779 protein-coding genes, 10 tRNA genes, 64 pseudogenes and 1 riboswitch (2 of these 854 only partly in view) are annotated in these 922746 nt (G+C 67.5%); of the genes and pseudogenes, 348 read left to right on the forward strand and 505 right to left on the reverse strand.

Annotated features, from left to right (window positions below):
* The 4 genes in view from BN118_RS10995 to surE are tightly spaced (at most 17 nt apart) and all read right to left on the reverse strand, a layout consistent with a single transcriptional unit that may run on beyond the window.
* Window positions 1-460, reverse strand: the 5' portion of a protein-coding gene (locus BN118_RS10995) for a 3'-5' exonuclease (RefSeq protein WP_004568488.1). The gene continues 320 nt to the left of window position 1, outside the view; 460 of the gene's 780 nt are visible here — the first part of the coding sequence; its start codon is at window positions 458-460; its stop codon lies beyond the left edge, outside the window.
* Window positions 457-1341, reverse strand: coding sequence for a peptidoglycan DD-metalloendopeptidase family protein (locus BN118_RS11000; RefSeq protein WP_003811022.1), 885 nt, complete (start codon window positions 1339-1341; stop codon window positions 457-459). Before BN118_RS11000 ends, BN118_RS10995 begins: the two co-directional genes overlap by 4 nt.
* A gap of 17 nt (window positions 1342-1358) precedes the next feature.
* A complete protein-coding gene (locus BN118_RS11005; RefSeq protein ID WP_019247478.1) occupies window positions 1359-2138 on the reverse strand; it encodes a protein-L-isoaspartate(D-aspartate) O-methyltransferase in 780 nt (259 codons plus the stop codon).
* On the reverse strand, window positions 2123-2881 hold the full coding sequence (surE, locus tag BN118_RS11010) for a 5'/3'-nucleotidase SurE (protein ID WP_014905828.1): 759 nt from the start codon (window positions 2879-2881) through the stop codon (window positions 2123-2125). The genes BN118_RS11005 and surE overlap by 16 nt, the downstream gene beginning before the upstream one ends.
* 125 nt (window positions 2882-3006) lie before the next feature.
* Between surE and plsY the strand changes: the two genes are divergently transcribed.
* Together plsY and BN118_RS11020 are read left to right on the forward strand one after the other, a co-directional pair.
* Window positions 3007-3654: a glycerol-3-phosphate 1-O-acyltransferase PlsY gene (gene plsY, locus BN118_RS11015; RefSeq protein ID WP_003811015.1), complete on the forward strand. Its 648-nt coding sequence runs from the start codon at window positions 3007-3009 to the stop codon at window positions 3652-3654.
* Between the two features lie 267 nt (window positions 3655-3921).
* Window positions 3922-4938: an IS110-like element IS1663 family transposase gene (locus BN118_RS11020; protein WP_014905678.1), complete on the forward strand. Its 1017-nt coding sequence runs from the start codon at window positions 3922-3924 to the stop codon at window positions 4936-4938.
* A 97-nt stretch (window positions 4939-5035) separates the two neighbouring features.
* Here the strand turns inward: BN118_RS11020 and BN118_RS11025 are convergent, their stop codons facing one another.
* Together BN118_RS11025 and tsaD are read right to left on the reverse strand one after the other, a co-directional pair.
* Window positions 5036-5986: an IS481-like element IS481 family transposase gene (locus tag BN118_RS11025; RefSeq protein WP_010930208.1), complete on the reverse strand. Its 951-nt coding sequence runs from the start codon at window positions 5984-5986 to the stop codon at window positions 5036-5038.
* Window positions 5987-6084: 98 nt separating this feature from the next.
* Entirely contained in the window at window positions 6085-7125 is a 1041-nt protein-coding gene (gene tsaD / locus BN118_RS11030; protein WP_003811013.1) for a tRNA (adenosine(37)-N6)-threonylcarbamoyltransferase complex transferase subunit TsaD, read from the reverse strand.
* Window positions 7126-7259: 134 nt separating this feature from the next.
* Here tsaD and BN118_RS11035 point away from each other — a divergent pair, with 134 nt between their 5' ends.
* The 3 genes and pseudogenes from BN118_RS11035 (at window position 7260) to BN118_RS11045 (ending at window position 10295) form a co-directional block, all read left to right on the forward strand.
* The gene (locus BN118_RS11035) at window positions 7260-8552 is read left to right on the forward strand and encodes an NCS2 family permease (protein ID WP_014905829.1); all 1293 of its coding nucleotides are present in this window, start codon (window positions 7260-7262) and stop codon (window positions 8550-8552) included.
* 205 nt (window positions 8553-8757) lie between these two features.
* Window positions 8758-9776, forward strand: a pseudogene (locus BN118_RS11040) (LLM class flavin-dependent oxidoreductase).
* Between the two features lie 135 nt (window positions 9777-9911).
* Window positions 9912-10295 carry a thioredoxin family protein gene (locus BN118_RS11045; protein ID WP_003811007.1) on the forward strand — a complete coding sequence of 128 codons (384 nt, stop codon included), beginning with the start codon at window positions 9912-9914 and terminating at the stop codon, window positions 10293-10295.
* 17 nt (window positions 10296-10312) lie between these two features.
* Here BN118_RS11045 and BN118_RS11050 read toward each other — a convergent pair whose 3' ends face one another.
* The 7 genes and pseudogenes from BN118_RS11050 to BN118_RS11080 all read right to left on the reverse strand — a co-directional run bounded on the left by BN118_RS11050 (window position 10313) and on the right by BN118_RS11080 (window position 17261).
* Window positions 10313-10900, reverse strand: a complete 588-nt coding sequence (locus BN118_RS11050) for an IMPACT family protein (RefSeq protein WP_010930523.1) — start codon at window positions 10898-10900, stop codon at window positions 10313-10315.
* A gap of 37 nt (window positions 10901-10937) precedes the next feature.
* On the reverse strand, window positions 10938-11888 hold the full coding sequence (locus BN118_RS11055) for an IS481-like element IS481 family transposase (RefSeq protein WP_005012067.1): 951 nt from the start codon (window positions 11886-11888) through the stop codon (window positions 10938-10940).
* A 98-nt stretch (window positions 11889-11986) separates the two neighbouring features.
* Window positions 11987-12835 (reverse strand): type 2 periplasmic-binding domain-containing protein, encoded by an 849-nt coding sequence (locus BN118_RS11060; RefSeq protein WP_014905830.1) that lies wholly within the window; start codon window positions 12833-12835, stop codon window positions 11987-11989.
* 36 nt (window positions 12836-12871) lie between these two features.
* Complete coding sequence (locus BN118_RS11065) at window positions 12872-13645, reverse strand: ABC transporter permease (protein ID WP_010930521.1); 774 nt, start codon at window positions 13643-13645, stop codon at window positions 12872-12874.
* Window positions 13642-14641 (reverse strand): annotated as a pseudogene (locus tag BN118_RS11070) (ABC transporter substrate-binding protein). The gene BN118_RS11065 and the pseudogene BN118_RS11070 overlap by 4 nt, the downstream one beginning before the upstream one ends.
* 84 nt (window positions 14642-14725) lie before the next feature.
* Complete coding sequence (locus BN118_RS11075; protein ID WP_010930519.1) at window positions 14726-15502, reverse strand: ABC transporter ATP-binding protein; 777 nt, start codon at window positions 15500-15502, stop codon at window positions 14726-14728.
* 154 nt (window positions 15503-15656) lie between these two features.
* Window positions 15657-17261, reverse strand: a complete 1605-nt coding sequence (locus tag BN118_RS11080) for an ABC-F family ATPase (protein ID WP_014905831.1) — start codon at window positions 17259-17261, stop codon at window positions 15657-15659.
* Between the two features lie 380 nt (window positions 17262-17641).
* Here BN118_RS11080 and BN118_RS11085 point away from each other — a divergent pair, with 380 nt between their 5' ends.
* The 4 genes from BN118_RS11085 (at window position 17642) to BN118_RS11100 (ending at window position 22257) form a co-directional block, all read left to right on the forward strand.
* Complete coding sequence (locus BN118_RS11085) at window positions 17642-18766, forward strand: TRAP transporter substrate-binding protein (RefSeq protein ID WP_003816541.1); 1125 nt, start codon at window positions 17642-17644, stop codon at window positions 18764-18766.
* A 126-nt stretch (window positions 18767-18892) separates the two neighbouring features.
* The gene (locus BN118_RS11090; protein ID WP_003810992.1) at window positions 18893-19516 is read left to right on the forward strand and encodes a TRAP transporter small permease subunit; all 624 of its coding nucleotides are present in this window, start codon (window positions 18893-18895) and stop codon (window positions 19514-19516) included.
* The gene (locus BN118_RS11095) at window positions 19513-21414 is read left to right on the forward strand and encodes a TRAP transporter large permease (protein WP_010930517.1); all 1902 of its coding nucleotides are present in this window, start codon (window positions 19513-19515) and stop codon (window positions 21412-21414) included. Before BN118_RS11090 ends, BN118_RS11095 begins: the two co-directional genes overlap by 4 nt.
* Window positions 21415-21462: 48 nt before the next feature.
* A complete protein-coding gene (locus BN118_RS11100) occupies window positions 21463-22257 on the forward strand; it encodes an enoyl-CoA hydratase/isomerase family protein (protein ID WP_010930516.1) in 795 nt (264 codons plus the stop codon).
* A gap of 12 nt (window positions 22258-22269) precedes the next feature.
* On the opposite strand, the gene BN118_RS11105 is transcribed toward BN118_RS11100, so the two are convergent.
* Genes BN118_RS11105 through BN118_RS11115 form a run of 3 tightly spaced genes read right to left on the reverse strand, consistent with a single transcriptional unit; the run spans window position 22270 to window position 24615 of the window.
* Window positions 22270-23271: an LD-carboxypeptidase gene (locus tag BN118_RS11105; RefSeq protein WP_010930515.1), complete on the reverse strand. Its 1002-nt coding sequence runs from the start codon at window positions 23269-23271 to the stop codon at window positions 22270-22272.
* Window positions 23268-23774 (reverse strand): tRNA adenosine(34) deaminase TadA, encoded by a 507-nt coding sequence (gene tadA / locus BN118_RS11110; protein WP_004568494.1) that lies wholly within the window; start codon window positions 23772-23774, stop codon window positions 23268-23270. The genes BN118_RS11105 and tadA overlap by 4 nt, the downstream gene beginning before the upstream one ends.
* The gene (locus BN118_RS11115) at window positions 23767-24615 is read right to left on the reverse strand and encodes an HAD family hydrolase (RefSeq protein ID WP_010930513.1); all 849 of its coding nucleotides are present in this window, start codon (window positions 24613-24615) and stop codon (window positions 23767-23769) included. The genes tadA and BN118_RS11115 overlap by 8 nt, the downstream gene beginning before the upstream one ends.
* Before the next feature lie 163 nt (window positions 24616-24778).
* On the opposite strand from BN118_RS11115, the gene BN118_RS11120 reads away from it, so the two are divergent.
* Entirely contained in the window at window positions 24779-25729 is a 951-nt protein-coding gene (locus BN118_RS11120) for an IS481-like element IS481 family transposase (protein ID WP_005012808.1), read from the forward strand.
* A gap of 32 nt (window positions 25730-25761) precedes the next feature.
* Here the strand turns inward: BN118_RS11120 and BN118_RS11125 are convergent, their stop codons facing one another.
* The 8 genes from BN118_RS11125 to BN118_RS11160 form a co-directional block, all read right to left on the reverse strand.
* Window positions 25762-26331: a hypothetical protein gene (locus BN118_RS11125; RefSeq protein WP_041166182.1), complete on the reverse strand. Its 570-nt coding sequence runs from the start codon at window positions 26329-26331 to the stop codon at window positions 25762-25764.
* 43 nt (window positions 26332-26374) lie between these two features.
* Window positions 26375-27325, reverse strand: a complete 951-nt coding sequence (locus BN118_RS11130) for an IS481-like element IS481 family transposase (protein WP_005013747.1) — start codon at window positions 27323-27325, stop codon at window positions 26375-26377.
* A 155-nt stretch (window positions 27326-27480) separates the two neighbouring features.
* Window positions 27481-27807 carry a monovalent cation/H(+) antiporter subunit G gene (mnhG, locus tag BN118_RS11135; protein WP_014905833.1) on the reverse strand — a complete coding sequence of 109 codons (327 nt, stop codon included), beginning with the start codon at window positions 27805-27807 and terminating at the stop codon, window positions 27481-27483.
* A complete protein-coding gene (locus BN118_RS11140) occupies window positions 27804-28088 on the reverse strand; it encodes a K+/H+ antiporter subunit F (protein ID WP_003810975.1) in 285 nt (94 codons plus the stop codon). Before BN118_RS11140 ends, mnhG begins: the two co-directional genes overlap by 4 nt.
* Window positions 28085-28564 carry a Na+/H+ antiporter subunit E gene (locus BN118_RS11145; protein WP_010930510.1) on the reverse strand — a complete coding sequence of 160 codons (480 nt, stop codon included), beginning with the start codon at window positions 28562-28564 and terminating at the stop codon, window positions 28085-28087. The genes BN118_RS11140 and BN118_RS11145 overlap by 4 nt, the downstream gene beginning before the upstream one ends.
* Window positions 28561-30189, reverse strand: a complete 1629-nt coding sequence (locus BN118_RS11150; protein WP_004568496.1) for a monovalent cation/H+ antiporter subunit D — start codon at window positions 30187-30189, stop codon at window positions 28561-28563. Before BN118_RS11150 ends, BN118_RS11145 begins: the two co-directional genes overlap by 4 nt.
* Window positions 30186-30530 carry a Na+/H+ antiporter subunit C gene (locus tag BN118_RS11155; protein WP_003810969.1) on the reverse strand — a complete coding sequence of 115 codons (345 nt, stop codon included), beginning with the start codon at window positions 30528-30530 and terminating at the stop codon, window positions 30186-30188. Before BN118_RS11155 ends, BN118_RS11150 begins: the two co-directional genes overlap by 4 nt.
* Window positions 30530-33463, reverse strand: a complete 2934-nt coding sequence (locus tag BN118_RS11160; protein ID WP_003816550.1) for a monovalent cation/H+ antiporter subunit A — start codon at window positions 33461-33463, stop codon at window positions 30530-30532. The genes BN118_RS11155 and BN118_RS11160 overlap by 1 nt, the downstream gene beginning before the upstream one ends.
* A gap of 421 nt (window positions 33464-33884) precedes the next feature.
* Here BN118_RS11160 and BN118_RS11165 point away from each other — a divergent pair.
* A pseudogene (locus BN118_RS11165) lies at window positions 33885-34625 on the forward strand (Bug family tripartite tricarboxylate transporter substrate binding protein); the annotation flags it as partial.
* Here BN118_RS11165 and BN118_RS11170 read toward each other — a convergent pair.
* Both BN118_RS11170 and BN118_RS11175 read right to left on the reverse strand, forming a co-directional pair.
* Window positions 34622-35572 (reverse strand): IS481-like element IS481 family transposase, encoded by a 951-nt coding sequence (locus tag BN118_RS11170; RefSeq protein WP_010930208.1) that lies wholly within the window; start codon window positions 35570-35572, stop codon window positions 34622-34624. The pseudogene BN118_RS11165 and the gene BN118_RS11170 overlap by 4 nt on opposite strands.
* 98 nt (window positions 35573-35670) lie before the next feature.
* Window positions 35671-35967, reverse strand: coding sequence for a hypothetical protein (locus BN118_RS11175; protein ID WP_003811452.1), 297 nt, complete (start codon window positions 35965-35967; stop codon window positions 35671-35673).
* A 106-nt stretch (window positions 35968-36073) separates the two neighbouring features.
* Here BN118_RS11175 and BN118_RS11180 point away from each other — a divergent pair, with 106 nt between their 5' ends.
* Window positions 36074-36991: a LysR family transcriptional regulator gene (locus BN118_RS11180; RefSeq protein ID WP_014905834.1), complete on the forward strand. Its 918-nt coding sequence runs from the start codon at window positions 36074-36076 to the stop codon at window positions 36989-36991.
* 4 nt (window positions 36992-36995) lie between these two features.
* Here the strand turns inward: BN118_RS11180 and BN118_RS11185 are convergent, their stop codons facing one another.
* From BN118_RS11185 to BN118_RS19545, 3 genes and pseudogenes are all read right to left on the reverse strand, one after another.
* Window positions 36996-37709 carry an SDR family oxidoreductase gene (locus BN118_RS11185; RefSeq protein ID WP_010930507.1) on the reverse strand — a complete coding sequence of 238 codons (714 nt, stop codon included), beginning with the start codon at window positions 37707-37709 and terminating at the stop codon, window positions 36996-36998.
* Window positions 37710-37722: 13 nt separating this feature from the next.
* On the reverse strand, window positions 37723-38694 hold the full coding sequence (locus BN118_RS11190; RefSeq protein WP_010930506.1) for a Bug family tripartite tricarboxylate transporter substrate binding protein: 972 nt from the start codon (window positions 38692-38694) through the stop codon (window positions 37723-37725).
* A 124-nt stretch (window positions 38695-38818) separates the two neighbouring features.
* Window positions 38819-40429, reverse strand: a pseudogene (locus BN118_RS19545) (N-acyl-D-amino-acid deacylase family protein); the annotation flags it as partial.
* On the opposite strand from BN118_RS19545, the gene BN118_RS11200 reads away from it, so the two are divergent.
* The 4 genes and pseudogenes from BN118_RS11200 to arsH all read left to right on the forward strand — a co-directional run bounded on the left by BN118_RS11200 (window position 40414) and on the right by arsH (window position 43146).
* Window positions 40414-40794 carry an ArsR/SmtB family transcription factor gene (locus BN118_RS11200; protein WP_019249653.1) on the forward strand — a complete coding sequence of 127 codons (381 nt, stop codon included), beginning with the start codon at window positions 40414-40416 and terminating at the stop codon, window positions 40792-40794. The pseudogene BN118_RS19545 and the gene BN118_RS11200 sit on opposite strands and share 16 nt — an antisense overlap.
* A gap of 3 nt (window positions 40795-40797) precedes the next feature.
* A complete protein-coding gene (locus BN118_RS11205; protein WP_014905835.1) occupies window positions 40798-41985 on the forward strand; it encodes an MFS transporter in 1188 nt (395 codons plus the stop codon).
* Window positions 41986-42008: 23 nt separating this feature from the next.
* Window positions 42009-42431: pseudogene (gene arsC / locus BN118_RS11210) on the forward strand (arsenate reductase (glutaredoxin)).
* Window positions 42424-43146: an arsenical resistance protein ArsH gene (gene arsH / locus BN118_RS11215; RefSeq protein ID WP_010930503.1), complete on the forward strand. Its 723-nt coding sequence runs from the start codon at window positions 42424-42426 to the stop codon at window positions 43144-43146. Before arsC ends, arsH begins: the two are co-directional and overlap by 8 nt.
* On the opposite strand, the gene BN118_RS11220 is transcribed toward arsH, so the two are convergent.
* Window positions 43143-43334: a hypothetical protein gene (locus BN118_RS11220; RefSeq protein ID WP_023852764.1), complete on the reverse strand. Its 192-nt coding sequence runs from the start codon at window positions 43332-43334 to the stop codon at window positions 43143-43145. The two genes, arsH and BN118_RS11220, sit on opposite strands and share 4 nt — an antisense overlap.
* 105 nt (window positions 43335-43439) lie before the next feature.
* Between BN118_RS11220 and BN118_RS11225 the strand changes: the two genes are divergently transcribed.
* A complete protein-coding gene (locus tag BN118_RS11225) occupies window positions 43440-44390 on the forward strand; it encodes an IS481-like element IS481 family transposase (RefSeq protein WP_010929956.1) in 951 nt (316 codons plus the stop codon).
* Here the strand turns inward: BN118_RS11225 and BN118_RS11230 are convergent.
* Complete coding sequence (locus BN118_RS11230) at window positions 44387-45094, reverse strand: LysR family transcriptional regulator (RefSeq protein WP_041166279.1); 708 nt, start codon at window positions 45092-45094, stop codon at window positions 44387-44389. The genes BN118_RS11225 and BN118_RS11230 overlap by 4 nt on opposite strands.
* A 157-nt stretch (window positions 45095-45251) precedes the next feature.
* On the opposite strand from BN118_RS11230, the gene BN118_RS11235 reads away from it, so the two are divergent.
* The 3 genes from BN118_RS11235 to BN118_RS11245 all read left to right on the forward strand — a co-directional run bounded on the left by BN118_RS11235 (window position 45252) and on the right by BN118_RS11245 (window position 49047).
* Complete coding sequence (locus BN118_RS11235; RefSeq protein ID WP_014905836.1) at window positions 45252-46247, forward strand: Bug family tripartite tricarboxylate transporter substrate binding protein; 996 nt, start codon at window positions 45252-45254, stop codon at window positions 46245-46247.
* Between the two features lie 39 nt (window positions 46248-46286).
* Window positions 46287-47492, forward strand: a complete 1206-nt coding sequence (locus BN118_RS11240; RefSeq protein ID WP_014905837.1) for an FAD-dependent monooxygenase — start codon at window positions 46287-46289, stop codon at window positions 47490-47492.
* Between the two features lie 95 nt (window positions 47493-47587).
* A riboswitch (glycine riboswitch) is annotated at window positions 47588-47676 on the forward strand.
* Between the two features lie 159 nt (window positions 47677-47835).
* A complete protein-coding gene (locus BN118_RS11245) occupies window positions 47836-49047 on the forward strand; it encodes a D-amino acid dehydrogenase (protein WP_003811478.1) in 1212 nt (403 codons plus the stop codon).
* Window positions 49048-49077: 30 nt separating this feature from the next.
* Here BN118_RS11245 and BN118_RS11250 read toward each other — a convergent pair whose 3' ends face one another.
* The 9 genes and pseudogenes from BN118_RS11250 to BN118_RS11290 all read right to left on the reverse strand — a co-directional run bounded on the left by BN118_RS11250 (window position 49078) and on the right by BN118_RS11290 (window position 58164).
* A complete protein-coding gene (locus BN118_RS11250) occupies window positions 49078-49545 on the reverse strand; it encodes an acyl-CoA thioesterase (RefSeq protein ID WP_014905838.1) in 468 nt (155 codons plus the stop codon).
* On the reverse strand, window positions 49542-50696 hold the full coding sequence (locus BN118_RS11255; RefSeq protein ID WP_014905839.1) for an iron-containing alcohol dehydrogenase: 1155 nt from the start codon (window positions 50694-50696) through the stop codon (window positions 49542-49544). The genes BN118_RS11250 and BN118_RS11255 overlap by 4 nt, the downstream gene beginning before the upstream one ends.
* Window positions 50693-51877, reverse strand: coding sequence for an acetyl-CoA C-acyltransferase (locus tag BN118_RS11260; RefSeq protein WP_014905840.1), 1185 nt, complete (start codon window positions 51875-51877; stop codon window positions 50693-50695). Before BN118_RS11260 ends, BN118_RS11255 begins: the two co-directional genes overlap by 4 nt.
* Window positions 51874-53958 (reverse strand): 3-hydroxyacyl-CoA dehydrogenase NAD-binding domain-containing protein, encoded by a 2085-nt coding sequence (locus BN118_RS11265; protein WP_014905841.1) that lies wholly within the window; start codon window positions 53956-53958, stop codon window positions 51874-51876. The genes BN118_RS11260 and BN118_RS11265 overlap by 4 nt, the downstream gene beginning before the upstream one ends.
* A gap of 10 nt (window positions 53959-53968) precedes the next feature.
* Window positions 53969-54943, reverse strand: coding sequence for a Bug family tripartite tricarboxylate transporter substrate binding protein (locus tag BN118_RS11270; protein WP_014905842.1), 975 nt, complete (start codon window positions 54941-54943; stop codon window positions 53969-53971).
* A 30-nt stretch (window positions 54944-54973) separates the two neighbouring features.
* A complete protein-coding gene (locus tag BN118_RS11275; RefSeq protein WP_014905843.1) occupies window positions 54974-55786 on the reverse strand; it encodes a crotonase/enoyl-CoA hydratase family protein in 813 nt (270 codons plus the stop codon).
* A 28-nt stretch (window positions 55787-55814) separates the two neighbouring features.
* A pseudogene (locus tag BN118_RS11280) lies at window positions 55815-56573 on the reverse strand (enoyl-CoA hydratase/isomerase family protein).
* On the reverse strand, window positions 56570-57175 hold the full coding sequence (locus BN118_RS11285; protein WP_227914982.1) for a CoA transferase: 606 nt from the start codon (window positions 57173-57175) through the stop codon (window positions 56570-56572). The pseudogene BN118_RS11280 and the gene BN118_RS11285 overlap by 4 nt, the downstream one beginning before the upstream one ends.
* A gap of 17 nt (window positions 57176-57192) precedes the next feature.
* The gene (locus BN118_RS11290) at window positions 57193-58164 is read right to left on the reverse strand and encodes a Bug family tripartite tricarboxylate transporter substrate binding protein (RefSeq protein ID WP_014905844.1); all 972 of its coding nucleotides are present in this window, start codon (window positions 58162-58164) and stop codon (window positions 57193-57195) included.
* A gap of 146 nt (window positions 58165-58310) precedes the next feature.
* On the opposite strand from BN118_RS11290, the gene BN118_RS11295 reads away from it, so the two are divergent.
* The 8 genes from BN118_RS11295 to BN118_RS11330 all read left to right on the forward strand — a co-directional run bounded on the left by BN118_RS11295 (window position 58311) and on the right by BN118_RS11330 (window position 65420).
* Entirely contained in the window at window positions 58311-59126 is an 816-nt protein-coding gene (locus tag BN118_RS11295) for a LysR family transcriptional regulator (RefSeq protein ID WP_227914980.1), read from the forward strand.
* Between the two features lie 90 nt (window positions 59127-59216).
* Window positions 59217-60155, forward strand: a complete 939-nt coding sequence (locus BN118_RS11300) for an SDR family NAD(P)-dependent oxidoreductase (protein WP_014905845.1) — start codon at window positions 59217-59219, stop codon at window positions 60153-60155.
* A 144-nt stretch (window positions 60156-60299) separates the two neighbouring features.
* Window positions 60300-61316: a Bug family tripartite tricarboxylate transporter substrate binding protein gene (locus tag BN118_RS11305; RefSeq protein WP_014905846.1), complete on the forward strand. Its 1017-nt coding sequence runs from the start codon at window positions 60300-60302 to the stop codon at window positions 61314-61316.
* 79 nt (window positions 61317-61395) lie between these two features.
* A complete protein-coding gene (locus tag BN118_RS11310; protein ID WP_014905847.1) occupies window positions 61396-61815 on the forward strand; it encodes a Zn-ribbon domain-containing OB-fold protein in 420 nt (139 codons plus the stop codon).
* A 19-nt stretch (window positions 61816-61834) separates the two neighbouring features.
* On the forward strand, window positions 61835-62239 hold the full coding sequence (locus BN118_RS11315) for a thiolase family protein (RefSeq protein WP_227914978.1): 405 nt from the start codon (window positions 61835-61837) through the stop codon (window positions 62237-62239).
* Window positions 62240-62320: 81 nt separating this feature from the next.
* Window positions 62321-63271 (forward strand): IS481-like element IS481 family transposase, encoded by a 951-nt coding sequence (locus BN118_RS11320; RefSeq protein WP_005012067.1) that lies wholly within the window; start codon window positions 62321-62323, stop codon window positions 63269-63271.
* Between the two features lie 3 nt (window positions 63272-63274).
* Window positions 63275-64441, forward strand: a complete 1167-nt coding sequence (locus BN118_RS11325; protein ID WP_041166183.1) for a CaiB/BaiF CoA transferase family protein — start codon at window positions 63275-63277, stop codon at window positions 64439-64441.
* Window positions 64442-64601: 160 nt separating this feature from the next.
* Window positions 64602-65420, forward strand: a complete 819-nt coding sequence (locus BN118_RS11330; RefSeq protein ID WP_225665637.1) for an IclR family transcriptional regulator — start codon at window positions 64602-64604, stop codon at window positions 65418-65420.
* A gap of 13 nt (window positions 65421-65433) precedes the next feature.
* Here the strand turns inward: BN118_RS11330 and BN118_RS11335 are convergent, their stop codons facing one another.
* From BN118_RS11335 to BN118_RS11350, 5 genes and pseudogenes are all read right to left on the reverse strand, one after another.
* Entirely contained in the window at window positions 65434-66024 is a 591-nt protein-coding gene (locus BN118_RS11335) for a TetR/AcrR family transcriptional regulator (RefSeq protein ID WP_003811511.1), read from the reverse strand.
* A gap of 156 nt (window positions 66025-66180) precedes the next feature.
* A complete protein-coding gene (locus BN118_RS11340) occupies window positions 66181-66885 on the reverse strand; it encodes an ABC transporter ATP-binding protein (protein ID WP_014905848.1) in 705 nt (234 codons plus the stop codon).
* 8 nt (window positions 66886-66893) lie between these two features.
* Complete coding sequence (locus BN118_RS19550) at window positions 66894-67049, reverse strand: ABC transporter ATP-binding protein C-terminal domain-containing protein (protein ID WP_414734096.1); 156 nt, start codon at window positions 67047-67049, stop codon at window positions 66894-66896.
* A 14-nt stretch (window positions 67050-67063) separates the two neighbouring features.
* Window positions 67064-68014 (reverse strand): IS481-like element IS481 family transposase, encoded by a 951-nt coding sequence (locus tag BN118_RS11345; RefSeq protein ID WP_005012067.1) that lies wholly within the window; start codon window positions 68012-68014, stop codon window positions 67064-67066.
* 98 nt (window positions 68015-68112) lie between these two features.
* A pseudogene (locus BN118_RS11350) lies at window positions 68113-69370 on the reverse strand (class I SAM-dependent methyltransferase).
* A gap of 159 nt (window positions 69371-69529) precedes the next feature.
* Between BN118_RS11350 and BN118_RS11355 the strand changes: the two are divergent.
* The 3 genes from BN118_RS11355 to rpmG all read left to right on the forward strand — a co-directional run bounded on the left by BN118_RS11355 (window position 69530) and on the right by rpmG (window position 71565).
* The gene (locus BN118_RS11355; RefSeq protein ID WP_014905849.1) at window positions 69530-70729 is read left to right on the forward strand and encodes a multidrug effflux MFS transporter; all 1200 of its coding nucleotides are present in this window, start codon (window positions 69530-69532) and stop codon (window positions 70727-70729) included.
* Window positions 70730-71097: 368 nt separating this feature from the next.
* On the forward strand, window positions 71098-71334 hold the full coding sequence (gene rpmB, locus BN118_RS11360; RefSeq protein WP_003810297.1) for a 50S ribosomal protein L28: 237 nt from the start codon (window positions 71098-71100) through the stop codon (window positions 71332-71334).
* A gap of 63 nt (window positions 71335-71397) precedes the next feature.
* Complete coding sequence (rpmG, locus tag BN118_RS11365; RefSeq protein ID WP_010930711.1) at window positions 71398-71565, forward strand: 50S ribosomal protein L33; 168 nt, start codon at window positions 71398-71400, stop codon at window positions 71563-71565.
* 113 nt (window positions 71566-71678) lie between these two features.
* Here the strand turns inward: rpmG and BN118_RS11370 are convergent, their stop codons facing one another.
* Window positions 71679-73472, reverse strand: coding sequence for a SulP family inorganic anion transporter (locus BN118_RS11370; RefSeq protein ID WP_014905850.1), 1794 nt, complete (start codon window positions 73470-73472; stop codon window positions 71679-71681).
* On the opposite strand from BN118_RS11370, the pseudogene BN118_RS11375 reads away from it, so the two are divergent.
* Window positions 73411-73770 (forward strand): annotated as a pseudogene (locus BN118_RS11375) (tripartite tricarboxylate transporter substrate-binding protein); the annotation flags it as partial. The gene BN118_RS11370 and the pseudogene BN118_RS11375 overlap by 62 nt on opposite strands.
* Here BN118_RS11375 and BN118_RS11380 read toward each other — a convergent pair.
* Window positions 73770-74720: an IS481-like element IS481 family transposase gene (locus BN118_RS11380; protein ID WP_010930208.1), complete on the reverse strand. Its 951-nt coding sequence runs from the start codon at window positions 74718-74720 to the stop codon at window positions 73770-73772. The pseudogene BN118_RS11375 and the gene BN118_RS11380 sit on opposite strands and share 1 nt — an antisense overlap.
* A gap of 276 nt (window positions 74721-74996) precedes the next feature.
* Here BN118_RS11380 and BN118_RS11385 point away from each other — a divergent pair, with 276 nt between their 5' ends.
* The 8 genes from BN118_RS11385 (at window position 74997) to BN118_RS11420 (ending at window position 83440) form a co-directional block, all read left to right on the forward strand.
* Window positions 74997-75434: an HU family DNA-binding protein gene (locus BN118_RS11385; protein WP_019247822.1), complete on the forward strand. Its 438-nt coding sequence runs from the start codon at window positions 74997-74999 to the stop codon at window positions 75432-75434.
* A 122-nt stretch (window positions 75435-75556) separates the two neighbouring features.
* The gene (locus BN118_RS11390) at window positions 75557-76069 is read left to right on the forward strand and encodes a MarR family winged helix-turn-helix transcriptional regulator (protein ID WP_003810260.1); all 513 of its coding nucleotides are present in this window, start codon (window positions 75557-75559) and stop codon (window positions 76067-76069) included.
* Window positions 76066-77199, forward strand: a complete 1134-nt coding sequence (locus tag BN118_RS11395; protein ID WP_014905851.1) for an MFS transporter — start codon at window positions 76066-76068, stop codon at window positions 77197-77199. The genes BN118_RS11390 and BN118_RS11395 overlap by 4 nt, the downstream gene beginning before the upstream one ends.
* Window positions 77200-77276: 77 nt before the next feature.
* On the forward strand, window positions 77277-79934 hold the full coding sequence (gene leuS / locus BN118_RS11400; RefSeq protein WP_014905852.1) for a leucine--tRNA ligase: 2658 nt from the start codon (window positions 77277-77279) through the stop codon (window positions 79932-79934).
* Between the two features lie 15 nt (window positions 79935-79949).
* Window positions 79950-80609 (forward strand): LPS-assembly lipoprotein LptE, encoded by a 660-nt coding sequence (locus tag BN118_RS11405; RefSeq protein ID WP_003810254.1) that lies wholly within the window; start codon window positions 79950-79952, stop codon window positions 80607-80609.
* 2 nt (window positions 80610-80611) lie between these two features.
* On the forward strand, window positions 80612-81667 hold the full coding sequence (gene holA, locus BN118_RS11410) for a DNA polymerase III subunit delta (RefSeq protein WP_003818514.1): 1056 nt from the start codon (window positions 80612-80614) through the stop codon (window positions 81665-81667).
* A 121-nt stretch (window positions 81668-81788) separates the two neighbouring features.
* Window positions 81789-83048: a glutamate-5-semialdehyde dehydrogenase gene (locus BN118_RS11415; protein WP_010930708.1), complete on the forward strand. Its 1260-nt coding sequence runs from the start codon at window positions 81789-81791 to the stop codon at window positions 83046-83048.
* Window positions 83045-83440, forward strand: a complete 396-nt coding sequence (locus BN118_RS11420; RefSeq protein WP_003810249.1) for a hypothetical protein — start codon at window positions 83045-83047, stop codon at window positions 83438-83440. Before BN118_RS11415 ends, BN118_RS11420 begins: the two co-directional genes overlap by 4 nt.
* A gap of 22 nt (window positions 83441-83462) precedes the next feature.
* Here the strand turns inward: BN118_RS11420 and BN118_RS11425 are convergent, their stop codons facing one another.
* Window positions 83463-84857 carry an amidase family protein gene (locus tag BN118_RS11425; protein WP_014905853.1) on the reverse strand — a complete coding sequence of 465 codons (1395 nt, stop codon included), beginning with the start codon at window positions 84855-84857 and terminating at the stop codon, window positions 83463-83465.
* Window positions 84858-85038: 181 nt separating this feature from the next.
* Here BN118_RS11425 and BN118_RS11430 point away from each other — a divergent pair, with 181 nt between their 5' ends.
* The 3 genes from BN118_RS11430 (at window position 85039) to BN118_RS11440 (ending at window position 86763) form a co-directional block, all read left to right on the forward strand.
* Window positions 85039-85986: a 3-hydroxyacyl-CoA dehydrogenase NAD-binding domain-containing protein gene (locus BN118_RS11430; protein WP_010930706.1), complete on the forward strand. Its 948-nt coding sequence runs from the start codon at window positions 85039-85041 to the stop codon at window positions 85984-85986.
* A complete protein-coding gene (locus BN118_RS11435) occupies window positions 85983-86255 on the forward strand; it encodes a GNAT family N-acetyltransferase (protein ID WP_003810239.1) in 273 nt (90 codons plus the stop codon). The genes BN118_RS11430 and BN118_RS11435 overlap by 4 nt, the downstream gene beginning before the upstream one ends.
* 64 nt (window positions 86256-86319) lie before the next feature.
* Entirely contained in the window at window positions 86320-86763 is a 444-nt protein-coding gene (locus BN118_RS11440) for a YchJ family protein (RefSeq protein ID WP_047122782.1), read from the forward strand.
* 54 nt (window positions 86764-86817) lie between these two features.
* Here the strand turns inward: BN118_RS11440 and BN118_RS11445 are convergent, their stop codons facing one another.
* The 15 genes from BN118_RS11445 to flgB form a co-directional block, all read right to left on the reverse strand.
* Window positions 86818-87834, reverse strand: coding sequence for an IS110-like element IS1663 family transposase (locus BN118_RS11445; protein WP_014905421.1), 1017 nt, complete (start codon window positions 87832-87834; stop codon window positions 86818-86820).
* A 216-nt stretch (window positions 87835-88050) separates the two neighbouring features.
* Window positions 88051-89493 (reverse strand): methyl-accepting chemotaxis protein, encoded by a 1443-nt coding sequence (locus BN118_RS11450; RefSeq protein ID WP_014905855.1) that lies wholly within the window; start codon window positions 89491-89493, stop codon window positions 88051-88053.
* Window positions 89494-89671: 178 nt separating this feature from the next.
* The gene (locus BN118_RS11455; RefSeq protein WP_014905856.1) at window positions 89672-91291 is read right to left on the reverse strand and encodes a methyl-accepting chemotaxis protein; all 1620 of its coding nucleotides are present in this window, start codon (window positions 91289-91291) and stop codon (window positions 89672-89674) included.
* Window positions 91292-91411: 120 nt separating this feature from the next.
* On the reverse strand, window positions 91412-93232 hold the full coding sequence (locus BN118_RS11460) for a methyl-accepting chemotaxis protein (RefSeq protein WP_014905857.1): 1821 nt from the start codon (window positions 93230-93232) through the stop codon (window positions 91412-91414).
* 78 nt (window positions 93233-93310) lie between these two features.
* Window positions 93311-94843 (reverse strand): flagellar hook-associated protein FlgL, encoded by a 1533-nt coding sequence (gene flgL, locus BN118_RS11465; protein WP_010930330.1) that lies wholly within the window; start codon window positions 94841-94843, stop codon window positions 93311-93313.
* A gap of 33 nt (window positions 94844-94876) precedes the next feature.
* Window positions 94877-96523 carry a flagellar hook-associated protein FlgK gene (flgK, locus tag BN118_RS11470; protein WP_014905858.1) on the reverse strand — a complete coding sequence of 549 codons (1647 nt, stop codon included), beginning with the start codon at window positions 96521-96523 and terminating at the stop codon, window positions 94877-94879.
* Window positions 96524-96592: 69 nt separating this feature from the next.
* A complete protein-coding gene (gene flgJ / locus BN118_RS11475; RefSeq protein WP_014905859.1) occupies window positions 96593-97615 on the reverse strand; it encodes a flagellar assembly peptidoglycan hydrolase FlgJ in 1023 nt (340 codons plus the stop codon).
* Between the two features lie 17 nt (window positions 97616-97632).
* The gene (locus BN118_RS11480; RefSeq protein ID WP_014905860.1) at window positions 97633-98766 is read right to left on the reverse strand and encodes a flagellar basal body P-ring protein FlgI; all 1134 of its coding nucleotides are present in this window, start codon (window positions 98764-98766) and stop codon (window positions 97633-97635) included.
* Window positions 98767-98768: 2 nt separating this feature from the next.
* Window positions 98769-99458 (reverse strand): flagellar basal body L-ring protein FlgH, encoded by a 690-nt coding sequence (locus BN118_RS11485; protein WP_014905861.1) that lies wholly within the window; start codon window positions 99456-99458, stop codon window positions 98769-98771.
* Window positions 99458-100243 (reverse strand): flagellar basal-body rod protein FlgG, encoded by a 786-nt coding sequence (gene flgG, locus BN118_RS11490; protein WP_014905862.1) that lies wholly within the window; start codon window positions 100241-100243, stop codon window positions 99458-99460. The genes BN118_RS11485 and flgG overlap by 1 nt, the downstream gene beginning before the upstream one ends.
* A gap of 43 nt (window positions 100244-100286) precedes the next feature.
* Window positions 100287-101051, reverse strand: coding sequence for a flagellar basal body rod protein FlgF (locus BN118_RS11495; protein ID WP_003817181.1), 765 nt, complete (start codon window positions 101049-101051; stop codon window positions 100287-100289).
* 38 nt (window positions 101052-101089) lie between these two features.
* The gene (locus BN118_RS11500) at window positions 101090-102517 is read right to left on the reverse strand and encodes a flagellar hook-basal body complex protein (RefSeq protein WP_014905863.1); all 1428 of its coding nucleotides are present in this window, start codon (window positions 102515-102517) and stop codon (window positions 101090-101092) included.
* 65 nt (window positions 102518-102582) lie between these two features.
* Window positions 102583-103287, reverse strand: a complete 705-nt coding sequence (locus BN118_RS11505) for a flagellar hook assembly protein FlgD (RefSeq protein ID WP_004567196.1) — start codon at window positions 103285-103287, stop codon at window positions 102583-102585.
* A gap of 47 nt (window positions 103288-103334) precedes the next feature.
* Window positions 103335-103754, reverse strand: a complete 420-nt coding sequence (gene flgC / locus BN118_RS11510) for a flagellar basal body rod protein FlgC (RefSeq protein ID WP_014905864.1) — start codon at window positions 103752-103754, stop codon at window positions 103335-103337.
* 12 nt (window positions 103755-103766) lie between these two features.
* On the reverse strand, window positions 103767-104174 hold the full coding sequence (gene flgB, locus BN118_RS11515; protein WP_010930323.1) for a flagellar basal body rod protein FlgB: 408 nt from the start codon (window positions 104172-104174) through the stop codon (window positions 103767-103769).
* Window positions 104175-104357: 183 nt separating this feature from the next.
* On the opposite strand from flgB, the gene flgA reads away from it, so the two are divergent.
* The 3 genes from flgA (at window position 104358) to BN118_RS11530 (ending at window position 105985) form a co-directional block, all read left to right on the forward strand.
* Window positions 104358-105068: a flagellar basal body P-ring formation chaperone FlgA gene (gene flgA / locus BN118_RS11520; RefSeq protein ID WP_010930322.1), complete on the forward strand. Its 711-nt coding sequence runs from the start codon at window positions 104358-104360 to the stop codon at window positions 105066-105068.
* 126 nt (window positions 105069-105194) lie between these two features.
* A complete protein-coding gene (gene flgM, locus BN118_RS11525; RefSeq protein ID WP_003817172.1) occupies window positions 105195-105485 on the forward strand; it encodes a flagellar biosynthesis anti-sigma factor FlgM in 291 nt (96 codons plus the stop codon).
* A gap of 17 nt (window positions 105486-105502) precedes the next feature.
* Window positions 105503-105985: a flagella synthesis protein FlgN gene (locus BN118_RS11530; protein WP_003817170.1), complete on the forward strand. Its 483-nt coding sequence runs from the start codon at window positions 105503-105505 to the stop codon at window positions 105983-105985.
* 144 nt (window positions 105986-106129) lie between these two features.
* Here the strand turns inward: BN118_RS11530 and flhF are convergent.
* From flhF to flhB, 3 genes and pseudogenes are all read right to left on the reverse strand, one after another.
* A pseudogene (gene flhF, locus BN118_RS11535) lies at window positions 106130-108373 on the reverse strand (flagellar biosynthesis protein FlhF); the annotation flags it as partial.
* Window positions 108370-110487 (reverse strand): annotated as a pseudogene (gene flhA, locus BN118_RS11540) (flagellar biosynthesis protein FlhA). The pseudogenes flhA and flhF, both read right to left, overlap by 4 nt.
* A 3-nt stretch (window positions 110488-110490) precedes the next feature.
* Window positions 110491-111645, reverse strand: coding sequence for a flagellar biosynthesis protein FlhB (gene flhB, locus BN118_RS11545; RefSeq protein WP_010930321.1), 1155 nt, complete (start codon window positions 111643-111645; stop codon window positions 110491-110493).
* Between the two features lie 323 nt (window positions 111646-111968).
* Between flhB and BN118_RS11550 the strand changes: the two genes are divergently transcribed.
* The 6 genes from BN118_RS11550 to BN118_RS11575 all read left to right on the forward strand — a co-directional run bounded on the left by BN118_RS11550 (window position 111969) and on the right by BN118_RS11575 (window position 118273).
* On the forward strand, window positions 111969-112985 hold the full coding sequence (locus BN118_RS11550) for an IS110-like element IS1663 family transposase (RefSeq protein ID WP_014905865.1): 1017 nt from the start codon (window positions 111969-111971) through the stop codon (window positions 112983-112985).
* Window positions 112986-113228: 243 nt separating this feature from the next.
* Complete coding sequence (locus BN118_RS11555; protein ID WP_010930319.1) at window positions 113229-114017, forward strand: amino acid ABC transporter substrate-binding protein; 789 nt, start codon at window positions 113229-113231, stop codon at window positions 114015-114017.
* Between the two features lie 66 nt (window positions 114018-114083).
* The gene (locus BN118_RS11560; protein WP_003812020.1) at window positions 114084-114764 is read left to right on the forward strand and encodes an amino acid ABC transporter permease; all 681 of its coding nucleotides are present in this window, start codon (window positions 114084-114086) and stop codon (window positions 114762-114764) included.
* Window positions 114761-115531: an amino acid ABC transporter ATP-binding protein gene (locus BN118_RS11565; RefSeq protein ID WP_003812022.1), complete on the forward strand. Its 771-nt coding sequence runs from the start codon at window positions 114761-114763 to the stop codon at window positions 115529-115531. Before BN118_RS11560 ends, BN118_RS11565 begins: the two co-directional genes overlap by 4 nt.
* Window positions 115532-115629: 98 nt before the next feature.
* Window positions 115630-116580: an IS481-like element IS481 family transposase gene (locus tag BN118_RS11570; protein WP_014905866.1), complete on the forward strand. Its 951-nt coding sequence runs from the start codon at window positions 115630-115632 to the stop codon at window positions 116578-116580.
* Between the two features lie 76 nt (window positions 116581-116656).
* A complete protein-coding gene (locus BN118_RS11575; protein ID WP_041166184.1) occupies window positions 116657-118273 on the forward strand; it encodes a phosphoethanolamine transferase in 1617 nt (538 codons plus the stop codon).
* On the opposite strand, the gene BN118_RS11580 is transcribed toward BN118_RS11575, so the two are convergent.
* The 5 genes from BN118_RS11580 to dnaE are packed head-to-tail and all read right to left on the reverse strand — an operon-like array spanning window position 118252 to window position 125548.
* The gene (locus BN118_RS11580; protein ID WP_003813224.1) at window positions 118252-119364 is read right to left on the reverse strand and encodes a glycosyltransferase family 4 protein; all 1113 of its coding nucleotides are present in this window, start codon (window positions 119362-119364) and stop codon (window positions 118252-118254) included. The two genes, BN118_RS11575 and BN118_RS11580, sit on opposite strands and share 22 nt — an antisense overlap.
* Window positions 119361-120113 carry a glycosyltransferase family 2 protein gene (locus tag BN118_RS11585; RefSeq protein ID WP_003813226.1) on the reverse strand — a complete coding sequence of 251 codons (753 nt, stop codon included), beginning with the start codon at window positions 120111-120113 and terminating at the stop codon, window positions 119361-119363. The genes BN118_RS11580 and BN118_RS11585 overlap by 4 nt, the downstream gene beginning before the upstream one ends.
* The gene (locus BN118_RS11590) at window positions 120110-120961 is read right to left on the reverse strand and encodes a polysaccharide deacetylase family protein (protein ID WP_010930875.1); all 852 of its coding nucleotides are present in this window, start codon (window positions 120959-120961) and stop codon (window positions 120110-120112) included. Before BN118_RS11590 ends, BN118_RS11585 begins: the two co-directional genes overlap by 4 nt.
* The gene (locus BN118_RS11595; protein WP_010930876.1) at window positions 120954-122057 is read right to left on the reverse strand and encodes a glycosyltransferase family 4 protein; all 1104 of its coding nucleotides are present in this window, start codon (window positions 122055-122057) and stop codon (window positions 120954-120956) included. The genes BN118_RS11590 and BN118_RS11595 overlap by 8 nt, the downstream gene beginning before the upstream one ends.
* Window positions 122057-125548: a DNA polymerase III subunit alpha gene (dnaE, locus tag BN118_RS11600; RefSeq protein ID WP_010930877.1), complete on the reverse strand. Its 3492-nt coding sequence runs from the start codon at window positions 125546-125548 to the stop codon at window positions 122057-122059. The genes BN118_RS11595 and dnaE overlap by 1 nt, the downstream gene beginning before the upstream one ends.
* A gap of 137 nt (window positions 125549-125685) precedes the next feature.
* On the opposite strand from dnaE, the gene lpxO reads away from it, so the two are divergent.
* Window positions 125686-126585, forward strand: coding sequence for a lipid A hydroxylase LpxO (lpxO, locus tag BN118_RS11605; protein WP_041166285.1), 900 nt, complete (start codon window positions 125686-125688; stop codon window positions 126583-126585).
* Window positions 126586-126716: 131 nt separating this feature from the next.
* On the opposite strand, the gene hrpA is transcribed toward lpxO, so the two are convergent.
* A complete protein-coding gene (hrpA, locus tag BN118_RS11610; RefSeq protein WP_010930878.1) occupies window positions 126717-130601 on the reverse strand; it encodes an ATP-dependent RNA helicase HrpA in 3885 nt (1294 codons plus the stop codon).
* Window positions 130602-130733: 132 nt separating this feature from the next.
* Between hrpA and argA the strand changes: the two genes are divergently transcribed.
* The 3 genes from argA to BN118_RS11625 all read left to right on the forward strand — a co-directional run bounded on the left by argA (window position 130734) and on the right by BN118_RS11625 (window position 134417).
* A complete protein-coding gene (gene argA / locus BN118_RS11615) occupies window positions 130734-132137 on the forward strand; it encodes an amino-acid N-acetyltransferase (protein ID WP_014905869.1) in 1404 nt (467 codons plus the stop codon).
* A 73-nt stretch (window positions 132138-132210) separates the two neighbouring features.
* Window positions 132211-132483, forward strand: coding sequence for an oxidative damage protection protein (locus tag BN118_RS11620; protein ID WP_003813239.1), 273 nt, complete (start codon window positions 132211-132213; stop codon window positions 132481-132483).
* 53 nt (window positions 132484-132536) lie between these two features.
* The gene (locus BN118_RS11625) at window positions 132537-134417 is read left to right on the forward strand and encodes an alkaline phosphatase family protein (protein ID WP_010930880.1); all 1881 of its coding nucleotides are present in this window, start codon (window positions 132537-132539) and stop codon (window positions 134415-134417) included.
* A gap of 13 nt (window positions 134418-134430) precedes the next feature.
* On the opposite strand, the gene phoU is transcribed toward BN118_RS11625, so the two are convergent.
* From phoU to rmuC, 4 genes are all read right to left on the reverse strand, one after another.
* The gene (gene phoU / locus BN118_RS11630; protein ID WP_003813242.1) at window positions 134431-135210 is read right to left on the reverse strand and encodes a phosphate signaling complex protein PhoU; all 780 of its coding nucleotides are present in this window, start codon (window positions 135208-135210) and stop codon (window positions 134431-134433) included.
* Between the two features lie 154 nt (window positions 135211-135364).
* A complete protein-coding gene (gene rpiA / locus BN118_RS11635) occupies window positions 135365-136045 on the reverse strand; it encodes a ribose-5-phosphate isomerase RpiA (protein WP_010930882.1) in 681 nt (226 codons plus the stop codon).
* A 53-nt stretch (window positions 136046-136098) separates the two neighbouring features.
* Window positions 136099-137757, reverse strand: coding sequence for an isovaleryl-CoA dehydrogenase (locus BN118_RS11640; protein WP_014905870.1), 1659 nt, complete (start codon window positions 137755-137757; stop codon window positions 136099-136101).
* Window positions 137758-137836: 79 nt separating this feature from the next.
* A complete protein-coding gene (gene rmuC, locus BN118_RS11645; RefSeq protein ID WP_003813247.1) occupies window positions 137837-139252 on the reverse strand; it encodes a DNA recombination protein RmuC in 1416 nt (471 codons plus the stop codon).
* Between the two features lie 125 nt (window positions 139253-139377).
* Between rmuC and BN118_RS11650 the strand changes: the two genes are divergently transcribed.
* Window positions 139378-140037 (forward strand): PhoP regulatory network YrbL family protein, encoded by a 660-nt coding sequence (locus tag BN118_RS11650; RefSeq protein WP_010930885.1) that lies wholly within the window; start codon window positions 139378-139380, stop codon window positions 140035-140037.
* A 7-nt stretch (window positions 140038-140044) separates the two neighbouring features.
* Here the strand turns inward: BN118_RS11650 and BN118_RS11655 are convergent, their stop codons facing one another.
* From BN118_RS11655 to BN118_RS11695, 9 genes are all read right to left on the reverse strand, one after another.
* The gene (locus tag BN118_RS11655; protein ID WP_003813251.1) at window positions 140045-140761 is read right to left on the reverse strand and encodes a DNA-3-methyladenine glycosylase; all 717 of its coding nucleotides are present in this window, start codon (window positions 140759-140761) and stop codon (window positions 140045-140047) included.
* A gap of 4 nt (window positions 140762-140765) precedes the next feature.
* Entirely contained in the window at window positions 140766-141122 is a 357-nt protein-coding gene (locus tag BN118_RS11660) for an arsenate reductase (RefSeq protein ID WP_003813253.1), read from the reverse strand.
* Complete coding sequence (locus tag BN118_RS11665; protein ID WP_003813256.1) at window positions 141119-141928, reverse strand: ABC transporter permease subunit; 810 nt, start codon at window positions 141926-141928, stop codon at window positions 141119-141121. The genes BN118_RS11660 and BN118_RS11665 overlap by 4 nt, the downstream gene beginning before the upstream one ends.
* Entirely contained in the window at window positions 141925-142839 is a 915-nt protein-coding gene (locus tag BN118_RS11670; RefSeq protein ID WP_003813258.1) for an ABC transporter permease subunit, read from the reverse strand. Before BN118_RS11670 ends, BN118_RS11665 begins: the two co-directional genes overlap by 4 nt.
* Window positions 142836-143963, reverse strand: a complete 1128-nt coding sequence (locus tag BN118_RS11675; protein ID WP_003813260.1) for an ABC transporter ATP-binding protein — start codon at window positions 143961-143963, stop codon at window positions 142836-142838. Before BN118_RS11675 ends, BN118_RS11670 begins: the two co-directional genes overlap by 4 nt.
* Window positions 143964-143969: 6 nt before the next feature.
* The gene (locus BN118_RS11680) at window positions 143970-145073 is read right to left on the reverse strand and encodes a polyamine ABC transporter substrate-binding protein (protein WP_014905871.1); all 1104 of its coding nucleotides are present in this window, start codon (window positions 145071-145073) and stop codon (window positions 143970-143972) included.
* Between the two features lie 131 nt (window positions 145074-145204).
* Entirely contained in the window at window positions 145205-145939 is a 735-nt protein-coding gene (locus BN118_RS11685) for a 3-deoxy-D-manno-octulosonic acid kinase (protein ID WP_010930888.1), read from the reverse strand.
* Window positions 145929-146354 carry a group II truncated hemoglobin gene (locus BN118_RS11690; RefSeq protein WP_003813267.1) on the reverse strand — a complete coding sequence of 142 codons (426 nt, stop codon included), beginning with the start codon at window positions 146352-146354 and terminating at the stop codon, window positions 145929-145931. Before BN118_RS11690 ends, BN118_RS11685 begins: the two co-directional genes overlap by 11 nt.
* Window positions 146354-148885 (reverse strand): ABC transporter permease, encoded by a 2532-nt coding sequence (locus BN118_RS11695; protein WP_003813269.1) that lies wholly within the window; start codon window positions 148883-148885, stop codon window positions 146354-146356. Before BN118_RS11695 ends, BN118_RS11690 begins: the two co-directional genes overlap by 1 nt.
* A gap of 114 nt (window positions 148886-148999) precedes the next feature.
* On the opposite strand from BN118_RS11695, the gene BN118_RS11700 reads away from it, so the two are divergent.
* From BN118_RS11700 to BN118_RS11715, 4 genes and pseudogenes are all read left to right on the forward strand, one after another.
* Window positions 149000-149974 (forward strand): TRAP transporter substrate-binding protein, encoded by a 975-nt coding sequence (locus BN118_RS11700; RefSeq protein WP_010930890.1) that lies wholly within the window; start codon window positions 149000-149002, stop codon window positions 149972-149974.
* 85 nt (window positions 149975-150059) lie between these two features.
* Window positions 150060-150560, forward strand: a complete 501-nt coding sequence (locus tag BN118_RS11705) for a TRAP transporter small permease (protein ID WP_014905872.1) — start codon at window positions 150060-150062, stop codon at window positions 150558-150560.
* A 40-nt stretch (window positions 150561-150600) separates the two neighbouring features.
* Window positions 150601-150987, forward strand: a pseudogene (locus tag BN118_RS11710) (TRAP transporter large permease subunit); the annotation flags it as partial.
* A gap of 98 nt (window positions 150988-151085) precedes the next feature.
* On the forward strand, window positions 151086-152036 hold the full coding sequence (locus tag BN118_RS11715; RefSeq protein WP_010930048.1) for an IS481-like element IS481 family transposase: 951 nt from the start codon (window positions 151086-151088) through the stop codon (window positions 152034-152036).
* A 46-nt stretch (window positions 152037-152082) separates the two neighbouring features.
* On the opposite strand, the gene greB is transcribed toward BN118_RS11715, so the two are convergent.
* The 9 genes from greB to BN118_RS11765 all read right to left on the reverse strand — a co-directional run bounded on the left by greB (window position 152083) and on the right by BN118_RS11765 (window position 167027).
* Window positions 152083-152637, reverse strand: a complete 555-nt coding sequence (gene greB, locus BN118_RS11720) for a transcription elongation factor GreB (protein ID WP_003812405.1) — start codon at window positions 152635-152637, stop codon at window positions 152083-152085.
* 67 nt (window positions 152638-152704) lie between these two features.
* Window positions 152705-153550 carry a 3',5'-nucleoside bisphosphate phosphatase gene (locus tag BN118_RS11725; RefSeq protein ID WP_003816844.1) on the reverse strand — a complete coding sequence of 282 codons (846 nt, stop codon included), beginning with the start codon at window positions 153548-153550 and terminating at the stop codon, window positions 152705-152707.
* A 69-nt stretch (window positions 153551-153619) separates the two neighbouring features.
* Window positions 153620-154588, reverse strand: coding sequence for an alpha/beta fold hydrolase (locus BN118_RS11730; protein ID WP_019248398.1), 969 nt, complete (start codon window positions 154586-154588; stop codon window positions 153620-153622).
* Window positions 154588-157062: a DNA internalization-related competence protein ComEC/Rec2 gene (locus BN118_RS11735; protein ID WP_041166187.1), complete on the reverse strand. Its 2475-nt coding sequence runs from the start codon at window positions 157060-157062 to the stop codon at window positions 154588-154590. The genes BN118_RS11730 and BN118_RS11735 overlap by 1 nt, the downstream gene beginning before the upstream one ends.
* A gap of 172 nt (window positions 157063-157234) precedes the next feature.
* Window positions 157235-160081 (reverse strand): inverse autotransporter beta domain-containing protein, encoded by a 2847-nt coding sequence (locus BN118_RS11740; RefSeq protein WP_041166188.1) that lies wholly within the window; start codon window positions 160079-160081, stop codon window positions 157235-157237.
* A 652-nt stretch (window positions 160082-160733) separates the two neighbouring features.
* Window positions 160734-163964 (reverse strand): autotransporter SphB3, encoded by a 3231-nt coding sequence (gene sphB3, locus BN118_RS11750; RefSeq protein WP_014905874.1) that lies wholly within the window; start codon window positions 163962-163964, stop codon window positions 160734-160736.
* Between the two features lie 281 nt (window positions 163965-164245).
* Complete coding sequence (locus BN118_RS11755; protein WP_010928340.1) at window positions 164246-165073, reverse strand: TatD family hydrolase; 828 nt, start codon at window positions 165071-165073, stop codon at window positions 164246-164248.
* A gap of 33 nt (window positions 165074-165106) precedes the next feature.
* Window positions 165107-165802 (reverse strand): lipoprotein-releasing ABC transporter ATP-binding protein LolD, encoded by a 696-nt coding sequence (lolD, locus tag BN118_RS11760; RefSeq protein ID WP_003812422.1) that lies wholly within the window; start codon window positions 165800-165802, stop codon window positions 165107-165109.
* The gene (locus BN118_RS11765; protein ID WP_010930193.1) at window positions 165795-167027 is read right to left on the reverse strand and encodes a lipoprotein-releasing ABC transporter permease subunit; all 1233 of its coding nucleotides are present in this window, start codon (window positions 167025-167027) and stop codon (window positions 165795-165797) included. The genes lolD and BN118_RS11765 overlap by 8 nt, the downstream gene beginning before the upstream one ends.
* A gap of 57 nt (window positions 167028-167084) precedes the next feature.
* Here BN118_RS11765 and BN118_RS11770 point away from each other — a divergent pair, with 57 nt between their 5' ends.
* The 6 genes from BN118_RS11770 (at window position 167085) to BN118_RS11795 (ending at window position 173608) form a co-directional block, all read left to right on the forward strand.
* Entirely contained in the window at window positions 167085-168062 is a 978-nt protein-coding gene (locus tag BN118_RS11770) for a hypothetical protein (protein WP_010930192.1), read from the forward strand.
* Window positions 168044-169744, forward strand: coding sequence for a single-stranded-DNA-specific exonuclease RecJ (gene recJ, locus BN118_RS11775; protein WP_010930191.1), 1701 nt, complete (start codon window positions 168044-168046; stop codon window positions 169742-169744). The genes BN118_RS11770 and recJ overlap by 19 nt, the downstream gene beginning before the upstream one ends.
* A 102-nt stretch (window positions 169745-169846) precedes the next feature.
* Window positions 169847-170951, forward strand: a protein-coding gene (prfB, locus tag BN118_RS11780) for a peptide chain release factor 2 (protein ID WP_010926448.1) whose coding sequence is annotated in 2 segments (ribosomal slippage) — window positions 169847-169927 and window positions 169929-170951 — 1104 coding nt in all. Because the reading frame shifts where the segments join, the coding sequence is not laid out codon by codon here.
* Between the two features lie 29 nt (window positions 170952-170980).
* The gene (locus BN118_RS11785) at window positions 170981-171736 is read left to right on the forward strand and encodes an SDR family oxidoreductase (RefSeq protein ID WP_010926447.1); all 756 of its coding nucleotides are present in this window, start codon (window positions 170981-170983) and stop codon (window positions 171734-171736) included.
* 6 nt (window positions 171737-171742) lie between these two features.
* On the forward strand, window positions 171743-173263 hold the full coding sequence (gene lysS / locus BN118_RS11790; RefSeq protein WP_010930190.1) for a lysine--tRNA ligase: 1521 nt from the start codon (window positions 171743-171745) through the stop codon (window positions 173261-173263).
* 42 nt (window positions 173264-173305) lie between these two features.
* Window positions 173306-173608 carry a hypothetical protein gene (locus tag BN118_RS11795; RefSeq protein WP_014905875.1) on the forward strand — a complete coding sequence of 101 codons (303 nt, stop codon included), beginning with the start codon at window positions 173306-173308 and terminating at the stop codon, window positions 173606-173608.
* Here BN118_RS11795 and BN118_RS11800 read toward each other — a convergent pair.
* Window positions 173605-174555, reverse strand: a complete 951-nt coding sequence (locus BN118_RS11800; protein ID WP_014905645.1) for an IS481-like element IS481 family transposase — start codon at window positions 174553-174555, stop codon at window positions 173605-173607. The genes BN118_RS11795 and BN118_RS11800 overlap by 4 nt on opposite strands.
* A gap of 212 nt (window positions 174556-174767) precedes the next feature.
* On the opposite strand from BN118_RS11800, the gene BN118_RS11805 reads away from it, so the two are divergent.
* The gene (locus BN118_RS11805) at window positions 174768-177620 is read left to right on the forward strand and encodes an EAL domain-containing protein (protein WP_014905876.1); all 2853 of its coding nucleotides are present in this window, start codon (window positions 174768-174770) and stop codon (window positions 177618-177620) included.
* On the opposite strand, the gene BN118_RS11810 is transcribed toward BN118_RS11805, so the two are convergent.
* The 3 genes from BN118_RS11810 to BN118_RS11820 all read right to left on the reverse strand — a co-directional run bounded on the left by BN118_RS11810 (window position 177602) and on the right by BN118_RS11820 (window position 180326).
* Window positions 177602-178330, reverse strand: coding sequence for a response regulator transcription factor (locus BN118_RS11810; protein ID WP_010930182.1), 729 nt, complete (start codon window positions 178328-178330; stop codon window positions 177602-177604). The two genes, BN118_RS11805 and BN118_RS11810, sit on opposite strands and share 19 nt — an antisense overlap.
* Window positions 178331-178470: 140 nt before the next feature.
* Window positions 178471-179958, reverse strand: a complete 1488-nt coding sequence (locus BN118_RS11815; protein ID WP_014905877.1) for a protein adenylyltransferase SelO — start codon at window positions 179956-179958, stop codon at window positions 178471-178473.
* Window positions 179955-180326, reverse strand: a complete 372-nt coding sequence (locus BN118_RS11820; protein WP_010930180.1) for a DUF2069 domain-containing protein — start codon at window positions 180324-180326, stop codon at window positions 179955-179957. The genes BN118_RS11815 and BN118_RS11820 overlap by 4 nt, the downstream gene beginning before the upstream one ends.
* A 17-nt stretch (window positions 180327-180343) precedes the next feature.
* On the opposite strand from BN118_RS11820, the gene BN118_RS11825 reads away from it, so the two are divergent.
* Both BN118_RS11825 and BN118_RS11830 read left to right on the forward strand, forming a co-directional pair.
* Window positions 180344-181657: a YihY family inner membrane protein gene (locus BN118_RS11825; RefSeq protein ID WP_003812701.1), complete on the forward strand. Its 1314-nt coding sequence runs from the start codon at window positions 180344-180346 to the stop codon at window positions 181655-181657.
* A gap of 36 nt (window positions 181658-181693) precedes the next feature.
* Window positions 181694-182152, forward strand: a complete 459-nt coding sequence (locus tag BN118_RS11830) for a CBS domain-containing protein (protein WP_003812703.1) — start codon at window positions 181694-181696, stop codon at window positions 182150-182152.
* On the opposite strand, the gene BN118_RS20210 is transcribed toward BN118_RS11830, so the two are convergent.
* Entirely contained in the window at window positions 182107-182247 is a 141-nt protein-coding gene (locus BN118_RS20210; protein ID WP_155120815.1) for a hypothetical protein, read from the reverse strand. The genes BN118_RS11830 and BN118_RS20210 overlap by 46 nt on opposite strands.
* Before the next feature lie 17 nt (window positions 182248-182264).
* On the opposite strand from BN118_RS20210, the gene BN118_RS11835 reads away from it, so the two are divergent.
* Window positions 182265-183215: an IS481-like element IS481 family transposase gene (locus tag BN118_RS11835; RefSeq protein ID WP_010930179.1), complete on the forward strand. Its 951-nt coding sequence runs from the start codon at window positions 182265-182267 to the stop codon at window positions 183213-183215.
* Here the strand turns inward: BN118_RS11835 and dusA are convergent.
* Window positions 183212-184225 carry a tRNA dihydrouridine(20/20a) synthase DusA gene (gene dusA / locus BN118_RS11840; RefSeq protein ID WP_010930178.1) on the reverse strand — a complete coding sequence of 338 codons (1014 nt, stop codon included), beginning with the start codon at window positions 184223-184225 and terminating at the stop codon, window positions 183212-183214. The genes BN118_RS11835 and dusA overlap by 4 nt on opposite strands.
* 139 nt (window positions 184226-184364) lie before the next feature.
* Here dusA and BN118_RS11845 point away from each other — a divergent pair, with 139 nt between their 5' ends.
* Together BN118_RS11845 and BN118_RS20810 are read left to right on the forward strand one after the other, a co-directional pair.
* On the forward strand, window positions 184365-185351 hold the full coding sequence (locus tag BN118_RS11845) for a homoserine kinase (RefSeq protein WP_003812707.1): 987 nt from the start codon (window positions 184365-184367) through the stop codon (window positions 185349-185351).
* 43 nt (window positions 185352-185394) lie between these two features.
* Window positions 185395-186195 (forward strand): BPSS1780 family membrane protein, encoded by an 801-nt coding sequence (locus tag BN118_RS20810; RefSeq protein ID WP_010930177.1) that lies wholly within the window; start codon window positions 185395-185397, stop codon window positions 186193-186195.
* A 9-nt stretch (window positions 186196-186204) separates the two neighbouring features.
* Here the strand turns inward: BN118_RS20810 and BN118_RS20815 are convergent.
* The 3 genes and pseudogenes from BN118_RS20815 to BN118_RS11860 all read right to left on the reverse strand — a co-directional run.
* Window positions 186205-186417, reverse strand: a pseudogene (locus tag BN118_RS20815) (DUF192 domain-containing protein); the annotation flags it as partial.
* Window positions 186417-187109: a type II secretion system F family protein gene (locus tag BN118_RS11855; RefSeq protein ID WP_372587812.1), complete on the reverse strand. Its 693-nt coding sequence runs from the start codon at window positions 187107-187109 to the stop codon at window positions 186417-186419. The gene BN118_RS11855 and the pseudogene BN118_RS20815, both read right to left, overlap by 1 nt.
* The gene (locus BN118_RS11860; RefSeq protein WP_005012067.1) at window positions 186998-187948 is read right to left on the reverse strand and encodes an IS481-like element IS481 family transposase; all 951 of its coding nucleotides are present in this window, start codon (window positions 187946-187948) and stop codon (window positions 186998-187000) included. The genes BN118_RS11855 and BN118_RS11860 overlap by 112 nt, the downstream gene beginning before the upstream one ends.
* Before the next feature lie 174 nt (window positions 187949-188122).
* On the opposite strand from BN118_RS11860, the gene BN118_RS11865 reads away from it, so the two are divergent.
* Complete coding sequence (locus BN118_RS11865; protein ID WP_014905878.1) at window positions 188123-188797, forward strand: BRCT domain-containing protein; 675 nt, start codon at window positions 188123-188125, stop codon at window positions 188795-188797.
* A gap of 460 nt (window positions 188798-189257) precedes the next feature.
* Here the strand turns inward: BN118_RS11865 and BN118_RS19565 are convergent, their stop codons facing one another.
* A complete protein-coding gene (locus BN118_RS19565; protein ID WP_080019440.1) occupies window positions 189258-189440 on the reverse strand; it encodes a hypothetical protein in 183 nt (60 codons plus the stop codon).
* A 17-nt stretch (window positions 189441-189457) separates the two neighbouring features.
* Here BN118_RS19565 and BN118_RS11870 point away from each other — a divergent pair, with 17 nt between their 5' ends.
* Window positions 189458-190408, forward strand: coding sequence for an IS481-like element IS481 family transposase (locus tag BN118_RS11870; protein WP_005015810.1), 951 nt, complete (start codon window positions 189458-189460; stop codon window positions 190406-190408).
* Here the strand turns inward: BN118_RS11870 and BN118_RS11875 are convergent.
* The 3 genes and pseudogenes from BN118_RS11875 to BN118_RS21370 all read right to left on the reverse strand — a co-directional run.
* Window positions 190403-190624: pseudogene (locus BN118_RS11875) on the reverse strand (hypothetical protein); the annotation flags it as partial. The gene BN118_RS11870 and the pseudogene BN118_RS11875 overlap by 6 nt on opposite strands.
* Window positions 190621-191457 carry a thiol:disulfide interchange protein DsbG gene (dsbG, locus tag BN118_RS11880; RefSeq protein ID WP_014905879.1) on the reverse strand — a complete coding sequence of 279 codons (837 nt, stop codon included), beginning with the start codon at window positions 191455-191457 and terminating at the stop codon, window positions 190621-190623. The gene dsbG and the pseudogene BN118_RS11875, both read right to left, overlap by 4 nt.
* A gap of 29 nt (window positions 191458-191486) precedes the next feature.
* A complete protein-coding gene (locus BN118_RS21370; RefSeq protein ID WP_227914975.1) occupies window positions 191487-193037 on the reverse strand; it encodes a TSUP family transporter in 1551 nt (516 codons plus the stop codon).
* A gap of 291 nt (window positions 193038-193328) precedes the next feature.
* On the opposite strand from BN118_RS21370, the gene BN118_RS11895 reads away from it, so the two are divergent.
* Together BN118_RS11895 and BN118_RS11900 are read left to right on the forward strand one after the other, a co-directional pair.
* Window positions 193329-194165 carry a class I SAM-dependent methyltransferase gene (locus BN118_RS11895; RefSeq protein ID WP_003816860.1) on the forward strand — a complete coding sequence of 279 codons (837 nt, stop codon included), beginning with the start codon at window positions 193329-193331 and terminating at the stop codon, window positions 194163-194165.
* Window positions 194166-194313: 148 nt separating this feature from the next.
* Window positions 194314-195264 carry an IS481-like element IS481 family transposase gene (locus tag BN118_RS11900; protein WP_005012067.1) on the forward strand — a complete coding sequence of 317 codons (951 nt, stop codon included), beginning with the start codon at window positions 194314-194316 and terminating at the stop codon, window positions 195262-195264.
* Here BN118_RS11900 and BN118_RS11905 read toward each other — a convergent pair.
* Both BN118_RS11905 and purL read right to left on the reverse strand, forming a co-directional pair.
* Window positions 195261-202922, reverse strand: coding sequence for a two-partner secretion domain-containing protein (locus tag BN118_RS11905; protein WP_014905880.1), 7662 nt, complete (start codon window positions 202920-202922; stop codon window positions 195261-195263). The two genes, BN118_RS11900 and BN118_RS11905, sit on opposite strands and share 4 nt — an antisense overlap.
* A 240-nt stretch (window positions 202923-203162) precedes the next feature.
* Complete coding sequence (gene purL / locus BN118_RS11910) at window positions 203163-207209, reverse strand: phosphoribosylformylglycinamidine synthase (RefSeq protein ID WP_010931067.1); 4047 nt, start codon at window positions 207207-207209, stop codon at window positions 203163-203165.
* A gap of 312 nt (window positions 207210-207521) precedes the next feature.
* Between purL and BN118_RS11915 the strand changes: the two genes are divergently transcribed.
* The 5 genes from BN118_RS11915 (at window position 207522) to fimX (ending at window position 212550) form a co-directional block, all read left to right on the forward strand.
* Window positions 207522-208103 (forward strand): TRAP transporter small permease, encoded by a 582-nt coding sequence (locus BN118_RS11915; RefSeq protein WP_003816847.1) that lies wholly within the window; start codon window positions 207522-207524, stop codon window positions 208101-208103.
* On the forward strand, window positions 208100-209398 hold the full coding sequence (locus tag BN118_RS11920; protein WP_010931068.1) for a TRAP transporter large permease: 1299 nt from the start codon (window positions 208100-208102) through the stop codon (window positions 209396-209398). Before BN118_RS11915 ends, BN118_RS11920 begins: the two co-directional genes overlap by 4 nt.
* A 79-nt stretch (window positions 209399-209477) precedes the next feature.
* Window positions 209478-210506 (forward strand): DctP family TRAP transporter solute-binding subunit, encoded by a 1029-nt coding sequence (locus BN118_RS11925; protein WP_014905881.1) that lies wholly within the window; start codon window positions 209478-209480, stop codon window positions 210504-210506.
* Between the two features lie 260 nt (window positions 210507-210766).
* Complete coding sequence (locus BN118_RS11930; protein ID WP_014905882.1) at window positions 210767-211717, forward strand: IS481-like element IS481 family transposase; 951 nt, start codon at window positions 210767-210769, stop codon at window positions 211715-211717.
* A 227-nt stretch (window positions 211718-211944) separates the two neighbouring features.
* Window positions 211945-212550 (forward strand): fimbrial major subunit FimX, encoded by a 606-nt coding sequence (fimX, locus tag BN118_RS11935; RefSeq protein WP_010931071.1) that lies wholly within the window; start codon window positions 211945-211947, stop codon window positions 212548-212550.
* Window positions 212551-212603: 53 nt separating this feature from the next.
* Here fimX and paaK read toward each other — a convergent pair whose 3' ends face one another.
* The 9 genes and pseudogenes from paaK to paaA form a co-directional block, all read right to left on the reverse strand.
* On the reverse strand, window positions 212604-213917 hold the full coding sequence (gene paaK, locus BN118_RS11940; RefSeq protein WP_014905883.1) for a phenylacetate--CoA ligase PaaK: 1314 nt from the start codon (window positions 213915-213917) through the stop codon (window positions 212604-212606).
* A 74-nt stretch (window positions 213918-213991) separates the two neighbouring features.
* Window positions 213992-214462 carry a hydroxyphenylacetyl-CoA thioesterase PaaI gene (paaI, locus tag BN118_RS11945; RefSeq protein WP_003813284.1) on the reverse strand — a complete coding sequence of 157 codons (471 nt, stop codon included), beginning with the start codon at window positions 214460-214462 and terminating at the stop codon, window positions 213992-213994.
* Window positions 214462-215250, reverse strand: coding sequence for a 2-(1,2-epoxy-1,2-dihydrophenyl)acetyl-CoA isomerase PaaG (gene paaG, locus BN118_RS11950; protein WP_010931073.1), 789 nt, complete (start codon window positions 215248-215250; stop codon window positions 214462-214464). The genes paaI and paaG overlap by 1 nt, the downstream gene beginning before the upstream one ends.
* A gap of 10 nt (window positions 215251-215260) precedes the next feature.
* On the reverse strand, window positions 215261-216913 hold the full coding sequence (gene paaN / locus BN118_RS11955; protein WP_010931074.1) for a phenylacetic acid degradation protein PaaN: 1653 nt from the start codon (window positions 216911-216913) through the stop codon (window positions 215261-215263).
* Window positions 216914-216963: 50 nt separating this feature from the next.
* A pseudogene (paaE, locus tag BN118_RS21240) lies at window positions 216964-218057 on the reverse strand (1,2-phenylacetyl-CoA epoxidase subunit PaaE).
* An 11-nt stretch (window positions 218058-218068) separates the two neighbouring features.
* Entirely contained in the window at window positions 218069-218575 is a 507-nt protein-coding gene (gene paaD / locus BN118_RS11965; RefSeq protein WP_014905884.1) for a 1,2-phenylacetyl-CoA epoxidase subunit PaaD, read from the reverse strand.
* Window positions 218572-219336: a 1,2-phenylacetyl-CoA epoxidase subunit PaaC gene (gene paaC, locus BN118_RS11970; RefSeq protein ID WP_003813293.1), complete on the reverse strand. Its 765-nt coding sequence runs from the start codon at window positions 219334-219336 to the stop codon at window positions 218572-218574. Before paaC ends, paaD begins: the two co-directional genes overlap by 4 nt.
* Before the next feature lie 15 nt (window positions 219337-219351).
* Window positions 219352-219636: a 1,2-phenylacetyl-CoA epoxidase subunit PaaB gene (paaB, locus tag BN118_RS11975; RefSeq protein ID WP_010931076.1), complete on the reverse strand. Its 285-nt coding sequence runs from the start codon at window positions 219634-219636 to the stop codon at window positions 219352-219354.
* Between the two features lie 64 nt (window positions 219637-219700).
* Window positions 219701-220690 carry a 1,2-phenylacetyl-CoA epoxidase subunit PaaA gene (gene paaA, locus BN118_RS11980; RefSeq protein WP_003813298.1) on the reverse strand — a complete coding sequence of 330 codons (990 nt, stop codon included), beginning with the start codon at window positions 220688-220690 and terminating at the stop codon, window positions 219701-219703.
* 171 nt (window positions 220691-220861) lie between these two features.
* On the opposite strand from paaA, the gene paaX reads away from it, so the two are divergent.
* Complete coding sequence (gene paaX, locus BN118_RS11985; protein ID WP_010931077.1) at window positions 220862-221791, forward strand: phenylacetic acid degradation operon negative regulatory protein PaaX; 930 nt, start codon at window positions 220862-220864, stop codon at window positions 221789-221791.
* On the opposite strand, the gene BN118_RS11990 is transcribed toward paaX, so the two are convergent.
* Window positions 221763-222449 carry an NAD(P)H-hydrate epimerase gene (locus BN118_RS11990; protein ID WP_003813302.1) on the reverse strand — a complete coding sequence of 229 codons (687 nt, stop codon included), beginning with the start codon at window positions 222447-222449 and terminating at the stop codon, window positions 221763-221765. The two genes, paaX and BN118_RS11990, sit on opposite strands and share 29 nt — an antisense overlap.
* A 33-nt stretch (window positions 222450-222482) precedes the next feature.
* Window positions 222483-223028, reverse strand: a complete 546-nt coding sequence (orn, locus tag BN118_RS11995) for an oligoribonuclease (RefSeq protein WP_003813303.1) — start codon at window positions 223026-223028, stop codon at window positions 222483-222485.
* Between the two features lie 44 nt (window positions 223029-223072).
* Here orn and BN118_RS12000 point away from each other — a divergent pair, with 44 nt between their 5' ends.
* Window positions 223073-224338: a M48 family metallopeptidase gene (locus BN118_RS12000; protein ID WP_003813306.1), complete on the forward strand. Its 1266-nt coding sequence runs from the start codon at window positions 223073-223075 to the stop codon at window positions 224336-224338.
* Entirely contained in the window at window positions 224335-225237 is a 903-nt protein-coding gene (rsgA, locus tag BN118_RS12005) for a ribosome small subunit-dependent GTPase A (protein WP_003813309.1), read from the forward strand. The genes BN118_RS12000 and rsgA overlap by 4 nt, the downstream gene beginning before the upstream one ends.
* Window positions 225238-225534: 297 nt before the next feature.
* Here rsgA and BN118_RS12010 read toward each other — a convergent pair whose 3' ends face one another.
* The 4 genes from BN118_RS12010 to ggt all read right to left on the reverse strand — a co-directional run bounded on the left by BN118_RS12010 (window position 225535) and on the right by ggt (window position 230645).
* A complete protein-coding gene (locus BN118_RS12010) occupies window positions 225535-226422 on the reverse strand; it encodes an ABC transporter permease (protein WP_023853130.1) in 888 nt (295 codons plus the stop codon).
* Window positions 226419-227363 (reverse strand): ABC transporter permease, encoded by a 945-nt coding sequence (locus tag BN118_RS12015; protein ID WP_003811980.1) that lies wholly within the window; start codon window positions 227361-227363, stop codon window positions 226419-226421. Before BN118_RS12015 ends, BN118_RS12010 begins: the two co-directional genes overlap by 4 nt.
* Window positions 227364-227457: 94 nt before the next feature.
* Window positions 227458-228975, reverse strand: a complete 1518-nt coding sequence (locus tag BN118_RS12020; RefSeq protein ID WP_014905886.1) for an ABC transporter substrate-binding protein — start codon at window positions 228973-228975, stop codon at window positions 227458-227460.
* Between the two features lie 41 nt (window positions 228976-229016).
* A complete protein-coding gene (gene ggt, locus BN118_RS12025) occupies window positions 229017-230645 on the reverse strand; it encodes a gamma-glutamyltransferase (RefSeq protein WP_010931080.1) in 1629 nt (542 codons plus the stop codon).
* Between the two features lie 107 nt (window positions 230646-230752).
* Between ggt and BN118_RS12030 the strand changes: the two genes are divergently transcribed.
* Entirely contained in the window at window positions 230753-231634 is an 882-nt protein-coding gene (locus BN118_RS12030; protein WP_003811986.1) for a LysR family transcriptional regulator, read from the forward strand.
* 72 nt (window positions 231635-231706) lie between these two features.
* On the forward strand, window positions 231707-232252 hold the full coding sequence (locus tag BN118_RS12035) for an ATP-binding protein (RefSeq protein WP_003811996.1): 546 nt from the start codon (window positions 231707-231709) through the stop codon (window positions 232250-232252).
* Between the two features lie 112 nt (window positions 232253-232364).
* Here BN118_RS12035 and BN118_RS12040 read toward each other — a convergent pair.
* A pseudogene (locus BN118_RS12040) lies at window positions 232365-234301 on the reverse strand (PhoX family protein).
* 116 nt (window positions 234302-234417) lie between these two features.
* Window positions 234418-234791: pseudogene (locus BN118_RS12045) on the reverse strand (RNA-binding S4 domain-containing protein).
* An 85-nt stretch (window positions 234792-234876) separates the two neighbouring features.
* On the opposite strand from BN118_RS12045, the gene BN118_RS12050 reads away from it, so the two are divergent.
* The gene (locus tag BN118_RS12050) at window positions 234877-235251 is read left to right on the forward strand and encodes a pyrimidine dimer DNA glycosylase/endonuclease V (RefSeq protein ID WP_014905887.1); all 375 of its coding nucleotides are present in this window, start codon (window positions 234877-234879) and stop codon (window positions 235249-235251) included.
* A gap of 24 nt (window positions 235252-235275) precedes the next feature.
* Here BN118_RS12050 and BN118_RS12055 read toward each other — a convergent pair whose 3' ends face one another.
* Genes BN118_RS12055 through BN118_RS12065 form a run of 3 tightly spaced genes read right to left on the reverse strand, consistent with a single transcriptional unit; the run spans window position 235276 to window position 238677 of the window.
* The gene (locus BN118_RS12055) at window positions 235276-235614 is read right to left on the reverse strand and encodes a P-II family nitrogen regulator (protein WP_003812004.1); all 339 of its coding nucleotides are present in this window, start codon (window positions 235612-235614) and stop codon (window positions 235276-235278) included.
* Window positions 235615-235657: 43 nt separating this feature from the next.
* Complete coding sequence (locus BN118_RS12060; RefSeq protein WP_014905888.1) at window positions 235658-237292, reverse strand: NAD+ synthase; 1635 nt, start codon at window positions 237290-237292, stop codon at window positions 235658-235660.
* 38 nt (window positions 237293-237330) lie between these two features.
* Window positions 237331-238677, reverse strand: coding sequence for a mechanosensitive ion channel family protein (locus BN118_RS12065; protein ID WP_014905889.1), 1347 nt, complete (start codon window positions 238675-238677; stop codon window positions 237331-237333).
* 107 nt (window positions 238678-238784) lie between these two features.
* On the opposite strand from BN118_RS12065, the gene argH reads away from it, so the two are divergent.
* Window positions 238785-240206 (forward strand): argininosuccinate lyase, encoded by a 1422-nt coding sequence (argH, locus tag BN118_RS12070; RefSeq protein WP_003812010.1) that lies wholly within the window; start codon window positions 238785-238787, stop codon window positions 240204-240206.
* A gap of 69 nt (window positions 240207-240275) precedes the next feature.
* Here argH and BN118_RS12075 read toward each other — a convergent pair whose 3' ends face one another.
* From BN118_RS12075 to BN118_RS12085, 3 genes are all read right to left on the reverse strand, one after another.
* Window positions 240276-240860, reverse strand: a complete 585-nt coding sequence (locus BN118_RS12075) for a nitroreductase family protein (RefSeq protein ID WP_010931084.1) — start codon at window positions 240858-240860, stop codon at window positions 240276-240278.
* A 102-nt stretch (window positions 240861-240962) separates the two neighbouring features.
* On the reverse strand, window positions 240963-241913 hold the full coding sequence (locus tag BN118_RS12080) for an IS481-like element IS481 family transposase (RefSeq protein WP_005012067.1): 951 nt from the start codon (window positions 241911-241913) through the stop codon (window positions 240963-240965).
* A 98-nt stretch (window positions 241914-242011) separates the two neighbouring features.
* Window positions 242012-242659 (reverse strand): DUF4136 domain-containing protein, encoded by a 648-nt coding sequence (locus tag BN118_RS12085; RefSeq protein WP_014905890.1) that lies wholly within the window; start codon window positions 242657-242659, stop codon window positions 242012-242014.
* 147 nt (window positions 242660-242806) lie between these two features.
* On the opposite strand from BN118_RS12085, the gene pepN reads away from it, so the two are divergent.
* Both pepN and BN118_RS12095 read left to right on the forward strand, forming a co-directional pair.
* The gene (gene pepN, locus BN118_RS12090; protein WP_014905891.1) at window positions 242807-245515 is read left to right on the forward strand and encodes an aminopeptidase N; all 2709 of its coding nucleotides are present in this window, start codon (window positions 242807-242809) and stop codon (window positions 245513-245515) included.
* Window positions 245516-245524: 9 nt separating this feature from the next.
* Window positions 245525-246544, forward strand: a complete 1020-nt coding sequence (locus BN118_RS12095) for a class 1 fructose-bisphosphatase (protein ID WP_003813068.1) — start codon at window positions 245525-245527, stop codon at window positions 246542-246544.
* Here the strand turns inward: BN118_RS12095 and BN118_RS12100 are convergent.
* From BN118_RS12100 to ispD, 3 genes are all read right to left on the reverse strand, one after another.
* A complete protein-coding gene (locus tag BN118_RS12100) occupies window positions 246541-247491 on the reverse strand; it encodes an IS481-like element IS481 family transposase (protein ID WP_005012067.1) in 951 nt (316 codons plus the stop codon). The two genes, BN118_RS12095 and BN118_RS12100, sit on opposite strands and share 4 nt — an antisense overlap.
* A 98-nt stretch (window positions 247492-247589) precedes the next feature.
* Window positions 247590-248078 carry a 2-C-methyl-D-erythritol 2,4-cyclodiphosphate synthase gene (ispF, locus tag BN118_RS12105; protein WP_003813893.1) on the reverse strand — a complete coding sequence of 163 codons (489 nt, stop codon included), beginning with the start codon at window positions 248076-248078 and terminating at the stop codon, window positions 247590-247592.
* The gene (ispD, locus tag BN118_RS12110; protein WP_003813895.1) at window positions 248075-248758 is read right to left on the reverse strand and encodes a 2-C-methyl-D-erythritol 4-phosphate cytidylyltransferase; all 684 of its coding nucleotides are present in this window, start codon (window positions 248756-248758) and stop codon (window positions 248075-248077) included. Before ispD ends, ispF begins: the two co-directional genes overlap by 4 nt.
* Before the next feature lie 29 nt (window positions 248759-248787).
* Here ispD and mfd point away from each other — a divergent pair, with 29 nt between their 5' ends.
* Both mfd and serB read left to right on the forward strand, forming a co-directional pair.
* The gene (gene mfd, locus BN118_RS12115; protein WP_010926959.1) at window positions 248788-252243 is read left to right on the forward strand and encodes a transcription-repair coupling factor; all 3456 of its coding nucleotides are present in this window, start codon (window positions 248788-248790) and stop codon (window positions 252241-252243) included.
* 35 nt (window positions 252244-252278) lie between these two features.
* Entirely contained in the window at window positions 252279-253139 is an 861-nt protein-coding gene (gene serB, locus BN118_RS12120; protein ID WP_010930046.1) for a phosphoserine phosphatase SerB, read from the forward strand.
* Between the two features lie 128 nt (window positions 253140-253267).
* Here serB and BN118_RS12125 read toward each other — a convergent pair whose 3' ends face one another.
* Window positions 253268-254185 (reverse strand): LysR family transcriptional regulator, encoded by a 918-nt coding sequence (locus BN118_RS12125; protein ID WP_010930045.1) that lies wholly within the window; start codon window positions 254183-254185, stop codon window positions 253268-253270.
* Window positions 254186-254322: 137 nt separating this feature from the next.
* Between BN118_RS12125 and BN118_RS12130 the strand changes: the two genes are divergently transcribed.
* From BN118_RS12130 to BN118_RS12140, 3 genes are read left to right on the forward strand one after another with little or no spacing between them, the layout of a single operon-like run.
* Complete coding sequence (locus BN118_RS12130; protein ID WP_014905892.1) at window positions 254323-255303, forward strand: Bug family tripartite tricarboxylate transporter substrate binding protein; 981 nt, start codon at window positions 254323-254325, stop codon at window positions 255301-255303.
* A 59-nt stretch (window positions 255304-255362) separates the two neighbouring features.
* Window positions 255363-257153 carry an acetolactate synthase catalytic subunit gene (locus BN118_RS12135; RefSeq protein WP_003813904.1) on the forward strand — a complete coding sequence of 597 codons (1791 nt, stop codon included), beginning with the start codon at window positions 255363-255365 and terminating at the stop codon, window positions 257151-257153.
* On the forward strand, window positions 257150-257926 hold the full coding sequence (locus tag BN118_RS12140) for an SDR family oxidoreductase (protein ID WP_010930042.1): 777 nt from the start codon (window positions 257150-257152) through the stop codon (window positions 257924-257926). Before BN118_RS12135 ends, BN118_RS12140 begins: the two co-directional genes overlap by 4 nt.
* A 9-nt stretch (window positions 257927-257935) precedes the next feature.
* On the opposite strand, the gene BN118_RS12145 is transcribed toward BN118_RS12140, so the two are convergent.
* The 19 genes and pseudogenes from BN118_RS12145 to BN118_RS12235 all read right to left on the reverse strand — a co-directional run bounded on the left by BN118_RS12145 (window position 257936) and on the right by BN118_RS12235 (window position 279925).
* Complete coding sequence (locus BN118_RS12145; RefSeq protein WP_010930041.1) at window positions 257936-258454, reverse strand: GNAT family N-acetyltransferase; 519 nt, start codon at window positions 258452-258454, stop codon at window positions 257936-257938.
* A gap of 112 nt (window positions 258455-258566) precedes the next feature.
* Window positions 258567-260837 (reverse strand): TonB-dependent receptor, encoded by a 2271-nt coding sequence (locus BN118_RS12150; RefSeq protein ID WP_003813909.1) that lies wholly within the window; start codon window positions 260835-260837, stop codon window positions 258567-258569.
* Between the two features lie 211 nt (window positions 260838-261048).
* Window positions 261049-263279, reverse strand: a pseudogene (locus BN118_RS12155) (TonB-dependent receptor).
* Window positions 263280-263579: 300 nt separating this feature from the next.
* Window positions 263580-263909: a DUF2818 family protein gene (locus BN118_RS12160; protein ID WP_003813915.1), complete on the reverse strand. Its 330-nt coding sequence runs from the start codon at window positions 263907-263909 to the stop codon at window positions 263580-263582.
* A gap of 16 nt (window positions 263910-263925) precedes the next feature.
* Complete coding sequence (nuoN, locus tag BN118_RS12165) at window positions 263926-265410, reverse strand: NADH-quinone oxidoreductase subunit NuoN (RefSeq protein ID WP_003813916.1); 1485 nt, start codon at window positions 265408-265410, stop codon at window positions 263926-263928.
* Between the two features lie 10 nt (window positions 265411-265420).
* Window positions 265421-266923: an NADH-quinone oxidoreductase subunit M gene (locus BN118_RS12170; protein WP_019247436.1), complete on the reverse strand. Its 1503-nt coding sequence runs from the start codon at window positions 266921-266923 to the stop codon at window positions 265421-265423.
* Window positions 266920-268932, reverse strand: coding sequence for an NADH-quinone oxidoreductase subunit L (gene nuoL / locus BN118_RS12175; protein WP_014905893.1), 2013 nt, complete (start codon window positions 268930-268932; stop codon window positions 266920-266922). Before nuoL ends, BN118_RS12170 begins: the two co-directional genes overlap by 4 nt.
* Window positions 268933-268949: 17 nt before the next feature.
* Entirely contained in the window at window positions 268950-269258 is a 309-nt protein-coding gene (gene nuoK / locus BN118_RS12180; RefSeq protein WP_003813920.1) for an NADH-quinone oxidoreductase subunit NuoK, read from the reverse strand.
* Window positions 269255-269902, reverse strand: a complete 648-nt coding sequence (locus BN118_RS12185) for an NADH-quinone oxidoreductase subunit J (RefSeq protein WP_003813921.1) — start codon at window positions 269900-269902, stop codon at window positions 269255-269257. Before BN118_RS12185 ends, nuoK begins: the two co-directional genes overlap by 4 nt.
* A 17-nt stretch (window positions 269903-269919) precedes the next feature.
* Window positions 269920-270408, reverse strand: coding sequence for an NADH-quinone oxidoreductase subunit NuoI (nuoI, locus tag BN118_RS12190; protein ID WP_003813924.1), 489 nt, complete (start codon window positions 270406-270408; stop codon window positions 269920-269922).
* Between the two features lie 21 nt (window positions 270409-270429).
* Window positions 270430-271503, reverse strand: coding sequence for an NADH-quinone oxidoreductase subunit NuoH (gene nuoH, locus BN118_RS12195; RefSeq protein WP_003813926.1), 1074 nt, complete (start codon window positions 271501-271503; stop codon window positions 270430-270432).
* Complete coding sequence (gene nuoG, locus BN118_RS12200; protein ID WP_010930036.1) at window positions 271503-273830, reverse strand: NADH-quinone oxidoreductase subunit NuoG; 2328 nt, start codon at window positions 273828-273830, stop codon at window positions 271503-271505. Before nuoG ends, nuoH begins: the two co-directional genes overlap by 1 nt.
* A 15-nt stretch (window positions 273831-273845) precedes the next feature.
* Complete coding sequence (nuoF, locus tag BN118_RS12205; RefSeq protein WP_003813930.1) at window positions 273846-275213, reverse strand: NADH-quinone oxidoreductase subunit NuoF; 1368 nt, start codon at window positions 275211-275213, stop codon at window positions 273846-273848.
* Window positions 275210-275704 carry an NADH-quinone oxidoreductase subunit NuoE gene (gene nuoE, locus BN118_RS12210; protein WP_003813932.1) on the reverse strand — a complete coding sequence of 165 codons (495 nt, stop codon included), beginning with the start codon at window positions 275702-275704 and terminating at the stop codon, window positions 275210-275212. The genes nuoF and nuoE overlap by 4 nt, the downstream gene beginning before the upstream one ends.
* Window positions 275705-275749: 45 nt before the next feature.
* Window positions 275750-277006: an NADH-quinone oxidoreductase subunit D gene (locus BN118_RS12215; RefSeq protein ID WP_010930035.1), complete on the reverse strand. Its 1257-nt coding sequence runs from the start codon at window positions 277004-277006 to the stop codon at window positions 275750-275752.
* A 2-nt stretch (window positions 277007-277008) separates the two neighbouring features.
* Window positions 277009-277632, reverse strand: coding sequence for an NADH-quinone oxidoreductase subunit C (locus BN118_RS12220; protein WP_010926963.1), 624 nt, complete (start codon window positions 277630-277632; stop codon window positions 277009-277011).
* Between the two features lie 74 nt (window positions 277633-277706).
* Window positions 277707-278183: a NuoB/complex I 20 kDa subunit family protein gene (locus tag BN118_RS12225; protein WP_003813941.1), complete on the reverse strand. Its 477-nt coding sequence runs from the start codon at window positions 278181-278183 to the stop codon at window positions 277707-277709.
* Between the two features lie 36 nt (window positions 278184-278219).
* Window positions 278220-278579, reverse strand: a complete 360-nt coding sequence (locus tag BN118_RS12230) for an NADH-quinone oxidoreductase subunit A (RefSeq protein WP_003813943.1) — start codon at window positions 278577-278579, stop codon at window positions 278220-278222.
* A 188-nt stretch (window positions 278580-278767) separates the two neighbouring features.
* Complete coding sequence (locus tag BN118_RS12235; protein WP_010930034.1) at window positions 278768-279925, reverse strand: porin; 1158 nt, start codon at window positions 279923-279925, stop codon at window positions 278768-278770.
* A 312-nt stretch (window positions 279926-280237) separates the two neighbouring features.
* On the opposite strand from BN118_RS12235, the gene BN118_RS12240 reads away from it, so the two are divergent.
* The 8 genes from BN118_RS12240 (at window position 280238) to BN118_RS12275 (ending at window position 286688) form a co-directional block, all read left to right on the forward strand.
* Window positions 280238-281188 (forward strand): IS481-like element IS481 family transposase, encoded by a 951-nt coding sequence (locus tag BN118_RS12240; RefSeq protein WP_005015810.1) that lies wholly within the window; start codon window positions 280238-280240, stop codon window positions 281186-281188.
* A gap of 335 nt (window positions 281189-281523) precedes the next feature.
* Window positions 281524-281721: a 50S ribosomal protein L35 gene (rpmI, locus tag BN118_RS12245; protein WP_003812834.1), complete on the forward strand. Its 198-nt coding sequence runs from the start codon at window positions 281524-281526 to the stop codon at window positions 281719-281721.
* Window positions 281722-281736: 15 nt separating this feature from the next.
* Entirely contained in the window at window positions 281737-282096 is a 360-nt protein-coding gene (gene rplT, locus BN118_RS12250; RefSeq protein WP_003812832.1) for a 50S ribosomal protein L20, read from the forward strand.
* A gap of 74 nt (window positions 282097-282170) precedes the next feature.
* Complete coding sequence (gene pheS / locus BN118_RS12255) at window positions 282171-283193, forward strand: phenylalanine--tRNA ligase subunit alpha (RefSeq protein ID WP_010926359.1); 1023 nt, start codon at window positions 282171-282173, stop codon at window positions 283191-283193.
* 12 nt (window positions 283194-283205) lie between these two features.
* Window positions 283206-285623, forward strand: a complete 2418-nt coding sequence (gene pheT, locus BN118_RS12260; protein ID WP_014905894.1) for a phenylalanine--tRNA ligase subunit beta — start codon at window positions 283206-283208, stop codon at window positions 285621-285623.
* Between the two features lie 5 nt (window positions 285624-285628).
* On the forward strand, window positions 285629-285970 hold the full coding sequence (locus BN118_RS12265; protein WP_010931006.1) for an integration host factor subunit alpha: 342 nt from the start codon (window positions 285629-285631) through the stop codon (window positions 285968-285970).
* A gap of 58 nt (window positions 285971-286028) precedes the next feature.
* Window positions 286029-286439: a MerR family transcriptional regulator gene (locus BN118_RS12270; RefSeq protein WP_003812822.1), complete on the forward strand. Its 411-nt coding sequence runs from the start codon at window positions 286029-286031 to the stop codon at window positions 286437-286439.
* A 172-nt stretch (window positions 286440-286611) separates the two neighbouring features.
* Window positions 286612-286688 (forward strand) — tRNA-Pro (locus BN118_RS12275).
* 250 nt (window positions 286689-286938) lie between these two features.
* Here BN118_RS12275 and BN118_RS12280 read toward each other — a convergent pair.
* Complete coding sequence (locus tag BN118_RS12280) at window positions 286939-288030, reverse strand: hypothetical protein (RefSeq protein WP_010931005.1); 1092 nt, start codon at window positions 288028-288030, stop codon at window positions 286939-286941.
* 183 nt (window positions 288031-288213) lie between these two features.
* Between BN118_RS12280 and BN118_RS12285 the strand changes: the two genes are divergently transcribed.
* Window positions 288214-288810, forward strand: coding sequence for a BPSL1445 family SYLF domain-containing lipoprotein (locus BN118_RS12285; RefSeq protein ID WP_010931004.1), 597 nt, complete (start codon window positions 288214-288216; stop codon window positions 288808-288810).
* A 99-nt stretch (window positions 288811-288909) separates the two neighbouring features.
* Here BN118_RS12285 and BN118_RS12290 read toward each other — a convergent pair whose 3' ends face one another.
* The 4 genes from BN118_RS12290 to BN118_RS12305 form a co-directional block, all read right to left on the reverse strand.
* Window positions 288910-289092, reverse strand: coding sequence for a hypothetical protein (locus tag BN118_RS12290; RefSeq protein WP_004567479.1), 183 nt, complete (start codon window positions 289090-289092; stop codon window positions 288910-288912).
* A 256-nt stretch (window positions 289093-289348) separates the two neighbouring features.
* Window positions 289349-290062: a class I SAM-dependent methyltransferase gene (locus tag BN118_RS12295; RefSeq protein WP_003820420.1), complete on the reverse strand. Its 714-nt coding sequence runs from the start codon at window positions 290060-290062 to the stop codon at window positions 289349-289351.
* Between the two features lie 122 nt (window positions 290063-290184).
* Window positions 290185-290412 carry a GNAT family N-acetyltransferase gene (locus BN118_RS12300; protein ID WP_019247724.1) on the reverse strand — a complete coding sequence of 76 codons (228 nt, stop codon included), beginning with the start codon at window positions 290410-290412 and terminating at the stop codon, window positions 290185-290187.
* A gap of 294 nt (window positions 290413-290706) precedes the next feature.
* Window positions 290707-291345 carry a DedA family protein gene (locus BN118_RS12305; RefSeq protein WP_003816758.1) on the reverse strand — a complete coding sequence of 213 codons (639 nt, stop codon included), beginning with the start codon at window positions 291343-291345 and terminating at the stop codon, window positions 290707-290709.
* A 108-nt stretch (window positions 291346-291453) separates the two neighbouring features.
* Here BN118_RS12305 and BN118_RS12310 point away from each other — a divergent pair, with 108 nt between their 5' ends.
* The gene (locus BN118_RS12310) at window positions 291454-292488 is read left to right on the forward strand and encodes a metal-dependent hydrolase (protein WP_014905895.1); all 1035 of its coding nucleotides are present in this window, start codon (window positions 291454-291456) and stop codon (window positions 292486-292488) included.
* Here the strand turns inward: BN118_RS12310 and BN118_RS12315 are convergent.
* Window positions 292485-293435 (reverse strand): IS481-like element IS481 family transposase, encoded by a 951-nt coding sequence (locus BN118_RS12315; protein ID WP_005012067.1) that lies wholly within the window; start codon window positions 293433-293435, stop codon window positions 292485-292487. The two genes, BN118_RS12310 and BN118_RS12315, sit on opposite strands and share 4 nt — an antisense overlap.
* 74 nt (window positions 293436-293509) lie before the next feature.
* On the opposite strand from BN118_RS12315, the gene BN118_RS12320 reads away from it, so the two are divergent.
* Window positions 293510-293842: a MerR family DNA-binding protein gene (locus BN118_RS12320; protein ID WP_224019493.1), complete on the forward strand. Its 333-nt coding sequence runs from the start codon at window positions 293510-293512 to the stop codon at window positions 293840-293842.
* An 8-nt stretch (window positions 293843-293850) separates the two neighbouring features.
* On the opposite strand, the gene BN118_RS12325 is transcribed toward BN118_RS12320, so the two are convergent.
* The 12 genes from BN118_RS12325 to BN118_RS12375 all read right to left on the reverse strand — a co-directional run bounded on the left by BN118_RS12325 (window position 293851) and on the right by BN118_RS12375 (window position 304180).
* The gene (locus BN118_RS12325) at window positions 293851-294375 is read right to left on the reverse strand and encodes a helix-turn-helix transcriptional regulator (RefSeq protein WP_010931012.1); all 525 of its coding nucleotides are present in this window, start codon (window positions 294373-294375) and stop codon (window positions 293851-293853) included.
* Window positions 294376-294378: 3 nt separating this feature from the next.
* Window positions 294379-294648, reverse strand: coding sequence for a hypothetical protein (locus BN118_RS19585; protein WP_004567322.1), 270 nt, complete (start codon window positions 294646-294648; stop codon window positions 294379-294381).
* Between the two features lie 198 nt (window positions 294649-294846).
* Window positions 294847-295908 carry a LacI family DNA-binding transcriptional regulator gene (locus tag BN118_RS12330; protein ID WP_014905896.1) on the reverse strand — a complete coding sequence of 354 codons (1062 nt, stop codon included), beginning with the start codon at window positions 295906-295908 and terminating at the stop codon, window positions 294847-294849.
* An 83-nt stretch (window positions 295909-295991) separates the two neighbouring features.
* The gene (locus BN118_RS12335) at window positions 295992-297626 is read right to left on the reverse strand and encodes a dipeptide ABC transporter ATP-binding protein (protein WP_010931014.1); all 1635 of its coding nucleotides are present in this window, start codon (window positions 297624-297626) and stop codon (window positions 295992-295994) included.
* 1 nt (window position 297627) lies between these two features.
* Window positions 297628-298431, reverse strand: a complete 804-nt coding sequence (locus BN118_RS12340; RefSeq protein WP_010931015.1) for an ABC transporter permease — start codon at window positions 298429-298431, stop codon at window positions 297628-297630.
* 28 nt (window positions 298432-298459) lie between these two features.
* A complete protein-coding gene (locus BN118_RS12345; protein WP_010931016.1) occupies window positions 298460-299419 on the reverse strand; it encodes an ABC transporter permease in 960 nt (319 codons plus the stop codon).
* 3 nt (window positions 299420-299422) lie between these two features.
* Window positions 299423-300937, reverse strand: a complete 1515-nt coding sequence (locus tag BN118_RS12350; protein ID WP_014905897.1) for an ABC transporter substrate-binding protein — start codon at window positions 300935-300937, stop codon at window positions 299423-299425.
* A 36-nt stretch (window positions 300938-300973) separates the two neighbouring features.
* Window positions 300974-301978, reverse strand: coding sequence for a M20/M25/M40 family metallo-hydrolase (locus tag BN118_RS12355; RefSeq protein WP_019248147.1), 1005 nt, complete (start codon window positions 301976-301978; stop codon window positions 300974-300976).
* A gap of 7 nt (window positions 301979-301985) precedes the next feature.
* A complete protein-coding gene (locus tag BN118_RS12360; protein WP_062762742.1) occupies window positions 301986-302219 on the reverse strand; it encodes a hypothetical protein in 234 nt (77 codons plus the stop codon).
* A gap of 189 nt (window positions 302220-302408) precedes the next feature.
* On the reverse strand, window positions 302409-302879 hold the full coding sequence (locus BN118_RS12365; RefSeq protein ID WP_010931018.1) for a DUF1801 domain-containing protein: 471 nt from the start codon (window positions 302877-302879) through the stop codon (window positions 302409-302411).
* Between the two features lie 35 nt (window positions 302880-302914).
* The gene (locus BN118_RS12370; protein ID WP_014905898.1) at window positions 302915-303526 is read right to left on the reverse strand and encodes a LysE family translocator; all 612 of its coding nucleotides are present in this window, start codon (window positions 303524-303526) and stop codon (window positions 302915-302917) included.
* Between the two features lie 30 nt (window positions 303527-303556).
* The gene (locus BN118_RS12375; RefSeq protein ID WP_014905899.1) at window positions 303557-304180 is read right to left on the reverse strand and encodes an FMN-binding negative transcriptional regulator; all 624 of its coding nucleotides are present in this window, start codon (window positions 304178-304180) and stop codon (window positions 303557-303559) included.
* An 80-nt stretch (window positions 304181-304260) separates the two neighbouring features.
* Here BN118_RS12375 and pdxR point away from each other — a divergent pair.
* From pdxR to BN118_RS20495, 3 genes and pseudogenes are all read left to right on the forward strand, one after another.
* Window positions 304261-305283, forward strand: a pseudogene (pdxR, locus tag BN118_RS12380) (MocR-like pyridoxine biosynthesis transcription factor PdxR); the annotation flags it as partial.
* Between the two features lie 87 nt (window positions 305284-305370).
* Window positions 305371-306321, forward strand: coding sequence for an IS481-like element IS481 family transposase (locus BN118_RS19290; protein ID WP_005012067.1), 951 nt, complete (start codon window positions 305371-305373; stop codon window positions 306319-306321).
* Window positions 306315-306842, forward strand: a pseudogene (locus BN118_RS20495) (MocR-like pyridoxine biosynthesis transcription factor PdxR); the annotation flags it as partial. The gene BN118_RS19290 and the pseudogene BN118_RS20495, both read left to right, overlap by 7 nt.
* Before the next feature lie 34 nt (window positions 306843-306876).
* Here the strand turns inward: BN118_RS20495 and BN118_RS12390 are convergent.
* The 4 genes from BN118_RS12390 to BN118_RS12405 are packed head-to-tail and all read right to left on the reverse strand — an operon-like array spanning window position 306877 to window position 311033.
* Window positions 306877-308118, reverse strand: coding sequence for an MFS transporter (locus tag BN118_RS12390; RefSeq protein ID WP_010931022.1), 1242 nt, complete (start codon window positions 308116-308118; stop codon window positions 306877-306879).
* 43 nt (window positions 308119-308161) lie between these two features.
* The gene (locus tag BN118_RS12395; protein WP_010931023.1) at window positions 308162-309193 is read right to left on the reverse strand and encodes an alcohol dehydrogenase catalytic domain-containing protein; all 1032 of its coding nucleotides are present in this window, start codon (window positions 309191-309193) and stop codon (window positions 308162-308164) included.
* The gene (locus tag BN118_RS12400) at window positions 309190-310359 is read right to left on the reverse strand and encodes a flavin monoamine oxidase family protein (protein ID WP_010931024.1); all 1170 of its coding nucleotides are present in this window, start codon (window positions 310357-310359) and stop codon (window positions 309190-309192) included. The genes BN118_RS12395 and BN118_RS12400 overlap by 4 nt, the downstream gene beginning before the upstream one ends.
* The gene (locus BN118_RS12405; RefSeq protein ID WP_010931025.1) at window positions 310353-311033 is read right to left on the reverse strand and encodes a cupin domain-containing protein; all 681 of its coding nucleotides are present in this window, start codon (window positions 311031-311033) and stop codon (window positions 310353-310355) included. The genes BN118_RS12400 and BN118_RS12405 overlap by 7 nt, the downstream gene beginning before the upstream one ends.
* A gap of 161 nt (window positions 311034-311194) precedes the next feature.
* On the opposite strand from BN118_RS12405, the gene gcvA reads away from it, so the two are divergent.
* On the forward strand, window positions 311195-312112 hold the full coding sequence (gene gcvA / locus BN118_RS12410) for a transcriptional regulator GcvA (protein ID WP_041166192.1): 918 nt from the start codon (window positions 311195-311197) through the stop codon (window positions 312110-312112).
* An 87-nt stretch (window positions 312113-312199) separates the two neighbouring features.
* On the opposite strand, the gene BN118_RS12415 is transcribed toward gcvA, so the two are convergent.
* Window positions 312200-313171: a GlxA family transcriptional regulator gene (locus BN118_RS12415; RefSeq protein ID WP_010931027.1), complete on the reverse strand. Its 972-nt coding sequence runs from the start codon at window positions 313169-313171 to the stop codon at window positions 312200-312202.
* A 171-nt stretch (window positions 313172-313342) separates the two neighbouring features.
* Between BN118_RS12415 and BN118_RS12420 the strand changes: the two genes are divergently transcribed.
* Window positions 313343-314221, forward strand: a complete 879-nt coding sequence (locus tag BN118_RS12420; protein WP_010931028.1) for an MBL fold metallo-hydrolase — start codon at window positions 313343-313345, stop codon at window positions 314219-314221.
* A 22-nt stretch (window positions 314222-314243) separates the two neighbouring features.
* Here BN118_RS12420 and BN118_RS12425 read toward each other — a convergent pair whose 3' ends face one another.
* Both BN118_RS12425 and BN118_RS20420 read right to left on the reverse strand, forming a co-directional pair.
* Window positions 314244-315314, reverse strand: a complete 1071-nt coding sequence (locus tag BN118_RS12425) for an FUSC family protein (RefSeq protein WP_010931029.1) — start codon at window positions 315312-315314, stop codon at window positions 314244-314246.
* The gene (locus BN118_RS20420) at window positions 315269-315439 is read right to left on the reverse strand and encodes a hypothetical protein (RefSeq protein ID WP_162471242.1); all 171 of its coding nucleotides are present in this window, start codon (window positions 315437-315439) and stop codon (window positions 315269-315271) included. Before BN118_RS20420 ends, BN118_RS12425 begins: the two co-directional genes overlap by 46 nt.
* A gap of 17 nt (window positions 315440-315456) precedes the next feature.
* Here BN118_RS20420 and BN118_RS12430 point away from each other — a divergent pair, with 17 nt between their 5' ends.
* A complete protein-coding gene (locus BN118_RS12430) occupies window positions 315457-316407 on the forward strand; it encodes an IS481-like element IS481 family transposase (RefSeq protein WP_010930742.1) in 951 nt (316 codons plus the stop codon).
* Window positions 316408-316597: 190 nt separating this feature from the next.
* Here the strand turns inward: BN118_RS12430 and BN118_RS12435 are convergent.
* A pseudogene (locus tag BN118_RS12435) lies at window positions 316598-317951 on the reverse strand (MBL fold metallo-hydrolase RNA specificity domain-containing protein).
* 111 nt (window positions 317952-318062) lie between these two features.
* Between BN118_RS12435 and BN118_RS12440 the strand changes: the two are divergent.
* Both BN118_RS12440 and BN118_RS12445 read left to right on the forward strand, forming a co-directional pair.
* Window positions 318063-319790: a SulP family inorganic anion transporter gene (locus tag BN118_RS12440; protein WP_010931031.1), complete on the forward strand. Its 1728-nt coding sequence runs from the start codon at window positions 318063-318065 to the stop codon at window positions 319788-319790.
* Window positions 319791-319850: 60 nt separating this feature from the next.
* Window positions 319851-320432 carry a DJ-1/PfpI family protein gene (locus BN118_RS12445; protein ID WP_023853273.1) on the forward strand — a complete coding sequence of 194 codons (582 nt, stop codon included), beginning with the start codon at window positions 319851-319853 and terminating at the stop codon, window positions 320430-320432.
* Here the strand turns inward: BN118_RS12445 and BN118_RS12450 are convergent.
* From BN118_RS12450 to BN118_RS12495, 10 genes and pseudogenes are all read right to left on the reverse strand, one after another.
* Window positions 320412-320744: pseudogene (locus BN118_RS12450) on the reverse strand (IS481 family transposase); the annotation flags it as partial. The gene BN118_RS12445 and the pseudogene BN118_RS12450 overlap by 21 nt on opposite strands.
* 279 nt (window positions 320745-321023) lie before the next feature.
* Window positions 321024-321458: an aconitase X swivel domain-containing protein gene (locus BN118_RS12455; RefSeq protein ID WP_014905900.1), complete on the reverse strand. Its 435-nt coding sequence runs from the start codon at window positions 321456-321458 to the stop codon at window positions 321024-321026.
* Window positions 321451-322686 (reverse strand): aconitase X, encoded by a 1236-nt coding sequence (locus BN118_RS12460; RefSeq protein ID WP_003816890.1) that lies wholly within the window; start codon window positions 322684-322686, stop codon window positions 321451-321453. The genes BN118_RS12455 and BN118_RS12460 overlap by 8 nt, the downstream gene beginning before the upstream one ends.
* A gap of 7 nt (window positions 322687-322693) precedes the next feature.
* The gene (locus BN118_RS12465; RefSeq protein WP_014905901.1) at window positions 322694-323488 is read right to left on the reverse strand and encodes an ABC transporter permease; all 795 of its coding nucleotides are present in this window, start codon (window positions 323486-323488) and stop codon (window positions 322694-322696) included.
* Window positions 323485-324288: an ABC transporter ATP-binding protein gene (locus BN118_RS12470; RefSeq protein ID WP_010931034.1), complete on the reverse strand. Its 804-nt coding sequence runs from the start codon at window positions 324286-324288 to the stop codon at window positions 323485-323487. Before BN118_RS12470 ends, BN118_RS12465 begins: the two co-directional genes overlap by 4 nt.
* Before the next feature lie 26 nt (window positions 324289-324314).
* Window positions 324315-325292, reverse strand: a complete 978-nt coding sequence (locus BN118_RS12475) for an ABC transporter substrate-binding protein (RefSeq protein ID WP_010931035.1) — start codon at window positions 325290-325292, stop codon at window positions 324315-324317.
* Window positions 325293-325320: 28 nt separating this feature from the next.
* Window positions 325321-326892, reverse strand: a complete 1572-nt coding sequence (locus tag BN118_RS12480; RefSeq protein ID WP_014905902.1) for an amidohydrolase — start codon at window positions 326890-326892, stop codon at window positions 325321-325323.
* Window positions 326893-326902: 10 nt separating this feature from the next.
* On the reverse strand, window positions 326903-327706 hold the full coding sequence (locus tag BN118_RS12485; RefSeq protein WP_019248072.1) for an IclR family transcriptional regulator: 804 nt from the start codon (window positions 327704-327706) through the stop codon (window positions 326903-326905).
* A 432-nt stretch (window positions 327707-328138) separates the two neighbouring features.
* Window positions 328139-329124, reverse strand: a pseudogene (locus BN118_RS12490) (tellurite resistance/C4-dicarboxylate transporter family protein).
* A 324-nt stretch (window positions 329125-329448) separates the two neighbouring features.
* The gene (locus BN118_RS12495) at window positions 329449-330879 is read right to left on the reverse strand and encodes an MFS transporter (protein WP_041166193.1); all 1431 of its coding nucleotides are present in this window, start codon (window positions 330877-330879) and stop codon (window positions 329449-329451) included.
* A gap of 12 nt (window positions 330880-330891) precedes the next feature.
* On the opposite strand from BN118_RS12495, the gene BN118_RS12500 reads away from it, so the two are divergent.
* Complete coding sequence (locus tag BN118_RS12500; RefSeq protein WP_010931038.1) at window positions 330892-331581, forward strand: TetR/AcrR family transcriptional regulator; 690 nt, start codon at window positions 330892-330894, stop codon at window positions 331579-331581.
* Window positions 331582-331676: 95 nt separating this feature from the next.
* Here BN118_RS12500 and BN118_RS12505 read toward each other — a convergent pair whose 3' ends face one another.
* From BN118_RS12505 to guaB, 4 genes are all read right to left on the reverse strand, one after another.
* The gene (locus BN118_RS12505; protein ID WP_003816876.1) at window positions 331677-333017 is read right to left on the reverse strand and encodes a type II toxin-antitoxin system HipA family toxin; all 1341 of its coding nucleotides are present in this window, start codon (window positions 333015-333017) and stop codon (window positions 331677-331679) included.
* Window position 333018: 1 nt separating this feature from the next.
* Entirely contained in the window at window positions 333019-333276 is a 258-nt protein-coding gene (locus tag BN118_RS12510; protein WP_019247974.1) for a helix-turn-helix domain-containing protein, read from the reverse strand.
* A gap of 353 nt (window positions 333277-333629) precedes the next feature.
* Complete coding sequence (gene guaA, locus BN118_RS12515; RefSeq protein WP_010931040.1) at window positions 333630-335222, reverse strand: glutamine-hydrolyzing GMP synthase; 1593 nt, start codon at window positions 335220-335222, stop codon at window positions 333630-333632.
* A gap of 96 nt (window positions 335223-335318) precedes the next feature.
* Window positions 335319-336779: an IMP dehydrogenase gene (guaB, locus tag BN118_RS12520; RefSeq protein WP_003812368.1), complete on the reverse strand. Its 1461-nt coding sequence runs from the start codon at window positions 336777-336779 to the stop codon at window positions 335319-335321.
* A gap of 222 nt (window positions 336780-337001) precedes the next feature.
* On the opposite strand from guaB, the gene BN118_RS12525 reads away from it, so the two are divergent.
* Entirely contained in the window at window positions 337002-337619 is a 618-nt protein-coding gene (locus tag BN118_RS12525; protein WP_014905905.1) for a DUF2239 family protein, read from the forward strand.
* Here BN118_RS12525 and BN118_RS12530 read toward each other — a convergent pair.
* The gene (locus BN118_RS12530; protein WP_005015810.1) at window positions 337616-338566 is read right to left on the reverse strand and encodes an IS481-like element IS481 family transposase; all 951 of its coding nucleotides are present in this window, start codon (window positions 338564-338566) and stop codon (window positions 337616-337618) included. The genes BN118_RS12525 and BN118_RS12530 overlap by 4 nt on opposite strands.
* A gap of 99 nt (window positions 338567-338665) precedes the next feature.
* Here BN118_RS12530 and BN118_RS12535 point away from each other — a divergent pair.
* Window positions 338666-338911, forward strand: a pseudogene (locus BN118_RS12535) (tripartite tricarboxylate transporter substrate-binding protein); the annotation flags it as partial.
* A gap of 70 nt (window positions 338912-338981) precedes the next feature.
* On the opposite strand, the gene BN118_RS12540 reads toward BN118_RS12535, so the two are convergent.
* The 3 genes from BN118_RS12540 to BN118_RS12550 all read right to left on the reverse strand — a co-directional run bounded on the left by BN118_RS12540 (window position 338982) and on the right by BN118_RS12550 (window position 344120).
* The gene (locus BN118_RS12540; RefSeq protein ID WP_014905906.1) at window positions 338982-341618 is read right to left on the reverse strand and encodes an AAA family ATPase; all 2637 of its coding nucleotides are present in this window, start codon (window positions 341616-341618) and stop codon (window positions 338982-338984) included.
* The gene (locus BN118_RS12545; protein ID WP_014486086.1) at window positions 341615-342739 is read right to left on the reverse strand and encodes a metallophosphoesterase family protein; all 1125 of its coding nucleotides are present in this window, start codon (window positions 342737-342739) and stop codon (window positions 341615-341617) included. The genes BN118_RS12540 and BN118_RS12545 overlap by 4 nt, the downstream gene beginning before the upstream one ends.
* A 76-nt stretch (window positions 342740-342815) precedes the next feature.
* Window positions 342816-344120 carry a D-amino acid dehydrogenase gene (locus BN118_RS12550; RefSeq protein WP_003816553.1) on the reverse strand — a complete coding sequence of 435 codons (1305 nt, stop codon included), beginning with the start codon at window positions 344118-344120 and terminating at the stop codon, window positions 342816-342818.
* A gap of 135 nt (window positions 344121-344255) precedes the next feature.
* Here BN118_RS12550 and BN118_RS12555 point away from each other — a divergent pair, with 135 nt between their 5' ends.
* The 3 genes from BN118_RS12555 to BN118_RS12565 all read left to right on the forward strand — a co-directional run bounded on the left by BN118_RS12555 (window position 344256) and on the right by BN118_RS12565 (window position 346783).
* Window positions 344256-344723 carry a winged helix-turn-helix transcriptional regulator gene (locus BN118_RS12555; protein WP_003810957.1) on the forward strand — a complete coding sequence of 156 codons (468 nt, stop codon included), beginning with the start codon at window positions 344256-344258 and terminating at the stop codon, window positions 344721-344723.
* 116 nt (window positions 344724-344839) lie between these two features.
* Complete coding sequence (locus BN118_RS12560; RefSeq protein WP_010931044.1) at window positions 344840-345508, forward strand: DUF502 domain-containing protein; 669 nt, start codon at window positions 344840-344842, stop codon at window positions 345506-345508.
* Window positions 345509-345637: 129 nt separating this feature from the next.
* Complete coding sequence (locus BN118_RS12565) at window positions 345638-346783, forward strand: hypothetical protein (RefSeq protein ID WP_019249399.1); 1146 nt, start codon at window positions 345638-345640, stop codon at window positions 346781-346783.
* A gap of 1 nt (window position 346784) precedes the next feature.
* On the opposite strand, the gene BN118_RS12570 is transcribed toward BN118_RS12565, so the two are convergent.
* From BN118_RS12570 to BN118_RS20550, 6 genes and pseudogenes are all read right to left on the reverse strand, one after another.
* Window positions 346785-348515 (reverse strand): ABC transporter substrate-binding protein, encoded by a 1731-nt coding sequence (locus BN118_RS12570; protein ID WP_014905907.1) that lies wholly within the window; start codon window positions 348513-348515, stop codon window positions 346785-346787.
* Between the two features lie 117 nt (window positions 348516-348632).
* A complete protein-coding gene (locus tag BN118_RS12575; protein WP_004568502.1) occupies window positions 348633-348941 on the reverse strand; it encodes a DUF2160 domain-containing protein in 309 nt (102 codons plus the stop codon).
* Between the two features lie 12 nt (window positions 348942-348953).
* Entirely contained in the window at window positions 348954-349766 is an 813-nt protein-coding gene (locus BN118_RS12580; protein WP_010931047.1) for a carbohydrate ABC transporter permease, read from the reverse strand.
* Window positions 349759-350650 (reverse strand): annotated as a pseudogene (locus BN118_RS12585) (carbohydrate ABC transporter permease). Before BN118_RS12585 ends, BN118_RS12580 begins: the two are co-directional and overlap by 8 nt.
* Window positions 350647-351735 carry an ABC transporter ATP-binding protein gene (locus BN118_RS20545; RefSeq protein ID WP_014905908.1) on the reverse strand — a complete coding sequence of 363 codons (1089 nt, stop codon included), beginning with the start codon at window positions 351733-351735 and terminating at the stop codon, window positions 350647-350649. Before BN118_RS20545 ends, BN118_RS12585 begins: the two are co-directional and overlap by 4 nt.
* Before the next feature lie 6 nt (window positions 351736-351741).
* Window positions 351742-352812 (reverse strand): annotated as a pseudogene (locus tag BN118_RS20550) (ABC transporter ATP-binding protein); the annotation flags it as partial.
* Window positions 352813-352937: 125 nt separating this feature from the next.
* Between BN118_RS20550 and BN118_RS12600 the strand changes: the two are divergent.
* The 3 genes from BN118_RS12600 (at window position 352938) to BN118_RS12610 (ending at window position 356203) form a co-directional block, all read left to right on the forward strand.
* On the forward strand, window positions 352938-353726 hold the full coding sequence (locus BN118_RS12600; RefSeq protein ID WP_010931049.1) for a DeoR/GlpR family DNA-binding transcription regulator: 789 nt from the start codon (window positions 352938-352940) through the stop codon (window positions 353724-353726).
* Between the two features lie 39 nt (window positions 353727-353765).
* Window positions 353766-355382, forward strand: a complete 1617-nt coding sequence (locus tag BN118_RS12605) for a glycerol-3-phosphate dehydrogenase/oxidase (protein ID WP_014905909.1) — start codon at window positions 353766-353768, stop codon at window positions 355380-355382.
* 80 nt (window positions 355383-355462) lie between these two features.
* Window positions 355463-356203 carry an IclR family transcriptional regulator gene (locus tag BN118_RS12610; RefSeq protein ID WP_010931051.1) on the forward strand — a complete coding sequence of 247 codons (741 nt, stop codon included), beginning with the start codon at window positions 355463-355465 and terminating at the stop codon, window positions 356201-356203.
* Between the two features lie 7 nt (window positions 356204-356210).
* Here BN118_RS12610 and BN118_RS12615 read toward each other — a convergent pair whose 3' ends face one another.
* The 5 genes and pseudogenes from BN118_RS12615 to BN118_RS12635 form a co-directional block, all read right to left on the reverse strand.
* Entirely contained in the window at window positions 356211-356705 is a 495-nt protein-coding gene (locus tag BN118_RS12615; protein WP_019247407.1) for an SDR family oxidoreductase, read from the reverse strand.
* A gap of 372 nt (window positions 356706-357077) precedes the next feature.
* On the reverse strand, window positions 357078-358097 hold the full coding sequence (locus BN118_RS12620; RefSeq protein ID WP_010931052.1) for a tripartite tricarboxylate transporter substrate binding protein: 1020 nt from the start codon (window positions 358095-358097) through the stop codon (window positions 357078-357080).
* Complete coding sequence (locus BN118_RS12625; RefSeq protein WP_014905910.1) at window positions 358094-359476, reverse strand: FAD-dependent oxidoreductase; 1383 nt, start codon at window positions 359474-359476, stop codon at window positions 358094-358096. The genes BN118_RS12620 and BN118_RS12625 overlap by 4 nt, the downstream gene beginning before the upstream one ends.
* 32 nt (window positions 359477-359508) lie before the next feature.
* Complete coding sequence (locus tag BN118_RS12630) at window positions 359509-360369, reverse strand: amidohydrolase family protein (RefSeq protein WP_010931054.1); 861 nt, start codon at window positions 360367-360369, stop codon at window positions 359509-359511.
* A 249-nt stretch (window positions 360370-360618) separates the two neighbouring features.
* Window positions 360619-361291 (reverse strand): annotated as a pseudogene (locus BN118_RS12635) (type 1 glutamine amidotransferase domain-containing protein).
* 159 nt (window positions 361292-361450) lie between these two features.
* Here BN118_RS12635 and BN118_RS12640 point away from each other — a divergent pair.
* Both BN118_RS12640 and BN118_RS12645 read left to right on the forward strand, forming a co-directional pair.
* On the forward strand, window positions 361451-362254 hold the full coding sequence (locus tag BN118_RS12640; RefSeq protein WP_010931055.1) for an NRDE family protein: 804 nt from the start codon (window positions 361451-361453) through the stop codon (window positions 362252-362254).
* 58 nt (window positions 362255-362312) lie between these two features.
* On the forward strand, window positions 362313-362750 hold the full coding sequence (locus BN118_RS12645) for a carboxypeptidase-like regulatory domain-containing protein (protein WP_003810921.1): 438 nt from the start codon (window positions 362313-362315) through the stop codon (window positions 362748-362750).
* Between the two features lie 90 nt (window positions 362751-362840).
* Here BN118_RS12645 and BN118_RS12650 read toward each other — a convergent pair whose 3' ends face one another.
* Entirely contained in the window at window positions 362841-363812 is a 972-nt protein-coding gene (locus BN118_RS12650; RefSeq protein WP_003816577.1) for a Bug family tripartite tricarboxylate transporter substrate binding protein, read from the reverse strand.
* Window positions 363813-363850: 38 nt separating this feature from the next.
* The gene (locus BN118_RS12655) at window positions 363851-364795 is read right to left on the reverse strand and encodes a dihydrodipicolinate synthase family protein (RefSeq protein WP_010931057.1); all 945 of its coding nucleotides are present in this window, start codon (window positions 364793-364795) and stop codon (window positions 363851-363853) included.
* Window positions 364796-364890: 95 nt separating this feature from the next.
* Here BN118_RS12655 and BN118_RS12660 point away from each other — a divergent pair, with 95 nt between their 5' ends.
* A complete protein-coding gene (locus tag BN118_RS12660; protein ID WP_014905911.1) occupies window positions 364891-365700 on the forward strand; it encodes an IclR family transcriptional regulator in 810 nt (269 codons plus the stop codon).
* A gap of 76 nt (window positions 365701-365776) precedes the next feature.
* On the opposite strand, the gene BN118_RS12665 is transcribed toward BN118_RS12660, so the two are convergent.
* From BN118_RS12665 to arfB, 3 genes are all read right to left on the reverse strand, one after another.
* Entirely contained in the window at window positions 365777-366151 is a 375-nt protein-coding gene (locus BN118_RS12665) for an MAPEG family protein (protein ID WP_010931059.1), read from the reverse strand.
* A 106-nt stretch (window positions 366152-366257) separates the two neighbouring features.
* Complete coding sequence (locus BN118_RS12670; protein ID WP_010931060.1) at window positions 366258-366950, reverse strand: DUF2238 domain-containing protein; 693 nt, start codon at window positions 366948-366950, stop codon at window positions 366258-366260.
* Window positions 366943-367359 (reverse strand): alternative ribosome rescue aminoacyl-tRNA hydrolase ArfB, encoded by a 417-nt coding sequence (gene arfB, locus BN118_RS12675; protein ID WP_003810909.1) that lies wholly within the window; start codon window positions 367357-367359, stop codon window positions 366943-366945. The genes BN118_RS12670 and arfB overlap by 8 nt, the downstream gene beginning before the upstream one ends.
* A gap of 110 nt (window positions 367360-367469) precedes the next feature.
* Between arfB and queE the strand changes: the two genes are divergently transcribed.
* Both queE and queD read left to right on the forward strand, forming a co-directional pair.
* On the forward strand, window positions 367470-368102 hold the full coding sequence (gene queE, locus BN118_RS12680) for a 7-carboxy-7-deazaguanine synthase (RefSeq protein ID WP_010931061.1): 633 nt from the start codon (window positions 367470-367472) through the stop codon (window positions 368100-368102).
* A 28-nt stretch (window positions 368103-368130) separates the two neighbouring features.
* Window positions 368131-368574, forward strand: coding sequence for a 6-carboxytetrahydropterin synthase QueD (queD, locus tag BN118_RS12685; RefSeq protein WP_010931062.1), 444 nt, complete (start codon window positions 368131-368133; stop codon window positions 368572-368574).
* A gap of 21 nt (window positions 368575-368595) precedes the next feature.
* Here queD and BN118_RS12690 read toward each other — a convergent pair whose 3' ends face one another.
* Window positions 368596-369687 (reverse strand): TRAP transporter substrate-binding protein, encoded by a 1092-nt coding sequence (locus BN118_RS12690; protein ID WP_003810897.1) that lies wholly within the window; start codon window positions 369685-369687, stop codon window positions 368596-368598.
* A 54-nt stretch (window positions 369688-369741) separates the two neighbouring features.
* On the reverse strand, window positions 369742-370542 hold the full coding sequence (locus BN118_RS12695; protein ID WP_010931063.1) for an aldolase: 801 nt from the start codon (window positions 370540-370542) through the stop codon (window positions 369742-369744).
* Between the two features lie 135 nt (window positions 370543-370677).
* Here BN118_RS12695 and BN118_RS12700 point away from each other — a divergent pair, with 135 nt between their 5' ends.
* The 4 genes and pseudogenes from BN118_RS12700 (at window position 370678) to BN118_RS12715 (ending at window position 374110) form a co-directional block, all read left to right on the forward strand.
* Window positions 370678-371298: a helix-turn-helix domain-containing protein gene (locus BN118_RS12700; protein WP_010931064.1), complete on the forward strand. Its 621-nt coding sequence runs from the start codon at window positions 370678-370680 to the stop codon at window positions 371296-371298.
* Between the two features lie 248 nt (window positions 371299-371546).
* A complete protein-coding gene (locus BN118_RS12705) occupies window positions 371547-372020 on the forward strand; it encodes a MarR family winged helix-turn-helix transcriptional regulator (protein WP_010931065.1) in 474 nt (157 codons plus the stop codon).
* Window positions 372017-373063 (forward strand): annotated as a pseudogene (locus tag BN118_RS12710) (FUSC family protein); the annotation flags it as partial. The gene BN118_RS12705 and the pseudogene BN118_RS12710, both read left to right, overlap by 4 nt.
* 96 nt (window positions 373064-373159) lie before the next feature.
* Window positions 373160-374110 carry an IS481-like element IS481 family transposase gene (locus BN118_RS12715; RefSeq protein WP_005013747.1) on the forward strand — a complete coding sequence of 317 codons (951 nt, stop codon included), beginning with the start codon at window positions 373160-373162 and terminating at the stop codon, window positions 374108-374110.
* A 26-nt stretch (window positions 374111-374136) separates the two neighbouring features.
* Here BN118_RS12715 and BN118_RS12720 read toward each other — a convergent pair whose 3' ends face one another.
* The 4 genes and pseudogenes from BN118_RS12720 to BN118_RS12735 all read right to left on the reverse strand — a co-directional run bounded on the left by BN118_RS12720 (window position 374137) and on the right by BN118_RS12735 (window position 379071).
* The gene (locus tag BN118_RS12720; RefSeq protein ID WP_003809441.1) at window positions 374137-374601 is read right to left on the reverse strand and encodes a barstar family protein; all 465 of its coding nucleotides are present in this window, start codon (window positions 374599-374601) and stop codon (window positions 374137-374139) included.
* Window positions 374598-375744 (reverse strand): annotated as a pseudogene (locus tag BN118_RS12725) (patatin-like phospholipase family protein). The gene BN118_RS12720 and the pseudogene BN118_RS12725 overlap by 4 nt, the downstream one beginning before the upstream one ends.
* A gap of 49 nt (window positions 375745-375793) precedes the next feature.
* Window positions 375794-378082 (reverse strand): NADP-dependent malic enzyme, encoded by a 2289-nt coding sequence (locus BN118_RS12730; protein ID WP_014905912.1) that lies wholly within the window; start codon window positions 378080-378082, stop codon window positions 375794-375796.
* A gap of 116 nt (window positions 378083-378198) precedes the next feature.
* Window positions 378199-379071 (reverse strand): hypothetical protein, encoded by an 873-nt coding sequence (locus tag BN118_RS12735; protein WP_010930165.1) that lies wholly within the window; start codon window positions 379069-379071, stop codon window positions 378199-378201.
* A 42-nt stretch (window positions 379072-379113) separates the two neighbouring features.
* Between BN118_RS12735 and BN118_RS12740 the strand changes: the two genes are divergently transcribed.
* A complete protein-coding gene (locus BN118_RS12740) occupies window positions 379114-380268 on the forward strand; it encodes a pyridoxal phosphate-dependent aminotransferase (RefSeq protein ID WP_014905913.1) in 1155 nt (384 codons plus the stop codon).
* Window positions 380269-380302: 34 nt separating this feature from the next.
* Here BN118_RS12740 and BN118_RS12745 read toward each other — a convergent pair whose 3' ends face one another.
* Entirely contained in the window at window positions 380303-381133 is an 831-nt protein-coding gene (locus BN118_RS12745; RefSeq protein WP_010930163.1) for a lytic transglycosylase domain-containing protein, read from the reverse strand.
* A gap of 83 nt (window positions 381134-381216) precedes the next feature.
* Here BN118_RS12745 and ubiD point away from each other — a divergent pair, with 83 nt between their 5' ends.
* The gene (ubiD, locus tag BN118_RS12750; protein WP_023853525.1) at window positions 381217-382761 is read left to right on the forward strand and encodes a 4-hydroxy-3-polyprenylbenzoate decarboxylase; all 1545 of its coding nucleotides are present in this window, start codon (window positions 381217-381219) and stop codon (window positions 382759-382761) included.
* 42 nt (window positions 382762-382803) lie between these two features.
* Here ubiD and BN118_RS12755 read toward each other — a convergent pair whose 3' ends face one another.
* The 4 genes from BN118_RS12755 to BN118_RS12770 all read right to left on the reverse strand — a co-directional run bounded on the left by BN118_RS12755 (window position 382804) and on the right by BN118_RS12770 (window position 384737).
* On the reverse strand, window positions 382804-383163 hold the full coding sequence (locus BN118_RS12755; RefSeq protein WP_010930161.1) for a hypothetical protein: 360 nt from the start codon (window positions 383161-383163) through the stop codon (window positions 382804-382806).
* Between the two features lies 1 nt (window position 383164).
* The gene (locus tag BN118_RS12760) at window positions 383165-383578 is read right to left on the reverse strand and encodes a phage holin family protein (protein WP_003819794.1); all 414 of its coding nucleotides are present in this window, start codon (window positions 383576-383578) and stop codon (window positions 383165-383167) included.
* Between the two features lie 40 nt (window positions 383579-383618).
* Window positions 383619-383936 carry an ElaB/YgaM/YqjD family protein gene (locus BN118_RS12765; RefSeq protein ID WP_003809432.1) on the reverse strand — a complete coding sequence of 106 codons (318 nt, stop codon included), beginning with the start codon at window positions 383934-383936 and terminating at the stop codon, window positions 383619-383621.
* A gap of 84 nt (window positions 383937-384020) precedes the next feature.
* Window positions 384021-384737: a hypothetical protein gene (locus BN118_RS12770; RefSeq protein WP_003809431.1), complete on the reverse strand. Its 717-nt coding sequence runs from the start codon at window positions 384735-384737 to the stop codon at window positions 384021-384023.
* A 263-nt stretch (window positions 384738-385000) separates the two neighbouring features.
* Here BN118_RS12770 and cysG point away from each other — a divergent pair, with 263 nt between their 5' ends.
* Entirely contained in the window at window positions 385001-386422 is a 1422-nt protein-coding gene (cysG, locus tag BN118_RS12775) for a siroheme synthase CysG (protein WP_014905914.1), read from the forward strand.
* Between the two features lie 66 nt (window positions 386423-386488).
* Here the strand turns inward: cysG and prn are convergent, their stop codons facing one another.
* The 4 genes from prn to dacB all read right to left on the reverse strand — a co-directional run bounded on the left by prn (window position 386489) and on the right by dacB (window position 393064).
* Complete coding sequence (gene prn / locus BN118_RS12780; protein ID WP_014905915.1) at window positions 386489-389212, reverse strand: pertactin autotransporter; 2724 nt, start codon at window positions 389210-389212, stop codon at window positions 386489-386491.
* A 332-nt stretch (window positions 389213-389544) separates the two neighbouring features.
* On the reverse strand, window positions 389545-390561 hold the full coding sequence (locus BN118_RS12785; RefSeq protein ID WP_010930525.1) for an IS110-like element IS1663 family transposase: 1017 nt from the start codon (window positions 390559-390561) through the stop codon (window positions 389545-389547).
* Between the two features lie 334 nt (window positions 390562-390895).
* Window positions 390896-391537, reverse strand: a complete 642-nt coding sequence (upp, locus tag BN118_RS12790; RefSeq protein ID WP_010930157.1) for a uracil phosphoribosyltransferase — start codon at window positions 391535-391537, stop codon at window positions 390896-390898.
* Window positions 391538-391627: 90 nt separating this feature from the next.
* The gene (dacB, locus tag BN118_RS12795; protein WP_003809423.1) at window positions 391628-393064 is read right to left on the reverse strand and encodes a D-alanyl-D-alanine carboxypeptidase/D-alanyl-D-alanine endopeptidase; all 1437 of its coding nucleotides are present in this window, start codon (window positions 393062-393064) and stop codon (window positions 391628-391630) included.
* A gap of 157 nt (window positions 393065-393221) precedes the next feature.
* Here dacB and queA point away from each other — a divergent pair, with 157 nt between their 5' ends.
* From queA to BN118_RS12825, 6 genes are all read left to right on the forward strand, one after another.
* Window positions 393222-394295: a tRNA preQ1(34) S-adenosylmethionine ribosyltransferase-isomerase QueA gene (queA, locus tag BN118_RS12800; RefSeq protein ID WP_023853534.1), complete on the forward strand. Its 1074-nt coding sequence runs from the start codon at window positions 393222-393224 to the stop codon at window positions 394293-394295.
* The gene (gene tgt, locus BN118_RS12805) at window positions 394292-395428 is read left to right on the forward strand and encodes a tRNA guanosine(34) transglycosylase Tgt (RefSeq protein ID WP_014905916.1); all 1137 of its coding nucleotides are present in this window, start codon (window positions 394292-394294) and stop codon (window positions 395426-395428) included. Before queA ends, tgt begins: the two co-directional genes overlap by 4 nt.
* A gap of 144 nt (window positions 395429-395572) precedes the next feature.
* Window positions 395573-395917 carry a preprotein translocase subunit YajC gene (gene yajC / locus BN118_RS12810; RefSeq protein WP_003809416.1) on the forward strand — a complete coding sequence of 115 codons (345 nt, stop codon included), beginning with the start codon at window positions 395573-395575 and terminating at the stop codon, window positions 395915-395917.
* A 66-nt stretch (window positions 395918-395983) separates the two neighbouring features.
* The gene (gene secD, locus BN118_RS12815) at window positions 395984-397864 is read left to right on the forward strand and encodes a protein translocase subunit SecD (RefSeq protein ID WP_010930154.1); all 1881 of its coding nucleotides are present in this window, start codon (window positions 395984-395986) and stop codon (window positions 397862-397864) included.
* 49 nt (window positions 397865-397913) lie between these two features.
* Entirely contained in the window at window positions 397914-398849 is a 936-nt protein-coding gene (gene secF, locus BN118_RS12820) for a protein translocase subunit SecF (RefSeq protein ID WP_003809411.1), read from the forward strand.
* A 331-nt stretch (window positions 398850-399180) separates the two neighbouring features.
* The gene (locus BN118_RS12825) at window positions 399181-400197 is read left to right on the forward strand and encodes an IS110-like element IS1663 family transposase (protein ID WP_010930525.1); all 1017 of its coding nucleotides are present in this window, start codon (window positions 399181-399183) and stop codon (window positions 400195-400197) included.
* A 54-nt stretch (window positions 400198-400251) separates the two neighbouring features.
* Here BN118_RS12825 and BN118_RS21375 read toward each other — a convergent pair.
* A pseudogene (locus BN118_RS21375) lies at window positions 400252-400962 on the reverse strand (phosphatase PAP2 family protein).
* A 156-nt stretch (window positions 400963-401118) separates the two neighbouring features.
* Between BN118_RS21375 and miaB the strand changes: the two are divergent.
* From miaB to lnt, 5 genes are all read left to right on the forward strand, one after another.
* Window positions 401119-402546, forward strand: a complete 1428-nt coding sequence (gene miaB / locus BN118_RS12835) for a tRNA (N6-isopentenyl adenosine(37)-C2)-methylthiotransferase MiaB (RefSeq protein ID WP_015041211.1) — start codon at window positions 401119-401121, stop codon at window positions 402544-402546.
* Window positions 402543-403565: a PhoH family protein gene (locus BN118_RS12840; RefSeq protein ID WP_010930151.1), complete on the forward strand. Its 1023-nt coding sequence runs from the start codon at window positions 402543-402545 to the stop codon at window positions 403563-403565. Before miaB ends, BN118_RS12840 begins: the two co-directional genes overlap by 4 nt.
* Window positions 403555-404028: an rRNA maturation RNase YbeY gene (ybeY, locus tag BN118_RS12845; RefSeq protein WP_041166194.1), complete on the forward strand. Its 474-nt coding sequence runs from the start codon at window positions 403555-403557 to the stop codon at window positions 404026-404028. Before BN118_RS12840 ends, ybeY begins: the two co-directional genes overlap by 11 nt.
* 140 nt (window positions 404029-404168) lie before the next feature.
* On the forward strand, window positions 404169-405056 hold the full coding sequence (locus BN118_RS12850; protein WP_010930149.1) for an HlyC/CorC family transporter: 888 nt from the start codon (window positions 404169-404171) through the stop codon (window positions 405054-405056).
* Window positions 405053-406696 carry an apolipoprotein N-acyltransferase gene (lnt, locus tag BN118_RS12855; protein WP_014905918.1) on the forward strand — a complete coding sequence of 548 codons (1644 nt, stop codon included), beginning with the start codon at window positions 405053-405055 and terminating at the stop codon, window positions 406694-406696. Before BN118_RS12850 ends, lnt begins: the two co-directional genes overlap by 4 nt.
* On the opposite strand, the gene BN118_RS12860 is transcribed toward lnt, so the two are convergent.
* Entirely contained in the window at window positions 406693-407700 is a 1008-nt protein-coding gene (locus tag BN118_RS12860; RefSeq protein WP_003819773.1) for an aldo/keto reductase, read from the reverse strand. The two genes, lnt and BN118_RS12860, sit on opposite strands and share 4 nt — an antisense overlap.
* A gap of 300 nt (window positions 407701-408000) precedes the next feature.
* Here BN118_RS12860 and BN118_RS12865 point away from each other — a divergent pair.
* The 4 genes from BN118_RS12865 (at window position 408001) to BN118_RS12880 (ending at window position 409547) form a co-directional block, all read left to right on the forward strand.
* Window positions 408001-408076: transfer RNA gene (locus BN118_RS12865), tRNA-Ala, on the forward strand.
* Window positions 408077-408107: 31 nt separating this feature from the next.
* Window positions 408108-408183: transfer RNA gene (locus tag BN118_RS12870), tRNA-Glu, on the forward strand.
* 35 nt (window positions 408184-408218) lie between these two features.
* Window positions 408219-408295: transfer RNA gene (locus tag BN118_RS12875), tRNA-Asp, on the forward strand.
* Window positions 408296-408530: 235 nt separating this feature from the next.
* Window positions 408531-409547, forward strand: coding sequence for an IS110-like element IS1663 family transposase (locus BN118_RS12880; protein WP_010930525.1), 1017 nt, complete (start codon window positions 408531-408533; stop codon window positions 409545-409547).
* A gap of 147 nt (window positions 409548-409694) precedes the next feature.
* On the opposite strand, the gene BN118_RS12885 is transcribed toward BN118_RS12880, so the two are convergent.
* Both BN118_RS12885 and BN118_RS12890 read right to left on the reverse strand, forming a co-directional pair.
* Window positions 409695-410285, reverse strand: coding sequence for a TetR/AcrR family transcriptional regulator (locus tag BN118_RS12885; protein WP_003819753.1), 591 nt, complete (start codon window positions 410283-410285; stop codon window positions 409695-409697).
* A gap of 90 nt (window positions 410286-410375) precedes the next feature.
* A complete protein-coding gene (locus BN118_RS12890) occupies window positions 410376-410681 on the reverse strand; it encodes a DUF4148 domain-containing protein (protein WP_010931097.1) in 306 nt (101 codons plus the stop codon).
* 467 nt (window positions 410682-411148) lie between these two features.
* On the opposite strand from BN118_RS12890, the gene bioB reads away from it, so the two are divergent.
* Both bioB and BN118_RS12900 read left to right on the forward strand, forming a co-directional pair.
* The gene (gene bioB, locus BN118_RS12895; protein WP_023853546.1) at window positions 411149-412156 is read left to right on the forward strand and encodes a biotin synthase BioB; all 1008 of its coding nucleotides are present in this window, start codon (window positions 411149-411151) and stop codon (window positions 412154-412156) included.
* Window positions 412153-413028, forward strand: a complete 876-nt coding sequence (locus tag BN118_RS12900; RefSeq protein ID WP_010931095.1) for a membrane protein — start codon at window positions 412153-412155, stop codon at window positions 413026-413028. Before bioB ends, BN118_RS12900 begins: the two co-directional genes overlap by 4 nt.
* 74 nt (window positions 413029-413102) lie before the next feature.
* Here BN118_RS12900 and BN118_RS12905 read toward each other — a convergent pair whose 3' ends face one another.
* Together BN118_RS12905 and BN118_RS12910 are read right to left on the reverse strand one after the other, a co-directional pair.
* Window positions 413103-414503, reverse strand: coding sequence for an MFS transporter (locus tag BN118_RS12905; RefSeq protein ID WP_010931094.1), 1401 nt, complete (start codon window positions 414501-414503; stop codon window positions 413103-413105).
* A gap of 77 nt (window positions 414504-414580) precedes the next feature.
* A complete protein-coding gene (locus tag BN118_RS12910; RefSeq protein ID WP_003809348.1) occupies window positions 414581-415084 on the reverse strand; it encodes a peroxiredoxin in 504 nt (167 codons plus the stop codon).
* Window positions 415085-415330: 246 nt separating this feature from the next.
* Between BN118_RS12910 and BN118_RS12915 the strand changes: the two genes are divergently transcribed.
* Window positions 415331-415762 carry a lipoprotein gene (locus BN118_RS12915; protein WP_010931092.1) on the forward strand — a complete coding sequence of 144 codons (432 nt, stop codon included), beginning with the start codon at window positions 415331-415333 and terminating at the stop codon, window positions 415760-415762.
* Window positions 415763-415771: 9 nt separating this feature from the next.
* Here BN118_RS12915 and BN118_RS12920 read toward each other — a convergent pair whose 3' ends face one another.
* Window positions 415772-416656 carry a dienelactone hydrolase family protein gene (locus BN118_RS12920; protein WP_010931091.1) on the reverse strand — a complete coding sequence of 295 codons (885 nt, stop codon included), beginning with the start codon at window positions 416654-416656 and terminating at the stop codon, window positions 415772-415774.
* A gap of 17 nt (window positions 416657-416673) precedes the next feature.
* Window positions 416674-420141, reverse strand: coding sequence for a DUF748 domain-containing protein (locus BN118_RS12925; protein ID WP_014905919.1), 3468 nt, complete (start codon window positions 420139-420141; stop codon window positions 416674-416676).
* Window positions 420142-420276: 135 nt separating this feature from the next.
* Here BN118_RS12925 and moaC point away from each other — a divergent pair, with 135 nt between their 5' ends.
* Genes moaC through BN118_RS12950 form a run of 5 tightly spaced genes read left to right on the forward strand, consistent with a single transcriptional unit; the run spans window position 420277 to window position 423212 of the window.
* Entirely contained in the window at window positions 420277-420762 is a 486-nt protein-coding gene (moaC, locus tag BN118_RS12930; protein ID WP_003819741.1) for a cyclic pyranopterin monophosphate synthase MoaC, read from the forward strand.
* The gene (locus BN118_RS12935) at window positions 420743-420994 is read left to right on the forward strand and encodes a MoaD/ThiS family protein (RefSeq protein WP_014905920.1); all 252 of its coding nucleotides are present in this window, start codon (window positions 420743-420745) and stop codon (window positions 420992-420994) included. The genes moaC and BN118_RS12935 overlap by 20 nt, the downstream gene beginning before the upstream one ends.
* The gene (locus BN118_RS12940) at window positions 420991-421482 is read left to right on the forward strand and encodes a molybdenum cofactor biosynthesis protein MoaE (RefSeq protein WP_010931089.1); all 492 of its coding nucleotides are present in this window, start codon (window positions 420991-420993) and stop codon (window positions 421480-421482) included. Before BN118_RS12935 ends, BN118_RS12940 begins: the two co-directional genes overlap by 4 nt.
* Window positions 421479-422000 (forward strand): molybdenum cofactor biosynthesis protein B, encoded by a 522-nt coding sequence (gene moaB / locus BN118_RS12945; protein WP_010931088.1) that lies wholly within the window; start codon window positions 421479-421481, stop codon window positions 421998-422000. The genes BN118_RS12940 and moaB overlap by 4 nt, the downstream gene beginning before the upstream one ends.
* Window positions 422001-422006: 6 nt before the next feature.
* Window positions 422007-423212 carry a molybdopterin molybdotransferase MoeA gene (locus tag BN118_RS12950; RefSeq protein ID WP_014905921.1) on the forward strand — a complete coding sequence of 402 codons (1206 nt, stop codon included), beginning with the start codon at window positions 422007-422009 and terminating at the stop codon, window positions 423210-423212.
* 144 nt (window positions 423213-423356) lie between these two features.
* Here the strand turns inward: BN118_RS12950 and moaA are convergent, their stop codons facing one another.
* Together moaA and BN118_RS12960 are read right to left on the reverse strand one after the other, a co-directional pair.
* The gene (gene moaA / locus BN118_RS12955; RefSeq protein ID WP_010931086.1) at window positions 423357-424454 is read right to left on the reverse strand and encodes a GTP 3',8-cyclase MoaA; all 1098 of its coding nucleotides are present in this window, start codon (window positions 424452-424454) and stop codon (window positions 423357-423359) included.
* Between the two features lie 10 nt (window positions 424455-424464).
* Entirely contained in the window at window positions 424465-425571 is a 1107-nt protein-coding gene (locus BN118_RS12960) for a substrate-binding domain-containing protein (RefSeq protein WP_010931085.1), read from the reverse strand.
* A 134-nt stretch (window positions 425572-425705) separates the two neighbouring features.
* On the opposite strand from BN118_RS12960, the gene BN118_RS12965 reads away from it, so the two are divergent.
* Window positions 425706-426656, forward strand: coding sequence for an IS481-like element IS481 family transposase (locus BN118_RS12965; protein WP_005013747.1), 951 nt, complete (start codon window positions 425706-425708; stop codon window positions 426654-426656).
* Here the strand turns inward: BN118_RS12965 and BN118_RS12970 are convergent.
* The 3 genes from BN118_RS12970 to rpsO form a co-directional block, all read right to left on the reverse strand.
* Window positions 426653-427372, reverse strand: coding sequence for a lipoprotein (locus BN118_RS12970; protein ID WP_003814000.1), 720 nt, complete (start codon window positions 427370-427372; stop codon window positions 426653-426655). The two genes, BN118_RS12965 and BN118_RS12970, sit on opposite strands and share 4 nt — an antisense overlap.
* A gap of 120 nt (window positions 427373-427492) precedes the next feature.
* Entirely contained in the window at window positions 427493-429652 is a 2160-nt protein-coding gene (gene pnp, locus BN118_RS12975; protein ID WP_003821234.1) for a polyribonucleotide nucleotidyltransferase, read from the reverse strand.
* Window positions 429653-429742: 90 nt separating this feature from the next.
* Window positions 429743-430012 carry a 30S ribosomal protein S15 gene (gene rpsO, locus BN118_RS12980; RefSeq protein ID WP_003814002.1) on the reverse strand — a complete coding sequence of 90 codons (270 nt, stop codon included), beginning with the start codon at window positions 430010-430012 and terminating at the stop codon, window positions 429743-429745.
* A 293-nt stretch (window positions 430013-430305) separates the two neighbouring features.
* On the opposite strand from rpsO, the gene BN118_RS12985 reads away from it, so the two are divergent.
* Window positions 430306-430833 (forward strand): lipoprotein, encoded by a 528-nt coding sequence (locus BN118_RS12985; RefSeq protein WP_003814003.1) that lies wholly within the window; start codon window positions 430306-430308, stop codon window positions 430831-430833.
* A gap of 18 nt (window positions 430834-430851) precedes the next feature.
* On the opposite strand, the gene pssA is transcribed toward BN118_RS12985, so the two are convergent.
* The 4 genes from pssA to BN118_RS13005 all read right to left on the reverse strand — a co-directional run bounded on the left by pssA (window position 430852) and on the right by BN118_RS13005 (window position 435159).
* Window positions 430852-431631 carry a CDP-diacylglycerol--serine O-phosphatidyltransferase gene (gene pssA, locus BN118_RS12990; RefSeq protein WP_003814004.1) on the reverse strand — a complete coding sequence of 260 codons (780 nt, stop codon included), beginning with the start codon at window positions 431629-431631 and terminating at the stop codon, window positions 430852-430854.
* Between the two features lie 167 nt (window positions 431632-431798).
* A complete protein-coding gene (ilvC, locus tag BN118_RS12995) occupies window positions 431799-432815 on the reverse strand; it encodes a ketol-acid reductoisomerase (protein WP_003814005.1) in 1017 nt (338 codons plus the stop codon).
* Window positions 432816-432887: 72 nt separating this feature from the next.
* Window positions 432888-433379, reverse strand: coding sequence for an acetolactate synthase small subunit (ilvN, locus tag BN118_RS13000; protein ID WP_003814006.1), 492 nt, complete (start codon window positions 433377-433379; stop codon window positions 432888-432890).
* Between the two features lie 10 nt (window positions 433380-433389).
* Window positions 433390-435159 (reverse strand): acetolactate synthase 3 catalytic subunit, encoded by a 1770-nt coding sequence (locus BN118_RS13005; protein WP_223851196.1) that lies wholly within the window; start codon window positions 435157-435159, stop codon window positions 433390-433392.
* 416 nt (window positions 435160-435575) lie between these two features.
* Between BN118_RS13005 and BN118_RS13010 the strand changes: the two are divergent.
* From BN118_RS13010 to BN118_RS13020, 3 genes and pseudogenes are all read left to right on the forward strand, one after another.
* Window positions 435576-436172 (forward strand): annotated as a pseudogene (locus BN118_RS13010) (FUSC family membrane protein); the annotation flags it as partial.
* A 96-nt stretch (window positions 436173-436268) separates the two neighbouring features.
* The gene (locus BN118_RS13015) at window positions 436269-437219 is read left to right on the forward strand and encodes an IS481-like element IS481 family transposase (protein WP_005013747.1); all 951 of its coding nucleotides are present in this window, start codon (window positions 436269-436271) and stop codon (window positions 437217-437219) included.
* Window positions 437204-438874, forward strand: a pseudogene (locus tag BN118_RS13020) (FUSC family protein); the annotation flags it as partial. The gene BN118_RS13015 and the pseudogene BN118_RS13020, both read left to right, overlap by 16 nt.
* Window positions 438875-438880: 6 nt before the next feature.
* Here BN118_RS13020 and BN118_RS13025 read toward each other — a convergent pair.
* The 5 genes from BN118_RS13025 to BN118_RS13045 all read right to left on the reverse strand — a co-directional run bounded on the left by BN118_RS13025 (window position 438881) and on the right by BN118_RS13045 (window position 444080).
* Window positions 438881-440122, reverse strand: coding sequence for an MFS transporter (locus BN118_RS13025; protein WP_003814009.1), 1242 nt, complete (start codon window positions 440120-440122; stop codon window positions 438881-438883).
* Between the two features lie 11 nt (window positions 440123-440133).
* Window positions 440134-440907 carry a peroxide stress protein YaaA gene (yaaA, locus tag BN118_RS13030; RefSeq protein WP_003814010.1) on the reverse strand — a complete coding sequence of 258 codons (774 nt, stop codon included), beginning with the start codon at window positions 440905-440907 and terminating at the stop codon, window positions 440134-440136.
* 26 nt (window positions 440908-440933) lie between these two features.
* A complete protein-coding gene (locus BN118_RS13035; RefSeq protein ID WP_014905922.1) occupies window positions 440934-441884 on the reverse strand; it encodes an IS481-like element IS481 family transposase in 951 nt (316 codons plus the stop codon).
* Between the two features lie 98 nt (window positions 441885-441982).
* A complete protein-coding gene (locus tag BN118_RS13040) occupies window positions 441983-442765 on the reverse strand; it encodes a 3-hydroxybutyrate dehydrogenase (protein ID WP_003814011.1) in 783 nt (260 codons plus the stop codon).
* 88 nt (window positions 442766-442853) lie between these two features.
* Window positions 442854-444080 carry a cation:proton antiporter domain-containing protein gene (locus BN118_RS13045; RefSeq protein ID WP_003814012.1) on the reverse strand — a complete coding sequence of 409 codons (1227 nt, stop codon included), beginning with the start codon at window positions 444078-444080 and terminating at the stop codon, window positions 442854-442856.
* Window positions 444081-444319: 239 nt separating this feature from the next.
* Here BN118_RS13045 and BN118_RS13050 point away from each other — a divergent pair.
* The 10 genes from BN118_RS13050 (at window position 444320) to BN118_RS13095 (ending at window position 456332) form a co-directional block, all read left to right on the forward strand.
* Window positions 444320-444409 (forward strand) — tRNA-Ser (locus BN118_RS13050).
* Window positions 444410-444807: 398 nt separating this feature from the next.
* Window positions 444808-446193 (forward strand): alcaligin biosynthesis hydroxylase AlcA, encoded by a 1386-nt coding sequence (gene alcA, locus BN118_RS13055; RefSeq protein ID WP_003814013.1) that lies wholly within the window; start codon window positions 444808-444810, stop codon window positions 446191-446193.
* Window positions 446194-446211: 18 nt separating this feature from the next.
* Window positions 446212-446817 (forward strand): alcaligin biosynthesis acetyltransferase AlcB, encoded by a 606-nt coding sequence (gene alcB, locus BN118_RS13060; protein WP_003814014.1) that lies wholly within the window; start codon window positions 446212-446214, stop codon window positions 446815-446817.
* Complete coding sequence (gene alcC, locus BN118_RS13065) at window positions 446814-448670, forward strand: alcaligin biosynthesis protein AlcC (protein WP_010930939.1); 1857 nt, start codon at window positions 446814-446816, stop codon at window positions 448668-448670. The genes alcB and alcC overlap by 4 nt, the downstream gene beginning before the upstream one ends.
* Window positions 448667-449467, forward strand: coding sequence for an alcaligin biosynthesis protein AlcD (gene alcD / locus BN118_RS13070; protein ID WP_014905923.1), 801 nt, complete (start codon window positions 448667-448669; stop codon window positions 449465-449467). Before alcC ends, alcD begins: the two co-directional genes overlap by 4 nt.
* A 14-nt stretch (window positions 449468-449481) precedes the next feature.
* Window positions 449482-450675, forward strand: a complete 1194-nt coding sequence (gene alcE, locus BN118_RS13075; RefSeq protein ID WP_005013753.1) for an alcaligin biosynthesis hydroxylase AlcE — start codon at window positions 449482-449484, stop codon at window positions 450673-450675.
* Between the two features lie 67 nt (window positions 450676-450742).
* Entirely contained in the window at window positions 450743-451717 is a 975-nt protein-coding gene (alcR, locus tag BN118_RS13080; RefSeq protein ID WP_041166195.1) for an alcaligin siderophore biosynthesis transcriptional regulator AlcR, read from the forward strand.
* A gap of 122 nt (window positions 451718-451839) precedes the next feature.
* On the forward strand, window positions 451840-453063 hold the full coding sequence (gene bcr / locus BN118_RS13085; protein ID WP_014905925.1) for an alcaligin export MFS transporter Bcr: 1224 nt from the start codon (window positions 451840-451842) through the stop codon (window positions 453061-453063).
* Between the two features lie 110 nt (window positions 453064-453173).
* On the forward strand, window positions 453174-455378 hold the full coding sequence (gene fauA / locus BN118_RS13090) for a TonB-dependent alcaligin siderophore receptor FauA (protein ID WP_014905926.1): 2205 nt from the start codon (window positions 453174-453176) through the stop codon (window positions 455376-455378).
* 294 nt (window positions 455379-455672) lie between these two features.
* On the forward strand, window positions 455673-456332 hold the full coding sequence (locus BN118_RS13095; RefSeq protein ID WP_014905927.1) for a MarC family protein: 660 nt from the start codon (window positions 455673-455675) through the stop codon (window positions 456330-456332).
* 7 nt (window positions 456333-456339) lie between these two features.
* Here the strand turns inward: BN118_RS13095 and BN118_RS13100 are convergent, their stop codons facing one another.
* The gene (locus BN118_RS13100) at window positions 456340-456546 is read right to left on the reverse strand and encodes a hypothetical protein (protein WP_033446552.1); all 207 of its coding nucleotides are present in this window, start codon (window positions 456544-456546) and stop codon (window positions 456340-456342) included.
* 338 nt (window positions 456547-456884) lie between these two features.
* On the opposite strand from BN118_RS13100, the gene BN118_RS13105 reads away from it, so the two are divergent.
* On the forward strand, window positions 456885-457640 hold the full coding sequence (locus BN118_RS13105) for a GGDEF domain-containing protein (RefSeq protein WP_003814021.1): 756 nt from the start codon (window positions 456885-456887) through the stop codon (window positions 457638-457640).
* 15 nt (window positions 457641-457655) lie between these two features.
* Here the strand turns inward: BN118_RS13105 and BN118_RS20500 are convergent, their stop codons facing one another.
* The gene (locus BN118_RS20500; protein ID WP_003814022.1) at window positions 457656-457817 is read right to left on the reverse strand and encodes a hypothetical protein; all 162 of its coding nucleotides are present in this window, start codon (window positions 457815-457817) and stop codon (window positions 457656-457658) included.
* A gap of 93 nt (window positions 457818-457910) precedes the next feature.
* Here BN118_RS20500 and BN118_RS13115 point away from each other — a divergent pair, with 93 nt between their 5' ends.
* Both BN118_RS13115 and BN118_RS13120 read left to right on the forward strand, forming a co-directional pair.
* A complete protein-coding gene (locus BN118_RS13115; RefSeq protein WP_003814023.1) occupies window positions 457911-458426 on the forward strand; it encodes a hypothetical protein in 516 nt (171 codons plus the stop codon).
* Window positions 458427-458698: 272 nt separating this feature from the next.
* The gene (locus tag BN118_RS13120) at window positions 458699-459016 is read left to right on the forward strand and encodes a virulence factor (RefSeq protein WP_003814024.1); all 318 of its coding nucleotides are present in this window, start codon (window positions 458699-458701) and stop codon (window positions 459014-459016) included.
* Window positions 459017-459203: 187 nt separating this feature from the next.
* On the opposite strand, the gene BN118_RS21250 is transcribed toward BN118_RS13120, so the two are convergent.
* The 5 genes from BN118_RS21250 to BN118_RS13145 form a co-directional block, all read right to left on the reverse strand.
* The gene (locus tag BN118_RS21250) at window positions 459204-459452 is read right to left on the reverse strand and encodes a hypothetical protein (RefSeq protein ID WP_003814025.1); all 249 of its coding nucleotides are present in this window, start codon (window positions 459450-459452) and stop codon (window positions 459204-459206) included.
* Between the two features lie 278 nt (window positions 459453-459730).
* Window positions 459731-461086, reverse strand: a complete 1356-nt coding sequence (gene serS / locus BN118_RS13130; protein ID WP_010930944.1) for a serine--tRNA ligase — start codon at window positions 461084-461086, stop codon at window positions 459731-459733.
* A 46-nt stretch (window positions 461087-461132) separates the two neighbouring features.
* On the reverse strand, window positions 461133-462473 hold the full coding sequence (locus BN118_RS13135; RefSeq protein WP_010930945.1) for a replication-associated recombination protein A: 1341 nt from the start codon (window positions 462471-462473) through the stop codon (window positions 461133-461135).
* 101 nt (window positions 462474-462574) lie between these two features.
* Entirely contained in the window at window positions 462575-463207 is a 633-nt protein-coding gene (gene lolA / locus BN118_RS13140; RefSeq protein WP_010930946.1) for an outer membrane lipoprotein chaperone LolA, read from the reverse strand.
* Complete coding sequence (locus BN118_RS13145) at window positions 463207-465567, reverse strand: DNA translocase FtsK (RefSeq protein WP_003814032.1); 2361 nt, start codon at window positions 465565-465567, stop codon at window positions 463207-463209. Before BN118_RS13145 ends, lolA begins: the two co-directional genes overlap by 1 nt.
* Window positions 465568-465608: 41 nt before the next feature.
* On the opposite strand from BN118_RS13145, the gene trxB reads away from it, so the two are divergent.
* From trxB to BN118_RS13165, 4 genes are all read left to right on the forward strand, one after another.
* On the forward strand, window positions 465609-466568 hold the full coding sequence (trxB, locus tag BN118_RS13150) for a thioredoxin-disulfide reductase (protein ID WP_010930948.1): 960 nt from the start codon (window positions 465609-465611) through the stop codon (window positions 466566-466568).
* Window positions 466555-467241 (forward strand): Smr/MutS family protein, encoded by a 687-nt coding sequence (locus BN118_RS13155; protein WP_010929073.1) that lies wholly within the window; start codon window positions 466555-466557, stop codon window positions 467239-467241. The genes trxB and BN118_RS13155 overlap by 14 nt, the downstream gene beginning before the upstream one ends.
* Window positions 467238-467570, forward strand: coding sequence for an SMR family transporter (locus BN118_RS13160; protein WP_005015014.1), 333 nt, complete (start codon window positions 467238-467240; stop codon window positions 467568-467570). Before BN118_RS13155 ends, BN118_RS13160 begins: the two co-directional genes overlap by 4 nt.
* 115 nt (window positions 467571-467685) lie before the next feature.
* Complete coding sequence (locus tag BN118_RS13165) at window positions 467686-468636, forward strand: IS481-like element IS481 family transposase (protein WP_005015810.1); 951 nt, start codon at window positions 467686-467688, stop codon at window positions 468634-468636.
* Window positions 468637-468651: 15 nt separating this feature from the next.
* Here BN118_RS13165 and BN118_RS20850 read toward each other — a convergent pair whose 3' ends face one another.
* The 9 genes from BN118_RS20850 to BN118_RS13210 form a co-directional block, all read right to left on the reverse strand.
* Entirely contained in the window at window positions 468652-469227 is a 576-nt protein-coding gene (locus BN118_RS20850) for a hypothetical protein (RefSeq protein WP_019248915.1), read from the reverse strand.
* A 40-nt stretch (window positions 469228-469267) separates the two neighbouring features.
* Complete coding sequence (locus BN118_RS20855) at window positions 469268-469804, reverse strand: hypothetical protein (RefSeq protein WP_041166196.1); 537 nt, start codon at window positions 469802-469804, stop codon at window positions 469268-469270.
* Window positions 469805-469853: 49 nt separating this feature from the next.
* Entirely contained in the window at window positions 469854-471164 is a 1311-nt protein-coding gene (locus tag BN118_RS13180) for a citrate synthase (protein WP_003813645.1), read from the reverse strand.
* 20 nt (window positions 471165-471184) lie between these two features.
* A complete protein-coding gene (locus BN118_RS13185) occupies window positions 471185-471445 on the reverse strand; it encodes a succinate dehydrogenase assembly factor 2 (protein WP_014905928.1) in 261 nt (86 codons plus the stop codon).
* Window positions 471446-471470: 25 nt separating this feature from the next.
* Window positions 471471-472187, reverse strand: coding sequence for a succinate dehydrogenase iron-sulfur subunit (locus BN118_RS13190; protein WP_003813649.1), 717 nt, complete (start codon window positions 472185-472187; stop codon window positions 471471-471473).
* 12 nt (window positions 472188-472199) lie between these two features.
* Window positions 472200-473978 (reverse strand): succinate dehydrogenase flavoprotein subunit, encoded by a 1779-nt coding sequence (gene sdhA / locus BN118_RS13195; RefSeq protein WP_003813651.1) that lies wholly within the window; start codon window positions 473976-473978, stop codon window positions 472200-472202.
* A 3-nt stretch (window positions 473979-473981) separates the two neighbouring features.
* Window positions 473982-474365: a succinate dehydrogenase, hydrophobic membrane anchor protein gene (sdhD, locus tag BN118_RS13200; RefSeq protein ID WP_003813653.1), complete on the reverse strand. Its 384-nt coding sequence runs from the start codon at window positions 474363-474365 to the stop codon at window positions 473982-473984.
* Window positions 474365-474778: a succinate dehydrogenase, cytochrome b556 subunit gene (gene sdhC / locus BN118_RS13205; protein ID WP_003813654.1), complete on the reverse strand. Its 414-nt coding sequence runs from the start codon at window positions 474776-474778 to the stop codon at window positions 474365-474367. Before sdhC ends, sdhD begins: the two co-directional genes overlap by 1 nt.
* Before the next feature lie 124 nt (window positions 474779-474902).
* Window positions 474903-475682, reverse strand: a complete 780-nt coding sequence (locus tag BN118_RS13210) for a GntR family transcriptional regulator (protein WP_003813656.1) — start codon at window positions 475680-475682, stop codon at window positions 474903-474905.
* A gap of 288 nt (window positions 475683-475970) precedes the next feature.
* Here BN118_RS13210 and BN118_RS13215 point away from each other — a divergent pair, with 288 nt between their 5' ends.
* The 15 genes and pseudogenes from BN118_RS13215 (at window position 475971) to BN118_RS13285 (ending at window position 492865) form a co-directional block, all read left to right on the forward strand.
* Window positions 475971-476960: a malate dehydrogenase gene (locus tag BN118_RS13215; RefSeq protein ID WP_003813657.1), complete on the forward strand. Its 990-nt coding sequence runs from the start codon at window positions 475971-475973 to the stop codon at window positions 476958-476960.
* A gap of 261 nt (window positions 476961-477221) precedes the next feature.
* Window positions 477222-478117: pseudogene (gene prpB / locus BN118_RS13220) on the forward strand (methylisocitrate lyase).
* Between the two features lie 73 nt (window positions 478118-478190).
* Window positions 478191-479393, forward strand: a complete 1203-nt coding sequence (gene prpC / locus BN118_RS13225; RefSeq protein WP_003821414.1) for a bifunctional 2-methylcitrate synthase/citrate synthase — start codon at window positions 478191-478193, stop codon at window positions 479391-479393.
* 118 nt (window positions 479394-479511) lie between these two features.
* Window positions 479512-482106 (forward strand): Fe/S-dependent 2-methylisocitrate dehydratase AcnD, encoded by a 2595-nt coding sequence (gene acnD, locus BN118_RS13230; protein ID WP_010930895.1) that lies wholly within the window; start codon window positions 479512-479514, stop codon window positions 482104-482106.
* Window positions 482107-482162: 56 nt separating this feature from the next.
* A complete protein-coding gene (gene prpF, locus BN118_RS13235; RefSeq protein ID WP_010930896.1) occupies window positions 482163-483353 on the forward strand; it encodes a 2-methylaconitate cis-trans isomerase PrpF in 1191 nt (396 codons plus the stop codon).
* A gap of 17 nt (window positions 483354-483370) precedes the next feature.
* Window positions 483371-484828, forward strand: coding sequence for a bifunctional 2-methylcitrate dehydratase/aconitate hydratase (locus BN118_RS13240; RefSeq protein ID WP_010930897.1), 1458 nt, complete (start codon window positions 483371-483373; stop codon window positions 484826-484828).
* Window positions 484829-484897: 69 nt separating this feature from the next.
* Entirely contained in the window at window positions 484898-485320 is a 423-nt protein-coding gene (locus tag BN118_RS13245; protein WP_010930898.1) for a CopD family protein, read from the forward strand.
* Window positions 485321-485349: 29 nt separating this feature from the next.
* A complete protein-coding gene (locus BN118_RS13250) occupies window positions 485350-486741 on the forward strand; it encodes a THUMP domain-containing class I SAM-dependent RNA methyltransferase (protein WP_010930899.1) in 1392 nt (463 codons plus the stop codon).
* 213 nt (window positions 486742-486954) lie between these two features.
* Window positions 486955-487137, forward strand: a complete 183-nt coding sequence (locus BN118_RS13255) for a hypothetical protein (protein WP_003813674.1) — start codon at window positions 486955-486957, stop codon at window positions 487135-487137.
* A gap of 132 nt (window positions 487138-487269) precedes the next feature.
* Window positions 487270-487773, forward strand: a pseudogene (locus BN118_RS13260) (RDD family protein); the annotation flags it as partial.
* Between the two features lie 91 nt (window positions 487774-487864).
* On the forward strand, window positions 487865-488737 hold the full coding sequence (locus BN118_RS13265; RefSeq protein WP_003813679.1) for a UDP-2,3-diacylglucosamine diphosphatase: 873 nt from the start codon (window positions 487865-487867) through the stop codon (window positions 488735-488737).
* A 137-nt stretch (window positions 488738-488874) separates the two neighbouring features.
* Window positions 488875-490539 (forward strand): acyl-CoA synthetase, encoded by a 1665-nt coding sequence (locus tag BN118_RS13270; protein ID WP_003813682.1) that lies wholly within the window; start codon window positions 488875-488877, stop codon window positions 490537-490539.
* Between the two features lie 11 nt (window positions 490540-490550).
* Complete coding sequence (locus tag BN118_RS13275; protein WP_003813683.1) at window positions 490551-491072, forward strand: gamma carbonic anhydrase family protein; 522 nt, start codon at window positions 490551-490553, stop codon at window positions 491070-491072.
* Window positions 491073-491121: 49 nt separating this feature from the next.
* Entirely contained in the window at window positions 491122-492036 is a 915-nt protein-coding gene (hslO, locus tag BN118_RS13280) for an Hsp33 family molecular chaperone HslO (protein WP_010930902.1), read from the forward strand.
* 76 nt (window positions 492037-492112) lie between these two features.
* A complete protein-coding gene (locus BN118_RS13285; RefSeq protein ID WP_010930903.1) occupies window positions 492113-492865 on the forward strand; it encodes a TadE/TadG family type IV pilus assembly protein in 753 nt (250 codons plus the stop codon).
* Here the strand turns inward: BN118_RS13285 and BN118_RS13290 are convergent.
* Genes BN118_RS13290 through BN118_RS13300 form a run of 3 tightly spaced genes read right to left on the reverse strand, consistent with a single transcriptional unit; the run spans window position 492843 to window position 494553 of the window.
* A complete protein-coding gene (locus tag BN118_RS13290) occupies window positions 492843-493244 on the reverse strand; it encodes a cupin domain-containing protein (RefSeq protein ID WP_010930904.1) in 402 nt (133 codons plus the stop codon). The genes BN118_RS13285 and BN118_RS13290 overlap by 23 nt on opposite strands.
* 24 nt (window positions 493245-493268) lie before the next feature.
* Window positions 493269-493748, reverse strand: a complete 480-nt coding sequence (locus tag BN118_RS13295) for a carboxymuconolactone decarboxylase family protein (protein ID WP_010926932.1) — start codon at window positions 493746-493748, stop codon at window positions 493269-493271.
* A gap of 49 nt (window positions 493749-493797) precedes the next feature.
* Window positions 493798-494553 carry an SDR family oxidoreductase gene (locus BN118_RS13300; protein WP_003813694.1) on the reverse strand — a complete coding sequence of 252 codons (756 nt, stop codon included), beginning with the start codon at window positions 494551-494553 and terminating at the stop codon, window positions 493798-493800.
* 198 nt (window positions 494554-494751) lie between these two features.
* Between BN118_RS13300 and BN118_RS13305 the strand changes: the two genes are divergently transcribed.
* Window positions 494752-496317 (forward strand): winged helix-turn-helix domain-containing tetratricopeptide repeat protein, encoded by a 1566-nt coding sequence (locus BN118_RS13305; protein WP_010930905.1) that lies wholly within the window; start codon window positions 494752-494754, stop codon window positions 496315-496317.
* Between the two features lie 75 nt (window positions 496318-496392).
* Here the strand turns inward: BN118_RS13305 and ftsB are convergent, their stop codons facing one another.
* The 17 genes and pseudogenes from ftsB to BN118_RS13390 form a co-directional block, all read right to left on the reverse strand.
* On the reverse strand, window positions 496393-496749 hold the full coding sequence (gene ftsB, locus BN118_RS13310) for a cell division protein FtsB (RefSeq protein WP_003813698.1): 357 nt from the start codon (window positions 496747-496749) through the stop codon (window positions 496393-496395).
* An 81-nt stretch (window positions 496750-496830) separates the two neighbouring features.
* Window positions 496831-498117 carry a phosphopyruvate hydratase gene (gene eno, locus BN118_RS13315; RefSeq protein WP_003813700.1) on the reverse strand — a complete coding sequence of 429 codons (1287 nt, stop codon included), beginning with the start codon at window positions 498115-498117 and terminating at the stop codon, window positions 496831-496833.
* Window positions 498118-498122: 5 nt separating this feature from the next.
* The gene (locus tag BN118_RS13320) at window positions 498123-498407 is read right to left on the reverse strand and encodes a DUF1330 domain-containing protein (RefSeq protein ID WP_003813702.1); all 285 of its coding nucleotides are present in this window, start codon (window positions 498405-498407) and stop codon (window positions 498123-498125) included.
* Window positions 498408-498416: 9 nt separating this feature from the next.
* Window positions 498417-499274, reverse strand: a complete 858-nt coding sequence (gene kdsA, locus BN118_RS13325; RefSeq protein WP_003813703.1) for a 3-deoxy-8-phosphooctulonate synthase — start codon at window positions 499272-499274, stop codon at window positions 498417-498419.
* A complete protein-coding gene (locus BN118_RS13330) occupies window positions 499271-500923 on the reverse strand; it encodes a CTP synthase (RefSeq protein WP_003813705.1) in 1653 nt (550 codons plus the stop codon). The genes kdsA and BN118_RS13330 overlap by 4 nt, the downstream gene beginning before the upstream one ends.
* A gap of 215 nt (window positions 500924-501138) precedes the next feature.
* Window positions 501139-502938, reverse strand: coding sequence for an aminopeptidase P family protein (locus BN118_RS13335; protein ID WP_014905930.1), 1800 nt, complete (start codon window positions 502936-502938; stop codon window positions 501139-501141).
* Window positions 502939-502946: 8 nt separating this feature from the next.
* Window positions 502947-503751: pseudogene (locus BN118_RS13340) on the reverse strand (M55 family metallopeptidase).
* A gap of 26 nt (window positions 503752-503777) precedes the next feature.
* The gene (locus BN118_RS13345; RefSeq protein ID WP_003813710.1) at window positions 503778-504926 is read right to left on the reverse strand and encodes a DmpA family aminopeptidase; all 1149 of its coding nucleotides are present in this window, start codon (window positions 504924-504926) and stop codon (window positions 503778-503780) included.
* 17 nt (window positions 504927-504943) lie between these two features.
* Window positions 504944-505843 carry a glutathione ABC transporter permease GsiD gene (gene gsiD / locus BN118_RS13350; protein WP_010930908.1) on the reverse strand — a complete coding sequence of 300 codons (900 nt, stop codon included), beginning with the start codon at window positions 505841-505843 and terminating at the stop codon, window positions 504944-504946.
* Between the two features lie 7 nt (window positions 505844-505850).
* Window positions 505851-506771: a glutathione ABC transporter permease GsiC gene (gene gsiC, locus BN118_RS13355; protein WP_003813715.1), complete on the reverse strand. Its 921-nt coding sequence runs from the start codon at window positions 506769-506771 to the stop codon at window positions 505851-505853.
* Window positions 506772-506832: 61 nt separating this feature from the next.
* The gene (gene gsiB, locus BN118_RS13360; protein ID WP_010930909.1) at window positions 506833-508386 is read right to left on the reverse strand and encodes a glutathione ABC transporter substrate-binding protein GsiB; all 1554 of its coding nucleotides are present in this window, start codon (window positions 508384-508386) and stop codon (window positions 506833-506835) included.
* A gap of 70 nt (window positions 508387-508456) precedes the next feature.
* Entirely contained in the window at window positions 508457-510358 is a 1902-nt protein-coding gene (locus BN118_RS13365) for a dipeptide ABC transporter ATP-binding protein (RefSeq protein WP_014905931.1), read from the reverse strand.
* A gap of 44 nt (window positions 510359-510402) precedes the next feature.
* Window positions 510403-511383 (reverse strand): isoaspartyl peptidase/L-asparaginase family protein, encoded by a 981-nt coding sequence (locus tag BN118_RS13370; RefSeq protein ID WP_014905932.1) that lies wholly within the window; start codon window positions 511381-511383, stop codon window positions 510403-510405.
* A complete protein-coding gene (locus tag BN118_RS13375; RefSeq protein ID WP_010930912.1) occupies window positions 511380-512264 on the reverse strand; it encodes a MurR/RpiR family transcriptional regulator in 885 nt (294 codons plus the stop codon). Before BN118_RS13375 ends, BN118_RS13370 begins: the two co-directional genes overlap by 4 nt.
* Before the next feature lie 223 nt (window positions 512265-512487).
* Window positions 512488-513139: pseudogene (locus BN118_RS13380) on the reverse strand (3-oxoacid CoA-transferase subunit B).
* Window positions 513140-513151: 12 nt separating this feature from the next.
* Window positions 513152-513849, reverse strand: a pseudogene (locus tag BN118_RS13385) (CoA transferase subunit A).
* Window positions 513850-513952: 103 nt separating this feature from the next.
* Window positions 513953-514402, reverse strand: coding sequence for an acyl-CoA thioesterase (locus BN118_RS13390; protein WP_003813730.1), 450 nt, complete (start codon window positions 514400-514402; stop codon window positions 513953-513955).
* A 127-nt stretch (window positions 514403-514529) separates the two neighbouring features.
* Here BN118_RS13390 and BN118_RS13395 point away from each other — a divergent pair, with 127 nt between their 5' ends.
* From BN118_RS13395 to BN118_RS13410, 4 genes are all read left to right on the forward strand, one after another.
* Complete coding sequence (locus BN118_RS13395) at window positions 514530-516158, forward strand: electron transfer flavoprotein-ubiquinone oxidoreductase (RefSeq protein WP_003821383.1); 1629 nt, start codon at window positions 514530-514532, stop codon at window positions 516156-516158.
* Between the two features lie 97 nt (window positions 516159-516255).
* Entirely contained in the window at window positions 516256-517140 is an 885-nt protein-coding gene (locus BN118_RS13400; RefSeq protein WP_010930914.1) for an NAD-dependent epimerase/dehydratase family protein, read from the forward strand.
* Window positions 517137-518285: a cytochrome P450 family protein gene (locus BN118_RS13405; RefSeq protein WP_014905933.1), complete on the forward strand. Its 1149-nt coding sequence runs from the start codon at window positions 517137-517139 to the stop codon at window positions 518283-518285. Before BN118_RS13400 ends, BN118_RS13405 begins: the two co-directional genes overlap by 4 nt.
* Window positions 518282-518644: an antibiotic biosynthesis monooxygenase family protein gene (locus tag BN118_RS13410; RefSeq protein WP_010930916.1), complete on the forward strand. Its 363-nt coding sequence runs from the start codon at window positions 518282-518284 to the stop codon at window positions 518642-518644. The genes BN118_RS13405 and BN118_RS13410 overlap by 4 nt, the downstream gene beginning before the upstream one ends.
* Before the next feature lie 13 nt (window positions 518645-518657).
* Here BN118_RS13410 and BN118_RS19950 read toward each other — a convergent pair.
* Window positions 518658-518939 (reverse strand): annotated as a pseudogene (locus tag BN118_RS19950) (low-specificity L-threonine aldolase); the annotation flags it as partial.
* 83 nt (window positions 518940-519022) lie between these two features.
* Here BN118_RS19950 and BN118_RS13420 point away from each other — a divergent pair.
* Window positions 519023-519973 (forward strand): IS481-like element IS481 family transposase, encoded by a 951-nt coding sequence (locus BN118_RS13420; protein WP_005015810.1) that lies wholly within the window; start codon window positions 519023-519025, stop codon window positions 519971-519973.
* Here BN118_RS13420 and ltaE read toward each other — a convergent pair.
* The 7 genes and pseudogenes from ltaE to BN118_RS13455 form a co-directional block, all read right to left on the reverse strand.
* Window positions 519968-520726 (reverse strand): annotated as a pseudogene (gene ltaE / locus BN118_RS13425) (low-specificity L-threonine aldolase); the annotation flags it as partial. The gene BN118_RS13420 and the pseudogene ltaE sit on opposite strands and share 6 nt — an antisense overlap.
* Window positions 520727-520747: 21 nt before the next feature.
* Window positions 520748-521638 (reverse strand): DMT family transporter, encoded by an 891-nt coding sequence (locus BN118_RS13430; RefSeq protein ID WP_010930917.1) that lies wholly within the window; start codon window positions 521636-521638, stop codon window positions 520748-520750.
* A gap of 145 nt (window positions 521639-521783) precedes the next feature.
* Window positions 521784-523763, reverse strand: a complete 1980-nt coding sequence (gene acs, locus BN118_RS13435; protein ID WP_014905934.1) for an acetate--CoA ligase — start codon at window positions 523761-523763, stop codon at window positions 521784-521786.
* A gap of 211 nt (window positions 523764-523974) precedes the next feature.
* The gene (locus BN118_RS13440) at window positions 523975-524925 is read right to left on the reverse strand and encodes an IS481-like element IS481 family transposase (RefSeq protein WP_010930730.1); all 951 of its coding nucleotides are present in this window, start codon (window positions 524923-524925) and stop codon (window positions 523975-523977) included.
* 98 nt (window positions 524926-525023) lie between these two features.
* Complete coding sequence (locus BN118_RS13445; protein WP_014905935.1) at window positions 525024-526364, reverse strand: MFS transporter; 1341 nt, start codon at window positions 526362-526364, stop codon at window positions 525024-525026.
* Window positions 526361-526768: a heme-binding protein gene (locus BN118_RS13450; RefSeq protein WP_003821377.1), complete on the reverse strand. Its 408-nt coding sequence runs from the start codon at window positions 526766-526768 to the stop codon at window positions 526361-526363. The genes BN118_RS13445 and BN118_RS13450 overlap by 4 nt, the downstream gene beginning before the upstream one ends.
* A pseudogene (locus BN118_RS13455) lies at window positions 526765-528656 on the reverse strand (propionate--CoA ligase). The gene BN118_RS13450 and the pseudogene BN118_RS13455 overlap by 4 nt, the downstream one beginning before the upstream one ends.
* 232 nt (window positions 528657-528888) lie before the next feature.
* Here BN118_RS13455 and BN118_RS13460 point away from each other — a divergent pair.
* A complete protein-coding gene (locus BN118_RS13460; RefSeq protein WP_014905936.1) occupies window positions 528889-529548 on the forward strand; it encodes a C40 family peptidase in 660 nt (219 codons plus the stop codon).
* Window positions 529549-529652: 104 nt separating this feature from the next.
* On the opposite strand, the gene BN118_RS13465 is transcribed toward BN118_RS13460, so the two are convergent.
* Window positions 529653-529994 (reverse strand): DUF2325 domain-containing protein, encoded by a 342-nt coding sequence (locus BN118_RS13465; protein ID WP_010930920.1) that lies wholly within the window; start codon window positions 529992-529994, stop codon window positions 529653-529655.
* Between the two features lie 308 nt (window positions 529995-530302).
* On the opposite strand from BN118_RS13465, the gene BN118_RS13470 reads away from it, so the two are divergent.
* Window positions 530303-531253 carry an IS481-like element IS481 family transposase gene (locus tag BN118_RS13470; RefSeq protein ID WP_005013747.1) on the forward strand — a complete coding sequence of 317 codons (951 nt, stop codon included), beginning with the start codon at window positions 530303-530305 and terminating at the stop codon, window positions 531251-531253.
* Here BN118_RS13470 and BN118_RS13475 read toward each other — a convergent pair.
* The 3 genes from BN118_RS13475 to BN118_RS13485 all read right to left on the reverse strand — a co-directional run bounded on the left by BN118_RS13475 (window position 531250) and on the right by BN118_RS13485 (window position 535099).
* Window positions 531250-532203: a CysB family HTH-type transcriptional regulator gene (locus BN118_RS13475; RefSeq protein WP_014486084.1), complete on the reverse strand. Its 954-nt coding sequence runs from the start codon at window positions 532201-532203 to the stop codon at window positions 531250-531252. The two genes, BN118_RS13470 and BN118_RS13475, sit on opposite strands and share 4 nt — an antisense overlap.
* A 99-nt stretch (window positions 532204-532302) precedes the next feature.
* Window positions 532303-533769 carry a CoA-acylating methylmalonate-semialdehyde dehydrogenase gene (locus tag BN118_RS13480; RefSeq protein ID WP_010930923.1) on the reverse strand — a complete coding sequence of 489 codons (1467 nt, stop codon included), beginning with the start codon at window positions 533767-533769 and terminating at the stop codon, window positions 532303-532305.
* 112 nt (window positions 533770-533881) lie between these two features.
* On the reverse strand, window positions 533882-535099 hold the full coding sequence (locus BN118_RS13485) for an ABC transporter substrate-binding protein (protein WP_003821372.1): 1218 nt from the start codon (window positions 535097-535099) through the stop codon (window positions 533882-533884).
* 139 nt (window positions 535100-535238) lie between these two features.
* Between BN118_RS13485 and BN118_RS13490 the strand changes: the two genes are divergently transcribed.
* Window positions 535239-536159 carry a LysR family transcriptional regulator gene (locus tag BN118_RS13490; RefSeq protein ID WP_003821371.1) on the forward strand — a complete coding sequence of 307 codons (921 nt, stop codon included), beginning with the start codon at window positions 535239-535241 and terminating at the stop codon, window positions 536157-536159.
* Here BN118_RS13490 and lptF read toward each other — a convergent pair.
* A complete protein-coding gene (gene lptF, locus BN118_RS13495; protein WP_003813765.1) occupies window positions 536156-537268 on the reverse strand; it encodes an LPS export ABC transporter permease LptF in 1113 nt (370 codons plus the stop codon). The genes BN118_RS13490 and lptF overlap by 4 nt on opposite strands.
* Window positions 537269-537321: 53 nt before the next feature.
* Here lptF and BN118_RS13500 point away from each other — a divergent pair, with 53 nt between their 5' ends.
* From BN118_RS13500 to BN118_RS13530, 7 genes and pseudogenes are all read left to right on the forward strand, one after another.
* Complete coding sequence (locus BN118_RS13500; RefSeq protein ID WP_003821370.1) at window positions 537322-538821, forward strand: leucyl aminopeptidase; 1500 nt, start codon at window positions 537322-537324, stop codon at window positions 538819-538821.
* 17 nt (window positions 538822-538838) lie between these two features.
* The gene (locus tag BN118_RS13505) at window positions 538839-539294 is read left to right on the forward strand and encodes a DNA polymerase III subunit chi (RefSeq protein ID WP_003813769.1); all 456 of its coding nucleotides are present in this window, start codon (window positions 538839-538841) and stop codon (window positions 539292-539294) included.
* Window positions 539295-539324: 30 nt separating this feature from the next.
* Window positions 539325-539651 (forward strand): hypothetical protein, encoded by a 327-nt coding sequence (locus BN118_RS13510; RefSeq protein WP_003821368.1) that lies wholly within the window; start codon window positions 539325-539327, stop codon window positions 539649-539651.
* A 98-nt stretch (window positions 539652-539749) separates the two neighbouring features.
* Window positions 539750-540460 carry a Bax inhibitor-1/YccA family protein gene (locus tag BN118_RS13515; protein WP_014905937.1) on the forward strand — a complete coding sequence of 237 codons (711 nt, stop codon included), beginning with the start codon at window positions 539750-539752 and terminating at the stop codon, window positions 540458-540460.
* Window positions 540461-540641: 181 nt separating this feature from the next.
* Window positions 540642-541595, forward strand: a complete 954-nt coding sequence (locus tag BN118_RS13520) for a Bug family tripartite tricarboxylate transporter substrate binding protein (RefSeq protein WP_014905938.1) — start codon at window positions 540642-540644, stop codon at window positions 541593-541595.
* A pseudogene (locus BN118_RS13525) lies at window positions 541592-542561 on the forward strand (M14 family metallopeptidase). The gene BN118_RS13520 and the pseudogene BN118_RS13525 overlap by 4 nt, the downstream one beginning before the upstream one ends.
* A gap of 3 nt (window positions 542562-542564) precedes the next feature.
* Window positions 542565-543761: a PLP-dependent lyase/thiolase gene (locus tag BN118_RS13530; RefSeq protein WP_014905939.1), complete on the forward strand. Its 1197-nt coding sequence runs from the start codon at window positions 542565-542567 to the stop codon at window positions 543759-543761.
* Here the strand turns inward: BN118_RS13530 and BN118_RS13535 are convergent.
* The 19 genes from BN118_RS13535 to BN118_RS13625 all read right to left on the reverse strand — a co-directional run bounded on the left by BN118_RS13535 (window position 543758) and on the right by BN118_RS13625 (window position 560497).
* A complete protein-coding gene (locus BN118_RS13535) occupies window positions 543758-544678 on the reverse strand; it encodes a LysR substrate-binding domain-containing protein (protein ID WP_004566380.1) in 921 nt (306 codons plus the stop codon). The two genes, BN118_RS13530 and BN118_RS13535, sit on opposite strands and share 4 nt — an antisense overlap.
* 19 nt (window positions 544679-544697) lie before the next feature.
* Window positions 544698-545285, reverse strand: coding sequence for a DNA repair protein RecO (gene recO, locus BN118_RS13540; protein ID WP_003813782.1), 588 nt, complete (start codon window positions 545283-545285; stop codon window positions 544698-544700).
* The gene (gene era, locus BN118_RS13545; RefSeq protein ID WP_014905940.1) at window positions 545278-546168 is read right to left on the reverse strand and encodes a GTPase Era; all 891 of its coding nucleotides are present in this window, start codon (window positions 546166-546168) and stop codon (window positions 545278-545280) included. Before era ends, recO begins: the two co-directional genes overlap by 8 nt.
* On the reverse strand, window positions 546165-546926 hold the full coding sequence (gene rnc / locus BN118_RS13550; RefSeq protein ID WP_023853248.1) for a ribonuclease III: 762 nt from the start codon (window positions 546924-546926) through the stop codon (window positions 546165-546167). The genes era and rnc overlap by 4 nt, the downstream gene beginning before the upstream one ends.
* Window positions 546927-546931: 5 nt before the next feature.
* Window positions 546932-547816 carry a signal peptidase I gene (gene lepB / locus BN118_RS13555; RefSeq protein WP_003821360.1) on the reverse strand — a complete coding sequence of 295 codons (885 nt, stop codon included), beginning with the start codon at window positions 547814-547816 and terminating at the stop codon, window positions 546932-546934.
* A gap of 22 nt (window positions 547817-547838) precedes the next feature.
* On the reverse strand, window positions 547839-549632 hold the full coding sequence (gene lepA / locus BN118_RS13560) for a translation elongation factor 4 (RefSeq protein WP_010930930.1): 1794 nt from the start codon (window positions 549630-549632) through the stop codon (window positions 547839-547841).
* 130 nt (window positions 549633-549762) lie between these two features.
* Window positions 549763-551250 carry a DegQ family serine endoprotease gene (locus BN118_RS13565; protein ID WP_014905941.1) on the reverse strand — a complete coding sequence of 496 codons (1488 nt, stop codon included), beginning with the start codon at window positions 551248-551250 and terminating at the stop codon, window positions 549763-549765.
* A gap of 37 nt (window positions 551251-551287) precedes the next feature.
* Window positions 551288-552346, reverse strand: coding sequence for a MucB/RseB C-terminal domain-containing protein (locus BN118_RS13570; protein ID WP_010930931.1), 1059 nt, complete (start codon window positions 552344-552346; stop codon window positions 551288-551290).
* Complete coding sequence (locus BN118_RS13575; RefSeq protein WP_041166199.1) at window positions 552346-552846, reverse strand: sigma-E factor negative regulatory protein; 501 nt, start codon at window positions 552844-552846, stop codon at window positions 552346-552348. Before BN118_RS13575 ends, BN118_RS13570 begins: the two co-directional genes overlap by 1 nt.
* Window positions 552847-552858: 12 nt before the next feature.
* Window positions 552859-553458: an RNA polymerase sigma factor RpoE gene (gene rpoE, locus BN118_RS13580; RefSeq protein WP_003813797.1), complete on the reverse strand. Its 600-nt coding sequence runs from the start codon at window positions 553456-553458 to the stop codon at window positions 552859-552861.
* Window positions 553455-553955, reverse strand: a complete 501-nt coding sequence (locus BN118_RS13585) for a membrane protein (RefSeq protein WP_010930933.1) — start codon at window positions 553953-553955, stop codon at window positions 553455-553457. Before BN118_RS13585 ends, rpoE begins: the two co-directional genes overlap by 4 nt.
* Before the next feature lies 1 nt (window position 553956).
* Window positions 553957-555186 carry a beta-ketoacyl-ACP synthase II gene (gene fabF, locus BN118_RS13590; RefSeq protein ID WP_003813802.1) on the reverse strand — a complete coding sequence of 410 codons (1230 nt, stop codon included), beginning with the start codon at window positions 555184-555186 and terminating at the stop codon, window positions 553957-553959.
* 189 nt (window positions 555187-555375) lie between these two features.
* Window positions 555376-555615 (reverse strand): acyl carrier protein, encoded by a 240-nt coding sequence (gene acpP, locus BN118_RS13595; protein ID WP_003813816.1) that lies wholly within the window; start codon window positions 555613-555615, stop codon window positions 555376-555378.
* Window positions 555616-555797: 182 nt separating this feature from the next.
* The gene (gene fabG, locus BN118_RS13600; RefSeq protein WP_003813819.1) at window positions 555798-556550 is read right to left on the reverse strand and encodes a 3-oxoacyl-ACP reductase FabG; all 753 of its coding nucleotides are present in this window, start codon (window positions 556548-556550) and stop codon (window positions 555798-555800) included.
* 1 nt (window position 556551) lies between these two features.
* A complete protein-coding gene (gene fabD / locus BN118_RS13605) occupies window positions 556552-557487 on the reverse strand; it encodes an ACP S-malonyltransferase (protein ID WP_010930934.1) in 936 nt (311 codons plus the stop codon).
* A gap of 81 nt (window positions 557488-557568) precedes the next feature.
* Window positions 557569-558555, reverse strand: coding sequence for a beta-ketoacyl-ACP synthase III (locus tag BN118_RS13610; RefSeq protein WP_010930935.1), 987 nt, complete (start codon window positions 558553-558555; stop codon window positions 557569-557571).
* Complete coding sequence (gene plsX, locus BN118_RS13615; protein WP_003821347.1) at window positions 558555-559613, reverse strand: phosphate acyltransferase PlsX; 1059 nt, start codon at window positions 559611-559613, stop codon at window positions 558555-558557. The genes BN118_RS13610 and plsX overlap by 1 nt, the downstream gene beginning before the upstream one ends.
* A gap of 56 nt (window positions 559614-559669) precedes the next feature.
* A complete protein-coding gene (gene rpmF / locus BN118_RS13620) occupies window positions 559670-559852 on the reverse strand; it encodes a 50S ribosomal protein L32 (protein ID WP_003813827.1) in 183 nt (60 codons plus the stop codon).
* Between the two features lie 51 nt (window positions 559853-559903).
* Window positions 559904-560497, reverse strand: coding sequence for a YceD family protein (locus tag BN118_RS13625; RefSeq protein WP_010930936.1), 594 nt, complete (start codon window positions 560495-560497; stop codon window positions 559904-559906).
* A 108-nt stretch (window positions 560498-560605) separates the two neighbouring features.
* Between BN118_RS13625 and BN118_RS13630 the strand changes: the two genes are divergently transcribed.
* The 4 genes from BN118_RS13630 (at window position 560606) to BN118_RS13645 (ending at window position 563790) form a co-directional block, all read left to right on the forward strand.
* Entirely contained in the window at window positions 560606-561205 is a 600-nt protein-coding gene (locus BN118_RS13630) for a Maf family nucleotide pyrophosphatase (RefSeq protein ID WP_003821345.1), read from the forward strand.
* Window positions 561202-561912: an SAM-dependent methyltransferase gene (locus BN118_RS13635; RefSeq protein WP_010930937.1), complete on the forward strand. Its 711-nt coding sequence runs from the start codon at window positions 561202-561204 to the stop codon at window positions 561910-561912. Before BN118_RS13630 ends, BN118_RS13635 begins: the two co-directional genes overlap by 4 nt.
* Before the next feature lies 1 nt (window position 561913).
* Window positions 561914-562741, forward strand: a complete 828-nt coding sequence (locus BN118_RS13640; RefSeq protein ID WP_010930938.1) for an N-acetylmuramoyl-L-alanine amidase — start codon at window positions 561914-561916, stop codon at window positions 562739-562741.
* Between the two features lie 98 nt (window positions 562742-562839).
* Window positions 562840-563790: an IS481-like element IS481 family transposase gene (locus tag BN118_RS13645; protein ID WP_005013747.1), complete on the forward strand. Its 951-nt coding sequence runs from the start codon at window positions 562840-562842 to the stop codon at window positions 563788-563790.
* Here BN118_RS13645 and msrQ read toward each other — a convergent pair.
* The 4 genes from msrQ to BN118_RS13665 form a co-directional block, all read right to left on the reverse strand.
* Window positions 563787-564449 (reverse strand): protein-methionine-sulfoxide reductase heme-binding subunit MsrQ, encoded by a 663-nt coding sequence (gene msrQ, locus BN118_RS13650; RefSeq protein ID WP_003821340.1) that lies wholly within the window; start codon window positions 564447-564449, stop codon window positions 563787-563789. The two genes, BN118_RS13645 and msrQ, sit on opposite strands and share 4 nt — an antisense overlap.
* Window positions 564450-564456: 7 nt before the next feature.
* Window positions 564457-565416, reverse strand: coding sequence for a protein-methionine-sulfoxide reductase catalytic subunit MsrP (msrP, locus tag BN118_RS13655; RefSeq protein WP_010929831.1), 960 nt, complete (start codon window positions 565414-565416; stop codon window positions 564457-564459).
* Window positions 565417-565572: 156 nt separating this feature from the next.
* Window positions 565573-566244, reverse strand: a complete 672-nt coding sequence (locus BN118_RS13660; protein ID WP_010929830.1) for an HAD family hydrolase — start codon at window positions 566242-566244, stop codon at window positions 565573-565575.
* Window positions 566245-566246: 2 nt separating this feature from the next.
* Complete coding sequence (locus BN118_RS13665) at window positions 566247-567212, reverse strand: RluA family pseudouridine synthase (RefSeq protein WP_023853155.1); 966 nt, start codon at window positions 567210-567212, stop codon at window positions 566247-566249.
* Between the two features lie 507 nt (window positions 567213-567719).
* Between BN118_RS13665 and BN118_RS13670 the strand changes: the two genes are divergently transcribed.
* Window positions 567720-570842 (forward strand): Rne/Rng family ribonuclease, encoded by a 3123-nt coding sequence (locus BN118_RS13670; RefSeq protein ID WP_014905943.1) that lies wholly within the window; start codon window positions 567720-567722, stop codon window positions 570840-570842.
* Between the two features lie 75 nt (window positions 570843-570917).
* On the opposite strand, the gene BN118_RS13675 is transcribed toward BN118_RS13670, so the two are convergent.
* The 6 genes and pseudogenes from BN118_RS13675 to trpB all read right to left on the reverse strand — a co-directional run bounded on the left by BN118_RS13675 (window position 570918) and on the right by trpB (window position 577021).
* Window positions 570918-571985: a linear amide C-N hydrolase gene (locus BN118_RS13675; RefSeq protein WP_014905944.1), complete on the reverse strand. Its 1068-nt coding sequence runs from the start codon at window positions 571983-571985 to the stop codon at window positions 570918-570920.
* A gap of 116 nt (window positions 571986-572101) precedes the next feature.
* Window positions 572102-573052 (reverse strand): annotated as a pseudogene (locus BN118_RS13680) (IS481-like element IS481 family transposase).
* Between the two features lie 249 nt (window positions 573053-573301).
* Window positions 573302-573836 (reverse strand): annotated as a pseudogene (locus tag BN118_RS13685) (acyloxyacyl hydrolase).
* Between the two features lie 209 nt (window positions 573837-574045).
* Entirely contained in the window at window positions 574046-574924 is an 879-nt protein-coding gene (gene accD / locus BN118_RS13690; RefSeq protein WP_003813843.1) for an acetyl-CoA carboxylase, carboxyltransferase subunit beta, read from the reverse strand.
* Window positions 574925-574960: 36 nt separating this feature from the next.
* Window positions 574961-575818, reverse strand: coding sequence for a tryptophan synthase subunit alpha (trpA, locus tag BN118_RS13695; protein ID WP_003821334.1), 858 nt, complete (start codon window positions 575816-575818; stop codon window positions 574961-574963).
* A 3-nt stretch (window positions 575819-575821) separates the two neighbouring features.
* Window positions 575822-577021, reverse strand: coding sequence for a tryptophan synthase subunit beta (gene trpB / locus BN118_RS13700; protein WP_010931555.1), 1200 nt, complete (start codon window positions 577019-577021; stop codon window positions 575822-575824).
* Between the two features lie 199 nt (window positions 577022-577220).
* On the opposite strand from trpB, the gene BN118_RS13705 reads away from it, so the two are divergent.
* Window positions 577221-578171 (forward strand): IS481 family transposase, encoded by a 951-nt coding sequence (locus BN118_RS13705; RefSeq protein WP_014486105.1) that lies wholly within the window; start codon window positions 577221-577223, stop codon window positions 578169-578171.
* Here BN118_RS13705 and BN118_RS13710 read toward each other — a convergent pair.
* From BN118_RS13710 to BN118_RS13720, 3 genes are all read right to left on the reverse strand, one after another.
* Window positions 578168-579118 carry an IS481-like element IS481 family transposase gene (locus tag BN118_RS13710; RefSeq protein ID WP_014905945.1) on the reverse strand — a complete coding sequence of 317 codons (951 nt, stop codon included), beginning with the start codon at window positions 579116-579118 and terminating at the stop codon, window positions 578168-578170. The two genes, BN118_RS13705 and BN118_RS13710, sit on opposite strands and share 4 nt — an antisense overlap.
* A gap of 98 nt (window positions 579119-579216) precedes the next feature.
* Window positions 579217-580368, reverse strand: coding sequence for an acetylornithine deacetylase (argE, locus tag BN118_RS13715; RefSeq protein WP_019247175.1), 1152 nt, complete (start codon window positions 580366-580368; stop codon window positions 579217-579219).
* Window positions 580369-580444: 76 nt separating this feature from the next.
* Window positions 580445-582658 carry a RelA/SpoT family protein gene (locus tag BN118_RS13720; RefSeq protein WP_010931553.1) on the reverse strand — a complete coding sequence of 738 codons (2214 nt, stop codon included), beginning with the start codon at window positions 582656-582658 and terminating at the stop codon, window positions 580445-580447.
* Between the two features lie 83 nt (window positions 582659-582741).
* On the opposite strand from BN118_RS13720, the gene BN118_RS13725 reads away from it, so the two are divergent.
* Window positions 582742-583575, forward strand: a complete 834-nt coding sequence (locus tag BN118_RS13725; RefSeq protein WP_014905946.1) for a M90 family metallopeptidase — start codon at window positions 582742-582744, stop codon at window positions 583573-583575.
* A pseudogene (locus BN118_RS13730) lies at window positions 583572-584076 on the forward strand (NAD(P)H-dependent oxidoreductase). Before BN118_RS13725 ends, BN118_RS13730 begins: the two are co-directional and overlap by 4 nt.
* Before the next feature lie 158 nt (window positions 584077-584234).
* Here BN118_RS13730 and BN118_RS13735 read toward each other — a convergent pair.
* Complete coding sequence (locus tag BN118_RS13735; protein WP_003813850.1) at window positions 584235-584585, reverse strand: RidA family protein; 351 nt, start codon at window positions 584583-584585, stop codon at window positions 584235-584237.
* A 51-nt stretch (window positions 584586-584636) separates the two neighbouring features.
* Window positions 584637-585812: a nicotinate phosphoribosyltransferase gene (pncB, locus tag BN118_RS13740; RefSeq protein WP_023995174.1), complete on the reverse strand. Its 1176-nt coding sequence runs from the start codon at window positions 585810-585812 to the stop codon at window positions 584637-584639.
* Between the two features lie 166 nt (window positions 585813-585978).
* Between pncB and fdxA the strand changes: the two genes are divergently transcribed.
* The 12 genes from fdxA to BN118_RS13800 all read left to right on the forward strand — a co-directional run bounded on the left by fdxA (window position 585979) and on the right by BN118_RS13800 (window position 596776).
* The gene (gene fdxA, locus BN118_RS13745) at window positions 585979-586302 is read left to right on the forward strand and encodes a ferredoxin FdxA (protein WP_010931551.1); all 324 of its coding nucleotides are present in this window, start codon (window positions 585979-585981) and stop codon (window positions 586300-586302) included.
* Window positions 586303-586347: 45 nt separating this feature from the next.
* Window positions 586348-587145, forward strand: a complete 798-nt coding sequence (locus tag BN118_RS13750; RefSeq protein WP_010931550.1) for a ferredoxin--NADP reductase — start codon at window positions 586348-586350, stop codon at window positions 587143-587145.
* Window positions 587146-587290: 145 nt separating this feature from the next.
* Window positions 587291-588517 carry a polyhydroxyalkanoate depolymerase gene (locus tag BN118_RS13755; RefSeq protein ID WP_003821325.1) on the forward strand — a complete coding sequence of 409 codons (1227 nt, stop codon included), beginning with the start codon at window positions 587291-587293 and terminating at the stop codon, window positions 588515-588517.
* A 55-nt stretch (window positions 588518-588572) separates the two neighbouring features.
* Window positions 588573-589214 carry an electron transport complex subunit RsxB gene (rsxB, locus tag BN118_RS13760; RefSeq protein ID WP_010929011.1) on the forward strand — a complete coding sequence of 214 codons (642 nt, stop codon included), beginning with the start codon at window positions 588573-588575 and terminating at the stop codon, window positions 589212-589214.
* Window positions 589211-589846: an endonuclease III gene (nth, locus tag BN118_RS13765; RefSeq protein WP_003813856.1), complete on the forward strand. Its 636-nt coding sequence runs from the start codon at window positions 589211-589213 to the stop codon at window positions 589844-589846. The genes rsxB and nth overlap by 4 nt, the downstream gene beginning before the upstream one ends.
* 258 nt (window positions 589847-590104) lie before the next feature.
* Complete coding sequence (locus BN118_RS13770; RefSeq protein ID WP_003821323.1) at window positions 590105-590878, forward strand: ABC transporter ATP-binding protein; 774 nt, start codon at window positions 590105-590107, stop codon at window positions 590876-590878.
* Window positions 590875-591585, forward strand: a complete 711-nt coding sequence (locus BN118_RS13775; RefSeq protein WP_003813858.1) for an ABC transporter ATP-binding protein — start codon at window positions 590875-590877, stop codon at window positions 591583-591585. Before BN118_RS13770 ends, BN118_RS13775 begins: the two co-directional genes overlap by 4 nt.
* Before the next feature lie 58 nt (window positions 591586-591643).
* Window positions 591644-592858, forward strand: coding sequence for an ABC transporter substrate-binding protein (locus tag BN118_RS13780; RefSeq protein WP_010931548.1), 1215 nt, complete (start codon window positions 591644-591646; stop codon window positions 592856-592858).
* Window positions 592859-592949: 91 nt separating this feature from the next.
* Complete coding sequence (locus tag BN118_RS13785; protein ID WP_010931547.1) at window positions 592950-593837, forward strand: branched-chain amino acid ABC transporter permease; 888 nt, start codon at window positions 592950-592952, stop codon at window positions 593835-593837.
* Window positions 593834-594811 (forward strand): branched-chain amino acid ABC transporter permease, encoded by a 978-nt coding sequence (locus BN118_RS13790; RefSeq protein WP_014905947.1) that lies wholly within the window; start codon window positions 593834-593836, stop codon window positions 594809-594811. The genes BN118_RS13785 and BN118_RS13790 overlap by 4 nt, the downstream gene beginning before the upstream one ends.
* A gap of 95 nt (window positions 594812-594906) precedes the next feature.
* Entirely contained in the window at window positions 594907-595905 is a 999-nt protein-coding gene (locus BN118_RS13795; protein ID WP_003821320.1) for an ABC transporter substrate-binding protein, read from the forward strand.
* Between the two features lie 31 nt (window positions 595906-595936).
* Complete coding sequence (locus tag BN118_RS13800) at window positions 595937-596776, forward strand: branched-chain amino acid aminotransferase (RefSeq protein WP_014905948.1); 840 nt, start codon at window positions 595937-595939, stop codon at window positions 596774-596776.
* Between the two features lie 46 nt (window positions 596777-596822).
* On the opposite strand, the gene BN118_RS13805 is transcribed toward BN118_RS13800, so the two are convergent.
* From BN118_RS13805 to BN118_RS13830, 6 genes are all read right to left on the reverse strand, one after another.
* Window positions 596823-598619, reverse strand: a complete 1797-nt coding sequence (locus BN118_RS13805; RefSeq protein ID WP_010931545.1) for a branched-chain amino acid ABC transporter ATP-binding protein/permease — start codon at window positions 598617-598619, stop codon at window positions 596823-596825.
* A 5-nt stretch (window positions 598620-598624) separates the two neighbouring features.
* Entirely contained in the window at window positions 598625-599650 is a 1026-nt protein-coding gene (locus BN118_RS13810) for a branched-chain amino acid ABC transporter permease (protein ID WP_010931544.1), read from the reverse strand.
* Window positions 599651-599811: 161 nt separating this feature from the next.
* Window positions 599812-600975 (reverse strand): ABC transporter substrate-binding protein, encoded by a 1164-nt coding sequence (locus tag BN118_RS13815; RefSeq protein WP_010931543.1) that lies wholly within the window; start codon window positions 600973-600975, stop codon window positions 599812-599814.
* 232 nt (window positions 600976-601207) lie between these two features.
* Entirely contained in the window at window positions 601208-601765 is a 558-nt protein-coding gene (locus BN118_RS13820) for a biotin transporter BioY (protein ID WP_010929017.1), read from the reverse strand.
* Window positions 601766-601808: 43 nt separating this feature from the next.
* Entirely contained in the window at window positions 601809-602408 is a 600-nt protein-coding gene (locus tag BN118_RS13825) for a CbiQ family ECF transporter T component (RefSeq protein ID WP_010931541.1), read from the reverse strand.
* Window positions 602405-603082: an energy-coupling factor ABC transporter ATP-binding protein gene (locus BN118_RS13830; protein WP_003813870.1), complete on the reverse strand. Its 678-nt coding sequence runs from the start codon at window positions 603080-603082 to the stop codon at window positions 602405-602407. The genes BN118_RS13825 and BN118_RS13830 overlap by 4 nt, the downstream gene beginning before the upstream one ends.
* 51 nt (window positions 603083-603133) lie before the next feature.
* Between BN118_RS13830 and msrB the strand changes: the two genes are divergently transcribed.
* From msrB to BN118_RS13850, 4 genes are read left to right on the forward strand one after another with little or no spacing between them, the layout of a single operon-like run.
* Window positions 603134-603535 carry a peptide-methionine (R)-S-oxide reductase MsrB gene (gene msrB, locus BN118_RS13835; RefSeq protein WP_010931540.1) on the forward strand — a complete coding sequence of 134 codons (402 nt, stop codon included), beginning with the start codon at window positions 603134-603136 and terminating at the stop codon, window positions 603533-603535.
* Entirely contained in the window at window positions 603532-604101 is a 570-nt protein-coding gene (locus BN118_RS13840) for a septation protein A (protein WP_003813872.1), read from the forward strand. The genes msrB and BN118_RS13840 overlap by 4 nt, the downstream gene beginning before the upstream one ends.
* 21 nt (window positions 604102-604122) lie before the next feature.
* Window positions 604123-604407, forward strand: coding sequence for a BolA family protein (locus BN118_RS13845; RefSeq protein ID WP_014905949.1), 285 nt, complete (start codon window positions 604123-604125; stop codon window positions 604405-604407).
* Between the two features lie 25 nt (window positions 604408-604432).
* Window positions 604433-605209, forward strand: a complete 777-nt coding sequence (locus tag BN118_RS13850) for a peptidylprolyl isomerase (protein WP_003821314.1) — start codon at window positions 604433-604435, stop codon at window positions 605207-605209.
* Between the two features lie 84 nt (window positions 605210-605293).
* On the opposite strand, the gene ligA is transcribed toward BN118_RS13850, so the two are convergent.
* From ligA to smc, 3 genes are read right to left on the reverse strand one after another with little or no spacing between them, the layout of a single operon-like run.
* Window positions 605294-607384 (reverse strand): NAD-dependent DNA ligase LigA, encoded by a 2091-nt coding sequence (ligA, locus tag BN118_RS13855; RefSeq protein ID WP_010931538.1) that lies wholly within the window; start codon window positions 607382-607384, stop codon window positions 605294-605296.
* Window positions 607384-608442 carry a cell division protein ZipA C-terminal FtsZ-binding domain-containing protein gene (locus BN118_RS13860; RefSeq protein WP_003821312.1) on the reverse strand — a complete coding sequence of 353 codons (1059 nt, stop codon included), beginning with the start codon at window positions 608440-608442 and terminating at the stop codon, window positions 607384-607386. The genes ligA and BN118_RS13860 overlap by 1 nt, the downstream gene beginning before the upstream one ends.
* A 44-nt stretch (window positions 608443-608486) precedes the next feature.
* Window positions 608487-612014, reverse strand: a complete 3528-nt coding sequence (gene smc, locus BN118_RS13865; protein WP_010931537.1) for a chromosome segregation protein SMC — start codon at window positions 612012-612014, stop codon at window positions 608487-608489.
* 262 nt (window positions 612015-612276) lie between these two features.
* Here smc and lplT point away from each other — a divergent pair, with 262 nt between their 5' ends.
* Complete coding sequence (lplT, locus tag BN118_RS13870) at window positions 612277-613587, forward strand: lysophospholipid transporter LplT (protein WP_010931536.1); 1311 nt, start codon at window positions 612277-612279, stop codon at window positions 613585-613587.
* Window positions 613588-613605: 18 nt separating this feature from the next.
* On the opposite strand, the gene BN118_RS13875 is transcribed toward lplT, so the two are convergent.
* Window positions 613606-614502, reverse strand: coding sequence for a uracil-DNA glycosylase (locus BN118_RS13875; RefSeq protein ID WP_010931535.1), 897 nt, complete (start codon window positions 614500-614502; stop codon window positions 613606-613608).
* Window positions 614489-615736 (reverse strand): bifunctional tRNA (adenosine(37)-N6)-threonylcarbamoyltransferase complex dimerization subunit type 1 TsaB/ribosomal protein alanine acetyltransferase RimI, encoded by a 1248-nt coding sequence (locus tag BN118_RS13880; RefSeq protein WP_010931534.1) that lies wholly within the window; start codon window positions 615734-615736, stop codon window positions 614489-614491. The genes BN118_RS13875 and BN118_RS13880 overlap by 14 nt, the downstream gene beginning before the upstream one ends.
* 129 nt (window positions 615737-615865) lie before the next feature.
* On the opposite strand from BN118_RS13880, the gene risA reads away from it, so the two are divergent.
* From risA to BN118_RS13905, 4 genes and pseudogenes are all read left to right on the forward strand, one after another.
* Window positions 615866-616600: a response regulator transcription factor RisA gene (gene risA / locus BN118_RS13885; protein ID WP_003813882.1), complete on the forward strand. Its 735-nt coding sequence runs from the start codon at window positions 615866-615868 to the stop codon at window positions 616598-616600.
* 34 nt (window positions 616601-616634) lie between these two features.
* A pseudogene (gene risS, locus BN118_RS21255) lies at window positions 616635-618030 on the forward strand (sensor histidine kinase RisS).
* Window positions 618031-618092: 62 nt separating this feature from the next.
* Window positions 618093-618641: a peroxiredoxin gene (locus tag BN118_RS13900; protein ID WP_003813886.1), complete on the forward strand. Its 549-nt coding sequence runs from the start codon at window positions 618093-618095 to the stop codon at window positions 618639-618641.
* 55 nt (window positions 618642-618696) lie between these two features.
* The gene (locus BN118_RS13905) at window positions 618697-619215 is read left to right on the forward strand and encodes a carboxymuconolactone decarboxylase family protein (RefSeq protein ID WP_014905950.1); all 519 of its coding nucleotides are present in this window, start codon (window positions 618697-618699) and stop codon (window positions 619213-619215) included.
* Between the two features lie 67 nt (window positions 619216-619282).
* On the opposite strand, the gene BN118_RS13910 is transcribed toward BN118_RS13905, so the two are convergent.
* Window positions 619283-620110: an AraC family transcriptional regulator gene (locus tag BN118_RS13910; RefSeq protein WP_010931533.1), complete on the reverse strand. Its 828-nt coding sequence runs from the start codon at window positions 620108-620110 to the stop codon at window positions 619283-619285.
* Between the two features lie 60 nt (window positions 620111-620170).
* Between BN118_RS13910 and BN118_RS13915 the strand changes: the two genes are divergently transcribed.
* Window positions 620171-621457 (forward strand): MFS transporter, encoded by a 1287-nt coding sequence (locus BN118_RS13915; RefSeq protein ID WP_227914971.1) that lies wholly within the window; start codon window positions 620171-620173, stop codon window positions 621455-621457.
* Here the strand turns inward: BN118_RS13915 and BN118_RS13920 are convergent.
* From BN118_RS13920 to BN118_RS13930, 3 genes are all read right to left on the reverse strand, one after another.
* Window positions 621417-622367, reverse strand: a complete 951-nt coding sequence (locus tag BN118_RS13920; RefSeq protein WP_014905922.1) for an IS481-like element IS481 family transposase — start codon at window positions 622365-622367, stop codon at window positions 621417-621419. The two genes, BN118_RS13915 and BN118_RS13920, sit on opposite strands and share 41 nt — an antisense overlap.
* 98 nt (window positions 622368-622465) lie before the next feature.
* A complete protein-coding gene (locus BN118_RS13925; RefSeq protein ID WP_003812919.1) occupies window positions 622466-623236 on the reverse strand; it encodes a FadR/GntR family transcriptional regulator in 771 nt (256 codons plus the stop codon).
* 62 nt (window positions 623237-623298) lie between these two features.
* Window positions 623299-624216: a dihydrodipicolinate synthase family protein gene (locus BN118_RS13930; RefSeq protein WP_003812921.1), complete on the reverse strand. Its 918-nt coding sequence runs from the start codon at window positions 624214-624216 to the stop codon at window positions 623299-623301.
* A gap of 207 nt (window positions 624217-624423) precedes the next feature.
* On the opposite strand from BN118_RS13930, the gene BN118_RS13935 reads away from it, so the two are divergent.
* The 5 genes from BN118_RS13935 to BN118_RS13955 all read left to right on the forward strand — a co-directional run bounded on the left by BN118_RS13935 (window position 624424) and on the right by BN118_RS13955 (window position 628615).
* Complete coding sequence (locus tag BN118_RS13935; RefSeq protein WP_003812923.1) at window positions 624424-624615, forward strand: hypothetical protein; 192 nt, start codon at window positions 624424-624426, stop codon at window positions 624613-624615.
* 80 nt (window positions 624616-624695) lie between these two features.
* The gene (locus BN118_RS13940) at window positions 624696-625667 is read left to right on the forward strand and encodes a Bug family tripartite tricarboxylate transporter substrate binding protein (protein WP_003812927.1); all 972 of its coding nucleotides are present in this window, start codon (window positions 624696-624698) and stop codon (window positions 625665-625667) included.
* Window positions 625668-625769: 102 nt separating this feature from the next.
* Window positions 625770-626723, forward strand: coding sequence for a 2-hydroxyacid dehydrogenase (locus BN118_RS13945; protein ID WP_014905951.1), 954 nt, complete (start codon window positions 625770-625772; stop codon window positions 626721-626723).
* A gap of 146 nt (window positions 626724-626869) precedes the next feature.
* Window positions 626870-627595: an SDR family oxidoreductase gene (locus BN118_RS13950; RefSeq protein WP_010931528.1), complete on the forward strand. Its 726-nt coding sequence runs from the start codon at window positions 626870-626872 to the stop codon at window positions 627593-627595.
* 111 nt (window positions 627596-627706) lie between these two features.
* Window positions 627707-628615, forward strand: coding sequence for a LysR family transcriptional regulator (locus tag BN118_RS13955; protein WP_003820369.1), 909 nt, complete (start codon window positions 627707-627709; stop codon window positions 628613-628615).
* A gap of 4 nt (window positions 628616-628619) precedes the next feature.
* Here the strand turns inward: BN118_RS13955 and BN118_RS13960 are convergent, their stop codons facing one another.
* The gene (locus BN118_RS13960) at window positions 628620-628910 is read right to left on the reverse strand and encodes a DUF3579 domain-containing protein (RefSeq protein WP_003812933.1); all 291 of its coding nucleotides are present in this window, start codon (window positions 628908-628910) and stop codon (window positions 628620-628622) included.
* A 209-nt stretch (window positions 628911-629119) separates the two neighbouring features.
* Here BN118_RS13960 and BN118_RS13965 point away from each other — a divergent pair, with 209 nt between their 5' ends.
* From BN118_RS13965 to argG, 3 genes are all read left to right on the forward strand, one after another.
* On the forward strand, window positions 629120-630301 hold the full coding sequence (locus tag BN118_RS13965) for an aspartate aminotransferase family protein (protein ID WP_010931526.1): 1182 nt from the start codon (window positions 629120-629122) through the stop codon (window positions 630299-630301).
* 51 nt (window positions 630302-630352) lie between these two features.
* The gene (gene argF, locus BN118_RS13970; protein WP_003812938.1) at window positions 630353-631294 is read left to right on the forward strand and encodes an ornithine carbamoyltransferase; all 942 of its coding nucleotides are present in this window, start codon (window positions 630353-630355) and stop codon (window positions 631292-631294) included.
* Window positions 631295-631444: 150 nt separating this feature from the next.
* Entirely contained in the window at window positions 631445-632782 is a 1338-nt protein-coding gene (gene argG / locus BN118_RS13975) for an argininosuccinate synthase (RefSeq protein ID WP_003820367.1), read from the forward strand.
* A gap of 84 nt (window positions 632783-632866) precedes the next feature.
* Here the strand turns inward: argG and BN118_RS13980 are convergent, their stop codons facing one another.
* The 12 genes from BN118_RS13980 to rnr form a co-directional block, all read right to left on the reverse strand.
* Complete coding sequence (locus BN118_RS13980; protein WP_003820366.1) at window positions 632867-634777, reverse strand: potassium transporter Kup; 1911 nt, start codon at window positions 634775-634777, stop codon at window positions 632867-632869.
* Window positions 634774-635892 carry a sensor histidine kinase gene (locus BN118_RS13985; RefSeq protein WP_014905952.1) on the reverse strand — a complete coding sequence of 373 codons (1119 nt, stop codon included), beginning with the start codon at window positions 635890-635892 and terminating at the stop codon, window positions 634774-634776. Before BN118_RS13985 ends, BN118_RS13980 begins: the two co-directional genes overlap by 4 nt.
* A 58-nt stretch (window positions 635893-635950) precedes the next feature.
* Window positions 635951-636622 (reverse strand): response regulator transcription factor, encoded by a 672-nt coding sequence (locus tag BN118_RS13990; RefSeq protein WP_003812947.1) that lies wholly within the window; start codon window positions 636620-636622, stop codon window positions 635951-635953.
* Between the two features lie 82 nt (window positions 636623-636704).
* Entirely contained in the window at window positions 636705-637172 is a 468-nt protein-coding gene (locus BN118_RS13995; protein ID WP_014905953.1) for an ExbD/TolR family protein, read from the reverse strand.
* On the reverse strand, window positions 637172-638149 hold the full coding sequence (locus tag BN118_RS14000; RefSeq protein WP_010931525.1) for a MotA/TolQ/ExbB proton channel family protein: 978 nt from the start codon (window positions 638147-638149) through the stop codon (window positions 637172-637174). The genes BN118_RS13995 and BN118_RS14000 overlap by 1 nt, the downstream gene beginning before the upstream one ends.
* Before the next feature lies 1 nt (window position 638150).
* Window positions 638151-638951: an energy transducer TonB gene (locus BN118_RS14005; protein ID WP_010931524.1), complete on the reverse strand. Its 801-nt coding sequence runs from the start codon at window positions 638949-638951 to the stop codon at window positions 638151-638153.
* Window positions 638952-639263: 312 nt separating this feature from the next.
* Window positions 639264-639339 (reverse strand) — tRNA-Val (locus tag BN118_RS14010).
* 108 nt (window positions 639340-639447) lie between these two features.
* Window positions 639448-639720, reverse strand: a complete 273-nt coding sequence (locus tag BN118_RS14015; protein ID WP_003812968.1) for an HU family DNA-binding protein — start codon at window positions 639718-639720, stop codon at window positions 639448-639450.
* 320 nt (window positions 639721-640040) lie between these two features.
* Complete coding sequence (locus BN118_RS14020; protein ID WP_003812970.1) at window positions 640041-640721, reverse strand: Fe2+-dependent dioxygenase; 681 nt, start codon at window positions 640719-640721, stop codon at window positions 640041-640043.
* A gap of 40 nt (window positions 640722-640761) precedes the next feature.
* Window positions 640762-642006: a cystathionine gamma-synthase family protein gene (locus tag BN118_RS14025; protein WP_010931523.1), complete on the reverse strand. Its 1245-nt coding sequence runs from the start codon at window positions 642004-642006 to the stop codon at window positions 640762-640764.
* Window positions 642007-642059: 53 nt separating this feature from the next.
* Window positions 642060-642797 carry a 23S rRNA (guanosine(2251)-2'-O)-methyltransferase RlmB gene (gene rlmB / locus BN118_RS14030; RefSeq protein ID WP_003812973.1) on the reverse strand — a complete coding sequence of 246 codons (738 nt, stop codon included), beginning with the start codon at window positions 642795-642797 and terminating at the stop codon, window positions 642060-642062.
* Between the two features lie 124 nt (window positions 642798-642921).
* Entirely contained in the window at window positions 642922-645402 is a 2481-nt protein-coding gene (rnr, locus tag BN118_RS14035) for a ribonuclease R (protein WP_010931522.1), read from the reverse strand.
* Between the two features lie 329 nt (window positions 645403-645731).
* Between rnr and BN118_RS14040 the strand changes: the two genes are divergently transcribed.
* Window positions 645732-645816: transfer RNA gene (locus BN118_RS14040), tRNA-Leu, on the forward strand.
* Window positions 645817-645903: 87 nt separating this feature from the next.
* On the opposite strand, the gene BN118_RS14045 is transcribed toward BN118_RS14040, so the two are convergent.
* On the reverse strand, window positions 645904-646485 hold the full coding sequence (locus BN118_RS14045) for a tRNA-uridine aminocarboxypropyltransferase (RefSeq protein ID WP_014905954.1): 582 nt from the start codon (window positions 646483-646485) through the stop codon (window positions 645904-645906).
* A 161-nt stretch (window positions 646486-646646) separates the two neighbouring features.
* On the opposite strand from BN118_RS14045, the gene BN118_RS14050 reads away from it, so the two are divergent.
* Window positions 646647-646731, forward strand: a tRNA-Leu gene (locus BN118_RS14050).
* 93 nt (window positions 646732-646824) lie between these two features.
* Here BN118_RS14050 and BN118_RS14055 read toward each other — a convergent pair.
* Window positions 646825-647268 carry a GNAT family N-acetyltransferase gene (locus BN118_RS14055; protein ID WP_010931520.1) on the reverse strand — a complete coding sequence of 148 codons (444 nt, stop codon included), beginning with the start codon at window positions 647266-647268 and terminating at the stop codon, window positions 646825-646827.
* A gap of 124 nt (window positions 647269-647392) precedes the next feature.
* On the opposite strand from BN118_RS14055, the gene BN118_RS14060 reads away from it, so the two are divergent.
* From BN118_RS14060 to BN118_RS14080, 5 genes are all read left to right on the forward strand, one after another.
* A complete protein-coding gene (locus tag BN118_RS14060; protein WP_014905955.1) occupies window positions 647393-648340 on the forward strand; it encodes an AEC family transporter in 948 nt (315 codons plus the stop codon).
* A 60-nt stretch (window positions 648341-648400) separates the two neighbouring features.
* Window positions 648401-649708 carry a YeeE/YedE family protein gene (locus tag BN118_RS14065; protein WP_014905956.1) on the forward strand — a complete coding sequence of 436 codons (1308 nt, stop codon included), beginning with the start codon at window positions 648401-648403 and terminating at the stop codon, window positions 649706-649708.
* Between the two features lie 75 nt (window positions 649709-649783).
* Window positions 649784-651445, forward strand: coding sequence for an FMN-binding glutamate synthase family protein (locus BN118_RS14070; RefSeq protein WP_010931517.1), 1662 nt, complete (start codon window positions 649784-649786; stop codon window positions 651443-651445).
* 98 nt (window positions 651446-651543) lie between these two features.
* On the forward strand, window positions 651544-652494 hold the full coding sequence (locus tag BN118_RS14075; RefSeq protein WP_005013747.1) for an IS481-like element IS481 family transposase: 951 nt from the start codon (window positions 651544-651546) through the stop codon (window positions 652492-652494).
* A 98-nt stretch (window positions 652495-652592) separates the two neighbouring features.
* On the forward strand, window positions 652593-653543 hold the full coding sequence (locus BN118_RS14080; RefSeq protein WP_005013747.1) for an IS481-like element IS481 family transposase: 951 nt from the start codon (window positions 652593-652595) through the stop codon (window positions 653541-653543).
* Window positions 653544-653552: 9 nt separating this feature from the next.
* Here the strand turns inward: BN118_RS14080 and BN118_RS14085 are convergent, their stop codons facing one another.
* Together BN118_RS14085 and BN118_RS14090 are read right to left on the reverse strand one after the other, a co-directional pair.
* Window positions 653553-654983, reverse strand: coding sequence for a phospholipase D-like domain-containing protein (locus BN118_RS14085; protein ID WP_010928587.1), 1431 nt, complete (start codon window positions 654981-654983; stop codon window positions 653553-653555).
* The gene (locus BN118_RS14090) at window positions 654971-655570 is read right to left on the reverse strand and encodes a membrane protein (RefSeq protein WP_010931516.1); all 600 of its coding nucleotides are present in this window, start codon (window positions 655568-655570) and stop codon (window positions 654971-654973) included. The genes BN118_RS14085 and BN118_RS14090 overlap by 13 nt, the downstream gene beginning before the upstream one ends.
* Window positions 655571-655901: 331 nt before the next feature.
* On the opposite strand from BN118_RS14090, the gene egtD reads away from it, so the two are divergent.
* The 3 genes and pseudogenes from egtD (at window position 655902) to BN118_RS14105 (ending at window position 658385) form a co-directional block, all read left to right on the forward strand.
* Window positions 655902-656876, forward strand: coding sequence for an L-histidine N(alpha)-methyltransferase (egtD, locus tag BN118_RS14095; protein WP_010931515.1), 975 nt, complete (start codon window positions 655902-655904; stop codon window positions 656874-656876).
* A gap of 21 nt (window positions 656877-656897) precedes the next feature.
* Window positions 656898-658218 (forward strand): annotated as a pseudogene (gene egtB / locus BN118_RS14100) (ergothioneine biosynthesis protein EgtB).
* A 90-nt stretch (window positions 658219-658308) separates the two neighbouring features.
* A tRNA-Met gene (locus BN118_RS14105) sits at window positions 658309-658385 on the forward strand.
* 104 nt (window positions 658386-658489) lie between these two features.
* Here BN118_RS14105 and BN118_RS14110 read toward each other — a convergent pair.
* Entirely contained in the window at window positions 658490-658702 is a 213-nt protein-coding gene (locus BN118_RS14110) for a hypothetical protein (protein ID WP_023853354.1), read from the reverse strand.
* Window positions 658703-658763: 61 nt separating this feature from the next.
* Window positions 658764-658964, reverse strand: a complete 201-nt coding sequence (locus BN118_RS14115; protein ID WP_010931514.1) for a hypothetical protein — start codon at window positions 658962-658964, stop codon at window positions 658764-658766.
* Between the two features lie 365 nt (window positions 658965-659329).
* Between BN118_RS14115 and BN118_RS14120 the strand changes: the two genes are divergently transcribed.
* Complete coding sequence (locus BN118_RS14120) at window positions 659330-659596, forward strand: hypothetical protein (RefSeq protein WP_003812997.1); 267 nt, start codon at window positions 659330-659332, stop codon at window positions 659594-659596.
* Window positions 659597-659617: 21 nt separating this feature from the next.
* Here the strand turns inward: BN118_RS14120 and BN118_RS14125 are convergent, their stop codons facing one another.
* A complete protein-coding gene (locus BN118_RS14125) occupies window positions 659618-659941 on the reverse strand; it encodes a hypothetical protein (protein WP_014486106.1) in 324 nt (107 codons plus the stop codon).
* 35 nt (window positions 659942-659976) lie between these two features.
* Here BN118_RS14125 and BN118_RS14130 point away from each other — a divergent pair, with 35 nt between their 5' ends.
* Both BN118_RS14130 and BN118_RS14135 read left to right on the forward strand, forming a co-directional pair.
* On the forward strand, window positions 659977-660582 hold the full coding sequence (locus tag BN118_RS14130) for an HD-GYP domain-containing protein (protein ID WP_003813001.1): 606 nt from the start codon (window positions 659977-659979) through the stop codon (window positions 660580-660582).
* Window positions 660583-660747: 165 nt separating this feature from the next.
* Window positions 660748-662175, forward strand: coding sequence for a diguanylate cyclase (locus tag BN118_RS14135; RefSeq protein WP_010931513.1), 1428 nt, complete (start codon window positions 660748-660750; stop codon window positions 662173-662175).
* 14 nt (window positions 662176-662189) lie between these two features.
* Here BN118_RS14135 and BN118_RS14140 read toward each other — a convergent pair whose 3' ends face one another.
* The 7 genes from BN118_RS14140 to BN118_RS14170 all read right to left on the reverse strand — a co-directional run bounded on the left by BN118_RS14140 (window position 662190) and on the right by BN118_RS14170 (window position 669667).
* Window positions 662190-662837 carry an isochorismatase family protein gene (locus BN118_RS14140; RefSeq protein WP_003813004.1) on the reverse strand — a complete coding sequence of 216 codons (648 nt, stop codon included), beginning with the start codon at window positions 662835-662837 and terminating at the stop codon, window positions 662190-662192.
* 81 nt (window positions 662838-662918) lie between these two features.
* Window positions 662919-663869, reverse strand: a complete 951-nt coding sequence (locus BN118_RS14145) for an IS481-like element IS481 family transposase (protein ID WP_005013747.1) — start codon at window positions 663867-663869, stop codon at window positions 662919-662921.
* 98 nt (window positions 663870-663967) lie between these two features.
* Entirely contained in the window at window positions 663968-665086 is a 1119-nt protein-coding gene (locus BN118_RS14150; RefSeq protein WP_041166203.1) for a DUF1513 domain-containing protein, read from the reverse strand.
* Complete coding sequence (locus BN118_RS14155) at window positions 665076-666077, reverse strand: imelysin family protein (RefSeq protein WP_041166204.1); 1002 nt, start codon at window positions 666075-666077, stop codon at window positions 665076-665078. Before BN118_RS14155 ends, BN118_RS14150 begins: the two co-directional genes overlap by 11 nt.
* Before the next feature lie 105 nt (window positions 666078-666182).
* Window positions 666183-667694 carry a di-heme oxidoreductase family protein gene (locus BN118_RS14160; RefSeq protein WP_019247498.1) on the reverse strand — a complete coding sequence of 504 codons (1512 nt, stop codon included), beginning with the start codon at window positions 667692-667694 and terminating at the stop codon, window positions 666183-666185.
* The gene (locus tag BN118_RS14165; protein WP_023853587.1) at window positions 667691-668995 is read right to left on the reverse strand and encodes an imelysin family protein; all 1305 of its coding nucleotides are present in this window, start codon (window positions 668993-668995) and stop codon (window positions 667691-667693) included. Before BN118_RS14165 ends, BN118_RS14160 begins: the two co-directional genes overlap by 4 nt.
* 111 nt (window positions 668996-669106) lie before the next feature.
* Window positions 669107-669667 carry an antibiotic biosynthesis monooxygenase gene (locus tag BN118_RS14170; protein ID WP_014905958.1) on the reverse strand — a complete coding sequence of 187 codons (561 nt, stop codon included), beginning with the start codon at window positions 669665-669667 and terminating at the stop codon, window positions 669107-669109.
* Window positions 669668-669934: 267 nt separating this feature from the next.
* On the opposite strand from BN118_RS14170, the gene BN118_RS14175 reads away from it, so the two are divergent.
* Entirely contained in the window at window positions 669935-670489 is a 555-nt protein-coding gene (locus tag BN118_RS14175; protein WP_010930432.1) for an NADPH-dependent FMN reductase, read from the forward strand.
* A 455-nt stretch (window positions 670490-670944) separates the two neighbouring features.
* Here BN118_RS14175 and BN118_RS14180 read toward each other — a convergent pair whose 3' ends face one another.
* Entirely contained in the window at window positions 670945-671160 is a 216-nt protein-coding gene (locus tag BN118_RS14180; protein WP_010930433.1) for a dodecin, read from the reverse strand.
* Window positions 671161-671360: 200 nt separating this feature from the next.
* Between BN118_RS14180 and mutS the strand changes: the two genes are divergently transcribed.
* From mutS to BN118_RS14195, 3 genes are all read left to right on the forward strand, one after another.
* Window positions 671361-674012 (forward strand): DNA mismatch repair protein MutS, encoded by a 2652-nt coding sequence (gene mutS / locus BN118_RS14185; RefSeq protein WP_014905959.1) that lies wholly within the window; start codon window positions 671361-671363, stop codon window positions 674010-674012.
* Entirely contained in the window at window positions 674009-675196 is a 1188-nt protein-coding gene (locus tag BN118_RS14190; protein WP_014905960.1) for a ribosomal protein uL16 3-hydroxylase, read from the forward strand. The genes mutS and BN118_RS14190 overlap by 4 nt, the downstream gene beginning before the upstream one ends.
* A gap of 663 nt (window positions 675197-675859) precedes the next feature.
* Window positions 675860-676474, forward strand: a complete 615-nt coding sequence (locus BN118_RS14195; RefSeq protein ID WP_010930436.1) for a fimbrial protein — start codon at window positions 675860-675862, stop codon at window positions 676472-676474.
* Window positions 676475-676562: 88 nt separating this feature from the next.
* Here BN118_RS14195 and bamC read toward each other — a convergent pair whose 3' ends face one another.
* From bamC to BN118_RS19960, 3 genes and pseudogenes are all read right to left on the reverse strand, one after another.
* Window positions 676563-677690, reverse strand: a complete 1128-nt coding sequence (gene bamC / locus BN118_RS14200) for an outer membrane protein assembly factor BamC (RefSeq protein ID WP_003809956.1) — start codon at window positions 677688-677690, stop codon at window positions 676563-676565.
* 11 nt (window positions 677691-677701) lie between these two features.
* Entirely contained in the window at window positions 677702-678607 is a 906-nt protein-coding gene (dapA, locus tag BN118_RS14205) for a 4-hydroxy-tetrahydrodipicolinate synthase (protein ID WP_003809954.1), read from the reverse strand.
* Between the two features lie 85 nt (window positions 678608-678692).
* Window positions 678693-679341, reverse strand: a pseudogene (locus BN118_RS19960) (site-2 protease family protein).
* A 158-nt stretch (window positions 679342-679499) separates the two neighbouring features.
* Here BN118_RS19960 and BN118_RS14215 point away from each other — a divergent pair.
* A complete protein-coding gene (locus tag BN118_RS14215) occupies window positions 679500-680450 on the forward strand; it encodes an IS481-like element IS481 family transposase (RefSeq protein ID WP_005012067.1) in 951 nt (316 codons plus the stop codon).
* On the opposite strand, the gene BN118_RS14220 is transcribed toward BN118_RS14215, so the two are convergent.
* The gene (locus tag BN118_RS14220) at window positions 680447-681073 is read right to left on the reverse strand and encodes an L-threonylcarbamoyladenylate synthase (protein WP_010928449.1); all 627 of its coding nucleotides are present in this window, start codon (window positions 681071-681073) and stop codon (window positions 680447-680449) included. The two genes, BN118_RS14215 and BN118_RS14220, sit on opposite strands and share 4 nt — an antisense overlap.
* Window positions 681074-681134: 61 nt before the next feature.
* Here BN118_RS14220 and ypfJ point away from each other — a divergent pair, with 61 nt between their 5' ends.
* The 4 genes from ypfJ to BN118_RS14240 all read left to right on the forward strand — a co-directional run bounded on the left by ypfJ (window position 681135) and on the right by BN118_RS14240 (window position 684572).
* Window positions 681135-681986, forward strand: coding sequence for a KPN_02809 family neutral zinc metallopeptidase (ypfJ, locus tag BN118_RS14225; RefSeq protein WP_010930427.1), 852 nt, complete (start codon window positions 681135-681137; stop codon window positions 681984-681986).
* Window positions 681987-682200: 214 nt separating this feature from the next.
* Window positions 682201-682689 (forward strand): hypothetical protein, encoded by a 489-nt coding sequence (locus BN118_RS14230; RefSeq protein WP_227915060.1) that lies wholly within the window; start codon window positions 682201-682203, stop codon window positions 682687-682689.
* Window positions 682686-683450 carry a hypothetical protein gene (locus tag BN118_RS14235; protein ID WP_010930425.1) on the forward strand — a complete coding sequence of 255 codons (765 nt, stop codon included), beginning with the start codon at window positions 682686-682688 and terminating at the stop codon, window positions 683448-683450. Before BN118_RS14230 ends, BN118_RS14235 begins: the two co-directional genes overlap by 4 nt.
* Before the next feature lie 171 nt (window positions 683451-683621).
* Window positions 683622-684572 carry an IS481-like element IS481 family transposase gene (locus BN118_RS14240; protein ID WP_005012067.1) on the forward strand — a complete coding sequence of 317 codons (951 nt, stop codon included), beginning with the start codon at window positions 683622-683624 and terminating at the stop codon, window positions 684570-684572.
* Here BN118_RS14240 and BN118_RS14245 read toward each other — a convergent pair.
* A pseudogene (locus tag BN118_RS14245) lies at window positions 684569-685743 on the reverse strand (MFS transporter). The gene BN118_RS14240 and the pseudogene BN118_RS14245 overlap by 4 nt on opposite strands.
* Window positions 685744-685959: 216 nt before the next feature.
* Between BN118_RS14245 and BN118_RS14250 the strand changes: the two are divergent.
* The 3 genes from BN118_RS14250 to BN118_RS14260 all read left to right on the forward strand — a co-directional run bounded on the left by BN118_RS14250 (window position 685960) and on the right by BN118_RS14260 (window position 689252).
* Complete coding sequence (locus BN118_RS14250) at window positions 685960-686907, forward strand: hypothetical protein (RefSeq protein WP_003808531.1); 948 nt, start codon at window positions 685960-685962, stop codon at window positions 686905-686907.
* Window positions 686908-687133: 226 nt separating this feature from the next.
* Window positions 687134-687874, forward strand: a complete 741-nt coding sequence (locus tag BN118_RS14255; protein ID WP_014905961.1) for a TetR/AcrR family transcriptional regulator — start codon at window positions 687134-687136, stop codon at window positions 687872-687874.
* A gap of 373 nt (window positions 687875-688247) precedes the next feature.
* Complete coding sequence (locus BN118_RS14260) at window positions 688248-689252, forward strand: Bug family tripartite tricarboxylate transporter substrate binding protein (protein WP_014905962.1); 1005 nt, start codon at window positions 688248-688250, stop codon at window positions 689250-689252.
* A 50-nt stretch (window positions 689253-689302) separates the two neighbouring features.
* Here BN118_RS14260 and BN118_RS14265 read toward each other — a convergent pair whose 3' ends face one another.
* On the reverse strand, window positions 689303-690874 hold the full coding sequence (locus tag BN118_RS14265; protein WP_014905963.1) for a winged helix-turn-helix domain-containing protein: 1572 nt from the start codon (window positions 690872-690874) through the stop codon (window positions 689303-689305).
* A 332-nt stretch (window positions 690875-691206) separates the two neighbouring features.
* On the opposite strand from BN118_RS14265, the pseudogene BN118_RS20875 reads away from it, so the two are divergent.
* Both BN118_RS20875 and BN118_RS20880 read left to right on the forward strand, forming a co-directional pair.
* Window positions 691207-695671, forward strand: a pseudogene (locus BN118_RS20875) (BB0916 family autotransporter).
* A gap of 287 nt (window positions 695672-695958) precedes the next feature.
* Window positions 695959-696696: pseudogene (locus BN118_RS20880) on the forward strand (integrase domain-containing protein); the annotation flags it as partial.
* A 78-nt stretch (window positions 696697-696774) separates the two neighbouring features.
* On the opposite strand, the pseudogene BN118_RS21380 reads toward BN118_RS20880, so the two are convergent.
* From BN118_RS21380 to BN118_RS14370, 17 genes and pseudogenes are all read right to left on the reverse strand, one after another.
* Window positions 696775-698851, reverse strand: a pseudogene (locus BN118_RS21380) (UvrD-helicase domain-containing protein).
* 3 nt (window positions 698852-698854) lie between these two features.
* On the reverse strand, window positions 698855-699349 hold the full coding sequence (locus BN118_RS19650; protein WP_077274087.1) for a DUF4276 family protein: 495 nt from the start codon (window positions 699347-699349) through the stop codon (window positions 698855-698857).
* A gap of 16 nt (window positions 699350-699365) precedes the next feature.
* The gene (locus tag BN118_RS14300; RefSeq protein WP_010930730.1) at window positions 699366-700316 is read right to left on the reverse strand and encodes an IS481-like element IS481 family transposase; all 951 of its coding nucleotides are present in this window, start codon (window positions 700314-700316) and stop codon (window positions 699366-699368) included.
* A gap of 183 nt (window positions 700317-700499) precedes the next feature.
* Window positions 700500-701711, reverse strand: a complete 1212-nt coding sequence (locus BN118_RS14305) for an AAA family ATPase (protein WP_014905964.1) — start codon at window positions 701709-701711, stop codon at window positions 700500-700502.
* Between the two features lie 15 nt (window positions 701712-701726).
* Complete coding sequence (locus BN118_RS14310; RefSeq protein WP_010931302.1) at window positions 701727-704678, reverse strand: site-specific DNA-methyltransferase; 2952 nt, start codon at window positions 704676-704678, stop codon at window positions 701727-701729.
* A 1-nt stretch (window position 704679) separates the two neighbouring features.
* Window positions 704680-707807 (reverse strand): annotated as a pseudogene (locus tag BN118_RS14315) (BPTD_3080 family restriction endonuclease).
* Between the two features lie 147 nt (window positions 707808-707954).
* Window positions 707955-709001: a Fic family protein gene (locus BN118_RS14320; RefSeq protein ID WP_010931304.1), complete on the reverse strand. Its 1047-nt coding sequence runs from the start codon at window positions 708999-709001 to the stop codon at window positions 707955-707957.
* A 341-nt stretch (window positions 709002-709342) separates the two neighbouring features.
* Complete coding sequence (locus tag BN118_RS14325; RefSeq protein WP_010931305.1) at window positions 709343-710470, reverse strand: tyrosine-type recombinase/integrase; 1128 nt, start codon at window positions 710468-710470, stop codon at window positions 709343-709345.
* Between the two features lie 279 nt (window positions 710471-710749).
* Window positions 710750-711841 carry a redox-regulated ATPase YchF gene (ychF, locus tag BN118_RS14330; protein WP_014905965.1) on the reverse strand — a complete coding sequence of 364 codons (1092 nt, stop codon included), beginning with the start codon at window positions 711839-711841 and terminating at the stop codon, window positions 710750-710752.
* A gap of 72 nt (window positions 711842-711913) precedes the next feature.
* Entirely contained in the window at window positions 711914-712696 is a 783-nt protein-coding gene (locus BN118_RS14335; RefSeq protein WP_010931307.1) for a CPBP family glutamic-type intramembrane protease, read from the reverse strand.
* Window positions 712693-713289, reverse strand: coding sequence for an aminoacyl-tRNA hydrolase (pth, locus tag BN118_RS14340; protein ID WP_010931308.1), 597 nt, complete (start codon window positions 713287-713289; stop codon window positions 712693-712695). The genes BN118_RS14335 and pth overlap by 4 nt, the downstream gene beginning before the upstream one ends.
* A 128-nt stretch (window positions 713290-713417) precedes the next feature.
* A complete protein-coding gene (locus BN118_RS14345; RefSeq protein WP_029443719.1) occupies window positions 713418-714032 on the reverse strand; it encodes a 50S ribosomal protein L25/general stress protein Ctc in 615 nt (204 codons plus the stop codon).
* 122 nt (window positions 714033-714154) lie between these two features.
* Complete coding sequence (locus BN118_RS14350) at window positions 714155-715105, reverse strand: ribose-phosphate pyrophosphokinase (RefSeq protein WP_014905966.1); 951 nt, start codon at window positions 715103-715105, stop codon at window positions 714155-714157.
* A gap of 130 nt (window positions 715106-715235) precedes the next feature.
* Window positions 715236-715312 (reverse strand) — tRNA-Gln (locus tag BN118_RS14355).
* 1 nt (window position 715313) lies between these two features.
* Window positions 715314-716213 carry a 4-(cytidine 5'-diphospho)-2-C-methyl-D-erythritol kinase gene (gene ispE / locus BN118_RS14360; RefSeq protein ID WP_014905967.1) on the reverse strand — a complete coding sequence of 300 codons (900 nt, stop codon included), beginning with the start codon at window positions 716211-716213 and terminating at the stop codon, window positions 715314-715316.
* 48 nt (window positions 716214-716261) lie between these two features.
* Entirely contained in the window at window positions 716262-716861 is a 600-nt protein-coding gene (lolB, locus tag BN118_RS14365) for a lipoprotein insertase outer membrane protein LolB (protein WP_003818921.1), read from the reverse strand.
* Window positions 716858-718750 carry a tetratricopeptide repeat protein gene (locus BN118_RS14370; RefSeq protein ID WP_014905968.1) on the reverse strand — a complete coding sequence of 631 codons (1893 nt, stop codon included), beginning with the start codon at window positions 718748-718750 and terminating at the stop codon, window positions 716858-716860. Before BN118_RS14370 ends, lolB begins: the two co-directional genes overlap by 4 nt.
* Here BN118_RS14370 and mutM point away from each other — a divergent pair.
* The 4 genes from mutM (at window position 718749) to BN118_RS14390 (ending at window position 722622) form a co-directional block, all read left to right on the forward strand.
* A complete protein-coding gene (gene mutM / locus BN118_RS14375) occupies window positions 718749-719576 on the forward strand; it encodes a bifunctional DNA-formamidopyrimidine glycosylase/DNA-(apurinic or apyrimidinic site) lyase (RefSeq protein ID WP_010925978.1) in 828 nt (275 codons plus the stop codon). The two genes, BN118_RS14370 and mutM, sit on opposite strands and share 2 nt — an antisense overlap.
* A 90-nt stretch (window positions 719577-719666) precedes the next feature.
* Window positions 719667-720620, forward strand: a complete 954-nt coding sequence (locus BN118_RS14380) for an MBL fold metallo-hydrolase (RefSeq protein ID WP_010931313.1) — start codon at window positions 719667-719669, stop codon at window positions 720618-720620.
* A 101-nt stretch (window positions 720621-720721) separates the two neighbouring features.
* Complete coding sequence (locus BN118_RS14385; protein ID WP_014905969.1) at window positions 720722-722401, forward strand: FAD-dependent oxidoreductase; 1680 nt, start codon at window positions 720722-720724, stop codon at window positions 722399-722401.
* 11 nt (window positions 722402-722412) lie between these two features.
* The gene (locus BN118_RS14390; protein WP_003808487.1) at window positions 722413-722622 is read left to right on the forward strand and encodes a DUF2783 domain-containing protein; all 210 of its coding nucleotides are present in this window, start codon (window positions 722413-722415) and stop codon (window positions 722620-722622) included.
* A gap of 9 nt (window positions 722623-722631) precedes the next feature.
* Here BN118_RS14390 and BN118_RS14395 read toward each other — a convergent pair whose 3' ends face one another.
* Entirely contained in the window at window positions 722632-723540 is a 909-nt protein-coding gene (locus tag BN118_RS14395; RefSeq protein WP_010931314.1) for a LysR family transcriptional regulator, read from the reverse strand.
* 182 nt (window positions 723541-723722) lie between these two features.
* Here BN118_RS14395 and hmgA point away from each other — a divergent pair, with 182 nt between their 5' ends.
* Together hmgA and fahA are read left to right on the forward strand one after the other, a co-directional pair.
* Window positions 723723-725021, forward strand: a complete 1299-nt coding sequence (gene hmgA, locus BN118_RS14400) for a homogentisate 1,2-dioxygenase (RefSeq protein WP_003818930.1) — start codon at window positions 723723-723725, stop codon at window positions 725019-725021.
* A 108-nt stretch (window positions 725022-725129) separates the two neighbouring features.
* Window positions 725130-726443, forward strand: coding sequence for a fumarylacetoacetase (fahA, locus tag BN118_RS14405; protein ID WP_003818932.1), 1314 nt, complete (start codon window positions 725130-725132; stop codon window positions 726441-726443).
* A 125-nt stretch (window positions 726444-726568) separates the two neighbouring features.
* Here fahA and BN118_RS14410 read toward each other — a convergent pair whose 3' ends face one another.
* The 5 genes from BN118_RS14410 to BN118_RS14430 form a co-directional block, all read right to left on the reverse strand.
* A complete protein-coding gene (locus tag BN118_RS14410; RefSeq protein ID WP_010931315.1) occupies window positions 726569-728530 on the reverse strand; it encodes an LTA synthase family protein in 1962 nt (653 codons plus the stop codon).
* 79 nt (window positions 728531-728609) lie between these two features.
* Window positions 728610-729932, reverse strand: a complete 1323-nt coding sequence (locus BN118_RS14415; RefSeq protein WP_014905970.1) for a sensor histidine kinase — start codon at window positions 729930-729932, stop codon at window positions 728610-728612.
* Entirely contained in the window at window positions 729929-730639 is a 711-nt protein-coding gene (locus BN118_RS14420; protein WP_003818936.1) for a response regulator transcription factor, read from the reverse strand. Before BN118_RS14420 ends, BN118_RS14415 begins: the two co-directional genes overlap by 4 nt.
* Window positions 730640-730656: 17 nt before the next feature.
* Complete coding sequence (locus tag BN118_RS14425) at window positions 730657-732072, reverse strand: FAD-binding oxidoreductase (RefSeq protein ID WP_010931317.1); 1416 nt, start codon at window positions 732070-732072, stop codon at window positions 730657-730659.
* A gap of 91 nt (window positions 732073-732163) precedes the next feature.
* Entirely contained in the window at window positions 732164-732775 is a 612-nt protein-coding gene (locus tag BN118_RS14430) for a BPTD_3102 family carboxylase-like protein (protein ID WP_003808465.1), read from the reverse strand.
* Between the two features lie 278 nt (window positions 732776-733053).
* On the opposite strand from BN118_RS14430, the gene BN118_RS14435 reads away from it, so the two are divergent.
* Entirely contained in the window at window positions 733054-734436 is a 1383-nt protein-coding gene (locus BN118_RS14435) for a phosphomannomutase/phosphoglucomutase (protein WP_010931319.1), read from the forward strand.
* Between the two features lie 6 nt (window positions 734437-734442).
* Complete coding sequence (pgi, locus tag BN118_RS14440) at window positions 734443-736008, forward strand: glucose-6-phosphate isomerase (RefSeq protein ID WP_003808462.1); 1566 nt, start codon at window positions 734443-734445, stop codon at window positions 736006-736008.
* A gap of 7 nt (window positions 736009-736015) precedes the next feature.
* On the opposite strand, the gene BN118_RS14445 is transcribed toward pgi, so the two are convergent.
* The 10 genes from BN118_RS14445 to coq7 form a co-directional block, all read right to left on the reverse strand.
* Entirely contained in the window at window positions 736016-737146 is a 1131-nt protein-coding gene (locus BN118_RS14445) for a glycosyltransferase family 4 protein (RefSeq protein ID WP_010931320.1), read from the reverse strand.
* Window positions 737143-738297, reverse strand: a complete 1155-nt coding sequence (locus tag BN118_RS14450; RefSeq protein ID WP_010931321.1) for a glycosyltransferase — start codon at window positions 738295-738297, stop codon at window positions 737143-737145. Before BN118_RS14450 ends, BN118_RS14445 begins: the two co-directional genes overlap by 4 nt.
* Window positions 738294-739415 (reverse strand): glycosyltransferase family 4 protein, encoded by a 1122-nt coding sequence (locus BN118_RS14455; protein WP_010931322.1) that lies wholly within the window; start codon window positions 739413-739415, stop codon window positions 738294-738296. Before BN118_RS14455 ends, BN118_RS14450 begins: the two co-directional genes overlap by 4 nt.
* Complete coding sequence (asnB, locus tag BN118_RS14460) at window positions 739412-741337, reverse strand: asparagine synthase (glutamine-hydrolyzing) (RefSeq protein ID WP_014905971.1); 1926 nt, start codon at window positions 741335-741337, stop codon at window positions 739412-739414. The genes BN118_RS14455 and asnB overlap by 4 nt, the downstream gene beginning before the upstream one ends.
* A 46-nt stretch (window positions 741338-741383) precedes the next feature.
* Window positions 741384-742520, reverse strand: coding sequence for a glycosyltransferase family 4 protein (locus BN118_RS14465; RefSeq protein WP_010931324.1), 1137 nt, complete (start codon window positions 742518-742520; stop codon window positions 741384-741386).
* Window positions 742521-743891: a murein biosynthesis integral membrane protein MurJ gene (gene murJ / locus BN118_RS14470; RefSeq protein ID WP_010931325.1), complete on the reverse strand. Its 1371-nt coding sequence runs from the start codon at window positions 743889-743891 to the stop codon at window positions 742521-742523.
* A gap of 1 nt (window position 743892) precedes the next feature.
* Window positions 743893-744918 (reverse strand): SDR family oxidoreductase, encoded by a 1026-nt coding sequence (locus BN118_RS14475; RefSeq protein WP_010930472.1) that lies wholly within the window; start codon window positions 744916-744918, stop codon window positions 743893-743895.
* Between the two features lie 11 nt (window positions 744919-744929).
* Window positions 744930-746204: a Vi polysaccharide biosynthesis UDP-N-acetylglucosamine C-6 dehydrogenase TviB gene (gene tviB, locus BN118_RS14480; protein WP_010931326.1), complete on the reverse strand. Its 1275-nt coding sequence runs from the start codon at window positions 746202-746204 to the stop codon at window positions 744930-744932.
* Between the two features lie 105 nt (window positions 746205-746309).
* Window positions 746310-747413 (reverse strand): MraY family glycosyltransferase, encoded by a 1104-nt coding sequence (locus BN118_RS14485; protein WP_003808448.1) that lies wholly within the window; start codon window positions 747411-747413, stop codon window positions 746310-746312.
* 728 nt (window positions 747414-748141) lie between these two features.
* Complete coding sequence (coq7, locus tag BN118_RS14490; RefSeq protein WP_010931327.1) at window positions 748142-748810, reverse strand: 2-polyprenyl-3-methyl-6-methoxy-1,4-benzoquinone monooxygenase; 669 nt, start codon at window positions 748808-748810, stop codon at window positions 748142-748144.
* A gap of 123 nt (window positions 748811-748933) precedes the next feature.
* Between coq7 and BN118_RS14495 the strand changes: the two genes are divergently transcribed.
* From BN118_RS14495 to BN118_RS14505, 3 genes are read left to right on the forward strand one after another with little or no spacing between them, the layout of a single operon-like run.
* Window positions 748934-749371: an OsmC family protein gene (locus BN118_RS14495; protein WP_003808444.1), complete on the forward strand. Its 438-nt coding sequence runs from the start codon at window positions 748934-748936 to the stop codon at window positions 749369-749371.
* Window positions 749372-749423: 52 nt separating this feature from the next.
* Window positions 749424-750395 (forward strand): thymidylate synthase, encoded by a 972-nt coding sequence (locus BN118_RS14500; protein WP_010931328.1) that lies wholly within the window; start codon window positions 749424-749426, stop codon window positions 750393-750395.
* A gap of 30 nt (window positions 750396-750425) precedes the next feature.
* Window positions 750426-750923, forward strand: a complete 498-nt coding sequence (locus BN118_RS14505; protein WP_003816386.1) for a dihydrofolate reductase — start codon at window positions 750426-750428, stop codon at window positions 750921-750923.
* On the opposite strand, the gene BN118_RS14510 is transcribed toward BN118_RS14505, so the two are convergent.
* A complete protein-coding gene (locus BN118_RS14510; RefSeq protein WP_010931330.1) occupies window positions 750887-752344 on the reverse strand; it encodes an aminotransferase-like domain-containing protein in 1458 nt (485 codons plus the stop codon). The two genes, BN118_RS14505 and BN118_RS14510, sit on opposite strands and share 37 nt — an antisense overlap.
* 182 nt (window positions 752345-752526) lie before the next feature.
* On the opposite strand from BN118_RS14510, the gene aptA reads away from it, so the two are divergent.
* The 8 genes and pseudogenes from aptA (at window position 752527) to BN118_RS14550 (ending at window position 763219) form a co-directional block, all read left to right on the forward strand.
* Window positions 752527-753852, forward strand: a complete 1326-nt coding sequence (aptA, locus tag BN118_RS14515; protein WP_014905972.1) for an omega-aminotransferase AptA — start codon at window positions 752527-752529, stop codon at window positions 753850-753852.
* A 31-nt stretch (window positions 753853-753883) separates the two neighbouring features.
* Window positions 753884-755377, forward strand: coding sequence for a CoA-acylating methylmalonate-semialdehyde dehydrogenase (locus BN118_RS14520; RefSeq protein WP_014905973.1), 1494 nt, complete (start codon window positions 753884-753886; stop codon window positions 755375-755377).
* A 287-nt stretch (window positions 755378-755664) separates the two neighbouring features.
* A complete protein-coding gene (locus BN118_RS14525) occupies window positions 755665-757230 on the forward strand; it encodes an ABC transporter substrate-binding protein (RefSeq protein WP_010931332.1) in 1566 nt (521 codons plus the stop codon).
* A 45-nt stretch (window positions 757231-757275) separates the two neighbouring features.
* Window positions 757276-758217 carry an ABC transporter permease gene (locus BN118_RS14530; protein WP_014905974.1) on the forward strand — a complete coding sequence of 314 codons (942 nt, stop codon included), beginning with the start codon at window positions 757276-757278 and terminating at the stop codon, window positions 758215-758217.
* Between the two features lie 2 nt (window positions 758218-758219).
* Entirely contained in the window at window positions 758220-759107 is an 888-nt protein-coding gene (locus tag BN118_RS14535) for an ABC transporter permease (protein ID WP_010931334.1), read from the forward strand.
* A gap of 3 nt (window positions 759108-759110) precedes the next feature.
* A pseudogene (locus BN118_RS14540) lies at window positions 759111-760651 on the forward strand (dipeptide ABC transporter ATP-binding protein).
* 43 nt (window positions 760652-760694) lie between these two features.
* Window positions 760695-762170 (forward strand): M81 family metallopeptidase, encoded by a 1476-nt coding sequence (locus tag BN118_RS14545; protein WP_010931335.1) that lies wholly within the window; start codon window positions 760695-760697, stop codon window positions 762168-762170.
* 98 nt (window positions 762171-762268) lie between these two features.
* Window positions 762269-763219 carry an IS481-like element IS481 family transposase gene (locus BN118_RS14550; protein WP_005012067.1) on the forward strand — a complete coding sequence of 317 codons (951 nt, stop codon included), beginning with the start codon at window positions 762269-762271 and terminating at the stop codon, window positions 763217-763219.
* Here BN118_RS14550 and BN118_RS14555 read toward each other — a convergent pair.
* A complete protein-coding gene (locus BN118_RS14555) occupies window positions 763216-765675 on the reverse strand; it encodes a bifunctional acetate--CoA ligase family protein/GNAT family N-acetyltransferase (RefSeq protein ID WP_010931231.1) in 2460 nt (819 codons plus the stop codon). The two genes, BN118_RS14550 and BN118_RS14555, sit on opposite strands and share 4 nt — an antisense overlap.
* A 96-nt stretch (window positions 765676-765771) precedes the next feature.
* On the opposite strand from BN118_RS14555, the gene gltX reads away from it, so the two are divergent.
* Window positions 765772-767217, forward strand: a complete 1446-nt coding sequence (gltX, locus tag BN118_RS14560) for a glutamate--tRNA ligase (protein WP_003814917.1) — start codon at window positions 765772-765774, stop codon at window positions 767215-767217.
* Between the two features lie 3 nt (window positions 767218-767220).
* Here gltX and BN118_RS14565 read toward each other — a convergent pair whose 3' ends face one another.
* The 3 genes from BN118_RS14565 to BN118_RS14575 form a co-directional block, all read right to left on the reverse strand.
* A complete protein-coding gene (locus tag BN118_RS14565) occupies window positions 767221-768408 on the reverse strand; it encodes an MFS transporter (RefSeq protein ID WP_010931233.1) in 1188 nt (395 codons plus the stop codon).
* Between the two features lie 68 nt (window positions 768409-768476).
* Complete coding sequence (locus BN118_RS14570; RefSeq protein ID WP_023998238.1) at window positions 768477-768986, reverse strand: lipoprotein; 510 nt, start codon at window positions 768984-768986, stop codon at window positions 768477-768479.
* A gap of 201 nt (window positions 768987-769187) precedes the next feature.
* Entirely contained in the window at window positions 769188-769640 is a 453-nt protein-coding gene (locus tag BN118_RS14575; protein WP_003814925.1) for an Lrp/AsnC family transcriptional regulator, read from the reverse strand.
* Between the two features lie 128 nt (window positions 769641-769768).
* Here BN118_RS14575 and BN118_RS14580 point away from each other — a divergent pair, with 128 nt between their 5' ends.
* The 5 genes from BN118_RS14580 to BN118_RS14600 all read left to right on the forward strand — a co-directional run bounded on the left by BN118_RS14580 (window position 769769) and on the right by BN118_RS14600 (window position 779345).
* Complete coding sequence (locus BN118_RS14580) at window positions 769769-773275, forward strand: indolepyruvate ferredoxin oxidoreductase family protein (protein WP_014905978.1); 3507 nt, start codon at window positions 769769-769771, stop codon at window positions 773273-773275.
* A 305-nt stretch (window positions 773276-773580) separates the two neighbouring features.
* Window positions 773581-776508 (forward strand): ribonucleoside-diphosphate reductase subunit alpha, encoded by a 2928-nt coding sequence (locus tag BN118_RS14585; RefSeq protein WP_010931235.1) that lies wholly within the window; start codon window positions 773581-773583, stop codon window positions 776506-776508.
* A gap of 21 nt (window positions 776509-776529) precedes the next feature.
* Window positions 776530-777726: a ribonucleotide-diphosphate reductase subunit beta gene (locus tag BN118_RS14590; RefSeq protein ID WP_003814929.1), complete on the forward strand. Its 1197-nt coding sequence runs from the start codon at window positions 776530-776532 to the stop codon at window positions 777724-777726.
* Window positions 777727-778043: 317 nt separating this feature from the next.
* Window positions 778044-778631: a histone H1-like DNA-binding protein gene (locus BN118_RS14595; protein WP_014905979.1), complete on the forward strand. Its 588-nt coding sequence runs from the start codon at window positions 778044-778046 to the stop codon at window positions 778629-778631.
* 138 nt (window positions 778632-778769) lie between these two features.
* Window positions 778770-779345: a YggT family protein gene (locus BN118_RS14600; RefSeq protein WP_010931237.1), complete on the forward strand. Its 576-nt coding sequence runs from the start codon at window positions 778770-778772 to the stop codon at window positions 779343-779345.
* A 7-nt stretch (window positions 779346-779352) separates the two neighbouring features.
* On the opposite strand, the gene BN118_RS14605 is transcribed toward BN118_RS14600, so the two are convergent.
* The 13 genes and pseudogenes from BN118_RS14605 to BN118_RS14665 form a co-directional block, all read right to left on the reverse strand.
* Window positions 779353-780816: a D-alanine--poly(phosphoribitol) ligase gene (locus BN118_RS14605; protein WP_010931238.1), complete on the reverse strand. Its 1464-nt coding sequence runs from the start codon at window positions 780814-780816 to the stop codon at window positions 779353-779355.
* 10 nt (window positions 780817-780826) lie between these two features.
* On the reverse strand, window positions 780827-781954 hold the full coding sequence (locus tag BN118_RS14610) for an MBOAT family O-acyltransferase (RefSeq protein WP_010931239.1): 1128 nt from the start codon (window positions 781952-781954) through the stop codon (window positions 780827-780829).
* 7 nt (window positions 781955-781961) lie between these two features.
* A complete protein-coding gene (locus tag BN118_RS21075) occupies window positions 781962-782087 on the reverse strand; it encodes a hypothetical protein (RefSeq protein WP_003814939.1) in 126 nt (41 codons plus the stop codon).
* A complete protein-coding gene (locus tag BN118_RS14620) occupies window positions 782084-783211 on the reverse strand; it encodes a D-alanyl-lipoteichoic acid biosynthesis protein DltD (RefSeq protein WP_003814941.1) in 1128 nt (375 codons plus the stop codon). The genes BN118_RS21075 and BN118_RS14620 overlap by 4 nt, the downstream gene beginning before the upstream one ends.
* 25 nt (window positions 783212-783236) lie before the next feature.
* Window positions 783237-783476 carry an acyl carrier protein gene (locus BN118_RS14625; protein WP_003814943.1) on the reverse strand — a complete coding sequence of 80 codons (240 nt, stop codon included), beginning with the start codon at window positions 783474-783476 and terminating at the stop codon, window positions 783237-783239.
* A 280-nt stretch (window positions 783477-783756) separates the two neighbouring features.
* On the reverse strand, window positions 783757-784260 hold the full coding sequence (locus BN118_RS14630) for an outer membrane lipoprotein (RefSeq protein ID WP_010931240.1): 504 nt from the start codon (window positions 784258-784260) through the stop codon (window positions 783757-783759).
* A 172-nt stretch (window positions 784261-784432) separates the two neighbouring features.
* Window positions 784433-785374 carry a carbohydrate kinase family protein gene (locus tag BN118_RS14635; RefSeq protein WP_010931241.1) on the reverse strand — a complete coding sequence of 314 codons (942 nt, stop codon included), beginning with the start codon at window positions 785372-785374 and terminating at the stop codon, window positions 784433-784435.
* Window positions 785375-785385: 11 nt separating this feature from the next.
* On the reverse strand, window positions 785386-786483 hold the full coding sequence (locus BN118_RS14640; protein ID WP_010931242.1) for a DUF3426 domain-containing protein: 1098 nt from the start codon (window positions 786481-786483) through the stop codon (window positions 785386-785388).
* A 25-nt stretch (window positions 786484-786508) separates the two neighbouring features.
* A pseudogene (gene prmA / locus BN118_RS14645) lies at window positions 786509-787430 on the reverse strand (50S ribosomal protein L11 methyltransferase).
* Between the two features lie 18 nt (window positions 787431-787448).
* On the reverse strand, window positions 787449-788795 hold the full coding sequence (accC, locus tag BN118_RS14650; RefSeq protein ID WP_003814951.1) for an acetyl-CoA carboxylase biotin carboxylase subunit: 1347 nt from the start codon (window positions 788793-788795) through the stop codon (window positions 787449-787451).
* Window positions 788796-788804: 9 nt separating this feature from the next.
* Window positions 788805-789254 (reverse strand): acetyl-CoA carboxylase biotin carboxyl carrier protein, encoded by a 450-nt coding sequence (gene accB / locus BN118_RS14655; protein WP_003814952.1) that lies wholly within the window; start codon window positions 789252-789254, stop codon window positions 788805-788807.
* 89 nt (window positions 789255-789343) lie between these two features.
* Complete coding sequence (gene aroQ / locus BN118_RS14660) at window positions 789344-789778, reverse strand: type II 3-dehydroquinate dehydratase (RefSeq protein ID WP_003814953.1); 435 nt, start codon at window positions 789776-789778, stop codon at window positions 789344-789346.
* 78 nt (window positions 789779-789856) lie between these two features.
* Window positions 789857-790405 (reverse strand): TlpA family protein disulfide reductase, encoded by a 549-nt coding sequence (locus BN118_RS14665; protein WP_023853327.1) that lies wholly within the window; start codon window positions 790403-790405, stop codon window positions 789857-789859.
* 82 nt (window positions 790406-790487) lie between these two features.
* Here BN118_RS14665 and mpl point away from each other — a divergent pair, with 82 nt between their 5' ends.
* The 6 genes from mpl to BN118_RS14695 all read left to right on the forward strand — a co-directional run bounded on the left by mpl (window position 790488) and on the right by BN118_RS14695 (window position 797263).
* Complete coding sequence (gene mpl / locus BN118_RS14670; RefSeq protein ID WP_003814955.1) at window positions 790488-791858, forward strand: UDP-N-acetylmuramate:L-alanyl-gamma-D-glutamyl-meso-diaminopimelate ligase; 1371 nt, start codon at window positions 790488-790490, stop codon at window positions 791856-791858.
* A 10-nt stretch (window positions 791859-791868) separates the two neighbouring features.
* Window positions 791869-792462, forward strand: a complete 594-nt coding sequence (locus tag BN118_RS14675) for a YqiA/YcfP family alpha/beta fold hydrolase (RefSeq protein WP_010931244.1) — start codon at window positions 791869-791871, stop codon at window positions 792460-792462.
* Between the two features lie 71 nt (window positions 792463-792533).
* Complete coding sequence (locus BN118_RS14680) at window positions 792534-794417, forward strand: ribonuclease catalytic domain-containing protein (RefSeq protein ID WP_014486102.1); 1884 nt, start codon at window positions 792534-792536, stop codon at window positions 794415-794417.
* Window positions 794418-794454: 37 nt separating this feature from the next.
* Window positions 794455-795354, forward strand: a complete 900-nt coding sequence (locus tag BN118_RS14685) for a TonB family protein (RefSeq protein WP_010931246.1) — start codon at window positions 794455-794457, stop codon at window positions 795352-795354.
* Window positions 795351-796214: a shikimate dehydrogenase gene (gene aroE, locus BN118_RS14690; RefSeq protein ID WP_010931247.1), complete on the forward strand. Its 864-nt coding sequence runs from the start codon at window positions 795351-795353 to the stop codon at window positions 796212-796214. The genes BN118_RS14685 and aroE overlap by 4 nt, the downstream gene beginning before the upstream one ends.
* 98 nt (window positions 796215-796312) lie before the next feature.
* Window positions 796313-797263, forward strand: coding sequence for an IS481-like element IS481 family transposase (locus BN118_RS14695; protein ID WP_005015810.1), 951 nt, complete (start codon window positions 796313-796315; stop codon window positions 797261-797263).
* Between the two features lie 145 nt (window positions 797264-797408).
* On the opposite strand, the gene ribD is transcribed toward BN118_RS14695, so the two are convergent.
* Complete coding sequence (gene ribD, locus BN118_RS14700) at window positions 797409-798533, reverse strand: bifunctional diaminohydroxyphosphoribosylaminopyrimidine deaminase/5-amino-6-(5-phosphoribosylamino)uracil reductase RibD (protein ID WP_047122802.1); 1125 nt, start codon at window positions 798531-798533, stop codon at window positions 797409-797411.
* A gap of 205 nt (window positions 798534-798738) precedes the next feature.
* Between ribD and BN118_RS14705 the strand changes: the two genes are divergently transcribed.
* Both BN118_RS14705 and BN118_RS14710 read left to right on the forward strand, forming a co-directional pair.
* Entirely contained in the window at window positions 798739-799302 is a 564-nt protein-coding gene (locus tag BN118_RS14705) for an isochorismatase family protein (RefSeq protein ID WP_023853315.1), read from the forward strand.
* Between the two features lie 12 nt (window positions 799303-799314).
* Window positions 799315-800297: pseudogene (locus BN118_RS14710) on the forward strand (GlxA family transcriptional regulator).
* 12 nt (window positions 800298-800309) lie between these two features.
* On the opposite strand, the gene nrdR reads toward BN118_RS14710, so the two are convergent.
* From nrdR to tyrS, 4 genes are all read right to left on the reverse strand, one after another.
* Window positions 800310-800792, reverse strand: a complete 483-nt coding sequence (nrdR, locus tag BN118_RS14715) for a transcriptional regulator NrdR (protein WP_003814871.1) — start codon at window positions 800790-800792, stop codon at window positions 800310-800312.
* 157 nt (window positions 800793-800949) lie between these two features.
* Window positions 800950-802197, reverse strand: a complete 1248-nt coding sequence (gene glyA / locus BN118_RS14720) for a serine hydroxymethyltransferase (RefSeq protein WP_003814873.1) — start codon at window positions 802195-802197, stop codon at window positions 800950-800952.
* A 217-nt stretch (window positions 802198-802414) separates the two neighbouring features.
* Complete coding sequence (locus BN118_RS14725) at window positions 802415-803071, reverse strand: YbhB/YbcL family Raf kinase inhibitor-like protein (protein ID WP_003820605.1); 657 nt, start codon at window positions 803069-803071, stop codon at window positions 802415-802417.
* A 35-nt stretch (window positions 803072-803106) separates the two neighbouring features.
* Entirely contained in the window at window positions 803107-804336 is a 1230-nt protein-coding gene (tyrS, locus tag BN118_RS14730) for a tyrosine--tRNA ligase (RefSeq protein ID WP_003814877.1), read from the reverse strand.
* Between the two features lie 260 nt (window positions 804337-804596).
* Between tyrS and BN118_RS14735 the strand changes: the two genes are divergently transcribed.
* Window positions 804597-806012 (forward strand): M23 family metallopeptidase, encoded by a 1416-nt coding sequence (locus BN118_RS14735; RefSeq protein WP_010931221.1) that lies wholly within the window; start codon window positions 804597-804599, stop codon window positions 806010-806012.
* A gap of 5 nt (window positions 806013-806017) precedes the next feature.
* Window positions 806018-807154, forward strand: coding sequence for an anhydro-N-acetylmuramic acid kinase (locus BN118_RS14740; protein ID WP_014905980.1), 1137 nt, complete (start codon window positions 806018-806020; stop codon window positions 807152-807154).
* A 69-nt stretch (window positions 807155-807223) separates the two neighbouring features.
* On the opposite strand, the gene erpA is transcribed toward BN118_RS14740, so the two are convergent.
* The 7 genes and pseudogenes from erpA to pmbA all read right to left on the reverse strand — a co-directional run bounded on the left by erpA (window position 807224) and on the right by pmbA (window position 813663).
* Window positions 807224-807595 (reverse strand): iron-sulfur cluster insertion protein ErpA, encoded by a 372-nt coding sequence (erpA, locus tag BN118_RS14745; RefSeq protein ID WP_003814883.1) that lies wholly within the window; start codon window positions 807593-807595, stop codon window positions 807224-807226.
* A gap of 87 nt (window positions 807596-807682) precedes the next feature.
* Window positions 807683-808429 (reverse strand): DUF6776 family protein, encoded by a 747-nt coding sequence (locus tag BN118_RS14750; RefSeq protein ID WP_014905981.1) that lies wholly within the window; start codon window positions 808427-808429, stop codon window positions 807683-807685.
* Window positions 808430-808465: 36 nt separating this feature from the next.
* Complete coding sequence (gene argC / locus BN118_RS14755; protein WP_003820599.1) at window positions 808466-809530, reverse strand: N-acetyl-gamma-glutamyl-phosphate reductase; 1065 nt, start codon at window positions 809528-809530, stop codon at window positions 808466-808468.
* A 188-nt stretch (window positions 809531-809718) separates the two neighbouring features.
* Window positions 809719-810111 carry a 30S ribosomal protein S9 gene (rpsI, locus tag BN118_RS14760; RefSeq protein ID WP_010931224.1) on the reverse strand — a complete coding sequence of 131 codons (393 nt, stop codon included), beginning with the start codon at window positions 810109-810111 and terminating at the stop codon, window positions 809719-809721.
* A gap of 9 nt (window positions 810112-810120) precedes the next feature.
* Entirely contained in the window at window positions 810121-810549 is a 429-nt protein-coding gene (gene rplM, locus BN118_RS14765; RefSeq protein WP_010927106.1) for a 50S ribosomal protein L13, read from the reverse strand.
* A gap of 295 nt (window positions 810550-810844) precedes the next feature.
* Window positions 810845-811957: pseudogene (locus BN118_RS14770) on the reverse strand (TRAP transporter substrate-binding protein).
* 341 nt (window positions 811958-812298) lie between these two features.
* On the reverse strand, window positions 812299-813663 hold the full coding sequence (pmbA, locus tag BN118_RS14775) for a metalloprotease PmbA (RefSeq protein WP_004567741.1): 1365 nt from the start codon (window positions 813661-813663) through the stop codon (window positions 812299-812301).
* Between the two features lie 58 nt (window positions 813664-813721).
* Between pmbA and yjgA the strand changes: the two genes are divergently transcribed.
* The 6 genes from yjgA (at window position 813722) to BN118_RS14805 (ending at window position 818574) form a co-directional block, all read left to right on the forward strand.
* Window positions 813722-814273 (forward strand): ribosome biogenesis factor YjgA, encoded by a 552-nt coding sequence (yjgA, locus tag BN118_RS14780; protein ID WP_041166206.1) that lies wholly within the window; start codon window positions 813722-813724, stop codon window positions 814271-814273.
* A gap of 13 nt (window positions 814274-814286) precedes the next feature.
* Window positions 814287-814961 carry an alpha/beta hydrolase gene (locus BN118_RS14785; RefSeq protein WP_010931226.1) on the forward strand — a complete coding sequence of 225 codons (675 nt, stop codon included), beginning with the start codon at window positions 814287-814289 and terminating at the stop codon, window positions 814959-814961.
* Window positions 814962-815172: 211 nt separating this feature from the next.
* The gene (locus tag BN118_RS14790; protein WP_014905983.1) at window positions 815173-816222 is read left to right on the forward strand and encodes an ABC transporter substrate-binding protein; all 1050 of its coding nucleotides are present in this window, start codon (window positions 815173-815175) and stop codon (window positions 816220-816222) included.
* Complete coding sequence (locus tag BN118_RS14795; RefSeq protein WP_003814902.1) at window positions 816219-817028, forward strand: ABC transporter ATP-binding protein; 810 nt, start codon at window positions 816219-816221, stop codon at window positions 817026-817028. Before BN118_RS14790 ends, BN118_RS14795 begins: the two co-directional genes overlap by 4 nt.
* A 2-nt stretch (window positions 817029-817030) precedes the next feature.
* A complete protein-coding gene (locus BN118_RS14800; RefSeq protein ID WP_014905984.1) occupies window positions 817031-817867 on the forward strand; it encodes an ABC transporter permease in 837 nt (278 codons plus the stop codon).
* Between the two features lie 14 nt (window positions 817868-817881).
* Window positions 817882-818574, forward strand: a complete 693-nt coding sequence (locus tag BN118_RS14805; protein ID WP_003820594.1) for a cysteine hydrolase family protein — start codon at window positions 817882-817884, stop codon at window positions 818572-818574.
* Window positions 818575-818585: 11 nt separating this feature from the next.
* On the opposite strand, the gene BN118_RS14810 is transcribed toward BN118_RS14805, so the two are convergent.
* The 3 genes from BN118_RS14810 to BN118_RS14820 form a co-directional block, all read right to left on the reverse strand.
* Window positions 818586-818975: a VOC family protein gene (locus tag BN118_RS14810; RefSeq protein ID WP_003820593.1), complete on the reverse strand. Its 390-nt coding sequence runs from the start codon at window positions 818973-818975 to the stop codon at window positions 818586-818588.
* Window positions 818976-819080: 105 nt separating this feature from the next.
* On the reverse strand, window positions 819081-820469 hold the full coding sequence (dbpA, locus tag BN118_RS14815; protein ID WP_003820592.1) for an ATP-dependent RNA helicase DbpA: 1389 nt from the start codon (window positions 820467-820469) through the stop codon (window positions 819081-819083).
* A 116-nt stretch (window positions 820470-820585) separates the two neighbouring features.
* Window positions 820586-822082: a membrane protein gene (locus BN118_RS14820; protein ID WP_010931229.1), complete on the reverse strand. Its 1497-nt coding sequence runs from the start codon at window positions 822080-822082 to the stop codon at window positions 820586-820588.
* Window positions 822083-822378: 296 nt separating this feature from the next.
* Between BN118_RS14820 and BN118_RS14825 the strand changes: the two genes are divergently transcribed.
* Entirely contained in the window at window positions 822379-823053 is a 675-nt protein-coding gene (locus BN118_RS14825; protein WP_010931230.1) for a GntR family transcriptional regulator, read from the forward strand.
* Here BN118_RS14825 and BN118_RS14830 read toward each other — a convergent pair.
* Complete coding sequence (locus tag BN118_RS14830) at window positions 823050-823817, reverse strand: IS481 family transposase (protein ID WP_414734097.1); 768 nt, start codon at window positions 823815-823817, stop codon at window positions 823050-823052. The genes BN118_RS14825 and BN118_RS14830 overlap by 4 nt on opposite strands.
* On the opposite strand from BN118_RS14830, the pseudogene BN118_RS14835 reads away from it, so the two are divergent.
* Window positions 823710-824501 (forward strand): annotated as a pseudogene (locus BN118_RS14835) (IS481 family transposase); the annotation flags it as partial. The gene BN118_RS14830 and the pseudogene BN118_RS14835 overlap by 108 nt on opposite strands.
* On the opposite strand, the gene BN118_RS14840 reads toward BN118_RS14835, so the two are convergent.
* Together BN118_RS14840 and BN118_RS14845 are read right to left on the reverse strand one after the other, a co-directional pair.
* Window positions 824498-825574: an AI-2E family transporter gene (locus tag BN118_RS14840; RefSeq protein ID WP_003813006.1), complete on the reverse strand. Its 1077-nt coding sequence runs from the start codon at window positions 825572-825574 to the stop codon at window positions 824498-824500. The pseudogene BN118_RS14835 and the gene BN118_RS14840 sit on opposite strands and share 4 nt — an antisense overlap.
* Before the next feature lie 44 nt (window positions 825575-825618).
* Complete coding sequence (locus tag BN118_RS14845) at window positions 825619-826422, reverse strand: DUF3053 domain-containing protein (protein WP_003813008.1); 804 nt, start codon at window positions 826420-826422, stop codon at window positions 825619-825621.
* Window positions 826423-826933: 511 nt separating this feature from the next.
* Here BN118_RS14845 and BN118_RS14850 point away from each other — a divergent pair.
* Complete coding sequence (locus tag BN118_RS14850; protein ID WP_003813010.1) at window positions 826934-827215, forward strand: hypothetical protein; 282 nt, start codon at window positions 826934-826936, stop codon at window positions 827213-827215.
* A gap of 61 nt (window positions 827216-827276) precedes the next feature.
* Window positions 827277-827972 carry a cytochrome b/b6 domain-containing protein gene (locus BN118_RS14855; RefSeq protein WP_003813013.1) on the forward strand — a complete coding sequence of 232 codons (696 nt, stop codon included), beginning with the start codon at window positions 827277-827279 and terminating at the stop codon, window positions 827970-827972.
* A gap of 84 nt (window positions 827973-828056) precedes the next feature.
* Here the strand turns inward: BN118_RS14855 and BN118_RS14860 are convergent, their stop codons facing one another.
* Window positions 828057-828515 (reverse strand): c-type cytochrome, encoded by a 459-nt coding sequence (locus tag BN118_RS14860; RefSeq protein ID WP_003813017.1) that lies wholly within the window; start codon window positions 828513-828515, stop codon window positions 828057-828059.
* 62 nt (window positions 828516-828577) lie between these two features.
* Window positions 828578-829954 carry an adenylosuccinate lyase gene (purB, locus tag BN118_RS14865; RefSeq protein WP_010931184.1) on the reverse strand — a complete coding sequence of 459 codons (1377 nt, stop codon included), beginning with the start codon at window positions 829952-829954 and terminating at the stop codon, window positions 828578-828580.
* 159 nt (window positions 829955-830113) lie between these two features.
* Between purB and BN118_RS14870 the strand changes: the two genes are divergently transcribed.
* A complete protein-coding gene (locus BN118_RS14870) occupies window positions 830114-830725 on the forward strand; it encodes a glutathione S-transferase (protein ID WP_010931185.1) in 612 nt (203 codons plus the stop codon).
* Between the two features lie 97 nt (window positions 830726-830822).
* Here BN118_RS14870 and BN118_RS14875 read toward each other — a convergent pair whose 3' ends face one another.
* The 3 genes from BN118_RS14875 to BN118_RS14885 all read right to left on the reverse strand — a co-directional run bounded on the left by BN118_RS14875 (window position 830823) and on the right by BN118_RS14885 (window position 833754).
* Window positions 830823-831641 carry a sulfite exporter TauE/SafE family protein gene (locus BN118_RS14875; RefSeq protein WP_003813022.1) on the reverse strand — a complete coding sequence of 273 codons (819 nt, stop codon included), beginning with the start codon at window positions 831639-831641 and terminating at the stop codon, window positions 830823-830825.
* A 100-nt stretch (window positions 831642-831741) separates the two neighbouring features.
* Window positions 831742-832857, reverse strand: coding sequence for a tRNA 2-thiouridine(34) synthase MnmA (gene mnmA, locus BN118_RS14880; protein WP_003813026.1), 1116 nt, complete (start codon window positions 832855-832857; stop codon window positions 831742-831744).
* 12 nt (window positions 832858-832869) lie between these two features.
* Complete coding sequence (locus BN118_RS14885) at window positions 832870-833754, reverse strand: LysR substrate-binding domain-containing protein (protein ID WP_014905985.1); 885 nt, start codon at window positions 833752-833754, stop codon at window positions 832870-832872.
* A gap of 170 nt (window positions 833755-833924) precedes the next feature.
* On the opposite strand from BN118_RS14885, the gene BN118_RS14890 reads away from it, so the two are divergent.
* From BN118_RS14890 to BN118_RS14905, 5 genes and pseudogenes are all read left to right on the forward strand, one after another.
* A complete protein-coding gene (locus BN118_RS14890; protein ID WP_010931187.1) occupies window positions 833925-834911 on the forward strand; it encodes a Bug family tripartite tricarboxylate transporter substrate binding protein in 987 nt (328 codons plus the stop codon).
* Window positions 834912-834970: 59 nt separating this feature from the next.
* Complete coding sequence (locus tag BN118_RS14895) at window positions 834971-835846, forward strand: N-formylglutamate amidohydrolase (protein ID WP_010931188.1); 876 nt, start codon at window positions 834971-834973, stop codon at window positions 835844-835846.
* A 254-nt stretch (window positions 835847-836100) separates the two neighbouring features.
* Window positions 836101-837219 carry a Re/Si-specific NAD(P)(+) transhydrogenase subunit alpha gene (locus tag BN118_RS14900; RefSeq protein ID WP_010931189.1) on the forward strand — a complete coding sequence of 373 codons (1119 nt, stop codon included), beginning with the start codon at window positions 836101-836103 and terminating at the stop codon, window positions 837217-837219.
* A gap of 1 nt (window position 837220) precedes the next feature.
* Window positions 837221-837539: pseudogene (locus tag BN118_RS19985) on the forward strand (NAD(P) transhydrogenase subunit alpha part 2).
* Window positions 837536-838972 carry an NAD(P)(+) transhydrogenase (Re/Si-specific) subunit beta gene (locus BN118_RS14905; protein WP_003813039.1) on the forward strand — a complete coding sequence of 479 codons (1437 nt, stop codon included), beginning with the start codon at window positions 837536-837538 and terminating at the stop codon, window positions 838970-838972. The pseudogene BN118_RS19985 and the gene BN118_RS14905 overlap by 4 nt, the downstream one beginning before the upstream one ends.
* Before the next feature lie 43 nt (window positions 838973-839015).
* Here BN118_RS14905 and BN118_RS14910 read toward each other — a convergent pair whose 3' ends face one another.
* Window positions 839016-840026: a helix-turn-helix transcriptional regulator gene (locus BN118_RS14910; RefSeq protein WP_041166207.1), complete on the reverse strand. Its 1011-nt coding sequence runs from the start codon at window positions 840024-840026 to the stop codon at window positions 839016-839018.
* A 175-nt stretch (window positions 840027-840201) separates the two neighbouring features.
* Here BN118_RS14910 and BN118_RS14915 point away from each other — a divergent pair, with 175 nt between their 5' ends.
* Both BN118_RS14915 and BN118_RS14920 read left to right on the forward strand, forming a co-directional pair.
* The gene (locus BN118_RS14915) at window positions 840202-842415 is read left to right on the forward strand and encodes a TonB-dependent siderophore receptor (protein WP_010931191.1); all 2214 of its coding nucleotides are present in this window, start codon (window positions 840202-840204) and stop codon (window positions 842413-842415) included.
* Between the two features lie 2 nt (window positions 842416-842417).
* Window positions 842418-843329: an alpha/beta hydrolase gene (locus BN118_RS14920; RefSeq protein ID WP_014905987.1), complete on the forward strand. Its 912-nt coding sequence runs from the start codon at window positions 842418-842420 to the stop codon at window positions 843327-843329.
* Here the strand turns inward: BN118_RS14920 and glcF are convergent.
* The 4 genes from glcF to BN118_RS14940 all read right to left on the reverse strand — a co-directional run bounded on the left by glcF (window position 843320) and on the right by BN118_RS14940 (window position 848746).
* On the reverse strand, window positions 843320-844549 hold the full coding sequence (gene glcF / locus BN118_RS14925; protein WP_003813047.1) for a glycolate oxidase subunit GlcF: 1230 nt from the start codon (window positions 844547-844549) through the stop codon (window positions 843320-843322). The genes BN118_RS14920 and glcF overlap by 10 nt on opposite strands.
* Window positions 844550-844581: 32 nt before the next feature.
* Window positions 844582-845691 carry a glycolate oxidase subunit GlcE gene (gene glcE, locus BN118_RS14930; protein WP_003813049.1) on the reverse strand — a complete coding sequence of 370 codons (1110 nt, stop codon included), beginning with the start codon at window positions 845689-845691 and terminating at the stop codon, window positions 844582-844584.
* A gap of 11 nt (window positions 845692-845702) precedes the next feature.
* Window positions 845703-847202 carry an FAD-linked oxidase C-terminal domain-containing protein gene (locus tag BN118_RS14935; protein ID WP_014905988.1) on the reverse strand — a complete coding sequence of 500 codons (1500 nt, stop codon included), beginning with the start codon at window positions 847200-847202 and terminating at the stop codon, window positions 845703-845705.
* Between the two features lie 134 nt (window positions 847203-847336).
* Entirely contained in the window at window positions 847337-848746 is a 1410-nt protein-coding gene (locus BN118_RS14940; protein ID WP_010931194.1) for an FAD-binding oxidoreductase, read from the reverse strand.
* A gap of 129 nt (window positions 848747-848875) precedes the next feature.
* Here BN118_RS14940 and BN118_RS14945 point away from each other — a divergent pair, with 129 nt between their 5' ends.
* Complete coding sequence (locus BN118_RS14945; RefSeq protein WP_409334282.1) at window positions 848876-858661, forward strand: C80 family cysteine peptidase; 9786 nt, start codon at window positions 848876-848878, stop codon at window positions 858659-858661.
* On the opposite strand, the gene BN118_RS14950 is transcribed toward BN118_RS14945, so the two are convergent.
* Window positions 858641-859591, reverse strand: coding sequence for an IS481-like element IS481 family transposase (locus BN118_RS14950; RefSeq protein ID WP_005013747.1), 951 nt, complete (start codon window positions 859589-859591; stop codon window positions 858641-858643). The genes BN118_RS14945 and BN118_RS14950 overlap by 21 nt on opposite strands.
* A gap of 17 nt (window positions 859592-859608) precedes the next feature.
* Between BN118_RS14950 and BN118_RS14955 the strand changes: the two genes are divergently transcribed.
* On the forward strand, window positions 859609-862578 hold the full coding sequence (locus BN118_RS14955; protein WP_227914964.1) for a C80 family cysteine peptidase: 2970 nt from the start codon (window positions 859609-859611) through the stop codon (window positions 862576-862578).
* 21 nt (window positions 862579-862599) lie between these two features.
* Here BN118_RS14955 and aroG read toward each other — a convergent pair whose 3' ends face one another.
* From aroG to BN118_RS14970, 3 genes are all read right to left on the reverse strand, one after another.
* On the reverse strand, window positions 862600-863673 hold the full coding sequence (gene aroG / locus BN118_RS14960) for a 3-deoxy-7-phosphoheptulonate synthase AroG (protein ID WP_003813056.1): 1074 nt from the start codon (window positions 863671-863673) through the stop codon (window positions 862600-862602).
* Window positions 863674-863929: 256 nt separating this feature from the next.
* On the reverse strand, window positions 863930-865390 hold the full coding sequence (tldD, locus tag BN118_RS14965; RefSeq protein WP_010931196.1) for a metalloprotease TldD: 1461 nt from the start codon (window positions 865388-865390) through the stop codon (window positions 863930-863932).
* Between the two features lie 10 nt (window positions 865391-865400).
* Window positions 865401-866231, reverse strand: coding sequence for a carbon-nitrogen hydrolase family protein (locus BN118_RS14970; RefSeq protein WP_010931197.1), 831 nt, complete (start codon window positions 866229-866231; stop codon window positions 865401-865403).
* Window positions 866232-866355: 124 nt separating this feature from the next.
* On the opposite strand from BN118_RS14970, the gene BN118_RS14975 reads away from it, so the two are divergent.
* Complete coding sequence (locus BN118_RS14975; protein WP_010931198.1) at window positions 866356-866727, forward strand: H-NS histone family protein; 372 nt, start codon at window positions 866356-866358, stop codon at window positions 866725-866727.
* 98 nt (window positions 866728-866825) lie between these two features.
* On the opposite strand, the gene BN118_RS14980 is transcribed toward BN118_RS14975, so the two are convergent.
* From BN118_RS14980 to BN118_RS15045, 13 genes and pseudogenes are all read right to left on the reverse strand, one after another.
* Entirely contained in the window at window positions 866826-867776 is a 951-nt protein-coding gene (locus BN118_RS14980) for an IS481-like element IS481 family transposase (RefSeq protein WP_005012067.1), read from the reverse strand.
* Between the two features lie 98 nt (window positions 867777-867874).
* A pseudogene (locus BN118_RS14985) lies at window positions 867875-868300 on the reverse strand (alcohol dehydrogenase catalytic domain-containing protein); the annotation flags it as partial.
* Between the two features lie 100 nt (window positions 868301-868400).
* Window positions 868401-869381, reverse strand: coding sequence for a Bug family tripartite tricarboxylate transporter substrate binding protein (locus BN118_RS14990; RefSeq protein ID WP_014905989.1), 981 nt, complete (start codon window positions 869379-869381; stop codon window positions 868401-868403).
* Window positions 869382-869434: 53 nt separating this feature from the next.
* Window positions 869435-869770 carry a carboxymuconolactone decarboxylase family protein gene (locus BN118_RS14995; RefSeq protein WP_003807759.1) on the reverse strand — a complete coding sequence of 112 codons (336 nt, stop codon included), beginning with the start codon at window positions 869768-869770 and terminating at the stop codon, window positions 869435-869437.
* A gap of 44 nt (window positions 869771-869814) precedes the next feature.
* Window positions 869815-870579, reverse strand: coding sequence for an enoyl-CoA hydratase/isomerase family protein (locus BN118_RS15000; RefSeq protein ID WP_010929865.1), 765 nt, complete (start codon window positions 870577-870579; stop codon window positions 869815-869817).
* A 23-nt stretch (window positions 870580-870602) separates the two neighbouring features.
* The gene (locus tag BN118_RS15005; RefSeq protein ID WP_010929864.1) at window positions 870603-871343 is read right to left on the reverse strand and encodes an IclR family transcriptional regulator; all 741 of its coding nucleotides are present in this window, start codon (window positions 871341-871343) and stop codon (window positions 870603-870605) included.
* Window positions 871344-871350: 7 nt separating this feature from the next.
* A complete protein-coding gene (locus BN118_RS15010) occupies window positions 871351-872925 on the reverse strand; it encodes a class I adenylate-forming enzyme family protein (RefSeq protein WP_019248486.1) in 1575 nt (524 codons plus the stop codon).
* A 13-nt stretch (window positions 872926-872938) separates the two neighbouring features.
* On the reverse strand, window positions 872939-873916 hold the full coding sequence (locus tag BN118_RS15015) for a Bug family tripartite tricarboxylate transporter substrate binding protein (RefSeq protein ID WP_010929862.1): 978 nt from the start codon (window positions 873914-873916) through the stop codon (window positions 872939-872941).
* A 272-nt stretch (window positions 873917-874188) separates the two neighbouring features.
* Window positions 874189-874770, reverse strand: coding sequence for an ureidoglycolate lyase (locus BN118_RS15020; RefSeq protein WP_041166209.1), 582 nt, complete (start codon window positions 874768-874770; stop codon window positions 874189-874191).
* A 51-nt stretch (window positions 874771-874821) separates the two neighbouring features.
* Entirely contained in the window at window positions 874822-881724 is a 6903-nt protein-coding gene (batB, locus tag BN118_RS15025; protein ID WP_094145972.1) for an autotransporter BatB, read from the reverse strand.
* Window positions 881725-882170: 446 nt separating this feature from the next.
* On the reverse strand, window positions 882171-882302 hold the full coding sequence (locus BN118_RS15030) for an entericidin A/B family lipoprotein (RefSeq protein WP_003807750.1): 132 nt from the start codon (window positions 882300-882302) through the stop codon (window positions 882171-882173).
* Window positions 882303-882567: 265 nt separating this feature from the next.
* Window positions 882568-882801, reverse strand: a complete 234-nt coding sequence (locus BN118_RS15040; protein WP_306316876.1) for an Arm DNA-binding domain-containing protein — start codon at window positions 882799-882801, stop codon at window positions 882568-882570.
* Window positions 882771-883686 (reverse strand): annotated as a pseudogene (locus BN118_RS15045) (LysR family transcriptional regulator). The gene BN118_RS15040 and the pseudogene BN118_RS15045 overlap by 31 nt, the downstream one beginning before the upstream one ends.
* Before the next feature lie 92 nt (window positions 883687-883778).
* Between BN118_RS15045 and BN118_RS15050 the strand changes: the two are divergent.
* The 3 genes from BN118_RS15050 to BN118_RS15060 all read left to right on the forward strand — a co-directional run bounded on the left by BN118_RS15050 (window position 883779) and on the right by BN118_RS15060 (window position 886087).
* A complete protein-coding gene (locus tag BN118_RS15050) occupies window positions 883779-884438 on the forward strand; it encodes an HAD-IA family hydrolase (protein WP_014905991.1) in 660 nt (219 codons plus the stop codon).
* 27 nt (window positions 884439-884465) lie between these two features.
* Entirely contained in the window at window positions 884466-885611 is a 1146-nt protein-coding gene (locus BN118_RS15055) for a DSD1 family PLP-dependent enzyme (RefSeq protein ID WP_010929856.1), read from the forward strand.
* A gap of 140 nt (window positions 885612-885751) precedes the next feature.
* Window positions 885752-886087 carry a YegP family protein gene (locus BN118_RS15060; protein WP_003807743.1) on the forward strand — a complete coding sequence of 112 codons (336 nt, stop codon included), beginning with the start codon at window positions 885752-885754 and terminating at the stop codon, window positions 886085-886087.
* 74 nt (window positions 886088-886161) lie between these two features.
* On the opposite strand, the gene BN118_RS15065 is transcribed toward BN118_RS15060, so the two are convergent.
* A complete protein-coding gene (locus BN118_RS15065; protein ID WP_010929855.1) occupies window positions 886162-887022 on the reverse strand; it encodes a prohibitin family protein in 861 nt (286 codons plus the stop codon).
* A 263-nt stretch (window positions 887023-887285) separates the two neighbouring features.
* On the reverse strand, window positions 887286-887987 hold the full coding sequence (locus BN118_RS15070) for a glutathione S-transferase (protein WP_010929854.1): 702 nt from the start codon (window positions 887985-887987) through the stop codon (window positions 887286-887288).
* A gap of 169 nt (window positions 887988-888156) precedes the next feature.
* On the opposite strand from BN118_RS15070, the gene BN118_RS15075 reads away from it, so the two are divergent.
* The gene (locus BN118_RS15075; RefSeq protein ID WP_003807740.1) at window positions 888157-888552 is read left to right on the forward strand and encodes a RidA family protein; all 396 of its coding nucleotides are present in this window, start codon (window positions 888157-888159) and stop codon (window positions 888550-888552) included.
* Here the strand turns inward: BN118_RS15075 and BN118_RS21080 are convergent.
* Entirely contained in the window at window positions 888510-888644 is a 135-nt protein-coding gene (locus tag BN118_RS21080; RefSeq protein ID WP_257792197.1) for a hypothetical protein, read from the reverse strand. The two genes, BN118_RS15075 and BN118_RS21080, sit on opposite strands and share 43 nt — an antisense overlap.
* A 17-nt stretch (window positions 888645-888661) precedes the next feature.
* Between BN118_RS21080 and BN118_RS15080 the strand changes: the two genes are divergently transcribed.
* Window positions 888662-889612: an IS481-like element IS481 family transposase gene (locus BN118_RS15080; protein ID WP_005012067.1), complete on the forward strand. Its 951-nt coding sequence runs from the start codon at window positions 888662-888664 to the stop codon at window positions 889610-889612.
* Here BN118_RS15080 and BN118_RS21085 read toward each other — a convergent pair.
* The 4 genes and pseudogenes from BN118_RS21085 to BN118_RS15095 all read right to left on the reverse strand — a co-directional run bounded on the left by BN118_RS21085 (window position 889572) and on the right by BN118_RS15095 (window position 892535).
* Window positions 889572-889793, reverse strand: a complete 222-nt coding sequence (locus tag BN118_RS21085; RefSeq protein WP_269447108.1) for an inverse autotransporter beta domain-containing protein — start codon at window positions 889791-889793, stop codon at window positions 889572-889574. The genes BN118_RS15080 and BN118_RS21085 overlap by 41 nt on opposite strands.
* Before the next feature lie 77 nt (window positions 889794-889870).
* Window positions 889871-890581 (reverse strand): annotated as a pseudogene (locus BN118_RS21090) (inverse autotransporter beta domain-containing protein); the annotation flags it as partial.
* Between the two features lie 344 nt (window positions 890582-890925).
* The gene (locus BN118_RS15090; RefSeq protein WP_023852861.1) at window positions 890926-891753 is read right to left on the reverse strand and encodes a 4-hydroxy-tetrahydrodipicolinate synthase family protein; all 828 of its coding nucleotides are present in this window, start codon (window positions 891751-891753) and stop codon (window positions 890926-890928) included.
* A 287-nt stretch (window positions 891754-892040) separates the two neighbouring features.
* Window positions 892041-892535, reverse strand: a complete 495-nt coding sequence (locus BN118_RS15095; RefSeq protein ID WP_010931591.1) for a GAF domain-containing protein — start codon at window positions 892533-892535, stop codon at window positions 892041-892043.
* A gap of 138 nt (window positions 892536-892673) precedes the next feature.
* On the opposite strand from BN118_RS15095, the gene BN118_RS15100 reads away from it, so the two are divergent.
* The 4 genes and pseudogenes from BN118_RS15100 (at window position 892674) to BN118_RS15115 (ending at window position 896678) form a co-directional block, all read left to right on the forward strand.
* Window positions 892674-893873 carry an aminotransferase-like domain-containing protein gene (locus tag BN118_RS15100; RefSeq protein ID WP_010931590.1) on the forward strand — a complete coding sequence of 400 codons (1200 nt, stop codon included), beginning with the start codon at window positions 892674-892676 and terminating at the stop codon, window positions 893871-893873.
* A gap of 86 nt (window positions 893874-893959) precedes the next feature.
* Window positions 893960-894886 (forward strand): 4-hydroxybenzoate octaprenyltransferase, encoded by a 927-nt coding sequence (gene ubiA / locus BN118_RS15105; protein WP_010931589.1) that lies wholly within the window; start codon window positions 893960-893962, stop codon window positions 894884-894886.
* 265 nt (window positions 894887-895151) lie between these two features.
* Window positions 895152-895310: pseudogene (locus BN118_RS15110) on the forward strand (DUF4148 domain-containing protein); the annotation flags it as partial.
* A gap of 240 nt (window positions 895311-895550) precedes the next feature.
* Window positions 895551-896678: a saccharopine dehydrogenase family protein gene (locus BN118_RS15115; protein WP_003818337.1), complete on the forward strand. Its 1128-nt coding sequence runs from the start codon at window positions 895551-895553 to the stop codon at window positions 896676-896678.
* On the opposite strand, the pseudogene glcC reads toward BN118_RS15115, so the two are convergent.
* Window positions 896675-897440: pseudogene (gene glcC, locus BN118_RS15120) on the reverse strand (transcriptional regulator GlcC). The gene BN118_RS15115 and the pseudogene glcC sit on opposite strands and share 4 nt — an antisense overlap.
* A 243-nt stretch (window positions 897441-897683) precedes the next feature.
* Between glcC and BN118_RS15125 the strand changes: the two are divergent.
* The 3 genes from BN118_RS15125 to BN118_RS21095 all read left to right on the forward strand — a co-directional run bounded on the left by BN118_RS15125 (window position 897684) and on the right by BN118_RS21095 (window position 900738).
* A complete protein-coding gene (locus BN118_RS15125) occupies window positions 897684-899861 on the forward strand; it encodes a malate synthase G (RefSeq protein ID WP_010931587.1) in 2178 nt (725 codons plus the stop codon).
* Window positions 899862-899896: 35 nt separating this feature from the next.
* Window positions 899897-900541, forward strand: a complete 645-nt coding sequence (locus BN118_RS15130) for a TetR/AcrR family transcriptional regulator (protein WP_003818333.1) — start codon at window positions 899897-899899, stop codon at window positions 900539-900541.
* Window positions 900542-900615: 74 nt separating this feature from the next.
* Window positions 900616-900738 carry a hypothetical protein gene (locus tag BN118_RS21095; RefSeq protein WP_255032786.1) on the forward strand — a complete coding sequence of 41 codons (123 nt, stop codon included), beginning with the start codon at window positions 900616-900618 and terminating at the stop codon, window positions 900736-900738.
* Between the two features lie 124 nt (window positions 900739-900862).
* On the opposite strand, the gene BN118_RS15140 is transcribed toward BN118_RS21095, so the two are convergent.
* From BN118_RS15140 to BN118_RS15180, 9 genes and pseudogenes are all read right to left on the reverse strand, one after another.
* Window positions 900863-902179 (reverse strand): NAD(P)/FAD-dependent oxidoreductase, encoded by a 1317-nt coding sequence (locus BN118_RS15140; RefSeq protein ID WP_010931585.1) that lies wholly within the window; start codon window positions 902177-902179, stop codon window positions 900863-900865.
* 27 nt (window positions 902180-902206) lie between these two features.
* Window positions 902207-902998, reverse strand: a complete 792-nt coding sequence (locus BN118_RS15145) for an ABC transporter ATP-binding protein (protein WP_003818330.1) — start codon at window positions 902996-902998, stop codon at window positions 902207-902209.
* Window positions 902986-903756, reverse strand: a complete 771-nt coding sequence (locus tag BN118_RS15150) for an ABC transporter permease (RefSeq protein WP_014905992.1) — start codon at window positions 903754-903756, stop codon at window positions 902986-902988. Before BN118_RS15150 ends, BN118_RS15145 begins: the two co-directional genes overlap by 13 nt.
* A 63-nt stretch (window positions 903757-903819) precedes the next feature.
* Complete coding sequence (locus tag BN118_RS15155) at window positions 903820-904821, reverse strand: ABC transporter substrate-binding protein (RefSeq protein ID WP_041166212.1); 1002 nt, start codon at window positions 904819-904821, stop codon at window positions 903820-903822.
* A gap of 25 nt (window positions 904822-904846) precedes the next feature.
* On the reverse strand, window positions 904847-905818 hold the full coding sequence (locus BN118_RS15160; protein ID WP_014905994.1) for a LysR family transcriptional regulator: 972 nt from the start codon (window positions 905816-905818) through the stop codon (window positions 904847-904849).
* A 158-nt stretch (window positions 905819-905976) separates the two neighbouring features.
* Window positions 905977-906795, reverse strand: a complete 819-nt coding sequence (locus BN118_RS15165; RefSeq protein WP_010931581.1) for a PhoP regulatory network YrbL family protein — start codon at window positions 906793-906795, stop codon at window positions 905977-905979.
* Window positions 906796-906801: 6 nt separating this feature from the next.
* Window positions 906802-907945, reverse strand: a pseudogene (locus tag BN118_RS15170) (glycosyltransferase family 4 protein).
* Window positions 907946-908097: 152 nt separating this feature from the next.
* Window positions 908098-909084 (reverse strand): Bug family tripartite tricarboxylate transporter substrate binding protein, encoded by a 987-nt coding sequence (locus BN118_RS15175; protein WP_003806967.1) that lies wholly within the window; start codon window positions 909082-909084, stop codon window positions 908098-908100.
* Window positions 909085-909122: 38 nt separating this feature from the next.
* Entirely contained in the window at window positions 909123-910613 is a 1491-nt protein-coding gene (locus BN118_RS15180; protein WP_010931580.1) for an amidohydrolase family protein, read from the reverse strand.
* A gap of 279 nt (window positions 910614-910892) precedes the next feature.
* On the opposite strand from BN118_RS15180, the gene BN118_RS15185 reads away from it, so the two are divergent.
* Complete coding sequence (locus tag BN118_RS15185; RefSeq protein WP_010931579.1) at window positions 910893-911726, forward strand: LysR family transcriptional regulator; 834 nt, start codon at window positions 910893-910895, stop codon at window positions 911724-911726.
* Window positions 911727-911830: 104 nt separating this feature from the next.
* Here the strand turns inward: BN118_RS15185 and BN118_RS15190 are convergent, their stop codons facing one another.
* The gene (locus BN118_RS15190) at window positions 911831-912310 is read right to left on the reverse strand and encodes a UTRA domain-containing protein (RefSeq protein ID WP_126967223.1); all 480 of its coding nucleotides are present in this window, start codon (window positions 912308-912310) and stop codon (window positions 911831-911833) included.
* 17 nt (window positions 912311-912327) lie between these two features.
* On the opposite strand from BN118_RS15190, the gene BN118_RS15195 reads away from it, so the two are divergent.
* Entirely contained in the window at window positions 912328-913278 is a 951-nt protein-coding gene (locus BN118_RS15195) for an IS481-like element IS481 family transposase (RefSeq protein WP_010930742.1), read from the forward strand.
* Here the strand turns inward: BN118_RS15195 and BN118_RS15200 are convergent.
* The 7 genes and pseudogenes from BN118_RS15200 to BN118_RS15235 all read right to left on the reverse strand — a co-directional run bounded on the left by BN118_RS15200 (window position 913258) and on the right by BN118_RS15235 (window position 920293).
* Window positions 913258-913674, reverse strand: a complete 417-nt coding sequence (locus tag BN118_RS15200; protein ID WP_227914961.1) for a GntR family transcriptional regulator — start codon at window positions 913672-913674, stop codon at window positions 913258-913260. The two genes, BN118_RS15195 and BN118_RS15200, sit on opposite strands and share 21 nt — an antisense overlap.
* A 53-nt stretch (window positions 913675-913727) precedes the next feature.
* Window positions 913728-914744, reverse strand: coding sequence for a tripartite tricarboxylate transporter substrate-binding protein (locus BN118_RS15205; RefSeq protein ID WP_014905995.1), 1017 nt, complete (start codon window positions 914742-914744; stop codon window positions 913728-913730).
* A 28-nt stretch (window positions 914745-914772) separates the two neighbouring features.
* Window positions 914773-915461 (reverse strand): annotated as a pseudogene (locus BN118_RS20895) (HpcH/HpaI aldolase family protein).
* A gap of 18 nt (window positions 915462-915479) precedes the next feature.
* Complete coding sequence (locus tag BN118_RS15220) at window positions 915480-915983, reverse strand: 2,4'-dihydroxyacetophenone dioxygenase family protein (RefSeq protein WP_023852866.1); 504 nt, start codon at window positions 915981-915983, stop codon at window positions 915480-915482.
* A gap of 30 nt (window positions 915984-916013) precedes the next feature.
* A complete protein-coding gene (locus tag BN118_RS15225; RefSeq protein WP_014905996.1) occupies window positions 916014-918203 on the reverse strand; it encodes a TonB-dependent siderophore receptor in 2190 nt (729 codons plus the stop codon).
* 172 nt (window positions 918204-918375) lie between these two features.
* Window positions 918376-918876, reverse strand: a complete 501-nt coding sequence (gene ssb / locus BN118_RS15230; RefSeq protein ID WP_003806953.1) for a single-stranded DNA-binding protein — start codon at window positions 918874-918876, stop codon at window positions 918376-918378.
* A gap of 232 nt (window positions 918877-919108) precedes the next feature.
* Window positions 919109-920293 (reverse strand): MFS transporter, encoded by a 1185-nt coding sequence (locus BN118_RS15235; RefSeq protein WP_014905997.1) that lies wholly within the window; start codon window positions 920291-920293, stop codon window positions 919109-919111.
* Window positions 920294-920448: 155 nt separating this feature from the next.
* Here BN118_RS15235 and uvrA point away from each other — a divergent pair, with 155 nt between their 5' ends.
* Window positions 920449-922746, forward strand: partial view of an excinuclease ABC subunit UvrA gene (gene uvrA / locus BN118_RS15240; RefSeq protein WP_014905998.1) — the 5' portion only. Its footprint extends 561 nt past the window's final position; only the first 2298 of its 2859 coding nucleotides appear in the window; the start codon lies at window positions 920449-920451; its stop codon lies off the right edge, out of view.

Raw genomic sequence — 922746 nt, forward strand, 5'->3', positions numbered from 1 at the left:
TCAGGTCGATGTGACGGTTGTGGTAGCGGCTGATGTAGTTGTTGAACTTGAAATCGCGGTCTTCGTCGCCCGTATCCCAATAGCGCGGCGCCGGCACGCCGTGGATCAGGCTGCGGTAGTGCAGCACCGGCAGGTCGAAACCGGACCCGTTCCAGCTGACCAGCCGCGGCGTGTAGCGCTCGATGGTCTTGAAAAAACCCGACAGCAGCGCCGCCTCGGGGTCGTCGGGCTGGCCCAGCGTCTTGACGCGGAAACCCTGGTCGTCGCGAAACACGCATCCGACCACCGCGACCTGGTGCAGGTGCAGGGGCAGGAAGTCGTGCCCCACCGCTTCGCGGCGCGCGGCGAAGGCGCGCTCGACCACTTCCAGGTCGGACACCTCGCCGCCCCAGTCGTTGAGCCGGCGCAGGCCGGCCACGTCGGGGATGGTCTCCAGGTCGAAAACGAGCGTGGGCGTCATCGCGGCGGCAGATACTGCATCGGGTCGACCGGCGTGCCCTGGCGGCGGATCTCGAAATGCAGCCGCGGCGACGTGGTGTCGGTCTCGCCGATCTCGGCGATCTTGGCCCCGCGCTTGACGTTCTGGCCGGTCTTGACCAGCAGCGCGCGGTTGTGCGCGTAGGCCGTGATGAAGCCGTTCTGGTGATTGATGATGATCAGGTTGCCCAGGCCGCGCACGCCATTGCCGCTGTACATCACCTTGCCATCGGCCGCCGCGATCACCGGATCGCCCAGCGAGCCGGCCAGGTCGATGCCCTTGGTGTTGCTGTTGAAGGTCTGCAGGATGGCGCCATTGGCCGGCCAGCCCCAGTTGATGACGGCGGCATCGGCCGCGCGCGCGGGCTTGGGATCGGGCACCGTTGCCGCGGGCGGGGTGGTGGCCCCGCCGGTTTCGCCGCCGGCGCCGGCTTCCATGCCGCCGGCCGGCGTTTCGGCGCTTCCCTGGTCCAGCGGCTTGGGTTGCGGCTTGGAGGAGGTCACCGGCGTGGTCTGCGCGCCGCCGGCGCCCGAGCTCGACAGGCGCAGCACCTGGCCGACACTGATCTGGTTGGGATCGGTGAGGTTGTTCCAGCGCTTGAGGTTTTCGATATCGACATTGTTGGCGCGCGCGATCTTGTAGAGCGTATCGCCAGGCTTGACGACATAGCTGCCGTCGGTCGGGCCGGAGGCGCCGGGCTGTCCGGTGAGGTCGACCACAGGCGCGCGCGGGCCCTTCGAGGCGCAGCCGGCCAGCAAGGCGATGGCCAGCACGCCCGCCCAGAGAACGGGGCGGGAAGCGGCGGCGGCGGATGCGCCAGCCACGGATTGGGATTCGGTCAGTTGCAACTGCCCGTTGAGCATACGATTCTCCTGTTTGCTCAAGATTGTATTCCGGCCCTGAGGGGCACAAAACGTACAGCTTCGAGTTCTTTTCGGCTCCACGCGGTGGCCCCGGTGCGTTCGATCAGCACCAGCCGCTGGTGGGTGGACCCTTCGGGCGCGATCAGCCGCCCGCCCGGCGCAAGCTGATCCAGCAAGGCCTGCGGAATGGCCAGGCCCGCCGCAGCCACAACAATAGCATCGAACGGCGCCACGCCGGGCACGCCCAGCATGCCGTCGCCATGGATCAGGCGCACCCGGGTGGCCAGGCGCAGCGCCCGCAGATGGCCGCGCGCCAGCTCGTACAGGCCGCGGATACGCTCGATGGCATGCACCTCGCGCACGATCTGGGCCAGTACCGCCGCCTGGTAGCCGCAGCCGGCGCCAACCTCGAGCACCCGCGCCGGAGCACGGTCCTCGCAGACAGCGGCGATCATGCGGGCCACCACCCACGGCTGCGAAATGGTCTGCGAGTGCCCGATGGGCAGCGCCGCGTCTTCGTAGGCACGGCTGGCCAGCGCTTCGTCGACGAACAGATGGCGCGGCACCGCCGCCATGGCGTTGAGCACCCGTTCGTCGGCGATGCCCTGCGCGCGCAACCGCTGCACCATCGCCTGGCGCAGCCGGTCGGAGTTCAGGCCCAGGTTGCCGCTGGCCAGCGGCGCGGGCTGCGCAGGCGCGCGCGGCAAGGCGCCCGCCGAAATGCGGGTGTTGCTGTTGGCCGGCGTGATGCCGGGCGCGAGGCGGCCGCCGGCCGGCGGGTCTACGCGTTTACGCATAGCGGCTCCGCCCAGTTGCGCACATCGTCAAGCTGGCTGTGCTGGGTCAGGTCCAGGCGCAGCGGCGTCACCGAGACCTGCCCCTGCGCCGTGGCGTGGAAGTCCGTCCCCGGCGTGGCGTCGGCGGCCAGGCCGACCGGGCCGATCCAGTACACCGTGTCGCCATAAGGCGTGGTGGTACGCACCACCGGCTCGGACGGATGGCGCTTGCCCAGCCGCGTGACGGCGTAGCCTTTCATGTCCTCGTAGCGGCGATTGGGGATATTGACGTTGAGCAGGACCGGCGCGGCCAGCGGCTGCGCGATCTGGCGCTCGACCACCTGGCGGGCGGCGCGCGCGGCCGATTCGATGTGCTGCCAGCCTTTTTCGATCAGCGAGAAGGCGATCGAGGGGATGCCGAACAGGTAGCCCACGCTGGCCGCGGCCACCGTGCCGGAATAAAGCGTGTCGTCGCCCATGTTGGCGCCGTTGTTGATGCCGGACACCACCAGGTCGGGACGCGCATCCATCAGGCCGGTCAGGGCGACGTGCACGCAATCGGACGGCGTGCCGTTGACGTAGATGAAGCCGTTGGCAGCGGTGCGCACCGTCAGCGGCCGGTTCAGGGTCAGGGAGTTCGAGGCGCCGCTGTGATTCGTCTCCGGCGCGACCACGGTCAGTTCGCCCAGCCCGGACAGCGCCTCGACCAGCGCTTCCAGCCCGGGGGCGTTGTAACCATCGTCGTTTGAAACCAGAATACGCATCAATCTTCCTGAATCGTGGGGATCGCCACAAACCGCGACCGATTGTACCGTCATGAAGCGGCATCATCGCGTCAGAATCGCCGCCCGAGGTAGAATCCGCAGCCAAACGACGCAACCGTAACGGAATGCCTGCCACCATGGTCCTGACCGCCCCTTCGCTCCTGTCCAGTTCGGCACTGATTGTCCTGGCCTATCTGATCGGCTCCATCCCCTTTGCCGTCGTGGTCAGCAAGCTGATGGGGCTGCAGGATCCGCGCAGTTACGGCTCCGGCAATCCGGGCGCCACCAATGTGCTGCGCACCGGCAACAAGACTGCCGCCGCGCTGACCCTGCTGGGCGACGCGGCCAAGGGCTGGTTCGCGCTGTGGCTGGCCCGCGCGCTGGTCCCCGAACTCTCCTGGGGCGCCTACGCGCTGGTGGCGCTGGCGGTGTTCCTGGGCCACCTCTACCCCCTGTTCCTGCGCTTCAAGGGCGGCAAGGGCGTCGCCACGGCGCTGGGCGTACTGATGGCCATCGAACCATGGCTGGCCGTGGCCACCATCGCAACCTGGCTGATCGTGGCCGTGTTCTCGCGCTATTCGTCCCTGGCGGCCCTGGTCGCCGCATTTTTCGCGCCCGTCTACTACGTATTCGGCTCGGGCGCCGCCTGGCATGCGCGGCTGGAAGTCGGCCTGGCCATCGCCGTCATCAGCGCCCTGCTGTTCTACCGCCACCGCGCCAACATCGCGCGGCTGCTCAAGGGCACCGAAAGCCGCATCGGGAAGAAGAAGTAACCCGCTCAGGAGCCTGTCCCGGCGGGGACAGAAGCAACCCACTCAGGAGCCTGTCCCGGCGGGGGCAGAAGTAACCCACTCAGGAGCCTTGTATCTTTCCTCCGGTGGTGATTAGCTATCACCACCGCGCGCCGATGACCGCGAGTTGGTGCCCAAAGCGAGGACTTTGTGGGACAGATAGCGGCTCGGCAGCGCACTGCTGGGCCGGCGAGACACTGGACGGTATCGTAGGGCGAGGACCCTGTATGTACAAGGCAAGTGGGCGCAGTGGCTGACAGCAGTTTGTTATCTGCAGGAGGCCAAGTCCATGTTTTCATAGGTATTGATGTATCAAAGGCCAAGCTGGATTGCACGTTGCTGACGGCTGAGGCTGACAAGCGTAAGACCAAGGTGGTGGTCAACACCGCCGCGGGCGTACAAGCCCTGCTGGCGTGGTGCGCCAAACACGGCGCACAGCCGGCGCAGTTGCACGCCATCCTGGAGCCTACGGGTCTGTATCACGAGCAAGCGGCCACGGCGCTGCCCCAGGTCCGGGTCTCTTTGGTCAATCCCGCCCAGGCCCGGGACTTTGCCAAGGCCTTGGCGCTGCGCTCCAAAAATGATGCGCTCGACAGCTACGTGCTGGCTCGCTATGGACAGACGCTGAGCCCGGCGCTGTGGCACCCGGCGCCCTTGCATGCGCGTCAACTGCGCGCCTTGTTGACGCGACGCGAGGCGCTGAGCAAGGATCTGTTGCGTGAGCTCAATCGCAAAGAGAAGAGCCAGTTCAGCCCCTCGGCGCCCTTGGTCGATGGTTCCATCGACAAGGCCATCGCGTTCTTGCGCGAACAGATCAAACAAATCGAGCGGGCGATCGATCAGCACATCGACAACCACCCCGACCTCAAGCAAGACTGCGAGCTGCTGAACTCCATCCCCGCCATCGGGCCTCAGGCCGGCAACGCCATCCTGGCCGTCATGCACAATCGGCATATCGACTCCGCCCAGAGCCTGGCCGCCTATCTCGGGGTGGTCCCTGTGCAGCGCCAATCCGGCAGCAGTCTGAACAGCTGCGCACGCCTGTCCAAAGCCGGCCCCTCCCAGGTGCGCGCCACGTTATACATGGCGGCCCTGGTTGGGACCCGCCACAACCCCCACATCCGCGCCCTTTACCAGCGCCTGCTCAAAACAGGAAAAAGCAAAAAGGCCGCGCTGGGCGCGGCCATGAGAAAACTGGTGCATCTGTGCTTCGGGGTCCTCAAAAACCGCATCCCCTACCAGCCCAATTACGCCATGAACGGTTGACTGCCAAGACGGTATCTGTCCCCGCGGGGACAGGCTCCTGCCGACTGCCAACCCGCATGGGCGGCGACACCTCCGCGGGGACAGGCACCCCGTCGGCCTACCTGTGAACTGTCAATAGGTTGTATTCGTCCAGGTTGAGTCTGGAGATGGGTACAGCGCGCCCGATGCCTTGGTGGGGTCGATGCCAGTTGTAGTGGTGTAGCCAGGATTTCATGGCATCGGCTCGGTGTTGGGAGTTCTGGTAGGTGTGAGCGTAAGCCCACTCACGCAAGGCCGACTGGATGAAGCGTTCGGCCTTGCCATTGGTCTGTGGGCGGTAAGGTCGGGTAAAGCGGTGCTTGATGCCCAGCTCATGGCACAGCGCGGCGAAGGCGCGGCTGCGAAAGGCCGAGCCATTGTCGGTGAGCAAGCGCTGGATGGTCACGCCCAGGCGCTGGTAGTAGGCCACTGCGTCCTTGAGGAACTGGACGGCGCTGGGGAAGCGCTCGTCGGGGTGGATGTCGGTGAAGGCCACGCGGGCGTGGTCATCGATGGCCACGAAGACGAAGTCCCAGCCGGCCCCCTCAACGGTATCGCGTCGGTTGCCCGTGACCCGGTGGCCAGGGCGCTGGATACGTCCCAGCTTCTTGATGTCGATGTGCAGCAGATCGCCGGGGGCCTGATGCTCGTAGCGCACCACCGGCTCGGCCGGCTCCAGGTCGGCCAGGTGCGACAGACCGGCGCGGGCCAGGACGCGGCTGACGGTGCTGGCTGACACGCCCAGCGCCTGGGCGATGCGCGCTTGGGTCAGCCGCTTGCGGCGCAGCTCCACGATAGCCAGCGCCTTGGCCGGCGCAATCGCTCGGGGCGAGACCGTCGGGCGCGAGGACGCATCGGCCAAGCCCGCCTGGCCCTGAGCCAGGAAGCGGCCCAGCCATTTGCGCACAGTCGGCGCGGTGACCCCATAGGCGCGGGCCGCTTCAGGCACACAAACTTGATGGGCGATCAATTGCTGGACCATTTCGAGTCGACGTAGGAAGGTCAATCGGGCATGCTTATGGGTGTTCATCCGGCCGGGCTCCTTGAGTGAACTGGGGGGGTGGCGATTTCCAGTTTCTCAAATCCGGTTCGGATGAACCATGCATACAACCTATTGAATCTTCACACCTACCCGGCCTGGATGTCCGCCAGATCCCAGCGCGGCCGCACCGTGAAGGCGTGGTCGCCCTCGCGCAGGTCGGCCAGTCCGGCCTTGACCCGCTCGGCCGCCGCGAACGCGATCATGGCGCCATTGTCGGTGCACAGCGACAGCGGCGGAAAATAGGCTTCGGCCCGCAAGGGCTTGAGCGCGCGCGCCAGATGCGCGCGCAGCAGCGCGTTGGCGCCTACCCCGCCGGCCACCACCAGGCGGCGCAGGCCCGTCTGCTTCAAGGCGCGGATGGCCTTGGCCGCCAGCACCTCGACGATGGCGGCCTGCGTTGCCGCCGCCAGGTCGGCGCGGTCCTGTTCGCCCAGTTCGCCGCCATCGCGCGTGGCCGCTTTCACACGGGTCAGGACCGCGGTCTTCAATCCGCTGAAGCTGAAATCCAGGTCGCCGCTGTGCAGCATGGGGCGCGGCAGGTCGTAGCGGCTGGCGTCGCCCTGCTCGGCCAGGCGCGCCAGCGCGGGGCCGCCCGGATAGCCCAGGCCCATCAGTTTGGCCGATTTGTCGAAGGCCTCGCCGGCGGCGTCGTCCAGCGTCTCGCCCAGCAGTTCGTAGCGGCCCACGCCGTCGACCCGCATCAGCTGGGTATGCCCGCCCGAGACCAGCAAGGCCACGAACGGAAACTCGGGACGCGGCTCGGCCAGCAGCGGCGACAGCAGATGTCCTTCCAGGTGATGGATGCCGATGGCCGGCAGCGCGCGCGACCAGGCCAGCGCCTGGGCCACGCTGGCGCCCACCAGCAAGGCGCCGGCCAGGCCCGGCCCGGCGGTGTAGGCCACCGCGCCCACGTCAGCCAGCGTCAGGCCGGCCTCGGCCAGCACCTGGCGGGTCAGCGGCACCACGCGCCGGATATGGTCGCGCGAGGCGAGTTCGGGCACCACGCCACCATATTCCTGGTGCATGGCGATCTGGGTATGCAGGGCGTGCGCAAGCAGGCCGCGCTCGGTGCAGACGGCGGCCACGCCGGTTTCGTCGCACGAGCTTTCAAAGCCGAGAATGATCATGGGCGCAGAGTTTACAACCAGGGTCCGCGGGCCCGGGTGCAAAAATACGGGTTTTGCGCTTACATTATCGCCTGCGCGGCAGGCGGCGCCGGCGCAAGCACACAACAACCGCTCTCAAACCCCCGGGGACTTCCATGCTGGAGAAGCTATTCCAACTGCGTGACCACGCCACGACCGTACGCACGGAGATCGTGGCTGGGCTGACGACATTCCTCACCATGTCGTACATCATCTTCCTGAACCCCGACATCCTGTCGAGCACCGGCATGGATCGCAATGCCGTGTTCGTGGCGACCTGCCTGGCCGCCGCCCTGGGTTCGCTGATCATGGCGCTGGTGGCCAACTGGCCGATCGGCATGGCGCCGGGCATGGGCCTGAACGCGTTCTTCGCGTTCACCGTGGTCAAGACCATGGGCTACACCTGGGAGCAGGCGCTGGGCGCCGTGTTCATCTCGGGCGTCATCTTCCTGTTCCTGACCATCTCGGGCATCCGCGCCTGGCTCATCCGCGGCATCCCGCACTCGCTGCGCAGCGCCATCGCCGCGGGTATCGGGCTGTTCCTGGCCATCATCGCGCTGTCCAACGCCAACATCGTCGTCGCGCACCCCGCCACCAAGGTGACGCTGGGCGACCTGCGCGAGCCCGGCCCGCTGTTCGCCATCCTGGGCTTTTTCATCATCGCGGCGCTGGATGCGCTGCGCGTGCGCGGCGCGATCCTGATCGGCATCCTGTCGGTGACCGTGCTGTCCATGCTGCTGGGCTACAACCAGTTCAACGGCATCTTCTCCTCGCCGCCCAGCCTGGCCCCGACGTTCATGCAACTGGACATCCTGGGCGCCCTGCACACGGGCTTCGTGCACGTGATCCTGGTGTTCGTGCTGGTCGAGGTGTTCGACGCCACCGGCACGCTGATGGGCATCGCCAAGCGCGCCGGCCTGGCGCCGGAAGACCGCCCCAACCGCCTGGGACGCGCGCTGTTTGCCGACAGCACCGCCATCGTGGCCGGCTCGATGCTGGGCACCAGCAGCACCACCGCCTATGTGGAAAGCGCCTCGGGCGTACAGGCGGGCGGACGCACCGGCCTGACGGCGCTGGTCGTGGCGCTGCTGTTCCTGGCCGCGCTGTTCATCGCGCCGCTGGCCGGCTCGGTGCCCGCCTACGCCACCGCGCCCGCGCTGCTGTATGTCGCCGGGCTGATGATGCGCGAGCTGATCGACATCGACTGGAACGACGTGTCCGAGGCCACGCCGGCCGCGCTGACCGCCCTGGTCATGCCGTTCACGTACTCCATCGCCAACGGCCTGGCCTTCGGCTTCATCAGCTACGTGGTGCTCAAGACCTGCACCGGCCGCATCCGCGAGGTGCACCCGGCCACCTGGCTGGTGGCGATCCTGTTCATCGTCCGCTACGCCTTCTTCCCCGAATAAGGCCGGGCCGCGCGCCTCGCCCCGCAAGCAGGCCGCCTCGCGCGGCCTGCCTGCTTTCGAGGTCGTCAATCGCCGCGATACAGCGAGGCTATCGACCCGATGGCGCCCAAGGTTGTTCGGGTGCGCGGTTGAAATCGCCGATACACTCTCCATATATTCCTGACCCGTCGGGCGCGCCGCGCCGCGACACAACCGGAGCACCCGCATGAGTGTATTGGCCAGCGTGCCGTTCTCGGTCCTCGACCTTGCCCCCATCGTGCAGGGCGGCACGGCCGCGCAGGCGTTTCGCAACACCGTCGACCTGGCGCGCCACGTCGAAGGCTGGGGCTATCGCCGCTTCTGGCTGGCCGAACACCACAACATCACCGGCGTGGCCAGCAGCGCCACGGCGGTACTGATCGGCCACGTCGCCGCGCATACCACCACGCTGCGGGTGGGCTCGGGCGGCGTGATGCTGCCCAACCACGCGCCGCTCATCATCGCCGAGCAGTTCGGCACCCTGGAGAGCCTGTTTCCCGGCCGCATCGACCTGGGCCTGGGCCGCGCGCCCGGCAGCGACGGCGCCACCCAGCAGGCGCTGCGGCGCGGGCCGCGCAGCGGCCTGGACTTCCCCGAGCTGCTGCACGAGCTGCGCTCGCGCCGGCGCGGCCGGGCCAGCCGGTGCGCGCGATTCCCGGCGCCGGCACCGACGTGCCCATCTGGCTGCTGGGCTCGAGCGATTTCAGCGCACGGCTGGCCGCCGAGCTGGGCCTGCCCTTCTCGTTCGCGGGGCACTTCTCGCCCGAAGGCATGGCCGCCATGCGCCTGTACCGGCAACTGTTCAAGCCGTCGCAGACGCTGGCGCGCCCCCATGCCATGATAGGCGTGCCGGTGGTTGCGGCCGACACCGACGAGCAGGCGCATTTCCTGTCCACCACCCAGCAACTGAAATTCCTGTCGCTGATCCGCGGCAACCGCCTGCCGCTGCAGCCGCCCGTGGAAAGCATGGACGGCGTATGGAACGAGTGGGAGCGCTCCGCGGTCCAACAGAGACTGGGCGCGGCCATCGTTGGCGGCCCCGATACGGTCAAGCGCGAACTGGAGAGCCTGGTCGCGCAGACCCAGGCCGACGAGGTGATGATCGTTTCCGATTTTTACGACTTTTCCGATCGGTTGCGTTCGTACGAGATCGTCGCCTCGCTCAAGCAGGACGCAGGCGTATCGACCCGCACCGCGAACGCCTGACCGGCACGGCGCGCAATCGCGCCACGCGTTTCGCCCACCGACCACGGACGGAACATCCACCGCGCGGCCCCGGCCGCGCCAACCGGGCCCACCGGCCCCAGACGCCACCCCACGCGGGCGGCAAGGACGACACGCATGAGCATCGTTGAACTGACCAAGGACACCTTCCAGGACGCCATCACGCCGGATGGCACCCTGATCATCGATTTCTGGGCCCCCTGGTGTGGCCCGTGCCGCGGCTTCGCCCCCGTCTTCGAGCAAGCCGCCGAGCAGCATCCCGACGTGACCTTCGCCAAGGTCAATACCGACGTCGAACAGGAGCTGGCCGGCGCGCTGGGCATCCGCTCGATCCCGACCTTGATGGTGTTTCGCGAGAAGGTCCTGCTGTTCTCGCAACCCGGCGCCCTGTCGGCCGGCCAGCTCGGCGAACTGCTGACCAAGGTCAAGGAAGTCGACATGGCCGAGGTGCACCGCGATATCGCGCAGGCGCGCGAAAACGGCGAGGGCGAACAGGCCTGAGGCCGCGCGGGCCTGGCTCAGGCCTGCACGTCCCAGTCGCCGCGCCCGCGGGTGATATTGGCGAACGTGCGCGCCAGCTCTTCGAGCGCGGCGCGCGATACGTCGAATTCCAGTTGCGCGCCGTCGGCGTCGAAGGTTTCGCTGCGCACGCTGGCGCCCGCCTGCGCCAGCCGCGCCTGCAGCAGCGGCAGCTCGGCGAAGCCGCAGCGGCAGCGCACCGTCGCCAGGGCGATGACCGGCAAGCGCTCGCCGGCGCGCAGGCAGTTGGCGGCGCAGCCGCCATAGGCGCGCACCAGCCCGCCCGCGCCCAGCTTGATGCCGCCGAACCAGCGCACCACCAGCACCGCCACGCGGTCCAGCCCCTGCCCGTCTATGGCCTGCAGGATGGGCCGTCCGGCCGTGCCGCCCGGTTCGCCGTCGTCATTGAAGCGGTATTCGTTGCCGATGCGGTAGGCCCAGCAATTATGCGTGGCCGCCGGGTCGCTGTGCGCGGCGAAATGCGCCATGGCCTCGGCGATCGTGCCCACCGGCGCGGCATAGGCGGCAAAGCGGCTTTTCTTGATTTCTTCCTGGTGGCGGCAGGCGGCGGCAAGCGTGTGCATCATACGGCGCCATTGTACGTGGCGGCGCGCCGGATGCCCCCTAGCTGTGAACTGTCAATAGGTTGTATTCGTCCAGGTTGAGTCTGGAGATGGGTACAGCGCGCCCGATGCCTTGGTGGGGTCGATGCCAGTTGTAGTGGTGTAGCCAGGATTTCATGGCATCGGCTCGGTGTTGGGAGTTCTGGTAGGTGTGAGCGTAAGCCCACTCACGCAAGGCCGACTGGATGAAGCGTTCGGCCTTGCCATTGGTCTGTGGGCGGTAAGGTCGGGTAAAGCGGTGCTTGATGCCCAGCTCATGGCACAGCGCGGCGAAGGCGCGGCTGCGAAAGGCCGAGCCATTGTCGGTGAGCAAGCGCTGGATGGTCACGCCCAGGCGCTGGTAGTAGGCCACTGCGTCCTTGAGGAACTGGACGGCGCTGGGGAAGCGCTCGTCGGGGTGGATGTCGGTGAAGGCCACGCGGGCGTGGTCATCGATGGCCACGAAGACGAAGTCCCAGCCGGCCCCCTCAACGGTATCGCGTCGGTTGCCCGTGACCCGGTGGCCAGGGCGCTGGATACGTCCCAGCTTCTTGATGTCGATGTGCAGCAGATCGCCGGGGGCCTGATGCTCGTAGCGCACCACCGGCTCGGCCGGCTCCAGGTCGGCCAGGTGCGACAGACCGGCGCGGGCCAGGACGCGGCTGACGGTGCTGGCTGACACGCCCAGCGCCTGGGCGATGCGCGCTTGGGTCAGCCGCTTGCGGCGCAGCTCCACGATAGCCAGCGCCTTGGCCGGCGCAATCGCTCGGGGCGAGACCGTCGGGCGCGAGGACGCATCGGCCAAGCCCGCCTGGCCCTGAGCCAGGAAGCGGCCCAGCCATTTGCGCACAGTCGGCGCGGTGACCCCATAGGCGCGGGCCGCTTCAGGCACACAAACTTGATGGGCGATCAATTGCTGGACCATTTCGAGTCGACGTAGGAAGGTCAATCGGGCATGCTTATGGGTGTTCATCCGGCCGGGCTCCTTGAGTGAACTGGGAGGTTGGCGATTTCCAGTTTCTCAAATCCGGTTCGGATGAACCATGCATACAACCTATTGAATCTTCACACCTAGCCGTGGCAGTCGGGCACTTCCTGGTCCAGGTACACGTCGAAGGCCACGTCGCGCGCCCATTTGGCCGTCATGGCCGTCCAGGCGCCCTCGCGGTGCCAGGCCTGCATCTGCGCGGCCAGCCAGGCCGCGTCGGCGGGCGCGGCCAGCCATACCAGTTCGGCGCGCGGCCCCTGCGGCGCCAACGTGGCCGAGAATTTCTTCCACTCGGGAAACTTCATCAGCGGCGCCCATACCGCATCGTCGATCAGCGCCAGGTCGCAGGCGCCTTCGCGCACCGCCACCAACGCATCGGACGGCGCGCGATAGGTGCGCACGGTCGCGCCATGGCGTTGCGCCAGCGCCTGCGCGCCCTGCGCGGCATCGGCCATGCATACGCTGCGCCCGGCCACGTCCTGCCAGCGCCGCAATGCGGTATCGCCGCGGATGACCGCCTTGGGCGCGGTCGCATATCCAGTTCCCACCACCGCCATGCCGGGCGCCTGCGCGGCCAGCGGCGCGCCATCGCGCCGATCGGCCAGCACCAGGTCGACCGCGCCCGACGCCAACTGCGCGGCGGCGTCGCCGGCCGCCAGGCGGCGCAACTGCAGCGGCAGGCCCAGTTGCCGGGCCAGCCGTTCGGCCGCCACGCCGTCCAGGCGTTCGGGCGTACGCACCTTCGCGCCGGCCAGCGGCGCATCCGCCAGGAACGGTACGCCGACGACCAGCACCCCGCGCGCGCACGCCGCCGCCAGCGGGTCGGCCGCGGCGCCGGGCTGCGCGGCCGCGCCGGGCAGCGCGGGCAGCGCCACGGCCAGCAGCGCGGCCAGGCACAGGCGGGAAAGATGGGAGGTAGACGGCGCGGTCATGGCGATGAAGGCGCGGGCGCCAGGCCCGCGCGTGGTTCAGACGTATTGGTAGCGCAACAGGCGATGCTTGAGGTTTTCCAGCACGAACTGGTCGATCAACGCGGCCAGCACGGCAATGACCAGGATGTTGGTCATCACGCCGGTCATGTCGGCGATCTCGCCCGAGTAGGCCAGCGAACGGCCCAGCCCCTTGCCGAAGCCGATCAGCATCTCGGCCGAGATGAGCGCGCGCCAGGCATTGCCGAAGGCCAGTTGCGCGCCGGTGATCAGCTCGGGCATGACCGCCGGCAGGTAGACGCGCTTGATCAGCCCCCAGCGCGTCGCCCCCATCACGCGGGCGGCCGAGACGTGCACGCGCTGCACGGACTCGGTCGCGTTCATGACGCTGAGCGCGGCCGGAAAGAACGCCGACAGCGCCACCACCACGATGATGGGCGTGTTGCCGAAGCCCATCACGATGAGGAACAGCGGCACCCAGGCGATCGACGGGATCGACTGCAGGATGACGATGGCGCTGCGCAGCACTTCGCGGAAGAAGAACAGCACCGCGGCGACCAGGCCGAAGCCGATACCGGCGGCCAGCGCCAGGCCATAGCCCGCGCCCAGGCGTCCCAGCGTGCCCAGCAGGCTCTGGTGGAACGAAGCCTGGCCGAGGTCCTCGACCAGGCGCTGCGCCACGGTGGGCACGCCCGGCATCAGGAAATCAGGCAGGACCCAGGCCGCCGCCTGCCACAGCGCCAGGATGAATAGCACGCCAAGCACCCCGGCGAGGTGCTTGCGTGCGCCGGTTACACGGGTGGAGGAGCTCAAAGCTTACGCGCCTCTTGCCAGGACAGGTCGACGATGCTCGAGACGTCGTACGGCTTGCCGTCGCGCGTCTTGAGCGAGCCCTGGGCCTGCAGGATATCGGCGATCTCCTGCAGGCGGTTGGTGTCCTTGTCGGTCAGCTTGGGCGTGAACACCTGCGTGCTGATGGCCTCGGAGATCACCGTCTCGCGCGGCAGCTCGCCGCGGGTCAGGGTCTTGAGAGTGGGTTCGGCGATGAAGTAGGAAGCGATCAGGCGCGACGCGTCGGCCGGCTTGTTCTGCAGCAGGTCGATGGCTTCCTTCTGCGCGTCGAGCGCCTTCCAGACGTCATCCTTGCGCTTGGCCAGCACATCGCCGGAAGTGATCACCACCATGCAGGGGAACGGCCAGGCCTGCCCCACTTCGTAGATCTGCTTGACCGGCGCCACCAGCTGGGCGATGCGGTCGTACGGCTCGAACAGGAACGCGGCGTCCACGCGCTTGCCGACCAGCGACTGCACCGCGACGGCGGGGCTGCCCCCCCATGACATTGACGTCGTCGGCGCCCAGCTTGCCTTCCTTGAGCACCACGCCCTTGAGCACCACGTCGGCAGTGCTGCCTTCGGCCTGCGAGGCCAGGGTCTTGCCCTTCAGGCCGGCGATATCCTTGATGTCGGAATCGTCGCGCACCAGCAGCGAATGGTAGCCCTGCTGCGCGCCGCCCACCACTTTCAGGTCGGCTCCCTTCGAGGCCCAGGCCACGGCGTTGGTGAAACCCAGCACGCCGATGTCGAGCTGGCCGCCCACGATGGCCTTGATCAGGTCGGTGCCCGACTTGAATTCGATCAGCTCCGAGTCCAGCCCGGCCTTCTTGTAGTAGCCGCCTTCTTGCGCGACGATGGCCTGCGCATCGTCCATCACGCGCAGATAGCCCACGCGGAATTTCTCGGCGGCCATCGCCGGGGCGGCGGCCAGCAGCGCCGCGGCCAGCGGCAGGGACAGCCATTGCTTCAGTTTCATGATGCGAGTCTCCAGGGATCGGCAAATAGGCCGCGGGCCGGCGGGCCCGCGACACGGTATCGGTATGACGGAACGAGGCCTGCCTCAGGCGGCCAGCGCTACCTTGGGGCCATGGCCGTGGCCATGGCTGTCGACTTCGATGCCGAGCAGACGCAGGATTTCCCGCTTCTCGCTGGCCAGGTCGGACAGGTCGTGGCTCTTGGCGCGGTGGGCCAGGTTGAATTCGCGCAGCACGCGGGCCGGGCGCTGGCTGAACACGACGATGCGGTCGGCCAGGAACAGGGCTTCGTCGACGTCGTGGGTGACCAGCACCACCGACGGCTTCTCCTGCTCGATCAGCTGGCGCAGCACGTCCTGCAGGCTCAGCCGGGTCAGGGCATCCAGCGCGCCGAAAGGCTCGTCCATCAGCAGGGTCTGCGGCTGGGCGATGAAGGCGCGCGCCAAGGCGGCGCGCTGACGCATGCCGCCGGAAACCTGATGGGGATAGTAGGCGTCGAAACCGCCCAGGCCGACGCGCTCGAGCCAGTGCACGGCCTGCTGGCGCGCCTGCGCCTTGGGCGCGTTCTGGAATTCCAACGCCAGCGCCACGTTGTCGCGCAGCGTCAGCCACGGATAGAGGGCGTGCTCCTGGAACACCAGGGTGCGGCTGGGGTGCGGCCCCTGCACCGGCTTGCCGTCGGCCAGCACACGGCCCTGCGAGGCCTGCTCCAGGCCGGCCGCCAGATGCAGCAGGGTCGATTTGCCGCAGCCCGAGGGACCGACCAGCGCAACCAGCTCGCCGGTCTTGAATTCGCTGGAAAAGCCCTCCACGACGTTGAGCGAGCCGAAGCTCTTGTGGACGTGATCGAAAGTCAGATTCATGGGCTTGCTCGGGCACCGCGGCGCCAAACGAAAGGACAGGCCCTAATCTAACAATCGGTTATATGAACACAAACTATATTTATAGAATGTTTTAACTACCTGTCGTTATAAGCATGCCGCGGGCGGCCGGCCAGGCCGCGCGCGGGCGCCCCGCTTACGCCTCGATGCCGCGCGAAGCCAGGTAATCCTCGTAGCCGCCGCGATAGTCGACCAGCTCGCCGTCGGGCAGGATCTCGATGATGCGCGTGGCCAGCCCCGAGACGAACTCGCGGTCGTGCGACACGAAAATCAGCGCGCCTTCGTACTTTTCCAGCGCGAACTGCAGCGATTCGATGGATTCCATGTCCAGGTGGTTGGTGGGCTCGTCGAGCAGCATGACGTTGTGCCGGCCCAACATCAGGCGGCCGAAGGTCATGCGGTTCTTCTCGCCGCCGGACAGCACCTTGGGCGCCTTGGGGAGATCGTCGCCGGAGAACAGCAGCCGGCCCAGCGCGGACCGGATCGACTGGTCGTCGTCGCCCGGCTGGCGATGCTCGGCCATCCAGTCGAACAGGTTGATGTCGCCCTGCTGGAACTGGTCGGACACGTCCTGGGCCATGTAGCCGATGTCGGCGTTCTCGGACCACTTGACGGTGCCCGAATCCGGCGCCAGGTCGGTCGCCAGCATGCGCAGCAGCGTGGTCTTGCCCACCCCGTTGGCGCCGATGATGGCGACTTTCTCGCCGGCGTCGACCATGGCGGAGAAATCGCGGATGACCGGCTGGTCGTACGACTTGGACAGCTTCTCGATCGTGACCGCCAGGCGGTGCATGACCTTGTTCTGCTCGAAGCGGATGTACGGGTTCTGGCGCGACGAGGACTTGACCTCGACCTGGTCGGCCTTGATGCGGTCGATCTGCTTCAGGCGCGACGTGGCCTGGCGCGACTTGGACTTGTTGGCCGCGAACCGGCGCACGAAGTCCTGCAGTTCGACGATGCGCTCCTTGGCCTTGGCGTTGTTGGCCGTCAGGCGCTCGCGGGCCTGGGTGGAGGCCAGCATGTAGTCATCGTAGTTGCCGGGGTAGACGCGGATCTCGCCATAGTCCACGTCTGCCATGTGGGTGCAGACCTGGTTCAGGAAGTGCCGGTCGTGGCTGATGATGATCATCGTGCTCTGGTAGCCGTTGAGCACGTTCTCCAGCCAGCGGATCGTATTGATGTCCAGGTTGTTGGTGGGCTCGTCCAGCAGCAGCACGTCGGGGTTGGAGAACAGCGCCTGCGCCAGCAGCACGCGCAGCTTCCAGCCGGGCGCGATTTCGCGCATGAGCAGGTTGTGCTGGTCCACGGCGATCTCCAGGCCTAGCAGGAGTTCGCCGGCGCGCGCTTCGGCCGTGTAGCCGTCGTATTCGGCGAACTTGGCTTCCAGGTCGGCCGCGCGCATGTAGTCGTCTTCGGTGGCCTCGGGGTTGGCGTAGATCGCGTCGCGCTCGGACATGGCCGCCCACATCTCGGTGTGGCCCATCATGACCACGTCCAGCACCCGCACCTCCTCGAAGGCGAACTGGTCCTGGCGCAGCTTGCCCAGCCGCACGCCGGGTTCGAGCGACACGTTGCCCGCCGAGGGCTCGAGGTCGCCGCCGATGATTTTCATGAAGGTCGACTTGCCGGAACCGTTGGCCCCGATCAGACCATACCGGTTGCCTTCCCCGAACTTGACGCTGACGTTTTCGAAAAGCGGCTTGGGGCCGAACTGGATAGTGAGATTGGCAGTGGAAATCACGGTGTATGTGCGAGCCTGACGCGCCGCAAGGGCGCAATGGAGATAAATCCGGCAGTGTACCAAGTTGCGCCGCTCGCCTCGCCGACACGCCGCAGGCGCCGCTGCGGAGATATCTGTACAGGTGCTAGGGTTATTCCCGACGTTAGGCAGATTGTCAGCCAGCGCCATGCAAGGTTTAATCCCCCAGGGCCGATTGATAATGAAAGGCTACTGAAAGAAACACGGTTTTGTATGCAAATGTTTGCATACCCCGTCCGGCGCTGCCAGTGCCCTTCAGTATTCAATACCAATCGGCTCGCGCAGCGGCGCGATCCCTCGCGCAAGACTTACCGCAGTAACAAAAAGCTGGTCCTTGTAGTCCACTCAGGAGACAACACGCCATGCAACACGTTACGCAGTCCCGTCGCAAATTCATTTCCGGTGCCGGAGCGGTCGCGGGGACCGCCGTGCTGGGATTTCCCGCCGTCACGCGCGCCCAGGGCTCCCCGGTGAGCATGCGGTTCCAGAGCACCTGGCCCGCCAACGATATTTTCCACGAGTTCGCCCAGGATTACGCCCGCAAGGTCAACGATATGGCCGAAGGCCAGCTCAAGATCGAGGTGCTGCCGGCCGGCGCGGTCGTCAAGGCTTTCGACCTGCTCGACGCGGTATCGGCCGGCACGCTGGACGGCGGCCACGGCGTGGTGGCGTACTGGTATGGCAAGAACACGGCGGTGGCGCTGTGGGGTTCGGGCCCCTCGTTCGGCATGGACGCCAACATGCTGCTGGCCTGGCACGAATATGGCGGCGGCAAGGAGCTCTTGACTGAAATCCAGAAGGCCATGGGCGTGAACGTGACCTCGCTGATGTACGGCCCCATGCCGACCCAGCCGTTCGGCTGGTTCAAGAAACCCATCACCAAGGCCGACGACGTCAAGGGCGCGAAATTCCGCACCGTGGGCCTGGCCATCGACATGTACAGCGCCATGGGCGCGGCGGTCAACGCCCTGCCCGGCGGTGAAATCGTGCCCGCCCTGGACCGCGGCCTGCTCGACGGCGCCGAATTCAACAACGCCTCGTCCGACCTGGCGCTGGGCTTCCAGGACGTCTCCAAGATCTGCATGCTGCAGAGCTTCCACCAGAGCGCCGAGCAGTTCGAGATCCTGTTCAACAAGAACAAGTACGACGCCCTGCCCAAGCACCTCAAGCACATCCTGGCGTACGCCGCGCAGGCGGCCAGCGCCGACATGTCGTGGAAGGCCGCGGACCGCTACTCCAAGGACTACATCAAGCTGCAGAAGGACCACAACGTCAAGTTCTACAAGACGCCCGACGCCATACTGCAGCAGCAGCTCAAGATCTGGGACGAGATGATCGCCAAGCGCTCGGCCGAGAATCCGTTGTTCAAGAAAGTGCTGGATTCGCAACGCCAGTTCGCCGAACGCGCCGGCCGTTGGAGCAACGATACCAACGTCAATTTCCGCATGGCGTTCAATCACTACTTCGCCCGCAAGCAACCCGCTTGACCGGACCGGCTTGCGCCGGCGCTGCGCGCCGTGGGACGGCGGGCAGCGCCGGCGCAAGCCGTGCCGCGTCGCGACGCGCTCGCGCAGCGCGTTACTCCTCCCATCCCATGAACGGGGCCCGCGCTCATGCTGCGATTGATACGTTTGGTAGACAGGCTGTCCACTTTCGTGGGCCAGGCCTTTGCCTGGCTCATTGTCGTCCTTACCCTGCACATATGCTGGGAAGTCTCGGCGCGCTACATCCTCAACACGCCCAGCGCCTGGGCCTTCGACCTGCAACTGATGTACTACGGCATCCTGTTCATGATGGCGGGCGCCTATACGCTGGCCAAGAACGGCCACGTACGCGGTGACATCCTCTACGGTTTCCTGCCGCCGCGCGTGCAGGCCGGACTGGACCTGCTGCTGTACATCCTGTTTTTCATTCCCGGCGTCGTCGCCATGGTGTGGGCCGGCTGGTACTACGCCGGCGAGTCGATCGCCATCCGCGAACACTCGTCGCTGATGGCCAACGGGCCGCCCATCTATCCGTTCAAGGCTTTCATCCCGATCGCCGGCGCGTTCCTGCTGCTGCAGGGCCTGGCCGAGATCGCGCGCTGCCTGCTGTGCCTGCGCAAGGGCCAATGGCCGTCGCGCGCCGAAGACGTGGAAGAGGTCGACGTCGACAAGCTCAAGGAAATGGTGCACGTCAAGGACGAAGACATCGCCGAGCTGGACCAATACGTTGAAAAGGGAGAGCAGACCCGATGAAAATCCACAAAGCACTGTGGTTCGGTTTGTCGTGCATCGGGCTGGTGTTGTTGATGATCGCTTTCCTGACCCCGTGGGACCATCTGGCCACGGGGCACATCGGGCTGCTGATGCTGGCCCTGATCGTCGTCGCCATCATGCTGGGCTTTCCGACCGCCTTCACGCTCATGGGCATGGGCGTGCTGTTCACCTTCCTGGCCTATTTCATGCAGCACGAGGACGGCGCGCGCGCGGTCCGCCAGACGCTGGACCTGATGGTGCAGCGCACGTACGCCACCATGACCAACGACTCGCTGATCTCGGTGCCGCTGTTCGTGTTCATGGGCTATCTGGTGGAGCGAGCCAACCTGATCGAACGGCTGTTCCGCTCCATGCATCTGGCGCTGGCGCGCCTGCCCGGCGCGCTGGGCGTGGCCACCCTGATCACCTGCGCCATCTTCGCCACCGCCACCGGCATCGTCGGCGCGGTGGTCACGCTGATGGGCCTGCTGGCCATGCCGGCCATGCTCAAGGCCGGCTACAGCGTGCGCCTGACCGCGGGCTCGATCACGGCCGGCGGCTGCCTGGGCATCCTGATCCCGCCTTCGGTCATGCTGATCGTCTACGGCGCGACCACCGGCGTGTCGGTGGTGCAACTGTACGCCGGCGCGTTCTTTCCGGGCATCATGCTGGCGGGCCTGTACGTGCTGTACGTCATGGTCGTGGCCAAGCTGCGCCCGGACATGGCGCCGCCGCTGTCCAAGGAGGAACGCCATATCCCCTTGCAGCCTGGCGCCGAAGTGCTGCGCCAGCAAGGCCATCGCCATGCCGTGCCCGGGCTGCTGGCCGGGCTGTTCAAGCGCCGCGATCCGCAAGTGACCGGCAGCTTCCTGGCGCGCAACCTGATGCTGGTGGTCGCGCCGCTGGCGGCCTTCGTGCTGATCACCGGGGCCACCTACGACACCTTGACCGAGCCGCCGGTCGTCTACGAGATCCCGGATGAATTGCGGCTGGGCAGCGGCGACAGCTTCGACAGCGGACTGGCCGAACCGCCCAGCGAGGACGGCGGGCTCGCCGAGCCGCCCGGCGCGGCCGCGGCGCCCGAGACAGCGGCCGCGCAGGTCGAGGCGGCCGAAGCCGCCGAGGACGCCGCCGCCGAACGCTTGCCGGCGCCTTACGGATTCTGGATCTTCTTCGCGGTCTGCGTGGCGCTGCTGGCGGTCTTCTATGCGCTGCTGAACTGGAGCCGCCTGGAAGTGTTCCGGCTGCTGATGAGCTCGTTCTTCCCGCTGGCCCTGATGATCGTGGCGGTGCTGGGCTCGATCGTGTTCGGCCTGGCCACGCCCAGCGAGGCGGCCGCCATGGGCGCGCTGGGCGGCGCCCTGCTCGCGCTGGCCTACCGGCGCCTGACCATGCCGGTGCTCAGGGAATCGGTGTACCTGACGGCCAAGACCAGCGCCATGGTGTGCTGGCTGTTCGTCGGCTCGTCGATTTTCTCGGCGGCCTTCGCGCTGCTGGGCGGCCAGGGCATCGTGGAACAATGGGTGCTATCGCTGGGGCTGACGCCGATCCAGTTCATGCTGCTGGCGCAGATCATCATCTTCCTGCTGGGCTGGCCGCTGGAGTGGACGGAGATCATCGTGATCTTCATGCCGATCTTCGTGCCGCTGCTCAAGGCCTTCGGCATCGACCCGCTGTTCTTCGGCCTGCTGGTGGCGCTGAACCTGCAGACGGCGTTCCTGTCGCCGCCGGTGGCCATGTCGGCCTTCTACCTGAAGGGCGTGGCGCCGCCGCACGTGACGCTGAACCAGATTTTCCTGGGTATGATGCCGTTCATGGGCATTCAGTTGCTGGCCATCTTCCTGCTGTACATGTTCCCTGGCATCGGCCTGTGGCTGCCCACGGTCCTGTACCGCTAGAATCCCTGCCCCGCGTGGCCGGTCCCCGTTTCATGGAGTCGTCGTCGTATGCTGCAAACGTTGGAAGTTGCCTACGGGCCGCAGACCGCAGTGGTCTGGTTGAACCGGCCCGATGTGCGCAATGCGCTGGACCCTCGGATGATCGCCGAGCTGACCGAGACCTTCATGGCGCTGGGCGCCGACAACGAGGTGCGCGCCATCGTCCTGGCCGGGCGCGGCAAGGCGTTCTGCGCCGGCGCGGACCTCAACTGGATGCGCCGCAGCGCGCAGGCCGGCGACGCCGAGAACCGCGCCGACGCGCAGACGTTGGCGACCATGCTGCACACGATCTACACCTGCCCCAAGCCCACCATCGCGCGCATCCATGGCCCGTGCATGGCGGGCGGCATGGGCCTGGCCGCGGCCTGCGACATTGCCGTGGCCTCGCACGAGGCGCGCTTCGCCCTGACCGAAACGCGCCTGGGGCTGATTGCCTCGATGATCTCGCCCTATGTGCTGCGCGCCATGGGCGCACGCACCGCCAGCCGCTGGTTCCTGAGCGCCGAGGTCTTCGAGGCGACCGAGGCCTGGCGCATCGGGCTGGTGCACGAACTGTGCGAGGCGGACCGGCTCGACGGCCAGATCAACGAATTGCTGGGCAGCTTCATGCTGACCTCGCCCCATGCGGTGGCGCAGGCCAAGCGGCTGATCCGTGACGTGGCGGGCGCGCCGATCGACGCCGCCCTGCTGGAAGAAACCGCCGCCCGCATCGCCGAACAGCGCGCCAGCGCCGACGGCCGCGAGGGCCTGGCCTCTTTCCTGGAAAAACGCCAGCCCGCCTGGGTGCCCCGGCAGGACACGTAGCGGGGCCTGCGTTCAGTGGGTGTGCTCGTCGATGACGAGGTGGGCCATGCCGCGTTCGGTGGCCAGGCCCACCTTCTTGCCGATGGGCAGCGTGGCCTTGGTATCGGTATGGCCGTACGGCAGGCCGGTCACGACCGGCACCTTCACCGTCTTGCGCAGCCAGCCCACCACCGCGTGCATGTCGTAGCCATTGTCGTGGGCGGCCAGCCGGTAGTCGGAGAAGCTGCCCAGCACGATCGCCTTCTGCCGCTCCAGCACGCCGGCCTGCCATAGCTGGGCCAGCATGCGCTCGACCCGGTACGGATGCTCGGCCACGTCTTCGAGGAACAGGATGCCGCCGCGCACCTTGGGCATGTACGGCGTGCCCAGCAGCGACACCAGCGTGGCCAGGTTGCCGCCCCACAGCACGCCGCGGCCGTCGAAGGCATCGGCGTCGCGCGTCTCGAAGCTGAGGATCTCCAGCTCGCCGCGCATGATCTCGCCAAACAGCGCCACGGTCAGTTCATCGGTTTTCGCCAGCCCGAAGTCGCGCACGGCGGTCGCGCCGCTGTAGCTGACCGCGCCGGTCTGAGCCAGCAAGGCCAGGTTGAAGGCGGTGAAATCGCTCATGCCGACGAAACGCTTGCCGCTGTCGGCCATGGCGCGCCAGTCGATCATGGGCAGCAGGCGGATCAGGCCGTAGCCGCCGCGGGTGGCCATCACGATGGGATGCTTTTGCTTGATCGCCCGCTGCAGGCCGGCCGCGCGCTGCTTGTCGGTGCCGGCGAAGCGCTGGTGCACCGCCAGCGCGGCGCGGTCGACCTTGGTCTGGAACCCCTCGGCGGCCAGCCGCTGGCAGGCCAGTTCCAGCTCGGCCGCATCGCGCACCGCCGACGACGGCGATACCAGGTAAATGCCGCTGGCCTGCGCCGGCGCGTGGGCGCAGCCCGCGTCGCAGACATGGCCAGGTTCGTGGCCGTGATGCTCGTGGTGATCGTGCCCGTGGGAGGCCGGCGGATTTTTCTTCTTGGTCATACTGGGGATTCCTTGGCGCGGCGGGCGCGGAAAAAACCACGCAGCAATTCGCCGCAGGGCTCGGCGAGCACGCCGCCGGTGATGGTCGTGTGATGGTTCAGTTGGCCGACGGCCCCCACGTCGAGCACGCTGCCGCAGGCGCCCGTCTTGGGATCGCGGGCGCCGTAGACGACCCGCGCCAGGCGCGCGTGCAGCATGGCGCCGATGCACATCACGCAGGGCTCCAGCGTGACGTACAGCGACACGCCGGGCAAGCGGTAATTGTCCAGCCGGCGCGCCGCGGCGCGCAGCGCCACGATCTCGGCATGCGCGGTAGGGTCGCGGTCGATGATGGTGCGGTTGTAGCCCGTGCCCAGCACCTCGCCCTGGGCATCGACCACCACGGCGCCGACCGGCACTTCGCCCAGACGCGCGGCCTCTTGCGCCTGCTCCAGCGCCAGCGCCATCAGGCGCGCGTGGTCGTCGACGCAGGGATCGGTCTCGCTCACGAACGCATCAGCCACGATAGACCCGCGACTTCAGCGCGATGCGCCCGGCCAGGCTGGTGACGGCCTCTTCCAGCCACTGGTACAGCTCGGCCTGCTCGTCGTAGCGGGCCTGGTTGAGGTTGGACACGCGCCCTTCCTCGATGAAGCCCCAGGCCCGGCTGCGCTTGTCGCGGTGCTTGGGATCCCAGACGCCGAAGGCAAAGCCGCCGGCGCTGCGGATCAGCGAAAAGCACGGGATGTCGGTGTAGCCGTCGCCCACGAACACCATCTGGTCGAATGGCACGCGCAGGCGGTCTTCGGGCACCTTGCGGTTGACCTCGAACGGCTTGTTGCGGTATTCGCGGCCGATCAGGCCCTTCTGGATATGGAACAGGTAGCGCGTCTTGTCGGTGAAGCTGACGATGCGGCGCGGGAAGCTGATGCCGCCGTCTTCGCCGTAGACGAACTCGGAGGCCCAGATTTCCGTGAATTCGTGGGCGATCGGCGTGGCGCGCACCACGTCGCCGATGCCGCTGGAAATCAGGTAGAACTCCAGCTGGACCTTCGGGTGCTCGGCGCGCACCGCGGCGCGCAAGCGGCCGAACAGCGTCTGCACGCCGTCGTGCAACGCCAGCCGGACGCCCCATTCGCGCAGGCGCTCGCGGGTGATCAGGCCGTGGCTGCCCTGCCTGGACAGCTGGATCATCTGGTACAGGTAGGCCGGCACCGGATCCCAGTCCTGCTGCGAGAGCAGCGGATCGACCTGGTCTTTCCAGAACGACGCCGTATCGACGCCGATGCTCTCGAGAAAGCCGGTGGTGCTGTCGGAGGCCAGCGTGTCGTCGAAATCGAAAACCAGGGCGATGACGTCGGACATGGATAAAGGACTTAAAGGGTCGGACAGCCGACATTTTGCCTGAATGCGAGCGGGCCCGGCACTAGCTGTGAAGATTCAATAGGTTGTATGCATGGTTCATCCGAACCGGATTTGAGAAACTGGAAATCGCCAACCCCCCAGTTCACTCAAGGAGCCCGGCCGGATGAACACCCATAAGCATGCCCGATTGACCTTCCTACGTCGACTCGAAATGGTCCAGCAATTGATCGCCCATCAAGTTTGTGTGCCTGAAGCGGCCCGCGCCTATGGGGTCACCGCGCCGACTGTGCGCAAATGGCTGGGCCGCTTCCTGGCTCAGGGCCAGGCGGGCTTGGCCGATGCGTCCTCGCGCCCGACGGTCTCGCCCCGAGCGATTGCGCCGGCCAAGGCGCTGGCTATCGTGGAGCTGCGCCGCAAGCGGCTGACCCAAGCGCGCATCGCCCAGGCGCTGGGCGTGTCAGCCAGCACCGTCAGCCGCGTCCTGGCCCGCGCCGGTCTGTCGCACCTGGCCGACCTGGAGCCGGCCGAGCCGGTGGTGCGCTACGAGCATCAGGCCCCCGGCGATCTGCTGCACATCGACATCAAGAAGCTGGGACGTATCCAGCGCCCTGGCCACCGGGTCACGGGCAACCGACGCGATACCGTTGAGGGGGCCGGCTGGGACTTCGTCTTCGTGGCCATCGATGACCACGCCCGCGTGGCCTTCACCGACATCCACCCCGACGAGCGCTTCCCCAGCGCCGTCCAGTTCCTCAAGGACGCAGTGGCCTACTACCAGCGCCTGGGCGTGACCATCCAGCGCTTGCTCACCGACAATGGCTCGGCCTTTCGCAGCCGCGCCTTCGCCGCGCTGTGCCATGAGCTGGGCATCAAGCACCGCTTTACCCGACCTTACCGCCCACAGACCAATGGCAAGGCCGAACGCTTCATCCAGTCGGCCTTGCGTGAGTGGGCTTACGCTCACACCTACCAGAACTCCCAACACCGAGCCGATGCCATGAAATCCTGGCTACACCACTACAACTGGCATCGACCCCACCAAGGCATCGGGCGCGCTGTACCCATCTCCAGACTCAACCTGGACGAATACAACCTATTGACAGTTCACAACTAGCCGGGCCCGCTCGCGCATCCGGGCGTGTCCGTTCAGCGCATGACCGGCGGCGGCGCCACCGTGCCGGCGGGCGGCGGCTGCAGCCCGCCCGGAGCAGCGCCAGGCATCTGGCCGCTGGGCATCTGGCCGCTGGGCATCTGGCTGCCGGGCATCAGCCTGCCCGGCGTGGAGCCCGGCGTGCCGGCCGGCACCTGGATGACGGTTTCACGCAGCACGCCCCCGCCGCCGACGCTGCCGCGCGTGGTGGTGTTGCCGGAGGTCATCTGCGTGATGCAATCCTGTTGCTGCGAGGCGGGCAGGTTCTTGCAGCGCATCATGGCGTTGTCCTGGTAGCGCCCCTCCTGCTTGTCGTCCAGCCGGTTGCGCTGGCTTTCCTGGCGCGCGGCGCCGGCCTCGCGCAGGCAGGTGGCGCGGTCCTGGCTGGTGTCGCCGCTATTGCAGCGCTGCACGTCCATCTGGTACTGGCTCTGGCCGGAGCCCGTGCCGGCCGCATGCGCGCCGAAGGCCATCAGACTGCCCGCGCCCAGCGCCAGGGCCCCGCACCATCGTTGGATACGAATCTTCGACATGTTTCGCTCCTTGAAGTAGGCGGCGGCCGTCATGGCCTGCCGCTGACCTTTCTACCATAAGGGATTACCCGGTCGCCTAGGTGTGAACTGTCAATAGGTTGTATTCGTCCAGGTTGAGTCTGGAGATGGGTACAGCGCGCCCGATGCCTTGGTGGGGTCGATGCCAGTTGTAGTGGTGTAGCCAGGATTTCATGGCATCGGCTCGGTGTTGGGAGTTCTGGTAGGTGTGAGCGTAAGCCCACTCACGCAAGGCCGACTGGATGAAGCGTTCGGCCTTGCCATTGGTCTGTGGGCGGTAAGGTCGGGTAAAGCGGTGCTTGATGCCCAGCTCATGGCACAGCGCGGCGAAGGCGCGGCTGCGAAAGGCCGAGCCATTGTCGGTGAGCAAGCGCTGGATGGTCACGCCCAGGCGCTGGTAGTAGGCCACTGCGTCCTTGAGGAACTGGACGGCGCTGGGGAAGCGCTCGTCGGGGTGGATGTCGGTGAAGGCCACGCGGGCGTGGTCATCGATGGCCACGAAGACGAAGTCCCAGCCGGCCCCCTCAACGGTATCGCGTCGGTTGCCCGTGACCCGGTGGCCAGGGCGCTGGATACGTCCCAGCTTCTTGATGTCGATGTGCAGCAGATCGCCGGGGGCCTGATGCTCGTAGCGCACCACCGGCTCGGCCGGCTCCAGGTCGGCCAGGTGCGACAGACCGGCGCGGGCCAGGACGCGGCTGACGGTGCTGGCTGACACGCCCAGCGCCTGGGCGATGCGCGCTTGGGTCAGCCGCTTGCGGCGCAGCTCCACGATAGCCAGCGCCTTGGCCGGCGCAATCGCTCGGGGCGAGACCGTCGGGCGCGAGGACGCATCGGCCAAGCCCGCCTGGCCCTGAGCCAGGAAGCGGCCCAGCCATTTGCGCACAGTCGGCGCGGTGACCCCATAGGCGCGGGCCGCTTCAGGCACACAAACTTGATGGGCGATCAATTGCTGGACCATTTCGAGTCGACGTAGGAAGGTCAATCGGGCATGCTTATGGGTGTTCATCCGGCCGGGCTCCTTGAGTGAACTGGGGGGGTGGCGATTTCCAGTTTCTCAAATCCGGTTCGGATGAACCATGCATACAACCTATTGAATCTTCACACCTAGGCTACGAAAATGTTACAAGACCCTGGCACACGTAAATCGGCGCCGCCCTGCCCTCAGGCGCTGTCGTCGGCGCGCCGCGCGCGGTACACGGCCGCGCGCATCAGCAGCATGCCGGTGACAGGGGAAGTCAGCACCAGCAGCATGCCGATCACGAATTCGTGCACCACCGGCCGCATGGACAGGCTGGAGAACACCAGGATCGAGGCGGTGAGCACGCTGCATGCCCCCATGGTGTTGCCCAGCGTGGGCGCATGGATGCGGGCGTAGAAATGGCCGAAGCGCAGCATGCCCAGCGCGCCGGTCAGGGTCAGCAGCCCGCCCAGCACCAGCAGGATGGCGGCCGGGATGCCGGCCCACAGCGGAATGTCGACGTCGCTCATGGCTCGATCACCTCGCCGCGCAGCAGGAACTTCGCCATGGCGGTCGAGCCGACGAAGCCGAACAGCGCGATCAGCAGCGCGATATCGAAATACACCGGCGTGCCGGCGCGGATGCCGAACACCAGCATGGTCAGCATGCCGCTGACGTACAGGGAGTCCAGCGCCAGCACGCGGTCTTGCGCGGTCGGCCCGCGCAGCAGCCGGATCGCCGCGCAGGCCATCGCCAGCGCAAAGCACAGCAAGGCGAACGACGCCGACCAGTACAGGACGATGTTCATCATTCGAATACCTCTATCAGGGTGCGTTCGTAGCGCTGCTTGACCAGCGCGATCCACGCCTCTTCATTCTGCAGGTCCAGCACGTGCAGGACCAGCTTGCCGTCGATGATGTCGACCCACACCGTACCCGGCGTGTAGGTCACGATGCAGGCCAGGATGGCCAGGCCGTGCGGGTCGTGCAGGTCGAGCGGAATGGCGATGAAGCCGGGCGAGAAATCCGGGCGCCGCTGCCACACCAGCCGCGCCACCGCGACGTTGGAGCGGACGATGTCGGCGAACACGCGCGCGGCCAGCCCGGGCAGCAGCCACAGGCTGCGCGGCTTGCCGCGCAGCGGCCGCAACCGGCTGGACGCCCAGCCCAGCCACAGCGCCAGCGCCGCGCCCAGCGCCAGCTGGCCGATCGAGGCGGATTGGTTGAGCATTAGCCACAGCGCCAGCATGGCCAGCGGCAGCAAGGCAAGGTAGTAGCGCCGCATCACAGGCCCTCCGACAGCGCGCGCGCCGGCTGCTTGGCGAGCACTGCGTTCACGTAGCTAGCGGGCCGGTCCAGCGACTGGGCGGCGGCGTCCAGGTAGGCCGATACCGGCCCGGCGCCCGCGGCCAGCACCACGCACAGCAGCAGCAGTACCGCGACCGGCCCGGCCTCCATCAGCCGCAGGCGGGGCGTGACCCGGTCGTCGGAGCTCCAGAATATCCGGATGCCGACGCGGCCCAGCGCGATCAGCCCAGCCAGGCCCGACAACAGCACCAGCGCCACCAGCACCCAGGCATCGAGCGCCACGGACGGCGTATTGGCCGCCGTCACCGCCGCCGACAGCAGCGAGAACTTGGCCACGAAGCCCGACAGCGGCGGCAGCCCCGTCACCAGCAAGGCGCAGGACACGAAGGCCAGGCCGAGAAAGGCCATTGCGGCCGGAATCGCCACGCCCACGACGTCGTCGGACCGGTTGGGCGTGGACGGATCGTCCAGGTCGAACAGGTCCATGGTGACGGCCAGCACGTTGGCCCCGAAGCTGCGGGTGCGCTCGATCAGTTCGACCAGCATGAACAGCGCCCCGGTGGCCAGCACCGAGCTGATCAGGTAGAACAGCGCCGGCCCGGTCAAGGTCACGCCGGGCATGCCCAAGGCCGTCAGCAGCGTGCCGGCCGAGACGATGACGCAATAGCCGGTCAGCTTTTCGAGCTGCTGGTTGGCCAGCAGGCCCAGTCCCCCGAACACCAGCGTGGCCAGCCCCGCCGCGAACATCCAGTCCAGGCTGAAAGCCGCCGGCGCGCCGGTGGGCAGCAGCAGCGAGCCGATGCGCAGCAAGGCGTAGATGCCGACCTTGGTCATGATGGAAAACAGCGCCGCCACCGGCGCGGCCGCCGAGCCGTAACCCTTGACCAGCCAGAAGTTGAGCGGCCAGGCGCCGGCCTTGACCAGGAAGGCCACCCCCAGGATGGCCGCGCCGGCCTCGAACAGGCTGCGCTCGCCGCCCGTCAGCGTGCCGGCGCGCAAGGCCAGGTCGGCCAGGTTGAGCGTGCCGGTCACGCCGTAGATCAGCGCGATGCTGATCAGCAGCAGGAACGAGGCCACCAGGTTGACCGCGATGTATTGCAGGCCGGCCGTAACGCGCGCGATGCCCGAGCCGTGCAGCATCAACCCATAGGACGCCGCCAGCAGCACCTCGAAGAACACGAACAGGTTGAACAGGTCTCCGGTCAGGAAGGCGCCGTTCAGCCCCATCAGCAGGAACTGGTACAGCGAATGGAAATGCACCCCGGCGCGGTCCCAGCGGGCCAGCGAGTAGATCAGCGCGGCCAGGCCCAGCACGGCGGTCAGCGCCAGCATGACGGCGGCCAGGCGGTCGACCACCAGCACGATGCCGAACGGCGCCGGCCAATCGCCCGGCAGGTACACGCCGATGCCGTCGGGCCAGATGCCGCCGGCGCCGGCGGCCAGGCTCAGCAAGGCGATGGCGCTGGCCAGCTGCAGCAGCGAGGACAGCAAACCGATACCCGCGCGGGTCTTGCGCTGCGTATCGGGCAGCAACAGCATGAGCGCGCCCGCGATAAGGGGCACCGTAATGGGGTAGATAGGCAGGTGCTGCAGCCAGTCGATCAAGATTCAGGCTCCCGGCCGTCGACGTGGTCGGTGCCGGTCAGCCCGCGCGAGGCCAACAGCACCACGAGAAAAAGCGCCGTGGTGGCAAAACCGATCACGATCGCGGTCAGCACCAGGGCTTGCGGCAAGGGGTCGGCATAAGCCGCGGCGTCGACCGGCGCCGAGGCGCTGACCACGGGCGGCCTGCCCACCGTCAGGCGCCCCATGCCGAAAATGAACAGGTTCACCGCGTACGACAGCAGCGACAGGCCCATGATGACCTGGAAGGTGCGTGGCCGCAGCAGCAGCCACACTCCCGAACCGGCCAACACGCCTATGGCCAGGGCATAAACGACTTCCATCAGGCAGGACTCCCGGTTTGCGCGACCGCCTGGGCCTCGACGGCCGCCTGGCGCTGCGCGCGCAACGATTGGTGGGCCAGCGCCACCAGCACCAGCACCGTGGCGCCGACCACCAGCATGTAGACGCCGAGGTCGAACAGCAGCACGCTGGATAGATGCACATGGCCGACGACGGGCAGCGCCACGTCCCAGGCCAGCGCCGACAGGAACGGCCGCAGCGCCAGCCAGGCCGAGACCGCGGCGCCGCCGGCGGCCAGCAGGCCCAGGCCGACCCAGTGCTGCGGATTGAGGCGGCTGCGCGACTCGACCCAGTACACGCCGCCGACCATGTACTGCAGGATGATCGCGGTGGCCATGACCAGGCCGCCGACAAAGCCGCCGCCGGGCAGGTTGTGGCCGCGCAGCAGCAGGTAGACCGACACCAGCACCGCCACCGGCAGCAGCAGCCGCACCAGCACGGCCGGAATCATCATCGGCCCGGCCGGCAACGGCGACTTGGTGTCCGGCGCCGGCCGCTCGCCGGTCTCGTCGACCGTCGGCATGCCGTCCTGCTCGCGTTGCTGATGCGGCAGCTCGACGCTTTCGGGCGCCGGACGGAAGCGGCGCAGCAGCGCGTAGACCGTCAATGCCACGATGCCGAGCACGGTGATTTCGCCCAGGGTATCGAAGCCGCGGAAATCGACCAGGATCACGTTGACCACGTTGGTCCCGCCCCCATCGGGCAGCGCGCGCTCGGTAAAGAAGCTGGAGATCGTGTCGCCCACCGGACGCGTCAGCACCGCGTAGGCCAGCGCGGCCATGCAGGCGCCGGCCACGCCCGCCAGCCCCAGGTCGCGCAGGCGGCGCACCCGCGCGCGCAGGTCGGGACGGTCTTCGTCGCCGCCGGTCTGGATGCGCCGCGGCAGCCAGCGCAGGCCCAGCAGCAGCAGCACCACCGTCACCACCTCTACGGCCAGCTGGGTCAGCGCCAGGTCGGGCGCCGAGAACCAGACGAAGGTCAGGCAGGTGATCAGCCCCGCGCCGCCGGACAGCGTCAGCGATGCGAGCCGGTGGTATTTGGCCTGGTAGGCCGCGCCCAGCGCGCAGGCCGCCCCGACCACCCACAGGATCGCGAACGCGGGGTCGGCCGGCGTCAGGCGCGCCTGGCCCGCCAGCCAGCCGCCCGCGCGCAGCGGCAGCCAGGCCACCCACAGGGTGCCCAGCACGATGACCAGCATCTGCACCTGCATGCGCGAGGACGCCAGGTAGCGCAGCAGCCAGGCGGCCGCCACGCTGGAGGCATCGAGCAGGTACTCGAAGGTACGCCGGCCGTCGAAGCGATAGATGAACGGCACCAGCCCCGGATGGGCGCGCTGGCGCGCCCGCAGCGCCAGGTACAGCAGCACGCCGGCAGTCAGCGCGACGAAGCTCATGGCCAGCGGCAGGTTGAAGCCATGCCACACCGACAGGCTGTACTGCGGCATGTGCTCGCCCAGGATGCTGCTGGCGGCCAGGTGCAGGATCGGCCCCAGCGTCACGCCGGGCAGCACGCCCACCACCAGGCACACCATGACCAGCAAGGCGCTGGGCAGCAGCATCCAGCGCGGCGGCTCGTGCGGCGCGCGCGGCAGGTCTTCGGCCGGCGGGCCGAAGAACACCTGCAGGATAAAGCGCAGCGAATAGGTCACGCTGAACGCGCCGGCCAGCGTCGCCATCAGCGGCAGGCCCCACCGCACCAGCACGTCGCCGCTGACGAAGGTGGTCTCGGCGAAGAACATCTCCTTGGAGATGAAGCCATTGAGCAGCGGCACCCCGGCCATCGAGGCGGCCGCCACCATGGCCAGCGTGGCCGTGATGGGCATGGCCCCGTACAGGCCGCTCAGGCGCCCGACGTCGCGCGTACCGGTTTCATGGTCGACGATGCCCGCGGCCATGAAGAGCGAGGCCTTGAAGGTGGCGTGGTTGACCATGTGGAAGATCGCCGCCACCAGGCCGAGCGAGCTGTTCAAGCCCAGCATGAGCGTGATCAGCCCCAGGTGGCTGATGGTCGAATAGGCCAGCACCCCTTTCATGTCCTGCTGGAAAATCGCCGCGTAGGCGCCCAGCACCAGCGAGCACAGGCCGGCGCCGCCGATGATCCAGAACCATTCGTCGGTACCCGCCAGCACGGGCCAGAAGCGCGCCAGCAGGAAAACGCCCGCCTTGACCATGGTGGCCGAATGCAGATAGGCCGACACCGGCGTGGGCGCGGCCATGGCGTTGGGCAGCCAGAACTGGAACGGGAACTGGGCGCTCTTGGTCAGCGCGCCCAGCGCGATCAGGACCAGCACCGCCGGATACCAGGGGTCGGCGCGCACGATATCGCCCGCGGCCAGCACCTGGTCCATGTCGTAGCTGCCGACGATGTGGCCGAGCATCAGCACGCCGGCCAGCAGGCTCAGGCCGCCGGCGCCGGTGACCGTCAGGGCCATGCGCGCGCCGCGCCGGGCGTCGAGCCGGTGGTGCCAATAGGCGATCAGCATGAACGAGGCCAGGCTGGTCATTTCCCAGAACATGACCAGCTGGATCAGGTTGCCGGACATCACCACGCCCAGCATGGCGGCCATGAACGCCTGGAAGAACGAGAAAAAGCGCGGCACCGGGTCTTCCGGCGACATGTAGTAGCGCGCATACAGCACGACCAGCGCGCCCATGCCCGAGACGATCAGCGCGAACAGCCAGGCATAGCCGTCCATGCGCAGGGTGAACTGCAGCCCCAGCGCCGGCGCCCACGGCAGGTCGGCGCGGATCACGCCGCCGGCGGCGATCTGGGGATAGAGGCTGGCCACCAGCAAGGTGCAGGCCAGGGCGATCAGGCCAGCCAGCCAGGCTTCCGCATTGCGGGCATTGGCCGGCAGCAAAGCGGCACACAGACTGCCGAGAAACGGCAGGGCGAGTACTAGTAATAGCGACATGGCGCTCCGGGAAGGGTCCGGCCCTCTCTCTCGCGGCGGCGAAAGGCGAGCGTGGCCGGGGGCTATCGGCGGAACCCTGGCCCAGCACGTCGCAACAACTCACTACCGCGCTTCTCGAAGGCAAGATCGCCCGGGGAACAAGCGCTGTCAATCGAAATATCAGGTAGCGTTCTGGCAAGACCGGCCAAGAATCTCACCCGAAAAATATCAGATTCTTGTAAGTTACGCACGGATCTATGCAAAAGCGGGCTGTTTGCGACAGTTTTCCCGTAGCTGTCTACCAGCTGAAAGCAGGTTATCGCATGTTGGGGTTGACCCGCATTTCCGCCTGACTGCATTTTCGGTGCAATGGCGCACCCCAAGACGCGGCCGTCACGAACGGCCGCCCATGCAGCCCCTCTGGAACAACCAGGAGACAACCTTGAGCAAACCCGCTTCCATTAAGATCCTGCTCGGCGCGCTGGTGGCCGGCGCCTGTGTCACAGGCGCCGCCGCCCAGGCCCAGCCCTACCCCAACCATGCGGTGCGCCTGATCGTGCCGTTTGCCGCCGGCGGCACCACGGACATCGTGGCCCGCATCGTGGCCGAGGGGCTGGGACGCGAGCTGGGGCAGCCGGTCGTGGTGGAAAACCGCGGCGGCGGCGGCGGCGCGATCGGCGCCGACGCGCTGGCCAAGGCCACCCCGGACGGCTATACGCTGGGCGTGGCCACGGTCAGCACGATGGCGACCAACCCGGCCACCAACCCCCAGACCCCGTACGACCCGCTGAAGGACTTCACGCCCATCACCAACCTGGTCAGCGTGCCCAACGTCATGACCGTCAACCCCAAGATCGCGGCCCAGACGCTCAAGGAATTCATCGCCCTGGTCAAGGCCAACTCGGGCAAGTACAGCTATGCCTCGTCGGGCACCGGCAGCATCTCGCACCTGGACGGCGAGCTGTTCAAGTCGCTGACCGGCACCGACATGGTCCACGTGCCCTATCGCGGTTCGGGGCCGGCGCTCAACGACACCATCGCCGGGCAGGTCAACGCGCAGTTCGACAATCTGCCGTCGTCCATCCCGCACATCCAGGCCGGCAAGCTGCGCGCCCTGGCCGTGGCCGCGCCCAAGCGCGTCAGCGCCCTGCCCGACGTGCCGACCTTCGGCGAAGCCGGCTACCTGTGAACTGTCAATAGGTTGTATTCGTCCAGGTTGAGTCTGGAGATGGGTACAGCGCGCCCGATGCCTTGGTGGGGTCGATGCCAGTTGTAGTGGTGTAGCCAGGATTTCATGGCATCGGCTCGGTGTTGGGAGTTCTGGTAGGTGTGAGCGTAAGCCCACTCACGCAAGGCCGACTGGATGAAGCGTTCGGCCTTGCCATTGGTCTGTGGGCGGTAAGGTCGGGTAAAGCGGTGCTTGATGCCCAGCTCATGGCACAGCGCGGCGAAGGCGCGGCTGCGAAAGGCCGAGCCATTGTCGGTGAGCAAGCGCTGGATGGTCACGCCCAGGCGCTGGTAGTAGGCCACTGCGTCCTTGAGGAACTGGACGGCGCTGGGGAAGCGCTCGTCGGGGTGGATGTCGGTGAAGGCCACGCGGGCGTGGTCATCGATGGCCACGAAGACGAAGTCCCAGCCGGCCCCCTCAACGGTATCGCGTCGGTTGCCCGTGACCCGGTGGCCAGGGCGCTGGATACGTCCCAGCTTCTTGATGTCGATGTGCAGCAGATCGCCGGGGGCCTGATGCTCGTAGCGCACCACCGGCTCGGCCGGCTCCAGGTCGGCCAGGTGCGACAGACCGGCGCGGGCCAGGACGCGGCTGACGGTGCTGGCTGACACGCCCAGCGCCTGGGCGATGCGCGCTTGGGTCAGCCGCTTGCGGCGCAGCTCCACGATAGCCAGCGCCTTGGCCGGCGCAATCGCTCGGGGCGAGACCGTCGGGCGCGAGGACGCATCGGCCAAGCCCGCCTGGCCCTGAGCCAGGAAGCGGCCCAGCCATTTGCGCACAGTCGGCGCGGTGACCCCATAGGCGCGGGCCGCTTCAGGCACACAAACTTGATGGGCGATCAATTGCTGGACCATTTCGAGTCGACGTAGGAAGGTCAATCGGGCATGCTTATGGGTGTTCATCCGGCCGGGCTCCTTGAGTGAACTGGGGGATCGGCGATTTCCAGTTTCTCAAATCCGGTTCGGATGAACCATGCATACAACCTATTGAATCTTCACAGCTAGACCCTGTACAGCGCGTAAGCCAGGAAACCCGCGCCCAGCGCGAGATGGATGGCGACCCCGTACCGGCCTTGCAGGATCGACGCGGGCCGCTGGCCGCGCACCAGGCACGCCAGCAGACCGGAATGCGCCAGCAGCAGGCCCACCGGCCACAGCGCCAGGAAAAGCAAGACCCCGAGCGGGTCCGGCCCGTAGCCGTCGCCGTGACGCGGGGCCTTGTAGAGCGTGACGGCGATCGCCCAGGCCGCGAGCGCCAGCACGCTCAGGACGAAACTGATCCGGTAATAGAGAGACAAGGCGGACTGCTCCTGTTGGAATGTTGAATCCGACCGACACCGCGTCCTTCCCAGGCTTGGCTGGCCGGCGGCATCGACGCCATGATAAAAGACGGGGCCGACAAGCATGGGCCCAACCGACATGAGAGTATCCACCCGCCAGCTCCAAGCCTTCCTGCTGGTCGCCGAGGTCCGCAGCTTCACGCGCGCGGCCGAAACCCTGCACGTCACCCAGGCGGGCCTGAGCTCCATGATCAACGAACTGGAGACGCAGGTCGGAATCCGGCTGTTCGAGCGTTCGAACCGCGCGACCGCCCTCACCCAGGCCGGCACGCAGTTCCTGCCCTATGCCCGCCAGGCCGTCGAAAGCCTCAACAAGGGCATGCTGGAGCTGTCCGCGCTGAACCGCCGCCAGCAAGGCGGGATCTGCGTCGGGGTGTCGCCCTTGATCGCCAGCACGGTGCTGCCGGCCGTGATGCGCGAGTTCCAGCAATGCACGGGCCGTTCGTGCGAGGTCGTGGACGCCGAACTGGAAGTGCTGCACGACATGGTGGAGACCGGCAGGCTCGACGCGACCTACGGCACCTATATGCGCCGCGCCTCGCGGCTCAAGAGCGAGTACATCTTCGGCATGGCGCTGCGGCTGGCCGGTCCCGGCAGGCTGATCCCGCCGGGCCTGGAGATCGCGGGGGTGGAAGACTGGGCGCGCCAGCACGATATCGTACTGTGGGCGCTGCCGGACTCCAACGCGGTCCAGCAGGTCGTCGACCGGTACCTGCTGGAGGTCGGCGCGCATGCCCTGCGCCGCCAGGAGGTCTGCCACGTGGCCACGGTGGCGTCCTTGATCAGCGCCGGCATGGGGATGGGTTTCGTGCCCACTTTCCTGGCGGATTTCTACGATCGCGACACGGTCGGCCAGATTGCGCTGCCGCAGGGCGCGCCGGCGGTCGATTTCTATTGCACGAGCGACGCGTCCAATCCGGCCTCCTCGTCCATCCACGTATTCTCCAGGCTGCTGGCGGCCCACTGCAGCGCCGCCGCATAGCGCTCTAGCAGCGGTTCACGATCGGAATGCAGGCGCCGTTGATCTGGGCGGCCAGCGGCGAGGCCAGGAACAGGATCAGCGCCGCCGCCGCGTCGAGCGACACCCAGCGGGAAAAATCGGCATCGGGCATGGCGCGCCGATTGCCCGGGGTATCCAGGGTGCCGGGCAGCACCGCGTTGGCCGCGATGCCCTGGTCGCGGGTTTCGGCGGCCAGGGTCCTGACCAGTTCGGCCACGCCCGCCTTGGACGCGGCATACGCCCCGAGCCCGGCGTGCGCGCGCCCGATGGCGTCCGAGCCGATGCACACGACATGCCCGGCGCCGCGCGCCAGCATCAGCGGCAGCGCGGCCTGGCAGGCCACCACGGCGGTGCGCAGATTGAGCGCGTACATGTGGTCCCAGGCCTTGACCTTGCCCTCGGCCAGCGTTTCGTGATGGAAACCGCCGGCCACGCTGACCAGGGCGTCGAGCCGGCCGAACCGGCGCGCGATCGTGTCGAAGGCATGGCGCGTGCTGGCGACGTCGTTGAGATCGACGTCGAGCAAGGCCAGGTCGGCGCCCGCCTGCGGCAGGCCGGCGGCGTCGGTGGCCTGGTCCAGCACGACGACCTGGTCGCCGCGCTGCTTGAACCGCTGCGCCAGCGCCCTGCCCAGCGCGCCCATTCCGCCCGCGATGGCCACCACCGCCGCGCCATCGCCGGCTGTTGCTTGCGTCTTCATGCCGGGCCGCTCATCAGTTGGTTTTCATGTCGACCGATTTGACGATGGGCGCCCACTTGCCCAGGTCGCTGTCGATCTTGCCGGCCATGTACGCCACCGACAGGTCGCTGGCCGGCCGCAGGCCGATGTTCTGCAGCGCATCGCGCACCTTCTGCTTGTCGAACACCTTGCGCACGCTGGCGTTGAGCCTGGCGATGACCGCGTCGGGCGTGCCCGCGGGCGCCACCAGGCCATACCAGGGTTCGACATCGAAGCCTTTCATGCCGCTTTCCTGCATGGTCGGGATATCGGGGATGCGGCCGTCGCGCTGCGACCCGGTCACGGCCAGCGCGCGCAGCTTGCCGGCCTGCACCATGGGGACCGCGCTCAGGTCGCTGAACATCAGCGTCAGCCGCCCGCCCAGCAGGTCCGACCTGGCCGGTCCGCCGCCGCGGTACGGGACGTGCGTCATCTTGACCTGCGCCGTGGTGCTGAACAGTTCGCCCGCCAGGTGCATGGTGCTGCCGGTGCCGGACGAGCCGAAGGTGGCCTGGCCAGGATGTTGCCTGGCATAGTCGGCCAGATCCGCCACCGATTGGATCTTGCTCTCGGGGTTGACGACCAGGATGTTCTGCGTGGTGACCAGCATCGACACCGGCTTGAAGTCCTTGACCGGATCGAAGGGCAAGTCCGGGTACAGCGACGGGTTGATGGTCAGGATGCTGATCGTGCCCAGCAGCAGCGTATAGCCGTCGCCCGGCGACTTGGCCACGATATCGGCGCCGATGTTGCCGCCGGCGCCGGTCTTGAACTCGGTGTACACCGGCGTACCCAGGTCGCTGGACAGTTGCTCGGACACCAGCTGCGCGAGCGGGCCGATCGTGGCGCCCGGCGCGAAGGGCACCACCAGCTTGATGGGCTGGTCGGGAAACGCGGCCTGGGCCGGGCCCTGCCAGGAAGCCGCAAGCGCGGCGAACGCAAACGCTGCACAGATGCCTTTCATCATGGTCTTCTCCTCCTTGTTTATTGTTCGTGGGCCGTCGCCGGCCGCGCTGTGACGGCGCGATCAGGCGGCCGCGGGCCCGGCCGCCCTGCTCCCCCGCCCCCCAATGCTTGAGCAGGAAGGTCGGGAAGCTGGCGTCGGAGATCAGCGCCACGTGCGCGCCGCCGTCGCCCAGGCCGATGACCGTGTTCGGGTCGGCAAGCATTTGCGCGCAGGCGTCCAGGTTCTGGTCGGCATAGTTCGCGAATGGCGAGAACAGCAGCGCCTTGCCGTCTTCCTCGAGCAGGCAGTCGTAGGCCAGCTCGGCCGGATCGGCGCCGGCGCGCCGGGCCAGCGCCGCGATCGAGCGTTCCGGGCCCGGGTCGTAGCACGGCGGGTTGCCCAGCGGAAAGATGTTGTCGAACTCGTTCAGGCGCTTGCCCAGCGGCGTATCCTGGCTCTCGCGCAGCAGCTGCGCGCGCAAGGCCGGGTCCCGCATGCGGCGCACCCGCTCATCCAGCGCAAGCTGGGCGATGGCCTTGTAGCTGGCGCAGTCAGAGAAGACATTGCGGCTGCCCTGCAGCCCCAGCAGCACGCCTACCCCGCGCGGCGCGACCTGCGCGCGGATGGGCAGGCCGTCGGCCGCCGCCTGCGTCGTCAGGGCCAGCAGCCGACGCCACCCGTCCTTGTTGCCGTGCTTCTGCATCAGCGAGAACGACAGCGGCCGGCCGGATTTCTCCACCAGGCGGCGCATCATGCCGAACTCGGCCTCCAGCATGTCCGGATCGTCGAAGTCGATGATGATCTCCAGCACGCCGCCGCCGGCATCGGCCAGCCCCATGGCGATGCCGGTCAGCTCTTCCTCGGCCGCGCGCAGCGACGGCATCGGGTCGCCGGTGACCGAGCGGTGATTGATCGAGCGCGAAGTCGAGAAGCCGATCGCGCCATGGCGCATGGCCTCGGCCGCCAGGCTGCGCATCCGCGCGATGTCCTCGGGCGTGGCCATCTCGAGCCGCAGCGCGCGCTCGCCCATGACGTACACGCGCAGCGCCGCGTGCGGCAGTTGCGCGCAGAAATCGATGTCGTGCTCGATCCGTTCGGTCGCGCGCAGGAAGTCGGGAAACGTCTCCCAGGCCCAGTCCAGCCCTTCGTGCAGCGCGATGCCGGGGATGTCTTCCACGCCTTCCATCAGCTCGATCAGATTGCCGCGATCGGCCGCGCGCACCGGCGCGAACCCGACCCCGCAGTTGCCCATCACCACCGTGGTCACGCCGTGCCAGCTGGATGGAGCCAGGCGGGAATTCCAGATGATCTGCCCGTCGTAGTGCGTATGGATGTCGACGAAGCCTGGCGTGACGATCTTGCCGCGCGCGTCGATCTCGGCGGCCGCGCCCGGCGCGATGTCGCCGATCTCGGCGATCAGGGCGCCGCGCACCCCGATGTCGGCGACCCGGGGCGCGCCGCCATGCCCGTCCATGAGCAATCCGCCGCGGATGACAAGATCAAGTGCCTGTTCGTCGTGCATTTCTTCCTCGATTGAGCTGCCCTGTGCGCGTCTGCGTTGGGGCCGGATTCGGCAATGCCTGCCCCGACGAATTACACCGGCGAACCCCGCGAGCGACAAGCAAGGATTTCTTATGCTGCGACAAGGATTCCCGATCCACGGCGCGGCCTCCAGGCCGTTCGCCCGCCCACCTGCCCCGCCCGGGCCGGCAATTCGGCGCAGCCCATCATGACTATTCAATGATTCAAGAATCATTGTATTATTTTGGCATGAATGCAGAACAAGCCGTTTCCTCCCTCGGCGCCCTGGCCCATGCGCAACGCCTGAGCGTGTTTCGCGCCCTTGTCGTCGCGGGCCCGGCGGGGCTCACGCCCAGCGTCATGGCCGACGGGCTCGGCATCGCCCGCAATGCGCTGTCCTTTCACCTCAAGGAGCTGGCGCACGCCGGCCTGGTCAGCGTCGAGCAACAGGGCCGCAATCTGATCTACCGCGCCGATTTCTTCCGGATGAATGCATTGCTCGGCTATCTCACCAAACACTGCTGCCAGGGCGCGACCTGCGAGGTGTCCGATTCCCGAAAGAACACAGCCGGTTGCGACGCCGGCGCCAGGCGGGCCTGATCCATGCCAGGCGCACCGGTTCGCGTCGTCGGGATCCTGGGAACCGCCCAGACGCTGGCCTGGGCCTCCTCGTACTATCTGCCGGCGATGCTGGCGGATCCGATGGCTCGCGACCTGGGCGTGTCCACGCCGACGGTCTATGCGGCGTTCTCCGCCGCCCTGGTCGCATCGGCGTTGATCGGGCCATGGACGGGACTGGCGATCGACCGCCACGGCGGCCGTATGGTCCTGGCCGGCACCAGTCTGTTGTTTGCCCTCGGGCTGGGCATGCTCGGCGCCGCCCAGGGCCTGTGGACGATGGTTGCCGCCTGGCTCGTCATGGGCGTGGCGATGGGCGCCGGCCTCTACGAGGCCGCCTTCTCCAGCCTGGTACGCCTTTATGGCCATCACGCCCGCGGGGCCATCACCGGAATCACGCTGATCGCCGGTTTCGCCAGCACCGTTGGCTGGCCGCTTTCCGCCTGGATGGAGACGCTGTTCGGCTGGCGCGGCGCATGCCTGGGCTGGGCGGCCTTGCATTTGATGATCGGCCTGCCGTTGAACGCCTGGCTTCCCAAAGCCGTTGCCGCCGAGACGCCAAGCCCGGATGCCCCGGCCGCGCAGGAGGGGACCCTCCCTGCTGCGCGGCCGGGACCGCAGGGGCTGGCCACCGCCCTGCTCGCCTTCGTGTTCGCGGCGACGTGGTTCATCAGCACCGCGATGGCCACCCACTTGCCGCGCATGCTGCAAGCCACGGGCGCCACGCTCGCGGCCGCCGTGGCCGTGGGCGCGCTCATCGGTCCCGCGCAAGTGGCCGGCCGCCTGCTCGAGTTCGGCTTGCTGCGGCATGTTCATCCTTTGCTGTCGGCGCGCCTGGCGGCCCTGGCGCATCCGGCCGGCGTTGCCGTGCTGTTGGCCGCCGGCCCGGCGCTGGCCCCGCTGTTCGCCATCCTGCATGGGGCGGGCAACGGCATCCTGACCATCGCCAAAGGCACGTTGCCGCTGGCGCTGTTCGGCCCCCGGGGCTATGGCGCGCGCCAAGGCTGGCTGATGATGCCGGCGCGGGTCGCGCAGGCGCTGGCGCCATTTCTCTTCGGCCTGGCGCTGGACGCCTGGCGCGCCAACGCTTTGTGGCTATCCGGGGGCATAGGCCTGGCAGCCTGCGCCGCGCTGCTCGTGCTGCGCGCGCGGCCCGACCCAATCAAGCCCTAGTCTTGCATCAACAGAGGTGTGTCATGACTTCCATCACGATCTATCACAACCCGGCCTGCGCGACATCGCGCAATGTGCTCGGGCTGATTCGCAACAGCGGCGAGTAGCCGGCCATCATCGAATATCTGAAGACGCCGCCCGACGCCGCAACGCTGCGGTCGTTGATCGTCGCCATGGGGATGCCGGTGCGCGACCTGCTCAGGCAAAAGGGCACGCCTTACGACGAGCTCGGTTTGTCGGATCCGAAATGGACAGACGAGCAGCTGATCGATTTCATGCTCCAGTACCCGATCCTGATCAATCGCCCCATCGTGACAACCCCACTGGGAACGCGTCTGTGCCGGCCGTCGGAAACCGTTCTGGATCTCCTGTCCCGGCCCCAGCGCGGCGCCTTCGACAAGGAGGACGGGCAGCCCGTCATCGATGCGGACGGCAACCGTGTCTGAGGTTCTCGCCGATCTGCCCAATATCGATCCGTCACGGTTCAAGCAGCCGAGCGCGGCCGAGCTGTTCCCGCCCGGGCGCGCCACGCATGCCCCGCGCTTCCTGCTGCTGTATGGGTCGTTGCGCGAGCGCTCCTATAGCCGCCTGGTCGCGGAGGAAGCCGCGCGGCTGCGCCGGGCGCTGGGCGGCGAGACCCGGCTGTTCAACCCGTCCGGGCTGCCGCTGGTCGACGACGCCAGCGAGGACCATCCCAAGGTCCGTGAGCTGCATGAGCTGGTCCGGTGGGCCGAAGGCATGATCTGGAGTTCGCCGGAGCGGCACGGCGCCATGAGCGGCCTGATGAAGACGCAGATCGACTGGATCCCGCTGTCGATGGGCGCGATGCGCCCGACCCAGGGCAAGACGCTGGCGGTCATGCAGGTATCGGGGGGATCCCAGTCATTCAACGCCGTGAACCAGATGCGGGTGCTGGGCCGCTGGATGCGCATGCTGACCATCCCGAACCAATCGTCGGTGGCCAAGGCCTACCAGGAGTTCGACGAGGCGGGACGCATGCAGCCTTCGCCTTACTATGACCGGGTGGTCGACGTGGCCGAGGAGCTGATGAAGTTCACCTTGCTCACGCGCGACGCGTCGCCGTACCTGGTCGATCGCTACAGCGAGCGCAAGGAAGCCGCCGAGACGCTGTCGCGGCGCACGGCGCAAGCCCGCATCTAGCGCGCGGCCGTGGCGCCCATGTGTTCGGCCGCCACCGAGCCGAAGCATTGCGCGAAGGCGTCGATGCGCTCGCCATCCCCCTGCCCGGCCCGCATGATGCAGTAGTAATCGACCGCCACGCGCGGCGCCACCGGCACCAGGCTGACGCGCCAGCGCCGGCGCGCCACCGCGGCGAACGACGGCACCACGGCCTAGCTGTGAAGATTCAATAGGTTGTATGCATGGTTCATCCGAACCGGATTTGAGAAACTGGAAATCGCCACCCCCCCAGTTCACTCAAGGAGCCCGGCCGGATGAACACCCATAAGCATGCCCGATTGACCTTCCTACGTCGACTCGAAATGGTCCAGCAATTGATCGCCCATCAAGTTTGTGTGCCTGAAGCGGCCCGCGCCTATGGGGTCACCGCGCCGACTGTGCGCAAATGGCTGGGCCGCTTCCTGGCTCAGGGCCAGGCGGGCTTGGCCGATGCGTCCTCGCGCCCGACGGTCTCGCCCCGAGCGATTGCGCCGGCCAAGGCGCTGGCTATCGTGGAGCTGCGCCGCAAGCGGCTGACCCAAGCGCGCATCGCCCAGGCGCTGGGCGTGTCAGCCAGCACCGTCAGCCGCGTCCTGGCCCGCGCCGGTCTGTCGCACCTGGCCGACCTGGAGCCGGCCGAGCCGGTGGTGCGCTACGAGCATCAGGCCCCCGGCGATCTGCTGCACATCGACATCAAGAAGCTGGGACGTATCCAGCGCCCTGGCCACCGGGTCACGGGCAACCGACGCGATACCGTTGAGGGGGCCGGCTGGGACTTCGTCTTCGTGGCCATCGATGACCACGCCCGCGTGGCCTTCACCGACATCCACCCCGACGAGCGCTTCCCCAGCGCCGTCCAGTTCCTCAAGGACGCAGTGGCCTACTACCAGCGCCTGGGCGTGACCATCCAGCGCTTGCTCACCGACAATGGCTCGGCCTTTCGCAGCCGCGCCTTCGCCGCGCTGTGCCATGAGCTGGGCATCAAGCACCGCTTTACCCGACCTTACCGCCCACAGACCAATGGCAAGGCCGAACGCTTCATCCAGTCGGCCTTGCGTGAGTGGGCTTACGCTCACACCTACCAGAACTCCCAACACCGAGCCGATGCCATGAAATCCTGGCTACACCACTACAACTGGCATCGACCCCACCAAGGCATCGGGCGCGCTGTACCCATCTCCAGACTCAACCTGGACAAATACAACCTATTGACAGTTCACACCTAGCCCAGCCCCGCCTCGACCATGGCCAATACCGTTTCCAGGTGCGTGACCACGCGCGCCGGCGCATCGCCCTGCACGCCCAGGTGCCGGTTGACCAGGCGCTGGATCGGATTCTCGTCGGGCAAGGCGATCAGCCCGTCGCGGTCGATCTGGGGCCAGCGCACCGACCGGCGCCGCTCGCCCTCCACGCGCGGCACGGCCAGCGCCAGCCGGGCCGGGAAAACGGTTTGCCGCCGTATGCCGGCCGCGCGCGTGAAGAAGGCGCCGAAGCCGGCGTCCAGGTCGCCGCTTTCCACCCGGGCGGCGATCAGGCTGCGATCCAGGTCCATCACTTCCACGCGCACCTGCGGCGCCAGCGCCTGGAAACGCTTGAGCACATCCGGGATCACGCTGCAGGCGATCAACGGCGTCACGCCGATGCGCAGGCGGTCACGTCCGCCGGCGCCCAGGGCCCCCAGTTGCGCCACCGCCGCGCCCAGGTCCTGCACCGCGCGCTGCGCCACCGGCAGCAGGCTCTGGCCCGCCGGCGTCAGGCGGACCGCGCGCGTGGTGCGCTCGAACAGCCGGCTGCCCAGCTGCGTTTCCAGGTCGCGCACCATGGCGCTCAGCCCGGCCTGCGAGATGTGCAGCTGTTCGGCCGCCTTGGTGAAACTGGCATGGCGCGCCACCGCGAGAAAGGCGCGCATCTGGCGAAAGGAGAAGTTCATGGTCGGCCGGCCGGGGGGGAAACAGGCATTCATATTAACAAGCAATGCTTGTCAATTTATCCAATATTGTTCTTTTACTTATTTAATCCGATGCGGTGAAATAAGCCCATCGGCCCATGCGAGGCCTCATTGCCACAAGAGACACAGGAGACGAGACATGACGAGTTCGCCCGCTTTGACCATGACGCTGCGCGCCGTGCTGGCGCTGGCCGCCACCGCCAGCCTGGCCCTGGGCCCGGCCGCGCCGGCGGCCGCCGAGACGTTCCCCGCCAAGCCCGTGCCCCTGGTCGTGCCCTTCCCGCCCGGCGGCCCGACCGACACCAGCGCGCGCCTGTTCGGCGCCGTCATGGCCGACAAGCTGGGCCAGCCCGTCATCGTCGAGAACCGCGCCGGCGCCGGCGGCAGCGTCGGCACCACCGTGGTCACCCGCGCCAAGCCCGACGGCTACACCCTGCTGTGGGGCGGCACCAGCAGCATCGTGGTCGCGCCGGCCCTCTACACCAACCTGCAGTACGACCCGATCAAGTCCTTCACGCCCATCGGCATGGCCGTGCGCGGCCCGCTGATCCTGGTCAGCCGCCCCGACCTGGGCCCCAAGGACATCGGCCAGCTGCGCGACTACGCCAAGAACCATGACCTGAGCGTGGCCTCGGCCGGCACCGGCTCCATCGGCCACCTGACCGCCGAGATGTTCAAGAGCGAGGCCGGCGCCCGCATGCTGCACGTGCCCTACCGCGGCGGCGCGCCGGCCCTGACCGACGTCATGGGCGGCCAGGTCGATCTGTTCTTCGATACGGTCACGCTGCTGACGCCGCAGATCCGCGCCGGCAAGCTGCGCGCCTACGCCGTCACCGGCAGCCAGCGCTACAGCGGCCTGCCCGAGGTGCCCACCGTCGCGGAGACGATCGGCAAGCCCTTCGAGGCCTACTCCTGGTTCGGCCTGCTGGCGCCGGCCGGCACCCCCGCGCCGGCGGTGCAGGCCCTGACCGACGCGCTGGCCGCCGCCGCCAAGGATCCCGAGGTCATCAAGCAGCTCAGCGCGCTGGGCCTGGAGCCGGTCGGCGACACCCCGCAGGAGTTCGCCCAGGCGATCCGCGCCGACCTCGACAAATGGACCGGCGTGGTCCGCAGCGCGGGCGTCAAGCCCCAGTAACCGCGCCTACGCATACGCGACACAGAAGGACAACCCACGATGCCCGACACCTCCTCCCCCCGGATCCTGATCGCCGGCGCCGGCCTGGGCGGCCTGACCGCCGCGCTGGCCCTGCAGGCGCGCGGTTTCCAGGTCCGCGTGCTGGAACAGGCCGCGCAGCTGCGCGAACTGGGCGCGGGCATCCAGCTCAGCGCCAACGCCAACCGCGTGCTGTACCAGCTGGGCCTGGGCGCGGCCCTGGAACAGGTGGCCAGCCCGGCGTCCGGCAAGCGCATCCGCCTGTGGAACACCGGCCAGACCTGGCCGCTGTTCGACCTGGGCGCGCAGTCCGTCGAGCGCTATGGCTACCCGTACCTGACCATCTACCGCGCCGACCTGCACCGCGTGCTGGCCGAAGCCGTGCTGGCGCGCGATCCGCAGGCCATCGAACTGGGCGCCCGGGTCGAGAGCGTCGCGAAGGACGATGCCGCGGCCAGCGTCACGCTGGCCGACGGCAGCACGCGCCAGGCCGATATCCTGGTGGGCGCCGATGGCGTGCACTCGCGCGTGCGCGCCGCCCTGCATGGCCAGGACCAGGCGCGCTTCTCCGGCGCGCTGGCCTGGCGCGGCGTCATCCCGGCGCACAAGCTGCCGCCGCATTTGCGCGAGCCGTATGCCGTCAACTGGGTCGGCCCCGGCGCCCATGTCATCCACTACCCGCTGCGCCGCGGCGAACTGGTGAACTTCGTCGGCATCCTGGAGCGCGACGACTGGCAGGTCGAGTCCTGGACACAGCAGGGCACGATCGCGGAATGCGCGCGGGATTTCGCCGGCTGGCACGAGGACGTGCAGACGCTGATCCATGCGCTGGATACGCCCTTCAAGTGGGCGATGATGCTGCGCGAGCCCCTGGCGCGCTGGACCAGCGGGCGCATCACCCTGCTGGGCGACGCCTGCCACCCGACCCTGCCGATGCTGGCCTCGGGCGCGGCCATGGCCATCGAGGACGGCTACGTGCTGGCGCGCTGCCTCGACGGCATGCGCGCCGATGCGCGGCAGGCGCTGGTCCGCTACCAGGATCTGCGCGTCGAGCGCACGGCGCGCGTGGTGCGCGGCTCGGCCGAGAACGCCAAGCGCTTCCACAACCCGGAGCTGGCGCACGCGGCCGGCGCGGCCGCCTATGTCGAACAGCAATGGAGCGAGGCCCGGGTACGCGAAAGATACGAGTGGCTCTTCACGTACGACGTGGACGCCGAACCGGTCTGAGGGCGCCGCCCGCGCGTGGCCAGGGTTTCCCCTTGGATGCGCGCCCGCGTCTTGTCCTGCCGGCGCAATCGCTGTAACTTGTGCCGGTTCCACCAACGTGCAGTTCGGGAGAGACCGTCCAGCGGACGGCGCCGACGGAGCAACCACCCCGGAAACTCTCAGGCAAAAGGACCGACCTGCTGGAACATCTGGAGAGTGGCGCGCGGTACGGCGCCCACCGAAGGGGATCCCTGGCGCGTTTGCAGCGGCGCACGGGTGAAGCTCTCAGGTAAATGGACAGATGGGGTTGCGGCCGGGCCATTCCGATGGCCGGCAGACGCCAACCTCCTCTGGGACCACGACCATGTCTCGAATCGCCGTCATCGGCGCCGGCATCACCGGCGTCACCACCGCCTATGCGCTCGCCTTGCGCGATCACCAGGTCACGGTGTTCGACCGCCACCGCTATAGCGCGATGGAAACCTCGTTCGCCAACGGCGGGCAGCTCTCGGCCAGCAACGCCGAGGTCTGGAACAGCCGCTCCACGCTCTTCAAGGGCCTGCGCTGGATGCTGCGGCGCGACGCCCCGCTGCTGCTCAATCCCCGGCCCAGCTGGCACAAGTACTCGTGGCTGGGAGAGTTCCTGCGCCAGATCCCCCGCTACGAAGCCAACACCATAGAAACCGTGCGGCTGGCCATCGCCGCGCGCCAGCATCTGTTCGACATCGCGGCCCGCGAACGGATCGATTTCGATCATGAGCGGCGCGGCATCCTGCACTTCTATGCCAGCAGGCGGGAGTACGACAGCGCCTTGCGGGTCAACGCCCTGCTGCGCGCCGGCGGGCTGGAGCGGCGGCCCGTATCGCCCGAGGAAATGCGCGCCATCGAACCGGCCCTGCAGGGCGACTTCTACGGCGGCTTCTTTACCGAGTCGGACTCCACCGGCGACATCCACAAGTTCACCACTGGCCTGGCCCGGGCCGCCGCGCGGCACGGCGCGCTGTTCCGCTACGAAACGCCAGTCAGCGGCATCGACCATCGCGGCGGCGCCATCGCCATCACGACCGCCGAAGACGTCGAACGCTACGACAAGGTGGTGATCTGCGCGGGCGTGGGCAGCCGCCGCTTCGCCAGCATGGTGGGCGACCGCGTCAACATCTATCCGGTCAAGGGATATTCGATCACGGTGAGCCTGGACGACGAGGCCAGCCAGGCCGGCGCGCCCTGGACCAGCCTGCTGGACGACCGCGCCAAGATCGTGACCAGCCGGCTCGGCGCCGGCCGGTTCCGGGTGGCCGGCACCGCCGAATTCAACGGCTTCAATCGCGATATCCGCGCCGACCGCGTCGAACCGCTGGTCGCATGGGTGCGCCGGTATTTTCCGCAGGTCTCGACCAGCCGCGTCGTGCCCTGGGCGGGCCTGCGGCCCATGCTGCCCAGCATGCTGCCGCGCGTCGGGCCCGGCAAGCGGCCGGGCGTGTTCTACAACACCGGCCATGGCCACCTCGGATGGACGCTGTCGGCCGCGACCGCCCAGCTGGTTGCCGAAGCGGTGACGGCCGGCGCCGGCACGTAGACGGCAGGCAGGCGGCCAGCGGCGCGCGCCTCAAGCGCGCCCGGCCGCCGCCAGCCGGCCCAGGCAGGCCCGCAGGCCGGCTGGCAGCGCCACGGGGCGGCGGCTGGCGCGGTCGACGTAGACATGCACGAAGTGGCCCTGGGCCGTGCACAGTTCGTCGCCGGGGCGGAACACGCCCAGCTCGTAGCGCACGCTGCTGCGCCCCACGTGGGCCACGCGCAGGCCGATCTGCAATGTTTCCGGGAACTCGGCCGGCGCGTGGAAATTGCAGTGCGTTTCCACGACCAGGCCGATCACGGCGCCCGCCTGCGGGTCGAGCTGACCGGCCGACGCCAGGTAGCGATTCACCGCCGTATCGAAGTAGGCGTAATACACGACGTTGTTGACATGCCCATACATGTCGCAATCCATCCAGCGTACCGGCATGGCCTCGAAATGGCCGAAGCCGGCCCGCTGCCACCGTTGCGGACGCGGGGCCTGGCCCGCGCTATCGTTCACAGCGCCTCCCGGTAAAGGCGCAAGGCGTCGTCGTAGCCGAGCTCCCTGGGGTTGTTGACCAGCAAACGCTGTTGCTGCATGGCCTGTTGCGCGAGCATGGGCAGATCGCGTTCGGCCACCCCGACTTCGGCCAGGCGCCGCGGCAGCCCCAGACGCGGCCCCAGGCTGGCCATTTCCTGCACGAATCCTTCGGCGCGCGCCTGCTGCGGGCCGTCGACCTGCGGACAGGCGATCTGCGCAAGCTGGGCATAGGCGGCGCCGGCCTGCGGCAGGTTGAAACGCAGCACCGCGCCGAACATCAATGCATTGGACAGGCCGTGCGGCACGTGGAAAACGCCGCCCAGCGGATAGGCCAGCGCATGCACGGCCGCCACCGGCGCATTGGCGAACGCCTGCCCCGCCAGCATCGCGCCCAGCAACATGTCATGGCGGGCCGCCATGTCGGCGCCGTCGCGGCATGCGGGGCCGATGGAACGGCACAGCAGGCGCAACGCCTCGCGCGCCAGGCCATCGGAGATCGGGTTCTTGCGCAGCCGGCTGGTATAGGCCTCGACGGCGTGCACGATGGCGTCGATGCCGGTGGCGGCGGTCACGGCCGGCGGCAGGCCCCGGGTCAACGCGGCATCCAGTACGGCGATGTCGCAGTACAGGACGGGGGAGACAATGCCCGCCTTGGAGGCGTCCTCGCGGGTCACGATGGCGATGGGCGTGGCTTCCGAGCCGGTGCCGGCCGTGGTCGGCACCTGCACCAGCGGCAGGCGCGCCGTGGCGACGCGGTCGATGCCGTAGCTGTCGCGAAAGTCGGCCGCGGAGCCGGCGAACGCCGCCACCAGTTTCGCGATATCCATCGACGAGCCGCCGCCGAAGCCGATCACGCATTGCACGTCCGTTTCCCGGCCCCGCGCGATCGCCTGGCTCACCACCGCTTCGGGCGGATCGGCCAGCACGCCGTCGTAGACCTGGACCGTGTGGCCGGCGTCGCGCAGGCTTTGCGCCAGGGCCGCGACCAGGCCCAGCCGCACCAGCTGCTCGTCCGTGACGACCAGGATGCGGCACGGCCCCCATTGCGCCGCGACCGCCTCGCCCAACCGTTGCGAGGCCCCCTCGCCCGCCAGCGTGCGGGCATGTGTCCGAAACTCGAATCCGTTCATAGCACCTCGAATAGTCCCGCGGCGCCCATGCCGCCGCCCACGCACATGGTCACCACCACATAACGCACGCCCCGGGCGCGCCCTTCCAGCAGCGCATGCCCCACCAGCCGCGCGCCGGACATGCCATAGGGATGGCCCAGCGCGATGGCGCCGCCGTTCACGTTCAGGCGTTCATCGGGCAGGCCCAGGCGGTCACGGCAATAGATTACCTGCACGGCGAACGCCTCGTTCAACTCCCACAGGCCGATGTCGCCGATCGCCAGGCCGGCGCGCGCCAGCAGGCGGGGCACGGCCTGCACCGGGCCGATGCCCATTTCATCGGGACGGCAGCCCGCCACCGCAAAGCCGCGGAAGCAGCCCAGGGGCCGCAGGCCACGCGCCCGCGCGGCAGCCGCGCGCATCAGCACGCAGGCCGAGGCGCCGTCCGAAAGCTGGCTGGCATTGCCCGCCGTAATGCAGCCGCCCTCGCGCACGCTCTTGAGCTCGGCCAGTTTTTCGGAAGTCGTCCCGGGGCGCACGCCTTCGTCCTCGGCCACCAGCATTTCGGTTTCAACGGGCGGCGCGCCGTGCGGGTCGGCCGCCAGGTGGCTCACACGCATGGGCGCGATTTCGTCGCACATGCGGCCGGCCGCGCGCGCCTGCGCGGCGCGCTGCTGGCTGCGCGCCGCGTACTCGTCCTGGCGCTGGCGCGAAATGCCGTAGCGCCGGGCGATCACTTCGGCGGTATCGATCATGGGCAGGAAAATCTCCGGCTGGTGCCGCGCCAGCCAGGGGTCCTGTTCCATGTGGTGATTCATGTGTTCGTTCTGCACGCAGGAAATCGAATCCAGCCCGCCCGCCACCACGATATCGGCGCTGCCGCACAGGATGGACTGGGCGCCCATGGCGATGGCCTGCAGCCCGGACGAGCAAAGCCGGTTCACCGTGACGCCGGGCACCTCGACCGGCAGGCCGGCGCGCAAGGCGGCCTGGCGCGCGATGTTCTCGCCCGCCGTTCCTTCCGGGCGGCCGCACCCCATGATGAGGTCATCGACCTCGGCCGGCTCGATCCCGGCGCGCCGCACCGCGTGCTCGACGGCGTGCCCGCCCAGGGTGGCGCCATGGGTATTGTTGAAGGCGCCCCGATAGGCCTTGCCGATGGGCGTGCGCGCGGTCGATACGATGACGATGTCGTCGCTCATGCGCCCTCCTGGCCGTGATCCTGCAGCCGGCCGCCCTGCGCCGCCAGGCGGGCCAGCAGGCCGGGCGGTTGCCAGAATTCCGGTTCCGCCGTGGCGGCGCGCCGCCGCAAGCCGGCCACCACCGCCGGCAGGCCCATGGCGTCGGCGCTGTGGCAAGGGCCGCCGCGCCAGCGCGGAAAGCCATAGCCGGCCAGGAACACCGCGTCCACGTCCGTCGCGCTGGCCGCGATGCCCTCCTCCAGCAGGCGCGCGGCCTCGACGACGAGCGCGTGCAGGCAACGCTCGACGATCTCGTCGGCCGCAATGGCCCGGCGGGATACTCCGGCCTCGCGCGAAGCGGCCGCAATCATGGCCTCCACCTCGGCATCGCGCCGGGGCTGCCGGCCGCCGTCCGGATAGCCATGGATCCCGCTGCCTCCTTTCAGGCCGAGGCGGCCCGCCGCGCTGACCCGGTCCAGCCAGTCGGGCCAGGGCCTGTGCGGCATCTCGCTGCGCTGCCGCAGGCGGATGCTGTCGCCCACGTCCAGGCCCGCCAGGTCGGCGACCTGGAACGGGCCCATGGCGAAGCCCCAGTCGCGCAGCGCCGCGTCGACCTCCATGGGCATGGCGCCCTCGTGCACCATCAAGGCCGCCTGCCGCAGATACTGATGCCACATGCGGTTGCCGATGAAGCCGTCGCACACGCCGGCCACCACGGCGGTCTTGCGCAAGCGCCGCGCCAGCCCTTGCGCGGCGGCCACCACATCGGCGTGGGTGGCCGCGCCGCGCACGATCTCGAGCAAGGGCATCACCGGCGCGGGGCTGAAGAAATGCAGCCCCACCACGTCCTGCGGGCGCCGCGTGCTGTGCGCGATCCGGTCGACATCCAGCGTCGACGTGTTGGTGCCCAGGATGGCGCCGGGCTTGAGGACCCGGTCCAGCTCGCGGAAAACCGCGCATTTCACCGCCATGTCCTCGAACACCGCCTCGATGGCGAGATCGGCCTGCGCGATGCCGGCCATCTCGCCGGTTGTCGCGACGGCGGCGACACGCTGCTCGGCCTGCCTGGACGTGAGCCGCTTGCGCGCGGCCAGGCGCTCGAAATGCTGGCATACCTGCGCGCGCCCCTGCGCCAGCCGGTCGGCGTCCACGTCGTGCCAGATCACCGGCAGGCCGGCGTCGGCCAGGCAGATGACAATGCCGGTGCCCATCGTGCCAGCCCCCACGACCGCGACCTGCTCGATGCGCCGGGCCGACACATCGCCGGCCGGCGGGCGCGGCCGCTCGGCAAAAAAGGCATAGCGCAAGGCCCGCGCCTCGGCCCTGTCGCGCAGGCGCGCGAACGACTCGCGCTCCAGCGCCCGCCCGGCGTCGAACGGCCCCTGTGCCGCGGCAAGGCATGCCAGCGCCGCCTCGCGCGCCGCCGCGCTGCCCACCGGCCGGATGGCGGCCGCGCGCGCCGCCTCGGCGATCGATGCCGGCGCCAACGCAGGCAAACTGGCAACGCGGCGCCGCGCCAGCCCGCCCGGCGCGTTGCGCATCCACGCCAGCGCCTGCTCCAGCGTATCGTCGGCAGACAACAGCGCATCGGCCAGTTTGCACCGCAGCGCGGTTTCGCCGCCCACGGGTTCGCCGCCCAGCACCATCTCGACGGCATGGCGCGCGCCGACCAGGCGCGGCAAGCGCTGCGTGCCGCCGGCGCCAGGCAGCAACCCCAGCTTGATCTCCGGCAACCCCAGCGAGGCGCGCGGCGACGCCAGCCGATAGTGGCACCCCAGCGCAAGCTCCAGCGCGCCGCCCAGCGCCGCGCCATCGAGCAGCGCCACCACGGGCACCGGCGCGTTCTCGATGCGGTCTATCAGTTCGGCCAGCCCGGCATCCTGGTCCGACCCTGCCTGGTCGAACTCCTTGATATCCGCGCCAGCCGAGAAAATGCCCGGACGGGCGCTGACCAGCAGCAGCGCCCGCACGTCCGGCCTGGCGTACACCTGCTCCAGGCATTGCGCCAGGCCGTGCCGCAACGTCCGCCCCAATGCATTCACCGGCGGGCTGTCCAGGGTCACGACTTCTATGTCGCCCCGCATCGCGATCGCTACCGACATATCCAGGCTCCTACTGTTTCTCGATGCCGGCGATCTCGGCCGCGCGGCTCCATTTGGCGATCTCGTCGACCTGGTAGCGCCGCAGCTCGGCGGGCCCTACCGGGAAACTCTCCCAGTTGGTGCCGGCCAGGAACGCCCGCGTCTGCTCGCGTTCGTAGATGGCGACGATGGCCTTGCTCAGCGTGTCGACGATAGGCGCGGGCGTGCCCGCCGACGCGAACGCGGAGGTCCAGTTCACCATGTCGAACCCCGGATAGCCGGCCTGCGCCACCGTCGGCGTCGCGGGCTCGCTTTCCAGCCGCTCGGCGCTGCTGACGGCCAGCAGGCGCAGCTTGCCCGAGCGCAGGAACGGCACCAGCGCCGCATAGTCGGCGAACGCGAAGTCGACCTGCCGGCCGGCCAGGTCGGTCAATGCCTGGGCCGCGCCGTTGTAGGGAATATGGCTGGCCTTGGCCTGGGCCATCGACAGGAACAGCTCGGTCGTGATCTGGTAGGCCGCGCTGCCCGAGCCATAGTTCAGCGTGCCCGGCTGTTGCCGCATGGCCTGGACCAGGTCGTCCACCGAACGATAGGGAGACTGCGCGTTCACGGCCAGGCCCATCGCGCCTTTCGCCAGGCGCGCCACCGGCGCGAAATCCTTCAGGGGGTCATACGGCAGCGCCTTGAAGATGGCCGCGTTGACCGTCATGGCCGACGATCCGGAGATCAGCAGCGTATAGCCGTCGGGCGCCGCGGCGGCCACCATCTTGGCGGCGATGAAACTGTTGGCGCCAGGGTGGTTCTCGACCACCACCGGCGAACCGAACTCGGCTTCCATCTCGCGCGCCAGATGGCGCGCCGTGTTGTCCGTGCCGCTGCCGGGCGCGAACGGCACGATGAGCCGGATCGGGTGCGTGGGAAACGCCTGTTGCGCCAGGGCCGCGCCGCTCGCGGCCAGCGACGCCGCGCCCAGCAGGAACGACAGAACAAAGTGTTTTTTTCTCATGGTCTCCTCTCGTGCAAGAACGGGACGGCTTCAGCGTCCGTGAAAGACAGGCGGGCGCTTTTCCAGCAAGGCCGCAATGCCCTCCTGGTGGTCCGCGGTGCGGTGCGACAGGGTTTGATACAGCCTGGAGAACTCCAGCATGGCCTCCAGCCGCTGGTGCAGGCCTTCGCGGATCAGCCGCTTGGCGAAGCGCACCTGCTGCGGCGGATTGACGGCGATCCGCTCGGCCAGCTGGCAGGTGGCGTCCATGAGCTGCGCCGCCGGCACGACGCTGGACACCAGGTTCCATTGCAACGCGGTGGCCGCGTCCAGCGTATCGCCGGTAAACGCCATCTCGTAGGTGCGCGCCAGCCCGATGATGCGCGGCAGGAACCACGACCCGCCATCGCCGGGGATGATGCCCAGCTTGACGAAACTCTCGGCGAATCGCGCATCGTCGGCGGCGATGCGGATATCGCACATGCAGGCCAGGTCGCAGCCCGCGCCGATGGCCGCGCCGATGGCCGCGCCGTTGACCGCCGCGATCAGCGGCACGTCAAGCTGCGCCAGGGCCATGGGAATGCGCTGGATGCCCGTGCTGTACTTCGTGGGAATGCGCGCCGCCGGTCCGCTGTCCGGGCCGTAGTCCGCCAGCATCTTCTTGACATTGCCGCCCGCGCAAAACGACGGGCCGTTGCCGGTCAGGATGGCCGCCCGCACATCCAGGTCCGCGTTGAGCTCGCGCACCAGGTCCTCGAACTCCTGGAACTGCTCGGCATCGGTCAGCGCATTGCGCGCCTCGGGCCGATTCATCCTGACGATACAAACGCGGCCACGCCGCTCCACTTCTAGAAACCGGGTCATTCCGTTCTTTCTCCTCGTTGAGCAATCTTCATCGTCCGCTCCAGCGCGGCGCGCGCTTCTCGCGAAACGCCAGCGCGCCTTCCCGCGCGTCTTCCGAGCGGTATAGCGGCTCCAGGATATGGAAAGCCGTCCGCAGGGCCGCGCCCCGCCCCATCTCGGCCGCGGCATAGACCATCTCCTTGCAGGCCGCCGCGCTCAGCGGCGCCGTGGCCACGATGGCGCGCGCCAGCTCCATGGCCTTGTCCATCAGCTGCGCGGCGGGCACCACATGATTGACGAAGCCGATCTCGGCGGCCCGCTGCGCGCCGATGGGATTGCCGGTCAGCAGCAGCTCCAGCACCAGCTTCTGCGGGATCACCCCCTGCAACTAGACCGCCCAGGCCGGCGCCCGGCCGACCTTGGATTCCGGCATGCCGAACACGGCATGGTCCGCGGCCACCACCAGGTCGCACATTTGCGTGAAGAACCAGCCGCCGCCCAGTGCGGCGCCATTGACCGCCGCGATGACAGGCTTGCTTGCCTGGACGTTGTCGCCGAGTATGGGCAGGAACGTCTTCTGGCTGAGGTCCGTGTTCTCGGACAGGTCGCGTCCGGCGCTGAAGCTGCGTTCGCCCGCGCCGGTGAGGATCGCGACCCGCAGCGCCGCATCGTTCTCGAACCGCTCCCAGGCGGCAATCAGCGCCTGCCGCATCTCCAGGTTGATGGCGTTGCGTTTGTCGGGCCGGTTCAGCGTGATGATCGCGATCTGTTCGCGCGTTTCGAATCTTACGGTCGGGGATGTGTTCATTTGGCTTGCGGGTTGGATTGAAGACGGGACGAGGCCAGCGACGACAGCACCGCTTCGGTGTGCTCGCCCAGCACGGTTGGCGCCCGCCCGTGGCGGGCCGGCGTGCGCGACATGCGCAACGCGCTGCCCATCGCGCGGATTTCGCCGAACACCGGGTCCGGCGCCGCGGCCACGAGCGCCCGGTGGCGCACGTGCGGATCGGCCAGCACCTCCGCCACGGTCTGGATCGGTCCGCACGGGATGCCTTCGGCCAGCAGGCGCTCCAGCCAGTACTGGCGTGTCTGGCCGCGGAAGGCCTCGCGCAATTGCGCCATCAATGCATTCTTGCCCTGGACGCGCAGCTCGTTGGTCGCATAGCGAGGGTCGCGCGCCAGCGACTCGCGGCCCAGATGGCGGCACAGGCGCTGGAACTGCCGATCGTTGCCCACCATCAGCATGAGCGGGCCGTCCAGGCACTGGACCGCGTCGCCCGGCACGACGGTCGGATGTTCGTTGCCGTTGCGTTGCGGCGCCTGACCGCACGCCAGGAAGTTGGCGGCCAGGGTGGACAGCGCCGATACCTGCACGTCCATCAGCGAAAGATCCAGGTGCTGGCCACTCATCTTCGCTCCTTCTTGCGTCACGCGGCCAAGCCGGCCTTGCGCACGACGTTGCCCCATTTCTCGTATTCGTCGCGCACGAACTGCGCGCATGCCGGCACGTCACTGGCCACGACGCTGTTGCCCTGCGCCTGCAGGGCCTGGCGCAAGCGCGCATCGCGCATGGCGCCGGCCAGTCCGGCCTGCACGGCGTCGATGGTCGGCCCCGGCGTGCCGCCCGGCGCGAACAGCGCCTGCCACGTCTCCGACGCAAAGCCGGGCAGCGCCGACTCCGCCAGCGTGGGCAGGTCGGGCATCTGGCTGGAGCGCACCTCGTCCGCGCTGGCCAGGGCAATGGCCTTGCCCGCCTGGATATGCGCCGCCGACGCGGAAATCGTCGTGAACATGACCTGCACATTGCCGGCCATCAGCTCCACCAGGGCGGGTCCGTCGCCCTTGTACGGCACGTGCGTCATTTCCACGCCGGCCATGCTCTTGAACAGCTCGCCGGACAGGTGGAACGGGCCGCCCGTGCCCGAGGACGCATAGTTGAACTTGCCCGGCTCGGCTTTCAGGAGCGCGATCAGTTCCTCCGGCTTGCGCGCCGGCACCGCCGGGTTGACCAGCAGCACGACGTCGTTCTTGACCAGCAGGCTGACCGGCGCGAAGTCCTTGAACGGATCGTAGGGAACCTTCTCGAGATGCGGCGCGATCGTGATCGGGCCTATGCCGCCCAGCAGCAGGACATAGCCGTCCGGGGCGGCGCGCGCCACCGCCAGCGTGCCGATCCGGCCGTTGGCGCCGGCGCGGTTGTCGATGATCACCGGCTGGCCCAGCCGGGCCTGCAGGTGTTCGGCGATGACCCGGGCAACGTTGTCGGTGGCCCCGCCCGGCGAATACGGCACGATCAGCGTCACGGGACGCTGCGGGTACGGCTTGGCGGCCGCGGCGCGGCCCAGCCAGGTTGTGCTTGCCAGCGCGGCGAGCGCGCCCAGCGCATCACGTCGGTTCATTTCCTGTCTCCCGTTGTCCCGCCGATTGCGGGTTCTTGTTGTGACGGGGAGAAGCGTAGTCAACGCAGTGCCATATCAACAAATATTGAATTTATATCCTTCCCATATGAAAATCGACTACCAACATCGAATCGAAGAACAGGACCATGGATCTGAAGCAGATGCGGTATTTCGTGGCGGTGGCCGAAGAACGCAGTTTCAGCCGCGCCGCCGAGCGCCTGCACATTTCGCAGCCGCCGCTGTCGCAACAGATCAAGGCGCTGGAAGAGGAACTCAACGCCCCGCTCTTTCACCGCCTGCCGCGCGGCGTCTCGCTCACGGCCGCCGGCATGCTGGGCACCGTGCGCATGGGCACGGTCAGCTCGGCGCTGGCGCATCTGGTTCCGTACATCCTGACCCAGGTGAAGCGATCCATGCCTGGCAGCAAGGTCGAACTGACGGAAATGAGTTCACGCGAACAGACCCTCGCCGTCCTGCGCGATGAACTGGACATCGGACTGGTCCAAACCCCCATCGATACGGCCGATCTGCGGACACGCCAGATCCTGCGCGAACCGTTCTACGCCGCCGTGCCCAGCCAGCACCCCTTGGCAAGCCGCGAGGCCGTGCCGGTGGCGGAGCTGGCCAGCGAGGAATTCGTGTTCTTTCCGCGCACGCTGGCCTCGGGGTTGTTCGACAAAATGGTGTCGCTGTGCATGAACGCCGGCTTCAGCCCCAAGATCCACCATACCGCCCGCCACCAGTCGACCATGCTGCAGATGGTGGCCATGGGGCTGGGCGTCACCATCGTGCCGCGCTCCCTGCAGCGCATCTACAAGGGCAGCGCGGTCTTCCTGCCGCTGACCGGCACGCCGCACTATCTGGAGCTCAGCCTGATCTGGCGCGAGAGCACCGCGAACGGGCTGGTCGAGCGATTGATCGGCGGCCTGGAGCCGCTACGCGATTTCGACAGCCTGCCTTAGGCCCAGGCGACGCGCGCGCCCGCGCGACCGGCGGCGCGCCGGACTCGCGCATGTCGACGGCCGCACGCCGCGCCGCGCTCGTGCGCGGCCGTGCTTCCTCGTCCGATCGAATACACTAATTTCCGCTGTAACGAATTCATTTTTGTTAAACGGAAATATAGGGCACCCCTGTATTTGCAGCGCGGGCCCGCGGGCTCCATCGGAAAAAGGAAAACCATGCCGTCCAATGTTCTTGAAAACAAGATCGCCATCGTCGTCGGAGCCGGGCAGACGCCCGGCAGCACCATGGGCAACGGCCGCGCCACCGCGATTGCATTCGCGCGCGCAGGCGCAAGCGTCGTGGCGGTCGACCGCGATATGGCCAGCGCCGGCGAGACGGCCGGACTGATCCTGGCCGAAGGCGGCCAGGCCATGGCAGTACAAGCCGACATCACCAGCGAAGCCGCCATCGTGGCCATGGTGCGGCAAGTCATGGAAACGCACGGCCGCATCGACATTCTTCACAACAATGTCGGCATCGCGGGCGCGGGCGGCGATGCGCCGGTCGAGGATATCTCCGTCGAAGCGTTCGACTTGCTCGCCAATCTCAACTTGAAAGGCATGATGCTGACATGCAAGCACGTGCTGCCAGCCATGCGCGCGCAGCGCAGCGGCTGCGTGCTCAACGTCGCATCGACGGCGGCCTACGCGCTGTATCCCAACGTTGCCTACAAGGCCACGAAGATGGGCGTGCTCGGCCTGACGCAGCACATCGCGATGACCTACGCCGAGCACGGGGTGCGCGCCAACGCCATCCTGCCAGGGTTGATCGATACGCCGATGGCTATCGAGGCTCGCGTCAGGTTGACCGGCAAGCCGCGCGAACAGATCGTCGCCGAACGCAATGCGATGGTGCCGTTGCGCGGGCGCATGGGCACGAGCTGGGACGTCGCCCACGCCGCGGTGTTCCTGGCGTCCGACCAGGCGGGTTTCATTACCGGCGTGCAATTGCCCGTGGACGGCGGAGCCCTGGCGCGCCTCGGGCCCTAGCCACGGGAAAACCCTAGCTATCCCTGTCTTTTGTCGCGTGCTTAGAATTTTGTTTAACGGAAGTAATTTCCGTTCAACGGAATTTACACCAACTATCGCGCGCCAGCGCCCGGCCCCGGGCCGAGAAAAGACAGGAGACTTTCCATGCCGGACCACCACCCCGAAGATGTTGCCGCCCCGCGCCGCCGCGCACTGAAAACCCTCGCGGCGGCGTGCTCGCTCACGTTGGCCCCGCTGGCCGCGCTATCGCCGGCGCACGCCGCGGACGCCTTTCCCGCCAAGCCCATCACCCTGGTCGCTCCCTTCGCCGCGGGCGGATCCACCGACATGCTGGCGCGCGTCGTCGCCAAGGCCCTGGCGGCCGAACTGGGGCAATCGGTCATCGTCGAGAACAAAGGCGGGGCCGGCGGCACGATAGGCGCGGCCTATGTCGCGCGCGCGGCCGCCGACGGCTACACCCTGCTGCTCTCGAACGTCACCCTGACCTCGGCCCCGGCCCTGTACAAGAACATGTCCTACGACTTCAGCAAGGACATGTCGGCGATCTCCCTGCTCGGCCAGGTGCCCTGCGTCCTGGAGATCAACAAGGACCTGCCCGTCAAGGACGGCAAGGCGTTCCTGGACTATCTGCGCGCCAACGACGGCAAGCTGTACTACGGCTCTTCCGGGGTGGGCGCGGCGCTGTACATGGCGACGGCCTCGTTCCTGAGCGCGGCGGGACTCAGCGCGATCCATGTGCCCTACAAGGGGACCGGGCCCATGATGGTGGACCTGATCGCCGGAAACGTGCAGTTCGCCATCGATACGTCGGGCTCGGCATCGGCCCAGGTCCGCGGCGGCAACGTGCGCGGCGTGGCGGTGACGTCCCGCGAGCGCGACCCGGCGTGGCCCGGCGTGCCGACGCTGCGCGAACTTGGCGTGCCGTTCGAGATGACCATCTGGTACGGCATCTCCGCGCCAGCCGGCGTACCCGAGCCCGTCCGCCGGAAACTGCACGCCGCCATCGAGAAGGCCACGCGCACGGACGAAGTGCGCACCGCCTACCAGTCCATGGGCATGCAGGTCGACACCCGCGGCGGCAAGGAATTCGAGCAGGTCATCGCGGAAGATACCGCGCGCTGGATCACGCTGGTCAAGGATGCCGGCATCAATCCGAGCTGAGCGCCATCGGCCCGCACGGCGACACCATCCGGACGGCGAGCGCCCCGCCGCCCCAGACACAGCGACAGGAGCAAGGAAAATGCAGGAAACATCACCGGCAACCGGCGGCCAGCAGTATGCCGACGACGCCCTCCCCATCGAGGACTTGAAAGAAGCCCCGCTACCGCCGTTCGAGGTCAAGGACGCCGTGGTGTACCTGCGCGGCAGCCGTAGCCAGTCCTCGGGCAGCATGGCGTTTCCCGAACGGGATGTATGCCTGCAGACCGGCGCGCGCGACATGGAGCCGTTCCTGTTCGGCCCCGACGCAACACTGTATTCGTACACCACCGTCCACGTTTCGTCCGCGCGGCCCGTGCCCTACACGCTCGGCTATGTGGATTTTCCGAACGGGGTGCGCGTGCTCGCGCACGTACTGGCCGACCCCGCCCAGCCCCTGCATTGCGGCCAATCCGTCCGGCTGCGCGCCGATGGCGAGCGCTGGTTCGTCACGCCCGCCTGACCCGGACCAGGAGATATCAATGAGCAAAGTCTACATCGCCGGCGCGGCCATGATCCCCATGGGCAGGCACCGCCAGTCCAGCTACTCGGGCCTCGCCGTCCCCGCCGTGCTCAACGCGCTGCGCTCGGCCGGCATCGCGCCGCGAGATGTCGAAGCCGTGGTCTGCGGCCATGCCTTCGGCGGCATGCTGACCGGCCAGCGCATCGTCAAGGAAATGGGAATAGGCGCGGTCCCCGTCTTCAATGTCGATAACGCGTGTTCCGGCGGCGCCTCGGCGCTGCACCTCGCCTACAAGGATATCCAGGCCGGCATACGCGACATCGTGCTGGTCATCGGCGTGGACAAACTGACCCAGTTCGGCTGCGGGACGCTGCCGCTGGTCGCCGAAGATCCCGAGGTCCGGCTAGGTGTGAAGATTCAATAGGTTGTATGCATGGTTCATCCGAACCGGATTTGAGAAACTGGAAATCGCCGATCCCCCAGTTCACTCAAGGAGCCCGGCCGGATGAACACCCATAAGCATGCCCGATTGACCTTCCTACGTCGACTCGAAATGGTCCAGCAATTGATCGCCCATCAAGTTTGTGTGCCTGAAGCGGCCCGCGCCTATGGGGTCACCGCGCCGACTGTGCGCAAATGGCTGGGCCGCTTCCTGGCTCAGGGCCAGGCGGGCTTGGCCGATGCGTCCTCGCGCCCGACGGTCTCGCCCCGAGCGATTGCGCCGGCCAAGGCGCTGGCTATCGTGGAGCTGCGCCGCAAGCGGCTGACCCAAGCGCGCATCGCCCAGGCGCTGGGCGTGTCAGCCAGCACCGTCAGCCGCGTCCTGGCCCGCGCCGGTCTGTCGCACCTGGCCGACCTGGAGCCGGCCGAGCCGGTGGTGCGCTACGAGCATCAGGCCCCCGGCGATCTGCTGCACATCGACATCAAGAAGCTGGGACGTATCCAGCGCCCTGGCCACCGGGTCACGGGCAACCGACGCGATACCGTTGAGGGGGCCGGCTGGGACTTCGTCTTCGTGGCTATCGATGACCACGCCCGCGTGGCCTTCACCGACATCCACCCCGACGAGCGCTTCCCCAGCGCCGTCCAGTTCCTCAAGGACGCAGTGGCCTACTACCAGCGCCTGGGCGTGACCATCCAGCGCTTGCTCACCGACAATGGCTCGGCCTTTCGCAGCCGCGCCTTCGCCGCGCTGTGCCATGAGCTGGGCATCAAGCACCGCTTTACCCGACCTTACCGCCCACAGACCAATGGCAAGGCCGAACGCTTCATCCAGTCGGCCTTGCGTGAGTGGGCTTACGCTCACACCTACCAGAACTCCCAACACCGAGCCGATGCCATGAAATCCTGGCTACACCACTACAACTGGCATCGACCCCACCAAGGCATCGGGCGCGCTGTACCCATCTCCAGACTCAACCTGGACGAATACAACCTATTGACAGTTCACAGCTAGCGCGTGCTGGACCTGACGACCTTTCTGTCAGGCCCCTTCTGCACGCAGATCCTCGCCGACCTCGGCGCCGAGGTCATCAAGGTGGAGGCGCCGGACGGCGACTCCAGCCGGCACATTCCGCCGCACTTCGTGGACGGCGACAGCGCCTACTACCTCGGGATCAACCGGGACAAGAAGAGCCTGGCCGTCGACATGAAGCAGCCCGAGGGGCTGGCCCTGGTCAAGTCGCTGATCGCCCGCAGCCACGTGGTGGTCGAGAACTACCGGCCAGGGGTGGCGGCGCGGATCGGCCTGGATATTGCCGCCCTGATGGCGCAGCACCCGAGCCTGGTCTGGGCGTCGATCAGCGGTTTCGGCCAGGTCGGCCCGCTGCGCGACCGTCCCGCCTACGACATGATCGTGCAGGCCATGTCGGGCGTCATGAGCCTGACGGGCGAGGCCGGCCGTCCCGCCGTCCGCCTGGGCATTCCCGCCGGCGACCTGGCGGCCGGCATGTACGCCGCCATCGCCGTCAATGCCGCGCTGGCCGACGCCGCGCGCGGCGGACGGGGACGCCACATCGACATTTCCATGCTCGATTGCCAACTGGCCATGCTCTCGTACCAAAGCACCTACGCGCTGGTGGCCGGCGTGACGCCGCAACGCCAGGCGGCCCGGCACGACTCCATCCCCACCTATCGATCGTTCCTCGCCGGCGACGGCCGCGAACTGGTGGTCACCGCCAACACCGAGCGCATGTGGAAGGGCCTGTGCGAGGCATTGGGGTTGCGCGAGCTGGCCCAGGATGCCCGGTTCTGCGACGCGGAGATGCGCCTGCAGAACCGCGAGCCATTGTGGGATTTGCTCGAGGCGGCCTTCCTCGCCCGTCCCGCCGCCGAATGGATCGAACCGCTGGCGGCCAACGGCGTGCCGGTGGCCTTGATCAAGACCGTACCCGAGGCGCTGAGCGAAGCGCGCGCCAGCGGACGCGGCATGGTCATGCCCCTGCGGCGGCCAGGCGGACCGGAGATCGAAGTGGTCGGCAACCCGATCAAGTTCCTGGGCGAAGCCGAGCCGCCGGCCCGCTACCCGCCGCGCCTGGGCGAGGACGCGCCGGCGATCCTGGCGCAATGGCTCGGCTGGAGCGAACAGGAGATCCAGGCCATGCAGGCCAGGAAAATCGTCATGTAGTTCCCGGCCGACGCCATCCCGTGGCTGTCCGCGCCATGGCGCCCCGCTACAATGTCGGCCATCAGGGCCGGCGCAGGCCTTTCCTGCGCGGCCAGGACGGCGGCGCGCCGGCCGGCCTGGCAGGCCGGCGGCCGCGCTCGTCGTTACCGACATGGGAACTATGGCAAAGACAGACAATACGTTGGGCACCGTCGCGCGCGTGGTCGCATTGCTGCGCATCCTGGCCGAACGCAGCAACCGGGTCACCCTGAGCGACCTGGCGGCGGAACTGGCGCTGGCGCCTTCCACCATCCATCGCCTGCTGGCGCTGCTCAAGGACGAAGGATTGGTGGCCAGGGATCCCGTCACGAAGATGTATTACTGCGATGTCGAATTCGTGCGCATCGCCTCGCTGGTGGTGGATTCGTCGCAGATCAAGGACCTCGCCGCGCCCCTGCTGCAATCCTTGGTGGAACGGTTCAACGAAACCACCCTGCTGTGCCTGTACCTGGCCCAGCAGCGCCGCTACACCATCGTCAGCGTCCACCACGGAACGGAACTCCTGCGCTACGACGTCAAGGAGAACACGCCGCTGCAGATGGCATGGGGCGCCACGGCGCGCAGCATTCTTGCCTTTCTGCCCCAGGACGATATCGACCGCATCCTCGCCGAGGCCGGCCCGTCGGTCACCGGAGCCGGCGTGGCCGATAAAACGGTGCACAAGGACCTGGCCCAGATCCGCAAGCGCGGCTATGCCGTGACCAAGGGGCAACGCATCGCCGGCTCCATCGGCCTGGGCGCGCCGTTTTTCGGCGTCGACGGCAACGTGCTCGGATCTTTGTGCCTGACCATTCCCCAGGGACGCTTCAACGCCAGGCGGGAAGCCGAATACACCCAGGCGCTGATCGAGCATGCGGCGCGGCTGAGCCACAGCCTGGGCTACGTGGCGCCGTCGGAGGCAAAACCCCGGAAACCGGCCGCCGCTGCGCGCCGGGCCTGAGCAGGCAGCGGGCTCAGGCCGGCCGCCCGGCCCGCAGGGCGCGCATGGCCGGCGGCGCGCCGTGCAGGAACATGTCGACCTTCTGCCGCACGACCCGGTCCAGGTCGGTCGGCACCTTCAGGCCGTAGATCCATTTGCGCACGCCCAGGTAGAAAATGGCCGCGTGCAGGCTCCAGATCATCTCGATCTCGGCTTCGACCTCGGCGCGGTCGCGCGGCTCGTCCAGGCCGAACTCCGCGCGCAGCTCGGCCAGCACCGGCAGGAAGACGTGGGTGCGCAGGCGCGTGAGGTAGCGGTTGTTGATGCCGTCGCGCGTCAGGCCGGCGAAGATGAAGATGCGTATCCATTCCTCGCGCAGGATGACCGACGAATAGTCCATGTAGAACGCGTGCAGCCTGTCGCGCAGCGGCACCTTGCGGTCCTTGATCTGCGCCTCCCAGTCGCGCCGCCACTGGAACACCTCGGCGTACACCCGCTCGATCAGGGCTTCCTTGCTGGAAAAATACCGGTACAGCAAGGGCTGGGTCACGCCGATCTGCTTGGCCAGCTCACGGGTGCTGCCCTCGAAGCCGTTCTTCGTGAAGTGCTCGATGGCCTTCTCCACGATCTGTTGCTCCCGTTCCTGCGGCTGCAGCCGTCGCACTTGCTTGCTTGCGGTGTTCAGATCCGCCTCCTAGTCTGGGCTTGCATCGCCCTCGGTCCGGCAATACCGGAAGATTCTACCAACCCGCCCTGCCCTCCGGGCGGCGGGCCGGTCCTGTCACACGGAGCAGTAGCGCCCCTGCATGACTTCGTCGGCCAGCATGGCCTGCGCGCCGCCGCTGTAGACGACCTCGCCCTGGTCCAGGATGTAGGCCCGGTCGGCGATCGCCAGCGCGAGCTCCACGTTCTGTTCGATCAGCAGCATCGTCACGCCCGCGGCCTTCAGGGTTTCGAAGTAGCGGAACATTTCGTCGACCAGCACCGGCATGATGCCTTCCGAGGGTTCGTCCAGCATGATGAACTTGGGCTTCGAGGCTGCGGCGCGGGCGATGGCCAGAATCTGCTGCTCGCCGCCGGACATGGTCACGGCCTGCTGGTCCAGGCGTTCCTTCAGGCGCGGGAAGGTCTCGGCGATTTCGTCGATGACCTCCTTTTCGCGGCGGTGCAAGGGCGAGCGCAGCAAGCCCAGCTGGATGTTCTCGCGCACCGTCAGGCCGGGCACGATGCGCCGCTCTTCCGGCACGTAGGCCAGGCCCATGGCGTAGCGGGCGTGCGCCGGCAGGCCGAGAATGTCCCGGCCATCGAACCGTATCGTTCCGCGCGCCTTGGGGATGAGCCCGGCCACGCTCTTGACCGTGGTGGTCTTGCCCGCGCCATTGCGGCCGACCAGGCAGACCAGCTCTCCGCGCTCCACGTCGAGGCTGACGCCCTGCAGGATGTGGCTGCTGCCGTACCAGGCGTGCAGGTCTTGGATTTTCAGCATGATGTTCCTCAGTGCTTGCCCTGGCCCAGGTAGACGCGCCTGACCTGGTCGTTGTTGCGGATGTCGTCCGGAGAATCCTCGGCCAGCAGCTCGCCGTGGTGCAGCACCACGATCCGGTCGCTGATGCCCATGACCAGCTTCATCTTGTGCTCGACCAGGACCACGCTGCGCGCCTCGACTAGCTGTGAACTGTCAATAGGTTGTATTCGTCCAGGTTGAGTCTGGAGATGGGTACAGCGCGCCCGATGCCTTGGTGGGGTCGATGCCAGTTGTAGTGGTGTAGCCAGGATTTCATGGCATCGGCTCGGTGTTGGGAGTTCTGGTAGGTGTGAGCGTAAGCCCACTCACGCAAGGCCGACTGGATGAAGCGTTCGGCCTTGCCATTGGTCTGTGGGCGGTAAGGTCGGGTAAAGCGGTGCTTGATGCCCAGCTCATGGCACAGCGCGGCGAAGGCGCGGCTGCGAAAGGCCGAGCCATTGTCGGTGAGCAAGCGCTGGATGGTCACGCCCAGGCGCTGGTAGTAGGCCACTGCGTCCTTGAGGAACTGGACGGCGCTGGGGAAGCGCTCGTCGGGGTGGATGTCGGTGAAGGCCACGCGGGCGTGGTCATCGATGGCCACGAAGACGAAGTCCCAGCCGGCCCCCTCAACGGTATCGCGTCGGTTGCCCGTGACCCGGTGGCCAGGGCGCTGGATACGTCCCAGCTTCTTGATGTCGATGTGCAGCAGATCGCCGGGGGCCTGATGCTCGTAGCGCACCACCGGCTCGGCCGGCTCCAGGTCGGCCAGGTGCGACAGACCGGCGCGGGCCAGGACGCGGCTGACGGTGCTGGCTGACACGCCCAGCGCCTGGGCGATGCGCGCTTGGGTCAGCCGCTTGCGGCGCAGCTCCACGATAGCCAGCGCCTTGGCCGGCGCAATCGCTCGGGGCGAGACCGTCGGGCGCGAGGACGCATCGGCCAAGCCCGCCTGGCCCTGAGCCAGGAAGCGGCCCAGCCATTTGCGCACAGTCGGCGCGGTGACCCCATAGGCGCGGGCCGCTTCAGGCACACAAACTTGATGGGCGATCAATTGCTGGACCATTTCGAGTCGACGTAGGAAGGTCAATCGGGCATGCTTATGGGTGTTCATCCGGCCGGGCTCCTTGAGTGAACTGGGGGATCGGCGATTTCCAGTTTCTCAAATCCGGTTCGGATGAACCATGCATACAACCTATTGAATCTTCACACCTAGCGGGCGTTGCCGGCGTAGATGTAATCGCGCCGCCACGGATAGGCCAGGTCCTGGGCCATGTCGAGCTCGTCGGTGCGGCCCGTGGCCGGGGTCGTGACCAGCACCTGGTGCAGGGAAATCCAGCCGTGCTCGAATCCCATCGCGCAGCCGGCCAGGTACAGCCGGTAGGCGCGCAGCGAACGCTCGCCCTGCTCTCCCTGCAGGATGCGCGCGGCCTCGGGCAGGCATGCTTCCGCTCCAGGCCCACAGCGTGCGCGCGTAGTGCGGGCGCAGGTTCTCGTCGTCGACGGCTTCCAGGCCGCCCGCCGTCACCGCCTCCAGCACGCTGCTGATATGCGTGAGCTCGCCGCCCGGGAAGATGTACTTCTCGATGAATTCGCCCATGCCGTTGCCGAGCTCGGCGTTGTAGACGCCGCCCGCGGTAATGCCATGGTTCATGACCAGTCCGCCCGGCTTGACCAGCCGGCGCAGCTTGGCGAAATAGCCCGGCAGCTGGGCGCGCCCGACGTGCTCGAACATGCCCACCGAGGCGATCTTGTCGTACGGCGTGCCTTCGTCCAGCTTGCGGTAGTCGAGCAGCTCCATGCGCACCCGCCCGAACAGGCCTTTTTCCTCGATCAGGCGGTTGACATAGGCATGCTGATTGCGCGATAGCGTGATGCCGGTGGCATCGACGTCGTAGTTCTCGGCCGCCCACAGCAGCAACCCGCCCCAACCCGCGCCGACGTCCAGGAAACGCTCGCCCGGCTGCAGCCGCAGCTTGCGGCAGATATGGTCCAGCTTGGCTTCCTGGGCCTGCGCCAGCGTCATGTCGGGCGTGCGGTAATAGGCGCAGGAATAGACCCGGCGCGGATCCAGCCACAGGGCATAGAAATCGTCCGAGAGGTCGTAGTGGAACTCGATCTGGCGCGCATCGCGCTCGATCGAGTGGCGCCACACCGAGGTGACCTTGCGCACCAGCTCGGTCAGCCAGCCGCCGCGCGCCGCGTCGACCGGCGAACTGGGCAGCAGCGCCGCGGCGGCCGCCATCACATCACGCATGCTGCCCTGGATATCGATGCGGCCCTCGACGTAGTCCTGGCCCAGCACGCCGACGGCGCCCTCGGCCAGGTGGGCCAGCGCGGTCTTGTCCCGCGCCACGAAGCGCACGCGCGCCTCGGGACTGCCCAAGACCGTGCCATCGGGCAGGGTCAATTGCACCGGTATCGGCAACTCCTGGAGCTTGCGTTCCACCACAGACAGCAAAGGATTCACGACTTCCTCTCCCCTGAATATGAACGGACACGCAGACTTTATCGGAAAACAGTTGCAATTCAAACGCAAGCCTGGCCGTGATACAGTGGCCGGCTTGCCTCAGACCATGCAATAACGCTCGCACGGCCCTGTACGCCGTCGCCGCGCACCGCCCCTCCCATGCCCCCGCAAACCATTTCCCGCAGCATGCCGGGCTGGCTCATCCTCATGGGTGCGCTCACCGCCATCGGCCCTTTTTCCATCGACATGTACCTGCCGGCCTTTCCGTCGATCGCCGCCGGCCTGGGCGTCGAACGCGGCGAAGTCGAGCGGACCCTGGCGGCATACCTGATCGGCATGGCCGGGGCGCAGATCATCTATGGCCCGCTGGCCGACCGCTACGGCCGCAAGCTGCCCATGATGGGCGGGCTCATCCTGTACGTGCTGGCCTCGCTGGGCTGTGCGCTGGCCGGCGACATCCAGACCCTGACGGCGTGTCGGGTGGCCCAGGCCCTGGGCGGCGCGGCCGGCGTCGTCATCCCGCGCGCGGTGATCCGCGACCACTACGAGACCCAGGAAGCCGCGCGCGCCATGTCGCTGCTGATGCTGCTCATGGGCCTGGCGCCGATCCTGGCGCCGCTGGCCGGCGCACAATTGCTCGCTTTCGTCGGCTGGCGCAGCCTATTCTGGCTGATGGCCGCCGGCGGCCTGGCGCTGCTGCTGGCCGTGGCGCTGACGATGAAGGAGACGCTGGCTCCCGAGCGCGTGTTGCCGCTGCGGGCAGGCACCATCCTGAGCAATTACCGCGCCCTGCTGGCGCACCGCGGCTTCATGGGCCACAGCCTGGCGGGCGGCATGGGCCAGGCGGGCATGTTCGCCTACATCGTCGGCTCGCCGCGCATTTTCATCGAGCTGTACGGCATAGCGCCCCAGTATTACGGCCTGCTGTTCGGCGCCAACGCGGCCGCGCTGATCGTCGGCTCGCAGATCAGCGCCCGGCTGTTGCGCAAGTCCGCGCCGGCCACCCTGCAGCAGCGCGCCCAGGTCGCGCTGGCGGTGGCCAGCCTGAGCGCCCTGGCCCTGGCCCTGGCCCTGCTCGGGCTGATGAGTCTGCCGCTGCTGATGGCCTGCCTGATGGGCTATATGTTCAGCCAGGGCTTCGTCAACCCCAACTCGGCCGCCCTGGCGCTGGCGGAACAGGGCCGGCGCCTGGGCGCGGCATCGGCCCTGCTGGGTACGCTGCAGCTGTCCTGTGGCGCGCTGGCCGGGCTGATCATCAGCATCTGGCCGGCCGAAAGCGTGCTGCCGCTGGCCGCGGTGCTGGCCGGCTCGGCCTGCCTGTCGTGGCAGTTCGGCCGCATGGCGCGCAGACCTGCTTGATTTTCCTTGGGTTTTCGTAGTAGACTTGTCGTCTTGACTTGAAGTTTCCCGTGCACAACCACTATGCTTTGTGGCCGTGTGCATAATTTGCGTCTCGCAGTGAACACACGCGGGATAGGCAACGGGGTATAAGCACAGGTCCTGAGGTGGCTTACGGCTTGCCGCACGCGTTTCGGTGGTTCAACCCCGCGACGCGGCAGGCACCGATCGGCCATCTCGCGGACCCCATCCAGATACTGGGTGGCAAGGCCGGGGTCCCGCCCCGGGCGCCGAGTCGGCCACAGGCCACGGCGCAGCACCTTGCGGCAAATACCCGGTCACCGATTCCCGACGCGCCGCGGACTAGAACAACCCTGAGAGGTGCATCCATGGCACGCGTATGCCAAGTGACCGGTAAAGGCCCGATGGTGGGCAACAATGTTTCGCACGCGAACAACAAAACCAAGCGCCGCTTCCTGCCCAACCTGCAATCGCGCCGGTTCTGGGTCGAAAGCGAAAACCGCTGGGTGCGCCTGCGCGTGACGGCAAAAGCCATCCGCACGATCGACAAGAACGGCATCGACGCCGTCCTGGCCGACCTGCGTGCCCGCGGCGAAGCGGTCTGAGCAGGGCTACCGCCCCCAGTCCCCTAGACATTAGCCGCCAACACTACACCCCAGGAGCACGACATGGCCAAAGATATCCGCGAAAAGATCAAGCTCGAGTCGACTGCCGGCACGGGCCACTTCTACACGACCACCAAGAACAAGCGCAACATGCCCGAAAAGATGCTGATCAAGAAATTTGATCCCGTCGCTCGCAAGCATGTCGACTACAAAGAGACCAAGCTGAAGTAATTCGGCTTGCGTTGGCATGGCGCGTGCGCGCGCCATGGTGAACGGCCCCGCCAGGGCGGGGCCGTTTTATTTGGCAAGGCCCGCCGCGGCAGGCCCCGGCCCGGCGGGCCGGCTCATTCGGCGCGCTCGGCGCCGGGCTGGTGCGCCGTGCCCGGCGGGCCGCACTCCGTAAAGATGCGCGCCGTACAGCCGCGGCAGATCTCCGGATCCAGCCGCTCGTAGATGGTATGTATGGCGGTCGCCTTGTCGGGGAAGATGTGGTCGGCGCCGAGGCGGTCGATGAAGCCCGAGCGGCGCCAGTCGCGCAGCACCTCGGGGCGCGGCCGGTGGAAATACAGATCGCCGCCGCCCGCCCGCCGCCTGCGCAATTCTTCCTCCCAGACCTGCGCGCCGGCATGGTCGATGAAGTTCATGCTCTTGCTCATCACCAGCAGGTGGCGCTGTCCGGCGCTCGCCCCGGCGCGCAGCGCCTGCAGGCGGTCGGTGACATGCGTGGCCGCGCCGAAATACACCGACCCCTCCATGCGCAGCAGTTTCAGTTGGGGGCATTCCGGCAATTCGCCGGGCTGCCCTTCCAGCACCGCGAAATGGCGCTGCGGATCGGCGGCATCGAAGCCCATCGGGCGCATGGCGGACCGCGCCGTGCGGTACAGGTAGGCAGTCAGCGACAGCAGCGTGCCCAGCAGGATGGCGATCTCCATGCGGATCGTCACGGTGGCCGCCAGCGTCGCCGCGGCGATCAGCGCCTCGCGCGGCGCGATGCGCACCAGCACGCGCCAGCGCGGCAGGTCCAGCAGCGACCAGGCCACCACGATCAGCAGGCCGGCGATGGCCGCGTGCGGAATCAGCGCCAGAACCGGGCTGCTGACCAGCACCAGCAAGACCAGCAGCAAGGCCGCGAACACCGCCGCCATCGGCGTGCGCGCGCCCGCCTCGTAATTCGGCACCGAACGATTGAGCGAACCGCATGACAGGTACGACGAGAACAGTCCGCCCACGACATTGGACAAGCCCTGGCCGATGAACTCGCGGTTGGCGTCTATCAACTGGCCGGAGCGCATCGCGACCGCCTTGGCGATCGAGATGGATTGCGCCAGCGCGACGATGGTCAGCGGCACCGCCACGCCCACCAGATCAGGCAGCACGCTCCATTGCACGGCCGGCACATGAAACGGCGGCCACGGCTGCGCCAGACCGCCAAGCACCGAAATCGGCTGGCCCGCCGCGGTGAACACGCCGGCGTTGAGCGCGGCCGCCAGCAACGTGCCGGCCGCCAGGCCGGCCAGCATGTGCGGCTTGCGGCGATCCCAATGCCGCACCAGCAGCGTCACGATGATGGTCGTCAGCGCGACCACGCTGGCGCCCCAGTGCGCCTCGCCCAGCCGGCTGCCCACTGCCGCCAGGACCGCGCCGGCGGAGTGCGCCTGCACGCCTTCCAGCCCGAGCGCATCCTTGAGCGCATGCACGGCGATCAGCAGCGCCGCCCCGCTGGTGAAGCCGAACAGCGCCGAGGGTGAAATGAAATTGGCCAGCGAGCCCAGCCGCAGCAGGCCGACCGCCAGCTGCATCACCCCGACCAGGATGGTGACCGCCAGCGCCATCTGGATATAACCGGGGCTGCCCGGCAGCGCCAAGGGCGCCAGCACGGCGAACAGCGCCAGCGAGTTGGCGTTGGTCGGGCCGGACAGCACATGCCGGCTGGAGCCGAACAGCGCCGCGACGATACAGGGCACGATGGCCGAATAAAGCCCGTATTCGGGCGGCAGGCCGGCCAGCATGGCGAAGGCCACCCCTTGCGGCAGCACCAGCAGCGCCCCCAGCAAACCCGCCTGCGCATCCGCGCGCAGCGTGCCCAACGTCATGACCGTCAACCCCAAGATCGCGGCCCAGACGCTCAAGGAATTCATCGCCCTGGTCAAGGCCAACCCGGGCAAGTACAGCTATGCCTCGTCGGGCACCGGCAGCATCTCGCACCTGGACGGCGAGCTGTTCAAGTCGCTGACCGGCACCGACATGGTCCACGTGCCCTATCGCGGTTCGGGGCCGGCGCTCAACGACACCATCGCCGGGCAGGTCAACGCGCAGTTCGACAATCTGCCGTCGTCCATCCCGCACATCCAGGCCGGCAAGCTGCGCGCCCTGGCCGTGGCCGCGCCCAAGCGCGTCAGCGCCCTGCCCGACGTGCCGACCTTCGGCGAAGCCGGCTACCTGTGAACTGTCAATAGGTTGTATTCGTCCAGGTTGAGTCTGGAGATGGGTACAGCGCGCCCGATGCCTTGGTGGGGTCGATGCCAGTTGTAGTGGTGTAGCCAGGATTTCATGGCATCGGCTCGGTGTTGGGAGTTCTGGTAGGTGTGAGCGTAAGCCCACTCACGCAAGGCCGACTGGATGAAGCGTTCGGCCTTGCCATTGGTCTGTGGGCGGTAAGGTCGGGTAAAGCGGTGCTTGATGCCCAGCTCATGGCACAGCGCGGCGAAGGCGCGGCTGCGAAAGGCCGAGCCATTGTCGGTGAGCAAGCGCTGGATGGTCACGCCCAGGCGCTGGTAGTAGGCCACTGCGTCCTTGAGGAACTGGACGGCGCTGGGGAAGCGCTCGTCGGGGTGGATGTCGGTGAAGGCCACGCGGGCGTGGTCATCGATGGCCACGAAGACGAAGTCCCAGCCGGCCCCCTCAACGGTATCGCGTCGGTTGCCCGTGACCCGGTGGCCAGGGCGCTGGATACGTCCCAGCTTCTTGATGTCGATGTGCAGCAGATCGCCGGGGGCCTGATGCTCGTAGCGCACCACCGGCTCGGCCGGCTCCAGGTCGGCCAGGTGCGACAGACCGGCGCGGGCCAGGACGCGGCTGACGGTGCTGGCTGACACGCCCAGCGCCTGGGCGATGCGCGCTTGGGTCAGCCGCTTGCGGCGCAGCTCCACGATAGCCAGCGCCTTGGCCGGCGCAATCGCTCGGGGCGAGACCGTCGGGCGCGAGGACGCATCGGCCAAGCCCGCCTGGCCCTGAGCCAGGAAGCGGCCCAGCCATTTGCGCACAGTCGGCGCGGTGACCCCATAGGCGCGGGCCGCTTCAGGCACACAAACTTGATGGGCGATCAATTGCTGGACCATTTCGAGTCGACGTAGGAAGGTCAATCGGGCATGCTTATGGGTGTTCATCCGGCCGGGCTCCTTGAGTGAACTGGGGGATCGGCGATTTCCAGTTTCTCAAATCCGGTTCGGATGAACCATGCATACAACCTATTGAATCTTCACAGCTAGGGAAAACCAGCGTCGGCAAGCATTCGTTGCGCTGAAAACAACAACCTGTACCTCTGCGCGGCGCTGAACGCATGCAGCGGCGCGAGTTTCCGCTATCATCGGGCGCGAGGTGTTGTTCATCGAATATCCGGCGAACACGCTGCCTCCATATCCTCACTACTACGGATTTTGACCATGGCTACCAAAGCAAAAGCGCCTGCCAAGAAAGTCACGAAGACCGCCGCCAAGACTCCTGCCAAGGCTCCCGCCAAGAAGGCTCCCGCCAAACCCGCCGTGAAGAAAACGGCCGCCGCAGTGCGCCCCATCAAGGAAGCGCTGAACAAGTCGCAACTGATCGCCTACCTGGTCGAGAACACCGGCGTGGAAGCCAAGTCGGTCAAGGCCGTGCTGGCTGGCCTGGAAAGCTCGGTGCTCGCCTCGGTCGACAAGAAGGGCGCTGGCGAATTCACCCTGCCCGGCCTGTTCAAGGTCGCCGTGCAGAAGGTTCCCGCCAAGGCCAAGCGCTTCGGCAAGGACCCGTTCACCGGCGAAGAGCGCTGGTTCCCGGCCAAGCCCGCCTCGGTGAAGGTCAAGGTTCGTCCCCTGAAGAAGCTGAAGGACGCCGCGCAGTAAGCGCCTGACGTCTCAGGTCAAACCGCAGAGCCCGCCGCACCGGCGGGCTCTTCGTTTATGCGGCGGCGATTTGACCGGGCCGCTTTTATCTTGATATAAAGATACTTTACGTCAAGACAATAATGAAAGACCACGTCGACCTGGTGCTGTCCCAATGGGCGCACGAACGCCCCGACCTGGACGTCTCGTCCATGGCCGTGCTGGCGCGTATTTTCCGGTTCAATACCGCCGCGCTGCGGCGCATCGAGCCGCTGTTTCGCGCCGCCGGCCTGCACCAGGGACAGTTCGACCTGCTGGCCACGCTGTATCGCGCAGGCGCCCCGCATGCGCTGTCGCCGCAGCAACTGACCGCCGCCCTGCTGCTTTCCTCCGGCGCCATGACGCACCGGCTCGATCAACTCGAACAGGGCGGCCTGATCGCGCGCAGCCCCAACCCGGACGACCGGCGCGGCGTCATTGTCTCGCTCACGCCCGCGGGCCTGCGCACCATCCGGCAGATCCTGGCCGACTACCTGGAGGCGATCGACGCCCTGCTGACGCCCCTGTCGGCCACCGAGCGCCGCCAGCTGGCGGGCCTACTCAAGCGCCTGCTGGCCGAACACGACCGCACGACGCCGGGAGGCATCCCGCAATGAGCCCTGCGCGCGCGCGCCTGACCGCGCCCATCGTCCTGCTGATGTCCGTGGCCACCGGCCTGGCCGTGGCCAGCAACTATTACGCCCAGCCGCTGCTGCATACCATCGGCGCCGAATTCGCCCTCACCACCGCCACGGCCGGCGCCATCGTCACCGTGGCCCAGCTCAGCTATGCCGTGGGCCTGATCCTGCTGGTGCCGCTGGGCGACCTCTACGAGCGGCGCACCCTGATCGCGCTGATGACCGCCCTGTCGGCCGTGGGCCTGCTGCTGTCGGCCTTCTCGCCCGGCATCGGCTGGCTCATGCTGGGCACCGCCGTGACCGGCCTGCTGTCCGTCGTGGCGCAGGTCCTGGTGCCGTTTGCCGCCACCCTGGCCGAACCGCACGAACGCGGCAAAGTGGTCGGGGCCGTCATGAGCGGCCTGCTGCTGGGCATCCTGCTGGCGCGCACCATCGCCGGCGCGCTGGCCGATCTCGGCAGCTGGCGCACCGTCTACTGGGTGGCCGCCATCCTGATGCTGCTGATGTCGATGGCGCTGTGGCGCGTGCTGCCGCGCTCGGTCAACCCGACGAGGCTGAGCTATCCGCGCCTGCTGGCCTCGATCGTCCAGCTTTACGCGCAAGAGCCCTTGCTGCGCGCCCGCTCGGTGCTCGGCGCGCTGCTGTTCGCCGCGTTCAGCATGCTGTGGACGCCGCTGACCTTCCTGCTGTCCGGCCCGAACTACGGCTATTCCAATACCACCATCGGGCTGTTCGGCCTGGCCGGCGCCATCGGCGCCTATGGCGCCAACCGGTTCGGCCGCCTGAACGACCGTGGCCAGGGCAACCGCTCGACGCGCCAGGGCCTGCTGCTGCTGGCCTCCTGGCCGCTGCTGGCCTGGGGCGCCCACCACGTCGCGCCCCTGCTGGCCGGCGTACTGGCCCTGGACCTGGCGATCCAGGCGGTCCATGTCACCAACCAGAGCGCCATCTATCGCCTGCGGCCCGAGGCGCGCAGCCGCCTGACCGCCGGCTACATGACCTCGTATTTCCTGGGCGGCGCGCTGACCTCGCTGGCCGCCCTGCTGTACGGGTGCCTGGCGAGGTCGGCGCGCATCCCGGAAACCACGCCGGCCCCTGCGATCGCCTAGCACCTCCTATAATCGATGGTTTTGACCGCCCGCGCCCTGCCGGGCGCGGTCCGTTACCTATTTTTTCGCACGAGTCCATGCAGGAACGCTACCAACCCAACTCCGTCGAAGCAGCCGCCCAGCAAACCTGGCAGGCCCGCGATGCCTATCTGGTGCACGAGCACGCCAAGAACCCCGACGGGTCGGAAAAACCCAAGTTCTACGCCTGCTCCATGCTGCCCTACCCCAGCGGCAAGCTGCACATGGGACACGTGCGCAACTACACCATCAACGACATGATGGCGCGCCAGCTGCGCATGCGCGGCTACAACGTGCTGATGCCGATGGGCTGGGACGCCTTCGGCATGCCCGCCGAGAACGCCGCCATCAAGTCCAAGGTACCGCCGGCCAAGTGGACCTACGACAACATCGCCTACATGAAGAAGCAGATGAAGGCGATGGGCTTGGCCATCGACTGGTCGCGCGAAATGTGCGCCTGCGACCCGAAGTATTACAAGTGGAACCAGTGGCTGTTCCTGAAGATGCTGGAAAAAGGCATCGCCTACCGCAAGACCCAGGTCGTCAACTGGGATCCGGTCGACCAGACGGTGCTGGCCAACGAACAGGTCATCGACGGGCGCGGCTGGCGCTCGGGCGCCCCGGTCGAAAAGCGCGAGATCCCCGGCTACTACCTGCGCATCACCGATTACGCCGAAGAACTGCTGGACCAGGTGAGCACCAACCTGCCGGGCTGGCCCGAGCGCGTGCGCCTGATGCAGGAGAACTGGATCGGCAAGTCCGAGGGCCTGCGCTTCGCCTTCCCTCACCGCATCGCCGGCGCCGACGGCAAGCTGATCCAGGACGGCAAGCTGTATGTGTTCACCACCCGCGCCGACACCATCATGGGCGTGACGTTCTGCGCGGTAGCGCCCGAGCACCCGCTGGCCACCCATGCCGCGCAGTCCAATCCGGCGCTGGCCGCCTTCGTCGAGCAATGCAAGCTGGGCGGCACCACCGAGGCCGAGATGGCCACGCGCGAAAAGGAAGGCATGCCCACGGGCCTGACCGTCACCCACCCGCTGACCGGCGCGGAAATCGACGTCTGGGTCGGCAACTACGTGCTGATGACCTACGGCGACGGCGCCGTGATGGGCGTGCCGGCGCACGACGAGCGCGATTTCGCCTTCGCGCGCAAGTACGGCCTGCCGATCCGCCAGGTCGTCGCGCTGGAAGGCAAGACCTACTCCACCGACGCCTGGCAGGAATGGTACGGCGACAAGCAGGCCGGCCGCACCGTCAACTCCGGCAAATATGACGGCCTGGCCTACCAGGCCGCCGTGGACGCCATCGCCGCCGACCTGGCGGCCCAGGGCGTGGGCGAGAAACAGACCACCTGGCGCCTGCGCGACTGGGGCATTTCGCGCCAGCGCTACTGGGGCACGCCCATCCCCATCATCCACTGCGCCGATTGCGGCCCGGTGCCCGTGCCCGAGCAGGACCTGCCCGTGGTGCTGCCCGACGACCTCATCCCGGACGGCTCGGGCAACCCGCTGGCCAAGAACGAAGCCTTCCTGTCGTGCTCGTGCCCGCGCTGCGGCAAGCCCGCGCGCCGCGAAACCGACACCATGGACACCTTCGTGGACTCGTCCTGGTACTTCATGCGCTACACGTCGCCGGACAACGACCAGGCCATGGTCGACGCCCGCAACGATTACTGGATGCCGATGGACCAGTACATCGGCGGCATCGAGCACGCGGTGCTGCACCTGCTGTACGCCCGCTTCTGGACCAAGGTCATGCGCGACCTGGGCCTGCTCAACTTCGACGAGCCCTTCACCAAGCTGCTGTGCCAGGGCATGGTGCTGAACCACATTTACTCGCGCAAGACGCCGCAGGGCGGCATCGAATACTTCTGGCCCGAGGAAGTCGACAACGTCTACGACGCCAAGGGCGCCATCGTCGGCGCCAAGCTCCAGCGCGACGGCTCCGAAGTGAATTACGGCGGCGTGGGCACGATGTCCAAGTCCAAGAACAACGGCATCGACCCGCAGTCGCTGATCGACACCCTGGGCGCCGACACGGCGCGGCTGTTCGTCATGTTCGCCAGCCCGCCCGAGCAGACGCTCGAATGGTCCGACTCCGGGGTAGAGGGCGCCAACCGCTTCCTGCGCCGCCTGTGGGCGCTGGGCTACGCGCAGCGCGAGGCGGTCGGCCGCGGCCTGGCCACCGGCGCCGACTGGGCGCAGGCCCCGGCCCCCGTCAAGGAATTGCGCCGCGAGGTCTACGGGCTGCTCAAGCAGGCCGACTACGACTACCAGCGCATCCAGTACAACACGGTCGTGTCGGCCTGCATGAAAATGCTCAACGCCATCGACGACGCGCCCCTGCCCGAAGGCCCCGCCGCCGATGCCGCGCGCGCCGAGACCCTCGGCCTGCTGCTGCGCGTGCTGTACCCCGTGGTGCCGCACATCACCTGGCACCTGTGGCAGGATCTCGGCTACGCCGAGCACCTGGGCGACCTGCTGAACGCGCCCTGGCCGCACGTCGACGAGGCCGCCCTGGTGGCCGACGAGATCGAGCTGATGCTGCAGGTCAACGGCAAGCTGCGCGGCTCGATCCGGGTTGCCGCCAAGGCGCCCAAGGAAGACATCGAGCGCATCGCCGCCGCCCAGGAAGAAGTGGCGCGCTTTCTCGAAGGCCGTCCGCCCAAGCGCGTCATCGTCGTGCCGGGCAAGCTGGTCAACGTCGTAGGCTGACAGAGGTCCACAAGCATGAACTTCGCCGGGCACTTCCTGCATTTTCCCCGCCTGACCTGGCCGCGCGGCATCGCGCTGGCGATGCTCATGCTGCTGGCCGGCTGCGGCTTCACCATGCGCGGCGTCACGCCCCTGCCGTTCGATACGCTGTATGTCGGCATTCCCGACAACACGCGCTTCGGCGCGGACGTGCGGCGCGCGCTGCGCGCCGCCTCGCCGAATACCCGCCAGGTGCCGACCAGCAAGGACGCGCAGGCCATCCTGCAGCAGGTCAACACCGACCGTACGCTGCGCGAGGTTTCGCTCAATGCGCAGGGCCGGGTCGAGGAATACGAACTGGGCATCGACTACACGTTCCGCCTGATCGACGCCAAGGGCAATGCCCTGGTGCCCGACACCACGATGTCGATCTATCGCGAAATGCCGTATGACGACCAGGTCGTGCAGGCCAAGCAGGGCCAGATCGACGCGCTGTACCAGTCGATGGAAAAAGAGCTGGTCAACCGCCTGCTGCGTCGCCTGACGGCCCCCGACGTGCACGAAGCCGCCGCCAGGGCGGCGGCCGGCACGCTGGATCCCGACGCGCCGGTCTACGACCCCAACCAGGCCACGCCCGCCAGCCAGCCGTCGCCTTGGAACACCCCCAACGCCTACCCCGGCATGGACACGCCCTGACGATGGCTGCGCCCCTGGACAGCGACGCCCTGGCCAGCCACCTCGCACGCGCGGGGGGCCGGCTGGCGCCGCTGTACACGGTATCGGGCGACGAGCCGCTGCTGGTCACCGAGGCCGCCGACGCCATCCGCGCGGCGGCGCGCGCGGCCGGCTACACCGACCGCACCTCCATGGTCATGGACGCGCGCAGCGACTGGAGCGCGGTGGCGGCCGCCACGCAAAGCGTCTCGCTGTTCGGCGACCGGCGCCTGCTGGAACTGAAAATCCCGACCGGCAAGCCCGGCAAGAGCGGCGGCGAGATGCTGGCCCGGCTGGCCGACCAGGCGCGCGACCAGGCCGACGCCGACACGCTCGTGGTCGTGGCCCTGCCCCGCCTGGACAAGGCCACGCGCGAAAGCAAATGGGCCCAGGCGCTGGCGCGCGGCGGCGTCATGGCCGACATCGCCAACGTCGAGCGCGGCCGCCTGCCGGCATGGATTGGCATGCGCCTGGGGCGCCAGAACCAGCGCGCCGACACCGCCACGCTGCAATGGATGGCCGACAAGGTCGAGGGCAACCTGCTGGCGGCCCACCAGGAAATCCAGAAGCTGGGGCTGCTTTATCCGGAAGGCCAGCTGGCCGCCGAGGACGTCGAGCGCGCCGTGCTCAACGTGGCGCGCTACGACGTCTTCGGGCTGCGCGACGCCATGCTGGCCGGCGACACGGCGCGCACGGTGCGCATGCTCGACGGCTTGCGCGCCGAGGGCGAAGCCCTGCCGCTGGTGCTGTGGGCGGTCGGCGAGGAAATCCGCCTGCTGGCGCGCGTAGCGCAGGCGCGCCAGCAAGGCCAGGACGCCGGCGCACTGATGCGCCGTCTGCGCATTTTCGGCGCCCACGAACGGCTTGCGCTGCAAGCGCTGGGCCGGGTCGCACCCGGCGCATGGCCGGCAGCCGTGCAGCACGCCCATGAAGTCGATCGCCTGATCAAAGGCCTGAGCGTACCGGGCCGGCTGGCCGATCCCTGGGAAGAAATGACCCGGCTCGCGCTGCGCGTGGCCGCGGCCGGCGCCCGACCGTGAAGGCGGCCTGGCCGCCACCTCCGTCCCGCCGACCGGCCCGCCCCGCGCATCGGTCGGGCTAAACTTCAGCCATGCATGCCGGCCAGCCGCCGGCCAGACATTACAAGACCAGAACGCAGCCATGTCCTCTATCGAAACCTATATGCAGTCCGTGGGCGAACAGGCCCGCACCGCCTCGCGCGCCATGATGCGCGCCACCGGCGCCGCCAAGAACCAGGCCTTGCTGGCCATGGCCGAGGCCATCCTGGCCCAGCGCGCCGAACTGCAGGCCGCCAACGCCAAGGACGTGGCCGCCGCGCGCGCCAACGGACTCGAAGCCGCCCTGCTCGACCGCCTGACCCTCTCGGACCGCTCGATCGAGCTGATGGCCGAGGGCCTGCGCCAGATCGCCGCCCTGCCCGATCCGGGCGGCAGCATTACCGCCACCAGCGTGCGGCCCAACGGCATGCGCGTGGCGCAGATGCGCGTGCCCCTGGGCGTGATCGGCATCATCTACGAATCGCGCCCCAACGTCACCATCGACGCCGCCGCGCTGTGCCTCAAATCCGGCAACGCCACCATCCTGCGCGGCGGCAGCGAAGCGCTGCACTCCAACGTGGCGCTCGGGCGCATCGTGCAGGCGGGCCTGCAGGCCGCCGGCCTGCCCACGGCCGCCGTGCAAGTGATCGACACCACCGACCGCGCTGCCGTCGGCAAGCTGGTCACCATGACCGAACACGTCGATGTGATCGTGCCGCGCGGCGGCAAGGGCCTGATCAGCCGGCTGGCGCAGGAGGCGCGCGTGCCGCTGATCAAGCACCTGGACGGCAATTGCCACGTGTACGTGGACGCGGCCGCCGATCTCGCCAAGGCGCACGACATCGCCTTCAACGCCAAGACCTATCGCTACGGCGTGTGCGGCGCCATGGAAACCCTGCTGGTGCACGCCGACGTGGCGCAGCGCCTGCTGCCCGCGCTGGGCCAGGCGCTGCGCGAGCACGGCGTCGAATTGCGCGGCTGCGCGCGCGCGCTCCAATGGCTGCCCGAGGGCAAACCGGCCGACGACGCCGACTGGGCCACCGAGTACCTCGGTCCCATCCTGGCGGTGCGCGTGGTCGACACGATCGACGAAGCCATGGACCACATCTCGCGCTGGGGTTCCGGCCATACCGACGCCATCGTCACCGAAAACCTGTCGGCGGCGCAGCGCTTCCAGCGCGAAGTGGACTCCAGCTCGGTGTACGTCAACCTGCCCACCTGCTTTGCCGACGGCTTCGAATACGGCCTGGGCGCGGAAATCGGCATCTCGACCAACCGCCTGCATGCGCGCGGCCCGGTCGGTCTGGAAGGCCTGACCACCCTCAAATGGGTGCTCAACGGCGAAGGCCAGGTGCGCGCATGATGCAGGCCGGCATGTATTCTCAAACCGTCACCTTCCTGTTCAGCCTGTTCGTCCTGTGCTTCATCACCTGCACGATCAGCGGCCTGGTGCTGTTCCTGTTCAAGGCGCGCCGCGCCAACGAGGAGCTGCGCCACCCGCTGCTGCAGCATCGGCCGTTCAAGCAATATCCGTTCGCGATCCAGGCTTCGATCATGCTGGACTACTTCCTGCGCCTGGCCTTTCCGCGCACCAAGTGGTGGCTGATCGGCCATGCCAACAAGCAGCTGGCGCATGTCGATCCGAAGCGTGTGCCGCTGGACGTCAAATGGCCCATCATCGGCTTCTGGGGCGCCTGCTGGCTCGGCCTGCTGGCCATGATCTCCCTGTGGGCCATGCTGCTGCTGGGCATGTAGGCCACGCCGCCGGGCCGCGGCCTCAAGGTCCGGCCAGCGTCACCGGCGCGCCGCGCGCCTCGATATCGGCGCCCGCCGCCAGGCACAGGTCTTCCCGGAAACGCGCCGCCACCACCTGCACGCCCAGCGGCGCCGCGCCCACGCCCGGCATCGCCAGGGCCAGCCCCGGCAATCCCATGAACGGCAGGCCGACCTGGGTCAGCTGGGCGCGCCAGACGCGCCGGTATGCATCGGCGCCCTGCAAATCCAGGTCGTCGGCAAACGGCGGCTCGGCCGACACCGGCAGCAACAGCACGGGATAGTCTTCGAAGAACAGCTGCCACAGGCGCGTCAGCGTCGCCCGGCGCGTCAGGGTCGCCGTGTACCCGGGCAGATCGAGCGCCCGCGCCGCCTCCTGCTGGCCGCACAGCGCCACCAGCGCGCCGGGGTCGCCCTCCTGCTGCGCGGCGCGCAGCAGCGCCTCGTAGCCGTCGGCCAGCCACATGCGGATCTGCAGATCGGCCGCCTCCTGCAGCGGCGGAATGGCGCCGGTCTCCTCGACCTGCCAGCCCGCGTCGCGCAGGCGCGCCGCCGCCTCGTAGAGCGCCGCGCACACCGCCGGCTGGGTCTCCAGCCCGTCCGGCGATACGCACAGCGCGGCCCGGCGCGGCGCCGGCGGCCCCTCCAGGGGCACCGGCATCCACCACGGGTCGCGCGCGTCCCTGGCCGCCATCGCGGCCAGCCCCAGGCGCAGATCGGCCACCGTGCGCGCCAGCGGCCCGGACACCGCGGTAATCTGCCCGCCCAGCGAGCGCTCCGGCAAAGCCGCGTTGTACGCGGCCACGCGCCCCAGCGAAGGCCGCAGCCCATGGACCCCGCAGGCATAGGCGGGATAGCGGATCGAGCCGGCGATATCCGTGCCGTGCGCCAACTGGCCTATGCCCGCGGCCACCGCGCTGGCCGCGCCGCCCGAAGAGCCGCCCGGCGTCAGGGCCGCATTGCGCGGATTGAGCGTGCGGCCATGCAGCAGATTGGACGTGAACCAGCGCAGCGAGAACGCTGGCGCATTGGCGCGCCCCAGGATGACCGCACCGGCGCGCCGCAGGTTGTCCACCACCGGACTGTTGGCCTGGGCAATCACGTCTTTCTGCAACGCGACGCCGTTGCTGGTCGCAAAGCCCGCCTGGTCGATATTGATCTTGACCGTCACCGGCACTCCCGCCAGGGGCCCGGGATCATCGCCGCGCGCAAGCGCCGCATCGATCTCATCGGCTTGGGCCAGCACCTCGTCGGGACGCCAGTCCACCACGGCATTCAGGCGCGGATTGACCTCATCCAGCCGCCGCAAGGCCGCCTCGGCCGCGGCGCGCGCCGACACCTCGCGGGCGCGGATCGCCTGCGCCAAATCGCTTGCCGACATGCGCCAGAGCTGACTCACAGGAACTCCTCCTCGATGCGTGCATGACGCGCCCCGACCGCTGCGGACGCGGCGGTCGCTGCGCTCCACCATAGCGCCGGCGTGCCGCCGCCGTCCAGCGCCCGCTTGCGCCGCGTCGCCGACGCGCCCAAGATAGGCGCGTGCGCCCGTGCGCGGCGCACGCCTACGCCCGGAGCCCGACATGAACCCGCCCGAACACGTCGTTTCCCCGCCCATTGCCCGCGTCGCCGTCGTCGGCGCCGGCACCATCGGCGCAAGCTGGGCCGCCCTGTTCGCCGCCCGCGGCCTGCGCGTCACCGTCACCGACCCCGCGCCCGGCGCGGCCGAATCGCTGCGCGGGCGCATCGCCGACATCTGGCCGGCCCTGGCCGCCGCCGGCGCCATCCAGGACGGCGCCGATCCCGACGCCGTACGGTTCGACGCCGATCTGCAGGAGGCCTTGCGGGACGCCGACTTCGTGCAAGAGAATGCGCCGGAGCGCCCGGACTTCAAGGCCGACCTGTTCACCCGCATGGACGCCGCCCTGCCGCCGCACACCATCATCGCCTCCAGCAGCTCCGGGCTGCCCATGAGCGCCCTGCAGGCCGGCTGCCGGCACCCCGAGCGCTGCGTCATCGGGCATCCCTTCAATCCGCCGCACCTGATCCCGCTGGTCGAAGTCGTCGCCGGCAGGCAGACCGCCCCGGCCGCGATCGAACGCGCCATGGCCTTCTACCGCAGCCTGGGCAAATACCCCATCCGCATCGACAAGGAAATCCCCGGACACGTCGCCAACCGCCTGCAGGCGGCCCTGTGGCGCGAAGCCATCCACCTCGTCGCCGACATCGACGCCGCCGTCACCCAGGGCCCCGGCCTGCGCTGGGCCCTGTACGGCCCGCACATGACATTCCACCTGGGCGGCGGCGAAGGCGGGCTCGCCCACTTCCTCGACCACCTGCGGGGCCCCGTCCAGACCTGGTGGGACGACCTGGGCCAGCCGGAACTCACACCCGCATTGCAGCGTAAACTGATCCAGGGCGTCGCCGCGGAAGCAGGCCAGCGCTCCATCGCCGAGCTGAGCGCCACGCGCGACGCACAACTGACAGCCATCCTGGCCATTCTTCGCCAACAAGGAAGCCCCCATCCATGAGCGACATCGCGCATCGCGAAACCCAGTCCCGCTTTGAAACCACCGTCGACGGCCAGCGCTGCGAGCTGGACTACGTCCTGCGCGACCACATCATGACCATCGTGCACACCGGCGTTCCCGCCCCGGTCGGCGGCCGCGGCATCGCCGCCGAGCTGACGCGCGCCGCCCTGGACACCGCCCGCCAACGCGGCTGGAAAGTCGTCCCGCAGTGCTCCTACGCGGCGGTCTACCTGAAACGCCACCCCGAATACCAGGACCTGCAGGCCTGACCGCGGCGAACCCGCATGCGCGCGGCCAGGCGGGAAAGCCCCGCCCGCCGCGCCTGCGCCACGCATCGCGCCCCGAACCGCGCCTGCCGCCTGCCACAATGACGCCGTAAAAAAGAACCCTTCATCCCCGGCCGGTTGCCCCTGCGGCAAACCGCGCGCCTACCCCGACTGCTGCGGCCGCTGGCACGCCGGCGCCCTGTTCCTGCAAGCTCCCGATGCCGAATCGCTGATGCGCTCCCGCTACAGCGCATTCGTGCTCGATCAGCTGGACTATCTACTGCAGACCTGGCATCCGGACACCCGCCCGTCCGAGCTCGAACCCAACGCCGCCGACGTCAAATGGCTGGGCCTGCAAATCAAGGCCAGCCAGCAACAGGACGACACCCACGCCACCGTCGAATTCGTCGCCCGCCTGCGCCAGGCCGGCCGCGCCACGCGCCTCCATGAGCTGAGCCGCTTCGTCAAAGAAGAGCAACGCTGGTACTACGTGGACGGCGACATCCGCTGACGGCGCCGTCATGCAGGTGCCAGTCCCCTGCGGGGACAGATACCGTCTTGGCAGTCAACCGTTCATGGCGTAATTGGGCTGGTAGGGGATGCGGTTTTTGAGGACCCCGAAGCACAGATGCACCAGTTTTCTCATGGCCGCGCCCAGCGCGGCCTTTTTGCTTTTTCCTGCTTTGAGCAGGCGCTGGTAAAGGGCGCGGATGTGGGGGTTGTGGCGGGTCCCAACCAGGGCCGCCATGTATAACGTGGCGCGCACCTGGGAGGGGCCGGCTTTGGACAGGCGTGCGCAGCTGTTCAGACTGCTGCCGGATTGGCGCTGCACAGGGACCACCCCGAGATAGGCGGCCAGGCTCTGGGCGGAGTCGATATGCCGATTGTGCATGACGGCCAGGATGGCGTTGCCGGCCTGAGGCCCGATGGCGGGGATGGAGTTCAGCAGCTCGCAGTCTTGCTTGAGGTCGGGGTGGTTGTCGATGTGCTGATCGATCGCCCGCTCGATTTGTTTGATCTGTTCGCGCAAGAACGCGATGGCCTTGTCGATGGAACCATCGACCAAGGGCGCCGAGGGGCTGAACTGGCTCTTCTCTTTGCGATTGAGCTCACGCAACAGATCCTTGCTCAGCGCCTCGCGTCGCGTCAACAAGGCGCGCAGTTGACGCGCATGCAAGGGCGCCGGGTGCCACAGCGCCGGGCTCAGCGTCTGTCCATAGCGAGCCAGCACGTAGCTGTCGAGCGCATCATTTTTGGAGCGCAGCGCCAAGGCCTTGGCAAAGTCCCGGGCCTGGGCGGGATTGACCAAAGAGACCCGGACCTGGGGCAGCGCCGTGGCCGCTTGCTCGTGATACAGACCCGTAGGCTCCAGGATGGCGTGCAACTGCGCCGGCTGTGCGCCGTGTTTGGCGCACCACGCCAGCAGGGCTTGTACGCCCGCGGCGGTGTTGACCACCACCTTGGTCTTATGCTTGTCAGCCTCAGCCGTCAGCAACGTGCAATCCAGCTTGGCCTTTGATACATCAATACCTATGAAAACATGGACTTGGCCTCCTGCAGATAACAAACTGCTGTCAGCCACTGCGCCCACTTGCCTTGTACATACAGGGTCCTCGCCCTACGATACCGTCCAGTGTCTCGCCGGCCCAGCAGTGCGCTGCCGAGCCGCTATCTGTCCCACAAAGTCCTCGCTTTGGGCACCAACTCGCGGTCATCGGCGCGCGGTGGTGATAGCTAATCACCACCGGAGGAAAGATACAAGGCTCCCAGCGGCACCCGACGGCACCCGACGGCACCCTCAGCCCTGCTCGCGCGCCATCCGGAACACGCGTATCGTTTCGCGCAGCGCGGCCGACTGCTGGCCGAGTTGCGCCACGGTGTTGCCCAGTTGCTGCACCAGGCCGGAGTTCTGCACGGTCATGCCATCCATCTGCGAGACGGCCTCGTCGACCTGTTCGATGCCGCTGGCCTGCTGCTGCGAGGCCACCGAGATTTCGCCGATGATGTCGGTGACGCCGCGCACCGCGTCGACGATCTCCTGCATGGTGGCGCCGGCCTGCTCGGCCTGCAGGGAACCTTCGGTGACGCGGCTGACCGAGTCCTCGATCAGGTCCTTGATCTCGCGCGCGGCCTGGGCGCTCTTCTGGGCCAGGCTGCGCACTTCGCCGGCGACCACGGCGAAGCCCTTGCCGGACTCGCCGGCGCGCGCCGCTTCCACGGCCGCGTTCAGCGCCAGGATGTTGGTCTGGAAGGCGATGCCCTCGATGATATTGACGATGTCGGCGATCTTGCGCGAGCTGTCCGAGATGCCGTGCATGGTGTCGACCACCCGCCCGACGGCGTCGCCGCCGCGGCGCGCCACGTCCATGCTGCGCGCGGCCAGGTCATTGGCCTGGCGCGCGTTGTCGGCGTTCTGGCGCACGGTGGAGGTCAGCTCTTCCATGCTGGCCGCCGTGTTCTGCAGCGAGGCGCTCTGGTCGTCGGTGCGGGCCGACAGCTCCTGGTTTCCGCGCGCGATGCCGACCAGGTTCTTGCGCATCACGTCCAGCGAGAACGCCAGCTTGCCGACCTCGTCGTTGGCGTCGCTGCCGATCTGCGTCGTGAGGTTGCCGACGGCCACCTGACGCGCCATGTCGGCCGCGCCTTCCATGGTGCGCAGCACCGCGCCGCGCAACCGCCACTGCATCGCGAGCACGCCCAGCGCCGCCAGCAGCGACTGGCGCAGCATGCGCGCGCTCAGCCCGCCGCGCAACGGAAACGCGGCGGCGGCCAGCACCCGCCGCCAGCCGGTGGGCACCACCTGGCCGCGCCACAGGCGCCGGCCACGCAGCGTGCCGGCGCGCAACTGCGCATAGGCGGCTTCGGCGGCCTCGATCTGCTCGTCGCTGGCCTTGACGCGCACCGACGAATAGGCGACCACCTCGCCATCCTCATAGATGGGCGTGGCGTTGGCCAGCACCCAGTAGAAACCGCCGTCCTTGCGGCGGTTCTTCACCACCCCCAGCCAGGACTGCCCGGCCTGCAGGGTGCGCCACAGGTCCTCGTACGCCTGGGGCGGCATGTCGGGATGCCGTACCAGGTTGTGCGCCTTGCCGATCAGTTCGTCGCGCTCGAAGCCGCTGACCTCGACGAAGGCGGGGTTCGCGTAGACGATCCGCCCCTTGGTGTCGGTGCGCGAGATCAGGTATTGGTCCTCGCGCAGCTTGGTCTCTACGTCATATATCGGGAGGTTAACGCGCACTGCCAGTCTCCTGTGGAACTGCTGAACTACACATCTCGGACATGCGGGCCGCCCGCGCGGCCGCTGCCTGTAAAAAGACGATCCGGCGCGGCGCTGGCCGCGGCGGATCGCCGCTTTCCCGTCCTGGCGGACGGATGGCCCGGACCGCGGCCACCCGGCCGCGGCGCCAGGGCGCGGGTCAGGACTGCGCGACCAGGGGCGCCGCGTAGCCGGACAATTGGTGCGCCGGCACTTCGATCACTTCGCCGGTATTGATCTTGAACACCGAGACCGCCTCGGCCAGGCGCTGCGCCTGCTCCTGCAGCGAACCGGCCGCCGCGGCCGCCTCTTCCACCAGCGCCGCGTTCTGCTGCGTCACCTCGTCCATCTGCGACACCGCGCGGTTGACCTGCTCGATCCCGCTGGACTGCTCTTCCGAGGCCGCCGAGATCTCGCCCATGATGTCCGTCACCCGCTTGACCGAGGCCACGATCTCCTGCATCGTCGCCCCGGCGCGCTCGACCTGCTGCGAGCCCGTGCCCACCTTGTCGACCGAGTCCTCGATCAACACCTTGATCTCCTTGGCTGCCTGGGCGCTGCGCTGCGCCAGCGAGCGCACCTCGCCCGCCACCACCGCGAAACCCTTGCCCTGCTCGCCCGCGCGCGCCGCTTCCACCGCCGCGTTCAGCACCAGGATGTTGGTCTGGAACGCGATCCCGTCGATCACCGACACGATCTCGGAGATCTTGCGCGAACTGGCCGAAATCCCGTCCATCGTGCTGACGACTTCGGACACCGCCGAACCGCCGCTCTCGGCCACGTCCGAGGCGCTGGCCGCCAGCTGATTGGCCTGGCGCGCGTTGTCGGCGTTCTGCTTGACCGTCGAGGCCAGCTGCTCCATCGAGGCCGCGGTCTCTTCCAGCGAGGCCGCCTGCTCTTCGGTGCGGCTGGACAGGTCCGTGTTGCCGGCCGAAATCTCGCGCGAACCCACGTTGATCTCGTCCACCCCGCGGCGCACCGCCGCGACGGTACGCGTCAGGCTCTCCTGCATATGGCGCAGCGCCGTCAGCAAGGCTCCGATCTCATTGCGGGAGTTGCCTTCGATGCGCGCGCTCAAGTCGCCGGCGGCCATGCGCTCGAATTGCTGGCTGGCGCGTTGCAGCGGACGCACCACCGCGCGCGTCATGTACAGATAGCTGCCCGCGATCACGCCCACGATCAACAGCAGCAAGGCCGCGTACACATAAAGCATGATGGTTTCGCGCGTCTCGTGCGCGGCCAGCGTCTCGCTGCTCAGCTTGTCCAGGTTGGTCGAGAATTCGCCCAGCCGGGCGGCGAAGGCGGCGCTGGCCTGCCCTGCCTTCACATTCTTCAGCTGCAGGTAGGCCGCGTCGTCGTTGCGCTCCAGCGCCGCCATCATTTCATCCAGGGAGGCGGCGAAGCTGCCGAAGCTGCTGGTCAGGCCGGTTTCCATGGAACGGCCCAGCTCGGACAGCTTGGGAACTTTGCGAAACGCTTCGATCCTGGCCTTGGCTTCGCCCATCAATTGCTTGACGGTGCGCTCGTTCTCCAGCGTGCCGGCGGCGTCGCCGCGCCGCTGCACCGCCGCGATGTCCGCGCGAATCGTGGCCCGCAACATCTGCGCATAGGCGTCCTTGAGCAGGCTGCCCTGCTGCACGCTCACGCTATCGAGCGCATGCAGGGAGCGCGAGCCCTCCCGGACGCTTTCCCACCCCAACGCGATGGAAACCAATGCCGCCAATGCCAGCGCCACTAGCGCCAACAACAGCCCGGTACGCACTTTCAGATTCGCGAACATTGCCTGTATCGTCTCTTACGTAGGTCATCATGCGAAGCGCCGCCTGGCGCTCCGGCTCTGTGCTGCCACTGCAAAAACCGCCAAACAGAACTATCCGGCCGCCATTTCGCCCCATGGGGCTCAGAACGACTCCCAATCATCATCGGCCGGCGGACGGCGGCGCGACGGCGCGGCCGTCGTCCGGGCCGCCGGCTCGGTCGCGGCCGGCCGGCGGGCGGGCCGGCGCACGCTGGCCGCCTCGGCCGCCACGTCCGCGCGCGCAGCCGGACGCGCCAGCCGCGGCGCCGGTTCGGGCGGCGCCTCGGGCGCCGCGGCGCTGGCCGGCGCGGCCGCCACGCGCGGCGCCTGGCGCTGCTGCGCCAGCTGGCGCGCCGATACGTCGATCACCTCGCCGGCGTTGATCCTGAACACCGAGACCGCCTCGGCCAGGCGCTGCGCCTGCTCCTGCAGCGAGCCGGCCGCCGCCGCGGCCTCTTCCACCAGCGCCGCGTTCTGCTGCGTCGCCTCGTCCATCTGCGACACCGCGCGGTTGACCTGCTCGATCCCGCTGGACTGCTCTTCCGAGGCCGCCGAGATCTCGCCCATGATGTCCGTCACCCGCTTGACCGAGGCCACGATCTCCTGCATCGTCGCGCCGGCGCGCTCGACCTGCTGCGAACCCGTGCCGACCTTGCCGACCGAATCCTCGATCAGCACCTTGATCTCCTTGGCCGCCTGGGCGCTGCGCTGCGCCAGCGAGCGCACCTCGCCCGCCACCACCGCGAAACCCTTGCCCTGCTCGCCCGCGCGCGCCGCTTCCACCGCCGCGTTCAGCGCCAGGATATTGGTCTGGAACGCGATCCCGTCGATCACCGACACGATCTCGGAGATCTTGCGCGAGCTGGCCGAGATGTCCTGCATCGTCGTCACCACCTCGGACACCGCCGAACCGCCACGCTCGGCCACGTCCGAGGCGACTCCCGCCAGCTGGTTGGCCTGGCGCGCGTTGTCGGCGTTCTGCTTGACCGTCGAGGCCAGCTGCTCCATCGAGGCCGCGGTCTCTTCCAGCGAGGCCGCCTGCTCTTCGGTGCGGCTGGACAGGTCCGTGTTGCCGGCCGAAATCTCGCGCGAACCCACGTTGATCTCGTCCACCCCGCGGCGCACCGCCGCGACGGTACGCGTCAGGCTTTCCTCCATGCGCTTGAGGCCGGCGAACAGCTGGCCGATCTCGTTGCTGTTGCGCACGTCCACCCGCGCGGTCAGGTCGCCCGCGGCGATCCTGTCGAAGTGCTGGCCGGCTTCCTTGAGCGGGCGCAGCACGGCGCGGCCGATGAACACCCCGCAGCCGGCGCACAGCGCCAGCGCCAGGACAATCAACACCAGGGTTACCGTATTGGCGCGCAGGTGTTCGGCGCGCGCATCGTCCACCAGCGCGTCGGTGTCCGTGTCGATCCGGTCCAGGTACGCCGACGCCGCCGTATCGAAAGCGGTGTTCAGGCGCTGCGCGGACGGGTTGAGCTGCACGAACTCGCCCAACCTCTGGTTCTGCATGGCCTCCATCTGGCGCGCCGCCACCTCCAGGTAGGCATGGAACGCCGTCTCCACCGCGCCGACCCGGTCGGCGCCCGACGAAGCCTTGGCCACCGCCAGGAAAACCTCGAAGCGCTCGCGCGCTTCGCCGGCCTGGCGCTGCGCATGCGCCAGCGTATCGGCCGACTCCTTCAACCGCCCTTCCTGCAGGTCCATCATCGACGAGACTATGTTCAGCCGCGCCCGCAACAGCATGACGTAGGCGTCGTAGGCCGGCACGGCCTGGTTCGAATACGCGTTATTGACGCGCTCCAGCTTGTCGTTGCTCGAGCTCATGCCCAGCCAGGCCATTCCGTTGGACACCAGCATTGCCACCAGAAACAGGCCCAGCACCAGGGTGATGCAGGTGCGTACCTTCAAATTCGACCACATGTTTATCCGCTTTCCATCGAACACGCGCTCCTCGAGGGGAGCGCGCGCCATTTCCCGACTACGAGACCTGCCGTGGATCTATCGACCCATCGAGAACAGGCTGTTTCCCTGTATGCGCTGCAGGGCCAGCGAGGCCGCCTGCAATGCAACCTGCCGCAACAGCAAGTCGCTGGTCGCCTGGTAGATGTTCACGTCCTCCAGGTCCGACAGCTGCTTGACGTACGACAATACCTTCTGCGCGCCGGTATTGCCCAGCGCTTCCAGTTCATTGAGGCGCGCGCCCACCGAAGCCTGCACCGTCAGCACGTTGTCCAGCGACAGGTTCAGCTTCTTGTTGGCCGTGGCCAGCGTATTGGCCAGTGCCGCGGCGGCCTGCGGATCGCCGCTGATGGGCGTATCGAGCGCGCCGATCAGGTCGTTGAGCGTGTCGAACACGTCCACGTTGGCCGACTTCGGCGTGGTCACGGCGTATGTGTCGCCGGCGGCCGGCTGGCCGTCCACCTTGACCTTCAGGCCGCCGATGTCGATGACATCGCCCGGCTTGACCGGCACGTTGGCAGGCAGGCTGGGGTCCGGCGGCGTGCTGGTCACGCTGTAGAGCAGACCGCCGGCGCCGTCGTCCAGGAACGCCACGCTCAGGTTCTTGCCGGTCAGCCCGTCCGGCAGGGACACCGGCGTCAGCGTGGCCGATCCGGTGTTGGCCGCGTCGCCCTGCACGCCCATCTTCCAGGACTTGGGCGTCTCCACGGTGAACACATCGCCCGCCTCGGGCTGGCCGCTCAGCTTGATCGACACGCCGTTCATGTCGATTACGGAGCCTTCCGAGTAAGGCATGTTGGCCGGCAGCGGCTGTTCGGGCGGCACCACCGGCGGGTCGCTGAGCACCGAGTACTGCAGCTCGTCGGTCACCGCATCGCGCGTGAACTCGATACGGAAATCGCGGCCCACGTAGTTGCCGGCGCGCGGACCGTCGAACGACACCGCGCTGTATTGTCCGGTGCCGGTATTGCCCGCGCCGGCATCGGCGATATAGGCCAGCGTGCCGCTGGTGACGCTGTTGAAAATGTCGCTGCCGACGTCGCCGCCGCTCATCAGGCGGCTCTGGTCGACCTGGATGCCGCGCTGGCCCAGGTCGCCGTTATAGGTCACCTTGCCGGTCGCGGCGTCGAAGCTGTAGGGCTGGGTAAAGCCCTTGTAGCCGGAGAACAGGTACTGTCCGTTGCCATCCGTGGCGTTGGCCAGCCCCACCAGTTCCTCGCGCGCGCCCTTGAGCGCGATGACCAGCGCCTGGCGGTCGGCATCGCTCATGGTGCCGTTGCCGGCCTCGACCACCCGCTTGAGCATTTCCTGCATGTTCTTGACGACCGACTGCAGCGTATTGGTCTGGGCGCCCAGCGCCTGCTCGGCCTGCTTGCGGTTGGCGTCGTAGTTGCTGTTCATGCTGGACGTCTGCGAGACGTTGATCGCCAGCGCGGCGGCCAGCGGATCGTCGGCCGGCGTCAACACCCGGCGGCCGCTGGAGAGCTGCTCCTGCAGACGCGCCATGGCGGCTTCCTGGTTCAGCACGCCGTTCAGGCCATTCTGGTAAATCAGTGCGGTGCTCAAACGCATCGTCGAACTCCAATCTCTTGTTTAGCGTCGCGCTCAGCGCAGGCCCAGCAAGGTGTCGAACACCGTGCTGGCCACATCCAGGATCTTGGCGCTGGCCTGGTACTGCTCCTGGAAGATCGTCAGGTTGACGTACTCTTCGTTCAGGTTCACGCCCGACACCGACAGGTGGGCGGTGGCCTGCTGCTTGACCAGGTTGGCCTGCGCCGTGTTGGCCGTGCTGACCTGCTGCGTCTGCACGCCCACGTTGTTGACCAGCTGCGAGAACATCTCGTTCAGGCTCATGCTGCCGTTGCCCAGCACCTTGGCCGTCTGCAGCTCGGCCAGCTTCAGGCCGTTGTTGCCGTTGGTCGTGCCCAGCGCCGAATCGGCCAGCGCCAGCTTGCTGGGATCGCTGATCAACTGCTTGAGGTCGCGCGCCGCGTCGCGGGCCGGCTGCAGCGTCCAGGCGTCGCCGGCGGCCGGCGTGCCGCTGCCGGTCAGGGTCAGGCCGTCGAACGACAGCGTGGGCGGCGTGCCGCTGGGCGTCACGTCGAAGCTGCTGCCATCGGACAGGCGCGTCACCGTGTAGTTGGCGCCGTCGTACTGGATGCGATAGGCGCTGGCGCGGATGGCGTCGGCGTCGGTATAGGCCGACTGCCACTCGCCCGTGCTGGTATTGCCGGAATTGCGGATCGCCGCCGGCGCCTGCAGGCCGAACATGTCGCCGCCCGGCTGGCCGTCCAGGTCATAGCCCTGGCGGTGTTGCGCGTTGAACGCCATGGCCAGCCCGATGGCCAGCTGGCCCAGCTGGTCCTGCACCGCGTCCAGCGACTGGCTGCGGAAACTCAGCAGGCCGCCCAGCTGGCCGCCGGTGACCTCGCTGTCGTTCATTTCCACCTGGATGGTGGTGCCCGGCCCGGACGGCAGCGTATAGGCCACCGCCAGGCGCTTGGGGTCGCTGGCCGAGGGCACCGCCTGCAACGGATAGACCGTCGTGCCCGACAGCAGGGTCTGGCCGCTTTGCAGCGTGATGTTGAAGGCGTCGCCCTGCTCGTAGAAGCGGATGCCGGTCAGCTGGTTCAGTTCCGAGACGGCCTGGTCGCGCTGGTCCAGCAGGTCGTTGGGCGCGTGCCCGTCCTTGCCGCGCGCGATCACGATCTTCTTGTTCAGGTCGTTGATGCGCTCCAGGTAGCTGTTGGCCTGCTCGACCGTGGTCGAGATCTGCGTGTTGAGGCCGTTGCGCTGGTTTTCCAGCTCCTGGTAGGCGGTATTGATCTGGGTGACCAGGCTGTTGGCCTTGCCGATCATGTCGGCGCGCACGGCCGGATCGGCCGGCTTGGTGGCCGCCGCGTTGGTGCTGGTGAACAGGCCCGCGAGCGCCGGCGTGATGCCGACGGTGCGATCGCCGAACAGATTGTTCACCTGCGACACCTGCGCGAGGTGGGTGCTCAGCTGGGCGCTGCTGCCTTGCGCGCCGACCAGCTGGCGGTACAGGAAGCTGTCGTACTGGCGCGTCACGGTATCCACCTGCACGCCGCGGCCGAAAAAGCCCTGCCCGGTCTCGCCGGCGCCGGCGGTCGAGGTGATGACACGCTGGCGGCTGTAGCCGACCGTCGTGGCATTGTTGATGTTGTGGCTGGTCGTCTCCAGGCCGGCTTGCGAAGCGTTCAGGCCGGTCAGCGCCAAGTTGTACAGATTCATGCTAGCAATGCCCCGTAATTCACCGCACGCGGTTCAGATGCCTGGTTAACGGCAGCCCGCCGCCAATATTTAGAGGCCGCCGGAAAAATCGGCGCGCGCCACGCTGGTGCGCAGCTGGCCCATGATGCTGATCAGCTTTTCGGCATAGCGCGGATCGGTGGCGTAGCCGGCCTCCTGGATGCGCCGCGCCGCCTCGATCTCGTTGCCGGCCTGGGTAACCGCCGCCTCGTAGCGCGGGCTGTTGCCGATCAGGCGGGCATAGTCGCTGAACGACTCTTCGTAGGACGAATAGGCCCTGAACGACTGCACCAGCTTCTGCGCGACGCCGTCGACGTACTCGGTCGTCATCACATTGACGACCTTGCCCTTCCAGCTGGCGCCCGCCTTGATGCCGAACAGGTTGTAACTGGTGCTGCCGTCCTCGTGGCGCAGCTCGCGCCGGCCCCAACCCGATTCCAGCGCCGCCTGGCCCAGGATCAGGCGCGCCGGCACGCCGCTTTGCTGCGCCGCGACATTGGCCGCGCGCGACATGCGCGACACGAAATCGACCACGTGCGAGGGCGCGCCCTCGGCCGCCGCCATGGCGCGGTCGCGCGCCCGGTTGCTGCGCAACACGTCCAGCAGCGCGTTGACCTCGCGCCTGGGCGCGGGGTCCGGCTGTACATAGTTGCCGCGCAGGTCGCGCACCAGCGGCGCGGGCGCGGCGGTGCCGGCCAGCGCGCGGGCCGCCGCGGCGTCGCCGCCGGCTGCCGCGGCGGCCGGGACCGGCGGCTGGCCCTGCTGCATCTGCCCCAGCAGCGCCTGCGCCAGGCCGATGCCCGGCGAGGCCAGCTGCAGGGCCAGCTGCTCGTCGGCCATGCCCTGCAGCATCTCGGTCTGCTGCGAATCGAACAGGCCCTCCTTGGGCGTCGCCTCGCGCATGCGCTTGAGCATCATCTGCAGGAACAGCGCCTCGAACTGCCGGGCCACTTCCGTTTGCTGGCGCTGGCCGTCCGGCGCCTTGACCGCGTCGCGCTTGAGGTCGGCCAGGCGGCCCAGGTCGAAGACCGATTCCTGGACGCCCGGGCGGGAGGTATAGCTGACGAATGACATGGCTGGGTCGACGGGCCCTAGATGATTTCCAGGTCGGCGCGCAGGGCGCCGGCGGTTTTCATGGCCTGCAGGATGGCCAGCAGGTCCTGCGGCGTGGCGCCCAGCGCGTTGAGCGCCTTGACCACGTCGGCCAGGTTGGCGCTGGTGGTCACGCGCTGCAGCGCGCCGCCGTCCTGGCGCACCTCGATCTGCGTGTTGGGCACGACCACGGTCTGGCCCTCGGTAAACGGCGTGTCGGGCTGGAACACCTGGTTCTGGCGATTGATGATCACCGACAGGTTGCCGTGCGCCACCGCGGCCTCCTCGATCATGACCGTGCGGTTCATCACCACCGAGCCGGTGCGCGCGTTGATGATGACCTTGGCCGTGGCCGGCGCGCGCGCGACCTGCAGGTTCTCCACCTGCGACATGAACGCCGGCATCATGGACGGATCCAGCGGGCCGCGCACCTGGATCACGCGGCCGTCCAGCGCCATGGCGGTGCCGGCGCCGAACTGGCGGTTGATGGCCGTGGCGGCGTTCTGTGTGGTGCCGAAATCGGTGTTGTTCATCTCGAGGTACACCATGCCGTCCTGCGCGTACATGGTCGGCACGGCGCGCTCGACGATGGCGCCATTGCTGATGCACCCGCCGTTGAGCTGGTTGATCTGCACGCTGGAGCCGCCGGCCGAGGCCCCGGCCCCGCCCACCAGGAGGTTGCCCTGGGCGATGACATAGACCTGGTTGTCGGCGCCCTTGAGCGGCGTCATCAGCAGCGTGCCGCCGCGCAGGCTCTTGGCGTTGCCCATCGACGAAACCACCACGTCCACGGTCTGGCCGGGCCGCGCGAACGACGGCAGGGTCGCGGTCACCATGACGGCGGCCACGTTCTTCAACTGCATGTTGCTGCCCTGCGGCACCGTGATGCCCAGCTGCGACAGCATGTTGGTCAGGCTTTGCTGCGTGAACGGCGTCTGCCGCACCTGGTCGCCGCTGCCGTCCAGCCCCACGACCAGGCCGTACCCGATCAGCTGGTTGCCGCGCACGCCCTGGATCGAGGCCAGGTCCTTGAGGCGCTCGGCATGCGCGGCGCCCGCGCCCAGCAGCTCCAGGGCCAGGACGGCGCGCGCCAGCGGAATCAGCAAAACGGATAGCGAGGTCGGAAATGTCATGATCAGAACGGCGAAGCGATCAGGAAAAAGCGTTGCAGCCAGCCCATGGTCTGGACTTCGTCCATGACGCCCTTGCTGCGGTATTCGATGCGCGCGTCGGCCACCCGGGTCGACGACACCGTATTGCTGCCGGTGATCGATCGCGGGTCGACCACGCCCGAGAAGCGCACGTACTCGCTGCCGCGGTTGATGGCGATCTGCTTCTCGCCGGCGATCTGCAGATTGCCGTTGGGCAGCACCCCGATCACGGTGGTCGTAATGGTGCCGGTGAAGGTGTTGTTGGCGCTGCTCTTGCCGGTGCCGTTGGCGGTATTGCCGCCCGAGATATCGGTATCCAGCTTGTCGTTGATGATGCCGTCCATGAAGCGCGGCGCGGCCGCCACGCCCAGCGTGGCCGAGCCGTCGCGGCTGGTATTGGTGGCCACGCCCTTGGCGGCGTTGGTCTTTTCCTCCAGCACGATGGTGACGATGTCGCCCACGTTGCGCGGCCGGCGGTCCTCGAACAGCGGATAGTTGCCGTAGGCCGAAGGCTGGTAGATCGAGCCGTTGGGCCGCGCCGAGGGTTGCGGCGGCGACGGAGGCGGCGCGGTCAGCGGACAGGTCACCACCGGTTCGGGCGGAATCATCGCGCAGCCCGCGGCCAGCGCCAGCAGCGCGGCGCAGACCGGCAGGCGCAATACGGTCTTCAGCATCACAGTTGGGTCAGGCGGGCCAGCATTTCGTCGGAGGTCTTGACCGCCTTGCTGTTCATTTCGTAGGCGCGCTGGGTGGTGATCATGTTGACCAGCTCTTCGGCCACGTTGACGTTGGAGGTTTCCACGTACTGCTGCAGGATCTGGCCTGCGCCATCGATGCCCGGCTGCAGCAGGTTGGCCGGTCCCGACGAGTCGGTTTCCAGGTACAGGTTCTCGCCCACGCTCTGCAGGCCGGTGGGGTTGATGAAGGTGGCGACCTGCAGCTGGCCGATCTGCACGTTGGTGCCGGCCGCGCCGGGCTGGGTGACCGACACCGTGCCGTCCTTGCCGATGGTCAGCGACAGCGCGTTGTCGGGCACGTTGATGGGCGGCTGGATCACATAGCCGCCGGCAGTGGTCAGCTGGCCGTTCTGGTCGACCTGCAGCGAGCCGTCGCGGGTGTAGGCCTGCGTGCCGTCGGGCAGCTCTACCTGCAGGAAGCCGCGCCCCTGGATCGCGATGTCCATCTCGCCGCCGGTGTTGTTCATGTTGCCCTGCGAGAACACCCGCTGGGTGGCGGCGACCTGCACGCCCATGCCCAGCTGCAGCCCGGAGGGCAGCTGGTTGGCGTCGCCGACCTGCGCGCCGGGCTGGCGCAGCGTCTGGTACATCAGGTCCTGGAACACCGCGCGGCCCCGCTTGAAGCCATTGGTCTGGACGTTGGCCAGGTTGTTGGAAATGACGTCCATCGACGTCTGCTGGCCTTCCAGGCCCGTCTTGGCAACCCACAACGAACGCATCATGATGAAAACTCCTGGCGCGGCGCTTCGGCGCGCGCGTTGATAATCAGCTGGCCGCGGCCAGAATCCCGTTGGCGCGCTCGGCGTTCTTGTCCGCCTCGCGTATCACCTGCATCTGCATCTCGAACCGCCGCGCGTTCTGGATCATGCCCACCATGGCGCCCATGGGGCTGGCGTTGCTGCCCTCCAGCACGCCGCTCAATAGGCGCTGCGACGGATCGGCCGGCAGCGGCGCGGCGGGCTGGCCGCCGGGCTGCGGCGGCATGCGGAACACCCCGTCGTCGCCATGCACCAGCTGCTGCGGCGGCGGGTTGACCATCTTCAGCCGGCCCAGGTTGAGAATGTTGTTGGGCGGATCGCCCGCGCCGATGGCGGTGACCGTGCCGTCCGACGCGATCGTCAGGCTGGCCTGGTCCGGCACTTCGATGACCGCGTTCTGGTCGGACAGGACCGGCTGGCCGGTCGCGGTCTGCAGCAGGCCGTTGACGCCCACCTGCAAGGCGCCGGCGCGGGTATAGGCCTCGCCCTGCGGCGTCTGCAGCGCGAACCAGCCCGGCCCGGCCAGCGCCACGTCCAGCTCGCGCCCCGTCGTCATCATGTTGCCCATCTCGAAGTTGTTGCCGGGCGTGGACGCCACGGTCGAGACCCGGGTGGGCAACGAAGTGCCGTCGGCCATGGGCACCGAGCGGTACAGCGCGATCTGCTCGCGGAACCCCGGCGTGTTGACGTTGGCCATGTTGTTGCCCAGCACCGTCTGGTGCTCGGCAATGCGGGCCGCGCCGTTCATGGCGGTGTAGATGATCCGGTCCATCCTGGCCTTCCGTTATCGATTCAGGTGGGCGCCGGCGCTCAGCGCATGTTCATCAGGACTTGCATGACTTCGTCCTGCGTCTTGATGGTCTGCGCGTTGGCCTGGTAGGTGCGTTGGGCCACGATCATGTTGACCAGCTCGCGGCTCATGTCCACGTTGGAGGCCTCCAGCGCCTGCCCGGCGATGGTCGCCAGGCCGTTGGTGCCCGGCTGGCCCAGCGTGGCCTGGCCCGACTCGGACGTCTCCACCCAGGCGTTGTTGCCCACCGGCTGCAGGCCCTGCACGTTGTTGAAGTTGGCCAGCACCAGGGTGCCGATGGTCTGCGTCTCGCCGTTGGTGTACTTGGCCACCAGGCTGCCGTCCTTGCCCACCGACAGGCCCATGAATTCGCCGCTGGAATAACCGTTCTGCACCACCTTGGGCGCGAAATCGCTGCCGTACTGGGTGACGCCGTTGTAGCTGACGGTGATCTCCAGCGGGTCGGCCGGCGCGGCGTTGCCGCCCGGGTTGGCGAACGTCACCTGCGCGGTGGGCGGCTGGTTGAGCAGATTGCCGGCGGTGTCGAAATTCAGCGTCTGCGAGGCGCCGCCGTTGACCTGCATGGCCTGGCCGTCCAGCACGTAATAGACCTCGTACACGCTCTCGGTGCCCACCGCGGGGCGCTTGGCGAAGTACTGGATCATCTGGTGCGAGTTGCCCAGCGAGTCGTAGACCGTGGTCGGCACCTGGTCGGTGTACGACAGCGGGTTGGTCGGGTCGAACGGAATGCCGGCCACCAGCGGCTTGTAGGGCTGGTAGCCCGGCTGGCTGGTCAGGTCGCCGGTCACCGCGCCGCCGGCGATCACGATGTCGCCGCCGTTGTAGGTGCCGTCGAGCGGCGCGGGCGCGACCCAGGCGAAGGTGCCGCCCGCGTTGGTGAAGCGGTAGGTCGTGCCGTCCAGTTCAACCAGGCCGTCTTCAGGCGGCGTGTCGTTGGGGTCGATGACCTTGGCGTTGGCGTTGGCGTTCAGGTTGGTCTGCAGGCCCGCGGTGCTGGTCGCTTGCGGCGCGATGTTGCCTTGCGGCAGTTGCAGGTCCACCGGCTGGGCGCCCACGCCGCCGGCCGGATAGCCGGTCAGGCGAAAGCCCTGGGCGTTGACGATGTAGAAGTTCTTGTCGACCATGAACTCGCCGTTGCGCGAGTAGAACACCCCGCCGCTCTGGTCGGTCAGGCGGAAAAAGCCCTTGCCGCCGTCGATCGCCATGTCGTATTCGCCGCCGGTGGTCGAAATATTGCCCACCGTGAAGCGCTGGTTGATGGCGCTGACTTTCACGCCCAGGCCGACGCGCGAGCTGGCGTACACGTCGGCGAACGAGGCCGCGCCCGACTTGAAGCCGACCGTGCCCGAGTTGGCGATGTTATTGCCGATTACATCCAGGTTCTGCGAGGCGGCGTTCAGGCCGCTCAATCCTTGTCCGAATCCCATGTCTTTGTCCCGTAGCTCTCAGAAGTTGAGGTGAGTCGCCAGCGCGCGGCCGGCCCGGTTTGGGGTCATGCCGACCCGGAAGCCCCGATGACCTTGCGCACATCCAGCATGCTGATCTGGCCGGCCAGGCCCAGATCCAGGCGCAGGCCGTTGGTGGAATACGCCACGCTCTTGACCTGGCCGTAGGTCAGCGCCTCGGTCTTGACCGGATTCGCGTCGGCGTCGCTGGCGCTCACCGTGATCGAATACTTGCCGTCGGCCAGCGGCTGGCCGCCGTCGTTGTTGCCGTCCCATTGCAGCGTGTGCACGCCGGTCTTGAGGTCGCCCAGCTCCATGGTGCGCACCACGGCGCCCGAGGGATCCAGCACCTTGACCGTCACCTTGGTCGCGTCGCCCTGCAGATCGATGCCGAACGGCGTGGCGCCGCGCTGGGCGGGGTCGTTGGGGTCGGTGCCCAGCGACACCTTGTCGCCCGGCATCAGCACGCCCTTGCCTATCATCGACACCGCGTCCATCGACTGCGACACGTCGATCTGCCCGCTGATGGCGAGCATGGTGTTCTTGAGGTTGTTGATGCCTTCCACCGTGGAGATCTGCGCCAGCTGAGAAGTCAGTTCGGCGTTCTCCATCGGGTTGAGCGGGTCCTGGTTGCGCAGCTGCGTCACCAGCAGCGTCAGGAATTGATCCTGGATGCCCTGGGCGGCGCTGTTGGAGCCGGCCTGCGCCAGGGCCAGGCCGGCCTGGGAAGTGGTTTCGTTGACTGTGGTCATGGATGAATGCTCCGGTATGCGTGCCGCAGGCGATGTCCGCGCGCCGATCAGGACTGGCCGATCGTCAGCGTCTTGAGCATCAGCTGCTTGGCGGTGTTGAGCACTTCGACGTTGGCCTGGTACGAGCGCGAGGCGGCGATCATGTTGACCGTCTCGGCCACCGGATCGACGTTGGGCATGTTCACGTAGCCCTGCGCGTCGGCCATCGGATGCTTGGGGTCGTAGATCTTCTTGAAGGGCGACTGGTCTTCGACCACGCCGACCACGCGCACGCCGCCGATCTCCTGGCCGAAGGCCTGGCCGGCCGGCGGATTGACCTGGAACACCACCTGGCGCGCCCGGTACGGCTGGCCGTCGGGGCCGGCCACGCTGTCGGCGTTGGCCATGTTGCTGGCCGACACGTTCATGCGCTGAGACTGCGCGCTCAGCGCCGAACCGGCGATCTCGAAAATGCTCAACAGGGACATGGCTGGACTCCGTTATTCCTGGATCGCCGACATCAGCGAGCGGATGCGGCCGGACAACACCTGCAGGCTGCTCTGGTAATGCAGCGTGTTGTCGGCGAAGCGCACGCGCTCGCTGTCCATGTCGACGGTATTGCCGTCCAGGCTGGGCTGGTAAGGCAGGCGGTACATCAGTTCGGCCGGCGACGGCGTGGTCGCCTGGCCGGGAATGTGGCGCGCCGAGATCAGCGCGAGGTTCGTGTCGGGCAGGCGCATGCGCTGCTCCAGCGCGCCCTGCATGGCGGCCTTGAAATCGAAGTCGCGCGCCTTGTAGTTGGGCGTATCGGCGTTGGCGATATTGGAGGACAGCACTTCCTGCCGTTGCGCGCGCAGCGCGATCGATTGCTGGAAAAAGCGGAAATCCTCGTTTAGCCGGTCTAGCATCTGGCGCGTCCCGATAGTGTGCGAACTGATTGGCCCAAGAAAACCGGCCCGACGGCCTGGCTCGCTTTTTGGCATGACGGCATCTTAGGTTGCGGGCGGCCGCCACAAAAAGCCAAACAACCCGCCATTTCCGAGCCAATTCGGCTATTGCGCGGCACGGCGCCCTTCTACAATTTGCCTATCATGAAATCGCCCCGTTCCCGTTCCATTGCGCGCCTGGCGGCGCTGGCCATCCTGGCGGGCGCCATGCCGCGCGCCGCAGCCGAGCCCCCCGCCCAGGATCCCGCCGAGCTGGCTGCGGCGGCCGAAAGCTATCTGCGCCAGCAATTGGCCGCCCTGCCCGGCGAGCCATCCATCACTCTGGACCCGCTACGCTCCGACCGGCTGGACGCCTGCGAGGCCCTGACGCCCTTCATGCCCTCGGGGATGCGGGTACGCGCCCGCATGACGGTCGGCCTGCGCTGCGTCGCGCCGCGCACCTGGACGGTCTATGCCCAGGCCACCGTCAGCGTGCCGGGCCAGTACTACGTGGCGGCGCGCCAGATCGCGCCGGGCAAGACCATCGAGGCGGCCGACCTGACCACCCGCGACGGCGACCTGGTGGCCCTGCCCCCGGGCGTCATCACCGACGCGGCCGCCATCCTGGGCATGCGTCCCGCTCACCGCATCGCCGCGGGCCAGCCCATCAAGGGCGCCGGGCTGCGCAGCGCCGAATCGGTATCGCGCGGCCAGAGCGTGCGCATCACCGCGCGCGGCAACGGCTTCGTGGTCAGCAGCGAAGGCCAGGCGCTGGACAACGCCCCGCCCGGCGCGACGGTCCAGGTACGCACCGCCTCCGGCCAGGTGGTCAGCGGCATCGTGCAGGCGGCCGGACTGGTTGAAATCCAGCTGTAAAATCTGTTACACATGACCGGGTCCCTACCATCCCCGTGCCCTAAAGTTTGCGCCCATGGTGTCGTTACACAGGCATAACCAGGCGGATCGCCCCCATCGGGCCGGTCCCGCGCAGCGGAGAATATTTTGAAGATCCAATCCTCGACCAGCCATCCGGTGGGCCCCAACGCGGTCGGCGCACGCGCCGAGCACGCCGTGGCCCAAGCCTATGGCAGCGGCGCCCAGGCCGGTTCGGGCAGCGCGCAAGTGGCGCTCAGCCCGGCTTCGCGCCAATTGCTGGCTCAGGAAGGCGGCAGCGACATCGACGTCGAGCGCGTGGCGGCCATCCGGGCGGCCATCGCGTCCGGCCAGTTGCGGATCGACCCCACCCGCATCGCCGACAGCCTGATCGCCAGCGCCCGGGATTTGCTCAAGTAAACCGGCTGCCGCCCGCCATGAATTCTGCCGCCCTGAAGTCCTGCCTCGAACGCGAAAACGCCCTGGTGGTGGAGTTTCTCCACGCCCTGGAGGCGGAAACCGAGGCCCTGATGGACCGCCGCGCGCACGAGTCGCTGCAGGCCGCGGTGCAGCGCAAGGAAACCCTGGCCGACGACCTGGCGCAGCTGGGTGCCGAGCGCGACGCCCTGCTGAGCGGCGCCGGCCTGGCCAGCGGTCCGGCCGGCACCGACGCGGCCGCCGCCGCCCACCCTGAACTGGGTCCGCTGTGGCAGGCCCTGCAGGCCAACGCCGCCCAGGCGCGCGAGCACAACCAGCGCAACGGCACCCTGATCGCGGTGAACCTGCGCCATACGCAGGAGTCGCTCGACGCCCTGCGCCAGGCCGCCGGCACCGGCGCGGCCGCCACCTACGACGCCCAGGGCCGCGGCAAGCGCGGCTACTCCAGCGCGGCATCGGGCCGCGCCATCGTCGCCACCTGATCCGGCCCGGCCGGCCTTCAGCCGGCCATCTCCAGCAAGGCAAACAACTTCATCAAGGCCGCGGGCGCCAGCCGCGCGGGCGTCTTGCGCGCGCCCGGCCCCAGCAGGCCGGGCAAGGCCTGGCGCATCGCGGCGGCCTGCGCCTGGTGTTCCAGCTGCCAGCACGCCGCGCCCAGCTGTCCCGCCGCCAGCGCGCGCGGCCAGCGCCGCGGCATCGCCCGCATCCGGCGGCAGCGCCGCCCAGGCATGCGCCATGTAGCGGAATGCGCCGCGCGCCTGTTCGTACTGCACCAGCCAGCGCGCCAGCGTGCCCGCATCGGCCTGCATGGCGGCCAGGTTGGTCAGGCCGAACCACTGCGCCACCTGGCGCCCGCTGGACGGATCGAGCAGACGCGCGCTGACCATGCGCACCGCAAGCGGCGCCTGGCCACGCGCCGCCAGCGAGACGTCCGCGCTGCCGGCCCACAGCGCCAGGGGCGCGCCGCCCTTGCCCGGGACCGTCACATTGCCCACCGGCAGGTATCCCAGCCCGCGGGCCACGGCCCTGAGCAAAGTGGGACACAGGTCCTGCTGCACCCGCGTGGCGCCGGCGCAGCGCGCCAGCCACCCGGCGTCCTGCCCGGCCAGCGCCTGCCACGGCGGGGCCGAGCCGGCGTCGAACACATGCACGTGCGGCAATTGGGCCAGCGCGCCCGACAGGTAGTCGGTGCGCGCCAGCAGGGCCTGCATCGGATTGGCGCCGGCCGGTTCGCCCGGCGCGTACGCCGCCAGCAGGCCATGCTGCAGCATCAATTGCTGGGCGGGCGCGGTCAGCGCCGCGCCGCGGTCGCTCATCAGCAAGGCCGACAGCAAGGTGGCTTGCGGCAGGCCGGCGGCGCGCAGCGCCGCCTTGCCGTGCATGGCCAGCAGATAACGGCTGCTGGCGGCCGGATAGGCCTGGCGCGCCAGGGCCAGCCCCGCGTCGCCCAGCGCCCGGGCCGTGGCCGGGCCGGCCATGGCCGCGCGCCAGTCGCTGCGCGCCTGCGCGCAGGCCGGATCGTCGCGCAGCCAGTCCAGCGCGCCGTCGAGGTCGCGCGCGGCGTCGCCGCCCTGGCCCAGCAGCGTGGCGGCCAGCATCTGGCGGCGCTGCGCCGGCTCGTCGCGCGCCTGCTCGCGGGAGGCGCTGCACAAGGCGGCCAGGTCGGCCTCGCTGGGCGCATACAGCGGCTTGACCCGCTGCAGCGTGGCAAGGGTGCGGTCGATCAGTTCGTCGGCGCGCGCCAGGGCCATGTGCTCGGGCACTTTCTGCCCGTAGGAGACATAGTGGATGGGCAGCCGGTGGCGGATCGCCGTATCCAGCGCCGGCGCCAGCCGCGAGGCCTCGTCCAGCTTGGTGATGATGCAGCCGACCACATCCTCGCCCACGCCGTTGCGATAGGCGTGCGCCACTTCGTCCAGCGTGTCGCCCTGGCTGGCCGCGTTGAGCACCAGCAGGCGGCGCACCGGCTTGCCGGCGTTGCACAGCATGGCCGCCTGCCCCGCCACCTGGCGGTCGCGCTGGCTGATGCCCGTGGTGTCGATCAGGATGATCCTGCGGTTGCCCAAGCTGCCCAGCGCGTCGCGCAACTCATCGGCGTCGCGCACCGAATGGGCCGGAATGCCCATCAGGCGTCCATAGATCTGCAATTGTTCCAGCGCGCCGATCCGGAAGTTGTCGGTGGTCAGCATGGCCACCTGCTCGCGCCCTTCGCGCGCCACGCAGCGCGCCGCCAGCTTGGCCAGCGTGGTGGTCTTGCCCACCCCGGTGGGGCCGACCAGCGCGAACACGCCGCCGCCGGCCAGCAGGTCGTCCTCGCGGCGCAGCACCGGCAGATGCGTCACCAGTTCGTTGCGCGCCCAGGCCAGCGCCTGCGTGGCGTCGAGCGCCTGCGGCAGGCGTTCGAGCAGGATGCGCGCCAGCGGCATGCTGAAACCCGCTTCGAGCAAGGCGCGGAACAGCCCGGCGCCCACCGGCTCGCGGCCCGGCCCCTCGCGCGTGCTCCACAGCAGCCCGTCCATGCGGCTTTCCAGCGAACCGCGCAGCGCGTCGATGGCGGCCTGCACGCCCGCCTCCAGCCCCGGCGCGACGCGGCCGGCCGGCATGGCCGCGGGCATCGGCGCATCGGGCAGGCGCGCCATGGACAGCGGCGCGGCCGCGTCCGCAGCGGGCATATCGGCGGGCGGCGCGGCCGGCGCATCGGGCAACGGCGCCGCCGGCGCCGCGGCGGGCGTCTCGTCCAGCGTGGCCACCACTTCGATGCCCTCGGCCACGCTGCGGTTGGACACGATCAGCGCGTCCGGGCCCAGCGCCTCGCGCACCAGGCGCATGACTTCGCGGCTGCTGGCCGCGACGAAACGACTCAGCTTCATTCGCCATTGCCTCCAATGAGCGCCGTCACGCGTACCACGCGCTCATCGGGGATCTCGGCATTGGAAAGCACGCCCAGCTGCGGCAGATGGTGCCTGAGAAAGCGCGACAGCGGCGCGCGCAACGGCGGCGAGGTCAGCAGCACCGGCGCGTTGCCCTGCGCCTCCTGGCGCGCCAGCGCGGCTTCGGTCTCGCGCAGCAACGTCTCGGCCAGCCCGGGCTCGAGGCCGCCGCTGGTGGCCATGGCCTGCGTCAGCACGCGCTCCAGGCGCACGTCCAGCCCGATCACGCGCAGCTCGCCTTCGCCCGGGAACCATTGCTGGGTGATGGCGCGTCCCAGCGAACGGCGCGTCAGCGCGACCAGTTCGTGCACATCGGGCTGCCCGCCCGCGTTGGCGGCCAGGGCCGCCAAGCGCGGCGCGTGCTCGGACAGGGTATCGACGATGGTGCGCATGTCGCGGATCGGCACTTCCTCGGCCAGCAGGCCCTGCAGCACTTTCTGCAAGGTGGTGAGCGACAGCGTCTTGGGCACCAGGTCCTCGACCAGCTTGGGCGATTCGCGTCCGATGCGTTCGATCAGCGCCTGCACTTCCTGGCGGCCCAGCAGGTTGTCGCCGTGGCGGTGCATCAGGTGGTTCAGGTGGGTAGCCACCACGGTGCTTGCGTCGACCACCGTGTAGCCGGCCACCTGGGCCTGGTCGCGCTGGCCGCTGTCGATCCACAGCGCCGGCAGGCCGAAGGCCGGGTCGGTGGTGGGCGTGCCCTTGACCTGCATGGCCACGCCGCCCGGGTCGATGGCCAGCTATTGGCCAGGCATGGCCACGCCGCGACCGATTTCCACGCCCGAAAGCAGGATGCGGTAGTCGTTCGGCTTGAGTTCCAGGTTGTCGCGGATGTGCACCACCGGCGGCAGGAACCCCACGTCCTGGGCGAATTTCTTGCGCAGGCTGCGGATGCGGTGCAGCAGCTCGCCGTTCTGGGCATGGTCGACCAGCGGGATCAGGCGGTAGCCCACTTCCAGCCCGAGCTGGTCCACCATCGACACGTCTTCCCAGGTCGCCTCGGAGGCCGCCGCCTGCGCCTGGGCGGCGGCGGTCTCGGCGGGTTGCTGCGCCTGGCTGGCGGCGGCCAGGTTGCGCTTGTAGACCATCCAGCCGCAACCGGCCAGCAGCGCGGCCAGCGTCAGGAACGCCAGGTGCGGCATATTGGGGATCAGGCCCATGATGCCGACGATGGCGGCCGTCAGGAACATCACGTTGGGATTGGAGAACAGCTGCGAGAGGATCTGCTGGCCCACGTCCTGGTCGGTCGCCACGCGCGAGACCACCACGCCGGCGGCGGTGGAGATCACCAGCGCCGGGATCTGCGCCACCAGGCCGTCGCCGATCGTCAGCAGCGTGTACACGCGGGCCGACTCGCCTACCGACAGGTCGTGCTGGGCCACGCCCACGATCAGGCCGCCGATCACGTTGATGACCATGATCAGCAGGCCGGCGATGGCGTCGCCGCGCACGAACTTGCTGGCGCCGCCCATCGAACCGAAGAAATCCGACTCCTGCGCCACCTCGGCGCGGCGCTTGCGCGCCTCGTCCTCGCCGATCAGCCCGGCGTTCAGGTCGGCGTCGATGGCCATCTGCTTGCCCGGCATGGCATCCAGGGTGAAGCGCGCGCCGACTTCGGCGATCCGCCCGGCGCCCTTGGTGATGACGATGAAGTTGATGATGGTCAGGATCACGAACAGGATGATCCCGACCGCGAAATTGCCGCCCACCAGGAAGTGGCCGAACGCCTCGATCACCTTGCCGGCCGCGTCCGGGCCCTGGTGGCCGTTGAGCAGCACCACCCGCGTGGACGCCACGTTCAGGGACAGGCGCAACAGCGTGGCGAACAGCAGCACCGAGGGAAACGCGGCGAAATCCAGCGGCTTGCGCGTGAACATCGCCACCAGCAGGATCATCACCGACAGGGCGATGTTGAAGGTGAACAGCAGGTCCAGCAGGAAGGTGGGCAGCGGCAGCACCATCATGCCCAGCACGAGCACGATGAGGATGGGGCCGGCCAGCAGCTTGGCGTTGGCGGCCCCGTTGGTTTTCAGCATGGAGAGCAGCGCGCTCATTCGTCAGGCTCCTTGGGCGGCGGTCGGGCTGTGCGGGTCCAGTTCGGCCGGTACGACCAGCGCCGTCGGCGCCTGCGGCTCGCGTCCCAGTCCGGGACGCCAGCTGCGCAGCTGGAACACCCACGCCAGCACCTCGGCCACCGCGGTATAAAGCGCCGTCGGGATTTCCTGTCCCAGTTCGACGTGTTGATGCAGGGCGCGCGCCAGCGGCGGCGCCTCGAGCGTCGGGATGCGATGCTCGGCGGCGAGCTCGCGGATGCGGGCGGCGATCAGCCCGGTGCCCTTGGCGACCACGCGCGGCGCGCCGGCCGCGCCGTCCGCATATTTCAGCGCCACCGCGTAATGGGTCGGGTTGGTCACCACCACGTCGGCGCCGGGCACCTCCGACATCATGCGCCGGCGCGCCATGGCGCGCTGCTGCTGGCGGATGCGGCCCTTCACATGGGGGTCGCCCTCGCCTTCCTTGTGTTCCTGCCGCACATCTTCCTTGGTCATGCGCAGCTTCTTCAGATGGTTCCAGATCTGCCAGGGCACATCCAGCAGCACCACGAACAGCAGCGAGCCCACGATCAGGGCGCTGCACAGCGCCACCAGCGACATGGCGCTGGTCAGCGCGGCGCTGGGCGCCACGTGCATCAGGCCCAGCATGTCGTCGTGGTAGTGCCAGATCACCCAGACCGCCACCCCGCCCACCAGCGCGGCCTTGGCCAGCGCCTTGACCAGTTCGACCACGGTCTGGGCCGAAAACATGCGCTTGATGCCCGACCAAAGGCTCAATTTCGAGAAATTCGGCTCCAGCGGCTTGGTCGAGAAGACAAAGCCGCCCAGCAGCACCGCCGACAGCACCGCCACCACGGCCAGCATGCCGAACATGGGCAGCACCGTCAGCAGCGCCCGCCCGGCGCCATGCACCGCCTGCTCGACCATCACGCCCGGGTCCTGCGCCACCCGCGGCTCGAACCCCAGGCCACGCCGCAGCACGCCGGTCAGGCCCTGGTACAGCATCGAACCGCTCAGCCATACGCCCGCCACGCCGGCGGCCAGCATCATGAACGTGCCCAGCTCGCGCGAACGCGCAATCTGCCCCTCCTCGCGCGCCTTTTCCAGGCGCCTGGGAGAGGCGGCTTCGGACTTTTCAAGATCGCTTTCTTCGGCCATGCTCGACGCTTCGTTTGCAGCCCGGATGCGGGTTGTGGACTGCCCGCCGAGATTCTAGGCGGACGGCCCGCGCGGCGATAAGCCAAGAAGCGGGGGGAAAGCGGCGTTATTCCGGGATGGCGGCGGCCGGCGCGCGGGGGTGCCTTGTATCTTTCCTCCGGTGGTGATTAGCTATCACCACCGCGCGCCGATGACCGCGAGTTGGTGCCCAAAGCGAGGACTTTGTGGGACAGATAGCGGCTCGGCAGCGCACTGCTGGGCCGGCGAGACACTGGACGGTATCGTAGGGCGAGGACCCTGTATGTACAAGGCAAGTGGGCGCAGTGGCTGACAGCAGTTTGTTATCTGCAGGAGGCCAAGTCCATGTTTTCATAGGTATTGATGTATCAAAGGCCAAGCTGGATTGCACGTTGCTGACGGCTGAGGCTGACAAGCATAAGACCAAGGTGGTGGTCAACACCGCCGCGGGCGTACAAGCCCTGCTGGCGTGGTGCGCCAAACACGGCGCACAGCCGGCGCAGTTGCACGCCATCCTGGAGCCTACGGGTCTGTATCACGAGCAAGCGGCCACGGCGCTGCCCCAGGTCCGGGTCTCTTTGGTCAATCCCGCCCAGGCCCGGGACTTTGCCAAGGCCTTGGCGCTGCGCTCCAAAAATGATGCGCTCGACAGCTACGTGCTGGCTCGCTATGGACAGACGCTGAGCCCGGCGCTGTGGCACCCGGCGCCCTTGCATGCGCGTCAACTGCGCGCCTTGTTGACGCGACGCGAGGCGCTGAGCAAGGATCTGTTGCGTGAGCTCAATCGCAAAGAGAAGAGCCAGTTCAGCCCCTCGGCGCCCTTGGTCGATGGTTCCATCGACAAGGCCATCGCGTTCTTGCGCGAACAGATCAAACAAATCGAGCGGGCGATCGATCAGCACATCGACAACCACCCCGACCTCAAGCAAGACTGCGAGCTGCTGAACTCCATCCCCGCCATCGGGCCTCAGGCCGGCAACGCCATCCTGGCCGTCATGCACAATCGGCATATCGACTCCGCCCAGAGCCTGGCCGCCTATCTCGGGGTGGTCCCTGTGCAGCGCCAATCCGGCAGCAGTCTGAACAGCTGCGCACGCCTGTCCAAAGCCGGCCCCTCCCAGGTGCGCGCCACGTTATACATGGCGGCCCTGGTTGGGACCCGCCACAACCCCCACATCCGCGCCCTTTACCAGCGCCTGCTCAAAGCAGGAAAAAGCAAAAAGGCCGCGCTGGGCGCGGCCATGAGAAAACAGGTGCATCTGTGCTTCGGGGTCCTCAAAAACCGCATCCCCTACCAGCCCAATTACGCCATGAACGGTTGACTGCCAAGACGGTATCTGTCCCCGCAGGGAGGGCGCCTGTCCCAGCGGGGACGGGCACCTGGGGCGCTGGCAAGTAGAAGTCAGCGGGAGCCAGTCCCCGTTCGGGGACAGGCTCCCGGGTATATTGCTTTTTCTTATGTTTTCACGATTTCTTATTCTTTGTGGAAAAATAGGCGCGTTGCTAGAGTGCTCAGTTCCGCGGGGCGCTGCGCCCCGTCCACCTCTTCCTGTGGAGCACGCGCCATGAACTTCTCCTTGCGCAAACTGCTGCTTGCCGGCCTGGTGCCGCTGGCCATGATCGGCACGGCCGTCCAGGCCGACGACCTGGCCGCCATCAAGGCGGCCGGCGTCATCAAGATCGGCACCGAGGGGACCTACGCCCCGTTCAGCTATCACGACGCCAGCAACAAGCTGACCGGCTTCGACGTGGAGATCGGCCGCGCCATCGCCCAGAAGCTGGGCGTGAAAGCCGAGTTCGTCGAAGGCAAGTGGGACGGGCTGATCGCCGGCCTGGACGTCAAGCGCTACGACGCCGTCATCAACCAGGTCGGCATCACCGATGCGCGCAAGGCCAAGTACGATTTCTCGGACCCCTACATCTCGTCGCAGGCCGCGCTGATCGTGCGCGAGGACAACCAGGCCATCAAGTCGTTCGCCGACCTGAAGGGCCGCAAGTCGGCCAATACCCTGACCAGCAACTTCGGCAAGCTGGCGCAGAGCTATGGCGCCGAAGTGGTGCCGGTGCAGGGGTTCAACGAAGCCATCGACCTGCTCATGTCGGGCCGCGTCGAGGCCACGGTCAACGACAACCTGTCGTTTCTCGACTTCAAGAAGCAAAAGCCCAACGCCAAGGTCAAGGTGGCAGCCTACGACAAGAGCAAGGAGTTCAGCGAATCGGGCGTGCTGATCCGCAAGAACAACCCCGAGCTGCAGGCCGCCATCAACAAGGCGCTGGCCGAGCTGAAGGCCGACGGCACCTACCGGAAGATCTCCGAGCAGTACTTCGGCGCCGACCTGTCGGCCGCCCAGTAAAGCCCGCCGCCGGCCCCGCCCGGCGGCGCCGCCCCTCCCCGCCCGCAACGCACAGGAGCCCCCATCGTGCCGGCCTGGCTACAGCTCATGCTCGATTCGTTCTGGCCCCTGCTGCACGCGGGGTTGATGTTCACCGTGCCGCTGACGCTGCTGTCGTTCGCCGCGGGCCTGGCGCTGGCCTTCGTGGTGGCGCTGCTGCGGCTGTTCGGCCCCTGGCCCATCGTGGCGCTGATGCGCTTCTACGTCTGGCTGATCCGCGGCACGCCGCTGCTGGTGCAGTTGTTCGTGATCTTCTATGGCCTGCCCAGCGTCGGCATCGTGCTCGACCCGCTGCCGGCCGCCCTGATCGGCTTCACGCTGAACGTCGGCGCCTACAACTCGGAAGTGATTCGCGGCGCCATCGAATCCATCCCCAGGGGCCAATGGGAAGCGGCCTATTCGCTGAGCATGACGCGCGGCCAGGCCATGCGCCGCACCGTGCTGCCGCAGGCCGCGCGGGTGGCGGTGCCGCCGCTGGCCAATTCGTTCATCGCGCTGGTCAAGGACACCTCGCTGGCGGCGGTGCTGACCGTGCCCGAAATCTTCCAGGCCGCCCAGCGCATCGCGGCGGTGACCTACGAGCCGCTCATTCTCTATACCGAGGCGGCGCTGATCTACCTGGTGTTCAGTTCGGCCCTGTCCTCGCTGCAGGTGCGCCTGGAAAAACGCTTCGGCCAGCACGCCGTCTTCGCGGAGCAACATCGATGATAGGGCTGCAAGGCATAGACAAGAGCTTCGGCGGCAACCGGGTATTGCACGGCGTGGACGTCGTCATTCCCGAGGGCAGCGTCACGGCCCTGATCGGCCCTTCGGGCAGCGGCAAGAGCACGCTGCTGCGCTGCGTGAACCTGCTGGAGATTCCCGAGGCCGGTGTGCTGCGGCTGGGGCCGGAAACACTGGCGTTCGACGGTCGGCGCCCGGCGCGCGACGCCGTGCAGCGCATCCGCCGCCAGACCGGGATGGTGTTCCAGAACTTCCAGCTGTTTCCCCACCAGAGCGTGATCGACAACGTCATGGAAGGCCTGGTCACGGTGCAGCGCTGGGACAAGCCGCGCGCCCGTGCGCGCGCCATGGAGCTGCTGGAGAAAGTCGGCATGACCGCCAAGGCCGACGCCTGGCCGGTCACGCTGTCGGGCGGCCAGCAGCAGCGCGTGGCCATCGCCCGCGCGCTGGCGCCGTCGCCGCGCGTCTTGCTGTGCGACGAGCCGACCTCGGCGCTGGACCCGTCGCTGGCCATCGAAGTGGTGGACGTGCTGCGCCGGCTGGCCGGCGAAGGCATGACCATGCTGATGGCCACCCACGACCTGCGGCTGGCCGCCAGCATCGCCCAGCAGGTGGTGTTCCTGGAGGGCGGCGCGGTGGTCGAGGCGGGTACGCCGCGCGAAGTCTTCGCGCAGTCGCGCGATGCGCGCACCGCCGCGTTCGTCTCGACCCTGACCCAGGGCCTGCCCGAGGAATGGAGCGCGCCCGCCTAGGTGTGAAGATTCAATAGGTTGTATGCATGGTTCATCCGAACCGGATTTGAGAAACTGGAAATCGCCACCCCCCCAGTTCACTCAAGGAGCCCGGCCGGATGAACACCCATAAGCATGCCCGATTGACCTTCCTACGTCGACTCGAAATGGTCCAGCAATTGATCGCCCATCAAGTTTGTGTGCCTGAAGCGGCCCGCGCCTATGGGGTCACCGCGCCGACTGTGCGCAAATGGCTGGGCCGCTTCCTGGCTCAGGGCCAGGCGGGCTTGGCCGATGCGTCCTCGCGCCCGACGGTCTCGCCCCGAGCGATTGCGCCGGCCAAGGCGCTGGCTATCGTGGAGCTGCGCCGCAAGCGGCTGACCCAAGCGCGCATCACCCAGGCGCTGGGCGTGTCAGCCAGCACCGTCAGCCGCGTCCTGGCCCGCGCCGGTCTGTCGCACCTGGCCGACCTGGAGCCGGCCGAGCCGGTGGTGCGCTACGAGCATCAGGCCCCCGGCGATCTGCTGCACATCGACATCAAGAAGCTGGGACGTATCCAGCGCCCTGGCCACCGGGTCACGGGCAACCGACGCGATACCGTTGAGGGGGCCGGCTGGGACTTCGTCTTCGTGGCCATCGATGACCACGCCCGCGTGGCCTTCACCGACATCCACCCCGACGAGCGCTTCCCCAGCGCCGTCCAGTTCCTCAAGGACGCAGTGGCCTACTACCAGCGCCTGGGCGTGACCATCCAGCGCTTGCTCACCGACAATGGCTCGGCCTTTCGCAGCCGCGCCTTCGCCGCGCTGTGCCATGAGCTGGGCATCAAGCACCGCTTTACCCGACCTTACCGCCCACAGACCAATGGCAAGGCCGAACGCTTCATCCAGTCGGCCTTGCGTGAGTGGGCTTACGCTCACACCTACCAGAACTCCCAACACCGAGCCGATGCCATGAAATCCTGGCTACACCACTACAACTGGCATCGACCCCACCAAGGCATCGGGCGCGCTGTACCCATCTCCAGACTCAACCTGGACGAATACAACCTATTGACAGTTCACAGCTAGGGCGCCCGCCGCCGCCGTGCCGGACCGCGCCCCCCGCGCGCCGCGTCCATGCCCTCCTTCCTGCCTCCGTATTGCCATGACCCGCTTTCTGCAAGCCTGGGTGCCGCTTCTCGTTGCCGGCATCGCCCCGATCTGGATCCAAGCCCGCCTGCATGGCGACTCGTTCTCGCCGCGCGTCTATCTGCTGGGCGTCACCCTGATGCTGGCCTGCGCCCTGTTGTGGCGGCGCGCCTGGACGCGGCCGGCGGCCGTGCTGTTGTGCACGGTCCTGGCGGCGAACCTGGGGCTGGCGCAGTTCTGCTACCAAGCCTATGGCCAGCGCTTCAACTTCGGTTTTGCCTACAGCATCCTGACGACGAACTACGACGAGACCGTCCAGCTGCTCACCCAGCACTGGCGCTCGGCCGCGCTGACCCTGGCGGTGCTGGCGCTGCTGCTGTGGGTGGTGCGGCGCGCCGCGCACGAATTGCCCACGCGCTGGCTGGCCTTGGGCGCGGCCGCCACCGCGCTGGTCTTTTTCGGCTCGTGGCTGCGCTATGAGCTGGCGATGCGCGGCGCGGCGGACGAGTACTACCCATCGATCGAACGCACGGTTTCGCGTTCGCCGATGTTCAACATGCGCTATTTCATCCAGGCCAGCTACGACCAGTCGCTGCTCGACACGGCGGGCAGGCACCGCGTCACCCACGCGCTGACCCGGCGCGACACCGGCATCGACACCTATGTCGTCGTGGTGGGCGAATCGGCGCGGCGCGCCAACTGGGGGCTGTACGGCTACGCGCGCGACACCACGCCGCGGGCGGCGGCCGAACGCGACCGCATGACGCTGTACACCCAGGCCGCCGCGCCCGCGCCGCTGACCATCATGGCGGTGCCGCTGACCCTGAGCGCGGCCACGGTGGACAGCTACGACCCGCGGCTATTCGGCGACAACGTGGTGGCGCTGGCCGGCGACGCAGGGTTCCGCACTTACTGGCTGAGCAACCAGGCCAGGCTGGGCCGCTACGACACGTCCGTCACGGCCATGGCCAACATGGCCCATTTCAAGACCTGGGCCGACGCGCCGTACGACGAGGCCCTGTTGCCGCTGCTGGACGCGGCGCTGGCCGAGCCGGGCAGGAAAGTGGTCTTCCTGCATATCAATGGCAATCACGACAACTACTGCACGCGCTACCCGGAAACGGCCACGGTGTACCAGGGCGGCGCGCCCTACGAGGACTGCTACGACAATTCGATCCGCTATGTGGACGCGCTGCTGGGCGCGGTGATGGACCGGCTGCGCGAGCGGCGCGCCTCCTTGCTGTTCTACCCCGACCACGGCCTGGAGCGCCACGAGAGCGTGCTGGGCACGTTCTATCACGGCGGCGTGCGGCCCTCGCGCGTGGCATTCGATATTCCTATGTTCATCTGGAACAGTCCCGCCGCGCCGGCCCCGGCACGGCGCGAATACGACGCGCCCTATTCCACCGAGGACAACTATGGGTTGATCCTGGACTGGCTGGGCGTGGCGACCGGCGTGGACGATTGCAAGCACCGTCCCGCCGCCCCGGCTTGCGCGGGCCGGCCGGTACGGGTGATCGACGCCAAGCGCGACGTTTATGCATACGCCGACCTGGCGCCGCACCCGGACGGCCGCCGCCCGGCCACGCCCCCGCGGGTGGGACCGCGCGATCAGGCGCTCAACGTGCGCTGATAGACGGCCAGCGTGGCCTGCGCGAAATCGCGCAGGCCGAACTCGCGCTCGGCCGTGGCGCGCGCCTGGCGGCCCATCTCGGCCAGCCGCTCCGGCTGCTCCAGCATCTCGCGCAACACCGCCGCGATGGCCGGCACGTCGCGCACCGGCACGACCCAGCCATCCCGGCCCGCGGTAATGTTCTCGGGCAGCCCGCCGGCGTTGCTGGCCAGCACCGGCCTGCCCAGCGCCATCATTTCGCGGCAGGCGAACGACAGGGCCTCGCGGTACGACAGCACATAGCCCGCATCGCAGGCGCCCAGCGCCTCGCGCACGTCGTCGAGCAGCCCGGGAAACACCATCTGGTCCTGCATGCCGTGTTCGCGCACGCGATCCAGCTTGGCCTGGTTGGGCGGATCGCCCGCCACCAGGATGCGGACGCGCTCGCGTAGCGGCGCGGGCAGGCTGCCCGCGGCAGCCACCAGGTCGAGCCAGCCCTTGTCGTAATCGGTGCCCCCCGCGCTGCCCAGCAGCAGCCGGCCCCGCCAGTCCGGGCCGAAATAGCGCTCGCGCCATTGCGCGGCGGTCGCGGCGTCGGGCGGCGCGTAGTAATCGGTGTCGATGCCGTGGCGCACGGTGGTGATGGGATGGCGGCTGTACGGCGAATCGGCCAGCAGGCCGTGCACATAGGCGCTGACCGCGATGCTGTGATCGGTGGCCAGCGTGGCGCGCAGGCGATTGCCCAGGCTGCCCAGCGGATGATCGTTGTGCTTGGTGAAGACGATGCGCGGACGGCGGCGCAGCCCCAGCGTGGCCAGCATGACCTGCTTGTGGTCGGCCGAGCCGTTGCAATGGATGATGTCGTAGCCGCCCTCGGCGATCAGCCGGCGCAGCGCCGCCCGGTCATGGAACCAGGACGACAGCCGCGTGGTGTACTGCATGTCCACCACCTCGACGCCGGGAATCTCGCGCGCATAGCGGTACAGCCGGCTGGTGCCGGGCACCGCCACGGTCAGGGCGTGCCCGGGCGCCAGCGCGCGCGCCAGGTTGATGACATAGGTGACATGGCCGCCGCCGTTGCGGCCATGGAAATTGGTGTACAGGATCTTCACTTGCGCGGCTCGGACAGGAACATCAGCTTGGCATAGCGGAAGAAGCTGCCGGCGGCGGCCGTCACGGCCAGGACCAGCCCGTGGCGCCCATCCAGGAAGCCGCGGCGGATCAGGTAGATGCGCACGAAGGTCCAGAAGCCATGGCCCAGCGCCGAGAACACCGTGGCGCGCTTGCCGCGCGCATGCATCATCGCGGCCGCATCCGAGGAATAGCGATTGACCTTGGCGATGAGGGCGTCGAAATTGTTGTACGGGTAGTGCAGGAAGTGCCCGCGCAGGCGCGCGGGCTGGCCCTGCGCCGGCACGACGCGCTCGTGCACGGCCGCATCGGTGAACCGCGCGCTGCCGCGCCGGAACAGGCGCAGCACGTAATCGGGCCACCAGCCGCTGTGACGGATGAAGCGGCCGCAGAAATCCGACAGCCGGGCGATTTCGTAGCAATCGGCCGTGGCGCCGGCCATGGCGGCCTGGATCTCGCTCGCCAGCTCGGGCGTGACGCGCTCGTCGGCATCGATGGACAGCACCCAGTCGCCCGTGGCCAGGTCCAGGGCACGGTTCTTCTGCGGTCCGAATCCCGGCCAGTCCGGCGTGACCTCGACGCGCGCGCCGAAATCGCGCGCCAGCTCGACGGTGTTGTCGGTGCTGCCCGAATCGACCACGATGAACTCGTCGGCGAAGGCCACCGACTCCAGGCATGCCAGGATGTTGGCCGCTTCGTTCTTGGTAATGATGATGACCGACAGCGTCATGCGCGCCTCCTCAGCTTTTTCTTCCAGGCCTTCCAGGCGTGATAGCGCGGGCCGATCCAGGGATGGCGCGCCAGCCAGATGCGGCGGTTGAGCCAGCCGCCGGCGCGGTTGCGCACCGCGAAGCGGTATATGTGTGCGGGATCGCCGCCCGGGACGTTCTGGCCCAGGGCGTCGGTGGTGTAGAGATGGCGAAAGCCGGCGTCGCGCGCCGCCTGCACATAGTCGGCGTCGAAATAGCCCTGGGGCCAGCACAGGTGGTCGCTGACCTCGCCCAGCCGGGCCTGCAGCGCCCGGCGCGAATCGGCCAGCTCCTGGACGATATGGGCGCGCTTGGCGGCGACGTCGGGGCCGCACTGCTTGTCCCAGCGCGTATGGGTATGGGTGTGCGAATGCACCTCGAAGGTGCCCGCCGCCAGCATGGCCTGCACTTCGCTCCAGCGCAGCATGACCTCGTCGGCGCGTCCGGCGGCGATCAGGCGCTTGCTTTCGTCGTGGTCGGGCGCGGGCGGCAGCGGCCCGTCCTGCCCGGCGCAGGGCCGCGCCGGACCATCGCCCAGCAGGCCGGTGATCAGGAACAGCACGGCCTTCATGCCGTGGCGCTGCAGGATCGGGTGGGCATACACCCAGTTGTTCAGGTATCCGTCGTCGAAGGTGATCAGCACCGATTTCTCGGGCACCGGGGCGCCGTCCAGGTAGGCGGCGAACTCGGCCGTGCCCAGCGAGCGGTAGCCGGCCCGCGCCAGCGCGGCGATCTGCCGTTCGAACACCTCGGGCGTGGCGGCGATCATGCCGCCGGCCGGGGTGACGTGGTGGTACATCAGCACCGGGACATTGGGCGCGTTACGCATGGCCGCGCTCCGCCAGCCACTGCCGGTAGATGGCCTCGGTGCGCTCGGCCAGCCGTTCGGGCGCGAAGACCTTTTCGTCGCGCACCATGCGCCGGCCGGCCTCGCCCATGCGGCGCCGCAACGCGCGGTCGTCGATCAGGCGGCGCAGCGCGGCGCCCAGCGCCGCCGGGTCGTCCACCGGCACCAGGATGCCGGTCTCGCCATCGCGCATCATCTCGGACACGCCGCCCACGTCGGTGCCGACGACCGGCAGGCCACAGGCTTCGGCCTCGACATAGACGGTGCCCGAAGCCTCCTGGCGGGTGGCCAGGGCGAACAGGTCGAAACCGGCCAGCAGGTTGGGGACGTCGTTGCGCGTGCCCATCAGGTGGATGCGCGCCTGCAGGCCCAGTTCGGCCACGTAGGCCTGGGTCTGCTCGAACATCGGCGAGCCGCCGCCGACGAACACCAGGTGCAGGTTGGCACGCTCGGCCATCAGCGGCCGCATGGCGTCGATGAGTTCGCGGTGCCCCTTGGTGGCGCGCATCACCGCCACGCAGCCGACCACGATATCGTCGGCCGCCAGGCCCAGCTCGCCGCGCAGGGTCGAGTGTTCGATGGGAGGCGGCAGCACGATGGGCGAATACACCGTGGCGATATGGCCGGCGGGTACGCCGCGTTCGATGAGGTGCTGGCGCACGTGGTCGCTGACCGTGGTGACGCGGTGCGGCAGCCCGGTATAGGACCAGAGCGAGCCGACCCTGTTGGACAGGTGGCGGGTACGCACGATCAGCGGCGTGCCCGCCAGCCGGCCGGCGGCCGCGGCGATCACGGTATCGCGCCGGCTGTGCGTGTTCAGCACGTCGTAGCGGCCCTGGCGCAGCAGGCGGCGCAGGCTCAGCACGCCGCGCAGGTAATTGCGCGGCCCGTCCATTTCCAGCGTGTGCACGGTGAAGCTGGCCTCGGCCAGGCGGCGCGCCAGCTGGGCCTGCGGCTGGCAGATCGCCTCCATGTGATGGCCGCGCTCGCGCATGGCCGTCATTTCCTTGAAGATGCGCCCTTCCTGGCCGCCGAAACTGGTGGCGGCTTCGGAATGCACGATACGCAATGGCCGCATCAGTAGGTGACCTCGACGCCGTCGGGCTTGGCCCAGTCGTTCAGGTTCTCGAGCAGCGTGTCGGCCATGCGCACGCGCCAGTCTTCGCCCAGCCGCACCGTGCACAGGAAATTGTTCCTGCGGTAGACCACGTCGACCGGCACGCCGGGCACGCCGTTCTCGGGCTCGGCCCGGAACGGGTTGAGCAGCTGGCGCAGGCGCGCCGCGTCGGCCTGGCCGTTGAGCCGGATGCGCAGCGACTTGGCGCGCGCCTCGCGCGCCAGCTGCAGGTCGTACAGCTGCTCGGCCACGATGCGCATGCCGCCGGAGTACTCGTCGTTGCTGACCTTGCCCTGCACCACCAGCAACTGGTCTTCGCGCAGGCGGCCGCGGTGCTTCTCGTACAGCTCGTTGAACACCGAGATCTCGATCTGCGCTGTGCCGTCGTCGAGCACGGCGAACACCATCTTGCCGCGCCGCGTCATCATGGTGCGCACGCCGGCCAGCACCCCGCACATCCATTGCAGGTCGCGCTGCGGCTCCAGGCGCGCCAGCTGCATGGGCACGATGCGGCGCACCTCGTCGCGCCAGGCGTCGAACAGGTGGCCGCTGAAGTAATAGCCCAGCGCCGTCTTTTCCTCGGTTAGCGTGGTGTGCAGGTTCCAGGGCGCGACCTTGGTCAGCTCGCCGGCGACCACGTCGCCGCTGTCGTCGCCGAACAGCGACGACTGGTTGGCGCTGCGCGCGGCCTGCTCGGCCGCCTCCATCGCCGTACCGACCGAGACCAGCATGGCGGCGCGGTTGGGTTCGATGGTATCGAACGCGCCGGCCTTGATCAGGGCCTCGATGGTGCGCCGGTTGACCGCGTGCTTGCTGACGCGGCGGCAGAAGTCGAACAGATTGGCGAACGGGCCGCCCTCCTGGCGCGCGCGCAGGATTTCCTCGACCGCGCCCTGCCCGGTGCCTTTGACCGCGCCCAGGCCGTAGCGCATGGTGCGCGGCGGTTTGCCCTGCTCGGTGTGCTTGTCCGCCACCGGTTCGAAGCGATAGCCCGAGGCGTTGACATCGGGCGGCAGCACCTCGACGCCGTTGTCCTGGGCGTCGCGCACGAAGATCTGCACCTTGTCGGTATCGTCCATGTCGGACGACAGCGTGGCGGCCAGGAACTCGGTGGGATGGTAGGCCTTCAGCCATGCGGTCTGGTAGGCGATCAGCGCATAGGCGGCCGAGTGCGACTTGTTGAAGCCGTAGCCCGCGAACTTCTCCATCAGGTCGAACAGCTTGACCGCCAGGTCGGGATCATGCCCCTTCTCGCGCGCGCCCTGCTCGAACAGTTCGCGGTGCTTGGCCATTTCCTCGGGCTTTTTCTTGCCCATGGCGCGCCGCAGCAGGTCGGCGCCGCCCAGCGAGTAGCCGCCGATGATCTGCGAGATCAACATCACCTGTTCCTGGTAGACGATGACCCCGTACGTGCTGCGCAGGGTGCCTTCCAGGTCCGGGTGGAAATAATCGACCGCGGCGCGGCCGTGCTTGCGGTTGACGAAATCGTCCACCATGCCGGATTCGAGCGGCCCCGGCCGGTACAGGGCCAGCATGGCGATGATGTCTTCGAAAGTGCTGGGGCGCAGCTTCTTGAGCAGCTCTTTCATGCCGCGCGATTCAAGCTGGAACACCGCGGTCGTGTTGGCGTCGCACAGCACCTTGTACGCGGCCTGGTCGTCCAGCGACAGGGCCATGACGTCGAAGTCGCGCTTGTCGGCATTGAACTGGCGCACGAAGCGCACCGCCCAGTCCAGGATGGTCAGGTTGCGCAGGCCCAGGAAGTCGAACTTCACCAGGCCGGCCGCCTCGACGTCGTCCTTGTCGAACTGGGAGACCGCGCTGTTCTCCTGGCCGGGCTGGCAATACAGCGGGCAGAAATCGGTCAGCTTGCCCGGCGCGATGAGCACCCCGCCGGCGTGCATACCGATGCTGCGCGTCAGGCCTTCGAGCGGGCGCGCCAGGTCGACCAGGGCGCGCACTTCCTCTTCCTGCTCGTAGCGGTCCTTGAAGGCCGGCTCGTCCTTGAGCGTGCGCTCCAGCGTCCACGGGTCGGCCGGGTTGAACGGGATCAGCTTGGACAGGGCATCGCAGAACAGGTAGGGCATGTCCAGCACGCGGCCGGCGTCGCGCACCACCGCCTTGGCGCCCAGGGTGCCGAAGGTGGCGATCTGGCTGACCGCCTCGCGCCCGTACTTCATCTTGACGTAGTCGATGACCCGTTCGCGGTTGTCCTGGCAGAAGTCGATATCGAAGTCAGGCATCGACACCCGCTCCGGATTCAGGAAGCGCTCGAACAGCAAGTCGTAGCGGATCGGATCCAGGTCGGTAATGCCCAGCGCGTAGGCCACCAGCGAGCCGGCGCCCGAGCCCCGCCCCGGCCCGACCGGAACGCCGTTGTTCTTGCCCCAGTTGATGAAGTCCTGCACGATCAGGAAGTAGCCGGGAAAGCCCATCTGGATGATGGTCTTGCACTCCCAGCGCAGGCGTTCGTAGTACTGGTCGCGCTTGGCGTTGCGCTCGGCCTCGTCGGGGAACAGGAACTGCAGGCGCTTTTCCAGGCCTTCCTCGGACAGCTGGACCAGGTAGTCGTCCAGCGTCACGCCGTCCGGCGTGGGGAAGTTCGGCAGGCGCGGCTTGCCCAGCACCAGGGTCAGGTTGCAGCGCCGCGCGATCTCGACCGTATTGGCCAGCGCCGAGGGCACGTCGGCGAAGCGGCGCGCCATTTCCTCGGAACTGAGCAGGTATTGGTCCTGCGTGTAGCGCCGCACCCGCCGCGGATTGGCGAGGATCTCGCCTTCGGCGATGCACACGCGCGCCTCGTGCGCCTGGAACTCGTCGCGGTCCAGGAACTGCACCGGATGGGTGGCCACCACCGGCAGCCCCGCCTCGGCGGCCAGCCGCATGGCGGCCTGGGTATAGGTTTCGTCGCCGTCGAAGCCGGCGCGCTGCAATTCGATGTAGTACGAACCCGGAAACAGCTGGCCCCACTGGCGCGCCAGCGACAGCGCCGTGACGGCATTGCCGGCTTCCAGCGCCTGGCCGACGTCGCCGCCGCGCGCGCCCGACAGCACGATCAGCCCTTCCTGGCCCTGCAGCCATTCGCGGCGCACCTCGGCGCGCCCCTTGTACTGATTCTCCAGGAACGAGCGCGTCAGCAGCTCGCACAGGTTGAGGTAGCCCTGGTGGTTGCGCACCAGCAGCAGGAGACGGAACGGCTTTTCGCGGTCATCGTCGTTGGTCAGCCAGACATCGCTGCCGGCCACCGGCTTGACCCCGGCGCCGCGCGCGCCCTTGTAGAACTTGATCAGGCCGAAGATGTTCGACAGGTCTGTCAGCGCCACGGCCGGCTGGCCCAGCTTGGCCACGCGCTTGATCAGATCGGAGATGCGCACGATGCCATCCGAGACGGAGAACTCGGAATGGACGCGCAAATGTACAAATGGGGGCGGGTTTGTTACGGCTTCGGACATGTCCGGAATTGTACCCAGTCGGGGCAGCCGCCGGCACGATTTCGCCCCCCTTCCGGGCCCGCTGGGCAGCCGCCTGTGTAACAATACCTGATTACCGATTTATCCCACGGATGCCGCAACGACGTCCTCTGCGCACCATGAAATGGCTGATCCCGGGCCTATGGCTGGCCTCTATCCTGTTTGCCCACTTCCGCGGCCGCGTGCGGCTGTCGCTGTCGCGCCAGATGCTGGACCACTCCGTGCTGCTGGCGCCGGTCAATGCCTTCATGGTGCTGACCTCGCGCGTGCCCACCACCCCGTACCTGACCACCAGCGAAATCCCCGAGCTGAAGGTGCTGGACGACAACTGGGAAACCATTCGCGATGAAGCCCTGAAAATGGCCGAGCTGCGCCGCATCAAGGCCGCCGAGCGCCATGACGACATCGGCTTCAACTCGTTCTTCAAATATAGCTGGAAACGCTTCTACCTGAAGTGGTACGACGCCCGCCACCCCTCCGCCGAGGAGCTCTGCCCCAAGACCGTGGCCATCCTCAAGAGCCTGCCCAAGGTCAAGGCGGCCATGTTCGCCGAGCTGCCGCCGGGCGGCAAGCTGAACCCGCACCGCGACCCTTTCTCGGGATCGCTGCGCTACCACCTGGGCCTGGCCACGCCCAACGACGATCGCTGCTACATCGCCGTCGACGGCGAAAGCTACAGCTGGCGCGATGGCGAAAGCGTGGTGTTCGACGAAACCTATGTGCACGAAGCGCACAACAAGAGCGAAGGCAACCGCATCATCCTGTTCTGCGACGTCGAGCGTCCGCTCAAATGGCGCTGGGCCGAGGCCTTCAACCGCTGGTTCGGCCGCGTGGTCATGTCGGCCGCCAGCTCGCCCAACGACGCCGGCGACCAGACCGGCGCCATCAACAAGCTGACCCACGCGCACTGGGTCATCGACCAGAAGCGCAAGCAGTTCAAGGCCTGGAACCGCACCGTCTACAAAGCCACCAAGTGGGGCCTGATCGCCCTGGTGGCCATCGGCTTCCTGGCACTCTAACCACCCGGGTGCCTGTCCCCGCGGGGGGACTGGCACCCGCTGACTTGGCGCCTGTCCCCGCAGGGGGACTGGCACCCGCAAACTCTCGGGGTGCCTGTCCCCGCAGGGACAGGCACCCGTGGGACAGCCCCCTACCGCCGCAACGACTCCCAGGCCTTCATCAGGCGCTTGACCGAGACCGGCATGGGGGTGCGCAATTCCTGGGCGAACAGGGCGACCCGCAGTTCTTCCAGCAACCAGCGGAATTCGTCCAGGCGCGGATCGGGCGCGCCCTTGAGCGCGCTGCGCGCGCGCTGGTACTGGGTGAGGATGGGCGCCATCTCGCCCATCAGGCGGGCGTCGCGCGCCGGATCGGCGCGCAGCTTGTCGATGCGCGCCACCGCCGCCTTGAGATAGCGCGGATAGTGCGCCAGCTGCGCGTAAGGTGTGTCGCGCACGAACCATTTCGGCATCAGCACGCCCAGTTGCTGCTGCAGGTCGGCGTAGGCCGCCGCGTGCGGCCTGGCCTGCGGCAGCTTGCGCTGCAGGGCGCCGTATTCGGCCAGGATGGCGTGCGCCATGCGCGCCACCTCCTGCGCCAGCAAACCCAGCCTGCCCTTGCCCTCCTGGCGGCGCGCCTCGAACTGCTGCTCATTGACCGGCCAGGGCTCGGCCAGGCAGGCCTGCGCCAGCGCGCAATCGATGATCTGGTCGCGCAGCTCTTCCTGCGTGCCCAGGGCCATGTACAGCATGCTCATCTTCGTCAGGTCGGCCAGGTTCTTTTCCAGGAACTTGACCTGCTCGCGCAAGGCCAGCCGGAACAGCCGCAGCAGGCCGGCGCGATGGTGGCGGCGCGCCTCGTCGGGATCGTCGAACACGTCGAGATCGCAATGCGCGCCCCGATCGACCAGCGCCGGGTAGCCGATGACGGACTGCCCGCCGCGCTTGATCTCCATGATCTCGGGCAAGGGGCCGAACGACCAGGACGTCAGGTTTTCGTGCGCCAGCGCTTGCGCCACGTCCGAATCGCGCGCCGCCAGTTGCTGGAAGGTCGCCTGGGCCTGCTTGCCCAATTCGGCCTTGAGCTGCGCCAGATTGCGCCCGGCGGCCAGCATCCGGCCATGCTCGTCGACCACCTTGAAGTTCATGAACAGGTGCGCCGGCAGCGTTTCCAGCTTGAAGTCGCCGGGCGCCGGGCGCACCTGTACCTGGTCCCACATGTCGGCGATCAACGCATCGACCAGGCCCTGCTGGGGGTCGGCCTGGCGCTCGTACCAGCGTTCGTAGAAGCCCGCCGCGTAGTCGGGCAGCGGCACGCAATGGCGGCGCAGCTTCTGCGGCAGCGACTTGAGCAGCAGGTGGGCTTTTTCCTTGAGCATGCCCGGCACCAGCCATTCGCAGCGCTGCGCGTCGAGCTGGTTGAGCGCGAACAGGGGCACCGACAGCGTGACGCCGTCGCGCGGCGAGCCCGGCTCGAAGTGATAGTCCAGCGGCATCGCCACGCCCTGCCACTCGACTTTCTTGGGAAACACGTCGGTGGTCACGCCGGCCGCCTCGTGGCGCATCAGTTCGTCGCGCGTAAGCAGCAGGCGCGCGGCGGCGGCCTTGTCCAGCCCGTTTACCCACTTTTCCAGGCTGGCGGCCTGCGAAATGTCGGCCGGCAACTGGCGGTCGTAGAACGCGTAGATCAGCTCGTCGTCGACCAGGATGTCGGGCCGGCGCGTTTGGTGCTCCAGCTTCTCGATGCCGGCGATCAGCTTGCGGTTGTGCGCAACGAACGGCAGCCGGGTGTCGATCTCGCCGGGCACCAGGGTCTGGCGGATGAACAGTTCGCGGGCGTGCTGCGGGTTGATGCGGCCGTAGTGCACCCGCCGGCCGTTGTACACCAGCAGGCCATACAGGGTGGCGCGCTCGTTGGCGACCACCTGCCCGGCTTTTTTCTCCCAGCGCGGGTCGGACCAGTTGCGGCGCAGCAGGTGCGCGGCGGCGCGCTCCAGCCATACCGGCTCGATGCGCGCCACGCAGCGCGCGTAAAGGCGCGTGGTTTCCACCAGTTCGGCGGCGACGATCCAGCGCCCGGCCTTCTTGACCAGGCGCGAGCCGGGATGGATGTGGAAACGGATCTCGCGCGCGCCGTGGTACTGGCCGCCCTCTTCGCCCTTGAAACCGATATTGCCCAGCAAGCCCGACAGCAGCGCCATGTGCAGCTGCTCGTAGGTGGCCTCGCTCTGGTTCAGGCGCCAGCCCTGCTCGCCCACCAGCGCGGCCAACTGGGTATGCACGTCGTGCCATTCGCGCAGGCGCACCGGCGACAGGAAGTTCTGGCGCAGCAGCGCCACCAGCTTGCGCTGCGATGCCTTGTGCTGCACCTGCTCGCCATACCAGCGCCACAGCTTCAGGAACGACAGGAATTCGGACTTGTCGTCGGCGAACTTGGCGTGCGCGCTTTCGGCCGCCTCGCGCTCAGCCATCGGGCGGTCGCGCGGATCCTGCACCGACAATGCGGCGGCGATGATGAGCATCTCGGCCAGGCACTGCTGTTCGCGCGCGGCCAGGATCATGCGGCCGATGCGCGGGTCCACCGGCAGCTTGGCCAGCTCCTGGCCGGTGCGGGTCAGGCGAAACGCCGCGCCGCCACCGCCCGCCTCGGCGGCCTCGCCGTCGCCGGCCAGCTCGATGGCGCCCAGCTCCTGCAGCAGGTGGTAGCCATCGGCCACGGCGCGCCCCGGCGGCGCCTCGACGAACGGAAACTGCTCGATGTCGTCCAGCTTGAGCGACTTCATGCGCAGGATCACCGACGCCAGCGAGGAGCGCAGCACCTCCGGGTCGGTGAACGGCGCGCGGGCGTTGAAATCGGTCTCGTCGTAGAGGCGGATGCACAGGCCCGGGCCGATCCGGCCGCAACGGCCGGCGCGCTGGTTGGCCGAGGCGCGGCTGACTGGCTCGATGCGCAACTGTTCGACCTTGTTGCGCCAGGAGTAGCGCTTGACGCGCGCCAGCCCGCTGTCGACCACGAAGCGGATGCCCGGCACGGTCAGCGAGGTTTCGGCCACGTTGGTGGCCAGCACCACCCGCCGCGCATTGCCGCGCGGGTGGAAGATCTGTTCCTGCTCGGCCTGCGACAGCCGCGCATACAGCGGCAGCACTTCGGTGCCGACCGGATGGCGTTTGCGCAGCGCCTCGGCCGACTCGCGGATTTCGCGCTCGCCCGGCAGGAACACCAGCACGTCGCCGGGACCGTGGCGCGCGCACTCGTCGACCGCGTCGACGATGGCGTCGATCAGGTCGCGCTCTTCGTCGCCGGCGCTGCGTTCACGCCCGCCCTTGGCGGGCGCGGCGGCCGCTTCGTCGGACATGGGCGGCTGCACCGGGCGGTAGCGCACTTCCACCGGATACAGGCGCCCCGACACCTCGATGACGGGCGCCGGACGCTCGGGGCCGGCGGCGAAATGCCGCGCGAAACGCTCGGCGTCGATGGTGGCCGAGGTGATGATGACTTTCAGGTCAGGCCGGCGCGGCAGCAGCTGCTTGAGGTAGCCGAGCAGGAAGTCGATGTTCAGGCTGCGCTCGTGCGTCTCGTCGATGATGATGGTGTCGTAGCGGCGCAGCAGCGGATCGCGCTGCGACTCGGCCAGCAGAATGCCGTCGGTCATCAGCTTGATCGAGGCGTTCGGGCCGGTGCGGTCGTTGAAGCGCACCTGGTACCCCACCACTTCGCCCATCGGCGTGCGCAGCTCTTCGGCGATGCGCTTAGCCACCGAGGTGGCCGCCAGGCGGCGGGGCTGGGTATGGCCGATCATCTTGCGCCGGCCGCGCCCCAGCTCCAGGCAGATCTTGGGCAGCTGGGTCGTCTTGCCCGACCCCGTCTCGCCGCTGACGATGACCACCTGGTGGGCGGCGATGGCGCGCGCGATTTCCTGGCGCCGCGCGCTGACCGGCAGGTCTTCGGGATAGGAAATCGCGGGGATGGGCCGCTCGGGGCGCGGCTCGGAGCGCGCGGCGGCCGCGCGCTCGGGCGGACGGGAGGCTTCTGGCATTGACGAAATATCCGTTGAACCCGGCATTATAGGAGGCGCCGGCCAACCGGAAACCCGCGCGCGCGCCCTGCCGCCGGCGCGCGCCGGCCATATAATTTCCGCTGGCCGCATCAGCGCGGCTGACCGGCGGCCATGCAAGACCGCTGCCCGCACCAAGACCACAGGAGTATTCCGACCATCATGCCCGATCTGGAACCAGACACCGTCTCCGCGCTCGAAGCCCCCGAATTCGCCCCCGCGCAATTCGTCCGATGGTTCCGCGAAGTGGCGCCCTACGTGCATGCGTTCCGAGGCAAGACCTTCGTGGTGGCGTTCGGCGGCGAGCTGGTGCAGGCCGGCGCCCTCAATATCCTGGTGCAGGACCTCTCCCTGTTGTCGGCCCTGGGCATCCACCTGGTGCTGGTGCACGGCTCGCGCCCGCAGGTCAATGAACAGCTGCGCCTGAAGGGCTACACCCAGCAGTTCGGCCGGGGCCTGGCGCCCACCGACCCGGCCGCGCTGGAATGCGCCAAGGAGGCGGCCGGCGAGATCCGCCTGGACATCGAGGCCGCCTTCAGCCAGGGCCTGCCCAACACGCCGATGTCGCATTCGCACATCCGCGTCCTGTCGGGCAACTTCGTCACCGCCCGGCCCACCGGCGTGGTGGACGGCATCGACTACAAGCACACCGGCCAGGTGCGCAAGATCGATGTCGACGCGCTCAAGTTCGCCATCGAGCAGGGCTCGGTGGTGCTGCTCTCGCCGCTGGGCTTCTCGCCCACCGGCGACGCCTTCAACCTGGCCATGGAAGACCTGGCCACCAGCGTGGCGGTGGCCCTACGCGCCGAGAAACTGATCTTCCTGTCCGGCGAGCCCGGCGTGCTCGACGGCAACGGCGCCGTCGACACCGAGCTGGCGCGCGTGGATGCCGACGCCCTGCTGGCGCGCGGGGAACTGGACGAGGACACCACCTACTTCCTGCAGCATGCCTCGCTGGCCGTCAAGCGCGGCGTGGCGCGCGCCCACCTGGTGCCCTACGCGCTGGACGGCAGCGTGCTGCTGGAGATCTTCACCCACGACGGCGTGGGCACCATGGTGGTCGAGGACACGCTGGACGACCTGCGCGCAGCCACGCTCGACGACGTGGGCGCCATCCTCAGCCTGATCGAACCGCTGGAAGCCGACGGCACCCTGGTGCCGCGCCCGCGCAGCGCCATCGAGCGCGACGTGGAACGCTTCACCGTGCTCGAGCACGATGGCGTGATCTACGGCTGTGCCGCGCTGTATCCGTTCCCCGAGGACCAGATGGCCGAGATGGCCTGCCTGATCGTGCACCCCGAATGGCAGGGCTCCGGCGAAGGCGAGATCCTGCTGCGCCACATGGAGTCGCGCGCCCGCGCCAGCGGCGCGCGCCGCCTGTTCGTGCTGACCACCCGCACTTCGCACTGGTTCATGAAACGCGGCTTCGTACGCGGCGGCGTCGCCGACCTGCCGCGCGACAAGCAGAACAATTACAACCGCTCGCGCAACAGCCTGGTTTTCATCAAGAAACTGTAACCAGCCGGCTTGCCGCCGCGCGCGGCGGCAAGCCGGCTAAAATGGCCTGTTCGCAACTTACCGGCAGCAAACCATGTCCCGTATCGTCAACTGTGTGAAACTCAAGCGCGAAGCCGAAGGGCTGGACTTCCCTCCGTACCCGGGCGAACTGGGCACCCGCATCTGGCAACAGATCTCCAAGGAGGCCTGGGAAGAGTGGAAGCAGATCCAGACGCGCCTGGTCAACGAGAACCGCCTCAACCTGGCCGACGCGCGCGCGCGCAAGTACCTGCAGCAGCAGATGGAACGTTTCCTGTTCGAGGACGGCACCGTCGAGGCGCAGGGCTATGTCCCGCCCTCGGCCTGAGCGCGTCGCGCGTTCGCCTCATCGCAACCGGCCGGCAGGCCGGTTTTTCATTGATGCCCGCCGCTACCGATCCTGACATCGCCGCCCTGGTCGCGCGCGCCGCCGCCGTAGCCCCCGAGCGCCGCAGCGGCACGCTGCGCGACCTCGACCACATCGTCATCCTGATGCAGGAGAACCGCGGCTTCGACCACTACTACGGCGCCCTGCCCGGCGCGCGCGGCCGGGCCGACCCGCACCGCGCGCCCACGCCCGACGGCGACGTGTTCGTCCAGGCGCACGCCGGCCAGCGCCTGGCGCCCTATCCGCTGGCGCCCGCGCTGCCGCCCGGCCAGCCGCTGGGCCACCTGACGCCGCACACCTGGGACGATGCCCAGCGCGCCTGGAACGACGGCCGCATGGACCAGTGGCTGGCGGCCAAGGGCCGGCTGGGAATGGGCTACTACCGCCCGGAGGAACTGCCGCTGCAGACCGCGCTGGCGCGCGCCTTCACGCTGTGCGAGGCCTACCACTGTTCGATGCACGCCGGCACCAACCCCAATCGCCTGTTTCTGTGGACCGGCACCAACGATCCGCACGGCCAGGCCGGCGGCCCGGCGCTGGTCAACACCCATGACCGGCCCGGACCGGCGCACGAAGGCTACGCGTGGACGACCTACCCCGAACGCCTGCAGGCCGCCGGCGTGGACTGGGCGATCTACCAGGACATGGCGGACAACTACCACGACAATCCGCTGGCCGGCTTTCGGCAGTACCGCGCCGAACTGGCCGGCGGCGCGGCCCGGGCGCCGCTGCGCGAGCGCGCCCTGAGCACCCGCACCCTGGCGGCGCTGGCCGAGGACGCGGCCAATGGCCGCCTGCCGCAGGTGGCGTGGATCATCGCGCCCGCCGCGGACTCCGAGCACCCGGAAGTGTCCAGCCCGGCGCAGGGCGCCGCCTTCAGCGCCCGCGTGCTCGACATCCTGACGCGCGCCCCGGCGCTCTGGCGACGCTGCGCGCTGCTGCTCACCTACGACGAGAACGACTGCTTTTTCGACCACATGCCGCCGCCCGCGCCGCCCGGCGCGGCGGGCGGCGGCAGCACCGCGGACACCGCGGGCGAATACCACCAGGCGCGCGGCGGCCCTTCGGCCGGCACCCCCGACGACCCGCGCGCGCTGCATGGGCGCGCCTATGGCCTGGGGCCGCGCGTGCCCATGCTGGTGGTCTCGCCGTTCAGCCGCGGCGGCTGGCTCGATGCGCGCGTCTATGACCATACCTCGGTCATCCGCCTGCTGGAGTCGCGCTTTGGCGTGGCCGAGCCCAACATCAGCCCATGGCGGCGCGCCGTCTGCGGCGACCTGAGCCACGCCTTCGATTTCACCGGCGCGCAAGACCAGGCGGGCGCGCCAGGACCGCGCAGCCGGCCTTCGCCCTATGCGTGCCATGTCGAAGCCTGGGCGGCCGATGGCCGCCAGCGGGTGCGCATGGCCAACCCGGGCCACGCCACGCTGGTGCTGCACGTGTACGACTGCCTGCGGCTGGCGCAGGGTCCGCGCCGCTACACCATCGAACCGGGCCGGCAATGGGAAGACAGCTGGCCGGATGCCGGCGCAGACCTGGCCTGCGACCTGTGGATACTGGGGCCGGACGGATTCCATCGCCACATCCGCCGCCACGGGGCCGCCGCGCCGCTGGCGGCGGCCTGGCGCGACCAGCCGCCCGCCCTGTTGCTGGAAAACCGGGGTGCGCAAGCCCTGCAGGCGCGGATTGAATCGGCCTATGGCGAGGCGCCCGCGCTGCTGCGGCTGGCGCCGGGCGAGCAGGCCGCCTGGCCATATGAACCGGCCAGCCGCGGCTGGTACGACCTGACGGCGAGCGCCGCGGGGCAGTCGTTGCGGCTGGCCGGCCGCATGCGCGCCGCGGGGCCGGGCCGGCCCGACCCGCGCCTGGGCTGACGCGCCCTGCGGCTTACTGCGGGACTTCCGGGGTGGACGCCGGCGTTTCGGCGTTGCCGGCTTTCTCGGCCTTGTCGGCCTTCTCGATGGCTTCTTCGCCGCGCGCCAGGCGCTCGGTGTTCTTGACCCCGGTGTGGCGCACATCGGCGCCCTTGACCATGTAGATCACCCGCTCGGCCATGTTCTTGGCATGGTCGCCGATGCGCTCGAGCGCGCGGGCGATGAAGATCATGTCGATGGCGCGCGAAATGGTGCGCGGGTCTTCCATCATGTAGGTGATCAGGTTGCGCAGCGCCGCCTTCCATTCCTTGTCGACTTCCTTGTCGCTGCGCACGACCTGCGCGGCCAGGATCGGATCCAGGCGCGCGAAGGCGTCCAGCGCCTGGCGCAGCATATTGCCCACGTTCACGGCCATGTGGCGCAGTTCGATCAGGGGAATGTGACGCTGGTCGTTCTCGTACATGCGGCGCACGGCGGTGGCGATCTTCTCGGCCTCGTCGCCCGAGCGCTCCATGTCGGTCAGCATCTTGGAGACGGCCAGCAAGGTGCGCAGGTCGATCGCGGTGGGCTGGTGGCGCGCCAGGATCAGGCTGATGCGCTCGTCGATCTCGACTTCGTGCCGGTTGACCTCTTTCTCGCGCTCGCGCACCTTCTCGACCATGCTCATGTCGCCGGCCGGAATGGCTTCGACCGCTTCGTGGATCATGGCCTCGACGATTCCGCCCATCTGGAGGAACTGCGACCGCACGTGCTGCAGGTCTGCGTCGAATTGTTTGTTGGTGTGCTCCGTCATCCGGACTCCCTGCGTGGTTGGTCTCATCTGTAGTGCCCCTGAAAACGCGGTTGCGCAGAGGGCTGCCCGACCCGCAAGGTTATGACCCGACTATGACAGGATTATGAATCCCCCCCGGAAGACCGGCAAGCCGGCCCCGGGAAGGCGCGCCGGGTCAGCCGCGGCGCTCCAGGCGGCGGATGCCGTCCTGGGTGGCCAGCAGCGCCACATCGGCGCCGGCCAGGGCGAACAGGCCGCAGGTCACCACGCCCGGAATGTCGTTGATGGTCTTCTCCAGCCCCGGCGCGTCGGCGATCGACAGGCCGGCCACGTCCAGGATGATGTTGCCATTGTCGGTAACGAAGCCTTCGCGCAGCGCCGGCTGGCCGCCCAGCCGGCTCAAGCCGCGCGCCACGGCGTTGCGCGCCATGGGAATGACCTCCACCGGCAGCGGAAAGCGGCCCAGCCGCTCGACCAGCTTGGACTCGTCGGCGATGCAGATGTAGCGCCGGGCCACCGAGGCCACGATCTTCTCGCGCGTCAGCGCGCCGCCGCCGCCCTTGATCATGTGCAGGTTGGGATCGATCTCGTCGGCGCCGTCCACGTAGATCGGCATGCTCTGGACATCGTTGAGGTCCAGCACCGCCAGGCCGTGGCCGGCCAGCCGCGCCGCGCTGCGCTCGGAACTGGCCACCGTGCCGCGCAGCCTGCCCTTGAAGCAAGCCAGGCCATCGATGAACAGATCGGCGGTCGAGCCGGTGCCCACGCCGATGATCACGTCCGGCCCGGCTACCTGTTCGACCAATTCGAGGGCTGCGTCGGCGGCTTGTTGCTTGAGTTCTTGCTGAGTAAGCATGGCGATTGCGAGTATGAGCGCGGCAGGCGCGCGAAACCTTGAAGGCCGGAAATTTAGCAGATACCGGGCCAGGCGCGGGCCAGAATCGGGGCCGGATCATCGATCGGCGCGGCCCCGACGATGCCCGCGGGCGCGTGCAGGCGCGTGGCGGCAAAGGCCGCGCCCACCGGGGTGGGCGCGTGGCGAATCAGCAAGGCAGCCTGCCAGAGCGTGGCCAGCCCGGCGGCCACGCGGCGCGCCAGGGCCTGCGGGACCGAGTCCGGCTGCGCCACCAGCGCCAGCCAGTCGTCCAGCGCCTGGTCGTACGCGGGCACCACGCCGCGCGCGCGGTCCAGCTCGTCGCGCAGGCCCGGCAGCGCCTCGGCCTCGCGCGCCAGGCCGCGCAGCACGTCCAGCGCCATGACATTGCCCGAGCCCTCCCAGATCGAATTGACCGGCGCCTCGCGGTACAGCCGCGCCAGCGGCGCTTCCTCGACGTAGCCGTTGCCGCCCAGCACTTCCATGCATTCGCCCAGCGCGGCGATGGCGCGCTTGCAGACCCACAGCTTGGCCGCCGGCGTACCCACGCGCACCAAGGCGCGCGCGACCGGGTCGGCACGCTCGTCCACGGCGCGCGCCAGCCGCAACGCCAGCACGGTCGCCGCCTCGCTCTCCAGCGCCAGGTCGGCCAGCAGCACCCGCATCAATGGCTGCGCCAGCAGGGCAGTCCCGAAAGCCTGGCGCTGCGCGGCGTGATGCAGGGCCTGCGCCACCGCCTGGCGCAACAGCGCCGCGCTGCCCAGCACGCAATCCAGCCGCGTAGTCGCGGCCATCTCCAGCAATACCGCGGTCCCGCGCCCCGGCTCGCCCAGCATGGCGCCCCAGGCCTGCTCGAACTCCACTTCGGCACTGGCGTTGCTGCGATTGCCCAGCTTGTCCTTCAGGCGGCGCAGGCGCACGGCATTGCGCGGCCCATCGGGCACCCAGCGCGGCACGAAGAAGCAACCCAGCCCTTCGTCGGTACGCGCCAGCACCAGGTGCGCATCGGCGTGCGGCACCGACAGGAACCATTTATGGCCGGTCAGCAGGTAGGCCTGGCCGCGCCCGGGCGCGCCGACCGGCTCGGCGCGCGTGGCCACCGAGCGCAGGTCCGAACCGCCTTGCTTCTCGGTCAGGCCCATGCCGATCAGGGCGCCGCGCTTGCGGCCGATGGGCGCGTCGCTGGCGTCGAACTCGCGCGAATACAGGACGTCGAGCCAGTCGCGCCCGTAGTCGATGACGCCGGCCGGCTCGCGCGCCAGCAAGGGCACCGCGGCGTGGGTCATGGTGGTGGGACACAGGGTGCCGGCCTCCACCTGGCCTTGCATCAGGTAGGCGGCCGCGCGCGCCACGTGCGCGCCCGGCACGGGCTGCGCCCAGGCCCTGCTGTGCAGCCCGCGCGCCACGATGCCGGTCATCAGCGCGTTCCAGGCCGGGTGAAAGGCGACCTTGTCCTGCCGGTGGCCGGTCGGGTCATAGGCCAGCAGGCGCGGCGAATTGCGATTGGCCTCGGCGGCGGCCTCCAGCGTCTGGGCCCGGCCCAGCCATGCGCCGTGCTCGCGCAACTCGGACTCGAAGGCCGCGGCGCCCTCACGCCGCACGGCCTGCTGCAGCACCGGATCGGTCTCGTACAGCGAATAATCTTCCAGCGGTGCGACCTGGTTGGTCACCTGGTGCGTAAGGAACGGCTGCATGGCGCCTCCGGCCTTGGCGGCGAAAGAATTGGGCGGACCGCCCGCCCCGCCGGGGGCTCTCCGCCCCCGCGCCTGCTCCTCAGGATGGGGAGCCCTGGTCAGCCCCTAGTGTATCGGGTTCGTCGCCCAGCAGCCGGGCCGCCTCGGCCTCCGGCAGGGCCTCGACCGTCCTGAGGTTGCGCAGCATGGCGCGCGTGCGCACCTCGGTCTGGCCGATCCTGTTGCTGGCGGTGTCCAGGGTTTTCTTGACCGTGGCCAGCGATTCGCCGAACTTGGCGAACTCGGTCTTGACCGCGCGCAGCACCTGCCACACCTCGGACGAGCGGCGCTCGATCGCCAGGGTGCGGAAACCCATCTGCAGGCTGTTGAGCAAGGCCGCCAGATTGGCGGGGCCGGCCACGTTCACGCGCAGGCCGTGCAGCTTGTCCAGCAATCCGGGCCGGCGCAGCACTTCCGCGTACAGGCCTTCGGTGGGCAGGAACATGATGGCGAAGTCGGTCGTGTGGGGCGGCGCCACGTACTTGGACGCGATGAGCCGCGCCTGCGTCTCCACGGCCTTGGCCAGCGCCGCGCCGGCGGCGCGGGCGGCCTCCTGCTCGGCCGCATCCTGGGCGTCCATCAGGCGCTCGTATTCTTCCTTGGGAAACTTGGCGTCGATGGGCAGCCACACCGGGCCGCCGCCCTCGTCCTTGCCCGGCAGTCGGATCGCGAACTCCACCACCGCATCGCTGCCGGGCACCGGCTTGACGTTGCGCGCGTATTGCTCGGGCGTCATGGCGTCTTCCATGAGCCGCGCCAGCTGCACCTCGCCCCAGGTGCCGCGCGATTTCACGTTGGTCAGCACCCGTTTCAGGTCGCCCACGCCGGCCGCCAGCGTCTGCATCTCGCCCAGGCCCTTGTGCACGGCCTCCAGGCGGTCCGACACCATCCGGAACGACTCGCCCAGGCGCTGCTCCAGCGTCGCGTGCAGCTTCTCGTCCACGGTACGGCGCATTTCCTCGAGCCGCGCGCCATTGTCCGCCTGCAAGGCCTGCAGGCGCTGGTCGACCACCTGGCGCACGTCCTGCATGCGGCGGTCATTCAGTTCGACCAAGCCCTGCAGGCGCTCGCCGAACTGGCTGGCGAAACGCGCCAGCGACTCGCCATGCTCGGCGCGGGCGGCGCGCGCGTCGCGCCCCAGCGTGGCGCGCAGCTCTTCCTGGCTTTGCGCCATCTCGGCGCGCAGCGCGCGCATCGACTCGGCCAGCTCGGCGCGCAACCCGCGCTGGCTCTCCGCCAGGTCTGCGCGCAGCCCCCGGTCCACGCGTTCCAGGCCATCGAGCAGCGCCTGCAGGCGCGCGTCGCCGCCCCGCCCGCGCAGCGCCAGCAGGCAGGCCAGCAGCGCGAACACCGCGGCCGCCACGGTTATCCAAGGCAGATAAGATTCCAAGCCAATCTCCACAAACCACGATTGTAGGAACAGGGGCCGGCTCACGCCAGGACACTGCTTAAGCAAGCCGGCGCAGGCTCACACCGGGCATACAAAAAAAGACTAACATTGCTCGCTGACTGTCATACCGATCCTTTTTTATCGTGCCCTGACCCGACAACACCGCAGACCACAACACCCATCACGCGCCCTTGCCGGGCAGCGGCTACGCCGCCATGTTCGGCCCGCTGGACCTGAGCCAGGCGCGGCTGCTGGCCCAGGGCGGCGACCGGTACGTGTTCCAGCACCCGCACGAGCCCGCGCTGTTGGTCAAGGTCATGGACATGGAGGCGCGCGCCGTCTATCTGGAGGCGCGCCCGTTCAAGCGCTGGTACAAGCAATTCCAGCGGGAAAGCGCCTACCGCGTCTACCTGAACGAAATCACCGAATACGTCACCACCTCGACCAGCGCCTCGGGTGTCTGGCAGGTGCCGCTGGCGCGCATCGTGGGGCTGGCGCAGACCTCGCTGGGCCTGGGCCTGCTGGCCGAGAAAATCACCGACGCGGCCGGCAACATGGCGCCGACGGTCAGCGATCTGGTCAAGCGCGGCGAATTCGACACGGCGCTGGCCCAGCGCCTGGACCGGTTCTTCGAAGACCTGGCCGACGCCCACATCGTGATCCACGATATCTCGGCCAGCAATATCGCCTGTGGCCGCAATGCCGAAGGCCGCGAAGGCCTGTATCTGATCGACGGCTTCGGCGTGCTGCCGCTGATTCCCACCTATGCCTGGAGCCGGCGCCTGAACCGCAAGCGCATCATGCGCAAGTACGCGGAACTGCGCGCCCGCATGCCCGCCCCGGCGCCCTGAGCCGGCGCTACACGTACAGCGCGCCGTCGGGATCCACCCAATCGAAATCGCGCCCGGCCTGCTGGCCGCGACGCAAGGGATTGCGCGTGCAGAACGCCGCATAGGCCGGATCGACGTAGCGGTACGGCAGGTGCTCGTCGCGCCCGGCCGGGATGCCCAGCCGGGTGGTGCGGACCAGGCGGTCGAGCCGCACGCCCACGTCCTCGACGAAAAACCGCCGCGGGTCGAAGGCCTTGGCGTCCCATTGCGGCACTTTCAGCCCGAGCGCGCGGCACAGCAGGGTCTGGCCCGCGCACAGGCGCGCCGGCGGCCGGGGCTGGCCCTGCGCATCCGGGTTGAGCCGCTGCATGCAGGCCAGCGCGCGCGGCCCGGACACCTCGTCGACCCAGGGATGGCCCGATTTGATCAACACCGCATTACCGGGGCCGGCCGCGCTGAAATTGAGCGAATCGCCGCCGCGCGCGTAGTACATGTAGACCACGCCCCCGTCCATGAACAACGCGCGCCGCTTGTGGGTGTAGCCGAGCGAGGCGTGGCTGCCCTTCTCGGCCAGGTAATAGGCTTCCGTCTCGATGATGCGCGCCGACAGCCACAGGCCGTCCACGCGGTGGCGCACCACCTTGCCCAGCAGGTCGCGCGCGAGCTGCTGGGCGTCGCGGTTGAAGAAAGCGGCCGGCAGGGCCGGGCCCGGCTGCGGCCGGGCCGTGCGCGCAGGGGCCGGCATACGATCAGGCGAAGCGCTCGCCGTAGCGCTTTTCCGAGAAACCAACGGTCACCTCGCCGTCCGGCGTCACGGTAACGGGGCGGCGCACCAGCGCCGGGTACTCGGCGATCAGCGCGGTCCATTCGGCATCGCTGCGGGCCGCCTTGCGCTCGTCGGACAGCGCGCGCCAGGTCATGGACGTGCGGTTGACCAGCTTTTCCCAGCCGCCCACCTTGCCGGCCCATTGCTTGAGCGTGGCCGCCGGCACGGGATGGTCGCGATAATCGACAAAGTCATGCGCCACGCCGCGGGCCGCCAGCCAGTCGCGCGCCTTCACGCAGGTGCTGCACTTGTTCAGACCATACAGGGTGACTTGTTTCATCGGTTATCGGCCTCCTTGCGCCACTGCAACCGGTTGGCGATGATCACGCAGGTGCCGACCGCCAGGATGAACAGGGTGGCCAGCGCGTTGATCTCGGGCTTGAGCCCCAGGCGAACGCGCGAGAACACCTCCATCGGCAGGGTCGACGACCCCGGCCCCGACAGGAACGACGCGATCACCACATCGTCCAGCGAAAGCGTGAATGCCAGCAGCCAGGCCGACACCAGCGCCGGGGCGATCAGCGGCAGCGTGATCGCGAAAAATACCTTGATGGGCGTGGCGCCCAGATCGAGCGCGGCCTCTTCGAGCGAGCGGTCCATGTCGCGGATGCGCGACTGGACCACGACCGCCACGAACGCCATGCACAGCGTGACGTGGCCCACCCAGATGGTGAACACGCCGTTCTGCTCCGGCCAGCCCAGGTGGCCACGCATCTCGACGAACATCAGCAAGAGCGAGATGCCCAGCACGACCTCGGGAATGACCAGCGGCGCGCTGAGCATGCCCACGTACAGCGTGAAGCCGCGAAAGCGGCCCATGCGCCCCAGCACGTAGCCGGCCCAGGTGCCGATGATGGTGGCGGCGGTGGCCGTCAGGACGGCGATCTTGAACGACAGCCAGGCGGCGCGCAGCAAGGCGCTGTCCTCGAGCAGCGAGCCATACCAGCGCAGCGAGAATCCGGTCCAGGATGTCACCACCGGCGAATCGTTGAACGAGAAAACCATCAGGCTGATGATGGGCACGTACAGGAAGAAGTACCCGAGGCCCAGCACCAGCATCCGCAACGACTTGTTGGGCCCCTTCATCGGCGGCCTCCGCCGGCGAAATCCTGCTGCTTGATCTGGTTGTACTGGAACAGGGCCAGCGGCACCAACAGCAACAGCACCATCACGCAGGTGACGGCCGAGGCCATCGGCCAATCGGTGTTGTTGAAGAACTCGTTCCACATGACACGCCCCATCATCAGGGTGTCGGCGCCGCCCAGCATTTCCGGGATGACGTACTCGCCCACCGACGGGATGAACACCAGCATGGCGCCGGCGATCACGCCCGGCCGCGACAATGGCACGGTGATGCGCCAGAACGCCTGCCACGGCCGCGCGCCCAGGTCGTAGGCGGCTTCGAGCAGGCGCAGGTCCATCTTCACCAGGTTGGCGTACAGCGGCAGGATGAAGAACGGCAGGTAGGCATAGACCAGGCCGATGTAGACGGCCAGGTCGGTACGGTATATTTCCAGCGGACTGGAAATCAGGCCCAGGCTCATCAGCAGCTTGTTCAGCAGGCCGTCGTTGCGCAGGATGCCCACCCACGCGTAGACGCGCAGCAGCAGCGAGGTCCAGAACGGCAGGATCACGGCCAGCAGCAGCAGATTGCGCAGCGCGGGCGCCGAACGCGCGATGTAGTAGGCGATCGGATAGCCGATGAGAATGCAGCACAGCGTGGTGATCGCCGCCATCTTGACCGAATTGAGGTAAGTGGCGACATACAGGCTGTCGGTGAACAGCAGGACATAGCCGCGCAGGTGCAGGCTGAGCTGCACGGCCTCGTCCTTGAACTCGGCCAGTGGCGTGTACGGCGGAATGCCGAACTGCAGCTCCGCGAAGCTGATCTTGAACACCAGCAGGAACGGCACCAGCAGGAACAGCACCAGCCAGGCGAACGGCGGCACGATGGCCACCGTGCGGCGCGATGGCCGCGGCAGGGCGAACCGCCTCATGACGAGAACACCGTCGCGCTATCGGCATCCCAGCTGACGAAGACCTCCTCGTCGATGCCGGGCGCGTCCTGGCGCGCCAGTTGCAGGCTGGGGACGCTGGCCTCGACGATCTTGCCCGAGTCCAGGCGGATCTGGTAGAGGCCGTAGCTGCCCATCCAGGCCATGTGGGTGACCATGCCATGCGCCCAGTTGTGCTCGGCCTCGGGCTGCTCGCGCAGGACCACCAGCCGCTCGGGCCGGATCGATACGTGCACTTCCATGCCCAGCGGCTCGCTTACGCCGTGGCTGACGTACAGCGGCCGGGTCAGCTCGCCCGACTCGATGGCGACATGGTCGGGCTCGTCGACCACGATGGTGCCCGAGAACAGGTTGGTCGAGCCGATGAAGCCCGCCACGAAACGCGAATTCGGAAACTCGTAGACGTCCTGCGGGGTGCCGCACTGCACGATCTGGCCTTCGGTCATGACGGCCAGGCGGTGCGCCATGGTCATGGCCTCTTCCTGGTCGTGCGTCACCATGATGCAGGTCACGCCGACCTGCTGCAGGATCTTGACCAGCTCGATCTGCGTTTTCTGGCGGATCTGCTTGTCCAGCGCCGACATCGGCTCGTCGAGCAACAGCAGCTTGGGCCGCTTGACCAGGCTGCGCGCCAGCGCCACGCGCTGCTGCTGCCCGCCGGACAGCTGGTGCGGCTTGCGGCGCGCGTAGCCGGCCATCTGGACCAGGTCCAGCGCCTCGAACACGCGGTCATGGATCTCGGCGCGGTCCACCCCTTCCTGCTTCAGGCCGAAGGCCACGTTGGCCTCGACCGTCATGTGCGGAAACAGCGCGTACGACTGGAACATCATGTTCACCGGCCGGCGGTACGGCGGCACATTGGTGATGTCCTCGCCGTCGAGCAGGATCTGCCCCGAGGTGGCGTCCTCGAAGCCGGCCAGCATGCGCAGCAGCGTCGACTTGCCGCTGCCAGAGCTGCCCAGCAGCGCGAAGATCTCGTTGCGCCGTACGGACAGGTTGACCGACTGCACGGCCACCACGTCGCCGAAAATCTTGACGACGTCGGAGACCTTGACGAATTCGTCCGGATCGGCAGAATGCTGCGCCGAATAGCGGATGTCGCTCATGATGGCTCAGCGTCCGGACTTCAGTTCGGCCCACATGCGCGTCTGCAGGCGCTGCACGTTCAGCGGCTGGGCCTTGATCACGTACAGGGTCTTGGACATGTCGGCGGGCGGGTAGATCATCGGGTTGTCGGCCACGTCCTTGACCACGAACTCGCGCGCCGCCTTGTTGGCGTTGGGATAGAACATGGTGTTGGTGATGGCCGCGTGCACCTGCGGCGTCTCGATATAGTTGATGAAGGCGTGCGCCTCCTCGGGATGCGGGGCGTCCTTGGGAATGGCCATCACGTCGAACCAGGCGGGCGCGCCGCCCTTCGGGATGAAGTAATTGATCTCGTACAGCTTCCTGGCCTCCTGGGCCCGGCGGCGCGCGATCATCACGTCGCCCGAAAAGCCGTAGACCATGCACAGGTCGCCCACCGCCAGCTCGTCGATATAGCCCGACGAGCTGAACTGACGGATATAGGGCCGGATCTGCTTGAGCAGGGCCAGGGCTTCCTTGTAGTCGTCCGTGTTGGCGCTGTTGGGATCCTTGCCCAGGTATTTGAGCACCGCCGGGAACACCTGCGCGGCCTCGTCCAGCATGGAGATGCCGCACTCCTTCAGCTTGGCGGCGTTCTCGGGCTTGAACAGCATGTCCCAATTGGCCAGGTCCACGCCCTCGCCCATGATCTGCCTGACCTTGGTGACGTTGTAGCCCAGCCCGTTGGTGCCGTAGCCCCACGGGATCACGTACTGGTTGCCCGGGTCGATGGTGGCGACCAGCGCCATGACGTCGGGGTCGAGATTCTTCCAGTTGGGGATCTTGGACTTGTCCAGCTTCTGGTACAGCCCGCCCTCGATCTGGCGCGACGCATAGTGGGTCGAGGGCACGACCACGTCGTAGCCCGACTTGCCCGTCAGCAGTTTGGCCTGCAGGGTATCGTTGTTGTCATAGACGTCATAACGCACCTTGATGCCGGTTTCCTTCTCGAAACCGGGGATGGTGTCGGGCGCCGTATATTCGGCCCAGTTGTAGACGTTGACGACCTTGTCTTGCGCCACTGCCGGCGACATCGCCACCGCCAGCACTGCGCCGCCCAATACGCAGCGCAACCGTGCCGAGAATTTCATCGCGAACCCCCTGCCATGATGCGATTTTCGAGAATTGCCAAAAGGCGGAATCATAAAGCCTTTTAGGAGCGGGCTGGTCGCAAATCCAGCCCTGAACAAGCAGTTTTCGCCCGCGCGCTACGCCGGGCGGCTCATGCCCTTGCGGTCCCGCGCGCCCAGGCGGCCCGGTAGGCCGGCTCCAGCCTCTGCCAGAAGTCCTGCCCCCGCTCGCCGCCGACCTTGACGAGGGAACGGCGCAGGCGCGCCAGGTTGCCCTGGCGCCCCCGCTCGGACACGCCGCCGGCCGTGCCCCGGTCGAAATCGATCAGCCATGCCAGCCCGCCCGGGTCCAGCAGGATATTGAAGGCGTTCAGGTCGGCATGCCAGACGCCCGCCCGGTGCATGGCCGCGATGGCGCGCGCCACCGCCTCCCAGGCGGGCTCGTCGAGCAGGCTGGCCAGCGGCCGGGCCGCCGGGATGCGCTCGACCAGGATCGCCGCCCGGTACGTCAGGCCGTAGCGCCAGTAGCCGGCCGCCAGCGGCGCCGGCACGGCCAGGCCCTGCTCGCGCATGTGCGCCAGCAGGCGGTACTCGCGCAGGCCGCGGGTACGCGCCTCGCCTTGCCACACATAGGCATCGCGGCTGACGCGCGCCGCCAGGCCGCCGCACCGGTAGCCGCGCAGCACACCCTGCCAGCCGGGCGTGGCGACGAACCACGCCGCCTGCCTGCCGCCCGCCGCCACCGGCTGCGCGGCCGCGCCATAGCTGGACGGATCGAACAGCGCCGGCCCGGGCGCCTCGATACGCGCCGCGTCGTACAGCATGGCGCCGGCCGGCGCCTCGCGCCAGGCCAGGCGTTCGGTGCGCGCCCGGGTATCAGCCGGCACGGTTGCGCATCCAGTCGGCCGTGCCGTAGAAGGCCTGCAGCAGGCGATCGACCAGGGCCGCGGGCAATTGCTGGTCCTGCATGGCGCGGCCCATGCACGCCACCCACTGGTCGCGCTCGATCTCCCCGATCGAGAACGGCAGGTGCCGCGCGCGCAGGCGCGGATGGCCGAAGCGCTCGATATAGTGGTCCGGACCGCCGAAGTAGCCGCACAGGAACCAGAACAGCTTGTCGCGCGCCTGCTCCAGGCTGGGGCCATGGGCATCGCGCAGCGCCTTAAAGTCGGACTCCATGTCCATCAGGTCGTAGAACCGGTCGACCAGCTCGCGCACGCCGGGCTCGCCGCCGAGCATGTCGAAAACGGTCTTGGAGGTGTCCAGCGGCTCGGAAATCGGCTGGACGCGGGTCGTCGTCATTACGCTTCTCGCAAAGTAACCAGCGGCGGCGTGCGCAGCACGCCCCGCAAAGCCAGGGCGCCGCCAGCCCACGCCCCCAGCATGCCGGCCAGTGCGCCGGCCAGCCAGGGCCACCACTGCAGGCTGATGGCGAAATCGAATACCTGGGTCGACAGCACCCAGGCCACGGCGGTGGCGCCGCCGGCGGCCAGCAGGCCCGCCAGGCCACCCACCGCCAGCAGTTCCAGGCGCTGCGCGCGGGCCAGTTGGCGGCGGGTCGCGCCCAGCGCGCGCAGCACCGCGGCCTCGCGCACGCGTTCGTCGCGGGTGGCCGTCAGCGCGGCCGCCAGCACCAGCACGCCGGCCGCCAGTGTAAACAAGAACAACAGCTGCACGGCCTTGACCACTTCGTCCAGCACGGTCTGCAATTGCCCGAGGATCGCCCCCACGTCGAACACGGTCAGGTTGGGAAAGGCCTGCACCAGGTCGCGCAGCACGGCGGCCTTGGCGGGCGGCAGGTGGAACGAGGTGATCCAGCTCTGCGGCGCGTCGGCCAGCGCCTGCGGCGAGAGGATGGCGAAGAAGTTCACGCGCATCGAATCCCAGTCGACCCGGCGGGTGCCGCTGACCACGACCTCGACCTGCTGTCCGGCGATGTCGAATCCCAGCTTGTCGCCCACCGCCAGCTTCAGCGAGCGGGCCAGCCCGGACTCCAGCGACACCTCGGCCGCGTCGGGGCGCAGCCAGCGCCCCTGCTCCACCCGGTTCGACTCGGGCAGCGTATCGCCATAGGACAGGTTGAATTCGCGATCCACCAGCCGCTTGGCGCGCGGCTCGTCGAAATCGTCCGGACCGACCGGCCGGCCGTTGACGCTGACCAGGCGGCCGCGCACCATCGGCCACAGATGGACCTGGCCCAGGCCGGCGTCGGCCAGCCGCTGCATGACGGCGTCGCGCTGGTCGGGTTGCACATTGATCAGGAAACGGTTGGGCGCGTCGGGAGGCAACGTGCGCTGCCAGCCGGCGATCAGGTCGGTGCGCGTCATGGTCAGCAGCAACAGGGCCATCAGGCCGATTGCCAGCGCGCACACCTGCGTGATGGTGGCCGCCCGGCGCCGCACCACGCCGGCCAGCGCAAAGCGCAAGGCCGGCAGGCCGGCCGCGGCGCGGCGCAGCCGCGCCAGCGCCTGCACGGCCAGCCAGGCCACCAGCGCGAACACGGCGAAGGCTCCCAGGAAACCGCCGGCCACCACCGCGCCCAGGCGCGCGTCGCCGGCAAACCACCAGATGAGCAAACCCAGGCCGACGGCCCCCAAGGCATAGCCGCCCGCGCCACGCGCGCGCAGGCGATCGGCGTCGCGCCGCAGCACCCTGGCCGGCGGCACGTGGCGCAGCTGCGCCAGCGACGGCAGCGCGAAACCCAGCAGCATCAGCAGACCGGTCAGCACGCCCTGGGCCGCCGGGATCGCCGACGGCGCCGGCAGGCTGGTGTCGATCAGCTGGCCCAGCGCCAGCACCAACCCCTGATGCACCGCATAGCCCAGCAAGCAGCCGACGGCCGAGGCCGCCAGCCCCACCAGCGCGAATTCCAGCACCAGCATGCGCGTCACCTGCGCCTGCACCGCGCCCAGGCAGCGCATGACGGCGATGCCGTCGCGATGCCGCTGCATGAAGCGGCCGGCCGCCAGCGCCACGGCCACCGCCGAAATCAGCACCGCCAGCAGCGCCACCAGCGCCAGGAAGCGCTGCGCCCGGTCCAGGGTGCGCCGCACCTCCGGCCGGCCCGACTCGAGCGTGGCCAGTTTCTGGCCACGCTGCAGATGCTGGCCCAGCCATTGCCCGTAGGCGGCCACGGCGTCGGGCTGCCCGGCCGCCAGCAGGGCATAGCCGATGCGGCTGCCCGGCGCCACCAGTCCGGTGGCGGGCAGGTCGGCGGTGCGCAGCATGACGCGCGGCGCCACATTGACGAACTGCATGCCGCGATCGGGCTCGTAGGTGATGACGCGCTCGATGCGCAGCCGGGCATCGCCCAGGCCCAGCGTGTCGCCCACCTGCACGCCCAGCAGCGTCAGCAGCTGGGCGTCGACCCAGACGGCGCCCAGCGCCGGCACATCGCGGGTGGGCGCGTCCTGGGCAAAGGGCGCCTCGGCCACCCGCAGGCTGCCGCGCAGCGGATAGCCCGGCTCGACGGCCTTCAGGGAGGCCAGCTGGGCATTGCCGTTGGCGCTGGCCATGGACGGGAACTGCAAGGTACTGGAAACCGACAGCCCCGCCTGGCGCGCCCGCTGCGCGAACTCGGCCGGCACCGGCTCATCGGCCTCCAGCACCAGGTCGGCGCCCAGCATCTGGCCCGCATCGCGCTCCAGCGCCCGGCCGACCCGGTCGGCCAGGAAGCCCACGCTGGTGACGGCGGCCACCGCCACCACCAGCGCCAGCACCAGCAGGCGCAGCTCGCCGGCGCGCGCGTCGCGCATCATCATGCGCAAACCCAGGCGCAGGGTCGGCAACCAGCCCTGGCGGGCGGGGCTGCGGGCATCAGGGAAATCCATCATCGGGCAATCGTAACCAAGTAGGAGAGTTGTCAGGGAATCCCGCTATCATGCGCGAGGGGCAGTCCGGCGCGACTGTCAAGCAACAATATTAATTAACGAAACGGAGAAGACACTATGCGCAAGTCCTGGCTTGCGGCCGCGACGCTGGCCGCCTGCACCGTTGCCGCCTCCCTGCCCGCCGCGGCCCAGACCACCCTGAAAATGGCCTATGCCCTGTCGACCTCGTCGCATTACGGCGCGGGGGCCGAGGCTTTCGCCAAATCCATCGAAGGCGCCTCGGGCGGCAAGTACAAGGTACAGCAATTCGCCAACAGCGCCCTGGGCGGCGAACGTGAGGTTATCGAGGGCCTGCAGATCGGCACCATAGACCTGGCCATCGTCTCGACCGGCGCCACGCTCAATTTCGTGCCCGAGACCGGCGTGTTCGACATCCCGTTCCTGCTGCGCGACCTGCCGCACGCCCGCGCGGTGCTCGACAGCAAGATAGGCCAGGATATGCTGGCGAAGTTCCCCGACCGGGGCATCATCGCCCTGGCCTGGGGCGAACAGGGCTTTCGCCACCTGACCAACAACGTGCGCCCGGTCAAGACGCCGGCCGACGCCAAGGGCCTGAAGATCCGCACCACCGAGAACCCCATCCACATCACGGCATTCCGCCAGATCGGGATCCTGCCCACGCCGATGGCCTGGCCCGAAGTCGCCACCGCCTTGCAGCAGGGTATCATCGACGGCCAGGAGAACCCGCTCTCGGTCATCACCTCGGCCAAGCTGTCGCAGCTGCAGAAGTACCTGTCGCTGACCGGCCATGTATATGGCCCGGCCCTGGTGCTGATGTCCGCCAACGTCTACAACGGCCTGTCGGACGCCGAAAAAGCCAGCTTCAAGGCGGCCGGCAAGGACTCGGCGCAGGCCATGCGCGCCTACGTCGACAACATCGAGCAGACCGGCGTGGAGCAATTGAAGAAGGAAGGCATGGAGGTCAGCGAGGTCGATCGCGCCGCGTTCGCCGCCGCGGTCGAGCCGGCCTACGCCGAGTACTACAAGAAGTTCGACAAACAGCTTATCCAGTCCATTCGCGACACCAAGTAAGCCTGTCCGCGCCGCCCGGCCTCCCTCGGCCGGCGCGGCGCCCGGCGGCCCGCCCCGCGGCCGTCCTCCCACCCCGGAAACCATCATGCGACTGCTTTGCACCGCCGAGCGCGCGCTGTTCCGACTGGTTTCGGCAATTGCCCAGATCCTGCTGATTGCCGCCGCCTGCGCCGCGTTCTACCAAGTCATTGCCCGTTTCATCCTGCATTCCCCCGCGGACTGGAGCGAAGTCGCCACGCGCGCGCAGCTGATCTGGACCGTGCTGCTGGGCGTGGCGCTGGCTTTCCGGCACGGCGCCATGATCAGCGTGGAGCTGCTGCGCAACACCCTGCAAGGCGCCGCGCGCCGCCTGCTCGAGCACGCCATTGCCCTGACCTGCATCGCCTTCCTGGCGTTCATCGCCTGGATCGGCGGCCAGATGACCTGGCGCGTGCGCTTCCAGAACGTGCCCAGCCTGGACATTTCCATTTCGTGGATCTATCTGGCGATACCGGTCGGCGCCACGCTGGCGGTCATCGCCGTGCTGGCGCGCTGGCTGGCCGGCGAGCAGGACGACGTACCGGTGCGCAACGACGCGCAGGGCTGAGGCCCGTTCCCATCCCTTCGAGCAACCTGGGCTATCCATCATGTCGCAGTTGATGATTCTCTCGATGTTGATTTTCTTCGGGCTGTCGGTGCCGGTCGCGGTGGCGATCGGCATCGCGGCCCTGACCGGCGTGTCGGTGGGCGGCCTGCCCTGGCTGGTGGTGGCGCAGCAGATCTACGCGGCCCTGGACAAATACCCGCTGGTGGCCATTCCCTTCTTCATCCTGGCCGGCAACCTGATGGAGGCCGGCGGGATCTCCGAGCGCATGGTCGAATTCGCCAAGAGCCTGGTGGGCGGCATACAGGGCGGCCTGGCGTGCACCTGCGTGCTGACCTGCATGATCTTCGCGGCGGTGGCCGGCTCCAGCGTGGCGACCACCTTCGCGGTGGGCGCGATCCTGATTCCGGCCATGGTCCGCCACGGCTACCTGTGAAGATTCAATAGGTTGTATGCATGGTTCATCCGAACCGGATTTGAGAAACTGGAAATCGCCAACCCCCCAGTTCACTCAAGGAGCCCGGCCGGATGAACACCCATAAGCATGCCCGATTGACCTTCCTACGTCGACTCGAAATGGTCCAGCAATTGATCGCCCATCAAGTTTGTGTGTCTGAAGCGGCCCGCGCCTATGGGGTCACCGCGCCGACTGTGCGCAAATGGCTGGGCCGCTTCCTGGCTCAGGGCCAGGCGGGCTTGGCCGATGCGTCCTCGCGCCCGACGGTCTCGCCCCGAGCGATTGCGCCGGCCAAGGCGCTGGCTATCGTGGAGCTGCGCCGCAAGCGGCTGACCCAAGCGCGCATCGCCCAGGCGCTGGGCGTGTCAGCCAGCACCGTCAGCCGCGTCCTGGCCCGCGCCGGTCTGTCGCACCTGGCCGACCTGGAGCCGGCCGAGCCGGTGGTGCGCTACGAGCATCAGGCCCCCGGCGATCTGCTGCACATCGACATCAAGAAGCTGGGACGTATCCAGCGCCCTGGCCACCGGGTCACGGGCAACCGACGCGATACCGTTGAGGGGGCCGGCTGGGACTTCGTCTTCGTGGCCATCGATGACCACGCCCGCGTGGCCTTCACCGACATCCACCCCGACGAGCGCTTCCCCAGCGCCGTCCAGTTCCTCAAGGACGCAGTGGCCTACTACCAGCGCCTGGGCGTGACCATCCAGCGCTTGCTCACCGACAATGGCTCGGCCTTTCGCAGCCGCGCCTTCGCCGCGCTGTGCCATGAGCTGGGCATCAAGCACCGCTTTACCCGACCTTACCGCCCACAGACCAATGGCAAGGCCGAACGCTTCATCCAGTCGGCCTTGCGTGAGTGGGCTTACGCTCACACCTACCAGAACTCCCAACACCGAGCCGATGCCATGAAATCCTGGCTACACCACTACAACTGGCATCGACCCCACCAAGGCATCGGGCGCGCTGTACCCATCTCCAGACTCAACCTGGACGAATACAACCTATTGACAGTTCACAGCTAGCCCGCCAAGACGGCATCCGTCTCCATGGGCACTCACCCTCCGCCCGCTACGCGTCCGGGTAGCGCACCTCCAGGATCTCCAGTTCTTCGACACCGCCCGGCGTGCGCAGGGTCACGGTATCGCCTTCGTGCGCCTTGGTCAGCGCGCGCGCCACGGGCGAAATCCAGCTGATCTTGCCGGCCAGCGGCTCGGCCTCGTCCACGCCCACGATGGTCACGGTGCGCTCTTCGCCGGCGCGGTCCATGTAGAGCACGGTGGCGCCGAAGAAAACCTGATCGCGGTTGGGCTGCGCGGCGGGATCCACCACTTCGGCGATATCCAGGCGCTTGGTCAGGAAGCGCATGCGCCGGTCGATTTCGCGCAGGCGCTTCTTGCCGTACAGGTAATCGCCATTCTCGGAGCGGTCGCCGTTGGACGCCGCCCACGACACCACCTGCACGACGGAAGGACGCTCGACGTTCATCAGGTGCGACAGCTCATCGCGCAAGCGCGCGTAGCCTTGCGGCGTCATGTAGTTGCGCGTGCCGGCCGGCAGCGCCTGCGCCTCGGGCAGGTCGTCCTCGTCGTCGCGGTCGGATTCTTTGACAAATGCTTTGTTCATGCCTTGCCTGCTGCATAGGGATTCAAGGGCAGCCGGGGCGCCAACGGCCCGGCGCGAAAGGCGCGGTTCAGAACCAGTCGTGCCAGACCGGCTTGAGATCGGGCGGCAGCGGCGGCAAGCGGCCCAGGTCCACCCTGCTTTCGGTGGGACTGTGGAAGTCCGAGCCGCGCGAAGCCAGGAAACCGTGGCGGCGCGCCACCTCGGCATACCGGCGCGCCTCTTCGGAGGTATGGCTGCCGGTCACGACCTCGATACCCGTGCCGCCCAGTTGCAGGAACTCGTCGTACAACGCGTCGAACTGCATGGGGCTGTACTTGTAGCGTCCCGGATGCGCGATGACGGCGCAACCGCCCGCGCCGCGGATCCAGCCCACGGCCTCGGCCAGGCTGGCCCATTGCATCGGCACATGGCCCGGGCAATCGTCGCCCAGGTATTTGTTGAACACCGTCTGCACATCGGGGCAATAGCCGGCCTCGACCAGGAAGCGCGCGAAGTGCGTGCGGCTGATCAGTTCGGGGTTGCCCGCGAACGGCAGCGCGCCCTCGTAGGCGCCCGGCATGCCCAGCCCCGCCAGCCGCTCGCCGATCTGCACCGCGCGCGCGGCGCGGCCGGCGCGCGTATCGCGCAAGCCTTGCACCAGCGCCTCGTTGGCCGGATCCACCCGCAAGCCCACGATGTGCACCGTCAGGCCCGCCCAGGTCACCGAAATCTCGACGCCGGCGACGAAACGCATGCCCAATGCGGCGGCGGCCTGCGCGGCCTCGGCCACGCCGCCGATCTCGTCGTGATCGGTCAGCGCCCAGACGTCCACGCCATTGGCGTGCGCGCGCCGCGCCACCGCGGCCGGCGGCATGCTGCCGTCGGACACGGTGGAGTGGCAATGCAGATCGACGTTGGGCGCGGCAATGTTCATACGACCTATTGTAGAGGTCCTGCAAGACCTCGGGTAGCGCGGCTTCGCCGCGCTCCGTCCCCCGCCAGGCTATTCCTGCAGGAACCGGGCGATCGGTTCGATCTGCTCGGGCGTCATCAGCGTGGGCGCGTGCCCCACGCCGGGCACCTCGTGCAGGCGCGCGCGCGGATTGCGCGCCAGCATTTCGCCCGCCGTCGCCGCCGACAGCAGGTCCGAGTCCTGGCCGCGCACGATCAGCACCGGACAATCCAGGCTGTCGTACGCTTGCCAGAGAATGCGCTCGCCCGCCTCGAAGGCCTGCGCCACTTGCGCGCCCAGCGGCACGGCCAGCGCGGGGTCGAAGTGCCTGACCCAGCCGCCGCCCTGCCGCACATAGATGTGGCGTGCCAGCTCGTCCCATTGCGCATCGGTATGCGGGCCGAACGTGGTGCTGATCTGCCGCATGGCCGCCACGGCCGCTTCGAAGGTCGAATAGCTGTCCTGCGCCGCCACATTGCCGGCAATGCGCTGCAAGACCTCGACGTTCAGGCGCGGCCCCACGTCGTTGAGCACCAGCCTGTGCAGGCGCAGGTCGTCGGCCTGCGCCGGCAGGCCGTCCGGGCGCGGGCGCATGGCGCGCGCCAGGCGCATCATGGTGGCCGCGCCGGCCAGGCCCAGGCCGATCAGGCCGCCCATCGAGGTGCCCACCCAGGCCAGCGTCGCGGGCCACACGCGCGCGATCAGCGTCGCCATGTCGGATACATACTGCGGCACCGCGTACAGCGCGGGGTTGGACAGCCAGTCGGACTTGCCGCGTCCGGCCACGTCCGGGCACACCACCCGCCACTGGCCGGCCAGCCGCCGCGCCAGATGGTCGAAGTCGCGGCCGGTGCGGGTCAGTCCATGCACGCAGACCAGCACGCGATCATTGAGCGGGTCGCCCCATTCCCAATAGGCCATGCGATGAAAGCCAGTGGGGCTGGCGCACGTAACGAAATCCAGACGAGGTTCCTGCATGATGTCTCCGCGCCGCGGCCCGGACGGCCGGCGATGCCCCATTATCGCAGCGGCGCATCGGGACCGGCGCGGCTGTCGCGCCAATAGCGCCGCGCGACCTGGCGCTGCCCGCTGGCGAACAATCCGCGCGGCGTCGAATCGGCCCGCACCGCGCCGTCCAGGTCGGTCCGCCACACGGCGGCGCCGGCCCGCCGCCAGCGATTGATCGCGGACGCGGCCGGATGCCCGAAGCGGTTCAGGTAGCCGGCCTGCGCGATGGCGTGCGCGGGCCGCGTGGCGGCGGTCAGCAAGGACCCCGACGACATGGCCGAACCGTGATGCGGCGCCATCACCAGGTCCACCGGCGGCAACGCCGCCGCGAACGCGGCCTCCTGGACCAGCCCCACGTCGCCGGTCAACAGCGCGCGGTGGCCGACGCCTTCGACCAGCAGCACGCAACTGCGCGCATTGCTGCTGCGCCAGGGCAAGGGCGCGGCAAGCGACGGCGGATACACGAAGCGCAAGCGGACGCCGTCGACGCGCCATTGCACGCCCGCCTCGCACCCGCGCGTCGCCGGCGGCATGCGCGGTGCGGCGCGCCAGCCGTCCGGCCGCACCCGCGCCTGGCGCGCCAGCCACGCCGCCAGATCGAAGGACGCGTAGGCCTGCCCCACCGGCAAGGCCGCCAGCACGCTGCGCAACCCGCCGGTATGGTCCAGGTCGGCATGCGACACCACCAGGGTATCGATATGGCGGTAGCCGCGCGCCCACAGGAACGGGGCAATCACGCGCTCGCCGGCGTCCGAGGCGTCGCCGTGTCGCGGCCCGGTATCGAACAGCAGCACATGGCGCGCGGTTTCCAGCACCACGGCGCCGCCCTGGCCCACATCCAGCGCGGTCAGGGTCCAGTAGCCGGGCGGCGGCCGCTCGGGGCGCCACACCAGCAGCGGCAGCATGCACAGCCAGCCGCAATGGCGCGCCGGCCAGCCCGGCGCCTGCAGGGCCCATGCCGCCCCGGCCAGCGCCAAGGCCAGCCAGGGCCAGGGCGCCGCCGCCACGTCCAGGCCGGACCACTCGGCACGCCCTATCCAGTCCACCGGTGCCATCAGCAGCGCGAACAACCCGTGGCCCGCGGCGCCGGCCAGCCAGGCCGGCCCCTGCCCGCCCGGCAGCGCCGACAGCGTCCCGCACAGCAAGGCCAGCGGCGTGACCGCCAGGCTCACCACCGGAATCGCCAGAGCATTGGCAAGCGGCGACCCCAGCGACACCTGGCGCACCAGGAAGGCCAGCAAAGGGGTCAAGGCCAGCGTCACCGCCATCTGCGTGCGCCCGAAGCCCAGCAGCGCGGCGCGCAGGCGGGCCCGCATGCCGCGCGGCCGCGCGCCCGCCCCTGTCCCGACCAGCACCGCCACGGCGCCGAACGACAGCCAGAAGCCCGGCGCCAGCGGCGCCCATGGATCGAGCACGGCCACCGCGACGGCAGCCAGCGTCAGCAGGCGCGAGGGCGTTGCCGGCCAGCGCAGCGCGACCGCCGCCGCCACCGCGGCCAGCATGAAAAAAGCGCGCCGCGTCGGCACGCTCCAACCCGCCAGCAGGCAATATGCCAGCGCGGGGCCGAGCGCGGCGAGCACGGCCACCCGCTGCGCCGGCGCGCGCTCGGCCAGCGGGACGCCGCGCCAACACGCGCGCCGCCACAGCCAGCCCGCCAACCAGCCTCCCAGCGCCGCGACCGCGGTGACATGCATGCCGCTGATCGATACCAGATGCATGATGCCGCTGCGCTGGAACACCTGCCAGTCCTCCCGCGCCACGCCGGCCTGGTCGCCGATGGCCAGCGCCACCAGCACCGGCGCGTAGCGCAACCCCGCCAGCGCCTGGCGCATGCCGGCGCGCACGCGATGGCGCGCACGCTCGATCGCGATGCCGGCGTCGGCCCAGGGATCATCGTCGAGCAGCAGCGGGCGGCCGCGCACGCTGGCCAGCCCGCGCACGCCGCGCGCCAGCAGGCGCGCCTCGGTATCGGCGGCATGCGGATTCTGGCTGGCGTGCGGGCGGCGCACGCGCAGCGCCATGCGCCAGCGCTGTCCGGGCACGACCTCGGGCAACGCCTGGCCCGGCAGGGCCCGCCACGTGACCAGCAGGCGCGCGGGCAGCCCTGCCGGCCGATCGTCCGGCAGCCGCGCCACGAAGCGCCGCGACCCGGCATCGCCCTGCGCCAGCTGCGCCACCCGCGCATCCACCCGCGCCACACGATTGTGGCGTGCCGGGTCGACGGCATCGGCCAGCCGCCACTGCGCCTGTCCGGCGGCCGACGCCACGCCCAGGCTGGCGGCCAGCGCGGGCAAGACCAGCTTGCGGCAGACCCGCCATGACCGGCCTGGCCGCCGCGCGGCCCGCCATGCCGCCAGCGCGCCCAGCGCCGCCAGGCAGGCGATTCCCACGACGCCGTCCAGCGTCGCCAGCCCCTGCACCATGGCCGTGCCGGCCACGAAGGCCCACCCCATCGCCCGCCCCATCGCCGCATCCATCGCCGTCAAAGAGACACGATAGGCGCGCGCCGGGCCGCCGCGGATGCGCTGTGAACGCGGCGATCCATCGGTAATCGCCACAGGACCCTGGACCGGCCAGGCGGATATGACGCCGTCGTGCTACCCGCCTGCTCGCCAGACAGTAGGAGGCGCCCCATCGGCGCCCCCCGTCTTACGGCGCTTAGTAAGGAAAATTGACCGGCGCCAGGAGCAGCATGTATTTGCCGGTGCCTTTGTCGAAGACCTTCACCGCGAGGTCGGCCCGCTGCCCCACATCCGCCGGGGTGAAGGTTCCCGCGGGCCAGCTCACCCTGACGTCGTACTCAGACGAATCACGGCCCGGCGTCACCTGAGCACGCATGGCCGCGGCCGCCCGCTTGGCAAATTCACTCCCGTCCGCTTCCGGCGGCATGATCTTGGCCACGGGCGCGCCACCCGAGTAAAAGTACCGAGGAATGGAGAGGAGAACCGCCGAGGTGTCCGAAGTCGAGACGCCGTTGAACTTCGGCGTGTACGGCAGGAACGCGGTGAAATCCAGCCCTCCCTTCGTGAACTTATCCTCATAGGTGCGCGTCGCGACGACGGTCTGGACACCATTGACTTCCGTGCTCAGCGACACGACACCCCGCGGGATGTCCATGGGCGAGGAAACACTGAAAGTGCCATCCCCCTTCGCCCGCGTCCGCGCCTCGTCGCCGCCCGGGAAACTCACCACAACGGTCGCATCGGGCGAGGTCTTGCCCGAGACGGTAACGATACCGTTCCTCGAGTTGGTCTCGATGTTCGTGATCGCATTGGCCGGCACGAATTCGTCACGGTAGTCTTGCCGCACCTCCGGGCTGGCATTTCCGGCGGGGTTCCTGGCAGACACCTGAATGATGCCCGAGAAAATGTCGTTGTCGGACGTCACCGAATAGCTGCCGTCCTTGCCCGCCTTGACGGTCTTGCGCCCGCCATCCGGGAACTGGACCGTCACATCGTTGTCCGGATCCGCCGTGCCCGCCACCGTCACCACGCCCGAGGAGCGGTCGGTCGTCACGCGTACGATCGTCGGCGCGGCCGACGGGGTCTTGTCCACGGTGTCCACATAGGCGCGGGTGCCCTCGGGGCTCCGGTTGCCCGCCTTGTCGGTGGCCTGCGCATGGATGTCGCCCGACACCATGTCGCCATCCGAAGTCGCCGCATAGGCGCCGTCGGCACCGGCATCGACGGTCTTGGCGGTGCCGTCCGGAAAGTGGACGTCCACCTGCGCACCCGGCTCCGCCTGGCCCGTCACGGTCACGCGGCCGGTATCGGCTTGCGCCGTCACGGCATCGATCGTCGGCGCGAGCGTCGCGGGCGGCAGATAATCCGCGACGGCACGCGCTTCCTTGCGCGTCTGCGGATGAGTCGCCTGAACCAGCACTTTCCCCTGCGTCACTTTGCGCGTCGAACGCACCGTGAACAGGCCCTTCGCATCCGCCTTGGCGAGCACCGATTCGCCATTGGAAAACGACACCTTGACGTCGACCTTCGGTTCGGTCTTGCCCCGTACCTCCAGCGCGCGATCCGCCGGCAGCGGCACCAGCGCCATCACCGCGACCTGCAGATCGCCCAGCACCACCTCGTCGACGTACCGATAAGTCACTTCGCGGCTGCTGTCGCCCTCGGCGTTACGGGCGCGCAGCGCCAGGACGCCGGACGGCTGATCGCCGGCGGAGGTATAGGCAAAACGACCGCTGGCATCCGCCGTGGCGGTGCCCGTCATGCCGTCGGGCATGCGCACCGTCACCGTCGCGAACGGCTGGGTCGCGCCGATCACCGTCACCCGGCCATCGGCCTGCAGGGTCGAGACCTTGCTCACGACCAGCGGCAGAATGATCTCCTTGCGCCGCGTGTTCAGGACGATGCGGTTCTCGCGCTCGACCAGGGCGTGCCGCCGGGCGTCGGGCGAGAAGGCCGGCGTGCCCGAAGCGTCGCGCCGCAATTGCTTGGACAGCGGTTCCGAGAGATTGATGTTCAGGCCCAGCTGCATGCGGGTTTCGCGTCCGCCGCCGATCACCTTGGTCTGCTCCAGTCCCACGCTGACCAGCGACACGGGGCGATACTCCACGCCGACCTTGAAGCCCTTGGCGCCGGCCTGGGTGCGGCCGTTGTCGAAGTAGTCCACTTCGGCGCCATTCCAGCGGAAATGCGTCGCGCTCAGACTCAGCCCGGGCGCGAACGCCGGACGGTAGCCGACCCCCACATCCATGCCCGAGGCGGGCTTTTCCTCGCGACGATTATTGCGCTTGGCGCCCTTCCAGTCGGACAGCGGCGCATACACATTGCCGTACAGGCTGAACTCCGGCGCGATCACCTCCAGCCCCACGGAGCCGCGCAGATGCTGCTTGCCAAACTCGTAATCCAGGAAGCCGTTGGCGCCGACCATCAGCGCATCGTTGACCTCGCGCCGATACACCGCGCCCGCATTGGCCGTGGGACGATCGTTCTGGTTGTGCGCCCCCAGCTGCAGCAGGCCCGTGTTGCGTCCGGCGCGGTAGACCTCATCTATCGTGTTCAGTTGCAGCGACGTGCGGCCCGACTCGAAATCGTGGCTCAACCCGCCTTGCAGGTTGCGCAGAAAGGGCAGACCCGATTCCCGAGCCAGGTTCACGCCATCGCGCAAGACATCATTGACCTGGGCCTGCGCTTCACGCTTGAGATAGTCGCCGTCGACCCGGGCGCCGGGTTGGCGCTCGGCCTGGCGCCGGGCCAGCGACTCGGCCTGGGCGGCCAGCTTGCGGGTCCATGCCGCATCCTGCCCCGCCTCCTCCTGCGCCACCCGGGCCGGGCGCAGCGTCGGCGCTCCCTGGGCCAGCGCCGACAAGGGCAGCAAGGCCTGGGCCAGGATGCTGCCGCCCACCATCGCGGCCACGCCCCGGCGCGCACGCTGGCGGTTCTGGCGACGCGGGCTGCTCGACTTGCGGCCAGCACGCGCCCATTCGCCGGCGACCACCCAGGCCCCGCGGACCAATGACCAGACAACACGGTAAATGTTCTTGTTCATGGAAGCTCCCTGAATGTTCGGCGCACTGCCCGCTAATCGCAGGCAAAGCGACGCCCTGCCTGCTTGGAAGCGGCTATATATCGATTTGAATAAAGGAGTGGCCAAAAAAGGCGAAGTCGCTGACTTGACGAGGATTTCGCCTACATCTCTCCGGCCACAGGAGGGAACTTTATCGATTACCGCGAACTAAATAAGTCGCCAAATACCCATGTATCTGTAGGAAATTTCTCAATCACAACGACCTCACCTACAACCCGGGCAAAGGCTGGCGCGACTGTGACTGGATCACATCAATCGGGCACGTCGAACAGGCCGGGATAGCGCGCCGCGGGCGCGCCGTGGACCGGCAGCGGCGCCCTGGGCAACACCTCGGCCTGGATGTCGCCGGGCAACGCGACATCCGCCCATTGCGGGTGCCGGCTCGCAATGCCGGCAACACATTCCTCGAACAAGCAAAAGGCCCCCACGCTGCGCCCGCTGTGCGGGCTTGCTGCCCCCCAAGGGGGCTTTTTTGCCTTGGGGCGGCCCGGCGGCAAAAAAAAAACCGCCAGTCGATACACGACAGGCGGCCAACAACGGGCGGACGGGCTCGACCGTCCCCCCGACGCGGTGCGCGGACGCGGCCCGGCGGCCTCGCGCCCGCGCGCTGCGTTCAGAACCGGACTTTCAGATACAGCGAGCCGGTATTCTCCTTGTTGCCATTGCCGAACTGCCCTCCGTAGGCCAGGCCGAGCGCCGCGTTGCGGCCCACGTCCACTTCGGCCGCGAGATCGAGCACGGCCGCCTCCCTGGCCACCGGCGAACCCGCCACGGTGAACGCCGTGCCGCCGCCCTGGATGAACGCCAGCTTGCGGGTCGCGTCCACGTCGCCGTTGGCATGGCGCCAGCCCAGCCCGGCGCTCAGGCGCGTCTCGGTGGCGCCCAGCTGCAGCGCCGTGTTGCCACGCAGCCCCAGCGTGAACGTGGTGATCTGGTCGGTCTGGCCGCTGCCATGCAGCGCGGCCGGCCCGCCATCCTCGTCGAAGCTGTCGCTGTGGTTGTTGAACCAGGCCAGGCCGGCATACGGCTCGACCGAGCTGCTGGCGCCAACGGGCACCTGGTAGCCGAGTTCGGCGAACAGTTGCGTGGTATTGGCCTTGTAGTCGGCCTTCAGGGTCTGCGCGCCGCCCACATCCACGCTGCGTCGGCTGTCGATGTCGTGGTGCGTGTAGCCGACGCCGGCCAGGAAGTTCAGCTTGCCCTTGCCTGCCGCCCAGCTGTTGCCGCCGTAGAGCGCCGCCGTATAGCTGGTCACGTCCGAGCGCGAGTCCACCGCATCGGCCTTGATGCGGCCATCGGTAAAGCCCAGCGCCCCGCCCACGCGCCAGCCCGCGCCCACCGCGGCGTCGCCGCCGATGAACAGGCCGGCGGTATTGCTCTTGGCCTTGGCCGCATTGTCCTTGGCGTCGAAACTGCTCCAATTGTCCACCACATCGGCCCACAGCGGATACGCGGCCGTGCCCGGCATGGCCGACGCGGCAGCCGGGCCCGCCGCCTGCGCCGTGGGCGCGCCGGCCAGCAGGCCGGCGCCCAGGTTGGCGCTCATGCGCCTGGCCACGGTGCGGTTGAGCAGCTGCGTGTTGCTGTAAAGCGCCGACACCGCGCTGCCGTGCACTTCGCCGGACAACTGGTCCAGCGCGTCGGCCCGCTGGCCCGTGTCGCTCATCAGCATCACGGCGTCGGCCGAGGCGTTGCGCCCGGCCACCGACAGCGCGCCGTCGAGCACCGCGCTCTGGTTGCGGATCAGGCCGGCGCGCGCCGCCGCCAACTTGTCGGCGTCCGGCGACAGGCTGACCTGCGTGGCCTGGGCGCCATACTTGACCGGGTCCAGCTTGACCAGGGTGCTGGCCAGGCTCTCGTCCAGGCTCGCCGCGGCGAATTCGCCCACGATCTTGCCGGCCTCGGTCTTGATGATGGTGTAGTCGTGATTCAGCACATAGCCGCCGGTGCCGTTCTCCTGGCCCACCACCAGCGACACGCCCGCCAGGTCGACATTCCCGCTGCGCACCACCAGCAGGTCGGACTGGCCCTTGGCGTTGACTTCCGCCAGGTAGGTGGAGCCGCTGAGGGCCCCCACGCTGCCGACCGTCACGGTACCGATGGAGTTGCCAGGCGCCAGGCTGGCGCCGGTCATCCGCAGCGCGCCGCCGATATCGAGGTTGCCGCCCAGGATCGCGCCGGATACGGCATCCGCGCCGCCGATCACGACGATGGGGGTCGTCGGCGAGCCGCCGCCCAGGCTCGAGCCGCCGGCCAGGCTGAGTCCGCCCGCGATGGCGGTCGGCGCGGAAGTGCTGAAGCGAAACGACGCGCCGTCGAGCCCTTGCACGCTGCCGCCGACCTGCGCCGGCCCGCTGAACGTGAACGCCGCGCCGCCCGCGCCCTGCACGTTTGCGCCGATGATGGCGGGTGCGTTGAAGCTGAGCGCGGTGCCCTGCCCCTCCGTCACGCTCTCGCCGATCGTCAACGGCCCATTGAAGGCGACCGAACCGCCCGGCAGCACCGCCAGGCTCTGCCCTATCGTGGTCGCGCCGCCGAAGGTCGTCTGGCTGCCGGCCCCCAGCGAGGAGCTGCCGCCTATGTTCGACACCCCCGTGAAGGTCACCGGCGCGCTGCCGCCTTCCAGCACCATGTCGCCGGCGGTGCTGAAGCCGCTGTGCTGGCCCGACTGGCTGCCGTTCACGATGGCGGTTGTGTCATCGATCACCAGGCCGGCCCACTGGGCGCCGCTCTGGACATCGACGATGGTAAGCGCCGAGGATTCCCGCGAGCCGTCGGCCGCGAGGTTCTCGATGTTGCCGGCCGCATACGAGCCGCTTTTCAGCGTCAGCGTCACCTGCCCCAGCTCGCCGCCGGCCACCCGGCGCACCAGCAGCAGCCGGCCGTCGTTGCGCGTCAGGTTGGAACCGGCGCCGACCACGATGGATTGCTGACGCGTGGCGCTGAGCGTGGACAGCAGCGATGGCCCGCTGGCGACGACCTCGACGCCATTGAGCGCCACGCTGCTGCCGTTGCTCACGCGCAGGCCGGCGGCGCCGCTGCCGGTGGTGCGGATGGAGCCGCCCGACATGTTCAACGAACTGCCGCCCTGCAGGTATACGCCGTGCGCGTTCTTGCCGCTGGTCTGGATGGCGGTGTTGCTGACCTGCAGCACGCCGCCGGGGCTCAGCACCTGCGATTCCGTTCCCAGCCCATAGGCGTCGACGCCGCTGGTCGTGATGCGCGAATCGCGCAGCGCGATCGTACCGTCATCCGCGCCCATGGCGCCCACCGCATGCTCGCCGGTGGTATTGATGGTCAGGCCGACGGCGCGGATGCTACCCCCGAACTCGGCGCGCAGGCCGTCGGAATACGCGTCCGTGGTGCGGATGTCCGTCCCGTTGAGTTCGATCATGGTGCCGGAATCCAGGGACTGCACGCCATAGCTACCGCCGCCCACGGTCGCGATGCTGCCGCCGCTCACATTCACCAGTGCGCCGTATTCCGCGCGCACGCCCGGGGCCTCCCAGCCATTGCCGGCATCGGTGCGCACGCTCACCTGGTTCAGGTAGACGCGGGCGCCATCCGCGGCGTTGACGGCGCCCATCAGGCCGCCGCTGGCCGTCACGCTGCCTCCCTGCAGCGTGAATACGGCATTGCTGCCCTCGCCGTACACCACCCATTCCCGATTGGCGCTCAGGTTCGTGCCCGAATAATGGGCGCCCGCCACCGGCTGTCCCGGCGGGCAGGCCCCGATACACTCCAGGCGGTTCTCCGCCGCGCCCGCCGCGCCGTACACGCCCAGCAGGGCCGCCGCCAGCGACGTGATGCGCAGGCCCATGCCTCGCGCGCTTGCTTGTGCCATCAGACCTCTCCTCGTTTGCCGGGATTCTTGTGGAATGGAATAGGACCCCGTGCAAATTGATACAAATCAATTCAAATATGCCGAAATTTGTTAATAAATTTCGACTAACAGACAAACTGTAACGGCCGAAGGCGTACCGCGCGCCACCCATTTGGGGGGTGCCGGTTCGGTAAAAAACGGGCAGCACATGGCGCAGGCACGCGCGTGCGTCCGCCCCGCAGCGAACGCTAGGCACAGGGCGGGCAGGAGGAAACAGGGGCCCGGCGCCGGACGGCCGGGCGTCAGGGCGTCGCCGCCCTGTCCTGCAACAAGGCGCCCAGGCGCGGCAACACCCGTAGCGCGGTGGTGGTCGTGGCCCTCGCCACATCGGCGACAGCCTGGCCGCGCAGCGCGGCCAGTTCGGCGGCGATGCGCGGCAACTGGCCCGGCGTGTTGCGCCGCTCGGGTTCGTACAGCCAGGCCGGCGGAATATCCGGGGCATCGGTTTCCAGCACCAGGTGGTCCAGCCCGATATCGGCCGCATGGCGCCGGATCTGCAGCGCGCGGGGATAGGTCATGGCCCCGCCCAGGCCCAGCGCGAAGCCTTGCTCGACGAAGGCGCCGGCCTGTTGCGCGCTGCCGTTGAAAGCGTGCGCGATGCCGCCGGGCACGCCCGGCCTGCGCCGCAGATGCTTGAGTAGGATGTCTTGCGAGCGCCGCACATGCAGCAGCACCGGCAGGCCGTATTCGGCCGCCAGGTCGAGCTGGGCGGCGTAAAAGCGCTCCTGGCGCTCGCGCGGGGCGCCGCTGGCGATTTCCGCCACGAAGAAGTCCAGGCCGATCTCGCCGATGGCCACGAAACGCGGGTCCGGCAAGGCGGATTCGATGGCCCGGCGCAGGCTGTCGAGATCTTCGTCGCGGGCGCGCGCCACGTACAAGGGATGGATACCCAGCGCATAGGCGCCGCTATCCACGGCATGGGCAAGCTGGCGTACGGTTGCGAAGTTGGCGCGCTCGACGGCCGGAATCACGATGGCCTGCACGCCGGCCTCGCGCGCCGCGCGGGCCACCGCCATGCGGTCGGCGTCGAATTCGGCGGCATCGAGATGGCAGTGCGTATCGATCAGCATGGCCGGGCTCCAGGGCCGCGCGACAGGCCGGCGTCAATCCGGCTGCAGGCGCCCGTTTTCCATGTGCAGCTGGCGATCGGCGCGTGCGGCCAGCTCCGGATCGTGGGTGACGATCACGAAAGCCGTGCCGGATTCGCGGTTCACGCGCGTGAGCAGCTCGAACATATTGTGCGCCGTATGGCGATCCAGGTTGCCGGTGGGCTCGTCGGCCAGCACGCAGGCCGGCCGCGTCACCAGGGCGCGCGCCAGCGCCACGCGCTGCCGCTCGCCCCCGGACAGCTGGCCCGGAAAGTGCTCCTCGCGCGCGGCCAGCCCCACCAGTTCCAGCACTTCGCGTGCCTGGGCGCGCGCACGGTCGCGATTCTCGCGCCGCACGATCAGCGGCATGGCCACATTGTCCAGGGCCGAGAATTCCGGCAGCAGGTGGTGGAACTGGTACACGAAGCCGAGGCTGCGGTTGCGCAGCGCGCTCTTGCGCTTCTCGGACAGCCCCGCGGCGGGCACGCCGTCGACGCTGACCGTGCCGCTGGAGGGCACGTCCAACAGGCCCAGGATGTGCAGCAAGGTGCTCTTGCCCGAGCCCGAGGCGCCGACGATGGCGACCATCTCGCCGCGCGCCACGCTCAGCGACACGTCGCTGAGCACTTCGATGCGCGCCGGGCCTTCGTCGTAGACCTTGCCCAGGTGCTCGGCCTGCAGGGCCGGGCCGGTGTCGTTCGGCTCAGTCATGGCGCAGCACCTGTGCGGGTTGCAGGCGCGAGGCGCGCCAGCTCGGATACAGCGTGGCCAGCAGCGACAGCACCAGCGAGGTCAGCCCGATGGTGATGATGTCGTCCGCCTGCGGATCAGAAGGCAGCGCGCTGATGAAGTACACCTCGCGCGGCAGGAACTGCACGCCCAGCAGGCGTTCGATGAACGGCACGATGACGTCGACGTTGTAGGCGATGGCGATACCGCCGGCCACCCCCAGCAAGGTGCCGACCACGCCGATCAGCGCCCCTTGCACCAGGAAGATGCGCGCCACCTCGCCTGGCCCGGCACCCAGCGTGCGCAGGATGGCGATATCGGACTGCTTGTCCTTGACCGCCATGACCAGCGACGACAGCAGGTTGAACGCCGCCACCGCCACGATCAGCGCCAGGATCAGGAACATCATGCGCTTTTCGGTCTGCACGGCCGCGAACCAGGTGCGGTTGTTGCGCGACCAGTCGGCCGCCATGACGTAGGGCGGCAGCACTTTGGTGAGCTCGGCGGCCACTTCGGGCGCGCGCTGCATGTCGGCCACGCGCAGCCGCACGCCGGCGGTGCCGCTTTCGCGGAACACCTTGGCGGCATCCTCGTCGTCGATGAAGACGAGGGTCGAGTCGTATTCGTAGTGGCCGGAGGAAAAGATGCCCACCACCGTGAACTGCCGCATGCGCGGCGCGAAGCCGGCCGGGCTGATCGAGCCCTGCGGCGCCAGCATCAGGACCGTGTCGCCCGTCTTGACGCCCAGCCCATCGGCCAGGTCGCTGCCCAGCACGGCGCCGAACCCGCCGGCGACCAGGTCGCTCAGCTTGCCGCTGACCATTTGCCGGGGGATATCCGACACATTGCCTTCGGTGGCCGGATCGATGCCGCGCACCTGCACGCCGCGCAGCGCCTGGCCGCGCACCAGCATGCCCTGCGCCGCCACGAAAGGCGCCTCGCCCTTGACCTCGGGGTTGGCGCGCGCGGCCTGCGCGAACTGGCGCCACTGCTGCAGCACCCGTTCGGGCGCCGCGCCCGGTATATAGAGTTCGATATGCGGCAACACCGACAGCATGCGGTCGCGCACTTCCTTCTGGAAACCGTTCATGACCGACAGCACCACGATCAGCGCCGCCACGCCCAGGGCGATGCCGGCCATCGACGTGGCCGCGATGAAGGAGATGAAGCGATCGCGGCACCCGCGTCGCTGGCGGATCCGGGCCATGCCCGCGTAGCGGGCGCCGATCCAGAGTTCATAGGGTATTTTCAGCACCTGCGCATTATGGCATTAACCGGCACGCGCACTACAATCGCCGCCATGCTCATCGTGATCCCCGGCGCCCTGCCCGCAGCCGCCGTCGCGCCGGAACTGGCGCGCCTGCTGCCGCAGCACGCCCCCACCCTGCACGGCTGGCTGCAGGCCGCATCGGCCCGCGTCCAGGCCTTCGACGCCGCGCGCCAGGGCTGCACCCCCTTCGAGGGCTGGCAGCTCGAACAGGCCGGCTACCAACCCCAGCCCGGCCTGCCGTTGGGCGCCGGCCTCGGCCCGCTGCGCGCCGCCGGCGGTACGCCCGGCCAGCCGGTCTGGCTGGCCGACCTGGCGCACCTGATGTTGGGGGCCGACCAGGCCGCCCTGCTCGACCCCGCCCTGCTCGACCTGCGCGCCGACGAAAGCGCGCAGTTGTTCGAGGCGGCCGCGCCGCTGTTTGCCGACAGCGGCTTCGGCGCCACGCCCATCGATGCGGCGCGCTGGCGCCTGACGCTGCCCGCCGGCATGGCGCCGCAAACGGCCAGTCCCGCGGCGGTGGCCGGCCAGCGGCTGCGCGCCTGGTGGACCCAGGACGTCGCCATGCGCCCGTGGCGCCGCCTGCTCAACGAAATCCAGATGGTCTGGTACGAGCATCCTGTCAATGAAGCGCGCGCCGCGCGCGGCGCCGCGCCGATCAACGCGCTGTGGCTGTATGGCGGCGCCACGCCGTGGCCGGCCGGCGCGCCGGCGCCGGCGCGAGTCTGCGACGAACTGGCCGCCACCCAGCGCGCCGGCGACTGGGCCGCCTGGCTCGACGCGCTGGCCATGCTGGACGCGGCGCAATTGGCGCCGCTGGCCGGCCCGCACGGCCGGCCGGTCCAGCCCTTGCAACTGCTGCTGCTGGGCGATGACCGCCGCGCCGCCCTCACCCTCAAACCACGCGCGGGGCTGGCCCGATGGCTGCCCGCGCCCAAGCACAACTGGAACGCCTGGTGGTCTCGCCCCGTCTGATTATCCGTACTGCCGATCTGCAAGCCTGCCAGCACCTCGAAGCGGCCGGCATCCACCCGCTGCTGTCGCGCCTGTGGGCGGCGCGCGGCGTCATCCACCCCGAGCAGACCCGTATGGCGTGGCCCGCGCTGCTGCCGCCCGACCGCCTGACCCACTCGGCCCACGCGGCCGCCGTGCTCGCCGACGCCATCGAGCAGGGCAAGCGCCTGCTCATCGTGGCCGACTACGACTGCGATGGCGCCACGGCCTGCGCGGTCGGCCTGCGCGCCCTGTCGGCCATGGGCGCCGACGTGGATTTCCTGGTTCCCAACCGCTTCGAGACCGGCTATGGCCTCTCGCCGGCGGTCGTCGAGCTGGCCTGCCGCCATCGGCGCGGCAAGCCCGACATCATCATCACGGTCGACAACGGCATCGCCAGCGTCGACGGCGTGGCCGCCGCCAACGCCGCCGGCATCGGCGTGGTCATCACCGACCACCACTTGCCCGGCGACACGCTGCCCGAGGCCCTGGCCATCGTCAATCCCAACCAGCCCGGCTGCGGTTTCGGCTCCAAGCACCTGGCCGGCGTCGGCGTCATCTTCTACATGATGCTGGCGCTGCGCGCCGAGCTGCGCCGCCGCGGCGTCTACGCGCCGGATGGCGGCCCGCGCCTGGATGCGCTGTCCGACCTGGTGGCCCTGGGCACGGTGGCCGACGTGGTCAAGCTGGACGCCAACAACCGGCTGCTGGTCACGCAGGGGCTGCAGCGCATGCGGGCCGGCCGCATGCAGCCCGGCGTGCGCGCCCTGTTCGCCGTGGCCGGGCGCGAGCCGCGCACCGCCAGCGGCTTCGACCTGGGCTTTGCCCTCGGTCCGCGCATCAACGCCGCCGGCCGGCTGGCCGACATGAGCCTGGGCATCGCCTGCCTGACCACCGACGACGAGGCGCAGACGCTCGAAATGGCGCGCGAGCTCGACAACATCAACCGCGAACGCCGCACCATCGAAGCCGAGATGCGCGACCAGGCGCTGGCCGCCATGGAGGCGCCCGACGCCGCCGCCGGCGCCACGGTATGCGTATTCGACCCCGGCTGGCACCAGGGCGTGGTCGGCCTGGTGGCCTCGCGCCTGAAGGAGAAGTTCTGGCGCCCCACGCTGGCCTTCGCCCCGGCCGGCGAGGACGAGCTGCGCGGCTCGGGCCGCTCGATCCCCGACGTGCATTTGCGCGACGCGCTCGACCTGGTGTCCAAGCGCCACCCGGGCCTGATACGCAAGTTCGGCGGCCACGCCATGGCCGCCGGCCTGACCCTGGGCAGCGGCGATTTCGCCGCCTTCGCCCCGGCCTTCGACGCCGCGGTGCGCGAGCTCACCGGGCGCGACCGCTTCGAGCCGCTGCTCGAAACCGACGGCTCGCTCGAAAGCGGCTACGCCAATGCCGAAGTGGCCGGCCTGCTGCAGCAGCAGGTCTGGGGCGCGGGGTTCGCCGCCCCGCTGTTCCTGGACGAATTCACCGTGCGCAGCCAGCGCCTGGTGGGCGGCAAGCACCTGAAGCTGGCGCTCGAGCGCGGCCACCAGCGCTTCGACGCCATCTGGTTCGGCCACGACCAGTCCCTGCCCGAGCGCATCCAGGCCGCCTACCGGCTGGAGCAGAACATCTGGAATGGCATGGTGTCGGTACAGCTGGTCATCGAGCACGCCGCCTGAGGGCCGCCGCCCTTCTGTTACAAACCGCCCCGGCCGGCCGGGGCGGCGCCCGCCATCCACGCTAAAATAGGCAGTTTCGCCAAATAGCCATCAGGATCAATCATGGAAGCCGAACGTCAGAACCAGCTCGTCGCCCGACTCGAAGACTACGCGGAGCGCGAACAGGCTCTACGGAGGTATCTTTGACTACGATGCCAAATCGGAACGCCTGCAAGTCGTAAACGCCGAGCTCGAAGACCCGGCCATCTGGAACGACCCCAAGCACGCCCAGGACCTGGGCCGTGAAAAGAAATCCCTCGAAGACGTCGTCGAGACCCTGACCGAATTGGGCAGCGGCCTGGCCGACTCGTGCGAGCTCGTCGAACTGGCGCTGGCCGATAGCGACGACGCCACGCTGGAAGCCATCGAGCACGATGCCGACCGCTTCCAGGAAAAGCTGGAAACGCTCGAATTCCGCCGCATGTTCGCCAACCCGGCCGATCCGCTGAACTGCTTCGTCGACATCCAGGCGGGCGCCGGCGGCACCGAAGCGCAGGACTGGGCCTCGATGCTGCTGCGCCAGTACCTCAAGTACGCCGAGCGCAAGGGCTTCAAGGCCGAAATCCTCGAAGAATCCGAGGGCGACGTCGCCGGCCTGAAGTCGGCCACCATCAAGATCGAAGGCGAGTACGCATTCGGCTACCTGCGCACCGAAACCGGCGTGCACCGCCTGGTGCGCAAGAGCCCGTTCGACTCCTCGGGCGGCCGCCACACCTCGTTTGCCAGCGTATTCGTCTACCCCGAGGTCGACGAGTCCTTCGAGGTCGAGGTCAACCCGGCCGACCTGCGCATCGACACCTACCGCGCCAGCGGCGCGGGCGGCCAGCACATCAACAAGACCGACTCCGCCGTGCGCATCACACACGCGCCATCGGGTATCGTGGTGCAGTGCCAGAACGACCGCTCGCAGCATCGCAACCGGGCCGAGGCGATGCAGATGCTCAAATCCAAGCTGTACGAGCTGGAAATGCGCAACCGCATGACCGAGCAGCAGAAGCTGGAAGATTCCAAGACCGACGTGGGCTGGGGCCACCAGATCCGCTCGTACGTGCTGGACCAGAGCCGCATCAAGGACCTGCGCACCAACGTGGAAATTTCCAATACCCAGAAAGTGCTCGACGGCGACCTGGACCCGTTCATCCAGGCCAGCCTCAAGCAAGGCGTGTAAGCCGCGCCCCTGCCCTGGAGGTTCCCCGCATGACCGATACCGTAGCCATCCTGACCGGCGCATCCCGAGGCCTGGGCGCCGCCCTGGCGCGCGGCCTGCTCGCGCCGGGCACGCGCCTGATCACGCTTGCCCGGCGCGCCGATCCCGACCTGGAGGCCGCCGCCCGGACGCGCGGCGCGAGCCTGGAACAGGTGCAGGTCGACCTGTCCGATCCGGCCGCGGCCGGGGCCGCCGCCAAGCGCCTGTGCGCCGCGCTGCCGCGCGATGCGCGCCGCTACCTGCTCATCAACAATGCGGGCACCGTCAGCCCGGTGGCGCAGGCCGCCGGCCTGACCGACGGCGCGGCCATCGCCGGCGCGCTCAATCTCAACGTCACGGCCGTCGTCCTGCTGACCGCCCGCTTCGTGGCGGCCTTGCAGGGCCTGCCGGCCGACCGCCGGGTGCTCAACATTTCCTCGGGCGCCGGCCGCAACCCGAACGCGGGCTGGGGCGTCTATTGCGCCGCCAAGGCCGCGCTCGACATGTACAGCCGCGTGCTCAAGCAGGAGCAAGGCCAGGACGGCGTGCGCGTGGTCGCGCTGGCGCCCGGCATCGTCGACACCGACATGCAGGGCGCCATCCGCGCCAGCGACCCGGCCGATTTCCCCGCCCTGGAACGCTTCAGGGAATTCCACGCCACCGGCAAGCTGTCCGCGCCCGCCGACGTGGCTGCCCGCATTCTCGCCTACCTGGATCGCGACGATTTCGGAACCACCGAAATCGACGACATCCGCAACTACCAGTAATCCACCATGACCGACCAATCGCCCGCCCCGACCGCCCAGGATGAAAACCGCTTGATCGCCGAACGGCGCGCCAAGCTGGCCAGACTGCGTGAAACCGGCGTTGCGTTCCCCAACAATTTCGTGCCCGATGCGCACGCCGCCGACCTGCACGCCAGGTACGACGGCCTGGACCAGGAGGCGCTGACGGCCGCGGCGGTCACGGTCAAGGTGGCCGGCCGCATGATGCTCAAGCGCGTCATGGGCAAGGCCAGCTTCGCCACGCTGCAGGACGGCAGCGGCCGCATCCAGATCTACCTCGAGCGCGGCACGCTCGGCGAAGAGGCCTACGCCGCTTTCAAGCAATGGGACATCGGCGACATCATCGCCATCGAGGGGCCGGTCTTCAAGACCAACAAGGGCGAGCTGTCGGTGCACGCCAACTCGGCACGCCTGCTGTCGAAGTCGCTGCGTCCGCTGCCCGACAAGTTCCATGGCGTGGCCGACCAGGAGCTGCGCTACCGCCAGCGCTACGTCGACCTCATCATGACCGACGCCACCCGCCGCACCTTCGAGGCGCGCAGCAAGGCCGTCGGCGGCATCCGCCAGGCCATGCTCAATGCGGGCTTTCTCGAAGTCGAGACGCCGATGCTGCACCCGATTCCCGGTGGCGCGGCGGCCAAGCCCTTCGTGACCCACCACAATGCGCTGGACATGCAGATGTTCCTGCGCATCGCGCCCGAGCTTTACCTCAAGCGCCTGATCGTCGGCGGCTTCGAGCGCGTGTTCGAAATCAACCGCAACTTCCGCAACGAGGGGGTGAGCCCGCGCCACAACCCCGAGTTCACCATGATGGAGTTCTACGCCGCGTACGCCGACTATCGCTGGCTGATGGACTTCACCGAGGACCTGATCCGCCAGGCCGCGATCGCGGCCACCGGCAGCGCCGTGCTCAGCTACCAGGACCGCGAGCTGGACCTGTCCCAGCCGTTCGACCGCCTGACGATCTGCGAAGCCATCCTGAAGTACGCCGAGGGCTATACCCAGGCGCAGCTCGACGACCCCGCGTTCGTGCGCGCCGAGCTCAGGAAACTGGGAGCCAACGTCGAGGGTCCGCCGCTGGCGCGCGCCGGCCTGGGCGCGCTGCAACTGGCGCTGTTCGAGGAAACCGCCGAAGCCAAGCTGTGGCGCCCCACCTACATCATCGACTACCCGGTCGAGGTCTCGCCCCTGGCGCGCGCCTCCGACACCCGCGACGGCATTACCGAGCGCTTCGAACTGTTCATCACCGGACGCGAAATCGCCAACGGCTTCTCCGAGCTCAACGACCCTGAAGACCAGGCCGAGCGTTTCCGCGCCCAGGTCGAGGCCAAGGACGCCGGCGACGAAGAAGCCATGTACTTCGACGCCGACTACATCCGCGCGCTCGAATACGGCATGCCCCCCACCGGCGGCTGCGGCATCGGCATCGACCGCCTGGTCATGCTGCTGACCGACAGCCCCAGCATCCGCGACGTCATCCTCTTCCCGCACCTGCGCCGGGAAGACTGACCCGCGCCGGCCCGCCATGCTTGCCAAGATCATCCTGCGTGCGTGGCGGCGCTGGCCTACCTCCTGCTGTCCCGGCGCGCGCGTCCCGCCGCCGCGCCGCGGCCGCTGCGCGCGCTGCCGGCCGGCCGCCGGCGCATGCCCCTGTACCTCGGCGTCGCCGCGGTGCTGGCCCTGGCCGGCGCACTGCTCAGCGCTTTCCTGTTGGTGACCGCCATGGCAGGCGGCAGCGGCGGCGGCTATCGCGGCCAGGCCGATTTCCTGCAACCGGTCGCCATCGTGCTGCTGGCCATCGGCGTGGTCTGCGCCATCGCGGCGCTGGTGTCGTTCTTCCGCCAGCGCGGCTAGTTGTGAACTGTCAATAGGTTGTATTCGTCCAGGTTGAGTCTGGAGATGGGTACAGCGCGCCCGATGCCTTGGTGGGGTCGCTGCCAGTTGTAGTGGTGTAGCCAGGATTTCATGGCATCGGCTCGGTGTTGGGAGTTCTGGTAGGTGTGAGCGTAAGCCCACTCACGCAAGGCCGACTGGATGAAGCGTTCGGCCTTGCCATTGGTCTGTGGGCGGTAAGGTCGGGTAAAGCGGTGCTTGATGCCCAGCTCATGGCACAGCGCGGCGAAGGCGCGGCTGCGAAAGGCCGAGCCATTGTCGGTGAGCAAGCGCTGGATGGTCACGCCCAGGCGCTGGTAGTAGGCCACTGCGTCCTTGAGGAACTGGACGGCGCTGGGGAAGCGCTCGTCGGGGTGGATGTCGGTGAAGGCCACGCGGGCGTGGTCATCGATGGCCACGAAGACGAAGTCCCAGCCGGCCCCCTCAACGGTATCGCGTCGGTTGCCCGTGACCCGGTGGCCAGGGCGCTGGATACGTCCCAGCTTCTTGATGTCGATGTGCAGCAGATCGCCGGGGGCCTGATGCTCGTAGCGCACCACCGGCTCGGCCGGCTCCAGGTCGGCCAGGTGCGACAGACCGGCGCGGGCCAGGACGCGGCTGACGGTGCTGGCTGACACGCCCAGCGCCTGGGCGATGCGCGCTTGGGTCAGCCGCTTGCGGCGCAGCTCCACGATAGCCAGCGCCTTGGCCGGCGCAATCGCTCGGGGCGAGACCGTCGGGCGCGAGGACGCATCGGCCAAGCCCGCCTGGCCCTGAGCCAGGAAGCGGCCCAGCCATTTGCGCACAGTCGGCGCGGTGACCCCATAGGCGCGGGCCGCTTCAGGCACACAAACTTGATGGGCGATCAATTGCTGGACCATTTCGAGTCGACGTAGGAAGGTCAATCGGGCATGCTTATGGGTGTTCATCCGGCCGGGCTCCTTGAGTGAACTGGGGGATCGGCGATTTCCAGTTTCTCAAATCCGGTTCGGATGAACCATGCATACAACCTATTGAATCTTCACAGCTAGTCAACCGGATTGGCTTGTTGCATGCCTATTTCGTAATATTTTGAATATTTCAAATAAAACTAACTACACTATACAAAACCGTGTCTTCCGTCCCCCAACCTGCCTTCGTCATGTCCATTTCCCGGCGGCTTTTCCTCAGCGTCGTCCTGCTGGCGGGCCTGCTGGTCATCGGCACCCAGGCTGCCGGGCTGGCGGCGAACTACCGGGCGTCGGTGGAACGCCAGAAGCGCCATGTCGAAACAGCGGCTGCTTCGCTGGCCTGGGTGCTGTCGCAATCGCATACGACGCCCGCGCAATGGCAGACCCTGGCGACCGACCTGCAGCGGCATGGCGGCTATGCACTGGTGCGCATACAGGAGCACTACACCGGGCGGATGATCGAGGCGGGCCAGCTCAGCGAGGCGCCGGCGCGCGCCGACGGCTCGCTGCAGCAGGGCCGCGCCTCGCAGATCGTGGCCACGCGCACCTTCCGCTCGGCCGACGGGACCTATGTCGGCTCGGTCGCCGTCTACAACCCGGTCATCCCGATCCTGGAAGCCCCCTTCCTCACCGAGAGCGTGGCGCAGCTGGTGCTGATCGTCGCCGGCCTGCTGATCTGGTACAGCTATATGTCGCGCCTGCACGACAGGCTGCAACGCGGTCCGCTGAAACGGCTGGCCCACAACCTCGCCCATATCGGACAGGCCGGCGTCGATCCGAAACTGGCCGAAGGCCTGCCGCGCGAACTGCAGCCGCTGGGCACGGCCCTGGTCCAGTCGCACCAGCGCGTCCATGACCAATTGAGGCAGCAGCGCGCCCGCATCGACGCGCTGGAGAACGAGACGTACCACGACCCGGTCACGCGGCTGCCGAACCGCAAGTTCTTCAACGAAAGCCTGCGGCGCGCGGTGCAACGCGACGGCGGCGTCGATGGCCACCTGCTGATTTTCCGGCAGCGCGACATGGCGGAGATCAACCGCCAGATGAAACGCGAGGCGACCGATCAATGGCTGCGCCTGGCCTGCGCGCAACTGAGCAAAACCATCAAGGAGCAGGCCGGCGCCGGCGCGGTGCTCGTACGCATCAACGGTTCGGACTTCGCCGCCCTGCTGCCCGGCCTGCCCTCGCCGCGCGCGGCCGTGCTGGCCGAAAGGCTGCGGCGCGAACTGCGCGTGCTGCGCCTGCCCCTGCGCACGCACGGGTGGTGCCGCTGGGCCATGGTGCTCACGCCCTATACGGTGGGCGAACAAGTCAGCGACATCCTGGCTCGGCTGGACCATGCGCTGATGCGCGCGGAAATCGCCGAGAGCGACGAAGTCGAGCCCGCGTTCAGCCAGACCGGCAATCGTATCGATGGCGAGTACGGCTGGCAGGACATCCTGACGCGCGCGCTCGAACAACACCGCTTCTTCCTGACGCTGTACCCGCGCCAGGATGCCGAAGGCCAGGTGCTGCATACCGAAGCGCAACTGACGCTGCGCGACCAGGATTCGCCCGAACCCCTGCACGCGCAGCTGTTCATGCCGCCGGCTGCGCGCCTGGGGCTATCGGCCGATTGCGACATCCAGGCGATCCGCATGAGCATGGACCAGCTGGTCGCGCGCGACGGCGACATGGTCGTGCGGGTGTCGCTGCCTTCGCTCGAGCAGGCGCATTTCCTCAAGCGGCTGGAGGACGTGCTGCGCGATCGTCCGGAACAGGCCGGGCACCTGATCATAGAAATCGACGCACACGGCCTGGTCGACTACTTCCACAACGTACAGGCGCTGTGCGAGATCGCCGCGCGCACCGGCGTGCGGGTCGGCGTACGCCGGCTGTCCGAACAGTTCGCGGCGCTGGAGCGCTTGCACCAGCTGCCGCTGGCGTACCTGAAGATCGGCGGATCGTTCGTCCAGGGCATCACCCGCAGCCCCGGCAACCAACAGCTGGCCGACACCGTCATCCAGGTGGCCCGCACCCTGGACATACCAGCCTATGCCGAAGACGCCGAAGAGCCGGTGGCGCGCGAGCTGCTGCAGGCGATCGGCTTTCGTCTCATGCAGGAGACCGACAACGCCGACTTCCTGGCGCCTCGCCACAACTGGATCGCCGACCTGCCCGCCGCCCCGGCCGCCGCCGAGGACAACGGCGACACGGCCGCCCACGCGCCCACGCGGACGCGCGCCACCGACGGGCGGCCCTGGCCGCCCCATGAACTGGGCATGCAGCGCAAGCGCCAGGAACAGTCGGACCGGCGCCTGGCCGAAGTGGCGCGCGCGCTGGAGGCGCAGCGCCAGGTCCACGCGCTGCTGTCGCACGAACTGCGTACGCCGGCGGCCACCATCAGCGCGGCGGCCCAGTCGCTCGAAATCATCCTGGCCGGCAGCGGACAGGAAGTCGACAGCCGGCTGGCGCGCATCCGCCGGGCGGTGACGCGCATGATCGAACTCATGAACCAGGTGCTCAGTCCCGAGCGCTTGCGCCGCGACCAGGCCCTCACGCTACGGCCCGAACCGATCGAGCTGGGCGAACTCGCGCGCGACACGGTCGAAGGCATGCGGCTGGATACGGCGCATCCGCTGGTCCTCAATGCCGAGGCCGCGGTGCCGGCCTGGTGCGACCCGCTGCTTACGGCGCTGGTGCTGCGCAACCTGATCCACAATGCGGTCAAGTACTCGCCGGCCGACCAACCGGTGCATATCGATGTGGGCCTGTCGTACGGCGCGCACGGCGCCACGGCCTGGGTGGCGGTCACCGACCATGGCCCGGGCATCAGCGACGACGAATCGCAACGGATCTTCGAAGAGCATTACCGGCGGGCCGCCCACCGCGAAACGCCCGGCAGCGGACTGGGGCTGCACCTGGCGCGCCAGATCTGCCAGAGCCAGGACGGCACCTTGACCGTGCAGACCCAGCTTGGCCAGGGCGCGCGCTTCGTGATGACCTTGCCGACTCCCGGCCAGGCCTACACCGACGGCGGCAACGCTCAGGCGGCGAACACGTAGCCCTGGCCGCGCACCGACAGCACCGGCAACTTGAAACCGGCCGACTGCGCCTTGGCGCGCAGGCGGCTGACCATCACGTCGACACGGCGCGGCTCGAAGTCATCGGGATTGCCAGGCTGGAAAGCCTCGGCCAGCATCTGCCGCGTGACGGCATCGCCGCCGCTTTGCAGCAAGGAGGTCATGAAGATGCGCTCCTGCGCATTGAGATGCAGCGACACGCCATCGGGCCCCACCAGCACCCAGCCGCCTTCCTGCAGCGACCAGCCACCCACGCCGCGCTGCGTGTCGCCGGCGGACGCGGGCGCCTGGCCCTGTGCGCCACGCGCCAGGCGCATGCGGCGCGCCAGGCTGCGGATCACCGAACTGAGCTCGAGCAGGTCGACCGGCTTGGTCAGGTAGACATCGGCGCCGCCTTCGAGCCCGCGCACGCGGTCCTCCAGCGCGCCCCGGCCGGTCAGCATGACAATCCCCGTCGTGCTTTGCGCGCGCAGGCGCGTGGCGACGGAAAAGCCATCCTCGCCCGGCACATTGGCATCAAGAATCACAATATCGCAGGACTGCGATTGCAAGAATCGATACAGGGACGGCGCGTCGCCGCACGCGCACACCACGTTGAACCCGTACCCGCCAAGGCCCAACGCCAACTCGTCGCGAAAGTCCTCATCGTCTTCAAGCAACCCGATACGCAGGAGTCCATCTGCAACCAGCATAGGCACCTCAACTCGGAAACCATCGGATCGGCCGCATTGGAAAACCATTCCGCGCAGCGCGACGCGTTACTCGCAAATTATTACAAATTTTACTTATATTTGGGAGGATTTTCCCGAGTTTATTTCTTGACGTGAATCAATCAGGACGAACAACTGACTTCCAGCCCAGCTGCCCAGTCTGGTGCCAATCCGGCGTATGCGTCGTACCCTGGCTGGTGTTTGTAGGGATTACGCAACAGTTTGAGCAGAATATCGATCTCGCCGGCATCGCCCCTGGCTGCCGCGCGTATCGCCTGCTCGGCCAAATGGTTGCGCAATACATACAGTGGATTGACCTCGTCCATGGCCGCGGCGCGCGCCTGGGCGGCTCGTCCGTCGCTTGCGTGGCGCGCGGCCAGCCGGTCGTACCAGGCGCCGGCGGCCGCCCGGTCGATGAACGAATCCTCGAACGGCTGGCGCTGCCCGCGCACCGCCTCGCCCAGGCGACGAAACGCAAGCGTGAAATCGGCGCCTTGCTGGTGCATCAGCTGCAGCAGGTCATCGAGCAGGGTTTCATCCTCGGGCAGGAATTGCGGCAAGCCCAGCTTGCCCGCCATGCGGCCGTGAAACGCCTGCGTGAACACGGCCTCGTAGCCATCGAGCACCGCCCGCAGCGCCTCGGGATCGGGCGCCAGCGTATGCAGGCTGCTGGCCAGCCTGTAGAGATTCCACAGGCCCACCGACGGCTGGCGATTCCAGGCGTAGCGCCCCTCGCTGTCGGAGTGGTTGCAGATGTGGCCGAGCTGGAACGTGTCCATGAACCCGTACGGCCCATAGTCCAGCGTGAGGCCGAGAATGGACATGTTGTCGGTATTCATCACGCCGTGGCAGAAACCGACCGCCTGCCAGTCGGCCATCAGGAGCGCTGTGCGCCGGGTGACCGCCGCCAGCAGGCCGAGAATCTCGCCATGCTCGCCGTCCAGCCGGCCCGCGCCCGCCACGCGGCATTCGGGGTAGAACCTGTCGATGACGTAATCGGCCAGCACGCGCAGCTGTTCCGGCTGGCGGCGCGCCGACCAGTGCTCGAACGAGCCGAACCGCACGAAGCTGGGCGCCATGCGCGTCACCACGGCGGCGGTCTCGACGGTCTCGCGCATGACCGGGTCATCGGACACCACCAGGGCCAGGGAGCGCGTGGTGGGAATGCCCAGGCCATGCATGGCCTCGCTGGCCAGATACTCGCGCACCGACGAGCGCAACACCGCGCGCCCATCGCCCATGCGCGAATACGGCGTCATGCCCGCGCCCTTGAGCTGCAGCTCCCAGCCGCCGGCGGGGCCGCGCACCTCGCCCAGCAAGTGGGCCCGCCCATCGCCCAGCTGGCCCGCCCATACGCCGAACTGGTGGCCGCTGTAGACCGCCGCCAGCGTATCGCCGCCCGGCAGCGGGGCATGGCCGGAAAACACATCGAGGAACGCCTGGGTGGAAAACTCCGCCGGGTCCAGCCCGATCAGGGCCGCCGCCTCGGCATTGGCGTGCAGCAGCCGCGGCGCGGCCGGCGGGCGCGGCTGCAGGCGCGTATAGAACTCGGCCGGCAACGCGGCGAAGCTGTTGTCGGTAGGCAGATCCTGCAGGCGTAGCCATTTCATGCGCGCGACCTCCGGGCGGCCCGCTTGGCCGGCCTGACATACAGGATGGCGCACAGGAAAAAACCGCCGGACAACACGATTTCAACGCCGCCCAGGGCCGCCGACAGCGGCGCCGGATCGGACATGGCGCGCACCACGCCTTCCATCAGGTACAGCAGCACCAGCATCGCCGCCCACTGGAATGTATAGAGATTGCCGCGCAGCACGCCGCGCAGCGGAAACGCCAGCGGCAAGGCCTTCAGGAACAGCCACGACCCGCCCGGGCGGATCGGGGCCAGCACGGTTTCCCAGGCCACGCACAGCACGATCAGGGCCAGCAGACAGGCCACCGCGCCACGGCGCAGCGTCGGGTTGAGTTCAGCATTCATGCTGCTATTATCGCCTGATGGAGCCTCACGCCGAATCCGCCGCCGCCGGACAGGCGGCCCCGCCCGAAAAACGGCGCGCCTCATGGTTCACGCGCATGGGCCGGGTCGTGCGCTTCGCTGGCCAGCGCGCCGACGAGCAGAAGCTGCTGCAGGTGGCCTCGAGCCTGACGTTCACCACCGTGCTGGCCATCGTGCCGATGCTGGCCGTCGTGCTGTCGCTGTTCACGGCGTTTCCCGTATTCCAGGAATTCCGGGTTGCGCTGGAAGACTTCCTGGCCAACAGCCTGATGCCTCCGTCGGTTTCCGACAACATCATGGACTACCTCAACCAGTTTGCCCGCCAGGCCACGCGCCTGACGGCCATCGGCGGCGCGTTCCTGATCGTCACCTCGCTCTTGTTGATCATGACCATCGACAAGACCTTCAACGACATCTGGCAGGTGACCCGCCAGCGCCCGCTGCCGCAGCGCGCCCTGGTCTACTGGGCCGTGATCACGCTGGGTCCGGTGGTCGCCGGCGCCAGCCTGTGGGCCACCTCGTTCGTGGCGCGCGAATCGCTGGGCCTGGTGCGCGATGTGCCCGAAGCGGTCAGCGTGGCGATCTCGTTCATCCCGCTGGTGCTGACCGGACTGGGCTTTGCCGCGCTGTTCGTGGTGGTTCCGAACCGCCGCGTGTACTGGAAGGACGCGCTGGTGGGCGGCTTCGGCACCGCCATCGTGCTCGAGCTGATGAAGGCCGGCTTCGCCTATTACCTGACGCGCTTTCCGGCCTACACGGTCATCTACGGCGCGTTCGCGACGCTGCCCATCTTCCTGCTGTGGATCTACCTGTCATGGCTGGCGGTGCTGTTCGGCGCAACGGTGGCCGCCAGCGCGCCGCTGATCCGGCTGGGCCGCTGGGAGATCAACCGGCACGCGGGCGCCCCCTTCATCGACGCGCTGGGCGTGCTGCGCGTCCTGCATGCGGCGCAGGGCAGCCGGCCGGCCGGACGCAGCGCCAACGCGCTGGCCAAGCGTCTGCGGCTGCACCACGACGAATTGAACGCCGTGCTCGAAGCGCTCGAGGACATGGGGCTGGTGGCGCGCACCGCCGAACAGCGCTGGGTCTTGACATGCGACCCGCGTACAACCACGCTGGAACCTGTATTCGACCGTTTCCTGCTCGATCGCGGCCAACCGCGGCTGCGCGACGAGCCCGAAATCGCGGCGGTTGCCGCCGGCGTATTGGGGCAAGGTCCGGACCCGACACTGGCAGATCTTGCCGGGGTGGCGCAAAATACGGATATCGGCCCCGCCGCGGCGGTTCTGCAGCTGGAGACGGGCAAAAAGTAGCAAAGCGGGCGCACCCAGCGCCCCGGGAGGAACATCATGTTGAAAGTCAGCGAGATTCTGCGCGTCAAGGGTGACACGCTATACACCGCGTCGCCCGATACTCACGTGTCCGTGGCGGTACAGACCATGAGCGAGCAGGATATCGGCTCGCTGGTCATCATGGAATCGGGAATGCTGGCCGGCATGCTGACCTTCCGCGAAATCATCCGCCATATCGACCAGCATGGCGGCAACGTGGGCGACACCACCATCCGCGCCATCATGGACGACGCGCCGGTCAGCGTGTCGCCCAACACGAGCGCCGACGAAGTCCAGCGCCTGATGCTGGAAAAGCACGCGCGCTATATCCCCGTGATGGACGGCCCCACCCTGTTGGGCGTGATCTCGTTCTACGACATGGCCCAGGCCATCGTGGCCGCCCAGCAATTCGAAAACAACATGCTGAAGGCCTACATCCGCGACTGGCCGATGGAGTCGGCGCCGTCCAAGCCCTGATACGGCAGCGCTAGATGTGAAGATTCAATAGGTTGTATGCATGGTTCATCCGAACCGGATTTGAGAAACTGGAAATCGCCACCCCCCCAGTTCACTCAAGGAGCCCGGCCGGATGAACACCCATAAGCATGCCCGATTGACCTTCCTACGTCGACTCGAAATGGTCCAGCAATTGATCGCCCATCAAGTTTGTGTGCCTGAAGCGGCCCGCGCCTATGGGGTCACCGCGCCGACTGTGCGCAAATGGCTGGGCCGCTTCCTGGCTCAGGGCCAGGCGGGCTTGGCCGATGCGTCCTCGCGCCCGACGGTCTCGCCCCGAGCGATTGCGCCGGCCAAGGCGCTGGCTATCGTGGAGCTGCGCCGCAAGCGGCTGACCCAAGCGCGCATCGCCCAGGCGCTGGGCGTGTCAGCCAGCACCGTCAGCCGCGTCCTGGCCCGCGCCGGTCTGTCGCACCTGGCCGACCTGGAGCCGGCCGAGCCGGTGGTGCGCTACGAGCATCAGGCCCCCGGCGATCTGCTGCACATCGACATCAAGAAGCTGGGACGTATCCAGCGCCCTGGCCACCGGGTCACGGGCAACCGACGCGATACCGTTGAGGGGGCCGGCTGGGACTTCGTCTTCGTGGCCATCGATGACCACGCCCGCGTGGCCTTCACCGACATCCACCCCGACGAGCGCTTCCCCAGCGCCGTCCAGTTCCTCAAGGACGCAGTGGCCTACTACCAGCGCCTGGGCGTGACCATCCAGCGCTTGCTCACCGACAATGGCTCGGCCTTTCGCAGCCGCGCCTTCGCCGCGCTGTGCCATGAGCTGGGCATCAAGCACCGCTTTACCCGACCTTACCGCCCACAGACCAATGGCAAGGCCGAACGCTTCATCCAGTCGGCCTTGCGTGAGTGGGCTTACGCTCACACCTACCAGAACTCCCAACACCGAGCCGATGCCATGAAATCCTGGCTACACCACTACAACTGGCAGCGACCCCACCAAGGCATCGGGCGCGCTGTACCCATCTCCAGACTCAACCTGGACGAATACAACCTATTGACAGTTCACAGCTAGACCGCCGGCAGCGGATCGGCGCAAGCGTCGCGCTCGCGCGGCGCGCCCTGCAGGCTGCGCCATGCCTCGTACAACAACGACGGGTCATTGGCCGCCAGCCGCACCGGGTCCGACAACAGGCGGCGCCAGCGCCGCGCCCCCGCCTGTCCGTTCACCAGGCCCAGCAAGGGCCGCGTCATCACGCGCAGCGGCACGCCGCGCGCAATCTGCGTCGCGGCGTATTGCATCATTGCATCGACCACCTGCGCGTCGCTGGGCAGCCGTATGGCCGGCCACCATTGCAAGGACACCTCGGACAGGACCCGCGGCGTATGCCAGGCCGCGCGACCGAGCATCACGCCGTCAAACTCGCCGGCCACCGCCTGCGCGGCCTGCGCATCGGCCAGCCCGCCATTGAGCACGATCACGCAATCGGGAAAATCGCGCTTGAGCTGGCGCGCCACGTCGTAGCGCAGCGGCGGAATCTCGCGGTTGTCCTTGGGGGACAGGCCCTTGAGCACCGCGTTGCGCGCGTGCACCACGAACACCCGGCAGCCGGTATCGTAGATCTGGCCCACGAAATCGCGCACGAAGCCATATGACTCGTCATAGTCCAGGCCCAGCCGGTGCTTGACCGTGACCGGGATGTCGACGGCGTCCTGCATGGCTTTCATGCAATCGGCGACCAGCGCCGGCTCGGCCATCAGGCAGGCGCCGAAGGCGCCGCGCTGGACCCGTTCGGACGGACAGCCGCAGTTCAGATTGATTTCGTCGTAGCCCCACTGGCGGCCCAGCCGCGCGGCCTGCGCCAGCGCATCGGGCTCGCTGCCGCCCAGCTGCAGGGCCACCGGATGCTCGGCGGCATCGAAATCCAGGTGCCGCGCCACATCGCCATGCAGCAGCGCGCCGGTCGTGATCATCTCGGTGTACAGACGCGCGCGCGGCGCCAGCAGCCGGTGGAAATAGCGGCAATGGCGGTCGGTCACGTCTATCATCGGGGCGACGCACAGTCGCCAGTCGGGAGAGCTCAAGAATCACTCGCAGGGCAAAAACATGCCGTATTTTACGGCCTGCGGGCCGGGCCGCCGGCCGCGGCCACGCGTCCGGTGGTCTACAATCCCCGCGCAGCGCAGCGATAAGCGTCTCTCCAACCCCTCACCCCGCAGATCAATGGCCGTTTTCACTTCCGTTTCCGACCAGGACGCCCGCACCCTGCTGGCCCGCTTCGACCTCGGAGACCTGGTTTCACTGCGCGGCATCACCGCCGGCATCGAAAACACCAACTTCTTCCTGAATACGACCCGCGGCGAGTACGTACTGACGCTGTTCGAGGTGCTGACGCAGGAACAGCTGCCGTTCTACATCGAACTGATGTACCACCTGGCCGCGCGCGGCATCCCCGTCCCCCAGCCGCAGACGCTGCGCGACGGCACGCGGCTGACCACCCTGCACGGCAAGCCCTGCGCCATCGTCACCCGCCTGCCGGGCGGCTACGAGCCCGCTCCGGGCCCGGACCACTGCCGCCTGGCGGGCGCCACGCTGGCGCGCGCCCACCTGGCCGGCCAGGACTTCCCGCTGCGCCAGCCCAACCTGCGCGGACTGCCCTGGTGGCAGGCCACGGCGCCCAAGGTGCTGCCGTTCCTCGAGCCCGGGCAGGCGCGCCTGCTCGAGGCCGAGCTGGCGGACCAGCAGGCCCATGCTGCCACCGCGCTGTGGCAATCGCTGCCATCCGGCCCGGCCCATTGCGACCTGTTCCGCGACAACGTGCTGTTTGCCGGCACCTTCGACGACCCGCTCATGGGCGGCTTCATCGATTTCTATTTCGCGGGCTGCGATACGTGGCTGTTCGACGTGGCGGTCAGCGTCAACGATTGGTGCATCGTGCGCGACACCGGCGAATTCGTGCCCGAACTGGTGCACGGCTGGCTGCAGGCCTACGCCGAGGTCCGCCCGTTTACGGACGCGGAACGCCAGGCCTGGCCCGTCATGCTGCGCGCCGCCGCGCTGCGCTTCTGGCTGTCACGCCTGTACGATTTCTACCTGCCCCGTCCGGCCCAGACCCTCAAGCCGCACGATCCGCGGCACTTCGAAAGAGTGTTGCAAGCGCGCCACCGCCATCCGGCCCCCGACTTGCCCAAATCGGAGGCAGCCGCATAATGTTGGTTGAGTGTTCTGTCCCCGTCCATTCGTAGCGAAACCTATGCAAGCAGTATCTCTACCTGCGATTTCCGGCTGGCAATGGGTGCGTGACGGCCTGCGCCTGTTCATGAAACAACCGCTAGCCATGTTCACCTGGGCGATGGCGATCAGCCTGTTGCTGCTGTTCGCCACCTACACGCCACTGGTGGGCCCCTTGCTGTTCGTGGCGCTGATGCCCAGCATCACGCTGATGACCTTGTCGGCCTGCAAGCACGTCGAAGCCGACCGCGTCATGCTGCCCTCGATGTGGTTGCAGCCGCTGAAAAAGCCCGGCGTATTCAAGAAGCTGTTCCTCATGGGCATGCTGTACGTCGGGCTATGCCTGGCCGCCGGCCTGCTGGCGTTCCTGCCGTTTTCCAGTTCGCTGGCCGAAGGCGTCCGCATGGCCTCGGCCAACAACCTCGCGCCCATCATGACGGCCATGCGCGCGCCGCTGCTGGTGTTCACCGCGCTTTACGTGATCATCGCCGCCGTGTTCTGGCATGCTCCCGTGCTGGTGGGCTGGCACGGCCTGCGGCTGTTGCAGGCGCTGTTCTTCTCGGGTATTGCCTGCTGGCGCAACAAATGGCCGTTCCTGGTGTACGGCGTGGTCTGGATCCTGGTGTTCCTGTTCATCGACCTGTGCATCGGCCTGCTGATCGGCATGGGCGTGCCCGACACGCTGGCCGGCACCTTGCAGGTTCCCGTCACCATCATCGCGGGCGGCGTGCTGTATTGCAGCTTCTACCCTGCCTATACCTCCGTGTTCGGGGTCAATGACGCCCACGCGGGTCTCGACAACAGCGACAGCGCGCACGCATAGCGCGCCGCGCCAGGGCTTCAGCCCGCGCACCAGCCGCAACACGCGGCCGTCGCGGCCGACGAACGCCACGTCGATGGCATAGGCCATGCCCCAGGTATGGACAGCCCGGCATGGCGCCATCAACAGGCCGCTGCGCGGCCCCGGAGGGCGGCGCCGGCCCAGCAACCCGACCAGCCGTCCACGCCAGCCGCGTGCGCGCGCCAGCCGCAGGCGCGGGCGCATCACGGGCCACCCTGCAACAACGCGTACCCGATCGGGAATGCCAGCACGATGAACGTGCACGGGAAGATGCACGCGATCAACGGCAACAGCATCTTGACCGGCGCCTCCATGGCCAGGCGTTCGGCCCGCTGATGGCGTTCTGCGCGATAGCGCGTGGCCAGGCCGCGCAACATGGGCCCCAGGCTCATGCCCTGCGCGTCGGCATGCGCCAGCGCTCCTACCCAGGCCCGCACGGGCGGGCTGTCGGCCCGCGCCGCCAGCGCCTGCATGGCCTGGCGGCGCGGCACGCCGGCACGCATATCGCACAGGGCCTGGACCAGCAGCTCGCGCAGCGGGCCCGGCGGCCCGTGACTGGCCGCCTGCTGCAAGGCGCCGTGCATGCCGAGGCCCGCTTCGGCGCACAAGGTCATGAGGTCGAGGATGAATGGCAGTTCGCGCGCGATGCGCTGTCGCCGCCGCGCCGCGCAGCGGCGCAGCCACAGCGCCGGCCAGGCGCCTGCCGCGCAGGCGGCCGGGGCAAGCGGCAGCCATGCCCGCCAGCCATCGGCCAGGCTGGCGGCTGTCACGGCGACGACGCCCCCTAGCTGTGAACTGTCAATAGGTTGTATTCGTCCAGGTTGAGTCTGGAGATGGGTACAGCGCGCCCGATGCCTTGGTGGGGTCGATGCCAGTTGTAGTGGTGTAGCCAGGATTTCATGGCATCGGCTCGGTGTTGGGAGTTCTGGTAGGTGTGAGCGTAAGCCCACTCACGCAAGGCCGACTGGATGAAGCGTTCGGCCTTGCCATTGGTCTGTGGGCGGTAAGGTCGGGTAAAGCGGTGCTTGATGCCCAGCTCATGGCACAGCGCGGCGAAGGCGCGGCTGCGAAAGGCCGAGCCATTGTCGGTGAGCAAGCGCTGGATGGTCACGCCCAGGCGCTGGTAGTAGGCCACTGCGTCCTTGAGGAACTGGACGGCGCTGGGGAAGCGCTCGTCGGGGTGGATGTCGGTGAAGGCCACGCGGGCGTGGTCATCGATGGCCACGAAGACGAAGTCCCAGCCGGCCCCCTCAACGGTATCGCGTCGGTTGCCCGTGACCCGGTGGCCAGGGCGCTGGATACGTCCCAGCTTCTTGATGTCGATGTGCAGCAGATCGCCGGGGGCCTGATGCTCGTAGCGCACCACCGGCTCGGCCGGCTCCAGGTCGGCCAGGTGCGACAGACCGGCGCGGGCCAGGACGCGGCTGACGGTGCTGGCTGACACGCCCAGCGCCTGGGCGATGCGCGCTTGGGTCAGCCGCTTGCGGCGCAGCTCCACGATAGCCAGCGCCTTGGCCGGCGCAATCGCTCGGGGCGAGACCGTCGGGCGCGAGGACGCATCGGCCAAGCCCGCCTGGCCCTGAGCCAGGAAGCGGCCCAGCCATTTGCGCACAGTCGGCGCGGTGACCCCATAGGCGCGGGCCGCTTCAGGCACACAAACTTGATGGGCGATCAATTGCTGGACCATTTCGAGTCGACGTAGGAAGGTCAATCGGGCATGCTTATGGGTGTTCATCCGGCCGGGCTCCTTGAGTGAACTGGGGGATCGGCGATTTCCAGTTTCTCAAATCCGGTTCGGATGAACCATGCATACAACCTATTGAATCTTCACAGCTCGCTGTGTACAGCCGGACCGCGGGCCCTGTCACTTATACCGCCCTCGGTCGGCCAAGCATCCATGGAGGCTGCAATGGGTTGGTTGACCGACAATTTTGGCGCACCAGCAACGGCGACAAGCGAAGTGGAGGCGGCACCCGCCTATCACATCTATCGTGCACATGCAGTTCAGGCCCGTCAGGTAGACGAACTCATCGGCCTGGTAAAAGGCGTGCTGGCCGATGGCGCAATATGCCAGGAAGAAGTTGCCTTTCTGCTGCGATGGATGCAGACCAATCAGAATGCATCGAACAAGTGGCCCGCAAAGGCCCTTTATCCACGCATTGCTGCGACGCTGGCCGACGGGCATATGGATGCGAAGGAAGAAGCCGAGATCATGGCGCTACTGCTGGCAACCGTGGGGAGCGAAGACGCGGCGGGACAGCCCGCCATCAACAAGAGCACAGCTCTGCCGTTGTGCAGTCCCGTACCGGATATTCATTTCGACGCACATACTTTCTGCTTCACTGGAAAATTTACGAGCGGCACGCGGGACTGGTGCTCACAACAAGTAGTGGAACGCGGCGGCTCCAGCTTGAGCAATGTCACCAAGAAGCTGGACTATCTGGTCATTGGCGAACTGGGCAATCCCGACTGGCTCCACTCAACTTTCGGATTGAAAATCAAGAAGGCGGTGGATTACCGGAGTTCAGGCGTCGCGCTGCGCATCATCAGCGAACAGGCCTGGTACGAGCATCTGCTGTCATGAAGCCCACTGACGCGCTGCACATACCGGCCACAGAGCCACGTCGCGAAGGATTGACAACCGCCCAACGTTGGCACGGACCCGACTCAGGGTTGATCGCCTGTTGGGAGCGCGGACGAGACAAGGCCCTGGAAGATCCTAGTCTGGCACGACGTGCGCGAAGCGGCGAACTACCTGTCCTTCCCTGGCGTGGTGGCGGCGACAAAGCATTGAAAACCGCTGCGCGCTACGGCACCTATCAATACTTGGCAATGTGGCTAGGACTGCGGGGGGAGGATTTACACATCGATCCGACGCACGAGACCACCCGTACGTGCACACGCCACGGCACGACTGTCACGTTCACCTCGGATATCAACAAATTCTGTCCAGTCAGTGCCGACAAGGACGAGATGCCAATATCGGTCGCCGACACTCGCAGCAGTTGATCATTACAAGCAGCGTCGGAGCGTGGTACGACCTCCTATGCCCGGATATACCTCCAGCCCTCGTCCTGCAGCAGCGCGAGCGCCAGCACCGCCGCCTGGGGCAGCGCGCGCTGGGGCGCGCGCGCCGGCCGGTCTAGGTGTGAAGATTCAATAGGTTGTATGCATGGTTCATCCGAACCGGATTTGAGAAACTGGAAATCGCCAACCCCCCAGTTCACTCAAGGAGCCCGGCCGGATGAACACCCATAAGCATGCCCGATTGACCTTCCTACGTCGACTCGAAATGGTCCAGCAATTGATCGCCCATCAAGTTTGTGTGCCTGAAGCGGCCCGCGCCTATGGGGTCACCGCGCCGACTGTGCGCAAATGGCTGGGCCGCTTCCTGGCTCAGGGCCAGGCGGGCTTGGCCGATGCGTCCTCGCGCCCGACGGTCTCGCCCCGAGCGATTGCGCCGGCCAAGGCGCTGGCTATCGTGGAGCTGCGCCGCAAGCGGCTGACCCAAGCGCGCATCGCCCAGGCGCTGGGCGTGTCAGCCAGCACCGTCAGCCGCGTCCTGGCCCGCGCCGGTCTGTCGCACCTGGCCGACCTGGAGCCGGCCGAGCCGGTGGTGCGCTACGAGCATCAGGCCCCCGGCGATCTGCTGCACATCGACATCAAGAAGCTGGGACGTATCCAGCGCCCTGGCCACCGGGTCACGGGCAACCGACGCGATACCGTTGAGGGGGCCGGCTGGGACTTCGTCTTCGTGGCCATCGATGACCACGCCCGCGTGGCCTTCACCGACATCCACCCCGACGAGCGCTTCCCCAGCGCCGTCCAGTTCCTCAAGGACGCAGTGGCCTACTACCAGCGCCTGGGCGTGACCATCCAGCGCTTGCTCACCGACAATGGCTCGGCCTTTCGCAGCCGCGCCTTCGCCGCGCTGTGCCATGAGCTGGGCATCAAGCACCGCTTTACCCGACCTTACCGCCCACAGACCAATGGCAAGGCCGAACGCTTCATCCAGTCGGCCTTGCGTGAGTGGGCTTACGCTCACACCTACCAGAACTCCCAACACCGAGCCGATGCCATGAAATCCTGGCTACACCACTACAACTGGCATCGACCCCACCAAGGCATCGGGCGCGCTGTACCCATCTCCAGACTCAACCTGGACGAATACAACCTATTGACAGTTCACATCTAGGCGGGCCAGCGTATTGGGGCACAGCCAGGTATGCGCATCGGCCGGATGAGGCGGCGCATCCAGCGCGGCCGCGACGGCCGCGGCGTTGGCGACGATGCGCACTTGCGCGCCCGGCGCCTCCTTGAGCAGGTTGGCGGCGTTGTTGCGGGCGCGTTCGAACGCGCCCGCGGTGGGGGCATGCAGCAGCACGCGCACGCACGAGGCGGCCGTCATCACAAGGCCCCGAAAAGCTGCGGCAACAGCGCCGGCGGCGCGCCGGTGCGCTTGCGCACGCGGCCGCCCTCCTCGCGCCAGACGATGGCCGGCGTGGCGCGCAGGCCCCATTGCGCCATCAGCGTTTCGTTGGCATTGAGCCGTGCCGCAATCTCGGCCGGGATGTCGGCCAGCGGCTGGATGCCGCGTTCGTCCAGGGGTTTGCGTTCGCCCGCGGCCAGGGCGCGCGTGTTGCTGGCGACGTGGCCGGCCTCGTGGTCGTGCAAGGCCTTGGCCGGATCGGGCGCGGCCAGGATGGCGGCCGCTTTGCCTTCGCTGCTGGCGGTCAGGATGCCGACCGGGATATGCCGCAGCTGCACCTTGCCGGCCTCGACCCAGGGCCGCGCATCGGCCCACAGCTTGTTGCAGTACGGACAGTTGGGGTCGGTGAATACATACACGATGCGCGCCGCGCCGGCCTTGCCATCGGCCACCCAGGCGCTTTGCTCCAGCGCGCTCCACAGCTTGTCCGACAGCGCGGGCTCGATGGCCTGTTCGAGGGCGGCCTGGGTCACGTCGCGGCCCGCGGCGTCGAACATGGTGCCGACGATGACATGCTTGCCATCGGGCGTGGCGTACAGCGCGACCGGACGGTCGCCGGCGTGCGCGGCCCAGGCGGTCAGCCCGCCGGGCGCGGGAAAGGTGCCGAGGATTTCAATGCCGTGCTGGGCCAGCGCCGCGACGGGCGCCGGCGGCTGCTGGGCCTGCGCGGCGCCGGCGGCCAGCGCGGCGCCGGCGAGCACGGCGCAGGCGCGCCGCAAACCGGCGGCCGCGCGCGGCAGGATGGGATCGGACATGACGGACGGACTCCTTGAAACGGGAAAGATCAGGGTGCGGGGCGCAACGCGCCCAGGCGCTGGACCAGGCTGGCCTGCGACAGTTCGCCCAGGCGCGTGTCGACCAGGCGCCCTTGCGCGTCGAAGAACAGGGTGGCGGGCAAGGCGCGGTGGCCGAAATACGCGCCGGCCTGCGCGCCGGGGTCGAGCAGTACGTTGCGCAGCGGCATGCCGAGTTCCCGCAGGTAGGCGTTGACCTGTTGCGCGCTCTCGCCCTGGTTGACGAAGACGAAGTGCACGTCGGGCCGGGCCGCCTGCATGCGTTGCATCATGGGCATATCGCGCCGGCACGGCGGGCACCAGCTGGCCCAGAGGTTCAGCACCACGGGCTGGCCGGCGAAGGCGGCCAGGCTGCGCGGCGCGCCGTCGGGCGTGGCCAGCTGCAGCGGCGGCATGGCCTTGGTGGCCGCGGGTGCGCCGATGCCCAGCACGGCCGCCCCGACTGTCCATGCCAGGGTGGCGGCCGCCAGGCCGGCCAGCAGCGGCCGGCGCCGTGGCCCGCGGCGCCGGGCGAACCACAGGCCGCAGGCCCAGGCGCCGGCGAAACCGGCCCAGGCCAGCCGCCGTCGCGGATGTCCAGCACGTCCCATGGCGATTGCAGATAGGCCTCGCGGTGGCACCAGACGAACGCCAGCCGCGCCGCCAGCAGCCCGGCCAGCAGGACCCGCATCAGCGGCAGCTCGTCCGCGCCGGCCCGGCCAGCCTGCCAGCGCGCGGCCAGGCTGCCTGCCGCCACGCAGGCCAGCATCAGCAGCAAGGCGACCGGCAGCGTCAAGGGGCCGACGTGCACCATCGCGCTCATGCCTGCCACCCCGTGCGCCACAGCAGCACTCCGGCCACGACCACGCACACCAGCGCGCCATGCCCAGCACCGCGGCGGCGACGAAGGTCCAGGCGGCCGCGTCCAGGGTCAGGCCGCCGGCCACGGCGTGGCCGACGGTGACCGCCGAAATCAGCGCGATGACCATCAGCGAGGTGGAAACGATGGCGTGCATCGGGGCATCGCTGAACTGGCGCAGCGCCGGCACGATGATGAAGCCCCCGCCCACGCCCAGCAGGCCGGTGAACAGCCCCGAAATCGCCCCGATGCCGCCCAGCGTGGCGGCGGCGCGGGGCGTCCAGACGAATTTGCCGGTTTGCGGCGAGATGTGGCAGGGCCGCTCGGCCTGCGCCTGGGCGCCGGCCGGCGCGGCCAGCGACTGGCGCAGCATGCGGCCGGCAACCAGCAGCATGACCATGGCGAACAGGCCGCTCAGCCAGGGGCCGGGCGCCAGCCGGGCCAACTGGGCGCCCCAGGGCGCCGCCAGGCCGCCGACGACGGACATCAGGGCGGCGGCCTTGTAGCGCACCGTGCCGCGGCGCAAGCCTTCGGCGCTGCCGACCGCGGCGGCCAGCCCGACCGCCATCAGGGCGACCGGCGCGGCCTGGGGCATGTCCATGCCCAGGCCCAGCACCAGCGCCGGCACCGCCAGGATGCCGCCGCCCGCCCCTGTCAGCCCCAGGGTCAGGCCTATCAATATGCCCAGGAATCCGCCTGCCATGCCGCCCGCCAAGTATTATTACCAAAAGAAATAAGCAAATTATTATAAATAATCTAGAAAGACGGATCAATGCGCCGGGACGGTATGTGGACGGCCGTTTGCCTTGTTGCCCGTCGGGATTGTCGGAGCGCGTGCCGCGTCTCGATCGCGGGCAGGAGGATGGGCGTGGCGATGCGCCCCCTGTCGACGCCGGATCGGGCGGGCCGGCCGGCCCGGGGCGCGCGGCCCGATTGGTTAAACTGCCGTCTTTGCCCGCGCCGCCAGGCGCGGGCCGGTTTACCGATTACGGCAATGTCCAACACGCACGAAGTCCGCCCCGGCCAGTCGATCGAACTGCTCAAGGCCCTGCACATCCTGACCCGCGACGGCAAGATGAACCAGGACAGCCGGCGCAAGCTCAAGCAGGTCTACCACCTCTACCAGTTCATCGAACCGCTGCTGCAAAGCGCCAGGGACGCGCGCGGCGCCGTCACCCTGGTGGACCACGGCGCGGGCAAGTCGTACCTGGGCTTCATCCTGTACGACCTGTTCTTCAAGGACCGGCGCGACGCCTCGCACATCTACGGCATCGAGACCCGCGCCGAACTGGTCCAAAGCGCGACCGAACTGGCCGCGCGCCTGGGCTTTGGCGGCATGTCGTTTCTCAACCTCTCGGTGGCCGATTCCATCGCGTCGGAACAGCTGCCGCCGCGGGTCGACATCGTGACCGCCCTGCACGCCTGCAACACCGCCACCGACGACGCCATCCGCTTCGCCCTGGCCAAGCAGGCGCAAAGCATCGTGCTGGTGCCCTGCTGCCAGGCGGAAGTGGCGGCCGTGCTGCGCAAGAACAAGGCGCGCGCCCTGGCCGACCCCATGGCCGAACTGTGGCGCCATCCGCTGCATACGCGCGAATTCGGCAGCCAGCTCACCAATGTGCTGCGCTGCCTGCAGCTCGAGGCCCATGGCTACCAGCTCAGCGTGACCGAGCTGGTGGGCTGGGAACACTCGATGAAGAACGAACTGATCATCGCCCGCCACCAACCCGACAGGCCGCGCCGCGAGCCCGCGCGCCGCCTGCGCGAAATGCTGGAACGCATCGGCCTGCAGGAGCTGAGCGAGCGCTTCCAGGTCCCCGCGCAACCCTGATCCGCCGGCCGCGCCGCCGCGCAAACCCGCGCGCCTGGGAATAACCCTAGCTGTGAAGATTCAATAGGTTGTATGCATGGTTCATCCGAACCGGATTTGAGAAACTGGAAATCGCCACCCCCCCAGTTCACTCAAGGAGCCCGGCCGGATGAACACCCATAAGCATGCCCGATTGACCTTCCTACGTCGACTCGAAATGGTCCAGCAATTGATCGCCCATCAAGTTTGTGTGCCTGAAGCGGCCCGCGCCTATGGGGTCACCGCGCCGACTGTGCGCAAATGGCTGGGCCGCTTCCTGGCTCAGGGCCAGGCGGGCTTGGCCGATGCGTCCTCGCGCCCGACGGTCTCGCCCCGAGCGATTGCGCCGGCCAAGGCGCTGGCTATCGTGGAGCTGCGCCGCAAGCGGCTGACCCAAGCGCGCATCGCCCAGGCGCTGGGCGTGTCAGCCAGCACCGTCAGCCGCGTCCTGGCCCGCGCCGGTCTGTCGCACCTGGCCGACCTGGAGCCGGCCGAGCCGGTGGTGCGCTACGAGCATCAGGCCCCCGGCGATCTGCTGCACATCGACATCAAGAAGCTGGGACGTATCCAGCGCCCTGGCCACCGGGTCACGGGCAACCGACGCGATACCGTTGAGGGGGCCGGCTGGGACTTCGTCTTCGTGGCCATCGATGACCACGCCCGCGTGGCCTTCACCGACATCCACCCCGACGAGCGCTTCCCCAGCGCCGTCCAGTTCCTCAAGGACGCAGTGGCCTACTACCAGCGCCTGGGCGTGACCATCCAGCGCTTGCTCACCGACAATGGCTCGGCCTTTCGCAGCCGCGCCTTCGCCGCGCTGTGCCATGAGCTGGGCATCAAGCACCGCTTTACCCGACCTTACCGCCCACAGACCAATGGCAAGGCCGAACGCTTCATCCAGTCGGCCTTGCGTGAGTGGGCTTACGCTCACACCTACCAGAACTCCCAACACCGAGCCGATGCCATGAAATCCTGGCTACACCACTACAACTGGCATCGACCCCACCAAGGCATCGGGCGCGCTGTACCCATCTCCAGACTCAACCTGGACGAATACAACCTATTGACAGTTCACAGCTAGCGATGCAGCGAAAAGGGCGATCCGCCTGGCGCCGAGGTATCGGGCCGCGGCGGCGCATACTTGCCGCGGTCGAACTTGGGCACCGAGCCCAGCGTGAACGCCATATCGCCGCCGGCCCAGTGCTCGTCGCGCAAGACCCGCAGCCCCGTCACCGGATCGCGCTGCAAATGGCCCGACACCCCATCGGCGGCCGCCAAGCCGCCCGGCGACACCGCGATGACGGAGCGGTGCACCGCATCGTAGTGGTCGCGCTCCAGCCGCCCGCCGCTGACCACCAGCGTAGGCCGGGTGCTGGTCGAAAGCAGCGCCGGCGCCGACACCCCCGCCGAGCCGCCGTCGCGGTCGCGCCGGTCGGCCAACTGTTCGGCGCGCACCCGGCCGCCCACCTGCACGCGGCCCTGCCCGGCGGTCGACACCAGGTCGGCGCCGATCAATTGCGCATCGCCCGCCACGCGCACCGACAAGGGGCCGCCCGCGGCAATGCCCGTACGCTGCGCCACGATGGCGCCACGGTCGTGGCCGTGGCTGAACGACACCCCGACCTGCGCCACCGGCTGCGGCTTGAATCCGTTGCCGGTCGACGCATGCGCGCCGGCCGCCGCCATCCAGTCTGCCGACGTGTGGCTTTCGTCATGCACATCCTGCACGCTGGCCATGGACAGCGCGCCGCCGACCTCGACCCGCGCGCCTTGCGCGGCCTGCACGCGCGCGCCCTGCATGACCAGGTCGCGCGCCGCCTGCAGATGCACATTGGCGGCCCGCACGCCCGTCCGGCCATGCGTGTGCCGTTCGGAGGCCGCGTGCTCATGGTGCCCGCTCAGCCCCGCCGTGCCGCGGACATAGGCGTCGCCCTTGACGAGATTGGCGCCCATGGCCAGGCGGGCGTCGAGCGACAGGCTGTGCGCGTCGCGCGTGCGCTGCTCGCGCGATTCGGCCGACCGCATGCGCAACGCGCCGGCCGACCGCAAGTCGACCTCGCGACCACCGTCAAAGCGTACGCCGGCCAGGGCCATGTCGCCCGCGCCGCTTTCGATGCGGGCATTGCCGCCCACGTGCGTCAGGTTCTCCGAGGTGGCGTTGCGGCTCTCGTTCCACCACTCCGTCCGCAGGCTCGCGCTCAGCGTGCTGCTGATCGTATCGGCCATGACGCTCTGGAACGCCGTGCTCAACGCCTGGCCGAACATCAGGCCGCCGTCGATCCCCCTGCCGTCCCCGGCCTGCGTCAGGCTCCGGCCCAGCCGGCTGCTGGTCACCTGCGGATTGACGCTGCCATCGACGCCCAGCTCCAGTCCGACGCGCCCGCCGCTGCGCACGGTGTGTTCGGTATCCACGTACTTGGTGGTGCGCACCTCGCCGCCGCGCAGCCGCAAGCCGGGTTCGCCTTCTGCGCCGCCGCCGTAGCGGTCTCGATTGATGTCGGCGCCGCCGAAGTCCAGCACGCCGCCGACGGCGAGCAAGCCATCGCCCAGGCGCAGGTCGGCGTTGCGGTACGTCTTGCGCGACGAGGCGCTCTTCTCCCAAACGCTTTCCCAGCCGACCCGGGCGCTCGCGCTGGACGCCGCGCCGCGCCCGGCATGGCTGCTGACACCGCTTTCGCTGCCCAGGCTGAAACCCGCCTCGTAGCCGCCCGCCCCCACCTTGCCGCCGAGAAACAGCTGGCGCACCTCCTTCTCATGCTCGGCGTGCGCGAAATCCGCGGCGGCCTTGAACCTCGCGTCGCGGGCCACGGACAGGTTCGTATGCGCGGCATCGACCGAACCGCCTTCGATCTCCAGGTTCTGCATCTTTCCTTCCAGCGTGCCGGCTTCGATGCGCGTACCGTAATGGTTCGCGCGCGCCGACTGGCTGGTTTCCGTCGTCGACGACAGGATGGCGAACAGGCTGCCCAGCGGCGTCGAGCTCCTGTTCTCGTAGCTGGACGCCGCCTCGTACACGCCGCCCAGCTTGACGTCATCGACATCCAGCTTCACCTTGCCGCCCTTGAGCGTCGCGCCGGCCGTCTCCAGGCGCTTGGCCTCGATATGCAGCTGGCCGCCTTGCGCATCCAGGGCGCCGTCACCGCGCGCCGCCAGCCTGCCCTTGCCGTCGTACCGCATCGAGGTCGCGACCTTGACCGTGTCGGCCTTGAGCCTGACATCCTTGCCGCGCAGCTTGCCGCCCTCGATGCCGATATCCCGGCCTGAGACGTCGACCTCGTCATCGGCCTCGATGCCGCCGCCCGCCCCCTTGCTGTCGGCCACCACGACCTTGCCCTTGCCCGCGTCCACCTTGACGCTCCTGCCCTGGATCAGCCCGTTGACCGAACTGACGTCATGGCCGTCCGTATTGACAGTTACGTCGCCGCCGGAGGCAATCAGCGCCCCGCCGCCGGCGTACTGATCCATGATGCCCTGGCGCGTCGCCTCGGTCAGGTACAGCCGGGGAGCGAGGACCTTCTGGCCGTCGATCACGGTATCCACGTACCAGACGAAATCGCGGTCCGCCAGCTTGAGCTGCTGCGCGGTCGGCGCGACACCCACCTTCAGGCCCAGCGCCTTGCCGACCGTCCCGGCCGACTCCATCAGCCTGGCCACCAACGCGTCACCGCGCACGGGCAGGCGGCTTTCGTAGCCGCCCAGGGCGCGCCGCACCTGCTCGCGCACCAGCGTGGTATCGAAATAGTTGTCGCCCGCCACGCGCGTGGCGCGATCGGGCTGGTAGCCGATCTGCTCGAAGAAGTAACCCGAACCGTAGAATCCGCCTTGGTCGAGATACTTGATGCGGGTTTCGATCAGTGGCTGCGGCAAGGCCACGGCGGGCGCCACCGGCTTGCGGGGTACGTCCCGCAGGGCCGCCGGATCCGCGTCGCCCTGCGGCGCCGGCATGGCCGCGGGCACGGCAACGCTCGACGCGGCAGGCTGATCCCCGACGCGCGCGAACAGATGCCGATTGGCCAGCACCGCCTCCAGCGCGCCATCGATATCCAGGCGCGTTTCCAGCCCCAGGCCGCGCAGCGCATCGAACGAGCCGCCGGAGGTCTCCACCTTGTGCTCGCCGATGCGCAACGTGTCGGGCCGTCCCCGGTTGCGCGCGGCATTCTCGCCATTGCGCAGGTACCCGTCGGACAGCGTCACCCCCTTGCCCGCGGCCAGCACCGTCTGCACCTGGGGGTAGAACGTCAGCGGCGCGCCGCGCCGGCCGGCCTTGAAATCGTTCCAGCGCTGCACCAGTACGGGATGGGGCTGCGCGCGCCAATCCGCCCCCAACGCCGCCGACAGCGCGCGCGCCAGCAACGCGCGCCCGGGCGTGGCCGGCGCCAGCTGGATGCGGTCCACGGCCTGCTCATACTGCTTGCGCAAGGCCTGCGCCCTGGCCGGCTCGTCATCGCCCAGGCGCGCCAGCGCCGCGGCGTAATCGCCGATGACGCGATCGAGCGCAGCGGTTTCCGTATCCAGACCGGCCAGCCTGTCCGCGCCGTAGCGCGCCGCCAGGATCTCGCGCACCTGGCGTTGCGCCTCGCCATATGCCTCGGCGGCGCGCGCCTGGGCCCGCGCCGCCTCGTATTCGCGCAGCGCCTCCCGGTAATCGGCCAACGCCTGGCGGGCGGCGGGCGAGTCCGCACTCCCATCCGGCAGCGACAACTCGGGCTTGGCGGGCACGGGCGGCGCCTGCGGCGGCGGCGGACTCACGTAGCCCAGATCGAGATTCTTCAGCGTATTGGTGGCCCAATCCGTATACGTATCGTAAAAGCCCCAGATGGTTTCCCAGCGGTTTTCGCCCACCAGATAGTCGAGCAGCTCGTACAGCGTGCGGAATGACCAGTAGGCCGGCGTCAACGCGGCGCGGCTATCGGTCACTTTCAGTTCGATCGCGGCCGCCAGCGGCGTGCGCAAATAATCCGCCAGGGACACTTCCCGCGACAGGGAACGGTTCTCCACATCGCCGTCGATGTAGGCATGCCCGACGGCCTGGATCGTGCCTTCGTTGCGCAGATGCCCCCTGCGCCCCGGCCCCAGCTCCCGGTTCACGTACAAATCGCCGCCGCTCTCGATGCGCGATTGCCCCGCCTGCAGCGCCACGTCGTAGAACGGCGCCGCCACCGCCGCCCCGTTCCCGTAGCGCAACCGATAGTCCAGATACGCGAGGCCGCGCCAGAAACCATAGCCACCGCCGCCCACCGTATTCTCGCCGGCGTGCCGTACATGGCCGGTCAGCGTCGCCCGGTTCTCGATACGCGCGGCATCCAGACGCAGATCGCCGCCCGCCCGCACGCTGCCCAGATCGTTGATGAGCGTGTCCCGCGCCGCCAGCCGCATGCCGCCCCCGGACTCGATCAACGCCGCCTTGCCGTTGGTGATTCGGCGCGCCCGCAGCGCCATATCCGCCCCCGCCCACAACAAGGCGCCGGCTGCGTTGTTCAGCGCCCCGGACGCCGAGGCCAGCTTGAGGTTCCCGCCGGCGACGATGGCCTGCCTGTTGTCGATATCCCCCTGCGTTTGCACGTCCAGGCTGCCCGGGACGCCGATTTCGGTGTTGACGCGCAACGACCTGGCCTTGACGCGCAAAGCGCCTAGCGCGACGGGCAGGATATCGGGGGTGTCGATCACGAGGTCGCGGTCCGTGCCCCGCGCCAGCGCAAGCGTGGCATTGCCATCGGCATGGATCGAGCCCGTATTGGCGTAGTCGTCCACCGCCAGCTCGATATCGTTGCGCGCATCGAGCCTGCCCGGATTGCGCAGCTCGCGGCCTTCGACGATGCGGATGTCGTGGCCGGCGGCGACCTGGCCCGAATTGCGCAGTTGCGGCGATCGCAATCCGACGTCGTGGCCGGCGGCCGCCACGCCATGGTTGTCGATCCGTGCCGCCCGCAGCGTGAGGTCGCCGCCGGCCTTCAGGCTGCCGCGGTTTTCCAGCGCCGCGCCGACCGTCGCGGCGAAGTTTCCGCGCGCCTCCGCCTGCGCGGCGTTGTAGAACGACGCGGCGCCAAGCACGATGTCCTGGTTGGACAGCAAGCGGCCGGCGTTGCGCGCCGCCCCGCGCACAGCGATGTCGACACTGCCGGCGGACAGCAGGCCGCCTGCCGCATTGTCGAACGACGCGGCCGTGACGGCGAGGCGGTCGCACGCGCTCGCCATCCCCGTGTTCGACAGCGCCCCGCCCGCATCGAGGCGGACCGGGCCGGCCAGGCCCAGCCTGCCGGCCAGCGTCATCTCCTGCCGCGCGACGAGCGCCGTCGCTCCCCTGCCCTGGCGCAGCGCCCCGGCGATTCCGATGGTTTGCGCCGACACGGCGTACTCGCCGTCCAGCGAGGCCGTGCCGCGCTCGGCGTACCGGCCTGCGATCTCGGCCCGCATGCCTCCCTGCCCCAGCGCCAGGCTGCCCCGGTTGTCCCAACTGGCTGCCTGCACGAGGAGGCGTTCGCCGGCGATGGACGAACGCGCGCTGGCGGCCACCACCGGCCGCTGTTCCGTCCGTCCGGAAATTTCCACGCCCCGCTCGGCGGCCACGACGCCCGCCTGCGCGACCGACTCCGCCGCCTTGATCACCAGCCCCTGCGCGCCGGCCTCGCCGCCCAGGCTTTGGATGGTGCCGAGGTTTTCTATCCGGCCGGCCTCGATACGCTGCGTGCCGGCCGAATCGATCAGGAACTCGTTTTTCAGGACCGCGCCGACCTGGAGTTCGCCGCGCCGGCCGGCCGAGATATACCCCTTGTTCCGCGCGTCGCCGCGCACCCTGAGCGTCAGGTCGCTGCCTGCCCCCTGCTTGCCGCCGTTGCCCACGCCGCCGCCGAAATTGACGAACGTGCCGGCTTCGACCAGTACCGCGCCGCTCCTGGCCGCGATGACCGCGTCGGAAACCACCGACTCTTCGTCGTGCACGGTTTCGGCGATTTCGTCGGCGATCCGCACCCATCCGTCGACGACTTCGATATGCCGTCCAGGCACCACCGCGCCCGCCTCGTCCAGCGCGCGCAGCGTGCCATTGAGAAACAGCACGTCCTGGACCCGCAGCGCGACGGATGGCCGGCCCCCGTCCGGCCGGGCTTGCCGCGCCCGCGGCGTGATCCCGCTGCGCAGGCTCGCGTGTTCGAGCACGGCGGCACGCGCGCTTGCCGCGACCATGCCCTGGTCCGCCGTGACGTCATTGCGCAACAACAGCACGCCATTGGTCGCGTCGATGGTGATGTCTCCTCGCACGGCCACGCCCTGGCCCCGGCGGCCCTCGCCCACGCGCACGTCGTCGCGCGCGTGGATCTCGACGCCGCCGCCGTGCGCCTGCGCCCCGACGGCGGCCAGCGCGCCGACATGCACGAACGCGCTGCTGTCGATGCGCGCCTGGCCCGCGCTGCCCGTGCCCAGCGTCACGCCCGCGCCATCGACGCGCAGCGCGCCGTCCGTCTTGGCGGCTTCCAGCGCCACCTCCCCGCCTGCCCGCACCGAGAGTGCGCCGCGGCTTTGCAAGGTACCCAGTTCGGCCCGGCGCGCCGTATCGATCGAGATGCCGGCAAGACTGTCTGCCGCGCCCACGCGCAAGGCCCCTTGCGCTCGCGCATCGAGCGGCCCGTCTGCCCGCAGGCGCTGCGCCTGCAAGGCGCCGCCGGCATGCAGCGACAAGGCGTCGCCACTGGTGGCCGTGCCCACCTGTACGGCGCCTTCCCCCGCAATACGCATGGCGCCGCCCGAAGCCAGCGCGGTCGCCGCCACCGCCCCCCCTGCATCGACGGCCAGGTGCCCTGCGCCCGCCGTTGCCTCGCGCAGGCGTATCTCGCCGCGCGACGACACCGTAATCGCCCCGGGCGAGGACACCGCGCCACGCTGGCGCACGCCCACGCCCGAGTCGCTCGACAACAGCGTGATGCGCGCGCCGTACATCGCCCCCGCCGCCGTGCCATCGATGGCATAACCGGAACCGCCGCTGCCGGCCGAGCCGGCCAGCGGCGTCACGCTGCCGTTGGCCGGCTCGAACCGGTTGCGTCCGGCCACCACGGCAAGCGCCGCGGCCCGCGCGCCGGCGCCTGCGGCGACCGGGCCATCCAGGCTGACGGTACGCGCCACCAGATCGAAGTAATCCAGCCCGCTGGTGTTCACGCCCGCGCCCGCGACCGCGATATGGCCCGCATCCACGTCCAGCCTGAGCCGGCCGCCTTCCGTCACGGGCCGGCCCGTGCTGAGCGTCAGCCGGCCGGCGTTGAGCGTGACCAGTCCGTCGACGCTGAGGCCGTTCGGATTGGCGACGATCAGGTCCGCGCGCCGGCCGAACACCTCCAGCGCGCCGTGCAGGCGGCTGGGACGCGTCCCCGTGATCTCGGTCAGGATGGCCGTCGCCGCCTGGCGCAGGCCAGGGTTGCGATTGAGGTAGCCGGCCAACTGCGAGCGGCCCTCGGTCAGGCTGTTGTTGAACACCAGGCCCGGCGGCCCGACGTCGAATTCGCGCAGCCGGTTGTGCGACAGGCCGTTAGCGTCCGGGGCGACGATATCGATGACCGGCACGCCGGATGGCGAGCGATGCGGCGCAGCCATCGCGCCGCACGCCAGGGCGGCTCCCGCCGCGGCCAGCGCGCGCCGCAGCCGCCGGCCGGCCCCGCCACGCCCGCGCCGCGCGGCGCGGCGCCGGGGCGCCACCGGCACATACATGGCGCGACATTCGCTATAAACCAATCGAAAGCTAAACGCGTTCATGTTGTCTCCTAATGTCGTTATGTAGGCCTGATCGGCGTCGTGGCCCAATCAGCATAGAGACGCCGTCCACACTTCAACACACCCGAAGAAAACTCACGCAAACAAACAAGTAAACCCCTATCAACTACCAACCAATTTGCCTACCTACAACTTCCAGAATGAATTTAGGACTGACAGAACGGGACAATAAAAAACGGCCTTTCTCGCGAAAGGCCGTTCGTAGGGAGCGCAGCGAAAGGCTTACTTCAGCCAGACGCGCGCGTTACGGAAGATGCGCATCCAGGGACTGAACGCGCCGCCGGCATCGCGCTCGCCCCATTGCGCCGGCGCCCACGACATCATGACGTTGCGGGTCACGCGCTCGGGGTGCGGCATCATGACCGTGAAGCGGCCGTCGGCCGTCGTCACCGCGGTCAGGCCGCCGGGGCTGCCGTTGGGGTTGAACGGATAGGTTTCGGTGGCCGCGCCATGGTTGTCGATGTAGCGGACCGCCATCAACGCGCGCGCCGCATCGCCCTGCTGGGAGAAGTCGGCGTAGCCTTCGCCGTGCGCCACGGCCACCGGAATGCGCGCGCCCTCCATGCCGGCGAAGAAGATAGACGGCGAAGCCGTGACTTCGACCAGCGACAGGCGCGCCTCGTACTTCTCGGACTGGTTGCGGGTAAAGCGCGGCCAGTGCTCGGCGCCGGGGATCATGGGCGCCAGCGCCGCCATCATCTGGCAGCCGTTGCACACGCCCAGCGCAAAGGTGTCGGGGCGGGCAAAGTAGGCCGCGAACTGATCCGACAGTTTGTCGTTGTAGCGAATGGTGCGGGCCCAACCCTCGCCGGCGCCCAGTACGTCGCCATAGCTGAAACCGCCCACCGCCACCAGGCCCTGCATGCCGGCCAGGTCGATGCGGCCCGACAGGAGGTCGGTCATGTGCACGTCGATGGCCTCGAAGCCGGCCGTGTCGAACGCCCAGCCCATCTCGACCTGGCTGTTGCAGCCCTGCTCGCGCAGAATCGCCACGCGCGGCCGCTTGCCGGTGCCGATGAACGGGGCCGCCACGTCTTCCTGCGGATCGAACGCCACGCGCGGGGCCAGGCCCGGATCCTTGGCGTCGTTCCAGACGTCCAGCTCGGCCTGCGCGCAGGCCGGGTTGTCGCGCCGCGCCATGATGCGGTAGCTGACCTCGCTCCAGGCGCGGCCCAGGTCGGCGCGCGGCTGGCTCCAGACCTTGCGGCCGTCGCGGTAGAACTCGACCTCGTCGGCGCCGTTCAGGCCGCCGATGACATGCGAATGCGCGGACAGGCCGGCGCCGCGCAGCACTTGCATCACCGCGTCGCGCTGCGAAGCCGGCACCTGGATGACCGCGCCGGCCTCTTCCGAGAACAGCGCCTTGAGGGTGAGCTCCTCGCGCTGCACCGCCACCTGTTCGGGACGGATCTTGTAATCGCCCCAGTCGGCCGACTGCGGATCGAAGGTGAGCATGTCCAGGTTGACCGACACGCCGGTGCGCCCGGCGAACGCCATTTCGGCCAGCGTGGCGAACAGGCCGCCGTCCGAGCGGTCGTGGTAGGCCAGGATGGTGCCGGCCTCGGCCAGCGTGCGGATCGTCACGAAGAAGGCGCGCAGATCCTGCGGCGCGTCGATATCGGGCACCGTCTCGCCGACCTGGTTATAGGCTTGCGCCAGGATGGAGCCGGCCATGCGGTGCCGGCCGCGGCCCAGGTCGATCAGGATCAGCACCGTATCGCCGGCATCGGTGCGCAGCTGCGGGGTCAGGCTGGCGCGCACATCGCCCACCGGCGCGAACGCCGTCACGACGAGCGAGACCGGCGCCACCACCTGGCGCTGCTCGCCCACCTCGTCCCAGGACGTCTTCATCGACAGCGAGTCCTTGCCCACCGGAATCGACAGTCCGACCGACTGGCACAGCTCGCTGACCGCCGACACGGTGTCGTACAGCGCGGCATCCTGGCCGGGCACGCCGCAGGCGGCCATCCAGTTGGCCGACAGCTTGATGTCTTCGAGGCGCGCCACGTCGGCGGCCGCCAGGTTGGTCAGCGCCTCGGCCACCGCCATGCGGCCGGAAGCGGGCGCGTCCAGCATCGCCAGCGGCGTGCGCTCGCCCATGGACATGGCTTCGCCGCGCGTGCCTTCGAAATCGGCCAGCGTCACGGCGCAATCGGCCACCGGCACCTGCCACGGACCGACCATCTGGTCGCGGCTGGACAGCCCGCCCACGGTGCGATCGCCAATGGTGATCAGGAACGACTTGTTCGCCACCGTCGGATGGCGCAGCACGCGATAGGCCGCCTCGGTGAGATCCAGGCCGGCCAGGTCGAGCGGCTCGCTCACGCCGGGCAGGCGCTGCACGTCGCGCGTCATGCGCGGCGGCTTGCCCAGGATCACGTCGATGGGCACGTCCACCGGACGCACTTCGTTCTCGCCTTGCGCGCGGATCGTGTCCAGCCCGGGCAGGCCCTCGCCGTCGACCACGCGCAGCTGGCGCTCTTCGGTCGCCACGCCGACCACCGCGTACGGGCAGCGCTCGCGCCGCGCGATGGCGTCGAAGCGCTCCAGGTCCTGCGGCAGGATCGACAGCACGTAGCGCTCCTGCGACTCGTTGCTCCAGATCTCGGCCGGCGACATGCCCGACTCTTCCAGCGGCACGCGCTTGAGGTCGAAGATCGCGCCGCGGCCGGCGTCATTGACCAGTTCGGGAAACGCGTTGGACAGGCCGCCCGCGCCCACGTCGTGGATCGCGACGATGGGGTTGCGCTCGCCCTGCTGCCAGCAGCGGTCGATGACCTCCTGCGCGCGGCGCTCCAGCTCGGGGTTGCCGCGCTGCACCGAATCGAAGTCCAGTTCGGCCGAATTGCTGCCCATGCTGATGCTGGAGGCGGCGCCGCCGCCCATGCCGATGCGCAGCCCCGGGCCGCCCAGCTGGATCAGCAGCGCGCCCGGCGGAATCACTTCCTTGTGCGTGAGGCCGGCGTCGATGCTGCCCAGGCCGCCGGCGATCATGATGGGCTTGTGGTAGCCCCAGCGCGTGCCGCCCGCGGTCTGTTCGAAGGCGCGGAAATAGCCCAGCAGGTTGGACCGGCCGAACTCGTTGTTGAAGGCGGCGCCGCCGATCGGGCCATCGATCATGATGGACAGCGGCGAGGCGATGCGCTCGGGCAGGCCGTGGTGGTCGTTCTCCCACGGTTGCAGCGCATCGTCGAAGCGCAGGTGCGAAACGGTAAAGCCGGTCAGGCCGGCCTTGGGCTTGGAGCCGCGGCCCGTGGCGCCCTCGTCGCGGATTTCGCCGCCGGCGCCGGTGGCCGCGCCCGGAAACGGCGCGATCGCGGTCGGGTGGTTGTGCGTCTCGACCTTCATCAGGGTGTGCACGGTGGTGTCGCGGCGCACGTAGCGCGCGGCCTGCGCGCCCTCGCCGGCCACGCCCGGCACGCCGGCCTGGAAACGCTGCGCCGGACCGCCTTCCATGATGGCGGCGTTGTCCGAATAGGCCACCACGGTGCCGGCCGGCTGGGCCTTGTGGGTGGCGCGGATCATGCCGAACAGGGTGTTGGACTGCTCCTGCCCGTCGATGACCCACTGCGCGTTGAAGATCTTGTGGCGGCAGTGCTCGCTGTTGGCCTGCGCGAACATCATCAGCTCGACGTCGGTCGGATCGCGCCCCAGGTCGCCGAACGACTGCGCCAGGTAATCGATTTCGTCTTCGGACAGCGCCAGCCCCAGCGCCACGTTGGCCTGCTCCAGCGCGGCGCGGCCCTCGGCCTGCACCGCCACGGTGCGCATCGGCTTGCCGGCCAGCGTCTCGAACAGCGCCTGGCCGTCGAACGCGCCGTCGACCACGGTCTCGGTCATGCGGTCGTGCAGGCAGTCGGCCGCGCGCGCCAGCATGTCGGCGTCGAACGACTTGGCGCCCAGCAGGCCGCGTTCGGGCGTCAGCGCGTAACGCACGCCGCGCTCGATGCGGCGCACGGCGTCCAGGCCACAATTGTGCGCGATATCGGTCGCCTTGCTGGCCCACGGCGACATCGTCCCCAGGCGCGGAATGACCAGCAGCTCCAGGCTCTTGGCCGGCGTCTCGGCGGCCGGCGTGCCGTAGTCCAGCAGTTGCGCCAGACGCGCCTGCTGTTCGGCCGGCAAGGCGCTGTCGGTATGGATGAAATGCTCGTAGCGCGCGGAGATATCGGCAACCGGCAGGCCGGCCTTCTTCAGTTGCGCCAGCAGGCGCTCGCGGCGGAAAGCGGAAAGGACGGAGGAACCGGGCAGATGCTGGACAAGGGACACGATGCGGGCGCCGTTAGGAAAAAGGAGGAATCAAAACATGATTTTACCTTTTTGCCGGGGTTTACCCGTGGTAACCCCATAACCCGCCGCAAAACCGCGCCGTGCCGTCCTGTCGCGCCGGAGTTACAAAATAATTCCATCTATGGCCGCCCGATTTTGTGCGTTGCAATATAGACGACTCACCGAGGTTGAAACCCGGACGAAAGTCTTCGAAAAGAGAATGGCCAGGTTTGCATGCTGCGACGCAGCATGTTGCAAACGCCCCGCACCACGGGAAAACACGAACTAACGCCATGGCGAGCCGACGGTAGGATGCAGCCTCTCATATTGCCTGCGCTTTGCTCCACGCTGTTGCCAATGCACCGCCCCGACGCATCTGACGAGCCCGTCGAACCCATCATCCCCCCGGAAGCCGATCCCGCCGTCAAGGTCCCGCTGGCGCTGGAAGACTGGCTCGCCGTCATCCTGCTGGCCGCGCTGGCCATCATCACCTTCCTGAACGTGCTGGTGCGCTACCTGACCGACCAGTCCTTCGCCTGGACCGAGGAGATCTCCGTCTTCCTGCTGATCGTGCTGACCATGGTCGGGGCGTCCATGGCGTTCGTGCGCAACCACCATATCCGCATCGAGATCCTGGCCGACAACGGCTCGCCGCGGCGCCAGTACCTGATGGCGCTGACCGCCCACAGCCTGGTCGTGTTCTTCTTCGCGCTGCTCACCGTGCTGTCGGCCCGGCTGGTGTACGACGAGTTCCGCTACGAGGAAACCTCGCCCGCCATCGGCGTGCCGACCTGGTGGTACTCGATCTGGATGCCGCTGCTGGCGGCGGTCATCACGCTGCGCGTGGCCGGCGCCGCGCGCCGGCTGATCGCCCGGCACAAGGCCGAGACATGATCGCGGCGCTGCTGTTCGCCGTATTCATCACCCTGATGCTGATCGGCGTGCCGGTCGGCGTGGCGCTGGGCCTGGGCGGCACGGTCGCCATCGTGCTGTCCAACCTCGATGTGTCCTGGTTCGGCCTGCTGGCCGTGCCGCAGAATTTCTACGCCGGCCTGGCCAAGTACCCGCTGCTGGCGATTCCCATGTTCGTGCTGGTGGGCTCGATCTTCGACCGCTCGGGCGTGGCCAGGCGGCTGGTCGACTTCGCCGTGGCGCTGGTGGGCCGCGGCCCGGGCATGCTGCCGCTGGTATCGATCGCGGTGGCGATGTTCCTGGGCGGGATTTCCGGCTCGGGTCCGGCCTGCGCGGCGGCCGTGGGCGCGGTGATGATCGCCGCCATGTCGCGCGCCGGCTATCCGGCGCCCTACTCGGCCGCCGTGGTCGCCGCCGGCGCCGCCACCGATATCCTGATCCCGCCTTCGGTGGCCTTCATCATCTATTCGGTGCTGGTGCCGGGCGCCTCGGTGCCGGCGCTGTTCGCCGCGGGCATGGTGCCGGGCATCCTGGCCGGCTTCGCGCTCATCATTCCTGCGGTCTGGCTGGCGCGCCACCATAGCATGGGCGCACGCGAAGCGCACCTGCCGCGCCCGCCGCTGTGGGCCAGCCTGCGCGAGGCGTCCTGGGGCCTGGCCGCGCCGGTGCTGATCCTGGGCAGCATGCGGATGGGCTGGTTCACCCCCACCGAAGCCGCGGTCGTGGCCGTGTTCTACGGCCTGTTCGTGGGCATGTGCATCCATCGCACCATCAAGGTACGCGACCTGTTCGTGATCCTGCGCGAGGCCGCCGAACTGTCGGCCGTCATCATGCTGGTGGTGACGCTGGCCGGCATCTTCGCCTGGGCCCTGTCCACGCTCAGCGTGATCGACCCCATCACGCACGCCATCGTCAATTCCGGGCTGGGCGAATGGGGCGTGCTGGCGCTGCTCATCATGCTGCTGATGACCGTGGGCATGTTCCTCGACGGCATCTCCATCTTCCTGATTTTCGTCCCGCTGCTCATGCCGATCGCCAATGCCTATGGCTGGGATCCGGTCTGGTTCGGCGTCATCCTGACGCTGAAAGTGGCGCTGGGCCAGTTCACGCCGCCGTTGGCGGTCAACCTGATGGTTTCCTGCCGCATCGCGCGCGTGCCGATGGAGTCCACCGTGGGCTGGGTGGTCTGGCTGCTGGGCGGCATGTTCCTGGTGCTGGTGGCCGTGCTGATCTTTCCGCAACTGGCGCTGTGGCTGCCGCACCGGCTGGGATATTGATGAATACGGGGGAAAGGGCAGAAGCCGAAGGCTCGCCCGCCATTTTCGAGCAACCGAGCACGACACGAGGAGACAACCGATGAAATTCCGCAATATCGTGGGCGCCGCCCTTTGCGCCGCTTTCGCGCTGGGCGTGGCGCCGGCCCAGGCCCAGAACTACAAGTCCGAATACAAGCTGTCCATCGTGGTGGGCACCACCTTCCCGTGGGGCCAGGGCGCCGTGATCTGGTCCGACCTGGTGCGCGAGCGCACCGAGGGCCGCATCAATATCAAGGTCTATCCGGGCACCTCGCTGGTGCAGGGCGACCAGACCCGTGAATTCACCGCCATCCGCCAGGGCGTGATCGACATGGCCGTGAGTTCGACCATCAACTGGTCGCCGCAGGTCAAGCAGCTCAACCTGTTCTCGCTGCCCTTCCTGATGCCGGACTATGCCGCCATCGACGCGCTGGTGCAGGGCGAGGTCGGCAAGGAGGTCTTCAAGCTGATCGAAAAGGCCGGCGTGGTGCCGCTGGCCTGGGGCGAAAACGGCTATCGCCAGCTCAGCAACTCCAAGCACGAAATCAAGACGCCGGCCGACATGAAGGGCCTGAAGCTGCGCGTCGTGGGCTCGCCGCTGTACATCGACACCTTCACGGCGCTGGGCGCCAACCCCACGCAGATGAGCTGGGCCGACGCCCAGCCGGCGCTGGCCAGCGGCGCGGTGGACGGCCAGGAGAACCCGCTGTCTATCTACACCGGCTCCAAGCTGTACACGGTGGGCCAGAAGTACCTCACCCTGTGGAACTACGTCGCCGACCCGCTGATCTACGTGGTCAACCGCGAGGTATGGAACTCCTGGTCCGAGAAGGATCGCGAGATCGTCCGCCAGGCCGCGCTGGACGCCGGCAAGCAGCAGATCGTCATCGCCCGCAAGGGCGTCACGCCCGAAGACCCATCGCTGCTGAAGGAAATCGCCGGCCACGGCGTTACCGTCAGCAGCCTGGACGCCGGCCAACACGCCGAATTCGTGGCGGCCACCAAGCCGGTCTATGAAAAGTGGAAGAAGCAGATCGGCGCCGAACTGGTCGACCTGGCCGAGAAATCGATCGCGGCCCGCAAGAAATAAGCAGCAGCCCAAGGGGAACGGCGGCGCAAGCCGCCACGCAAGGCAGGGGCGCACAACCCTCCAACCCAACGGACGCCGGCCAAAAGCTGGCGTCCGTTTCTTTTTCCTCCCGGAGCCTGTCCCCACGGGGACAGGCTCCCCGTCACACGCCACGAACGCTAGCTGTGAAGATTCAATAGGTTGTATGCATGGTTCATCCGAACCGGATTTGAGAAACTGGAAATCGCCACCCCCCCAGTTCACTCAAGGAGCCCGGCCGGATGAACACCCATAAGCATGCCCGATTGACCTTCCTACGTCGACTCGAAATGGTCCAGCAATTGATCGCTCATCAAGTTTGTGTGTCTGAAGCGGCCCGCGCCTATGGGGTCACCGCGCCGACTGTGCGCAAATGGCTGGGCCGCTTCCTGGCTCAGGGCCAGGCGGGCTTGGCCGATGCGTCCTCGCGCCCGACGGTCTCGCCCCGAGCGATTGCGCCGGCCAAGGCGCTGGCTATCGTGGAGCTGCGCCGCAAGCGGCTGACCCAAGCGCGCATCGCCCAGGCGCTGGGCGTGTCAGCCAGCACCGTCAGCCGCGTCCTGGCCCGCGCCGGTCTGTCGCACCTGGCCGACCTGGAGCCGGCCGAGCCGGTGGTGCGCTACGAGCATCAGGCCCCCGGCGATCTGCTGCACATCGACATCAAGAAGCTGAGACGTATCCAGCGCCCTGGCCACCGGGTCACGGGCAACCGACGCGATACCGTTGAGGGGGCCGGCTGGGACTTCGTCTTCGTGGCCATCGATGACCACGCCCGCGTGGCCTTCACCGACATCCACCCCGACGAGCGCTTCCCCAGCGCCGTCCAGTTCCTCAAGGACGCAGTGGCCTACTACCAGCGCCTGGGCGTGACCATCCAGCGCTTGCTCACCGACAATGGCTCGGCCTTTCGCAGCCGCGCCTTCGCCGCGCTGTGCCATGAGCTGGGCATCAAGCACCGCTTTACCCGACCTTACCGCCCACAGACCAATGGCAAGGCCGAACGCTTCATCCAGTCGGCCTTGCGTGAGTGGGCTTACGCTCACACCTACCAGAACTCCCAACACCGAGCCGATGCCATGAAATCCTGGCTACACCACTACAACTGGCATCGACCCCACCAAGGCATCGGGCGCGCTGTACCCATCTCCAGACTCAACCTGGACGAATACAACCTATTGACAGTTCACACCTAGCGGGGCGAATGCGCGGATATCGAGGCAGCTTGGGCCAAATCCCATAGGCTGACGAACCCGCCCCTCGATGGCAGCCCAAACCCTTACAACGTAAGTGGTTCCCGCCGTCGTCCGTGCCTGATATGGCGAAGGCACACCAAATTCCTACACATCCATCAGCCCCCCCCGAGGCGTCTAATAATCTTGCACACACATTGTCCCTGGATCCCTTCTTTACTCCAGCCTGTATGCAAGCCAAAACGTTCCTCCTGGGCGCGGCGCTCGCCGGCGTCGCGCTCGCCGCCCATGCCGAAGACGGCACCATTGTCATTACCGGCACGATCACCGACCAGACCTGCACGATCGAGGACCCGAGCCCCGGTTACATCAAGGTCGTGCACCTGCCCACGATCTCCAAGAGCGCGCTGAAGAACGCCGGCGACGTGGCGGGGCGCACTCGCTTCGATATCAAGCTGAAGGACTGCCCGACCACCGTCAACACTCTCAAGCTGTACTTCGAGCCCGGCCCCACCACGGATTACGGCACCAAGGATCTGAAAGCCTATAAGCAGGCTTGGTACGTCGACGCCGCAACGCTGCTCAAATCGCCGCCCAGTGTGACCGAAGCCAAGGGGGTGCAGATCCGGCTGATGAACCTGAACGGCAAGCAGATTCCCATGGGCGAGACCGAGCCCAACCAGCATGCCGCGGCATTTTCCGGCACCATGCAAGCCGGCCAGGCGAAGAAATCGTTCACCTTGCACTACCTGGCCGGCTACGTGAAGAAGGCCAGTGGAGAGGTCGAGGCGACCATGCTGACCACCTACGTGGGCTTTTCGGTCGTCTACCCCTGAAACGGCAACGCCGGCCATGGCGGCCGGCGTTGCGCCCTGCGAACCCGCCGCGATCAGCGCGGCCGCTTGTCGATGACGCGCCGCGCCTTGCCCGTCAGGGTACGCTCGACGAAGCCCGTGTCGGCAACCTGCACGCGGGCGCTGACGCCGATGTATGACTTGACCGCATGCTGCAGCTGCTTGCCCAGGCCGGCGCGCTCGGCCTCGGTCAGGGTGGAGAATTCGGCGCGTACCTCGGTGAGGATTTCCAGCTCGTCCAGGTTGCCCGAGCGCGACAGCACCAACTGGTAGTGCGGCGCCAGCTGGGCGATCTTCAGCACCAGCTCCTCGACCTGGGTCGGAAACAGGTTCACGCCCCGCACGATCAGCATATCGTCGCTGCGGCCGGTGATCTTGCCGATGCGGCGCATGCTGCGCGAGGTGGGCGGCAGCAGGCGCGTGAGGTCGCGCGTACGATAGCGGATGATGGGCATCGCTTCCTTGGTCAGCGATGTGAACACCAGCTCGCCCGGTTCGCCGTCGGCCACCGGCTCGCCGGTATCCGGATTGACGATCTCGGCATAGAAATGGTCTTCCCACACGACCGGGCCATCCTTGGTTTCGACGCATTCGCTGGCCACGCCCGGCCCCATCACTTCGGACAGGCCATAGATATCGACCGCGTCGATGCCGCCCTCGGCCTCGATGTCCGCCCGCATCTGTCCTGTCCAGGGCTCGGCGCCGAAAATGCCGATGCGCAGCGAGCTTTGGCGCGGGTCCATGCCCTGGCGGCGCTGTTCCTCCAGGATATTGCAGTAATAGGACGGCGTGACCATGATGATGTCGGGCCGGAAGTCGTTGATCAGCTGCACCTGCTTCTCGGTCTGCCCGCCCGACATGGGCACCACCGTGCAGCCCAGCCGCTCGGCGCCGTAATGCGCGCCCAGCCCGCCGGTGAACAGCCCGTAGCCGTAGGACACTTGCACGATGTCGCCGGGCTTGCCGCCGGCCGCGCGGATCGAGCGCGCCACCAGGTTGGCCCAGTTGTCGAGATCGCGCGCGGTATAGCCCACCACGGTCGGCTTGCCGGTGGTACCGCTGGAGGCATGCACCCGCGACACGCGCTCGCGCGGGACGGCGAACATGCCGAAGGGATAGTTGTCGCGCAGGTCCTGTTTGGTGGTGAACGGAAACCTGGCGATGTCGGACAGCTGCTGCAAATCCTCGGGGTGCACGCCAGCCGCGTCGAATGCCTTCTTGTAATGGGGCACGTTCTGGTAGGCATGGCTGAGCGTCCACTTGAGCCGCTCCAGCTGCAAGGCCGCGATCTCGTCGCGGCTGGCGTGCTCGATCGGATCCAACCCCGGCTTGCTCATGGTGGTGGACATGATGGTTTGTCTCCTGAAAATTCCAGTTGCCGGCGGCGCGTTGCCGGCCGCCCTTTTCTTGTCTTTGCGCCGCCTCAGTCCTGCGGCGGCTCGCCCACGACCTGGCCGCGGATCCGGTACGAGCGGCCACGGAATACCGCCACCGAGCGTCCCTGCTGGTTGGTGACGGTCACGTCGTAAATGCCGGTGCGGCCGGCCAGCGACCGCTCCTGCGCCACCGCCGTCAACACGTCGCCCTCCAGGCCCGGGGCCAGGTAATCGATGGTGCAGCCCGACGCCACGGTGCTGACGTTGCGCGAGTTGCACGAAAACGCGAACGCGCTGTCGGCCAGCGCGAAAATAAAGCCGCCGTGGCAGGTCTTGTGGCCGTTGAGCATGTCGGCGCGCACCGGCATGCTCAGCTTGGCGTAGCCCGGGGCGATTTCCACCACCGTCATGCCCAGGCCCTGCGACGCCGCGTCGCCGGCATACATCGTGGCGCCCACGGCGCGTGCCAGTTCGTGCGGATCGCTGGGCACGTCTACGGCAGGAACATGCGCGTTCATTATTTCCCCTTGAATTGCGGTTCGCGTTTATCGAGAAATGCCGCCACGCCCTCGGCGTAGTCGGCGCTGCGGCCCAGCTCGCGCATCATGTCCCGCTCCAGGTCGAGCTGGGTGGACAGATCGTTGCCCAGGCTGGCCTGCAGCGCGCGCTTGGTGAACGCCAGGCCCTTGGTGGGCGCCTGCGCGAAATGGGCGGCCAGTCCGTCGAGCGCGCTGTCGAACTCGTCATCGGCCACGCATTGCCAGATCAGGCCCCAATCCTGCGCCTGCCGGGCGCTCAGCTTGTTGCCCAGCAGGGCCAGGCCCGCGGCGCGGGCGCGGCCGACCAGGCGCGGCAGCGCGAAAGTCCCGCCGGTGTCGGGGATCAACCCCAGCCTGCAGAACGATTGGATGAAACTGGCGGACTCGCGGGCGATCACGATGTCGCCGGCGAGGGCCAGGTTGGCGCCCGCTCCGGCGGCCACGCCATTGACCCCCACCACCACGGGCAGGGGCAGCGCGGCCAGGCGGCGCACCAGCGGTCCGTAGAATTTCTCGACCGTCTCGCCCAGGTCGAGCGGCGCTCCGTCGGCCGTGGGGCGGCGTTCGCTCAGGTCCTGGCCGGCGCAAAAGCCGCGGCCGGCGCCGGTCAGCACCAGCACGCGGGCGCCCTCGCGCTCGATCCGGCCGAGCGCATCGGCCACCTCGCAGTGCATGCGGGCGGTGAAGCTGTTGAGCTTGTCCGGGCGGTTCAGCGTCAGGCGGGCCACGCCGCCGGCCAGCTCGAACAGGATGTCCTGGTAGGTCATGGCTGCCCCCTCAAACGTGGCGGCGGGTTTGCACGACGCGGAACCGGTTGGCGACGAACGCCGAATCGGACAGCGCGGCATTGGCGGCCGGGTTGGCGCCGGTGCCATGGAAATCGCTGAACGCAGCGGTCTGGTTCACGAACACGCCGCCGGTCAGGTTCAGCGACAGCGACACGCCGCTGTGCTCGGCCATGTCCTGCACCCGGGACGCGACCGCCTCGTCGGTGGTATAGGCCGACAGGCTGAGCGCGCCATGCTGGCGCACGCTGGCGCCGGCCAGCTCGATGCTGTGGGCGGTGGAATCGGTGGCGACCACGAAGGCGATCGGCCCGAACCACTCCTGTCCGAGCGCGTCGTTGCCGGCGTCGGCGCGCAGCAGCAGCGGCGTATGCACGCGCGCCTGCTCGAATTGCGGGTGCGCCAGCGCCTTGCTGTCGGCCAGCACCGGCAGGCCCAGCTGGCGCGCCTTGCCGATGCGCGCCACCGTCGCGTCGTTCTGGACCGCGCCGGTCAATTCGACCGCCTTGGCCGGGTCGCCGGCCAGCTTGTCCAGGGCGGCTCCCAGCGCCGCGGCCACCTCGTCGAAGCCGACCCGGCCTTCGGCGGTCTGGATGCCGTCGCGCGGCACATAGATATTCTGCGGCGCCGTGCACATCTGGCCGGAATACAGCGCCAGCGAGAACGCCAGATTGCGCGCCACGCCCTTGAGGTCGTCGGTGGAATCGATGAGAACCTGGTTGACGCCGGCCTTCTCGGTGTACACCAGGGCCTGGCGGGCGTTCTGCTCCAGCCAGTTGCCGTTGGCGCTGCTGCCGGTGAAGTCGACGATGCGCACCGCCGGATCCAGCGCCAGGCGCTGCGCGGTGTCGTCGCCGGCGGGATGCGCCGCCAGCAGCACCACGTCGGGGTCGAAGCCGGCCTCGCCCAGCACCTCGCGCGCCACCTGGACGGTGAGGGCCAGCGGCAGGATGGCGCCGGGATGCGGCTTGACGATGACCGTGTTGCCGGTGGCCAGGCTGGCGAACAGGCCCGGATAGCCGTTCCAGGTGGGGAAGGTCGAGCAGCCGATCACCAGCGCGATGCCGCGCGGCACCACGGTGAAGCGCTTTTCCATCTTGATGGGGTCGTGCTTGCCCTGCGGCTTTTCCCAGAGCGCCACCCCGGGGATGCGCGACATTTCCTGCCAGGCATAGGTCACGGCCTCGACGCCGCGGTCCTGCGCATGCGGGCCGCCGGCCTGGAAGGCCTGGCCGGTGGTGTGCTGCACGGCGTGGGCCATCTCGAAGCTGCGGCGGTTCAGGCGCTGGAGGATCTCCAGCGACACGCCCACCCAGGCGCGCGGCCCAGCCCGGCGCCATTGCTCCAGGGCCTTGGACGATGCCGCGACCAGCGCTTCGGGCGCGACCTGCGGATAGGTAATACCCAGTTCGAAGCCGAACGGCGAGACCTCGCCCCCCACGGCGCCCGAGGCTTGCGGCAGGTCCAGCGCGAACGGCTTGCCGCGCAGCGCCTCGAACGCGGCCTGGCCGTCCTGGGCGGCGGTTTCGCCGTAATTGCGCGGGCTGGGCGACTCGGGGAACGGGCTCCAATAGCCGCGCTGCGCGGCGGCTTCCAGCGCTTTCTGCAACATGGGCTGGTGGCGTTCAAAGAAATCTTGGGACACTGCGCTATCTCCGTGATGAATAGTTGTATTGCGTCGCTGGCCGGGACGGCTCAGGTTTCCTGGTCGAAGTCGATGACCAGCCGATCGCTAACCGGGTAGCTCTGGCAGCTGAGCACGAAACCGCGCGCCACTTCGTAATCTTCCAGGGCGAAGTTGGCGTCCATGTCGACTTCGCCTGCGACGACCTTGCAGCGGCAGGTGGAACACACCCCGCCCTTGCACGAATAAGGCAGCTCGACGCCTTGCGCCAGCGCCGAATCGAGCACGCTATCCTTGTTCTTGTCGATGAAAAACGTACGGCTGTGGCCGTCCTGCACGACCGTGACCTCGCACTGGCCCTTGCCGGGCGCGGCGGGCGCGTCGCGTCGCGTCCGGTGCGCAGCGCCCGCGGCCCCTTGGGCGCGCCGAACAGCTCGAACTTGATATGCGACTTGGGCATGCCGCGCGCCTGCAGGTGCTCGACCACGCTCTCGATCATGGTCTGCGGACCGCACACAAAAGCGTAATCGATATCGCCGGGCCGCATCCAGGCGGTGAGCAGTTGATCGACTTTATCGCCGTCCAGGCGACCATTGAACAGCTCAATGTCCTGGCTTTCGCGGCTCATGATGTAGACCAGCGAGAAGCGCTCCATATAGAGGTTCTTGAGGTCTTCGATTTCCTCGCGAAACAGCACCGAGGACGAGGCGCGGTTGCCGAAGAACAGCGTGAAGCGGCTGCGCGGTTCGGCCGACAGGGCCGACTTCACCAGCGAGAACACCGGCGTGATGCCGCTGCCCACCGCGAACGCCACATAGTGGCGCGCGTTGTCCGGGTCGAAGTCGACGGTGAAGTTGCCCGCCGGCGGCATCACTTCCAGGCTCTGGCCGGGCTGCAGCTCGTGGTTGGCCCAGTTGGAGAACACCCCCTCGTCGACCTTCTTGATGGCCACGCGCAGCACGCCGTCGCCCGGCGCCGAACAGATGGAGTACGAGCGGCGCACCTCCTCGCCGTCCAGGCGGGTGCGCAGGGTCAGGTACTGGCCCGGCCGGAAGCGGAAGTCGCCGGCCAGCTCGGGCGGCAGGTCGAACGTGACCACCACGGCGTCGCGCGTGTTGCGCGCCACCGAAGCGACCTTCAGCATATGGAATGGATTGTGGCTCATGGCGCGGGCATTCAGTGGGGCTTGAAGTAATCGAACGGCTCGCGGCAGGCGACGCAACGGTACAGCGCCTTGCAGGAGGTCGATCCGAAATGGCTGATCAGCCGCGTATCGAGCGAACCGCAGTGCGGGCATTCGATGGCGGGCGCGGCGCGGCGCCGGCTGATGCCGGAAATATCGACGGCGCGCTCGACCGGCGCGGCGATGCCGTACTGCCTGAGCGCGGCGCGGCCGCGCGCGGTCATCCAGTCAGTGGTCCAGGCCGGCGCCAGGCGCGTCTCGATCCGCACGCTGGCCAGGCCGTGGCCGGCCAGCGTGGTCTCGATGTCGTGGGTGATTTCGCGCATGGCCGGACAGCCCGAGTACGTGGGCGTGATGGTGACCACGCAGGTATCGCCGTCCCAGCCGATGTCGCGCACCACGCCGAGATCCACCACCGACAGCACGGGGATCTCCAGGTCGGGCACGCTTTCCAGCCAGGCCAGCACCTGGCCGGCCGGCACCCTGGGCAAGGCGTTCACCACGAGGCTCCGGGATAGGCGCGCTGCAGGTGCTGCATCTCGGCCAGGATGTAGCCCAGGTGCTCGGTATGGCGCCCCTGCCGTCCGCCGCGATGGGCGGGATGGAAGGCCTCGTCCTCCTGCGGCATGGCCAGGGTGGCCTCGTCCAGCACTTCGCGCACCTGCGCCAGCCACTCGTCGCGCAGGCTGGACAGCTCGCAGGCGATGCCGCGCGCGGCAAGATCCTGGTCGATGGCATCGTCGACGAACATCTCGCCCACGTAGGGCCAGGCCGCGTCGATCGCCGCCTGCATCCGCGCGTGGCTGAGCGCCGTGCCATCGCCCAGCCGCACCACCAGGTCGGCGGAACGGCGCGCGTGGTAGGTGACCTCCTTCAACGCCTTGGCGGCAATCGCCGCCACGCGTTCGTCGGCCGACCTGGCCAGGCGGATCAGCAGGAAGTAGTGCCAGGTGTCGAACAGGAACTGGCGCGCCATGGTGTCGCCATAGTGGCCATTGGGCCGCTCGACCAGCAGCAGGTTGCGGAACTGCGGCGCATCGCGCAGGTAGGCCAGCCGGTCCTCGTCGCGCCCGGCCCCCTCGACCTCGCCGGCCAGCGTCAGCCACATGCGGGCCTGGCCCAGCAGGTCGAGCGCGGTATTGGTCAGCGCCAGGTCCTCTTCCAGCACGGGCCCGTGGCCGCACCACTGGCCCAGGCGCTGCGACAGCACCAGGGTGGTGTCGCCCAGCCGCAGCAGGTACTCAAACAATGACTTGTCCATATTCGCCGCCCCGCCCTACATGTGCTTGATTTCGTCGGGCATCGGGAAAAACGTCGGATGCCGGTAGACCTTGCTGTTGGCGGGTTCGAACAGCGGCTCCTTGTCGCCCGGGCTGCTGGCCACGATGTCGGCCGCGCGCACGACCCAGATGCTCAGGCCCTCGTTGCGGCGCGTATAGACATCGCGCGCATGGTTGATGGCCATTTCGGTGTCGGGCGCGTGCAGGCTGCCCACATGCTTGTGGGCCAGGCCATGCTGGCTGCGGATGAATACTTCCCAGAGAGGCCAATCTTTGCTCATGATGCGTATCCCTGGCGCGCCGCCTGGGCGCGCCGAAACTGGAATGGAGAAACCGGCGGCGCCGTCAGGCCGCCTTGCGGCGCGCCTGCTTGTCGGCGTGGGCGGCCATTGCCTCGCGCACCCAGGCGCCATCCTCGTGCGCCTTGACGCGGGCGGCCAGGCGTTCGCGGTTGCACGGGCCATGGCCCTTGATCACCGCGTAGAACTCGTCCCAGTCGATCGCGCCGAAATCGTAATGGCCGCGCTCGGCGTTCCACTTCAGGTCAGGATCGGGCACCGTCAGCCCCAGGTACTCGGCCTGCGGCACGGTCTGGTCGACCATTTTCTGGCGCAATTCGTCGTTGGAGAACAGCTTGATCTTCCATTGCATCGACTGCGCGCTGTTGGGCGAGTCGGCGTCGGAGGGGCCGAACATCATCAGCGCCGGCCACCACCAGCGATTGAACGCCTCCTGGCACATGGCCTTCTGCTCGGGCGTGCCGTGCAGGCACATCTGGATCAGCAGATCGTAGCCCTGGCGCTGGTGGAACGACTCTTCCTTGCACACGCGCACCATGGCGCGCGCGTAGGGGCCGTACGAACATCGGCACAGCGGGATCTGGTTGATGATGGCCGAGCCATCGACCAGCCAGCCGATCATGCCGATATCGGCCCATGTCAGGGTGGGATAGTTGAAGATGCTGGAGTACTTGGCGCGGCCCGTGTGCAGATCGTCGATCAGGTCCTCGCGCGAAACGCCCAGCGTCTCGGCCGCGCTGTAGAGATACAGGCCGTGCCCGGCCTCGTCCTGCACCTTGGCCAGCAGGATCGCCTTGCGCTTGAGCGACGGCGCGCGGGTGATCCAGTTGCCCTCGGGCAGCATGCCGACGATCTCGGAATGGGCGTGCTGGGAAATCTGGCGCACCAAGGTCTTGCGATAGGCCTCGGGCATCCAGTCCTTGGGTTCGATGCGCACCCCGTCGTCGATACGGCGCTGGAACGCCTGCTCGGGGCCTTCCAGCTGATCGACATGCTTGACCTTGCCGACCCCGGTTTCGACCAATTGAGCGTACATATCTGTCTCCTGCGGCGGGGCTGCGCCAGGCGCTGGCGCGCCCGGACTTTCCGCCGTCTCATGCATGGGATTATTTAATACAAAAAATCCATTGTCAAACCTATTTCTGTATCACATTGGATTTATGTATCATGTCATGAATCCTCGTATCCGCCCGGCCTACGCCCACACATGGCAAGCACTCCGTCACCGCTGGACCGCTTTCTCTCCCGTCTGCTGAAAAACGATCCGCCCCGCGCCAAATCGCTGTGCGTCAGCCTGCTGGGCGACGCGCTGGCGCCGCACGGCGGCGCCATCTGGCTGGGCGACCTGATCGAGCTGCTGGCCCCTATCGGCATCAACGAACGCCTGCTACGCACCAGCGTGTTCAGGCTGGTCGCGCAGGGCTGGCTGCAATCCGAGCGCCATGGACGGCGCAGCCTGTATCTGTTGTCGGAACACGGCCTGCGCCACACCGCGCACGCCTCGCAGCGCATCTATGACGGGCCGGCGCGCGCCTGGAACGGCGAATGGACACTGGTGGCGCTGCCGCGCGCCGGCAACAATGGCCTGGCCGAGCGGGGCGAGCTGCGCCGCGAACTGCTCTGGGAAGGGTTCGGCATGGTGGCCCCGGGCCTGTTCGCCCACCCGCAGACCGAAGCGCGCGCCGCGCACGATATCCTCGAAAAGCTGGGTATCCCCGACAAGGCCCTGGTGCTGTCGGCGCGCGACCAGGCCGGCGCCGGCGGCCTGCCGATCGCCAGCCTGGCGGGACAATGCTGGAATCTCGATGAGGTGGCGGACCAATACCGCCTGTTCTCGCGCAATTTCGGCCCGGTGGAAAAACTGCTGGATCCGCCCCCCACCCCCGCGCAGGCCTTCGCGGTGCGGGTGCTGTTGCTGCACAACTGGCAGCGCATCGTGCTGCACGATCCGCAGCTGCCCACCCCCATGGAACCGGACGGCTGGCCCGGCAACGCGGCCCGCGCACTGTGCCGGCGCATCTACTGGCAAGTCTTCGACGCCTCGGAACGCCACCTGGATGCCGTGGCCGGCCGCGAGAACGCGCGCTATCGGCCGGCCCAGGCCGACATCATGGGCCGCTTCGGCGGGCGGCCGTAGCCGTCGCCTGCCCGCACGGGCCGACGGCCTCGGCCAGGAAAGCCGGCGTCAAACCAAGCAGGGACAGATACTGTTCGCCGCACCAGGCCGCGGCGCCCGGTGCGCGCAGGGCGGCCGGCACGCCGATGAACGACAGGGTCCAGGTGGCCCGCACCGGGCGGCCCGGCGGATCACCCAGCGGCTGGCCACTGGCCGCGCTCAGGCCGCTGGGCACATCCAGCGCCAGCACCGGCACGCGCCAGGCGTTGACCTGGTCGATCAGCCCCTGCCATGCCCCATCCAGCGGACGGGCCAGGCCGATGCCGAACAAACCGTCGATGACCAGCGCCGGCGCATGAGCCGGCAGATCGGCGCTGGCCTGGCCGCCGGCGGCGCACCAATCTTGCCAGGCCCGGCGCGCATCGTCAGGCAGGCGCGCCGGGCCGGCGGGCATGACGACCGCGACCCGATAGCCGCGCGCCTGCAGCAGCGTGGCCGCCACCAGCGCGTCGCCGCCATTGTTGCCCGGTCCGGCCAGGGCCAGCACCTGCGCGCCGGCCGGCAGGCGGGCCGCGACGAAATCGGCGGCGGCCAAGCCTGCGCGCGGCATCAGCGCCAGCCCGCGACGATGCGCCAGCCGTTCGACGGCGCGGACCTGCTCGACGCGCTCGATGTCCATGGCGCCCTGCCGTTCGATGCCGCGCCGGCCTGCTCAGACCTTGAGCAGGTGCTCGCGGTAATACTTGAGTTCGTCGATGGATTCGTAGATGTCGGCCAGCGCCTCGTGGCGGCTTTTCTTGTCGAATCCCTTGTAGACCGCGGGCGCCCAGCGCCGCGCCAGCTCCTTCAGGGTGCTGACATCCAGGTTGCGGTAATGGAAGAAGCGCTCCAGGTTGGGCATGTAGGCGTACATGAAGCGCCGGTCCTGGCTGATGGTATTGCCACACAGCGGCGACTTGCCCGCGGGCACGTGCTCGGCCAGGAATTCGAGCAGGATCTGCTCGGCCTGGGCCTCGCCCAGCGTCGATGCCTTGACCTTCTCGATCAGGCCGCTCTTGCCATGGGTGGACTTGTTCCAGTTGTCCATGGCGTCGAGCAGGCTGTCGGGCTGGTGCACCACCAGCACCGGGCCTTCGGCCACCACGGTGAGATCGGCCTCGGTCACGACCACCGCCACCTCGATGATGCGCTCTTTCTCGGGATCGAGCCCGGTCATTTCCATATCGAGCCAGACCAGGCGGTTTTCGTTCGCAGCCATATAATTTGCCTTTAAAACGCACCATTTTCGCATAACCCTGCCCCGTGACCGCACCCGTGCCCCTTTTCACGCTTTTCTTCGTTGTCCTGCTGCTGGCCGATATCGGCGTGCGCCTGTGGCTGGCCACCCGCCAGATCCGCCACGTGGCGGCCAACCGCCAATCCGTCCCGCCCGAGTTCGCCCCGCGCATCGGGCTGCACAGCCACCAGCGCGCGGCCGACTACACCGTGGCGCGCGTGCGCCTGGGCATGCTCGAACGCGTCTACGACGCGGCCATCCTGGTGGCGCTGACGCTGCTGGGCGGCCTGCAGTTCATCGACCTGTGGCTGGGGCAGCTGACCCAGCACGACTTCCTGCGCCAATTGCTGCTGCTGGCCTGCGTGCCGCTGTTGCTGGGCCTGCTCGGCCTGCCCTTCACCCTGTGGCGGCAATTCCGCCTGGAGGGGCGCTTCGGCTTCAACCGCATGACGCCCGCCCTGTTTTTCAGCGATGCCGTCAAGGGCGTGCTGGTGGCCCTGGTCCTGGGCCTGCCGCTGGCCGCCGCCGTGCTGTGGCTGATGGCCGGCGCCGGCGCCTACTGGTGGCTGTGGGCCTGGGGCCTGTGGCTGGGCTACAACCTGCTGCTGCTGCTCATCTATCCCACCTTCATCGCGCCGCTGTTCAACAAGTTCACCCCGCTCAACGACCCCGAACTGGCCGGCCGCATCCGCCAGTTGGCGCAGCGCTGCGGCTTTGCCCTGAACGGGCTGTTCGTGATGGACGGCTCGCGCCGCTCGGCCCACGGCAACGCCTACTTCACCGGGTTCGGCAAATCGCGCCGCATCGTCTTCTTCGATACCCTGCTCGCGCGCCTGAACGGCGACGAGATCGAAGCGGTGCTGGCCCACGAGCTGGGCCACTTCGCGCGCCGCCACATCATCAAGCGGCTGGCGCTCAGCTTTGCCGGCGCGCTGGTCTTCTTCGCCGCGCTGGGCTGGCTGGCCCGCCAGCCCTGGTTCTACGAAGGACTGGGCGTCCTGCCCAACCTGGGCGGACGCAACGACGCCATGGCGCTGGTGCTGTTCTTCCTGGTCGTGCCGGTGTTCACCTTCATGCTGACCCCGCTGGCCAGCTGGTACTCGCGCCGCGACGAATTCGAGGCCGACCGCTACGCCGCGGCCCAGAGTTCGCCGGATCGGTTGGTATCGGCGCTGGTCAAACTGTACGATGACAACGCCGCCACCCTGACGCCCGATCCTGTGCACTCCGCCTTCTACGACAGCCATCCTCCAGCCGCGGTACGCATCCGCCACCTGATGGCGGGCGCATGAGCAGCAACCAGGCCGAAGGCCTGATCATCGCCGCCCACGGTCGCCACTACACCGTGGAGCTGGCCGACGGCTCGTTGCGGCAGTGCTTTCCGCGCGGCAAGAAGAACGGCCCGGCCGTCGGCGACCGCGTGCGCATCACCCCGCAAGGCCGCGACGAAGGCGCCATCGAAGCCGTGCTGCCGCGGCGCAACCTGCTGTTTCGCTCCGACGAAATGCGCGTCAAGCAATTCGCCGCCAACGTCGACCAATTGCTGATCGTCGTGGCGGTCGAACCCACCTTCGCGGACGACCTGACCGGCCGCTCCCTGGCCGGCGCCTGGAGCGCCGACATCGAGCCGGTGATCGTGCTCAACAAGATAGACCTGCCCAACGGACTGGACGCCGCGCGCGCGCGCCTGGAGCCGCTGCGCCGGCTGGGCGTGCCCGTCATCGAATTGAGCGCGCAGGACCACGCCATGGTGCACGAGCGCCTGGCGCCACGGCTGGCCGGGCGCACCAGCCTGCTGCTGGGCCAGAGCGGCATGGGCAAGTCCACCCTGCTCAACACGCTGGTGCCGCACGCCCAGGCCGCCACGCGCGAATATTCGGCGGCGCTGGACATGGGCCGCCACACCACCACCAGCACGCGGCTCTACCACCTGCCCGAACCCGGCGGCGACCTGATCGACTCGCCGGGCTTCCAGGCGTTCGGCCTGCAGCACCTCAACGGCGAACAGATCCTGCGCGGCTTCCCGGAATTCGCCCCGCATATCGAGCACTGCCGCTTCTACAACTGCACCCATCGCCACGAGCCCGGCTGCGGCGTCCTGGCAGCGCTGCAAGCCGGCCAGATCGACGCCGGCCGCTACGCGCTGTACCTGCGCATCCTGGACGAAAACGCGGCCGCGCGCCCCTACTGAAACCCTCAGGTGCCTGTCCCCACGAGGACAGGCACCTGCCGACTCCCGGGGTGCCTTGTATCTTTCCTCCGGTGGTGATTAGCTATCACCACCGCGCGCCGATGACCGCGAGTTGGTGCCCAAAGCGAGGACTTTGTGGGACAGATAGCGGCTCGGCAGCGCACTGCTGGGCCGGCGAGACACTGGACGGTATCGTAGGGCGAGGACCCTGTATGTACAAGGCAAGTGGGCGCAGTGGCTGACAGCAGTTTGTTATCTGCAGGAGGCCAAGTCCATGTTTTCATAGGTATTGATGTATCAAAGGCCAAGCTGGATTGCACGTTGCTGACGGCTGAGGCTGACAAGCGTAAGACCAAGGTGGTGGTCAACACCGCCGCGGGCGTACAAGCCCTGCTGGCGTGGTGCGCCAAACACGGCGCACAGCCGGCGCAGTTGCACGCCATCCTGGAGCCTACGGGTCTGTATCACGAGCAAGCGGCCACGGCGCTGCCCCAGGAACGACAGGCTGGCCTCGGCGATGATGGCGGTGGCGATGGTGATGGTGGCCTGCACGATCAGCGGCGGCATGACATTGGGAAAGACGTGGCGGCCGATGATGCGCAGGTCCGAGGCGCCCAGGGCGCGCGCGCTCTGCACGTAGTCCTCGTTCTTGACCGCCAGCACCTGGCCGCGCGTGAGCCGGATGAACTTGGGCGCGGCCGATACGCCGATGGCGATCATGGCGTTGGTCAGGCTGGGCCCCAGGAAGGCGGCCAGCGCGATCGCCAGGATCAGGAACGGGATAGCCAGCAGCGCTTCGGTGGCGCGCGAGATGACGCTGTCGGTCCAGCCGCCGAAATAGCCGGCGGCCAGTCCGAACGGCACCCCCACCGCCAGGGCGATCAGCACCGACACCATGCCCGCCATCAGCGAGGCGCGCGCGCCGTACACCATGCGGCTGAAGATGTCCCGGCCCAGTTCATCGGTGCCCATCCAGAACGCCGCCGAGGGCGCCTTGCGGATGGTCATGAAGCTGGTCTGGAACGAGTCGTGGCTGGCCACCCAGGGCGCCAGCAGCGCCAGCACGACGAACGCCAGCACGATGAGCGCGCCGAGCATCGCGATCCGGTTGCGGCGGAACTTGCCCCAGGAGCGGTTGGCGCGGCGCGGCGCGGCCATGCCCGCGCTTGCGATGGGTGCGCTCATGCGTGCCTCAGGCGGGGGTTGACGAGGATGTACAGGATGTCGGCCAGCAGGTTCATGACGATGAAGCCGACCGCCACGCACAGCACCACGCCCTGCACCACGGCGTAGTCGCGGTTGAAGACCGCGTCGACGATCAGCTTGCCGAAGCCCGGGATGGTGAACACCTGCTCGGTCAGCACCGCCCCGGCCAGCAGTTCGCCGAACAGCAGCGTCACCAGCGTCACGATGGGCATCAGCGCGTTGCGCAGCGCGTGGCGCAGCACCACCTTGCGCGGCGCAACGCCCTTGGCGCGCGCGGTGCGCACGTAATCGGCCGACAGCGCCTCCAGCATGGCCGAACGCGTGTGCCGCATCAGGTAGGCGGCGATCGCCGTGGACAGCACCAGGGCCGGCATCAGCATGGTCTTGATGGAAAGCCAGAAGTCCTCCGCCGGCGAGACATACCCCGAGGCCGGCAGCAGCTTCCACTGCACCGAGACCACCATGATGAGGATGATGCCCAGCCAGAAATTGGGAATGGACATGCCCGAGAGCGCCGCCATGTTGGCGCCCATCTCGACCGCCGTGCCCTTGCGCACGGCGGCGACGATGCCCAGGGGAATGCCCACCAGCAGCGCGAACGCCATCGCCATCACGGCCAGCTGCAGGGTCACCGGCAGCTTTTGCGCGATCAGGGTCAGCACCGGCACGTCGGTGCGCATGGACTTGCCCAGGTCGCCCTGCAGCACCTGGGCCACCCAGGCGCCGTACTGCACCGGCAGCGGGTCGTTGAGGCGGTATTTCTCGCGCAGGTAGTCCAGCACCGCGGGATCGCGCTCCTCGCCGGCCAGCGTGAGCACCGGATCGCCGGGCAGGATTTTCTGCAGCATGAAGACGATCATCGACACCAGGATCAGCGTCGGGATCGCCACGACGACGCGTCGCAGGATCAGTTTGAACATGGTCGCCACCGAAAAACGGGCGCGGCGGCGCCCGCGCGCCGCGCCGATCGCGGCAGCCGGCCGCCGCTGCGGCGGCCCGCCGCCCCCACCGTCGCTACTTGGCCAGCGTCACGCCCTTCAGGCGCACCATGCCGTCCGGGTACGGCTTGAAGCCGCGTACGTTCTTGCCCAGCACGAACGGCCACGGCTGGTAGTACAGGTAGATATCGTGCGTGTCGGCCTGCAGCAGCGCCTGGGCCTGGTCGTAGATCGCCTTGCGCTTGGCCTGGTCGGGCACGGTGCGCGCCTCGGCCAGCAGCTTGTCGACCTCGGCATTGCAATAGCGGCCGTCGTTCAGCGCGCCCTTGCAGGTCACGAACTGGTAGATGTTGCCGTCCGGGTCGACCCGGCCCGACCAGCCGCGCATGATCATCTCGAAGTTGCCGGCCTGCGCCTCGTTGAGCATGGCGGCGTATTCGGTGGGCCGCAGGCTCAGCTCGAAGCCGGCCTCGGCCGCCATGGCCTGGATCATTTCGGCGATGGCCGAGGTCGTGGTGTTGTTGCCGAAGGCGAACTCGGCCTTGACCTTCTGCAGGCCGGCTTCCTTGAGCAGCGCGCGGGCGCGCTCGACATCGCGCTTGGGCACCGGGAACTTGTCGCTGTGATAGGGGCTGGCCGGCGGGAACGGCTGGCTGGCCGGGTCGAAGATGCCGCCGCCGACCACTTCGTTGATGATGGCGCGGTCGATCGACAAGGCCAGCGCCTGGCGCACCCGCTTGTCCTTGAACGGATTGGTCTCGGCGCGCTTGCCGTTGCCCGTATTGAAGAAGACCTCCTGGTAACCCAGACCCGACACCGGCATGAACTGCACGCTGGCGTCGTTCTTGACCTGCGGCGCGTCCGAGGGGTTCATGCGCTCCAGGATGTCCAGCCCGCCGGCGCGCAGATTGGACAGGCGCACCGTGGTGTCCGGAATGGGCAGGAATACCAGCTTGTCGAAGTGGTAATCCTTGGCGCCGTAGTACTGGTCGAACTTCTGCAGCACGATGCGGTCGTTCTGCACCCGTTCGACGAACTTGTAGGGGCCCGAGCAGATCGGCTTGCGGCCCACCGCGGCCGCGTCGCCCTCGAAGGCCTTGGGCGAGAGCATCATGCCGGCGCGGTCGGACAACTGCGCCAGCAAGGTGGCGTCGGGGCGCTTGAGCGTCAGCACCAGGGTGGCGGGATCGGGCGCCTCGATTTTCTCGACCGAGGCCAGTTCGCCCTTGCGCATGCTGTCCTGCAGCGTCATGGCGCGCCCCAGGTTGGCGCGCGCCGCGGCGGCGTCGAACTTGCTGCCGTCGTGGAACTGGACATCGGTGCGCAGCTTGAATGTCAGCGTCTTGTTGTCCTCGCTGAAGCTCCACGACTGCGCCAGCTGCGGCACGAATTGCAGCTTCTCGTCGATGTCGACCAGCTTGTCGCACAACGAGGTGAAGACAATGCGGCCCACATAGGTGCGGGCGCGGTGCGGATCGAGCACGTCCGGGTCTTCCTGCAGGCCGATGCGCAGGTCCTGCGCCAGGGCGGCGCCGCCCGCGCCGGCCAGCACGGCCGCGCCCATCATCATGCTCAGGCTCTTGGTCTTGGTCATGTTGTGGATTTCCCCTTGGTGGTCGTGCGCCCGCAGGCGCGTCAGAAGCCTACGGCCTGCCCGTCGCGCCGGCTGTCGCTGGCCGCCACGTAGCCGAGATCGTTGTCGCTTTCCGCCATGCGCCAGATGAACTGGCCGGCGCCGAAGTCCATGTACGGGTCGTCCACCGCCTTGAGGCGGTGGCCCAGGTTCTTCAGCCCCTCGACCGTCGCGCGGTTCATGGTGGACTCGATATCCAGCGTGAAATCGCGGTTGACCTTCCAGCGCGGCGCGCAGCAGGCGGCCTGCGGCTGCTGGTGGTAGTCCAGCATGCGGATGACGGTCTGCAGATGGCCCTGCGGCTGCATGTCGCCGCCCATCACGCCAAAGCTCATGACCGGCTTGCCGCCGCGCGTCAGGAAGCCCGGGATGATGGTGTGGAACGGCCGCTTGCCGCCTTCCACCACGTTGGCCGAGGCCGGGTTCATCGAGAAGCCCACGCCGCGGTTCTGCAGGCTGATGCCGGTGCCCGGCACGACCACGCCCGAACCGAAGCCCATGTAGTTGGACTGGATGAACGAAATCATCATGCCGTTCTCGTCGGCGGCCGTCAGGTAGATGGTGCCGCCGGCATGCGGACGCCCCGCCTCGAAATGCGTGGCGCGGTCCGGGTCGATCAGCCTGGCCCGGCTGTCCAGGTACGCGTCATCGAGCATCTGCTGCGGCGTGACTTCCATGCTGCGCGGATCGGCGACATAGCGGTACAGGTCGGAGAACGCCAGCTTCATGGCCTCGATCTGCAGATGCTGCGACTGCACCGAATCGACCGGCATGTCGGCCAGGTCGAAGCGCTCGCAGATGCCCAGCGCGATCAGCGCGGCGATGCCCTGCCCGTTGGGCGGGATCTCGTGCAACTCGTAGCCGCGGTAGGAGCGGGAAATCGGCTTGACCCACTCGGGGCGGTAATTGCGCAGATCGTCCAGCGTCATGGCGCCGCCGCATTCCTTGCTGAACGCGGCGATGCGCTCGGCCAGCTCGCCCTCGTAGAAGTCGCGTCCGCCCGAGGCGGCGATGCGTCGCAGCGCGTACGCGGCGTCGGGGAAGAGGAAATGCTCGCCCACCCGCGGCGCGCGCCCCTCGGGCATGAACGCCTGGGCGTAGCCCGGCTGCTCGCCCAGCTCGGCGGCCGCGGCGGCCCATTTGTGCGCCACCACGGGCGGCACCGTATAGCCGCGCTCGGCGATCTCGATGGCGGGCTCGAACAACTGCTCGAACGGCAGCTTGCCCAGCTTCTCGTGCAGCGCGGCCCAGCCCGCCACCACGCCGGGCACGGTCACGGCGTCCCAGCCGCGCTTGGGCTGCACGGCCAGCCCGTCCGGGCCGGTGCCGTACTTGCGCTTGAAATACTCCACATTCCACGCCGCCGGCGCCACGCCCGACGAGTTCAGGCCGTGCAATTGCCGGCCATCCCAGACGATGGCGAAGCAGTCGCCGCCCAGTCCACAGGACACCGGCTCGACCAGCACGATGGTCGCCGCCGCCGCGATGGCCGCATCGACCGCGTTGCCGCCCTTGAGCAGCATACGCAGGCCGGCCTGCGCCGCCAGCGGGTGCGAGGTGGACACGACATTGCGGGCGAAGACGGGAATGCGGGTGGACGGGTACGGATTGACCCAATTGAAGGCTTTCATCTGATGATCTCTATCGATAGCGCGGGCACAAGTTGAACCCGATGACGTTACTCTCGTGATCTAATTAAATCAATTTGATTTTTTGTTCCGTCATTCAAAATATTTTTATGAGTAGCATACGGTTCCTGCGTACCTTCCTGGCGGTGGCGCAGCACGGCACGTTCTCGGAAGCGGCCGAGCAGGTGGCGCTGACGCAGGCCGCGGTCAGCTTCCAGATGCGTGCGCTGGAAGCCGAGCTGGGCCGCGAGCTGTTCGACCGCGGCGGGCGGCTCGCCATCCTGAATGCGGCGGGGCGCGAACTGGTGCCGGAGATCAAGCGGCTGCTTGATTTATACGACCACCTGAAGGCGCCGCGCAACGTGCCGGGCGAGCTGGCCGGCTCGGTCTCGGTGGGCGCCATCGTGTCGTGCATGGGCACCCTGTCCAAGGTGGTTTCGCAGTTGAAGCGCGATCATCCGGCGCTGGACGTGCGCGTGTTCTCCGGCAAGGCCAGCGAACTGGCCGGCAAGGTCGAGGCCGGCGAGCTGGACGCGGCCCTGGTGGTCGAGGCCGGCCGCAAGATGGCCAGCACGCGCTGGACGCCCCTGTACGAAGAGCCGCTGGTCGTGCTGGCGCACCCCCACGCGCCCGGCGCCGACGCGCGCGAAGTGCTGGCCGCCAATCCGTTCCTGCGCTTTGACCGCACCCAGCGCACCGGGCGCCAGATCGACCGCATCGTGCGCCGGCTGGGCGGCGGCCTGAACGAGTTCCTCGAACTCAACGCCATCGAAACCCTGGTGGAACTGGTGCGCCAGGAGGTGGGCGTGACCCTGCTGCCGCTGCTCAACGGCGCCAACTGGCAAGCCAGCCCGCAGTTGCGCGTGCTGCCCCTGCCCGCCGAACTGGGCCCGGCGGTGCGCGCCATCGGCATGATCGAGCGGCGCGACCACGCGCGGCTGGCCGTCACCGCCGAGATCTGCGCCCAGTGCGGCGCGCTGTTCGGCCGCTGAGAACCGCGACAGACCCGAGCGCCCCCGCCCGCGCGTACTATCACCGTGCACACCGTCTCCAGGAATCCATCCATGCTTCCCATCGTCATCGTCTCGGGGCCGCCCGGTTCGGGCAAGACCACCGCGTGCGGCCTGCTGGCGCAGGCCGACCCGCAGGGCCTGCACCTGCCGTCCGACCTGTTCTATGGCTTTCCGGCCCACCCCATCCCGCCCTACCGCCCCCAGGCCGATGCCCAGAACGCCGCGGTCATCCGCGCGGTATGCCGCAGCGCGGCGTCGTTCGCCGCCGACGGCTATCGCGTCTACCTGGACGGCATCTTCGGACCGTGGTTCCTGCCCCTCATCGCCGCGCAATTGCAGGCGGCGCGCTGCCCGGCCGCCTACGCCTTGCTGGATATCGGCCTGGACGAAGCCCTGGCGCGCGTCGAGCAGCGCAGCGGGCCCGGACAGGCGTCGATGGTGCGGACCATGCACGATGCGTTCCGCGCGGCCGGCAGCCTGGCCGGCCACCGCGTCGTCACGGCGGGCCGGCCGGCCGCCGAGATCGCGGACGAGATCGCCGGGCGATTGCAGGCCGGCGCGCTGGCGTTGGACCTGGCCCGCTGGGCGCCAGGCTGACCGCGGCAGGTGCGGGGGCGCAAGGTGCCTGTCCCCGCGGGAGAGCGACACCTGCGGCCAGGGTGCCTGTCCCCGCCGGGACAGGCACACTGTCGGGGACAGGCACCGGGAGTTACGGCTTTATCGTGATATACCCCACCGAGGCGCCGAAGCCGTCGCGGTAGCTGGCCTTGACCAGCGGGTCCAGCGTGGCGCGCACGACGGCGTGGACGCCGCCCCAGTCGGCGGCGTGCTGGAAGTTGCTGGTGATGTAGGTCCAGCCGTTGATCTCGTCGACCGCCTGCAGGCCGGTGGACTCGCCGCCGGCCGGGCACGACAGGATGCGCGAGAGTGCCCCGCTGTCGACGTTGTAGGCCCACAGGAAGTTGTTGACGTGGCCGTTGCTGTCCTCGCCGATGAACAGCGTGCGCAGCTTCTCCGAAAACTTGATGTTGTCGGGATTGGAGATGCGGTCGGCGTGGTGGCGGTTGCCCAGGGCGTCGGGCGCGGCCAGTTTCTCGCCGACCAGGGCCGGCACCGCCGCCATGTCCACCGGCACCCACTCGCTGTCGATCGCCGTGCCGGCGCTATCGCGCTGGCCGCCGCGCAGGTTCAGCGCGTACACCGCGCCCGGCTCGGGGCCCTGCACGCGCAGGTCGGGCGAGGTGCCGTCCACCATCGAGGTCTCGATGCGCGACATGGCGCTGTAGGCGATGCGGTCGCGCGCATTGACGGTGGTGCCTTCCATCTTGGAAAACGCCATCGTGCCGCCCGCCAGGGCCGCGTAGCGGTGCGTTTCCAGGAAGGCCGCGCCTGCTCGCGGCCCGGCGCCAGCCTGACCCAGTTGGCCTTGCCGTTGACGCGTATCGCCTTGAAGGCCGGGTCGCCCGGATCCGCGGTGCGCACGTCCATGATGTCGGCCGCCGTCAGGGTATCGGCCAGCGCCTCGATGTCGGCGCTGCGGGCATGGCCCAGGTTGATCCAGCCCAGCGTGCCGGCCCCCGGGCCCTCGCCCGAGGTCTGGCGCCACTTGGCGACGTAAAGCGTGCCGGCCGACAGATCGGCCTTGCGGTCGGCCACGAACATGAACAGCCCGCCGTTGGTGGCGTCGTCGCCCATCAGACAGGTGCGCTGGTCGGGCATGACCTGGATCAGCTCGTGCGAGATGCGGCCCAGGCAATAGTGCTTCCTGATGGTGCCGGTGCCGTCCGGGTGGACCACCACTTCGGGCAGGTGCCCATAGTGATACGGATTGGCCTTGGCCGCATCGCCGTACAGGTTGCGGCTGAAGCCCTGGAACTGCGCCGAGGCGCGCGCGGTGGTCGCGTCCGGCTCGTATTCCTCGCTGGCCAGATGGGTGTTCCACGGCGACAGGCTCGCGCCGCAGGTGATCCACAGGCCGTGGGCCGGGGCGGTATCGACCGGGCTGTACTTGACCAGCGCCAGCCTGCCGGTGGCCGGATCCTGCGCCAGGGTCAGCACCGCGATGGGCGACGGCAGCAGGCCGTACATGGACTCGCCCTTCTGGTTGTGCGAGGCGTACTCGAACTGCACCACGGCGAACACCGTATTGCCCTTGACGCCCGGCACCCGGGCCGACGGCAGGGCCAGCAGGGACATGCCGTCGGGGCAGTCGGAAAAGAACTGGCGCGCCTTGCCGGGCACCGAGCTGTCCATGATGGGTCGGCCATGGATATCGAGATAGCCGCCCGCGACCAGGGTCGCGCCCTGGCCATCGGGCACGCTGTCGCCGGTCATGAAGAACGGTTCGTACCTCAGCTGGAACGTCTGCCTGCCGCCGTCGCTGAAGCTGACCTCCAGGGTCGACTCGACGGTGGTGACGGCCATTTTTTCCGGCGCGTCCAGCGACGGCGCGGCCATGGACGTGAAGGCGGCCGCCGCGAAATCGCCCCGCGGCCCGGCGCCGCGCGCGGCGGCCCGTGCGCCGTCGGCGCCGGCCCTGCAGCCGGCCAGCAGCGTGGCCGCGCCCACGGCGCCCAGCGGCAGCATGGGCGCGCCGCCCAGCATCTTCAGCACCAGGCGGCGCTTGCTCATCGTCGGTTCGTGCATGCCAGTATTCCCTCCGGATCGCGTGGTGGCGTGGGTATGACCCCCCGCATCCTAGCGATCCGCGATGACAATTCCGCTGCACTGCGCGAGGCGCCCGGCCCCGCCCTGCCGATGTCCTAAGCGTCGCGCCACTTGTCGATCAGGCGGCGGTCGCGCTTGGTCGGACGGCCGGCGACGATATCCATGGCGGGCTCGGGCGCCAGCCGCCGCATCTCGGCGGCCCGCTCGCGCGCCGCCGCGCTTTCCGGCGTTTCCTCGTACAGCTGCCGCGCCACCGGCGCCGGACCGCGCACGCCGCTGACCGCGCAGACCCGCACATGGATGGGCGGATCTTCCTTGCGGATGCACACCACGTCGCCCGGCGCCACCTCGCGCGCCGGCTTGGCCGGCTGCCCGTTGACCTGCCCTTGCCGATTTCCTGCACCGCCAGGCTGCGCGTCTTGTAGAAGCGCGCCGCCCATAGCCATTTGTCCAGCCGTATCTTGTCCATCTGCCGTCGCTCCGCTGCCTTTCTGATCTAATGCGTGGCCGGATGGCCGTCATGGCCGCCGCCGCGCCCCCACAGGAGCCCCGCCTTGACCCGCATCAATTGTGTCCCCGTCGAAGAACTGAGCGGCCCGCACCTGGTCGCCGAATACCGCGAACTGCCGCGGGTTTTCGCGCTGGCGCACAAGGCCGCCGCGCGCGGCGCGCTGGTGCAGCCGGCCGCCTACACGCTGGGCAAGGGCCATCTGCTGTTCTTCTACACCCGCCTGGGCTATCTGGCCAGGCGGCACCGCGCGCTGGTCGAGGAAATGCGGCGCCGCGGCTATCGGCCGGCATTCGCCGGCGTCACGCGCGAGGACTTTGCGGATATTCCCGCGCCGTTCTGGAACGACCGGACCCCGACCGAGGAGGCCCTGGCGCTCAACCGCGCGCGCATTGCCGCGCGCGGCGGCGGCAAGGCCTAGCGGCCCGGCGCCTGGCGCGAACGCCTACAGCGCCTCTTCGTCGCTCTCGCCGGTGCGGATGCGGATGGCCTGTTCGACCGGGGTCACGAAGATCTTGCCGTCGCCGATCTTGCCGGTGCGCGCGGCCTTGACGATGGCCTCGATGGCCGGATCGACCATGTCGTCGGCCAGCACGACCTCGACGCGGATCTTGGGCAGGAAATCCACCACATACTCGGCGCCGCGATACAGCTCGGTATGGCCCTTCTGGCGGCCGAACCCCTTGACCTCGGTGACGGTCAGGCCGCTGACGCCGACCTCGGCCAGCGCTTCGCGGACTTCGTCCAGCTTGAAGGGTTTGATGATGGCGGTTACTTGTTTCACGTTGTGCTGTCCTGGCTTTTTCTGAATGGGATGCCCGCCGACCTCAAACCGTCTCGCGGAATCCGTTGGTCACAGGATACCGCCAATCACGGCCGAACGCGCGCGGCGTGATGCGGGGCCCGGGCGGGGCCTGGCGCCGCTTGTATTCGTTGATGCGGATCAGCCGCACGACCTGCCCGACCGCCTCGCGCGGAAAGCCGGCGGCCACGATATCGGCCGCCGAGGCGTTGTGTTCCATGTAGCGCTCGATGATGCCGTCGAGGATGTCGTAGGGCGGCAGGCTGTCCTGGTCGGTCTGGTCGGGCCGCAGCTCGGCCGACGGCGGGCGGGTGATGATGCGCTCGGGAATGATGGGCTGGCGCTGGTTGCGCCAGTTCGCCAGGCGGTAGACCAGGGTCTTGGGCACGTCCTTGATGACGGCGAAGCCCCCCGCCATGTCGCCATACAGCGTGCAATAGCCGGTGGTCATTTCGGATTTGTTGCCGGTGGTCAGCACCAGCCGGCCGGTCTTGTTGGACAGCGCCATCAGCAAGGTGCCGCGCGCGCGCGCCTGGATGTTCTCCTCGGTGGCGTCGACCGGCAGGCCGGCGAACTGCGGCGCCAGCGCCGCCTCGAAGCGGTCGACCACCTCGCCGATGGCGATCACGTCGTATTGCACGCCCAGGCGCCGGGCCATGTCGGCGGCGTCGGTCAGGGAGATGTCGGCGGTATAGCGCGAGGGCATCATGACCGCGCGCACGTTGTCCGCGCCCACGGCGTCGACCGCCACCGCCAGCACCACGGCCGAATCGATGCCGCCCGACAGGCCGATGATGGCGCCGGGAAAGTCGTTCTTGCCCAGGTAGTCGCGCACGCCCAGCACCAGCGCGTTCCAGACCTGCTCTTCGAGGCCGTAGGGCTGCACGGCGGCCTGTTCGGTCACCGGGCGCACCGTGCTGCGCGCATCGACCTCGAGCACATTCACGCCTTCGGTGAAATCCGGCAGGCGGGCGCTCATGCGGCCTTGCGCGTCCAGCGCGAACGACGCGCCGTCGAACACCAGTTCGTCCTGGCCGCCGACCAGGTTGGCGTAGATCAGGGCGCAACCGGTGTCCTGCACGCTGCGCCGCGCCACCGACAGGCGCTCTTCCTGCTTGCCGGTGTTGTAGGGCGACGCGTTGGGCACCAGCAGCACCTGCGCCCCGTCGGCCGCCGCCGCGCGCGGCGCGCGCTCGAACCAGATGTCCTCGCAGATGTTCAGGCCGAAGCGCACGCCCTTGACGGTAAAGCCGAAGGCTTCGCCATGGGCGGAGAAATAGCGCTGCTCGTCGAAGACCGAATAATTGGGCAGTTCGCGCTTGCAGTAGCTGCCCAGCACGCGCCCTTCGCACACCACCGTGGCGGCGTTGTACAGGCGGTCCTGGCGCGCCAGCACATGGCCGATCACCACATGCAGGCCGGCCAGGCCGGCCAGGTCCTGGCAAAGCCGCTCGAACACGGCCTGCTGCTCCTGGATGAACCGGGGACGCAGCAGCAGGTCTTCCGGCGGATAGCCGGTCAGAACCAGCTCGGGGGTGACCAGCACGTCGGCGCCCTGCCCGGCCGCCTGCCGCGCCGCTTGCAGCACCCGGGCCGCGTTGCCGGCGAGATCGCCGACGCAGGCGTTGATTTGCGCGATTCCAACCCGGGCAAGGCTCATGAACGACGGTTCCAGAATGGGAAAAAGGGAAAGAAAAATTATCGCACGGGCGCGGCGCCGTCGCCGCGCAGCGCCAGCGGCGCCTCGCCCGCGGCCACCTGCTCGCGCCGGAACTCGTGCAGGGCCGCCTCGCGCATGCCGCCGGCCAGGTTGCCCAGGTCCGAGCCGGAGGGCTCCTGGAACAGCCGCAGCCCCAGCTCGGGCAGGATGGCCAGCAGATGGTCGAAGATGTCGCCCTGGATGCGCTCGTACTCGACCCAGGCGGTGATGGCCGTGAAGCAATAGATCTCGATCGGGATGCCGTTGGGCTGCGGCTCCATCATGCGCACCATCATGGCTATGTCCTGGCGCACCTCGGGGTGCTGGCGCAGGTAGGCCAGCGCATAGCCGCGGAAGGTGCCGATGTTGGTCAGGCGGCGGCGGTTGGCCGGCACCTCGGCCAGTTCGCCCAGCTGGCGGTTGGCCTCCAGCAGCGCGTCCTCCTTGGCCTGCAGGTAGTCGCGCAGCAGCACGAAGCGCTTGAGCCGTCCGCCCTCTTCCTCGTTCATGAAGCGCACGCTGGCCGCGTCCAGCCGCAGGGTGCGCTTGATGCGCCGCCCGCCCGGCTCGAACATGTGGCGGTAGTTGCGGTAGCTTTCGGAAAACAGCTTGTAGGTGGGCACGGTGGTCACCGTGTTGTCCCAGTTCTGCACCTTGACGGTATGCAGCGCGATGTCCTTGACGAAGCCGTCGGCGTTGACCTGCGGCATCTCGATCCAGTCGCCGATGCGCAGCATGTCGTTGGACGTGAGCTGGGTGCTGGCCACCAGCGACAGCAGCGTGTCCTTGAACACCAGCAGCAGCACCGCCGACAGCGCGCCCAGGCCGGAGATCATCCACAGCGGCGAGCGGTCCAGCAGGATGGAGAGCACCAGCACCGCCCCCACCGCGCACAGGATCAGCTTGCCGATCTGGATATAGCCCTTGATCGAGCGCGTCTGCGCCCGCGTGGTGGCCGAATAGGTATCCTGCCAGGCGCTGAGCACGCCGCTGAAGGCCACGAACACGCAGATCCAGGCCCCGGCGTGCGACAGCCGGCCCACGACGGTGACCGCGCGCTCGGCATGCGGCACCAGTTCTATGCCCATGGAGACCACCGCGAACGGCACCGCGTACCAGAAGTTCTGGTAGGCGCGGCGGCGGCTCAGGGCGCGGTCCCAGTCCTCGCGGCCGCTCAGCACCAGCAGCCGGTGGGCGAAATACAGCACGACGCGCGCCACCACCCATTGGACGAACAGCGCCGTCAGCACCAGCACGCCGATGCCGACCAGCGTCTGGCCCCATGCCGTGTCCGGCACATAGTTGTCCAGCGTGGCGACCACGTTCTCCAATTCCTTCGGCAGCACTGCATCCTCCTGAAAGCGCCATGGTGCAGATTATCCGACAAGTCGGCCGGCGCGCCGTTCCGTGGCGCCGCCGCGGCGCGCGCCGGCCCTATATAATTGCCCGCATCATGGCAAATACTTCCCACTCCAGCCAGGACCAGTTCGCCAACAAGGCGCAGGCGTGGTCCGCCCGTTTCTCGGAACCCGTTTCCGACCTCGTCAAACGCTACACGGCCTCGGTCGATTTCGACAAGCGCATGGCGCGCCACGACATCCGCGGCTCGCTGGCGCACGCCGACATGCTGGCCGCGCAAGGCATCATCTCGGCCCAGGACCTGGCCGACATCCAGCGCGGCATGCAGCAGATCCTCTCGGAGATCGACGCCGGCTCGTTCCAGTGGCTGCTGGACCTGGAAGACGTGCACCTGAACATCGAGAAGCGCCTGGTGGAGCTCGTGGGCGACGCCGGCAAGCGCCTGCACACCGGCCGCTCGCGCAACGACCAGGTCGCCACCGACATCCGCCTGTGGCTGCGCGACGAAATCGACACCCTGGTCGACCTGCTGCGCCAGCTGCGCCACGCGCTGGCCACGGTCGCGCTGGAGAACGCCGCCACCATCATGCCGGGCTTCACCCACCTGCAGGTGGCCCAGCCCGTCACGTTCGGCCACCACCTGCTGGCCTATGCCGAGATGTTCGGCCGCGACGCCGAGCGCCTGGCCGACTGCCGCCGCCGCGTCAACCGCCTGCCGCTGGGCGCGGCCGCGCTGGCCGGCACCAGCTATCCCATCGACCGCGAGCGCGTGGCCCGCACGCTGGGCTTCGACGGCGTCTGCCGCAACTCGCTCGACGCCGTCTCCGACCGCGACTTCGGCATCGAATTCTGCGCCGCCGGCGCCCTGATCATGACGCACATCTCGCGTCTTTCCGAGGAACTGGTGCTGTGGATGAGCCCGCGCGTGGGCTTCATCGACCTGGCCGACCGCTTCTGCACCGGCAGCTCGATCATGCCGCAGAAGAAAAACCCCGACGTCCCCGAACTGGCGCGCGGCAAGACCGGCCGCGTCAACGGCCACCTGGTGGCGCTGCTGACCCTGATGAAGGGCCAGCCGCTGGCCTACAACAAGGACAACCAGGAAGACAAGGAAGGCCTGTTCGACACGGCCGACACGCTGCGCGACACCCTGACCATCTTCGCCGACATGGCCGGCGGCATCAAGGTCAAGGCCGACAACATGCGCGCCGCCGCCCTGCAGGGCTTTGCCACCGCCACCGACCTGGCCGACTACCTGGTCAAGCGCGGCCTGCCGTTTCGCGACGCGCACGAAATCGTCGCCCACGCGGTGCGCGACTGCGAGCAGCGCGGCTGCGACCTGGCCGACCTGTCGCTGGCCGACCTGCAGGCCTACCATCCCAGCATCGGCGAGGACATCCACCAGGTGCTGACGCTGGAAGGCTCGGTGGCCGCCCGCAAGCACATCGGCGGCACCGCCCCCGAGCGCGTGCGCGAGGAAGCCCAGCGCGTGCTGGCCGAGACCGCCGGCGCCTGACACGGCCCCGCTCCATGTAAAAACTCGGCCTGCGCGCCGGGTTTTTACATGCCGCGCGCGCAGACGCGCTCAGGCGGTGACGCCCTGCCATTCGGACACGAACTCGCGGAAATCCGGGCGCTGCGCCGGCGGCACCGCGCAGCCCGGCGTGCCCAGGGCCACGAAACCCAGGAAGCGGTAGTCCATCGCGTCCAGGCCCAGCGCGTCCTGCACGTCCTCGACGTAAGTGCCCAGGCCCGTGCTCCAGAACGCGCCGTACCCCAGCATGTGCGCGGCGTTGAGGATGTTCATGACCGCCGCGCCGGTGGCCAGCAGCTGTTCCTGCTCGGGAATGCGGGTGTTGTCATGCGAAATCTTCTGCGCCACGGCGATGAACAGCGGCACGCCGGCGGCCCATTCGCGCACCGACTTCTCTTTCTCGGGCGTCATGCGCTTGTCGCCGCTGCGCTTGACCGCCTCGATCGCCAGGTCGGCCAGCCGGCCGATGGCATCGCCCCGGATCAGCACGAACCGCCACGGGCGCAGCGCGCCATGGTCGGGCGCGCTCATGGCGGCCTGCAGGATTTGCTCCAGTTCGTCCTGCTTGGGCGCGGGCGCGCGCAGGAACTTCATCGAACGGCGCGACGTCAGCGCGTGCAAGGGAGATACGGTCATAGGCGCGGAAAATCTCGACGAGAAGAAAACATATTCTCATCATAGCCCAGCGCAGGGGGCCGGCCGGCCTATTCCCGGCCGCGCGCCAAGGGCATCGCCGCGCTAGCTGTGAACTGTCAATAGGTTGTATTCGTCCAGGTTGAGTCTGGAGATGGGTACAGCGCGCCCGATGCCTTGGTGGGGTCGATGCCAGTTGTAGTGGTGTAGCCAGGATTTCATGGCATCGGCTCGGTGTTGGGAGTTCTGGTAGGTGTGAGCGTAAGCCCACTCACGCAAGGCCGACTGGATGAAGCGTTCGGCCTTGCCATTGGTCTGTGGGCGGTAAGGTCGGGTAAAGCGGTGCTTGATGCCCAGCTCATGGCACAGCGCGGCGAAGGCGCGGCTGCGAAAGGCCGAGCCATTGTCGGTGAGCAAGCGCTGGATGGTCACGCCCAGGCGCTGGTAGTAGGCCACTGCGTCCTTGAGGAACTGGACGGCGCTGGGGAAGCGCTCGTCGGGGTGGATGTCGGTGAAGGCCACGCGGGCGTGGTCATCGATGGCCACGAAGACGAAGTCCCAGCCGGCCCCCTCAACGGTATCGCGTCGGTTGCCCGTGACCCGGTGGCCAGGGCGCTGGATACGTCCCAGCTTCTTGATGTCGATGTGCAGCAGATCGCCGGGGGCCTGATGCTCGTAGCGCACCACCGGCTCGGCCGGCTCCAGGTCGGCCAGGTGCGACAGACCGGCGCGGGCCAGGACGCGGCTGACGGTGCTGGCTGACACGCCCAGCGCCTGGGCGATGCGCGCTTGGGTCAGCCGCTTGCGGCGCAGCTCCACGATAGCCAGCGCCTTGGCCGGCGCAATCGCTCGGGGCGAGACCGTCGGGCGCGAGGACGCATCGGCCAAGCCCGCCTGGCCCTGAGCCAGGAAGCGGCCCAGCCATTTGCGCACAGTCGGCGCGGTGACCCCATAGGCGCGGGCCGCTTCAGGCACACAAACTTGATGGGCGATCAATTGCTGGACCATTTCGAGTCGACGTAGGAAGGTCAATCGGGCATGCTTATGGGTGTTCATCCGGCCGGGCTCCTTGAGTGAACTGGGGGATCGGCGATTTCCAGTTTCTCAAATCCGGTTCGGATGAACCATGCATACAACCTATTGAATCTTCACACCTAGCGGGCCAGCGGATACTCGATCTCGCGTTCCGAGCCATTATTGCCCGGGAAATTGTCGAATATTGCCTGCACCAGATACGGCATGGCGCCCAGCAGGTCGTCGCGCCCGCTGGTAATGTACGCGGTCGATCGATAGACTTCGGCGCCGCCGCGCGCGGTATCGCGGATTTCCAGGCTCAGGCTATTGCGATACGCCACGGTGGGCACGTCGACCCATTCCGGCCCCCAATACCCGACTCCACCGCCCCACCAGCGCGGCCCGTAATAACCGCCATAACCGCCGTAGAAATAGGGATCATAGGCGCGCCGCACCATAACCTGGGTCTGCGCGGAGCCATAACGGAAGGACACCGTAAACCGCGCTTTCCGGCCCTCGCGCGCCTCAACCAGGCCGGTGGCGCCGATACCGGCGCGCACCATGTCCTGATAGGACTGATATTCGAGATTGTTGAGCTGCCCGCTTTCAGGCGCGAACTGGTAGGTCTGTCCGGCAACGCCGTCCGGCCATTGCTGGAACGAGGTGACGCGCGCCGACACGCTGGGCGCGGCGCACCCGGCCACCAGCGCCGCGCCCGCCAGCAGGGCCGCCAGCCCGGCCAGCCCGGCCAGCCGCGCCAGGCGCGAATACGCATGAATACTGAACATGACTGCGGCCCTCCAGGCCGGACGCAAACCGGATATTCCTTCGACCGCCGCGCCGGGCGAAGGTTTCATTTGGGTACCTGAGCAATGCGGGGGCATGCGGCGCTGCATCTACAATACCCGCATTGTCCATCATCTGTTTCGTAGGCCATGCGCACAGACACGCCCGTCACCGTATACCGCAAGGATTATCAGCCCTATCCGTATACCATCGCCGACGTGGCGCTGGAATTCGACCTGGATCCCGCCTCGACCACCGTGCGCTGCCTCATGCAGGTGGCGCGCAAGGCCGATGCCCGGGACGATGCGCCGCTGGTGCTGGACGGCGAAGCGCTCGAGCTGGTTTCCATTCGTGTCGACGGCCGCGACTGGGCGCGTGACGGCTATGTCCTGGACGACGCCACCCTGACCTTGCACGGCCTGCCGCCCAGCTCGGCGGTCGAAATTGTCAGCCGTTGCAGGCCCGCCGCCAATTCCACCCTGATGGGGCTGTATGTCTCCGGCGGCAATTTCTTCACCCAGTGCGAGGCCGAGGGCTTTCGCCGCATTGCCTGGTTCGCCGACCGGCCCGACGTCATGTCGCGTTATCGCGTGACGCTGCGCGCGGCGCCCGATTATCCGGTGCTGTTGTCCAATGGCAATCTGCTGGCCACCGCTACCCTGCCCGATGGCCGCCTGCAGGCGGAATGGGAAGATCCGTTTCCCAAGCCCAGCTATCTGTTCGCGCTGGTGGCCGGCCGCCTGACGCATCGCGAAGAGCGCGTGCGCACCCAATCGGGCCGCGATGTGCTGCTGCAGGTCTACAGCGATCCCGGTTCGGAGAACCGCACCGAATGGGCGCTGGAATCCTTGCGCCACGCGCTGCGCTGGGACGAGTCGCGCTTCGGCCTGGAGCTGGACCTGGACCGCTTCATGGTGGTCGCGGTACGCGACTTCAACATGGGCGCGATGGAAAACAAGGGCTTGAACATCTTCAACGCGGCCTATGTGCTGGCCGACCCGGCCACCGCCACCGACGCCAACTACGAAGGCATCGAATCCGTCATCGGCCACGAATACTTCCACAACTGGACCGGCAACCGCGTCACCTGCCGCGACTGGTTTCAGTTGAGCCTCAAGGAAGGCCTGACGGTATTCCGCGACCAGGAATTCAGCGCCGACATGATGGCGCGCGGCCTGGACGAGCAAGCCGCCGCGAGCGCGCGCGCGGTCAAGCGCATCGACGATGTCGTCACGCTGCGCGCGGCCCAGTTCCCCGAGGATGCCGGCCCGATGGCCCACCCCATCCGGCCCGACAGCTACCAGGAGATCGGCAACTTCTATACCGCCACCGTGTACGAGAAAGGCGCCGAAGTGATCCGCATGCAGCACACCCTGCTGGGCGAGCCGGGATTCCGCGCCGGCATGGACGAGTACTTCCGGCGCCACGACGGACAGGCCGTGACCTGCGACGATTTCGTCGCCGCCATGGAATCGGTCTACGCCGCGCGCAATCCGGGCCGCGACCTGTCGGTGTTTCGCCGCTGGTACAGCCAGGCGGGCACGCCGCGCGTCAGCGTCAAGCTGGATCACGACGCGCAAAGCGGCCGTTGCACCGTCACGCTGACCCAGCGCTGCGCCCCGGTCGGCGTGGAGAAACGCGCCGGACGCGACTTCGCCAAACAGGCATTCCACATTCCTTTCGCGATCGGCCTGCTCGACGCGCAGGGCCGCGCGCTGCCGCTGCACCTGAACGGCCAGCCGGCGCGCGACACCGTGCTGCTCGAACTGACCGAGGCGCGCGCCAGCTGGACGTTCGAGCAGGTGCCGGACATGCCGGTGCCGTCGCTGCTGCGCGGCTTCTCGGCGCCGGTCATCGTCGAATACGACTGGAGCGACGCCGACCTGGCGCTGCTGTCGGCGCACGACACGGATCCATTCGCCCGCTGGGAAGCAGGCCAGGAACTGGCCACGCGCGAGATCCTCGCGCTGACGGCCAGCCATCAGGCCGGCCAGCCGCTGGCCGTGCGCCCGGCCTTCATCGCGGCCTGGCGCGCCCTGCTGACCGACCCGACGCTGGACGCGGCCTATCGGGCCCGCGCCCTGGCGTTGCCCTCGGAAAAAACCCTGGCCGAGCGCATGGAGCAGATCGACCCGCCCGCCCTGGCCGTGGCGCGCGATTTCCTGCGCGCCGAGGTGGGCCGCCAACTGGCCGCCCCCTGGCGCGCGGCGTTCGACGCCAACCAGACGCCGGGCGCCTACAGCCCGGCGGCCGGCCCGGCCGGCCGGCGCGCGCTGAAGAACCAGGCGCTGAGCCATCTGATGGCCGCCGAAAGCGCGGACGCGCAAGCCCTGGCGCAGGCCCAGTACGACCAGGCCGACAACATGACCGACAGCATGGCGGCTCTGTCGGCGCTGGTGAATTTCGGCGCTCCGGACAGCGCCGCGGCGGCGCTGGCGGCGTTCTACGAACGCTGGCGCGACGACCCGCTGGTCGTCGACAAATGGTTCACGCTGCAGGCCACCGCGCGCTCGACCGACATCGACGCGGTACGCGCCCTCATGGCGCACCCGGCCTTTACGCTGCGCAATCCCAACCGCGCCCGCGCGCTGGTGTTCCAGTTCTGCCTGAACAACGCCCGCGGCATGCATCGCGCAGACGGCCGCGGCTATGACTTCTGGGCCGAGCAGGTGCTCGCCCTGGACGCGCTCAATCCGGAGATCGCCGCCCGCCTGGCGCGCGGCCTGGATAATTGGGCGCGCTTTGCCGAGCCGCTGCGCGGCGCCATGCAGGCCGCGCTGGCGCATGTGCGCGCGCATGCCGGGCTGTCGCGCAACGTACAGGAAATCGTATCGAAAGCCTTGGATCTGGCTGCTTAGGAGCTACTCTTGAAACGTAAAACCCTTACCCAATATCTGGTCGAGCAGCAGCGCTCGGCCCAGGCGCTCGGCCCGGAAGTGCGCCTGCTGATCGAAGTGGTGGCGCGCGCCTGCAAGGCCATCAGCCACGCTGTCAGCAAAGGCGCGCTGGGCGGCGTGCTCGGCAGCCTGGAAAGCGAGAACGTGCAGGGCGAAGTGCAGAAGAAGCTGGACGTGCTGTCCAACGAAATCCTGCTCGAAGCCAACGAGTGGGGCGGCCACCTGGCCGCGATGGCGTCCGAGGAAATGGAAACCATCCATCTGATCCCCAACCGTTATCCCAAGGGCGAGTACCTGCTGCTGTTCGATCCGCTGGACGGCTCGTCCAACATCGACGTCAACGTGTCGATCGGCACCATTTTCTCGGTGCTGCGCGCGCCGCACAGGGTGGCCGGCGCCGACGTCTGCGAGCAGGACTTCCTGCAGCCGGGCAGCCAGCAGGTGGCGGCCGGCTACGCCGTCTACGGTCCGCAGACCATGCTGGTGCTGACCATCGGCAATGGCGTGGTGGGGTTCACGCTGGATCGCGAGATGGGTTCGTGGGTGCTGACGCACGAATCGATGCGCATCCCCGAGGACACCAAGGAATTCGCCATCAACATGTCCAACATGCGCCACTGGGCCCCGCCGGTCAAGCGCTACATCGATGAATGCCTGGCCGGCAAGACGGGCCCGCTGGGCAAGGACTACAACATGCGCTGGATCGCCTCCATGGTGGCCGACGTGCATCGCATCCTGACCCGCGGCGGCATTTTCATGTATCCCTGGGATGCCCGCGAGCCGGGCAAGGCCGGCAAGCTGCGCCTGATGTACGAAGCCAACCCGATGGGCCTGATCGTCGAGCAGGCCGGCGGCGCGGCCATCGACGGCACGGGGCGCATCCTGGATATCCAGCCCGACAAGCTGCACCAGCGCGTGTCCGTGATCCTGGGTTCGAAGAACGAGGTGGAGCGCGTGGGGCGCTACCACGCCGAAGCGCACGCCAGCTAGCTGTGAACTGTCAATAGGTTGTATTCGTCCAGGTTGAGTCTGGAGATGGGTACAGCGCGCCCGATGCCTTGGTGGGGTCGATGCCAGTTGTAGTGGTGTAGCCAGGATTTCATGGCATCGGCTCGGTGTTGGGAGTTCTGGTAGGTGTGAGCGTAAGCCCACTCACGCAAGGCCGACTGGATGAAGCGTTCGGCCTTGCCATTGGTCTGTGGGCGGTAAGGTCGGGTAAAGCGGTGCTTGATGCCCAGCTCATGGCACAGCGCGGCGAAGGCGCGGCTGCGAAAGGCCGAGCCATTGTCGGTGAGCAAGCGCTGGATGGTCACGCCCAGGCGCTGGTAGTAGGCCACTGCGTCCTTGAGGAACTGGACGGCGCTGGGGAAGCGCTCGTCGGGGTGGATGTCGGTGAAGGCCACGCGGGCGTGGTCATCGATAGCCACGAAGACGAAGTCCCAGCCGGCCCCCTCAACGGTATCGCGTCGGTTGCCCGTGACCCGGTGGCCAGGGCGCTGGATACGTCCCAGCTTCTTGATGTCGATGTGCAGCAGATCGCCGGGGGCCTGATGCTCGTAGCGCACCACCGGCTCGGCCGGCTCCAGGTCGGCCAGGTGCGACAGACCGGCGCGGGCCAGGACGCGGCTGACGGTGCTGGCTGACACGCCCAGCGCCTGGGCGATGCGCGCTTGGGTCAGCCGCTTGCGGCGCAGCTCCACGATAGCCAGCGCCTTGGCCGGCGCAATCGCTCGGGGCGAGACCGTCGGGCGCGAGGACGCATCGGCCAAGCCCGCCTGGCCCTGAGCCAGGAAGCGGCCCAGCCATTTGCGCACAGTCGGCGCGGTGACCCCATAGGCGCGGGCCGCTTCAGGCACACAAACTTGATGGGCGATCAATTGCTGGACCATTTCGAGTCGACGTAGGAAGGTCAATCGGGCATGCTTATGGGTGTTCATCCGGCCGGGCTCCTTGAGTGAACTGGGGGGGTGGCGATTTCCAGTTTCTCAAATCCGGTTCGGATGAACCATGCATACAACCTATTGAATCTTCACAACTAGCCGGCGCGCGCCAGCAGCACCACCACGTTGGCGGCAATCCCTTCCTTGCGGCCCAGGTAGCCCAGGCCTTCGTTGGTCTTGGCCTTGATGTTGACCGCGCCGGCGTCCAACGCCAGATCGGCGGCAATGTTGGCCACCATGGCGGCCGCGTGCGGGCCGATCTTGGGCGCCTGCGCATGGATGGTCGCGTCGACGTTGACCGGCGCCCAGCCCGCCGCGCGAACCTTGTCGAACGCCGCCCGCAGCAGCACCCGGCTGTCGGCGCCGCGGTAGGCCGGGTCGGTATCGGGAAAATGGCGGCCGATATCGCCCAGGCCGGCCCCGCCCAGCAGGGCATCGGTCACCGCATGCAACAGGACATCGGCATCGGAATGCCCCAGCAGGCCGTGCGTGTGGGCGATGGTGACGCCCCCGATGATCAAGGGCCGGCCTTCGACCAGCGCGTGCACATCGAAGCCCTGCCCTACGCGAAACGGGATATTCATAGCCATTTTTCCATCAGTTCGAAATCATCGGGCCAGGTCACCTTGAAATTGCGCAACGCGCCCGCCACCAGGCGCGGGGCATGGCCGGCCGCCTCCACCGCCGACGCCTCGTCGGTAACGGCCAGGCCCGCGGCCCGCGCGCGCGCCAGCGCGTCGCGCAGCAAGCCGGCGCGAAACATCTGCGGCGTCTGGGCCAGCCACAGGCCGTCGCGATCGACGGTGCGCGATACGCGCTGCCGGCCCGCCTTGACGGTATCGGCGACCGGCAGGGCCAGCAGGCCCCCAACCGCATCGTCCAGGCAGGCGTCGATCAGGCGCGCCAGCGCCGCGGCCGGCAAGCCCGGCCGGGCGGCGTCGTGCACCAGTATCCAGTCGTCGGCGGCCGCCCCGCTGTCGGCCAGGGCGGCGGCCACCGTGTCGGCGCGGTTCGGGCCGCCGCATGGGCGCCATACGGTACGCGGCAGGCCAGCCAGCGCCTGCTCGACCCAGCCGTCGCCGGCGCTGACCGCCACGCGCACCTGGACGATGCGCGGATCGGCCAGCAGGGCGCGCACCGCGTGGCGCAGCATGGGCTGCCCGGCCAGCGGGCGATATTGTTTCGGAACGGCCGCCTCGCCGGGCAGGCTGGCGCGCGCGCCGATGCCGGCGGCCGGCACGATAGCGATCAGGGACTCGGACATGTTGCGGTGATTTTATAATCTTTGCCCTGATGCCTGATCTCACTCCGCCCGCCGTGCCCATCCCCGCCACCGCCACCACCCTGTCCGCCCTCAAGCCGGGAGCGCGCTTTACGCAGCCCCGCCCGCCCGGATCCGGCGACGGATGGCTGCTGGCGGACCTGGCGCGCCAGGCCGGCAAGCCGCTGGTGGTGCTGACGGCCGACCCGCTGGAGGCCCAGCGGCTGGCCGATGAAATCCCGCAATTCGCGCCCGAACTGCGCGTGCGCCAGTTGCCCGACTGGGAAACCCTGCCCTACGACGCGTTCTCGCCCCACCAGGACCTGATCTCGCAACGCCTGCGCACGCTGCACGCGCTCATGAACCAGGGCGTGGACATCCTGACCGTGCCGGTCACCACCGCCCTGTACCGCCTGGCGCCGCCCGCCTTCCTGGCCGCGTATACGTTTTCGTTCAAGCAGAAGGACCGGCTCGACGAAGCGGCCCTGCGCGCGCAGCTGACGCTGGCCAACTACAGCCACGTTACCCAGGTCACCGCGCCGGGCGAATTCTGCCTGCGCGGCGGCCTGATCGACCTGTTTCCCATGGGTTCGGTGGTGCCCTACCGGCTGGACCTGTTCGACGACGAGATCGAATCGATCCGCAGCTTCGACGTCGACACGCAGCGCAGCCTGTATCCGGTGGGCGAAGTGCAGTTGCTGCCCGGCCGCGAGTTTCCCATGGACGAAGAGGCGCGCAACCGCTTCCGGGCGCGGTTTCGCGAAGTGTTCGAAGGCGACCCCTCCCGCGCCCTGCCGTACAAGGACATCGGCAACGGCATCGCGTTCGCCGGCATCGAGTATTACCTGCCCCTGTTCTTCGAGCAGACCGCCACCCTGTTCGATTACCTGGCGGCCGACACGATCACCGTCACGGTGGGCGACATCGACGACGCCATGCAGCGCTTCGCCCATGACACCCGCAGCCGCTACGACTTTCTCAAGGTCGACCGCGAACGGCCGGTGCTGCCGCCGGACACCCTGTTCCTCGACCACGAGGCGCTGTTCGCGCGCCTGAAAGACTTCCCGCGCCTGGCCTTGATGGCGGAGCGGCCGCATCCGGACTTCGCCGCCGCGCCCGATGTCGCCGTGGCGCGCCGCGCCGACGACCCCGTGGCGCGCCTGCGCGCGCTGCTGGCGCAGACCGGCGACCGCGTGCTGCTGTGCGCCGATTCGGCCGGCCGGCGCGAGACGCTGGCGCAAATGCTGGGCGAACACGGCCTGGCGCCCGAGGCGCAGGCCGATTCGATCCAGGCCTTCCTGGACGACGGCGCGCGCTTCGGCCTGGCCGTGGCGCCGCTGTCGGCCGGCTTCTGCGTGCCCGGCGGCGCCCTGCTGTTCCTGACCGAGAACGACCTCTACCCCGGCCATGCCGGCGTCACCCGGCGCGGCAAGCGCACCCAGGAACGCACCAGCAATGTCGAAGCCATGGTGCGCGACCTGGCCGAACTGCGCGCCGGCGACCCGGTGGTGCACGCCCAGCACGGCATCGGCCGCTACCACGGGCTGGTCAACATGGACATGGGCGAAGGCGAGATGGAGTTCCTGCATCTCGAATACGCCAGCGGCAGCACGCTGTACGTGCCCGTGTCGCAGCTGCACGTCATCGCCCGCTACAGCGGCGCCGACCCGGACGCCGCCCCCCTGCACCAGCTCGGTTCGGGCCAATGGGACAAGGCGCGCCGCAAGGCGGCCAGGCAGGTGCGCGACACCGCGGCCGAACTGCTGGCCCTGTATGCGCAGCGCGCCGCCCGCGAAGGCTATGCCTTCAAGCTGCCCATGAGCGACTACGAAGCCTTCGCCGAAGGTTTCGGCTTCGAGGAGACGCCCGACCAGGCGGCCGCCATCCAGGCCGTCATCATGGACATGACCTCGGGCCGCCCCATGGACCGGCTGGTATGCGGCGACGTGGGCTTCGGCAAGACCGAGGTCGCGCTGCGCGCCGCCTTCCTGGCCGTGGCCAACGGCAAGCAGGTCGCGCTGCTGTGCCCCACCACCCTGCTGGCCGAGCAGCATGCCCAGACGTTTTCCGACCGCTTCGCCGACTGGCCGGTGCGCGTCGTGGAGCTGTCGCGCTTTCGCTCCGCCAAGGAGGTGGCCGCCGCCGTCGAAGGCATCAACGACGGCCGCGTGGACATCGTCATCGGCACGCACAAGATCCTGTCCAAGGACGTGCGCTTCAAGCGGCTGGGCCTGGTCATCATCGACGAGGAACACCGCTTTGGCGTGCGCCAGAAGGAAACCCTCAAGGCGCTGCGCGCCGAGGTCGACGTGCTGACCCTGACGGCCACCCCGATCCCGCGCACGCTGGGCATGTCGCTGGAAGGCATCCGCGACTTCTCCGTGATCGCGACGGCGCCGCAGAAGCGGCTGGCCATCAAGACCTTCGTGCGGCGCGAGGACGGCAGCACCATACGCGAAGCGCTGCTGCGCGAGCTCAAGCGCGGCGGCCAGGTGTATTTCCTGCACAACGAGGTCGAGACCATCCACAACCGGCGGGCGCGCCTCGAAGAACTGGTGCCCGAGGCCCGCATCGCGGTCGCCCACGGCCAGATGCCCGAACGCGAGCTGGAACAGGTCATGAAGGGCTTCTACCAGCAGCGCCACAACGTGCTGCTGTGCACCACCATCATCGAAACCGGCATCGACATCCCCACCGCAAACACCATCGTCATCCACCGCGCCGACCGCTTCGGCCTGGCGCAGCTGCACCAGCTGCGCGGCCGCGTCGGACGCTCGCACCACCAGGCCTACGCCTATCTGCTGACGCCGGGCGAGGATGCCATCACGAACAACGCCAAGAAGCGCCTGGAGGCCATCCAGGCCATGGAAGAGCTCGGTTCGGGCTTCTACCTGGCCATGCACGACCTGGAAATCCGCGGCACCGGCGAAATCCTGGGTGACTCGCAATCGGGCAACATCCAAGAGGTGGGCTTCTCGATGTACAACGAGATGCTCAACGAAGCGGTGCGGGCGCTGAAGGCGGGCGAGGAGCCCGACCTGGACGCGCCCTTCAACCTGGCCTGCGAAGTCAACCTGCACGCGCCGGCGCTGCTGCCGTCGGACTACTGTCCCGACGTGCATGGCCGCCTGGCCATCTACAAGCGCCTGTCGCATGCCGACGGCGAAGACGACCTGATCCGCATCCAGGAAGAACTCATCGACCGTTTCGGTAAACTGCCCGAAGCCGCGCAGACGTTGCTGGCCACGCACCGCCTGCGCCTGGCCGCGCAACCGCTGGGCATCGTCAAGATCGATGCCAGCGAAACGCAGGCCCTGCTGCAGTTCGGTGCCAAGACCACGGTCGACCCCTTGCGCATCATCGAGCTGGTGCAGCGCCAGCGCCATATCAAGCTGTCCGGCCAGGACAAACTGCGGGTGGAGATCAAGGCGCCTCAGATCGCCGCCCGCGCCGACGCCGTGCGCGCCGTCCTGCGCGCACTGAAATAACCGCCGCGCTCGGCGCGGCCCGGAATCCTCGATCCATGACTATCCATCACCTCGTCATCCAGTCTCCCGCCCTGGCGGCCGAACACGCCGAACAGCTGGCGGCGCTGGCCCAGGCCCAAGGCGTGACGCGCATCAGCACCACCGCGGCCCGCCTGCTCGACGTACAGCAGGATGGCGACACGCGCGCCCAGGTACGGCATTGGGCCGAAACGCACGGCGTCGACGCCGCCTTCGTGCCCGCGGGCCTGGCGCTGGCCGACTGCCGCATCCTGGCGATGGACATGGACTCGACGCTGATCAACATCGAGTGCATCGACGAAATCGCGACCGTCGCCGGCGTGGGGGCCCAGGTGGCCCAGATCACGGAAGCCGCCATGCGCGGCGAAATCAAGGACTTCTCGGAAAGCCTGCGCCGCCGTGTGGCGCTCCTGGCCGGCGCGCCGGCCGCCGCGCTCGAACGCGTGTACGCCGAGAAGCTGCGCCTGAACCCGGGCGCCGAACGCCTGCTGGCCAGCGTCCGGGCGGCCGGCATCCAGACCCTGCTGGTCTCCGGAGGGTTCACCTTCTTCACCGAGCGGCTGCGCGAACGCCTGGGGCTGGACCACGCCCATGCCAACACGCTGGAAGTCGACGCCGACGGCAAGCTGACCGGACGCGTGCTGGGCGACATTCTCGACGGCGACGCCAAGGCCGCGCACCTGGCCGCGCTGGCGCAGTGCCTGTCGGCCCGTCCCGAGCAGATCATCGCCATCGGCGACGGCGCCAACGACCTCAAGATGCTGGCCCGCGCCGGCTTCGCCGTCGCCTACCACGCCAAGCCCATCGTGCGCGAGCAAACGCCCTACGCCCTGAACGTATGCGGCCTGGACGGCGTGCTGAACTGGTTCGAGAAGTAAGCCACACATAGGGTGCCTGTCCCCGCGGGGACAGGCACCCATGAACACTTGACGGCCAAGACGGTATCTGTCCCGGCGGGGACAGGCGCCTCGCGACGGCCTCCCGCCGCCCGGCCGGCCCGCGCGCCTTACTCCGGCTGCTTGCCCAGCGGAATGGGGCCCGCATCCTTCACGAACCGCAGAAGCAGCCGCGCGGCCGGGCTCAGGCTGCGCGTCGGCAGGTGCAGAAACCCCAGGGGACGGCGCACCCGCGGCGCATGCAGCCGCAATACCTTCAGCCCGGCGACGTTGCATACCTCGATGGCGGTGGTGGGCAGAACGGAAACGCCCAGCCCTGCCCGCACCATGCCGATGGCGGTGGTGATAAGGCTCACCTCGCGCTTGGGACGCTTCGAGATGCCGTTGGCCGCGAAGGCTTCGTCGACCAGCATCCTCACGTGGCTCTGGTAACTCATGCCTATCAAGGGCGATTCCGCCAACTCGCTCCAGCGGACCAGTGTGCGCCTGGCCAGGGGATGATCCTGCGGCACGACCGCGACCAGTTCATCGTGCGCCAGCAGGTCGAACTCCAATCCATCCTGCTCGACCGACGGACTGCCCACGCCATAGTCGATATCGCCGGTTCTCAGCATCTCGTGAATGCTGCGGTTTTCGGTCATGGCGTCCTTCAGGATCACCTTGATGCGCGGATAGGCCTGCTCCACGCGCGCGATCAGGGATGGGATCCAGGTGTTGCTGAGCGACGGAATGCACGCCAGCGTGACGGTGCCGCCGCGCGGCGAGGCGGCACCACGCACATCCTCGATCACGACCTCGAGATTGGCCAGGATCCGCTGCAGCTCCGGCAGCAGTTCGCGCCCGGTGGTGGTCAGCTCGGCGCCCCGGCGCGTACGCGTGAACAGGACGACTCCAAGCTGGGTCTCCAGCTTCTGGATCATGGCCGTCAGCGCCGGCTGCGTCACGTGCAAGGCCTGCGCCGCCTGCGAGAAGCTGCGGCTGCTTGCGACCTCGATGAAGGCGGTCAACTGCCTGAAGGTCACGTTCATGGCATCATAACTTAAATTGAATTAACTATAAACAGAATAGATTATACGAATCAAACATTTACGGGTGTAATGGCGTCGCCTTCAGGCCAACCATCGATAACAGGCGTATCAACATCGCCTTCCGGAGACGCAGCAACATGCTATTGCACCGAGTACTCATTTCCCTCGCCACGGGCGTGCTGACTTTGGGGGTGCTTGGCGCCGCACACGCCGACGCCTATCCGACCAAGCCGATCAGGCTGGTAGTGCCCTATCCGCCCGGAGGAATTACCGATATCGCCGCGCGCGGCCTGGCGCGCGCCATGAGCGAGGAGCTGAAACAGTCGGTGATCGTGGAGAACCGCGCAGGCGCGGGCGGCATCATCGGCTCGGATTATGTGGCGCGAGCGCCCGCCGACGACTACACGCTGTTGATCGGCACCAGCGCGACCCATGGAACGAACCCCAGCACCTACGCCAACCTGCCGTACAGCGCGACCGGCAGTTTCGAACCGATCGCCGCCGTGGCATCCAGCCCGCTGCTGGTGGTCGTCAACCCATCGTCCCCGGTGCGGGACGTCCAGGGCCTGATCGCGCACCTGAAAGCCAACCCGGGCAAGGAATCCTATGCGTCCACCGGCACTGGCGGCTCGCTGCACCTGACGCTGGAGCTCTTCAAGCTGATGACCGGGACCGATATCCAACATGTGCCCTACAAGGGCAGCGCTCCCGCGCTGACCGACCTGATCGGCGGCCATGTCCAGCTGATGTTCGACAACATGCCCTCGTCGCTGCCGCAGGTCAAGGCTGGCAGCCTGCGCGCCCTGGCCGTGACGGGTCCGCAACGTTCGGCGCTGGTGCCGGAACTGCCTACCGTGGCCGAAGCCGTCCCCGGGTTCGCGTCGGCCTCGTGGGTCGCGCTGTACGCGCCGAAGAACACGCCGGCCGCGATCGTGCAAACGCTCAACGCCGCGGCCAACAAGGGCCTGAAGTCCCAAGACGTATTGGCGCAGTTCTCCGCCGCGGGACTGGAGCCGACCGGCGGCACATCCGCCGCGCTGGACAGTTTCATGCGCGCGGAAATCGCCAAGTGGGCCGAGGTCGTCAAGAAGATCAATCTGCCGCCATCGAAGCTGTAGCAGCCGCCGCACGCCGCCGCCTGGCCAGCCTCCCAGCTATCCACACCAGATGAAACCCCATGCAAGCACACACTGAATCACCACCCGGCGCGCGCACCAGCACCGGCAGCTGGGCGCGCCAGGATCTGAGCGCCTACCAGGCCGCCAACGCGATCGCCGACGTGCTGAAGGCCGCGGGCGTCGCCCAGATCTTCGGCCAAAGCTGTCCGACGGCCCTGTTCCTGGCCGCCGATGCGATCGGTATCCGCCAGATCGGCTACCGGACGGAGAACGCGGGCGCGGCGATGGCCGACGGCGCGGCTCGCGTCGGACGCCAGCTGACCGTGATCACGGCGCAGAACGGCCCGGCCGCGGCCTTGCTGGTCGCCGGCTTCTCCGAGGCGACCAAGGCGTCCGTGCCCATCCTGGCCATCGTGCAGGAGGTGCCGCGCGCCAACGCGGACAAGAACGCATTCCAGGAGCTCGACCACGTCCAGCTGTTCGCGTCCTGCGCGAAATGGGTACGCCGGATCGACGTGGCCGAACGCGCCGCGGAGTACACCGAGCGCGCGATACGTATCGCGACATCCGGCCGGCCCGGTCCGGTGGTGCTGCTGGTATCGCAGGACGTCCTGACCACGGCCTGCCCGCAGGCGCGGCCGGTGGCGCAGGACAGCGACGAGCCGCTGGGCCGCTTCCCGCTGGACCGGACGGTTCCGGTGGCAGGCCGCCTGGCGCAGCTTGCCCAGCGCCTGCTTGACGCGAAGCGGCCCCTGGTCGTGGCTGGAGGCGGCGTCCATCTTTCGGGCGCCTGCGACGCCCTGGCCCGGCTGCAGTCCCTGGCCGGCCTGCCCGTGGCCACCACCAATATGGGCAAGGGCGCGATCGACGAAACGCATCCGCTCTCCCTGGGGGTGATCGGCAACGCCATGGGCACGCGCAGTCCGGCCAAGCATTTCATGGATTACGTCCGAAGCGCCGACTTCGTGCTGTTCGTCGGCACCCGCACCAACGAGAACGGCACGGCGTCGTGGTCGCTGTTTCCCGAGCAGGCGCAATATGCCCAGATCGACATCGACAGCGAGGAAGTCGGCCGCAATTACGGGGCCATGCGCTTTGCCGGCGACGCCGCCGCCACGCTGCAGGCGCTTGGCGATGCCCTGCAGGGGCGCGGCCAGGCCGTTGCGGCGCGCAGAATGGCCGAGCTGGCGCCGGCATTCGAAGCCTGCCGCCAGGCCCACCGCGCCGAACTCGCGCCCTACGCGCAGAGCGACGCCTCGCCCATGCGGCCGGAACGGATCATGGCGGAGTTGCGTGCAAGCCATGGCGACATCATCTGGGTCGCCGATGCCAGCTACTCGTCCATCTGGCTTGCCCAGTTCATCCCTTGCACCGAGGCGGGAACGCGATTCGTCACGCCGCGTGGCATCGCCGGCCTGGGATGGGGCGTCCCGATGGCGATCGGCGCCAAGATCGCCCGGCCCGGCGCCCGCGTGATTTGCCTGACCGGCGACGGCGGCTTCGCCCACTGCTGGGCCGAACTGGAAACGGCTCGCCGGCACGAGGTGCCCCTCACGATCGTGGTGCTCAACAACGGCGTGCTCGGGTTCCAGATCAACGCCGAAGAAAGCCGTTTCGGCACCCATACCGACGTTTGCCACTTCGGCGCCATCGATCACGTCGCGATCGCCAAGGCATGCGGCTGCGATGGCGCCAGCGTGAGCGACGCCGCTTCGCTGCGGCAAGCCATGGCGGCGGCCGAACGCAGCCCGGTCCCGTTCGTGATCGACGTGAAAACCGAGCCCTCGGCCTTTCCGCCGATATCGGCGTTCGAATCCCAGCTCCGGCCCCTCGGCGGCGAGACGCCATGACGCCGCGCGAACAGCCCCGGTTCCGCGGCAAGCGGGCGCTCGTGACGGGCGCGGGTGCCGGCATAGGCCGCGCCATCGCCCTGGCGCTGGCCAAGGACGGCGCCCATGTCTGCGTGCTGGATGCCGACCATGCGGCCGCCGACGAAACGGCGGCGATGGTGCGCCAGCTGGGCGCGGAAGCGGCGACTATCGTGCACGACATGGGATGCGCATCCGTCGTGGCGTCGATCGCATCGATGCAGGATGGCTTCGGCGCCTTCGATCTGCTGGTCAATAACGCGGGCATCTCGCCCAAGCAGCCGGACGGCCGCAAGCGCATGATCTGGGAAACCCCGCCCGAGGAGTGGCAGCGCGTCATCCAGGTCAATCTTTGCGGCTACTTTTTCGCGCTGCGCGCGGTGTTGCCGGGGATGGTCGAACGGCGCGCCGGGGCGGTCGTGAACATCGCCTCGCTGGCGGGCCTGCGCTATTCCTCGATTGCCGGCGCGTCATACGCCACCGCCAAGAACGCAGTCGTCGGCCTGACCCGGCAGGCCGCCGGCGAAGTGGCCGAATTCGGCATCCGCATCAACTGCGTCGCCCCAGGACGCATCGAGACCGCGATGGCCTCGGTGGCCGGCGGCGAGTTCAACGAGACGATCCGCGCAAGCACCCCGCTGCGGCGCCTGGGCCAGCCTGCCGACATCGCCGACGCCGTGCTGTTCCTGCTGTCCGAGCAGGCCGGCTTCATCACCGGCGAAACCTTGCCGGTGACCGGCGGACGGGGGCTGTGACCCGCCCGCTCAGCCCGCCCGTTCCAGCAGCAGATGCGCTGCACCATCGAACGCCACGTCGGAATACCCGCGAAAGCCAAGCCGCTCGGCCAGGCGCAGCGAGGGAAGGTTCGAACGCGCTATCAACGCCACCACGCGCTGGCGTCCGCTTGATCGATCATGGTGCGCGAGAAGCGCCTGCATTGCCTCCGCCGCCAGTCCCCTGCCCTGATGGGCGCTGGCGACGGCCCAGGCGGCCTCCGGATGGTTGTCGAAACCGGGCCCGAAGCCGCGGCGCCGGAATTGGAAACCGGCCTCGCCGCGCATCTCGCCGCTGACCGGATCCAACAGGTAGTAGAAGCCGCAAGCGTACGCGTCCCACATTCCCTGCCGCGCGCAAAGGCGCAACCATGCCTGGTCCTCGGTGAGATCGCGATGCCCGGCTTCATCGCGCTGCCGCTCCATCGCGAACCATTGATCGAAGCGGGCCATCGATTGCGGCTCCAGCACCAGCCGGTCTGTTTTCAGCACTTGCCGCATATTCGTCATGTCTTCCGCCCGGGTGGCTCGATGGCAAACACCTGAAATCGTAGAGCATTTCCGCGCCATGCCAAAAAAAAACCGGCGCAATGCGCCGGTTTTCCCTGCTGCGCGGCTGCGCTCAATACTTGATATTGAACGACAGCACCGCGGCGCGGCCCGTGCCCAGCGCCGCGTAGTGCGCCGCGTAGGCCTTGGTGTAGTACGTCTTGTCGAAGATGTTCATCACGTTGAGCTGCGCGGTCAGGTGGTCGTTGAACTCGTACGCGGCCATGGCGTCGAAGCGCCAGTACGACGGTACCCAGCGCGCCTTCGGCGTGCCGTCGGCATTGCGACCGTTGTCCGCGTTGCCATATACCTTGTCCACGTAATAGGCGCCGCCGCCCACGGTCAGCTGAGGCACCAGCTTGTAGGTGGTCCACAGGCTGAAGGCATTGCGCGGCGTGTTGGGCAGGTCCTGGCCCACCGCGCCGCTGTTGTAGGCGCCCTCGACCAGTTCGCTGTCCATGAAGGTATAGCCGCCGTAGACGTTCCACTTGGGCGTGATGCTGCCCGAGAAGCCCAGTTCGATGCCGCGCACCTTGGCCTTGCCGATCTGCTCCGTTTCGGTCGCCGACACGGCCACGCTGGTGTTCTTGCGGATGTCCTGGAACAACGCGCCCGACAGGGTCAGGCGGTCGTCGAACAATTGCCACTTGGTGCCGACCTCGACGGTGCGGCTTTTCTCCGGCGCCAGCGACTCGTTGCTCACCGTCACGGCGTCGCTCACGTTCGAGCCGGCGACGGCCGACGGCGTCGACGAGGTGCCATACGAGGCGTAGATCGTGCCGTTGGGCACCGGCTTGTAGGCCAGGCCCAGCTGGTAATTGAACAGATTGTCTTCGCGGCTGGTGCTGTAGAACGCCGGCGTGCTGGCGGGATCGTTGCGGCCGCGGGCGATATTGCTGCCGCTTACGCGGTAATTGTCCCAACGCAGTCCGACGCTGGCCTGCCATTGCTCGTTGAACTTGATCGTGTCGAAGCCGTAGAGCGCGATCGTGTCGGTGGAATAGCGGGCCGGGTTGTCGTTGCGCGACAGGTGGCCGGGATAATAGTCATGCGGATCCGGATCCCACAGCGAGGTGCACAAGGCCGGATTGCTGGCATCGTTGGCGCCCACCTTGCAAGGCATCGCGCCCTTGGCGATAGTCTGGGTATACGAGTCCTTGTCCTGCTTGATGTTGCTGTACTCGAAGCCCACGTCGAACGAGTGCTGCAGGCTGCCCGTCTCGAATTCGCCGCTCAGGTCGGTCTGGTTGGTGAACGTCTTGTTGGTGTAGTAGCCCGCCTTCAGCGCCCGGTACACCAGCCCGTTGGGCACGTTGCCCTTGCTGTCATCCGGATTGGTGGCGGCGTAGTCGGTCACCGAGCGCCCGTAGCGGGTGACGTTGCGCAGGCGCAGCTTGCTGCTGAAATCGTGATCGATGGCCAGCGTGGCCACGTCGTCGCGCGACTTCATGAAGTCGCGGCCGGTCAGCCCGTAGAAATTCTTGCGGCTGACGCCCTGGGTCTCGGTGACCGGCTGCCCCGACTTCGGATCGTACGGGATCGCGTAATCGGGCATGCTGTCATCCTGGTAGTGGTAGTACCCCAGGGTGATGCGGGTGGGCGTGCCCACGCCCAGTTGCAGGGTGGGCGCCACGCCCCAGCGGCTGAAATCGACCGCATGGTCGCGGCCCGGCACGTCGCCCTTGTTGCCCATCAGGTTCAGGCGGAAGGCGGCGTTGTCGCCCAGCAGCCAGTTGCCGTCGGCGGTGGCGCGGTAATTGCTGTCGGTGCCGATCTGCACCGAGCCCTCGGCGAAGTCGCGCGCCTTCGGCGTCTTGCTGACCAGGTTGATGCTGCCGCCGGCTCCGCCGCGGCCGGAGTAGACCGAATCAGGCCCCTTGATGATCTCGACCTGCTCCAGGTTGAACGTATCGCGTATCTGGGTGCTGGGGTCGCGCACGCCGTCGACGAAGATGCTGCCCGCCGCATTCTGGCCCCGGATGATGGGCAGGTCGCCGCCGGCGCGCCCGCCCTCGCCGGCGCCCATGGTGATGCCCGGCGAGTTGCGCAGCACGTCCTGCAGATTGGTGGCGGCCTGGTCCTGGATGACCTGCTGCGGCACGACCTGCACGGTCCTGGGCGTATCCAGCAAGGGCGCCGTCATCTTGGACGACTGGACGGTGGTGGCCTGATAGGGGGACGCTTCGCCCTCTACCTGCACCGGCGCCAATTGGGTAACGCCCGCGCTGGTCTGTGCCTGAGCACCGGGCATCAGGCACAGGGCCGGCACCGCAATGGCGGCGGCCAGCGAGTTGGCGAGCGTGCTCGCTGAATACGAGTCCAGGGATTTCAACGGCTTCTCCATAAAAATCTGAATAACAACGATTCTTGTTCTTTAAATCGACTGCGATTCTCGTCTGTTTACCTGACCCAAACCTGAATATTCCTATGGTGTCACATTTCTGCCACAGCCCTTTCCGCGCTCCGAGCCCCCATTCGGACAGGGAAAATCCAGCCGGAAATGAAAAACGGCCCCCTTGCGGGAGGCCGTCGGAACGGCGGGGTTGCAGCCCGGATCAGTAGCTCAGCTTGAACGTCAGCATGGCGGACCGCCCCGGGCCCAGCGCCGCGTAATGGCTGCGGTAGGTCTTGGCGTAATAGGTCTTGTCGAGCAGGTTGTAGACGTTCAACTGGGCCGTAAGGTGCTTGTTAAGCTGGTACGCCGCCATGGCGTCGAAGCGCCAGTACGCCGGCACCCAGCCGCCTTGGGCGTGCCGTCCTTGTTGTAGCCGGCATCTGCGTTGCCATAGACCTTGCTGCGATAGAACGCGCCGGCCCCCACGGTCAGTTCCGGCAGCAGCTTGTAGGTGCTCCAGATGCTGAATGCGTGCCGGGGCGCGCTGGGCAGCGGCTGGCCTTGCGCCCCGCTCTTATGGCTGGCCCTGACCAGCTTGCTGTCGAGCAGCGCGTAGCCGCCGTAGACGTCCCAGCGCGGCGTCAGGCTGCCCGCCACGCCCAGCTCCATGCCGGTGACGCGGCTCTTGCCGGCTGGTGCGCGCAGGCCTTCGGCGACTTCGATGCTGGTGTTCTTGCGCGTCTCGCGGAACATGGCGCCCGTCACCAGCAGCCGCCGGTCCAGCACCTGCCACTTGGTCCCGATCTCGATCGCCTCGCTGCGCTCCGGCTTGAGCTGCTGGCTTGTGCCGGAGATGCTGTCCGCCGGGGCGTAGTCGGACACGGCCGACGGCGTGGACGCCGTGCCGTAACTCGCATACACCGAGCCGTCCGGACGAGGCTTGTAGACCAGGCCGAGCTGGTAGTTGAACAGGTTGTCGGTGCGCGCGGCACGCTCGTAGACGGGCGGCTTGGCGCCTCGTACCGGCAGGTTGCGTCCGCTGGTCTTGTAGTGGTCCCAGCGCAGGCCGAGATTCAGCTGCCACTGCTCGTCGAAGGCGATGGTGTCGAAACCGTACAGGGACAGGATGTCGGTGTGGTAGCGGGCCGGGTTATGGTTGCGCCGCACCGTTCCCGGGAAATCCACGTGCGGATCCGGATCCCGGAGCGAGGCGCACAGGGCGGGATTGTTGCCGTCCGTCACGGGCGAGCAAGGACTGGCGGCGTCGGGGATTTCTTGCTTGTAGCGGTCGCGACTGCGCCGGCTGGTGGCGAACTCCCCGCCCAGATCGAAGGTATGGCGCCACTGCCCCGTGTCGAATGTACCGCGCAGGTCGGTGCGGTTGGCGAAACTGTCGTTGACCTGGTAGCTGGCGCGCAGATTGCGGTACACCAGCCCCTTGGCCAGATCGGCGGTTTTCAGTTCGGGCATGGTGGTGATCTGCTCCACCGTGGCACGCGAGTAGCGCGCCAGGTTCTCCACCTTGAAGCCATTGGCGAGGTCGTGCTCCCATTTGACGGTGGCGGCGTAGTCCTCGGTATCGCCGGAGTCGCGCCGCACCAGGCCGTAGAAGTTGCGGCGGCTGACGCCGATGGTCTCGGTGATCGGCGTGCCGGTGCGCGGATCGTACGGAATCGAATAATCGGGAACCCGCCGGTGGCGATAGTGGTACAGGCCCAGCGTCACGCGGGTGGGGCCGCTCAGGCCCAGGCGCAGCGATGGCGCGATACCCACGCGGCTGAACTCGACCGCCTTGTCGCGGCCCGGCACGGTGTCCCTGGTGCCCAGCAGGTTGAGGCGCAGCGCCGTGTTCTCGCCCAGCACCCAGTTGCCGTCTATGGTGCCTCGGTAGGTCTCGGCCGTCCCGATGCCGGCCTGGACTTCGGTGAAATCCTGGTTCCTGGGCGTCTTGGTGACGAGGTTGATGCTTCCGCCGGCGCCGCCGCGCCCGGAAAATACCGAATCGGGCCCCTTGACGACGTCGACCTGTTCCAGGTTGAAGGTATCGCGCGATTGCGTGCTGGGATCGCGCAGGCCGTCGACAAAAAGGCTGCTGGCCGAATTCTGGCCGCGGATGAACGGCAGGTCGCTGGCCGGACGGCCGCCTTCGCCGGCGGTCATCGATATCCCTGGCGCATTGCGCAGTACCGCTTCGAGGTCGCTGGCCCCCTGGTCCTGGATGAGCCGCTCAGGGATGACCTGCACCGTGCGCGGCGTGTCCGCCAGGGGCGCGGTGAACTTGGGCGACTGGGCGCTTTCCGGTTGATAGGACGAGTACTCGCCCTCGACCGTGACGGATGGCAGCTGGACCGCCGTGGACGCGGCCTGCGCCGCCGGCAGCAGGCCCAACAGAGGCACTGCGATCGCAGCCGCGAGCGACTCGGGCATCGGATGGGAAGAGTAGAACTTCATGGGAATCCGCTATCGTCAACGAAACATGGAATGCGACGCCCACCCGCCAAGCGGATACGGCGCTACGCCATGCTACGGACGACTGCCGCCGGCGCGGCCCCCTATCGGCCGCGCCGCCCCAAAACCAGATAGTCCCTATCCGCCGCCACCCTCGATCCTTCCTTGGTGACAGGACAAATCTCTCAGCATCCACGCCATCTGTGGCAAATCCAAGCGACACCTGCCCCTCGGAACACTGGCCGGCGTAGGCGAAAAAAAACCGCCTCATGGAGGCGGTATCGCTGAAGCGGCGCGGCGGATTCAAGCCCGGGCCGGGCGGCGCTTCTTGTAGAGATAGCGGTACACGAAGCCGGGATAGCCCAGGACCAGGAACAGGCTGAACGTAATGGCATAGAACTCCCAGGCCTGCGCAAAGCGGTTGCCCAGCTGCGCCTCGAAGGCGAAGCCGAGCAGCCCGACCACTGCGTACCAGACCAGCACTTCGCACAGTCTGAGCCAGAAAGGCTTGGGCGCATGAACGCCGGCCCGCTTGTACGGCAGCAGCGCGAACACCCGCTCGCTGAGAAACGGCAGATTGGCGCTGACCAGGGCCAGCGCAATCAACAGCCATACGGCGGCGGTCTGGTTCACGCTCCTGCCCCGGCCATCAGCCCAGCGACGCCTGGATCACCTGCACGCACAGCGCCATCAGGCCGCCCGGCAGAATGCCCAGCACCAGGATCAGCGCGCCGTTGAGCGACAGGATGCTGCGCTGGCCGGCCGTCACCGCCAAGGCGGCGGGCTGGTCGACCGGATCGTCGAAGTACACGACCTTGACCACGCGCAGGTAGTAGAAGGCGCCGATCAGCGAGAACATCACGGCGACGACCGCCAGCGCCACGTGGCCGGCCTCGACCAGCGCCTGCAGCACCGCCAGCTTGGCGTAGAAGCCCACCAGCGGCGGGATGCCGGCCAACGAGAACATCAGCAGCAAGACGATGGCGGCGTGCCACGGATTGCGCCGGTTCAAGCCCTTCAGGTCGTCGATCTGCTCGCACTCGAACCCCTGGCGCGCCAGCAGCAGGATGATGCCGAAGGTGCCCAGCGTGGTCAGCACGTAGGTCAGCATGTAGAACAGGGCCGCGCCATAGGCGGAGGCCGCCGCGTCGGGCTTGCCGTCGACCACGCCGGCCATCAGGCCCAGCAGCACGAAGCCGGTGTGCGAGATGGTCGAATAGGCCAGCATGCGCTTGAAGTTGGTCTGGACGATGGCGGTCAGGTTGCCGATCGCCAGCGACAGCACGGCCAGGATCATGAGCATTGGCTGCCAATCGGCCGCCAGCCCGTGCAGGCCGTCGACCAGCAGGCGCAGCGTGATGGCGAAGGCCGCCAGCTTGGGCGCGGCGCCCAGGATCAGCGTCACCGCCGTGGGCGAACCCTGGTAGACGTCGGGCAGCCACATATGGAACGGCACGGCGCCCAGCTTGAAGGCCAGCCCGGAAACCAGGAACACCACGCCGAACACCAGCGGCAGCTGCTTGGCCTGGCCGGAGGCGATGACCTCGGCGATCTTCGCCAGGTCGAGGTGGCCGGTGGCGCCATACACCATCGACATGCCGTACAGCAGGAAGCCCGACGCCAGCGCGCCCAGCACGAAGTACTTCATGGCGGCTTCGGTGGCGACCTTGTCTTCGCGGCGCAGCGCGATCAGCGCGTACAGCGCCAGCGACATCAGTTCCAGGCCGAGGTAGATGCTGATCAGGTTGCCGGCCGAGATCATGACCATCTGGCCGAGCAAGGCGAACAGCGTCAGCACGTAGAGCTCGCCGCCGCGCTGCATCATGTCGCGCTGCTGCGCATAGATGCGGCCATACACCAGGGTCGCGGCGACTGCGATGTACGAGGCGACCTTGAGCAGGTGCGCCAGGCTGTCGGTCACGTACAGGCCATTGAAGGTCTGGCCTTCGACGCCGTCGCGCCATTGCAGCAGGGACACCACGGTCAGCGCCGCCAGCGTGGCCAGCGTCAGGACGAACGTGGTCTTGCGTTCAGGATGGGAACTGACCGCGTCGATGAGCAGGATGGCCAGCCCGAGAACCAGCAGCAGGATCTCCGGGGTCGCCAGGGCAAAATCGAGATGGGATTGCATCATTGTCCAGGTCTTACAGTTTCGAGACAGCCACGTGTTGCAGCAGGGCCTCGACCGAAACGTGCATCACGTCGGTAAAGGGCTTGGGGTAGATCCCCATGAACAACACGGCGATCGCCATGACGCCGAGAATCAGGAATTCCCGGCCGCTGAGGTCCGTCATTTCGCGCACGCGGTCGTTGCCGATGTCGCCGAAGGCAACGCGCTTGAGCATCCACAGCGAATACGACGCGCCCAGGATCAGCGCGGTGGCGGTCAGCAGGCCGATCCAGAAGTTGTACTCGACCGCGCCCATGATGACCAGGAACTCGCCCACGAAACCGCTGGTGGCCGGCAGGCCGCTGTTGGCCATCGAAAACAGCACGAAGAACGTGACGAAGCGGGGCATGACGTTGACCACGCCGCCGTAGTCGGCGATGCGGCGCGAGTGCATGCGGTCGTACAGCACGCCAATGCACAGGAACATGGCGCCCGAAACGAACCCGTGCGAAATCATCTGCACGATGGCCCCTTCGAGGCCGGCCGTGTTGAAGATGAAAAAGCCCAGCGTCACGAAGCCCATGTGGGCCACCGACGAATAGGCAACCAGCTTCTTCATGTCATCCTGGACGATGGCGACCAGGCCGATGTAGATGACCGCGATCAGCGACAGCGCGATCATCAGGCCGGCCAGGCCGTGCGAGGCGTCGGGCGCGATCGGCAGCGAAAAGCGCAGGAAACCGTAGGCGCCCAGCTTGAGCATGATGGCGGCCAGCACGACCGAACCGCCCGTCGGCGCCTCGACGTGCGCGTCGGGCAGCCAGGTATGCACCGGCCACATCGGCACCTTGACCGCGAAGGCGGCCAGCAGCGCGACGAAGATCAGCACCTGCGGCGTGTAGCCCAGCTTGGTCTGGTGCCAGGTCTGGATGTCGAACGAACCGCCCGACACGTTCCACAGGTAGACGAAGGCCACCAGCGTCAGCAGCGAGCCCAGCAGCGTGTACAGGAAGAACTTGAACGCCGCGTACACGCGGTTGGGTCCGCCCCACACGCCGATGATGATGTACATCGGGATCAGGGTCGCTTCGAAGAACACGTAGAACAGCATGCCGTCGAGCGCGGCGAACACGCCCACCATCAGGCCCGACAGGATCAGGAAGGCGGCCATGTACTGCGCCACGCGGCTGGTGATCACCTGCCAGCCGGCGCCCACCACGATGATAGTGATGAAGGCCGTCAGCAGCACGAACCACAGCGAGATGCCGTCGATGCCGAGATGGTAGTTGACGTTGAAGGCCTCGATCCAGGACGCCTTCTCGACGAACTGCATCTGCGCCGTACCGGCTTCGAAACCCGTATAGAGGGGAATCGTGACCAGGAAGCCCGCCAGCGCGCCGATCAGCGACAAGCCCCGCGTCAGGCCGGGACGGTCGTCGCGGCCCAGCGCCAGCACCAGCAGACCGAATACGATCGGAACAAAGATCGCAAGCGTAAGCCAGGGGAAGTTGTTGGATGCCATGTCGCTTGCCATCATTGGGGAATCAGCACAAAGAAAGTTACCAGCGCCATGATGCCGATGATCATCGCGAACGCGTAGTGATAGATGAAGCCGGACTGCAGATGGCGGCTGATCGCGGCCACCCAGCCCACCACGCGGGCGCTGCCGTTGACGAGCACGCCGTCGATGATGCCGCGGTCGCCGGTCTGCCACAGGCCGTAGCCCAGGCACCGCGCGCCACGGGCGATGATCTGCTCGTTGATCCAGTCGACGTAGTACTTGTTCTCGAGCAGCTTGTACACGCCCGAGAAGGTGGACTGGATCGCGGCCGGCATCCTCGGATTGATCAGGTAGCAGTACCAGGCGATGACGGCGCCGGCGACCACCAGCCAGAACGGCACGGTCTGCACGGAGTGCAGGCCGAAGGCCACCCAGCCGTGCCACTCGTGGCCCAGCTCGGCCATGGCCGGATGCTGCGGCAGCACCTTGATCACGCCGTCGAAGAACTTGCCGAACAGCATGGGTTCGACCACCCAGGCGCCGATCAGCACCGACGGGATGGCCAGCAGCACCAGCGGCAGCGTCACCACCCACGGCGACTCGTGCGGCGTGCCGCCGTGATGGCCGTGGTCGTCATGGTGCGCGTCGCCATGGTGGCCGTGGCCATGGGCGTCGAAACGCTCCTTGCCGTGGAACACCAGGAAATATACGCGGAACGAGTACAGCGAGGTGACGAACACGCCGATCAGCGTCGAGTAATAGGCGAAGCTGGCGCCCCACACGTTGGCCGCGCCCGCGGCCTCGATGATGTGTTCCTTCGAGTAGAAACCGGAGAAGAACGGCGTGCCGACCAGCGCCAGCGTGCCCAGCAGGAAGGTGATCCAGGTAATGGGCATGTACTTGCGCAGGCCGCCCATGTTGCGGATGTCCTGGTCATGGTGCATGCCGATGATGACCGAGCCCGCGCCCAGGAACAGCAGCGCCTTGAAGAAAGCGTGGGTCATCAGGTGGAAGATCGCCACCGAGTAGGCCGAGGCGCCCAGCGCGACGGTCATGTAGCCCAGTTGCGACAGCGTCGAGTACGCCACGACGCGCTTGATGTCGTTCTGGATGATGCCCAGGATGCCCAGGAACAGCGCGCCGATGGCGCCGATCACGATGACGAACGACAGCGCGGTGTCCGACAGCTCGAACAGCGGCGAAAAGCGCGCCACCATGAAGATGCCCGCCGTCACCATGGTGGCGGCGTGGATCAGGGCGGAAATCGGCGTCGGGCCTTCCATCGAATCCGGCAGCCAGGCATGCAGCGGCACCTGGGCCGACTTGCCCATCGCGCCGATGAACAGGCAGATGCAGGCGACCGTCAGCAGCATCCAGTCGGTGCCCGGCAGGGTTTCGCCGGCCAGCTTGTCGGCCTGGGCGAACACGTCGGCGTAATGCATGGTGCCGGCGTACGCGAACAGCAGGCCGATGCCCAGCACGAAGCCGAAGTCGCCGACCCGGTTGATCAGGAACGCCTTCATGTTGGCGAAGATCGCGGTCGGGCGGGTGTACCAGAAGCCGATCAGCAGATAGGACACCAGGCCCACGGCTTCCCAGCCGAAGAACAGCTGCACCATGTTGTTCGACATCACCAGCATCAGCATGGAGAACGTGAACAGCGAGATGTAGGCGAAGAAGCGCTGGTAGCCCGGATCGTCGGCCATGTAGCCGATGGTGTAGATGTGCACCATCAGCGAGACCGAGGTCACCACGACCATCATCATGGCCGACAGCGGATCGATCAGGAAACCGATTTCCAGCTTGGTCTGGCCGATCAGGCTCCAGGTATAGACCGTGCCGTCGTAGGTATGGCCGTCGAGCACGTCGCCCAGCACCACGAACGAGCCGATGGTGGAGATGAGCACGCCCAGGATGGTGATGACGTGCGAGCCGCGGCGGCCGATGGGACGGCCCAGGAATCCGGTGCCGAACTGGCCGGCGAGAATCGCGCCGACCAGCGGAGCCAGCGCGATGAGCAAGTAGAGATTGGGTGAGCTAGACATTTTCTTCCAATACCCCGTCAGCCCTTGAGGCGATCGAGTTCGTCAACGTTGATCGTGTTCAGGTTGCGGAACAGCAGTACCAGGATCGCCAGGCCGATGGCGGCCTCGGCGGCCGCGACGGTCAGGATGAAGAACACGAACACCTGGCCGGCGATGTCGCCGAACCAGCTCGAGAACGCCACGAAGTTCATGTTGACGGCCAGGAGCACCAGCTCGATGGACATCAGCAGAATGATCAGGTTACGGCGGTTGAGGAAGATGCCGAAGATGCCGATGGCGAAGAGAATCGCCCCCAGGATCAGGTAGTGGGCCAGCGTCAGCGTCATTGTTGTTCTCCTTGGGCATCCGCGGACGGCGAGGCCACGCGAGCCTGGGCACGGTCGCTCTGCGCGGTCATCTTCACCATGCGGAAGCGGTCTTTCGCGCGCACGCGCACGGCGGCGACCGGGTCGTTGTACTTGGCGTCGCGACGGCGGCGCAGGGTCAGCGCGATGGCCGCCACCATGCCTACCAGCAGCAGCGCCGCGCCCACTTCGATGGCGTAGACGTACTGGGTGTACATGACTTCGCCCAGCGCGCGGGCGTTGTTGTAGTCGCCGGCGACAGGGGCCTGCGGGCCGGCGCCATACCAGGTGGAGCCCAGCACGAAGGCCATTTCCAGCACCAGCACCACGCCGATGACCAGGCCCAGCGGCAGATAGGTCTTGAGCCCGTCGCGCAGGCTGTCGATGCGGATATCGAGCATCATCACGACGAACAGGAACAGCACCATCACGGCGCCGACGTAGACCAGCACCAGCAACAGCGCCAGGAACTCCGCGCCCAGCAGCATCCAGATCATGGCGGCGTTGGCAAACGCCAGGATCAGGTGCAGGACGGCGGTGACGGGGCTGCGCGCCGTGATCACGCGGAAAGCGGCGATCACCAGGACGAAAGCCAGTATGTAGAACAGGACGGTAGTAAATGTCATGGATCAGACCCTGGCGATCAACGGTAAGGCGCGTCTTCGGCCCGACGGCGGGCGATTTCGGCTTCGTAGCGGTCGCCGACGGCAAGCAGCATGTCCTTGGTGAAGTAAAGATCGCCGCGCTTCTCGCCGTGGTACTCGTGGATGTGGGTTTCCACGATCGAGTCCACCGGGCAGCTCTCTTCACAGAAACCGCAGAAAATGCACTTGGTGAGATCGATGTCGTAGCGCGTGGTACGGCGGGTGCCGTCGTCGCGCTGCTCCGATTCGATGGTGATGGCCAGCGCCGGGCAGACCGCCTCGCACAGTTTGCACGCGATGCAGCGCTCCTCCCCGTTGGGATAGCGGCGCAGCGCATGCAACCCGCGAAAGCGTGCCGAGGTCGGCGTCTTTTCCATCGGGTAGCGCAGGGTGACCTTGCGCTTGAAAAAATACTTGCCCGTCAGGCGCAAGCCCTTGAACAACTCGGTCAGCAGCAGGCTACCGAAAAAATCCTTGATCGCTTCCATTTCCAGCCTCAGCCTGACGCATCAGCGCCAAATGTTCCAGGGCGTCTGCATCCAGATCGCCAAGACGACCAGCCACACGCCGGTCAGCGGGATGAAGATCTTCCAACCCAAGCGCATGATCTGGTCGTAGCGGTAGCGCGGGAACGACGCGCGGAACCACACGAACATCGAAACCACGCAGAAGGTCTTGATGCCCAGCCAGATCCAGCCCGGAATCCAGTTCAGCGGCGCGATGTCGATCGGCGACATCCAGCCGCCCAGGAACATGATCGCGGCCATGCACGACAGCAGGATCATGTTGGCGTATTCACCCAGGAAGAACAGCGCGAAGGCCATGCCCGAGTACTCGACCATGTGGCCGGCCACGATTTCGGACTCGCCCTCGACCACGTCGAACGGGTGGCGGTTGGTTTCGGCCACGGCCGAAATCACGTAGATGATGAACAGCGGCAACAGCGGCAGCCAGTTCCAGGACAGGAACGTCAGGCCACGCTCGGCGAACCAGCCACGGCCCTGCCCCAGCACGATTTCGCTCATGTTCAGGCTGCCCGACACCAGCAGCACGCTGACCAGCACGAAGCCGATGGCCAGCTCGTACGACACCATCTGCGCCGAGGCGCGCAGCGCGCCCAGGAAGGCGTACTTGGAGTTCGAGGCCCAGCCGGCCACGATCACGCCATACACGCCGATCGAGGTGATCGCCATGATGTACAGCAGTCCGGCGTTGACGTTGGCCAGCACCACCTCGGGGCCGAACGGCACGACGGCCCAGGCGGCCAGCGCCGGCATCAGCGTCACCACGGGCGCCACCACGAACAGCACCTTGTTGGCGGCGCTGGGCACCACCACTTCCTTGGTCAGCAGCTTGAACACGTCGGCGAACGGCTGCAGCAGGCCCTTGAAGCCGACCCGGGTCGGCCCCAGGCGCACGTGCATCGCGCCGATCATCTTGCGCTCCCAGTACGTCAGGTACGCCACGCACAGAATGATGGGCACGGCGATCACGACGATCTTGACGAGCGACCAGACCACCATCCACGCCACGGGGCCCAGCAGTGCCTGACCGTGGCTTTCGAGAACATTAAGCCATTCCATCAGACACGCTCCACGCTGATTTGACCGAAGGCACCGCCGAGGGCGGCGGTTTGCTCAAAGGCGGCGGCCACGCGCACGGCGCGGTCGGCCACGGCCTCGTCCAGGGCGGCTTCGAGCTCGATGGCCCCCGCCGCGCCGCTTACGCGCACCTTGTCGCCCGCGCTCACGCCCAGGCTGGCCAGGGTGCGGCCATTCATGCGCGCCTTGGGCGCGCGCGAAGCCGGAGCGGCCTGCAGCGGTTCGGAGCGGCGCACGATGGCGTCGGTGCGATAGATCGGCACATCAGCCACGCGCTCCAGCGCATCGAGCGGCTGGCCCAGGCCCAGCGGGGCGCTGATGGCGTTGGACAGGCGCGCTTCCACGCCGCCCGCCAGCGCCGCGTCACGCACGGTTTCGGAGGTTTCCTCGTCAAAGCCCGCCAGGTGCAGCACGTTGCCCAGCACGCGCAGCACTTTCCAGGCCGGACGCGTCTGACCGAACGGCGCGACCGTGCCCTTGAAGCTCTGCGGCTGGCCTTGCGCGTTGACAAAGGTGCCCGAGGTCTCGGTGAACGGCGCGACCGGCAGCATGACGTCGGCCCAGCCCTGGGCCGCCGAACGATACGGAGTCAGCGCGACGGCGAACTGCGCGCCGCGCAGCGCGGCCAGCGCTTGCGGCGCGTTGTCGGCGTCCAGCGAGGGCTCGGCGTGCAGCACGATGTAGGCCTTGAGCGGGTCGGCCAGCATGGCGGCGGCATTCTTGCCGCCCTTGCCCGGCACGGCGCCAGCCAGGTAACCGCCCACGGTATTGCCGCCGGCGGTCAGGAAGCCCAGCTTCGCGCCGGCCAGTTGCGCCACGGCCTGCGCGTTGGCCGCCAGCGTGGCGGCCTGCGGCGCGTTGACGGCCATGTTGCCCAGCAGCACCGCAGCATTGCTGCCCGAGGCCAGGCTGGCGGCGATCTGCTTGGCGCCCTCTCCGGCCGCCACGGCGGCGAACTCGGCCGGCACGGCCTGGCCCTTGGCCTGCGCCAGCGCCACGGCCACTTCGGCCAGGGCGCTTGCCAGCCCGGACGGCGCAACCGTCAGGCGGCCGGCGACCGGCATCAGGGGATCGTCGGCGGCGGCGTCGAGCAGCAGCACCTGCGTGCCGCGCTTGGCGGCCTGGCGCAGGCGTTGCGCCATCAGGGGGTGGTCCTTGCGCAGGAACGAACCAATCACCAGGACGCGGTCGAGGTTGTCCAGTTCGGCGACCGGCATGCCCAGCCACGGCGCGCCGCTCAGGGCCGCGTCGAAGCCGGCGTCGGTCTGGCGCAGGCGGAAGTCGATGTTCTCGGAACCCAGGGCGCGCACCAGGCGGCCCAGCAGGGAGAACTCTTCAGTGGTGGCGTACTCGGAAGCCAGCGCGCCGATCTGGCCGGCGCCGAAACTTTCGCGCACGCGCGACAGGCCCTGGGCCACCGCCTGCAGGGCGTCGGCCCACGAGGCTTCCTGCCACTTGCCGTCGGCGCCCTTGATCATGGGCGCGGCCAGGCGGTCGTCGCTATTGAGGCCTTCATAGGAGAAGCGGTCGCGGTCGCTGATCCAGCACTCGTTGAGCGCTTCGTTCTCGAACGGCACCACGCGCAGCGCGCAGTCGCCCTTGACCTGGACCACCAGGTTGGCGCCCATGCTGTCATGCGGGCTGACGCTGCGGCGGCGGGCCAGTTCCCAGGTGCGCGCCGAGTAGCGGAACGGCTTGGACGTCAGCGCGCCCACCGGACACAGGTCGATCATGTTGCCCGACAGCTCGGACTCGATCGAACGGCCGACGAACGACGTGATCTCGGCATGCTCGCCGCGGTTGAGCATGCCCAGCTCCATCACGCCGGCGATTTCCTGGCCGAAGCGCACGCAGCGGGTGCAGTGGATGCAGCGGGCCATTTCCTCGGCCGACACCAGCGGGCCGAGGTCCTTGTGGAAGACGACGCGCTTTTCTTCCTTGTAGCGCGACGACGAGCCGCCATAGCCGACCGCGAGATCCTGCAGCTGGCACTCGCCGCCCTGGTCACAGATGGGGCAGTCGAGCGGGTGATTGATGAGCAGAAACTCCATCACCGATTTCTGCGCGGCCTTGGCCTTCTCGGAGCAGGTGTGCACCACCATGCCGTTGGTCACGGGCGTTGCGCAGGCGGGTAGCGCCTTGGGCGCCTTCTCCACTTCCACCAGGCACATGCGGCAGTTGGCCGCGATGGACAGCTTCTTGTGGTAGCAGAAATGCGGCACGTACAGCCCGAGCTTCTGGGCCGCATGCATCACCATGCTGCCTTCGGGCACTTCGACTTGATTGCCGTCGACGGTTAGTTCAACCATTGCTGTTCCTGAGACCTACAGATATTGCGGGACCACACAAGACTTGTGCTCGATGTGGTGCGCGAATTCGTCGCGAAAATGCTTGATGAAGCTGCGCACGGGCATGGCAGCGGCATCGCCCAGGGCGCAGATGGTGCGCCCCATGATGTTGCCCGCCACGCTGTCGAGCATGTCCAGGTCCTCGGGGCGGCCCTGGCCATTCTCGATACGGTGCACCATGCGGTAGAGCCAGCCGGTGCCTTCGCGGCACGGCGTGCACTGGCCGCAGCTTTCCTCGAAATAGAAATACGACAGCCGCAGCAGCGACTTGACCATGCAGCGCGTCTCGTCCATGACGATCACCGCGCCCGAACCCAGCATCGAGCCGGCCTTGGCGATGGCGTCATAGTCCATCGTGCAGTCCATCATGATGTCGGCGGGCAGCACCGGCGCGCTCGAGCCGCCGGGAATCACCGCCTTCAGCTTGCGGCCGCCGCGCATGCCGCCGGCCAGTTCCAGCAACTTCGAGAACGGCGTGCCCATCGGGATCTCGTAGTTGCCGGGACGCTCGACGTCGCCGGAAATCGAGAACAGCTTGGTGCCGCCGTTGTTGGGCTTGCCCACTTCGAGGTAGGCCTGCCCGCCGTTGCGGATGATCCAGGGGACCGCCGCGAAGGTTTCGGTGTTGTTGATCGTGGTCGGCTTGCCGTACAGGCCGAAGCTGGCCGGGAACGGCGGCTTGAAGCGCGGCTGGCCTTTCTTGCCTTCCAGCGATTCGAGCAGCGCGGTTTCCTCGCCGCAGATGTAGGCGCCGTAGCCATGGAACGCGTGCAGCTGGAAGCTGAAATCCGAGCCCAGCAGCTTGTCGCCCAAAAAGCCCGCCGCGCGCGCCTCTTCGAGCGCTTCCTCGAAGCGTTCATACACCTCGAAGATTTCGCCGTGGATATAGTTGTAACCCACGCTGATCCCCATCGCGTAGGCGGCGATCGCCATGCCCTCGATCACGATATGGGGATTGAAGCGCAGGATGTCGCGATCCTTGAACGTGCCGGGCTCGCCCTCGTCCGAGTTGCACACCAGGTACTTCTGTCCCGGGAACGCGCGCGGCATGAAGCTCCACTTCAGGCCGGTGGGAAAGCCTGCTCCGCCGCGGCCGCGCAGGCCCGAGGCCTTGACTTCCGCGATCACGTCTTCCGGCGTCATGCCGGTGGTGAGGATCTTGCGCAGCGCCTCGTAGCCGCCGCGCTTGACGTACTCCTGCAGGCGCCAGTTCTCGCCATCGACGTCGGCCATGATCTGCGGCGCGATGTGCCGGCCATGCAGGCACATCGAGATCGACAGATCGTTCAGCGGATTGGGGTCCAGCCCCTGCGCCAGGCGCTTGTACAGGTCGGGCGCGTTCATGCCGACTCTCCTTGCGACTTCAGGCCATCGACCAGCGCGTCCAGTTTCTCTTCCGTCATGCGCACGCACATATGCTTGTTGTTGACGATGAGCACGGGGGAATCGCCGCAGGCGCCCATGCATTCGCCTTCGATCAGCGTGAACCGGCCGTCGGCCGTGGTCTCACGGAAATCGACGCCCAGCTTGCGCTTGAGATAGTCGGCGGCCTTTTCGCCATCGCGCAAGGCACAGGGCAGGTTGGTGCACACGGCAATCTTGTGCGTGCCGACCGGCTTGACGTCGAACATGTTGTAGAACGTGGCGACTTCCTGCACCGCGATGGGCGGCACGCCGATGTAATTGGCCACGTCTTCGAGAATTTCGGCCGGCAACCAGCCTTTCTCTTCTTGCGCGATGGCAAGCGAGGCCATGATGGCCGACTGCCTTTGGTCGGCCGGGAACTTGGCCAGCTCACGGTCGATTTTTTTGTAGGCCTGTTCGGAAAGCAGCATAGTTTGAATCCGGGTTATGCGGGCGCTCTGGACTGATATGAAGAATCAGCGGTCGATCTCGCCAAAAACGATGTCCTGCGTGCCGATGATGGTGACGGCGTCGGCAATCATATGGCCGCGCGCCATTTCGTCCAGCGACTGCAAGTGGGCAAAACCGGGCGCCCGGATCTTCAGGCGGTAGGGTTTGTTGGCGCCATCGGCCACCAGGTAGATCCCGAACTCGCCCTTCGGGTGCTCGACCGCGGCATAGGCTTCGCCGGGAGGCACGTGGAAACCTTCGGAGAACAGCTTGAAGTGGTGGATCAGCTCTTCCATGTTGGACTTCATGGCGGTGCGGCTGGGCGGCGCGATCTTGTGGTTCTCGATCATGACCGGACCCGGGTTGTTGCGCAGCCATTCGACGCACTGGCGGATGATGCGGTTGCTTTCGCGCATCTCGGCCACGCGCACCAGATAGCGGTCGTAGCAATCGCCATTGACGCCGACCGGCACGTCGAAGTCCATCAGATCGTAGACTTCGTAAGGTTGCGTCTTGCGCAGGTCCCAGGCCACGCCCGAGCCGCGCAGCATCGGGCCGGTAAAGCCCAGCGCCTTGGCGCGATCCGGGTCGACCACGCCGATCCCCACCAGGCGCTGCTTCCAGATGCGGTTGTCGGTGAGCAACGTTTCGTACTCGTCGACGCAGCTGGGGAAGCGATTGGTGAAGTCCTCGATGAAATCCAGCAGCGAGCCCGAGCGCGCGTCGTTCATCGCGCGCACTTCCTTCTCGCCGCGGTATTTGCTCGAATCGCCGTACTGCGGCATGGTGTCGGGCAGGTCGCGGTAGACGCCGCCGGGACGGTAGTACGCCGCGTGCATGCGGGCGCCCGAGACCGCTTCATAGCAGTCCATCAGGTCCTCGCGCTCGCGGAAGGCGTACAGGAACACCGCCATCGCGCCCACGTCCAGGGCGTGCGAGCCCAGCGACATCAGGTGGTTCAGGACGCGGGTGATCTCGTCGAACATCACGCGGATGTACTGCGCGCGCAGCGGCGCCTCGATGCCCAGCAGCTTCTCGATGGCCATGACATAGGCGTGCTCGTTGCACATCATGGACACGTAGTCCAGGCGGTCCATGTAGGGCAGCGCCTGGATGAAGGTCTTGTGCTCGGCCAGCTTCTCGGTGGCGCGGTGCAGCAGGCCGATATGCGGGTCGGCGCGCTGGATGACTTCGCCGTCGAGCTCGAGGACCAGGCGCAGCACGCCGTGCGCGGCCGGGTGCTGCGGGCCGAAGTTGAGCGTGTAGTTCTTGATTTCTGCCATGATTAACGCCCCATGCCGTAAGAGTCTTCACGAACGACGCGCGGCGTGATTTCGCGCGGGTCGATCGTGACCGGCTGGTAAATGACCCGCTTCTGCTCGGGGTCGTAACGCATTTCGACCGTGCCGGAGAGCGGGAAATCCTTGCGGAACGGGTGGCCGATGAAGCCGTAGTCGGTAAGGATGCGACGCAGGTCCGGGTGGCCTTCGAAGACGATGCCGTACAGGTCGAAGGCTTCGCGCTCGAACCAGTTCACGCCGGGCCAGCATTCCAGCAGGGACGACACCATCGGGAACTCGTCGTCCGGGGCCCAGGTGCGCACGCGCAGGCGCCAGTTGTGCTCGATCGACAGCAGGTGCACGACGACGGCATAGCGGCCGCGCGTGACCGGGCCGGTCTTTTCCTCGGGCTGCGTGCCATTGCCCCAGGTCAGGTAGTCCACGCCGCAAAGGTCGATACAGGACTCGAAGCGCAGCGCCGGGTCGGTGCGCAGCTTGGTGCACGCCGAAAACCACTGCTCGGCGGCGACTTCCAGCGTCAATTCGCCAAGCGACTCGGTGAGCGCGAGGTCCTGGCCAAAAGCGGCCTGCAAGTTGTTTTTCAGGGTTTCGAGCCTGGTCATCATCATGTACGCATAGGTAAACCGGGACACTGCTTCACTGGGCGGCGGCGCGATCGAACCGCGCCGCCCGCGCCGGTGGTTCAGCGCGCAATCGTATTGGTCAGGCGGATCTTGTTCTGCATCTGCAGCAGGCCATAGACCAGCGCCTCGGCCGTGGGCGGACACCCCGGCACATAAACGTCGACGGGCACGATGCGGTCGCAACCACGCACCACCGAGTACGAGTAGTGGTAGTAGCCGCCGCCATTGGCACAGGAGCCCATGGACACCACCCAACGCGGTTCGGGCATCTGGTCATAGACCTTGCGCAGCGCCGGCCCCATCTTGTTGCACAGCGTGCCGGCCACGATCATCAGATCGGACTGGCGCGGGCTGGGACGGAAAATGATGCCGAACTGGTCCAGGTCGTAGCGGGCGGCGCCCGCGTGCATCATTTCGACCGCGCAACAGGCCAGGCCGAAGGTCATGGGCCACATCGAACCGGTCTTGGCCCAGTTGAGGAACTTGTCGGCGCTGGTGGTGATGAAGCCTTGCTTGAGAATGCCGTCTATAGCCATATTCGTCTCTGATAGCGTGCTGATCGAGGCCGGGATTTATTCCCAGTCCAGCGCGCCCTTTTTCCATTCGTAGATAAACCCGACGGTCAGCACGGCCAGGAAGACCATGACTGTCCAGAAACCGACGAGGCCCACCGTACCCTGGGCAATGGCCCACGGGAACAGGAACGCGATTTCCAGGTCGAACAGGATGAAGAGAATGGCTACCAGGTAGTAGCGCACATCGAACTTCATCCGCGCGTCTTCGAAGGCTTCGAAGCCGCATTCATAGGGCGACAGTTTTTCGGCGTAAGGACGCCGCGGCCCAAGCAACGAGCCCGCTGTAAGCAGGGCAAACCCGATCAGGGTTGCCACCAGGATAAACAGCAGGACGGGGAAATACGGGTGCAGGTTCATTCAGGCGTCCGTCAAATGCGCAAACCTTTGGATTGTAGCATTTACGGAATTACTTCCGGCTGAACCCAAGCGCTCGGAAACATGATTCAAAAGCGAAAAAAGCCGCCCCGAAGGGCGGCTTTTTTCGCGCGGGCACGAGGCCCGCGCGTCAGCTTGGAATCGAAGCGGAACTTGCGTTCCGCAGCCGATTAGAAGCGGTGACGGATACCGACGCCGACAGCGGTCGACTTGGCATCTTCCAGGAACGCGAAGTTCTTGGCGTACGAACCGTAGGCGTACAGGTTGGTGCGCTTGGACAGGTCGTAGGTGTAGCCCAGCGAGAAGACGTTCATCTTCTCGTCGCCGCCGGTCAGCTTGGGGTCAACCATCTGCCACGAACCGAACACGTTGCTGGCGCCGCCGATGGGGGCCGACAGGCCGACCATGTACGAGTTGGCCTTGAAGCCGTCAGCGAAGGTGTTCACGCCGAAGCCGCCGAACTTGTCGCCCGAGGGCAGCGTGACGGCGACCGGGTAGCCTTGGCCACCGAACCAGCCGTCGGTCGTGCGAGCGTAGGCCAGAGCCAGCTTCACGACTTCGAAGTCATACGAACCGCCGAGGCCGTAGCTGCGCGGGGTCGCGTCAACTTCGCCTTGGGCTTGGTTGTTCGAGGCGTTCAGCTGGTCGTACGACAGAGCGACGTTCAGCGGGCCGTTCACGTAGCGCAGACCGGTCGTGATGGCACGAACGTTGTCGGCGGTGGCGAAGCCAACGCGGTTGACGGCGTCAGCATCCTTGTCGTTCGCGCTGAACGAGTAGCCGATACCGAACTGGAAGCCGCTGTACGACGGGGTCTGGTACATGACCATGTTGTCGTAGCGAACGGTGTTCATCGCGCTCATGCCCATGCCGATGTTGGCTTGACCGAAGCCAGCGCCGAACGGATCGATCGAGCCGAAGTACTTCGAGGCGATGTTGGTTTGGCGACCGAAGTCCAGACGGCCCCAGCTTTCGCTTTGCAGACCGATGGTGGCTTGGCGACCGAACAGGCGGCCGTCTTGGGCCGAGTTACCGTTGCCCGAGTTGAAGCCCGATTCCAGTTGGAACACAGCTTGCAGGCCGTCACCCAGATCTTCCGTACCACGCAGACCCCAGCGCGAACCGTTCTGCACGCCGTTGATCATGCCGAAGCGGCTGTGGTTGTACTTGAAGTCGCTGTCGTCGGCGTTAGCGCCTTTCACCTTGAAATCGACATCGTTGTAGCCGATACCCGTGTCGATGATACCGTACAGGGTGACCGACGTTTCTGCCTGAGCGGCACCGGCGAAACCGGCGAGCAGGGCGGCAGCGAGCAGAGTCTTTTTCATTTAAGAAATCTCCGTTGATTTGAGTGACAAGAGCAGCAATGCAGCACATACCGGCCTGCCGCCCCCCCTAACTCCGCGAAGGGAAGTTGACGCTATTGCATCAAAAATCGGCAGGACTGGCTATGGTCAGGCTCAGAAAAAAGCCGGTTTCCCGCCCCATTGTTGGTAAGTTGCAACATCCTGTCCCCTTAATCCGGAATCGCGCGCGGGCTAACTGTGAAGATTCAATAGGTTGTATGCATGGTTCATCCGAACCGGATTTGAGAAACTGGAAATCGCCGACCCCCCAGTTCACTCAAGGAGCCCGGCCGGATGAACACCCATAAGCATGCCCGATTGACCTTCCTACGTCGACTCGAAATGGTCCAGCAATTGATCGCCCATCAAGTTTGTGTGCCTGAAGCGGCCCGCGCCTATGGGGTCACCGCGCCGACTGTGCGCAAATGGCTGGGCCGCTTCCTGGCTCAGGGCCAGGCGGGCTTGGCCGATGCGTCCTCGCGCCCGACGGTCTCGCCCCGAGCGATTGCGCCGGCCAAGGCGCTGGCTATCGTGGAGCTGCGCCGCAAGCGGCTGACCCAAGCGCGCATCGCCCAGGCGCTGGGCGTGTCAGCCAGCACCGTCAGCCGCGTCCTGGCCCGCGCCGGTCTGTCGCACCTGGCCGACCTGGAGCCGGCCGAGCCGGTGGTGCGCTACGAGCATCAGGCCCCCGGCGATCTGCTGCACATCGACATCAAGAAGCTGGGACGTATCCAGCGCCCTGGTCACCGGGTCACGGGCAACCGACGCGATACCGTTGAGGGGGCCGGCTGGGACTTCGTCTTCGTGGCCATCGATGACCACGCCCGCGTGGCCTTCACCGACATCCACCCCGACGAGCGCTTCCCCAGCGCCGTCCAGTTCCTCAAGGACGCAGTGGCCTACTACCAGCGCCTGGGCGTGACCATCCAGCGCTTGCTCACCGACAATGGCTCGGCCTTTCGCAGCCGCGCCTTCGCCGCGCTGTGCCATGAGCTGGGCATCAAGCACCGCTTTACCCGACCTTACCGCCCACAGACCAATGGCAAGGCCGAACGCTTCATCCAGTCGGCCTTGCGTGAGTGGGCTTACGCTCACACCTACCAGAACTCCCAACACCGAGCCGATGCCATGAAATCCTGGCTACACCACTACAACTGGCATCGACCCCACCAAGGCATCGGGCGCGCTGTACCCATCTCCAGACTCAACCTGGACGAATACAACCTATTGACAGTTCACATCTAGCCGGCCGCAATCGGGGACGGGGCAACACGGGGCAGACAAGGACGCTGCGCAGGCCGCTCGACAAGCGAAGCGAAATCGCCATATAATCAAAGGCTTTCCGGCGCTTGTGCGATCTTTTTTGCCGCAGGAGCCGGGAGAGCGGGGCATTAATGAGGGCATTGCCGCCTGGCAAGACCTCAGGAATCGCATCCGAAGCAGTACCAATAAGCAGTACCCATGAGCAGCACCAATAAGTGGACACAGGTTCGACCAAGTTTTGTCGCCCGGTTGGCAACTTGCAGTAGCCGGCGCCAAGCACCTGTAGCCATGTACATCAACATCCTCTAGGAATCATCATGCCCAAGATGAAAACCAAGAAAAGCGCCGCCAAGCGCTTTAAGGTTCGCGGCAGCGGATCCATCAAGCGTGGTCAGGCGTTCAAGCGTCACATCCTGACCAAGAAGACCACCAAGAACAAGCGCCAGCTGCGCGGTTCGGCTGCGGTCCACGAAACCAACGTCGCTTCCGTGAAAGCGATGATGCCTTTCGCTTGATAAGGGAGATCTACTATGCCTCGCGTTAAACGCGGCGTTACCGCCCGCGCCCGTCACAAGAAAGTCATTGCCGCCGCCAAGGGTTACCGTGGCCGTCGTGGCAACGTATTCCGCATCGCCAAGCAAGCGGTCATGCGCGCCGGCCAATACGCCTACCGCGACCGCCGCAACAAGAAGCGCACGTTCCGTGCCCTGTGGATCACCCGTATCAACGCCGCCGTGCGTGAGCAGGGCATGAGCTACAGCGTGTTCATCGCCGGCCTGAAGAAGGCTGCGATCGAACTCGATCGCAAGGTGCTGGCCGATCTGGCCGTGCGCGACAAGGCCGGTTTCGCGGCCATCGTGCAGCAAGCCAAGGCTGCCTTGGCTGCCTGATCGCGTACATACATCGCGGATCGCTGCAAACGGGGCTGTAATGGCCCCGTTTGCGTTTTGAAGGCTCAAATTCCATGACATTACTGGTCGACGACCTGGTTTCTCAGGCTCAAGAACGATTCGCCGCTGCCTCCGACGCCGCCGCGCTCGAAAACGCCAAGGCGCGCTTTCTGGGCAAGGAAGGCGCGCTGACGGTCCTGCTCAAGGCACTGGGCAAGCTGGACCCCGAGCAGAAGCGCGAAATGGGCGCTCGCATCAACCAGGCCAAGCAGCAGATCGAAGCGTTGCTCAACGCCCGCCGCGCCGCGCTGGCGCAGGCCGAGCTGGATGCCCGCCTGGCCTCCGAAACCATCGATGTCACCCTGCCTGGCCGCGGCAAGGCCGCCGGCGGGATCCACCCGGTCATCCGTACCTGGGAACGCGTCGAAGAAATCTTCCGTTCCATCGGCTTCGACGTGGCCGACGGTCCCGAGGTGGAAAACGACTGGACCAATTTCACTGCCCTGAACAACCCGCTGGACCACCCGGCGCGGTCGATGCAGGACACCTTCTACGTCGACATGCACGATGCCGACGGCCTGCCGCTGCTGCTGCGCACGCACACCAGCCCGATGCAGGTGCGCTATGCGCGCATGCACAAGCCGCCCATCAAGGTCATCGCGCCGGGGCGCACCTACCGCGTCGACAGCGACGCCACCCACTCGCCCATGTTCCACCAGGTCGAGGGGCTGTGGATCGCCGAGGACATTTCGTTTGCCGACCTCAAGGGCGTGTACACCGACTTCCTGCGCTGCTTCTTCGAAAGCGACGATCTGGTGGTGCGCTTCCGGCCGTCCTTCTTCCCGTTCACCGAACCGTCGGCCGAGATCGACATGATGTTCACCTCCGGACCCAATCGCGGCCGCTGGCTGGAGATCTCGGGTTCGGGCCAGGTGCATCCGCAGGTCGTGCGCAACTTCGGGCTCGACCCCGAGCGCTACATCGGCTTTGCCTTCGGCTCCGGGCTGGAGCGCCTGACCATGCTGCGTTACGGCGTCAACGACCTGCGCCAGTTCTACGAAGGCGATTTGCGCTTCCTGCGCCAGTTCAACGAATAAATACGGGCAATCATGCAATTTCCTGAATCCTGGCTACGTTCGCTGGTCAACCCTTCGATCGGCACCGATGAGCTCGCGCACCGGCTGACCATGGCCGGCCTGGAAGTCGAAGAAACCGAGCCGGCCGCCCCGCCGTTTACCGGCGTGGTGGTGACGCGCATCGTCGACATCGCGCCCCATCCCGACGCCGACAAGCTGCGCGTGTGCCAGGTCGACGACGGTTCGGGCGCTCTGCTGCAGATCGTGTGCGGCGCGCCCAATGCGGCCGCGGGCCTGACCGTGCCGCTGGCGCGCGTGGGCGCCGAACTGCCCGGCGGCATGAAGATCGGCGTGGCCAAGATGCGCGGCGTGCAATCCTCGGGCATGCTGTGCTCGGCGCGCGAGCTGGGCCTGTCGCAGGACCATGCAGGCCTGCTCGAACTGCCGGCCGCGTTGCGCCCGGGCACCGATATCCGCGCCGCGCTGGATCTGGACGACACCTTGTTCACGCTCAAGCTGACGCCCAATCGCGCCGACTGCCTGTCCATTCTCGGTGTGGCCCGCGAAGTCGCCGCGCTGACCGGCACGCCGCTCACGGCGCCGGCGGCCGAGCCCGTGCCGGTCACGATCGACCATCGCCTGCCGGTCGCCATCCAGGCCCCGGATCTGTGCGGCCGCTTTGCCGGGCGCGTGATCCAGGGCGTCAACGCGCGCGCCGCGACGCCCGAATGGATGAAGACGCGCCTGGAGCGTGCCGGCCAGCGTTCGGTGTCGGCCCTGGTCGATATTTCCAACTACGTCATGCTCGAGGTGGGGCGTCCCTCGCATGTGTTCGATCTCGACAAGATCGGCGGCGATCTCTCCGTGCGCTGGGCGCGCGAAGGCGAAACGCTCGAACTGCTCAACGGCCAGGCCGTCGCGCTGGACCCCAAGGTGGGCGTGGTGGTGGCCGGCGAACAGGTGGAGAGCCTGGCCGGCATCATGGGCGGCGAAGCGACCTCGGTGACGCTGGATACGCGCAACATCTACCTCGAGGCGGCATTCTGGTGGCCCGGCGCGATCGCCGGCCGCGCGCGCCGCTACAAGTTCAGCTCCGAAGCCAGCCACCGCTTCGAGCGCGGCGTGGACTACGCCTCGATCCCCGAGCACATCGAACTGATCACCCGGCTCATTCTCGACATCTGCGGCGGACAGGCCGGCCCGGTCGACGACCAGTGCGTCAACCTGCCCGTGCGCGAGCCCGTGCGCATGCGGCTGGCGCGCTGCCACCGTGTGCTGGGCGTGGCGGTGGAGCGTGCCGAAGTGGCGCAGATCTTCACCCGCCTGGGCCTGCCGTTCCAGGAGCAGGGCGACGACTTCGTCGTGACGCCGCCGTCGTACCGTTTCGACATCGAGATCGAGGAAGACCTGATCGAGGAAGTCGCGCGCGTCTACGGCTTCGAGCGGATTCCCGACGTGCCGCCGGTGGCGCGCGCCAAGATGCACGCGCAGCCCGAAGCGCGCCGCGGCGCGCACGCCGTGCGCCGCCTGGTGGCCGCGCGCGACTACCAGGAAGTGGTCAACTACAGCTTCGTCGAAGCCGCGTGGGAACGTGACTACGCCGGCAACGACAACCCGGTGCGCCTGGTCAACCCCATCGCGAGCCATTTGTCGGTGATGCGTTCCAGCCTCATCGCGGGGCTGGTCGCCATCGTGCGCCACAACGCCAATCGCAAGCAAAGCCGCATGCGCCTGTTCGAACTGGGCCGCGTGTTCCATCGCGATCCGCAACTGGCCGACGGCCCGCTGGAAGTGGCGGGCGTGCGCCAGCCGCTCATGCTGGCGGGCGTGGCCTGGGGCGGGGCGGTCGAAGAGCAGTGGGGCGTGCCGCACCGCCAGGTCGACTTCTACGACGTCAAGCAGGACATCGAGGCCCTGTTCGGCGCGCGCGCCGACGCGTTGCGCTTCGTCGCCGACCGCTATCCCGCCCTGCATCCCGGACGCAGCGCCCGCATCGAGCTGGACGGCCAGCCCATCGGCTGGCTGGGCGAACTGCATCCGCAATGGACGCAGCAAGCCGACCTGCACCATGCACCGGTCGTCTTCGAGCTGGACTTCGAGGCGCTGGCCGAGCGGCGCCTGCCGGCGGTGCGCGAGCTGTCGCGCCAGCCCGTGGTCGTGCGCGATCTGGCCTTGTGGGTCGATGCGAAATTGCCGGCCCAGGCCATGCTCGATACGGTGGCCGCGGCCATCGCGCGCGATCCGCAACTGTCGGTGGTGCAGGATGCGCAGGTGTTCGACGTCTGGCGCGAAAAGCCGGTGGCCGGGCAAACTGTTACCGAGAAAAGCCTTGCTTTCCGATTCTGGCTACAGGACACTGAGGTCACGCTGGACGAAGCCCGCGTTGCCGATTGCATTGCCCGCATCAAGGATGCGCTGGTTGCCGCGCACAACGCGCGCCAACGGGCCTGATCATCATGGGGACCACTATGCTTGCCGAGCCGCGTACGTTGACCAAGGCCGAGCTGGCCGAACTGCTCTTCGAGCGGGTCGGCCTGAACAAGCGCGAAGCCAAGGACATCGTGGACACCTTTTTCGAAGAGATCCGCGACGCGCTTGCGCGCGGTGACTCGGTGAAATTGTCGGGGTTCGGCAATTTCCAGGTGCGGGACAAGCCGCCCAGGCCCGGCCGCAATCCCAAGACGGGCGAGACCATCCCCATCGCGGCGCGGCGCGTGGTCACCTTCCACGCCAGCCAGAAACTCAAGAGCGTGGTCGAACAGCCCAACTCGCCGCCGGACCCCGCCTCTGCGGAGTGATACGCTTTGTCGGCAATTGTCATCGGCTCATTCAGGCCTCGCGGCATAAAATCCCCTTATGACACGTACCGAACCCACTGTAACCACGCTACCGCCCATTCCCGCCAAACGCTATTTCACCATCGGTGAGGTCAGCGATCTCTGCGGCGTAAAACCCCACGTGCTGCGGTACTGGGAGCAGGAATTCACGCAGCTCAAGCCCGTCAAGCGGCGCGGCAATCGCCGCTACTATCAGCATCACGAAGTGCTGCTGATCCGCCGCATCCGTTCGCTGCTGTACGAACAGGGCTTCACCATCAGCGGCGCGCGCAACCGCCTGGGCGACGCGCGCGACGCCGCGCACGATGCAGAAGCCGCGGTGCGGCTGAGCGCGGGCGAGCTGCAGGCCCTGCGCAACGAGCTGGGCGACATCTCCTCGATGCTGGGCGAGGCGCTGGGCGGCCAGTCCGAGAACGCGGCCAACGCCTGAGCACAGCCCGGCCGCTCAGGTACGGCAGGCCGCGACGCCGCCTGGTTCTTCGCGAACCGGCGGCGTTTTCCTTGGGCGCTCGCAAACGCGGCCGTCCAGGCACGGCGTGCCGGCAAAATTTGCGATGCAGTGCGTGCACGCATTTTTCAGTTCTGATATACTTTCGTTCTTTCGGGGCGTAGCGCAGCCTGGTAGCGCACTTGCATGGGGTGCAAGGGGTCGCGAGTTCGAATCCCGCCGTCCCGACCAGTAGTTCCAAGGCCGTCAGTGATCACATCACTGACGGCCTTGTCTTTCGTGGGGACTTGCTCCCCGCTTAAGCCACCCGCCGCTTGCGCATCGTCAACGTCGGACTGGCGTGCTGGCTGCAGGCACTCCCGAACGCGCCCAAGACGCTGCGAGCGGTCATTGATTGGGCTGGGTCACCGGTTCGGTATCGACGCAGCGGGCGCGAATCTCAGGCCGTACTGGCAGTGCAGAATCCAACGCCGGCGCGGAACTATAGATGTACGTCGCGTAGGCGGATTATCTTGAAGTACTGCTGATATCCAGGCTGGCAGCCAGCGTCGACGCAGGTGAATGAGGTCAGGCTGAGAGATTTGGGATCGTAATCCACCTTTTTCGTCTGCCCGTGTTCGTCGACGTGGAACCTGGGAATCGACTCCATGACTGGGACAATAGAAAGCTGATCGGCGCTATGCGTTGACATCTCATTGGCGCTGACAGGGATGCCGTCGCGTTCTACGAAGATGCCATTCCATGGGTCAAAAAGTACCCATTTATTTAGCTGCTCAACCCAAACTTCCGTCGCGGCATGGCTATACGAGGTCAGCCCGGGGAGTTGCGGATCTGATCCGTAGGCGTCCACGGGGCGTACCTTCAGGCCCTTGATGCCAGTGGAAGCGTGCACGAACAATTCACGGAAACCCGCGCATTGAACTGAAAAACGCCCCTCTTGAACTGCCCGTAGCTTTTCGGTGAGGGGCTGTTTTACGAATTCCCGATATGAAAGCGTCGTGGGACCTTGCATGACTGGTTTTTCCCACAGGAATTCCAGCAACGCGACCGCAAGTCCAATTGCGGGATATGGAAATGAGTCGACTTGCCCGACTTGGAGCGTAGGGGTATGACTTAGCACCAAGGGGCGCGGCGAGTATGTGGACTCGGTGTCGATATTGACAGTTCGACGTCCCAATACGGTGTACCCGCCACGTTGCTCGAATCTGAACTTTGCCCGCAGCCAGGCTTCTGGTTGGCGCACCAGTTCGAACCAGTCTTTCCCTTTGATGACGATAATCGAGTATTCGCGATTGGCAGGTTCGGGAGCTGGCAGAACTATCGATCCCTCTTCGCTCGGCTTTAGCGACAGTGATTCGAGGGCTGTGGCGTCAATGGAGGCCGGCACGTCGGCAAGAATCGCATAGGAGAATTCGGCGTTGCTGTTCAAGTTGACTTCCAGCCGGCCATCGGCGAAATGCACGCTGATGAGACGTGTCGGAAACGAGGGCCAAGCCAGAGCGACGATGACAACAAGCGCGGTGGCGACAAGGTGAACCGCGAAGCAGGTGCTTTTTTTCATGCCACGCAGCATAAGCGGAACGGCCGTTCAACTCTAGTGTGCCCGAGAGTTTTTTCGCGCTGACGCGCAGCGGCAGGGCAACGGGAAGGGGCGAGGCCACGGTGGCTTGTGGTTAAGCCATTACACGTTTGGTTAAGCGCGGCTGCGCAGACAGGACTACAGTGGAAAATCCCCCACAACCCGAAGGAGAGTTTGATGATGATCGAAAACCTCCCCAGAATGCGTCGCGCCGGATGGGCGGCTGCGGCGATTACCGTCGCCGGCCTGGCGTTTACCGGATGCACGACGACCACGCCCAACAACCAGGCGGCGACGGCCGACCAGCGCAACGAGATCAACGCCGGCGCCGACGCGACGCTGTCGAAACTCTACACCGCTTCGCCGCAGGCCAAGGATCTGGTGCAGCGCGCGCGTGGCGTGCTGGTGTTCCCGTCGGTGATGGGCGCCAGCTTCATCGTCGGCGGCGAGCATGGCAAGGGCGTGCTGCGCACGGGCGGCAAGAATGCGGGCTACTACAGCACCACCAGCGGTTCGGTGGGACTGCAGGCGGGGGCACAGTCGCGCGCCTACGTGCTGTTGTTCATGACCGATGAGGCGCTGGCGCAATTCCGCCAGAGCAGCGGTTGGACGGCGGGCGCCGATGCGTCGGTGGCGGTCGCCACCATAGGGGCCAACGGCCGTATCGATACCAACACGGCCAAGCAGCCGATCGTAGGCTTCGTACTCAACAACGCGGGCCTGATGGCGGGCGTGTCGATCGAAGGCGCCAAGATCAACAAACTGGAGCTGTAGTCCGCGCCGGGCTGCCCGTGGGCAGTCCGGCACGCTTCCTCGGCCCGTGCGCGCGTGGACAGGCGCGCGGGCGCCTCGCTCTGCGCCCCAGGGGGGCGGTCATTCCAGGGACATGAACATCGCGAACGCGATGGGGATGATGAGCAGGAAGGCGAAGGTCGAACTGATGACCGTTGCAGAAATCTTGACCAGCGTTTCACTACCGGCGGACTGAATCGTCTTGGCAAGCAGCGCCAGAATACTCAGTATCGCCAACGACGAAAAAACTGCCACGTATTCCATGTTGCCTCCTAGCGTCCATGCCAGCTTGGCGTAGGACGTCCCGTTGTTTACGGCTTGCTGTTCTTGTGTCCCCATTGTGCGCCTCAATGTGTAGGAAGTGTCTGAGGGTTTTCCAGGGGCGGATGGGCGGGCGCCGGCGCGCCGCGGCAAGGCATGGCAGGCGCGCTCCAGCGCCGCGCTGCAGCAACGGATGATGGGAGGAGGGAAAAAAGTGTTGCCAGGGCAGGCCCGGCGCCGATTGTGCGGCGCGCCGTGGTCAGGGCGCGGCGGGTTTGCCGATCCAGCACAGCAAATGGGTGCGCAGGAACGGGCACAGGTTGTTGACAGGTGCGTACAGTGTGGCGGGCAGGCGACGCGCCAAGGGCGGGGCCAGCGTGACCCTGGCGGTGTGGATGCGGGCGTGGGGGAACAGCGCGCGTACTTCGCGCAGCGGTACGCCGCGCACATTCGGGTTGCGCGGGTTGTTGTAGGCGAAGTCGTACCACAGCACGCCGCCGCCTGGTTTGGTCCAGTGCCACATCCGTTGCGCCAGATCGCGCCGCGCCTGGGCATCCAGGATGGACGTGAACACGGTCGATTGATAAAGCACGTCGAAGCCTTCGCGCTCCAGGTCCAGGTCCAGGGCATTGCCCGCCAGGATGGGGACGGCCTGCGGCAGGCGGTGGCGCGCCTGTTCGACGCGGCTGTCCATGAGGTCATTGCCCATCAGGTTGGCGGGATCGAAGCCCAGGCGAATCAGGTCGAGCAGATTGCTGCCCGAGCCGCAGCCGACCTCCAGCACGCGAGCCTGCGCCGGCGGCACCGACAGGTGCTGCCGCAGCATGTTGGCCAGCGCGCGATCGCGCTCGTGTTGAATACGTTGATTGACCGGCAGCAGAGGGATGTAGCGCGCATTCAGGTCGGCGTTGGCCGCGCGCGCTGTATAGACATCTTTCAGCGTGTCGGTCCACTCATGGGAAGACGGGGCCATCGGCGCTCCGTTAGGTGAATGGACAACTGACAAACGCTTTAACAATAGCGCGCCGATTGCGTCGCATGCAAGAACCGATGCACGGCGATGCGGCACCGAATTTTCCCGATCCGGGCAATAACCTAGGCGCGTTTAGGCGGGCTGGTGTGCACCACGTAGCGAACGAACCCGCTATGCGGTGTGTATTGGTCGTACAGCGCCCGGGCGCGATAGTTGTTTTCCCGGGTGTTCCAGTACAGGCGCGACCAGCCGCGTGTCCGGGCCTCGTCCACCAGCCAGTCCAGCATGCGCCGCCCGGCGCCCTGGGCGCGCGCCTGCGGGTCGACATACAGATCCTGCAGGTAGCACACCGGCGCCAGGGTCGAGGTGTTCTCGTGCAGCAGGTAGTTCGGCGCCGCTGGCGGGCAGGGGGGCCGGGGCCGTGCGCTCGGGACGCTTGCCCCAGGTCAGCTCCGACAGCTTGCCGGCCACCCCGGATTGGGCCGCCGCCGCCGGCGCGCGTTGCGCCGGCAGTACCTGTCCGGGCGCGCCGCCGGTGCGGCTGAGCTCTTCGATGTAGCGCGCGAAATCGCCGTTCTTGGGTTCGCCGTCTATGGCCATGCTGCGGGATCTCCGGTTCGGTGAGGAGGGTCGGGCCGGGGCCGTCACGGGCGGCGGTTGGCGCGCGCCGGCTGGCGGCGCTTGCGCATGACGGCGACCAGCAGCCAGCAGCCGATCAGCACCGAGGCGCCCATGCCGGCGGCCAGGCCGATATGCTGTGCGTTATCCATGGCGCCCAGGCCGCGCGCGGTAATGTAGCCGGGAGCCAGCATCAGCGGCAGCCAGGCGACGGCCGACAGCACGTTGGCCAACTGGAAGCGCAGATGGTGCATGCCCATGATGCCCGCCACCGTGGGAATGGTGGAGCGGATCGGCCCCAGGAAGCGGCCGATCAGTACCGAGGCGAAGCCATAGCGGTAGAAGAACAGGCGGGCGCGCGCCACCGCGCTGCGCTGGGTATTGAGCGGCCAGCGGCGCATGACGCCCGGGCCGAGCCAGCGGCCCAGCGCGTACGACACAGCGTCGCCCGCGATGGCGCCGGCGATGCCCCAGGCCAGCACGCCCCAGGGCGACAGCGTGCCGGCGCCGATCAGGCCGCCGGTCAGCAGCATCAGCGCCGTGGCGGGAATGAGCAGCCCCACCAGGACCATGGACTCGCCGAAGGTCAGCAGGAAAGTGATCGGACCGGCCCAATCCTGGTTGGCCTGGATGAAGTCGCCGATCCGGTCTATGTATGCTTGCATGCGGAAAACAAAACCGTCGATAAATCAATCTAGTATCTTAACGCCTGGCCGCGGGGCGCGCACGGCGCGATCGTGGATGTTTCAGGAATTGAGCAAAGAAGAAATTATATGGATTCAGTGACACAGGTCGTGCTGGGAGCGGCCATCCAGGGGTCGATGCTGGGGCGCAGCCAGGGGCGCAAGGCCTTGTTGTACGGCGGCCTGCTGGGAACGCTGCCGGACCTGGACGTGCTGATGCGTTATCCCGACCCCGTGTCGCTGATGACCTACCATCGCGGATTCTCGCATTCCATCCTGGTGCTGACTGCGCTGGCCGCCGTCATGGCCTGGCTGATACGGCGCCGATGGTCCGATGCGCCCTATAGCGGCCGGCGCCTGTTCGCAACGCTGTTGCTGGTGCTGGTCACGCATCCGGTCCTCGACGCCTTTACCGTCTACGGCACGCAATTGTTCTGGCCCTTTCCCCTGGTGCCCGAAAGCTGGTCGGCGGTGTTCATCATCGATCCGGTCTATACCGTGCCCATGCTGGCTGCCGTGCTGGTGGCCGCATGGCGCGGCATGACGCCGGCGACGTGCCGGGGGCTGGCGGCCACCGTGCTGTTCGGCGCGGCCTATCTGCTGGTGGCGCTGACCGGAAGGTTCCAGGCCGAAACCAGCGTGACGGCGGCGCTGCGCGAGCGCGGCGAACAGGTCGAGGCGGTGCTGGCCACGCCGATGCCCTTCAATACCCTGTTGTGGCGGGTCATCGCCAAGACTGGCGACGGCGCCTACTACGAGGCCGTCAGCGGCCGCTTCGATCGCCAGCCGCCGGAAATGGCGCGCCTGCCCCTGCACACTGACGTCGGCCAGGCGCTGGCCGGCGTCCCGCTGCATGAGCGCCTGCGCTGGTTCACCAACGATTGGCTGCGCTACGACGCCCTGAGCGATGCGCTGGTGGTTACCGACCTGCGCATGGGAATCGCCGGCTACTACACGTTCCGTTTCGTGATGGCCGAGCGCGACGGCGACCGCTGGCGCGCGGTCACGCCGCGGCGCTGGCCCAGCGATCGCGGCAACTGGGAGCAGATGCGGCTGACCCTGGCGCGCATCGTCGGCAGCCAGCCCTTGCCCCTGGCCCGGTGGGCGCGCCAGGCGGAGAACTAGCTGTGAACTGTCAATAGGTTGTATTCGTCCAGGTTGAGTCTGGAGATGGGTACAGCGCGCCCGATGCCTTGGTGGGGTCGATGCCAGTTGTAGTGGTGTAGCCAGGATTTCATGGCATCGGCTCGGTGTTGGGAGTTCTGGTAGGTGTGAGCGTAAGCCCACTCACGCAAGGCCGACTGGATGAAGCGTTCGGCCTTGCCATTGGTCTGTGGGCGGTAAGGTCGGGTAAAGCGGTGCTTGATGCCCAGCTCATGGCACAGCGCGGCGAAGGCGCGGCTGCGAAAGGCCGAGCCATTGTCGGTGAGCAAGCGCTGGATGGTCACGCCCAGGCGCTGGTAGTAGGCCACTGCGTCCTTGAGGAACTGGACGGCGCTGGGGAAGCGCTCGTCGGGGTGGATGTCGGTGAAGGCCACGCGGGCGTGGTCATCGATGGCCACGAAGACGAAGTCCCAGCCGGCCCCCTCAACGGTATCGCGTCGGTTGCCCGTGACCCGGTGGCCAGGGCGCTGGATACGTCCCAGCTTCTTGATGTCGATGTGCAGCAGATCGCCGGGGGCCTGATGCTCGTAGCGCACCACCGGCTCGGCCGGCTCCAGGTCGGCCAGGTGCGACAGACCGGCGCGGGCCAGGACGCGGCTGACGGTGCTGGCTGACACGCCCAGCGCCTGGGCGATGCGCGCTTGGGTCAGCCGCTTGCGGCGCAGCTCCACGATAGCCAGCGCCTTGGCCGGCGCAATCGCTCGGGGCGAGACCGTCGGGCGCGAGGACGCATCGGCCAAGCCCGCCTGGCCCTGAGCCAGGAAGCGGCCCAGCCATTTGCGCACAGTCGGCGCGGTGACCCCATAGGCGCGGGCCGCTTCAGGCACACAAACTTGATGGGCGATCAATTGCTGGACCATTTCGAGTCGACGTAGGAAGGTCAATCGGGCATGCTTATGGGTGTTCATCCGGCCGGGCTCCTTGAGTGAACTGGGGGGTCGGCGATTTCCAGTTTCTCAAATCCGGTTCGGATGAACCATGCATACAACCTATTGAATCTTCACAGCTAGGCCAGGCCGGCGGCCTGTCGCTGGACGAAATACGCGCGATGCTGTCGCCGCAAGGCGCGCCGCGGGTGGACCGGCAGGTATTGCTGGCCAAGGCCGACGACATCGACGCCACCGTCAAGCAGTTGCAGGCCATGAGCCGCGGGCTGCGGCACGCCGCCGCATGCCCCGCCCCCAGCCATGCGCAATGCCCGACCTTCAAGCGGCTGCTCAAGGCGGCGGCGGCCGGCGCGTTGAGCAGCCGGCGGCCGGCGTCAACGAGCGCGGCGCCGCGCTCGCCCCGCAAGCGCGCGCCCGCCAGGCCATAGACGGCAAGTCATCCCACCAGGGCGTCGAGGCCGGCGCCGGCCGAGCGCGGCAGGCGCCGCGCCTCCTTGGCCACATTGACCTTCAGCGCCATGCGCGCCACATCCAGCGTGGCCTGCGCCAGCGGATAGCCGCCGCGAGCCTGCAGCCAGCCCAGCACGTCGGCCAGGTGCCACAGCGAGGCGCTGCCCTCGTGGATGGGCGCCGGAAAGGTGGCGGGGTGCGCCAGCATCAGCTTGCGCATGTTCTGCCGCGACACGCCGACGATCTGCGCCACGTCGGTCAGGCCGACCAGGTCGGGCGCGGCCTCGATCAGCGCCGCCGTGGGCATGGCGCGGCGCACGTCGGCCAGCGCGCTGCGCACGGCCGCCTCGGCGCTGTCGGCCTCGCGGGTGAATTCGAGCACCAGGCGGCCGGGCAGGCCCATGCCCACCAGGGCGTCGTCGCAGCCGGCCTCGCCCAGACGCTCGACCAAAGCGTCCAGGTCGCTGTCGGCGTCGGCCAGCTGGTATTTGAGGGTGAAGAGATATTCCATGGGTTACTCCTTGCTGCGGCACGCATGCGCCCGGCGATGCCTGGCGCAGTTATCCACCACGCGCCGCAGGGCGCGCGCGTGGTGGCCCGGGTTCCTGGGGGTGCTCCAGATGCTGGTGATGCAGAACTCGCCGCAACGGCATTCGCTGTCGTTGTATGGGCAGTACATGCGCCCCCAGGCATGGCCGCCCCGTCGCCGGATGTACCAGCCGTGCGCCTCGGCATGCTTGAGCGCGGCGTCGACGTCTTTGTCTGGGTGCGGGCAACGTGTCATGCGGTGTTTTCCAGTTTGAGGCGATCCGTTGAGGATGTCAACTGACAACCCTTCGATTACGACGATTCCGACCCCTGGATGCGCCATGCGTGCCATTCGAGCCGTGTCCGTCCAGGCATGAAAATGCCAGGAATCGGGCCGGCTGCCCAGGGCAGGAGTGACGGTTTCGGCACGCTGTCCGGGCCTGCGGCCCGGTGCCTAGCGAGTAGCGGCGCGCGCCTTGCGGCCGGGCGGCCGGGCGGTCGAGTCGCGTACGATCACGCTCTCGTGCGGCAGGCACAGGCCCGCCTGGGGCTCGCCCCGCCCCTCGACGATATCGACCAGCATGGCGGTGGCCAGGTAGCCCATGCGCTCCAGCGGAAAGCGCACGGCGGTCAGCGCGGGGCTCAGCAGTTCGGCCACGATGCCGTCGGAGAAGCTGGCGATGGAGAGGTCGCGCGGAATGCGCACGCCCTGCCGGTGCGCGGCCGCCATCGCGCCGGCGGCCACGATCTCGTTGGTGGCCACCACCGCGGTGGGCGGCTCGTCCAGCGCCAGCAATTGGCGCAGTCCGTCCTCGCCGCCGGGCTTGTAGTAGCCGGCGTCGACCACCAGCTGCGGCACCCAGGGCAGGCCCGCCTCGGCCAGCGCGTCGGCGTAGCCCGCCACGCGGCGTTCGCCCACCCGCCGCTGCAGGCCGCCCAGGAAGGCGATGCGGCGATGCCCCAGTTCGATGAAATGGCGGGTGATGGCCGCCGCCGCGCCGCGCTCGTCGAGTTCGACGTAGGGATGCTGATCGTCGAGGTAGCGGTTGACCAGCACGAACGGCGCGTTCAGCGTAGCCAGCTCCTGCAGCATCTGCGCTTCGTGCCGGCCGGTGATCACCAGCAGGCCGTCGATACGGTTGCTGCGCAACAGCCGCCCGGCCACCTTGGGGTCCTCCTCCTCGCCGCCCATGCCGCCCACCAGCAGCGAATAGCCACGCTCCCAGGCGGCGCGCTGGGCGCCCTGGATGATCACGGGAAAGACCGGGCTGTTGAGCTCGGGCACGATCATGGCCAGCGTATTGGAGCGCGACAGGCGCAGGCCGCGCGCCTGCAGGTTGGGCGTGTAGCCCAGCTCCTCGATGGCCTGCTGCACGCGGGCGCGGGTTTCTTCGCGCACCACCAGCTTGCTGTCATTGCTGAGAATGCGCGAGACGACCGCAGGCGAGACGTTGGCCGCTTTGGCGACGTCCACGATCTTGACTACCTTGCGGTTGCCCGTAGCCTTGGTCGTCATGGCGTCATGCGCCCGGGTGCTGAGTCATGCGTCGGATTATAGGGGCAAGGCCCGCCCGCCGCCGCCCCCCGCAAAGGCCGCTGTCAGGCCACGGCCGCCTCCCGCGCGCGGCGCGCCACGAAAGCCGGCACGCTGTCGAGCAGCAGCCGCGTGTACTCGTGGGCCGGGGCGCTGAGCACCTGGTCGGTGCGGCCCTGCTCGACGATGGCGCCATGGCGCATCACCACCACGCGGTCGGATATCTGCGAGACCACCGCCAGGTCATGCGAGATAAACAGCATGGCCACGCCCAGCCGGTCGCGCAAGTCCTTGAGCAGCTCCAGGATCGATGCCTGCACCGACACGTCCAGCGCCGAGGTGGCTTCGTCGCACACCAGCACCGAAGGCTCCAGCGCCAGCGTGCGGGCAATGCCCACGCGCTGCTTTTCCCCGCCGCTGAGCTGGTGCGGATAGCGCTCGGCGTAGGCCGCCGGCAGGCGCACCAGGTCCAGCAGCTCGGCCAGGCGGCGATCCTGCTGGCGGCGGTCCAGCCCCATCAGCTGCAGCGGCCGGCGCAGGACCTCGCCCACGCGCTGGCGCGGGTTGAGCGAGGAGTCGGGATTCTGGAACACCATCTGCGACTGGCGCCGCAGCCGGCGCGCCACCTCCGGGCTGGCGCGGTACACATCGTGGTCGGACAGCTCGACCGTGCCCGCATCCGGCGCTTGCAGGCCTACCAGGCAGCGGCCCAGGGTCGACTTGCCCGACCCGCTCTCGCCCACCAGGCCCACCACTTCGCGCGGCCGTAGTTCCAGCGACACGCCGGCCAGGGCCGCCACGCCTTCGGCGCGCGGCAGGCGCAGCAGCCTGGCCCAGCCGCCCAGCGGATGGGCGGGCCGGAATGTCAGGCGCACGTCGCGCACGCGCGCGATCGGCGCACCGACGGCCGGCACGGCCGGCGCGCGCTTTTCCAGCAGCGGCAAGGCGGCCAGCAGCTTGCGCGTGTAGGCATGGGCGGGATGCCACAGCACCTGTTGCGCCGCGCCGGCCTCCTGCACGCGCCCGCCGTGCATGACCGTCACGCGCGAGCACATGCGCTCGACCAGCCCGATGTTGTGGCTGATGAAGACCATGCTCAGGCCGCGCTGCACCCGCAGCTCATCCAGCAGGTCCAGGATGCGGGCTTCGACCGTGACGTCGAGCGCGGTGGTCGGCTCGTCGAGCAGCAGCAAGTCGGGCGAGCAGGCCAGCGCCGTGGCGATCACGATGCGCTGCTTCATGCCGCCGGACAACTGGTGCGGATAGGCGTCCAGCAGCGTGCCGGCGCGCGGCAGGCGCACCTCGTCCATCAGCCGCAGCGCTTCGGCGCGCGCGGCGCGGGCATCGGCGCGCCCGCGCTCGACCAGCGCCTCGGTGATCTGGCGGCCGACAGGCAGGCTGGGGTTGAGCGCGGTGAAGGGATCCTGGAACACCATGGCGATGCGGTCGCCGCGCAGCCCGGCGGCGCGTTCGCCCGTGATGTCCTCGCCGTCGAAGACCACGCTGCCGGCGGTGACCGCCGCGCCGGGCGGCAACAGGCCCAGCACCGTCCAGGCAATCGTGCTCTTGCCCGAGCCGCTCTCGCCCACGATGCCCAGCGATGCGCCGCGCGGCAACGCCAGATCCACGCCATGCAGCACCTGGTTGCGGCCGTAGCGCACGCCCAGGCCCTTGATATTGAGGATAGTGTCTTGGTGCATCTCAGTTCCTTTGCTCGCCGCGCGCGTCCAGGCGCTTGCGCAGCCCCTCGCCCATCAGGTTGACGGCGATGACGGTCAGGCAGATCGCCAGCCCGGGCGACAGCGCCACCCAGGGCGCCCGCTCCAGGTAGGGACGCGCCTCGGCCACCATCAGGCCCCAGTCCGAGGACGGCGGTTGCGTGCCCAGCCCAAGGAAGCTGAACACCGCGCCCAGCAGGATGGCGAAGCTGACGCGCAGCGACGCTTCCACCACCAGGGGCGGCAAGGCGTTGGGCAGGATCTCGCGCAGCAGGATCCAGGCCAGCCCCTCGCCGCGCGCGCGGGCGGCGGTGATGAACTCTTCGTTGGCCAGCGACAGCGTCATGCCGCGCGCCAGACGGATCATGATGGGCGTGTAGATGATGCCCACGGCCAGCGCGGCCTTCCACAGGCTGGGATCGGTGGACGCCAGGATGAGCAGCCCCAGCATGACCGGCGGCACCGAAATGACGATGTCCACGGCGCGCATCACCGTGTCGTCGATCCAGCCGCGCAGGTAGCCCGCCAGCAGGCCCAGCGGCACGCCCACGACGAAGCTGAGGGCGGTGGCCGACACGCCCAGCAGGATCGACGTGGTGCCGCCATACAGCACGCGGCTGAACACATCGCGGCCGAATTCGTCGGTGCCCAGCCAGTGCTGCGGCGACGGCGGCAGCATGCGCGCGGCGGCGTCCATGGCGTCGAAATCGTATTGGGCCAGCCAGGGCGCGCCGAGCGAAACCAGCACGATGGCCGCCAGCATCAGGGTGCCCACGACCAGGGCCATGGGCAGCGGCGCGCGGGCGCGGCCGGCTTCAATGGGTGTCGAGATTTCCATAGCGGATCCGGGGGTCGAGAATGGCGTAGGCGATATCCGCCGCCAGGTTGGCCAGGGCATAGATGACGGTGACCGCGAGCACGCCGGCCTGCAGCACGGGCAGGTCCTTCTGCTCCACGGCGAAGATGAGCAGGCGGCCCAGGCCGGGATACGAGAACACCGTCTCCACCACCACGATGCCGCCCATCAGGATGCCGAAGTCCAGCGCCAGCACCGTCACGGTGGGAATCAGCGCGTTGCGCAAGGCATGGCGGTACAGCACCGTGCGTTCGCGCAGGCCCTTGGCGCGGGCCGCGCGCACATAGAGCGCGCTCAGGGTCTCGAGCATGCTGGAGCGCTGCAGGCTGGTCACGTGGGCCACCAGGCCCAGTACCAGCGTGCAGACCGGCATCACCAGGTGCGACAGCCAGGCGCCGAAGCCGGCGGACAGCTCCACATACCCCGTGGCGGGCAGCCATCCCAGCGTGCCGGCCACCAGCAGCACCAGCACGATGGCGATCAGGAACTGCGGCAGCGAAATCGACAGCCACGAGAACGCCAGGATCAGCCGGTCCTGCCAGCGGCCATGGCGCACCGCCGCCACCACGCCCAGGAAAATGCCCAGCGCGGCCGTCAGCGCCAGGGCCGCCACCGCGAGCAGCGCGGAGCGGCCCAGCGCCTCGGAGATCAGCGGGCCGACGGGCCGGCCCATCACCAGCGACTGCCCCATGTCGCCGTGCAGCGCGGCGCCGGCCCAGCGCCAGAACTGCGTCCACAGCGGATCGTTCAGGCCCAGGCGGGCCTCGATGGCGGCGACCTGCTCGGGCGAGGCGAAGTGCCCCGCGATGGTATAGGCCACGTTGCCGGGCATGGCCTGCGTGATCAGGAAGATCAGCACCGCCATGGCTGCGACCACGAACACCACGTGCCCCAGTCGCCTGACGAGATAGGCCCACATGGTTCAGCGCGCCCCGCCGGTTTTCTCGACGTCGTACAGGTCGAGCCAGAGGAAGGGATTGGTGTGGTAGTTCTTGATGTCGGCGCGGTAGGCCGTGGCGACGTTGGTCACGTAGCCGATGATGCCCGGCACCTCCTCGGTGAGCGCGCGCTGGAAATCCTGGTAGTGGCGGATCTGCTCGGCGCGGTCGGTGCTGGCGCGCGCCGCGTCCAGCGCCTGGTCCACGCGCTTGCTCGAGAAATGCCACATGCGCGCGTTCCACGAACCCGTGCTGTAGAACCAGGGCGAGGTCGCCGCGTCGATCACCGGGCTGGCGAAAAAGCCATCCACATACATGGGCGCGATTCCCGCCACGCCAGCCGAATAGCGGTTGTAAGGCACCCGCTGCACGTTCAGCTTGATCCCCAGCGGCCGCAGCAGCTGCTGCGCGGCCACGCCCAGCCGTTCGCGCGAAGGCCGGCCCGCCGGCACGAAGATGTCCACCGCGAAACCCTTGGCATAGCCGGCCTCGGCCAGCAACTGCTTGGCCTGCGCCAGGTCGGGGGCAAAGCCGATATCCTTGTTGAACGCGGGATCGGTCGGCGCGATCGGGCTGTGGGTGGGCGAGCCCTCGCCGAACAGCGCGAAGTTCACCAGCTCCTTCTTGTCCAGCGCCAGGAACACCGCGCGGCGCACCCGCACATCATTGAACGGCGGCTTGGAGTTGTTCAGCACGATGCCATCCCAGCTGGCGCTGGGCACCGAGTCCACCACCACCGCGGCGTCCTTCTTCAGGTCCGGAATGGTCTCCAGCGGCAGGTTCCAGATCATGTCGATGCTGCCCGAGCGCAAGGCCGCCACGCGCGCGGCCGCCTCGGGCATGACGCGCATCACCACCCTGTCGATCTTGATGCGGTCCTTGTCGTAGTAGTCGGGATTGCGCTCCAGCTCGAGCTGGTCGCCCGGCGTGTAGCGCACGAAGCGGAACGGGCCCGTCCCGCTGGGCTGGGTCTTGATGGTGTCGATGCGATCCTGCGCCACCACGCGCAACTGGCGGCCGGTCAGCAAACCGGGAAAATCGGCATACGGCTGCGTCAGGGTGAAATGCACCGTGGCGTCATCGGGCGCGTCCACCGACTTCATCACCTCCAGCTGGGTGCGGCCGGGCGAGCCGGTCGCCGGGTCGACGATGCGCTGGAACGAAAACACCACATCGCTGGCCGTCAGCGGCTTGCCGTGGTGGAACTTCACCCCGGGCCGCAGCTTGAACGTCCATTCGCGCAGATCGGCCGACGGCGTCCAGCTTACCGCCAGGTCGGGCACCACCTTGGAGTTGGCGTCGATGCGGGTCAGCCCGCCGAACACCAGCCCGTTGAACACATACTCCTCGCCCAGCGTCGTGACGTTGGGGTCCAGGCTGTTCAGGCTGGTGGACAGGGCCACCTGCAGCGTCGACTCCGCCCGCGCGGCGCCGGCCAGGCCCACGCTCAAGCACAGCGCGGCCAGCGCGGCCGCCATCTTTCCCGTCTTGCTCATCATGCATTCCCCTTGTGTTGTGTGCGGCCGTGGCCGCTCTCAGGCAGCGCCGTTCAGGTAATCCCACCCGGCCGCCGCATGGACCTTGGCGACCGCGATGAACTCATCCAGGTCGACCGACTCGTTGCTCATCGCCATGCGGCCCGGCGCCGGGCCGTAGACGTACGCCGGCACGCCGCTGCGGCGCCAGTAGCGGCAATCGGTGGACCCGATCGATGGCACGGCCACCGGCCGGCGCCCCACGATCGCCTGCGCATTGTCGGCGATGAAATCCACCATGGGATGATCGTGCGCGCAGACGTTGGGCGGCGTGCTGTGCCATTGCTGCACTTCCATCGAGGCCTGCGGGAACTCCGCCAGGATGCCCTCCAGCCGGGCCAGCACCACGTCGGGCTCGGTGCCCACGGGCAGGCGGATATCGACCTCGAACACGCAGCGATCCGGGATCATGTTGATCTTCAGCCCGCCGTTGAGCACGCCCACGTTCAAGGTGGTGCGCGTGACCACGTCGGCCGCGCCCTCGCCCATCGCCACGTCGAGCGCGCGGCGCACGTCCTCGCGCTGCAGGTGCGCCTTCAGCGCCGCCGGCAGGGACGGCTCGATCGCCTCCACTTCGGCCAGGCGGCCGATCAGCGCGGCCGCGATGCGGGTGGGGCTTTCGCTGCGATGCACGTAGGCGCCGTGCGCGCCGGCGGCCAGCACCTCGAACTTCAACCGCAAGGTGCCCTTCTCGGAAAAGCGGATCGTGTCCAGGCTGCTCGGCTCGCCGTTGAGCACGCAGTCGCCGCGCCAGCGCGTGTCGTTTTCCAGCAGCCAGCGCGTACCCCAGCGCCCGCCCGTCTCCTCGTCGGACACCGCGGTCAGCGCCACGCTGCCCGCCAGCTGCGCACGCCGCGCATACAGGTAGGCATAGGCGATCACCGAGGCGGCGGTTCCCGTCTTCATGTCGCAGGTGCCCCGGCCGTGCAGGCGGCCTTCCTCGATATCGCCCGACCACGGGTCGCGCGTCCAGCCATGGCCATCGCCCACCGGGAACACATCCATGTGGCCGTTATAGACCAGCCGCGGACCGGCGCGCCCCCCCCCCCTCGCATTCGCTGACCACATTGGGCATGCTCTCCTGGGGGCCAAGCAGCTCGTTCGGCACGCCGCGCGCGCTCAGGAACCCCTGGATCACCGCCGCGGCGGCCCGCGTGTCGCCAGGCGGATTGGGCGACGCCGCCCTCACGAACTCCTGCAGGAACCCGATCAACACTTCGCGCTCGGCCTCGATGGCATCGAGCATGGCTTGCTTGGACATGGCCTCTCTCACGACGTTAGTAAATCGATTTAACGAATCGTACGAGCGTGGCCGCGGGACGGTCCATCATGGTTTTCCCGATGCGGGTTTGCTTGGAATGTCCATGCTCCAGGTGCCTGTCCCCGCGGGGACAGGCACCTGCCGATCACTACGCGGCGTCCGGGCCGCGGGCCTTCACATCCGCTCGCCCGGCAACCGGCTGGCCTGCGCCACCCAGTCGGCGAACCGGGCCTCGTCGAATGGCGCATCTTCGTAGATATCCAGGTAGCGCACATCCTTCTGCTTGGACGCGCCCGGCTGCAGGGGTTGCAGCGAAGCGCCGCGAAAAAACGCGACCTTTATGTACTTCGTCATGCAATGGAAGCTGAGAAACCAGCCCTCGCCCTCGAAGCCGTAGAAGGGCGAGTTCCATTTGACGGCCTTGTAGACGCCGGGCACCGTGCGCGCCACGAGCGCGTCCAGCCGTTCGCCGACCGCGCGCTTCCAGCCCGGCATGGCCGCGATGTACGCCTGCACGGGCGCATCGCCGTAGCCCTTGGCGATCTGCGGATTGCCGCCAGACAGCAGCACGACCTCGCCCAGCCCGCCCTTGCCGGCAGCCTTCGCGCCGCCCTTTCCTGATCCTTCGGTACGCTTGCCAGCCATCGCATCTCCTTGTCGCGCGCCAGCGGCGCCGGCCGCTAGTCTCGCCGCGCCAGCGCCAGAAAGACGCCCAGGCCCACCATCGTGGTTCCCGACACGCGCGTCAGCACGCGGGCGCGCGCAACGCGAGCCGCCTCGGATCGCAGCAGTCGATGGGCGGCGGCCACCGCCATCACATCGACCAAGGTATTGAGCGTAACGCAGATGCATCCCAGCAGCGCCAGTTGCGGCGCCAGGGGCGCGCCGGGATCGACGAACTGCGGCAGGAACGCCAGGAAGAACAGCGCCGTCTTGACGTTCAGCGCCTCGACCAACACGCCCTCGGCCAGCGCGCGCCGCGCGCCCTGCGGCGCCACGACGCGCACCGCCGCCGGGCGCGGGCGCAGCCACATGCGCAGGCCCAGGTACACCAGGTAGGCGGCCCCCGCATACTTGAGCAGGCTGAAGGCCAGCGCCGACTCGACGATCAGCACCGACAGGCCGAGCGCCGCCGCCAGCACGTGCACCAGGCCGCCCAGCGCCGTGCCCAGGCACGAGGCCAGTCCTTCGGCGCGGCCGCCGGCCACCGTGCGGGCGACCACATAGGCGATGCCGGGCCCGGGCGTGATGGCCAGCAGCGCGGCGGCAAGCAGAAAGGCCAGCAGGGACATGGCAGTGCCGGGTTCAGCGATGGGCCCGCTTCATTCGGCCCGCGCCATGCTCTGCGCCAGCGTGTCCTGGCCACGCGCCTGCAGCGCCTGGACCGCGCCCAGGCGATCGCGCTCGTCCTTGTTCTGGCTCAGCTTGCGCTTGCCGACCAACGACGTGATGGCGACTTCGATACCCACGATATTGCGCAGCATGCTGTCGATGTACTCCGGCGTGGAGTCCGTCATCTTCCAGGGCCGCGGCTCGCCCGCTTCGTGCCGGCGCGTCAGCCGTGCGACCACGCCGCGCACGAAGCGCTCGTCGTCGCGCACCGCCAGCGTACCGTGCGCATGCACCACCTCGTAGTTCCAGGTGGGCACCTGCCGATGCGCCTCGTGCTTGCTGGGATACCAGTTGGGCGAGATATAGCCCTCGGCCCCGCGGAACACGACCATCACCGCCGACCCGTCGGGACAGCGCTGCCACAGCGTATTGGCGCGCGCCACGTGGGCGATCAGCGTGCCATGCGGCCCGGCGTCGGGATCGAACTCGAACGGCAGGTGGTCGGCGTCCAGTCCCTGGGCGTCCTGGGTGACCAGCATGCCATGCGGATGCGCGCGGATGATGCGGGCAAGTTCCTCGGGCCGGGTTTCGGCGAAATGGGCGGGCAGATACATGGCGGGCAGCCGAAAAAATGGATAGCGTCACTGTGGCGCCAAACCGGCATAATGAAAAGATCCAGTTCAAAGGTATTTAAATGGGCCAGTCAGGCAAGCCCGCCAGCCGCCCCAGCGGTCCCAACGGGGCGGGCCGACGCATCTACGACTTGCTGCGCGGCCAGATCGCCGACGGCACGCTGGCCGCCCGCGCGCCGCTGCCATCGACCCGCGCCCTGGCCGCCGAGCTCGGCGTCTCGCGCACCACGGTCACCGCCGTCTACGAACAGCTCGCGGCCGAAGGATTCCTGGATACCGCCCCTGGCCGCGCCGCCCGCCTCGCCAGCCCCCTGGCCGCGCCCGACCCCGACGCGACGCCCGCCAGCCCGCCGGCCGGCCGCCCGCTCACCCTGTCCGCCTGGGGCCGGCGCGTGGCAAATATCGGCACGCCGGCGCCGCTGCCGCATCCGCCGGTGCGTTACAACTTCCTCTACGGCGCGCTGGCCTCGCGCGACTTTCCCAGCCTGGCCTGGAAGCGCGCCTATCAGCATGCCCTGCAGCGCCCGCCGCACAGCCTGAGCTACGCCCCGCCCGAGGGCGAGCCGGCGCTGCGCCGCGCGCTGCAGGGCTACCTGCGGCGCGCGCGCGGGATAGCCTGTGAACCCGGACAGATCCTCATCGTGCAGGGTTCGCAACAGGCCATCGACCTGTGCGCGCGGCTGCTGCTGGATGCCGGCGACGACTTCGTCTTCGAGAACCCCGGTTACCTGATGGCGCGACACTGCTTCGCGGCCACCGGCGCGCGCCTGCTGCCGGTCGACGTGGACGAGCACGGCCTCGACACCGAACAGCTGCCCGACACCGCGCGCGTGCGGCTGGCCTACGTCACGCCATCGCACCAGTTCCCGCTCGGCGGCGTACTGCCCATCGGCCGCCGCCGGCAACTGCTGCAATGGGCCCGGCGCCACGATGCCTGGATCGTCGAGGACGACTACGACGGCGAATTCCGCTACGGACAACGTCCCATCGACGCCTTGCAATCGATCGACACCGATGGCCGGGTGATCTATGTCGGCACCGTCTCCAAGGCCCTGTCGCCACGTCTGCGGCTAGGTGTGAAGATTCAATAGGTTGTATGCATGGTTCATCCGAACCGGATTTGAGAAACTGGAAATCGCCACCCCCCCAGTTCACTCAAGGAGCCCGGCCGGATGAACACCCATAAGCATGCCCGATTGACCTTCCTACGTCGACTCGAAATGGTCCAGCAATTGATCGCCCATCAAGTTTGTGTGCCTGAAGCGGCCCGCGCCTATGGGGTCACCGCGCCGACTGTGCGCAAATGGCTGGGCCGCTTCCTGGCTCAGGGCCAGGCGGGTTTGGCCGATGCGTCCTCGCGCCCGACGGTCTCGCCCCGAGCGATTGCGCCGGCCAAGGCGCTGGCTATCGTGGAGCTGCGCCGCAAGCGGCTGACCCAAGCGCGCATCGCTCAGGCGCTGGGCGTGTCAGCCAGCACCGTCAGCCGCGTCCTGGCCCGCGCCGGTCTGTCGCACCTGGCCGACCTGGAGCCGGCCGAGCCGGTGGTGCGCTACGAGCATCAGGCCCCCGGCGATCTGCTGCACATCGACATCAAGAAGCTGGGACGTATCCAGCGCCCTGGCCACCGGGTCACGGGCAACCGACGCGATACCGTTGAGGGGGCCGGCTGGGACTTCGTCTTCGTGGCCATCGATGACCACGCCCGCGTGGCCTTCACCGACATCCACCCCGACGAGCGCTTCCCCAGCGCCGTCCAGTTCCTCAAGGACGCAGTGGCCTACTACCAGCGCCTGGGCGTGACCATCCAGCGCTTGCTCACCGACAATGGCTCGGCCTTTCGCAGCCGCGCCTTCGCCGCGCTGTGCCATGAGCTGGGCATCAAGCACCGCTTTACCCGACCTTACCGCCCACAGACCAATGGCAAGGCCGAACGCTTCATCCAGTCGGCCTTGCGTGAGTGGGCTTACGCTCACACCTACCAGAACTCCCAACACCGAGCCGATGCCATGAAATCCTGGCTACACCACTACAACTGGCATCGACCCCACCAAGGCATCGGGCGCGCTGTACCCATCTCCAGACTCAACCTGGACGAATACAACCTATTGACAGTTCACAGCTAGGCTACATGGTGCTGCCGCGCCACCTCGTCGAGGTGTTCCGGCAAGCCAAGCGGCTGGCCGACCGGCACGCGCCGGCGCTGGACCAACAAGTCCTGGCGTCGCTGATCGATAGCGGCGTCTACGAACGCCATGTGCGCCGCATGCGCCGCGACAACGAACGCCGCCGCACGGCGCTGCTCGAGGCCATCGCGCGGGAATTGCCGCAAGGCGCCCGGGTCGACGGCACGGCGGCCGGCCTGCACGTGGTGCTGGGACTGCCGGGGCTGGACGCGCGCGACGAGCCCGCGCTGGTCGCCACGGCGCGCGAGATGGGCGTGGGCGTGTATCCGCTGGCGCCGCTGCACGCCCCGGCCGGCGCCGGCCAGGCCCGCCGGCCCGCCGGCCTCATCCTGGGCTACGCCAGCCTGGACGTCGAGCAGATCCGGCAAGGCATCGCCATCCTGGCCTCGGCCATCGGGCGGGCGGCACCTGCCCGCGCCAACAGCCGTACCGCCCGGCGCTTGGCGCGCCCGCCGCCGTGATACGCGCCCGCCGCCCGGCGCCGTCCGCCCATGGTCACTTTTCCCCTTCACCTGCGCGGCCGGACAACAGGCGGCTCGGCACCAGCACCAGCGCGACGGCGGCCACCACGAGCGGCACGAAAGACACCCACAGCACCGTGTTCCAGCCATAGGCCGACAGCAGGCCGCCCGATGAAAACGACCCCAGCGCCATCAGGCCGAAAACAATGAAGTCGTTGAGCGATTGCACGCGTGTCTTCTCCTCGGGACGGTGGCATTCCAGCACCAGCGCGGAAGCGCCCAGAAAACCGAAATTCCAGCCCAGCCCCAGCAGAATCAGCGACCACCAGAAGTGCGCCACGTCCACGCCCGCCAGCCCGATGGCCGCCGACAGCCCCGTCAGCACCAACCCCGCCGTGGCCATGCGCAAGGCGCCGAAACGCACGATGAGGCTGCCCGTGAAGAAGCTGGGCGCGTACATGGCGATGACGTGCCATTGCAAGCCCAGATTGGCTGATTGCTGCGAGTGTCCGCACAGATGCATGGCCAGGGGCGCGGCCGTCATCAGGAAGTTCATCAGCATGTACGACACGGCGCCGCAGACGACCGCGGCGACAAAACGCGGCTGGCGCGCTATCTCGGCCAACGGCCGGCCGCTGGCCATCTCCGCCGCGCCAGGCATGGGCAGGCGTACCCCGAGCAGGATCAGCGCCGACGCCGCCGCGACCGCGGCCTGCACCAGGAAGGTGGCGGCGAACATGTGAGGCGGCCACCAGTCCATTGTCCAGGTCACCAGCTGCGGGCCCACGACACCGGCGGCGACGCCCCCCGCCATGACCAGCGACAGCGCCCGCGCGCGGCGCTCAGGCGCCACGCCATCGGCGGCCGCGAAACGAAACGACAGCACCACTGCCGCATAGCAGCCGCCAAAGAAGGTCGCCAGGCAGAACAGCCAGAACCCGCCCATGATGACGGCCGCCATGGCCAGCAGGCCTGTCAATACGCCAGCCAGGGTTCCCGCCAGGAAGGCGGCGCGCCGGCCATGCCGGCGGGCAATCGCGCCCGCGGGAAGAATGCACGCCGCCATGCCGACCACGAAAATCGAAATCGGCAAGGTCGCCAGCATCGGCGATGGGGCCAGCATGTCGCCGACAATCGCGCCAGTGGCGTAGACCACCACCGAGTTCGCGCCCGCCAGCGCTTGCGCGATGGACAAGCGCCAGATATTGCCGCGTTGAACCCTGTCGGGCAGTATGCCGGTGAGATCCGGCATCGAAGCGATACGATCGTGTGTCATTTTCTTCCGGTGATTGGACAGGACCGCGGCCAGACGCGCGGACTCAGTCTTGGTCGGTATTTCCCATGGCCAGCACCAGGCGGAACCTGGGCGCGCCGGATTGCAACTGCCTGTAGGCCTCGTCGGCCCGCGCCAGCGGCCAGACCTCGATGCTCGGGCGCGCATCCACCAGCACGCTGAAGTTCAACGCTTTTTCGTTGTCATGGGGCGTGCCGGTGAGCGACCCGACGATACTGCGTTGCCCACCGACCAACAGTCCGGCGGAAACCTGCAATGCAGACTTGCCCGGGTTGAGAACGACCAGGCGTCCTTCGGGCGCCAACGCGCCAAGCAATGCCGACACTGCCTCGGCCTGGTCGATCGTGGTCAGGACGGCCTGCGCGCCTCCCATGCGCCTGAGCGTGGCGACGACGTTCTGCTCGAGATTGTCGATGTAGGCATGCGCGCCCAGCGCCATGGCATCCGTGGCGATATCCGCACCGCGCCCGATGGCGACGACCCTGAACCCCATGCGTCGCGCATATTGCAAGGCCATGTGCCCCAGGCCGCCGATGCCCACGACGGCCACCAGGTCGCCGGGCTGAGCGCCGCATTTCCTCAATGCATTGAACGTGGCCACGCCGGCGCAAAGAATGGGCGCCGCTTCCTGCGCATCCAGCTCATCCGGGATCGACACCAGTCCGGTGGCGCGCGCCAGCATCATCTCGGCATAACCGCCATCGCAACTGGCGCCGACGATCGGCTGGCTCTCGCAAAGCTGGAAACGTCCCTGCCGGCATTGGTCGCACTCGTTGCAATGGCCGCCCAGGCGGCCCACGCCCACGCGCTGGCCCAGCCTCCAGATCGGCGGCACCTGACCGCCCAGGGCCACGATACGTCCCACCACCTCGTGTCCGGGCACGCGGGGCGGCACGGTGGGGCCGGCCTTCTCGATATCGGCGATGTCGGCGCCGCACATGCCGCAAGCCTCCACCCGGATCAACACTTCCGCGGCGGCGGGACGCGGCGTGCGCCGCTCGACGAGTTCCAGCACGCCGGGCCTGCTGGCCTGCATCGCCCTGTACGTTTCTTTCATCTCCATGCCTCCCATAGCCTGCCTTGATGGCGCCGGGCCGGCACGCCGGCATCGGGCGAGCCCAGCAGAGCCTCGACACCGCGCCGCGCGGCATCCACGGCACCGGCGGCATAGCCGCCAAACGCCGGCGACCACTCGCTGGCTATGCCGATGAGCCGGTCCTTCCACGCCCCGGCATCCGCCAGAGCGGGCGGCAGCTCGGCGTGGCTGCCCTGCGCGCACCGGTCGGCGTCGACCGCCGTGCACACATCGTCCGCCCAATCCTTGAGAAACTCTGCGCGGGGCCATCGCGCGCGCTCGCCGAACAATCGCACCAACTGAGCCCGGCAAGCCGCCCGCAAATCGGCTTGCGCCATCCGGCCGCGCGCCGCCGCCGGCACGCCCAGAAAGCCGAACAGCGCAGCGCCGCCCTGTTGCCCCGACGCGTCGTGGATCTCGGCCAACGGGCCGGCCGCGCTCCTCGCCCCGCCCGATAGCCCCTGCTCGCGCCAGAATGGCATGTCGTAGACCGCCAGGTACTTCGCATGCGGCGCCATCCACGTCTGGCAAGCGGCCCATGGCAGCGCCAGCACATCCGGCAGCGCCGGCGCGAATGCCACGGTGCGCACGGCAAGCCGTGGCGGCATCGCCAACAGCACCTGCGCGGCGCGCCAGCACCGCGCGCGCCCGACGCCGTCCTCCGCTTCCACGTCGACGCCCTCATCGACTTTTCGCAGGCGCTGCACACGCCAGCCCGCACGCAGCCTGGCCGCATCCAGACGCCGTGAAATGGCATCGGTCAGCGCGCCCATGCCGCCCGCCATCCGCCAGGCGCCCGACATGGATGCGCCGGCGTCGATCCGCATGGCGGGTTGGTCCCGGGCGCGTTCGACCAGCATGGCGCCCGTCTCGTATTGCTCGAACGCTTCCACGCCGAACGCCGTGACAACCCGCAGCAGCTCCGGTTGCATGGCGGGCCAGAACCAGGTCGCGCCCAGATCGAAACGCTCTGCCGCATCCCGCTGCGCGTCCGGCTCTGCGGCAACGGGCACGGACATGATGCGTCCGCCAAAGGTTTCGCGCGCTTCCAGCAGCACATAGTCCGTGACGCCGCGCGCTTCAAGCAAGGCGGCTGCGTACAGCCCGGCCAGGCCACCGCCGACAATGGCCACGCGCACGCTCAGCATGCCTGCCCCTGGTCCACGGCCTGCCCCGCCCACGGCCCTGTCCTGAGATAAACGAGGGCCCCGTCGCGGGCCGCGCAGAAACCCGCGTGGCAGCCGGCGGGAAGACGGATCCAGGTTCCCTGGCCATGCTCGCGCGCGCCTTCGGCGAGCCCTCCCTCCAGCACCAGCATTTCGGCCCCCTCGACGGCGTCCGCGAACACACCCGCGCCAGGCGGCAAGCGCACCATGGACACCTGCTCGTCCCGGTCCGAAACCAGCACGCATGCCGCGCGCCCATCCTCGACGCGCCAACCCGCCGCGTCGCGGGAATCGACCCGCACGCGCCGGCTGTCGTCCGGGCGCATATGCCGCAGCTTGACGAAGATGACGGCGCCCTCGGCGCTGTAAGGCGCATGGCTGGAACCTGGCGGGTTACGCAAGTACCAGCCCGCGGGATAGCGTCCACCCTCTTCCGAGAAGCTGCCGGCCAGCACCAGGATCTCTTCGCCGCCAGGGTGCTCATGGCGAGGAAAACAGGCTCCAGGGGCATAGCGCACGATACTGGTCGCGCGGCCCTTTTCGCCGCCCCACCGGTCCAGCATGACGCGCTCCACCCCGGGCTGCGGCGAAGCCACCCACTGGTACTGCCGGGGAGACACCGTCGCGCGCAAGGAGAAGTCTGCATTGACCAACATGGCTGGGCACCGGAAAGTAGATGAATCGTGTTGCGGTGCGGATAATATGGAAAATAATTTCTTTCCAATGAAAACCGCCGACCTGGCCCGAATTCTTGCCCTTTGCAGGCGGCACGACAAATCAGATAAAGTTTCCCAACACAAAAGAAAAATTTTAGCGGATGAAACTGCCAGCCCACCTCAACGCCTTACGTGCCTTCGAGGCCAGCACGCGCCACCTCAGCTTTTCCGAGGCCGCCGCCGAACTCAGCGTCACGCCAGCCGCGGTGGGCCAGCTCGTGCGCAGCCTGGAAACCTGGCTGGGCATGCCGCTGTTCGTGCGCGCCACCAGCGGCCGGACCCGGTTGATTCCGACCGATGCGGCCTTGCGCGCATTGCCCGAAATCAGGGCTGGCTTCGACAGGTTGAGCGCCGGGCTGGAACGTCTCAGGGAAGACGCCGCCGGCGGCGCCCTGACCGTTACCGTCAGTCCGGCTTTCGCGGCCAAGTGGCTATTGCCCAGGTTCGAGCGATTCCAGGCGGCCTTCCCCGACACGGACGTGCGCCTGGAAACCAACCTCAAGCCCGTGGACTTCGTCGCCCAGCGGGTCGACATTGGCGTTCGCTACGGCGCGGGCAACTGGCCCGGGCTGACCGCCGAGAAACTGATGGACGAACAGATGTACCCCGTGTGCTCACCCGAGCTGCTGCGACGCATTCGGCCCGTGCGCCAACCCGGCGACCTCGAGCGCCTCACCCTGATCCACGACCTGTCCATGGACGGCCATGCGGGCTTTCCCACCTGGGACATGTGGTTCCGCGCCGCTGACATCGCCGGCGTGGCCACCTCGCGCGGCCTGAAGATCAACAACTCCGCGGCCGTGCTGCAAGCCGCCATCGACGGCCGCGGCGTTGCGCTGGCGCGCAGCGTCATGGCCGGCGACGATCTCGCCGCCGGCAGGCTCGTGCGGCTGTTCCCGGACATCCATTTCGACTCCGAACTGGCCTACTACATCGTGTACCGACCCGACAGCGCCAGTCTGCCCAGGCTGACCGCATTCCGGGATTGGCTGCACGAGGAAGCTGCGGCCTCGCCCTAGCGCCGGATCCGCAGCTTGCGGTGGCGGCGCGCAAGTTGCACGTGGTGGCTGCTGCCCGGCCACGATGCGCGCGACGAACCAGCGCCGCTACGCCGCCGCGCGCAAGGCGTTGCAGAACGAGCGGCGATAGCTCGATGGCGACGTGCCCAACTGGCTCGCGAACTGCTGGCGTAACGACAAGGGTGTACCGAACCCGACCTCCGAGGCGATGCACTCGATGGAACGATCGGTCACCTCCAGCAACTGCTGGGCGCGCGCCACGCGCTCGGCATTCAGCCACTTGGTGACGGTCGTGCCCGTGGTTTCCCTGAATCTACGCGTAAAGGTTCTGCGGCTCATCTTCGCCACCTCGGCCAGCGCGTCGACCGACAAGTCCTCGGCAAGGTGGTCGCGCGCCCATTCCAGCACGCCCGGCAGCCGATTGTCGTGCGGCAGCTGCGGCACCGGCCTCTCGATGTACTGCGCCTGCCCGCCCTGCCGGTGCGGCGGCGTCACCAGCAGTCTGGACATGTGGTTCGCCGCCTCGCAGCCGTGCCGCTGCCGGACCAGGTGCAGGCAGCAGTCGATGGCAGCAACCGTGCCCGCTGACGTCACGACATTGCCATCGTCCACATACAGGACGTCGGGACGGAACAAGACATCAGGAAATCGGCGAGCGAATGCCTCGCGCGCGGCCCAATGGGTGGTGGCCGCCTTGCCATCGAGCAGCCCCGCGTCGGCCAGCACGAACGCGCCCAGGCACAGGCCGACGATCAGCTTGCCCTGCTTGTGGGCTTTGCGCAAGGCATCGGTCACCTCGGCCGGCGCGGCGGTTTCCGGGTCATGCCAGGCCGGGACGATGACGATATCGGCCCGCCTCAGTGCCTGCAGGCCATCGCTGACCTCGATGACCACGCCGTGATCGCTGCGCATCCGGCCCGGCGACTGGGCGAAATAGCGGACCTCATAACGCGGCAAACTCGGCGTTCCGTTGAGCGCGCTCAGCACCATGGCCGGAACGGAAAGATGGAACAGGCTCGCGCCCTCGAACGCGAAAACCGCGACGCGGACGGCAGACATGGCGGATATGGCCGAACCGAATGGCCTGAATGATATGAGGCGTCAATTTTAGGCCATTGCGAACGATTGGCCCAAAACAATTGTTTATTGTCATTCAGGCCACTGTTGGCCTTGCCCGGCCGCGTCCAGAATGCAGGTTCTCCACCACTCTGCCACATCATGGAGCCACCCATGCAGATCAAATCGTTCACCCGCGCCCTGGCGCTGGCCCTGTGCTTTTCCGCCGCCACCGTCACGGCGCAAGCGCAATCCACCACCGAGAAACAAGTCCAGCTGCAACAAATCCGCAATGCGACCGTCAAGATCACCTACGCCGGCACCACATTCCTGATCGATCCCATGCTGGCCCGCAAAGGCGCCTATCCCGGCTTCGAGAACACCTACCGCAGCACCTTGCGCAACCCGCTGGTTGACTTGCCCCTCCCCGTCCAGGACATCCTGGCAGACGTCGACGCCGTCATCGTGACCCATACGCACCTGGATCACTGGGACGACGCCGCGCAGCAGTTGCTCCCCAAGGATATCCCGCTGTTCGTCCAGAACCAGGCCGATGCAGTCACCATCCGCTCGCAAGGGTTCACCAATGTCCGCGTCCTGGCCGATCAGGCTGACTTCGGCGGCGTCACTCTCAGCAGGACCGGCGGCCAGCACGGCACCGACGACATGTATGCCCGGCCGGAGGTCGCCACGTTCCTGGGCGACATCATGGGCGTCGTGTTCCAGGCGCCGGACCACAAAACGCTCTACCTGGTGGGCGACACCATCTGGCGCGACGAGGTCGACCAGGCACTGAGCCGGCACCGCCCCGGGGTCGTCGTGATCAATGCCGGATATGCGATGTTGAGCGACTACGATGGATCCATCATCATGGGCAAGGAAGACGTGCTGCGCGCCTCCAGGTCCGTCCCCGGGGCCACGATCGTGGCGGTGCACATGGACGCCATCAACCACATGGCACTGACCCGTGACGAACTGAAGGCATACGTCGACCAGCACGGCATTGAAGACCGTGTGCGCATCCCCGCGGACGGTGCCACGATCGCTTTCTGAGCGAGCGCAAGGCCGGCCGCCCCTAGCGCCAGATCCGCAGCTTGCGGTAGCGGCGCGCCAGGTGGACGCGGTCGTCGACGGTGGAAAAGATCACGGCGAAGACGATGCCGATCGCCGCGCCCACGATGGTGTCGACCACCCGCTCCACCGGCATGTTGCTGGCCGGCGCGGGCGAGGCCATATAGGTCATCAGCAGCGCCATCGGCGTCACCGTGACCTGGCCCAGCGCATAGTTGAAGCCGATGGTCACTTCCGTGATGACCTGGCACAGCACCACCGCCGCCACCAGCGTCCAGAACGACGGGTCCTGCGCCAGGATGGCCCACACGATGCAGGCGCCGACGATGGTGCCGGCCATGCGCTGCAGGGAGCGGTTCATCGTCAGGTGCAGGTGCGTGCCCTGCATCACCGCCGCGGCGCCGATCGCCGCCCACGCGGGGTACTGCCAGCCGGCCCAGAAAATGATCAGGGCCGCGGCGCCCGCCCCCACCGCGATGCGTCCGGCAACCATCAGCTGCAACGATAGCGGCGGCAAGGGCGCGGCCGCCATCGCCACGGCGCCGTGCGGCCGCAAGCGGTCGGTCAAGGCGCAGGCCAGCCAGGCCACCAGCGCGCCCCAGGCGGTGGCCAGGGTCCGTTCCACGACCGCCGCCGCCGAATCCACGGGCGCCAGGGTCGCGCCCACCGCGAACACGAAAATGACTGCGCCCGGCCCGCCGGTCAGCCCCCAGCGCCACACGGCCAGCGTATACAGTCCGGCGGACAGCGCCAGCAGCAGCACCATGGACAACGCGCCCGCCCCCGCATAAGTGGCCAGCGACGGCACCAGCACGCCCGCCACCAGCAGCAGGCCGCAGACCATCACGATACGCTGGCGGCCCTGTGCCGACGCGAAGCGCCCGAACAGCGCCGCCAGCCCGCCCAGCGCGGAAAACCCCACCAGATGCGGCCAGGGCGACAAATGCGCGCTGACCAGCGCCACGAAAATCGCCAGCCCGGCCTGCAGGCCGGCGACCAGCGCCACCCGGACCGAGGCCGGCTGGGCAATCAGCAGGCTCTGCCGGAGCTGGTTGCCGGCAAGCAGGTGGCGCACGGACTGGCCGCGCGAGGCCTTGCGCCCGCCTTGCGGCGGCCTAGGTGTGAAGATTCAATAGGTTGTATGCATGGTTCATCCGAACCGGATTTGAGAAACTGGAAATCGCCAACCCCCCAGTTCACTCAAGGAGCCCGGCCGGATGAACACCCATAAGCATGCCCGATTGACCTTCCTACGTCGACTCGAAATGGTCCAGCAATTGATCGCCCATCAAGTTTGTGTGTCTGAAGCGGCCCGCGCCTATGGGGTCACCGCGCCGACTGTGCGCAAATGGCTGGGCCGCTTCCTGGCTCAGGGCCAGGCGGGCTTGGCCGATGCGTCCTCGCGCCCGACGGTCTCGCCCCGAGCGATTGCGCCGGCCAAGGCGCTGGCTATCGTGGAGCTGCGCCGCAAGCGGCTGACCCAAGCGCGCATCGCCCAGGCGCTGGGCGTGTCAGCCAGCACCGTCAGCCGCGTCCTGGCCCGCGCCGGTCTGTCGCACCTGGCCGACCTGGAGCCGGCCGAGCCGGTGGTGCGCTACGAGCATCAGGCCCCCGGCGATCTGCTGCACATCGACATCAAGAAGCTGGGACGTATCCAGCGCCCTGGCCACCGGGTCACGGGCAACCGACGCGATACCGTTGAGGGGGCCGGCTGGGACTTCGTCTTCGTGGCTATCGATGACCACGCCCGCGTGGCCTTCACCGACATCCACCCCGACGAGCGCTTCCCCAGCGCCGTCCAGTTCCTCAAGGACGCAGTGGCCTACTACCAGCGCCTGGGCGTGACCATCCAGCGCTTGCTCACCGACAATGGCTCGGCCTTTCGCAGCCGCGCCTTCGCCGCGCTGTGCCATGAGCTGGGCATCAAGCACCGCTTTACCCGACCTTACCGCCCACAGACCAATGGCAAGGCCGAACGCTTCATCCAGTCGGCCTTGCGTGAGTGGGCTTACGCTCACACCTACCAGAACTCCCAACACCGAGCCGATGCCATGAAATCCTGGCTACACCACTACAACTGGCATCGACCCCACCAAGGCATCGGGCGCGCTGTACCCATCTCCAGACTCAACCTGGACGAATACAACCTATTGACAGTTCACACCTAGGCGCGGTTTTTCTTGCGGCGGAGGGTTTCCTGGAAGCCATGGGATCGATGCGGAGCTGGCGACCAGCCATGATACTGCGCGGCCCCTGCCCGCGCCGCCGTCCTATTGCGTTTCGATGCCGGCCTCTTCGATGACCTTGGCCCATTTGGCGATGTCGTGCCGCATCGGCGTCAATCCTTCGCCGCGCCACTCACAGCGTGTAGCCGTGATCCTGCAAGGGCACGGTAGCCTGCCAGCTCAATTCGCGCTGGATGCGCTCGCGCAGAGCTTCCGAGGCCTGCGGCTCGCCATGGACGATGAAGACCCGCCGCGGCGCCTCTTGAAAGCCCGCCAGCCAGCGCATGAGCTCATCGCTGTCGGCATGCGCCGACAGCATCGGCAATTCGGCGACTTCGGCCTTGATCGGTATCCATTGCCCGTAGATCCTGGTTTCGGTGGCGCCGTCGAGCAGCTTGCGGCCGCGCGTGCCGGCCGCCTGGAAACCCGCGAACAGCACGGTATTGCGATGGTCGGCGCCGAAGGCGGCCATGTGGTGCAGCACCCGGCCGCCGGTCGCCATGCCGCTGGCCGAGAGGATGACCTTGGGATAGCGGTTGGCCGGCAACGCCTTCGAACCCTCGACGTCGCGCACATAGGTCACGGCCGCGCAGGCGGCCGCGCAGTCCTGCGCGCTCAGCTTGTGTTCGCTGGCGTGGCGCGCCAGCAGTTCGGTGGCGCTGGTCGCCATGGGGCTGTCCAGGTAGACCGGGACGTTGTGCAGCCGGCCCGCCTGGCGCAGCTTCCACAGCGCATGGATCAGGGTCTGCGCCCGGCCCACGGCAAAGGCGGGAATGACGACGGTGCCGCCGCGCAGCACGGTACGCTCGATGACCGCGCCCAGCGCCTCGACGGGATCGGCGGCGTCATGGCGCCGGTTGCCGTAGGTGGATTCGATGACGATGTAGTCGGCGTTCCGCACATCTTCGGGATCGTGCATCACCGGATCGTTGTAGCGGCCCAGATCGCCGGAGAAAACCACGCGCATGCCGCCGATGTCGATCTGCGCCGTGGCCGCGCCCAGGATATGCCCGGCGCGGCGCAATGTCAGCGTCGCGCCGCCCGGCAAGGCGGTCTCCCGGTGCAGCGCCACGCCGGAGAAGCGCGCCAAGGCGCGTTCGGCGTCGACCACGCGATAAAGCGGCAGCGCCGGCGTGTGACGGGAAAACCCCTTGCGGTTGGCGAACTCGGCGTCCTTCTCCTGCAGGTTGGCGCTGTCGAGCAGGATCAGCTCGGCCACATCGCGGGTCGCCGGCGTGGATCCTGCCCCGGAAGCCTTCGGCCACCAGCCGCGGCAGGTAGCCGCAGTGATCGAGATGGGCGTGGGTCAGCACCACCGCGTCGATATCGGCCGGCGCGACCGGCAAGGGCTGCCAGTTGAGCTCCCGCAGGTTCTTCAGCCCCTGGAACAGGCCGCAGTCGACCAGCAGGCGGGTGTCGCCGTGGCGCAGCAGGTGCTTGGATCCGGTGACGGTGCCGGCGCCGCCCAGGCAGGTCAGTGTAAGCATGGTTGCTTCCTCCGAATGGCCGCGCCGCCAGGCGGGTCATCCTGATTATGGATCAGACGGGCCGGGTCGGTAGAATCGGCCCCACCATACCACTCTCCGCTAAGACGCAGCATGGCTTCCTCCCCTGCCGACACGCCCCACCGAAGCTGGCTGCGCTGGCTGCCCGGACTGGCCGTATTGAAGACCTACCAGGCCGCCTGGCTGCCGCGCGATCTGGCCGCCGGCCTGGTGCTCACGGCCATGCTGGTGCCGGTGGGCATCGCCTATGCCGAAGCGTCGGGCGTGCCGGGCGTCTATGGCCTGTACGCCACCATCGTCCCGCTGCTCGCCTACGCGCTGTTCGGCCCCAGCCGCATCCTCGTCCTGGGTCCGGATTCGGCGCTGGCCGCGCCCATCCTCGCGGTCGTGCTCAGCGTCTCGGAGGGCGACCCCATGCGCGCGGTGGCCACGGCCAGCCTCATGGCCATCGTCTCCGGGCTGTTCTGCATCATCCTGGGCCTGCTGCGGCTGGGATTCATCACCGAGCTGCTGTCCAAGCCCATCCGCTACGGCTACATGAACGGCATCGCGCTGGTCGTGCTGGCGAGCCAGCTGCCCAAGCTGTTCGCCATCCCCACCGACGACGGCGGCCCGCTGCGCGAACTCTGGCAGCTCGCGCAGGCCGTGCTCGACGGCAAGACCAACGGATACAGCCTTGCGGTGGGAAGCGCGACCCTGGTCCTCATCCTGCTGCTCAAGCGCTTCAAGCGCCTGCCCGGCATCCTGATCGCCGTCGTCCTGGCCACGCTGGCCGTCAGCCTGTTCGGCCTGGACGGCCGCGGCGTCCAAGTATTGGGCGAGATCCCGCAGGGGCTGCCCGGTTTCACCATACCGTGGCTCAGCAACGCCGACCTGGCCACGATCGTGCTGGGCGGCTGCGCCGTCGCCCTGATCTCGTTTGCCGACACCAGCGTGCTCTCGCGCACCTACGCCGCGCGCACGCATACGCGCGTCGACCCGAACCAGGAAATGGTCGGCCTGGGCGTGGCCAACCTCGCGACCGGCTTCTTCCAGGGCTTTCCGGTCAGCAGCAGCGCCTCGCGCACGCCCGTGGCCGAAGCCGCGGGCTCGCGCACCCAGCTGGCCGGCGTGGTCGGCGCGCTGGCCGTGGCCGCCCTGCTGCTGGCCGCGCCCAACCTGCTGCGCCACCTGCCCAGCAGCGCCATGGCCGCCGTCGTGATCGCCGCGGCCATCGGCCTGTTCGAATTCAAGGACCTGCGGCGCATCTTCCGCATCCAGCAATGGGAATTCTGGCTGTCCATGCTGTGCTTTGCCGCCGTGGTCGCATTCGGCGCCATTCCCGGCATCTGCCTGGCCGTCGTGGTCGCCGTCCTCGAATTCCTCTGGGACGGCTGGCGGCCGCACTTCGCCGTGCTCGGCCGCGTGCCCGACCTGCGCGGCTACCACGACCTGAAGCGCTACCCGCACGCCGCGCTGATCGACGGCCTGGTGCTGTTCCGCTGGGACGCGCCGCTGTTCTTCGCCAACGCCGAACTGTTCCAGCAGCGGCTGCTGGAAGCCGTGCAAGCCTCGCCCACCCCGGTGCGGCGCGTCGTGGTCACGGCCGAGCCCGTCACCAGCGTCGACGTCACCTCGGCCGACATGCTGCGCGAGCTGAGCCATCACCTGGCCGAGTCCGGCATCGCCCTGCACTTCGCCGAAATGAAGGACCCCGTGCGCGACAAACTCAAGCGCTTCGAACTGTCCGAGGTATTCGGCGCCGACCGCTTCCATCCCACGGTGGAGAGCGCCGTGGACGACTACCTGAAGCGGCCCCCGCACGGGACCATCGACCCGTAGCCCTGGCAGTGGTAGCGTTGAACCTGACGGCTGACGCCTCCCCCGCGGAGAACCCCGATCATGTTCAAGCGCCGCCTCCTCCAGGCCGCACTGCCCCTCCTGCTGCTCTCGCTGGGAGGCTTCGGCGCCTGGCTGCTCAGTCTGCCGCCCGCTCCCGCCGGCCTGGCCGGCCCGCCCGTCGCGGCCAGCGAAACAGCCGCCCTGCTGGCCTCGCTGGCGCCCACCCGGCGGCAACGGCCGCTCATCGCCGTCGTGGGCATCAACGACGCCACCGAGACCACCGACTACCTGGTGCCCACCGGCATCCTGCGGCGCGCCGACGTGGCCGACGTCGTCACGCTGGCGAGCGGCCCCGGCCCGGTCAGGCTGTTTCCGGCGCTCACCGTCGAGGCCGACGCGACCCTCGCCGCCTTCGACGCGCGCAACCCCGCCGGCGCCGACTACGTCATCGTCCCCGCCATGAGCCGCGACGACGATCCCGCCGTCCTCGCCTGGCTGCGCGAGCAGGCGCGCAAGGGCGCAATCATCATCGGCGTGTGCGCCGGCGCCAAGGTCGTCGCCGCCGCGGGCCTGCTCGACGGCAAGCGCGCCACCACCCACTGGTACTACCTGAAGGAACTGCTAGGTGTGAACTGTCAATAGGTTGTATTCGTCCAGGTTGAGTCTGGAGATGGGTACAGCGCGCCCGATGCCTTGGTGGGGTCGATGCCAGTTGTAGTGGTGTAGCCAGGATTTCATGGCATCGGCTCGGTGTTGGGAGTTCTGGTAGGTGTGAGCGTAAGCCCACTCACGCAAGGCCGACTGGATGAAGCGTTCGGCCTTGCCATTGGTCTGTGGGCGGTAAGGTCGGGTAAAGCGGTGCTTGATGCCCAGCTCATGGCACAGCGCGGCGAAGGCGCGGCTGCGAAAGGCCGAGCCATTGTCGGTGAGCAAGCGCTGGATGGTCACGCCCAGGCATCCGGCGCCATCGCAACCCGCAACAGGATCCGCGTCATCCCGGGCGCGGCGGCCGCCGACTGGCCGGCCACGCGGCGCATCGACACCTACACCGACCAGGCGCCAGCGCAAACCCTGGACCGGACCCTGCGCGCCATCGCCGGCCGCTACGGCGCGCCCACCGCCAGCGTCGTCGCCATGCAGCTCGAATACCCGTGGCGCGGCGAGTACGCGGCAACGGCTTGGCGCGCGACATCCGCGTACGCTGGGCGTGTTCTTTCGCACGCCGCAGCCCCGCTATTGCCCGCCAGCGCCGCGCCTCAATACCTTGAGCTCTCCGGAAATGCCATCCAGCTCGACCACGTCACCCGTTCGCACCGCCGACCTGGGGCTTTCCCGAAAGCCATCCATGATGGGCAGCCCGGCGAGCGCGGCGCCCTGCACGAATACGGGATTGGTCGTGTCGCAAACCAACGCAATAGGCGCCGTCCCCCTGGACTTGAGGTTCAGCAAGGCCCAACCAGTGGCCACTCCGCCTTTCGTGTTCTTGAAAATCAGCACCTTGCCAGAAATGCTTTGACCATAGAGGTCATGCGACGGGCGCACGACCTTGCCGGTCGACGCATCGACGTCATACCACATACTGATGGCGTCATTCGAAACCAGCGCCTCGCCCACCACCTTGTCGGGAAGGCTGCGCAGGGCCCTCAATACCGGAAGGTCTCTATTCATCGCGAGGCTCCGTAGCGGCGCGGATGCAGTCCTCCAGGCGACACAACTGTATCTGGTAGCCGTGCCCACCCATTATGTTGGCCAGCTTTGCGGAATTCGTCGTCAGACGTGAGAAGCGGTTCAGAGAAGCCAGAATCCGCGGAGTCAGCAGGTAAAAACAGACACCTGTCAGGATTTCCACGCCCGCGGCAGTCAGCCTGTTCTTGACGCCGCTGGCCTCGATCTCGGCGACCACTGACTCGGGGGCCGTGACGAACATGCGCACGCCGGCCGCCACATTCTTTCCCAGCATGGCGTCGGCGATCAGCGTCAATTCTTGGGCGGAGAGTTGCGGCGCGCTGAACACCACAATGTCCGGATGCGCGAAGTCCGCATCATAGGCCTGAAAGACGCGCTCCAGCGCGTCTGCTTCCACATCCAGGATCCTGATATTACGCTCGGCGCTAAGCGTGGACGCCAGGTCCGGCGCTTCCGGCGTCACGCCCACGATGTGAAACATCGCAATCGAGCCAAAACTGGCCAGCGCCGCGCCCAGATGCTTGAGTGCATCGCTGTCGGGGCGAACGTCAAGCCCGGTAAAAACGGGAACATCCCAATAGCCGTTCATGGTCTTGCCAACCAGGCAGCCCAGCGCTCCCCATTCCGCCAACTCACGCGGCGCGGCATGCACGCGTACGATCACGTTCGCCTTGCGCGGCTCGTCCAGATGAAAACCATAGCGGGGCACGCGTCCGGTCATGGACGCGGCCAGGGCCGACGGCCCGGCCTCAAAGTTCGAGCGCGCACCGTAAACCGAATTGGCGTAAATGACCGAGCCTGTGTCACCCCACCCCAGGTGCTCGCCCAGGCCGGGCTGCATGTGGGTCTGGTAGATGATGCAGTTGTTGCATTGCTTGAAGCCCATTTCGCCGAAGGCGGCGACCGTGCGCGTCTCGATCTCGATGGCGCCGGGGTCCTGCCGTAGTCTGGCGCCGTGGAACTCGACGCCACGCGGGTCCGTGATCGTATGCGTCGCGCATGAACCGCCCTGGCGCGCAATGTGCTCCAGGAACTCCGTGCCTACGACGCCCAGCTCCTCCACGTCGCCCGATACATGTACGGAACTTACTTCGACCATGTCTTCGGCGCCGAAGTATTCACCGACCTGTTTCTGCAACTGCAGGGCCCACTGCAATGTCGGCCCGCGTCGGCCATCCAGCATGGCTTGCTCTTCCAAGGTCAAATTCATGATGTGCTCAGCGTGAAGGATTGGGATGGTATTTGCGCGCCCAGCGGCCAATGATTAGGTCGAATATCCGATCGGCCCCGTATCCCAGGCAGCCAAGCACGAAGATCCCGACGAAGATCTTGTCCGTCGCCATCCAGAGCCGCGAATTGAGGATCAGGTAGCCGATGCCGGATTCCGCCGCGAGCATTTCGGCGGCGATGACGGTCATGAAGGAGATCCCCATGGAGACACGCATCCCGGTAAGAATGGGGCTCACCGTCGAGGGAATGACGACGTGCCTGAAGATCTGCCAGCGTGTCGCGCCGAACATCTGCGCCGCGCGAATCTTGTTGACGTGCGCGTCGGCCACCCCCGCGACGGCGCTCAGGGCGACTGTAAAAACGGTTCCATAGACGATGATGAATATCTTGGACGTCTCACCCACACCGAACCAGATCATGGCCGGAGACACCCACGCGATGGGAGGAACGAAGCGGAAAAACTGCAAATAGGGATTGAACGCCGTACGTACCATGGGGAAGTAGCCGATGAGCAACCCCACCACGATGCCGATCGCTGACCCGATGGTGAAACCGGCCACGATGCGGGCCAAGCTGACGGCGGCGTCCACGATGATCGAGCCGGACTCCAGCATCCGCACGCCTTCCCGCAGCGTGGCCTGAGGCCCCGGAAACAGAATGGATGGAAACAGGCTGCCGCTGGCCCAGGCCCAGACGGCCAGGCCGCAAAGAATCGAGACGATGAAAATGGTCAGGTGCTGAAGTTTGCCTGGAGTTGACTCCGGCAGGACATACGCTTTCATGCCAACTCTCCTTCCAGTCGAGCGCCACGAGCGGCGGCGACCTCTTCGCTGATCAGTCCGCTGATGCGGTTGTACATCTGGCCGAAGTCGGGATGGCCCCGGTCTCTCGGCCGGGGCTGGCTGCAGGTCACCACCTCCTTGACGCTGGAACTCGGTCCCGCTCGCATCACCACGATGCGGTCCGCCAACGCTACGGCTTCCGCAATGTCGTGCGTGACGAAGAACACAGTGCGATGGGTCTGCCTCCAGATCTCGACCAGTTCGTCCTGCAAGGTCGCGCGCGTCTGCGCGTCGAGCTGGCCGAAAGGCTCGTCCATCAGCAGGACCTCTGCGTCGCACGCCAGCACTCTCGCGATATTGACGCGCTGCTTCATGCCGCCCGACAGTTGCGAGGGAAACTTGTTCTCCTGCCCGCGCAGGCCCACGATATCGAGATAGGCGCGCGCCTTCTGGCGGCGTTCCCGCGGCGGCACGCGAGCAATGCGCAAACCGAACTCCACGTTCTCCAGGGCAGTCAGCCAGTGATACAGGGAGTCGTCTCCCTGGAAGACGACGCCGCGCTCCATGCCCGGCCCCTCGATCGACTTGCCGTTCAACGAAATGGCGCCCCGGTCCGGGCGTTCGAACCCGGCAATCAGGTTGAGCACGGTCGTCTTGCCGCAACCGCTGGGACCAAGAATGCAGACGAACTCGCCGCGCCGAAGCTGCAGGGACATCCCGCCGAGCACATCTGGGTCCCCAGGTTTTGCGCCCGGGTGCTTGAACCGGACGTCATCCAGGACCAGATAATCGAATTCCATGCCCCCCCTTGTTCACGCACGAACTCTTATTGGTTTACGACCGCCGCCGGCACGCTGCGCAGGACATCGGGCACAAGCATGCCATCGACCAGCCCCGCCACGTCTGCGCTCTGGATCAAACCCTTGTCCTTCAACCACCCTCCCGCGCGAACCAGATCGGCCTTGAGCACCTCCGGCGATTCCAACCTGTATTTGAGCTGCTCGAACTGGCGCGGCGCATCCGCCTCGGGCACCTTGAATACGCGGGACAGGACCGCCGCGGCTTCGGCCGCGTTATTGGGATCGTTGAGCCAACGGGTGGCATCGCCGATCGCCAACAAGGTCTTCTTTACGTCCTCGGGCCGCTCGCGCAGGAACTTCTCGGAGAAGTTCGTCAGAAACTGCATCGTGTAGATGCCGTTCTGACCGGACATCTCTACGACCTTGAAATCCTTCACGACAGACCTTGCCCGGCTGAACCAGGGCTCCCAGGCGAAGATGGCCTGCACATCTCCGCGCGCGAGCAAGGGAACCATCTCCGGCGTCGCGACGTTGACCAGCTTCAGCGCATCGCGCGAGATGCCGTAATGCTGGAAGTACTGGTCCATGTAATACTCGCCAGCGGTTCCCTTTGGATAGGCGACGCTTTTGCCGACCAGGTCCTGCGCGCCATTGATGCCGCTGATCGCCGCCAGTCCGATCAGGTCCTTGCTATAGGCGCCACGGGCCACGGTCTTGATCTTGGCCCCTTTTGCCCTGGGTCCCAAGGTCGATATTTCCGATGACATGGCGACGTCCGCATCGCCGGCGACCACGGCCTCCAGCGCCATGGCCCCGCTGGCGAACTGCTTGTACGCCGCGTCTACGCCGCGCTGCTTGGCGTATCCCTTGTCCACGGCAATCACCAAAGGCAGGAATACGGCGTCCACGCCGGTGGCGAACTTGACCGGCTCTGCCGCTTCCGAACGAACGGCGGCCGCAACGATGAGCAGCGGCAGGACTGCGATGAGATTTCGACGAAGCATGGTTGGACTCCCTCAAAGATAATGACGTTTACGGCCTGGACGACTCGAACACCAACTTTCCCCCTAAGGTCTTCAGGATGGGAATCGCCGCAATCTCGTGCGGCATGCACTGGTGCGGATCGCGGCCCAGCATCACGGCATCGGCCGCCTTGGATACCGCGAGCGTGCCCGTTTCGCTTTCCTGAAAACCCAGCCAGGCGCCGTTGTAGGTGCACATCCGGATTGCCTCGGTCATCGAGACGCTCTGGTCCCGGTCGATCTGGTTGTCGACCAGCAACTGGATCCAGCGCAAGGGATCGGCCGGATGCACGGGCAGATCGGCGCCGCAACTGGCAATCGCGCCGCTGTCGAGAATCTCGCGGTAGGTATCGATGCGCTTGTATCTCCGCTCGCCCAAGCGCTCGAAGAAAATGCCGTCCCGGCCGCCCCACAAATGCGTGAAGATGGGCTGGACGGCCAGCCCGACCCCCAGATCTGCGGCGCGGCGCACATGGTCGCGCGAAGGAACATGAAAATGCTCGATGCGCGGCCGCAGATCGGTCCGGCCCGTCTCTTCAATAGCGCGTTCGTAGGTGGCGAGCAGTTGCTCGATAGCCGCATCGCCCATGGCGTGCATGCCAACCTGCATGCCCCGCTCGAACGCCGCAATCACGAAGTTGTGCAGTTTGATGCTCTCCTGGAACAACGAACCCCGCTCTTCGCTGCAACAGTACGGATCCACCATGGCGGCCGTCTGGATATTGGGCATTCCATCCAGGCAATTCCGCCCGCACCCGCCGACGCCACTCACTCCCAGCTGCATGGCGCGTTCGACGTCGAAGGTCTCGTAGTAAGGGACCACGTGTATCGGCAATTCGTGACGAAACCGCATCAATAATTCGATGTCGCGGTCCGCGCTCATCCGGCTGCCCTCGAAAGCATGGACCGTGGTCACCCCGCGCGTCGCGCCCAGTTGCGTCACGTGCTGAAACATCTGCCTCGCCTCGTCGTCCGAAATGAAACCGAACACGCGCTGGCGGGCCGGCACATTCGCTGCATCGTTCAGGAACGCCCCGGTCGGACTGCCATCCGCGGCAAGTTCGACCCCAGGCGTACTCAGCGGAATCTCCAGCATCCGGAATGCCTTGCTATTGACCAGGCTGGCGTGGAACGAGTCCTCCGCCAGCCATACCGGGCGGCCGCCCGACACCTGGTCGAGCTCTTGCCGGGTCGGATAGCGCTTTTCCTTGAGCCGACCGGCGGCCACGCCGTAGCCGCGTATCCACTCGCCCTCGGGCGTAGACTGCGCCCGGCTCCGGACCATGTCGAGCAGATCGCTCAAACAGGCTGCCTCGGTCAGATCGAGCGCCTGGGCCACCACGCCGCCGAACATCAGATGGGAGTGCGAGTCGATGAATCCGGGCAACAGCGTGCTTCCTCGAGCATCGACCACGGTCGCGGCCCGCCCGGCCAGCGGCGACAGCTCCTGCGTCGTTCCCAATGCAAGGATTCGCCCCGCAGCGAAGGCGATGGCCTGGGCGTGCGGGCAGTCACGATCGAGCGTCAGGATATTGGCGTTGATGATGACCGTATCCACGTCGGCCAAGGTAGTTGGGTTCATGCGGGCCCTCTCACGAATTGCGACGGGAAGGCGCCGCCGCCTGCGCCAGGCCCGCCGGCCCGGCAACCTCGACAGCGGACAACCGGCCGACATAGCCGAGTTGCCTGGATATTTGCAGCGCCGCCTTTTGCGCTCTTTGTCCCAGTTCGTGCAACCGCCAATCGGAAAGCCGGCTGCTCGGCGCGGAAATCCCCAGGCTTGCCACGACCCGTCCGGTGGCATCGAAGATCGGTGCGGCCCCGCCCCCTGTATCCGGCCGCCATGCCCCCAGGAACGCGGCGTAACCTCGTTCGCGTATGATCCGCAGCTCTTCCATCAATCGCGCGCGATCAACGATGGAGGCCGGCGCGGTGCCCTCGAGTTCGTCCGGCAGCATCGCCAGCAGCTCCTGCTCGTCCATGTTGGCCAGCACCGCCAGGCCGCTGACCGTGCAATTGGCCGGCGTGCGGGCGCCGACCGGAAGATGGACGCGGATGGTCTGGTCCGGCTCGAGCGTATGCAGGGTGATCATGGAGAAACCGTCGCGCACCGAGAGATAAGTGCTTTCCAGCGTCTCCTTGGTCAGCGCCTCCATCAGCGGAGCCGCTGTCGTCAGCAGCGTGCGCTGGGGCACGCCCACCCCGAGTTCGATGATCCTGGGCCCCAGGCGCCATCCCCCGCCCGGCCCCTTCTCGGCGTATCCGCGGCTTTCGAACGTGGACAGGATGCGGAACACCCCTGATTTCGAGACACCCACATTGCGCGCGACAGCCGACAGCGCGATGTCGGATTCGCTCTTGCCGACGGCCTCGAGCACATCCAGTGCATTCAGCAAATACTCTAAGTGTTTCACTATGGAGAACGATGTTTTGATATAGAGAACAAATTCTCCGACTGGAAAAGCCCCAACGTCAAGGCAGGGTTTCTACGCCCCCACGCCGAAACACCGCAGCGGCGCCAGTGGCGCGGGCGGTGGCAAATTGATCCAGGGATGAAGCGCGGAATGCGGCAGGATGTTCCACAGTGCTCGCATCGTGCGTGAATGCGCGGCCTCGACGACGGTAATGTGCGAATGGCGAAGTCCGGACGCCGCGCCAGGTCATGCTGCGGTCCGCTCGGATCTACCCGATGCGCAGACTCATTGTCTTCATCGCAGCCGATGCGGACTCAAATCGGGATCGTCGTCGCGCTGACCGCCCTGACCGCGCGCAAACTGGCCGCGCACGCATGATCAGGCCGACGGTCTGGCGGCGCCCCGGGGCGGCGCTCACGCCCCGGCGGGCCGCCGCAGCGCCTGAGCCAGCGCCCCCAACAGCCCCAGCGCCGCCAGCGCCCAGGCGGCCAACGCCGCCCACATGAAAGCCCGCGCCAGCGGCTCCAGCCAGGCCTGCTCCAGCGCCAACGCCAGATGGTGCGTCGCCATCGCGTACATACCCAGCGGAAACACCATTGCCCAGTACAGGCCCTCATAGCGCAAGGGATGGCGCTGCAGGCCATGGCGCCACACGCCCAGCACCAGCAGCAGCGGAATCCACCAGCTGCCGCCGGCCCAGAACAGCAGCGTCACGCCCTGCACGAAAGGCTGCACTGTCTGCAGCAAAGGCCAGGCGTGCGACTGCTGCAACAGCAGCGTGCCGGCCAGCGTCGAAATCGCCATCGCGCCCATATTGATCCAGTACGGCGGCGACAGATCGGTCGGCGACAGCGGCAGGAACATGATGCGATAGAAAATCAGCGACATCAGCAAGGCATACAGCACGCCGCCCCACAGCCACAGACCCAGCAGGGCCAGCGCCAACCGCCCCTGCCACGCCTCGTCCAGGCCGGCGCGAGCAACGCCCCCAGCCCCACCAGCGCCTGCGTCGCCACCACCGCCAGCAGCCAGCCGCCGCTCATGCACTGCTCCAGGCGCGGCTTGTCGCGCTTGACCATCACCGCCGCGAAAATGCCGTAGCTCAGCACCACCCACAGCACCACCGCCACCGCTTCCAGCCACATCGCCGCCCCTCGCGCATCGGCCAGCAACAGGCATTGCCCGCCCAGCACGCCGCTGGCCGCCACCGCCGTGAAGAAGCCCGGCGCGCACCCGTGATCGCAGGCATCGTTGCGCATGCGCCGCGGATGGCGCAGCAACCGCGCCAGGTTCAGCCCCCACACCACCGCATACAGCAGCACGTTCAGCGCGAACAGCCAGCGCCCCACCGACGGCAAGCCCAGCGAAGCACAGGCCAGCGACACTATGCCGGTAGCCATGACGATGCCGAAACTGGCCGGCGACAGCCCGGCCAGCAAGCCCGGATTTGCAGGGGCCGAAGAAGGGGCGAGCTCAGGACCGCGCGGGGACATGTTTTGACCGAGGGTGGAGTTCAGGGATCAAGCTATCGGGCAAAATACCATATAACCCCGGCTGGCCAGGCCCGCGCCGCGAGCCTCGCTTCACCTTGCGCACCTCGGCCTCGGCCGGCGCCAGCGCCGTGCCGTCCTGCGCGGCGGGCATGCTGGGCACGGCAATGACGCAGGGCTTGATCGCCTACGCGGACAGCGGCGCAAGACCGCGCGAGCCGTGCGTAGCCCGGGCTATCGGCGGGTCGCCGCCCTGAACAACACCAGGCTGGCCAAGGCCGCGGCGACGTTATAGACCATTGCCACGGCCAGCGCCCGGCCGTAGACCATGGCGCCATCGCCGACGGGCCAGCCGCCCTCCCCCTCGAGCACCGCGAACACCACGCCGCCCACCACCGCCACGCCCGTGGAAGTGCCCACCACCTGCAAGGTGCTCAGCATCCCCGACGCCATGCCGGCCTGCTCCTCTCGCACCGAGCCCAGAATCGCATTGAACGCAAGCGGGATCACCAGCCCCTGGCCCGCTCCGTTGAGCACCAGCGACGCCACCAAAAGCGGCAGATGGTGCGGCTGCGTCGCGGCGGTGACAACCGAGAGCGCCACGCCCGCGGCAAACACCAGCACCCCGAACAGCAGCGCGCCACGGCCATAGCGCGCCGCCAGCCGCGGCCCGACCAGCGACGCGCCGAAAAACGCCAATGCCGACGGCGTGAACACCGCGCCCGCCGCCAGCGGCGCCATGCCAAGCCCGAACTGCAGCAACAGCGTCAGCGCAAAGAAAAACGAACTGATCGCCGAGAAAAAGAAAAACACGGCGCCGATCCCCGCCACGAACGGCCGGTTGGCAAACAGCCCCATATCCAGCATGGGCACGCCACCGCGGCGCACCAGCCCTTGCTCATAGTGAACGAAATACCCCAGCACCAGCAACGCCAGCACCGGCCCGACCAGCGACCACCACGGCCAGCCGTGCTCGCGCCCCTCCATCACCGGCACCAGGATCAAGGCCAGCCCGGCGGCGCCGAGCAGCGCGCCCCGCATATCCACCTTCGTCGCAATCGGCGCGCGCCACTCGGGCAAGGCTCGCCGCCCCGCCAGCAACGCCGCGATACCCACAGGCACATTGATCAGGAACACCAGCCGCCACCCCAGGCCGAACGCATTCATCGTGATCAGCACGCCGCCCAGCAATTGCGACACCGTCGCCGCCACCCCCTGGACCGCGCCCATCACCCCGAACGCGCGCCTGCGCGCCTCGCCCTCGAACAACACCCTGATCGACGCCAGCACCTGCGGCATCAACACGCCCGCGCCCACGCCTTGCAAGGCGCGCGCGGCAATAAGCTGCCACGGCGTCACCGCCAACCCGCATAAGGCCGACGCCAGCGTGAACAGCCCCATCCCGGCCATAAACAGCCGTCGCCGGCCGAACAGATCTCCCAGGCGCGCGCCGTTGATCAGGCACAGACCATAAGCCAACGCATAGGCCACCACCACCAGCTGCAAATCCGTATCCGTCGCCGACAGACCATGCTGGATACTGGGCAACGCCACGTTGACGATGAACAGATCGAGAATCGTCACGAAATTGCCCGTCAACAACACGGCCAGCGCGCGCCAGGGGTGGCGCCTTTCAACATTGGGGGAAGGCATCGCGTCCATCATCCTTATAAATATATGTACGATCGTATTTATAGTATGATGAAAAACCCCATCTGCGCAATCACGCCGAACCCTGCCATGACTCAACTCGCCCCCTCCCCCACCGTCGACGGCCGCCGGTTGCGCGGCGAACGCGCGCGCGCACGCGTCCTGGACGAAGCCGTCAAACTCCTCTCCGTCGAGGGACTGGATGGCATCACCTTCGGCCAGGTCGCCGAGCGGGCCGAAGTGGGAAAAAGCAATCTCCAGGTGCTGTTCGGCGACAAGGAACGCCTGCAACTGGCGGCCCTGGACCATGCGATCGGCCTGTACCAGGCCCAGGTCATCGAACCGGCCATGCGCAAGCGCACGCCCTTGGCGCGGCTGCGCGCGCTGATGAACGGCTGGTTCGACTTCGTGGAGACCCGTCAGCTGCCGGGCGGCTGCGTCATTACCGCGGCCAGCAGCGAATACCGCGCCCGCCCCGGACCGCTACGGGACGCCATCCGGCAATACCGCGATGGCGCCCGCGCACGCCTGCGCGAACTGATTCGCCAAGCCAAAGCCCAGGGCCAGCTCGCCGCCGACACCAACGAAGCCAGACTGGCCATGGACCTGCTCGCCTACCAGGCATTCGCCAACGTCGCCGCGTCGATGGACGACGCCGCGGAGTTCAAGCGCGCAAAGGCCGCCGTCGCGCAAATGCTTGCGGGCGGTGCGGGCTGAGGGTCGACCGGCTTGTCGGTGGCAGGCCGTCGCCAGGATTCCGGCTTTGCGACGACTTGGTCCTTCGGTATGACGCGTATCCGCACCGCTCTCGATTACGGCATCATTGCGCCGAGCGACTTTGCGGCCTGCGCAAGCCCACCCAGGACGGAGTCCGCAACACGCGGCGAGAAGTCCTGCGGCAAATCGGCCTGCACGGCGGCAATGATCGCGGGCGTACGGGCCAACAGGTCTTCAATGATCGGCTCCGCCGTCGGGCCATAACCAACTTTTTGTGCGGTGCTGTTGAAGTGCCTGCGCTGGATGCCGTGCATCTCGTAATGCCGGTTCTTGCCAATCAATGCCATCGCCAATTTGATTTCGAACGGCGACCACTGATTCGCGCCATCGCCCAGTACCGGATAGGCCGACATCACGTCGTACAGTCTAGTCAACTGGAAACGGCCGCGCGGCAACAACTGGATGCTGAAATTCTTGGCGTGGCCATCGGGTGCCCGCAGCAACCAAAACAGGATCTGCGCCGCCATCAACGTTCTCATATCGACCGCTGCGTTCACTGACTGCCGCAGCGTGGCGAATAAGGCCTTGAGTCCTGGGCCGCCCTCGTTTTCATACTTGCGTAGCGGCGAGCACCCCTCGACCTGGCAGAAATCTTCCTGCGGCAGGCGCATCAGCCATTGCCCGTTGGGCGCAACACGCCGGTCGAATCGCTCGACCACCAGCACTCGCTGCTGTCCGAAGGTTGCGATGCTGGCCTCAGCCACATCCAACCCATACGCCTTCAGCAGCTTCAGACACAGCCATTCGTTATCAACAGAAGTGCTGAAGTCAGCCCGCCGTCCACCCACCAAGCCCAATGGAAGTTTGAAAATATGGCTCGTCGATGTCGCGCCACGCGGCGCAAGCCACTGTCCGCCCCACCACAGGAAGGCTGTCTTCTCTTGCGCGCCGGCCAGAGAAATTCTGAAATCCGCGTCCGGGTCCCGGCCCGCAGCGAAGGCGCGCGGCGTAACGGTTTCGATCAAATGCCGCTCGATGTCCTCCTCGGACAGAGGCACGCCCTCGATGCGATCAAAGCCCTCAGGTATCTCTTCGTCTTCCAGGATCTGTACGGCGCCAACGCAATCGCGTCCAATGGCTTTCAACAGATCGAAGGGATCGACCGAGCCCGTCCTGAATCGCTCGGCCACGCGACGACGGATAGCGTCGCTGTCCGGTAGCAGATTGTCGAAGTAGTTGGCGACTCTCTCCCCCTTGAGGGGCAGATTCTGCAAGTTGAATGGCAGCGACAGCGAAAGTGGCCGGCCGACGTCGGCACGGACCCAATCCACGTCGTACTGCAGTTCCATCTCTCCGCGAGCGGGAACCGTCCAACGCCCGACGCGAACGCCGTTGGTCCAGATGGACAGGCTGCGGCTGTGCGATCGGCGCCCCATGTCACCAATCCGCGTCGGAAGACCCTGCGGGACTTCCGCGAGTCGCAATCGTCAACTCCAACCCTAGCGCCGCGCACCAGGCCAGGAGCTGCTCCACGCTCAGTTGATGGGCATTCAACTCCAGGTGCGAGACCCGCGATTGGCTCAGGCCGATACGACTGGCCAGGGCCGATTGAGTCAGTCCCTGTGCTTTGCGTGCAGCCTGCAAGACCGCGCCAAGCTGGCCGGTAGTGAGCAGAGGTTGTGATGGCGGCGGCATTGGAAATACCTGATATTCAGCTAAAAGCATAATAGCTGTAAATCAACTATTTGTAAAATATCTGAAATTCAGCTATCAATCCACCGACTTACGCCCGGCACATAAGCTGCAGCCATGAACGTAGCAAGCGAGAAACCTGCGCCCGCTCCTCAACCAAGGCGCCAACCCCCCCTCCATGAGTCCGGCAAGCAGCGCTTGCCGTTATAGACCGATACACGTCGACGCGCTGGATCAGCGCTATTGCATCCAGCCTGGGCTTTGGCAATCTGCGACGCCAAGAAAAAATGCCATCGATGACGCGGTCGCAATCATCGATGGCATTAAATGTGGAATCAATGAATCGGATGCCCGACTCACTCCCACTCAATCGTCGCAGGCGGCTTGCTCGATACGTCGTACACCACCCGGTTGATGCCGCGCACTTCGTTGATGATGCGCGAGGAGACGCGCGCCAGCAGCGGGTGCGGCAGGGGCGCCCAGTCGGCGGTCATGAAGTCGAAGGTCTGCACGGCGCGCAGGGCGACGACGTATTCGTAGGTGCGGCCGTCGCCCATGACGCCGACCGATTTGACGGGCAGGAAGACGGCGAAGGCTTGCGAGGTGAGTTCGTACCAGGTCAGGCCGCTGGCCGGGTCCTTGGCGTTGCGCAGTTCCTCGATGAAGATGGCGTCGGCGCGGCGCAGCAGTTCGGCGTACTCGTGCTTGACTTCGCCCAGGATGCGCACGCCCAGGCCGGGGCCGGGGAACGGGTGGCGATAGACCATCTGCGGCGGCAGGCCCAGGGCCACGCCCAGTTCGCGCACTTCGTCCTTGAACAGTTCGCGCAGCGGCTCGAGCAGTTGCAGGTTGAGCGTGTCGGGCAGGCCACCGACGTTGTGGTGCGATTTGATCGAGGTGGCCTTGCCGGTCTTGGCGCCGGCCGATTCGATGACGTCGGGGTAGATGGTGCCTTGCGCCAGCCATTTGGCGCCTTGCAGCTTGCCGGCTTCGTCCTGAAAGACTTCGACGAATTCGCGGCCGATGATCTTGCGCTTGGCTTCGGGGTCGGCGACGCCGGTCAGCTTGCCCATGAACTGGCTGGTGGCGTCGACGTGGACGATCTTGACGCCCATGTTCTCGGTGAAGGTCTGCATGACCTGTTTGCCTTCGTCCAGTCGCAGCAGGCCGTGGTCGACGAAGACGCAGGTGAGCTGGTCGCCGATGGCGCGGTGGATGAGCGCGGCGGCCACCGAGGAGTCGACGCCGCCGGACAGGCCGAGGATGACTTCGTCGCTGCCGACCTGTTCGCGGATGCGGGCGACCGCTTCCGAGATGTAGTCGGGCATGTTCCAGTCGCCCTCGCAGCCGCAGATGTCCTTGACGAAGCGCGCCAGCATGGCCTTGCCCTGGACGGTGTGGGTGACTTCGGGGTGGAACTGCACGGCGTAGAAGCCGCGGCTTTCATCGGCCATGCCGGCGATGGGGCACGAGGCGGTGGAGGCCATCAGCTTGAAGCCGGGCGGCAGTTCGGTGACCTTGTCGCCATGGCTCATCCACACCTTGAGCATGCCGTGGCCTTCGTCGGTGGTGAAGTCGGCCAGACCGTCGAGCAGTTTGGTGTGGCCATGGGCGCGCACTTCGGCGTAGCCGAATTCGCGGTGGTCGCTGAAGCTGACGGTGCCGCCCAGCTGTTGCGCCATGGACTGCATGCCGTAGCAGATGCCCAGCACGGGCACGCCCACGTCGAACACGGCCGCCGGCACGCGCATCGAGCCTTCTTCGTAGGCCGACGCGTGGCTGCCCGAGAGGATGATGCCCTTGAGGCCCTGCGCGACCTGGTCGCGCACGAAGGCATCGTCGACGTCGCCGGCGTGGATTTCGGAGTAGACGCCGGCTTCGCGGACGCGGCGGGCGATCAGCTGGGTGACTTGCGAACCGTAGTCAAGAATGAGGATGCGCTGGTGCATGGAGATTCTGCCGGTTGGAAATAAAAGCGCACCGGCCAGAACCTGGCCGGTTCTGCCGGTGCGCGATGCATTGCGTGATGATGACTGGACCCCGGGTCAGTCGGCGCGGTAGTTCGGCGCCTCCTTGGTGATCTGCACGTCGTGGACATGCGATTCACGTACGCCGGCGGAGGTGATTTCGACGAACTGCGTCTTGGTGCGCATGTCGTCGATGCTGGCGCAGCCGCAGTAGCCCATCGAGGCGCGGATGCCGCCCACCAGCTGGTAGATGATGGCCAGCACGCTGCCCTTGTAGGGCACGCGGCCTTCGATGCCTTCGGGCACCAGCTTGTCGGCGTTGTTGGCGGGATCCTGGAAGTAGCGGTCGGCCGAACCGTCGGCCATCGCGCCCAGGCTGCCCATGCCGCGGTACGACTTGTACGAGCGGCCCTGGAACAGCACGACTTCGCCGGGGGCTTCCTCGGTGCCGGCGAACATGCCGCCCATCATGCAGGCGAACGCGCCGGCGGCCAGCGCCTTGGCGACGTCGCCCGAGTAGCGGATGCCTCCGTCGGCGATGAGGGGCACGCCGGTGCCTTCGAGGGCCTTGGCCACGTCGGAGATGGCGCTGATCTGGGGCACGCCCACACCGGCCACGATGCGCGTGGTGCAGATGGAGCCCGGGCCGATGCCGACCTTGACGCCGTCGGCGCCGGCTTCGACCAGCGCGCGCGCGGCGGCGGCGGTGGCGATATTGCCGCCGATGACTTCGACCTTGGGGTAGTTCTGCTTGACCCAGCGCACGCGCTCGAGCACGCCGGCCGAGTGGCCGTGCGCGGTGTCGACGATGATGACGTCGACGCCGGCGGCCACGAGTTTCTCGACCCGCTCTTCGGTGCCGGCGCCCACGCCCACGGCCGCGCCCACGCGCAGCTGGCCCTGGCTGTCCTTGCAGGCGTAGGGGTGTTCGGTGTTCTTGACGATGTCCTTGACGGTGGCCAGGCCGCGCAGCTCGAAGGCGTCGTTGACGATGAGCACGCGCTCGAGGCGGTGCTTGTGCATCAGCGCCTGGGCTTCGTCGAGGGTGGCGCCTTCCTTCATGGTGACCAGGCGGTCCTGCGGCGTCATGATGTTGCGCAGGGGCTGGTCGAGGCGGTCTTCGAAGCGCAGGTCGCGGTTGGTGACGATGCCGACCAGCTTGCGCCCTTCGACCACCGGCAGGCCCGAGATGCCATGCTGGCGCTGCAGCGCGATGGCGTCGCGCACCTTCATGTCGGGGGTGACGGTAACCGGGTCGATGACGATGCCGAATTCGTGGCGCTTGACGCGCGCGACTTCCTTGGCCTGGTCATCGGCCGACAGATTCTTGTGGATGATCCCTATCCCGCCTTCCTGCGCCATGGCGATGGCCAGGCGCGCTTCGGTCACGGTGTCCATGGCGGCGGACACGAGCGGAATGTTCAGGGTGATGTTGCGGGTAAGGCGGGTGGTCAGCGAGGTGTCGCGCGGCAACACTTCGGAGTAAGCAGGCACCAGCAACACGTCGTCGAAGGTGAGTGCTTTTTGAACGAGACGCATGGGAGACTCCGGGCGCAAAGCAAGATTATACGCCGGCTGTAAGAAGTTACTAGTAGGAACCCTAGGTTCCAGGGGGAATTTTGCCGGGTGTACGCCCGCGGCAACAGTGCCCGCCCTCTGCCCTGGTGTCGTGGCCTGTTTTTACCCGGATCATATTGACATTCGATATTTACCCGGGCAATATTTGCATCATTACATTTTTACCCGGACCAAATATCCATCATGACGACTCCCATGCCTATCTATACCGCCTTCGCCGGCCATGCCCTGCTGGCGGCCGGCCCGCTGGCCGAGGTGGCGCTGGCGGCGCGCCGCGCCGCCGATGGCGATGCCGGCGCCGCGGTGTTCATTTACGAGGATGCCACCGGACGCGCCATCGATGTGGACACCCGGGGCACCGACGCGGAAATCGTCGCGCGCCTGCCGCTGCCGCTGCCGCTGCCGACGCCCGTCGAGCCCGAGGCCGAGCCCGAGGGCAGCCCTGCCCGGCCGCGCGGCCGGGGCCGCCCCAGGCTGGGCGTGGTGGCGCGCGAAGTGACGCTGCTGCCGCGTCACTGGGATTGGCTGGCCGGACAGCCCGGCGGCGCCTCGGTGGCGTTGCGCAAGCTGGTCGAGCAGGCGCGCCGCGAGCATGCCGGCGCCGACGCGCTGCGCCGCGGACGCGACGCCGCCTATACCTTCATGAGCGCGGCGGCGGGCAACCTGCCCGGCTTCGAGGAAGCCGTCCGCGCACTGTATGCCGGCGACGCCGAGCGGCTGGCGGCGCACATGGCCGGCTGGCCGGCCGATGTGCGCGCCTACGCCCTGCGCCTGGCCGGCGCGGCGGACCTGCCGGCCTAGATGTGAACTGTCAATAGGTTGTATTCGTCCAGGTTGAGTCTGGAGATGGGTACAGCGCGCCCGATGCCTTGGTGGGGTCGATGCCAGTTGTAGTGGTGTAGCCAGGATTTCATGGCATCGGCTCGGTGTTGGGAGTTCTGGTAGGTGTGAGCGTAAGCCCACTCACGCAAGGCCGACTGGATGAAGCGTTCGGCCTTGCCATTGGTCTGTGGGCGGTAAGGTCGGGTAAAGCGGTGCTTGATGCCCAGCTCATGGCACAGCGCGGCGAAGGCGCGGCTGCGAAAGGCCGAGCCATTGTCGGTGAGCAAGCGCTGGATGGTCACGCCCAGGCGCTGGTAGTAGGCCACTGCGTCCTTGAGGAACTGGACGGCGCTGGGGAAGCGCTCGTCGGGGTGGATGTCGGTGAAGGCCACGCGGGCGTGGTCATCGATGGCCACGAAGACGAAGTCCCAGCCGGCCCCCTCAACGGTATCGCGTCGGTTGCCCGTGACCCGGTGGCCAGGGCGCTGGATACGTCCCAGCTTCTTGATGTCGATGTGCAGCAGATCGCCGGGGGCCTGATGCTCGTAGCGCACCACCGGCTCGGCCGGCTCCAGGTCGGCCAGGTGCGACAGACCGGCGCGGGCCAGGACGCGGCTGACGGTGCTGGCTGACACGCCCAGCGCCTGGGCGATGCGCGCTTGGGTCAGCCGCTTGCGGCGCAGCTCCACGATAGCCAGCGCCTTGGCCGGCGCAATCGCTCGGGGCGAGACCGTCGGGCGCGAGGACGCATCGGCCAAGCCCGCCTGGCCCTGAGCCAGGAAGCGGCCCAGCCATTTGCGCACAGTCGGCGCGGTGACCCCATAGGCGCGGGCCGCTTCAGGCACACAAACTTGATGGGCGATCAATTGCTGGACCATTTCGAGTCGACGTAGGAAGGTCAATCGGGCATGCTTATGGGTGTTCATCCGGCCGGGCTCCTTGAGTGAACTGGGGGATCGGCGATTTCCAGTTTCTCAAATCCGGTTCGGATGAACCATGCATACAACCTATTGAATCTTCACAGCTACCCCGCCATGGACAACATGGCCTGGTACGGCCTGGTCGCGCCGGCCGGCGTACCGCCCGAAGTCGTCAAGCGCGTCCACGACGCGGCCGTCAAGGCCCTGCAGGACCCGAAGATCCGCAAGCGCCTGGAAGACGGCGGCTCCATCGTGGAAGGCAGCACCCCCACCGAATACGCCAACCTCATCAAGCGCGAACTGGAACTGCGCAAACGCATCGCCACCGAACAGAAAATCCAGCTGAACTGACTGGTGTGCCTGTCCCCGCGGGGACAGGCACCCCGTCATACGGGGGGCAGGCACCCGCTGGATGCTTGCCTCACCCGCCCGACGGCAGTTCCCGCAATGGGACGCCCATGTCGCGCCAGGCTTCGGCGTGGCAGGTAAACAGCAGCACCTGGTGCCGCGAGGCGGCGTCGAACAGGGCGCGCTTGATCAGATCGCGCCGCGCGTCGTCGGCATGGACCAGCGCGTCGTCCAGCACCAGCAGCGCGGGCCGGCCGGCTTGCGCCAGCAGATCCGCGTAGGCCAGGCGCGCCAGCACGCCCAGTTGCTCGCGCGTGCCGAAACTGAGCGCGTCCAGGCCATCTTCCAGGCCGTCGCGCCGCAGCGCCACCGGCATCAGCGTCTCGTCCAGGCGCCATTGCGCGCCCGGGAACAGCAGCGCCAGGTAGTGCTGCAGGCGGCGGGCCAGGGGTTCGAGCAGACGCTGGGTGGCGGCGGTGCGGTGTTCGTCGAGCAGGCGCCACAGCAAGTCCAGCGCCTCGGCGCGTTCCACGTATTCGGCGCGCCGCCGGGCCAGCCGCTGCAGGTCGGCCTCGGCCAGCAGCAACTGCTCGCCCAGCCCCTGGGCGCCGGCCTGTTCCAGGCGGCCCTGCAATTGCAGCAACTCGCCATGGCGGCGATGCTGGGCCTCGCGCTCCAGCGCGGCCGAACGCTCGTAGCGCTGCAGGTCCTGTTCGACCAGTTCGGGTTGGTGCGCCGCCAGCGCCGCGCCGGCCTCCTTGGCGCGGCGGGCCAGGCTGTCGCGCAAGGCGCGCGCCTCGACCAGCCGCAAGCCCCGTTGGGCGCGCTGCGCGCTGCGCTGCTCGCCCGCGTAATCCTGCTCGCGCGCCTGCCATTGGGCTTGCAGCAATTGCGCGCGGGCGGCCTGGGTGTCCAGTTCGGTGCGCGCCGCCACCGTTGCCCGAGCGCCATGCTCGGCAGCCTGTTCGGCCGCCCGCAGCGCCTGCTGGATTTCGGCCAGCGGCGGCATGTCCCCCGCCGCCGCCGGCGGCAAGGCCTGCAGGCGCGCCTGCAGTTGGTCGCGGCGCCGGGCCGTGGCGGCCTGCTCGGCCTGCAGGGCCGGCACACCGTCGGGCGCGTGGATGCGCAAGGCCTTGCGCGCCATGTCCAGGTCGCGCCGGGCCTGCTCGCTGGCCGCCAGGCGCGCCTCGGCGCCGGCCAGGTCGGGCACGCCCAGCTTGCCGAGCAGCGCATCGCGTTCGGCGCCGCGCGCGCGCAGTTCGTCGAGCAGGGCCGGCAGGTCGCGTCCGCCGGGCAGGATTTCCAGTTCGCCGACCCCGTCGATGCGCACGCGCGCCGCGCTGGTGATCAGCACCTGCGCGTCGCCGGCCAGCGCCACGCCGTCGAGTTCGACCTGCTTGCCCGGCAACAGCCGGTGGTGTAGGCGCGTGGCCATTGCGCGCTGCTGCGCGCGTAATTCGTTGAGCAGGCGCTCCTGCTCGCGCAGGCGCGCGACGGTATCGGCATCGATGGCCGACTCCGCCAGTTGCGCCTGATGCCCGGCGACCGCCGCCGCCAGTTCGGCGGCCTGCTGCAAGGCCTGTTGCTGGCGCTGCGCATCGGCCTGCAGGCGAGCCAGTTGCTCCGCCAGATCGCCGCGCTCGGCGCCGGCCTGCGCGCAGGCCAGGCGTTCGCGCCAGTGCGCCACCTGGGCAGCCAGCTCGCCCTGCCCGGCCTGCACGCGCTCGAGCGCGGCCCGGGCCGGCTCCATGGCCTGCTGCGCGGCCTGCGCGTCGTTGCGCAACTGGGCCAGCGCCTCGGCGTCATGCTGGTCGCGCCCGACCTGCTCGGCAAGCAGCGCCAGGGTCTCGTCGGCCTGCGCCAGCTCGCGCTGCAATTGCTCCAGGGCCTGGCGTTCGCGCGCGATGCCTTCCAGGCGCTGGCGCGCCTGCGCGGCCCGCTCGGCCATTGCCTGCCAGGGCTGTTCGCGCTGGGCTCGCTCATACTCGGCGCGCAGCCGCGCCAGCCGGTCGACGTCGTCGTCGACCTGGCGCTTGGCGGCGGCCAGCGTCTCGCATTGCTCGCGGGCCCGCGCCCAGGCTTCCTCGGCTTCCTTGTAGGCCCCCTTGGGCTTGCCGCCGCGCGCATCCAGCAAGGCGGCGCGCTCGGCCGCCACGCGCTCGAACAGGCGATCGCCGTCGGTGGCGGCCAGCTCGCCCGACACCTCGGTCAGCGCCGCGCGCACGTGCATGCCGGCATGCCCGGCCGGCGCGAGCAGGGTCTGTCCTTCGCCCTGCTGGATCCACAACAGGCCCGGCACTCCTGCGTGCTCGGGCCGGCTCAGGCCGCGGCCCGCGAACTCGTAGCCCAGCAGCCGCGCCAGCAGGTTCTCGGCTTCCTCGCCTTCATGGCGTTGCGCGCCGCCGTCGATCAGCAACTCGCAGCGCGCGCGGTGCAGGAACTGCTTGCGCAGCGAATACGCGTGGCCGTCGTGCGTGAAATCCACCGTCACCGAGGACCGCGCGTCCGGCATGTCCCAGGGCGCCAGGTCGGCCAGCGGCTTGTTGGTGGCGTAGCGTTCCAGGAACGCGGCGCGCAGGGCCGCGACGAAGGTGCTCTTGCCCGCCTCGTTGGGACCCACGGTGATGTTCAGGCCGCCATCCAGGTCTTCCAGCGCGACTGGCTGGCGGAATTTGCGAAACGCCTCCAGGGCGATGCGGCGCAGCTTCACGAAGCGCCCTCCGCCAGCTCGCGCTGGTATTGCAGCAGCAGCCGCAGCGCGACGCGCGCTGCGGCGGCCTGCGCGCCGTCGCCCTGCATGGCCTGCAGGCGCGCGGCGGCCGCGCCCACGTAGCCATCGACCGAGAGCGCGGCCAGGTCGGCCGCATCCGGCTCCAGCACCAGTCCGGCGCTGTCGGCGACCAGCGCGCGCACGCGCGCCGCGGCGCGCTCGACATCGCGGCGCAATGCGTCCCAGCGCCGCGCCAGCGACAGCGCGCCGTGCAGTTCCAGGCGCAGCACGTCGCCGGCCTGCAGGCCGGCCAACCGGTGGCCCAGATCCTCGGCATCGGAAGCCAGGTCCAGCCGCTCGACCCAGTGCGACCAGCGATATTTGCCGACCTCCAGCTGGCGCACCTGCGGCGGCGCGCCTGGCGCCGCCACCTCCACGAGCAGCGCATATCCCGGGGCATTGCCGCGAAAGCGGTCGGGCTCGGGCGTGCCGGCATACCAGGTGCGTTCGTCGATGCGCAGGCAGCCGTGCCAGTCGCCCAGCGCCAGATAGTCCAGCCGGGCGCGCTGCGCGCGGTCCGGCGCGATCGGGTTGGCGGCATCGGCCTGCTCGGGCAGCCGGTCGGCCACGCTGCCGTGCGCCAGCCCCACGCGCACCAGGCCCGCGGCGCTGTCCATGGTGTCGAACGCGGCAGTCACATCGTCATAGGTATGGCGCTGGGTCAGCGGCGCGGCCAGCACGGCCAGCCCCGCCAGCGGCAGCTCGACCGCGGCCGTGTCCTGGGGAACGTGGACGTTGGTTCCGATGCACTCGAGCCGGCGCGCGCGCGACCAGACGCTGTCGGCCAGCGCCGCATCGTGGTTGCCGGCGATCAGCACCCACGGGCCCTCGTAGGCCTGCATGGCGCCGAACAGGCGCCGGATCGTGCGATCCGAAACGCTTTGCGTATCGAAGACGTCGCCGGCCACCAGCACGGCGTCGACGGCCAGTTCGCTGGCCTGGGCGGCAATGCGGGCCACGGCCTCCAGCCGCGCCTCGGCCAGCACGGCCGCGTCATCGCTGTCGAACTGGCCGTACTGGCGGCCGATCTGCCAATCCGCGGTATGAATGAATCGGGTCACGAAGCTCCGGTCGGGCGCGCGCCGCGCCTGTCGTCATGCCCGGATTGTGGCACAGGCGCCGGCGCGCGCCGACGGCTCAGGCGGCGTTGTGCTGCGCGCGCGCCACGCCGCCGCCAGCCTGCCCGCCCGCGCCGTAGCGCGACAGCGCGAGGTCGTCGGCGCGGATGGCCGGCTGGCGCCCGCACACCTGGTCGGCCACCAACTGGCCCGACCCGCAGGCCATGGTCCAGCCCAGGGTGCCGTGGCCGGTGTTCAGGAACAGGTTGCCATACTTGGTGGCGCCGATGATGGGCGTGCTGTCCGGCGTCATCGGCCGCAGGCCGGTCCAGAACTCGGCCTGCTCGACCGCGCCGCTGCCGGGGAACAAATCGTTGACCACCAGCTCCAGGGTCTTGCGGCGCGCCTCCTTCAGGCGCAGATCGAAGCCCGCCAGCTCGGCCATGCCGCCGACGCGGATGCGCTGGTCGAAGCGCGTGACCGCGACCTTGTAGGTTTCATCCAGGATGGTGGAAACCGGCGCGGCGGACTCGTCAGTCATGGGAATGGTGAGCGAATAGCCCTTGACGGGGTAGACCGGCAGATCCAGGCCCAGCGGGCGCAGAAAGCCACGCGTATAGCTACCGAACGCCGCGACGTAGCGGTCGGCCGCCAGTTGCTCGCCGCCCACGCGCACGCCAACCACCTGCCCGCCGCGCACGTCCAGCCCCTCGACCTGCTGGTTGAAGCGGAATTGCACGCCCAGCGCCTTGGCCTTCTCGGCCAGCTGCAGGGTGAAGCGCCGGCAATCGCCGGTTTCGTCGTTGGGCAGGCGCAGGCCGCCGGCCAGCTTGTCCAGCGCGCGCGCCAGCGCCGGCTCGGCGGTGGGCAGGCGGTTGCGGTCGAGCAATTCGTACGGCACGCCGCACTCTTCGAGCACGGCGATGTCGCGCCGCGCGGCTTCCATCTGCGCGGCGGTGCGGAACAGCTGCAACGTGCCCTGGGTGCGCTGCTCGTACTGGATGCCGGTATCGGCGCGCAAGGTGCGCAGGCAGTCGCGGCTGTATTCGGCCAGGCGCAGCATGCGTTCCTTGTTGACGCTGTAGCGGCCGGCCGAGCAATTGGCCAGCATCGCCGCCAGCCAGCGCCACTGGTAGAAACTGCCGTCGGCGCGGATGGCCAGCGGCGCATGCTTCTGGAACATCCACTTCAGCGCCTTGAGCGGGATGCCGGGCGCCGCCCACGGCGTGGAGTAGCCCGGCGACACCTGGCCGGCATTGCCGTAGCTGGTTTCGTCGGCCGGCCCGGCGCGGCGCTCCAGCACCGTGACCTGCGCGCCCTGGCGCGCCAGATAATAGGCGGTCGTCGTGCCGATGACGCCGCTGCCCAGGACGATGACGTGCATAGAATCTCCCACACTCTTTTACATACGTGAATTCCTGTAGTCTAGGAGGCCCCAGGCAGTGATAATCACTAAAATCATTCCGGGATGCCGGCCTTTCCACTGGCCGCCGCGGGTTTTCTTACCTTTGGAAGTGAAATGCGCGAACTGGACCGCATCGATCGCAAAATCCTCGATATTCTGCAACGTGAAGGGCGTATATCCATTACCGAGCTGGCGGAGAAAATCAGCCTGTCGGCCACGCCCTGTTCCGAGCGCGTCCGGCGCCTGGAACGCGAGGGCGTGATTACCGGCTACCATGCGCGCATCAATCCGGCGGCGCTGGGCAAGACGCTGCTGGTATTCCTGGAAATCCGCCTTTCGGCCAAGTCCGGCGATGTGTTCGACAAGGTCAAGCAGGAACTTCTGTACGTGCCCGAGGTCATGGAATGCCATCTGGTCTCGGGCGATTTCGATTATCTGGTCAAGGCGCGGCTATCGGAAATGAATGAATACCGCCGCTTGCTGGGCGAGATTCTCAAGCGCCTGCCCGCTTCGGCGGAATCGCACAGCTACGTGGTCATGGAAGAAATCAAGGAAACCCTCTACCTGCCTGTGGACCGCTGAATCCCGCCGCCCGCCATGAACCGGGGACGCTTCATCTTTTTTCTGTACCATTCTGAGCCGTATTTCATTTCATGCCCGCCGTCCGCGCCCGCCGGCGCGGCGCAGGAGCCTCATCCATGAGCCGTTTGTACCGATATTTCTTCCGCGGCCTGATCACCGTCCTGCCCATCGCGCTGACGCTGTATCTGCTGTTCATTTTCCTGGCCTGGACCGAAGCGCTGGCGCTCACCCTGCTGCGCCCGTTCATCGGCAGTTTCTACATCCCGGGCATGGGCCTGGCGCTGGGCATCCTCGGCATCCTGGCCATCGGCTACCTGGTGTCGAAACAACGCGTGCAGCGCTGGCTGCTGCTGCTGGAAATGCCGTTTACCAACCTGCCGGTGGTCAAGAGCATTTATTCGTCGCTCAAGAGCTTCGCCGATTATTTTTCGCCCAGCGCCAAGACCAGCTCGCAGCAGGTCGTGATCCTGCGCATGCCGGGCAATCCGCTGGAGCTGGTGGGCCTGGTCACCCGCCGCACGCTGGAAGGCCTGCCGGACGGGTTCACGCAGGGCGACCGCGTGGCCGTCTACCTGCCCATGGGCTACATGATCGGCGGCTACACCGTGTTCGTGCCCACCGAGTGGGTGCATCCGATCCAGATGTCGGTGGAGGAAGCCATGCGCTCGTCCCTGATCGCCTGGATGGCGCGCGCCGAGAACGGCGCGGCCAGCGGCACGGTGGCCACGCCGCCGGCACCGCCCGCGCCCCCCGCCCCGCCGGCGGCGGGCGGCCCGCAGGCCTGATCCGCGCCCGGGCCCGCGCGCCGGCGGCGCGGATCGGCGCGCCGCCTCTTGCGGATTTCGCGCCGATTGGCAATGATTGCCTCCCGCGCCGGGTCCCTCCGGCGCCACGACGGCTCAGGGAGCCTATCCATGTCCACCGCAGCGCCCGTCCCGGGCGGCATTCTGATCGCATGCGCCGCCGCCGCGGCCGACGCCAACCAGCAAGCACTGTTGCAATATGTCCAGGGTCTGGGCCTGGCCGACGCGGTCACGCTGTCCTGCATCCGGCGCGGCGAAACCGCGGCCCTGTCGATGACCCTGGCGCCCGCGTTCCAGGCGCGCCATGCGCCCGGCCACGACACGACCGGTATCGCCGCCTCGCTGGGCTTGCGTCCCGAGCACGACAGCGGCGACCTCGAGCGCGAGATCCTGCTCGCCATCCTCGCCAGCCCGGTGGCCTTTCCCCTGCCTGAAGCCGCCGAGCTGGCCTCGGCGGTGCGCATCCGCCGCCACATCGTGCAGGCGGCGCGACGCACCGCCCTGGCGTTCGACACCGAGCAGGCCGAACGGCCGCAGGACGACTGGGTCTACGACGAGCAGCGCGGCTTCACCGTGCTGCCGGGCCGCCCGCTGGTCGAGGCGCTGCGCAAGGCAACCCAGCCCGACGAGTCGGGCCGGCTGTATTCGTTTTCCTGTTACCGCGCCACCGAATACGTGACCGTGCTGGGGATCGCCCAGGAGCTGCAGGCCTGCAACCCCGAACTGGCCGCGCGCCTGCAACGCCAGTGGGAAACCCGCGCAGTGATGTCCGGGCTGTTCCACGACACGTTCCTGCGCGAATACGGCTCGCTGCAGGACCCGCTGCCGCCGCGCTACTACGTGCCGGGCGACCGCCTGTGGTTCCGCAACCCGGACGAGCATTCGTCCAACGTCGAAGGCTACGAAGGGTCGTGGGTGTTCTACCTGGGCTCGGGGCTGTTCAACAATTTCTGGAAGCGCGACCAGCCGTACACGCTGGCCGGCAAATGCGTGGAGATCTACCACTGGCGCCACGGCGCGCGCCGCAACGAGGCCGGCAAGCTGATCATCGACGAATCCATCGTCGAGGCGCGCGTGCACGCGACCATGGCCGACCCGCAGGCCACCGCGCGCGTGCTCGAACGCATGGTGCGCATCCGCGATCCGCAGGGCATCTACGCCGAGGGCGGCTGCATCGATGCCACGCGCGAATGCGCGCGCTGGGTCGGGCCGGGGCATACCGACATCGTGCTACCCGACTTCCCCCGGCCCGCCTGACTCAGCGCACCTTGCCCTCCCTCCAGGCCTGCAGCAGCTTTTCATACGCGATGGTCTGGCCCTGGGGCTTTTCGTTGGCCAGCTTCTTCCATGGCGCGTGCTGGTCCGACAGCCACTTGGCCGGATCGCTCTTGGGGTTCAGCTTGGGCGCGCACTGCGCCATGCCGGCGCGCTCCAGCCGCGCCAGCACCTGATCCATTTCGTTGGCCAGCGTGTCCATGGCCTGCTGCGGCGTCTTCTCGCCCGTGACCGCGGTGGCCACGTTCTTCCACCACAGCTGCGCCAGCTTGGGATAGTCGGGCACGTTGTTGCCGGTGGGCGTCCACGCCACGCGCGCCGGGCTGCGGTAGAACTCGACCAGGCCGCCGTAGTTGGCCGCGTTCTTGGTGAAGAACTCGCTGTTGATGTCGCTGTCGCGGATGAAGGTCAGGCCGGTGATGGACTTCTTCAGCGACACCGTCTTGGACGTCACGAACTGCGCGTAGAGCCACGCGCCGGCCAGGCGGTTGGCGTCGGTGGACTTGAAGAATGTCCACGAGCCGACGTCCTGGTAACCGTTCTGCATGCCGTCCTTCCAGTACGGTCCATAGGGCGACGGCGCCATGCGCCACTTCGGCGTACCGTCTTCGTTGACCACCGGCAGCCCCTTCTTGGTCATGTCGGCGGTAAAGGCGGTGTACCAGAAGATCTGCTGGGCAATCTGCCCCTGCGCCGGCACCGGGCCGGATTCGGAGAAGGTCATGCCGGTGGCCTGCTGCGGCGCGTACTTCTTCATCCAGTCCACGTACTTGGTCAGCGCATAGACCGCGGCCGGGCTGTTGGTGGCCCCGCCGCGCGCCACCGAGGCGCCCACCGGCGTGCACTTGTCGTCGGCCACGCGGATGCCCCATTCGTCGACCGGCATGCCGTTGGGCAGACCCTTGTCGGCCGCGCCGGCCATCGACAGCCAGGCGTCGGTGAAGCGCCACCCCAGCGAGGGATCCTTCTTGCCGTAGTCCATGTGGCCATAGACCCGCTTGCCATCGAGCTCCTTGACGTCGTTGGAGAAGAACTCGGCGATGTCCTCGTAGGCCGACCAGTTGGTCGGCACGCCGAGTTCGTAGCCGTACTTGGCCTTGAACTTGTCCTGCAGGTCCTTGCGCGCGAACCAGTCGACCCGGAACCAATAGACGTTGGCGAACTGCTGGTCGGGCAACTGGTACAGCTTGCCGTCGGGCGCCGTGGTGAACTTGGTGCCGATGAAGTCCTTCAGGTCCAGCCCCGGATTGGTGTACTCCTTGCCCGCGCCCGATATGTAGTCCGACAGCGGCAGGATGGCGCCATACCGGTAGTGCGTGCCGATCAGGTCCGAATCGGAGATCCAGCCGTCGTAGATGGACTTGCCCGACTGCATGGACGTCTGCAGCTTCTCGACCACGTCGCCTTCCTGGATCAGGTCGTGGTTGACCTTGATGCCGGTGATCTCGGTGAAGGCGCGCGCCAGCGTCTTGGCTTCGTACTCGTGCGTCGTGATGGTCTCGGACACCACGTTGATCTCGCTCACTCCCTTGGCCTTCAGCTTCTCGGCCGCGTCGATGAACCACTTCATTTCCGCCATCTGCTGGTCCTTGGACAGCGACGAGGGCTGGAACTCGCTGTCCACCCATTTCTTCGCCTCCGGCTCGCCAGCCCAGGCCGCCTGCGTCCCGATCAGGGCGATGGCGGCCGCCATGGCATGCATGCGCATTTTCATGACTTGTCTCCTCGATGCGCCTCCCCTGTCTTTGCTGCGGGACGCCGGGCCGGGGAAGGCTGGGCCGTTGTCCTGGTAAGACCCCCAACGATTTTCCGGGGCAGCGGATGCGTGCCGCTACCCTTTGCGCATCACCAGCGCCAGCACCACCATCGACAGCACAAAACCGATCCAGACCGTGGGCGGCTCGTCCAGCGCGAACCACTCCATCGCCTTGCTGCCCAGCCCCACGTAGGCGAGATTGATCCAGGCCGCGATCATCAGGCCGATGAACAGGCGGTCGCCGCGCGTGGTGGCGATGGGCAGGAACCCCTTGCGCAGGCGCGTGGGCGAGCGCAGCTCCCAGATCGTCATGCCCGCCAGCATCAGCGCGATGCAGGCGAAGAACACCGCCACCGGCGTCGTCCATACCATCCAGCCGAACATGGCGCCCTCCCCTCAGACCCGGCCCATCGCGAAGCCCTTCGCGATGTAGTGCCGCACGAACCAGATCACGATGACGCCCGGCACGATGGTCAGCACGCCCGCGGCGGCCAGCACGCCCCAGTCCATGCCCGAGGCCGACACGGTGCGCGTCATGGTGGCCACGATGGGCTTGGCGTTGATCGAGGTCAGCGTGCGCGCCAGCAGCAGCTCCACCCAGCTGAACATGAAGCAGAAGAACGCCGCCACCCCCACCCCGGCCTTGATCAGCGGCAGGAAAATGGTGAGGAAGAAACGCGGGAAGCTGTAGCCGTCCACATAGGCCGTCTCGTCGATCTCGCGCGGCACGCCCGACATGAAACCCTCCAGGATCCACACCGCCAGCGGCACGTTGAACACCAGGTGCGCCAGCGCCACCGCCAGGTGGGTATCCATCAGCCCCAGCGAGGTGTACAGCTGGAAGAAAGGCAGCAGGAACACCGCCGGCGGCGTCATGCGGTTGGTCAGCAGCCAGAAGAACACGTGCTTGTCGCCGATGAAGCGATACCGCGAGAACGCATAGGCGGCCGGCAGCGCCACCGCCAACGAGATCACCGTGTTGATCAGCACGTAGATCAGCGAATTGATGTAGCCCGAATACCAGGCCGGATCGGTGAAGATGGTGCGATAGTGCTCGACCGTGAAGTCGCTGGGCCACAGCGTCAGGCTGCCGAGGATCTCGGTATTGGTCTTGAACGACATGTTGACCATCCAGTACAGCGGCAGCACGGCGAACAGCAGGTACAGCGCGAGAAAGATCCCGCGCCAGGAAGAACGGCGCTCAGCCATGGCGGCTCTCCTCGTCCAGCCCGCCGGCGGTGCCGGCGCGCTGCATCCAGTTGTAAAGCACGAAGCACAGCAGCAGGATGATTAGGAAGTAGACGATCGAAAACGCCGCCGCCGGGCCCAGGTCGAACTGCCCCACCGCCTTCTGGGTCAGGTACTGCGACAGGAAGGTGGTGGCGTTGCCCGGCCCGCCGCCGGTCAGCACGAAAGGCTCGGTGTAGATCATGAAGCTGTCCATGAAGCGCAGCAGCACGGCGATCATCAGCACGCCGCGCAGCTTGGGCAGCTGGATATAGCGGAACACCGCGAAGGCCGACGCGCCGTCGATGCGCGCGGCCTGGTAGTAGGCGTCCGGAATCGCGCGCAGGCCGGCGTAGCACAGCAGCGCCACCAGCGGCGTCCAGTGCCATACGTCCATGACCAGGACGGGTCAGCCACGCGTCCAGCGCGTCGCCGGTGTAGTTGTAGTCCAGCCCCAGCGCCGCCAGGGCCGCGCCCAGCAGGCCGATGTCGGTGCGCCCGAACACCTGCCAGATGGTGCCCACCACGTTCCAGGGAATCAGCAGCGACAGCGCGATGACGACCAGCACGGCCGAAGCCCGCCAGCCGCTGGCCGGCATGGCCAGCGCCAGCAGGATGCCCAGCGGGATCTCGATCAACAGCACCGCCAGCGAAAAGCCGATCTGGCGCCACAGCGCGCCATGCAGCTCTTCGTCCTGCAATACCGCGGCGAACCATTCGGTGCCCACGAAGACGCGCCGGTCGGGCGCGATGATGTCCTGCACCGAATAGTTGACGATGGTCATCAGCGGCAGGATGGCCGAGAACGCCACGCACAGCACCACGGGCAGCACCAGGAGCCAGGCCCGGTGATCGATCGGTTTCATCGGATCAGCTCCTCGTCGCGGTAAAAGCAGGTATGGCGATTGAGCACCGCCAGCCAGACGGTGTCGCCGGCGCCGGGCAGCGCCGCATCCAGCGGCAGGCGCGCCCGCAGCGCGATCGATTCGAACTCGGCGCCCAGCAAGGCATAGGTGCCGACGTCCTGCACCCGCGCCACCCGCACCGGCAGCGCGCCCGGCGTGTGCGGGGCGACCAGGCGCAGGTACTCGGGCCGCACGCCCAGCTTCACCGGCCCGCCCTGCGCCAGCGCCTCGGCCTGGCCGGCCGTCAGCCCCTCCAGGCGTTGCGAACCTATGCGCAGGGCGCCGTCGCGCCACTCGGCCGGCAGGAAATTCATGCCCGGCGAACCGATGAAATGACCCACGAACGTATGCGCGGGACGCTCGAACAGGTCGTCGGGCGTACCCACCTGCACCGCGCGTCCGCGCGACATCACCATCACCCGCTCGGCGAACGTCAGGGCCTCGGTCTGGTCGTGCGTGACATAGATCAGGGTCAGCTTGAACTCGTGGTGGATTTCCTTCAGCTTGCGCCGCAGCTCCCACTTCAGGTGCGGGTCGATCACCGTCAGCGGCTCGTCGAACAGGATGGCCGACACATCGCTGCGCACCAGGCCGCGCCCCAGCGAGATCTTCTGCTTGGCGTCCGCCGTCAGGCCGCTGGCGCGGCGCTCCAGCACCGCCGACAGCTCCAGCATTTCGGCGATGCGGCCGACCCGCTCGCGGATATGCGCCTGCGGCACGCCCCGGTTGCGCAGCGGAAAGGCCAGGTTGTCGGCCACCGTCATCGTGTCGTAGACCACCGGAAACTGGAAGACCTGGGCGATGTTGCGTTGCTGCGGCGTGCGGCCGGTCACATCCTGGCCGTCGAACAGCACCCGGCCCTGCGAAGGCCGCAGCAGGCCGGACACGCAATTGAGCAGGGTGGTCTTGCCGCAGCCCGACGGCCCCAGCAAGGCGTAGGCCCCGCCGTCCTCGAAGGTGAAGCGCAGCGGCAGCAGCGCGTAGTCGTCCTCGCCGCGCGGATCGGGGCCATAGGCGTACTCCAGGTCGAGCTCGATGCTGGCCATCAGCGCTCCCCCGCGGCGCGGCGCCGCCAGCAGCGCGCCGTCCGGCCCGAAGGCGTAGCTGTCGGCCGGATCGAAATGCAGCGTCAGGCGCGAATCCAGCGGATAGCGGTGCACGCCGGTCAATTGCGCCACGACCGGACCGGCGGGCGTGCGCACATGCACGAACGAATCCGATCCGGAAATCTCGGCCAGCTCCACCACGCCCGGCAAGGCCACGTCGGCGCCGCGCGCCTCGGTGCGGAACACCCCGGCGCGCAGTCCCGCCGTCAGCGCATCGTCGCCGGTCTCCGGCGGCGGCAGCGCGCACGGCACCATCACGCCCGAGGCCAGCATGAAACCGCCGTTGGCGCGCCGCGCCGGGAACAGGTTCATGGGGGGATCGCTGAAGGCCCGCGCCACCCGGATGGAATTGGGGCGATGGAAGACCTCGGCGGTCGGACCGTATTGCAGCAGCCGGCCGGCGTCGAGCACCGCGGTATGGCCGCCCAGCAGCAGGGCCTCGGCGGGCTCGGTGGTGGCATAGACCACGGTCGAGCGCCCCTGGGCGAACAGGCCGGCCAGCTCTTCGCGCAAGGCTTCGCGCAGCTTGTAGTCCAGGTTGACCAGCGGTTCGTCCAGCAGCACCAGCGGCGCGTCCTTGACCAGCGCGCGCGCCAGCGCCACGCGCTGCTGCTGGCCGCCGGACAGTTCGGACGGATAGCGGTCCAGCAGGTGCTCGATATGCAGGCGTTCGGCCATGGCCCGCACGCGCGCCGGGATATCGGCGGCGCCGCGCAGGCGCAGCGGCGAGGCGATGTTGTCGGCCACCCGCATCGACGGGTAGTTGATGAACTGCTGGTACACCATGGCGACGTTGCGCTGGCGCACCGGCACGCCGGTGACATCGGCCCCGTCGACCAGCACCTTGCCCTCGGTGGGGCGGTCCAGCCCGGCCATGATGCGCATCACCGAGGTCTTGCCGGCCAGGGTCGCCCCCAGCAGCACGGTCATGGCGCCCGGCGCGGGCTGCAAGCTGAGCGGGTACAGGTGTACCTGTGACCTCGCGCGCAGTTGAATTCCGTCCAGAACCAGCTGCATCTCTCCTCCGGCAAACGCGGTACGATTGCTTTCGTTGCTTTCTTTGCGTTTTAACGAACAAGCGAAAGAAAAACAATCTTGCACCGCGTCATTATTTTTCGGTTTTGTTGTTTTATGATGCGAACATGACCCTCAATCCCAGACAAAGCGCCCTGGTCGAACTGGTTCGCACCCAGGGCTCGGCCACCATCGAAGCGCTGGCGCGCCATTTCGACGTCACCCTGCAGACCGTGCGGCGCGACGTCAACCTGCTTTCCGAAGCCGGCATGCTGTCGCGCTTTCATGGCGGCGTGCGGATCGAGTCGTCGACCATCGAGAACATCGCCTACCGCAAGCGCCAGGGGCTGCACGCCGAGGGCAAGCGCCGCATCGCCGAGGCGGTGGCCCGCGCGGTGCCCGACGGCTGTTCGCTGCTGATCAACATCGGCACGACCACCGAGGCCATCGCGCGCGCCCTGCTGCGCCATCGCGGCCTGCGCGTCATCACCAACAACCTGCACGTGGCCGACATCCTGTCCGACAACCCGGATTGCGAAGTCATCGTAGCCGGCGGCGTGGTGCGTTCGCGCGACCGCGGCATCGTCGGCGAGGCCACGCTGGACTTCATCCGCCAGTTCAAGGTCGACATCGGCCTGATCGGCATATCCGGCATCGAGGCCGACGGCACCTTGCGCGACTACGACTTTCGCGAGGTGCGCGTGGCGCGCGCCATCATCGAACAATCGCGCGAGGTCTGGCTGGCCGCCGATAGCAGCAAATTCCAGCGCCAGGCCATGGTCGAGCTGGTGCACGTCTCGCGCATCCACCGCTTCTTCACCGACACCCAGCCGCAAGAGCCGCTGGCCCAGGTGCTGCAGGACGCCGGCGTGCGCTGCGACGTCGCCGCGCAGTCGGCAGGCGCCGCCGCGGCCTGAGCGCCTGCCCAGCCCCTTTTCCCGCCCCGAACAGAATCCATGACCGCCCCTACCCTCGCTCCCATCGACCCGCCCGCGCGCGCGCAACTGCTTACCGACCTGCAAGGCGCCCCCGATTGGGATGTCATCGTCATCGGCGGCGGCGCCACCGGCCTGGGCACCGCCGTCGATGCCGCCGCGCGCGGCTACCGCACCCTGCTGGTCGAGGCCGCCGACTTCGCCAAGGGCACCTCCAGCAAGGCCACCAAGCTGGTGCACGGCGGCGTGCGCTACCTGGCGCAGGGCAATATCAGCCTGGTGCGCGAGGCCCTGCACGAACGCGGCCTGCTCAACCGCAACGCGCCGCACCTGGTGTGGCCGCTGGGCTTCGTCGTGCCGGCCTACAGCCTGCTGGACCAGCCGTTCTACGGCGTCGGCCTGAAGATGTACGACATGCTGGCCGGCAAGCTGAACCTGGCGCCCAGCCGCTGGCTGTCGCGCGGCGAAACGCTGCGCCACGCCGCCACCGTGGCCGAGCGCGTCAACGGACGAGCCTTGCGCGGCGGCATCCTGTACTACGACGGCCAGTTCGACGACGCGCGCCTGGCCATCGCCCTGATGCGCACCCTGTACGACCTGGGCGGCGTGGCGCTGAACTATGCGCGCGCGGTCGGCCTGACGCGCACGGACGGCCGCGTCGACGGCGTGACGGTGGCCGACGCGCTGGGCGAGCTGCGCGTGACGCTGCGCGTGACGCTGCGCGCCAAATGCGTGGTCAACGCCACCGGCGTGTGGGTCGACGCGGTGCGCCGCATGGACGACCCCGCCGCGCAGACCATGGTGGCGCCCAGCCAGGGCGTGCACCTGACGCTGCCGCGCGACTTCCTGCCCGGCGAAGACGCCATTCTCATACCCAAGACCGACGACGGCCGGGTGCTGTTCGTGGTGCCCTGGAACGGCCACACCATCGTCGGCACCACCGACACGCCGCGCACCGACCTGCCGCTCGATCCGCAGGCCGGCCAGAACGAAATCGACTTCATCCTTGCCACCGCGGCGCGCTACCTGAGCCGCAAGCCCACCCGCGCCGACGTGACCAGCGTGTGGGCCGGCCTGCGCCCGCTGGTCAAGGCCACCGGCGAAGCCTCGACCAAGTCGCTGTCGCGCGAACACACCATCGTGGTCTCCAAGGGCGGGCTGGTCACGGTCACCGGCGGCAAATGGACCACCTACCGCAAGATGGCCCAGGATGTGGTCGACACCGCCATCGAGCACAAGCTGCTGGCCGCGGCGCCATGCCGCACGTCCGAGCTGCCGCTGCATGGCGCGCCGGCCGACGGGCAGCCCAACGGCGCGCCCCACGGCACGCCCGACAGCTACTACGGCACCGACCTGGCGACGCTGCGCGCGCTGCCCGGCGCCGACCGCATGCTGGTCAAGGCCAGCGCCCTGACCGAGGCGCACGTGCGCTATGCCGCCCGCCACGAACTCGCGCGCACCGTGGAGGACGTGCTGGCCCGCCGCAATCGCGCCCTGTTCCTGGACGCCGAGGCCGCCCTGCTGGCCGCGCCCGAAGTGGCCCGCATCCTGGCGCAGGAACTCGGCCACGACGAAGCCTGGAGCCGCGCCACGCTGGCCGAGTTCGAGGCCGTGGCCGCGCACTACCGGCTGGCCTGATATAGTTAGCCCCGACGATTTCGCAGCGCCCTGCAGCGCTGGGGCGCGGGCCCGGTCCCGGTACGAGGTAGGACGCAAGCATGGATACGACAACGCTGAAAGGCCTGACTGTCCTCGAGGCGCTGGTGCGCTCGGGCGAAAGCCGGTCCGCCGGCGAACTCGCCCAGGAGTTGGGCCTGGTGCGCAGCAACGTGCATCGCACCCTGCAGACCCTGGCGCATGCAGGCTACGTGGAGGCCATCGCCGACTCGGCCAAGTACCGCCCCACCTTGCGGCTCTGGGAGCTGGGCAACGTCGTCGTGCAGCGCTTCGACATCCGCAAGCAGGCCTATCCCACCATGCAGGCGCTCGCCGCGCATACCGGCGAAACCATCCTGCTGGCGGTGCGCCAGCGGCTCGAAGTCTGCTTCCTGGACAAGATCCAGACCGAAAAACCCGTCGGGACGTTCGTGCTGCTGGGCGCGCGGGCGCCGGTGCATTGCACCGCGCCGGGCAAGGCCATCCTGTCGCGCTGCTCGCACGGCGAGCTGCAAGCCCTGCCCGAGACCTTCGAACGCTACACCGCCAAGACCATCACCACGCGCGAGGCGCTCATCGCCGAACTGGCCATCGCCCGCGAGCGGGGCTACGCCATCAATACCTCCGAATGGCGCGAGGGCGTGAATTCGCTGGGCGTGCCGATCACCGCACCGGGCGGCGAAGCGCTCGGCGCGATCTCGGTCACCGGCCCCGATACCCGGGTGACGCTGAAAAAGCTGGACGGCTACGCGCCGGTCCTGGTCGAGGCCGCCCGCGAGCTGTCGCGCCGTATTGGCGGCTGACGCGCGCTCAAGCGCGCGAGGCCAAGGCGTCGTAGTCCGCCTGGGCCCGCGCCGACAGCGCCGGCAGGCCGGCCCCGACCTGCGCCTCATGGCCGCCGTCGACGAATATCGTCTGCCCCGTGATGAATCCATTGGCCGGACCGGCCAGGAACGCGGCCAGCGCGGCCACGTGCTCCGGCCTGCCCACGCCCAGGGCCTGCGGCGCGCGCTCCAGCGCCATGTCGAGCGCCTGGCGATCCTGCACGATGTGCCGCGTCAGCGGCGTATCGATTATCCCGGGCGCCACGGCATTGAGCAGGACGCCATGCCGGACCCATCTGTCCTGCAGGGCCTGATGCCGTATCCAGACCGAGACAGCGCGCTTGGTCGTTTCGTACGCCGTGCGCGGGTGCAGGCCGCCGGCCCGGGCCAGATCCAGCGCGTCGGCGCGACGGCCATCCAGGCACGCGGCATAAAGGCCGGCGTGGGCCTGGCGCAGCATGGCGATGGACGACAGGGCCACAGCGCGCCCGTGACCAGAACGGCACAGGAACGGGTGCAATTGTTCGAGCACGCCTGTGGTGCCGAAGTAGTTGACCGGCCACGATCGCTTCCGGGCTGCCGGTTTTCCCGCTCACGCCCGCGCACGTGAGCACGCCATCGACCACCGAGACGCCCTGCGCGGCCAGGCGCGCCCCGACCAGGCCGACCTGCCCGGCATCGGACAGGTCGATCTCGATTTCCGCATTGCGCAGATCGATCCCGATCACCGTCGCGCCCCCCGCCTCGAGCGCGCGCCGCGTCGCCGCGCCGATGCCCGACGCGCTGCCGCTGACCACATAGGTGCGGCGCGCGCGCTGCCCAGCCTCGTCCTCCATGCCCGCTGGCGTGGCCATCATTGCAGCGGAATCTCGGCCCGCTTGATCACATCCCGCCACAACAGGCGCTGGCGGCCGTAGTAGTCCTCGAACTGCGCAACCGACATGTGCGTGGGCGTACCGCCGACCTGTTCGATCTTCTGGATGACCGCAGGATTCCTGAGAAAACCGTCGACCGCCTGGTTCAGTGCCTGCACGATCTCCGGCGGCGTGCCCGTGCGGGTGAACACACCGAACCACGTCTGCGGCGTGAACTCGGGAACGCCAGCTTCGGCGGTGGTCGGAATCGTGGGATGGTCCTTGACGCGCTTGGCGGAAGTCACGGCCAGCGCACGGAACTGGCCCGAGAGGATATACGACGTGACCGAGGTCAGGTCGGAAAAGTACAGGCCGGTCTCATGCCGCACCAACGACATGGCTGCCGCCGGCCCGCCGTTGTAGGGCACCAGGTACAGCTTGTCCTTCGTGATCAGGCGGTACATTTCCGCGACCAGCCGGGTCGATATCCCCGCCTCGGCGGTCGTCAGGCCATTGGGCATGCCGGCCGCCACCGTCTTGATATCGGCCAGTGTCTTGATTTCGCTTTCCGGATAGGTCGCGACCACGAAGGGCGCGGTCATGATCAGTCCCACGGGTTGCAGGTCCTTCGCGCCGTAGAGCGGCTGCTTGTAGATCTCCGCATTGATGGCGGCCGGCGCCCCCTGGAACATGATGGTGTAGCCGTCGGGTTCGGCGCGCGCCATGGCCGTCTCGCCGACCACGCCGCTGGCGCCGGGGCGGTTGATGACGACCACCTTGTCCTTGAATGGCGCGCCGACGTGGGCGGCAAACAGCCGGGCCAACATGTCCACGGAGCCGCCGGCGGGAAACGGCACGATCAGCGTGATGTTGCGGGTCGGGTAGTCCGCCCTGGCGGGCAGCGAAGCGCCAGCCAGGACGACGAGTGCGCAGAGGGCGCTGCACCAGGTACGCACGAAATGCATGGATGTCTTCATTTTTCCTGTCTCCTCGCGGGTCGTCGGCGCGGCGCCGCTCAACCCGATATCGCCGACCATGCCGCCACGCGGCCGAATATCAGGGCCTTGCCCAGCGACGCGCCGGTCATATAGCCACGCCCGTGGGCGCCGCCGATGATCTCGCCGGCGGCGTACAGGCCGTCGATGGGCTTGCCCCATACGTCGACCACCCGCATCCGTCGGTCGACCTTGATGCCGGCATACGTGGTTGCCATATAGGGAACCGTGGCGTAGGCGTAGTAACGGGGATGTTCGAGGGGGAACGCCTCGCCGACCTGGTTGGACAGATGCCTGCGGCCGAAGCTGTCGCGCTGCTGGCGTATCCCGTCGTTGTATTCGGACACGGTGCGCGCCAGCGCCTGCGGATCGATGCCGATCCGCTCGGCCAGCTCGACGATGGTGTCCGCCGCCGTCACCCGCCCCAGGTCGAAAGCCCGCTGGAAGTCCAGCGTCTTGGGCGCTCGTACGGAAAGGTCCATCACCTTCTGGTCGAAGATCTGGAAGCCGCGCGCGCCGGCCTGGTCCATGCTTGCCTTGCCTATCGCCTTGTACGATTTCGATTCGTCGACGAAGCGCTCGCCCGTGCTGTTGACGACGATTCCGCCGCGATAGTACGCAAGCAGAATCGTGTTGGGCTCGCTCGGCACGGCCTCCTGCAAGGCCCCGAACGTGGGCACCAGCGCATCGATGTCGGCGATCGCCGCACCGTGCGCCCAGGCCATTTTCAAGCCGTCGCCCTGGTTGCCCGCCCCGCCTGTCAGCAGCACGTTCTCCAGGTGCGGCGCCAGCATCGACATCAGCTCGGGGCTTTGCGAGAAGCCGCCGCTGGCCAGGATGACGCCCTGCCGCGCGCGGTATTCGACGGCGCGGTCCGCATGCCGCGCCGTCACCGCGACGATGCGCCGGCTGGCCGGGTCGCGGTGCAGGGCCGAGACCGGCGCCGAGGTCTGCACGGCGACGCCGTATTGCTGGCGCAAATGCTCGTTCATTAACGCCATGACCCGCGCCGGCGAAGTCGGATGGCTGCGGGGCACGGACTGGTTGGACGAAAACTGGATCGGGTCGAACACCACCCCCAAGTGGCGCAGCAGCCGATAGGCGTCGAGCTGGTGCGCTACGTAAACGTCGATGAGCTCGCGCGCCTGCTCGCGCGCCGCGCAGGCGAGCAGATCGCGCCGCAGCCGCTCGGGGCTGTCGTCGATGCCCTGCCCGGCCTGCTCCGGCGTGCCGGCAAAGGCGAACGACCCGCCGCTCAGCACGGTGCTTCCGCCGATGTCGGGCATTTTTTCCAGCACCGCCACGCTCTTTCCCGCCTTCGACACCTCGATCGCCGCACTATGCCCGGCCAGCCCGCCTCCGACGACGACGACATCCACTTCCTTCACTTCCTGGGCACTCATTTCCCGCCTCCTTGATCAAGTGGTTCGCGTGCTCATTGGTCTGCCAGCCGGAGCAGGCGCGCGGCGTTGCCGCCCAGGATCGCCGCGACGACGTCCTGCGGCCACCCCCAGGCGGCATAGGCATCGATCATGGGCTTGAAGGGCTTGGCCGGATAACCCGTGCCGAACAGCGTACGCCGAGGCAGATACGTCGCGGCCGCCTTGGCGTACTCCTGCGCGCCGGGAAACACGTTCGTCAGGTAAAGGTCGGGCGACAGCCAGACATTGGGACAGGTCAGGCAGACGCCGATCATCTCCATCACCCAGGGGTAGGCCGCATGGGCGATCACGATATCCAGGCCGGGGAAATCGATCGCCACCTGATAGGCCTGCACCGGGTTGCTGTGCTCATAAGGCCGCTTCGTGAATGCCTGCAGCACCGCGGACAGCGTCACGCTGACCGGCACGCCATGCTTTACGCATGCTTCGTAAATGGGATAGAGCCTTTTGTCGTTCATGCCGCAGAAACTGGCATCGGCGGAAATCGTCGGCTCCAGCGCGACGCCGCGAAAACCCGGCGTGCCCACGCGGGCATCAATCTCGTCGAGCATGCGCTGCATGGGCCAGCCCAGATCCAGGCCCATGAAGCCGACGAACCGGCCCGGATGATCGGCAAACAGGGTTGCCAGCTCGTCGTTGGAGACGATGCCGAAGGGCTCCATCGAATACCGGCCGGGAACCACGCCGACCGCCACGCCGGCCGCGTCCATTTCGGAGATCAGCAGGGGCAGCGAGCACTGCCCGACAGACGGCTCGACCGGAAAGTCGGGATGGCTGGTCTTGGGGCCGGCCTGGTACAGCGTGGAACGCGCGAAGCCCGGTATGGGCGGGCGCAACCGCATATCGACAATCATTGCACGCTCTCCCCGGCCGGATTGCCCGGCCGCACCGTTCGATGACTCGACGCCATGTGCCCCTCCCTGGATGGCGGCCGGTCCTGGCCGGGCCGGGCCGCGCTTTGATTGTCCATTATTTAGACGTAACGTCTATTTATTGGACAAATTATAGGGCGGCAAAAATGACGCGTCAACGCATGGCGAGTGAAAAAGAAAGCGCGCGCAGCGCACGCGCCCCTTGCGGGCGCGTGTCGCCACGTCGGGGCGTCAGCCCCCGCGGCCGTTGTCCAGCGCTGTCAGCATGGCGCGGGCGGCGCGCTCGGACGAGGCCGGGTTCTGGCCGGTGATGAGCAGTCCGTCGTTGACCACGTAGGCGTGCCAATCCTCGGCCTTGCTGTAGCGCGCGCCCAGGTCGACCAATTCGTCCTCCACCAGGAACGGCACCACCTCGGTCAATTGCACGACCGCTTCCTCGGTGTTGCTGAAACCGGTCACCTGCCGGCCGGCCACCAGCGGCGTGCCGCAGCACGCCAGGCGCATGGCACACGGCCGCCACCGGCTTGCCGCCGGCCAGGAAGGTCTCGATCAATGCGGTCGAATGCGCGCTTTCGGCCAGGTCCCACAGCGGGCCATGTCCGCCCGGGTAGAACAGCGCGTCGAAATCGGCCGCACGCATATCGGCCAGCTTCGCCGTGTGCGCCAGCGCTTGCTGCGCCTGGGTGTCGGCCGCGAAGCGGCGGGTCGCCTCGGTCTGGGCGTCGGGCTCGTCGCTCTTGGGATCCAGCGGCGGCTGGCCGCCGGCCGGCGAGGCCAGCGTGACACGGGCGCCGGCGTCGACGAATACGTAATAAGGCGCGGCGAACTCCTCGAGCCAGAACCCCGTCTTGCGGCCGGTGTCGCCCAGCTGGTCATGCGAAGTCAGCACCATCAGTATTTTCATGCGTCGCTCCTGGGGAAGAGGCGGTCCGCGGCGTGGGCGGCCGGCCATGACCCGCCCATTACACCATCGGCCGGCGACGCCATGGGAAAGACACAAGAATTCTTACGCCTGCGGCGTATCATCGCCCTATCGAGCCTGCTCGCTTCCCGGAAATCCGCCATGTGTCTTGCCGTCCTGGCCCTGCACGCCATTCCCGGCCTGCCGGTACTGATCGCCGCCAACCGCGACGAATTCCATGCCCGCCCCACTGCCGAGGCCACGCGCTGGCCCGGCAGCCCCTCCATATACGCCGGCCGCGACCTGCAGGCCGGCGGCACCTGGATGGGCGTCAGCGACCATGGCCGCTATGCGGTGGTCACCAATTTCCGCGATCCCCGCAACATCCAGCCCGACGCCCCCTCGCGCGGCGCCCTGGTGGAAGCGTTCCTGCGCGGCGCGGCCAGCGCGCAGGAATACCTGCACGACGTACATGCCCGTGGCGCGCGCTACAACGGCTTCAACCTAATCGTCGGCGACGCCGGCGGCGCCTGGTACTGCAGCAACCGCGACGGCGCGCCGCGGCGCCTGGCCGCGGGCGTCTACGCCCTGTCGAACCATTTGCTCGATACGCCCTGGCCCAAGCTGGCGCGCACCAAGGCCGCCTTCGAACGCATCATCGCCGCCGCGCCGCAACCCGACCTGGCCGCGCTGTACGCGGCGCTGGCCGACCCCACGCCCGCGGCCGACCACGAATTGCCGGCCACCGGCCTCGCCCTGGAGCGCGAACGGCTGCTCAGCAGCCCCTTCATCGTCAGCCCCGACTATGGCACCCGCAGCGCCTGCATCCTGGCGCTGCATGACGATGGCCGGGGCGAATTGCACGAACGGCGCTTCCGTCCCGACGGCGCCATCGCCGGGCAGACCGACCTGGACTTCCCGTGGCGCGCCGCGCACGCCGAACTTCACCGCGCCTCCTGTGTCTAAGCAGTTCCGACTGGCGCGCGCGGCCGGCCCGCGCGCCCGCCTTACAGGAGAACTTTCCATGAACAAACGTCATGAACGCGCATGGATGGCGGCGGCGCTGGCCGCCGGCAGCATTGCGCTGGGCGGCGCCGTGCAGGCGCAAGGCGCGCTGCCCGCGGTGCAACAACAAGGCAGTGTCCAATTCGTTACCGGCGGCGTCGGCCTGGACGAGTCCGAGGCCATGAAAGCCGCCAGCAAGGACTATCCGCTGGCCCTGACCTTCGCGGCGCGCGGCGATGGCCGCGCCGGCCTGTACCTGGCCGACGTCGCGGTGCAGATCCTCGACCGGACCGGCAAACCCGTGCTCGATGCGAAGGCCGACGGCCCCTACCTGCTGGCCAAGCTGCCGGCCGGCACCTACCGCGTCAAGGCCACCTCGGGCGGCGTCGAACAGACCCGCCAGGTCAGCGTGCGTCCGGGCAGCACCGCACGCGCGGTGTTCGAATGGAAAGACTGAGGCCGTACCGGCGCTGAAGCGCGGCGGGCCACGGGCGCCAGCCCCCTGGTTGGGACAGGCGCCCACGGCCCCGGCACGAGGCCGCGGCCGTCAATTCGCGCGGATCCCGCGCTCGTCGATCAGCTTTTTCCAGCGTGCGGTTTCGGACCGCACGAACTCACCCAGTTGCTCGGGCGTGCCACCGGCGCTGTAGGCGCCGATGGCAGCCAGGCGTTCGCGCGACGCATCCGAGCGCAGCACCTCGTTGACGGCCGCATTGATCTGGCCGATGACCGCGTCCGGCGTGCCGGCCGGAGCCATCAGCGAGAACCAGGAACTGACGTCGAACCCCTTGTATCCCAGCTCGTCCAGGGTGGGAACGTCCGGCAGCACATCGGAGCGCTTGATGGTGGTGACGGCCAGCGCCTTGTACTTGCCCGACTTGATCAGCGGCTGGGCGGTAGGCACGACATCGAACATGAAGTCGAGCCGGCCGCCCAGCATGTCCGTAATGGCCGGCGCGCTGCCCTTGTAGGGGATGTGGTTGGCGGCCAGCCCGGCGCTGCTCAGGAAGTACTCGCTGACCAGGTGGGTGATGTTGCCGGTTCCCGCCGAGCCATAGTTCAGGCCGCCCGGCTGCGCCTTGGCCTGCTTCACGAATTGCGCGACATCGTCGACGGGCGCCGAGGGCAGCGTCACCAGGACCGCCGGCGTCTTCGCCAGCAGCACCACCGGCGCCAGCTCCTTGGCCACGTCGTAGCCGACCGGCCCCAGGCTGGGGTTGACCGTGACCGGCCCGACCGAGCCCAGCAGCAGCGTGTACCCGTCGGGCTTGGCGCGGGCCACCGACTGGATGCCGATGGCGCCGCCGGCGCCGGCCTTGTTCTCGACCACGACCGATTGCGACCACTGCTCGGACAAGCCCGCCGCCACCGTGCGGGCAACGATGTCGACGGCGCCGCCCGGCGTGAACGGCACCACGATGGTCACGGGCCGTTGCGGAAACGAATCCGCCGCTGCCGCGCTCGCGAAGGCGCTGCCCAGCAGCAGCGCGGCCATCAGGCCTTTCTGCATCACTCTCACCCTTTTCTCCTTGTATGGTTTCGTGGATCGGCCGCCGCTCAGGCCGGCAGCCTGCCCGCCTGGACCAGCGCGGCCCGCACGCGCGCGCGCTCCGCGTCGCTCAGGTCGACCCACGGCAGGCGTACGCGGCCGCTGGGCAGGCGGCCCAGCATGACCAGGGCCTCTTTCATGCGCGTGTGCATGTCGAGCGTCGGCGCGCTGTAGAAGCAGCTGGCCATGGGATAGATCTGGTCGTTGATGGCGCGCGCAGCCGCCAGGTCGTTGGCCTGCACCGCCTCCCAGAGCGCGACATGCAAGTCCGCGTGCACGCTGCCGGAGCCCGACAGGATGCCGTTGCAGCCCAGCACCAGCGAGGGCATGAGCCATGCGCTGTGCGTCGTCAGCACGTTGACCGGGCGCGCCAGCGATTGCAGCACGCGGATGTTGCGCTCGTGCTCGATGGGATTGTTGCTGCGGTCCTTGATGGCCATCACCGAAGGCACTGCCTCGGCCAGCTTGACCAGGGTGTCCAGCGGATGCGCCATGCCGGTCGAGGTCTCGTACTGGAAAACGATCAGCGGCAGGTCGGTGGCGTCGGCGATGGCCTTGTAGTGGCCCAGCGTCATCTCGGGCAACATGGCCGCACCGCGCACGAACACGGCCGGCGGAAACACCAGCAGGCAGGAAGCGCCGCCGGCCTCGGCCTGCCGCGCGATCCGCGCGGCGTCCAGCGGACCGTGCGCATACACGCCATGCATCAGCGGGACCTGGTCGCCGACCTCGTCGGCCATCACGTCCAATGCGCGGCGCTGCTCGTCGAGCGTGAGCCCCGGGATCTCCTGCGAGACGCCGTTGACGCACAGCGCGGAAATGCCGCGGACCGACGCCAGGTCGCGGATATGCGCGCGCAGGGACTTCTCGTCGATGGAAAGGTCTTCGTTGAACGGCATCAGCGCCGCGGGGATCACGCCCGCGGGTACGTAACCGGGAAATCTTGCTGCCATGAATGCTCCTGAGTTTCCGAAAACAATACACAAAACGCAGGCGGACTATAGGAAAATCACCAGGCAGCCTCAATTAAATTGTCTACTAAGTAAACATGAAAAACATCCCCGCATCCGCCCCACGCGATACCGCGCAATCTCTGCGCAGATCGATCGAAATCCTGAAGGCCTTGTCCGCGCCGATGAAGCGAGGATTTTCACTTAGTGAACTATCGAGAATGACCGGCCTGCCGCACCCTACCGTCTTGCGGCTGCTGCGCCACCTGACCGGCCTGGGCATGGTCGCGTGGGATCCCGCGACCAAGATATACCGGCTGGGCACGCTGACCTTCGAGCTGGGCCTGGCGGCGGCCGAACATTGCGACATCCGGGGCCTGTGCGGCGATTCGCTGGACCGGTTGCAGGCCGAAACGCAGGACACCTGCTACCTGACCATGCGCAGCGGATTCGATGCCGTGTGCATCGACCGGCGCGAGGGCGCGTCGCCCATACGCGTGCTGACGCTGGACATCGGCAGCCGCCGCCCGCTGGGCGTGGGCGCCGCGGGGCTGGCCATACTGGACTGCCTGCCCGAGGAAGAAGCGGAAACCGTCATCCAGGCCAGCGAATCCAAGCTGGACCGGTACAACCGCATGAGCACCGACATCATGCGCATGCTGCTGCAGGAAACGCGCGAGCGCGGCTACGCGGTGTGCGGCAACTGGGTGACGCTGGGCGTGACGGCGGTTGCCGTGCCGATCTGCATCGAGGACGGACGACCGATCGGATCGCTCAGCGTGTCCGCCGTGAGCCACAGAATGCCCGCCGACAGATGGCCCGGCATCGCGCGTGCGCTGCGCGCGGAAATGCATGAGATACACCGGAAACTGCAGGGCCCGTCGAGCCGGCCCGGCTACGGCGGCTGAGCGGATGCCGCGGCGCCTGCCCGTGCAGTGTGCCTGTCCCAGCGGGGACAGGCACACCATGCCGCAGGCGCCGCGCTCAAGACCCGGCCAGCAGTATCGCCACGTTGACCAGCAGCGCGGCCAGCCATATCAGCGAACGCAGATTGCCCCGGCCGCCGATGTACAGCGCCACGTAGACCAGGCGCGCCACCAGCCAGGCCCCCATCAGCACATGCAGCGTGGCGGCGGGCGCCTGGGTATGCAGCGCGTAGAGCACCGCCGCAAAGAAAAACGGCAAGGCCTCGAAGGTATTGGCCTGGGCCGAATTAGCGCGCGCCCGCCAGCCTGCCTGGCCGGCCAGCCAGGGGCGCGGATCGTTGTTGTCATAGCGGCGGCCGCCGGCCTTGGCCGCGATCGCGGGAACCAGCGGCAACAAGGCCGCCGCGAGCAGGAATGCTGCGGTTGCGTTCATGGAAGTCCTTTGCGGCGCCATGCGCGCGCCTCGTGGGTCCAGGGCCGGAGCCCGAAGGCTCCGATCTTGCCGCCGCCGGCCGTGGCGCGTCAATGGCGGCGTCCCGCTACGTATGCCCCGGCTTCATGCGGTCGACCCAATCGCGCGCCGGATCGCGCCGCGCGCCGCGATTGAACAGCGCCGTCAGGAGCATGGCGATCAGCGCCCCCAGCCCGGCCAGCGCCATGTCCTTCTGCGCGTCCCAGATGTCGCCCTGCGTGCCCAAGTACGCCACGCCCAGTTCGCCGCCGAAGAATTCGGCCGCGCCCCATTCGATCAGCTCGTACAGGGCCGAGGTCGACAAGGCCACGTCCAGCGGCAGCAGATAGCCCCAGAAGCCGCGCACATCCACCACCCGCAGGAAGATCTCCCGGATCGGGTAGGCCAGCAGCAGGCCATACGAGAAGTGCACCAGCCGGTCGAACTGGTTGCGCTCCCAGCCCAGCAGCTGGTCCAGGCTGTGGCCGGTCAGGCGTTGCCACCAGGCATCGTAGGGCACCAGCGAATAGGTGTAGTGCGCGCCCACAGCGTGCAGGCACAGGTAAAGGAAGATCAAGGTGTAGGACACGCGCGAGAACACGAACCAGCGCCGCGTCGCATACAGCGCGACGCCGAACCCCAGCACCAGGGCGTTCTCGAGCAGCCAGTCGGAGCGGTCATGGGGCTCGATGGCCAGCGCCAGCCACAGCGCCGCGTACAGCACGGCCAGCGCCGGCAGATAGCGCCGGCGGGCAAACAGCCCGGCGCGCGCTTCAGTCATCGCGCACCCTGCCGCGCAGGCGCTTGGTTTCGCCGTGCTGGACCTTGCGCTGCACGCGCCGGCGCTGCGAGCCCAGGGTCGGCCGGGTGGCGCGGCGCGGCCGCACCGGCCGCAGGGCCTCGCGCAGCAGCGCCAGCAGACGCTCGACGGCATCGGCGCGATTCTTCTCCTGGCTGCGATGCGTCTGCGCCTTGATGACGATGACGCCATCGCTGGAAATGCGCCGGTCCGCCAATGCCAGCACCGTTTCCTTGACGCTGTCGGGCAGCGACGAAGCACGCACATCGAAGCGCAGATGAATGGCGCTGGACACCTTGTTGACGTTCTGTCCGCCCGCGCCCTGCGCCCGGATCATGTCGAAATCCAGCTCGCGTTCGTCCAGATAGAGGGAACCCAATACATGCAGCATAGGGCGCCAGTCTACGCCTGCTGCCGAAGGCGGCAAACGCCCGGGCCGCCGCCCGGTAAAATAGTGGGTCGATTCACATCTCCTGGCCCTGGCAACGCCGGACCAGCATCATGGCTTACTCCGTCAAAGAACTCTTCAAGACCCTGCAAGGCGAAGGCGCGCAGGCCGGCCGCGCCGCGGTTTTCTGCCGCTTCGCGGGCTGCAATCTCTGGACCGGGCGCGAAAGCGACCGCGCCGGCGCCGCCTGTACCTTCTGCGATACCGATTTCGTCGGCACCGATGGCCAGGGCGGCGGCAAATTCGCCGACGCGGCCGGCCTGGCCGACGCCATCGCGGCATGCTGGGGCGAGCACCCCGCCGACCGCTACGTCGTCTTCACCGGCGGCGAGCCGCTGCTGCAGCTGGACGAAGCCCTGCTGCAGGCCGTGCACGCGCAGGGTTTCACGGTGGCCATCGAAACCAACGGCACCTTGCCGCCGCCGCCTGGCATCGACTGGATCTGCGTCAGCCCCAAGGGCCGGGCGCCGGTGGTCGTCGAGCGCGGCCACGAGCTCAAGCTGGTGTTTCCGCAGGCCGACGCGCGCCCCGAGGCGTTCGCCCACCTGGCGTTCGAGCACTTCTTCCTGCAGCCCATGGACGGCCCCGCGCGCGCGGCCCACACCACCCAGGCCGTGCAGTACTGCCTCGACCACCCGCAATGGCGCCTGAGCCTGCAAACCCATAAATACATAGGTATTCCATGACTGTCCGTCCCATCGCGGGAGATGCGCGATGATTTCCGTCACCCGCCGACTCGAATTCGACGCAGGCCACCGCATCCCCGACCACAACAGCCAGTGCCGCAACCTGCACGGGCACCGGTACGTGCTGGAGGTCACGCTCAGCGGCGACGTCGTGCAGGCGCCCGGCGCCTCCGACAATGGCATGCTGATGGATTTTTCCGAGATCAAGCGCATCGCCAGGGCGCATATCGTCGACGTCTGGGACCACGCCTTCCTGGTCTACGAGGGCGACCATGCCGTGCGCGGCTTTCTCGATACGCTGCCGGACCACAAGACGGTGGTGCTCGACCGCATTCCCACGGCCGAGAACCTGGCCAGCATCATTTTCGCGACGCTGGCGCCCCACTACCACGGGCACTATGGCGCGGACCTGCGCCTGACCCGGGTGCGCCTGTACGAAACGCCGAACTGCTGGGCCGACTGCGGCAGCTGACGGCCCCCGGCGCGCGGCCGCCTACAGGCCGTTCTCGCGCGTGGCCAGCAGGTAGCGCTCGGCGGCGCCGTCGTTGACGCTGGCCCACAGCAGCTGGTCGGCGCGGAAGGCGCGCCACGACTCCAGCACCTTGGCAAAGCGCGGATTCTTGCCGGCGTACTCTTCCAGCACCTCGCGCGTGGCCTTCTGCATGGCCGCCATGATCTCGGGCGACCACGATTGCAGCTTGGCGCCCTGCCCCACCAGGCGCTTGAGCGCCGGGATGTTGTGGGCGTCGTACTTGGCCAGCAGCTCTTCGCCGGCCATGGCGCAGGCCGCCCGCAGCGCCACCTGGTAGCGCGGGGGCAAGGACTGCCAGCTCTCGCGGTTGACGTTCAGGCACAGGTTGGCGCCCAGCTCCATGACGCCTGGGCCATAGTAGTACTGCGCCACCTTGGCGAAGCCCAGCTTCTCGTCGTCGTACGGACCGACGAATTCGACGGCGTCCAGCGAACCCTTCTCGAGCGCGGGATAAATGTCGCTGCCGGCGATCTGCTGCGGAATCGCGCCCAGCTTCTGGTACACCATGCTCAGCAAGCCGGGCGTACGGATGCGCAGGCCCTTGAAATCGTCCGGCGTGCGCATCTGCTTGCGGAACCAGCCGCCCATTTGCGCGCCCGTGTTGCCGCAGGGAATCGCGATGGCGTTGAAGCCCGCGTACAGCTCGTCGATCAGCGCCTGGCCGCCGCCTTGCAGCACCCATGCGCTGTGCTGGCGCGGCGTCAGGCCGAAAGGCACGCCGGTATCGAACACCAGCGCGGGCTCCTTGCCCATGTAGTAGAAACCGGCGGTATGGCCGCACTCGGTGGTGCCGTTCTGGACCGCGTCCAGCACCTGCAGGGGCGGCACGATTTCGCCGGCCGGAAAGGCCCGGATGGCGAACTTCCCGTCGGTCAGCTCGCTGACGCGGGCGGTAATGGCCTCGGCCGCGCCCCATACCGTGTCGAGCGAGCGCGGAAAGCTGCTGGGCATGCGCCAGCGTATGGTGGGCGCCTCTTGCGCCACCGCGGGCGCGGCCAGCACTGCGCTACCCGCGCCGGCGGCCGCGGCGGTCAGAAAACGACGTCGCTGCATGATGATGATCCCTCTTTCTTTGGTCTATGGCTGAAAAACTGGCGGCGGCGCGCGTCAATCCAGGCAGTCGGGCGCGGCCCGCAGCACGCGCCGCGCGAAATAGGCAAAGGTCAGCGACTGGATCTTGGGCTTGACCAGGAAGTCGTGCGATTCCTGCGCCAGTTCGCCCGGCACCGCCTTGACCGGCCCGATGGCGCGCGCGCGCAATTGCAGCATCGCCGCCTGCTCCATCCACAGCGCCATGACGGCGGATTCCTCGATCGAACTGCCGGCGGTCAACAGGCCATGGTTGGCCAGCAGGATGGCGCGCTTCTCGCCCAGCGCGGCCGAAATCACCTCGCCCTCGTTGTCGCCGATGGGCAGGCCCGGCCATTGCGGCAGATAGGCGCAATCGTTGTAGAACGGCGTGGCGTCCATATGCGCCACCACCAGCGGCTCGCCCACCATCGACAGCGCCGAGACGGCCGGCGGATGGGTATGGACGATGCACTGCACGTTGGGCCGGTGCCGGTAAATCCAGATGTGGAAGCGATTGGCGGGATTGGGCAGCGATTTGCCGTCGAGCGGATTGAGGTCCTCGTCGATCAGGATCAGTTCGCTGGCGCGCGCCTCGTCGGCGCCCACGCCGAACGGCAGCGTCCAGTACGTGCCCGGCTCGTCGCCGCGCTCCGTGATCTGGCCGGCCAGCCCGCCATGCCAGTGGCCCTGCTCGGCCAGCATGCGGCAGGCCAGCGCCATTTTCTGGGCGCGCGTCCATTGCGGCTCGCTCACGCGCGACTCGATTTCGCGGTCGACGCGCGCGCGCAATACATCCTTGTCCTGCACTGTGTAAGAAGACGACATCATGCTTTCCATTCGGTTCCGCCTCGCCAAGCGAGAGCAATTTATTGCCTTGTTATTGCCTTATAGGCAACTTGTTGCCCAACATACAAATAATTGCCCAAACACTCAACGAGGGAAAACCCGCAAGACGGCGGGCCGCGCCCAAAAATGGCATCATGCGTGCTGACGCATTCCCCGCCACCGCCCATGACCGCCAAATCGCCGCCCGTTCCCGCGCCCAGCCCCGAACAGATCGGCCTGCGCATCCGGGCCTTGCGCAAGCGGCAGAAACGCACCCTGGCCTGGCTGTCGGCGCAGTGCGGGCTGGACAAGGGTTTTCTGTCGCGCCTGGAGCGCGGCGAGAAGTCAGCCTCGGTCGGCACCCTGCATACCGTGGCCGGCGCGCTGGGCAGCAGCCTGTCGGCCCTGCTGGGCGAAGCCGATCCGCAGACCGAGATCCAGATCGTGCGCGCCGCCGACCGGCACCGCATGACGACCGCCCCCGGGCCGGGCGAACACATCTATGAAGCCATCACCCTGGGCAGCTCGCACAGCGGCCTGTCGGTCATGGTGGTCGAGGTCGGCACGCACGGCGCGCACACCGAGGCCCACCACGGCGGCGACGAACTGATCTTCGTGCTCGACGGGCGCATCCGGGTGCATTTCGGCGGGCACACGGTGCTGCTCGAGCGCGACGACAGCGTGCGCTTTCCCGGCTACCTGCCGCACAGCCTGAGCGCCGAAGGCCGCAAGCTGGCGCGCGCCCTGGTCGTCATCGCCAGCGGCTGATCCCCCTGCCCGGCGTGCATCCGCATGCACGGGCGCCTGTCCCCGCAGCGGCAAGGGTGCCTGTCCCCGTTGGGACAGGCACCCCGTCAAGCGTCGATGGCGTACGGCAGTGTGCCTGTCCCAGCGGGGACAGGCACACCCGCGCCCGTCCCCGCCACGCCTCGGATTGTCCCGCCCGGCACAATGCCCGCCAATTATCCATACAAACTAATTAATAGGATACTATTAAATAGGATACAATCTAGATCATGAAAACCGCCACCGACAACCGCCTCATGGCCATGACCGCCAACCTGATGGTGCTTTCGCGCGCTTATCGCAGCGCAGCCGACAAGGCCCTGGCCGACTTCGGCCTGTCCCAGGCCACCGCCTGGCCGGTCATCCTGACCGGCCGGCTGGGCGATGGCGTGCGCCAGGGCGCGCTGGCCGAGGCGCTGGGCGTCGAAGGCCCGTCGCTGGTGCGCGTGCTGGATCAGCTGGTCGCCGCCGGCCTGATCGAGCGCCGCGAAGACCCGCAGGACCGCCGCGCCCGCACCCTGCATCTCACCCCCGCCGGGCAGTCCCTGCGCGAACAGGTCGAGAACGTGCTGGTGCAACTGCGCCGCCAGCTTTTCCAGGGCATCGCCGACTCCGACCTGGAGACCTGCCTGCGCGTGTTCGATTCGCTCAAGTCGGCGCTGGGACGGGAGTCGGCCGCCGCGCGGGAGGACTACCGCCCATGAAGCTGCCTACCGCCGATGAGGCGGTGTTCTCGATCAAGTGCTACCTGGGCGCCATGCTGGCGCTCTACCTGGCGTACTCCATCGGGCTGCCGCGTCCGTTCTGGGCCATGACCACGGCCTATGTCGTTGCGCAGCCGTGGTCCGGCGCCGTGCGCTCCAAGGCGGTGTACCGCCTGGGCGGTACTTTCTTCGGCTCGGCCATGACGATCTATACCGTGCCGCGCCTGGCCAACTACCCCGTGCTGATGACGCTGGCCATGGTGCTGTGGGTCGGCCTGTGCCTGTACATCGCCGTGCTCGACCGCACGCCGCGCTCGTATCTCTTCATGCTGGCCGGCTATACCGCCGCCATGATCGGCTTTCCCAGCGTGACCGACCCGGCGCTGGTGTTCGACACCGCGCTGGCGCGCGTCGAGGAAATCAGCCTGGGCATCATCTGCGCCACGCTGGTCCACAGCGTGGTGCTGCCGCGCGGCATCGGCCGCGCCATGATGGGCCGCCTGGACGCCACCGTGCGCGACGCGCGCAGCTGGATCCAGGATGTACTCAACCAGCGCGGCGCCGCGCAGCACGCCAGGGACCGCCGCGCGCTGGCCAACGACATCACCCAGCTGCGCCTGCTGTCGACCCACGTGCCGTTCGACACCGGCAACATCCGCTGGACCGCCAACGCCTTGCGCGCCATGCAGGAGCACATCACCGCGCTGACGCCGGCGGTCTCGGCCGTCGAAGACCGCCTGCAAGCCCTGCAGGCGCAGGGCCGCGCGCTGCCGCCGCCGGCGGCCAGGGTGCTGGCCGACATCTCGGCCTGGATGGACGACAGTGCCCACGCCACGCGCGAGCAAGCGGTGCAGCTGCGCGCCGCGCTGACGCGCCTGGCGCCCGCGATCGACCGGCAGTCCGGCTGGCACGACGCGCTGCTGGCCAGCCTGGTCGCGCGCTTGCGCGAACTGGTCGACAGCTACGACGCCTGCCTGGTGCTGCGCCAGGATATCCACGCCGGCCTGGGCGGCGCGCCGACCGGCCGCACCCGCCGCCTAACTGTGAAGATTCAATAGGTTGTATGCATGGTTCATCCGAACCGGATTTGAGAAACTGGAAATCGCCGACCCCCCAGTTCACTCAAGGAGCCCGGCCGGATGAACACCCATAAGCATGCCCGATTGACCTTCCTACGTCGACTCGAAATGGTCCAGCAATTGATCGCCCATCAAGTTTGTGTGCCTGAAGCGGCCCGCGCCTATGGGGTCACCGCGCCGACTGTGCGCAAATGGCTGGGCCGCTTCCTGGCTCAGGGCCAGGCGGGCTTGGCCGATGCGTCCTCGCGCCCGACGGTCTCGCCCCGAGCGATTGCGCCGGCCAAGGCGCTGGCTATCGTGGAGCTGCGCCGCAAGCGGCTGACCCAAGCGCGCATCGCCCAGGCGCTGGGCGTGTCAGCCAGCACCGTCAGCCGCGTCCTGGCCCGCGCCGGTCTGTCGCACCTGGCCGACCTGGAGCCGGCCGAGCCGGTGGTGCGCTACGAGCATCAGGCCCCCGGCGATCTGCTGCACATCGACATCAAGAAGCTGGGACGTATCCAGCGCCCTGGCCACCGGGTCACGGGCAACCGACGCGATACCGTTGAGGGGGCCGGCTGGGACTTCGTCTTCGTGGCCATCGATGACCACGCCCGCGTGGCCTTCACCGACATCCACCCCGACGAGCGCTTCCCCAGCGCCGTCCAGTTCCTCAAGGACGCAGTGGCCTACTACCAGCGCCTGGGCGTGACCATCCAGCGCTTGCTCACCGACAATGGCTCGGCCTTTCGCAGCCGCGCCTTCGCCGCGCTGTGCCATGAGCTGGGCATCAAGCACCGCTTTACCCGACCTTACCGCCCACAGACCAATGGCAAGGCCGAACGCTTCATCCAGTCGGCCTTGCGTGAGTGGGCTTACGCTCACACCTACCAGAACTCCCAACACCGAGCCGATGCCATGAAATCCTGGCTACACCACTACAACTGGCATCGACCCCACCAAGGCATCGGGCGCGCTGTACCCATCTCCAGACTCAACCTGGACGAATACAACCTATTGACAGTTCACACCTAGCCGGGGCGCCCTGGCGCCCGCCGGCCTCAGGCCTCGCCGTAGGGGGCCGCGGCCACGCCCGGCTCGGGGTCGGGGTGCCGCCCGGCGTGCTCGATGACATAGGCGAACACCCGGCCGTTCTCGCGTGCGAACTCGGCCGTATCGGCGCATACGCCATCGATGAGATTGCTGTCTTCGTGCAATGCCGGATCGCCCGAATGCAGGCGGTACAGCCACAGGACGATGCCGGTCTTGTGGTCCAGCACGGTGTCGCACAGACAGTCGTACAGGGCGTCGAGATTGCCGCCGAAATACTCGGGAAAATCCACCGCCTTGGCGATCGCGCGCAATACCGCCGAACGGCTGCGCGCGCGGTCGCAATCGGCAACCAGCAACGACATGCCCAGTTCGCGCGTGGCGTCGACCACGGCCTGCTTGTCCAGCCCGTCGTGATCCAAAGCGCCGCCGCGGCGCAGTTGGCGCTGCAAAGTCGTCTGACCGTTACGCGTCATGCCCCGGCCTCCCCGAAAAACTTCACCACGTCGTCAATACGCCGCATCGTATCGGCATAACCCAGTTCGATCAATCGTTGCGTGTACGTATGCTCGAACAGGAGATATGACATCAGCGCGCCACCGTTTGACCGGCTCGGGTCGGACGATACACCGAGAACGCGGAAAAGGGTACGGGCTTCCGACGGCATGTCGTCCAGGTGCTCCAGCGCCAGCTGGTCGAGCAACTGGCTGGGCGTCAGGGCCAGCACGTCCACCCGCCGCAGGGCGAACTCCGGCTCGGCCCCTGGCCGCCGCGGCTGAGCAGGAAATTGGTGCGCTCCAGGCGCTCGACGTCCATCGACAGGCCGTCGAGGAAGATGCTCGACAGCGCGTGGCCGCCGACCTGGGCCAGCGACGGGTGCGGCGGGTCCTCCTCGCGCTTTTCCGGGTGGGTGTCGTCATGGAAGCCCGTGCCGATCACCAGCACCCGGGTGGCCCCCAGGTGGATGGCCGGGCTGATGGGCGCCAGCTGCCGCATCGACCCGTCGCCGCACCATTCGACCTGCCCGTGCACGCGCACCGGCCGCGCCGGAAACACGAACGGGATGGCCGACGAGGCCATGATGTGATCGATCCCGATGGCCGACGGCACGGCGCGGCGCAGGAACCGGTGCCAGGGGTCGATCGGCCGGTCCGACTGGTAGAAGGTCAGGTGCTCGCCGCTGGTATACCCGGAGGCGGTGATGGCCAGCGCCGACAGCTTCCCGCGCGCCAGGTTGTGCCGCATGCGGTCGAAATCCATCACCCGGCCCAGCAGATCTGTCGAGCAGCGACTGGGGCCGCTTGCGCGTCAGGCCGGCGTACCCATCCCAGCGACAGCAGGCCCAGCCAGCGCACGCCGGTGCGGATCAGCCCGGGCGCGTCGGCCCGGTACACCATGCCGGTCTCCAGCGAGGCCCACAGCCGCCGCATGCGGCGCACCGCCAGGTGGGGCCGGTCGGCGCGGCAGGCCAGCGCCGCCGCATTGACCGCCCCGGCCGAGGTGCCGCAGATGATGGGGAACGGGTTGGGATAGCCCGGCCGCGCCTTCGGGTCGAGGATCGCGATGATGGCGCTGAGCGCGCCCACCTGGTAGGCGGCGCGCGCGCCGCCGCCCGTCATGACCAGGCCGGTCAGCGGGCGGGCGTCCCCCGCCCTGCCCGCGCCGCGCTCAGCGGACCGCGTCGGCATTGACCACGGCCATGGCGGCCATGTTGACGATGCGGCGCACCGTCGAGCTCGACGTCAGGATATGCACCGCCGCGTTGGCGCCCAGCAGGAACGGCCCCACCGCGACGTTGCCGCCGGCGGTCGTCTTGAGCAGGTTGTAGGCGATGTTGCCGGAGTCCACGTTGGGGCACACCAGCAGGTTGGCCTCCCCCTTGAGCGTGGACGACGGCAGGATGCGCAGGCGCAGCGCCTCGTCCAACGCGCAGTCGCCGTGCATCTCGCCGTCGATCTCCAGCTCGGGCGCGCGCTCGCGTACCAGTTCCAGCGCGCGGCGCATCTTGGCGCCAGAGGCCGAGCTGCCCGAGCCGAAGTTCGAGCGCGACAGCAGCGCCACCTTGGGCGCCAGGCCCAGGCGCTGCATTTCCTCGGCGGCCGCCACGGTGTACTCGGCGATCTGCTCGGCGCTGGGGTCTTCATTGACGTGCGTGTCCACCAGGGCCACGGTGCGCTCGTCCAGCAGCAGGATGTTCATCGCCGCGTAGGTGGTGGCGCCGGGCTTTCTGCCGATGACCTGGTCGATGAAGCGCAGGTGGTCGTGGAAGCCGCTGACCGCGCCGCAGATCATGCCGTCGGCGTCGCCCAGGTGCACCATCATGGCGCCGATCAGGGTCAGGCGGCGGCGCATTTCCACGCGCGCCATCTCCTTGGTGATGCCGTTGCGGCACATCATGTCCCAGTAGGTGGTCCAGTACTGGTGGAAGCGCTCGTCGTATTCCGGGTTGCAGACCTCGACGTCCTGGCCCAGGCGCAGGCGCAGGCCGAATTTCTCGATGCGCGACAGCAGCACCTGGGGGCGGCCCACCAGGATGGGCTTGGCGACTTTCTCGTCGACGATGACCTGCACGGCGCGCAGCACGCGCTCGTCCTCGCCCTCGGTGAACACGATGCGGGCCCGTCCGCCGTCGCGCACGATCTGCTTGGCCTGCGAGAACAGCGGCTTCATGAAGGCGCCGGAGTGGTAGACGAACTGCTGCAGCTGCTCGGCGTAGGCGTCCAGGTCGGCGATGGGACGCGTGGCCACGCCGCCCTCCATGGCCGCCTTGGCCACCGCCGGCGCGATGCGCACGATCAGGCGCGGATCGAACGGCTTGGGAATCAGGTAGTCGCGGCCAAACGAAATGTCATAGGTGCCGTAGGCCGCGGCCACGACCTCGTTCTGTTCTTCGCGCGCCAGGCTGGCGATGGCCAGGACCGCCGCCTTTTCCATCTCGCGCGTGATCGTGGTCGCGCCCACGTCCAGCGCGCCGCGGAAGATGTACGGAAAGCACAGCACGTTGTTGACCTGGTTCGGGTAATCCGAACGGCCGGTGGCCATGACGATGTCGTCGCGCACCGCGTGCGCCGCCTCGGGCAGGATCTCGGGGTTGGGGTTGGCCAGCGCCAGGATCAGCGGGTTGGCCGCCATGGCGGCCACCATCTCGAGCTTGAGCACATTGCCGGCCGACAGGCCCAGGAACACGTCCGCGCCCTCGATCACCTCGGCCAGGGTGCGGGCCTCGGTCGGCTGCGCATAGCGCGCCTTGTCCGGGTCCATCAGGGCGGTGCGGCCCTGGTAGACGGCGCCTTCGATGTCGGTGACCCACACATGCTCGATGGGCAGGCCCAGGTCCACCAGCAAATCCAGGCAGGCCAGGGCGGCGGCGCCGGCGCCCGAGGTCACCACCTTGACCTGCGCAATATCCTTGCCCACCACTTCCAGGCCGTTGATGAAGGCCGCGCACACCGTGATGGCGGTGCCGTGCTGGTCGTCGTGGAACACCGGGATCTTCATGCGCTCGCGCAGCTTGCGCTCGACCGTGAAGCACTCCGGCGCCTTGATGTCTTCCAGGTTGATGCCGCCGAAGGTGGCTTCCAGCCCGGCGATGATCTCCACCAGCTTGTCCGGGTCGGTCTCGTTGATCTCGATGTCGAACACGTCCAGCCCGGCGAACTTCTTGAACAGCACCGCCTTGCCTTCCATCACCGGCTTGGAGGCCAGCGCGCCGATGTTGCCCAGCCCCAGCACCGCCGTGCCGTTGGTGATCACGCCCACCAGGTTGCCCCGCCCGGTGTAGCGGAACACATTCACCGGATCGTCGACGATCTCCTCGCAGGCGGCGGCCACGCCCGGCGAGTAGGCCAGGCTGAGGTCGCGCTGATTGCTCAGCTGTTTGGTGGGGGTGACCGAAATCTTGCCGGGGCGGCCATGCTCGTGATATTCCAGCGCGGCCTTGCGAAAGTTGGCGTCCATGATGGCGATGACGTAGGTTGGAGCTGCGAAAGTGAACGATGCGGCAGCGCACGCCGGAAAGATGCTACCCGCGCCTGCACGGGCTGGCCGGCTGCGCAAGGCGCAGTGGCGCTATCTTACTCCCGCCCCTTTGCGCCGACCGCGCCGGACCCGGCGCGCGCCGCCAGCACGCCATCCGGATCGAACAGCGCGCGCACGCGCGCATCCAGGCGCGCGGCCTCGGCCGGCGCGCTGCCGGACGCGGCCGGCGGCGGCGCCGCCGCCGGCGCCAGCAGCACGCTTTCCACCCAGGCCAGCGCGCTGTCATGCCCGAGCAACAGATGCGCCAGATTGACGCCTGCCGGTTCGCGCGGCTGCAGCGCGTCGAGGCGATAGCGCGCCGGCCAGGCAGGCTGGGCCAGGCAGGCCGCGGCATCCTGCCCGCCGGCCAGCTGGAACAGGGCCGGCACCAGGCGCTGCACCGTGGCCGAGCGCAGCGGCCGCACATCGGCCGCGCCAAAGGGGCCCAGCACCTCGGCGGTGCCGTCGGCCAGCAGCACGCTGGCCTCCAGCACGCCGCTGACGCCGGTCTCGCCGGTGGGCCAACCATGCGAATCAGCCAGCCAGTCGGCCAGCGTGCACGTCGGCGCGACCTCGGCGAACTGGCCCAGGCCGGCGGCGGCCAGCTCTCCCGCCAGGCAGCCGGGACCGGCACGCCAGGCGCCGCCTTCGGGCGCCAGCGCGCGCAGGCCGCGCGGATCGATCTGCAATACCGGCCGTCCGGCTGGCCGGGCGCCGGGCAGGCCGAGGCTCACCCCATACTCCTGGCACAGCGCGCGCGCGCGGCGCACCTCGGCGTCCGAGCGCGCCCGCAACAATGCCGCGCCCCCGGCCGGGTCCAGGTCGCGCAGCGGCGCCGCCACCGCCAGCGAGAGCCGCTCGCAGAACGCCGCCCAGGACGACTGCCGCGGGCGGCGTCCGAGCAGGAAAGCGCGTCGCGATGGCTGCATGACTACAATCCCCCTTTCGCTACATAACCCATTCGATTCACCATGCCGCGCTTAGCCACTCGTACCAACGATTTTCTGACATTCCAGGTTGTGGAGCTTTTCAAGGAAGCGCAGGCCCTGCAAGCGGCCGGGCGCGACATCATCAGCCTGGGAATCGGAGAACCGGACTTTACCGCGCCTCCCCAGGTGGTGGAAGCGCTGGAGCGCGCCACGCGCGCCGGCCTGAACGGCTACAGCGCGCCGGCCGGCCTGTCCGCCCTGCGCGAAGCCATTGCCGCATTCTACGAAAGCGAGTTCGGCGCGCGCGTGGACCCGGCCCGCATCATCGTCACCGCCGGCGCCTCGGGCGCGCTGGCGCTGGCCTGCGCCGCGCTGGTCAACCCGGGCGCGCAAGTCCTGATGCCCGACCCCTCGTACCCGGCCAACAGCAACTTCGTGCTGGCCGCCGGCGGGCAGCCGCGCCTGATTCCCAGCACCGCCGCCAAGCGCTTCCAGCTCTCGGCGCAGGACGTGCGCGACCACTGGAACGACGCCACCCAGGGCGTGCTGATCGCCTCGCCCAGCAATCCCACCGGCACCTCGATCGCCCACGACGAACTGGCCGAGCTGCTGGCCGCCGTGCGCGAACGCCAGGGCTTCAGCATCGTGGACGAAATCTACCTGGGGCTGTCGTACGAATCGCAACCGCGTTCGGCGCTGCTGCTGAACGACAACATCATCGTCATCAACAGCTTCTCGAAGTACTTCCACATGACCGGCTGGCGCCTGGGCTGGATGATCGTGCCCGAAAGCATGGCGGCCAAGGTCGAGAAAATGGCCGCCAGCCTGGCGATCTGCGCGCCCACGCTGGCCCAGCATGCCGCGCTGGCCTGCTTCACGCCCGACGCGCTGAAGATATTCGAGCACCGCCGCGAGGCCTTCAAGCAGCGGCGCGACTACCTGCTGCCGGAGTTCGAGCGCCTGGGCATCCCGGTGCCGGTGCGCCCGGACGGCGCGTTCTACATCTATGCGGACATCGCGGCGCTGGGCACGACCAGCATGGCGTTCTCGCATCGCCTGCTGCACGAGGGCGGCGTGGCCGCGGTGCCGGGGCTGGATTTCGGCCCCGCCCACGGCGAACGCACCATGCGCTTCTCGTACGCCACCGGGCTGGACCGCCTGCAGGAAGCCGTGGCCCGCATCGAGAAGCTGCTGTAGGCGGCGGCGCGGGCCGGCTGGCGCCGGCCCGGCGTCAATCGCGCGCCAGCGCGATGCCCGAAGCCAGCGCCAGGCGGCGCCGCTCCGCCAGCACCTTGGCGCCATAGCCGCCATCGTCGGGGCCGGTGGCCCCCACATAGCAGGCCAGGCCGCCATTGAACGACCCACGGCGGTTGATGCAATCCTTCAGGATCGTGGAGCCGACATGGATGTTGGCCACCGGATCGAGCGGGTTGCCCTTGCCCACGTGGGCAATGGCGTCGAACTTGTCCTGGTGCACCCGGGTCATCACCTGCATCAGCCCTTGCGCGCCCACCGGGCTTTCGGCAAACGGGTTGTAGCGCGACTCGATGGCGATCACGGCCAGCAACAGCAGCGGATCGAGCTGTTTCTCGCGGCCGACCTTGTAGACGGTATTGACCAGCACCGCGGTCGCGTCATAGGCCACCTTGTACTTGCGCGAGATATAGTTGCGCAATGCCTCCACCTGCGCGCTCGAGGCGGCGGACGGACGGTTCGGCGGCGCCGGCGGCGTATCGCTGCGCAACGGGCCGAGGAATCCGGTCGCATTGCTGGCGGGTGCGCTCGGTATCGCCATGACCACGGCCGAGGACGCATCGGCGCCGGCTTCGGCTCCGGGTTCCAGTTCGGCGGATGGCATGGACGTAGGTGCCAGGGCGGTCAACAAGGCTTTGTGCACCTGCAGCGCCTGGTCGCGCAGACCGGGCAAGGCAAATCCCATGCTCACTGTCACGATGACCGCGATGCCCAGATAGACGGAGCTGATGCGCAGCCATTCGGCGAGATGGTGGTGCACTCCTTGGGCCAGCTGTCGGAACAGGCCGGCCACTGACGCATCGGGCATGGGACCTCCTGCGTGGAATGAGAGGAGGCAGATGTTAACCTCTGTTTTGCCTCAAGAATGTAACTATTTTGCCGGGATCTGCCTTGAAGTACCGCGACCTCCGAGATTTTCTTGCCCAGCTCGAACGCCAGGGCGAACTCAAACGCATCACCGCGCCGGTCTCGACGCGGCTGGAAATGACCGAGATTGCCGACCGGGTGCTGCGCGCCGGCGGCCCGGCCCTGCTGTTCGAGAACGCCCGCCACAACGACGCGCCGGCCGACATGCCGGTGCTGGCCAACCTGTTCGGCACGCCGCGGCGGGTCGCCTGGGGCATGGGGGCCGACGACGTCGGCGCCCTGCGCGAAACCGGCGAACTGCTGGCCTCCCTGCGCGAGCCCGAAGCGCCCAAGGGCCTGCGCGACGCGCTGGCCAAGGTGTCCATGCTGAAAGCCGCCCTGTGGGACATGAGCCCCAAGACCGTGCGCAGCGCCGCCTGCCAGGAAATCGTCTGGGAAGGCGCCGACGTCGAGCTGAGCCGCCTGCCCATCCAGACCTGCTGGCCGGGCGACGTGGCGCCCCTGCTCGCCTGGGGCCTGGTGATCACGCGCGGGCCGAACGCCCGGCGGCAGAACCTGGGCATCTACCGCCAGCAGCCGCTGGGGCCGAACAAGCTGATCATGCGCTGGCTGTCGCACCGGGGCGGCGCGCTGGACTTCCGCGACCACGCCCAGGCCCACCCGGGCAAGCCGTTTCCCATCACCGTGGCGCTGGGCGCCGACCCGGCCACCATCCTGGGCGCGGTCACGCCGGTGCCGGACACGCTGTCCGAATACCAGTTCGCCGGGCTGCTGCGCGGCTCGCGCACCGAGGTCGTCAAGGCGCTGGGCAGCGACCTGTCGGTGCCGGCCTCGGCCGAGATCGTGCTCGAGGGCCACCTGCTGCCGGCCGACGATCCGCGCGCCGTCGCTGCCGTGGTGCCCGAGGGCGCCAACCCGCCCCCGGCCACCGGCTACGAAATGGCGCTCGAAGGCCCCTATGGCGACCATACCGGCTACTACAACGAGCAGGACTGGTTCCCGGTGTTCACGGTGGACCGCATCACCATGCGGCGCAACCCCATCTACCACTCCACCTATACCGGCAAGCCGCCCGACGAGCCGGCCGTGCTGGGCGTGGCGCTGAACGAGGTATTCGTGCCGCTGCTGCGCCGCCAGCTGCCCGAGATCGTCGATTTCTACCTGCCCCCGGAAGGCTGCAGCTACCGCCTGGCGGTGGTGTCGATCCGCAAGCAGTACGCCGGCCACGCCAAGCGCGTGATGTTCGGCTTGTGGAGCGTGCTGCGGCAGTTCATGTACACCAAGTTCATCGTGGTGGTCGACGAAGACATCGACCCGCGCGACTGGACCGAAGTGGTCTGGGCCATGACCACGCGCATGGACCCCGTGCGCGACACGGTGCTGGTCGAGAACGCGCCTATCGATTACCTGGATTTCGCCTCGCCGGTGTCCGGCCTGGGCGGCAAGATGGGGCTGGACGCCACCAACAAGTGGCCGGGCGAAACCAGCCGCGAATGGGGCACGCCCATACACATGGACGAAGCGGTCAAGCGCCGGGTGGATGCCATGTGGGACACGCTGGGACTGTAGCCATGCCGCGGGCGGCGCCGGCCGCCCGCCTGCCGGCCTGGCTCAGTCGGCCTGGCGCTCCTCGCGCGCGGACTGCCAGATCCGGTATGCCTGCCAGCCCACCAGCGCCACGCCGGCCAGCTTGAGCAGGCGCGAGCGCCGGGCGCCGCGCCCCATCACCATGGCCGACAGCGTCGAGCTGACGAAGGGATAGCGCCGTACCAGCGCGAACGCCTGCCAGAACAGCCGCGAGGTATTGGCCTTGCCCAGGCTGGGCCAGATGGACTTGACCATGTTGCTTGGCGTCAGCGTGCGCCCCGCCTCGACGATACCCTGCGCCAGCGCCTCGCGCTCGAGCGCGGCGCGCGCGCGCAGCAATTCAAGCCGCACCATGCGGTCTACCGAAGCCGAGTGGCGGGCCATGTCAGTCGTCCTCCGCGTTGCGCTGCCCGTCGCTGGCGCGTTGCGCATCGCGCACCCGTTCCAGCATGTCCGTATCGCGGCCGAGCTCCTCGAGCGTGGCGGCGAACGGCACGGGACCGTCGACCAGGTCGCGCCGGACCAGGAAGAACAGCACCAGCCCGATCACGCCATAGCCGCCCGCCAGCCAGCCCAGCGCGGCGTAGCGCGACTCGGTAGGCCAGAAGGCCACCGCGATCGTGATGGTGAATACCAGGACCGCCAGCGTCAGGAACAACAGCGCGCCGAAGGCCATGCCCAGCAGTTTGATCAGGCGGATCTTTTCGCCGGCGGCTTCCAGCGCCAGTAGTTCGAGGCGTGTACGCGTCAGTCCGACCAGACTGGCGGCCACGCCGAATACCGATCTACGCAAACCCATTGTGCATGCCGGGGCGGACGCGCGGCCCGCCCCGCCGTGATCAGCGGCGGCTGATCAGCAGGCCGAGCAGCAGGCCGGTCACGCCTGCGATGCTGATGGCCTGCCAGGGATTGTCGTGCACGTAATCGTCGGTGGCGCGGGCCGCTCGGCGGCCGCGTTCGAGCACCGCGTCCTGCGCGTCGTACAGCGCCTCGCGGGTGCGGCGCACCGATGCCAGCGCGCGCTCGCGCAATTCGGTCGCCTTGTCGCCCGTGGTGCTGGCGGCTTCGCGCAGCAAGGTCTCGGCATCATTGAGGCTGGTCTTGACGCTGTCGATGAGTTTCTCTTTCGTTGCTTCGTCGGATCTTCTCGCGGCCATTATCAGCTCCTTGTCGATGTGTCGATGACGCGTTCATCATACCAGCCGCGCCCCGCGCCACGCACCCCCGCGTGCTACGGGGTGCTACTTCAATTGCGTAATCTCAACGGATGACTTGATTCCGGCCTGGTCGATGTCCTGGCGCATCACCAGGTTGACGCTGGGGCAGTACCAATCGGTCACCGTGGTGTCCATGCCGGGAATCGGCAAGGTCAGGCCCTTGAAGGTGGCCATGGTGGGCTCGCTGCTGCGCGGATAGGTGATCGGCCAGCAGGCATGGCGGCCCAGCGCCGTGCTCAGGTCCTGGCGGGCGCCGACCGTCTTTTCGCCGATGCGCACCACGGTGGTCGGCTGGCCGCCCACCGGCGCCTCCTTGCCGATCCTGAGCCGGTAGCTGGCCCCGGGCAGGCGCTGCCCTTCGCCGCTGATCTTGTCGTAGGCGAACAGGCCCAGCATGCGCAGGTCGAACTGCCCCTCGGAGCGGGGCTGCTCGCCCGCCTCGGCGTACTTCACGAACGTGGCCTGGCCGTTCTTGACGGTCATCAGGTAATCCAGCCGCGACTTGCCCGGCGGCAGGCCGGCATAGCTGAAGGTGGCCATGCCCTGCACGCGCGCGCGACAGTTGTCGCCATTGGTCTTGGAAACCTCGGTGAAGCCCAGGTCGGCGCCCAGGCCGATGTTGCCGCTGCCGGTCAACTGCACCTGGCCGCCGTCATGCATGAACTTGGCGTCGCACACGCCCGCCTGCGCCGCGCCGGCCCACGCCAGCACACCAATTGAAACAAAAAATCGCACCATCATGGGCCGCTCCTGAAACGCTCGGTTCGGCGGCCCGGGACGCGGGCCGCGCTGGCTGATACTACACCGGTTGCGCCGGCCGGCGCCGCCCGGCAGACAGTTCTGACCCGCCCGTCCGCCCAGGGTTCCGGGCCGGCCGCGCCAGGGGCGGCAGGCGTCCAAATGATTAATGGCTATATGGATTCAAGAAATCGAAAGTTGTGGGGATGAACCCCGGTCCCTATGATCGGCTGACATTCGCGGGCCTTCCCGCGTGGCTGATTTCCATGACGCTGTTCCCGATTTTCGCCGACCTGACGGGGCGGCGCGTACTGGTGGTGGGCGGCGGCGCCGTCGCCGTCCGCAAGACACAGGCCCTGCTGCAAGCCGGCGCCGAGGTCGTCGTGGGCGCGCCGCGCCTGGATCCGGCGCTCGCCGCCCTGGCCGAGCAGGGCGGCATCGCCCGCCTGGACGGCGGCTTCGAACCCGCCTGGCTGGCCGGCGCCTGGCTGGTGGTGGCCGCCACCGACGACCGCGCCGTCAACGCGGCGGTCAGCGAGGCCGCGCGGGCGCGCCGGGTATTCTGCAACGTGGTCGACGATGCCGAACTGTCGTCCTTCCAGGTGCCGTCCGTCGTCGACCGGTCGCCGCTGATCGTGGCCATCTCCTCCTCGGGCGTGGCGCCCGTGCTGGCGCGGCGCCTGCGCGAGCGCATCGAGTCGCTGTTCGACCATTCGCTCGGCCAGCTGGCAGCCCTGGCGGCGCGCTATCGGCCGCGCATCCGCGCCGCCCGCCCCGACCTCGGCCAGCGGCGGCGTTTCTACGACTGGCTGCTCGACGGCCCGGTCGCGGCGCGCCTGCGCCAGCAACAGCCCGGGCTGGCCGAACAGGAACTGGAACAGGCGCTGCGCGCGCCGCAGGCCGCCCCCCGGGGCAGCGTCGTGCTGGTGGGCGCGGGCCCGGGCGACCCCGGCCTGCTGACGCTCAAGGCGCTGCGCGCACTCAATGAAGCCGACATCATCCTGTACGACCGCCTGGTCAGCGAGGGCGTGCTGGCGCTGGCGCGCCGCGACGCTGAACGCGTGCCCGTGGGCAAGCTGCCCGGCAAAGACCACGACGCCACCCAGGCGCGCATCCACGCCCTCATGCTGGCCCAGGCGCGCGCCGGCCGGCGCGTGGTGCGCCTGAAAGGCGGCGATGCCTTCATCTTCGGACGCGGCGGCGAAGAACTGGAATACCTGCGCGCGCACGGCGTGCCGTACGAGGTCGTGCCCGGCATCACCGCGGCGCTGGCCTGCGCCGCCTATGCCGGCATGCCCCTGACGCATCGCGACCATGCGCAGTCGGTGCGCATGGTCACCGCCCACTGCCGCGCCGACCAGGACACCCTGGACTGGGCCGGCCTGGCCCGCGACCAGCAGACCCTGGCGTTCTACATGGGCGTGGGCCAGCTCGATTACGTCACCGCGCGCCTGCTCGAACACGGCCGCGCGCCGGCCACCCCGTTCGCCCTGATCGAAAACGGCAGCCGGCCCGAACAACGCGTCGTCACCGGCACGCTGGCCGACCTGCCCGAGATCGCGCGCCGGCGCGGCGTGCGCCCCCCGGCGCTGCTGGTCATCGGCGAAGTCGCCGCCCTGGCCGACACCCTGCAATGGTTCGGCCAGCACCAGCGCGGCCTGCCCGGCCCGCAGGCCCTGGCCGCCTGAGCCTGGAGACTGGCACCGGCCAAGCTCCAGGAAAACCTCCTCCGCGGGGGATAGACCCTCCTCGCTTTACCAGCTGTACCGGTAGCCCGCGTGGAAGGTCCACGGCATGGCCAGCTTCGGGCCCTTGGAGTACTCGTACGAGGCATACAGGCTGTGGCCGCGGCCCAGCGCGGCGGCCATGCCCAGGCCCAGTTCGGCGCGCGTGCCGCGCAGTTCGGTGCGGTGCGCGATGCCGTTGGTGCGTACCGTACCCGCGCCGTCGAACTCCTGCAGCACGCTGGCCTTGATGTATGGCTGCACCTGCCTGCCGCCTGCCAGTTCGATGCGCTTGCCGACCTCCAGGCCCAGGCGACCCAGCACCGAGCTGCCGCCTTCGTCGCGCACCCGCAGGCCGTTGGCCGCGCGGTACGCACCGCCGCCGGCCCGGAATACCGCCAGCTCGGCCTGCGGCTCGAGGAACCAGCCGTCGGCATGGGTAAAGCGCCGGCCCGCCTCGAGCGAGGCGCCCACCCCATGGGTGCGGTACTTGCCCTTGACCGCGTACCCGTCGCTGCCCGCCACCTTGAAGTCATTCTCCAGGCGGCTGGCGCGCAGCGTCGCGTCCAGGTAGAAACCGCTGTCGGCGATATATGTGGCATAGCCCCCGACATGCACGCTGTCGGTGTGGCCGCCGCCGTCGCCGGTGAAGCCGCGGTCGCCGCGCGTATAGCCGGCCAGCCCGCCCAGGTGCCAGCGTCCGCCGGCCACCGCCACCGCGTGGTCGGCGCCCAGCTCGAAGCCGGCCACCTTCTGGTCGAAGCGCCGCCCGGCGCGGTTGTCCAGCTGCTGGCGTTGCGCGAAGCCGCGGCCCCAGGCGCCGCCGGCGTCCGGATTCAGGCGCAACTCGCCCAGGCGCTTGGACAACGCATTGCTTTCGGCGTACCAGAGCGTGCTGGCCAGGCCCACCCCACCCGTGTTGACCGCCGCGTTGGCGGCGGCGGACAACTCCCTGCCCGCCGGCGGTTGCGGCGCCGGCGCTTCCGGCTGCGGCTGCGGCGGCTGGGGACCCGGCTGCGGCGCGGGCTTGGGCGCCGGCGGCGCCTTCGCGCCCACCAGGCTCCACTGCCCATTGCCGTTGGCGGCCAATCGATAGCGATAGGTACCGATATCGACCTTGCCGTCCTTGTTGGCAAGGGTAAAGGTCGCCGCGCTGCCTCGTGGCGTCTGCACCAGCAGCAGGGTGTTGGCGCTGGCCGGCTCGCTGCCGCTGTTGCGGACCCACAGCCTGTGCTGGCCGCTGGCGTCCTGCATGACGACCAGCTTGTCGCTCAGCCCCAGGTCCGCGAAGACATTCATGCGGAACAGCCCCGAACCCGCCAGCGTATTGACCGTCAGGACCTTGAACCGCCCAGCTTCGGCCGGCTGCTGGAAATCGACGCTGCCGTCGCTGGCCAGCCGTAGCGCACCGACGTTCGAGTTGTCCGTCATGACCCAGGTGGCGTTGTCGATGGACAGCGAGTCGACCGCGCGGGTAGCGCCCGTCCATCGGGCCTGGCTGGCCAGCGCCACGTCGAGCGGCCCGATCGACGTGCCGGGAATAGAGGGCAGCTCCGTCGCGACGATGTCGCCCTGCGCATCGGCGCCCCCGGTCAGCGTCAGCTTCACGGGCTCCGGCAGGACCCGGTACAGCAGCGCTTTCCCCTGGGCATGCGCGCCGGCCTGCAAGGTGATCGACAGGGGCGCGGCTTGAGGCGCAAAGCGACGCGCGCCGCCGGTCTCGATGACATTGCCGTGCGGTGCGAACAAGCTGCCGCCCGACACCGTCACCCTGGCGCCGCGGCCCACCCGGATTGCGGCGCCCAGCTCCGGCGCCTCGACGATCGACTGGGCGAGCTCCACGCTGGAGCCCGATACGTCCACGCCATACCAGCCGTCGAGGACGGGACCGAAGCCGCCGGGACCGAAGCCGCCGGGAACCGCACCGCCGGGAACCGCACCGCCGGGAACCCCACCGCCGGCAGGCGCGTCCCCGCGCCGTATCGTCGCGCGCTGCAGATGCACGACCGCCCCTTGCATGGCCGCCACCCCCGCTGCCCGCCCGCCGGTGATGTGCCCGCCGTCGAGCGTAAGCTCACTGGCCCCCAACACAGACACCGCCGCGGGCGCGCCGCTGGCGGGCACGGCGGTCACGTTGGTGTCGCGCAGCACCACCCGGCTGGGCGGAAGGTCTTCCGGCTGCAATGACTGCAGGGCGCCGATATGCAAGCCCCCGTCGACGATGGCGCTGCGTTGGACCGTGACATTGGCGCCGCGCTCGATCTGCACGCCGCCAGCGCCCTGCAGGGTGCTGTCGGCGATGCTGGCCTGGGCCTGTTCGCCGGCCACATAGAGCGCGATGCCGTCGTCGTCCCAGGTGTCGCCGACGTTGGCCAGCGTGGCGTGATCGGCGACCAGCTTGCCGGCCTTGACGGTGACGGTGCCCAGAAAGCGCCGGATGCCATCGTCGAACAACTGTCCCGACGACGTGACACTGCCGTTCCGGAACTGCAGCTCGGCCGCGGGATTTTCTAGCAGGATGCCCTGGGCCTGACGGCCGCTTACCTTGATGGTGGTTCCGCTGGCGGTCCGTACGCCGCCCGGGTCGGAGCCCTGGATATGGATGCCATGCTGGCGCTCACCGGTCTTGACGATGGACTGGTTGTTCCAGTCGGCATGCGCCGCCGGGGCGGCGCCCAGCGCGCCCAGCGCCATGGCCAGCGTGGTGCGGCGCAGGGGCGCCGCCTTGACAATGCGTGACAGAGACATGTTCATTGGATGCCAGGTGGAGAGCAGACGCCCGCCATGCCCGCACCGCGATGGAACAGGGAAGAATGGGCGCAGCAAAAGTACGAATAACGCCATCCAGAACCGCTGCAACGCACGGTATTTGTCGTGTTACAGCGACGTATCATCGATGGCAGGAGGAAAATTCTCCTGTCCGAGATGCGTGCCGTAAGCAATCAAACGCGCACAAAATAAAGTAAGAATTCCGATATAGATGTAGGTTTTTAGAGTCGTGCGCGAAACACGCGCCGGTCCTGTGCCCGGTCCCGCCCCGCAGGCCAGGGTGCCTGTCCCCGCGGGGACAGATACCGTCTTGGCAGTCAACCGTTCATGGCGTAATTGGGCTGGTAGGGGATGCGGTTTTTGAGGACCCCGAAGCACAGATGCACCAGTTTTCTCATGGCCGCGCCCAGCGCGGCCTTTTTGCTTTTTCCTGCTTTGAGCAGGCGCTGGTAAAGGGCGCGGATGTGGGGGTTGTGGCGGGTCCCAACCAGGGCCGCCATGTATAACGTGGCGCGCACCTGGGAGGGGCCGGCTTTGGACAGGCGTGCGCAGCTGTTCAGACTGCTGCCGGATTGGCGCTGCACAGGGACCACCCCGAGATAGGCGGCCAGGCTCTGGGCGGAGTCGATATGCCGATTGTGCATGACGGCCAGGATGGCGTTGCCGGCCTGAGGCCCGATGGCGGGGATGGAGTTCAGCAGCTCGCAGTCTTGCTTGAGGTCGGGGTGGTTGTCGATGTGCTGATCGATCGCCCGCTCGATTTGTTTGATCTGTTCGCGCAAGAACGCGATGGCCTTGTCGATGGAACCATCGACCAAGGGCGCCGAGGGGCTGAACTGGCTCTTCTCTTTGCGATTGAGCTCACGCAACAGATCCTTGCTCAGCGCCTCGCGTCGCGTCAACAAGGCGCGCAGTTGACGCGCATGCAAGGGCGCCGGGTGCCACAGCGCCGGGCTCAGCGTCTGTCCATAGCGAGCCAGCACGTAGCTGTCGAGCGCATCATTTTTGGAGCGCAGCGCCAAGGCCTTGGCAAAGTCCCGGGCCTGGGCGGGATTGACCAAAGAGACCCGGACCTGGGGCAGCGCCGTGGCCGCTTGCTCGTGATACAGACCCGTAGGCTCCAGGATGGCGTGCAACTGCGCCGGCTGTGCGCCGTGTTTGGCGCACCACGCCAGCAGGGCTTGTACGCCCGCGGCGGTGTTGACCACCACCTTGGTCTTACGCTTGTCAGCCTCAGCCGTCAGCAACGTGCAATCCAGCTTGGCCTTTGATACATCAATACCTATGAAAACATGGACTTGGCCTCCTGCAGATAACAAACTGCTGTCAGCCACTGCGCCCACTTGCCTTGTACATACAGGGTCCTCGCCCTACGATACCGTCCAGTGTCTCGCCGGCCCAGCAGTGCGCTGCCGAGCCGCTATCTGTCCCACAAAGTCCTCGCTTTGGGCACCAACTCGCGGTCATCGGCGTGCGGTGGTGATAGCTAATCACCACCGGAGGAAAGATACAAGGCACCCGCTCAGCCGAGCAAACCCCCCCCACGCTGCGCCCGCTGGGCGGGCTTGCTGCCCCCCGAGGGGGCTTTTTGCCTTGGGGCGGCCCGGCGGCAAAAAAAAACCGCCTGCAAGGCGGTTTTCCTGTGGGCGGGCGGGTCCGCACGGCGCGCTATTCGGCGTGCTTCTGCGTGGTGCCGAAGATGCGGTCGCCGGCATCGCCCAGGCCGGGCATGATGTAGCCGTTCTCGTTCAGGCCCTGGTCGATCGAGGCCGTGTAGATCTGCACGTCCGGATGCGCCTTGAGCACGGCGTCGATGCCTTCGGGCGCCGAGACCAGGGTCAGCGCCCGGATTTCGCGACAGCCGGCCCGCTTGAGCATGTCGATGGCGGCGACCATGGAACCGCCGGTGGCCAGCATCGGGTCGACGATCAGGGCCAGGCGCTGGTCCAGCTCGCCCACCAGGCGTTCCAGGTAGGTATGCGCCTGCAGGGTTTCTTCGTTGCGGGCCACGCCGACCACGCTGACCTTGGCGCCCGGGATCAGGCTCAGCACGCCGTCGAGCATGCCGATGCCCGCGCGCAGGATGGGCACCACGGTCACTTTCTTGCCGGTGATCTTGTCGACCTCGACGGTGCCGCACCAGCCTTCGACGCTGGCGGGCGCCAGCGGCATGTCCTTGGTCGCCTCGTAGGTCAGCAGGGCCGCGACTTCCTGCGACAGCTCGCGAAAGCTCTTGGTGCTGAGGTCGGCGCGGCGCATGATGCCCAGCTTGTGGCGAATCAGCGGATGGCGGATTTCATGCACAGGCATGTGCGGAATCTCCAGTAAATGGCTCTCGAATGGCCGGCGGCGCAGGGCCGCCGACGGGAACATGCGGATTTTAAGCCGGTTGGCGGGCAATCACTGTTCGGCCAGCCAGGCGACCAGCGCGTCGTCGAACGACCGCACGGCGGCCGCGTTCTCGTGGTTGACCATGCTGACCACCACGTAACGCTTGCCGCTGGCTCCCAGCACATAGCCGGCCACCGCCCGTACATCGCGCAGCGAGCCGGTCTTCAGGTGGGCCATGCCCTGCGCGCCGTTGCCCTTGAGGCGCCGCCGCACCGTCCCGTCCACGCCGGCGATGGCCAGCGACGAGATGAATTCCGGCATCAGGGGCGAATTCCAGGCCACCGTGAGCATGGAAGCCAGGCTGTCGGCCGACACCCTGCCCTCGCGCGACAGCCCGGAGCCGTTGTCGATCACCAGTTCGGGCATTTCCAGCCCTTGCGCGCCCAGCACGGTGCGGGCGACCACGCCGCTGCTCTCGACGGTGGCCGGCCGGCGGCCGCGCTCGGCGCCCAGGGTCAGCAGCAGGGTGCGCGCCATCACATTGTTGCTGCGCTTGTTGATGGTGCGGATCGCCTCGCCCAGGGTGGGCGAGTCGTGGCTGGCCAGCACCACAGCGTCCGGCGGCACGACGCCGCTGCGGATCTGGCCCTTGAGGGTGCCGCCCAGTTCGCGCCAGAGCAGGCGGAACACCGCGCTGGCGTACTCGGGCTGCGACAGCGCCAGCCGGTACAGGCTGAACTCGCCGCACGAGCCGGCCACCTTGCCGCTCAGGCGGATGGACACGCCCTGCTGGGTCACCACCGGCTCGGTGCCGACCACCGGCGGCCCCGGACAACGCACGTCGCTCCACTCGACCGCGCCTTCCAGGCGCAGGCCCGGCAGCGGCGGATCGATCATCGGCACCCATTTGCGCGCCGCGGCGTCGGGCGTGAACAGCAGGCGTTGCGCGCCGAAGCCCACCATCAGGGCGTCCGGGCTGGCGTTGTAGGCCCGGTCGGAGGCGCCGTCGAAGGCGCCGGGATCGATGGCCACCTGCCCGAAAATGCTGCGGTCCACCACCAGGTCGCCGATCTGCTTGACGCCGCGCAGCCGCAGCTCGCGCAGCAGGGCCCACAAATCCTGCAGCAGCAGCTGCGGATCGCCGCCGGCGCGCAGGTACAGCGGCCCGCGCAGCACGCCGTGGGCATCCGGACGATTGCCGGGCTCGGTCAGGAATTCGGTGCGCCACGCGTAGCTGGGCCCCAGCTCGGACAGCGCGGCCCAGGTCGTCACCAGCTTCATGACGGAAGCCGGATTGCGCGGCTCCTTGGCGTTGAGCGTCGCCAGCCGCGGGCCGTTGATCTCCTGCACCACCAGCGAAAGGGACTGGTCGGGCAGCTTGGTCGCCTTCCAGGCCGCCACCAGACTGGACGGCAGGCCCTGCGCCGCCGCGCCGGCGGCGCCCAGCGCCAGCATGACGCCGGCCAGCCATTGTTGCCACTTGCCTTGTTTGCCTGCCCGCCGCATCGCTCCCTGCCTGTTACATGTTCTTTCGTTCAAGAATGCAAGCATACCTAAGCTGGCGCGCAGCGGCGCACGCGGACACATTTTCGGCGCCGCTGCCTGGCCGGCGGGCCGCGCGGGCCCCTCGCATACAATAGCGGGCTGTCCAACGCGGCCGCCATTGGCCGCGGCTTTCCATAGAACGTATCGCGTGCCCACCCCTCTTACGCTTGCCGATTTCGACTATCACCTGCCGCCCGAGCTGATCGCCCAGAGCCCGGCCGCCGAGCGCGGCGGCAGCCGCCTGCTGCACCTGGACGCGGCCAGCCGGCTGCACGATCGCCGCTTTCCCGACCTGGCCGGGCTGCTGCGCCCGCACGACCTGCTGGTGTTCAACGACACGCGCGTGATCAAGGCGCGCCTGACGGGCCAGAAGGCCACCGGCGGCAAGGTCGAGGTGCTGGTCGAACGCATCACGGCGCCGGACCGCGCGCTGGCGCACGTGCGCGCCAGCAAGTCGCCGGGGCCGGGCATGCGCCTGCGCCTGGCCGAGGCCTTCGAGGCCGAAGTGCTGGGCCGCGAGGGGGAGCTGTTCGACCTGCGCTTTCCCGCGCCGGTGCTGGACCTGCTCGACGCCCACGGCGCCACGCCGCTGCCCCCCTACATCACGCATGCGGCCGACGCGACCGACGAACGGCGCTACCAGACGGTCTATGCGCGCGAGCCGGGCGCGGTCGCCGCGCCCACCGCGGGCCTGCACTTCGACCAGCCCATGCTGGAGCAACTGGCCGCCCAGGGCGTGCAACGGGCCTTCGTGACGCTGCACGTGGGCGCCGGCACCTTCCAGCCGGTGCGGGTGCAGAACCTCGCCGAGCACATCATGCACGCCGAGTGGTACACGGTGCCCGAAGCCACGGTGGCCGCCATCGCCCGGGCACGGGCGCACGGCGGACGCATCGTGGCGGTGGGCACCACCAGCGTGCGCGCGCTGGAATCGGCCGCCGCCCAGGCGCAGGACGGGCCGCTGGCCGCCGCGCAGGGCGATACGCGGCTGTTCATCACGCCCGGCTACCGCTACCGGGCCGTCGACGCCCTGCTCACCAATTTCCACCTGCCGCAATCCACGCTGCTGATGCTGGTGTCGGCGCTGGCCGGCGTGGAGCCGATCCGCCGCGCCTACGCCCACGCGGTCGCCGAACGCTACCGCTTCTTCAGCTACGGCGACGCCATGTTCATCGAGACCCCCGCCCCATGACCGGACTGCAATTCGAACTGCTGGCCACCGACGGCGGCGCCCGCCGCGGCCGCCTGACGCTCAACCACGGCGTGGTCGAGACCCCCATTTTCATGCCGGTCGGCACCTACGGCAGCGTCAAGGCCATGCTGCCGCACGAGCTCGAGGACATCGGCGCGCAGATCGTGCTGGGCAACACCTTCCACCTGTGGCTGCGCCCCGGCACCGCCATCATGGAAAAGCACGGCGGCCTGCACGGCTTCATGCAATGGGACAAGCCCATCCTGACCGACTCCGGCGGCTTCCAGGTCTTCAGCCTGCAAGGCATGCGCAAGATCACCGAGGAAGGCGTGAAATTCGCCTCGCCCATCGACGGGGCGCGCCTGTTCCTGACGCCCGAGGAGTCGATGCGCATCCAGCGCTCGCTGAATTCCGATATCGTCATGGTGTTCGACGAGTGCACGCCGTACGAAATCGATGGGCGCCCCGCCAGCATCGACGAAGACGCCCGCTCGATGCGCATGTCGCTGCGCTGGGCGCGCCGCTCGCGCGACGAGTTCGACCGGCTGGGCAACCCCAACGCGCTGTTCGGCATCGTGCAGGGCGGCATGTACGAGGCGCTGCGCGACGAGTCGCTGGCCGGGCTGGCCGAAATCGGCTTTCATGGCTACGCCATCGGCGGGCTGTCGGTGGGCGAGCCCAAGGAAGACATGATGCGCATCCTGGCGCATGTCACGCCGCGCCTGCCGGCGCAGGCACCGCGCTACCTGATGGGCGTGGGCACCCCCGAGGACCTGGTCGAGGGGGTGGCGCGCGGCGTGGACATGTTCGACTGCGTCATGCCGACCCGCAACGCGCGCAACGGCTGGCTGTTCACCCGTTACGGCGACGTCAAGATCCGCAACGCCAGGTACCGCGACGACACGCGCCCGCTCGACCCCAGCTGCGCCTGCCACACCTGCGGCCACTTCTCGCGCGCCTACCTGCACCACCTGCAGCGCGCCAACGAAATCACCGGCGCGCGCCTGAACACCTTGCACAACCTGCACTTCTACCTGGCCATCATGGGAGAAATGCGCGAGGCGATCGCCGCCGGCCGCTTCGAGGCCTGGCGCGCCCAGTTCGCCGCCGATCGCGCGCGCGGGGTCGACTAGGGCCGGCCCCCCCGGCGGCGCGGCCCTCGTTGCGCCGCGCCAACATCGCTACAATAGTCGGCTTGCCCTGTCCAAGGCTCGCGCGGGGGACAGGCATACAGACAACCTAAATAGACTCGAACAACCAACCAGGAGTACACACCAATGTCTGCTATCGATACCGCTGGCCTCGTGCTGGCCCAGGCCGCGCCGGCCGAAGGCAACGCGCTGATGGGCATGCTGCCCATCGTTCTGATGTTCGTGATCCTCTATTTCCTGATGATCCGCCCGCAGATGAAGCGCCAGAAAGAACATCGCAACATGGTCGCCGCCCTGTCCAAGGGCGACGAGGTCGTCACCTCGGGCGGCATGCTGGGCAGGGTTTCCAAGGTTACCGACAGCTATATCACCGTGGAAGTCTCCGAACTGGCCGACAAGCCGGTCGAAGTGGTGATGCAGAAGACCGCCGTGTCCGCGGTCCTGCCCAAGGGAACCATCAAGGCCCTGTAAGGTCACACAAGGCCCCGCGTGGCGGGGCCTTGTTCCGCTCACCCCCACCGCACGAAGTAGCCGGCAATGAACCGCTATCCCCTCTGGAAATACATCACGGTCCTGGTTGCGGTCGTCATCGGCCTGCTCTATACCCTGCCCAACTTCTACGGCGAGTCCCCCGCCGTCCAGGTCTCGTCCGCCAAGGCGACGATCAAGGTCGACCAGGCCACGCTGGAGCAGGTCCAGCAGATCATCGAAAACGCCCAGTTGCCGGTCGACAGCGTCTACTACGAGCAGAACGGCACGCTGGGCACGGTGCGCGCGCGCTTTCCGTCCACCGACGTGCAGCTGCAGGCGCGCGACCTGATCGACCGCACGCTCAACACCGTGGCCGGCGACCCCCACTACACCGTGGCGCTCAACCTGCTGCCCGCCTCGCCGCCCTGGATGCGGTCGCTGGGCTGGTTCGAGCCCAAGCCCATGTACCTGGGCCTGGACCTGCGCGGCGGCGTGCACTTCCTGCTGCAGGTCGACATGCAGGGCGCCCTGACGGCGCGCTATGACTCGCTGGTGGCCGACGTGCGCAGCGCGCTGCGCGACCAGAAGGCCGAAGTCGGCGCCATCGAGCGCTCGGGCCAGTCGGTCGTGGCCACTTTCGCCACCGCCGAACAACGCGACCGCGCCCGCGACGTGCTGCGCTCGCGCCTGCCCGACCTGCAGTTCACCGAAACCAGCGACGGCGGCAAGCTGCAGCTGACGGGCATGCTCAACCCGGCCGCGGTCACCCGCGTGCAGGACACCGCCCTCAAGCAGAACATCAACACCCTGCACAACCGCATCAACGAGCTGGGCGTGGCCGAGCCGGTCATCCAGCAGCAAGGCGCCGACCGCATCATCGTGCAGCTGCCCGGCGTGCAGGACGTGGCCAAGGCCAAGGAGCTGCTGGGCCGCACCGCCACGCTCGAGATCCGCATGGTCGACGACAGCCCGGCGGCGCAATCGGCCCTGGCCGCCGGCAGCGTGCCGTTCGGCCTGGAGCGCTACACCGACCGCGACGGCCGCCCCCTGCTGGTGCGCCGCCAGGTGGTGCTGACCGGCGAAAACCTGCAGGACGCCCAGCCCGGCCGCGATGGCCAGACCCAGCAGCCGGCCGTGCACCTGACGCTGGACTCCAAGGGCGCGCGCATCTTCCGCGACGTCACGCGCGACAACATCGGCAAGCGCATGGCCATCCTGCTGTTCGAGAACGGCAAGGGCGAAGTCGTCACCGCGCCGGTCATCCGCAGCGAAATCGGCGGCGGCCAGGTGCAGATCTCGGGCAGCATGACCGCCGAGGAAGCCGCCGACACCGCGCTGCTGCTGCGCGCCGGCGCGCTGGCCGCGCCCATGTCCATCATCGAGGAGCGCACCATCGGCCCCAGCCTGGGCGCGGACAACATCGCCAAGGGTTTCTACTCGACGCTGTATGGCTTCATCGCGATCGCCATCTTCATCATCGTGTACTACCACCTGTTCGGCATCTTCTCGACCATCGGCCTGACGGTCAACGTGCTGCTGCTGCTGGCGCTGCTGTCGATGCTGCAGGCAACCCTGACCCTGCCCGGCATCGCGGCCATCGCCCTGACCCTGGGCATGGCCATCGACGCCAACGTGCTCATCAACGAGCGCATCCGCGAAGAGCTGCGCAACGGCGCCACGCCGCAACAGGCCATCCACCATGGCTTCGAGCGCGCGTGGGGCACCATCCTGGACTCCAACCTCACCACGCTGATCGTCGGCCTGGCGCTGCTGGCGTTCGGCTCCGGCCCGATCCGCGGCTTTGCCGTGGTGCACTGCCTGGGTATCGTCACCTCGATGTTCTCGTCGGTGGTGGGCGTGCGCGCGCTGGCCAACCTCTGGTACGGCCGCAAGAAGAAGCTGTCGAGCATTTCCATCGGCACCGTCTGGAAACCCAAGGCAAACTGATCGATGCGGGCGGCCCTGCCGCCCGCCGTCCTGATACGCAAGGCGAAACATGGAATTTTTCCGGATTCATCGCACCATCCCGTTCATGCGCCATGCCCTGGTGCTGAACATCATCAGCCTGGTCACGTTCCTGGCGGCCGTGTTCTTCATCATCACGCGCGGCTTTCACCTGTCGATCGAGTTCACCGGCGGCACGGTCATGGAGGTCAGCTATGCCCAGACCGCCCAGCTCGACCAGGTGCGCACGGCCATCGGCACGCTGGGCTACACCGACTTCCAGGTGCAGAACTTCGGCACCTCGCGCGATGTCATGATCCGCCTGCCGATCGCCGAAGGCCAGACCTCGGCCACCCAGAGCGAAACCGTGATGGGCGCGCTGAAGGCGGCCGATCCGGCGGTGGAGCTGCGCCGGGTCGAGTTCGTCGGCCCGCAGATCGGCCAGGAGCTGCTGCACAACGGCCTGATGGCGCTGCTGGTCGTGGTGATCGGCATCATGGTCTACCTGGGCCTGCGCTTCGAATGGAAGTTCGCCGTGGCGGGCGTGATCGCCAACCTGCACGACGTGGTCATCATCCTGGGCTTTTTCGCGTTCTTCCAGTGGGAGTTCTCGCTGGCGGTGCTGGCCGGGGTACTGGCGGTGCTGGGCTACTCGGTCAACGAATCGGTCGTTATCATGGACCGGATCCGCGAGAACTTCCGCAAGTACCGCAAGGCCTCGGTACAGGAAGTCATCAACAGCGCGATCACGCAGACGATCTCGCGCACCATCATCACCCACGGCTCGACGCAGATGATGGTGCTGGCCATGCTGTTCTTCGGCGGCCCCACCCTGCACTACTTCTCGCTGGCGCTGACCATCGGCATCTGGTTCGGCATCTACTCGTCGGTGTTCGTCGCCGCCGCGCTGGCCATGTGGATGGGCGTCAAGCGCGAGGACCTGGTCAAGCCGGTCAAGAAGGACGGCGACGAAGTCGAAATCGCCTGAGACCGTTCCCGGTAGTAAAAAACCCTGCCCGGCCAAATGCGGCCGGGCAGGGTTTTTTTACATGCAGCCCCGATGCGCGAGGCGCCTGTCCCCACTTGGGGAGCGATAGGGTGCCTGTCCCCGCCGGGACAGGCACTTCCGCCCTAGGAGCCTTGTATCTTTCCTCCGGTGGTGATTAGCTATCACCACCGCGCGCCGATGACCGCGAGTTGGTGCCCAAAGCGAGGACTTTGTGGGACAGATAGCGGCTCGGCAGCGCACTGCTGGGCCGGCGAGACACTGGACGGTATCGTAGGGCGAGGACCCTGTATGTACAAGGCAAGTGGGCGCAGTGGCTGACAGCAGTTTGTTATCTGCAGGAGGCCAAGTCCATGTTTTCATAGGTATTGATGTATCAAAGGCCAAGCTGGATTGCACGTTGCTGACGGCTGAGGCTGACAAGCGTAAGACCAAGGTGGTGGTCAACACCGCCGCGGGCGTACAAGCCCTGCTGGCGTGGTGCGCCAAACACGGCGCACAGCCGGCGCAGTTGCACGCCATCCTGGAGCCTACGGGTCTGTATCACGAGCAAGCGGCCACGGCGCTGCCCCAGGTCCGGGTCTCTTTGGTCAATCCCGCCCAGGCCCGGGACTTTGCCAAGGCCTTGGCGCTGCGCTCCAAAAATGATGCGCTCGACAGCTACGTGCTGGCTCGCTATGGACAGACGCTGAGCCCGGCGCTGTGGCACCCGGCGCCCTTGCATGCGCGTCAACTGCGCGCCTTGTTGACGCGACGCGAGGCGCTGAGCAAGGATCTGTTGCGTGAGCTCAATCGCAAAGAGAAGAGCCAGTTCAGCCCCTCGGCGCCCTTGGTCGATGGTTCCATCGACAAGGCCATCGCGTTCTTGCGCGAACAGATCAAACAAATCGAGCGGGCGATCGATCAGCACATCGACAACCACCCCGACCTCAAGCAAGACTGCGAGCTGCTGAACTCCATCCCCGCCATCGGGCCTCAGGCCGGCAACGCCATCCTGGCCGTCATGCACAATCGGCATATCGACTCCGCCCAGAGCCTGGCCGCCTATCTCGGGGTGGTCCCTGTGCAGCGCCAATCCGGCAGCAGTCTGAACAGCTGCGCACGCCTGTCCAAAGCCGGCCCCTCCCAGGTGCGCGCCACGTTATACATGGCGGCCCTGGTTGGGACCCGCCACAACCCCCACATCCGCGCCCTTTACCAGCGCCTGCTCAAAGCAGGAAAAAGCAAAAAGGCCGCGCTGGGCGCGGCCATGAGAAAACTGGTGCATCTGTGCTTCGGGGTCCTCAAAAACCGCATCCCCTACCAGCCCAATTACGCCATGAACGGTTGACTGCCAAGACGGTATCTGTCCCCACGGGGACAGGCACCCGACAGGCGCTGCCCTTCAGCCGCGCTTGCGCCAGCGCCAGGGCGCGCGCAGCGGCCAGGTGTAGCGTGGCGACAGCACGTACGGCTTGATGGCGTAGGCCGCCACCACGGCGATCAGGGCCGCGGCGCAGACATCCGACAGGTAGTGGTCGCGGTTGATGACCCGGCTGATCGCCACCAGCGCGGCCAGCGCCAGCGCGGCGCCAGGATGCCCAGCACGGCCGCGACGGCGAACGCCGTCTGGGTATGGCTGGACGGGAACGAATTGAAGGGGTTGCCGGCAAACATGCGGCCCATGCCGTAGATGCCGTCGTCAAGCAGCACTTCGGGGCGCGCGCGCCACGACGTTCTTGAGCACCCAGGTCGCCAGCCCGCCGGCGGTAAGCGTGGCCAGCAGCAGCATGCCCGCACGCGCGATTTTCTCGCAGGTCCAGCCCCACGGCACGGCCCAGCCGCGCAGCATGCCTTGCAGGCCGAGGATATAGGCGGCCAGCCCCAGCGCCACGTAGGTGCCGCTGTCGCCCAGGTTGCCGATGTAGTCGAACACCGTATTGACCTGCGGCGACACGCTGCGGTTGATCCATAGCGTCAGCGGCCGGTCGAGCCAGGCGGCGCACCCCAGCAGCAGCAGCACGGGCACCAGGCAACGGTGCAACAGGCCGGCCAGCCCCTGGCCGGGCAGCCCGGGCTTGGGCGGGGGGAAAGCGGTGATCGGTTCTGCGGTCATGAGGGAATGGGATGAGGGCCGGATAGCCGCAACCCGGCGGCCAGCAATAGTACTTGCCAAATACGACACCGCCAAGACCGTCCGCGGGTGACAGGCTAAAATGGGCGGTTTCGTCCACTTACGCTCCCGGGATCTACACCCGTCACGGCGACCGCCATGCAAGAAACCACTGTCAAACGCGACGGCGCCAGCCCGTCCGATGCCGGCACGCCGGCCACCGCCGCCCAGGGCCTGGGCAAATTGTATATCCGCACCTTCGGCTGCCAGATGAACGAGTACGACTCGGACAAGATGGCCGACGTGCTGCGCGCCGACCAGGGCCTGGAGCTGACCGACAACCCCGAGGATGCCGATGTCATCCTGTTCAACACCTGTTCCGTGCGCGAGAAGGCGCAGGAGAAGGTGTTCTCCGACCTGGGCCGGGTACAGCACCTCAAGAAGCAGAACCCCAACCTGGTGATCGGCGTGGGCGGCTGCGTGGCCAGCCAGGAAGGCGAGGCCATCGTCAAGCGCGCGCCCTATGTCGACGTGGTGTTCGGCCCGCAGACCCTGCACCGGCTGCCCGACCTGATCAAGCGCCGCCGCGCCCAGGGCGTGTCGCAGGTCGACATCAGCTTCCCCGAGATCGAGAAGTTCGACGCCCTGCCCCCGCCGCGCGTCGACGGCGCCACCGCGTTCGTGTCCATCATGGAAGGCTGCAGCAAGTATTGCAGCTTCTGCGTGGTGCCCTACACGCGCGGCGAAGAAGTGTCGCGCCCCTTCGACGACGTCCTGCTCGAGGTCGCCGACCTGGCCGACCAGGGCGTCAAGGAAGTCACGCTGCTGGGCCAGAACGTCAACGCCTACCGCGGCGCCATGGGCGACAGCGGCGAAATCGCCGATTTCGCCATGCTGCTGGAATACGTGCACGAGATTCCCGGTATCGAACGGATCCGCTACACCACCTCGCATCCGAAGGAAATGACCCAGCGCATGGTCGACGCCTACGCACGGCTGCCCAAGCTGGTGTCGTTCCTGCACCTGCCGGTGCAGGCCGGCAGCGACCGGGTGCTGGCGGCCATGAAGCGCGGCTACACCGCGCTGGAGTTCAAGTCCGTGGTGCGCCGCCTGCGCGCTGCGCGCCCCAGCCTGACGCTGTCCTCGGACTTCATCGTTGGTTTCCCGGGCGAGACCGAGGAGGACTTCCAGAAGACCATGAAGCTGATCGAGGACGTCGGCTTCGACACCTCGTTCTCGTTCGTGTATTCGCGCCGGCCCGGCACGCCGGCCGCCGACCTGCACGATGACACGCCGCAGGACGTCAAGCTGCGCCGCCTGCAGCAGTTGCAGGCGCTCATCAACCAGCAGGCCGCGGCCATCGCCCAGGGCATGATCGGCACCCGCCAGCGCGTGCTGGTCGAAGGCCCTTCGCGGCGCGACCCCAACGAGCTGATGGGCCGTACCGAGAACAACCGTATCGTCAACTTTCCCGGCGTGCCGCGCCTGATCGGCCACATGGTCGACGTCGTCGTCACCCACGCCCACACCAACTCGCTGCGCGGCCGTGTCGCCGGCATCGAACGCGACACATCCGGAGCCGAATGAGCACTTCCCGCAGCCGCGCCCGCCGCACCATGCCCGCCATCGTCAATCTCGATGGCGACAACATCCACCTCGCCAACCTGTGCGGCCCGCTGGACGAGAACCTGCGCCAGCTCGCCGACGGCATGGGCGTGAAACTGGCGCGCCGCGGCAGCCGGGTCACGATAGAGGGCGAACAGGCCGAACTGGCCGGACGGGCCCTGCGGCGCTTTCACGAGCAGGCCACCCACCGCGCGCTGTCGGTCGACGACATCCAGCTCGGCCTGGTCGAGATCGGCGTGGGCCGCCCGGTGGAGGTCCAGGCGGACCCGCGCGAACTGGACCAGACGCTGCCGCCGGTCGACGACGAGAGCGGCGGCGTGGTGCTGCGCACGCGCCGCACCGACCTGCGCCCGCGCACGCCGCGCCAGCGCGACTACATGAACAACATCCTCAAGCACGACATCACGTTCGGCGTGGGGCCGGCCGGCACCGGCAAGACCTGGCTGGCGGTGGCCTGCGCCATCGACGCCATGGAACGCGACACGGTGCAGCGCCTGGTGCTGACCCGGCCGGCCGTCGAGGCCGGCGAGCGGCTGGGGTTCCTGCCGGGCGACCTGGCGCAGAAGGTCGACCCCTACCTGCGGCCGCTGTACGACGCGCTGTACGACCTGATGGGCTTCGAGCGCGTGCAGCGCCTGTTCGAGAAGCAGACCATCGAGATTGCCCCGCTGGCCTACATGCGCGGGCGCACCCTCAACCACGCCTTCGTGATCCTGGACGAGGCCCAGAACACCACGCCGGAGCAGATGAAGATGTTCCTGACCCGGATCGGTTTCGGCAGCAAGGCCGTCATTACCGGCGACCCCTCGCAGGTCGACCTGCCGCGCGGCCAGCAAAGCGGGCTGGCGCACGCCGTGCAGGTGCTCGAGGAAGTCCAGGGCATCGCCACGACCCGCTTCACCAACCGCGACGTGGTGCGCCATCCGCTGGTGGCGCGCATTGTCGACGCCTACGACCAGGCGGCCGCCAATGGCGACTGAGCTGTCGCTGTCGGTGCAGTACGGCGTGGCCGACGCGCGGCTGCCGCGTTGGCGGCTGCGCCGCTGGGTCCAGTATGCGCTGGCCGGCGCCGCCGGCGACGGGCATGCCGGGCTGGCCGGCGTCGAACTCGGCCTGCGCCTGGTGGGGCTGGCCGAGGGCCGGCGCCTGAACCGCGAATTCCGTGGCCGCGACTACGCCACCAACGTGCTCACGTTCGAATACGGCACCGGCCCCGACGGGGTGGCGCGCGGCGACATCGTCGTGTGCGTGCCGGTGCTGGCGCGCGAGGCGCGCGAACAGCGCAAGACGCTGCTCGACCATGCCGCCCACCTGACGGTGCACGGCACCCTGCATGCGCTGGGCTACGACCACATCAAGGCCGGCGAAGCGCGGCGCATGGAGGCCCTGGAGACCGCCGTGCTGGCGCGCATGGGAATCGCCGACCCCTATCTGGCCGCCTGACGGCGCCGCGCAGATTGGCGCCAATGCGCCCCAAATCGGGGAACAATGGCCGCTGTTGTATGCAAAATCGGAGCGCTGCGTAACAACTTGCGCCAAATATTCGGTTATGCTGAATCTTTACCAACTTGTCCGCCTGGACGATGTCCGACCCTTACCCTGCTACCGAGGCGCACGCTCAGCGCGCCGCCAAATCCCCTCCCAAATCCCTGCTGGACCGCCTGCTTTCCCTGGTGCGGCGCGAGCCTGAAGACCGCGAAGGCATCAAGGCCATCCTCGAAGCCGCGCACGAGCGCGAGCTGCTCGACGCAGAGTCCTACGCCATGATCAAGGGCGCGCTGGCCGTGTCCGAGCGCACCGTCGCCGACATCATGGTGCCGCGCTCGCGCATGGATCTGCTCGATATCTCCCAGCCGCTGCCGCAGTTGCTCGCCACCATCATCGAGACCGCGCACTCGCGCTTTCCGGTCTACGAAGACGACCGCGACAACATCATCGGCATCCTGCTCGCCAAGGACCTGCTGCGCTACATGCTCGAGCCGGCGCTGGATATCCGCTCGCTGGTCCGGCCGGCCGTGTTCATCCCCGAGGTCAAGCGCCTGAACGTGCTGCTGCGCGAGTTCCGCGCCAGCCGCAACCACCTGGCGATCGTCATCGACGAGCATGGCGGCATTTCCGGCCTGGTCACCATGGAAGACGTGCTGGAACAGATCGTCGGCGACATCGAGGACGAATTCGACGAGGACGAGGAAGAATCGATCTTCCCCGAAGGCGAGAACCAATGGCGCCTGACTGCCTCGACGGACATCAGCCATTTCAACGCCACCTTCGCCACCGACCTGCCCGACGACGAGTACGACAGCGTGGGCGGCTGGCTGGGCGGCCAGCTGGGGCGCATTCCGCGCCGCGGCGACAGCGCCGACCACGACGGCCTGCATATCGAAGTGGTGCGCGCCGACGCGCGGCGCGCCCTGTGGCTGCGCGTGCGCCGCAACGCGGGCGCACAGCCTCCGGCGAGCGCCGCTGAATGAGCCCGGCCGGCAAGGGGCCAGCCTGGCGCCAACCCGCCATCCTGGCCGCCGCGGGCGCCGCGCACGCACTGAGCTTCGCCCCCGATCCCCTGCCCGCCTGGTCGCTGGCGCCGGTGCAGGTCATCGCGCTGGCGGTGGCCGCGCATGCCAGCTTGCAGGCGCCTTCGGCGCGGCGGGCGCTGGCGCGCGGCTGGCTGTTCGCCATGTTCAGCTTCAGCCTGGGCCTGTACTGGATGTACGTCAGCATGCACGACTACGGCGGACTGGCCGCGCCGCTGGCGGCCGCGGGCGTGCTGGCACTGTCGGCGTTCCTGGCGCTGTTTCCGGGCCTGGCCTGCGCCGCCGCGCGCTGGCTGTGCCCGCCCCATTGGGACGCCAGCCCGCCGGCGCGCGCGCGCCGCACGCTCTACACGGCCGCCACCTGGGCCGCCTGCTGGGCCGCGCTCGAATGGCTGCGCGCCGTGGTGCTGACCGGCTTCCCGTGGCTGAACATCGGCTACGCGCACGTCGACAGCCCGCTGGCCGGCTGGGCGCCGCTGCTGGGCGTGCACGGCATGGCGCTGCTGGCCGCCTTCGCGGCCGCCGCGCTGGCCGGCCTGTGGCAATCGGCCTCGGGACGCATCGACAGCCGCCAGGCGCTGGCCGCCGGGGTGGCGCTGCTGCTGGCGGGCGCCGGCTGGCTGCTCGGCCAGTTCAGCTGGTCGCGGCCCGAAGGCAAGCCGCTGCACCTGCGCCTGGTGCAGGGCAACGTCGAGCAGTCGCAGAAGTTCGATCCGGCGCTGCTGGAAACCGGGCTGCGGCGGCACCTCGAACTGGCCTCGCTGCCGCCGCGCCCCGGCGAACCCAAGCCCGATCTGATCATCCTGCCCGAAACCGTCCTGCCCGTTTTCCAGGACCAGTTGCCCGCCAGCGTCTGGGACGCCTGGATCGAGGTGGCGCGGCGCGCCGACACCCGCATCGCCATGGGCGTGCCGCTGCACATGCAGCCCGACGGCGCCACGGGACACCGCTACACCAACAGCGTGATCGGTTTCGACGCCAGCACGCCCGTCGAACAATTGCGCACCGGCACCACCGCCATGCGCTACGACAAGCAGCACCTGGTGCCCTGGGGCGAATACGTACCGCCGGGATTCCGCTGGTTCGTCGACATGCTGGACATCCCGCTGGGCGACTTCGACCGCGGCGCCGCGCGCCAGCCCAGTTTCGACATCGCGGGCCAGCGCATCGCCTTCAACATCTGCTACGAAGACCTGTTCGGCCCCGAACTGCTGCCGGCGCTGCAGGATGGCCCCGACGGCCGCCCTGGCGCCACCATCATGGCCAATGTCAGCAACCTCGGCTGGTTCGGCAACACCTGGGCGCTGCGCCAGCACCTGCAGATCGGCCGGCTGCGCACCATGGAAACGGCGCGCCCCATGGTGGCCGCCACCAACACCGGCATCACCGCCGCCATCGATGCGCGCGGACGCGTTGCCGCCGCCTTGCCGGCCGACCGCGCCGGCGTGCTGCCGGTCGCCGTACAGGGCATGACCGGCCTGACGCCGTACGCCCGCTTCGGCGACAAGCCCGCGCTGGCGCTGATCGGCCTGCTGCTGATCGCCGCGGCGGCGCGCGGCCGCCGGCCGCGCCAGCCCTAGGGCCGGGCCGTCAGCGCAAGCGCCGCCTCGTCGGGCGGCGGCAGCAAGGGCCCGCCGCCCACGCCGGTGCGCGCCAGCGCATCGGCAATCTGGCGCATGTCATCGGAATCCAGCTCCAGCGTCGCCGCGCCCAGCCAGCCATCGACCTGCTCGGCGCTGCGTGCGCCCGCAATGGCGCCGGTGACACCGGGCCAGGCCAGCGCCCAGGCGACGGCAATCGCGCCCACGCTGGCGCCGTGGTGCTGCGCGATCGGCTTGAGCGCATCGGCAAACTCGAGATTGGCCGCCAGCCGCGGCGCCATGAACTCGGCGTTGCGGGCGCGCCAGTCGCCTTCCGGCAAGGCCGCGGCGCGCTCGGCGCTGAAGGCGCCCGACAGCAGGCCCGACTGCATGGGGCTGTAGACGATGACGCCGGTGTCGTGGCTTGCGCACCAGGGCAGCAGGTCCGCGGCGCTTTCGCGGCGGATGGCCGAGAACGGCGGTTGCAGCGTTTCGACGTGGCCCAGCTGCTCGGCCGCCTGCACCTGCGCCAGATTGTGGTTGGACAGGCCGACGTGGCGCACCTTGCCGGCCTGGCGCAGGTCGAGCAGCGCTTGCCAATACACTTCGAGGGGCGTGCCGTCGCCGGCCGGCCAGTGCATCTGGTACAGATCGATGGCTTCGACGCCGAGCCTGCGCAACGACGCCTCGACCTCGCGCCGCAGGCTGTCCGGGGCGCCGATACGGCGCGGCTTGGCCATGGGGTCGGCGGGCGAGCCCACCAGGCCGCCCTTGGTGAAGACATAGGGCCGCTCCGAAGGCGGCATGCCGGCCAGCGCGCGGCCCACCAGGCTTTCGGAATGGCCCAGCCCGTAGACGGCCGCGGTGTCGATCCAGTTGATGCCGCGGTTCACCGCGTGGCGGATGGCGCGGATGGACTCGCCGTCGTCCTGCGCTCCCCAGCCCACGGACCAGCCCGGCCCGCCTATCGCCCAGGCGCCGAAACCCACGCGCGTGATCCGCATATCGGTGGCGCCCAGCCTCTGGGTGGGAAACGAAGTGCTCATGATGGCGTGCTCCTGCGTGATAGGCATGCGCCCGCGGCCGGGCTGCGCAAAGATTAGGACAGGTCGGCGCCGTACTCAAACCGGGGGGCAGGCGCAAGGCTGGGCCACACCGATTTATTTCCCCCTGACTTGCACGCCACAAAAAACTCGTGCATAATCTCGTTTCTTCGCCAACGGCACTAAACAAACCGGCAACGAAAATCGAAATTTCAGCAGAAATGCGGTTGAGTTACCAGCTTGATTAGGATGTTTTACACCGGGGGTATAGCTCAGCTGGGAGAGCGCTTGCATGGCATGCAAGAGGTCAGCGGTTCGATCCCGCTTACCTCCACCAGTCCAAGGCGAAGTAAAGTAGTACCAGTCCTGTCCCCTTCGTCTAGAGGCCTAGGACATCACCCTTTCACGGTGAGTACAGGGGTTCGAATCCCCTAGGGGACGCCAGTTCATCTGGCATGGTGTAGAAGTTACGCCGCTGCGGAGCGGTAGTTCAGTTGGTTAGAATACCGGCCTGTCACGCCGGGGGTCGCGGGTTCGAGCCCCGTCCGCTCCGCCAAAAAATTCCGAAAAGCCAGTTGCGTAAGCAACTGGCTTTTTTTCTTCCCGGGTGCCTTGTATCTTTCCTCCGGTGGTGATTAGCTATCACCACCGCGCGCCGATGACCGCGAGTTGGTGCCCAAAGCGAGGACTTTGTGGGACAGATAGCGGCTCGGCAGCGCACTGCTGGGCCGGCGAGACACTGGACGGTATCGTAGGGCGAGGACCCTGTATGTACAAGGCAAGTGGGCGCAGTGGCTGACAGCAGTTTGTTATCTGCAGGAGGCCAAGTCCATGTTTTCATAGGTATTGATGTATCAAAGGCCAAGCTGGATTGCACGTTGCTGACGGCTGAGGCTGACAAGCGTAAGACCAAGGTGGTGGTCAACACCGCCGCGGGCGTACAAGCCCTGCTGGCGTGGTGCGCCAAACACGGCGCACAGCCGGCGCAGTTGCACGCCATCCTGGAGCCTACGGGTCTGTATCACGAGCAAGCGGCCACGGCGCTGCCCCAGGTCCGGGTCTCTTTGGTCAATCCCGCCCAGGCCCGGGACTTTGCCAAGGCCTTGGCGCTGCGCTCCAAAAATGATGCGCTCGACAGCTACGTGCTGGCTCGCTATGGACAGACGCTGAGCCCGGCGCTGTGGCACCCGGCGCCCTTGCATGCGCGTCAACTGCGCGCCTTGTTGACGCGACGCGAGGCGCTGAGCAAGGATCTGTTGCGTGAGCTCAATCGCAAAGAGAAGAGCCAGTTCAGCCCCTCGGCGCCCTTGGTCGATGGTTCCATCGACAAGGCCATCGCGTTCTTGCGCGAACAGATCAAACAAATCGAGCGGGCGATCGATCAGCACATCGACAACCACCCCGACCTCAAGCAAGACTGCGAGCTGCTGAACTCCATCCCCGCCATCGGGCCTCAGGCCGGCAACGCCATCCTGGCCGTCATGCACAATCGGCATATCGACTCCGCCCAGAGCCTGGCCGCCTATCTCGGGGTGGTCCCTGTGCAGCGCCAATCCGGCAGCAGTCTGAACAGCTGCGCACGCCTGTCCAAAGCCGGCCCCTCCCAGGTGCGCGCCACGTTATACATGGCGGCCCTGGTTGGGACCCGCCACAACCCCCACATCCGCGCCCTTTACCAGCGCCTGCTCAAAGCAGGAAAAAGCAAAAAGGCCGCGCTGGGCGCGGCCATGAGAAAACTGGTGCATCTGTGCTTCGGGGTCCTCAAAAACCGCATCCCCTACCAGCCCAATTACGCCATGAACGGTTGACTGCCAAGACGGTATCTGTCCCCGCAGGGGGACTGGCACCCGCAAACTCTCGGGGGTGCCTGTCCCCGCAGGGACAGGCACCGATCCGCCGCCAGACAAGCAAACGGCCGCTCGCGGCGGCCGTTCGTCATGGGGACACGCCGGCGCTCAGTGCGCCGGGCTTGCGCCGCACTGGACGTACAGCGCGCCGAGGGCTTCGCGCAACTCGGGCGGGCGCTGGAACAGGCGCGCGCCCAGCAGACAGCCCTGCACCGTGGCGAACAGCGCGCGCGCGGCCTTCTCCGGCGTGCTGGCGTAGCGCAGCGTGCCTTCGCGCGCACCGTCGGCCAGCACCTTGGCCAGCCAGTTTTCCTCGACCGTGAAAAAGGCCTGCAGCGCGGCGCGCACGCGTTCCGGCAAGGTGTTGAGTTCGGCAGCCAGCATCCCGCCCAGGCAAAGCTGGTCGGCCTGGCAACTGTGCGACTCGACCATGGCGATATAGGCGTCCAGCCGCTCCTTGGCGGGCAGCGTGGGCGAGATGCCGCGCAGGGTTTCCAGCGCGGAGCCGGTGTAGTTCTCGACGGCTTCGTACAGCAGGTCGTCCTTGCACGGGAAGTAGTAATGCACGCTGGACGTCTTGACGCCCACGTGATCGGCCAGGTCGCGATAGCTGAAGCCATTGCAGCCGCGCGTGCGGATCAACTTCTGCGCGTAGTCGAGCAGCTGCTCGCGGGTGGTGTTTGTGCTTGGCGTGTCCATGATCGAATTTTACCTATACGTAGGTTGGGGCGATAGCGGGTTAACCCAGAACGGGTTCACGCGGCAAGCGGCGCAGCGAGCCGGCATGGCTCAACCCGCGACGGGCGGATAGGCCAGTTCGCCGGACTCGGTCAGGCCCTGCGCGCGCGCGGCGGCCAGTTCGTCGCGCACCTGCTCGCGCGACACCGTGCTGGCGGCGGCATAGGCGGCGATCGGGTAGTCCTGCTCGCCGGCGGCCATCAGCCCCTGGGTGCGGGCGGCCTGCAACTCGGCCTGCACTTGGGTGTGGCTGAGGGCGCTGGCGCTTTCGATGGCGGGCGGATAGTCCAGCTCGCCGGCCTGGGCGACGCCGAATACGGAAGCGGAAAGAATCAGGGCGGTAGCGATGCGGTTCATGGTCAATCTCCGATAGAGGATGCTGCGTTGAGCTATCTATGTGTAGATAGATAAGCCGATAAATAAAAAAGGCCGGTAAGCCTTGCTGCATCGATGCCGCATGAAACGGGATTGCTGCGTCGATGGATGAATATTACCTACTAGTAGATAGATGGCGCAAGCCTGGTTTCGGGGTTTTTTGTAACTTGATAAGACGCCACTTGGCGGCAACACCAGCCGCACAGGCCTCAGGCCGGCAATGATTTACACATGGAAACAATAATTCGGCGCCTCCGCCTGCGGGAAGATCGCATCGCGTTAACGTCGCTCTCGCCGCAAAATCTCCTTATTCCTGCCAATTCCAATCAACACTCTGTCATTTTCACTTAAATACGGGATATTGCCCAAATCGCCGATTCGTTCCTACGATCGGCCGCATTGCCCTGGCGCCCAGCCGCCCGTCCACCGCCCCTATGGAGCCCCGCCCCATGCATACGGCCTACGTTCCCGTCCCCGCTCCCGTCCGTCCGCCCAGCGCCGAGCGCTGGCCCCTGGCGGCGGTCGCCGAATTGTTCGAGCTGCCGTTCCTGGACCTGCTGCATCGCGCCCAGCAGGTGCATCGCCAGCACTTCGACGCCAACACGGTGCAGCTGTCCAGCCTGCTGTCGATCAAGACCGGCGGCTGCCCGGAGGATTGCGCGTACTGTCCGCAATCGGCCCACTACGATACCGGCGTGGACGCCGACAAGCTGATGCCGCTGGACGAGGTGGTGCGCGCGGCGCGCGCGGCGCAGGCCAACGGCGCGCAACGCTTCTGCATGGGCGCGGCCTGGCGCAGCCCCAAACCGCATCACCTGGAAGCGGTGGCCGAAATGATCGGCGCGGTCAAGGCGCTGGGCATGGAAACCTGCGTCACGCTGGGCATGCTGCGCGACGGCCAGGCCGAGCAATTGAAAGCCGCCGGGCTGGATTACTACAACCACAACCTGGATACCGCGCCCGAGTTCTACGGCAAGATCATTTCGACGCGCACCTACCAGGACCGCCTGGATACGCTGCAACAGGTGCGCGAGGCCGGCATCAATGTGTGCTGCGGCGGCATCGTCGGCATGGGCGAATCGCGCCGCGACCGCGCCGGCCTGGTCGCCCAGCTGACGAACATGGAGCCCTATCCGGAGTCGGTGCCCATCAACAACCTGGTGCAAGTCGAAGGCACGCCGCTGGCGGGCGCCGAAACGCTGGATCCGTTCGAGTTCATCCGCACCATCGCCGTGGCGCGCATCACCATGCCGCTGGCCAAGGTGCGCCTGTCGGCGGGCCGCGAGACCATGAGCGACAGCGAGCAGGCGCTGTGCTTCATGGCCGGCGCCAACTCGATCTTCTATGGCGATGTGCTGCTGACCACCGGCAACCCGCAGGTCGAGGCCGACCGGCGACTGCTGCAACGCCTGGGCATGCGCGCCGAGGGCCTGCCCTGCGCGGCGGGCCAGGCATGAACCAGGGCCTGCTGTACCTGGCGGCCAGCGTCGCCTGCAGCGTCACCGTGGCGGTGCTCCTGAAACTGGCGCGCCGCCACGCCATCGACGTGCGCCAGGCCATCGCGGTGAACTACGCCGTGGCGGCGGCCCTTTGCTGGCTGCTGCTGCGCCCCGATGCGCAGGCGCTGCGCCAGGCCATGCAGGGCGTGCCGGTGCTGGCCGCGCTGGCCGTGCTGCTGCCCACGGTGTTCGTCGCCATGGCGCGCTCGGTGCGCTACGCCGGCATCGTCAAGAGCGACGCGGCGCAGCGCCTGTCGCTGTTCATTCCGCTGCTGGCCGCCTTCGCGCTGTTCGGCGAAAGCCTGACTGCGCGCAAGCTGGCCGCGATCGCGCTGGCGTTCGCGGCGCTGGCCTGCCTGCTGCGCCGCCGCGCGCCCGCCGGCGCAGCGGCGGACGACGCGCCGGACGATCGCCGCGCGGCATGGATGTGGCCGCTGGCGGTATGGGCCGGCTACGGCGTGATCGATATCCTGTTCAAGCAGCTGGCGCGCAGCGGCACGGCGTTTTCGGCCGGCCTGCTGGCGACGTTCGTGGCCGCGGGCCTGCTGACGCTGGCCTACCTGTGCATCCGGCGCACCCGCTGGCAAGCCCGCCACGCGCTGGCCGGCGTGGCGCTGGGCCTGGCCAACTTCGGCAATATCCTCACCTACGTGCGCGCGCATCAAAGCCTGCCGGACCACCCTGCCCTGGTATTCGGCGCGATGAACATGGGGGTCATCACGGCGGGCACCCTGGTGGGCGCACTGGCGTTTCGCGAACGCCTGAGCGCGCTCAACCTGGCCGGCCTGGCATTGGCCCTGGCGGCCATCGCCGCCATGCTGCCGTGGTAACTACATACCCGGGAGCCTGTCCCAGCGGGGACAGGCTCCCTTTGCCGCGGCAGTCGCTCCCCAGGCCGCGCGCCTCAGGTTCCGGTGCGCCGGGCTGCCGCGTCGTCTGGCGCGGCCTGCTCGCCGGCCTGCGGCGCGCTCGTGCTTTCGCTGTCGGCGGCCGGCGCGGGCGGGCCGGCCGGCGCCGGCGGCTCGACCACATCGGGGCCGGGGTCGGCCATTTCCATCGTGATGTCCACGTCGGGGTCGACGCGCGGATCGAGCGCGACGGCCGCCGGCGAGCTTTGCAGGGTGTCGGGCATGGGCACGAAGTGCACCGGCGCCTCATCCACCTGGTGGGCGCCGGTAACGCGCGCCGGCCGCACCTGCCAGACCAGGATCACGGCGCAGGCGGAAATGAACACGTAGTACATGCCGGGACCGCCCAGCGACATCATGACACCGGCGATCAGCGGCCCCAGGCAGGCGCCCACGCCGTAGGTCATAAGCAGGATGGCGCTCAGGCCGACACGGCGTTCGGGCTCGACGTGGTCGTTGGCGAAGGCGGCGCCCAGCGGGTACAGGGTGAACTGCAGCACGCCGAATACGCACGACAGCGCCACCATCGCCCAGTACGGCAGCACGATCCAGCCCCACATCAGCACCGGCAGCAGCACCAGCACCGCCGCGTTGAAGCGGATCAGGCCGGCGCGGTTGATGCGGTCGGACAGCCAGCCCATCGGCCACTGCGACAGCAACCCGGCCGTTACCGCGGCGGCCACGAAAATGGCCGACTGCGACGTGGACAGGCCGTGCTTGGCGGCATAGACGGCCGCCAGCCCGTAGAACGCGCCGGACAGGTTGCCCGCCACGAACAGCACGGTCAGGGACAGCGGCACACGGCTGGCGAAAAAGCGCAGGTCCAGCGGCGCGGGCAGCGGCGTGGGCGGGTGCGAGCGCGCCGTCACGGCGATCGGCACCAGGCACAGCACCAGACACATGGCCACCAGGGTAAGCGGGCCGTCGTCGAGCGTGGCGTAGGCCGTCAGGGCCAGTTGCCCCAGGACCGTGCCCAGGCCGGATACCACCATGTACACCGAGAAGACACGGCCGCGCTGGTGGTTTTCGGTCTGTTCGTTGAGCCAGCTTTCGATCACCATGAACTCGGTGACCATCACGATGCCCGATATCAGGCGCAGCAGCAGCCACAGCGGCAGGTGGTCGACCAGCGCCTGCGCCAGGATCATGCTGGTAGCCACGGCGGCGCAGGCCACGAAGGCCCGGATATGGCCGACCCGGATGATCAGCTTGTGTCCCAGCCGCGCGCCGCACACCAGCCCCAGGTAGTAGCCTGCGATCAGCGCGCCGATCCAGATCTCGTTGACGGACTGCGCGGTCAGCCGCAGCCCCATATAGGTATTGAACAAGCCCGTGCCGATCAGCATCAGCAGGGTCGCGAAGTAAAGCGACGAGAATGAAGAAATCGTGGTTAGCATGGAAACACGGATGTCCGCTTGCGGCAAAACGGGCCGCGGGCCTCGATGGCCCGCGGCATACAGCAACTACGTAAGGCTCAGGCCTGGGCCAGCATGGTGGCGGCGTCACTGACTTCGAACTTGCCAGGCGCCTCGATGTTGAGCTGCTTGACTACGCCGTCGTCGATCAGCGCCGAATAGCGCTGCGAGCGCACGCCCATGCCACGCTGCACCAGGTCCAGTTCCAGGCCCAGCGCGGTGGTCCACAGGGCCGAGCCGTCGGCCAGCATGCGCACCTTGCCGCCGGCCTGCTGCTCGCGGCCCCAGGCGCCCATCACGAACGCGTCGTTGACCGCCACGCACCAGATTTCGTCGATGCCCTTGGCGCGCAGCGCCGCGGCCTGCTCGACATAGCCGGGCAGGTGCTTGGCCGAGCAGGTCGGCGTGAACGCGCCCGGCACGGCGAACAGGGCGATCTTCTTGCCCTTGACGAGGTCGGCGACCTGGAAGGCATTGGGCCCCAGCGTGCAGCCGGCGGTTTCGGTTTCGATGAATTCGGTCAACGTGCCGTCGGGCACGCGATCGCCGACTTTGATGGTCATGAGGCTCTCCGGTTTCTCGGGTGAGGTGCGCCCGGGCGGGCGCGGCAAAGCTCAATCATAGTTCCTGCGCGGATTTCGCGCCGCGCGCCGCGGGGCGGAAAAAACCCCGCACAGTCTGAAACGACTCAAAACGGCCAACGGCCCAGGCGCGGCGCGGCGCGGCGCGGCTTTGGCCATAATGCAGGATTGCGGCACACGCGTGCCGCGCCCGCGCCGCCCGGCGCGGCGCCTTGTGGAGGCCTCTTCATGAGCAGACATTTCCTGGCCGCCCTGCTGCTGGCGGCCGCAAGCGGCGCGGCCTGCGCCCAGGCCGGCGCCGATCCGGCCGGCCAGGCCATCTTCGACCAGATCGTGCTCACCTCGGGCGCGGCCAACGGCGCGGCGCGGACCTGCGGCGCCTCGCCCCCGGACCTGGCCCAGCACGCCGAAACCTGGCGGCTGAACCTGCGGCGCTACGCCGATGAGTACCACTATGCCTTCGACAGTTTCGACGAGCGCTATGCGCGCGGCCAGCAGGAAGGCGCCGAAATGATGGCGGATATGCGCGCCTCGGGGGTGGACGGCTGCACCGGCGCGCTGGCCAGCTTCCAGCGCGAGCGCGCCATGACCTACGACGAAATGAAACAGGCGATCGCCGAGGCGACCGACGGACTGCCCGAAGACCAGCCCGCCGACTGAACGGCGGCGCTACGCCGCCAGGCCGTGCTGGCCGAACCAGTCCAGCATGCGCTGCCAGGCCTGTTCGGCCTCGGCCTTGCGGTAGCTGGGCCGGTAATCGGCGTGAAACGCGTGCGGCGCCTCCGGGTAGACGTCGATGCGCGAGTCGCGCGCGGCCTGCGGCCCCTTGGCCAGCGCCAGCCGCATCCGATCCACGTCCGACAGCGGGATGCCGGCATCCTTGCCGCCGTAGGCGCCCAGCACGGGCGCCTTGAGATCGCCGATCGACTCCAGCACCGAGCGCGGCTTGAGCTCGCTGGCCTGCCCGCCCAGCTGACCGTACCAGGCCGCGCCGGCCTTCAGCCCGGGATTGTGCGCCGCGTACAGCCACACGATGCGCCCGCCCCAGCAAAAACCCAGTATGCCCAGGCGGGACGCATTGCCGCCATTGGCGGCTGCCCAGGCCGCCGCCGCATCCAGGTCGGCCAGCACCTGGCGATCGCCGGCCTTGCCCACCACCTCGGCCCGCAAGCGGCCGATGTCGGTATAGCCGGTCGGATCGTCGTAGCGCGCGAACAGCTCGGGCGCAACCGCCTGGTAGCCCAGCCTGGCCAGGCGGCGGCATACGTCCTGGATATATTCGTGCACCCCGAATATCTCGGACACCACCAGCAGGGTCGGCAGGTCCTTCTTGCCGGCCGGCGCGGCCCGATAGGCCGGCATCTTGCCGTCGGGCGTGGGGATGTCGACCTTGCCGGCGGTCAGCCCGGCCGCGTCGGTATGGATGGCGCTCTGCGCGGCGGCCGCGCCGGCCGCCAGCGAAAAGCCGGCGGCCAGGCTGGTGACGACGAAGCCGCGCCGCGTCAGCGTCAGGGGCGGCAACAGACTGTCGAACTGCGGATCTGCATCGGTCATGGGGAACCTCCGGTGCGTCACTTCAGGGAAAAGTCCACGCGCGTCGGCTTGCCGTCATCCTTGATGCCGTCGGCGTCGAGCTGGGGCGCTACGACGAAAATGCGGTCGGCCGGCCCTTCGGCCTGCAGCTTTTCATAAACGGCCTGGGCGCGCGCGTCGGCCAGCTTGCGCAGGTCCTCGGCGCCCAGGGGCGCGGCGCCGCGCAGCAGCGCCTCCATCTGTTCGGCCGGGATCGACTTGGCCATGCCGATGAAATTGCGCGGCTTGTCTTCGATCTTAGTATCGTCGTAGACCTCTTCCAAGTACTGGGCGCGTTCGGCGGGGGCGACCTCGACGCCGTCGGGCGGCGGTTTCTTGCCGCGCCCGCCGGTATCGCGCGCCTTGGCCAGGCGGATCTGGCGCTCGACCCAGGCCTGGCGCAGGCCTTCCTCGTCGCTGGCGGGATCGGCGCGGCCGGCCACGTCCAGCTTCAGCCCCGGGCGGTCGTTCAGCGCCTTGGCCAGCGTCTCGATGCGGCTTTCGGCCTCGGGCGTGAGCGCCGCGCTGCCCGGATCGAACTCGATGTACGAGAGTTCCTCGCCGCCGCCGAAGGCGGAGGCAAGCAGCGTGAAGGGCGAGGTCACGGCCTTGACCACCAGGTTGACCAGCACGCGCACGATGATGCCGCCCACCGAGAACTGCGGATCGTCCAGCGAGCCGGAGATCGGCAGGTTGATGTCGATGTTGCCGCGGCTGTCCTTGAGCAGCGCCACCGCCAGCAGCACCGGCAGCTTGACCGCGTCCGGGCTGTCGGTCTTGTCGCCGAAGGTCAGCTGGTTGAGCACGACGCGGTTGCTCGCCTGCAGCGCGCGGTCCTTGATCTGGTACTGCACGTCCAGCGACAGCTTGCCGCGCTTGATCGGATAGCCCACGTACTTGGCCGAATACGTGGTGAAGCGCGGCAGATCCACCCCCTTGGCCGAGGCCTTGAGGTCCAGCGACAGGAACTGCGCGAACGGCTGCACCGTGCCGCTGATGGAGAACGGCGCGGAGGTATACACGCGGCCCGCCACGTTGACCTTGGCCGGCTTGGGCTGGCGCGAGGACACCGCCGAGACCGAGCCTTCGATGCGCGACAGCTCGGCCGTGTAGTTGGGCTTGACGAAGCGGTCGGTGAACGTCACCTTGCCGCCCTTGAGCGTCACGCTGCCGATCGCGATGTCGGGCATCGGGCCCGGCTTGGCGGGCGCCGCGGCGCGGGCGCGGGTCTGGGTGTCCTGGGTGATGGAGCAGCCGGCCTGGCCGGGCTCGGCCACCAGGTCCATGACGTTGAGCCGGCCCTCGGCGTTGAGCAGCACGCGCCCGTAGAAATCGTCCAGCGTGATGTCGCCCAGGTTGGCGGCAAAGGCATCGCCATTGACCGACACCTGCATGCCGGCCAGGCCCAGCCGCTTCCATTGCATGAAGTCGTCGCGATTGACGCGGTCGGCGAGGTCCAGGTCGTTGACGTCGAGCGCGCCGCGCCAGGCCGCCTTCATGGGCGTGGCGCCGGCGGCCGCGGCGAATTCGGCGTCGCCGCGCGCGCTGAGGTTGATGGCCCGCACCGTGGCGTTCAGGCTGGAGGCGATATACGGCGCGAACGGCGCCAGGTCCAGACGCGCGAGGTCCACGCTGGACTTGAGCGCCAGCGGCTGCGCGGTCAGGCTGCCCTGCATGGCAAGCGCGCCCTCGCCCTGCACGCCGTCGGCCTTCAGGGTGAAGGGCGACGGCTGGGCGTCCAGCGCCAGCCGGTCGAAACGGGCCTCGAACTGCTTCACGCTGACCGGCACCGCGGGCTTGACCGACTCGTCGCGCAGGCTCAGGTCCGATAGCCGCAGCGCCGCGCCTTCGGCGACGACCTGCGTGGCGCCGTCGCGCTGCGCCACCCGCACGCGCGCCTGCGCCCCCAGGCGGCCGTCCTCGACCAGGATGGGCGCGCTGGCGCGCACCGCCGGCGCCAGGCGCGCCAGGGCCAGCCTGTCGAGTTCGACCTTGACGTCGAGGTTCAGCGGCTCCAGCGTCAAGGACCCTTTGGCGCGCAGCCAGCTGCCGTCGATGGTGCTGTCCATGGTCAGCCACAGACCGATCGGCCGGTCCGGCGGCTGCGGCAGCTCCAGCCCCTCGACCGTGGCGCCCACGCCGTTCATCACGTAGTCCAGCTTGGTGACCGCATCGCGCAAGTGCAGCTCGGCATCCCTGACATTGATCGCATCCACGACCACATGCCACGCGTCGGGCGCAGCCGCGGCGGCGCTGGCCTGCGGCGCGGCGGCCGCCTGGGCGGCGGCCGGCGTTGCGGACTCGGGCGCCTGCGCCTGAGCCTGCGCGGGTGCGGGTGCGGGTGCGGGTGCGGGCGCCGGTGCGGAAGCAGCCGTCGGCTTGGCCGGCGCATCGCCGGCGCCCAGTTTCTGCAGCTTCTGCGCGATGTCCAGCCAGTTCAGGCGCTGGTCGGCGTAGCGCCGCGTCTGGATCTGGGGCGACCACAGTTCGACCTCGCCGACGTACAGGCTGCGCTGCATGGGTTCGAAGGCGATACGGCGCACGGCCAGCGCGCTCCATTGCGCCAGCACATCGCCGGACGACTCGCGCACGTCCAGCTGGCGCAGGCCCAGTTCGCCCACCACCTTGATGCGCGGCGCCGCGTCCTTGGGCTGCTCGAACAGGACCTGCAGGTCGGAGTCCAGCAGCGCGCGCTCCAGCTTGACCGGCAGCGGCAGCGGCCAGGCATCGGCCCATTTCTCGAGTTCCAGTCCGGCAAACGACACGTCCAGCGTCGAGCTGGGCACTGTATCGAACGGCCGCGCCACGCCGGTCAGGTCGAACGGACTGCCATTGATGCGCATGTGCACGCGCGGCTGCACGTCGATGTCGGTGGCATAGCCGAAGGTCGAGATGAACGGCACGCCCAGGGCGATCTCGTCGATGCGCTGCTGGCGCCCGGACACTTTGTCGTCCAGCGTGATCTCGCCGCCTTCGAGCACCATGTTGTTCAGCGAGAAGCGCGGCGGGCCCGATTCGGGCTCGGGCTCGGGCGGCGACTGCGCCGCCATGTCGGCGACCTTTTTCTGGATGTCGGAGAAATTGAAGCGCGTGACGTCTTCGCGCACCAGCGCGACCTTGGGCTGGCGCACCACCAGCGAGTCGACCACCGGCGCGAACCAGAACAGCGACATCCAGGACGCGCTGACGTCCAGTTCGGCCACCTGCAGCAGCGGCGCGGCGCCCTCGGGCTGCGCCAGCGCCAGGTCGTGGGCGCGCAGGGTGAGCGTGAATGGATTGAAGCGGATCTTGCCCACGCTGACGTCGCGGCCCAGCATGGCGGAGACGTCCTGCGTCAGCGCGCCGCGCACGATGCGCGGCACCTGCCACGCCGCCAGGCCGGCCAGCAGCAGCACGACCAGCACGGTCGCCAGGAGGACTTTCACGGTACGGCGGGTGAGTCTCACTCCGGGCATTCGCACAGGCATTGGGCAACTCCCGACACGGATTGGGGGGATTATCGCGCCGCTATCGCGGCTCGTCTATGATAGGCATGCTTGGCCCCGAGGCATACCCCGAGGGCCGGGTACTTTCAATATTTGACGATCCACAGCGGCTGCGCCATGTCTACTACCCCCACCCTGAGCCACCTGGACGAATCGGGCCAGATCCGTATGGTCGATGTCGGCCACAAGACCGACACCGACCGGGTCGCCATCGCGCGCGGCAGCGTGCGCATGAACGCGACCGCCTACGGGCTGCTGACCCAGCCCGGCCAGGGCAAGGGCGAGGTGCTCAACACCGCGCGCGTGGCGGCCGTGCTGGCGGCCAAGCGCTGCGCCGAACTGATCCCGCTGTGCCACAGCCTGCCGCTGGCCTTCGTGGGCATCGACTTCGAGCTCGACGAGGCCGCGCACAGCGTGCATATCCGCGCCACCTGCCGCACCCAGTACAAGACCGGCGTGGAAATGGAGGCCATGACGGCCTGCAGCGTCGCGGCGCTGACCATCTACGACATGTGCAAGGCCGCCGACAAGGGCATCGTCATCGAACAGATACGCCTGCAATACAAGGCTGGAGGAAAAAGCGGTGAGTGGCGCAACGATTAAGGTTCTGTATTTCGCGCGCCTGGCCGAACTCGTCGGCAAGCGCACCGAAGACTGGCCGCTGGCCGAAACCGTGACCGGCGCGCAGCTGCTGGCCGCGCTGGCGGCACGCTATCCGCAGCTGGAGCCGGCCGAGCGCCTGAAGCTGGCCGTCAACCAGACGCATGTCAAGGTGGGCGCGTCGGTGCGCCCGGGCGACGAGGTCGCGGTCTTCGAACCGGTGACCGGGGGTTGAACATCATGGTTATCGTCCAGGAAGCCGATTTCGACAGCGCCGCCCTGCTGGCGGCGCTGCGCGAACGCGTCGGCGGACAGGCCGGCGCAATCGTCACGTTCGTGGGCTACGTGCGCGACTTCGCGCCCGAGCAGGCCACCGAGACGCTGTATCTCGACCACTATCCCGGCATGTGCGAACGCGAGCTGGAAACCATCGCGGCCACCGCGCGCGAGCGCTGGGACCTGGCCGGCACGGTCATCGCCCACCGGGTGGGCGCCCTGCCGCGCGGCGCGCAGATCGTGTTCGTGGCGGCCGCCAGCGCGCATCGCGGCGACGCCTTTCGCGGCTGCGAGTACATCATCGACGCCTTGAAGACCCGGGCGCCATTCTGGAAACGCGAAACCCTGGCTGCCGGCGACAGCTTCTGGGTGGAGCAGCGCCAATCCGACGCCGACCGCACCCAGTCCTGGGACGACCCGGGCACGCCCACCAAGGAGCATCCATGAACGACGCCAAGCAGGTTTCGCTGGTCTGCGCCATCCTCACCGTCAGCGACTCGCGCAGCGCCGGCGACGACACCTCGGGCAACATGCTGGCCGAGAGCCTGGCGCACGCCGGGCACATGTGCGTGCGGCGCGACCTGGTCAAGAAGGATCTCTACCAGATCCGCCGCGTCATCAGCGAATGGATCGCCGACCCCGAGGTCCAGGTCATCCTGGTGTCCGGCGGCACCGGCTTCACGCCGCGCGACTGTACCGCCCAGACCATCGAGCCCTTGTTCGACAAGACCATCGAGGGTTTCGGCGAGCTGTTCCGCCAGCTCTCGTACGAGGAGATCGGCAGTTCGGCCGTGCAGTCCAGCGCGCTGGCCGGCACCGCCAACGATACCGTCATCTTCTGCATGCCGGGCTCCAACCACGCCTGCAAGCTGGGCTGGAACCGCATCATCCGCGAACAGCTCGACGACGCCCACAAACCCTGCAATTTCGCCATGCACTACCGCGCCAAGCCGGACGCGGACTGACCCATCATGCTTGAATTCGACCAAGCCCAGCAATTGCTGGCGCAGGCCGGCGCACCCGTGGCCGGCACCGAAAACGTGGCGCTCGAACAGGCCGACGGCCGCGTGCTGGCGACCGACCTGGCCGCCACCGTGGACCTGCCCCCGGCCGACAACAGCGCCATGGACGGCTACGCCATACGCCTGGCCGATTACCAGGCCGGCGCGTGCATGCCGGTCCAGCAGCGCGCCTACGCGGGCGACATGCCGCAAGCGCTGATCCCCGGCCAGGCCACGCGCCTGTTCACCGGCAGCCTCATCCCCGCCGGCGCGGACACCGTCGTCATGCAGGAAGACGCGCGCGAAGCCGACGGCCAGGTGGAAATCACCCAGGCGCCCACGCTCGGCCAATGGATACGCAAGCGCGGCGACGGCACCACCGCCGGCCGGCCGCTGCTGGACGCCGGCACCCTGCTGCATGCCGGCCACGTCGGCCTGCTGGGAACCCAGGGCCTGGCCAGCGTACCGGTGCGCGCCAGGCTGCGCATCGGCGTGCTGACCACGGGCGACGAACTGGTCGCGCCCGGACAGCCGCGCGCCGCGCAGCAGATCTACAACTCCAACGGCCCGATGCTGGCGGCGCTGGTGCGCGGCATGGGCGCGCAGGTCTCGCACGTGCTGCATGCGCGCGACGACGAAGACGCGCTGCGCGCGGCGCTGTGCACGCTGCTGGCCGACAGCGACCTGGTGCTCAGTTCGGGCGGGGTCTCGGTCGGCGAGCGCGACATGGTCAAGCCGGTGCTGGAAGCGCTGGGCGGCGAGCTGGGGCTGTGGAAAGTACGCATGAAGCCGGGCAAGCCGGTCGCGCTGGCGCACATCGACGGCAAGCCGGTCGTGTGCCTGCCGGGCAACCCGGTCTCCAGCTATGCGGTGTTCGCGCTACTGGTATCGCCGCTGGTGCGGCGCATGCAAGGCCGCGCCGAACTCTATCCGACCGTCAGCCGCCTGCCGCTGTGCACCGAACGGCCACGCCAGGACAGCCGCGAGGAATTCCTGCGCGTGCAATGGCGGGCCACCGAAGACGGCGCCGGCGAACTGCAACCCTTCGGCAACCAGGACTCGGCCATCATCACCTCCGTGCCCTGGTCCACCGGCCTGGCCCGCCTGCCCGCCGGCGTCCCCGTCAACGACGGCGAACGCGTCGGATACTACGACCTGAGGCACTGGCTAACCTGACCCTCGGGTGCCTGTCCCCACATGGGGACTGGCACCCGCAAACCTGATGCCTGTCCCGCACGCAGCCCTTCGGAGCCAGTCCCCGCAGGGACAGGCTCCGAGGGACACCGCAGGTGCCTGTCCCCACGGGGACAGGCACCTCGTTCACCCCCCGATATAACTCATCTCGATGCGGTCGGCCGCGCCGCCGCCCTGGCCGCGCCGTTCGGAGTAGTTGTCGTCGCGCTGGCCCCAGATGCCGGTCAGGATGCGCGCCAGGCTGTCGTCGTCGGCACCTTCGCGCAGCGGCGCGCGCAGGTCGTGGCCGTGCGAGGCGAACAGGCACAGGAACAGCCTGCCCTCGGGCGACAGGCGCGCCCGCGTACAGCCCGAACAGAAGGCGTGCGTGACGCTGGAGATGGCGCCGATTTCGCCGCCGCCATCGTCGTAGCGCCAGCGTTCGGCCACCCGGCCCATGACCGGCGTGTCCAGCGGCGCCAGCGGATGGTGCTCGGCGATGCGCGCCAGGACCTCGTCGCTGGGCACCACTTCGGACAGGTTCCACCCGTTGGTGCTGCCCACGTCCATGTACTCGATGAAGCGCAGGATATGCCCGCTGCCGCGAAAGCGCCGCGCCATGGGCAGGATCTCGCCGTCGTTCAGGCCACGCCGCACCACCATGTTGACCTTGACCGGTGCCAGCCCCGCCTCGGCGGCGGCGTCGATGCCGCGCAGCACGTCGTCGGGGCTGAAGTTGCTGTCGCTCATGCGCGCGAACAGCGCCGCATCCAGCGCGTCCAGGCTGACGGTGACGCGCGACAGGCCGGCCTGCTTCAGCGCCGCCGCCTTGCGCGCCAGCAGGCTGCCGTTGGTGGTCAGCGTGAGGTCCAGCGGGCGGCCAGCGGGCGTGCGCAGCTCGGCGAGCATGCCGACCAGGGTTTCGATGTTCTTGCGCAGCAGCGGCTCGCCGCCGGTCAGGCGGATCTTCTCGACGCCCAGGCGGGCGAACTGCGCGGCCAGCCGGGTGATTTCCTCGAACGACAGCAGCGCCGAGTGCGGCATGAACGCATAGCTGCTGTCGAACACTTCGCGCGGCATGCAGTACGTGCAGCGGAAGTTGCAGCGGTCGGTGACGGAAATGCGCAGGTCGCGCAGCGGCCGGGCGCGCACGTCCCGCGCGGGCTCGCCGGCCGGCGGCAGATCCGCGCTCGGCGCCGCCAGGTCGGCCTGGCGGCGATCGGTCAGGAAAATGACTTTGCTCATAGATAGTCGATCATAGCGCGGCGCGCGGCCGGAAATCGCGGGCGAACGCCTGCTCCAGGGTCTGGATGGCGCCGGTATCGCTGGCATCGTAGCCGGGCAGCTGGCCGACGAACCCGCGGTATTCGGGGCTGCGCATGCCTTCGAGCAGCGCGCGCATGGCCGCGCTCTCCAGCGCCGTCTTGCGGATGGCGAAGAAATAGCGTTCGCGCACCAGCGGGATGAAGTCCAGTCCGAAGCGCCGCGCCGCGGTTTCGACCCCGATGCCGGTGTCGGCCATGCCGCTGGCGATATGGGCGGCGACCGCCATGTGCGTGAATTCATTGTTCTGGTAACCCTGCACCGCCGCCGGCGCGACCCCGGCGCGCTGCAGCATAAGGTTGACCAGGTAGTACGTGCTGGAGCCGGCCTGGCGGTTGACGAAGCGCACGTCCGCGCGCGCCAGGTCCGCCACCCCGCCTATGCCCTTGGGATTGCCCGCCACCACGAACAGCCCGGTATTGCGCACGGCCAGGTGGATCAGCAGGTGTTCGTCGGGGTCCAGCCACTGGGCATACAGGCGCAGGATGGGCGCCTCGAACTCGCCCTGGGGCACCTGGAAGCCGGCCAGGTCGCAATCGTTGCCGCGCAGCGAGGCCAGCGCCTCGGCGGCCGTGCGGTAGCGCAGCTCCACGCCGGGCAGGCGCGTGTCCAGGTGCTGCATCAGCGCCTCGACCGCGAAGCCGTGGCTGGCGTGCAGGCGCAGGTGCGGCCCGCTTTCGGGCAGCAGGCGTTCCAGTTCTTCCTGCAGCTCGGAGGCCAGGCTCTCCAGCGTGGGCATCAGCCGCGCATCGATGCGCCGGTTGGCCCACAGCAGGCGCTGGGCGAACGGCGACAGCGCCGTGCCCAGGCGCCGGCGCGTGACCAGCAGCGGCATGCCGAACAGCGCCTCGAAACGGCGCAGCACGCCCCAGGCGTGGCGGTATGACAACCCGCAGGTCTTGCAGGCGCCGGCGATGTTGCCGCTGTCGTCGATGGCGGCCAGCAGCGCCAGCATGTCCTGCAGGGGCTGGCCGGCGGCGCCCTCGCCCCCCTCCAGCACCCATTGCGGCCGCAGGCCGATGCGGAATTTATATGTCATTTATTTCTTATTGAACCCAACAAGATAGACGACTAGATGTGAAGATTCAATAGGTTGTATGCATGGTTCATCCGAACCGGATTTGAGAAACTGGAAATCGCCAACTCCCCAGTTCACTCAAGGAGCCCGGCCGGATGAACACCCATAAGCATGCCCGATTGACCTTCCTACGTCGACTCGAAATGGTCCAGCAATTGATCGCCCATCAAGTTTGTGTGCCTGAAGCGGCCCGCGCCTATGGGGTCACCGCGCCGACTGTGCGCAAATGGCTGGGCCGCTTCCTGGCTCAGGGCCAGGCGGGCTTGGCCGATGCGTCCTCGCGCCCGACGGTCTCGCCCCGAGCGATTGCGCCGGCCAAGGCGCTGGCTATCGTGGAGCTGCGCCGCAAGCGGCTGACCCAAGCGCGCATCGCCCAGGCGCTGGGCGTGTCAGCCAGCACCGTCAGCCGCGTCCTGGCCCGCGCCGGTCTGTCGCACCTGGCCGACCTGGAGCCGGCCGAGCCGGTGGTGCGCTACGAGCATCAGGCCCCCGGCGATCTGCTGCACATCGACATCAAGAAGCTGGGACGTATCCAGCGCCCTGGCCACCGGGTCACGGGCAACCGACGCGATACCGTTGAGGGGGCCGGCTGGGACTTCGTCTTCGTGGCCATCGATGACCACGCCCGCGTGGCCTTCACCGACATCCACCCCGACGAGCGCTTCCCCAGCGCCGTCCAGTTCCTCAAGGACGCAGTGGCCTACTACCAGCGCCTGGGCGTGACCATCCAGCGCTTGCTCACCGACAATGGCTCGGCCTTTCGCAGCCGCGCCTTCGCCGCGCTGTGCCATGAGCTGGGCATCAAGCACCGCTTTACCCGACCTTACCGCCCACAGACCAATGGCAAGGCCGAACGCTTCATCCAGTCGGCCTTGCGTGAGTGGGCTTACGCTCACACCTACCAGAACTCCCAACACCGAGCCGATGCCATGAAATCCTGGCTACACCACTACAACTGGCATCGACCCCACCAAGGCATCGGGCGCGCTGTACCCATCTCCAGACTCAACCTGGACGAATACAACCTATTGACAGTTCACACCTAGCGGACTGGCAGGAAATTGAAGAACAGCAGGCCCTGTGCGTAGTTGATGCCGATGCGCCGGGAGTTTTCGCCGAGCAGGTTGGCAATCAAGTCCAGCCTGCCGATGATAGCGCCGAATTCGCGCTCGAAGCTGAGATTCGTGGCCGCGGCCGACATCTCGTTGGCCAGCAATAGCGGCTCGCCCTGGGCGGTGCGGCGCGAGGCCAGCAGCCAGGCGGCCGCCTCGACATTGCGCGCCGCGTTGTAGATGCGCTGGCCGTCGAGCACGTCCGAGAGGTAGATGCGGGTCTTGTCGTTGTGCGCCGCGATCAGGGTGTCGGCCAGGCCATAGACGAAGGCCGCCACGCGATCGCCGCCGTAGGCCGGATCGAGCGACACGGCCAGCACCTGGATGTCGCGCAGGCCCGCCAGGCCCGCCGGAGGACGGCGCTCTTCGATCAGGCGCTTGACCCGCGCCACCGCGGCAGCCTGGTCCGCCACCCCGCTCTTGCGCCATTCGCGCGGATTGCGCCGGTACAGCTTGTCCAGCAGCGTGTCGAGGCTGGCCAGGTTGTCGCGGATCTCCAGCGTGACCGTGCGGTTGAAGTCGGTCTGCATGAACTGGTCGGCCGACATCGATTCGCCGCGCGGCCCACCGCTGCCGCCGGGCGCGATGCAGCCGGCCAGCAGCACGCTGGCGGCCCATCCTGACAGTGCGGCCAGCCGCCTGCTCGTCATGCCATATCCGTCCGTGTCCCTTGTCCTGAGGCGGCCTGGCCGCGCGTGGCATGACTTTACCGTATGCGGACGCAAAAACGGCGCCCGCGGGCGCCGTTCTTGCGTCAGGAATCGCAAACCTTATTCGGCTTGCGGCTCCGACTGGGCGGCCGGCTCGGCCGTACCGGACTGCTGCTGCTCGATGCCGCCGATCGCCTTGATCGACAGGCGCAGGCGGCCCTTGTCGTCGGCCTCGATGACCTTGACGCGGACCGGCTGGCCAACCTTCAGCACATCGTTGATGTTGGCGATGCGGTAGTTGGCGATCTCGGAGATGTGCAGCAGGCCGTCGCGGCCCGGCAGCACTTGCACGATGGCGCCGAAATCCAGCAGGCGCAGCACCGAGCCGTCGTAGATCTGGCCCACTTCGACGTCAGCGGTCAGTTCGACGATGCGGCGCTGGGCTTCCTTGGCCTGGGTCTCGTCCACGCTGGCGATCACGATGGTGCCGTCGTCCGAGATATCGATCTGCGTGCCGGTTTCCTCGGTCAGCGCACGGATGGTGGCGCCGCCCTTGCCGATCACGTCGCGGATCTTCTCGGGGTTGATCTTGATGGTCAGCATGCGCGGCGCGAACGCCGACAGCTCGGTACGTGAGCCTTCCAGCGCGTCGCGCATCTTGCCGAGGATGTGCAGGCGGCCTTCGCGGGCCTGGGCCAGCGCGACCTGCATGATTTCCTTGGTGATGCCCTGGATCTTGATGTCCATCTGCAGCGCCGTGATACCGGTTTCGGTACCCGCCACCTTGAAGTCCATGTCGCCCAGGTGGTCTTCGTCGCCCAGGATGTCGGTCAGCACGGCGAACTTGCCGCTGTCCAGGATCAGGCCCATGGCCACGCCGGCCACGTGATCGTTGGTGGGCACGCCGGCGTCCATCATGGCCAGCGAACCGCCGCACACCGAGGCCATCGACGAGGAGCCGTTGGATTCGGTGATCTCGGACACCAGGCGGATGGTGTACTGGAAGTCTTCCGGGGCCGGCAGCAGCGGCAGCAGCGCGCGCTTGGCCAGGCGGCCATGGCCGATTTCGCGGCGCTTGGGCACGCCGATGCGGCCGGTTTCGCCGGTGGCGAACGGCGGCATGTTGTAGTGCAGCATGAAGCGGTCGCGGTACTCGCCCATCAGGGCGTCGATGATCTGCTCATCCTGCTTGGTGCCCAGCGTGGCCACCACCAGCGCCTGCGTTTCGCCGCGGGTGAACAGCGCGCTGCCGTGCGCGCGCGGCAGCACGCCCAGGCGGATGCTGATCGGACGCACGGTGCGGGTGTCGCGGCCGTCGATGCGCGGCTCGCCGTTGAGGATCTGGCTGCGCACGATGCGCGCTTCCAGGTCGAACAGGATGTTGTCCACGCCGACGCTGTCGGGCGCGGGCTGGCCAGCCTGCGCGGCCTGTTCGGCCATGGCCGCCTGCACGGCGGCGTAGACTTCGCGCAGCTTGGTGGTGCGGGCCTGCTTTTCGCGGATCTGGTAGGCGGCGTTCAGCCCTTCCTGGGCGGCGGCGCTCACGGCGGCGATCAGCGCTTCGTTCTTGGGGGCGGGTTGCCAGTCCCAGTCGGGCTTGCCGGCATCGCGCACCAGGTCATGGATGGCGTTGATGGCGGCCTGCATCTGCTCGTGGCCGAACACCACGCCGCCCAGCATGATTTCCTCGGACAGCTGCTTCGCCTCGGATTCGACCATCAGCACGGCGTTCTCGGTGCCGGCCACCACCAGGTCCATCTTGGACGACTTCAGTTGCGTCGCGGTGGGGTTGAGCACGTACTGGCCGTCGACATAGCCGACGCGGGCGGCGCCGATGGGGCCGTTGAACGGGATGCCCGAGATGGCCAGCGCGGCCGAGGCGCCGATCATGGCGGGAATGTCGGGATCGATGTCCGGATTGACCGACAGCGTGTGGATGACCACTTGCACGTCGTTATAGAAGCCTTCCGGGAACAGCGGACGCAGCGGACGGTCGATCAGGCGCGAGGTCAGCGTTTCCTTTTCGGAGGGCTTGCCTTCGCGCTTGAAGAAACCGCCCGGGATGCGGCCGGCGGCGTAGGTCTTCTCGATGTAGTCGACGGTCAGCGGAAAAAAGTCCTGGCCGGCCTTGGCTTTCTTGGCCGCCACGACCGTTGCCAGCACGACGGTGTCCTCCACGGACACTAGCACCGCGCCGGACGCCTGGCGAGCCATCTCGCCGGTTTCCAACACGACCGAATGCTGGCCGTACTGGAAGGTCTTGGTCACTTTATTGAACATGACGGTGATTCCTTACAAATGAAAAACCGTGGCCGTTGCGACATGCGTCGCCCCGACCACGGTTGCGTCATGGGGAGCCAGCCCCGTCGATCACTTGCGCAGACCGAGTTTTTCGATCAGTGCGCGGTACGAATCGGGATTGCGGCCCTTGAGATAGTCGAGCAGCTTGCGACGACGGCTGACCATGCGCAGCAGGCCGCGGCGCGAGTGGTGGTCCTTCATGTGTTCTTTGAAGTGACCGGTCAGTTCGTTGATGCGAGCGGTAAGCAGTGCCACCTGAACTTCAGGGGAGCCGGTATCGCCTTGAGCGCGTTGGAATTGCGCGACGATTTCGGATTTTTTGATGTCAGCTACAGACATTTGATGACCTCTACGGACATGCGTCAGGGCCGAGGCGCCCGGACGTGGGTTTCAAGAAAAACGAGCCCCGAGACAACCGGGCGCCCTGTTACGCTGTTGCCGCCGCGCCGGATCCATTCTTGATCATTCTCGGACTCGGCAGGCTGGCGTGTCTTGCGGCCGGAAAAGCAACTTCGACAACCTTGACCGCAAAAGCGACGATGATTATAGCCGATTCGGTAGAATTGCCCAGTGAAGCCGCACGCGGGCGGATTCCGGCCGCGATGATCCGCCCCTTATTGAAGGAGACCGCCATGCCCCCGATTCGCCGCCCCATCGGCCGCGCCCTGCGCCTGGCCGGCGCGGGCATGCTGCTGGCCGCCCTGGCCGCCTGCGCCAACCTGAACCAGGTGCCGCCCGGCACGCCCCTGGCCGACGTGCAGGCGCAATTCGGCGCGCCCAATTTCGCCTGCGATCTGCCCAATGGCGGGCAGCGGGTGATCTGGACCCAGCAGCCATACGGCCAGTTCGCCTGGGGCGCCAACGTAGGCCCCGACGGGCGCGTCGACCGCGTCGTCGAGGTGCTGACCGACGAGCATTTCAAGGTGCTGGGCACCGGCACCTGGACGGCCGACCAGGTGCGCTGCGAATTCGGCCCGCCAGCCGAGATCAAGCAGGTCGGCCTGCCCAGCGTGCGCCAGGTGGTGTGGTCGTACCGCTACCGCGAATCGCGGGTCTGGAATTCGCTGATGTACGTGTACATGGGCCGCGAGGGAGACCGCGTCACGCGCTTTCATCCCGGGCCGGACCCGATGTACGACGAAGACTGGCGCTGGCACTGAGCGGACAGCGCCCGGCCATCACGGAGAATGATGGCCGCTGCGGCGCTCCTGCTGCAGCCTGCGGGCGCGGTTCCAGCGCCATGCCATCACCACCCAGCCCGACAGGCCATAAAGCACGAACAGGCCGAACAGCACCACCGGCGGATCGCTGGAGACGAACACGAACACGGCCACCACCAGCAGGATGCCCCAGAACGGCACGCTGCGGCCCAAGGCGAAGTTCTTGCCGCTGAAAAACGAGGCGTTGCTGACCATCGCCACGCCGGCGTACATCGTCAGGACAAAGGCCACCCAGGCCATGATGCTGTCGTGGATGGGCAGTTTGTTGTCGATGGCCAGCCAGACGAAGCCGGCCACCAGCGCCGCGGCAGCGGGGCTGGGCAGCCCCTGGAAGAAGCGCTTGTCGACCACCGCGATGTTGGTGTTGAAGCGCGCCAGGCGCAAGGCCGCGCCGGCGACGTACACGAAGGCGGCCAGCCAGCCCCAGCGGCCGAGGTCCTGCAGGATCCATTCGTAGATGACCAGCGCGGGCGCGACGCCGAAGGAGGTCATGTCGGACAGCGAATCGTATTGCTCGCCGAAGGCCGACTGGGTGTTGGTCAGGCGCGCCACCCGGCCGTCCATGCCGTCGAGCACCATGGCCACGAAGATGGCGATGGCCGCGGTCTCGAAGCGGTCGTTCATGGCCTGCACGACGGCGTAGAACCCCGCGAACAGGGCCGCCGTGGTGAAGGCATTGGGCAGCAGGTAGATGCTGCGATGGCGATTTTCGGGATCGCGCATGGAGAAATTGGGCATAGATGACAGAATCGCTTGCAGCGGAAGTGAAAGTTTAACCCATATGACCCCACTTGCGGGCGCGCATCACCGTGTCGTTTGCACCGCGGAAAAGAAAAAACGCGCCCCGTGGGGCGCGTCTGGACCAGCCTGCCGGGGCCCTGCGGGACCCGGCGTGGCCGTGGCCTTTAGTTCTTGGCCTTGTCCACCAGCTTGTTGGCGGCGATCCAGGGCATCATGGCGCGCAGCTTGCCGCCGACCTGCTCGATCTGCGATTCCGCGTTGATGCGGCGGCGCGAGGTCAGGGTCGGGGCGCCGGCGGCGTTTTCCAGGATGAACTTCTTGGCGTATTCGCCGGTCTGGATGGCCGTCAGGCACTCGCGCATCGCCTGGCGGGTCGCGTCGGTCACGACCTTCGGGCCGGTCTCGTACTCGCCGAATTCGGCGTTGTTCGAGATCGAGTAGTTCATGTTGGCGATGCCGCCTTCGTAGATCAGGTCGACGATCAGCTTGAGCTCGTGCAGGCACTCGAAATAGGCCATTTCGGGCGCGTAGCCGGCTTCCACCAGCGTGTCGAAGCCGGCCTTGATCAGCTCGACGGTGCCGCCGCACAGCACGGCCTGTTCGCCGAACAGGTCGGTCTCGGTCTCTTCGCGGAAGTTGGTCTCGATGATGCCGGCACGACCGCCGCCGTTGGCGCTGGCGTACGACAGGGCCACGTCGCGGGCGCTGCCCGACTTGTCCTGGTAGACGGCGATCAGGTGCGGAACGCCGCCGCCCTGGCTGTAGGTCGAGCGCACGGTGTGGCCCGGGGCCTTGGGCGCCACCATGATGACGTCGATGTCTTCGCGCGGCACGACCTGGCCGTAGTGCACGTTGAAGCCGTGGGCGAAGGCCAGCGCGGCGCCGGCCTTGATGTTGGCGTGCACTTCGTCGCGGTAGACGGCGGCGATGTTCTCGTCGGGCAGCAGCATCATGACGATGTCGGCGCGCTTGACGGCCTCGGCCACTTCGGCGACTTCCAGGCCGGCGTTGGCGGCCTTGTTCCACGAGGCGCCGCCCTTGCGCAGGCCCACCACGACCTTGACGCCCGAATCATGCAGGTTCAGCGCGTGGGCGTGGCCTTGCGAGCCGTAGCCGATGATGGCGACGGTTTTGCCCTTGACCAGGGAGAGATCGCAGTCTTTGTCGTAGAAAACTTTCATGTTGTGCTCCGGTTCTTGAATTTTGGTAATCGTGAATGCTAATGCAGGGTGGCGCGCCGCCAGGCGCGCCGGTCAGATTTTCAGTATCCGTTCGCCGCGCCCGATGCCGGACACGCCGGTGCGCACGGTTTCCAGGATGGCACTGCGGTCGAGGGCTTCGATGAAAGCCTGGATTTTCTCCTGAACGCCGGTCAGCTCGATCGTGTAGGACTTGTCGGTGACGTCGATGATGCGCCCGCGGAAGATATCCGCCATGCGCTTCATTTCCTCGCGCTCCTTGCCCACTGCCCGCACCTTGATCAGCATGAGCTCGCGCTCGATGTGCGCGCCTTCGGTGAGGTCCACGACCTTGACCACGTCGACCAGGCGATTGAGGTGCTTGGTGATCTGTTCGATGACCTCGTCCGAACCGACGGTCACCACGGTCAGGCGCGACAGGGTCGCGTCCTCGGTGGGCGCCACGGTCAGCGTCTCGATGTTGTAGCCGCGCGCGGAGAACAGGCCGACCACGCGCGACAGCGCGCCGGGTTCGTTTTCCATCAGCACAGAAATCACGTGTTTCATGGTGGCCTCCTTACAGATCCTCGGAACCGAGCAGCATCTCGGTCAGCCCGCGGCCGGCCTTCACCATGGGCCACACGTTTTCGGTGCGGTCGGTGATGAAGTCCAGGAAGACCAGGCGATCCTTGTGCTTCTTGAATGCTTCGCGCAGCGCCGGCTCGACGTCGGCGGGCCGCTCGATGCGCAGGCCGACGTGGCCATAGGCCTCGGCGACCTTGACGAAATCCGGCAGCGAATCCATGTACGACTCGGAATAGCGCGAGCCGTAGTCGATCTGCTGCCACTGGCGCACCATGCCCAGGAAACGGTTGTTCAGGCAGATGATCTTGGGCGTCAGGTGGTACTGGTGGCAGGTGGACAATTCCTGGATGTTCATCTGGATCGACGCCTCGCCGGTGATCACGGCGATGTCGGCGCCCGGATTGGCCATCTGCACGCCCATGGCATAGGGCAGCCCCACGCCCATGGTGCCCAGGCCGCCGGAGTTGATCCAGCGGCGCGGCTTGTTGAACTTGTAGTACTGCGCGGCCCACATCTGGTGCTGGCCGACGTCGGAGGTCACGAAGGCGTCGCCTCCGGTCACTTCCCACAGTTTCTCGACCACGAACTGAGGCTTGATGACCTCGTCGGAGCCGGCGTACTTCAGGCACTCCTTGCCGCGCCAGGCCTCGATCTGCTGCCACCACTTCTCGATCGGCGCCGGCTTGGCGTCGGCGCGCGCCAGGTCGTACTGGGCGCTCAGATCGGCCAGTACGTCCTTGACGTTGCCGACGATGGGCACGTCGACGCGCACGCGCTTGGAGATCGACGAGGGATCGATGTCGATGTGGATGATCTTGCGCGCGTTCTGCGCGAAATGGCGCGGATTGCCGATGACGCGGTCATCGAAGCGCGCCCCGATGGCCAGCAGCACGTCGCAGTGCTGCATCGCCATGTTCGCCTCGTAGGTGCCGTGCATGCCGGGCATGCCCAGGAAGCGGTGGTCGGTGGCCGGCATCGCGCCCAGGCCCATCAGGGTGTTGGTGCACGGCGCGCCGGTCTGGTCCACCAGGTGGCGCAAGGCCTCGGCGGCATCGGACAGGATCACGCCGCCGCCCGTGTAGATCATGGGACGCTCGGCGTGCAGCAGCATCTGCACGGCCTTCTTGATCTGGCCCTGGTGCCCCTTGTTCACCGGCGCGTACGAGCGCATCGAGATCTCGCCCTTGGGCGGCGCGTACTTGCACTGCGCGACGGTGATGTCCTTCGGGATATCGACCAGCACGGGGCCGGGACGGCCGGTGCGGGCGATGAAGAAGGCACGGCGCATGGTCTCGGCCAGGTCCTTGACGTCGCGCACCAGGAAGTTGTGCTTGACGCAGGGACGCGTGATGCCCACGGTGTCGCATTCCTGGAAGGCATCCTCGCCGATGGCCGCAGTCGGCACCTGGCCGCTGATGATGACCATGGGGATGGAGTCCATGTAGGCGGTGGCGATGCCGGTGACGGCATTGGTGACGCCCGGACCGCTGGTCACCAGGCATACGCCCACTTTCTGCGAGGCGCGCGAGTACGCGTCGGCGGCGTGCACGGCAGCCTGCTCGTGACGCACCAGAATGTGCTGGAATTTGTCCTGCTTGAAAATCGCGTCGTAGATGTAAAGCACCGCGCCGCCAGGGTAGCCGAAAACGTGTTCCACGCCTTCTTCGGCCAGGCAGCGCACGACGATGTCGGCGCCATTGAGTTCCATGTTGTCTTTCCTTTCAGTACCGGCCCTGCACGCCTGAGCGCTGCCCGCCCGGATACGACGGCAGCTGAACCCGAACCGGCGACAACAACATGATCCGGCGCTTTGCGGCTCACGGAGCCACGCCACCCGGACACATTGTCGACCCGGCACACGCTCGTCAGAAACGCAGTGCAAACGCCCTGGGGGCGCTGGAGGTCGAAATGGAAGCCTTGGCAGCACACGCTTGTGGCGCGGCCAACGGCAGGTGTAACTGGCGCAATCCGCCCGGAAGGTGGCCCGGGGCAGCTGTAAGCCGGCGCACCGGCTTCGGATAGTCACGCCGGCGCAAGACGGGCAATTTACCGCGTTGCGGCATCCGGAGCAAATCGGGTGTTGGGAAAGCCCCGCAACCCGTCGTTTTCCGATCCGGCCCCAAAAGTGGCGCACATCTCTCTATACTGGCGTTGTCGCGGACAAATCGCCCCATCTCCATGGATTTGCGCATCGCCAGCATCCGGCGCTTTCTATACAGCCACTACTTCTTTGGCGGTATCCGACAGGCGATCGGCATGCTTCTGCCCGTCCTGGTGCTGGGCGGGCTGTTCGGCCAGTACAGCATCGGCCTGGTCGCCACCTTCGGCGCCCAGTGCCTGGCCATCATCGACCAGCCGGGCGGGCCGCAGCGCCATCGCACCAACGAAATGCTGGGCGGCGCCCTGCTGGGCACCGCCACGGTCACGCTGACCGGCGCGGCCTCCACCTACCCCATCCTGCTGTGGCTGGCGGTGATCGCCCAGTGCTTCACGTTCTCGATATTCTCGGTGTTCGGCAAGCGCGGCGGCCTGATCGGCTTTGCCGGCCTGCTGCTGATGACCCTGACCATGCATTCGCCGCTGGCCCCGCACGAGGTGCTGCTGCACTCGGCCGCCACGCTGGGCGGGGCGCTGTTCTACCTCGGCTGGAGCCTGGCCTTCAGCCGCCTGTTCTGGCTGCGCGAGGAGCGCCAGGCGATGTCGGTGGCGCTGTTCGCCACCGCCGACTACATGGCCGCGCGGGCCAGCTTCTACGACGAGAACGCCGACCTAGATGTGAAGATTCAATAGGTTGTATGCATGGTTCATCCGAACCGGATTTGAGAAACTGGAAATCGCCACCCCCCCAGTTCACTCAAGGAGCCCGGCCGGATGAACACCCATAAGCATGCCCGATTGACCTTCCTACGTCGACTCGAAATGGTCCAGCAATTGATCGCCCATCAAGTTTGTGTGCCTGAAGCGGCCCGCGCCTATGGGGTCACCGCGCCGACTGTGCGCAAATGGCTGGGCCGCTTCCTGGCTCAGGGCCAGGCGGGCTTGGCCGATGCGTCCTCGCGCCCGACGGTCTCGCCCCGAGCGATTGCGCCGGCCAAGGCGCTGGCTATCGTGGAGCTGCGCCGCAAGCGGCTGACCCAAGCGCGCATCGCCCAGGCGCTGGGCGTGTCAGCCAGCACCGTCAGCCGCGTCCTGGCCCGCGCCGGTCTGTCGCACCTGGCCGACCTGGAGCCGGCCGAGCCGGTGGTGCGCTACGAGCATCAGGCCCCCGGCGATCTGCTGCACATCGACATCAAGAAGCTGGGACGTATCCAGCGCCCTGGTCACCGGGTCACGGGCAACCGACGCGATACCGTTGAGGGGGCCGGCTGGGACTTCGTCTTCGTGGCCATCGATGACCACGCCCGCGTGGCCTTCACCGACATCCACCCCGACGAGCGCTTCCCCAGCGCCGTCCAGTTCCTCAAGGACGCAGTGGCCTACTACCAGCGCCTGGGCGTGACCATCCAGCGCTTGCTCACCGACAATGGCTCGGCCTTTCGCAGCCGCGCCTTCGCCGCGCTGTGCCATGAGCTGGGCATCAAGCACCGCTTTACCCGACCTTACCGCCCACAGACCAATGGCAAGGCCGAACGCTTCATCCAGTCGGCCTTGCGTGAGTGGGCTTACGCTCACACCTACCAGAACTCCCAACACCGAGCCGATGCCATGAAATCCTGGCTACACCACTACAACTGGCATCGACCCCACCAAGGCATCGGGCGCGCTGTACCCATCTCCAGACTCAACCTGGACGAATACAACCTATTGACAGTTCACACCTAGACGACGCCTACCGCACCCTGATCCAGCGCCAGTCGGCCATGACGGAGAAGCACCAGGCCGCGCGCGACATGGTGCTGCGCGCCCTGCCGCGCGGCGGCGGCTTTCGCGAAGACGACCGGGTCATGCTGTGGAACATGTTCGTCGACATGCTGCAGCTGCTCGATACGCTGGTCGCCACCCATACCGATTACGCCTCGCTGCGCCGCACCCTGGCCGGCCACGACGCGCTGGTCTTCATGCGCGACGCCCTGGTAAAGATGTCGCTGGAGCTCAACCGCGTCGCGCTGGACGTCTCGCGCGGCCACAAGACGCAATACCGCAGCAGCGCCAAGGCCGAGCTGCGCGCCATCGAGTACGAGATCGAGCAGCTCAAGCAGCAGGGGCTGGGCGAGCGCGAACCCGAGATGCTGGCGCTGACCGTGCAGGTGCTGCGCCGGCTGCGCAACGCCGCGCGCATCGTCGACAAGCTGGCCCAGCACACCGAGGCGCGCTCGGACGCCATCCCCACGAGCATGCTGCGCATCGACAAATCGCTGACGCAGTTCATCTCGCGCCAGGAGCTGCGCCTGGGCATGATCACCAGCAACCTGCGGCTGGACTCGCCCCACTTCCGCTACGCCATCCGCGTCACGCTGGCCGCGGCGCTGGCCATGACGCTGATCGGCATCTGGCTGGCGCCCAACATGGCCGCGCACAGCTACTGGGTGCTGCTGACCATCGTCATCATCATGAAGCCGGGCTTCGCGCTCACGCGCCAGCGCAACGGCTGGCGCCTGATGGGCACGCTGGTGGGCTGCATCCTGGCCCTGATCCTGTTCACGCTGACCAACAACCCGACCATCCTGTTCGCGGTGCTGCTGGGCGCCTGCATCATGGGCAACAGCCTGGTGCAGCTGAACTACATGGCCAGCGCCATCTTCAACACGCTGTTCGTGGTGCTGGTGTTCCATTTCGTCGCCCCGGGCACGGTTTCGCTGGAGGTGATCGGCGAGCAGGCGATGGATACGGCGCTGGGCTGCGCGCTGGCGCTGATCTGCAGCTATGTGCTGCCCTGGTGGGAGGCGCGCTACATGAAGCCGCTGGCGCGGGCCGCCTCGCGCGCCAACCGCGAATACCTGCGCGCCGGGCTGCGCTATATCGAGGCCATGCGCCAGCCGGCGCCCGGCGGCGCGGCGGCGGGCGAGGAAACGCCCGAGACCGGCGAGCGCGCCGACGCCGACGCCGACCAGGCCTGGCCTGGCCTGGCCTGGCGGCTGGGCCGCAAGAACGTGCATATCGCGTTCAGCAATTTCGCCGAGGCGTTCTATCGCATGATGAGCGAGCCGACGCAGCACCAGGTGAGCGTGCCCGAATTCAATAACCTGCTGGTGCAGAACCACATCCTGGCCTCGCAGATCACGGCCGTCGTGCCCATCCTGGTCGGCCTGCCGCACACGCCGCCCGCGGTGCAGCAGGCGCTGGACGCGATGATGGACCTGCTGGACCCGGCCCGCAAGCCGCCGGCCGCGCTGCCCGCGCAGTTCGACACCGAAGGCGAGCAGGCGGCGCTGGCCTATCCGCTCAAGCAGATGCTGCGCGCCTGCGTGATGATCCGCCAGGAACTGGCCGGCGTCGCCGACCCCGAAGACCCGCGTCCGGCGCCGGCCTCGGCCTGAGCCGGCTCAGGCGCCCTGCCTGGCCGAGGCGGCGCGGCGACGCGGCCAGAAGTAGTACAGGGCCACCGCTATCTGCAGCGCCAGGAAGGCCCCCCACGCGGCCAGGTAGCCGCCGGCCGGGTAGCTGCCGGGCTCATACACGGCGTCGCCGCGCGGCCATAGTTCGACGATCCAGCCGAACGTGACCTGGCACACGAAGATGGAAACAAAGGTCAGCAGATTGGTGGTCGCGGCCACGCGCCCCAGCAATTCGCGCGGAAACTCGCCCGCCAGCAGGGCGAACACCAGGATATTGGCCGAACCGAACACGCCGTAACCCGCCCACAGCAGCGCCAGCGGCACGGGCGCGCGCAGCACGATCAGCAGCTGGATCAGGATGAACAGCGCCAGGCATACGCCGCTGAAGCCATACAGCCCCAGGCCCATGCGCTCGACGCGCCGCGCCATGGCGCCCAGCCCGACGTTGCCGCCCATCATGGCAAAGCCCAGCAGCGACACCAGCGCCGCGGCCGGCGCGGCCGGCAGCATATTGACGTCGGTCAGGTAGGGACGCACCCACAGCGATTGCACGCCGTAGAACACGCCGCCGGTCGCCACCGGCAGCGACACCAGCCGCCAGTAGTGCGCCGTGCGCAGCAGCACGAACGTGCCGCGCAGCTGCTCGCCCAGGCTGGCGTGCGGCCGGTCGCGGGCGGGTTCGCGCGGCGCGCCGAACCACAGCAGCGCCGCCACGCACAGCGTGACCACCACCATGCCGATACTGACCTCGCGCCAGGTGGAGAAATTCAGCAGCCACGACAGCGGCGAGCCCACCAGCACGCCGCCCAGCCCGCCCACCGCCATCACCAGCCCGTTGATCAGGGGCAACCGGGCCAGCGGGTAGTTCAGCGCCAGCGCCTGGAATGCCGCGCCCAGGCAGACCGACACGCCGGCGCCGATCAGCAGCCGCCCCACCATCAGGCCGGGCAGGCCCTGCGACAGCCCGTAGACCAGGGTGCCCACGGCGGCTACCACCAGCAGGGCGGCGTTGACGCGCCGCGGCCCCCAGGTATCGAGCAGCACGCCGGCCGGGATCTGCAGCAGCGCGAAACCGAGAAAGTACAGGCTGGTCAGGGTGCCCAGATCGGCGGCCGACAGGCCCAGTTCGGCGCTCAAGGTCGGCCCGAAGCCGATGTTCAGGCCCCGGAACAGATACGAGACCAGGTAGCCGAGCGAAAAGAACAGGAAGACGCGTAAGCCTGCCGACATCGCGCGTCCTGTCAGGCCTGCTTGCGGCGGAACACCAGCTTGTCGGCGCTGGAAGCGGCAGCGTCGTAGGCATAGCCTTCCGAATCGAAACCCTGCAGGCCTTCCGGACGGGCGACCTTGTGCGCGATGGCGTAACGCGCCATCAGGCCGCGCGCGCGCTTGGCATGGAAGCTGATCACCTTCCAGGCGCCGTTCTTCCAGTCCTGGAAGACGCACTGCACCACGCGCGCCTTCAGCGTCTTGAGGTCGACGACCTTGAAATACTCTTCGGAGGCCAGGTTGACGATGACCGGCGCTTTCGCGCCCGCCTGGCGTTCGTTCAGATACTCGGCGATGCCGCTGCCCCAGTACTCGTACAGGTTCTTGCCCTTGGGCGTGTGCAGGCGGGTGCCCATTTCAAGGCGGTACGGCTGCATCAGGTCCAGCGGGCGCAGCGCCCCGTACAGGCCGCTGAGGATCACGACATGGTCCTGCGCCCAATCGAGCTGGCGGGCCGACAGCGTGTCGGCCTGCAGCCCTTCGTAGACGTCGCCATTGAACGCCAGGACGGCCTGGCGCGAATTGGCCTGCGTGAAGCTGCGCTTCCAGGCGCCGTAGCGGCCCGCGTTCAGCTCGGCCAGCGCCGGGCTCAGGCTCATCAGCTCGGCGATTTCGTCGGCGGACTTGGTCTTGAGCACCTTGATCAGCGCCGCGGCCTGGTCGACGAACAGCGGCTGCGTGTGCGTTTCGACGTGAACGGGAGAGTCGTAGTCCAGCTTCTTGGCGGGAGACAACAGGAACAACATGAGGGTTTCCTTGGATTTGAACGAGACTAGCTGTGAACTGTCAATAGGTTGTATTCGTCCAGGTTGAGTCTGGAGATGGGTACAGCGCGCCCGATGCCTTGGTGGGGTCGATGCCAGTTGTAGTGGTGTAGCCAGGATTTCATGGCATCGGCTCGGTGTTGGGAGTTCTGGTAGGTGTGAGCGTAAGCCCACTCACGCAAGGCCGACTGGATGAAGCGTTCGGCCTTGCCATTGGTCTGTGGGCGGTAAGGTCGGGTAAAGCGGTGCTTGATGCCCAGCTCATGGCACAGCGCGGCGAAGGCGCGGCTGCGAAAGGCCGAGCCATTGTCGGTGAGCAAGCGCTGGATGGTCACGCCCAGGCGCTGGTAGTAGGCCACTGCGTCCTTGAGGAACTGGACGGCGCTGGGGAAGCGCTCGTCGGGGTGGATGTCGGTGAAGGCCACGCGGGCGTGGTCATCGATGGCCACGAAGACGAAGTCCCAGCCGGCCCCCTCAACGGTATCGCGTCGGTTGCCCGTGACCCGGTGGCCAGGGCGCTGGATACGTCCCAGCTTCTTGATGTCGATGTGCAGCAGATCGCCGGGGGCCTGATGCTCGTAGCGCACCACCGGCTCGGCCGGCTCCAGGTCGGCCAGGTGCGACAGACCGGCGCGGGCCAGGACGCGGCTGACGGTGCTGGCTGACACGCCCAGCGCCTGGGCGATGCGCGCTTGGGTCAGCCGCTTGCGGCGCAGCTCCACGATAGCCAGCGCCTTGGCCGGCGCAATCGCTCGGGGCGAGACCGTCGGGCGCGAGGACGCATCGGCCAAGCCCGCCTGGCCCTGAGCCAGGAAGCGGCCCAGCCATTTGCGCACAGTCGGCGCGGTGACCCCATGGGCGCGGGCCGCTTCAGGCACACAAACTTGATGGGCGATCAATTGCTGGACCATTTCGAGTCGACGTAGGAAGGTCAATCGGGCATGCTTATGGGTGTTCATCCGGCCGGGCTCCTTGAGTGAACTGGGGGGGTGGCGATTTCCAGTTTCTCAAATCCGGTTCGGATGAACCATGCATACAACCTATTGAATCTTCACAACTAGCGGGCTGTCCAGCCGCCGTCGACGGAAATGGTGGTGCCGGTGATCTGGGCCGCGGCCTCCGAGGCCAGGAACACGGCCGTGCCGCCCAGTTGCTCGGGCGTGACGAACTGCAGCGACGGCTGCTTCTCGCCGAGCAGTTCGCGCGCGGCGCTTTCCTGGTCGACGCCGTCCTTGGCCGCCAGGGCGGTGATCTGCTTTTCCACCAACGGCGTGCGCACCCAGCCGGGGCAGATGGCGTTGGCGGTGATGCCCATGCCGGCCGTCTCCAGCGCGGTGACCTTGGTCAGGCCGACCACGCCGTGCTTGGCGGCCACGTAGGCGGACTTCGCGGCCGAGGCCACCAGGCCATGGGCCGAGGCGATGTTGATGATGCGCCCCCAGCCCTGCTTCTTCATGTGGGGCAGCGCCGCGGCCGTGCCATGGAATACCGCCGAGAGATTCAGCGCGATGATGGCGTCCCACTTGTCGGCGGGAAAGTCCTCGATCAAGGCGGTGTGCTGGATGCCCGCGTTGTTGACCAGGATATCGATGCGGCCCAGCTCGGCGACGGCGCCGGACACCAGTTGCCGCACCGCCTCGCCCTTGGACAGGTCGGCGCCGTCATAGCGCACCTGCACGCCGTACTGGCTGGCCAGCCCGGCCCGCAATTTCTCGATGTCCGCCGCGTCGCCGAATCCGTTGAGCACGATGTCGGCGCCCTGCTGCGCCAGCGCGCTGGCGATCCCCAGGCCGATGCCGCTGGTGGAACCGGTGACGACTGCAACTTTTCCTTTGAGCATGACTGTTCTCCTGTGGAGTGGGCGGGACGGCCTCAAGTGTAGCCGTCCGCCGCCGGCAATGATGGCACGGATCCGTGACCGGGCGCGGTCAGCCCGGGCCGGACCGCTCCTCGTTGTCCGCGGCGGATTGGGGCGGCGGCGAACCGGCGAATCCGACCGGCGTGACCGCCATGTCGCCGATACCGCCGTAGCGGCCCGGCAGGCGCTCCAGCAGCCGGATGACGATCGGCACCGCGCCCATGGAAATCGCCACCACGATGGCCAGCAGGTCGCGCTGCTCCAGCGACATCAAATGATTGTCCCAGGCCTCGTTGAAAATCACGAAGCTGAATTCGCCGCCCTGCGCCAGCACCAGCGCGTACAGCAGGCGATGATAGTGCGGCAGCCCCATCAGGCGCGCGATGCCGTAGAGCACCAGCGCCTTGAGCGACAGCAGCGCCACGACCCCGGCCAGCACATACGGCCAGTAATCCAGCGCCTCCTCCACATTGACCGACATGCCCACGGCCAGGAAGAACAGGCCCAGCAACAGCCCCTTGAACGGCTCGATCGTGTGCTCCAGCTCATTGCGATGGCGCGACTCGGCCAGCAGCATGCCGACCAGGAAACCGCCCAGGCCGGCCGACAGGCCCGCGTAATCGAACAGTTGCGCCGTGCCCAGCACGACCAGCAGCGTGGCGGCAGTGAACAGCTCATGCAGCTGCGAACGCGCCGCCCAGTCCAGCAGCCGCAGGCGGTAGCACGCCAGCACCACCACCACCGCCACCAGGGCCGCCTCGAACGACGGCGCGGAATCGCCATCCGAACCCAGCAGGCCGGCCGCCACCAGCATCGGGATGGCCGCCATATCCTGCAGCAGCAACACCCCCAGGGCCGAGCGGCCCAACGGCGTGCGCACCAGGCCGCGCTCCTCCAGCAGGCGCAGCGCCACCGCGGTCGAGGACAGGGCCAGCGACAGGCCGCACAGGATGGCCGCCTGCCAGCCCATGCCGGCCAGGTGGCGCAGCCCGGCGCCGAACACCGCGCCCAGCAACGCGCCGCAGACGACCATCTGCAAGGTGCCGGCGCCGAACACTTCGCGGCGCATCGCCCACAGTCGCTTGGGCGCCAGCTCCAGGCCGATCACGAACAGCATCATCACCACGCCCCATTCCGAGACGCGCATGATGTCCGGCACGTCGGTGACCAGCCCCAGCCCGGACGGCCCGATCACCCCGCCCGCCAGCAGGTAGCCGGGGATGGCGCCCAGGCCCAGGCGCTGCGCCAGGGGCACGCACAGGACGGCGGCGATCAGCAAAATGGTGAGCAGTTCCATGGCGCGGGGCTTGGAGGTGGCGGCAATATTGCGGCAATTCTGACAAAAACCCGGGCTGCGCGAAATCCGGCATCGGCGCCGAGCAAAATCTTGCCGCAATCCTGGCATGGCCGAAAATTTTCAGGTAGAATAGCTGGCTTTGCTGGATCCCGCGCGAAATGCCGGCGGGGAGATTGCCCAGGGCCATGACCACGGTCCATGCGGCAGACAGCAAGAACACAGGCAAGACAGCACACCCCGGAGAGGTGGCAGAGTGGTCGAATGCGCCGGACTCGAAATCCGGTATACGTTTAGGCGTATCGTGGGTTCGAATCCCACCCTCTCCGCCAGACATTGCAAGCCCCTGATCCGTCAGGGGCTTTTTTCTTGGTCCCATGCCCCTCGACAAACGCCTTGTGAATCAAGGAGAGGGCGACTCATGCGGCCCCGACCGGCGAAACCCACGCCTGTGGACCGCCCCCCCCTATGTCGGCCGCCACCATGCATATGCATCCTGCCGGAAAGTGGGCGAGCGTCTGTCGCGCAGAATTTCAATTTGCTAGAGTTTTTCGCACAACAGACATGAGAATAGAAGTCATAATTATTCTCATTAATAAGACAATGAATAAGCCCACACAGCATCAACCGCATTCTCAAACCGGCTGAAGGACAGGCTTTCTTCGCACAGCCTCTTTCAGTGCTTCGGCAAGGCGGCATATGGGACAGACACAGCAAAGGCGAATCCAACATGAATCGTGAAATCTATGACTTCGTGGCTATCGGTATCGGACCTTTCAATCTCAGCCTGGCGAGCCTGTCTGCGCCCTTGCGAGGCGTGCGCACGCTCTTCCTGGACAAGAAATCCGGCTTTGATTGGCATCCAGGCATGCTGATCGAGACGTCCACTCTGCAAAACCCTTTTCTCGCCGATCTGGTCAGTTTGGCCGACCCACGCAGCGAATATAGCTATCTGAACTATTGCAAACTCACCAACCGCATTTATTCCTACTACATGCGCGAGAACCATTACCTGAGCCGCGCCGAGTACACCCGCTATTGCCAATGGGTAGCTGCACGCTTGCCGAACCTGCGTTTCGGCTGCGATGTACAGGGCGTACTGCACGATCCCGAAAGCCACAGCTATCTCGTCACCGGCCAACACACCATGTCCGGCCAGCGGTTCATGTTCCGCTGCCGCAAGCTGGTCCTGGGTCTTGGTTCCCAGCCCTATCTGCCAGCGTGCTGCGATCGACGTGCCGCGCCCTTCATCCATAGCGCGGACTATCTGCGCCATAAATACGAACTCCAGGGCCGCGCGTCAATCACCATAGTGGGCAGCGGACAAAGCGCGGCCGAAGTGTTCCATGATCTGCTCCGTGAGAGCGGGCGACATGATTACAGTCTGGCCTGGATCACTCGCTCTCCGCGCTTTTTCCAGATGGAGAACACAAAACTCACGCTGGAGCTGATATCGCCGGATTACACCGAATATTTCCATGATCTGCCCGAGGCACGCCGCCAGGAGATCCTGACTCAACAGAACAGCCTGTACAAAGGCATCAATGCCTCGCTGATCAACCAGATCTACGATCTTCTCGACGAGAAGGTCCATGATGGCGACAACCGCTATACGCTTCTGACCAACTCCGAACTACGCGCCTGCCGCTACGACCCGCTGCAGGAACGCTTTCAGCTGGACTTTCAGCATCTCGATTGCGACCGCCCTTTTAGCCACGCCACCGACGGACTGGTCCTGGCCACAGGCTATTCTCATGAGATCCCGGCCTGCATCAATCCCATTCACGACCGAATTGCCTGGAATGCCGACGGTAGCTACCGCATCGGACGTAATTACGCCATTGACCACGAGGGCAGCGAGATCTTCGTGCAGAACACCGGTTTGCTCAGCCATGGAGTGACGAATCCGGATCTGGGCTTCTGCTGCTATCGCAACTCACAGATCCTGCGTGAACTGACCGGCACGGAACATTACCGCATCGAGACACGAACCGCCTTGCAGGAGTTCTCTCCACCAGCAGACGGCGTGCTCAAGCACCGTCCGGCCCGGCGAGCCGAACGGAGGCCCACGGTTGCAGCCCGACCCTTGATGGACATCCACCGCGCCACACTCTGAGGCTGCCAAGGAAGCGCGATGATGACGATGATGGCAACGTTCCTGGACGTGATCGACCAAAAAGCCCGCTCCCACTATGACGAAGGCAAGGGATTGGCGTTACGTTCGCTCGACCCCGAGGCGGACGCAGCCCAGCTGCAGCAATGGTTTTCCATGGACTATGCCCGCTTCTGGTCCATGCAAGACTCTAGCGTGCACCAGGTGCGCGACTTCTACACTGCGTTGTGCTCCAGTGGACACGCCGGAGCCTGGCTGGGCCTGCACCATGGCCGTGCGGCCTTTCTGGTGGAATGCTATGACCCGGCTCGCGACCAAGTCGGCGAGCACTACTGCGTGCGCCCAGGCGACCTGGGCATGCATCTTCTCATCGCCCCCCCGACCGAGCACATTCCCGGTTTCAGCCGTGCGGTGTTCGCGCTCGTCATGCGCTTCATGTTCGACCGCCTCCATGCGGCCCGTGTCGTCGTGGAACCCGACGTGAACAACACCAAGATCCATGCATTGAATCTATCCATGGGCTTCGTCTATGCCGGGCTGGCGCGCTTTCGGGAAAAGACGGCAAGTCTTGCCTTCTGCACGCGCGCCCAATTCGAGCAAGCCCAACGCCAGGAGTTGACGCAATGAGCCGCACCACCCCTCCTCATCCCGCCGAGATCGTTGCTCATCTGCAGCCGGAAATCTGGAACAAGGTCAATCGCCTGCTGGTGCGCAAGGCGATATCCGAATATGCACATGAGTGGCTGCTCGAACCTCAGCGACTCGGTTCGGGCGAAACGCCGGGATTTGAACGCTTTCGCCTGACACTGGCTGACGGCGCGCAATATGACTTTGACGCTCAGGTCATGGCCATGCGCCATTGGCGTATTCCGCCTGAATCCATCGTAAAGACCGTGGCCGGGGTTCCGGCGCCGCTGGATGCCCTGCAGTTCGTGATAGAGATCCGGGACAAACTCGGCTTGCCGGTGGACCGTCTGCCCATCTATATGGACGAAATCACCAGCACTCTACACGGCAGCGCCTATAAACATGGCCGGACGACGCTTGGCGCCGCGGCATTGGCACGAGCCGACTACCAGACCATAGAAACATCGATGATCGAGGGCCACCCCAGCTTCGTGGCCAACAATGGCCGCCTTGGCTTTGATGCCGAGGATTACCATGGCTACGCGCCCGAAGCTGCCACGCCGGTGCGCTTGATGTGGTTGGCGGTTCACAAGGACAACGCGCATTTTTCCTGCTTGTCCGACATGGACTACGACAGCCTGATGAGCGAGGAGTTGGGTGAGTCCGCTGTAACCGATTTCGCCGCCCGACTGCGCGAGCAGGGCCTGCATCCCGCGGACTACTACTTCATGCCCGCCCACCCATGGCAATGGTTCAACAAGCTGTCCCTGGCTTTTGCCCCCTACGTCGCCCAGCGCAAAATCGTCTGCCTGGGGTACGGCGAGGAGCAATACCTCGCTCAGCAGTCCATCCGCACCTTTTTCAACATCAGCCGACCCGGCAAGCGCTATGTGAAGACCTCGCTGTCCATTCTCAACATGGGATTCATGCGCGGCCTGTCACCCTACTACATGGCAGGTACGCCAGCCATCAACGAATACATCCATGACCTGATATCGGCCGATCCGTGGCTGCGCGCCAATGGTTTCAGAATTCTGCGCGAAGTCGCCTCGATGGGCTTTCGCAACTACTACTACGAAGCCGCCATCGATACGGACACACCGTACAAGAAGATGTTCTCGGCGCTTTGGCGCGAGAACCCCCTGACGCTGATCGCTCCCGGACAAAATCTCATGACCATGGCTGCGCTGCTGCATGTGGACCCACAAGGCCGGGCTTTGCTTCCCGAATTGATACAGGCTTCAGGACTGGATGCAGGGACTTGGCTGGAGCGCTATGTGGACGCTTATCTGACTCCACTGATCCATTGTTTCTATGCTCATGACCTGGTTTTCATGCCGCACGGTGAAAACGTGATTCTCGTCATCCAGGATGGCGTACCTGTGCGCGCCTTCATGAAGGACATCGCGGAAGAGTCTTCCATCCTCAATCCGCAGGTCAGGCTTCCGCAGGCGGCTCAGCGCCTGGCCGCCGATGTGCCGGAGGCCTATAAGCTGCTGACGATTTTCGTGGATGTCTTCGAGGGCTATTTCCGCCATCTGACCCAGATCCTGGTTGAGACGGAACTGATGCCGGAACATGATTTCTGGCGGCTAGTGGCTGGGCGCATCGCCGCTTATCAGCAAGCGCATCCGCAACGGCTCGACAAGTATCGGCGCTACGACTTGTTTGCGCCCGACATGATCCATTCGTGCCTGAACCGCCTGCAATTGGCCAACAATCTGCAGATGGTCAACCTGGCCGATCCCATTGGCAGTTTCCAAATGGCCCCCAATCTGCCCAACCCTATCGCCTGCTTCCGTCCGTCGTGGCTGGGTAGCGGCGAAGCCCTGCAGACGCTGACGGCCGCATGAGCTGGGACATTGCCGCCCAGACCGGCGCCGACGTGGCCCAAGACATCAATCGGACCGCCTGCTCGGACCTGGATGCTCTGCTCGCCCTGGCTGGTTCCCTGGTGCCCGGGCTCGATGGACGCATCGGTCCGGTCTCCGGCGATATCCGGCCGGGCGCCGACAATCGGGCTACGCTGCGGACGCTGCAAGACTGGTGGCGCCTGCGCCATCCCGAAGCTGGCTCGCATTATCTGGCGCTACGTTGCTGGGGCCTGCTGATCTGGCAGCCGATTTACCTGGGTGTAATCGCGGTGCATTGCAGCGACATTGCTCCGGATCTGGATCGCCTCGGCCAGCCGGTGCGCGATGGTTTCATCGCGGGCTACATTCTCGAACGCCACGAGCCGTTACGCGGTTGTCTGGAACAGCGCAAGCAGGCAGTTGCCGCTCAGCTACGCCGAATCTGCGCGACCTATTTTCGGGAGCTCTCCCAACTGTTGCGCCTGAGCCCGCGCGCCGCGGCGTGCATGCAGGCGGACTGCGTGCTATCCGCTCTGCTAGCCGCCCGTGCCAATGAGGACAAGGCCGCCGTGGCCTGGGCGCATGAGCAGGCGGCCGACTGGCTGGATCGCCTGGGAATCGCCGGCCACAGCGGCTATCTGGTTTATGCGCGCGCCGGCCGGCCCGTCCTGGCGCTTGACCGCCAGGTCTGCTGCCACCATTTCCGCCGCCACGACGGCGACTATTGCAGTACTTGCCCCAAATTGCCCCCCGCCGAGCGTATCGCGCGCATCGAGGCGGACGAGGCGGCAGCCTGAGTAAGGAGCCGGACATGACGGATATCGCCAGCCTGGCGCAGTTGCAGCAAGCGCTCAGCCCTCTGCACGCACGGGCCTATTTTGATGAAGCCCTCTTCGTGCGAGAACAGGAAATCCTGTTCCGACAATCTGCGTTATATGTCGGGCATGAGAAGAGCGTGCCCGAGCCGGGCGACTGGCGTCGCTTGCCGCAGGACGACGGCAGTCGCATCCTCGTGCGCAATGGAAATGAAGTGGCACTGCTGTCGAATGTCTGCCGCCATCGCCAGGCCGTCATGCTAGGCCCGATTGCAGGCGGCGAGGCCATGAAGGGCAATCTGTCAGTCACGGGAGGCAACATCGTCTGCCCGTTGCACCGCTGGACTTACGACGGCCAGGGCCGGATTCTAGGCGCCCCCCACTTTCCCAGTACGCCCTGCCTGAATCTGTCGCGCTTCCCCCTGCATAACTGCCATGGGCTACTGTTCGAAGGCCCACGCGATCCATTGAAAGACCTCGACGTGCTTTTCCGCCGACCCGAATTCGATTTCTCCGACTATGTGCTGGACCACGTCGAAGTACATCGATGCAATTACAACTGGAAGACTTTCATCGAAGTCTATCTGGAGGACTATCACGTGGGCCCTTTCCATCCGGGCCTTGGACGCTTTGTCACCTGCGCCGACCTGTCCTGGGAGTTCGGCGCGCAATACAGTCTCCAGAAGGTGGGCGTGCACGACTCACTGGAACAACCCGGTACCGAGGTCTATCGCGGCTGGCATGACAATCTCATGCGCTACCGGGGCGGGAGGACCCCGGATTTCGGAGCCATCTGGGTAACCTACTTCCCCACCCACATGATTGAGCTCTACCCGCATGTGCTGGTGCTCTCGACGCTCTATCCCAAGGGGCCGCAAGAGACTTTGAACATCGCGGAGTTCTACTATCCGGAGGAAATTGCGCTGTTCGAGCGTGATTTCGTACAGGCCCAACGCGCTGCCTACATGGAGACGGCGGTCGAAGACGATGAAATCGGTGAGCGCATGGACGCCGGACGCCTGGCGCTGCTGCGCCGCGGCGTTTCCGACAGCGGCCCCTATCAATCACCCATGGAAGACGGCATGTTGCATTTCCATGAGTGGTACCTGAGCAACATGGGAGAGCAGCTTGGTGACAGCGCCGCGCCGCATGTCGCATCGACCCAACGGCCCATGCCATTTCGCTCATGAAATAAAAGCGAATGAATTGCATTATCATTAACAGCTCATGCGGACCAGGCCTCCTCCGGCAACGCCAATGACACAACCGACGCTCCCCCCACCGCCCCGCACCCGATTCACGGTCTCGGACTTCAACCGCATGGGCGGGTCGGTCGGCTTCAATTACCGCTTGCCCGGCCAGGAAGGCGGGGGCGCCGGCATTGAGAACCTTTGCATCGCCGAGGGCCGTGTGGAGGAATGTGAGATCCGCCCCGGCATCACCCTGATCGTCTCCGACGTGCATGTGTATCATCATTACGAATCGACGTCCGTCATGACGCCGCGCTTTTCAGCCATCGTTATGCTCCAGGGCCAGGCCCGGGCTCGGCTGGACAAGCAGGACGACGTGCGCCTGGCCGCTCAGAGCGGCCTCAATGCGCTATATGGCGATACCGTCGCCATGACGGGCGTTCATCCGGCCGGCCAGCGTCTGCGCAGCGTCAATCTCTCCGTGACGGCCCCTGAAGCGGCCGACGATGAGTACACCAGCGAAATCATATGGAAACTCATGCAGTCCTCGGCGCCCAGGCTGCGCCGCTGGCCGGTGCCGCACCATTTGCTGCTATCCATTGAGCATCTGCTGGAATGCGACTGGGATCTACCTCTACGCAATATGGTGCGTGAAGGCGTGGGCACGCAACTGCTGGCCCACGCCTTGGCTGCGCTGCAACACGCCCCTGTGACCCACCGCGGCCTGACCCAGCGGGATCGCCAGCTTCTGGAGAGGGTGCGCGAGCGCCTGCACGAGGCGCCCGGCGAAGACCATACTCTGGATGACCTGGCGCGACTGGCCTGCATGAGTCCAAGCACGCTGCGTGCAAAGTTCCATGCCGTGTATCACCGTTCGGTATTCAGCTGGCTGCGCGAACGCCGCCTGGAGGTTGCCCGCGAACAATTGGCTCGGGGTTGGAGCGTACAGCAGGCGGCGCACTTCGTCGGCTACCGCCACGCGACCAATTTCGCCACGGCGTTTCGCGAACGCTACGGCGTCGCGCCCAGTCAACTCGGTTAGCGGCTGGTGCCTTGCGGCGGCAGGCATTGACATTGCGGCATTGACCATCCCATTCCTGTTACCAGCTGGATCATCATGGAAGGCCGCTGCCCGCTCCGGGCGGCCTTGTCCATGGAGCCGCCATGAGCCGCGCCGCGTCGGCCCCCTCATATTCGCTCATGATGGTAATGCTGGGGCTGCTGTCCTGCGTCGCACCCGCCAGCATCGACGCCTACCTGCCAGCCTTCGGCGCGCTGCAACGCGAGTTCGGCGTACCCCAGGAAACCGTGCAACTCACGCTCGGCGTATACATGTTCTGCTATGCGGCGATGCTCTTGCTGCACGGAACACTGTCTGACTCTCTGGGCAGGCGTCGCGTTGTGCTGGGCGCCCTGGGCTTCTATGTTTGGGGCGCCCTGCTTGCCACGGCCGCACCCGGTTTTGGCTGGCTGCTGGCGGCCCGGGCCCTGCAGGGACTGTCCGCCGGCGCCGGGGTCGTGGTAGGACAGGCCATCATCCGCGATTGCTATCAGGGCGCAGCGGCACAACGCAGCATGTCTTATCTGATCCTGGTGTTCAATCTATCGCCCGCGCTCGCGCCCGTCATCGGAGGTCAATTGGCCGTCCATCATGGTTGGCGTTCGATCTTCTTCATGTTGGGGCTTCTGGCCGCCACTGCCCTGACCCTATGCGCCTGGCGCCTACCAGAAACGCTCGCGCCCGCCAAGCGCCAAACGCTCTCCTTGCGGGGTCTGGCCGCGGGCTATCGTGAGGTGTTGCGCAATGGAAATTTCACCGCGCCCGGCCTGGCGTTCAGCCTGGTCTTCGCCGCACAGGGCCTGCTGATCGGTGCGGCGCCGGATTTCATCGCCAATGTGCTCGATCTGCCCGAAACCAACTTTGCCTATCTATTCGTCCCTCTGGTGGCCGGCGCGATGACCGGGGCCGCGATCGCGGCGCGGCATGCCGGACGTTGGCGCGATACACGGATCATCGGACTGGCCTATCTGCTCATGAACGGTAGTTGCCTCGCCTACGCCATCTATTTTTGGACCGCCTTGTCGCCGGCACTGCCCTGGGCGGTGCTGCCCCCCGCTTTATTCACCTGCGGATTGGCCATGTCGGTGCCTGCCATGACGTTGCACATCCTGGAGTCTGTGCCCGCGCTCTCCGGCACAGGGGCCTCGGTGCTGGGTTTCATGCAGATGCTGGCCTTTTCGATAGCCAGCGGCTGGGGCGTACCGCTGACCTATGGGCAGCCCTCGGTCCTGGCCCTGGCCATGCTGGCCTGCGTGACGGCAAGCGCGCTGGCCTGGGCGTGGTTGCAGCATTTATCGAGAATATCGGCCAAGGTCCAGGCACACTGAACATCTTCGGCGTTTTCCATACGCACTCCGTCATCGCCGATACAACCGTCCGATTACAAAAAAGATAATTCCTATTCCCTTTAATTTCTTGCCGTCTTGCATCTGTCCCCATGCCAGATCCCGCTCACTTCTCCCCGGCGCATTCGCGCCGTTTGCGTTTCTTTGCCCACGTTCTGCACCTGCTCGGCGCACTCTTTACCCAGCACGCCCTGGCCCAGGAAGCGCGAACGGGGAACGATATCGCTCAGTTGCCCGCCATAAGCGTCACGGGTCGTGAGATTTCCGACCTCACCGAGGGTACAAACGCCTACACAACCGAGGCCATGAGCACGGCCACGGGCCTGACACTCTCGCCACGCGAAACACCACAATCCGTCAGTGTGGTCACCCGACAGCAGATCGAGGATCAGGGCCTCACCGACACCGGCGCCATCCTGGCGACCGCGCCAGGGATTTCCGTCACGCGCAGCGACAGCAACCGCTATTCATTCTCGGCCCGCGGCTTCACCATCGACAACTTCCAGTTTGACGGCCTGGTATCGCCCATCCTGAGCCAATGGAACTATGGTTCGACCGATATGGACGCCGCCATCTACGATCACGTGGAAATCGTACGTGGCGCCACAGGCCTGATGACAGGCTCGGGCAATCCTTCAGCCGCCGTGAACTTCGTGCGCAAGCGTCCCTTGCGTGAGTTCGCGGCTACGTTCAATGCGAGTGTCGGCAGCTGGGACTATGTGCGCGGCGATGCCGACATCTCCGTGCCCATCACGGAAGACGGCAGAATACGGTCACGCTTGGTGGCCGCCTACAGTCAGGGCGACAGCTATGTGCACTTTTTAGATACGCGCCGGCGCACATTCTATGGCGTGGTCAGCGCCGATCTGACGCCGGATACGGTGCTGACGACCAGCGTGGAGTACCAGCACAACCACAGCAATGGGTTTGGCAGCGGCTTTCCGCTGTTCTATAGCGACGGTTCGCGCACCGATTTCAACCGCTCGGTGGCCAACAACGCTCCCTGGGCCCGGCAGGATACCGAAGCCACCACCTATTTCGTGGACCTCACGCACCGCTTCACCAATGACTGGAAGCTGCGCGCGGCCTATAGCCACACTGATGGCCGCTATCTCATGAAACATGTGTACCGGGGCGGCTACCCCGATCGCCATACTGGCATCATCGCTGCCCCCCCTGCATTTTCCAACTACGACGGCAACCTCGATCGGGATGACATCCATTTTTCCTTGTCCGCTCCTTTCGAGGCCTTCGGCCTGCGCCACGAAGTTGCCCTGGGCTGGATGAGCATCGACAACCATAGCGACATCCAGCGATACGCAATGGTCGGACCGGCCCCAGCCATCGGCAGCTTCTTCGACTGGCGCCGCGCCCACATCCAAGAGCCCAGCTGGGCCGACACGCTGTCGCCCGCCGACGACGTGCGCACCAAGCAGACCGGCGCCTATCTGGTCGGCCGGTTTGCACTAGCCGAACCCCTGCACCTCATCGTGGGCGACCGTTGGAGCGACTGGAAAACCAAACAGATGTATTTTGGCTCGCGCCGCGAATACAGGATCAAGAATCAGTTCACCCCCTATGCCGGTCTGACCTACGACATCAACGACACCTACACGGCGTACGCCAGCTATACGGAGATCTTCCAGCCGCAGAACGCGCGCGACACCAGCGGCGGCATTCTTCCTCCCATCAAAGGCAAGAGCTATGAGCTGGGTCTGAAGGCAGCCTATCTGGAGGGACGGCTCAATACCTCCGCCGCGCTCTTTCAGACGCGGCAGGATAACCTGGCCCAGGTCATCCCGGGCTCATCCATTCCGGGCTTTCCGAACATGCAGGCCTCACGTGCCGCCTCCGGCGCCAAGGTCGAGGGGATAGACCTGGAGGCCAGCGGCCAGATCCTGCCCGACTGGAACATCGGCGCCAGCTATACACACTTCACCACCAAGGACGCCAGCGGCAACCCCATCAACACCAATCATCCGCGCAGCCTGTTCAAGCTCTACACCACGTACCGCCTGCCGGGCGCCCTGCACCGGCTTACCGTGGGCGGCGGCGTTGACTGGCAAAGTCGCATGTACCAGGCCGCAGCCAGTCCGCGCGGCAATGTCGAAGTCGAACAGGACAGCTACGCACTCGTGAGCCTCATGGCGCGCTTCGACTTTAACAAAAAACTGTCGGCAACACTGAACGTGAACAATCTGTTCGACAAAAAGTACTACGATCAGATCGGCTTCTACAGCCAGGGTTGGTGGGGTGCGCCACGCAATGTAATGCTCAACTTGCGGGCGCAGTATTGAAGTGGTCCGGCCAGCCTGGAGGGCCCGACCCGCGATAGTGGATCGGTGACCAGATCAGGGCTGCCGAAATACCCAGGAAACCCCTGTAGAACCGAGCGTCTGCGGGGTTTTTCTTTCGGGTTTGGCCTCAGAACGCCACCGACGGATTGGCCGTCACGCCATGGTCCCAGGCGATGGGCGCGTCCGCCACCGTGAAGGCAGCCCCCCCTGGCAATGCTGCGTGGCCGGCGCCGGCTTGCGTGGCGGCGCAAAAGCGCGGACACTGGCTGCGCCCCGATGGCCGCGAGGAAGAACATGGGTAATTTCGTGTCGGAGATCCTGTTTGGCTACACGACGCTCATCAGCATCATCAACCCGCTGGGCCTGGCCTTCGTCTTCCTGAACAAGACCGCCACGCTCACGCCCGAGGAACGCGCCCGGCTGGCCTACAGCGTGGCGTTCAACGCGATGTTCCTGCTGCTGGTGACGTTTTTCATCGGCGCCTACATCCTGCACTTGTTCGGCATTTCGCTGGAGGCGCTGCGCGTGGCGGGCGGCCTGTCGGTGGCCGTGTCCGGCTGGGCCATGCTCAACGCCCCGGAGCCGCACCCGCAGGCCCAGGCGCTGCAGCAGATCACGCCCAGCATGGCGCGCGAGATGGTGTTCTTCCCGCTCACCATGCCCCTGACCACCGGCCCGGGCACGGTCGCGGCGACCATCGCCCTGAGCGCCAACCGCACCAACGAATTGCGCGACTTCCTGCTGGCCAGCCTGGCGTCGGTCCTGATCACCATGGCGGTAGCCGCCACGGTATATCTCGCCTATAGCCGAGCCGGCACGCTGGCGCGCTACCTGGGCGCGGACGGCACCCGCATCGTCACCCGGGTATCGGCGTTCCTGCTGCTGTGCGTGGGCGTGCAGATCATGCTGACCGGGCTGGAGCAATTCCTGCGTCCGATCATCGGCCACGGCTGAAGCGGCGTCAGGCAGCCTGCCCGTCGGCCGCGGGGCGCTCGCCACAGGCGCCGACGCCGGCGTAAATGCGCTTGGGTCTCCAGATGCGGCAGGCATGATCCAGGTCCTTGCCCTGGTCCAGAAACCTGACGAATCCCATCGCCTGCTCTATCGACAGGAACTCATAGCGCCTGTCACCGTACCAGACCGATCGACCTTCACGCGTCGCGCCCACCTACCCGCCCCTGTGTGCAAAATAAGACGTGACATATATCACACTCTTGCGATGGGCCGCTTCCTGCCGCCAGGCGGCGATAACTCAGCTCGCCCTGCCGGGCGAACACTTCGAGAGAACCAGCGCATGCGCGCAAGGCCGGCGAAGGCGATGGACGCTACGTTGAAGCAGCCTGAAAAGCGGGAAATCGCGTATTGACAATTGTTGACAGCCGAACCGTAGAGGTTTCAAGCAAAACGCCGTAGCCTACGCTTGGTGGTGGGATCGACATCCCACCGGTAACGGAAACCCCTGCTCCGAAAAACAACATGCGACTTATCAGAACCGGAGGGATTGCGATGGCGAGGCTGGACAACGCCGACGCCACATCCATGACCGGGCGTCCGCCACTCATCATGAACGATCAGCGCAAGTCCTCGCGTGCCAGCTGCCGTGCCAGCGCCAATTACCTGCGCGCCGAAGCGGCCCTGCCCCGGCGCCGCTATCCGCAGCCGCCGGTATCCGGCGCCGCGACGCTGCAGGAACTGCAGGCGCAGGTCGACACGCTCGAGCTGGAAAATGCGCGGCTGCGCCGCCTGGCGCTGACCGACGACCTGACCGGGGCGTACAACCGGCGCTACTTCGCCACCATGCTGCGCGATGCGCTGCGCGAACGCGTGCGCGGCGGCGGGCTGGCGCTGTGCCTGTTCGATATCGACAATTTCAAGACCATCAACGACCGCCACGGCCACTTCGCGGGCGACTACCTGCTGCGCCGCGTGGCGCTGGCGGCGCGCCGCTGCATGCGCCGCACCAGCGACGACCTGTGCCGGGTGGGCGGCGACGAGTTCGCCGCGGTGCTGTCGGCGCCCAGCGCGTCGGCGGCGCTGGCGCAGGCCCAGCGCGTGCTCGACGCGATACGCGCCATTGCGCCGCTGGACACGCCGCACGGGCCGCGCCATGTCACGGCCACCTTCGGTCTGGCGTGGATCGCTCCCGGCGTCTCGTTGACCTGGGAGCAGGCCTACAGCGATGCGGACCGGGCGCTCTACCGGGCCAAGCAGGCCGGCAAGAATCGCCTGCACCTGATCGCCAGCCGCACGGCTGGCGCATAACGGCCCGCGGGCCGGTCAGCCTTCCTGGCTGATGACCGGCGGTTCGATCCAGAAAAAACGTTCGCCCTGGCGGATCATGCTGGCGACGCCTTCGGGCTCCACGCGGTAGTCGGTACCCATCAACGTCGCGCCGCCATCTTCATGGATATGAATGATGGCCAACGGATCGTTTTCCATGGTGTACCAGTAGTACCCGGGCTTGAGGTCGTGGGTCGTCCTGGACGAAACGCCAGTGTCCCCCAGGGGGCGATTGCGCGCATACTGCCACACATGACACCCGGCCCGCGTACGTCACCGCTCGTGTTCGCGAGCGCGTCGATACAAGCCATCAAGGCCGGCAAGCAGCGGCAGACGCGCCGGATCGTCAAGCCGCAGCCCCCGCCGGCCGCCACGCTTTGGTACTGCGACCCCGCGCACGCCGAACGCTGGATCGCCGCCACGGCTCGCCCGGATGACGCGACCCCCGCACAGACCGTATCGAAATGGCTGGTATGTCCCTACGGCAAGCCAGGCGACCTGATCGACCTGGCCCACGAATCGGGCCAGCCGTTCGGGCGGGCCATCCTGATGGGGGTGCGCATCCAGCGCCTGCAGGCCATCAACGAGGCCGACGCGGCGGCCGAAGGCTTCGCCGCCGCATCCCGGCTGGATGAATTCCTGCCGGAAACCCCGCCCCAGGCCGCGTTTGCGCTGGCCTGGTGCGAACGCTACGGCGCGCGCGCCTGGGCGGCCAACCCCTGGGTATGGGTGCTGGAATTCCGTCTGCTGAACCAGAACGGGCATTGATCCTCGTGGCGGACGGGCCACGCAAGGTGTGGAAATGTAACCCCACCTGGGGCCCGCCTTGGCTCCCCCCGCGTTTCAACCCATTTCAAAGCCGCGCCCGCCCCAGCGGGACAAATTTGCCGCAACGCAGCAAACGCCGGCGTCCCGGACTGCGGGCGGTTGCGGATTGTCGCCATTGCGGGGGCTGTTTTCACAAATTTACGCGCAAAACAGCCGAGAATAGGCCCGTCGATTAGTCAACTTGGCTGCACGCGCAGCAAGGCAGGTGAAAAATGAAAAAGTGGTTCGTTGCTGCCGGCATCGGCGCTGCCGGACTCATGCTCTCCAGCGCCGCCCTGGCCCGTGTGGATATCGGGGTGTCGATCGGCATTCCGGGCGTGGTGTACCCGGCGCCCGTGTATGTGGCGCCCGCCCCGGTGTATGCCCCGCCGCCCGTGGTGCACTACCCGGCGCCGGTCTATGTGCGCCCGCAGGTGGTGTATCCGGCGCCCGTCTACTATGGCGGCCCCCGCTACTACAAGGGCCATCGGCACTATGACCGCGGCCATCGCGGCCACCGCGGCCATGGCCGCGGCCACTGGCGCGATTGACCGGCGATCGCCGCAAATCAATGAAAAAGCCGCCCGGATGGGCGGCCTTTTTTTGCGGCACGGCTGGGTTCAGGCCTGTTCGGCCGGGACCTTGGCGGCTGGCGCGGCCGTTTGCCCCTCGGCGGGCTTGTCGCTGCGCATGGCGTCAAGCCAGCGGCGCGGCGCGCTGGAGGCCTTCCACCAGCCGTTATGCGGACGCGTGTGCGAATTCCGGTTCACCATTGAAACGTACTCCATTGATTCTTTCAAAGATCTGCTGGCTCGTTCGCTCGGCGTCCTCGCGGTCCTGGTAAGAAACCTGGCCCGGCACCGTCCAGCATTTCTCGGGCGCATTGCCGCCAACGCGGCGCGTGCAGATCTGCACGCTGTACTGATTGCCCTCTTCCTGAACGACGGTACACCTGACGCGAAAATCGCCAATCATTCGCGAAGTCATAAAACAGCTTCCTTTATTGAAATGAAGGGGACGTGTTGCCAGGCGATATTTTGCCGTAGATATGGCCCTGTTTATTGCCGGTACACATTTATTCACATCAACTTAGGCTGTTCTACGGAGATTACCTGCCAAAAGCGACAAATTTGTGGCTAACCCGGGAAAACCCCCGGCCGCGTTTGTACCAGTTGCGCGCCGTTGCAATACGCGCATGGCGGCCCGCCGAAATGAAAAACGGAACCCGCGGGTTCCGTTTCTGGTTCACGTGCGGCGCGGCCGTCTCAAGGTTCGAGAACGGTCAGGCCGCCCATGTAGGGCTGCAGCACGGCCGGCACCCGCACGCTGCCGTCGGCTTGCTGGCAGTTTTCCAGCACGGCCACCAGGGCGCGGCCCACGGCCAGCCCGGACCCATTGAGCGTATGCACGTATTCGGGCTTGTTCTGCGCGTTACGGAAGCGGGCCTGCATGCGGCGCGCCTGGAATGTTTCGCAGTTGGAAACCGAGGAGATCTCGCGCCAGGTATCCTGCGCCGGCAGCCAGACCTCCAGGTCGTAGGTCTTGGCCGAGCCGAAACCCATGTCGCCGGTGCACAGCAGCATGACGCGGTACGGCAGCTCCAGCAGCTGCAGTACGCGCTCGGCATGGCCGACCATTTCCTCGAGCGCCTCGTACGAATGCTCGGGATGGGCGATCTGCACCATCTCGACCTTGTCGAACTGGTGCTGGCGGATCATGCCGCGCGTATCGCGCCCGCCGCTGCCGGCTTCGGAGCGGAAGCACGGCGTATGCGCGGTCAGGCGCAGCGGCAGGTCGGCGCCGGCCACGATGGTCTCGCGCACCACGCTGGTCAGGGTGATTTCCGAGGTCGAGATCAGGTATTGGTCTTCGCGCGCCAGCGGGTTGCCCTGCTCGTCGACCTTGGGCTCGTCGTCGCCGCCGCCCTTGGTGACGAAGAACATGTCGTCCTTGAACTTGGGCAGTTGGCCGGTGCCGAACAAGGTCGAGCTGTTGACGATGTAGGGCGTGTAGCACTCGGTGTAGCCATGCGTGCCCGTCTGCAAGTCCAGCATGAACTGCGCCAGCGCGCGGTGCAGGCGCGCCATCTGGCCGCGCATGAAAGAAAAGCGCGCGCCCGACAGCCGTGCGGCCAGATCGAAATCCAGGCCCAGCGGCTCGCCCACCGCCACGTGATCCCGCACCTCGAAACCCAGCGCCGCAGGGATGCCGCGCTCGTCGGCCGCGCCCGGCAGCCAACGCCGCACCTCGACGTTCTCGTCGCTGGACGCGCCCTGCGGCACGCTAGCGTGCGGCAGGTTGGGCACGGACATCAGCAGGTCGTTGAGTTGCGCCTGCGTCTGCGCCAGTTCGTCCTCGAGCGCCTTGAGCCGGGCCGGCAAGGCCTGCGACTCGGCCATCACGGCCTGCACTTCCGCTTCGGGTGCGCCTTTGCCCTTGAGCTGGCCGATCTGCTTGGCCAAGGCATTGCGGCGCGCCTGCTGCGACTCGGTTTCGGTCTGGACGGCCTTGCGGCGGGACTCCAGCTCGTTGAACCGGGCGATGTCGAAATCGACGCCACGGCTCTTGAGGCGGTCGACGACGGTTTGCAGGTCTTTGCGCAGCAGTATCGGATCTAGCATGGTGTGTCAGTAAGGGTTGGCATTCACGGCGGCGGCGGTCGCGCCGCTACCGTTTCCTGGCGCGTTCCTGGGCGTCAAGCTCATCCAGGAATGCCAGCTTCTGCTGGATTTTAGCCTCCAGCCCCCGGTCGGTCGGCCGGTAGAAGGTGGGATTGAGGCCGTCGGGGAAATATTGCTCGTCCGCGGCATAGGCATGCGGCTGGTCGTGGGCATAGCGATATGCCTTGCCATGGCCGAGCTGCTTCATCAGCTTGGTGGGCGCATTGCGCAGATGCAAGGGCACCGGCGCGCTGCCATGCTCGGCCGCGAACTTGCGCGCGGCGTTGTACGCGTTGTAGACCGCATTGGACTTGGCCGCACAGGCCATGTAGACCACCGCCTGCGCCAGCGCCAGCTCGCCTTCGGGCGAACCCAGGCGTTCGTAGATGTCGGCGCCGTTGACGGCCAGCTCGGTGGCGCGCGGATCGGCCAGGCCGATATCCTCGATCGCCATGCGCACCAGGCGGCGCGCCAGGTACTTGGGATCGGCGCCGCCGTCGAGCATGCGGGCCAGCCAGTACAGCGCTGCGTCCGGGTCGGAGCCACGCACCGACTTGTGCAGCGCGCTGATCTGGTCGTAGAAGGCGTCGCCCCCCTTGTCGAAACGGCGCAGGTTCTGCGACAGCGAGGTTTCCAGCCAGGCCGCGTCGACGCTGTCGCGCCCGGCGGCCTGGGCGGACTCGGCCACCACCTCGACCGCGCTGATCAGGCGGCGCGCATCGCCGTCGGCCCAGGCCGCCAATTGCTCGCGCGCCTCGGCCTCGAAGCGGATCTGCTGCCCGTCCTCCAGGCCCTCGTTGAGCGCGGCGACGGCGCGGTCGACCAGCTGCATCAACTCCTCGGCCGACAGCGACTGCAGCACGTAGACGCGCGCCCGCGACAGCAGCGCCGAGTTGACCTCGAAGGAAGGGTTCTCGGTGGTGGCGCCGATGAAGGTGAACAGGCCGCTTTCCACATACGGCAGGAAGGCGTCCTGCTGCGATTTGTTGAAGCGATGCACCTCGTCGACGAACAGGATCGTGCGGCGCCCCTGCCCTTGCGCGACCTGGGCGGTCACCACTGCGTCGCGAATGTCCTTGACGCCGCCCAGCACGGCCGAAATGGCGATGAACTGCGCATCGAAGCCGTCTGCCATCAGGCGCGCGAGGGTGGTCTTGCCCACGCCGGGCGGGCCCCAGAAGATCATCGAATGCGGCCGCCCGGAGTCGAACGCGACGCGCAGCGGTTTGTCCGGCCCCAGCAGATGCGACTGCCCGACCACATCGGACAGCGTACGGGGCCGCAGGCGTTCGGCCAGCGGCACATAGGGCCGATGGGCCGGATCGGAGGCGAACAGGTCGTTGCTCATGGACAGCAGGAAAAAAACACGGGCGGATCCAACGCGCATTACACCATGCGGCGGCCTTGGCCCGCAGGATTGCCCTGCGCGCGACGCAGAGCGTCGCGGCCCTACATCTTCACCACGTCCACTCCCTGAGGCGGGGTGAACTGGAATTCGGAGGCCGGCACGGCGCCGGGCAGCAGGTTGGACAGCTCGACGCGCGTGGTCTGCCCGAAGGCGTCGACCAGTTCGATGCGCGCGGGCTGGTTGTCGCGCAAGCCGATATCGACCTGCGAGAAACCCGCGTCGGCGTTGCGCGGCTTGGCGCGCAGCCATTGCAGGCCGTCGCGGTCGGGCAGCGCGCTGACGGCAAACGCCTGGCTCAGCTGGCCCGCGCCGAACAGGATGGCGGCGGGCGACGTGCCGATGGCCTGATCGACCTGGCGCACGGTGACCTGCGCCAGGTCCGGGTCGTACTGGAAAACCTGCTTGCCATCGGACACGATGAGTTGCTCGTACGGCAGCTGGACGGCCCACTTGAACTTGCCCGGGCGCTGGAACGCGAAAGTGCCGCTTTGCGCGGGCTGGGTGGCGCCCTGCGGGCTGACGGTCGATTGCTTGAACGAGCCGGTGGCGCCCTTGACGGTGGCCACGAAGGTGTCGAGCTGCTCCTGGGCCGTGGCGGCCCAGGCCGGCGCGGCGGCCAGGGCCGCCACGGCGAAAACGGCAAGCGCGCCGGCGGCGCGGCGGATCATGTGCATCAGGCTTCCTCTCGGGCCGGCACCAGGATTTCCCGGTTGCCGTTGGATTGCATGGGCGACACCATACCCGCCTGCTCCATCTGTTCGAGTAACCGTGCGGCACGGTTGTAACCAATACGCAGATGGCGCTGCACCAGCGAAATCGAGGCGCGGCGGTGCTTGAGCACCACTTCGCAGGCCTGGTCGTACATCGGATCGGACTCCGCGTCGCCCATGCCGGTGACCGAGCTCAGGCCATCGCCGGTCTCGCCTTCGCTGCCTTCGAGCAGGCCATCGATATAGTTGGGCTCGCCCTGCGCCTTGAGCGCCTCGACGACGCGGTGCACCTCGTCGTCGTGCACGAACGCGCCGTGCACCCGCACCGGCAGGCCGGTGCCCGGCGGCATGTACAGCATGTCGCCCTGGCCCAGCAGGGTTTCGGCGCCCATCTGGTCCAGGATGGTGCGCGAGTCGATCTTGGAAGACACCTGGAAGGCGATGCGGGTCGGGATGTTGGCCTTGATCAGGCCGGTGATCACGTCCACGCTGGGGCGCTGGGTGGCCAGCACCAGGTGGATGCCCGCGGCGCGGGCCTTCTGCGCCAGCCGGGCGATCAGCTCCTCGATCTTCTTGCCCACCACCATCATCAGGTCGGCCAGCTCGTCGATCACCACCACGATATGCGGCAACGCCTGCAGCGGCTCGGGCGCGTCCGGCGTCAGCGAGAACGGATTGGGAATGGGCTCTTCGCGCTTGATGGCGTCGCGAATCTTGCTGTTGTAGCCGGCCAGGTTGCGCACGCCCATCTTGCTCATCAGGCGATAGCGCTTTTCCATCTCGCCCACGCACCAGTTCAGCGCGTTGGCGGCATGGCGCATGTCGGTGACCACCGGCGCCAGCAGGTGGGGAATGCCTTCGTAGACGCTCATCTCGAGCATCTTCGGGTCGATCAGGATCAGCCGGGTATGGCTGGCGTCGGCCTTGTAGAGCAGCGACAGGATCATGGCGTTGATGCCGACCGACTTGCCCGAGCCGGTGGTGCCGGCCACCAGCAAGTGCGGCATCTTGGCCAGGTCGGCCACCACCGGGTTGCCGGCGATGTCCTTGCCCAGCGCCATGGTCAGCACCGAATGGCTGGCATGGTAGGTCTGCGAGCCGAGGATTTCCGACAGCTTGACCATCTGGCGGCGCGGGTTGGGCAGCTCCAGGCCCATCAGGTTCTTGCCCGGGATGGTTTCCACCACGCGGATGCTGACCAGGCTGAGCGCGCGCGCCAGATCCTTGGCCAGGTTGACGATCTGGCTGCCTTTTACGCCCGTGGCGGGCTCGATCTCGTAGCGCGTGATCACCGGGCCGGCCTGCGCCGCCACCACGACCACGGAAACGCCGAAATCGGCCAGTTTCTTCTCGATCAGGCGCGAGGTGAATTCGATCGTCTCGGCGGAAACGGTTTCCTGGTTCTGCAGGGGAGGATCCAGCAGCCCGATGGCCGGCAGGTCGCTCTCGCCGGCCGGCGGCGCGAACAGGCTTTGCTGCTTTTCCTTCTCGGCGCGATCCGAGCGCGGCACCACGGTAATGGCGGGCTCGATGCGCACGGGCTGCTCGTGCACCAGCTTTTCCTGCTTGGCCACCACCTGCTCGGTACGGACCGCCTTGGCGACCTCGCCGACCTTGCGGTCCTCGCGCGCGGCGTACGAATCGCGCACGCGCCGCACCAGGCCTTCGAGCCAGCTGCCGACCCGTTCGGCGATCTGCAGCCACGAAAACGAGAAGAACAGGCTCAGGCCGACCGCCAGCAGCACCAGCAGGGCCAGGGTGCCGCCGGTAAAGCCCACGCCGCGCGACAGCCAGCCGGCCAGCATCTGGCCGATCACGCCGCCGGCGCCGCTTTCGCCGTCGGTGCCGCCGGGCAGGTGCATGCCCCAGCTGTACAGGCGCAGCGCCTCGATGCCCAGCGAGCCGGTCAGCAGGAGCACGAAGCCGATGCCCTCTTCCCAGTGCACGCGCGGCAAGGCGTCGGGCTGCTTGCCGCTGGTGACGCGCAGGTTGCTGGCCAGGCGGCGGTAGCCGGCGCGCACGCGGTGCAGCAGCAGCACGACCCACCACCAGGCGGAAAATCCGAACAGGTACAACAGGATATCGGCGAGATAGGCGCCCAGCGTGCCGCCGCCGTTGTGGATGGCGTCACCGGAAACAGAATGTGACCAACCAGGGTCGGCCGGGCTCCAGGTGGCAAGCACCAGGGTCAGCCAGGCGGCCAGCGCGGCGAACAGGATCCAGCGGGCCTCCCTGAGGAGCGCGGAGATGCGCGCTTGAAAGGGAGACGGCCCGTTGCGGGTGTTGCGCGAGGCGCGCGGAGTAGCATTTGAAATACGCGGCATGCGGCTCATTATAATTGGGCGTTATCCTAAAGATACCCGCCATGTCTACGCCTAAACACGCCAAAGTCCTGATTCTGGGTTCCGGCCCCGCCGGTTACACCGCTGCCGTCTATGCGGCGCGCGCCAATCTCAGCCCCGCGCTCATCACCGGCCTGGCCCAGGGCGGCCAGCTGATGACCACCACGGAAGTCGACAACTGGCCCGCCGACGTGCAGGGCGTGCAGGGCCCCGACCTGATGCAGCGCTTCCTGCAGCACGCCGAGCGCTTCAACACCGAAATCCTGTTCGACCATATCGCCAAGGTCGACCTCTCCAGGCGTCCGTTCACCCTGACCGGCGACACCGGCAACCTGTACACCTGCGACGCGCTCATCATCGCGACCGGCGCCTCGGCCAAGTACCTGGGGCTGGCCAGCGAGCAGGCCTTCATGGGCCGCGGCGTATCGGGCTGCGCCACCTGCGACGGCTTTTTCTACCGCAACAAGGACGTCGTCGTGATCGGCGGCGGCAATACGGCGGTCGAAGAGGCGCTGTACCTGTCCAACATCTGCCGCAAGGTGACCCTGATCCACCGGCGCGACAAGTTCCGCGCCGAACCCATCCTGGTCGACAAGCTGATGGACAAGGTCGCCAATGGCAACATGGAACTGAAGCTGTTCCACACCCTGGACGAGGTGCTCGGCGACGATAGCGGCGTCACCGGCGTGCGCATCCGCAGCACCGAGACCGACGCCACCGAGGACCTGGACGTGGACGGCTGCTTCGTCGCCATCGGCCATCAGCCCAATACCGGCATCTTCGAAGGCCAGCTCGAGATGAAGGACGGCTACATCATCACCAAGAGCGGCCTGTCGGGCATGGCCACCATGACCTCGGTGCCGGGCGTGTTCGCCGCCGGCGACGTGCAGGACCACGTATACCGCCAGGCCATCACCAGCGCCGGCACCGGCTGCATGGCGGCCCTGGACGCTCAGCGGTGGCTGGAGAATGCGGGGCAATAAGACGGGGCTGGCCGACCTGAAACGGCTGCACGAGCAAGTGCGCGAGACCCGGGCGCGGGCCGAGGCCGCCGAGCGCGAAGCGGCGGCCCGCGCGTCGGCCGCCGCCCCCGAGGCCGACGTCGCCGCGTTCCGGCGCGCGGTCCAGGCCGCCACGCCGCTCAAGCCCTCGGGCCGGCTCGCCAACCGCCGTCCCGATGCCACGCCGGCCACGGCCGCGGCCGTGGCGTCGCGCCGGGCCGCCGCGCTGGGCGAGGCGGCGCCGCGCGCCGATGCCGGCGTCTCCGATGCCAGCGATATCGGCGCCTTGCTGACCGACGGCGGCACGGCCTACGTGCGCGCCGGCGTCGCGCCCGACACCGCGCGCAACCTCAAGCGCGGCCAGTGGCGGGTGGGCGCCGAGCTCGACCTGCATGGCCTGCGCGTCGAACAGGCCCGCCATGCGGTGCTGTCGTTCCTGGACGAATGCCTCGAACACGGCATCCGCTGCGTGCGCATCGTGCACGGCAAAGGCTACGGCTCGCAGGGGCTGGAACCGGTGCTCAAGGACAAGGCCCGCACCTGGCTGGTGCAGAAGGCCGACGTCCTGGCGTTTTCCGAAGCGCCGGAGCGCGGCGGCGGCGCCGGCGCGCTGCTGGTGCTGCTGCGCCAGGCCGAAGCCGGAGGCAGGCCATGAACAGCTGGATCCATCTGTCGATGGCCATCGTGGCCGAAATCATCGCCACCAGCGCCCTGAAAAGCTCGGAGGGCTTCACCCGCCTGCTCCCCTCGCTGGTCACCGTGGCGGGCTACGCGATCGCGTTCTACTTCCTGGCCCTCACGCTGCGGGTCATCCCGGTGGGGGTCGCCTACGCCATCTGGTCCGGCGTGGGCATCGTGCTGATCTCGCTGGTTGGCGCGCTGTTGTTCAAGCAGCACCTGGACCTGCCCGCCATCATCGGCATCGCGCTGATCCTGGCGGGCGTGGTGGTCATGAACGTGTTCTCGAAGTCCGTCGGCCACTGAAGGCGCGGCCGCGCTAGCTGTGAAGATTCAATAGGTTGTATGCATGGTTCATCCGAACCGGATTTGAGAAACTGGAAATCGCCACCCCCCCAGTTCACTCAAGGAGCCCGGCCGGATGAACACCCATAAGCATGCCCGATTGACCTTCCTACGTCGACTCGAAATGGTCCAGCAATTGATCGCCCATCAAGTTTGTGTGCCTGAAGCGGCCCGCGCCTATGGGGTCACCGCGCCGACTGTGCGCAAATGGCTGGGCCGCTTCCTGGCTCAGGGCCAGGCGGGCTTGGCCGATGCGTCCTCGCGCCCGACGGTCTCGCCCCGAGCGATTGCGCCGGCCAAGGCGCTGGCTATCGTGGAGCTGCGCCGCAAGCGGCTGACCCAAGCGCGCATCGCCCAGGCGCTGGGCGTGTCAGCCAGCACCGTCAGCCGCGTCCTGGCCCGCGCCGGTCTGTCGCACCTGGCCGACCTGGAGCCGGCCGAGCCGGTGGTGCGCTACGAGCATCAGGCCCCCGGCGATCTGCTGCACATCGACATCAAGAAGCTGGGACGTATCCAGCGCCCTGGCCACCGGGTCACGGGCAACCGACGCGATACCGTTGAGGGGGCCGGCTGGGACTTCGTCTTCGTGGCTATCGATGACCACGCCCGCGTGGCCTTCACCGACATCCACCCCGACGAGCGCTTCCCCAGCGCCGTCCAGTTCCTCAAGGACGCAGTGGCCTACTACCAGCGCCTGGGCGTGACCATCCAGCGCTTGCTCACCGACAATGGCTCGGCCTTTCGCAGCCGCGCCTTCGCCGCGCTGTGCCATGAGCTGGGCATCAAGCACCGCTTTACCCGACCTTACCGCCCACAGACCAATGGCAAGGCCGAACGCTTCATCCAGTCGGCCTTGCGTGAGTGGGCTTACGCTCACACCTACCAGAACTCCCAACACCGAGCCGATGCCATGAAATCCTGGCTACACCACTACAACTGGCATCGACCCCACCAAGGCATCGGGCGCGCTGTACCCATCTCCAGACTCAACCTGGACGAATACAACCTATTGACAGTTCACATCTAGCGCATCTAGTGCATCTCAGCGCGGCGGGCAGGCGGCCCGCCGCGGCGCCGCCGCGTCGTTCCCGCCCACCGCGATGGCGGCAAAGCGCAGCACCCCGGCCTCATTGTTGGGAACCACGGCCAGCACCTCGCCACCACGCCCCTGCACGACGGCTTGGCCGTCTGCCACGTCAGGATGGCCGGCATACCGGGCGGGCGCGCCGGCCAGCGGGCTGAAAATCCAGGCCCCGGGATAGCGCTCGCGCCATCCACGCCCCGCCGAGCGGACCTCCGTGCCGGCCGGATAATGCATGGGCCCGAAGGCCAGCGGGCAGGCCAGCTCGGCCCGCTCGAACGCATCGTAGCGCCGCTCGGCATCGAGCCGGATGATTGCCCCAGCCAGCCATACGCCGCCGATCCGCACCGCCATGTCAGGCTCCAGCCAGACCTGCCAGCGGTCGGGATCGACGTGGCCGTCGGTGTAGACCGTTCCCTCATGGGCCAGCAGGCGGGCGCCTGGCGGCACCTCCATCCCATCGGCGCGGTTGCCCTCGGCCAGCATGCATTCCTCGAACGCCGCGATGCGGCCATCGCGCCGGGTACTGAAGTGCATGGGGCTGGCCGCGTCGCAGCGCCACCCCTGTATGGCCTGCCTACCCGGACCGGTCACGCGCATGGTGAGCGGATAGGCCTCGGTCAGCTTGTAGGGTATCCGGCTCGTGGTCCAGCGCGATGTAGCGCTCTATGCGCAGCGCCTGCAGTCCATGCGCGGATACCGGGTGCGGAAACTCGGCGCGGTTGTACGTGTCCGGCGAATGCGCCACCTCGAGGCTGAGCCGGGTGCCGGCGGGCATGTCGATGCCGCCCACCCGGGCCGCTTCGGGCAGAGTGTAGTGGCGTGTCCGCCATTCCCGTTCGATCTCGTACCGGACATACGCCGCGACGCCCTGGAAATAGGCGAAATATCCGGCCAGCACGAGCAACACCGCATAGAGTCCGCCGCATGCCAGCCGGCGCCTGCCGAAGGCGCGCCGGGCGCGCCCGCTGAACGCCAGCGCCGCGCTCCACCCCAGCAGGGCCAATGCGCCCAGCGCCGAAGCCAGCAGCAGCAATACGAACGACAGGGAAGGCAGCGCGACAGGAATCATGCGCGGATGATAGCGGAGCCGGCCGTACAGATGGGCCGGCAAGAAAAAACCGCCCGAAGGCGGTTCTTTCAGTGGACGCGAGTACGCCGGATCAGCGCTTGTCCATGCCGGGCACGTCGCGCGTGACCGAACCGGTGAACAGCTGGCGCGGACGGCCGATCTTGTAGTCGGGGTCGGACAGCATTTCGTTCCACTGGGCGATCCAGCCCACCGTGCGGGCCAGCGCGAAGATGGCCGTGAACAGCGAGGTCGGGATGCCGATGGCGCGTTGCACGATACCCGAGTAGAAGTCGACGTTCGGGTACAGCTTGCGCTGCACGAAGTAGTCGTCTTCCAGGGCGATGCGCTCCAGTTCCATGGCCAGCTTGAACAGCGGGTCGTTCTCCAGGCCCAGCGCCACCAGGACTTCCTTGCACGTTTCCTGCATCAGCTTGGCGCGCGGATCGTAGTTCTTGTAGACGCGGTGGCCAAAGCCCATCAGGCGCACGCCCGAGTTCTTGTCCTTGACCTTTTCCATGAACTCGCCGACCTTGGCCACACCGCCGTTGGCCTGCAGTTCTTCGAGCATCTGCAGGCAGGCTTCGTTGGCGCCGCCGTGAGCCGGGCCCCACAGGCACGCCACGCCGGCGGCGATGGCGGCGAACGGATTGGTGCCCGACGAACCGCACAGGCGCACCGTCGAGGTCGAAGCGTTCTGCTCGTGGTCCGCATGCAGGATGAAGATGCGATCGAGCGCGCGCTCGACGACGTCATTGACCTTGTACTCTTCACACGGGGTCGCGAACATCATGCGCAGGAAGTTGCCGGTGTACGACAGGTCATTCTGCGGATAGATGAACGGCTGGCCTTGCGAATACTTGTACGCCATGGCGACCAGCGTCGGCATCTTGGCGATCAGGCGGATGGCCGAGACGTGGCGATGGTGCGGGTTGGTGATGTCGGTCGAGTCGTGGTAGAAGGCCGACAGCGCGCCCACCAGGCCCGTCAGCACCGCCATCGGGTGCGCGTCGCGGCGGAAGCCGCGCAGGAAGAAATGCAGCTGCTCGTTGACCATCGTGTGATGGGTCACCTGCGAGTCGAAATCCTGCTTCTGGCCGCCGTTGGGCAGCTCGCCGTTGAGGATCAGGTAGCAGATGTCGAGGAAGTCGCAATTGACGGCCAGCTGCTCGATGGGATAGCCGCGGTACAGCAGTTCGCCCTTGTCGCCGTCGATGTAGGTAATGCCCGAGGCGCAGGCGGCGGTGGACATGAAGCCGGGGTCGAACGTGAACATACCCGTCTGGCCATACAGCTTGCGGATGTCGATCACGTCCGGGCCGACCGTACCCTTGTAGACTGGGAATTCGATAGGAGCGCTGCCGTCCGAAAAGGATAGCGTGGCTTTTTTGTCAGACAGGTTCATCGCAGTTTCCTCGTAATGAATCAGAGCTCTCGCATCCGGTCAATGATGGCGCGCAGCCGGGGAGTGTCCAGCGCTCCCTCCGGCTCCTCGCGCGCCAGCAGCAGATCAAGCAGATCGTTGTCTCCAAGCTCGAAGAGCTGCGTCAGCGCCGTTACGTCTTCGTCGGTAAGCTGGTCTTCGCAGGCATCCAGATACCGGGTGATGATGAGGTCGTTCTCCAGCAGGCCACGTCGTGCTCGCCAACGCAGACGAGCCCGCTGCAATTCCGTAAGCCTGCTCATGAAAACACCTTAATGCCAATAAACACTAGACCGTACGACGGACCATCAGTTCCTTGATCTTGCCGATCGCCTTGGTCGGATTGAGACCCTTGGGACAGACGTCGACACAGTTCATGATGGTGTGGCAGCGGAACAGGCGGTACGGATCCTCCAGGTTGTCCAGGCGGGCACCGGTTGCTTCGTCGCGGCTGTCGGCGATGAAGCGGTAGGCCTGCAGCAGGCCGGCCGGGCCGACGAACTTGTCCGGGTTCCACCAGAACGACGGGCACGACGTCGAGCAGCACGCGCACAGGATGCACTCGTACAGGCCATCGAGTTCCTCGCGCGCCTCGGGCGACTGCAGGCGCTCTTTCTCGGGCGGCGGCGTGTCGTTGATGAGGTAGGGGCGGATCGAGTGGTACTGATTGAAGAAGTGCGTCATGTCCACGATCAGGTCGCGGATTACGGGCAGGCCGGGCAGCGGCTTCAGGACGATGGGTTCCTTCAGCTCCAGCAGGTTGGTGGTGCAGGCCAGGCCGTTCTTGCCGTTGATGTTCATGGCATCCGAACCGCACACGCCCTCGCGGCACGACCGGCGCAGCGCCAGGCTGTCGTCCACGTCGTTCTTGATGCGCACCAGCGCATCGAGAAGCATCTTGTCGGTCGGCTGGAGTTCGACTTCCAGCTTCTGCATGTACGGACGCTCGTCCTTGTCAGGATCGTAGCGGTAGATTTCGAACTTAACGATTCGTTTAGTGCTCATTCCGGATCCTGCTTAGAAAGTACGAGCCTTGGGCGGGAAGGATTCCACTGTCAGCGGCTTCATCTGAACGGGCTTGTAGTCGAGGCGGCTGCCTTCCGAATACCACAGCGTATGCTTGAGCCAGTTCACGTCGTCGCGCTCGGGATGGTCGTTCAGCGCATGCGCGCCGCGGCTTTCGGTGCGGTTGGCGGCCGACTTGATGGTGGCGCGCGCCACCTCGGTCATGTTGGCCAGTTCCAGCGCCTCGACGCGCGCGGTGTTGAACACCTTCGACTTGTCCTTGAAGTAGATGTGCTGGGCCGTCTGCGCCAGGTCTTCGATCTGGCCCACGCCCTCGTTGAGCAGCTCCAGCGTGCGGAACACGCCGCAATGGCGCTGCATCGACATGCGGATGGCGTTGGCGACGTCCTGGGTCTTCTCGCCCGAAGTGCGCGACTCCAGCTCGTCGACGCGCGCCAGCGACCGGTCGACGGCTTCCTTGGGCAGCGGCTGGTGGGCGTGCTGGCGCTCGGGATGCGAGTCGACGATATGGTTGCCGGTGGCACGGCCGAAGACGATCAGGTCCAGCAGCGAATTGGTGCCCAGGCGGTTGGCGCCGTGCACCGACACCGCGGCGCATTCGCCGATGGCGTACAGGCCGTTGACGATCTTGTTCTCGCCGTTGGCGCGCTCGAGCACCTGGCCGTGGTAGTTGGCGGGAATGCCGCCCATCTGGTAGTGGATGGTCGGCACGACGGGGATCGGTTCCTTGATCGGGTCGACGTTGCCGAACTTGATGGCGATCTCACGGATCGACGGCAGGCGCTTGTTGATCACGTCGGCGCCGAGGTGATCCAGCTTCAGCACCACGTAGCTGCCGTCGGGACCGCAGCCGCGGCCTTCCTTGATTTCCTGGTCCATCGAGCGCGACACGAAGTCGCGCGGCGCCAGGTCCTTCAGCGTGGGCGCGTAGCGCTCCATGAAGCGCTCGCCATCCTTGTTGAGCAGGATGCCGCCTTCGCCGCGCACGCCTTCGGTGATCAGCACGCCCGCGCCGGCCACGCCGGTCGGGTGGAACTGCCAGAACTCCATGTCCTGCAGCGGGATGCCCGCGCGCGCCGCCATGCCCAGGCCGTCGCCGGTGTTGATGAAGGCGTTCGTGGAAGCGGCCCAGATACGGCCGGCGCCGCCGGTGGCCAGCACCGTGGTCTTGGCTTCCAGGACGTAGATCTCGCCGGTTTCCATTTCGAGCGCGGTCACGCCCAGCACGTCGCCGGCTTCGTTGCGCAGCAGGTCCAGCGCCATCCACTCGACGAAGAACTGGGTACGGGCGGCGACGTTGCGCTGGTAGAGCGTGTGCAGCAGCGCGTGGCCGGTACGGTCGGCGGCGGCACAGGCGCGCTGCACCGGCTTCTCGCCGAAATTGGCCGTATGGCCGCCGAACGGACGCTGGTAGATGGTGCCGTCGGCGTTGCGGTCGAACGGCATGCCGAAGTGCTCGAGCTCATACACGGCATTGGGCGCCTCGCGGCACATGAACTCGATGGCATCCTGGTCGCCCAGCCAGTCCGACCCCTTGACGGTGTCGTACATATGCCAGTACCAGTTGTCTTCGCTCATGTTGCCCAGCGACGCGCTCACGCCGCCTTGCGCGGCAACCGTGTGCGAACGGGTCGGGAACACTTTGGACAGCACCGCAACCGACAGGCCCGCCTGGGCCAGTTGCAGCGAACAGCGCATGCCGGCTCCGCCGGCGCCGACCACCACCACATCAAACTGGCGGCGCGGCAAGGAATTCATGACAGCGACCACGGCTTAGATTCTCCAGAGGATTTGCGCGAAGTAGACGACCGAACCGACCAGCCAGAGGATGGTCAGCACCTGCAGCAGCAGGCGCACGCCTACCGGGCGGACATAGTCCATCCAGATGTCGCGCACGCCGATCCAGGCATGCCAGGCCAGCGCAAAGAAAGCGAGCGAGGCCAGGATCTGGCCCACCGGAAGGGCGAACACGTGGAAGGTGAACAGGGCCTTCCAGTTTTCATACGTGAAAGCCGGCATGATCAGCAGGCCGACGATCAGCACCAGGGTATACACGGCCAGGATGACGGCGGTGATGCGCTGGGCGATGAAATCGGTAACCCCGTAGTGGGCGCCGACGACCAGGCGCTTGGGGCCATAGTTTTTCGTATCGGCCATTACAGGACTCCGAACAGTTTGAGACCGAACACCAGGGTCAGCGCCAGGCTGACGCCGAAGGCCACGCCGGCGCTTTTCTGGGCCGAGACCTTGTCCAGGCCGATATGCAGGTCCAGCACCAGGTAGCGGATGCCGGCGCAGAAGTGATGCAGATAGCCCCAGATCAGGGCCAGCAGCACCAGCTTGACCAGCGGATTGGCCGCGTACTGGGCGACCTGCGCGTAGCTTTCCGGCGAGGTCACGCTGGCCGCGAACAACGGCACGATGACCAAGGGAAGACAGAGGAACAGCAACGCGCCGCTAATGCGGTGCAGGATGGACAGTTTTCCAGCCAGCGGCAATCGGTAACTAAGGATTTGCGGAACGCTGATATTGCGAAACTGTGGACGCGGCTTGGCAGCTGAGTCGGACATGACGGCCTCGGTGTTTCGGAACTAGGGGGGAATCGTGACGGCGAAATGCCGTGGAGCCCTCGCGGGCAAACGCGCTATTTTCGCCTAGAGCGGGGTTCGTATCAAATCGTAGGGGAAAAGCTCATCAATTCAGGCTATTGCGGTAGTGGTAATGATCGGTAAGGTATAAGCCGCGGCGCACTTCCATGGGCCGATCGCCATAGGTATATGAAATGCGATCGACCTGCAGCAAGGGCCGGCCGGGCTCGACACCCAGGAGCGGAGCGATTTCAGGCGAGGCGGCGACGGCGCGCAGTTTTTCGTCGGCTCGGACCATACTGACCCCGAATTCGGACTCGAACAATCCATACAGGGGCGCCTTGCTGGCGGTCAGCAGTTCGAGGGTGAGCCCGCGAAAATGCGTGCCGGGCAACCAGAGATCGTCGATGACCGTCGGCATGTGGTTCATGGACAACTGGCGCCGTATGGTCACCACGGTCTCGCCGGCCCGCAGCTCGAGGGCGCGGGCGATCTCGGCCGGCGCGCGCAGGCGGCGGCATTCGAGGATGCGGCTTTCGGCCCGCCCGCCCTCGCCCTCTTCGTCGGGCGCCAGGCGCAGGAACCGATAGCGCACGCGCGCTTCGTGATGGGTGGCGACAAAGGTGCCCTTGCCCTGGCGGCGCAGCAGCAGATGCTCGGCGGCCAGTTCGTCGACCGCCTTGCGCACGGTGCCCTGGCTGACCTGGAAACGGGCCGCCAGGTCGATCTCGCTGGGAATGAGTTCGCCGGGTTTCCATTCGCCGCGGTCCAGGCTCTGGACCAGCAGTTCCTTGATCTGGCGGTAAAGCGGACTGAAAGCGGCCCCCTCGCCTGCCGGTTTTGCGGCACGCGAACGCGTGAGGGAATCGGGCCGTGCTTCTGCCATGTCGGAGTCGTGTGTGTTCGGTATCCGCCCGGCCGCCATCGCGGCGAAGGGCGGCGCGATGGCCGTCCGGGCAAACATCCCATTGTGGCACAGACGCCCTCCGTCTGTCCAACGTCTTATGTCTTATATAAGATATAAGAGATGTTGACGTATACGTAAATTGGCTCTAGGATTTCGAGCTACCAGACAGCGGCTTCGCGCGCGTTTTGCGCGCCGGCTGAAGCCCGTCAGCGATTACACTGATTGACGAGATTCTTTCTCGCCAAAACCTAATTACGGAGAGCATTCATGTCCAAGCCCGCCTTGCGTGTCGCCGTCACTGGCGCCGCCGGCCAAATCGGTTACGCCCTGCTGTTTCGCATCGCCTCTGGCGAAATGCTGGGTAAAGACCAGCCGGTAATCCTGCAACTGCTGGAAATTCCCGACGAAAAAGCCCAGAAGGCGCTCAAGGGCGTCATCATGGAACTGGAAGATTGCGCCTTCCCCCTGCTGCACGAAGTCACCGCCCACAGCGACCCGCGCACCGCCTTCAAGGATGCCGACGTGGCCCTGCTGGTCGGCGCCCGTCCGCGCGGCCCCGGCATGGAGCGCAAGGACCTGCTCAGCGTCAACGCCCAGATCTTCACCGCCCAGGGCCGTGCCCTGAACGACGTGGCCAGCCGCAACGTCAAGGTGCTGGTGGTCGGCAACCCCGCCAACACCAATGCCTACATCGCCATGAAGTCGGCGCCGGACCTGCCCGCCAAGAACTTCACCGCCATGCTGCGCCTGGACCACAACCGCGCCCTGTCGCAGCTGTCCGCCAAGTCGGGCAAGCGCGTGGCCGACATCGAGAAGCTGATCGTGTGGGGCAACCACTCGCCCACCATGTACCCGGACTTCCGCTTCGCCACGGTCGGCGGCCAGGGCCTGACCCAGCTGATCAATGACGACGCCTGGAACCGCGACACGTTCATCCCCACGGTGGGCAAGCGCGGCGCGGCCATCATCGAGGCGCGCGGCCTGTCGTCGGCCGCCTCGGCCGCCAACGCCGCCATCGATCACGTGCGCGACTGGGTGCTGGGCAGCAACGGCAAGTGGGTGACGATGGGCATCCCGTCGGACGGCTCATATGGCATTCCCGAAGGCATCATCTACGGCTTCCCGGTGGTTACCGAGAATGGCGAGTACAAGATGATCAAGGACCTCGAGATCGACGCCTTTTCGCGTGAACGCCTGGACTTCACGCTGAAAGAGCTGCTCGAAGAGCGCGACGGCGTCAAGGATCTGCTGAAGTAATCCGGCATTGCCGCCACGGGCCCGCGCAGACGGGCCCGTTTTGCAGGACCGTCCGCGACGGTCCTGCGCGCCGAAACATAAGTCTGCGCCTTCCGGGCGACCCCGGAGGGGACAGAGTTATTTTCCGGACTCGCGGTCTGGTCTGGCAACGTTGCTGCAGCGTCTGGCACGCTTGCCGCAACCGTCGACCGGCCCGCACCTTGCCTGCAAAAAACAAGCTCGCGCATGCAGCGAGCGTTCCATTATTTCGGAGACCACCCCATGTCCAGACCCGAATCTCCCGGCGCCCTCTTTCGCCGCGCGCTCAACGAAGAACAGCCGCTGCAGATCATCGGCGCCATCAATGCCAATCATGCGCTGCTGGCCAAGCGCGCCGGCTACCGCGCCATCTACCTGTCGGGCGGCGGCGTGGCGGCGGGTTCGCTGGGGCTGCCGGACCTGGGCATCAACACGCTGGACGACGTGCTGACCGACGTGCGCCGCATCACCGATGTGTGCGACGTGCCCCTGATGGTGGACATCGATACCGGCTTCGGCCCGTCCCCGCCTTCAACATCGCCCGCACCGTCAAGAGCCTGATCAAGTTCGGCGCGGCCGCCTGCCACATCGAGGACCAGGTCGGCGCCAAGCGCTGCGGCCATCGGCCCGGCAAGGAAATCGTCAGCACCGAGGAGATGGCCGACCGCGTCAAGGCCGCGGCCGACGCCCGCACCGACTCCGATTTCTACCTGATCGCGCGTACCGACGCCATCGCCTCGCACGGCGTGGACGCCGCCATCGAGCGCGCCATTGCCTGCGTGGAAGCAGGCGCCGACGCCATCTTCGCCGAGGCGGCCTACGACCTGCCTACCTACGATCGCTTCGTCAAGGCGGTCAAGGTGCCGGTGCTGGCCAACATCACCGAATTCGGCAAGACGCCGCTGTTCTCGGTGGAAGAGCTCAAAAGCGTGGGCGTGGGCATGGTGCTGTACCCGCTGTCGGCATTCCGCGCCATGAACAAGGCTGCCGAAACCGTCTACCAGGCCATCCGCCGCGATGGCCACCAGAAGAACGTGGTGGACCTGATGCAGACGCGCGACGAACTGTACGACCGCATCGGCTATCACGAATTCGAATCGCAGCTGGACCAGCTGTTCCAGCAAGGCAAATCGCAATAATGGGCGGCGGCGCGGCACGAGCCGCCGCCGGCACCACCCCTGTGTTTATCCCATAGGAAGGAGCAAGAGAGACATGAGCACCTCGCAGAAAAAGCCCACCGTCCAACAGAAGAAACCCGCCGCCCAGCCCGCGGAGAAGGCTGCGTTCAAACCCAAGAAATCGGTTGCGCTGTCGGGCGTGGTCGCCGGCAACACCGCGCTGTGCACCGTCGGCCGTACCGGCAACGACCTGCACTACCGCGGCTATGACATCCTGGACTTCGCCGGCAGCGCGGAATTCGAGGAAATCGCTCACCTGCTGGTGCACGGAAAGTTGCCGAACAAGGCCGAACTGAAGGCCTACAAGGAAAAGCTGCGCGCGCTGCGCGGCCTGCCGGCGCAATTGCAGAACGTGCTGGAATGCCTGCCGGCCTCCAGCCACCCCATGGACGTCATGCGCACCGCCGTCTCGGTGCTGGGCTGCGTGCTGCCCGAGAAGGACGACCACAACACCCCGGGCGCGCGCGACATCGCCGACCGGCTGATGGCCAACCTGGGCTCGGCCCTGCTGTACTGGTACCACTACAGCCACAATGGCCGCATCATCGATGTCCAGACCGACGACGACAGCATCGGCGGCCACTTCCTGCACCTGCTGCATGGCGCCAAGCCGTCGGACGAGTGGGTGCGCGCCATGCACACCTCGCTGATCCTGTACGCCGAGCACGAATTCAACGCCTCGACCTTCACCGGCCGCGTCATCGCCGGCACGGGCTCGGACATGTATTCGTCCATCACCGGCGCCATCGGCGCGCTGCGCGGCCCCAAGCACGGCGGCGCCAACGAGGTCGCGTTCGAAGTCCAGAAGCGCTACGAGACGCCCGACGAAGCCGAGGCCGACATCCGCCAGCGCGTCGAGAACAAGGAAGTCATCATCGGCTTCGGCCACCCGGTCTACACGGTTTCCGACCCGCGCAACAAGGTGATCAAGGACGTCGCCAAGAAGCTGTCCAGGAAGGCGGGCAGCACCAAGATGTTCGATATCGCCGAGCGCCTGGAAACGGTCATGTGGGACATCAAGAAGATGTTCCCCAACCTGGACTGGTTCTCCGCCGTGAGCTACCACATGATGGGCGTGCCGACGGCCATGTTCACGCCGCTGTTCGTCATCGCGCGCACGGCCGGCTGGTCGGCCCACATCATCGAGCAGCGCATCGACAACAAGATCATCCGCCCGACGGCCAACTACGTCGGACCGGAAGACCAGACCTACGTCCCCATCAGCAAGCGCGCCTGAACCAGCGCTCGCGGCCATCGTGCCGCGCCGGGTCCGCCATGCCGGCCCGGCGCGGCCGGCCCGGCCCCCGCAGCCCCGCTTTCCGGCCTGCCTGCATGCCCATAGAGACACGCCTGTCATGAACACGAAATACCGCAAGAATCTGCCCGGTACGTCGCTGGACTATTTCGACGCCCGCCAGGCGGTCGAAGACCTCCAGGCCGGCGCCTGGGCCACGCTGCCCTATACCTCGCGCGTCCTGGCCGAGAATCTGGTGCGCCGCTGCGACCCCGCCACGCTGTCCGACTCGCTGCGGCAGCTGATCGAGCGCCGCCGCGACATGGACTTCCCCTGGTACCCTGCTCGCGTGGTGTGCCACGACATCCTGGGCCAGACGGCGCTGGTCGACCTGGCCGGCCTGCGCGACGCGATTGCCGACGCCGGCGGCGACCCGGCGCAGATCAACCCGGTGGTGCCCACGCAACTCATCGTGGACCACTCTCTGGCGGTCGAGTACCCGGGCTTCGACAAGGACGCCTTCGAGAAGAACCGCGCGGTGGAAGACCGGCGCAACGAAGACCGCTTCCACTTCATCAACTGGACCAAGCTGGCCTTCCGCAACGTGGATGTGATCCCGCCGGGCAACGGCATCATGCACCAGATCAACCTGGAGAAGATGTCTCCGGTGGTGCAAGTGCGCGACGGCATGGCCTTTCCGGACACCTGCGTGGGCACCGACAGCCACACCCCGCACGTCGACGCCCTGGGCGTGATCGCCATCGGCGTGGGCGGCCTGGAGGCCGAAAACGTGATGCTCGGGCGCGCTTCCTGGATGCGCCTGCCGGACATCGTCGGCGTGGAGCTGACCGGCCGGCCGCAAGCCGGCATTACCTGCACCGACATCGTGCTGGCGCTGACCGAATTCCTGCGCCGCGAAAAGGTGGTGGGCGCCTACCTCGAATTCCTGGGCGAAGGCGCCAGCGCGCTGACCATCGGCGACCGCGCCACGATTTCCAACATGACCCCGGAATTCGGGGCGACGGCCGCGATGTTCTATATCGACGGCCAGACCACCGACTACCTCACCCTGACCGGCCGCGAAGACAGCCAGGTCAAGCTGGTGGAAACCTATGCCAGGCAGGCCGGACTGTGGGCCGACGACCTGGCGGGCGCGCAGTACGAACGCATGCTGCGCTTCGACCTGTCGTCGGTCGTGCGCAACATGGCCGGCCCCTCCAACCCGCACAAGCGGGTGGCCACCACCGAACTGGCCGAACGCGGCATTGCCGGGCCGTGGCAGGAAACGCCGGGACAGATGCCCGACGGCGCGGTGATCATCGCCGCCATCACCAGCTGCACCAACACCAGCAACCCGCGCAACGTCATCGCCGCCGCGCTGCTGGCGCGCAACGCCAACCGCGCCGGCCTGACGCGCAAGCCGTGGGTCAAGAGCTCGCTGGCGCCGGGCTCGAAGGCGGTCCAGCTTTACCTGGAAGAAGCCGGCCTGCTGCCCGACCTGGAAAAACTGGGTTTCGGCATCGTGGCTTTCGCCTGCACGACCTGTAACGGCATGAGCGGCGCGCTCGACCCGAAGATCCAGCAGGAAATCATCGAGCGCGATCTCTATGCCACCGCCGTGCTGTCGGGCAACCGCAACTTCGACGGCCGCATCCACCCGTACGCCAAGCAGGCCTTCCTGGCATCGCCGCCGCTGGTGATCGCCTACGCCATCGCCGGCACCGTGCGCTTCGACATCGAGAAGGACGCGCTAGGCGTGGACGCCGCGGGCAAGCCCGTGACGCTCAAGGACATCTGGCCCAGCGATGCGGAAATCGATGCGGTGGTGACGGCCAGCGTCAAGCCCGAGCAGTTCCGCAAGGTCTACGAGCCGATGTTCCGCTTCGCGCAGGAACAGACCGGCAAGATCGATCCGCTCTACGCCTGGCGCCCGCAAAGCACCTACATCCGCCGCCCGCCCTATTGGGAAGGCGCGCTGGCCGGGGAGCGCACGCTCGAGGGCATGCGCCCGCTGGCCGTACTGGGCGACAACATCACCACCGACCACCTCTCGCCATCCAACGCCATCATGGCCGATAGCGCGGCGGGCGAGTACCTGGCCAAGATGGGCCTGCCGGAAGAGGATTTCAACTCGTACGCCACCCACCGCGGCGACCACCTGACCGCGCAGCGCGCCACCTTCGCCAATCCGAAGCTGATCAACGAAATGGCCGTGGTCGACGGCCAGGTCAAGCAAGGCTCGCTCGCGCGGCTGGAGCCCGAGGGCAAGGTCATGCGCATGTGGGAAACCATCGAAACCTACATGGACCGCAAGCAGCCGCTGATCATCATCGCCGGCGCCGATTACGGCCAGGGCTCGTCGCGCGACTGGGCGGCCAAGGGCGTGCGGCTGGCCGGCGTGGAGGCCATCGTCGCCGAGGGCTTCGAGCGCATCCACCGCACCAACCTGATCGGCATGGGCGTGCTGCCGCTGGAGTTCCAGGCGGGCGTCGATCGCAAGACGCTGGGCATCGACGGCACCGAAACCTTTGATGTCGTCGGCGAACGCGTGCCGCGCGCCACGCTGACGCTGGTCATACACCGCCGCGACGGCGAGCAAGTGCAAGTGCCGGTCATCTGTCGCCTGGACACCGCCGAGGAAGTCTCGATCTACGAGGCTGGCGGCGTGCTGCAGCGATTTGCCCAGGATTTCCTGGAGTCCACGCAGACGGCCTGACCCTCCCACGGCGGCGCCCGCGTGGCGCCGCCCCAGCTCCGCAAGGAATCGAAGACATGGCTTTCCTTCCCCAACTCAAGGTCCGCGCCACCTACATGCGCGGGGGCACCAGCAAGGGCGTGTTCTTCCGCCTGCAGGACCTGCCGCCCGCGGCCCAGGTGCCGGGACCGGCGCGCGACGCGCTGCTGCTGCGGGTGATCGGCAGCCCCGACCCGTACGGCAAGCAGATCGACGGCATGGGCTGCGCCACCTCCAGCACCAGCAAGACGGTCATCCTGGACCGCAGCCAGCGCCCCGGCCACGACGTCGACTACCTGTTCGGCCAGGTCTCCATCGACAGCGCCTTCGTCGACTGGAGCGGCAACTGCGGCAACCTGAGCGCCGCGGTGGGCGCCTTCGCCATCGAAAGCGGACTGGTCGATCCGGACCGCGTCCCGCGCAATGGCACCGCCGTGGTGCGGATCTGGCAGGCCAACATCGGCAAGACCATCCTGGGCCATATTCCCATCGTCGACGGCCAGGTGCAGGAAAGCGGCGACTTCGAGCTCGACGGCGTCACCTTCCCGGCCGCGGAGGTGCAACTGGAGTTCCTCGATCCGGCCGACGAAGGCGAAGGCGAAGGCGGGGCGATGTTTCCCACCGGCAACGTGGTGGACACCCTCGAGGTACCGGGCATCGGCACGCTGCAGGCGACGCTGATCAACGCCGGCATCCCGACGATCTTCGTCGACGCGCAGGCCGTCGGCTATACCGGCAGCGAATTGCAGGACGATATCAACGGCGACGCCAAGGCCCTGGCCATGTTCGAGACGCTGCGCGCCCATGGCGCACTGCGCATGGGCCTGATCGCCGATGTCGCGGAAGCGGCCAAGCGCCAGCACACGCCCAAGGTCGCCTTCGTGGCGCCGCCGGCCGCGTATACGGCCTCCAGCGGCAAGCAGGTCGGGGCCGGCGACATCGACCTGCGCGTGCGCGCGCTGTCCATGGGCAAGCTGCACCACGCGATGATGGGCACCGCCGCGGTCGCGATCGGCACGGCGGCCGCCGTGCCCGGCACGCTGGTCAACCTTGCCGCCGGCGGCGGCGAGCGCGAATCCGTGCGTTTCGGCCACCCTTCGGGTACGCTGCGGGTAGGCGCCCAGGCTCGCCTGGAGGACGGCCAGTGGAAGGTCACCAAGGCCGTCATGAGCCGCAGCGCCCGCGTACTGATGGAAGGCCATATCCGCGTACCCGCCGAAACGCTCTGACAACAGGGAGGAGGAGGATGAGCCACGCTACCATCCCCTTCAACCAGCGCCCCGCCTGGGATTCGGCGCTGGCCGATATCGTCGACTATGTGCTGGACTACGAGGTCCAGGGCAAGCTGGCCTACGAAACCGCGCGCAACTGCCTGATCGACACGCTGGGCTGCGGCATGGAAGCCCTGGAGTACCCGGCCTGCCGGAAATTGCTGGGGCCTGTCGTGCCGGGCACGGTCGTGCCGCATGGCGCGAAAGTCCCAGGCACCCAGTTCCAGCTCGACCCGGTCCAGGCCGCCTTCAATATCGGCGCCATGATCCGCTGGCTGGATTTCAACGACACCTGGCTGGCCGCCGAATGGGGCCACCCGTCCGACAACCTGGGCGGCATACTGGCCACCGCCGACTGGCTGTCGCGCAGCGCCGTGGCCAACGGCAGGCCGCCGCTGGCCATGCGCGACGTGCTGACCGCGATGATCAAGGCGCACGAGATCCAGGGCTGCATCGCGCTGGAAAACTCGTTCAACAAGGTCGGGCTGGATCACGTGGTGCTGGTCAAGGTTGCCTCGACGGCCGTGGTGGCGCACCTGCTGGGCCTGTCGCGCGAGGAAATCCTCAACGCCGTGTCGCTGGCCTGGGTCGACGGGCAGAGCCTGCGCACCTACCGCCACGCGCCCAACACCGGCAGCCGCAAGAGCTGGGCCGCGGGCGACGCCACCAGCCGCGCCGTGCGCCTGGCGCTCATCGCCCGGACCGGCGAAATGGGCTACCCATCGGCGCTCACGGCGCCGACCTGGGGTTTCTACGACGTGCTCTTCAAGGGCCAGCCGTTCAGGTTCCAGCGCCCCTACGGCAGCTACGTGATGGAGAACGTCCTGTTCAAGATCTCCTTCCCGGCCGAATTCCACGCGCAGACGGCGGTGGAATGCGCCATGGAGATCCATGCGCTGCTCAAGGCGCGCGGCAAGTCGGCCGACGATATCCGGCGCATCACGATCCGCACCCACGAGGCGTGCATCCGCATCATCGACAAGCAGGGCCCGCTGAACAACCCCGCCGACCGTGACCACTGCATCCAGTACATGGTGGCCGTGCCCATCCTGTACGGCCGCCTGACCGCCGCGGACTACGAGGACGACATCGCCCGCGATCCGCGCATCGACGCGCTGCGCGCCCGCATCGTGTGCGTGGAGGACCCGGCCTTCACGACGGATTACCACGACCCGACCAAGCGGTCGATCGCCAACGCGCTGACGGTCGAATTCAACGATGGGTCCCGCCTGGACGAAATCGTCTGCGAGTACCCGATCGGCCACCGCCGCCGCCGCGCCGACGGCATCCCGCTGCTGGAAGCGAAATTCCGCACCAACCTGGCGCGCGCCTTCCCCGCCCGCCAGCAGGAGCGCATCCTGGCCGCCTCGCTGGACCAGGAAAAACTGGAAGCCATGCCCGTCAACGAGTACGTGGATCTTTACGTGATCTGAGCGGGCGCCCAGCCCGTCGCCATGGGCCTGCAATACAATGTGACGTTTCACGCAAGGGACGCGCTCTCCATGCTCTGGGTCAAGACTTTCCACATCGTGTTCATTGCCGCCTGGTTCGCCGGCCTGTTCTACCTGCCGCGCATCTACGTCAACCTGGCGCAACAATCCGATCCGGCGATCCAATCCTGTCTGCTCGGCATGGCGCGCCGCCTCTACCGCTTCACGACGCTGCTGGCCATCCCCGCCATCGTGCTGGGTCTCTGGCTGTACGTGGGCTACCGGATCGGCACCGGCCCGGGCAATGCCTGGATGCATGCCAAGCTGCTGTTCGTGCTGCTGATCATCGGCTACCACCATGCCTGCGGCGTCATGCTGCGCAAGTTCGAGCAGGGCCGCAATGCCCGCACGCACAAGTTCTATCGCTGGTTCAACGAAATCCCCGTTGTGCTGCTGTTGATCGTGGTCACGCTGGTTGTCGTCAAACCCTTTTGATTTCCGCGCCAGCGATGGCCTGAACCTGTATGCCCACCGATGATAAAGCGCGTCCGCGCAAGACGCTGACGATCAAGAAAACCGCGCCAGCCGCCCCCTCGGCCGACGACGAGGCGCCCAGGCGCAAGCGCATCGGCGCCCGCGCGCGCCTGGTGGCGCAGATGGAGCGCGCCAAGGAGCAGCAGCACGCGCCGCGCCGGAAAGCGCCGCGCCAGGATGCCGCGCACCAGGATGACGCCCCGCGCCGCCGCCCGCGCGCTCCGCGGGAAGCCGAAATCTTCCCCGTATACGCCCCCTGCCCCCAGGGCATCGAGGAAGCCCTGGCCGCCGAAATGCAGGCGCTGGGCTTCGAGGATGCCCGTGCAGGCCGCGCCGGCTGCGCCTTCAGCACCGACTGGGCCGGCGTGCAGCGCGCCAACCTGTACTCGCGGCTGGCGACCCGCATCCTGGTCCAGGTCGCGCAGGCCGACATCGGCCACGAGGACGATATCCTCGACCTGGCGCGCAGCGTGCCCTGGGAACGCTGGTTCGGTCCGGACGAGACCCTGCGCGTCGATACCTCGGCCATCAAGAGCCCGGTCAAGAGCCTGCAGTACTGCAACCTGCGCGCCAAGGACGGCATTTGCGACCGGCTGCGCGAAGTCGAAGGCGCGCGGCCCGACATCGACACCGTAAGGCCCGACGCCCGCGTACACCTGTTCCTGTCCGGCACCACGGCCACGCTGTACCTGGACACCTCGGGCGAGTCCCTGTTCAAGCGCGGCTGGCGCCTGGACAAGGGCGAGGCCCCGCTGCGCGAAAACCTGGCCGCCGGCATGCTGGCGCTGGCCGGCTGGGATCCGGCCGAACCCTTGCTGGACCCGTTCTGCGGCAGCGGCACCATCCTCATCGAAGCGGCCTGGATCGCCCTGGGCGTGCCGCCCGGCATTTCGCGCCCGTTCGGCTTCGAGCGGCTGCGCAATCACGACGCGCGCCGCTGGCAGGACCTGAAGGCCGACGCCCGCACGCGCATCCAGACCCAGCTCGAGACCCCGCTGTTCGGCTACGACCTCGATCCGCGCGCCATCCAATACGCGCAGGCCAACGCCGAACGCGCCTGGCTGACCGCCGATACCATCCGTTTCGAAGTGGGCGACGCGCGCCACCTGGCGGCGCCGGCCGACCACGGCTGGATCGTCACCAATCCGCCCTATGGCGAGCGCATGGAAACCGAGGACGACTCCGAAATGTGGCGCGACTGGGCGGCGTGCCTGAAACGCCAGTTCGCCGGCTGGCAGGTGCACGTGATCTCCAGCGACATGACGCTGCCGCAGCGCCTGCGCCTCAAGCCGCTGCGCCGCGTGCCGCTGCACAACGGCGCGCTGGACTGCCGCCTGTTCGGCTTCGAGCTGGTGCCCGCCAGCTACCGCAAGCCGGCATAAGCGCCGGCCCGCGCGCCACGCGGCGTTGTAAAAGCGCCGCAACAATGCCCCACTATCGTCATGGCTGGGGCCCCTGCGGCGCCGAATTGGGGCATTATCACCACAGGCATCGCGCATTTTGCACCACGGGCTTGCATGCGTTCAGGGTTAACCCTATAATCGGGGTTAACCCTAGTAGCGCGAACACATGCACTGGCCTTGGAGCCTACCGCGATGAACCCGAATACCTTCCGCCTGACCGACGAACTCGAACGCCAACTGATGCTGCAAGCCATGGAAGACCAGTTCCGCCCGCGCCCGATGCGCGCGCTGGCTGCCGGGCTGCGCAAGCTGGCCGACGGCATCAAGTCGGTCGCCGGCAAGAGCGGCTCGAAGGCCGCCCACTCGGCCGCCTGAGCAGGCCCCGAGCGCAAGACAGCAAAGATTTTTAGTTTTCCCCTTGGGGGCTGCAAAGCCCCTTTTAAGACCCGCTCTAAACCAGCGGGTTTTTTTTGGCCGGGATCCTGGCTTGCTGGATAATACCGGCCCATGAATGCCACCCATGACCTCCAGTCGACCCCCAGCCGCCTGCGGCGCTTCGCCTGCATGATGTACGAAGGCGTGTTGCTGTTTGGCGTCGTCTTCATCGCCAGCTACCTGTTCGATACCCTGACCCAGAGCAAGCACGGCCTGATGCTGCGCGACGGGCGCCAGGTCTGGCTGTTCCTGGTGATCGGCCTGTACTTCGTGCTGTGCTGGCGCCGCCGCGGCCAGACCCTGCCCATGAAGACCTGGAACATCCGCCTGGTCGACCGCGACGGCCAGCCGCCCTCCACGCCGCGGCTGGTCCTGCGCTACGTGCTGGCATGGCCGCTGCCCCTGGGCGCCGCCGCGCTGGTCTGGCTGGCCTCGTCGCTGACCGGCTGGCGCTCGGTCGATATGTTCATCGTGCTGGCGCCATTCGCCATTTTCGCGTGGAGCTGGGTCGATCCGGACGGCCAGTTCCTGCACGATCGGCTGCTGGGCACCCGGTTGCGCAATGCCCCCCGGGCGCCGCCCGCGCCGTCGCGGGGACATAAGCGTCACAACGCCGTCACGGTTCCTTCACGGAGGCGTAATCGCGGGATGGTTTCATCCTTGGGCAATGACAGCCCGAATGGAAGCGACCGTGACCGAGATCCATCCCACGCATTGGCGCACGCTGTGGATTTCCGACATTCACCTGGGAACGGCCGGATGCAAGGCCGAATTCCTGCTCGATTTCCTCGACCATAACGATTCGGACACGCTGTACCTGGTGGGCGACATCGTGGACGGCTGGCAGCTGCGCAAGCACTGGCACTGGCCGCGCGCCCACAATGACGTGGTCCAGCGCATCCTGCGCAAGGCGCGCAACGGCACCCGGGTGGTGTTCGTCCCCGGCAACCACGACGAATTCGCGCGGGAGTTCGCGGGCTTCGCTTTCGGCGATATCGAGATCCTGGACGAGGACGTCCACGTCACGGCCCAGGGCGTCAAGCTGCTGGTGCTGCACGGCGACCAGTTCGACGGCGTCATCCAGCACAGCAAATGGCTGGCCCACCTGGGCGACTCGCTCTACCAGACCGCGCTGTGGCTGAACCACCACTTCAACCGGCTGCGCCACCGGCTGGGCCTGCACTACTGGTCGCTGTCGCAATACCTCAAGCACAAGGTGAAGAACGCGGTGGCCTTCATCACCGATTTCGAGGAAGCGCTGGCCGGCGAAGCGCGCCGGCGCGGGCTGGACGGGGTGGTATGCGGCCATATCCACCAGCCGGCGTTGCGCCAGGTGGACGGAATCCTCTACTGCAACGACGGCGACTGGGTGGAAAGCCTGTCGGCGCTGGGCGAAACCCACGAGGGCCAGCTGCAGCTGCTGGACTGGGCCGCCTGCATGGCCGAACGCGGCAACGACCCCGCGGCGGCCCGGCCGCGGCGCTCGCTGAGCCTGCCCGCCCTGCCCTCGGCCTTGCGCCGCCAGGGCCGCCACCCGTAATAACCCTTATACGTCCCCGTTAGGGATACGGGGATGTTGCAGTTCACGGCCCTCTCAGTCATGCTTGCAGTTGGGGCAACCGGCTCCTCGCAACGCCACCCATTCCATCGTTGCCACCGAGCTCAGACCATAGGGCCATGAACGACCAATACGAGGCGCTGTACCAAACCTTCCGCTGGCTGGTTCCGACCCAGTTCAATATCGCGGACGCCTGCTGCCACCGCTGGGCCGCCAGCAGTCCGGACGCACGCCGTATCGCCATCTACTACGAAGACGAAGCGGGCAACCGCGAGGTCTGGACCTACGCGCGCCTGGCCGAAGCCGCCAACCAGCTGGCCAATGGCCTGGTGAAGATGGGCGTGGAGCGCGGCGACCGCGTGGGTGTGGTATTGGGACAACGTCCGGAGACCGTCGTCGCCCACATGGCGATCTACAGCGTCGGCGCCGTGGTACTGCCGCTGTCGCCCCTGTTCGGCCCGGAGGCGCTCGAATCGCGCCTGCGCGACGCCGACGCGCGGGTGGCCATCGTGGACTACGCCTCCAGCGCCAACCTGCTGGCCATCAGCGACAACTGCCCCAACCTGCACCAGATCATCGGCATCGGCTTCGCCGACGAGCGGGTGCTGCCCTGGCGCAGCCTGCTGGCGCGCCAGCCGAACGAATTCAAGATGGTGGCCACGCGCGCGTCCGACCCGGCCATCCTGATGTACACGTCCGGCACCACCGGCGCCCCCAAGGGCGCGCTGCTGCCGCACAGCGTGCTGATCGGCAACCTGCCCGGCTTCGTCGCGTCCCAGGACTGGTTTCCCCGGCCCGGCGACGTCTTCTGGTCGCCGGCGGACTGGGCCTGGACCGGGGGCATGATGGACGCCCTGCTGCCGACCCTGTATTTCGGCCACCCCATCGTCGGCACGCGCGGGCGCTTTACGCCGGAACGCGCCTTCGAGCTGATGGAGCGCTACCAGGTCACCAATACCTTCCTGTTCCCGACCGCGCTGAAGATGATGATGAAGTCGGTGCCCGAGCCGCGCGGCCGCTACCAGCTGGCGCTGCGCAGCATCATGAGCGCCGGCGAAAGCGTGGGCGAAACCGTGTTCGAGTGGTGCGAGCAGGCGCTGGGCATCACGCCCAACGAGATGTTCGGCCAGACCGAGCTGAACTACGTGGTGGGCAACAGCAACCGGCGCTGGCCGGCGCGCCCCGGCAGCATGGGCCGGCCCTATCCGGGCCATCGGGTCGCCGTCATCGACGAAGCGGGCCGGCCGGTCAAGCCCGGCGAAACGGGCGAAGTGGCGCTCAACCGGTTCGATATCCACGGCTTCCCCGATCCGGTGCTGTTCCTGGGCTACTGGCGCAACGAGGCTGCGACCGCCGCGAAGTTCACGGACGATTGGTGCCGCACCGGCGACCTGGCCAGCATCGACGCCGACGGCTACCTCTGGTATGCCGGACGGGCCGACGATGTGTTCAAGTCGGCCGGCTACCGGATCGGCCCGGGCGAGATCGAGAACTGCCTGCTGGGCCATCCCGCGGTAGCCAATGCGGCGGTCGTGCCCAAGCCCGACGCCGAACGCGGCGCCCTGGTCAAGGCCTATGTGGTGCTGACGCCCGAGTACCAGGGCCGCGACCCGGACAGCATCACCCAGGTGCTGCAGGAGCACGTGCGCGACCGCCTGGCTCCCTACGAATACCCCAAGGAAATCGAATACGTCGATGCCTTGCCCATGACCACTACCGGAAAAATCCAGCGCGCCGTACTGCGCCGCCGCGAGGCCGAACGCGCCAGCGGCGCTCACTCCTGAAGACCTTCGCAATGCCGATTTACCAGCTCGACGACCTGATCCCCGCCATCGACCCCAGCGCCTATCTGGCCGACAGCGCCGATATCATCGGCAACGTCACCCTGGAGGCCGGCGTGAGCATCTGGTCGCAAGTCTCCATCCGCGGCGACAATGCGCCCATCCTGGTGCGCAGCGGCACCAACATCCAGGAAGCCAGCGTGCTGCACGTGGACGCCGGCTGCCCGATGACCGTGGGGCCCAACGTCACCATCGGCCACCAGGCCATGCTGCACGGCTGTACCATCCATGAAGGCGCCCTGGTGGGCATGCAGGCCATCGTCCTGAACAACGCCGTGATCGGCCGCAACTGCCTGATCGGCGCCGGCGCCATCATCCCGGAAGGGCGCATCATTCCCGACAACTCGCTGGTCATCGGTATCGGCAAGATCGTGCGCGAACTCAGCGCCGAGGAAATCGCCGAGATGCAAGCCAACAATCGCCACTATGTCGAGCGCGGCCAGCACTACAAGACCGCGCTCAAACGCATCGGCTGACGGGTCGCGGGCGCCCCGGCGCCCCTGGGCAATCGGCTAAGATTCCACTATGACCGATCTGCTCAAGAAATACCTGTTCGAAGACCGCTCCGTCCGCATCCAGGCGGTTCGGCTGCATGAGACCTGGCTGCAAGCCCAGGTCAACCACCAGCACCCGCCCGCCGTCACCCGCCTGCTGGGCGAGCTGGTGGCCGCCTCGACGCTGCTGGCCGCCAACATCAAGTTCGACGGCTCGCTGGTGCTGCAAATCCAGGGCGATGGCCCGCTGGCCCTGCTGGTGGTCGAGTGTCGCTCCGACCTGAGCCTGCGCGCCACCGTCAAGGTCCGCGAAGGGCAATCCATCCCCGATAACGGGACGATGCAAAGCCTGCTCAATGCCAACGGCAACGGCCGCTTCATGGTGGTGCTGGATCCGCAACGCAAGGTGCCCGGCCAGCAGGCTTACCAGGGCATCGTGCCGCTGGAAGGCGAAACCGTCGCCGAGGCGCTGGGCCACTACATGAAGGCGTCCGAGCAACTGGACACGCAGCTGTGGCTTGCCGCCGACGAGCAGCATGCCGCCGGCCTGCTGGTCCAGCGCCTGCCCGACCATGGCGGCACCACCCAGGGCGACGCGGCCGAAAGCTGGAGCCGCGCCACACACCTGGCCGCCACGCTGCAGCCGGCCGAACTGCTGGCGACCGACACCGACACGCTCATCCACCGACTGTACTGGGAAGAGCCCCTGATGGCGTTCGAGCCGCACGCCGTGCGCTGGTTCTGCCCCTGCACGCGCGAGCGGGTATCGAGCATGCTGCGCTCGCTCGGCCAGGCCGAAGTCGAATCGATTCTTGCCGAACAGGGCCGGGTCGAAGTGTCGTGCGACTTCTGCGGCAAGCCCTACGAATTCGACAAGGTGGATTGCGCCGGCCTGTTCGCGCCCAATTCCCCCATGCCGGAACAGGACCCGCCCACGGTGCACTGACGGCGCCCGTGACGGCCGCGGCCCGCGTACTAGCCACAATCGACGCGCGCGGCGGCGCCCGGCACACTGGGCGGCCATGGAACACGCCGCCGCCGTCCCGCCCCCACGCCACGCAGGCACAGCCGCCCTCGAATTCATGCTGGCCGGCATGCTCTTGCTGGCAGCGTCCATCGCCACCGTCGAAACCATGTATTGGCACCAGATGCGCCACCTGGCCTATCTGGCGCTGATCGAGGCGGCACGCGCCGGCGCCACCTCGCACGGCGAACCCGGCGCCATCGCGCGGGCCTTTGCCCGCGCCATGAGAGCGCGCCATGCGGCAGGCCAGCCCGGCCAGGCCGCAACCCGCCAGCAGCATGCCTGGAACCGCCAGCAGGCGCGCACCGGCCTGCCGGCCTGGCGCATCGCTATCCTGCAGCCCGGCCCGACGGCGTTCGCCAACCATGGCGTCGCCAACCGGGGCCTGCGCCGCCCGCCCCGCATCCGCAACGACTACCAGGCCGAACAACACGCGCAGCGCCTGGCCCAGGGCTGGCCGGGCGGAGCCGGGCCGCGCTCGGGGCTGGACATTTTCCAGGCCAACACGCTGCGGCTGCGGCTGGTCTACCGCCTGGCGCCGCTTTCACCCTGGCTGGGCGCCCTGCTCAGGGCGTCCGCTGCGCTGGCCCAGGCTTGCGCGCGGCCCGCCTGGCGGCAGGGCCTGCTGCCGATACGGCTCGAACTGGAAATGGACATGCAATCCGATCCGGCGCTCTGGCCGGCCCGGCCCGATGTCTCCTATGGCGACGCGCGGGACTGCGACGGCCTCACCGCTGCGGCGTCAGGATAGCCTCGCCGCGATTCTTCAATAGAAAAACCAGGAACCGGGCCGGCTCGGCGGCGCTGGCATTGCGTCCTATGGTGTGCACATCGTCCGGTCCCTCGTGGAAGGTCTGCCCCGGACCCAGGGTGACGGGCTGGCCGCCGCGCACGCCCATCACGATCGAGCCCTGCAGCACATAGACGAATCCGTGCGCATTGTGGCGATGCACGGGATCGGCGCCGCCGGGCGGGTAGTCGACCACGATGACCGCCACCTCCTTGCCGGGATAGTCCTGCAGCGGCTGCGTCATCAGCGGCGTCACGCTGGGTTGGGGCGGCCCCTCCCCGGCGGCCGCCGTGCCGGTGGCCAGGCATAGCGCCAGGCAGAGCATTGGAAAACGGGACATGATTCGCTCCTTGCGGGCCGGGGCTCAGGACAGGCCGGACTTGTCCACGCCGAAGGCCTGGTCGTATTTGCCGGGCTCGATCCGGAAAGCCACATTGACGCGGTTCCAGGCATTGATCGACATCACCAGGAACGTGAGATCGGAGAGTTCCTGCTCCGACAGCTGCTCGCGCACTTGCGCATGGATCTCATCCGATATGCCCTCGGCCGGTATCCGCGTCAACACTTCGGTCCAGGCCAGGGCGGCGCGTTCGCGGGGGCTGAACAGCGTGGACTCGCGCCACGCCGCGATGTGGTGCAGCCGCAGCGGCCGCTCGCCATGCATGGTGGCCTCCTTGACGTGCATGTCCAGGCAGAAGGTGCAGCCGTTGATCTGCGAAGCCCGGATGTCGACCAGGTCGCGGATCGACGTCTCGATGCTGGACTGTTTCAAGGCCAGGCTGAAGGCGACGAATTTCTTGAACAATTCGGGAGACTGCTGTTGGTAGTCCAGGCGTTGGGTCATGAGGAATGCTCCGGTTGGTTGTCTGGCCTGATCAGGCGCAAGAGCGGCGTCATTGCGGCGCCGGGGAGCGACTGAGCCAGTTCATCAGGCGCGTGGAGCCGACGCGCGGGTTATCGCCGGCCACCAGCGAGCGGTCGTCCAGTTCGCTGCCGAAGTAGCGTGCGTGCACGTCGGCGACGACCTGCCGGCGGTCGCCGCGCGCGGCGAGGAACTTGCGAGCCAGCTCGTCGAGCGGCAAGCGGTCGGGCCCGGCCACTTCCACCGTGCCGTTGAGCGGCATGCCGACGGCGAGGTCGGCCAGCGCGGCGCTGACATCGTCGGCGGCGATGGGCTGGATCAACGCGGGGGACAGGCGCACCGTGTCGCCATCGGCGCCCGCATTGACGATGCTCTCGATGAACTCGAAGAACTGGGTCGCGCGCAGAATGGTGTAAGGCACCTTGGACGCCTTGATGAGCGCCTCCTGGGCCACCTTGGCGCGGAAGTACCCGCTGTCGGCCAGTCGGTCGGTGCCTACCACCGACAGCGCCAGGTGATGCGTCACGCCCGCGGCGGCCTCGGCAGCCAGCAGCGTGCGGCCCGATGTTTCGAAAAATGCCATGACGGCCTGGTCCTCGAAGGAAGGCGAGTTGGCCACGTCGACCACCACCTGCGCGCCATCCAGCGCCTGCGCCAGCCCCTCGCCGGTGATCGTGTTGACGCCGGTGCCCGGCGAAGCCGCCACTGTCTCGTGTCCATCGCGGCGCAGCCGGTTGACCACGTTCGATCCGATCAGGCCGGTGCCGCCAATAACGACTATCTTCATGCTCTGCTCCTTGGGGGTTCGATCGTCGTCGTTGCGGCGACCTGTGCATGCAGTATGCTTGGCACCCTGGCGGAGCACTTTGCCGGCATCTTGTTTTTCCCTTGCTTTTCGCTTACTTTTCGCTTGGCGCGGCCTGCGCAGGCCGCCCCGTCCCCACGGTCACCCGAACGGCACGCCCCCAAGCACCAGGAGCTGCGAATGCGGTTGGCGTTTGACGACTGTCTGCTCGACCTTGACCGGCGCGAACTGACGCGCGCGTCCCGGGCGGTCGCGACTGCGCCGCAAGTCTTCGACCTGCTGGCCTATTTGCTGGCAAACCGCGAACGCGTCGTCGACCGCGACGAACTGATCCAGGCCGTCTGGAACGGCCGCATCGTCTCCGAATCGACCCTGGCCAGCCATATCAATGCGGTGCGCACGGCGGTCGGCGACAGCGGACAGCGGCAGGCAGTGGTCCGCACCGTCCCTCGCAAGGGCTTTCGCTTCGTGGCCGAGGTACGAACCGACGCGCCGGCCCCGGCCGGGATGGCCAGGACGCCCGCGCCGCCCGCGACGGCGCCGGCACTGCCTGCCAAGCCGTCCATCGCCGTGCTGCCGTTCGTGAACCTGAGCGCGGACCCCGAGCAGGATTACCTGGCCGACGGCGTGGTGGAGGACATCATCGCCGCGCTGTCGCAATACCGCTGGCTGTTCGTGGTGGCGCGCAATTCCAGCTTCACCTACAAGGGACGGGCCGTGAACGTGCGCCAGGTGGGCCGCGAACTGGGCGTGCGCTATGTACTGGAAGGCAGCTGGCGCAAGGAGCGGAACCGTGTGCGGATCACCGGACAACTGATCGACGCCGCGAGCGGCGCGCACCACTGGGCGGATCGATACGAGGGCGTGCTGGACGATATCTTCGCGTTGCAGGACCAGATCACCGAAAACGTGGTCGGCGCGATCGCGCCGCAGCTGGAACGCGCTGAAATCGAGCGCGCGCGGCGCAAGCCCACCGACAGCCTGGACGCCTACGACTACTACCTGCGCGGCATGGCCTGCGCGCACCAGGGCACCCGGCAGGCCGCCGAGCAGGCCTTGCCGCTATTTCACCGCGCCATCGCCTGCGATCCCGAATTCGCGCCGGCCTATGCCATGGCCGCCTGGTGCCATTGCTGGCGCAAGGTCAATGGCTGGATGCAGGACAAACCGCGGGAAATGGCCGAGGGCGCCCGCCTGGCCCGCCGTGCCGTGGAACTGGACCGGATCGATGCGGTGGCCCTCACGCGCAGCGGCCACGCGCTGGGCCACCTGGCCGGCGATCTGCAAGGCGGCATCGCCTTGCTGGACCGGGCGCTGGTGCTCAACCCCAACCTGGCCGCGGCCTGGTTCCTGAGCGCGTTCCTGCGCCTGTGGCACGGCGAGACCGCGCAGGCCGTCACGCACTTCACCCACGCCATGCGCCTGAGCCCGCTGGACCCCGAGCTGTACCGGATGCAGGCCGGCATGGGGGTGGCGCATCTCTTCCTGGGGCATCACGACGCCGCGACGGCGTGGGCCGAACAGGCGTTGCGCGAGCTGCCCAGCTTCCTGATGACGGTCGCCATTGCCGCGGCCGGCCATGCCCTGGCCGGCCACGGCGCCCAGGCACGGCGCGCCATGGACCAGTTGCGCCGGCTCGATCCCGCCTTGCGGCTGGCCGGCCTGTCGGAATGGCTGCCGATCCGCAAGGGCGAGAACCTCGCCATTCTCGCCCAGGGGCTGCGCCTGGCGGGCCTGCCTGAATAGCGCCGGGCCGCCCCAAGGCAAAAAAAACTCCCCTGGCGGGGAGTGTTGGCGCGTCCGGCTCAGCGGCTCAGCGGCTCAGCGGCGCGGCGGCGTGGCGGGCGGCCTGGGCTTGGACAGCGCCGAGGCCTGTGGCGTGGAATTGTCCGAGGGCAGCGGCGTGCCGGGCGGCAGGATATGCACGAAGACTTCGCCTTCGCGCATCATGCCCAGCTCGCTGCGGGCACGCTCCTCGACCGCGCCCACGCCGGTCGCCAGGTCGCGCACTTCGGCTTCCAGCGCCGTATTGCGCGCCCGCAAGCCGTCGTTGGTCTCGCGCTGTTCGGCCACCTGCCGCTGCAGATCCCATACCTTGAACCAGCCGCCCTTGCCCAGCCAGAGCGGGTATTGGATCAAGCCTAGCAGCACTAGCAACACCAGGAACAGCAGGCGCATACGCGGGCACCTTGAGCAAACGCGGAAGACAGCGGTTTCCGGCCGGGCCGCGATGCCGCGGCCTGGCCGGATTACTGACCATTAACGCAGGTTGTAGAACGCCTCGAGGCCCGGATAGGAAGCCACTTCGGCCAGTTCTTCCTCGATGCGCAGCAACTGGTTGTACTTCGCCATGCGGTCGGAACGCGACAGCGAACCGGTCTTGATCTGCATGGCGTTGGTAGCCACCGCGATGTCGGCAATGGTGGAGTCTTCGGTTTCACCGGAACGGTGCGAGACAACGGCGGTGTAGCCGGCGCGCTTGGCCATTTCGATGGCGGCGAAAGTCTCGGTCAGGGTGCCGATCTGGTTGATCTTGATGAGGATCGAGTTGGCCACGCCCTTCTGGATGCCTTCGCGCAGGATGCGCGTGTTGGTGACGAACAGGTCGTCGCCCACCAGCTGCACCTTCTTGCCCAGCTGGTCGGTCAGCAGCTTCCAGCCGTCCCAGTCGTTTTCGGCCATGCCGTCTTCGATCGAGATGATGGGGTACTTGTCGCACCAGGTCGCCAGCAGGTTGGCAAACTCCTGCGAGGACAGCGATACGCCGCCTTCGCCAGCCAGCGTGTACTTGCCGTCACGGTAGAACTCCGAGCTGGCGCAATCCAGGCCCAGGGCGATCTGCGTACCCGGCTCGTAGCCGGCTTCGGTGATGGCCTTGAGGATCAGCTGGATGGCGGCCTCGTGGCTGGCCACGTTGGGCGCGAAACCGCCCTCGTCGCCCACGGCGGTCGACATGCCCTGGTCGTGGATCAGCTTCTTGAGCATGTGGAACACTTCGGCGCCCCAGCGCAGCGCTTCGCGGAAGCTGGCCGCGCCCACCGGCAGGATCATCAGCTCCTGCAGGTCCAGCGTATTGTTGGCGTGCGCGCCGCCGTTGATGACGTTCATCATCGGCACGGGCATGCTCATGGGGCCGCTGCCGCCGAAGTAGCGGTACAGCGACAGGCCCGACTCGTCGGCCGCGGCGCGCGCGACCGCCATGCTGGCGGCCAGCATGGCATTGGCGCCCAGGCGCTCCTTGCTGTCGGTGCCGTCGAGTTCGATCAGGGTACGATCAACGAAGGTCTGCTCCTGCGCATCCAGGCCCATCAGGGCTTCGGAGATCTCGGTGTTGAGATTCTCCACCGCCCGCAGCACGCCCTTGCCCAGATAACGGCCCTTGTCGCCGTCGCGCAGTTCGATGGCCTCGCGCGAGCCGGTGGAGGCGCCCGAAGGCACGGAGGCGCGACCCATCGCGCCCGACTCCAGCAGCACATCGCACTCGACAGTAGGGTTGCCGCGCGAATCGAGGATTTCGCGGCCGATGATATCGACGATTGCACTCATGGTTCTTACATTCCCTGAACGATAAACATATTCATAATGGCCGCGCCTTCCCGCGCATTGCGGGCACGGCGATACTGATAGGAGTCATAGAAGGCCTGCGCCTTGTCGACGGACGGAAACTCCATGATGACCGTGCGGCCGGGCTCCCTGCCCTCGAGGTGCCGCGACTCGCCGCCGCGCACCAGAACCTTCGCATCGTAGGCGCGCATGGCCAGGGTGGACAGGCGCTTATAGTCTTCGTACTGCGCGGGTTTGGTAACGGAAACGTCGGCGATCAGGTAGGCACTCATGCGATTCCTTCAGACAAACTGGTTTTCGAGAAAGCCACTGCGTTTGGTGACGCGGTCCAGCGCCACCAGCGATTCAAGCAACTCCGCCATGCGGTCCAGCGGCACGGCGTTGGGGCCGTCGGACATGGCGCAGGCGGGATTGGGATGGGTTTCCATGAACAGCCCGGCCACGCCGACCGCAACGGCGGCACGCGCCAGCACCGGCACGAATTCGCGCTGACCGCCCGACGAGGCCCCCTGCCCGCCCGGCAATTGCACCGAGTGCGTGGCATCGAACACGACGGGACAGTCGGTTTCCCGCATGATAGCGAGCGAACGCATGTCGGACACTAAGTTGTTGTATCCGAAAGAAGCGCCACGCTCGCAAACCAGGATGTTATTGCCGTCGCCGCCGGCTTCGAGCGCCGCGTCGCGGGCCTTCCGGGCCACCTGGAGCATGTCGTGCGGCGCCAGGAACTGGCCCTTTTTGATGTTCACCGGCTTGAGCGTGGCCGCACAGGCGCGGATGAAGTCGGTCTGCCGGCACAGGAAGGCCGGCGTCTGCAGCATGTCGACCACCGCGGCCACGGGCGCGACCTGGTCGATATCGTGGACGTCGGTGAGAACCGGCACATCCAGCTGGGCGCGCACGTCGGCCAGGATCTTCAGGCCTTCGTCCATGCCCGGCCCGCGAAACGACTTGCCCGAACTGCGGTTGGCCTTGTCGAACGAGCTCTTGTAGATGAAGGGCACGCCCAGCTTGCCGGTGATCTCCTTGAGACGGCCGGCGGTTTCGAAGGCCAGCTCGCGCGACTCGATGACGCACGGGCCGGCGATCAGGAAAAAGGGATGATCCAGGCCGATATCGAAACCGCAGGCTTTCATCACGCCTCCTTGGCGCGCTGCGCTTTGTGCTCGAGCGCCGCCCGGATATAGCTGGAGAACAGGGGGTGCCCGTCGCGCGGCGTCGAAGTGAACTCGGGGTGGAACTGCACGCCCACGAACCACGGATGGCTGGGCAGCTCCATCATCTCGGGCAGGTTCTCGGTGGGCGTGCGCGCGCTGATCACCATGCCGGCATCTTCGAGCCGGGGGACATACACGTTGTTGACTTCGTAGCGATGGCGATGGCGCTCGTTGACGTCGTCGCCGTAGATGGACTGCGCCCGCGTGCCCGGGCGGATCGGACAGCGCTGCGCGCCCTTGCGCATGGTGCCGCCGAGATCCGAGCTGTTGTCGCGGCGCTCGACGCGGCCTTCGCGGTCCATCCACTCGGTGATCAGGGCCACCACCGGATGCGGCGCGGCCGGATCGAACTCGGTACTGTTGGCGCCGCCCAGGCCGGCCACGTGGCGCGCGAACTCGATCACGGCCAGCTGCATGCCCAGGCAGATGCCCAGGTACGGCACGCCGTTCTCGCGCGCATAGCGGATGGCGGCGATCTTGCCCTCGGTGCCGCGCTTGCCGAAGCCGCCGGGCACCAGGATGGCGTCCAGGTGCTTGAGCTGGTCGGTGCCGCGGGTCTCGATATCCTCGGAGTCGATGTACTCGATATTGACCTTGGAGCGCGTGTGGATGCCGGCGTGCACCAACGCTTCGCTGAGCGACTTGTACGACTCGGTCAGGTCGACGTACTTGCCGACCATGCCGATGGTGACGGAATCCTGCGGGTGCTCAAGCGCGTCGACCAGGTTGTCCCACATGGACAGGTCGGCCGGCGGCGGAGTCAGGCCCAGGGCCTCGCACACGATGTTGTCCACGCCCTGCTTGTGCAGCATGGCGGGAATCTTGTAGATGGAATCGACGTCCCAGACCGAAATCACGGCATCGAGCGGTACGTTCGAGAACATCGAGATCTTGGCGCGCTCGTCGTCGGGAATGCGGCGATCGGCGCGGCACAGCAGCACGTTCGGGTAGATGCCGATCTCGCGCAGCTTCTGTACCGAATGCTGGGTGGGCTTGGTCTTGAGCTCGCCGGCCGACGCGATGTAGGGCACCAGCGTCAGGTGCACGAAGGCGGCGTTGTTGCGCCCCATGCGCAGGCTCATCTGGCGAGCGGCCTCCAGGAAGGGCAGCGACTCGATGTCGCCCACGGTGCCGCCGATCTCGACGATGGCCACGTCGGTGGCGCCATTCCAGGCGGCCTCGGCGCCACGCGCGACGAAGTCCTGGATTTCGTTGGTGATGTGCGGAATGACCTGGACGGTCTTGCCGAGGTAGTCGCCGCGGCGTTCCTTGCGCAGGACGGATTCGTAGATCTGGCCGGTGGTGAAGTTGTTCACCTTGCGCATCCGGGCCGAAATGAAGCGCTCGTAGTGGCCCAGGTCCAGGTCGGTTTCGGCCCCATCCTCGGTCACGAACACCTCGCCGTGCTGGAACGGGCTCATGGTGCCGGGATCAACGTTGATATAGGGGTCCAGCTTGAGCAGGGTGACTTGCAGGCCGCGCGACTCGAGAATCGCGGCGAGGGACGCGGCGGCGATCCCTTTGCCCAGGGAAGACACCACACCGCCGGTGACAAATACGTATTTGGTCATCGTGAGTGAGCGCCCGGGACGAGCGGGCGCATGCGGGAAATTTGGATTATACCCGGGGAAGCGGACGTGTTGGGGTTTCCCCTAGGCAGGCGGCGGTAACAGTTGGCCGCGCGCCACGCCGGCGTCCGCACGCCTGTCCATGTTAGGTCGGGGCCCGCCCGCACGCCAGCCCCGTGCCCGATTTCCCGCCCGCCGGACCTGCGTCCGGCGGCCGTTCAGTCCGCGCCCAGCGGCCGGGTGCACGCCTGCAGCCATTGCAGCGCGGCGCCCTCGACCCACGGCGCCAGGCGCTCGCGCACGGTGCGGTGGTAGTCATCCAGCCAGGCGATCTCGTCGGCGCGCAGCAGCGTGGCGTCGATGCAGCGCGTGTCAATCGGACACAGCGTCAGGGTCTCGAAGCAGAGGAACTCGCCCAGCTCGCCCTCCAGCCACGTGCGGTTGGCCACCAGGTTCTCGATGCGCACGCCCCAGCGGCCGGGCCGGTAGATACCCGGCTCGTTGGACGTGATCATGCCCGGCTCCATGGCGGTATGCGGGCCGGGCGCGGCGCGGTACGAGATGACCTGCGGCCCCTCGTGCACATTGAGCAAATAGCCCACGCCATGGCCGGTGCCGTGGCCATACTCGGCGCCTCCCGCCCAGATGGGCGCCCGGGCGATGGCGTCGAGCATGGGCGAAGGCGTGCCGCGCGGGAAGGACGCGCGCGACAGGGCAATCATGCCCTTGAGCACCAGCGTGAAATCGACCTTCTGGTCGGCGCTGGGCGCGCCGACGGCGACCACCCGCGTGATATCGGTGGTGCCGCCCAGGTACTGGCCGCCGGAATCGATCAACAGCAGGCCGTCGCCCTCGATGGCGGCATGCGCCTGCGGCGTGGCCCGGTAATGCGGCATGGCGCCGTTGGCATTGAAGCCGGCGATGGTGGCGAAGCTGGGGCACACGTAGCCGGGCCGGCGGCTGCGCGCGGCCGTGATGCGTTCGTCGATGGTCAATTCGCTGACCGGCTCGCGGCCCACCGCGCCCTCGAACCAGGCGAAGAACTCGCACAGCGCCGCGCCGTCCTGCTCCATGGCGGCGCGCACGCTGGCCAGCTCGGCGTCGCTCTTGCGCGACTTGTACAGCGTCGAGGGGTTGATGGCCTCGATGCGCGGCACGGCCGGATCCATGGCGTGGAAAACGCCGCAGGTGACGCGCGCCGGATCGATCAGCAGCGTCTGGTCGGTATGCAGCGAACCCAGCGCTTCGGCGGCCAGCCCATAATCGGCCGTCTCGACCCCGTCGGCGGCCAGCGCCTGGCGCAGCGCCGCGTCGATCTTGCCATCGGCGACGAACAGGGTGGCATGATCCGGCCCGACCAGGGCGTGGGCCAGGAAAACCGGGTTGTATTCGACGTCCGAGCCGCGCAGGTTGAACAGCCAGGCGATGTCGTCCAGCGTGGACAGCCAGTGCGCATCGGCGCCCTGCGCGCGCATGGCGGCGCGCACGCGCGCCAGCTTGTCGGCGCGCGGCTCGCAGGCGTGCGGGGCCGGAAGTTCGTAGACGGGCGCCGACGGCAGGCCCGGCCGGTCGGGCCAGATGGCCTGCAGCAGGTCGGACAGGATGTCCAGATGGATGCCGGCGGGCGCCAGCGCCGCCGACAGCGCGCGAAACGCGGCCAGCCCCAGGACCTGGCCGTCCACCCCCACCCTGCTGCCCGCGGGCAACCGGGCGGCCAGCCAGTCCACGTGGCCCGGCGTGCTGGCCTGGGCGATCTTCATGAGCGTCACGCCGGTGCCGGCCAACTGGTTCTCGGCCTGCACCCAGTAGCGGCTGTCGACCCACAGCCCGGCGAAATCGCGCGTGACGACCAATGTGCCCACCGACCCCGTGAAACCGGACAGCCAGCGCCGGCCCTGCCAGCGCCCCGGCAGGTATTCCGACAGGTGCGGATCGGCCGACGGCACGATGTAGGCGTCCAGCTGGTGCTGGCGCATGGCCCGGCGCAGCGCGCCGATACGGTTATCGGTGACAGACATGAGGTTCCTTAACGCAGCATGAAGGACATGGCGGCGAGGCTGTTGAGCATGCGGATGGCGGCCTGCATGCTGTCGACGGTAAAGCGCAGCGTGACGCCGTCCACGCGCTCCAGCGTGGGCCAGGTGCAGAACAGGTCGGCCAGCGCCGCGCCCTGGGTCTGCAAACGGCATTCTATCGGCGCGGCGATGCGCAGGGGAGCCAGCCCGTCCAGATTGCGCACGGCGGTCTCGGCCGCCTGGGCGATGGCCCGCCGCGCGGCGGCCGGCGTGAGGGTCACGCCGCTGCCCTGCCCGTGCGCGACCTTGGTCTGCACCCATTGGGCGGCGGGAAACAGTGGGCGGGTCTCGGCGATGAACACATCGTCGCCGCTGGCCAGCGCCACCGGCACCCCCAGTTCGCCGGCCAGCGCGCCATACAGGCCGGCCTCGCCCAGCTCCGTGCCGTTGATGAAGACGCGCGCGAACGCGAAGCTGTTGATCGTGTGCGCCAGCACCCCGCGGCCCTGCGAGCGCGAGTGGTAGCCGATCATGAACACCGCGTCGCAGGACTCCTCGAGCCCGCCCATCATGCCCAGATAGCGCGAGGCGGGCCCGCTCGTCGAGCTGGTCGGGCAGCAGATTGCGAAAGCCGCCGTGCGAGTCGTTGACCAGCACTTCCTCGGCCCCGCCCGCGATGGCGCCGGCGATGGCTGCGTTGGCCTCGCCGGTCATCCAGGCCCGCGCGCGCTCGTATTCGCCATTGCCCGGGCGCACCTGCTCGGCATGGAACACGCCGGCCACGCCTTCGATATCGGTCGAAATCAGGACTTTCATGGAGAACTGCCTCGATTGGGAGAATGTCAGAAGGCCGTCTCGGCCAGCCACTGGCGCCACTGGGGCGCCGCCTCGCGAATCGCACGCCGCACGTGGCCGTCGCGCCCGGCCACCGTCTCGGCCCGCCACAGCGCCGCCACGATGGCCTGTTCGACCGCCTCGGCGGCGGCCTCGAACAGGGCATCGATACGGGTTTCGTGCAGCATCACCTGCACCGGCATGCCGCGCTCGGCCAGGTGCGGAATCGTGTAGGCCGTGGAAAACGCCAGGGCGATGTCGCCGCTGCCATGGCCGAACACCGAACCGGTGCGCGCCAGGCCCGCCCCGGCGCGCAGGGACAGCCGGCGCAATTGGCGCGAATCCAGCGGCGCGTCGGTCGCCAGCAACAGGATGATGGACCCCTTTTCGGGCTGGCCCGCGGGTTCGCCGTCGCGCGCGGCGGCGGCCAGCCGGCGGCCGAACGGACGGCCGGCAATCGTCATGCTGGAGCGCTGGCCGAAGTTGGACAGCACCAGCGCGCCTACCGTATAACGCTGGCCCGGATAGGCCTCGGCCAGGCGCGACGCCGAACCGATGCCGCCCTTGAACCCGAAACTGGACATGCCGCGTCCGGCGCCCACCGAGCCCTGCTCGAAGACGCTGGCGGCGCCGCGCCAGGCCTGCTCGTAGTGCGCCTCGGCCACGGCCTGCGCCTGGATATCATTCAGGTAGCCGTCGTTGCACTCGAACACCAGCGGGTTGACCGTCGGCCAGGCGCGCCCGATCTCCGGGTTGGCGGCAATGGCCTGGCGGATCTGCGCGTTGGCCACGGCGCCCACGGCAAAGGTATTGGTCAGCGCAATAGGCGTTTCCAGCACGCCCAGTTCTTCCACCTGGATCAGGCCACAGCTCTTGCCGAAACCATTGAGCACGGTGGCCGCGGCCGGCACCTTGTTGCGAAACGGATCGCCTTCGTGCGGACGCACCACGGTGACGCCGGTCTGCCGCGCGCCCTGCGCCAAAGTGAAATGCCCGACGGTCACGCCGGGCACATCGCCGATCGAATCGAGTTCGCCCGCCGGCAGCATGCCGATGCGCGGGAGGTCCAATTGTTCCATAGCATTCGTCCGTGTCGCCACGGCCCTGGAGATAACAGGGCCGCCGCGCGGGCGGCCCGACCGGCGCGGCGCCTGCATGCGCCGCGCGCCCTGCCCTACTTGCGGTCTATCCGGGGATCCAGCGCGTCGCGCAAGCCATCGCCCAGCAGATTGAACGCCAGCACGGTAAAGAAAATCGCCAGCGCCGGGAAGATCGCCACATGCGGGGCGATGACCATGTCGGCGCGGGCCTCGCTCAGCATCGCCCCCCACTCGGGCGTGGGCGGCTGCGCCCCCATGCCCAGGAAGGACAGGCTGGCCGCCGTGATGATGGAGGTGGCGATGCGCATGGTGCCGTACACGACGATGGGGGATATCGTGCCCGGCAGGATATGCCGCATGATGATAGTCCAATCGGAAGCGCCGACGCTGCGCACCGCCTCGACATAGGTCATCTGCTTGATCGCCAGCGTATTGCCGCGCACCAGGCGGGCAAAGGCCGGCACGCTGAACACCGCCACCGCGACAATGACGTTGACCATGCTCGACCCCAGGATCGCCACCACGCCGATGGCCAGCAGCATGCCCGGGAACGCCAGCAGCACGTCGGAAATGCGCATGGTGATGCGTTCCCACCAGCCCTGGTAGTAGCCCGCCATCAGGCCCATGAACGTGCCGACCACGGCGCCCATGGCCACCGACAGGAAGCCGGCGGCCAGCGAAATTCGCGCGCCCATGACGATGCGGCTGAAGATGTCGCGGCCCAGCGAGTCCACGCCCAGCCAGTGAGTGGCCGACGGCCCGGCGTTCAGGGCGTCGTAGTCGAAGAAATTCTCCGGATCGAACGGCACGATCCAGGGCGCGAGGATGGCGATGAGCGCCAGCAGCAGGACGAACAGGCCGGCGCCGACGGCCAGCTTCTGCTTCTTGAACTTGCGCCAGAACTCGGAGGCGGGCGTGCGCACGTCCTCCTTGGCGGCCTGCGCGGCCACGGCGGCGGTATTGGTGTGGCTCATGGCCGCCTCACTTGTAGCGGATGCTGGGATTGATGACGCCATACAGCACGTCCACAATCAGGTTGATCAGGATGAATTCCAGCGAGAACAGCAGCACCAGGCCCTGGATCACCGGATAGTCGCGCTGCGTGACCGCGTCGACCAGCAGCCTGCCCAGGCCCGGCCAATTGAACACGGTCTCCACCACGATGGAGCCGCCCAGCAGGAAACCGAACTGCAGCCCCATCATGGTGACCACGGGAATGAGCGCATTGCGCAAGGCGTGCTTGGTCACCACCACGCGCTCGGACAGGCCCTTGGCGCGCGCCGTGCGCACGAAATCCTCCTGGATCACCTCGACGAACGAGGCGCGCGTAAAGCGCGCCATCACGGCCGCGACCGCCGCGCCCAGCGTCAGCGACGGCAGGATGTAGTGTTTCCAGCTCGAAGCGCCCACGGTGGGCAGCCAGCCCAGGTTCACCGAGAACACCTGCATCAACATCATGCCCAGGGCGAACGCCGGGAACGAAATGCCCGATACCGCCAGGGTCATGCCCAGCCGATCGGGCCAGCGATTGCGCCAGACCGCCGAGACCACGCCGATGGCCATGCCGAACACCACCGACCAGATCATGCTGGCCAGCGTGAGCCACAACGTGGGCATGAAGCGGTCGGCGATTTCGGTGGACACCGGGCGCTTGGTACGCAGCGACGTCCCGAGATCGCCCTGCAGCATGTGGCCGAAGTAGCGCACGAACTGCTGCGGCAGCGGCAGGTCCAGGCCCAGCTCCTGGCGCACCAGCTCGACCGTTTCCTGGTCGGCCTCCTGCCCGGCGGCCAGCCGCGCCGGGTCGCCGGGCAGCATGTGCACGAAAAGGAACACGACCACGGCCACCAGCAACAGGGTGGGGATCATGCCCAACAGACGTTTGACGATATAGGTCAGCATTGGAATTCCCGCGACACCGGCGGGGGTCGCGCGCCCCCGCCGGATGTGGCATTGCCAGGTGTTACTGCTTCAGGTCGATGTCGCCGAACCAGAACGAGGTATCCGGCTCGACGTAGACGCCGGACAGATTCTTCGACTTCACGTACACATTGTTCTGGGTCACCAGGAACGCCCACGGGGCGTCGTTCCAGATGGTTTCCTGCGCGTTCTTGTACAGCTCGGCCTTCTCGCTGCGATCGGTGGTGGCCAGCGCCTTCATCAGGCTGTCGTCCACCTTCGGGGTCGAGTAGTACGAGATGTTGTTCATCACCGGCGGGAACGCGGCGGTGCTCAGCAAGGGCCGCAGGCCCCAATCGGCCTCGCCGGTCGACGACGACCAGCCCGCGTAGTACATGCGCACCTTGGCGTCCTCGGGCTTTTGCACCTGCTGCACGCGCTGTACGCGCTGGCCGGACTCCAGCACCTCGACCGAGGCCTTGATGCCGACCTGGGCCAGTTGCTGCTGCAGGAACTGCACGACCTTGACCGACGTGCCGTCGTTATAGGCGGACCACAGCGAGGTCTCGAAACCGTTCGGATAGCCGGCTTCCTTCAGCAACGCGCGCGCCTTGGCCGGATCGTACGGCCACTGGCCGATCTTGTATGCGAAGTCCACGCCCTGCGGCACCACGCCGTCGACCACGGTCGCGTAGCCGTTGAACGCCACCTTGGCCAGCGCCTGCTTGTTGATCGCGTAGTTGATCGCCTGGCGCACCTTGACGTTGTCGAACGGCTTGACGCGGGTGTTCATGGACAGGTAGCGCGCCATGATGGAATTCTTGTGGTCCACCACGTCCAGCTTGTCGTTCTTGGCCAGGACCGCGGCCTGCTCGTAGGGAATCGGGAAGGCGAACTGCGCCTCGCCGGTCTGCACCACGGCGGCGCGCGTATTGTTGTCGGTGACCGTGCGGAAAGTCAGGGTGTCGACCTTCGGATAGCCCTTGCGCCAGTAGCCGTCGAATTTCTCGACCTTCAGGTACTCGGCAGGTTTCCACTCGACGAACTTGAACGGACCGGTACCCACCGGATGAAAGCCGATCTCCTTGCCGTACTTCTGCAGCGCGGCCGGCGAGATCATCATGGCGGCCGGGTGGGCCAGCGCGTTGATGAAGGCCGAGAACGGTTCTTTCAGCGTGATGCGCACGGTATGCGGATCGACCACTTCGGTCTTGGCCACGCGGTTGAACTGCGTATAGCGCGACAGGCGGTTTTCCGGATTGGCGACACGGTCGAAATTGGCCTTGACGGCGTCGGCATTGAAGTCGGTGCCGTCATGGAACTTGATGCCGTCACGCAGCTTGATCGTGTAGACCAGGCCGTCCGGGCTGACTTCGTAGCCGGTCGCCAGCAGATTCTGGATTTTCAGGTCCTTGTCGAACTCGAACAGCCCTTCATAGTAGGCCTTGCCGGCGGCCTGGTTCAGCGTGCTGTTGGTGTTATAGGGGTCGAGCGTTTCCAGCGCAATGGCGACGGCGAAGGTTACGTCCTTGCTGGCATGGGCCAGCGGCGACGCGAGCACGCTGAAGGCCAGCGTGGCGGCGGCCACCAGCTTGGTCGGATGCAGAACTTTCATCATGGAAGGCTCCTGGTTTTGCGGGAGATGCGTGGTTGAGGAAGAAAATGCGGCAGGCGCCAAGCCACCGCGTTCAATACGCGCCGCCGACACTGTGGCGCGCGACAAAGTGATCCGGGCCGACCGCCACCAGCGGCGCCACGACGGGTTCGTCATTGAGCTGGCGGATCGGGCTGGGAATCTCGTCCGACAGCAGCGTCCGCGACATATGCCGCCGCGCGGGATCGGCGATCGGCACGGCCGCCATCAGCTTCCTGGTGTAGGGATGCTGAGGATTCTCGAAGATCGCCCGGCGCGGGCCGATCTCGACGATCTGGCCGAGGTACATCACGGCCACCCTGTGGCTGACGCGCTCGACCACCGCCATATCGTGCGAAATGAACAGGAAGGCGATGCCCAGGTCGCGCTGCAGGTCGATCAGCAGATTGACGATCTGCGCCTGGATCGATACGTCGAGCGCCGACACGGACTCGTCGGCGATCACCACCTTGGGATCGAGGGCGAGCGCGCGCGCGATGCAGATGCGCTGGCGCTGGCCGCCCGAGAACTCGTGCGGGTAGCGCTGCGCCATCTCGGGCGGCATGCCCACGCGCTCGAGCAGCTCGGCCACGCGCCGCTCGGCCTGCTTGCCGCTGGCCACGCCGTGCACCAGCAGGGGCTCCATGATGGAGAACCCCACCGTGACGCGCGGATCGAGCGAAGCAAAGGGGTCCTGGAACACGAACTGGATATCGCGGCGCAGCGCTTGCAGCTCGGCGGTCTTCAGCTTGGTGATGTCGCGCCCGCCGAAATGGACCTGGCCGCCCTGGCTGTCGACCAGCCGCAGCAGCGAGCGCCCGGTGGTGGACTTGCCGCAGCCCGACTCGCCCACCAGCGACAGGGTTTCGCCGGGGTAGAGGTCGAAGCTGACTTTCTCGACCGCGTGCACGCGCCGCTGCACGCGGCTGAAGATGCCGCCGCGCAGGTCGAAACGGGTGATCAGGTCGCGCACGCTGAGGATGGGCTGGCGCTCGCCGGCCGGCCCGCTCTCGGCAGGCGCCGGTCCGGCAGGCGTGGCCGGCGGCTCGGGCTCGGCGGCCGCGGACTCGTCGACGCGCAGCAACGGAAAACGCGCCGGGTGGTCGGTGCCCTGCATGGCGCCCAGCTTGGGCACGGCCGACAGCAAGGCCTGCGTGTAGTGGTGCCGGGGCTGGGCGAAGATGCGTTCGGAAGGCCCCTCCTCCACCTTGTCGCCACGATACATCACCAGCACGCGGTCGGCCACTTCGGCGACCACGCCCATGTCGTGGGTGATGAACACGACGCCCATGCGCATTTCCTCCTGCAGCTGGCGGATCAGCTGCAGGATTTGCGCCTGGATCGTGACATCCAGCGCCGTGGTCGGCTCGTCGGCGATCAGCAGCGCGGGCTTGCAGGCCAGCGCCATGGCGATCATCACGCGCTGGCGCATGCCGCCGGAAAGCTGGTGCGGATGACGGTCCATGACCGACCGCGCCTCGGGAATGCGCACCTGCTCGAGCATGCGCAGCGCCTCGGCGCGCGCGGCCGCGGCGTCCTTGCCCTGGTGCAGCCGGATGGTTTCGGCAATCTGCTCGCCGGCGGTGAACACCGGGTTCAGCGAGGTCATCGGCTCCTGGAAAATCATGGCCATGTCGGCGCCGCGTACGCTGCGCATGGCCCGCTGCGACGACGCGCCCAGGTCGACGATGTCGCCGTTGCGGCGGCGCAGCGCGATGCGCCCCTGGGCGATGCGTCCGCCGCCATGCTCGACCAGGCGCATCAGCGTCAGCGAGGTCACCGATTTGCCCGAGCCGGATTCGCCCACGATGGCCAGGGTCTCGCCCCGGTCGACGTGAAAGGACAGGTTGCGCACCGCTTCCACGGTGCGTTCGGCGCCGACGAAACGCACCGTCAGGTCCTCGACCTGAACCACGCGGTTCTCCGGCATCGCCAGGCTGTTTGCGCGATCAACCATATTTCGATTCCCGTACTGTATTACCCAGGCCGCTTGCGCGCGCCCTATCGGTAAATGGCGACCACCGGCGGCTCGCCCACGCGGCCATGGCCGCGGTACATGCCCTCGGTATTGAACGGCAGGGCCACGTTGCCATGGGCGTCGACGGCGACCAGGCCGCCCTTGCCTTCGATGGTGGGCAGCTTGTCGTGCACCACCCGGTCGGCCGCCTGCGCCAGCGTGGCGCCGCAATACTCCATCTGGGCCGCCACGTCGTACGCGGCGACCATGCGGATGAACATTTCTCCGGTTCCCGTGGTGGAAACGGCACAGGTCCGGTTGCTGGCATACGTGCCCGCGCCGATCAGCGGCGCGTCGCCCACGCGCCCGACCTGCTTGTTGGTGATGCCGCCGGTGGAGGTCGCCGCGGCCAGGTTGCCCTGCGCGTCCAGCGCCACCGCGCCCACCGTGCCGAATTTCCTGTCGGCATCCAGCGGGTCGGCGGGGGCCGGCTGGCCTTGCGTCACCAGGGCCTGGCCGTCGTGGTCCAGCATGGCCGCCCCGGGCGTTTCGCGCTGCACCCGCAACAGTTGCTCGCGCCGCGCCTCGGTGGAGAAATAGCCGGGATCGACCAGCTCCAGCCCGTGCTCGCGCGCGAGGGCGACCGCCCCCTCGCCGACGAAGAACACATGCTTGCTGTGCTCCATGACCGCGCGCGCGGCCCGCACGGGGTTGCGCACGCAATCCACATTAGCAATGGCTCCCGAACGCAGCGTGGCCCCGTCCATGATGGCCGCGTCCAGCTCATGGGTACCGGCGCTCGTGAACACCGCGCCGTGGCCGGCGTTGAACAGCGGGCAATCCTCCAGCAGGCGCACGGCCTCGGTGACCGCGTCGATGGCGCTGCCGCCGCCGGCCAGCACCGCCTGGCCGGCGGCGACGATGCGCGCCAGGGCGTCCAGGTATTCCTTTTCCTTGTCGGCCGGCATGGCCGCGCGCGATATCGCGCCGGCCCCGCCATGAATGGCGATGATGGGCTGCGTCATCGTTTTCCTGCTCCTGCTTCACCATGAATCAGCCAGGGCATGACGGACTGCGCCACGCCGGCAGCGGCTGCTATCGAATTCTTGGCGCGATGCGCCACCGCGGCGGACAACGCTTCGATCAGGCCCAGCGCGGCGGTTTCCGCGTTGGACGACAACTGGCGCGACATATGGGCATACAAGGCCACGGTGGCGCACGGCGCCAGCGGCGAAGTCGGCTTGTCCGTCAGCACCAGCACCGGCACTCCCGCCAGCTTGGCGGCATTGGCCAGCGTGACCGTGTCGGCCAGATAGCGGGGAAAGGCCAGGGCGATCACGAGGTCGCGCGAAGTCATGCGCGACATCTGGCGCGCCGCATGCGACACGCCGCCCGGGCCGGCCAGCGATTCGACCGCATGCAGGTGCATGCACAGGCCGCGCTGCAGCAGGCCGGCCAGGAAACCGCTGGCGCCAAAACCGATGATGAACACCCGCTCGGCGTTGAGAATCGCCTCGACCGCCCGCTCGCACGCGCCGGCATCCAGCGCCTGCAAAGTCATCTGCGCGTTGTAGATGTCTTCCTGCAGCGTCGCGGCGAAGACCTGCGCCGCGCTGGCGGAGTGCGCCAGCTCGATGCGCAGCTTCTCGACCGGCTCCAGCGCCGATTCGAAACCGCGCGCCAGCTCGGCGCGGAACTGCGGATAGCCGGGCAATTCCAGCACGCGGGCAAAGCGGTTCGCCGTGGCCACCGACACCCCGACCGCGACCGCGAACTCGTCGATGGTCATGGTGGCGACCCGGAACTGGTGCGCCAGCACGTACTCGGCCATGCGGTGCTGGGTCCGGCTGAAGGCGGGTTGCGCACGCGCGATGCGGTCGGCGATGGACGTAGGGGGGAGGGTCATGGAGGCGGCGGCGCCGGAGAAAGCAAAACGGGTTGCGGAGAGTGGGCCAGCAAAAATGTAAATCTGTTTACGTGATTATTTTATGGAAGAAAAATATTTTCAAACTCGGGGAATACCCTTTCTCCGGCACGCCGCACGCCCGCCGTCCCAGCGCGAGCCATGGCCATGGGCGAAAAAAAACGCCGGCTAACGCCGGCGCCTTACATACAAAAATGAACCCGCCTTACTTCACAGCGGAAACATCCAGCTTGGCAAGGGTCTTTGCCTTGATTTCGTCGACCGTCACACCCGGCGCCAGCTCCAGCAGCTTCAGGCCGTCTTCGGTCACTTTCATGACGCCCAGGTCGGTGATGATCAGGTCGACCACCCCGACGCCGGTCAGCGGCAGCTTGCATTCGGGCAGCAGCTTGATGTCTTCGGTGCCGTCCTTCTTCCTGGCCACGTGCTCCATCAGCACCACGACCTTGCCGACGCCGGCCACCAGATCCATGGCGCCGCCCATGCCCTTGACCATCTTGCCCGGAATCATCCAGTTGGCCAGATCGCCCTTCTCGGAGACCTGCATGGCCCCCAGGATGGCCAGGTTGATCTTGCCGCCACGGATCATGGCGAACGAATCGGCCGAGGAGAAGATCGACGACCCGGGCAAGGTGGTGACGGTCTGCTTGCCGGCGTTGATCAGGTCGGCGTCGACCTCGTCGTCGGTGGGAAACGGGCCGATGCCAAGCAGGCCGTTCTCGGATTGCAGCCATACCCACGCCCTTGGGAACGTGGTTGGCGACCAGGGTCGGCAAGCCGATGCCCAGGTTCACATAAAAACCGTCTTGCAGTTCGCGCGCCGCGCGCGCCGCCATTTCATCGCGGGACCATGCCATGTCGTATTCTCCTTAGGCCGGGCGAGTGGTGCGTTGCTCGATGCGCTTTTCCGGGGTGGCGTTGACCACGATCCGGTGCACATAGATGCCGGGCAGATGGACCTGATCGGGATCCAGCGTGCCGGTCTCGACGATCTCCTCGACCTCCACCACCGTCATCTTGCCGGCCATCGCCACGTTCGGATTGAAGTTGCGGGCCGTCTTGCGGAAAACCAGGTTGCCGCTGCGGTCGGCGATATGCGCCTTGACCAGCGAGACATCGGGCACCAGCGCACGCTCCATCACATACTGATGGCCGTCGAATTCGCGGATTTCCTTGCCATCGGCCACCACCGTACCCACGCCGGTACGCGTGAAGAAGGCCGGAATGCCGGCGCCGCCGGCGCGCAGCTTCTCGGCCAGCGTGCCCTGCGGCGTGAATTCCAGCTCGAGCTCGCCCGACAGGAACGGCGTTCGAATTCCTTGTTCTCGCCAACGTACGAGGCGATCATCTTGCTGATCTGCCGCGTGTTGAGCAACTGGCCCAGTCCGAAGCCGTCGACCCCGGCGTTGTTGCTGATGCAGGTCAGCCCCTTGACGCCGGAATCGCGCAGCGCGGCGATCAGCGCCTCGGGAATCCCGCACAGGCCGAAACCGCCCACGGCGATCATCTGGCCGTCCTTGACGACGCCTGCCAGCGCCTCGGCGGCGCTTGCATAAACCTTGTCCATCGCTCCAGCTCCTATTGAAATGATCTGGTACAGGCCCGGCCCTGGCGGATCGCGCCTGCGCTGTTTTTTGCTCTGCCGCAAATTGTACCGGCAAGCGATCGCTTCAGGCCGCCGGCCGCATTTGCGCGGCCATCCGCTCCAGCAGGCGGGCCGGCCAGGGTTCGGCGCGATTGGTCTGGTAGTTGACCCACACCAGCACATTGCGACTGCGCGCGTAGGGCTCGCCCTCCTCGCCCACCTTCTCCAGGGTCAGGTCCAGGTCCATGCTGGAGCGCCCGATGCGCACCACCGTATGGGTCACCCGCACCTCGCCGGGATAGGTAAGCGGGCGCAGGAAATCGCACGAGGCGTGGGCCAGGATGACGCCGAACTGGCCCGGCAGCTCGTAACCGGCCTCATACAGGATGCGCACCCGCGCCTCCTCCATCATCCGGAAATAAATCGTGTTGTTGACATGATTGAGGCAATCCGAATCGCCCCAGCGCAGCGGAATATCCACCTGGTGGGCGTCTCCCACCTCCAGCGTGCGCACAGCGTGCTCGTCGCGGTTCACTTACCGTACTCCTGATAATCGACCATGCGCAGCCGGCGCGGCGCCGGCTGCAATACAATCGCCGATAATACTTCCAGCCATATCAGGGTTAACAGAGGGGAACTGTGTAATGTCCGAACGTGAGTCAATGGAATATGACGTGGTCGTGGTCGGTGGCGGGCCGGCTGGGCTGGCCGCGGCCATCCGCCTCAAGCAGCTTGCCGCGGAAAAGAACCACGAAGTCAGCGTCTGTGTCCTGGAGAAGGGCTCCGAGCTCGGCGCGCATATTCTGTCGGGCGCCGTCATGGACCCGCAGGCCCTGACCGAACTGATCCCCGACTGGAAGGAAAAGGGCGCGCCGCTGAACGTGCCCGTGACGCAGGACAAATTCCTCTTCCTGAGCGCCACCGGCGCGCGCTCCACGCCCAACTGGCTGCTGCCGGCCTGTTTCCACAACGAAGGCAACTACATCGTGCGCCTGGGCGACGTGGTGAAGTGGCTGGGCGAACAGGCCGAAGCGCTCGGCGTGGACATTTTCCCCGGTTTCGCGGCGGCCGAAGTGCTGTACGACGAAAACGGCGCGGTGCGCGGCGTAGCCACCGGCGACATGGGCGTGGCGCGCGACGGCACGCACACCGACCACTACCAGCCCGGCATGGAACTGCTGGCGCGCTACACGCTATTTGCCGAAGGGTCGCGCGGCCAGCTGGGCCGCCAGCTGATCGGCCGCTACAAGCTGGACGAGGGCCGCAACCCGCAATCGTACGGCATCGGCATCAAGGAAATGTGGGAGGTCGACCCGGCCCAGTCGCGTCCGGGCCTGGTGGTGCATACCGCCGGCTGGCCGCTGGACTCCGACACCTACGGCGGCTCGTTCCTCTATCACCTGGACAACAACGTGGTGGTGGTCGGCCTGATCGTGGGCCTGGACTACGCCAATCCGTGGCTGTCGCCGTTCGAGGAATTCCAGCGCTACAAGACCCACCCTGCCATCCGCGGCACCTTCGAAGGCGGCAAGCGCATCGCCTATGGCGCGCGGGCCATCACCGCGGGCGGACTGCTGTCGCTGCCCAAGCTGGCCTTCCCGGGCGGCGCGCTGATCGGCTGCGAAGCCGGGTTCCTGAATGCATCGCGCATCAAGGGCAGCCACGCCGCCATCAAGAGCGGCAAGATGGCGGCCGAGGCGGCCTTCGACGCCGTGGCGAGCGATCGCAGCCACGACGAGCTGGCCAGCTACGCCAGCGCCTTCGAGTCTTCGTGGCTGCACGCCGAGCTGAACAAGGCGCGCAACTTCAAGCAGTGGTTCAAGAAGGGCCGCACCGTCGGCACCTTCATGACCGGTATCGAGCAGTGGCTGCTCAAGGGCAAGTTCCCCTGGACCCTGCGCCACAACAAGCCTGACCATGCCTGCCTGCAGCCGGCATCGCAGTGCGCCCGCATCGACTACCCCAAGCCCGACGGCAAGCTGACCTTCGACAAGCTGAGCTCGGTGTTCATCTCCAACACCAACCACGAAGAGAACCAGCCGGTGCACTTGACGCTGAAGGACGACAGCGTACCGGTGGCGGTCAATCTGGCCAAGTATGGCGGCCCCGAGTCGCGCTACTGTCCGGCCGGCGTGTACGAGTTCATCAAGGACGACCACGGCGCCGACCGCTTGCAGATCAACGCGCAGAACTGCGTGCACTGCAAGACCTGCGACATCAAGGACCCCACCCAGAACATCGTCTGGGTCGCGCCGCAAGGCGGCGAGGGACCGGTCTACAGCGGCATGTAAGCGCGGGCGCGCACGTGGGCGCCGGCAGGATACCAGGCGCCCTCGCGGCGCCTTTTTTCCAGACCGTGTGCCCGTCAACCACGGGGGGAGGCCTCGCATGAGCGAACGAGTGCTGCTGGCCGGCTGCGGCGACCTGGGCGTGCGCGTGGCGCGGCGCCTGCTGGCGCGCGGCGACCAGGTCTGGGCGTTGCGGCGCCAGCCGCCGCCGGCCGAGGATGGCGGGCTGCGCTGGATCGCCGCCGACCTGACGCAACCCGCGACACTGGCCGGCCTGCCGGACGGCCTGACCCAGGTCGTCTACCTGCCGGCCCCCGGCGCGCACGACCCGGCCCGCTATCGCGAGATTTTCGTCGATGGCCTGCGCCACCTGCGCGACGCGCTGGACACGGCGGCCCTGCGCCGCACGCTGTTCGTCTCGTCCTCGGCCGTCTACGGCGAGCACGACGGGCAGTGGGTGGACGAACATACGCCCCCCGGCCCGCTGGGCTTCAATGGCCGCAGCCTGCTCGAGGCCGAGCGCTCGCTGGACGCATGGCCCGGCCAGGCCGTGGTGCTGCGCCTGGCGGGCCTGTATGGACCGGGCCGCCTGCAGCTGCTGGAGCGGCTGCGCGCGGGGCAAGCCCGCGCGCCCGTCGACCCGCCCCATTGGGCCAACCGCATCCACATCGACGACGCGGCGGCCGCGATCGCGCACCTGCTGCGCCTGCCCGCCCCCGAGAAGCTCTACCTGGGCTGCGACGATACCACGCTGCCCCTGCACGAACTGTACGCCGCACTGGCGACGCTGGCCGGCGCGCCCCCGCCCGGCGAAGGCCCGGCGCCCGCGCAGGTCGGCAGCAAGCGGCTGTGCAACGCGCGCCTGCGCGCCAGCGGCCTGCAACTGCAATGGCCGGACTCGCGCGCCGGCTACGCCGCGCTGCTGGACGGCAAGGCAACCTTGCAGGCCACGATTCATACAACAACGAAACGTTCGATCCCGTGATCGCCGATACTGCAAGACAGCATCGAGGAGACAGCATGCAACCCGCCGACCCGCTGGAGGCCGTCGCGCACCCCGACCCCTACCCTTACTATGCCGCCCTGGCGCGCGAACGGCCGTTCTACCACGACGATCGCCTGGGCCTGTGGGTAGCCGCGGGGCCGCAGGCCATCCGTGCGGTACTGACCTGTCCGGCCGCGCGCGTGCGCCCGCCCGGGGAACCCGTGCCCGCGGCGCTGGGCGCCGGGCCCGCCGCGCAAATGTTCGGCCGCTTCATCCGCATGAACGACGGCGCCGTCCATGAGCGCCTCAAGCCCATGCTCACGGCCTATCTGACCCAACGCACCGCGGCGGACCTGGCCGAGCCCGCCTGGCCGGCGATCGGCAATGATCCGGCCCAGGTGGATCGCTATCTCTACCAGGCGCCGGTTCACGCCCAGGCCTGCCTGATGGGCTTGCCGGACGAGGTCGCGGCATCCTGTGCGCGAGAAATCGAGGCGTTCATGGCAGCCTGTCGGCCCGGCGCCGACGCGGCGGCCGTCGCCCGCGCCGACCAGGCCGCGCAGGCCCTGCAGGCGCGCATGCTGGCGCATTTGCGCGCCGCCCGCGGCGACGCGGCGCTGGGCGTGCTGCGCCGCCTGGCCCTGGCCGGCGGCGTCGAGGCCGATGCGCTGGCGGCCAATCTCGCGGGCCTGCTGCTGCAATCCTGCGAGGCCGGCGCCGGACTGCTGGACAATGCGCTGGTTCACGCCGGCCGCCTGTCGCCGGCGGCCGCGCCGGACCTGCTGCATACCTGCGTGGAGATCGTCACCCACGTGGCGCGCCACGATCCGCCGCTGCACAACACCCGGCGCTTCCTGGCCGCGCCCGCCACCCTGCTGGGCCAATCCGCGCCCGCAGGCGCCGGCATCCTGGTGGTGCTGGCCGCCGCGCACGCGCTGGCCGAAGGGGCCTGGCCATGGACCTTCGGCGCCGAGCGCCATGCCTGTCCGGGCCGCACGCCCGCCCTGCTGCACGCGGCCCAGGCGCTGGCGCATGCCTTGCGCCACGGCGTGGACGCGCCGGCGCTGGCGCGGCGCGTGCGCTACCGTCCGCTGCCCAATGCCCGCGTACCGCGGTTCCACTTCCCGCCCGGAGACACGCCATGATCGCCGTCATTTTCGAAGTGCAGCCCGCCGCCGAAGGCGGGCGCGCCGCCTACCTGGATATCGCCGCCGGCCTGCTGCCCCACCTGCGGGCCATCGACGACTTCATTTCGGTCGAGCGCTTCGAAAGCCTCAGCACGCCGGGCAAGCTGTTGTCGCTGTCGTTCTGGCGCGACGAAGAAGCGGTGCGCAACTGGCGCGCGCTGGCCGAGCACCGGCAAGCCCAGTCGGCGGGCCGCAACGGCGTATTCCAGGACTATCGGCTACGCGTCGCGCACGTATTGCGCGACTATGGCATGCAGGCGCGCGACCAGGCGCCGCCCGACAGCCGCCAGGCGCACGACGGCCCGGCGGGCGGCTGAGAACGCGCCGCGCTCAGCGCGCGGCCGCGCAATGCCCGCGTACCGCGTCGACGACGCGATCGATGCCGTCGGCGTCCACGTCCAGGTGCGTCACCAGGCGGGTCGGCCCGCCATAGACCGCCCGCATCAGAATGCCCTGCCCGCGCAGCGCCGTGGTCAGCGATTCGCACCGGGCCGGATCGAACTCGGCGAACACCATGTTGGTGTGCTGCCCCAGCACGCGCACGCCGTCGATGCCGTCCAGGCCCGCGGCCAGCCGCGCCGCGTTGTCGTGGTCTAGCTGTGAAGATTCAATAGGTTGTATGCATGGTTCATCCGAACCGGATTTGAGAAACTGGAAATCGCCGACCCCCCAGTTCACTCAAGGAGCCCGGCCGGATGAACACCCATAAGCATGCCCGATTGACCTTCCTACGTCGACTCGAAATGGTCCAGCAATTGATCGCCCATCAAGTTTGTGTGCCTGAAGCGGCCCGCGCCTATGGGGTCACCGCGCCGACTGTGCGCAAATGGCTGGGCCGCTTCCTGGCTCAGGGCCAGGCGGGCTTGGCCGATGCGTCCTCGCGCCCGACGGTCTCGCCCCGAGCGATTGCGCCGGCCAAGGCGCTGGCTATCGTGGAGCTGCGCCGCAAGCGGCTGACCCAAGCGCGCATCGCCCAGGCGCTGGGCGTGTCAGCCAGCACCGTCAGCCGCGTCCTGGCCCGCGCCGGTCTGTCGCACCTGGCCGACCTGGAGCCGGCCGAGCCGGTGGTGCGCTACGAGCATCAGGCCCCCGGCGATCTGCTGCACATCGACATCAAGAAGCTGGGACGTATCCAGCGCCCTGGCCACCGGGTCACGGGCAACCGACGCGATACCGTTGAGGGGGCCGGCTGGGACTTCGTCTTCGTGGCCATCGATGACCACGCCCGCGTGGCCTTCACCGACATCCACCCCGACGAGCGCTTCCCCAGCGCCGTCCAGTTCCTCAAGGACGCAGTGGCCTACTACCAGCGCCTGGGCGTGACCATCCAGCGCTTGCTCACCGACAATGGCTCGGCCTTTCGCAGCCGCGCCTTCGCCGCGCTGTGCCATGAGCTGGGCATCAAGCACCGCTTTACCCGACCTTACCGCCCACAGACCAATGGCAAGGCCGAACGCTTCATCCAGTCGGCCTTGCGTGAGTGGGCTTACGCTCACACCTACCAGAACTCCCAACACCGAGCCGATGCCATGAAATCCTGGCTACACCACTACAACTGGCATCGACCCCACCAAGGCATCGGGCGCGCTGTACCCATCTCCAGACTCAACCTGGACGAATACAACCTATTGACAGTTCACATCTAGCGCCAGGCGCTCGACGTGGTGGTGCAGCGCGTGCAGGCAGGCGGCAGCCAGTATGCCGGCCTGCCGCATGCCGCCGCCCAGCATCTTGCGCCAGCGATGCGCCTGCTCGATCAGGGCGCGGCTGCCGACCAGCACCGATCCGACCGGCGCGCCCAGCCCCTTGGAAAAACAGATCGAAACCGTATCGAACGGCTCGCACAGCTGTTGCACCGGCACGCCGCTGGCCACGGCCGCATTGAAGACGCGCGCGCCGTCCAGATGGGTGGACAGGCCATGCTCGCGGGCCCAGCCCGTGGCCTGCGCGACATAGCCGGCGGGCATGACCCGGCCCTGGAAGGTGTTTTCCAGCGCCAACAGCCGGGTACGGGCGAAATGCGGATCGCCGCCCGGCTTGAGCGCGGCCGCCAGCCTGTCCAGCGGCAGGCTGCCGTCGGCGGCATGGTCGACGGGCTGCGGCTGGATGCTGCCCAGCACCGCAGCGCCGCCTCCCTCGAATTTGTACGTATGGGCCTGCTGCCCCACCAGATACTCGTCGCCGCGGGCGCAATGCGCCATCAGCGCGGCCAGGTTGCTCTGCGTGCCCGACGGGAAGAACAGCCCGGCCTCCTTGCCCGCCCGCGCGGCAACCTCGTCCTGCAGGCGCCGTACGCTGGGGTCATCGCCCATCACATCGTCACCCACCGGCGCGGCCGCCATGGCCTGCCGCATGGCGGCGCTGGGACGGGTCACGGTATCGCTGCGCAGATCGATCATGGTTGCTCCACGTAAGGGGTTTCAGGACGCGGCGCGCGGGGCGGGCCGCGCGGCCCGGCTGACCACCCACAGGCCGAACAGGATCAGGGCCATGCCGGCCATCTCGGTCAGGGTGGGCCGCTCGCCGAGGATCGCCCAGGCCAGCAGCACCGCCACCACCGGCACGCCCAGGCTGGACAGCCCGGCGATCGAGGCCGGCACCCGGCGCACCACCAGCAGCCACAGGATCCAGCCCAGCGCCGTGGCGACCAGCACGATATAGCTCATGCCCAGCCACAGCCGCCACCCACCCCATTGGGCGGGAATCTGCGGCACCAGCCAGGCGAACGGCAGGATGACCACCCCGCCCAGCAGCATCTGCCAGGCGGTGAAGGTCATGATATCCGGCGCATGGCGCTCGAACATGCGCTTGGACAATACCGTGCCCAGGCCCCAGCACAGGCCGCTGCACAGGCCCAGCGCGACCGGCGCCAGATCGCCCAGCCCGGCCCAGGGATCGAGAAAGCACACCAGGCCGACCGCGGCCAGGGCAATGCCGCCCCAATGGCGCGCGGTCGGCCGCTCGCCCTGCAAGGCCCAGGCGAACAGCACGACCCAGAAAGGCATGGTGTAGGCCATCAGCGACACCTTGCCCACGCCGCCGCTGATCAGCGCCGTCTGCACGAAGCCCTGGAATCCGGTGATCTGCGTCGCGGCGGCAAGCAAGGTCAGCTTCCAGGGCGGCATGCCCAGCGGCCGGCCGGTCGCCACCAGTATGCTGAACAGCACGACGGCGCCCGCCAGATAGCGCACCGCGATGAAATCGAACGGCCCGATGTACGGCACCACCAGCTTCATCGCGATCCAGCTGCCCGCCCATACGAAGATGGTAAGCAGCATCAGGCCCACCCGATCGAACGCGGCGCGATTCACTTCCAGTACTCCCAAGAAAACCCATGCAAAGCCGGAAAAGGCACGGGCCGGTCATGCGACCGGCCCGGCTGGCTACAGACTGACGGCATTATGCGCCTGCCGGCGCATCGCCCGGTACGGCGTCCGGCGGGCGGACGCCGCACGATCACAACGGCTTGGCCAGTTGCTCGAGGATGGCGGGGTTCTCCAGGGTGGACACGTCCTGGGTGATTTCCTCGCCCTTGGCGACCACGCGCAGCAGGCGGCGCATGATCTTGCCCGAACGGGTCTTGGGCAGGTTGTCGCCGAAACGGATGTCCTTGGGCTTGGCGATGGGGCCGATTTCCTTGCCCACCCAGTCGCGCAGTTGCCTGGCGATGGCCTGGGCTTCGTCGCCCTCGGGGCGGCTGCGCTTGAGCACCACGAAGGCCACCACGGCTTCGCCGGTGGTGTCGTCGGGACGGCCCACCACGGCGGCCTCGGCCACCATTTCGTGCGCCACCAGCGCCGACTCCACCTCCATGGTGCCGAGGCGGTGGCCGGACACGTTGAGCACGTCGTCGATGCGCCCCATGATCCAGAAATAGCCATCGGCGTCGCGCTGGGCGCCGTCGCCGGCCAGGTAGTAGCCGCGCAGCTCGGGCGGGAAGTAGCTCTTCTTGAACCGCTCCGGGTCGCCCCAGATGTTGCGGATCATGGCCGGCCAGGGACGCTTGATGACCAGGAAGCCGCCATTGCCCTGCGCGACATCGCCGCCGGTCTCGTCGACGATGGCCGCGACAATGCCCGGCAGCGGCAGCGTGCACGATCCCGGCTTGAGCGGCGTGGCGCCCGGCAGCGGCGTGAGCATGTGCCCGCCGGTCTCGGTCTGCCACCAGGTGTCGACGACCGGGCAGCGCTCGCGGCCGACATTCTTGTGGTACCAGATCCAGGCCTCGGGGTTGATGGGCTCGCCCACCGAACCGATGATGCGCAGGCTGTCCAGGTCGTATTGGCGCGGGTGCACCTCCTGGTTGGCCTCGGCGGCCTTGATGAGCGAGCGGATCGCGGTCGGCGCGGTATAGAACACCGACACCTTGTGGCGCGCGATCATGTCCCAGAAGCGTCCGGCGTTGGGGAACGTGGGCACGCCCTCGAACACCACCTGCGTCACGCCGGCGGCCAGCGGGCCGTAGGTGATATAGGTATGGCCGGTCACCCAGCCCACGTCGGCCGTGCACCAGTACACATCATCGGCGCGGGCGTCGAAGGTCCACTTCATGGTCAGCAGCGCCCACAGCAGATAGCCCGCGGAGGCATGCTGCACGCCCTTGGGCTTGCCGGTGGAGCCCGACGTGTACAGGATGAACAACGGATGCTCGGCATTGACCGCCTGCGGCTCGCAGGTATCGGCCTGGCCGGCCTCCACGTCGTGCATCCAGACGTCGCGCCCTTCCTGCCAGGCGATCTTGCCGCCGGTGCGGCGATACACCACTACCTTGGAAACGGCCTCGCAACCGCCCATGGCGAACGCTTCCTCGACGGCGGGCTTGAGCGGGATGGTCTTGCCGCCTCGCACCTGCTCGTCGGCGGTGATCACCACCGTGGCGCCGACGTCGACGATACGCTCCTGCAGGCTCTTGGCCGAGAAGCCGCCGAACACCACCGAGTGCGTCACGCCCAGGCGGGCGCAGGCCTGCACGGCCACCACCGCCTCGATCGACATGGGCATGTAGATGATGGCGCGGTCGCCCTTCTTGTACCCCATGGCCTTCAGGCCATTGGCGAAGCGGCACACGCGCGCCAGCAGTTCGCGGTAGCTGATCTTGTCGACCTTGCCGTCGTCGGATTCGAAGATGATGGCGGTCTTGTCGGCGTTGCCGTTATGCAGGTGCACGTCCAGGCAGTTGGCCGATACGTTGAGTTCGCCATCGCCAAACCACCGATAGAAAGGCGCCTCGGACTCGTCCAGGACCTGCGTGAAGGACTTGGTCCATTGCAGGTTCTCGCGCGCCAGGCGCGACCAGAACCCGTTGAAGTCCTTGTCCGCTTCCTCGCACAGGGCCCAATAGGCGTCCATGCCCGAAATCGCGGCGCCTTGCACGGCGCTCGCCGGCGGCGGGAATACGCGATTCTCGACCAGGACGGATTGAATGGCATTCGACATGGTGTGTCTCCGATGAATGATTCTGGTGCTGCCGTTTTTCTTGCCGACACGCAACCGTATCGCCACGCTCTTACGGGCACCTTACGGTGACGGAGCGCCGCCGCCGACAGGCGCGGCAGGCAATCCGCGATCATCGCAGGCGCGCGGCCATCGTGGCCGGACCATAAGCCGCGTGATGGTCAGACCATAAGGATAGCAGCCGGCACGGGGTCTAGGTGTGAACTGTCAATAGGTTGTATTCGTCCAGGTTGAGTCTGGAGATGGGTACAGCGCGCCCGATGCCTTGGTGGGGTCGCTGCCAGTTGTAGTGGTGTAGCCAGGATTTCATGGCATCGGCTCGGTGTTGGGAGTTCTGGTAGGTGTGAGCGTAAGCCCACTCACGCAAGGCCGACTGGATGAAGCGTTCGGCCTTGCCATTGGTCTGTGGGCGGTAAGGTCGGGTAAAGCGGTGCTTGATGCCCAGCTCATGGCACAGCGCGGCGAAGGCGCGGCTGCGAAAGGCCGAGCCATTGTCGGTGAGCAAGCGCTGGATGGTCACGCCCAGGCGCTGGTAGTAGGCCACTGCGTCCTTGAGGAACTGGACGGCGCTGGGGAAGCGCTCGTCGGGGTGGATGTCGGTGAAGGCCACGCGGGCGTGGTCATCGATGGCCACGAAGACGAAGTCCCAGCCGGCCCCCTCAACGGTATCGCGTCGGTTGCCCGTGACCCGGTGGCCAGGGCGCTGGATACGTCCCAGCTTCTTGATGTCGATGTGCAGCAGATCGCCGGGGGCCTGATGCTCGTAGCGCACCACCGGCTCGGCCGGCTCCAGGTCGGCCAGGTGCGACAGACCGGCGCGGGCCAGGACGCGGCTGACGGTGCTGGCTGACACGCCCAGCGCCTGGGCGATGCGCGCTTGGGTCAGCCGCTTGCGGCGCAGCTCCACGATAGCCAGCGCCTTGGCCGGCGCAATCGCTCGGGGCGAGACCGTCGGGCGCGAGGACGCATCGGCCAAGCCCGCCTGGCCCTGAGCCAGGAAGCGGCCCAGCCATTTGCGCACAGTCGGCGCGGTGACCCCATAGGCGCGGGCCGCTTCAGGCACACAAACTTGATGGGCGATCAATTGCTGGACCATTTCGAGTCGACGTAGGAAGGTCAATCGGGCATGCTTATGGGTGTTCATCCGGCCGGGCTCCTTGAGTGAACTGGGGGATCGGCGATTTCCAGTTTCTCAAATCCGGTTCGGATGAACCATGCATACAACCTATTGAATCTTCACATCTAGGCAGCATGGCGCGCGATGCCGCGCGCCATGTCCACGCGCGTAAGCAGGATCAGCCCGCCCACGAAGAACAGCCCGGTGACCAGGATGGCCAGGCGATGATTGCCGGCGGTCAGCCAGGTCACCAGTCCGTAGGTCAGCGGCCCCACCACCGCCGCGAGCTGGATGGCGAAGGTCCACAGCGCGAAGAATTCCGCCAGCCGCCCGGCCGGCGCGAGGGCTCCGGTCATGGCGCGTCCGGCGCTCTGGCTGGTGCCCATGCACAGCCCGGCCAGCACCGCCGCCACCCAGAACACCGGGGCCGTCACCGCCGCGTAGGCCACCAGCACCATGGCGATCCAGCCGGCCAGCGTGAGCGCCAGCGCCCGCTTGTGGCCGATGCGGTCCTGCAGGTAGCCGAATCCGAAAGCGCCGGCCGCCGCCGCGATATTCACCGTGAACACCAGCAGCATGATCTGGGGCATGGTGAAGCCCATGGCCTGCTCCGCATACACCGCGGCCAGCGTGATGACCACCGCGATGCCCGCCTGGTAGCAGGCCCCGCACATCAGCAGCCGGCGGAACTCCGGATAGTGGGCGCCGGTGTCCTGCCAGGCGCGCCGCAGCCGGCCCAGCATGTTGGGCACCTGCAGGGCCACCGCATGCGGCACGGCGCGCTCGCGCAGCAGGAAGAACGACGGCAGCGCGGAAATGGCGAAAATGGCGCTGGTCACGACGATCACCCAGGGCACGTATTGGGGCGCATCCAGGCCGCGCGCCTCGCCCAGCGTCACCACCGCCAGCGACAGCCCCAGCGCCAGCATGCCGCCGCAATAGCCGAAGCTCCAGCCCCAGCCCGACACGCGGCCCAGCGCATGCGGACGGGCCAGCTCGGGCAGGAACGCCGCCACCACCGACTCGCCGATGCAATAGCAATAGTTGGACAAGGCCACGGCGGCCAGCGCCAGCCAGACGTCGCCCGGCCCGGCCTGTGTCAGCACCAGCGTCGCCGCCACGCAGCCCATGGTGCTGGTGTAGAGCAGCCGGCGCTTGCCGGCGCGCGCATCGGCGCGCGCGCCCAGCGTCGGCATGGTCAGCATGATGGCCAGGTAGGACAGCGACAGCGCGGCCGTCCAGGCCAGCGTGGCCCAGTGGGCGCGCCCGCCGACCACACTGACGAAATAGGTGCTGAACACCGTCGTCAGGATGACGGTGGTGTAGCCCGAGTTGGCGAAGTCGTACATCGCCCAGGCCCAGACTTCCCGGCGCGTCACGCCGGGGTTCAGCGCCGGGAGCGCGCCGGCGTCAGCCGCCGCGCCGCCCCCGGGCGGATCGCCGGCGGGCGGCAGCGGATACGTCACAGGCCCAGCGCGGCGATGCCGGCGCGGGCGATCTCGGCGTCCTCGCTGGACTTCACGCCCGACACGCCCACCGCGCCCACGACTTCGCCGTCCACCGTCACGGGCACGCCGCCTTCGAGCATGCCTTCGAGCAGCGGCGCCGACAGGAAAGCCTGGCGGCCGTTGTTGATGATCTCCTCGTAGACGCGCGATTCACGGCGGCCCAGCGCGGCCGTGCCGGCCTTGGCCGGCGCGATGCGCGCGGAAATCGGTGCCGCGCCGTCGAGCCGCAATTGGCCCAGCAGGTGGCCGCCGTCATCGACGACGGCGATGGTGACCGCCCACTTGTTGGCCAGCGCATGCGCTTCGGCCGCCGCCAGGATTTTCTTCACATCGTCGGCGACCAGCACGGGTTTGGTTTTCATTGCAGGGATTCCTTGATCTGTTCTAGGGCGGAAGGATCTTCGATGGTGGTCAGATCACCCGGGTCGCGGCCCTCGCAGACGGCCACGATCGCGCGGCGCAGCACCTTGCCGGAACGCGTCTTGGGCAAGGCACCCACGAAACGGATGCGCGCCGGCCGCGCCACCGCGCCCAGCTGGTCTTCCACCACGCGCATGATATCGCCTTCCAGCGCCAGCGCCCCGTCACGCGTTTCCGCACCGGCCGGATCCTTCAGCACCGCGAAGGCCATCGCGACCTGCCCCTTCAACGTATCGGCCACGCCGACCACGGCGCACTCGGCCACGCCCGCATGACTGTTGATCGACTCTTCGATCTCGCGCGTGCCCAGCCGGTGGCCCGCGACGTTGATGACATCGTCGGTGCGTCCCAGGATGAACCAGTAGCCGTCCGGGTCGACCAGCCCCCAGTCGAACGTGGAATACACCTGGCGGCCGGGAATCGAGGTGAAGTACGTCTGCACGAAGCGCTCGTCGTCGCCCCAGATGGTGGACATGGCGCCGGGCGGCAGGGGCGGCACGATGGCCACCACGCCTTTTTCGTCGGGCCCCAGGTCCTCGCCGGTGCTTTCGCTGACGATGCGCGCGTCGAACCCGTAGACCGGAAACGAGGGGCTGCCGAAGCGGGTCGGCACGCGCTCGACGCCGGGCTGCGCCGACAGGATCGGCCAGCCGGACTCCGTCTGCCAGTAATTGTCGATGATGGGCTTGCCCAGGCCCTGGGAAATCCACTGCGCGGTCGGCTCGTCCAGGGGCTCGCCGGCCAGGTATACGGCGCGCAGCGTGGACAGGTCGTGCCGGCGCAGCAGCGCGGCGTCCTGGCGCTTGAGCACCCGCACCGCGGTCGGCGCGGAAAACAGGGTGTTGACCCCGAAGCGCTCGACCAGCTGCCACAGGATGGCGCCGTCCGGACGCACCGGCGTGCCTTCGTACAGGATGGTCGTCTGGCCGCCGATCAGCGGACCATAGACGATGTACGAGTGGCCCACCACCCAGCCGATGTCGCTGGTGCAGAAATAGGTATCGCCAGGCTTGCCGTCGAACAGGTACTCCATCGACGAGGCCAGCGCCACCGCATAGCCGCCGGTGTCGCGCTGCACGCCCTTGGGACGGCCGGTGGTACCCGAGGTGTAGAGGATGTAGCTCGGCTCGGACGACTCCAGCCATTGCACCGGCACGCGCGCGCCCTCGTGGCGGGCGCGCAGCTCAGCGTAGTCCAGGTCGCGGCCGGCCTGCCGCTCGCATGGCGTGAGCCCCCGGTCGAGGATGATCACCGCGCCGGGCGGCTTCTGGCACAGCGCCAGCGCGCGGTCCAGCAGGGGCTTGTACGCCACCACCTTGCCCGCGCGCGAGCCGCCGTCGGTGCTGATGACGACCTTGGGCGCGGCGTCGTCGATGCGCTGGGCCAGGTTGACCGAGGCGAAGCCGCCGAACACCACCGAATGGATGGCGCCGATGCGCGCGCACGCCAGCATGGCGAACACCGCCTCGGGCACCATGGGCATGTACAGCACAGCACCCGGTCGCCCCGCTCCACCCCCTGCTCGCGCAGCATGGCCGCCACGGCGTTGACCTCGTCGTGCAACTGCTGGCGGGTGTAGACGCGCTCCTGGTCGACTTCGGTCGATACCCAGATCAGCGCCGGCTGGTCGGCCTGCTGCGGCAGCCAGCGGTCGACGGCGTTGTAACAGAGGTTGGTCTTGCCCCCCACGAACCACCGCGCAAACGGCGGCCGGGAATAATCGATCACCTGCTCGAACGGCGTCTCCCAATGAATCCGCCCTGCCTCCTCGCGCCAGAACCCATCGCGGTCATGTATCGAACGGTAGTGGAAATCCCGGGTTTTTTTCATTGGTGTCTCCTGGTATGGTTCGGTAGCTCTTTGGCGCCTCAACCATCTATTGTGGCCGGCAAACCTTGCATCAGGCTTGCCGCGCATCCTGGGAATTCCCCCGATATCCGCCTAGTTTTTTCTTACAGATGGTATCGCGCAATCCTATCGTCACAATAGCTTTGGTAGAATCCCCGAAAATTTCATTACAACCACGGACGCTCCGTTTATCGGGGACGGCCTATTGCGGCGAATGCATCGACACTCCAACCCCGCGCTACCTGAACGCAATATCAGCCTGTCGAGCCGCGGTCTGCGCTTGCTGGCGGTGGTAGCGTGCGCGGTGGGACTGGCCGGTTGCGCCGGCACCGGTGCCAAGAAAACGTCGTATACCTTCGAAAGCGACCCCTACGACACCGAGTGGGTCGCCAGCGCCGACGATCCGATAGGCATCCTGGTCACCCAGAAGCTCAAGCGCGACCGGCGCGCCGGCCAGTCGCAGACCAGCGGCGAGAACCCGCTGGTCAGCGAAGCGCTGGGCCAGCTTGGCGTGCGCTACCGGTTCGGCGGCATCTCGCCCGATACCGGCTTCGATTGCAGCGGCCTGGTGGCCCATACCGCCGAGCGCTCGCTGGGCCTGAAACTGCCGCGCATCTCGGCCGACATCGCCCGCTGGGGCACCAACATCGACCGCAAGGAATTGCGCCCGGGCGACCTGGTGTTCTTCAACACCCTGGGCCGGCGCTACTCGCATGTCGGCATCTACATGGGCGAAAACCGCTTCATCCACTCGCCCAGCTCCGGCGGCGTGGTGCGTGTCGAAAACATGACCGTGGCCTACTGGGCCAAGCGCTACAACGGCGCGCGCCGCATCGACGACAGCCGCCTTGCCTCGGCGCGCGCGTCGAACTGAACACCCGCCTTCCCTGCCGGAAGGCCCAAGCAAAAGCGCCCCGGACGGGGCGCTTTTGCTTGGGCCTCAACTGGCGCGCCGGCTACGGCGACCATGCCTGGCGGCTATGACGGCGGCACGGCGTTACCGCGCGGTAACGACCGCGCACACAGGCCACACTGGTGCAATGCCTGCTGCATGCTGCACACCGAGCGCCGGCACGCCACCACGCGGATGCCGCCCCGCTGCGCCGCATGGCGGAACGTTTTCATGACGTTGTGCCCGAGGAAATCGGTAAGCAGGATGACAAGCTGCGTACCGGACGGCAGCTGCAAGGTTTTCTTCTGATGGGATGGATCGCGCCCGCTGATGTGATGGGTGATCGAAATGTTGTGCCCTTTGAGCAGGTCCGGGATGTTGCCCAGCCGGTCCGCGCCCACCACTACTGCACTGAGTCCTGCCGTCATGATTTACCTCATCGGTCGTTGAGACTGAGGTAATGATAATGATTCCCATTGGATAGTCAACATAAATGAGACCGATTCTTATTTAATATTATCAATGGCTCGGCCTGTTCGGATAGCCGGCATCCGCGGACGCACGGCCGGCCCGTCCCCTCGGTGAACGGGCAAGAAAAAGCGCGCCGCAGGCGCGCTTTCACCGGGACATGGGCCTAGCTGTGAAGATTCAATAGGTTGTATGCATGGTTCATCCGAACCGGATTTGAGAAACTGGAAATCGCCAACCCCCCAGTTCACTCAAGGAGCCCGGCCGGATGAACACCCATAAGCATGCCCGATTGACCTTCCTACGTCGACTCGAAATGGTCCAGCAATTGATCGCCCATCAAGTTTGTGTGCCTGAAGCGGCCCGCGCCTATGGGGTCACCGCGCCGACTGTGCGCAAATGGCTGGGCCGCTTCCTGGCTCAGGGCCAGGCGGGCTTGGCCGATGCGTCCTCGCGCCCGACGGTCTCGCCCCGAGCGATTGCGCCGGCCAAGGCGCTGGCTATCGTGGAGCTGCGCCGCAAGCGGCTGACCCAAGCGCGCATCGCCCAGGCGCTGGGCGTGTCAGCCAGCACCGTCAGCCGCGTCCTGGCCCGCGCCGGTCTGTCGCACCTGGCCGACCTGGAGCCGGCCGAGCCGGTGGTGCGCTACGAGCATCAGGCCCCCGGCGATCTGCTGCACATCGACATCAAGAAGCTGGGACGTATCCAGCGCCCTGGCCACCGGGTCACGGGCAACCGACGCGATACCGTTGAGGGGGCCGGCTGGGACTTCGTCTTCGTGGCCATCGATGACCACGCCCGCGTGGCCTTCACCGACATCCACCCCGACGAGCGCTTCCCCAGCGCCGTCCAGTTCCTCAAGGACGCAGTGGCCTACTACCAGCGCCTGGGCGTGACCATCCAGCGCTTGCTCACCGACAATGGCTCGGCCTTTCGCAGCCGCGCCTTCGCCGCGCTGTGCCATGAGCTGGGCATCAAGCACCGCTTTACCCGACCTTACCGCCCACAGACCAATGGCAAGGCCGAACGCTTCATCCAGTCGGCCTTGCGTGAGTGGGCTTACGCTCACACCTACCAGAACTCCCAACACCGAGCCGATGCCATGAAATCCTGGCTACACCACTACAACTGGCATCGACCCCACCAAGGCATCGGGCGCGCTGTACCCATCTCCAGACTCAACCTGGACGAATACAACCTATTGACAGTTCACACCTAGCCGTTCAGGCCGGCCCGGCCCTGCACCGCTTCGCTGACCACCTGGCGCGTCAGGCCGGGGGCCATCATTTCCATGAAGGTGTACACGTAATCGCGCAGGAACACCCCCGACTTCACCCCCACGCGCGTGGTGTGCGTGCCGAACAGGTGCCCCACCGGCAGGCCGACCAGGTTGGCGTCGCGGCGCGGGTCGTACGCGACGCCGGCGATGATGCCGATGCCCAGCCCCACGTCGACATAGGTCTTGATCACGTCGGCGTCGATGGCTTCGAGCACGATATCCGGGTGGATGCCCTGGTTGGCGAATATCTCGTCGATCGTGGTACGGCCGGTAAAGGCCCGGTCGTACGTCACGATGGGGTATTCGGCCAGCTGGGCCAGCGTCAGGCGCCGCGCCTGGCTGGAGGTCAGTTCGGTAAGCGGGTGGTCGGGGCGCACCACCACCGTGTGCTCCCAGGTGTAGACCGGCAGGGTCGCCAGGCCGGGCGTCAGCGCCAGCGACTCGGTGGCCAGCGCCAGGTCGGCCTGCTCGTGCAGCACCATTTCGGCCAGCTGCGACGGGCTGCCCTCTGCCAACGACAGGTGCACCTTGGGAAACTGCTTGCGAAAGGCCGGAATCACGCGCGGCAGCAGGTAGCGCGCCTGCGTATGGGTGCAGGCGATCACCAGCCCGCCCTCGTCGCGGCGGGCGAACTCGTCGCTGACCTTCTTCAGGTTGTCGACTTCGCGCATGATGCGGTCGATCACCTGCGAAACGGCCAGCCCGGGCTTGGTCAGCCCCTTGATGCGCTTGCCGTGCCGCTCGAAGATCTTGATGCCGAGCTCGTCCTCGAATTCGATGATCGCCTTCGAGACGCCCGGCTGCGAGGTATAGAGCATCCGGGCGGCTTCGGTAAGGTTGAAGTCGCGCCGGATGGTTTCGCGCACAAAACGGAATTGCTGCAGGTTCATGAATTGGCCCCTGTTAGACGGAGCCAATTATAAGTAATATAGGATGGAGTCTATATTACTTTTTACTATAATTTTACGCGATCCCGCAGCATCGAGCCGTCATTTCATCGAGATGGTGGTGTTCACGCCGCGCCCGTGGGCGGACCAGCGCGCCGTCACCGTCTTCGTCTGCGTCCAGAATTGCACCGCCTGCTTGCCGTTGGGCCCGAGGTCGCCCAGCTTGGACCCGCGCGAGCCGGTAAAGCTGAACCAGGCCACCGGCACCGGGATGGGAATGTTGATCCCCACCTGGCCGACGTCGATGTTGTTCTGGAAGTAGCGCGCCGCGCCGCCGTCCTGCGTGAACAGCGCCACGCCGTTGCCGTTGGGGTTGCGATTGATGAATTCGACCGCGTCCTCCAGCGTGTCCACGCCCACCACGCACAGCACCGGCCCGAACACTTCCTCGGTGTAGATGGTCATGTTCTCGGTCACGCCATCGAAGATGGTCGGGCCGACGAAGTTGCCCTGCTCGAAGCCGGCCACCTTGAGGCTGCGGCCGTCCAGCAGCAGCTTGGCGCCCTCGTCCACGCCCTTCTGGATCAGGCCCTCGACGCGCTGCTTGGCCGCGGGCGATACCAGCGGGCCGAGATCGGCCTCGCGGTCGACGCCGTTGTTGACCTTCAGCTTCCTGGCGCGCTCGACGAAATCGGGCAGCCAGTTGCGCGCCTCGCCCACCATCACCGCCACCGAGGTGGCCATGCAGCGCTGGCCGGCGGCGCCGAACGCCGCGCCCACCAGCTGGTTGAGCGCCACTTCGGGATCGGCGTCGGGCAGGATCACGCAGTGGTTCTTGGCGCCCATCATCGATTGGCAGCGCTTGCCCGCGGCCGAGGCGCGGTTGTAGATCTCGGTGCCCACGCGGGTCGAACCGATGAACGACACCGCCTTGATATCCGGGTGCTCGCACAGGCCGTTGGCGATGTCCGGGCCGCCGTGCACCACGTTGAGCACGCCCGGCGGCAGGCCGGCTTCCAGCGCCAGCTGGGCCAGGAACAGCGACGACGAGGGATCCTGCTCTGACGGCTTGAGCACGAAGGTGTTGCCGCAGGCCACCGCGATCGGGAACATGAAGCACGGCAGCATGACCGGGAAGTTGAACGCGGTGATGCCGGCGCACACGCCCAGCGGCTGGATCAGCGTGTAGACGTCGATGCCGCCGGCGGCGTTCTCGGCGTACTCGCCCAGCTGCAGGTTGGCGATCGAGCAGGCATGCTCGACCACTTCCAGGCCGCGGCCGACCTCGCCCTCGGCATCCGGCAGGGTCTTGCCATGCTCGCGGGTGATCATCTCGGCCAGCTTGCCGGTGTTGTCGCGCAGCAGCTGCTGCAGCTTGAGCATGACGCGCATGCGCGCGCCCTGCCCGGTATTGCGCCAGGTCTTGAAGGCTTCCTTGGCGTTGGCGACGGCCAGGTCCAGTTCTTCGCGGGTGGCGAACGGCACCTGGGCCACGACCTCCTGGGTGGCGGGGTTGATCACGTCGCGCCATTGGGTGGTCTTGGACTGTACGAGCTTGCCGCCGATCAATAGCGACTTCGCTCATTTCTCTGCTCCTCACACTGCTTGGAATGCGGCCCGGCGGGCCGTGTTGGACAGGCGCTGCCGGCGCCGCTCGCGCGGCGCGCGGCACCGGACCGGTTTACTTCTTGACCAGCGGGCAGGTCGACTCGGCCAGCGGCTGGAAGGCCTCGGCGGCCGGAATGGTGGCCACCAGCTTGGAATAGTCCCAGCCGCCCTTGGACTCGGCAGGCTTTTTGACTTCGTACAGATACATGTCGTGGATCACCCGGCCGTCGGGCCGGATGCTCGCGTTGCGCATGATCGGGTCCTTGATCGGCAGTTCGCGCATCTTGTCGGCCACGACCTTGCCGTCGGTACTGCCGCTGGCGGCGACCGCGCGCAGGTAATGCAGCACGCTCGAATAGACGCCGGCCTGGACCATGGTGGGCTTCAGGCCGCGAAACGCCTTCTCGAAGCGCGCCGACCACTGGCGCGTCGCGTCGTCATAGTCCCAGTAGAAGCCGTCCACATAGGACAGGCCCTGGGCGTTGTCCAGCCCCAGCGCGCGCAGGTCGGACAGGAAGACCAGCAGCGAAACGAGCCGCTGGCCGCCTTCGACGATGCCGAACTCGCGCGCCTGCTTGACCGCGTTGACCGTATCCTGGCCGCCATTGGCCAGCGCCACGACCTGGGCCTTGGAGCTTTGCGCCTGCAGCAGGTACGAGGCGAAATCGGGCGCGTTCAAGGGGTGGCGCACGCTGCCTGCCACCGTGCCGCCCAGCGCCTGGACGGCCTTGGCGGTATCGGCCTCCAGCGAGTGGCCGAAGGCGTAATCGACGGTGATGAAGTACCAGGACTTGCCGCCCGCCCGCACCGTGGCCTTGGCCCCGCCGGCCGATTGCGAATAGGTGTCGAACATCCAGTGAAAGCCCAGCGGCGAGCAATCCTGGTTGGTCAGCGCCGTGGCGGCCGGCCCGGAGAACATCACGACCTTGTTCTTCTCGCGCGCGATACCCTGCACCGCCAGCGCCACGGCCGAGTTGGTCAGGTCGGCGATGGCCGTGACCCCATCGCGGTCGAACCACTCGCGCGCCTTGGCCGCCCCGACGTCCGTCTTGTTCTGGTTGTCGGCCGAGACCAGGTCGATTTTCATGCCCTTGCATTCGGCGGCCAGGCAATCGTCGATCGCCAGTTGCGCCGCCGCGACCGAACCAGGCCCGCCCATGCCGGCATAGGTGCCCGACATATCGGTCAGGATGCCGATCTTCACCGGCGGCTTGTCCGCCGCCATCGCCTGACCCACCAACATGGCGCCCAGGCACAAGCCTGCGGCAAACCCGCGTGCGCGCGATTTCATGAATCTGTCTCCTGTGGTTTTTCTAGGTCCTGCACGGGTGCGCCCAAGGCGTCCGCCCGTCCTAGTGTAGATGTGTGAAAATCCACAATCAACGAAACAAATGCACATTCCTTGTGCAAAAATACACAAGAGAGCCGCCATGCTGGATTGGGACAGCCTGCGCTACTTCCTGGAAGTGGCGCGCACGCAGCGAGTCAGCGCCGCCGCGCGCAAGCTGGGCGTGGAACACACGACCGTGGCGCGCCGCGTCCGCGCGCTGGAGGCCGAGCTCGACAGCCTGTTGTTCGAGAAGTCGCGCAGCGCGGGCTACGTGCTGACCGAGGACGGGCAACGCCTGTTCGTCTTCGCCGAGCAGATGGAAAGCACCGTGCACACCGCGCGGGAAAACCTCTCCGGCATCGGGCAGGCGCTGTCCGGGCATGTGCGCATCGGCGCCACCGAGGGATTCGGCAGCTATGTGCTGACCCCGCTGGCGGCGGACTTCCAGCGCCGCTACCCGCACATCACCCTCGACATCCTGCCGGTGCCCCGCTTCGTCAGCCTGTCCAAGCGCGAGGCGGACCTGGCCATCACCATCGAGCGGCCGCAGCGCGGCCCGTATGTCTGCACCAAGCTGTGCGACTACACGCTGATGCTGTATGGCACGCCCGCGTACCTGGCGCGCCACGCGCCGATCCGCGAGCGCGCCGACCTGGCCGGGCACAACTTCATCGGCTACGTGGACGAACTGCTGTTCAGCGAACGCCTGCGCTACCTCGAGGACGTGCTGCCCAACAGCCAGGTGGTGCTGCGCAGCACCAGCGTCATCGCCCAGTACCACGCCACCCTGCAAGGGCAGTCGCTGGCGATCCTGCCCTGCTTCATCGCCGCGCAGGACCCGCGCCTGACCCCCGTGCTGCCCGACGACATCGCCATCACGCGCAGCTTCTGGATGTACTGCCACGAGGACCTGCGCCGCCTCAAGCGCGTCAGCGCGCTGTGGGAGTTCATGCGCCGCTCGGTCATGCGCAATGCGGCGCTGCTGCAAGGCCGCGGCGCCGCATTGCAATACCTGCCCTAGGCGCCGCGTCCGGCGTTGCGCGGCGCCTTCACCCGCAGGCGGCGCATCAGCAGGTAAGCTGCCAGCAGCGCCACCACGGCGTGCACGGCCCATACGCCGATGCTGAAACTGATCTTGCCGCTGCTGATCCAGGCGCGCGACAGGTTGATCATGTTCATGTACAGCAGGCCGACCAGGCCGGCGATCAGCAGGTCGCCGGAGCGTCCCAGCCGCGGATTGACCGCGCCCAGCGGGATCGCCAGCAGCGCCAGGTTCAGGGCCGCCAGCGGCATCGCCACCCGCCACATGATCTGCGACCAGCTGCTATCGGTGTTGTCCTGCACCAGTTGCATCGTCGAGCGCGCCTTGCTGGAGCGCTCGGCCGCCGCGCGCGCCTCGGCCATGGGATCTTCGCCCGCCTTGCTTTCCAGCCGCACGCCATACTGGTCGAAATTGACCAGCCGGATTTCCGGCGTGCCCGGCTTGAGATCGTAGCGGTGCCCTTCGCCCAGGACCAGGAAACGGTCGCCGTTGGGCAGCGTTTCGCTGCGCGCATTGCTGGCGGTCAGCACGCTGAGCCACTCCGGATCGATCGAGCGCGCGAACACCGCGCCCAGCTCATCGCCCGGGCGCACGGGGTCCTCGGCGAAGAATACGCGGTCTCCGCGCCCCGATTCGGCGAACTGCCCCGCCGTCACCTTGGAAAGATCGGAGCGCTGCTCGAAGCGCTCGCGGTATTCGCCGATCTGACGGTAGGCCCAGGGCGATGCGACCAGCGTAAGCGCCGCCACCAGCATCGCAATCGGCACGGCCACCCGCGCCACCGGGCGCAGCCAGTCGGCCAGGGACAAGCCGCTGGCGAACCACACCACCATCTCGGACTCGCGATAGTTGCGTGTTACCGTGGTCAGTACGGCGATGAACAGCGACACGGCCAGGATGGTCGGCAATGCCGTGATGGTGGAAAAGGCCGCCAGGCCGAGCACGACATCGGCGCCGATCGAGCCGCCGGCGGCTTCGCCCAGCAGGCGCACCAGCAGGACGCTCAGCCAGACCACCACCAGCGTGGAAAACACGACGCCAGCGTGACTGGTGATCTCGCTGACGACAGACCGTTTGAATAGAGACATGTGAGAATATGCGGGATAATCGACCGCAACTTACGTGCAATCGGAAAAGCCTCATGGAATTTAGCACACAGACCACTGCCTCCCTGCATCAGATCAAGACTGCGGCCCTGGCCGTCGGCGTCTTCGCCGACGGCGTGCTCAGCGCCGCCGCCGAAGTCATCGACCGCGCCAGCCACGGTGCCGTGGCCGCCGTGGTGAAAAGCGAGTTCCGCGGCCGCACCGGCAGCACGCTGGTGCTGCGCAGCCTGGCCGGCGTCAGCGCCCAGCGCGTGGTGCTGGTGGGCCTGGGCAAGCAGGCCGAATACAACGCCCGCGCGCACGCCAGCGCCGAACAGGCGTTCGCCGCGGCGTGCGTCGCGGCCCAGGTGGGCGAAGGCGTGTCGACCCTGGCCGGCGTGGCCATCGAGGGCGTGCCGGTGCGCGCCCGCGCGCGCAGCGCCGCCATCGCCGCGGGCGCGGCGGCCTACCATTACGATGCGACGTTCGGCAAGGCCAATCGCGACGCCCGCCCCAGGTTGAAGAAAATCGTCCAGGTGGTCGACCGCGCGGCCTCCGCGCAGGCGCAGCTGGGCCTGCGCGAAGGCGCGGCCATCGCCCACGGCATGGAATTGACCCGCACGCTGGGCAACCTGCCCGGCAACGTGTGCACGCCGGCCTATCTCGGCAATACCGCCAAGAAACTGGCGCGCGAATTCAAGAGCCTCAAGGTCGAGGTGCTCGAACGCAAGCAGGTCGAGGCGCTGGGCATGGGCTCGTTCCTCTCGGTCGCGCGCGGCTCGGAAGAACCGCTGCGCTTCATCGTGCTGCGCCATGCCGGCAAGCCCGCCAAGAAGGACAAGGCCGGCCCGGTCGTCCTGGTGGGCAAGGGCATCACCTTCGATGCTGGCGGCATCTCGCTCAAGCCGGCCGCCACGATGGACGAAATGAAGTACGACATGTGCGGCGCGGCCAGCGTGCTGGGCACGTTCCGCGCCCTGGCCGAGCTGGAGCTGCCGCTGGATGTGGTGGGCCTGATCGCGGCGTGCGAGAACCTGCCCAGCGGCAAGGCCAACAAGCCCGGCGACGTGGTCACCAGCATGTCGGGCCAGACCATCGAGATCCTCAACACCGACGCCGAAGGCCGCCTGGTGCTGTGCGATGCCCTGACCTACGCCGAGCGCTTCAAGCCCGCGGCCGTGATCGACATCGCCACGTTGACCGGCGCCTGCGTGGTAGCCCTGGGCAACGTCAATAGCGGCCTGTTCTCCAAGGACGACGCGCTGGCCGACGCGCTGCTGGCCGCCAGCCGCCAGTCGCTCGACCCGGCCTGGCGCCTGCCGCTGGACGATGCCTACCAGGACCAGCTCAAGTCCAACTTCGCCGACATCGCCAACATCGGCGGCCCCCCGGCCGGCGCGGTCACGGCGGCCTGCTTCCTGTCGCGCTTCACCAAGGCTTATCCGTGGGCGCACCTGGACATCGCCGGCACGGCCTGGCGCGGCGGCAAGGACAAGGGCGCCACCGGCCGGCCGGTGCCGCTGCTGATGCAGTACCTGCTGGACCAGGCAGGCTGAACGCGGGGCTGGCCGCCATGACGCGCATCGACTTCGCCTTCGGCGCTCCGGACCGCCTGCGCGCGGCCTGCCGCACCGCGCGCAAGCGCTTCCAGGCGGGCCAGCGGCTGGTGGTCTACTGCGCCGACGGCGGACGCCTGGCCGCCTTCGACCGGATGCTGTGGGCCCTGGAGGACGTCTCGTTCGTGCCGCATGTGCTGGCCAACGACGCGCTGGCGGCCGACACGCCGGTCCTGCTGACCGCGGGCGACCCCGCCGCCGCCCTGGCGCTGGCCACCACCGGCGACAGCCGCCCCTGGCTGCTGAACCTGGATGACGGCTGCCCGCCCAACTTCGATGGCTACGAGCGCCTGCTGGAAATCGTCTCCGACGACCCGGCCGACCGCCAGGCGGCGCGCCAGCGCTGGCGCGACTATCAGAATGCCGGCCATGCGCTGCACAGCCATGACCTGAGCCGCGCGGGCGAGGCCTGACGGACTCGCCCGCCTTTCCGGGAGGCTGCCATGCCCCACCACTACTCCGACTCCAGCATCCCCACCCTGACCGACCGCGTCGAACCCGGGCTGGGCAGCCCGCAGGCCCCAGCCGCCATACCGCGCCTGTCCGAGCAGGCATCGGCGCCCCCGGTCTCCGACGAGTCCGGGGCGGCCAGCGCGCCCGATACCCCGTTCCAGCCCGGCGACGCCGTGCTGCGCGCGGTGCTGCAAGCCGAGCTGGAGGAAACCCTCACGGCGGCCATCGACGAGGCCGTGGCGGGCATCCGCGCCCGGCTGGATGCCGAACTGCCCGCCATCCTGGCGCGGGTCATGCGCAACGTACGGCCCGGCTGAACAGGGCCCGGTTTCCGATGGATTTTTCAGGGAACTGTCAGGTAGACTTATCGTCTAAGCTCACGAGGCAAGTTTTTTGCCGCACATAGGAGTCGTCAATGAACGAAACCCATCCGTCCCCCTTTAACCGCTCCGGCGCGTATGCCGGCGCCCCGGGCGAAGTCGTCCGGAACAAGGTGCTGCGCAATACGTACTGGCTGCTCGCGCTGTCCCTGGTGCCAACGGTTCTGGGCGCCGCGGTCGGCCTGTACACCGGCATCAACCAGGTCATGGGCGCCAGCCCCGGCCTGAGCGCCATCGTATTCCTGGTGGGCGCCTTCGGCCTGATGTTCGCCATCGAGAAGAACAAGAACAACTCGCTGGGCGTGGTCCTGCTGCTAGCCTTCACGTTCTTCATGGGCGTGATGCTGTCGCGCCTGCTGGGGTTCGTGCTCGGCATGGGCAATGGCGCCCAGCTGGTCATGACCGCATTCGGCGGCACCGCCATCGTGTTCGGCACCATGGCCACGCTGGCCACCACCATCAAGCGTGACCTCTCGGGCATGCAGAAGTGGCTGTTCACCGGCGCGGTGGTCATCCTGGTGGCGGCGCTGGCCAACATCTTCCTGCAGATGCCGGCGCTGATGCTGACCATCTCCGTGCTGGCCATCGTCATTTTCTCGGCCTTCATGCTGGTGGACCTGCAGCGCGTGATCAACGGCGGCGAAACCAACTACGTGTCGGCGACCCTGGCCATCTATCTGGACGTCTACAACGTCTTCTCTAACCTGCTGATGCTGTTGGGAATCTTTGGCGGCGACCGCGAATAAGCATTCCTGCTGCGCAGCGAAAAAGGCTTGCCAACGGCAAGCCTTTTTTTTCGCCTCCGGCATGCCCGAAGCGGGCCAAGTATTTGATCTATCTGAACAACCATTCGATTGCACTAAACAACAGACGCCCCTGCCCCTCGCACAATGGCGGCACCATCACCACTACGACAGGGGAATCGCCATGTACCTACGCTATGCCCTGGCCGGCGCGCTGACGCTGGCCTGTTCCGGCGTACAGGCCGAGGATTTTCCGGCCCGCGCCATCACGATGATCGTTCCCGCCGCGGCGGGCTGCAATGCCGACATCACGGCCCGCCTGGTCGGGCAGGAAATGAGCAAGCAACTGGGCCAGCCCGTGGTCATCGAGAACCGCGTCGGCGCCGGCGGGCGGATCGGCACCCAGGCCGTGGTGCGCGCCGCTGCCGACGGCTACACCATCGGCTATGCCCACGTCGGCACCCTCGTCCTGCACCGCTTCCTGTTCAAGGAGCAGATGTACGACATCGACAAGGACCTCGCGCCGATCGGGCTGGTGGCGGAAACGCCCAACGTCATCGTGGTCAGCCAGGCCTCGCCCTACCGGACCCTGCAGGACCTGATCGGCGCAAGCAAGGCGCAGCCCGACCGGATCACCATGACCTCGGCCGATCCGGGCACCACCAGCGAAGTGGGCGTGAAGCTGTTCATCGCGCAGACGGGCGCGGGGGTGCGCCAGATTCCGTACAAGGCGACCGCGGCGCAACTGGCCGACCTGCTGGGCGGGCATGTCGACTCCATGATGGAGAACCTGCCGCCGCTGATCGGCAATCTCAAGGATGGCCGCTTGCGGGCGCTGGCGGTCACCACGCGCAAGCGCGTGGCCTCCAACCCGGACGTGCCGACGGTGGCCGAACAGGGCTACCCCGACTACGAACAAGGCGCCTGGAGCGCCCTGGTCGCCCCGGCCGGCACGCCGCCCGAGGCGCTGGCGCGGCTCAACCAGGCCCTCAATGCGGCGCTGGCCGCGCCGGCGGTATCCGCGGAACTGCGCAGCCGTTCGCAGGAACCCCTGGGCGGCCCACCCGCCCAGGTGCAGGCGCAGGTCGACAAGGAACTGCCCAAATGGCGCAGCGTGATCCAGGCGGCCAACCCATGACCCGCACCAGCCGGGCGGATCTTTCATGTGCCGCGGCCACCAACCGCTCGGCGTACCGGCGGGTAACGGTGCCGGTGCTGCGCATCGAGGCCGGCCGTGCTGCTGATGGCCGGCGTGCACGGCGACGAGTGGGAAGGCCAGGCCGCCCTGCTCGAACTATGGCACGCCCTGCCCGGCCTGCTGCGGCGCGGCACGGTGTACGTGGCGCCGGCGGCCAACGCCGAGGCCAGCCTGGCCGGCACGCGGCTGTCGCCAGCCGACGGCGGCAACCTCAATCGCGCCTTCCTGGGCGCGCCGGCGCGCGGCTATACCGAAGCCGTGGCGCATGCCCTGCAGACGCGCATCCTGCCGCAGGTGCAGTACATGATCGACGTGCACAGCGGCGGCGCCTCGCTGCGCTACCTGCCGGCGACGGTGATCACGCGCTACGGCGACGACCCGTGGGACGAGCGCGTGGCGCGGCTGGCGCGCGGTTTCGGCCTGGCGCGCTGCCTGTTCTTCCGCGGCGTCGAAACCGGCTCCATGCCGGCGGCCGCCAGCCGGCTGGGCGTGGCGCGCCTGAGCGCGGAAATCGGCGGCGGCGCCGAGACGTCCCAAGAGCTGGTAAGGCTGTGCCGCGACGGCATGCTGTCCTGCCTGGCCGGCCTGGACATGGTCGACGCACACCATGCCATGCCTGGCCCGCTGGAGGCCTTCCATGACGTGGACGCGCCCCGGGCCAGCATGCGGGCCGATGCGCCCGGCGTCTTCATCCCGTCGGTCGCGCTGGGACAACAGGTCGCCGCCGGCCAGCAAGTCGGCACGCTGTGCGAACCGGCCCGGCCCGATCGGCCGCCGTTGACGCTGGCCAGCCCGCAGGATGGCACGGTGGTGTGCCTGCGTGCGCTGGCGCGCAGCGACGACGGCGACTGCCTGCTGCAGATCGCCCCCGCCCGTCCTTTCGAAACTCTCTCCACGCTGTACTGATCCATGCTGATGAACCCCTCGCTGTCCCGCCTGCGCTGCCTGCGCTGTTCCCACGCCGTGCCGCCGGGCGACTATCCGGAAGGCTGCCCGCGCTGCCTGGCGGCCGGCTACCCGGCCTCGCTGGCATGCGAATACGAACCGGCCGATACGCAGCCGATGCCGCTGCCGGTCCTCGCGCCGATCACGCTGGGCGAAGACCGCACGCCCTGCCTCGACGAGCCGTCGCTGGCGCATGCGCACGGGGTGGCGCAAGTCTGGCTGAAATGCGAAAGCGGCAACCCGACGGGCAGCCACAAGGACCGCATGGCTGCGCAACTGGTGTCGCGCGCGGTGCTGGCCGGCGCCAAGCGGCTGGCGGCCGCGTCCAGCGGCAACGCCGGCGTGGCGCTGGCGGCCTACGGGGCCGCCGCCGGCCTGCGGGTGGACATCGCCATTGCGCCCACCTGCCCGCCGCGGCAACGCGCCGCCATGGAACACTTCGGCGCGCGCCTGCACAGCTTCGCCGACAGCCTGGCGTGCTGGCCCTACGTGGCGACGCTATGCCGCGACGAGGGCGCGTTCGCCGGCACCAACTATCTCAACCCGCCGGTCGGCACCCACCCTTACGGCGTGGAGGGCTACAAGCCGATCGCCGCCGAACTCGCTGCCCAGTGCGACAACCTGCCCACCGACATCATCGTGCCCACGGCCCGGGGCGATCTGCTGTGGGGCATCTGCCTGGGCTGGCAGGCGCTGTTGCGGCGCGGCGCGATCGCGCGGCTGCCACGCCTGCATGCGGTGGAACCCTATCCCCGCCTGGCGCACGCGCTGGCCGCCGGCGATGCGCGCGGTGTGTGGGAACAGCCGACGGCGCAGTATTCCATCGCCGGCGGCACCGCGACCCTGCAATCGATGCAGGCCCTGGTGCGCAGCGGCGGACAGGCCGTGGATGTCGCGGACGAACAGGCCGTGGATGTCGCGGACGAACAGGCCGTGGATGTCGCGGACGAACAGGCCGTGGATGTCGCGGACGAACAGGCCGTGGATGTCGCGGACGAACAGGCCGCGCGGGCCCGCGCGGCGCTGGGCGCGCTGGGCATCGCCGCCGAGCTGTCGTCGGCCGCGGCGCTTGCCGCCGTGCCGGCGCTCAAGGCTGCCGGCGCGCTGGACGCCGGGTCGCGCGTGGCGCTGATCCTGACCTCGGACGGGCGGCGCGACTAAACCTGCGCGTCGACGCCGAATTGCTCCACCAGCGGGGCCAGCGCGGCCCGCAGGCAGGTCGCCCAGTACTTGCCGGCGCTCGACAGCGGCCGGCTGCCATGGAGGATCATGTAGCACGCGAAATGCACATCGGCGTCCAGCGGGCGGAACTCCAGCCCGGCCTGCGCCATGCCCATCGCCGTGGCCGGGTTGGCGATGCCCACGCCGTGGCCGGCCAGCGCCAGTTGGCAGACGGTGGACGAATACGGCGTTTCGATGGCGGCGTGCGGCGCGATGCCGCGTTGCGCGAACACCGCATCGAGCCGCTTGCGCGAGCCGTCCTCGCGATTGAGCAGCACCAGGGCTGCGTCGGCCAGCTGCGACAGTTCCAGCTGCGCGAAACGCGCCAGCGCATGGCCGCGCGGGAACACCGCCACCGCGCCCAGGCGAGCCAGGCAATGGCCGCGCAGGCCTTGCAGCTCGGACTCGTCGGCCACCAGAGCCAGGTCCAGCTCGCCAGCCACCACCATGTCGCGCAAGGTATTGGAATCGCGCACCTGCAGGTACAGCGGCGTATCGGGATAACGGCCACGAAAGCGCACCAGCGCCTGCTCGATCACCAGGCCGCTGTAGGCATGGATGGTACCCACGCGCAAGCGCGGCTGGCCCGCGCCCTTGATGGCGCGGATCTTGCGCCCGAGCGTCTCCAGGCCCAGGCTCTGGCGCCGGATTTCCTCGTACAGCAGATCGGCTTCGGGCGTGCGCACCATGCGCTGCCGCACGCGCTCGAACAGCCGCATCGAGATCGCCGTCTCCAGCGCCGCCAGCGTGGCGCTCACCGTGGCCGGCGAGACGTCGAGCCGGCGCGCGGCCGCGGTCACGCTTTCGGTTTCGTATACGGTGCGGAACGTCTCGACCTGCCTCAGCGTGAAAGTCATGGCGTGGTTCCGCACTGCGCTACAGGCGCTGCAGCTCGAGCAGCACCTTGCGCGTGGACAGCGGCCGGCCGGCCAGGTTGGCCTCCAGGCGTTCGCGCAGGTCCCGGCGCAGCGCCGGCTCGATGGCGGGATCGTTGAAATCGGGCTCGGCCTCGTCCAGGCCATAGCCGGTCTCGCGCAGCAGGATCCACTCGAAGCGCCGCAACGCCCCGGCCGCGCGCGAGCCCGCCGACAATTGCGTCAGCGCGGTGTCGTAGGCGTCGTACAGCACCGGATGCGCGTCCTCGCGCGGCAACAGGCGCAGCAGCAGTTCGTTCATGTACCAGGCCGACATGAGCGCCGGGCCGCCCAGCGGCCGCACCCCGGCGATCTCGGCGCGCGTCATGGTCTTGACCTCGCCGGCGCCGCTCCAGGACAGGAGCAGCGGCTGGAATGCCGACAGCACCGGGCGCAACACCGAATAGGGACGCTTGGCGCCCTTGGCCACCAGCGCAATGCAGCCGTACTCGCGCGAGAACGCCTGAACGATCAGCGAGGTTTCGCGCCACGCCGTGGCGTGGAGCATATAGCCGGGAATGTCATGAACGCGCTGCGCGCGTCTACTCATAGCCCAGGTCGCGCAGCGCGCCTTCGCGGTCGGACCAGCCCTTGCGCACCTTGATGTAGATTTCCAGGTGCACGGGCATGTCCAGCAGCTTGGCGATATCCTGGCGCGCCTCCGTGGCGATGCGCTTCATGTGCATGCCGCCCGCGCCCAGCAGGATGGGCCGGTGGCTTTCGCGTTCGACCACCACGCAGACGGCGATGCGCACTCCCCTCTCGGTTTCTTCCCATTGCTCGATGACCACGGTACAGCCATAGGGCAGTTCGTCGCCGACCAGACGGAAGATCTTCTCGCGCACCAGCTCGGCCGCGATGAAGCGCACCGGCCGGTCGGTCAGGGTGTCTTCCTCGAACATGGGATCGCCTTGCGGCAAGCCGGCGGCGATCTCGTCGAGCAACTGGTCCAGCTGCTGGCCCTTGGTCGCGCTCACCGGCACGACCGCGTCATAGGCATGCAGCGCCATCAGCTTGCTGACGAACGGGAAGAGCTCGTCGCGGTTCTTCAGGGCGTCGATCTTGCTGACCACCAGGATGCTGCGGCGCGACTTGGGCAGCAGGGGCAGCAGCTTGGCGTCGCCCTCGGACCACTTGCCGGCCTCGACCACGTGCACCACGACGTCGACGTCGGCCAGCGCCTGCGTCACGACGCGGTTCATCATGCGATTCATGGCGCCGCCGTGGCGGGTCTGGAAACCCGGCGTATCGACGAACACGAACTGCTCGTGCTCGCGCGTGAGCACGCCATGGATGCGATGGCGGGTCGTCTGGGCCTTGCGCGACACGATCGATATCTTGGTGCCGATCAGCGCGTTGGTCAGGGTGGACTTGCCCACATTGGGGCGGCCGACGATGGCGACAAAGCCGGCGCGAAATTGCGGATTGCTCATTTAACCTCTTGGGCCACTGCCACGGGCAGCGACAATTGCGCGGTCTTGCGGGCCTTGCCCGACTTGCGCGCGGCACGCGCCGCTGGCAGCACGGCCTGGGCCGCCTCCAGGGCGACCTTGGCGGCGGATTGTTCGGCGGCGCGGCGGCTGGCGCCCGGCGCCACGATCTTGATCTCCAGCGCCGGGATGGCGCATTCGACCTCGAATTGCTGGCTGTGCGCGGCGCCATGCGTGGCCACCACGGTGTATTGGGGCAGCGCCAGCTTGCGGCCCTGCAGGAACTCCTGCAGCAGCGTCTTGGCATCCTTGCCCAGCGTCTTGGGGTCGACATGCGCCATGACGGGCTGGTACTGGCGCACGATGACCCGGCGCGCGGCCTCGAAGCCGGCATCCAGGAACACCGCGCCGAACAGCGCCTCGACCGTATCGGCCAGGATGGAGGGGCGGCGAAAGCCCCCGCTCTTGAGTTCGCCCTCGCCCAGGCGCAGGTATTGCGACAGGTCCAGCCGCTGGGCGATGTCGGCCAGCGAGGCCTGCTTGACCAGGTTGGCGCGCAGGCGCGACAGGTCGCCTTCGTCCAGCTTGCCGTAGCGCTCGAACAGCATCGCCGCGACGACGAAGTTCAGCACCGAGTCGCCGAGAAACTCCAGCCGCTCGTTATGGCGCGCACCGTGGCTGCGGTGCGTGAGCGCCTGCTCGAGCAGTGCCTTGTCACCGAAGCGGTGATCGAGGCGGGTTTCCAGCGTGGCAAGGGACATAGCGGTCAATGGAAGCGGCCAATGCGGCTCAAATCGCTGAAGTTCATCCAGACAAAAAATGCCTTCCCCACGATATTACCGTCTGGCACGAATCCCCAGTAGCGGCTGTCCGCACTATTGTCACGGTTGTCTCCCATGGCGAAATAATGGCCGGGGGGGACGGTACAGCGCACGCCGTTGCGGGCGTACTGGCAGTTCTGGATACTGGGAAATTTCCAGATGGGGCCGAAATCCTGCATTTTCTGCTCATCAAGCAGGATCTTATGCTCCACTTCGCCCAGTTTTTCCTTGTATTGCGCAATATAGGACACGCGATCGGGCTCGAAATAATCCCCGTCGCGTTCATGCGGCACCAATTTTCCGTTGATGTACAGCTTCTTGTCCAGGTAGGCCACCTGGTCGCCCGGCAGACCCACGATGCGCTTGATGTAGTCGACATCCGTATCGACCGGGTAGCGGAACACCACCACGTCGCCACGCTCCAGCGAGCCCGTCTCGATGATCTTGCGATCGATGATGGGCAGGCGGATGCCGTAGCTGAACTTGTTCACCAGGATCAGGTCGCCCGATTGCAGCGTGGGCAGCATGGACCCCGACGGAATGCGAAACGGCTCGACCACGAACGAGCGCAGCACGAACACGAACAGGATCACCGGGAAGAAGCTGACCGCATACTCGATCCACCAGGGCGCGCGGCGCGCCGCGTCGATGGCCTCGCGCCGCTCGCGGCCGGCCTGCTCGGCATCCGTGATGCCGGCGGCGTCCACTTGCGCGGCCGCCGCCTGGGCCCGCCGTTCGCGTCGCTTGCGAAACAGCGCCAGATCCAATCCCCAGATAACGCCGGTAATCACCAGCAGTACAAAAAGTATCAGGGCAAAGTTCCAACTCATCGGGTAGGTCGCCTATCTGGTTCTATTTGTCTTCGACTTGCAGGATGGCGAGGAACGCCTCTTGCGGGATTTCCACGCTGCCGACCTGCTTCATGCGCTTCTTGCCGGCCTTCTGCTTTTCCAGCAACTTCTTCTTGCGCGAGATATCGCCGCCATAGCACTTGGCCAGCACGTTCTTGCGCAGCGCCTTGACGTTCTCGCGCGCGATGACCTCCGCGCCGATTGCCGCCTGGATGGCCACGTCGAACATCTGGCGCGGGATCAAGCCGCGCATGCGCGAAACCACCTCGCGCGCCCGGTAGCGCGCATTGTTGCGGTGCGCGATCATGGCCAGCGCATCGACGCGGTCGCCGTTGATCAGCAGATCCACCTTGACCACGTCGGCCGAGCGGTATTCCACGAACTCGTAGTCCATCGACGCATAGCCGCGCGACACCGATTTCAGTTTGTCGAAGAAATCGAGCACGATCTCGGCCAGCGGAATCTCGTAGGTCAGGTGCACCTGGCGCCCGTGGTAGCTCATGTTGAGCTGGACGCCGCGCTTGTTGTTGCACAGTGTCATCACCGGCCCCACGTATTCCTGGGGCATGAACAGCGTCACCTTGACGATGGGTTCGCGGATATCGGCGATCTTGGCGATTTCCGGCATGCGCGACGGGCTTTCGATGGTCACGACCGTGCCGTCGCGCTGTTCGACCTCATAGACCACCGATGGCGCGGTGGTGATGATGTCCATGTCGAACTCGCGCTCCAGGCGCTCCTGCACGATTTCCATGTGCAGCAGCCCCAGGAAGCCGCAGCGAAAGCCGAAGCCCAGCGCCTGCGACACTTCGGGCTCGAACATCAGCGCGGCGTCGTTGAGCTTCAGCTTTTCCAGCGAATCGCGCAGCTGGTCGTATTCGGAGCTTTCCACCGGATACAGGCCGGCGAACACCTGCGGCTTGACTTCCTTGAAGCCCGGCAGCGGCTCGGCCGCCGGCTTGCCCGCCAGGGTGATGGTGTCGCCCACCTTGGCGTGTTCCAGTTCCTTGATGCCGGCGATGACAAAGCCCACTTCGCCGGCCGACAACTCCGGCCGCGGCTGCGATTTGGGCGTGAACACGCCGATCTGCTCGCACAGATGCGTGGCGTGGGACGCCATCAGCAGGATCTTGTCCTTGGGCTTGAGCACGCCGTTGACGATGCGCACCAGCATGACCACGCCCACGTAGTTGTCGAACCACGAATCGATGATCAGCGCCTGCAGCGGCGCGGACGGATCGCCCTTGGGCGGCGGCACCCGCGCCACGATGGATTCGAGGATCTCGTCGATGCCCATGCCGGTCTTGGCGCTGGCCAGCACCGCCTCGGACGCGTCGATGCCGATCACGTCTTCGACCTCCTGGCGCGCGGCTTCCGGGTCGGCCTGCGGCAGGTCCATCTTGTTGAGCACCGGCAGCACTTCCATGCCCAGTTCGATGGCCGTGTAGCAGTTGGCCACGGTCTGGGCCTCGACGCCCTGCGAAGCGTCGACCACCAGCAAGGCGCCTTCGCAGGCCGACAGCGAACGACTGACTTCGTACGAGAAATCGACGTGTCCGGGGGTATCGATCAGGTTGAGGTTGTAGACCGTGCCGTCCTGCGACTTGTACTGCAGGGACGCGGTCTGCGCCTTGATCGTGATACCCCGTTCGCGCTCGATATCCATGGAATCAAGCACTTGCGCGGACATTTCGCGCTCGGCCAGCCCCCCGCAACGGTGGATCAGGCGATCGGCGAGCGTCGATTTACCGTGATCAATGTGGGCAATGATGGAAAAGTTGCGGATATGCTGCATAGTGATTAATTAGGGACAGAGCAAACCGGCGTATCGGTCGGACCGCGCCTTACGCGGGCGAGCCAAAAACGAGGGGGCGCCATGCGCCCCCTCGTTGCGGCAACCAGCCATTTTAGCCGGTTATTGAGCGCTATTTGCTGGCGGGCTGCACCGCGACCCATTGGGTCTGGTCGCCGCGGCGTACCAGCAGGCCGGCGGCCTTTTTCTTGTCCAGGCGCGACACCAGCTTGTTGAACTGGGCCGCGTCCGTGACGTCGGTGTCGTTGACCGCCAGCACGATGTCGCCTTCCTGCAGGCCTGCCTGCGCGGCCGCGCCCTCGGCCACGCGCACCTGCGCCCCGCCCTTGATGCGCAGCTTGCGCTGCATATCGGACGGCACGTCGACGACGCCCAGGCCCAGGTGGTTCTCGGCCGTCGGCTCGGCCTGCTTGCCCTCGTCCGCGGTCGCGGCGCTGCGGTCGGACTTCAGCTCGGCCACCTTGACCGACAGGGTCACGTTGCGGCCCTTGCGCCAGACGTCCATCTTGGCGCTTGTGCCCGGCTTGGTCTCGCCCACGATGCGCGGCAGATCGGACCAGCGCTTGATGGGCTCGCCGTTGAACTTCAGGATCACGTCGCCGGGCTGCACGCCGGCCGACTCGGCCGGGCCTTCGGCCTCGACGCTGCTGACCAGCGCGCCTTCGGCGCGCGGCAGGCCGATGGCATCGGCCACGTCCTTGTCGACCTCGCCAATCTGCACGCCGATACGGCCGCGCGTCACCTTGCCGGTGGCACGCAACTGGTCGACCACGCGCATGGCCTCATCGATGGGAATGGCCAGCGAAATGCCCATGAAGCCGCCGCTGCGCGAAATGATCTGCGAGTTGATGCCCACGGCCTCGCCCTGCAGGTTCAGCAGCGGCCCGCCGGAGTTGCCCGGGTTGACGGCCACGTCGGTCTGGATGAAGGGCAGGTATTCGCCGGTATCGCGGCCGATGGCGCTGACGATGCCCGCGGTGACGGTGGAGTCCAGGCCGAACGGCGAACCGATGGCCAGCACCCATTGCCCCTTCTTCAGCGTCTTGGGGTCGCCGATGGTCAGCGGCGTCATGTCCTTGGCGTCGATCTTGATCAGGGCCACGTCGGTGCGGTCGTCCGAACCGATCACCTTGGCCTTGAACTCGCGCCCGTCGGTCAGGGTGACGTAGATGTCGGTGGCATCGCTGATCACGTGGTTGTTGGTCAGGATGTAGCCATCGGCCGAGATGAAGAAGCCCGACCCCACGCCGCGTGGAATGGTGCGCTCTTCAGGCTGGGGCTGCGGCTGCTTGCGGCGCTGGCCGGGCGCCGGGCCGGGCGGCTGGAAATCGGGGCCGAAGAACCAGCGGAACAATTCGTACGGATCGTTGCCGCCGCCCGGGCCGCCGCGCACCGGCACGGTGGCCGTGGTACGGATGTTGACAACGGCGGGCTCGACTTTCTCGACGATCCCGGTGAAATCGGGTAACGCCACCGCGGGGGGGGCGACCTGCGTCTGCGCCTGGACTTGCGTGCCCGCGGCGGTTACTGCCATGAACGCGACCAGCGCGGCCGCGCCGAAGCGCCGGAAAAAAAGGTTCGACACTGTAATTGCTTTCATAGAGAGCTCCGAAAAGACCCCAGTACCCTTTGCGGGCTTATTGTTGTTTAGCCGCATCCACCGGCACATATTCGGTGGTTTCGGCCAGTTGTTCCAGCGTGCCGGCCGGGACTTCGCCCAGCGCCGTCAGCCAGAAATCGGCGATGCGCGTACCGTAGATATTGATCGCGCCGCGCCGGGCCAGCCCCTCGGGGGGATGCGCGTGCCGGCGCGAATCGTACGGTTCGATGAATACGGAAATGGCGGCCAGGCCATCGGACAGCACCAATTGGTTGACAGTGGCCGGCCCCATGGAGCGCGCCACCTGCAGGACTGCCGAGAACCCCTTGGGCGCCGTGATGCGCCAGCCTTGCGCGGCCAGGTCGACCGGCTTCATGACGGGTTCGAGCACGCGCCAGTCGCGCGTGCTCCAGCGCGAAGTCAGCATGGCCGGGTCCACGTCGCCGCCCAGGCGGATCGAGGTGAACGACACCTGCTCGACCACCCGGCGCGCGGCGTCCAGCGTCTGCGCCTTCAGCAGCAGGTTGGTGGCCACGTCGGCGCACAGGCGATAACCGTAACGCAGCGCATCGCGCGGCTCGACGGTGATCAGCCGGCATTGGCGATCCGCGACGCGGTGCAACTGCGATTCGGCCCGGATGTGGTAGTTCTCGGCCAGGCCGGCCGGATCGCCCAGCAGCAGGCCGGGGAAGCGGTCGCCGCGGCGCCGCTCCAGCAACACCGTCTTGCGCTCGGGGATGAGGCACTGCACGTCTTCGTTGTGGCGCAGGTATTCGCGCGGCTGGCCGTCGAGGATCTCGAGGCGCTCGCGCTCACCGGTGCCGTCGAGCACGTGCACCAGGCGCGAGGACTGGATCGACTCGCCCTGCTGGTACATGAACACGCCGGCGTAGTCCTGCTTGCGGGCGGCCTGCTGGATGCTGGAGAGCAGCAATACGGGGTCTTCGGGCACCGCCGGCGCGGCAGCCCGGACCGGCCGCGCGTAAATGGCCATCAGGCCCATCAGCACCGCCATGGCCGCCAGGCCGGCCGTCTGTCGCTGTCGCCACGTCATGCGCCCCAATGCGGGCCGGCGCATGTAAAGCAACGGTGTCATCAACGTCCTGCTCCGGCGTCGAAGGATACCTGGCGCACGGCGCTGGGGCCCGCCACCTGGCGATGCGCTTCGAGGTAATCGCGCAGGCCGGCGTCATCGCCCGCGGACGCCGGCGTCGCATCGGCCAGCACGCGGGTTTCACCCGTCGGCGCGCCCGTGAGATAGGGGTGCGCCACCCAGGCCACGGTGGCCACGGCGGCTGCCACGGCCAGCCCGGACAGGCCCAGGCGCAAGGGCGAGCGGCGCCGCGGCGCCGCCACGATGGGCAGCTCGGCCTCCAGCGCGCGGGCCAGGCGGGCCTGGAACTGGGCGCTGGGACTGACTGCGAGATCGACGTTGCGCAGGGCATCGCCAATCAGATGATATGTATCCCAAGTCTGGCGCCCATGCGGGTGCGACATCTCGGGGAAAAAGTCCTCGGACCCTTCGCCGTCCATCCAGGCGGAAACCGACTCCTCCCAGGAGGATTCGGCGGTCAGGGACTTGGCTGCGGTTTGCATGACTGCCACTCCTTACCAGCGACGCTCGGCATCGGTGTCCAGCAAAGGGCGCAACCGACTGGCAATGGCCTCGCGCGCTCTGAATATGCGCGAACGAACCGTGCCAATCGGGCAATCCATGCTCTGGGCGATGTCTTCGTAACTCATACCTTCAATCTCACGCAGGACGATGGCGGTGCGCAATTCCTCGGGCAACTCCTCGATGGCCGCGTTTACCGTCTCGGCAATCTCGCGGGTTGCGGCCATGGATTCCGGCGTGCTTATGTCGGTTAGGTTGTCGGTTTCGTTAAAAGTTTCACCATCTTCGGTTTCAATTGCGTTGGGCGCGCTCGGACGGCGTCCGGACGAGGCCAGCCAATTGCGGGCCGTATTGATGGCGATACGATACAACCAGGTATAGAAGGCGCTGTCCCCGCGAAACTGCGGCAGGGCCCGGTACGCCTTGATAAAGGCTTCCTGCGCGACATCCTCGATTTCGGCCGGATCGCGGATCATGCGCGCCAGCAGGCGGAGGATCTTGCGCTGATACTTCAGGACCAGCAGATCGAAGGCTTTCTTGTCGCCACGTTGTACGCGCGCGACAAGTTCGGCGTCGACATCGCGTTCGCTCATGACGCCCCCCAACTCGTCGCCGCCTGCACATGCGCCGCTGTCGCCATCAGGCGCAGGCGGCGCCAGTGCCCGGGCGGCAATGCCGGCCGCCAGACGGTGCAGATGATTTTGCTATTTGTAACCCGAGACCCCGCCTCGGCGTCAAGCCCAAGCTCCAGGCGCAGCCACAGCGGCCCCTGGCGGACCGCCAGCAGGCGGGCTTGCATCCAGCCACGCCCGCCCAGCACGCGCCAGCCGCCCGGCACGGGCGCCGCGCACAGGGCCGGCGCGCCGCCGCGGCTGCCGCGCAGCCACAGCAGGCCGCCCAGCCCGCCCGCGGCGACAGCCAGCATGCCCGCGGACAGCGGCGCCAGCCATTGCAGCTGAACGAGCGCCACCGCCGCGCTGCCGGCAGCCGCCAGCATGGCCAGCAAGCCCAGCGCCACCGCCAGGGCCGGCACCCTCACCGGCAAGCGCAGATGCCAACGGTTATCGAAAATACCGCCGTCCGGGTTCAACTCAAACCCGACGAACGGCCATCGAACCGTTGGTGCCGCCAAACCCGAACGAATTCGACAGGCCGATCTCGATCTTCATGGGCCGCGCCTCGTTGGCGCAGTAATCCAGGTCGCACTCCGGATCCTGGTTGAAGATGTTGATGGTCGGCGGCGAAATCTGGTTATGGACGGCCAGGGTCGTGAATACGGCTTCGATCCCGCCAGCGGCGCCCAGCAGGTGCCCGGTCATGGATTTGGTCGAATTCACCACCAGCTTGGAGGCATGGTCGCCGAAGGCCAGTTTCAACGCGTCGGTTTCGTTCTTGTCGCCCAGCGGCGTGGACGTGCCGTGCGCATTGACGTAGGAAACCTCGTCGGCATTGATGCCGCCGTTGCGCAGCGCATTGAGAATGCCGCGGCGCGGGCCGTCCTTGTCGGGGGCGGTGATATGGTGCGCGTCGGAACTCATGCCGTAGCCGGCCAGTTCGCCGTAGATGCGCGCGCCGCGCTTCTTGGCATGCTCGTACTCTTCGAGCACCAGCACGCCGGCGCCTTCGCCCAGCACGAAACCATCGCGGTCGCGGTCCCAGGGACGCGAGGCGGTGGTCGGATCGTCGTTGCGCGTCGACAGCGCGCGCATCGCGGCAAAGCCGCCGATGCCCAGCGGCGAGACGGTCGATTCGGCCCCGCCGGCAAGCATGACGTCGGCATCGCCGTATTCGATCAGGCGCGCGGCATCGCCGATGCAATGCAGGCCGGTGGTGCACGCGGACACGACCGCGTAGCTCGGGCCCTTCATGCCATAGGCGATGGAGAGCTGGCCGGAAATGAGATTGATCAACGACGCAGGCACGAAGAACGGCGAAATGCGGCGCGGTCCCTTGGCCAACATCTCGGTCTGGGTTTCTTCGATGCGCGGCAGGCCACCGATGCCCGACCCCACGATCACGCCAATGCGCTCGGCATTGGTTTCGGTGACCTCAAGGCCGCAATCGCGCCACGCCTGCATGCCGGCGGCCAGGCCATAATGGATGAAGGTATCCATCTGGCGGGCTTCTTTGGCGGGCATGTACTGGGTGACGTCGAAATCCTTGACCTCGCCGGCGATGTGCGTCGTCAGCGGGGTAGGGTCGAAACGGGAGATGCGGCTGATGCCGGAACGTCCGTTGACGATATTGTCCCAGGCGCTGGCAATGTCGTTGCCCACGGGGCTAACGATACCCAGGCCGGTGATGACGACTCGTCGCTTCACGGAAGACTCCTCAAACAGACAAAATAAAGGCGGTTTTCGGGAAGCACTGCGCGCGCGGACCGCAAGACCACGGGAAGGCCGTTACTTCCTCCCCGCACGCGGACCGCACGGCATTCCTGAAACCGCCCCGATTCCCGGCGCCGCCCCGAAGTGTTCGATCCGGGCGCGCGGGAGGATACAGGCTTTAGCTTACTGCTTACCGTGCGAATTGATGTAGTCAATCGCTTGCTGCACGGTAGTGATCTTTTCGGCCTCTTCGTCGGGGATCTCGGTCTCGAATTCGTCTTCGAGCGCCATGACCAGTTCGACCATGTCGAGCGAATCGGCACCGAGGTCGTCAAGGAAGGAGGACTCGTTCTTGATCTCGGCTTCGTTCACGCCAAGTTGTTCAGCGACGATCTTCTTGACGCGCTGTTCGATGCTTTCCATGCAGATCTCCAATTGGGAAAAATCCCGCGAATTATAGCCAAGCGTAGAGGAATGCAAACGCCAGGCCGTGACAAAAATAACACCGCATCCGTTCCGGCCCCTTCCGGGCCGCTATCCAGGTGCGCGGCGTTTCCACAGAAACGCGCGGCTGGGCTTGGATGGGCCGCGCCGCGCGCTTCTCACTATTGCATATACATGCCGCCGTTGACGTGCAGCGTGGTACCGGTAATGTAACCCGCCTGCGGCCCGGCCAGAAAGGCGACCGCATGGGCGATGTCGGCGGGCGCGCCCAGGCGGCCCAGCGGAATCTGCTGCAGCAGCGCCGCCGTCTGGTCTTCGCCCAGGATACGCGTCATATCGGTATCGATAAAGCCGGGCGCCACGCAGTTGACGGTGATGTTGCGGCTGCCGAGCTCGCGCGCCAGGGCCCGCGCCATGCCCGCCACGCCGGCCTTGGCGGCGGCGTAGTTGGCCTGGCCAGCGTTGCCGCTTGCGCCCACCACCGACGTGATATTGATGATCCGGCCCCAACGCGCCTTCATCATGCCGCGCAGCACGGCGCGCGACAGGCGGAAGACCGCCGCCAGGTTGGTATCGATGACGGCCGACCAATCGTCGTCCTTCATGCGCATGGCCAGCGTGTCGCGCGTGATGCCGGCGTTGTTGACCAGGATGTGCGGGCCGCCGCCATCCTTGCCAAGCTGCTCGATCAGCGCCTCGCAGGCCTGGGCATCGGTCACGTCCAGCACCACGCCCCGCCCGCCCTGGGCGGCCAGCGCCTCGGTGATGGCCTGGGCGCCCGCCTCGGACGTGGCCGTACCGACCACCGTGGCGCCGCGCGCCGCCAGTTCCTGGGCGATGGCGCGGCCGATGCCGCGCGTCGCGCCGGTCACCAGCGCGATCTTGCCCTGCAGTTCCGTGGAGGTTTTTTCCATGTCAGTTCCCGTTTACAGCCGCCAGCGCCGCTTCCAGCGAGGCCGGGTCGGTGATGGCGATGCCCGTCAGGTCGGCATCGATGCGTTTGGTCAGGCCGGTCAGCACCTTGCCCGGACCGCATTCGATCACGTGGGTGACGCCAAGTTCCTTCATCGCGCGCAGCGTCTCGACCCAGCGTACCGGATGCCATGCCTGGCGCACCAGCGCGTCGCGGATGGCCGCCGGTTCGGCAGGCGTGGCGACGTCGACATTGTTGAGCACCGGCACTTGCGGCGCAGACACCTCCACGCCGGCCAGCGCGCCCTGCAGCACCTCGGCGGCGGGCTTGAGCAGGCTGGAGTGAAACGGCGCCGACACCGGCAGCAACAGCGCGCGCTTGGCGCCGGCCGCCTTGGCGGCTTCGCAGGCGCGCTCGACCGCGGCCTTGTGGCCCGCGATGACGACTTGCGCCGGCGCATTGAAATTGACGGCCTCGACCACTTCGCCCTGGGCAGCCTGCTGGCAGGCGGCACGCACGGCGTCGTCGTCCAGGCCGAGCACCGCCGCCATGGCGCCGGCGCCCACCGGCACCGCGGCCTGCATGGCGTCGGCGCGCACGCGCACCAGGCGCACGGCATCTTCCAGCGCCAGCGCGCCGGCGGCCGTCAGCGCGGCGTATTCGCCCAGGCTATGGCCGGCCATCACCTCGGGCATGGGCCCGCCCGCCGCGCGCCAGGCGGCAAAGCAGGCCGCGCCGGCGGTCAGCATGGCCGGCTGGGTGTTGGTGGTGAGATTGAGTTGCTGGGCCGGGCCTTGCGCCATCAGGGCGCCCAGGTCCTGGCCCAGCGCGGCGCTGGCACGCGCCACGACGTCGGCCACGGCGGCATTGCCGGCCCATGCATCGAGCATGCCGACAGATTGGGAGCCTTGACCGGGAAAGACAAACGCCAGCTTCATGATTGTCCCTAGACAGAATTCGGTATGGAGGAATGGCGGCGTGCGCGGTCGCGCACAGGCGCGCGCAGCGCGCCCTTCCGCCTACATGCGGGCCAGCACGGAGCCCCAGGTGAAGCCGCCGCCCACGCCTTGCATGAGTACCAGCTGGCCCGGCTTGACGCGCCCGTCGCGGCGCGCGACATCGAGCGCCAGCGGCACGCTGGCCGCCGAGGTGTTGGCATGCTGGTCCATGGTGATGACGACCCGTTCGGTCGGCACGCGCAACTTGCGCGCCAGGAAATTCAGGATGCGCACGTTGGCCTGGTGCGGGATCAGCCAATCGATGTCATCGACCTCGACGCCAGCCTCGGCGCAGACGTCGCGCGCCGAACGGTCGAGCACCGTGACCGCCTGCTTGAACACCGCCTGGCCGTCCATGCGCAGGAAGGGATCGCCGGTGACGTCCCCGTACGCGACGTTGCCCGCGGCGCAGAGAATCTTGGTCTGGCTGCCATCGGCATGCAGGTGCGCAGCCAGGATGCCCGGCTCGTCGGCCGCCTTGAGCACGACGGCGCCGGCGCCATCGCCGAACAGCACGCAGGTGCCGCGGTCGTTCCAGTCGAGAATGCGCGAGAAGACTTCGGCGCCGATCACCAGCGCGCAGCGCGCGCGGCCGGCGCGAATGAAGTTGTCGGCGGTGGTCATGGCGTAGACGAAGCCGCTGCAGACGGCCTGCACGTCGAAGGCCGCGCCGCCCTTGGCGCCCAGGTTGGCCTGCACCAGGCAGGCCGTGCTGGGGAAGACGTAGTCCGGCGTCGACGTGGCGACGATGATCATGTCGATCTCGTCGGCCTGCACCCCGGCGTCGTCCATGGCGCGGCGCGCCGCCTCGGTGGCCAGCTGGCTGGTGGTCACGCCACGCTCGGCCAGGTGGCGCTGCCGGATGCCGGTGCGCTCGACGATCCACTCGTCGGACGTGGAAATTTGCCGCGTCGCCAGCTCGGCGGCCAGATCGTCGTTGGTGACGACGCGTTCGGGAAGGTAGCCGCCCGAACCGGCGATCTTGGCGTATTTCATAGCTTTTTCCATCAAGCGGTGTCCCCAGCCGCGCCGGGCGCGACGGCCTCGCCCGATTGCACGCGCTTGGTTATCTGCGCAACAGTCTGCGCCGTGCGCTCGAGCAGTTTACTCGCCACGGCTTCGCGTGCGCGCTGCAGCGCGAAACCGAACGCGTACGCATCGGCTGAACCGTGGCTCTTGATGACCACGCCGCGCAGGCCAAGCAGGGCCGCGCCATTGTAGCGGCGGTTGTCTACCCGGTTGCGCAGGCGATTTAGCACCGGCTTGGCGAAGGCGCCAGCCAGCAGGGTAATGAAATTGCGCTTGAACTCTTCGCGGATGACGCTGGACAACATCTTGGCCAGCCCTTCGACGGACTTCAGCACGACATTGCCGACAAAGCCGTCACAGACGACCACGTCGACCGTGCCCTTGAAGATGTCGTTGCCTTCGACGTTGCCGTAGAAGTTGAGCGGACTGGCGCGCAGCAGCTCGGCGGCCTCCTTGACCACCTCGTTGCCCTTGATGATCTCTTCGCCGATGTTGAGCAGCCCCACCGTGGGCCGGTCGCGATGATCGACCGCCTGGGACAGGGCCGCGCCCATGATGGCGAACTGCAGCAGGTGCTCGGCCGAGCAATCGACATTGGCGCCCAGGTCGAGCACGGTCGTGGCGCGCCCGGTCTGGTTGGGGATGGACGTGGCAATAGCAGGACGGTCGATGCCATCCAGCGTCTTGAGCACGTAGCGGGAAATCGCCATCCAGGCGCCGGTATTGCCCGCCGAGATGCAGGCGTCGGCGCGGCCGTCCTTGACCGCCTGCGCCGCCAGGCGCATGGACGAGTCTTTCTTGCGGCGCAACGCGACCTCGACCGGGTCGTCCATGGAGACGACTTCGGTCGCGGGCACGATGTCCAGGCGATCGCGCGGCGCGTCGCGCCGCTCGGCCAGGGCCGCCTCGATCGCGTCGGGAAGCCCGACCAGCAACAGCCGGGTATCCGGAAATTGCCGGGCGAACTCGATCGCGGCCGGAATCGTGACGGGCAGGCCGAAGTCACCGCCCATGCAGTCTATAGCGATGCGTATCACGGGTGCCAGGTCAGCGTTCTGCCCAGGAGGTCCGGTTCGCGAGTTCGGCCGCGGCCTTATTCGTCAGCCTTGGTCTTCAGGACCTTGCGGCCACGGTAGAAGCCGTTGGGGCTGATATGGTGGCGCAGGTGGGTTTCGCCGGTGTTGGGCTCGATGGCCGTTGCCGGGTTGACCAGAAAATCGTGCGAGCGGTGCATGCCGCGCTTGGACGGGGACTTCTTGTTTTGTTGAACAGCCATGATGACTCCTAGAAACGGGCCGCATTGTACGCGATCCGACCCGAGTTGATCTCAATCCTTGTGCTTCAGTTGCTCAAGCACCGCAAAAGGCGACGGACGCTTGACAGCGGGCTCTTGGGAAGCCTCGCCGGACTCGGCCTGCGCACCCGGACAGACATCATGCCGGGGCACATAGGGGACGCTCAGAATCAGCTCGTCCTCAACCTGGGCCAACAGGTCGAAATTGTGCGAACCCACCACCTTTTCAGGCAGGTCGTCCGCGAAATCTTCATCTTGCGTCTCGCTCAGGTCTTCGTCGAGGTCTTCCTCGGACTTGACCAGTTGCAGCACCACCGTGTTGTCGACTGGGTAGACGAACGGCTGGTTGCAACGCTGGCACACCAGCATCGGCGCCGCCCGCACCCGCAACCGCAGAAGCGGCTGCCCGGATATAGGGTGGCCGGTGCGGCTGCTGCCCTGCCCCGTCCCGCCCTCGACCGCCCAGCGCGCCAGGCCCGCCTCGCCGCCAGACTGCTCGGGCAGCCCCTCCATGAAGCGCGCAAGCCGCATCAGAGGAATCGAGCCCTCCAGCCGCTTGGCCTGCCGCGCAAACATGAACGCATCAATGTGGCTTTGTGCATTTTGCGCGTCCGTCCCGCTACCCATAGCCTCACCGTCAGGCGCGCCCTGCGTAGTGCTCATATCGAACTTCCTGCAAAAATGCCGCAAAATATTGGATAATACCGTGGCTTACTGAACATCGTCAAATAACGCATGCCCGCCATTCCTCCAAAGCTGATCCTCGCATCGAGCTCGCGCTATCGCCGCGAGCTGCTGTCCCGCCTGCGCCTGCCGTTTACCGCCATTTCGCCCGATGTGGACGAAACGCCACAGCCTGGCGAAGCGCCCGCCGACCTGGCGCTGCGCCTGTCGGTCGCCAAGGCGATGGCCGTGGCCGCCACCCACCCGGGCAGCGTGGTGATCGGCTCGGACCAGGTGGCCACCGTCGACGGCGAACCCATCGGCAAGCCGGGCGGGTTCGAGCGCGCCCGCGAACAATTGCGCCGGCTGTCCGGGCGCGCCGTGGAATTCCACAGCGCCATGGCCGTCACCGACGGCGTGCACACGGAAACAGCGGATATTGTCACGCTGTGCCGTTTCCGCACGTTGACCGATGCGGCCATCGACGCCTACCTGCGCGCCGAGGAGCCCTACGATACCGCAGGCAGCGCCAAGGCCGAAAGCCTGGGCATCGCGCTGATGGACAGCATCCGGAGCGACGACCCCACCGCCATCATCGGCCTGCCGCTGATCGCGCTGACGCGCATGCTGGGCCGCTTCGGCCTGGATCCGCTGACGGGCCATCCGGCATGAGCGGCGCCCTGCACCTGATCCCGGTCGGCCTGGGCGATGCGCCGCCGGAGCGCTGGCTGCCGGCCGACGTGCGCGCGCTGGCGGGCCGGCTCGACACCTATATCGCCGAGAACGCCAAGACGGCGCGCGCCTTCCTGAAGCTGCTGGGCACCGTGCGGCCGCTGCAGGAAATCACCATCCACACCCTGACCGACGCCGTGCCGGCCGGCCAGATAGAACAATGGCTGGCGCCGCTGCGCGGCGGGGCCGAAATCGTCCTGGTGTCGAAGGCCGGCTGCCCCGCCGTGGCCGACCCCGGCGCGAAGGTGGTGGCGGCGGCCCATCGCCTGGGCCTGGCCGTGCGCCCCTGGGTCGGCCCCTCGTCCATCCTGCTGGGGCTGATGGCCAGCGGCCTGGACGGCCAGCGCTTCGCCTTCCACGGCTACGCGCCGGTCGACCCGGCCGAGCGCGCCCGGCAACTGCGCGCCTGGGAGCAGCACTCCGCCCGCCACGACCAGACCCAGATCCTGATCGAAACCCCCTACCGCAACGGCGCCATGTTCGCCACCCTGCTGGCGGCGCTGCGTCCCGACACCCGCCTGTGCATCGCGCGCGCGCTCACTACCGGGGACGAACTGGTGCAAACGCGCACCATCGCCGACTGGAAGAGGCAGCCGGCGCCCGAGCTGGACAAGAAGCCCACGCTGTTCCTGTTCCTGGCCCGCTGACATGCCCTGGATCACCCGCGCCGCGCCGATCGCCTGCCTGCTCGCCCTGGCCGGTTGCGCCGCGCGCGGCCCGGCCGGGCTGGACCTGGATACCTCGATCACGGCTGTCAGCCAGAGCAGCCGCGTGCGCGCCGTCGTGCTGCACTACACCAGCACGGGCAACGAGAATTCGCTGAAGATCCTCTCCGAGCGCAAGGTCAGCGCGCACTACCTGATTACCGACACGCCGCGCCCGCGCGTCTACCGCCTGGTGGACGAGACCCGGGCCGCCTGGCATGCCAGCATCAGCGCCTGGTACGACCAATCGACCATGAACAGCACGTCGATCGGAATCGAGCTGGTCAACCCCGGCTGGACCAATGGCGAGGGAAACTGGACGCGCGGCGGCCACGGCGATACCGACAGCCGGCACTGGGCGCCCTACTCCGACGCGCAGATCGAAACCCTGATCGTGCTGCTGCGCGACATCGTGGCGCGGCACGGCATCGCGCCGGAGAACATCGTTGGCCACAGCGACATTGCCCCGCAGCGCAAGGTCGACCCCGGCCCCCTGTTTCCATGGCAGCGGCTGGCGCAGGCGGGCCTGGGCCGCTGGTACGACGAAGCCGGCGCGGCCGCCCACCTGGCCCGCCTGCAGACCGAGGGCGTGCCGGACATTGCCTGGTTCCAGGGCCAATTGGCCCGCCTGGGATACGCCACGCCGCAATCCGGCGTGCTCGATACGGCCACCCGCAACGTGCTGGCCGCGTTCCAGATGCACTATCGGCCAGCGCGCCACGACGGCCAGCCCGACGCCGAGACCGCCGCCATCATGCTGGCGCTGCGCTAGCTGTGAAGATTCAATAGGTTGTATGCATGGTTCATCCGAACCGGATTTGAGAAACTGGAAATCGCCACCCCCCCAGTTCACTCAAGGAGCCCGGCCGGATGAACACCCATAAGCATGCCCGATTGACCTTCCTACGTCGACTCGAAATGGTCCAGCAATTGATCGCCCATCAAGTTTGTGTGCCTGAAGCGGCCCGCGCCTATGGGGTCACCGCGCCGACTGTGCGCAAATGGCTGGGCCGCTTCCTGGCTCAGGGCCAGGCGGGCTTGGCCGATGCGTCCTCGCGCCCGACGGTCTCGCCCCGAGCGATTGCGCCGGCCAAGGCGCTGGCTATCGTGGAGCTGCGCCGCAAGCGGCTGACCCAAGCGCGCATCGCCCAGGCGCTGGGCGTGTCAGCCAGCACCGTCAGCCGCGTCCTGGCCCGCGCCGGTCTGTCGCACCTGGCCGACCTGGAGCCGGCCGAGCCGGTGGTGCGCTACGAGCATCAGGCCCCCGGCGATCTGCTGCACATCGACATCAAGAAGCTGGGACGTATCCAGCGCCCTGGCCACCGGGTCACGGGCAACCGACGCGATACCGTTGAGGGGGCCGGCTGGGACTTCGTCTTCGTGGCCATCGATGACCACGCCCGCGTGGCCTTCACCGACATCCACCCCGACGAGCGCTTCCCCAGCGCCGTCCAGTTCCTCAAGGACGCAGTGGCCTACTACCAGCGCCTGGGCGTGACCATCCAGCGCTTGCTCACCGACAATGGCTCGGCCTTTCGCAGCCGCGCCTTCGCCGCGCTGTGCCATGAGCTGGGCATCAAGCACCGCTTTACCCGACCTTACCGCCCACAGACCAATGGCAAGGCCGAACGCTTCATCCAGTCGGCCTTGCGTGAGTGGGCTTACGCTCACACCTACCAGAACTCCCAACACCGAGCCGATGCCATGAAATCCTGGCTACACCACTACAACTGGCATCGACCCCACCAAGGCATCGGGCGCGCTGTACCCATCTCCAGACTCAACCTGGACGAATACAACCTATTGACAGTTCACACCTAGCGGGCGGCGCCGCGGCGCCGCCACCAGGCCGCCACCCGCCATCCCAGCAGCAGGGCCAGCACCGAGCCATAGAGCAGCGGCTGCTGCAGATCGTTCTTGCCGGCCTTGTGCCACCAGAAGTGCAGGATGGCCAGCAGGCCGATGGCATAGACCGCCCGGTGCAGGGTCTGCCAGCGCTTGCCCAGCTTGCGCATGGCCCACTGGGTCGAGGTGGCCGCCAGCGCCGCCATCAGCACGAACGCGGCAAAACCCACGGTGATGAATGGCCGCTCGCCCACATCCTGCAGCATGGACACCGGATCCAGGCCGCGATCCCACCATACCCAGGCCAGGAAATGCAGGCTGCCGTAGAAAAACGCAAACAACCCGCACATGCGACGCAGCCGCACCAGCGCGGGCTGGCCGGTCAACCGCCGCAGCGGCGTGATCGCCAGGGTGACCAGCAGGCACACCAGCGTCCAGGTGCCGGAGGACCGGGTCAGGAATTCGACGGGGTTGGCGCTCAGGCCGTCGTTGGCCCCCAGCCAGAACCAGCGCGCGAAAGGCAGCAGGCCGGCCACGAACAGCAGCGGCTTGATGCGCCCGATCGCGCGGGCTGTCAGGGGGGCGGCCGGCACGGCCCGCGCGGCGGCGCTCGCCTTGATCGCGTCATCGGCCATGGGGACCTCAGTAATTGGCCCGCAGGTCCAGGCCCTGGTAGAGGCTGGCGACCTGCTCGGCGTAGCCGTTGAACATCAGGGTTTTGCGCTTGGGACTGAACAGGCCGTCTTCGCCGATGCGCCGCTCGGTTGCCTGGCTCCAGCGCGGATGCGGCACATCCGGATTGACGTTGGCGTAGAAGCCGTACTCTTGCGGCGCGGCGTTCATCCAGGAGCTGACCGGCTGTTTCTCCACCAGCCGGATGGCCACCAGCGACTTGGCCGACTTGAAACCGTATTTCCAGGGCACGGCCAGGCGCACGGGCGCCCCGTTCTGGTTGGGCAAGACCTTGCCGTAGACGCCGAACACCAGCATCGTGAGCGGGTGCAGGGCTTCGTCCAGGCGCAGCGCCTCGACGTACGGCCAGTCGAGCACGCTGGAACGCACGCCCGGCATGGTGTCGCGCTGCACCGCGGTGACGAACTCGACATACTTGGCGTTGCCGGTGGGTTCGACCCGCTGCAGCAGCGTCGACAGCGAATAGCCCACCCACGGAATCACCATGGACCAGCCCTCGACGCAGCGCAGCCGGTAGATGCGCTCTTCCATGGGCGCCAGCTTGAGCAGATCGTCGATGGCGTAGACGCCGGGCTTGCCGACCTCGCCTTCGATCGCGATTTCCCACGGCCAGGTGCGCAACCGGCCCGCGTGGGCGGCCGGATCGCCCTTGTCGAGGCCGAATTCGTAGTAATTGTTGTAGGTGGTGACGTCCTTGAAGGACGTGGGCTTGTCCACCACCGCATAGCGGGAATTGGGCGCGCCCGGCAAGGCGGCATCCTGTGCGAAGGCCGCGCGCTGCGCCCAGCCGGGCAGGCCCAGCGCCGCGGCGGCCAGGCCGGCGCGCGCAATCCAGTCGCGCCGTCCCTGCCAGACCGTCTCGGGCGTGATCTGCGACGACGGGATATCAGAGGGCTTGCGTATCAGCATGGAGATCTCCGGTGTAGGCGGGCATGCCGCCCGCTCTTACCCAAATAGACGGTGGCGTGCGCCGCGCTATTCCGTCGCCGGGCGACGGCAGCGCGCGCATGGCGCCGATCCAGGTAAGACAGCGCACCGCGCCGGCCGTTCCCGCAGCCGGATCGCCTACACGCTCTCGATGCGGCCCGGCGAGCGCGCCAGCAGCCATTCGCGCAACACGGCCACGCTGTCGACCACCGCCTGCGGGGCACAGGCCTCCAGCTCCGCCAAGGTATGGGCGCCATAGGCGACACCCAGGCCGTGCACGCCGGCGTTGGCCGCCATCTGCAGGTCGTGCGAGGTATCCCCCACCATGACCACGGCGTCGGCCTCGTGCCCGAGCTCGTGCATGAGTTCCTGCAACATCGCCGGGTGGGGTTTGCTGAAGGTTTCATCGGCCGTGCGGGTGGCGTCGAACAGCGGCCCGAGCCCGGTGGCGGCCAAGGCCCGGTTCAGCCCCACGCGGCTCTTGCCGGTGGCGACCGCCAGGCGGACGTCCTGGCTGGCCAGGTCGGCCAGCAGTTCGCGCACGCCTTCGAACAGGCGCAGCTCCGAGTCGCGCAGCAGGTAGTGGGTCCGGTAGCGCTCGAGAAAACGCGGCACCATGGCCTGCGTCAATTCGGGCACGGCCCGGCGCAGCGCGCTTTCCAGCGACAGGCCGATCACCCAGCTGGCCGACGACGCCGACGGCACAGGCAGGTCCAGATCGCGGCAAGCCCCCTGTATGGCCGCCACGATGCTGTGAGTGGAATCCATCAAGGTTCCATCCCAATCGAATACCACCAACGAATAACCCATGGTCAGGCCGTCTCCAGTTGTTTCAACAGCTTGAGGCAGGCGGGCGGCAGGTCCGCCGTCAAGCGCAAGGTTTCTCCCGTGAGGGGGTGAGGCAGCGTCAGCTGGTGTGCGTGCAGGAACATGCGTCCGAACCCGCGCCGCGCGAACGCGGCCCGGATTTCATCCGTCCCGCATTTATCATCGCCGACGATGGGAAAGCCGCTGGACGCCAGGTGCACGCGGATCTGGTGGGTGCGGCCGGTGCGCAGCTCGGCATCGACCAGACTGTAACCGCCAAAACGCTTCCTGAGCGTGACAATGGTGTGGGCGGCCTGCCCCGCCTGGTCGACCCGTACGCGGCGCTCGCCGGACTGGGTGGTCCATTTGGTCAGCGCCAGGCGGATGTGCTGGCGGTCGTTGACCCAGTCGCCCTCCACCAGCGCCAGATAGTGCTTGTCGCCCTTGCCTTCGCGCAGCATGGCGTGCAGCGCCAGCAGCGCGCTGCGTTTCTTGGCGAGCATCAGCAGGCCGGAGGTCTCGCGGTCCAGGCGGTGCACCAGCTCCAGGAAGCGGGCCTGCGGACGGGCGGCCCGCAACTGCTCGATGACGCCGAAGGACACGCCGCTGCCGCCATGCACCGCCACGCCCGCCGGCTTGTCGATGACCAGCAGCGCATCGTCTTCGTACACGACGGGAAATTCCGCGCCGGGAACCGGCCTGGTCGCGCCCGGGTCGGGCAGGCGCAGCGGCGGTACCCGTACGACATCCCCCTCGACGAGGCGGTATTCGGCCGAGATGCGTCCCTTGTTTACCCGCACTTCACCGCCGCGGATGGCCTTGTAGATATGGCTCTTGGGGACGCCCTTGCACAGCCTGAGCAGGAAATTATCGATACGCTGGCCATCGTGCTCGGGGCCGATTGCCAGCATGCGGACAGCGGGTGGCGTGGTGCCAGGGGAAGTTTCTTTGCGCATTGCGGAAAGCGACATATAATCGGGACAGCCTTAAGGGGCTGAACAGCCGCCTGGCGTTGAGATGCAATATTCGTTAGCGTCTCCGTCGGACGCGCAGGCCGCATTGTACTGCCTGCTCGTTCAGCTCCGGGGTCTCTTGGTCGCCGGCGCAAGCGCGGCCTGTCGGACGGTGGTGTGGCACGATGCCCGCCTTCCTGGCAGCCCCCTTGCAAGCCGCAAGCGTCTCTGAAGCAACGCAAGAATCGTCGCAGATTTATATAAAGCACCAGGTGCGTACGGGTACCCAATCCCGCCGCAACTGACGTTCACAGCACTCATCCGTCAACCACTCAGTGAAGCTGACCCTCCTGCTGCCCGAACCCCGTGCCCTACGGCACGACGTGCCCGCCTGACCCGCGGCGGATACGCCTGGGCGGCCGCCCAGGTACGGTCCGCATTCTCTTGCCCGCTACAGTCCGCAGCCCGAGTGACCCGAGGTCACGCGCCGATATCGGCGCGTCATGACAACGGAGAACACCACTCATGAAGCGCATGCTGTTTAATGCGACGCACCAGGAAGAACTGCGCGTTGCAATCGTCGACGGTCAGAAACTGATCGATCTCGACATCGAGACTGCCGGTCGCGAACAACGCAAAGGCAACATCTACAAAGGCGTCATCACCCGCATCGAACCCGGCCTGGAAGCGTGCTTCGTCAACTACGGCGAAGACCGCCACGGCTTCCTGCCGTTCAAGGAAGTCGCGCGCAGTTTCTTCAAGGAAGGCGTGGACGTGCGCACCGCACGCATCCAGGACGCCCTGCGCGAAGGCCAGGAGCTGATCGTCCAGGTCGAGAAGGAAGAGCGCGGCAACAAGGGCGCCGCCCTGACCACGTTCATCTCGCTGGCCGGCCGCTACCTCGTCCTGATGCCGAACAACCCGCGCGGCGGCGGCGTATCGCGCCGCGTCGAAGGCGAGGACCGCCAGGAACTGCGCGACACCATGGAGCAGCTCGATGTCCCCCAGGGCATGAGCATCATCGCGCGCACCGCCGGCATCGGACGCAACGTCGACGAACTCCAGTGGGACCTGTCCTATCTGCTGCAACTCTGGACCGCCATCGACGGCGCGGCGCGCGACAATGCCGCCCCGATCCTGATCTACCTCGAGTCCAGCCTCGTCATCCGCGCGATCCGCGACTATTTTTCGCCCGAGATCGGCGAAATCCTGATCGACACCGACGAAATCGCCGACCAGGCCACCGCCTTCATGAGCGTGGTCATACCGGACAACGTCCAGCGCGTCAAACGCTACCGCGACGACATCCCGCTGTTCTCGCGCTTCCAGATCGAACACCAGATCGAAACCGCGTACTCGCGCACCGTGCAGCTGCCCTCGGGCGGCGCAGTGGTCATCGACCACACTGAAGCCCTGGTTGCCGTGGACGTGAACTCGGCCCGCTCCACGCGCGGTGCGGACATCGAGGAAACCGCGCTGCGCACGAACCTGGAAGCCGCCGAGGAAGTGGCCCGCCAGTTGCGCCTGCGCGACCTTGGCGGCCTGATCGTGATCGACTTCATCGACATGGAGGACAGCAAGAACCAGCGCGCCGTCGAACAGCGCCTGCGCGATGCCCTGCATTTCGACCGCGCCCGCGTCCAGATGGGCAAGATCTCGCGCTTCGGCCTGATGGAGCTGTCGCGCCAGCGGCTGCGTCCGGCGCTCAACGAAGGCTCGCACATCACCTGCCCGCGCTGCAACGGCACCGGCGTGATCCGCGACGCCGAGTCCAGCGCCCTGCACGTGCTGCGCCTGCTGCAGGAAGAAGCCATGAAGGAAAACACCGCGGCGGTGCACGCCCAGGTGCCGGTCGACGTGGCCACCTTCCTGCTGAACGAAAAGCGCGCCGACATCACCAAGATGGAAGCCCGCCTGAAGGTCAACCTGGTGCTGATTCCCAACAAGCACCTGGAGACGCCGCATCACCATATCGAACGCCTGCGCCACGACGATCCGCGCCTGGAAGAAACCAAGACCAGCTTCGAGTTGGCCGAGGCCCCGGCCACCGACCTCACCTGGCAGCCGCGCGAGCACGAGATCAAGGCGCGCCCCGAAGCGCTGGTCAAGGGCATCACGCCCGCGCAGCCCGCCCCGGTGTCCACGCCCGCCCCCGCCAAGGCGCCTGCCGCCGCGGCGGCCGCCCAGGGCGGACTGGGCGGCTGGTTCAAGCGCCTGACCTCCTGGCTGGGCGGCAGCGCCGAGCCGGCCAAGACCGAAACCAAGTCCGAAGACGAAAAGCGCGGCGCGAACCGTGCGCGGCGCGCCCACGACGGCCAGAACCGCCGCGGCGAACGCCACGGCTCGGACCGCAACCGCCATCGCCGCAATGAGCCCCGCGGCGAACACGCCGAGAGCGGCGACGCGCGTCATCACGTGCGCGGCGGACGACGCCAGGAAGAGCGCGGTGAACGCGGCGAGCGTGGCCAGAAGGAAGCCCGGACCGAACGCGAGCAGACCCAGCAACAGCAGGCAGCCGGCCAGCCGCGCCAGGAACGCCCCTCGACCGCCGAGACCGGCGAAGAAGGCGGCCGTGGCCGTGGTCGTCGCGGCCGCGGACGCGGCCGTCGCGAGGAAGGCCAGACCGACACGCCCATGACCGAGCAGGAAAACATGGTGGCGGCACTGGCCGAAACCGTGGCGACCGCCCTGCCCGAAAAGCGCCAGGCGGCGCCCGCGCCGGCGGCCGCCGCTGCCGCGGCCCTGACGGTGGCCGAAGCCGCCAGCAGCAATGAGCAGGCTCCCGTGACCGAGGATGCCGACGGCATCGACGGTATCGACGCCAATGCCGACGCCGGCGCCGAAACGGGTACCGATCCCGAGCGCAAGCGTCGCCGTCGTCGCAGCCGCCGTGGCCGCCGCAGCCAGGAAGACGGCAGCACGGTCAATGCCGAAGGCGTCGAAGGCGCCGACGACGAGCAGGCCGACGCGCCAGCGGGCGTAGCGGACATCGAGACGCCTGCCCAGCCGGCCGAGCCCGAGACCGTGGCCGCCCCCGTGGCAGTCAGCGTGGCCGCCGACGAGCCCGCCGCCACGATCGAGACCGCCGCCGCCGAGCCTGCCGCGCCGCAAGCTACCGAGGCGCCCCAGGCCGAACCCGTGGTTGCAGCCGCCGACACCGCCCCGCAAGCGGTCCAGCCCGTGCAAGCGGAACTGACGCCGGTCGAAACGCCGCAGGCGCAAGCCCAGCCGGCTGAGCCGGCAGCGGCCGCCCCGGTGGAAACGGCTCCGGTGGAAACGGCCCCGGTGGAAACCGCTCCGGTGGAAACCACCCCGGTCGAAGCCCCGGTCAAGCCTGCCGAGCAGGCCGCGGCCCCGGTCGAAGCCGAAGCGCCCGTCGCCCAGCCAGAGAAGACGCCCGAGCCCGCCGCCGTCCGTCCCGCCGCAGCCATCGTGGTGCCGGCGCAAGCGGCCGCACCGGCAACCGGCGCGCTGCACGACGTCCTCGACGCCGCCGGCCTGACCTGGGTCGAAACCGATCCGGAACGTCACGCGCAAACCCAGATGCGCATCGCCGCGGCCGCCACGCCGGCGCGCCTGGGCCGCGAGCGCAAGCCGGTGGCTTCGGTTTCCAACGAACCGTTGGTGCAAGTCGAAACGCGTCACTGACGCACAAAGCGGGTTGCGGCAGCGCCGCAACCCGCTTTTTCCTGCTGTGCCCCACACGCGCGCAATGCGCGGCGCTCAGAGCCCCAGGAACTTGAACGGCGCGGCCTGCTCGAAATGCGCGTTGGCCTGACCGGAATAGATATGGGCCTGATCGGGGCCAAGATCCAGCTTCATCACCTTCCCGCTTTCCGCCGAGAAATCCAGCGCGCCCAGATCGATCCAGAAGATATTGGGGGTCAGCGCCGACTCGAAGAAGTAGCGCTTGCGCTTGTGGTCGGCGACCGTGCGCCAACGCGTCGATGAAATATTGGGCTGGTCGGGCGTGGTAATGCCATACGGCACGGAAACGTTGCGGATCACGCTAAATACGCTGGCTATCGCCTCGACGGGATCCTCGCTCTTGGGAATCGCGTTCACGTAGAAATACGCGCGCGCGTAGCGATCCGATGCCCGGTTCGTGCCGGGCAGCATCACGGTGCCGCCGATCTGCTTCCAGTATTCGTTCAGCGCCAGCTGCTTGTCGAAGGTCGGCGAGTTGGTCATCACCTGGTAGGCGCGGTTGTGGTGGATGACCTGCTTGCCGTCGATATATTCGATGATGGCGCTGTCGCCGCTGGCGTCCGACAGGGACAGATGCAAGGTGGCCGGCCGCTGCTCGCCGGGCACATTGTCCGTGACGACGGTGAACGGCTCGCTCGCCAGCGTATCGACGGCTTCGCACACGCTCGCGAAGTTGTCCAGCACATATTGCGCCCAGGCGGCCAGGGTCAGCCCGGGTGTCTTGCCATCGTATTCGGGGTACGAGGACTCGGCCAGCCACAGCACGTTGGCGACCAGCCCGGCCTCGTTCATGCCGTCGGTGGTGGAAATATCGTAGCCCGACGCGATGACGCTGCCATGCTTCGACGTCCACTGGATCGAATTCGGACCAGCCTGGCCCGAGCGCTGCATGCCGCGCGGGAAGGCCCACAAGTTGGTCCCGACATCCACTTTCCAGTCCATCGAACGGGCGGTGATCACCTCGTCGTTGGCGCCGTGATAGACAAAGCGCGTGCATGCCGAAGACGCCGGCATGGCCAGCAGGCTGGCGCACAGCAGGGTGACGGCACCTATCGTGCCAGGCCGGGATCGCCGGAAAATCATAAGACCACTCCTCGGGTGCCTGTCCCCGCAGGGGGACTGGCACCCGCCAATTGTCCCCGCTGCGGCAAGGGTGCCTGTCCCCGCAGGGACAGGCACCCCGCCATACGCCATGGACGCTAGCTGTGAACTGTCAATAGGTTGTATTCGTCCAGGTTGAGTCTGGAGATGGGTACAGCGCGCCCGATGCCTTGGTGGGGTCGATGCCAGTTGTAGTGGTGTAGCCAGGATTTCATGGCATCGGCTCGGTGTTGGGAGTTCTGGTAGGTGTGAGCGTAAGCCCACTCACGCAAGGCCGACTGGATGAAGCGTTCGGCCTTGCCATTGGTCTGTGGGCGGTAAGGTCGGGTAAAGCGGTGCTTGATGCCCAGCTCATGGCACAGCGCGGCGAAGGCGCGGCTGCGAAAGGCCGAGCCATTGTCGGTGAGCAAGCGCTGGATGGTCACGCCCAGGCGCTGGTAGTAGGCCACTGCGTCCTTGAGGAACTGGACGGCGCTGGGGAAGCGCTCGTCGGGGTGGATGTCGGTGAAGGCCACGCGGGCGTGGTCATCGATGGCCACGAAGACGAAGTCCCAGCCGGCCCCCTCAACGGTATCGCGTCGGTTGCCCGTGACCCGGTGGCCAGGGCGCTGGATACGTCCCAGCTTCTTGATGTCGATGTGCAGCAGATCGCCGGGGGCCTGATGCTCGTAGCGCACCACCGGCTCGGCCGGCTCCAGGTCGGCCAGGTGCGACAGACCGGCGCGGGCCAGGACGCGGCTGACGGTGCTGGCTGACACGCCCAGCGCCTAGGCGATGCGCGCTTGGGTCAGCCGCTTGCGGCGCAGCTCCACGATAGCCAGCGCCTTGGCCGGCGCAATCGCTCGGGGCGAGACCGTCGGGCGCGAGGACGCATCGGCCAAGCCCGCCTGGCCCTGAGCCAGGAAGCGGCCCAGCCATTTGCGCACAGTCGGCGCGGTGACCCCATAGGCGCGGGCCGCTTCAGGCACACAAACTTGATGGGCGATCAATTGCTGGACCATTTCGAGTCGACGTAGGAAGGTCAATCGGGCATGCTTATGGGTGTTCATCCGGCCGGGCTCCTTGAGTGAACTGGGGAGTTGGCGATTTCCAGTTTCTCAAATCCGGTTCGGATGAACCATGCATACAACCTATTGAATCTTCACAGGTAGCCTGCCAAACGGTATCTGTCCCCGCATGGAGACAGGCATCCGGCACTGTCGCGCCGTCCGCCTCGATACTACCCGATGGGTTCAGAAAAAAACCCGCCAGTGCCCCGGCGGGTTTGCAATGACTTGCCGCCCCAGGGACGGCCTTGCTCAGAACTGGTACGTATAGGTCAGCTGCACGATATCCAGGCCGGGGTTCGGTTCCTTGATGCCGGCGTTCGAGAAATGCGAATAGCGCAGGCCGATACGATTGCTGGGCGTCAGCAGGAAGCCCAGTCCGATATGGTCGCCAAACTGGAAGGCCGAACCGATGCGCTTGTCGGCGAAGCTGGTGCTGCTGAAAACCGTGGCGCCGATGCCGGCCTCGATGTAGAAGCGCTCGCCGGTCCACCAGCGGAACATCGGAATGGCGCTGGCCTGCCACACGTGGCCGGGCGAGCGCGAGCCGTCGGCCCACCAGTACGACGCGCCCAGTTCGGGGGTCAGGTCCAGGCGGCCCCAATTTCCGCCGAACTGGTGGCTCCAGAGCGTGGGAGTTTCGTAGTTCAGCGTGACGCGCTGATAGTGGTCGCCAATACCGTAATGCAGGCACCCCGCCCTGAGTGGGCTGCGCCTGGGCGGTGGCACATGCCAGGGCCAGTGTAACGATGCCGAACAGGGGCTTGTTTTTCTTGAGAAATTGCATGAACGCTCCACAAAATCTGCGAATTCGATACGCGCTAAACCTTAGCAGAAAATGTCCGCGGCCAGCACGGACATCTGTCTTAATCTGGCAACACTGCGTCCCGGAATTCGACATCGCGCGGTACAGTCCCGCCGCATTCCTCGCATGCATGGAAAAATAACAACGCCCGGCCTGGGCCGGGCGTTCGCAGGCACTGCCGGCGGGCAGCCTCAGGCGGCAGCCACGATGTCGGCCGACTCGTTGCCAAGCAGGGCCAGCAGGCGGGCGATTTCCTCGCGCAACTGGCGCCGGTCCACCACCATGTCGATGGCGCCCGTCTTCAGCAGGAACTCGGCGCGCTGGAAGCCTTCGGGCAGCTTCTCGCGCACGGTCTGTTCGATCACCCGCGGGCCGGCGAAACCGATCAGCGCCTTGGGTTCGGCAATCACCACATCGCCCACGAAGGCGAAGCTGGCCGACACGCCGCCCATGGTGGGATCGGTCAGCACGCTGATGAACGGCAGCCCCGCGGCCGACAGGCGCGTCAGCATGGCGTTGGTCTTGGCCATCTGCATCAGCGACAGCAGGCTTTCCTGCATGCGCGCGCCGCCCGAGGCGGCCACACAGATGAACGGCGTCTTGTTCTCCAGCGCGGCCTGCACGCCACGCACGAAGCGCTCGCCCACCACCGAGCCCATGGAACCGCCCATGAACTCGAATTCGAAGCAGGCCAGCACCGCCGACACGCCGCGGATCGAACCGCTCATGACGACCAGCGCGTCGGTCTCGCCCGTCTGCTTCATGGCTTCCTGGACACGTTCGGGATACTTGCGCGAGTCCTTGAACTTCAGGGTATCGACCGAGCGGGTGGTCTGGCCGATCTCGACCCGGCCCTCGATATCGAGCAGGGAGTCGATACGCGCGCGCGCACCGATGCGCATGTGGTGGTCGCATTTCGGACACACATGCAGATTGGCGGCGAGGTCTTCGCTGTACAGCACCGATTCGCACGAGGGACATTTGACCCACAGCCCTTCCGGCACGCGACGCGCGCCGCTGTCGCTGTTCTTGTTGATGCGCGGAGGCAGGAGTTTCTCGATCCAGCTCATAGGTTGGTATCCCGTAGGTGACTTGCTTGCGCGGGCTCAGGCCGGCGCGTTTTCTCGTTTGACGTCATCCAGCGCCAGCCGGATGGTGTGCAGCCATTGCTGCGCCGCCGCGATGGCGGCCTCGTTTTTCTGGTCCGCGCCGGCCTGGGCGCCGGCCTGCTCCATGGTCTCGATCAGCTTGCTGCCGATGACCACGGCGTCGGCGTGCGCGGCGATGCGCTGCGCGCTGGCCGCGTCGCGGATGCCGAAGCCCACGCCCACCGGAATGTGCACGTGGCGGCGGATCAGCGCCAGCTTGCGCGCGACGTCGTCCGTATCCAGGCTGCCGGCGCCCGTGACGCCCTTGAGCGACACATAATAGACGTAGCCGCGCGCCACGCGGCCGATCGCCTCGATGCGGGCCTCGGTGGAGGTGGGCGCCAGCAGGAAGATCGGCGCCACGCCGGCTTCGGCCAGCATGACCGCGAACTCGTCGACCTCTTCGGGCGGATAGTCGACCACCAGCACGCCGTCGACGCCGGCCGCCTGCGCGGCCTGCGCAAACGCCCGCTGGCCCATGCGTTCGATCGGATTGGCATAGCCCATCAGCACTACCGGCGTGACGCTGTCGTCCCGGCGGAAGTCGGCCACCAGCTCCAGCACGCGGCGCAGCCCGACGCCCTGGGCGATGGCGCGCTCGGCGGCGCGTTGCACCACCGGACCGTCGGCCATGGGGTCGGAGAACGGCACGCCCAGCTCGACCAGGTCGGCGCCGGCGCGCACCAGCGCGTGCATCAGCGGTACCGTCGCCTGCGGCGACGGGTCGCCGGCGGCGATGTAGGGGATCAGGGCCGCCGCGCGGCCGGCCTCGGAAACCCGCGCAAACGCGGCGGCAATTCGGTCAGTGGTAGTCATAGGTCAGAGCTGAAGGCCCGCGCGCTCGGCCACGGTGTGCATGTCTTTGTCGCCCCGGCCGGACAGATTGACCAGGATGACCTTGTCCTTGGAAAGCGCAGGCGTCATTTTCACGGCCTGCGCAATGGCGTGCGCGGACTCCAGCGCCGGCATGATGCCCTCGATGCGGCAGCAATCGTGGAACGCCGCCAGCGCCTCGTCGTCGGTGATGCCCGCGTACTCGGCGCGGCCGCTGTCCTTGAGCCATGCATGCTCCGGCCCCACGCCGGGATAATCCAGCCCGGCCGACACCGAATGGGTTTCCTGCACCTGGCCGTCGGCATTCTGCATGACATAGGTGCGGTTGCCGTGCAGCACGCCGATCTGGCCCGCCGCCAGCGACGCCGCATGGCGGCCGGTTTCCATGCCCTCGCCCGCCGCCTCGACGCCGATCAGGCGCACGTTCTCGTACGGGATGTAGGGATGGAAAATGCCCATGGCGTTGGAGCCGCCGCCCACCGCCGCGACCACATAGTCGGGCTGGCGGCCGATGACTTCGGGCATCTGGGTCAGGCACTCCTGGCCGATGACGGTCTGGAAGTCGCGCACCATGCGCGGGTAGGGGTCGGGCCCGGCCACCGTGCCGATGATGTAGAACGTATTCTCGATGTTGGTGACCCAGTCGCGCATGGCTTCGTTCAGCGCGTCCTTCAGGGTGCACGAGCCCGAGTCCACCGGCACCACCGTGGCGCCCAGCAGCTTCATGCGATAGACGTTGGAGGCCTGGCGGCGCACGTCCTCGCTGCCCATGAACACCACGCATTCCATGCCATAGCGGGCCGCCACCGTGGCCGTGGCCACGCCGTGCTGGCCGGCGCCGGTCTCGGCGATGACGCGCGGCTTGCCCATGCGCCGCGCCAGCAGCGCCTGGCCGATGCAATTGTTGACCTTGTGCGCGCCCGTATGGTTGAGGTCTTCGCGCTTGAACCAGATCTGCGCGCCGCCCAGGCGCTGCGACCAGCGGCTGGCGTGGTAGACCGGGCTGGGCCGGCCGACGAAATGCTTGAGCTCGTAATTGAACTCGTCGATGAAGCTGGGATCGACGCGGCACTGGTCATAGGCCGCGCGCAGCTCGTCTAGGGCGTGCATCAGCGTTTCCGCCACAAACACACCGCCATAGGGGCCGAAATGGCCCCGGGCATCCGGAAGGTCGTAAGGTTTCACCAGGAATCTCCCCGGGGTGCCGCCGCGCCAGGCGCGGCGGACCGGTTTCGCAACCCGTCATTTTACCCGAGAGGCGCGCCCCCGGCCGGGGATGCCTCCCCGGACGTCGCTAGCTGTGATGTCTCAATAGGTTGTTCATCCAGGCCGGACCTGGGATGCTGTGGTTACCACGCCATCGCAACTCAGGGCAGGACACTGGATGAACAACCATAAGCATGCGCGATTGACCCGCCTAGGTCGAGCCCTTCTTGTTAACAGGGTGATGCAACAGAACTGGACGATGAGGCAGGCCAGCCAGGCGGCAGGGGTGAGCCTGCGCACCGGTTACAAGTGGCTTGCCCGCTTCCGAAGCGAAGGTCTGGACGGCCTGCTTGACCGCAGTTCTCGCCCGCACCGCAGCCCGAAGGCCTGTGCGCCCGAGCAGGTTGAGCACTTCGCCCAGCAGCGCCGCCAGCGTCTGCCGCTGTGGCGCATCGCGCGTGAAGCCGGCCGCAGCCTGGCCACCGTGGCGCGGTATATGGAACGCATCGGCCTGAGTCGACTCGCCTCGTTGGAGCCGCCGGCGCCGGTGCGCCGCTATGAACGCGCCAGCCCAGGCGAGCTGCTGCACATCGACACCAAGCGGCTGGGCCGCATCCGGGGCGTGGGCCATCGCATCACCGGCGATCGGGCCCAGAACCGCAACCGCGGCATTGGCTGGGACGCTGTGCACCTGGCCATCGATGACTTCTCGCGCGTGTCCTTTGCTCGCATCCTCGACGATGAAGGCGGCGATCAGTGCGCTGAGTTCCTGCGCCAAGCCACCGCCTACTACGCCAGTCTGGGCGTGCGCATCGACCGCGTGATGACCGACAACGGCAGCGGCTACGTCTCCAGGACCTTTCGGGCGGTGTGCGTGGAGCTGGGAATCCGTCACATCCGCACCCGCCCCTACACCCCCAAGACCAACGGCAAGGCCGAGCGCCTCGTGCAGACCTGCTTACGGGAGTGGGCATACGCCAGGCCCTACACGAGCTCAGCCGAACGACAGGCTGCCTTGCAGCCCTTCATTGACCGCTACAACTGGTATCGGCCACACTCCGCTCTCGGACATCAGCCACCCATCACGCGTATCCCAGATGTGAATAACCTATTGAGAATCGACAGCTAGATGTGAACTGTCAATAGGTTGTATTCGTCCAGGTTGAGTCTGGAGATGGGTACAGCGCGCCCGATGCCTTGGTGGGGTCGATGCCAGTTGTAGTGGTGTAGCCAGGATTTCATGGCATCGGCTCGGTGTTGGGAGTTCTGGTAGGTGTGAGCGTAAGCCCACTCACGCAAGGCCGACTGGATGAAGCGTTCGGCCTTGCCATTGGTCTGTGGGCGGTAAGGTCGGGTAAAGCGGTGCTTGATGCCCAGCTCATGGCACAGCGCGGCGAAGGCGCGGCTGCGAAAGGCCGAGCCATTGTCGGTGAGCAAGCGCTGGATGGTCACGCCCAGGCGCTGGTAGTAGGCCACTGCGTCCTTGAGGAACTGGACGGCGCTGGGGAAGCGCTCGTCGGGGTGGATGTCGGTGAAGGCCACGCGGGCGTGGTCATCGATGGCCACGAAGACGAAGTCCCAGCCGGCCCCCTCAACGGTATCGCGTCGGTTGCCCGTGACCCGGTGGCCAGGGCGCTGGATACGTCCCAGCTTCTTGATGTCGATGTGCAGCAGATCGCCGGGGGCCTGATGCTCGTAGCGCACCACCGGCTCGGCCGGCTCCAGGTCGGCCAGGTGCGACAGACCGGCGCGGGCCAGGACGCGGCTGACGGTGCTGGCTGACACGCCCAGCGCCTGGGCGATGCGCGCTTGGGTCAGCCGCTTGCGGCGCAGCTCCACGATAGCCAGCGCCTTGGCCGGCGCAATCGCTCGGGGCGAGACCGTCGGGCGCGAGGACGCATCGGCCAAGCCCGCCTGGCCCTGAGCCAGGAAGCGGCCCAGCCATTTGCGCACAGTCGGCGCGGTGACCCCATAGGCGCGGGCCGCTTCAGACACACAAACTTGATGGGCGATCAATTGCTGGACCATTTCGAGTCGACGTAGGAAGGTCAATCGGGCATGCTTATGGGTGTTCATCCGGCCGGGCTCCTTGAGTGAACTGGGGGGGTGGCGATTTCCAGTTTCTCAAATCCGGTTCGGATGAACCATGCATACAACCTATTGAATCTTCACAGCTAGAGCGACTGTCCGAGCCGCCGCAGGAAGGCCTCGCAGGCGGCCAGCTGGTCCAGCGCCACGTATTCATCGGGCTTGTGGGCCTGTTCGATATGGCCCGGCCCGCACACCACGGTAGGGATGCCGATGCCCTGGAACAGGCCGGCCTCGGTCCCGTAGGCCACCTTGCGGGTGACCCGGTCCGCGGTCAGGGAGCGCACCAGTTGCGTGATGGCGGCCTGCTCGGACGCCTCCAGGCCGGGCGCCGCGGCGCCGGTTTCGATGTCGATGCGGGCTTGCGTGTATTCGGCGCGCATGCGCGGCAGCAACTCGTCGCGCACGTAGCGCTCGACCTCGGCCTGGATGGCGTCGGCCGGCATGCCCGGCAGGTTGCGGAACTCGTACGAGAACTCGCACAGCTCGGGGATGGTGTTGACCGCGATCCCGCCGTGGATCTGGTTGGTGGTCATGGTCGAGAACGGCACATCGTAGAACTCGTCATACGGGCCGTTGGCCTTGTACGCGTCGGCCAGGTCGCGGATGCGGCAGATCAGCCGCGCCGCGTATTCGATGGCGTTGCAGCCGCGCGGCGTCAGCGACGAATGCGCCGCCTTGCCATGGACCCGGCAGCGAAACAGGTTGATGCCCTTGTGCGCCACCACCACCTGCATGCCGGTAGGCTCGCCGACCACGCAGCCCTCCGGCTGGATGCCGCGTTCGCGCAGGTCGGCCAGCATGACGGGCGCGCCGGCACAGCCGACCTCCTCGTCATACGAAAACGCCAGATGGATGGGTTTCTTGCGGGGCATCTCCAGGAACGCCGGCACCAGGGCCAGCGACGCGGCGATGAAGCCCTTCATGTCGCACGAACCCCGCCCGTACAACCGCCCCTCCTGTTCGCGCAAGGCGAACGGGTCGGCGGACCAGTCCTGGCCATCGACCGGCACGACATCGGTATGGCCGGACAGCACGATGCCGCCCTGCTCCGCGCCATCGCTGGCTGGCAGCGTGGCGAACAGATTGGCCTTGGTGCGCTCGGGGTTGTGCGCCAGCCAGGCCTGCACGCCCTGCCGGCCGAGCCAGTCCCGCACGGTTTCGATCAACGCCAGGTTGGAATTGCGGCTGGTGGTGTCGATAGCCACCAGCGTCTCGAGCCAGGCGCGAGTGTCCATGGAATTCCCCGGAGCGTGCAAAAGACCTAGTGTAGGGCACGCGGCCGCCCCCGGGGCGCCGTCGTGCGGCAGCCTTTCAGCGGCGCGCCGCCGAGGTGACCCCGGCCACCTCGCCCAGGGCATCGAGCGCCTTGTGCAGCGACTCGCCGCCGCGCACTTCCACCGTGAACACCATGTGCGCCAGCGACTGGCGGCTCTGCGTGTTCACGCCGACCACGTTGAGCCGCTGGCGCGCGAACACTTCCGAGAGGTCGCGCAGCAGGCCCGGGCGATCCTGGGCGCGCACGCTGATATCGACCGGGTAGAACGAATCGCTGGTCTTGCCCCAGGCGACCTCGATGACCCGCTCCGGCTCGCGCTCGGCCAGCGCCTTGTAACTCGGGCAATCGGCGCGATGGATCGAGACCCCGCGCCCGCGCGTCACGAAACCGGCGATCTCGTCCGGCGGCGCGGGCCGGCAGCAGCGGGCCAGCTGGGTCAGCAAGGACCCCACGCCCACCACCAGCACGCCGCTCTTGCCGCTTTTCTCGGCGCTGTCGGCGCTGCGCGCATGCGCAAGCGCGGCCGGCTCGGGTTCGGCCACGGGCGCCGGCTGCTGGAACACCGCGTCGATCTGGCGCAGGCTGAACTCGTCCTTGGCGGCGGCGACGTACAGGTCGTCGGCGCGCGCGAACCCCAGTCCCTGGGCCAATTGCTCCAGGTTGACCGCCGTCTTGCCCAGCCGCTGCAGCTCCTTCTCGACCAGCGCCTGCCCCTGGGTGATGCGCTGCTGCAGCTCGATGGCGTTGAACCACATGCGCACCTTGGCCCGCGCGCGCGGACTGGCCAGGTAGCCCAGCTGGGTATTGAGCCAGTCGCGCGACGGGCCGCCCGACTTGGCCGCGATGACTTCGACGGTCTGGCCGGTGGCCAGGCGGGTGTTCAGCGGCACCATCTGGCCGTCCACCCGCGTCCCGCGGCACCGGTGCCCCAGGTCGGTATGCAGGTGATAGGCGAAATCGACCGGCGTGGCGCCGGCCGGCAATTCGATCACCCGGGCCTGCGGCGTGAGCACATAGATACGCTGGTCGGCACGGCGCGCGGCCTCGCCCTCGTCCTCGACGTCGCTGTTCCAGGCCAGCAGCTGGCGCATCCAGGACAGCTGGCGATCGTATTCGCTGGAGGCGGCCACCTGGCCGCCGCGCGCGCCGGCCTCCTTGTAGCGCCAGTGCGCCGCCATCCCGTACTCGGCGAACTGGTGCATCTCGCGGGTACGGATCTGCACCTCGAATGCGCGCCCCTGGGCGTCGGTCACCACCGTGTGCAGCGAACGGTAGCCATTGGGCTTGGGGCGCGAGATGTAGTCGTCGAACTCCTCGGGCAGCGGCGTCCACATCTCGTGCACCAGCCCCAGCGCCGTATAGCAGGCGCGCACGTCGTCGACGATGATGCGCAGGGCCCGCAGATCGTACATCTGGCTGAAATCCAGCCCTTTCAGGCGCATCTTGTTCCAGATGCTGTAGATGTGCTTGGGCCGCCCGCTTACCTCGGCGACCACGCCGGCCCGCGCCAGCGCCTCCTGCATGCGGGCGATGGCCTCGGCGATGAAGGCTTCGCGCTCGACCCGCTTTTCCTCCAGCAGGTGCGCAATCTGCTTGTAGCGCTCGGGTTCGAGGAAGCGGAACGCCAGGTCTTCCATTTCCCACTTGAGCTGCCAGATGCCCAGGCGGTTGGCCAGCGGGGTATACAGGTCCAGCGTCTCGCGCGCGAAACCGGCCGCGCACGGCGTCTTGGTCTCGGCATGCCAGCGCAGGCTCTGCAGCCGCGACGCCAGCCGCATCAGCACGATGCGCAGGTCGGCCGCCATGGCCAGCAGCATCTTGCGCTGCATCTCCTTCTGGGAGCCGCTTTCGGCCTCGCTGTCGCTGGCATGGCGCGCCACGATGCCCAGCCGCAGCAGCGCGCGCGCGCCCTGCACCAGCCGCGCCACCTCGACCCCGAACTCGCTGGCCACCGGGTCGTTGCGCAGGGTCGGCGCGGGGGCGTTCAGGTCCGCCGGCAGCGAGGCCAGCACCGCGGCCACGCGGGTGGCCTGGTCGGTATGCAGGCTGGCCAGGATGCGCACCGCGCCGGCGGCATGGCTGGCCAGCGGCTCGCCGGTCAGCGCCTTCTGCGCCTCGAAGCGCGGCCAGGCCCAGGCCGCCGCGTGCGCCAGTTGCCGCTGGCCGGCATCGTCCAGCCCGGCGGCGGCCAACTGGCGCCAGGCATCGTCGAACGGCGTAGGCGTATCTGGTGCGGACGTGGCGGACATTGCGAACGGGACGAGCGTACTCGGGTCAATTTTTCCTACACTCTACACTAACGCCAAGAGGCATTTCCAAGGAACTCCAAGTCATGTTGCGATGGCTACGCGGCCGGGGCGCCAAGGCAGGCGAAGTGGCCGCCATGCAGGCCCGCATCCCGCCCGATCTGTGGCGGCGGACGCTGCACGCCTACCCGTTCCTGGCGGCCCTGTCCGAGGCCGAGCAGCAGGCCCTGCAGGCGCGCGCGGCATGGCTGCTGGCAAGCAAGAACATCAACGGCGCGCACGGGCTGGAAATCACCGATTTCATGCGCCTGTCGGTCGCCGCGCAGGCCGCCCTGCCGGTACTGAACCTGTCGCCCACCCTGTACGAAGGCTGGGACGAAATCATCATCTACCCGGCCGGTTTCTCCATCCAGCGCGAGCGCATGGACGAGGACGGCGTCATGCACGAATACATCGAGGAGGCGGTCGGCGAGGCCTGGGAGGGCGGGCCGGTGATCCTCTCGTGGAGCGATGCGGCGGGCTCCGACGGCGCCTTCAATGTGGTCATCCACGAATTCGCGCACAAGCTGGACCTGCTGGCCGGCCAGGCCGACGGGATGCCGGCGCTGGCGGCCCACCCGGACATCGACCCGCGCCAGTGGCGCCGCGTGCTGGAAGACAGCCTGGACCGTTTCGCCGCCGCCGTCGAAGCCGTCGAGCGCGCGATTCCGGCGCACGTCGATCCGGAAAGCCCGCAGGCCGATCCCTGGTATGCGCGCCTGCCGCTGGACCCCTACGCCGCCACCGACGAGGCCGAGTTCTTCGCGGTGAGTTCGGAACACTTCTTCGTCGAGCCGGAGCCCCTGGCCGACGCCCTGCCGCAGTGGTACGCCCTGCTGTGCGCCTACTATCGCCAGGATCCCCTGGCCCGGCTGGCATGAAGACCTTGCTCATCGCCTGGCATTCGCGCACCGGCGCGGCAGATGGCGCAGGCGCTGGAGCGCGGCGCGCTGGCCGCCGCCCTGGCGCTGGAACAGCCGGGCCAGTTGCGCGTGCGGCGGCAGGCGGCCTCGCGCACCGACGCGGCGGCGCTGCTGGCCGCCGACGGCTATCTGTTCTGCGCGCCCGAGAACCTGGGCAGCCTGAGCGGCGCCATGAAGGAATGCTTCGACCGTTGCTATTACGGCGTGCTCGACCGCATCCAGGGCCGCCCCTACGGCGTGGCCATCAGCGCCGGCACCGATGGCGAAGGCGCGGCCCGGCAGGTCGAGCGCATCTGCACCGGCTGGCGCCTGCGCGCGGCCGCGCCGCCGTTGATCGCGCGCAGCGGCGCGCAAACGCCCGAGCAGATCGCCGCTCCCAAGCAGGTGCCCGCCGACGTTCTGGCTCGCTGCGAGGAGCTCGGCGGCCTGCTGGCGGCCACCCTGCTGATGGGTAGTTGAGGCCCGGACGGCGAAACCATCCCGGCAAAATGAAGGCATTGCGGCATCGGCCGATGCCGCAATGCCTGTACCGTCCCGAGGCGCGCGGTGCCTGTCCCGCACGGGGAGCGGCACCCGCGGCCAGGCTGCCTGTCCCCGCGGGACAGGCAGCCCTGCCATCAGCCGATCGCGGCGGTGACCACGATCTCGACTTTGTAGTCGGGATTGGCCAGGCGCGCCTCGACCGTGGCGCGCGGGGGCGAGTTGCCCGGCGCGACCCACGCGTCCCAGGCCTTGTTCATGCCGTCGAATTCCTTCATGTTGGCCACGAAGATCTGGGCCATGAGGATCTTGGTCTTGTCGGTGCCGGCCTCGGCCAGCAGGCGGTCGATGGTGGCCAGTACCTGTGCGGTCTGGCCAGCCATGTCCAGCGAGGCGTCGTCGGGTACCTGGCCGGCCAGGTAGGCCACGCCGTTGTAGACAGCCATGTCGGACAGGCGCTTTTCCACGTTGAAGCGCTTAATGCTCATAAATCACCCCTGATGCATTGATTGGATGGGTTGGCGAAAACAAGCCGGCCCTCAGGCCGGCGGAAGCTGGAACACCTGGCGCAGGTAGGCCAGATAGGCGGGATCGTCGCACATCGTCTTCTCGGGCGCATCCGATACCTTGGCGACCGGCTGCCCATTGCAGCGCACCATCTTCATGACGATCTGCAGGGGCTCGTGGCCCAGGTCGTTGGTCAGGTTGGTGCCGATGCCGAACGACACCTTGCAGCGGCCGGCGAACTGGCGCGCCAGCTCGATGGCGCGCGGAAATGTCAGCGAATCCGAGAACACCAGGGTCTTGGCGCGCGGATCCGCGCGATTGGTGCGGTAGTGCTCGAGCAGCCGCTCGCCCCACACGAACGGATCGCCCGAATCGTGGCGCGCGCCGTCGAACAGTTTGCAGAAGTACATGTCGAAGTCGCGCAGGAAAGCATCCATGCCATAGACGTCCGACAGGGCGATGCCGAGATCGCCGCGGTATTCCTTGGCCCAGACTTCCAGTGCGAACACCTGGGAGTCGCGCAGCCGCGGCCCCAGCGCCTGGCAGGCCTGCAGATACTCGTGGCCCATGGTGCCCAGCGGCAGCACGCCGTGCCGCATGGCCAGCAGCACGTTGCTGGTGCCGGCGAAATGCACCCCCATGCGCGCCTTCATGGTCGAGACGATTTCCTCGTGCCAGACCTTCGAGAAGCGCCGCCGGGTGCCGTATTCCGCGACCCGGAAATCGGCCAGCGCGGGGTCGTCGAGCACCAGGTTCATCTTCGATTGCAAGCGCTTGCGGCCTTCCTCCCAATCGGGATTCCTGCGCGTATTACGAAAATAGACTTCGTTGACGATGGCCAGCACCGGTATTTCGAACAATATCGTGTGCAGCCATGGCCCCTTGACCGTAATGGATATTTCGCCGGGCTGCTCGCCCTCGCCGATGAATATGCAACGCTCGGGCAAATGGAACAGGCCCAGGAAGTCGACGAAATCGCTCTTGATGAAGCGCAGGCCGCGCAGATAATCCAGCTCCTCGCTGGTGAAGCGCAGCTGGCACAGCTCGTGCACCTCGGCGCGTATTTCGTCGAGATAGGGCCGCAGATTGATGCCCGGAGTACGGCACTTGTAGCGGTACTCGACCTGTGCAGCCGGAAAATGATGCAGCACGACCTGCATCATGCTGAATTTGTACAGGTCCGTGTCGAGCAGCGATGTGATGATCATGATGGCGCGAAACTGTTGCCGCGAAACGTTTCGGCACACCATAGCATACCGCGCGCCGGCGGGCCGGCCGCCACTACCGGCGCCAGGGTCTTGGTCGCCCCGCCGGCGCGCATTGGGTAAAATCGCTTCAATAATGCAACGGCCGCCCGGCACCCGGAGTTCCTGAATGACCCACGTAGTCACCGAAAACTGTATCAAGTGCAAGTACACCGATTGCGTGGATGTGTGCCCGGTGGACTGTTTTCGAGAGGGTCCGAACTTCCTCGTGATCGACCCCGACGAATGCATCGACTGTGCGGTATGCATCCCGGAATGCCCGGCCAATGCCATTTACGCGGAAGAAGACGTGCCGCAGGACCAGGTCCCATTCATTGCGCTCAACGTCGAGCTGTCGGCCGAGTTTCCCAGCATCAGCCGGGCCAAGAAGCCGCTCGAAGACGCCGACCAATGGAACGGGGTGCAGGACAAGCTGCAATACCTGGAAAAGTAACCCTCTGTCCGGTCCGCCGCTGCGCGGCCCGGCCGCGCCACGCCGATGACCGATACCAAGTACACGCGCCAGACCATCACCGCCGTCCAGACCTGGGTGCCGGGCAAACTGTTTTCGGTGCGCGTCACCCGAGACCCCGCCTTCCTCTTCCAGGCTGGCCAGTTCGCCCGCGTCGGCCTGCCCGACAGCGACGATCCGCAGGCCGAACCCAGCGTATGGCGCGCCTACTCCATGGTCTCCGCGCCCGAGGAGCCATGGCTGGAGTTCTATTCCATCGTGGTCCCCGAAGGCCAGTTCAGCCCGCGCATGGAGCGCCTGCAGCCCGGCGACGCCCTCTATGTGGAAAAGAAGCCGTTCGGCTTCCTGACCATAGACCGCTTCGCCCCGGGCGGCGACCTCTGGCTGCTGGCTTCCGGCACGGGCCTGTCGGCCTATCTGTCCATCTTGCGCGACCCGGCCACCTGGCGCGCCGTCGACCGCATCATCCTCGTGCACGGGGTGCGCAGCGCCGAGGAACTGGCCTATCGCGACGAAATCGAGCAATGGCGCAGCCAGCCCGCGTTCGCCCCCTATTTCGAGGCCGACCCGCGCAAGCTGATCTACCTGCCGATCGCCACGCGCGAGACCCTGCCCGGCATGCCGCAGGCGCGCCTGACCACGCTGATCGCCGACGGACGGCTCGAACAGCTGGCGGGCCAGCCGCTGGACCCGCAGCGCGCCAAGATCATGCTGTGCGGCAACCCGGCCATGCTGGCCGACGCCCGCAAGCTGCTGAGCGAACGCGGTTTCGCCCCCGGCCGGCGCGGCATACCCGGCAATCTGGCGGTCGAAAACTACTGGTAATCCCCCCTATGGCAGGGGGAATCCGCCATGAGGGGGTCGCTTTTTCACAACATTTGTGCACCAAAGCCTTAATCTGAACAGACAGATTCAAAATATTGATATTTCTGGCGACAATAAGACGTCAGTCTTATTAGGTCATGTCGCGATGCTGTATCAATTGCACGAAATGCAGCGGGCGTTCCTGCGTCCCCTGGCGGCGTTCACCGACGCCAGTTCCCAGCTTTTCACCCATCCGTACAGCCCGCTGGCCTATATGCCCATGTCGCGCCAGCTCGCCGCCGGCTGCGAGCTGGTGCACCGCATCGGCAAGGAATACCAGAAACCTGCCTGGAATCTGCCCGCCACCGAGATCCAGGGCAAACGCGTCGCCGTGATCGAAGCCGTCGTGCTCGACAAGCCGTTCTGCCGGCTGGTGCACTTCCAGCGCGATGTCCGCCGTACGGCGGGCCGCGCCGATCCACGCGTGCTGCTGGTGGCCCCGCTGTCGGGCCATCATGCCACGCTGTTGCGCGATACCGTGCGGGCGCTGCTGCCGGCTCACGACGTCTATGTCACCGACTGGGTCGATGCGCGCATGGTGCCGCAGGACGCCGGCCCGTTCCATCTGGACGACTACGTCCGCTACATCCAGGCATTCCTGCGCCACCTGGGCCCGGACACCCACGTCATCTCGGTCTGCCAGCCCACCGTGCCGGTACTGGCCGCGATATCGCTGATGGCCTCGGCCAACGACCCTTGCCAGCCGCGCAGCATGGTGATGATGGGCGGGCCGATCGATCCGCGCGAGTCGCCCACCCAGGTCAACCGCCTGGCCACCACCAAGCCGTATGCCTGGTTCGAGAGCCAACTGATCCATGCGGTGCCTGCGCCCTATCCCGGCGCGGGCCGGCGCGTGTACCCCGGCTTCCTGCAGCATGCCGGGTTCATGGCCATGAATCCCGACCGCCACCTGAAGTCGCACTACGACTTCTACCTCGACCTGCTGCGCGGCGATGACGGCGACGCCGAGGCGCACCGCCGCTTCTACGACGAGTACAACGCCGTGCTCGACATGCCGGCCGAGTTCTACCTGGACACGATCCGCACGGTGTTCCAGGAGTTCCGGCTGCCCGGCGGCACCTGGGAAATCGACGGGCAGCTCGTGCGGCCCGCCGACATCCGCAAGACATCGCTGCTGACCGTCGAGGGCGAACTGGACGATATTTCCGGCCAGGGCCAGACGCGCGCGGCCATCAAGCTGTGCAGCGGCATCCCCGCCGCGCGCAAGAGCCATTACACCGCGGTCGGCTGCGGCCATTACGGCATTTTTTCCGGCCGGCGCTGGCGCGAACTGATCTGTCCTAAAATCGCCGCATTCATCCGCCAATCCTGATGCGGCCGCGCGCTCCCTGCAACGGGCCGCCTGGCCCGTTTCTGCTTTTTACGCCATGTCTTCCTGTAGTTCGCTGGTCGACCGCATCGACGCCCTGCTGCCGCAGACGCAGTGCACGAAGTGCGGCTACGACGGTTGCCGGCCCTATGCGCAGGCCATCGCCGACGGCGCCGCGGCCATCAACCGCTGCCCGCCCGGCGACGAGTCCGGCGTCGCGGCGCTGGCCGCCCTGCTCGACACGCCGCCGCTGCCGCTGGACCGCGCGCGCGGCGAACCCGGGCCGCTGCTGGTGGCAGTCATCGACGAGGCCCATTGCATCGGCTGCACGCTGTGCATGAAGGCCTGCCCGGTCGATGCCATCGTCGGCGCCAACAAGCGCATGCATACGGTGCTGGCCGACTGGTGCACGGGTTGCGACCTGTGCGTGGCGCCTTGCCCGGTCGACTGCATCGACATGCGCCCGGCTGCGCGCGTGTGGTCCGAGGCCGACGCGCAAGCCGCGCGCCAGCGCCACCAGCAACGCCAGGCCCGGGTGCGGCGCGAAACGGCCGCCAACGAACGGCTGATGGCCGCGACCGCCGAGCCGGCGCCCCAGCCCGCCGCGACCGAAAGCGCCGAGGATGCCGCCCGCAAACGTTCCACCATCGAGGCGGCGCTGGCCCGCGCCCGCGCCCGCCGCTCAGCCCAGCGCCCATGAACGCCGTCAAACGCCGCGAAATCTTCGCCCGCCTGCAAGCCGCCAATCCCAAACCCACCACCGAGCTCGAATACGAGACGCCGTTCCAGTTGCTGATCGCGGTGCTGCTGTCGGCCCAGGCGACCGACAAGTCGGTCAACCTGGCCACGCGCAAATTCTTCCCGCGCCATGGCACGCCGCAGGCCATGCTGGAACTGGGCGAGGAAGGGCTGGCCGAGTACATCAAGACCATCGGCCTGTACCGCACCAAGGCCAAGAACGCCATCGCCACCTGTCGCCTCCTGCTCGAGCGCCACGGCGGCGAAGTGCCGCAAAGCCGCGAAGCGCTGGAGGCCCTGCCCGGCGTGGGCCGCAAGACCGCCAACGTGGTGCTCAACACCGCCTTCGGCGAGGCCACCATCGCGGTCGACACGCACATCTTCCGCGTCTCCAACCGCACCGGCATCGCCCCCGGCAAGAACGTGCTGGAGGTCGAGCGCAAGCTGGAGAAGGTGGTGCCGCGCGAGTACCTGCTGGATGCCCACCATTGGCTCATCCTGCATGGCCGCTACGTGTGCGTGGCGCGCAAGCCCAAATGCCCGCAGTGCGGCATCTCGGACCTGTGCGAATACAAGCTGAAAACCAAGGCCTGAACGCCGCGCGCCAGGCCGCCGCTTGCTGCTGTGCACGACGCCCGGCCGCCCGCGGATAACCCCTGCGACATCGTGGGAAACACCGTGGAAACCCTGGTTTCTGAAGCGTTTTGACGGATTTCTTACTGCTGTTTGTCGGCTGTTTGACAATCGGGCATGCGGCAGCGCAAAACCTATGAAAAACCCTCATGGCAATTTGATAACCGGGTCCGCATACTCGCCGCAACTCTTAAAAAAAACCAAAGCGGATGCGGCGCAATGGATGACACGATCCTGGAGACAAAAGGCCTGACCAAGGAGTTCCGCGGCTTTGTCGCGGTCAATGGGGTCGATCTGCGTGTCAAGCGCGGCCAGATCCACGCGCTGATCGGTCCCAACGGCGCCGGCAAGACCACCTGCTTCAACCTGCTGACCAAATTCCTGGCGCCCACCTCGGGCACCATCGTTTTCAACGGCCGCGACATCACCCGCGAGCGGCCGGCCCAGATCGCACGGCGCGGCATCATCCGTTCGTTCCAGATCTCGGCGGTGTTCCCGCGCCTGACCGTACTGGAAAACGTGCGCCTGGGCCTGCAGCGCAAGACCGGGCTGTCGTTCCAGTTCTGGCGCAGCGAGCGGCAGCTGGCGGCGCTGAACCAGCCCGCGCTGCGCCTGCTCGAGGAGGTCGACCTGGCCTCCTTCGCCCATGAGCTGACGATCAACCTGCCTTACGGCCGCAAGCGCGCGCTGGAGATCGCCACCACGCTGGCGATGGAGCCCGAGCTGATGCTGCTGGACGAACCCACCCAGGGCATGGGCCACGAGGACGTCGCCCGCGTGACGCAATTGATCAAGCGTGTCAGCGCGGGCCGCACCATCCTGATGGTCGAGCACAACATGAACGTGGTGTCCTCGATCGCCGACACGATCACGGTACTGGCGCGCGGCGCGGTGCTGGCCGAAGGCCCCTACGCCGAGGTCTCGCGCCATCCCGCCGTGATGCAGGCATACATGGGCACCACCAACGGCGAACTGCAAGGAGCGCACGCATGAGTATCCCCGCTCTCGAGATCGCGGGCCTGCAGGCCTGGTACGGGGAATCGCATATCCTGCACGGCGTGGACATGCAGGTCGGCCAGGGCGAAGTGGTCACGCTGCTCGGCCGCAACGGCGCCGGCCGCACCACCACGCTGCGCGCCATCCTCGGGCTGACCGGGGCGCGCCAGGGATCGGTGCGCATCCATGGCACCGAATCGATCGAGCTGCCCACCTACAAGATCGCGCACCTGGGCGTGGGCTATTGCCCGGAGGAACGGGGCATCTTCGCCAGCCTCTCGTGCGAGGAGAACCTGCTGCTGCCGCCGCCGGTCGGCGCGCTGGGCGGCGGCATGTCGCTGACCGAAATCTACGACATGTTCCCCAACCTGCATGAACGCCGCAACTCTCCCGGCACCCGCCTGTCGGGCGGCGAACAGCAGATGCTGGCGGTGGCGCGCATTCTGCGCACCGGCGCGAACCTCCTGCTGCTCGACGAGATTTCCGAAGGCCTGGCGCCGGTGATCGTGCAAGCCCTGGCGCGCATGATCATGGCGCTCAAGGAGCGCGGCTATACCATCGTCATGGTGGAACAGAATTTCCACTTCGCCGCGCCGCTGGCCGACCGCTTCTACGTCATGGAGCACGGCCAGATCGTCGAACACTTCGAAGCCGCCGAACTGTCACGGAAACAGGGCACGCTCAACGAACTGCTGGGCGTGTAGAAAACCAGCCTGTCACCCGCCGTATCACGGCACCCCACACAGGAAGAGGAGTCATCCCATGAAGCTGCACAAAATCACTGTTGCACTGGCCGTGGCTGGCCTGGGATTCGCCGGGCTACCCGCCCAGGCCCAAGGCATCTCCGATGATGTCATCCGCATCGGCTTCATTACCGACATGTCCGGGGTCTACTCGGACATCGACGGCAAGGCGGGCGTGGAAGCGATCCGCATGGCCATCGAAGACGCCGGCGGCGCCATCAATGGCAAGAAGATAGAACTGGTGTCGGCCGATCACCAGAACAAGGCCGACATCGCCTCGGCCCGCACGCGCGAATGGATCGACCAGCAGAAGGTCGACATGATCATCGGCGGCACCAACTCGTCGACCAGCCTGGCCATCGCGCAGGTGGCGGCCGAGAAGAAGAAGCCGTTCCTCGCCGTGGGCGCCGGGGCCTCCGATCTGACCAATGCCCAGTGCTCGCCCTACACCATCCACTATGCCTACGACACCGTCGCGCTGGCGCGCGGCACCGGCTCGGCGGTAGTGAAGGACGGCGGCAAGACCTGGTTCTTCCTGACCGCTGACTACGCGTTCGGCCATGCGCTGGAGCGCGACACCGCCAACGTCGTCAAGGCCTCCGGCGGCGAGGTCAAGGGCCAGGTGCGCGCGCCGCTGGGCGCTTCCGATTTCTCGTCGTTCCTGCTGCAGGCGCAGGCTTCGGACGCACAGATCCTGGGCCTGGCCAACGCCGGCGGCGACACCATCAACTCGATCAAGGCCGCCAACGAGTTCGGCGTGACGGCGACCATGAAAATGGCCGGCCTGCTGGTCTTCATCAACGACATCCACTCGCTGGGCCTGGACGCCACCAAGGGCATGTACCTGACCGACGGCTGGTACTGGGACCAGAGCGACGCCTCGCGCGCCTGGGCCAAGAAGTTCGAGGACAAGATCGGGCGCAAGCCGTCGATGCTGCAGGCGGGCGACTACTCCGCGGCCATGTTCTACCTGAACGCCGTGAAGGCCACGGGTTCGGACGACGGCGACGCCACCATGAAGTGGATGAAGTCGAACAAGATCAACGACTTCTTCGCCCAGGGCGGCTACGTGCGCGAGGACGGCCGCATGATCCACGACATGTACCTGATGAAGGTCAAGTCCAAGGAAGAGTCCAAGGGCCCGTGGGACTACTACAACGTGGTGGCCACGCTGCCGGGCGACGAGGTCTACACCAAGCTGTCCGAATCGACCTGCCCGTTGCTCAAGAAGTAACCTCCTGAAGGAAGCCGACACGGCCTTGCTCATCCGGCAAGGCCGTGTCGCGACCGGACACGCCTACCCGTACGCGCAGGATTCATAACAGATGACAGATCTATTCGGCATACCCATTCAGGCACTGTTGGGGCAGTTGCTGCTGGGGCTGGTCAACGGCTCGTTCTATGCCATGCTCTCGCTGGGGCTGGCCGTGATTTTCGGTCTGTTGAACGTCATCAACTTCGCCCACGGCGCCCTGTACATGCTGGGCGCCTTCGTGGCCTGGATGGGCCTGTCCTATCTGGGGCTCAATTACTGGATCATGCTGATCCTCGCCCCGCTGGTGGTCGGCCTGTTCGGCATCCTGATCGAAAAACTGCTGCTGCGGCACCTGTACAAGCTGGACCACCTGTACGGCCTGCTGCTGACCTTCGGCCTGACGCTGCTCATCGAAGGCTTGTTTCGCAGTTTCTACGGCGTATCCGGCCAGCCGTACCCCACGCCGGAAGCGCTGCGCGGCGCCACCAACCTGGGGTTCATGGTGCTGCCGAACTACCGCGCCTGGGTCGTCGTGGCCTCGATCACGGTGTGCCTGACGACCTGGTTCGTCATCGAACGCACCCGCCTGGGCGCGCTGCTGCGCGCCGGCACCGAGAATCCGCGGCTGGTGGAAGCCTTCGGCGTCAACGTGCCGCGCATGATCACGCTGACCTACGGCTTCGGCGTCGCGCTGGCCGGCTTCGCCGGCGTGCTGGCCGCGCCGGTGCTGCAGATTTCCCCGCTGATGGGCTCCAACCTCATCATCGTGGTGTTCGCCGTCGTGGTGATCGGCGGCATGGGATCGATCATGGGCGCCATCGTGACCGGCCTGGGGCTGGGCGTCATCGAGGGCCTGACCAAGGTGTTCTGGCCCGAAGCGTCCAACACCGTCGTGTTCATCATCATGGCCATCGTGCTGCTGCTGCGCCCCGCCGGCCTGTTCGGGAAAGAGAAATGAATCGACAACTCCTGGGCTACGCCGCGTTCGCCATCGTCGTCGGCATCCTGCCGTACGTGGGCGTGTATCCGATCTTCGCCATGAAGGTCATGTGCTACGCGCTGTTCGCCTGCGCCTTCAACCTGCTGCTGGGCTATACCGGGCTGCTGTCGTTCGGCCACGCCGCCTTCCTGGGCAGCGCCGCCTACGCGGCCGGCCACGCACTGAAGGTATGGGGCCTGCCGACCGAGCTGGGCCTGGCCTTCGGAGTCGCGGTGACGGCCCTGCTGGGGCTGGCCATGGGCGCGCTGGCCATACGCCGCAGCGGCATCTACTTCGCCATGATCACCCTGGCCCTGGCCCAGATGGTGTTCTTCTTCCTGCAGGCCCATTTCACCGGCGGCGAGGATGGCCTGCAGGGCGTGCCGCGCGGCACGCTGCTGGGCACCATAGACCTGCGCAACGACCTGAACCTGTACTACGTGGTCATGGGCATCTTCGCGCTGGGCTATTTCGTGATCTGGCGCACCGTGCACTCGCCGTTCGGCCAGGTGCTCAAGGGGCTGCGCGAGAACGAGCCGCGCGCCATCTCGCTGGGCTATGACGTCGATCGCTTCAAGCTGGTCGCCTTCGTGCTGTCGGCCGCCATCGCCGGCCTGGCCGGCGCCACCAAGACGCTGGTATTCGTCTCGGCCACGCTGTCGGACGCAACCTGGCAAATGTCCGGGCTGGTCATCCTCATGACCCTGATCGGCGGCCTGGGCACGCTGACCGGCCCGATCCTGGGCGCCTTCATCGTCGTGCTGCTGGAGAACAAGGTCGGGGACTTCGGCCAGATGCTCACGCGCCTGACCGGCCTGGACTGGTTCCTGCGCCTGGGCGAGTCGGTCACCATCGTCATCGGGCTGATCTTCGTGGTGTGCGTGATGGCATTCCGGCGCGGCATCGTGGGCGAACTGGTCGCGCTGCGCGAACGCCGGCAGGCGCGCACCTGAGCGCGGCTGCTGGGCAGGCCGGCCCGTGACGCCGTAGAATCGAACGGGTCTGGCGCCGGTCCGACGGACCGCGTCCCCACTTCGAGGTACCGCTCATGCACGCCCCGCGTTTTGTCCGCGTGGCGCTGGCCGCCCTGGCCAGCGTCGCCGCCCTGACCTGCGCCCCTTCGGCCAGCGCTTGTGAAATCGACCGGCCGGTGCGCTTCAGCGGCCTGAACTGGGAGTCCAACCTGGTCATGGTCGGCATCCAGCGCTTCATCCTCGAAAAGGGCTATGGCTGCAAGACCGCGATGGAAATCGGCGAGACCCTGCCCATGCTGGCGGCGCTGCAGCGCGGCGATGTCGACGTCACGCCGGAAGTCTGGCCGGGACAGATCGAAGGCGCCTGGAAAAAAGCCCTGGCTTCGGGCAAGGTGCTGGGCGTCGGCCATGTGTTCACGGCGGGCGAAGGCTGGTACGTGCCGCGCTATACCGTCGAACGCCACCCCGACCTCAGGCAGGCCGCCGATCTGCAACGCTACAAGAGCACCTTCACCGATCCGGAAGATCCCGCCAAGGGCCGCATCTACGGATGCCCGGCGGGCTGGGCCTGCGGCACGCTGAACGAGAACCTGCTCAAGGCGCTGCAGCTGGAGCACGACTACAACCTGTTCGCGCCGGGCTCGGGCGCCGCGCAGAAGGCCGCCATCATGTCGGCCTACAAGCGCAAGCGCGATATCGTCTTCTACTACTGGACGCCCACAGCGCTGGTCGGCGCCCTGGACCTGGTCAAGCTGCAATTGCCGGCGTTCGACCAGGCCGCCTACACCTGCATGACCGATCCCAGGTGCGCCAAGCCCGTGCCCACCGAGTTCAAGCCCAATCCGGTGGTCACCGGCCTGAACGCCGATTTCGCCCGCCAGGCGCCCGCCCTGCACCGCTTCTTCGAGGCCTTGACCGTCCCCGACGAGGCCATCGGCGCCACGCTGGGCTGGCTGGAAAACGAGAAGGCCGAAGCCGACGATGCCGCGCTGTACTTCCTGCGACAATACGGCGACGTCTGGAAAAAATGGGTGCCCGCCGATGTCGCGCAGCGCGTCCAGGCGGCGCTGTAGGCGCACCCCGATCACCAAGGAAGACCGCGGTATGGAAGCCCTTTACTGGTACGACGGCCAATGGCTGACCGAGAATCCCAAGCTGCTCGGCCCGTCCGACCACGCATTCTGGATGGCCAGCATGGTGTTCGACGGCGCGCGCGCCTTCGCCGGCCTGACGCCCGACCTCGACCTGCATTGCCAGCGCGTGGTGCGCTCGGCTGAGAAGATGCTGATGAAACCGGCGCTGCCGTGGCAACGCATCCAGGAACTATGCCTGGAAGCGGTGGCCAGGTTCCCCGCCGGCAGCGAGCTCTACATCAAGCCGATGTTCTTCTGCGCCGACGGCTTCCTGCTGCCCGACGCCGAGCAGACGCAGTTCGTGCTGCACGTATTCAAGGTGCCCCTGCCCGGCGAACAAGGCTTCTCGGCCTGCTTCTCCAGCTTCGCGCGTTCCTGGCCCAACATGGTGCCCACCGACGCCAAGGCGTCGTGCCTGTACCCCAATGGCCAGCGCGCCATCCGCGAGGCCAACCTCAAGGGCTTCGACAACGCCATCATGCTCGACGGCGCGGGCCATGTCGCGGAATTCGCCACCAGCAACCTGTGGATCGCGCGCAACGGCCGGATCGCCACGCCGGTCGACAACGGCACGTTCCTCAACGGCATTACGCGCCAGCGCGTGCTGGCGCTGCTGCGCGCCGATGGGGTGACCGTGGACGAGCGCGCCCTGACCCGCGCCGACGTCGAAGAAGCGGACGAGGTGTTTTCTACCGGCAACTACGGCAAGGTCGTGCACGTCAACCGGGTGGAAGCGCGCAGCCTGTCGTACGGGCCGCTGGCGCGGCACGCCTACCGGCTGTACATGGACTACGCGGCGGGCGGGCGCTGACCCGCGCGCACGCTGGCGGCGCGGCGCCAGGCCGCGCCGCCAGCGTTCAGTCCTGGGCGCCCTTGCCCAGGCCCAGGTAGCTCTCGATGACGCGCGGATTGCCGGCCAGTTCGCGCGCCGGGCCGTGCAGCACGATTTCACCGGTTTCCAGCACGTAGCCGTAATCGGCAACCTGCAAGGCGGCGCGGGCGTTCTGCTCGACCAGCAGGATCGCCACGCCGGTTTCGCGCAGCCGGGCGATGATATGGAAAATCTCGCGCACGATGCGCGGCGCCAGCCCGAGGCTGGGCTCGTCGAGCATCAGCAGCACCGGATCGCACGCCAGCGCGCGGGCGATTTCCAGGATGCGTTGCTGGCCCAGCGCCAGGTTGCCCGCCTGCTCGTACAGATAGTCGCCCAGCCCGACGCGCTGCAGCTGCTGCGCGGCTTCGTGCAGCAGCTGGGCCTCGCGGGCGCGCTCGCTGTGCAAGGCGCCCGACAGCACGCCCACGTCCGAACGCATGTGCGCCCCCAGGGCCACGTTTTCCAGCACCAACATGGTCGGCAGCAGCTGCACGTGCTGGAAGGTGCGGCCCACGCCGCGCTTGGCGATCTCGCGCGCCGAGCGGCCGTCGATGCGATCGCCCAGGAAGCGCACCTGGCCGCGCGTGGCCGGCAGCACGCCGCTGATCAGGTTGAAGGTCGTGCTCTTGCCGGCGCCGTTGGGGCCGATCAGGCCCATGATTTCGCCGGCGCGCACCTTGAACGTAATGTCGTTGACCGCCACCAGGCCGCCGAACTCCTTGCGGATGCTGTCGACTTCCAGCACCAGCTCGCCGGCCTGCGGCCGGGCGCGGTGCGGCAGCGCCGGCGCTTGCGGCGGCGGCGCCATGTTGCGCCGCGAGCCGGCCGCGCCGGTGACGCGCTCCCACCAGCCCGACAGAATGGGCCACAGGCCATTGCTGGCGTACTGCAGCACCAGGATCATCAGCACGCCGAAGAAGATCAGTTCGAAGTTGGCGTTGGTATCGATCAGCTTGGGCAGGATGTTCTGCAGCTGGTCCTTGATTCCCAGGATGACCGCCGAGCCCAGCAGCGCCCCCCAGACATGGCCGGCGCCGCCGACCACGGCCATGAAGAGGTATTCGATGCCGTAGTTCAGGCCGAACGGACTGGGGCTGACCGCGCGCTGCATATGGGCATACAGCCAGCCCGACAGGCAGGCCAGCAGCGCCGCCCACACGAAGATGACGATTTTGTAGATGCCGGTATTGACCCCCATCGACTCGGCCATGCCGGCGCCGCTCTTCAGGGCGCGGATGGCGCGGCCCGGACGCGAATCGAGCAGGTTGCGCGTCGCCCACAGCGCCAGCAGCACGAACACCCAGATCAGGTAGTAAATATGGCGTCCGCTGGCCAGCGACCAGCCGAACAGGCTGATGGGCTCGATGCCGGCGATGCCGTCATGCTTGCCGAGCCAGTCCAGGTTGCCGAACAGGTAATACAGCGAGAGCCCCCAGGCGATGGTGCCCAGCGGCAGATAATGCCCCGACAGCCGCAGCGTGATCAGCCCCAGCAGGAACGCCACCACGGCCGTCACCAGCAGGCCCACCGGCAGCGCCAGCCACGGCGAGATGTCGTATTGCGTGGTGAGCAGTGCCGTGGTGTAGGCGCCCAGGCCCACGAAGGCCGCCTGGCCGAACGAGGTCAGGCCGCCCACGCCGGTCAGCAGCACCAGCCCCAGCGCCACCATGGCGGCCAGGCCGATGTAGTTGAGTTGCGTGATCCAGAATTCGGGCGTGGCCGACAGCAGCGGCAGGCCGGCCAGCACGACGATGAATGCGATAAGCAGGAAGCGGTTCATGGCGCTTATTCCTCTTCGTCCACATGACGGCTGCTGAACGAACGCCAGACCAGAACCGGGATAATCAGGGTGAACACGATGACTTCTTTGTACGAGCTGGCCCAGAACGACGAGAAGGCCTCCAGGATGCCGACCAGCAGGGCGCCGGCCGCGGCCACCGGGTAGCTCACCAGGCCGCCGATGATGGCGCCCACGAAGCCCTTCAGGCCGATCAGGAAGCCGGTGTCGTAATACACGGTGGTGATGGGCGCGATCAGCATGCCCGACATGGCGCCGATGGACACCGCCAGGGTGAACGTCAGGCTGCCCGACATGGTGGTGCTGATGCCCACCAGGCGCGCGCCGCGCCGGTTCACGGCAGTGGCCCGCAGCGCGCGACCGTACAGCGTCTTGCCGAAGAACAGCCACAGCGCCACGATCAGCAGCGCGCAGGTGGCCACCACGAACAGGCTTTGCGCCGACCAGGTCGAGAACCCGAGATCGACCTGCCCGCTGACGAATGCCGGCGTACGCCAGCCTTCGGCGCCGAAGAACACCAGCGCCAGCCCCATCAACGCGAAGTGCACGGCGACCGACACGATCAGCAACACCAGCGCCGTGGCCTCGGCCAGCGGCTGGTAGACGATGCGGTAGACCATCGGCCCCATCGGGATCACCAGGGCCAGGGTCAGCAGCATGTTCAGCCACAGCGAGGTGCCCTGCGCCGCATAGCTGTCGGTCAACCACAGCAGCGCCACGCAGCCGGCCAGCACCTTGGGCATGGCGCCCCACGCGCCGGTGCGCAGCGCGCGCACCAGCTCCAGCAGCAGGCACACGCCGCCCAGCAGGGGCAGCAGGTAGGCGGTGCCCGGCACGCGGCCGTCGACCAGCATGGCCAGTGTCAGGGCGCCGAAGGCGACGAACTCGCCCTGCGGAATGAAAATGACCCGCGTGACGGCGAAGACCAGTACCAGCGCCATGCCCAGCAGGGCATAAATGGCGCCGTTGACCACACCGTCTTGCAGCAGGATCAGCGCAATTGAAGAGTCCATCGAACCACTACCTTATGGGGATTTCAGGTGCCCCGACCCCACCCGGGACACGGCGCATACGACGCACCGGCCCTCAGGCCGGTGCGAGGTGAAGCAGGAGAACGCACCGCCACGCCGGTCAGGCGTCGCCGCGCGGCGCGTCCCTTGATGCCGACAGCGGTTTACAGGTCGGGCTGGTAAACCCACTTGCCGCCTTCGACCTTGACCATCACCCGCGAGCGTTCGTCGAAGCCGGCGTGGTCCGTGGCGCTCATGTTGAACACGCCCTGCGAAGCGGGCAGGTTCTTGATGCCTTCGAGGGCGTCGCGCATGGCCGCGCGGAACTCCGGCGTGCCCGGCTTGGCGCCCGACTTCAGGGCCGTCGGCAGCGCGGCCACGATCAGCTGGCCGGCATCCCACATATGGCCGCCGAAGGTGTTGGTCGAGCCGGCGCCATGCGTCTTTTCATAGGCCTGGGTGTAGGCCAGCGCCGATTGCTTGACCGGGTTGCTGTCGGGCAGTTGCGCGGCGACCAGCAGCGGGCCGGCCGGCAGCAGCATGCCGTCGCAATCCTTGCCGCACACGCGCAGCACGTCATTGTTGGCGACGCCGTGGGTCTGGTAGATCACGCCGCCGTAGTTGCGCGCGCGCAGCTCCTTCTGGGGCAGGGCCGACGGCGTGCCCGCGCCGGCGATCAGGATCGCGTCGGGCTTGGCGCCCACCAGCTTGAGCACCTGGCCGGTCACGCTGGTATCGGTACGGCCGTACTTCTCGACGGCGGTGATCTCGATGCCCTTGGCCTTGGCCGCGGCCTGCATCACGGCCAGCCAGCCGTCGCCGTAGGCGTCGGCGAAGCCGATGAAGCCCAGGGTCTTGATCTTGGCCTTGACCATGGCGTCGGCCAGAGCGCTGGCCATCAGGGCGTCGTTCTGCGGCGTCTTGAAGACCCAGCGGCGCTTGTCGTCCACCGGCTCGACGATCTTGGCGCTGGCGGCCACGCTGATCATCGGCACCTTGGCTTCGGCGGCCACGTCCACCATGGCCAGCGAGCCCGGGGTGATCGAGGTGCCGACCAGCACGTCGACCTTGTCTTCCGAAGCCAGCTTGCGCGAGTTCTTCACGGCTTGCGTCGTATCGGTGGCGTCGTCGAGCACGATCCATTCGATCTTGGTGCCGTCGACTTCCTTGGGCAGCAGGGCCACCGTATTGCGCTCGGGGATGCCGAGCGAGGCGGCCGGACCGGTGGCGGCGATCGTCACGCCGACCTTGACCTGGGCGCTGGCGATCAGCGGCAGGCTGAGGGCAACAGCGGCCGCGACCGCGGACAAGCCGAAATGCTTGCGCATGTTTTGTCTCCTGTGTGAACCTGCCGGCGCGCCCGGGATGGAGCGCGGCAAGCCTGATTAAAGTTATACAGAAAAAAGAATTATAGGGTTAAAAGAGTATCAAATAACCACCCCGACCCCACCGGGATCAACCCTAATCCGGCGCCCAAAAATTTTCTAACGCGTTTGTTAATAGAAAATTTTTACCCGAGCCCTCCGTAGTGTCTCTAAGGGGATTCCCTGGGAAGCGCCCTCAGCGTCCCAGCACCGGCCATACGCGCTCGACCCGCGACGCCACCCAGGCCGCCACCGCCGCCTTGGCCAGGTCGCCGGGCAGGAATACCGCCACGGCCGCCCAGGCCTTGGCCATGCCCATCTGCGTGACGCCGGCCAGCCAGGGGACGCCGACGGCATAGACCACCACGATGCCGCCCAGCACGCAGGCCGCCACGTAGCCGGCCAGGCCGCGCCACGTACCGGCCGCGCGCAGGGCCAGGCGGCGCGCCAGCCAGCCGGTGACGCAGGCGCCGGCCACCATGCCCACCAGGAACCCGCCGGTCGGACCGAAGAACACGCCCAGGCCGCCGCGTCCGCCCGGCAGCACCGGCAGGCCGATGGCCGCCAGCACCAGGTACAGCAGGCAAGCCAGCGCGCCGCGCAACGGGCCCAGCATGGCGCCGGCCAGCATGGCTCCCAGCGTCTGCAGCGTCACCGGCACGGGAATCGCGGGCAGCGGAATCGGCGGCATCAGGCTCAACACCACGATCAGCGCCGCGAACAGCGCCGCCAGAACCGTATCCTTGGTCGTCATCGGGCTTCTCCTTCATGTAGATGCGGCGCGCCGGCGCGGCCCCTCAACCGCGCGCGTCGATCGCCTGTGCCACTTCCTCGGCACGTTTCAGCGTACGCACCACCAAGGGCACGAGCAACGCCAGCGGATGGGCGCCCAGGCCGCGCGCGGCCTGGGCCTCCCGGATTTCCTGATAATTGCGCCAGATTTCGGGGATGAAGCGCAAGGCCAGCGCCAGGGCCAGGGCCAGCGCCACCTGCGCGGCATTGAGCAGGCCCAGCCGTTCGGCCGGCCGCAGCGCGCGCTCGCACGCGTCGATGAGGGCCGGCACCGGCGTGGTCAGCGTCACGGCCATGGCCAGGCCGATCAGCGCCGCCACCCGCAGTACCACCACGGCGGCGTGCGGCCAGCCCTGCATCAGGCCGGTGAACAGGCCGACCGCGAGCACGATCAACGCCAGACCGCGGGTCTGCCGCCACCAGGCGGCCGCGCCGACGCCGCTGCGCCAGACCAGCAGCGCGGCGCCGGCCAACACCGCCGCCAGCGCGCGCCAGTCGGACAGCAGGAACAACCCTACCCCCGCCAGCGCCAACGCCGCCAGCTTCAGCCCGGCCGGCAGGCGGTGCAGGAAACTGGCGCCGGCGACGTACAGGGGCTCGATCATGCGCAATGCTCGCGATACCAGCCCAGCACCGCCGCCGGCTCGCCGTCGGCGGCGATACGCCCGTCGACCACCGCCAGCACCCGGTCGTAGCCGGCCAGCAGGTCGAGGTCGTGGCTGACCACGATGGCCTGCTGCGGCAACGCGGCGATGGCCTCGGCCACCCGGTTGCGGTTGCGCAGGTCCAGCTGCGTCGTGGGTTCGTCGAACACCACCAGTTGCGGCGCCATCACCAACACGGACGCCATGGCGACCAATTGGCGCTCGCCGCCGGACAGGGTGTGGCTGGTGCGTTCGGCCAGGTGGCCCACGCCCAGCCGTTCGAGCGCGGCGGCGATGCGCGCGTCGCGCTCGGCCGGCGCCAGGCCCTGCTTCTTCAGGCCGAATGCCAGGTCCTCGCGCACGATGGGAAAGACAATCTGGTTCTCTGGATTCTGGAATACGAAACCGACCCGGCGACGCACGTCCTTGACCTGGTTGCGCGTATCCAGGCCGTCGACCAGCACCCGCCCGGAGGACGGCAGGGCCAGGCCGTTGACCAGCCGCGCCAGCGTGCTCTTGCCCGCGCCATTGGGGCCGATCACCCCCACGCGGCGTTCGGACAGGCGCAGGCTCACGCCATGCAGGACCTGTGCCTGGGGCGTGGCGACGACCGCCTGGTCAAACTCGATTAACATGGAGCGGGATTATGCCCGAACCAATTCGCACGGCGGGACTCCAAGCTGATCATGGAAAAAATTCGCAAAACCGACGCCGAATGGCGCACCCAACTTGCCCCGGAAGAATACGCGGTCGCGCGGCAGAAAGGCACCGAGCGCGCCTTCAGCGGCCGATACTGGGATACCTCCACGCCCGGCATATACCGCTGCATCGGCTGTGGCACGCCGCTGTTCGCATCCGACACCAAATTCGATGCCGGCTGCGGCTGGCCCAGCTACTTCGAGCCGCTGGCGCCCGAACGCGTGCGCGAGGAGCTCGACACCAGCCATGGCATGGTGCGCACCGAGGTGCTGTGCAATATCTGCGACGCGCATCTTGGCCATGTTTTCCCGGACGGCCCCGAGCCGACCGGGCTGCGCTATTGCATCAATTCGCTGTCCCTGAAATTCGAACCGCTCGAGGACGAATGAAGAAGTTCCTGTTTGACCTGTTTCCGCTGATACTGTTTTTCGTTGCCTATCGGTACGCCGATATTTATGCGGCCACGGCCGTCGCGATTACCGCGTCCATCGCCCAGATACTCTGGCTGCGCCTCACCGGCAAGGCCATCGAGGGCATGCACTGGATAAACCTGTCGGTCATCGTGATTTTCGGCGGCGCCACCCTGTGGCTGCACAGCGACGTCTTCATCAAGTGGAAGCCCACCGTGCTGTACTGGCTGTTCGGCGGCGCGCTGCTGGGCGCGCGGTACCTGTTCGGGCGCAACCTGGTCCGCCGCCTGCTGGGCAAGCAGATCGCGTTGCCCGATCCGGTCTGGGAGCGCCTCAACCTGAGCTGGGCGCTGTTCTTCGTGGCGGCCGGCGCGGTCAACCTGTATGTGGCCTTCTCCGGCCATTTCACCGAATCCCAATGGGTCAATTTCAAGGTCTTCGGCCTGATGGGCCTGCTGGTCGCTTTCGTCATCGCCCAGTCGCTGTGGCTGGGCAAGCATCTGCAGGCGTCGGACACGCCCGATCAAGATCGAAACGAAGACTGACCAAGAAATAATCCCTTATATATGTCTGAAAATTCTGAACAAATTGAGATTATTAGCGCACGCCTTACTGCGTTAAATCCGATTATCTTGGAGATACAGGACGAGTCGCACCTGCACGCCGGGCACGAAGGCGCAAAAGGCGGCGCGGGGCACTTTCGGGTGCACATCGTAGCCTCCTGTTTCGCAGGTCTGACGCCCGTTGCCCGCCATAGGCTGGTGTATCATCATTTGCAGGATTTGCTCCCATATCCCATTCATGCACTTGCGCTGGATGCGCAAGCACCCTCTCCAGACAACGCCAAGTAAACATTCAAAAGGTCAAAGGACATACATGAAACGCATCGCCATGCTGGCTGCTGCCTGCGTCATTGCCGTGCCCGCTTTCGCCCAGAACGTGGCGACCGTGAACGGCAAGCCCATTACCCAGAAGAGCCTGGATGAGTTCGTCAAGCTGGTCGTCAGCCAGGGCGCTACCGATTCGCCCCAGCTGCGTGAGCAGATCAAGCAGGAAATGATCAACCGCCAGGTGTTCGTGCAGGCGGCCGAGAAGGACGGCGTCGCCAAGCAGGCCGACGTGCAGACTGAGATCGAGCTGGCCCGCCAGGGCATCCTGGTGCGCGCCCTGATGGCCGACTACCTGCAAAAACACCCCGTCACCGACGCCCAGGTCAAGGCCGAATACGAAAAGATCAAGAAAGAACAGGCCGGCAAGATGGAATACAAGGTCCGTCACATCCTGGTCGAGGACGAAAAGACGGCCAACGACCTGCTGGCCCAGGTCAAGAGCAACAAGAACAAGTTCGACGATCTGGCCAAGAAGAACTCCAAGGACCCCGGCAGCGCCGAGCGCGGCGGCGACCTGGGTTGGGCGCCTGCCACCAACTACGTCCAGCCGTTTGCCGAGGCCGTGACCAAGCTGAAGAAGGGCCAACTGGTCGACAAGCCGGTGCAGACCCAGTTCGGCTGGCACGTGATCCAGGTCGACGATACCCGTCCGGTCGAATTCCCCGCCATGGACCAGGTGCGCCCGCAACTGGAAGAAATGCTGCGCCAGCAAACCCTGGCCAACTACCAGAAGCAATTGCGCGAACAGGCCAAGATCCAGTAAGCGCCAAGCCATCGCCATCAACAAAATTGCCCGCTTTCGCGGGCAATTTTGTTTTCGGCTGCCGGGCGCCGGCGCCCGCTTCGCCTACAGGCCCAGCAGCGCCTTCAGGCCGTCCTCGTCCAACACCGGAACGCCAAGCTCCTGGGCCTTGGTCAGCTTGCTGCCGGCATCCTCGCCCGTCACCAGGTAGGCCGTCTTCTTGGAGACCGAACCGCTGACCTTCCCGCCGGCGGCCAGGATACGGCGAGTCGCCTCATCGCGGGTCCAGTTCGGCATGGTGCCGGTCAGGACGAAGGTCTTGCCGGCCAGGCTGGTGCCCTCGGGCTCGGCCTCGGCTTGCGGGTGCACGCCCTGCTGCGTGAGCTGCTCGACGATCTCGCGATTGTGCGGCTCGGCGAAGAAGCGCCGGATCGAGCCGGCCACCACGCCGCCCACGTCGGGCACGGCCAGCAGCGCTTCTTCGCTGGCGTCCATGATGCGTTCCATGCTGCCGAAATGGCGCGCCACGTCGCGGGCCGTCGTCTCGCCCACATGGCGTATGCCCAGCGCGAACAGCAAGCGGCCCAGAGCCGGGCGGCGCGCCTGGTCGATGGCCGCCACCAGGTTTTCCGCCGATTTCTTGCCCATGCGTTCGAGCGCCGCCAGTTCGAACGCGGTCAGGCTGTAGATATCGGCCAGCGACTTGACGCGATCGGCGTCGACCAGTTGGTCGATCAGCTTTTCGCCCAGGCCTTCGATATCCAGCGCCTTGCGGCCGGCGGCATGCAGCAGGGTCTGCTTGCGCTGGGCGGCGCAGAACAGCCCGCCCGTGCAGCGGGCGATGGCCTCGCTCTCGGGGCGCTCGATCGCCGAGCCGCAGATGGGGCAGGCGGTCAGCATGACGAACTCGCGCGCGTCGGCCGGCCGTTTTTCCAGCACCGGCCCGACCACCTCGGGAATGACGTCGCCGGCGCGCCGCACGATCACGGTATCGCCGATGCGCACATCCTTGCGGCGGATCTCGTCTTCGTTGTGCAGGGTGGCGTTGGTGACCGTCACCCCGCCGACGAACACCGGCGCCAGGCGCGCCACGGGCGTGATCGCGCCCGTGCGGCCCACCTGGACCTCGATGCCGAGCAGTTGCGTGACGGCCTCCTCGGCCGGAAACTTGTGCGCCAGCGCAAAGCGCGGCGCGCGCGCGACGAAGCCCAGCACGCGCTGCGACGGCAAGGCGTCGACCTTGTAGACCACGCCGTCGATGTCGTAGGGCAGATCGGCGCGCAGCTTGCCGATACGCTCGTAAAAGGCCAGCAGCCCGTCGGCGCCGCGCTCTCGGTGGTTGTGCCGCAGATTGACCGGCAGGCCCAGTTCGGCCAGCCAGTCCAGCATGCCGCCATGCGTGTCGCGCGGCAGCGTGGACGCCACGCGCACGCCCGGCGCGGGCTCGTCAAAGCGCGTCGGCATGCCTTCGGGCAGGCCATGGACTTCGCCCCAGCTATAGGCGAAGAAACGCAACGGCCGCTGCGCCGTGATGCGCGGATCGAGCTGGCGCAGGCTGCCGGCCGCGGCATTGCGCGGGTTGACGAACACTTTCTCGCCGCGCGCTGCCTGCGTACGGTTCAGGCGTTCGAACTCGGCACGGTTCATCAGGACTTCGCCGCGCACCTCGAGTACCCGCGGCGCGCCATGCAGGCGCAACGGCACGCCTTTGATGGTGCGGATGTTGGCCGTGACGTCCTCGCCGGTCTGCCCGTCGCCGCGCGTGGCCGCCTGGGCCAGCCTGCCCTCCTCGTAGCGCAGGCTGATGGCCAGGCCGTCCAGCTTGAGCTCACAGAAGTATTCAACCTGCTGGTCCAGGCCCAGCAGGCCCGCGCCGCGCAGGGTATCGGCCACGCGCTTGTCGAAGGCGCGCACGTCCTCTTCGTCGAAAGCATTGCCCAGCGACAGCATGGGCACGGCGTGGCGCACGCTGCCGAATTCGGCCAGCGGCGCGGCGCCCACGCGCTGCGTCGGCGAATCGGGCGTGACCAGCTCGGGGTGTTCGGCCTCCAGCGCTTGCAGGTCGCGCATGAGCGCGTCGTACTCGGCGTCCGGAACGCTGGGATCGTCGTGGACGTAATAACGGATATTGTGCTGCTCGATCTCGGCCCGCAGGCGCGCGATCGCTTGCTGCGGCGTAGGACCTGCCTGCGCCATTATGCAAATACTCGCTGCGCCCGCGCGCTGCCGGCCGGCAGGCCGGCCTGGTCAAGCTGCTCGAACAATACCTGCAGGCGCTCGTCGATGACCGCGTCCGCGCCGTCCTGCAGGGGCCGGCCCTGGTCGTCGACCAATTCGGCGCGCAGGCGGGCGGCCAGATCGCGGCCCACGTCGACCATGCGGCCGAAGGCCCGCTGGTCCGCCGGGCTGCACGGCACGTCCAGCAGCAGGTACAGGCGTTCGATGCCGCCCATGCCGGCGTCGAACGCCGCGCCATCGGCGCGCGCCAACGTAAAGCGCACCGCGCCGTTGTCGGCCAGCCAGGCCAGCCGCGCGCCATCGGCGGCAAAACCCAGGTCGCGCGCCACCGCCAGCACCTCGGCGGCCGGTTGCGCAACGCCCAGCAGCAGCGTCAGGCCGACCTGGGTGTCCAGGGCGGCGCAGGTATCGTCCAGCCGGGCCGCCTGTTCCAGCACTTCCTGCTGGTCGGGGCCCTCGACGCTGGCCTCGAAGCGGTCGGCCAGGTCTTGCGCGCGGGCCCAGGCCTGCGACCATTCGATGGCGGTCAGCGGGCCGCTGCGGTTGGCCAGCAACACGGCCAGCTGCATGTTGGCATAGGACTCTTCGGGATGGATGCGGGCGCGATGGCGTTGCTCGGCCGTGGCGGCGAACACGCGCAAGGGCTTGCGGCCGGCCTGCCGCAGCGACTGCAGATAAGGCAGCAGGTCGGCGCCGCGCACGGGCTCGCTGAAATGGATTTCAATCACGACCTCGCAAGCGGGATCGGGCTCTTCCTGGTCGTCGGTGTCCGGGTTGGCGGGCGCCGCGGCCGGCGCGGCACCCGCTGCGGCGCCGCCCATGCCGGGCTCACGGCGCGTCGCGCCCGCCGCCGTGCGATCCTGCGCGCCGGCGCCAAGCAGGGGATCCTGCTCGGTCGAAGGGAAATGGGCTTGCATCCTGCGGCGCACCCGGCGGTCCTGCCACCAGTTAAAGCCCAGCACCAGCAATATGAGCAGGACACCAAGGGCAATCAGCCCGATCTGCAAATCACTCATGAGAATATCCCGCGCCTAAGGCAGCGCAAATCCGAATATGGGTTTCAGGCTTCGGCGGCCATTTGCACGGCCGAGTCTATATCCACAGCAACAATACGCGATACGCCCTGCTCCTGCATCGTCACGCCGATCAGTTGCTTGGCCATCTGCATGGCGATTTTATTGTGCGAGATGAACAGGAACTGGGTCTGTTCGCTCATGTTGCTGACCAGATTGGCATAGCGTTCGGTATTGGCGTCATCCAGCGGCGCGTCGACCTCGTCGAGCAGACAGAACGGCGCGGGATTCAGCTTGAACAGCGCGAACACCAAGGCCGTGGCCGTCAAGGCCTTCTCGCCCCCGGACAGCAGGTGGATGGTGCTGTTGCGCTTGCCCGGCGGCTGTGCCATCACCTGCACGCCCGCGTCGAGGATTTCGTCGCCGGTCATGGTCAGCCTGGCCTCGCCGCCGCCGAACAGCTTGGGGAACAACTCGCCGAAATGGCGGTTGACCGTATTGAAGGTCTCCTGCAGCAGCTCGCGGGTTTCCCGGTCGATCTTGCGGATGGCGTCCTCGAGGGTCTCCATGGCCGTCAGGAGGTCCTGCTGCTGGGCGTCGAGGAAAGTCTTGCGTTCGCGCGAGGTATTCAGTTCGTCCAGGGCGGCCAGGTTAACCGGCCCCAGCGCGTCGACTTGGCGCGAAATGCGGCCCACCTCGGACTGCAGCCAACTGGCCTTGCGCCACTCGTCGGGCATCTCGGCCAGCTCGCGGGCCAGCGTCTCGCGGTCGACCTCGCGGGCGTTGAGCTGCTCGGTGAACTGTTCCTCGGCCAGGCGGGCGGCCTGCTCCTGCAGTTGCAGTTCGGTGATGCGGGCGCGCAGCGGCTCGAGCCCGCGCTCCTGTTGCATGCGCTCCTCGTCGGCGCCGCGCATCAGGGCCGACAGGTTGTCCAGTTCCAGGCGCGCGCGCGTCAGCGCCTCTTCGCGCTCGGCGCGCAACTCCAGGGCGTCCTGCAGGCCTGCCTGCGAGGCCGAGGCGTCCAGGTCGACCAGGTCGGTTTCGAGCTGCTGCAGCTCGGTGGCGGCGCGCTGGCTCTGGTCGGCGGCCAGTTGCCGGTTGCGCTGCAGGTCGGTGATGCGCACCTGGACGCCGCGCTCGGCGAACTCGGCCTCCTGGGCGGCGCGCTCCAGCTCGCGCAGCCGGGTGCGGGCGGCATCGGCCTGGGCGGACAGGGTTTCGCCGTCGATCTCGGCGTCGGAGAAACGCGATTGGTGCTCGGCCAGTTCGCCGTCGAGCGCCTCGAAGCGCACTTCGGCCTCCTCGCGGGTGGCGCGCAGGTCTTCCTCGTGCGCCGCGAGCTCCTCGAGATCCTGGCGCAGGCGGGCGGCCCGCTCGCCGGACTGTTCGGCCTGCTGCTGCAGGCGCGAATGCTCGAGCTGGATGTCGTGCACGCGCCGGGTGACTTCGACCACCCGCTGGCGCGCCGGCGCGATGGCCTGCGATACCTGTTGCCAGGCCGCCTCGGCGCGCGCCACGGCGGCGCGGGCCTGGTCGGCGATCAACTGCTGCGCCTTGATCTCGCGCTGCAGGTTTTCGATTTCCTGCTGGCGCGCCAGCAACCCGGCCTGCTCGGAGTCGGGCGCGTAGAAACGTACGCTGTGGGCATCGACCAGGTGCCCGGCCTTGACGACGTAGGCGGCGCCGGCCGGCAGGCTGGCGCGCCCGCCCAGGGCCTGGGTCAGGTCGGCGGCGGTGTACAGGCCGGCCAGCCACTGGTTGAGCAGCGTGCGCAGGTCGGGGTCGGTGACCCGCAGCAGGCTGGCCAGCGGCGTCTGGCCCTGCGGGGCGGCCGGCGCGGGCGCGGCGACCGGCACCTGGTAGAACGCCAGGCGGGCCGGCGGCGCGTCGTCGGCGAAGGCGCGCGCCCAGTCCAGGCTGCGCACCTCGAGCGCGGCCATGCGCTCGCGCAGCGCGGCTTCCAGGGCGGTTTCCCAGCCCGGCTCGATATGCAGCTTCTGCCACAGGCGGCCCAGGCCGGCCAGCTCGTGCTTGGCCAGCCACGGTTCCAGCGCGCCCTGCTTCTGGACGTCCTCCTGCAACTTGACCAGCGCCGCCAGGCGGGCCTCGAGGCGGGCCAGGCCCTGGGCATCCTGCTGGGCGGCGGCCTGGGCGCGGCTGCGCTCGGCGTCGGCCTCGGGCACGCGCCCTTCCAGGGTGGCCAGTTCGGCTTGCGCCGCCTCGAGCTGGTCCTCGCCGGCCAGGCGATCGCCGGCCAGCTGTTCCAGCCGCTCGGGGTCGGGCGTGTGCAGTTCGCGCAGTTCCTGCTGCAGGCGCTCGCGGCGCTGCTCCAGCGTTTGCAGCTGGCGGTCGGCGTCGCGCTGGGTCTGGGCCACCAGGGCCAGGTTCTGTTCGACGCGCGCCAGCGCGGCGCGCATGTCGTCGCGCCCGGCCGCGGCGTCGCGCACCCGGGCTTCGATGGCCGGCAGGCCGGCCTGGGCGTCCTCGGCCGCGGCGCGCGCTTCCTCGGTGCGCGCCGCGCCGGTGGCCAGGTCTTCCTCGGCCAGGGCGATCTGTTCGGTACAGTGCTCCTGCTGGGTGTTCCACTCGGCGATCTGGGCCTGCAGCTGTTCGCGGCGCGCCTGCAGGCGGTTGCGCGAATCGACCACATGGCGGATTTCGGCCTCCAGGCGGCTGACCTGGGCATTGGCCTCGTACAGCTGCCCCTGCGCCGCGTGCACCGCGTCGCTGGCGGCGTAATGGGCCTGGCGGCGCGATTCCAGCTCGGCCTCGCCAGCCCGCAGGCCGGCGATGGCGGCTTCCAGATCGTTCTGGGCCCGCGCCATGTCCTGGTTCTTGCGCTCGCGCTCATCGCGGGCGCCGGTTTCCTTCAGCAGCCACAGCGCGAACTGCTTTTTCTCGCCGTCGGCCTGCAGTTCGCGGTATTTGCGCGCCACCTCGGCCTGGGCCTCCAGCTTGTCGAGCTGGCTGCCCAGTTCGCGCAGGATGTCCTCGACCCGGGTCAGGTTCTCGCGCGTATCGGACAGGCGGTTCTCGGTCTCGCGGCGGCGCTCTTTGTAGCGCGACACCCCGGCCGCCTCTTCGAGGAAGACCCGCAGCTCTTCCGGGCGGGCCTCGATCAGGCGGTTGATCATGCCCTGGCCGATGATGGCGTAACCGCGCGCGCCCAGGCCTGTGCCCAGGAAGATGTCGTGGATGTCGCGCCGCCGGACCTGCTGGTTGTTGACGTAGTAGCTGCTGGTGCCGTCGCGCGTCAACACGCGGCGCACGGCGATTTCCGAATAGGCGCTCCACTGGCCCGCGGCCCGCCCTTCGGTATTGTCGAATACCATCTCGACCGAGGCGCGGGCAGCCGGCTTGCGGTTGCCCGAGCCATTGAAGATGACGTCCTGCATCGACTCGCCGCGCAGTTCGGACGCCTTGGCTTCGCCCAATACCCAGCGCACGGCGTCGATGATGTTCGACTTGCCGCAGCCGTTGGGACCCACCACGCCCACCAGTTGGCTGGGCACGGGGATTACGGTTGGATCGACGAAGGACTTGAAGCCGGCGAGTTTTAGCTGGGTGAGACGCACAGTACGATGACGGACGGGGTAGGTTGAACGAGGGGCGTTGAACGGACCTGCCGCACACAATAGGCGATGCGACCCCCAGGAGGGCCGATCCAAGGCCCGTATGATACCCCAGGAGGGTAGCGCCCATCGTGAGCAAAGGTGAGCCTGGGACAAACGCCAAGCGCCGGCCGGCCGGACCGGGCGCTATACTCGCTGACACTTTTTTTCGCCAATACGGTCAATCGGACAGTGCCAGCCGTTCGGGCGGGCAGCGGGGACATTCTTGAAACGCGGGTTTTATCTGGTTATGGCCGCGCAGGCCTTCTCATCCCTGGCAGACAACGCACTGTTCATCGCGGCGATCGCCTTGATCCTGGAGTTGAGCGGGCCCGACTGGATGGCGCCCATGATGAAGTGGTCCTTCGCCCTGGCGTACGTGGTGCTGGCCGCGTTCGTGGGCGCCTTCGCCGATTCGTTCCCCAAGGGCCGGGTGATGTTCATCACCAATGCGCTCAAGGTCGCCGGCTGCATGCTGATGTTCTCGTATGCCAGCATCGGCGTGCCGGCCACCTACCAGACCTACCTGGTCTGCGCGGCCTATGGCCTGGTCGGCATCGGCGCGGCCGCCTACTCGCCGGCCAAGTACGGGATCGTCACCGAAATGCTGCCGCCCGACCTGCTGGTAAAGGGAAACAGCTGGATCGAAGGGCTGACCGTGCTGTCCATCATCATCGGCACGGTGCTGGGCGGCGTGCTCATTTCCCCCCATGTCTCGAGCGTGCTGCTCGCCTACCCCTGGCTGAACAAGCTGGTCCATACGCCGGCGGAAGCCGCCATCCTGGTCATTGCGCTGGTCTACGTCATCGCCGCGCTGTGCAACCTGCTGATCCCGCCCACGCACGTGCGCTACCCCCCGCAGCAGCGCAGCCCCTTCAAGCTGGTGCGCGCATTCAGCGGCTACGTGTGCGTGCTGTGGCGCGACAAGCTGGGCCAGATCTCGCTGGCCGTGACCACGCTGTTCTGGGGCGCCGGCGCCACGCTGCAATTGATCGTGATCGAATGGGGCCGCAGCCATCTGGGCTATCGCCTGGACCAGGCTTCGGTGCTGATGGGCGTGGCGGCGGTGGGAACGGTGGTCGGCTCCATCCTGGCCGGCCGCATTCCGCTGCGCAAGGCGCTGTCGGTGCTGCCGGTCGGCGCGGCCATGGGCCTGGTGGTGCTGCTGATGCCGCTGGTCTATTCGCCCTGGAGCGTCTACCTGCTGCTGGTCACCGGCGGCCTGGCCGGCTTTTTCGTCGTTCCCATGAACGCCCTGCTGCAGCACCGCGGCCACGTGCTGCTGTCGGCCGGCCATTCGATCGCGGTGCAGAACTTCAACGAGCAGCTCAATATCCTGCTGATGGTCGCCATCTATACGGTGCTGCTGTGGCTGGAACTGCCCATCAACATCATCATCGTCATATTCGGCCTGATCGTCACCGTCCTCATGGTGGTGTTCATCCGCTGGAGCCGCCGCAACCTGTCGGCCGACCCCGCCCTGCGCGAGCAGATCGGCCAGAAAGGCCACGGCAAGGCCCTCGACTCGGCCCACTGAGGGCCGCTTGCCGCCGCCTCAGCCGCGCGCCGCCAGCAGCAGGTCTTGCCAGGCGCGCGCCTTCTCGGCTGGGCTGCGCAACAGATAGGCCGGGTGGTAGCTGACCACCACGGGAATCGAGCGCCCCTCGTCGGTTTGCAGGCTGTGCACGCGGCCGCGCAAATTGCCTATCGTGGCCTCGGTGTTCAACAGCGTCTGGGCCGCGAACCGGCCCAGCACCAGGATGCGCTCCGGGTTCAGCAGGGCAATCTGGCGCCGCAGGTAGGGACTGCAGGCGGCGATTTCCTCGGGCTTGGGATTGCGGTTGCCGGGCGGGCGGCACTTGATGACGTTGGCGATGAACACGTCGCGCTCGCGGCTCATGCCCACCGACTGCAGCATCGCATCCAGCAGCTTTCCTGAGCGGCCGACGAATGGCAGCCCCTGGCGGTCTTCCTGCTCGCCGGGCGCCTCGCCCACCACCATCCAGCGCGCCGGCTGGGCGCCCATGCCGAATACGGCGTGGCGCCGCCCCTGGCACAGGCCGCAGGCGGTGCAGTCCTGCACCAGTTGCTGCAATTGCCCCAAGTCGGCGCCGGCCGCCCGCGCCGCCACGGCGGCCCGCGCGGCCTGTCCGTCGGCCTCGGCGGCCGGTTCGGCGCGCTGCGGCGCGGCCACCGGCGGGCGCGGCGCGCGGGTCGGACTGGCCGCCGGGCCATCGGCGCGTGGGGTCGCGGCCGCCGGCCGGACGGCCTCGGCCGTCGCCACGGCCGCATTGGCGGCCTCGGCGGCAGGCGCGGCGGGCGCGACAGCCCCGGCCGCGGACGCCAATGGCGCCGGCAGCCAGGTTTTCTCGATGCCGATCTCGCGCAGCCAGATCCGCTGCAGCGGATTCGGACGCGGCGCGGCCGGCGCGGCGGCTTCAGGCGCGCTCATTGCCCACCGTCGCTTCGCCCAGGGTTTTCTGCATTACCAAAGCATCCTCGCGCTTGCCCTTACCTGCGGGATAGTAATCTTTGCGCCGGCCGATGCGCAGATAGCCGTGCCGCTCGTAGAACTGCACCGCGGTGGCATTGGAGGGCCGCACCTCCAGCAGCACGCCGGCCAGGCCGCGCGCGCGCGCCTGGCGCTCGCACCAGCCCAGCATCAGGCCGCCCAGGCCTTGCCGGTGCAGATGGCGCGGCACAGCGATGACCAGCAGATGCACCACGTCGGGCGCCGCCATCATCACACAGAAGCCCGCCAGCCTGCCGTCCTGGCGCAGCACACAGGCCGGATAGCCGGCCTGCAGCGCATCGGCGAAATTGCCGCGCGTCCAGGGAAAGGATTGGACCTGCGCCTCGAGTTCGGCCACTTCGTCGAGGTCGCGCTGCGCCATGGGCAGCATCTGCGTGGCGGCCAGGGCCGAGACCGCGCGCGGGTTGCCGCCCTGCCCCCGCTCGCGCTCGGCGGTGGTGAAGGCCACCTTGTCGCGCACATACAGGGGCGCGGCCAGTTCGGCGGCCACGCCGCCGCCATCCCGCCAGGCCCGGCGCGCCAGGCGCGCCACTGCCTGGGCCTGCGGCCGCTCGGCCTGCACGCGCACCCAGCCAGGCGGCGCGGCCATGCTGGCCGCGTAGACCTGCCATGCATCGCCCGCCATCCGCACGCGCAACGCGCGGCCGGCGCGGGCCGACCAAGCGTCCAGGTGATGCACGGTCCAGGGCACCACCTCGCCGGCGGCGATCAGCAGCGGCGCCTGCAGCGCCTGCCACTGCCCGCCATCGCCGCGCAGGTAGACGGCCAGGTAGACCTCTTCCATGCGGGCGTCCAGCGCCACCACGACCGCGTCGTCGGCCGCCGCGCCCGAAACCTCCGCCACCGCCTCATGCGACACGACCGGCAGGACCGGGATCCCCAGCCCCAGGGCGATGCCCTGCGCCACGCCGCACGCCACCCGCAAGCCGGTGAACCCGCCCGGCCCCTGGCCGAAGGCGACCGCCTGCAGGGCTTCCGGCGCCAGGCCGGCGCGTGCCAGCAATTCCCGTGCCATGGGCAACAGGCGTTCTGCATGCTCCTGGGCGCCCTCGTGCTCCAGCACGGCGACGACGGGTTCGGCCCCGTGCTCGGTGAGCAAGGCCACGCCGCAGCGGGAAGACGAAGTTTCGAAGGCAAGCAGGTTTAGATCCATAGGGGCGGATTGTACGAAATCGGGCGCTTCACCTAGTATGTAAGGGGGATTTCAACCGTAGCGCGCAATGTGTAATATCTTGTGAACACCCACTAGCCGCTGGTTCTTGTCACTGTTACATTTCCGGCCATGAACACGCAAAACACCACTCCTACCCGCAAGATCCTGGTCGTCGACGATGATCCCCGACTGCGCGATCTCCTGCGCCGCTATCTGTCGGAACAAGGGTTCAATGTATTCGTGGCCGAAGATGCCAAGGAAATGGGCAAACTGTGGCAACGCGAACACTTTGACCTGCTGGTTCTCGACCTGATGCTGCCGGGCGAGGATGGCCTGTCGATCTGCCGCCGCCTGCGCGGCGGCCACGACAATACTCCCATCATCATGCTGACCGCCAAGGCCGAGGAAATCGACCGGATCGTCGGCCTGGAAATGGGAGCCGACGATTACCTGTCCAAGCCCTTCAACCCGCGCGAACTGCTGGCCCGCATCAATGCGATCCTGCGCCGCCGCGGCACCGAAGAGCACCCGGGCGCGCCCAGCCAGGAAAACGAGTCGATCGCCTTCGGCCCGTACGTCCTGAACCTGTCCACGCGCACCCTCACCCGCAATGGCGAGCAGGTGCCGATCACGACCGGCGAATTCTCGGTCCTGAAGGTTTTTGCCCGCCATCCAAAGATCCCGCTGTCGCGCGACAAGCTGATGGAACTGGCCCGCGGACGCGAATACGAGGCGTTCGACCGCAGCCTGGATGTGCAGATTTCGCGTCTGCGCAAATTGATCGAACCCAACCCGTCCAAACCCGTTTTCATCCAAACCGTCTGGGGCCTGGGATACGTTTTCGTTCCGGATGGCGGCAGTTGACCTAATGGCCCGCCCCGGGCAGGAGCGCCGTCTCGTGCCCCGCATGCGCAGACTGTTCAGAAACCTGACCTCGCGGTTGCGTCTCGGCCTGTTCGGACGCACCTTTCTGCTGCTCGCGGCACTGATGCTGGTCAGCCTGGGCGCCTGGCTGCAAGTCTTCTTCAGCATGGAGCTGGAGCCGCGCGCCAATCAGATGGCGCAGCGGGTGATCACGGCCGTCAATATCACGCGTACGGCCCTGGTCTATTCGCATACGGACGAGCGCAGCAAGCTGCTGCTGGACCTGGCCACCAACGAAGGCATCCAGGTCTACCCGCGCGAGCTCACCGACTTCACCGAGGCGCTGCCCGACGACGACTACTGGCAACGGGTCGCGCAGCATATCCGCGTGCGTTTCGGACCCGAAACCCAGATCGCCTGGGGGGTCAACCAGGTACCCGGCTTCTGGGTCAGCTTCCAGATCGACCAGGACCTGTACTGGCTGGTCTTCGAGCGCGAGCAGATCGGCCTGACCGGCGGCATCGAATGGCTGGGCTGGGGCGCCACGGCGCTGCTGCTGTCGCTGGTCGGCGCGGCCGTCAGCGTGGGGTTCGTCAACCGGCCGCTGTCGCGGCTGGCGCGCGCCGCCCAGGTGCTCTCGCGCGGCGAAACGCCCGCGCCGCTGCCCGAGCAAGGTCCGCTGGAAATCCGCGACCTGAATGCCCTCGTTCAACCGCATGGCCAAGGACCTGCGGCAGGCCGAGGCCGATCGCGAGCTCATGCTGGCCGGCATTTCACACGACCTGCGCACGCCGCTGGCGCGCATGCGCCTGGAAATCGAGATGAGCGGCGTCTCGGAGGACGCCCGCCAGGCCATCGACGAGGACCTCGGCCAGATCGACCACAGCATCGGGCAGCTGATGGAATACGCGCGCCCGGCCGGAACCCTGCCCCAGCTCGCCACCGACATTTCGTCGGTGCTGGCCGAGCTGTATGAGCGCGAGCGCAGCTATACCGCCTCGCTGGGCGGCGAGCTGGAAGCCTCGATCGATCCGGGCCTGCGGGCGCGCATCACGGCGCTGGATCTCAAGCGCATCGTCAGCAATCTGATCGAGAACGCGCGCCGCTACGGCCGCTCGCCCGACGGACTGGCCCACCTGGCCATCAGCGTGCATTCGGAAGGCAATATCCTGGCGATCGAAGTGGCCGACCGCGGCCCCGGCATCGCCCCCGAGGAAGTCGACCGCCTGCTGCGTCCGTTTTCGCGTGGAGAAGCGGCCCGCACCGGCGTCAGCGGCGCGGGGCTAGGCCTGGCGATCGTCGAACGCCTGCTCAAGCACGTGGGCGGCTCGCTGCGCATGCTGCCGCGCCAGGGCGGCGGCCTGATCGCGCGGATAGAGTTACCCAAAGCCAAATTTAGAAATTATCAATTAGACAGCGAAAACCAATAGCGTAGAATTTAGGGCTTGAGGCCTTGCCTGCCTTAATTCCACCAACTTACTGGGAGCACCACATGAAAACTGTTGGCGACAAACTCGAGCCTTTCAAGGTTACCGGCGTCAAGCCCGGCTTCAACCAGCATGAAGAAAACGGCGTTTCGGCTTTCGAGGACATCACCGAAAGCTCCTTCCCCGGCAAGTGGAAAGTGATCTATTTCTACCCGAAGGATTTCACCTTCGTGTGCCCGACCGAAATCGTCGGCTTCAACAAGCTGGCCAAGGATTTCGAAGACCGCGACGCCGTCCTGCTGGGCGGCTCGACCGACAACGAATTCGTCAAGCTGGCCTGGCGCCGTGAGCACCCGGACCTGAACAAGCTGGGTCACTACCAGTTCGGCGACACCACCGGCGCGCTGATCGATCAGCTGGGTGTGCGTGAAAAGGGTGCCGGCGTCGCGCTGCGCGCCACTTTCATCGTCGACCCCGACAACACGATCCAGCACGTTTCGGTGAACAACCTGAACGTCGGCCGCAACCCTGAAGAAGTGCTGCGTCTGCTCGACGGCCTGCAAACCGACGAGCTGTGCCCGTGCAACCGTTCGGTTGGCGGCGCCACGCTGTAATTTCCCCGGCCCGGCTCGTCCGGGCTTTCATTGCTCCAGACTATAGGGAAAAACTATGGAATTCCTTTCTACCATTAAGGATCAACTGCCGGATTGGGCCAAGGACATCCGCCTGAATCTGGACGCCGTGATCGCACGCTCCACCCTGGCGCCGGAAGACGCCCTGGGCGCCGCGCTGTCGGCCGCGTTCGCCGCGCGCAGCCAGTTGCTGATCGACGCCTTCAAGGGTGCGCTGTCGAAGACCGACGCCAATGCCGCCCTGACCGCTTCGGCGCTGATGGGCATGAACAACACCTGGTATCCGTACGTCGAAATGACCGGCGACGCCCAGTTGAAGAGCCTGCCGGCGCAGCTGCGCATGAATGCCTACGCCACCCATGGCGGCGTGGACAAGAAGCGCTTCGAGCTGTTCGCGCTGGCCGCCTCGATCATCGGCAAGTGCCATTTCTGCGTGCAGTCGCACTACGAAAACCTGAAGAAGGACGGCCTGACCGTCGAACAGCTGCGCGACGCGGGCCGTATTGCCGCCGTCGTCAACGCAGCCGCCCTGGCGCTGGCCGCGCAGGGCAAGTAAGCGCCCCCCGCGGTGCGCCGGCCTCCCCCGCCGGCGGCCGCAGCCGGCCCCTGCGCGGGGCCGGCACTCATTCCCTTCCCTCGCCCAGCCGCCGCCACTCGCGCGGCGAGCAGCCCAGCGCCCGATTGAACATGGCCGTGAACGCGCTCGGGCTCTGATAGCCGAGATCCAGCGCCACGTCGGTGACCGCCTGGCCGTCGCCCAGCCGCCGCACGGCGTCCAGCAGGCGGGCCTGCTGGATCCAGCGCGCGAAGCTCAGGCCCGTTTCGTCGAGAAAACGCCGGTACAGCGTGCGCGCGCTGAGCTTCAGCCGGCGCGCCTGCGCCTGGGCGCTGTCGAATGCCGACAAGTCGGCCAGCGCCCGCTCGCACAGGCCACGCAGCGCCGCGCTCTCGGGCAGCGGCAGATCGAGGCCGCAGCGCGGCAGCCGCCGCAGTTCGGCCACCATCAAGGCGCTGAGCAGGCCATATTCCTCGTCCAGCGCGCCGTCGCTGGCCTCGTGGCGCTGGGGCGCGTCGCGGGTGGAGGGCGCATCGGTGCTGGCGCGCACCACCAGCTCGCGCATCAGCGCAGTCATGTCCAGCACGGCGCAATCGTCGGGCATGCCCCGCACCAGCGCCGCGTCGATGTACAAGGACCGCATGTCGACCGCGCTGCTCATGCGGATTTCGTGCACCGTGCGCGCCGGGATCCATAACGCGCGCATCGGCGGCACCACCCACAGCCGGCGCCGGGTCGCGACCCGCATCACCCCCGACGAGCCGCACAGGAACTGCGCGCGATCGTGCCAATGCGGCTTGACGTGCGCGTCGGCCGGATAGCGGTTGCGCCGCGTGACGACAGCCGGCGCGCGCGCATGGGCAACCGAGATGGCTTCGGCGGCGGGTTTGTCCATTTCTCGATAGTTTTGGTCGAATTCAAGAAGGACAGAATAGCGCAGCCAGCGCACACTGGCATGCATCCTCATTACGACGCCTTCGCCATGGACGCTCCCGCAGCAAGCACGCCCGCCCCTCCCGCCGCCTTCCCGCGCAGCGTCACGCTGTTGCTGAACGTCGCGCACGCGCTGGACCATATGTTCCTGCTGATCTTCGCGACGGCGGTCGCGGCCATCGCGGCCGATTTCGGTTTTGCGCGCTGGGAGGACCTCATGCCCTTCGGCGTGGCGGCCTTCTTCCTGTTCGGCCTGGCATCGTGGCCGGCCGGCCGCCTGGGCGACCTGTGGGGCCGGCGCCGCATGATGCTGCTGTTCTTCTTCGGCCTGGGCGCAGCCGCGCTGCTGTGCGCGCTGACCCGCAATGCCTGGCAGCTGGCCGGCGCGATGGCGCTGATCGGCGCGTTCGCCGCCATCTACCATCCGGTGGGCATTCCCATGATCGTGCAGCACGCGACCAACCCGGGCGCGGTCATCGGCGTCAACGGGCTGGCCGGCAACCTGGGCGTGGCCCTGGCGGCGCTGGTCACCGGCGTGCTGGTCCAATGGCTGGGATGGCGGGCGGCCTTCGCAGTGCCCGGACTGCTGTCGATCGCGTGCGGCCTGCTGTTCATGCGGGTATGCCCCGCCGAGGACGAGCCGCCGGCCCGCCGCAAGAGCCGCGCCAGCGTGCTGCTCGACCCGCGCCAGCTGGCGCGGGCGTTCGCGGTCATGACGGCGGCCGCCGTCACCGGCAGCCTGCTGTTCAACTTCACCACCAACGGCAATGCCCAATTGCTGGACCAGCGTTTTCGCGGCATCGTCGAAGACCCGGTCGCCCTCGGCGCCATGCTGGCGTTCATCTATGTGGTGGCATCGCTCACGCAGGTGGTGGTGGGGCGCCTGATCGACCGGGTCGCGCTCAAGCCGCTCTACCTGTGCATGGTGCTGGCGCAGATCCCGCTGCTGGCCTGGGCGGCCGTGGCGCAGGGCTGGGCCCTGTTTGCCGCGCTGCTGGGAACCATGGTGTTCATTTTCGGCGCGATCCCGTTCACCGACGCGATGATCGTGCGCTATGTGGACGACCGCAGCCGCTCGCGCGTGGCCGGCATGCGGCTGACGGTGTCGTTCGGCGTCAGTTCGCTGGCGGTGTGGCTGCTAGGGCCGGTGGTCAAGCAGGCAGGCTTTGGCAGCCTGTTCGCGGGCATGGCCGTCATCGCCGCCTGCACCGCCACCATGGTGCTGCTGCTGCCCAGCGAGCGGCCCGAGCCGCAAAGCGCCCCGGCCGCTAGCTGTGAACTGTCAATAGGTTGTATTCGTCCAGGTTGAGTCTGGAGATGGGTACAGCGCGCCCGATGCCTTGGTGGGGTCGATGCCAGTTGTAGTGGTGTAGCCAGGATTTCATGGCATCGGCTCGGTGTTGGGAGTTCTGGTAGGTGTGAGCGTAAGCCCACTCACGCAAGGCCGACTGGATGAAGCGTTCGGCCTTGCCATTGGTCTGTGGGCGGTAAGGTCGGGTAAAGCGGTGCTTGATGCCCAGCTCATGGCACAGCGCGGCGAAGGCGCGGCTGCGAAAGGCCGAGCCATTGTCGGTGAGCAAGCGCTGGATGGTCACGCCCAGGCGCTGGTAGTAGGCCACTGCGTCCTTGAGGAACTGGACGGCGCTGGGGAAGCGCTCGTCGGGGTGGATGTCGGTGAAGGCCACGCGGGCGTGGTCATCGATGGCCACGAAGACGAAGTCCCAGCCGGCCCCCTCAACGGTATCGCGTCGGTTGCCCGTGACCCGGTGACCAGGGCGCTGGATACGTCCCAGCTTCTTGATGTCGATGTGCAGCAGATCGCCGGGGGCCTGATGCTCGTAGCGCACCACCGGCTCGGCCGGCTCCAGGTCGGCCAGGTGCGACAGACCGGCGCGGGCCAGGACGCGGCTGACGGTGCTGGCTGACACGCCCAGCGCCTGGGCGATGCGCGCTTGGGTCAGCCGCTTGCGGCGCAGCTCCACGATAGCCAGCGCCTTGGCCGGCGCAATCGCTCGGGGCGAGACCGTCGGGCGCGAGGACGCATCGGCCAAGCCCGCCTGGCCCTGAGCCAGGAAGCGGCCCAGCCATTTGCGCACAGTCGGCGCGGTGACCCCATGGGCGCGGGCCGCTTCAGGCACACAAACTTGATGGGCGATCAATTGCTGGACCATTTCGAGTCGACGTAGGAAGGTCAATCGGGCATGCTTATGGGTGTTCATCCGGCCGGGCTCCTTGAGTGAACTGGGGGGTTGGCGATTTCCAGTTTCTCAAATCCGGTTCGGATGAACCATGCATACAACCTATTGAATCTTCACACCTAGTCCTTGTCGCGATCCACCAGCCGGTGGCGTGCCTGGCCCAGGTGAAACTGCATGGCAATGCGCGCGCGCTCGGCGTCCTGCTCGCGGATGGCGCCCAGGATGGCCGCGTGCTCGTCGGCCACGCGCTGCGCGCGCTGGCGCGAACCGGTGCGCGTCAGGCTCAGGGTCAGGCGCATGAAGCCGCTGATCGACTCGTGTATGGTTTCCAGCACGCCGAGGTAGAAATCGTTTCCGCTGGCCTCGGCGATGCTGGCGTGGAAAGCCAGGTCGGCCTCTGGCGAGACGCGGCCATGCTCCAGCTCCTCGACGAAGGCGGCATGCGCCTCGCCGATCTTGTGCAATTGCTCGTCGGTGCGCCGCAGGGCCGCCAGGCGGGCCGCATCGCCCTCCAGCGCCACGCGCACTTCCTGGGCGCGCAGGTAGGCCCCGACGTTCTGCACGTCGCTGAACGTCTTCAGGCGCGGCGCGGGCTGGTGGCTGACGAATGTGCCCAGCCCCTGGTGCGCCGTCACCAGTCCGTCGGCGCGCAGGCGCAGCAGGGCTTCGCGCACCACCGGCCGCGACACGCCGAATTTCTCGCAGATTTCGTGCTCGGAAGGCAATTTGTCGCCCACGTTCAGGCGCCCCGAGGCGATCTGGTCGAAGATCTGCCCGTACAGCTGGTCGGCCAACCGCACGCGCTGGCCCCGCTCCAGGTGCAGGGCGACGCCGCCGTCGGCGTCGACGGCGGCGGACTTGGCGGACTCTTGCTTGCGGGCCACGGGCACTCCTGACTGATCACTGCGGTTGCGCCATCGTACGTCATCGCGCGGCGCGCCGCGCGCCAGGATCACTGGCGATCGCCCGCCAGCAACGCGCGCGCCACCGGCGCCACGCGCTCGCGGTCGGCCGGATCCAGCCCGCTCAACAGCGGCAGCATGGGCCCCATGTCGGCCACGCCGGCCAGCGTCACAGCGTCGTGCAGCACGCGGATCGGGCTGATCCCGTCGCGGCAATCCTCCAGCGGGATATAGGCGGCGCGCACCTGTTCGGCCGCCTCGAAATCGCCTTGGTGCAGCAGATGCAGCAGGCGCATCGAGCCGCGCGGCGCCACGCAGACCGACCCGGAGGTGAAGCTGCGCAGCCCGAACTGGCGGAAGTGCACGATGGCCGGCCGCTCGCCGATGCCGCTGACGATCCAGCGCGGGTCGACTTCCTTGAGCAGTGCATCCAGATAAGGATCGCGCGCGGGATCCTCGCGCACCACCGCGTATTTCAGGGCTGCGATGCGGCCTTCGCCGATCAGGCGCGCCACCGTGGCCGGCGCCAGGTAGTCGGACGACTTGATGTAGACGACCGCCGGACGGTCCATCGCGTCGCTGAACCGGCGGATGCCGTCGGCCAGCCCGGCGTCCGTATACGGAAACGACATGGGCAGCAGCATGGCGGTGGGAAAGTCGCGCGTGCGCAGGATGGCAGCCTGGTCCATCAGCTTGCCGTAGTCGGGGCCGGCCGACGGCAGCACCCAGGTATCGGGGCCGGCGGACTCGGCCAGGAAGTCCAGCAACTGCGCGTACTCGCTGACCTGCACGTGGTAGAAGTTGGCATTGCCGCCGTACATCACGCTGCGCACTCCGCCTGCTTCCAGATGACGCAGCACCGCCTGGTTGGCGGCCGGATTGAGCGTCAGATCGGCATGGCGCGCCAGCGGCGGCACGGCAATGACGGAGCGCTGCAGGTCATCAGGGGTAACCGGGGTGGTTTTCATGAGCACGGCTCCTGCAAAATCTACGGTTGTATATGTGTTGGCGTGAAATTTTTTAAAAGTATACTTGGTTGACAAGTTAAATACTAATAAATATATTGTCTAATAAGTAGCGTAGCATGGCGGCATATCGTCGCGCCCTCCGCGGCGACGTGCTCCGGCCGCCGCACCACACCACGCGCACCCGACGCGCACGAGGAGACACACGACATGTTTGCCATCCCCACCAACAGGGTGCGCGGCGTACTGGCCGCGTTGCGCCAGGGCAGCGTGCGCGCGCGCCTGCAGGAACAGGGCGCGCGGCCGTCGGGCAATACCCTCGAACCGTTCAAGGCTTTCATGGCCGACGAAGCCCGCAAGCGGGCCCAGGTCGTCCGGCAATCTGGCGCCACGGTGGACTGACACCTGCCCAGGCAAACGCGGCGGCCGATAGCGCGTGGCCGGCCGCCGCGCCATAAAACAACACGTGCGCTGGAGACATCGTGAACAAACTGAAATCGCTGCTGGCCGCCGCCGGCATGGCCGCGTGCGCGGTGGGCGCCGCGCACGCGGCCTCATACCCCGACAAGCCGATCACCATGATCGTGCCCTTCGTGCCGGGCGGCTCGTCCGACATCACGGCACGCGCCGTCACGCCCGGCATGACCAAGATCCTGGGCCAGAGCTTCGTGGTCGAGAACAAGCCGGGCGCCAACAGCGCGATCGGCGCGCAGGCGCTGGCCCGCTCCACGCCCGATGGCTACACCATGATGGTGGGCTCGATCGGCACCTTCGCCATCAATGAAGCGCTGTACAAGAAGCTGGCCTACAACCCCAGCAAGGACTTCTCGTACCTGACCCAGGCCGTGCGCAATCCCAACGTGCTGGTGGCCCCGCCCTCGTTCCCGGCCAATACCGTGGCCGAGCTGATCGACTACGCCAGGAAGAATCCGGGCAAGGTCTCCTATGCATCCTCGGGGACCGGGTCGTCCGACCACCTGTCGGCCATCCTGTTTCGCCAGCGCACCGACACCACCGGCGTGGACGTGCCGTACAAGGGCGGCGGCGCGGCCATCGCCGACCTGCTGGGCGCGCAGGTCAACGTGTCGTTCCAGAACCTCGGCGCGGTGCAGACGCACATCAAGGGCGGCAAGCTGAAGGCGCTGGCCATCACCGGCGACAAGCGCGTCGGCGAGCTGCCCGACGTGCCCACGCTGGCCGAAGCCGGCGTCAAGGACATGGTGGTCTATTCCTGGCAGGGCTTCGCCGTGCCCAAGGACACGCCGCCGGCCATCGTCAAGCAGCTGGCCGAGGCCTTGCGCACCACGCTGCGCGATCCGCAGGTCGAAAAAACCCTGCAGGGGCTGGGCTTCGAAGTGGTCGCCAATACGCCGGCCGAATTCAGCCGCTTCCAGCAGGACGAAGTCAAGCGCTGGCGCGAGGTCATCGAAAAGGGCGGTATCCAGCTCGAATAGGCGCGCCCGCCCCGGCCTGCGGCGCGCTTTGGCGCACCGCAGCGCCCAGCCGAGGCAGAATCAAGTAGCATTTTCGCTTTGCCACCCTAAGAATCAGACGACATGACCACCAAGCACCGCATCATCCAGGTAGGCTCCCTGGCCGGATCGCCGACGGCCAATCGGCGACTCGCCGACGAATACGATGTGCTCGAACTGTGGCAGCAGGCCGACCGTGCGGCCGCGCTGGCCCGGCATGGCAAGGGCGTCACCGCGCTGGTCACCTCGGCCAATTTCGGCGCGGATGCCGCGCTGATCGACGCGCTGCCCGATCTCAAGGCGATCTGCAGCTGGGGCGTGGGTTACGAAACCATCGACGTCGATGCCGCCCGCAAGCGTGGCGTGCTGGTCAGCAACACCCCCGATGTGCTCACCGATTGCGTGGCCGACCTGGCCTGGGGCCTGCTGATTTCGGGCGCCCGCCGCATGGCGCAGGGCGACCGCTTCGTGCGCGCCGGCCAATGGGGCCAGGTGCATGGCAGCATTCCGCTGGGCACGCGGGTCAGCGGCAAGAACCTCGGCATCATCGGCCTGGGCCGCATCGGCGAAGCCATCGCCCGGCGCGGCGACGGCTTCGACATGCAGGTGCGCTACCACAACCGCCGCCGGCGCGACGACGTCAGCTATGGCTACGAAAGCTCGCTGGCCGACCTGGCGCGCTGGGCCGATTTCCTGGTGGTCGCCACGGTGGGCGGCCCGAGCACCCGCCACCTGGTCAACCAGGAAGTGCTGGAAGCGCTGGGCCCCAAGGGCCTCATCATCAACATCGCCCGCGGCCCGGTCATCGACGAAGCCGCGCTGGTGGCCGCGCTGCAGGCCGGCAAACTGGGCGGCGCGGCGCTGGACGTGTTCGAACACGAACCCTTGGTGCCCGACGCGCTGAAAGCCAGCGACGACACCGTGCTGCTGCCGCACATCGGCAGCGCCACCTTCGAGACCCGCATGGCGATGGAAAACCTGATGCTGGACAACCTGGCCTCGTTCTTCAAGACCGGCGACGTCATCACCCCCGTATAGGGCGCCTGCCCATTGCGCGCCAATCCCGCCCAATCAAGCGGGAATTGGCGCGTTTTCCTGGACAATCCATCCCGGCCCGGCCGGTTTATCGGCCGCGGCGCCGCGCCTAAGCTGGACGTTCCCCCGATTTCACACGGAGACGTCCCATGGCTGACCATTCCATCCAAGGCAAAGTCGCGCTTATCGCCGGCGGCGCCAAGAACCTCGGCGGCCTGATCGCCCGCGACCTGGCCGCCCACGGCGCCCGCGCCATCGCCATCCACTACAACAGTCCGGCATCCAAGGCCGACGCCGACGCCACGGTCGCGGCGCTGCAGGCCGCCGGCGCCCAGGCGGTGGCGCTGCAGGGCGACCTCACCACCGCGGCCGCGGTGGAAAAACTCTATGCCGACGCGGTGGCCGCCGTCGGCCGGCCCGACATCGCCATCAACACCGTGGGCAAGGTACTGAAGAAGCCATTCTCCGAGATCAGCGAGGCCGAGTACGACGAGATGGCCGCCGTCAACGCCAAATCCGCGTTCTTCTTCCTCAAGGAAGCCGGCCGCCACGTCAACGACCACGGCAAGATCGTGACGCTGGTCACCTCGCTGCTGGGCGCGTTCACGCCGTTCTATTCGGCCTACGCGGGCACCAAGGCGCCGGTGGAGCATTACACCCGGGCCGCGGCCAAGGAGTTCGGCGCGCGCGGCATCTCGGTCACGGCGGTGGGCCCGGGCCCGATGGACACGCCCTTCTTCTACGGCCAGGAAAGCCCCGAAGCGGTGGCCTATCACCAGAGCGCCGCGGCGCTCTCGCCCCACTCGCCCACCGGCCTGACCCACATCGAGGACGTCGTGCCTTTCATCCGCCACCTGGTCAGCGACGGCTGGTAGATCACCGGCCAGACCTTGCTGATCAACGGCGGCTACACCACCAAGTAAGGCGGCCGGAGCGGGAACGGCTATGCTTTCGGCTGCGCCTGGCGCATTCCGAAAGCGAGCCTCATGGACAGATTCGACCAATACCGTGTCTTCGCCCAAGTCGCGGAGATGGGCAGCTTCATCAAGGCGGCCCACGCGCTGGAGCTGCCGCGCGCCTCCGTATCCGCCGCGGTCCAGCAGCTGGAGGGCCAGGTCGGCGCCCGGCTGCTGCATCGGACCACGCGCCAGGTACGCCTGACCGCCGACGGTACGCAACTGCTGGAGCGGATCCGCCCCCTGCTGGCCGAGGTCGAGGACATCGACCAGCTGTTCCAGGCCAGCCAGCGCCAGGCGGCCGGCAGGCTCAACATCGACGTGCCCAGCCGCATCGCGCGGCGCCTGGTCGCGCCCGCCCTGCCCGCCCTGCTGCGCCGCCATCCGCGCCTGCAGCTGGCGCTGGGCTCGGGCGACCGCGCCATCGACCTGGTACGCGAGGGCGTGGACTGCGCGGTGCGCATCGGCGTGCTGCACAGCAGCAGCCTGGTGGTGCGGCCGCTGGGCAGCCTGGCCTTGATCAACTGCGCCAGCCCGGCCTATCTGCGCGAACACGGCGAACCCGGGCACCCGGACGAATTGGCGGCGGGCCACTGGACGGTGGGCTACGCCAGCCCACAGACCGGCCGCGCGCTGCCCTGGGAATGCGCCACGCCGCGCGGCGGCACGAATCTCGTCGAGGCGGCCAGCCGGGTGGTCGTCAACAACGCCGAGAGCTATATCGCCTGTTGCCTGGCCGGGCTGGGACTGATCCAGATTCCCCGCTACGACGTGCAGCACCTGCTCGACGGCGGACAACTGGTGGAGGTCATGCCGGACCGCCGCGCCGCCTCCATGCCGGTGGCGCTGCTCTATCCGCACCGGCGCCAGCGCTCGCGGCGGCTGGCCGTCTTCCTGGAGTGGTTCGAGGCGCTCATGCAGCCGCACCTCGAAGCCTGAACCATCAGGCTTCGCGCTCTTCCGTCTTGAGGTGGTTGTCGTGGGCGAAATCGACCACGAACTTGTACGCCAGCGGTTCGAGCTCGCGCAGGCGCTGGTCGACCACGACGCTGCGCACGCCGTCGATGACGACCGGCAGCACGTAGGGCGAGTAGGTAAGGTGGTTGCCGGCGCTGCCGGGCGGGCGGAACTGGGCCATGACGCCGGCCAGGCGCTCCGCCCAGTCGCTCGGGCGAAAACGGACACCGCTTTCGGTGACGCCGTGGATAACGAATTGTTTGACGCGAGTTGCCATGTGACCTTCACTGCGGGCTTCGCGCGCGGACGCCGGGATCGGCCGCGTCTCAAACATGCGACCCGCGCCGCGAATTGTATATGATTGATCTTTTGGCCCGCGCCCGCCCTCGGGCAGGCGTCGGCCCACGACCGGCTTTCCGGCCGGCGCACGCCGCCGGCGCGCGCCGGCCCTCCGGTTCCGCCCCCTTTTTCGTGGAGAACCCCGCGATGTCCTCTGCCCTGGCCAACATCTACGCCCGCCTGCCGGTGTCCTTCACCCACGGCCGCGGGGTCTGGCTCTGGGACACCGGCGAGCGGCGCTATCTCGACGCCCTGGCCGGCATCGGCGTCTCGTGCCTGGGACACGGCCATCCGGGGCTGGTGGCGGCCATCTCCGAACAGGCCGCGCGGCTCATCCACACGTCCAATATCTACGAGGTGCCGCAACAGGCGGCCCTGGCGCGCCGCCTGGCCGAGCTGTCCGGCATGAGCGAGGTGCTCTTCAACAACAGCGGCTCGGAAGCCAACGAGGCGGCCATCAAGCTGGCGCGCTACTACGGCTACAAGCAAGGCAATACGCACGCCCACATCATCACCATGGATTCGTCCTGGCATGGCCGCACCCTGGCCACGCTGGCGGCCACGGGCAGCGACAAGGCCCGCCAGGGCTTCGGGCCCATGCCGTCGGGGTTCATCCAGGTGCCCTATAACGACCTGCCGGCCATCCGCGCCGCGGGCGAGGCCGAGCCGCGCGTCACCGCCGTGCTGCTGGAAGTCCTGCAGGGCGAAGGCGGCATCCGCCCCTCCGACATGGCGTTCCTGCAGGGGGTGCGGCAGCTGTGCACCGAACGCGGCTGGCTGCTCATGATCGACGAAGTGCAATCGGGGATCGGGCGCACCGGCAAGTGGTTCGCCCACCAATGGGCCGATATCCGCCCCGACGTCATGACCCTGGCCAAGGGCCTGGCCGGCGGCGTGCCCATCGGCGCGATGCTGGCCGCCGGCCCCGCCGCCGGCGTGTTCGCGCCCGGCAGCCACGGCACCACCTTCGGCGGCGGCCCGCTGGCGTGCGCCGCCGGCCTGGCGGTCATCGATGCGATCGAGCAGGAAGGCCTGCTCGGCAATGCCCACGAGGTGGGCGCCCACCTGCATGCCGCGCTGGCCAGCGAACTGGCCGGCGCGCCCGGCGTCATCGAGGTCCGCGGCCGCGGCCTGATGCTGGGCATCGAGCTGGACCGGCCCTGCGGCATCCTGGCCACCCGCGCCATGGAAGCCGGCCTGCTCATCAACGTGACGCGCGAACGCGTCGTCCGCCTGCTGCCTCCCCTGATACTCTCCGGGGAGGAAGCCGACCAGATCGTCCGGATCCTGGTGCCGCTGATCAAACAGTTCCTCGCTCAACAGCAATAACCAACAGCGCGCCGCGGCCATGAGCCCAGGCGCAAGACCTGCGACATCATCATGACTCCTCCCACGACCCAGAACGGCCCCTTGCGGCACTTCCTGCAATTCAAAGACTTCTCGCCCGCCGAGATCGCCTACGTGCTCGAACGCACCCGCATCATCAAGGACAAGTTCAAGCGCTACGAACCGCACATGCCGCTGCACGACCGCACGCTGGCCATGGTGTTCGAGAAAGCCAGCACGCGAACCCGCGTCTCCTTCGAGGCCGGCATGTACCAGATGGGCGGCTCGGTCATCAACCTGACGTCCAACGACTCGCAGCTGGGCCGCTCCGAGCCCATCGAAGACACCGCGCGCGTGATTTCGCGCATGGTCGACATCGTCATGATCCGCACCTTCGAGCAGACCCGCATCGAGCGGTTCGCCTCGCATTCGCGCGTGCCGGTCATCAATGGCCTGACCAACGAATACCACCCGTGCCAGATCCTGGCCGACATCTTCACCTACATCGAACACCGCGGCCCCATCGCCGGCAAGACCGTGGCCTGGATCGGCGACGCCAACAACATGTCGTACACCTGGCTGCAGGCCGCCGAAATGCTGGGCTTCACGCTGCATGTGTCGACGCCCGCCGGCTACGAACTGGACCCGGCCCGCATCGGCGCGCCGGCCGCCGGCGTGCTCAAGCAATTCAAGGACCCGATGCAGGCCTGCCAGGGCGCGCACCTGGTGACCACCGACGTCTGGACCAGCATGGGCTACGAAGCCGAGAACGAGGAGCGCCGCGCCGCCTTCGCCGACTGGTGCGTGGACGCCGAGATGATGGCCGCCGCCGACCCGCAGGCCGTGTTCATGCACTGCCTGCCGGCGCACCGCGGCGAGGAGGTCACCGGCGAAGTCATCGACGGCGCCCAGAGCGTGGTCTGGGACGAGGCCGAGAACCGCCTGCACGTGCAGAAGGCGCTGATGGAATTCCTGCTGCTGGGCCAGCTCGCCTGAACCGGCGCGGCCCGCGCGGCCACGGGCGGCCGGGCGCAGCGCCCCGGCGCCGTCCGGCCGCCTGCGCCCAAAAGCGCTAAAATGCCCCGTTAGACTTCTTGTTTGACGGCCCGTTGCTGTCAAAGTCCTGTTGGCGTTTCACCTCAAACAATGACTACTATTCTCCCGAACCTTCCTACCGGCCAGAAGGTCGGCATCGCCTTTTCCGGCGGCCTCGATACCAGCGCCGCGCTGCTGTGGATGCGCCAGAAAGGCGCCGTGCCCTACGCGTACACCGCCAACCTGGGCCAGCCCGACGAGCCGGACTACGATGAAATCCCCCGCCGCGCCATGCAATACGGCGCCGAAGCCGCCCGCCTGGTCGACTGTCGCGCGCAACTGGTCGCCGAAGGGATCGCCGCGCTGCAAGCCGGCGCCTTCCATATCTCGACCGCCGGCCTGACCTACTTCAACACCACGCCTATCGGGCGCGCCGTCACCGGCACCATGCTGGTGGCCGCCATGAAGGAAGACGGCGTCAACATCTGGGGCGACGGCAGCACGTTCAAGGGCAACGACATCGAGCGCTTCTACCGCTACGGCCTGCTGACCAACCCGGACCTGAAGATCTACAAGCCCTGGCTGGACCAGACCTTCATCGACGAGCTGGGCGGCCGCGCGGAAATGTCCGAGTACATGCGCCAGGCCGGTTTCGACTACAAGATGTCGGCCGAGAAAGCCTACTCGACCGACTCCAACATGCTCGGCGCCACCCACGAGGCCAAGGACCTGGAGCTCCTGAGCGCCGGCATCCGTATCGTGCAGCCCATCATGGGCGTGGCCTTCTGGCAGGACAGCGTGCAGATCAAGGCCGAGGAAGTGACGGTGCGCTTCGAGGAAGGCCAGCCGGTCGCCCTCAACGGCGTCGAGTACGCCGACCCGGTCGAACTGCTGCTGGAAGCCAACCGCATCGGCGGCCGCCACGGCCTGGGCATGAGCGACCAGATCGAGAACCGCATCATCGAAGCCAAGAGCCGCGGCATCTACGAAGCCCCGGGCCTGGCGCTGCTGTTCATCGCCTACGAGCGCCTGGTCACCGGCATCCATAACGAAGACACCATCGAGCAGTACCGCGAGAACGGCCGCAAGCTGGGCCGTCTGCTGTACCAGGGCCGCTGGTTCGACCCGCAGGCCATCATGCTGCGCGAAACCGCACAGCGCTGGGTCGCGCGCGCCATCACCGGCGAAGTCACGCTCGAACTGCGCCGCGGCAACGACTACTCGCTGCTGAACACCGAATCGGCCAACCTGACGTACGCGCCCGAGCGGCTGTCCATGGAGAAGGTGGAAAACGCCCCCTTCACGCCGGCCGACCGCATCGGCCAGCTCACCATGCGCAACCTCGACATCGTCGATACCCGCGAAAAGCTGTTCACCTACGTCAAGACCGGCTTGCTGGCCCCGTCGGCCGGCTCGGCGCTGCCGCAGATCAAGGACGGCAAGAAATAGGCGGCAACCGCGCGAGGGTGCCTGTCCCTGCCGGGACAGGCACCCTTTTGCCGCAGGTGTCGCCCCCCATGCCGGAACAGGCGCCTACAGTTCCACCTGCATGCCCATTTCCACCACGCGGTTGGGCGGAATCTTGAAAAATCGGGTGCTGCGGGTCGAGTTGCGCGCCATGAAAGCGAACAGGGCGCGACGCCAGCGCGCCATGGCCGGCCGCCGGGCCGCGACCACGGTCTGGCGCGACAGATAGAACGAGGTCCGCATGGGTTCGAGGTCGATCTCGGGATAGGCCTCGGCCACCTGGCGCAAGGCGTCGGGCACGTCCGGATCTTCCTTGAAGCCGTAGTTGATGCTTGCTTGCCAGCTCGACGCGCTGATCTTGTGCATCTCGAAGCGCTCGTCCTCCGAGACGTAGGGCACATCGGCCACCCGGATCGACAGGAACAGCACGTGGTCGTGCAGGACCTTGTTGTGCTTGAGATTGTGCAGCAACGCCGGCGGCACGTTGCCGGCGTTCATGGTCATGAAGATCGCCGTGCCCTGCACCCGCGCCGGCGGGAACGCCTCGAGCTGCGTCATGAACTCCCGCAAAGGCTGCCGGTCGCGCGCCTGCATGTCGGCCAACAGGCGGCGACCGCGCCGCCACGTCATCATGAGCGTGAACACCACCACCCCGACCAGCAAGGGCAGCCAGCCACCCTCGTGGATCTTGAAGATATTGGCGCCGAACAGCAGGATGTCGATCACGAGCAGCGCGCCCAGCAGCACCATCCACAGCACCCGCTTGCCGCCGGTGGAATCGCGCGGCAACACCGCGAACGCCAGCACCGAGGTCGTCAGCATGGTCCCGGTCACGGCAAAACCGTAGGCGGCGGCCAGGTTCTCGGAATTGCGAAACAGCAGCACCAGCACCAGCACGGCGCACAGCAGCAAGGCATTGACCTGCGGCAGGTAGATCTGCCCCTTCTCGACCGCCGAGGTGTGCAGGATCTGCATGCGCGGCCAGAAACCCAGCTGCACGGCCTGCCGCGTCACCGAAAAGGCGCCGGAGATCACCGCCTGGGACGCCACCACGGTGGCCACCGTGGCCAGCCCGACCAGCGCCGCCAGCCCCCATTCGGGCGCCATCAGGAAAAACGGGTTGCGGATCGCCGCCGGGTCGCGCAGCAGCAACGCGCCCTGGCCGAAATAGCACAGCGTCAGCGCCGGCAACACCATGGCGAACCAGGCGCGCCGGATCGCCGGCCGCCCGAAATGCCCCATGTCCGCATACAGGGCTTCGGCGCCGGTCAGCGCCAGCACCACCGCGCCCAGCAACAGGAAACTCATCACCGGGAACTCGGCGATGAAGCGCAGCGCCCACACTGGATTGAGCGCGGCCAGCACCTCCGGTGTCAGCCAGATTTGATAGCCGCCCAATACCGCCAGCGTCGCGAACCACAGCGCCATGATGGGACCAAACAGCTTGCCCACCGCGCCGGTGCCGTGCGACTGGATGGCGAACAGCGCAACCAGCACCACCAGCGCCACGGGCACCACCCAGGGTTCGAGCGTGTGCGACACGATGCTGATGCCTTCGAGCGCCGACAGGACGGAAATCGCCGGCGTGATCATGCTGTCGCCATAGAACAGCGCCGCGCCGAAGATGCCCAGCACGATCAGCAGCCAGCGCGCCCTGCCCTCGCGGCCGCGCACGGCCAGCTCCAGCAGCGCCAGCGTGCCGCCCTCGCCCCGATTGTCGGCGCGCAGCACCAGCGTCACATACTTGAGCGACACCACGATCATGAGCAGCCAGAACAGGATGGAAAGCACCCCCAGCACGTGGGCAGGCTGCAGGTCGTCGATGGTGTTCAGACAGGCGCGCAAGGTATACAGCGGGCTGGTGCCGATATCGCCGTACACCACGCCCAACGCCCCCAGCATCAATGCCATGCGCGACGACGGCGCGTGGATGGCGGTCTTGGCGTCGCGGGGCGCGCCGGCGGCGGTGTGGGTCATGATGCTCGTTCTTGTCGGGTGAGTTGCGTACCGATGCGCGGGCCGGGAAACACCACCGACAGCCGCGTGCCCCCATACTCGGGCCGGCTGGACAGCTTCCACCACGCGCCATGGGCGTGCGCGATCTCGCGCACGATCGCCAGCCCCAGGCCCGAGCCGCCAGCCTTGGCATCGGGCGCGCGGTAGAAGGCCTCGAACACGCTGTCGCGCTCCTGGGGGCTGATGCCCGGGCCGTCGTCCTCGATGATCAGCGCCGGCGGATTGACGCCTATGGTCAGGCAAATGCGGCCGCGCGGCTTGCCGTAGCGCAGCGCGTTATCGATCAGGTTGCCCAGCATTTCGTCGAGCAGCAGCGGGTCGCCATCGATCCAGACCGACTGTTCGGGCGCCACCAGGTCGATCTCGGCCTGCGCGGCGCGCACGCGCGGAATCCACTCGGCGCCGCTGGCGCGGACCCATTCGCACAGGTCCAGCCGAATGAAGCGGTCCTGCGGCCGCGCGTCGGGATCGGCGCGCGCCATCACCAGCAATTGCTGGCCCAGCCGGATCATGCGGTCGCTGACCGCCTTGATGCGCTCGGCGCGCATCCGCACGTCCTCGGGCAGGGGCCGCGCCAGCATCAGCTCGGACTCCAGGCGCAGCCCGCTCAGCGGGGTGCGCAGCTGGTGCGCCGCGTGGCCGATGAAGCGGCGCTGGGCCGCCAGCGACGCGTCCAGGCGGCCCAGCAGGTCATTGATATGCGTGACCAGCGGCGCAATCTCGGCCGGCAGGCCCGCCACTTCCATGGGCTGCATGTCGTCGATCGAGCGCTGGCGGATTTCCTCGGCCAGATGATTGACCGAACGCAGGCCCGAACGCACGCCGCGGATGATGACGCCGGTGAACAGGGCGATCAGGACGATCTGGCCCACCACCATCAGCCAGAAGAAGTCTTCCAGCATCCAGATCGACATGTCGATCTTGTGCGTGATCACCCAGGTCGCGGCCAGATCCAGCAGCACCAGCAGCAACACCGGCGGCATCAGGCGCAGCACGAGGTGGCGCGCCAGCGAGCCGCGCGGCAGCTTCCAGCCTACGGGATCGGGCGGCGGCGGTGTGGGAGGAAGGGAATTCATGGTCGGAAGGCTGGCGGGGCCGGCATGCCCCGGGCCTGGGTCCGCCGGCCCGGGCTCATCACGCCGCTTCCACGTCCAGCATGTAGCCGAAGCCGCGCACCGTCTGGATGCTGGCGCCGGATCCCTCGAGCCGCTTGCGCAGGCGGTAGACATACACCTCGACGGCATTCTCGCTGAAATCGGCATCCCAGGCAGACAGGGAATTGACGATCTGGCGTTTGGTCACGACCCGGCCGGAACGCGCCATCAGCATTTCCAGCACGGACAGTTCGCGCACCGACAACGCCAGGCGCGTGCCGTTGGCGCGCACCTCGCGCCCGACGGTGTCGAACACCAGCGGGCCGACCTCGATCTGGGGCTGCGCCTGCCCGGACCGGCGGCGTCCCAGGGCGCGCACGCGCGCCGCCAGTTCGGGCAGGTCGAAAGGCTTGGTGACATAGTCGTCGGCGCCGGCATCCAGACCCGCCACGCGGTCGTCCAGGCCGTCGCGCGCGGTGAGGATCAGTACCGGCACCTGGTTGCCGTCCTGGCGCAATTGGCGCAGTACGTCGAGGCCGCTCATGCCGGGCAGGTTGAGGTCCAGCAGGAGGAGATCGTAGGGCTGGCCCGCCAGGGCTCCCAGGACCTTGTCGCCCTCGGTCAGCCAATCGACCGCATACCCCTGGTCGGCCAGAAACTCCTGGAGCGCGTGGCCCAGGGTGGTGTCATCTTCGATTACGAGTACTCGCATTCCGCGATTCTAGCGCGATCCGGGCCGACGGCAAGGCCCGCGCCCGCGGCGCGGACACCCCGGGAGCGGGAGCCGTGGCCGGTCAGGGCGCAGCGGGTGCGGCCGATGCGCCGGCCTCGCCGGGCGCGCCCTGGGGCGCGGGGCTGGTGATGAAGCCGATGCGGGTCATGCCCGAACGACGCGCCGACGCCATGACCTGGGCCAGCGTCTCGTAGCGGGTTGCCTGGTCGGCGCGGATGCGGATCTCGGCCTGCGGCTTGTCGCCGGCGATCGCCTTGAAGCGGTTGGGCAGGTCGTCGATGCTGACCGGCTTCTCGTCCCAGAACAACGCGCCGTTGGCGTCGATGGCCAGGTCGATCGTCTTGGGCTCTTCCTCGATCTGCTCGGCGCTGACCTGCGGAATGTTGATGCGGATCGAATGGGCCAGCAGCGGCGCCGTGATGATGAAAATCACCAGCAGCACCAGCATGACGTCGATCAGCGGCACCATGTTGATCTCCGACACGGTGTGGCTGCCCGAGCCCTTGTTGTCGAAGCTGCCGAAAGTCATTATTCGCTCCCCCGGCCATGCTGGCGGCGCAGGGCACGCACCTTGCCGTCGGACACCGCCACCTGCTGGCCGGTGGTCAGGAAGGCGAACAGGTCATGCGCGAACGCATCCAGGCGCGACAGGAACACCCGGTTGTTGCGCACGAAGGCGTTGTACGCCAGCACCGCCGGGATGGCCACCGCCAGGCCCAGGCCGGTCATGATCAGGGCCTCGCCCACCGGGCCGGCGATGCGGTTGATGGTCACGCCATCGGACAGGCCGATGCCGACCAGCGCGTGATACACGCCCCACACTGTGCCGAACAGCCCCACGAACGGCGCGGTCGAACCCACCGAAGCCAGCACCGTCAGGCCGTTCTCCAGCTTGGCGGTTTCCTCGTCGATGACCTTGCGCATGGTGCGCGACACGAACTCGCCATTCGAACCGCTTTCCTCCAGCTTGGTAGCGCCGAACTTGGCATGGTGCTGCTGCGCGTGCATGGCGTGGCTGGCCAGGTGCGAGAACGGGTCGCGCGCACCGTGCGTGACGATTTCGTTCTCGACCTGTTCGAGCGAGCTGGCATTCCAGAACTTGTTGAGGAAGTGCGCGGCGCGCTTGCGCATACCCATGTTGCCCACCACCTTGACCACGATCAGGTACCAGGTGACCAGCGACATGACGATCAGGATGATGAACAGCGTCTTGCCCACGAAGTCGCTTTGCGCGACGAAGTGCAGGAATCCCATGTCCGGCGTGGCCAGCGGCGCGGGCGGCACGGCGGGCGCCGCCGCACTCAGAGCCTGGGCGGCCTGGTTGACCGCCTCGGTACCTGCCTGGGCAGCCTGGTTGAGCGCTTCGGCGCCGGTCTGGGCAGCAGCGCCTGCGGCCTCGCCGGCCTGCTGGGCCAGCGGCGCGGCAGCGGGCGCGTCCGGCGTGGCCGCCGCCGAGGGCGTGGCCGCTTGCGCCACCAGCGTGGCGGTGTTGATAGCGTTGGACATCTCAGTTCCTCATCACGAAATCGAACGGTAATTTGGCCTTGGCCGGATACGCCACGCCATTACGGGTAAGGGGTTTGAAGCGGGCCTTGCGCGCGGCGGCCAAGGCCGACTCGTCCAGGCGCGAAAAGCCGGACGAGGTATCGATGCTGGCGCGATCGACCAGGCCCTGGGTGCTGATTTCCACCAGCACCACCACCCGCCCTTCCTCGCGCAGGCGCTTGGACGCCATGGGATAGACGGGCATGGGGCGCGCGCCCTGGTATTCGACGCTGGAGACCATGATGGGCTCGTCCGGCGGCGGCGCCTGGCGCGGCGCCTGCGTCACCTGCTGGGCCCCCTGAGGCGCGCCGGCAGGCGGCGTCTCGATCTTCTTGGGCTCCGGGGGGACCTCGGGTTTGGGTTGCGGCTTGGGCTTGGGTTTCGGTTTGGGTTTCGGCTTGGGCTTGGGCGCCGGTTCGGGCGGCTTCTCGACCACCGGCTCGGGTTCGGGCTCGGGCTCGACCACCGGCTCGGGTTCCGGCTCCGGCTCGGGCTCGATCACCGGCTCGGGCTCGGGCGGCGTCTCCTCGACCGGCGTGGGCGGCTCGGGCGTGGGCTCGGCCTGCGCCAGCTGCGGCAGGGGCGCCTCGATGATGCTGACCATCACCGCCTCGGGCTCCAGCAATTCGGGGCGCTCCGTCTTGGACAGAAACACCGCGCCTATGACTGCGGCATGCAGGGCAAGAACGGTAAATCCGGCGCCCGCGCGCAGGGCAAGCGACGTATGCGATGAAAAAGACCGACCAGATTGGGGGCTAGGCATGAATCAGCCAGGTACATTGACAATTCAGCCGGATGGCATGCACGACGAAGCGGCATTCCTATCCGGCTATTCCGAATTCGCCACGATATATTAAATGCGAATGATTCGCAAGCTCTATTCGGTCGCCAAATACAAGAAATTCAACCCGCCGCGACGATGCCGCAAACAGGCTGCCACGCGCGCTCGGCACGCGCCGAGCGCGCAACAAAAAACCCCGTGCGGTGCGCCGATGCGCCCTCGCCGGGGTTATTGCGCCTGCTTGCGCAGGATTGTTACCTTGATTTTGCTGCCTTGATTTGCTGCCTTGATTCTTGGTGGGTGCTACAGGGGTCGAACCTGTGACCTACGCCTTGTAAGGGCGCCGCTCTACCAGCTGAGCTAAGCACCCCTTGCACCGCATTGCTGCCTCGGGGCCACTCAAGTAAATCGCGGGGCGCAGTATAGCGGACCCGGTTTTGTTAGGCAAATCGGCAGCGCCGATTTGCCTTTGCGTCCATCAGTTGACGGCGTCTTTCAGCGCCTTGCCCGGACGGAACTTCGGCACCTTGGCCTTTTTGATCTTGATCGTTTCGCCGGTGCGCGGATTGCGGCCGGTGCGTGCGGCGCGCGCGGACACGGCGAAAGTGCCGAAGCCCACCAGCGTGACCGTGCCGCCCTTCTTCAGGGTGGTCTTTACGGCACCGATCAGGGCGTCAAGCGAACGGCCGGCGGCGGCTTTCGAGATATCGGCCTTGCTGGCGATGTGATCGATGAGTTCGGTTTTGTTCATTCAGGTTTACCCCTCACAAGGTATTGGGTTTTCCAGACGCGCAGAGCAAGTAGACAAACAGGCGCCGGCAAACAGAGAACGGACGAGTGAAAAAATTTTTCTTGCGCTGCAAAGCACAACTTTTTAAAGGCTGCGTCGCAGGTACTTCCAGGCATATGAAGCCAGGGAAGGAGCTGCGACGCAGAGCAGTATTAGGCCTTGGCCGGGCGCGGCTGTCAAGAGAAAACAGCGCCCTGAGCCGCGCCAATACTAGCTTTTAGCGCTTTTCGCAATAAACAAAAACGCTACGTGCAAACCTTTGCGCGCCCGCCTGCGCCGCGTCAAACGTCGGTCCAGCGGCGCAGCAGGTTGTGATAGACGCCGGTCAACTGCACGATCGAAGCGTGGCCCGGCGTATCCTGGTTCAGGCGCTGGATCGCCACATCCATCTCCAGCAGCAGGCTGCGCTGGCTGTCTTCGCGTACCAGGCTTTGCAGCCAGAAAAAGGCGCTGATGCGCGCGCCCCGCGTCACCGGCGTGACCTTGTGCAGGCTCGTGCCCGGATACAGCACCATGTGTCCGGCGGGCAGCTTGACCGTGCGCGGCCCGTAGGTGTCGTCGACGACCAGCTCGCCGCCGTCGTAGCTGTCCGGCTCGGAAAAGAACAGGGTCGCCGACAGGTCGGTGCGCACGCGCTCTGCCGTGCCCGGCACGGGGCGCAGCGCATTGTCGACGTGGTAGCCGAAGGCCTCGCCGCCTTCGTAGCGGTTGAACAGCGGCGGAAAGATCTTGCGCGGCAAGGCCGCCGACATGAACAGGTTGTTGGCGGCCAGGCGCTGCAGGATGAGGCCGCCGAGCTCCTGCGCCAGCGGGTGCTGCTCGGACAACTGGCGGTTGTGCTTGACCTGCGCCGACTGGTAGCCGGCCGTGACCTTGCCGTCGACCCAATCGGCCGCCTCCAGGCGCGCGCGGATCTGGGCGGCTTCGGCGGGGGTGAAGAGATCGGCGATCTGAATCAGCATGGTGGGACTCCGTGACGTGGGCGAGCTGCGCGGACAGGCATCAAGATTGCAAACAGCCGCGCAATGCCTGGTCAAAGTCGAACAGCAGGTCGGCCTCGTCCTCGATGCCTACCGATACACGGATCAGGCTGTCGGCGATGCCCATTTGCGCACGCTTTTCCGCCCCCATCTCGTAATAAATCGTATGCGCCGCCGGCAAGGCCAGGCTGCGCGTATCGCCCAGGTGCGTGGCCATCAGCACGATGCGCAGGCGGTTGAGGAAATCGAAACAATCGATGCCCTCGGCCAGCTCCACGCCCAGCAGGCCGCCATAGCGGCCGTCGAACAGCTCGCTGGCGCGCTGGTGTTGCGCATGGCTGGACAGGCCCGGATAGTGCACCCGCGCCACGCCCGGATGGCCTTGCAGGAAAGTGGCCAGGGCCAGGGCGTTGGAGCAATGCCGCGCCATGCGCAGCGCCAGCGTTTCGGTGCCGATGGCGATACGGTGCGCCGGCTCGGCCGCCAGCGTGCCGCCCATGTCGCGCAGCCCTTTCTTCTTGATCTGGGTCAGCCCCCAACCGGTGGGCGCTCCCTTGCGATACGACTCGTAGATATTGGCATACCCGCTCCAGTCATACAGGCCGGTATCGGTCACCGCGCCACCCAGCGCATGGCCGTGGCCCGCAATGTACTTGGACAGCGAATTCATCACCAGCGAAGCGCCCACCTCGACCGGGCGGAACATCCACGGCGAGGTCAGCGTGTTGTCCACCACATAGACCAGGCCGCGCTCGCGGCACAACGCGCCCATGCCGGCCAGGTTGGCGATCTGGGTGCCGGGGTTGGCGATGGTCTCGGTGAACACCATGCGGGTATTCGGCCGCAGCGCGTCGCGCACCTGCCGGACGTCGGTGGCGTCGACCATGGTGACTTCCACTCCCAGTTCCATCAGCGTATTGAGCAGGCTGTTGGTGTTGCCGAAGACGTACTGGCTGGACACCAGGTGGTCGCCGCGCCGCAGCAGCGTGGTGAAGATGGCCGCCAGCGCCGCCATGCCGGTGGCGAAGCTGACCGTGCTCTTGCCGGCTTCCATGCGCGTGATGCGCGCTTCCAGCGCCGTGGTGGTGGGCGTACCCTGCCGCGCGTAGGTGAACCCGGCCTTGCCCTGGAACACCGCCGCCAGCTCGCGCGCATCTTCGTAGACATACTCGGACGAAGGATGCATGGGTTTGTGCACGGCGCCGTGCTCGGCGGATTGGTCGCGGTCGGAGTGAACGATGGTGGTGGTAAAGCCGTTCTGGTGCATGATGTCGGACGTTCGAAGAGGCGCGCGGCGCGACGGCGCGCCGCTGCAGGAGTTTACCCCTGGCGCTGGCGCACCGATTCGTAGAGGCAGACGGCGCTGGCCACGCTGACGTTCAGGCTCTCGACCGAACCGAGCATGGGAATGCGCACGAGCTGATCGCAGGTCTCGCGCGTCAGGCGGCGCATGCCCTCGCCCTCAGCGCCCATGACCCACGCCATCGAACGGCGCGCATCCACCTGGTGCATGCTCTCACCGGCCTGGTCGTCGGTGCCGACCAGCCAGACATCGCGTTCTTTCAGCTCGCGCATGGTGCGCGCGAGGTTGGTTACGGTCAGGTAGGGAACGGTGTCGGCGGCGCCGCAAGCCACGCGCTGCACGGTGGCGTTCAGGCCCACGGCGCGGTCGCGCGGCGCAATGACCGCATGCACGCCGGCGGCATCCGCCGTGCGCAGGCAGGCGCCCAGATTGTGCGGGTCCGTCACGCCGTCCAGGATCAGCAGCAGCGCCGGCCCCTCGATCACGTCGAGCACCTCGTCGATGCCCACCGCCAGGCTGCGCTCCTCGGCCACCGCCACCACGCCCTGGTGCCGGGTGCCGCGCGCCAGGCCGTCGAGCCGCTCGGCCGCCACCGGATGCACGCGGCGGCCGGCCCGTTCGGCCTGCTCCAGGAACGTCTGCATGCGCTTGTCGCGCCGCGACGCCTCGACATAGATTTCCTTGATCGACTCGGGCGCGTGGCGCAAGCGCGCAACGACCGCGTGAAACCCCGCCAGAACTTGGGTCGACGCCATGAATGAATACCTTCGTGATTGAAACGTGGAACGCCGCCGGAAAACGGCGGCGGGCCGGACCCTGCGGCCCGGTCTACGGTGCAATGTTACCGCCTGCGGCCCCGGACGGGGCCGCCTGGCCGGTTCAATGGCGTGCGCGCGCCGGCTTTTTCTGCGCTGACGCGCCGGCGCTCTTGGCCGCCTTGGGCGTATTGGCCGGCTTGCTGGCCTGCTTGGCCTCGGCGCGCCGCTGCTTGGCGGTCTGCCCCTTCAGGGCCGCCGGCTTGGGAGCCGCCGCCTTCTTGACCCTGCGCCCCTCGTCGGAACCGCGCGCGGCGGCCTTGCGCAGCGCGTCGAAGCTGGTGCCCTTGACCAGGCGGAACTCGATGCGGCGCGCTTCCAGGTCCACGCGCGACACCTGCACCTGCACCTTGTCCGTCAGGCGGTAACGCATGCCGGTGCGCTCGCCGCGCAGTTCGTGCAAGGCATCGTTGAACTGGAAATACTCCCCGCCCAGTTCCGAGACGTGCACCAGCCCCTCGACGTGCAAGGTATCCAGGGTCACGAAAATGCCGAAGCTGGCCACGCCCGTCACCGTCCCGCTGAAATCCTCGCCGACGCGCTCCTTGACGAACCAGCACTTCAGCCAGGCTTCGACATCGCGCGAAGCCTCGTCGGCGCGCCGTTCGCTGCCCGACAGGATCAGCCCCAGCTTCTCCCATACGGCGTGTTCGTGCTCGCGCTGCGAGCGCCCGATGACGATGGGCTGGTCTTCCAGCTCCGGCATGTAGCGCTGGCCTTCGAGCAGCGCCTTGATCACGCGGTGGGTCAGCAGGTCGGGATAACGGCGGATCGGCGAAGTGAAATGGGTATAGGCGGGATACGCCAGCCCGAAGTGGCCGAGATTGTCCGGGCTGTAGATCGCCTGCTGCATGGAGCGCAGGCACATGGTCTGCAGCAGCGGGTAGTCGGGGCGCCCGCGCACCGAATCGAGGAACTCGCCGTAGTCCTTGGCGGTGGGCTCGTCGCCGCCGCCCAGCGACAGGCCCATGGTGCGCAGGAAATCACGCAGGGACTGCAGGCGCTCGGGCGTGGGGCCTTCATGGATGCGGTACAGGCCGGGGTGCTTGCTGCGCGACATGAAATCGGCAGCGCACGTGTTGGCCGCCAGCATGCATTCTTCGATCAGCTTGTGGGCATCGTTGCGCACCATGGGCACGATCTGTTCGATACGGCCCAGTTCGTTGCAGACGATGCGCGTCTCGACCGTGTCGAAATCGATGGCGCCGCGCTTGCGCCGCTGCTGCGACAGCAGCTGGTACAGCTCGTGCAGGTGGCGCACATGCGGCATGATGGCGCCCAGCGCCGCGGCAGCCGGGCCGCCCGGCTGCTGCAGCGCCTCCCAGATACTGGTGTACGTGGTGCGCGCATGCGAATGCATCACCGCGTTGTAGAACTGGTAGGCCGTCACCGTTCCGGCCTTGGCGCCGGTCGCCGGGATCACCATGTCGCACACCAGCACCAGGCGGTCGACATTGGGGTTGAGCGAGCACAGCCCGTTGGACAGCACCTCGGGCAGCATCGGAATCACGCGGCGCGGAAAATACACGCTGGTGCCGCGCTCGTAGGCATCGTCATCGAGCGCGTCGTTGGGCCGCACATAGTTGCTGACGTCGGCGATGGCCACCAGCAGGCGCCAGGCCGGCCGCTTGCGCTGGCCGGTGCCCAGTTCGACCGGCTCGCAGTACACCGCGTCGTCGAAATCGCGCGCGTCCTCGCCGTCGATGGTGATCAGCGGCACGTCGCGCAGATCGACGCGTTGCTTCAGATCGGTCTTGCGTACCGAGTCCGGCAGCCGCGCGGCCTGCTTGTTCGCGGGCTCCGAAAAATCGACCGGCACGTCGAACTTGCGCACCGCGATCTCGATTTCCATGCCGGGATCGTCGATCTCGCCCAGCACCTCATACACGCGGCCCAGCGGCTGCGTATGGCGGGTGGGCTGCTCCATGATCTGCACCGACACCACTTGCCCATGCTGGGCGCCGTTGGTGTCGCTGGGCGGAATGAGAATGTCGTGCTTGATGCGCTGGTCCTCGGGCACGACGATGGACAACCCATGTTCGTGCAGGAAACGGCCCACCAGTTTGTTGGTGCGCCGCTCGATGACCTCGACGATGGCGCCTTCCGGCTTGCCGCGGTACTCGCCCGACGGCTTGACCAGGACGCGGTCGCCGTGCAGCACTTTGAGCATCTCGCGCGGCGACAGGAAAATATCGGGCCCGCCGTCATCCCGCACCAGGAAGCCGAAGCCATCGCGGTGGCCCTGTACGCGGCCGGCCACGAAATCCAGCTTGGTGGCCAGCAGCAGCACACCCTTGCGGTTGGGTAGCAATTGACCGTCGCGCTCCATCGCCCCGAGCCGGCGCTCGAAGCCGACCAGCGTCGCGGGCCGTTCCACGCCCATGCGTTCGGCCAGTTCGGCCGGCGACAACGGCGCCCCGGCCGACCGCAACGCCGTCAGAATGGCTTCGCGTGAAGGGACATCGGGGTCGAAGTCGGCGGGCACATCGGGCAAGACGGGCGTAGATCTGTTGTTATTGGATTCGTTTTTCGATCGTTTTGCCAAAGCTGAAAGTTCCGTATATAATGCGCAGCTTCTGTGGTTAGCCCAGCGGCAACACTGCAGCAGAAAGTGATACTCGATTCAGTATTATCACAGCATTATCGGCCTGTTTGTCAGGCAGGTGATCAGACTGAATCCGGTATTTGGTGATTTTGAAGTAGTTTTGTTTCAACGTCGAATCGACGTCCCGGCGAAACACCTGACAGAAAATCCGGATACGCAAGTCTACGGATTAAACACTGCAAGGTAAACCGCAAGGACGCTGTTTCCGGCAACGTGACAGGCACCTCGAAAGCAGCAAGCCGGCAGGGTATCACAAGCTCTGAGACAGTGCCCAGGTGGCGGAATTGGTAGACGCGCATGGTTCAGGTCCATGTGCCGCAAGGTGTGGAGGTTCGAGTCCTCTCCTGGGCACCACGGAATTCGCAAGGCAGGCATGGCCTGCCTTCATGAAAGCCCCGGTCAATCGCATGATTGCCGGGGCTTTCTCTTTGCCGCGCCGCCTCAGCCGCTTTTGCCGCGACGGCCTGCGCGCCGCACGTGGTGGCGCTGATAGACCTCATCGCCCATCGCCCTCACCTGCCCCTGCACCAGCGCATGAAAGGGCGCCAGCAAGGCATCGAAACGCGCCGGCGCTTCCAGCGCGTTGAGCACCCGCACGACAGCCTCGATGGTCGACAGTGCGCCCGGCAGATCGGCGTGGCGCACCCGATAAGCGGAAACGCCATCGGCCGGCAGCGCCAGGCGCGGCAGGCTGGCCAGATCGGGATTGCCCGCCACCAGTCCGCGCGCCTGCCGCCACGAACCATCGGGAACCACCAGCAGCAGCGGCCCGCCCTCGCCCGGAAACAGCAGCCAGCTGCGCATGCCGGGCCGCCGCCACAACGCGGGATCGAAGCGCTCGCCCACGTGCAACTCGGCCTGGCGCAACCCGAGCGCGGCCAGGCGGGCGGTGTTGAGCGCATGGCGCGCTTCCGCCGGATGTTGCAAAAACAACACGCGGGTACGGCACGAGAGCGCGGGTATCAGCGCGCACAGGCAATGGGATCGGGGCCGCGCGCAGCGCGCGCATACGGGACGGGACATGGAAAACGCATCGCGGCGAAGACGAGCCGCCTGGTGGGCGCAGTGTGCCACAGGACCGCAGGCCGCGATTTTTTCAGGCCGACTTGCACCACCGCGAAAAAATGTGCATAATTCGCCTCCTTGCTTGATCTGACGCAGCGACAGCGGCGGCAGGCAGCAAAGCCCAGGTGGCGGAATTGGTAGACGCGCATGGTTCAGGTCCATGTGCCGCAAGGTGTGGAGGTTCGAGTCCTCTCCTGGGCACCAATACATACTTCACGATACCTGTCGTGATGTGCCCAAAAACCCCGGTCGCGCAAGCGCCGGGGTTTTTTCTTTGCGCCTGCTGCGGCAAGCGCTTTAGCGCGCCAGTTCGCGCGTCATCGCGACATGCGCGATGCCCGCCTCGACGAACTCGTCGCCTTCGGCCTGGAAACCGTGCGCTTCGTAAAAGCCGCGCGCGTGCGATTGCGCGTGCAGCACCAGCATGCGATGCCCGTCGCCGTGGCCCTGCTCGATCAGCGCATCCAGTATCCGCCCGCCCACGCCCAGCCCCCGGGCGCGCTTGCGCACCGCCATGCGCTCGATGTGGCCATCGGGCAACAGCCTGCCGGTACCCAGCGGCGCGCCGTCGGCGCCATAGGCGACCGCGTGGACCGACAGCGGGTCGAAATCGTCCAATTCGATATCCTCGGGCACGCGCTGTTCGGCGACGAACACCTCGAAGCGCACGGTGGTGGCGTCTTCGCGCAGACGGTCCCAGGTTCCCAATACGATGCGTAACGGCGCGGCGGTTTGCGGCATGGCGATTCCCCTTCTATGCTTGCGGCGGCGCGCCTGTGCGCCGCCCGCTCTCATTGTCGCAGGGCCGGCGGCGGCCTTGAACCCCGCGGCAGTAGAATGTGGCCTCCTTGTAACAACCTCGCCCATGCAAGCCGTCCTGACCGCCGCGCTACCGGTATTCGCCCTTATCCTGACAGGCTGGCTTGCCGCCCGTTGGCGCGTGCTGGGCCCCAGCGCCACCGACGCGCTCAACCGCTACGTGGTGTACCTGTCGCTGCCGGCGCTCCTGTTTCGCGCCATGGCCCAGGCCGACTTGCGCCAGCTGGCCGACTACTGGGACTTCACGGCCGCGGTGGCCGGCGGCATCGCCCTGACATTCGGAGCCGCCATCCTGGCCTGCCGCCGCGACGGCGCGCGGCTGACGGACCTGAGCCTGGAAGGCCTGGCCACCTCGTACGGCAACGCCGGCTACATGGGCATCCCGCTGTGCCTGGCGCTGCTGGGCCCGGCCAGCCTGGCACCCGCCATCATCACCACCTTGCTGACGGCCTGCGTCCTGTTTGGCGTGGCCATCGCGCTGATCGAGTTCGACCAGCACCGCGACCGCCACTGGAGCGCCACCCTGCTCAAAGTGGCGCGGGCGCTGCTGCGCAACCCCTTGCTGGCCGCGCCCCTGCTGGGGCTGGCCTGTGCGGCCGCCGGCATCACGCTGCCAGCCGGGCTGGACAACTATGCGGCGCTGCTGGGCGCCTTGGCCAGCCCTTGCGCGCTGGTGACCATCGGCCTGTTCCTGGCGCAATCGCAGCCCGGCGGCGACCGCGGCACGGTGGGGCTCATGGTGGGCGGCAAGCTGCTGCTGCACCCCGCCGTCACGGCGGTGCTGGCATTCGCGGTGTTCGACATGCCGCCCTTGTGGGCCTGGTGCGCGGTGCTGATGGCCGCCCTGCCCATAGGCACCGGCCCCTTCATGCTGGCCCAGCTCTACGGACGCGACGCGCGCCCTTCGTCGCGCGCCATCCTGCTGTCGACGGTGCTGTCGGTGCCCACCATCACGGCGCTGGTGGCATGGATAGGCCGCCAGCCCCTGGGCTGAGCCCTCTCCGACAAATAACCAAAAGAAATTAAGAAATCAACAATAACTAGTTCGGGAAATTTGCCGCCCGTCCTATATTGCAATGACCCAGGGCGCGCCAGCGCCCTGTCCCTTTTCTTACACCCCCTCCGGGATGTCATCATGAGTATCAATACCTCCACCCTCGACCTGCCGTCGGCGCTGCCGCCGATCCGCATCAACCACAAGCCGCTGTGGGCGGCGCTGTTGCTGGTGCTGGCCGGCGCGGCCTATCTGCTGCAAAGCGTCGGGTGGCGCCAGAGCGCGCTATGGGTGGTGGGCGCCCTGCTGGGCGTAACGCTCTACCATGCGTCGTTCGGCTTCACCCAGGCCTGGCGCGTCTTCGTGTCCGACCGGCGCGGCGCCGGCCTGCGCGCCCAGATGGTCATGCTGGCCGTCGGCGTGCTGCTGTTCTTCCCCTTCCTCGCGCAAGGCACCCTGGGGGGCCAGCTCGTCAGCGGCTTTGTCTCGCCGCCGGGCGTGTCGGTCGTGCTGGGCGCCTTCCTGTTCGGCATCGGCATGCAGCTGGGCGGCGGCTGCGCCTCGGGCACCCTGTTCGCCGTCGGCGGCGGCAATACCCGCATGCTGGTCACCCTGCTGTTCTTCATCGTCGGCTCGGTCATCGCGACGGCCAACTTCGGCTGGTGGTCGGCCCTGCCCGCGCTGCCGCCCACCTCGCTGATCAAGAGCTGGGGGCTGCCGGGCGCGCTGCTGGCCAACCTGGCCGTATTCGCCCTGATCGCCTGGACGACCACCGTGCTGGAAAAGCGCCGCCATGGCCAGCTCATTTCGCACGCCGCGCGTACCAGCCGCACGCCGTCGCTGCTGCAAGGCCCGTGGCCCATGGTCTGGGGCGGCATTGCCCTGGTGGTGCTGAACTTCGCCACGCTGGCCCTGGCCGGCCGGCCCTGGGGCATCACCTCGGCCTTTGCGCTGTGGGGCGCCAAGGCGCTGGACGTGCTGGGCGGAGATGTGGCGAGCTGGGCCTATTGGTCCAGGCAGCAGGCCGCGCTGGCCGCGCCGGTGCGCCAGGACATCACCTCGGTCATGGACATCGGCCTGATGCTGGGCGCGCTGGCAGCCGCCTCGGCCGCCGGCAAGTTCGCCCCGGTGTGGAAAGTGCCGGCCCGCTCGCTGCTGGCCGCCGTGGTGGGCGGCCTGCTGCTGGGCTACGGCGCGCGGCTGGCCTTCGGCTGCAATATCGGCGCCTATTTCAGCGGCATCCTGTCCGGCAGCCTGCACGCCTGGCTGTGGCTGCCGGCGGCCTTCCTGGGCAGCGCGCTGGGCGTGCGGCTGCGCCCCTGGTTCGGGTTGGCGGTGGAAAAGACGCCCGCGGCCTCCAGCTGCTGAGCCCCGGCGCGGCCAGCCAGCCGTAAACCGGCATCTGGTATGGTTGCCTCCATTACCGCCCCCCGGAGATGGAGCATGAACTGGATTGCTGGCCGCTATACGACATTCGCGCTGATGCTGATCGGCGCCGCCCTGACCTCGGCGCTGGCGGTCCATTCGTCGCGCGCCTGGCTGTGGGCAGCCGTCCCCTTCGTGCTGCTGTCCCTGCTCGGCGTATACGACCTGCTGCAGACCCGCCACGCCATCCGGCGCAACTACCCGGTCCTGGGCAACCTGCGCTTCCTGTTCGAACTCATCCGGCCCGAGATCCGCCAGTACTTCCTCGAAGACGATACCCACGCCTCGCCGTTCTCGCGCGCGCAGCGCTCCATCGTCTACCAGCGCGCCAAGCAGGACATCGACAAGCGGCCCTTCGGCACGCAGGAAGATGTCTATGGCGACCGCTACGAGTGGATCAATCACTCCATGACGCCGGCGCACGTGGCCGATGCCGACTTCCGCGTCACGGTGGGCGGCCCCGAGTGCCGCCAGCCGTATTCCATGTCGGCCTTCAACATCTCGGCCATGAGCTTCGGCGCGCTCTCGGCCAACGCCGTGCTGGCCCTCAACGAAGGCGCGCGCATCGGCGACTTCGCGCATGACACCGGCGAAGGCGGGATCAGCCGCTACCACCGTGAGCGCGGCGGATCGCTGGTCTGGAATATCGGCTCGGGTTATTTCGGCTGCCGCGACGCCCACGGCGCCTTTTCCGAGGAAGCCTTCGTCAAGAACGCCTGTACGCCGCAGGTGAAGATGATAGAAATCAAGCTGTCGCAAGGCGCCAAGCCGGGCCACGGCGGCATCCTGCCCGCCGGCAAGGTCACCCCGGAAATCGCCGAGGCGCGCGGCGTGCCGGCCTGGCAGGACTGCAACTCGCCCTCCAGCCACAGCGCCTTCGACTCGCCGGTCGGCCTGCTGCATTTCGTGGCGCGGCTTCGCGAGCTGTCCGGCGGCAAGCCGGTCGGCTTCAAGTTCTGCGTCGGCCACCCGTGGGAATGGTTCGCCATCGTCAAGGCCATGCTGCAAACCAATATCACGCCGGACTTCATCGTGGTCGACGGCGCCGAAGGCGGCACCGGCGCCGCCCCGGTGGAATTCGTCGACCACGTCGGCACGCCGCTGCGCGAGGCGCTGCGGCTGGTGCACAACACCCTGATCGGCGTGAACCTGCGCGACCGCATCAAGCTGGGCGCGTCGGGCAAGATCATCACCGCCTTCGACATGGCGCGCGCCATGGCCATGGGAGCGGACTGGTGCAACGCCGCGCGCGGCTTCATGTTCGCCATCGGCTGCATCCAGGCGCAGGCCTGCCATACCGGCAAATGCCCCACCGGCGTCACGACCCAGGACCCGCTGCGCCAACGCGCGCTGGTCGTGCCGGACAAGGCGCAGCGCGTGGCCAACTTCCACGGCAATACGCTGCACGCCCTGGCCGAGCTGCTGGGCGCCGCCGGCCTGACCCACCCGGGGCAGCTGCGTCCGCACCATATCGCGCGGCGCATCTCGTCGAGCGAAGTACGCCTGCTGTCGGCGCTGTTTCCCGAACTGGCGCCGGGCGAGCTGCTGCGCGGCGAATTCCGCCATCATGTGTTCCAGGTGGGCTGGGGCATGGCGCAGGCCGACTCGTTCCAGCCCGCCATGGACATCAGCGCGGCGCTGGCCGCGCTGCGCCCGGCCGGCGCGCCTGCGCACGCCTAGCTGTGAAGATTCAATAGGTTGTATGCATGGTTCATCCGAACCGGATTTGAGAAACTGGAAATCGCCGACCCCCCAGTTCACTCAAGGAGCCCGGCCGGATGAACACCCATAAGCATGCCCGATTGACCTTCCTACGTCGACTCGAAATGGTCCAGCAATTGATCGCCCATCAAGTTTGTGTGCCTGAAGCGGCCCGCGCCTATGGGGTCACCGCGCCGACTGTGCGCAAATGGCTGGGCCGCTTCCTGGCTCAGGGCCAGGCGGGCTTGGCCGATGCGTCCTCGCGCCCGACGGTCTCGCCCCGAGCGATTGCGCCGGCCAAGGCGCTGGCTATCGTGGAGCTGCGCCGCAAGCGGCTGACCCAAGCGCGCATCGCCCAGGCGCTGGGCGTGTCAGCCAGCACCGTCAGCCGCGTCCTGGCCCGCGCCGGTCTGTCGCACCTGGCCGACCTGGAGCCGGCCGAGCCGGTGGTGCGCTACGAGCATCAGGCCCCCGGCGATCTGCTGCACATCGACATCAAGAAGCTGGGACGTATCCAGCGCCCTGGCCACCGGGTCACGGGCAACCGACGCGATACCGTTGAGGGGGCCGGCTGGGACTTCGTCTTCGTGGCCATCGATGACCACGCCCGCGTGGCCTTCACCGACATCCACCCCGACGAGCGCTTCCCCAGCGCCGTCCAGTTCCTCAAGGACGCAGTGGCCTACTACCAGCGCCTGGGCGTGACCATCCAGCGCTTGCTCACCGACAATGGCTCGGCCTTTCGCAGCCGCGCCTTCGCCGCGCTGTGCCATGAGCTGGGCATCAAGCACCGCTTTACCCGACCTTACCGCCCACAGACCAATGGCAAGGCCGAACGCTTCATCCAGTCGGCCTTGCGTGAGTGGGCTTACGCTCACACCTACCAGAACTCCCAACACCGAGCCGATGCCATGAAATCCTGGCTACACCACTACAACTGGCATCGACCCCACCAAGGCATCGGGCGCGCTGTACCCATCTCCAGACTCAACCTGGACGAATACAACCTATTGACAGTTCACACCTAGCTGTGAAGATTCAATAGGTTGTATGCATGGTTCATCCGAACCGGATTTGAGAAACTGGAAATCGCCGACCCCCCAGTTCACTCAAGGAGCCCGGCCGGATGAACACCCATAAGCATGCCCGATTGACCTTCCTACGTCGACTCGAAATGGTCCAGCAATTGATCGCCCATCAAGTTTGTGTGCCTGAAGCGGCCCGCGCCTATGGGGTCACCGCGCCGACTGTGCGCAAATGGCTGGGCCGCTTCCTGGCTCAGGGCCAGGCGGGCTTGGCCGATGCGTCCTCGCGCCCGACGGTCTCGCCCCGAGCGATTGCGCCGGCCAAGGCGCTGGCTATCGTGGAGCTGCGCCGCAAGCGGCTGACCCAAGCGCGCATCGCCCAGGCGCTGGGCGTGTCAGCCAGCACCGTCAGCCGCGTCCTGGCCCGCGCCGGTCTGTCGCACCTGGCCGACCTGGAGCCGGCCGAGCCGGTGGTGCGCTACGAGCATCAGGCCCCCGGCGATCTGCTGCACATCGACATCAAGAAGCTGGGACGTATCCAGCGCCCTGGCCACCGGGTCACGGGCAACCGACGCGATACCGTTGAGGGGGCCGGCTGGGACTTCGTCTTCGTGGCCATCGATGACCACGCCCGCGTGGCCTTCACCGACATCCACCCCGACGAGCGCTTCCCCAGCGCCGTCCAGTTCCTCAAGGACGCAGTGGCCTACTACCAGCGCCTGGGCGTGACCATCCAGCGCTTGCTCACCGACAATGGCTCGGCCTTTCGCAGCCGCGCCTTCGCCGCGCTGTGCCATGAGCTGGGCATCAAGCACCGCTTTACCCGACCTTACCGCCCACAGACCAATGGCAAGGCCGAACGCTTCATCCAGTCGGCCTTGCGTGAGTGGGCTTACGCTCACACCTACCAGAACTCCCAACACCGAGCCGATGCCATGAAATCCTGGCTACACCACTACAACTGGCATCGACCCCACCAAGGCATCGGGCGCGCTGTACCCATCTCCAGACTCAACCTGGACGAATACAACCTATTGACAGTTCACACCTAGCAAGGCCGGCTACAGCCAGCGCTCGAACAGGCGCGAAAACGCCTCCATGAAGCGATCGTCGGCGCCGCGATCGGCCCAGTTGCGCGGGTCGATCGGCACGGCGGCGGCGCGGTCGCGTTCGAACAGCGCCTCCATCTCGGCGCCGAAGCGGGCCCCGACGATAACCGCGTTGAGCTCGTAGTTCAATGCAAAACTGCGCCAATCCATGTTGCTCGACCCGACCGTGGACCACACGCCGTCGACCACCGCCGTCTTGGCGTGCAACAGCGCATCGCGCCGCTCGTACAGCTTGACGCCGGCATCGAGCAGGGCCTGGTAATGCGAGCGTCCCGCGTACCAGACCAGCGATGAATCGCTGAATCCCGGCAGGACCAGCGCCACATCGACCCCGCGCCGCGCGGCATCGGCCAGCACGCGCACGAAGGCCGGATCGGGCACGAAATAGGCCATGGTGATGTGAATCGACTGCCGCGCGCTTTCGAACGCCGACATCAGCGTCAGGTAAACGGTATAGCCGTCGCGCTCGTTGGGCTCGTTGGCCAGGATGCGCACATGCAGATCGCCCGGCGCGGGCACGCTCAGCCGCACCGCGCCGCCGCCCAGCGGCGCGCCGGTCTGCCGCAGCCAGCCGTCCTGGATGACGCGCTCGATCTCCGCCACCGCCGGTCCGCGCACCGCGATATGGGTATCGCGCCACGGCGCGGTATCGGCACGGGACGCGGCCGGCCCGGGCGCCTGCGCCGCACGCCCCGAACCCGAGCCAGAGCGCGATCCGGACGAATAGACGCTGCTGATATTCAGCCCGCCCAGGAAGCCCACCTGACCGTCGACCACCAGCAGCTTGCGGTGGTTGCGCTGGTTGGGCGCCCAGCCCAGGCCGGCGCGCGCCGGGTTGACCGGATTGAACACCGCCACCTTGATTCCGCCCTGCTTGAGACGCTCGAACCACTGCCGCGGCGTATTCAGCGTGCCCACCGCATCGACCATCACCGCCACCTCGACGCCGCGCTGGCGCGCCGCCATCAGGGCGTCGGCGAAACGCTGGCCGGCCTCGTCATCTTCGAAGATGTAGGTTTCCATGTGGATATAGCGGCGGGCCTGCGCGATGGCGTCGAGCATGCTGCGGTAGGTCGCCGGCCCGTCGGCCAGCAGGCGGACCTGGTTGCCCGCCACCAAGGGGGCGCCGCTGATGGCCGCCTCGACGGCCAGGTGGCGCGCCATGGCATCGTCCCCGTCCCCGCCGGTCGCGTCCGTCACGATCGTGTGGCTGCGCTGCAGGCTTTGCCAGCCGTAGTCGGTGGACAGCCCGGCCTGGGCGCGCCGCTCGCGCAGCCCCTGCATGCCCGGCACCGTGGCGCATGCGCCCAACGCCGCCAACATGAACATGACGGCCACTTGGCGCGCCAGGCGGCACGCGAAGCCGCGCCTCAGGGTTGCCATTGCGTGCGCTGCGCCGGCGGGCGCGGGGCACGCGTGCGCCAGCCTGTGGGCGTGGACTGGCCACGTGCGCCCGGCCACCAGCGGCTGCGCGCCTTCTCTACCTGCAGGCCGCCGGCGTCGCGCAGCAGCGCGGCCGCGGCCTCTTCGTCGTCGGGATGCACCTGCACGGCAAGCAGCACCACCCGATCGCGCGCCAGCTGGCCGGCGTAGGCCGCCTCGGCGCGCGCGCGGCGCAGGCCGCTGGCCATCCAACAGGCGCCCGCCAGGGCGCCCGCATAGGCGCCCAATGCCGCGCCCACCACCATGCCCACGCGGCCGTAGCCGGTCAGCACGGGTACGATCACGCCGCCCAGGGTACCGATGGCCGCCAGCGCCGCGGCGCTGACAATGGCGCGCCAGCGCGCGGCGCGGGTGCGCAGGTCCGGCCCGAAACGCCAGGCCGGCCGGCTCATCCGCCGGCCCGTACGATCCGGGTCGCCGTACAGGATACTGATTGCCTCTTCGCGAAAGCCGTCGCCGACCAACGCGTGCGCAGCGCTTCTCGCCGAAGGGACGCTATCGAACCGTGCCACCACGATCGACGACATAGCGAATCTCCCACTTGGCCTTATGACACGCCCGTATTCTGACCGGGGCCCGCGCCGCACGCCTCTGGTTTGGCAACCAGCGGTAAAGCAGTATTTCCGCCGCCCGGAGCAGGCCGGCGCACGCCGGCGCGGGCGTGTCAATTGGCAACCGAATGCGAATCCGGCGCCCCCCTCTCGCGGCAGCCCGGGAACGGCGTTTGCGGCGCATCGCCGCCCCGCGCTTTTTTCTTTTCGTAAAAGTCCATTGCAGCCGGGACGTTAGCGCTTGACACCGACACGGCGCCGCCGCTCACAATAGATCCCTTCCATCCCATCTGGAAGGAACCCCGTCATGGCCCACACGCCAACGATGCTTGCCGCCGCCGCGCCTTTCATGCCCGAGGCCACCGGCGTCGACCCGGCCCTGGACGCCCTGCTGGCCGGCCTGCAGGCGCATCCCGCCCGCATCGACCCCAAATACCTGTACGACGCGCTCGGCTCCAGCCTGTTCGCCGCGATCACGCAGTTGCCCGAGTATTACCCCACACGCTGCGAAGCGGAAATCTTCGCCACCCACCTCGAGGCCATCGCCCGCCACACCGGGCCGGTTCGCACCCTGATAGACCTCGGCGCGGGCGACTGCGCCAAGGCCGAGCGCCTGTTGCCCTGTCTGCGGCCGCAGCGCTACGTGCCCATCGACATTTCCACCGATTTCCTCGGACAGGCCGTGGCGCGCGTGCGGCGCGCCCACCCCTGGCTGGACGTGCTGCCGCTGGGCCGCGACCTCAATGCGGGACTGGATCTGCCCGAGGCCATCGACGCCCAGGGCCGGCTGTTCTTCTATCCAGGCTCCAGCATCGGCAACCTCGACCCCGACGCCGCATTGGCACTGCTGGCCAGCCTGCGTGCGCAGGCGGGCGTCAGCGGCGGGCTGCTGATCGGCGTCGACCGCGTCAAGGCGCGCGCCATCGTCGAACCCGCCTACGACGATGCCCTGCACCTGACCGGCGCCTTCAACCTGAACCTGTTGCGGCACGTCAACTCCGTACTCGGCAGCGATTTCGACGTACGCGACTGGACCCACGTCGCCCTCTACAACGAGCCGCGCAGCCGCATGGAAATGCACCTGCAGGCACGCAGCGACATACGCGTGCGCTGGCCCGGCGGCCAGCGGCGCTTCCAGGCCGACGAACGCATCCACACGGAAAACTCCTATAAATACACCATCGAACGCTTCGTCGACCTGCTGCGCCGCGCCGGCTACGGCGACATCCGGTACTGGTCGGACGCGCGCGACTGGTTTTCCGTATTCAGCGCCCGGGCCTGAACCCTGGCCCGCCCCACCGCCATGCGCCAAGGAGCTTCCATGGAGTCGTCAGCCTGCCTGCTCACTCGCCCCGGCCCGCCCGAACCGGCGCCGCACCCCACCGGACGCTACGCCCGCATCCGCGCGCAAAGCGCGGCGCTGGCCGAGCCCTTGTCGCCGGAAGACTGCCAGGCGCAATCCATGCCGGACTGCAGCCCCGTCAAATGGCACCTGGCCCACACGACCTGGTTCTTCGAAACCTTCGTGATCGGCCGCTTCGAGCCTGGCCGCCGGCCGTTCGACCCGCAGTACCGCATGCTGTTCAACTCCTACTACAACGCGGTCGGCGCCCGCCACCCACGTCCGCAGCGCGGCCTGCTTACCCGCCCGTCGCTGCACGAGGTGCTGCGCTACCGCGCGCATGTGGACCAGGCCATGGAAACGCTGTGCGCGCGCCTGGCGGGCGTGGACAGCGACTTCGACGCGCTGGTGGAACTGGGGCTCAACCACGAGCAGCAGCATCAGGAGCTGATCCTCACCGACCTCAAGCACCTGTTCAGCTGCAACCCGCTGCGGCCGGCCTACGCGCCGCCCGGCATACCGGCGCTGCCGGCCGGCACGCCGGCGGGCTGGACCCGCTATGACGGCGGCATCGTGGGCATCGGCCACGCCGGTGAAGGCTTTGCCTTCGACAACGAAACCCCGGCGCACGAGGTACTGCTCAGACCGTTTCACCTGGCCGACCGCCCCGTCACCCAGGGAGAATACCTGGCCTTCATCCAGGACGGCGGCTATCGCCGCCCCGAGCTCTGGCTGTCGCTCGGCTGGGACCAGGCCTGCCAGCAGAACTGGCGCGCGCCACTGTACTGGGAAGGCCAGAAAGACGAGTGGCGCGTCTTCACCCTGCACGGCCTGCATGCGCTGGAGCCGCATGCGCCGGTCACCCACGTCAGCTATTACGAGGCCGACGCGTACGCGCGCTGGGCACGCGTGCGCCTGCCGCGCGAAGCAGAATGGGAACTCGCCGCCCGCGCCCCTGGGGCCAGCGCAGACGCGCCGGCCAACCTGCTCGAAAGCGGCCACCTCGATCCGCGGCCCGCGCCGCGCGGCCGCCGGCGTGCCGGTGCAGTTGTACGGCGACGTCTGGGAATGGACCTGCAGCGCGTACGATGCCTACCCGGGCTTCACGCCTCCAGCCGGCGCCGTCGGCGAATACAACGGCAAGTTCATGTGCAACCAATACGTGCTGCGCGGCGGCTCGTGCGCGACCCCGCGCGAACACATCCGCGCCACCTACCGCAACTTCTTCCCGCCCGAGGCGCGCTGGCAATTCTCCGGCATCCGCCTTGCCCGCGACGCTTGAAAGGCCGGCATGTTGCACATACAAAATCTTTCATGCTAGAATTTCGTTCTTCGTTTGGCAGCTGACTCTTGTTTGCGCCAGACCAGGGATGGCGCATTAGCTCAGCCGGTTAGAGCGACGGAATCATAATCCGCAGGTCCCCTGTTCGAATCAGGGATGCGCCACCAGAGAATTCAAAACAAAATGCCCGCAATCGCTTGCGGGCATTTTGTTTTGTGCGCGATGAAGGACAAGCGTGCGTGGACGGCCGCTACGTGCCTTGCGCTTGCTCCTACTCATCCCATACCGCGCTGGCTGGCAAAACGCCGAGCGCGGCATGGCAGTCTTCGGACGCGCAGGCAACGATGGCGATCGGCTTATCCGCGTTCACCACCGCGTCGTCATGCAGCACGATAAACCCCTGGTGGCCGCATTTCGGACATGCGGGCCGGATGCCTGCCGGAAAGAACCTGTCCAGAAAGCCGCGTTTCTGTTCCGTCTTCATCAATCCGCACCTCCTTTCGGCATCGATCTTACCGCGCCCCGGCACGCGCCCGCCATGCGCATTACCCCAGTTTCTGCATGTACAGATGCTGCGCGCCCTCCAGCGAGGCGCGCATGCCGTAGATGGTGCCGGCATCACCGCGGCTGAACCACAGCTCGTACTGGTAGCTTCCGTCCAGCCAGACCCGGCAGATCGTCCAGCCAGGCGGGCCGACCCAGCAATAATCGTCCACACGCCGCCACGCGATCGCCGGCTCGCTCATCGTTTCCGCCTCCCGGCCCCGGGATTCCGAGGCCATATAGCGCGGATTCTAGGCCTATGAATACTGTATGCCCATACAGCAATCCGAATTCATTTCGCCCGGCCGGCGCGGCCTCTTTTGACATCGCTCAAGTCCAACACGCGCACCGGCGCGCGCGGGCGCATGGTCCGCCCGAAAACCGCGATTCGCTACGCTACAATTTGCAAAAAATAGCCAGACCGCTGGGCAGCCGGACAAGCCGCGCTGCTCCCGAGGTCCGTGTGACGCTGCCGATACCGGCAACCCGAGCCGGGTCCAGGCCCTGGTATTTGGCAACAAGTCTTGCGCGGAATACGGCTGGCGCAACCCGATATGGACGTCCTTCGATGGAAAACCAGGAAATCATGGTGGCTTTCGCACAAGCCATCCAGCAGGTCACTGCCAAGGTCAGCGCACTGGAGACTACTGTCCAGTGCCTGATCGCCGCCCAGCCCGCCGAGCAGCGGGAGCAATTCGGCGCAGCCTTGCGCCAGGCTGCCAGCGGCCTGCTGGCCGAATCCGACCAGCGTCCGCTGACGGGCAGCGCCCTGTCCCACCTCAAGCTGGCAATCGACGCCTATCTCGAGGCGGCCGGCCAGCACCCCCTGCAATAGGGCCAAACGCCTCGCCGTTGCTCACTGCGCGCCCGTATCGCGGCACACCGCGGCAATGACACGCCGTTGCTCGGCGGCCAGTGTCTCGATCTTCGCGCGCCTGAGCGCCATCTCGCCTGTATCGCCCGCCTGCTTGGCGACGCGATAGGCGTGGTAGTTGGCGAAGATCTCCTCCATGAGGCCCAGGGCTGCTAGCGAATTGATGTTGACGTCGGTCTGCATGTTCAGAACTGCCCGGCCAGGGCAGCGCCATGAATGGAATTCCAGGAGGCTGCGCCAGTCTACCGCCGCGGCCGGCGCGCCATTCGCGGGGACTGAGGCGGCTTTGGCCGTCAATTTGGCCATTGCGGCAAGCACCACTTCGATCAGAAACACGAGTCATGCAAACTGAATCATTGCCGCGCTCCGAAGCCGATACGCGCGCCTGCCGCGCCCTGGCTGCCGCGCTGCGCGCACGCGACCCCAGCACTGCCATACACAGCGGACGCGTCGCGGCGCTGGCCGGGGAACTGGGCCGGGCATACGGGCTGGATGGCATGGCGATACGCCGCCTGGAACTGGGCGCGAGCCTGCACGACATCGGCAAGCTGGGCGTGGCCGATCGCGTCCTGCATCATCCGGGCCGCCTGCTGGGCGAAGACTGGACCCACATGCAGGAACACAGCGTGCTGGGCGAGCGCATCATCGCGGCAACCGGGCTGGACGACGGCGCGGCGATCGGCCGCATCGTCAGGCACCATCACGAGCACTACGACGGATCGGGCTATCCCGACGGGCTGGCCGGCGAGGCCATACCGCTCGAGGCGCGCCTGATCGCGCTGGTCGACGCCTATGACGCGATTACCGCGCACCGCCCCTACCGCCCCCCGGTTCCGCATGACCGCACCATGGCCATGCTGGAAGCCGAGCAAGGCGCGCGCACCGATCCGCAAGCGTTCACCATCTTTGCGCGCATGATCGAGCGCAGCCAGTGGCGCGCGGGCTGAGCGCCCGCCAAGACCCCGAAACCGCCGAAGTATTACCCAGTCTTGCCTATTGATGCCCTGCGCGCCCTATCGTGGACATATTCGGCGCCAGGGCCGCGCAGGGCGACTTTTAACCGTAACGGCGGACTACAATCTACTGTGGACCACCCCCCTGCTGGATACAACTTGAAGCCTTCGCCTGAAATCCTGGCCCTGCGCTGGAAAGACACTTGCGCGCATTATTCGCCCCATGAATGGGTTGCCGCCCGGAACGTCGTCACGGCGAACAAGGCGGCGCTGGCCGATTATTTCTACGAGTGCATGCTGGCCGATCCCAACGCGGCCTTCTTCCTGTCCGACCAGTTGGTCAAGACCAAGCTGCATGCCTCCATGCAGGATTGGCTGGAATCGGTGTACGCCGCCGCCCCCACCGAGGAATACGAGCGGACCGTGGCTTTCCAGCGCAAGGTCGGCGAAGTGCACGCGCGCATCGACATCCCGGTCCACCTGGTAACGCGCGGCGCGTGCGCGCTGATCCGCAGGATCTGCGAACTGCTGGATCGCGATGCCAGCCTGTCGGCCGCGCAGGCGGCCGCGACATGCCGCTACGTCGCGGATGTCACCATGACCGCGGTCGAGATGATGTGCCATGCCTACTCGGTGTCGCACGACCGCAATGCGCGCGCCGAGGAAGGCTACCGGCTGCTGGCCTTGTCGCAGAACGTCGGGGCCGAGCGGGAGCGCCAGCGCGCCGCCCTGCTCGACTGGGAAAACCAGTTGATGTTCGGCCTGTCGGTCGGCAAGCCATGGGACGAGCTGCCCCCCATACGCAAATCCGAATTCGGCCTGTGGTTCATCCACAAGGCGGCGCACGCCTTCGAAGGCGCGGCCGAAAGCCGCAGCGTATCGAGCCAGCTCCAGCACATCGACCAGTTGCTGGCCGATGCGCAGCAGACCCAACCGCCGCCCGACCAGCGCCTGGCCATCCTGCACAGCGTGCGCGATGCCACCAAGGCCATCGGCTTTCTGATCGACGGCCTGTTCGAACAGGCGGGCAACCTGGAGTCGGGGCGCGATACGCTGACCCGGCTGCTCAATCGCAAGTACCTGCACGTGGTGCTGAGCAAGGAAGTGGCGTATGCGCGCAAGACCGGCGTACCCCTGTCGGTGCTGGTGGCCGACATCGATTACTTCAAGTCGATCAATGACGCCCACGGACACGACGCGGGCGACTTCGTGCTGCAGCAAGTGGCATCCCTGATTGCCTCGTACAGCCGCGGCGGCGATTACACCTTCCGTCTCGGCGGCGAGGAGTTCCTGGTGGTACTGGTCGATGCGGATGGCACGCAGGCGCTGAACGTGGCCGAGGCCTTGCGCCGCCGCATCCAGGAAAAGGCGACCGTGCTGCCCGATGGCGGCGAAGTGCGGCTGACGCTGAGCATCGGGGTGGCGGCCCACGACAGGCATCCCGACTACCAGCGGCTGCTCAAGCGCGCCGACCAGGCCCTGTACGCGGCCAAGTCCGGCGGCCGCAACCGCTGCGTGCTGGCCAATGCCGGGCCGGCCGAACCGTCGCAACGCCCGGACGCCGTGGCGCAGTCCGGCCAGCACTAGCGCGGCGCGCTTCGTCAGCGGCCGGCGCGCACCAGCACGCCGGCATGCGGCACGGTGCGCACCCCGGCCTGGCTCAGCTCCCGCCTGGCCTGTTCGCACGTCGCGGCGGCAATGCCGCGGCACGCCGCCAGATTGACCACGACCTCCAGCCCGGCGCGACGCAGCTGCAGGGCCGTCACCTTGACGCAGTAATCCAGCGCCAGGCCGCCCACCAGCACGCAGCGCACGTCGCGCGCGCGCAGGAACTCGATGACGCCGGTCGGCTGCCGCTCGGCCAGGTCGTGGTAACAAGACCCGTACGGATGCATGTCGGGCTCCACGCCTTTCCAGACGAAGAAATCGTAGGCGGCCGGCGCCGGCAAGCCGTCGAGCAACTCGAAGCCGCGCGTGCCCGGCACGCAGTGCATGTTCCAGCGCACGTCGACGTTGGCGCCCGCCACCGGGCTGAACATGGGTTGATCGGCCGTCGCCCGCCAGATGGCGTGAGGGCTGTGCGCATCTTTCGATCCCAGTCGCAGATCCGCGTGCGCCGCCTGGGCGTTGAGTTCAGGGACGATCGCGTGCCCGTCGGGCACCGGCAGTTCATCCGGGCAAAGCGGCGTGAAACTCTTTTGTGCATCCACGTCGAACGACGCGATCAGCCCGTCGACAGGCAGCTTCATGGCAAGTGCGGCGCGTGGCGCCGCCCCATTGCTGGACACAGGGCAATTTTCGCACCCGCCCGGCGGCGCGGGCAAGCCCGGCTAGGTGTGAACTGTCAATAGGTTGTATTCGTCCAGGTTGAGTCTGGAGATGGGTACAGCGCGCCCGATGCCTTGGTGGGGTCGATGCCAGTTGTAGTGGTGTAGCCAGGATTTCATGGCATCGGCTCGGTGTTGGGAGTTCTGGTAGGTGTGAGCGTAAGCCCACTCACGCAAGGCCGACTGGATGAAGCGTTCGGCCTTGCCATTGGTCTGTGGGCGGTAAGGTCGGGTAAAGCGGTGCTTGATGCCCAGCTCATGGCACAGCGCGGCGAAGGCGCGGCTGCGAAAGGCCGAGCCATTGTCGGTGAGCAAGCGCTGGATGGTCACGCCCAGGCGCTGGTAGTAGGCCACTGCGTCCTTGAGGAACTGGACGGCGCTGGGGAAGCGCTCGTCGGGGTGGATGTCGGTGAAGGCCACGCGGGCGTGGTCATCGATGGCCACGAAGACGAAGTCCCAGCCGGCCCCCTCAACGGTATCGCGTCGGTTGCCCGTGACCCGGTGGCCAGGGCGCTGGATACGTCCCAGCTTCTTGATGTCGATGTGCAGCAGATCGCCGGGGGCCTGATGCTCGTAGCGCACCACCGGCTCGGCCGGCTCCAGGTCGGCCAGGTGCGACAGACCGGCGCGGGCCAGGACGCGGCTGACGGTGCTGGCTGACACGCCCAGCGCCTGGGCGATGCGCGCTTGGGTCAGCCGCTTGCGGCGCAGCTCCACGATAGCCAGCGCCTTGGCCGGCGCAATCGCTCGGGGCGAGACCGTCGGGCGCGAGGACGCATCGGCCAAGCCCGCCTGGCCCTGAGCCAGGAAGCGGCCCAGCCATTTGCGCACAGTCGGCGCGGTGACCCCATAGGCGCGGGCCGCTTCAGGCACACAAACTTGATGGGCGATCAATTGCTGGACCATTTCGAGTCGACGTAGGAAGGTCAATCGGGCATGCTTATGGGTGTTCATCCGGCCGGGCTCCTTGAGTGAACTGGGGGGGTGGCGATTTCCAGTTTCTCAAATCCGGTTCGGATGAACCATGCATACAACCTATTGAATCTTCACAGCTAGGCCGCGTAGCGGCGCAGATGATTGTCCCAGGAAACCTGGCCGCCGGCCTCCAGCATGGCCTGCGCGCCGCCATCCGGCCCGCCGTGCACCATCGCGCCCAGCCCGCTGGAAATCAGGAAACCGCCCGTCTCCAGCGGCGCCACCCCGCAGCCGTCGGCCAGCGCCGTCACGCCCAGGCAGCGCCCCGTGGCGCTGTCCCAGTACGCCACCTGCCCGCCCACCGGACTGGAAGTCGCGATGACCCGGCCGCCATCGCCCGCCGCCACCGAGCCGATGTAATTGCGAAAGCCGCGCAGCGTCTCGGCCGGTCCGGCGTAGAGCTCGATGGCGCGGCCGCGCCGGTGCCGTCCCACCAGGGCCGGCCGTTCCGATCGGGGCCCCATGTGCTGGCAGCCGAACCAGACCGCGCCATCGGCGGCCACCGCCAGGTGGCGGATCGACAGGCGATGCAGCGCCGGATCGAGTTCCACTTTCTCGAGCAACCGGCCGTCGCTCGCGTCCAGGTAGGCCAGCGACGCGCGCATGCTGTCCAGGTTCAGTTCCAGCTTGCCGTAGTCGGGGTGCGTCAGGATGCCCCCGTTGGCCACGCACACGGTCTTGCCGTCGGGCAGCAACAGCGCCTCGTGCGGACCGATGCCGGCGGTGTCGAACTCGCCCAGGCGCCGGTAGCCTCCGCCCGCCGAGGCGTCGTAGACGCCCAGCACGCCGCGGCCGGCCTCGTAGTCGTTCTCGGTTGCCAGCATGCGCTGCCCATCGGGCAGGAACAGCCCATGGCCGAAGAAGTGGCGTTGCGGCGCGGCGGCCAGGGCCTGCGGCGGTCGGGCGCCATCCACGCTGAACGCCACCGCAAAGAACCCCGGCTGGCGGCCGAACACCACGGCGCGGCGGCGCGGCGCGTCCAGCGCGAAGCTGTGCCCGCGCGCCGGCATCGGTACGGCGAGGCGGTCGCGGCCGTCAGGGCCGAGCACGACCGCCTCGTACCGTTCGCCGCGCCGGCGCGCGGCCAGGTACAGCGGATCGGCCTGGGCGGCCGCCCACAGGGCGCGCGGCGCGGCGCCGCCGGCCAGCGCCAGCGCCAGCGCCAGCGCCAGGAAGGCGCGACGGTCAATCTCCATCGAGGGCATTGAATCCTATGGTCACGCCGACGGCGGGCGCCAGGTTCTGGTCCACCACGTCCTTGGCGTTCTTGATCACCAGGGCGGCCAGCGCCAGCGCATCGCGCGGCGCTCCAGCTTCGGCCAGCGCCTCGGCCGGCCCTTGGGCCCGCTCGGCGGCGCCGGCCGCCTGGTCCAGCTCGCTCTTCACCGTGGCGTCGATCCAGCCGGCGTCGCCCAGCGGATACCCGCCGGCCTCGTAGAACGCGCGCATGCCGCGCAACCCGGCCGCCAGCGTGGCGGCCGTCTGGCCGCTGCGCCAGAACGCCGCGCGCTTGGGCCGCGCCGCCGCCGCGCTCTCGCCCAGCACCGGCAGCAACTTGACGTCGCGCGCGAACTGCAGGTCGGTCGACAGGGCCTTGACGGCCTCGGCCGCCACTTCCTGCGGGCTGCGATACAGATCATTGGCCGGCGCCGGATGGGTGAACTGGCGGCCGAAGTCGCCCTGCGCGCTCCACGCCTGCGCCAGCTCGCCGGCCAGCCCGGCCGCGTTGCGCGCCATCGCATGCGCCAATTGGCAGCCATAGGCAAAGCCGGGCGCATCGGGCTGCTGCAGCAGGCCGGTTTCGCCATACAGCACGAACTCCAACGCCGGCAGGCCCTGCAAGGCCACGCTGCGGCCGGCCAGCGCGCCAGGCGCCAGCAGCGCCGGATCCGCCGCGGCCAGCGCGGCCTGCACCTGGCGCGCCATCACGTTGCGGGTATCGGGCCAGAACGCCAGCCGCTCGTAGCGATTGCCCTGCACCAGCGGTCCGAAACGCAGGAACTCCACGCCAGCCCAGGCGCGCGCCACCTGCGCGAAACCCGTGCGGACCTGCGCGGCGCCGGCCGCGTCGGGCCGCGCGCACCATTTGCCCAGGTCCTGGTTTAGGGACTGCGTAGCCTGGGCGAACCGGCCGAAAGCCGGCCGCGCATAGCCATCGGCCAGGCGCGTGCCCAGGTCGGCCGGCAAGGCGGCCTGCGCGCCGCCGGCGGCAGCCGCCAGCGCCAGCGCGGCGCCAGCGATTCGGTATCAATCCATGCAGCATGGCCAAACACTCCAAACGTTGCGCCGCGCTCACAGCGACTCCAGAAAGCGGATCAGGTCGGCGCGCTCGCCGGGCGACATCGCCACCACGCGATCGCGCGCCGCCTGCGCCTCGCCGCCGTGCCACAGCACGGCCTCCAGCAGCGTGCGGGCGCGGCCATCGTGCAGCCAGGTCGCCGACGGGTTGACCAGCCGGGTCAGGCCGATCCCCCACAGCGGCGGCGTGCGCCATTCGCGCCCGTTGGCCTGCTCCTCGGACACGCCGTCGGCCAGCCCGTCTCCCATGTCGTGCAGCAGCATGTCGGTGTACGGCCAGATCAGCTGGAAGCGGTGCTCGGGCTGCGCCGCGTCGCGCCGCGTCACATACTTGGGCACGTGGCAGGCCACGCAGTTGGCCTGGTAGAACAGCTTCTTGCCCGCCAGCACGCGCTCGTCGTCGGCGTCGCGCCGCTGCGGCACGGCAAGGTTGGTCGAATAGGTGGTCACGAAATCCATCAAGTGCCCCGGCACCTCGTGCTCGCCCAGATGGGGCTGCGCGCCATGCGGCATCTTGAAGCACTCGGCCTGCGCCGGCGTGCAATCGCCGAAATGGCTGGGAAACAGCGGCGTGGACAGGCCCATGTCGTTGGAGAACGCGGCCGCGCTCTGCTGCTCGACGGTAGGCTGGCCGGCCTTCCAGTTGAAACGGCCCAGCACCTTCTGGCCGGTGCGCACGTCGCGCACCCAGTTCGGCTTGCCGCTGACGCCATCGCCATGATCGGCAGCCGCGTTGGCCAGGATATCGGCTTCGTGGATGGCCTCCAGCAGGCCCAGCCCTATCATGGGCGGCGCCAGGCGCGGCGACAAGTGCAGATCCGGGCGCAGCGGCCCGTAACCCGGATCCTCGATCCGGTAGGCGGGTTTCATCAGGGTGGCGGTCTCGCCGCCATTGAGCGCCACGCTCACCGGCTCGTATTCGATCTCCAGGCGGCCTTCGGCCGGCAGGCCCGCCACCGCGAAGTTCTGCAACTGCGATCCGTAGGTGGGATCGGGCAGGCACGGCACCTTGCCCTCGGCCAGCAGGCGCCGCTCGGCCTCGCTGGATGGCTCCACCGCAAGCCGCAGCAACAGCGCCACGGCGTCGCTGCGCTCGAGCGGATCGGGGTCGAAGCCCGGCACCGTGCCGCGCCCATCCTTCACATGGCAAGCCTGACAGGAGCGCGCGTTGAACAGCGGCCCCAGGCCGTCGGAGGCCTGCGTGGACGCCGGCGCCGACACCCACAGCTTGCGGAACAGTCCGTTGCCGACCTGGAAGCGCTGGCGGCCCTCGAACGTCATGTTGGCCGAGGGGTGCGAAAAGATATCGGCGTTGAGCAGCTTCTTGACCGTCGCGGCGCCGGCCTGCATGGTCTCGAACGACTCGGCCGCCGAAAAATCGGCGGTGGGCGCCGTGATGGCCTGCACTCGCGCCAGGTCCTCGGCCGACAGATCGGTGCGGCCTGGCGCAGCGGCGCCGACGCCATGCGCCAGCGCCGCCAGTACAACGACTAGCGCGGATTTCACTTGAATACGGCGTCCGGTTTGTCCAGGCTGTCCGAGCCCTCGAGCTCGATGTCGCCCAGCTCCAGCGCCGCGATCACCCGCTCCAGGCTGCGGGTCTGGTCGACCAGGCGGTCGATGGCGACCTGCACCACCGCGTTGCCCTCCTTATTGCCCTGGGCAATCATCTGGTCGTAGGTTTCCACCGTCTCGGCGCGCTGCTTCATCGCTTCCATGGCCTGGACCGTGGCGTCCAGCTTGGCCCTTACCTCGGCATCCAGCTTGGCATCCCTGGCCTTGACCAGGTCCGACAGGCTGGCCCCCGACACCGTCTTGCCATCGATGCGGGCATAGTTGCCCAGGTATACGTTGCGGATGCCGATCTGGTTGTAGTAATGCGAATTGTGCGTGTTGTCGGAGAAGCAATCGTGCTCTTCCTCGGGGTCGTGCAGCATCAGCCCCAGCTTCATGCGCTCGCCCGCCAGTTCGCCATACGACAGGCTGCCCAGCCCCGTCATCATGGCGATCAGGCCCGCCTTGGGATCCTCCTCGACCACCTTGCGCGCGGCGCCGCCGGCCTTCCAGTTATCGACCATCTCCTGCAGATCGTCGACCAGCAGGTCGGTCACGGCCTTCAGGTATTGCACCCGGCGCTCGCAATTGCCGCCGGTGCACTGCCGGGGATCGAAATCGGTATGGGGCCGATCGCCGGCGTGGCGTTCCTGCGGCGTGCCGGTGCGGTCCTTGGGCGCCGGGCCCGTGCCGTTGAGGTCCTGGCCCCACAGCAGGAACTCGATGGCGTGATAGCCGGTGGCCACGTTGGCCTCGTTGCCGTCGGCCTCGTGCAGCACCTCGGACAGCAGCTGCGGCGTGATCTTGCTGGCGTCGATGGTCTTGCCGCCCACCGAGATCCTGGCGTTGGCGATCACGTTGACCGTATAGAACGCATTGGCGTCGCTCTCGGTGCCGTAGGCGGCATCGACATAGTCGATCAGGCCCTCGTCCAGCGGCCAGGCGTTGACGCGTCCTTCCCAGTCGTCGACCACCGGGTTGCCGAAGCGGAACGCTTCGGTCTGCTGGTACGGCACGCGGGCGGCCAGCCACGCCTGGCGCGCCGCCTGCAGCGTCTGGGCGCTGGGCGCGGCGATCAGCGCGTCGATGGCGGTGCGCAATGCCTGCGCCGAGGCCAGCGCATCCTGGTAGCCCGCCAGCGCGATATCCGAATAGGTCTGCACGACCGCCTTGGGTTGGGCGGCCGCCACGGCCAAGGGCGTCGCCACGCCAAGCGCTAACGCCAGCACGGTCTTCCGCAACAATTTACGCATCCACACTCTCCCTTATCAGCCGGCCGCCCCGCTGGCCGGCCGCACGGTTCCATTTGCGGATGCAAGTGTAAACAATTTTCGTTTGGGATTCAGAAAAACGTCAGTTTGCGCTCAATCGGCCGCGCCGACGGCGCGCGGATGCAGCCAGCCGTGCAGCACGCGGGTGACCAGCGGAATACAGAGGAACGACAGCACCGGCGTCATGCACAGGGTCGTGGCCAGCACGCGCCAGAACAGCGGCAGCGCGCTCAGCTGCGCGTCGAGCGCCGTACTGAACAGCAGCAGCATGGGGAAATACACCAGCCAGATGCTGACCGCCTGCTTCCAGCGCGGCGGCGCGCCGGCGGACGCGCCGAACCAGCTGTCCATGCCGGTGACGCGGCGCGCATGGCTGGCGCGCACCAGCGCCGCGCCGCGCTCCAGCCACATGCGGCGCGGCAGCGATTGCTCCCAGCGGGCCAGGCTGGCCTCGCTGTCAAAGCGCAGCACGATCTGGTATTGGTCGCCGCCTTCGGGCGGCTGCAGTACGCCCGAACCCAGGAATCCCGGAAACCCGGCCGCCAGGATTTCTCCCTGGCGCATCCACGCCAGGAAATCCCCGTAGCGGTCAGGCGAGATATGGCGGGTCACCAGCATCGTGACGGGAAGGGAAACGGGCACGGCGGACATCATGGCACTCCTGGCTGCGGCGGCCCGGCCCAACGCCTCGGCCGCCCTCCTCCCCCTCCTTGCAAACGGCGTGCCAGCTCTTCCTCCCACGGCGCGCGCCAACATCCCGGCAGGCGCCGGCCCCCATGCACCGCCTGGCCCCCCATCCTGGTGAAAACCCTCGCCCCGGCCCCATCGTGGTGCAGCGCGCAAGCCCGCCCGGCCTGCCGTTGAGCGGTCACATCGACAGGTCTACACTGGCGGTTCCCCACCCCCTGGAGTCCGCGTGCCATGAGTACCTACAAAATCGCTGTCTTCGTCGACAGCCTGCGTGCCGCATCGTTCAACCTGCGCCTGGCGCGCGCGCTGGAGAAACTGGCCCCCGCCAACTTCGAGTTCGAGCATGTCAGCCTGGGCGACGTCCCGCTCTACAACCAGGACCATGAAAACGACATGGCGGCGCCGGCGGCCAAGCTGAAGCAGCAGATCGCCGATGCCCACGGCATCCTGTTCGTCACGCCCGAGCACAACCGCTCCATTCCCGCCGCCCTCAAGAACGCCATCGACTGGGGCTCGCGCCCGTGGGGCCACAACAGCTGGATCGGCAAGACGGCCGGCATCGTCGGCACCTCGCCCAGCGCCGCCGGCACCGCCATGGCGCAGCAGCACTTGCGCAATATCCTGGCGGCCGAAGGCGTGAACGTGCTCACCACTCCGGAAGTGTTCCTGCAATTCAAGGAAGGGCTGATCGACGAGCAGTTCAACATCACCAACGAGGACACGCGCAAGTTCCTGCAGGGATGGCTCGATCGCTATGTGGCCTGGGTCACCCGGCTGGCGGGCTGAGTCCGCCGTGCGCGGCGAGTTACCCACACACCCGCCGCTTATCCCCGTCCAATGTGGAAAACACTGAGGACAGCCTTGGGGCAGCCTGGAAATCACCAATCGAATCATCGACATGCAAACGGTGATCAAAAATGGCCCAGCCTGCCCCGCGCCGCATCATAGTTGTCCCCGCCAACTGTGGATAAGCGTGAGGACAGCTTGCGGGCAGATCCGAAAACGCCTTGCCGATCAAGGCCTTGCCCATGCAGGGCAAGAAACGCGCAGGCATGCTGCGCCGCGCGGCCATCCGGCGGGGCCGCAAGGCGCCGCCGGGCACCGCCCGATGTTATCCCCGGCAAATGTGGACAAACCTCTTGACAGTGTTCTGACAAGAAGAAAAAAGCCTTGCCCGCCATAGGGTTAGACTGCGTGTGCAACAACTGCGCAACGCGCGCCGCGCGCCGCGCAGGCCGGCATCAGTCGTCGGCCTCGAGCCGCATGCCGATCTTCAGGCTCACCTGCCAGTGCGCGACCTTGCCGTCCTTGATGTGGCCGCGCGTCTCGGTCACCTCGAACCAATCCAGGTGCCGCAGCGTATCGGAAGCACGCGCGATGGCCTGGGCGATCGCATCATCGGACGACACGGCGGACGACCCCACCAACTCAATCTGCTTGTAGACGTGGCTCGACATGGCGTTGCTCCTTGTACGGTTGCTGGCCGCCGACCGGACGCGCCTCGTGCGCGCACTGCGCCGCCGGCTGATTCATTTGAGCACAGGGAAGAAACGGCGCACAGCACCGGATGTTGCGCAATGCGTCATCGCGCGACACCATGGCGGCCCGGCGCCTGCCGCATGGCGGACCGCGCGGGCGGCCCGATACAATCCTGCCTATGTCTTCCACACCAAAGCAAACCACCGGCGACGCCCTGGCCGGCCATACTCCCATGATGCAGCAGTACCTGCGCCTCAAAGCCGAGGCCGGGCCGCTGCTGTTGTTCTACCGCATGGGCGACTTCTACGAGATGTTCTATGAAGACGCCGAACGCGCCGCGCGCCTGCTCAACCTCACGCTGACCAAGCGCGGCAACTCGAACGGCACGCCGATCCCGATGGCGGGCATTCCCGTGCACGCCATGGAGCAATACCTGGCGCGCCTGGTCGCACTGGGCGAATCGGTCGCCATCTGCGAGCAGATCGGCGATCCCGCCGCCGCCAAGGGGCCGGTCGAGCGCCGCATCGTGCGCATCGTCACGCCCGGCACCCTGACCGACGAAGCCTTGCTGCCGGCCAAGGCCGACCGCGCGCTGGCGGCGGTCTGCGTCACGGGCAAGCGCGAACCGCGCGCCGGCCTGGCCTGGCTCAACCTGGCCAGCGGCGCCTTCCATGTCACCGAGTGCGCGCCCGCCCAGCTCGAGTCCGAGCTGCATCGCATCGCGCCGGCCGAACTGATCCAGGCCGAAAGCGCCGAGCTGCACATGGCCTTCGAAGGCGCGCGCACGCGCGTGCCCGATTGGCATTTCGAAGCCGACGGCGCGCGCGCCCAGTTGCTGGCGCACTTCAAGACCGACAGCCTGGGCGGCTTCGACGTCGAGGACATGCCGGCCGCCGTGTGCGCGGCGGGCGCCCTGCTGCGCTACGCCGCGCGCACCCAGTCGCAGGCGCTGGCGCACGTGCAGACCATCGCGGCCGAACGCCCGGGGCAATATGTGCTGCTCGATCCGGTCACGCGGCGCAACCTCGAACTGACCCAGACCCTGAGCGGCGAGGAATCGCCCACGCTGTTCTCACTGCTCGATGGCTGCCGCACGCCCATGGGCAGCCGGCTGCTGCGCCGCTGGCTGCACCACCCCCTGCGCGAGAACGAACCGGTGCTGGCCCGCCAACACGCCATCGCCACCATGCTGACCGCGCGCCAGGAAGGCGAACAGGCCTTTGCCGCGGCCGGCTTGCTCGAGACGCTGCGCGATGCGCTCAACGCCTTTCCGGACATCGAGCGCATCGCCGCCCGCGTGGCGCTGCGCTCGGTGCGCCCGCGCGAGCTGGCCAGCCTGCGCGACGCCCTGGCCGCCCTGCCTGCTCTGCACGCCAGCCTGACGCCCCTGCCCGGCTCGCCGCGCGCCCGCGAGCTAGCCGCGCAGCTGGCCATGCCGCCGGACATCGGCGAGCTGCTGGCACGCGCGGTCGCCAGCGAGCCGGCGGTGGCCATCCGTGACGGCGGCGTCATCGCCGCCGGCTTCGACAGCGAACTGGACGAACTGCGCGCGCTGGCCACCGACGGCGGCGATTTCCTCGTGCAACTAGAAGCGCGGGAACGCGAACGCACCGGCATCGGCAACCTGCGCGTCGAGTTCAACCGCGTGCACGGCTTCTACATCGAAGTCACCAAGGGCCAGACCGACAAGGTGCCCGAGGACTACCGGCGCCGCCAGACCCTCAAGAACGCCGAGCGCTACATCACGCCTGAACTCAAGACCTGGGAAGACCGCGTCCTGTCGGCGCAGGACCGTTCGCTGGCCCGCGAAAAATGGCTGTACGAGCAATTGCTCGACGCGCTGGCGCAGTATGTGCGGCCCCTGTCCCAGTGCGCGAGCGCCCTGGCCGAACTGGACACGCTGGCCGCGCTGGCCGAACATGCCCGGCGTCACGACTGGGTCGCCCCCGAACTGATCGACGGCGCCGAGATCGACATCGAGGCAGGCCGCCATCCCGTGGTCGAGCGCGCCATCGAACGCTTCACGCCCAACGGCTGTCGCCTGGACCAGACCCGCCGCATGCTGTTGATCACCGGCCCCAACATGGGCGGTAAATCGACCTATATGCGCCAGGTGGCCCTGATCGCCCTGCTGGCGCGCACCGGCAGCTTCGTGCCGGCCACCCGCGCGCGCGTCGGCCGGCTCGACCGCATCTTCACCCGCATCGGCGCGGCCGACGACCTGGCCGGCGGACGCTCCACCTTCATGATGGAGATGACCGAGGCGGCCGCCATCCTGGCGGCCAGCACGCCGGCCAGCCTGGTGCTGATGGACGAAATCGGCCGCGGCACGTCCACCTACGACGGCCTGGCGCTGGCCTGGGCCATCGCGTACCGGCTCCTGACGCACAACCGCGCGCTCACGCTGTTCGCCACCCACTACTTCGAGTTGACCCGCCTGCCCGCCGAACAGCCCACCGCGGCCAACGTGCACCTGGCCGCGGCCGAGTCGGCCGGCGGCATCGTGTTCCTGCACGAAGTGCGCGAAGGCCCGGCCAGCCGCAGCTACGGGATCCAGGTCGCCCAGCGCGCCGGCGTACCCGCCGCGGTCATCCGCCAGGCCTCGCGCGAACTCGAACGCCTCGAAGCCCAGGGCGCGCCCACCCCGCAGCTGGGCCTGTTCGCCGCGGCGCTCGACGCGGACGTGCAAAGCCAGGCCATGACCGAGCAGGCCGAGGATGCCGCCGCGCTGGCGCAACTGCGCGACCAGCTTGTGGCCATCGACCCCGACAGCCTGACCCCGCGCGAAGCCCTCGACGCGCTTTACCGCCTCAAACAGCACCTGACATGAACCCTGCCACCGCGCTCGCCCTGCTGGGCGGGCTTGCCCCCGCCGACTTCATGCGCCGCTACTGGCAGCGCAAACCCTTGCTGATCCGCCAGGCCATCCCCGGCTTCAAGCCGCCGGCCAGCATCGCCGCCCTGCGCCAGTTGGCGCGCCGCGACGACGTCGAAGCGCGACTGATCTGGCGCGAACAAGGCCAATGGAACATGGAGAACGGCCCGTTCGCCCGCCTGCCCAAGGCGGGCGAGCCGGACTGGACCTTGCTGGTGCAGAGCGTGGACCTGCATCACGACGCCGTCAGCGCCCTGCTGCAGCAGTTCCGCTTCATTCCGGACGCGCGCCTGGACGACATCATGATCAGCGTGGCCGGCGATGGCGGCGGCGTGGGGCCGCACTTCGACAGCTATGACGTCTTCCTGCTGCAGGCCAGCGGGCGCCGCCGCTGGCGCTACGGCCGGCAGAAAGACCTGTCGCTGCAGCCGGACCTGCCGTTGAAGATCCTCAGCCGGTTCGAGCCCGAGGAAGAACACGTGCTCGAACCGGGCGGCATGCTTTACCTGCCGCCACAGGCCGCGCACGACGGCGTGGCCGAAGGCGGCGACTGCATGACGATCTCGATCGGGTTTCGCGCACCGTCGCAGGCCATGCTGGCGCGCGGCCTGCTCGAAGCGGCGGCCGACCAGGTCATGGCGCGCGTCGGCCTGCTGGGCGGCCCGTATGGCGAGCCGCCCCTGCCGGGCGCGCGCCTGGACGGGCTGTACCGCGACCCGGGCCAGCCCGCCGTCGCGCATCCCGCGGCCGTACCGGACGGCCTGGTCGAGGCCACGCTGGCGACGCTGGACCGCCTGCGCTTCGACGAGGCGTTGGCGGCGCGCTTCCTGGGCTGCTGGCTGACCGAGCCCAGCCAGCTCAGTGTGTTCGACGCCGGCGGCGATCAAGTCGACCTGGAAGACAGTTGGCCCGCGAGCGGCGCGCTCGTGCTGGATAGGCGCAGCCGCATGCTTTACCGCGGCCGCCAGTTGTTCATCAATGGCGAGGCCGCCAGCGTCGCGGCCGAACCCGCGCTGCGCCACCTGGCGGATGCCCGCGCGCTGGCCTGCGACGATCCGCGTTGCGCCAGGCTGAGCGACGAAGCGCGCAGCTGCCTGGCCGACTGGCTGGACGCCGGCTGGCTGCGCTATCAGCCCTGAACGCGGGCGCGAGTGTTGCGGGGGCGCGCCAGTCAGGGCGCCTCCCGGTACGATCCGGACACCTAAATGCGTCTATTCGATACATAACGCTCCCAACCCTGTAGCCGCGGAAACAACTTGATAGATCACACACACGCTCGCAAGGGTTGTTTCATTTGGGATGCGACCGCTTTAATTTCCAAACGCCAGCCGTTGAATGATTCCTGTAGCCTGACTACTGGTTTCCCCTAATGGGGCCACGAAATCGTCATCAACAGGAGTGTCGACCATGATGAGCAAAACCTTGATTCTGGCTCCGGTGATGGCAGTCGCCCTCACGGCCTGCAACAAGAACGAAGACGCGGCCGCCCCCGCTGGCGACGGCGCCCGCCGAACCGGCGCCGGGCAGCTCGGGCGGCGCCACGACGCCGTCGTCCTGATTCCCGGCCCCGCCGGCCGGCCCCCGTGCCGGCCGGCACGCCGTCGGGATGCCCGCCCGCGGGCAGGCATGCTAATGGCCTCCGGTAACGGAGGCCATTTTCATTGCGCGAAGCCGCCCGCCGATCTGGCGCGATTACCGGCAAATTCCCACACAACCATCAGCCCCCCCCCCCCCCCCCCCGGACCTGATATTCTGATGCCGACGCCAAGCACATGACGGCACCCCTCAGTATCAGAATCACCATGTCCAAGTTTTCATACCCTGCCTTGCGCGCCGCGCTTATCCTTGCCGCCTCGCCCGTACTGCCAGCGCTGGCCAACGACGGCACCATCGTCATCACCGGCAGCATCTCCGACCAGACCTGCGTCATCGAAGAGCCCAGCACCCTCAACCATATCAAGGTCGTGCAACTGCCCAAGATTTCCAAGAACGCGCTCAGGAACGACGGCGACACCGCCGGCGCCACGCCCTTCGACATCAAGCTGAAGGAATGCCCCCAGGCGCTGGGCGCGCTCAAGCTGTATTTCGAGCCCGGCATCACCACCAACTACGACACGGGCGATCTGATTGCCTACAAGCAGACCTACAACGCATCCGGCAACGGCAACCTGAGCACCGTGTCGTCCGCCACCAAGGCCAAGGGCGTGGAGTTCCGCCTGGCCAACCTCAACGGCCAGCACATCCGCATGGGCACGGACAAAACCACGCAAGCCGCGCAAACCTTTACCGGCAAGGTCACCAATGGCAGCAAGAGCTACACCCTGCGCTATCTCGCCTCGTACGTGAAGAAACCCAAGGAAGATGTCGACGCGGCCCAGATCACCAGCTACGTCGGCTTTTCCGTCGTCTACCCCTGAGCCGGCGCGCCAGGCCAAAAAAAACCGGCAAGCCTTGCGGCTTGCCGGTTTTTTTGCGCCGCTACGCGGCGTCAGGAGACGAAGGGTCTCAGACCATCTTGTCCTTCAGCACGCTCAGCATGCGCTGGGCGGTTGCGCTGCTGTCGCGCTGCCCGTTGGCGTCGAGCACCGTGACCTGCGTCTGCGTGCCGGAGCCCGTCAGGCGGATGCGGTACTGCGGCGCCTGGGCCTTCTTGTCGCTGGAGAACAGGCGGCTGAAGAAGCCCGGCTGCTCGTTCTGCGCGCCCGTGTCGGTATCCACGTAGCGCACGAAGTACTCGCCGGCGCTGCGGTCGCGATCGTCGACCGCGAAGCCGCCCGAATCCAGGGCCACGCCCACGCGCCGCCAGGCGCGATCGAACGACTCGTCGACCACCAGCATCGCGCCTTCGGCGCGCACGCTCTGCACCTTGGGCGCCTGCGGGGCCGCTTCGGCCTGCGCCACCAGCTTGCGCGCCGCATCCACGTCGGTGCCCAGGTACACCATCAGGCGCGCCAGCATGGCCGCGTTCAGGCCCGGGTCTTCCTTGCCGTGGGTCCATTGCACCTGGCCGCCATCCGAGCCGACACGCTTTTCCAGCATCTGGTTGTGCGTGATGTAGATCTCGGTGTGCCCATTGACGCGCTCGACCCGCGTGCGGAACTTCTCGCGCTCGCCGCTATCCCACGCGGTCTCCAGCACCGACCCGAGCACCTGGCGCAGCCAGCTTTCCGGAATCTTGGCGCGGTTCTCGGCCCAGTCGGTCTCGATGATGCCGGCCTGCGGATTGTTGACCGAGACCGTGAAGCCCGTGTCGGTCCAGAAATCGACCACCTTGGGAAACAGCTGCTCGGGCGGCCGCTCGATCACCAGCCAGCGCAGGTCGCCGTCGCGCTCGACACGCATGTCCGCGCGCTCCGGCAGCACGTTGGTATTCTGGCCGGCGCTGGCCTGCTGCTGCAGGCCCTGCTGCTGGAATTGCGAGTAGGTCGCGGTTCCGGAGGCAGGCGCCTTGTAGCGCGGATCGTTGTTGGCCTGGGTCAGGTCGGGTGGAATGCTGAGCGGGTCGCCGCGCCGCGTGCTTTTGTAATCCACCGACTCTTCATTGCCCAGCAACTGGTTGACATCGCTGCAGCCCGCCAGCAATGCCAGGGCCATCAATGCCGACGCTCCGGCATGACGTTTGTTCATACGCATCCTCACGATATTTAGAGCAGACCCACTTCCTGCAGGGCGGTACGTACCAGCGAGTGGTACTGCTCGCTCAGCTCGACCATCGGCAGACGATAACCAAGAGCTGTGTGGCCCATCTGGGCCAGCGCCCATTTGACAGGGATAGGGTTGGCCTCGATGAACAAGGCCTTGTTGAGACGGGCTAACCGTGCATTGAGTTCACGCGTGCGCGGCACGTCACCGCCGCGCGCCGCCGTACAGAGTTCATGCATCAGGCGCGGCGCCACGTTGGCCGTCACCGAAATATTACCGCGCGCGCCCAGCAGGATCAGGGCCGCGGCGGTCGGATCGTCGCCGCTGAACACCTGGAAGCCGGCGGGCGCCTCGCGCAGCAGCAAGGCGCCCCGGGCAATGTCGCCCGTGGCTTCCTTGATGCCGATGATGCCCGGCACTTCGGCCAGGCGCAGCACCGTGTCGTTGGACATGTCGGCCACCGTGCGGCCGGGCACGTTGTACAGCACCGTCGGCAGATCGACCGCCTCGGCCACCGCGCGGAAATGGCGGTAGATGCCTTCCTGGTTGGGTTTGTTGTAGTACGGCACGACCGACAGGCCGGCCTGTGCGCCGACCGCCTTGGCGTGGCGGGCCAGATGGATGGCTTCGTCGGTGGAGTTGGCGCCCACGCCGGCGATGACCGGAATGCGGCCGGCGGCGTGCTCGACCGCCACGCGGATGAGCTCGGCGTGCTCTTCCATCGAAACGGAAGGAGATTCTCCGGTGGTGCCGACCACCACCAGGCCATCGGTGCCTTCGGCCACGTGCCAGTCGATCAAGGACCGGTATGCGTCGTAGTCGAGGCTGCCATCGGGCTGCATCGGGGTGACCAGGGCCACCAAACTGCCTTGGAACTGCACGGTTGCGGCAGGTGCTGAGGATGCCATGTTTATCGGGCTCCGCGGCCCGGCGCCTGTCTGGCCGGACCTCAATCAATCAAACCAACGAGTTTACCGGATATTGGCCGGAATCTTATAAAAACCAGCTGACGATTTCGGCCCCCAGACCTAATACGGGACGCATCAGCACCCATAGCGCATCCGTCACCAGCAACAGCAGCACGATCACCAGCCCGTAAGGCTCGATCCGCGCGTACTGGAACGCCAGGCGCTGCGGCAGCAGGCTGAACACCACCCGTCCGCCGTCCAGCGGCAAGATGGGCAGCAGGTTCAGCGCCATCAGCACCAGATTGACGTTGACGCCCGCGCGGGCCATCTCGAACCAATAGCCCTCCTGGACGCCCGCCTCGAAATACAGGCGGATCGCCAGCGCCCACAGGATGGCCATCAGCAGGTTGGCCGCGGGGCCCGCCAGCGCCACCCACAGCATGTCCTTCTTGGGACGGCGCAGGCGCCCGAAATCCACCGGCACCGGCTTGGCCCAGCCGAACAGCAGGCCCGGCGCCGCCCATCAGCTTGGAGGCAAGCAGGATCGCGGCGGGAACCAGCAGCGTGCCGACCGGATCGATGTGGCGCATGGGATTGAGGCTGATGCGGCCGGCCTGGTAGGCCGTCGGGTCGCCGAACATGCGCGCCACGTAGCCGTGCGCGGCCTCGTGCAGCGTGATCGCGAAGATCACGGGAATCGCGTAGATCGCGATGAGCTGGATGATTTCATTCATAGCGACGCATTGTAGTGTGCGCAACGCCAGGCCGGACGGCGGCCTGCCGTCCCGGGCTAGTTGTGAAGATTCAATAGGTTGTATGCATGGTTCATCCGAACCGGATTTGAGAAACTGGAAATCGCCACCCCCCCAGTTCACTCAAGGAGCCCGGCCGGATGAACACCCATAAGCATGCCCGATTGACCTTCCTACGTCGACTCGAAATGGTCCAGCAATTGATCGCCCATCAAGTTTGTGTGCCTGAAGCGGCCCGCGCCTATGGGGTCACCGCGCCGACTGTGCGCAAATGGCTGGGCCGCTTCCTGGCTCAGGGCCAGGCGGGCTTGGCCGATGCGTCCTCGCGCCCGACGGTCTCGCCCCGAGCGATTGCGCCGGCCAAGGCGCTGGCTATCGTGGAGCTGCGCCGCAAGCGGCTGACCCAAGCGCGCATCGCCCAGGCGCTGGGCGTGTCAGCCAGCACCGTCAGCCGCGTCCTGGCCCGCGCCGGTCTGTCGCACCTGGCCGACCTGGAGCCGGCCGAGCCGGTGGTGCGCTACGAGCATCAGGCCCCCGGCGATCTGCTGCACATCGACATCAAGAAGCTGGGACGTATCCAGCGCCCTGGCCACCGGGTCACGGGCAACCGACGCGATACCGTTGAGGGGGCCGGCTGGGACTTCGTCTTCGTGGCCATCGATGACCACGCCCGCGTGGCCTTCACCGACATCCACCCCGACGAGCGCTTCCCCAGCGCCGTCCAGTTCCTCAAGGACGCAGTGGCCTACTACCAGCGCCTGGGCGTGACCATCCAGCGCTTGCTCACCGACAATGGCTCGGCCTTTCGCAGCCGCGCCTTCGCCGCGCTGTGCCATGAGCTGGGCATCAAGCACCGCTTTACCCGACCTTACCGCCCACAGACCAATGGCAAGGCCGAACGCTTCATCCAGTCGGCCTTGCGTGAGTGGGCTTACGCTCACACCTACCAGAACTCCCAACACCGAGCCGATGCCATGAAATCCTGGCTACACCACTACAACTGGCATCGACCCCACCAAGGCATCGGGCGCGCTGTACCCATCTCCAGACTCAACCTGGACGAATACAACCTATTGACAGTTCACAGCTAGTCCAGCCCGAGCGCCGCCGGATCGCCGCCGCCGCGCCGCAGCACCGCCGGCTCGGCGCCGGTCAGGTCGACCACCGTGGTGGGCGTCTGCGGGCAGGCCCCGGCATCGATCACCGCCGCCAGTTCGTGCTGGTAGCGCTCCTGGATGGCCTCGGGGTCGTTGAGCGCGTCTTCCTCGTCCCTGGGAATCAGGGTGGTCGACAGCAGCGGCGCACCCACCTGCTCCAGCAGCGCCAGCGCCACCGCGTGCGCCGGCACCCGGATGCCGATGGTCTTGCGCGACGGATGCGAGACGCGGCGCGGCACTTCGCGGGTGGCTTCCAGTATGAACGTCCACGGCCCCGGCGTGGCGGCCTTGAGCAGGCGGTACTGCTTGTTGTCGACCCGCGCGACCTGGCCGATCTCGGCCAGGTCGCGGCACAGCAGGGTCAGATGGTGGCGCTCGTCCAGGCCGCGCAGGCGCCGCAGCGCATCGGCGGCCGCCTTGTCGTCCAGCGGCGCCACCACGGCGTAGCTAGAGTCGGTCGGCACGGCCACCAGCCCGCCGTCGGACAGCCATTGCGCAGCCTGTTTGATCAAGCGTGGCTGCGGATTCGCGGGATGTAGTGTCAGAAGCAGGGCCATGGGTTTATCCTAACACTCTTGATCGAGTATGCGCGCACGTGCGCGCGGCAGGAGGCACCCCATGCGCATGGACGACTCGCGCGAAAGCCAGAACATCGAAGATCGGCGCGCCGCGGGGCCCCGGCTGGGCGGCAAGGGCCGCATCGGCATCGGCACCATCGTGCTTGCGCTGGTGGCCATGTATTTCGGCATCGACCCTTCCGTGGTGCTGCAGATGGCCGAAGGCCCCGCCACCTACGAGCAGGCGCCCGCCGGCGCGCCGCCGGCCAACGACCCGCAGGCGCGCTTCGTGGCCAAGGTCCTGGGCGAGACCGAAGACACCTGGGGCGCCATCTTCACGCAAAGCCTCAACCGCAATTACGTGCCGCCCAAGCTGGTGCTGTTTCGCGGCGCCACGCCCACGGCCTGCGGCACCGGCCAGGCCGCCATGGGCCCGTTCTACTGCCCCGGCGACAGCAAGGTGTACATCGACCTCGGCTTCTTTGACGAAATGGAGCGCCGCCTGAACGCCCCGGGCGACTTCGCCCAGGCCTATGTCATCGCCCATGAGGTGGGGCACCACGTGCAGCATCTGCTGGGCGTGGCCGAACAGGTCGACCGCCTGCGCCAGCGCAATCCGGCCCAGGCCAACGCCCTGTCGGTGCGCATGGAACTGCAGGCCGACTGCTTCGCCGGCCTGTGGGCGCGACGCGCCGACCAGGCGCGCAACATCCTCGAATCGGGCGACATCGAGGAAGGCCTGAATGCCGCCAGCGCCATCGGCGACGACACCCTGCAAAAGAAGAGCCAGGGCTATGTCGTGCCCGACGCCTTCACGCACGGCTCGTCGGCCCAGCGCGTGCGCTGGTTCAAGCGCGGCCTGGAAAGCGGCGACCTGCGCCAGTGCGACACCTTCGGCGCGGCGCAACTCTAGCGCGCGCGGCTGCGCCCCAGGCGCGCGAATGGCTGTATGCCCATACAGCCATTCGATCTTACCCGCCTCTGTCTTGTAAGATTACGCCCCCTCGCAACCGCATATGCCGTTGCTTGCGCGCGCCATGCATGGGCGCCGCCGCATTTTCGAATTCAATAGAGTGCCCATGGCCAACAACGTCGAACCCTTGATCACGCCGGACGAGGTGTAGGAAATCCTCGCGGAACCCAAGGAGACCACCAAGCCCATCAGCTGGGCCCACAAGCCGGCCGCCAGCAACTCGCAATGGCAGGAATTCAGCTGCGCGTGCCGGCTCAAGGGCGATGTGCGCGAAGACATCCTCTTTCGCATCACCTACCGCGGCGCGCGTACCGCCGTGTTCGGCCAGGCCACCATCTTCCTGCCCGAAGCCTTCGGGGCCAGCCTGTTCGTCGGCCCGCACCGCGTGTTCGGCGTCGATACCGATGACTCGTTCCACACCAGCATGGTGGGCGAGAACCTGCCGCAGTTCCGCAAGGCGCTGGCCGATCGCAGCCACCAGCACATCTGGGTCGAGGCCGGCGAAGGCTACGCGGAACCGGTCGTGCCCGCGCTGGAGAGCATCGGTGCGCTGGTCGACTATTTCCTGCCGCGCGCAAACCTGACGCTGACCGGCGGCTTCGCCCATCCGCTGAAGGGCCGCCAAATCGAACTGATCCTATGAGCAACTTCCTGGAAGCGTCGGGCTGGAGCGTCCAGCCCGCGGGCGAACACGCGATTCGCGCCATCTCTCCCATGACGCTGGGCCTGGATGGCCAGCATGCCGCATTTTTCATCGTCCATCCCGACGCCCACACGTTCTATCTCACCGACGCCTGTAAAACCGCCTTGCACGCGGCCACCTTCGGCATCGAACTGGTGGCCAAGCGGCTGGAAGTCCTGAACCAGACTCCCGGCGTCAGCCTGGCGCGCTTCGACAAGGCCGGCGCCATCGTGGCGCAAGGCCCCAACGAGCAGCTGCAGGACGCCTTGTGGGACGCCGTCAAGCTGGCCATGGCGCTGTCGTTCCAGTGCGCGAAATGGATGCCCAAATTCAGCCGACTGCGCTTTCGCGCCCAGGTCGGACGCACCCTGGCCGAAGCCGTCGGCGCGAACCGCATGGTCAAGGGCGCCAAGGCGCAGGGAAGCAGCGGGCACACCGCCGACTTCGCCTTCGCGGTGCGCTCGGCAACCTCGACTTCCATGACCTACATCGAACCCATCGCGCTGAAGGCCGGCCGCAAAGTCGATTGGACGCAGGTCTACCAGACCCACGGCAAGATGTCGGATGTGAAAATGGCCGATGCGCGCAACGCCCGCCTGGTCATACTCGAGGACGGCGCCACGGCCGAGGAATTCAAGAAAGCGGTCGCCATCCTGGAGCAATCGGCGGCCGTGCGCACGCTGGCCAAGACCCGCGACTGGCAGGAAGTCTTCGCGACCTGAACGGCCGGCCGACGCGCGGACCGCACGGATGCGGCCATGGCGACGCGGCAGGGATGGCCTCGGGGAGCGCTAGGTGTGAAGATTCAATAGGTTGTATGCATGGTTCATCCGAACCGGATTTGAGAAACTGGAAATCGCCACCCCCCCAGTTCACTCAAGGAGCCCGGCCGGATGAACACCCATAAGCATGCCCGATTGACCTTCCTACGTCGACTCGAAATGGTCCAGCAATTGATCGCCCATCAAGTTTGTGTGCCTGAAGCGGCCCGCGCCTATGGGGTCACCGCGCCGACTGTGCGCAAATGGCTGGGCCGCTTCCTGGCTCAGGGCCAGGCGGGCTTGGCCGATGCGTCCTCGCGCCCGACGGTCTCGCCCCGAGCGATTGCGCCGGCCAAGGCGCTGGCTATCGTGGAGCTGCGCCGCAAGCGGCTGACCCAAGCGCGCATCGCCCAGGCGCTGGGCGTGTCAGCCAGCACCGTCAGCCGCGTCCTGGCCCGCGCCGGTCTGTCGCACCTGGCCGACCTGGAGCCGGCCGAGCCGGTGGTGCGCTACGAGCATCAGGCCCCCGGCGATCTGCTGCACATCGACATCAAGAAGCTGGGACGTATCCAGCGCCCTGGCCACCGGGTCACGGGCAACCGACGCGATACCGTTGAGGGGGCCGGCTGGGACTTCGTCTTCGTGGCCATCGATGACCACGCCCGCGTGGCCTTCACCGACATCCACCCCGACGAGCGCTTCCCCAGCGCCGTCCAGTTCCTCAAGGACGCAGTGGCCTACTACCAGCGCCTGGGCGTGACCATCCAGCGCTTGCTCACCGACAATGGCTCGGCCTTTCGCAGCCGCGCCTTCGCCGCGCTGTGCCATGAGCTGGGCATCAAGCACCGCTTTACCCGACCTTACCGCCCACAGACCAATGGCAAGGCCGAACGCTTCATCCAGTCGGCCTTGCGTGAGTGGGCTTACGCTCACACCTACCAGAACTCCCAACACCGAGCCGATGCCATGAAATCCTGGCTACACCACTACAACTGGCATCGACCCCACCAAGGCATCGGGCGCGCTGTACCCATCTCCAGACTCAACCTGGACGAATACAACCTATTGACAGTTCACAGCTAGCCCACGGCCGCCCGGCTGGGGGTCTTGCGCCACGCCAGCCACGCCAGGCCCACACATATCATCAGCATCGGCACCAGCGATCCCACGTTCAGCACGGTCCATCCCCGGGTCGTCACCAGCATCCCGGACGTCAGCGAAGTCACCGCCATCACCGCGAACACGCAGAAATTCATGGCGGCCTGCGCCCGGTCTTTCTCCTCGACCGTATAGGTCGACAGCGACAGCGTCGTGCTGCCGGTGAACAGGAAGTTCCACCCCACCCCCAGCAGGAACAGCGACACCGTGAAATGGTGCAGCTCCACCCCGGAAAGGGCCACGCCGATGCAGACCAGATTGAGCGCGGCGCCCCAGCCCATGATGGGCAGCACGCCGAAACGCTTGATGAGATGGCCGGTAAAAAAGCCGGGCGCGAACATCCCGATGACATGCCACTCCAGCACGAACGCGGCATCCGCGAACGGCAGGCCATGGTGCTGCATCGCCAACGGCGTGGCCGCCATCAGCAGGTTCATCACCCCGTAGCCGAGCGCGCCGGCCCCGGTGGCCACGATGAACGCGGGCTGGCGCGCAATCACCGACAACGGCCGCCCACCATTCGCGCTGGCGCGCTGCGCCACCTCCGGAAACTCGATGCGCGCCAGCACCGCCATCGCCAGCAGCGCCACCACGGCCAGCGCCAGATACGCGCCCAGGAACGGCGTGACGAACAATTCCTTGGTGAACAAAGCCAGGTTGGGCCCCACCACCGCCCCCAGCAGGCCGCCCGCCATCACCAGCGACACCGCCTTCTCGCGCGCGCCGGGCGCGGCCAGCTCCGCCGACGCGAACCGGTAAAGCTGCCCGTTGGCCGAGTAATAGCCCGCGATCGCGGTCGCGGCGCACAGCAACCAGAAATTGCCTATATAGGCCGCGAAAGCGCACAGCAGCGCCGAACCGGCCGCCACCAGCAGCCCCAGCATGAAGCTGCCCTTGCGGCCGTAGCGCTTCTGCGTCCACGCGACCGGCCCCGTGCACAGCGCCCCCCGACCACATAACCCATGACCGGCAGCGTCGCCATCCAGCCGTACGGCGCGAGCGCGAACCCGACCAGGCCATTGATGGCGATGAAAGTAACGTTATTGGTAAGGAACAGGCCCTGCAGGACCGACAACAGCCAGAGATTGCGATTCATATTGAGCGGCGTGCCCTGCGATTGCGCGCAGGCGGAATATGCGGATTCGGATATATGTATATTACCAGTGGTAATTATCTATCCCGCCCCCAGCGGCCAGCACGGCCCCGGCGGACCAGTTGGTAACAGGCAAGTCCGGACGCCCCATTTTCATTGAGCGAAATAAAAACGTGATATGTTGATGTTGTTTACATTGTGAAATAAAAACGGGAATTCTTGCAGATGGATTTGTCGAAAATTCAATTCGGTGTCGACGTCGCCACCAGCCTGGCGATTCTGGCCTCGGCCATCACCTTCCTGATCAACCAGCGCCTCAAGACCCGGGAAACCAAGCGCCGGCAGCTCGACGAATCCGTGCGCGCCGTAACCGTCGACGAATTCCAATCGGCGCTCGGCAACCTGTCGACGGCCTACGTCAAGGAAATCGTCCGGCACACCGTCCCCCTGCAGGCCTCCGTCAGCCGCGGCCTGGAGCGCCTGGAAAAATCGCTGGAACTCGACCCCAAGCGGGCCAACGTACTGATGGACGCCATGGCCAACACCACGCAGGCCATCAGCGACTACATCAACGCGATCTGCGCCTACAACTACCAGATCTATCCCCTGCTCGACAGCATCGAAGGCGGCGAATCGCAGATCCAGGAATTCCGCCGCAACCTGCAGCGCCTGATGGACAGCTACAACAATATCGGCCGGGGCCACGAGTCGCTGTTCAAGGAAGTGCGCGCCCTGTGCGACTTCTGCGCCGCGCATCCGCTCGAGCAGGCCGACCACGAAGCGCTGCAGCGCATGGCCATGTCCATCGTCGCCGACAAGGACTACCGCCAATGGGTGGACAGCTTCGTGCCCAGCGGCAAGGAAGAGGCTTACTGGGCATGCGTGGACAAAGGCGATTTCGAAGGCGAGAAGGACCTGCTCATGCGCGTCGTCTCCAACGTCATCGGCGGCTTCTACAAGGCCCCGGCCCGCATGCAGGCCCAGGTCATCTATCTCGCCTATTCCGCCATCATCGACGCCAGGCAGCAATGCAAGGAGTTCCTGGTCGGCATGGCCGCCATCAACTACTGGCTGATCCGCAAGGGCGGCGGCAGCGAATCCCTGCCCGACGTCATCCAGCGCTACCGCTCGCAGGCGGTATTCGCGGTGGATTCGGAGATCAGGTAGGCGCACGTCGCCTGCAACGGCCTGCCTGCAGGCGGCGCCCCGGTCCGAACCGGGCGCAGCGACAATACGCCAGGGCCATGGCCCAACCCCGCCCGGCTTGGCGGCGGGGCGAACATGGCTCCATAATGCAGACCCGGCGGCCGTTGTTGTCAGCGACCAGGCCACCACTGCAGGCCGTCAGTCCACCGCGGCGCCCACAGCGGCGCCGCAGGAGCCCCACCCCAACATGCCCCATTCCGTCGACGACTCCTCCCTGGTAACACGACGCCGCGCGCAACTGGTAAAGGCCGCGATCAAGCTGTTTTCGCGCATGGGGTACCACGCCGCCACGGTCAAGGACATCGCGCAGGAGGCTGGCGTCAGCGCCGGCCTGATGTACCAGTACGTGCCGGACAAGCAGGACCTGCTGTTCCTGGCGCTGCAGCACATCGTCCAGCGCAACAAGGAAGAAGTGCCGTCGGCCTTGCTGGGCGTCGAAGATCCCATCGCGCGCCTGTACCGCGCCATCGATGCCTACACGCGCGTCATGGCCGCCAACCAGCAAGCCGTGCTGCTGACCTACCGCGAGACCAAGTCTCTCAAGCCCGAATACATCGAGCAGATGAAGCAGCTCGAACTCGACACCAACAGGCTTATCGAAGCATGCGCCACGGATTGCATACGCGCGGGCTACCTGGCGCCCACCAACGTGGAGCTGCTGGTGTACCGCATCATCATTGCGGCGCATGCATGGCCCCTGAAGCATTGGCGCTTGCGTCGCATCGTCACGCTGGATGAGTCTCTCGACCAGGCGATCCATGCCGCCTGGAAAGACCTGCTGCTGCCGCGCGGCAGCAGCCGATATGAAGAACTGCGCCGGGCCGGCGAACTCCGGCCCGTCCATCTCGCCGGCGAATCGGACGACGGCGCCTCCCGCGCGGCGGGCACGGAACCGAAGAAGCGCGCACGGCGCGGCCTCGCCGCCTGAGCCTGGCCGCCGGACGCCACAGTCCGGCCCGGCCCTCCCGCCCCTCCCGCCCGGACCACCAGGCCGGGCCACACGACATGAATGGTTAGCCATTCAATACTCATACGGCACCGCCTCCATCACGGCCGCAAATCGCGGCGCGATGCTCTTTCCCCTATGAAAGCCCACCCAGGCAACTGCCCATGCCTGTGGCGGCCGGGCCCTGGCCATGAAAATTGAATGATTACCCATTCAATTTCATGATAAATTCACTTCGCGCTCATATGACTATTCAAGCAATCGAAGCGCCCTATCCGCAAGCTGGGAACGCCCCTGCCGTACCGGCGACTCAAGCTGCGATTGGATCCTTCATCGGGGAACAGAGGAGATGGCGATGTACAGGAGAATACTTGCCGCAGCCGCGGCCGCAATCAGTGCCCTGCTGCCGCTGCACGCGTCCGCCGACAGCTATCCGAGCAAGCCGATCAGCCTGGTGGTGGGGTTTGCCGCCGGCGGCGGCTCCGACGTGTTGACGCGCGCGTTCGCGAAATACCTGAACGCCGAGATCGGCGTGCCGATCGTGGTCGAGAATCGCCCCGGCGCCGACAGCCTGCTGGCCTCCCAGGCCATCAAGAACGCAAAGCCGGACGGCTACACCATTTACCTGGCCACATCGACGCACGCGGTCAACCCAAGCCTGTTCAGCGAGGCGAAATTCAAGGTCCGCGATGACGTCACGCCGATTTCCATGATCGGCGAGGCGCCGGTCGCGATCGCCATTGCCCCGATGCTGCCGACCAGGACCCTGCAGGAATTCATCGACTATGCCAAGGCGCACGGCGGGCAATTGAACTACGGAACGTCGGCCAGCAATACCTATCTCGAAACAGCATACATGCTGCGCGCCGCGGGCCTGGACATGCAACGCATCCCCTACAAGGGAGCGGCTCCTGCCAGCGTTGCCCTCATGAGCGGCGAAATACAGCTGTTGCTGAGCACGGTGGGCCATCTGGCGCCGCTGGTCCAATCAGGCAAGGTTCGCGCCCTGGCGGTCACCAGCGCCGGGCGCAGTACGCTCATGCCCGACCTGCCCACGACGCGGGAGGCCGGCATGCCGGACTTCATGCCGAACCTGTCCACCGCCAACGATGCCGGCCTGCCCAACGTCACCAGCAGCATCTGGTATGCATTGCTGGCCCCGCCGGGCGTTCCCGCCGACGTGGTCACGCGCTTGAACCAAAGCACCCAGGCGGTCCTGCGCAATCCGGAGTTCATGTCGCAGATGGTGACCATGGGCGTGGAGTTGCGCCCGTCCTCGCCCGAGGGACTGGGCCAGTTCCTGGAAGCCGAGGAAGCCAAGTGGCAGAAAATCGTCGACGATATCGGGGCCAGGCAATAGGCGAGCGCTCCCGGCCGGCGCGCCGCCGGCGCCGCGCTTGGCGGCCTTTTTCATGACGCGTCGGCGAAGCGCTTCGGAAAGTATTCCCGCAGCGGCGATGGAATGACATCCGCGCCGTGGACGCGGGCCAGATGAATGGCCAGGCCATGCAGGACGTTCTTCTGATGATGCCGGCGCTCGAATTGCCGCGCGGTGGTCCGGTGCAGGTAGGTGAGCATGCGCCGGCCCGCTTCCTTGGGGATCATGGCGAGCGCCGGCGGCGTACGCTTGGACTTGGGAGAAAGAAAGATCAAGCCGACCCATCCCCGGCTCGCAGGATCGAGCGCGGACAGTTCGGCGACCATCTGGGCCACCTCGCCGCGCCGGTCGGCGGCCAGCAATGCGCTGCCCTTGAGGATCAAGAGATAGATATGAAACTGGGACCCCGTCTCGGCGAGCTCGATCGCCCGATCGTAGAGATCGACCGCGCGGTCGATCTCCCCTTGGCAGGCCAGAGTGAGCGCTTTCATGGTGAAGGCGGCGGCAAAGGCCGTGCTGGCTTCGAAGGCCTCCTCGGTCAGCGTGGCGGCCAGCTTCAGGTAGCCCCGATCGATGAAGCACAGCACCTTTGCGATGCCCAGCAACAGCATCGGTTCGCTTCGGGCCTTTGCCAAGGCGCCGAGCGCCAATTGCTCGATATCGTCTTCAATGCCGCGCCATTGCACATCGGTCAGCGGCGGCGTATCCGGCGATAGCGGCCCCTGGATCAGCTCGGTATAGCGGTTCAGCGCCAGCAGCACCGCCAACGCGGGGTCGTCCGGATTGTCCGCATGGGCCGCGCGCAGCCGCTGCGCATTGTGGCGCCAGCTTTCGATATCGCCCGTGACCAGGACGGCTGCATCGTGCAGGCGCAGCAACAAGGGCCGGTCGGTCGGGTTGGGCGGTTCTCCGCCGGGCAGCGCGGCATGCGCCCAGATGGCATCGGCCAGCGATTGCGCGAAGGCAGCGAGTTCGGCGTTTTCCCCCGCCAGGGGCACGGTCAAGCGAAACGGCCTGATCGGCGTGTTGCTGCGGCCGTCCTTGAGCACCAGCGCCATATGCAGCTGGCCGTCTTCGGGCCACAGGCTGATTTCCAGGCTATGGGCGATATGGCTTGCCGTCTCCGGCTCGAACCGCCATTGCGGCAGGCACAGCACCTTGCGGCTGCCGTGCAGCGCCTGGCCGATGTGGCCGCCGAGGCGCTTCACGACGGCGGCGGCCTGTTCGTTTTCGCCCAGGCCATAAACCGGGCCGATCAGCAGGAAGGCCGACACCGGCGCGACCGCGATCGGGTCCGCCACCCATATATAGCCTTCACCATACTGCGTGGCGATAAAGCGCGGCGTGCGGGCATTGTCTCCCAGCCGCTTGCGCAGCCAGTTGACCAGGTAATCGATATTGCGCTCGCTCAGCTCGCCCGCCAGATCGCCCAGGCCCTCCAGCAGTTGCTGCCGCGTGATGAGTTGATGCGGCCGCTCGGTCAACTGCAGGATCAGGGCGCGCTCTTGCCGGGTCAGGCTCAGCTTGGCGCCGTCGTCCCGCGTGGCGGCGCGCAAATCGGGCTGGAAGACAAGATCGGCATAGCGCACGGACGGTATGGACATATCGAGGGCTCGGCAAGGTACGAAACAGCGGGACGTGCGCTCGCCTGGCTGGATGTGGTTTTCCGCAGGTTCGCCGAAATTTAACACTTGAGGCCGCGACGCTGGCGCCGGCCATGCGGGTTGGTTTTGGAGCGTTTTGTTCCTTTCCGCGCAATAAATCGCGAAAAGCACCGGCCACCGCCTCAACCAAATATTGGTGCGAGAGTGTTTTGATAGAGTTCCGGCGCAATGAATCATCTGCTTGCGCACGTAGAAAGCAGACATACATACGCGCATTGCGCATGCCTCCTGCCCTGGCGCCGAGGCTCCCATCCCAGCCGGCAAGGACACGTATGAACCGCAACCACCGCCTCGTATTCAACCGCGCGCAAGGCGTCATGCAGGCGGCTCCGGAAACGGCGAAAGGCCGGGGAAAAAGCGGGTCGGCACGCAAACGGGCGACGATTTTCATGGCGACACAGGCGCTGGCGTTTACATCAGGCGCCGTCTCTGCCGCCGAATGGGCGGTCGACGAAGGAAACTGGTCCGCGGCAGCGAACTGGACGCCAGGCGCCGTACCCGACGCAGCCACGACCGTGTCCATCCGCAACGGCGGCACAGCAGAGATCCATGACGCAGCGCGTGCCGAGCACCTGATCCTGGGCCTGGGAACGCTTCCATCGGAGATCGGCCATCTGATCGTGCGCAGCGCCGGCAGCCTGACAGTAGGCAATCAGACCTCTATCGGCAATGACCGCGGCAGTTCCGCCATTTCTACCTTGACCATCGACGGCGGCACCGTGACCGGCGGCTACGGAAACTTCCGTGTATGGCACAACGGAGCAGTCCTGCTGCGCGGCGGAGGAACCCTGCGCACGGGCACCCAAGGCCTGGCGCTTGACGGCGGCAGGTTGGAGATCGGCAATGCGCCCGGCACACTCGATAGCCCGTACGTCTGGGCCACGCCGGACGACAACGTCACGGGACAATTGATCTTCAACCATAGTGCCGGCGACTACGAATTTGCCCCCGCCATTTTGCAGAACGTCGCGGTCGTCCACGCCGGCGTCGGCGCCACCACGCTCGTCGGCGAGAACACCTACACCGGCGGCACGACACTCGATGCGGGCGTGCTCGGCATCTCGGCTAACGCCAACCTGGGCAATCCCAATGGCGCCCTGGTTTTCAACGGCGGCACGCTGCGGACAACGGGCTTCATCACCATGAACCGCGCCACGGCGCTTGGCGCGGGCAACGGTGCCTTCGACGTCGCCAGCGGCGCCTTGTTGACGCAGCAAGGCATCGTCTCCAGCAGCGGCGCACTGACGAAAACCGGCCCAGGCAGCCTGACGCTCTCAGGCGTCAACACCTACGCTGGCGGGACGGTGATCGAAGCAGGCACACTGCGCATTGCGCAAAGCGGGAACCTGGGTACCGGCCCCCTGACCCTCAACGGGGGGACGCTGGAGGCGACGGCCCCGCTCACCCTTTACGCCGACACCTGGATCGATGGGGGCGGCACCATTTCCACCACCAGCTCGTTGACCCTGGAAGGGAGCATCAATGGTCGGGCTGGCGTGAAAATAAGCAGCGGTCCGACAGGAACGGTGATCCTGAACGGTGCCCATAACGCCCTCCCCACTGCGTTCGTCACCGGCCAAAGCACCCTGCAAGTGAACGGTACTCTCGAGGCCATCATTGACATCGGTGGCGCTTCGAGACTCAGCGGCTCGGGCACGGTCGGCAATACGAGCATCCAGCACGGCAGCACTCTCTCCCCGGGCCAATCTTCCATCGGCACGTTGACGGTCAACGGCGACCTGACCCTGCATGACGGCTCCATCCTCGATTATCAGCTGGGCGGCCCCGGTACATCCAGCGACCCGGCATCCGGCATCGGCAGCCGCGTCAACGTCACAGGCAATCTGACGCTCAACGGCGCGCTCAACCTCAGGTCAAGCAGCGATACCGCCCAGGATGGCGTACCGGGCCTGGGCTACTACCGGTTGATGACCTATGGCGGCACGCTTTCCGGCACTGGACTGTCGATCGGCTCGACACCGGTTTTCTCGGATCCGGCGCACTTCGAGATCCAGGCCGGCGGCGGCAATGTCGATCTGTTCATCGCCGCGCTCGGACACGACACGCTGCAACACTGGCAGGGGGGGGGGGGATGGCGCCTGGAACAGCGCGAACGCACAGTGGCTGAACCGGAACGGCGAGGTTGCGGCCGGCTGGGCGGGCAACCAAGCCGTGTTCAAGAATCAGCCGGGCGGCTTCGGTGGCGGCACGATCACGGTCGCAGGCATGCAGCAATTCAAGGGCCTGCAATTCGTCGATGACGGCTACCGACTCGAAGGTTCGGGCCAGCTCGTGATCGACGGCTCCGAGCGCGGCGACGGCAATGCCGAAATCCGCGTACTGGCCAACAGCGCCGAGATCTCCACGGAGATTACCGGCAGCGGCGGAATCACCAAGACCGACGCCGGCACGCTGGTGCTCTCGGGGAACAACAGCTATCAAGGCAGCACGCACATCCTGGGCGGCGCGGTCTCCATTGCTTCGGACAGGAACCTGGGCGCAACGGGCGCCGGGATCCTGCTGAGCGGCGGCACGCTGGCCACGACAGCCGACATGGCCATCGGCCGGAACATCACCCTGGCCGGCAACGGGGGCTTCGATGTCGCCGCCGGCACCACGCTGGCGGCCACCGGGCCGATCGGCGGCACTGGCGCCCTGGTCAAGACCGGCACCGGGACGCTGCGCCTGGCTGGAGCCAACCTCTACGCCGGCGGAACGCGGGTGCGCCAAGGCGTGCTCATCGGAGATACCGCCTCGATCCGCGGGAATATCGCCAACGACGGCGAGGTGGCGTTCCAGCAAGCGACGGGCGGCGTGTTCGCCGGGGACATCTCGGGCTCCGGCCTGATGCGCAAACTCGGCGCCGGCTCACTGGCCCTGGCTGGCCGCAATGCCCAGGACTGGGCGGTCGATACCGGGCCGCTACGCAGCGCCGGCAGCCGCTTCGCGGGCGACGTGGCCATCGGCGCGAACGGGATCTTTGTGCTGGACGACGCGCAGGCCGCCGCCTATGCGGGGGCCTTGAGCGGTACGGGCCGATTCCATAAACAAGGCGCCGGCAGCCTGCTGCTGACCGGCGACAGCGCCAGCTTTACCGGGCACGCCACGGTCAGTGCCGGCACGCTGCGCGTCGGCGATCGCCATGGCGGCGGCGTCCTGGGCGGCTCGCTCGATGTGCAAGCCGGCGCGACCCTCGGCGGCTCCGGCACGGTCGGCTCGGGCGCGGGCTCGCAGGTGACGGTGGCCTCGGGCGGCACGCTGGCGCCGGGCAACTCCGTCGGCACGCTGACGGTAAACGGCGACCTCGTCCTCGACAAGGGGTCGCGCTTCGAAGTGGAAGTCGACCCACAAGGCACGCGCAGCGACCAGGTGGCCGTCACGGGCAATACCACGATCCAGGGCGGCGCGGTCGCCCACGTCGGCGCCACCGGGCAGTACCAGCTGCGCTCGACCTATACGCTGCTCACGACCGGCGGCGCGCTATCGGGCCGGTTCGATACCGTCTCCTCCGACTTCGCCTTCCTGACGCCCGAACTGCGCTACGACTACGGCGCGGGTACGGTCGGCCTGGCGCTGGCGCGCAACGACCGCAGCTTCGCCTCGATGGCGTTGACGGACAACCAGTACGCCACGGCCCAGGGCATAGACAGCATCGGCGTGGCCGCCGGCCATGCGGTCTACGACGCGGTTGCGCAACTGCCCGATGACGCGCCCCTGGTGCGCGCCAGCCTGGACGCACTCTCGGGCGAAATCCACGCCTCGGCCAAGACGGCCTTGATCGAGGACAGCCGCTTTGTGCGCGATGCCGCCAAGGACCGCGTGCGGGCAGCCTTTGCGGCGCCCGGGGCGTCCACGGCCGCCGTGAGCGCGCGCGCCGCGGACGGCGCGCCGACCGCCGTCGCGGCGACCCATGACGGCCCGGCGGCCTGGTCGCAAGCGTTCGGCTCCTGGGGCGCCACCGACAGCGACGGCAACGCCGCCCGCCTCGAGCGCAACGTCGGCGGGGTGCTGATCGGCGCGGATCGGCCGATGGGCAACTGGCGGGTGGGCGCCCTGGCCGGGTACAGCCATACGGACGCCAAGGCGCCCGACCGGGCCTCCTCGGGCCGCAGCGACAACTACCACCTGGGCGTGTACGGCGGCATCCAATCGGGCGCCCTGGGCGTGCGCACGGGCCTGGCCTACTCCTGGCACGACATCCGCACCCGGCGCTCGGTAGACATCCCGGGACTGAGCGACAGCCTGCGGGCCGACTATGGCGGCGGCACCTTCCAGGCCTTCGGCGAACTGGGCTACGGCATCGAACTGAACGACACAACGCGCCTGGAGCCGTACGCCAGCCTGGCCTACGTACGCCTGCATACCGATGGCTACCGCGAAAGCGGCGGCGCCGCCGCGCTGACAACGGGCAGCGCCAACACGGAAACCACCTTCAGCACGCTGGGGCTACGCGCCGAACACGCGCTCGGCAGCGGGGCGACACAGGGAACGGTGCGCGCCACGGCGGGATGGCGCCACGCCATGGGCGACACCACGCCCCAGGCGCGTCATGCGTTCTCGGCGGGCGACGCCTTTACCGTGGCCGGCGCACCCATCGCCCAGGACAGCGCGGTGATCGAACTGGGCGTGGACCTGGCGGTGGCGCGCAACACCCGCTTCGGGCTGAGCTACGCTGGCCAGATCGCCAGCTCGGCGCAAGACCATGGAGTGAGGGCCGACTTGAGCATCCGGTTCTAGGATGCCCATGACCGAACGGAATGCGCAGCTCTTTTGATGCCCAAGGGCTGGCGCAGTCCGCCAGGCGCTGGCGGACGGTCCTGGGTTTCGAAAGAATCGTCAGACGTTGATCACACGTTTAAACGTTGATCGGTCGGCAAAGGGCTGTGAACTGTTGGCTGACGCCTGGAATGGTACGCGATGAGATGCAGGGGAACGAGCCGCTGTGGCCCAGACCGCGGAGAACTCTCATGGCAGACCATCACACCGCCACAGCCCGCTGGGGCAAGACGCTCTGTTCACTACGCCGGCCACTGAAAGCATCGTCGCTCAAGGGCTAGCACGTGCAGACGCTCCTGGATCGCTGGCAAGGCGCAGGCTTGTCGGCCGTCTGGCACCGATCAAAAATCGGCTCTCTCACCTGCGCTGGTGCGCTGAGAAGATCGGCAAGACCGGCATCTTGTCGGCGGACAACACCGCTGCCTGGCGTGGCCGAGTGCCGCTATGTGACCAATATCAGCCAGGCCTGTGAACTGGGCACGGGCCCTGAGCAAGGAACCGATGCCTATGTACGCATGAGCCTTCAGCTACAGGCCGTCTTTGGATTGCGCCGGGAGGAAGCGATCAGGTTCCAACCCAGTAATCGGGGTAACCACATCGCCCTCAAGAGATCGTGGACGAAGGGAGGTCGGGAGCAAACGGTGCCCATCACCACGACAGAGCAACGCGACGCGCTCCAGGCAGCACACCACCTGGCAGACATAGGGTCATTGATACCAGCAAACAAGACCTACATTCAGCAGCGGCACGTCTACGATAGACAGTGCAAGGCGGCGGGTCTGAGTCATATGCATGGCCTTCGCCATCAGTACGCGCAAAGCCGTTATGAGACGTTGACGGGGTGGAAGTCACCGGCAGCAGGTGGGTCTGGCACTGCTCAACTCGACCTATCACAGCGCCTGGCCGACCGACACGCCCGGCAGCAGATCAGTCATGAACTTGGGCACGAGCGGGTGCAGGTGACGGCGGTCTATCTGGGAAGCTAAGTCGCACGCTGCGCAAGTGCCTGGGGCGACACAGCGAAGGCACGCTGTCACCGCCAGGCTCATCCAAGACGCGTAGGGCTACTTCTGGAGTAAGTCCTCCAGAAATTCCGACTCCGGTTTCACTGCTGACACATGCAGTTGGTCGCGGGCACGGGTGCAAGCCACGTACAGCAACTGGCGTTCGGTGTTGTAGATTTCAGTCAGCTCGACCTCGTCAGCAGCAGTGTCGATGCGCACCTGTGAAGGGATGATTTCATCGTCGCAGGCCATGACCGCAACCACACGGAATTCCATGCCCTTGGCCAAGTGCATGGTGGTGATACTGACGAAGCCCTCTTCCGTTGCCATGTCCTTGCCGAGCACGCGCCCCTGCAAACCTGCGGCCTTGACTGCCGTCTGCGCGCGTGACAGTTCGCTCTCGGATCGAACGAAGACACCGATCTCCTACGGCAGCACACCGCCAGTGCTGCATTGCTCTAACCATACACCGACAGCTTGGTTTTCCGCCCTTGCATCGGTATAGCTGCAGATGATCGGCTCCGGCCCATTGAATACAGAAATCGTACCCTTGCGGCTTTCGACGTTTCCGTCCACATCGGATACATCGGGACCGAGAAGCCGGTCGGCCTGCAAGCGGATCTGATGCGAGGTACGGTAGTTGATATTGAGCGTTCGCGAGCGGCCACGTACATCCACACCCAGAGACTTCCACGAGAACGGAGTCTGGAAGATGCGCTGGCCAAGATCGCCGGCAAAAAACAGGGCATTGGCGCGGTTGCCGGCGATCGCCGCAAGGAAACGCAATTGCTGCACGCCAATGTCCTGCGCCTCATCCAACACGATGTAATCGAATACCGGATGCTTGCGCTTGGGCATGGCCTCAGCCAGCTTGGCGAACATCTCTGCCGCAGTGATCTTGCCGGCCTGCTTCAATTGCTCCTTCACCTTGGCGAACACCTGCCAATACAAGGCGCGCTGCGCCTCCGGCAGACGTGTCTTGCGACCCAGCCGCTTGGCATCGCGGTAAGCCTCCCAGCTTTCCACTTGCCAAGTGTCCACCACATCTTCCCATTCGGACAGCAAAAATGCAGCGCTGGCCCAGGCCATCGACCTGCGTGGCGGCCGCCTCCAGCAGCGTGGAAATTTCATCACGGCTGGCGAATACCGGTTTACCGAATTCCGCCGCATACAAGCGGATGCCAAGAGCATCCATGGCGGCCACGTCGATACGTTCGCCGAGCTTGGGAGTGTTCCAGATCAACCGATACAGATTGCCGCGCAAAGCATTGGCCAACGTGTCCGAAAACGTGGAAAGCAGAACGCGCGCATCTTCGTCCTGATGTGCCAGATGCACAGCCCGGTGCAAGGCAACCACGGTCTTGCCCGTACCAGCCGATCCAGACACACGTGCCGCACCGTTGTAATGACGCTCAACCAGCTGACGCTGTGCCGGATGGAGGAATACCGTCCACTGGTCCCACGGGTATTCCAGGGCGCGGACCAGTTCGTCCATATCGGACATGACGCGGAATCGGCATTGCGCGTCTGGGTGCTGGAATGGGTCCGCCCCCTTGGCTGCCACTTCCGGCAAGGCCGGCGTGCCGCCTGTCGCCAGTTCAAGCAGGGCTTCGGCCGCCTCACCAGGCAGGTGGTCGGCCAGTTCCAGTAGCGAATCCTCATCAGCTGCCTTCACGTCGGCCAGCCACTCCTGCGGCACACCGTAAGCCAACAGTTGGGCGCCGTCATATTTTTCGAACAGTTTCGGCTTCTGTTGCGTCGCCGGCCTACTGTCCTCGACGTACTTCGGAACGAGAATTTCCTCGACACGCTCGCGGACCTCGACGAGCTGAGCCGCGCCGGTCGTCGGGTGCACTTCCAGCTTGCGCCGTTCGGCCCATTAATAGGCCTGGTCGTGGTGATCGACATAGCAGAGCAGCAGACTGCCAGCGGTCTTATGGACGATCAGGCGAATGTCGCGGCTGACTCGCACCGACCAGAAATTCGGATCCTTGGCGCGGTCGAGCTTGTGGAAGCTCATGCCGTTGCCAATAGGATCCATCTGCAAGTCGAAGGCGGTGGTCTTGGCGGCCTTTTGTTCATCGCCGGTCAGGCGGGCCAGACTGGTGGTGAAAGTGTCGGCGATGCGGAATTCCATGCTTCAATCTCCGTCCACATCAACGACGTTGACTTGCCATTCCTTGCACAGCTTGCGGAATGAACGACTGTTGTCAAACGCCTGTTGCAGATCGAAGTGCGCCGTAAAAGCAGGCTGATCCAGCACTTCGCTGTAGGTTCCGCTTTCCATGTTCCGGCGTAGCCAGCCTTTCGCGTCTCTCGGCGTCTCAGCATCGACTGGGGCTTCATCCGGACAACGGAATCCCCGGCGCCCGTCAAGCGATCGAGCTGCTGCAATAAACCAGGCCTCGTATTCTCGCTTGGCCAACACCACCGATAAGCGCCGGTGCGGCACATGCTGCTTCGCACGCTGATAGACATCGGCAGCTAAGGTGGCCGGGCAGTCGTCATCTGCGTCCAATACCACCAGAATCCATCCTTGCTCACCGCACTTGGCGGCCGCCAGAAGCAGTTGCTTTCGGAACTCCTCTTCGCGCCTGAGGAAGCGATCTCGATGCACGCGAATGGGCTGCAGCACTTGCGCGTAGCCTTGCCTAGGTGTGAACTGTCAATAGGTTGTATTCGTCCAGGTTGAGTCTGGAGATGGGTACAGCGCGCCCGATGCCTTGGTGGGGTCGCTGCCAGTTGTAGTGGTGTAGCCAGGATTTCATGGCATCGGCTCGGTGTTGGGAGTTCTGGTAGGTGTGAGCGTAAGCCCACTCACGCAAGGCCGACTGGATGAAGCGTTCGGCCTTGCCATTGGTCTGTGGGCGGTAAGGTCGGGTAAAGCGGTGCTTGATGCCCAGCTCATGGCACAGCGCGGCGAAGGCGCGGCTGCGAAAGGCCGAGCCATTGTCGGTGAGCAAGCGCTGGATGGTCACGCCCAGGCGCTGGTAGTAGGCCACTGCGTCCTTGAGGAACTGGACGGCGCTGGGGAAGCGCTCGTCGGGGTGGATGTCGGTGAAGGCCACGCGGGCGTGGTCATCGATGGCCACGAAGACGAAGTCCCAGCCGGCCCCCTCAACGGTATCGCGTCGGTTGCCCGTGACCCGGTGGCCAGGGCGCTGGATACGTCCCAGCTTCTTGATGTCGATGTGCAGCAGATCGCCGGGGGCCTGATGCTCGTAGCGCACCACCGGCTCGGCCGGCTCCAGGTCGGCCAGGTGCGACAGACCGGCGCGGGCCAGGACGCGGCTGACGGTGCTGGCTGACACGCCCAGCGCCTGGGCGATGCGCGCTTGGGTCAGCCGCTTGCGGCGCAGCTCCACGATAGCCAGCGCCTTGGCCGGCGCAATCGCTCGGGGCGAGACCGTCGGGCGCGAGGACGCATCGGCCAAGCCCGCCTGGCCCTGAGCCAGGAAGCGGCCCAGCCATTTGCGCACAGTCGGCGCGGTGACCCCATAGGCGCGGGCCGCTTCAGGCACACAAACTTGATGGGCGATCAATTGCTGGACCATTTCGAGTCGACGTAGGAAGGTCAATCGGGCATGCTTATGGGTGTTCATCCGGCCGGGCTCCTTGAGTGAACTGGGGGGTCGGCGATTTCCAGTTTCTCAAATCCGGTTCGGATGAACCATGCATACAACCTATTGAATCTTCACACCTAGGCCGCCACTCATTTAGACGACGCAGAAGCACTGGTAAGGCAGCCACCTCGCCATCCCCTTCTACGATGCTGGCTATCTGTATCATACGGACTCCGTCTCGCCGAAAAGGTCACCAGAGGCGGCTTTGTCTTGTTGTTCTAAGCTGGCGCGGTCAGGTGCCAGTTGGTTCATCCGCAACAGTTCGCCAGCTGAGAACAGATGATCCCGCATAACTTGGCGCGAGCCTTCATCCAGCGGCGCAACCTTGGTTTCCCCCGCCTCAGATACCACTGCCAATACGGCATCCGCGTCGATGCTGTGGTCATCCAGCAGGTCTGGACTGTGACTGGTCACCAGGACTTGCGTGGTTTCAGAAGCGCGCACCAATGCCTCGCGAAGCGCGGCGCTGGCTGCCGGATGCAGGGCGGTTTCAGGTTCCTCGATGCCGATCAAGGTCGGCGAATAATCCACATTGCCCTGCAACAACGCCGACAAGACACCCAATGCGCGCAAGGTGCCATCGGACATGTTCTGTGCGAGGAAACGCCAGGGATGCTTGGAGCCTGCCATGTCCTGGCGAAACTCCAGCGTTTCCATAGGCCCAATGGGTTTGCGCTCCACTCCATGCACCATCGGTGCTACAGAATGCAAATATTCCTGTATCAGAGCCATCTGGGCAGGTGCTACCTTCTCCAAATGTCCGATCACGCTAGCGATGTTCTCTCCGGCCGGCCGCAGCAGTCGGCCATCTTGTGGCTTCTGCAATTCGCGCATCAGTTTTGGGTTGAGGTTATAGAAGCCCATCGCCGTCAACGCATCGAACACCGGGCGAAAAGCCGTCAGGCCTGAAGCGGCCACCAATGCTAGCCTGTCCGCCGTGACCGAGGGGAAGGTTGTTTCGCTACTATCACGGAGCTTTCCTTTCTCGATGCGAAAGAATGGGCCCTTGCCGATGCCAGCGACAACGCATTCCTCTCGCTGTACTTCGTAGCCGCCATTCTTCAGCGCCCCGATAACGAAGCCATAGCGTCCCGCTTGGCCACTTTGCATGACAAACTCGACACGAAGCGCGAAATGCGTGGGATGACCTCCGCTGCGTCGACGTACTTCGTTGATGCCTCCCCGTTCGTTCAGAGCGCTATCCAGTGAATAGGAAAGCGCGTCGCGCACGAAATGCAGTGCATCCATGAAATTGCTCTTGCCTGCGCCGTTGTGCCCCACCAGATAGGTCAGCGGGCGCAAATTCACGTCACAGTAGCCGATGCTTTTGTAGTTGCGAACGGCGACACGGCTAATAAAAGGGTGCTGTGTCATGCTTTTCTCTCCACGTCATATCTTGAACACCTTCATCACCTCATCGCCGAGATGATTGATGACTTTCACAGCAAACCTTCCGTTGCTCGGCTTCGGGAACGGGCGCGAGGTGTCGGAGTTAAGCGTTGCCCAAGCGTCGGGGTCGATTTCGGCCTTGAGGGTGATCTTCAGTGCCTTGTATGGGTCATTCGCACCGAGGAAGTAGGCATGGCGGACGAAGAAGGACTCTTCGTTGTAGTCGGTGTCCAGGAACCAGCAGGCGATGCCGTCCGCGCCATCGCTGCGAACTTCGCCGGTGCTAGGGTGGAACACATCCACACCGTTGATCTTAACCACCAGTTGCCCATCGGCAGGCACGTCTATGACGTCGCGCTTGCCGTCGTATCGGCGGATGCTACGGCCCTGTGTGTCCAGCACATCCACGTCCGGCTCGCCGAAGATCACGAACAGGTTGCCCTTGCCGGTGTTCTTCAGATCTTCGGCCATATGCAGGTCGGCGTTCATGCGCGCTTTGAGCACGTTGATGCGACCCAGCTTGCTGAACTCGCTGGCCGGTGCGTCGTAGTTGAAGGCGCAGGCGATGAGCACGTCGAAATTGGCATCACCTGCCTCGCGGGCTGCATCGACCAAATCTGCGCGGGTAACTGTGCCGAATTCCGGTCCGACCAAGATACCGGCACGCTTCACCTGTCCGTTTTCCAGATAGCGCCCTTCGGCGCAGATCAAGTCGCCCGGCCACGGCTCCAGTGAGGTGAATTCGATCTTGTCAGCCTTGTGCGCCTGCTGCACGCCTGCGGTGCGCAGGTTGGCCAGGATCAGGCTGGCGAAGTCCTGGCCGTACTCCGCTTGAGTCTCGGCCACGTGGTCGATCAGGTTATCTTCCTCGTCCACGCCCAACACGCGATGCGGCGACAGCGATTCCACAGTAAAGGGGCCGGCCACGCGCACGCGCTTCTTGTCCTCGTAGGGTTTGTCGTAGAGGTACTCGAACTCGGCCTTGGCAGCGATGGAGGCGTCGATCTCCTTCTGGCGGACGATGCGTTGCTGCCACCAGTCGGTGTGCAGCTTTTTAGCTTTCTCGCTCCACTTTGCATCGGCCTCACGCGGAATCTCCCATTCCTGCCACTGCTTACCAAGAGTCTTGTTCAGCGCTTCACGCAACGGCTCCAGCACGGTCTGGGCTTTGTCCCAGATGACGTCGATCTCGGCATTGTTGGCGATGGACTTGAGGGTGATGTGCGGCACGCGCTCATAAACGAAGCCATGGGCGATGTTGTCGTAAGTGGATTGGCTGGACGGCGCACTGCGGGTGACTTCGGCTTCCTTCAACTGACCTTCGCGAGAATCGGCGAGCAGGTAGAACGGATAGCGTGCGCCCATGATGCGGGCGCGGGCCAGCGCCAGCGCGACGCGGCTGGTGTCGATGGTGATCCAGCGGCGACCCCATTGTTCGGCGACGTAAGCGGTAGTGCCAGAGCCGCAGGTGGGGTCGAGAACCAAGTCACCGGGGTCGGTGGTCATCAAGAAGCAGCGTTGAACAACCGAAATGCTGGTCTGGACGACATAAATCTTCTCGCCACCAAATTGATTTTGACCAAGCGTGTCAGCCCAAATATCCGTCAATTCGTATGCCGGGTAATCATCCAAGTTTCTGATGTAGCCAAGATTGTCCCCGGAACTTGCCTCCACTCGGTTGCTTTTTAGAAGACGATCAAAGCCAAGCTCATTCGTCTTCCAGCGAACGGTTTGCGACGGCTTATAAACACGGCCTTGGTATTTCACTCCAAACCAAGAGGCTGCTCCCTCACCCTTTTCTCTACCAACGCTCTGGCTAGTTAAGTTGTCTCGGAAGTAAATCTTTGATCCGACAGGCAATGATGAAGGGCTTTCAATTTCATCCTTAGTTAACTGGCGGCGTGAAAGGTCTGGAAGTTCGACGCTTTTATAGCCGGTCCCCCCCTTCTGCCCTGGTGCCTTCTTGAGCAAAAACTTTCGATATTTGACCGCTTTCTTGTTTCTTGCATACCAAAGAAGCGTATCGAATGTCGGCCCAATAAAATCACCCGTGGAGCTTGATGTTTTTGCAAAAACAATCGTACTCACGCAGTTGTCGTCACCGAACACTTCGTCCAGCAATGCCCGCACGCGATGCACATTCTCATCGCCAATCTGCACAAAAATCGAACCACTTTCCGTCAACAAATCCCGCGCCACCATCAACCTGTCACGCAGATAAGTCAGGTACGAATGAATCCCGTCGCGCCACGTATCGCGAAACGCCTTCACCTGCTCCGGCTCGCGGGTGATGTGGCCGGCGTTGCCGTCCTTCACGTCGCGGCTGGTGGTTGACCACTGGAAATTGCTGTTGAATTTGATGCCGTAGGGCGGATCGAAATAGATGCATTGCACCTTGCCGCGCAGCCCCTCGCGCTCGGCCAGAGAGGCCATCACCTGCAAGCTGTCGCCCAGGATCATCCGGTTCTGCCAGTGGCCTTCGTGCTGGTAGAACTCTGTGCGATCCGCGCCTTCGGGCAGGCCGTTGAAGTCACCGAACAAATCGAGCAAGTCCTGTTGCGGCGCGGTGGCTTCGCGCCGTTCTTCGGTCTGGCGGCGCAGATCGTCGATCAGCACCTTGGGCTTGACCTTCTCCTGGATGTACAGCGGCGGCGCATTGACGACCAGATCTGACCAATCCTGCTGATCCTTACCGCGCCAAATTAGCTGCGGGTCGAGGTCGCGATTCAGCCGCTGCTGGAATTCCGGGGATGCCTTGCCCGCGTCGTGCAGGGCGCACAGTTCCTCCAGCCATTGCCGATTAGCGCGCGGGTACGCCACCTTCACCGGCGCTTGCTCATGGTGTTGCATCACCGACTGATGCTCCACCGTCGGGATGTTCTTGCGCTTGGCTTCGGTATGCGTGATCTGCTCGATGCTCTTGCCGGGCTTCTGGGTTTTCTTGGTTGCCATCTCAGTTTTCCTTGTTTCCCGGCGCGGGCACAGCCGCTTCAATCATTTGGTTGAACTTCGCTTCGACCTCTTTGGCAAAGTCATCCTGCATTTCGTACACATCGCCGAACTCGGCGAAGGCCCAACGGCCGTGTGTGCCGAGGTGGTTCACGCCGGGAATCCAATAGGTGTCCATGGTGGACTTCTTCTCCTTCGCATCCTCGCGCCGGTAGCCCTTGATCTCGACGATCAAGTTCAACGGGTCGTTATTGCCGCCACCGTCGCCCACTTGCACGATGAAGTCCGGGATGTAGATGCGGTTGGCCGAGCCGAAGCGGTAGGGCACTTCCAGTCCAAGGTTGTGGTTCTTGGTGTAGGCCAGCACCTTGGGATGCGACTCGGCGACTCGGCGACTCGGCAGAATTCGGCTTCCCAGCCGCTGTCGAGGATCACCCAGTTGACTTGGTTCTTCGGCTGGTTCTCCACCCCGAGGGTCTCCCAGCGTTCGCTGCCCGGGCGGGAGGTGTTGAAGCGCACATGCGCAGTGCTGCCGGTCGGGTTGAACGGGTCGAGGATGGCCTTGACCTGCCGGCCCTTCTCCAGTTCCTTTGCGGTAATGCCCTTGGTGATGCGCTGGCAGGCCGTGTCCGCCAGTTCGCGGTACATCAACTGCGCCGGATAGGTGCCGCCTTTGCATTCCAGGCACTCATCCAGCCACTGGCGCACGATGCGCTTGAGCTGCCCGAACAAGGCAATTGGGGCGTCCTGGCCTTGATCGCGCCAGTGCTGGAACAGCAGGTGCTTGGTTAGCTCCATCAACAGGGTGGACTGGCGCACATCCCCCAGGTGCTTGATGTCCAGTTCCACCGCTTCGCCAATGATGCCGGCGTTGTGAGTCTTTGTCGCACCAACCATGTCCGGCGTCAGAGTGAGGTGGTGGTCGTTGTTGAACTCGGCTTCGAGTTGTTCTTCTGGCAGTTCGACGCGATAGCCCTGCACGCGCGGGAACAGGATTTCCAGAGGGTCGCGTTCCGGGCGCAATGCCTTGACCGTGACGGTTTCGCGGGGCTTGGGCGGCGTGACGACAACCGGCTTGGCTGTGAAGTCGAAGGGGATGCCAAATACGTCGGCATACTCCACGTCGAAGAGGCCTTGCTCGTTCAATTCATAGGACTGGCGGCGCAGGGCACGGCCAATCACCTGTTCACACAGCAACTGGGTGCCGAACGCACGAACACCAAGGATGTGAGTCACCGTATTGGCATCCCAACCTTCCGTGAGCATGGACACCGACACCACGCAGCGGATTTGCTCGCCCAAGCGGCCCTGCTTGCCAACGGTGTTCATCACCTCGCGCAGCAGTTCGCTGTCACTCAGATTCTCAGCCTGGCGGCGATCGCCGGTGCGCTCGATAATCTCGCGCTTGAAGCGTCCAATCTCATCAGCGGCCATACCCCGGAAGTTATCGTCCAGCGCCTCGCCAGATTCTAGTTGCTCACTGTCGATCAGCAAGGTGTTCGGGCGCGCCAGCGGCTCGCCATGCTCGTCGAAGTTGCGGAACAGTTCCAGCCGCCCCGGCACGCGCATGATGGAACCGTCGTCGTTGGTGCGCTCGAAACCGGATATGTAATCGAACACCAGTTTGGAAGTGGCGGTGTTGTTGCACACCACGATGAAGCACGGTGGCACGTTGATGCCGGCCTGTTTCCAAGCTTCGTAGGTTTTGCGGTAGTGGCCGTACAGGGCTTCCAACGCGGTCTGCAATTCCACCGGGATGGCCAGCGGATCGAGCTGGGCGTTCTTGCCCCGCCCCTTCTTCGGCATCTTTTTGCCGATGTGCTTCCAGAGCTCGCGGTAGATGGGCATTTCCGCGCCGGGGATGTTGTCGGCCACCGGCACGCGCGGCAATTTGACGATGCCGCATTCGATGGCGTCCATCAGCGAGAAGTCGCTCATCGTCCAGGGAAACAGCGTACCTTCCACGTAGCCAGAACCGGCCAGGAAGAACGGCGTGGCCGACAGGTCGATCACCTGTTGCAAACCCAGCTTGCGGTTGACTGCCTCCAGACCGGAAATCCACAGGCGCGCGGCTTCGTTCTCGTCCTTGACGTGTTCCTTGGCCGCCTTGAGGTCATCGCCGGTCAGGGGGTTACCTTTGTCGTCGATGAAGTCGTCGTCGGAAGCGGGCTTCTCTCGATAGCAATGGTGCGCCTCGTCGTTGATGGCGAGAATGTTCTTCAGCCCCATCAATTCCGGCATGACCCGCTGGAGCATCTGGCCCTCGGTTTCCAGCGTGTCCAGCTCGCTGCCAGTACGGCCTTGCAGCAAGCGACGGCCGCCCTTGGACAACTCCATGCGCTCGCGCAGTTTGAAGGCGTGGTAGTTGGTGATGACGATCTTGGCCTTGTCCATATCCGCCAACATGTCGCGGGGCACGATCTCTCGGCTGGCGTAGTAGCTGTCCGCATCATTGGGCAGCAGCACGCGCAGACGATCCTTGATGGTCAGGCCAGGGGCGACCAGCAGGAAGCCTCGGGTGAATCTCTTGCTCTGCGGATGGCGCACGGCGTTGACCGTCTGCCAAGCGATGAGCATGGCCATGACCGTGGTCTTGCCTGCCCCGGTGGCCAGTTTCAGCGCCAAGCGCAGCAGGCCAGGGTTGGCATCGTTGCTGGCTTTATCCAGATGATCGAGGAAGCGCTCGCCGTTCTTGCCAAGCTGCGGGGCGACCTCGGTCAACCAGATGGCGGTCTCGGCCGCTTCGACCTGGCAGAAGAACGGACGCACACCAGCGAACTTGTGGTTGCGCCAATGTTCCAGTAGACGGGCTGTTTCAGGGGTGACGCGCCACTGCGACGGGGGTAGCTTACGCCAGGCATCCACTTCCTGCCGGACAGCATTGATGATGGCGGTGTGGTCATAAGCCTGCTGAGCAGTGGACAGGCCCTTGCCTTCATCAAACAACAGACCCGCCTGCTCGTGTTCACCTTTCTTCTTGCGCGGTTTGGGAATCGGTGTGATGAAGTCGGCGCGGCGGCGGCTGGAGACGATTTCCTGGGTCGGCTGACCGCTGGTGTCTAGCTCCCAATGCCGGGCCGGATACTCATACGGCGAATTCAGAATGGGTTGGGCGAAGAACTGATCACTCACTTTTTTGGTCCCCTGATATCTAGATTTTTTCGAGGAGATTCAGAGCTTGAGGCAGCGATCCTCACCCGCGCTCCTGGCCGTATGGTTTGCTTGAAGTCGTCACCCAGCAAGCGGCTGATGTTGCCGATCAATTCCATCATGATCCTCTTACCCTTGTTTGATCCATTTCGCCCCTCTTCCTTTGCCTGTTGACTCTATCAACCCCTCTGATTTCATCGCCCGCAGCACCAGTCGCACCATATCTCGGCTCACCCCCGGGCAGGCTTCTTCGATTTCGGAAATCGAAAACGGCAGGCTGCGCCCTAAGACTTCCGCGCGCACGCGGTCCCCTTTGCTGCCGCGGCCACGCTCGATGGTGCCGACACGCTCCTCGAACTCACGGTAGGCTCGCAGCAAGGCACCCCAGAAGTAATCAAGCCAGGGCTTGACGTCGTGTTGCCCCTGATACCAGCCCTGAGAGCTGGCTTCCAGCGTCTCGTAATAGCTTTCTTTGGTTTCCTCGAAGATGCGTTCCAGACTGATGTAGCGGCCCACTGCGTAATCGAAGTGGTAAAGCAGCAGCAGGGTCAGCAAGCGGGACATGCGCCCGTTGCCATCCGGGAAGGGGTGGATGCACAGCAAGTCGAGCATCGCCAGCGGCACCAGTACCAACGGGTCGGCCAGGTGCTGGTCCAGCGCGGTGGCGTAGCGCCCTGTCAGATCAGCCATGGCCATCGGCGTGAGATGCGAAGCCACCGGCTGGAAGCGCAGACGCGAAGTGCCATCCGGGTGACGTTCGATGATGTCGTTATTGGTAGCCTTCCAGCGCCCGCCCGCCTGCGGCATATAGCGGTACAGCAGGGTGTGCAGTTGCAGCACTACGCCCTCGCTGAAGGGCATGTGCGCGGCCGATTCGTGGATCAGCGCCAGGGCGTCACGGTAGCCGGCGATCTCCTGTTCGGAGCGGCTCTTTGGTGTTGCGTTGCGGATGACCAGAGACTTCAGCCGCGAAGGCGCTACGACAACACCTTCCAGCCGGTTGGACGACTCGGTGGACTCCACCACCGCGATCTGGCGCAGGCCCTTAAGGGCTTCGGGCGACTGTGCGGCGTAGAGTTGCTGCTTACCCTGGTACTCGCCCAGTGTGCGCAACGTGGCGACCTGAGTGCCATCGAAGCAAAGCGCGGCAAGGTACTCGGGTGTGAGCGAGTGCATGAAAATGTAAGCCCAGGCTGTGTAAATGGGGTAATCATAGCCTTTAAATGGGGCATTGTCTCTAGAAATACCTCATTAGCAGTGTTTGACTACCCCATTTCCTGGACATTGGACCGGTCGCGAGGAGTTGGCATGGCTGATCAGGGAGGAAATGGGCGACATGAATCCAAAAAACGGGGCAATAAATCAAAATTGCCCTATTTATTTCATTGCCTACCCCATTCCCGCGCCCATCCTTCTGCAAAGGAAAGGGAACGGCACTCAAGGGACAACGGCCCTATCCTGAAAAGGATAAGGCCGTTCTACCCACTTCGCTGCTGCGATACCCGGCCAAATCGTCCCTATGCCGCACCACTGTCTTCCGCTGCCTTCAGATATTCCGCCCAATCCTGCAACAGCGTCCTTCTCTGATCCAACAGCAGTGCCTTGTTGTACGTCGCCCGAACCTTGTTGCTTTCCACATGGGCAAGCTGCCGCTCAATCGCATCAGGCCGGTATCCGTTCTCATTGGCCCAGGTCGAAAAGGTCGTCCGCCAGCAATGCGGCGTTGTGCCCCTGCCCAGGTTCATGTCGCGCATGGCGTAGGTCAGCCGGTTCGGCGTAGTAAAGCCCTTGCCGCTCCGGTGTGGAAACAGATAGCGCCCGCCACCCGTGATGCACTGCAAATCCTTCAGCACGGCAATGGCCTGCGCCGACAACGGACTGACATGGTCGCGCCGCGCTTTCATCTTCGCCGCAGGCCGACGCCACAGTGCATCCTCAAAGTCGAACTCATCCCACTCGGCATCCGCCGCTTCCCCTGGGCGGCAGGCGGTCAGCGCAATCAGCCGCAGGCACAACGAGGTTTCCGGATAGCCCCGGTAGCTGCGCAACTCCTGATAGAACTTCTGGATTTGCTCTCGCGTCATTGCCGCCTTGCTCTCGCTGAACGGCACGCGCAGCAGCCCGCGAAGACTGGGAATAGGATTAGCCTCGACCAGCCCCCGCACCACCGCAAACTCGAAGATGGCCGACAGATCGCCTTTGACATGGATGGCCGCCCACGCACCGTGGGCCTTGCACTCTTCCAGCAGCGGACGAATCTGTTTGACCCCAATGTCGCTCATCGGCATCCCATCGAACTTGGGCGACAGGTACTTCCTGATACGGGATTCTTTCGTCCGGTAGGAACTGAGTGCAAAGACTGGCTTGATCTCGGCCAGGTACGCCTGCGCCACCTTGGCGAACGAGCTTTCCTTTGCGTGCTTGCGTTCCTCCAGCGCCTCCAGGTTGCGCTCCTTGACCTGCCGCCGCTCATGGGCAGGATGGATACCTTGCTTGAGCAAGGCACGCGCTTTCTCGCGGGCAGCGCGAGCCTCCGCAAGGCTTACTTGAGGAAAGCCGCCAATAGCAAAGAGGTTCTCCTTGCCTTGCAGGCGGTACTTCCACCGCCAGTGCTTGCCGCCGGTGGGCTTGACCGGCAGGAACAAGCCCCGCCGTCTGAAAGTTTCCAGTCTCGATCAGTCAGTTTGGCCGACCTGATCTTGGCGTCAGTGAGTAGATTCTCGGGCATCGTTGGATTCCACTGCGGGGAAAAGTACCCCCACGGTTGAACACGAGTACCCCCAACGCTACCCCCGAATTTTCCAGACCTAGATGAACAATAGGAACGCTCAGTAGACCGTATTGTTTATGCAACCCATTGATTTACAACGGGCCAATCTGTCCACCAAGCGCTACTGAGCGTCACCGAGATCCAGCAAAAATCGTCAGACGTTGAACAGGAAGTTCATCACGTCCCCATCCTTGACCACGTATTCCTTGCCTTCGGCGCGCATCTTGCCGGCTTCCTTGGCGCCCTGCTCGCCCTTGCAGGCGATGAAGTCTTCGTAGGCGATGGTCTGGGCGCGGATGAAGCCGCGTTCGAAGTCGGTGTGGATGACACCGGCGGCCTGCGGCGCGGTGGCGCCGATGGGGATGGTCCAGGCGCGCACTTCCTTCACGCCGGCGGTGAAGTAGGTCTGCAGGCCGAGCAGGGTGAAGGCGCCGCGGATCAGGCGGTTCAGGCCGGGTTCTTCCATGCCCATGTCCAACAGGAAGGCCTGGCGGTCTTCCTCGGGCAGGTCGACGATCTCGGATTCGATGGCCGCGCAGATGGCGACCATGGGCGCGTTGCGCGACTTGGCGAACTCGGCCAGGCGCTCGAGCAGCGGGTTGTCGGTGAAGCCGTCGTCGCTGACGTTGCCCACGTACATGGCGGGCTTGGCGGTGATGAAGCACAGCTGCGCGATCAGGGCCTGCTCTTCGTCGCTGAGGTCCAGGCCGCGCACCGGCTTGGCCTGGTTGAGCTGGGCGATGCATTTCTCCAGCACGGTCACCAGGCGCTGCGCGTCCTTGTCGCCGGAACGAGCGGTCTTGGAGTGGCGATGCAGGGCTTTCTCGGCGGTCTGCAGGTCGGCCAGCGCCAGTTCGGTCTCGATGACTTCGATGTCCGCGATGGGGTCGACCTTGCCGGCGACGTGGACCACGTTGGGGTCTTCGAAGCAGCGCACCACGTTGACGATGGCGTTGGCTTCGCGGATGTGCGAGAGGAACTGGTTGCCCAGGCCCTCGCCCTGGCTGGCGCCGGCCACCAGGCCGGCGATGTCGACGAATTCGACGGTGGCCGGCAGGATGCGCTCGGGCTTGACGATCTCGGCCAGCTTGTCCAGGCGCGGGTCGGGCACTTCCACCACGCCCACGTTGGGCTCGATGGTGCAGAACGGATAGTTCTCGGCGGCGATGCCGGCGCGGGTCAGGGCGTTGAAGAGCGTCGATTTGCCGACATTGGGCAGGCCGGCGATGCCGCATTGCAGAGCCATGGATTTCCTGTCTAAGTATGTGTAATCAAAGCGTTAACGGTGCAGTTTACCGCCTGTGGCGGCGCCCTGCCTTCAGGCGCCGGCCGGCATCAGTGTCATCAGCAGCCAGATCATCAGTACCGGGCCGCCGTTGAACAGCGCGTGCAGCGCGATCGCCGCGCCGATGCCGCGCCGCACCCGCATCCATCCCAGCACCAGGCCGGTGGCCCATTGGGGCAGCACCAGCAGCGGCAGCAGCCACACGGGGGTCTGGCTGAGCGAGAAGTTGTTCAGGTGGACCGCGGCGAAGGTCAGCGCCACCAGATGGAACACCAGCCCGAAACGGTAGCTGTAGTAGCGGCGCCAGCTGGTGTCCCAGCCGGCCAGCGAGGCGCGTCCTCGGCGCAGCGACAGCCACGCCAGCCAGACCGCCACGGCGACGAGCGCCAGCGTCCAGCCCTGCGCGCCCCACAGGATGGCGGGCAGCACCATGGGGCAGAACCACAGCGCCTGCGCGGGCCGGCGCAGGCCGTAGCGAAACAGCAGTTCTTCGACCAGGGGCGCCCACAATATGGCGGTCAGCCAGGGGATGTTGGCCGGGTCCAGGCGATGCATGGCGCCGCCGGCGCCGGCCACGGTGACGGCGATGGGGCCGAGCGCGAACAGGTTCAGGGCCCACAGCACCGCGGCCCAGGCCAGCAGGCGCGAAGCGCTGACGCCCGGCCGCCAGTCGCTGGCCCAGCCGCTGTCGGCGCGCCGGCCGGGCAGCCGGCCGCGCAGGGTGGGCCGGCACAGGAAGCGCCAGCAATCGGCCAGGTCCTGGCGAAACGTCGTGGCGCGCGCCGCGCCCTGCCGCGCCGTGGTCACGTCGCTCAAGTCCCGTTGGCGCCGTGCAGCTCGCGCGTGGCCAGCGCGAAATCGCCGGCCAGCATCGCCGGCACGACGGCGCGGCAACGGTCGATGACCGTATCGATCTGCTGCTGTTCTTCGCGGCACGGCGGGTGCAGGACGAAGTCGGCGACTTGCTGCGCCAGGCCGAGGCTGCGGGGATGGCCGATGCCGATGCGCAGGCGCCAGAAATTGGGGCTGCCCAGCGCGGCCTGGATGTCTTTCAGGCCATTGTGGCCGGCGTGGCCGCCGCCCTGCTTGATCTTGACCTGCCCCGGCAGGAGGTCGAGTTCGTCATGCAGCACCAGCACCTGTTCGGGCGCCAGCTTGTAGAAGCACGCCACCGCGCCGACGGACTGGCCGGAACGGTTCATGTAGGTGATGGGCTTGAGCAGCACGACGTTCTCGCCCGCGTGGCGCGCCTTGGCGAGCATGCCGAAGAACCCTTTCTCCAGCGCAAACGCGGTGCGCAGGTCGTCGGCCAGGTGGTCGGCGAGCCAGAAACCGGCGTTGTGGCGGGTCGTTTCGTAGTCGGGGCCGGGGTTGCCCAGCCCGACGATCAGGCGAATGGGATCTGACATGGTGGCGTATGCATCGGGACGCGTATTTGTAAAGTACAAAACCCTGCGCATGCAAATCGCATGCGCAGGGTTTCGGGGACGTCGGGCACGAGCCCGCGGCGGACGGTCGTCGCCGCGTCCTGGCGCACTCAGGCGGCAGGTTGCTCGGCGGCAGCGTCGCCTTCGTCAGCGGCACCGCCACCCTTGACGACCGCGGCAGCGATCAGGGGGTTGGTGTCGCCGCCGTGGGCGTTGAACGTCACGCCCTTGGGCAGCTTGATGTCGGCCAGGTGGATCGAACCGCCACCCAGCAGGTCGCCCAGGTTGACTTCGATGAACTGGGGCAGCAGCGCCGGCAGGCAGGTGATGTCCAGTTCGGTCAGCACGTGCGAGATGATCGCGCCGCTCAGCTTGACGGCCGGCGACACTTCGGCGTTGATGAAGTGCAGGGGCACCTTGGTGTGCAGGGCTTGGTTGGCTTCGACGCGCTGGAAGTCGACGTGCATGACTTGCGGCTTGTAGGCGTGCCATTGAACCGAACGCAGCAGCACTTCTTCGGTCTTGCCGCCCTCGATGACCATGTTCAGGATCAACGCGTGGAATTCTTCCTTGCGCAGGGCATGGTAGATCTCGTTGTGATCCAGTTCGATGTTCAGGGGGGCAGCGGTACCGCCGTAAACGATGGCAGGCACGCGGCCCGCGCGGCGCAGGCGGCGGCTCGCACTCGAACCCTGGACGCTACGCGCAGTGGCGTTGAATTTCATGGAAAACTCCAAACAATCTGGCGAATGGATCGCCGGTTAAAACACGCGGCGCGACATGCGCTGCGTGGTTTTTGCGCGCCGCCGCGACCAGCGGCGCGCAAATTCGGGAATACGGGCGCCGATCAGTCGGCAAACAGCGAGCTGACCGACTCGGCGTTGGAAATGCGCAGAATGGTCTCGCCCAGCAGCGCGGCGCACGACAGCTGGCGGATCTTGCCGCAGGCCTGGGCTTGCTCGGACAGCGGGATGGTGTCGGTGACGACCAGCTCGTCCAGCGAGGAGGTCTCGATGCGCTCGATGGCGCCGCCCGACAGCACCGGGTGCGTGCAATACGCGTAGACGGCGCCGGCGCCGCGGTCTTTCAGGGCCTGGGCCGCCTTGCACAGCGTGCCGGCGGTGTCGACCATGTCGTCCATGATGATGCAGGTGCGGCCGTCGACTTCGCCGATGATGTTCATCACTTCCGACACGTTGGCGCGCGGACGGCGCTTGTCGATGATGGCCAGGTCGGCTTCCAGCTGCTTGGCCAGCGCGCGGGCGCGCACCACGCCGCCGATGTCGGGCGACACCACCACCAGGTTCGAGAAATTGCGGCGCCAGATGTCGCCCAGCAGGATCGGACCGGCATAGATGTTGTCGACCGGGATGTCGAAGAAACCCTGGATCTGGTCAGCGTGCAGGTCCATGGTCAGCACGCGGTCGACGCCGGCGACCTGCAGCATGTTGGCCACGACCTTGGCCGAGATCGCCACGCGCGCCGAGCGCGGCCGGCGATCCTGGCGGGCATAGCCGAAATACGGGATGGCGGCGGTGATGCGGCCGGCCGAGGCGCGGCGCAGGGCATCGACCATCACCATGATTTCCATCAGGTTGTCGTTCGTGGGCGCACAGGTGGGCTGCAGCACGAAGACGTCCTTGCCGCGCACGTTCTCGTTGATCTCGACCATCACCTCGCCATCGGAGAAACGACCGACGGTCATTTTTCCCAGCGACATGTCGAGGTGGTTGACTACGTCCACGGCCAGCCGCGTGTTGGCGGTACCCGTGAAAATCATGAAGCTGTCGTTTGCCATGATGTTGATGCAGTGGTCGGTTTCAGGTCACGTACGGAGGTGCGCGCTGAAAATCTCGTAAAACAAAAAAGCTGCTGAACTGGAGCCAGTGTCTGACGGGCGCGTTCAACAGCTTTTTTATGTATTGGTTTGGCTGGGGAGGAAGGATTCGAACCTTCGCATGCCGGAATCAAAATCCGGTGCCTTAACCAGCTTGGCGACTCCCCAACTAGCTTGCAATCCAGTTCCGCAACGGATGCTCAGTCAATCCAGTACTAGCCTGTACCAACCGGAACCCGGGATGCGTATGGCTGGTTGTTTTTCCAGCGACGCGCATTGTAGCGGTTATTTCCTCTTGTGCCAAAACGGCTTCCGGCAGGGTGGGAAATTCGGCGAAAAGACACGCCCCAGATCCCGACATCCGAACACGCAAACCGTGCTCGAAAAGCCAGCGAACAGCCCCTGAAACCTCAGGATACCGCCGCAACACCACCGGCTCCAGATCATTCCTGCCAAAGCAGGAAGTTGGCAAAGCAAGAAAGTCCGCTATTGTGACCGAAGCGCAATCCCTTGTCAAATCGGGGTCGGAAAAAATGACGGCAGTGGGCACGCCGGCGTCGGGCTGCACCACCAGATAGGCCGCCGGCGACAGCGCCACGGCCGTCAGGTCTTCGCCCACGCCCTGCGCGAAGGCCGACTGGCCGAAGACGAAGACCGGAACGTCGGCGCCCAGCGGCAGCGCCAGTTGCATCAACTGGCTGCGCGACAGGCCGGTGCCCCAGAGCCGGTTCAGGGCGATCAGGGTGGTGGCGGCGTCGCTCGATCCGCCGCCCAGGCCGCCGCCCTGCGGGATGCGCTTGTGCAGGCCGATCTGCGCGCCCTGGCGGGTGCCGGTGGCGCGCTGCAGGCTGCGCGCGGCGCGCACGACCAGGTCGTCGGACTCGGCCACGCCAGGCAGTTCGTACGCGCGGCCGATGGCACCGTCGGCGCGCGCTTCGAAATGCAGGGTGTCGGCCAGGTCGATGAAGCGGAACGCGGTCTGCAGCAGATGGTAGCCGTCGGCGCGGCGGCCCACCACGTGCAGAAACAGGTTCAACTTGGCGGGTGCGGGTACGTCGTAGAGCGTCACGGCGGAAGCGAGGGGCTGGGGATGCCCCTATTCTAGACCGCCGCCCGCCTAGGGCTGGGTAATCACCAGCCGCACCAGGATGCGGCGGCCGGGCTCCTGGCGCTGCAACACCAGCAGTTGCGGGCCTTGCGCGTCGTAGCGGCTCAGGCGCGCGTTCCAGCCGTCCTGCTCGAAGGCCGTGGGGCGGCCTTGCGCGTCGCGCTCCAGGCCATCCGGGGCCGCGCCGGCCATCAGGCGGCCGCGCAGCCAGTCGCGCAGCCCCGTCACCGGCACCGGGCTGCCCAGGGCGTCCTCGGCCAGCGCATCGGGATGCTCGGCCGCCAGGCGCTCGCCATTGGCGCGTGTCAGGACGGCCATGCCGGGGCGCCCTTCGACGCGCGCCTCGGTCGAGCCCAGCGGATTGGTCAGGTCCAGCAGATAGCTGCCGCCATCGTCGCGCCACGCGAAACCGCCCTGCACGGCCTGCTGCTTGCCGTCGGACTCGGTGACGGTGATGGCGAACCGGCCCACCCGCGAGAACACGTCCTCGCCCGCGCCGGCCATGGGCTTGGGCACGCTGACGCAGCCGGCCAGCACGGCCAGCAGCAGGAACAGCGTGAATGCGTGCAGCCAGCGGACGGGCGAGCGCGGCGCCGGGCAGGCGCTCACGGGCGCACCTCCAGGCGGCGCATCGTGTCGAGCAGGGCGCGGTTCTTGGGATCCTTGGCGTAGGCGGTGCGCAGCAGTTCGGTGGCGCTGTCGCGCTCGCCCTGCACCCACAGCACTTCGGCCAGGTGGGCGGCGATGTCGGCCTCGGGGCGCAGCGCATAGGCGCGCTTGAGGTACTCGATCGCAGCGGAAGGCTCGCCCATGCGGAATTTGACCCAGCCCATGCTGTCGAGGATGAAGGGATCCTCGGGCGACAGCTCGAGCGCCTGGGTGATGAGGTCCAGCGCCTCGGGCAGCCGCTGGTTGCGGTCGGCCAGCGTGTAGCCCAGCGCGTTGTAGGCATGGGCATGGTCGGGGTCGAGCGCGATGACTTCGCGCAGCAGGCGCTCGAGCTGGTCGATGCGCCCCTGGCGCTCGTACAGCATGGCCAGTTCGTACTTGATCTCGACCGTGTCGGGCATGGCCTTGTCGGCCGCCACCAGGATAGCCACCGCGCGATCGACCTGGTCGGCGTCGCGCAGGATCTGCGCCTTGGTCAGCACGCCCAGCGTGCGCTCTTCGTCGTCCTGCGGATCGGCCCGGTCCACCATGGCCAGCGCGTCGTCGATGCGCCCCTGGCGCGCCCGCAGCGTGGCCTGGCGCATGTGCGCCGAATAGCGCATGGCCGGGTCGTCGATGCGGCCCAGCTCGCGGATGGCTTCGTCGTAGCGGCCCTGGTCTTCGGCGATGCGCGACAGCAGCACGTGGGCGTCGGCCGCGGCGGCGCCGGCGTCGGTGGCGCCCGGCGCGGTGGCCATCTGGCGCTGGTTCTGCACGTCGAGGTATTGCTGCAGGTAGCCGCGCGCCTGGTCCAGGCGTCCCGCCTTGTAGGCCAGCTGGGCCTGCATGAACATCAGGTCGAAATCCTCGGGCGAGCGCCGCGACATCGCCTGCAGCTCGGCCAGCGCGCCGTCGTAGTCGCCGCCGTCGGCGATCTGGCCGGCCAGCATCAGGCGCAGCTTGCGCGCGTCCGGATTGCGGTTGATGAAGGCGCGCGCCTGGTGCTGCGCGCGCGTGGCGTCGACCTTGGCGCCGTATTCGAGCACGCGCTGCGCGGCGGCCTCGGACTTGGGGTCGGCGGCCAGCGCGGCGTAGGCTTCGTTGGCGGCGCGCGGGTAGTCGCCGGCGGCCTGCGCCACGTCGGCCAAGGCCAGGTGGGCGGCGGGCAGCTTGCGGGCGCTGTCGCTGAGCGATTCGTCCAGGATGCGCAGCGCCAGGCGGCGGTCGTTCAGGCGGCTGAGCACGCCCATGGCCTGCACGATGGCCGCCGGCTTGTCGCGCGCCATGTCGATGCGCTTGCGCAGCGCCGTCGCCAGCCCCGAGGTCTCGCCGTTGGCGGCGGCCAGCGCCAGCTCGGTGGAGCTGGCCTCGATATCGTTGGGCGCCAGGCTGGACCAGGCGCGCGCCGCATCCAGGGCGCCCGGCAGATTGCCCCCGGCAAGCTGGAACTCCAGCCCGCGGCGGGCCAGGCGCGGATCGCCCGTCTCGCGCGCCAGCGTCACCAGCGTGGCGGCGGCGGTGCCGTACATGCCGCGCTGGGCGGCCAGTTCGGCGCCGACGATGCGATAGAAGATGTCGGCGGTAAGCGAAACATAGGGCAGTTGCCCCGGCCGCAGGCGGATGACTTCGGTCTCGGGCTGCTTGCTCGGCTGGATCAGGCGCGGGCCGGTGGCATCGCGCGGACGCACCTCGGCGGCCTGCGCGGGTAGGGACTGCAAGCCCGCCAACGCCAGCGCCAGCGCCAGCGCGGCTACTCCGAAATTAATGTGTTTGAGCGACAACTTCACGCGGCCCGTCCGGTTGATGGCACAATCTTCGTACACGCAATTGATGATCTTACACTGGCTCATGCCGGAACTGCCTGAAGTCGAGACCACCCGACGGGGAATCGACACCGTCATAACGGGCCGGACGCTACGCCGCCTGGTCGTGCGCGAAGCGCGCATGCGCTGGCCCATTCCACCCGCCCTGCCCGATCTGCTGGCCGGCCGCACCGTGCTCGAATGCGGGCGGCGCGGCAAATACCTGCTGCTGCGCTTCGACCATGGCGTGCAGATCGTGCACCTGGGCATGTCCGGATCGCTGCGCCGGGTGCCCGAGCAGGAGGCGCCGCGCAAGCACGACCACGTCGACTGGGTTTTCGACCACGCCGTCCTGCGGCTGCACGATCCGCGCCGCTTCGGCGCGGTGCTGTGGCACCCCGACGAGGCCGGCCCGATCGCCGCCCACCCGCTGCTGGCCCGCCTGGGCATCGAACCGTTCGACCCGCGCTTTGACGGCCGCTGGCTGCACGCCTACTTCCGCGGACGCCGGGTCGCCATCAAGCAGGCCCTGCTGGCCGGCGACGCCGTGGTGGGCGTGGGCAACATCTACGCATCGGAAAGCCTGTTTCGCGCCGGCATCGATCCGCGCACGGCCGCCCAGCGCGTCTCGGCGGCGCGCTGCGACCGGCTGGCGGCCGCCATCCGCGCCACCCTGTCGGACGCGCTGGATTCCGGCGGCAGCACGCTGCGCGACTACGTCGGCGCCAGCGGCGAGCCGGGCGCGTATTTCGCCATCCACGCCGCCGTCTACGAGCGCGCCGGCCTGCCCTGCCGCGTGTGCGGCACGCCGATCCGCCGCCTGGTGCAGGGCCAGCGCGCCACGTATTTCTGTCCGAGCTGCCAGAAACGCTAGGGAATTCGTCTATAGCAAACGTATTGCACAAAAAACAAACGCCGCGCTATATTTCCTTCCACGCATTCGTATAAGTGGAAGGAGCCCACCGTGAGCAAACAATTCGCCTCGCATGCCGACCTGGAAGACAAGGTCGTTTCGTTCGAAAAACTCTCCGACAACGCCTACGCCTATACGGCCGAAGGCGACCCCAACACCGGCATCATCGTCGGCGACGACGCGGTCATGGTGGTCGATACCCAGGCCACGCCCGTCATGGCCCAGGACGTGATCCGCCGCGTGCGCGAAGTCACCGACAAGCCCATCAAGTACATCCTGCTGTCGCACTACCACGCCGTGCGCGTGTTCGGCGCCTCGGCCTACGGCGCCCAGGAAATCCTGGCCAGCCGCGACACCTACGACCTGATCGCCGAGCGCGGCGAACAAGACAAGGCCAGCGAGATCGGCCGCTTCCCGCGCCTGTTCCGCAACGTCGAATCGATCCCGCCCGGCCTGGTGTGGCCCACCATGACGTTCAAGGGCGAAATGACGGTCGACCTGGGCAACCTGGAAGTCAAGCTGCTGCAGGTCGGCCGCGGCCATACCAAGGGCGACACCATCGCCTGGCTGCCCGAGCAGAAGATCCTGTTCGCCGGCGATCTGGTCGAGTACCAGTCCACCCCGTACTGCGGCGACTGCTATTTCCGCGAATGGCCGGCCACGCTGGACGCGCTGGCGGGCTTCGAGGCCGAGAAAATGGTCCCGGGCCGCGGCCCGGCGCTCAAGAGCGCCACCGAAGTGCGCCAGGGCCTGGCCGGCACGCGCGCCTTCCTGACCGACCTGTACGCCGCCGTCAACCGCGGCGTGGCCGATGGCAAGGACCTCAAGACGATTTACCGCGAGGTCTACGATTTCATGAAGCCGCGCTACAGCCAGTGGGTGATCTTCGACCACTGCATGCCGTTCAACGTCTCGCGCGCCTACGACGAGGCAACCGGCCACTACGATCCGCGCATCTGGACCGACAAGCGCGACATCGAGATGTGGCAGCAGCTCGAAGGCTGATCGCCCCGCCGCATCGATGGGCCCGGCCGGCGGCCTTTGCGCCGGCCGCGCGCCCTGCATGAACAAAAGACCAAGACATACCCGCCACGCAGGAGACAGTCGTGGGAGACATCGACTACCAGGCGATCGAGTTCGCCTATACGAAATGCGCCGACCAGCAGCGCGACACGCCGGCCCGGCACTGTGTGATCGTGGTGGGCGCGGGCCCGGTGGGCCTGACCACGGCGCTGGACCTGGCGCGGCAAGGCCTGCGGGTCGTGGTGCTGGATGACGACTACCGCCTGTCGACCGGCTCGCGCGCCATCTGCTTCGCCAAGCGCACGCTGGAGATCTGGGACCGCCTGGGCGTGGGCCAGCGCATGGTCGACAAGGGCGTATCGTGGAACGTCGGCAAGGTGTTCTTCCGCGACCAGGAAGTCTGGCGCTTCGACCTGCTGCCCGAGCCCGGGCACCGGCGCCCGGCCTTCATCAACCTGCAGCAGTATTACGCCGAGGGCTACCTGCACGAACTGGCCAGCGCCCAGCCGGGCATCGAGCTGCGCTGGAAAAGCAAGGTGGTGGGCGTGGCGCAGCAGGCCGATGGCGTGCAGGTCACGGTCGACACGCCCGACGGCGCCTACGCCCTGCATGCCGACTGGCTGGTCGCCTGCGACGGCGCGCGCTCGCCGGTGCGCAAGCTGCTGGACCTGGAAACCCATGGCCGGGTATTCAAGGACCGCTTCCTGATCGCCGACGTGAAGATGGCGGCCGATTATCCCGCTGAGCGCTGGTTCTGGTTCGACCCGCCCTTCCACCCCAATCAGTCGGTCCTGCTGCACATGCAGCCCGACAATGTCTGGCGCATCGATTTCCAGCTGGGCTGGAACGCCGACCCTGTCGAGGCCGTCAAGCCCGAGAACGTGCTGCCGCGCATCCGCGCCCTGCTGGGCCCGGACGCCGACTTCGAACTGGAGTGGGTGAGCGTCTACACCTTCGCCTGCGAGCGCATGGACCATTTCCGCCATGGGCGCGTGGTGTTCGCCGGCGATTCGGCCCACCGCGTCTCGCCGTTCGGCGCGCGCGGCGCCAATAGCGGCGTGCAGGACGCCGAGAACCTGGCCTGGAAGCTGAAGCTGGTGCTGGCGGGCCACGCCCCCGAATCGCTGATCGACAGCTACGCCGCCGAACGCGAATACGCCGCCGACGAGAACATCCTGAATTCGTCGCGCTCGACCGACTTCATCACGCCCAAGAGCGAAGTCAGCCGCACCTTCCGCAACGCCGTGCTCAACCTGGCGCGCCAGCATCCGTTCGCGCGCACGCTGGTCAACAGCGGCCGCCTGTCGGTGTCGGCCGCCTACGCCGACTCGCCGCTGAACACGCCCGACAGCGACCCCTATGCCGGCACGATGCGGCCGGGCGCCGTGGCGCTGGACGCGCCCGTACGGGCGGACGCGCAGCCCGGCTGGTGGCTGTCCCAGCTCGATGGCGGGTTCGCGCTGGCGCTGTTCTGCGGCGCCGAGACGCCGCGGGCCGATATGCTGGACGCGCTGCGGGCACTGCAGCAGGACGAGGTGCCCGTGCAGCCCATCCTGGTCTGCGACGCGGGCGCCGCGCCGGCCGCCGCGCCCGCAGGGGTGCGCGTGGTCGAGGACAGCGAAGGCTGGCTGGCCCGCCGCTACGACGCCCGGCCCGGCACCTGCTACCTGATCCGCCCCGACCAACACATTGCGGCGCGCTTTCGCGCCTTCGACGCCCAGGCCGTCCGGCGGGCGCTGGCGCGCGCCATCGGCCGCGCGTAAAGGAGCCCATCATGCCCCTGATCACCACGCCCAACCTGGCGGGCCCCGACAATTTCTACGAAGCGCTGATCGACACGCACCGCGACCTCAGCGACGAACAGAGCCGCGAGCTGAACGCGGCGCTGATCCTGCTGCTGGCCAACCATATCGGCGACATGGCGGTGCTGCGCGCGGCCCTGGAGCACGCGCGCCAGTCCGTCGTCGCCCCGCCGGCGCCCTGAGCCGGCCGTTCAGGGCGCGTCGGCGAACGCCTGCACGATCAGCGCACGCAACCACTGGCTGCCGCTGTCGCGCTGGAAGCGCCGATGCCAGTACAGGTTGGTCTGCAGCGTGGGCATGCGCAGGGGCGGCGTCAGCAAGCCCAGGCCGAAATGCGGGGCGGCGCTGGCCGCCAGTTTCTGCGGCACCGTGGCCAGCAGATCGGTGGTGCTGACGATGTACGGCACCGCCGCGAAATGCGGCACGCTGAAGTGCTCGCCCAGCGTCACGCCGGCGCGCTCCAGCGACTGGTTCACCTGCCCGTAAGGGGTGGCGTGCGACACCACCAGATGATGCGCGGCCCGGAACGCCTTCAGGCTCATGCCCTCGTGCGCGCTGGGATGCCCCTGGCGATACAGCGTGGCGTAGCCCTGGCGAAACAGCATGCGCTGCATGACGGCGCCGCCCAGGTCGGCGAACGCGCCGATCGCCAGGTCGACCCGGCCGGCGTCCATCTCGCGCTGCAGGTCGGCGCCCTGCAGACGCAGCGAATCGATGCGCACGCCCGGCGCATGGCGCGCGCACTGGTCCATCAGGCGCGGCATGAAATGAATTTCCCCGACATCCGACATGGCGATGCGAAAGCGCCGTGTGCTGGCCCGCGGCTCGAAGTCCTGGGTGGCGTCCAGCGCATGCGACAGCAGCGCCAGCGCCTCGCCCACCGGCCCGCCCAGGCGCTCGGCATGCGGCGTGGGCTGCATGCCCTGCGCCGTGCGCACGAACAGATCGTCGCCGCAGGCCGCGCGCAGGCGCCGCAGCGCATTGCTGACCGCCGGCTGCGACAGGTCGAGCTGGCGCGCCACGGCGGAGATGCTGCGCTCCTGCAGCAGGCGCTGGAAGATCACCAGCAGGTTGAGATCGATGTTGCGCAGTTCCGCCATGGAGCACCATTATTCACGAAATTTATAGCCACTATTTTTGCATTCCCGTAGTCATAGCGGGCAATTTTGCGCAGAATGGCTCGAACGCGCTTTTTCCACGGCCGCTTCCCGCGCGCCGCCCCCACGAAAAAAAGCCCGGACGGCCACCGCGCCGAACCAGGCTGCACCGCCAGGAGGCATCCATGTCCTTGCACTATCAGACCGGCTTCGGCAACGCCTGCGCCACCGAGGCCCTGCCCGGCGCCCTGCCCGCCGGCCGCAATTCGCCGCAGATCTGTCCCTACGGCCTGTACGCCGAGCAACTGTCCGGCACGGCCTTCACCGCCCCGCGCGCCGAGAATCGCCGCTCCTGGCTGTACCGCATCCGTCCGGGCGTGCAGCACCTGCCGTTCGCGCCGTTCGCCGGCGCGCAGCGCTGGCTGAGCGACTTCGGCCGCCAGCCGGTCACGCCCAACCAGTTGCGCTGGAGCCCGCTGCCGATGCCGGACGCGCCCACCGATTTCATCGACGGCATGCACACCTGGGGCGGCAACGGCGGCCCCGAGGAGCAAAGCGGCGTGGGCATCCACCTGTACGCGGCCAACCGCTCGATGCAGGGGCGCTTCTTCTACAACGCCGACGGCGAAATGCTGATCGTGCCGCAGCAGGGCCGCCTTCGCCTGGCCACCGAGCTGGGCCTGATCGACATCGAACCCTATGAAATCGCCGTCGTCCCGCGCGGCGTGCGCCTGCGCGTCGAACTGCTCGACGACGTGGCGCGCGGCTACGTGCTGGAGAACTTCGGCACGGCCATGCGCCTGCCGGAACTGGGCCCCATCGGCTCGAACTGCCTGGCCAACGCGCGCGACTTCCAGATCCCGGTGGCCTGGTACGAAGACGTCGAGGGCGATTTCGAGCTCATCGCCAAGTTCACCGGCGGCTTCTGGCGCGCGCCGATCACCCATTCGCCGCTGAACGTGGTGGCCTGGCACGGCACGCACGCGCCCTACAAGTACGACCTGCGCAACTTCAACACGGTCGGTTCGATCAGCTACGATCACCCCGATCCGTCGATCTTCACCGTGCTGACGTCGCCCTCGGACACCCCGGGCACCGCGAACATGGATTTCGCCATCTTCCCGCCGCGCATCCTGGCGATGGAGAACACGTTCCGTCCGCCCTGGTTCCACCGCAATATCGCCAGCGAATTCATGGGCCTGATCCACGGCGTCTACGACGCCAAGGCCGAAGGCTTCGCGCCGGGCGGCGCCAGCCTGCACAACTGCATGAGCGGCCATGGCCCGGACGCCGATACCTTCGAGAAAGCCAGCCACGCCGATACCAGCCAGGCCCACTACATTCGCGATACCATGGCCTTCATGTTCGAGACGCGCCGCGTGATCCGCCCCACGGCGCAGGCCCTGGCTTCGCCCCAGCGCCAGGATGACTACTATCAGTGCTGGCAGGGGTTGCAGAAGCACTTCGACCCCGAACAGGCCTGAGCCCGCGACGCCCCGGCGCCGGCATGCAGCGGCGATGAGCGCGATGTTCATCGCCGTTGGGCATTGCGGCCCGGCCATTTTCCGATTCAAAAGCAGAGACAAGCAGCCATGAGCAAGCTCAACGAAACCCACGATCCAGCCCTGCAAAGCTGGGTTGCCAGCGCCAACGCCGCCGACACCTCGTTCCCGATCCAGAACCTGCCGTTCGCCGCGTTCCGCCGCAAGGGTACGCAGGACCCGTTCCGCCCCGGCGTGGCGATCGGCGACGCCATTGTCGACCTGGCGGCGCTGGCCGCCCAGGCGCCGTTCGACGGCGCCGCCGCGGCCGCGCTGGCCGCCTGCCAGGGCGAACGGCTCAACGCGCTGATGGCGCTCGACCAGGCGCACTGGAGCGCGCTGCGCCTGGCGCTGTCGCGCGCGCTGCGCGCGGGCTCGGCCCTGCAGGCGCGCATCGAGCCGCTGCTGGTGGCGCAGGCCGAGGCCGAATACACCACGCCGGCGCACATCGGCGACTACACCGATTTCTACATCTCGGTGCACCACGCCACCGCCGTGGGCAAGCAGTTCCGCCCCGACAACCCCCTGCTGCCCAACTACAAGTGGGTGCCCATCGGCTATCACGGCCGCGCCTCCAGCATCGGCGTGGACCAGCGCTTTGCGCGCCCGGTCGGCCAGACCCGTCCGGCGGCCGAAGGCGAGGCGCCGCAGTTCGGCCCGTGCCAGCGGCTGGACTACGAACTGGAGCTGGGCATCTTCGTGGGCCGCGGCAACGCGCAGGGCGAGCGCATCGCGCTGGGCGAAGCCGAATCGCACGTGTTCGGCCTGTGCATCCTGAACGACTGGTCCGCGCGCGACATCCAGGCCTGGGAATACCAGCCGCTGGGCCCCTTCCTGGCCAAGAACTTCGCCTCCACGATTTCGCCCTGGATCGTCACGCTGGAAGCGCTGGAGCCCTTCCGCGCCGCGTGGACGCGCGACGCCGCCGACCCGCAGCCGCTGCCGTACCTGGAATCGGCCGAGAATCGCGCGCACGGCGCGTTCGACGTGCAGATGGAAGTGCTGATCTCGACCGAGCAGTCGCGCGCCAAGCATGCGCAGCCGGCACTGCTGTCGCGCAGCAACTTCCGCGACGCCTACTGGAACATCGCGCAGCTGGTGGCCCACCACACGGTCAACGGCTGCAACCTGCAACCCGGCGACATGATGGGCACCGGCACGCTGTCCGGCCCGCAAGCCTCCGAGGCAGGCTCGCTGCTGGAGCTGACCAACGGCGGCAAGCAGCCGCTCGACCTGCCCTGGGGCGAACAGCGCACCTTCCTGCAGGACGGCGACCAGATCATCATGCGCGCCGAATGCAGCAAGCCCGGCTATCCCCGCATCGGCTTCGGCGATTGCGTGGGAACCGTGCTGGCCGCCAAGTAATCCCCTCCGGTGCCTGGCTCCCCGGGCACCATCTCCCGCAGGCCCACAATGCCCCACGGGTGCCAGGCTCCGGCTTGCCGAAGGTGCCTGTCCCAACCGGGACAGGCACCTTTTTCCTTGCGGGCCTACTTCGGCAGCTTGTAGCGCTCTTCGCGGTACGCCCAGCTGGGCCACAGGGCGAAGGCCAGCGCCTCGTCGCGCAACGCCGGGTCGAGGTCGATGGGGACGTACTTCTCGTCGCGCATGGACGCCGCCGCCGTATAGCGGTACTCGCGCGGGTCCTTGCCGGGCTCGATGACCAGCAGCGAATCGCCCTTCAGGTAGCCGAAGTTGTCGCCATACTGCATGATGGCCCGGTTGGGGTCGCGCTGGGTCAGGTCGCTGCCCAGCATGGGGTTGACGTTGTCCAGGCCGATCAGCGACAGCAGGGTCGGCCCCATGTCGATCTGGCTCACGATGCGATCGTCGCTGCGCGGCGGGACCGTGCCGCCGAGGATCAGCGCCGGGATCTGGAAATGCCGCACCGGCACCAGGTTGGCGCCATACACGCGCGAATCGTGGTCGGCGATCACCAGGAACACGGTGTTGTCCCAGTACGGCGCCTTCCTGGCCTTGTCGAAGAACTGGCCCATGGCCCAGTCGGCGTAGCGCACGGTGTTGTCCACCGAGGCCGGGTCGCCCACCGGCTCGATGCGTCCTGCCGGATATTCCCACGGCGAGTGGTTGCTGACCGAGAAGGCCAGCGTGAAGGTGGACTTGCCGTCGTCGGCGCGCAGCAGGCGATCGAGCTGGTTGAACATGTCCTCGTCGGACGCGCCCCACGACCCCACGAACACCGGATCGACGAACGACTGGCGGTCGATCACCTCGTTGAAGCCGTTGCCCAGGAAGAAGCCGCGCATGTTGTCGAAGTGCGCTTCGCCGCCGTAGATGAAGCGCGAATGGAAGCCGTGGCGGCCCAGCAGGTCGGCCAGGGTGAAGAAGCCGGTCTGCGAGCGCGGCAGCTTCAGCACCGCCTCGGCCACGGTGGGCAGGAAGCCCGCGGTGACCGCCTCCAGGCCGCGCACCGAGCGCGTGCCGGTGGCATAGGCGCGGTTGAACATCCAGCCGTCCTTGGCCAGGCGATCCAGCTGGGGCGTGAGGTCGCGCCCGCCCAGGCTGCCCACGTACTGCGCGCCCAGGCTCTCCTGCAGGATGATCACCAGGTTGAGCGGCTTGTCGCGGCGCACGGTGGCCGTCTGCTTGTGCAGGCTGGGGTAGCGGGCGTCCAGCGGCGGATCTTCCAGCCCGGCCGCCGCCCGCACGATGCGGTTCATCTCCTCGGTTTTCATGGGCGGATACAAGGCGGCCGACGAGCGCTCGTCCTGCATGCGATAGGCCGCGTCCAGCACGTTGCCCAGCGAATTGAGCGGCAGCGTGTTGACCATGGCGTCGCTGCTGAAGGCCACCATGGAGGCATTGATGGGCCGGTGCTGCAGGGTGCCGCGCGCGGCCAGCACCACCACGGCCAGCACCGCCAGGGTGACGAAGGGGCGCTTCCACCACTTCATGAAGCCGTCCTGGCGGCCGGTGGGAAACAGCCGCACGGCCAGCCAGGCGGCCAGCACCAGCACCACGAAGGATGCCAGCAGCACGCCCTTGTAGCCTTCCCACAGCATGGAGGCGACTTCGCGCGGATGCACCAGGTACTCGAAATACAGGCGGTTGGGCCGGGTGTCGTATTCGGCGATGAACTGCGGCGTGGATACTTCCAGCAACACAAACAGCATCCACCAGACGCGATACCACCATGCCGTGGCGCTGGCGGCCCAGGCGCGGTGCCCGAACCACGGCGCCAGCACGGCCGGCAAGGCCAGGACCAGGGCCAGCAGGCGCAGGTCCATGCGCAGGCCGCCGAGCATGATGGGGCCCAGGCCGCCGGCGGCCTGGACGCGTTCCCATTGCCAGGCGGACAGGCCCAGCCGGCTGAGTGTCAGCAGAACCAGGATAGCGATCGCGAAACGTATGGTCAGCCTGCGCACGGGATTCCTCGTCGGCGGCGGGAGGGCCAGGGCCTCGTCCGCCTCGTTGCAAAAAAAGACGCGCAAGCATACCTGTTGGGCGTCAAATCGATGTCAAATTTTGTGTAGCCAAGATCGTCCACCAAATGGACGAATGCAATCCGGATCAGGTAAAGCGCAGCACGAACCGCGTGCCGCGCGCCGGGCCGTCGCGCTCGGAATCGACCGAAAGCTGCCAACCCTGCATGTCGCACACGCGCTTGGCGATGGCCAGCCCCAGGCCGCGCGGCAATTCGTTCGAACCGTTGTCCGCGCTATCGCGCAACCGCCCGCTGTAGAAGCGCTGGAACACGAACGGCAGCTCTTCGGCGGCGATGCCGCGGCCATCGTCGCGCAATTCGAGGGCGCCATCGGGGCGCAGCGCCGCCGTGAGCGTGGCCGGGGCCGCGTGTTCGATGGCGTTGCGCACCAGGTTGCGCAGCACGGTCAGCATGGCGTAGCGGTCCAGCACGTGCGCGCTGCCGGCCGGAATGCGGTTGGCGAACGCCAGGCCGGCCGCTTCGGCGTTGACCTCCAGCCCGCGCCAGGCGTCGTCCATGCAGGCGGCCAGATCGACGCGCTCGGGCGCGCGCGGCTCGTCGCGCGCCATGGCCCGGGCGCTCTCCAGCGCCGTCGACACGTTGTCCACGTTGGCCACGATGCGCACCAGCCGGGTGCGCTGGCCCTCGTCCAGCCCGGCGGCCAGCAGCATCATCTCGCTGTCGGAGCGGATCGCCGCCAGCGGCGTGCGCACCTCGTGGCTGACGTTGACCGAAAACTCGCGCTCGCGCGCAATCGAACGGTCGACCTGGTTCTGGACCCGGTTGAACGCCTCGATCAGGCGGCCCGCCTCGTCGTCGCGGGTGAAGGCCAGGTCGGGCGCGCCCGGCGCCCAGTTGGCCAGGCGGCGGGTCAGCTCGACCAGCGGGCCGACCGCCACGCCGGCCACCCGCCGCGAGATGCCATAGGCGGCCACGATGCAGATGGCGCCCACGCCCAGCACGAACAGGCCGAAATCATGGACCCGGGCCTCGTTGTCGGTGGCGTCGTAGAGCACGTAGATACGCGCGTCCTCCACATCGGCCACCATGACGTGCCAGGTTTCGGCGCCGGGCTCGAGCAGATGCATGCCGACGCCCAGGCCGTGCAGCGGCGGCGGCAGGTCGGACTGCGCGGCGCCCGCGCGCACCAGCCAGGCGCGCATCGCGCCGCCCAGTTCGCGCGCCCCGCGGTCGGGCCGGAAGTGGTCGTCGGCGGCCACGTGCTGGATCAGGCGGTCGGTCTCGGTGGACAGGATGTCGTTGACGAGATCGTCTTCCATCTTGTCGAACGTCAGGTACGACAGCAGCACCAGGGCGGTGACGAACAGCGCCACGCTGCCGGTCAATGCCCACACGACGCGCTGCGTCAGCGATCCCGATCCATTGCCGGAAACAGGCCGTGCACTCATGCGCCACCCGCCGGCAGCGCCAGCCGCCAGCCCGTTCCGTGCACGGTTTCGATGCCGTCGAACCCGGCATCGGCCAGCGCGCGGCGCAGCAGATGCACCTGGCTGCGCAAGGCGTCCGAGGACGGCGGGTCGTCGCCCCACAGGGCGTTTTCGAGCTGCTCGCGCGAGACCACCCGGCCGGGATCGCGCAGCAGCACCTCGACGATCATGCCGCACTTGCGGGTGAGGTGCACCGGTTTGCCGTGCACCGCGACCTCGCGCGTGGCGCTGTCGAACTGCAGGGGGCCGAAGCTGCGCAGGCTATCAACCACGGCGCCGCGCGAGCGCTGGATCAGGGCCAGCAGGCGCGCCTCGACCTCGGCCAGCGCGAACGGCTTGGTCAGGTAATCGTCGGCGCCATGCGCGAAGCCGGCCAGCTTGTCGTCCAGGCCGTCGCGGGCGGTGAGCATCAGCACCGGCAAGGCGGCGCGCCGCTCGACGCGCAGCGCGTGCAGCACGGCATGGCCATCCATGCCGGGCAGCCCGACGTCCAGCACCATGGCGTCGAAAGGGTGTTCGTCCAGCAGGGCCAGCGCCGAGCGGCCATCGTAGGCGGCGTCCGGCACGAAGCCGCGCACCTGCAGGTAGTCGTACAGGTTGGCCGCGATGGTGAGATCGTCCTCGACGATCAGGACGCGGAAATGCCGGTTGGCGGGCGCGGCGGTCATGGCGGCGGCGGGGCGCGTCAGGCCTGCAGGACCTTGCCGGGATTGAGCAGGCCGCGCGGATCGAGCGCCACCTTGAGCCGCTTCATCAGGGCCAGCTCGACGGCGCTCTTGTAGCGCGGCAATTCATCGCGCTTGAGCTGCCCCACGCCATGCTCGGCGCTGATCGAGCCCGCGAACGCCTGCACGCTGTCGTGCACCACGTCGTACACCTGCGACTGCAGCCCCAGCAGGTCGGCTTCGGTCTGGCCCGGCCCGCGCGCCACGTTGTAATGCAGATTGCCATCGCCCAGGTGGCCGAAGATCACATTGCGCACCCCGGGAAAACGCCCCTGCAGCAGGCCGTTGGTCTGGTGCACGAAGGCGGCGATGGCGGAGATGGGAATGGACACATCGTGCTTGATCGACTTGCCCAGTTCGGCCTCGGCCAAGGGAATGCTCTCGCGCAGGTGCCAGAGCGCCTGGCTTTGCGCCAGGTTCTCGGCGATGGCCGCGTCGGCGACCAGCCCGTCCTCGATGGCCGCGCCCACCACCGCCTCGAAGCGCGCGCGGGCATGCGCTTCGCTCTCGCTGTCGGACAGCTCCAGCAAGGCAAACCAGGGCGAGTCCGCGCTGGCGCCGTCGAACGGCAGGCGCTGTTGCGGAAACAGCCGGGTGACGGCCTGCAGGCAATCGGCCGCCATCAGTTCGAAACCGGTAAGCGAAGCGCCAAAGCCGCCGCGCGCGCGCGACAGCACCTCGACCGCCGCATCGATGCTGTCCAGCGCCAGCAAGGCGGTGCAGGTTGCCACCGGCAAGGGAAACAGCTTGAGCGTGGCGGCGGTGATGATGCCCAGCGTACCTTCGCTGCCCACGTACAGGTCGCGCAAATCGTAGCCGGTGTTGTCCTTGCGCAGGCCGCGCAGGCCGTTCCAGATCTCGCCTTCGGCGGTCACCACTTCCAGGCCCAGCGTCAGTTCGCGCGCATTGCCGTAGCGCAGCACCTGCGTGCCGCCCGCGTTGGTGGCCAGGTTGCCGCCGATGGTGCAGCTGCCCTCGGCGGCCAGGCTGAGCGGAAACAACCGGCCGGCCTGCTCGGCCGCCTGCTGCACGGCCTGCAGCACGCAACCGGCTTCCACCGTGATCGTGTCGTTGTCGGTATCGATGGCGCGCACGCGGTTCAGCCGCGTGGTGGACAGCACCACGGCGCTGCCGCTGTCGTCCGGCGTGGCGCCGCCGCACAGGCCGGTGTTGCCGCCCTGCGGCACCAGCGGGGCGCCATGCGCCTGGCACAGCCTGACCACCGCCGCGACTTCCTCGGCGCTGCCCGGCCGCGCCACGGCCAGCGCGCGGCCACGATAGCGCCGGCGCCAGTCCTGCAGGAACGGTTCGGCGTCGTCGCCGGTCAGCACATGGGACGGGCCCAGCAGGGCCTGCAATTCTCTTGGCAAGGTCATGGTTCGGCGCGCTCGCTGCGGCGGGCCCCGCCGGGCCCGCGATACGGAATCGGCTTATTGTAGTGGGAGGCGGCAACGGCCGGCGCGCCCCTCAGCTGGCAATGCGGTCCAGTTGCGAGCCGGTCAGGCCCGAGCAGAAGGCGGGCGATGCGATGCGGTCCATCAGGAAGGCGCGGTCGGCCTGGGCCAGGCCGGGCAGCTTGGCCAGCGCCTGGTAGGCGCGCCGCAGCGCCTCGCCCCGGGTCGCGCCGTAGGTAAGCAGGTGCGCGCCGCGCCGCCCGCTGTCGGCGCAGGCGCTGATGCGCACTTCGAGCGCGTGGCCGCCGGAAGCGGCATCGGCCGCCGGTCCGCCTTGCTGCAGGCCGCACAGGCGCGCCTCGATCATGCGGAACATGCCCGTGCCCACGTCCAGCGAGAACACGACCGTGCCGATGCCGCGCCAGCCGCGATCGCGGGCGATGCGCACCGCCACGCCGCGCAGGGTTGCCTCCAGGCGGGCGGACAGGCGCGGCGCCGGGCATTCGGCGATCAGCACCCGCGCGGCGCGCCAGACACAGCGCTCCCAGGCACGGCCGGCCTCGACGCTGCCGTCGATGCCCGCGTGCACGGGGATATCCAGCCGGCGTTCGCCGCCGGCAGTCAGGTCGACCCGGCCCGGCGCCATGCGCCGGCGTGTCGAGACGAACGAAATATCGGCGCTCATCGGCCACCTCCCGTTCAAGTCCGTCAATAACGATAAGCGTATCACCTTCTGGCTTATGCAATTTTCGTGCCGCGCTTATTCCTACGCCGCGCCGGCCATGCGCGCCCTCGCCGAGGGCCTGGCCGGCACCGCGCCGGGGCCGGACGCACCGAAATCGGGCGCGGCGCGGGGGACGGGGCCGAAATCGGGGATAATTCCGGTCATGGCCGGCCGGCGGCCGGCGGACACAACCCGCGGCGGACTTGCGCCCGCCGCTTCAGCATTGGACAAGGATTTCCGTGGCGCACCCCTTTCCCGCATCGGTCTACAAGGCGTACGACATCCGTGGCTCGGTTCCCGACCAGCTCGACCCGGTATTCGCCCGGGCGCTGGGCCGCGCCCTGGCCGCCAGCGCCCGCGCGCAGGGCATCGGCGCCCTGGTGGTCGGCCGCGACGGCCGCCTGAGCAGCCCCGACCTGGCCGGCGCGCTGCAGGAAGGCATCATGGAAGGCGGCGTGGACACCCTGGACATCGGCCAGGTGCCCACGCCGCTGGTCTATTTCGCGGCGCACATCCAGGGCACGGGCTCGGGCGTGGCGGTCACCGGCAGCCACAACCCGCCGCAGTACAACGGCTTCAAGATGATGATGGGCGGCCAGGCCCTGTACGGCCCGGCCGTGCAGGCGCTGCGCCCGGCCATGCTGGCGCCGGCTGCGGCGCCGGGCACCTGGGGCGAACGCCGCCAGCTCGATGTCGTCCCCGCCTATATCGAGCGCATCGTGTCCGACGTGAAGCTGGCGCGCCCCATGAAGATCGCCGTCGACTGCGGCAATGGCGTGGCCGGCGCCCTGGCGCCGCAACTGTTCCGCGCGCTGGGTTGCGAAGTGGACGAGCTCTATTGCGAGGTCGACGGCACGTTTCCCAACCACCATCCCGACCCGGCCGAACCGCGCAACCTGCAGGACCTGATCGCCCATGTCACCAGCACCGACTGCGAGCTGGGCCTGGCCTTCGACGGCGACGGCGACCGCCTCGGCGTGGTGACCAAGTCCGGCCAGATCATCTGGCCCGACCGCCAGCTGATCCTGTTCGCCCGCGACGTGCTGGCCCGCTGTCCCGGCGCGACCATCATCTATGACGTCAAGTGCAGCCAGCACGTGGGCGTGGCCATCGAGCAAAGCGGCGGCGTGCCGCTGATGTGGCAGACTGGCCATTCGCTGGTGAAGGCCAAGCTGGCCGAGACCGGCGCGCCGCTGGCCGGCGAGATGAGCGGCCATATCTTCTTCAAGGAGCGCTGGTACGGCTTCGACGACGGCCTGTACACCGGCGCCCGCCTGCTGGAAATCGTCTCCCGCGAAACCGATGCGTCGCGCCCGCTGGAGGCCCTGCCGCAGGCGCTGTCGACCCCCGAGCTCAAGCTGGAGATGGCCGAGGGCGAGCCGCATGCGCTGATCGCCGCCCTGCAGCAGCAGGGCGAGTTCGCCAGCGCCAGCCGGCTGGTTACGATAGACGGCGTGCGCGCGGAATACCCGGACGGCTTCGGGCTGGCGCGCGCCTCCAATACCACCCCCGTCGTCGTGCTGCGCTTCGAAGCGGAGACCGAGCCGGGCCTGGCCCGCATCCAGCAGGAATTCCGCCAGCAGCTGCTGCGGCTGGCTCCGCAAGCCAAACTGCCCTTCTGACCACTCATGCCTACACCGCTGCCCTCCAGTTCCGCCTGGCTCGCGTTCGCCGACGCGGCGCGCCACTCGTCGCGCCGCGGCGCCCGGTTGCGCGTCATCGAAGCGGCGGGGCTGCGGGTGGACCTGACCGCCCAGGCGCACTCCGACGACCTCGACAGCGCCGCCGAGGACCTGCTGGCGCAGCAGGATTTCGACAACGCCCGCGCCCAGCTGTTCGACGGCGGCCCGGCCAACTGGACCGAACACCGCCCGGCCTGGCACACGGCGCTGCGCGCCGCCCGGCCGCCCACGCCGGTGGCCGGCGCCATCCTGGGCGAGCGCGACAGGCTGCGCCGCTTCGTGCAGGACGCCGACATGCGCGGCGCCTACCGCCATGTGCTGCACCTGGGCATAGGCGGCAGCGACTGGGGCCCGCGCATGGTCACGCGCGCGCTGCGCCACAACGGCCTCAAGCGCGAAGTGCGCTTCGCCTCCAACGTCGATTCGCATGCGGTCGCCGACGCGCTGCATCATCTCGACCCGCACGATACGCTGATCATCGTGGCGTCCAAGTCGTTCACCACGACCGAGCCGCTCGCCAATGCCGAAGTCGCCATGAACTGGTTGCGCAACGCCGGCGTGGCCGACCCGGTGCGGCAGGTCGTGGCGATCACCGCCAACGTCGACGCGGCGCTGGATTTCGGCATTTCGCCGCAGCACATCTTCCGTTTCTGGGACTGGGTGGGCGGCCGCTATTCGCTGTGGTCCGCCATCGGGTTGCCGGTGGCGCTGGCGCTGGGCTGCGATGCGCTGGACGAACTGCTGGCCGGCGCCGCCGCCATGGACCAGCATTTCCTGCATACGCCGATGCGCCGCAACGCGCCGCTGCAGATGGCGCTGGCGGGCGTGGCCAACCGCAGCGTGCTGGGCTACGGCTCGCTGGCGATCACGCCCTACGATTCGCGCCTGACGCACCTGGTGCCATGGGCGCAACAGCTGGAGATGGAGTCGCTGGGCAAGGTCGCCGGCCATGACGGCTCGCCGGCCGGCGTTCCCACCGGCCCCGTGGTCTGGGGCATGACGGGCACCGACTGCCAGCACACCTTCTTCCAGTGGCTGCACCAGGACACGGCCGGCGCGCCGGTGGATTTCATCGTCTGCGAGCAGGCCGACCATCCCTACGACCACTTCCACAAGCTGCTGATCGCCAACTGCCTGGCGCAACGCGCGGCGCTGCTGCGCGGCAAGCCGTTCGACGAAGCGCTCAAGGAAGCGCGGCTGGTCGAGTCCGACCCGCAGCAGGCCGAGATCCTGGCGCACCACCGCGTGCATCCGGGCGGACGCCCGTCCACGCTGATCATGCTGCCGCGCCTGTCGGCCCACGCGCTGGGCGCGCTGCTGGCCATGTACGAACACAAGGTGTTCGCGCAGGGCGTGCTGTGGGGGATCAACCCGTTCGACCAGTGGGGCGTGGAATACGGCAAGGCGTTGGCGCGCAATATCATCCGCGAGCTGGAGAACCCGTCGAGCGAGGTGAACCAGCAGGACCCCTCGACCCGCTACTGGATCGACGCGCTGCGCAAGCAGCCCTAGGAACGGTTCAGCGCGCCAGCGCGCGATAGATGGCCAGGTGGCGGCGGCATACATCCTCGATGCCGAACTCGCGCTCGGCCAGCGCGCGGCCGGCCGCGCCCATGCGCTGGCGCAAGGACGCGTCCTCGGCCAGCCGGGCGATCGCGTCGGCCAAGGCCGGCGCGTCGCGCGGCGGCACCAGCAGGCCGGTGACATCGGGGTCGATCGCATCGCGGCAGCCCGGCACGTCGGTGGTGACCACGGCGCGCCCGCAGGCGGCGGCCTCCAGCAGGGACTTGGGCAGGCCTTCGCGGTAGGACGGCAGCACCGCCATGTGCGCCGCGCCGTACAGGGCCGCGATATCCTTGCGCTCGCCCAGCACCTCGACGCAGCCTTCGTCCTGCCATTGCGCGGCCTGCTCCGGCGTGATGGACGCCGGGTTGCCGGGATCCACGCCGCCGGCCAGCTGCATGCGCACGGACAGCCCGCGCTGGCGCAGCAGGCGCGCGGCCTCGACGAATTCCCGCACGCCCTTGTCGCGCAGCAGGCGCGCGGCCATCAGCGCCGTCACCGGCGCCGCAGGCTCCGGCACGACGCGGTATTGGCCCAGGTCGACGCCCGAACCGCGGATCATGACCACCTGCTCCGCGCGCACGGCGCCCAGGCGCGCCAGCACATCGCGATCGGCGGTGTTCTGGAACACGATGCGGCTGTTGCGATGACCCAGCGCCAACCGGTAGAGACGGCCGACCGCGGCCCGCAGCAGGCGCGCCTTCAGGCCGCCTGCCACGAACACGAAACCCAGCCCGGAGATGGCCGCCACCATGGCGGGCACGCCCGCCAGCCGGGCGGCGATGCCGCCGTAGAGCACCGGCTTGATGGTCACCAGATGCACCAGGCCGGGCCGCAGGCGCCGGAACAGGCGCACCAGCGCCCACACGCTGCGCAGCTCCTGCAGCGGCTGCTTGCCGCTGCGCGTCATCGGAATGACATGATGGGCAAAGCCGCGCGCCACGATATCCGGCACGCTGGGGCCGTCCATGGTCGCCACGTGCACCTCGTAGCCGTCGGCGCGCGCGGCCTCGGCCAGCGGCAGCCGGTGCGACAGGAAGAAGGCCGGGTTGTTGACGACGAACAGCAGGCGGCGCGGCGATGTCATGCGCGTTCTCCGGAAATGCGGCGCCACACGGCCTCGTACGACTCGACCATGCGGCGCAGGTCGAACTCGGCCAGGACGCGCTGGCGGCCGGCGGCGCCGGCCGCGTCGCGCCCACGCGCGGCGATCCCGGCCAGCGCGGCCTCGATCGCCGCCGCCAGCGCGGCCGGCTGCTGGGCCGGCGCCACGCCGCCGGTATCGCCGACGATGTAGGCGGCGTCACCGACATCGGTGGCCACGCAGGGCGTGCCGCAGGCCATCGCCTCGGCCACGACATTCGGGAAGCCTTCGGCGCAACTCGACAGCACATGCAGGTCGAGCGCGTTCATGACCGCCGGCACGTCGTCGCTGGGGCCGGCCAGCAGCACGCGGCCGCGCAGGCCTTCGGCATCGATCAGCGCGGCCAGGCCTGCGTTGCCCGGCGACATGCCGCGGCCGACCAGGGCGCACTGCAGCCCGCGGTCGCGCCCCTCGCGCACCAGTCCCCCCAACGCGGCCAGCAGGTTGGCGTGGTCCTTGAGCGGATCCCAGCGGGCCACGCAGCCGACCAGCGGCGTCCCGGGGGCCACGCCCCACAGCGATCGCATGCGCTCGCGCGCTTGCGCATCGGGCGCGTAGCGCGACAGGTCATAGCCATTGGGGATCACCACCATGCGCGCGCCGTCGTAGCCATGCTGCCGGTGGCGCGTAGCCGCATCCTGCGCCGCGCACACGATGGCCGCCGGCAGGCGCGCCGACAGCCGCGCGCACAGCTTGAGCACCAGCCGCGCGGAACGGCTGCTGCGATCGAGATGTTCGCCGGAATTGCGGATCCCCCATGCGACCGCGCGGATGCCGGCCAGCCGCGCGGCCACGCCGCCGATCAGGTCGGCGTGGTACATCCAGGTCTGCACGGCGTCGGGACGTTCGCGCCGCAGCAGCGCGCGCAGGGCCAGCAGGCCGCCCAGCGTGACGCGGCCGCGCGGCATGCCCAGCGCATGCACCGGCACCCCGGCGGCGCGCAGGCGCGTGCCATAGACCCCTTCGTCGGTCAGCGAGATCACACTGTGGCGCACCCGCTGGTCCGGCCAGGTGGCGAGCCGGAACAGGACGGATTCGGCGCCGCCCTGGCCCAGGCCGGTGATCACGTGCATGACGCGCAGGATCCGCGTCATGCGCCGCCCCGCACGCGCTCGAACAGCGCATCCCATTGCGCCAGCACCGCCGGCAGCGCATAGCGCTGGCGCACCGACTGCGCCGCCCGCCGGCCCAGGTCGCGGCGCAGCTCCGGGTCGCGCATGAGGCGGCCCAGCGCATCGCGCAGCGCGTCGCGCTGGCCTGCCGGCACCAGCAGGGCGTCGCGTCCGCCGCGCGTCATTTCGGCCGGGCCGCTGGGGCAGTCGAAGGCGGCGCAAGGCAAGCCCAGCGACATGGCTTCCAGCAGCACGTTGGGAAACCCCTCCACCGCCGAGCTGAGCACGAATGCGTCGGCCTTGGCCAGCTCGTCCCAGGGCGCGGCGGTGCGGCCGGGCATATGGATGCGGGTGGCCAGCCCGCGCGCCGCGACCTGCGCCTGCAGGTCGTCGCGGCGCGGGCCCTCGCCCCAGATCCACAAGTCCCAGTCGGGGAATTCGTCGGCCAGGCCGGCGTAGGCGTCGATCAACAGATCGAACCGCTTGTCCGGCACCATGCGCCCCATCGCCATGAGCCGCTTGCGCGCGGCCGGCGCGGCGCCGCTGCCGGCGGCCGGCGTGGCGTCGAACAGCTCGGGCGGCAGCGGATTGGGAATCACGCACAACTGCTTGAGGCCGGGCACCTGGCGCGCGAACGGTTCGACCGTCGCGTCGGCCTGCACCGTGACCATGTCGGCCAGGGGATACAGGACGCGGCGCAGCACGCGCCATATGCGGCCGATGCTGGTATCGACGACCGGGTTGGTGCGCTCGCACACGATCAGCGGCGTCTTCAGGCCCCGGGTGGCCAGGATGGCCGCCACGTTGACGTTGGTCAGGAAGGACACCACCACGTCGGGCGCGCGCTCTCGCACCACGGCGCGCAACGCCCGCAGGCGCTGCCATGCCGCCACGACGCCGCCCGAGCGGGTGCCGGCCCGATCGGCCAGCCACAGCAGTTCGACATCGTCGGACAGCGGATAAAAACAAGTGCCCTTGGACGAGTAGGTGGGCATCAGCGTGATCTGGTCGCCACGCGCGGCCCAGCCATTGGCAAGCGTGGCGGCGACCCGTTCGGCGCCGCCGGCGTGCATGGAACTGACCAGCAACAATATCTTCATCGGCGGCCGGCCTCATCGCCGGCTCCGGCGCGATAGCGGTCCAGCCAGGCCTGCATCATCAGCACGCCCCACAGATGGCTGTCCCAGTTGCGGTGCCCCGACAGGTGTTCGCGCCATTTGCGCAGGATGGGCTCGGGCTCGAACCAGCCTTCCTGGCGCAGGCGCGCCGGATCCAGCAAGGCCTCGGCCCAGTCGCGCAGCGGCCCGCGCAGCCAGGCGGCCAGCGGCACGGCGAAGCCGCGCTTGGGCCGGTCCACCATGGCCTGCGGCACGTGGCGGTACAGCAGCTGGCGCAGCAGCCACTTGCCGGTGCCGCCGCGCACCTTGTATTCGAACGGCAGTTGCCAGGCGAATTCGTAGACGCGATGGTCGATCAGCGGCACGCGCGTCTCCAGGCTGACGGCCATCGCCGCGCGGTCGACCTTGACCAGGATGTCGTCGGGCAGGTAGGTGACCGTGTCCAGCTTCATCATGGCGTCGAAGGTGGAGCCCTCCATCGGCTGCTCGAACGGCGACAGCGGCTCCGTGCCGCCGATCACCACGCGGCCCGGATCGGCCCAGTAGGAGACGAACAGACGATAGAACTCGCCGCGCGTGTCGGCGCCGAGCAGCTCGCCCAGCTTGCCGACCTTGCCGCGCCAGGCGCCGGCGCCCGGCAGCGCGGCCGAGCCGCGCAGCGCCGCGCCCGCCAGATGGCGCAGCGGCCCGGGCATGGCGGCGCATTTGCGCCACCAGTTGTCGACGCGGAAATAGCGCGAATACCCGCCGAACAGCTCGTCGCCGCCATCGCCCGACAAGGCCACCGTCACGTGCTGGCGCGCCATGCGCGTGACCAGCGAGGTCGGGATCTGCGACGAGTCGGCGAAGGGCTCGTCGTACATGTCTGCCAGGGACGGCACCACGGCCAGGCCGTCCTCGGCGGTGACGTAGAGCTCGGTATGCTCGGTGCCCAGGTGCGCCGCCACCGCCTTGGCGTGCTCGGCCTCGTTATAGCCCTTCTCGTGAAAGCCGATGGCGAAGGTGCGCACCGGCTGCGCGCTTTGCGCCTGCATCAGGGCCACGACGGTGGACGAGTCGATGCCGCCGGAAAGAAACGCGCCCAGGCTGACGTCCGACAGCATCTGGCCGCGCACTGCCTGCGACACCACCTGCTCCAGCGCGTCGATCGCCTGCGCGTCGGACTCGAAGCGGCGCCGGTCGCCCAGGCCCTGGTCGGCCGCGCGGCGCGCCGACCAGTACACCTGGGGTTCGGGCAACTCGCCACGGCGCATCTGCGCCGCGTCGATCTCGACCCAGGCGCCCGGCGGCAGCTTGCGGATGCCGGCGTAGATCGACTGCGGCGCGGGAATGTAGTTGTGGCGCATGAACGAGGCTAGGGCATTGCGATCGAGCTCGCGGCCGAAGCCGGGCACCGGCATGAACGCCTTGAGTTCCGAGCCGAACAGCAGGTTGGCCTGCGAATAGCCGTAGTAAAGCGGTTTCTCGCCCATGCGGTCGCGCATCAACGCCAGCTTGCGCTCGGCGCGGTCCCAGAGCACGATGGCGAACATGCCCACCGCGGCCTGCAGGGTCTGCTCGATGCCCCAGTCGGCGAAGCAGGCCAGCACCGTCTCGGTATCGGAGTGGCCGCGCCAGGCCGGCGCCAGCCCGTCCTGCTGCAGGCGCTCGCGCAGCTCCATGTGGTTGTAGATCTCGCCATTGAGAACGATGACGTAGCGGCCGCAGGCCGACACCATGGGCTGGTGGCCGGCCTCGGTCAGGTCCAGGATGGCCAGGCGCACATGCGCCAGCGCCAGGTCGGCCTCGGCGTCTTCCCAATAGCCATTGCTGTCGGGGCCGCGGTGGCGGATGCGCCGGCAGCTTTCGGCCAGCACATTGGCCTTGTCCCGCAAGGGACCCCAGATTCCGACAATTCCGCACATGATGTTCAGTTTCCCACGATGATCGTGACGACGACGGGAGCGGCGGCTACTTCGCCTGACTCAGCGCATCATCGAATAGTTGTTGCCACAGGTCCAGCACATGGCGCGCCGAGAAGCGTTCGCGCACGTCGATGGCGCGGGCGGCCATGGCGCGCCGGCCCGGCTCGTCGTCGATGGCGGCGGCCAGCGCTTGGGCCATGGCCCCGGCGTCGCCCGCCGGCCGCACCAGCACGCCGTCCACGCCGGGGCGCACGATCTCGCGCGGCCCGGTGTCGCAGTCGAAGCTGACCGGCATCAGGCCGCTGGCCATCGATTCCAGCAATGTATTGGACAATCCCTCGAAACGCGAGGTCAGCACGTACAGGGCGGCGCAGGCGTACCAGTCGCCCACGTTGCCGGCCCGCCCGGGCAGCGCCACCCGCTGCGCCAGGCCGGCCTCGTCGACCCGGCGCTGCAGCGCGGCGCACTCCTCGCCCTCGCCCAGGATCACCAGGTCCCAATCGGGGTATCGCGGCGCGATGCGCGCATAGGCGTCGATGAGCACGTCGAAGCCCTTGTCCGGATGCAGGCGGCCGACCGCCAGCAGGCGCGGCCGGCCGTCGGCGGGCGGCACGAGCACGGGTTCGGTGCGCGGCAAGGGCCAGTGCACCGGATTGGGGATCACCGCCAGCCGCGAACCCGGCACATGCGTGCGCAGCCAGTCGGCGGTGCCGCGCGTCAGCGCCACCACGCGCGCGGCGCGCGGATAGGTCCAGCGCCGCAGGCGCAGCCACATGCCCGAGAGCGCCTGCGACGGCGGATGGGTATGTTCGGTGGCCACGACACGGCAACCCAGGCCGCGCGCGGCCAGCACCGCCAGCACCGAGGCCGTCGTCATCATGCCCAGCACGATATCGGGCTGGAAATCCTTGATCAGCGCGCGCAGGGCGCGGATCCGCCGCAGGTTGGCCAGCACCCCGCGCCAGCCGCCGCCCTCGCCCGCCGTATCCAGCGTACGCCGCAGGACCTGCGGATGCAGCGGGTAGACGTCGCCCGACGCATCGGTCTGCGTCACCAGCATGACCGCGCGGCCATCGCGCGCCCAGTGGGCGCTGAGATCGGCGGCCACGCGCTCGGCGCCGCCGCCGTGCAGAGAGTGGATGAAGATCAGTACGCGCAAGGGACGTTCGGCGGGCCCGGACATTCAGCGTTTCTCCCTGTCGTCGTCGCCGCCGTCCGCGCCTGGCGCCGGCCGCAGGGCCACGACCGTATAGCAGGCGAACGACAGCAGATACATCAGGCTGGTGGCGAGCATGATCCCCGCGGTGCCCATGCGCGGCGCCAGCACCGTATTGAGCACCGCCTTGAGCAGGAAGTTCGCCACGGCGATGAGCGCCATGATGCGGTAGCGGTTCTGGCTGGCCAGCAACTGCACCAGGATCAGCACGCCGAAATAGAACGGCAGCTGCAGCAGGCCCCAGCGCAGCACCTGCGCCACGGCCTGGGTATTTTCGGCGGTGAAGGCGCCGCGCTCGAACAGCAGCGCCACGCCCCAGGGCGCCAGCAGCCAGCCCACCACCACGGCGGCCGCGCCGGCGCCGACCATCAGCGCCGACCACTTGAGCGCCATGGCGCGTGCGCGCGCGCCATCGCCGCGGCTTTGCACATCGGCCAGCACGGGCAGCGCGGCGCGCCCCACCGACACCGCGCCGATGCCCAGCACCAGCGACAGCAGGCGGCTGGCGTAGCCCAGCGTGGCGTTGGCGTTGGAGCCCAGATTGGCCGCCGCGTATTGGTCGAGCGGACCGACGAAACTCATGGCCACCTGCCCGACCAGCATGACGCCGGCGGCGGCGGCCAGCTCCGGCCAGTGCGGCGAACGCAGCGTGAACGCCGGCCAGCCCCAGAATCCGCCGTCGGCGCGCGCGGCCAGCCAGGCCAGCCAGGCGGCCTGGATCGCGTAGCCCACCAGGGTGCCCCACAGCAGCGGGCCCACGCTGTCGGCCGAGGCCGCCAGCATGACCCAGGCCAGCGTCGTCACGGCCGGCACGCTGTCGAGCAGGGTATTGACGTGGCGCTCGTGCGAGCGCAGGCGCGCCGCGCTGATGCCGGCCATCAGCAGCAAGGCGGCCACCGGCGCGAAGGCCAGCAGCAGCTCGTGCGTCATGCCGTCGACGGTGCCCGACAGCCCGCCGCCCAGCCAGTCGAGCACATGGGGCCAGGCCATCCAGGTCAGCAGCGCCAGGGTCAGGCCCGCGGCCAGCGACCAACCCTGCAGTTCGCGCACGAACCGGTCGCGCTCGTGTCCGCCCGCGCGGCGCAGCCGCACCAGCACGGGGATCAGCACGACAGACAGCGCGCCCACGATGGTGACCGGCAGCCAGGTGGCCATGGTCATGGTGAACTGGTAGGCGTCGACGGCGTCGCTGACGCCATAGCGGTACGCCACCGCCATCTCCTTGATGGCGCCGGCGGCCTTGCCCAGTATCAGGAAGACGGCCACCCGGAACGCACCCTTGAAAATGCGTTGGTGGTCCGGATGGATCGCGTCGAGTTTGCGGCGGATGGCTTTCAAATCAACGCAGGAATTGCGTGTACCAGGGCATGGCGGCTTCCAGCCCGCGCAGGATGTCGTAGGCCGGCTCGTAGCCCAGCAGCTTGCCGGCCTTGCCGATGTCGGCCTGCGAGTGGCGCACGTCGCCGGCGCGGAATTCCGCGTACACCGGCGCCTTCTCGTACGACACGCCCTGCCCGGCCAGCGTGCGCCGCAGGTGCTCGAACAGCTCGGTCAGCGTCGTGCGCGCGTTGTACGCCACGTTGTAGACCTGGTTCGCGCCTTCCGGTGCGGCCATCGCCGCCAGCAGGTTGGCCTGCACCGCGTTCTCCACGAAGCAGAAGTCGCGGCTGGTCTGGCCGTCGCCGTTGATCACGACGTCCTCGCCCTTGATCATCGCCGCCGTCCACTTCGGAATCACCGCCGCGTACGCGCCGTCCGGGTCCTGGCGCTTGCCGAACACGTTGAAGTAGCGCAGCCCCACGCTGGAAAACCCGTACGAGCGCGCGAACACGTCGGCGTACAGCTCGTTGACGTACTTGGTCACCGCGTACGGCGAGAGCGGATTGCCGATGCGCTCCTCCACCTTGGGCAGGTCGGGATGGTCGCCGTAGGTCGAGCTCGAGGCCGCATAGACGAACGCCTGGACCTGCGCATCGCGCGCGGCCACCAGCATGTTCAGGAAACCGCCGATGTTGACCTCGTTGGTCGTGATCGGGTCTTTCAGCGAACGCGGCACCGAACCCAGCGCGGCCTGGTGCAGCACCCGGTCCACGCCCTGCACGGCGCGCTGGCAGGCCGCCAGGTCGCGGATGTCGCCTTCGATGAAGGTGAAGCGCGCCCATTGCTCGGGCGTCACCGCCGCGCGCACCTCGTCCAGGTTGTGCTGGTGTCCCGTGGCGAAGTTGTCCAGCCCCACCACCGCCTGGTCCAGCCCGAGCAACGTCTCGAGCAGGTTCGAGCCGATGAAGCCGGCGCAGCCGGTCACCAGCCATTTCTGGGGTTGGGCCCGCAACTGCGCGCACGTGGTCTCAAAGCGATTCGTCATGGAGTTCCTTCTTACAGCCTCAGGTCGGCCTGCTCGGGGGCCAGCACGTACTTCAGGTCGTACAGGATGTGCTCGGCCTTGCCGAACTTGCGGATCGCCTCGGCGCCCATCTCGACGAACTGGTGGTGCGACACCGCCAGGATGATCGCGTCGTACGCCCCGGCGGCCGGCTTGGCGACCGGCGTGATGCCGTACTCGTGCTCGGCCTCGGCCGGGTCCACCCACGGGTCGTACACGTCCACGTCGACGTGGTACTCGCCCAGCTCGCGCACGATGTCCACCACGCGCGTGTTGCGCAGGTCGGGGCAGTTTTCCTTGAACGTCAGGCCCATCAGCAGCACGCGCGCGCCCTCGACGTGGATGCGGCGCTTGGCCATGGCCTTGACCAGCTGCGAGACCACGTAGCCGCCCATCGAGTCGTTCAGGCGGCGGCCCGCCAGGATGATCTCAGGGTGGTAGCCGATGGCCTGCGCCTTGTGCGTCAGGTAGTACGGATCCACGCCGATGCAGTGCCCGCCCACCAGGCCCGGACGGAACGGCAGGAAGTTCCACTTGGTGCCGGCGGCCTGCAGCACGGCCTCGGTGTCGATGCCCATCTTGTTGAAGATCAGCGCCAGCTCGTTGATCAGCGCGATGTTGACGTCGCGCTGCGTGTTCTCGATCACCTTGGCGGCCTCGGCCACGCGGATGCTCGAGGCCTTGTGGGTGCCGGCCGTGATGATCTCGTTGTACAGCTGGTCGACCAGCTCGGCGACTTCCGGCGTCGAGCCCGAGGTCACCTTCTTGATGGTGTTGACGCGGTGCGCCTTGTCGCCCGGGTTGATGCGCTCGGGGCTGTAGCCGGCGTAGAAGTCCTGGTTGAACTTCAGGCCCGACACGCGCTCGAGCACCGGCACGCAGTCTTCCTCGGTGGCGCCCGGGTACACGGTCGATTCGTAGATCACGATGTCGCCGCGCTTGAGCACCGCGCCGATGGTCTCGCTGGCCTTGACCAGCGGCGTGAGGTCGGGCTGCTTGTACTCGTCGATCGGCGTGGGCACGGTGACGATGAACACATTGGCCTTGCCCAGTTCCTCGCGCTCGGCGGTGTAGCTGAGCTGCGCGGCCCGGGCCAGTTCGTCGTCCTCGACTTCCAGGGTGTGATCGTGGCCGGCCTTGAGCGCGGCGATGCGGCGCTCGTTGATATCGAAGCCGATCACCGGGCGTTTCTTGCCGAACTCCACGGCCAGCGGCAGCCCCACGTATCCGAGGCCGACAACGGCCAGTTTCACATCATCAATGCGCAAGATAAATCTCCCTATCAACCGTGTGACGGCTACGGAATTGTATGTAGTTTGAACGTGTTTGTAGCGTTGTAGCACCCCGCGCGCGGGCGCGGGGGCCACGATGGATCAGTGCGTTCGAATGACGGACGGCAGCAGCAGCCAGCCGGGGCGGCGCCAGGACACCAGCCGCATGTACAGCCACGTGTAGACCGCGGCAAACACGACCAGGCTGGCGCACAGGAACCAGGCGTTGTCCCACCAGATGGTGGCGGGCACCAGGCCGATGAGCGCCAGCACCCACATGTAGGGCGAGGCCAGGGCATTGCACAATGCCGGCACCGCATGGCGGCGGCCGCGGCTGAACGTCACGCGCACCAGGCGGCGGAACACCAGCTGGTGCAGGTGCAGGGCATCCGGCTGGTCGACCGGCACGCCGCGCTTGAAGCGGCGCCGCCAGATCGAAAAGCCCGTTTCGAACACCGGATAGAACAGCACCGCCAGCGCGTAGAACGGCGACACCGACGGATTGCGCACCACCAGCAGCACGGCCAGCTCCGCCAGCATGAAGCCGAGGAAGTACGCACCGCCATCGCCCAGGAACACCCGTCCGAACGGGAAGTTCCAGACCAGGAACCCCAGCGTGGCCGAGGCCAGCGCCGCGGCGATCATGAAAATGGGCATGTCGCCGACCTGCAGCGCCACCAGGCTGATCGACACCGCCATCAGGGTGGCGATCATGCCGGCCAGCCCGTTCATGCCGTCGACGATGTTCAGCGCGTGCGTACAGCCGCCCACCGCGAACATGGTGAAGATCAGCGACACCGGCCAGAACGACAGCACCCAGTCGACCGGCGCGATGCCCACGCGGCTCACCCCGCCCAGCAGCCACCAGGCGATCGCCGCCGAGGCGAACGCGGCGAGCAGGCGCTTGCTGGCGCCGATGTCCTTGGTAATGTCTTCGAGCAGGCCGGCCACGAACACGGGCAGCGCCGCCACGAACAGCGCCGGCCACAGCCAGGTCAGCGTCATGTTGCTGGGGCCGAGCACCAGCAGGCCGGCCAGCGAGCCGGCCAGGACCGCCAGCCCGCCCACGCGCGGCGTTGCCCGCGTGTGCGAAGCCTGCGGCTTGTTGAGGTCGCTATCGCCGGTAAACGCGCCATGCCAGCGCTCCGACGCCACGATGAGTCCCCCCACCATGAATGCGACCACGCATATGTACAGCCAGGTCACAGAGTCACCTTAGGTTGGTCTATGGAGACGAGTCCGCCATTATCGGCCGCAGGTGTAACGCCCATATATGGCAGCAATAATGAAGTGCAAGTCGCCAGTACAGAAAGTAACGTCTCGGCCCGCCCGGCTTCCCGGTCTTGAACCGTCCAGGCGATTGTAGAACTTTCCGCCCTGGTGCAGCGGGGAAAGTTCAGGGAAAACACCAATAAGCCGGGTGAACGCCCGGCCTGCCCCCTGCGCGCCGCGCGTCGCGGCGAAAAAAAAAGCCCGAGATCTTGCGATCTCGGGCTAAATCCACCAAAGGAGGAGGGTGGAGGAGACAACCGTGGCATGTCGGGATTGCGTCAGGCCTTGCGGCCCGGAAATCGCGGCAGTCGGGGTATCCATGCTTGCTGGCCTTGGGCCGGCGGTTCTGGCACCGCACCGTCTGCGTTTCAACATCCGATGTGCAAATAGTAGAGGATTCTTTTGTGCGATGCAAGAAATTTTTTGCATTGCCCGGATCCGGCGCCCGGTCGTTGGATTTTTGCCGCACCGCCTGGGCGGCTCACGGCGAAACCCGCGTCGATATTGGGCTGCAGCGTGAAGCGGGTTAATGCCGAAAGGGAAAACCCTTGCGGGATTACCCTAGAGATTTCAAGCATTTAGAAGCGGCAGGGGCGCGCCGCCCCAGGCCTGGCCGACGCTTTTTGCCGCAATGCACCATAAATGGGCAGATTGTCCCCATTTCAAAGCCAATAGGCGGTGGACGTCATGACCTTGGACATCGCCCGCATCGCGCCGCGCACCGGCGCGGGCAGCGGCACGCCGCCGGCGCGCTCGGCGCTGGCGCGGTGCTGCGCTTCGTCTTCCTTCATTTTCTGGACGATGTCGCGCGAGCGCTGGTCCTGCACCGGCAAGGTGCGCAGGTGCCCGTCCAGGTGCGCCTCGACCTGGCGCTCGGTCTCGGCCATGAAGCCCAGGTTGCGCGGCACGCCGGCATAGCTGGCCAGCACGCCGAGCGCGAACGAGCCGGTGTACCAGAACGGGTTGAGCAGGCTGGGGCGGCTGCCCAGTTCCCGCAGGCGCTCGTGGCACCACGCAAGGTGGTCCACTTCCTCGGCCGCGGCCTCGCGCAGCAGCGCGCGCGCGGCCGGCTCGCGGCAGGCGGCCGCCTGGCCGCGATACAGCGCCTGCGCGCACACCTCGCCCACGTGGTTGACGCGCATCAGGCCGGCGGCATGGCGCTTCTCGCGCTCGGACAACGCATCCGGCGCCTCGGGCGCCTGGGCGGGATACGGCCGGGCGGCGGTGGCGGCGCCCGAAAGCACGCGCAAGGCGCGGTCGATTTCGCCGATCAGGCCATCGAGCGGGCCGGCGCGGCGGCCGAGCGCGGAAGCGGAACTGGAGGTGGACATATGGATACTCCCTGGAAAGTCGCGCCGCCCTGTCGGCGGGCGGGGTTCTCCGCCAACCATTGTACGCAACGGGTATGATCGCTTTTTGATGGCGCGCAAGGCCGCGCCCACCGCTACAGGACTATGCAGATGGAATGCACGATCGATTGGGGCGGCCCTGCGGGCATGCTGTTCACGGCCAGCACGGGCAGCGGCCACGTGGCCGTGATGGACGGCGCGGTCGATGGCGGCGGCCATGACCTGGCGCCGCGCCCGATGGAAATGCTGCTGGCCGGCACCGGCGGCTGCACCGCCTATGACGTGGTGCTGATCCTCAAGCGCGGCCGCCACGCCGTGACCGGCTGCAGCGTCAAGCTGCAGGCCGAACGCGCCGACGCCGATCCGAAGGTTTTCACGCGCATCCATTTCGCGTTCACCGTCACCGGCAGCAAACTGCCGCGCGCCGCGGTCGAACGCGCCGTGCAGCTGTCGCACGAGAAGTACTGCTCGGCCTCGGCCATGCTGGAAAAAACCGCCGAGCTCAGCTTCTCGGTGGACATCGTCGATACCCAAGCCGCGTAACCCAAGCCGCAAACCGGGCCGCGCAGACACCCCGCGGCCCGCCGTCACCACGATGAAACAATATCTAGACCTCGTCCAATCCATTCTCGACCAGGGCGCCTGGCAGGAAAACCGCACCGGCGTGCGCACGCTCTCGCTGCCCGGCGCGGCGCTGCGCTTCGACCTGCAGCAGGGGTTTCCCGCCGTCACCACCAAGAAGCTGGCGTTCAAGTCCGCCATCGGCGAAATGGTGGGCTTCCTGCGCGCCACGCGCAGCGCCGCGCAGTTCCGCGCGCTGGGTTGCAAGGTCTGGGACCAGAACGCCAACGAGAACGAGCAATGGCTGGCCAACCCGTACCGCGAGGGTCCCGACGACCTCGGCCCGGTCTACGGCGTCCAATGGCGCCATTGGCCGGCCTACAAGCTGCTGCCGAGCAGCGCCGGCGGCCAGGTGGCCGACGCGCTGGCGCGCGGCTACCGACAAGTGGCCGAGGTCGACGAAAACGGCGCGCCGCACGTGCTGCTGTACAAGGCGGTGGACCAGTTGCGCCAGTGCCTGGACACCATCCGCCAATCGCCGGGCGACCGCCGCATCCTGTTCCATGGCTGGAACTGGGCGCAGATCGAGGAAATGGCCCTGCCGCCCTGCCATCTGCTCTACCAGTTCCTGCCCAACGCCGGCACGCGCGAAATCTCGCTGTGCCTGTACATCCGCTCCAACGACGTCGGCCTGGGCACGCCCTTCAACCTGACCGAGGGCGCGGCGCTGCTGCACCTGGTCGGCCGCCTGACCGGCTACAAGCCGCGCTGGTTCAGCTATTTCATCGGCGATGCGCACGTCTACGAAAACCACCTGCCGATGCTGCGCGAGCAACTGGCGCGCGAGCCCTATCCGGCCCCGCAGCTGGTGCTGTCGGACCGCATTCCCGATTTCGCCGTGACCGGCAAGTACGAGCCGCAATGGCTGGAGCAGGTCGAGCCGGGCGATTTCACGCTGAGCGGCTACCAGCACCACGCGCCGCTGACCGCCCCCATGGCGGTCTGAGCGGCCCGACGACGCCTCACGCCCTTGCCCATGTCCGCCACTCCCCTGCTCAGCCTGGTCGTCGCCTATTCGACCAACCGCGTCATCGGACGCGACAACGCCCTGCCCTGGAAGCTGCCCGGCGACCTGGCGCACTTCAAGCGCACGACCCTCGGCCATCCCATCATCATGGGCCGCAACACCTGGGAATCGCTGGGCCGCCCGCTGCCGGGGCGCACCAATATCGTGATCACCCGCAACCCGGCCTATGACGCCGCCGGCGCCGTGGTGGTGGGCTCGCTTGCCGCCGCCATCCAGGCCTGCGGCGACGCCGCCGTGGCCTGCGTCATCGGCGGCGCGCAGATCTACGCCCAGGCCCTGCCGCTGGCGCAGCGCGTGGTGGCCACCGAGGTGCATGCCGAGATCGAGGGCGACGCTTTCTTCCCGCCGCTGCCGGCCGGGCAGTGGCGCGAAACGCAGCGCGCGGCGCAACCGGCCGAGAACGGCCTGCGCTACGACTTCGTGGAATACGAGCGCGTGGCGGGCTGAGCGCTCGCCCCCGCGCCGCGCAGAAACCGCCACAGCGCCGCGGCGTCCGAATACGCCACGTTGAAGCGCAGCCACGGGATGTCCGCGTCGGCCGCGTCGAAATAGGATCCCGGCGCCAGCCAGATACCGTCCTTGAGCGCCAGCTCGGCCAAGGCATTGGCGCCGCGCTCGCGCCAGGCCCCGCCGGGCCGCGCCCACAGGAACAGGCCGGCCTGGGGACGGGCGCACAGTTGCAGGCCATGCTCGTCCATCGCCTGCACGACCTGCGCATGCGCCTGTCCCAGGCGCTCGCGGGTGCGCAGCACATGGGCGCGGTAGCGCCCCTCGCGGATGACCTGGTGCACCACGCGCTCCATGATCTCGGGCGAGGTCAGCCCGGCGGCCATCTTGGTGCGCGCCAGGTCGCGCACCAGGTCGCGGTGCGCCACGATGTAGCCGACCCGCACCGACGGGCTGATGGCCTTGGAGTAGCCGCTCAGGTAGACCACGCGCTGCGCGCCGTCCAGCGCCGCGAGCAAGGGGGCAATGGCGGGCATCAGCTCGCGCGAAATATCGTCTTCCACGATCCACAGGCCGTGGCGCTCGGCCGCCTGCAGCACGCGGAACGCGTTGGCCATGCCCAGGCTGGCGCCGCTGGGGTTCTGCAGCACCGTGTTGACGAACAAGGCGCGCGGACGGTGCGCCAGCGCGGCGGCGTCGAGCGCCTCGCAGTCGATGCCGTCGACGCCGCGCGGCACGCTGACCACGCGCATGCCCACCAGCCGCAGCAACTGCAGCAGATTGGCGTAGCAGGGCTGCTCGACCAGCACCGTATCGCCGGGGCGCAACAGGGTGCGCATGACCAGGTCCAGCCCGTGCGTGACGCCTTGCGTCAGCAGCACCTGGTCGGCCTCGGCCGGCATGCCGGCCGCGCCCAGGCCGGCGGCGATGGTCTCGCGCAGCGGCGCGTAGCCATAGGGATGCCCATAGCCGGCGATGCGCAGCGCCGGCACCCGGCCCAGGTGCCGCAGCGCCTGGTGCAGGCCCTCCTCGTGCAGCCATTCGGGCGGCAGCCAGCCGCAGCCCGACTTGATCGGGATGGAGTGGTCGGCATAGATATCGGACAGCAGCCAACTGTCGTTGAGCCGCGGCGGCGACCATTGCCCCGGGGTGCCCGCGCGCGGCGCGGCCGCCTGCGGCGAGGCGGCCCGGTAGCCCGACCCGGGCCGGGCAACCAGCCAGCCCTGCGCGGCCAGACGGCTATAGGCGCTGGCCACGGTAAAGGTGCTGATGCCGTGCTGGCGCGCGAACTCGCGCACCGACGGCACGGGCATGCCGGGCCGCAACACTTGCCGGGCGATGGCGCTGCTGAACGCCTGCACGACCTGCTCGACCAGCGAAGGCGCCTGCGCGCGGCCGCGCACGGGTTGGAAATCGATCACGGAAGGCCTGCCAGGTAGATTTCTGTACAGTTAACCAGAATCCAACTATACAGTTAGCGGTATTTACATCGATTGTATATTTTCATTCCCTGATGGGCGGGCCAGAATCGATCTCGTCCCCTGCCCGGCCACCGCACGCGCGGTCGGCGCACACCGCAGGCGTTACCTCTGGAGCGACCCTCATGAATGCCCCCGCCAGCCCGCCCGACCTGTCGCATCTCTGGATGCCGTTTACCGCCAACCGGCAGTTCAAGTCCCAGCCGCGCCTGCTGGCCCGTGCCGAGGGCATGTACTACACCTCGACCGATGGCCGCCAGATCCTCGACGGCACGGCCGGCCTGTGGTGCGTGAACGCCGGCCACTGCCGCCCGGAGATCGTGCAGGCCATCGCCAGCCAGGCCGGCGAGATGGATTACGCGCCGGGCTTCCAGCTGGGCCACCCGCTTGCGTTCGAGGCGGCCACCGCGGTGGCCTCGTTCATGCCGGCCGGCATCGACCGCGTGTTCTTCACCAACTCCGGTTCCGAATCGGTCGACACCGCGCTGAAGATTGCGCTGGCCTACCACCGGGCGCGCGGCGACGCGCAGCGCACCCGCCTGGTCGGGCGCGAACGCGGCTACCACGGCGTGGGCTTCGGCGGCATTTCGGTGGGCGGCATATCGGCCAACCTCAAGACGTTCTCGGGCGCGCTGCTGCCCGCGGTGGACCACCTGCCCCATACGCACAGCCTCGAGCACAATGCGTTCTCCAAGGGCCAGCCGGCCTGGGGCGAGCACCTGGCCGACGAGCTGGAACGCATCGTGGCGCTGCACGACGCGTCGACCATCGCCGCGGTGATCGTCGAGCCCATGGCCGGCTCGACCGGCGTGCTGGTGCCGCCCAAGGGCTACCTGCAGCGCCTGCGCGAAATCACCGCGCGGCACGGCATCCTGTTGATCTTCGATGAAGTGATCACCGCCTATGGCCGGCTGGGCTCGCCCACCGCGGCCGAGCACTTCGGCGTCACGCCCGACATCATCACCATGGCCAAGGGCGTGAGCAACGCCGCCGTGCCGGCCGGCGCCGTGGCGGTCAAGCGCGAAGTCCACGACGCCATCGTCAACGGCGTGCAGGGCGGCATCGAGTTCTTCCACGGCTACACCTATTCGGCCCACCCGCTGGCGGCGGCCGCCATCCTGGCCACGCTGGGCATCTACCGGCGCGACGACCTGTTCGGCCGCGCCCGCGACCTGTCGCCCGCTTTCGAGAAAGCGGCGCATGCCCTGCAAGGCGCGCCGCACGTCATCGACGTGCGCAACATCGGCCTGGTGGCCGGCATCGAGCTGGCCTCGCGCCCCGACGCGCCGGGCGCGCGCGCCGCCGAAGCCTTCCGCAAATGCTTCGACAGCGGGCTGATGGTGCGCTATACCGGCGACATCCTGGCCGTCTCGCCGCCGCTGATCATCGACGAGGCGCAGATCGGCGAGCTCTTCGAGGGCATCGGCAAGGTGCTTAAGGAAATCGCCTGACCCGGCACCCGCCACGCAACAGACCATACCCATGAAGACCATTCCGCATTTCATCAACGGCCAGCCGTACGAAGGCCGCAACGGCCGCTACACGCAAGGCTTCAACCCCGCCACCGGCGAGGTCTCCAGCTCGATTCCGCTGGCTTCGGCGCAGGACGTCGACACCGACGTGGCGGCCGCCGCGGCGGCGTTTCCGGCCTGGTCGGAAACGCCGCCGCTCAAGCGCGCGCGCATTCTGTTCAAGTTCAAGGCCCTGCTGGACGAGCACCAGGACGAGCTGGCCGCGCTGATCACCGCCGAGCATGGCAAGGTGTTCTCCGACGCCAAGGGCGAGGTGACGCGCGGCATCGAGGTGGTGGAGTTCGCCTGCGGCATCCCGCACCTGCTCAAGGGCCAGTACACCGACCAGATCGGCGGCGGCATCGACAACTGGAGCATGCGCCAGCCGCTGGGTGTGGTGGCGGGCATCACCCCGTTCAACTTTCCCATGATGGTGCCGTGCTGGATGTTCCCGGTGGCGCTGGCCTGCGGCAACACCTTCGTGCTCAAGCCGTCCGAGCGCGACCCCTCGGCCGCGCTGCGCCTGGCCGAGCTGCTCAAGGAGGCTGGCCTGCCCGACGGCGTGTTCAACGTGGTGCAGGGCGACAAGCAGGCGGTGGACGCGCTGATCGCGCATCCGCAGGTCGAGGCGCTGTCGTTCGTCGGCTCCACGCCGATCGCCGAATACATCTACGCCGAGGGCACGCGCCGCGGCAAGCGCGTGCAGGCCCTGGGCGGCGCCAAGAACCACATGGTGGTCATGCCGGACGCCGACCTGGACCAGGTCACCGACGCCCTGATGGGCGCGGCCTATGGCTCGGCGGGCGAGCGCTGCATGGCGATCTCGGTCGCGGTGGCGGTGGGCGAGGTGGCCGACGAGGTGGTGGCCCGCCTGGCGCCGCGCGTGCGCGCCCTGGTGGTCAAGGACGGCATGCAGGCCGACGCCGAGATGGGGCCGCTGGTGACCGCGCAGCACCGCGCCAAGGTTACCGGCTACATCGAGGACGGCCAGGCCTGCGGGGCCACGCTGGTGGTCGACGGGCGCGGCCTGCAGGTGCCCGGCAACGAGGGCGGGTTCTTCCTGGGCGGCACGCTGTTCGACCACGTCACGCCCGCCATGAACATCTATCGCGAGGAGATCTTCGGCCCGGTGCTGTGCATCGTGCGCGTGCCGGACTTCGCCGCCGCGGTGGAACTGATCAACGCCCATGAATTCGGCAACGGCGTGTCCTGCTTCACGTCCGACGGCGGCGTCGCGCGCGCCTTCGCGCGCCAGATCAAGGTGGGCATGGTCGGCATCAACGTGCCCATTCCGGTGCCGATGGCATGGCACTCGTTCGGCGGCTGGAAGCGCTCGCTGTTCGGCGACCACCATGCCTACGGCGAGGAAGGCGTGCGCTTCTATTCGCGCTACAAGAGCGTGATGCAGCGCTGGCCCGACAGCATCGGCAAGGGCGCCGAGTTCACCATGCCCGTGGCCAAGTAGGCGCGCCGCGGCCCGGGCCCTCGAACGGGCATGCGGGTATTCCCGAGGCCGGGCCCGCCGGCGGGCCGGCCTCGCCGCCATGCGCCGCCCCTCCCCCCGGCGCGCGCGGACGCAAGAAAACAACCATGGACAGGCCCGCCACCGGGCATCAGAATGGGGCCTTGTGGACCCGCGTCCGACGCCGGCCCACGGTCACAGCTTGATCCTCGCGCGCCCCCGGCGGCGCGTTTCCGACGACAACGGCGGCGCCCTGGCGCCGCCGGCTTCACTCAGAAAGGGGAACATCCATGCTGAAGTCCGTCCGCATCGCCGCGCTGGCCGGCGCCATGCTCCTGGCAGCCCAGGGCGCCGGCGCCGAAACCGTCATCAAGGCGGTCATGCACTCGCCCCTGCGGCTGACCGACCCCCACGCCACCACGGCATACATCACGACGTGGCACGGCTACATGATCTACGACACGCTGCTGGCCACCGACGCCGACAACAAGATCCAGCCCCAGATGCTCGAAAAGTGGGAAGTCTCGCCCGACGGCAAGACCTACACCATGACGCTGCGCCCCGGCCAGAAGTGGCACGACGGCAAGCCCGTGACCGCCGAGGACTGCGTCGCGTCGATCAAGCGCTGGGCGGGCGGCGACGGCATGGGCCGCACGCTGATGAAGTTCACCGACAGGATCGAGGCCGTCGACGACCAGACCTTGCGCATCGTCATGAAAGAGCCCACGGACCTCGCCTTGCGCGCGCTGTCCAAGCCCACGGGCACGGCCGCCTTCATGATGCCCAAGCGCATCGCCGACATTCCCATCGGCCAGCCCATTACCGACATGACCGGGTCGGGCCCGTTCAAGGTGGCCGAGTTCAAGCCCGGGGTGAAGACCGTATACGTCAAGAACGCCGACTACGTGCCGCGCCAGGAGCCGGCCAGCGGCCTGGCCGGCGGCAAGGCGGTCCACATCGACCGGGTCGAGTGGAACGTCATGCCCGACGCCCTGACCACGGCCAACGCCCTGCTGGGCGGCAAGATCGACTTCGTCGAGCAGTTCCCGTACGACCTGCTGCCCATGGTGGAAGGCAATCCGGAACTGAAGGAGGAAGCGCTCAGTCCGGTGGGCTACTTCACCATGTACCGGTTCAACTTCAAGTACCCGCCCTTCGACAACAAGAAGATCCGCCAGGCCGCCATGTACGCCATCGGCCAGGAAGACGTGATGAAGGCGCTGGTGGGCAACCCGAAGTACTGGCAGACCTGCGCCTCGCTGTGGGGCTGCGGCACGCCGTTCGAGACCGACATCGGCAAGGACATGGTGGTACCCTCCAACATCGAGAAGGCGCGCGCCCTGCTCAAGGAGGCCGGCTACGACAACACGCCCATCCTGGTGATGCACGCCACCGACGTCGGCACGCTCAGCGCCCAGCCCGTGGTGATGGCGCAGGCGCTGCGCAAGGCGGGCTTCAACGTCAACCTGGCGGCGATGGACTGGCAAAGCGTGGCCACGCGGCGCGCCTCCAAGGCCGCGCCGGCGCAAGGCGGCTGGAACATCCACAACACCAACTGGTACGCCACCGACATCATGGACCCGGTGCGCTCGGCCCCGGCGGCGGCCAATGGCGACAACGCCTGGTTCGGCTGGCCCGACATTCCGGAAATCGAGGCGCTGCGCACCCGGTTCGCCCTAAGCTCCGACCCCGCCGAGCAGAAGAAGCTGGCCGAGGAGGCGCAACGCATCGGCATCGACGAGGGCCTGTACGTGCCGCTGGGCCAGATGTCCGTGCCCACCGTCTACACCACCAAGCTGAGCGGCCTGGTGCACGCGCCGGTGTTCGCCTTCTGGAACGTCAAGAAGGCGCCTTGAAGCCCAGGGCGGGCCTGGCCCGCCCGCGCAACCCGAGGGAGTTCCATGCTGGCATTCATCGCGCGCCGGCTGTTGGCCACCATACCGGTCCTGATCATGGTGGCGGTCGTGGTCTTCGCGATCCTGCGCGCAAGCCCCGGCGATCCGGCCATCATCATGGCCGGCGACGCCGCCACGCCCGAACGCATTGCCCAGATCCGCCAGGTCATGGGACTGGACCAGCCGCTGGTCAAGCAATTCTTCATCTGGACCGGCAGGCTGGTGCGCGGCGACATGGGCACTTCGCTGATGTCCGGCGTGCCGGTCACCCAGTTGATCGGCCAGCGCCTGGAGCCCTCGCTCAGCCTGGCGGTGATCACGCTGGTGTTCACCCTGGCGGTCGCCATTCCATTGGGCATCCTGGCGGCGTGGCGGCGCGGCCGCCTGCTCGACCGCGCCGTGATGGGCTTTTCGGTGCTGGGGTTCTCGGTGCCGGTGTTCGTGACCAGCTACGTGCTGATCTGGGCCTTCGCCATCAAGCTGGGCTGGTTCAACGTGCAGGGCTACACGCCGCTGGCGCAGGGATTCTGGCCTTACCTGCACCGCCTCGTCCTGCCCTCGCTGGCGCTGTCCACCGTGTATGTGGCGCTGATCGCCCGCATCACCCGCACCAGCATCATCGAAGTCATGGGCGAGGATTTCATCCGCACCGCGCGCGCCAAGGGGCTGGGCGAAACCGGCGTGCTGCTGGGCCACGCCCTGCGCAATGCCGCGGTGCCCATCGCCACGGTGATCGGGGTGGGCGTGGCGCTGCTGATCAGCGGCGTGGTGGTGACGGAGTCGGTGTTCAACATTCCCGGCCTGGGCCGCCTGGTCGTCGAGGCCGTGATGGCGCGCGACTACCCCGTGATCCAGGGGCTGACGCTGTTCTTCGCGTTCGTCTACGTGTTCATCAATCTGGTGGTCGACTGCGCCTATACGGTGTTCGACCCGCGCATCAGGTATTGACGATGCCCACGCATAGCGATGCCGTCGCCGACGGCGCCCTGCCCGAGAACGGACCGCCCCAGGCAGGCGCGTGGCGGCGCGTGCGCCGCGAATTCTCCGGCGCGCCCGTGCTGGCCGCGCTGGCGGTGCTGGCCCTGGTGGTCGGCGCGGCCCTGCTGGCGCCGTGGCTGGGCACCGTGGACCCGACCGCCATCGATCCGGGCGCGCGCCTGAAGCCGCCTTTCGGCGACTACCTGTTCGGCACCGATGCGTTCGGGCGCGACATCTGGTCGCGCGTGGTGTATGGCGCGCGCGTATCGCTGGTGGCCGGCCTGGGCGCGGCGCTGGTCAGCGTGACGCTGGGCCTGGTGATAGGCGTCATCGCCGGCTGGTTCCGCACGCTCGACGGCCTGATCATACGCACCATGGACGCCGTCATGGCCATCCCCGGCATCCTGCTGGCCATCGCCCTGGTGTCGGTGACCGGCGCCAGCCTGGCCACGGTGCTGGTGGCCATCACCATCCCGGAGATTCCCCGCGTGGTGCGGCTGGTGCGCGGCCAGATCCTCAGCGTGCGCGGCGAACCCTATGTCGAAGCCGCGCTGGCGCTGGGCACGCCGCTGCCCCTGCTGCTGTGGCGCCACCTGGTGCCCAGCACGGTGGCGCCGCTGACCGTGCAAGGCACCTATGTGTTCGCCTCGGCCATGCTGACCGAGGCCATACTCAGCTTCCTAGGCGCCGGCATCCCGCCCGAGATCGCCTCGTGGGGCAACATCATGTCCGAGGGCCGCATGTACTTCCGCATGCTGCCGGGCCTGATCCTGTTTCCCGGCCTGTTCCTGTCGCTGACCGTGCTCAGCGTCAATATCCTGGGCGACGCGCTGGACCCGAAAATGACGCGGAGGACCTGAGCGATGCCCTACGCCCCCTACCCTCCGGCCGGCGACACCAGCGCCGCGGTGCTGGCGATCCGCAACCTGTCGGTGAGCGTCTGCGGCGCCGGCAACCGCGTGGTCCGCAACTTCAGCCTGGACGTGCACGCCGGCGAGACGGTCTGCGTGGTGGGCGAATCCGGGTCGGGCAAGTCGGTCACGTCGCTGGCGGTCATGGGATTGCTGCCCGAGGGCATCCTGGAGGTTTCCGGCGGCTCGGCCCGCGTGCTGGGCGAGGACATCGTCACGGCCAGCGCGCGGCGGCGGCGCGAACTGCGCGCCACGCGCATGGCCATGGTGTTCCAGGAGCCCATGACCGCGCTCAACCCGGTGCACCGGGTGGGCAGCCAGGTCGACGAAGTGCTGCGCCTGCACCGCCGCATGCCGCGCGCGCAACGGCGCGCCAAGGTGCTCGAGATGTTCCGCTCGGTGCACCTGCCCGACGTGGAGCGCATCTACGACGCGTATCCGCACCAGCTCTCGGGCGGCCAGCGCCAGCGCATCGTCATCGCCATGGCGCTGATCCTCGAACCCAAGCTGCTGATCGCCGACGAACCCACCACGGCGCTGGATGTCACCACGCAGAAGCAGATCCTGGCGCTGATCCGCGAACTGCAGGACAGGCACCAGACCGCCGTGCTCTTCATCACGCACGACTTCGGCGTGGTAGCCGAGATCGCCGACCGTATCGTCGTCATGAACCGCGGCGACCTCACCGAGACCGGCACGCGCGACGAGATCCTGGCGCGGCCGAGCCAGAACTACACCCGCCGCCTGGTGTCGTCGGTGCCCAGCCTGGTGCCGACGCAACGCGAGGCGCCGGGCGGCGAACCGGTGCTGCGCATCACCGGGCTGGGCCGCACCTACGCCGAGCGGCGCTCGCTCTTCGGCGCGACGCGCACGGTGGTGGCCGCCAGCGAGGTGGACCTGACCCTGCGGCGCGGCGAGATCCTCGGCATCGTCGGCGAATCGGGTTCGGGCAAGTCCACGGTGGCGCGCTGCATCGTGCGCCTGATCGAGCCCAGCGCCGGCCGCATGCTGCTGGGCGAGACCGACATCGCGCGCCTGAGCGGCGCGGGCCTGCGCCCGCTGCGGCGCAAGGTGCAGATCGTGTTCCAGGACCCCTACCGCTCGCTCAACCCGCGCCGCGCGGTGGGCGAGTCCATCATCGAGGGCCTGCTCAACTTCGGCATGCCGCGCGCGCCCTGGTCATGGACCCCGAAGTGCTGGTGGCCGACGAAGCCGTTTCGGCGCTGGATGTATCGGTGCAGGCGCAAGTGCTGGAGCTGATCGAGCAGGTGCGCGAACGTACCGGCGTGAGCGTGCTGTTCATCACGCATGACCTGCGCGTGGCGGCGCAGGTATGCGACACCATCGCGGTCATGCAGCATGGCAAGGTAGTGGAGACCGGCGCGGCGCAGACGGTGCTGACCCGGCCCGGCCATGCGTATACCCGCGCCCTGATCGACGCCGCGCCGGGCCGCGGCTGGGACTTCCGCAATTTCCGCCCGCTGGCCGCCTGACCGGGGCGCGCCGCCAGGAATTGCGCACGACAAGGAGCACACCATGCGTTGGCTGTTGGCGATGATCAAGCACGAGACCAATACGTTCTCGCCCGTTCCCACCCCGCTGGAGCGGTTTTTCCGCGGCAGCCCCGAGATCCTGGCCGGCGAGCGCGCCATACGCGCCTACGAGAACACCGACAGCGGCCTGGGCGGCTATATCGAGGTGGCGCGCCGCGAAGGCGCCGAGATCGTCGTGCCGGTGGCGGCGGAGTCCTGGCCCAGCGCGCCGACCGACCGCGCCACGTACGAGCGCCTGTGCGGCCTGGTGCTGGACGAGGCGCGCCGCGGCGGCTTCGACGTCATCCTGCTGGACCTGCACGGCGCCATGGTGGCCGAAGGCGTGGAAGACGCCGAAGGCGATCTGCTGCGCCGCCTGCGCGATATCGCCCCGGCCATCCCGGTGGGCGTGACGCTGGACATGCACGCCAACATCTACGACGACATCGTGCGCCACGCCACCGTCATCTCGGGCTTTCACACCTATCCGCACGTCGATATCCGCGCCGCCGGGCTGCGCGCGGCCAACGCCATCGCCCGCACGCTGCGCGGCGAGATCAAGCCCGTCATGAGCTGGGCCAACAAGCCGATGCTGCCGCACATCATGCGCCAGGGCACGCATGCCGAACCCAACAAATCGCTGCAGGCGCGCTGCAAGGCGCTGGAGTCCGAAGGCGTGATCGCCGCCTCGGTGTTCGTCGGCTTTCCGCATGCCGACATCCGCGAGGCGGGGCTGAGCGCGGTGGTGTGCACCGATGCCAACCTGGCGCAGGCCGAGCAGTACCGCGACGAGCTGCTCGAGACCGCCTGGCGCGGACGCGCCGACTGGGTGTTCCACGCCGAGCCGCTGGCGCCCACCATCGCGCGCGCCAAGGCCATCGAGAACGGACCGGTGGTGCTGCTCGACCACTACGACAATACCGGTTCGGGCGGCACCATGGACACCACCGCGGTGCTGGCCGAGATCCTGGACCAGGGCCTGGAGAACGTGGCGTTCTACGCCATCTGCGACCCGCAGGCCGCGCAGCAGGCCGCGGCGGCCGGCGTGGGCGCCACCGTGACCTTGCCCCTGGGCGGCAAGGTGGCGATGCCGGCGCTGCGCCAGGCCAGCCCGCTCCTGCACCTGACCGCCCGGGTCAAGCTGCTGTTCGACGGCGTATACCTGAACCGCGGCCCCATGTACCGCGGCGTGCGCAACGACACGGGCCTGACCGTCGTGCTCGACACCGGCAAGGTCGAGATCGTGGTGGTGTCGCGCCACCAGGAGCCTTTCGACATCAATTGCCTGCTGTCGGCCGGCATCGACCCGCTGCAAAAGCGCTACGTGGCGTTGAAGTCACGCGTGCATTGGCGCGCCGGCTTTGCCGATATGGCCGCCCATGTCATCGAATGCACCGGTGTGGGCGTGACCACTTCCGACTATGGCCAGGTCGAGTTTCGGCATGTGCGCCGGCCTGTCTATCCGCTCGACGCCATCTAGGTGTGAAGATTCAATAGGTTGTATGCATGGTTCATCCGAACCGGATTTGAGAAACTGGAAATCGCCGATCCCCCAGTTCACTCAAGGAGCCCGGCCGGATGAACACCCATAAGCATGCCCGATTGACCTTCCTACGTCGACTCGAAATGGTCCAGCAATTGATCGCCCATCAAGTTTGTGTGCCTGAAGCGGCCCGCGCCTATGGGGTCACCGCGCCGACTGTGCGCAAATGGCTGGGCCGCTTCCTGGCTCAGGGCCAGGCGGGCTTGGCCGATGCGTCCTCGCGCCCGACGGTCTCGCCCCGAGCGATTGCGCCGGCCAAGGCGCTGGCTATCGTGGAGCTGCGCCGCAAGCGGCTGACCCAAGCGCGCATCGCCCAGGCGCTGGGCGTGTCAGCCAGCACCGTCAGCCGCGTCCTGGCCCGCGCCGGTCTGTCGCACCTGGCCGACCTGGAGCCGGCCGAGCCGGTGGTGCGCTACGAGCATCAGGCCCCCGGCGATCTGCTGCACATCGACATCAAGAAGCTGGGACGTATCCAGCGCCCTGGCCACCGGGTCACGGGCAACCGACGCGATACCGTTGAGGGGGCCGGCTGGGACTTCGTCTTCGTGGCCATCGATGACCACGCCCGCGTGGCCTTCACCGACATCCACCCCGACGAGCGCTTCCCCAGCGCCGTCCAGTTCCTCAAGGACGCAGTGGCCTACTACCAGCGCCTGGGCGTGACCATCCAGCGCTTGCTCACCGACAATGGCTCGGCCTTTCGCAGCCGCGCCTTCGCCGCGCTGTGCCATGAGCTGGGCATCAAGCACCGCTTTACCCGACCTTACCGCCCACAGACCAATGGCAAGGCCGAACGCTTCATCCAGTCGGCCTTGCGTGAGTGGGCTTACGCTCACACCTACCAGAACTCCCAACACCGAGCCGATGCCATGAAATCCTGGCTACACCACTACAACTGGCATCGACCCCACCAAGGCATCGGGCGCGCTGTACCCATCTCCAGACTCAACCTGGACGAATACAACCTATTGACAGTTCACAGCTAGGCCGGCGCGTCCGGCTCGCGCAGCTGCAGCCAGACGCGCCGCATGGTCGGATCCTCGGGGTCGGCGTCGTTGGTAAAGCCCAGCCGCGTCATCAGTGTCAGCATCGGCCGGTTGGTCGACAGCACCAGCCCGTCTATGTATTCCAGCCCCTGCTCGCGCGCCGCGTCGATGAGCGCGCTCATCAGCTGGCCGCCCAGCTTGCGGCGCTGCCAGTCGTCGCCGATGACCAGCGCGTACTCGGCGCCGCGCCCGTCCGGGTTGCGCAGGTAGTGCGCGAAGCCGATGATGACTTCGCGCGGGTGGCCCCGGTTGGCCGGATTGGGCACCTGCGTGGCGGCCACCAGGGCCAGTTCGCGGTGATAGTCCACCTGGGTATAGCGCGCCACCATGCGCGGCGTCAGCTCGCGCATCATCGAGACGAAGCGCATGTAGCGCGAGCGCTCGGACAGCCCGCGGATGAACTCCTGCAGCGGCTCGCCGTCCTCGGGCCGGATCGGGCGGATGACCCAGGGCGTGCCATCGTCGAAACGGCGCGCCTGCACCAGGCGCGCCGGATAGGGGTGGATCGCCATGTGGGCGTAGCCGCTGAGCTGCGGCGACACGGTGGCCTCGCGCTCGCACAGCACGATGCGCAAGCCGCCGGCGCGCAGCTGGGTTTCCCCGGCGTACAGGGGATCGATATCCACCGACTCGATATCGGGCAGTTCGGACACCATCTCCGAGACCTGCACCAGCGCGTGCTGCAAGGCCTCGGCGGCGGCGTTGGTGACCTGCGGCGCCAGCACGCGGCGCCACAGCCGGCTGCGCTCTATCATCTGGCGCGCCAGGAAGCCGTTGAGCGGCGGCAGGTCCATGCCCCGGTCGGCGCCCGACAGGACCGCGTCGGGCCCGCCCGCGCCGAAGCGGATGACCGGGCCGAAATGCGGATCGCGCCGCACGCGGATCGCCATCGGGCGCGATTCGGCCTCGATCGGGCGCACGCCCAGCGGGCCTTCGCGCAGCGGCACGTAGAAGGCGTCGAGCAGCGCGCGCGCCTCGATGGGATCCAGCTCGCGCCGCCCTTGCGCGCGCGCTTGCCCCATGATGTCGCGCGCGCCGGCGCTGTCGGGCAGCAGGCCGGGCGGCTCGGGCGGCTGGGTCTGCAGCAGCAATTGCTGGTTGTAGTGATGGGTGGCCAGCACGCCGAATGCGTCGGCGGCCGATTCGGGCGTGCGGAACGCCGAGGTGCCGGCATCGTCGAGCATGCGGCGCAACGGCCGCATGCCCGCGTCGCCCATGAAACAGCTGACCACCGGCTTGCGCGCGCGCGGCGCCAGCTGCGCCAGCTGGCGCGCCACCGCCGGCATGTCGGCCAGCGCGTCGGGCGCAAGCAGCACCAGCACGCCATCCACGCCGGCGTCGTCGAGCAGGCAGTCCAGGATGGCCTGGATGCGCTCGGGCGTAAGCGGCGTATAGGTAATGACCGGATTGGCGGTGGCGGCGTCGGGTTCCAGCATGTCGGCCAGCGTGCGCTGCGTCGCCGGCGACAGCTTCGCCTGCAGCACCGCGGCGTCCGGGCCGATGAGGTCCAGCGCCAGTTGCGGCGGGCCGCTGCCGTTGGAGAACAGCGCCACCCGGCGGCCGCGCGGACGCCGGGTATAGCCCAGCACCTTGACGGCCGAGAACAGCTGCACGAAGTAGCGCACCCGCACCGCCCCGGCGCGCCGCAGCGCGGCATCGAACACGGCATCGGCGCCGTTGGCGTCGGCGCGGCCGGCCTTGAGCACGATGACGGGCTTGACGCTGGCGGCGGCGCGCAGCGCGCTCATGAACTCGCGCGCCGGCCCCACGTCCTCGATATACAGCACGATGCTGTCGGTGCGGGAATCGCTGGCCAGGTAATCGAGCACCTGCGACAGCCCCACGACCGCTTCGTCGCCCAGCGATACCGCGATGGAAAACCCGATGTGCACGTCTTCGGCCCAGTCCATCACCGCCGCCATGATGGAGCGCGACTGCGCCACCAGCGCCACCCGCCCGGCGCGCGCCAGCGACGGATGCTGGCTGAGGTTCAGGCCGGCGTGCGGACGCTGCGCCCCGAACGAGCGCGGCCCGAGCAGTTCGCAGCGGTTTTCGGCCGCCCAGGCGCGGCACAGCGCCTGGGTACCGCGCGGATACGGGTCGGGCAGCTCGTGGGGCAACAGGATCACGGCCCGCGGCGCCAGGGCCGCCAGGCGCCGCAGCGTCTCGGGCAGCACCCCGGGGGCCACGCATACCAGCGCCAGGTCGGGGCGCAGTCCCTCGGCCACCCCGGCACAGGCCGCCGGCAGCTCGGGCGCCGCCCCCGGCGCAGCCTGCACCACCGTGGTACGCGCCCGCAGGGCCGACGGCAGCACCGAGGTCACGGGCAACAGGCGGTCGGCGATGACCACGAGCGAAGCGGGCTCGAACATCGGGGCGAGAACGTGTCGCAGCATCTGATCCCGGGCGCTAATCTAAAATAGCACTCATCGTATCAATACCGCCCGCCAACATCCATGGCCGGCGCATGTTTCGCCACTTCTTTTATGGAGATGGCGCAGTCCGCCGAGCGGCCGCGCCCCTATGCCTTTATGACAGCCAACGCTACGCGTCCCGTGCGCACCCGCTTCGCGCCCTCGCCCACCGGTTTCCTGCACCTGGGCGGCGCCCGCACCGCCCTGTTCTCCTGGGCCTTCGCGCGCCATCACCAGGGCGTATTCGTGCTGCGCATCGAAGACACCGACGTCGAACGCTCCACGCCCGAGGCCGTGCAGGCCATCCTCGACAGCATGGACTGGCTGGGCATGCAGCCCGACGAGGGCCCGTTCTACCAGATGAAGCGCATGGACCGCTACGCCGAGGTGCTGGCCGGCATGCTCGAGGCCGGCACGGCCTACCATTGCTATTGCTCGCCCGAGGAGGTGGACGCCATGCGCGAAGCCGCCCGCGCCAAGGGCCTGAAGCCGCGCTACGACGGCACCTGGCGCCCCGAGCCCGGCAAGACCCTGCCGCCGGTGCCGGCCGACCGCAAGCCCGTGATCCGCTTCCGCAACCCGATCGACGGCGCCACCAGCTGGAACGACATGGTCAAGGGCCCGATCAGCTTCGACAACGGCGAGCTCGACGACCTGATCATCGCGCGCCCGGACGGCACGCCCACCTACAATTTCTGCGTGGTGGTCGACGACTGGGACATGGGCATCACCCATGTGCTGCGCGGCGACGACCACGTCAACAACACGCCGCGCCAGATCAACATCCTGCGCGCGCTGGGCGCCACCCTGCCCGAATACGGCCATGTCCCGATGATTCTCGGGCCGGACGGCGAAAAGCTGTCCAAGCGGCACGGCGCGGTCAATGTCATGGAATACGACGCCCAGGGCTACCTGCCCGAAGCCATGGTCAACTACCTGGCCCGGCTGGGCTGGAGCCACGGCGACGATGAATTGTTCACGCGCGAACAGCTGGTCGAGTGGTTCGACACCCGCCACCTGTCGAAGTCGGCCTCGCAATGGGACCCGAAGAAGCTGAACTGGGTCAACGCCCATTACATCAAGGGCATGGACGACGCCGAGCTGGCCGGCCGCGTGGCGCCGCGCGTCGAACGCCGCGGCGGCAAGCCGCAGGCCGCCGACCTGCCGGCCATCATGGGGCTGCTGAAAGACCGCGCCGAAACCCTGGAGCAACTGGCCGAGGACGCCATGCTGTTCTGCGGCGAATACCAGCCCGCCCCCGCCGAGCTGGCGGCCCAGCACCTGACCGAAACGGCGCGCGCCGCCCTGGCCGATTTCGCCGCCCGCGCACGCGACACCGAATGGAACCGCGCCGCCATCTCCGCCCTGATCAAGGCCGTGCTGGCCGACCGCGGCCTGAAGATGCCGCAACTGGGCATTCCGCTGCGCGTCGCGGTGACGGGCCGGGCCCAGACCCCGGCGGTCGACGCCGTGCTGGAACTGCTGGGCAAGGAAACCGTGCTGGCGCGCCTGCAGGCGCTCTGACGCTTATGCCGCCTGCGCCGTCTGCGCCGCCGCGTGGCGGCGCAGCGCCCAGGCGAATCCGCAACCCAGCAGCGGCAGCAGCAGCGCGGTCATGCCGAACAGCATGGCGGCGCCCGCTGCGTCCACCACCAGGCCGGCCAGGGCCACGCCGGCCGCCTGGCCCATGAACAGGCACGACGCGAACCAGGCCACCGCGGTGCCGCGCGCGGCCGGCACCATCTGCGTCGCGTTGGTCTGCAAGGTGGCGTGCAGCAGGTAGTAGCCGAATCCGGCCAGCACGCCGGCGGGCAGGCTCCACAGCCACTGCGGCCCGAGCCAATAACAGAGGAACGCCGCGCTCAGCACCAGGCCGCCGGCCAGCGCCAGTCCGCGCTCGCCCAGCCGCCTGAGCACATGCCCGGCCACCAGCGTGTAGAGCAGGCCGCCCAGCGCATAGGACGCCACCAGTGCGCCGGCGGCGGTCAGCGAAATGCCGAAGCGCGCGTGCAGGTAGGACGGCGCGAAGGCCAGGGTGCCGAACACCAGCAATCCCTCGAAAAACACCGTGGCCAGCACGACACGCGCCCACGGGGTGCCCAGCACCAGGCGCGCCTGGGCCACGAATCCGGTACGCGCCGCGCCGGCCGCGCCCGTCTGGCCGCTGGCCGCCTGGCGGCGCAACTCACGGTACAGCAGCGTGCCCACCACCAGGTAGATGACCACCAGGACCGCGAACGCCCAGCGCCAGCCCACCGTGTCGGCGAACAGGCCGGCCGCCATGCCCAGGATGGTGCCGGTCAGGAAGCGCGCCAGCGTGGCCTGGCGCCGCTCGTAGGGCACGTTGTCGCCGATCCAGGCCATCGATAGCGGGACCACGCCGGCGCCGGCCGCGCCCGACAGCGCCCGCGCAGCCACCAGCGCGTCCAGCGAACCGGCCAGCACGGCCGCGGCGCTGCCCAGCGCGCACGCGAAGGTGGCGATGCACACCACGCGGTACTTGCCATAACGATCGCCCAGCGGGCCGAAGAACATCTGCAGTACGCCATACGCGATGGCGAACGCGGTCACCGCGTAGGCGGCCTGCCCCGTCGTGGTGGCGAAATCCGCCGCCAGCTGGGGCAGCATGGGGTCGCAGATGCGGAAAGCGGTGGAACTGGCGAAGGCGGCCAGCGCCAGCAGCAGGATGGCTCGACTTTCGGACGACAACGACATGGCGGGTAGCGGCGGCGACGTGGGAAGTCCGCCACCTTACCCGAATGGCGCGCCGCTGGCGACAATCCTCAATAGGGCAGGCGGTAGCCGGGCTGCATGCGGCGGGCCGTGACGGCCTGCCCGTTGCGCTTGAGTTCGCGCAGCGTCAGCTTGCCGCTGTCGACCTTCTCGACGCGGTAGCGGTTCTGGTAGATGGGATCGGACGCATCGACGGGCTCGCCGTTCGATTGCATGGTCTGCATGGTGTAGATGCCATCGGCCACGTGCCAGCAGCCGGTTTCACGCAGGGCCGGCCGGGTCTTGCGGCCAACTTTCAGTTGCGTTTCATAACGCATCGTTCCGTCGGCGGACAGCACCGTCAATGCCTGGAAGTCGCCGGCAAAACCGCGCTGGCGCGATACCGAATACCAGGTTCCCACCATCGGATCGCCGGCCTGGGCCGGCGTGCATGCCACCGCCTCGGGCGCCTCGGGCGTCGCGCGCGGCGCGGTGGCGGCAGACTCCTTGCGGGCGGCACAGCCGCCCAGCATCAGCGCCACGCCCAGGGCGCCGACCAGCGATATAGACACACGACTCATGACTTCCTCGGAACCACGCAAAACAAACACGACAGCGCCGCGTGCCGGACTGCCGACGCGACGACAGCACGCACTCTAAAGAGCGGCGACAGACCAAGCAATGGCGCGCGGGGCCTTGTGCAATTGCGCAACAGTTACACCGTGTCCAGATGCTTCCGACAGTCACCCGAGGGGCCCTGTCCATATGGAGATGCGGCCCGCCTACAGCGGCAGGCGGACCTCGTGCTTGAGTTCGCGCAGCACCACGATGGTGCGGGTCTGGCGGATGCCGGGCAAGTTGAACAGGAAACGGTGCAGGAAGCGGTCGTAGGCCTCCGGGCTCTCGACCAGGATCTTCAACAGGAAATCCGAATCGCCGGTCACGGCATAGCATTCGAGGATTTCCGGCGCATCGCGCACCGAGCGCTCGAACGTTTCCACCGTGCCGGCCGAATGCCGTTCCAGGCTGATCTGCGCGAACATGCAACCCTGCAGGCCCACCTTGCTGCGGTCGACCTGCGCGCTGTAGCCGGTGATGACCTTGTTCGCCTCCAGCGCCTTGACGCGCCGCCAGACCGGCGCGGCCGACAGCCCCACCGTCTCGGACAGCTGTTGCGCCGAGGCCCGCCCGTCCTCCTGCAGCGCCTTCAAAATGCCGATATCGGTCTTGTCCATCGGGTTGCCTCCTGTTTTCGCCGCAAACGAAATATTTGTTTCGCATTATAGGGATTACACGATCCGAAAACGCAATGAATGCCGGGCTCCACGCACCTATCATGGTCGAAAGAACTGGAGCAGACGCCATGGACGGCACCTCCGCGGTCGACCCGCATATCGACCTCGACTATCAACTCGGCGACAACCTCACCCGCACCAGCGGGCGGGTGTTCCTGACCGGCACGCAGGCGCTGGTGCGCATGATGCTGACGCAGCGCCGGCTCGACCGCGACCGCGGCCTGAACACCGCCGGCTTCGTCTCCGGATATCGCGGCTCGCCGCTGGGCGGCGTCGACATGGCCATGTGGAAGGCCGGGCAGGCGCTGGCGGACAACCAGGTCAGCTTCCTGCCCAGCATCAATGAAGACATGGCGGCCACCGCCGTCATGGGTACGCAACAGGCCGGCGTGCGCACCGACCGCAAGGTCGATGGCGTGTTCGCCATGTGGTACGGCAAGGGCCCCGGCGTGGATCGCGCCGGCGACGCGCTGCACCACGGCAACGCGGCGGGCGCCTCGCGCCATGGCGGCGTGCTGGTGGTGGTCGGCGACGACCATACCGCCGTTTCCTCGTCCATCCCGCATGCCAGCGAGGCATCGCTGATCGGCTGGCACATGCCCATCGTGCACCCGGCGTCCATCAACGAATACGAGACCTTCGCGCTATGGGGCTGGGCGCTGTCGCGCTACAGCGGCGCATGGGTCGCGTTCAAGGCGGTGTCGGAAACCGTGGAATGCGGCCAGTCGTTCGTGCTCGAGCCGCCGGCCGCCTACGAGATGCCCGACGACCCGGAACTGCCCGCCGAACAACTGGAATACACCGCGCGCGACTTTCTGTCGCCGGCGGTCGAACTGCGCATGCACCGCCGGCTGCGCGCGGTGCGCGCGTTCGCGCGCCGCCATTCGCTGGACCGGCTGGTCTGCGCGGCCCCGCGCGCCACGCTCGGCATCGTCACGGTGGGCAAGGCGCACCTGGACACCATGGAGGCCCTGCATCGGCTGGGCCTGGACACCGTCGGCGCCCAGGCGCCGGTGCGCATCTACAAGCCCGGCCTGACCTGGCCGCTGGACGGACCGCGCCTGATCGAATTCGCGCAAGGCCTGCGGCACATCCTGGTCATCGAGGAAAAAGGCGCGGTCGTCGAAAGCCAGATCAAGGACCTGCTGTTCAACCTGCCGCAACGCCCCAGCGTGGCCGGCAAGACCGGGCTGGATGGCGCCGAGCTGATTCCGGCCGCCGGGCAATTGCGGCCGTCGCTGCTGGCCGCCCCGCTGGCCGCGTGGCTGCGCCGCGCGGGCCATATGCCGGGCGGCGCCGCGCCCGAAGCGTTCGCGTGTCCGGCGCCGCTTTCCAATGACGCCGACGGCATGCGCCGGCGCCCCTACTTCTGTTCGGGCTGTCCGCACAGCACCTCCACCAAGGTGCCCGAAGGCAGCCAGGCGCTGGCCGGCGTGGGCTGCCATTACATGGCGGCCTGGATGGACCGCGACACCGGCGGCCTGACCCAGATGGGCGGCGAAGGCGCCGACTGGATCGGCCTGTCTCCCTATATAGAGATGCCGCACGTGTTCCAGAACATGGGCGAAGGCACGTATTACCACTCGGGCTACCTGGCGATCCGCCAGGCCGTGGCCGCGCGCGCCAACATCACCTACAAGATCCTGTTCAACGACGCCGTGGCCATGACCGGCGGCCAACCGGTCGACGGGCCGATATCGGTGCCGCAGATCTGCCAGCAGCTGCGCGGCGAGAACGTGGCGCGCATCGTCGTCACCACCGACGAGCCGGAAAAATACCGCGGCGTCGCCCTGGGCGCCGGCATCGAGGTGCACCACCGCCGCGACCTGGACGCGGTGCAGCGCGAGCTGCGCGCCACGCCCGGCGTCACCGTGCTGATCCACGACCAGACCTGCGCGGCCGAGAAGCGCCGGCGCCGCAAGAAGAACCAGTTCCCGGATCCGCCGCGCCGCCTGCTGATCAACAGCGCCGTCTGCGAGGACTGCGGCGATTGCGGCGTGCAGTCGAATTGCCTGTCGGTAGTGCCGCTGGAGACCCCTTACGGCCGTAAGCGCGCCATCGACCAGTCCAGCTGCAACAAGGACTATTCGTGCGTGGAGGGATTCTGCCCCAGCTTCGTCTCGGTCATGGGCGGCAAGCCGCGCAAGAGCGCCGCGCCGGCGGCCGACCACGAGCGCCTGCGCGCCCGCATCGCGCGGCTGCCCGAGCCGCGCCCGGCGCCGCTGGAGGCGCCGTACCGGCTGCTGGTCGCCGGCATGGGCGGCACCGGCGTGATCACCATTGGCGCCATCGTCTCCATGGCCGCGCACCTGCAAGGCCTGTCGGCCGCCGTGCTGGATCTCACCGGCCTGGCGCAAAAAGGCGGCACCGTGGTCAGCCACATCCGCCTGGCGCCGTCCGGCACGGCCACCGGGCCGGTGCGGCTGGACTGGCAGCAGGCCGATGCCGCCATCCTGTGCGACCCGGTGGCTGCCGTCGCGCCCGATTCACTGGGCGCGCTGCGCCGCGACCATACTCGCACCACCGTCAATATCTATGTGGCGCCGGTATCGGACTTCACCCGCAACCCCGACGCGCCGCTGCGCGCCGAAGCCCTGCTGGCGAAGATCCGCCACGCCGCCGGCGAGCACGTCGCAGCCCTGGACGCGCACGCGGCGGCGCAGGCCCTGTTCGGCGACAGCATCCTGTCGAACATGTTCATGCTCGGCCATGCCTGGAAGCGCGGCGACGTGCCGCTCGCGCTGGCCGCGCTGGCGCGCGCCATCGAACTGAACGGCGTGGCGGTGGCGGCCAACCGCGCCGCGTTCGACGCCGGAAGGCTGGCGGCCCACGAGCCGCAATCCATGGCGCAGGCGCTGCGCCCGGCCGCCCAGGTCGTGCAGCTGCACATTCCCGAGTCGTTCGAGCGCGCCGTCGAGCGCCGCGTTGCCGACCTGACCGCCTACCAGAACGCCGCGTACGCGCAGGCTTATCGCGGCCTGGTCGAACAGGTGGCCGCGCGCGAACGCGAGCTGGCGCCGGCGGCCCGCGCGCCACGCCTGGCCATGGCAGTGGCCCGCAGCCTGTTCAAGCTGATGGCCTATAAGGACGAATACGAAGTGGCGCGCCTCTACACCGACGACGCCTTCCGCGCCCAGCTCGACAGCCAGTTCGAGGGCGACTACAGCCTGCGCTTCCACCTGGCTCCGCCGCTGCTGGCCCGCAAGGACCCGCGCACCGGCGCGCCGCGCAAGATCACGCTGGGCCCCCGCACCCTCACCCTGATGAAAGCCCTGGCGCGCCTGAAGGGACTGCGCGGCACCTGGTTCGACCCGTTCGGCCACACCGCCGAGCGGCGCATGGAACGCGCGCTGGTGGCCGAGTACCGCGCCACGGTCGTCCAGCTGCTGGCCGGGCTGAGCGTCGACAGGCTGGCGCAAGCGGCTACAATCGCCGCCCTTGCCGAAACCGTGCGCGGCTATGGCCACGTCAAGCAGGCCAGCGTGCGGAAGTATCGCGACGAACTGGAGCGGCAGTTGCGGCGCTACCAGGAACCGACCGGCTCGCCGGACGTTTCCCTGCGCCAGACCGCATAGACGCTCATTCAGAGCGATCACTTCGGCGGGCGCGCCTTGCAGGGCGCGCCCGCCGCATTTGGTAACAACTAAATTTGAACTTGTATCGCTCAGTGTCTTGTCCCGGACCCGGACGCTCACTAGAATTAGTGCCATACGAGGGGGTGGTACACTACATCTTGTGGTCGCTAAACACGCTGGACCCACCGGCCACGCACCCCGGACCATTCGTCCACGCGTAGCGATTCCCCTCACACCGAATACTTTTGCACCCGGCCAGGCGGCCCGCCTGGCCTTCCTCTACGCTTTTTCGCACAGGAACTTCCATGCAGACTACGATCGCCTCTGTGACCCGGCCCACGGCCGTGCCGCCCGCCCAATCCGAGACGTCCACCGATCCCAACAGCGGCCAATGGGCCAGCTACAACATCATCCGCCGCAATGGCTCGGTGGTGGGGTTCGAACCCAGCAAGATCGCCATCGCCATGACCAAGGCGTTCCTGGCCGTCAACGGCGGCCAGGGCGCGGCGTCGGCGCGCGTGCGCGAGCTGGTCGAACAGCTGACCGCGCAGGCGGTCAGCGCGCTGGTGCGCAACCGCCCCGCCGGCGGCACCTTCCATATCGAAGACGTGCAGGACCAGGTTGAACTGGCCCTGATGCGCTCGGGCGAGCACGACGTGGCCCGCGCCTACGTGCTGTACCGCGAGCGCCGCGCCCAGGAGCGCGCCGCCGCCGCCGAAGTGCTCGAGAAGAGCTCGCCGGCCGCCGCCCAGGAACCGACCCTCAGCGTGGTCGACAACGGCGTGCGCCGTCCGCTCGACCTGGCTGCGCTGCGCGCCACCATCGAAGCCGCCGGCGAAGGCCTGACGCAATACACGGACACCGAAGCCATCCTGAAGGAAACGGTCAAGAACCTCTACGACGGCGTTCCGGTCGACGAAGTGTTCAAGTCCGCCATCCTGGCCGCGCGCGCGCTGGTCGAAAAGGATCCGGCCTACAGCCAGGTCACCGCCCGCCTGCTGCTGCACACGATCCGCAAGGAAGTGCTGGGCGAGGAAGTGTCGCAGGCCGACATGGCTACCCGCTACGCGGAATACTTCCCTGCCTTCATCCAGCGCGGCATCGAAGGCGGCCTGCTCGACGCCAAGCTGGCCGAATACGACCTGGAGCGCGTGGCCAAGGCGCTGGACGGCCGCCGCGACCTGCAATTCGGCTACCTGGGCCTGCAGACCCTGTACGACCGCTACTTCCTGCACGTGCGCGGCACGCGCATCGAGCTGCCGCAGGTGTTCTTCATGCGCGTGGCCATGGGCCTGGCGCTGCGCGAAGCCGACCGCGAAGCGCGCGCCATCGAGTTCTATGAAATCCTGTCGTCGTTCGACTTCATGAGCTCGACCCCGACGCTGTTCAACTCCGGCACCCTGCACTCGCAGCTGTCGTCGTGCTACCTGACCACGGTGTCGGACGACCTCGAAGGCATCTACGACGCCATCAAGGAAAACGCCCTGCTGGCCAAGTACGCCGGCGGCCTGGGCAACGACTGGACGCCCGTGCGCGCGCTGCGCAGCCACATCAAGGGCACCAACGGCGAAAGCCAGGGCGTGGTGCCGTTCCTCAAGGTGGTCAACGACACCGCCGTCGCGGTCAACCAGGGCGGCAAGCGCAAGGGCGCGGTGTGCACCTACCTGGAAACGTGGCACCTGGACATCGAGGAGTTCCTCGAACTGCGCAAGAACACCGGCGACGAGCGCCGCCGCACCCACGACATGAACACGGCGAACTGGATTCCCGACCTGTTCATGAAGCGCGTGATGGAAAACGGCGAATGGACGCTGTTCTCGCCCTCCGACTGCCCCGACCTGCACGACAAGTACGGCAAGGCCTTCGAACAGGCCTATGCGGGCTACGAAGCCAAGGTCGCCAGCGGCGAACTGAAGCTGTTCAAGAAGATGCCGGCTGTCTCGCTGTGGCGCAAGATGCTGTCGATGCTGTTCGAAACCGGCCATCCGTGGATCACCTTCAAGGATCCGTGCAACATCCGCTCGCCGCAGCAGCACGTGGGCGTGGTGCACAGCTCGAACCTGTGCACCGAGATCACGCTGAACACCAACGCCACCGAAATCGCGGTGTGCAACCTGGGTTCGGTGAACCTGGTGGCGCACATGAAGCCCAACGCCAACGGCGGCTACGAGCTCAACCACGACAAGCTCAAGCGCACCATCGGCGTGGCCATGCGCATGCTCGACAACGTGATCGACATCAACTACTACGCGGTCGACAAGGCGCGCAACTCCAACGAGCGCCATCGCCCGGTGGGCATGGGCATCATGGGCTTCCAGGATTGCCTGCACGTGATGCGCGTGCCGTATGCGTCGCAGGACGCCATCGACTTCGCGGATCGTTCGATGGAAGCGGTGTGCTATCACGCGTATTGGGCGTCGAGCGAACTCGCGCAAGAGCGCGGCCGCTACCAGTCGTACGAAGGTTCGCTGTGGTCGCGCGGCATCCTGCCGCAAGACACGCTTGCGATGCTGCGCGAAGAGCGCGGCGGCAATGTCGACGTCGATGATTCGAGCTCGCTGGACTGGGATACGTTGCGTTCACGCATCAAAGAACACGGCATGCGCAATTCGAACTGCATCGCAATCGCCCCAACTGCGACGATTTCCAATATCATTGGTGCATCTGCGTGCATCGAACCCACTTTCCAGAACTTGTACGTCAAATCGAATCTCTCCGGCGAGTTCACGGTCGTTAACGATTATCTCGTGCGTGACCTGAAGAAACTCGGTCTCTGGGACGAAGTCATGGTCGCCGACCTCAAGTACTTCGACGGCAGCCTGTCCCGTATCGATCGCGTACCTTCCGAACTTCGCAAGCTCTACGCCACCGCGTTCGAAGTCGAACCGAGCTGGCTGGTGGAGTGCGCCTCGCGCCGCCAGAAGTGGATCGATCAGGCCCAATCGCTCAACATCTACATGTCGGGCGCATCGGGCAAGAAGCTGGACGACACCTACAAGCTGGCGTGGCAGCGTGGCCTGAAGACCACTTACTACCTGCGCACCCTCGGCGCCACCAGCGCCGAGAAGTCGACGGGCCGCGGCGGCGAACTGAACGCCGTCAGCGCCGGCGACCACGGCGCGGGCTCGGCCGTATCCGCAGCACCCGTTTTGCCGGAACCCGAAATCGTCGGGGCGGTTTGCACCATGCGGCCGGGAGACCCCGGCTTCGAAGAGTGCGAAGCCTGCCAATAACCGCCACCGGAGAATTCGATCATGCTTAATTGGGAAGAAGAGAACATCGCCACCAAACCCGCCACCTCGCCCGCGCCCGCGGGCGGGCGGGAAGCCGCGCCCGCCGTGCGGGCCGCGACCGGCGTGTTCGGCGACGCAGCCCTGCCTACGCCCACCGCGCCCCAGCACGCAGCCAGCCTGGGGGCCTCGGATGCCACCGCCGGCCGCGTGAAGGTGGCCGACAAGCGCATCATCAACGGCGAGACCGACGTCAACCAGTTGGTGCCGTTCAAGTACAAGTGGGCCTGGGAAAAATACCTGGCCACCTGCGCCAACCACTGGATGCCGCAGGAAATCAACATGTCGCGCGACATCGCCCTCTGGAAGAACCCCAACGGGCTCACCGAGGACGAACGCCGTATCGTCAAGCGCAACCTGGGCTTCTTCGTGACGGCCGACTCGCTGGCCGCCAACAATATCGTGCTGGGCACCTACCGCCACATCACGGCGCCCGAGTGTCGCCAGTTCCTGCTGCGCCAGGCATTCGAAGAAGCCATCCATACCCACGCTTATCAGTACATCGTCGAAAGCCTGGACCTGGACGAGGCCGAGATCTTCAACGCCTATAACGAAGTCCCGTCCATCCGCGCCAAGGATGAGTTCCTGATTCCGTTCATCGACGCGATCGCGGACCCGAACTTCCATACCGGCACGCCCGAAGCCGATCAGAAACTGCTTAAGTCGCTGATCGTCTTTGCATGCCTGATGGAAGGCCTGTTCTTCTATGTCGGGTTTACGCAGATCCTGGCGCTGGGCCGCCAGAACAAGATGACCGGCGCCGCCGAACAGTACATGTACATCCTGCGCGATGAATCCATGCACTGCAATTTCGGCATCGACCTGATCAACACCATCAAGCTGGAGAATCCGCATTTGTGGACGCCGGAGTTCCGCGAAGAAATCCGCGAACTCTTCCGCAAAGCGGTCGAACTCGAATACGCTTACGCCGAAGACACGATGCCGCGCGGCGTGCTGGGCCTGAACGCCCCCATGTTCAAGTCCTACTTGCGCTTCATCGCCAATCGCCGTTGCCAGCAGATCGGTATCGAACCGCTGTTCCCCCAGGAAGAAAACCCCTTCCCGTGGATGGCGGAAATGATCGACCTTAAGAAGGAACGCAACTTTTTTGAAACTCGCGTGATCGAATACCAGACCGGCGGTACGTTGAGCTGGGAATAAGCGTTCATGCCGCTTGCCTGCGCCGGTCGCAGGCAAGCCGGATGTGCCCCGGTGACTGGTGTTCTGACACGTAGAACGTAGCGGTAGGCGACCTCTGGCGAGGCCGCCTATCGGCGCCATTTGAAATGGCTCGCGCCGACGAGGTTGCGGGGGCCATATCAAATGGCTGTGCTGAATTCATTAGCGCAAGCCGCAGTAGCTGTCGCCAGTCAGGGACAGCGGCATGCGCCGATGAATAGCCCGGGTGCAATCCGCCTGTTTTGGGGGTTGCCACACGGGTTTAAGTTCTGGGACCCCTGAACCTAAGGAGCATAACCATGGCAACTGCCAAGAAGGCCGCCAAGAAGGCGGTTAAGAAACCCGCAGCGAAGAAGGCTGCCGCCAAGAAGGCCACTCCGGCCAAGAAAGCTGCGGTCAAGAAAGTCGCTGTGAAGAAAGTCGCCGCCAAGAAACCGGCGGTGAAGAAGGTCGCCGCGAAGAAGCCGGCAGCCAAGAAGGTCGCCAAGAAAGCGGTAGCCAAGAAGGCCGTGGCGAAGAAAGCTGTCGCCAAGAAAGCCGTAGCCAAGAAGGCCGTGGCCAAGAAAGCGGTAGCCAAGAAGGCCGTCGCCAAGAAGGCGCCTGCCAAGAAAGCCGTAGTCAAGAAGGCGGTTGCCAAGAAGGCGGTTGCCAAGAAGGCGGTTGCCAAGAAGGCTGTAGCCAAGAAAGCCGTCGCCAAGAAAGCCGTCGCCAAGAAAGCCGTAGCCAAGAAAGCCGTAGCCAAGAAGGCCGTCGCCAAGAAGGCGCCTGCCAAGAAGGCTGCGCCCAAGAAGCCCGCGACGCCTCCTTCGACCGCTGCCGCTCCGGGCGCGAAGACTGCGCTGAACCCCGCTGCGTCGTGGCCGTTCCCGACCGGCGGCCGTCCGTAACGGACCTCTTCGCCAGTTAGCAGCACCTTAAGCCGCCTGGCTCCGCCAGGCGGCTTTTTCCGTCCCGCGCCTTCGCCCGCATTCGCGGCCCGCGCTATCTTTTGACGCCCGCCATGCGACAATAAAAGCCGTTATTGTTTGGCGACTGCCCTCATGCTCGGCGACATCATCCGCTTTCTGCTTGAAATCACCTTCACATTGTTCGGCGCGGCCCTGATCCTGCGGGCCTGGATCCATGCCGTACGCCTGCATCCCTTCAATCCGCTGGCACGCGCCATCTACCAGGGGACCAACTGGCTGGTGCTGCCGCTGCGCCGTGTGATACCGGCTACCGGCTCGATAGACTGGACCAGCCTGATCGCGACCTGGGTGGCGGCGCTGATCTACCTTATCCTGGTCTGGCTGAGCGCCGTGGGCGCCTTGCCGCCGGCCAGCGCCCTGCCCTCGGCCATGGGCTCGGCGCTGCTGATGGTCCTGAAATGGACCCTGAACCTGATGGTGTGGATGACGCTGATCCAGGCGGTGCTGTCGTGGGTCAACCCGCTGTCGCCGCTCATGCCCTTGCTGCAGACGCTGACCGCGCCGCTGCTCGACCCCATCCGGCGCATCCTGCCGCGCACCGCCATCGACTTCTCGCCGCTGGTGCTGCTGATCGGCGCGCAGATCCTGCTGATGATGGTGGCACGCCTGGCCTACGGCATATTCGGCGTCTGAAACGGCGCTACGCCGCCGCCGGAATCGCTGCGTAGATTTCCAGCAGCTTCTTGCGGTCTATCTTGTGGTTGTTCGATACGGGCAAATCCGGACAGGCCACCAGTTCGGACGGCACCATATAGGAAGGCAGCCGCCCTGTCAGTTGCGCTTTCCATTGCTGCAGCGCCGCCGGCAACTGGAAGCTGGCCTGTTCCATCGTACGTTGCGCCACGAACCCGATCACCCGCACCGCGGTGCCGTCGGGCCGGCGCAGCACGGCGCAGGCGCCGCCCGCCACGCCCGGCAGGGCATGCAGGGCCGCGTCGATTTCCGCCAGCTCGATGCGATAGCCGTTGAGCTTGATCTGGTCGTCCATGCGGCCGCGGCAGAACAGCAGCCCATCCTCGCGCATCCGTCCCAGGTCGCCCGTACGAAAGCCGCGGCGTCCGTCATGATGCACGAACAGCTTGGCCTGGTTGAGGTCGGGGCGATTGAGATAGCCGCGCATCACGTAATCGCCGACGATGCAGATTTCATCGTCGGCGACGTACAGCAGGCTGGCGGGCTTGGCGTAGCCGACCGGCAGGGGGTCGTGTTCGGCCAGCACCGCATCGTCGACGACCAGCGCGGTGGTCGCCACCGTGGCCTCGGTCGGACCGTACGTGTTGAGAATCGCCGCCTCGGGGAAGCGCTGGCGCAGCTTGCGCGCCAGCGCCACGGGCAGCGGCTCGCCGCAGAACAGGAATGTGCGCAGCGCCCGCAGCTGCTGCGGCGAGAAATCGCGGTTGACCAGCTGCTGATGGGCGAACGATGGCGTCGACACCCAGACCGTCACGCCGGATCCGGCCAGGCGCCCCAGCCACTGCTGGGGCGCGGCGATCTGCTCGCGCGCATTCAGTACGCAGGTGCCGCCCGCGGCCAGAGTGCCGAACACCTCGTACATGGACAGATCGAAACTGAAAGGCGCCTGGTTCATGAATACCGGCGCCTCGCCCAGCGCGAGGCCATCGCGCAGCCAATCGCCCAGCAAGGCCACGCTCTCGCGCCCGATCTGCACGCCCTTGGGATCGCCCGTGCTGCCCGAGGTGAACATGACGTAGGCCAGGCCCCGTTCGGCCAGCGCGGCGGGCTCGGCCGCGCCGGGCCGGAAGACATCCGCCTGCGTGTCGTACACCGCGGCCGCGCGCACGATCTCCACGATGCGGCGCACGCGCTCGGGCGGGTAGATGGTATCGACGGGCACGAACGGCGCGCCGGCCAGCAAGGCCCCCGCCATGGCGACGAAGAAGGCCGCCTCCTTGTGGCCGTGGATCACCACCGGCACGTCCGGCCCGATACCGTGGGCGCGCGCCCGCGCCGCCCACTGGCCGGCCTCTTCCCGCAACGCCTGCCATGTCAGCACGCGATCGCTGCCGACCACCGCGTCGGCCTGCCCGCCGCGGGCATCGGAAACGAATTCGAAACTGCGTAGATCGAAATACATGCCGCGCACTCCCGGCGGATCAGATAGGACTGCGGCCGCTGAACACGTACAGCGCCAACGCGGCCAGGATGAGCGTGAGCGCCCGCCCGGCCCATTGCACCGGCCGGCGCGCCAGGAACGCCTGCAGCGCGGGTCGCGTGCGCGCATGCTGCACCAGCAGGTTGTGCCCCACCGAATAGGCGCCGAACATCAGGCCGCTGACCACGTAATGCAGGGCCAGGCCGTTCCACACGCCCATGGCCAGCAGGGTGGCGAGAATGCCGATGTTCTGCGCGGCCAGCCGGTGGCGGCCGAAAAACGCCGTCTTGCTGAGCGCCTTGTAGATCGGCATGAACACCACATCGCGCAGCCATTCGGACAGGCTGATATGCCAGCGGCGCCAGAAATCCTGCGGATTGGCGCTGGCCAGCGGATTGCGGAAATTGACGGGCAAGGTGAAGCCGAACAGCATGCCCACGCCTATCGCCATGCTGCTGTACCCGGCAAAATCGAAGAACAGGTAGAAACTGTAGAGGCTGGCGTTCAGCGCCACGCCGGTCAGCGAGTAGTCGTGCGCATCCAGGGTGTTCAGGCCGTAGCGCCAGATTGCCTCGGCCACGCCGAACTTCTGGATCACGCCGAAAATCAGCAATTCGAGGCCGGCCAGCCAGGTTTCCAGCGTCACGCCTTCATAGCCGCGCTTCAGGTCGGCCTGGAAGTTGCGCCAGCGGTACATCGGCCCGGCCAGCAGCGTCAGCGGGAAGAACAGGTAGTTGCAGTAGTCGAGCGGCGAAATGCGCTCATTGCGGGGCGCGAACAGCAGCACGTCGACAGCCCGGAACGTGGCGAACGACAGCCCCAGCATGCCGGTCATGGTGGTGATGCCGCACTTGAGCAGCAACAGGAGCGCCATGGTCAGCAGCACCGCCGCCCAGGTGGGCAGGTGGCCGCGCCGCATCGCCCACAGAGCGGCGCTGGCCACCGCCAGCAGCCCCAGCGGCTGGTATGGCCGGGTCCAGAACACCGCCAGCCATACCGCCAGGCACAGCGCACCGATCAGGTGGCGGTAGCCCAGCCGCCAGGGCAATCCGAGCGTGCGGTACAGCAGCAGGCCCAGGCCGCCGAACAGCGCACCGCCGAAGAAAGCAAAGCTGCCGAACAGTTCCATGGCCGTTTCAGAACTGCTGGTACTGGAACTCGACCTTGATCGGTCCGCCGCTGCCCGTGGTGGGCTGCGCCTGCAGCACGAACACCAGGATCAGCCCCAGGTACAGGCACAAATGCCAGAAGAAGCGCTTCATCGGGAAAAGAACTCCGCAATGCCCTGGTCGGCGATGGCCCAGCCCAGTTCGGCCAGGTGCATGTCGTCGCGCACCATGCCGGGCTGGAACGGCACGCTGTACATATCCAGGCAGCCCATGCCGTAGCGCGCGCACATGCCCTTGATGGCATCGGCCACCGGGTCGAAGCGCTCGACATCGAGGATCAGCTTGGGATTGAAGGGCTGAATCACGAAATAGGCGCGCACCTTGCGTTGCTGCAGCAGCGCCATGACGCGGGCCAGATCGCCCAGTTCGGGTCGCGTCATCGGCGGCATCTCCGGAAATTCATTGCGCGCCGGCGAGTTCAACGGCGCCAGGTACTGCCGGTAGTAGTCGTCGCGCACATCGTAGGGGTTGTGCCCGCCCAGTTCCGCTTCGATACCGCGCGCCTGGCCCAGCAGGTCGTGCCAGCGCCCCGCATCCAGGCGGGCCGCCGCCGGCCAGCTCACATACTTGTGCGCCGGCACGGCCAGGGGGCTGCGCGGCCGGTCGGGCGCGCGCTCGCCGCGGCTGTTCCACCACAGCGCGATCTTGTCCTTGAGCTCGGCCACCTGGCCGTTGGCGATCAGCCAGAGCAGCCCCCAGTTGGCGTTGTCGGCGATCCAGTCCTGCATCTGTTCGCGCGTGGCGGGCTTGTCCCACAGGCGGTCCCAGACCGGCCCGGTGACGTGCTCGGCGAAGGCCGAGCGCGGCAGTTGCCCGCCCGAGGCGAACCAGGCCGGCGACACCATGATCACCAGGCGCGTATTGGGCGTGAGGGAATCGGCCACCGCCTCGAGCACGCTGACGATGCCATACGACTGGAACATGGCATGGCCGTACGCCAGGGTCGGCACCTTCAGTTCCTGCGGAAAGAATCGATAGGGCACGAAGCGCAGATCGTGGCTGGACAGTTCGGACGAACCCAGCACGACCAGGGTGCCATCGGCCAGCGCGTTGCCCAGCCGGTTCAGGTTGACGTTCTGCGTGCCCCAGTCCGGGCCGAGATTGGGCAGGTAGTTGTCGCGCACCGACGCCACGCTGGAATGCGGGTGCACCAACGCACTGAGCGCGCCATCGGCGCCCCAGTACAGGCCCAGCGACAGCGCGACGGCGCTTGCCATCGCGGCCAGGTGGGACAGCAGGCGGCTATTGCGAATTGGCAGCGACATAGCCGGCAAGCGTGCGGACCGACTGTAGGTGTTCGGCGATTTCAGGCGCCGGGATACTGCATCCGTACTCCGACTCGACGGCCAGCGTGATGTCGACCGCGGCCAGCGAATCGACCAGGCCGGAAGAGATCAGGGCAGTGTCGGGGGTGACTTTCTTGAGGATGATCGACTCGACGATGTCGGCGATCCGGGTGTGCAGTTCTTGCTCGGTGTGCATGGCTGGTCAGTGTGCAGGTTGCCTCGTCAGGCATATACACCCCGCCCCCAGAGTTTCGAGCGCGACTATACTTTCCGGATTCTGACGGCCGCCTGAAAAAACATCGGCGGTCACAAAAATACCCCCTCCCCGGGTGCCTGTCCCCGCAGGAGGGGACTGGCACCCGGGGAGGGGTGGCGTGCCTGCCCCCCGCAGGGGGACTGGCACCCGCCGACTCCCGACCCGCCGCCGCAAAAAAACGCCCGCATGAAGCGGGCGTCTTGCCGGAAGCAGCGGGCGATCAATACGGTGTCACGCGGGTCGGGCCCGCGCCGCTGATGACCTGCACGCGCTGGCCCACGCTGATGGGCACGTCGGCTTCCTGCGCCACGACCCGGGTTTCGCCGTTGTCCAGGCGCACCGTGATTTCGTAGCCGGAGGACTTGCCCGCGCGGTTCTCGATGGCGTTGCCCGCCAGCGCGCCGAGGATGACGCCGCCCACCGTGGCGATGGTGCGGCCGGTGCCGCCGCCGACGGCATTGCCCGCTACCCCGCCCAGCGCGCCACCGGCCACCAAGCCGACGCCGCTGGACTTGTCGTTCTGGATGGTAATCGGACGCACGCCGGTGACCGTGCCGGTGCGCACGATCTGCTCGCGCTGCGCCTGGCCGTACGTGTACACCCCACTCGATGCGCTGGGATTGGCGCAGCCGGCCAGAACGGCCACCGAGCCGGCAACCGCCGCTACCGCCAGCAGGCGGCGGGCGCGCCCGGCAACTACAGAGGGGGAATGCATATAGTTCATTGAAGCTCCTCGATCGGACTTACCGATGATCCTCGATCATACTCTGCCCCCGGATTTTGCTGGCCGGGTGAGCGAAACAGGGTGCTACTGACACAGCCTCATCGTTACAAATCGACATGCCTGCAGCGCGCTGGTTGGATCGTCCGCCGCGGCCAGGGTTCCCCTGCCCGCCTCAGTCCGGCAGGCCGATACCGTAGTTCGCGCGCATCAGGGCGTCGATCTCGCCGCGCGACGGCGCATGGTTCTGCGGGCCGCGCGAGGCAATCTTGATCGCGCCCATCAGGTTGCCCAGGCGGCAGCTGTCCGCCCAGCCCCAGCCGCTGGTCAGGCCGTAAAGCAGGCCGGCGCGGTGGGCATCGCCACAGCCGGTGGGGTCGACCACCGCCTGCGCCTGCACCGGCGCGACCTCGATGGTCTGCCCGCCGGCCATCACCGTGGCGCCGTGCGCGCCGCGCGTGACCACCGCGGCCCGCAGCCCGTTGGCGATCTCGGCCAGGCTGCGGCCGGTGCGCTGCTCGACCACGCCGGCTTCATAGTCGTTGACGGTCAGCGCCTGGGCCAGCTTGAGCATGCGCTCCAGGTCCGCGCCGTCGAACAGCGGCATGGCTTGCCCGAGATCGAAAATGAACGGAATGCCGCGCGCGTGGAGACGCTCGGCGTGGGCGAACATGCCGGCCTTGGAGTCCGGCGCGATGATGGCCCAGGCGGCCTGCGCGTCGCTGAGGTCGTTGCCCGAGGAAAACTCCATCGCGCCGGGATGGAAGGCAGCGATCTGGTTGTCCTCGAGGTCGGTGGTGATGAAACACTGCGCGGTGAACGTACCGGGCACGACCTGGATGCGCGATACGTCGATGCCCAGTCCGGACAGGCGCGCCAGGTATTCGCCGGCATCCTCGCCCACCGTCGCCACCGGCACCGGCTGGCCGCCCAGCAGCTTGAGGTTGTAGGCGATGTTGCCGGCGCAGCCACCGTACTCCTTGCGCATGGCGGGCACCAGGAACGAAACGCTCAATGATTGAATGCGCTCGGCAAGGATGTGTTCTTTGAAACGGCCTTCGAACACCGCGATCGTGTCGAACGCCATCGAGCCGCATACAAGTACGGGAGCCGTCATGCTGGAGTCCTTCATGGGAAGAATTTATCGAGTTGGTAGCCATTGACCTGCAGCCCGGCCACTTCGACCGGGATGGCAAGGTTGATTTCGCCGCCGGCCGCGAACGCGGGCCCGGCCTGCGAGGGCAGGTAATCCTGGGGCAGAATGATCTTGCGCGCCACGACGGTATCGGAGATATCGGTCAGATCGAGCACCAAAGCCGGCCATTCCTGGGGCCGGTCGTAGCGGTTGCGCAGCACCACGTTCAGCGTCAGCCGGGTGCGGGCGTCGTCGCCCTGCGCGGCGCCGGCGGCCGGCCGCAGCGACGAAGACGTGATGGAAATGCGTTCGATGCGGCGCGCATGGCCCACGCTGCATTGCAGCGGCACGCAGGCTTGTTCGAGCACCGGCCGCAAGGCCGGCGCGGCGCCGGCGATGGCGCCGCGATAGACGTAGACCAGCTGCGCGGCCAGCGCCAGTACGCCCAGCACGCAGGCGTAGGCCCACAGGCGCCGCACCAGCTGGCGCGCCTGGATGCGGTCATCGTCGAGGAACTCGGGCGGCGTACGGCCGCTGTCGACGGCGTTGGAATAGCGCGTACGGACTTCGCCGGGCACCTGCACCGCGTCCTCGGCGTCGGCCGCAGCGCAGGCCGTGGCCGTGCGGCCGATCCGGAACGCCGGCTCCCGGTCGTCGTGCGCCGGATCGCGCGGCAAGATCGGACGCCAGCCGGCCTCTGCGGACTCGGGGCGCGGTGCGGCGTCCCAGTCGGCCTCGTCCTCGGGCGCGCCCTCGGCCATCGCGTCGGGTTCGTCTTCGTCCGCGGGCGGGCCGTCGCCGCGTTGCATGTCGGCGCGGCCACGCAGTACGGCCGGCGGCGCCTGGGTGGCCGGGGCCGCCGGCGCGGGCGCCGCCGGCTGGGCGTAAGGCGGATCGGACGGCGGCGCGGACAGGACCGGCGGCGCTGCGGCGCGCGGCGCGCCGGCATCGGGCGCCGGGACCAGGCAGGCCCGGCCATCGAACACCGTGGCGCATTCGCCGCAGCGCACCAGCCCGTTGCGGACACGCAGTTGGTCGGCCACCACCCTGAAGGCGGCGCCACATTGCGGACAACGGGTGGTCAGCGCCATGAGACGGCCTCCTGCCCGCGACCGCTCAGGCCTTTACGCCATGCAGGCAGACCCAGCCGTCGCGCTCGCGCCAGACGGACATGGTCAGCCAGGGCGCATAGGCCGCGGCCACTTCGTCGGCCTGGCGCTCGAGCACGCCCGAGAGCACCAGATGGCCGCCCGGCGCAACGCGCCCGGCCAGCATGGGCGCCAGCACCTTGAGCGGATTGGAGAGGATGTTCGCCACCACGATCTGGAACTCGCCGGCCGGCAGCGCATCGGGCAGCATGGCCTGCAGGCGTACCTGGTTGACCTCGGCATTGTCGACGGTGGACTGCACGGCCTGCGGATCGATGTCCACCGCCACGGTCTCGCCCGCGCCCAGCTTGCGCGCGGCAATGGCCAGAATGCCCGAGCCGCAGCCGTAGTCCAGCAAGCGCGCCGGCGGGCAGCTCGGCTTCCAGCCAGGCCAGGCACAAATGGGTGGTGGGATGGCTGCCGGTGCCGAACGCCAGGCCCGGATCGAGTTCGATATGAATCGCGTCGCGCGCGGCGTCGGGCACCAGGCCCGGCACGGCGGGGTCGTCGCGGTGCCAGCTGGGCACGATCCAGAGCCGCTCCGAAATCGGGATGAGGCCGAACTGCGACTGGGTCAGGCGCACCCAGTCGGCGTCCGGCACCTCGCGCAGGGACCAGCCATGCGCCAGCGCCGGATCCAGCCCGGCGGCGGCGATGGCCTGTTCGAGGATCTGCGCCGGATCGGCGCCGTCGGGCAGCAAGGCCACCACGCAATTGCGTTCCCAGGCCTGGACCTGCGGCTCGGTGCCCGGCTCGCCGAACAGCGGCCACTCGGCCTCGGTGCCGAGGTCGGCGTCCTCCACCGAGACGGACAGCACGCCGGCCTCCAGCAGCGCATCGGACAGCGCGTCGGCCTGCGCCTCGCGGCAATTTAGGACCAGTTCACGCATGACTAGGATTTCCGTGAATCAGGGCCGCTGCGCCAGTTTGTGCTCCAGATAATGGATGCTGGTGCCGCCCTCGATAAAGCGCGCATCCTGCAGCAGTTCGCGATGCAGCGGGATGTTGGTGGAAATGCCCTCGACCACCATCTCGGACAGGGCGATGCGCATGCGCGCCAGCGCCTGTTCGCGCGTGTCGCCATAGGTGATGACCTTGGCGATCATCGAATCGTAGTTGGGCGGAACGAAGTAGCCGTTGAAGGCGTGCGAATCGATGCGCACGCCGGGGCCGCCCGGCACATGCCAGTTGGTGATGCGGCCCGGGCTGGGCACGAAACGGAACGGATCCTCGGCGTTGATCCGGCATTCCAGGGCATGGCCCTTGAACTGGATGTCGCGCTGGCGCAGCGTGAACTTCTCGCCGGCGGCGATCAGGATCTGCTGCTGGACCACGTCCACGCCGGTGATCAGTTCGGTGACCGGGTGCTCGACCTGGATACGGGTGTTCATTTCGATGAAATAGAACTCGCCGTTCTCGTACAGGAACTCGAACGTGCCCGCGCCGCGGTAGCCCATCTTGCGGCACGCGTCGGCGCAGCGATCGCCGATGCGTTCGATCAGCCGGCGCGGAATGCCGGGCGCCGGCGCCTCTTCGATGACTTTCTGGTGGCGGCGCTGCATCGAGCAGTCGCGCTCGCCCAGCCACACGGCGTTGCGGCCGCCGTCGGCCAGCACCTGGATCTCCACGTGGCGCGGATTCTCCAGGAACTTCTCCAGATAGACTTCGGGATTGTTGAACGCCGCGCCGGCTTCCGAGCGCGTCATGTTGACCGCGTTCAGCAGCGCAGCTTCGGTGTACACCACGCGCATGCCGCGCCCGCCGCCGCCGCCGGAAGCCTTGATGATGACCGGATAGCCCACTTCGCGCGCGATGCGCAGGATCTCCTGCGGATCGTCCGGCAAGGCGCCCTCCGACCCCGGCACGACCGGCACGCCGGCTTCGATCATGGCGCGCTTGGCGCTGACCTTGTCGCCCATCTGGCGGATGGTTTCCGGACGCGGGCCGATGAAGACGAAGCCGCTCTTTTCGACGCGCTCGGCAAAATCGGCGTTCTCGGCCAGAAAGCCGTAGCCCGGGTGGATCGCCTCGGCGTCGGTCACCTCGGCCGCCGAGATCAGGGCCGGCATGTTGAGGTAGCTCTCGCGCGACGGCGCCGGGCCGATGCAGACCGACTCGTCGGCCAGGCGCACATACTTGGCGGTGCGGTCGGCCTCGGAGTGCACGACGACGGTTTTGATGCCCAGCTCGCGGCAGGCGCGCTGGATGCGCAGGGCGATCTCGCCGCGATTGGCGATCAGGATCTTTTCAAACATGTTGACCTATCAGCCAATAATGAACAGCGGCTGGCCGTACTCGACCGGCTCACCGTTCTCGACCAGGATTTCTTTGATCACGCCAGCCTTGTCGGCTTCGATCTCGTTGAGCAGCTTCATCGCCTCGATGATGCACAGCGGGTCGCCTTCCTTGACCGACTGCCCGACATCGACGAAAGGCGCGGCGCCGGGATTGGGCGCGCGGTAGAAGGTGCCGACCATGGGCGCCTTGACCACATGGCCCTGCGGCGCCGCGGGCGCCGCCTCGGCGGCGGGCGCGGCAGCCGCCGCAGGAGCGGCCGCCGGGGCGACGGCCTCGGGCATGTGATAGGCAACCGGCTGCAGGGCTTGCGAGAATTTGACGATGCGAACCTTGCCTTCGCCTTCGGTGATTTCAAGCTCGGCGATACCCGATTCAGCCACGAGGTCGATCAGGGTTTTGAGTTTTCGGAGGTCCATAGAAGCTGCTTCCCGATTGTGTTTTGGCCGCGCCCGTACTTCCGGGCCGCGTCAGATTGCTGTAGATGTGAGAGATGCCGGGGCGAGGATCAGTGGCGCGCCGCGTAGCGCAGCGCCGCCTCGTAGCCATCGGCGCCCAGGCCGGTAATCAGGCCTATCGCCAGATCGGACAGATAAGAATGCTGCCGGAATGAATCGCGCTTATACAGGTTGGACAAATGTACTTCAATAAACGGTATGGCCACCGCCGCCAGCGCATCGCGGATCGCGACACTGGTGTGCGTGTAGGCGGCCGCGTTGATGATGATGAAATCGGTACCGTCGGCCGCCGCTGCCTGGATGCGCTCGACCAGCGCACCTTCGTGATTGCTTTGCCACGAGGTCAGCGCCACGCCGAGCTGGCCGGCCAGCGCCGCCAAGCCCTGGTCGATCTGCGCCAGCGTCAGGCTGCCGTAGATATGAGGCTCCCGGGTGCCGAGCAGATTCAGGTTGGGACCATGCAAAACAAGAATGCGTTGCGCCATGGAGCTTGCCAAACTGTTGGCAATACGAGCGATAAACCGCCTTTTTAACGCCAAAACGGCCTATTTGTCCAACCGAATTCAAGCCGACAGGCCGGCCACGCTGCGATCCAGGTCATCGTAGACAATCTGGCCCAGAATTTTGCGCTTCATGCTGCCATCTGCCGACAAAAGCAGCGTAAAAGGCAGGCCGCCACTAGGGTTGCCCAGGCTGCGCAGGGTATCGATGGCGCCCGCGCCCATTACCAGCAAGGGATAGGACACGGGGATTTTCTCGACGAATTTGCGCATATTGTCGGTAGTATCGACGCCGATACCCACAAACCGTACCTGCGGATATTTTTTCTGCAGGGCGTCCAGTTCGGGCATTTCCTTGACGCAGGGCGCGCACCAGGTGGCCCAGAAATTGACCACCAGGGGCTGGCCGCCCCAGTCGGCCAGCTTGCGCGGCGTGCCATGCAGATCGGGCAGGGCGAGCTGGCGCAGCTGCGCCAGCGGGTCGCCGGCGCCTTCGGCCGGCGCAGCCACCGACGGCGCCGGGCGCGCGTTGCGGCGCTCGGCCAGGAAATACCCGCCGGAGGCGGCGGCTGCCGCGGCCACGCCAGCGTACAGAAAAAGACGACGATTCATGGCGCGATCATAACAATGCACGCGCGCCGGGGATACCGGCGCGCCCCGCGCCAGCCTCTACAATGCCGCACAGGAGAACACCATGCACCTGCATATTCTTGGTATTTGCGGCACTTTCATGGGTGGCCTGGCGCTGATCGCGCGCTCGGCCGGCCACAAGGTCACCGGCTGCGACGCCGGCGTCTACCCCCCGATGAGCACCCAGCTGGCCGAGCAGGGCATCGAGCTGATCGAAGGCTTCGGCGCCGACCAGCTGGCGCTGGCCCCCGACCTGTTCGTGATCGGCAACGTGGTCAGCCGCGGCAACCCGCTGATGGAAGCCATCCTGGACAGCGGCGCCCGCTATATATCCGGCCCGCAATGGCTGGGCGAGCACATCCTGCCCGGCGCGCACGTGCTGGCCGTGGCCGGCACCCACGGCAAGACCACTACCAGCTCCATGCTGGCCTGGATCCTGCAATGCGCGCAACGCCAGCCCAACTTCCTGATCGGCGGCGTCGCGCCCGACCTGCAGGTGTCGGCGCGCTACGCGCCTGGCGCCCGCCCCTTCGTGATCGAGGCCGACGAGTACGACACGGCCTTTTTCGACAAGCGCTCGAAGTTCGTGCACTACCGGCCGCGCACCGCCATCCTGAACAACCTGGAATACGATCACGCCGACATCTTCCCCGATCTGGCCGCCATCGAGACCCAGTTCCATCACCTGGTGCGCACGGTGCCGTCCAACGGCCAGCTGGTGCTGCCGACCGACGCGCCGGCGCTCGAACGGGTGCTCGAGCGCGGCTGCTGGACCCCGGTTGCGCGTTTCGGCCCCGGCGGCCAATGGCAGGCCGGCCCCGCCGATGAGCAAGGCGCCTTCGAAGTCAGCGTGGACGGCCGCGATGCCGGCACGGTGCGCTGGACGCTGGGCGGCGAGCACAACCGCCGCAACGCCCTGGCGGCGCTGGCGGCGGCCCGGCACGCGGGCGTGGCGCCGGCCGAAGGCATCGAGGCGCTGTCGCGCTTTGGCGGCGTCAAGCGCCGCATGGAACTGCGCGGCACGGTCAACGGCATACGCGTCTACGACGATTTCGCGCACCATCCCACCGCCATCGCCACCACCATCGAGGGGCTGCGCCGGCAGGTAGGCGCGGCCCGCATCCTGGCCGTGCTCGAGCCGCGCTCGAACACCATGAAGCTGGGCACGATGGCGGCGCGCCTGCCCGAGGCGCTGGCCGGTGCCGACCTGGTGTTCTGCTTCGGCGATCACGCCGGCAAGCACGCGCTGGGCTGGGACCCGGCCCGGGTGCTGGCGCCGCTGGGCGAACGCGCCGCCGGCTACGACGACCTGCCGGCGCTGGTGCGCGCGGTCGCGGCGGCGGCCCGGCCGGGCGACCATGTGCTGGTCATGAGCAATGGCGGCTTCGGCGGCGTGCACGGCAAGCTGCTCGACGCCCTGGCCCAACCCCGCTGAAGGCGCCGCGATGCCCATCCTGTACCTGCACGGTTTCCGTTCTTCGCCCGACTCGTTCAAGGCGCGCCTGCTGGCGCAGGCCATGCACCAACGCGGCCTGGCCGGCCAATGGCAATGCCCGCAACTGCCGGCCAGCCCGCAGCAGGCCGCCGAGCTGGCGCTGGCGCTGGCCCGGGAGCAACTGGCCGGGCAGCAGGATCCCCGCCGGCTGACAGTGATCGGCTCGTCGCTGGGCGGCTATTACGCCACCTGGCTGGCCGAACGGCTGGGCTGCCAGGCCGTGCTGCTGAACCCGGCGGTGCAGGCGGCGCGCGATCTGGCCACCCAGGTCGGCGAACATCGCATGTATCATTCCGACGCGCCGTTCCACTTCCTGCCCGAGTATGTCGAGGAACTGCGCGCCCTGTACGCGGACCCGCTCACCCATCCCGAACGCTACTTCCTGGTGGCGGCCACGGGCGACGAGGTGCTGGACTGGCGGGAGATGCGCGATCGCTACCCCGGCTGCCGCCAGCGTATCGTGCAGGGCGGCGACCACGGCCTGTCGGACTTCCCGCGCTGGATGCCCGAGGTCCTTGAATTTGCCCTGGGTTCGCCCCACTGATTATTAATATACGGATAGGCCGCAATGTGCCGGGGCGCTCCTGACGCCGCCGCGCCCGATGGATTCTCACTATGTACGTGTTTTACGACGACGACGGCGGCTTCAAGGCCGGCAATATCCTGTCCGAGACCGACGCCAGCCTGCAGGTTGAGTCGGAAACGGGCAAGCGCAGCAAGATCAAGCGCGCCAGCACCCTGTTCACCTTCGCGGCGCCGGAGCCGGCCGCGCTGATGGCCCAGGCGGCCACGCTGGCCGAGGACATCGACCTGCAGTTCCTCTGGGAGTGCGCGCCGCAGGAGGAATTCGACGCGCCCGCGCTGGCGGCCGAGTACTTCGGCCACGCCCCCGGCCCGGTCGAGCAGGCCGCCCTGCTGATGCGCCTGCACGGCGCGCCGGCCTATTTCCATCGCCGCGGCAAGGGCCGCTACCGCCCGGCCCCGCCCGACATCCTGGCCGCCGCCCTGGCCGCGCTGGAGAAAAAGCGCCTGCAGGCCGAACAGCAGCAGCAGTGGATCGACGAAATGGCCCAGGGCCGCCTGCCCGAGGCCATCGCCCAGGCGGCCGAATCGCTGCTGGTGCGTCCGGACAAGAATTCGATGCAGTGGAAGGCGTTCGACGCCGCCTGCACCCAGCTGCAGAAGACGCCCGAGCGCCTGCTGCTGGACCTGGGCGCCTGGCCGCATCCGCTGGCGCTGCACAAGCGGCGCTTCCTGGCCGTGAACTTCCCCAGGGGCGTGGGATTTCCGGCCATGGACGTGCCGTCGATCGAACGCGAACTGCCGCTGGCCGAGGGCGAGATCTACTCGGTCGACGACATCACCACCACCGAGATCGACGACGCGCTGTCGGTCAGCGCCCTGCCCGACGGCAAGATCCGCGTCGGCATCCACGTCGCCGCGCCCGGACTGGCCATTACGCGCGGCAGCGAACACGACAAGCTGGCGCGCACCCGCCTGTCCACGGTCTACATGCCGGGCGAGAAGATTCCGATGCAGCCCGACAATGTGATCCAGGCGTTTTCGCTGGACGCGGGCCGGCCGGTGCCGGCCGTGTCGCTGTATGTCACGGCCGACCCGCGCACCGGCGCGATCGAAGCCTCGGAAACCCGCCTGGAACGCATCGTGGTGCGCGAGAACCTGCGCCACAACGACCTGGACGCGCAGATTTCCGAAGCCGCGCTGGCCGATCCAGACGCCCCCCTGGCTTATGGCCACTGGCTGCGGCCGCTGTGGCAGCTGGCGCAGGCGCTGGGCGCGCAGCGCGAAGCCGTGCGCGGCAAGCCCGAAAACAATACGCGGGTCGAATACAGCTTCTACCTGGACGGCAGCCCGGACGACCCGGATACCCCGGTGCGGCTGGTGCCGCGCCAGCGCAACGCGCCGCTGGACCGCATGGTGGCCGAGTACATGATCCTGGCCAACAACATCTGGGGCGGCCTGCTGAACCAGCACGGCGTGCCGGGCATCTACCGCTCGCAGCAGGCCGGCCGGGTGCGCATGAGCACGCAGGCGCTGCCGCACGAAGCGATCGGCGTGCCGCAATATGCCTGGAGCACCTCGCCGCTGCGCCGCTATGTCGACCTGGTCAACCAGTGGCAATTGATCGCGGCCGTCGAGCACGGCGTGTCGGCGCGCCTGGTGGCGCCCTTCAAGCCGCGCGACGCCGACCTCTATGCCATCATCGGCGCGTTCGACGCGCAGTATGCGGCCTGGGCTGATTTCCAGAACGCCATGGAGCGCTATTGGTGCATGCGCTGGCTCAAGCAGCAGGGAATCAGCCGCACGACCGCCCACGTGCTGCGCGAGGACCTGGTGCGCCTGGCCAACGCGCCGCTGGTCACGCGCGTGGGCGGCCTGCCCGAGCTGGAACGCGGCGCGGCGGTGCAGATCGACATCATGAATATGGACGAACTGGCGCTGGAGCTGGACTGCCGCTACCTGGGGCCGGCGGACTGAGATCACGCCGCGCGCCGGTTCGCCCTAAAATGCACGGGTGCGACGCTCCGCTTCCTCCTCTTCGATCCTGACGCGCTTCTGGCGCTGGCTGGGCGCCCCCGCCCAGCACTACCTGCTGGTCGGCACGGCCATCTCGCTGCTGGTGCACGCCGGCGCGCTGGCTTGGCGCTTCGCCGGGCCAGCGCCCGCGCGCCCCCAGGCCTCGACGCTGGAGATCGTGCTGGTCAACGCCCGCACCGACAGCGCGCCGGTCACGGCGCAGGTGCTCGCGCAAAGCCAGGTCGATGGCGGCGGCAACGCCGCGCGCGGGCTGGCCGCCACGCCGCTGCCGCAGACCGGCCGCAACGCCGAGACCATCGTGCTGGAAGCCATGCGCAAGCGCCAGGCGCAACTGGAGGCCGAGCAGGACCGGCTGCTAACGCAGCTGCAGTCGCAGGCCAGGACCGGCCAGGAGCGCCAGCCGGTGCACCCATGGCCGGACGCCTCCGAACCCGGGCTGGACCCGCGCGAACAACCCGGCGTGATCCAGAACGCCCAGATCGCCACGCTGGCCAACCGCGTGCAAGCCTACAACGCCCAGCCGCGCAAGGAATTCGTGGCCCCGGCCGCCCAGGCCTCGCGCCATGCCGCCTACCTGGACGCCTGGCGCACCCGCATCGAAACCATCGGCACGCGCCACTACCCCGAAGACGCGCGCGGCCGCATCTACGGCTCGCTGCGCATCACCGTCACGGTGCGCGCCGACGGCAGCCTGGCCGATTTCGAGATCGACCAGCCCTCGCCGCACGCCGTGCTGAACCAGGCGGCGCGCCGCATCGTGCAGATGGCCGCGCCATTCCCGCCGTTCCCGCCCGAGATGGCGCGCGACACCGACGTGCTGGTCATCACGCGCACCTGGCATTTCGTCAACGACTCCCTGGAAACGACCGCCCCATGACCCTGCCGGCCTCTCCGCCCCGCTATGCCGTCATCGGCAATCCGATCGCGCACAGCCGCTCGCCGCAGATCCACGCCATGTTCTCGGCCCAGACCGGCCGCCCGCTGCGCTACGAGCGGCTGCTGGCGCCCGTGGACGGCTTCCTGCCCACCGTGCAGGCCTTCCGCGAGAGCGGCGGGCTGGGCCTGAACGTGACCGTGCCCTTCAAGCTGGAAGCCTACGCGCTGGCCGAGGCGCGCCTGTCCGAGCGGGCGCGGCTGGCCGGCGCTGTCAATACCTTGTCGTGGCGCGACGGCGCCTGGCACGGCTGCAATACCGACGGCGTCGGGCTGGTCAACGACCTGCTGCGCCTGGGCGTGGCGCTGGCCGGCGCGCGGGTGCTGCTGGTGGGCGCCGGCGGCGCCGCGCGCGGCGTACTGCAGCCGCTGGCCGCGGCCGGCTGCGCCCGCATCCATATCGTCAACCGTACCGCCGCGCGCGCCGCCGAGCTGGCGGCCGCCTGGCGCGCCGCGGCGCCGCGCACCGGCACGCAGGTCAGCGCCGGCGCCCTGGCCCAGGCCGCCGAACCCGGCGGCTGGGACGTGGCCATCAACGCCACGGCCAGCGGCCTGCAGGGCGCGGCGCCGGACCTGCCCGGCGGCCTGTACGCGCCCGACGCCCTGGCCTACGACATGATGTACGGCGCGCGGCCCACCGCCTTCATGCGCCAGGCCGAGGCCGACGGCGCGGCGCGCTGCGCCGACGGCCTGGGCATGCTGGTCGGCCAGGCCGCCGAGAGCTTCCATATCTGGCACGGCGTGCGGCCCGACCCCGGGCCGGTGCTGCTGGCCCTGCGCACCGAACTGCTGGCCGCGGGCTAGCTGTGAAGATTCAATAGGTTGTATGCATGGTTCATCCGAACCGGATTTGAGAAACTGGAAATCGCCAACCCCCCAGTTCACTCAAGGAGCCCGGCCGGATGAACACCCATAAGCATGCCCGATTGACCTTCCTACGTCGACTCGAAATGGTCCAGCAATTGATCGCCCATCAAGTTTGTGTGCCTGAAGCGGCCCGCGCCTATGGGGTCACCGCGCCGACTGTGCGCAAATGGCTGGGCCGCTTCCTGGCTCAGGGCCAGGCGGGCTTGGCCGATGCGTCCTCGCGCCCGACGGTCTCGCCCCGAGCGATTGCGCCGGCCAAGGCGCTGGCTATCGTGGAGCTGCGCCGCAAGCGGCTGACCCAAGCGCGCATCGCCCAGGCGCTGGGCGTGTCAGCCAGCACCGTCAGCCGCGTCCTGGCCCGCGCCGGTCTGTCGCACCTGGCCGACCTGGAGCCGGCCGAGCCGGTGGTGCGCTACGAGCATCAGGCCCCCGGCGATCTGCTGCACATCGACATCAAGAAGCTGGGACGTATCCAGCGCCCTGGCCACCGGGTCACGGGCAACCGACGCGATACCGTTGAGGGGGCCGGCTGGGACTTCGTCTTCGTGGCCATCGATGACCACGCCCGCGTGGCCTTCACCGACATCCACCCCGACGAGCGCTTCCCCAGCGCCGTCCAGTTCCTCAAGGACGCAGTGGCCTACTACCAGCGCCTGGGCGTGACCATCCAGCGCTTGCTCACCGACAATGGCTCGGCCTTTCGCAGCCGCGCCTTCGCCGCGCTGTGCCATGAGCTGGGCATCAAGCACCGCTTTACCCGACCTTACCGCCCACAGACCAATGGCAAGGCCGAACGCTTCATCCAGTCGGCCTTGCGTGAGTGGGCTTACGCTCACACCTACCAGAACTCCCAACACCGAGCCGATGCCATGAAATCCTGGCTACACCACTACAACTGGCATCGACCCCACCAAGGCATCGGGCGCGCTGTACCCATCTCCAGACTCAACCTGGACGAATACAACCTATTGACAGTTCACATCTAGCCATCAATGGCGAGCCTGGCAGCGACCAGCGTCGAATGCTAACAACCCATCGGATAGACGCGCGCCACGCGCACCGCGTTCCGATCGCGCAATCGCCTTTGCACATTTGGACAATTCATTGCGCCCGCCATGATGGGCGCATGGTTTATCCGCGCTGTCGCGACGCGGCGCTCACGCTGTCTTGCAGCGCGCGCCAGCGCGACGCCACCCGGGCTCGCAGGCGCACATCGGTGCCTACCGGAGCCAGTTCGGCGAATTCGAAGCGGCGCGCCCCATCGAGATGTTCGAGCAAGGGCAGTCGTACCATGCCCGCCGCGTCGCCCAGCAGGACGGGCGCCAGATACACCAGCAACTCGTCCACGCAATCCTCAGCAAGCAGCGCGCCTGACAATCCGGCCCCCGCTTCCACGTGCACTTCGTTGATTTCCTGGCTGGCCAGCCAACGCATCACGGCGGGCAGGTCGACGCGGTCCGGACGCACGCCCGGCAGTTCGATCACGCGCGCGTTGCGGTCGGCCATGCGGCGCGCCTTGGCCGCATCGGAGCGGGCCGTGAAAATCAGCACTTGCGCCCCGTCGTCGAACAGGCGCGCGTCCTCGGGGATTTCGAAGCGGCCATCGATGACCGCCTTGCGCGGCGGATGGCTGGTCTGCACCGCGCGCGCATTCAATTGCGGATCGTCCTTGAGCACCGTGCCCATGCCGGTCAGCACCACGCCGCTGCGGGCGCGCCAATGGTGGCCGTCGGCGCGCGCGGCTTCGCCGGTGATCCACTGCGATACGCCGTTGTGCAGGGCGCTGCGCCCGTCCAGCGAGGTGGCCAGCTTCAGCCAGACCCACGGCAGGCCGCGGCTCATGCGCGCCGCGAAGCCCGCGTTCAGTTCCAGCGCCTCGTCGCGGCACACGTCCTCGGTCACCGCGATGCCGGCGGCGCGCAGCCGCGCCAGGCCCTGGCCGTTGACGCGCGGATTGGGGTCGCCCATGGCGACCACCACGCGCGCCGGCGCCGCCGCCACCAGGGCATCGACGCACGGCGGCGTGCGGCCGAAATGGCTGCATGGCTCCAGCGTCACGTACACGGTGGCGCCGGCCAGCGAAGCGCCGCGCGCGGCGGCCTCGCGCAGCGCGCACACCTCGGCGTGCGGGCCGCCTGGCGGCTGCGTGGCGCCCTCGCCCAGCACCTGCCCGTCGCGCACGATGACGCAGCCCACGCGCGGATTGGGGGCCGTGCTGTACATGACCGAACGCGCCAGTGCCAGGGCGCGCCGAATCCAGGAAACGTCGTCGGTGGGCGTGGAAGTATTCACGATCGAGATTGTATGCGCGGGCAGGCGCGCTTCCGGCTACAGTAGCACGCAACGGTCAATCATGTCCGTATCGGTCCGGTGAAGGTCCATGGCGGTTCTCGCCCGGCCTCGGCCCGGCGCGCAGAATAGCGCTTCAGCCACGCCAAAACCGCTACCCAGGAGCCTCGCCATGAAACAAGCGCTGATCGTCATCGATGTCCAGGAATCCTTCCGTCACCGTCCGTTTTGGGACGATAGCGAACTGCCGGCGTTCCTGGCGCAAGTCCAGGCGCTGATCGACGGCTGCCGGCAACGCGATATCCCCGTACTGCAAGTGTTCCATGTCAACGCCGCCAACGACCCCGCCTCGCCGTTCGCGCCGGCCTCGGGGCACGTGGTCGCCCTGCGCGAACTGCGCATCGCCCCGACCGCCGTGTTCCGCAAGACGGTCCACTCGTCCCTGTACGCCCGGGACGAGGCCGGCCACACCCTGCACGACTGGCTGCTCGAGCATGGCGTCGGCGAGATCATCGTCTGCGGCATCCGCACCGAGCAGTGCTGCGAAACCACCACCCGCCACGCCTCGGACGCCGGCTTCAAGGTCCGTTTCGCGCTGGACGCCACGCTGACCTTCGCCATGCGCGCCGCATCGGGCAAGACCTACACGCCGGCCGAGATCCGGGAACGCACCGAGCTGGTGCTGCAGGACCGCTTCGCGCAAGTCCTGCCGGCCGCCGCCGCGCTGGCCGCCTGAGCGCGGCGCGCCATGGTCCCGGTCTATTTCGTGGTGCCCGCGGGCCTGGTCCTGCTGGACCTGGCCGGGCCCGCCGAAGCATTCCGCATCGCCAACAAACTGCGCCCCGGCTCGTTCGCGCTGCATTACTGCGGTCCCGAACCCGAGGTGGAATGCGGGCTGGCCGGGCTGCACCTGAGCCGGCTCGCCCCTCTGCCCGCCAGCCTGCCGGCCCAGGCGCTGGTGGTGGTGCCCGGCGTGGTCGACGCCGCCTTCCAGCTCGACCGCCCGCCGCTGCGCGCCGTGGTGGACTGGCTGGCGCGCTGCCGCGCGCAGGGCCGCTTCGACCTGATGTCGGTTTGCTCGGGCGCGCTGCTCGCCGCCGCGGCCGGGCTGCCGGCCCATCGCGAGTGCACCAGCCACCACCATTGCCTGCCCGGCCTGGCGCGGCTCGAGCCTACCGCGCGCATTCACGACAATCGCATTTTTGTGGAGGATGACGGCATCTGGACCAGCGCCGGCGTCACCGCCGGCATCGACCTGGCGCTCTACCTGGTAAGCCGCGCGTGCGGGCCGCGCGTGCGGGCCGCGCGTGCGGGCCGCGCGTGGCCAGCGCCGTGGCGCGCGACCTGGTGGTCTACCTGCGCCGCGCCGGCACCGACCCGGCCATCTCGCCCTGGCTGGACGGCCGCAACCACATGCACCCCGGCGTGCACCGGGTGCAGGACGCCATCGTGCACAATCCCGCGGCGGCCTGGACGCCGCAAACCCTGGCGGCGCAGGCCCATATCAGCGCGCGCCATCTCAGCCGCCTGTTTGCCGAGCACGCGGGCTGCACGCCCATGGATTACCTGTACCGGGTGCGGCTGGCGCTGGCGCGCGAACTGATCCGCGAGACGCGGCTGGACCTCGAACACGTGGCCGAGCGCGCCGGATTCGGCTCGGCCCACCATATGCGGCGGGTCTGGCGCCGCCACGAATCGGGCTCGCCCAGCGCCGCCCGGCACCCCGCCTGACGCCGCGGCGCCCTAGTCCTTGCGCAGTTTCTTGCCCGGCAGCAAGGGCCCTTGCATCTCGCGGATCGCCTCGACGAACTCGCCGATGTCCTCGAAGCTCTTGTAGACCGAGGCATAGCGTACGTAGGCCACCTTGTCCAGGCGCTTGAGCTCGCCCATGACCAGTTCGCCGATCTGCTCGCTGGGCACTTCGCGCATGCCGCTGGCCAGCAGGGTTTCCTCGATGCGCGCCACGGCGCTGTCGACCTCGTCGGTGCTGACCGGCCGCTTGCGCAAGGCCAGGGACAGGCTGCCGCGCACCTTGCCGGCGTCATACTCGGTGCGGCTGCCGTCGCGCTTGACCACCGACGGCATGGCCAGTTCGACGCGTTCGTAGGTGGTGAAGCGTTTGTCGCAGGACAGGCAACGGCGGCGACGCCGGATGGTGTCACCCTCTTCCGACACCCTGCTGTCGACAACCTGGGTATCGGCGTTGCCGCAGAATGGACACCTCATGCGCGCTCCCCGTACGGATGATGCGGATATTGTAATAACGCGCGGCCCGCATCGGGCGCGCCGGCGCCAAAACCGTGGTAATTCCGCCCATCAATGAAAAAAGACAGGCCCTTGCGGGCCTGTCTTGCCGGCGGCGGGCGGCCTGCGCCCGGCCGCATCAGTTGCCGTAGACGGGCAGGCGGGCGGTCAGTTCATTGACCCGCGCGCGCACCGCGGCGATGTTCGCCTCGTCGCGCGGATTGTCCAGCACGTCGGCGATCAGGTTGGCGGTCAGCTCGGCCTCGGCCTCCTTGAAGCCGCGGGTGGTCATGGCCGGAGTGCCCAGGCGGATGCCGCTGGTCACGAAGGGCTTTTCCGGGTCGTTGGGAATGGCGTTCTTGTTGACCGTGATGTGGGCCTGGCCCAGCACCGCTTCCGCTTCCTTGCCGGTAATGCCCTTGGGACGCAGGTCCACCAGCATGACGTGGCTTTCGGTCCTGCCCGACACGATGCGCAGGCCGCGCTTGACCAGCGTATCGGCCAGCACCTTGGCGTTCTTGACGACCTGCTGGGCGTAATCCTGGAACTCGGGCGACAGCGCTTCCTTGAAGGCCACGGCCTTGGCCGCGATGACGTGCATCAGCGGACCGCCCTGGATGCCCGGGAAGATGGCCGAATTGACGGCCTTCTCGAACTCGGCCTTCATCATGATGACGCCGCCGCGCGGGCCGCGCAGCGACTTGTGCGTGGTGGAGGTGACGAAATCGGCGTGCGGCACCGGGTTGGGATAGGCGCCGCCGGCCACCAGGCCGGCATAGTGGGCGATGTCCACCATGAACAGCGCGCCGTTGTCGTGGGCGATGCGCGCCATGCGCTCGAAGTCGATGTGCAGCGCGTACGCGGAGGCGCCGGCCACGATCAGCTTGGGCTTGTGTTCCTTGGTCAGCCGCTCGACCTGGGCGTAGTCCAGCACCTCGTCGGCGTCCAGGCCGTAGGGCACGAAGTTGTACAGCTTGCCCGAGGCGTTGACCGACGCGCCGTGCGTCAGGTGACCGCCTTCGGCCAGGCTCATGCCCAGCACGGTATCGCCCGGCTTGAGCACCGCCATGTACACGCCCTGGTTGGCCTGCGAGCCGGAGTTCGGCTGCACGTTGGCGGCCTCGGCGCCGAAAATCTGCTTCAGGCGGTCGATGGCCAGCTGCTCGACCACGTCGACGTACTCGCAACCGCCGTAGTAGCGCTTGCCCGGGTAGCCTTCCGCATACTTGTTGGTCAGTTGCGTGCCCTGGGCCTGCATCACGGCGGGGCTGGCGTAGTTCTCGGACGCGATCAGCTCGATGTGCTGTTCCTGGCGTACGTCTTCTTTCTGGATGGCGGCCCAGACGTCGGGATCCACCTGGTCGAGGGTCAGGTTGCGGTTGAACATGGAGTTCCTGGTGCGGGTAGGTAGGGAAAACAAGGGCAGCCGTGATGCTGCGATTGCGCTAGTGTACAGCGACAGCGCCCCCCCCCCGCCGGGGCGCGGACGCCCCGAAACGGGCCAAATTCGCGCTTCGGAACACAAAAACCGCGCAATCTCCCGTCTACCGCAAAAATGCCTCAAGTCGGCATGAGCCAGGCTCAAGCAAGCCCGGCTGCCGCGGTCACGAACTGGTGGTGGCGCCGATCTGGCGCGGCGCCAGGTCCGGATTGAGGGTATAGGTGCCGGTCAGCGACGCCTGGGCCAGCACGTGCCCTTGCATGGCCTTGAGCGCGTCCAGGCCGGTGAACGACCCTTGCAGGTTCAGCGAGGGGACATCCAGCGCGTACAGCGTGAACACATAATGGTGCACGCGCTCGTCGTTCCAGGGCGGGCACGGACCGTCGTAGCCGAAGTAGTCGCCGTTCATGTCGCGGTCGGCGGCAAACCAGCCGGTGTAGTCGTTGACGCCCTGGCGCGCGTTGTTGGGCGCCAGCGGCCCGCCCTTGCCGCGCGGCGTGATGCCGTCGGAGAAGGCGCCTTCCTGGATTTCGCGCATGTCCGCCGCCAGGTCGACCAGCACCCAGTGGAAGAAATCGACGCGCGGCAGGTCGGCCGGCACCGTGCGGCCCTCCTGGTTGACGTCGTCGGGTTGGGAGGGCACGTCCGGATCGTGGCAGATCAGCGCGAACGACTGGGTGCCGTCGGGCACGTCGTCCCACGAAAACTGGGGGTTGAAGTTGTCAGCCAGCGCGACGTGCGATTGCGCGTCGATCCTGCCGAATGCATACCGCTCGGGGATCGACTCGTTATCGGAAAAGGACAGACTCGATAAGTTCATGTCGTGCTCCTGGAAGTGGGACCCTCGATAAGAGGCTACCCCACCAACTTAACACGCGCAAACTTGCGCTTGCCCACCTGTACGACATAGGTGCCGGCGGACAATTGCAACGATTTGTCTTCGACCCGGTCGCCGTTGACGCGCACCCCGCCCTGCTCGACGTTGCGCTGGGCCTCGGAACCGGAGGCAACCAGCCCGGCCTCGCGCAGGATGCGCAGGATACCCTGGGGAGCGCCGCCCACGGTCACCTCGGGCATGTCCTCGGGAATGGCGCCGTCGCGAAAGCGCGCCTCGAACGCGGCCAGCGCCGCCTCGGCGGCCTGCGGCGAGTGAAAGCGCGCCACGATCTCCTGCGCCAGCGCGACCTTGGCGTCGCGCGGGTTGCGGCCGCCGTCGATCTCGGCCTTCAGCGCCGCGATGTCGGCCAGCGAACGGAACGACAGCAGTTCGTAGTAGCGCCACATGAGCGTGTCGGAGATCGACATCAGCTTGCCGAACATCGATTCGGGCGCTTCCGAGATGCCGATGTAGTTGCCCTTGGACTTGGACATTTTCTCGACGCCGTCGGTGCCCACCAGCAGCGGCATGGTCAGGATGCACTGCTGCTCCTGGCCGTATTCCTTCTGCAGTTCGCGGCCCACCAGCAGGTTGAACTTCTGGTCGGTGCCGCCCAGCTCCAGGTCGGCCTTCAGGGCGACCGAGTCATAGCCCTGCAGCAGCGGATACAGGAATTCGTGCACCGCGATCGGCACGCCGCCCTTGAAGCGCCTGGTGAAATCCTCGCGCTCCATCATGCGGGCCACGGTATAGCGCGAGGCCAGCTGGATCATGCCGCGCGCGCCCAGCGGATCGCACCATTCCGAGTTGTAGCGGATCTCGGTGCGGGCCGGGTCCAGCACCAGGCTGGCCTGGGCGTAATAGGTCTTGGCGTTGGTCTCGATCTGCTCGCGCGTCAGCGGCGGGCGGGTCGAATTGCGGCCGCTGGGGTCGCCGATCGTCGAGGTGAAATCGCCGATCAGGAAAATGACGTTGTGGCCCAGGTCCTGCAACTGGCGCATCTTGTTGAGCACCACCGTGTGCCCCAGGTGGATGTCCGGCGCGGTGGGGTCCAGCCCCAGCTTGATGCGCAGCGGCACTCCGGTCGCGCGGCTGCGGGCCAGCTTGCGGGCAAACTCGGATTCCACCAGCAATTCGTCGCAGCCGCGGCGTGCGATGGCCAGGTCGGCCTCGACTTCAGGAGTGATTGGGGCTTCGGGGTGAGACATGTCAATGGGCCAAATGGATGAATCTTGGCTAAAAAAGATGTAAAAACTACTGAAATAAGTCGAAAATTTTAGCCGAATCCGCTAGGATACTGCCCTAATCATACGCAACTGTCATCGTACGGTTGCTGTCCCGGCTAAATCCACCCGTTTGTTTCACGAAATACGCTAGCAGGCGTATGCCCCTCGCACCGGAATGTGCCGGAGGGCGCGCACGCGCAGCGTTTGCTTGAATCTCACGCAGGCTGAAAGGTTTTTTCACGATGAATCGTGGCCCCAACAGTTTGGTGCGCAGCTTCAAACGCAAAGTTGCCGCCCTGTTCGCCCCTCCTGTCGAACCTACCTCGCGTGGCGGCGCCCTGCTCCGCCGCACCCTGACAGTCTCCGCGCTCGGCCTGTTCGCCGGCGCCGCCGCGCTGGGCATGGTTCAACAGCCCGACCGCTCCGAACTTCCCCCCTTGCGCCTGATCGACAGCGTCCTGCCGCTCGAGGCGGGCCAGATGCAGGTCAGCGACGCCAGCAACGCCCCCTATATCAGCGAAACCCGCATCCGCGCCGGCGACACCCTGGCCGCCGTGCTGCAGCGCCTGGACATCGACAGCCCGCGGCTGCAGAACTTCCTGACCCACGACGCCAGCGCGCGCAGCATCTACAAGCTGTACCCGGGCCGCTCGGTACAGGCCGCCACCAACGAGAACGGCGACCTGGTCTGGCTGCGCTACATCCACACCCCCGGCAACGAATCCGGCGGGCAGGTGGTCACGCGGCTGCTGCACGTGGCGCCCGACGGCGCCAACGGCTACAAGGCCGAGGAAGTCACCCAGGGCACCGAACAACAGACCCGCGTCGCGGTCGGCACCATCCGCTCCTCGCTGTTCGGCGCCACCGACGCGGCGGGCATCCCCGACTCGGTCACCATGCAGATGGCCGACATCCTCAGCTCCAAGATCGACTTCCTGCGCGACCTGCGCCAGGGCGACCAGTTCCGCGTGGTGTACGAGGTCCGCACCCACGAAGGCCGCTATGCGGGCGCCGGGCGCGTGCAGGCGCTGGAATTCATCAACGGCGACAAGACCTACAACGCCGTCTGGTTCAGCCCGGACGGCAAGAGCGGCTCCTACTACGACTTCGACGGAACCAGCCTGCGCGGCGCCTTCCTGCGTACCGCCCTGAAGTTCAGCCGCATCAGCTCGACCTTCGGCATGCGCATGCATCCCATCCACAAGACCTGGACCGGCCACAAGGGCGTCGATTACGCGGCCCCCACGGGCACCCCGATCCACGCCACGGCCGACGGCACGGTGGAGTTCGCGGGCTGGCAGAACGGCTACGGCAATGTGGTCATCATCAAGCACCACGGCAAGTACTCGACGCTGTACGCCCACCAGAGCCGCATCGCCTCCGGCCTCAAGAAAGGCCAGAAAATCGCCCAGGGCGAACTGGTCGGCTACGTCGGCTCGACCGGCTGGGCCACCGGCCCGCACCTGCACTACGAGTTCCGCGTCAACAACCAGCCGATCGACCCGCTCGCGGTCGACCTGCCGGTGGCGCGCAAGCTGGAACCCGCCGAACTGCGCGCCTTCACGCAGGCGGTGCAGCCGTACAAGCAGCAGATCAAGCTGCTGACCGAGTTCCAGCAGACCCTGCCGGAAGGCTCGGCCACCGTGGCCAGCCGCTGACCCGCATGGACAGCACGACGCACGGCCCGCGCACCCATGTGCCGGGCCGTTTGTTCATCGGCCTGATGTCCGGCACCAGCATGGACGGCGCCGACGGCGTGCTGGTACGGCTGGACGGGCCGCGACCCGAGGTGCTGGCCAGCGCCAGCCTGCCCATGCCCGCCGCCCTGCGCAACGAGCTGTTCGCGCTCAACCATGCCGGCGCCAACGAGCTGGAGCGCGCCGCGCTGGCCGCCAACGGCCTGGCGCGCCTGTATGCCCGGGCCGTGCGCCAGTTGCTGGACCAGGCCGGACTGCAACCCGGCGACGTGGCGGCGATCGGCGCCCACGGCCAGACCGTCAGGCACCGCCCCGACCTGGGCTATACCCTGCAACTGAACGCGCCGGCCCTGCTGGCCGAGCTGGCCGGCATCGACGTGGTGGCCGATTTCCGCAGCCGCGACGTGGCCGCCGGCGGCCAGGGCGCGCCGCTGGTGCCGCCTTTCCATGCCGCGTTGTTTGCCGGCGGCCAGGCGCGCGCCGTGCTCAACCTGGGCGGCATCGCCAATGTCACGCTGCTCGAACCCGGCCGGCCGCCGCGCGGCTTCGACACCGGGCCGGCCAACGTCCTGCTGGACGCATGGTGCCAGCGCCACACCGGCCAGCCTTACGACGCCGACGGCCGGTTCGCCGCGCAAGGCCAGGTGCTGGCCGACCTGCTCGAACACCTGATCGCCAGCGAGCCGTGGTTCGCCCTGGCGCCGCCCAAATCGACCGGACGCGACCTGTTCAACCTGGATTGGCTGCTGGCACGGCTGCAGGCATTCGATGGCCCGGCGCCGCAACCGCAGGACGTGCAGGCCACGCTGCAGCGCCTGACGGCGCGCACGGTCGCCAATGCCATCGACGCCAGCGCGGCCGCGCCGCGCGATGTGCTGGTCTGCGGCGGCGGAGCCCGCAATCCGGGCCTGATGCGCGAGCTGGCCTATTGCCTGCAGCGCCCGGTACGCCCCACCGACGATGCCGGCGTGCCGGCACAGTGGGTCGAGGCGCTGGCCTTCGCCTGGCTGGCCCAGGCCTGCCTGGACCGCATTCCTGCCGGCCTGCCCACGGTCACCGGCGCGCGCGCCGCGCGCGTGCTGGGCGCGCTCTATCCTGCCTGAAGCGCCCAAACGAAAAGGCCCTCCGGCGCATGCCGAAGGGCCTCGATCGCGGACCGGGCCGCGCGCCGCTTACACCGAGAACGACGAACCGCAGCCGCAGGTGGTGGACGCGTTGGGATTGCGAATGACGAACTGCGCGCCTTCGAGGTCTTCCTTGTAGTCGATCTCGGCGCCGACCAGGTACTGGAAGCTCATCGGGTCGACCAGCAGCTGCACGCCTGCCTTGTCGAGCACGGTGTCGTCGTCGTTGACCACTTCATCGAACGTGAAGCCGTACTGGAAGCCGGAACAGCCGCCGCCTTGCACGAACACGCGCAGCTTCAGTTCGGGGTTGCCCTCTTCGGCCAACAGATCCTTGACCTTGGCGGCCGCCGAGTCGGTGAAGACCAGCGGCACGGGCGGCGGAGCCTGCAGATCGACGGTTTCGGTAACAGCATTCATGGTTGACTCCTGGCCATCGCGGCCGAATTCCAGTGGGCGGAGCGATACCGCCCGGATAAGATCACTATAGCGCAGCCGCGACAGGACTCAAAATTCCAGTTTCACGGTGCGCGTCGCACGAACGGTCGTGTCTTCCAGCACACTGACCGTCACGGTTTCGGGGACAAAGCCATCGGGCAGATCAAGCAGGCCCTGGCTGCGCTGGTATTGGTCGAACTGCAAGGCCAGCAGGCTGGCACCGGCTTCGGGCACGGTGGCGCCTCCGCCTTCCGCCTTGACCGTCAGCGGCTCCAGGTCGCGCGTGACCGTCTCGCCCTTGAGCGTGCCGGTGGCCTGGAACCGCAACGCGCCGGAAAACGGCGTTTCGCCGCGTCCGCTGCGCATCAGCAGCACCTTGTAGCGCAGGCCCTGGCCTTCACGCTCAAAGGCCACGCCGCGGATATCGACCGAGCCGGCCGGCCCGGGCGGCAGCAATTGCTCGTAGAAAGCCAGCTGGTCGCGCACCCGCCCCACTTCCGACTGGGCGCTTTGCAACTGGGTCTCGAACTCGGTGCGGGCCGCCCGCTCGACGGCAATCTCGCCATCGGCCGTATCGAGCTGGGCGCGCAGGAAGCGCGCCTCGGCTTCCCGCTGCTGCATGGCGGCTTCCTGCGCGGCCACTTGCTGGCGGGTCAGCACGACGGCGTCATCCGGGCCCTGGTGCGCCAGGCCGTAGCGCCAACCGGCCACCGCGCCCACCACCAGGCCCGCCGCCAGGGCCAGCCAGGCCCGGGCGCGGCCCTGCGGCCGCGCAACGGGTGCGCGGGGCTGGACGGAGGCGGAATCGTCAGGCATGACTGCACGGCCGGGCCTCGCGGCCCGGCCTGGGTGTTACGGCAGGATGGCGACCTGGTCCAGGCCGGCGGATTCGGGCAGGCCGAACATGAGGTTCATGTTCTGCACGGCCTGGCCGGACGCGCCCTTGACCAGGTTGTCCTGGACCACGAGGATGACCAGCTGGTCGCCGCCGCCCGGCCGTTGCACCGAGATGCGCAGGTTGTTGGAGGCGCGCACCGAACGGGTTTCCGGCAGGCTGCCGGCCGGCATGACATCGACGAACGGCTCGTCGGCATAGCGGGCCTCGAACAGCGCCTGGAAATCGGTGTCGCGAGCCTGCGGCAGGATGCGGGCGTACAGCGTGGAGAACATGCCGCGGATCATGGGCACCAGGTGCGGCACGAACGTCAGCCCCACCTTGCCGCCGGCCAGCTTCTCGAGCTGGGCGACGATTTCCGGCTGATGGCGGTGGCCGGCCACGCCATAGGCCTTGAAGTTGTCGCTCGCCTCGGAGAACAGCGAGCCCACCTCGGCCTTGCGGCCGGCGCCCGACACGCCCGACTTGCAGTCGGCGATCAGGGTCTGGACGTCGACCAGTTGCTTGCCGCCCTCGATCAGCGGAGCCAGGCCCAGCAGCACCGTGGTGGGATAGCAGCCCGGGTTGCCGATCACCCGCGCCTTGGAGATGGCCTCGCGGTTGAGCTCGACCAGGCCATAGACGGAGTCGGCCAGGATGTCGGGGCAGGTATGCGGAATCTTGTACCAGCGCTCGAACACGGCCGTGTCCTGCAGGCGGAAATCGGCGGCAAGGTCGATGACGCGGGTGCCGGCGGCCAGCAGTTCGGCCGCCTGCGCCATGGCCACGCCATGCGGGGTCGCGAAGAACACCACGTCGCAATCGGTCAGCGAGGCTTTCTCGGGCGCCGAGAAGGCCAGCTTCACGCGGCCGCGCAGGTTGGGATACATGTCGGCCACCGGCAATCCGTCTTCCTTGCGGGACGTGATGGCGGTCAACTCCACGTGGGGATGCTGCGACAGCAGGCGCAGCAGCTCGACGCCGGTATACCCGGTGCCGCCGACGATGCCAACCTTGATGCGCGAATTCGATGCTTGGGCCATGGTGAGGTTCCGTAAAACGTAGAACGATTGTATCGCTCAAAAAACGGAGACAGGCCGCGCAATGGGTACGCGCCGCCACCCCGTTTCCGACCGGACGACCGGCGCGGAGTTCCGCGCCGCACTGCAAGACGCCCGAAACCGGGGCGCCATAAGCAAAAAGGCCGCTTTCGCGGCCTTTTTGCGGGACATTAGCGCTTGCTGAACTGCTTGCGCCGACGTGCCTTGCGGAAGCCGACTTTCTTGCGTTCGACTTCTCGCGCGTCTCGCGTGACGAAACCAGCTTGCGACAGCGCGGGCTTGAGCGCCGCGTCGTAGTCGATCAGGGCGCGCGTGATGCCGTGACGCACCGCGCCGGCCTGGCCGGTTTCACCGCCACCGTGCACGTTGACCTTGATGTCGAACGACTCGAGATGGCCGGTCAGTTCGAGCGGCTGGTGCACGATCATGCGGCCGGTTTCGCGAGCGAAGAACTCGTCGACAGGCTTGCCGTTGACGACGATCTTGCCCGAACCCTTCTTGATGAAAACACGAGCCACCGAGGTTTTGCGACGGCCGGTTCCGTAGTTCCAGTTACCGATCATGGCGTTTCCTTAGAATTCCAGCGGCTTGGGCTGCTGAGCAGTGTGCGGGTGCTCGGCACCGGCGTACACCTTGAGTTTCTTGATCATGGCGTAGCCCAGCGGCCCCTTGGGCAGCATGCCCTTGACAGCCTTCTGGATAGCGCGGCCGGGAAAACGCTGCTGCATTTTCTCGAAGTTCGTTTCACGGATGCCACCGGGGTAGGTGGTGTGGCGGAAGTACTTCTTGTCTTGCGCCTTGTTGCCCGTGACAACGATATCGGCAGCGTTGATGATGACGATGTAATCGCCGGTATCAACGTGCGGCGTGAATTCGGGTTTGTGCTTGCCACGCAGACGGTGTGCGACTTCGCTGGCCACACGACCGAGGACCTTGCCCTTGGCGTCGATCACAAACCAGTCACGCTTGACTTCATGCGGCTTGGCCACAAAGGTCTTCATGATGGTTCCTAGATAAAAATATTTGCTTTGCCAGGACATCCGGCAAAGTTTTTTCCCAAATCGCCAGATGCCGGAAATGTTTGCCGGGAAATACCCGCAAACCCTCCAAGGCCCTGCCGCATGCCCTTCCCGCCTAAGCGTTATTACCCGCCCGTGCAAAAAGTCAAACAAAGGGAAAGTCGGCCATTCTAGCACAGCTGCTCAAATAGTGGGCAAGCGCGCCGCAGGCGTTGCGCCCAAACAGCAGGGGCCGCCCCGAAGGGCGGCCCCTGGCCGGACCGAAACGGCGGCCGGCTTACTTCCTGCCGGCCATCGCCACGCCGAGATATTGGTCGTACGACCCTTCGGCGAGACGGAACCAGGGCACCACGCTGTCGCGAAAGCCCATGTAGTTCTCGTAGATGGCCTTGAACTTCGGGTCCTTGTCCGAGAACTCCTTGTACACGGTCAGGGCGGCCTCATAGGACGCGTCCATGACCGAACGCGGGAACGCGCGCAGCTCGGCGCCGCCGGCGATCAGCTTGCGCAGCGCGGGCGGGTTGAGCGCGTCGTAGCGCGAGGTCATGGCCACGTGGGCGACGCGGCTGGCGGCCTCGACGATGGCCTGGTAGCTCTTGGGCAGGCCTTCCCAGGCGCCTTCGTTCAGATACAGCGACACCTGCGGACCGCCTTCCCACCAGCCCGGGTAGTAGTAGTACTTGGCGACCTTGTTGAAGCCCAGCTTCTCGTCGTCGTACGGGCCGACGAACTACGGGCCGACGAACTCGACCGCGTCCAGCGTGCCCTTCTCCAGCGACGGATACACGTCGCCGCCGGCCAGCTGCTGCGGCACCACGCCCATGCGCGAGAGCACCTCGCCGGCAAAGCCGGCGGTGCGCATCTTCAGGCCCTTGAGATCTTCCGGCGACTTGATTTCCTTGCGATACCAGCCGCCCATCTGCACGCCGGTATTGCCCATCGGGAAGTTGACGATCTTCAGCGGCTTGAACATTTCGCGGGTCAGCTTCATGCCGTCGCCGTCGAACATCCAGGCATTCATCTGGCGCGCGTTCAGGCCGAACGGCACGGCCGAGTCGAAGCAGTAGGCCGGATCCTTGCCGTAGTAGTAGTACGAGACGGTGTGGCCGCATTCGATGGTGTTGTTCGACACCGCGTCCATCACCTGCAGGGCCGGGACGATTTCGCCGCCGGGGAACTGGCGGATATTGAACTTGCCGCCGGTGGCCTCGGACACGAACTTGACGAAGATTTCGCCCGTGCCGAACAGGGTGTCCAGGCTGCGCGGGAAGCTGGACGCCATGCGCCAGTTGAGCGTGGGCGCGTCCTGCGCGAAGACCGGCGCGGCGACCGCGGCGCTGCCTGCGACCGCGCCGAGACCGGCGTGCTTGAGAAATGAACGACGTTGCATCTTCAGGCTCCTCCTGATGCTACGGATTTTGAGAAATAAGCAATACCCGCCGGATATTACACGTTGTCATACGTCCTGTTGATGGGGTTTTATCAAGATGCCGGCCTTGCGCCGCCGAGGCCGCGCCGATGCTGCACCGCAAAAATCCGTCTCTCCGCCGGGCGGGCGCGCCGTGAATGGCGCGGGAACGACAGGAGCCCGCGTGCGCATGACGGGGCGCCTGTCCCCGCATGGCGAGGGGGCCTGTCCCGGCCGGGACAGGCTCCCCGTCATACGCCATGAACGAGACAGTGCCTGTCCCCACGGGGACAGGCACCCTGCCGGCGCCGGCTGGAGGACGATCAGGTGCCCGCCACCGACATTTGCTCGATCAGGATGGACCCCGTGGTCTTGGTGCCGCGCGAGATCGCGTCGGACCCCACGGCGACGATATGGCGGAACATGTCGACCAGGTTGCCGGCGATCGTGATCTCCTGCACGGCATGCTGGATCTTGCCGTTCTCGACCCAATAGCCGAACGCGCCGCGCGAGTAGTCGCCCGACACGTAGTTCACCCCCTGGCCGATCAGCTCGGTGACCAGCAGGCCGGTGCCCAGCTTGCGCAGCATGGCCTCGAAGTCGTCGCCGGGCCGCGTCAGGCGCGAGGACAGCGTGAGGTTGTGCGAGCCGCCGGCGTTGCCCGTGGTGGCCATGCCCAGCTTGCGCGCCGTATAGGACGACAGGAAATAGCCTTCGAGCACGCCGGCGCTGACCACGCTGCGCGCGCGCGTGCGCACGCCCTCGTCGTCGAACGGCGAACTGCCCATGGCGCCCGGGATGTGCGGGTTCTCGGACACGTCGATGTGGTCGGCGAAGATCGGCTTGCCCAGCGCATCGACCAGGAAGGTGGCCTTGCGGTACAGCGCGCCGCCGTTGGCGGCCTGGGTGAAGGCGCCCAGCAGGCCCAGCGCCAGCGGAGCCTCGAACAGCACCGGGAACTTGCCGGTGCGCAGGCGGCGCGCCGACAGGCGCGACAGCGTGCGCTCGGCCGCATAGCGGCCGACCACTTCGGGCGCGGCCAGCCGGTTGGGGTTGCGGTCGGAGGTGTACCAGTAGTCGCGCTGCATGTTGTTGCCGCGCCCGGCGATCGGCGCCACCGACAGGCTGTGGCGCGAATAGGGGTAGCCGCCCAGGAAGCCGCGGGTGTTGCCCATGACGAACTGGCCTTCGTACGAGGCCACCGACGCGCCGTCGGTATTGGTGATGCGCGCATCGACGTCGCGGGCCGCGCGCTCGGCGCGCAGCGCCAGCTCGGCCGCCTCTTCGGTGGTGACCGGCCACGGATAGTGCAGGCCCAGGTCCGGGAACTCGGTGGCCAGCAGGTCGGCGTCGGGCAGGCCGGCGGCCGGATCGGCCGCGGTATGGCGGGCGATGTGCCAGGCGGCCTCGACCGTTTCGCGCAGGGCCTGCTCGGAGAAGTCCGAGGTCGAGGCCGAGCCGCGGCTCTGGCCGGCGTAGACGGTCAGGTCGAGCGAGCGGTCGCGCGTCTGCTCGACCGTCTCGATATCGTTCTTGCGCACGGAAACCGACAGCCCCAGGCTTTCGGAGACTTCGGCCGCGGCGTCGCTGGCGCCGGCTTGGCGGGCATAGGCGAGCACCTGCTCGACCAGTTCGGAGAATCGCGCGTGGTTCGCCGCGATCGGCAAGGAGTTTGAAGAATTGACCATTGCTGTCCAGTTTGCTGAGACGGTTATCATAGCCAAGTCCGTCTCTACGCAGTTTCCCATGAGTTCCCATTCCCAAGAACCCGTCGGCGAAGAAAATTTCGACGATTCCGAATACGACCGCCCCAACAAATCCCAGGTCAAGCGCGAAATGCACGCGCTGCTGGACCTCGGCAAGGAGCTGGTCGAGCTCTCGCCCGAACGGCTGCGCCAGCTGCCGCTCGAAGAACGGCTGTACGAGGCGATCCGCGAAGCCCAGCGCACCACCGGCCGCGCAGGCCGCCGGCGCCAGATCCACTTCGTGGGCAAGCTGATGCGCAGCGCGCCGGCCGAGGCCATCCGCGCCCAGCTCGATACCTGGCGCAATGGCTCGCGCGAGGAAACCGCCGCCATGCACCGCCTGGAAGCGCTGCGCGAGCGGCTGCTCACGGACGACGACGCCCTGACCGCCGTGCTGCAGCGCAACCCCGACGCCGACATCCAGCACCTGCGCGCGCTGATCTGCGCCGCCCGCAAGGAAGCCGCCGCCAACGCCGCCCTGTCGCAGGGCCAGGAACCGCAGCGCAAACAGTACCGGGCCCTGTTCCAGGCCCTCAAGAACCTTTCGGCCTGAGCCGCCCCGACCCATGACCGCCCAAACCGATCTCCTGGACTGCATCGAACTCGAAACCGCGCCCAACCCCACCCATGCCGTGATCTGGCTGCATGGCCTGGGCGCCGACGGCAACGATTTCGTGCCCATCGTGCCCGAGCTGCGGCTCGATGGCCTGGCCGTGCGCTTCGTGTTCCCCAACGCCCCCGTGCAGCCGGTCACCATCAACGGCGGCATGGCGATGCGCTCGTGGTACGACATCCTGGTGACGGACCTGGTGCGCCGCGAGGACGCCGCGGGCATCCGCGCCTCGGAGGCCGCGGTGCGCACCCTGATCGCGCGCGAGAACGAGCGCGGCATTCCCGCCTCGAAGATCGTGCTGGCCGGCTTTTCGCAAGGCTGCGCCATGACGCTGCACACGGGGCTGCGGCTGGACCAGCAACTGGCGGGCATGATGGGCCTGTCCGGCTATTTGCCACTGCTCGACAGCGCCGCCGCCGAGCGCCATCCCGCCAACGCGGCCACGCCCATCTTCCTGGCCCATGGCCTGTACGACCCGGTCGTCGCGCCCGAGCGCGCCGACGCCTCGCGCGCGCACCTGCAGGCGTTGGGCTACGACGTGCGCTGGCACACCTACCCCATGCCGCATTCGGTCTGCCTGGAAGAAGTCGCCGACATCGGCGCGTTCTTGCGGGAAGTGCTGCGCTGAATCAGAACTGTATACAGTAAGAAATACCGCTCCGTCCCTCCATCGAGAGACGTAGACTGTTTCCATAGAGGAAAACGCTAATCCCAAAACACTTGTGGGCCCGCCATTTTTGAATATAGTATCCAAAATGTAGTCAGGCCTACTTCAGTAGCGGTCCCAGGCCTTCCTGTTTCATCCCTCTACCCCGTATGGCCATGTGCCGACTCCGGGCATGGCTGTCAGAACGCAGGAGGAAGTGCCCGTGAAATCCCCATCCTCGCCTTTCGCGCGCCGGCTGCTTGCCGCCGGCATGCTGGCCGGCCTGCTCGGGTCCGGCCTGGCCGCCGCCCAGCCGCTGAATCCGCCGGTCAAAGTCCGCTACGAAGAAGTGGTGCGCTCCATCCTGTACGTGCCCAAGTACGTGGCCCTCTCGCAGGGCTATTTCAAGGACGCCGGGCTGGACGTCTCGATGAAGACGTCGCAGGGCACCGACAAGGGCATGACCGCCCTGCTCTCGGGCAGCGCCGACATCGTGCTGATCGGCCCGGAAGCGTCGATCTACGTGCAGAACAGCGAATCGCCGGTCAAGCCCAAGATATTCGCCGGCCTGACCGCCACCGACGGCTTTTTCCTGCTGTCGCGCAAGCCCATCGACAAATTCGACTGGTCGATGGTCAAGGGCAAAGAAATCATCGGCTTCCGGCAAGGGTCCAACCCGCTGGTCTTCCTGGAGACCGTGCTGCGCAAGCACGGCATCGATCCGCAGAAGGACGTCAAGCTGCTGAACCAGATCGGCATTCCGGCGCGCGCCGGCGCCTGGATGGCCGGCCAGGGCGAGTACGGCATCTTCCTTGAGCCCGAGGCGGGCGAGCTGGTGCGCAACGGCAAGGGCCACATCGTGGCCTCGGTCGGGCACGAAGTCGGCCAGGTCGACTACACCGTGTTCACCTCCACCGACAAGTACATCCGCGACAACCCCAAGGTGATCCAGGCCTGGACCAACGTGGTGGCGCGCGCCGAGAAATACGTGCAGGACACGCCGGCGGCCACGCTGGCGCCGGAGATCGCCAGCTTCTTCCCGGGCCTGGAGCAGCAGGGCATCATCGATGCCATCGAGCGCTACAAGCAATACCAGATCTGGAAGACCACGCCGCTGGTGACGCCCGAAGCCATGAACCAGTTGCAGGACATGCTGATCGCCAGCGAGGTGATGAAGGACGCGGCGCGCGTCAAGTACGAAGACGTGGCGATGCCCGAGTTCGCCAGGCAGGCCAAGCCATGAGCGCGGTCGTGCACAACCTGATGCCGGCGCCGGCCGCGGCCAAGATCGAACTGCGCGAGGTCAGCCTGAGCTACTTCACGCCCGAGGGCGAGACCGAGGCCCTGTCCAAGGTGTCGTTCTCGCTCGCGCCAGGCGAATTCGTCAGCCTGATAGGCCAGAGCGGCTGCGGCAAGAGCACGCTGCTGTCACTGATCGCCGGGCTGATCCCGCCGACCTCGGGCGCCGTGCTGGTCGACGGAACGCCGGTCACGCGGCCCTCGCCGCGCATCGGCTACATGCTGCAGCAGGACTATCTCTTCGAGTGGCGCACCATCCTGGACAACGTCATGCTGGGCGCCGAGATCCAGGGCCGGCGCGACGCCCGCAGCGAGGCGCGCGCCGTGCACCTGCTGGAGAAATGCGGGCTGGGCGCGTTCCTGGAGCACACGCCGCGCCAGCTGTCGGGCGGCATGCGCCAGCGCGCCGCGCTGGCGCGCACGCTGGTGACCGAGCCCGACGTCATCCTGCTCGACGAGCCGTTCTCGGCGCTGGACTCGCAGACGCGCCTGGCGATCTCGGACGAGGTGGTGGACATCCTGCGCCGCGAACGCAAGACCGTGGTGCTGGTGACGCACGACATCGGCGAAGCCATCGCCATGACCGACCGCGTCATCGTGCTGTCGCGCCGCCCGGGCCGCCTCAAGAGCCAGTACCGCATCAACTTCGCCGAGCCGCGCCCGACGCCGTTCCAGGCCCGCTCGCGCCCGGAGTTCAACACTTACTTCGAGCAGCTGTGGGAAGAGCTCGACGTACACGTGGAGGGGTAACCATGACCGCGCCTGCCGCCAACACGCTCGCCCTGCGCCCCGCGCACGCGCCCAGCGAGAAATACCAGGAATACCTGCGCCGCGACCGGCGCCGCAAGCACCATGTGCGCCTGGCCCAGCTGATGCTGCTGGTCCTGTTCCTGTGCGCATGGGAAATCCTGCCGCGCATGCACGTCCTCAATCCGCTGCTGACCAGCTATCCCAGCGCGCTGTGGCCCACGTTCTTCGAACTGTGGAACCACGGCAACCTGCCGCGCCACATCGCCGCCACGGTCATGGCCACGCTGGTCGGCTTCGGGCTGAGCATGCTGATCGGCGTGGCCGTGGCGGCGGCGCTGTGGTGGCCGGACTTTCTCTACAAGGTGATCGATCCCTTCCTGGTCGTGGCCAACGCCATGCCCAAGATCGCCTTCGTGCCGATCTTCTACCTGTGGCTGGGATCCGACTACGCGGTCTACGGCATGGCGGTGGCGATCGCCGTGTTCGTCACCATCATGGTCGTCTACGCGGGCTTTCGCGGCGTGGATCCGAACAAGATGAAACTGGCGTACACCTTCGGCGCCTCGCGCTGGCAGGTGCTCACCAAGGTCATCCTGCCCGGCAGCGTGCCCACGCTGATCGCCGCCGTGAAGATGAACATCGGGCTGGCCCTGGTGGGCGTGATCGTGGGCGAATTCCAGTCCGCCGACCTCGGCCTGGGCTTCCTGATCATGAACGGCAGCCAGATCTTCAAGCTGAACATCGTCATGACCGCCATCACCCTCTTGGCGCTGATTTCCAGCGTGATGTACCTGGTGATCTATCGCCTGGAAGCGGCCGTTGCGCGCCGCTACGCCTGAGGAGCACCCACACCATGGAATTTCCCCAATGGGTCGTCGACCGCGTACAGGCGCGCCAGGGCTGCCTGCATCCCTACGATAGCCTGCCCGGCCCCCGCACCGCCGCCGTCGTCATCGACATGCAGCGCTACTTCACCCTGCCCGGCTACCAGGGCGAATGCGCGGCCGCGCGCGCCATCGTGCAGCCCATCAACCGGCTGTGCGCCGCGGTGCGCGCCGCCGGCGGCAGCGTGGTCTGGGTGCAGACCGCCTCCGACCATGCCGACTCGTTCTGGTCGCACCACCATGGCGTGATGCTGACGCCCGAACGCAGCAAGCGCCGGCTGGAGACGCTCAAGCGCGACAGCGAGGGCTACGCGCTGCACCCCGACATGGACGCCCGCGCCGAAGACGTACGCGTGACCAAGCGCTTCTACAGCGCCATGGCCCCCGGCTCGTCGGAGCTGGAGCCGCTGCTGCGCGGCCGCGGCATCGACACGCTGCTGATCGCCGGCACGGTCACCAATGTCTGCTGCGAATCGACCGCCCGCGACGCGATGATGCGCGACTTCCGCACCATCATGGTCGACGATGCCCTGGCGGCGGTCACGCCCGCCGAGCACGAAAACGCCCTGCATGGCTGGATGCTGTTCTTCGGCGACGTGCTGTCGGTGGACGAGGCCAGCGCCAGGCTGGCCGCGGCGGACGAGACGCGCCGCATCGCCTGAGCCGGCGCTGCTCAGCGCTCGACCTGGTACAGCTGTATCAGGTTGCCGCAGGTGTCGGAAAAGATGGCGATCGTGGCCGGGCCGGCCGGCGTGGGGTCGATCGTGAACGCCACGCCCCGGTCCTTGAGCCGCCGCGCCTCGGCGTGGATATCCGCGCTTTCGAACGCGGTGACCGGTATCCCGTCCTGGCGCAGGGCAGCCTGGTAGGCGCTCGCGGCGGGATGCCCGTTCGGCTCCAGCACCAGCTCCAGGTCGTCGGGCCCTTCCGGCGACACCACGGTGATCCAGCGCGCCGCGCCGGCCGGGATGTCGTGCTTCTTGGTGAACCCCAGCACGTCGGTATAGAAACGCAGCGCCTTGTCCTGGTCGTCGACAAAGATGCTGTTCAGTCTGATTCGCATGGATCGTCTCCCTGGCCGGCTCGTCCATGCGCTGCGCGCCGCTCGCGGCCGGCGCATGGATCCGTCCATTCTAGCGCCGCGCTCGCGCGCCTCGGCCCGCCGCGCTCAGAACTCTTCCAGGAAGCGCATGCGGAACCGCCGTCCCTTGATATTGCTGTTGGACAGGCGCGCGAAGGCCTGCTTGGCGACCTGGCGGTCCAGCGCCACATAGGCGTTGAATTCGGTGATGTTGATCTTGCCGACCTGCTCGAACGCCAGCCCGCCGTCGCCGGTCAGCGCGCCCAGCAGGTCGCCGGGACGCAGCTTGTCCTTCTTGCCGCCCTGGATGCACAGGGTGATCATGGGCGCGCGCAAGGGGCGGTCGGACTTGGGCCGCAGCGAGCCGAGGTCGGCCCATTTCAGCGGGGCGCCCTGGTATTGCTCGATGAGGTTGGCCCAGCGCATTTCCTCGGGCGAGCACAGGCTCAGCGCCAGCCCTTTCTGGTCGCCGCGGCCGCTGCGGCCGATGCGGTGCACGTGGACCTCGGTGTCCTTGGTCACGTCCACGTTGATGACCGCGCCCAGGTTCTGGATGTCCAGCCCGCGGGCGGCCACGTCGGTGGCGACCAGCACGGCGCAGCTCTGGTTGGCGAACTGGATCAGGATTTCATCGCGCTCGCGCTGCTCCAGGTCGCCGTTGAGCGCCTGGGCGCTGATGCCCTGGGCGCGCAGGCGTTCGACCAGGTCGTGGCTGCGGATCTTGGTGTTGCAGAACGCCAGCGTGGACGCCGGGCGGAAGTGGGCCAGCAGCGTCGCCACGGCATCCAGCCTCTGGCCTTCGTCGATCTCGAAGAAGAGCTGCTCGATGCGGCTGGCGTCGTGCTGGGCCTCTACCTTGATTTCGGCCGGATTGCGCAGGAAGCGGGCGCTCAGCTTGCGGATGTTGTCGGGGTAGGTGGCCGAGAACAGCAGGGTCTGCCGCCTGGCCGGGCAATGCGAGGCAATGGCGGCGATGTCGTCATAGAACCCCATGTCCACCATGCGGTCGGCCTCGTCCAGCACCAGCGTGTTCAGCGTGGACAAGTCCAGGCTGCCGCGCGCCAGGTGGTCCTGGATGCGGCCGGGCGTGCCCACCACCAGATGCGTGCCGCGCGCCAGCGACTCGGCCTGAGGACGCGCGGCGGCGCCGCCGCACAGCGTCAGCACCTTGACGTTGGGAATCAGGCGGGCCAGCCGGCGCAGCTCCTGGGCCACCTGGTCGGCCAGTTCGCGGGTGGGACAGAGCACCAGCGCCTGCGGCGCCAGGCGGTTGACGTCCAGGTTCTGCAGCACGCCCAGGCCGAATGCGGCGGTCTTGCCGCTGCCGGTCTTGGCTTGCGCGATCAGGTCGCGGCCTTCCAGGATGAGCGGCAGGCTTTGCGCCTGGATCGGCGTCATCTGTTCGAAGCCCAGGCCTTGCAGGTTGTCGAGCAAGGCGGGCAGAAGAGGCAGGGAGGAAAAAGACGTGTTGGTCACAATAAGGCGGATCGCAGAGGATCGCGAAAGACAGGATCGACCGACAGTGTATGCCGTCGCGCCCCGCCTGCCTCATCCGGCGGCGCCGGCCTGCCCGGCCCGGCGCCGCCGCGGCCTCAGGTCATGAACATCACCGCCGCCACGGTGGAGACAATCAGGCCCAGCACCACCGGCCCGAACAGCTTGCGCACCAGCTCCAGCACCGGCACGCGGGCAAAGCCCGCCACCGCGATCAGCGAGGACCAGGCCACCAGGGTGCCCCCGCCGGTCCAGATCGCTCCCATCTGGCCCACCGCGGCCAGGGTGGCGGCGTCCACGCCGACGGTCGCGCCCAGCGCGCCGGACAAGGCGCCGGTCAGCGGCAGGCCGGAAAAGCCCGAGCCGTCGATACCGGTGATGACCCCGACGATGAGCACGCCGAAGGCGACGACCAGGTGGCTATTGGGAATCCAGCCCTGCGCGGCCTGCAGCAGGTCGAACAGCAGGTTGGGCGCATGGCCCGGCTCGACGCCGAGGATGCCGGCGGCCTGGTCGGGCGCGCCGAGGAAGAAGAAGCCGGCGATGGGCAGCACCGAGCCCATGGCCTTGAACGCGAAGACAAAGCCGTCGGTGACGTGGTCGGCGGCCGTGTTGAGGAAATCGCGTCCAGGCACGCCGACGGCGGTGGCGGCCACCATCAGCAGCGCCGCGGCGCCGCCCACCAGGGCCGCCGCTTCGCCGCCGCGCAGCGCCGGCAGCGAGGGAAACAGCCGCGGCGCCACCATGACCAGCACCACCAGCAGGAAGACCACCGGGGTGACGATGGCGAACAGGCGCGACCAGCCCTGCTTGCCCAGCGGCACCGAGCCGCTGTCGTAATCGACGGCGGCGGCCAGTTCGCCCTTGTCCATGGTGCCCGACTCCTCGACCGACTCGGGCACGACCACCGCGCGCCGCTGCCAGGCGTCGAGCAGCGCTTCGCTGGGGGCCTGGATCTGCCGGCGCATGCCGACGTAGGCCAGCACCAGCGCGACGATGCCGGTCACCAGCGACAGGATCAGCGTGCGTTCGGCAACCAGGGCGGTGGCCACGCCGGCGGCTTTGGCGCTGATGCCGGGCGCGACGCCGATGACATAGTCGGACGACAGAGCCATGCCCTGCCCGGCGATGGCGATGGCACAGGCCGCGCCCAGCGGCGGCAGGCCGGCGGCGATGGCCACGGGCAGCAGGATGGCGGCCACCAGGGGCACGGCCGGCGTGGGCCAGAAGAACAGCGAGATGAGATAGGTGGCCAGCGCCAGCACGACGAATGCGATATGGCCGTTGGTCATGACGGCCCGGAAGGGCTGCACCATGCGCACGTCCGAGCCCAGCGTCTTGAGCGCGTTGAGCAGGGCGGTCATGAATGCGATGACCAGGAATATGTTGAAAAGCTCCTTGGCCGCCATGAAGCTGGCGTTGAACACGGCCGTCACGCCGCTGACGATGCTGCCGCCGAAGGCGATGCCGACCAGCAACGTACCCAGCAGGGATGGAACGACGACGTTGGCGCGAAAGATCATCGTGATCACGATGACGACCACGCCCAGCAGATACATCCAATGCGCCGCAGTAATGACAACTTGCTGGCCCATGACTACCCCCTGATTTGCGCTTGTTGTGCAACAAGGCCGGCACGCGAACGGCGCCGGAGCGAACCACCACTAACGTATACTATATTCTTAAATTCCGAATTTAGACACAATGAATCAAGCAAGCTAATACGAAATTTTATTCATTAAAATCAACGAACTTCCATAAAAACCAGAGATGACCGCGCAAGGTTCGACAATCAGGATTTCCCTTGTTGCGTTTTCATTGAATACGGTATACGGTTTGGCTACCGACCATCGCAGGCTTGGATAATCCGCGCTCCGCGCGGATCACGACGATGACCCTAGGCAGCCAACATTCGCCGCTGTTCGCCCTGGTGCAGGAAACCCTGCGCAAACGCATCCTGAGTGGCGCCTATGCCCAGGGCGAACGCCTGGTCGAGGGCGACCTGGCCGAGGAAATGGGCGTTTCGCGCATTCCGGTGCGCGAGGCGCTGCGCGCCCTGGCCGCCGCCGGCCTGGTGCGCATCGAACCCCGCCGCGGCGCCTCGGTGGCCAGCCTGTCGCCCGAGCATGCGCGCGACATCGTCGAAGTGCGCGCCACCCTCGAAGCCCTGAACGCCCGCCTGGCCGCGCAGCCCCGCAACCCCCAGCAAGTGGTCGACATGGACCGCGCCATCCGCGACGGCGCGCACGCCTGCGAACACGGCGACACCGCCGCCCTGGTGGAGCAGAATCGGCAGTTCCACGAACTGCTGGGCGGCGTGAGCACCAACGCCGTGCTGCAGGACCTGATGCGCTCGCTGCGCGACCGCACCGCCCTGCTGTTCGCCCGCAACAGCGTGACACGGGCGGCCGACATCCTGGACGAACACGCGGGCATCCTGCAGGCCGTCACCGCCGGCGATGCCGACCTCGCCAGCCTGCTGGCGGCGCGCCACGTACACAACGCGGCCCAGTGGTACTTCGAACGGCCGGTCGACCGCAAGGCGGTGGCGGCCGATACCGACTAGGTGTGAACTGTCAATAGGTTGTATTCGTCCAGGTTGAGTCTGGAGATGGGTACAGCGCGCCCGATGCCTTGGTGGGGTCGATGCCAGTTGTAGTGGTGTAGCCAGGATTTCATGGCATCGGCTCGGTGTTGGGAGTTCTGGTAGGTGTGAGCGTAAGCCCACTCACGCAAGGCCGACTGGATGAAGCGTTCGGCCTTGCCATTGGTCTGTGGGCGGTAAGGTCGGGTAAAGCGGTGCTTGATGCCCAGCTCATGGCACAGCGCGGCGAAGGCGCGGCTGCGAAAGGCCGAGCCATTGTCGGTGAGCAAGCGCTGGATGGTCACGCCCAGGCGCTGGTAGTAGGCCACTGCGTCCTTGAGGAACTGGACGGCGCTGGGGAAGCGCTCGTCGGGGTGGATGTCGGTGAAGGCCACGCGGGCGTGGTCATCGATGGCCACGAAGACGAAGTCCCAGCCGGCCCCCTCAACGGTATCGCGTCGGTTGCCCGTGACCCGGTGGCCAGGGCGCTGGATACGTCCCAGCTTCTTGATGTCGATGTGCAGCAGATCGCCGGGGGCCTGATGCTCGTAGCGCACCACCGGCTCGGCCGGCTCCAGGTCGGCCAGGTGCGACAGACCGGCGCGGGCCAGGACGCGGCTGACGGTGCTGGCTGACACGCCCAGCGCCTGGGCGATGCGTGCTTGCGTCAGACGGTTTCGGCGCAAGTGATTGATACGGACAACGTTGTCCGTATCAATCAGTTGCGCCGCAACCGTCTGACGCAAGCACGCATCGCCCAGGCGCTGGGCGTGTCAGCCAGCACCGTCAGCCGCGTCCTGGCCCGCGCCGGTCTGTCGCACCTGGCCGACCTGGAGCCGGCCGAGCCGGTGGTGCGCTACGAGCATCAGGCCCCCGGCGATCTGCTGCACATCGACATCAAGAAGCTGGGACGTATCCAGCGCCCTGGCCACCGGGTCACGGGCAACCGACGCGATACCGTTGAGGGGGCCGGCTGGGACTTCGTCTTCGTGGCCATCGATGACCACGCCCGCGTGGCCTTCACCGACATCCACCCCGACGAGCGCTTCCCCAGCGCCGTCCAGTTCCTCAAGGACGCAGTGGCCTACTACCAGCGCCTGGGCGTGACCATCCAGCGCTTGCTCACCGACAATGGCTCGGCCTTTCGCAGCCGCGCCTTCGCCGCGCTGTGCCATGAGCTGGGCATCAAGCACCGCTTTACCCGACCTTACCGCCCACAGACCAATGGCAAGGCCGAACGCTTCATCCAGTCGGCCTTGCGTGAGTGGGCTTACGCTCACACCTACCAGAACTCCCAACACCGAGCCGATGCCATGAAATCCTGGCTACACCACTACAACTGGCAGCGACCCCACCAAGGCATCGGGCGCGCTGTACCCATCTCCAGACTCAACCTGGACGAATACAACCTATTGACAGTTCACAGCTAGGGCCGCGCGGCGCCATCTCCGGCCGTGTCGTCGGGCGGCGAGAACAGGTCCCAGCAAGCCACGAACAGCGCCGCGATCAGCGGCCCGATCACGAAGCCGTTCAGGCCGAACAGCGCCATGCCGCCCAGCGTCGAGATCAGCACGACGTAATCGGGCAGCTTGGTGTCCTTGCCGACCAGCAAGGGACGCAGGACGTTGTCGACCATGCCGATCACCAGCACGCCGAACAGGATCAACACCACGCCCTGCCAGATCGCGCCCGTCAGCAGGAAATACACCGCCACCGGCGCCCAGATCAGGCCGGCGCCGATAGCCGGCAACAAGGACAGAAAGGCCATGATCACGCCCCACAGCAGCGCGCCCTGTATGCCCAGCACCGAGAACATCACGCCACCCAGCGCGCCCTGCGCGGCCGCCACGGCGATATTGCCCTTGACCGTGGCGCGGATCACCGTGGTGAACTTGCGAAACAGGTGCTGCTTGTGATGCTCGTCCAGCGGGACCGCGCGGCGCAGCCGGCGTGACAGCTGCGAACCATCGCGCAACAGGAAGAACAGCAGGTACAGCATGACGCCGAAGCCGATCAGGAACTGGAAGGTATCCTGCCCGATGTTGAACGCCTGGGTGGCGATGAACTGGCTGGCCTGCATCATGCCGGCCGTCAGTTTTTCCTGGATGCTGCCCAGGTCGGCGAGGTCGAAGCGCGCCAGCACGTCGTGCACCGTGGGCGGCAGGGCATCGATGGCCTGCTGCAGGTAGGCGCCGAAATTCAGGTTGCCGCTCTTGAGCCGCTGATACAGATTGGCGCCTTCCTGGACCAGCGAACCGGTGATGAAGATCAGCGGGATGATGACCACCAGCAGGACCATCAACAGCGTGAGCAAGGCGGCCAGATTGCGCCGCGGCGCCAGGCGCACGGCGATGCGGCGGTGGACCGGCGCGAAGATGATGGCCAGGATGGCGCCCCAGAACACGGCGCCGTAGAAAGGCCACAGCAACCAGGCGAAGGCGATCGTCACCACGATGAGCAGCCCGACGAACGCCCTGCTGTTGAAAAGACTCGATTGGCTCATGTTCCATCCCGGAAGCGGCCTGGCCGCACGAGGCGCTATTGTACTCAGGGCGCCTGGCGAGCCGGTCCCGCCAGGCCATTGAGCAAGGCCTGCGCCTGCGAAACCTGGTCGGAGCGGCCATTGAGCGCCTGCAGCAGTACATTGAGCTCGCTGCGCACCGAGGGATCGCGCACCTGGGTCAGCGGACCATCGGTATCGACCTGATCGCGATGGCGCGCAACGAACCCGGCCACGCGCCGCGCATCCTCCACGGCGGGTTCGAGCAGGCCGGATATCCGCGCCAAGGCCTGTGCCGGCGCCGTGACGCTGTGTTCATAGGCGCGCGCGTAGGCGTTGCGCAGGTCGGGAGGCTGCTCCATCCCGGCGCGCGCGGCGTCGGCGGCGGCGCGCGCCTGTTCGAGCCCGGTGCGCGCGGCCGCCAGGCGCTCGGCCAGCCTGTCCCAGCCGTCCTGGCGTGCGACGATCTCGTCGACCGAATGCAGCCGCAGCGCCTGCAGCGCCGCCTGCTGCGCCGCCAACGCTTCGCGCACGGCGGCGTGCGCCGCTTCCATCGGCTCGTACTGCGCCTCGTAGTCGCCCAGGGCCTTGCGCGTGGGCGGGTCGGGCGGCGCGGCCACGACGCCCGCCTGCGGCGCGGCCACTTGTTCCAGATACGCGATGAAGGCCGCGCGCTCCTCTGGCTCGCGATTCACGCATCCGGCCAGCGCAAGCACGACGGCCAGCGCCGGCAATCCCCATCCAAACCGCATAAACCTCCCTTCCAGCACCCATGCGGCGCCACTACGCATTGCCGGCATTATCGGGCTGGCATCCGGAAAACTCCCCTGGAGCAGGCACTTTGTTGCCATCGAAGCGATCTGTGACAGGCGCCTGCGACAGGTTCTTGACAAACAAAATTCCATGCACTAGAATGCTTGGTTATTCATGCTTACCCATAACGCCATATATCATCATATGGCAGCAACATGGCCGATCCGGTCATGTGCCCACAGGCAAGCCGTCGGCCCCCTCATATCAGAACACGCCTGGCGTGGCCGACCCGAAACCGCAAGCCCGCGCTTTACGCCTTACGGCTTGCTACAAACCCATCGCTGCCCTGCCCTGAACGCAGGGAACCCTGGCACCACCCTTGGTGTCCAACGCTGTGTGTGTCATCCGGCAACGCCATTGGCCTGCCCACGGCACGCACTTCGAGCATCGGGATACAGCCGGTCCCCGCCGGCCTCTCCGGGTCCTTGCGATCCGCCGCCCCATGCTCCCGGCGCCACGCATGCCGCGCATGCATGTTCGCCGTACCAGGCAAGGCCGCTCTTGCGGCCTTGCGCACATTCCATAACTAGAACTCGAAAGAGGAAAAACATGAACCAACTGTTTGACACCAACCACCTGATCCGCCGTCCCACGCAAACCAAGCTGGACGACACTCCCATCCACGTCGGCGACGTCGTGCATCTGCAACTGGCCGACGGCCCGGTCATCCGGGCGCGCGTGATCTACAACGCGCCGATCAACGGCACCACGACGTACACGACCGAACTGATCCGCTGCGCCGGCGACGACAAGGCCAGCCACGGCCAACGCATCCGTTTCCGCCACGAGCACGTGCATCGCATCGAGTCGGTGCGCGGCCTGACCCACTGAAGCGGCGCGGCCGGCGCGCCGTGCTAAAGTTGGCTGCGTCCGTGCCCTACGCCGTCTTGCCATGCAGCCAACCGCAACCTCCGTTCGCATCTGGGACTTGCCCACGCGACTGTTTCATTGGGCCTTTGCGGCCGCCGTCATCGGCGCGCTGGTCACCGTCAAGCTGGGCGGGCTGTACATGGACTGGCACGTCCGGTTCGGCCTGACCGCGCTGGGCCTGGTCCTGTTTCGCCTGATCTGGGGCTTCGTCGGCCCGCGCCACGCGCGCTTTGCCACGTTCGTGCGCGGTCCCGGCGCGATGCTTGCCTACCTGCGCGGCCGCGCCGCCGACCATGCCGGCCACAATCCGCTCGGCGCCCTGTCGGTGCTGGCCATGCTGGCCGTCATCGGAGTCCAGGCCGCGACCGGCCTGTTCGCCAGCGACGACATCATGATCCAGGGCCCGCTGTACGGCCACGTCAGCGAGGCAACCGCCAACACCCTTACCGGCCTGCACCAGGCCAACGAATGGATCATCTTTGGCCTGCTGGGCGCGCATCTGCTGGCCATCGCGTGGTACTCGGCGGTGCGCCGCCGGGCGCTGGTGCGCGCCATGATCACCGGCAACGCGCCGGCTGCCCAGCTGCCGCCCGCCACGCCAGCCTCGCAGGACGGCCCGGCCATCTGGCTGCGCGCCGCCGTGGTGGGCGCCTGTTGCGCGGCGCTCGTGCTGTGGATACAGGCGCAGGCCGTCGCCGTCGACATGTCGTTCTCCTAGCGCGGGCAAGCGCCGAAACGAACGAAAAAAAACCGGTCGCGCGACCGGTTTTTTTTGCCTTGCGGGCGCGGGGAGCGCGCCGCCTTACTTCTTCTTGCGGAACGAATCGTGGCAAGCCTTGCAGCTGGCGCCCACGTCGCCGAACGCCGCCCGCACCTTGTCGTAATCGCCCGCATCGGCCGCGGCCGACAGCTTGGCCACATTGTCGGCCAGGCGCTGCTGTTTCTGCTTGAAGTCCTCGGCGTCGCTCCAGACCGCCGGCAAGGCATCGCCGCCCTCGGTGCCCGGGCCGAACGCCGCCCACGGCAGCGTCGACAGCGTCTTGAAGATATCCACGTTGGCCTTGATCTGCGCCGCATCGTAGGGCGCCTGGCCGCGCATGACCGGCTGCATGCGGCCAAAGTGCGATGCCATCAGCGTGAGGGCCGATTGGCGGTATTTGATCGCGTCCTGGGGCTTGGCGAACTGGGCCGCGGCCGGCGACGACCAGAGCGGCGCCAGCATCGTACAGACCACCGCGGCAACAATGGACAGTTTCTTCATCGGGCAAACTCCTTGTGGATGGGCAACGGCCGGCCGCCTCGCGCGCCGGCCGGATAGCCGGACTATACCGCCCGCGCCAGTTGCGCGGCCAGGCCGATATACGAGCGCGGCGTCATCGCCAGCAGGCGGGCCTTGGGCTCGTCGGGCAGCGCCAGGCCGCCGATGAACTCGCGCAAGGCCTCTTCGGTAATGCCCTTGCCGCGCGTGAGCGTCTTGAGCTGCTCGTACGGCTGCGGCAGGCCGTAGCGGCGCATGACCGTCTGCACCGGCTCGGCCAGCACTTCCCAGCACGCATCGATGTCGGCGTCGATCGCCGCGGCGTTGACTTCCAGCTTGTTCAGCCCGCGCAGGCAAGCATCCCAGGCGACCAGCGCATAGCCCAGGCCCACGCCCAGGTTGCGCAACACCGTCGAATCGGTCAGGTCGCGCTGCCAGCGCGAAACCGGCAGCTTCTCGGACAGATGGCGCAGCACGGCATTGGCCAGACCCAGGTTGCCCTCGGAGTTCTCGAAATCGATCGGGTTGACCTTGTGCGGCATGGTCGAGGAGCCGACCTCGCCCTCCTTCAGGCGCTGCTTGAAGTAGCCCAGGGCCACGTAGCCCCAGATGTCGCGGTCCAGGTCCAGCACGATGACGTTGGCGCGCGCCACGGCGTCGAACAGCGCCGCCATCCAGTCGTGCGGTTCGATCTGGATGGTATGGCGGTTCTGGATCAGGCCCAGGCCGGCCAGCACATTGCGGCTGAAGGCGGGCCAGTCGATTTCCGGGTACGCCGACAGATGCGCGTTGTAGTTGCCCGTGGCGCCATTGAGCTTGGCCAGCGGCTCGACCGCCTCGATGGCGGCCACGGCGCGCTGCAGGCGCGCCGCCACGTTGGCGAACTCCTTGCCCAGCGTGGTCGGACTGGCGGGCTGGCCGTGCGTGCGCGACAGCATGGGCTGGTCGGCATGCGTCCGGGCCAGTTCGTTCAGCTTGGCCAGCACCTGGTTGAGCTGCGGCACGACGACTTCGGCGCGCGCACGCGTGAGCATGAGCGCATGCGAAGTATTGTTGATGTCTTCGGAGGTGCACGCGAAATGGATGAACTCGGCGGCACGCGCCAATTCGGCATCGTCGGCCACCTGTTCTTTCAGCCAGTACTCGACCGCCTTGACATCGTGATTGGTCACGCGCTCGATGTCCTTGATGCGGGCGGCGTCGGCCTCGGAAAAATTGCGCACCAGCGCGGCCAGGCGCTCGCGCGCGGCGGCCGGGAACGCCGGCAGCTCGGGCAGGCCCGCATCGGACAGCGCAACGAGCCAGGCCACCTCGACCTCGACGCGATGCGCCATGAACCCGGCCTCGGACAGCAGCCCCCGCAGCGCCCCGGCGCGCGACGCATAGCGTCCATCCAGTGGCGAAAGAGCATTGAGTTGGGTAAGCTGGTCGGCAATCTGCATGTCGGTGTAAGAAGGAAGCGGTTGTAAGCCGGGCGATTTTACCATTCGCCCTCTCTGTAACATATGTGGCAAATGCGCTGCGATCCGGCGCGCGCACGCCGATTCGAGAGCGGGCGCCCTGCTATACTTCGCCCGCTTCGACTACGCCTTTGTGACTCCATGAAACTGATCGGCTCACTTACCAGTCCTTACGTCCGCAAAGTGCGGGTCGTTATGGCAGAAAAGAAGCTGGACTACCAGCTCGAGCTGGAGAACGTCTGGTCGCCTGATTCGCAGGTACAGAAGTACAACCCGCTGGGCAAGGTACCCTGCCTCGTCATGGAAGACGGCGGCGCGCTGTTCGATTCGCGCGTGATCGTCGAATACCTCGATACCCTGTCTCCGGTGGCGCGGCTGATTCCGCAGCCGGGCCGCGAACGCGCGGCCGTCAAGTGCTGGGAAGCCATCGCCGACGGCCTGCTCGACGCCTGCGTCACCGTCGTGCGCGAACGCCTGCGCCCGGCCGCGCAGCAAAGCCCCGAATGGATCGAGCGCCAGTACGGCAAGGTGCGCGCCAGCCTGGACGCCATGGACCACAGCCTGGGCGAAAACGCCCACTGCATGGGCGTGAACTACAGCCTGGCCGACATCGCCGTGGGCTGCGCGCTGGGCTATCTGAACTTGCGCTTTGCGGACCTGGACTGGCGCGCCGATCACGCCAACCTGGCCCGCCTGTATGAAAAGCTGTCGGCACGCCCATCCTTCGTCGACAGCATGCCGCCGACCGCCTGACCGAACCGGCGTGCAATGAAAAAGGCGGCTCGCATGAGCCGCCTTTTTCATTGCCGGCCACCCTGGCCGCCGACCGGCGCCAGGATGCCATGGGCCGTCAAACCATGAACGCCTGCCATGCCTTGGTCAGCATGTAGGCCGCCAGGGCGAACAGCAGCGTGGCAAACACCCGCTTCAGCGTGCCCACCGGCAGGCGATGCGCCATGCGCGCGCCCAGGGGCGCGGTCAGCACGCTGGTGGCCACCAGCGCCAGCAGGGCCGGCCAGTAGATGTATCCCAGCATGCCGGGCCGCGTCACGCTTTCGTTCAGGCCCGAGATGACATAGCCCACGCTGTTGGCCAGCGCGATGGGAAAGCCGAGCGCGGCCGAGGTCGACACCGCCGTGTGCAGCGCCACGTTGCACCAGACCATGAACGGCACCGACAGGAAGCCCCCGCCCGCCCCGACGAGACCCGACAGAAAGCCGATACCGGCGCCGGCGGCGCTGGTGCCGACGATGCCCGGCATCTGGCGGCTTGCCTTGGGTTTCTTGCTGCGCAGCATGTTCCAGCCCGAATAACCCACGAACAGGGCGAAGAACAACGACAGCCAGGCGGTGCTCAGCGCCGCGAACACCGCGCCGCCCGACAGCAGGCCGCCGATGATGATGCCCGGCGCCATGGCCCACACAATGCTCCACTGGATCGTGCCGCGCTTCTGGTGGGCCCGCACGCTGGACACCGAGGTGAACAGGATGGAGGTCATCGACGTGGCGATGGCCGCATGCACCACCAGGTCGCCCGGCATGCCTTGCCAGGCGAACAACATCGTCAGGAACGGCACCAGCAACATGCCCCCGCCTATGCCCAGCAGCCCGGCGGCAAAGCCGACCACGGCGCCGAGCGCCAGCAGGCAAATCAACATCACTACATCCACGACAGACTCCTCTTTCCCAGGTTTATGAAACCGCTGTGGCGGCCGCGGCCGCGGCCACCGCGAGACCGGCGCGCCTCCCCTGGCGCGCCGGCCCGCATGTTCAGATGATGATGCCGCCCCCGAGGCAGACCTCGCCGTCGTACAGCACGGCCGACTGCCCCGGCGTGACCGCCCATTGGGCCTGCTCGAATGCCAGCGCGAAGCGCTCGCCGCCCGCCTGGTCCAGCCGGCATGCCGCATCGGCCTGGCGATAGCGCGTCTTGGCGCCGTAGGCGCCGGCCGCGGGCGGCTCGCCGGCGATCCAGCTCGCGTCCTGCGCCTGCAGCTGCGCCGACAGCAGCCATGGATGGTCGTGCCCCTGCACGACGTACAGCACGTTGCGCGCCAGGTCCTTGCGCGCCGCGTACCAGGCCTCGGCCGTGCCGTCGTCGCGCTGGCGCCCCTTGACCCCGCCCACGCCCAGTCCCTTGCGCTGGCCCAGCGTATAGAACGACAACCCATGGTGGGTGCCGACCCGCTGGCCCTCGGGCGTCAGGATGGGCCCGGGTTCGCTCGGCAGGTAGCGATTGAGGAACTCGCGGAACGGCCGCTCGCCGATGAAGCAGATGCCGGTCGAGTCCTTCTTGGCCGCGTTGTGCAGCCCGATCTCGTGGGCGATGCGCCGCACCTCGGTCTTGCGCAGTTCACCCAGCGGAAACAGGGTGCGCGCCAGCTGCACCTGGTTGAGGCGATGCAGGAAATAGCTCTGGTCCTTGGTGTCGTCCAGGGCCTTGAGCAACTGGTGGCGCGGCCCGGCCGGCGTCTCGACGGTGCGCACCCGGGCATAGTGCCCGGTGGCGATATGCTCGGCGCCCAGCGCCATGGCGTGGTCCAGGAAGGCCTTGAACTTGATCTCGGCGTTGCACAGCACGTCGGGATTGGGCGTGCGGCCGGCCGAGTACTCGCGCAGGAACTCGGCGAACACCCGGTCCTTGTATTCGGCGGCAAAATTGACGTATTCGAACTCGACGCCGACCAGGTCGGCGACGCTGGCCGCGTCCAGCAGGTCCTGGCGCGTCGAGCAGTATTCGGAATCGTCGTCGTCTTCCCAGTTCTTCATGAACAGGCCGACGACCTCATAGCCCTGCTGCTTGAGCAGCCAGGCGGTCACCGATGAGTCGACGCCGCCCGACATGCCGACGACAACGCGGCCTTTGCGGGTAGGATTGGATGGCATGATGCGGCTATTTTAGACGGCCGCGGCCAACTGGTCCGGCCGCGGCTCGGCCTCGCTCGATACCTCCATCAGCCAACCCCGGAACGCCTGCAAGGTCGGCGAGCTGGCCTTCTGCTCCGGATAGCACAGGTAGTACCCCTGGCGGGCGCGGATCGGCAGCTGGATCGGCACGTGCAGCTTGCCGTCGCGCAGCTCGTCCTCGATCAGGCAGCGCGGTATCAGCGCCACGCCGAAACCGGCTGCGGCGGCCTGCGACAGCAGCGAATATTGGTCGAAGCGCGCGCCTTCCAGGCTGCGCCGCGTATCGCAGCCGGCTTGCTCGAACCATTCGCGCCACCCCTCCATCGCCGAGGTGTGGTGCAGCAAGGGATACGCCAGCAGGTCGGCCGCGTCCTGGCAGCCGCCGGGCACCAGGCGCTCGCTGCACACGGGCACGACGTCGCGCCCCACGATGTAGTCGGCGCCGCTGCCGGGCCAGATGCCTTCGCCAAAGCGCACCGCCGCATCCAGTTCCGGCGTGGAAAAATCGTAGCCCTGGCGATGCGGCAGGAATTCGACATGAATGTCCGGCCGCAGGCGGCGAAACGCCGCCAGGCGAGGGATCAGCCAGCGGGCCCCGAAGGTGGGCATCGCGGTCAGGTGCAGCGTGGCCGCTTCGATCTGCCCCAGGCCGGCGCGGATCTTCTTCAGATAACTGCGGCCGGCCTCGGTCAGCACCAGGCCTTGCCTGATCCACAGGAATAGTTCGACGCCGACAAACTCCTCAAGATGTTTCACCTGTTTGCTCACGGCGCCCTGGGTCACGCACAATTCCTGTGCGGCGCGAGTGAAACTGTTGTGCCTTGCGGCGACTTCAAAAGCCTGCAGATCGGTCAGGGACGGGCAAAAACGGCGCATGGAAAAAGGGGCCGATTCAGGTTTTATGACAAACCAGCCATGAGTAAAAGGAATAGCTTACGGAGAATCTTTCGTTTGCGCAAACCAGACACCCTTACAGAATGACGCAGTCTGCGCCAAGAACCACAAAGTTCGCGCACTGATCTGAACATCTTCCTACAGGGGAAACCATGCAACGTCGTAATGTCATCCTGGGCCTGTCCCTCGCCGCGATCCTGGCCGCCCCGCTGGCCGCCGGCGTCGCGCACGCCCAAGACGCCTATCCCAACAAGCCGATCCGCCTGATCGTTCCCTTCCCGCCCGGCGGCACCACCGACATCGTGGGCCGCCTGTTCGCCGACAAGCTGAGCAAGGAACTGGGCCAGACCGTCGTGGTGGAAAACCGCGGCGGCGCCGGCGGCTCGATCGGCAGCGCCTTCGTGGCCAGCAGCGTCCCCGACGGCTACGTGCTGGGCATCGCGACGGTGAGCACGCACGGCATCAACCCGGCCATCTACACCAACCTGCCGTTCGACGCCGAGAAGGATTTCACGCCGATCTCCAATCTGGCGGCCGTGCCCAACATCATGGTGGTCAACCCCAAGGTGCCGGCCAAGAACATCGAAGACTTCATCAAGCTGGCCAAGAGCCAGCCCGGCAAGCTGACCTATGCGTCGGCCGGCAACGGTTCGGTCTCGCACATGATGGGCGAAATGTTCAAGATGGCCTCGGGCACCGACCTGATGCACGTGCCCTACCGCGGCGTGGGCCCGGCGCTGAACGACACCCTGGCCGGCCAGGTCGACGTGCTATATGACAACCTGCCGTCGTCGCTGCCGCACGTGCAGTCGGGCGCCCTGGTGCCGCTGGCCGTGGCCGCGCCGCAGCGCGTCGCGGCCCTGCCCAACGTGCCGACCTTCGCCGAGGCCGGCCTGCAACCCGTCAACGACTCGTCGTGGTTCGGCCTGGTCGCGCCGGCCAAGGTGCCGCAGCCTGTCATCGACAAGCTGTACGCCACTGTCGTGAAGGTCAGCGCAGAGGACGACGTCAAGAAGCGCCTGGAAGGCCTGGGTGCCGCGCCCGTGGCCAACACGCCCGCCGAATACGCCAAGCAGATTTCCGAGGAAATCGCCAAGAACAAGCGTATCGCCAAAGAAGCCAACGTGAAGATCGACTAAGCGCGCTCACCCCCCCCGCCCGCGCGGCGGGGGGCCGATTCCAGCACCTGCACTCATATATGTTTATTACCCAGCCTCTGTCCTACCGACTCGACCTGCCGACCGAATATCCCCACGCGCAATCGTCCACTCCCCTGGTGCTGGATTCCCCGCACAGCGGCGCGGCCTACCCGCCGGATTTCGCGCCGTCGGTGTCGGCCGGCGCGCTGCGCACGGCGGAGGACACCTGGGTCGACGATCTGTGGGGCGATGCAGTCGGGCTGGGCGTGCCGCTGATCGCCGCCAGCTTCCCGCGCAGCTACATCGACGCCAACCGCGCCGTCGATGAAATCGATCCGCTGCTGCTTGCGCAGCCGTGGCCCGAGGCCATCAACGAGTCGCCCAAGGTGAAACTGGGCAAGGGCCTGGTGTGGCGCATGCTGGACGACGGCACGCCGCTGTACGACCGCAAGCTGTCGGTCGACGAGGTGCGCCATCGCATCGAGGCCTGCTGGAAGCCGTATCATCGCGCCCTGGGCGCAGTCCTGGACCAGGCACATGCCCGCTTTGGCAAGGTCTGGCACATCAATTGCCATTCGATGCCCAGCGTGGCGGGCGCCTTCGCGACCGACCAGCCGGGTCTGGTGCACCCCGACTTCGTGCTCGGCGACCGCGACGGCTCGACCAGCGACCCCGCCTTCCGCGAGTTCGTCGCCGCGTGGCTGCGCGAGCGCGGCTACGACGTATCGGTCAACGACCCGTACAAGGGCGTGGAACTGGTGCGCGCCTTCGGCCGCCCGGCCGATGGCCGCCACAGCCTGCAGATCGAGATCAACCGCAAGCTGTACATGGACGAAGTCTCGCTGCGGCCCAACGACAACTATCCGCGCCTGAAGGCGCACCTGCGCGAGCTGACCGCCGCGCTGGTTGACTGGACGCGCGCGCAGGCGGCCTGACGCCGGACGTCTGCGCACTCGTGCATGGCGGGCTTGCGCCCGCCATGCAGCCGCCCCGTTGGACGACCACGCCAGCGGGGCTTTTTTTCGCCGGCCGCGCGGCTGGACGGCGCGGGAGCGCGCCTCGCGGCGCGTGGCGCTTTTCCTCTTCCCCTGCCATCAACGCGTCGCAAGGACGCCACCGGCTGCCCCGATACCGGCGCCCTGTGAGGATTCGTGTATAACTACGGCGAACCTTCGGAGGAGAAGCGTCAATGCAAATCGGGGTACCTAAAGAAACCCGGGATGGGGAAACCCGCGTCGCGGCAACGCCAGAGACCGTCAAGAAGTACATAGGCGGCAAACACAGCGTGATCGTCGAACGCGGAGCAGGCGTGGCCGCGCATTACCCGGACAGCGCCTATGAGGAGGCCGGCGCCACGCTGGGCACGGCCGAAACCGCACTGGGTTGCGAGCTGGTGCTGAAAGTCCGCGCGCCGGCCGACAACGAACTGCCGCACATGAAACGCGGTGCGGTGCTCGCCGGCATGCTCGATCCGTTCGATGCCGACGACCTGCAACGCCTGGCCGCCGCGGGGCTGACCGCCTTCGCGCTGGAAGCGGCGCCGCGCATCACCCGCGCGCAAAGCCTGGACGTGCTGTCATCGCAGGCCAACCTGGCCGGCTACAAGGCGGTACTGCTGGCGGCCAACTACTACGGCAGGCTGCTGCCCATGATGATGACCGCCGCCGGCACGCTGAAGGCGGCCCGCGTGGTCGTGCTGGGCGCCGGGGTGGCGGGCCTGCAGGCCATCGCCACCGCGCGCCGCCTGGGCGCCGTGGTCGAGGCCTCGGACGTGCGTCCGGCCGCCAAGGAGCAGATCGAGTCGCTGGGCGCCAAGTTCATCGACGTTCCGTTCGAGACCGATGAAGAGCGCGAAATCGCGCAGGGTGTCGGCGGCTACGCCCGTCCCATGCCCCCGGCATGGATGGCCCGGCAGGCCGAACTGGTCGCCCAGCGCTGCAAGCAGGCCGATATCGTCATCACCACCGCGCTGATCCCCGGCCGCCCGGCGCCCACGCTGCTGACGGCCGAAACCGTGCAGGCCATGAAGCCCGGATCGGTCGTGGTCGACCTGGCGGTCGAGCGCGGCGGCAACTGCCCGCTGACGCAAAAAGGCCTGGTGGCCGACCACCACGGCGTTACCCTGGTCGGCCTGACCAATCTGCCCGGAATGTTGCCCACCGACGCATCGGCTCTGTATGCGCGCAACCTGCTGGATTTCCTCAAACTCATCGTCGATGCCGAAGGCGCGCTGGCCATACGGCGCGATGACGAAATCGTCACGGCCTGTCTGATGTGCGAAGGCGGCCAGGTTACCCGGAGGTCATAAGATGGAAAGCATCAGCCCTACCCTGATCAATCTGATCATCTTCGTGCTGGCCATCTATGTCGGCTACCACGTGGTCTGGAATGTCACCCCTGCGCTGCATACGCCGCTGATGGCGGTCACCAACGCGATCTCAGCCATCATCATCGTCGGCGCCATGCTGGCCGCCGCGCTCACCGAGGGCCGGACTGGCGCGCACCATGGGCGTCGTCGCCGTCGCCCTGGCGGCGGTCAATGTATTTGGCGGCTTCCTGGTCACCCGGCGCATGCTGGAGATGTTCAAGAAGAAGGAACGCAAGCCCGGCACGGAGGGTGCGCAATGATTTCGTTGAACCTGGTTACTCTGTTCTACCTGATCGCCTCGGTCTGCTTCATCCAGGCGCTCAAGGGCCTGTCACACCCCACCACGTCGCGGCTGGGCAATACCTTCGGCATGGTCGGCATGGCCATCGCGGTCCTGACCACGGCGGCGCTCATCATCGCGCTGGCGCGCGACGGCGCCGGCCCCGGCCTGGGCTGGGTGCTGCTGGGCCTGCTGATCGGCGGCAGCGCCGGCACCCTGATGGCCAAGCGCGTCGAAATGACCAAGATGCCCGAGCTGGTGGCCTTCATGCACAGCATGATCGGCCTGGCCGCCGTGGCCATCGCGGTCGCGGTGGTGGCCGAGCCGCATGCCTTCGGCATCGCCACGGCCGGCGGGCTGATACCCACCGGCAACCGCCTGGAGCTGTTCATCGGCACCTTCGTGGGCGCCATCACTTTCTCCGGGTCGGTCATTGCGTTCGGCAAGCTGTCGGGCAAGTACAAGTTCCGGTTGTTCCAGGGAGCGCCGGTCGTGTTTCCCGGCCAGCACCTGCTCAACCTGGCGCTGGCCTTGCTGATGCTGGGCTGCGGCCTGTGGTTCATGGCCACCCAGGCCTGGCCGCCTTTCGTCATCATGACGGTACTGGCGTTCGCGCTGGGCGTGTTGATCATCATCCCCATCGGCGGCGCCGACATGCCCGTCGTGGTATCGATGCTCAACAGCTATTCGGGATGGGCGGCCGCCGGCATCGGGTTCTCGCTGAACAACCCCATGCTGATCATCGCCGGCTCGCTGGTGGGCTCTTCGGGCGCGATTCTCTCGTACATCATGTGCAAGGCGATGAACCGCTCGTTCTTCAACGTGCTGCTGGGCGGGTTCGGCGGCCAGGCGGGCACGGCCGCCGCGGCCGGTGACGGCCAGCAGCGCAGCGTGAAGTCGGGCAGCGCCGACGACGCGTCGTTCCTGATGGCCAACGCCGAAAGCGTGGTCATCGTGCCGGGCTACGGCCTGGCCGTGGCGCGCGCCCAGCACGCGCTCAAGGAACTGGCCACCAAGCTGGGCGAAAAAGGCGTGCAGGTGAAATACGCCATCCATCCGGTGGCCGGCCGCATGCCTGGCCACATGAACGTGCTGCTGGCCGAGGCCGAGGTGCCCTACGACCAGGTGTTCGAGATGGACGACATCAACGGCGAATTCGGCCAGACCGACGTCGTGCTGGTGCTCGGCGCCAACGACGTGGTCAACCCGGCGGCCAAGAACGACCCTGCCTCGCCGATTGCCGGCATGCCCATCCTCGAGGCCTACAAGGCCCGCACCGTCATCGTCAACAAGCGTTCGATGGCCGCGGGTTACGCCGGCCTGGACAACGAGCTGTTCTACATGGACCGCACGATGATGGTGTTCGGCGACGCCAAGAAGGTGCTGGAAGACATGGTCAAGGCCGTGGAATAAGGCACGGGGCCGGTGCGGCGCATGGCGCCGCGCCGGGGCCCGCCTAACGGCGCGCGCGCAATTGCCCTGGCGTCACGCCAAAGGCGCGCCGGAAGGCCGTGGCGAAATTGGCCGCGCTGGTATAGCCGGCCAGGCAGGCGGCCTGGGCCACGCTCAGGCCGTCGCGCTCCAGCCCCAGCCGCGCACGCGTCAGGCGCGCGCCGCGCAGGCACTCGAACACCGTCATGCCCCATGCGGCGCGAAAATGACGCTGCAGCGTATTGACGCTCAGGCAGGCATGGCGGGCGAGTTCTTCCAGGCTCCAGGCATCGGCCTCGCCGCTTTCCAGCAGTTCCCGTATCCGCGCCATGCGCAGGAAATCGCGCCGGACCAGTCCGCCGCGCCCGGCCTGCGGCGCCGCACCGGCCCCGGCCTCCAGGCCGTCGAAGCCCTCGACCAGCAGATCCAGCGCACGCGACTCCAGGTATAGGCGCCACAGCGCCGGCGCCAGCGCCGGCGGGCGCAGCATCTGCTCGGCCAGCGTGATCGCCTGGGCCGATGCCGGCCAGCAATGCATGGCCAGATGGCGCTGGGCAAACGCCGCCAATGCCGCGCCGTCGGCGCCCAGGCGCCGCGCCAGCCAGTCGTGGCTGAATGCAAGGCTGACCGTGCGCTCGATGTCGCCGCGGCGCGACTGGCGCGCGAACGTCGCCGGCGCGGCGACCGCCACCAGGGCGCCCTGCACCCCGTCGCCGCCCTGCGGGCCGCGCGGCAGGCGGCAATGGCCGATGGAGACGTCGGCGCGCCCGCCTATGGTCAGCGCCAGGCGCAGGCCGGGCTTGAGTTCGGCGCGCACGGCGGCGCCCTGCAGATCGCGGATATCGACCCGGTGCGCCACCACGCCGGGCGCCACCTCGCTGGTATCAAACACGCCCTGGAAAACCGGCCGCTCCTTGCCGGGCACCGACAGGTAGTAGCGCGCGGCGCTGTGGCGCGACAGATCGATCAGCGTCTGGCCCGCCACCAGGGCGGCGCCGGCGCCGCCGCGCGGTGCGCGTGGAGGAGTCTGGGTCATGAATGAATGGCGATAGTGCAAAGGCTTATGGCGCGTGCCGAAACCTTTGCCGGGATCTTCTCTGACAGAATCATGAACGCCAAATCTTATTAGAAATCATTCCCAATCGCAAACAGGCCCGATACATGGCTGGCCGCCATGTGGACGGGCCCGCGCACGCACACGGAGAAGCCGCATGTCCACCCCCCGATTCGCGCTGCATTACGCCAGCGCGTCAGTCCTGCTGGCCGCATCCGGCCTGGCCATGGCGCAGACGGCCACCCAGATCCACGATCCGTCGCAGGTGCAGCAGATGGCGACGGTGCAGGTGCTGGGCACGGCCGAAGAGGAAATCAAGGAGTCGCTGGGCGTCTCGGTCATCACCGCCGAGGAGATCGCCCGCCGCCCGCCCACCAATGACCTGTCCGACCTGATCCGCCGCGAACCCGGCGTCAACCTGACCGGCAACAGCGCCAGCGGCGCGCGGGGCAACAGCCGCCAGGTCGACATCCGCGGCATGGGCCCCGAGAACACCCTCATCCTGATCGACGGCAAGCCCGTCACCTCGCGCAATGCGGTGCGCTATGGCTGGAACGGCGACCGGGACACGCGCGGGGACACCAACTGGGTGCCCGCCGAGGAAGTCGAGCGCATCGAAGTGATCCGCGGCCCGGCCGCCGCCCGCTACGGTTCCGGGGCCATGGGCGGCGTGGTCAACATCATCACCAAGCGCCCCGCCGATCGCGCCACCGGCTCCATCACCTACTACACGAACCAGCCGGAAGACAGCCGCGAGGGCAACACCAACCGCGTCAATGCGCGCATCAGCGCGCCGATCAGCGACACGCTGAGCATGCGGCTGTACGGCAACTACAACAAGACCAATCCGGATGCCCGCGACATCAACGCCGGCCACGCGAACACCAGCGACAACGGCAACCCCTCGACCGCCGGACGCGAGGGCGTCATCAACCAGGACCTGAGCGCGCTGTTCTCGTGGAAAGCCGACAGCCACAACACCGTGGACCTGGACATGGGCTTCAGCCGGCAGGGCAACCTGTTCGCCGGCGACACCATGAACAACGCCAACAGCGACTTCTCGGACAGCCTGTACGGCAAGGAAACCAATGCGATGTACCGCGAGAACTATGCGCTGACGCACCGCGGCGTCTACGACTGGGGCACCTCGCGCGCCAGCGTCGGCTATGACTACACGCGCAACGCGCGCCAGCGCGAAGGCCTGGCCGGCGGCCCCGAGGGCGCGCCCACCGCGGGCGGCTACGACACCGCGCGCCTGAAGAACTGGCGCGCCGCGGCCGAGGCCAGCGTGCCGTTCCATCTCGGTTTCGAGCAGGTCGCCACGGTCGGCGTGGAATGGCTGCGCGAATCGCTGGAAGACCCCGCCGGCACGCGCCAGACCTATACCGGCGGCGCCATCGGCGGCACGGCCCCGGCCGACCGCGACCCGAAATCGCGCCAGACCAGCTATGCGCTGTTCGCCGAGGACAACATCGAGATCGACGAGCGCACCATGCTCACGCCCGGCGTGCGCCTGGACCACAACAGCGAATTCGGCAGCAACTGGAGTCCCAGCCTGAACGCCTCGTACGCCGTCACCGACGCGCTCAAGCTCAAGGGTGGCATCGCGCGCGCCTACAAGGCGCCCAACCTCTACCAATCCAACCCCAACTACCTGCTGTACAGCCGCGGCAATGGCTGCCTGGCCTCGCAGACCAACACCAACGGCTGCTATCTGGTCGGCAACGAGGACCTCTCGCCGGAAACCAGCGTCAACAAGGAAATCGGCTTCGAGTACGACCCGGGCACGTGGCGCACCAGCATGGCCTATTTCCGCAACGACTACCGCAACAAGATCGTCGCCGGCACCGACGTCCAGTACCGCCTGGCCAATGGCGCCCGGGTGCTGCAATGGACCAACAGCGGCAAGGCCGTGGTCGAAGGGCTGGAAGGCAACCTGTTCATTCCGCTGGCCAGCAATCTCGACTGGAACACCAACTTCACCTACATGATCCAGTCCAAGGAAAAGGCTACCGGCGAACCCTTGAGCGTGATTCCCGAATACACCATCAACAGCACGCTGGACTGGTTCTACACGCCGCAGCTGTCGTTCCAGGCCAATCTCACCTATTACGGCAAGCAGGAAGGCCCGTCCACCAATGTACGCACCGGCGTCGAACTGAACGGCGACGGCCGCCAGACCATCAGTCCGTATGCCCTGGCGGGCCTGAGCATGGGCTACGAAGTCAACCGGAACCTGAAGTTCCGCGTCGGCGTGAGCAACCTGTTCGACAAGCAGCTGTACCGCGAAGGCAATGCCAGCAGCGCGGGCGCGGCCACCTACAACGAACCGGGGCGCGCCTATTACGCCACGGCGACGGTGTCGTTCTGACCATGGCGACGGCTCTCCTGCCGCGTCGCGCCGCCCCCTGGCTGCTGGCCGCCGCCCTGCGGCCGGCCGCATCGCGGGCCCAGCCGGCGGCCGTGCCGAGCGAACCGCCCGAGCGCGCGCGGGCGCGCCTGAGCGTGCTGGGGCTGGTCCAGCAGACCGTGCTGGCGCGCGGCGGGGGCTTGCGCAACGTGCGCCTCACCGTGGCCGTGCCGGCGGGCCAGCCGCCGGCCGCCGGCTGGCCGGTCATCTATATGCTCGACGACGGCGCCGCCCTGCAGGCGCTGGCACAGGCCAACCGCGCCGACCTGGCCCGGCAGGCCGTGCTGGTGGGCATAGGCTATGACAGCCCGGGCCGCATCGATGGCCAGGCACGCGCCTGGGACTACACCCCTGCCCTGCCCGGTACCGGCGTCCATGGCACGCCGGACCCGCGCAGCCCGCAACGGCGCAATGGCGGAGCCGAGGCCTGGCTGGAATTCATCGAAACGCGCGTCAAGCCCTGGGTGGCGGGCACGACGCGCGTCGATACCGGCCGCCAGACCCTCTACGGCCACTCGTACGGCGGCCTGTTCGTCCTGCACACGCTACTGGCCCGTCCGCAAACGTTCCAGCGCTATGTCGCGGCCAGTCCATCCTTGTGGTGGCATGCGCCTTACATGATGCGGCGCGCGTCCGACGCGGGGGATTTCAGCCACGGCGCGCCAACCCTGCACCTGATGGCCGGCGGCGCCGAAATGCTGCGCCGCCCCGGCGCGGCGCCCTTGGCCACGGCGGGCGCGACCACCCGGCTGGCCGCGATCCTGGCCGCCAAGCCAGGCCTGTCGGTCACGCTGCGCGAGTTTCCCGGGCTGTCGCATGGCGCCATGCTGCCCGCCTCGGCGCAGGCGGCCGCCGAGCTGGCCGCTCAGCCCTGAGTGGCCAGGCGCTGGTCGACCACTTCGATCCAATGCCTGACGGGCGTATCCGTGCCGCTTTGCAGGTGGCCGATGCAACCGATGTTGGACGACATGATGACGGTCGGCGCCGCGGCGGCGATCTCGCCCAGCTTGCGGTCGCGCAGGGTGAGCGCGATGTCCGGATTCAGGACGGAATAGGCGCCGGCCGAGCCGCAACACAGATGCGACTCGCCGAACGGCGCCAGCTCGAACCCCAGCTCGACCAGCAGACGCTCGGCCAGCGGCCGCAGGCCTTGCCAATGCTGCAGCGTGCAGGGCGGATGGAAGGCCGCGCGCGGACCCGGCGCCAGCCGCTCGCGCAGCGCCGCCGCGTGCGGCGCCACCACTTCGGCGACATCCTTGACCAGCGCCACGATCCTGGCGGCGCGCTCGGCGTAGTCCGGGTCTCGGCGCAAATGGTGCGCATACTCCTTCACCATGGCGCCGCAACCCGAGGCGTTCATGACGATGGCCTCGATCTCGCCGCGCTCGACCCAGGGCCACCAGGCGTCGACGTTGGCGCGCATCTGCGCCAAGGCCTCGCCTTGCGCGTCCAGGTGGAAGTTGACGGCGCCGCAACAGCCCGCGCCCGGCGCCAGGCGCGCGCCGATGCCAATGGCGTCGAGCACGCGCAGGGTGGCGGCGTCGATGGTGGGCATCATGGACGGCTGCACGCAGCCGGTCAGCATCAGCACCTGGCGCTCATGGCGCGACGGATCGGGCAACAGGCCGGGCGGCCGCGCCGCCGGCACCTTGCGCCGCAACGCCTGCGGCAGCATGGCGCGCACCATCTGGCCCAGCCGCATGGCCGGGCCGAACCAGGCCGAATTCATGCCTCTGCGCAGCGCTTCGCGGCGCAGCCTGTCGCCCAGCCGGCGCGGTACGCGCTCGTGGACCAGTTGGCGGCCGATATCGACCAGCCGCCCATACTCCACCCCCGATGGACAGGTCGTTTCGCAATTGCGGCAGGTCAGGCAGCGGTCCAGGTGCTGCTGGGTGGCCTGGGTCGGCTCGCTGCCTTCGAGCAGCTGCTTGATCAGGTAGATGCGGCCGCGCGGACTGTCCAGCTCGTCGCCCAGTACCTGGTAGGTCGGACACGTAGCGGTACAGAAACCGCAATGCACGCAACGGCGCAGGATGGCATCGGCCTCCTCGCCGAAATCGGTATCGCGTGCCCAAGAAGCAAGATTTGTTTGCATGGCGCCAGGGTATCTTCCAGTATTTGCAGGTCCTAGAGTTCCGGCACCAGACGCCCGGGGTTGAACAGGCCGGCCGGATCCAGCTCCTGCTTGAGGCGGCGCGTGATGGCCGCCACGCCGTCCGAAAGGGGATGGAACACGCCGTCGGCCGGCGCCGCGCGGCCGGCGGCACGAAACAGCGTGGCATGCCCACCCGCCTGGGCGGCCGCCGCGCGCACCGCCTGCGCATCGTAGTGGCCGCTGAGCCAGCGCTGTCCGCCGCCCCATTCGATCAGGGTGGGGCCCAGCGCCAGCGCGGGCGCGGTGGGCGGCACCGCCAGCCGCCACAGGGGCATGCCGCGATCGAAGAAGGCATGGCTCTGCTCGCGCAAGGACTCCCACCAGTCGTGGGCCTGCGCCGCATCCAGCAGTTCTCCGCCCAGGACTTCGCGGGCCGCCTGCACCGCCGGCGGCGCGCCGGCCAGCCGCAGCACCACCGCGCCGCCGCCGTCGGCCGCGCCATCGGCCGTCCAGCAACTGGCCGAGATCGGCAGCGGCCGCCCGCGCCATTGTCCGAACCAGCGCAGAGCCTCGTCCTGCGTGGCGGGCAACCGCAACGACTCCACCACGGCCGGCCGGGGCACGACTTTCAGCGAGACTTCCAGCAAGGCGCCGAAAATCCCTTGCGCGCCGGCCTGCAGCCGCGAGACGTCATAGCCGGCCACGTTCTTCATGACTTCCCCGCCAAACGCCAGGATATGGCCCTGCGAATCCAGCAGGCGCGCGCCCAGCACGAAATCGCGCACGGCGCCGGCGGCCATGCGGCGCGGCCCGGACAGGCCGGCGGCCACGCAACCGCCCAGCGTCGCGCCAGGCCCGAAATGCGGCGGCTCGAAAGCCAGCATCTGGCCGTGCTCGGCCAGCGCCGCCTCGAGCTCGGCCAGCGGCGTACCCGCGCGCGCCGTCACCACCAGTTCCGAAGGCTGGTAGCTGACGATGCCGCGATAAGGGGTCATATCCAGCAGGCAGTGGCCATCCTGCGGCGTCACGGCACGATGATTGCCGTAAAACCCTTTGGTGCCGCCACCGACGATGAACAGAGGCTTGTGACCGGCGCGCGCCGTCATCACCTGATCGCACAACTCCGACAGGACGAAATCCATGACCGCACGCCCTAGAAGCGCGCCAGATCGGGAAATCTCATTTCGCCGGCATGCACGTGCATCTTGCCGTATTCGGCGCAGCGTGCCAGCGTGGGTATGACCTTTTCAGGGTTGAGCAGGCCGGGCGGGTCGAACGCCCGCTTGACCGCCAGGAAGGCATCGAGTTCGTCACGCGAGAATTGCACGCACATTTGATTTATTTTCTCCATACCCACACCGTGCTCTCCGGTCACGGTGCCTCCAACCTGCACGCACAGCTCGAGAATGGCGGCGCCGAACTTCTCGGCGCGCTCGACCTCATCGGGCTTGTTCGAATCAAACAGTATCAGGGGATGCAGATTGCCATCGCCGGCATGGAACACGTTGGCGCAACGCAGGCCGAAATCGTCTTCCATCTGCTCGATGGCGCCAAGCACGCGCGCCAGGTGGCGCCGGGGAATCGTGCCGTCCATGCAATAGTAGTCGGGCGACACGCGGCCGGCGGCGGGAAAGGCATTCTTGCGGCCGGCCCAGAAGCGCAGGCGCTCGGCTTCCGAGCCCGATACCTGCAGGCTCGTCGCGCCGGCCCGCTTGAATACCGCCTCCATCATGGCGACCTCGTGGGCCACCTCCTGCGGCGTGCCGTCGGCCTCGCACAGCAGGATGGCCTGCGCCTGGAGGTCGTAGCCCGCCTGCACGAAGGGCTCGACCATGTGGACCGCCTGGCGGTCCATCATCTCCAGCCCGGCCGGGATCAGGCCTGCGGCAATGATCTGCGTGACCGCGTTGCCCGCCGCTTCGACGCTGGCGAAGCTGGCCATGACCACTTGCGCGCAGGCCGGCGAGGGAATCAGCTTGACCGTGATTTCGGTCACCACGCCCAGCATGCCTTCGGAGCCGACGAACACCGACAGCAGGTCCAGGCCGGGCGCATCGGGCGCTTCCGAGCCGAGCTCGACGATCTCCCCGTCGATGGTCACCACACGCACGCGCAGCACGTTGTGTACCGTCAGCCCGTACTTGAGGCAATGTACGCCGCCGGAGTTCTCGGCCACGTTGCCGCCGATCGAACAGGCGATCTGGCTGGATGGGTCCGGGGCGTAGTAAAGCCCGTAAGGCGCGGCGGCTTCGGAAATGGCCAGGTTGCGCACGCCCGGCTCGACCACGGCCGTGCCGCCGGCGGGGTCTATGCGCTTGATACGGTTGAGCTTGGACAGCCCCAGCAGCACGCCCTGCGCGTGCGGCATGGCCCCGCCCGACAGACCGGTCCCCGCGCCGCACGCCACGATCGGCACGTTCATGCGCTTGCACAGCTGCATGATGGCGCGCACCTGCGCCTCGTCTTCCGGCAGGGCCACCACCGCCGGCAGCGCCCGGTACAGCGACAGGCCGTCGCACTCGTACGGGCGTGTGTCCTCTTCGCGATGCAGCACGCAATGCGCGGGCAGTATCGACAGCAAGGCCTCGATCAGCGGCTGAGGCGCAAAGCCTTCCCGCCTGGGCGGAAAACCGGCATCCACCAAGGTGTTCATGACCGGAACAATAGCGCGAGCCCCCCTCGGTGCACACTACCGGATTTACCCGCACAACCTCGCCCGGCGGGCATGAAAAAGCCCACGCGACCTTCGCGTGGGCTTGCCGGGCACCGCGCGCCGCGGCGCCGGCGCTACCAGGCGATGATCTTGCCCGGGTTGAGGATGTTGTTCGGATCGAAGGCATGCTTGAGGCTGCGCATGAGCGCCAGCGCCTCCTCGCCGTGCTCCTCTGCCATGAACTGCATCTTGTGCAGGCCGACCCCATGCTCGCCGGTGCAGGTGCCGTCGGCGGCAATCGCGCGACGGACCAAATTGTGATTAATGGTTTCAGACTCCTGCCACTCCTGCGGGCTGTCGGCGTCGAGCAGCATCAGGACGTGGAAGTTGCCATCACCCACATGGCCCACGATGGTGTACGGGAAACTGGCGCGCTCGAGTTCGTCGACGGTCTCGCGCACGCAATCGGCCAGGCGCGAAATCGGCACGCACACGTCGGTGGTGCTGGCGCGGCAGCCCGGCCGCAATTGCAGGCCGGCGAAATAGGCATTGTGCCGCGCGGTCCACAGCCGGCTGCGGTCTTCCGGGCGCTCGGCCCACTCGAAGTCCATGCCGCCGTGCTCGGCGGTGATCGCCTGCACGGTCTCGGCCTGCTCCTGGACGCCGGCCGGGCTGCCGTGGAATTCGAACAGCAGCAGCGGCGTCTCGCGCAGCGTCAGCTTGCTGTGCATGTTGACGGCGCGCACGGACGCCTCGTCCATGAACTCCACGCGGGCCACTGGCACCCCCATCTGGATGATCTCGATGACGCTTTGCACCGCCGCATCCAGGTTCGGGAAATTGCAGATGGCCGCCGACACGGCCTCGGGCTGCGGATACAGGCGGACCGTCACCTCGGTAATGATGCCCAGCGTGCCCTCGCTGCCCACGAAAATGCGCGTCAGGTCGTAACCGGCGGACGATTTGCGGGCGCGGCCCGCCGTGCGCAGCACGCGCCCGTCAGCGGTCACCACGGTCAACGCCATGACGTTCTCGCGCATGGTGCCATAGCGCACCGCGTTGGTGCCCGAGGCGCGCGTGGCGGCCATGCCGCCCAGGCTGGCATCGGCGCCGGGATCGATCGGAAAGAACAACCCCGTATCGCGGATCTCCTCGTTGAGCTGCTTGCGCGTGACGCCGGCCTGCACCGTGACCGTCAGGTCTTCCGCGTTGACGGCCAGCACCTGGTTCATCTGCGACAGGTCCAGGCTGATGCCGCCCTGGATGGCCAGCAGGTGCCCTTCCAGCGACGAGCCGGCGCCATAGGGAATCAAGGGGACGCAGTGCTCGTTGCACAAGCGGGCCACCTCGGCCACGTCCTCGGTGGAATGCGCGAACACGACCGCATCCGGCAGCATCGGAGGGTACGGCGATTCGTCGCGGCCGTGGTGCTCGCGCACCGCGTGCGCCATCGACAGGCGATCGCCGAAGCGCGCCTTCAAGGCGTCGAGACAGGCGGGCGGCACCGGACGGCGCAACGCTTCGGCAGGCTGGGGAGCGTTCATGGCATCTACACAATTGAGGAAGCAAGTGCCGCCATTTTACGCCCACCTTCCTACTGAGCCCACGACACTCGCTGCGGACATGCCCCGGCCGTCAGGGCAGGATCCTATGCACCGCCAGCATGGATTCCTATGTTCGCCAGCCGCCCCGGACCACTATCGTATGCGGAGCTTCTGTATTCGCCTTCCGGCTGTATGAACAAGCATTGCTTCAAACTGGTCCATTCCCCAGCCCTCGGCATGCTGGTCCCCGTCCACGAACACCGTACCGGCCGCCCGCTGCGCGGCGCGCGGCGGGCAATGGCCGTGACGCTGGCCGTGCTCGCGCCGGCCGGCGCGGCGGCGGCGGGCGGCATCGCCCCGCAAGGCGCAACGCAGGTTGCCCCGGCCCGCAATGGCGTACCGGTGATCCAGATCGCCGCTCCGGATGCGACGGGCATTTCGCATAATCGCTACACCGAATTCAACGTACGGCAGCCGGGCGTGGTCTTGAACAACAGCACGGCCGAAGGCGTCTCCGCCCTCGCCGGCCGGATCAGCGGCAATCCCGGCCTGCGCGGGCCCGCGCGCGCCATCCTCAACGAGGTGACCGGCGTCTCGCCCACCACGCTCGAGGGCGCCCTGGAGGTATTCGGCCCGGCCGCCGACGTGCTCGTCGCCAACCCCAATGGCCTGACCGCCAATGGTCTGAGCACCATCAATATCCGGGGCCTGACCCTGTCGACCGGACGCCCGGGCGCCGGCGGCGTGCTGGACGTCGCGCGCGGCAGGCTGGAAATCGGCCCGCACGGCGTCAATACCGCCGGCCTGTCCTATTTCGACCTGGTCGCCCGCACCGTGGCGCTGCACGGGCCGGTCGGCGCCGGCGACGGCCAGCCGCCCGCCGACATCAATGTCGTGGCCGGCGCCAACCGCTACGACTACGGACGCCGGACCCGTCTGCAGCCGACCGGGCGGCCCGCCGCGGCGCCGGACGCCAGCGCCGGCCACGCCATCGACGGATCGGCCGCGGGCGCCATGTACGGACGACACATCACGCTGGTTTCCAGCGACGCCGGCCTGGGCGCGCGCCACCGCGGCCTGGTTTCGGCGGCCGGCCATATCGCCATCGACGCGGCGGGCGGCGTTTCGGTGCAGGCGCTGGCGGCGCACGCCGCCTCGGACGGCACGGCCGGTTCCGCCACGATTCGTGCCGGCGGCGACGCGCTGATCGGCAGCGTAATCGCGTTCGGCGGCGATATCGAGGTGCGCGCCGCCGCGGGCCGGATCGCGACGCACGGCGCGCTGAACGCGCCGCGTGGCCGCGTGCGGCTGCAGGCCGGCGACGCGCTGGCCGTGCACGGCCCGGTGCAGGCCGCCCGCGTTGCGCTGGCGACACGGGGCGATGCATCGATCGCCGCCGACCTGCACGCCACGCGCGATGGCGTCAGCCTGGCGGCGCGCAACGCCACGCTGGCGCATGCCCGCGTCATCGCCACGCCGCCCGCGGCGCAGGCGCGACCCTCCACACCCGCCATCGATATCGCCCTGAGCGGCACCCTGACCCTGCGCGGTACGCTCCACGACGCCGACGGCGACGGCCGGCGCATCGAGGGCACGAGCGTCGCGCTGGCCAATGGCATGCCCGTCATCGTCGACACGCGGCAGCCGCAGCGCGCCGTCCCGAACGCCTTGCTGGCCTCGGACGCCGGGCTGTACGCGGCCAGCCAACCCATATCGATCCGGGCCGCCGGGCTGCGCAACGAGGGCGGCGCCATAGACAGCACCGGCACGGGGCAAGGCCATATCGGCCTGCGTATCGGTGGCCCAGCGGTCAACCTGGGCTACATCGCCACACACGGCACACTGGAAGCGACGGTCGACGGCACGCTGGAAAACCGGATGCTGCTGAGCGCAGCCGCGCTGCGCGTGGCCACGCATGATCTGTCCAACCACGCAGCGATGACGGCCAGCGGTCCGGACACCGGAACGCCCGCGCTCGACCTCTCGGTCCAACACCGGGTGGAAAACGCCGGCTCGCTGCTGGCCGCGCGTGGCGCGCTGCGCCTGCGCGGCGGCGCCGAGCTGTCGATCGTCAACCAGCCGGCCGGCTTCATGCTCGCCCACGGCCAGGACATCGCCGCCGCCCGCCTCGCCAATGCCGGCACGCTGTCGAGCACCGCGGCCGGCACGCTGACGCTGGCGGGCGACCTGGAAAACAGCGGCGTGCTGCAAAGTGCCCATGCCCTGCGCGTGCAGGCGCGGCGCATCGCCTCGCGCGGCCGTCTCGCCACCGCGACCGACGGCGCCGGCCTGACGCTGGCCGCCGACGAAAACCTGACCCTGGCGGGCCGCACCTCCAGCGCCGGCGCGCTGCTGGCCCGGGCCGGCGCTGCGCTTGTCAATGAAGGCATCGTCACCGCCCGGCAGGACTTGAGCTGGCGCGCCCGCGACATCGTCAACGACGCGGCCGGCAACGTCGTGGCGCGATCGGTCGACATGCGCGCCGGCCAAGGATTCGACCACCGCGGCGCGATCGGCAGCGTGACGGACCTGGTTCTGAAGGCGGCGCGCATCGACAGCGCCGGCGTGCTGCGGGCCAATCAGGACATCGACATGCATGCCGACGACGCCATGCGGCTGAAGGCCGGCGCCCGCACGCTGGCCGGCCGCGACCTTGCCCTGGCCGCCGACCAGCTGGAGCAATCCGGCATGGCGCAGGCGGGACGCACCCTTACGGCCACCGCCGGCGCGCTCGAGAACGACGGTTTGCTCGACGCGGCCGACGCGAAGCTGCGAACCACGCGCGCCTTCGTCAACCGCGGCCAGATCCAGGCGGATATGCTGCAGGCGCAAGGGCCACAAATCCGCAATGCCGGCGTGTTGCGCACCGGCGCGCTGCTGGCGCTGCAGGCCGCCGGCCGGCTCGAGAATACCGGCGGCATGGCGGCCAGCGGTTCGCTGTCCATCGCGGCGGCCGGGCCCTTCGCCAATTCCGGAACGATGGGCGCGAACGGCGACGCCTCGTTCGCGCTGAGCAGCTTTGCGAACACCGGCAGCATCAGCGTCGGCGGCGACCTGGCGCTTCGCCTGCCGGACGTCGAGCTGACGCTCGATGCCGATCACCGCCTGCCCGTGTCGCAGGGAACGACGCTGCTGCAGGTCGCCAGCCTGGACAACCGCGCGCGCAGCGAGACACCGGGCCGGCTGTCCGTCCAGGCGCGCGGCGCGATCCGCAACCAGGATACGCTGGCCGCCGGCCAGGGCCTGTGGCTGGAATCCGCCGCGAACGACATCGAGAACGGCGCCGGCGCGCTGCTGTGGTCCGGCGCGGACCTGCGGCTGCGGGGCACCCGGATCATCAACCGCGAGGCGGCCATCATCGAAAGCGCCGCCGGCATGGTGCTTGACGCCCGCGCCGAGATCGACAACGGCCTGGGCATCATCCGCGCCGGCGGCGACCTGTGGGCCGATGCCCCGCTGCTGCGCAACTCGGGACGCCTTGGCGGCCGTATCGTCCCGGCAGGCGACGCGGCAATAGGCGGGGGCACTTACGACCACTACCATTCGGCGGCCGTCGTCTGGCACGAACTGTTCACCGCCGGCGCGGCGGGCATACGCGTGCCACGCTACGACGGCAAGGACGTGCGGGTCGCTCAATCCGTGGTGCAGGCCGGCGGCAATCTCCACCTCAACCAGGGCGAGCAGAAAGGCAGACAGGCCCGGGTCTCCAACCAGGGGCGCATCGAGGCAGCCGGCATGGCGCTGGTCGACGGCAACGTCGACAACGCATCGCTGCACCTGAGCCTGTCCGTGGACGAGTACCTGCGCCGGCCGCTGGCCGCCCCCATCGTGCTGCGGGCTACCGACAGCCGTGCGCAGCACGTCATCCCGGCGTTCTGGAAATTCCATACGCTGTACGAATTCCTGGACTTCCTGCTGTCGAACAACGAGCCCAGATACATCTGGGGCTACTACCGCACCTGGCCGGAATGGGCATTCCAGACGTTGCGCAATCTCGACCTGGGCTATGCCGGCGCGCCCGACCCGACGGCGCCGCCGGTGCCCCGCCCGCCCGTACTCGACCCGCAGGCCAAGGCGAGCACCACCCCGGCCGCCCAGGCGCTCGTCGCGCAATACCACAAGGACCTGGCCGAATACGCCACGGCGCTCGAGGCCGCGCAGCGAGCCGAGGCGATACGAACCGCGCGGCAGCGCGTGGACGGGGCGCTGCGAGCCCGCTACGGCGAGAAGCTGGCGCAGCTGGAGACCCGCACCCCCGAGGTGGATGCGGCGGTCGCCGCACTGGCGCAGACGATTTTCGACGCACGCGCCAAGCCCGCCGCCGAGGTCGAGAAACTGATCGCCGCCGCCCTTTGCTCCCCCCGGGCGCAGGCCTGCGCCGCCGGCACCGCGCGTATCGCGCAACTGCTCGACCAGGCCTCCCTGCCGCCCAGGCGGCCTGCCGTGGCGCTGTTCGCCCAGGCCATGGCGGCGGTGCTCGGGCCGGACTGGCACGGCCCGGTCGGGCACGCCACCCTGATGGCGCGCTACGCCGACTTCAAGCGCCGCGTCGCCACCCAGGGACGCGCAGCCGGCGGCGAACTGGCCTTCTATCCGGCGCAACAGACCGTGCTGGCCGGCGGGGCCGGCCTGGTACTGTCGGGCGGGCGCGTCACCAATGGCGAGAACGTCGCCGGCCTGCTGGCCCGGAACATGACGGTGCACATCGGCGAACAACGGATCGAGACGCCGCGCGGCTCCATCGACGCGATCCGCCATCCCGACGCCGGGCCTGCGGTGACAGTCAAGGACAGCATCCACGCCCTGCTGGAAAACCGGCGCCTGTTCGCGCGCACCGCGCCGGCGCGCGCCGCCGCCGGGCCAGGCGGGCCCGACGTGCCGGCCACGCCGCCCGGCCTGCCCCAACCCCTGTACGAAACGCGCCTGAGCTATCTCGACCAAAGCCACTATTACGGCTCCCAGTATTTCTTCGACCTGATCCGCTACCGGCCGGACCGACCACTGCGGACCATCGGCGACAATTATTTCGAGACCCGGCTGATCCGCGAACAGATCGCGCGCGCCATGGGCGGCCACGAATACCGCAACGCCGTGCGCGGCCTGGCGCTGGTGCAGTCGCTGATGGATGCGGCGCCGCTGGCGGCCGCCGAGCTGGGGCTGCGCGTGGGCCAGGCGCCGACCGCCGAACAGTTGGCGCGCGCCACCCGCGACTTCGTGTGGTACGTACGGGAAACGGTCGACGGCCAGGAGGTGCTTGTGCCGCGGGTATACCTGACTCGCGCGACGCGGACGGCCGCGAGCGCCACGCGCGAGGCCGGCGGCGCGCTCATGGCGTCGGCGGGCACGGTGCTCGCCGACACCGGCGGCGCGGCGATCGAATCCGGCAATGCGGCATTCCTCGGCAAGGACGTCATCCTGGATGCTGCGGGCGGCGCTGTCCGCCTGATCAACGACAAAGGTATCGCCGGCGGCGCGCGGGCGCTGGGCACGCTGGCCATACGTGGCGGCGACATCGCGATACAGGGCGGCCTGCTGGACGCCGCGCAGGCCTACCTCACGGGCGAGCGGGTCAGCCTGGCCGCCAGCGCGCGCTACGATGCGCACGGCCGGCTGGTATCGCGCCACGACGCGCGCCTGAACGGCCGCGCCGATGCCGCGGGCCTGTTGTACATTGCCGCCAAACGGCTGGACAGCGCCGGCGCGACGCTGTCGGGCGACCATGTCCGCCTGGAGGCGGACAAGGTCCGGCTGGGCGGCCTGTATGACGTCGACAGCAGCTACTCGCAAACCAGCAGGTACGGCCTGGGCAAGGCTTGGTGGCTTCTGTCCTCGCAGACGGAAACCGCCACGGCCAGCCACGCGCGCTTCCAGGGCACGACGCTGGAGGGCGCGATATTGAGCGGGCGCGCCACGGACATGGATATCGAGGGCAGCAGCGCCCGCTTCCAGCAGACCGACCTGCAGGTCGCGCACGATTTCAAGGCTCGCGCCGCCGCCGATTACGCGTACGCCGAGCGCGCAAAGCGGGTCGATCAACTGTTCCTCAGATTGTCCGCCGGCGCCGGCGGCTACGAGGCCGGCATCGACCTGAGCGCGCAAGGCGGCCTGCAAGCGCACGCCGGGCGGGGCCAGACCGCCGGCGCCCATGCCTCGGCCGGGTTCGAATCGACGCGCGAATACGAAAGGTCGCGCATGACCCACTATCGCAATGCCGATCTCAATTTCGGCGCGGGCTTGCTGGCGGTGGGCAACACGGCCGATCTGGGCGGCGCCGACATCAACCGCGACCGCTACGGCCAGGGCGCGAGCACGGCGTCGGATGCCATCCCCGGCGATTTGCTGCGCATCCGCGCCGCGCGCGTGGCCGCCACCAAGTATCTCGACGTCACCGACAGTCTCACGGCCAGCAGTTACCTGCGCGCCAGCATCGATGGCGCGCTGACCTCGAGCGTGGCGACCGCCGCCACCCGCCTGGGCGATACGCTGGCCGAGGCCCGGCAGGAAAACAGCCAGGTGCACGCCGGCCAGATGGCCCTGCAAATGGCGGGCGAAGCGACACAGCTCGCGACCGCCGACACCGCGGCGCTCAGCATCAGCGCAACCTTCGCGGCGGGTTACGCCGACTCGCACAGGAATACGCAGACCGAGAACACGAACTACTTCGGCGGCAACCTCGACATCCGGGCCACCGAACAGGACATCGACCTGGCCGGAACGAAGTTCAGCGGCGCCGACTGGCTGGCGCTGTCGGCCCGGCGCGACATCAACGTCCGCGCTGCCGCCAGCCGCTACCAGGAATCGGGCGAACAGCACGACCTCCAACTGCACCAGACCATCAACGCCGGCGCGAACGCCATGCAGGCCGCGGCAGGCGTCGGCGTAACCGCGGGCCTGAGCGGCTCGCACATGGTCCGCCACGGTGCCGGACAGACTTACGAAGGCTCGGCGCTGCGCGCCACGCAGCTGCACCTACAGGCGCGCGACCTCAATCTCGACGCGTCGATGGCCCAGGCGACCCGCATGGACCTGCATGTGGCGCGCGACCTGAATGCCATCTCGCGGCAGGACGAGCAGCGATTCGCGCAGACCGGCGGCAACTGGGAGGTCTCGCTGGGCGCGGCGATCCAGAACCGGACGCTCGTGGCGCCGGTCGGTACGATCGGGGCGGGCGTGCGGCACGAGCACGACTACCAGGCCTTGACGCAAAACGGCCAGGCGGGCCTGCTGGCCTCCCAGGGCTTGCGCGCGACGGTGGGGCGAGACGCCCGGCTGCGCGGCGCTATCATCGCCGATGCGTCCAACCAGGGCGGCATGGACATCGCCGGCCGGATTCACGCCGAGGCCCTGCATGACTATCGCGACAAGGATGGATTCGAGACCGGCGCGAGCGTCGGCATATCGTCGACCACGCTCAACCCCACCCTCTCATTGACGCTGGGCCGCCCGGCCGTCGAACAATACCGGGCCGTGCGGCAGGCCACCATCGCCATGGGCGCCGCGCCGGGCGCGCCACGCTATACCGCGCGGGGCGGCGTGTCGGGCCGGTTGAATACCGACTCCGGCCAGGCCGTCGTCGTGCAGCGCGCCGAGCGCTGGGCATCTGCGCGCACCGAGTTCTCGTTCGACCAGCCATCGCGCCGCGACAAGGCCGACAGCGGCTCCCCTGGCGCGCGACCTGCCCACCCGGGCGCTGCAAAAGCGCCCGCGCTGCCGCTCGCGCGCCCATTGACAAGCGTCCTGGCAGGCCCATCGTCGACAAGCCCGACGGCCAACCCGGCGGCGGCGCCCGGCATCGCCGCGCAACCGGCCCCCGCTTCGCCAGGCCGCGACGCCCCCAAGCCGGACCCCTACGCCAACCGGGTCATCGTCCAGCTGGCGCAGGACGACGTCGCCACCCAGGCCGCGCAGGCGCTGTTTCACAAGCATGCGGAGCAATCCGACTGGTACCGGCAGGCGGACGACGGCAGCCTGCACCCCGTGCATCCGTTGCGCGCGGCCGCGGCCGGCCCTACCAAGATCCAGCTCGTCGGCCACGGCTCGGCGGACCGGCAAGCCTTGAGCGGGCACGACGGCCATGCCGTCGCCGGCATCGTCCAGCAACTGCGGGAGCGCCTGCCGCCCGCTGCGGCGCTGGCAAAGGTGGCGCTGGTGGGCTGCGACACGGACTGCGCCAGCGGCGCCAGCCTGCGCGGCGATGTCGCGCAACGCCTGGCGGCCGACGGGGCGCAACCGGCGCCTGCCGTAAGCGGCTACATCGGCCGCCTCGAGGTTGACGCCGCGGGCCGCAAGCACGCCGTGGCGCAGGGCGGCCTGGGCGACGTGGATCCCGAGGCGCGCGCGCAAGGCACGCAGCCCGTGCCACGGGTGTTTTCCCACGGCCCCGTCAACATCGCGCAAAGCGGGCAGGCCCGGCAATTGGTCATCGATGGCCACGGCAGCTGGGTGCGGCCCGACCGCGCCGTCGCGCCCAGCTACAGCGGCACGGTGCGCCTGCCCGCCGGCACACGCATGCATTTCTACTCGGACGACGGACAGATGGTCAGCGCGATTCCATTGCGCAATATCCCCGACAATCCGGAGCGGGCCTGGCGCGCGCAGCCGTTCAGCGAGCGGATTTCCTCCGAGCGCATACGGCGCGTGGCCAACGCGGCCAAGGTGCCGTTCGACGTCGCGCGCCAGGAGTTCGAAACCTCGACCCAGGTACGGGAAATCGCCGCGCCGGGCACCGCGGTCAAGAACTACCTGCTCACGCCGATCGATCCGCAGCGCGATGCCGCCCTGGCGTTCCACCAGTCGCGCAGCCAGGCCGACGTGGATCTCGCGTCAGCGGCGCCCGGCAAGGGCGCATTGTTGTCGGACCTGCTGCTTGCCGTCGCGGCCTCCGGACATTCGTACCCCCTGATCCATTACACCTGCTGCCGGGGAGAGTTCCAGCGGCCCGGATCGGATACCCCGAGTCCGCAACTGCCGCCGCACGAATTGCTGATCCGATCCTGGCTGGCCAGCTCGGCGCCCGTGCACGCCCTGCCCCTGCCGCCCTCGTCGCGCGGGACACTGCCCGGCGCCGACCCCTACGCGCTGCGCAGCATCGTGCAGCTCGGCACGGACGCGGCGACGGCACGAGCGGCCGCGGCGCTGCATGGAAAGCACCCCGCCAACAGCAACTGGTATCTCCAGACCAGGGATGGCGGGCTCGAGCCCGTACGCCAGGCTGCCGGCCCGGCCGCCGGCCCGCACAAGGTCCAGTTCGTCGGCCACGGCGACGTCTACCATGGCGTGCCGCTATTGGGCGGCAACGCCGCGGCAACGCTGGCGGACCTGCTGAACCAGGTGGAACAGCACAGCCCGGCCGGCGCCCGGTTGGACAAAATCGCGCTGGTGGGCTGCGACACCGACTGCACAGGCCGCCCCAGCCTGCGCGAACCCTTCCGGCAGTCGCTAGCCGCCCGCCCCGACGCGCCCGCCCTGACCGTCACGGGCTACATCGGACGCATCGACGTCGACAGCGCGGGGCGCAAGCGCCGCGTCGCCACGGGCGGCCTTGGCGATCGGCCGCCCGCCGACGAGCCTGCCTCGCCGCGTCCGCCCGCGCAGCCCGCGGCGCCCGGCCCTGGCGCGGCCACGCCCTCCTCCGCCCCGTCCGCGCCCGTGGCGGCGCGGCTGTTCACGCATGGCCCCATCACACTGTCGCAAAGCGAAAACGCCCGCCAACTGCTCATCCAGGGCCACTCCGGCTGGACCCGTCCGCCGGCCGGAACGTCCGGCGCCGGCGAGATCCCGGCGGGCTGGCTGCGGCTGCCGTCCGGCACCCGCATGCACTTCTACAGCGTGGACAACCAGCAGACATCGGGCGTGCCGGTACAGGCGATTCCACGCAATCCCGAACTGGCCTGGCTAGGTGTGAACTGTCAATAGGTTGTATTCGTCCAGGTTGAGTCTGGAGATGGGTACAGCGCGCCCGATGCCTTGGTGGGGTCGATGCCAGTTGTAGTGGTGTAGCCAGGATTTCATGGCATCGGCTCGGTGTTGGGAGTTCTGGTAGGTGTGAGCGTAAGCCCACTCACGCAAGGCCGACTGGATGAAGCGTTCGGCCTTGCCATTGGTCTGTGGGCGGTAAGGTCGGGTAAAGCGGTGCTTGATGCCCAGCTCATGGCACAGCGCGGCGAAGGCGCGGCTGCGAAAGGCCGAGCCATTGTCGGTGAGCAAGCGCTGGATGGTCACGCCCAGGCGCTGGTAGTAGGCCACTGCGTCCTTGAGGAACTGGACGGCGCTGGGGAAGCGCTCGTCGGGGTGGATGTCGGTGAAGGCCACGCGGGCGTGGTCATCGATGGCCACGAAGACGAAGTCCCAGCCGGCCCCCTCAACGGTATCGCGTCGGTTGCCCGTGACCCGGTGGCCAGGGCGCTGGATACGTCCCAGCTTCTTGATGTCGATGTGCAGCAGATCGCCGGGGGCCTGATGCTCGTAGCGCACCACCGGCTCGGCCGGCTCCAGGTCGGCCAGGTGCGACAGACCGGCGCGGGCCAGGACGCGGCTGACGGTGCTGGCTGACACGCCCAGCGCCTGGGCGATGCGCGCTTGGGTCAGCCGCTTGCGGCGCAGCTCCACGATAGCCAGCGCCTTGGCCGGCGCAATCGCTCGGGGCGAGACCGTCGGGCGCGAGGACGCATCGGCCAAGCCCGCCTGGCCCTGAGCCAGGAAGCGGCCCAGCCATTTGCGCACAGTCGGCGCGGTGACCCCATAGGCACGGGCCGCTTCAGGCACACAAACTTGATGGGCGATCAATTGCTGGACCATTTCGAGTCGACGTAGGAAGGTCAATCGGGCATGCTTATGGGTGTTCATCCGGCCGGGCTCCTTGAGTGAACTGGGGGGGTGGCGATTTCCAGTTTCTCAAATCCGGTTCGGATGAACCATGCATACAACCTATTGAATCTTCACAGCTAGGCCGGCCGTTCGTCAGGGAATTCCCCGCCTCGGTCATCCGCCAATTCGCCCATGCGCGGCAGGCGCCGTTCGACGTGGCCCGCGCGGCGCTGGTCGAAAGCACGCGCGTGCAGGAAGTGGCCGCCGCCGGCGCGCTGGTCAAGAACTACAGGCTCGCCCCCGCGATCGACCCGCTGGTCACCGGCGTCGAGCAATTCCACGCGCAACGGCGCCAGGGCGACGTGGACATGGCCGTCGCGCGCGAGCGCGCCAGTTTGTCCGACGTACTGGCCGCCGTCGAGGCGTCCGGCCATCATTATCCGCTGCTGCATTTCACCTGCTGCCGCGGCGAGACCACCCCGCCCGGCGCGCCGCCCGATGCCGTCGCGCCTCCCTTGGCGCCGGTTTCGGCGCGCTATCTGCAGCAATGGCGCGAGCGCTCCGGCGTGGCGCAGCCGCGTCCGCCCACGCCCCTCGGCGCGGAGCCGCCCGTGCATGGGCCGGACCGCTATGGCCACCGGACCATCGTCCAGCTGGGCAGCGACGCACTGACCGAAACGGCCGCGCGCCGCCTGTTCCGCAAGCATGCCGGCAATGCCAGCTGGTACAGCCAGGACGCGAGCGGCCAGCTGACACAAGTGCGGGCCCCCGCCGCGCCCGCCACCGGCCCGCAGAAAATCCAGTTCGTCGGCCACGGCAGCATACTGGAAGGCATGCCGCTGCTGGGCGGCAACAATGCCGCGCAACTGGCGCGGATGCTGCCGGCCATCCGGCAGGGGCTGCCCGCCACGGCCCGGGTGGAGAAAATCACCCTGGTCGGCTGCAACACCGGCTGCGCGTCGCGCGCCAGCCTGCGCAACCTGCTGAACCATTACCTGATCACCACGGCCGGGCTGAGCGCGGAGGTCAAGGGCTACGCCGGCCGGGTCGACGTGGACGCTGCCGGCCACAAGCAGATCGTGGAACAGGGCGGCCTGGGCAATACGCCGCCGCCCGAAGCCGCGCCCGCGCCGCGTGTATTCCGGCACGGCAACGTCACCCTGTCGCAAAGCGGCGAAGCGCGGCAATTGACGATCGTCGGACACGGGTTCTGGCCCCGCCCCGGGCCCGCGGATCAGCCTGACGGCGCGTCCCCGCCCGGCTGGGTACGCCTGCCCGCGAACACGTCCATGTATTTCTACTCGAGGGAAAACCAGCTGGTCGGCGGCCTGCCCAGCCAGGCCGCGCTGCGCGCGCCCATGCTGGCCGCACAGGGCCAGGGCGCCGCGGAGCTGTTCTCGCGTGCCGTGATCCGCGGGTTCGCGCACCGGCATCAGCTGCCCTTCGACGTCGCCCGCCACACCCTCGTGGGCGCGACCCGCCCTCAGGATATCGGCGAACCCGGCGCGCTGATCAAGGACTACGTGGTCAGCCCCGCGCCCGAGACCGGACTCGGCGCCATCGAGGATTTCCATGCCGCCCGCCAGCAGCCGGACATGGATCTCGCACAGGCTGCGCCAGGCTCCGAAATCAGGCTGTCTGAAATATTGCAGGCCGTGGCCCAGTCCGGCGTCCGATACGACCTCATCCACTATGCATGCTGCCGCGCGGAAATCCCGGCTACCGATACGCCGACGCAGCAGGTCGCCACGCCGGTGCCGGCGCCGGACAAGCTGGTCATACAGCAGTGGCATTCCGGCGCCGGCGCGGCACGCCCGCCTTCGCCGCAAGCGCAGGCGCAGGCGCCATACGGGCCCGACCGCTACGCCCATCGCGTCATCGTGCAACTGGGCTCCGACACGGTCACCGAATCCGCCGCGCGCAGGCTGTTTCGCAAACACGCGGCGACCTCGCTCTGGTACGGCCAGACCCTGGAAGGCACCCTGATGTTGAAACAGGGAGGCGACACGCCGGCGGCCGGCCCGCTGAAGATCCAGTTCGTGGGCCACGGCGGCCCGCGCTACAGCATGCCGTTACTGGGCGGCAATACGCCCGCCGAACTGGCGCAGATGGCCAGCACGATCCAGCATGCCGGACCGCCCTCGCAGCTGGAAAAAGTAACGCTGGTCGGCTGCCAGACCGATTGCGTCGCGCGTCCCAGCCTGCGCAAGCTGTTCTCCACTGCCCTGGCCACGGAACACGGCCTGACGCCGGCGGTCACGGGCTACGCCGGCAGGGTCGACGTGGATGCGGCCGGCCGCAAGCGCATCGTGGAGCAAGGCGGATTGAACGAGCCGCGGGCGCAGGCGGGTGCATCGACGGCGGCGCCGAACCGGATCGTGCAGTCGGTGGCGCACGGCGTCGCGTTGTCGCAAAGCGGCCAGGCGCGCCAATTGGTGGTATTGGCGCATGGCGGCTGGAAGGACAAGACGACGTCGCGGTATCTCAGGCGCGTCCGGGGCGACGGCTATACCGAGCTGCCGGCGAACACGCGCATCGACTACTACACCGAAGACGGCATACCGACCAAGGGATTCGCGGTGTACCAGGAAGTCACCGCGCGCGCGAACGATACCTACACAGGACTGCAACCGACCCTGGCCATATCGCCGGCGGATCTCGAAGCACTGGCGCGCATGCACAATACGAGCCCGCAGGCGTTGACCGATGCCATGCTCGCCAGCGCCGTCGGCCGGCGCGAATCCATCATCGGGGCAGCCACGATGAAGGATTACGCCTTGTACTACCACGAGCAGTTCGCCCTGAACTTCCTGCGCCGGCACAACGCCGACGGCAGCAGCGCGGATGTGGACCTGGCCATCATCACCGAGCCGACGCACAAGCGCCATCTGTCGGATGTGCTGAAAGCGGCGGGAGAAAGCGGCGCGCACTACGACGTCGTGCATTTCGGCGCGTGCCGGGTGGGCCGCTGCCGCAACGCCGCGGCCGAGATGGGCGCGAGCGCCACCTCGCGCCTGCCGCCATGACGGGATCGTGGCGCCGCGGGCCTACTTGCCGGCGCTCAGCGACGCGCGCCGGCGCTCGCGCACCGCATGGGCCAGGCGCTCCAGCACCTGCACCGAAGCATCCCAGTCGATGCAACCGTCGGTGATGCTCTGCCCGTACGTCAAGGCCTGCCCGGGCACCAGGTCCTGGCGGCCGCCCAGCAGATGGCTTTCTATCATCAGGCCCACGATGCGGGCATCGCCCTGCTCGATCTGGTTGGCCACATCATCGACCACCAGCGGCTGATTCTCGGGTTTCTTGCTGCTGTTGGCGTGGCTGGCGTCGATCATGATGCGCTGGGCCAGGCCGGCCTTGGCCATGTCCTGGCAGGCCGCTTCGATGCTGGCGGCATCGTAGTTGGGCGCCTTGCCGCCGCGCAGGATGACGTGGCAGTCCTCGTTGCCCGCGGTCGAGACGATGGCCGAATGCCCGCCCTTGGTCACCGAGAGGAAATGGTGCGGTTGCGAGGCGGCCTTGATGGCATCGACGGCGATCTTCACATTGCCGTCGGTGCCGTTCTTGAAACCGACAGGACACGACAGGCCGGAAGCCAGCTCGCGGTGAACCTGGCTTTCGGTCGTCCGCGCCCCGATCGCCCCCCACGACACCAGGTCGGCGATGTACTGCGGGGTAATCATGTCGAGGAACTCGCAACCCGCCGGCAGGCCGCGGCTGTTGATGTCCAGCAGCAGTTCGCGCGCCACGCGCACGCCCTTGTTGATATCGAAGCTGCCATCTAGGTCGGGGTCGTTGATCAGGCCCTTCCAGCCCACGGTGGTGCGCGGCTTTTCGAAGTAGACGCGCATCACCACCTCGAGGTCGGCGGCCAGGCGGTCGCGCACCGGCTTGAGACGATCCGCGTATTCGAGCGCCGCCTTGGTATCGTGGATCGAGCAAGGGCCGATCACGACGATCAGGCGGTCATCCATGCCATGCAGGATGCGATGCATGCCCTGGCGGGCGGCGTAGACGATTTCAGAAACATCCTTCGAGCACGGAAACTCGCGCATGACATGCGCGGGAGGATTCAGCTCTTTGATTTCACGGATACGAAGGTCATCGGTATTGTGCGACACGGCACGGCTCCTGGGGTTGCCCGCCAGACTGACGGCAAGAAAAAAGCCGCCAGCTATGCTGGCGGCTTTTTCGGGGATTCTTTACCAAACTTCAGTTAACACGCGTCCCTTCCTCCGCCAGCGGCTTCAGAAACCAAAAATAAAAGTAAAAAGCGGGGGACGCAAATTTCATAGCGGTAGACTCTAGCACAAAAAAAACCGCGCGTCACCACGCGATTTTTCCAGGCCAGGGACGGCGATACGTCCCTGGCGTCCTTCAGGCGGTACCGCCCACGGTCAGGCCTTCCATGCGCAGGGTCGGCATGCCGACCCCTACCGGCACGCTCTGGCCGTCCTTGCCACAGGTGCCGACACCCGAATCCAGGCGCATGTCGTTGCCGATCAGGCTGACCCGATTCATGGCGTCCGGCCCATTGCCGATCAGGGTGGCGCCCTTGACCGGGTAGGTGACCTTGCCGTTTTCGATCATGTAGGCCTCGGAAGCCGAGAACACGAACTTGCCGTTGGTAATGTCGACCTGGCCGCCGCCGAAGTTCACGGCATACAGGCCGCGCTTGACCGAAGCGATGATTTCCTCGGGCGGCGTGGCGCCGCCCAGCATGTAGGTATTGGTCATGCGCGGCATCGGCAGGTGCGCGAACGATTCGCGCCGGCCGTTGCCCGTTGCGGCGGTCTTCATCAGCCGGGCATTGAGCGTGTCCTGCATGTACCCGCGCAGGATGCCATCTTCGATCAGTACGTTGCGCTGGGTGGCGTTGCCTTCGTCGTCGATGTTCAGCGACCCGCGCCGGTCGGGCAAGGTGCCGTCGTCGATCACGGTCACGCCGGGCGAGGCCACGCGCTCGCCGATGCGGTCGGAAAACACGCTGGAGCCCTTGCGGTTGAAATCGCCCTCCAGGCCGTGGCCGACCGCCTCGTGCAACAGGATGCCGGGCCAGCCCGAACCGAGCACCACGGTCATTTCGCCCGCCGGCGCCGGACGCGCCTCCAGGTTGGCCAAGGCCTCGTGCACCGCGCGCTCGACGTAGTCGCGCAGGATATCGTCGGTGAAATAGGCCAGCCCCGTGCGGCCGCCGCCGCCCGCATGCCCCATTTCGCGACGGCCGTTGCGCTCGGCGATCACGGTCAGCGACAGGCGCACCAGCGGCCGCACGTCGGCGGCCAGGCGGCCGTCGCTGCCGGCCACCAGCACGACGTCGTATTCGGCGCCCAGCCCCGCCATCACCTGGATGACGTGCGGGTCGCGCGCGCGCGCCATGCGCTCGATGCGTTCGAGCAGCGCGACCTTGTCGGCCGCCGTCAAGGTGACCAGCGGATCGATGTCGGCATAAAGGCTGCGGCCGTCGACCGGCGGCACCTGCGCCGCCACCTTGACCTTGCCCGCTCCCTGGCGGGCAATGCCGCGCACCGTGCGCGCCGACGACAGCAGCGCGTCGGCCGATAGGCTATCGGAATAGGCAAACGCGGTTTTCTCGCCGCTGACGGCGCGCACGCCCACGCCCTGGCCGATGGAAAAGCTGCCTGTCTTGACGATGCCCTCTTCCAGACTCCAGCCTTCGCTGCGGGTGTACTGGAAATACAGATCGGCGTAATCGACCTTGTGCGTGAATATCTCGCCCAGGGCGCGCGCCAGATCCGCTTCGGTCAACCCCCAGGGGTCGAGCAGCAGATTCTTGGCGGTGGCCAGGGCGGAAATGGCGGGATCTATCAATTTCATGGAATTCCGTCTATAGAACGCGATGACGCAGGGCAGGCAGGCTGGCGCGTACCTCAGCCAGGCGCGCAGCCTCTATGGTACCGCCGATGACGCCCGGCCCCTCGGGTAAAACGTCCAGCACCTGCCCCCAGGGGTCGACCAGCATGGAATGGCCCCAGGTGCGCCGTCCGGTCGAATGCCGCCCGCCTTGCGCCGGCGCCAGCACATAACACTGGTTTTCGATGGCGCGGGCACGCAGCAGGAGCTCCCAGTGAGCCTGGCCCGTGGTGTAGGTGAAGGCGGCCGGCACCAGGATCAGGTCGACCGTACCCATGGCACGGTACAGCTCGGGAAAGCGCAGGTCGTAGCACACCGACAGTCCGACCCGCCCGCACGGGCCATCGAATACCTGCACCGCTTTGCCGGGCCGGATGGCAATTGCCTCGTCGTACGATTCGGCGCCGCGCTGGAAATTGAATAAATGGATTTTGTCGTAGCGCGCCGCCGGCTGGCCGCCGGGTCCGTATACAAAAGTTGTATTGAATACGCGCTGCGGGTCCGGGCTGGTTAATGGCAAGGTGCCGCCCACCACCCATATTCCATATTGGGATGAAATATTTGAAAGAAAGCTCTGAATTTTGCCATAACCACTCTCTTCCTTGATAGCAAGTTTGTCGGTATCGGTATGCCCCATAAAACAGAAATATTCGGGCAACGCAACCAGCCGCGCGCCGTCCTGCGCAGCTTTCCCAATCAATTCAGCAGCTTGCGCCAGGTTTTCATCAACGTCAGGGCCGGAGACCATCTGTATGGCCGCCACGCGGCAGGACGGGGTTGTGTCGGTTCGAGGGTCGCCTGTCATATGAAACAAAAATTTCCTGAGTTGGAAGCACACCGTGCCGGGCAATTTCTGTATTATTGGAAAACAACAATCATATATACCCTTCAGCCGGCGACCGAGTCATTTGAAATAGTTAGGAATAACCATGCCCCGTGAAAACTATGCTGTACTGCAGGCCAAGATAGAGAAAGAAATCACCAAACTCAAGCACAAGGCGGAAGCCCTGCATACACGGCGCCGCAAGCCCGTGATCGCGTCGATCGTCAAGTCGATGCGTGAATACAATATCACTCCCGAGGAAATCGCCGCCGCCTTCGGTTCGGCCAAATCGGTGCGCGCCCCCAGCGCTCCGGTACGCCGCAAGGCTGGCGCGCCGGTCGCCAAGCGCGCGGTAGCGCCCAAGTACCGCCACCCGCAAACGGGCGAAACCTGGAGCGGCCGCGGCAAGGCGCCGCGCTGGCTGGCTGCCGAAGAAGCCGCCGGCGCCAAGCGTGACAGTTTCCTCATCCGCGACTGAACCACCCGTTCGTCCCGGAATGCCGGCGCGCCTCAAGGCGCGCCGTTTTTATTGCGCCACCGCCATCGCCACGGCGATGCGCCGCGACAGCGCATTCGCTAGCTGTGAACTGTCAATAGGTTGTATTCGTCCAGGTTGAGTCTGGAGATGGGTACAGCGCGCCCGATGCCTTGGTGGGGTCGATGCCAGTTGTAGTGGTGTAGCCAGGATTTCATGGCATCGGCTCGGTGTTGGGAGTTCTGGTAGGTGTGAGCGTAAGCCCACTCACGCAAGGCCGACTGGATGAAGCGTTCGGCCTTGCCATTGGTCTGTGGGCGGTAAGGTCGGGTAAAGCGGTGCTTGATGCCCAGCTCATGGCACAGCGCGGCGAAGGCGCGGCTGCGAAAGGCCGAGCCATTGTCGGTGAGCAAGCGCTGGATGGTCACGCCCAGGCGCTGGTAGTAGGCCACTGCGTCCTTGAGGAACTGGACGGCGCTGGGGAAGCGCTCGTCGGGGTGGATGTCGGTGAAGGCCACGCGGGCGTGGTCATCGATGGCCACGAAGACGAAGTCCCAGCCGGCCCCCTCAACGGTATCGCGTCGGTTGCCCGTGACCCGGTGGCCAGGGCGCTGGATACGTCCCAGCTTCTTGATGTCGATGTGCAGCAGATCGCCGGGGGCCTGATGCTCGTAGCGCACCACCGGCTCGGCCGGCTCCAGGTCGGCCAGGTGCGACAGACCGGCGCGGGCCAGGACGCGGCTGACGGTGCTGGCTGACACGCCCAGCGCCTGGGCGATGCGCGCTTGGGTCAGCCGCTTGCGGCGCAGCTCCACGATAGCCAGCGCCTTGGCCGGCGCAATCGCTCGGGGCGAGACCGTCGGGCGCGAGGACGCATCGGCCAAGCCCGCCTGGCCCTGAGCCAGGAAGCGGCCCAGCCATTTGCGCACAGTCGGCGCGGTGACCCCATAGGCGCGGGCCGCTTCAGGCACACAAACTTGATGGGCGATCAATTGCTGGACCATTTCGAGTCGACGTAGGAAGGTCAATCGGGCATGCTTATGGGTGTTCATCCGGCCGGGCTCCTTGAGTGAACTGGGGGGTTGGCGATTTCCAGTTTCTCAAATCCGGTTCGGATGAACCATGCATACAACCTATTGAATCTTCACATGTAGCCGGCCGTGCCGATGGCCATGGCGCGGCGCGCGTCCATGCCGCCGGGCATGGGAACGAGCCAGTCGGCCTTGACGCGCGCCTTGCGCGCCAGGCCGCCCCAGTGGGTTTCGCCCAGCCCCCAGCCGTTGAGCAGCACGGCGTCGCCCGCGCGGTAGCGCGGGTCATGGCTTTCGAGCACGGTGCCGGCGAAATCGATGCCGGGCACCATGGGGAATTGCCGCACGATGGGAATCCGGCCGGTGATGGCCAGCGCATCCTTGTAGTTGACGGTGGACCAGGCGATGTCGACCAGCACGTCGCCATCGGGCAACTGCGCCTCGTCGAGCCGGGCGCGTTGCGCCACGATGGCGCGGTCGTCGTTCTGGGTAAGCAGCAGGGCGTCGAACATGGAAGCCTCCTCGAAGCGGGCCAGGCAGGGCATGGCCCGGGGGCCTGGCCGAGGCCGGTCTCGCGCTTCGTCCAGGAACGCCTCCAGTTTACGCAGCCGGGCGGCGCGCGCGCCACGGAGGGCGCGCGCCCCGTCAATCCAGCTTGACGCCGGCATCGCGCACGATGCCGCCCCAGCGGTTGTAGTCGTCGCGCAATATGGTCTGCAGCGCATCCGGGGTGCTAGTCAGCGTCTCGACCCGCTGGGCCCGCACCTGGGCCTGCAAGGCGGGAGACCCGAGCGCCTTGTTGAGCGCCGCATTCAGCTTGTCGCGCACGTCGGCCGGCACGCCCTGGGGCGCGATGATGGCCCACCAGAGGTCTTCGCCCGATTTGGCGTAGCCGGCCACGCCCGCTTCGTTCATGGTGGGCACATCGGGCAGGAAGGGACTGCGCTCGGCGCTGGTCACGGCCAGCGCGCGCAAGGCGCCCGATTCGATCAGCGGCATCGAGGTGTTGAGGGTGTCGAACATGAACGCCACGTTGCCCGCGACCACGTCGGCCAGCGCCGGGCCGCTGCCCCGGTACGGCACGTGCAGGAAGCTGGTGTGGGTGAGCTGCTTGAGCAGCTCGCCGGACAGGTGGTTGGTCGAGCCGTTGCCGGCCGAGGCGAAGGTGATGCTGTCGAGCTTCTTGCGGTCCAGTTCGATCAGCTCCTGGACATTGCGGGCCGGGATCTTGCTGTTGACCACCAGCACGTTGACGAAGCGGCCCGCCAGCCCGATCGGCGTGAAGTCCTTGAGCGGACTGTAGGGAAGGTCGGGATAGATATGCGGGTTGATGGCCATGTTGCCGACGCTGGACATGCCGATGGTGTAGCCGTCGGGCGCGGCGCGGGCGATGGCGGCGATGCCGACACCGCCGCCCGCGCCGGAGCGGTTGGACACCACCACGGGAACGCCCAGCTCCTTGCTGAGCTGCCCGGCGATGGGCCGCGAGAAGGTGTCCATGGAACCACCGGCCGGAAACGGCACGATGAACGTAACCGGGCCGGCCGGCCAGTTGCCGGCGCCGGCGGGCGCCGCGGCGCCCAGCGCGCAGCAGCCGGCCAGCAGCAAGCGTGCAAGTCTCGACATTCCCTATTCCCCTTGTATGGTTTTGTACCGGGTGCGCCGCGACGGCGCTGCGGTTATTGGGCGGCGTCCACGGCGTCCATGACGCGGGCCGAGTAGACCAGCGCGGCGCCGGCGTTCAGCGCCACGGCCACGCCCAGCGCCTCGGCGATCTCGCCCTTGGTGGCGCCGTTGTCGGTTGCCGCCTTGGCGTGCACCGCGATGCAGCCGTCGCAGCGGGTGGTGACGGCCACCGCCAGCGCGATCAGTTCGCGCGTCTTGGCGTCCAGCTGATTGGTCTGCTTGCCGGCCGCCGAAAGCTGTTGATAGCCCTTGACGGTTTCCGGGCTGGCCTTGGCGATTTCGCCGATGCGCGTCATCAGTTCCGAGCGGTATTGGTTCCAGTCCAGCATGATTGATCCTTTATGGGTGAGTGAATGATTGAAAGGTGCCGCCGTTACCGGGCGTAGCGGTCGCGCACGGCGACGGCGTCCCGGGTCTGGCCGCACAGCATGGCCTGGTCCACGTCCATGTGGCTGCCCAGGTGGTTCAGCGCGTTGGCATACGCGTTGATGCTTTGCTTGGACATGCGCACCGCGAGCTCGGGCATCTTGCCGATGCGCGCGGCGAGGTCCTGGGCATGGGCGCAGGCCGCGCCGTCGGCCACGACGAAATCTGCCACGCCCCATTCGAGCGCGGTGTCGGCCGACATCTTTTCGCCCAGCAGCACGATCTGTTTCGCGCGCGCCGGACCGACCAGGTTCACCAGGCGGGGAATGGTCTGCCATCCCAACGGGATGCCGATCTGCACTTCGGGCACGAACAGGAAGGCCGACTTGCCCATGGCGCGCCAGTCGCAGGCGAGCGTGAGCGCGATGCCGCCGCCCACGTTCATGCCCTCGACGGCGGCGATGGTGATCTGCGGCAGGTCTTCCCAGGCCTTGCACAGCCGGGTGCCGCGCAAGGCGATGGCGCGCCGCTCGAGCTGGGTCTTGTCGTCCAGGCTCCAGCGCATGGCATCGCCCAGGTCGATGCCGGCCGAGAATTCGTTCTGGTTGCCGCTGAGCACGATGCACGCCACGGAGGTGTCCTGCTGCAGCTCCAGCGCGATATCGGTCAGGCGCAGCACCATCTCCTGGCTCAGCGCATTGCGCTTGCCGCCGCGGTCTATGGTGACCGTCGCCACCGCGCCCGTTTTCTCCAGCGAAATGATTTCCTTCATAGCGGTGTTCCCCTTGTGAGTCGCTAACTGTTCAGCAGTTCGGCGGCGGCCAGGTCGGCGGCCGAGTGCAGGACTGCGACGATTTCCTGCAGGTCATGCGATTTGAGGCGGGCGGCGGGGCCGACCACGCCGATGCTGTAGAGGCCGCGCGCCGGGCCGCTCATCACCGGGCAGGCGACGCTCAGCACCCCTTCGTCGATCTCGCCGTCGCAGATGGCAAAGCCCTGCCGGTGCACCTGGTCGAGCTCCTGCATCAAGGTGTCCACCCGCAGCCCCGGGGTACTGCTGGCCAGCGGTTCGAGCAGCGCCTGGATGCGGGCCGGATCCAGGTAGGCCAGGATGGCCTTGCTCGACGAGCACTTGTCCAGCGGCCGGCCGCCCACGCCCGGGTAGATATACAGCTGGTCCTTGCGGGTGGGCGTGACCGCCTGCACCAGATCCACCTTGTCGTTCCACAGCCGCGCGCAAAAGGCGGTTTCCTCCAGGCGTCCCACCACGAAGTTCAAGGCGGGATCGAACAGCGCCAGCTTGCTGTCCTGGGCCAGGCTGCTGCGCATCAGACCGATCAGGCCATCGCCCAGCACGAAGTTGCCGCTGGCGTCGTCCTGGTCCAGGTAATCGATCTCGCGCAGGGTGGTGGCCATGCGATGGGTCGTGCTGCGCGGCAGGCCGGTGGCGGCGGCCAGGTCGGCCAGCGACAGGCCGCCGGGACGGCCGGCGATGGCGTGCAGGATGTGGTGGTAACGGTTCAGCGGATTGGACATGGATGGTCTAGTGCTGCTGCCGCAAGGCAATCTTGTCGACCTTGCCTATCGACAGCATCGGTAGTGAGTTGCGGACGAAAATGCGCTTGGGCACTTTATAGTTGGCCATGCGTTCGCGGCACCACTGCACCAGCTCCGGTTCCGACACCTCGGTGTCGGGCCTGAGGATCAGGTGCGCGTGGCCGACCTGCTGGTAGAGCTCGTCGTCGACGGCGATGACGGCCGACATCAACACGTTGGGGTGCTGCTCGAGCACGACCTCGATCTCGCGCGGGTAAACGTTGTAGCCACCGGATTTATACATTTCCTTGATGCGCCCGACCAGTCGGAAGTTGCCGTCGTCGTCGCGCTGGGCCATGTCGCCGGTCTTGAGCCAGCCGTCCCGCGTGAAGGCGCCGGCCGTGGCGGCGGCGTCGCGCAGGTAGCCATTCATGCAGTACTGGCCGCGCACCTGCAGCTCGCCCTGGGTCCCGGCGGGCAGCGGCTGCCCTTGCTCGTCGGCCACGCGCAACTGGCCTTCGGGAATGGCGCGCCCCACGGTATAGGCGGCCGCCTCGAGCGAATCGCTGGCGACGATGTAGCTGACCGACCCGCACGATTCGGTCAGGCCGTAGGTGGAGCCGATGCGCGGGCAGTGCTCCTTGACGCGCTGCAGGATGGGCATGGGAATGGCCGCGCCCGAGAAAATGAACCACTCCATCCCGCGCATGATGGACATGTCGAAGGACGGCTCGCGGATCAGCATCTGCAGCATGGTCGAGCCCAGCATCAGCATGTTGACGCGATGCTTCTCGATCAGGCCCATCACCTCGGCCGGCCGGTAGCGCTCCTGGTAGATGATGGTGCCGCCGGCCAGGATCTGCGACAGGCCCCGGAAGTGCATGCCGCCGATATGGTTGATCGGCGCGAAGTTGATGACCACCGGGTGGCTTTGCGTGGCGAAGGTGCGGGCCTGCACGGTAGAGCGGTAGATCAGCGCCGTCTGGCTCAGCAACACGCCCTTGGGAATGCCCGTGGTGCCCGAGGTGTAGACCAGCATGCAAGGCTGGGCGGCATCCTCGAACGGCGCCGGACATGGCGCATCCGGCGCGTCGCACAACGCGTGCAGCATCGCCTCGTCACAGGATGCCCGGCTGTCATAGAACAGCAGATCGGGGCGCCGGGCCTGCGGCGCCAGCGTGGCCAGCGCCGCGTCCAGGTCGTCGGCATAGCGGCGCGCCTCGAACTCCCGCACCGACAGCACCAGCTTGGGCTGCGCGTGGCCGATCACATATGCCATTTCGCGCGGCTGGTACCTGGGGTTCAACCCCACCCACAACGCCCCCAGCCGCGCCGCGGCCAGCAGACAGACCATGGCGTCGGGCGTCGGCGGAGCCAGCAGCGCCACGCAGTCGCCCGCGCCGATGCCGCGTGCGCTCAGGCCGGCGGCGCAGCGCCGCACCCGCGCGGCCAGCTCGCCATAGGTGATGGCGCCGTCGCCGTGCGCCAGCGCGTCGCGCTCCGGAAAGCGCCGGGCGTGCTCTTCGATGATGTCCCACCAGGTATGCCCCGGCGGCTGCATGTGCTGTTCGAGACTGCTCATTGCCCTTGTCCGTTCAGAACTTGATGTTCTTCTTTTCGACGATGTCCTTGAACAAGGCCGGCTGGCTGTCCACGAACGCTTGCGTCTGCGCCGGCCCCTTGAAGGCCGCCTCGGTGCGCATGGCCTTGGCCTGGGCCAGCACGCCTGGGTCGCGCAGGGCCTCGGCGAAGCTGTTTTGCAGCTTGTCGATGACGGCTGCCGGCGTGCCCTTGGGCGCCGCCATCACATAGGAAATGACGTTCTCGGCGGCCTCGGGGTAGCCCGCCTCGACCAGCGTCGGCGTATCGGGCAGGAACTGCGAGCGGGTGCGCTGCAGCACCACCAGCGCCTGGGTCTTGCCGGCATCCAGCATGGTGCCCGCGGCGTTGATGCCGTCGATCATCAGGTCCACCTGGTTGCCGGCCAGCGCGGTCACCGCCTCCACGCCCTTGTACGGGATGTGGCGGAACTCGACGCCGGTATCGTTCATGAACACCTCGCCCGCCAGATGGGTCGACGAGCCCACGCCATACGTGGCGTAGGTGTAGCGGCCGGGACTCTGCCTGGCCGAGTCCAGGACCGTCTTCAGATCGGACGGCATGGTCTTGTTGGCGGTCAGCACCATGGACGTCTGGCCCAGCGTGGCCACGTAGTCCAGCGACTTCTCGGGCGCATAGGGCGGCGGCGACATCACGTACGGGATCAGGGTGTAGCTGGTGTTGGTGGACACCAGCAGCGTATAGCCGTCGGGGGCGGCGCCGATGACGGCGTTCACGCCGATCACGGTGCTGCCGCCCGGCTTGTTGAGGATGGTGATGGGCTGGCCGAGCACCCGGGAGGCGCGTTCGGACACGATACGCATGAACTGGTCGGTGCCCCCGCCCGCGGAATAGGGGATGACGATCTTGATGGGCTTGTCGGGGTAGGCGGCCGCGCCTTGGTCCGCCTGCGCGGCGCCCATGCCGGCCAGGCAGGTAACGGACACCGCAAGCGCGCTGACGATTCGGTACATCGTTTGTCTCCTGATGCGCAGACTGAAGGCAGCCCAGTCGCGCAGTGGGTGATGGCAGCCGCTGACGCGGCTTTTTATTAATCCCGTAAATTGAGATTTGATCCCATAATACGGGACAAATATTGCCCGCGCAAGCGGAATCGGCGTGACGCACGCAAGAAAAACGGCCCGCAAGGGCCGTCTCAAAACGTGGGCTGCAGGCGGGAAAGGACAGATACCGTCGCTTGACGGGTGCCTGTCCCGGCGGGGACAGGCACGTCTTGCCGCGGGCATCAGCGCCCGTGCGGGGCTGGTCCCTCAGCCGTGGGCCGCGCGGGCAGGTCGAGCCCATGCGGCACGATGGCCACGATTTCGCTTTCGCGGGCCGGCTCGCCATGCAGGTGGCGCACCAGGTCCAGGGTGGTCGATCGGCGTGTCAGCATCAGGCAGGTCACTTCGCCGCCGGAAATCCGGGTGGCGTGCCAACAGCCCGGACGCATGCAAATGCCCTGCCCCGGCGGCACCACGAAAGCGGCCAGGCTGGCCAGGTCGGGGCTACCATCGAACGCGCTGCGCGCGACGATCTGCACGATGGCGCCGGTCAGCGGCACGATGGCCTGCTGGGTCAGCAGGTGCTTTTCCAGGGTGTCGAAACCGGGCTGGCTGATCCGGTAATTGACCCACAGGACTTCCGTTTCCCTGCCGGCGCCGGCGCCGGTGTCGAACACGTGCTCCTGCCAGAAATCGGTGGCCGGGTTGCTGAACCGCGGCACATCGTCGCCGGCGGGCAGCGGCTTGCCCAGCATCCAGCCATAAGGCGCGAAGGCGGTTTCGGTCAGGTCTTGCGGGCGCAGGGCGGGCGTAGTGGTCGGCATACGCCAATATAGCCGCAATGCCGGCCGCCGAGCGGCCGGCCCGGCCCCCGGTCAATACGCCACGCGCAGCCCCAGGTTGGCGCTCCAGCCACGGTCGCTGCCGTCGCCGCTGCCGACCGACTTGCCGTAGCCGACCTGCCCCCACAGGCCTACGCTCTTGCCCAGCTGCGTGTCCACGCCCGCCTTCAGATCCACGGCCGTGTTCTGGCGGCTGGCGCGTACGCTGTGCACGCCCGCGAACGTGACGGTGTCGGCGCCGGTGAAATCGTGCAGCAGCGATACGCCCATGAACGGCCGCAACTGCGCCTTCCCGTATGCGTACTGGCCCGCCAGGCGCGTGCCCAGCCGCCCCGTCAGCGCATCGGGCGTCTTGTACGACACCGAAGACACGCGGTCGGCGCCATTGGCGATGCCAAGCTGCTGATACACCAACTGGGCCTGCGGCTCGATTTGCCAGCGCGGATTGAGCTGCCACGGGTAGCCGGCCTCCACCGAGGCCATCATGCCCCAGCCGCGGCTGGTCGCGCCGACATGGGCCGACGAGCTGGTCTGCTGCTTGTAGCGCGTGCCCGCCAGCACCGTGTCGACGTACCAGCCGCTCGGACCAGTGTGCGTCCAGTAGGCGCCCAGCTGGGCGGCCCGCAGCGTGGACGTGCCCACCGCCTGGATCTCGCCGCGCGCCAGGCCCCGCACATCGCCGCGGGCCGTGGCGTATCCGCCGAACACGCCGAAGGCGTCGGCATGCCGGGTGGCCGAGCGACGCGTGTAGAGGTCCGCGCCCAGCTGCATGCCGGCCAGGCTGCCGTTGAAGGACGGCGCCGCTTCGCTGCCCGCGGAGCGCTCGAAACGACGCCCGAAGGTACGTGCCCACACGCCACGCCGGGCTGCGGCGCCCGCCTCGGGCGCGGCCGCGCCGGGCTGGCCCGCGCGTTCGCGGTAGCTGCCCAGCGCTTCCGTGCCGACCATGCGCATCAGCATGGGCGTGCCGGCATACAGCGCCACCTCGGGCCGGTAGAAGGGCACGACCTTGACGATCCTGCCCGCCTTGTCGCGCTCGACGCGGGAGGTACGCAGGTACCAGTCTTGCGCCTGCGCCGCGGCGCCGTCGCCCGCGCCGCGCAGCAACTGGTACTCGTAGGCGCCCGCGACCAGCGGCTGCGCCAGGCGGAAGGCCCCGGGCGCGGTCGTGGCGCCACCCTGGGCCACGACCACCGGAATGCCGCGCAGGGTCAGGCCGCCCACCCCGCCCTGCGGCTTGACCACGACCGGCGTGACGCCGCTGGCCGCGCCGCCGTCGAGCACCAGCCGATCGGCCGGCGCGGCGTCGCCGCCAAGCACCGCCTCCACTTCCAGGCTGCCGCCCGTACCAGCGTAATTGCCGGCCACCGTCAACGCGCCGATCGAGTTGCCCGGCGCGACCACGCCGCGGTTGGCCACATCCCCGACGATGCGGCCCGTGCCGCCCAGCACGCCGGCCTGCTCGACCGTGACCGGGCTGGCGATGCTGCCGTTGACGGCCAGGCGGCCGGCGGCGATGCGGGTCGGCCCCTGGTAGGTATTGGCATTGCCAAGCCGCAGCTCGCCGGCGCCTTCCTTGACCAGGCCACCCGCCCCGCCTATCGCGCCGTCCCAATCCAGCCGGGTGCCGTCGCGGGTGACGAAGGTGCCGCCCGCGGCATCGAGGGTGGCGACACGCGCCGAGGCAAAGCTGGCGGTGCTCAGCAAGGTGCCGCCGTCCAGCGTCAGGGCGCCGGCCGCCGCGCCCAGGTTGGCGTCGCGCGAAACTTGCAGCGTACCGCCGGTGACTGCCGTGCCGCCGCCATGGCGGTTATCGGCGCTGAGCACCAGCGTGCCCGGACCGGCCTTGGTCAGCTTGCCCGCGCCGGCGACCACGCCCCGCCAATCCAGGGTCGTGCCCGCGTCCGGCAGCAATACGCCGTTGCGCGCCCCGACGCGCAGCGCGCGCTCGGGCGCCAACGACGCCGTGGTGGCCAGCGTGCCGCCGTCCAGCGTCACCGCCGTGCCCGCCGCGCCCAGGTTGGCGTCGCGGGCGATCCGCAGCGTGCCGCCATGGACCAGGGTGCCGCCGGCATGCTGGTTGTCGTGGTTGAGCGCCAGGGTGCCGGCGCCGGTCTTGGTCAGCGCGCCGGCGCCGCCGATCGCCCCGTTCCAGTCCAGGCGGGTGCCGGCGGCCACGTCCAGCGTGCCGTTGGCCGCGCCCAGGGTCGCCGCGCGGCCGGTCGCGAGATCCGCCGTGGTGGCCAGCGCGCCGCCGTCCAGCGTTACGCCGGTGCCGGCCCGCCCCAGGTTGGCGTCGCGGGCGATCCGCACGGCGCCCGCCTTGACGATGGTGCCGCCGCCATAGCGGTTGGCCGCGGCCAGCGCCAGGGTGCCGTTGCCCTGCTTGACCAGGGCGCCGTCACCGTCGAGCAGGCCATTCCAGTCCAAGGTGGCGCCGTCGGCCGTGTCGATGGCGGCCGCGCCGCTCAGCGTGGCCGTGCGCGCGGTGGCGAAGCTGGCGGTCGCGGCCAGGCTGCTGCCATTGAGCGCCACGTCGCCCGCGCCCAGGTTGGCGTCGCGCGCGACCTGCAGCGTGCCGGCATTGACCTCGGTGCCTCCCGCGTACCGGTTGTCGCCGTCCAGTACCAGGGTGCCCAGGCCCTGCTTGACCAGCCTGCCGGCGCCATTGACCGTGCCGCGCCATTGCAGCGTCGCCCGGTCGTCGGTGTCGATCGAGGCGCGCCCGGAGAGGGTCGCATCGCGGCCGGTGGCAAAGCCGGCGGTCGCATGCAGGCGGCTGTTGTTCAGGGTCAGCGCGCCGCCGCCCAGGTTGGCGTCGCGCGCGACCCGCAGCGTGCCGGCCTCGACCACGGTGCCGCCGGCATAGGTGTTCGTGCCGCCCAAGGCCAGCGTGCCCGCGCCCTCTTTGACCAGCCGGCCCGCGCCGGCAACGTCGCCCTGCAAATCCAGCGTGGCGGCGTCGGCGACGACGATCCGGCCGCCGCCGTTGCCCACGGTGGCGTTGCGCCGGCTCGCGAACCCGGCGGTGGTCGACAGCGTGCCGCCGTCGAGCGTCAGCATGCCATGCGCCTCGCCCAGGTTCTCATCGCGCGAGACGCGCAGCACCCCGCCGGTAATCCGGGTACCGCCGGCGTGGGTATTGTCGTGCTCCAGCACGAGCGTGCCGTCGCCCGTCTTGGTCAACGCCCCCGCCCCGCCGACCTGGCCCTGCCATTGCAGGGTGTGGCCGCCCGTCACCGAAAGCGCGCCGTGCCCGGCGCCCACGACGATCTCGCGCCCGCTGGAGAACCCGGCAGAAACCGCCAGGGCGCCGCCATCCAGCGTCACCGCGCTCTGTCCCGAGCCCAGGTTGGCGTCGCGCGACACCTGCAGGGTACCGGCGTGGATCGTGGTGCCGCCGTCATGGTGGTTGTCCTTGACCAGCACCAGCTTGCCCTCGCCCTTTTTGTGCAGGCTGCCGGTTCCGCCGATGGCCCCCTCCCATCCCAGCGTGGTGCCGGCGGCCGTGTCGATGGCGGCGTTGCCAGTCAGGGTGGCTGCCTGCGTGGCCGTGAAGCTGGCGGTCGTGGCCAGCGCCGCGTTCTCCAGCGCCAGCGCGCCGGGCCCCAGGTTGGTGGCGCGCGATACCTGCAGCGTGCCGGCCCTGACCTCGGTGCCGCCGGCATGCTGGTTGTCACCGGCCAGCACCAGCGTGCCTGCGCCCTCCTTGACCAGCGTGCCGGCGCCAGCGACCGTCCCGCGCCAATCCAGCGTGGCGGCGGCAGCCGCTTGCACCGCGCCACGTCCGGTCAACTCCAGACGGCGCGAGGTCGCGAACGTACCGGTCGTCGCCAGCCGGCTGTCGTGCAGATGCACGGCGCCCTGGCCCAGATTGGCGTCGGCCGACACTTGCAGCGTGCCGGCCTCGACGCGGGTGTCGCCCTGGTAAGTGTTGGCTCCGCCCAGCACCAGGGTGCCCGCCCCTTGCTTGCGCAGCTCGCCCTTGCCGCCGATGGCGCCGTTCCATGTCAGCGTGGTGCCCCGGTCGGTATCGATCTGGCCAGCCTTGTTGAGCGTGGCCGTGCGCGCGGTCGCAAAGCTGCCCGTGTTGGCCAGCCGCCCGCCGTCGAACGTGACCGCGCCGGCGGCCTGGCCGAGGTTGTTGTCGCGCGATACCTGCACGGTGCCGCCCTGCAAGCGCGTGCCGCCGGTGTAGGTGTTGGCGCCGGCCAGCGCCAGCGTACCGTCGCCGGCCTTGGTCAGCGCGCCGGCGCCGTTGACGACACCGCGCCACGTCACGTCCTTGCCGGCCGCGACGTCGATGGCCTTGGCCCCGGCGGTCAGCTCCAGCTGGCGATTGCTGGTGAAATCCCCGTTGGCTGCCAACCCGCCGCCGTTGAGCGTGACCGCGCCATTGGCCGCGCCCAGGTTCTGGTCGCGAGAGACTTGCACGACCCCGCCCCAGACCTCGACGCCCTTGGCGTAGGTATTGTTGCCGCTCAGCACGAGCGTGCCGCCGCCTTGCTTGTACAGCTTGCCGTCGCCGTCGACCGTGCCGCGCCATTCGAGCGTAGTGCCGTCAAGCGTCTCTACCTTGGGCGCGCCCTTGAGCGTGACCTGCCGCGTGGCGGCATGCGAGCCCATGCTCTCGAACACGGTATTGTCTTCCAGCACCAGTGCTCCGCGGCCCAGGTTTTCGTCCCTGGCCACACGCAGCTTGCCGCCCCGGAGCACGGTCTGGCCGGCGTACTCGTTGACGCCCGTGAGTGTCAGGCGCCCGTCCCCTTTCTTGACCAGATCGCCGGCGCCCGATATCGCGCCGCTCCAGGTCAGGGTAGCGTCGCGAGCCACGTCCAAGGAACCGCGGACAAGCGTGAGATCGCGGTTGCTCGAAAAACTGCCGCCGGCAAGCAGATCTCCGCCCTGCAGGGTTATTGCGCCCCGTCCCAGGTTGTCTTCGTGTCCTGCCCGAAGCGCGCCGGCCTCGACCACCGTGCCACCCGAGTACGTGTTGGCGCCGGCCAGGACCAGCGTGCCCTGGCCTGACTTGCGCAACATGCCGCCGCCGCTCAGCTCGCCATTCCAGGTCACGGTATGCGAAGCGTCGACCTCCATGGTGGCCTGGCCGCGCAAGGTGGCCGCGCGCGAGGTCGCGAAGCTGCCGGTGCTCTGCAGCGTGCCGTCGTTCAGCGCCAGCGCCCCTCGGCCAAGATTGGCGTCGCGGGATATCTGCAGCGTACCGGCATTGACGGTCGTGCCGCCATTTTGCTGATTGGTTCCGCGCAGCAGCAAGGTCCCCTGGCCTTCCTTCACCAGGGTGCCGGCGCCGCTGATTTCGCCGTTCCAACTGAGTATCTTGGTGGCTGCGACGTCTATGCTTTCGTTTCCAGCGAGCGTCAATGCACGCGTGGCCGTGAAGCTGTCCGTGGCGGCCAGCTGGCTGTTCTTGAGCGCCAACGTGCCGGAACCCAGGCTGGCATCATGCGCCGCCCGCAGCGTTCCGTTGTTGATCTCCGTACCGCCGCTATACGTATTGGACGCGTGCTCCAGCACCAGCGTGCCGCCCTGGGTCACCAGTTTGCCGGCGCCGCTAACCTGGCCTTGCCAGGTCGTGGTTGTTCCCGGCTCGATGATCAACGTCTGCGCCCCGGAATCGAGCGTCAGGCCGCGATTGACGACGATGGTTTTCTTGAGGGCGAGGGCGCCGCCCTTGAGCTGTACCGAACTACCTGCGCCACCCAGGTTGTTGGCCGCCGATACGCTGAGGCTGCCCGCCTCCACCACCACCTTGCCGGTATGGGTGTTGTTGCCCGTCAACGTCAGGTCGCCGCCGCCGCGCTTGACGATGCTCCCGGTCCCGCTCAGCACGCCGGCGTAGGCGGCATTGCTGTCCTGCGTGAACTGAACCGTGCCGGCGTTGCTGATGGACTGCATGGCGCTGGCGGCAGTTACGTCCGCCGTAGCGCCGGCGGACACCTGCAACACGCCGCCCTGGGTGGCGCCGCTGTTATCGCCGCGCAAGACCAGCGTGCCGCCCTCCACCTTGACCGTGGACTTGAGGTTGTTGTCGTTGCGGCCGACCTGGCCATTCAGGGTCCAGGTTCCAGCCTCCTGCTTGGTGATCGTGCCGAAGTTGCGGATTGCGCGGCCCAGCGTGCCGTCGCCGGCTTTCAGCGTCAGGCTGTTGTTGCCGCTGCCACCGTTCAAGGATCCGGTGATGGTAGAGCCGCCGTCGAGTATGACGCTGTCGTCGCCAGCCTCGAACTTCACGTTGCCGACGATGCGTCCGTTGGCATGATTGCGTACCGTCACGCCAGCGCCCGTGGCACTGTTGTTCCGCGTGCTGCCGATGGCGTTGGCGTAGCCGCCATTGAGCACTGTTTCGATAGTCCCGTAGTTATCGATGGTATTGGCCGCATTGGCGGTATTGGCAGTGACCCAGATTGCCGCGGCATTATCGGCCCGGATCGTGCCATGGTTGGTGACGGTATTGCCGGCGCCTGACAATCCCAACGCGCTGGACTGCGAAGCGCTGCCCTTGGCCAGGAGCTGCGCGTTTACTTGGATGGAAATATTGTTATTGCTTGCTGCTTCCAGCGTTTTGGCGTACTGGCCGGACGCAGCAGTATTGACCGTGCTTTGCACTACTGCACCGCCCTCGATTCGTACCTGCCCGCTCGTTCCCACACTGATCGCCGCGCTGGCGTTTGTCTCGATGCGCGCCCCCTGATTCACGGTGACGCGTTCGTTCATCCCGCTCGGTCCACTGCCCACCTTGTTGGTATGAGAGCCGTTGGCGTTGGTGCAAGTGGTAGCACCGTTTGACGTCGTGCAATTGGCCCACGCCGCCGCCCCCTGGAACCCCAGGGCCAGCGCCAGCAAGGTAGGCGCCACCCCATGTCCTGCCGGCCTGCTGCGGCTGCCCTCGAAAGCCTGGGCCTTTAACCGTCTCATGATCTCTCCCGCGAAATGAAATGTATGGGCGTACGCAGGGATCACACCACGACGCTGGTAAGGTTTATGGATGAAGCAAGAGGGATAAAGCGGCCACGCAGCGAATTGGTCGGTACGGCCGTGGCGATCTGACGCGGTCAGTGGCCGTGCACGTGCGTGGCGACGGAAACCAGACAGGAATTCGTAGTCTTCCCAGCTTGCTTGCCAGTGACTACTGGCACCGGAAATCAAGAAATCCTAGGGAGATTCGGCATCGAAAGATGCAGGCGCCATCAGCTTAGTCGAGTAGGAATTATCTCGACCTAATAGTACATTGCGTTTGAAAAAATCGCCTGCGCCCGGCGCGATGCCGGACAGCGTCTGGATGACGCGATGCGTGGAACGCGCGTTCGCGCGCCTGTCGTGCGGATTTGCCGGAGCGGCAACGCGCCCCGGCCGAGGTGCTGCTACTGCGCCTTCTCCTGGATTTTTTCGCCGCCGCGCTCGATGTCCTTGCCGGCGCCCGACATGGTGTTGCAGCCCGCCAGCGCGACGAGCGTGATGGCGGCAAGCAGGGCCGCCCGGATACGGTTGTTCATGATTGGCTCCTTGTCGTGGAATGGGTCGCGGCTACTTGCCGTAGCGCATCTCGGCGTCCGTCTCGCGCTGGTCCCGAGCATCGCCCGATACGGCGGCAAGGGCATGGATGCAGGTCTTCATGTTGTCTTCCTCGGATAGGTAAAAAGGCGCACGCATGCCGCTTGCCGTGCAGGCGATCGGCCTGTGCGCCAACGCCCCAGCAAGCGGCGTGCCCGACGCTCGCGGAAGATCCGCGATCCGGCGACGGCTATCGAGCGCCGGCGTTCACTGCCGTCTGGGCGCAACCAACGGATCGAACTCCCCGCGCGCGATGGTCTCGACAATGGCGGCGCGTTGCTCGGCCGCGCGCTTGAGGTTGGCGACGGTGGGTTTCATGCGCAGGCGCCGCACGCAAGTCCTGCCCTGGTAGACGAAGCTGATTTCGATCGAGGATTCGGATGCGGGCCGCACGCCTTCGAACTTGCCGCTCATGCGTGCCCCGCCTGTTCGTCGAAGCATTCGAGCAGCGCCTTGACGCGGGCGCTGCGGCCCTTGCGGCCGGGCACCAGCAGCATGACGGGCGCGCTGTCCAATTGCCAGTGCGGCATGACGCGCACCAGCGCGCCGCGCGCCGCGCGCCACCGCGCCTTCGGCGTCCCATTGCGAGCGCACCACCAGGCCCAGCCCCTGCTCGGCCCAGGCGCGCGCCACGTTGCCATCGTTGGATACGTAGGCGGGCGCGATGCGCACGGTCTCGGCCGACTTGCGGCCCGCTGCGCCGGCATCCGCGCGGCGGAAACGCCACAGGCTGGCGTCCTCGTCGTTTTCGCGGATGCAGATGCAGCGATGATGGAGTAGGTCGCGCGGTTCGCGCGGCATGCCGTGGTCTTGCAGATACTGCGGGCTGGCGCACAGCCAGCGCTCGTTGTCGGCCAGCCGGCGCGTCACCCACGAGGAATCGCGCACCGCGCCGATGTGCACGACGGCGTCGGCGTCCTGGTGATCGGGCCAGGGCGTTTCGCGCAGATCGAGCTGCACGCGCAACTCCGGATGGCGCTGCGCCAGCCGCGCCAGCACCGGCGCGATATGCCAGCGGCCATAGCCGAACGGCGCGGCGACCCGCAGCGTGCCGGTCAGGCGGCTGTCGTCGCGCCGCAGCGATTCGGGCAGCGCCTGCAATTGCGCCAGCAGGGCGGCGGCCTCGCGGGCCAGGCGCTCGCCTTCGGGCGTCAGGCTGAGACGGCGCGCGCTGCGCACCGCCAGCGCCAGGCCCAGGCCGGCCTCCAGCTTGCGCAGCCGCATCGACAGCGCCGGCGGCGTCACGTTCAGCGCGCGCGCCGCGGCGCTGAGCGACGGCGCCTGCGCCAGGGCCGCGGCCAGTTGCAGGTCCTCGATTCTGAGCATTCAGTTCTGCTTAACGATTGATGAAGAATCATTAAATCATGCAGATGGCTGGCTGTCCTATAGTCGATGCATTCCCCCACCTGGAGCGATCCATGTCCATCGCCACGCCAACGGGCTATCCGCGCGCCGTCCTGTTCGACCTGCTGACGGGCCTGCTCGATTCATGGACGGCGTGGAACGCCGCCGCGGGCTCGGAGCCCGCCGGCCGCGCCTGGCGCGCCGAATACCTGCGCCTGGCGTACGGCTGCGGGCGCTATGTTCCCTACGAGCAACTGGTGCGCGAGGCCGCGCGCGCCACCGGCCTGCCCGAGAGCGCGCCCGCCGCGCTGGAGGCCGGCTGGCATGAACTGCCTGTCTGGGACGACGCGCGCGCGCTGCTGCGGGCGCTGCGTCCGCACTGCAAGCTGGCGGTGGTGACCAATTGCTCGCGCGACCTGGGCCGCCAGGCCGCCGGCCTGCTGGGCGTCGATTGGGACGCGATCGTGACGGCGGAAGAAGCCGGCTTCTACAAACCCGACCCGCGCCCGTACCGCATGGCCCTGCAGGCGCTGCAGGTGCCGGCCGACGCCGCCGCCTTCGTGGCCGGCTCCGGCCACGACCTGTTCGGCACCGCCGCGGTGGGGCTGCGCACATGCTGGCACAACCGCCTTGGCCTGGCCCGCCCGCAAGGCGCGCCCGAACCCGAGCTGCAATCCGCGACGCTGGCCGCCGCGCTGCCCTGGCTGCAGGCGTTCCGGCCTGCCGTCCGCTGACCCGAATTTCCGATCCATCCGCACACCATGACCACTACCCACGCCCACCCGCTCGATACCCTCGACACGCCCGCCGCCATCGTCGACGTGGCGCGCATGCAGCACAACATCGCCCGCATGCAGGACCGCATGAACGGGCTGGGCGTAAGCCTGCGCCCGCACGTTAAGACCAGCAAATGCACGCCGGTGGCGCTGGCGCAGCTGGCCGCCGGCGCGCATGGCGTAACCGTATCGACGCTGAAGGAAGCCGAACAGTTCTTCGCCGCCGGCATCACCGACATCCTGTACGCCGTGGGCATGGCCGAGCATCGCCTGCCGGCGGCGCTGGCGCTGCGCCGGCGCGGCTGCGACCTCAAGATCATTACCGACAACGCCGGGTCGGCCCGCGCCATTGCCGACTTCGGCCGTGCCCACGACGAAGTGTTCGAGGTGTGGATAGAGATCGACACCGACGGCCACCGCTCGGGCATCAAGCCGGAGGAAGCGGCGCTGCTGGCGGTGGGCGCGGCGCTGCATGAGGGCGGCATGCGGCTGGGCGGCGTCATGACGCACGCCGGCTCGAGCTACGATCTGGATACTCCCGAAGCCCTGGCCGCCATGGCCGAGCAGGAACGCGCGGGCTGCGTACGCGCCGCCGAGCGCCTGCGCGCCGCCGGCCTGCCGTGCCCGGTGGTCAGCGTCGGCTCGACGCCCACGGCGCTGTCGGCCGCGCAGCTGCAGGGCGTTACCGAAGTGCGCGCCGGCGTCTACGTGTTCTTCGACCTGGTGATGCACAACATCGGCGTGTGCCGCGTCGACGAGCTGGCGCTCAGCGTGCTGGCCACCGTGATCGGACACCAGGCCGACAAGGGCTGGGTCATCGTGGACGCGGGCTGGATGGCGATGAGCCGCGACCGCGGCACGCAGAAGCAAAAGCAGGATTTCGGCTATGGCCAGGTCTGCACGGCGGATGGCGCGCCGCTGGCGGGTTATACGCTGATCGGCGCCAACCAGGAACACGGCATCATGGCCGGCGGGCCGGCCGGCGAGGATGTGACGACGCGCTTTCCGGTGGGCATGCGGCTGCGCATCCTGCCCAACCATGCCTGCGCCACCGGAGCGCAGTTCCCGCAATACCATGCGCTGGAAGCCGACGGCGGATTGCAGGCCTGGGAACGCGCGCACGGCTGGTAGCGGCCCGCGCCCGCCTGGCTGCCCGCCGCGCAATACGCTATGCTCGACGCGCGCCGCCGTTTTCGCCGGCGCAGCGCCGTACCCAGCGTAGTCACACCCCGTAGTCACACCCTCATCCTTCCATCATGCGGAGAATATCCATGAGCGGCTACTTTGTACTCAAGGCGAGCGGTACGCAGTACATGTTCAATCTGCACGCGGGCAATCACGAAATCATCCTGACCAGCGAACGCTACACCAGCAAGGCGTCGGCGCAGGATGGCATCGCGTCGGTGCAGAAGAACGCGCCCGATGACGCGCGTTACCAGCGACTGACCGCCAAGGACGGTTCGCCCTATTTTTCGCTGACGGCGACCAATGGGCAGTCGATCGGACGCAGCGAAATGTACAAGACCACCCAGGCGCGCGACAACGGCATCGCGTCGGTCAAGTCCAACGCCCCCGGGGCGCCCACCAAGGACCAGACCCAGGCCTGAGCCGCCGCGTCCACCCATGAAAACCCCGCCAGGCCTGCGCCGGCGGGGTTTTTCACAAGGGTGCGCTTGCCTGGCTACTTGATGCCGATGAACGGCAGGGCCGCGCCCGGCACCTGCGTGGCCGGCAGCACGCCGTCCCACTTTTCCACGGCGTTCAGGCTGACCAGGTTGGTATTGGCGACCAGCGCCTCGGCCTTGGCGCGGATCGAGGCGGCCTCGGCCTCGCCGCGCAGGCGGATGCCGTCGGCTTCGGCGGTGAACTGCTGGCGGCGCGCATCGGCTTCGGCCTTGGCCTTGACCACCTGGATCTCGGCGGTGATCATGGCCGTCTCTTTCTGCTGGCGGGTGGTCTCGATCTGCACCTGCGCCAGCATGCGCTGTTCGATCGAATGCTCATACGCCTTCGAGAAACCCACTTCCTCGACCTGCACGCCGACGATCTGCACCGGCGCGCCGTCCATGGCCGAGAGCACCGCCGCATTCACGTCCACGCCCAGCTTCTGGCGCTCCTGGATGGCGCGCACCGCGGTGTAGCGGCCGAACACATTCTTGACCGCGTCGGGCGTCTTGCGCTCGAGCACGCGCATCTGCAGGTTGCTGATCGTGCCGTACTCGGCGTACAGCTCGGCCACGTGCTCGGCCGGCACCCGGTAGGTCACCGACACGCGCAGCGTGGCGGGCTGCTGGTCATAGCTATAGGCTTCGAGGTTCTCGAAGATGAAAGTGTGATCCCGCACCGACACGGTGCTGACCGAATCGATGAAGGGAGTCTTGAAATCGAGCCCGGGCTCGGAAACGCGCACCAGCTTGCCGTTGCGCAGCACCACGCCGCGTTCGCCCTGGTCCACCTGGAACCACGAGCTGAAGGCCAGCATCAGAATCAATACAAACAGCACGCCGGCGCCGGCGGCAAGTTTGGCGTTACGCGGGATCACTCGATTTCTCTCCGTTGGGTTTTCCGGGCCTTTCTATCGGCCAGCACGGCGGCGATGCCGCGCGCCAATAGATAGGCCACCACAGCGGCCCCCACCAGGATCAGGAAATACCTCATGGCAAGCCCTCCGAATATTGCGCGGACGCAATTCTATCCGGGGCTTGCCGCAACACACGACAAGATGAGTTGAAACGCAACAAGAATTGACACCACCCCCCTTCGACGCCGCACGTGGCGGGGGTTCGCGGGCGCACGGCGGCCCGGTCAGGCGCCGTCGAGTTCGGGATAGTGGCGGAAAATGCCGTCGCCAAAGGGCAGCCGGCGGTCGCTGGCCAGGTAGCCGCGCAATTCCGGCAATTCGGCCACGCGCGCATGCAGCGTCATCAGCCGCGGATAGCGGTGCATCAGGGTGCGCATGCGCCGCGGAAAGGCATGCAGCAGGCCTTCGACCACGTGATACAGCGACAGGTCGGCGTAGCTCCAGCGGCCCATGTCGGTGAGCCAGCCGCCCGGCCTGTCCAGCGCCTGCTCGAAGTACTGCATGAACTTCGGCATGCGCGTCTCGCGGAAATCGGCGGCCCGGCGCAGCGCCACGTCCTGCTGGTCTTCGTAGTAGAGGCCGGCGGCGACCGGATGGTGCACGTCGTGCGCTTCGGCCGTCAGGTCCGCAATGGTGAGCTGCAGCTGGTTGACCCACAGGCGGCCGGCGCGGTCCGGCGGCGCCAGGCCGTGCTCCACGCCCAGGAACAGCAGGATATTGGCCGTCTGCGCGATGGTCATGCCATCGGCGACCAGGTAGGGCGGCGCAAACGGCGCCGTGTCGCGCCGGCGCCGCATGTCGGCCAGCATGTCTTCGCCGGGCTCGCGGGCGCGGTCGCGATACGGGATCTTGCCCGCCTCCAGCGCCAGCCGCACGAACTCGCCACGGCCGGGTATGCCGTCCCAGTACCAGAGGTCGTAAGCCATGGGTGCTCCTTCCGGGTCGCGATATGCCTGTTGTAACGCAAGGCGCGGCGCCGGCGAAAGTGTCCGCCCGCCTTAACCCCGGTTGAACGATAGGTGCAGCGGGGCTGAAGGCCGCCGCGCCGCCCGCGGTTTATAGTCGGGCCTGCCCCCATTTTCTGGAAAGCCGTCCATGCCTGCCTCGACCGCCCCTGCCCGCTATCTTGCGCCCGACACCCTGGCCCGGCCGGGCGGCCACTACAGCCATGCCTGCGTGGCCAACGGCATGGTGTACGTGTCCGGGCAGCTGCCGATCGGCCCCGACGGGACCAAGCTGGCCGACGCGCCCTTCGAGGCGCAGGCGCGCCAGGTGCTGGACAACGTGGCGGCCGCGCTGGCGGCGGCCGGCAGCGGCATCGACCGCCTGGTCCAGGTGCGCGTGTACGTGGACAGCGTGGAGAACTGGCCGGCCTTCGACGCCATTTACGCCGAATGGGCGGGCGCGGCGCGCCCGGCTCGCGCGGTGGTGCCCACCGGGCCGCTGCATTACGGCTTCAAGGTGGAAGTGGAAGCCGTGGCGCTGGCGTGAAGCGCGGCTAGGTGTGAAGATTCAATAGGTTGTATGCATGGTTCATCCGAACCGGATTTGAGAAACTGGAAATCGCCGATCCCCCAGTTCACTCAAGGAGCCCGGCCGGATGAACACCCATAAGCATGCCCGATTGACCTTCCTACGTCGACTCGAAATGGTCCAGCAATTGATCGCCCATCAAGTTTGTGTGCCTGAAGCGGCCCGCGCCTATGGGGTCACCGCGCCGACTGTGCGCAAATGGCTGGGCCGCTTCCTGGCTCAGGGCCAGGCGGGCTTGGCCGATGCGTCCTCGCGCCCGACGGTCTCGCCCCGAGCGATTGCGCCGGCCAAGGCGCTGGCTATCGTGGAGCTGCGCCGCAAGCGGCTGACCCAAGCGCGCATCGCCCAGGCGCTGGGCGTGTCAGCCAGCACCGTCAGCCGCGTCCTGGCCCGCGCCGGTCTGTCGCACCTGGCCGACCTGGAGCCGGCCGAGCCGGTGGTGCGCTACGAGCATCAGGCCCCCGGCGATCTGCTGCACATCGACATCAAGAAGCTGGGACGTATCCAGCGCCCTGGCCACCGGGTCACGGGCAACCGACGCGATACCGTTGAGGGGGCCGGCTGGGACTTCGTCTTCGTGGCCATCGATGACCACGCCCGCGTGGCCTTCACCGACATCCACCCCGACGAGCGCTTCCCCAGCGCCGTCCAGTTCCTCAAGGACGCAGTGGCCTACTACCAGCGCCTGGGCGTGACCATCCAGCGCTTGCTCACCGACAATGGCTCGGCCTTTCGCAGCCGCGCCTTCGCCGCGCTGTGCCATGAGCTGGGCATCAAGCACCGCTTTACCCGACCTTACCGCCCACAGACCAATGGCAAGGCCGAACGCTTCATCCAGTCGGCCTTGCGTGAGTGGGCTTACGCTCACACCTACCAGAACTCCCAACACCGAGCCGATGCCATGAAATCCTGGCTACACCACTACAACTGGCATCGACCCCACCAAGGCATCGGGCGCGCTGTACCCATCTCCAGACTCAACCTGGACGAATACAACCTATTGACAGTTCACAGCTAGTCTGTCGTTCGCCCGATTGCAGGCGCGCCTGCTCGACACCTACACCGATCAAGGGCACCGGCCGATACTCGATGCCGTACTTGAAGCCGCTGGGATTGCGGCGATAGCGGCCGTCGTCGAAGTAATCCACCTGCGCTCCCCGCCAGCGGAAATACTGGGCGTTGAGAGCCAACCCCTGCACCGCTTCGGGACGCGCCGTAAAGCCGACATCCCAGCCCGCCGCGCGGGACGTTCCTCGCGCCGTTCGGCGCGCTTGGCGGCCTTCCAGCCAGACAGCGGCGCATAGACGTTGCCATAAAGGGTGAACTGCGGCGCGACGGCTTCGGCGCCCAGCGAGCCGCGCAGATGCCGCTTGCCCACTTCGTAATCGAGAAAGGCGTTGCCGCCGAGGATCAACGACGCCCCAGCGGCGCTGCGCGCGACCACGCCCGCGTTGATGGTTGGACGATGATTCTGGTTATGCCCTCCCAGTTGCAGCAGCAGCGCGCGGTCCTGGTCGAGATGCAAGGCATCGATGGTGCGCACGTCCACGGCGACATCGCGCCCAGAAAAATCGTAGTTTACGTTGCCCTCCAAGCGCCGCAGCCATGGCAATCCGGTTTCATTGGCCCACTGCACCCCTTGCTGGACCAGCACATTGGCCTGCGCCTGGCTGCGCAGGAACTGGCCGTCCAGGCTTGCGCGCCCATCCCTGGCGCGCCCCCGGCCTCGCGCGCTTGCGCCACGAATCGTCTGGGCCACCCGCGTTTCGACCGCCCCGGGCTGCGCAACAGCGTTGGAAGCCGCGTCGGCGACCTGGGTGGCGGAGAACGTCGGCGCGCCTTGTCCATATGCCACCGGTGCGGCCGCCTGCATTGCCAGCACGGCGCTCATGCCCGCCGCTCCGGCGCGATGGCGCCTGTACCAGTGGCGGCGCCCCCTTGCCGGAAGATGCGCCCGCGTCAGTTTTGGGATCAAGTTCATGTCCATACGCCGTTCTCGCGTCGAGGCATGCCAAGCGCAGGCGCAAAACGTCCCTGCCGGTGCGCAAGCGCTACCGGGTGCGTGGCAATATCAGAAGGAATTCAACGGTCGGGGGCTGCACGCTGATCGGCGTGCTTGCGGCGTGCGAAAAACGGTACCGCGCCTAACCGAACCGAATCTCGGCGCAAGAATCTTCCTGCGTGCGGCCAAACGTAAGCAGCCGGCGCGTATTGTCGTGTAGGAAATTTCCTTTTCGCGCGACCTGTCCCACACGGGTGCGGTGCGATGGGGTACGAAACCCCTGCGACGGCGGCCATGCGGCCGCCGCCTTCAAGCGAGGTATGCGCCCGCTACGCGCCAGGCGCGAAGGCCCGGTCGAGCACGTCGAGTTCGGCCTGCAGCCGCCTGGTCAAGGCCTCTGCGGCCGGTAGCATCGGCGCGCGCATCTCGTTGCGCAAGCGCCCCTGGCTGGCCAGCAGCGCCTTCAGCGGCGCCGGATTGGGTTCGGCGAACAACAGCCGGATCACGGGCGCCAGCGCCAGGAACAGGCGCTGCGCCTGGCCCAGTTGCTGCGCGCGCACCGCGCGGTGCATCGCCACGAACAGGTCCGGCCGTACATGGGCGGCGGCAGCGATCATGCCGGTGCCGCCCAGGCACAGCGTGCCCAGCCCCTGCAGGTCTTCGCCCGCCAGGACCGCCATGCCGCCGTGGGCGATCAAGGCCAGCGTCTTGTCCACCGAGCCGCCGCAATCCTTGACGGCGGCGATGTTCGGATGCTCGGCCAGCGCCAGCAAGGTGGCGGTGTCCAGCTGTGCGCCGGTGCGATACGGAATGTCGTACAGGATGAGCGGCGCGGGCGCCAGTACGCCGGCCAGCGGCCGCTCGCCCAGCCGCGCCAGGCGCCGCAGGACATGGTCCTGGTGATTGCCGGCCAGACCCATGGCCACGGGCAGCGCGCCAGCCTCCTCCAGCACGGCGTCGAGCACCGCGAGCTGTTCGGCCTCGTCCAGCGCGGCTGCCTCCCCGGTGCTGCCACAGGCAACCAGGCCATCGACGCCGGCGGCCTTGTAGTCGCGCACCAGCCTGCGCAAGGCAGGCAGGTCGACGGCGCCGTCGGCGAACGGCGTCACGAGCGGAATCCAGATACCCTGGAACGGAGATTGAGCGGGATATTGCATGGGCACTCCTGAGGTGCAAGGTTGACCGTTGTCGACCGTTCAGGTGTGCGTGGATCAGGGAGGGGATGCGCGCATGGCCGCGCGCCGCCGGGCTTGCCGCTGTTCCGTCGCCCATCTGACGGAACAGCAAGCTCCGGTCAGATGAGCGGCTGTTTTTTGGCTTTCAGCACCACGCACGCCGATGCCGCACCGAAGGTACAGGCAATGGCAACGCGGACGCGGGGCTGGAACATGGGCAATATGTGAATCAACAGTAGGCGCAATCTACCCAGCGCCGGCCAGGCTTGTCAATCGGCGGACCCCAGGCTGTGCAGGAAAACCTCGCACAAGGCTTCCATGCCGGCGCGGTCCTCGTCGTCGAAACGGCCGGGCAGCGGACTGTCGACGTCCCAGACGCCCAGCAGGCTCCCCTTGTGCACCAGCGGCACCACGATCTCCGCGCGCGATGCGGCATCGCAGGCGATGTGGCCGGGGAAAGCATGGACGTCCGGCACGACCTGGGTGCGCCGCTGGCTGGCGGCAGCGCCGCACACGCCGCGCGACAGGGCGATGCGCACGCAGGCCGGCTTGCCCTGGAACGGTCCCAGCACCAGCTCCTGGCCATCATGGAAATAAAAGCCCGCCCAATTGATGTCCGGCAGCGCCTGGTACACCAGGGCGCTGAAGTTGGCGGCGTTGGCGATGCGGTCGTGCTCGCCGGCCAGCAAGGCACGCGCCTGCGCGGCCAGTTCGGCATAGAAGACGGGCTTGGATACGGTGGAGATAGGGGTGGCGTCAAACATGTGTGCATTTGTAACTGTACTGGCGGGAATCGAACCAACTGATTTTAGAAGGCCGCAATAGGGGCCGGGGCGACAGCGCGGCGTTGTGGGACAATCAGCTTTTGCAGCATGTTTCTTACCCTATTTCAAGACCATTCCATGGACAAGCCTTTCGAACCCGAGTGTTCCTTTTCGGAACGCGCCAAGCAGCTCACCAGCTCCGCTATCCGTGAAATCCTCAAGGTCACGGAACGACCCGAAGTCATTTCGTTCGCCGGCGGCCTGCCGGCGCCCGGCGGCTTTCCGGTAGAAGTGGTACAGGCTGCATTCGACAAGGTCTTGGTCACCAATGACCGCGCCGCCCTGCAATACGGCCCCACCGAAGGTTATGCGCCCCTGCGTCAATGGGTGGCCGACGACCTGAATGCCGCGGGCGCCAACGTCACGGCCGACCAGATCCTCATCGTGTCGGGCTCGCAGCAGGCGCTCGACCTGCTGGGCAAGGTGCTGATCGACAAGGACAGCCCCATCCTGGTCGAGGATCCCAGCTACCTGGGCGCGCTGCAGTCGTTCAGCCTGTACCAGCCGAAGTACGTGCCGATCCCCACCGACGACGGCGGCCTGGTCCCCGAGGCGATCACGGCCGAACTGGCCGAGGGCGCGCGCTTCCTGTACGCGCTGCCGAACTTCCAGAATCCCACCGGCCGCACGCTCAACCTGGAGCGCCGCAAGGCCCTGGTGCGACAGGCCGCACAGTTCGGCGTACCCATCATCGAGGACGATCCCTACGGCGAGCTACGCTACGCCGGGGAACCGCAACCCGGCCTGCTGGCCCTGGCCGGCGAATGCGGCGCCACCGTCATCCGGCTGGGCACGTTCTCCAAGGTGCTGGCGCCCGGCCTGCGCCTGGGCTACATCGCCGCGCCGCGCAACATCATCAACAAGCTGGTGCAGGCCAAGCAGGCCACCGACCTGCACACGCCCACGCTCACGCAGATGGCGGTCTACGAAGTCGTCAAGACCGGCTTCCTGGCCGAGCACCTGCCGCGCGTGCGCGAGATCTACCGCGTGCAGGGCCGCTGCATGCTCGAAGCCATCGAGCGCGAATTCCCTGCATCGGTCAGCTGGACCAAGCCCGAGGGCGGCATGTTCATCTGGGTCACGCTGCCCGAGCACATCGACAGCACCAAGCTGCTGGCGCAGGCGGTCGAGCAGAACGTGGCCTTCGTGCCGGGCGGCCCCTTCTACGCAGGCACGCCGCGGCAGAATACGCTGCGCCTGAGCTTCGCCACGGTGCCGGAAGCCAAGATCCGCGAAGGCATCGCCATCCTGGGCAAACTGCTCAAGGCAGCGATCTGACCTGAGTCACCGTCCCGGGACGGCCGGCGCAAGCCGGCCGTTTTGTTTATGCTTGCAGTTTCACCATCCGTCCATTTCGTCAGCCCGTGAGCGCATCGCAGCAACAATCCGTCGACCTCAACGACATCGTGTTTACCGATTGGGTGGAGCGCTGGCTGCCCAGGCCATGGCGCCCCTATGCGCGCCTGTGCCGGCTGGACCGCCCCATCGGCACGTGGCTGACGCTGCTGCCGTGCATCGCCGCGCTGGTGCAGGCCGCCGGCGGCCTGCCCGACCTGCGCCGGCTCCTGATCTTCTCGCTGGGCGCCCTGCTCATGCGCGGCATCGGCTGCACCGTCAACGACATGTGGGACCGCGACATCGACAAGCACGTCGAGCGCACGCGCTTCCGGCCGCTGACCAGCGGCCAGCTCAGCATGCGCCAGGCGGTGGCGTTCCTGATCGGCCAGTTGCTGGTCTGCGCCTCGCTGCTGTTCTTCATCAACGACATGAGCCGCTGGCTGGCCGTGGCCGTGCTGCCCTTCGTGTTCATCTATCCGTTCTGCAAGCGAGTCACCTACTGGCCGCAGGTCGTGCTGGGCATCTGCTTCAACTGGGGCATGCTGATGGCCTGGTCCGACACGCAGGACCACCTGCCGCTGGCGGCCATCGCCATGTGGCTGGGGGCCGTGCTGTGGCAGGTCGGCTACGACAGCATCTACGCCTATGTGGACGTGCGCGATGACCGCAGCCTAGGCCTGCACTCCACCGCCATGCGCTTCGGCGAGCAGGGCATGCTGTGGATCGGCGGCTTCTACGCCGCCACGCTGGCGCTATGGACCTGGGGCGGCTACGCCATGGGCCTGGGCTGGGGTTATTTCGCCGGTATCGGCGCCGTGGCCATTCACCTGGCCTGGCAGCTGCGCGAGTTCGACCTGCAGCGTCCCGAGCGCAACTTCAAGCTGTTCCGCGCCAACCTCTGGACCGGCGTGCTGCTGATCGCGGCGGCGCTGGCCGGCACCCTGCCGTACTGACCCTTCCCTCGCGGTACCTGGCCCGCCCGGCCCTGCCCGGGCGGCGCGCTCGCGCCCGCAAGACGCGTTCCCAACTCCCCATTGGTGGGATCTTGCGGGCGAATCCGGAGAATTAGCGTCTCCAGTGGAATAATGTTTTCCAGGAATCAGGGTTTATCCGGAGTGTCCTGAAGCGCAGAATGCAGTCATCGGGATGCAACAAACGACTGACGACGGATAGGCCGCCTCAGGTCACTCCCGCAGATCAGACGGATGGAGGAATACCATGAAGACCCTTGCTACCGCAGTAATTCTTTCGATGACCATGGCCGCCGGCGCGCAGGCCGCCGACCTCGGCGCCGAACCCACCCGCGCCCAGGTGCAGGCCGACCTGGCCCAGGCCAAGAACGATGGCGTGGTGACCTTCGGCAACCTGGACTACCCGCCGCAACACGGCTGATCCCCCCGGCGCCCCCCCTCGCCGCAGCCGTAAGTGCCGGCGCCCGCCCTGTACAGAGGGACGGGCGCCGTTTTTTTTGCCTCCGCCGTGCAGACGTCGAAACGGTGGAAAATTTCGACGATTTGATTGATTATTTCAATCAAAACGACGTTTTCACCGCTACATATCGACAGCAGCGCTCGTTAGCATGGTTGCATGCCCGCAACCCTCGCCCGGGAGCCTGCCATGGTACGACCGCCCTACCCCATCGCCATCCTCGGCGCCGGCAAGATCGGCGCCGCCATCGCCTTGCTGCTGCAACGCGGCGGCGACTACGACATCCTGGTTGCGGACCAGGACCCGGCGCGCCTGCAGGCGGTCGCCAGGCTGGGGTGCCGGACGGCGCAGGTGCGCGATGACGATGCGCTGCAACAGGCCGTCTCGGGCCGCTACGCGGTGCTCAACGCCTTGCCGTTTCATCGCGCGCGCGCCGCCGCGGCCGCATGCGTACGCGCCGGGGCGCATTATTTCGACCTGACCGAAGACGTCGCCAGCACCCACGCGATCCGCGAACTGGCTGCCTCGGCCGGCACGGTGCTGATGCCGCAATGCGGGCTGGCGCCGGGCTTCATCGGCGTGGTGGGCAGCGACCTGTCGCGGCGCTTCGACCGGCTGCTCGACCTGCGCATGCGCGTGGGCGCGCTGCCGCGCTTTCCTTCCAATGCGCTGCGCTACAACCTGACCTGGAGCACCGAGGGCCTGATCAACGAATACTGCAATGCCTGCGAGGCGATCGTCGATGGCGCGCTGGTTGCCGTGCCGCCCATGGAGGGCTACGAAACCTTCACGCTCGACGGCATCGAGTACGAGGCGTTCAACACCTCCGGCGGGCTGGGCACGTTGCCGCAGACGCTGCTGGGCAAGGCGCGCAACGTCGACTACAAGTCGATCCGCTATCCCGGACACTGCGCCATCATGAAGCTGCTGCTCAATGACCTGCGGCTGCGCGAACGGCGCGACCTGCTGCAGGAAATCCTGGAAAGCGCCATCCCCTCGACCGACCAGGACGTGATCGTGATCCTGGCCTCGGCCAGCGGCTATCGCCAGCAACGGCTGGTGCAGGAATCGTTCTCGGCGCGTATCTACGGCGCCACGGTGGACGGCCAGACGCTCAGCGCCATCCAGCTCTCCACCGCCGCCGGCATCTGCACCATGCTTGACCTGGCGGTCCACGGCCACTTGCCGCAACGTGGCTTCATCGGCCAGGAACAAGTACCCCTGGCAGCCCTGCTGGACAACCGTTACGGCCGCATCTACGCCGGCCAGCCGCTGCCGGCGCGGGAGGCGCCGCAGGCGTTGTTGCCCGGGTCCTAGACCCAACCCTCCAGGCGCAACGTCGCGCGCACCAGGCGCTGCTCTTCCTGTTCGATCTCGGCCAGGCTCTGGCGCACGCTGTCCACATGGGCGCGGGCGGCCTGGTGAGCCTGCTCGGGCTCGCGCGCCAGCACGGCAAGGAACAGGCGCTCGTGCTTGCTGGTCGATGTGGCGCTTGTGCGGCTCGCGGTGGTAGAGATTGTTGACGCAGGCGAATACCGAACCCAGCAGCAGATCCGTCAGGGATTGCAGCGTATGCACCAGCACCGCATTGTGCGAGGCCTGGCAGATGGCCAGGTGGAAAGCGTGGTCCAGGTGCGCATGGGTGGCGCTGTCGGTCTCGCGGCCGTGCGCGGCAAGCATTTCGTCATAGCGGCGGCGGATCATGATGAAGTCGGCGTCCGTGCCGCGGATCGCCGCCAGCCGGGCCGATTCGCTTTCGAGCAGCGCGCGCACCTCCAGCAGGTCGTACAACGTGCGCGGCTGCGAATTGAACAGGTGCACCAGCGGGCCCGCATCCACCTGCGAGATCTGCGCCACGTACGAACCCTTGCCCTGGGCGGTATGGATGATCTGGCGCGCCCGCAGCACCCTGAGCCCTTCGCGCAGCGCCGTGCGCGATACACCCAGCTTTTCGGTCAGCCGGCGCTCGGACGGCAGGGCCTGCCCGGCTTTGAGCACGCCATCGAGGATCAGCCGCTCGATACGCTCGGCCACCACTTCGGCGATCTGTTTGCGCGCCCCGTCGACGCCTGGTTCCATGACTTGCCTCACTGGTATGACCACGATATCCGCTGCTACTTGCTCCACACGAACGGGCATTCTATGTGATTGAAAACCAGATATAAATATTTATCTCGCCGCCATGTGCATTCGCACAAACTGGTATGACCAGTACTTTTTGCTATGGACAAGACCGGCTCGCCCGGCCGATGATGGCGGTTCCGATTTCCCAATCCCGGCCGGGCTCCTGGCTCCGGCCCTTTTTCACGACGCGAGACCCGCATGACTGAACGCATCCCGCATCATGGCCTGCAAGTGGCGGCCTCCCTGCACCGTTTCATCGAAGACGAGGCGCTGTCCGGCAGCGGCCTGGCGCCCGACGAGTTCTGGGCTGGCTTCGCTGCCCTGGTGCGCGACCTCGCGCCGCGCAACCGCGAACTGCTGGCCGAGCGCGACCGCCTGCAGGGCGAAATCGACGCCTGGCACCGCGCCCATCCCGGCCCCGTGCGCGACAGCGCCGGGTATCAGGCGCTGCTCGAACGCATCGGCTACCTGCAGCCCCAGCCGGCACAGGTAACCGCCAGTACCCGCGACGTGGACAGCGAGATCGCCAGCCAGGCCGGCCCGCAGCTGGTGGTTCCCGTCTCCAACGCGCGCTATGCGCTGAACGCGGCCAACGCCCGCTGGGGCAGCCTGTACGACGCGCTCTATGGCACCGACGCGATCCCGCCGGTGGCCGGCGATGACGGCAAGGGCTACAACCCGGCGCGCGGCGAAGCCGTGATCGCCCGCGCGCGCGCCTTCCTGGACGAGGCGGCGCCGCTGGCCCAGGGTTCGCACGCCGACGCCACCGCCTACGCCATCGAGGGTGGCAAGCTGGTGGTCACGCTGGGCGCCGGCCAGCGCACGGGCCTGCGCAACCCCGCGCAACTGGCCGGCTATCAGGGCGACGCCTCGCAACCGGCCGCCGTGCTGCTGGCCAACAACGGCCTGCACTTCGAAATCCAGATCGACCGCCAGCACCAGATCGGCGCCACCGATGCCGCCGGCGTCAAGGACGTGCTGCTCGAGGCCGCCCTGACCACCATCATGGATTGCGAAGACTCCGTGGCGGCCGTCGATGCCGACGACAAGGTACTGATCTACCGCAACTGGCTCGGGCTCATGAAGGGCGACCTGAGCGAATCGGTCACCAAGGGCGGCAAGACCTTCACCCGCCGCCTGAACGCCGACCGCCAGTACCACAAGCCCGACGGCGGCACCCTGACGCTGCACGGCCGCTCGTTGATGTTCGTGCGCAACGTCGGCCACCTGATGACCAACCCGGCCATCCTCGACGAGCAGGGCAGTGAAGTGCCGGAAGGCATCCTGGATGCGGTGATCACCAGCCTGGCCGCTCTGCCCGACCGCGCCAACCGGCTCAACTCGCGCACCGGCTCGATCTACATCGTCAAGCCCAAGATGCACGGGCCGGCCGAGGCCGCCTTCGCCAACGAGTTGTTCGACCGCGTCGAGGACCTGCTCAAGCTGCCGCGCCACACCATCAAGATGGGCATCATGGACGAAGAGCGGCGCACCAGCGTCAACCTGAAGGCCTGCATCGCGGCCGCGGCGGCGCGCGTGGCTTTCATCAACACCGGATTCCTGGACCGCACCGGCGACGAAATGCATACCGGCATGGAGGCCGGCCCGATGCTGCGCAAGGGCGATATGAAATCCAGCGCCTGGATCACCGCCTACGAGCGCAACAACGTGCTGGTCGGGCTGGACTGCGGCCTGCGCGGGCGCGCCCAGATCGGCAAGGGCATGTGGGCCATGCCCGACATGATGGCGGCCATGCTCGAACAGAAGATCGGCCACCCCAAGGCGGGCGCCAACACGGCCTGGGTGCCCTCGCCCACGGCCGCGACCCTGCACGCCATGCACTATCACCAGGTCGACGTCGCGGCCGTGCAGCAGGCGCTGGAGCAAACCCGCTACGACAGCGTGCGCGACGAACTGCTGGCCGGCCTGCTGACCGTTCCGGTAGGCGATCCGGCCGCCTGGTCGGCCGATGACATCCAGCGCGAGCTCGACAACAACGCCCAGGGCATCCTGGGCTACGTGGTGCGCTGGATCGACCAGGGCGTGGGATGCTCGAAGGTGCCCGACATCAACAACGTCGGCCTGATGGAAGACCGCGCCACCCTGCGCATCTCCAGCCAGCACATCGCCAACTGGCTGCGCCACGGCATCGTCGACCGCGCACAGGTCAACGCCACGTTCGAACGCATGGCCAAGGTCGTCGACCAGCAAAACGCCGGCGATCCCAACTACCTGCCCATGGCCGGCCACTTCGACACCTCGTTCGCCTACCGCGCGGCGTGCGCGTTGGTATTCGAGGGCCTGACCCAGCCCAACGGCTACACCGAGCCCCTGCTGCACGAGTACCGGCAAGCCTTCAAGGCGGCCCGGCGCTGACGCCGCCAGGCGCCCGCCTGCCGGCGGGCGCCTGCTTGCCGGGCTGCCATTTTTCGCACGATCGTGCTAAATTGCCTGGCATGAGCATCCCCAAGAGCGAACTCACCTTTGCGGCCATCGTGGACGCGGCGCTGGACATGGCCGCGGCGCAGGGCATGGAAAGCCTGACGCTTGGCGAAGTCGCCAAGCGGCTGGGTATCAGCAAGAGCGGCGTGTTCTCGCGGGTCGGCTCGCGCGAGGCGCTGCTGCACGCCGTCCTGCAGGAGTACGACCGGCGCTTCCTGGGCGCGGTGTTCGCGCCCGCCATGGCCGCGCCGCGCGGCCTGCCGCGCCTGGATGCCATGGTCGGCCACTGGATCGAACGCGCCGCCAACGTCGAGGCGCTGACCGGCTGCATCTACGTGGCCGGCGCCTTCGAGTACGACGATGTCGACAACCCGATGCGCGGGCGCGTGGAAGCCAATGTGCGCGGCTGGCGCGCCGCGCTGGGGCGTACCGTGCGGCAAGCGATCGACGAAGGCCATTTGCGCCCGGACACCGATCCGGAACAACTGGTGTTCGAGATTTACAGCCTGATGGTCGGCCTGATGCATGACGCGCGCTTCCTGCGCGACCCGCGAGCGCATGAGCGCGTACGGCAAGCCTACGCGCGCCTGATCGCCACTTACCGCAACACCTGAACGCAGTCATGGTCCGGCGCCGGGCGCCGGTTTTTTTCGATTAAATTCGCACGTCCGTGCGAAAAGAGGAAATCATGAAAATGATCGCAATCGGTGCCGGCGTCATGTTGCTGGCGGGGCTGGTGCGAGCCTGCCAGGGCTGGCGCCGCCTGCTGCGCCAGCTGCCCGACCGCAACGAGGACATGACGCTGTTTTGAAGCGCTTGGGGGGTGGCGGGAGCCTGTCCCTTCCTGGGTGCCTGTCCCCGCGGGGACAGGCACCTGACGGCTGAAGTTGGCGGGAGCCAGTCCCCATGCGGGGACAGGCTCCCGGGTAGATTACTTATTTTTCCAATCCTGCCTTGCGGGCCTGGTAGGCAATCGTGCTCAGCGCGCCGATGCGGCGCAGCGGCTCGGGAGGCAGCCAGTTCGGTTTCTCGAAACTGGCCAGGTCGTCCAGCATGGCGCTGCGATGCCCCGCCACCTGTTCTCCCAGCAGCTTGCCGTAGATCGTGCCCTTGATGACACCAGCGCCGTTGCAGCCGACCGACGCATACAGGCCGGGCTGGATGGCGCCCACGAACGATGCGCCGTTGCCCGTCAGGCCGGTCGACCCGCTCCAGACGTATTCGAAATCGTGCGCGGCCAGGTCCGGGTAGCGGCGTACGAACGAATCGCGCAGCAGCTGTTCCATGCGCTCCAGCGGTTGTTCGGCCTCGTACGAATAGGCGCTGCGCACCATGAAGCGGCCGCCGCTGATGCGCCGCAAGGTCGTGCCCAGGCGATTGGCCGGAATCACGCCCCACTGGTCGCGCTCGCCCAGCAGCGCCTGCTGCGCGGGGCTGAGCACCGGCGTGACGCCCGCGTACGTGAAGATGGTGACCAGCCGGCTGCGCAGGAAGCCCAGCCTGCGGGCAAAGGCATTGTTGGCCAAGATCACGTTGTCGGCGGTGAACTCGCCGCCGCGCGTACGCACCTTGTACGGCCCGCTGCCGTCGATGGACAGCACGGGGTTGTCCTCCGTCAGCCAGACGTTCTCCGGCAGGCTGTCGGCCAGCCCCCGTATCAGCGCGGCCGGCTGCACGAAGACGTTGTTCATGGAGTGATACCCGAACCGGTAATAGCGCGTGCCCAACTGCGCCTGCAGGGCATCGCGGTCCAGCTCGGAGTACGCCACGCCCCATTGGCCGTACTGTTGCAGCGCGCCGCGCAGGCTCTGCTCGCCGTCGGCGGTGGCCGCGGCGTGATACTTGCCGGCCAGATCCCAGCCGCAGTCGAAGCCGCCCTGTCCGGAAAGCTGCGCCAGCCAGTCCAGTCCCGACTGGAGCATGGCGATCTGCTTGCGCGCCACTTCCAGCGGACTGTGATGCCCGCTCATGCGGGTGTTGTGCGGCAGGTTGATCAGGAAGCCCGAGTTGCGGCCCGCCGAGCCCTCCCCGGCGACGGTGGCGTCCACCACCAGCACCTGGTCCTGCGGCTGCAGCTCGGCCAGGCGGCGCGCCGCCGCCAGCCCGGTGTAGCCGGCGCCGATGACCAGGCTCTTGAAATGCCGTCGCGCCGGCGCCGCGGTGCGCGGGGTGCGCTTGGGCAGCATGGCGTTCCAGCCGGAACCACTTTGATACTGAGGGAAAGTCCGCGATGACCCTGATGGGGAAGACATGATGAGTTCGATGTTGCGGTTGAGGAATTACTGGTCGGCGCGCGCCTGCAGGCTGCGCATCACTTCGTTCTGCACGATGTCCCAGATCTGCGACTTCAGTTCGATGTAGCGCGGCGAAAGCTGGACATCGGCATTGCGCGGATACGGCAGGTCGTTGGGCATGTCGCAGGCCACGCGGCCCGGGCGCGCGCTCATGATGACCATGCGGCTCGACAGCAGCAGCGCCTCGTCGATCGAGTGGGTGATGAAGACGATGGTCTTGCCGCTTTGCTCGTAGATGCGCGTCAGCTCTTCCTGCAGCACCTGGCGCGTCATGGCGTCGAGCGCGGCGAACGGTTCATCGAGCAGGATCACGTCCGGATCGTTGGCCAGCACGCGCGCGATCGACACGCGCTGGCGCATGCCGCCCGACAACGCCTTGGGATAGGCGTTCTCGAATCCCTTCAGGCCGACCATCTCGATGAACTGCTGCGCGGTTTCGCGCCGGCTGGCCGCCGCCACGCCCTTCATCTTCAGGCCGAACGCGACGTTCTCGGCCACGGTCAGCCAGGGAAACAGCGCGTACTGCTGGAACACCATGCCGCAGTGCGGATCGACGTCGACCACTTCGCGGCCATTGACCACGATGCGTCCGGCGGTGGGACGCTCGAACCCCGTGATCAGGTTGAGCAGCGTCGATTTCCCGCAACCCGAAGCGCCCAGCACGACCAGGAACTCGCCGCGCGGAATCTTCAGGTCCACGCCCTGCAGCGCCTGAAACGGCCCGAACGACTTGGAAATACCTTCGATGGAAATCATGGGATCGTTTACCGCGACCATGCCAGCACCCTGTTTTCAATGATTCGGAACACTACGTCGGTAACCAGCACGGTCACGCTGATCAGCGCCATGCCCAGCACCACCGTATCGGTCTGGAAGAACTCCTTGCCGTTCATGATGAGAAAGCCCAGGCCTTCCTTGGCGGCCACCAGCTCGGCGGAGATCACGCAGGTCCACGACAGGCCGAGGATCACCTTGAAGCCGCTGAAGATCTGCGGCAGGCTGGCCGGCAGGATGACCGAGCGCATGACCTGCGGGCCGCTGGCGCCGAGGTTGCGCGCGGCGCGGATCAGCAGCGGATCGATATTGCGCGTGGCTTCGATCACATACAGCAGCGCCGGCGCGAACGTGCCCATGAACACGATGCTGTACTTCTGCGTTTCGGTGATGCCGAACCACAGCAGCGAGAGGGGAATCCAGCTCATCGAGGGCAAGGGGCGCAGAAACGACAGGATGGGATCGAAAGCCGCCCGCGCGCGTTGCGACGTGCCCAGGAAAATCCCCAGCGGTATGGCCAGCGCGGTAGCGGCGGCAAAGCCCACCATGACGCGCCGCGCGGACGCCACGATGTGGTCCAGCAGCGAGCCCTGCTCCCACATGTTGCCTATGCGCGCGAACACGTCCGAGGGCGGCGGCAGGAACAGCGCATCCACCCATTGCAGGCGGCACACGGCTTCCCAGAACAACAACAGCACGATCACAGACACGCTGCTGATCAGCAGCAGATCCGGACGGCGCTGGCGATTTTGTGCATTCATCGTTCAAATCCAGGCAAAGAACCGGCGGGCAGCCTCGCCCGCCGGCAGGACAATCGTGTCGGCTTACAGGTACGCCGCGTCGACCCACTCGCGCACCGGCGGCGCCTTGTCGATCTGGTCGTAGCGCACCATCATTTCGGCCAGCTTCTGCAGGCCGTCGATGTACTTGCTGCCCGGCGCCAGCAGCGCGCCCTGCTCGGCGGCCGTGTACCAGTCGGCGCCCTTGACCATCTCCAGCTGATCGGCCGCCAACAGCTTGGTCAGCTCGGTCAGCGCCGCCACCGTGGCGTCGGGCTGCGTCTTGAGCTGCTCATTGGCGCGGAAGTACGCTTTCAGGAAGCGCTTGACGGCCTCGGGGTTCTTGTCCAGGAAGGCGCGCCGCGCCACCAGCACGTCGGGGCCCGGGGTTACGCCATACTCCTTGTAGAGCGAGAAGCTGGTGTCATCGACCAGCACCTTGGCGTCCGGCATGGCGCGGATGGCGTTGAACTGGGGAGTCCAGGCCGCGGCCGCGTCGATCTGGCCGGACTGGAATGCCGCCGGCAGTTCCGGCGCCGGCACGTTGAGCACCGTCACGTCCTTGCCTGCCTTCAGGCCTGCCTGGTCCAGCAGGTTGAGGACCAGCAGGTGGGCGCTGGAAGCGAACGTCACGCCGACCTTCTTGCCCTTGAGGTCCTCCAGGCGCGCGACCTGGCTGCGCACGATCAGGCCCTCGACGCGGCCGAAGTTCTCGGGCACGCCGATGATGGCGAAGTGGCGCGAGCCGCGCGACATCACCGCCAGCGCGGCCGGCGCGGCGGTCACCGCCATGTCGATGTTGCCCGACAGCAGGGCGCTGACGCGCGCCGAGGTGGTGCCGAACGACTCCCAGCCCACTTCCAGGTTCTCGGCCTTGAAATAGCCGGCCTGGATCGCCAGCCAGGCCGGGTAGTGGCCCAGCCAGGCCGAGCCGCCGTAGCGCACGGCTTCGGCCTGCGCGGCCCAACTGCGGCCGGCTACCGGCAGCGCCAGGGCGGCGGCGCCGATCGCCATGCCCTTGATGAATTGTCGGCGAGTCTCCTGCATGCTCAATCTCCTTGTAGTAGGTGTTTCAACAAAGCCGCATCTGCCGCCCCAGCCAGGGCAGCTGCGTCGTCACTTGCGGGAAAATTTCGGTCTCCAGCGCCTGGCGGCTGAGCTGCCAGAACATGTCGGCCATCTCCTGGTACTCCTCGAGGCGCGACACCTGGTGCAGCGTGCGGGCCAGGCTGGGCCCGGGCAGCGGCAGCACGACGACCTGGTCCAGCCAGGAACGCCCCTGCAGCAGGCACAACGGCGTCATCAGCGCCCAGCCCAGGTTGGCGGCAATCATGGCCATCACCACGTCGCTGGTGTCGATTTCCAGGAACGGCGGCGCGGTCACGCCGCAACGCCGCAGATGGCGTTCGATCATGGCGCCGAAATGCGACCGGCCGCTGAAGCGGATGAACGGCGCGGCCTGCGCCATCTGGCGCAGGTCCAGCGGCGCGAACTCGTCGGCGCGCACCGCCGGCGCCACCACCACGAACGACTCGTTGAGGATGGGCCGGCGCACCAGGCCATCGACGTCCTCGAGCGCATCCGTCGTAACGATGATGTCGACCTGCCGGTTCAGCAACGCCTGGGCGTGGCCGTAGGCCAGCCCCGACCAGACCAGCACCTGGCTGGCGCTTTGCGTCAGCCGCTTGACGATGGCCGGGCCGGTGGTCGCGGCGAACGAATCGATCATCCCGATGCGGATCGCCGGGCGGTTCATCAGGTCGGCTTCGCGCACCTGCGCGATCAGGCGGTCGATATCGTCGACGATCTGGCGCGACTGGCGCTGCAGCGCGACGCCGGCAGGCGTGAGCCGATAGGGACGGCGGGTACGGTCGAGCACCCGCATGCCCAGGATGCTTTCGATCTGGGTAACCGTCTGCGATACGGCAGATTGCGTGATGTTCAACGCCTGCGCCGCGGCCGACAGGCTGTCGGCCGCTGCCACCGCGGCAAAAATGCGCAGCATGCGTACATCGAGGCTGGAATCGTTCTTGAGCGCGCCCATACTGTCTCCTGTAAGCAATACTAAGAAAACGGAGATTTTTAGGCGAAAACTAAGAACTTGTTAAGTAATTCTTATAGAAAGTATTAGCGTGCGGGCGACAAGCGGCCGGCCTTGCGGCCAGCCGCGCCCCGCTGCGGGGCCGCTTGCCTGGGATTGCCCTAGCGCGGCGGCCTGGCGCCGTCGCCGGGCAAGGGCTGCCCGGCCTGGCGCGCCAACCGGTCGCCCAGCCGCGCCAGCTTGCGCACCATGTCCTCGTACTTGCGCAGCAGGCGCCGGCGATTCAACGTCTTGCTCCATGCGTACAGCGGCAGCAGCTGCTTGGGCCCGAAGCCGTCGACCAGGAACAGGCCATCCTGTCCGGTCGCGTTGCGGCCGACCACGATATTGCGGGCGCTGACGTCGTTGAAGATCACATGCGCCTCGATCAACGCCAGGAAAAACGCCCGCAACTGCTCGCGCAGCTGCGGCCCGAACCCCTGGGTCGACACGACCTGCGCCAAGGTGGGCGCGGCCTTGCCCTCGGCATCGACGATCTTCTCCACCACCAGGCCCAGTCCCGCAGAGGTCAGCGCCAGGCCGGCAATCCGCGCCAGCAGCGTATTGCCGTCGGCCTGGCGCAACTGCACCGTCGTCGAGATGTACTCGATCAGTTCGGTGATGAACACGCGGTGCGCATCCTCGCGATGGAATTTCTTGTGCCAGGGACGGCGCCGCCCCGGCTCATTGATGCGCGCGCGATTGACGATCTTGATCAGCAGCGCGGCGTTGCCCGGATGCTGGTAGACATCGCGCTCGCTGCCGGTGGCGAGCAGCGTCGCGCCCAGCAAGTCGACTACGGCGAACGGCGGCCAGTCCATGGCCGCCGGCACGACATCCATCACCGGCAGGACGGCAGGCATGCGGTCGCGCAGCGTCTGCGGCGCGATATCCTGCGGCGGCGCCTGCACGGCGGCCAGGCGGGAAGTTGGTATGGACATGTGCGATCAGGATTGCCGCGCCGATCGGGATGCAGCGGTGGGCGCATCGCGCCGCTCGGCGAGCCATTTACGATAAACCAGCTCGGTACGTTCGGCCAGGCGGGCCAGCGAGAACTTGCCTTCGTCGCGCACCATGCGCTCGCCGGCGCCGCCCATGCGCGCGCAAGGATGCATCGTCGATCAGGCTGCGCAGCGCCCCCTGCAGGGCAGCCGCGTCGTCGGGAGGAACCAGCAGCCCCGTCTCGCCGTTGCGCAACATCTCGCTGACGCCGCCGACATCCACGCCGACCACCGGCAAGCCGCACGCCGCGGCCTCGACAAAGACCGTGCCCGACGCCTCCTTGCGCGTGGGCAGCGCGAATATGTCGCTGCCTGCCAGCACGTTGGGCACGTCATCGCGAAAGCCCAGCATGTGAATGCGCTCGCCCAATCCGAGCTCGGCGATCAGCGCCTGCAGTTGCTCGAACAGCGGCGAACCATTGCCCACCAGCACCAGATGCACCTGCGGACGGCTGGCCATCAACGGACGCAGCGCCTCGATCAGTTCGCGATGCCCCTTGGTGGCCCGCATGATCGCCACGCACGCCACCACCACGGCGTCGGCCGGCAGGCCCAGCTCGTCGCGCAGCGTCGAGCGCAGGCCCGGCGGGGGCAGGTTGATGGGCGAGTAGATGGTTTCGATATGCGCGGGCGACACGCCACGCTCGATCAGGTAGCGGCGCACATGATCGCTGACCGTGCTGACGCGGTGCGGTATCCACGTGTACGACAGCATCGAGTTGACGCGATTGCTCAGATGGCGCGTGCGCACCACCAGCGGCGTGCCCGCCAGGCGCGCGCCGGCGCCCGCCAGCAGGGTATCGATGCGGCTGTGCGTATTGAGCACGTCGAAGCCGCCCTCGCGCAGGATGCGCCGCACGCGCGGCACGCCGCGCACGAAATTGCGCAAGCCGCCCATGGGCACGGTGTGCACGCGGATGCCTGCGTCGAGTGCGCGCTCGATCAACCTGGCCTGGGGCCGGCAAATGAGTTCGACATGATGGCCGCGCTCGCGCATGGCCAGGGCTTCTTTGAGGATGCGCTGCTCTTGCCCGCCAAAGCCTATCGCGGCCTCAGCGTGCGCGATGCGCAGTGGGTGCGGTTGGGACATTCTGAGAGTAGCAGTGTGAATGTAGTACATAGACACACTGCTGGCAGGAAAGATCCCGGCAACCTTAACGTGCTACCCACGCATCGCGCAAATCACATAACGACACATTCAGAGAGGTTTTTTATTATCGCCGGCAGCCCGCTGCATGCGGCTCAATCGAGCAGCTGGATATGCATGGCCTTCACCGCCGCGCCATAGCGCTCGTAGTCCTGGCGCCACGCCTGCTCCAGCTGCTGCGGCGTGCCGCCCAGCCCGATAAGTCCCTGGGCAGCCAGCTTCTCCCTGACCTGCGGTGACTGTATTGCGCTGGCGATACCGGCGGCGATCTTCTCGCGCAACGCCAGGGGCGTGCCGGCCGGCGCCATCACCGCCGACCACGAGATGGCGTCGCCGATCGACGGACCGCCCACTTCGCCCAGGGTCGGCAGGTCCGGCAACAATGGCGTGCGTGCGTCGGCGGCGACCGCCAGCACCTTCACCCGGCCGCTCTTGACGAAAGGCAGCACGGCCGGCAACTGCGCGAACATCATGTCGATCTGCCCGCCCGCCACGTCGGTCAGCGCCGCCGGCACGCTGTTGTAAGGAATGTGCTGCAAGGACAGGCCCGCGCGCATGGCGAACATCTCGGCCGCGATATGTGCCTGGCTTCCGACCCCCGGCGACGAATAGGTCAGGTATCCGGGCTTGGCGGCGGCGCGCGCCACCAGGGCCTGCACGTCGCCGACTTCCAACGCATTGGAGACCAGCAGGACATTGGGCACCGCCCCGACCTGGCTGACCGGCGCCAGGTCCTTGCGCACATCGAACGGCCGCTTCCTGTACAAGTGCGGATTGACCGCCAGGTCGGACACCGGCACCGACACCAGCGTGTAGCCATCGGGCTCGGCCTGCACGGTGGCCATGATGCCTATCGTGCCCACGCCGCCGGGCTTGTTCTCGACGATGACGGGCTGCTTCCAGATGGCCGACAGTTTCTCGGCCATGATGCGGGCCAGCACATCGGCGGCGCCGCCCGCCCCATAGGGCACGATCAGCCGCACCGGCCGCTGCGGATAGGCCGCGACCGCGTCGCCCGCCTGGGCTGCGCCACACGTTACCGCCAGCGCCAGCGCGGCGCCCCACTGCATCAGCTTCTTCATTTCATTCCCCTTGTTGTCTTGACCGGCCCGGCGGGCCGCTACATGCAGTCCGGGCAGAACGACGGCGGGCACATGGCCTGCGCCGTGCGCCGCAACGGATCCCAATCCTGCAGGTCGCGCCAGACGTTGTCGGCAAACTGCTGCGCCTCGGCGCGCAGCGCGCCCAGGTCCACGCCGGCAATACGCCCCTGCTCCATGCGCACCTGCCCGTTGGTCACCACCAGCTCCACGTCATCGCCCACGCCGCACTCGACCAGGCTGCGGATGGGGTCCCAGATCGGCCCATAGCGCAGCACATCCTGGCGGCCCACGTTGATGGCGATCACATCGGCGCGCGCGCCCGGCTCCAGCCGGCCGATATCCGTGCGTCCCAGCGAGCGAGCGCCCCCCAGGGTCGCGGCCTCGAACACTTCGGCCGCGCTCGCCGCGTTCAGGTCATGGCTCATGACCTTGCCGTGATAGGACGCGGTCCGCATGTTCATGACCATGTCGCGCGGATAGGTGTCGCTGCCTATGGTCAGGTTGACGCCCGCCTCGCGATACTTCTTCCACGAGTCGAGCACGCGCGCGCGGCGCACGATGTTGATCGGGCAATGCGAGATGGAGACGCGATGCTCGCCCATCAGGGCCAGGTCGCGTCCGCCCGAATAGTTCAGGCGCGGGCTATCGGAAATCAGATTGGCGTGGCCGATGTTCAGCCGCGGCCCCAGCATGCCGACGCTGTGCAGCAATTCGATCGGCGTCATGCGATGCTCGCGCACCGTTTCGTAGAACTCGATGACGTTGTAGCCCGCATGCGTGGCCATCGGCACGCCCAGTTCCTGCGCGGCCTGCACGGTACGGCGCAGGATGTCGACGCTGCAGTTCTCGACCTCGCGCGGCACCAGGATGCCGTTGACCAGGTCGTTGCCGGCCGCCTGGACGCGCTTGATGAACGCAACCGCCTCCTCGAACAGATGATCGCCGCCGTCCGGATACGGAACGCGCCGCAGGCGGCCCTGGTCGTCGGCGGCCCATCGCCCGCTGTCGTAACCGGGCCCCAGGTAGCCGCGCACGCCCAGCCGCTCGCATTCGCGCCACAACGCTTCCTGCACCATCACGTGGCCGCCCAGTTCGACGAACGTCGTCACGCCATTGCGCAGCAGTTCGGCCACGGTGAACGCGGCATGCAGGGCAATGCCGGGATCGACCGCGGCCTCCTCGCGGCTCAGGTAGTTGGGATAACCCTTGATCCGCGTCCCGTCGCGCGCGATCGTGACGTCCATGTACGGCTGGCCGAACAGGTCCGGGCGTCCGCCATCGGCCAGCAGCTTGTGCAAGGCGCGATGGCCGGAATGCACATGGGTGTCGATGAACCCGGGCGCCACCAGGCAGCCGCGCGCATCGATCACGCGGTCGGCCACGCCGTCGAACTCCGTACCCACGTGCACGATGCGCTCGCCTTCGTAGACGACGCTGGCGTCGCACAGCATGCGGTGGTTGCCGTCGGCGAACCCGAGCACCCATTCGCCCTTTATCTGTGTCAGCATCCGATACTCCCCTTGTTGACCATTGCCGCCCGTCGGGCAATTGATCAGTATGCTGATTAGTATCGGAAACCCTGTCAACGCACGGCGCGTGGCCTGCACCGGATCGGGGCGCCGCGACAAGTGCGTGCATCACCCGGCCATTTCCACGGATAATGGCGCCAAACCAGGGTTTGCGGCGCGCCGCGCAGGCGCGGCGAGCGGCCCGGCCCGGGCTTATTCCGGTTTCGAATAGTGCATTATTCGGCCCCCCGCGCGGGGCCCTACGCCGACGAGCCAGCCATGATCGCCAAGCATCTGGACCTGAATCTGCTGATGATCTTCGACGCGATCCTCGCCGAGGGCCACGTCACGCGCGCGGCGGAACGCCTGGCGATGAGCCAGTCGGCCGTCAGCAAGGGCCTGGCCCAGCTCAGGCAGGCGTTCGGCGACCCGCTGTTCCTGCGCGCCAGCCGCGGCGTGGTGCCCACGCACAGGGCGCTGGAGATCGCCGACCAGGTGCGCCAGGCCATCGCAGCGCTCAACAGCCTGGCCGGCCCCGTGACCGAATTCGACGCGCGCAGCGCGCACGCGCATTTCAATATCGGCGCCACCGATTACGTGTCGTTCGTCCTATTGCCGGGGTTGATGCGCCGCCTGCAGGAGACCGCGCCGCACGTCTCGCTGACGCTGCATGACATGGAATCCATGATGCCGGAGGAAATGCTGCTGGCCGGCAAGGTCGACCTCGTCATCTCCAGCGTCGCCAGCGTCAACTTCCCCATCTACCGCCAGGAGCTGTTCCGCGATCACTACGTGTGCCTGTGCCGCGCCGGCCATCCCGCGCTGGCCGACCCGGTGCCGATCGAGCAATTCGTCTCCAGCCGCCACCTGGCCATGCCGCGCCAGAACGGCGCGCGCGAGCGCGTATTGCAGGACACCCTGCAACGCCTGGGCGTGACGCGCGACGTGGCGGTGCAGGTGCCCCATATGCTGGCCATCCCCGCCACGCTCACCGCCACCGACCTGGTGGCGACCATGGCCTGCCGGGTGGCGCGCGAATTCGCCGCGCGGCATCCCTTGCAGGTCCTGGCCCACCCGCTGCCCCTGCCTGATTTCCCGGTATCCCAGCTCTGACACGACCGCACCCGCCGCAGCCCCTCGCACCAATGGCTGCGCGACACCGTCTACGACCTGGCCCGCGTCAACGCCTGTCCCGCGCCCCAAGACGGCGCGCCGGGCTAGAACTCGCCTTCCGCCAGCTCGTAGCTGACGCTGAAAAAACGCGAATCCAGCCAGTTGGTGGTGAACTGCACGGGCTCGCCGGCATGCGAGAAAACATACTGCACCCGCACCAGCGGCGCGGTGCCCAGCGCCTCGGCAACCGCCGTGCGCTGGGCGCGGGCATGCGACTCGGCGCCGATATTGATGCGCGCATGGTCGACCTTGAAGCCGATTTTCTGCTCGACGATGGGATAGACGAACAACGGCCCATTGCGCGCCGCGGCGTCGAAATCCTGCAGGCTCAGGCGCTGCCCGATATGCGCGGGAAAGTAGATATCGCTGAAACCGATGTTCTGCGCCTGGTCCGCGTGCACCAATTGCAGGCGATACAGCTGCGCCCCCGGCGCCTGGCCTAGCTGTGAAGATTCAATAGGTTGTATGCATGGTTCATCCGAACCGGATTTGAGAAACTGGAAATCGCCACCCCCCCAGTTCACTCAAGGAGCCCGGCCGGATGAACACCCATAAGCATGCCCGATTGACCTTCCTACGTCGACTCGAAATGGTCCAGCAATTGATCGCCCATCAAGTTTGTGTGTCTGAAGCGGCCCGCGCCTATGGGGTCACCGCGCCGACTGTGCGCAAATGGCTGGGCCGCTTCCTGGCTCAGGGCCAGGCGGGCTTGGCCGATGCGTCCTCGCGCCCGACGGTCTCGCCCCGAGCGATTGCGCCGGCCAAGGCGCTGGCTATCGTGGAGCTGCGCCGCAAGCGGCTGACCCAAGCGCGCATCGCCCAGGCGCTGGGCGTGTCAGCCAGCACCGTCAGCCGCGTCCTGGCCCGCGCCGGTCTGTCGCACCTGGCCGACCTGGAGCCGGCCGAGCCGGTGGTGCGCTACGAGCATCAGGCCCCCGGCGATCTGCTGCACATCGACATCAAGAAGCTGGGACGTATCCAGCGCCCTGGCCACCGGGTCACGGGCAACCGACGCGATACCGTTGAGGGGGCCGGCTGGGACTTCGTCTTCGTGGCCATCGATGACCACGCCCGCGTGGCCTTCACCGACATCCACCCCGACGAGCGCTTCCCCAGCGCCGTCCAGTTCCTCAAGGACGCAGTGGCCTACTACCAGCGCCTGGGCGTGACCATCCAGCGCTTGCTCACCGACAATGGCTCGGCCTTTCGCAGCCGCGCCTTCGCCGCGCTGTGCCATGAGCTGGGCATCAAGCACCGCTTTACCCGACCTTACCGCCCACAGACCAATGGCAAGGCCGAACGCTTCATCCAGTCGGCCTTGCGTGAGTGGGCTTACGCTCACACCTACCAGAACTCCCAACACCGAGCCGATGCCATGAAATCCTGGCTACACCACTACAACTGGCATCGACCCCACCAAGGCATCGGGCGCGCTGTACCCATCTCCAGACTCAACCTGGACGAATACAACCTATTGACAGTTCACACCTAGCGTGGCGGCGGCTTCGTCGTGCCGCGCCGGCCCGAAGCCGGTGACGCGCGTCTGGTGGATGACCGCCGGGCTGAGGATATCGGACAGGCGGCGCAGATGGCGCTCGACCGGCACCACCGGACTGCGGCTGATGACGCGCGCCGGCTTGGCGCGCTGCTTGCGGATATAGCCGCGCTTTTCCAGCAGGTCCAGCGCCTGCCGCACGGTAAAGCGGCTGGCCGAATAGTGCGCCGATATCAGCCGTTCTATCGGGAGGTCTTTGCCGACCGCGGCCGTATCCGCCTCGATCGACCGGACCAGGCCCTGGTAGATGGTCCAGTACAGCAGGTTGGGCGTATCGGCTGAAGCGGCTGCCTCCACCTCGGGCAGGGACAACACATCAACGGAAGCAGACATAGGCGGTTATCTGGAGTGGCTCAGGGCCGGGGCCGGTGAAGTCGAAAGCCTGATTATTGCGCAGCCGCCAGGGACGCGGCCACCGGACTGAGCACGCGCGAGACATCCTGCACGAAATCCTGGGCCTGGCTCGCCGGCATCGGCGCGAACGGCACCAACCCCAGCTGCACGACGCGCTCGCGAAAAGCGCGATCGGCCAGCACGTCCTGCAGCGCCTGGCTCAAGCGCGCAACCACCTCCGGCGGGGTGCTGGCGCGCACATCGATGGCATTCCAACCGTCGAACAATACCTCTTCGAAGGTCCGATAGCCCAGTTCGCCCAGCGTCGGCACCGCCGACATCGCCTCGATGCGGCCCCGGCCGATGACCGCGACCGGCACCACCTTGCGATCGTCGATGTGCTGCCGCAGCGCGGTGTAGCTGTCCACCACCACGTCGACGCGGCCCGCCAGCAGATCGACGTGCATGGGCGCGCTGCCGCGATACTGGATTTCGTTCACCTTGCCGCCCAGCGCCTGCATCAGCACGTGCTCGGTCAGGTACGGCGCGGTGCCGATGCCCGGCACGGCCCATGCCGTCTTGCCCGGATTGGCCGCGATGTAAGCCTTGAGCCGCGCGAAGTCGGGCAGCCCGGCCGCCACCGAGGTCACCATCACCGTCGGTACGCGCGACACCAGCGCCACCGCCGTGAAATCCCTGATGGGATCATAGGCCAGCGCCGGCTGCAGGGCGCGCGCCACCGTCTTGCTGGAAATCGCCAGCAGCAGCGTGTGACCGTCGGCTGGCTTGTCCAGCACATACGACGAGCCCACGATGCCGCCCCCGCCGCCCTTGTTCTCGATCACGATGGACTGCCCCAGGCGCTTGCCCAGGGCATCGGCCAGCACGCGCGCAATCGCGTCGGTCGACCCGCCCGGCGGCGAAGGCACGACCAGGGTCACCGGGCGGCTGGGGTAGTCGGCCAGCGCCGGCGCCGCCCCCAGGGCCAGCCCCAACGCGGCGGCACAGGCCTGGCGGACGACGGCGCCGGCGATGCGGGGCCAGCGAACCATCGATGCAAGCGTCTTCATAGCGGTCTCCTGCGCGGTCGCGGCGCTGCTATCGCCGCGGCGACGATTCGGCGTGGTACTGCTGCGCGCGGGCCGCGCAGCCGACCTTGATGAAGCCCTGGTCGGAGCCTACCCACAGGATCCGCGCGCCCAGCGACTGCAGCATCAACGAGTCTTCCAGTGTCGGTGCAAAGGCGCCAACCGGAATGCCGCAGCGCTCGCCCAGGTCGATCAGCCCCTTGATGCAATCGAGCAGGCGCGCGTTGCGGTAGTCGGGCACGCAATCCATCCCCATGGCGATGGAAAGGTCGCTCGCGCCCACGTAGATCGCGCCCAGCCCCTCCGTACGCATGATCTGCTCGGCCTGGCGCACGCCCTCCTCGTTCTCTATCATCGCGATGGGCAGCAGGCGGTCGCGGGTCTGCGCGTAATAGTCCTGGATGCTCTGGCGCTGTTGATCATGGGCGCCACCACGGCATCCACGCCGCCATCGAGCACCTTGGTGATCGCCGCCGGATCATTGGCCGCCACGCGCACCACCGGCGCGCATCCCTGGGCGCGCACCGCGCGCGCCAGGTCGTTGACTTCGTGCAGCCCGATGGCGGAATGCTGCAGATCTATCATCACCGCGTCGAATCCCGCGCTGGCCACCATCTCGGCCGCATAGGTATCCGGCAGGCTGTTGCCGATCATGGTGATTGCCTGTCCCTGGCGCAGGCGCGCTTTCAAGGTCGTCATGGCTGGCTCCTGTCGCGGTCAGCGGATAAGCGAATCGATCGCGGCCCGGCCCAGCCCGACACGCTCGTAATGCGCGCGAGCCTGCTCCAGGCGCAGCAAGACATCGGTAATGCCGGTGACGTCGCCGCGTTCGTCCAGCAACAGGAAGCCCCCTTCGTTGACGGTGAACAGCTCCACGGTTTCCTCGCCGATCACCTCGAAGGTGTGGCTGTCGCCCGGCACTTCCAGCAGGTACGAGCCGGGCCGGTGCTCCCAGTCACGCTCGCGATAATGCCAGCGCCCCCGCAGCGTACAGCCGACCACCCGCCCCAGATGGTAGTGCGTCGGCAGCTGCGCGCCCGGCGCCACGCGAAAGACGCTGTGCCACACGCCGTTGCGCACATCGAATGCCATCGGGTAGAACCAGGCGCCGGGCGCCAGCGGCACCCAGCAGCGCTCATCGTCGCGGTCCAGCGCCCGGATCAGCTCCGGCGCCTCGTTGCGGGCCGCCAGCCCCGTGCCTCCCGCTATGCCATGCCCCATCGTGTTCTCCTCCAAGTGGTTCGTCTCTTGTTATATCCAGATATCCGGATATCTGGATATAGACGTCAGGCCATAGGTCCGCGGGTCGCCCGCCTTCACGTAGTCGGACGACTGGTACAGCCAGTAGCGCTTGTTGGCCACGTTGTTGATGCCGGCGGTGAAGGTCGCCTCGTAGCCGTGGATCTGCGTGTCGTAGGTGGCGCCGATATTGACGATGGCGTAGTCGTCCACCTGCACCCGGTTGCTGGCGCCCAGCATCGTGTTGCCGGTGTACTTCACATCGGCGCGCAGCTTCAGCCCCGGCACCTGCGGCACCGAGTACGCCAGTTGCGCGGCCGCCACGAACTTCGGCGCTCCCGCCACGCGGTTGCCGGTGAAATCCGAGCCTTTCTTGTATTCCGAATCCAGCAACATCAGGCTGCCTCCCACGTTCCAGTCGCGGGCGATACGCGTGGAGGCGCCCAGTTCCAACCCCTGATAGAGCGTCTTGCCGTCCTGCACCAGCTCGTTGGCGGCATTCGCGTATTCCGCCTTCTTCTCGATGCGAAACAGCGCCGCCGTGGCGGCCCAGCCGTCCTGTTCGGTCTTGATGCCCAGCTCGTACTGCTTGCTCTTCAACGGATCGAGCAATGCGCCGAAGTTGGCGTACGCGGCGCCCACCGACGAGCCCGGCTCCAAGGATTCGATGTAGCTGGCATAGGCCATGGTGCGCGGCGTCAGCTTGTACATCAGGGCAAAGGTCGGCGTCAGCACGCCGTTCTTGTCGTAGCGCGATGTTCGCGCGCCCGTGGCATCGAATCCTTGCTGCGCATAATTCGTATAGCGCAGCCCGCCCAGCACCGACCAGCCGCCGGTCAGGTCGACCGTGTCGCTGGCGAACAGCGCCTTCTGCGTGATCTCGGCCGCGCGGTACAGGTGCAGCTGGCCTTCGCTGTAGTACGTGTTGGTATTGCGCGCGCGCAGGTTGCCCGTGCCCTGCAATTGATAGACCCCGTTGGCGCTGTAGTCGTTCTTCTGCTTCTGCCACGACGCGCCGGCCACCACGTGGTGCTTCAAGGGACCGGTAGCGAACTTGCCCTCCAGCATGGCCTGCCACTGGTTGTAGCCATAGGCCTCGCCATAGTCCGAGCGGTAATCGTCATAGTCGCCCGCCTGGTCGCGCAGGAACAGCACCGACTCGTTGCGGCGGGTACGCGTGGAGCTGTAGCTGTAATTGGTGCTCAGCGTCCATTCGTCCGCCAATTGGTACTTCAAGCCGGTCGAGTAATAGCGGAACGCATTGTCCGCATACGGTCCCTGCCCGACCAGCCTGTCATTGTCGTTGCGCACCGGCGATGGCAACTCGCTGCCGGCCATGGTGCCCGCATAGATCGTGGGCTCCTGCCCGATGGCCTTGCGGTCCTGGTAGATGGATTGGAAGTCCCAGGTCAACCGGTCGCTCAGGCGCGCATCCAGCGCCAGCGACACCGAATCGCGGTACAGCGATCCACCGTTGTAGGTATTGCCCTCCTCGTGCGTGGCATTCAGCCGATAGCCAAACGCGCCGCTCTCGCCCACCCTGCCGCCCAGGTCCACGTGCTCGCGCAGCAACCCCTTGGACACGTAGCCCAGCTCGACGCTGCGCACCGCTTCGTCGGTCGGCTTCTTGGTGACATAGTTGACCAGGCCGCCCGGCGAGCCGAAACCGTACATGAAGCCCGACGCCCCCTTGAGCAGGTCGATCTGCTCGAAGTGCTCGAACGGCAGCGTCGTGACGTAGCTCAGGAACGGCCGGCCATCGATGCGGTACGAATTCTGCCAATCCAGCGGCAGGCCGCGCACCGTCAGGTAGCTGGCCCACGCGCCATAGGACGCGCTGTTGTCCGTCACCGAGGCATCCAGCGCGAACACGTCTCCCAGCTTGTTGACCTGGCGCTCCTCCATGTCGCGGGCAGTCACCACCGTGGTGGAAAAAGGCGTCTCCAGCTGGGTGCGCCGTCCCAGCGCGCCGGTATCGACCGGCGCCTCCAGATGCTCCAGCGTGTCGTCCACCGGCGCGGCGTTGACCGTGACGGCCGGCATTTGCGCCACGCCTTGCGTATCCGGGACACCCGCCGCAGCGGGCTGGGCGCGCGCGCCGGCGGCAACGGCGCCCAGGGCAAGCATGAAGAGCGCGGGCACGAAGGCGGGCTGCGCCTGCCGGCGCGCAGGGCGCGTACGGCGGGAAGTAGGACGAGGCACGAAATTTCTCCAGTATGGCCAAGAAAAACTCGTATTTTATTATGAATGCGACTTGTTCGCAATATTATTATTGATTACACAGGTCTCCGGATGCCCCGTCGCGCCCTGCTCCAGGCGAAAAAAAACCCTGCCTGGGCAGGGCTTTCGCATCCAGCGATTGGCTGCAAGCGCCTCAGAACGGAATATCGTCGTCCATGTCGGCCAGGTTGGCGGCCGGCGCGGCCTGCGGCGCGGGGCGCTGCGGGGCGGCCGCCGGGCGCTGGGCCGGGGCGCGCTGCTGGCGCGGTGCGTCGTCGTAGCCACCGCCGTAACCGCCGCCGCTGTCGCCGCCGCTATCGCGCCCGCCCAGCATCTGCATCTGGTCGGCCACGATTTCGGTGCTGTAGCGGTCGGCGCCGGTGTCCTTGTCTTGCCATTTGCGGGTCTTCAGGCGGCCCTCGATGTAGACCGAACGCCCCTTCTTCAGGTATTCGCCCGCGATTTCGGCCAGGCGGTTGTACATGACCACGCGGTGCCATTCGGTTTCCTCGCGGCGCTCGCCGCTGGCCTTGTCCTTCCATTGCGAGGTCGTGGCGATCGACACGTTGCAGATGGCCGCCCCATCCGGGCTGTAACGCACTTCCGGGTCGCGACCCAGATTGCCGACGAGAATGACTTTGTTGACGGATGCCATGCCGATGCCCCTCTGTTGCCCGCCCGCGCCGCCGCGTGGAACGTCGCGGCGCCGGCTGCGCATACGAAACTGTGTTTAAGACCGGCTTCATGAAACACGCCGGTCGGTGACCGGCGCATACTGGGTGAAGCCCTGTGATGACCGACATTATCGACGATAACGCATGGCCGCGCCAACCGCCGGCGGCGCAGAATTATCCACCACGCTGTAACATTTTCCGGGGCCGAACGGATCAGCGCAGCGGCCGCAGCGCCCAGGTCACGGCCAGCCACAGGGCCGCCAGCGCGGCGGCGGCGATGTACACGGCGTCGGCCCCGCCGCTGGCCGCCAGCCAGCCGCCCAGCGCGCCGCCGGCGAACAGGCCGGCGGCCTGCGCGGTGTTGTAGAAGCCCAGGGCCAGGCCCTTGTACTGCGCCGGCGCAACGCGCGACACCAGCGAAGGCTGCAGGGCTTCGAGGATGTTGAAGGCCACGAAGAAACCGGTCAGCGCCAGGGCCAGGGCGTAGAAACCGTGAGCGGCCAGCGGCAGCAAGGCGCAGACCACGATCAGGCCCGCCACGGCGGCGCGCAGCGCCGCCCGGTGGGCGCGCCGCTTCTCGGCCACGAACACGGCGGGCACCATCAGCACGAAGGAAACCAGGATGACCGGCAGGTAGACGCGCCACAGGTCGCGCGCGTCCAGCCCGCCCAGGCGCGCCAGCAGCGACGGCGTAACCAGGAACAGGGCGACCTGGATCAGGTGCAGCACGAACACGCCGAAATTGAGCCGCAGCAGGTCGGCGTGCAGCAGGACGGCCCGGGCACTGGCGCCCTGCATGGTGCGCGCCTCGGTGCGCGGCACTACCGGCACCATCCAGCGGGCCACCGTCAGGCTGGCCAGGCCCAGGCAGGCAATGGTCCAGAACAGTCCCGACAGCCCCCACCACCCCACCAGCACCGGCGCAGCAACCAGCGACACGGCGAACGACAGGCCGATCGAGCCGCCCACCATGGCCATGGCCCGGGTGCGCACCTCGTCGCGGGTGGCGTCGGCCAGCCAGGCCGTGACGGCCGCCGAAATGGCGCCCGCGCCCTGGATGGCGCGGCCCAGCGTGATCCAGTAGACATCGTCAGCCAGCGCGCAGACCACGCTGCCGATGATGAACAGCACCAGGCCGGCGACCACCACCGGACGGTGCCCCCAGCGATCGGAAGCCAGGCCGAAAGGGATCTGCATGAAGGCCTGGGTCAGGCCGTACATGCCCAGCGCCAGGCCGACGCGCGCGGGGTCGTTGCCGCCGGGCAGGTCGCGCGCAGCCACCGCGAAGACCGGCAGCAGCAGAAACAGGCCCAGCATCCGGCATGCGAACAGGCCGGCCAAGGCCACGCTGGCGCGGCGCTCGGAGCGGGTCAGTTGCAGTTTCTGGTCGGCCGGCATGCAGGCATAGGAAATGAGAAGGGTGACGGAAACGGCCTGGGGCCGGGCGCGCCGGCCGCCCCTCGCGCATGCCGGACAGACTATGGACCAGCGAACGGGGGACGATTCGGCGCGCTATAGTACCAAGTTGGCCTTTGAAACTGCTTAAACGCCCAATGGACGCGATTCGCATTCGGGGTGCGCGCACCCACAATCTCAAGAACGTCTCGCTGGACCTGCCGCGCCACCAGTTGGTCGTGGTGACGGGCCTGTCCGGTTCGGGCAAGTCGTCGCTGGCGTTCGACACGCTGTATGCGGAAGGCCAGCGTCGCTACGTGGAAAGCCTGTCGGCATACGCGCGCCAGTTCCTCCAGCTGATGGACAAGCCCGATGTCGATCTGATCGAAGGCCTATCGCCGGCGATCTCCATCGAACAGAAGTCGGCGGGCCACAATCCGCGCTCGACCGTGGGCACCATCACCGAGATCCACGACTACCTGCGCCTGCTGTACGCACGGGTGGGCACGCCCTACTGCCCCGACCACGGGCTGCCGCTGCAGGCGCAAAGCGTCGGCCAGATGGTCGACGCCGTGCTGGCCTGGCCGGCCGAGGCGCGCCTGGCCGTGCTGGCGCCCATTGCGCGGGCCCGCAAGGGCAGCTTCGAGGACGAACTGGCCAGCCTGCAGGCGCAGGGCTTCGTGCGGCTGCGGGTCGATGGCCAGCTGCAGGAAATCGAGCAGCTGCCCGCGCTGAAGAAAACCGAGAAACACGACCTGGACGTGGTCATCGACCGCCTGCGCATCCGCCCCGAAAGCCAGCAGCGCCTGGCCGAGAGTTTCGAGACCGCGCTGCAGCTGGCCGAAGGCCGCGCCATCGCGCTGGACATGGACAGCGGCCGCGAACAGGTGTTCTCCAGCCGTTACGCCTGCCCGATCTGCAGCCACAGCCTGGCCGAGCTGGAGCCGCGGCTGTTCAGCTTCAACAATCCCATGGGCGCCTGTCCCGGTTGCGACGGCATCGGCCAGGTAGGCTTTTTCGACCCCAAGCGCGTGGTGGCCTTCCCGGAGCTGAGCCTGGCCGCCGGCGCGATCCGCGGCTGGGACCGCCGCAACTCCTTCACCCACTCCCTGCTGACCAGCCTGGCCACCCATTACGAATTCGACATCGATACCCCGTTCGAGGAGCTGCCGGCCGAAGTGCGCGAGAAGGTACTGCACGGCTCGGGCGAGGAAGAGATCGCCTTCTTCTATGTCAATGAAAAGGGCCGCAGCACGGTCAAGCGCCACCCGTTCGAAGGCGTGATCCCGAACCTGGAGCGCCGCTGGCGCGAAACCGACTCGGCCACGGTGCGCGAGGAGCTGGGCAAGTACCGCAACATCAAGACCTGCCCGGACTGCGGCGGCTCGCGCCTGCGTCCCGAGGCGCGCAACGTGCTGATCGGCAGCGAGCCGCGCGAGGGCGAACGCCATGGCCAGGCGATCTTCGAGGTCGAGAGCATGCCGCTGTCGGTGTGCCTGGACTGGTTCCGCCAGCTGCAGCTGACCGGCGCCAAGCAGGAGATCGCGCAGCGCATCGTGCGCGAGATCGAGGCCCGTCTCAGCTTCCTGAACAATGTCGGCCTGAACTACCTGTCGCTGGATCGCAGCGCCGATACGATCTCGGGCGGCGAAGCCCAGCGCATCCGGCTGGCCAGCCAGATCGGCTCGGGCCTGACCGGCGTCATGTATGTGCTGGACGAGCCATCCATCGGCCTGCACCAGCGCGACAACGACCGGCTGATCGGCACCCTGCAGCACCTGCGCGACCTGGGCAACAGCGTCATCGTGGTCGAGCACGACGAGGACATGATCCGCTGCGCCGATTGGGTGGTCGACATGGGCCCGGGCGCCGGCGAGCACGGCGGCCAGGTGGTGGCGCAGGGCACGCCGGAGGCGGTGCAGACCGACCCGCAATCGCTCACCGGCCAGTACCTGAGCGGCGCGCGCGCCATCGAGATCCCGGCGCGCCGGCCGGTCGCCGACGACCAGCCCTGGCTGCACCTGTCCGGGGCCACCGGCAACAACCTCAAATCGGTCGATCTGCGCATCCCGGCGGCGCGCCTGGTGTGCGTCACCGGCGTCTCGGGCTCGGGCAAATCCACCCTGGTCAACGATACGCTGGCGGTGGCGCTGGCGCGCCAGCTCAACCATGCGCAAGGCGAGCCGGCGCCCTATGCCGGCCTGGCCGGGCTGGAGCACTTCGACAAGACCATCAGCGTGGACCAAAGCCCGATCGGACGCACGCCGCGCAGCAACCCCGCCACGTACACCGGGCTGTTCACGCCCATCCGGGAACTGTTCGCCGGCGTGCCCGAAGCGCGCGCGCGCGGCTACGACCCGGGCCGTTTCAGCTTCAACGTCAAGGGCGGACGCTGCGAAGCCTGCCAGGGCGATGGCGTGGTCAAGGTCGAGATGCATTTCCTGCCGGACATGTAC

It is taken from the genome of Bordetella pertussis 18323 (genome assembly GCF_000306945.1).
GTDB lineage: Bacteria > Pseudomonadota > Gammaproteobacteria > Burkholderiales > Burkholderiaceae_B > Bordetella > Bordetella pertussis.

Coding starts and splice junctions, on each gene's coding strand:
- ligA (WP_010931538.1), bottom strand. CDS start 607,384: ATGGCGCAGGCAGGTCCTACGCCGCAGCAAGCGATCGCGCGCCTGCGG.
- BN118_RS13375 (WP_010930912.1), bottom strand. CDS start 512,264: ATGACCCTCCCCCCTACGTCCATCGCCGACCGCATCGCGCGTGCGCAA.
- BN118_RS12605 (WP_014905909.1), top strand. CDS start 353,766: ATGACCGCCCCTACCCTCGCTCCCATCGACCCGCCCGCGCGCGCGCAA.
- BN118_RS12225 (WP_003813941.1), bottom strand. CDS start 278,183: ATGGCTATAGACGGCATTCTCAAGCAAGGCTTCATCACCACCAGCGCC.
- BN118_RS13565 (WP_014905941.1), bottom strand. CDS start 551,250: ATGAAAGCAATTACAGTGTCGAACCTTTTTTTCCGGCGCTTCGGCGCG.
- BN118_RS14425 (WP_010931317.1), bottom strand. CDS start 732,072: ATGACCTTGCCAAGAGAATTGCAGGCCCTGCTGGGCCCGTCCCATGTG.
- lysS (WP_010930190.1), top strand. CDS start 171,743: ATGACCGACCAATCGCCCGCCCCGACCGCCCAGGATGAAAACCGCTTG.
- paaI (WP_003813284.1), bottom strand. CDS start 214,462: ATGAACGCGCATGTTCCTGCCGTAGACGTGCCCAGCGATCCGCACGAA.
- BN118_RS12340 (WP_010931015.1), bottom strand. CDS start 298,431: ATGGCCCTGGTCGTGGGCACCCTGATGCTGGCGGCCATCGTGCTGGTT.
- BN118_RS12890 (WP_010931097.1), bottom strand. CDS start 410,681: ATGAACCGCATCGCTACCGCCCTGATTCTTTCCGCTTCCGTATTCGGC.
- BN118_RS11415 (WP_010930708.1), top strand. CDS start 81,789: ATGTCCTCTATCGAAACCTATATGCAGTCCGTGGGCGAACAGGCCCGC.
- rsgA (WP_003813309.1), top strand. CDS start 224,335: ATGAGCAGCAACCAGGCCGAAGGCCTGATCATCGCCGCCCACGGTCGC.
- BN118_RS11555 (WP_010930319.1), top strand. CDS start 113,229: ATGAACTTCTCCTTGCGCAAACTGCTGCTTGCCGGCCTGGTGCCGCTG.
- BN118_RS13395 (WP_003821383.1), top strand. CDS start 514,530: ATGGAATATGACGTGGTCGTGGTCGGTGGCGGGCCGGCTGGGCTGGCC.
- BN118_RS13255 (WP_003813674.1), top strand. CDS start 486,955: ATGAACCCGAATACCTTCCGCCTGACCGACGAACTCGAACGCCAACTG.
- BN118_RS12925 (WP_014905919.1), bottom strand. CDS start 420,141: ATGCCTGTGCGAATGCCCGGAGTGAGACTCACCCGCCGTACCGTGAAA.
- ilvN (WP_003814006.1), bottom strand. CDS start 433,379: ATGAAACACGTGATTTCTGTGCTGATGGAAAACGAACCCGGCGCGCTG.
- flgJ (WP_014905859.1), bottom strand. CDS start 97,615: ATGTCATTCGTCAGCTATACCTCCCGCCCGGGCGTCCAGGAATCGGTC.
- BN118_RS15235 (WP_014905997.1), bottom strand. CDS start 920,293: ATGCCGGCCGACCAGAAACTGCAACTGACCCGCTCCGAGCGCCGCGCC.
- tgt (WP_014905916.1), top strand. CDS start 394,292: ATGACCGGACTGCAATTCGAACTGCTGGCCACCGACGGCGGCGCCCGC.
- BN118_RS12705 (WP_010931065.1), top strand. CDS start 371,547: ATGAAAACCGCCACCGACAACCGCCTCATGGCCATGACCGCCAACCTG.
- BN118_RS11700 (WP_010930890.1), top strand. CDS start 149,000: ATGCGCAAGTCCTGGCTTGCGGCCGCGACGCTGGCCGCCTGCACCGTT.
- BN118_RS12030 (WP_003811986.1), top strand. CDS start 230,753: ATGAGTAGCATACGGTTCCTGCGTACCTTCCTGGCGGTGGCGCAGCAC.
- BN118_RS15175 (WP_003806967.1), bottom strand. CDS start 909,084: ATGAAGAAGCTGATGCAGTGGGGCGCCGCGCTGGCGCTGGCGGTAACG.
- BN118_RS12600 (WP_010931049.1), top strand. CDS start 352,938: ATGACCCTCAATCCCAGACAAAGCGCCCTGGTCGAACTGGTTCGCACC.
- BN118_RS13120 (WP_003814024.1), top strand. CDS start 458,699: ATGAAAAAGTGGTTCGTTGCTGCCGGCATCGGCGCTGCCGGACTCATG.
- BN118_RS13180 (WP_003813645.1), bottom strand. CDS start 471,164: ATGAACCTGTCTGACAAAAAAGCCACGCTATCCTTTTCGGACGGCAGC.
- miaB (WP_015041211.1), top strand. CDS start 401,119: ATGCAAGAAACCACTGTCAAACGCGACGGCGCCAGCCCGTCCGATGCC.
- BN118_RS15020 (WP_041166209.1), bottom strand. CDS start 874,770: ATGCCGACCACTACGCCCGCCCTGCGCCCGCAAGACCTGACCGAAACC.
- BN118_RS13785 (WP_010931547.1), top strand. CDS start 592,950: ATGACAGATCTATTCGGCATACCCATTCAGGCACTGTTGGGGCAGTTG.
- ftsB (WP_003813698.1), bottom strand. CDS start 496,749: ATGCGCCTGCTGTTCCTGGTGTTGCTAGTGCTGCTAGGCTTGATCCAA.
- fabG (WP_003813819.1), bottom strand. CDS start 556,550: ATGGAAAAAACCTCCACGGAACTGCAGGGCAAGATCGCGCTGGTGACC.
- BN118_RS13725 (WP_014905946.1), top strand. CDS start 582,742: ATGTTGCGATGGCTACGCGGCCGGGGCGCCAAGGCAGGCGAAGTGGCC.
- BN118_RS13345 (WP_003813710.1), bottom strand. CDS start 504,926: ATGCAGGCGCCGCGCCGGTCGGGCCGCCCGCGCGGCGGCCCTGTTATC.
- arfB (WP_003810909.1), bottom strand. CDS start 367,359: ATGCTGCATGTATTGGGTTCCCTCTATCTGGACGAACGCGAGCTGGAT.
- BN118_RS14890 (WP_010931187.1), top strand. CDS start 833,925: ATGCAACGTCGTAATGTCATCCTGGGCCTGTCCCTCGCCGCGATCCTG.
- BN118_RS13610 (WP_010930935.1), bottom strand. CDS start 558,555: ATGGAAAAAGCTATGAAATACGCCAAGATCGCCGGTTCGGGCGGCTAC.
- argG (WP_003820367.1), top strand. CDS start 631,445: ATGACTACTATTCTCCCGAACCTTCCTACCGGCCAGAAGGTCGGCATC.
- hslO (WP_010930902.1), top strand. CDS start 491,122: ATGACCGATCTGCTCAAGAAATACCTGTTCGAAGACCGCTCCGTCCGC.
- BN118_RS13735 (WP_003813850.1), bottom strand. CDS start 584,585: ATGAGCATTAAGCGCTTCAACGTGGAAAAGCGCCTGTCCGACATGGCT.
- purB (WP_010931184.1), bottom strand. CDS start 829,954: ATGCAGATTGCCGACCAGCTTACCCAACTCAATGCTCTTTCGCCACTG.
- sdhD (WP_003813653.1), bottom strand. CDS start 474,365: ATGGCCGATACGAAAAACTATGGCCCCAAGCGCCTGGTCGTCGGCGCC.
- paaC (WP_003813293.1), bottom strand. CDS start 219,336: ATGGACAAGTCATTGTTTGAGTACCTGCTGCGGCTGGGCGACACCACC.
- BN118_RS11505 (WP_004567196.1), bottom strand. CDS start 103,287: ATGACCACAGTCAACGAAACCACTTCCCAGGCCGGCCTGGCCCTGGCG.
- BN118_RS14075 (WP_005013747.1), top strand. CDS start 651,544: ATGAACACCCATAAGCATGCCCGATTGACCTTCCTACGTCGACTCGAA.
- fimX (WP_010931071.1), top strand. CDS start 211,945: ATGCAAGCCAAAACGTTCCTCCTGGGCGCGGCGCTCGCCGGCGTCGCG.
- acnD (WP_010930895.1), top strand. CDS start 479,512: ATGAACACGAAATACCGCAAGAATCTGCCCGGTACGTCGCTGGACTAT.
- BN118_RS15100 (WP_010931590.1), top strand. CDS start 892,674: ATGGACAAGCCTTTCGAACCCGAGTGTTCCTTTTCGGAACGCGCCAAG.
- BN118_RS13160 (WP_005015014.1), top strand. CDS start 467,238: ATGAACAGCTGGATCCATCTGTCGATGGCCATCGTGGCCGAAATCATC.
- mnhG (WP_014905833.1), bottom strand. CDS start 27,807: ATGAGCGACGTCGACATTCCGCTGTGGGCCGGCATCCCGGCCGCCATC.
- BN118_RS14535 (WP_010931334.1), top strand. CDS start 758,220: ATGCCCACGCATAGCGATGCCGTCGCCGACGGCGCCCTGCCCGAGAAC.
- BN118_RS13720 (WP_010931553.1), bottom strand. CDS start 582,658: ATGTCCGCCACGTCCGCACCAGATACGCCTACGCCGTTCGACGATGCC.
- BN118_RS13995 (WP_014905953.1), bottom strand. CDS start 637,172: ATGACTTTCGGCAGCTTCGACAACAAGGGCTCGGGCAGCCACACCGTG.
- BN118_RS12480 (WP_014905902.1), bottom strand. CDS start 326,892: ATGAACCCAACTACCTTGGCCGACGTGGATACGGTCATCATCAACGCC.
- BN118_RS14735 (WP_010931221.1), top strand. CDS start 804,597: ATGAATCGTGGCCCCAACAGTTTGGTGCGCAGCTTCAAACGCAAAGTT.
- BN118_RS15125 (WP_010931587.1), top strand. CDS start 897,684: ATGACTGAACGCATCCCGCATCATGGCCTGCAAGTGGCGGCCTCCCTG.
- mnmA (WP_003813026.1), bottom strand. CDS start 832,857: ATGCCATCCAATCCTACCCGCAAAGGCCGCGTTGTCGTCGGCATGTCG.
- BN118_RS11895 (WP_003816860.1), top strand. CDS start 193,329: ATGTCCAACACGCACGAAGTCCGCCCCGGCCAGTCGATCGAACTGCTC.
- BN118_RS12420 (WP_010931028.1), top strand. CDS start 313,343: ATGCAGATCAAATCGTTCACCCGCGCCCTGGCGCTGGCCCTGTGCTTT.
- BN118_RS19290 (WP_005012067.1), top strand. CDS start 305,371: ATGAACACCCATAAGCATGCCCGATTGACCTTCCTACGTCGACTCGAA.
- BN118_RS13985 (WP_014905952.1), bottom strand. CDS start 635,892: ATGAATTCCCTTCCTCCCACACCGCCGCCGCCCGATCCCGTAGGCTGG.
- BN118_RS20850 (WP_019248915.1), bottom strand. CDS start 469,227: ATGCACTTCAGTACCCGGCGCGATGGCCGCATCGCGGCGTTCGAGGAA.
- secF (WP_003809411.1), top strand. CDS start 397,914: ATGGAATTTTTCCGGATTCATCGCACCATCCCGTTCATGCGCCATGCC.
- BN118_RS13185 (WP_014905928.1), bottom strand. CDS start 471,445: ATGAGCAGGCTTACGGAATTGCAGCGGGCTCGTCTGCGTTGGCGAGCA.
- BN118_RS14120 (WP_003812997.1), top strand. CDS start 659,330: ATGGAAAACCAGGAAATCATGGTGGCTTTCGCACAAGCCATCCAGCAG.
- BN118_RS13635 (WP_010930937.1), top strand. CDS start 561,202: ATGAGCGGCGCCCTGCACCTGATCCCGGTCGGCCTGGGCGATGCGCCG.
- alcD (WP_014905923.1), top strand. CDS start 448,667: ATGAGCTGGGACATTGCCGCCCAGACCGGCGCCGACGTGGCCCAAGAC.
- BN118_RS13750 (WP_010931550.1), top strand. CDS start 586,348: ATGACCGATACCAAGTACACGCGCCAGACCATCACCGCCGTCCAGACC.
- BN118_RS15030 (WP_003807750.1), bottom strand. CDS start 882,302: ATGAACAACCGTATCCGGGCGGCCCTGCTTGCCGCCATCACGCTCGTC.
- BN118_RS15050 (WP_014905991.1), top strand. CDS start 883,779: ATGTCCATCGCCACGCCAACGGGCTATCCGCGCGCCGTCCTGTTCGAC.
- BN118_RS14125 (WP_014486106.1), bottom strand. CDS start 659,941: ATGGCCAAATTGACGGCCAAAGCCGCCTCAGTCCCCGCGAATGGCGCG.
- BN118_RS12530 (WP_005015810.1), bottom strand. CDS start 338,566: ATGAACACCCATAAGCATGCCCGATTGACCTTCCTACGTCGACTCGAA.
- BN118_RS13475 (WP_014486084.1), bottom strand. CDS start 532,203: ATGAACCTGCAGCAATTCCGTTTTGTGCGCGAAACCATCCGGCGCGAC.
- BN118_RS11900 (WP_005012067.1), top strand. CDS start 194,314: ATGAACACCCATAAGCATGCCCGATTGACCTTCCTACGTCGACTCGAA.
- BN118_RS15015 (WP_010929862.1), bottom strand. CDS start 873,916: ATGTACCGAATCGTCAGCGCGCTTGCGGTGTCCGTTACCTGCCTGGCC.
- BN118_RS13755 (WP_003821325.1), top strand. CDS start 587,291: ATGCTGTATCAATTGCACGAAATGCAGCGGGCGTTCCTGCGTCCCCTG.
- BN118_RS14850 (WP_003813010.1), top strand. CDS start 826,934: ATGAACCAACTGTTTGACACCAACCACCTGATCCGCCGTCCCACGCAA.
- BN118_RS11185 (WP_010930507.1), bottom strand. CDS start 37,709: ATGAAGACGCAAGCAACAGCCGGCGATGGCGCGGCGGTGGTGGCCATC.
- BN118_RS12840 (WP_010930151.1), top strand. CDS start 402,543: ATGAGCACTTCCCGCAGCCGCGCCCGCCGCACCATGCCCGCCATCGTC.
- BN118_RS13965 (WP_010931526.1), top strand. CDS start 629,120: ATGTCCTCTGCCCTGGCCAACATCTACGCCCGCCTGCCGGTGTCCTTC.
- BN118_RS12235 (WP_010930034.1), bottom strand. CDS start 279,925: ATGAAAAAGACTCTGCTCGCTGCCGCCCTGCTCGCCGGTTTCGCCGGT.
- BN118_RS15140 (WP_010931585.1), bottom strand. CDS start 902,179: ATGTCTTCCCCATCAGGGTCATCGCGGACTTTCCCTCAGTATCAAAGT.
- BN118_RS14255 (WP_014905961.1), top strand. CDS start 687,134: ATGCCCCATTCCGTCGACGACTCCTCCCTGGTAACACGACGCCGCGCG.
- BN118_RS12400 (WP_010931024.1), bottom strand. CDS start 310,359: ATGCTGAGCGTGCGCGTGGCCATTGTCGGCGGTGGCCTGGCCGGGCTG.
- BN118_RS14420 (WP_003818936.1), bottom strand. CDS start 730,639: ATGACCGCCGCGCCCGCCAACCGGCATTTCCGCGTCCTGATCGTCGAG.
- rpsO (WP_003814002.1), bottom strand. CDS start 430,012: ATGTCTGTAGCTGACATCAAAAAATCCGAAATCGTCGCGCAATTCCAA.
- BN118_RS14140 (WP_003813004.1), bottom strand. CDS start 662,837: ATGAAGCTGCCTGTCGACGGGCTGATCGCGTCGTTCGACGTGGATGCA.
- BN118_RS11695 (WP_003813269.1), bottom strand. CDS start 148,885: ATGATGGATTTCCCTGATGCCCGCAGCCCCGCCCGCCAGGGCTGGTTG.
- BN118_RS14970 (WP_010931197.1), bottom strand. CDS start 866,231: ATGACAGGCGACCCTCGAACCGACACAACCCCGTCCTGCCGCGTGGCG.
- BN118_RS14005 (WP_010931524.1), bottom strand. CDS start 638,951: ATGCCTAGCCCCCAATCTGGTCGGTCTTTTTCATCGCATACGTCGCTT.
- BN118_RS12325 (WP_010931012.1), bottom strand. CDS start 294,375: ATGGAATATCTCTTCACCCTCAAATACCAGCTGGCCGACGCCGACAGC.
- BN118_RS11060 (WP_014905830.1), bottom strand. CDS start 12,835: ATGACCGCGCCGTCTACCTCCCATCTTTCCCGCCTGTGCCTGGCCGCG.
- BN118_RS13440 (WP_010930730.1), bottom strand. CDS start 524,925: ATGAACACCCATAAGCATGCCCGATTGACCTTCCTACGTCGACTCGAA.
- flgB (WP_010930323.1), bottom strand. CDS start 104,174: ATGCTAGACCGGCTAAACGAGGATTTCCGCTTTTTCCAGCAATCGATC.
- BN118_RS13290 (WP_010930904.1), bottom strand. CDS start 493,244: ATGTCCCGTTTTCCAATGCTCTGCCTGGCGCTATGCCTGGCCACCGGC.
- BN118_RS14190 (WP_014905960.1), top strand. CDS start 674,009: ATGAACCCTGCCACCGCGCTCGCCCTGCTGGGCGGGCTTGCCCCCGCC.
- fauA (WP_014905926.1), top strand. CDS start 453,174: ATGCCAGATCCCGCTCACTTCTCCCCGGCGCATTCGCGCCGTTTGCGT.
- BN118_RS11180 (WP_014905834.1), top strand. CDS start 36,074: ATGGGCCCAACCGACATGAGAGTATCCACCCGCCAGCTCCAAGCCTTC.
- BN118_RS13465 (WP_010930920.1), bottom strand. CDS start 529,994: ATGACGGCAGGACTCAGTGCAGTAGTGGTGGGCGCGGACCGGCTGGGC.
- BN118_RS11805 (WP_014905876.1), top strand. CDS start 174,768: ATGTCCATTTCCCGGCGGCTTTTCCTCAGCGTCGTCCTGCTGGCGGGC.
- BN118_RS14740 (WP_014905980.1), top strand. CDS start 806,018: ATGGACAGCACGACGCACGGCCCGCGCACCCATGTGCCGGGCCGTTTG.
- BN118_RS11660 (WP_003813253.1), bottom strand. CDS start 141,122: ATGAAACAAGTCACCCTGTATGGTCTGAACAAGTGCAGCACCTGCGTG.
- BN118_RS11275 (WP_014905843.1), bottom strand. CDS start 55,786: ATGACCCGGTTTCTAGAAGTGGAGCGGCGTGGCCGCGTTTGTATCGTC.
- BN118_RS11160 (WP_003816550.1), bottom strand. CDS start 33,463: ATGTCGCTATTACTAGTACTCGCCCTGCCGTTTCTCGGCAGTCTGTGT.
- BN118_RS13135 (WP_010930945.1), bottom strand. CDS start 462,473: ATGAGCAACGACCTGTTCGCCTCCGATCCGGCCCATCGGCCCTATGTG.
- BN118_RS11920 (WP_010931068.1), top strand. CDS start 208,100: ATGATCGCGGCGCTGCTGTTCGCCGTATTCATCACCCTGATGCTGATC.
- pheS (WP_010926359.1), top strand. CDS start 282,171: ATGACATTACTGGTCGACGACCTGGTTTCTCAGGCTCAAGAACGATTC.
- BN118_RS14020 (WP_003812970.1), bottom strand. CDS start 640,721: ATGCTGATTCAGATCGCCGATCTCTTCACCCCCGCCGAAGCCGCCCAG.
- BN118_RS12220 (WP_010926963.1), bottom strand. CDS start 277,632: ATGATGATGACCAGGCTCGAAACCCTGAAAAACAACTTGCAGGCCGCT.
- yaaA (WP_003814010.1), bottom strand. CDS start 440,907: ATGTTGTTCCTGTTGTCTCCCGCCAAGAAGCTGGACTACGACTCTCCC.
- aptA (WP_014905972.1), top strand. CDS start 752,527: ATGAATGCCCCCGCCAGCCCGCCCGACCTGTCGCATCTCTGGATGCCG.
- fabD (WP_010930934.1), bottom strand. CDS start 557,487: ATGAAGCTGGCGTTTGTCTTTCCCGGTCAAGGCTCCCAATCTGTCGGC.
- tldD (WP_010931196.1), bottom strand. CDS start 865,390: ATGAAATTGATAGATCCCGCCATTTCCGCCCTGGCCACCGCCAAGAAT.
- BN118_RS13905 (WP_014905950.1), top strand. CDS start 618,697: ATGGAATTCCTTTCTACCATTAAGGATCAACTGCCGGATTGGGCCAAG.
- orn (WP_003813303.1), bottom strand. CDS start 223,028: ATGGCTGCGAACGAAAACCGCCTGGTCTGGCTCGATATGGAAATGACC.
- BN118_RS11680 (WP_014905871.1), bottom strand. CDS start 145,073: ATGAAATTCTCGGCACGGTTGCGCTGCGTATTGGGCGGCGCAGTGCTG.
- BN118_RS12405 (WP_010931025.1), bottom strand. CDS start 311,033: ATGTTGGTCAATGCAGACTTCTCCTTGCGCGCGACGGTGTCTCCCCGG.
- BN118_RS14305 (WP_014905964.1), bottom strand. CDS start 701,711: ATGACACAGCACCCTTTTATTAGCCGTGTCGCCGTTCGCAACTACAAA.
- BN118_RS14080 (WP_005013747.1), top strand. CDS start 652,593: ATGAACACCCATAAGCATGCCCGATTGACCTTCCTACGTCGACTCGAA.
- BN118_RS13770 (WP_003821323.1), top strand. CDS start 590,105: ATGGATGACACGATCCTGGAGACAAAAGGCCTGACCAAGGAGTTCCGC.
- BN118_RS12740 (WP_014905913.1), top strand. CDS start 379,114: ATGCCGCGCTTAGCCACTCGTACCAACGATTTTCTGACATTCCAGGTT.
- BN118_RS11305 (WP_014905846.1), top strand. CDS start 60,300: ATGCCGGACCACCACCCCGAAGATGTTGCCGCCCCGCGCCGCCGCGCA.
- BN118_RS12495 (WP_041166193.1), bottom strand. CDS start 330,879: ATGATGGACGCGATGCCTTCCCCCAATGTTGAAAGGCGCCACCCCTGG.
- BN118_RS21250 (WP_003814025.1), bottom strand. CDS start 459,452: ATGACTTCGCGAATGATTGGCGATTTTCGCGTCAGGTGTACCGTCGTT.
- lepB (WP_003821360.1), bottom strand. CDS start 547,816: ATGAGTTGGAACTTTGCCCTGATACTTTTTGTACTGCTGGTGATTACC.
- BN118_RS15155 (WP_041166212.1), bottom strand. CDS start 904,821: ATGCAGGAGACTCGCCGACAATTCATCAAGGGCATGGCGATCGGCGCC.
- BN118_RS13840 (WP_003813872.1), top strand. CDS start 603,532: ATGAAGAAGTTCCTGTTTGACCTGTTTCCGCTGATACTGTTTTTCGTT.
- BN118_RS14450 (WP_010931321.1), bottom strand. CDS start 738,297: ATGACGCGGATCCTGCGCGTCATGCACGTGATCACCGGCCTGGGCCAG.
- BN118_RS14980 (WP_005012067.1), bottom strand. CDS start 867,776: ATGAACACCCATAAGCATGCCCGATTGACCTTCCTACGTCGACTCGAA.
- BN118_RS14725 (WP_003820605.1), bottom strand. CDS start 803,071: ATGAACTTATCGAGTCTGTCCTTTTCCGATAACGAGTCGATCCCCGAG.
- BN118_RS13825 (WP_010931541.1), bottom strand. CDS start 602,408: ATGATCGAGCCCCTGTACGTCGCCGGCGCCAGTTTCCTGCACCGCCTG.
- BN118_RS11290 (WP_014905844.1), bottom strand. CDS start 58,164: ATGAACCGACGTGATGCGCTGGGCGCGCTCGCCGCGCTGGCAAGCACA.
- paaB (WP_010931076.1), bottom strand. CDS start 219,636: ATGAGCAAAGATTGGCCTCTCTGGGAAGTATTCATCCGCAGCCAGCAT.
- BN118_RS13215 (WP_003813657.1), top strand. CDS start 475,971: ATGTCCAAGCCCGCCTTGCGTGTCGCCGTCACTGGCGCCGCCGGCCAA.
- BN118_RS14585 (WP_010931235.1), top strand. CDS start 773,581: ATGCAGACTACGATCGCCTCTGTGACCCGGCCCACGGCCGTGCCGCCC.
- BN118_RS14910 (WP_041166207.1), bottom strand. CDS start 840,026: ATGACCCAGACTCCTCCACGCGCACCGCGCGGCGGCGCCGGCGCCGCC.
- BN118_RS20500 (WP_003814022.1), bottom strand. CDS start 457,817: ATGGAAAACGATCCGTTGGCCATCATTCATATCCATGAAGATGGCGGC.
- BN118_RS12965 (WP_005013747.1), top strand. CDS start 425,706: ATGAACACCCATAAGCATGCCCGATTGACCTTCCTACGTCGACTCGAA.
- BN118_RS11455 (WP_014905856.1), bottom strand. CDS start 91,291: ATGTTCGCGAATCTGAAAGTGCGTACCGGGCTGTTGTTGGCGCTAGTG.
- BN118_RS11050 (WP_010930523.1), bottom strand. CDS start 10,900: ATGATGCACACGCTTGCCGCCGCCTGCCGCCACCAGGAAGAAATCAAG.
- BN118_RS12720 (WP_003809441.1), bottom strand. CDS start 374,601: ATGACGCGTAACGGTCAGACGACTTTGCAGCGCCAACTGCGCCGCGGC.
- gcvA (WP_041166192.1), top strand. CDS start 311,195: ATGAAACTGCCAGCCCACCTCAACGCCTTACGTGCCTTCGAGGCCAGC.
- BN118_RS13270 (WP_003813682.1), top strand. CDS start 488,875: ATGAACGACCAATACGAGGCGCTGTACCAAACCTTCCGCTGGCTGGTT.
- glcE (WP_003813049.1), bottom strand. CDS start 845,691: ATGGATTTCGTCCTGTCGGAGTTGTGCGATCAGGTGATGACGGCGCGC.
- BN118_RS11270 (WP_014905842.1), bottom strand. CDS start 54,943: ATGAGAAAAAAACACTTTGTTCTGTCGTTCCTGCTGGGCGCGGCGTCG.
- upp (WP_010930157.1), bottom strand. CDS start 391,537: ATGCCTGTGCATGAAATCCGCCATCCGCTGATTCGCCACAAGCTGGGC.
- BN118_RS13025 (WP_003814009.1), bottom strand. CDS start 440,122: ATGTCGGCAGGCTTACGCGTCTTCCTGTTCTTTTCGCTCGGCTACCTG.
- BN118_RS13505 (WP_003813769.1), top strand. CDS start 538,839: ATGACGCGCATCGACTTCGCCTTCGGCGCTCCGGACCGCCTGCGCGCG.
- BN118_RS11125 (WP_041166182.1), bottom strand. CDS start 26,331: ATGACGGCCGCCGCCTACTTCAAGGAGCGAAACATGTCGAAGATTCGT.
- BN118_RS12985 (WP_003814003.1), top strand. CDS start 430,306: ATGCCCCCGATTCGCCGCCCCATCGGCCGCGCCCTGCGCCTGGCCGGC.
- BN118_RS13945 (WP_014905951.1), top strand. CDS start 625,770: ATGACCACCAAGCACCGCATCATCCAGGTAGGCTCCCTGGCCGGATCG.
- BN118_RS11530 (WP_003817170.1), top strand. CDS start 105,503: ATGAATTCTGCCGCCCTGAAGTCCTGCCTCGAACGCGAAAACGCCCTG.
- moaC (WP_003819741.1), top strand. CDS start 420,277: ATGTCTACTACCCCCACCCTGAGCCACCTGGACGAATCGGGCCAGATC.
- BN118_RS11025 (WP_010930208.1), bottom strand. CDS start 5,986: ATGAACACCCATAAGCATGCCCGATTGACCTTCCTACGTCGACTCGAA.
- BN118_RS11105 (WP_010930515.1), bottom strand. CDS start 23,271: ATGACCAAGAAGAAAAATCCGCCGGCCTCCCACGGGCACGATCACCAC.
- BN118_RS11435 (WP_003810239.1), top strand. CDS start 85,983: ATGAGCGACATCGCGCATCGCGAAACCCAGTCCCGCTTTGAAACCACC.
- BN118_RS12510 (WP_019247974.1), bottom strand. CDS start 333,276: ATGCCGCCGCCATCACAACCTCTGCTCACTACCGGCCAGCTTGGCGCG.
- BN118_RS14630 (WP_010931240.1), bottom strand. CDS start 784,260: ATGAACTATATGCATTCCCCCTCTGTAGTTGCCGGGCGCGCCCGCCGC.
- fdxA (WP_010931551.1), top strand. CDS start 585,979: ATGACCCACGTAGTCACCGAAAACTGTATCAAGTGCAAGTACACCGAT.
- gltX (WP_003814917.1), top strand. CDS start 765,772: ATGGCGCAGTCCGCCGAGCGGCCGCGCCCCTATGCCTTTATGACAGCC.
- BN118_RS12035 (WP_003811996.1), top strand. CDS start 231,707: ATGCTTCCCATCGTCATCGTCTCGGGGCCGCCCGGTTCGGGCAAGACC.
- BN118_RS13780 (WP_010931548.1), top strand. CDS start 591,644: ATGAAGCTGCACAAAATCACTGTTGCACTGGCCGTGGCTGGCCTGGGA.
- BN118_RS13900 (WP_003813886.1), top strand. CDS start 618,093: ATGAAAACTGTTGGCGACAAACTCGAGCCTTTCAAGGTTACCGGCGTC.
- BN118_RS11235 (WP_014905836.1), top strand. CDS start 45,252: ATGACGAGTTCGCCCGCTTTGACCATGACGCTGCGCGCCGTGCTGGCG.
- tsaD (WP_003811013.1), bottom strand. CDS start 7,125: ATGATCATTCTCGGCTTTGAAAGCTCGTGCGACGAAACCGGCGTGGCC.
- BN118_RS14265 (WP_014905963.1), bottom strand. CDS start 690,874: ATGTCCATACCGTCCGTGCGCTATGCCGATCTTGTCTTCCAGCCCGAT.
- era (WP_014905940.1), bottom strand. CDS start 546,168: ATGAGCAATCCGCAATTTCGCGCCGGCTTTGTCGCCATCGTCGGCCGC.
- BN118_RS13300 (WP_003813694.1), bottom strand. CDS start 494,553: ATGAAGATAGTCGTTATTGGCGGCACCGGCCTGATCGGATCGAACGTG.
- BN118_RS14895 (WP_010931188.1), top strand. CDS start 834,971: ATGTTTATTACCCAGCCTCTGTCCTACCGACTCGACCTGCCGACCGAA.
- BN118_RS13335 (WP_014905930.1), bottom strand. CDS start 502,938: ATGTCTGTCACCGATAACCGTATCGGCGCGCTGCGCCGGGCCATGCGC.
- serB (WP_010930046.1), top strand. CDS start 252,279: ATGACTATCCATCACCTCGTCATCCAGTCTCCCGCCCTGGCGGCCGAA.
- BN118_RS11800 (WP_014905645.1), bottom strand. CDS start 174,555: ATGAACACCCATAAGCATGCCCGATTGACCTTCCTACGTCGACTCGAA.
- BN118_RS12700 (WP_010931064.1), top strand. CDS start 370,678: ATGGCATCATGCGTGCTGACGCATTCCCCGCCACCGCCCATGACCGCC.
- BN118_RS14260 (WP_014905962.1), top strand. CDS start 688,248: ATGTACAGGAGAATACTTGCCGCAGCCGCGGCCGCAATCAGTGCCCTG.
- BN118_RS11430 (WP_010930706.1), top strand. CDS start 85,039: ATGAACCCGCCCGAACACGTCGTTTCCCCGCCCATTGCCCGCGTCGCC.
- BN118_RS13815 (WP_010931543.1), bottom strand. CDS start 600,975: ATGCGCAAGCATTTCGGCTTGTCCGCGGTCGCGGCCGCTGTTGCCCTC.
- lolD (WP_003812422.1), bottom strand. CDS start 165,802: ATGACTGAGCCGAACGACACCGGCCCGGCCCTGCAGGCCGAGCACCTG.
- BN118_RS14320 (WP_010931304.1), bottom strand. CDS start 709,001: ATGCACTCGCTCACACCCGAGTACCTTGCCGCGCTTTGCTTCGATGGC.
- BN118_RS13990 (WP_003812947.1), bottom strand. CDS start 636,622: ATGCGAGTACTCGTAATCGAAGATGACACCACCCTGGGCCACGCGCTC.
- BN118_RS11870 (WP_005015810.1), top strand. CDS start 189,458: ATGAACACCCATAAGCATGCCCGATTGACCTTCCTACGTCGACTCGAA.
- BN118_RS13570 (WP_010930931.1), bottom strand. CDS start 552,346: ATGACACCGTTGCTTTACATGCGCCGGCCCGCATTGGGGCGCATGACG.
- BN118_RS12330 (WP_014905896.1), bottom strand. CDS start 295,908: ATGACGACCAAGGCTACGGGCAACCGCAAGGTAGTCAAGATCGTGGAC.
- BN118_RS11665 (WP_003813256.1), bottom strand. CDS start 141,928: ATGAAGGGGCCCAACAAGTCGTTGCGGATGCTGGTGCTGGGCCTCGGG.
- BN118_RS14130 (WP_003813001.1), top strand. CDS start 659,977: ATGCAAACTGAATCATTGCCGCGCTCCGAAGCCGATACGCGCGCCTGC.
- BN118_RS12765 (WP_003809432.1), bottom strand. CDS start 383,936: ATGGCCGCGAGAAGATCCGACGAAGCAACGAAAGAGAAACTCATCGAC.
- BN118_RS12345 (WP_010931016.1), bottom strand. CDS start 299,419: ATGTGGGCCTATCTCGTCAGGCGACTGGGGCACGTGGTGTTCGTGGTC.
- BN118_RS11690 (WP_003813267.1), bottom strand. CDS start 146,354: ATGACGACGACCCGCGTCCAGCCGATTTCCGAGCCGCTGGACACCTCC.
- BN118_RS14530 (WP_014905974.1), top strand. CDS start 757,276: ATGCTGGCATTCATCGCGCGCCGGCTGTTGGCCACCATACCGGTCCTG.
- BN118_RS12660 (WP_014905911.1), top strand. CDS start 364,891: ATGAAAAACATCCCCGCATCCGCCCCACGCGATACCGCGCAATCTCTG.
- BN118_RS11810 (WP_010930182.1), bottom strand. CDS start 178,330: ATGCTGGTTGCAGATGGACTCCTGCGTATCGGGTTGCTTGAAGACGAT.
- BN118_RS13365 (WP_014905931.1), bottom strand. CDS start 510,358: ATGGTTGATCGCGCAAACAGCCTGGCGATGCCGGAGAACCGCGTGGTT.
- BN118_RS15195 (WP_010930742.1), top strand. CDS start 912,328: ATGAACACCCATAAGCATGCCCGATTGACCTTCCTACGTCGACTCGAA.
- BN118_RS13805 (WP_010931545.1), bottom strand. CDS start 598,619: ATGAACCGCTTCCTGCTTATCGCATTCATCGTCGTGCTGGCCGGCCTG.
- cysG (WP_014905914.1), top strand. CDS start 385,001: ATGACGCTGTTCCCGATTTTCGCCGACCTGACGGGGCGGCGCGTACTG.
- BN118_RS13920 (WP_014905922.1), bottom strand. CDS start 622,367: ATGAACACCCATAAGCATGCCCGATTGACCTTCCTACGTCGACTCGAA.
- BN118_RS14015 (WP_003812968.1), bottom strand. CDS start 639,720: ATGAACAAAACCGAACTCATCGATCACATCGCCAGCAAGGCCGATATC.
- BN118_RS11500 (WP_014905863.1), bottom strand. CDS start 102,517: ATGGGATTCGGACAAGGATTGAGCGGCCTGAACGCCGCCTCGCAGAAC.
- BN118_RS11485 (WP_014905861.1), bottom strand. CDS start 99,458: ATGCTGAAGACCGTATTGCGCCTGCCGGTCTGCGCCGCGCTGCTGGCG.
- BN118_RS14195 (WP_010930436.1), top strand. CDS start 675,860: ATGTCCAAGTTTTCATACCCTGCCTTGCGCGCCGCGCTTATCCTTGCC.
- BN118_RS15060 (WP_003807743.1), top strand. CDS start 885,752: ATGAGCGGCTACTTTGTACTCAAGGCGAGCGGTACGCAGTACATGTTC.
- BN118_RS12015 (WP_003811980.1), bottom strand. CDS start 227,363: ATGTTCAAACTGATCCTGCGACGCGTCGTCGTGGCGATCCCGACGCTG.
- BN118_RS13245 (WP_010930898.1), top strand. CDS start 484,898: ATGCTCTGGGTCAAGACTTTCCACATCGTGTTCATTGCCGCCTGGTTC.
- BN118_RS13165 (WP_005015810.1), top strand. CDS start 467,686: ATGAACACCCATAAGCATGCCCGATTGACCTTCCTACGTCGACTCGAA.
- pssA (WP_003814004.1), bottom strand. CDS start 431,631: ATGCCCAATTTCTCCATGCGCGATCCCGAAAATCGCCATCGCAGCATC.
- BN118_RS12755 (WP_010930161.1), bottom strand. CDS start 383,163: ATGGCCCGCCACTCGGCTTCGGTAGACCGCATGGTGCGGCTTGAATTG.
- BN118_RS12465 (WP_014905901.1), bottom strand. CDS start 323,488: ATGAAAGCGTATGTCCTGCCGGAGTCAACTCCAGGCAAACTTCAGCAC.
- BN118_RS12290 (WP_004567479.1), bottom strand. CDS start 289,092: ATGGAATACGTGGCAGTTTTTTCGTCGTTGGCGATACTGAGTATTCTG.
- dapA (WP_003809954.1), bottom strand. CDS start 678,607: ATGGCATCCTCAGCACCTGCCGCAACCGTGCAGTTCCAAGGCAGTTTG.
- BN118_RS12920 (WP_010931091.1), bottom strand. CDS start 416,656: ATGACCGATGCAGATCCGCAGTTCGACAGTCTGTTGCCGCCCCTGACG.
- BN118_RS14950 (WP_005013747.1), bottom strand. CDS start 859,591: ATGAACACCCATAAGCATGCCCGATTGACCTTCCTACGTCGACTCGAA.
- BN118_RS13045 (WP_003814012.1), bottom strand. CDS start 444,080: ATGGAACTGCTCACCATTTTGCTGATCGCCGCCGTCCTGTGCGTGCCC.
- BN118_RS13710 (WP_014905945.1), bottom strand. CDS start 579,118: ATGAACACCCATAAGCATGCCCGATTGACCTTCCTACGTCGACTCGAA.
- BN118_RS11815 (WP_014905877.1), bottom strand. CDS start 179,958: ATGAAATGGCTACGCCTGCAGGATCTGCCTACCGACAACAGCTTCGCC.
- BN118_RS12645 (WP_003810921.1), top strand. CDS start 362,313: ATGAACAAACGTCATGAACGCGCATGGATGGCGGCGGCGCTGGCCGCC.
- pgi (WP_003808462.1), top strand. CDS start 734,443: ATGCCTACACCGCTGCCCTCCAGTTCCGCCTGGCTCGCGTTCGCCGAC.
- BN118_RS12695 (WP_010931063.1), bottom strand. CDS start 370,542: ATGGAAAGCATGATGTCGTCTTCTTACACAGTGCAGGACAAGGATGTA.
- BN118_RS12960 (WP_010931085.1), bottom strand. CDS start 425,571: ATGACATATAAATTCCGCATCGGCCTGCGGCCGCAATGGGTGCTGGAG.
- BN118_RS11590 (WP_010930875.1), bottom strand. CDS start 120,961: ATGCGTAACGCGCCCAATGTCCCGGTGCTGATGTACCACCACGTCACC.
- BN118_RS13250 (WP_010930899.1), top strand. CDS start 485,350: ATGCCCACCGATGATAAAGCGCGTCCGCGCAAGACGCTGACGATCAAG.
- BN118_RS13790 (WP_014905947.1), top strand. CDS start 593,834: ATGAATCGACAACTCCTGGGCTACGCCGCGTTCGCCATCGTCGTCGGC.
- argF (WP_003812938.1), top strand. CDS start 630,353: ATGACTCCTCCCACGACCCAGAACGGCCCCTTGCGGCACTTCCTGCAA.
- BN118_RS12905 (WP_010931094.1), bottom strand. CDS start 414,503: ATGCTAACCACGATTTCTTCATTCTCGTCGCTTTACTTCGCGACCCTG.
- BN118_RS13485 (WP_003821372.1), bottom strand. CDS start 535,099: ATGAAATCGCGCGCACGCGGGTTTGCCGCAGGCTTGTGCCTGGGCGCC.
- bioB (WP_023853546.1), top strand. CDS start 411,149: ATGCATACGGCCTACGTTCCCGTCCCCGCTCCCGTCCGTCCGCCCAGC.
- greB (WP_003812405.1), bottom strand. CDS start 152,637: ATGAACAAAGCATTTGTCAAAGAATCCGACCGCGACGACGAGGACGAC.
- BN118_RS11120 (WP_005012808.1), top strand. CDS start 24,779: ATGAACACCCATAAGCATGCCCGATTGACCTTCCTACGTCGACTCGAA.
- BN118_RS13675 (WP_014905944.1), bottom strand. CDS start 571,985: ATGATTTTCCGGCGATCCCGGCCTGGCACGATAGGTGCCGTCACCCTG.
- rpmF (WP_003813827.1), bottom strand. CDS start 559,852: ATGGCTGTTCAACAAAACAAGAAGTCCCCGTCCAAGCGCGGCATGCAC.
- argC (WP_003820599.1), bottom strand. CDS start 809,530: ATGGCCCAAGCATCGAATTCGCGCATCAAGGTTGGCATCGTCGGCGGC.
- BN118_RS13875 (WP_010931535.1), bottom strand. CDS start 614,502: ATGAGCGCGCCTGAAGCCGCCGCGCCGGCCGCGCCGCGTCCGAATCCG.
- rplM (WP_010927106.1), bottom strand. CDS start 810,549: ATGAAGACCTTTGTGGCCAAGCCGCATGAAGTCAAGCGTGACTGGTTT.
- BN118_RS13915 (WP_227914971.1), top strand. CDS start 620,171: ATGCATCCTCATTACGACGCCTTCGCCATGGACGCTCCCGCAGCAAGC.
- hmgA (WP_003818930.1), top strand. CDS start 723,723: ATGTCCTTGCACTATCAGACCGGCTTCGGCAACGCCTGCGCCACCGAG.
- queD (WP_010931062.1), top strand. CDS start 368,131: ATGATTTCCGTCACCCGCCGACTCGAATTCGACGCAGGCCACCGCATC.
- BN118_RS12390 (WP_010931022.1), bottom strand. CDS start 308,118: ATGACACACGATCGTATCGCTTCGATGCCGGATCTCACCGGCATACTG.
- BN118_RS11380 (WP_010930208.1), bottom strand. CDS start 74,720: ATGAACACCCATAAGCATGCCCGATTGACCTTCCTACGTCGACTCGAA.
- argE (WP_019247175.1), bottom strand. CDS start 580,368: ATGGACACTCGCGCCTGGCTCGAGACGCTGGTGGCTATCGACACCACC.
- BN118_RS11460 (WP_014905857.1), bottom strand. CDS start 93,232: ATGTGGTCGAATTTGAAGGTACGCACCTGCATCACCCTGGTGCTGGGC.
- coq7 (WP_010931327.1), bottom strand. CDS start 748,810: ATGTCCACCTCCAGTTCCGCTTCCGCGCTCGGCCGCCGCGCCGGCCCG.
- BN118_RS11260 (WP_014905840.1), bottom strand. CDS start 51,877: ATGAGCGACGACATCGTCATCGTATCGACCGCGCGCACGCCCATCGGC.
- BN118_RS13575 (WP_041166199.1), bottom strand. CDS start 552,846: ATGCAAACCGCAGCCAAGTCCCTGACCGCCGAATCCTCCTGGGAGGAG.
- BN118_RS12285 (WP_010931004.1), top strand. CDS start 288,214: ATGATGATCGAAAACCTCCCCAGAATGCGTCGCGCCGGATGGGCGGCT.
- BN118_RS12395 (WP_010931023.1), bottom strand. CDS start 309,193: ATGAAAGAAACGTACAGGGCGATGCAGGCCAGCAGGCCCGGCGTGCTG.
- BN118_RS12625 (WP_014905910.1), bottom strand. CDS start 359,476: ATGAGTGCCCAGGAAGTGAAGGAAGTGGATGTCGTCGTCGTCGGAGGC.
- accD (WP_003813843.1), bottom strand. CDS start 574,924: ATGAGCTGGATCGAGAAACTCCTGCCTCCGCGCATCAACAAGAACAGC.
- erpA (WP_003814883.1), bottom strand. CDS start 807,595: ATGAATGCTGTTACCGAAACCGTCGATCTGCAGGCTCCGCCGCCCGTG.
- BN118_RS15080 (WP_005012067.1), top strand. CDS start 888,662: ATGAACACCCATAAGCATGCCCGATTGACCTTCCTACGTCGACTCGAA.
- BN118_RS11240 (WP_014905837.1), top strand. CDS start 46,287: ATGCCCGACACCTCCTCCCCCCGGATCCTGATCGCCGGCGCCGGCCTG.
- BN118_RS12430 (WP_010930742.1), top strand. CDS start 315,457: ATGAACACCCATAAGCATGCCCGATTGACCTTCCTACGTCGACTCGAA.
- BN118_RS12360 (WP_062762742.1), bottom strand. CDS start 302,219: ATGCTCGATGCCATCGAGGCCGAGCGCGAAGTGTTGATCGGGTTCCTG.
- BN118_RS11000 (WP_003811022.1), bottom strand. CDS start 1,341: ATGCTCAACGGGCAGTTGCAACTGACCGAATCCCAATCCGTGGCTGGC.
- BN118_RS14215 (WP_005012067.1), top strand. CDS start 679,500: ATGAACACCCATAAGCATGCCCGATTGACCTTCCTACGTCGACTCGAA.
- glyA (WP_003814873.1), bottom strand. CDS start 802,197: ATGTTCAACCGCAACCTGACCCTCGACCAGGTGGATCCCGACGTCTGG.
- BN118_RS14115 (WP_010931514.1), bottom strand. CDS start 658,964: ATGAGCGAGCCGGCGATCGCGTGGCGGCGTGTGGACGATTATTGCTGG.
- risA (WP_003813882.1), top strand. CDS start 615,866: ATGAACACGCAAAACACCACTCCTACCCGCAAGATCCTGGTCGTCGAC.
- BN118_RS13500 (WP_003821370.1), top strand. CDS start 537,322: ATGGAATTTAGCACACAGACCACTGCCTCCCTGCATCAGATCAAGACT.
- ilvC (WP_003814005.1), bottom strand. CDS start 432,815: ATGAAAGTTTTCTACGACAAAGACTGCGATCTCTCCCTGGTCAAGGGC.
- BN118_RS14665 (WP_023853327.1), bottom strand. CDS start 790,405: ATGAATCGTCGTCTTTTTCTGTACGCTGGCGTGGCCGCGGCAGCCGCC.
- BN118_RS11100 (WP_010930516.1), top strand. CDS start 21,463: ATGCTGCAAACGTTGGAAGTTGCCTACGGGCCGCAGACCGCAGTGGTC.
- flgG (WP_014905862.1), bottom strand. CDS start 100,243: ATGATGCGTTCGTTGTGGGTTGCCAAGACGGGCCTGGAAGGCCAGCAG.
- BN118_RS14475 (WP_010930472.1), bottom strand. CDS start 744,918: ATGACGAATCGCTTTGAGACCACGTGCGCGCAGTTGCGGGCCCAACCC.
- rplT (WP_003812832.1), top strand. CDS start 281,737: ATGCCTCGCGTTAAACGCGGCGTTACCGCCCGCGCCCGTCACAAGAAA.
- BN118_RS12525 (WP_014905905.1), top strand. CDS start 337,002: ATGACGACTCCCATGCCTATCTATACCGCCTTCGCCGGCCATGCCCTG.
- pnp (WP_003821234.1), bottom strand. CDS start 429,652: ATGTTCAATAAAGTGACCAAGACCTTCCAGTACGGCCAGCATTCGGTC.
- BN118_RS14545 (WP_010931335.1), top strand. CDS start 760,695: ATGCGTTGGCTGTTGGCGATGATCAAGCACGAGACCAATACGTTCTCG.
- BN118_RS14940 (WP_010931194.1), bottom strand. CDS start 848,746: ATGAACGCTCCCCAGCCTGCCGAAGCGTTGCGCCGTCCGGTGCCGCCC.
- lolA (WP_010930946.1), bottom strand. CDS start 463,207: ATGCACATGATCCGCCGCGCCGCCGGCGCGCTTGCCGTTTTCGCCGTG.
- BN118_RS11740 (WP_041166188.1), bottom strand. CDS start 160,081: ATGAACAAGAACATTTACCGTGTTGTCTGGTCATTGGTCCGCGGGGCC.
- nuoH (WP_003813926.1), bottom strand. CDS start 271,503: ATGGAATGGCTTAATGTTCTCGAAAGCCACGGTCAGGCACTGCTGGGC.
- BN118_RS13040 (WP_003814011.1), bottom strand. CDS start 442,765: ATGCTCAAAGGAAAAGTTGCAGTCGTCACCGGTTCCACCAGCGGCATC.
- rnc (WP_023853248.1), bottom strand. CDS start 546,926: ATGTCCCTTGCCACGCTGGAAACCCGCCTCGATCACCGCTTCGGTGAC.
- BN118_RS11045 (WP_003811007.1), top strand. CDS start 9,912: ATGAGCATCGTTGAACTGACCAAGGACACCTTCCAGGACGCCATCACG.
- moaA (WP_010931086.1), bottom strand. CDS start 424,454: ATGAGCAAAGTCATTTTCCTGACCGATCGCCGCCAGGCCGACCTGGCG.
- BN118_RS11625 (WP_010930880.1), top strand. CDS start 132,537: ATGCCCGCCGCTACCGATCCTGACATCGCCGCCCTGGTCGCGCGCGCC.
- BN118_RS12885 (WP_003819753.1), bottom strand. CDS start 410,285: ATGGACACGCCAAGCACAAACACCACCCGCGAGCAGCTGCTCGACTAC.
- ispD (WP_003813895.1), bottom strand. CDS start 248,758: ATGTCCGAGTCCCTGATCGCTATCGTGCCGGCCGCCGGCATCGGCGCG.
- BN118_RS13515 (WP_014905937.1), top strand. CDS start 539,750: ATGAACGAAACCCATCCGTCCCCCTTTAACCGCTCCGGCGCGTATGCC.
- BN118_RS14975 (WP_010931198.1), top strand. CDS start 866,356: ATGCCCCGTGAAAACTATGCTGTACTGCAGGCCAAGATAGAGAAAGAA.
- BN118_RS11340 (WP_014905848.1), bottom strand. CDS start 66,885: ATGCTGAAAATCCAAGACCTGCACGCCTGGTACGGCAGCAGCCACATC.
- msrP (WP_010929831.1), bottom strand. CDS start 565,416: ATGCTGATACGCAAGCCCTCTGATATCCCGTCGTCGCAGATCACGCCC.
- rpoE (WP_003813797.1), bottom strand. CDS start 553,458: ATGAGCGAACGCGATGTCGACGCCGAACTTGTCGCGCGCGTACAACGT.
- BN118_RS14860 (WP_003813017.1), bottom strand. CDS start 828,515: ATGAAGAAACTGTCCATTGTTGCCGCGGTGGTCTGTACGATGCTGGCG.
- BN118_RS12440 (WP_010931031.1), top strand. CDS start 318,063: ATGGCTTCCTCCCCTGCCGACACGCCCCACCGAAGCTGGCTGCGCTGG.
- BN118_RS11990 (WP_003813302.1), bottom strand. CDS start 222,449: ATGGACATCGAGCGCGTCGAGCAGGTCCGCGCCGTCGAACGGCTGGCG.
- BN118_RS12305 (WP_003816758.1), bottom strand. CDS start 291,345: ATGCAAGCATACATAGACCGGATCGGCGACTTCATCCAGGCCAACCAG.
- BN118_RS11090 (WP_003810992.1), top strand. CDS start 18,893: ATGCTGCGATTGATACGTTTGGTAGACAGGCTGTCCACTTTCGTGGGC.
- BN118_RS12970 (WP_003814000.1), bottom strand. CDS start 427,372: ATGACGAGCAGGCGGCTGGCCGCACTGTCAGGATGGGCCGCCAGCGTG.
- rpsI (WP_010931224.1), bottom strand. CDS start 810,111: ATGATCGGTAACTGGAACTACGGAACCGGCCGTCGCAAAACCTCGGTG.
- flhB (WP_010930321.1), bottom strand. CDS start 111,645: ATGGCCGAAGAAAGCGATCTTGAAAAGTCCGAAGCCGCCTCTCCCAGG.
- BN118_RS14520 (WP_014905973.1), top strand. CDS start 753,884: ATGAAGACCATTCCGCATTTCATCAACGGCCAGCCGTACGAAGGCCGC.
- BN118_RS11005 (WP_019247478.1), bottom strand. CDS start 2,138: ATGCGTAAACGCGTAGACCCGCCGGCCGGCGGCCGCCTCGCGCCCGGC.
- flgC (WP_014905864.1), bottom strand. CDS start 103,754: ATGTCCCTGTTGAGCATTTTCGAGATCGCCGGTTCGGCGCTGAGCGCG.
- BN118_RS14805 (WP_003820594.1), top strand. CDS start 817,882: ATGGAATTTCCCCAATGGGTCGTCGACCGCGTACAGGCGCGCCAGGGC.
- BN118_RS12060 (WP_014905888.1), bottom strand. CDS start 237,292: ATGAGCCTTGCCCGGGTTGGAATCGCGCAAATCAACGCCTGCGTCGGC.
- argA (WP_014905869.1), top strand. CDS start 130,734: ATGCAAGACCGCTGCCCGCACCAAGACCACAGGAGTATTCCGACCATC.
- BN118_RS13295 (WP_010926932.1), bottom strand. CDS start 493,748: ATGACCCAACGCCTGGACTACCAACAGCAGTCTCCCGAATTGTTCAAG.
- alcE (WP_005013753.1), top strand. CDS start 449,482: ATGACGGATATCGCCAGCCTGGCGCAGTTGCAGCAAGCGCTCAGCCCT.
- BN118_RS11575 (WP_041166184.1), top strand. CDS start 116,657: ATGACCCGCTTTCTGCAAGCCTGGGTGCCGCTTCTCGTTGCCGGCATC.
- BN118_RS14935 (WP_014905988.1), bottom strand. CDS start 847,202: ATGAACACCTTGGTGGATGCCGGTTTTCCGCCCAGGCGGGAAGGCTTT.
- BN118_RS12770 (WP_003809431.1), bottom strand. CDS start 384,737: ATGATGGTGCGATTTTTTGTTTCAATTGGTGTGCTGGCGTGGGCCGGC.
- BN118_RS12080 (WP_005012067.1), bottom strand. CDS start 241,913: ATGAACACCCATAAGCATGCCCGATTGACCTTCCTACGTCGACTCGAA.
- surE (WP_014905828.1), bottom strand. CDS start 2,881: ATGCGTATTCTGGTTTCAAACGACGATGGTTACAACGCCCCCGGGCTG.
- BN118_RS14915 (WP_010931191.1), top strand. CDS start 840,202: ATGTCCACCCCCCGATTCGCGCTGCATTACGCCAGCGCGTCAGTCCTG.
- holA (WP_003818514.1), top strand. CDS start 80,612: ATGGCTGCGCCCCTGGACAGCGACGCCCTGGCCAGCCACCTCGCACGC.
- BN118_RS12370 (WP_014905898.1), bottom strand. CDS start 303,526: ATGTCCCTGCTGGCCTTTCTGCTTGCCGCCGCGCTGCTGGCCATCACG.
- BN118_RS12475 (WP_010931035.1), bottom strand. CDS start 325,292: ATGCTTCGTCGAAATCTCATCGCAGTCCTGCCGCTGCTCATCGTTGCG.
- BN118_RS11140 (WP_003810975.1), bottom strand. CDS start 28,088: ATGATGAACATCGTCCTGTACTGGTCGGCGTCGTTCGCCTTGCTGTGC.
- yajC (WP_003809416.1), top strand. CDS start 395,573: ATGTCTGCTATCGATACCGCTGGCCTCGTGCTGGCCCAGGCCGCGCCG.
- BN118_RS14810 (WP_003820593.1), bottom strand. CDS start 818,975: ATGCGAATCAGACTGAACAGCATCTTTGTCGACGACCAGGACAAGGCG.
- BN118_RS14905 (WP_003813039.1), top strand. CDS start 837,536: ATGATTTCGTTGAACCTGGTTACTCTGTTCTACCTGATCGCCTCGGTC.
- rlmB (WP_003812973.1), bottom strand. CDS start 642,797: ATGGCGTCGACCCAAGTTCTGGCGGGGTTTCACGCGGTCGTTGCGCGC.
- BN118_RS12900 (WP_010931095.1), top strand. CDS start 412,153: ATGAACCAGGGCCTGCTGTACCTGGCGGCCAGCGTCGCCTGCAGCGTC.
- aroE (WP_010931247.1), top strand. CDS start 795,351: ATGACCCTGCCGGCCTCTCCGCCCCGCTATGCCGTCATCGGCAATCCG.
- BN118_RS13285 (WP_010930903.1), top strand. CDS start 492,113: ATGGAACACGCCGCCGCCGTCCCGCCCCCACGCCACGCAGGCACAGCC.
- BN118_RS12665 (WP_010931059.1), bottom strand. CDS start 366,151: ATGAACGCAACCGCAGCATTCCTGCTCGCGGCGGCCTTGTTGCCGCTG.
- BN118_RS12460 (WP_003816890.1), bottom strand. CDS start 322,686: ATGAATTTGACCTTGGAAGAGCAAGCCATGCTGGATGGCCGACGCGGG.
- BN118_RS13400 (WP_010930914.1), top strand. CDS start 516,256: ATGAGCGAACGAGTGCTGCTGGCCGGCTGCGGCGACCTGGGCGTGCGC.
- BN118_RS13645 (WP_005013747.1), top strand. CDS start 562,840: ATGAACACCCATAAGCATGCCCGATTGACCTTCCTACGTCGACTCGAA.
- BN118_RS14825 (WP_010931230.1), top strand. CDS start 822,379: ATGACCCTAGGCAGCCAACATTCGCCGCTGTTCGCCCTGGTGCAGGAA.
- BN118_RS11585 (WP_003813226.1), bottom strand. CDS start 120,113: ATGACGCTGTCGGTCATCATCATTACCAAGAACGAAGCGGCCAACATC.
- BN118_RS14870 (WP_010931185.1), top strand. CDS start 830,114: ATGAAACTGATCGGCTCACTTACCAGTCCTTACGTCCGCAAAGTGCGG.
- BN118_RS12550 (WP_003816553.1), bottom strand. CDS start 344,120: ATGCACGTCATCGTCCTGGGCAGCGGCGTCATCGGCACGACGACCGCC.
- bamC (WP_003809956.1), bottom strand. CDS start 677,690: ATGCGTATGAACAAACGTCATGCCGGAGCGTCGGCATTGATGGCCCTG.
- BN118_RS14390 (WP_003808487.1), top strand. CDS start 722,413: ATGCCCCTGATCACCACGCCCAACCTGGCGGGCCCCGACAATTTCTAC.
- BN118_RS11480 (WP_014905860.1), bottom strand. CDS start 98,766: ATGACATTTCCGACCTCGCTATCCGTTTTGCTGATTCCGCTGGCGCGC.
- paaK (WP_014905883.1), bottom strand. CDS start 213,917: ATGTCCACCACCATGAGCAAGCCGGGGTTGGATCCGATCGAGCACGCC.
- BN118_RS11405 (WP_003810254.1), top strand. CDS start 79,950: ATGAACTTCGCCGGGCACTTCCTGCATTTTCCCCGCCTGACCTGGCCG.
- BN118_RS11675 (WP_003813260.1), bottom strand. CDS start 143,963: ATGAGCGACATCCGCTATTCGGCGCAGCATTCTGCCGATCCGGACGAA.
- BN118_RS14820 (WP_010931229.1), bottom strand. CDS start 822,082: ATGGGCCAGCAAGTTGTCATTACTGCGGCGCATTGGATGTATCTGCTG.
- BN118_RS12130 (WP_014905892.1), top strand. CDS start 254,323: ATGCTATTGCACCGAGTACTCATTTCCCTCGCCACGGGCGTGCTGACT.
- BN118_RS12470 (WP_010931034.1), bottom strand. CDS start 324,288: ATGGAATTCGATTATCTGGTCCTGGATGACGTCCGGTTCAAGCACCCG.
- BN118_RS15040 (WP_306316876.1), bottom strand. CDS start 882,801: ATGCTTCGACGAACAGGCGGGGCACGCATGAGCGGCAAGTTCGAAGGC.
- BN118_RS13105 (WP_003814021.1), top strand. CDS start 456,885: ATGGCGAGGCTGGACAACGCCGACGCCACATCCATGACCGGGCGTCCG.
- BN118_RS13930 (WP_003812921.1), bottom strand. CDS start 624,216: ATGAAAACCACCCCGGTTACCCCTGATGACCTGCAGCGCTCCGTCATT.
- BN118_RS13470 (WP_005013747.1), top strand. CDS start 530,303: ATGAACACCCATAAGCATGCCCGATTGACCTTCCTACGTCGACTCGAA.
- BN118_RS12375 (WP_014905899.1), bottom strand. CDS start 304,180: ATGTATCTGCCCGCCCATTTCGCCGAAACCCGGCCCGAGGAACTTGCC.
- BN118_RS12350 (WP_014905897.1), bottom strand. CDS start 300,937: ATGATGAGCAAGACGGGAAAGATGGCGGCCGCGCTGGCCGCGCTGTGC.
- BN118_RS12280 (WP_010931005.1), bottom strand. CDS start 288,030: ATGCTGCGTGGCATGAAAAAAAGCACCTGCTTCGCGGTTCACCTTGTC.
- BN118_RS12690 (WP_003810897.1), bottom strand. CDS start 369,687: ATGCAGCGACGTCGTTTTCTGACCGCCGCGGCCGCCGGCGCGGGTAGC.
- trxB (WP_010930948.1), top strand. CDS start 465,609: ATGTCTACGCCTAAACACGCCAAAGTCCTGATTCTGGGTTCCGGCCCC.
- BN118_RS15160 (WP_014905994.1), bottom strand. CDS start 905,818: ATGGGCGCGCTCAAGAACGATTCCAGCCTCGATGTACGCATGCTGCGC.
- BN118_RS14350 (WP_014905966.1), bottom strand. CDS start 715,105: ATGGCAAACGACAGCTTCATGATTTTCACGGGTACCGCCAACACGCGG.
- BN118_RS13810 (WP_010931544.1), bottom strand. CDS start 599,650: ATGGACTCTTCAATTGCGCTGATCCTGCTGCAAGACGGTGTGGTCAAC.
- nuoI (WP_003813924.1), bottom strand. CDS start 270,408: ATGGAAGCGATCAAGGATTTTTTCGGTAGCCTGCTGCTGACCGAGTTG.
- gsiD (WP_010930908.1), bottom strand. CDS start 505,843: ATGAGCCACACCAATACCGCCGCCGTGGCCGCGCAGGCCGCCAAGGAG.
- BN118_RS11245 (WP_003811478.1), top strand. CDS start 47,836: ATGTCTCGAATCGCCGTCATCGGCGCCGGCATCACCGGCGTCACCACC.
- BN118_RS13665 (WP_023853155.1), bottom strand. CDS start 567,212: ATGTCGCTTTCCGCAATGCGCAAAGAAACTTCCCCTGGCACCACGCCA.
- BN118_RS13460 (WP_014905936.1), top strand. CDS start 528,889: ATGCATCGACACTCCAACCCCGCGCTACCTGAACGCAATATCAGCCTG.
- BN118_RS13015 (WP_005013747.1), top strand. CDS start 436,269: ATGAACACCCATAAGCATGCCCGATTGACCTTCCTACGTCGACTCGAA.
- BN118_RS14855 (WP_003813013.1), top strand. CDS start 827,277: ATGCAGCCAACCGCAACCTCCGTTCGCATCTGGGACTTGCCCACGCGA.
- BN118_RS11345 (WP_005012067.1), bottom strand. CDS start 68,014: ATGAACACCCATAAGCATGCCCGATTGACCTTCCTACGTCGACTCGAA.
- BN118_RS12445 (WP_023853273.1), top strand. CDS start 319,851: ATGTTCAAGCGCCGCCTCCTCCAGGCCGCACTGCCCCTCCTGCTGCTC.
- rpiA (WP_010930882.1), bottom strand. CDS start 136,045: ATGCTTACTCAGCAAGAACTCAAGCAACAAGCCGCCGACGCAGCCCTC.
- mutS (WP_014905959.1), top strand. CDS start 671,361: ATGTCTTCCACACCAAAGCAAACCACCGGCGACGCCCTGGCCGGCCAT.
- BN118_RS12085 (WP_014905890.1), bottom strand. CDS start 242,659: ATGTTCAGTATTCATGCGTATTCGCGCCTGGCGCGGCTGGCCGGGCTG.
- BN118_RS15185 (WP_010931579.1), top strand. CDS start 910,893: ATGATCGCCAAGCATCTGGACCTGAATCTGCTGATGATCTTCGACGCG.
- BN118_RS14840 (WP_003813006.1), bottom strand. CDS start 825,574: ATGAGCCAATCGAGTCTTTTCAACAGCAGGGCGTTCGTCGGGCTGCTC.
- BN118_RS11655 (WP_003813251.1), bottom strand. CDS start 140,761: ATGCCGGCCCCTGCGCGCACGGCCCGGCCGCAGCCGGGCCCGGCCCTG.
- BN118_RS13860 (WP_003821312.1), bottom strand. CDS start 608,442: ATGAGTGATTTGCAGATCGGGCTGATTGCCCTTGGTGTCCTGCTCATA.
- BN118_RS14990 (WP_014905989.1), bottom strand. CDS start 869,381: ATGTCGAGACTTGCACGCTTGCTGCTGGCCGGCTGCTGCGCGCTGGGC.
- BN118_RS11925 (WP_014905881.1), top strand. CDS start 209,478: ATGAAATTCCGCAATATCGTGGGCGCCGCCCTTTGCGCCGCTTTCGCG.
- BN118_RS21075 (WP_003814939.1), bottom strand. CDS start 782,087: ATGAAGCGCTTCTTCTGGCATTTGTGCCTGTACCTGGGGCTGATCCTG.
- BN118_RS14395 (WP_010931314.1), bottom strand. CDS start 723,540: ATGGCGGAACTGCGCAACATCGATCTCAACCTGCTGGTGATCTTCCAG.
- acs (WP_014905934.1), bottom strand. CDS start 523,763: ATGTCGAATGCCATTCAATCCGTCCTGGTCGAGAATCGCGTATTCCCG.
- BN118_RS12125 (WP_010930045.1), bottom strand. CDS start 254,185: ATGAACGTGACCTTCAGGCAGTTGACCGCCTTCATCGAGGTCGCAAGC.
- paaA (WP_003813298.1), bottom strand. CDS start 220,690: ATGTACGCTCAATTGGTCGAAACCGGGGTCGGCAAGGTCAAGCATGTC.
- BN118_RS11130 (WP_005013747.1), bottom strand. CDS start 27,325: ATGAACACCCATAAGCATGCCCGATTGACCTTCCTACGTCGACTCGAA.
- BN118_RS15000 (WP_010929865.1), bottom strand. CDS start 870,579: ATGAAGGAAATCATTTCGCTGGAGAAAACGGGCGCGGTGGCGACGGTC.
- BN118_RS11640 (WP_014905870.1), bottom strand. CDS start 137,757: ATGCAGCCGTTCCTTACGCACCAGGTGACCAACCAGGTCGCACCGCTG.
- BN118_RS14995 (WP_003807759.1), bottom strand. CDS start 869,770: ATGCTGGACTGGAACCAATACCGCTCGGAACTGATGACGCGCATCGGC.
- BN118_RS11390 (WP_003810260.1), top strand. CDS start 75,557: ATGAAAGACCACGTCGACCTGGTGCTGTCCCAATGGGCGCACGAACGC.
- mpl (WP_003814955.1), top strand. CDS start 790,488: ATGCACCTGCATATTCTTGGTATTTGCGGCACTTTCATGGGTGGCCTG.
- lepA (WP_010930930.1), bottom strand. CDS start 549,632: ATGCAGCATATCCGCAACTTTTCCATCATTGCCCACATTGATCACGGT.
- BN118_RS13275 (WP_003813683.1), top strand. CDS start 490,551: ATGCCGATTTACCAGCTCGACGACCTGATCCCCGCCATCGACCCCAGC.
- BN118_RS13960 (WP_003812933.1), bottom strand. CDS start 628,910: ATGGCAACTCGCGTCAAACAATTCGTTATCCACGGCGTCACCGAAAGC.
- dsbG (WP_014905879.1), bottom strand. CDS start 191,457: ATGTCCGATCCCATCCTGCCGCGCGCGGCCGCCGGTTTGCGGCGCGCC.
- BN118_RS12735 (WP_010930165.1), bottom strand. CDS start 379,071: ATGCAGCCATCGCGACGCGCTTTCCTGCTCGGACGCCGCCCGCGGCAG.
- BN118_RS14550 (WP_005012067.1), top strand. CDS start 762,269: ATGAACACCCATAAGCATGCCCGATTGACCTTCCTACGTCGACTCGAA.
- BN118_RS12630 (WP_010931054.1), bottom strand. CDS start 360,369: ATGATTGTCGATATGCGGTTGCGCCCGCCCATACCGGGCTTCGCGCGT.
- BN118_RS14025 (WP_010931523.1), bottom strand. CDS start 642,006: ATGCACCAGAACGGCTTTACCACCACCATCGTTCACTCCGACCGCGAC.
- BN118_RS11930 (WP_014905882.1), top strand. CDS start 210,767: ATGAACACCCATAAGCATGCCCGATTGACCTTCCTACGTCGACTCGAA.
- BN118_RS14455 (WP_010931322.1), bottom strand. CDS start 739,415: ATGAAGATATTGTTGCTGGTCAGTTCCATGCACGCCGGCGGCGCCGAA.
- BN118_RS14885 (WP_014905985.1), bottom strand. CDS start 833,754: ATGCGCCGTTTTTGCCCGTCCCTGACCGATCTGCAGGCTTTTGAAGTC.
- BN118_RS13410 (WP_010930916.1), top strand. CDS start 518,282: ATGATCGCCGTCATTTTCGAAGTGCAGCCCGCCGCCGAAGGCGGGCGC.
- gsiB (WP_010930909.1), bottom strand. CDS start 508,386: ATGATGAAAGTTCTGCATCCGACCAAGCTGGTGGCCGCCGCCACGCTG.
- ggt (WP_010931080.1), bottom strand. CDS start 230,645: ATGAAAGCCTTCAATTGGGTCAATCCGTACCCGTCCACCCGCATTCCC.
- pth (WP_010931308.1), bottom strand. CDS start 713,289: ATGTCAGATCCCATTCGCCTGATCGTCGGGCTGGGCAACCCCGGCCCC.
- BN118_RS13955 (WP_003820369.1), top strand. CDS start 627,707: ATGGACAGATTCGACCAATACCGTGTCTTCGCCCAAGTCGCGGAGATG.
- BN118_RS11765 (WP_010930193.1), bottom strand. CDS start 167,027: ATGGCCCGGATCCGCCAGCGACGCGGGTGCCGCGATCGCTTCATCTCC.
- guaA (WP_010931040.1), bottom strand. CDS start 335,222: ATGCACCAGCGCATCCTCATTCTTGACTACGGTTCGCAAGTCACCCAG.
- BN118_RS15205 (WP_014905995.1), bottom strand. CDS start 914,744: ATGAAGACGCTTGCATCGATGGTTCGCTGGCCCCGCATCGCCGGCGCC.
- BN118_RS15220 (WP_023852866.1), bottom strand. CDS start 915,983: ATGGGGCATGGCATAGCGGGAGGCACGGGGCTGGCGGCCCGCAACGAG.
- BN118_RS14180 (WP_010930433.1), bottom strand. CDS start 671,160: ATGTCGAGCCACGTCTACAAGCAGATTGAGTTGGTGGGGTCGTCCGCC.
- trpA (WP_003821334.1), bottom strand. CDS start 575,818: ATGACTACCACTGACCGAATTGCCGCCGCGTTTGCGCGGGTTTCCGAG.
- BN118_RS14565 (WP_010931233.1), bottom strand. CDS start 768,408: ATGTCGTTGTCGTCCGAAAGTCGAGCCATCCTGCTGCTGGCGCTGGCC.
- BN118_RS14570 (WP_023998238.1), bottom strand. CDS start 768,986: ATGAGTCGTGTGTCTATATCGCTGGTCGGCGCCCTGGGCGTGGCGCTG.
- bcr (WP_014905925.1), top strand. CDS start 451,840: ATGAGCCGCGCCGCGTCGGCCCCCTCATATTCGCTCATGATGGTAATG.
- BN118_RS11705 (WP_014905872.1), top strand. CDS start 150,060: ATGCGACTGCTTTGCACCGCCGAGCGCGCGCTGTTCCGACTGGTTTCG.
- BN118_RS12270 (WP_003812822.1), top strand. CDS start 286,029: ATGACACGTACCGAACCCACTGTAACCACGCTACCGCCCATTCCCGCC.
- lptF (WP_003813765.1), bottom strand. CDS start 537,268: ATGTCTCTATTCAAACGGTCTGTCGTCAGCGAGATCACCAGTCACGCT.
- BN118_RS13330 (WP_003813705.1), bottom strand. CDS start 500,923: ATGACCAAATACGTATTTGTCACCGGCGGTGTGGTGTCTTCCCTGGGC.
- BN118_RS13980 (WP_003820366.1), bottom strand. CDS start 634,777: ATGACCCACACCGCCGCCGGCGCGCCCCGCGACGCCAAGACCGCCATC.
- BN118_RS12555 (WP_003810957.1), top strand. CDS start 344,256: ATGCGCGAACTGGACCGCATCGATCGCAAAATCCTCGATATTCTGCAA.
- BN118_RS15115 (WP_003818337.1), top strand. CDS start 895,551: ATGGTACGACCGCCCTACCCCATCGCCATCCTCGGCGCCGGCAAGATC.
- BN118_RS14945 (WP_409334282.1), top strand. CDS start 848,876: ATGTTCGCCAGCCGCCCCGGACCACTATCGTATGCGGAGCTTCTGTAT.
- BN118_RS14525 (WP_010931332.1), top strand. CDS start 755,665: ATGCTGAAGTCCGTCCGCATCGCCGCGCTGGCCGGCGCCATGCTCCTG.
- alcC (WP_010930939.1), top strand. CDS start 446,814: ATGAGCCGCACCACCCCTCCTCATCCCGCCGAGATCGTTGCTCATCTG.
- BN118_RS11670 (WP_003813258.1), bottom strand. CDS start 142,839: ATGAGGCGGTTCGCCCTGCCGCGGCCATCGCGCCGCACGGTGGCCATC.
- BN118_RS12315 (WP_005012067.1), bottom strand. CDS start 293,435: ATGAACACCCATAAGCATGCCCGATTGACCTTCCTACGTCGACTCGAA.
- BN118_RS13705 (WP_014486105.1), top strand. CDS start 577,221: ATGAACAACCATAAGCATGCGCGATTGACCCGCCTAGGTCGAGCCCTT.
- BN118_RS12020 (WP_014905886.1), bottom strand. CDS start 228,975: ATGACCAAGACCAAGAGCCTGAGCATGATGATGGGCGCGGCCGTGCTG.
- tyrS (WP_003814877.1), bottom strand. CDS start 804,336: ATGTCTCACCCCGAAGCCCCAATCACTCCTGAAGTCGAGGCCGACCTG.
- BN118_RS13775 (WP_003813858.1), top strand. CDS start 590,875: ATGAGTATCCCCGCTCTCGAGATCGCGGGCCTGCAGGCCTGGTACGGG.
- BN118_RS11190 (WP_010930506.1), bottom strand. CDS start 38,694: ATGATGAAAGGCATCTGTGCAGCGTTTGCGTTCGCCGCGCTTGCGGCT.
- BN118_RS12760 (WP_003819794.1), bottom strand. CDS start 383,578: ATGGGTTTGCGTAGATCGGTATTCGGCGTGGCCGCCAGTCTGGTCGGA.
- BN118_RS11420 (WP_003810249.1), top strand. CDS start 83,045: ATGATGCAGGCCGGCATGTATTCTCAAACCGTCACCTTCCTGTTCAGC.
- BN118_RS13155 (WP_010929073.1), top strand. CDS start 466,555: ATGCGGGGCAATAAGACGGGGCTGGCCGACCTGAAACGGCTGCACGAG.
- pepN (WP_014905891.1), top strand. CDS start 242,807: ATGCGCACAGACACGCCCGTCACCGTATACCGCAAGGATTATCAGCCC.
- BN118_RS12100 (WP_005012067.1), bottom strand. CDS start 247,491: ATGAACACCCATAAGCATGCCCGATTGACCTTCCTACGTCGACTCGAA.
- accB (WP_003814952.1), bottom strand. CDS start 789,254: ATGGACCTCCGAAAACTCAAAACCCTGATCGACCTCGTGGCTGAATCG.
- dnaE (WP_010930877.1), bottom strand. CDS start 125,548: ATGTCCGAAGCCGTAACAAACCCGCCCCCATTTGTACATTTGCGCGTC.
- BN118_RS12140 (WP_010930042.1), top strand. CDS start 257,150: ATGACGCCGCGCGAACAGCCCCGGTTCCGCGGCAAGCGGGCGCTCGTG.
- BN118_RS13530 (WP_014905939.1), top strand. CDS start 542,565: ATGCTGATGAACCCCTCGCTGTCCCGCCTGCGCTGCCTGCGCTGTTCC.
- BN118_RS14705 (WP_023853315.1), top strand. CDS start 798,739: ATGAAACAAGCGCTGATCGTCATCGATGTCCAGGAATCCTTCCGTCAC.
- alcB (WP_003814014.1), top strand. CDS start 446,212: ATGATGACGATGATGGCAACGTTCCTGGACGTGATCGACCAAAAAGCC.
- BN118_RS12010 (WP_023853130.1), bottom strand. CDS start 226,422: ATGAGCGCACCCATCGCAAGCGCGGGCATGGCCGCGCCGCGCCGCGCC.
- BN118_RS12505 (WP_003816876.1), bottom strand. CDS start 333,017: ATGGGGCGCCGATCGCACAGCCGCAGCCTGTCCATCTGGACCAACGGC.
- BN118_RS14170 (WP_014905958.1), bottom strand. CDS start 669,667: ATGATGTCCGCCGTGCCCGTTTCCCTTCCCGTCACGATGCTGGTGACC.
- BN118_RS11565 (WP_003812022.1), top strand. CDS start 114,761: ATGATAGGGCTGCAAGGCATAGACAAGAGCTTCGGCGGCAACCGGGTA.
- BN118_RS20545 (WP_014905908.1), bottom strand. CDS start 351,735: ATGGCCAGCATCGAGCTCGACCTGGAGTACGCCTATGGCCCCGATCCG.
- mutM (WP_010925978.1), top strand. CDS start 718,749: ATGCCGGAACTGCCTGAAGTCGAGACCACCCGACGGGGAATCGACACC.
- serS (WP_010930944.1), bottom strand. CDS start 461,086: ATGCTAGATCCGATACTGCTGCGCAAAGACCTGCAAACCGTCGTCGAC.
- BN118_RS11715 (WP_010930048.1), top strand. CDS start 151,086: ATGAACACCCATAAGCATGCCCGATTGACCTTCCTACGTCGACTCGAA.
- BN118_RS13095 (WP_014905927.1), top strand. CDS start 455,673: ATGGGTAATTTCGTGTCGGAGATCCTGTTTGGCTACACGACGCTCATC.
- BN118_RS13190 (WP_003813649.1), bottom strand. CDS start 472,187: ATGAGCACTAAACGAATCGTTAAGTTCGAAATCTACCGCTACGATCCT.
- BN118_RS11355 (WP_014905849.1), top strand. CDS start 69,530: ATGCCCCCGCAAACCATTTCCCGCAGCATGCCGGGCTGGCTCATCCTC.
- BN118_RS11205 (WP_014905835.1), top strand. CDS start 40,798: ATGCCAGGCGCACCGGTTCGCGTCGTCGGGATCCTGGGAACCGCCCAG.
- BN118_RS15090 (WP_023852861.1), bottom strand. CDS start 891,753: ATGCAATATCCCGCTCAATCTCCGTTCCAGGGTATCTGGATTCCGCTC.
- BN118_RS14620 (WP_003814941.1), bottom strand. CDS start 783,211: ATGGCAAGCGCCGTCGCGCTGTCGCTGGGCCTGTACTGGGGCGCCGAT.
- nth (WP_003813856.1), top strand. CDS start 589,211: ATGAACGCCGTCAAACGCCGCGAAATCTTCGCCCGCCTGCAAGCCGCC.
- BN118_RS14575 (WP_003814925.1), bottom strand. CDS start 769,640: ATGGACAAGACCGATATCGGCATTTTGAAGGCGCTGCAGGAGGACGGG.
- BN118_RS12230 (WP_003813943.1), bottom strand. CDS start 278,579: ATGAACCTGCACCCGTATTTCCCCGTCCTGCTGTTTATCCTGGTGGCA.
- BN118_RS13510 (WP_003821368.1), top strand. CDS start 539,325: ATGCCCCACCACTACTCCGACTCCAGCATCCCCACCCTGACCGACCGC.
- BN118_RS12745 (WP_010930163.1), bottom strand. CDS start 381,133: ATGCCCGATGCGTCAGTGGCCGGCCTGTTCCGACAGCTGGCCCAAGGA.
- BN118_RS12355 (WP_019248147.1), bottom strand. CDS start 301,978: ATGGATGTGTTCCCGGTGGGCGATGGCCATGGCTGGACGCGCGACCCG.
- BN118_RS13115 (WP_003814023.1), top strand. CDS start 457,911: ATGACACCCGGCCCGCGTACGTCACCGCTCGTGTTCGCGAGCGCGTCG.
- BN118_RS13630 (WP_003821345.1), top strand. CDS start 560,606: ATGCCCGCCATTCCTCCAAAGCTGATCCTCGCATCGAGCTCGCGCTAT.
- BN118_RS13625 (WP_010930936.1), bottom strand. CDS start 560,497: ATGGGTAGCGGGACGGACGCGCAAAATGCACAAAGCCACATTGATGCG.
- BN118_RS13880 (WP_010931534.1), bottom strand. CDS start 615,736: ATGGATCTAAACCTGCTTGCCTTCGAAACTTCGTCTTCCCGCTGCGGC.
- BN118_RS14145 (WP_005013747.1), bottom strand. CDS start 663,869: ATGAACACCCATAAGCATGCCCGATTGACCTTCCTACGTCGACTCGAA.
- rpmI (WP_003812834.1), top strand. CDS start 281,524: ATGCCCAAGATGAAAACCAAGAAAAGCGCCGCCAAGCGCTTTAAGGTT.
- BN118_RS14785 (WP_010931226.1), top strand. CDS start 814,287: ATGACCGCCCAAACCGATCTCCTGGACTGCATCGAACTCGAAACCGCG.
- BN118_RS15150 (WP_014905992.1), bottom strand. CDS start 903,756: ATGAATGCACAAAATCGCCAGCGCCGTCCGGATCTGCTGCTGATCAGC.
- BN118_RS13910 (WP_010931533.1), bottom strand. CDS start 620,110: ATGGACAAACCCGCCGCCGAAGCCATCTCGGTTGCCCATGCGCGCGCG.
- BN118_RS20810 (WP_010930177.1), top strand. CDS start 185,395: ATGCAAGCAGTATCTCTACCTGCGATTTCCGGCTGGCAATGGGTGCGT.
- BN118_RS11075 (WP_010930519.1), bottom strand. CDS start 15,502: ATGAATCTGACTTTCGATCACGTCCACAAGAGCTTCGGCTCGCTCAAC.
- accC (WP_003814951.1), bottom strand. CDS start 788,795: ATGTTTGAAAAGATCCTGATCGCCAATCGCGGCGAGATCGCCCTGCGC.
- BN118_RS11785 (WP_010926447.1), top strand. CDS start 170,981: ATGACCGATACCGTAGCCATCCTGACCGGCGCATCCCGAGGCCTGGGC.
- ybeY (WP_041166194.1), top strand. CDS start 403,555: ATGGCGACTGAGCTGTCGCTGTCGGTGCAGTACGGCGTGGCCGACGCG.
- BN118_RS11830 (WP_003812703.1), top strand. CDS start 181,694: ATGTTGAAAGTCAGCGAGATTCTGCGCGTCAAGGGTGACACGCTATAC.
- BN118_RS11170 (WP_010930208.1), bottom strand. CDS start 35,572: ATGAACACCCATAAGCATGCCCGATTGACCTTCCTACGTCGACTCGAA.
- BN118_RS12610 (WP_010931051.1), top strand. CDS start 355,463: ATGGATACGACAACGCTGAAAGGCCTGACTGTCCTCGAGGCGCTGGTG.
- BN118_RS14070 (WP_010931517.1), top strand. CDS start 649,784: ATGAACTGGATTGCTGGCCGCTATACGACATTCGCGCTGATGCTGATC.
- BN118_RS14750 (WP_014905981.1), bottom strand. CDS start 808,429: ATGCCTGACGATTCCGCCTCCGTCCAGCCCCGCGCACCCGTTGCGCGG.
- BN118_RS13305 (WP_010930905.1), top strand. CDS start 494,752: ATGCGGTTGGCGTTTGACGACTGTCTGCTCGACCTTGACCGGCGCGAA.
- yjgA (WP_041166206.1), top strand. CDS start 813,722: ATGAGTTCCCATTCCCAAGAACCCGTCGGCGAAGAAAATTTCGACGAT.
- phoU (WP_003813242.1), bottom strand. CDS start 135,210: ATGACGGAGCACACCAACAAACAATTCGACGCAGACCTGCAGCACGTG.
- alcR (WP_041166195.1), top strand. CDS start 450,743: ATGACACAACCGACGCTCCCCCCACCGCCCCGCACCCGATTCACGGTC.
- prpF (WP_010930896.1), top strand. CDS start 482,163: ATGGCTTTCCTTCCCCAACTCAAGGTCCGCGCCACCTACATGCGCGGG.
- BN118_RS12850 (WP_010930149.1), top strand. CDS start 404,169: ATGTCCGACCCTTACCCTGCTACCGAGGCGCACGCTCAGCGCGCCGCC.
- BN118_RS14680 (WP_014486102.1), top strand. CDS start 792,534: ATGTACGTGTTTTACGACGACGACGGCGGCTTCAAGGCCGGCAATATC.
- BN118_RS15095 (WP_010931591.1), bottom strand. CDS start 892,535: ATGTTTGACGCCACCCCTATCTCCACCGTATCCAAGCCCGTCTTCTAT.
- BN118_RS12640 (WP_010931055.1), top strand. CDS start 361,451: ATGTGTCTTGCCGTCCTGGCCCTGCACGCCATTCCCGGCCTGCCGGTA.
- BN118_RS11495 (WP_003817181.1), bottom strand. CDS start 101,051: ATGGACCGGATCATCTACACCGCCATGAACGGCGCGGCCCGCATTGCC.
- BN118_RS12365 (WP_010931018.1), bottom strand. CDS start 302,879: ATGGCTGGCAAGCGTACCGAAGGATCAGGAAAGGGCGGCGCGAAGGCT.
- BN118_RS14595 (WP_014905979.1), top strand. CDS start 778,044: ATGGCAACTGCCAAGAAGGCCGCCAAGAAGGCGGTTAAGAAACCCGCA.
- BN118_RS13820 (WP_010929017.1), bottom strand. CDS start 601,765: ATGACGACCAAGGATACGGTTCTGGCGGCGCTGTTCGCGGCGCTGATC.
- BN118_RS14060 (WP_014905955.1), top strand. CDS start 647,393: ATGCAAGCCGTCCTGACCGCCGCGCTACCGGTATTCGCCCTTATCCTG.
- BN118_RS13490 (WP_003821371.1), top strand. CDS start 535,239: ATGCTGGATTGGGACAGCCTGCGCTACTTCCTGGAAGTGGCGCGCACG.
- BN118_RS11155 (WP_003810969.1), bottom strand. CDS start 30,530: ATGGAAGTCGTTTATGCCCTGGCCATAGGCGTGTTGGCCGGTTCGGGA.
- fahA (WP_003818932.1), top strand. CDS start 725,130: ATGAGCAAGCTCAACGAAACCCACGATCCAGCCCTGCAAAGCTGGGTT.
- BN118_RS13035 (WP_014905922.1), bottom strand. CDS start 441,884: ATGAACACCCATAAGCATGCCCGATTGACCTTCCTACGTCGACTCGAA.
- BN118_RS11055 (WP_005012067.1), bottom strand. CDS start 11,888: ATGAACACCCATAAGCATGCCCGATTGACCTTCCTACGTCGACTCGAA.
- msrQ (WP_003821340.1), bottom strand. CDS start 564,449: ATGGCCGATGACGCGATCAAGGCGAGCGCCGCCGCGCGGGCCGTGCCG.
- BN118_RS12075 (WP_010931084.1), bottom strand. CDS start 240,860: ATGACCGTATCTCCCTTGCACGCGCTGACGTCGCGCCGTTCGATGAAG.
- BN118_RS13850 (WP_003821314.1), top strand. CDS start 604,433: ATGAAACGCATCGCCATGCTGGCTGCTGCCTGCGTCATTGCCGTGCCC.
- nuoK (WP_003813920.1), bottom strand. CDS start 269,258: ATGACGCTGACGCTGGCCCACTACCTGATCCTGGGGGCGATTCTCTTC.
- BN118_RS11320 (WP_005012067.1), top strand. CDS start 62,321: ATGAACACCCATAAGCATGCCCGATTGACCTTCCTACGTCGACTCGAA.
- asnB (WP_014905971.1), bottom strand. CDS start 741,337: ATGTGCGGAATTGTCGGAATCTGGGGTCCCTTGCGGGACAAGGCCAAT.
- BN118_RS11330 (WP_225665637.1), top strand. CDS start 64,602: ATGGCAAAGACAGACAATACGTTGGGCACCGTCGCGCGCGTGGTCGCA.
- BN118_RS21095 (WP_255032786.1), top strand. CDS start 900,616: ATGAAAATGATCGCAATCGGTGCCGGCGTCATGTTGCTGGCGGGGCTG.
- BN118_RS14240 (WP_005012067.1), top strand. CDS start 683,622: ATGAACACCCATAAGCATGCCCGATTGACCTTCCTACGTCGACTCGAA.
- BN118_RS11820 (WP_010930180.1), bottom strand. CDS start 180,326: ATGAATGCTGAACTCAACCCGACGCTGCGCCGTGGCGCGGTGGCCTGT.
- BN118_RS12185 (WP_003813921.1), bottom strand. CDS start 269,902: ATGACATTTACTACCGTCCTGTTCTACATACTGGCTTTCGTCCTGGTG.
- BN118_RS12145 (WP_010930041.1), bottom strand. CDS start 258,454: ATGACGAATATGCGGCAAGTGCTGAAAACAGACCGGCTGGTGCTGGAG.
- BN118_RS13145 (WP_003814032.1), bottom strand. CDS start 465,567: ATGCCGCGTATTTCAAATGCTACTCCGCGCGCCTCGCGCAACACCCGC.
- BN118_RS14300 (WP_010930730.1), bottom strand. CDS start 700,316: ATGAACACCCATAAGCATGCCCGATTGACCTTCCTACGTCGACTCGAA.
- BN118_RS11595 (WP_010930876.1), bottom strand. CDS start 122,057: ATGCGGCCATTGCGTATCGTGCATTCCGAAGCCGCCACCAGTTTCGGC.
- gsiC (WP_003813715.1), bottom strand. CDS start 506,771: ATGCTGACCTATATCGTCAAACGTCTGTTGGGCATGATCCCCACCCTG.
- BN118_RS14055 (WP_010931520.1), bottom strand. CDS start 647,268: ATGCCGCAAACCGCCGCGCCGTTACGCATCGTATTGGGAACCTGGGAC.
- sdhC (WP_003813654.1), bottom strand. CDS start 474,778: ATGTCCGACTCAGCTGCCAAGCCGCGTCCACAGTTTCGCAATATCAGC.
- plsY (WP_003811015.1), top strand. CDS start 3,007: ATGCCTGCCACCATGGTCCTGACCGCCCCTTCGCTCCTGTCCAGTTCG.
- BN118_RS14500 (WP_010931328.1), top strand. CDS start 749,424: ATGAAACAATATCTAGACCTCGTCCAATCCATTCTCGACCAGGGCGCC.
- BN118_RS14845 (WP_003813008.1), bottom strand. CDS start 826,422: ATGGCAACAAAGTGCCTGCTCCAGGGGAGTTTTCCGGATGCCAGCCCG.
- BN118_RS12860 (WP_003819773.1), bottom strand. CDS start 407,700: ATGCGGATCACGCGCGTGGGTTTCGGCGCCTGGGCGATAGGCGGGCCG.
- BN118_RS14580 (WP_014905978.1), top strand. CDS start 769,769: ATGGACGGCACCTCCGCGGTCGACCCGCATATCGACCTCGACTATCAA.
- BN118_RS14800 (WP_014905984.1), top strand. CDS start 817,031: ATGACCGCGCCTGCCGCCAACACGCTCGCCCTGCGCCCCGCGCACGCG.
- BN118_RS14675 (WP_010931244.1), top strand. CDS start 791,869: ATGCCCATCCTGTACCTGCACGGTTTCCGTTCTTCGCCCGACTCGTTC.
- BN118_RS14590 (WP_003814929.1), top strand. CDS start 776,530: ATGCTTAATTGGGAAGAAGAGAACATCGCCACCAAACCCGCCACCTCG.
- nuoL (WP_014905893.1), bottom strand. CDS start 268,932: ATGTCTAGCTCACCCAATCTCTACTTGCTCATCGCGCTGGCTCCGCTG.
- BN118_RS13845 (WP_014905949.1), top strand. CDS start 604,123: ATGTCTGAAAATTCTGAACAAATTGAGATTATTAGCGCACGCCTTACT.
- BN118_RS11200 (WP_019249653.1), top strand. CDS start 40,414: ATGATTCAAGAATCATTGTATTATTTTGGCATGAATGCAGAACAAGCC.
- BN118_RS11285 (WP_227914982.1), bottom strand. CDS start 57,175: ATGAGTGGCCAGCACCTGGATCTTTCGCTGATGGACGTGCAGGTATCG.
- BN118_RS14085 (WP_010928587.1), bottom strand. CDS start 654,983: ATGGCAACCCTGAGGCGCGGCTTCGCGTGCCGCCTGGCGCGCCAAGTG.
- BN118_RS14635 (WP_010931241.1), bottom strand. CDS start 785,374: ATGACGGCTCCCGTACTTGTATGCGGCTCGATGGCGTTCGACACGATC.
- ispF (WP_003813893.1), bottom strand. CDS start 248,078: ATGAATATCCCGTTTCGCGTAGGGCAGGGCTTCGATGTGCACGCGCTG.
- BN118_RS14045 (WP_014905954.1), bottom strand. CDS start 646,485: ATGTCCCGTCCCGTATGCGCGCGCTGCGCGCGGCCCCGATCCCATTGC.
- prpC (WP_003821414.1), top strand. CDS start 478,191: ATGAGCACCTCGCAGAAAAAGCCCACCGTCCAACAGAAGAAACCCGCC.
- BN118_RS13450 (WP_003821377.1), bottom strand. CDS start 526,768: ATGAAAACCAAACCCGTGCTGGTCGCCGACGATGTGAAGAAAATCCTG.
- BN118_RS14110 (WP_023853354.1), bottom strand. CDS start 658,702: ATGAAGACGGAACAGAAACGCGGCTTTCTGGACAGGTTCTTTCCGGCA.
- msrB (WP_010931540.1), top strand. CDS start 603,134: ATGGAAAAAATTCGCAAAACCGACGCCGAATGGCGCACCCAACTTGCC.
- BN118_RS14505 (WP_003816386.1), top strand. CDS start 750,426: ATGTCCGCCACTCCCCTGCTCAGCCTGGTCGTCGCCTATTCGACCAAC.
- BN118_RS14555 (WP_010931231.1), bottom strand. CDS start 765,675: ATGCTGCGACACGTTCTCGCCCCGATGTTCGAGCCCGCTTCGCTCGTG.
- BN118_RS12455 (WP_014905900.1), bottom strand. CDS start 321,458: ATGAATAGAGACCTTCCGGTATTGAGGGCCCTGCGCAGCCTTCCCGAC.
- pheT (WP_014905894.1), top strand. CDS start 283,206: ATGCAATTTCCTGAATCCTGGCTACGTTCGCTGGTCAACCCTTCGATC.
- BN118_RS12910 (WP_003809348.1), bottom strand. CDS start 415,084: ATGACCATCAAAGTCGGCGATCGCGTGCCCGACGGCACGTTGACCGAA.
- flgK (WP_014905858.1), bottom strand. CDS start 96,523: ATGAATCTGTACAACTTGGCGCTGACCGGCCTGAACGCTTCGCAAGCC.
- nuoN (WP_003813916.1), bottom strand. CDS start 265,410: ATGATGCAATCCCATCTCGATTTTGCCCTGGCGACCCCGGAGATCCTG.
- BN118_RS11755 (WP_010928340.1), bottom strand. CDS start 165,073: ATGCTGATCGATACGCACTGCCATCTCGATGCCGCCGAATTCGACGCC.
- BN118_RS14175 (WP_010930432.1), top strand. CDS start 669,935: ATGAGTACCTACAAAATCGCTGTCTTCGTCGACAGCCTGCGTGCCGCA.
- glcF (WP_003813047.1), bottom strand. CDS start 844,549: ATGCAAACAAATCTTGCTTCTTGGGCACGCGATACCGATTTCGGCGAG.
- guaB (WP_003812368.1), bottom strand. CDS start 336,779: ATGCGTCTCGTTCAAAAAGCACTCACCTTCGACGACGTGTTGCTGGTG.
- BN118_RS11620 (WP_003813239.1), top strand. CDS start 132,211: ATGTCCCGTATCGTCAACTGTGTGAAACTCAAGCGCGAAGCCGAAGGG.
- BN118_RS11725 (WP_003816844.1), bottom strand. CDS start 153,550: ATGAACATTGCCGCGCCCAACGTCGATCTGCATTGCCACTCCACCGTG.
- BN118_RS11860 (WP_005012067.1), bottom strand. CDS start 187,948: ATGAACACCCATAAGCATGCCCGATTGACCTTCCTACGTCGACTCGAA.
- BN118_RS11845 (WP_003812707.1), top strand. CDS start 184,365: ATGGCCGTTTTCACTTCCGTTTCCGACCAGGACGCCCGCACCCTGCTG.
- secD (WP_010930154.1), top strand. CDS start 395,984: ATGAACCGCTATCCCCTCTGGAAATACATCACGGTCCTGGTTGCGGTC.
- BN118_RS11570 (WP_014905866.1), top strand. CDS start 115,630: ATGAACACCCATAAGCATGCCCGATTGACCTTCCTACGTCGACTCGAA.
- BN118_RS11905 (WP_014905880.1), bottom strand. CDS start 202,922: ATGAACGCGTTTAGCTTTCGATTGGTTTATAGCGAATGTCGCGCCATG.
- BN118_RS11295 (WP_227914980.1), top strand. CDS start 58,311: ATGGATCTGAAGCAGATGCGGTATTTCGTGGCGGTGGCCGAAGAACGC.
- leuS (WP_014905852.1), top strand. CDS start 77,277: ATGCAGGAACGCTACCAACCCAACTCCGTCGAAGCAGCCGCCCAGCAA.
- pmbA (WP_004567741.1), bottom strand. CDS start 813,663: ATGGTCAATTCTTCAAACTCCTTGCCGATCGCGGCGAACCACGCGCGA.
- BN118_RS11095 (WP_010930517.1), top strand. CDS start 19,513: ATGAAAATCCACAAAGCACTGTGGTTCGGTTTGTCGTGCATCGGGCTG.
- lnt (WP_014905918.1), top strand. CDS start 405,053: ATGAGCCCGGCCGGCAAGGGGCCAGCCTGGCGCCAACCCGCCATCCTG.
- BN118_RS11265 (WP_014905841.1), bottom strand. CDS start 53,958: ATGTCGGTAGCGATCGCGATGCGGGGCGACATAGAAGTCGTGACCCTG.
- BN118_RS12565 (WP_019249399.1), top strand. CDS start 345,638: ATGTCCACCGCAGCGCCCGTCCCGGGCGGCATTCTGATCGCATGCGCC.
- BN118_RS12915 (WP_010931092.1), top strand. CDS start 415,331: ATGAGCAGACATTTCCTGGCCGCCCTGCTGCTGGCGGCCGCAAGCGGC.
- ypfJ (WP_010930427.1), top strand. CDS start 681,135: ATGCGCATGGACGACTCGCGCGAAAGCCAGAACATCGAAGATCGGCGC.
- BN118_RS14790 (WP_014905983.1), top strand. CDS start 815,173: ATGGCTGTCAGAACGCAGGAGGAAGTGCCCGTGAAATCCCCATCCTCG.
- BN118_RS12170 (WP_019247436.1), bottom strand. CDS start 266,923: ATGATGGCAAGCGACATGGCATCCAACAACTTCCCCTGGCTTACGCTT.
- BN118_RS19585 (WP_004567322.1), bottom strand. CDS start 294,648: ATGACACGTTGCCCGCACCCAGACAAAGACGTCGACGCCGCGCTCAAG.
- BN118_RS11085 (WP_003816541.1), top strand. CDS start 17,642: ATGCAACACGTTACGCAGTCCCGTCGCAAATTCATTTCCGGTGCCGGA.
- BN118_RS13795 (WP_003821320.1), top strand. CDS start 594,907: ATGCACGCCCCGCGTTTTGTCCGCGTGGCGCTGGCCGCCCTGGCCAGC.
- BN118_RS12580 (WP_010931047.1), bottom strand. CDS start 349,766: ATGGCTGAGCGCCGTTCTTCCTGGCGCGGGATCTTTCTCGCGCTGTAC.
- BN118_RS11230 (WP_041166279.1), bottom strand. CDS start 45,094: ATGAACTTCTCCTTTCGCCAGATGCGCGCCTTTCTCGCGGTGGCGCGC.
- BN118_RS12295 (WP_003820420.1), bottom strand. CDS start 290,062: ATGGCCCCGTCTTCCCATGAGTGGACCGACACGCTGAAAGATGTCTAT.
- BN118_RS14495 (WP_003808444.1), top strand. CDS start 748,934: ATGCAGATGGAATGCACGATCGATTGGGGCGGCCCTGCGGGCATGCTG.
- BN118_RS13670 (WP_014905943.1), top strand. CDS start 567,720: ATGAAGCGCATGCTGTTTAATGCGACGCACCAGGAAGAACTGCGCGTT.
- BN118_RS11770 (WP_010930192.1), top strand. CDS start 167,085: ATGGCATTAACCGGCACGCGCACTACAATCGCCGCCATGCTCATCGTG.
- BN118_RS12950 (WP_014905921.1), top strand. CDS start 422,007: ATGCTTGAATTCGACCAAGCCCAGCAATTGCTGGCGCAGGCCGGCGCA.
- BN118_RS12415 (WP_010931027.1), bottom strand. CDS start 313,171: ATGTCTGCCGTCCGCGTCGCGGTTTTCGCGTTCGAGGGCGCGAGCCTG.
- BN118_RS13520 (WP_014905938.1), top strand. CDS start 540,642: ATGTACCTACGCTATGCCCTGGCCGGCGCGCTGACGCTGGCCTGTTCC.
- BN118_RS15070 (WP_010929854.1), bottom strand. CDS start 887,987: ATGGCTTACGACCTCTGGTACTGGGACGGCATACCCGGCCGTGGCGAG.
- mfd (WP_010926959.1), top strand. CDS start 248,788: ATGCCTGATCTCACTCCGCCCGCCGTGCCCATCCCCGCCACCGCCACC.
- BN118_RS12335 (WP_010931014.1), bottom strand. CDS start 297,626: ATGCACCAAGACACTATCCTCAATATCAAGGGCCTGGGCGTGCGCTAC.
- BN118_RS14415 (WP_014905970.1), bottom strand. CDS start 729,932: ATGAGTGCACGGCCTGTTTCCGGCAATGGATCGGGATCGCTGACGCAG.
- BN118_RS14625 (WP_003814943.1), bottom strand. CDS start 783,476: ATGCACACCGAGCAAGAACTGCACACCCGGATCGCCGACATCGTCGAG.
- BN118_RS11825 (WP_003812701.1), top strand. CDS start 180,344: ATGGAGCCTCACGCCGAATCCGCCGCCGCCGGACAGGCGGCCCCGCCC.
- BN118_RS14465 (WP_010931324.1), bottom strand. CDS start 742,520: ATGTCCGGGCCCGCCGAACGTCCCTTGCGCGTACTGATCTTCATCCAC.
- paaX (WP_010931077.1), top strand. CDS start 220,862: ATGGCAAGCACTCCGTCACCGCTGGACCGCTTTCTCTCCCGTCTGCTG.
- BN118_RS14220 (WP_010928449.1), bottom strand. CDS start 681,073: ATGGCCCTGCTTCTGACACTACATCCCGCGAATCCGCAGCCACGCTTG.
- BN118_RS14235 (WP_010930425.1), top strand. CDS start 682,686: ATGAGCAACTTCCTGGAAGCGTCGGGCTGGAGCGTCCAGCCCGCGGGC.
- egtD (WP_010931515.1), top strand. CDS start 655,902: ATGGCCCACACGCCAACGATGCTTGCCGCCGCCGCGCCTTTCATGCCC.
- BN118_RS12310 (WP_014905895.1), top strand. CDS start 291,454: ATGGATTCAGTGACACAGGTCGTGCTGGGAGCGGCCATCCAGGGGTCG.
- BN118_RS12215 (WP_010930035.1), bottom strand. CDS start 277,006: ATGGCAGAAATCAAGAACTACACGCTCAACTTCGGCCCGCAGCACCCG.
- eno (WP_003813700.1), bottom strand. CDS start 498,117: ATGAGTGCAATCGTCGATATCATCGGCCGCGAAATCCTCGATTCGCGC.
- BN118_RS12560 (WP_010931044.1), top strand. CDS start 344,840: ATGAGCCGTTTGTACCGATATTTCTTCCGCGGCCTGATCACCGTCCTG.
- BN118_RS12670 (WP_010931060.1), bottom strand. CDS start 366,950: ATGACTGAAGCGCGCGCCGGGCTGTTTGCCCGCCGGCGCTATCTGCCG.
- hrpA (WP_010930878.1), bottom strand. CDS start 130,601: ATGCCAGAAGCCTCCCGTCCGCCCGAGCGCGCGGCCGCCGCGCGCTCC.
- BN118_RS11310 (WP_014905847.1), top strand. CDS start 61,396: ATGCAGGAAACATCACCGGCAACCGGCGGCCAGCAGTATGCCGACGAC.
- aroQ (WP_003814953.1), bottom strand. CDS start 789,778: ATGGCGCAACGCATTCTTGTTTTGCATGGTCCCAACCTGAATCTGCTC.
- BN118_RS12240 (WP_005015810.1), top strand. CDS start 280,238: ATGAACACCCATAAGCATGCCCGATTGACCTTCCTACGTCGACTCGAA.
- BN118_RS13320 (WP_003813702.1), bottom strand. CDS start 498,407: ATGAGTGCCTACCTGATCGCCGACGTTTCCGTTACCAAACCCGCGCAG.
- BN118_RS11395 (WP_014905851.1), top strand. CDS start 76,066: ATGAGCCCTGCGCGCGCGCGCCTGACCGCGCCCATCGTCCTGCTGATG.
- BN118_RS12135 (WP_003813904.1), top strand. CDS start 255,363: ATGCAAGCACACACTGAATCACCACCCGGCGCGCGCACCAGCACCGGC.
- BN118_RS13535 (WP_004566380.1), bottom strand. CDS start 544,678: ATGACTTTCACGCTGAGGCAGGTCGAGACGTTCCGCACCGTATACGAA.
- nuoE (WP_003813932.1), bottom strand. CDS start 275,704: ATGCTGCTTTCCGAACAGGCCTACAAAAAAATCGACCGTGAGCTGGCC.
- BN118_RS11835 (WP_010930179.1), top strand. CDS start 182,265: ATGAACACCCATAAGCATGCCCGATTGACCTTCCTACGTCGACTCGAA.
- BN118_RS14695 (WP_005015810.1), top strand. CDS start 796,313: ATGAACACCCATAAGCATGCCCGATTGACCTTCCTACGTCGACTCGAA.
- BN118_RS15075 (WP_003807740.1), top strand. CDS start 888,157: ATGCCTGCCTCGACCGCCCCTGCCCGCTATCTTGCGCCCGACACCCTG.
- sphB3 (WP_014905874.1), bottom strand. CDS start 163,964: ATGGCACAAGCAAGCGCGCGAGGCATGGGCCTGCGCATCACGTCGCTG.
- lpxO (WP_041166285.1), top strand. CDS start 125,686: ATGAAATGGCTGATCCCGGGCCTATGGCTGGCCTCTATCCTGTTTGCC.
- rpmB (WP_003810297.1), top strand. CDS start 71,098: ATGGCACGCGTATGCCAAGTGACCGGTAAAGGCCCGATGGTGGGCAAC.
- paaG (WP_010931073.1), bottom strand. CDS start 215,250: ATGACCTACCAGGACATCCTGTTCGAGCTGGCCGGCGGCGTGGCCCGC.
- BN118_RS11035 (WP_014905829.1), top strand. CDS start 7,260: ATGCTGGAGAAGCTATTCCAACTGCGTGACCACGCCACGACCGTACGC.
- BN118_RS11115 (WP_010930513.1), bottom strand. CDS start 24,615: ATGTCCGACGTCATCGCCCTGGTTTTCGATTTCGACGACACGCTGGCC.
- BN118_RS14000 (WP_010931525.1), bottom strand. CDS start 638,149: ATGTCCAACGCTATCAACACCGCCACGCTGGTGGCGCAAGCGGCCACG.
- BN118_RS11370 (WP_014905850.1), bottom strand. CDS start 73,472: ATGAATTCCTTGAGCGTCTGGGCCGCGATCTTGGGGTTGACGGTCATG.
- nuoG (WP_010930036.1), bottom strand. CDS start 273,830: ATGGTTGAACTAACCGTCGACGGCAATCAAGTCGAAGTGCCCGAAGGC.
- ssb (WP_003806953.1), bottom strand. CDS start 918,876: ATGGCATCCGTCAACAAAGTCATTCTCGTCGGCAATCTGGGTCGCGAC.
- BN118_RS13935 (WP_003812923.1), top strand. CDS start 624,424: ATGTTTGCCATCCCCACCAACAGGGTGCGCGGCGTACTGGCCGCGTTG.
- BN118_RS14090 (WP_010931516.1), bottom strand. CDS start 655,570: ATGTCGTCGATCGTGGTGGCACGGTTCGATAGCGTCCCTTCGGCGAGA.
- BN118_RS15200 (WP_227914961.1), bottom strand. CDS start 913,674: ATGTCTGCTTCCGTTGATGTGTTGTCCCTGCCCGAGGTGGAGGCAGCC.
- BN118_RS14610 (WP_010931239.1), bottom strand. CDS start 781,954: ATGGAACTGTTCGGCAGCTTTGCTTTCTTCGGCGGTGCGCTGTTCGGC.
- nuoF (WP_003813930.1), bottom strand. CDS start 275,213: ATGAACGCGCCCGACCTGTACAAGCGCCTGGCGCAGGGGCTGGACCCC.
- BN118_RS14900 (WP_010931189.1), top strand. CDS start 836,101: ATGCAAATCGGGGTACCTAAAGAAACCCGGGATGGGGAAACCCGCGTC.
- BN118_RS15010 (WP_019248486.1), bottom strand. CDS start 872,925: ATGAGCAGTCTCGAACAGCACATGCAGCCGCCGGGGCATACCTGGTGG.
- recO (WP_003813782.1), bottom strand. CDS start 545,285: ATGAGTAGACGCGCGCAGCGCGTTCATGACATTCCCGGCTATATGCTC.
- BN118_RS12715 (WP_005013747.1), top strand. CDS start 373,160: ATGAACACCCATAAGCATGCCCGATTGACCTTCCTACGTCGACTCGAA.
- BN118_RS13370 (WP_014905932.1), bottom strand. CDS start 511,383: ATGACGCAGCCCATCATCGCCATTCATGGCGGGGCCGGCGCGATATCG.
- BN118_RS12150 (WP_003813909.1), bottom strand. CDS start 260,837: ATGGAGAAGCCGTTGAAATCCCTGGACTCGTATTCAGCGAGCACGCTC.
- BN118_RS12570 (WP_014905907.1), bottom strand. CDS start 348,515: ATGAAAATGCGCATGCATGCCATGGCGGCCGCCATCGCCCTGATCGGG.
- BN118_RS14640 (WP_010931242.1), bottom strand. CDS start 786,483: ATGGCGCTGACCACCCGTTGTCCGCAATGTGGCGCCGCCTTCAGGGTG.
- flgA (WP_010930322.1), top strand. CDS start 104,358: ATGAAATCGCCCCGTTCCCGTTCCATTGCGCGCCTGGCGGCGCTGGCC.
- BN118_RS15165 (WP_010931581.1), bottom strand. CDS start 906,795: ATGTCCATACCAACTTCCCGCCTGGCCGCCGTGCAGGCGCCGCCGCAG.
- BN118_RS12265 (WP_010931006.1), top strand. CDS start 285,629: ATGGGGACCACTATGCTTGCCGAGCCGCGTACGTTGACCAAGGCCGAG.
- BN118_RS14795 (WP_003814902.1), top strand. CDS start 816,219: ATGAGCGCGGTCGTGCACAACCTGATGCCGGCGCCGGCCGCGGCCAAG.
- BN118_RS13265 (WP_003813679.1), top strand. CDS start 487,865: ATGACAGCCCGAATGGAAGCGACCGTGACCGAGATCCATCCCACGCAT.
- BN118_RS13830 (WP_003813870.1), bottom strand. CDS start 603,082: ATGTTAATCGAGTTTGACCAGGCGGTCGTCGCCACGCCCCAGGCACAG.
- BN118_RS12730 (WP_014905912.1), bottom strand. CDS start 378,082: ATGGACGCCAACTTTCGCAAGGCCGCGCTGGAATATCACGAGCATGGC.
- BN118_RS11865 (WP_014905878.1), top strand. CDS start 188,123: ATGGGTTGGTTGACCGACAATTTTGGCGCACCAGCAACGGCGACAAGC.
- BN118_RS12575 (WP_004568502.1), bottom strand. CDS start 348,941: ATGTTCGGCTGGATGGTATGGACGACGCCGGTGGCGGTGTTCTTCGCC.
- BN118_RS11255 (WP_014905839.1), bottom strand. CDS start 50,696: ATGAACGGATTCGAGTTTCGGACACATGCCCGCACGCTGGCGGGCGAG.
- BN118_RS11315 (WP_227914978.1), top strand. CDS start 61,835: ATGAGCAAAGTCTACATCGCCGGCGCGGCCATGATCCCCATGGGCAGG.
- BN118_RS11225 (WP_010929956.1), top strand. CDS start 43,440: ATGAACACCCATAAGCATGCCCGATTGACCTTCCTACGTCGACTCGAA.
- BN118_RS13660 (WP_010929830.1), bottom strand. CDS start 566,244: ATGGGTTATTCGTTGGTGGTATTCGATTGGGATGGAACCTTGATGGAT.
- BN118_RS11730 (WP_019248398.1), bottom strand. CDS start 154,588: ATGGGGCATCGCCGGCCGTCCGGGCCGCGGCGCGGAGACATCATGCAG.
- BN118_RS21370 (WP_227914975.1), bottom strand. CDS start 193,037: ATGGCAGGCGGATTCCTGGGCATATTGATAGGCCTGACCCTGGGGCTG.
- BN118_RS14165 (WP_023853587.1), bottom strand. CDS start 668,995: ATGCGTAAATTGTTGCGGAAGACCGTGCTGGCGTTAGCGCTTGGCGTG.
- queE (WP_010931061.1), top strand. CDS start 367,470: ATGGCTTACTCCGTCAAAGAACTCTTCAAGACCCTGCAAGGCGAAGGC.
- BN118_RS11915 (WP_003816847.1), top strand. CDS start 207,522: ATGCAGCCTCTCATATTGCCTGCGCTTTGCTCCACGCTGTTGCCAATG.
- BN118_RS12500 (WP_010931038.1), top strand. CDS start 330,892: ATGTACGATCGTATTTATAGTATGATGAAAAACCCCATCTGCGCAATC.
- moaB (WP_010931088.1), top strand. CDS start 421,479: ATGAACGACGCCAAGCAGGTTTCGCTGGTCTGCGCCATCCTCACCGTC.
- acpP (WP_003813816.1), bottom strand. CDS start 555,615: ATGGAAAGCATCGAACAGCGCGTCAAGAAGATCGTCGCTGAACAACTT.
- prn (WP_014905915.1), bottom strand. CDS start 389,212: ATGAACATGTCTCTGTCACGCATTGTCAAGGCGGCGCCCCTGCGCCGC.
- BN118_RS15005 (WP_010929864.1), bottom strand. CDS start 871,343: ATGTCCAATCCGCTGAACCGTTACCACCACATCCTGCACGCCATCGCC.
- BN118_RS13210 (WP_003813656.1), bottom strand. CDS start 475,682: ATGGCAGAAGCACGGCCCGATTCCCTCACGCGTTCGCGTGCCGCAAAA.
- BN118_RS14920 (WP_014905987.1), top strand. CDS start 842,418: ATGGCGACGGCTCTCCTGCCGCGTCGCGCCGCCCCCTGGCTGCTGGCC.
- BN118_RS14150 (WP_041166203.1), bottom strand. CDS start 665,086: ATGGAGATTGACCGTCGCGCCTTCCTGGCGCTGGCGCTGGCGCTGGCG.
- BN118_RS14430 (WP_003808465.1), bottom strand. CDS start 732,775: ATGAGCGCCGATATTTCGTTCGTCTCGACACGCCGGCGCATGGCGCCG.
- BN118_RS14345 (WP_029443719.1), bottom strand. CDS start 714,032: ATGAAATTCAACGCCACTGCGCGTAGCGTCCAGGGTTCGAGTGCGAGC.
- BN118_RS13800 (WP_014905948.1), top strand. CDS start 595,937: ATGGAAGCCCTTTACTGGTACGACGGCCAATGGCTGACCGAGAATCCC.
- rsxB (WP_010929011.1), top strand. CDS start 588,573: ATGTCTTCCTGTAGTTCGCTGGTCGACCGCATCGACGCCCTGCTGCCG.
- BN118_RS15180 (WP_010931580.1), bottom strand. CDS start 910,613: ATGCTGACACAGATAAAGGGCGAATGGGTGCTCGGGTTCGCCGACGGC.
- BN118_RS14310 (WP_010931302.1), bottom strand. CDS start 704,678: ATGGCAACCAAGAAAACCCAGAAGCCCGGCAAGAGCATCGAGCAGATC.
- dacB (WP_003809423.1), bottom strand. CDS start 393,064: ATGCGGCGGGCAGGCAAACAAGGCAAGTGGCAACAATGGCTGGCCGGC.
- BN118_RS11385 (WP_019247822.1), top strand. CDS start 74,997: ATGGCTACCAAAGCAAAAGCGCCTGCCAAGAAAGTCACGAAGACCGCC.
- rpmG (WP_010930711.1), top strand. CDS start 71,398: ATGGCCAAAGATATCCGCGAAAAGATCAAGCTCGAGTCGACTGCCGGC.
- nrdR (WP_003814871.1), bottom strand. CDS start 800,792: ATGAGGTGTCCATTCTGCGGCAACGCCGATACCCAGGTTGTCGACAGC.
- BN118_RS15055 (WP_010929856.1), top strand. CDS start 884,466: ATGACCACTACCCACGCCCACCCGCTCGATACCCTCGACACGCCCGCC.
- argH (WP_003812010.1), top strand. CDS start 238,785: ATGGCAAATACTTCCCACTCCAGCCAGGACCAGTTCGCCAACAAGGCG.
- ychF (WP_014905965.1), bottom strand. CDS start 711,841: ATGGCTCTGCAATGCGGCATCGCCGGCCTGCCCAATGTCGGCAAATCG.
- flgL (WP_010930330.1), bottom strand. CDS start 94,843: ATGCGTTTGAGCACCGCACTGATTTACCAGAATGGCCTGAACGGCGTG.
- BN118_RS13640 (WP_010930938.1), top strand. CDS start 561,914: ATGCCCTGGATCACCCGCGCCGCGCCGATCGCCTGCCTGCTCGCCCTG.
- BN118_RS12655 (WP_010931057.1), bottom strand. CDS start 364,795: ATGGCAGCAAGATTTCCCGGTTACGTACCCGCGGGCGTGATCCCCGCG.
- BN118_RS13240 (WP_010930897.1), top strand. CDS start 483,371: ATGAGCCACGCTACCATCCCCTTCAACCAGCGCCCCGCCTGGGATTCG.
- BN118_RS14370 (WP_014905968.1), bottom strand. CDS start 718,750: ATGAGCCAGTGTAAGATCATCAATTGCGTGTACGAAGATTGTGCCATC.
- alcA (WP_003814013.1), top strand. CDS start 444,808: ATGAATCGTGAAATCTATGACTTCGTGGCTATCGGTATCGGACCTTTC.
- BN118_RS13420 (WP_005015810.1), top strand. CDS start 519,023: ATGAACACCCATAAGCATGCCCGATTGACCTTCCTACGTCGACTCGAA.
- BN118_RS15145 (WP_003818330.1), bottom strand. CDS start 902,998: ATGGTCGCGGTAAACGATCCCATGATTTCCATCGAAGGTATTTCCAAG.
- BN118_RS13950 (WP_010931528.1), top strand. CDS start 626,870: ATGGCTGACCATTCCATCCAAGGCAAAGTCGCGCTTATCGCCGGCGGC.
- batB (WP_094145972.1), bottom strand. CDS start 881,724: ATGAGACGGTTAAAGGCCCAGGCTTTCGAGGGCAGCCGCAGCAGGCCG.
- pncB (WP_023995174.1), bottom strand. CDS start 585,812: ATGATCATCACATCGCTGCTCGACACGGACCTGTACAAATTCAGCATG.
- BN118_RS14445 (WP_010931320.1), bottom strand. CDS start 737,146: ATGACATCGCCGCGCCGCCTGCTGTTCGTCGTCAACAACCCGGCCTTC.